A 922,746-nucleotide genomic window follows, 5' to 3' on the forward strand; every position below is an offset into this window, starting at 1 on the left:
TCGGTTACTTCGGTCAGCCACACATTCTGGCGCGTTTCAAAGGCATCAAGAGCAAGGATCACGTTCCTGCTGCACGTCGCATCGCGGTACTGTGGTCTGGTGTTTCCATGGCCGGTTCCATCGCCATTGGTCTGTTCGCCATTGCTTACCTGAAGTCTGATCTGGGCGACAACGAAACCGTATTCATGGTGATGGTTGACGCTATCTTCCACCCGGTTGTTGCAGGCGTTCTGCTGGCTGCGATTCTGGCTGCCATCATGTCCACTGCGGATTCCCAGCTGCTGGTATCTTCTTCTGCACTGGCTGAAGACTTCTACAAGGCACTGTTCAACAAGGAAGCCTCTGCTCAGCAGCTGGTTAATGTTGGTCGTTTCGCCGTTGTCGGTATCGCTGTGATTGCTACCATTCTGGCTCTGAACCCGGATTCCGGCGTTCTGGATCTGGTTTCCTACGCCTGGGCTGGCTTCGGTGCTGCTTTCGGTCCTGCTCTGATCCTGTCTCTGTACTGGAAGCGCATGACCAAGCAAGGTGCTCTGGCCGGTATCATTATCGGCGGTGTGACCGTCGTGGTTTGGAAGCAGTTGTCTGGTGGTTGGTTCGATCTGTACGAAATCATGCCTGGCATTCTGTTCGCTACCATCGCTATCGTTGGTGTATCTCTGGCGACCAGCGAACCTTCTGACTCCATCAAGAAGAAGTTCGACGAAGTGGATGCTGAAGTTAAGAGCTGATGCATCGGGTTTTAGCGGGTTGGCTTTTGCTGGCCTGACTACAATTGGCATGAATTGCCGGCTGCCAGGATGAACCTTGCGCCGGCAGTGATTTCAAAGAAAGGAGCTTCGGCTCCTTTTTTTTGTGCCTGGGTTTTTGTGGCTGGTTTTTTGTGTCTGGGGGAGGATTGGCAGTGCGAATACCTGGCCTGATACCAAGGAAAAGTCAGAGCCTGAAAATGCACTAAAGGTGTGCGCTGTGTTTTCTCATGGTGCATTTTATTAGTTGAAGATTACGGTAAATCTGAGTCTCGAAACAACGCTTTCTGATGATTTCTACAAAGCGCTATTAGACTCTTTTTTGATCACTTTTTAAGGCTTTTTCTTGAGTTGTGTAAGAAAGCGACCTGTTTGGGCTTTGAAATGGATCAATTTAGGAAGATCGACTTTCACAAATGAGTACCATGTCCGGCAACGTTTTGCGTAACAGAGGGCTGTACCATGACAACTACAATTCAAGACATCCGTCGCAACATTCGCGACCGTTACCTGAAAGACGAAGCCACTGCGCTGCGTGAACTGGTAGCGAATAGCCGTCTTAACCAAGGTCAGCGCCAGGCCATTTCCACCGCTGCTGCCGAACTGGTTCGTAAGGTCCGTGCCGGTAGCCGACCAACCATGATGGAAAACTTCCTGGCTGAATATGGCCTGACCACACGTGAGGGCGTTGCCCTGATGTGTCTGGCCGAAGCTCTGCTGCGAGTACCCGATTCCTACACCATCGACGCTCTGATCGAAGACAAGGTAGCTCCGGGTCAGTGGAGCGAGCACCTGGGTCAATCCAAATCTGGTTTGGTGAACTCTTCTACCTGGGCACTGATGCTCACCGGTAAAATGATCGCTCCAACCACTGCCGAAGGCGTACGTTCCACCTTGCGTGGTCTGGTAAAACGTCTGGGTGAGCCGGTGATCCGTGTGGCCGTTGGCCAGGCGATGAAAGAACTGGGTCGTCAGTTTGTACTGGGCAGCAACATCAAGAACGCCACCGACCGTGCGCGTAAGCTGGAATCCCGCGGCTACACCTATTCTTACGACATGCTGGGCGAAGCAGCCCGTACAGATGAGCACGCGCTGGAATACCACCGCGCCTACAGCGAAGCGATCGCTGCTCTGGCACCGTTGTGCACTCACAAAACCATGGCCGAAAATCCGGGTATTTCCGTGAAGCTGTCGGCACTGCACCCACGCTACGAATTCGCCAAGCGCGAGCGCGTGATGCAGGAACTGGTTGAGCGTACCCGTGAGCTGGCTCGTCAGGCCAAGAAAGCCAATATGGGCTTTAACATTGATGCTGAAGAAGCCGATCGTCTGGACATCTCTCTCGATGTGATCGTTGCGGTGCTGGAAGATCCGGAACTGGCTGGTTGGGACGGTTTTGGTATTGTCGTACAGGCGTTCGGTCAGCGTGCACCACACGTGATTGAATTCCTTTACGCCCAGGCCAAGCGCCTGAACCGTCGCATCATGGTGCGTCTGGTAAAAGGTGCGTACTGGGATGCCGAAATCAAGCGCGCTCAAACCCTGGGTCTGGATGGCTTCCCGGTATACACCCGTAAGGCACACTCCGATGTGTCCTACCTGTGCTGTGCCGAAAAACTGCTGGGCATGACCGATCACATTTACCCTCAGTTTGCTACTCACAACGCTCATTCTGTGGCGTCTGTACTGAACATGGCCAAGGGCGTGGACAAGACCAAATTCGAGTTCCAGCGTCTGCACGGCATGGGTGAAGCCCTGCACGATGAAGTGCTGAGCAACGAAGGCACACGCTGTCGTATTTACGCTCCGGTTGGCGAACACCGCGACTTGCTGGCGTACCTGGTGCGTCGTTTGTTGGAAAACGGTGCCAACAGCTCCTTCGTAAACCAGATTGTTGATACCCGTATCACCCCGGAAATGATCGCCCGCGATCCGTTTGAAATTTCCGATGTGTTTGGTGAGCCAAAGCCAAGCGGCATGATCCGTCGTTCCGAAAACCTGTTTGGCGAAAACCGTAAAAACGCCAAGGGCTGGGACGTGACTGACGTGGTGGAAGTCGGCGACATGCTGCAACAGCGTGATGCCTTCAAGGCCACTCAGTGGAAAGCCGCGCCGATGATTGCGGGTCAGGTAGAAGGTGGTGCCAAAACTCCGGTACTGAACCCTGCCAATCCGGCCGACGTTGTGGGTGAAGTGACCAACTCAACCCCTACTGACATCGAAGTGGCCATCAGCAACGCCGTTAGCGGTGCTGAAGCCTGGTCCAAAGTGGCTGTTGAAGTCCGTGCAGCGGCTCTGAACAAACTGGCCGACCTGTACGAAGAAAACGCCATCGAACTGTTTGCGTTGACCCAGCGTGAAGCGGGTAAAACCCTGCTGGATGCAGTGGGTGAAGTACGTGAGGCGGTCGACTTTGCTCGCTACTACGCCGATCAGGTCCAGAAGCTGGACGCCAAGGCCAAAGCGGCTGGTGGCAAAGCTGAAGGCCGTGGTGTAATCACCTGTATCTCACCATGGAACTTCCCACTGGCGATTTTCACCGGTCAGATTCTGGCGGCTATTGCAGCGGGTAACTCGGTACTGGCCAAGCCTGCCGACCAAACGCCACTGATTGCAGCGCGTGCGGTTGAAATGATGCTGGAAGCCGGCATTCCTGCCGACGTGATTCAGCTGCTGCCAGGTTCCGGTAAGGACGTTGGTGCGCCGCTGACTTCCGACAGCCGTATTCAGGGTGTGTGCTTCACCGGTTCTACCGCCACTGCACAAACCATCAACAAGGCCATGTCTGCTGCCATGAGCGCCGAAGCGCCTCTGATCGCTGAAACCGGTGGTCTGAACGCCATGATCGTGGATTCCACCGCGCTGCCAGAACAGGTTGTGCGTGATGTACTGGCGTCCTCTTTCCAGAGTGCGGGTCAGCGTTGTTCTGCTCTGCGTGTGCTGTACGTACAGGAAGACATCGCCGACAACCTGCTGAACATGCTGTACGGCGCCATGGACGAGTTGGAACTGGGCAACCCATGGGAACTGACCACTGACGTGGGTCCTGTGATTGACGAAGCTGCTCGCTCCAAAATCGCCAGCTATGTTGAAGGCTTCGCAGCCAAAGGCGGCCTGCTGAAGCGCATGGACGTACCAAAAGACGGTCTGTTTGTTGGCCCTGCGGTTGTTAAGGTTGGCGGCATCAACGACATGCCAGAAGAAATCTTTGGCCCAGTGCTGCACGTGGCGACCTTCAAAGGTGACCAGGTTGAGCAGGTGGTTAACGACATCAACAACCGTGGCTTTGGTCTGACCTTTGGTCTGCATACCCGTATGGATTCCCGTGTGGAATTCGTCACCAAGCGCATCAAAGTGGGCAACGCCTACGTTAACCGTAACCAGATTGGCGCCATCGTTGGCTCCCAGCCGTTCGGCGGTGAAGGTTTGTCCGGTACTGGCCCGAAAGCCGGTGGCCCGCACTACGTAGAACAGTTCATCAAGCCAAGCCGTGCGCTGGAAAGCGCCGAGCTGACCGGTGAAGCGGTTGCGGCCATCAAGCTGGAAGCGGCCCTGACCAAGGCAGCGGGCCTGAGCTTTGCGCCAGCGAAAGACTTGCAGGAATCTCTGGTTCAGCAAGTGAACGACAGCTTTGCCGCGCTGAACATCAAGGTCGACGTGAAAGGCCATGAGCCTGCTGAACTGCCAGGACCGACCGGTGAACTGAACCGTCTGTCTGTTCATGCTCGTGGTGTGATTCTGGTGGTTGGCCCAACTCTGGACCGCGCCATGAAACAGGCTGCCTACGCCCTGGCGTGTGGCAACCAGGTGGTTGTGGTCGCGCCGGGTGCTGAAAACGCCGTGAACCTGCTGCGTGGTCACGAATGGCCGATCGTTGCTATTGATGGCCAGGTTGCCGCCGAAACGCTGACCGCTGTAAACGGTTTTGCCGCTGTGGTTTGCGCTGGTCAGGGCAGCTTTATGGTGGATTACCGTAAAGCGCTGGCTGCTCGTGATGGTGCTTTGCTGCCGCTGATCAACGACGACAGCAACAGCCACCGTTATGTGCTGGAGCGTCACATCTGTATCGATACAACGGCGGCCGGTGGTAACGCCAGCCTGATCGCCTCTGCTGAGTAATCAGCAACACAGTCAGCAGCCACTCGACGCGGTGGCTGCTGACTGACCTTGTTGTAATGGCCAGAGTGTGGCGATTGCAGCAGGGACCCCACCAACCCAGAGAGATTGAGCTTTGGGTTGGCGGTCTTTTGGTTCAATTCTTTGCCCGCTTCGTGCGGGCTTTTTTGTGCCTGTTTAGAGTATCCCTGGTTAGTGGCTAGTAGCCAGCCACTCCGGTTTGGCGATGTTTTGGTTTTCAGATGGCACATCAATCGCTTCCAGCAACGAGCTGGCCATCAAACCGGAGAGGTTTTTCAGCAGCTCTTTCTGGTGCGGCTTGAAGGCAACGCCATCACTGGCAAACAGCAGCAAGAAGGCCTGGCCATCGCTTCCTGAAAAGCCAAATCCGGTAATGAAATTGGTATGGGCGTGTTTGTGCATTTCGCGCAGAAACCGCTCGTCGTGGTGGTTCAGCGCCAGTCCTGATAAATCATCAATGTTGAGCCACTGATCACCTTGGGTGGCTTTCAAACGGCGTCCGAATGACTTGTGCAACGACACCCGTGGATGACGCCAGGCTTTGTGAATATGGTTGGGTGCACAGTCAATCAGCTCGGCGTCCTGCTGGCCCAGCTGCATCAGGCCGACCCAACGAATGCCCAAAGGCTTCTGGCCCGAATTCAAGATGCCTTCCAGTTTGCGGCCGAGGTTGCCACTGCGGCTGAGGTCGCGCACCAGATCCAGCATCAAGCCCGCCGACCAGCTCAGCTCATTGAACGACTGCTGCAAATGACGGGTTTCGCCGCTGCCCTGAATATCAACCGCATGGCCATAGTTGCCCGCGGCCACTGCCTCACACGCCTTGGCGGTTTTGATTACCGGGCGGATCACCCACATCAGAAAGGCCACAAATCCCGCGACGATGTAGCCCACCGCGGCACACAGCAGCAGGGCATTCACTTGCGACAGCTGGTTATCAACGCTGGCTTCCAACTGCACCAGTTCGCTGCCAAGCATTTGGGCGTCGGCCAACATGGTCGGGCCGCTTTCAATGACATACTCTGCAGCCCATTCCAGACGGGGCTCTTCAGGGTCGCCAATCAGCTCATGCAAGCGGTTGTTGAACTGACTCCAGCCGGTCGACATGGCGGGTTGTGTGGTGTTGGCGAGGGTGTCGAAGTTGTCGCCATTCAACAGCCACCAGATTGGATTGCTCGCCGCGCTTTCGGCATGGCGGTCCATGGCTTCGATGCGCTGGCCCAGGGTGCTGATGGCTTGCTGGAATTGTTCGTTGAAAATCACCAGGTCGCGGTTGTAACTCTCGTAGTCGCGGGGGGCGTTTTGTTTGTATTTATCGGCCAGGGCGTTGATTTTTACCAACTCCATGGTCAGTTGCTCAGTTTGGTTGTGCCAATCGGACAGCGCGTTTTGCAACGCCAACGAGCCTTGATACGTCAGACTCAGTGACACCACCAGGGCCAGCAGCAGGCTGGCGGCCAGAATAAATCGGGTAAGCAGGCTATTGAAGAAATCCATATCAGAGACTCTTTGGGGTTAGGTCTCCTTGTGGTCGGGGATGGCGACGATTTCTTACACGATTATTTGAAATTAATGCGTGATGCTCAAAAAAGGGGAGGGGTGATGGGCACGGGGGCCCATCATTCATATGGCTGTCAGCTGGGAACCGTCGCTTAGACCCGGTAGCGGCTTACCAAATCGCGCTGGGTTTTGGCCATGCCCATCAAATCGTTACCGATGCTGGCGGTGCGCTGAGCGCCTTGCAGGTTTTCTTCCGAATGATTGCTGATGGCTTCCAGAGCCGAGCTGATCTCCCGCGCCGTGGCGCTTTGCTCTTCCGTGGCGCTGGCGATCTGGGTGTTCATTTCCGAAATTTGGGTGATCGACAGGTCGATGCCATTAAGGCCCTGTTCAGCTTCACCGGCCACCTGAATGCTTTCTTCGCTGAGCTGAGTGGACTCTGCCATCACTGAGACCACGGCGGTGATCAGTTTTTGCATCAATTCAATGGTTTGCTGGATTTCGACCGTGCTTTGTTTGGTGCGGCTGGCCAGTGAACGAACTTCGTCGGCAACAACCGCAAAGCCGCGACCCTGTTCGCCAGCGCGTGCGGCCTCAATGGCGGCATTCAATGCCAGCAGGTTGGTTTGCTCGGCAATGTTGTGAATGGTTTCAATGATGCTGTCGATCTGGTTGCCGTATTCGTCCAGCTCGTTGGTGGTACCCGATGCCTGACGCACCTGGGCCGCTTGGGTACGAACGTTGGAAATGGCGCGTTCAATGGCCGACTTGGCGTCTTTCATCATGCTGCTGACATTGCCGGTGGCTTGCATGGTTTCTTGCGAGCGGTCGGCTACTTCTTTCACCGACGATTCCATCTGGGTCATAGCGGTGGCGGTTTGCACCACCAGCGCTTTTTGTTTGTCGGCAATGCTGCGCGACGTCGTGGCGGTATCGGCGTTAACACCAGAGGTGTTGTTGAGCTGGTCGGCAGCAGCAGACAGCTTGCTGAAGGTGTCGCGCAGCGACTGGTTCAGCGTATTCAAATAACCGCCCAAATCGGCAAATTCGTCCTTGCCGTTGGCATCAAAACTGACTTGCAGGTTGCCTTTCGACATCTCAACCAGATTGTGACGGAACTGGCCGATGGCATTACGAATGCTACGGGAAATCATCGAGCCAATGATAACGGCCACTAGCACTGCAACCAGTCCCAATCCCAACAGCATGGAGATGCCGGATGACACCGCCGCGGCGCTGGATTCACGGGCCTCGTCCAGCATGACTTTGGTCAGCGCGTTGAATTGCATCACCGCTTGTACCGACGATTCCGTCAGTTCAGTGACGTACTGCTGCTCACCCATGATAGCGGTTTCAAGGTCGTGCTGACGCTGGTAAGCCGCGCGCAAACCTTCCGGGGCATCCATGTGCATCACCAGTTTGGGCACCATAAAACTGAATACCTTGCCGATGCTTTCATTTTCGGCCACAACCGCCTGATAGGACTCCGTGATTACCGGGCCAAGGCCTTTCAGGGATTCGTTCAAAATCAGCATGTCGGGGTTGGCGACATGGCCGCTGAAGGCAGCAATGGCTTTGTTGACGTCACGGCCCAGTGAGTTGATCACCATACGCAGGCTTGGTTTGTAGTAGTCGCGGTATTTCAGCAAGTATTTTTCCAGCTGGCGGCTGAGTTTGGTCATTTGATAAATGCCGTTGGAAACCTGTTCGTCGGCAATAACCTTTTCGCTGTAGTGCTTGAGAATTTCCTCGCCGCTGACGCGCATTTTGTCGGCTAGCTGGCGTATTTCCTCGACACTGGCGGCCACCTCGCTGTTGTTCTGCAACAGGCTGGCAGGCACGCTGCCAATGGCCAGATTGAGGTTGTTGATGGCGGTTGAAAAGGTATCGCGGCTGGCCTGCAGGGCTTCCGGGGTGTGCGACCAGTTGGCTTCAATCAAAGCGATTTTGGCTTCCATCAGGGCCGTTTCTGCACTGGCGGCGGCTTGGCTCAGCGGCACGCTTTCATCAACGATGGCTTCCATTTGTTGGGAGATGCCGGTCAGCGACGCATAGTTGGAGGCGGCTAATACCAGCAAGGCCAACAACATGGCAGCGAATCCGGCGGTGATCTTTTGTACCAGGGTCATGTCTGTTCTCCGATCCGCTTAGTTGAGGAAATCCTGATAATTGTCCTGGGTCACCAGTTTGAAAGGCACCCAGACTTTCTCATCCACTTCGCGACCGCGAATCAGGTTGTTGGCGGCAATCACGGCTTTTTCGGCCTGACGCTGGCCATCCTGCAGTACCGTAACGTCGAGCAGTTGTTTGTCCATGGCTTCGAGGGCGTCATGGGTGGCGTCGATGCCGCCAATCAAAAATTTCTTCGGGTCGAGGCCTTTTTTCTGCAATGCCAGAATAGCGCCCAGGGCCATTTCATCGTTGTTGGCAATGATCATGTCGAAGGTCTGGCCTTCATCTAGCCACTTGGTCACCATAACCATGGCCTCAGAGCGCTGCCAGTTGGCAGTGCCTTCCACCACGATTTTCATATCGGGGTGGTTCTTGATGACATCATGAACGTCCTGGGTACGAATCTGGGCTGCGGGGTTGTCCTCGGCGCCTTTGAGCAGTGCGATATTGGCCTTGTAATTAGCGAGCTTGGCCAGTGCTTCAGTTTGCATGGTGCCGGACTCCACTTCGTTGGAGCCGACGTACACCATGTTGCTGGGATAGTTGCTGATGGGCGGAGCGGCGTTGACGTAAATCAGCGGAATATTGGCTTGACTAACGGTATCAATGATTTGCTGGTTGTAGTCAGGGTCGCCGTTTACGGGCGCGATGATGATGGCGTCGACCTTGGCGTCAACAAACTCACGAATCTGGCTGAGCTGACGTTCCTTGTTGCCGTCGCCATCGGCGATATAGGTGTCGTGCCCCCGATAACCGGCGGATTCTTCAATCGCCATTCTCAACACCGTGAGAAAGTTGTCTTCAAATCGCGGCATGGTGGCAGCGATGACCCCGGAATGGGTTTGGTTCATCAATCCGAACAGGGCGCAGGTTGCGATCACGCGGGCTACAGGCCGAAAAGCTCGCATAGGGAATACTCCGATTTTTCTGTTTTTCTGCATTCAGCATAGGCAATGACCGGGGTTTGGCCAGTTTGCCCACTTTGCTGCTTTGCACATTCAGTGAAGGTGCTTGGAATGTCCTGTACTGAAGGTTAAGTATTGGCAGCTTCCCGAAGTACTGAACGGTCGATTTGCGAATCCTTGGTGTGCAAACTCATAAGGAAAACAAAAAAATAGCTTTAAATAATTAACTTAACGAATCAAAGCCGAGTCGGCAGACTGGAATTATTCAATCGTCAGCTGCTCATACTTTGAGCATATAGCAGCCTCGGTGTCTGGCTGCTTTACTGCTGCTGTAGCGGTTAAACCAAACAATCTACGGAGACAACGACAATGCCAGGTTTCGATAAAGTCGTAGGCAGTTATGAAGAAGCAATGGAAGGCTTGCAGGATGGCATGACCATCATTGCCGGCGGATTTGGTTTGTGTGGTATCCCGGAAAACCTGATCGGTGAGATCAAGCGCAAGGGCACCCGCGACCTGACCATTGTGTCCAACAACTGCGGCGTTGATGGCTTTGGCCTCGGCGTGTTGCTGGAAGACAAACAGGTTAAAAAAATGATTTCGTCCTATGTGGGCGAAAACGCCATGTTTGAACAGCAACTGCTGAACGGCGAGCTGGAAGTAGAACTGACACCACAAGGCACGCTGGCAGAAAAAATGCGCGCTGGTGGCGCGGGTATTCCGGCCTTCTTCACTGCAACCGGCGTTGGCACACCGGTGGGTGAAGGCAAGGAAGTACGTGAGTTCAATGGCCGCGAATATCTGTTGGAAGAATCCATTGTTGGTGACTTTGCCATCGTCAAAGGCTGGAAAGCCGACCGTTACGGCAACGTGATGTACCGTCACACCGCCCAGAACTTCAACCCAATGGCGGCAACGGCGGGCAAGATCACCGTGGTCGAAGTGGAAGAGCTGGTCGAAGTCGGGGAGTTGGAACCTACCCAGATTCATACCCCGGGGATTTATGTGAACCGTTTGATCGTTGGCAGCTTTGAAAAGCGCATCGAAAAACGCACCGTCACTGAATCCTGATTTCAACGCTGAGACAGCTTCCAACGACTAGAGGGGAATGAACATGGCACTTACTCGTGAACAAATGGCACAACGCGTTGCCCGCGAACTTCAGGATGGCTTTTACGTAAACCTGGGCATTGGTATTCCAACGCTGGTGGCTAACTACGTGCCGGAAGGCATGGAAGTGATGCTGCAATCCGAGAACGGGCTGCTGGGCATGGGCCGGTTTCCAACCGAAGACGAACTCGACGCCGATATGATCAATGCCGGTAAGCAAACCGTGACGGCGGTGCCGGGGGCGTCCATTTTCAACTCCGCAGATTCCTTTGCCATGATCCGTGGTGGTCATGTCGATTTGACGGTGCTGGGTGCGTTTGAGGTGGATGTGAACGGCAACATTGCCAGCTGGATGATCCCTGGCAAACTGGTGAAAGGCATGGGTGGGGCAATGGACCTGGTGGCCGGTGCCGACAACATCATTGTGACCATGACCCACGCTTCCAAGCACGGCGAATCCAAGCTGCTGGCCGACTGTTCACTGCCACTGACCGGCAAGGGCTGCATCAAGAAGGTTTTGACCGACCTGGCATGGCTTGAAATAGAAGACGGCGCTTTTCATCTGAAAGAACGGGCACCAGGCGTGTCGGTTGAAGAAATTGCCGAAAAAACCGCCGGTAAACTGATCGTGCCAGACCACGTACCGGAAATGACATTCTGATCGAATACCTGCCGTTAAGGCAGAGCGCCACAGCACCCGTGGAGCGTGAAAACCGTCGCTGATTCAGCGACACAAGAAAACCGGTGTCATCAGGAAGGTGGCATCGGTTTTTTTATTTCTGACTTTTTATTCCTGTTTTCTATTCCTGCTTTCTATTAAAAGACCCTAATACAAGCCCAAACGTGGCGATTTCGGCAGGTTAGGGGGAATACTGCCGCCACCGTGGCGATCTTCTTCACGGCGCACCTGCATCGATTGCTTGGACGTTTTGTGTTCGTACATGCGCCGGTCGGCTTCGGCCATGCTTTGGTGCTTGTCGCTGCTGCTCACGCCATAGCCAAGACCATAGCTGATGCCCGCCATGGGCCACTGACGTTGCAGGCGTGCTTCGATATCGGTAATGCAGTGATTAATCTGCTGTTCCAGTTCTGTGTTGTCGGTCCTTACACGGCTTCTTAACCAGACAAATTCATCACCGCCGACACGGAATAACTGGCCATCGTTGGGTAAATGCTGCTGTAGCTCTTTGACGGCTTCGATCAGGAAACGGTCGCCCTCACTGTGGCCAAGCTGATCGTTAATGCCTTTCATGCCATCAAAATCGATAAACACAATCAGATAGCGACGGTCGAGTTTCGCCATGTGTTCGTCCAGCGCAAAACGATTGCCCGCGCCGGTCAAACGGTCGATGTGTGCCTGGCGGGTAACGGTTCCAAGCTCCAGTTGCTTGGCGCGCAGCCACTCGGCCAGTGCCAGCAAAATACACAGGCAATCCAGCGATAGCGCGATAAGAACCGTCATTTCAGGGTAATAAAAACCGGCTTCTGGCAGTGCGTGCGAGGCCATGTAGTAAACCAGCGAGGCACTGTAGAGCAGGTTGCCTATAAAGTAATACCAGGCCCGAACACCGTAGCGACGCAGGTTGGCCAGCGCCACTGCCAGGCTGCATCCGACCCAAATCGACGCCATCAGATGGGCAAAATAGAACACTGGGGTAAATGGCAGAAGCAGCAACAACGGGCTGCTAACAGCACCTACCACTGCAACTGCCATCATGACGCGGTGAAGCCTTGGATTGTGCTTTTTCAGACTGAACAAACCGGCGGTAAACATGGCGGCGCAAGCGATCGCCGCCGGGAACAGATACATGCCGCCGTAGCCGGTATTCACCTGCCAAGGCCCAAGCGCGTTAATCAGCCCTGCGGACATCGCCCAGCCAGCCGAATGCAGCCCCACATAACCGGCGTACCAGAACGTCACCGGCTGACAGGTTCTCCAGAACACCACCATTGCCAGAATCGCCATCGTAAGCAACGTAAACACCGCCCCAAGCGTGGTGAAGTTGACCCATTGCTGGTGGCGAAAATAACGCTCGGCGCTGTAAACGCTGACGGTGACCGGTGTGGTGTAGTGTTCGGCATCGATCACAACCCACAAGGTACCGGCTTGCGGCAGACCGGGTTCTATCCGGAACGTCTGGGCGTGGGCAAGAAACGGCGCGGTCAGCGGGCTGGATACCGAAAAGTCTGCAATGGGCTGCGGCACTTGCCCGTCGGCTTGCCAAAATGCACGACCGGTATCGACAAAGTTGCTGTTTACCACCACGTAGGGAAAATCAGACGGGTTGTGGTCAGTGGCTATTTTCGCCACGAACTGGCCAGAGCGGCCGATCAGGGAGTTCACAGCGGGCTGAGCGACAGGCGAGGCAAGCGTGCCATTGAACCAGGCGCTGAGCGTTGAATTCTGTAACGGGTGCCACAGTGAGCGGTCGAGCAATACGTGCCTTGAAGACGAATTGTTGTTGTCCGTACCCGTGGCGGTCGTTTCCGGGCTACCGGGCGATGCAAGGCTGGAGGGAATAACATACAGCAGCAGGCCAAACAGCCACAGCGTGCGTTTGATGGCGTTTACTGCACTCATGGTGGCTCCTGCAACCATCCCCTTTGGATGGCCAAATCCTAACAAAGCGTCAGTAAAAGTCAGGCGTCTGCGTGATTCTTTTTGTAATTGACCGGTTGATCAACTTTGTGGCGGGTAATGGTCTTCCAACGCACCTTCCAAAAGGCAAAACAGCCTGTTGCGGACTGGCACCGGCCGACAGACTGCGAGACAATAGCTGACCGCTTGGTCGATTCGGATTTTTGGCCAAATGGACTAATCTTGTAAGACGTATTTCACTCCACAGGTCCTCATGAACGATTTCAAACAATGGCTACGCGCCATGCCCAAAGCCGAACTTCACCTGCACATTGACGGTAGCTTGCAGGCTTCCCGTTTGTTGCAGTTGGCAGCGAAAAACGGCGTTGATATTCCTTACGACAGCGTGGAGTCGGTAGAGCAGGCCTATAACTTCGAAGACCTGCAAAGCTTCCTGGATTTGTACTATCTGGGCGCTTCGGTACTGCGAGACGAGGAAGACTTCTATTTCCTGATGAAGGACTACCTCGACAAGTGCCATGAACAAAACATCATTCATACCGAAATCATGGTCGAGCCGCAAACCTACCTGCCGTACGGCGTTGCGGTTGAAACCGTGCTGGCGGGCTTTCGCAAGGCCATTGCCGAAGCCAGGGAACAGAACGGCCAGTCGGCCCTGATGATTCTCAGTATGTTGCGCCACCTGAGCGAAGACGAAGCTCTGGCCATGCTCGACAGCGTTGAGCCTTTCCGTGACGACTTTGTCGGCATAGGTCTGGCCAGCTCGGAAGTGGGCAACCCGCCGGAAAAATTCGAGCGTTTGTACGCCAAGGCCAAATCGCTGGGCTACAAACTGATTGCTCATGCGGGTGAAGAAGGGCCGCCATCCTACATCTGGGGGGCATTGGACCTTCTGCACGTCGACCGTGTTGACCACGGCGTACGCTGTGTTGAAGACGACGTACTGGTTGAGCGTTTGGTGAAAGAGCAAATTCCACTAACGGTTTGCCCGCTGTCTAACGTACGTTTGTGCGTGTTCGACAAAATGGCCGACCACAACCTGTTGGAGATGCTCGACAAAGGCCTCTGCGTAACGGTTAACTCCGATGACCCGACTTACTTCGGCGGCTTTATGAACGAGAACTTTGAGTCTCTGGCAGACGAGCTGGGCATGACCAAAGAACAAGCGCTGAAACTGTCGGCCAACGGCTTTAACGCCAGCTTCCTGAGTGACGATGCCAAAGCGGCTATGCTGGCCAAACTGGATGCCTTCGCCGCTGCCTGATAATGGCTGCCTTGAAGGCGCTAAGAAACAGCACCACCGCCAGCTACCGGGTAGCTGGCGGTTTCTCGTTTTGCTTGTGGTAACCTGACCGGGCTCACCGGAATTTAACCGGGCCAGAAAAGGAACAGGCACCATGGCGCTACTTACCCGGGTACGAAAAGACCCCATACACTTCCTGCTGATTACCATAACCGCACCGGCTATATACGGTTTGATTGTGCCCGTGGTGGTTGTCGACCTGTGCGTCAGCCTGTATCAGAAAATCTGTTTCCCCGCTTACCGCATACCACAGGTTAAACGCAGCAATTACCTGGCATTCGACCGTGGCAAGCTGCAATACCTGAACGCCTTCCAGAAAATTAATTGCCTGTATTGCGACTACGCCAACGGCGTCTTTGCCTACGCGGCGGAAGTTGCCGGACGCACCGAATGGTATTGGTGCCCCATCAAACACCCCAAGCACGAAGACAAAGACGCCCTGCGAGTGCACGAGCATTACAACAAATTCATTGAATACGGCGACGGCGAAGACTTTCCCAAGAAGCACAAAGCCCGCCGTACCGCCTGCCGAGCGTGCGAAGCACCTTGCGACACGAGCACCAAGTAAATACCGATGGAAATATAGGCCTAGTGCGGGCTGGTGATGTGTTGGGATGTATTGGATGGCACTCGCTGCGCTCGTTTATCCAACCTACGTTTTACCGTTTTTCGGCTGGTGGTTAAGTATCGCGTCCAAACCATTTGGTTGTTTTCTGAGCAATAGACCTTTGTATCATAATGTGCCTAAGGTCTGATTGTTGGCCCGTTTCACACCCTCATAATCGCAATGACTTCAAATAGATCAGTGTGATTATGAAAGATAATAATAAAACCTCATATCAAACCTCTTCCGAAAGCGCTTACAACAGAAACCGAAAGCCGCGTTCTGAATTCGCAACGCGCTCGGAATATCTGGAACACGAACTTCAGGTAATGGACCCCAAGCGCTGGCGTCCGAACTTGCCGTTTCGGGATTATCGTTTCGAGATCGAAGACTGGGTGCCTGCCATGGCAGCGACCATTGGCAAAATTGTTATGGTGGCGGCTGTAGTGGGAGCCTTTGCCATGCCACTGGGCTTGTCGCCCGAGTTTGTGATTGAAAACGCCCGTTTTGAAATGCTGATCGCCGCGATCTTATTCGTAGTATTGGTTTCCGGCTTTCTGAACCCAACCAGCAACCTGGCCGGTACACATGGCCCGTTGATTCCCTTGATTCCATTGATTGTGGCTTCGGGCGGACACCCGATGGCACTGGGCTTAATGATTGGTGTGTTCGGTTTTATTTTGGGGATCACCAAAGGCGGTAGCCTGTTGGCCAAGCTCACCAGCAAGGGTGTGTGTGGCGGTTTGCTGTTGTATCTGGGCTTTATCGGCGTCACCGGGCAGGTGGCAAAGCTGTTTGCCTGGGCGGAAAGTTTCGACATGGCCTACATCGCCTTCGTGGTGATCATCGGCACCATCATTATGTACGCCTGGCTGGAGCACATTCAGATGCGTTGGCTGGCCATACCTTTGGGTTCTGTATTTGCGGCCTTGGTTGCATTGGCCTTGGGTGCACCGTTTGAATTCAAAACCGAACCGGGTATTCCGAACCTTGACCCGACCTATTGGTGGGGTGAAAACACCGGTTGGCAACTGGGTTTGCCGGGGTTGGAGCATTTTATTGCGGTAGCGCCGTTTGCAGTACTGGCAGTGGCCATGTGGTCACCGGACTTTTTGGGTCACCGGGTGTTTCAGGAGCTGAGCTATCCGAAAAAGACCGACAAGGTACTGATGAACATCGACGACACCATGCTGTCGACCTCCGCTCGTCAGGCGGTAGGTAGCTTGCTGGGTGGCGGTAACCTGTCGTCTTCCTGGGGGACGTATATTGTGCCAGCCGCGATTGCCAAACGTCCGATTCCCGCGGGCGCTATTTTGACCGGTTTACTGTGCGTGGTCGCGGCGATTTGGGGTTACCCGATGGATCTGGCGATCTGGCAGCCGGTGCTGAGCGTGGCGCTGATTGTTGGTGTGTTCCTGCCGTTGCTGGAAGCGGGCATGCAGATGACCCGGGAAGGCAAAACCACTCAATCCGCTGCGATTGTGATTTTCTCTTCGGCGTTGGTGAACCCGGTGTTTGGTTGGTCTTTGACTATGGTGCTCGACAATTTGGGCCTGATTGGCTGTAAAGAGCGGGGCAAGGAGTTGGGGCATACCGGTCGCTGGATTATTCCAGGCATCACGTTTGTGGTGCTGTGTACCGTGATGGCGATGATTGGCATGTTCCCGGGCATTCCTGCATTGATGGAGTCGTTCCGGACGATTGCCGGGTAATTTCCTGAGAACGAAGCCCCTGAAAACAAGCACCCCGGCATGCGCCGGGGTCTTTGTTTTATGCAGAGAGCTTTATACAGACAGCTCCACGCGGGTAAATTCAGTCGCTATTACAGCGGGCTGAACGTCACGCTGTCGAACGCTACGGTCAGGCGGGAGTGCTGAGTACCACCCCAGTTGCCCAAGCCAACAACCTGGCCTGCAGTAACGGTGAAGGTTTCTGAGCCAGTAGTGGTGCCAACGGTGTTGCTCAGCAGGGTTTCAGTGCCGCCGATGTTGACATAGCACCTTGAGCCATAGTCACCGGCAACCGTGATAGAACAAGTCCAGTTAAAGGTCAGCTGAACATCCGCAGGAACCGTCAATTCTGCACGACGACCGCCGCCAATAGAGCTTTCGTACACAGAGAAAGAGCTGCCGGAAGCGGTGTAGCTGGCGTTGTCTGCGAAGGTCCAGTTGCCGCCGTCAAAGGCGTAAGAGAATGGCTCAACTTCCGCGAAGGCGATGTTAGAGAAGCTGGCGCTCAGGCGAGAGTACTGAGTACCGCCCCAGTTACCCAGGCCCAGTACCTGACCCGCGGTTACGTCGATGGTCACGGTGCCATTGGCGGAACCAACCGTGTCGCTCAGGGTGGTGTTTACGCCGTCCAGCAGGTAGTAGCAGCGTGAACCGTAGTCACCGGCAACCGTGATGTTACAGCTCCAGTCGAAAGTAATCTGACCATCAGCCTGTATGGTGATTTCAGCGCGCTTGCCACCACCAATAGAGCTCTCGAAGATGTTGAATTGGGTCTCGGTGACGTTATAGGCCGCATTGTCTACAAAGGCCCAATTGCCGCTGTTGAAGGCGTAAGAGAACTCAACCACTGGCGGGGTTTCCAGTACCAGAGTCAGGTTTTCAACGTCCAGCGGGTTCACGGTGAAGGTGACGGTTTTCAGATCGCCAGTGGATTCATCAGTAGCGGTCAGAGTGTATTCACCAGCGGTCAGGTAAACCTTGGCGTAGCCTTGGGTGCCGTAAGTACCGCTGTTGGTTACTGCCAGTACGTCTTCGGCTGCGTTGGTGATGACGGCACCGCTGACAGGCGCGCCAGCTGCGTTCTCAACATTGATGCCCACAACAGCCAGAATGTTGCCGCTAACAACCGCACGACGAATCAGGGTGATGTCGCAGTTGAATGTCTGGCTCAGGTTGTTCAGGGTCCAGCTGTTGTTACAGGTGGCGATTTGGTCAGACGTGGTGGTGTCGGTGAAGGTAATCGATACGTTAACGTCGTCGTATTGCAGGTCGTTCAGAACGAATTCCGCCAGGTAGCTGCCATCACCCTGTTGAACCAGGTACAGCTCGCTTTCTTGCAACGGATTTTTCGGGCCAACCAATGCGAGAGTGGCGGTCAGGTTGTTTACACCGCCGACTTCGTCAATCACTTCAGCTGGAACCGTCACAGCAATGTTGGCGTCGCCACCATTTTCAGTCAGCTCGAACTGAACTTCGCCGTACAGAGGCACGATGTCCATGGCCAGATCGGTACCGTAGTTTACGATCTGGGCTTCCTGCGCATCGAGAGATTTACCCACTTGGGTAGCGCCGTCGTACAGAGCCAGTTCGATGGTGTGTTCGCCGGTTGGCAGGTTTGCAAAGGTCTCGCTCAGGCCGGTGGTCGGATTGATACTGAACACCTGTTCCAGGCCGCCATCTACCTGAATACCCATGGACGGGTCGGCAACCACAGCCAGCTCGTCGGTAGAGTAGGCAAACTTGAAGTAGGCCAGACGGTCGATGATGGTAACGTCGCTCAGGAAGTCGCCAATGATCGGCTTGATAGTCATCTCAAGGGTGTTTTCGCCATCAATGATGGTTTCATTGCTGTAACCGGCGTACTGCTGGTTGCCTTCGGTGATCAGCAATTCGAAGTCGTAGTTGGCTGGCGACAGGATCAACGTCTGGTTGCTGCTGGCAACGAAGGTTTCGTCATCCAGGTTGATGGTCCAGGTAACGGTTTCAACATTGCCCGCGTTGCTGCCCGACAGAGCCGTTGCGCTCAGTTCACCACGCAGGATCTGATTGGCGGCCGCAGTACGCAATGCTTCATTACCCGCGATGTTCTGGCTCAGCAACGCCGCAACATCGTAGTTCATGGCGACAGTCGCCTGGGTTGATTCCTGTTCATTCGAAGCAGTTTCATTGCCCGCGCCGCCACAAGCAGCAACAAGTGCTGAAACGCCAATCAAACAGCCCAAACGGGCCGGATTAAACGACAACATATTCCACACCTTTTGTTTGAAATTTCCAGTACGTCTTTGGCGCCGAAAACAACGGCTCAAAAACGGAACCCGGAGCTCATACGAGTCCTCCGGCGGAATATGCACTTACGTAACGTTAAGTCAATATATGTAATTAATATGTGACTCAATGTAATCAAAATAAGATTAACAATGGTTCAATAAAAGATTGTTAAATTAATTTAGGCGCAAAAAAACCTAGCGGTTAACAGAGGTGTCGAGGTGTGTGGTGCGCTCTATGGCAGGCAAGTAAGTGCTTTGATTGATCCAAAAAAATGAACAAATACACCGCTGTCTTCGATTGAAAAACGGTAATTTTCAAATTATCAGGAAGGCGTGAGATTTTGGCTTGGCTTGGCTTGGCTTGGCTTGGCTGGTGGTGCTGGTGCTGTTGGCGGTATTCTGATTGATTCATGACGTCGCTCTCGTAGTAAAACTCTTTTACGTTTGCCATGAACTGAATTGTCATACTGTAACATTCACTTCTAACTCAGGCCGGAGCGCCTGTTACTACCGCAACCAGTAAAGAGTCACTATGAGCGCACAAGCAGTAGCCATCCCGACCAATATCATCACCGGTTTTCTGGGTGTGGGGAAAACCACCTCGATCAATTCGTTGCTGGCAAACAAGCCCGACGGTGAAAGCTGGGCGGTACTGGTGAATGAATTCGGTCAGATCGGTATCGATCAGGAAATGATGCCGGATCAGGACGGCCTACAGGTAAAAGAGCTGGCGGGCGGCTGTATTTGCTGTGAACTGGGGCCATCGCTGCACAAAACCGTGAAAGCGTTGATTGAGCAGGCCAAACCGGATCGCTTGATTATTGAGCCAACTGGCATCGGTCACCCTGAAGGCATCATCGATACCCTGATGGGCCCGGCTTTCAAGGACAAGCTCGATTTACGTGCCACCATTTGCTTGCTTGACCCGCGCTCACTGGGGCTGGAAGAAGTCGTTGGTAGTGAAATCTTCCACGACCAGCTGAATTTGGCCGACGTGGTGCTCATCAACAAATGCGATTTGGCTGACCCGTCACAGGTGGATGTGGTGGAGGAAAGCCTGAACAACATGTTCCCGCCCAAACAACATATTGGCCGTATAACCCGCGGCGATATTAGCCCGGAATTGCTGGATCTGGTGCGTAACGGCGAACTGAAATCGCAGTTTCCGCAGGCTCACGCGCACAATCACAGTCATGGCCATCATCACGATCACGACCATTCTCATGATCACACCCATGAACATAATCATAGCCACCATCATTCCCACAATCACGAACCAGAATTGGTCGCTGAACCGGGTAAACCTATTTGCAAAACCGGTAATGGCAGTGGCCTGCACAGCTGCGGCTGGATATTCCACCGCGACGATTGCTTCGACTACTGGGCGCTGGAAGAGATTCTTAACGGCATTGAAGGCGTCAGCCGCATCAAAGGTGTCATACGAATCGGCCGCGACTGGGTGTTCTACAACCGCGTTAAAGACGAACACGACTTCGACAAAGTCGCCTACCGCCGAGACAGCCGTATTGAAATTATCAGCCCGACAGCGCTGGAGTGGCAGAAAATTGAAACCGCCATGCTGGGGTGTTTGACGAAGGGCTGAGGGATTCGAACTTTATGTTCGGTTTTGATGGGCGCAAGCGGGCCATCCTATGTGTTGCCGACAGGCCGCTACAAAATAGTCAGGTTGGTGTAGGAGTGAATTTATTCACGATTAGAAGCGCCACCGCATCAAAGCCCGTCTGGCGTCAATGATTCCAGACGGGCCAAAACAATCCTGAAGTACAGCAGCTGTATGAGTGAGTTTATTCACGATTTATTCCAGACGGGCCCAAACAATCATGAGTACAGCAGTTGTAGGAGTGAATTTATTCACGATTAAAAGTGCCCTGCCTCCAGCGGGGTCACACCAGCCGCTTGTCTTCCAATTGATGGTGCGGCGCATCCAGCTGCTTGGCCTGTACGGTAAGCGCGTTTTTCTGTGCCAGCTCATCCAGGTTATTAATGACCAAATCCGGCTCAATGCCCCAGGGGTCGAACACGGCATCCGGGTTGCGTTTAACCCAAGCAGCCCGCATGCCTGCCGATTTGGCACCAATCACATCAAACGGATTACCGGATATCAGCCAGCTTTGGTGTGCATGGCTGCCGGATTCACGCATAAAGTGCGCGTACACGCCGGGGTTGGGTTTGAACGAGCGTAAGTCATCAACGCTGACCACCCCCTCAAAATAATCCAGCAGGTTGGCTTGCTTCAGTAGCGCAGCAACGTCAGGCTTCTGACCGTTGGAAAAGGCAAACAAGCGGGCGTCGGAATCACTCAGGCGGCGCAACGCTGGCAAGGCGTCTTCAAAGGCGGGCAGAGTGCTGTAAGCCGCTAGCCAGGCGTCGCGGGTGTCGGCAGGAATGTTCAGCCTGAACTGTTGCAGGCAGTAATCCAGCGCCTGTTCGGTGACGACCGAAAACGGCACGTAAAGCTGCATCAGCCCGCGGCGAAAACTGTATTCAAGCTGCTTCTGACGCCAGGCATCGGCAAAGGCGGGGGCCTGATCGCCAATGGCATGAGCAAGCAAACTGGCGACACCACGGGTGTCAATGAGAGTGCCGTAGACATCAAACGCCAGCACGGTGTGTGATTGATGGGGCATACAAACCTCCTGATTATTCAGGTTTTACTGATTCGCTATGACAGACAATTTTTATTTTAGGTTGGTTCTGGGAGTGTGTGACCTGTTTGGGGTTGTTGCAATTGTGGCGCATTGCTACCGTTTATTCACTTTGATGTACGCAGGCAAAATACCATGGCAAAAGTCAGTGTCAGACTGGATCAGGCGTTGATTGAAAAAGCGACCATTATGGGAAAGGCGCTTAATCGTTCGGCACCAAAACAGATTGAGCATTGGGCCAAAATTGGCGAAATGATGGAAGATAATCCGGATTTGCCTTACGAGTTTGTAAAGCAGGCGATAATTGCTCGGGCGGAAAAAGAGGCGGCCACGCTTGAGTCTTATGACTTTGGCTAGACCGGCTTACCTTTTGATCCGCAATAATCTTAAAAACACATAACGATTAATCAGCGCGCCCACCCCGATTCCCAGTGTATAGGCCAGCAGATCGCTGATGCGAAAGCCAAACCCCAGCACCAAACCGCCGATAGTGGTGGCACGAATGCTGTCGATCCAGTCGGCATGGTAAAACTGGGAAAACTCAATGGCGTAGGAAAATAGCAGCGCAGCCATGATTTGCGTGCGGAACGCCCACATCGGAGTAATCAGGCAGAAGCCAAAATAGACCATCGTCGCCCACAGAAAATCACCCACGTAGACATGGAAAAACCGGGGCAAATCCAGCGCAGGCGAGCGGGTAGATAGCCCAAGGGTGATGGTGATCAGGCAGGCGGCGGAGTAGGTCAGGATTTGTTTTGACATTGGATTATGAACGTCAAAAGCAGCGGCGCGTAGCGTCCGACTGCTTTTTTGTTATGAGTCGTACTTATATAGCTTCTTCTAAATCGCTCTCTATAGAATCCATGCAAATTCTAAAATAGGAAAATTGTTCTTTAGTTATTTCTTTTGCATGTGCATCATTCCTTGAAGCATTAATAAAATCAAGCTGTTTGAAAGTGTCCTGCCTGGTCTTATCAAAGGTGTTGGAGAATGCCGGCCAGTGTTTTGAAACTATTTTAGACAAGTCAGAGAAATATATTTCACTTTTTGATGCGTTGAATAGCTCATCATACGCAAGCTTCGATAACTCGGATTTTCTTGTGCCGCCAAAGATATTCAAAATTGCCTCTTTAGCCTGAGAGGCGCCCAAGTTAGCTTTGAGAAGTATTTTAACAAGTTTTCTTAGTTTTATCTCTACCGCGTTCCTCCTCTGGGATATTTCTGCCCACATTTCATCTTGTGATAAGCCTATTTTTTTGAATTTGGATTGCTTAAGAATATAGTCCTTTACTGAATCGATGTTGAAATCATAAGTATCTCTGTCTCTTTTTATTATTCCATAACCAATTAGATGCGATGTGTATGATGGGTGAAGCTCTGCAAACTCTTCAAATGTGGCTATGTCGTCATTTGCCAGCATAGACAGCATGTCAAATTCATCGGGGTAAGAATCCCTAAGGACGCTCATAATCATTTCCAGATAGCTTGAATGATCGCTTATAAACTTATCCCGCCCCTGTTTATACGTTCTTCTTCCAACATCTACTGGACGTTCTATTTCTGCAACTTCCTTTGCAATGAGGCTGCAAACATGCCTCATTAAAAAAGGATGGCCGCCAAAATCCTCTGTGAGTTTTGCGTACAATGACTCGTCAAACTTGATACCCATTCTTTTGCCAAGCTTCCGAGTCATTTCTCTCGTCTCTCTGACGTCAAAGCCTGGGATATAGATAGGATTGAAATGATTGAATATAGGGTTGTCTACGTTATCAACCTTCGGAGTCTCTATGCACGTTGGATTTGTTCCAACTATAAGGTAAGAAATTAAATTTGAGTTTCTTTGAAAGATTGATCTTAGAGACTGCCAAAATAAAGCGAAATCCTTTCCGCTGCACCAGTGTTCGGCAGGTGCGGTGTCTCTTGAAATATTCTCGATTTCATCAAATATAATAAATAAAGGGCCGTCAGTCTCTGATCTGCATTTTTTTAGAAAACTTTCAGTCAATGCCGAAGCGTTCTTATCAGTGTACTCCTTCTCATCATGAATATCACATGACGAATTTAGGGCCCCTTTGACCTTCTCACAAAGGTAATGGAGGGCTTCATTCCAACGCCTTTGGTTAAATGATGTATCTTGACAATCAATAATTGCTGTTTGTATCCCTTCTTTGGCTAAGTGTCGTTCTATGCCATTTATCAATGACGTTTTTCCTGTTTTTCTAAGGCCGAATACACCTGAGTTTTCGCCGCTTTTAAGTCTGTTAATAATCTCTTGTATTAGATCTGTCCTGCCGAAGAAATAGATATCTTTCTTAAGTGGAGCCTCAAATGCAAAAAGGTCTCTTGTATAAAAATATTTCCTAAATCTATTTCTGAAGAAAAATGAATCCCTTACTTTGCTCAGCTCTTCATATGAAAAAGGAATTATGACTTGTGACTCAGGTTCGTTTTTGACAAGTTCATTTATTGATGTTTCTATGTTTTTGTCAGCGCTAACAAGTACGTTGCAAATTTTTTCAATTCTTAATGTAGAGTGTTTTTTTGCTACATATTCAAAAACGTCCAGTGTTCTTGCTTGTACTGCTTCATATGGACTGAATACAACGATGATCTCTCGGTCAAGGTTAAACATATCCTTGTATATTTCAGTGGGGCTTATTATTAAATACTTATACTCGCTGTTGTATCCCAGCTTTATTTTTTCACCGCCGTTTGTTATGTAGAATTCTTTTGATAAGCTTTCTATCGCAAACTTTTCATCACTTGAAAAATGATTTTCTTTAAGTAGAGGGTGTTTTCCAGGGTATGTTTTTCCATTTACAGACATTAAATCATCCTTTATAAATTCTTAGTGATCGAGTGGCTTATAACAGTTTTATTCCTGAGCATGCGCGTTTTTCCCTATCCGATGGCACGCAAAGCAGGTTCGCTTTTTTGCTAACCGCCCTGATTTCAGCCACTTACGCTACATGCTGCTGACGAAACGAGCAACTGTTTCAGGTAAAATGAGCAGGGTTTTTAGTATTGCCTTGATGTACTGTTTATACATACAGTTTTGGGTAGGTTGAAATAACACTGCACAATTATGCTGACATAGCGGGGGGCTTCTGAATAACTCAGCTCCGCTCCTCGCGAACTGTGACCAATGCGGCCCGTTGTTTTCAGTACAGGGTTGCGAATGCGAGGAACCAGGAATCTGTTCAGATGGGTCTTTTAAAGCGGGCTACACAGGGCGGGCCATACAAGGCGGATTTTGCAGGCTTGTGAGTGTCGATCTGGTGGTCTGCGGGACGGATGATAAAGCGGGGGATTCAGCTGACAGCTGGTCTTAATCCTTGATCCTTATCCTTGAGTCTTAACGCAACCGCTCAGCCCATTTGCCGCCATGTTCGGCTTTGCAGGCTTCTTCGGTATCAAAACGAATCTGTTGTTCGGCGTTTTTCAGTGTGATGTTGATGGCACCGAGTTTTTCCTGAATCAAAAATCGAATGCTGTCGGTGTCGGCCAGCGCCAGATCGAGTTTGGTGTTGTACACGCAGATTACGATGAGAGATTGGGGGAATTGCCTGTAGTTCACGGTGTGAGTCAGCCATTTAAAGCCTTCGGATTCGATCTGGGCGATGTCGCATACGTCGGTAAGGGCTTTGATGATGGCGTTGTCGATGTTCTTGTCGGTCTTTTTCATGGCTTTTTAACGTTTTTATTGAATACGTTTATGTCGAAGCTGGAAGCGTTGAGTTCCGTGCCCTGGTGGATGTGTACTTTGGTGATGCCTGCGGATAGTGCCAATTCACGGAATGCCTGGATTTCAGCGTCGGTCAGGCCGCCTTCGGTTTTTTCCATCGGATGGATGACGGCTACAGAGCTGGAGAAGAATGATGCCGATTTGCGTACTTGCTGAACGGCGTGCTGAAGCAGTTTTATGGCTGTTTCAACGTCACCAATCAGGGTCCTGGGGTGTGACAAGGGGTTGACCACTCGGATATTGTCGGCGGCCAGGGCAGGTGCTTCGTAGCCGATCGCCTGTATCATTCGCTGGCCCTTTTCGGTGGTCAGGATGGCGATCCATGGTTGGTCGTCAAACACCTCGCCGGATTTGAAGTTGGTGGCCTTGATGCGGTTTTCCCATAGCTGGATATACAGCGGTGTGCAGTAGGCGAGTCTGAGTTTTCGAAGCATGGTCAACGTCCATTGTTGTGTATGGGTTTGGTTCTGGGCGTGGTTCCGGGGTGGGTTTTGGGTTGGGTTTTGGGTTGGGTTTTGGTTGGGTTGGGTTTTGGGTTGGGTCTGGACCTGATGGTTTAAATCTGGCTGTTCAGGCTGGGCGAATATTGCCTGTCCGCAGGGTATAAAAAAACAGCGGGCTTGTTATGGCCCGCTGTTGTTGGTACTCGCCCTAGTGACGCGAATTACTCTTCGTCGGCATCGTCCATACGAGAGGCGTGCATCACCGGGGAACCCCACAGGTCGTATTCGTCGGAGTGCTCAATTTCCACGTCGATGATGTCGCCCGGTTCGCATTCGTGGAAGTCGTTCAGGTACACCATGCCGTCGATGTTTGGTGCGTCGCCCCAGGTACGGCCAATGGCGCCTTCGTCGTCGATTTCGTCGATGATCACAGGCATTACCTTGCCAACCTTGCGAGCCAGTTTACGGGTGCTGATGGCTTGCTGGGTTTGCATAAAGCGGTCGTAACGTTCTTGCTGGATGTCTTCCGGCACGTGGTCTGGCAGTTCGTTGGCTTTGGCGCCGTCAACCGGGCTGTACTTGAAGCAGCCAACACGGTCGAGTTCGGCTTCTTCCAGCCAGTCGAGCAGGATCTGGAAGTCTTCTTCGGTTTCACCCGGGAAGCCAACTACGAAGGTGGAGCGGATAACAATTTCCGGCACCACTTCACGCCATTTCTTGATGCGCTCCAGCGTATTCTCGGCGTGGGCAGGGCGCTTCATCAGCTTCAGAATGCGTGGGCTGGCGTGCTGGAACGGGATGTCCAGGTACGGCAGAATTTTGCCTTCGGCCATCAACGGGAGTACGTCGTCGACGCTTGGGTACGGGTAAACGTAGTGCAGGCGTACCCAGGCACCCATGTTGCCCAGTTCGTTGCACAGGTCGTACAGCTTGGTTTTTACCGGCTTGCCGTCCCAGAAATCGGTGCGGTATTTGCGGTCGACGCCGTAGGCGGAGGTGTCCTGGGAGATCACCAGAATCTCGCGGGTGCCAGCCTCTACCAGGCGTTTGGCTTCGGTCAGTACGTCGCCTACCGGGCGTGAGACGTGCTTGCCGCGCATCGCCGGGATGATGCAGAAGGTGCAGCTGTGGTTACAGCCTTCGGAAATCTTCAGGTAGGAGTAGTGACGCGGGGTCAGTTTCACGCCCTGAGCCGGAACCAGATCGGTGAACGGATCGTGTTGCTGTTTTACCGGCGGCACCCATTCGTGCACGGCGGTCATCACTTCTTCGTAGGCTTGTGGGCCGGTGATCGCCAGAATGTTCGGGTTCTGTTCGCGGATGGTTTCGGCGTCTTTACCTTTGCCCATACAGCCAGTCACGATCACCTTGCCGTTTTCGGCCATGGCTTCGCGGATGGCTTCCAGTGACTCTTGCTTGGCATCGTCGATAAAACCACAGGTGTTTACTACGACCACGTCGGCGTCGTTGTAGCTGTTTACGACGTCGTATTTGTCCATGCGCAGCTGGGTGAGGATGCGTTCGGAATCGACCAACGCTTTTGGACAACCCAGTGAAACAAAGCCTACCTTGCCGCTGGATTGGCCGGTGTCTGAGTTGGTGGATGTCGGAAGTTCGGTTTGGTCTGTCATGATCTCTCTCTACCCAGTACATGGCCGGGTGCTGTGTTGGCTGTCCGGACGGTTGCGGTTCCGGATAAAAGGCGCAAGATTTTACCCGAAGCGCCTTTGTGAGTCATCGCCCTGTGATTATCATCCAGACGGGTGGCCAGTGCTGTGTGTGAAGGCCAGTTGTGAGAGCTAAGTATCAAGGCCATGTATCAAGGCAGTGTTTCAGTAAGTTGGACGAATGAAATTCAGGGTGACGGATGAAATTCAGGGTAATGCGTAAAGCAAGTTGGATGTGTGTGGTTGGCTGTTTACTGTCGTTGGATGCGTTGGCGGGAAGCTACTATGAATGCGTGGATGCCAATGGACGGAAGTTGTTTTCCCAGTCGCCGTGCCCGGTGGATCAGAACGAGAAGAAGCACAGCTATAAATCTGACAAACAGGGAATTGGCCTGACCGCAGGCAGTGGCAAAGCCGATCGGGAAATCAGTACGGACAATGCCAGTTATCAGACAATGCGTGATAACAACCGTCGGCTGGAGTTGAAGCGCAATATCAACCGTACCCAACAAAAGCTCGAGTCGCTGGAAGCCGACCGCGACAACCGCATTGCCTCCATGAAGGAAACCTTGCAGGGCATTGCCGGCAACAACGCGGCTAACCGCCGTGCTGTGGTTCAGCAGCAGATCGACAAGGAAAGCCAGACGTATCAGCAGCGGATTGAAAAGCTCACGAATGAGCTGAAAGGCTATACTTCAGAGATGGCGGGCTTGTCCCAAAACCCTTGAGTCACATTTACATGGTGTTGCCGTGATCAAACCCCGAATTCTTTTGCTGTCGGCGTATCGCTCCGACAGCCATGCTTACTGGGCCGACTGGCTGACCACTCATCTGGACGCCGACTGGCGAGTATTGGAATTGCCTGGTCGGTATTTTCGCTGGCGCATTCGTGGTAATCCGTTGTCGTGGATGTCGCAGCTGGATGAGTTGCTGGCGGAGTGGACGCCGGATCATGTGTTGGCCACCAGTATGGTGGATGTGGCAACGCTGAAGGGCCTGGTGCCTGGCTTGGCGGGTATTCCTGTTTCTTGCTACTTCCATGAAAACCAGTTCGCCTACCCGGTGGGGGAAGGTCAGCATGCGTCTATTGATCCGCAAATGGTGCAGTTGTATGCCGCGCTGGCGGCGGATGAAGTGCTGTTTAACTCGGAGTTTAATCGCCAGTCGTTTCTGGACGGTGTTTCGGCGCTGCTGAAAAAGCTGCCCGATTGCGTGCCAGAGGGCGTGGTTGAAGACATTGACTACAAGTCGCGCTGGTTGCCTGTGCCGGTTTCCATGCCAGAACCTGATCTTGAAGATCAGCTCGATGCCGCGGTGGAGGACTGGCGGGCGACGAAAGATTTCTCAGGGCCGCTGATCCTTTGGAACCACCGCTGGGAATACGACAAGGCCCCGGAACGGTTGTTGGCGATGCTGAAGGCATTGAAGCAGCGGGGTGTGGATTTTCGGTTGGCGCTGTTGGGCGCAAGGCCGGAAAAAACTCCGCCCGCCTTGTTGGCCATTCGTGAGCACTTTGCCGGTCAGGTGCTGGTGGATGGAAAAGTGTCCCGCCAGGATTATTGGCTTTGGCTCAAGCGTGCCGATGTGGTGGTGAGCACCGCCATTCATGAGTTTCAGGGCATCGCCATGTTGGAGGCCTCAGCCATGGGGTGCTTCCCGCTAGTGCCGGATGATTTGTGTTACCGCGAGCAGTACCCGGATGTGTGTCGATATCCACCCACGGTCGACGCCGAGGTGCTGGCCCATCGCCTGCATGTGGTTTGGCAACAAATTACCCGCCCGCAAACCCCGGACGTGGGCATTAAAACCCAGTGGCAGCACTGGCTGGCAACCGATATTGCCCGCTGGCTGCATAGGGAAACGCCGGAGCCGGAGATTCCTGAAGAAGAGATAGGGCCGGATATTCACGCGGCAGAAAGCCACTCGATTAATCCGGGGGCAGACTTGCTGGAGCAGATGCTGAAAGAACAATCAGGCAGTTTGTCGTCTGATTCATTGGTGCCGGAGTACGGCAGCAGTGATAACAAAACGGCAAATGTCATCAGCTTGATGGCGGAAGCCAGCAGTAAAATGCCAGCGCCTGAGCCTGTGGTACAGCAAAGCAGCAGCGTGGTGTATGGCGGTTCTGGTGAGCTGAGCGATGCCAAATCCCAGTGGCAGCAGTGGATGCAGTTGGTCTAGAGGTTTGCGAGGGCCAGGAAATTTGGCCGGGTGAGCGGCTTGATGGACGTACGGCTTAATGGCTAGGTGATTTGATAGGCGGGCTCAGATGTAAGTTGTCTGATCCCGCCAGAAGCTGTCTTTTGGCTATTACTGTCCGGATGTGTTTGTTTTAACCCATTGCAAGAAGTCAGCCTGATCTTTGGCGTTGCTGCTTTCCCACAAATCTTTCAGTTGATCGAGTCGGGTTACCTGCTCAGGGGCTTCACTGCTGATGACGTAGCTGATGGCTTCGTGTTTTTCGACCACCGCCTTGCCTGCTACTTTCTCCGCGCCTGCCTGCAGCCAAATGGGTGAAGATGCACTCAGTGCCTGAGCGGTTTCCTGATCATTCACAACCGGATGGTTGAGGCTGTAGGTTCCATTGCTTTTGAAATCGTAGTCGATGGCAACGGGTGGCCATTCAATAATAAAGCCGGATTCACCCTGGCTATTCCAGTTGGCTTCGTATCGAACAATGATGCGCTGACTGCCTTCGGCCATGTGCAGGGTGTAGTTGCCTTCATACAGGTTGGGTGAATCTACGGATTTGCCGTTTACTGAGACCACGACCAGTGTTGATGGCACGGTCACGCTGACGCTGCCAGAGCCTACGTCGGTGCTATTCAGTGGCGCAATGGCACCACAGCCAGCAAGCAGGGCGGTGGTCAGCAAGGTGAAGAAGGAAAGAATGTAGGTGCGCATGATGACTCCAGAAGTTGATCCGACAACGATGTGTCAGACAGGAAGCACAAAGCATATCGAAGAAGACCACAGGCTGCATGATGGCGGATTGGGAACCACCGTTGCAGTTTCATAAAATCGTAATGCGTTCTTCATAATTGAACCGTTAAATACAAACAAGCCCGCAAACGCGGGCTTGTTTGGCGGCTTATGCTTGGGGCATAAACCGGCAGGTGTTGCTGTTTTGAACGGAGAAAACAAAACAGCAAACGGGGTCGACCTTAGAAGTCGTAACGTACGCCCAGCTCGGAGATCAGCTTGGCTTCGCCTTGGTCACGAACAGTGTCGAGGGATTCAACAGAAGCCCATACGCGCATGTTCTTGCTCAGGTAGTTTACGTATTCGCCTTTAACGGACTGCAGATCACCGGAGTCGTCACAGTCATTGGATGCTACACGGCCGTGGAACTGGTGGGCGCCAGTCTTGTAGGAAGCGTATGCACCAACGATTGTGGTGGACTCACCACCGCAGATGTTGCTGGTCTTGGTGTTGAAGTCTTCAGACGCCAGGTCTACGAAAGCAGACAGTTTAACTGCGTCAATGGAGTACCAGGCGCGAGCACCAAACAGAGTGCCTTTATCTTCGCCTTCGTTGTCGAATACAGCTGCGGCCTGGATTTTCAGGTCACCAGCGTTGAAATCACCACCAACGGAGTAGGAGTCGACGTCAGCGCCATCTTTGCCTTCAGTTTGAACGGCAGCCATGAAGGTGTAGTTATCACCTTTGGTGGCGTACTGAGTGATGCCGTCCTGACGAGAAGTGAAAGGACGTAGGCTGTCGCTGGCGTTGGAGAAGTAAGGACCACGAACGTACTTCTGGTAGATAGAGCCCTGGGAACCGTGAGTCACAGTGCCGAAGTCACCTTTAATACCGATGAACGCCAGACGAGTACCAGCAGCAGCTTTCTGCTCTGGAGTCAGGCCGTATTCAAAACGAGCCAGACCGGTCAGGCCGTTACCCAGATCTACACTGCTTTTAACGCCAAAACGAGAGAACTTGTTCTCGGAGCTGGTCGCGCCAACGGAATCATCGTTGGTCAGGGCCAGACGCAGGGAGCCGTATACGTCTACAGACGGTTCTGCTGCCATTGCGGTGCCAGCTACCAGTGAAAAGGAGATGGCGGCGGCAATCTTGGTCATTTTCATTGTAATGCTCTCTTTCTCTTTTTTATGTTCGGCTTGAAGCCAACTGCGGTTTTTCAACCCGCGAGCGTGTTCGCGCACGGGTTGAAATTGTTACAACCATGTTTCCGATTTATTACATGACACATTTGTTGCGGTTTTATGACAGTGTCTGTAATTAATCCGATTTTTACTTATTTGTTGGATTTCAGAGCGGCTTCGATCAGGTCGGCGCCGATTTCGTCTTCAAACATCTTCCAAACTGGCTTCATGGCGTTTACCCATTGCTCGCGCTGTTCGGCAGTGATGCTGGAAACTTCAGTCTTGCCAGAATCAATGATCTTCTGCTTGTCTTCTTCGCTCTTCTGGGCAGCGATGGCGTTACCGTGAGCGATAGCGTCGTCCATGGCTTTTTGCAGCTTGGCGCGAACGTCGTCTTCCAGGCCGTACCAGAATTCAGAAGAAGTCACGACCATGTAGTCCAGCAGACCGTGGTTGGTTTCAGTGGCGTAGTCCTGAACTTCAAAGAACTTCTTGGAGTAGATGTTGGACCAGGTGTTTTCCTGACCATCAATCGCTTTGGTTTGCAGCAGGGTGAATACTTCAGAGAACGGCTTTTTCAGTGGGATAGCCTGAACAGCTTCGAACTGAGCCTGCAGAACGTCGGAAGTCATGATGCGGTATTTCTTACCGGAGATATCCGCTGGCGTCATGATTGGGTCGTTGGCAGTCAGCTGCTTCATGCCGTTGTGCAGGTAGCCCAGACCAACCAGCAGTTTGCTTTCCATGGACTTCAGCAGTTTCTGGCCTTCAGGGCTGTTCTGGAAACGGTCAACCGCTTCCATGTCTTCAAACAGGAATGGCAGATCGAACAGTTGCAGTTTTTTGGTGTATTTCTGGAACTTGGACAGGGACGGGGCAGCCATTTCAACGTCACCCAGCTGCATGGCTTGCAGTACGGTGGAGTCGGTGAACAGCTGGGAGTTAGGGTAAACCTTTACTTCAACTTCGCCTGGCAAAGCAGCTTCGGCGAGCTCTTTGAACTTCAGAGCCATCTGGCCTTTCGGAGTGTTTTCAGCCACAACGTGGGAAAACTTGATTTCGATTGGGGCGGCAGCTGCCTGGTTAAAGGACAGAAGACTGGCGCACGCCAGTACAGATGCGACTAAGGCTTTCATATTTTTGTCTCGCTCTTATATTTGTTTGTTACGCCGTTGGGAGCGCAGGAGCAATCTCCCTTGAGCTGTAACTGGTTTAGCAGGTACTGTGCCAGAATTGAATCGCGCCGTTGTTTTTTGAATAACCAGCGAGCCAATGTGATGAGATTGGGTGCAGACATTCGGACGGCAGGAATCCAGCCCTGAGGCCAGTAACCATAGGCCCTAGTTAAGACTATGGTGTTTTTTTTGCCTGTTTGTATATGGTTAAAAGGCGTGTCTTTTGTGACCCGGTTCGTAAATCAATCATTGTGGGCAGGAAGTACCTGAGTTCGGCTTTTGCGGTGGTTTGTGGTTTTTGAACCACACTGGAATATGGGCGGGCAGTGTTGAATTGGGCAGAGGTTGAAGCATGAGTTTTATTGAATGGGTGGCTTTCCACCCATGAGCGTCGAAATGCAAGGGCCGGTGCCCAAAGAGTCCCGCTTTACCACGGAATCATCCTCCCTGATGGTGATTGTGCTGGTATTTATCTGGATTGCGGGTGTGCTCGCCGTGGTGGCGACGGTGTGGTCGCTGAAAGAACAGGAAGCGCTGGTCGAATTGCAACTGGAGGCGGAGCAAACCGCATCGCAGTTACACGCGGCGCTGGATTCTTTTGAAGATATCGCCTCCCGAGTGGCGGGCTTACGCACGGTGAAAACCGTACTGGCCAATCCGCACCCGCAAGGTCTGGAGACGCTTAACCGCTTTCTGGAGCAAACCAATCGCAGCCTCGGCAGCGACAAAATCTTTGTGCTGAACCACGTAGGTGTTGTGATTGGCACCAGTAACTACGCCGATGTGAACAGCTTTCAAGGCTATGACTTCAGTTTCAGGCCCTATTTTCAGCAGGCTCGATTGGGCGAAAGCGCTACCTATTATGCGGTAGGGCTGGTGACGCGCGGTCGCGGTTACTATTACTCGGCACCGGTGATTGTCGGTGAAGAGGTGATTGGCGTTGCCGTGGTGAAGATTTTGCTGGAGCCCGTGCTGGAGCATTTGAAGTTTCAGCAGCACGGCTTTTTGCTGGTGGGATACGACTCGGTGGTATTCGGGGCTTCGGACCGCGATTGGGAATACCGCACGTTAGGTGTGGTGCCTGGCCCTCAGCGCGACGGCATCCGCAAGTCACAACGCTATGGCGATGCGCGTCTATTACCTTTGGCCATTCCGGCTTCCGAGGACGGCAACCTGTTCTCGGATGATTACATCAACCTGGATGCCAATGGCATTCTGCAGCGCTATCTGGTTGGTCGTACTCTGGTGCGCGAAGCCGGTTGGCATGTATTTGCAGTGATGCCCAGAGTGGAGCTGCTGCGTCGTACGCTGGAGTTCTGTGTTTACTACTCTCTTATATATGGCGTCATCGTCTTGCTGTGGCTCTACTGGCGCAAGCGAGGTGAGATGCAGCGTCATGTGTCGTCGGTTAATCATGAGTTGGAACGCCGGGTTGCCAATCTGACTTCGGAACTGACCAGTTCCAATACCGAACTTCAGCGGCTGGTTGAACACTATCAGCGAACCCAAAGTGAGTTGGAAGCCACCCAGGATCAGCTGGTTCAAACTGCCAAGTTGGCGGTGCTTGGCGAGCTGTCGGCTGGCATTAACCATGAGCTGAATCAGCCGCTGTTGGCTTTGCAAACCTACGCAGAGAACAGCAAAAAGCTGATGGAGCGTGGCTACAACGAGATGGTCAGCGACAATCTTGACGAGATTTTGCAAATCACCGGCTCCATGCATTCCATTATTTCCCGCTTGAAGGTCTTTGCCCGTAAGTCGCCGCCGGAGCCGCGTGCGGTTGAGGTTGGCGAGATCGTGCAGGCCTCGGTTGGCATCATGGGGCCATTGTTGAAAAAGGCGGGTGTTGAACTTGTGGTCGATTCCACCCATTTTTCGGCAGAGGTCATGTGTGAGCCTGTACAGGTTCAGCAAGTGCTGATTAATCTGATTACCAATGCTTCGGAAGCCATGCAAGGTATGGCAAGCCCGCGGGTCGAGGTGCGTGTGCAACACGACCTCAATGGCTTGCGAATTGAAGTGGAAGATAATGGCCCGGGGATTGCTGAAGATTTAAGAAGCAGGATTTTTGAGCCCTTTTTTACAACCAAATCCAAAGGGCTGGGGATAGGGTTGGCATTGTCACGCCGTATTATTGAAACCCTGTCCGGCACATTGACAGCAGAAGCAGCAGCGCAGGGGGGAACCCGCTTTGTTGTGCGACTGCGCAAGTACATGAGGTAAAGGCATGATTGAAGTTCTGGTGGTAGATGATGAAGAGAGCGTACGTAAGGCGCTGAGCCAGACTTTGGTGATTGAAGGGTTTGATGTCATTGCCGCCGCTAACGGTCGCGAGGCGCTGGATTCCATTCGTGCCGACTGGCAAGGGGTGGTGATTACCGACATTAATATGCCGGTAATGGATGGCATGGAGCTGATGCGTGAGATTCGTAGTATTGATGCCGATTTGCCGGTGATTATGCTGACGGGCCATGGCGATGTGTCGATTGCAGTAGAGGCCATGCGCGCTGGCGCGTATGACTTTCTTGAAAAGCCGTTTTCATCCGAGGTGTTGCTGGAGACCGTGCAGCGCGCCCACGAGAAGCGACTGCTGACGCTGGAAAACCGCAAGCTGCGGGAAGAAGTAGAAGTGCAGTCGCGGCCAGGGCCGCGGATCATCGGTAACCACGCCGACATGAAAAAGCTGCGCGATACCCTTAACCACATTAAAGATACGCCAGCGGATGTGCTGATTCACGGTGATACCGGTTGTGGTAAAGAGCTGGTCGCCCGTTATCTGCATTCTCACAGCAAGCGCAGTGACCGCGCCTTTGTGGCGATTAACTGCGGTGCGATTCCCGAAAACCTGATTGAAAGTGAGCTGTTTGGCCACGAGGCCGGTGCTTTTACCGGTGCTGGTAAAAAGCGGGTGGGTAAGTTTCAACACGCCAATGGCGGCACCTTGTTCCTGGATGAAATTGAGTCCATGCCCATGGTGTTGCAGATCAAGATGCTGCGGGTGCTGGAAGAGCGCAAGGTCGAGCCTCTGGGCGGTAATCAACAGATTCCACTGGATATCCGTGTGGTTGCGGCCACCAAGGTAGACCTGAAAGAACTGAGCGACAAGGGTGAATTCCGACTCGATTTGTACTACCGCCTGAATGTGGTTCAGGTGCATATCCCGGCGTTGAAAGACCGTCGGGAAGACGTTCCTGTGCTGTTCGAGCATTTTGTCTGGGCGGCTGCCAACCGCTATGGCAGTGAAGTTCAGGCGTTGACTGCGGCTCAACGCCAGCAGCTTCTGGCCCATGACTGGCCGGGCAATGTGCGTGAATTGCGTAATCTGGCAGAGTGCTTTGTGTTACTGGGCGGCGAGCGAGCGTTCGACAGCTTGCTGAAAACCGGCACCGCGACCAATGTGATTACCTTGGCTGAGCAGGTCAGCCGCTACGAAGAAATGATTCTGCGTGAAGTACTGGCAAGGCATAAGGGCCGTTTGAAGAACGCTCAGGAAGAATTGGGGCTGGGGCGCAAAACCCTGTACGAGAAAATGAAGAAGTATGACCTCGACAAGCAAGCCTTCAAGGAAGGCGGCGAGGAATAATTGTGTTTTGGGCTGATCCTGGCTTACAGGCTTAGTCAGGGTTGCTCCGGCCCCACGTGCGTCGTGTTGTAGGAGGGAATTTATTCCCGATAGGGTAATCGAGAGCAAGCTCTCTCCCACAATGTCTGCCGACATCCGACATCCGACATCCGACATCCGACATCCGACATCCGACATCCGACATCCGACATCCGACATCCGACATCCGACATCCGACATCCGACATCCGACATCCGACATCCGACTCCTCGCCGGAAACACTTCCGTTTCTACGTTTATCCAAATTGGGTGGATTTACACCCATGGTTTTGCGCTGATGTGTCGGGTTTTCCTGTTTTTGGCGATTCTGTTGTTTTCGCGGTTGTTTATCGTTGTTTGAGCCGGGTATTGCCTGATGGTGGCTGTTTGGCGTTCTGATGGTGGTTTTCCACGCCTTTTGAAATAGAGCGGGGGGAATACCCCCCGTTTTTGACATTTCACATTGGCGCAGCAGCGTCTATACCTAACGAAGCGATCATTATTCTCACTGAAAGACAGCTTGAGCGGCGGTTTTCTGTTGATTTGCTTCGGTTTTTGGGAATTTCAGAAATTGGCACGGCTAGTGCTAGATGCTTGTTCGATCTATTCCAAGCGGCCCTCAAGGCCTAACAACAATAAAAGGAGAGCAGATGATGAGAATGATCAATCGTCTGGAAGATATCCTGATCGGCTTGCTGCTGGTCACCATTACCTTGCTGGTATTTATCGAGGTGGTTGCTCGCTTCGGTTTCAATACTGGCATCCACTGGGTGCAAGAAGCCACCCTGCTGACTTCCGCCTGGATGACCCTGTTGGGTTCTGCCTGGCTGGTGCGCGAACGCGCTCATATCTGCGTTGATGCCTTGACCGACCGCCTTGCTCCTCAGGTTCGCAAGTGGGTTCTGCTGTTTGCTATTGCTATCGGTCTGGTTTACTGCGGCATGTTCCTCAAGAGCTCCTGGGTATACGTCTCCAAACTGCACATGATTGGCATTGAGCTGGAAGATATTGCGATTCCGAAATGGACCGTGGTTTCCGGCCTGCTGGTAGGTTTTGGTTTGCTGACCATTCGTTTGCTGCAATTGGCGGTTGCTGTGTGGAAATTGGAAGCCAAGGGTTTCCATGAGCATAAGGAATCCGAACTGCACGATGAAAACCTCGATGACGTAGAAGAAGAAAAAGAAGAAGTGAAAGGGGAGAAAGCGTAATGGCTGCTGCAACTCTGTTTTTATTGCTGTTTGTATGTATGGCGCTGGGCCTGCCGATCGCGGTAGCGCTGGGCTTCTCTTCCATGACGGCCATTATGTTGTTCACCAACGACTCAATGGCGTCTGTTTCCCTGAAGTTGTTTGAAGCGGTATCCGAGCACTACACGCTGCTGGCGATTCCGTTCTTTATTTTGTCGTCCTCCTTCCTGTCTTCCGGTGGTGTGGCGCGTCGTCTGATTGATTTTGCTACTGCTGCTATTGGCCACGTTCGTGGTGGCCTGGCAATGGCTTCTGTATTGGCTTGTATGCTGTTCGCTGCGGTATCCGGTTCTTCTCCTGCCACTGTGGCGGCGGTTGGTTCCATCGTACTGGCCGGTATGGTTCGTGCGGGCTACCCAATGTCGTTCGCCGCGGGTGCCATTTCTACCGCGGGTACCCTGGGTATTCTTATTCCACCGTCCATCGTGATGCTGGTTTACTCTGCTGCGACTGAAGTATCTGCTTCCCGTATGTTCATGGCCGGTTTCGTACCGGGCATTCTGATCGGCCTGGTGCTGATGATCACGATTTACATCGTAGCACGTCGCAAGAACCTGCCTGCAGGTGAGTTTGCTGGCTTCGGTAACATCCTGAAATCTGGCTGGAGCGCTTCCGGCGGTCTGATGCTGATCGTTCTGGTACTGGGTACTATTTACGCGGGTGTTGCTTCTCCAACGGAAGCGGCTGCGGTTGCTGCGGTATATGGCTTCCTGGTGGCTGTTTGGGGCTACCGTGATGTGGGTCCTCTGAAGGATCAGCCATGGCGTAAAGAAGGCGAAAACGTCATCGCCATGCTGGTACGTAACATTCTGCTGCTGCCAGTAGGTATCGTGAAGTCTGCCTGGAACCCGGAAGTTGCCAAAATCGTTAAGGATTCTGCCCGTGTTTCCATCACGCTGCTGTTCATCATCGCCAACGCCATGCTGTTCGCTCACGTACTGACTTCCGAGCAGATTCCGCACCACCTGGCTGCGACCATCACTGAATGGGGCCTGCCGGTGTGGGGCTTCCTGATCGTGATGAACATCCTGCTGCTGCTGGCCGGTAACTTCATGGAGCCATCTGCGATCCTGCTGATCATGGCGCCGATCCTGCTGCCAATCGCATTGCAGCTGGGCATCGACCCGATTCACCTGGGTATCATCATGGTTGTGAACATGGAACTGGGTATGTTGACGCCGCCGGTCGGTCTTAACCTCTTTGTGACCGCGGGTATTACCGGTAAGTCCATTGGTTGGGCCATCAAGGCGTGTGCGCCATGGCTGCTGCTGATGCTGGTGTGTCTGATTGCAATTACCTTCATTCCAGAGATCAGCCTGTGGCTGCCTAACTACCTGGACGGTTTGTAATTACCGATTAATCGAGAGCCCTTGGGCTACGCCTGTAGCCCGTTTTTATTTTATAAGCCCGGCCTGATTGGCCGGGTATAACCAGGTCCTCCGACTCGTGTGAGTCAGCTGATGTGATGTCAGCACTCTGTTGGCTGTGCATGATTGTGGTTTGCAACAGCGACTTCGCCCGGCAATTGCCGGGCTTTTTTGTGCCTGTGAATAATTCGTCGGACCAATAGCGCCGATGGCAACCCTCTGGTAACGTCGCGGTCTGAGTTTGACTGACAATGCACAGGGGACAGTGGGTATGACGGTATTTGCTGCGGCAATTCTGGCGCTGGTGCTGGTCTATTTGTCATTGCGGGTGGTAAAACTGCGCAAACGGCATCTGGTGGCCATTGGCGATGGCGGGCACGTCGATCTGCAACGAGCTATTCGAGCCCAGGGCAACTTTACCGAATACGTGCCGATGGCGCTGTTGCTACTGTATGGCCTGGAGCAGATGCAGGTTGCTGACTGGCTGGTGGGCATCTTGTGCCTGATGCTGGTGGTCGGCCGTTTTCTGCATGCGTTTAGCATCAGTCAGTTGAAGGAAAATTTCAGAATCCGCTTTGCCGGGATGGCATTAACCTTTGCGTCGCTGGTTGTGTCTGCACTGGCCATTATGGCGGTTTCTATGGTTCGTTTTTTATCCTGAAGGAAGAGATCTACATCCATGATTGAACGTTTGGTTGAGCAGCTGATTTATTCTGCTCGATGGATTCTGGCCCCAATCTACCTTGGTTTGAGCCTTGCGCTGCTGGCGCTGGGTATCAAGTTCTTTATCGAAGTGGCGCACTTGCTGCCCCACATCGTTGAAATTACCGAAACCGATATGGTGTTGGTGATCCTGTCGTTGATCGACCTGGCGCTGGTGGGCGGTTTGATCGTAATGGTGATGTTTTCTGGCTACGAAAACTTTGTATCCCGTATTGATTTGGGCGAGGGCACCGAGAAGCTGGACTGGCTGGGTAAACTGGATACTGGTTCGCTGAAGAATAAAGTCGCGGCGTCGATTGTGGCGATTTCGTCGATTCACCTGCTGAAGGTGTTTATGAACGCCAAGAACGTACCGAACGACAAGCTGATGTGGTACGTGATCATTCACCTGACCTTTGTGGTGTCGGCCGTGGCGATGGGTTTGCTGGACAAGTCGACTCGTAAAGCGCACTAAGGCCCCTCTGAATAACTCTGCACAGCTCTGCGCGAGTTTTGCAGGTTGTCAGAACAAGGCGGCGAATGCAGCGGAATGACCAGTCCTTTCCAAATTCGCTAACACCGTTCTGGCGGGCTGCAGGCCGCGCCCTACGGGGATGGCAGGGCATTGCTGACTCTGTGTCGCTGATTTTTGACTTGACCCGTCAGGCCTGCAAATCAGCTTCGTGATTCAGCTTCCCCCTGTCATCCAGAGCTGGCACCGAGTTGTTCAGAGGGGCCTTAAGTGCCCATGTTTGAACCCGGTAATGGGTTCGGGCTTGTCAAACAAAACCCCGCGGGGCCAACGCCCGGCGGGGTTTTTTATGCTGTGTTTTTTTGTCCCTGAAGGATCAGCTGCCCTGATGAATATAAGGCTCGGTGGCTTCCGGGTTCACCAGTTCGTCCAGTTCCGGGGTACGCTCTGCACGAAGGGCAACCCAACCGGCAACGTCTTCTCGCCACTCTTCCATGGGCCGCAACTTGGGCGCTGCCAGCAGTTTGGCTTCGGTGCCTTTGCTGGAGAAAACCAGGATATGTTCGACTTTATAGGCTTGCAGTGACATTCAAATTGACCATCGGAGTAAACAACGGCCAAGTTTGAATGTTACATTTCGCACGGTCAATGCTGTGGCTTGATGCACGGTTGGTTTGAACAAGGAATTTTCGTTTGGTTTGGCAAGTATTTACGGCCCGCAAGAGCTTTTCCGATCCCGTCATTGGTTCGCGCTGGGCCAATCGTTGTGGCTTGCATCTGGCAAGAATCCGTTTGTCGGATGTGTTTTTGGCCGCGCGGCGCTGGTGGTTGTTTCGTGGCAAGCTGACGGAAGAGATGCAGCAGTTTCGCCGCGATGGCTTTGTGGCGCTGGAAGGGTTTCTGGAGCCGGAAGATTACAAGGCTCTGAAGGCCAATGCTGAATCTGTCATGCAAGCAGCCGATGCAATAGGGCCTGCGCCGAGTTATCGGGATGCTGGCTTTGGCAAACCGCATATCTATAACTGGGGCTTTGATCGCTGTGATGGCAGTACGGTCAATCGCTTTTACACCCTGCCCAGCGATGACGTGTTGTCCAGGCTGGCCGATAATCCGCGCTTCCGGCAACTGCTGGAGTACGCTTCTGGCTGCCGCTTTGAGCCACGACGGTTGCTGCTATATCGGTTGATTCAGGGGAGTGACGGTGGTCGCCCGGATAACCAACGCGATATTCATCGGGATACCTTCCATTCCTGTATCAAGTTCTGGTTTGCCCTGTCAGACGTCAGCGAGGATTGTGGTCCATTGCATTACCTTAAGGGCAGTCAGCGTTTTAACGAGCAGCGCTGGCGCTGGGAGAAAGCCCGGTCTATTTGGGCTTCTGAAAACAATAAGGGTGGTGCGTTTCGTTGTACGGCGGCGGAAGCAAACGCCCAATATGGCGATGTGCCTCGGCCGCTGGTCGTGAAAGAAAACACATTGGTGCTGGCGGATGTGCGTGGCTGGCACCACCGGGGCTATGCCAAGCCGGGAACGGAACGGTTGGCGGTATACGGCAGCTTCAGACCATCGCCTTTTGGTTTGCCGAAAGTTCGGCCGTTGGATTCCAACGGCCAGTAATCAGTCTATGTATATTGTGGCGGGCTCAGGGAGCGAATTCTTTTAGCCCTGAGGAGGCTGAGCCAAAGGCATCTTCCTTGAACGGCAGCAGGGTTCTTGCTTGCTGCTGGTATTCCAGAATGTGGGGCAGTTCCTGCTCCAGAAAATCCGCCACCGCGGCGTTGAAATCGGGTTGGTGCAGTCGGTGCAGGCTGGCGGTCAACACCGGTTCAAAACCACGGGCAATCTTGTGTTCGCCCTGAGTACCTGGGTCAAAATGCGCTAGCGAGCGTTCGATACAGAACTCAATGCCCTGGTAATAGCAGGCTTCAAAATGCAGGCCGTCGTATTCATCCAGGCAGCCCCAGTAACGCCCGTACAGTGTCTGGTCGTCGAAGAAGTACAGCGCCGATGCCAGGTGCTGTTGATCCAGCCAGGCTTCTACCAACAGCATCTGCTCTGCCATGGTTTCCACCAGTTGGTTGAAAAAGCCCTTGTTCAGGTAACCCTGCATGCCGCGTTTCATGTAGGTCAGCTGGTAGCAGGTGTAAAAGCGTTCAATCGCTTCTGTTGTCAGGGTGTCGGCGGTCAGCCGGTGTAACTCAATTCCACCTTCCTGAATCCGCTTGCGTTCCTTTTTGACCGACTTGCGTTTGCGGCTGCTGAAGGTTTCCAGAAACTGTTCGAAGGAGCGGTAGTCGCGGTTGAACCAATGAAACTGGCAAGCACGCCGGAGCAATAGTGCATGGGATTCGGATAGGCCTTGTAAGGCTCTGGCGTCACGCTGATTGGGAAAATTCAGGTGCCAGCCGGACATGCGTTCGGTGTCAGACCAGTTATCCAGCGCGGCAATGGCGGCAGGCCAAAGCGCTTCTGCGGTGTGCGATTGCTCGTTAAACAGCAGTCTTGGCCCGGTTGCTGGAGTAAAAGGGGCAGCACACAACAGCTTGGGGTAATACTGAAATCCATGGCGTTGATAGGCTTCGGCCCAGCTCCAGTCGAATACGTATTCGCCGTAGCTGTGTTCTTTCAGAAAGGTTGGCAGAACGGCATCCGGGCGAGTATTGGCCGGCTCGGACTCCGCTAGCTCGTCCAGATACAGTGTCAGGTATTGCGGCTGCCAGCCGCTGTCGCCACCGATGCAGCGCTGTTGTTCCAGTGCCTTCAAAAACCGGTAGTCCAGAAAGGGGTAGCGCTGCTGGTTAAGGTCGTCCCAGACCGCTTTATCCAGCTGGTCGACACTTTGGATAACTTGAAAAACCGCCATAAATCAGTGACCTGAGGGTAGCTTTTGCCTAACATGAAGAATCAAAGGGGCAGAATAGATGTCACACAAGTTGTATCTGCTCTTGCCTGACCAACAGGCATTCCGCTTTATTCAAGGAGCTTCATTATGTTTACGCTCGATAGTCGACTGCAACAAGACACTGTGTTTATTGGCCGCTTGCCACTGTGCCAGGTGCTGTTAATGAACGACAGCCGTTATCCATGGGTGATTTTGGTTCCGGCCCGCGTAGATGCCCGCGAATACTATCACCTGTCGATCGCCGACCAGACTCAGCTGATGCGTGAGTCTGCCTGGGTGGCCGAAAAAATGGCTGATTTATATTCCGCCAAATCCATGAATGTCGCGGAGCTTGGTAACGTGGTGCCGCAGTTGCACGTACACCATGTGGCGCGTAAGGAAAACGACCCGGCCTGGCCTGGTCCAGTATGGGGACACAGCCCAGCGGTGCCATACACCGACGCAGAGCTGGAAAAACGAGTACATGAGCTGAAGGGGTTGTTCTCCAGTCATTTTGTGGAAGACATTGATGGCTCGGATGATGTTGAAAACAACATCTACTGGTAATCCCCGCACTCAATCTGCCTGACGGAGGCCACTATGATCGTCTTGCGACGTTACATGAACAACAACTTGCGCAATTACAACTATGTAATTGGTTGCGAAGAAACCCGTCAGGCCATTGCCATCGACCCCTTGGACGCCGATGTGGTGTTGGCGATGGCAGAAGAGCAGGGGTTGAATATCAAACTGATCATCAATACCCACGAGCATCACGATCATATTGGTGGGAACCCGGGCGTAAAGGCTGCGACAGGTGCAGAGATTCTGGCTTACGAAGCCGCTCGTTGTGTGATTCCGGACGTTGATCGCGGCTTGCAGGCGGGCGACCGTGTCGAGCTGGGCAGTCTGGCGTTTAACGTGCTGTTTACGCCGGGTCATACGGCGGTGCATTTGTGTTTGCTGAGTGATCGCGACTCGGCAAGTGCTGGCCCGAACGGCGAGCCTGTGTTGTTTTCAGGCGACACCTTGTTCAACGCCGGGGCTGGTAAGTGCAGTGTGCCGTTTGGTGGTGATCCCGATACTTTGTACGACACCTTTGTCTCCCGCTTTCAGCCGCTGGCCGATGATGTGTTGCTGTACCCCGGGCACGACTACATGAAGAACAATCTGGCGTTTGCGCAGACTCGTGAGCCGGGCAATGACATGATTCAGTACTGGCAGGATCAGGTGTCTGGCTGTGAGCCAGACGATATGCCGGTGATGAATCTGGGTCAGGAGCGCAGCTACAACTCGTTCCTGCGTTTGAATCAGCCAGAAATCCGCGAGGTGCTGTTGCAGCAGTTCCCGGACCTGGGGTTGGGTGACCGTGATGTGTTCAAGGCACTGAGAAGCTTGCGGGATCAGTGGTGAGGGGTCCTGCTGGCCATTGAAATCATCTGGGGTAACCTCCAGATAAATAGATCGACATGACAAGGCGCTTGGATAGCGCCTTTTTTATTGCCGAAAAAACTTTCATTTTTTTGTTTTAAACCCTTGAAAGCGATTTGGTCGGCCATATCTAAGTAGTGTGAGCGGATGATGCCAAACTGATTAAGGGTCATCGCCACAAACAACACTCGAGAGTTGTTCATTCTGTATTTAATTAATCGGTTGTGTCTTTGGAGCAACCACAGGAGATATATTATGAACCGTATTGATTTTGCACCTCTGTACCGTAACAGCATCGGCTTCGATCATCTGTTTAATATGCTTGATGCGGCCACCAAAACAGACGCAGGTTCTGGCTACCCTCCATACAACATTGAGGCGCTGGACGAGAATCAGTACTCGATTGCACTGGCCGTTGCGGGCTTCCGCCGCGAAGAACTGGATCTTCAGGTGCACGAAAACGTGTTGACCGTGAAGGGCAAGAAAGAAGGTGAAGAGTCCCGCCAGTACTTGCACCAGGGCATTGCCTACCGCAGCTTTGAGCGCAAGTTCAATCTCGCGGATCACGTTGAAGTAACCGGTGCCGATCTTCAGGATGGCCTCTTGACCATCAGCCTGAAAAAAGAAATTCCGGAAGCGGCCAAGCCTCGTCAGATTTCGATTGGCGGAGCAGAAACCATTGGTTATCAGTCTGATAATGCTGCCTGATTGATATGCATAGCACGAGGGGCACCCTTCGGGGTGCCGCTGTTTCTGAATGGGGGCAAACCATAATTAGAGGCGAATATTAGTTAATAATGGGAGCAGTAATCGGGTTGAAAGGTGAATTAAAAATTCCGCTCTTTTCTACCTTTTTTCGGAGTGTTTCTGGAATATTGTATTTATAATCTTTTTGTTCTTTAGTCTCTTCTTTTTCGGCTGCTATTATCAAATCCAATTCATCACGGAGTGAAGGGTCTAATTGGTAGTAATGTGTCTCCAGAATTTCTCGATATTCACCTTCTTCTGAGCGATAACAGTCTCTGGATGTTTTAAGATACTGATAGGCTATAATTTGCCTCGCTTTAGTGGCGGATATGTCAAGCTTTTGGAATGACACTGCATCAAACCCTGAGTTACGCTCGAGCATTGAGCAATATGTTAAGCGTTCTTGATAATCTGACCTGATTTCTGAAATTTCGCTCGTTTGAATATCTGAGTTTGCACATGCTGATAATGCCGCTGCGATGATTGCTATGAAGTGATATTTCAAAATGAGCAGCCTTGATAAATAGATTTCCAAAAAATTCGCTCTTGAGGCGTTGGTGCCTTTAAGTACTGCAACCCCGCAGTTTGTTCGATTCTGTTTCGAACAATGACCGGAATGCTCATCATGCCTTCGGCAAAGGCTCTGAAATCCGTATTGTCGATGTTGTACGCAACATCAAGTGGCTTTTTACTTGTAAAGATCAATGCCAACTGCCCTAGTCCTGATGCAGTGGCCAAGTATTTCCCACTCGATATGTATTGACGGATTTTTTCAATCGCCGTTTTACCGGTACTGCTGAAAGTAACTGTTGTGATTTTTGGACATTCCATATTTGTTTCTCCATTTTGGGACCATGTTACATAACGTGATTCCTGTATGGCGTGATTCATTTAACATTATAAAACAGGGGGGGTGAACGGCATTGTCCAATGACTATTAGGTGTTAGGTGTTAGGGGTCTGGGTCTTTTGGAATCTCAGTCTTGCTTCGGGAACTACTTCCAGTTCAAACCACGGATTCTTTTTGAGCCATATCTGATTTCTTGGTGATGGGTGGGGCAACACATAAAATGGCCTCGGTACTTGTTGCCAGTTCTGAACCCGTTCGGTCAGTGTCTTGTAATGCTTCAGAAAGTCGGCCGGCAGATAGTGGTTTTGGGCGTATTGACCGATCAGCAAAACCAGCTCGATGTTGGGCATTTTCTCCAATAACAGCTTATGCCACAGCGGCGCGCATTCCTTGCGTGGCGGCAAGTCACCACTTTTACCTTTCCCTGGATAACAGAATCCCATTGGCATAATGGCGATCTGGCTATCGTCATAGAATTGCTCGGGCGTCAGTGCTAACCACTCACGTAAGCGTTTGCCGCTGGCGTCGTCCCATGGAATCCCCGAGGCGTGAACTTTGGTGCCTGGTGCCTGGCCAATGATCAATATTCTGGCGGTTTCACTGGCCCGTACGACGGGACGGGGCCCCAGCGGCAGGTGCTCTTTACAGTGAGAACAGTCGCGGATTTCGTTCAGAAGCGGGATCAAGGACATGGTTGCTGTACGTGTTGTGTGCAGGTGATCAATATTCCCAACAAGTCGTGCAAGGATGAGCTGTTACACCCGTGACGAGGCCGGAGAATTCCCGCTATAATGCCCGCCTTTTAAAATCTGTACAGCTCGCCGCCTGTGGTGCTCGTTTTTTGAGCCGGGTCGGCGGCGTGACACTCACTGGTAGCAGGACCCTACAATGCGCACTCACTATTGTGGTGATATCAACGAAACACTGATTGATCAAACAGTTACTTTCTGTGGCTGGGTACACCGTCGCCGTGACCATGGTGGCGTTATCTTCCTGGACGTTCGCGATCGCGAAGGTCTGGTTCAGGTAGTTTTCGACCCGGATACCGTTGAAGCCTTCAATACCGCTGACAGCGTGCGTTCCGAGTTCGTTATCCAGATTACCGGTCGTGTACGTGGTCGTCCTGAAGGCACCACCAACGCCAACATGAAAACCGGCATGATCGAAGTTCTGGGCAAGGAAATCGTTGTCCTGAACAAGGCTCAGACTCCGCCATTCCCACTGGACGGCTACACCGACGTGGGCGAAGACATTCGTCTGAAGTACCGTTTCATGGACATGCGCCGTCCAGAGATGCAGGACAAGCTGCGTTTCCGCTCCAAGGTGACTTCCGGTGTTCGCAACTACCTGGACGAAAACGGCTTCCTGGACATTGAAACTCCGATCCTGACTCGCGCTACCCCAGAAGGTGCCCGTGACTACCTGGTGCCAAGCCGTACTCACGAAGGTAACTTCTTCGCACTGCCGCAGTCTCCACAGCTGTTCAAGCAACTGCTGATGGTGTCCGGTTTTGACCGTTACTACCAGATCGCCAAGTGTTTCCGTGACGAAGACCTGCGCGCTGACCGTCAGCCTGAATTCACCCAGATCGATATCGAAGCCTCTTTCATCGACGAAGAGCAGATCATGGGCATGACTCAGGACATGATCAAAGGCATCTTCCAGAAAGAACTGGGTGTAGATCTGGGCGACTTCCCACGCATGCCGTTCGCTGAAGCCATGTCCAAGTACGGCTCTGACAAGCCGGATATGCGTATTCCGATGGAAATCGTGGACGTAGAAGAATTCCTGCAAGACATCGACTTCAAGGTATTCGCTGCGCCTGCCAAAGATCCAAAGTGCCGCGTTGCTGCATTGAAAGTACCGGGTGGTGCTGAGCTGTCCCGTAAGCAGATCGACGAATACACCAAGTTCGTTGGTATCTACGGTGCCAAAGGTCTGGCCTGGATCAAGGTGAACGAGCTGGAAAAAGGCATCGAAGGCCTACAGTCTCCGATCATCAAGTTCATCGGTGATGAAAACACCCTGAAGATCATGGAGAAGCTGGACGTTAAGAACGGCGACATCGTCTTCTTCGGCGCTGACAAGACCAAGGTTGTTTGTGAAGCTCTGGGCGCTCTGCGTTGCAAGGTGGCAGAAGACATGAACCTGTACACCAGCGAGTGGGCTGCGCTGTGGGTTGTTGACTTCCCGATGTTCGAAGAGAACGACGACGGTTCCGTAACTGCACTGCATCACCCATTCACTGCACCAAGCTGTTCCGCAGAAGAGCTGGAAGCCAACCCGCTGGCCGCTCTGTCCCGTGCCTACGACATGGTACTGAACGGCTGTGAGCTGGGCGGTGGTTCCATCCGTATTCACGACCAGGATATGCAGCAAGCGGTATTCCGTTGTCTGGGTATCTCCGAAGAAGAACAGCAAGAGAAGTTCGGCTTCCTGCTCGACGCTCTGAAGTTCGGTGCGCCGCCGCACGGTGGTCTGGCATTCGGTCTGGATCGTCTGATCATGTTGATGACTGGCGCGACCAGCATCCGTGAAGTGATTGCTTTCCCGAAAACCCAGTCTGCTGCCTGTGTAATGACCAAGGCACCGGGCGAAGTGAGCAACGCTCAGCTGCGTGATCTGCACATCAAACTGCGTGAAAAGCCAAAGGCTGAGTAATTCTTGTCGCTGACAAGGGTTTGATATGAAAACGGGAGCTTCGGCTCCCGTTTTTATTGGTGGTTCTTTATTGGTGGCTTTTTGTTGGTTGCCTTTGCGTAGGCTCTCTTGATTGCTGGTTTTCTTGATTGCTGGCTCGGTGGTTTACCAATCATTCACCGACATGGCGGAGCGTACCGTCGCTATTCGCTGGCTACGCTCCAATTCGCGCATCCCTTCAAATAGCTGCCTTGACTCACGGCTTGCTGCTTCAGAAGCGAGGCTTTCAAAGGCATCGATCAGGTGTTCATTAAGCAACAGGGCAAGATTGATGACTTCTTCCGTGGCCATGTCGTCATGACAGCCATGATTCTCTTCAATCAGGTCTTTGATGGCTGTGGGCTCGAAACGGTGCCACTCTGACAGGGTGCTTTTGGAGGCATCGCTGGATACCCGTGCGATAGCACAGGCTTGCTTTTCCTCGAGCTCGGCAAGCAGCTTCATCACCATATCTACCCGTTCTTTCTGGGTGGTTTCGCGTAGTTGGCTGAACAGCACGCTGGCCTGATGGTGCAGGGTGCCGGTTAAATGAAGTATGTCGTTGGTGGTTGCCCAATTCCCGGAAACAGACTGCATACTTACCTCCGCGTTGATTGCATCCATACCTGACAATAGGCTTTTTGACGGAATTGGCTATATCAAAATCTTGGTATTACTACTTATTGGAACTGACAGACCTGTCTCTGCTTGTTTTTGTGAAATAGGTGTTTCATTTACTATCTAACGAGTGATCGAACTTGTTCGCGAAAATCTGTTGTCGTTTCTGTTGCCGTTTCTGTTGTGGGACCTGTTGTGTAGAAAGCGATAAATCCTGCGCCGTTGCTTGCTCCTTTGTATGTGCTGGTTATAGTACTCAGCCCGATAATCTTCTGGCTGCGATTGCTCCAATGCCTTCTGACTCATCATCCCGTTGGTCCAAAAAAACCTCAGAGCCGCGTCAGTTCTACCGCAATGGTCCTGATCATCGGCAGTTATTGGGTGGCGTGGTGCCCGATTTTCAAACCATCAGGCAGTGGTTCGACTTTCCAACTATTGAGATTGGAAAATGGGTCACCAAGGCTGAGCAGGAGCGGGCAGCAGGGCATTTCTACGACGCGCTCAGTGATCTTGTCGTTATTCTGGCAGGCGGGCGGTTGCAGTCCCACCGACAGATCGTTCTTGGTCAGCAACTGGTGTCGCTGAGGGGAACGCTGGGGTTGCAGTACGGCACTGGCGGTCGCCCCGGAGTGTCTGCCCACTACGCGCCGTTGCAGCGAACCTTCGCGCTGGCCAAGAACGCGGGCCCTGGCAGTATTGCCCATGAGTGGTTTCATGCTTTTGATCACTATATCGCGGCACATGCGTTCGATGGTTTGGCTGAGGTTAATCCCGGCAAGTTTGCATCCTCCTTATGGCTTGAAAATGAAATGCGGCCGCATCCGTTGAATCAACGGCTGGATCAATGCTTTCAGGCCATCATGCTGTGTGAAGACGGTGAAACTCCCAGCGAATTATGTGAAGCCAGTGTTAAGGCTGATCGGGCATTAGGTGTTCACTACTACAGCAAGCCAGAAGAAATGGCAGCACGATGCTTCGAAGCTTTTGTGCAAGATGCCTTTGTTCGCAACCAGTTTCTGGTGAAGGGCACCCTCAAAACCGATGAGGCGCAAATGGGGCTGTATCCGAAAGGGCGGCAGCGCTTGCGCATCAATCGAGCCTTTGCGGATTATTTTTCCGCACTGGCAGCAGCCTTGCTGAAATCTGTGCATCTGGATTAATCATTAAATGGGTATGGAATTTATCTACGCCGCTGAACTGAAGCAGCAGTTTCAGGTATGTGGACACTTCTATTATGCGACTTTGCCTTGCGGTGATGTTTTGTGCCGGTCGAGTGCGGACATCTTTTCCAAAGAAATTATACCGTTATCTATTGATGATGCCGCGGTGTCTGGCGCGACTCCGGATGCGGTTGCCATTCTGATGAATCCGGGTGGGGCGAATTGGCTTCCGGATCAGTTAAAAAGTGACAATGAGATTCCGCGTCGGCAGTCGGGTGATGCTTCCGTTATGGCGACTAAATCGCTCTGGCTGAAAACGGATAACACCCAGTATCAATTGATGCGGTTGATGGAGGCGATGGGCTGGAAGCATTTACGTCTGGTGAATCTTTCCGACATTTGCAATGCGGATTCCACAGCCTTTGCTCAGCAGGTTCGACAGCTGGCTGTAGCACATGTTGAGGGCGCTGTGGCTAATATTGAGGGTACGAGTGATGTTGATGAGGCAGCCATGCATTGGCCATTTCACAGTATTCTTTCACCGCATCGGCATCGCGAATTTGACCAGTTGACTGAGGCTGATGTTGTATTTGCCGCTTGGGGAAGCAACGGCGTGCTCAAAAGCCTGGCGGAAGAATGCCTTGTGCGGCTACCTGATATTCGGGGGCTGGCACTGGGGCGGCCCTGGTATCGTTTTGCCAGTCCGTACCGAAAAGATCAGAAACTGAGCTGGCTGGAAAGTATGATTGCTCAGTTGCACGAATGAGTGCGGTCAGTCATTGCCATTGCAGGCTGATGCCAAATTTGCCCGCTCATCGTTTTCCCAGTTATCACCGATTCGACTGAACGACCGGCAGTTACCCGCCTGAAATGTTTCATGGTGCCAGTCCCATTCGGTAATGCTTAGCTGTTCCCGATTGCCTTCAATCAGGTTGAAGCTGTTCGGGTGGCCTTTTAGCAGTCGGTCGGATGTCGTTGTGCCTGCATGGGAAATCACCACGCCCTGCAAGGTTTCTGCAAAAGCGATATGGATGTGGCCGCCCAGTACCAGATCAACGTCCAGCTTGTCGAATTGCTCAATGGCTTCATCACGTCCGCCAATCAGTTTGCGATGCATGCTGGTGGGGGGCAGCCAGAATGGATGATGAGCCACCACGATTCGAAGTTTGTTTTCGGCGGTGTCTGACAACTGTTCGGTAACGTACCGGATTTGTTGGTCATTAATACGTCCCCGCGACCAATCCAGATACCAGCCCATTCTCCGTGCTGTATTGAGCCCAACGATTTTTATATTGCTTGTGTCCGTGACGGGTTGAAGTTCTGGTTGGATATGGCGCTGCCACTTCTTCCACGGATAAAGGAATCTTTCCGGCAGATTGTTGGGTGAGAGGTCGTGGTTGCCTGGTACAACGTGGACCGGTGCGTCGAGCCGGTCGATAAACTGTCGCGCCGCGATGAATTCTTCGTGGCTGGCGATCTGTGTCAGGTCACCACTGATGATGATCTGATCAAGGTTCATGCTGTTGAGTTGGCGGATGATGCGTTCGGCTACCTCTGTTTGGTCGCGGCCGAAATGCAGGTCGGACAGGTGTGCGATGCGCATGTGCTGGTTTCCAATTAGTCCGGTTGATGATTGAACAAGCTCGCTTGGAGGGGTTTGCAAAAGGTAAAGATCACTTCTGTATAAGTGTGACCATGCAGTGCGAGAAAATTCCCCCAAGCCCGTTGGCAGATGTAGCGTGCCTGTTACTGATAAATATACGGAACTCCTGAGGCCTCTGGTCGTCCGCGAGATGTCATTTTTTGCTGATAGTTTCTGCAACAGTGAGTTTGCAAGAAACCCTGAACAAATCCTGACAGTGTCGTTTCTGACCCCCTGAAACCGAGGGTTTATTGACCCTTCTGATATTAAATTGAAGTTCCGCGGACCGTTGGTCAGGTGGAACAACAAAAGTACAGGGGTACAAAATGAAACAGCTGACACTGGTAACTGCACTTTCTTCAACACTGATCGGCGTGGCGGCAATGCCCGCTGTAGCGGATGACTATGGCTACCATGGCGGTGACGTCGATCCGTTTGTGGGTGGCAGCGTGATGTACAGCAAGCTCGATAATCTGGAGATTCGCGATAACGCCATTGATGAGGGCGAGTTGGGGGAATTTGACGACGATCGCAGTAGCTGGAAGGTGTTCGCTGGCGTGTGGGCCAATGACTGGATCGGTATCGAAGGCCAGTACCTCGATATGGGCAAATATGAGGACAACGGCTTCAGCCTGGATACCGATGGCTATACGGCCTCCTTGTTGTTAGGTATGCCACTGGGTGACCACTCACGTATTTTCGTGAAGGGCGGTCGTTTGTGGTGGAACGTGGACACTACAGGGCCGCTGGGATATGGCAGTTCTGCAGATGGTTCAACATTGTTCTACGGCGCGGGCGTCTCGTTAGGGTTGCTGGAGAATGTGAACTTGCGGGCTGAATATGAACGCGCCCGGTTTGATGACGACAACGTCGATGCCGATCTGGATTTTGCATCCGTTGGTGTCGGTTTTATGTTCTAAAGCGGTTAAGCCGATGATTACGAACGAAGCGCCGCTGTGTACCATGGCGGCGTAACTTATTTTGCAGGCATTGAAGACAGTGGTATCGAAAACCCGTTCGGTAGCGGCCCGAACGAAGAAGGCTGGGACTGGTGGTGTTTGGGGCGTAAGCGACGCCGACGACCAGATTGCAGAGGAAGTGCCGGTGGCCATGGTTTACAACGGTGTCTCACACGTTGTGATGATGGCAACACCTGACAACCTGGAAAATTTCGCCATAGGGTTCTCGTTGACGGAGGGCATTGCGGTCGCATCGTCTGACATGTATGGCGTGGATGTCGTTGCCGCTTCGTCGGGGTATCAGGTGCTGGTGGAGCTGTCTTCAGAGCGGTTTGCAGCACTCAAGCAGCGTCGTCGTAACCTGACAGGGCGAACCGGATGTGGTTTGTGTGGTGCGGAGTCGCTACAGCAAGCTATTCGGGTTCCTCCGCGGGTTGTTTCCGTGCCTGCGCCATCCGCGCAGGTGATTGATATTGCCTTGTCCCAATTGGTCAACTTCCAGCCTTTGCAGCGGCTGACCGGTGCCGTTCATGGGGCCGCCTGGTGTTCCTTAGACGGCAATATTCAAATGGCCTTTGAGGATGTCGGTCGCCACAATGCGCTGGACAAGCTCATTGGGGCTTTGCACCGCCAGCCGGGTTTTGATCGTAAGGGGTTTGTGCTGGTTTCAAGCCGTGCCAGTTACGAGTTAGTGGGCAAATGTGCTTCGGTAGGCATTGCGACGCTGGTAGCGGTGTCTGCACCGACCACGATGGCCATTGAGCATGCGGAGTTGGCGGGAATGAACCTGATTGGTTTTGCGCGCAGCGGTCGGCATGTAGTGTATGCCAGTTAAAGTCAATTCGAATATCGCAAAACCCCGGGCAGCTGCGCTGTCCGGGGTTTTTTATTTCCGTATGGGTTAGCTGGCGGAGGCGATCAGCGCCGTCGCTGCCTTTTTGGTGTAAGCATCCATTTTGTCGAAATTCAGATACTTATAGATATCTGCTGACATGCTATCGAGCTTGTTGGCGTACTCCATGTATTCCGCTGGCGTTGGCAGTTTGCCGACGATGGCACCGACCGCGGCCAGTTCCGCAGAGGTCAGGTACACGTTGGCGCCGTCACCCAGTCGGTTAGGGAAGTTACGGGTTGAGGTCGATAGCACGGTACTGCCGGACTGAACCCGTGCCTGGTTACCCATGCACAGCGAACAGCCGGACATTTCCATTCGCACACCGGAAGTGCCATAGATGTTGTAGTAGCCTTCTTCGTTCAGTTGAGCCTGGTCCATGCGGGTAGGCGGCGACATCCACATGCGGGTGGTCAGGTTGCCTTTATGCTGGGACAGCAATTTACCGGCGGCGCGGAAGTGACCGATGTTGGTCATGCAGGAACCAATAAAGACTTCATCGACCTTGTCGCCAGCAACCTCAGACAGCAGCTTGGCGTCGTCCGGGTCGTTCGGACAGCAGACGACCGGCTCTTTGATGTCGTCGAGGTTGATCTCAATAACGTGAGCGTATTCTGCGTCCTTATCGGCGCGCATCAGGCTCGGGTTCTCCAGCCAGGCTTCCATGGCTGCGGCACGACGCTCCAGCGTACGTGGGTCGCCGTAACCTTCGGCAATCATCCAGCGCAACATCACAATGTTGGACTTCAGATATTCGGCAACGGAGTCTTCCGACAGGTTGATGGTACAGCCAGCGGCGGAGCGCTCAGCAGAAGCATCCGAAAGCTCGAACGCCTGTTCGACAGTCAGGTGTTCCAGACCTTCAATCTCCAGAATGCGGCCAGAGAATTCGTTTATTTTGCCTTTCTTCTCAACGGTCAGCAGGCCTTGCTTGATGCCGTACAGTGGAATTGCATGCACCAGATCGCGCAGGGTGATGCCGGGTTGCATCTTGCCGCTGAAACGCACCAGAACAGACTCCGGCATATCCAACGGCATCACGCCTGTAGCGGCTGCAAAAGCCACCAAACCGGAACCGGCAGGGAAGGAAATACCCATCGGAAAACGGGTGTGTGAGTCACCACCAGTGCCGACAGTATCCGGCAGCAGCATGCGGTTCAGCCAGGAGTGAATAATGCCGTCGCCGGGGCGTAGGGAAACACCGCCACGTGTCCGTATGAAGTCTGGCAGGGTGTGCTGGGTTTCAATATCGACCGGCTTTGGATAGGCCGCTGTGTGGCAGAACGACTGCATTACCAGATCGGCCTGGAAGCCAAGGCAGGCGAGGTCTTTCAGTTCGTCACGAGTCATAGGCCCAGTGGTGTCCTGGGAGCCTACGGTGGTCATCTTGGGCTCGCAATAGGTGCCCGGACGAATGCCCTGGCCTTCAGGAAGACCGCAGGCTTTGCCCACCATTTTCTGCGCCAGCGAAAAACCGGCGCTGGAGGCGCTTGGGTCGTGTGGCAGGCGGAACAGGTCGGTGGTGCCAAGTCCAAGGGCCTCTCGGGCCTTGGTAGTGAGGCCTCGACCAATGATCAGCGGAATACGACCGCCAGCCTGTACTTCATCCAGAATGACGTCGGATTTGAATTTGAATTCGGAGATAACGTCGCCAGCTTCGTTAAGAATCTTGCCTTCGTAAGGGCGGATTTCGATCACATCACCCATGTTCATGTTGTCGACAGGGGCTTCGAACACCAGTGCACCGGCATCTTCCATCGTATTGAAGAAAATCGGCGCAACCTTGTTGCCGATACAAACACCGCCGCCGCGCTTGTTAGGGACGCCGGGGATGTCCTCGCCGAAGAACCACAACACGGAGTTGGTGGCAGACTTACGGGAGGAGCCAGTACCAACCACGTCACCAACGAATGCCACTGGCAAGCCTTTCGACTTGATGTCTTCGATTTGCTTCATGGGGCCTTTGACGCCGTGTTCTTCTGGCTCCAGACCGTCGCGTGTCATTTTATAGGCGGCAAGGGCGTGCAGCGGAATGTCCGGACGAGACCATGCATCCGGAGCCGGGGATAGGTCGTCGGTGTTGGTTTCGCCGGTGACCTTGAAGACCACCATCTTGATGCTTTCAGCGACCTTGTTCTTCCTGGTGAACCATTCTCCATTGGCCCAGGATTCCATTACCGCTTTGGCAACATCATTGCCGGCGGCCATTTTTTCCTGAACGTCGTTGAAGGCATCGAACATTAATAAGGTGCCTTTCAGTTGCTCACCAGCCAGTTCCGCCAGTTCTGCATCGTCCAACAGCGACACCAGTGTTTCGATGTTATAGCCACCTTGCATCATGCCGAGCAGTTCAACGGCCTTCTGGCGAGAAACCAATTCGCAGGTGGTTTCACCTTTGGCGATGGCACTGAGGAAACCTGCTTTTACGTACGCCGCTTCATCGACGCCGGGCGGGATTCGGTTCTCAAGCAGGTACAGCAGGGTCTCTTCTTCGCCAGTGGGTGGGTTTTTCAGTAACTCCACCAGGGCGGCGGTTTGTTCGGCATTCAGAGGCTTGGGTGGGATACCTTGTTCTGCACGTTCTGTTACATGGGCTCGATAGGCTTCTAACACGGTGTTTTCCTCTTCTCTTGTGATCAGAGGACTTACTTATCGGCCCCTTGTGAGGGCTTTGGTAATCCTCTGACGGTATGGTTTTGGTGGAATCGGATGTTTTCAGTAAATGCTAATATTGTGAGTGGCTTTTGTAAGGCTCTTTGTACTGATATTCGCTATTCATTCAGCAAATATCCCTACTTTGGTCGAAGTCAATGGTTGTATGTGTTGCATTGAGGCTCTCGCCTATTGGCAGGGACAGCACTAACCAGTCAGCGTGTTCGGTAATGAGACAGTCTTGTCGGTTTCAGATTCGTTGCGAAGTGGAAACGGTGTGTTGGGTCGTCGAAGTCTTACAGAGTGTTTCAAATCAAATTCACAGATTGTAATGAGCCAAGGTGTTTTGCGAGAATGCGGGCATGTCCAAAAGATGAGCGTCCCATTGTGCGAATAGTCGCTGACGAAAACATTCCTCTTATCGATTCCTTTTTTGCGGAGTTCGGTGAAATCACTCGCGTTGAAGGCCGAAATCTCGGTTCTGAAGATTTGGCTGAAGCCGATATCCTGCTGGTGCGTTCGGTCACCAAAGTAAATGAGTCGCTGCTGGCCAATACGCCAGTGAAGTTCGTTGGTACCGCCACCATTGGGACGGATCACGTCGATATGGACTGGCTGGAGCAAAACCGTATTGGCTTTGCCAGCGCGCCGGGCTGCAACGCCCAGGCTGTGGTTGACTATGTATTGAGCGCCATTAGTGTGCTGGTGGACCTTCGTGCGGTTCGCTTTGAGGACCTGACCGTTGGCATCGTTGGCGTCGGCAATGTGGGGGGGACCCTGCGTGGTCGCCTGGAGGAAATGGGTGTTAAGGTACTTGCGGTTGATCCGTTCAAAGACCCTGAGGATGTTGGCGAGTTGACGTCTCTGGAAGAGGTGTTGGGTGCGGACGTGGTGACGTGTCATACGCCGTTGACCAAAACAGGCGAGCACGCGACGCGACACTTGATTGGTGCCGAACAGCTGTCAGCGATGAAGCCTAACGCCTGTTTGATTAACTCCAGTCGTGGTGGTGTGGTAGATAATGATGCGCTATTGGCGCACCTGAAAGCCAACGACGACTTTGAAGCCATTATGGATGTCTGGGAAGGCGAACCCTACCTCGACCTGAAGCTGATGGATCAATGCTTGCTGGCGACGCCGCACATTGCTGGTTACTCGCTGGATGGCAAAATGCGCGGCACCGAGATGATTTATCAGGCGGCGTGTGAATTCTTCGGTGTTCCGGTGCGTCGCAAGTTGGGTCAGTTCCTTCCAGAACCTGGCATCAAGCGTGTGAACTTCTCGGATCAGGTGCCGTTGAATCAGGCACTGCGCACCGCCATTCGAGCTTGTTACGAAGTGCGTGTTGATGACGGTTTGATGCGCTCCCGTTTGCATCGCGCTCGGGATATCAAATCGGCATTCGATGAAATGCGTCGTAACTATCCGCTGCGTCGGGACATTCCAACCATGAAGGTTGGGGTGCCGTCCAAGTGCGTTGAGTTGCAACAGCTGTTGGAGTCTGCCGGGTTCTCTGTCAGAACCAAATAATCTGGCACTACTTGAAAAGGCGAGCCGCTGTCACAGCGCCTCGCCTTTTTTGTCTTTACTCAGTCACTGAAAACCTGGTCTTGCAGCAGCTGTTTCACCCAACTGGTGTCGCCATCCAGCAAGGCGAATTCCAGCGTTTGAAACATGGGGGTGGGATCTTGCTGGTTAGGGTTGCTCACTGGCTTCAGCAGTTGCCTGAGCGAGCGCGCGGTCAGTACGAAGTCATCAACGGATTCCTGCCGGTCGTAGCCAGAAAACCGTATGAAGCCTTCTTCCTTGAGCCAGGTGATGGCCCCCAGCGCCGACAGGTGGCGATCACTGTGCAGTCCGAACTCGTCCATATCATCAACACCGGAAATGTCCTGCACGAACAGGGTTTGCGGCTTTGGAAAGTGCTTCAATCCCATTAGCAGGATGGAAGCACAGTCTTTGAAAAACTCATCCAGATGGACGTCGAGCATGATCAGATTTGTTTGTAGCTGGTGAAGAACTGGCCGATGCGGTCCATAGCGACCGTCAGATCTTCCGGACGCGGCAGGAACACTACGCGGAAGTGATCCGGCGACTTCCAGTTAAATGCGGTGCCATGAACAATCAGGATTTTCTGCTGCTCCAGCAAATCCAGCACCATGCGCTCATCGTTGCGGATATTGAACTTCTGAACGTCCATTTTCGGGAAACAGTACAGTGCACCTTTTGGTTTTACACAGCTCACCCCTGGAATGTTGTTCAGGGTTTCCCAGGCGATGTCGCGCTGCTGACGGATGCGGCCGCCTTCGGCGACCAGATCGTTGATGCTTTGATAGCCGCCCAACGCGGTTTGAATGGCGAACATGGATGGAACGTTGGCGCACAGACGCATGGAGGACAGCATTTCGAGCCCCTGAATGTAATCACGGGCGCGGTGTTTGGCGCCGCTGATGATCATCCAGCCGGAGCGGAAGCCCGCCAGCCGGTAGTTCTTCGACAAGCCGTTCATAGTGATGATCAGCAGATCATCGGCCAATGACGCAGTGGAAATATGCTCGGCTTCGTCAAACAGAATCTTGTCGTAAATCTCATCCGAGAACACCACCAGATCGTGCTCACGAGCAATTTGCAGCATGCCCAGCAGAATTTCTTTCGGATAAACCGCACCGGTAGGGTTGTTCGGGTTGATCAGTACCATGGCACGGGTTTTGTCGGTGATCTTGGCGCGCATATCGTCCAGGTCCGGATACCAGTCGGACTGTTCGTCACAGGTGTAATGCACCGCCTTGCCACCGGCCAAAGCAACGGAGCCGGTCCATAGAGGGTAATCCGGGGCAGGAATGAGCACTTCGTCGCCGTTATTGATCAGGCCCTGCATGGAAGCCACGATCAGCTCGCTGACGCCGTTGCCAATGATGATGTCTTCAATGTTGACGTTCTGAATACGCTTTTGTTGGGCGTACTGCATGATGGCTTTACGAGCCGCGAACAGACCTTTGGAGTCAGAGTAACCCTCGGAGTCTGGCAGGTTGTAAATGACGTCCTGAATGATTTCCTCAGGTGCGTCCAGACCAAACGGTTTTGGGTTGCCGATGTTCAGTTTCAGAATTCGGTGGCCTTCTTCTTCCATGCGCTTCGCCGCATCCAATACAGGTCCACGGATGTCATAGAATACATTAGCGAGCTTGTCGGATTTCCGAATTTCCTGCATGAGATGGACTGCCTGTATAAAAGAAAAAAAGCGGTTCGTTGACAATTTTGATGCGAACCCCACGGAACCAGCTGGCTGCCGCGCGTTCGATGATACCGCTACACAAGATTACCCGAAAGGGCGGCAATGGAAGTTTGTGTACGGTATGCTAGGCGGCGATTTACGGAGGCAGCTATGTCAGCACAGCAAGACAAGGTTAATAAATCACCGCAAGAGTGGCAGGCTCAACTTGATCCTCTCACTTACCACGTGACCCGCGAGTCGGGTACCGAGCGAGCGTTTACGGGTAAATACCACGATTTTAAAGGTGTTGGTTTATATCGCTGCGTCTGCTGCGAAGCTCCCTTGTTTTATTCCGATACCAAATTCGATTCCGGTTGCGGCTGGCCAAGCTTCTACCAGGAAGTTGAAGGGGCCATCACCGAACTGACCGACACCTCCCATGGCATGGTTCGCACGGAAGTTCGCTGCAACCGCTGCGATGCCCATCTTGGTCACGTATTCCCGGATGGCCCGCCACCAACCGGACTGCGATTTTGTATCAATTCGGTCAGCATGACGTTTGAACCGCAAGACGGCTAACACGGCTGCAACGGAGTGTGGCAAAGTGTCCACTCTGGCCGGAATGGGCCACCCGGCTTGTCATCGCTTTGTCGTTTTATTAGAGTTCGACAGCTGATATTTTAGGTAAGTGTTTGAGAACTAAACACTTTTTACAGGGATGGTTAGAGCTTGACCGGTAAGACGCTACACAGATCATCGTTCCAGATCATGAAAGACACCGTCTTTGCGCTGTTCATTCGTGAGCTGAGGACGCGTTTTGGCGGTAACCGGTTGGGATATTTCTGGGCGATTGCAGAGCCCGCAGGGCAAGCCGCTGTCTTCGCCATTCTGTTCTCAATTATTGGGCGTGAGTCCATCTCTGGCGTGCCGGTCCCGGTGTTCATGATTACCGGTATGCTGACGTTCAAGTTGTTCACCAAGCTTCTGACACAGTCAGCCAATGCCGTCATATCCAATAAGGGGCTAATGACCTACCGCCAGGTAGAGCCAATTGACCCAGTGCTGACGCGTAGCATCATCGAAGTAACCACCTATTTTGTTGTACTTGCGATTCTGATGGGGCTAATGGGTTGGTTTCTTTCTTACGACATCTTCCCGGATGATTTGCTGGAGTTTTTGCTTGCGATTACCTCGCTTGCTTCATTGTCTTTGGCCATCGGTATGATTCTGTGTTCGGTGTTGGAGTTTTGGCCGGATGCGAACCGGTTCTTAACCGTCATAATGACGCCTCTGTTGTTTATTTCCGGTGTCTTCTACTCGGCCAATATGCTGCCTCAGCAGTACTGGCCATATCTGTCCTGGAATCCAATTTTTCACGGGCTTGAGTTCATGCGTGAAGGGTATTTCAGTGAGTACCGCTCGGATTTTGCCGATCCTGTTTACTTGATTGAGCTAAATCTGGTGTTTTGGGCGTTGGCTCTGTCATTGTTCAAATTGAACCGACCGAGGTTTATCAGCGGATGATTCATTTTGAAGGTCTGTCCAAGTGGTACAAAACCAAGGCCGGTAGAAACTACATTCTCAAAGACGTGAATATCACCTTGCCCATGGACAAGAGCATCGGTGTCCTGGGTCGTAATGGTGCTGGTAAATCAACTTTCATTCGTATGTTAGGCGGTTCGGAATTACCCAAGTCCGGCAGTATTCAGTCAGATCTGCGGATTTCCTGGCCGCTTGGCCTGCAAGGCGGTGTGCAGGGGCAAATGAGTGGGCGCGAAAATGCCCGATTCATTTCCCGGATACACGGCTATTCAGACACTCGTGCTATGGAAGATCGGGTGGCTGACTTTGCCGATATCGGCCAGTACTTCGACGAACCGATGAAGTCGTATTCCAGTGGCATGCGCTCACGTGTGATGTTGGGCATAACGGTGGCGTTGGATTTTCAATTCGATGTGTTGCTCATTGATGAAATTACGGCCGTTGGTGACGCTGCTTTCAGGGCGAAGAGCGAACGGGTTTTAAAAGAAAAATTTTCTTCTACCAAGGTGATTATGGTTAATCACTCGATGGAGCAGTTGAGGAAATTTTGTGATGCAGGATTACTCATTCGTAATGGCAAGCTTGAATACTTCGATAGTCTTGAAGACGCGATCGTGGAGTACGAATCGTGACTGTTGAAAATAACGATGAAAATGTAGCAGTAGTATCAGACGCTACTGCCAATGAACAGCGCGACAAAAAAGCTGGTCAGGCAGGCCCGGTTTTACGGGTGTTTGGCTACCTTAAACAACGCATTGCGCTGTCGTTGCTGTTCGTTTTTACGGCGCTGATTGTTGTGTACTTTGGCGTTGTGGCTTCCCCTCGGTACGCGGCTGAGTCGCAGTTTGTTGTGAAAGAATCCGGTGCTCAAACCGAGTTGACGGGTCTGGCTTCGTTGGGTGCCGTGACGTCCTCAACCCGTGACTCGCTGATCATCAAAGCTTTTATTGAATCTCGCGCAATGGCCAAAAAGCTGAATGAAGCGGTGGGGTTGCGTAAGCACTATGAAGATTCCAGTGTGGATTTTCTAAGTCGTTTGCCCGCTGATGCAACGGCTGAAGAGTATCTGGAGTATTACCAGCGTCACATCACTGTCGTCCACGACGAAACATCAGACATTCTTGAAGTGGAGCTACAAGCCTTTGACCCCGAATTTGCACTCCATGCCAGCGAGGTGTTGCTTTCGATTGCCGAAGCATTCATCAATGATCTCGGCGACAAAATGGCACGTGAGCAAATGGCCTATGCCCAAGGCGAGGTGGAGCGTGCACATGGGCTGCTAAAAAATACCCAGCGTGATCTGTTGGCGTTTCAGGAAGAGAACCGCTTGTTCAATCCAGAGCAGGAGGGCGGTGCAATTTTGGAGGGCGTGAATACGCTGCAGGTTGAATTGATCAAAGCACAGGCGCGCCTTAAAGAACTGAACGCCGTTATGCGTGACGATTCCGCAGAGGTGCGTGCGCAGACCAATTTGATCCAGTCACTTGAGCAACAATTGAAAGAAGAGCGTGGTCGTCTGACGCAGGAGGCTAATGGCGGATTCAACAAGATCAACATGGACTTCAAAGAACTTGCCTTGAACGGCGAGCTGGCAACGGATTTGTACACGTCCTCGCTGACCAGCCTGGAAAGCGCCCGTTCCCAAGCAATGCAAAAGCTGAAGCATTTGCTGGTGGTTGAAGCCCCATTGCTGCCTGAAGAAGCCAAGTATCCGAGACGCCTGTATAACATCATTACCTGGTTCGTCGGGTTGATGTTGGTGTACCTGATTGGGCGCCTGTTGTTTGCCGTTATTAAAGAGCACAGAGATTAACCTGATGATGCGTTTGTTTTTAAGTCTAATGGTCTTGTTGTCGGTTAACTGTTTCGCGCTGGATGCAGGCGCCCCTGATCCTGATCAAAGCGAGCCATCCTTGCTGGATGTTACTGATGAGCAAATGTACGGCAGCTGGCTGTTCAGCGGCGGTTTTGAGGAAACATCCTTTACCGGCACCAACCCTGAATATCGTATTTCCCAGGGTGACCAGCTTTTGGTCCAGCTTTGGGGTGGGATCGAGCTGCAGCAGGAGATTGTGGTTGACGCACAGGGCAATATTTTTATACCACGCGTTGGGCCAGTGAAAGTCCTCGGTGTTGCCAATAAAGACCTGAATAACGTTGTTCTGAAGTCCATTAAACGAGTCTACAAAGCCAATGTTGAGGCCTATGTCACTCTGGCCTCCAGTCAAACGGTGAAAGTATTTGTATCAGGGATGGTGCCAAAACCCGGTATTTATGAAGGTCAAAGCGCAGACAGCGTATTGCGGTATATCGACAAGGCCGGCGGCATCAAGCCAGAGCTTGGAAGCTATCGAAAAATACTGGTAAAACGACAGTCGAAACAGCTGGCTGATATCGACCTGTACGATTTTGTGCAAAGCGGAAGCATGCCTCCTGTACAGCTTCAGGATGGCGACTTGATCTTTGTTTCTCAGCGTCTGGGGGCTGTGTCTATCGAAGGTGATGCCGGTTTTAAAGGACAATATGAGCTTGAAAGCAAGGAGTCGCTGCTTTCGGAAGTGGTTAATGCTTCCGTAGTCGGTGAACGGGTCACTCATGTGACGGTGGTTGCGCCAGAAGGCAGCCGAGTCAATGCCCATCAGTATGAAATCAATGCAATCGCCGGTGTTGAAGTGACACCCGGCAGTGTCGTCAGACTGTCCTCGCAATTACGACAGGACAGTATCAGTGTAGAAGTACTCGGTGAGCATGAGTCTACGACTGAAATGGTGTTGCCGTGGGGCGCCAGTCTTGCCGACCTGTTGGAACAGGTTGAATACACTCAACTGTCGGATAGAAAGTCGGTACAACTGTTCCGAGAGTCTGTAGCCAGACGCCAAAAAGAGATGCTGATGTCGTCTCTGCACGCACTTGAGCAAAGCGTCCTGACCGCACGTTCCGCAACGCGCGAAGCCGCCGAATTGCGCAAGGTTGAAGCAGAATCCGTATTGGCATGGATTGAACGTGCCAAGCAAATTGAGCCTCGTGGTCAGGTGTTGTTGGCGAAAGGCTACGATGCGACCAGGGTAATTCTCAATCAAGGCGATAAAATCGTCATCCCGTCGCAAAAGAACCTGGTCATGATTCACGGTGAAGTGTTATTCCCGACAGCCGTCACCTATGAAAACGGCCGTACCATTGAGCGATACGTCGAGCAAGCTGGTGGTGCGACCGCGGATCTCGATGATATGAATACTCTGGTAATGAAGCCCAACGGGGCGTTCGTCACCGCAAACCGTGACCTCGACGACAAGAAAATGGTCGGGCCGGGAGATGAGATTTTCGTGCTGGCAAAGCCTGATCTGAAGGCTTTGCAGTTAACCAAAGATATTAGTCAGGTTATTTATCAAATTGCTGTGTCAGCGGCAGTGGCTTTGGCGCTTTAAAAGGAGAAAGAAGTGGAATTTGAAAGAATTATCTTCACAAGTGACTTGTTGAAGATTGATGACCGAAAGCGCTATCGATTCGAAAACCCACAAAATGTTAATATTTTGTGGATGAGAGATTTATTCGGCAGTCTTTTTTCATCTCTCTTTGGTGGGGTGCCTGTTGATAGTCTCAGTGGCGATGAGGATATAAATAATTCCATCAGGACTTCTGTTTTTTCTGAGCTGGGTTTGCCTCTAGAGTCGTTCACTTGGGCTCAGCTATATGAGGGGAATACAGAGTCGAAATTGATATTTGATTCGATTTCTGATTCTTATGAGGGGGCTTTGGTCGTTTCGTACGAAGCTCCGCCTTATCTTCTGAAGTATTTCGAAGAAAAAAATATTACCTACCTGGATTTCTCTATACATCCTATTCGCTTTTTAGATGATTATATGTTTGGAATTCGGACAAATAATTCGGAGTGGCGTGAGAGGATTTCCGAATTTGAAATTGAAGCATCAACTGTTCGAAAGTTTGCACATGTGTCGAAATGTCGGACCGGAAGGATTTTACCCCGTGATAGGTACCTTGATGATAGCGCCGTATTTTTTGGTCAAATTGAAGTTGATGCTAGTTTGATTCATATGGGCAAGGTTGCTGGGGTTAATGAAGTCCGATCCGCTTTGCAGGAATTGACCCAGCGCCATAAGAAGGTCTATTACAAGGCCCACCCTCACTCTAAAAATATTGAATCATTAAAGAAAATGGTTTCATCTTTGCCGGGGTGTGATTGGTTAGAAATGAATGCGTATGATATATTGGGTTGTGAATCTTTCTCAACGATTGCATCGCTTTCTTCTGGAACGCTTAATGAGGCGGCATACTTTAACAAACCTTCTGTAAAGCGTTATTTAGGAAGTGTAAGTCCATTTTCTGATGATGCGGGTGATAACAAGTATCTTCCCGTATACCGATATGCTGTTATCGAAGAGTTTTGGAATTATGTTTTTCTTGGAACCTGTAGAGAGCGTGTTTCTATTGACGCTATGTCTCCAGCTACTCCTATGAAATTCATGATCAATATGAAATGGGGGCGTTGATTGATGATACTTTATGACTGTACGAGAATGTTGTGTCGTCGTAATGCACCGACGCCTACTGGTATCGATAGGGTAGATATTAGATATCTTGATTATCTTTGTAATAATAGAAAATATTCTGTGCTTGGCGTTTACCAGTCTCATGGGAAGCTGATAGCATTGTCTGCATCTGAGCTTTCTATGCTCGTTGGGCAGCTGTATTCCAGATGGATCGATGCAAAAGAAAGCTCGGAAAGTGAATATAAAGAGATAGAGTCTTTGTATGCTGACACGGTTCCTAAGAAGCGAAACATTTCCAATGCTAGTGGTGGGGATGGGCTTGTAGATCCGCAAATTGTTATGAGGGTCAAGAGTAATAAAGATGATATGGGGGTTTTCTATTTGAATACTTCTCATCATGGATTGTTGGAGTCCAGTATTTTCTTTACACTTAAACACTCTTTGAAAGTCACTATCGGATTTTACATTCACGACATAATACCAATTGATTATCCAGAGTACGTTCGTCCCGGTGACGGAGTTGTCCACGAAGATAGAATGAAGAATGTGTCTGCATTTGCTGACTTTGTTCTTGTTAATTCTGACTATACGAAAGAACGTTTTGTTGACTACCTGGAGTCTCAGGGATGTCGAGTGCCATCGGTCGATGTTCTATTGATCGGTGTCGAACCCATTTTTTTCAACAAGCTAAAAGCAGAAACTGACCATCAAGAGTCTAAAGAGCTGGGTGATTATTTCATCACTATTAGCACGATTGAGCCCAGGAAAAATCATCTTCTGTTGTTACAAGTTTGGAGGTCTATCGTCGAATCAGGCATGGATCCGGAAAAAATACCGAAGCTTGTCATCGTGGGTAAAAGGGGCTGGTGTAATGAAAACATCACTGATTTTCTCGATAGATGTGAGGCTATTAAACCTTACGTAATTGAATTGTCGGGCTTGTCTGATGACGATCTCATAGGGTATCTGAAGGGGGCGAGAGCTTTACTTTTCCCGACCTTTGTTGAAGGTTGGGGGATGCCGCTTCTTGAGTCAATAGCTGCTGGTACGCCACCTATTGTTTCGGATATTCCAGTTTTTCACGAGGCGGGACAAGAAAAGGCTGTTTATATAGATCCGTTGAACGGTCGTGCTTGGCTGGATATGGTACTAAGTTTTCAAGACTCTGTAGTATATGAAAATGCTTGTGAAAAAATATCTGATTTTAAGTTTCCAAATTGGAAGCAACATTTTTCGGAGCTGGATGAAGTTTTATCTAGGGATAAATTTGAAAAGGCTGATTCTGGCGATTCGAAATTGGTCAGAGGAGATATCTCTTGGCCTGAGCAGATATTGATGGAAGGGACGCCGGGTAATCGTTCTCAGGTTTTTGAAAGAAGTCGCCTCGACGCGTTTATTTACTTTCTAATACCATCTAAAAACCATCGAAAATATGAGAAATTTAAGCGATCTCCAGTCAAATTCATGAAAGACTCAAAAAATAGTAAGATAAAAAAAATAGGCGAGTTTTTGAGTCGAGGGTGAGGTAAGCTATTCATGGGCATTAGGAGGTGCCCATGAATTTCTAATTAAGCCTCCGGGGTGAAGATGTTTATTTCCTCATCCGTCAAATAATGCAAACACTCGCCACCCATCAACCACAGCAGTTCCCGATCAACAGCCGGGGCTAGCTGTGGTGTGAACATCATCAGGTTTGCCAGCCACACTCGAGCGTCTTCCCAGGCTGTTTCTCTGTGTTCCTTCAGTTGGTCAATAACTGTCTCCAGTTGTTGTATCATGTCGGCGTTTATCACTTCGCTTTCTTCGGCCGCTTTTAAGCGGCTTTTTAGTTTTTCCAGAAGTTCGATGTGATTTGGTGTTTCACTCATAACAGTCTCTAACGGGTGGTCTATGGTTCCGGCGCTGAAAGTTCAGGGCTTGCGAAAAGTGTATGGTAACGGATTTGAGGCCTTGAAGGGCATCGATCTGGAAGTAGAGCAGGGCGATTTTTTCGCTTTGCTGGGTCCGAATGGCGCAGGGAAGTCGACGACGCTGGGTATTTTGTGCGGCCTTGTGCAGAAATCGGACGGTGTTGCTGAGGTGATGGGCTGTGATGTGAACTCTGACTCCTTCGGCGCTCGTCTAAATCTTGGTGTTGTCCCACAGGAATTTAACTTCAACCAGTTCGAAAAGGTTGAAGATATCGTGGTAACCCAGGCTGGCTACTTTGGTATGAGCAAGGCGGATGCGGTTGCTCGTACTGAGTATCTTCTGAAGGCACTTGATCTCTGGGATAAGCGGGACCAAGCCTCGCGTATGCTGTCTGGTGGTATGAAACGCCGCCTTATGATTGCTCGGGCGCTTGTCCACAATCCAAAAGTGTTGATTCTGGATGAGCCGACGGCGGGTGTGGATATTGAACTGCGCCGGTCTATGTGGGAGTTCATGAAGGAGCTGAATGCTGCTGGTACGACCATTATTCTCACTACGCATTATCTGGAAGAAGCGGAGCAGTTGTGCCGTAACATCGCCATCATCAATAAAGGCGAAATTGTACGCTCTACCACCATGCGTGGTTTGTTAGCACAGATGAATTCAGAAACCTTTGTGTTTGATCTTCAGGCCGAGGTGTCTTCTGACTTGATTCTCGAGGGGTTTGAATCCCGTGTGGTTTCTCCGGACTCCCTGGAGGTTGTTATCAAGGATGGCCAGTCTGTAAACGATGTGTTTGCTGCCCTGACGAGTGCCAATTGTCAGGTGCGCAGTATGCGTCCCAAGTCCAATCGTCTCGAAGAGTTGTTTGTTGACCTGGTGAATGGAGGTGCGTCATGACCAATGCTCAGATTCAGTGGGTTGCCTTGCAAACCATCGTGGTGAAAGAAGTGCGTCGGTTTATGCGTATCTGGGCGCAAACACTGGTGCCACCGGCCATCACAATGACCCTGTATTTTGTGATTTTCGGCAACCTCATTGGCCCGCGGATCGGTGAAATGCACGGCGTTGACTATATGTCGTTCATCGTACCTGGCCTGATTATGATGAGCGTGATCACCAATGCTTATGGCAACGTGGCGTCATCTTTTTTCAGTAACAAGTTTCAGAAAAGCGTTGAAGAGCTGATGGTTGCTCCGGTGCACCCGTTAACCATTTTGGCGGGCTTTGTCGCCGGTGGTGTGGCTCGTGGTGTGGCCGTCGGTCTGATTGTTACCTTGCTGTCGTTGTATTTTACCAGTCTGGAAATTCACCATGTGGGCATCGTGATTGGTGTGGTGATCATGTCGGCGGTGCTGTTTTCGCTGGGTGGTTTTATCAATGCGGTGCACGCTCGCAAGTTTGACGATATCTCCATTATTCCAACGTTTATTATTACGCCACTGACGTATCTTGGTGGGGTTTTCTACTCCATTGAACTGCTGCCAGAGCAATGGCAGTGGGTGTCACAACTGAACCCGATTTTGTACATGGTGAACACGTTCCGCTATGGGATTTTGGGTGTCTCTGATGTTGGGGTTGCGGTGTCCTTTTTGATGATGAGTGTGTTTATTTTGGTGTTGGGTGCGTACAGTATTTTGCTGTTACAACGCGGCACAGGTATGAGGCAGTAACATGGCGACGATTGATTCTGTAGCTAACCCCTTGGGAAAAGTGTCTGAATACAAGGATGAGTACGATGCGTCCTTGCTCTTCCCGATCCCTCGCGCTGAAGGGCGTAAGGACATCGCTTATGACGCCGATGCCGTTTACGGTGAAGACATTTGGAACGGTTTCGAAGTGTCCTGGCTGAACGGCAAAGGCAAGCCGGTCGTGCGGATTGGTGAGTTTCGACTGCCTTCGGGATCACCCAATATCATCGAATCCAAATCCTTTAAGTTGTACCTGAACTCATTCAATCAAACGCGATTTGAGGCTGAAGAGCAGGTGCAGGAGGCGATGGAATTCGACTTGTCTAAAGCTGCCGGCGGTGCCGTACGGGTTGTCTTGCATCCGGTCGATCATACGTTTGACGACGCACCGGATGCTTTCTGCATTGATGGTCTGGATATTGAGATTACGGACTACGCACCGAACGCAGATTTGCTGAGTGCAGATCAGAACGATGAGCGCTTTGAAGGCTGGCTGTGCTCTCACCTGCTTAAATCCAACTGCCCGGTCACGGGGCAGCCGGACTGGGGCAGTTTATACATCAAGTTTGCTGGCGAACGGGTGTGTCAAAGCAGTTTGCTGGCTTATGTGATTTCGATGCGACAGCACCAGGGGTTCCATGAGCAGTGTGTTGAGCGTATCTATTCAGACCTGATGCAACGCTTCGCGTTGGATGAACTGATTGTTTGTGCTCGCTATGTGCGCCGCGGTGGGCTCGACATCAACCCAGTTCGCTCTAACAAGCCGATCAAAGGGTTTCCTAATTTCCGACTGGCGCGCCAGTAGTGGGATTGATGGTCTGGTTGACGAAAAAGCCCGGTATTTATACCGGGCTTTTTGTTTGCGGCTTTTTCACGGCGGGCGCGGCGGGTTTCCTTGGCATCGGCTTGGCCGCCTGGGTGGGGCGCTTCAGTTTTGCCGCTGCTTTTTCCAAGGCTTCTGCCACCTTCATGCGCTCAGTTTCCTTGATGCGGTCTGATTCCATGTACAGCGAAAAGCCTTCGGTTTCATGGTTCATAAAGGTCGGGTTTGAGCCCAGATCGCGGCGGTAATCTTTAACCTGAAAGACCGGGATTGGGTCTCTGAACCCTTTGGCATTGATGGTTCCGCGCTCGCGGCAGATGATCTTGTCCTTAATCAGCTCGTAAGTCTCTCTGGATATAAGAATTTCACCGGCATCGGCATTGCTTTCCAATCGGCTGGCCAGGTTCACTTCACGCCCTACAATGGTGTAGTCCATGCGCGACTCGGTGCCGAAATTGCCGACGGTGCAGTAGCCGGTGTTGATGCCCATGCGAATCTGCAGGGGAGTGCTCAGGCCCAGCTCAGCCCATTTTCTTCTCAGCTTGAGCATGTGACGGCGCATCTCAATGGCCATGGCGACTGCTGCCAGAGCGTCGCGCTTGATGCCCTTGGATACTGGGTCGCCGTAGAAAATCATGATGCCATCGCCGATGTATTTATCGATGGTGCCGCCGTATTTCATGGCAATGGCGGTCATTTCCGTCAGATAGCCGTTGAGCAGGTCGGTCAGTGGATCGGCGTCCATTTGATCCGACAGTGAAGAAAATCCAACGATGTCAGAAAAGAACACCACCAGCTTCTTGCGCTGTGTTTGCAGAATGGCTTCTTTTTTACCGCTCAGAATAGAGTCGCGGATTTGTGGTGAAACATAACGAGACACTTGCTCGGACAGCTCCTGATATCGGTCGACTTCATTGCGCAGCTTGTCTTCCATTTTCTGGATTTGGCTGGACTGATAAGACGCATATGATGCCAGAGCAGAGAAGAACAACACGGTGCCGGTAACGCACGAGAAGATAATTTCTATCGGTGTATCCGGGGCGTCCGAAATGCCTGACAGCATTTTCACCAAAACCACGGATAGTAAAAAGATGGAATTAGCGGTAATCCAGCCGCCACGACTGCCAATCAGTATCAGGCTGGTGTTCAGCATGAGGAAGACGGGGGCGGCAAACTCAATGGGAGCGCCAACCATGCCAATCATCACGCCTGCGACAAGTGCGTCAATATGGCTGAGACTGACCATTGCCGTCTTGCGTGTCCAGCTGAGGCGCTTATCAATGATTTCTATAAAATGAGGGAACACCAGGAAGAAAGCCAGGGCGATAACAAAGCTTTCTGGCCAGTGACCCAGGAACAGCGCGGTGGCGATGGTGATCGCTCCGGTGCCGTACGCAAGGCACCGGGCAATGTAGTCCGGCTTGCTGAAAAGTTGGTCGTTTAAAGAAGAAGCGTTAGCGTCAGTTTGAATCATTGCGGTGTTCAATTGTTCGGGAACTGCGAGGCCTAGTGGTATACCCCTAATTAATCACAAGGTAAAGAATGCATCGGGAAGATTGGCCTGTACGGTGGCTGGGGACAAGATTTGAACAGTCAGTAAATTTTTGAATTTATTGAATTTTTCGTTGACAGGGTGATGGTCGATCCGTAAAGTACGCCACCGCTGACAGGGGACATTCCCCGGTTAAGCAAACGGTGAGGTGTCCGAGTGGTCGAAGGAGCACGCCTGGAAAGTGTGTATACCGAAAGGTATCGAGGGTTCGAATCCCTCCCTCACCGCCACGAATTCAAAAGCCTTTTTTGTCAGGCTTAAACATCAAGCGTTTAGGCGATTGTTGTTTGAAGAATCCTGTTTGGATTCATGCATTAGGTGAGGTGTCCGAGTGGTCGAAGGAGCACGCCTGGAAAGTGTGTATACCGAAAGGTATCGAGGGTTCGAATCCCTCCCTCACCGCCATTCATTTAAAAGCCCAGTCAAATGACTGGGCTTTTTCGTTTACAAGGCCTAGTCAGATTGGGAGGGTGAGAAGCCTCTTGGGTTCGCACCGAGCGCAGCGACAAACATCGGAGCTTGCGACGATGACCCGAAGGTGAATAATCCCTCCCTCACCGCCATTTATTCAAAAGCCCAGTCAAATGACTGGGCTTTTTCGTTTACGAGGCCTGGTCAGATTGGGAGGGTGAGAAGCCTCGTGGGTTCGTACCGAGCGCAGCGACAAGCATCGGAGCTTGCGACGATGACCCGAAGGGGAATAGTCCCTCCCTCACCGCCATTTCTTCAAAAGCCCAGTCAAATGACTGGGCTTTTTCGTTTAGGCGTTTCTGGTTTCCTGCTTCGGTTGTTTGGCGTGAAAAGCGGTTTTGCTGAGAATTGTTCTTTTTTGTGATGGGTGTCATGAGTTGACCGTATTGATTCTTCTCCATAAAAAGCAACAAATCCGACAGAATAGTGTCAACCTTTGCAGAGCGAGCCCGTTTTTTTGTTATCCTCTTCGCAACATATTGTCTTGCTGTTACTAAAAGAATCACTTCTTGTCTGGCAATTGGACAATCGAAAGCTATGCTATCCGCTGCGACAGAGGCCGTCTCGGATCGTATATGAAGGGAAGTTAGGGAGCTTTCATGCTGGAAGATACTGCAGAGCGTCTGATGAGTTTTATAAATAATCAGGCGAATGATCAGGAGTACCTGCAGGCGCTGGCGGGTCAGCGCATTCTGTTACTTCAAGGGCCGGTCGGCCCCTTCTTTAAATGCCTTCAGGTGATGTTGGAAGAGGCGGGTGCCGCCGTCACTAAAATTGATTTCAACTCAGGCGATACCCTTTACTCTCGTGGTGTTAAAAGCGTTCGCTTCAGTGGTGGTGTCGCTGATTGGGAAGAGTGGCTCTCGAGCTATCTGGACCAGTGCGACTTTGACGGCATCGTGCTGTTCGGTTCTGAGCGGCCTGCGCACAAGGTTGCACGCTCCCTGGCTGATCAGCGTGGCATTACACTTGTATCCCTGGAAGAAGGCTATGTTCGTCCGGGCTTCATCACCGCAGAATACGGCGGCAACAACGCCAGCTCGCCGATTGCGGGTCAGATTCAGCCCCAGGGGTGGCAAAGTGCTGACATGGTGGAAGGGCGCGACTTCAAAAGTTTCTCTCGCTCTTCAATGTTGTCGGCTACTTATTATTCGGCTCGCACAATGGCGACGTTTGGTCGCTCAAAAGAGCTGTTTCATCGCCGCTTCAAGGTGGGTAAAGAATGCTTTTACTGGTTGCGAAACGCTTATCGTCGTTACACCGGTGAGGCTCGAAACTACCGTTTGATTGAAAAGCTGCTTGAGCATTACGACAAGCGCTTTTATCTGGTGCCACTTCAGGTAGCTGCAGACGCTAATTTGCAGCGTGCTGCCATGGGTTGGAACTCTGTTCGTGTGATTACTGAATCCATTCAGTCTTTTGCGCGCTCTGCACCGCTGGGCACGCGGCTTGTTTTCAAAATCCATCCGCTAGAACGTGGACACTGTGATTACATCCCGGAAATTATGGAGCTGTCCGAGAAGTTGGGTGTTGCGGATCGCGTGGATGTGATCGACATTGGGTCAATGGGACTCCTGGCTCGACACTGTGCCGGCATGATCACTATTAACAGTACCTCAGGCCTGTCAGCTATTTACCACGGCGCACCATTGATGGTGATCGGCAAGGCCTTGTATGCCAATCCGGCCATGGCAACTTGTGCCAATGGCTCTCCGGATTTTGACGCCTTCTGGAATAGTGGCTTTGTTGCCCCTGCGTCGTTGCGTCGCAACTACATTGAATGGGTGAAGCAACAGTGTCTTGTTCCGGGTGATTATTATTCGGAAGAGGGTATTCAGGTAGGCTGTCGCAGCATTGTAAATATGCTGGGTTCAACAACAACGGCGACGGTGGCACCGGCTCCGGTGACAGAAATTACCGCTAATCTTAAAAAAGCCGCCTCTGCCTGATTGGTATTGGCGGTGTGATTTTTTATAATTCCGGCTTTTACACAGCTGGAATTATTGTCATATGACTGTTCGCACTCGCGTAGCTCCATCCCCAACCGGCGATCCTCACGTCGGTACTGCTTATATTGCACTTTTCAACCTTGCCTTTGCTCGCAGTCATGGTGGCCAGTTCCTGCTTCGTATTGAAGACACGGACCAGCAGCGCAGCACGCCAGAATCCGAGCAAGCGATTCTGGATAGTCTGCGTTGGTTGGGTCTGGAGTGGGATGAAGGCCCGGATGTAGGCGGTCCGAATGGCCCATACCGTCAGAGTGAGCGTAAGGACATCTACCTGGATCACGTTCAAAAGCTGATCGACGGTGGTTATGCCTTCAAGTGCTACCGTACATCCGACGAGCTGGATGCGCTGCGTGCTCAGAAAGAGTCCGCTGAGGTTCGTACTGCAATCAAGGCTTCAGATCTTGAGTTGCCGGCAGAGGAAGTTGCTCGTCGTGAAGCGGAAGGCATGCCTTTTGTGATCCGTATGCGGGTGCCAGAAGAGGGCGTTTGCGTAGTAAATGACATGCTGCGTGGTGATATTGAGTTGGATTGGGCTCAGGTTGATGCCCAAATCCTGCTGAAATCTGATGGCATGCCAACTTACCACCTGGCGAACGTGGTGGATGACCACCTGATGGGCATTACTCATGTGATTCGTGGTGAAGAGTGGATCAGCTCCGCGCCCAAGCACAAGCTGTTGTACCAATACTTCGGTTGGGATATGCCGCAGCTGTGTCATATGCCGTTGCTGCGTAACCCGGACAAGACCAAGCTGAGCAAGCGTAAAAACCCGACCTCCATCATGTTTTATGAGCGCATGGGCTTTATGCCAGAGGCCGTTCTGAACTATCTGGGTCGTATGGGTTGGTCAATGCCGGATGAGCGAGAGCAATTCACTCGTGATGAAATGTTCGGCAACTTCGATATTTCCCGTGTTTCCCTTGGTGGTCCGGTATTCGACGTTGAGAAGCTGCGCTGGTTGAACAGTGTGTGGCTGCGTGACTTGTCGCCTCAAGACTTTGCTGCACGCTTCGCAGGTTGGGGTTTGAAAGAGGAGCGGGTGATGCCTTTGATTCCTCATATTATGCCGCGCGTAGAGGTGTTCTCTGATGTGGCACCGCTGGCAGGGCACTTTTTGTCCGGCATGCCAGCATTGAAAGCAGAAGACTTCGCCCACAATGCGTACGACGAAGACAAGTTGATGCAAACCCTTCAGTTTGGCTTGTGGCAGCTCGAAGCTATTCGTCATTGGGAGCGTGATGCCATTCAAAAGCGCATGTTCGCACTGGCGTCTTCTCTGGAGCTGAAGCCGAAAGACTTCCTGTTCCCGTTCTTTATTGCCATCGCCGGTACGCCAAACACCATTTCGGTTCTGGACACCATGGATATGCTGGGGCCGGATATGTCTCGTGCACGGGTTCGGGCGGCAATTGACCTGTTGGGCGGCCTGGGCAAGAAGAAGTTGAAGAAGCTTGAAAAAGAATACTTCAATGTAAACAAGGCGATAGAAGAAGCAATTGCTGAATAAGTCGTCGTGTTGGCCGTTTTTTCACCTAAGTTATTGTTTTAGAAATTTTTTTTAAAAAAGGTGTTGACGGCCTAGGGGGGCGTAAGTAATATGCGCCCCACGCTTTGAGAGGGGCCTTAGCTCAGCTGGGAGAGCGCAACACTGGCAGTGTTGAGGTCAGCGGTTCGATCCCGCTAGGCTCCACCAAATCTCAAAACGTTTGTCCTTGTGTCCCCATCGTCTAGAGGCCTAGGACACCGCCCTTTCACGGCGGTAACAGGGGTTCGAATCCCCTTGGGGATGCCACTTCTTTTGAAGTGATGTTATGCGGGAATAGCTCAGTTGGTAGAGCACAACCTTGCCAAGGTTGGGGTCGCGAGTTCGAATCTCGTTTCCCGCTCCAAACTGCTAAGGCAGAAAGAGTGCTGACTCTTAAAACACAGTTGTCCTTGTGTCCCCATCGTCTAGAGGCCTAGGACACCGCCCTTTCACGGCGGTAACAGGGGTTCGAATCCCCTTGGGGATGCCAACTTCACGATAAGAAGTTGTAAAAGTGTAGGGGCCTTAGCTCAGCTGGGAGAGCGCAACACTGGCAGTGTTGAGGTCAGCGGTTCGATCCCGCTAGGCTCCACCAATTTATCGTTTGTCCTTGTGTCCCCATCGTCTAGAGGCCTAGGACACCGCCCTTTCACGGCGGTAACAGGGGTTCGAATCCCCTTGGGGATGCCACTTCTTTTGAAGTAATGTTGTGCGGGAATAGCTCAGTTGGTAGAGCACAACCTTGCCAAGGTTGGGGTCGCGAGTTCGAATCTCGTTTCCCGCTCCAAGATATTAAAGCGTCATGGCAAAGCCAGGTCGCGAGCTGGAATGCCAGTCCAATCGGTCTCGTATTCCTCTCCAGATCCAAAAAAGCCGGTGCATATTTGTAGCGGCTTTTTTATTTCCGCAGTTTGTTGTTGATAAATAGCATGTGCGGTGAGTGCTGACTCTTAAAACACAGATGTCCTTGTGTCCCCATCGTCTAGAGGCCTAGGACACCGCCCTTTCACGGCGGTAACAGGGGTTCGAATCCCCTTGGGGATGCCACTTCTTTTGAAGTGATGTTATGCGGGAATAGCTCAGTTGGTAGAGCACAACCTTGCCAAGGTTGGGGTCGCGAGTTCGAATCTCGTTTCCCGCTCCAAATTATAAAGTTTGGACAGAGAGTGCTGACTCTTAAAACACAGTTGTCCTTGTGTCCCCATCGTCTAGAGGCCTAGGACACCGCCCTTTCACGGCGGTAACAGGGGTTCGAATCCCCTTGGGGATGCCACTTCTTCTGAAGTGATGTTGTGCGGGAATAGCTCAGTTGGTAGAGCACAACCTTGCCAAGGTTGGGGTCGCGAGTTCGAATCTCGTTTCCCGCTCCAAATCATCTTGCGATGATTTATTAGAGTGCTGACTCTTAAAACACAGTTGTCCTTGTGTCCCCATCGTCTAGAGGCCTAGGACACCGCCCTTTCACGGCGGTAACAGGGGTTCGAATCCCCTTGGGGATGCCAACTTCACGATAAGAAGTTGTAAAAAGTGTAGGGGCCTTAGCTCAGCTGGGAGAGCGCAACACTGGCAGTGTTGAGGTCAGCGGTTCGATCCCGCTAGGCTCCACCAATTTCAAGCTTCTGGTCAGGCGCCAGAGCTTAGTCTTGATAGGCAATGCCTGTTAAGCACACAAAGCGGGAATAGCTCAGTTGGTAGAGCACAACCTTGCCAAGGTTGGGGTCGCGAGTTCGAATCTCGTTTCCCGCTCCAGATTTATCAAAAAAGCCGATGCATAACGCATCGGCTTTTTTGTTTGTCTCGCGCCCGTCGGTCGCGAGCTGGAATGCCAGTCCAATCGATCTCGTTTCCCGCTCCAAATATTAAGTAGGCGACAGGGTCGCGAGCTGGAACGCCAGCCCACGGGGCGCCGTCCGGGTCGATCTCGTTTCCCGATCCAGGTTATTCAATTAAGCCGAAGCAGTAATGTTTCGGCTTTTTTGTTTGTGTTGTCCCATCCCGCCAAGCGGCTGTATTCAGCCTGTCCTTGCTGTTGACCCATTCTGCTTTTCAGCGCGTCAGCTGCTATTTGATCATCCTCCTCTTCTTTTCCGATTTCGCTAAAGCCAGTTCCTTCGTGGCTCATTGAAATTGGCAATTTTTGCTGCTTGGTTGATGGCAAGGCTTAATGTCTGCTGAGGCAGAAGATACAATGCGGTTTCGTTGGCTTCGGCCTGACAGTTTTTTGAATGGATACCGAGTATGTCCTGAACCGATAGGATCTCTCCGAGCATTCGCTCACGCGCAGCCGACGTCAAGTTGGTGGTGTTTGATGTTGATGGTGTATTGACTGATGGCACGCTTACCTACAGTGGCAGTGGCGAACAAGTTAAGCACTTCAATGTAAAAGATGGCGTTGGCGTTAAATTGCTGCAGTGTTTTGATATTGCCACCGCGATCATCTCCGCCAAGCAGTCCGATGCGCTGGCGCGCCGGGCAAGTGATTTGGGCGTTCAGTACTTTTATCCGGGTGCGAAGGATAAGTGGCCTTGTCTGCAGGAAGTCCTGACCGATCTGGATATCACCCCTGAGCAGGTCTGTTACGTTGGTGATGATGTCATTGATCTGAAGGTCATGACTCGTGTGGGATTGGCGATTGCTCCTGACGATGGTTTCTGGATGGTGAAGGATCGCGCCCACTATGTCACCAGCATGGGTGGTGGCAAGGGTGTCGCTCGAGAGGTGGCAGATCTGGTTCTGGGAAGTCGAATGTCGTTGGAAGACGCGTATATCAAGGCAATGTTGCCGGAGTTTGAGGGGCAAAAAAAGTGAAAGCACTGGTTACTGGCGTAGCGGGTTTTATTGGTTCCTATGTCGCTCGCAGTTTGATTGATAAAGGGTATGAGGTTGTCGGGATCGATAACCTGAACGATTACTACGAAGTCAGCCTCAAGCACGCTCGTCTGGAGTGGGTGCGTGAAAAAGACGGCTTCGAATTTGTCGAGATGGACCTGGCAGATAAGGACGCCGTGACTCGCTTGTTTGCTGAGCACACCTTTGATCGCGTGATTAACCTGGCAGCACAGGCGGGGGTTCGTTACTCCATCGAGAACCCGGATGTTTACGTTCAGAGCAATCTGGTGGGTTTTGTGAATATCCTTGAGGCATGTCGCCATCAGAAAACCGCCCATCTGGTGTTCGCCTCCTCCAGCTCGGTTTATGGCTTGAACACCAAATTGCCGTTTGCAACGGACGACAGTGTCGATCACCCGGTGTCCCTCTACGCGGCGACCAAAAAGTCCAATGAGCTGATGGCCCACACGTACGCCCACTTGTACGGTTTACCCGTAACCGGACTGCGCTTCTTCACGGTTTACGGCCCATGGGGTCGTCCGGACATGGCAGCCTGGGGCTTCACCAAAAACATCATGGCCGGCAACACCATCAACGTATACAACTACGGCAAGATGCAGCGTGACTTCACCTACATCGATGACATTGTTGAAGGTGTTGTTCGTATTACCGAGAAAATTCCAACGGGTGTAGAAGGTTGGACGCCAGAGTCTGGCGACAAGAGCCGAAGTAGCGCGCCCTACAAAATCTACAACATTGGCAATCACAACAGCGTCGAGCTGGGTGAGTTTATTTCTACGCTGGAAAGCGCCATTGGTAAAAAAGCCGATATCAATTACATGGAAATGCAGCCGGGTGATGTCGTAGCGACTCACGCCAATGTTGATGATCTGGTTGCTGATGTCGACTTCGCCCCGAATACTCCTTTGTCAGAAGGCTTGAGCCGCTTTGTTGAGTGGTACAAGGCTTATCACAACCAATAAACGGATGTTTATGAACGACTATAAAATTGTTATCCCGGCGCGCTACGGCTCCAGCCGTCTGCCGGGTAAGCCGCTGATTGAGCTGGCCGGAAAGCCAATGGTTCAGCACGTGTACGAGCGTGCCGTCGAAACGGGCGTGAAAGACATTGTTATTGCGACCGATGATGATCGTATTGCGGAAGCCGCTCGTGGCTTTGGTGCTGATGTGGTGATGACATCCGTTGACCATGAAAACGGCACAGAGCGCATTGCTGAAGTGGTCAAGCTCAAGGGCTGGGCTGACGATGTTGTGGTGGTCAATCTGCAAGGTGACGAACCGCTGATCCCCAAGGCGCTGGTCGAACAAACCGCTAATGGCCTGCTGCAGCACCCGGAAGCGGGTATGAGCTCGCTGTGTACGCCGATTCATTCCGATGACGACGCCTTCGATCCGAACGTTGTGAAAGTCGTCACCGATAAAACCGGCTTTGCGATGTACTTCAGTCGTGCGTCTATCCCTTGGGATCGCGATGGCTACAAGGCGCAGCCTGGAGTCAAAACCAGCAAAATGCCGGTGTACCGCCATATTGGCATGTACGGTTATCGGGTTGGTTTCCTGAATCAATATGCTTCCATGGAAGTATCGCCGGTTGAGCAGGTTGAGTCGCTCGAGCAGCTGCGTGCTTTGTGGCATGGCGTGAAGATTCATATGTCGGTGATTGATGAGCCCCCGGGCCATGGTGTTGATACGCCAGACGACGTTACTCGGGTAGAACAGCTGCTGGCGGAACTTGCGGGTCAGTAATCGTTCTTACAGTGGTGGTAGTAATAAGCGGGCATTGCCCGCTTATTTTTTGCCTGATATAAGTTTGTATAGGTTTTGGTTTGTATTTGTAGGAGATGTTATGGCCATTAAGGAGTTTCTGAAGCGTTCTTCCTTCATCGAGCTGCTGGGCTACGCGGGTTTATTGCCATTTGCGCTGGCGTTGGTCATGGCAATTTTGGGGATGCTGGAAGGCGTGCGCCTGTTCGAGGCCTATTCGGCCATGATTCTGGCCTTTATGGCTGGCAGTTGCTGGGGTGTTGCTCAGAGTCACCATGAGCGCGCGGGTTATGTGACGCCAGTAGTGGCGATTACGGTGTTTCTTTGGGCGTTGGCCGCCTGGTGGTTTATTGGTTGGCTGGGTCAGCAAGTGGCGTTGGTCGGATTGCTGACAGGCTACGTGGCGCTGTTTGTATTGGAGCAAAGAGAGCTGTTCCGACACGCTTATTCGGCCTCCTACAAACGCTTGCGCCGAAACCTGACGTTAATCGTTTCAGGATTTCACCTGATGATGTTGCTTGTGCTCGGTAATGGTATATGAGTCTTTGTGCGCCAGTTGGGGGCGGAAAGACACTCGCAGTCTTTAGGGGGCATCTATTTAATCCTGCACGGCTCTGCGCGAGTGTTGACGTTGTTCAGTGCAAGGCGACGGATGCAGCGAAATGACGAGTCCTTTTCAAATTCGTCAACACAGCACTGGTCGGCGGCAACCCGCGCCCTACGGGGGCTGCCGGATGATCTCGACTCTGTGTCGCCGACTTTTGACTTGACCTGTCAGGCCTGCAAGTCGGCTTCGTGATTCGAAACCACCCGGTAGCCCAGAGTGAGCACCGGATTAAATAGATGTCCCCTTTAGTCGAAGCCAAAGTCACAAGTACACGCGTTTGAGCGCTTGGCTTCGTTGCCCTTCTTCAAACAACAAATTCAGCTGGCGCTGGAGCTTGCCAACGGTGTTAATGTCGTATGGACAGCCATCATAGGGCGTATTCAGCCCGGGCTTGATAGCGGGGCTGGCAAACCAGCCGTATTGACCAAACAACCAGTACGACTGCTTCAGTTGTGGGTTGATCCGAACCTCGAAACGCGAATCCAGCCGCGCAGCCAGCTTCAGCAGCGGTAGGTCGTGGATGTCTTTATCGTGTTTTAACAGCAAACAAATTTTACGGGATTTGAATCGTTTGGCGGCCGTTAGCAAGGCGTCCATCAAGCGCGGTTGATGCCAGCGCAGCTGCTCTGGTGTGTCGAGGGCAATGGTCAGCGACGACATTGGCTGGCTTAACATGGAAATCAGAAAACCTTCGGCCTGAGTGCCTTCATGCAAAGGCCAGCTATTGCTGTCTTTACCGAGCATCAAATGGTGCTTATGGCTTTCATCTATGTTGCCAGAGAGCGGCAGTTCGATCATCACGTGGGGGATGCCGGCGTCGTCAAACAACTCACCACTGGCATGAAAGCCCAGCCGCCAGTAAAAGGGCAGGGCGTAGCACTGGGCAGTCGCTTGGAGTGCTGCGATGTTTTTGGACTGTGCCAGCTGGATAACCGCTTTCACCAGTTTGGCGCCAATGCCGTACTGGCGATAATCACGCAGTACCGCCAGGCGTCCGAACTTGCCATTGGGCATCAGGCGAATGCAGCCAACGGTGCCGTCGATACCGGTTTCTACGTTCCTGACGGTGGCGACAATGTAGTCAGCGCCAATTTCTTCGGCAGCGATCCATTCATCGGCGGGATCAATGCCTTGCTCTTCGATATATACCAATTGGCGAACGTGACGAATCTCTGATTCGTGTTGATGCCATTGGGTTTGCTGCAAGGAAATGTTCATTTCAATCCCGCCGGTTGCCTTATTCCTGTTCGTAAATCAGCTGCGCCAGCCACAGTGACCTGAGCAGGTTATAGCCTTTCTCAGAGCAGGATACCGTTGCGATGGTCGCCGCCGGGTATTGGTTGCTGGCTGAAAGCAGGGCGGCCAGGTCGGCGTCTTCGGCATCCAGCTCGTAGCTTTTGCCTTGGGCGTAGAAGCGAAGGCCGGCGTCCAGTTGCTGGAACGCAAAGCGCGCTTGTTCGGCGCGGCGCAAATCTGGCATGGAGCCATGCTGGGCACGCCACAGGTCCCATTCTTCTTCGTCCAGTGCGTCGGCCTGATGTTCCGGGTATTTGGCTTCTGTCATCAGGTTGCCAAGAATGTCGCCCAGTAATTCGGGCTTCAGCATGGCGTCTTCAATCAGCTGTTTCAGGCGTGCCTTGGCGGTGTCGGTGATTTCACCAACAGGGCCTTCGGACGGCTGATAGTCCGGGTCGGCGTAGCGCTGATCTTCGTTGCTGGTTTCCAGTACACGATCGAGAGCGGATTGCGCCAGCTCCGCCTGCGAAGGCGCGCGGAAACCGATGGAGTAGGTTTGGCATTCGCCTTGGGAGATACCGTAGTGCGCCAGTTGCGGTGGCAGGTATAACATGTCGCCTGGGTTCAATACCCAACGGTCGGTTTCTTCGAAGCTTTCCAGAATACGGATTTTAGGGCCTTTCAGAATCGACGACTGTTCGTTGCACATTTGGCCAATGCGCCACTCACGCTGACCTTCGGCTTGCAGCAGGAAGACGTCGTACTGATCGTAGTGAGGGCCAACGCTGCCGCCATCGACCGCGTAGGAGACCATCAGATCGTCAATACGCCAGGTTGGCAGGAAGCGGAAGTGTTCCAGCAGGTCGGCGGCTTCCGGAATCCAGTGATCAACGCCTTGAACCAGCAGGGTCCACTTGTCTTCTGGCAGCTGACCATAGGTTTCTTCGCTGAACGGTCCCTTCATGATGTCCCATGGGCCGTCCTGGCCTTCTTCAATCACGATGCGGGACTCGATTTCGTCTTCCAGAGACAGGCCAGCCAGTTCGTCGGCGGCCAGCAATGGTTCGAAATCAGGCCAGGCGTTGCGAATCAGAACCGGCTTTTTTTGCCAGTAATCGCGCAAAAACTCTTCAATGCTCAAGTCGCCAAGAATATGCATGGGTCAGACTCATTCCAGTGATGGTGGCTTCCCGGTAGCCGTTATAGGGCGCTACCAGGAGCCAAAAATTATGAAAATACAATTCAGTGTTTGTGATGGCGAAGCAGGCTTTGGCTGCTCGCGCCAGTTTGACTGCAATGCTGTGCACGCTAACACGCTGGGCCATGTGTGCAATCTGCCAGGATCAAAAAAGCCCGGCTTAACCGGGCTTTTTTGCAGGGCCAGGTTACTGGCTCAATATCAAACCGCTTTGGCTTGAGCTTCTGCGTTACCGATGTAAGCGGCTGGCGTCATGGCGTTCAGCTCGGCTTTCACGGCCTCTGGCAGTTCCAGGCTGGCAATGAATTCGCCCATGGCATCCTGAGTGATGGCTTTGCCGCGGGTGAAGGCTTTCAGCTTTTCGTACGGCTGTTCAATGCCGTAACGACGCATAACGGTCTGGATTGGCTCAGCCAGAACTTCCCAGGCGTTGTCCAGATCTTCAGCCAGACGGGCTGCGTTCACTTCCAGCTTGCTGATGCCTTTCAGAGTGGCGGCGTAAGCGATCATGCTGTAACCACAACCAACACCCATGTTTCGCAGCACGGTGGAGTCAGTCAGGTCGCGCTGCCAGCGGGAGATAGGCAGCTTGGTGGCCATGTGGCCGAAAACAGCGTTGGCCAGACCCAGGTTGCCTTCGGAGTTTTCGAAGTCGATCGGGTTAACCTTATGCGGCATGGTGGAAGAACCCACTTCGCCAGCAATGGTGCGCTGCTTGAAGTAACCGTTGGAGATGTAAGCCCAGATGTCGCGGTCGAAGTCGATCACGATGGTGTTGAAGCGGGCGATGGCATCGAACAGCTCGGCGATATAGTCGTGTGGCTCGATCTGGGTAGTGTATGGGTTCCACTTGATGCCCAGAGAGGTTACGAACTGTTCTGCGTTGGCCTGCCAGTCAACGTCGGCGTAGGCGGACAGGTGAGCGTTGTAGTTACCAACCGCACCGTTAATCTTGCCCAGCAGCTCAACCGCTTTGATCTGGGCGATTTGACGCTCCAGGCGCGCAACCACGTTGGCCATTTCCTTACCCAGGGTGGTAGGAGATGCAGTCTGACCGTGGGTACGGGACAACATTGGCAGGGCAGCGTGCTCGTGGGCCAGCTTGCGGATCTCGTCAGCGATGGTCTGCATGTCGTTCAGCAGCACTTCGCGGCCGTCGCGCAGCATGATGGCGTGAGACAGGTTGTTGATGTCTTCGGAAGTACAGGCGAAGTGAACGAATTCGTTAACGGCGTTCAGTTCGGCGTTGTCGGCGAATTGTTCCTTGATGAAGTACTCAACCGCTTTTACGTCGTGGTTGGTGGTCGCTTCGATGTCCTTGATGCGCTGGGCGTGTTCTTCGCTGAAGTTATCAACGATGCTGTTCAGTAGGGCGTTGGCTTCGGCAGAGAACGCTGGAACTTCGGCGATAGCTTCGTGCTCTGCCAGACGCTGCAACCAGCGAATTTCCACTTCAACGCGAGCGCGGATCAGGCCGAACTCGGAAAATACCGGGCGCAGGGCCTTGGTTTTGCTGCCGTAGCGGCCATCAATAGGAGAAATTGCAGAGAGTGCAGACAGTTCCATAGACGTTTCCTGATGGATTCAAAAGATCAGTGAACGGGCGACGCTTGTGGTGGCTGTGCCGACGGTGTTCTGACCGCGGCTTTACAGACGCACAAGGATGAGCCCCGAAAAAGGCGCGCAAGTGTACCGGAATCTGAGTTTTTTCTCATCCGTTTCGTGAAAGGTCAGCGAACTTTTTGCAACCCTGACCCTTTTCGGGTGGTCGATGATGGTATTATGCCGCCGCGCTTGAAGCGCTCCTCATTCTGATGGTTAGAAACTGATGCCCGATTTTCTGTTGAATTACTCTCATGATCCCATGTGGCTGGTGCTGGTGGTGATTGTGTCTACCTTTATGCTGGAAGACCTCGCCATCATCGGCTCCGGTATTCTGGCGGCCAGTGGACAGCTGCCTGCGGAAGTGGCGTTTGCAGCAACCTGTTTGGGTATGTTTATTGGCGACTCGGCTTTGTACTTGCTAGGTCGTGGGGCATTGATCTGGCCGTGGTTGAACAAACGTTTTGAACATCCGCTGATCCAGCGCCAGGTAGCGCCGTTGCAACAAGCGCCTTGGCACCAATTGGCTTTGATCCGCTGTATGCCGGGTTTGCGTACCTTTGGCTACATTGCCTGCGGACTGGCTAAAGTGCCGGGCAGTACGTTTACCATTGCCAATGTGGTGTCCATTGTTGTGTGGGCAGCGGGTTTGTTTGGCGTGGCCTTCTTCCTGGGCGTCGTTATGCCGACCAGATGCACGAATGGCTCTGGTTCCTGTTGCCGGTGGCTCTGGTTTTGTTCGTGCTTGGGCAGCGTAAGATCAAAAAGAATATGGAAGAAAGCCCGGCGTGATGGGCTGGTCTGGCGTCTGGCTTTGAGCATGGGTAAACAAAAAAGCGGCTGAGGATCACTCCTCAGCCGCTTTTTTGTTTCTCGCGTTTGGGTGCGCTTAGTAAGCTGCTGTCACGCTGAATTCGACCAGAATCTGTGGACGTGCCATGCGCGCTTCAACACAAGCGCGGGCTGGCTTCTCAACACTGGCAATCCAGGCGTCATACACTTCGTTCATTGCGGCGAAGTCTTTCATGTCGCGCACATAGATGGTGATCGACAGCAGGTTTTCACGGCTAGTGCCGGCTTCTTCCAGCAGGGCGTCGATCTTGTCGAGACAGCCCTGGGTTTGCTCCTTGATGCCCCAGTCTTTGTCAGTCGGGCACGCCGTTTGGCCGCACAGGTAAACAGTACCGTTGTGCTTGACGATGCGGCTCATGCGCTCGGTGCTCTGGATGCGTTCAATGGATGGCATTAGACATTCCTTGGTAAACAATTCGTTCGGTGTTGTAAATCAGGCAAACGCGACCGCGCCTTTGTGCAGGCCTTCAAAAGCACGCACTTGAACTGCGTTGTCTGGCAGTTCGTGCTTGATCACTTTGGCCAGGTGGGTCGCAATCAGCTCAACAGTAGTTTCTGTATCCATCAGATAACAGTGTTGTTTTTCAATCTTTAGTTTGAAGTAGCCCTGTGGCGCGGTGTAGGCAAATTCATAATGGGAGGCGGTTTCGCCAATCAGATCGGATTCGGTGCCGATGTAAATGTCGCGCCAGCGTTCTGCCCATTCGCTTTCCAGAGCGGCAGAACGGGCTTCGTCGATGGAAATTTCGATACGGGAGCGGTGTCCGTGAGCAATACGCTGGCAGTTGCCGTTGTGCTTCTTCAGGCCGTGGCTGTAATGATAGAAAGCGGCGTCAATGGCTTCCGGCTCAAACGTCAGCTGTAGTTGTTCAACACTGACCGGGAAATGTTCTGCCAATTCGGCAATACACCAGCGCGATACTGTGGCGTCATTGATTTCGTCGGCATCCACCAGTGCAACGGCTTCCAGTGGACAGTCCAGCTCGATGCTGCCGCGTTGGGATTGCCATTGCAGTTGAACACGCTCGGCGTTGTATTCGATGGTCAAATTGGCGGACCGGGTTGGTACCAGCAAGCGGTGATCCAGCTCATCGTCCAGCCAGTTGCGCAGCGTTTTCTTGACCACGCCAAAGTCGCACACCATGCCTTGTTCATCCAGTGTGCCATTCAGCAGCGCGGACGCCAGCCAGGTTTCTCCGACCATGCCACGTTCGGCATCAAGAAAACTGAAATCTACATTGGTGAGCTGATTGACGAATAACTGCATGTTTGGATACCTCAAAGCGGGGCCGCATTCTAACCAAGGCATTTCCAATTGGCACGGGTGCAGCCAAACTTTCTGCCATTTGCTGACGCTTTTGAACTCTTGTTGCTCTGGTGGGTCGATCAAAGCCTGCTATTATGGCGCTCATTTGTGTGCCCAAAAGTATGGTTTGTGCCTTTGGGCACATCAAAACCGAATCAAATCAGGATTGTTGTTCGTATGCACAAGCGTTTTGGCGGGCTGGTGGCAGCCGCTTTTATTGCAACCGGCCTGGCTGGCTGTTCTTCCGGCAGTAGTGACTCCGATACCGTCAAGGTGGATGTTCGGGCTGCCCAGGGTGGTCTTCAGGATGCCTATATCTGGTCTGTCGCGGTAACCGAAGGTGGCCAGGTCGATACCACCAGCTCCGGTACTCTGGATTACACCGAATACGATACCGACGATGATAATTCCGTCGATATCACTATCTCGGCTGAAGAAGTCCAGCAGTTCACGCTGATTGGCAAAACCTACGATGAAGAACTGGACGACGACGGCACCACCTGGCGTTGCCAGTGGGTTGACGGCTGTACCGACGAAGATGGCAACAGCGTCGCTTTTGGTGAACGTTATGAAATGACCGGCGAACGCTGGCGTTCAGTGGCTTACGATCTGGCCGAAGACGAAGTGATTCGGATTACGCCGTTCACGGATCTGGCAGCAACGCTGGGCTACGGTCTGCTGTACATTGAATCCACCTCTGAGTGGTCAACCACGGGGTATTACTCGGCCTGGTCTGTGCTTCAGTCGGTCAATCAGGTATCCAAAATCATCGGTGTGGATGATGTACAGGTAACCCAGCCTGCGGACCTGTCTAGTATCGACAACTACACCGGTGACCAAACCGCCATGCTCGACCGCATCCGTTACGGTGCTCTGGTTGCTGCCTGGATTAATCTGGAAGAATCCTGGACCGGAACAGACTCCCTGTTCGACACCGTTGGTGCCGAGCTGGTGGCTAACTCTGGTCAGCTGATGCAGGCGGCGGGTGATCAGACGCTGAATCTGAAAGACCTGTTCCAGTCTGCTCGTGACAATCTGGCTGCACTGGATGTGACCAACAGTACCGCGCAAACCTACGTTGATGCCGTTATATCCGGTTTTGATGCCGATATTGCTTCACTGACGGATGAAACGCTGACCACTGCGGTACCGGATACCATCGAGTCCATGATCGGCACCGATGACTACGAAGACTTCACCGTTGGTCTGGCGCGCAGCAAGGCGTTCCTGGATGTGTTGCGTGACTACGGCGAGAACTTCTTTGAAGATGGCTACCGTGAACAGGTAGACGCCTATGTCGATATGATCAAACAGGTCGGTGACGACAATGAAGAAGCCTTTAACACCATTCTGACAGCTTACATTCAGACCTACGAGTTTTACTCCGACTGTTACATCAATGTGGGCTGTCCTACCCCGGACTACAGCGAATACACCTGGTTGACGGATTACGACGACAGCCAGATTTCAAGTGGTCGTTTGTCTCTGAACGGCGGCGACATTGTGGTGACCCAGCGAGTTGCTGATACCAACACCACCGATGAAGAGGACGAACCAACCCAGTCTCACGCCATTGATGTACTGATTGTTGGCTCTTACCAGTCGGGTAATCTGATTTTCAACGTAGATCATTACTACGAAGACGACGATGAAGACAACGACATCGAACTGCCGTCTGCTGTGCGTGTGTACTTCACCGACGAAGTGTCACTGCTGGATGATCCGGCAACCAACGAAGTGCTGGGTTACGAACTGCGTTGGGGTGACTTTGAGTTCTACGACCAGACGACTCTGGGCACCGCCGATGAATTGCAGGTAGATGGCAGCTTCCGTCTGTTCTACCGTGGTGTGCGTGATCCTCAGGACAGCACCTCCGAACTGCGTTTTAACATCGACACCGTGGCACTGGATGGCCGTATTTCTGATGCGCGCACCGACGACGATGACGACGACGATGACTACACCAACATCGACATTACGGCCACCGCTGCCAATGCCTCCGAGTATTACCCGGACAAAACCTGGGCATCGTTCAATGGTTTCTTCACGCCAAACTCCGGCACCGATAACCAGAGCGGCAGTGTAGAAACTGCATTGGTGACTTACCGCACTGGCACGCAAACTGTTTCAGGTTATGAGGTTGAGTATCTGGATCTGATTATTCCGATGGGTGAATCCGTGCGCTACCGCTTGTACCCCAACACCCAGCGTGAAGACGAAGACGATCGTGACGACGATGACGACACCGACGAGCTGCTTTACACCTACGACACTGAAGAGTGCTACCTGGTTGAGGGCGACTCTGACTGGGAAGTGTCCAGCTGTGAGCCAAAAGATCGCTACTACGGTGAAACCACCTTCGAAGAATTCACCAACGACCTGTGGGCTGATGGTTTGTTGTCTCGCATTGAGGTGGACGGCCGCGGTACCTATTTTGTTGAATGGCCAGCGGTAACCGGCGACACCGGTTCTTGTCTGGTGCTGGATACACTGACCGAAGAGGGTGATAGCTTCGACGGCACCTTGTACGACGAGCTGGTACTTGGCCTGAATGGCTTGCGCTTCCGCACCATGATCAATCTGGACGGTGAGCCGGATACCTTGTTCGACTCCTACATCAGTGCTCCAACCAGCGATACCTACTCGGTGACGGCTGCGTTGTCTCACGATTACAGCAGCACCAGCAGCAGTGGCAATATCAATATCGGTTACGGCTCTTACGTGGACCGTATCCGCCTGAGCTACAGCACCAGCTACGAGTTCGACACTGTCGGTTCCTTGTCAGTGTACAAGGATGGCGCAAGCCTGACCTGGGCCGATGGCACCACTGAAACCCACGATAGCACGCTGACGGCTTACGTAAGCCAGATCAAGGACATTGATCCGCTGCCGTACACTTACTACGTTGATAACGAAGGCAACTACCAGCGTTGTGTTACGTCGAACACTGCAGACGATAACGCGGCGTTTGATCTGGACACTGCGACCTTCTACCTCAACTACCGTGATGTGATTTACGGTTCCGTATCGAAAGAAAACGGCACCTGGATCGTGCGCTACATCGACGGCACCTTCGAAACCTTGCAGTAAGCAATGCCTGCCATAAGGTTTCGGTAAAACAAAAACGCCCGCTTTCACGCGGGCGTTTTTGTTTGGGTGCTTTTGTTTGGGCGCTTTTGTTTGGAGCAGGAGCAGAGAGAAGCTTACATAAACAGCCAGGCATGTAAGCCAATACGCCAGGCAATGCCCACCATAGCGCCTAGCACAGCCGGTTTAACAACGCCGCCAACACGCTTGCCTGCGGCCGCCAGAATAGCCACACCCGCCACGTCCAGAGGACAAAGCAACAGCCCCGCCAGCAGATTGATTTGTTGCGATGACAACGCACCGGCCTGAAATTGCTCAACCGCAATCCCCATCATGGCTGTGCCTCCAGCAATGTACTTGGTGATGGCCAGCAGCAGCGTTTGGGTTGGGTAGCCCAAATATTCAAACAAAAAGGCCAGGTTAACTTCCAACCAGCCAATCACCCCGGTCAGACGAATCAGGTTAACCGCCACAATCGATACCACCAGCAGTGGCAGTGCACCAATGGCAATATTCCAGGCATCTTTGCCTGCATGGCGAATCACATCCAGCAAATTACCTTTGCCTTCCGCATCCAGTTCTATGGGCTCATCGGCCTCCGTTTCGGTACTGCTGAGCGTTCGTCCTGTGACGTAAAAAGTAACCGCGGCAGCTAATAAGCCACCCGACAAGGCAATCAACATGGTCGGCAAAATTTGTAGGCCCACAGCAGCCATCGGGAACACCACATTGGCTTGAGCCATAGCCAGTACCATCGCCAGGGTTGCGGCAATATGACGCGAAGAGGTGCCGTTTCTGGCCATTAACGCCAGTGTGGCAATCGGAGCGGCGAAACTCACCAACATGACCTGTAGAAGCGCAAACACCCCAAGCCCGGTCAGGCCCAGTGGACGCAGCAGCGGGGCAACCGCCGCAACAATTTTGGGCAGCCAACCAATCCACTCCAGCCAGCGCATGATGCTGAGCATGACGATCATGATGGGTAGAAGAACAAACAGGGCCAGGTCGACGGCGGCCCGGCCGGAAGAAAGCAGTGTGCTGGCTATAGCGTCCATGAAAGGTTCCTTGTGTGACGCCACAGGGTAACAAAAACAAAAGGTCTGCCGAATCAGCGTTAGGTAGGGGATGCAATCATGGGCAAACGCATGGACCGAATGGCGGACTTGAAGAAGTTAAAAAGGGCGGCTTGCGCCAGGGCGAAGCAAGCCGCCAAGGGGGTGAGGGTACGCAGAGCGATAGGTGAGCCCTGTGAAATCTTTATTGCAAGGTGAAACCGGGGGCGATTCGGTTGGCCAGTACTACCCGAGTACAGGGGTTGTGCTGGTTCTCCGGAATCCAGGGATTTTCACCGCTACAGCCGATCTCTATATGCTGAATCTTGCCGCCACTGGCAAGGAAGGCAGCGATATCTTGTTCCAGCTGCTTTTGTCGAGCGTCGGCTTTGGGTTGCTGTTTACGCGCCATAATTCGATCTCCTACTCAACTTACCTGTTCAATGTATAGGTGTTGTATAGGTATGGTCAAGCCTGTGGATTGAAATATTTAGTTGGGCGGAGTGAATGGCGAATAAATGATGATCAGTACTTTGGTAGGCATTTATTTCCTGAATGGCAAGTATCGTTTGTATGCCGGTTACTTGGCGCTCTGAGTGGCGGCTATACTCGGTGCACCAAGAACAGGTTAGAGCTGTCAGAAACAGTGCTCCTGGAAGAGACAATTGGAACGGCTGACCAATAAGTATTTTTACCGTTCCCAACCACGAGAGGCCCAAGATGACTGGATACGTTCAGAAGGGTGGCATTCAAATCGCCCAAGCCCTGTATGACTTCGTAAATGAAAAGGCAATTCCCGGCACTGGCGTAAACGCCGATGTCTTCTGGGCTGAATTCGACACCATCGTCAACGAGCTGGCCCCGAAAAACCGTGCCTTGCTGGAAAAGCGTGACGACCTGCAAGCCAAAATCGATGCCTACCACACCGAGCGTAAAGGCACTGCGCACAATGCAGACGAGTACAAGGCGTTCCTGCAAGAAATTGGCTACCTGTTGCCACAAGCCGACGATTTCCAGGCCACGACTGAAAACGTAGAGCCTGAAATCGGTACCATGGCCGGTCCACAGCTGGTGGTTCCGGTAATGAATGCACGCTTTGCATTGAACGCCGCCAATGCGCGCTGGGGTTCTTTGTACGACGCTCTGTATGGTACCAACGTACTGTCTGAAGACGGTGGTGCGGAAAAGACCAGGGAATACAACCCGGCCCGTGGTGCCAAGGTGATCGCCTACGCTCGTGACGTATTGGATCAGGCTGCTCCATTGGCAGCTGGCTCCCATGCCGACAGCACTGGCTACAGCATTGCCAGCGGTGCATTGGTTGTCACCCTGCAAGATGGCTCGACCACCGGCCTGGCCAATCAGGAACAACTGAAAGGCTACAACGGCGAAGCGGAAGCTCCGACGGCTATCTTGTTGCAAAACAATGGCTTGCACCTGGAAGTTCAGGTTGATGCCAGCTCGCAAATTGGTGCAACCGACCCGGCAGGTATCAAAGATATTCTGGTTGAGTCGGCACTGACCACCATTATGGACTGTGAAGACTCCGTTGCTGCCGTAGACGCTGAAGACAAGGTCATTACCTACAGCAACTGGCTGGGCCTGATGCGTGGCGACCTGCAAGAATCCGTGACCAAAGGCGGTCAAACCTTCACCCGCACCATGACCCCGGATCGTGAATACACCGGCTTGTACGGCGAAACCGTGAAGCTGAAAGGCCGCTCCATGCTGTTCATCCGTAATGTTGGTCACCTGATGACTAACCCGGCAATGCTGGACGCCAACGGCAACGAAGTACCAGAAGGCATCATGGACGCCATGGTAACCACGTTGTGTGCCATGCACGACCTGAAAGGCAACGCGCCATTCAAGAACAGTACCACCGGTTCTGTGAACATCGTTAAGCCAAAAATGCACGGTCCTGAAGAAGTGGCTTTCGCCAACGAACTGTTTGGCCGCGTAGAAGACGCTCTGGGTCTGCCACGCTTCACCATGAAGATGGGCATTATGGACGAAGAACGTCGTACCACCGTGAACCTGGGCCGTTGTATCGAAGCTGCGAAAGATCGCGTTGTATTTATCAACACCGGCTTCCTGGATCGCACGGGTGACGAAATTCATACCTCCATGCTGGCGGGTCCTTTCGTACCAAAAACCATCATGAAGCAACAGCTGTGGATTAACAGCTATGAAAACTGGAACGTCGACACCGGTCTGAAATACGGCCTGCAAGGTCGCTCCCAGATCGGTAAGGGCATGTGGCCAATTCCGGATGAAATGGGCCAGATGATGGAGCAGAAAATCGGCCATCCGAAAGCCGGTGCGAATACAGCTTGGGTTCCATCACCAACCGCCGCTACCTTGCACGCATTGCATTACCATCAGGTAAACGTGTTTGCCGTACAGGAAGAGCTGAAACAACGTCAGTTTGCCTCTGTCGACGACATTCTGACCATCCCGTTGATGACTGAAGAGCAGAAAGCGGCGCTGACCGAAGAGCAAATTCAGCGTGAAATCGACAACAACTGTCAGGGCATCCTGGGTTACGTTGTTCGCTGGATTGACCAGGGCGTTGGTTGTTCCAAAGTGCCAGACATCAACAACGTTGGCTTGATGGAAGACCGCGCGACCTTGCGTATTTCTTCCCAGCACGTCGCTAACTGGCTGGAGCACGGCATCTGTACCCGTGAACAGGTAGAAGATAGCCTCAAGCGCATGGCCGCTGTTGTAGATGGCCAGAACGCCGGTGATGCTGCGTACCTCAACATGGCTCCAGGCTTTGACGGCATTGCTTTCAAAGCTGCCTCTGACCTGATCTTCAAGGGTAAAGAGCAGCCAAGTGGTTACACCGAGCCACTGCTGCACGCTTACCGCCTGAAGTTCAAAGCGGCTCAGTAAGTCACTTTAAGCTGTTGCAGGGGAGGGTGATCTTCCCGTAACCCTGAACACTCAAAACCCCGGTCAGTGAAAGCTGGTCGGGGTTTTTTAATGAATGCCATTTCAAATCGAGATGTGGCAATGCGATGCATCAGTATTTACGTGTTTTTGGGCCAAATTACATCAATGGCGAGTTTGTAATGGGCTGTTGAATTGCTGATCAGTAACGACTTCTTTACTGTATAAGACTATCAGCGGAAACACGGGCAGTAGTCCGAACAAGGAGGTTTTCCCGTGCTCAAGTCCCGAGAGGAATGCAAACCCTGGCTCGCAGTATTCACCAGTAGTGTTTTGGCGCTGGTTTTGGTGGGGTGCGGTGGTGAAACCCCTCATCGGGATTCCGCAGACGGCGATGGAAATGCGACCGAACAGACAGGGTCTGATTCCGACACTGAAACAGACAGCGGTTCGGAAACAGATACCGGCACAGATAATGGCGCTGGGACAGATACCGGTGGCGATACCGACAGTGGCTCGGATTCTGGTGATACCGACGCGGCTGATCCTAATACCGATACTGGTACTGATAACAGCGACTCAGATACGGATAGCGGCTCAGACACCGATGTCGAGACAGACCCCGTTACCGAACCCGAGCCAGATGTAAATCCGGCGCCGGGCAATTACCCTGAAATTACCGTTCTGGCGGGCTCCACCGCCACCGTTGAATCAAATTATCGCGTTTACCTGCAAGCCAACACAGCGGACGACAGCATTGCCTATCACTGGTTTTTAACGTCAGGTAGCCTGGTTGAAATATCGGGGGCGCAAACCGCATTGGCGTCTTTCATCAGTCCGGTGGTTGATGCCCGAACAGAATATCGCTTTACGCTCACGGAAACCTCTGACGGCGTAACATCTACCGTGAGCACCATCTACGTGGTGCCAGAAGCCGAAGCGGTGACAGCGGCCGAAGGCATAGCGGCATCCGGCGTTACGCGTGGCGCTAACTATCCGACGGGCATCAACAGCGATTGCACCGGCGAAACCATCACTTATCAGGATTGTTATCGCGCTGGCGAAGGGCTGTCGGCCAGCTCACGTTTCACCAAACTGGACAACAGCGGCAATGCATTGACTGCCGGAGCCTCGGAGTGGGCGTGCGTAAAAGACGAATTGACCGGGCTGGTGTGGGAGATTAAAACCCGCGACGGCGGCTTGCGGGACAAGGATTCCAATTCTTATCAATGGGGCGGAGGCGCTGGAACCGACGTGGTAGGTTCCTCATGGGATGAGCTTCAGACCCTGCTCAATACGGATCAGGTTTGTGGTTTTAATAACTGGCGAGTACCCAGTCGGCGGGAGCTGGTGGGCCTGGTCGACTATGGGGTTACCCGCCCTGTGATTAACGAGGATTACTTCCCCAATACGGCGTCCAAGCATTACTGGACCATGAATCGAGGTGTGTCTGGCAGGCCTTGGGCGGTAGATTTCGACACCGGCGCATTGAGTCAGATTTTATCCACCAGAGAGGAGCGAGTTCGCATGGTCGCGACGCCTGCGGTGGAATCAGGGGCGGAATCAGGGGCGGAATCAGGGGAGGCGCTCTAATGGGCCATATCATGTCGTCATCACACCACACTTCGATTTCTATACGTCGTTTACGCCTTCAGGCCAAACTGCTGCAGACCAGGCTTTCGAATACCTCGCTGCTTGTGGCGTCGCTTTGTTTACCATCACTTCCGGTACAAGCTGCCCAGCTATGCCTCGATGAGACAACCATGGTGCGTGTAACGACCGAGCAGGAAAATCTGTGTAACGGTAACGTCGTGGATCAGCGTACCGGCCTGATGTGGGCAGCATGTGACGCGGGCCTGGCAGGCAGTGGTTGTGAAACTGGCAGTGTGGAGCTGAAGAACTGGCAACAAGCACTGCAATACGTCGAGTCACTGAATGTGTCCGGGGGCTTGAATGGTTTTAGCGACTGGCGTCTGCCATCCATTAAGGAATTGAACGCGTTGACGGAGCCTGCCTGCATCAACCCGAGTTACTCCTTGCAGGCTTTCACCGACCAAACCGACTTTACCGCCGAAAACCGCTGGTGGACGGCAACCCCGGCCATGCTGACCAGCGAGCAGCTGGAGGCGGGCGTTACAACGTCTGCGGACGGTTTTAGCTGGGCATTGGATTCGGCGTCCGGGGCAATTGCCGCAGCGCCAAGAACGGATGCGCTAAGGGTGCGACTGGTTAGAACCACTTACAGCTACGACGCCGAAAGCTCGTGCCAGTAGGATAACCAAACCTGTATATTTATACAGTGCAGTGAGGATTTTACGCCGCTAGTCATTTCCCCAAGGATTGTTCAAAAGATGATCAAACAAGGTATTTATTCAGCAAGCGCAGTGCGTGAAGGCAGATTCATATCGTAATAAAGAGCATTTTTCGAACAGTTTTCAGGTAGGTCTTCTGAATATATGCCCAATTTCTCGGGGGGGCTAAAAATACTGGTTATTTATACAGCATCTGATTCGAGATATAGGGCTGGGGACTTGATGCTTGAAACATGAAGTAGCCATGCGCTTGTTCTGGCGGGTGAGAGTGGAGACAGGCCAAGATAGTGAATTCCAGTTTCAGCCTATACGCAGAGGTGAGAATCAGGCCGCTTGCTCGGAAAAACAGATTGCCGATATGCCGGTTGGTTGCTGGTGTGGGGTGCCGTAGCATGCTGGGCCGGAACACAACTTGGAGACAGCCATGCAGGCCTCAAATTTCGTACTGAACGACTACCTCAAACGCATCGGTTTTGATGGAGAACCCAGCGCCACCATCGACTGCGTGGCTGAAATGATGCGTCGGCAGTTATTTACTGTACCGTTTGAAAATCTCGACGTGCAGGCGGGCAAAATTGTCTCCATGGAGCCGGAAGACATCGTCAATAAAATCGTTTTCTCCGGACAGGGTCGTGGCGGGTACTGCTATGAAGTAAATGGTCTGTTCGCCATGGCACTAACGGCCATGGGCATCGAATACCAGTTTGTTGCCGCGCGTCCGATGTTTTACCCGGTCAAACGCCCGAAAACCCATATGGCGCTGGTGGTTACCATCGAAGGTGAGCAGTACCTATGCGACCTCGGCTTTGGCAGCTACGGTATTCGAGCGCCCATGAATCTGGCCGAACTCAATCAACCAGTCCAGCAAGACAGCGACACCTATATGCTGGAACGCGATGGCGACGGCTTTTTGTTGAAAGCCCTGGTCGGGGGACAGATTGAAGAGGGGGGAGAATGGGCCAACCAATATGGCTTCGACCTGTACCAACCGGAATGGATCGACTTTGCCCCGGCTAACTACCTGAATTCCACCCACCCGGACGCTATCTTTGTACAAAAGCCGCTGGCGATACTGTTCACGCCCGAAGGTCGTAAGGTACTGCTGGGTGACAGCCTGAAACACATCGCCAATGGCAAAACTACGCAAAGCACCGTTAGTGCTGACGATTACGACCAGATGCTGGCTAAGGAATTTGGCCTGCCGGGTTTGGTGTTGGCTCGGTAAGGGTTGAGGTGACACTTGTGGTGAGCGTTGCTGTGAGCCAAGGTAGCCAAACTGCCGAATAGTTGATCGTTAGTTGCCCCAAAGTGCTCACAAACATCGGTGCTGGCTATTTATACACTATTGGTGTTTTGGGCATTTTTCAACTTGGCCAGGCTCGTTCGCTTCATCGCTCGGGAGATAGGCCGACGCCTGAAAACATCTTAAAGCAAGGCCTATCACGCGGTAGGTAGGGCCTAGCCGCCGTTATCGCGTCTTTCTATCTCGCCTCGTATTGCATCCATCTTAAGCAGGGCATCCTGTAGCTCCTGCTTTGCCTCTGCTGGAATATGGTTAATTCCTTCCAGATGCGCTTTGTCTTGTTCAATCATTGTTAGGGCGAACCTGCTGTACTCATCCGAGCTTAATCGGTAATGGGCAATGAATAGGCTCATGCTGGCGTTGACCGTGTTTACGTAGTCAGCAGTTTGGAGATTTTCGTACTTGACCTGAAACGATTGGTAGATAGAGGTTGAAAAAACAATAAATGCGCCATAGCAGGCCACTGTATTTCCGCTGAACCTGGCAGTGATGAATGGCGGGACGATCTGCCTGCTGAAAAATTCATTCACCTTGGCTCCATGAATGGAAAACATGAACAAAACCAATAAGGCAGCTGTTATCGCCAAAGAGGGCTCAGTTCCAAGCTCAAGAGAATAGACCTCGAGTTTTGCACTAACACCACTTCCTTCTGGTGTGATCATTTCCAGAGTTGCGGCATATCCAAGCAACAGAACAAAAAAATGCCCGAATCCCTTGAGTACGAATTGAGCCTCCTTTAATTTGCATAAGACACCTGCCAGCAGTCCGAGCGGCAGAAGGATACTCATTAAGCCATTGTCATTGCTGCCAAGTATCGTGTAAACGATCAATGCGATAACGGCGATTGACAGTTTTTTGGGCATCGTGGATTTCCGAAAAATAGTAGTGGCAGTAGTGAAACTGAATCTGGTGAGCCCAGGACTGAGAATTGGGCAGCCTTGTTACGGCTGCCATGGGTCTTCAGGCATAAAAAAGGCGGACATCGTGTCCGCCTTTTTCGTTTTCACCGGTTAACCCAGTGAAATCCATTGCTGTGCCGGTCCGTGGAAGTCCAGGCTCATGGCAATGCTCAGTGCAGTAATGGTCACAATAGAAACCATAAACACCTGCTTTGCCCAGCCAGTATCGTCCACTTCCAGACCCCAGCCTTTCAGGGCCATGCCCAACCACCACAAGCTGGTGGCACAGGAAACGGCCAGGAAGCCATAGCCTGCGTAGCCGGTTGCTGTCAGCAGTACGGTCACCAGCGCAAAGGCGATGATGTACAGCACAATGTGCAGCTTGGCTTTCGATACGCCTTTGGCAACTGGCAGAACCGGAATACCGGCGGCTGCGTAGTCGTCGTAGCGGAAAATTGCGATGGCGTAGGAGTGTGGCATTTGCCACAGGCAGAACATGGTCAGCAAGATGGCTGCACCGGTGTCAAAGCTGCCCGTCACTGCGACGTAACCCACTACCGGGGGAACGGCGCCAGACAAGCTGCCCACCAGGGTGCCATAGACCGAGCTGCGCTTCAGCCAAAGGCTGTAAAACCCTACGTAAACCACAAATCCGAAAGCAGCGAACAGTACCGCCATCAGGTTGGTCTGCCAGGCCAGCAAAGCGAAGCCTGCGATTCCCAACACGATGCCGTGACTAACTGCGGCCAGTGGTGACATTTCGCCCGTTACCGTTACACGATTGCGGGTGCGTTCCATGCGGCTGTCGATGTCACGGTCGATACCGTTGTTGATGGCACAGCCAGAGGCGACCACCAGAGACAAGCCAATCACCGTGGCCAGGAACAGCGTGAAATCCACGCTGCCCTGGGACGCCAGGAAGAATCCCCCGGCAGTGGCGATCAGGTTGCCCATGATGATGCCCGGCTTGGTCACGCTCAGGTAGCGCTTGAAAGGGCGCTTGAGACGTTGTGACACAGAGGTTGCTTCGGAACTCATGGGCAACTCCCTTACATCATCATCATGTAGTTGGAGGCGTAGATAATCCAGATGGACAGGCCAACAACCAGGACGATGATCAGAGCAGAGAACAGGAAGGTCATCAGGTTGATGGCGCCTTCTTCTGTTTTAAAGCTCAGGTGCAGGAAGTACTTCAGGTGTACCGCAATCTGAACGATGGCGAATACAACCACTGTGATCAGAGTGGTGCTCTTCTCCAGTGCGCCAGTCATTACCAGACCGAAAGGAATCACGGTCAGGATAACGGACAGTACGAAGCCAATGACGTAGTCAGAGTAGGAACCATGACCTTCTTCGTGGTGGTCGTGATGATTACTCATAATCAAACGCTCCCCATCAGATATACAACGGTGAATACACAGATCCAAACCACGTCCAGGAAGTGCCAGAACATGCTCAGGCAAGCCAGACGAGTCTGGGTACGCTTTTCCAGACCACGGTTTTTCACTTCCAGCATCAGGATGATCATCCAGATCAGACCGGCAGTTACGTGCAGGCCGTGCATACCAACCAGTGCGAAGAACGCGGACAGGAAGGCGCTGCGATCAGGACCGAAGTCATGGGTGATCAGGTGATGGAATTCGTAAATCTCCATGGAGATAAACGCCACACCCATCAGGAAGGTCACACCCAGCCATTTCAGCGTGGAGCCCTTGTTACCCTTGTAGGCTGCCAGCATGGCGAAGCCGTAGGTAATACTGGAAACCAGCAGAGCCGCGGTTTCCCAGGCCACCAGTTCCAGTTCAAAGATGTCTGCGCCGCTTGGGCCGCCAGCCGTGTTCATGAACAACACGGCGTAAGTGGCGAATACCGATGCGAACAACAGACAGTCGGTCATCAGGTAGATCCAGAAACCGAACAGCGTGGTTTTACTGGTATCGTGGTGGTGATGCTCGTCGTGAGCATCGTGAGAGTTAGTCATAGCAGTCATCTCAAGCCCTCATTTCCGCTTGCTTCTGCAAGGCAGCGTGGTGCTCGCCCTCGATTTTCTCGATTTCTTCTGGCTGTACGTAGTAGTCAACATCGTTGTCGTAGCAACGCTTGATGCCCACAGCGATGGTGGCGATGAAGGTCACAATAACCAGCCACCAGATGTGCCAGATCAGACCGAAACCGCAAGCAGTCAGCAACATACCGATGAGGAAACCATCTGGCGTGTTCTTAGGCATGTGGATCGGAGCGTATTTCTCAGGACGCTGGTACGCGGTGCCGTTTTGCTTGGCAGCGTGGAAGCAGTCAACGCCTTTACCATCTGGCTCTACAGCGAAGTTGTAGAACTGTGGAGGAGACATGGTGGACCATTCCAGAGTACGGCCGCCCCATGGGTCGCCAGTGGTGTCTTTCAGCTGCTCGCGGTTCTTGAAGCTGACGAACAGTTGGATCAGCTGAGACAGGATACCGAAGGCAATGATGAAGGCACCGAACGCAGCAATGTACAGCCAGATGTTCCAATCCGGGTTGTCAGTGTGGTTCAGACGACGGGTCATGCCCAGGAAGCCCAGTACGTACAGCGGCATAAAGGCGAAGAAGAAACCAATCTGCCAGCCCCAGAAAGCGCGCTTGCCCCATTTAACGTCCAGCTTGAAGCCCATGGCTTTCGGGAACCAGAAGGCGAAGCCCGCCAGGTAGCCGAATACCGCACCACCAATAATGGTGTTGTGGAAGTGAGCAATCAGGAACAGGGAGTTGTGCAGGATGTAGTCAGCACCCGGGATCGCCAGCAGAACGCCGGTCATACCACCGATAGAGAAGGTCACCATGAAGCCCAGGGTCCACATAACCGGAACACTGAACTCAACACGACCACGGTACATGGTGAACAACCAGTTGAACAACTTAACCCCGGTCGGTACCGCGATGATCATGGTCATCACACCGAAGAAGGCGTTTACGTTGGCACTGGAGCCCATGGTGAAGAAGTGGTGCAGCCAAACGATGAAGCCCAGAATCGAGATGGCGCCGGAGGCAACAATCATCGACTTGTGGCCGAACAATGGCTTGCGAGAGAAGGTAGAAATAATCTCAGAGAAAATACCGAACGCCGGTAGCACCAGAATATACACCTCGGGGTGACCCCAGGCCCAGAACAGGTTGATGTACATCATGGAGTTGCCGCCCAGATCATTGGTGAAGAAATGGAAGTCGGCGTAGCGGTCCAGGGTCAGCATACCCAGAGCAGCAGTCAGAATAGGGAAGGAAGCAACGATCAGTACGTTGGCCCAGGTACAGGTCCAGGTGAAGATCGGCATATCCCACAGGCTCATGCCTGGAGCACGCATTTTGATAACGGTGGCCAGGAAGTTAACACCGGTCAGGGTGGTACCAATACCGGATATCTGCAGTGCCCAAATGTAGTAGTCGACCCCGACTCCCGGACTGTACTGAAGCCCCGATAGCGGCGGATAAGCTACCCAACCGGTCTTGGCGAATTCGCCCAGGCCCAGGGATACGTTCATCAGAATCGCACCGGAAGCGGCCAGCCAGAAGCTCAGGTTGTTCAGGAATGGGAAGGCAACGTCACGTGCACCAATTTGCAGTGGCAGAACGATGTTCATCAGACCGATCATGAATGGCATTGCCATGAAAATGATCATGATCACACCGTGAGCGGTGAAGATCTGGTCGTAGTGTTCAGGAGGCAGGTAACCAGCGCCGCCGTTTGTGGCGGCAGCCAATTGGGTACGCATCATGATGGCGTCGGCAAAGCCACGCATCATCATGATCAGGGCCAGAATGATGTACATAACGCCAAGGCGTTTGTGGTCAACAGAAGTGATCCACTCTTTCCAGAGGTACATCCACTTCTGGTATTTGGTTAGGGCGACAGCCAGTGCCAGACCACCAATTGCTACGACAATCAGAGTCGCGATAACAATAGGATCGTGCGGGATGGCGTCGAGGGAAAGCTTACCCAGCATGCTTACTCTCCTGACACATCATGGTTGTTGTGGGAATCAGTCGCGTGCATGTCGCCGTGACCTTCGTTGTGTTCACCGCCGTGTCCTGCACCATGCTCAGAACCATGGTTCATGTGAGACATGTGGCCATCTTCAGCGCTGTGGTAGAACGGAGTCGCACCGTGGTGTTTCATGAATTTCATAACGATGTCATCAAACAAACCAGGCTTAACCGCGCTGTACAGAGTCACAGGGTGGTATTCGGATGCTTCGGTCAGCGCCTTATATTCCGCACCGCTCAGTACGTTTGGAGACTGTTTGACCTGTTCAATCCACTGTTCGAACGCGGCATCGTCTTCTACTGCGATGGCGTCAAACTTCATACCGGTGAAGCCCGCGCCGCTGTAGTTGGATGAGAAGCCCATGAAGGTGCCTGGCTCATCAGCAATCAGGTGCAGCTTGGTTTTCATTGCCGCCATGGTGTAGATCTGGCTACCCAATTGCGGAATGAAGAAGGAGTTCATGGTTGAGTCAGAAGTCAACGTGAACGCCAGTGGGGTGTGAGCAGGGAAAACCAGTTCATTTACAGAAGCAATGTTGTACTCAGGGTAAATGAACAGCCATTTCCAGTTCAGAGAAACAACCTGAACTTCCAGGTGGTCTTTCTCGTGATCCAGTGGCTTGTATGGGTCCAGCTCGTGAGTTGAGATCCAGGGAATGGTGCCCAGGATCAAAATGATGATGCATGGAATGACCCATACAACGGCTTCGATCTTGGTGGAGTGGGACCACTCAGGAGCATACTCAGCTTCGGTTGCTTTGTTGGAAGCACGATACTTCCAGGCAAAGTAGAGCGTCAGGAAGATGACTGGTATTACTACCAGCAACATCAGTCCGGTAGCGATCAGGATCAGATTCTTCTCGTCAACACCAACTTGTCCTTTTGGATCGAGGATGCCCCCCGAACAGCCGGACAAAGCGGCGGTGGCAAGAAGACCCAATGCGTATCGGGATACCTTCTTGGCTGTCATGGTTTTACCCTTATAAGGATTGATAGTTATTTGCATTTAGTCTTAATGTTAGACCAATGACTTGGTTGCGGAAAACCGCTGGCCTCGTGTGCTCGCCGGCCTGCTAACGCTGCAAACTGGTGGGCTGAAGCCTGAAATGTGGCCAGACAGAAACCTGTCAGGCCGAAACGGGTGGCGGCCCTCTGGACCAGAGCGAGGCCAGGAATACATCGTTGGCGATGGCGGGGGCGCGATAGAAACGGCGCTTGCGGCCAACGGCCTTGGCTTGGGCCTTGAGATAAATAAAGCAGTACCAGAGCACAAAGCCCACCAGCAGAATACACATGGCGGTAATGCTCAGGCCGATCAGGAATTCGTTGTTTTCAGCGTGGGGGAAATCCGCCAGATGTGCGGTATCGGCGAGGATTTCTGACGTCGCGCCCAACATACCAGCAATAATAGACACAAGAGCGGAAAGCGCCCTTATGGCCAAATGCCTGGTTTTCTGTTGGATGCTTGGTGCCAAACGCTTTTCTCCATCAAACTACAACTTAGGTCAATTAATGATCAGAGTAGTCATGTTTAAATGCAACATTTTCTGCTCTTGGAGTTGTTATTTTGCAGCCACGCGAGTGTAACCAAATATTTCAGTAGCGCAATAAAACTCTCATTTGCGGGTCGTTTACAGGCAGTACTTATTGTAAAGATATGTATAGATGGTCAAAATACGATCGATATTTGCTTGTTTGCCCCAAAACCCTCCTTTTATCCCCGTTTTTAATCAACTGCTCAATTTCTATCCATTGTGGCCGCCCCTTCGAGGCTAGTGTCCATTTGGCGGCCGTTGATCCATGTTTAAGTGCCACGGACTCCGGGCCATCCCGGCTGGTGCTTGTCGGGATTTCTTGAGAGTGGCCGGGGTAACCATGGTCTTGCGGCCGGCTCCATTTTCGTGTTTTGAACGTGCAGTTGTGCGTTGAATCGTCCGAGCAGCACACCAGCAGGTGCCAGAAAAGACACAATCGACAGTAAATGGCGGGCAGGCAGTATTGAACGGTGCGAGGTGTTCTTGTGGCGGCTGTTTTTCTATTCTTGGCGTTCGAGAGCTGTTCTTGGATAAACCCGCTAACGGTTAAGCCAGAGCTCAGTCAAGCAAGCGAGCAGTTCAACCAAAGAGCAGTTAAACAAACAAAGAAGCCTAAACCCAGGCCCTTAATCAGGAAGCTTGGGGCTATCGTCTGCTTTTAATACTTCATTCGCCGGGGTTTCCAATCCTTCTGCTTTATATAAGCTGATAACCACGTTGTGGTCGTCGGGGCTAAAAGGCTCGTCAGCAATACGAACTCGCGGTTTGCCATCGGCCGAAATCGACATCAAAGGCATGGCGTAGTCTCCGTGCTGCTTTATATAGTCGTCATAGCTGTACTCGTCGCTCAGTCGAGTGGCCTTGATAACGTCGCCTTGCTGTAGGCGATACATAATATCTGTCCAGCTGGTTGTCAGGTCGAACAACGGCCCGGAGTGGTGTTTGCCCACATGGCGGTGACGCCCGGCTTTGCTGTTATCTTCGCTGGTTTGCAGGGCGTAGACCTTGTCGGCGCCAAACTCCTGCGCGTAATACACGGCCGCAAGACTGTTCATGTGTGAGTCGGCAGAAACTGCCAGCATGCGGCCAATGCCGGTCAGGTCGATGCGCTCAGTGGCGTATTCCGATGCGGCATTGCCATAAAAGGTAGCAATGCCTGCCATGCGTACTTTCTGGATTTCGGCGTGTTCGGTGTCGGTCACCAGCACTTTCAGCCCTTGCTTGTTCAGAGCTTCTGCCAGCGCCAGGCTGATCGGGTTGGCACCGACCAGCAGAAAACCGTTGTTGGCTGGTTCATTTACGCCCAGCAGCTTTGCCCAGAGTTTGGCGGTGGCGCTCTGGAAAATAACCGTGCCGAAAATGATGCAAAAGCACAGAGGCACCAGCAGCGAGGCAGATTCGTAGCCCTGCTGCTCCAGCTTGATGGCAAACAGCGCCGAGACGGCTGCAGCAACAATGCCTCGAGGCGCTATCCAACCGAGAAACGCCTTGTCTTTCCACGTTAAAGAGCTGCCAATGGCAGAAATCCATACCGATAGCGGCCGTGCAACAAACTGAACAACAACTAACAAAATCAGCGGAGTCCATCCCAGTCTGAGAATGTCTTCGGGCTGAAGGCGGGCAGCCAACAGAATAAACAGGCCGGAAATCAGCACCAGGCTGAGCTGTTCCTTGAATTCCAGAATCTCACTGATTTCAATGTTCTTCTGGTTAGCCAGCCAGGCGCCCATCAGGGTGACGGCCAGCAGGCCAGACTCGTGAGCTATTAGATTCGACACGCTGAACACCAGCATCACACTCGCCAGCATGGCCAGATTTTGCAGATATTGCGGTAACCAGTTGCGCGAAAGTAACTGCGTCAGCGCCCAGCCCGCCGCGACACCGGCGAGAGTGCCAATGCCAATAATCTTCAAAAATGCGATGGCGCTGTGGGCAATGCCTTCGGCCTGACCGTGGGCAACAAGGAATTCGTACACCACGACCACCAGTAGTGCGCCGATGGGATCAATCAGAATGCCTTCCCAGCGCAGAATATTGCCGAGATCGGCCCGAGGTCGAATGGTCCGAAGCATAGGGGCAATGACGGTAGGACCAGTCACCACGGTGAGGGCGCCAAACAGAATCGACATGGCCCAGCCAAGCTCAAACAGCCATTGGCAAGTCACTGCGATCACCGCCCAGGTTACCAATGCGCCGACGGTAACCAGACCTTTCACCATGCCCTGACGATTGCGAATTTCTTGCAGATCCAGCGTCAGGCTGCCTTCAAACAGGATGACTGCAACACACAGCGATACCAGCGGGAATAGTAAATCACCAAATAAGGCGTCCGGATGTAATACGTCACTGATCGGCCCGGCTATCAGGCCTGCGATGAGCAAAAACAGAATGGCAGGCAAGCGTACTCGCCAGGCCAGCCATTGGCACAGCAAGGCAACGGTAGCGATCAGGGATATATAAATGGCGGTCATAGCGGATGGATTTCCATAAAAGGGGACCGAATCAGGCGTTTAGGGGACATTTATTTAATCCTGCACGGCTCTGCGCGAGTGTTGCCGTTGTTCAGTGCAAGGCGACGAATGCAGCGAAATGACAAGTCCTTTTCAAGTTCGTCAACACAGCACTGGGCGGCGGCAACCCGCGCCCTGCGGGGGCTGCCGGATGATCTCGACTCTGTGTCGCCGACTTTTGACTTGACCCGTCAGGCCTGCAAGTCGGCTTCGTGACTCGAAACCACCCGGTAGCCCAGAGTGAGCACCGGATTAAATAGATGTCCCCTTTAGCCAGTAAACATCAGTATAACGCCTGTTGTAGATAGTCAGCTGCTACTTGTGTTCCGTTGTCGTTATTGGCCTATCCCTCGTTTGGCCAAGCTTCATTGGGCTCCTGATGAGCAGGAAGATTAAGAACAAGAGAAGGTGAAGGGTGTAAAGAAGGTATGTGGCGGAGACGGGGTGAGCGATGCAAAGTTAGGTTGTCTGGCTTGGGTTCTGTCGTCAGGCTGGTATAACAGCGGCAAATGTTTACAGGTTTTACAGACGTGCAATCAAGAATGGTGCGAGGCGAGTCATTGTCTCCTTCTGCAAGAACATCAGCAGTAATAACAGCAACAGGGCCACGAGCGCCAGTTCCGAAACGAGTACCAGCGACGTTGAGTCTGACGTCGGCGCTTGCTGCGGTAATGACGTTGTCTATGGTTTCGGGAGCGGCTTACGCGGACAGTATTGAGCTCTCTCGCCATGTGATGTTTGCCAACATGGACATGGAAGCCAGCAGCGAGCCAGTGTCCATTCGGGATATGGTGAAAGGGTGGGATGGCAGTGTGGAAAACGGCCGATACGCCTGGGCGGATGCGCGACTGCAAGCCGGTCTCGCCGCCGTTGATCGGTTTGGTTCACGCTGGATGATCGGTTGGCAAAAGCGCTGGCACTATGACCTGACCTTTTCCGACGGCATGGTGCGTTACTACGACGCCTTGGAAAATGGCACAGCGTTATCCGGAACCGAAACATTGAAGCTTAAAGCCAGAACCCTGCAGGCGGAGGGGCCGATGGCGAGCTGGCGTTTTTCGCTGATGGAAAGCCGCTTGATGCTTACGCCGACCGTTAGCCTGTATCAGGTGAGCCAATGGCAATTTGGTGAGCTGAATGGTCTAGCCAGTAGTGGCGACACTGAATCGGCTTCTGCGGTGCTGGACTACCAGTTCAACGAAGACAAAATTCTCGAGTATCAGCCGGACGATTCACCGGGCTATGGCGCTAGCCTCGATGTGAATGCCCGTTGGCAATTGCGTCCGACGACCGTATTGGATGTGGCGGTTGCCGATATCTGGAACCTGTTTCGAACGGAGTCGTCCGGCTACACCAGCGCTTGTGTGAATTTCAATGACCCGGCCGAAACCGTGTGTGACTCGGATGTGACGGCGTCGGGGAAATCCGGAGATAAAGTGTTCTATGGCCGTTTGCGTCCAACCATCACGGCGTCGTTAAGCGAATCCGAATATCAGGCCCGACTGACGCTGCTGAGTCACGGAGACTATCTGCGTGTTGGGGTTGAAAAGGACTTCCGGCTCAACGAACACTGGCGATTGACGACGGCTGGTTACAGTTCGCGGCAGCTGGGATTGGGCGTGGCGAGTGACTGGTTCTCGCTGGCGGTCAAGTCGGACGACTTAAGAGCCGCGTCGGCCCGCGATGCGTCGGTTAACGTATCGATCAATGTACCGCTGGGCTTCTGATCAGTTTTTAGACTGGCCGGTTTGGCGGGATTCAGACAACGAACTGCTGCGCTTGCTGGTGGCGACCTGAAGGGTGGTTTCGCCAGTTTGCTGTGCAGGGGCTGTGTTGTTGGTTACCGCTGCTTGAGCCGGAACGGCAAGATAAGCCGCGGATACCAGCAGGAAGGATTGAACAGATTTTTTCAGGGATGGCGTTTTCATTATTCTCTCGTTGGTTGATGTGCGTGTTGTGAAACGTGTGCTCGCTGCGTGGCATGCTGGCGGGCAATGGTGCGTTTTCGCTTGTAAAGCATGAAGGCAAACGCTGCCAGAACAGCGACGGAAAACAGGCCTTTCAATGCCACTGAAAACACCGGGTTAATGATCCCCAGTGCTGCCAGTAACACGATGGAGGCGACCAGCACCAGAACAAGTGTCCAGGACATAAGCTAACTCCATGAATGTAAGTGTTGGTGAATGAGATGGGGTTAATTTACTAAAGTTCAAACAATTTCGTGATTTATTTGATTAATCAGACTGATTTTTATCTCGGTGTTCGCTTGGTGGAACAAAAGGAGGCGATTGTATCCATGTGGGCCACCAGCAAATAAGTTGGTTTGTTGTGTTTTGATCTCAATATGCCTGGCTGCTGACAGATGCGTGTGCAGTTGGCCACGAATGTTTCATCAAATCCGGTATGATGGGCGGCCACACGTTGCGGCCAATGGAAAGAGGGCGCAGCCCCTTGCTTGTTGGTGATCGTTAGAGAGTTTCATGTACCTGAGTCATTTCGGCCTTGAGCGGTTTCCGTTCTCGATTGCCCCCGACCCATCCCTGCTGTTTCCATCGAAGGGCCATCAGGAAGCATTGGCGCATTTGCACTACGCCTTGACTGGCCACGGCGGACTGGTGTGTCTGACCGGTGAAGTGGGCACGGGTAAAACCACTCTGTGCCGGGCGTTTCTTGAAACCGCTCCCGACAACATTCGCACGGCCTATCTGTTTAACCCGCAGCTCAATCCGTTGGAGCTGCTGCAAGCGCTGTGCGATGAACTGGAAATTTCGTATCAGGACGATGATCAGCAGCAGGCGCTCTATAAAAAGCTCAATGCTTTCTTGCTCGACTGCTATGGCAAGGGGCAGCGGGTTATTTGTCTGGTGGATGAAGCTCAGGCGATGCCTGCACCGACCTTGGAGCAAATTCGACTGCTGACCAATCTGGAAACATCAGAAGAAAAGCTGATGACGCTGATTCTGGTTGGTCAGCCAGAACTGCGTGAGTTACTGCTGCGTCACGAACATCGGCAGTTGAATCAGCGCATCACCGCGCGTTATCACCTGGACACTCTGGCTCAGGCAGATATCGAAGGGTACTTACGGTTCCGCTTGGAAAACGCGGGTGGCCCGGGCGATGTATTTGAACAAGCTGCGGCCCATCTTATTTGGCAGGGCTGTAAAGGCATTCCGCGGTTGATCAACAGCGTTGCAGACCGTTGCCTATTGGGGGCATTTGCCCAAAGCCGCACACAGGTAAGTGAGCAAACCGCCATGCAGGCCATGGCTGAAGTGCTGGCCGTTCCGGATTCAATTGCTTTTGTATCGACTCACGTTAATGGTAATGCTCAGCTAAACGCTTCTGCACCGACGACGCCTTCCGTCGGGGAAAATGGTCGGCTGCACGTTAAACGTCTGACTCGTGCGGTTTGGGCGTTAACGGTTGTTTTGGTTGTTGCCATTGCAGCGTTGCTGTTGCCGGGGCAGTCGACGGTTTCCCAGTGGCGTCAAGCGCTGGCAGCTTGGATTGCGCCTCAAACAGAACGTGCTGACTCAGTAGCCTTGTCGGCCACAGAATCTCCAGAAGGTACAGCAGGCTCGGGAGAAGGGCAGTCCGGGTCTGGTCATTCAGAGTCTGGGCTTTCAGGAGCACGGCTTGGCGACCAATTGGCAGAAAATGACCAGGCAGCACAAAAAACAAACAACACTCAAGCAACGGCGATTTCAAACCGTCAGGATGCGATTACTCGTCGATTGAGCGACCAAATGGGACTTGGGCAGCTGGATTGCGCGGAATTGTCCCAGTTTGGATGGCAATGTTTGTGGGTTCAGTGGCCGTTATCGCAATTGCAGCCGCTGCAACAGCAAACGGCAGTGAATGTGTCCGGTCAGTGGAAACTGTTCGACGATGGTGTGCCACAGCTGCCCGGCGAGTATCCGGCGCTGGTTATTTGGCAACCGTTGCAGGAATACGAACGAGCGATTCAGCCGGGTCAGCGTTCGCCAGTGGTGCAGTGGGTGCGTCGTGCGTTGGACATTGATTGGCATGGTGATTGGCAGGTTGTCAGCCCGGACGGGCAGGCGGCCACCGGATTGGACCCACAACTGTACGATCCGCTGCTGGCGATTGAAGTGGCCAAGTTCCAAGTGGCTAATGGACTGGATGCTGACCGCATTATTGGGCCGCAAACACTGGTGTATTTGCAGCGCCAGCTGTATCTCGACCAACAAGCAGGCGAAGACGCAGGCCACAATCCGAATCCGGACTTTGATGCCAAAATCATTGCAGACGAGGACAATGGCTGATGTCTTACGTTCTTGATGCTTTGAAAAAAGCCCAGTCTCAACGTCAGCAGGATGCCTCTCAGCACCCGGCCTTGGCGGCTTTAAACGACGAATCACAATCAGGCGATGACCCGCAAGCAAATGCTCAGGCGGCGGATGTGGTGGTTGCTCGCTTGCCATTCGGGCTGGTGGTGTTGGTTGTTGCAGTGTTGGTGTTGCTGGTGGGCTTTACCTGGTGGATGAATTCGCCATCAGACGTGCAAAACTCTGCTGCAACGGAATATAGCGTTGCCGTTGATGAACCTGTTGAATCATCAATCAAGGCACCTGAGCCGACTCCTCAAGCCGCTTCCACTAATGCGCCGCCGTCGATTCCAATGGCTCCGGCAGCAGTTCCTGCTGAGCCTGTACCTGTCGAACTTGATGCTGAGCTCGCTGCCAGGGCAAATGCAGCACCAGCTGTAAAACCGGCAAAAGGTGTTATCGGCGCCATTGCATTAGCCGAGCCAGTCAGTAGCCGCCCGTTGCAGCCTCCACGTGCAAAAGCTGTTGGTGAAGAGGCTGTTGGGGAAGAACCGGCTGTTTCTGATGCAGTTTCCCGCACTGCGGCTGAGACAGCCCCTGAAACAGAAACGACGACTGCAAAAATAGAAACCCGTCGTTTGCCACCGTACAGCTCGTTGCAGAAAATACCGACACTCACCATTACCGGCCATTTGTACGCCAGCGACCCAGCATCGCGCAGCGTCACCATGAACGGTCGGGAATGGTTTGAAGGCGAGCCCGTTAACCGGGACGTCACACTGGAAGAAATCACCCGCGACGGCATTGTGCTTGCCGTTGACGGTTACCACCTCAATGTCAGTCGTCGACGCGGCTGGCAAGCCATTGAGTAACTCCGTGCTAAGCAAAGAATCAAAAGAAAGAATTCAGGCGCTCTACCGAGAACTGATCAAAGCGCTCGACCTCAAACCGCGTTATGGCCAGCGAATGATGATCGCTGAAATCGCCAAGGCACTGGGCTCGGTCTCGGCCGACGAAAAGGGCGAACGCACCAACGATGCGGGCATCGTGGTGGTGGAAGCCGGTACCGGTACTGGTAAAACGCTGGCGTACTTGCTGGCGTCGTTGCCGCTGGCCATCGAGCAGGAAAAGAAGCTGCTGATCAGCACCGCCACCGTGGCGCTGCAAGAGCAGATTCTGGACAAGGACCTGCCGAACCTGAAAAAAAACATCTCGCTGCCGTTTAATTTTGCGCTGGCTAAAGGCCGTGGTCGTTATTTGTGTCTGACCAAGCTCGATAAATCCTTGCAGCAGCTGTCCGGCATTCTCTCGACCGTCGATCTGTTCGAGCAGACGCCGGAAGAGCAGGATCGCGAGTTGTACGAAAACATGCTGATGAAATACGCCAGTGGCCAGTGGGATGGCGACCGCGACCGTTGGCCGGAAGAAATTGAGCAAAGCCAGTGGAGTCACCTGACGGCGACCCATCGGGAATGCTCCAACCGCCGCTGCCCGGAATTCGACAACTGTGCTTTCTTCAAGGCCCGCCAAGCCATGGAAGATGCCGATATTATTGTGGCTAACCACGATTTGGTGTTGTCGGATTTGAGCCTCGGCGGTGGTGCAGTATTGCCCGCGCCTGAGAAAACCATCTATGTGTTCGATGAAGGCCATCACCTGGCCGACAAGGCATTGAACCACTTCCGGCTGGAATTTGGCGTACGGGCCCAGCGTCAGTGGCTGAAACAGCTGGAAACCGGCATCGAGCAATTTGTGGCCGCCACAGGCCTGCCGCCAGCGTTGATGCATTCCTTGCAGGAAGCACCGGGACATTGCCGCGAGCTGCAAAGCCATTTCTCGCTGATGTGGCCGTTGGTGTTCGATCTGTTGGGCGAAGGCGACCGCATGCGGTTTGAATTTGGCCGCACGCCGGAGAACCTGCGCGACCTACTGAACAACATCAAAGCGCCGTTGCAACCTTTGCTGCAAGGGCTCGACAAGCTGGTGGACATGCTACAGCAGTCATTGGATGCCAAGGGCGAAGGGGAATTTAGCCGCGATATTGCCGAAAGCTGGCAAGCACCGATGGGCATGATGCTGGCGCGCGCAGAGACCCTTTGGGAAGCCGTTACATGGCTGGCCGCAGAGGAAAAAGAAGGCGAACTGCCCGTCGCCCGCTGGATCGCCAAAACGCCGTTTGGTGAAGATTGGGACATCAAACTCAGTGCTTCGCCCATTGCCGTGGCTGACCAGCTGCGCAAAAACCTCTGGTGGCGCTGTCATGGCGCGGTCGTGACCTCTGCCACGCTGACGGCGTTGAACAGCTTCTCGAACCTCGCGTGGGAAACCGGCTTGCCGGATTGGGCCGGTTTCCACCGGGTGGCCAGTCCGTTCGATTATCCGAACCGCGGCACGCTGGAAGTGGTGCAACTGGCCTCTGACCCTAAAAGTGACCAGTTCCAGTCCGATGTTGAAGACTGGATGCGCAACAACATCGACAAAACCCAGGGGACGCTGGTGCTGTTCAGCTCCCGTGCCCAGCTGGAAGCCACTCGCGACACCTTTATTCGCGACTGGTACGAATATCTTCTGTGCCAGAACTTTATGCCGAAAAGCGAAATCGTTCGGAAGCACAAGGAACGCATCGACGGCGGCAAGGGCAATGTGATTTTTGGCCTCGCCAGTTTTGCCGAAGGCATCGACTTGCCGGGGGAATACCTTACCCACGTTGTGATCGTGAAAATCCCGTTTGCTGTGCCCGACGACCCGATTCAGGCAGCGACCAGTGAATGGCTGGAAACCAGGGGCCGCAACCCGTTTATGGACCTGACACTGCCCGCTGCATCCATTCGCTTGGTGCAGGCCACCGGTCGTTTGATTCGTAAGGAATCCGACACCGGCAAAGTCAGCATCCTCGACAAGCGCCTGCTATCCAGCCGCTACGGCAAACTGCTGCTCGACGCACTGCCGCCACTGAGAAGGATCTAATCTGGTCGTGTAGGAGGGATTTTAATCCCGATTGGTTACCGATTTCGCGATTGAAATCGCTCCTACAGGCATGGGGATAGTAGGAGCTTTGATGTATTACGCCTTCGGCTAATACATCCTACGTTACAGCGTAAGCTGAACCCGTAGGAGCTGGCTTGCCTGCGAGTCGTTGGGCGTGGCCCAACCTACAGGTTTTCGCCGACATAGGATGGTGCGCTTGCGCCCATAAAAGTAAAAAGCCAAACTCTTTCGAATTCGGCTTTTTCATTTTTGTCTAAACGTGGGCCAGCTCTCGCCAGCCCCAAATCACTAAATAATCAGCGGCGGTAACGCTTGGTGATATCACCGTAGGCGTCGACACGACGGTCGCGGAAGTATGGCCAGATGCGGCGCAGTTGTTCGGTGCGGTCCATGTCGATGGTAGCCAGTAACACCTGTTCGGTTTCGCGGTCGGCCAGTGCCAGGTATTCGCCCTGGCCGCCGGTGATGAAGCTGTTGCCCCAGAACAGGATGCCGTCGCTGGCGCCGCTTGGGTCGGCTTCGTGGCCAACGCGGTTGATGGATACCACGGGCAGGTTGTTAGCCACAGAGTGGCCGCGCTGCACGGTGACCCAGGCGTCGGTCTGGCGTTCGTTTTCGTCTTTTTCTTCCGCTGGTTCCCAGCCGATGGCGGTTGGGTAAATCAGGATGTCGGCGTCGGCCAGCGCCATGAGGCGGGCGGCTTCCGGATACCATTGATCCCAACACACCAGCACTCCTAGTTTGCCGACGGAGGTTTCAATAGGTTCGAAGCCCGGTTCGTCGGCGTCGCCCGGAATAAAGTAGTACTTCTCGTAGAAGCCCGGGTCTTCCGGGATGTGCATCTTGCGGTAGAAACCACACAGTTCGTCGCAGCGGTCAAATACAATGGCGGTGTTGTGGTACACGCCCTTGGCACGACGCTCAAAGATCGAGCCGACCAATACGATGTTCAGCTCCGCGGCCAATGCGCCTAACCGCTGGGCGGTGGGGCCGTCGAGTGCTTCGGCAAGGTCAAAAATGTCGGCAGCTTCGTGCTGGCAAAAGTACGGGCCAGCATGAAGTTCCTGCAAGCACACCAGTTCAGCACCGGATGCAGCCGCTTCGCGCACCAGTGCTTCGGTTTTTTCCAGAGTGGCTTCTTTGCTGCCATGAAACGCCTGTTGCACGGCGGCGACGGTGAGGTGTTTGCTCATTTGGGCTTCTCGCAATCAGGCTTTGACGGTGGATTCAGGCGTATGGATCTGCATGGTCAGGCAATGCAGGGAGCCATATTGTTCGACGACAGGGCGACAGTTGATCGGGTGCACCCAATGGTTCGGGAAGGCCTGCATGATGCGTTCAACCGCGACAGTATCTTCCGCTACACCATACACGGGCAGCAATACGGCGTTGTTGATGATCAGGAAGTTCGCGTAGGTGGCCGGCAGACGGTCGCCGTCGTCGCTGTATACCGGTGAAGGCAGTGGCAGTGGCACCAGAACGTATGGGCTGCCGTCGGCCTGACGCAGCTGTTGCAGCTCTTGCTCCATGGCATGCAAGGATTCGTAGTGGTCGTCGGACTGGCGTGCCTGACAGTAGGCGATGGTGGTCGGGTTGCAGAAACGCGCCAGTGTGTCGATGTGAGCGTCGGTGTCATCACCTTCCAAATGGCCGTGCTTCAGCCATAACACCCGTTCGATACCCAAAGACTCTTGCAAGCGGCTTTCAATGTCTGCACGTGACAGCGATGGATTGCGGTTCGGGTTCAGCAAGCAATGCTCGGTGGTCAGCAGTGTGCCTTTACCGTCGGTCTCCAGACTGCCACCTTCCAACACCATGTTGCGCGGTTCCATTGGCAATGGGCCTTTGCCGAAACTGTATGCCTGTAGGGCATTCAGTCGGTTGCTGATCTGGTTGTCGAAATCGTGTTCGTATTTGCCGCCCCAGCCGTTGAACTGAAAATCAACAAAGCTCAGCTTGCCGTCCAGATAGACGCTGATTGGGCCATGGTCGCGGGCCCAGGTGTCGTTGTTCTCAACCTGGAAAATTTCGACCTGCTTGTGGTTCTGGTACAGGTGAGACAAACGATTGCAGTCCTGCGGGTTACCACAGCTGATAATGACATTCTGGTGCTGGCTGATGGCCGCAACCAGAGCATGAAATACCGGCTCAATACGTGGCAGGAATGGCGCCCAGTCGCTGGTACGGGTAGGCCAGGTGAGTTGGACGGCGGTTTGGGCTTCCCATTCCGCGGGCATGCGTTTGTTCAATAGACCGATCTCTTTCTTACGGTTTTTGTGGCTTTGCCGGAACCCTTGTGAGGTGGGCAAATCTGAAAGCGCGATTATGGCAAGTTTTGTCGTCAGGTACAGATGCGGACAGGTAAAAATCCCTGACCGGTGGGCGTGGACCGATAATTGGTTGCGGCTGCACCGGCTTTGGCTTTTGGACTGGCTTGGGGCACACTTGCGCAGCGTTTCAGGCTTGGTCGGCAACCAGTACTCGGAACCCGCTTTGATAGCAGGATTCGACGCTGGTTGCTGGCTTGGCGAATGGGTTTATGTGATTGGATTTTTGTAGGGACAGGAGCAGTACACTTTATGGCATTGTCACCGGGCAAGTTGCCGCTTGGGATTGGTCTCAGGTATTTGGCGGCCAAGCGCCGCAATCATTTTATTTCGTTTATTTCGGCGTCTTCCATGGTGGGTATGACGCTGGGCGTGGCGGTGCTGATCATTGTGTTGTCGGTGATGAACGGCTTTGACCGGGAATTGCGCCAGCGCATTTTGGGCATGGTGCCTCATGGGGTGATTTATCAGCCGGGTGGTATCGCCGATTGGCAGGCGTTGGCCGATGAGGTGAAGCAGTTTGATGGCGTCGAAGCCGTTGCGCCGCTGACCCGGTTGCAAGGCATGCTGGGCGTGAACGGTCGTGTAAAAGGCGTGATGCTAACTGGCATTGAGCCTGCGGCGGAGCGCGATGTGTCGATTTTGCCAGACCATATCAAATCCGGTGCTTTGGAAGATTTGCAGCCGGGCAGTTACAAGGTGCTGCTGGGGGATTTGCTGGCTCGTAATCTGGGGGTTGCCAAGGGCGACAAGATTACGCTGATGCTGCCGGAAGCGACGATGAGCCCGGCCGGTGTGATCCCGCGAGTGCGTCGTCTGACTGTCGCGGGTACTTTCTCGGTTGGTGCCGAGCTGGATGCCAACCTCGCAGTGATCAATATTGTTGATGCCGGCAAGCTGGGTCGTATTGGTGGTGAGGCTGAATCCTTGCGGGTGAAGCTGGACGACTTGTTCGAGGCGCCGGAAACCGTCTGGCGAATCGTCAACAACCTGAATGGTTACGCCTGGGGCAGCGATTGGACTCGTACGCACGGCAATCTGTTTGCGGCCATTCATATGGAAAAGCGCATGATTGGTTTGTTGCTGTTGATGATTGTTGCCGTGGCTGCATTCAACATTATTTCCACTCTGGTCATGGTCGTGACTGACAAGCAGGCGGATATTGCCATTCTGCGTACCATGGGCGCGCGCCCTCGAACCATTATGGCCATTTTTATGGTGCAGGGTTTGTCGATCGGGCTGGTGGGCGTTGTACTGGGAACCGCATTGGGTGTTCTGGGTGCTCTGACCATCTCTGATTTGGTGGCCTGGGCTGAGAATGCCTTCGGCTTCAAGATACTGAGCGCCGATGTGTACTTTATTTCTTACTTGCCTTCGGAGTTGCTGCTGAGCGATGTCGCCGTTATTACCGGCTCGGGTTTGCTGCTGAGCTTCCTGGCGACCCTTTATCCATCTTACCGGGCGTCCCGGGTTCAACCTGCGGAGGCGCTGCGTTATGAGTAATCCGGTATTGCAAGCGAATGGCTTGCTGAAAACCTACACCAGTGGCCCGCAGTCGGTCACGGTATGGAAGGACGTCAGTTTCGATCTGAATGCCGGTGAGACCCTCGCCATCGTTGGTTCTTCAGGTTCTGGTAAAACCACCTTGCTGAATGTGCTGGGTGGGCTGGATACCGTTGATGCGGGGGAGGTGGTCATTGGTGGACAGTCGATTCAGGGGTTGAATGAAACCCAACGCACCCTGCTTCGTAATCAGCAGCTCGGGTTTGTGTACCAGTTTCATCATCTGTTGCCGGAATTCACCGCGTTGGAAAACGTGATGATGCCGTTGCTCTTGGGTGGTCTGTCTCGCAAGCAATCCGAAGCGCGCGCACTGGAATGTTTGTCGGCACTGGGCATGGCCGAGCGAGGACAGCATAAGCCAGCGGAACTGTCTGGTGGTGAACGTCAGCGTGTGGCGATTGCCCGCGCCTTGGTGAATCGTCCCAAGCTGGTGTTAATGGATGAACCTACCGGAAACCTGGATCAGCAAACCGCAGCACAGGTAGAAAGCCTGATGCTGGAGCTGATTCGCACCAGTGACACTGCGTTTGTACTGGTAACGCACGATGAAGCGTTGGCCTCGCGGATGGATCGCTGTATGCGTTTGAAAGATCAGACGCTGGTTTTGGACGGCAGTGACGCGAGTCGCAGTGAAGTGAGCTGAAGGAAGTGAATTGAAAGACGCTTACTGCAAAAAGCAAACTGTATAAAAAAGCCCGCTGGTGATCTTCATCAGCGGGCTTTTTGTTGTTTGGAATGTCGTGTTTGCCGAGTGGGCTTATTTGGACTGGTTTTGCGAGTCGGTCCGGCCAAACCGATGCTTACGCTTCTTCCAGCTATCCCATACGTGCTTGCGCCAGAACCAGTCAACAATGACGTAACCCAGCACGCCGGCAATAATGCCTGCTGCCAGTGAGCCAACCAGTAACGGTTCCCACACTTGCGACAGCTCCGATAGCACCCAGTCGACGGTCAATTCAATGTGAAACTCGCGGTGCGGCGAGTTCAGAATCCAGGTGCCAAACAGATAGGTGCCGTAAAACAGCGGTGGTATCGTAATCGGGTTGCTTACCCAAACCAGCCCAACGGAAATGGGCACATTGGCGTTGGCCCAAAAGGCGAACAGGGCGGCGATGCCCATTTGGAACGGCATCGGCAAAAAGGCAGCGAACAAGCCAACCATAAAGGCACGGGATACCGAACGGCGATTCAGATGCCATAGATTGGGATTGGCAAACAAGGGCGCCAAAAAGCTCAGGGACTTATTGGCCTGAATGTCTTCCGGACTTGGAAAGACGCGTTTGAAAAATTTCTTGGGCATGAAACCGGCCGTTAATGCAATGCGGCGCGATTATGCCGACTCTGCCATGGAGTGGCAATGGAATACCTGTTTCTGACTGCTGCGTTGGGTGTCATTGTTGGCGTCCTCCTCTCCGAGCTATTGGCCCAATGGCTTTGGCTGCCGCTGTTGGGTGTGTTTACTGCGGTTTTGTTCGCATTTTTTGTGGCTTTGCGACCTGGACGGACTGTTCGTGCACCGGGCTTTTTACAGCGCTGTTTAACTCGTTTTCTAAACCGTCCCTGGCTGATTCTTGCCGTGTTGCTGATTCTGGTTGTTTCTGTGGTTCGGGGGCATATGTGGCTACAGCAGCAATTGCAGCATCGACTACCGCCGTCGCTGGATCGCATTCAATGCCGGGGCGTGTTCTGGATTGAATCGGTAGAGCCCCAACCCCAAAGTACTTCTCCCTACCAAAATACCGATATTCACCACGCTTCCGGTAACGGCTATACGCCGTTCATTCTTGCCCGACAGAAAGCTCGTGTGGTGGTCGATCACTGGATTGATTGTCCGGAAGTCTCTGTTCGTAAGCTGGACCTGTCGTTGTATCGCTCGGCCTTTCGGATGCAAGCCGGTGATCACATTACGGCTACCGTCAGGCTTCGTGCGCCGTTTGCGATGTTGAATGGCTTGTTCTTCGACTATGAGGCCTGGGCGATCCAGAAAGGTCTGGATGCGCGGGGCTATGTCGTTGCCAGAGCAGGCGGGATTCGTTTGTCAGAGCAAGTCATCAGGCCGTCGCTGCATCAGCAATGGGTTGGGCTGGTGGAGGCTTTTCGTTCTCAGGCTCAGACGGTTTTGATTGATCCGCTACCAGACAATGCCCAGCGCTGGGTGAAAGGTTTGGTGTTTGGTCAGCAAGATGCCTTTGATAGCGAACACTGGCATCTGGCCAAGCAAACAGGAACCGTGCATTTGCTGGTGGTCAGCGGGCTGCATATGGGCATGGTTGTGCTGGCCGTCGTCGGGCTGGTTTCAATTCTGCTTCGAGTAGTGGGGCTGTTTGTTCCTTTGAAGGTCGGTTGGCGGCATTGGCTTCAAATTGTGCTGGTGGTCATGCTGTCGGCGGCGTTTGTGTTGCTGGCTGGGGCGGGAATCGCCTTGATACGATCCTGGTTGATGGTGCTGGTCGGGTTGTTTGTATGGCAGCGCGGGCTGCGAGTGCCGGTGCCTCTGGCGATTTCTGTGGCCGTGGCGGTGGTCTTGTGGGTCAATCCCATGATGTTCATGGCCGCTGGGTTCTGGTTGTCGTTTGGTGCGGTTGCTCTTTTGCTGATGTTGCTACGAGGGCGTCGGTTAACGGTTATGGGTGCTGCGTTGGTGCCTCAATGGCTGGTGTTTGTGGGACTGGTGCCGCTGTTGCTGCTCGTTAATACCGGTCAGCCCAGTGTGTCGGTGGTTGCCAATCTGATTTGTATTCCCTTGATGACCCTGTTGCTGTTACCCGCGGCGCTGCTGACGGCCTTGCTTTCTGCACTGTCTAAAATGCTGTGCGGAGCGCTGTTTGGGGGCGTTATCGGAAGTGCGCCAGGTACGGAGCTGATCATAGGCTGGCTCGATGTTATCTGGGGATTTCTGGATGGGTTCTGGTGGCAGCTGCTGCAATGGTTCGCCAGCTTGCAGTGGTCCGTGCTGTATCAACTGCCTTGGCCCGGTGTGCTCGGCTGGCTGTTACTGGTTGTGTTGGCTTCAAGGCTGGTGTCGCCGGTATGGCTGACTCTGATGCAAGTGATAGCGCTGGTCATGTTGGTATTAGCGCCGCGGCAGAATCCCGTTGGAGTGTATTTACTGGATGTTGGGCAGGGGTTGGCTGTTATAGCGAGTGGTCGTGAGGGTTCGTTGGTTTACGATCTGGGCTATGGCAATCGCGATGGGTTTTCAATCGCTGAGCGTGTGTTGATTCCACGCCTGGACAGTCATTCGCACGCAGAGGTAAATACCTTGGTGCTGAGTCACGCCGACAAAGATCACGCCGGTGGTTTGTCGGCCTGGCTGCAACGTTACCAGAATGATATTCAACGGGGTCGACAACAGTTGGTGGGAGGTGAGTCCGCCATTGAGTATTTGCCGCTTTTACCACAGCGCCAGCATTCGCTGGTGGAATCCCACATGATGTCTTGCCACAAACAGGGGACGACGCTGTGGCATTCGTTGGGTGGGTTGGACTATCGGTTCTTTCCGGTTGCTGAACGCAAACGACAGAATGGCAATGACAGTTCGTGTGTTATGCAATTAAGGCTTGGTCAGGTTCATGTGCTGTTGCCGGGGGATATTTCAACCTCGGTGGAGCGGCACCTGGTGGATGTGTACGGTGATGAACTGGCGTCCGATGTGCTGGTGGCAGGTCATCACGGCAGTGGGTCCAGTTCGCATAAGAATTTCATTGCGGTGGTAAATCCGGCTCAGGTCATTGTCTCTGCGGGCTTTGGCAATCCCTATAAACATCCTCACCCAAAGGTTATCGAACGCTTGTCAGATAGTGTTGTCTATCTCAGCTGGAAAACGGGGCTGATTTCCCTTGCAGCCGACGGCAAATTGCACACCTTTTCATCAGTTTGGCAGCCGCCCTGGCGGCAGAGCCGATAAACTGCCGGGCGCAGTTCTATTGAGCTTGCGCTCAGTCTTACTTGTTCGAATTGGCTTGTGCTAGAGTAGCGCGCAAATTGACTTACGGAGAGCGTTTCCATGTTCGAGATCATCCAGAGTGGTGGTTGGATGATGGTGCCGATCATTATCTGTTCGGTACTGGCACTGGCAATCAGCGTTGAGCGTTTCTGGACCCTGCGTCCGTCCAAAATTGCACCGGCCGATCTGTTGGCTCAGGTGTGGGGCTGGATGAAGGGCAAACAGTTGAATGCGGAACGCATTAAAGAACTGCAGGACAGCAGTTCGCTTGGACGTGTTTTGGCGGCGGGCCTGGTTAATTCCCGTCACGGCCGCGACATCATGAAAGAAAGCATCGAGGAAGTGGCGTCTCAGGAAATCCACGAAATGGAACGCTACCTGAACGCATTGGGCACCATTGCTGCCATCGCACCGCTGCTGGGCTTGCTGGGTACTGTGATCGGCATGATCAAGGTATTCAACGAAATCATGATTCAGGGTACGGGTAACGCTGGCTTGTTTGCTGGTGGTATTTCCGAGGCGCTGGTGACCACCGCTGCGGGTTTGATTATTGCCATTCCAGCGCTGGCGTGTCACCGCACCCTGCAACGTCGGGTTGATGAAATTGTCGTGTTTATGGAGCAGGAAGCCCTCAAGCTGGTGGACGTTCTGCACGGTGATCGTGAAGTGGTTGATGGTAGCGCTGAGGTTAAAAAGTGAACTTCAAACGCCAGCGGCGAGAGGAGGTCACGGTTAACCTCACGCCATTGATCGACATTGTGTTTTTGCTGCTGATCTTTTTCATGGTTTCTACCACCTTCAAGGAAGAAAGCCATCTGAACATCGATCTGCCGGAGGCCAGTGCTGAGCCTTCCAATGCGCCAGCAGAAGCTATCGAAATTGTGGTTTCGGCCGAGGGAACGTATCAGGTAAATGCCCAGTCGCTGGTGAACCAGCAGTTGGATACCTTGCGTCGCGCGATTCACAAGACCCTGAATGGTCGTGAATCCGCCCCCGTCGTGATTACCGCTGATACCAAAGCACCGCACGGTGCCGTGGTAAAAGCCATGGATGCGGCAGGCCAGCTTGGGCTGGTTAACTTGAGCATCACCACACAGCAGGACCCGGATGAGCGTTAAAAAAGACCGCAAACCTTCCCCGGACGCAAATACCCGCGAACTGTATGGCCGACTACTGAAGTATGTTTGGCCACACAAGGCGGCGTTTTTTGTGTCCATCATCGGCCTGGCGTTGTTTGCCTCGGCCCAACCGGTATTGGCCCATTTGATGGGCATGGTTGACGATACGCTGAGTAATCCAACCGATGCCAAGGTTTATACCGTTATCTTTTTCCTGATGGGTACCTTCTTCTATCGGGGTATTGGTACCTTTCTTGGTAAGTACTTCATTGCGATTGTTGGCCGTAACGTCGTGCACTCACTGCGCGTCGATCTGTTCAATAAAATGAGCAGGCTGCCGAGCAGTTACTACGACTCTGAATCCAGCGGCCGCCTGATCTCCCGCGTCACGTTTGATGTCGATCAGGTCACGGGGGCGTCCACTCGCGCTCTGACCACTGTAGTGCAGGAAGGTCTGACTGTTATTTTCCTGATGGGCTATCTGATTTACCTGGATGCCACGCTGACGCTGGTGTTTTTGGTGTTGGTGCCATTCATCGTTGCCGTCGTGGCCATGGCCAGTCGGTTCTTTCGTCGCTATAGCCGCCGGGTGCAAAACTCGGTTGGCAATGTGACGCAGGTTACTAATGATTCCATCAAGGGTTACCGCGACGTTCGCGCTTTTGGTGCCATCGACTACGAACAAAGCCGCTTCGAGAAGGCCAGTGCCTACAACAAGAAGCAGGCACTGAAGTTCGATTTTACCAGTGCGGTGAGTGTGCCCCTGACGCAGCAAATCGTGTCGATTGGTCTTGGGGTGATGGTATTTATCATGTTCCAGCGGGTGGTGTCCGGATCGATGGGCAGTGCGGATTTCTTCCAGTTCATTACTGCAGCATCCCTGATCGCCAAGCCGCTGCGCTCTTTGAGCGACGTCAATGCGGTTATTCAGCGTGGCATGGCGGCAGCTGAGTCCATTTTTAATGTGATGGACGCCAAGGAAGAAAATGACAACGGCACCAAGGAGCTGGGTCGTGTGGCCGGGCGTGTGGAATTCCGTGATGTATCGCTGGTGTATGGCAACTCTGATGTGCCGTCGGTGGATCACGTCAGTGTCGATATTCAGCCGGGCACTTCGGTGGCTCTGGTGGGCAAGTCAGGCAGTGGCAAGACCAGTCTGGTGAGCATGCTGCCGCGCTTTTACGATGTGACTTCGGGTGAAATTCGTTTCGACGGTGAAAACATCAATGAGCTGACGCTTGAAAACCTGCGCTCTCAAATTGCGCTGGTCAGTCAGCAGGTCACGCTGTTTGATGGCACAGTGAAAGAAAACATTGCCTATGGCGCACTGCGTCATTGTTCTGATGAAGAAATTCGTGCGGCGGCCAAAGCGGCTCATGCCGATGAATTTATTGATCAGCTGGCTTATGGCTACGACACGCAGTTGGGTGACAACGGTGTGTTGTTGTCTGGTGGTCAGCGTCAGCGCATTGCCATCGCTCGGGCGATCCTCAAGAACGCACCGGTATTGGTGCTGGATGAGGCAACGTCAGCGCTGGATACCGGTTCGGAGCGCTACATTCAGGCCGCGATGGAAGAAGTGATGAAGGGTCGAACCACCTTTGTGATTGCGCACCGTCTGTCCACCATTGAAAGCGTTGATCGTATTCTGGTGATGGACAGTGGCCGCGTAGTCGAAGACGGCACTCACGATGAATTGCTGGCTCGCCAGGGTGTTTACTACCAATTGCACCAAATGCAGTTCAGTGCCGAAGCATCGGGTGATGCCGGATGAGTTTGTTTGACCGCGTGAAGTCATCGATAGAGCAGGGTTGGTACAAGTCCGCCTGGCATAACATTTGGCTGTTGCCGCTGCATTGGCTGTTCTGGTTGGTAGTGCTGGTTCGTCAGGTGGTTTACGCCCTGTTTCCACCCAAGGCTGTGCACGCACCTGTGATTGTGGTCGGTAACGTCAGTGTTGGCGGTACTGGCAAAACTCCGTTGATCACCTGGTTGGTCGAGCGTGCCCATGCTCAGCGCCTGACTGTGGGTATTGTCAGTCGGGGTTACGGCGGCAAGTCGGACAAGTACCCGCTATGGGTGGGGCAAGACACGCTGATCTCCCAGTGTGGTGACGAACCCTGGTTGCTACACAACCGCCTTGGTTGTCCTGTTGTGGTTGATCCGGTTCGTCGTCGGGCGGTTGAAGCATTGACCGGTAAGGTCGATATCATTCTGAGCGATGACGGATTGCAGCATTACTCCATGCCTCGTGTGGCCGAAATCGTTGTGGTGGATGCCAAGCGTGGGCTGGGTAATGGCTGGTTGTTGCCGGTTGGCCCGCTGCGTGAGCCCGCCGCCCGTTTGCAAAACGTAGATTGCGTGATCCGTAACGGCGAAGATTTTGTGCTGGAGCCTCAGGGGCTAAAAAATGCCAAAACCCTGAGTGAGATGGAGCCTTCGGCGCTGCAAGGACAGAAAGTGCATGCGGTTGCTGGCATTGGCAATCCTGGCCGCTTTTTCCAAACCCTGCGTGATATGGGGATGGAGCCAATCGAACATGCGTTCGGAGATCATCACCCCTTTGTGGCTGATGACCTGAAATTTGAAGATGAACACCCAATTGTTATGACTGAAAAGGATTGGGTGAAATGTCGGGGTCTGGTAGAGGACAATGCCTGGTTTGTGCCGGTTGATCCGGTGTTCAACAAGGCCACCCGCCGTAAACTCGACAAGCTACTGACTACCTGGGGAGAAAAAAGAAATGGATAAGCAATTGCTGGCCATGTTGGTGTGTCCTGTGTGCAAGGGCAAACTGAAGTATGAAAAAGACGCCCAGGAACTGATTTGCACCTTTGATGGTATAGCGTTTCCAATAAGTGATGGCGTGCCTGTGATGCTGGAAGGTGAAGCACGTCGCCTGTCTGCTGAAGAAAAGATCGAGCGTTCTGATAGCGCCAAAGCGGGTGCAGGCGAATAATGGATCGTCCGATTCGGGTGCTGTTTGTTTGTTTGGGTAATATCTGTCGGTCGCCCACTGCTCATGGTGTGTTTCTCAAACGCGTTGCGGACGCCGGTCTGGCCGACCAGATTGAAGTCGATTCTTGCGGCACCGGTGGTTGGCACGTTGGTGAAAAGCCGGATCGTCGAGCCACGACGGCGGCAGCTAGCAGGGGCTATCAGCTGGACTCCTTGCGGGCGCGCCAGCTGACCCTCGAGGACTTTGGTTTTTACGACTACATACTGCCGATGGATCGCAGCAACATGGCTGATATTCACGGGCTGGCGTCGGGATTGTCGGAGTCAGGCATCAAACAGGATCAGGTTGTGCGGCTGTTTCTGAGTTTTGCTGCTGATGAGTTTGATGAAGTTGAAGTGCCAGACCCATATTACGGTGGCGATCAGGGCTTCGAACATGTGCTGGATTTGATCGAGTCTGCCGCAACCGGTTTGCTGGCAGATATACAGGCGCGGATGTAATCCTGTGCAATCTACTTTTACGTCCTCATCGTTCAATAAATCTGGCGTTCGGAGTCTTGGTCTTCAGAGAGGCGTTGATCTGACTGATCAATGCACGCTGAAACTTCCTTCTCGTGCGGCCTATTTCAGCCGCTTCCAATCAACACAGCAGTTAGCTGATTTGCACCGCTGGGCCGAGTCTCAATCGTTGCCATTCTTCGTATTGGGTGGCGGCAGTAATGTGCTGCCGTTACCTCATATTGAGGGGCTGGTTGTCCAATCGGGAATGACCGGCATTTTAGTGCTGGAGCAAGACGCTGATTCGGTGCTTGTTGCGGTGGATGCGGGGGTTGTCTGGCATGACTGGGTGTTGGCCAGTCTTGAATATGGCCATGGGCTCGAAAATCTGGCGTTGATTCCCGGCTCGGTGGGTGCGGCCCCGGTTCAGAACATTGGCGCGTATGGCGTTGAGGTGGCTGAGCTTATTGAATTTGTCGATGTTTATCAGCTTTCCATGGGCACTCAGCGGCGCATGATGGCGGCTGAATGCCAGTTTGGCTATCGGGATTCGGTCTTCAAGCAAGCTCTGCTGGGTGATGCCGTGATCTGCCGGGTGGCGTTTCGGTTAAAAAAGCAGTTTCAGCCGAACATTGAATACGCGCCGTTGAACGCCCAATTCACTGAGAAGCTGCCGACGCCAAGTGCCTTAATTGATGCTGTGGTGTCTATTCGGCAGTCGAAATTGCCCGATCCGGCGGTGATTGCCAATGTAGGGTCGTTCTTCAAGAATCCTGTGGTTGACCAAAAAGTTTATACCGTTATCTTGGGCCGGTTTGAGTCTGTGCCGGGTTACCCGGTTGACGAGCCGGGCAAGATCAAAATGGCGGCTGGCTGGCTGATTGAAAAAGCCGGTTGGAAAGGGCGTGTATCAGGTCATATCGGCATGCACGATCAGCAAGCCTTGGTGTTGGTTGCCCGGCAGGGCGCCACTTTGGATGAGGTGTTGGATGTAAGTGATCAGATCATTGCTGATGTGCAGGCGATATTCGGTGTGACGCTGGAGCGTGAGCCGCAATTGTTTGGCTCGTTAAGCTAACGCTTGCCACAGAATCAAAAAAGCCCCGATCGTTTTGCGACCGGGGCTTTTTCTTTGCTGGCGTTCTAACGATGTTTCGGCCTATTCTGAGTGAGCATTAGTTACTCAGATCAAACTGGTTCAGTTGCAAACCATCAGACTCAGTCCAGCGAATTTGCCAACCCTGGCTTTCAGACCAGTCGCCCAATACCCAGCGCTGACGCTGCTGGCCATCCAGTTCCCATTCGTGAACCTTGGGGCGGTGGGTGTGACCATGAATCATGATCCGGGTGTTGGATTGACTCAAGGCATCGTCAACTGCGCTTTGGGTAACATCCATGATGTCATCGGCTTTCATTTGGCCGCTGGCCTTGCTTTGGTCGCGGGCCTGTTTGGCAAATTCAATTCGCTCGGGAATCGTTTTCGACAAAAAGTCCGCTTGCCAAGCTGGGTTGCGCAGCATCAGGCGTACCTTCTGGTACTCGACATCGTCAAGGCAGAGGTGGTCGCCGTGCAGTAATAGCACTTGCAGGTCGCCCAGTTGAATGACGGTGTTTTCGTCAATCAGTGTGGCGCCTGTGCGCTGGCAGAAGGCGTTACCAATCAGAAAGTCGCGATTGCCATGCATGATGAACAGTTGGCAGCCGCTGTCGGACAGGGCTTTCAGGCCCTGTTCGACGGCGTCGTTCAATGGAGTGGATACATCATCGCCGATCCAGGCCTCAAAGAAATCGCCCAGAATGTACAGTCGCTCTGCATCGTTCAGGGATTTCAGATAGTTCAGAAAACCGGCTGTCATGGCTGGTTGCTGAAGGTTCAGGTGCAGATCAGAAATGAAGTAAACAGCCATGATTAAACGATTTCCGCTTTCTCGATGATCACGTCTTCGGCAGGAACGTCCTGGTGGCCCATTTTGGACGTGGTCTTAACAGCTTTGATGCGGTTAACCACATCCATGCCTTCAACCACTTCACCGAATACGCAGTAACCCCAGCCTTGCATGTTCTTGGCGGTGTGGTTCAGGAAGTCGTTGTCAGAAACGTTGATGAAGAACTGGGAGCTGGCGGAGTGTGGGTCCATGGTGCGGGCCATGGCGATGGTGCCGGCTTTGTTGGCCAAGCCGTTGTCGGCTTCGTTCTCGATTGGCGCTTTGCCTTCTGGCTTTTCGCCCATGTCTGGAGTGAAACCGCCACCCTGGATCATGAAGCCGTCGATGACGCGGTGAAAAATCAGGCCGTCATAAAAACCATCTTTGACGTAGCTTTCGAAGTTGGCGGCTGTGTTAGGCGCTTTCTCGTGGTTCAGTTCAATCTTGATGTCGCCGAAGTTGGTTTTTAACAGAATCATACTGGTTATATCCGGTGCAGGGCATTGGCCAAAACCAATGCGAGTTGTGGAATTCGTTCAATAATCAGGTAACGTTATTACCTGCGGGCGGGTATAATAGCGCCTTTTTTACGGGCTTACAGCGCCATTGGCTGCATCCAGTCATCTGTTCGCATGTGAGCCTGTCCGGATACATGTTGTTAGGGTGTTTATGACCGACGTTCCAGCACGTGGTAACAATTTTGTTGCCAAAATCATCGAAGAAGATCTGGCTTCTGGCAAAGTTGAGCGGGTAGTGACCCGATTCCCGCCAGAGCCGAATGGCTACCTGCATGTTGGCCATGCCAAATCCATCTGTCTGAACTTCGGCGTGGCCGAGCAGTTCGGCGGTGGCTGTAACCTGCGTTTCGATGACACCAATCCGGAAAAAGAAAGCCAGGAATACATCAACGCCATCAAGGAAGACGTGCAGTGGCTGGGTTTCCAGTGGCAGGGTGATATTCGCTTTGCATCGGATTATTTCGACCAGCTGCATCAGTGGGCCGTTGAGCTGATCAAGGCCGGCAAGGCGTATGTGTGTGATCTGAGCCCGGAAGATGCCCGTACCTATCGTGGCACTCTGACCGAGCCTGGCAAAAACAGCCCGTTCCGTGATCGTTCTGTTAACGAGAACCTGGAACTGTTTGAAAAAATGCGTCTGGGCGAATTTGACGAAGGCGCGTGTGTTCTGCGTGCCAAGATCGATATGGCGTCCAGCAACATGAACCTGCGTGACCCGATCATTTACCGTATTCGTAAGGTTCACCATCACCAGACGGGTGACAAGTGGTGCATCTACCCGACGTATGACTTCACCCACGGTCAGTCCGATGCCATCGAAGGCGTGACCCACTCTGTGTGTACGCTGGAATTTGAAGACCATCGTCCGCTGTACGAATGGTTTATTGATAGCCTGCCAGTGCCAGCACAGCCAAAACAGTACGAGTTTGGCCGCCTGAATCTGGATTATACCGTTACCTCCAAGCGTAAGCTGAAAGCTCTGGTAGACGATGAAGTGGTTACCGGTTGGAACGATCCGCGTATGCCTACCATTTCCGGTATGCGTCGTCGTGGTTTTACCCCGCGTTCCGTGCGCAACTTCTGTGAAATGATCGGTGTGACCCGCAGCGACGGCATGGTTGATGTGGCCATGCTGGAGCACGCAGTTCGTGATGATCTGAACAAGAATGCGCCGCGCGCCATGTGCGTGATCAACCCGCTGAAAGTGGTTATCGAAAATCTGCCAGAAGATCATCTGGAGCAGCTGACCGCGCCTTATCACCCTGAGCTGGATTTGGGTACGCGCGAGATGCCGTTCACACGTGAAATCCTGATTGATGCGGGTGACTTCAAAGAAGAGTACAGCAAGAAATTCAAGAAGAAGCTGACGCCGGGTAACCGTATCCGCTTGCGTCAGGGCTACGTTTTGGAAGCTCTGGACTACGACAAGAACGACGCTGGCGAAGTCACGCTGGTGCGCGCCAAGCTGATTGAGAATACTCTGGGTGTTGACCCGGAAGACGGCATCAAGCCAAAAGGTGTGGTTCACTGGGTGTCGGCCTCTCATGCAGTTGAAGCTGAGCTGCGCTTGTATCAGCGCCTGTTTAACAATCCGACGCCAGACAAGGGCGATGCTGACTACAAAGAGCACATCAATCCGGAATCTCTGGTGATTGCCAAGGGCTGGGTAGAACCTGCTCTGGCGAACGTTACTCCGGAAAGCAATTTCCAGTTCGAGCGTGAAGGCTACTACGTAGCTGACCGTTTCGATCACACTTCCGAGCAGCCGGTGTTCAACCTGACCATTGGTTTGCGTGAAGATAAAGCACTTCAAAAGGCATAAGTAAGTCCATGACTTTAAAGATTTTTAATACGCTGTCCCGACAGAAAGAAGAGTTCAAACCCCTGGTTGCTGGCAAAGTAGGTATGTACGTTTGTGGCATGACGGTTTATGACTTCTGTCACCTGGGTCATGCGCGAGTCATGGTGGCCTTTGACGTCATTGCCCGCTATCTGCGTCACCGTGGCTACGATGTAAATTACATTCGTAACATCACGGATATCGATGACAAAATCATCAAGCGTGCCAACGAAAATGGCGAAGCGTTTGATGCGCTGACTGAGCGTTTCATTGCTGAAATGCACAAGGATTCCGAGCTGCTGGGCATTGAAGCCCCTGATGCCGAGCCACGTGCTACGGCTCACATGGGCGACATCATTGCGCTGGTTGAAAGCCTGATTGAAAAAGGCTTTGCCTACGCGGCGGATAACGGCGATGTGTATTACTCGGTTCGCAAGTTTGAAGGCTATGGCCAGCTGTCTGGCAAGATTCTGGATGAGCTGGAAGCCGGTGCTCGTGTTGACGTTGAGCAGCACAAACAAGATCCGCTGGATTTTGTGCTTTGGAAAGCAGCCAAGCCGGAAGAGCCGCACTGGGATTCTCCTTGGGGTATTGGTCGTCCGGGCTGGCACATTGAATGCTCCGCTATGTCCAAGTGCTGCCTGGGTGACACCTTCGATATTCATGGTGGCGGCCCGGACCTGAAGTTCCCGCACCATGAAAACGAAATTGCCCAGTCAGAAGCAGCTAACGGCTGTAAGTTTGTAAATACCTGGATGCACGCGGGTGCCGTTCGTGTTGATGGCGAGAAGATGTCCAAGTCATTGGGTAACTTCTTCACTATTCGCGAAATTCTGGATAAATATCCTGCCGAGGTTGTGCGTTTCTTGCTGCTGTCTTCCCAGTATCGCAGTGCGATTAACTACAGCGAAGATAGCCTGAAAGAAGCTCAGGTTCGTCTGGAGCGTTTCTACAATGCACTCGACGGTGTGGAGGTGGGCGAAGTGGCCGATCTGGATAACGAGTTTTCAACTCGTTTCCATGAAGCTATGGACGACGACTTCAACACTCCTGAAGCCATCGCAGCGCTGTTCGAGTTGGCTCGCGAAATCAATAAGGCGAGTGGTGACGAGCAAGCAGCTTTGGCTGGTCAGCTGCGTTATTTGGGTGGTGTGCTGGGTTGTCTGCAATCTGATCCGAAAGCTTTCTTCCAGGCAGGTGCAGGTGACGAAGCTGGATGGATTGAAGAAATGATCCAGAAGCGCGCTGATGCCAAGAAGGCCAAAGACTTCGCCACGGCGGACGCTGTTCGTGACGAACTGGCTGCCAAGGGTATTACCCTGAAGGACGGTCCGGAAGGAACCACCTGGATCAAGCAGTAAGCAGGCTTTGCCTGTTCTCTTCCGTAAAACAAAAAACCGGCTTCGTGCCGGTTTTTTGTTTTCGGGTGTGTCAAAAGCCAGTATTGGAGAGGGGTTTTGAGTCTGTGGTTTGTGAGTGATTTGTGGTGCTTGGCTGTCAAGCACCACAAATCAAACCCCGAGGTCTTCCTCGTTAGTACTGATGCCTGCCTCACGTAGTTCTGCTGCCAGGGTGTTTACGTCATTGGCGAGTTTTGGCAGTACGTCGTTTGCAATATGGTCGAGTTGCTCGGTCATTAGCTTGCCTGCATGGCTTGCGCCATACACCCGGGCTACTCCCAATTCAATCAGGGCATCGGTCTCAGCATAGAAATCCTGAACCTCGGTCAGAAAGTAGCTGGGCGTTTCCAGTGTGGCGGGGGAGTTTTCCATGGATCTCCAAACGAACTGTCGCAACGTTGGCGTGTGTTGTTTGAGCTGGGACTTTGGAATCGCGCGGCTGAAATATTCCTTGTTGTAGCTGCGCAGCATGGTGACATTGGACGACACTTCCTGGTACAGCGAACGGCGTAAGTAGTAGTTGGATTGCTTGCTGGTGATGTCGTCAAAGGCGATGGCTTGCTCCAGACCAGCTTGGGCGGCCAGATAAACGCCGATAATCGTGGCTGCGATCATCAGCATTTGGCTGATCCAGAATCCGGAGGTTTTCAGGTCGGAGTGATCCGCGTTGGTGACCTTGTCCTTTAAGGTGCTGGTTGCTTTGGAGCTGCTGACGGGTGTGGTAGGCATTGAGGGCATCCTTACTGCTAAAAGCCGCAGGATATCTCAGCGGTGTCGCTGCATTATTGGTGTTTATCGCTTTGTAAGTTTTTTCTGGGTCAGGAAATGCAGTTTTGTGACCAGGGCCGCGTTTTAGTGAATTTCGGCCATAAAAAACCGGCAGTCGCCGGTTTTTTATTCGTTACCCATAGATAGTGCAAGCTGGCTTAGCTGTGCAGTTTCTCGCAGGCAAACAGGGTGTTTTCCAGCAGTTTGGCGCGGGTCATCGGGCCAACACCGCCTGGCACTGGAGTAATGAAAGAGGCTTTCTCAGCCGCAACATCAAAATCGATATCACCCACCAGCTTACCGTCATCGGTGCGGTTGATGCCCACATCAACAACGACAGTGCCTTCTTCAATCCACTCGCTGTTTACGATGCCAGGTTTGCCAACCGCAACAACCAGAATTTCAGCCTGGCGTACGTGGTATTCCAGATCGGCAGTGAAGCGGTGGCAAGTGGTTACCGTCGCACCGGCCAGCATCAGTTCCAATGTCATTGGGCGGCCAACAATGTTGGATGCGCCAACAACAACGGCACGCTTGCCTTTGGCATCAATGTTGTAGGTGTTTAGCAAATCCATAACACCGTAAGGAGTGCAAGGGCGCAGCAGCGGGATGCGCTGAGCCAGACGACCCATATTGAATGGGTGGAAACCGTCAACGTCTTTGTCCGGGGCGATGCGTTCCAGGATTTCGTCGGCTTTCAGGCCTTCTGGCAGCGGCAGTTGCACCAGAATGCCGTCGACGGTGTCGTCCTGGTTCAGTGTATCAATAAGCTCAATCAATTCTTGCTGGCTGGTTGTGACTGGCAGGTCGTAGGCTTTGCTGGCGATGCCTACTTGCTCGCAGTCGCGGCGCTTATGAGAAACGTATACCTGTGACGCCGGGTCTTCACCTACCAGAACAACGGCCAGGCCAGGTGCACGCTGTCCGGCTTCAACACGCTCGGAAACGCGTTGGCGAATAGTGGTGCGAATGGATTCGGCCTTGGCCTTGCCGTCAATCAGTTGTGCTGTCATTCGAATAACTCGTGGGGAGGAATAAAAAGATGCGCGGATTTTCTCATGTTGGCGCTGGAAAACAAAGCCAGGGGCGCTCTGAATAACTCGCGCGGAGCTGTGCAAGGTTATTCAGAGAGTCTCAGGCATATAAAGAGGGTATGGGAAGGTACAGAGAGTAGAGGGAGAGAGTGGGGCCCATGGATGAGTGGGTGGATGGTAGATAAATGATGGGGCGATGGATAAATGAAGGCGGGCTAGGGACCCTCTGAAAAACTCGGTGCCCGCTCTGGATGACAGGGCGACGCTGAATCACGAAGCTGATTTGCAGGCCTGACGGGTCAAGTCAAAAATCAGCGACACAGAGTCAGCAATGCCCTGCCATCCCCGTAGGGCGCGGCCTGCAGCCTGCCAGAACGGTGTTGGCGAATTTGGAAAGGACTGGTCATTCCGCTGCATTCGCCGCCTTGTTCTGACAATCTGCAGAACTCGCGCAGAGCTGTGCAGAGTTTTTCAGAGGGTCCCTAGAGCAGGATGTTGGTCTTTTGGGTGTTGGCGGCGCAAAACCCTACTGCTGAGTGGCTGGTTTAATCGATAATTGCACAGTGTTTGCACGGGCTGATTATTAATTGTTCTGAAAAACCAAAAATGCGCCAAAGTGATGATTTTTTTAAAGTTTTTTGAAACTTATGGTTGACGGCCTTGGGAGGTCTATATAATATGCGCGGCACTTGAGGGGCAGTCAGCAATGACAGCAAATCAAGTCTGCAAAACAGCGGGGTATAGCGCAGTCTGGTAGCGCGCCTGGTTTGGGACCAGGATGTCGGGAGTTCGAATCTCTCTACCCCGACCACTTTTCTTTAAAGACAAGTGGCCCGTGCGCCCGTAGCTCAACTGGATAGAGCATCGGCCTTCTAAGCCGAGGGTTGCAGGTTCAAGCCCTGCCGGGCGTGCCATTCAGGCATCCTGCAGTGCACAATGTGGTGACCGTAGCTCAGTTGGTAGAGTCCAGGATTGTGATTCCTGTTGTCGCGGGTTCGATCCCCGTCGGTCACCCCACTTCTTTATGTTAAGTTCCTGTTCGGTAAATCTGTCCTCTTGCAGAATATGGTGACCGTAGCTCAGTTGGTAGAGTCCAGGATTGTGATTCCTGTTGTCGCGGGTTCGATCCCCGTCGGTCACCCCACTTCTTCTTAGCTTCTCTGCTTCCTCTTCTGTTTTTGCTTTATTCTCCTGCTTTCGTCTCGCCTCAATAACCGCTTCATTTCGTCCTTTTATTCGTTTACAGGCTTGCGCTATACTCCGCGGCTTTGTTATTTGACGGCGGTTATCCGCCGGTGACTGTACTAACACGTTATCTGAGAGGCATCTATGCAAGTGTCCATCGAGACAACCACTGGTCTTCAGCGTTGCATGACTATTGGCATTCCAGCAGCAGAAGTAGAAGAGAAAGTAACTGCGGAACTGAAGCAGCTGGCAAAAGGCCGTCGTATCGATGGTTTCCGTCCTGGCAAAGTACCAGCTGCTGTTATCAAGCGTATGTTCGGCAAGCAGGCTCGTTACGAAGCTCTGAACCAGCAAATGCAGCAATCTTTTTTCAAAGCTGTACAGGATCAGGAAGTTAAGCTGGCGGGTATGCCTAGCTTTGAGCCGACTGTTGACGAAGAAGGCAAGGATTTCGAATTCAAGGCGACTTTTGAAGTTTACCCGGAAGTTTCCCTGAAAGATTTCTCTGAACTGACCATCGAACAGAAAACTGCTTCTGTTTCCGATGAAGACCTGGAGAAAATGGTTGATACCCTGCGTAAGCAGAACACCGTTTGGAACGAAGTTGACGCTGCCGCTGAATCTGGCGATCGCGTAACCATCGATTTCGAAGGTTTCATCGACGGTGAAGCGTTTGAAGGTGGCAAGGCTGAAGGTCACTCTCTGGAACTGGGTTCCGGCTCCATGATCCCAGGCTTCGAAGATGCCATCGTTGGTTTCGCCAAGGGCGATGAGAAGACCATCGACGTAACCTTCCCTGAGGATTACCACAAGGAAGAACTGAAGGCCAAGCCAGCTCAGTTCAAGATTGCTGTTCACAAAGTAGAAAAAGGTGAACTGCCAGAAATGAACGAAGGCTTCTTCAGCAGCTTTGGTGTTGAATCCAAAACTGAAGAAGAATTCCGCGCTGAAATCCGTACCAATATGGAACGCGAATTGACTCGCGCTCTGCGTACCCTGACCAAGAACACTGTTATCCAGCAGCTGACCGAAGCCAACGAAGTTGATGTTCCGGCTGCTCTGGTTGACCAGGAAATCGATCGTCTGCGCCAGCAAGCGGTTCAACAGTTCGGTGGTCAGATGGACGCTTCCCAGCTGCCAGCTGAAATCTTCAAGGGTCAGGCTGAAGGCCGCGTTAAAGTAGGTCTGCTGCTGAACGCTGCAATCGAAGCTGAAGACATGAAACCTTCTGAAGAAAAGGTTGCCGAACTGATTGAAGAGATCGCTCAGACTTACCAGGAGCCAGAGCAGGTGCGTGAATTCTACGCCAGCAACGCTCAGCAGAAGTCTCAGATCGAATCTCTGGCGCTGGAAGATCAGCTGATTGAGAAGATTCTGGCAGCGGCCACTGTTGAAGTAGCTGATACCAGCTACGAAGAAGTGATTCGCGCAGCAAATTCCAATCAGATGTAACAAAGATTGGTTTTGGGGACTGACAACGTCGTCCCCAGTGACTAAACTCAAAAACAGCCGCCCTAATTGCGGCTGTTTTTGTTAGAGAGTCATGTGTATTTGAAACGGGAGCAGGAATTATGAGTGGGATTTTTACTCAGGGCGCAGGTGACATTCAGGACGCTCTGGTCCCTATGGTTGTTGAGCAGTCAGCTCGCGGCGAACGGTCGTACGACATTTATTCCCGCTTGTTGAAGGAACGCGTTATCTTTTTGGTTGGCCCTGTTGAAGATCACATGGCAAACCTGGTAGTGGCTCAGTTGTTGTTCCTTGAGTCTGAAAACCCAGACAAGGATATTCATCTGTACATCAACTCTCCGGGCGGTTCTGTTACTGCTGGCATGTCAATTTATGACACCATGCAGTTCATTAAGCCCGATGTGAGCACCATGGTGATTGGTCAGGCGTGCAGCATGGGTGCCTTCCTGTTGGCGGCGGGTGCCGAAGGCAAGCGCTACAGTGTGCCTAACTCTCGCGTGATGATTCACCAGCCAAGCGGTGGTGCGCAGGGGCAGGCGACTGACATCCAGATTCATGCGAAGAATATCCAGCACACCAAGGATCGCCTGAATGCCATTCTGGCGCATCACACTGGTAAGGATGTGGAGCAGGTTGCTGCTGATACCGAACGAGATAATTTCATGACCGCTGATGAGGCGATGGCCTACGGTCTGGTGGATAAGGTTCTTTCCCGTCGCGGGGAGTGAAATTTGTCCCATGTGTAACGCTCTGCCCTTGAATCGGCAGGGCGTAGCACCTATATATGAAAGCTAAGATCAAGAATGAGGCAGTCGAATGACCGACGAGACTAAAGGCAAAGGCGAAGACGGCGGTAAGCTGCTCTACTGCTCTTTTTGCGGTAAGAGTCAGCATGAAGTGCGCAAGCTGATTGCCGGGCCTTCGGTGTTTATTTGTGATGAGTGCGTTGATCTGTGCAACGACATTATTCGCGAAGAAGTACAGGAAGCTGAAAACAAAGGTGGCTCGGATCAGCTGCCAACACCGAAAGAAATTCGCCAGACTCTGGACGAATACGTAATCGGTCAGGACAAGGCAAAGATTGTTCTGTCTGTTGCGGTGTATAACCACTACAAGCGTCTGCGCTTTGGTGAGGGCAAAGGTAACGATGTTGAACTCTCCAAGAGTAACATCCTGCTGATTGGTCCAACCGGTAGCGGTAAGACCCTGCTGGCAGAAACTCTGGCTCGACTGCTGAACGTTCCTTTCACCATTGCAGATGCTACGACGCTGACTGAAGCGGGCTATGTGGGTGAGGACGTTGAAAACATCATCCAGAAACTGCTGCAAAAATGTGATTACGACGTCGAGCGTGCTCAGCGTGGCATTGTCTATGTCGACGAAATCGACAAGATTTCCCGTAAGTCTGATAACCCGTCCATCACTCGTGATGTGTCCGGTGAGGGCGTACAGCAAGCGCTGTTGAAACTAGTAGAGGGTACGGTTGCATCGGTACCGCCTCAGGGTGGCCGTAAGCATCCACAGCAGGAGTTCCTGCAGGTTGATACCAGCAATATTCTGTTTATCTGTGGCGGTGCATTTGCGGGTCTGGATCAGATCATTCGTGACCGTTCCGAGAAGAGTTCTATTGGCTTCTCTGCCACGGTAAAAGGAAAGAACGAAGAGAAATCCGTTGGTCAGGCGCTGCGTGAAGTGGAGCCAAACGATCTGGTGAAATTCGGTTTGATCCCTGAGTTTATCGGTCGTTTGCCAGTGGTTGCTACTCTGGATGAGCTGGATAACGAAGCCTTGATTCGCATCTTGACTGAACCCAAGAACTCTCTGGTGCGTCAGTTCCAGAAGCTGTTTGAAATGGAAGATGTTGAGCTGGAAATTCGTGATTCGGCGCTTGAGGCAATTGCCAATTTGGCGATGGAGCGCAAGACCGGTGCTCGTGGCCTGCGTTCTATCCTGGAAAACGCCTTGTTGGAAACCATGTACAAGGTGCCTTCCGAAGAACACATTGCCAAGGTAGTGATCGAGGATTCAGTAATTCGCGGAACCGCTGAACCTATCATGATCTACGAAGGGGCGGACGTTCAGAAAGCCTCATCTGAAAACGACTGAACAACAGGTCGTTCCAGCATAAAAAGGAGCCAATGGCTCCTTTTTCTTTATGCGCCCCTTGTATTTCTCAATATTAGCCCCCACTCTGACTTTATACGTTAGAGCCGAGAAAGTTATCTGATGAATCAAGAAGTTTTACCATTACTGCCGTTGCGCGATGTTGTTGTTTTCCCTGCAATGGTGATCCCGCTTTTTGTCGGCCGTGAGAAGTCTATCAATGCGCTGGAAGAGGCGATGGCCGGCGACAAGCGTATTATGCTGGTAGCTCAAAAAGACGCGTCGGTTGATGAGCCTGGCGCTGAAGAGCTGCACTCCATTGGTACCATCGCGACCATTCTGCAATTGCTGCGCCTCCCGGACGGCACTGTCAAAGTGCTGGTTGAAGGTGAAGAGCGCGCCATTCTCGATCGCCTGATCGACGAAAGCGATTTATTCCGCGGTCAGGTTCAGCAAGCTGGCATTCGGGAAATCGGTGAGCGTGAAGACGAAGTCTTGACCCGTTCTTTGACCGGTCACTTCGAGCAGTACGTTCAACTTTCCAAAAAAGTGCCAAGCGAAGTGTTGTCGACCATCTCTGGTGTTGAAACCATCGGTCGCTTGAGTGACACCATTGCTGCCCATATCTCCCTGAAGCTCGAAGAGAAGCAGGAGGTTCTGGAAATGTTCGACCCGAAAGATCGGGTAGAGCACTTGATGGAGCTGATGGAATCCGAAATCGATTTGCTGAAGGTCGAGAAGCGTATTCGCGGCCGCGTTAAAAAGCAGATGGAAAAGAGCCAGCGTGAGTACTATCTGAATGAGCAAATGAAAGCCATTCAGAAAGAACTCGGCGATCTTGAAGATGGCGGCAACGAATTTGATGAACTGGCCGACAAGATTGAATCCGTTGGTCTGACCAAGGAAGCCCAGGAAAAAGCCGAAAGCGAGCTGCGCAAGCTGCGCATGATGTCGCCAATGTCTGCGGAAGCATCCGTTGTTCGTGGCTACCTGGACTGGTTGCTGAACCTGCCCTGGAAAAAACGCTCCCGTTTGAATCACGACCTGACTCGTGCTCAGGAAATTCTCGATGCCGATCACTACGGTCTTGAAGAAGTGAAAGAACGCATCCTTGAGTACCTGGCGGTTCAAAACCGGGTCAAGAAGGTCAAAGGTGCAGTGCTGTGTTTGGTAGGGCCTCCAGGTGTGGGTAAAACCTCACTGGGTAAGTCCATTGCTCGTGCCACTAATCGTCAGTTTGTTCGCATGGCCTTGGGTGGTGTGCGTGACGAATCCGAGATCCGCGGTCACCGTCGTACCTACATTGGCTCCATGCCGGGCAAGCTGGTTCAGCGCATGACCAAGGTCGGTGTTCGTAATCCGCTGTTCCTGTTGGATGAAATCGACAAGATGGGTATGGATCATCGAGGTGATCCGGCATCTGCCTTGCTGGAAGTGCTGGACCCGGAGCAGAACTCAACGTTCGCGGATCACTATCTGGAAGTGGATTACGATCTGTCCGACATCATGTTCGTTTGTACCTCCAACAGCATGAATATTCCGGGTCCGCTGCTGGATCGTATGGAAGTTATTCGCATCCCGGGTTACACCGAGGATGAAAAGGTAAACATTGCTCAGCGTTACCTGTTGCCAAAACAGGTGAAGCAGAACGGCCTGAAAGACAATGAGCTGAATCTGCCTGAAGAACAGCTGCGCAATATCATTCGTCACTACACCCGTGAAGCTGGTGTGCGTGGCCTTGAGCGCGAAATTGCCAAAGTGTGCCGTCGGGTGGTGAAAGCCAACATGCTCGACAAAACCACGTCTGAGCGCGTAATCGACGATGCACTGCTGGAAGAATACCTGGGTGTTTCCAAGTTCCGCTACGGTTTGGCTGGAGTAACCAACGAAGTGGGGCAGGTAACAGGCCTGGCGTGGACTAGTGTCGGTGGCGAGCTGCTGGATCTGGAAGCCACTGCAACGCCGGGTAAAGGCCGTATCATCAAAACCGGCTCTCTGGGTGATGTGATGCAGGAATCCATCCAGGCGGCGCTGACTGTGGTTCGTAGCCGTGCTGCTGGCATGGGTATCAGTACTGAGTTCTTTGAAAAGAACGATCTGCACGTACACGTACCTGAAGGTGCCACACCAAAAGACGGCCCTAGTGCGGGTATTGGTATGGCAACAGCACTGGTGTCTGTGATTACCGGCATTCCGGTGAAATCCGAAGTCGCCATGACTGGTGAAATCACCTTGCGAGGCAAAGTACTTGCCATTGGTGGCCTGAAAGAAAAATTATTGGCTGCACACCGCGGTGGTATCAAGACTGTCATTATTCCGAAGGAAAATGAGAAGGATCTGCGTGATATTCCTGACAACATCAAGCAGGATCTCGTGGTGATTGCGGTTGATTGGATTGATGAGGTTCTGGATCTGGCGCTGGAAAGCAAGCCGGAAGCTGTGTCCGAACAAATCATGGGTGCTGACGAGTCTGCGACCGCCAAGGATGAGCCAAGTCGTCCAAAGACGCACTGAGGCTGCTTGACGGTGTAAAACCCGCTTGGTATAAATCGACGCTCTTGAAAGTTTATGTAGCGATCGCCCGTTCGCATAATAAAGAAATGAGTATTGCGCACAGAGTGAGGGGATAAGTGTGAATAAGTCTGAACTGATTGATGCCATTGCCGCATCTGCTGATATTCCAAAAGCAGCTGCCGGTCGTGCACTGGACGCCATGATCGAAAGCATTGGCACCGCTTTGAAAGACGGTGATCAGGTTGCTCTGGTTGGTTTTGGTACCTTTGCGGTTAAAGAACGCGCTGAGCGTACTGGCCGTAACCCACAAACCGGTCAGCCTATCCAGATCGCAGCAGCCAAAGTGCCTGGCTTCAAGCCTGGCAAGGCGCTGAAAGACGCAGTTAACTGATTTGGCTGTAGAACCGCTAAGGTTCGTCCGGCTGGACTAACAACGAAAGTCGGATAAAAGAGCGCATCCCGGGATGCGCTCTTTTTATATGGCGGTAGCAAAAATTTGGAGGAATCATGCTACAAACCATGCGCGATAATGCACAGGGCATCGTCGCCAAAGTAATCGTATTTTTCATCATCATCGTATTTGCCCTGTTCGGTGTTGAAAGCATCGTAAACCTGGGTTCTGGCGATGATGCCGTGGCCAAGGTTGGTGACCGCGAGGTTTCCGAGCTGGATGTTCAGCGCATTGTTGAACAGCAAAAGCAAAACCTGCGCCGTCAATTTGGCAATCAGTTCGACGAAAACCTGTTTAACGATCAATTGCTGCGTCAATCCGCAATTGAGCAGCTGATTCAGCAAAACGTTGATCTGGTTCAGGCGGATGCCTTTGGTTTGTACGCTGCACCTACTGTGATTGATGAAGCCATTGTGTCGATCCCAGCGTTTCAGGTGGATGGCAAATTCAACAAGGAACAATTCATCAGTGTTCTGCGTATGAATGGCTGGACCCCAATGACCTTCCGCGCCAGCCTCGCCGATGACCTGAAAACCAGTCAGGCACAGCAAGCCGTCAGCCTGACCAATATTGCTACGCCATTCAAAGCACGCTACACCGCCATGATTAATGGCGAGCTGCGCACCTTGTCCTGGACTCAGGTTGCTTCTGAAGACATGTTGGCTGACGTTGCTGTAACTGAGGACGAAGTTCAGGGTTACTACGACGACAATAAACAGTCCTTCCAGACCCCTGAAACCGTTAAAGTGCGCTACGCCGGATTCGATCGTGCTGCCCTGGAAGCGGAGCAGGACGTAACCGAAGAAGACATCGAATCGGCCTATCAGGACTATGTGTCTGAAGAGTCGCAGAAAGAGCAGCGTCGCTCCCGTCACATTTTGATTGAAGTAAACGACGATCGCTCCGATGCAGATGCCAAGGCATTGGCTGAATCCATCAAGCAACAGCTGGACGACGGCGCGGATTTCGCTGAACTGGCGAAAGAAAACTCCGACGATATTGCCAGCGCCCAGCAGGGTGGTGAATTGGGCTTTATCGGACGCGGTGTGTTTGTGCCGGAGTTTGAAAATCAGTTGTTCTCAATGAATGTCGGCGACGTTTCGGCGCCGGTGAAGACCCAGTTCGGTTATCACATCATTGACCTGGAAGAGGTGAAAGGTCCGGATCTGGCGTCAATCGACGACAAGAAAGCCGAGCTGGAAAGCTACATCCGTTCTGAGAAAGCCAAGCTCTACATGGCGGAGCAGTCTCAGGAACTGGGTAACCTGGCGTTCTCTTCGGCCTCTATTGATGAGCTGGCTGAGACTCTGGGTCTGACTGTTAACGAAACGCCTGCGTTTACCCGTGATGCTGGCGAAGGTTTCGCTTCATCCGATCAGGTGCGTCAGCTGGCATTTGCTGAAAACGTGCTGTTGGACTCTGAGCTGAGTGATGTGGTTGAAACTGACGATGGTCTGTATGTTTTCCAGGTATCTGAGCACAAAGAGCCTGCGGCGTTGCCGCTGGAGCTGGTGCGTGCTCAGGTAGAAAATGCCATCAAGCGCAGCAAGGCACTGGATTTGGCTGAGGCCAAAGCAGACGAAATTGTTGCTGGCAATACCGAGGTTGACTGGAACGAACTGACCACAACCTTCATGCAAAGCAATGATCTGCCACGTGCCGGTCAGGTAAAGGCGTTTGGCCTGAAGCGGGGTGAGGTTGCCAGTGCGTTGGTGCCAGGTGGTTATGTGGTGGTTAAGGTTGATGCCATCCAGACCCCGGATATGGCGGATATCGTTGCTGATGATCAAACCCTGTTGCGTGAAGAGCAGCGTTTGTCTCGTGCAGGTGTAATTGGTTATCGCAAATGGGCTAAAGAGCACACTGAAATCGAACAACCTGACGCCTGATAGAAAAGCCCGCCTTGAGCGGGCTTTTTTACGTCTGTCGGAAATCAATCCAATGTGAAGGCTGCTAGCGGCTCTGCTACTGTTGTAACCGCAGTTGGGAAATGCCGGGAACAGCAATCACTTTACTAGTGAAAATTTGGAATTAATAAAACGTTACTATTGACTTAAAGGTAATGGATTAGAATAATTCCCACTGTCAATGTCCATTTGCGTCCTGAGGTGGTTTGTCAGGATAGGACGGAATGTTAACCAGTTGAATAAGTTGAGGAATCTATGAAGGTTCTCGTCGCTGTTAAACGCGTGATCGACTACAACGTCAAGGTCCGTGTTAAGCCAGATAATTCAGATGTAGATCTGACCAACGTCAAAATGGCTATGAACCCATTTTGTGAAATCGCCGTAGAGGAAGCGGTTCGCCTGAAAGAAAAAGGTGTTGCGACCGAGGTGGTTGTTGTATCCATTGGTCCAAAAGTAGCTCAGGAGCAGATTCGTACTGCACTGGCACTGGGTGCAGATCGCGGTATCCTCATCGAAACCGAAGAAAAGCTGGAATCCCTGTCCGTAGCCAAACTGCTGAAAGCCGTTGTTGAAAAAGAACAGCCTCAGCTGGTGTTGATGGGTAAGCAAACCATCGATAGCGACAACAACCAGACTGGCCAGATGCTGGGCGCTCTGACCGGTATGGCTCAGGGTACTTTCGCTTCTGAAGTGGTTGTTGAAGGCGACAAGGCTAACGTAACTCGCGAAGTAGACGGCGGTCTGCGTACCGTTGGTCTGGCTCTGCCAGCCATCGTAACTACCGACCTGCGTCTGAACGAGCCACGTTACGCATCTCTGCCTAACATCATGAAGGCCAAGCGCAAGCCTCTGGAAACCACCTCTCCAGCCGATCTGGGCGTTGCTATCGCGTCTACCCAGACTCTGGTTAAGGTGACTCCACCAGCAGAACGTCAAGCCGGTGTTAAGGTTGCCGACGTTGCTGAGCTGGTTGAGAAATTGAAAAACGAAGCCAAGGTTCTGTAAGGGGAGAATAAATAATGAGTATTCTGGTTGTTGCAGAACACGATAATTCTGCTCTGAAAGGCGCCACCCTGAACACTGTTGCAGCTGCTGCGGCAATTGGTGGTGACGTGACCGTACTGGTTGCTGGTTCTGGCTGTCAGGCCGTTGCTGAAGCTGCTGCCAAAGTGGCTGGTGTAAGCAAGGTACTGGTTGCGGATAACGCTGTATACGAACACCAGCTGGGTGAGGTTCTGGGTGAACTGGTAGCGGATGTTGCCAAAGGCTACACCCACGTACTGGCACCTGCGACGACGACGGGTAAGGACTTCCTGCCACGTACCGCCGCACTGCTGGACGTAAACATGCTGTCTGACGTTGTGGAAGTGGTATCCGCTGATACTTTCTCTCGTCCTATCTATGCTGGTAACGCCATTGCGACTTATCAGTCTGCAGACGCCATCAAGGTTCTGACTGTTCGTACTACCGCATTTGACGCTGTTGCTGCTGAAGGCGGTTCTGCTGCTGTTGAAGCTGTTGATTTCGTTAGCGGCTACGACAAGGCGGTCTTCGTTGGTGAAGAGCTGGCTCAGTCCGATCGTCCAGAACTGACCGCTGCTGAAGTGGTTGTGTCCGGTGGTCGTGGTATGGGCAATGGCGATAACTTCTCCATGCTGTACAGCTTGGCCGACAAGCTGGGCGCTGCCGTGGGTGCATCCCGTGCCGCGGTTGATGCCGGCTTCGTACCTAACGACCTGCAGGTTGGCCAAACCGGTAAGATCGTTGCTCCTGGCCTGTACATCGCGGTTGGTATTTCCGGCGCGATCCAGCATTTGGCTGGTATGAAGGATTCCAAAGTGATTGTTGCGATCAACAAAGACGAGGAAGCGCCTATTTTCCAGGTTGCTGACTATGGTCTGGTTGCTGATCTCTTTGAAGCGGTTCCAGAGCTCGAAAAACTCGTTTAATTTCAACGAGATGAAAAGCCCGGCACATGCCGGGCTTTTTTATGTCACTCGTTTGTCATTAAATAGACATATGCTGTACTGGCATTGAGTTTTGGCGTTTAAGGGATTTTTGAATTGGATATTGCGGTTATCGGAGCGGGTTACACAGGATTGGTGGTCGCTTCGTGTTTTGCGGAAATGGGCAATACGGTTGTTTGCCTGAGTACTGGTGCGGGTAGCGGCTCAGCTTCTGACCCGGCTTCGGATGCGCCAGCGCAAGCGGCTTCTGGCCCCGATCTGGCGTGTGTGTGTGAATCAGGGTTGGATAGCCAAATTCGTCGTAACCAACAAGCCCGGCGGTTGAGCTTCAGCTCTGACCTGCAAGCGGGTGTTGAAAATGCCGACATCTGTATCGTCGCCGTCGGCGAGCCCTCCGAGTCCCAAAGCATATTGTCCGAAAGCGCCATTCTTGAGTGCGTGTCTGAATTTGGCGACTATCTGCCAGCTGACTGCTTGCTGTTGATCAAGTCGACAGTGGCGGTGGGTACTGCTGATCGTGTCAGTGAGGTGCTCAATGCAACCCGGGCACAGGATCAGCTAATCGAAGTCGTTTCCAACCCGGAGTTTATGAAGGTCGGTACTGCTGTCAGCGACTTTATGAGCCCGGATCGCATTATTCTCGGTTGTCAGTCTGATGAGGCAAAAGAGCGCCTTACCCATCTTTACCAGGGTTTTGCCCGTAGTCGTGACAAAATACTATTTATGGGCCGCAAGGACGCCGAGCTGACCAAGTTTGCGGCGACGGCCATGTTGGCGACCCGTATTTCCCTGATGAACGAAATCGCACTGATTTCTGAGCAGTTTGGTGCCGACATCGAACAGGTTCGTCGTGGCATTGGCTCCGATAGCCGCATTGGCTACTCGTTTATTTACCCGGGCTGCGGATACGGTGGTGCGCAATTCACTGGCGACGTACGTGGCCTGATTGCATCGGCGGCTGAATATGGTGTTGAGCCTCTGGTGCTGGGGGCGGTCGAAGCCCGTAACCAGTCACAAAAGCAGCGTTTGTTTGAGAAGCTGTGCCATCGCTTTGGTGATGACCTGAACGGGCGTACGGTTGCGATTTGGGGGCTGGCGTTCAAGCCCGGCGTAGAGGACATGCACGAATCTGCGGCGGTGCCCTTGATCGAATCGCTGGCCAAGGCGGGGGCGAGAATCAAGGTGTATGATCCTGCCTGTGATGAAAATGTGTTGCGTGGCGCAATATCGTCACAGATTTTTGATGAAGGTATTCTAGAGTGTTCCCAACACCAGTACGATGCGGCGCTGGACGCCGATGCGCTGGTATTGGTAACCGAGTGGAAGCCTTTCCGTCAGCCCGATTTTGCTGTTTTGAAAAAGCTGCTAAAGCAGCCTGTTATTTTTGATGGTCGCAACCAGTATGACCCGGCGGTACTTGTCGAGCTTGGGTTTGAATATTCTGGTATCGGCCGAGTTGTTGGATGATTCATGACCTTGACCAGTGTCAACGAGGCTTCGGCCATGGCTGAAACGTTAACCACCGATGAATTGGCAGTGACTGAGCATGGCGAACAGGCCATTGCTACGTCGGGCCTTGGTAGTCGTTTGCCGTTTGGTTTTGCCAAACGCTTCGGAATGATTGTCGAGGGCACCGCAGAAGGGTTGCAGGTAATCTACAAGGAACCTTTGGCGGCGACGGCGATTCTGGAAGTTCAACGCTTTCTAGGACAACCATTCCGACTGGAAGCCGTGACCGATCAGGAATTTGATCGCCGCATGGGCCTGGCCTATCAAACGGATTCGTCCGAGGCCATGGAAATGATGGAAGGTCTCGGTGACGAAATGGATCTAGCCAGCCTCGCCGATTCCGTGCCGGAAACCGAAGACCTGCTGGAGCAGGACGGTGATGCGCCCATTATTCGCCTCATCAACGCCTTGCTGACCGAAGCGGTGAAGGAAAGCGCATCGGATATTCACGTAGAAACCTACGAAAAGCGTCTGGTCGTGCGTTTCCGTGTTGATGGCGTGCTGCGTGAAGTAGTGCAGCCTAAACGCGCGCTAGCCTCGTTGCTGGTATCTCGTATCAAGGTAATGGCGAAGCTGGATATCGCTGAAAAACGCGTGCCTCAAGACGGTCGTATTGCCTTGCGCATTGGTGGCCGCGAGGTGGATGTACGGGTATCCACCATGCCGTCCAGCCACGGCGAACGCGTGGTCATGCGTTTGCTGGACAAGCAGGCAGGCCGTTTGAGTCTGTCCCAGCTCGGCATGTCCGAGCGTGATTTGCGCACCATGCGTAACATCATCAGCAAACCACACGGCATTATTCTGGTTACCGGCCCTACAGGCTCTGGTAAAACCACCACCTTGTACGGTTCTCTCAGTGACCTGAACGACACCAGTCGCAACATCCTGACCGTAGAAGACCCAATTGAATACTCCCTGCCGGGTATTGGTCAGACCCAGGTGAATACCAAGGTTGAGATGACCTTTGCAAAAGGGCTGCGGGCCATTTTGCGTCAGGACCCTGACGTGGTGATGATTGGTGAGATTCGTGACCTCGAAACCGTCGAAATCGCCATTCAGGCATCCTTGACCGGTCACCTGGTGCTGTCCACCTTGCACACCAACACCGCCATTGGCGCGGTTACCCGTTTGCAGGATATGGGCTGTGAGCCTTTCCTGTTGTCTTCCTCGCTGGTTGGGGTTTTGGCCCAACGTCTGGTGCGGGTGCTGTGTGACGACTGCAAGATTCCGGCGCAGGCAGATGAAAGCGAGTGTGAGGTGCTGGGTGTGAATCCGGCTAATGCCCCGCAGATATTTCATGCCAAAGGCTGTGAGAAGTGCAATCAGTTGGGCTACCGCGGTCGTCAGGGTATTTACGAAATCATTGAAGTGGATGAAGGCTTGAAGACCCTGATCCACGAACGTGCCGGTGAGCAGGCGATGACCGCTCATGCCCGGGCAATGGGCCCAAGCATTCATCAGGACGGTGTGCGTAAAGTATTGGCGGGCACCACCACGATTGAAGAACTGCTGCGAGTTGCCAAGGGTTAATCATGCCAGCATTTACCTATCAGGCGCTGGATGCCAAGGGCAAACAGCAAAAGGGTGTATTGGAAGCCGACAGTGCCCGCCAGGTGCGCCAGAAGCTGCGCGACAAAGGCTGGATGCCGCTGGAAGTGGAATCCACCGTCATTCGCCAGAAGAGCGGTGGTCTGTCGGGCAAGGGACCGCGTCTGTCAGTCCCCGAGCTGGCATTGATCACCCGCCAGCTGGCGACCCTGATTGGCGCTGGCTTACCCATTGACGAAGCGCTGTCAGCCTTGGCTGAGCAGACCTCCCGCGCCAAAACCAAAAGCATGATTCTGTCGATTCGCTCCAAAGTGCTGGAGGGTTTTACCCTTGCCAAGGCGTTGGAAGAATACCCCAGAGCCTTTCCACATCTTTACCGCAGCACCGTCAGTGCCGGCGAACACGCAGGCCATCTGGATGGCGTACTGAACCGATTGGCGGACTACACCGAAGCCCGCCAGGCCTCCGATTCCAAAATCAAACTGGCCGCCATGTACCCGATCATTCTCAGTATTGTGGCCGTCGGCATTGTGGTGGGCCTGCTGACGTTTGTGGTGCCGGACATCGTCGATGTGTTCGTGAAAAATGGTCAGGAGCTGCCAGGGTTGACCCAGTTTATGCTCGATCTGAGCCACATCATCAGCGATTACGGCGTTTACATTGCCGGCGCAGTCGCGGTGTTTGTGATCGGCTTTGGCCAGGCACTGAAAAATGACTCGTTTCGGGCTGGCTGGCATCGGGTGATGCTAAGAATGCCCGGAATTGGTGGTTTTGCCCGCGATGCCAACACCGCTCGGTTTGGCAGTACATTGGCGATTCTGACCAGCTCAGGCGTGCCTCTGGTAGAAGCGATGAAAATCGCCAGTCAGGTGGTCACCAATATCCCCATTCAGCGTTCGTTGGTTGATGCCACGGTAGAAGTCAGCGAAGGCGGGGCCCTTCACAAGGCGCTGAGCAACAGCAGCTATTTCTCACCGATCATGCTGCATATGATCGCCAGTGGCGAAAACAGCGGCGAGCTGGATTCGATGCTCGCCCGTACGGCCCACCAGCAGGAAACTACGCTGGAAAATACGGTCTCAGCGCTGGTTAAAATTTTCGAGCCCATGATGTTGTTGGTAATGGGGGGCATTGTTGCCCTGATCGTTGCCGCCATCATGATGCCCATTCTTGATTTGCAAAAAATGGTTCAATAGGAGAAACACATGCAATCCCGCAAGCGTGTTCAGGGTTTTACTCTGCTGGAAGTGATGGTTGTTCTGGCGATTATCGGCGGTATCTTGGCGATGGTTGCCACCAACGTGCTGGGGTCTGCTGATCAGGCCAACGTTAAAACCACCAAGGCGCAGATGAAACTGATCGAAAGTGCCCTGGATATGTACAAACTGGATAACTACCGCTATCCAACTACTGAACAGGGTCTGGAAGCGCTGGTAAAAAAACCAACCTCATCCCCTGAGCCGAAAAACTACCGCGCCGGCGGCTACCTGAAAGGTAACTCCGTACCGACGGATGCCTGGGGTTCCGAGTTCCTGTACTTCAATGAAAAAGGCCAATACGAAATCGTATCCCTGGGTGCCGATGCCACTGAAGGCGGTGCGGAAACCAACGCCGATATCGTATACCCGGAATAATACCTGACCGATAACCCATTGAATGAAATCTATGCACCAACAAACGGCTAACAAGCGCCAGTCTGGTTTCACCTTGCTCGAGGTATTGGTGGTACTGGCTATTATTGGCGGTTTGTTGGGCATGGTTACTCTCAATGGCAGTGATCAGCGCATTCAGAAAGAAACCGAAGCCTTTGCGACGGCACTGGTTGTGCAGATGAACATGTACCGCGATACCGCGGTGAGTCAGAACACCGACATCGGCCTTGCCATGGACCGCAGGGAACTGCTGCTGTTGCAATGGGCCGATGTTGAGCAGCTTGCTCAAAGCGGGACGCTAAGTAGCGAAGAGCTGGGCGCGTTGGCTGAAAATCCCTGGCAGGCCTGGAGCAGCCAATACGTTGGTACTCCAAAGATACCGGAAGGGGTTTATTTTCAGTTGATGGTCGATGGTGAAAAAGTCGATTTTGACGAGCTGCTGAACAACGACAGCGGCCCAATGCCCGCCTTGCTGTTCTTGTCATCGGAAGAATACACCGCATTTGAATTGCAAGTGGCGACAGACGCCGACGAGCGTTTTGTCGTACATGTTCACGGTGACGGTTTTAATCCGGTCTGGAAATCACTGGAGACCTTCGGTGGTTAATCTGACAGTACTCCGCAGACGCCATTCATCCGGCTTTACCTTGCTGGAAGTGATGATCGCAGTGACCATTTTTGCCTCCATGGCGGTGGTGATCAGCGGTACGACCAGCCAGGCGGCAGATACTGCGCTGACGCTGGAAAACAAGACCCTGGCCAATTGGGTGGCGGAAAATCGTTTGAATGAAATTCGTCTGACCCACGAGCTGCCCGCGGTTGGCAACCGCAAAAGCGAAACCACCATGGCCGGACGCGACTGGCTGCTGGAAACCCAGGTCGAGTCGACCGATTTCCCGCAGGTGGTGAGGGTAACCGTGAATGTATTTGATGCCGAGAACAAAGAGTACCAGTACATCTCACTGGCAACCGTGATGGGAGCATACGATTGATGCGCTGTCGTGGCTTTACGCTGCTGGAAGTTCTGGTGGCGGTGTCTATCACCGCACTGTTGGGTGTTGGTGCGGCACAAGTGCTCAGTGGCCTGATCAACGTCAAGGAAGCCACTGAGGCCAAGTCATCACAGCTGGCGGCATTGCAACGAATGAACAACCGTCTGGCGCGAGACATTCGTCAGTTCATCAACCGGCCAATACGCGATGCCTATGGCGACAGCATTGACGCTTTGCGGCTGGATGATGGTGGCGACTACTATTTTGAATTTACCCGTGCGGGATGGCGTAATCGTCCCGGCGTTGAAGATACCCGATCGGAATTGCAACGCGTGGCCTATGCCACCGTTGATATTGACGACGATGCTTGTGAATACGCGCGACGCAGCCTTGCTGAAACGGCCACTGAAGAAGACCCTGAGTGGGAATTCCCTTGTCTGGTACGCTACAGCTGGGATGTGTTGGACCGTGATTACAACAGCGAAGTGCGCTCGGCGGTGGTGTTGAATCAGGTTGCTTCTTTTTACGTCAGCGTGCTGGCCGAAGAACGCGATGATGAAGGCAATGTAGCCAGCACCAACTGGTACAGCGAATGGCCGATTGTGCAAACGGAAGGGGCCGAAGTACTGCCCGTTGCCGTCAAGGTTGAGTTTGAGATCCCAGGCATGGGCGAAATCGAACGGCTTTGGCCAATTGCCCACGACGGAGAGCTGTGATGGGGCGTTCACAGCAAGGCGTGGCCTTGATTCTGGTATTGCTGATCTTCGCCATTGTCAGTGTATTGGCAACCGTGTTGATTCAGCGACAATCCGCTGATGCCCAGCGTGCCTACAGCCAGTTTTCGACCTTGCAGGCTCGCACTATGGTCGACGGTGTCGAATCTGTGGTTCGCAGTGGCTTGCGAATTGACTGGGACGCAGACCCCGACGTTGACCATAGCCTGGAAGAATGGAATATCGACCGTACCTTTCCCATGGATAATGGCATGGTGTTTGTCCATATCGCGGACGCGCAGGGGCGGTTTAATCTGAATTGGCTGTCACCGTCATCCACCAATCAAGCGGTGTGGCAACAGCGCTTTTACAACCTGCTGAACGACCTCGGGCTCAATGTAGAAATTGCCCAGCAAGTCGCGAACTGGATGAATGAGGAAAGCCAGGTCGACAACGATTACCTGGGACTTGAAGTGCCGTATCGAGCGGCCTATAACCTCTGCAAGCACACCAGCGACATCATGCTGGTAACCGAAGTGACGGCGGAGGTTTACAAGCAGTTGGAACCCTATATCGCCTGCTTGCCTGTCGACACCCAGTTGAACATCAACACCGCGTCTCTGGCGGTGTTAACGGCGCTGGATACCGATTTTGATGCGACCGCGGCTGCAGCGGTCATTACGGCACGTGGTGATAGCGGCTTTGCGACGGTGGCTGACTTTATGGAGCTGGAAGAGGTAAAAACAGCCTCGACCGCCAAGGACGAAGACAGCAGTACGCGTCAGTCTTCCAGTGACAGTGACACCACGACTGCCAGTAACAGCTGGGCGGCCGAGGATTTCAGTGTCAAAACCCAATACTTTGAAGTGTTTGCGCAAGTAGGCGTAGGGGAAGCAGCAGAATGGATTGCGACCTCTGAATTTCTATTAAAACGGGATGCCAGTACAGCGGCCTTTACGACCCTGTATCGGGACTTTTCCAGACGAAAAGCACGTGTAACGCCCGACGTGGCGGGTACATAACAGGATTGATCATGAAAACGATTCGAGTCAGCTGGAGCCAACTGGCGGGTCAGTGGCAAGTATCGGAATATACCGACAACGCCGCTTCGCCTGCTTCTGACCAAACCGTCTCCCTGGAGCAGTGGGCAGAGTCGCAGCCAGAACTGACCGCCGTCCGAATGGTGATCGCGGCGGAAAATTACAGCACGCACTGGGCGGAACTGCCGGGCATTTCTTCTCGCCATCTGGCCAAGGCGTTGCCGTTTGCGCTGGAAGAAAACCTGATTGAAGACGTATCCCATTACCAGATCATTGCCGCCGGTAAGGTGGATGGCCGGGTGCGTGCTTACGCGGTATCGATCGACCTGGTCGAGCGTTTGCTGGAGCAGTGCGAGCATCTGCACCTGATCCCGCGTGAGCTGATTCCGGAAACCCAGCTGTTACCTGCCGGTGCCTCTGCGGTATGGCAACGGGAAGGCTGGCTGTTGTCAGTACCCGGAGCGTTTGAAGGTTGGGTGATGCCATTCGCCGTGTCTGCGGTATTGGAGTCGGCACTGGCCGACAAGCAGGGGCTTGGTAGCTTGCGCATTCAGTCGCCTTCGCGTGACCAATCGAATTTGCTGAAGACCACCCTTGAAACCGGTTTTGCTGATGCGTTTGAAAGCATTGAAGTCACCGGTGCCGAGCAGCCATTATTGCTGCTGCCGGGCCAGGTCAGCAAACCCGCTAATTTCCTGTCAGGTCAGTTCCAGGTCAGCCAAAGTGCCGACAAACCCAAAGCCTGGTGGCGCTCTTTGGCGGCCATGGCCGTTGTTGCGGCGGTACTGGGTGCCACCGGCTTGGCGGTGGATACCCATCGAACCAGCAGTCAGGCGCTGCAAGCGCGTGCAGCCGCCACCGATTTGTACAAGCAGCTGTTCCCCGGCGAGCGTGTACGAATGATCAAGAGCCAATTCCGCAGCAAATTGAGCGGTGCCGGTAACGACAGCAGTGGTGGCTTTACGTCCATCATCAATCGTGCGGCTGCAGGCGTGGCGGCGGCTAACATCAAAAATCTGAAAATGGATTCCATCCGCTATAACGACCGTCAGGGTGAAATCATCATGGAAGTGCTGGCGGCCAATTTGGCCGATGTTCAAACCTTGCGACAAGCGATTGCTGATCAGGGGCTGGAAGCCGAAGTAGCGTCGGCCAGCAATGAAAAAGACGTTGTGAAAGGCCGCATCAAAATCGGAGAGTCGGCATGAGTCAGTTAGACGAACTTAAACTGCAGTTTTCCAGCAACGCCCAGGTGCGCGCTGCATCGCAGTGGTACAACGCCTTGCCGGGCCGGGACCAAACCATCGTCAAGGTGCTGGGATGGCTGGTCGTGCTGAGTCTGGTGTATTTGATGGTGTTTGCACCTTTGATCAAGGACAACCGCGCTGCCCGTACTGATTTGGTCGATCAGCTGTCTACCTACAACCTGATTGCCGAAAACGCAGGCAAGTTTGGTGGTGCTTCCCAGGCAGCTGGCGCGGCATCAGGTCCGATTCTTCCCAAGGTCAGTCAGGCGGCCCGCAACGACGGCATCAAGCTCGATCGTTATGAGCAGGATGGTAGCGATGTGCGCATCTGGATGGATGGCATTGAATTCGACCGGTTTATTTCCTGGACCGAATCCTTACAGGCGCGGGACGGTATACGGGTCAGCCAGATCACATTGGATGCAGCAGAGCTGCCGGGCAGGGTTGATGTCCGTGCCACGCTGACGCCGAACTGATTCCGCATGATGAAATCTGAGCGAGCACCCGATAGTGAACAGCTATTGGATGCTCGCTTTTTTTTGCCAAGGCGTTAGCATGGCCCCAATGAAATTAAGGGTTGCCCTTGCGATGGAGAAACATATGGCGTTCGATTTTGACTTGTTGATCATTGGTGCTGGCTCAGGCGGCGTGCGTGCGTCACGAATGTCGGCGGCAAAAGGGGCAAAAGTCGCTGTGGTTGAGAACCGCTATTTGGGCGGCACCTGTGTCAATGTTGGCTGTGTGCCCAAAAAGCTGTTTGTTTATGCATCCGAGTACAGCGAGAAAGCCAAAGAGGCGAAAGGCTTTGGTGTCGACGCCAGCGTCAATGGCTTCGACTGGCCGACGCTGCGCGATAACAAAACCGGTGAAATCGAACGCCTGAACGGCATTTACGGCAATATGCTGGGCAATGCAGGCGTGGAAATCATCAACGGCACGGCGTCCATTGTTGATCCGCATACCGTCGCTGTGGACGGTAAACACTACAGTGCCGAACGCATTATGATTGCTACCGGTGGCTGGCCGTTCAAGCCGGACGTGCCGGGTATTGAGCATGCCATCACTTCCAATGAAGCCTTTTACCTCGATACTTTTCCGCAGCGCGTCGTGGTGGTTGGCGGCGGTTACATTGCCGTTGAGTTTGCAGGCATTTTCAACGGTCTGGGCGCGGATGCGCACTTGTTGTATCGCGGCGAACAAATCCTGCGTGGATTTGATAATGGCGTGCGCAACTTCGCCGCCGAGCAAATTGCCGCCAAGGGTGTGAACATTCATACCAACACCGACATTGAACGCATCGAGAAGCTGGCATCCGGTGAGCTTGAATGTGTGTTGAACAATGGTGAGCGCCTGGTGGTTGATTGCGTGATGTACGCCACAGGTCGCCGACCAATGACCGATGGTCTGAACCTGGAAGCGGTTGGTGTTGAGACGCGCAAAGACGGCACTATTGTTGCCGATGACTTTTTTCGCACCTCCGTCGACAGCATCTATGCCCTGGGCGACGTGATCGGAACTCCGGCCCTGACACCTGTTGCATTAGCTCAAGGCATGAAGTTTGTTGCCCAGCAATTTGATGGTGATACCGGTGCCATGGATTACAGCAATATTCCAACGGCAGTTTTCTGCCAGCCAAACATTGCTACCGTCGGCCTGACGGAAGAAGAGGCGGGCGAGCAGTTTTCTGGTGACGTGTTGGTGTTTGAGTCCAGCTTCCGACCGATGAAGCACACCATCAGTGGTTTGCCGGAACGCTCGTACATGAAACTGCTGGTTCAGAAGTCTACTGACCGAGTGTTAGGTGCCCACATGGTCGGCCCGGATTCTGGCGAAATCATGCAAGGATTGGGTGTGGCGATCAAAGCAGGGGCGTCCAAGGCGGTATTCGACAGCACCATTGGTATTCACCCAACGGCGGCGGAAGAGTTCGTGACCATGCGCACGCCATCGCGTGAAATCTGATTAAATCCGGCCAGAATGTCAGATACAAAAATGCCCGCAAGTCGCGGGCATTTTTGTATGGGTAGTCAATCAATTAATCAATCAGTGGCAACGACTTGAGTCGCTGCCAGACAGGTTGCCAGGGTGATTAACCGCAGAACACCAGGCGCACGCTGTCCATGGCCAGCTGGGCTTTGCCAATGGCTTCCAGTACGTCGGCGCGTTCGGCTTCAATATTGGCGACCAGGGCATCCGGAATGTTCGGATTCTGCTCGGCCAATGAGCGGATACGCTGAATGCGGGATTCAAATGCTTCCTCAGCCTTGCTGATCGCGCGCGACACCATCTTGTCGAGCTGGCCTTCGCCGAGCTTCTCCAGCTTGTGCAAAATCGGTTTGATTTCTGCCATGCGCTGTTCGGCCAGACCGCGGCCGGTCGACTTCTTCAGTGGCATAACAAAACCAATCAGGTCTGGCTCGTTCACTTTCAGTTCGCCTTTTGGCGTAAACGTCAGGTGCATGGCGTCAACCGGCAGGTAACGTTCTATCTGCAAGTGCTTGGGCGCCGGGCAGCGAGCAACAAACTGCAACTGGATAAAGCAGTCGCCGGTCTGGTAGTCGTGGTTTTCAATGTAACCAATGGCGGTGTTGCCAATTGGGCCTGTCGTCACCAATTCGAGTGCCTGATCGATGAACGGGTGCTCCCAGCTCAGGAATTGAACATCGTCACGGGCCAGTGCGACTTCACGACGGGTGGTGGCCATAAAGCCATCTTCCGGCAGGTGTGGCAGCTCCGGTACCAGCATGTGGTCACCCGGCGCAATGGTCACACAGTCATTACCCAAATCGGCAAACTCAACGCCCACAGCATCGGCGAACAGATCGACGAAGTCGTTCAGTTCGGCTTCGTCTTCAATGTGCGTGATGGTCATGTCGGAGGCCAGAGCGCGTGCGCGGCTTGGGTGACAGGAATGCAATTCCAGCAAACGGTCGCGGCCTTGTTCGAGCTTGGCTTTCAGTTCACCGCCTTCTTTGGCCAGTCGGGCAATCAGCTCATCGAGGTCGTGATCGCCCAAAATAGCCTGTTCGATTTCGTCACGGTTCGCTTCCAGCAGAGTTTGGGCCGTTGGGTTCGGCTCGGCGAACACGTTCAGACCCTGATGGGCGATGGACTGCCAGCGGGAAGAGGCGTGATTTTCAAACGCCAGGCTGTGGATCTGGATCTCATTGGCCTGACCAATACGGTCCAGACGACCAATACGCTGTTCAATCAGGTCACAGTTGAACGGCAAGTCGAACAACACCAGATGGTGGGCAAACTGGAAGTTACGGCCTTCGCTGCCAATCTCGGAACACAGCAGCAAGCGGGCGCCTTGTTCTGGGTCGGCGAAGTAGGCGGCGGCACGGTCACGTTCAACCAGGTGCATTTGCTCGTGGAATACTGCCACCTGAATGCCGTGTTTCTCCCACAGGTAGGATTCCAGCTCCAGTACGGTAGAAGCATGGTGGCAAATCAGAACGATCTTGGATTTGCCGGTGCTCTTGATGATGTCCAGCAGGGCATCGACGCGCTGGTCGTTTTCACACCAGTCAGACTGCTGACGCTCCGGGTACAGAGCTTCTTCCAGATTCAGTGCATGAGCCTGCTGCTCTGGTTGCGCAACAACCGTCAGGTTCGGAACGCGGGCAGGGAAGCCAGTGACACCATGGCGGGTGTTACGGTACATGGCGCGGCCCGGGCCACGACGGTCGATCAGTGCATCCAGTGCTTTCTGGCGGTTGTCGTCGTTGATACCGTTCGCAAATTCCGGTGCGATGGACGCCAATTGAGCCAGGGCGTCGGCGCTCAGTTCAGAGCCGTCGGCCAGCTGTGCAGCCAGGTCGGCAACAGACTGGTAAGAGGACTGTTCTTGCAGGAACTGCTCAAGGCTTGGGTAGCGCTCCGGGTCCAGCAGGCGCAGACGAGCATAGTGACCTTCAACACCCAGCTGCTCAGGGGTTGCCGTCAGTAGCAGTACGCCCGGTGTTTTGGCTGCCATGTTTTCGACCAGCTGATAACCGGCGTCGGCACCATCCTGAGTCCACTGCAAGTGGTGTGCTTCATCCACAACCACCATATCCCAGTCGGATTGCGCCATGGATGCAGAAACGTACGGATCGGTGGCCAGAGACATCGGGCACAAGTACAGCTGGGAACCGTTGAACAGCGGAGAGCAGATGTCCTTGGCGTCGTCGACGTCGTCTTGCTGCAGGATGCTGAAACGCAGGTTGAAGCGGCGAATCATTTCAACCAGCCACTGGTGTACCAGATGATCAGGTACCAAAACCATCACGCGCTGAATGCGCTGTTGGAGCAGCAGGCGGTGCAGGATCAGACCGGCTTCAATGGTTTTACCCAGACCAACTTCATCCGCCAGCAAAACCCGCGGCATGGAATCCTGGGTTACTTGCTGGGCGATGTATTGCTGATGAGGCAGCAGGCTGGTGCGGGCACCCAGCAAACCATAGAAAGGTCGCTGACGCAGGTTGGTGATTTGCTTCAGGCTCAGCTGACGCAGCTCGTACAAGTTGTTGTTGTCGATTTGCCCTGAGAACAAACGATCAACCGGCTGGTTCAGCTGAATGGCACCGCTGAGCTGGATTTCAGAAATCGAACGGTCAGCGGTGAAGTAAAAGGCGATGTCATCAATGACTTCGACAGATTCAATGGTTACAACTTCGCCGTCTTGCAGAGGTACCTTGTCGCCGTTTTTGAAAATAACCCGGGTAAGCGGGGCATTTTGCACGGAATAGGTACGCACGTCGTCGATGGTCGGGAAATACAGAGTGACCGAACGAAAGTCGACGCTTTGAACAAGCCCAAGCCCAAGATCTGTTTCGGCTTCGCTAATCCAACGCTGACCAACTGAATACATAAATAGAAGGGTCCTGATGATAAATCTGAAGGAAGTCGGTGGCACAAAACACTGGCCAACCTGTAAGGCGGCGAAGTCTACCGTAAGCGGCTTGGTTGACCAATGACATGACAGGATAAAGATTTTGAAAAAGTGTCATTGGTTCATCGATGAAACCATGGCGCGCGAATCGCGTGGATGGCAAGCAGCAAACAAATGATTCAGATTTCTGACCTGGCTGATGGCCAGAGGGGCTTCTTACAACTCTTATATTTCCGATAATTGATATTATCGGAATAATTGGGTTTCGAGGTGTGAGGGCTGATTTCGCCTGCTTAATGACGGCTTAAGACATGTTTTGCGTGTCCGTGGCTAGCTGTCAATTTCATAACCAGATGCCAGGCCGTCCGTTTTGGCCTGTCCACTGGTTGTCGGTCTTTGATTGATTGTCCGGGTTTGTTTGGGATCGCGGACTTTCTGCCGTTCGTGCGTAATTTACGATTCAAAGGCCATCATGCTGCCGCGCTCGACCTTGAGATCTTTGACGTTTGCCAGCTGCCAAATCCTTCTCAATTGCTCGCTTTTAGCCGCCATACCGAATCATCGGCTTAGCTTCTCCAGCAGGTTTGCGTAGCGTGTTGCTTCGGATCGAGCTGCTGCAAGTGCTTGTTGGTGTTCTTGTTCGCGAAGGTGCTGTTGGCTTTGTAGTTGTTCCAGTGTGGTTTGAAGTTGCTGCCGCAACGCGTTTGCTTTTTGCAGCTCGGCGGCCTTGAATTGCTTGTCATCCTGAAGATCGTTCATGGCAGCCTCACGTTCATTTAATTGTTTTTGCTGTTGCGCCAGCTCGCGCTCAAACGCTGCGCGTTGTTCTTGCAGGTGTTTTTCATGCTGATCATTCAGCTCGTTGCGCTGCTGATTTAAGGCGACTTCTTTGGCTGCTGTCTGCTGGCTCTGTAGTTCTTGCAACTCGTATTTGTGCGCTGACTGCTGCTGTTGCAGTTGTTGGTTCAGGGTGGCTATTTGCTGTTCAAAGCGGCTGCGCTCGTCTTGCCTGTCCTTGGCCATGCTGTCCTGGTAATGCTCAAACTGCTCGCGGACGGTTTTGTTTTCCTGCTTGAGCTCCTGCTGCGCCTGGCGGCTTTCATACAATTGCCCGGATACCTCACTGAGTTTCACCTCAAGCCGCGTGTTTTCCAGTGTCAGTTGGTTGTGTTGTTGCTCCAGTGTCTCAATGCGTTGATCTGATACTTCAATTCGGTGTGTGGCAGCCTCCAGATCGCCATTTAGCTTGTCACGTTCGTTCTGTGCGGCGTTCAGCTGCTCTGTTAAGGCCTGTTTTTCCTCTTCAAATGCCTGCTTGGCATCTTCTATGGATTGTTCTGCTTGCTGCGTCAGGTAGGTATTCAGCGCTTCAACGGCGCTCAGTACATCCTGATTCAGGCTGCTATTGGTGGTGTTTTCTTCAGTTTGCTGGCTTCGCCACTGTTTCAGCATGGGGCCTATGGTGCTTTTGCTGCCGGTACCAAGCTGCTCGCGTACCCGGTCTACCGTGGGCTCCAGCCCATTGCTGGTGATGATTTCTGCGGCTTTTGCTACTTGCTCAAAGCGTATTCCCGGGCGCGCCATAGGATCTTCCTGTAACGTATTACGTAATATGTATTGTAAGTGTAATTGTGACTTCTAATATTGGCAATCAAGGATAAAAATAACCTTCGATAATTATTGTTATCGAAGGTTATAATGGCGTTTAAACCCGTAAAAGAATGACCCTGGTACACTTCCGTCTCGCTGGGTTTTGGTCATATTGAGGCGCAGGTGTGGTCTGCGGGGCTGGGCTCGTGTTGGGTTCAAGCTGGGACTGAAATTGGGGCTAAGGACGGAATTGAAGGATTGAATCTGACTAGTGAGAATTCAATGAGTCGTTATTTGAGCGAGACGCGCCCTGCTGGACTTGTGCAAACTGGCTACAGCGAGGACGAAAAAGCAAAGCTTGATGCGTTTCTGGCGTCAGCGACGTCTGAGAATACACGGCGCAGTTATCGCTCGGCCATTCGGCAATACCAGCGTTCTGGCGGGCCGTTGCCCGCGACGGCGGACGACATTGTGCGGTACTTATTACTGGCGTCGGATCGCTACCGAGTGGCGACCTTGCAGTTGCATTTGAGCGCCCTCTCCGCCTGGCATGCCTTTCAGGGTGTTGTGGACCCGGTGGTGTCAACCCCTGTTCGTCAGGTTCTGAAAGGTATCAAGCGCAGCAATGGCCAGCCGCAACAGAAAGCGCCGCCATTGCGGTTGCAGCAGTTGGGTAAAATCTGCCATTCAATCAATACTGGTGGTGGGTATTCTGGAAAGCTATCAGTCGTTAGGGATAAGGCATTGCTGTTGCTGGGCTTTCTTGGGGCCTTTCGGCGCAGCGAGCTGGTTGCTATTGATGTGTCCGACTTGAGTTTTGTTGCCGATGGTTTGGAAATTCGCATTCGGCACTCCAAAACCGACCAGACCGGCCAGGGGCTGGTAAAGGCCATTCCGGCAACCGCTGGTGAGTTGTGTGCGGTAACGGCTGTCAGGGATTGGCTATCGGTCGCAGGCATAGAAGGCGGCGCGGTTTTTCGCCCGGTGAATCAATGGCAGCAGCTGTCTGAAAAGCGCCTGACGCCATCGGCTGTGAATCAGATTCTGAAGCGTGCTTGCGCAAAAGCCGGTGTTGATGACGCATTGCGGTTTAGTGGTCATAGCCTGCGTCGTGGCTTGGCAACAGAGGCGGCCAGATCCGGCGCATCGTTTGAGGCGATTCGCAAGCAAGGCGGCTGGAAAAACGATGCGACTGTGCGTGGCTATATAGAAGAAGGTAGTCGCTTCAAGAATAACGTGGTGTCGACCTTGTTCGACCAGAATCAGGAACATCAGGCATGAGTTTGCAGCGTGTTTTAAACACATCCCCTACTCCATTTTTTGACAACCTGAATCATCTGGCGAGCCCGTTGACGGATGCTCGTACCATTCTGGATCGTCAGCCGCAGCTGCGTAACGTGCCAGGTGCATTTGAGGATCTGGTTCATACACTGGGCTTTCTGGTCAGTTTTAACGGCTCTACCGCGACGTTTAACAGCTATCGGCGCGAGGCTGAACGACTGTTGCAATGGAGCTTTCTGGTTCGGGAAGCCTGCTTGCATGATTTGAAGCGTGCCGATCTGGAAGACTACATTCGTTTTTGTCAGTCACCGCCGGCGGCCTGGATTGGTACGGCACAGCTGGCTCGCTTCAAAAGTCAGCAAGGCGAGCGCGTGCCTAATGTAAAGTGGCGGCCGTTTGTGATTCAGCCGGACAAGGCGTCGCTGACTGAGCAGCGTCCGGATGCATTTGCGCTGTCGCAAAAAAGCCTGCAATCCTTGTTTGCCGTACTGTCCTCGTATTTCAATTTTCTGATTCAGGAAGACTACCTGGAAGGCAATCCGATTGCGCTGATCCGGCAGAAAAGCAAGTTTTTGCAGCGTCATGCCTATTCAGAGCCGGTACGGCGTATCTCCAATTTGCAGTGGGATTACGTGCTGGAAACCATTGAACTGTTGGCAGAAGACAACCCCGTCGAGCATGAGCGATCGCTATTCATTATGCGTTGCTTGTTTGCCATGTATTTGCGTATTTCAGAGCTTGTGGCTGACGAGCGTTCGACACCTGTCATGGGTGACTTCCAGAAAGATATGGATGGTAACTGGTGGTTGCGCGTGGTGGGCAAAGGCAACAAGGCCCGAATGGTCACGGTGTCGGATGACATGCTGGCGGCGCTGAAACGATACAGAAGCTTTCTGGGTTTGTCTGAACTCCCTCATGCGGGCGAGCAAACGCCATTGGTGCCCAGGTTGCGAGGACGTGGTCCGGTAACCAGTACGCGTCAGATTCGGTATTTGGTTCAGTATTGCTTCGATCGAGCGTTGGAGAGAATGCGTCAGGACGGACTGGAGCAGGATGCTGAAGAGCTGAAGGTGGCGACAGTTCACTGGTTGCGCCATACCGGGATTTCCGAGGATGTTAAGCACCGCCCCAAAGAGCATGTCAGGGAAGATGCGGGACATGCCAGTTTGGCCACGACGGACCGTTATATCGACACAGAGATGCGTGAACGACACGCCAGTGCACGTAACAAGAAACTCAAGCCGGACTACTAACTCGGCTTGATGGTTTCACGCTTAGTGCATGTACTGACCGCCGTTGGCGGAAATGTTGGCACCGGTGATGAAACCATTTTCATCAGATGCCAGGAAGCTCACCACGCGAGCAATTTCTTCCGGAGCGCCGAAGCGACCGACAGGGATGCTCTTGCGGATGGTTTCGCGAATTTCTTCCGGTACATCCATGATCATGCTGGTAGCAATGTAGCCTGGAGACACAGTGTTGACTGTGATGCCTTTGGAGGCAACTTCCTGGGCAACGGCTTTTGTGAAGCCGTACATGCCAGCCTTGGCGGCTGAATAGTTGGCCTGACCGAACTGGCCTTTCTCGCCATTGATGGAAGAGATGTTAACGATACGGCCCCATTTCTTTTCGAGCATGTCGTTAATCACCAGGCGGGTCATAAAGAACACAGACGTCAGGTTGGTTGCGATTACGTCATGCCACATATCTGGCGTCATTTTCTTCAGAGTGGTGTCGCGGGTAATGCCGCCGTTGTTCACCAGAATATCCACTGGACCGAAGTCCTTGCGAATATTGTCGATACACGCTTCGCAAGACGCCCAGTCGGTAATGTTACCGAACGCCAGTGCGATGTCGTAACCTTCCTTGGACAGCTCTTCCTGCCATGCCTGGGCTTTCTCGTGCTTTCCGCCCGAGTAATAGCCAGCCACTACCTGATAACCGTCATCGTGCAATTTCTTACAGATTGCAGTACCGATACCACCTGTTCCTCCGGTAACCAATGCAACACGTTTAGACATACATCCACTCCTTTTGCTTTTTGCGGTAAGTAGGCTTTCAGCTTCATATCTTGATATGACATCTGCATTACCCAGTCCAGCTAATAATTGTCAGATTGTCGAGTCCTTCATTGACTGGCCTGAATGAACACCACCTTACACCCATTCGGGTGAAGCCTGTCGCAGGCTGCGTTATAATCCGCGACCTTTTTGATCTGACCCCGTTTTTAATCATGAAGTTTGTCATCAAGCTATTCCCCGAAATCACCATCAAATCCAAGTCGGTTCGCAAGCAATTGACCAAAATTCTGCGCGCCAATTTGCGTACGCTGTCCAAGAAGCACGGCGTATCGGCCGACGTTCAGGATCGCTGGGATAGTTTGGTGATCGCCGTTAACGTCATTGACGAAAGTGAGCGCGAATCCATTCATCGCCGCATGGTACAGATCCTGTCGCATACTCCGGGTATCGGCTATTCGCTGGAAATCGACGAACACCCGTTCGAGACATTGGATCAGGCCTACCAGTTGGTTCGCGAAGCCAACCGTGAGGTGCTGAAAGGCAAGAGTTTCTGCGTGCGTGTCAAGCGTGCGGGACAGCACGATTTCACCTCGCATCAGGCTGAAATCTACATGGGCGGCGGCCTGTTGAAAGAAACCGAGGCGGCTTCGGTTTCACTCAAGAACCCGGAAGTGGTTGTGAATGTTGAAATTCGCAACGACAAGGTGCACGTGGTTAAACAGCGCATTCAGGGCTTGGGCGGCTTCCCGCTGGGCAGTCAGGGAGAGATCGTTTCCTTGATCTCGGGTGGCTTTGATTCGACGGTAGCCAGCTACCTGTTGACCCGTCGTGGCCTGAAGACCCACTTCTGCTTTTTCAATCTGGGCGGCAGTGCCCATGAGATCGGTGTGAAGCAAGTGGCTCACTACATTTGGTCTTGCTACGGCGAAAGCCATCGGGTGAAATTCGTGACTGTACCGTTTGAAAAGGTCGTCACTGAGATTCTGACCAAGGTTGATAATGGCCATATGGGGGTTGTGCTCAAGCGTATGATGATGCGCGCGGCGTCCCGTATTGCCGATAAAATGGGCGTGCCAGCCATCGCAACCGGTGAGGCCGTTGCTCAGGTTGCCAGTCAGACCATTTCCAATCTGGCGGTGATTGATCGCGCTGCTGACTGCATGGTGCTGCGCCCGCTTTCCACCATGGATAAGCAGGACATTATTGCTATCTCACGTCGTATTGGTACTGAGTCATTTGCAGCCAGTATGCCGGAGTATTGCGGCGTGATTTCTGTTAACCCGCTGACCAAGGGTGATCTGGCCAAAACCGAGCAAGCCGAACAGGCGTTCGATATGCATGTGTTGGAAGACGCTCTGTATGAGTCGAAAATTCAGCGCATTGACGAAGTGCTGGCGGAAGCCGAATCCGGTCTCGAAGACGTTGCGCAGCTGGACGCTCCGGCGCTGGCGGATGTGATCATTGATATTCGTCATCCGAACGAGGTTGAGGAGGTGGCGCTGGAGTTGTCCAATAACGAGGTCAAGACGATTCCGTTCTACGAGCTGGACAGCCGTTTGGGCGAGCTGGATGTGAGTGGCGAACAGCGTTACCTGCTGTACTGCCAGAAAGGCACCATGAGCAAAATTCACGCGCACCATCTGAACGAGAAATACCCGGGTGTGTTCGCAGTATTTGTTGAGCCTAACGGCTGATACTTGAGGTCGCGCAGCGGTGAGTCGTGCTTGCTGTTGCGCGTCGCTTCAACTGCGCCTCACGTAACAAACAGTAGAAACAAAACAGGCCGCTAATTAGCGGCCTGTTTTGTTTAGGGTGTTGCTCAGAGACGGTTAAGACCGTTCAGAGCAGCAACCCGGTAGGCTTCAGCCATGGTTGGATAGTTGAAGGTGTTGTTGATGAAGTATTTCATCGTGTTGCCTTCGCCTTCCTGATTCATGATGGCCTGGCCGATGTGAACAATCTCGGCCGCCTGGTCACCAAAGCAGTGAATGCCCAGAATCTCAAGCGTCTGACGGTGGAACAGCACTTTCAGCATGCCCACACCTTCGTTGGTGATTTGTGCGCGAGCGATGTTTTTGAAGAATGCCTGCCCTACTTCGTAAGGGATTTTTTCTTCCGTTAGCTGGCGCTCGGTTTTACCCACCGAGGAAATTTCCGGGATGGTGTAAATGCCGGTTGGTACGGAGTCCACGTAGTGGAAGTCTTCCGGATTGGCAATGATGGACGCCGCGGCACGGCCTTGGTCGTATGCGGCAGATGCCAGTGCTGGCCAGCCAATCACATCACCAATGGCATAGATGTTCTGTACGCAGGTACGGTATTCCTTGTCGACATCGATCTGGCCGCGGGAGTTGGTTTCGATACCAACGTTTTCGAGTCCCAGATCCTTGGTGTTGCCGCTGCGACCGGCTGCCCACAGGAAGGCATCGGCCTTCACTTTTTTGCCGGAGGCCATGGTCATGGTGACGTAGCGCTCGTTGGCTTCCACCGAGTCGAACTGTTCGCTGTGACGAATCAGAGCACCCTTGTCTCGCAAGTGGTAGCTCAATGCGTCAGAAATCTCGTCATCGAGGAAGTTCAGCAGGCGATCACCCGGGTGAATCAAGTCCACCTTGACGCCCAAACCAGAGAAGATGGATGCATATTCACAGCCAATCACGCCAGCACCGTAAATGATAATGGTGCGCGGAGTGTGAGACAGGGTCAGAATGGTGTCGGAATCGTAAATACGCGGGTGGTTGAAGTCGATGTTGCTTGGACGCCAAGGGCTGGAACCAGTCGCAATGATGATTTCATCCGCGTGCAGGCGGGTGTTGCTCATGTTGCCCTGGTACACGTCAACCGAGTTGCCATCGGCAAAACGAGCCTTGCCGTTGTATACGGTGATGCGGTTGCGGCCGTAGTACTCGGTGCGCATTTTTACTTGCTTGCCGATGACTTTCTCGGCGCTTTTCAACACCTGTGGGAAAGAGAACCAGCGTGGCTCACCAATCTCACGGAACATGTTGTTGGTGTTGAACTGGATTATTTGCTTCACGGCGTGACGCAGGGCCTTGGATGGAATGGTGCCCCAATGGGTACAGTTACCGCCGACCAGTTTTTTGTCTTCCACCATGGCTACTTTCTTGCCGTGCTTGGCTGCGTTCATTGCAGCACCTTCCCCTGCCGGGCCAGCGCCAATAATGACGACGTCGTAGCGGTAATCTGCCATATAGTTACTCCATCTCCAGTCTGAGTGTTCTCGGGCTCTTTTTAATTGTATAGGCGAAAAGAAGTTTTACTTCTCGTCGCTGGTTGCATCGTAAAACAGGGATGCATCAGCCTTTTCGGCTGCTTTTTTACTTTCTTTGTCGCATTTTTTCTTGTCACCGCCGCAGACATCGCAAGCGGATTCCATGCCTACGGCGGCCATGCCACCACAGGAACCGGAAATAGGTTTGCCACCCATCAACACGCCAACGGCCATGGCGGCAATGATCAGCAACATGGTGGCGAATACGATCAGCATAATGGTCATGATTTCTCTCCTCTTCGCTTATTGCACGGCATGCGGGAAGCGACGTTTAAATTCATCGGAAGCAACCGCTGTAAAGCCAGTGTCAGTACGAACAATAGCATAGGCGGCCAATTGGTATTGGTTTGCGAGTCGCATGGCGTTATCCGGGCCTGCCACATTCAGGGCCGTTGCCCAGGCATCGGCCATGCCGCATTGTTTGTGGATCACGGTTACCGACGCCAGTCGATGGGTAATCGGATAACCGGTTGCCGGGTCGATGGTGTGCGAATAGCGCACGCCATTTTCTTCGAAATAGTTGCGATAGTCACCTGAGGTTGCCAGGCCAGCATCGCCGGGTTCAACAATCAGTTGTACTTCCCGATCCATGGCATCCAGTGCCGGGCGCTCAATGGCTACACGCCAGTTGGAACCATCGGGTTTTTGGCCGCGGGTACGCAGCTCGCCCCCTACTTCCACCAGATAGGAAAGTATGCCTTGCTGTTCAAGCAGGTTGGCCAGTTGGTCGACGCCCCAGCCTTTGGCGACGGCAGACAGGTCGATGTACAGCGGCTTGTCGGTCGACAGTAGGTCGCCGTTCAGGTGGATGGCCTCGGAGCCGATTTCGGACAGCAGTTGGTCTACTTCTTCCTGTGGCAGGCGTTCATCCAGATGCTTGCCAGGGCCAAATCCCCAGGCGTTGACCAGTGGGCCTACAGTCACGTCGAAACGGTGTTCGCTTTTCTGATACACCTCCAGTGCATCACGCAGGACTTCAGCCAGATCGTTCGAAATGGTTTCGTTGGCCAGTGGCGCTTGCTGCTGGTTCAGCAGGGACAGTTCGGAGGTTGGGTCGTAAGTCGACATGGCCTTGTTGATGGCAACCAGTCGTGCATCGATCAGGGTCTGGATTTTTTCAGAATCGGCGTCATCGCCTACCCAGCTGATGTGGTATTGCGTGCCCATGGTCGGGCCTGCGATTTTGACGACGCCCGGCGTTTTGTCGCAGCCGGAAAGGATAAAAAGTGCTACCAGAACGACCGATAGATATTTGAACATGTGACCCCCTTGAATGGCGCGCCAGTATACAGAAGTTGCCACCCGTAAGCACGACAAGGACTTGTGCATTGATAAGCTTAATGCCAAAAAAATCACCCACTGCCAGTGTGCTTTTCGATCAGCTAGTAAGAGCTGTTGGCGTTTTGAACAAACTGCCGTTATATCCTTAGAATAAAGGGTTACAAGAAATATCTTTATGCCTATAAGTGAATGCAGTTTGTCGCGGTACAATCCGATGATTACAGGAGAATGCCATGTCTGAAAATTTGTCGAATGAAATGCTTGAAATGATCGCCCAGCGCTTTCGTTTGCTGTCTGATCCCATGCGCTTGCGGATTCTTCATGAATTGCAGCAAGGGGAGAAATCCGTCACGCAGCTGGTTGAAGCCACGGGAGCCTCGCAGCCGAATGTGTCCAAGCATTTATCGACCCTGAAAACCCATGGCATGGTCAATCGTCGTCAGTCTGGCAACATGGCCTATTTCAGTATTGGTGCCCCTTTTGTTTTTGATCTTTGCACCATTGTTTGTGATGGCATGCGCAAGGAATGGACGGAAAAACAGGCAGTGCTGGGAGATGTGCTCGGGACGCTGTGAAGAACGCTGTGCGCGTTTTGAGAGCCGCCGATGGCTGCCAGGGCAAGCCAGTGGATATAAAAAACGGAGCAAAGGCTCCGTTTTTTATATTTGTCGTTTTGGCAGACTAAAAGCTCAATTGCTCAGTCATTGCTGGAGCGCCAGTAGTCACGACCTGAGTGGCTGCTCTGGCGTACTTGTCCCAGTTGCTGCCAGGTTTCCAGTACTGAGCGAAACTGCTCTTTCGGAATGCGAATGTCGTCGACGGCGTGGGCGTCCGGGTTGCGCTCCAGCAGCTTGCGGCGCACGGTATCAGAAATAATCGCTTCCAGGCTGCCGCGAATGCGATCCTCGCTGGTGTCTGACGCGAACGAGCTTTGCAGTGCTCGATACAGCTGATCCAGCTTTGCAGGTAGTGCCAATTCTTCTCTTGAAAGATTACCGCCCTGATAGACCTTCGCTTGTACCAACAGGTTGATGGTCTTGCGGTTCAGTTCCAGTCGCTCACGCGGCGATAGCTGCGAAGAAGCCGCAGCTTGCTTGGGTGGTGTCGTTGGGATGTTATCAGGTACTGCCTTGGCGGCGGGTTCAACTCGAACCCAGCCCGGTCCAAAGTCGGGGTTGTTTGGATTGACGGTGGCTTTCACCAACGCCGTCAGTTCATCGCGAAGGTGCCACAGCTTGTAGCCCACCTGCTGGGTAACCAGCTGGTAGAAGCCTCTCAGGCGGGTCTGATCGGCGTCCAGGTTGTTACCGGATGGCGGATTCTTCAGGAATGCGTATACCGGAATGTCCAGCGTGCGAGCATGCACATATTCGCGATGAAGGGCGCTGATGCCAGTTTGCGACACCTGGCCGTAATCGTTACCAACCAGCAGCACAAACACGTCCGCCAGTTCGATTTGTTGGCGTGCGAAATCCCAATCGTAAGCAAGCCCTTCACGCGGGCAGGCAAAGCCCACATTGGTCATGCCTTGGCGTGCCAGAACGCGTTCGACTTCGTAGCGTTCAAGTTCCAGACCATCCATATTGGATGCCAGATACACCATGTGGCGTTGAGTTGCTGGCATTCTCAGTTACACCAATCCCAAAATTGTCAAAAAAAGCCCAAGGGCGTCACTATACCAGTGACGCGACGCTCAAAACATAGAAAATTCCGCCCATCGTCAGCATAGACCCGAGCGTGGTCACCGCAATGGCGTTGGCGGTAAGTACATGGTTGGCTCCCATGGCACGCGCCATCACAAACGCGGCAGCGGCTGTCGGACTGGCCAACATCAGCGCTACTACACCCAGTTCAATGCCTCGAATGCCAACCAATAGCGCTACACCAACCGTGGCGATAGGCAATACAACCAGCTTCAAGGCAGCGATTTGCATGGTCATGCTGTTGGCTCGTTTAAGGGCCTGGAAGTCCAGCGTGCCGCCAACGGCGATCAATGCCAGTGGTAATGTCATCTGACCCAGGCTTTGGGCAGCATTGCCAACGGCTTTGGGTAACTCCCAGGAAAAGATACTGAACGGCAAGGCCAGCAAAATGGCAATGATCAGCGGATTTTTGGCAATCATGGTCAGCTGGCCGCCCCAGTTTACTCCATGACCGCGTGCCAAAATCACCACCGACATGAGGTTGTACATGGGGACGCCAATGGCAAGTACCAGCGCGCCAATCTGGGTGCCTTCGTCACCAAAGGCATACACCACGGTAGAGATGCCGACGATGCCCAGATTGGATCGGAACGACGACTGTACAAAAGCCGATACGTCTTCAGACTTGATGCCCGACAGGTGCGCCCAGCCGTAGCAGATAAAGCAGCTGACAATGATGGCGGCTGCCACAAATCCCATCAGTTCAAAGTGGGTGCCGCTGCCAAAATGCACTTTGGAAATGGCCAGAAAGACCAGTGTTGGCAGTGTCAAGTTGAAAACCAGTCGCGAGCCGACGTTCAAAAAGTGGTCGTCGATCATATTTTTCTTTTTCAGAAAAACGCCGAGCACAACCAGCAGGAATACAGGAAGGATGATTTCTGCAGTAAAAACAAGCGATTGCCAATACATCTGAAAGTAAATTCCAATTTAGAGGCAGCACTGAGCGTGCTGGAGTGGCTAATATTCAGGCACAGTTTCTGGTAGTCTTGCGCCAATTAAACCCATGCATGAGTCGATCATGACCCGAGTAAAAAAAACCCGCTCACTGAAACGTATTCACAACGTTAAAACGGGCAACAAATCCAAGCTGAAGAAGCAGGCGCCAGACCGTCAGAACGGCAAGCGCGTGAAGAATCGCACCAAGTCCGTGTTCGAGAAGTTTCTGGATGACAATCCGCAAGCCAAAGATCAACTGAATCAGGAACAGCTGCAACAACAAGCAGTCAAATCTGAACAGAAGGAAGTTAGCGCGAAGGATACACCAGAGCCAAGAGTGCGCGAAGAGAAAGAGCGTTCCCTGCTGGAGCAACTGGAAAGCAAGGACTTTAAAGACATCTACTAATGCCACATTGCCCTGCTTTGAACTTGCATCTTGAATGCTATCCAGCCGTCCCGGAGCATGTCAGCATGCCGTGGGATGCTGCTGATGAATATCTGGTTGAGACTCTCCCAGCTGACCAACACTGTCTGATCATCAATGATCGATACGGGGCTTTGGCTTGCGCCTTGCCTGCTGGTGTCAGCTATGTCGAGAACGCGTCTGCGCGTTATGCCGCCGAGCAAAACGCCCGGCGTAACGACGTCGACGGTATTCAATTCACCACCGTCATAGACGCGGCTGCGCTGGAGAATTCCGGGAAACTGGACGCGGTGGTCGTTCGCATTCCGAAAAACTTTGACCAGCTGCACTACTGGCTGTGGTTATGCCAGCAAGCATTGCCCGTTGGTACGCCAATCTGGCTGGCCGGTATGAGCAAACACATTCCGGTGAAGTGGCTGAACTGGTTGGAGGCCAATGCCGATGGTTACCAGCAGCTCAAGCAACAGCGCAAGGCGCGTTTGCTGCAAATCAGCAATGGCACGCGACTGCCGAAGCCGGCGCTCGATAAAGGCTACACCCTCGATGATGTACGGCTAACTGCCCTGCCCGGCGTATTTGGTCGCGCCAATCTCGACCCCGGTGCCCGCTTCCTGATTGATACGCTCAAACAGCTTCCTGAACTGCTGGAAGCCGAAGCCGGTGTTGTGTGTGATTTGGGCTGTGGTAATGGCGTATTGGGTAACTGGCTGGCGCGCAACAACGCCAATCTGACCATGATCCAGACCGACGACCACTGGCCGTCGGTTGAGTCGGCCCGCGCCAATGCCACCGTTGCCGGTGTCGACATCACGGTTCATCATGGTGACTGTCTTGAGCATGTGCCGGACAATCTGGATCTGGTGTTGTGTAACCCGCCTTTCCACGATGGTCACAAGCAGCTGGATAACATTGCTCGCAACATGTTCGAGCAAAGCGCCGCCAAACTGGCTGACGACGGCCAGCTGATTGTGGTGGCCAATCGTCACCTGAAATACAGGCCAGCCCTGAGTGCGTTGTTTGGCAGCGTTGAGCAATTGGCAGGTGATACCAAATTCAATGTCTGGCTGGCGGCTAACCCCAAGCGCCAGGCCGATCGGAGCAATGGATGAAACTTGATAACTCAGTCGCCCGCAGTGCCTGGTATTTGGCGATTGCCCGCATCAATCAGCCCCATGTAGCACTGTTTGCCGAAGGCGATGACAGTAATGGTGCCGACATCTCAACGTTCGCCAAGCTGATGAACAAGCAAACGGCGTTTCTGCGTGGTGAGCTGAAGTCACGGGATAACCTGATGCGGTTTTTCAACGACTTCAGTGAATGGCGCAACGAGCTGGAGCTGGATGACGATTCATTAGGCGATGCTATCGTTGATCTGACGCTGTCGGCGCTGTACGCCTCGGTGGAGTCGGTGTTTGATCCGGAAAGTGACGACGTTGAGTTGCTGAACGACTTTGTTGTTCGTTGTCAGGATGAAATGGTTGAGCTCGATAGCGATTACGCCGGCTTGAAGGACTATTTTGCCGATATTCAGCAGGAGTTTGCCGACCAGTTTGGCGCTGTGCGTCAGATTCCGGTTGGCAAAGCCTACTTTGATTGGCTGAAAGAGCTGGATGTCAGCTTGTTTGGTCTGGAAGCCTGAGGCTCTCTTGATCTGAATCAGGGTTCTGGCGCGGCGAATCAGTAGTATTCGCCGATTTTTCACGCCGGAGCCCTACCATGAAAACCGAACTGCTCTCCCCTGCGGGCACTTTCAAAAACATGGAATACGCATTTGCTTATGGTGCAGATGCCGTATACGCCGGTCAGCCTCGCTATAGCCTCCGCGTCCGCAACAACGACTTTAATCTGCAAAACCTTGGCAAAGGCATTGCCCGCGCTCATGAGCTCGGCAAGCAGTTCTACGTTGCCAGCAATATTGCTCCGCATAACGCCAAAGTGGCGACCTACATGCGCGATATCCAGCCTGTGATTGAAATGAATCCGGATGCTCTGATTATGTCCGACCCGGGACTGATCATGATGGTGAAGGATAAGTGGCCAGATCAGGAGATTCACTTATCGGTGCAGGCCAATGTGGTCAACTATGCCTCGGTGGAGTTCTGGCGTCGTCAGGGTGTTAGTCGCATCATTCTGTCCCGTGAACTGTCGCTGGACGAAATCTCTGAAATCAAACAGCGCTGCCCGGAAATGGAGCTGGAAGTGTTTGTGCACGGTGCGCTGTGTATTGCCTATTCCGGCCGCTGCCTGCTATCTGGTTACATGAATCACCGCGATCCCAATCAGGGTACCTGTACCAACGCCTGTCGCTGGAAATACGACGCCCACGAAGCCACTGAAACCATGAGCGGTGATGTGATCCCGGTGGGTGCCCAGGAATTTGATCCGGCAACTGTTCAGGCAACCGATCCTTTAACCATGCCGGCTGGTCGTGCTGGCAAGCCGGAACCTACCCTCGGCGAGGGCGAAACCACCGACAAGATTGTGCTGCTACAAGAGGCATCGCGCCCGAATGAGTACATGCCGGCATTTGAAGACGAACACGGCACCTACATCATGAACTCCCGAGATTTGCGCGCCATTCAGCATGTGCAGAATCTGGTCAAGGCCGGTGTTGATTCACTCAAAATCGAGGGGCGCACCAAGTCCCATTACTACGTAGCACGGACAGCCCAGGCGTATCGTCAGGCAGTCGATGACGCACTGCGTGGCAAGGATTTTGACCGCAACCTGATGGATGTCCTCGAAAATATGTCCAATCGTGGTTACACCGAAGGCTTCTTCCGCCGTCACGTCCATGATGAATACCAGAACTACGAGCGCGGCAACTCCACCAGTACGGCGCAGCAGTTTGTCGGCGAAGTGACCGGCGTGGTGGACGGCTTGATGCGGGTTGAGGTGAAAAATCGCTTTGAAGTTGGTGATTCGGTCGAGCTGATGACCCGTTCGGGCAATCATGTGTATACGCTGGAGCGCATACAGGGCCTTAATGGTCAGGCCCGTGAGGATGCGCCGGGGTCCGGTTTTGTTGTTGATCTGGATATTCCGCAGGGGCTATCTGCTTCCGATCTGGATAAAGCCATGTTGATTCGCAACCTGCCTCAGTAGCCAGCTACTGAGCTATGCGTACTTGAAGAAATAACCGGATTCGCCATCAAATGGCAATCCGGCTAAGATGGCGGCCTTTCCCGTCGCCCAGCCATGAGTAGTGCCGTTCGTATGATTGAAGAACACATCCTGTACCAGGACGAAGCCATCATTATCCTCAACAAGCCATCCGGCCTGCTCAGTGTGCCCGGTTTGTACAACAAGGATTCCGCCTTTGGTCGCCTGGAGGTACTGGTGGACGAGCTGCACATTATTCACCGTCTCGACAAGGACACCTCGGGTCTGATTGTGTACGGCCGTACCAAAAAAGACCTGACGGCTATCCAGCAGCAGTTTGAGAAGCAAACCACCCGCAAAGTGTATGAAGCCCGTGTGACCGGCAAGGTAAAAGGCAATCAGGGCACCATCAATATGCCAATCATTGTGGACTGGCCTAATCGCCCGCTACAGAAAATTTCCCATACCGAAGGCCGTTACGCGCTGACCCGTTGGAAAAAGCTGGCGGAAGAACTGGTGGTTGCAGAGTCAGGGGCTGAGGGCATTGCGACCCGTATGGAGCTCTACCCCAAGACCGGTCGCTCCCATCAACTGCGCTTGCACATGCTGAACATTGGTCACCCTATTATTGGTGATCCGTTCTACAGCAAGGATTACGACGAAAGCCAAACCCCGACCATGCACCTGCATGCGCGGGAATTGTCATTCAATCATCCTCGTACCGGTGAGCGAATGGACATGGTGTGTCCGCCGCCGTTTTGAGGCGGTCACTTGCTCGGGCGGTGCTCGCCTGACACGTTAAAAAACCAAAAGCCCGGCCAATGCCGGGCTTTGTGTTTGGTCTTGGGGTTTAGGGACTCTCTGAATAACTCGGTGCCCGCTCTGGATGACAGGGCGCAGCTGAGTCACGAAGCTGATTTGCAGGCCTGGCGGGTCAAGTCAAAGATCAGCGACACAGAGTCAGCAATGCCCTGCCATCCTCTTAGGGCGCGGCCTGCAGCCCGCCAGAACGGTGTTGGCGAACTTGGAAAGGGCCAGCCATTCCGCTGCATTCGCCGTCTTGTCCTGACAAGCTGCAGGACTCGCGCAGAGCTGTGTAGAGTTATTCAGAGGGTCCCTAGGGACTCTCTGAATAACTCGGTGCCCGCTCTGGATGACAGGGCGCAGCTGAGTCACGAAGCTGATTTGCAGGCCTGGCGGGTCAAGTCAAAGATCAGCGACACAGAGTCAGCAATGCCCTGCCATCCTCTTAGGGCGCGGCCTGCAGCCCGCCAGAACGGTGTTGGCGAACTTGGAAAGGGCCAGCCATTCCGCTGCATTCGCCGTCTTGTCCTGACAAGCTGCAGGACTCGCGCAGAGCTGTGCAGAGTTATTCAGAGGGTCCCTAGAGAATAACACCGGCTTTCCGACCCAGCTGCCAGCGCAGGAAATATTTCAGTGCAAACAGGTAAGCAATAAAAAACACCAGGCCCAGCATTGCAATGGCTGCGGCAATGCCGCCGAACACAACCGGTGCTCGCATCACCGTGGCCATCAGTGAATCCTGATAATAGAAAAACCACTCATGGTCTTCCGGGAAAATATGCACGTGCAGGAAGTAGAAAACTTCCAATGGCCCTATCAGCATAACGACGGCCAAACTGCCGGCAATCAGCAACAGCAACAGCCCCGCCTGAATGCGCCACTGTGGCGTCAGCTTGAGTCTGGCCAGTATTACTGTGCCTGTCAGTGCAATAGCTGCGGCAACCCAGGCGGTAATGCGCAATACATCGATCAGATTGGCAACATCCTGCAGGTGAACAACTTCCGGTTGGCGAAGCAGCTTGATGCTGCGGCCACGGAAGTCATAGCGAATGTCTTCCAACCCCTCGCCGTGCTGGTGAATGGCTTCACTGATGTCGTTAAACAAGCGAATATGCTGCTCTGGCGGCAGTTCCTGTAAGCCGGGCTTGTAGCGATTCTGTGGGCCATAACGGTCAATATGGGCTTCGATTTCGTAAAAATCGTACCAATGGTCAAAACCGTAGTGCAGCTTGGCGAGGCTGAACCAACCTGCGCTGATGCAGGCAACCAGTGCGGAAATCAACACCAGCATCCAGGCGGTTTGTTGGGCTATACGCAAATGCCACTCTCCAGAAAGTCCCGAACAGCTCTGATAACGCCGTCACAATAGCGGCTGTCCAGATGTAAATGATGATGGCCGGCAAGGCTAACGGATTTGGCCGTGGGGATCGAGTCTGCCATGGCTTGAAATGTGTCAGCTCGAAACAGCCCGCTATCTGCATGAATGGCCAGTGTTGGCGTGCGGACCTGTTGGGCAAAGCTGTTGGCCATGTCAGGGGTTAGTCGAACGGCAGACGGTAGTCTTAAAACCGGGTCCATGCGCCAGACGACGTTTGTATCACTGGTGGCTGAGCTGGCGTCTGGTGTGCCTGAAGCTGGTTTGAGGTTTCTTTCTACCAACGGACGCATGCTGTCAGCTTCAATGTCGGGACTGCTTTTCAGCCTTGCGGTCAGAGCTGCCTCTGCGCTTGGGTAGCAGCGAAACGGCTTCAGACGTTTGCGGGCTTCCAGTGCCTTGCGGAAGTTGTCGGCCGCAGCTTCCCCGGGATTGGTCATGGGGACTACGGCGTCGATCAGTGTCAGGGACTGCAATTCAGCGGTCAGAGTTGGAGCGGCCAGCACGGCCGATGCAGCACCCATGGAGTGACCAATGATATGGACTTTGCGACCCAGCCTGTCGATAAATTCGATCAGCGTCTGAGGGTAAGCCCAGATCGGATAATCAGCGCGCCAGTCAGAAAGGCCATGCCCTGGCCAGTCCAAAGCGATACAGTGAAAATCGGCCGCCAGCGCAGGTGCCAGCCGGTGAAAGCTGGCTGCGTTATCGAGCCAGCCGTGCAGCATCAGCACCGTGGGTTTATTGCCTGCCCCTTCCGTTCCCCACTCCAAAGTGGCCAGACACTGCCCTGCCAGTTTGTACGTGCGACTGACCGGGTAAGAGCCTGTGGCTGCTTCGATGGTTGTTGTCGTTGCTGTAGAGCGAATCGCTGAAGAAGTCATAGCATCCCGATGGCGGGATGTCAGAATCCCGCTTGCGCCTGGTGTTCCAGTGCAGGATACCAGACCGCAGAAACATCCATACAGCCAGATGCTGCAATCTCGCCCTCCAATATCCAACACTCGGCCGGTGACCATGGCTGGTCGAAAACCTGACCTTCGGTCAATGCCGCGGCCAAGCGGCCTACCAGTGGTAAGTGGGATACCAGAATCAGATCGCGTTGCTGGTGAACCAGCAGCTCAAGGATGGACTGGACGTCGGAGGATGGTGTCAGGGTATTTTGCTCGGATTGCGCCAGTGGTGAGCCATGCTGTTCAAAGCCGGCGTTGATGTTAGCGGCGGTCTGTTGTGCTCTGAAATAGGGGCTGACCCACATTTCAGCATCATTCCATGATTGCTTTGCGAGCCAACGGCCAGCGGCCGCAGCTTCGTTGGATCCCTGTTCTGTGAGACCACGGCTGATGTCGTCGAGGCTACCAACGACGGCCGAGCCGTGTCTGACAATACAAAGTTTCACGGGAATGCCCTTTTATTCAGGGGCATCCTCGGTGTCCGGGGTTTCCTTGTTGGCGGGAGCTTCCGGCCAATCCGCAAATGGAAATGGCTTGTCATTGGAAACGCCCGTCAGGAAATGGGTCACCTGCTGGTAATAAATACCCAGCGAATAACAGAAGCCAGCGAGGCTTTTGTTGGGTTCGCCGGAGATCAGCTGGCTGACCCACTGAACCAGTGTGGCCAACAACAGCACCAGATCGAGGATGCGGGATATCAATACAAAGATGACGGTGTAAATGGTGCGAATCCAGAAGGAATCCGACGTTACGTTGCTGCGGAAATCACCAGACATGCAGACTCTCCTTATCAGATTTCATGTTTGGCCAGAGCAAATTCAACATCGGATGCAGCTTCACCTGTCATCAAACCTTGTGCAACTGCACGAGGATCGGCGCCGTTGAACAAACATTCATACGCGCCCATCACCAGAGGCATATAGATACCCCACTCTGCAGCTTTTGCCCTGACATAACGCAAGGTATTAACACCTTCCGCCACTTCGCCCAGCTCTTCTACCGCCTGGTCGAGGTTTTTGCCACTGCCAATTGCATAGCCGACACGGTAGTTGCGGCTTAGCGGCGACATGCAGGTTACCACCAGATCGCCAACCCCAGCCAGACCAAGGAAGGTCATCGGGTTGGCCCCCATGGCTTCGGCAAAGCGGCTCATTTCAGCCAGTGATCGGGTGATGATCATGGCTTTGGTGTTTTCGCCCATTCCCAGTGCGGCGACAAAACCTGAGGCAATGGCGTAGATGTTTTTCAGGGCACCCCCGAGTTCCACGCCGAACACGTCGTTGGCGGCGTAAACGCGGAAATAATCGCAGCTGAGTACGTCCTGAATATTACGGCGCAACTCACTGTCTTCGCTGGCAAATACGGTTGCCGCCAACTCTTTGCGGGCGATTTCCTTGGCCAGGTTGGGGCCGCTGAGTACGCCAATCGGGTTATCCGGGAAGACTTCCCGAATGACCTGGCTCATCAGCAGGAATTTTTCTGGCTCAATGCCTTTGGTGGTGCTGACCAGCGCCTGACGCTTGTCGACCAGATGGGCAAAGCTGCTAATAACGTCTCGTACGTGCTTGCTGGGTACGGAGACAAAGATCACATCGGCTCCGCTGACGGCGGATTCAATGTCGGTGGTGGCCTGCAAGTTGGCGTTCAGCTGAACGCCCGGCAGGTATTGTTCGTTGAGGTTCTGGTTGGAAATGCTGTCAGCGATTTCCTGGTTGCGCATCCACTGTACGGCTTCGACGTTATTGTCGGCCAGAATGTTTGCGACGACGGTGCCAAAACTGCCGCCACCGATAATGGCTGCTTTTCGGATCCCCACTGTTTCCTCCGGGTATGCTCTGGTTGCGTCAGGCTTGCCTGCTGCATTCCAGGGTTTCAACCAATTCGCTGAATGTATTGCGATTGGAATCGTTAAGGTCCATCAGTGCCTTGTGTGCAGAGATGATCTGTTCGCGGGCTTCGTCTTCGTCGATGGTGTCATCGGCCCACTCACGGAATTCAGACGCATCCTGCAGAGGTTCTTCAACGATATGGAATACCATGTCGAAGCCCATGCTCATCAGGATGCGGGTGATGCTCGGGTCCGGAGAAAAGATCGTCGGCGTGATGCTGAACTTTTCCCGGCTGAGAATGGAAATCTTCGCCAGCTGTCCCAGCGAGGTGCTGTCGACTCCCTCGGCATCTGAAAGATCGATGGTGACGTTATCAAAGTTGCCTTTGCTCACCACCTGGCGAATGTACTTGTCGAATGCGGTGCACAGGTTCAGGCGTACATCGCCCAGCAGGCGAATAACCTGCACGCCATCGTGTTGTGCTACCTGGATGTGTCCGGCTGTCATAGCTCACCTCGACCAATTACTACCATGGCAATGTCATCTGGCACTTCGTTATCGGAGTCCAGATTGAGCTTTTGGGTTAGACCGTCCAGGTCACCTGATTCGGATTCGATCAGTTCCAGCAGGCAGGCTTCTTTTTCAGCCAGCGCGCTTTGTTGCATGATTTCAAGAATGCCGTCAGAGAACATAAGAATACGATATTCCTGTGGGAGTTCCATTGTTCGGGTCTTGAACTCGGCTTCCGGGAAAAGGCCAACAGCCATCCCGCGGCCTTCAATGTATTGGGCACCATCAGGCGTCAGCAGTACCGGCATTGGCAAATGCCCTCCTGTACTGTAGCTCAGTGTGCCGGTTTCACGGTCGATAATGCCGTAAAACATGGTCAAATGCTTATCCAGCCCGGTGGCCAGCAACTCCGAGTTGATGCGGTCCAGTACGCGGGACGGGTAAAGAAGGTCATCACTGGAGCCGCGATGGAAATTGCGGCGCAGACGATAGGTCAAATTCTTCAGCAGAACCGTAACGAATGCTGAAGAGGCACCATGGCCGGACACGTCAGCAATGTAGAAAATTAGCTGGTTGTCATCAAGCTCGAAGAAATCAAGGAAGTCGCCGCTCAGCAGCAGTGACGGGAACAGGCGGTGTTCGCAGTGATATTCGCCTGCATCCAATGGGTCGGGCAGCATGCGCATCTGGATCTGGCGGCCAGCGAGCTGGTCTTTACGGAGTTCGTCAAGGCCGCGCCTCAGCTCGGCGTTGTTGCGTTCGAGGTGCTGGCGGTAAGCCTGATTTTCCTGCTCAAGACGGGTGCGTTCGAGAGCACGGGTGATTGAGTGATGCAGCACTTCCAGATCGAGGATGGGCTTGACCAGAAAATCCGACGCACCCAGGCGCAGGGCCTTGACGACATCGTCCATCACACCAGCACCAGACACCACAATGACGGGCAAGGAAGGCTGGCGGTCGCGCACTTGCTCCAGCCACTCTATACCACTGACACCGGGCATACGCAGATCGCACACGGCAAGGTCTACGGCCGTTTGTTCCAGTACTTCCCAGGCATTGTTGGCTGAAGTGGCAGTAGCGACTTCGTAGTCATAGTCGACCAAAAACGCGGCAATACTCTCGCGGACGGTTGGGTCGTCATCAATGACCAGCACAGTTGCGGTCATTCACATCTCCGGACTATACGATTGCAAAGAAACCCGTAAACCACACGGGGGAACGAATGCGCGTTGTGGATGCCTGTGTGTCAGGGCGGCATCCTGTACCTTTTGCGCTGTAATTGTGCGAACACTAACGCCTACTCAACTCCCATGCAATGGCGAATTCTGATGAATTTCGGCCGCTGGTGGCTATACTTTATTCTGTGTTCAATAAATGAACTGCCGGAGGGCTGTATGCATCACTCGGAAAAAAGGGACTTCATTCGCGTCACGGTTGAGACAAACGCAGAGCTGACGGTGGCTGGTACGGTGTATGCGATGACGTGTGTGGACCTTTCGACCACTGGGGCGCGATTAATTGCGGCAGCTCCGACCAGCCTGGCGATTGACCAGAAAGGCACCCTGGTGATTGAGAGTGGTGGCGGCCCAACCGCGCCTTTGCAAGCGGAAGTGACCATCATTCGGATGGCTGAGACGGAAAAAGGCGAAGAGGTCGCCGTGCATTTTGACGCGCTGACTTGATGATCAGCCCCGGTCTGGTCGCATTTGTTTGCGGATTTCCTGGCAATTCTGACTGAAACAAAAAAAGCGACCGTCACTGGGTGACCGTCGCTTTTTGTGTATTCGACTTTGCGTGTAACGACTTACTTGAAGTAAGCGTTGTCGGTAACCGTATGGTCGGTTTCGTCGCGTACGGCCTGAACTTCCGGAATCTTGGCGATCATGGTGGCTTCAACGCCATCTTTCAGTGTCATATCCACTGCGCTGCAACCCTGACAGCCGCCGCCAAATTTCAGTACCGCGATGCCCTCTTCTTCTACGAATTGCACCAGACTTACTTCACCTCCATGGGAGGCCAGGCCCGGGTTGATCTCGGTGTACAGCAAGTAGTTGATGCGCTCTTCCACTGGGCTGTCGTTGGTCACCTTGGGCATTTTTGCGTTTGGTGCCTTGATGGTCAGCTGGCCGCCCATCTTGTCCTTGGCGAAGTCAATTGTGGCTTCTTCGAGGTACGGAATGCTCATGGCTTCAACAAATACCTTGAGCTTTTCCATCTGCTGAACTTCGTCTGACTCATTCACCTCTTCCGGGCGGCAGTACGCCAGACAGGTTTCTGCGTAGCGGGTGCCAGGCTGGGTGATAAAAACACGCACCGCCATGCCCTCAACGTTCTGCTTGGAAAGCAGGTCGGCAAGGTATGTTTCAGCGTCTGCGGTGATGGTCAGATACTCGGTCATAAATGCTAATCCTCAAAACTTGGGCTCATTGTATCGGATGGGGGCGACCTACGAAATACCCAACTAATTTGCTTGGAAAAGACAAGGTGTATCCCCTCTGGTACAATCTCGCGCCATTTTATTTGTTGTCCGATGTCACAAGTGAGCCCAAGACCCATGCCAAATGCCAGTCGCCAGCAGCGTATACAGCAACTTAAACAGTCCATCCAAGAGCGTATTCTGATTCTTGATGGGGGTATGGGAACCCTGATTCAGTCTCATCAGCTTGAAGAAAAAGACTATCGCGGCGAGCGTTTTGCTGACTTAACTCAGGAAGTAAAAGGTAACAACGACCTGTTGGTCCTTACCCAGCCAGGCATCATTGCTGGCATTCACCGTCAGTATCTGATGGCCGGTGCCGACATTATTGAAACCAATACCTTTAACAGCACTCGTGTTTCACAGGCCGACTACCACCTTGAGGAGCTGGTGCCAGAGTTGAACCGCGAAGCGGCTGCCCTCGCACGTCGTGTCTGTGATGAGGTGGAAGCCGAAACCGGTATTCCTCGTTACGTTGCCGGCGTTGTGGGCCCAACCAGCAAGACCCTGTCGATTTCTCCGGATGTAAACGACCCGGGTTTCCGTGCCATTACCTTCGATCAGCTGGTTGAGGAATACACCGAAGCGACCGAAGCCCTGATGGATGGTGGCGCAGACATTATTCTGATCGAAACCATCTTCGATACCCTGAACGCCAAGGCAGCAATTTATGCCATTCAGGGCGTATTTGAAGCTCGAGGCGAAGAACTGCCGATCATGATTTCCGGCACCATCACCGATGCCTCTGGCCGTACCTTGTCTGGGCAGACAGCGGAAGCCTTTTACAACTCGGTAGCCCATGCAAAACCTCTGTCGATTGGTCTGAACTGCGCATTGGGTGCAGAAGAGCTGCGCCCGCACGTTGAAGAACTGGCCAACAAAGCCAACTGCTACGTGTCAGCTCACCCGAACGCCGGTCTGCCAAACGAATTTGGTGAATACGACCAGACGCCTGCCGAAATGGCTGCCATTGTTGAAGAATTTGCCGCCAGCGGTTTCCTGAATATTCTGGGTGGCTGCTGCGGCTCCGAACCAGCTCATATCAAGGCCGTTGCAGAAGCTGTTGCCAAACACGCACCGCGCAACATTCCTGAGATCAAACCGGCTTGTCGCCTGTCCGGTCTGGAGCCGTTCAACTTTGACGAAACCAGCCTGTTCGTAAACGTTGGTGAACGTGCCAACGTGACTGGCTCTGCCAAGTTCAAGCGCCTGATCAAAGAAGAAGCTTACGATGAGGCATTGGAAATCTGTCGTGAGCAGGTAGAAAACGGTGCCCAGATCATCGACGTCAACATGGATGAAGGCATGCTGGATTCAGAAGCCGCCATGGTGCGCTACCTGAACCTGATTGCTTCCGAGCCGGACATCGCCCGCGTGCCTATCATGGTCGACTCATCCAAGTGGGAAATCATCGAAGCTGGCCTGAAGTGCATTCAGGGCAAAGCCGTGGTGAACTCTATCTCGCTGAAGGAAGGTAAAGAAGAGTTTATTGCCAAGGCGAAATCCTGCATGCGCTTTGGTGCTGCGGTTGTCGTTATGGCCTTCGACGAAGATGGTCAGGCCGACACCGAAGCTCGCAAAAACGAGATTTGCGAAAACTCCTACCGCATTCTGGTTGACGAAGTGGGCTTCCCACCGGAAGACATTATCTTCGACCCGAACATTTTTGCAGTCGCGACCGGTATTGAAGAGCACAACAACTACGCAGTCGATTTCATCAACTCTTGTAAATTCATTACCGAGAACCTGCCTTACGCGAAGATCTCCGGCGGTGTTTCCAACGTGTCGTTCTCGTTCCGTGGTAACAACCCGGTGCGTGAAGCGATTCACTCGGTGTTCCTCTACTACGCCATTAAAAACGGCCTGAGCATGGGTATCGTTAACGCCGGTCAGCTGGCGGTTTACGATGACCTGCCTGCCGAGCTGAAAGAGTTGGTAGAAGACGTGGTGCTGAACCGTCGTGAAGACTCCACCGACCGCCTGCTGGCGGTGGCCGATAACTATCGCGGCGACGGCTCTGTGGCTGAAAAAGAAGACGAAGAATGGCGTTCCCTGCCAGTGGCAGAGCGTCTTACTCACGCACTGGTGAAAGGCATTAACGCGCACGTTGAAGCCGATACCGAAGAAGCCCGTCAGATGTTTGATCGCCCGATCGAGGTGATCGAAGGCCCGCTGATGGATGGTATGAACGTGGTTGGCGACCTGTTCGGCTCCGGTAAGATGTTCCTGCCGCAGGTGGTGAAAAGTGCCCGTGTAATGAAGCAGGCCGTTGCCTACTTGCTGCCGTTTATCGAAGCGGAGAAAGACGGTAAATCGGAGACCCAGGGCAAGATCCTGATGGCGACAGTGAAAGGCGACGTACACGACATCGGTAAGAACATCGTGGGGGTGGTGCTGCAGTGTAATAACTTCGAAGTGGTCGATCTCGGCGTCATGGTGCCGGCAGAAAAGATTCTGAAGGTCGCCAGGGAAGAGAACTGCGACATCATTGGTCTGTCGGGTCTGATTACCCCGTCGCTGGATGAAATGGTTCATGTCGCCCGCGAAATGCAGCGTCTGGATTACCAGATTCCGCTGATGATTGGTGGCGCTACCACGTCCAAGGCGCACACTGCGGTGAAGATTGAACCTCAGTTCCAGAATGACATTGCCTGCTACGTTGCTGATGCCTCTCGTGCAGTAGGCGTGGCGCAGAAGCTGGTGAATGCCGAAGCCAAGAAAACCTTCATTCAGGAAACCCGCGACGAATACGTGCATGTGCGCGAGCGTAACGCCAACCGCAAGGCCAAGGCCCTGCTGCCATACGCCAAAGCGGCTGAAAACGCCTTTACCTGTGATTGGGATGCGTTTGAGCCAGTCATGCCAGCACAGCAAGGCGTCACGGTGTTCGACCATTACGACACTGCCGAACTGGTCGATTACATCGACTGGACGCCGTTCTTTATGTCATGGGAACTGGCTGGCAAGTTCCCACGCATTCTGGAAGACGAAGTAGTTGGCGAAGCCGCTACTGCTCTGTACAAGGATGCACAGGCGATGCTGAAACGTATCGTTGACGAGAAGCTGTTCCGTGCTCGTGCAGTAGTTGGTCTGTGGCCTGCGGCCAAGCGCGGCAACGACGACACCGTGATTTTCAATCCGGAGAATCCGTCGGAAGAACTGGGTGTACTGCACCACTTGCGGCAGCAAACCGATAAGCCAAACGACCAGCCAAACTTCTCGCTGGCGGACTTTGTGATGCCAGAAGACAAGCAAACCGCCGATAAGCGCGATTACATGGGTGGTTTCGTGGTGACGGCCGGTATTGAGGCTGAGCAGCTGGCAACCGAGTACGACGCCAACCACGATGACTACAACAGCATCATGATGAAAGCACTGGCCGACCGTCTGGCTGAAGCCTTTGCTGAGCGTATGCATGAAAAAGTGCGTAAAGAGCTGTGGGGTTATGCACCGGATGAACAGCTGGAGAACGAACAGCTGATCAAGGAAAAATACCAGGGCATTCGTCCTGCACCGGGCTACCCTGCTTGCCCGGACCACACCGAGAAAGCCACCCTGTTCAGCTTGCTGGATGCGGAAGCCCATACGGGTGTGTTCCTGACTGAAAGCTTCGCCATGTCACCGGCGGCGTCTGTCAGCGGCTGGTACTTCGGTCATCCGGAATCCCGTTACTTTGGCCTGGGTAAAATCGACAAGGATCAGGTGCAGGATATCGCCGACCGCAAAGGTATGACGCTGGAAACTATGGAGCGCTGGTTGTCGCCAAACCTGAGCTACGACCGCTGATCCTGTGAGTCGTCTATCAGGGAATCATCTGTTGGCCAATGCGCTTCGGCTGGAGCCGGAGCGCTTGCGCCGTATCTTTGGCATTGGCTTGCCGATCATCGGCGCCATGCTGTCTCAAAGCCTGATCAATCTGATCGATGCTGCCATGGTGGGTCGACTCGGAGATGCCGCGCTGGCTGCGGTTGGTATTGGTGGTTACGCCTCGTTTGTGATGGTGTCCATCATGATGGGCCTGTCGGCGGCGACTCAGGCGCTGGTGGCTCGCCGCCTCGGTGCGGGTGACACCAGCAAGCTGCACGAGCCATTGATGGCGGGGCTGTTTTTTGCCTGCGCCGCCGCGATCCCTCTGACATTGGTGTTTATCGCGTTGGCGCCCTGGCTGATGCCGGCGTTAACCGACAACGCCGATGTCGCCGCCATCGCCACCCCCTACTTTCAATGGCGCACCGCCGCATTGGTGGCCGTGTCGATGAACTTTGTTTACCGCGGATACTGGTCCGGCATTGGCGAAACCCGTCAGTACCTGATGATTCTGTTGGGCATGCACGCCATCAATGTGTCGCTTTCCTATGTGCTGGTATTTGGTCTTCCTGCGGTTGATGTGCTGGGCTTCGGCGGCTGGCAGGGTCTTGGTGCCGTGGGATCAGGCATCGGCACCGCCATGGCGCTGGTGTGCGGTACCGCCATGTACGCTTGGGTTACCTTTCGCCAAAAGCGAGAAAAGCTTGGCTCAGTCACACTGCCAACCAAAGCGACGTTGCTTCAACTTGGCAAACTGGCGTGGCCGAATTCCTTGCAGCAAACCCTGTTTGCCTTGGGTATCAGTGTGTTTTTCTGGATCGTTGGCCAGATTGGTACAACGGAGCAGGCCATTGGCCATATTCTGATCTCGTTGCAGCTGGTGCTGATTCTGCCTGCTGTTGGCATGGGCATCGCTGCCACCAGTCTGGTTAGTCATGCATTGGGGGCTGGTGACAAACACGATGCCCATCGCTGGGGCTGGGAAGTGGTGCGGGTCGCAAGCCTGGTGATCGCCCTGATTGGCGTACCGCTGTGGTTATTCCCGGAAATGATTCTGCACGTGTTTACCAACGAGCCGGAATTGATTGAAGCTGGGGTTCTGCCCTTGCAGGTGACCGGTATTTTTATTGCTTTTGAAGTGACCGCCATGGTGCTCACTCAGGCGTTACTGGGGGCCGGTGCCAGTCGCAAGGTGATGAAAATCAACCTGGCCATGCAGTGGTGTGTATTCTTGCCGCTGGCCTGGCTGGTCGGTCCGGTATTGGGGTTTGGGCTGCTGGGCGTGTGGATATTGCAAGGCATGCAACGAACCGGCCTGTCGGTGATCTACAGTGTGATCTGGCAGCGTCGCCAGTGGGCGCATTTGAAGGTGTAATATGAAAACATCGCCGCTTATCTGTCATCGTGGTGCCAGTGCCCTGGCGCCGGAAAACACCATGGAAGCCTTTGAGTTGGCCCGTCAGCAGGGGCAGCATTGGTTGGAAATGGACGTATGTATGAGCGCCGATGGCGAAGCAGTGATTTTTCACGACGACATTCTGCGCCGCTGCACCGATGGGTCTGGCTGGTTATTGAATCATTCCTTGGCTGAGTTGCAATTGCTCGATGCCGGCAGCTGGTTTTCGCCGCAATACGCAGGCGCGCGCATACCGACCTTGATTGAAGTGCTGGAATGGGCGGCCATTTCCGGCATGTGTCTGAATCTGGAAATCAAACCGGTTTTGGGTCGTGAATATGAAACCGCATCGGCTATTTCGCGGGCGTTGGAATGGGCCTTTGAGCATACGCCGCTGGCGACGCGCCAACTGCTGTTCAGCTCGTTTAATCCCTGGTCATTGGCACTGGCCCAACAACATCACAAGGATATTGAACGTGCCTGGCTAACCGATGCCATTGCTGCCGATGCGCTGGAGCGAATCAAACCACTCGAGTGCGAAGGGCTGCATTTTTGTGCCGAATTGGTCGACCCGGCTGCCATCGCCAAACTCAAGGGCAACGGTTTTCAGGTTCGCTGCTTTACCGTTAACTCTGCCATTCAGGCACAGGAATTGTTTGAACTGGGGGTGGATGCCATCTTCAGTGATTTCCCTACCTTGCTGGACCATCCGGCGGACTGATACTTAAAGCGGTCACCATCTAACTGGCCGCTTTTGCACTGTTACTACCTCTTCTGGATGATAACCATTTGCTATTCGGCTTAGCCGAACAAAACCACCCGTAAAAGTAATTACGATATAGGTAAATAGTCGTTTTAAGAATAAAGCGGCTTTGGTAATGTTCGCAGCCATTAAAAAACCATCTCCGCATGCCTTGCATGCCGGATCGATCACTATTCAAGGCGCCCTTTGCGCCTCGCCAGAGCAACCCGAGACGCTATGTACCAATACGACGAGTACGATCAGCAGATCCTCAATGAGCGTGTCGCCCAGTTCAAACAACAGACTGAGCGTTATTTCGCGGGTGAGATTGCTGAAGAAGAATTCCTGCCACTGCGACTGCAGAACGGTATCTATGTGCAACGTTACGCGCCGATGCTGCGTGTTGCCATTCCTTACGGCTCGCTGAACAGCAAGCAGCTGCGCGCGCTGGCCAAGGTGGCTCGTGACTACGACAAGGGCTACGGCCACTTCTCTACTCGTCAGAACATCCAGTTTAACTGGCCTGAGCTGAAGGACTGCCCACAGATTCTGGCAGAGCTGGCAGAGGTGCAAATGCACGCTGTACAGACTTCCGGTAACTGTATCCGTAACACCACCACCGACGAATACGCCGGTGTGATTGCGGAAGAACTGGTCGATCCACGTCCTTACTGCGAAATCATCCGTCAGTGGTCTACGTTCCACCCGGAATTCGCCTTCCTGCCACGTAAGTTCAAGATCGCTGTTAACGCCGTTGAAGGTGCTGACCGTGCTGCCATCGACGTTCACGATATTGGTGTAAACATCATTCGTAACGACGCCGGTGAGCTGGGTTACCGCATTCTGATTGGTGGTGGTCTGGGTCGTACGCCAATTCTGGGCGAAGTGATTCGTGATTTCCTGCCAGAAGAAGATCTGCTTACCTACCTGGAAGCTGCCATTCGCGTTTACAACCAGTTTGGCCGTCGTGACAACAAGTACAAGGCTCGTATCAAGATCCTGACCAAGGCGCTGGGCATCGAGCGCATGAAGGAACTGGTTGAAGCCGAGTGGGACCGCATCAAGGATTCTGCTACCAAGCTGACCCAGGCTGAACTGGATCGCGTCAAGAAGCACTTTGTTGATCCAGCCTACGCTGACCTGCAAGACGAAACCGCCAAGCTGGACCAGCTGAAAGCCGACAACCCGGCCTTCGCTCGCTGGATGGAACGTAACGTACGTGCTCATAAGCAGCCGGGTTACGCCGTTGTTACCCTGACGCTGAAGCAGAAAGGCACCGCACCGGGCGACGTTACCGACGCACAGATGGATGCCGTTGCCGATCTAGCCGACGAGTACAGCTTTGGTGAGCTGCGCTCCACGCACCATCAGAACCTGGTACTGGCCGACGTTGAACAGGCGCAACTGTTTGACGTATGGCAGAAAGCCAAGGCACTGGGTCTGGCGACGCCAACTCTGGGCCTGCTGACCGATATGATCTGCTGCCCTGGTGGTGACTTCTGCGCACTGGCTAACGCCAAGTCCATTCCAATTGCGGAAGACCTGCAAATTCGCTTTGAAGACATCGATTTCCAATACGACATCGGTGATATCGACCTGAACATTTCCGGTTGTATGAACGCCTGTGGTCACCACCACGTGGGTAACATCGGTATTCTGGGTGTCGACAAAAAAGGTGAAGAGTTCTACCAGGTATCCCTGGGTGGTAACTCTGGCGGCCGCGGTGAAGCTTCTTTGGGTAAGATTCTGGGTCCATCCTTTGACCGTGAATCCATCCCCGACGTGATTGCCAAGGTTCTGAACCTGTACGTTGAAAAACGCATTGATGGCGAAAGCTTCCTGGAAGCCTACAAGCGTCTGGGTCACAACGAATTCAAGGAGGCCGTATATGGCAAAGCTGATTAAGAACGGCGCTTTTGTTAACGACGATCCATGGGTTCGTGTTGCTGACGATGAAATGGTGGTTGAAAACAGCATCATTTCTCTGGAGCGCTGGGAGCACGAACAGGCTGAACTGCAACCGCTGGCCTCTCGTGGCAAGCTGGGTGTTCACCTGCGTAGCGAACAGACTGCTGACAAGCTGGCCGAACAATGCCGCAACTTCGCCGTGATCGAAATTGACTTTCCGAAGTTCGTTGACGGTCGTGGTTACTCCGCAGCCCGTCTGCTGCGCGAACAGTACGACTACGCTGGCGACATCCGTGCCGTTGGCGACGTACTGATCGATCAGCTGTTCTTCTACATGCGTTGTGGTTTCAGCTCCTACGCCCTGCGTGATGATCAAAACGAAGAAAACGCATTGGCTGCCTTCACTACCTTCACCCAGCCATACCAGGCGGCGGTAGACAGCGACAAGCCTCTGTTTAATCGTGTGACACGTTAATCGCAATCACGATTCAAAATACCGGCCGTTGGCCGGTATTTTTTTGCCCGTCTGAAACCGTTTTCTCGCATTCCGGTGGCGTCTGATTTTGTGGCTGCTGATCTGTTGTGAATGCCTTGATATGTCGGTATTGCCCAGTCGATAGTCGGGTGCAGGTGCAATCAACGGAGCCCGGTTGGTACTTTGCAGAAGCTGTCGTAAGCTGAAAACTCAGTGCCCGCGCAGAGTTGTGCAGAGTTTTTCAGAGGGTCCCCACGCAAGGAGTAGCTCATGCAGCAAGACATCGTTTTTTCTATTTTCGTTATTTTCGCCGGTGCGTCGCTGCTGGCCACATTTGCCCTCTACACCAAACAACCGGTTCTGATTGCCTATATTGGCCTGGGTGCCCTCGTTGGGCCGTTTGGCATGGGCTGGATTGAACATCCCGAGCTGCTGGAAGAGATGTCTCACATTGGCATTATCTTCCTGCTGTTTTTGCTGGGTCTTGATATGCAGCCCAAGGCCTTGGTGTCGGTGCTGCGGCAAGCCTCAACCGTTGGTGTGGTCAGCTCGCTGTTGTTCTTTGTGGCGGGTTACGGACTGACAGCGTTGTTTGGTTATTCTCAAATGGACTGCATCGTCATCGGTTTGGCGCTGATGTTTTCGAGCACCATCATTGGTTTGAAGCTGCTCCCCACCACCGTGTTGCACCACAAGCACATGGGTGAGCTGATGGTCGGTTTGTTGCTGTTGCAGGATATGATCGCCATCTTCACGCTGATTTTGCTGGGTGTACTCAGTGGTCAGGGTGATATGCCGGTATGGCAGCCGTTTGTGGCTCTGCCGCTGATCATTGCGGCAGCCTATTTGATTGTTAAAAGCGTATTGCTGCCGCTGATTACCAAATTTGATCGCTATCAGGAATACCTGTTTATTCTGGCCATCGGTTGGTGTCTGGCGGTGGCCGAAGCAGCACATCTGGTGGGCTTGAGCTATGAAATCGGCGCGTTTGTGGCAGGCATCACGCTGGCAACCAGTCCAATTGCGCAGTTTATCGCCATTAGCCTGAAGCCACTGCGTGACTTCTTTCTGGTGTTGTTCTTCTTTGCGCTCGGCGCAGGGCTGAATCTGGGTATGCTTGGCACCGTGGCGGTTGCAGCGGTGGCCTTGGCGGTGCTGGTGCTTGGACTTAAACCCGTGGTCTTCCGTGTGCTGCTGAAAAAATTCAGCGAAACACCAAAACTGGCCTGGGATGTGGGCTTTCGACTGGGACAAATCAGTGAATTTTCATTGCTGATTGCCTTTATGGCATTGGAAGGCGGTCTGTTGTCGGAGCAAGGTTCGCTGCTGATTCAGGCCACGGCGATCATCACCTTTGTGGTCAGCAGTTACATTGTGGTGTTCAACTACCCCAACCCGATTGCGGTATCTGAGAAGTTGCGCCGGGACTGAGTTGCTCAGAAACTGCTTGAGGTCTGAAAAATAAAACGCCCGCTAGACGAATCTGGCGGGCGTTTTTATTTACTTGAAGGCAAACCTCAGCAGAGCCTGATGAAGCAGGTAAGATCAGCTCTTGCTAACGTTTTGCTGCTGAATGCGGTTCAGCACGGTGGTCATGGCTTTCTCTATAGCGGCCTGAACCCCTACTCCCAACTTTTCTTGCAGGGTCTTCTTGTATTCGTAACGCACGCTGTAAACGTCGGCATTAGCGCACGCGTTAACGATGTAGTCATCACTGGTGCCCACTTCGTCAATCAGCTTGTTTTCCAATGCCTGTTGGCCGTACCAGACCTCACCGGTCGCCACCGCGTCTACATCCAGACGAGGGCGGAATTTCTGCACGTGCTGACGGAACAGGGTGTGAGTTTCTTCCAGATCAGACTGGAATTTCTCGCGGCCCTTGTCGGTATTTTCACCCAGCATGGTAACGGTGCGCTTGAATTCGCCTGCGGTAAACAATTCATAGTCGACGTCGTTCTTCTTCAGCAGACGGTGGAAGTTTGGCACCTGGGCCAGCACGCCAATGGAGCCGATCAGTGCAAACGGTGCGGCGATGATCTTGTTGCCCAAACACGCCATCATGTAACCGCCACTGGCGGCAACTTCGTCAACACAGATAGTCAGTGGAACGCCTTTGTCGCGAATACGCTTCAGCTGAGAGGCTGCCAGACCGTAGGTGTGTACCATGCCGCCCGGGCTTTCCAGGCGCAAAACGATTTCGTCTTCTTTTTCAATCTGGGTCAGAACCGCAGTAATTTCGTGGCGCAGCAAATCCACTTCGGAGGCTTTAACGTCTCCATTAAAGTCCAGTACAAAAATGCGCTTGCGGGTTTCCGTTGATTCCAGACCGTCTTTGGCGCGCTTCTTTTCCGCCTTGGCCTTGGCTTTCTCTTCTTTCTGGCGTTGTTTGTTCAACGCCTTTTGTTCTTCTTTGCTGAGGATGGCGTCTTCAAAGGCATCCTTGTAATCTTCGATGTCGTCGTTCAGTCGTTTGATGACGATATCGCCTTCCTGGGCGCTGTTTTTATTGCGAGAGCTTGCAGAAGCAATAGCGCCAATGACCAGAACGATGGCACCGACAAGAGTGATGGTCTTTAATAGAAACAGACCATATTCCGAAATGAATTCCACGCGATAAACCTTTATCTGAGTAAGACGATTAGTCTACCCCAGAGTGAGATACGGAAAAATGCCTGAGCAGAATTCAAACGAGCGTATGAATTCTGGTTGACACCCGCAAGGCTGCGGCCTAGAGTGGCAATCGACAAACAGCGTTGGCGAAAACCACAGTTTGCCTGCGAATTGCTGCCACATTAACAATAAGGAACCAAGCAATGACTTCTGTTTCTGAAATCATCAACACCCTGAACAGCCGTTTTGACGCCGACGCGGCAGACGACCTGGACGCTACCTTCCAATTCAACATCGAAGACGGCGACGATTACTTCATCGTGGTAAAAGACGGTGCCTGTGAAGTAGGCCAGGGTGAAAACGACGACGCCGACGTTACCCTGATCATGAACACTGAAACCTTCGCGGGTATCGCCACCGGTGAAACCGACGGCATGCAGGCCTTTATGTCTGGTCAACTGCGTGTTGAAGGCGACATGATGCTGGCAACCAAGATCGGTGAAATCTTCCCGGCTTGATTGCATTGCAAACCAACAAAAAACGGGCCGCTGGCCCGTTTTTTGTTTTTACTGTCGGTCCGAGTGTTTCTATAAACGGACCGCTGTGGTGCACAGACTTACCAGTTGCTGTCCAGCGCCTTGGCAGCCACGTCATTCATGGCTTCCGCTTCTACGCCTTCGGCAGATACGGTGACAGCAAAGGTTGCGCCGTTAACCAATGGCATAAAGACAGCGCTGCCCATTTCCGGCTTTAGCCAAAAGCCTTTTTCTTTCAAAACTGACCATACGTCGATCCAGCCACCCTGCCCCAGGCCATAAACCGTACGCTCTGCGGTGCGCTCCTGCTCTAGTGACAGGTAACGGCCACTCAAACGGTCAATGCGGTAAACCGGTGCGGCAGCCAGTGAATCAATCGGGCCGGTCCAGCGCAGCAGGCGGAAATCCAGTTGCCATTGATCGCCCTTGACGATGTAGCGTTGCTCGTTGCCTTCTTCGTCCACCAGCGACAGGTCGAACGTCTGATCGCCCACCTTGTAGGTGCTGATGGTGAAGGCAGGCTGAATGCCGTTGGCCTGTTTGTAGCTGTATAGGTCGACGCCGGAATACACCAGCAAAAAACCGCCAAACAGCAGCAGAATGCCCGCGGTGCCTTTGATCCATTGAATGACCCATGGTTTGCCGATCCACATCACACCGACAACGATCAGGATCAACAGCATGACGACGGCAACAAACCCCAGCAAGCTAGATAACAGCATGGCGATTTATCCTTTCAGGTGAGCCAGGCTGTCCTGGGCCAGACGAACGGCTTCGTCTGCCCCTGAGGATTGGCCATTGAGGGAATCCATAAAGTACTCGACAGCGGTAATGGCGTCGGCAAAGGCTTCCATCTTGTGCTCTTCAATCACCTTGCTGGTGTCCTGAACGTCGTGGTCAACGAAGTCACGCAGGGACTTCAGAATGTCGTACATGGTTTCGTTGCCCATAAACAGCAGTGCTGCGGCAACGTCCGACAGGCTCTTGCTGACGTTGGCAACGTGCAGCACTTCACCGTCTGATTCCAGGTAAGCGCCGATTGCGCGCTTGACCATCGCCAAAGAGGTCATCGACTCCGACAGAATCGCGATGCGCGCTTCGTTGAGGCTGACCGGATCAATGCCTGACTCGTCCTCCGTGTGCTTGGAGGTTATGGAACGCAGGGTTTGTTCCAGACGGATGATTTCATCGGCAATGTCGTCGCCGTGCTCACGTAGGCCTGGTTGGCCAGCGGCTTCCAAACGCAGTGCCAACTGGGATGCGCGCTCTGCGGCTTCCTGATTGTTGGCAATAATCAGGGTGTCGCCAATACGACGAATGCTGTCGAGCAGAAGCTGGAAATCTTCACTGCTGAGGTCCAGACGCTCGGACAGGTCGATCTGGTCTTTGACCTTTTGCAGCTCTTCCTGCAACGCCAGCGCCAGTGATTCCAGCGCTGAACCGTCTGGGCCGGAGAGTTTGTTACGCGCTTCGGCCAGTTGCTCTTCCTTGATGCCGTTGGCAACCTGGAATTCTTTCTGAACCTGACGAATGGCTTCGCTTTCTGGCTTCGCCAGCGATACAAGATGCACAAATTCTTTCAGCAGCCAGTCGGGCTGTTTCTCGGCGAAGTAGCGACCTTCGGTTTCCTGAATCCGGCGAACCTGACGGTCGAGCTGGCCCAGCAACGCCATGCGTGCCGGGGTGATTTCAAACTCTTCTTGTGACAGGGCTTCAAGAGCTGCCGAGGCTACGTGCCAGAAGGTCCAGGACGCACCGCCCTGACTGGCCTTTTCAAAGCGCTTTACCGCTCGCGACATGACTTGTACTGGCCCAAAGCGCCCCTGGCCGCGAATCAAGCCCAACAGACCCAGCTGGTACATCTGACGCGCACGACGGAACGGGAAGCGTGTCGCTTCCGCAATGGCCTTCGGAGTAGATATTTGCGGACGCAGATTAACCAGAAAGAAATAGGATTCTGGCAGTGCAGCGTCGCTGCGACTGCGGCGAATCTGATTAATGACAGGAATCAGCAGACTTGGTGATGTTGGCGAACCTTCAGCCATCAGTTCAACCAGGCGCTTGAGGTAGACGATGGCCTGGGTGAAGGCATTCAGTGTTGCGTTCGACAGGGCTTCACCACGGGCGTGGCGGCCGGATTCGGCAAACTCCTCACAGAGACGCTCTCCTGCCCTGAAATCCAGCATTTTGAACGTGCCACGAATCTGCTGAACTTCGGCAAGGAATGCCTTCAGCTGATCCGGGCTGCCTGTTTCTGAATAATAATCCAGCTGGTTGGCTGCAGAATCCAGTGCGTTGAGAACTTCACTCTTAACGAGATTAAGCGATACAGCAAACTGGGTTTCTTCATTTACAGTCTGTAGTTCTGCCATGACGACCAATCGCAATTCCAAGCTTAAAGTTGGGGTTATTCTATCTGTATAACCCTTTGATGGCGAAACGTTTTAACCCTTTTTAATCACTACTATGTGACAAGATTCCTGCCCCTAATCACGCTTTTCTTACTCATTTAGTATATTTTTCGTGCTTTACGACAGTATTGAAGCCGTCGGCAGTTGAAAATTATTCCTAGCTCATTAAATTTCCCGCACCCAAAAGAAGGAAATAATAATGATCGCGTCGCTACACACCGCAGTGATGGGAAATTTTCTTGGCAATGCTCCGCTTTGGTACAAGAAAACCATCCTTGCTTTCCTCGCATTCAATGTTGTCAGTGTTTATACGTTGGGCACCTATATCACTGGCTGGCTGTTGATTGTCGAGTTCATTTTCACACTGGCCATGGCTCTGAAATGCTACCCGTTGCAACCGGGTGGCTTGTTGGCCATTGAGGCCATTCTGCTGGGCATGGTCAGCCCACAAGTGGTGTACGAAGAAACACTGCACAACTTTCCGGTGATCTTGCTGCTGATGTTCATGGTCGCCGGTATCTTCTTTATGAAGGACCTGCTGCTGTATGTGTTCACCAAAATTCTGCTGGGCGTTCGCTCCAAGACCATGCTGTCGCTGCTGTTCAGTGTGGTAGCGGCGGTGCTGTCAGCGTTCCTGGATGCACTGACCGTGACGGCGGTGCTGATCAGTGTGTCGGTCGGCTTTTATAGCGTTTACCACCGGGTTGCCAGCGGCAAGAATTTCAACGTTGATCACAACCACGGTAACGACGAAGAATTGCGTGAAAGTCACCGTCAGGATCTGGATCAGTTCCGCGCCTTTTTGCGCAGCCTGATGATGCACGGTGCCGTGGGCACAGCGTTGGGTGGTGTGTGTACGCTGGTTGGTGAGCCACAAAACCTGTTGATTGCCAAAGTAGCTGGCTGGGATTTCCTTGGCTTTTTTACCATCATGGCACCGATCACCATGCCGGTACTGGTGTCTGGCCTGGCAGTTTGTGTGTTGCTGGAGCAAACCGGCAAGTTCGGCTACGGCGCCAAACTGCCCGTTGAAGTTCGTGGCATTCTGGAAGACTACGACCGTCGTCAAAGCGAGCAGATGGCACCCAAGCAACAATTGCAGCTGGTGGTTCAGGGGCTGGTTGCGGTATTTCTGGTGGTTGGTCTGGCGTTTCATTTGGCCGAAGTCGGTTTTATTGGCCTTGCGGTGATTATTTTACTGACGGCGTTCAACGGCGTTATTGAGGAACACCAAATCGGTAAGGCGTTTGAAGAGGCCATGCCATTTACGGCGTTATTGGTGGTGTTTTTTGCGATTGTTGGCGTGATTCACTCACAGCATTTATTCACGCCTATCATTGAGTGGATTCTTGATACCCGTAACGTTGAGCCAGCATCTCAGCCCGGTGTGTTCTTTTTGGCCAACGGCATATTGTCGATGATCAGTGACAACGTGTTTGTGGCGACGGTTTATATTTCCGAAGTGAAATCGGCTCTGGATGCTGGAGAAATATCCCGGGCACAGTTTGATGCTCTGGCGGTAGCCATTAATACCGGCACTAACTTGCCAAGTGTGGCGACACCCAATGGCCAGGCGGCATTTCTGTTCTTGCTGACCTCTGCGTTGGCGCCGTTAATTCGTCTGTCTTACGGACGTATGGTGGTGATGGCGCTGCCGTACACAGTTGTGATGACGGGTGTTGGTTACTTTGCGGTGACACACTGGCTGTAATGCCGGCCAGGACCCCCAGATTCCTGACACTAAAAAGCCCGCTGAAATGGTTATTTCAGCGGGCTTTTGTTTGTCTTTCGTGCTGCTGCAAACGTCAGTCACACGAATCAGATCTGCCGCCAAATAGCCCCTTCGCTTTTCTTGTCGATCAGCTCAAGAAACTTCTCGTGGGCCTGAACTTCTGCGTCGGTGGCCGTGATGATCGACAGCTCCGCACCAGCGGCAGCGGATGTCAGGGCTTCAAGATCCAGCTTGGCTCCGTCATCGTCACCATCGTCATCGACTGACAGCATCAAATCGGTTTGACCACCGGTCATGAACAGGTAAACGTCGGCCAGAATCTCGGAGTCGAGCAAAGCCCCGTGCAGTTCACGGTGGCTGTTATCAATATCAAAACGCTTACACAAGGCGTCGAGGGAAACCCTGGAGCCCGGGAACATGTCGCGGGCCAGTTTCAGCGTGTCCAGCACGCTGCAGAAAGTGTTGGTGGCAGGCAGGCCCAGTAGCTTGAATTCTGCATCCATCATTCCGACGTCGAACGCGGCGTTGTGAATCACCAGCTCGGCGCCAGCAATAAAGTCGATGAATTCCTGAGCAACGTCGGCAAATACCGGACTGCCCTGTTCTTCCAGCCATTCGATTGAAATACCGTGAACGTTCTGGGCTTCTTCGTCGATTGGACGCTGCGGGTGGATGTATTTATGAAAATGACGACCGGTCAATTTTCGTTCAATTACTTCCACACAACCGATCTCAAGGATGCGGTGACCTTCACCAATACCGGTGGTTTCTGTATCGAGTACGACTTGTCTCATGACATTACCTTGGCGACGCCCTTGTTGGCCAACTGGTCGGCGCGTTCGTTTTCAGCGTGACCGGCGTGACCCTTGACCCATTGCCATTCTACCTGATGACGGTTGCAGGCTTCATCCAGCCGCACCCACAGGTCCTTGTTTTTGACCGGTGCTTTGGATGCTGTTTTCCAGCCATTACGCTTCCAGCCCGCCATCCATTGCTGAATGCCTTGTTTAACGTACTTGGAGTCGGTGGTCAGGACCACCTCACAAGGGCGAGTCAGTGCCTCAAGCCCTTGAATGGCAGCCATTAACTCCATCCGGTTATTGGTGGTATTGACTTCGCCACCAAACAATTCTTTCTCTGCTTCTCCGAAGCGCAGCAGTGCGCCCCAGCCGCCAGCACCAGGGTTACCCTTGCAGGCGCCATCGGTGTATATCTCTACTTTCATTGTTTAAAACAGTTGCCTGTGGGTTGAATATTATGAATGGCCGGCAGCCGGGCAATGGCTGGCGTCGGCACAAAATCCGGCCGCAGACTCCAACGCCTTTGTTTCAGACGCGTTGTGCCTGCAACGGTTTTTCTGGCCACCAGTATATAGGCATTTGATGGTAGCCAGTTATGGCCGGCGGCGACTCGGTCGAAGCGTCGGCTGGCACTTTCGGTAATCATTCTAAGTGGCCAAAGATGAGCAATGTGGGACACCCGTTCGACGCGGAAGTCGAGCAGGGTCAACCAGTCTTCCAAACGGTTGGAACTCACGCAGTTGGCGATCCAGGGCAATTTGGCAGATAGCGTCATGGCGGCCTTGGAGGCACCAAAAATGCTGTAGGGATTCCAGCCCACAATCACCAGATAACCACTGGACTGCAACACCCGTGAGGCCTCCCGCACCATCTGGTGTGGTCGCACCGACATATCGAGGCTGTGTTGCAAAATAACGGCTTCGACGGATTCGTCGGCAAGCGGCCAAAGATCATCACTCATGCGAGCATCGCAATGGTTGTCCTTGGCCCATGGCATACCCATCACAAAGGCGTGACGCATACGATTTCGCTTGAGAAATCGGGGGGTGCTGTCGATGCCGGAATACAGCAGGTGTTGGCCTCGCAAATCGACCAGGACCTCGCGCAGCCAGCCAGCTTCCATGGCCAGAAGGCGCTTGCAGGACGCCGATGTCAGCCATTGGTTGTACGCTTCCGATTTGATTCTGACGCCCATACTGCCGAGGCTCCCTTTACGATTCCGATGCGATGCTTTGTTGCTGAGGCTAACGGCAATCTCTAGACTGTCGGCCGAACATTCAGACATTTTAAGCACATGCGTTTAATCTCACTACCCACAATTCTGGCTCCCTTGGTTATTGTCACCGGCTGCAGTGCCACCAGCCCCAAGGAACCTGAAGAAGTATGGGCACCCAGTGCCCAGCCTGTACAGGTGTCCGACACCCCTGTTTCAGAAGAATTCATCAGCATACAAACCACCGAGAACGTCTGGGATCGTATCCTTGACCGTTTTCAGCTGGATCTGGATGTTGATAATCCACGCCTGAAAGCCCAGCGCGACTGGTACATCAAACACCCCGAGTACATGGCGCGCGTCACCAAACGTTCCGAGCCTTATCTGTACTACATTGCCGAACAAATCGAAGCCCGCAACGTGCCAGGGGAAATTGCCCTGCTGCCGATCGTTGAAAGTGCTTTTGATCCATTTGCTTACAGTCATGGCCGGGCTTCCGGCGTGTGGCAGTTTATTCCCTCTACGGGCAAGTATTTCGGCCTGAAGCAGGACTGGTGGTACGACGGCCGTCGGGATATTCGTGCAGCAACCAATGCGGCGCTGGACTATTTAAGCAGCCTATCGCGCCAGTTCGACGGCGATTGGGAATTAGCACTGGCGTCTTACAACTCCGGCGGTGGTACCGTTCGAAAAGCCATTCGCAAGAATCGCAACAAGGGCATGGCCACGGATTTCTGGAATCTGGAGCTACCAAAAGAAACCCGTGCCTACGTTCCCAAGCTACTGGCATTGGCGCAGCTGCTGAAATACCCGGAGCGTTATAAAAGCCCGTTTACCGCCGTGGCTAACGAACCCTACTTTGCTGTGGTGCAAACCGGCGGTCAGATTGACCTGACGCAGGTTGCCGAATTGGCCAACACCGAACTGGAAGAAATCTATCGCCTGAATCCGGGCTTTAACCGTTGGGCAACCCACCCGGACGGCCCACATGAAGTGCTGGTTCCGTACGAGGCCTACGATGATTTTGTTTCTCGCCTGAGCGCCCTGCCAAGCAACAAGCGCGTGCAGTGGAACCGTTACGTGGTGAAGTCTGGTGACAACCTGCAAACCATCGGCAAGCAATTTCGAACTACAGTTGATGTTATCAAGCGGGTTAATGACCTTGGCAGCAATACCATTCGCGTAGGCCAAACCCTGTTGATCCCTGGGGCTATGAAAGGCCAGGCGGCGTATTCCTACAGTTTGACCCAGCGATTGGATCGCACCCGTAGCAATCGCCAGCCAAGTGGTACCAATAAAGTGGTGTATACCGTACGTTCTGGCGATTCTTTCTGGGGGATTGGCAAGAAATATGGCGTGACCTCACGACAAATTGCTCATTGGAATGGTATGGCGCCAGGGGACCCGCTGACGGTTGGGAAGAATCTGACGATCTGGACCAAGGCAACCCAAAGCTCGGGCCGTAAGGAAATTCGCCGGGTAACCTATACGGTGCGCTCCGGGGATTCTCTGGCCAGTATTGGTAGTCGCTTCCGGGTGGGTGTGAACGACATCCGCAAATGGAACCCGAACGACACCAGCAGCAAGTATCTGCAACCTGGGATGAAGCTGCTGCTTTACGTCAACGTTGTGCGCTAAACAAACCTTGGCAGGGCTATCGGGAGCCTGTTTGGACTTCTTTCTAAAGGAAATACAAATGGGCTTTGTCTTTCGCTTCAATCGCAAAAAAGTTCGTGCCTCGTCTTGTCGGGGCTGTAAATCAAGCTCGTTAGCTGTTTTTCCGGCAGTCTATTCGGCTCTTATTGTTCTCGTGGGCTTTTCTGTGTCGTCGGCCAATGCCGAGTTGGTTGTGCGGAATGTGCCGCTGACGCCTGAGCAGTTCGTGGCAGAGGCGAATGGCAGCTGGCATTCGCTTGAAAGTCCCGCTCTGCGCTCTGGAGGCGCTCTCTCTTCTGATGGCTCTGTTGGTTCTGATCTTGCTTCTACTCTGAATCCAGACGTGAGCACAACGGATATCTCTGGCGTACTGAGAACCGCCCTACCATACACTGGCGGCCGTTTGAGTCGCTTGCCTTCAGAACAAGATTCCCCCTTTTCTACGCTGCTGCAAAAGCTGCAAATGCCGTTGATGTTCCCGGTTGCTGCTGGTGCTGATCAGCACACAACAAAAGAACGTTGGGCCCCTGCGTTAGCAACAGGTTGGACGCTGAGTCAGGACCGCCAGCGCATTGGCTTCAGGCTCAATCCCGATGCAATTTGGTCCGACGGCTACCCTGTAACAACAGCAGACGTTGCGTTCACCTTTCGGTTTTTGACGGACAGGTCCTCTTCTACTCCTTGGCTGATCGACCAGTTGAATCACGGTGTTGGTGCGGTTGAAATTCACAACGACACCGACTTCAGTCTGTCGCTTAATCAGCCGCTTGATACCGAGACCATGCATCAGTTGGCTGCCTTGAAATTGTATTCCCATCGTTACTGGCGGCAGTCCGATATTCGCTATGACAACAAGGGATGGCATGCGGAGCCAACCACAGGTCCTTATTACATTAGCCGCCTTGTCGCAGGCGAGCGCATTTCCTTGAGCCGCAATGAGTCCTGGTTTGGTGATGAGCTGCCCATGTTTGCCGGGCGGTTTCGTCCGGCAAAAATCAATATCTACCTGATCCCGAATGAAACCGCAGGCTATGACCGCTTGCGCAAGGGAGACATTGATTACCTTGAAATTGTCTCGCATGAGCACTCGGGGCAGTACGTTGCCGATGTGGTTCAGCAGCAGCCGATCAATCAGGTTGATGTGTATCGCTATGCCAATACCAAAGCACCTGCACACACGCAGGAGGGTTCAGTCTCTTCAGTGTGGTCATGTTTGCTGATCAGGCCGGAGGCATTAACCGGGGCGCAAGCGGATCAAGCGATTCGGTTGGCCTACTCTTCGGACGCGTTGCCCGTGTCATTGCAGGATCAATTGGCGAGAGAAAAACGTGCTGAGATAACAACAGAGCAACGGCAGCCCGCAGCGGTGTTGTCTGACTTTGAGCGCGCCAGGGTGGATATGGCCTGGTTGGAGTTCGAGTCTTTGGAGTCGCCAGCATCGTATTTGGCATCTCGAATGGGACTATCTTTGGTGAGTGTAAATTGCGAGTTGCATCAATCCTCACACAAAAGCTATTTGGCTTGGGATTGGGTATTACCCGTAGCATCGGCCGATGAACGTGCTGAGCGCGCGCCTGTCACGCCATCAGGCTATCGATTTGATCCGCTCGATATTCAACACGGCGGTTGGATGGTAATCGATGCCCGCAAAAAGTCGGACATTCTGTCTCGCCGAAAAGTCCGCGGCCACGGCAAGGTGATTTCTATCGGCGCTGGTCAGTGAACGACTCGCGCTGGTGGGTCGCAGGAAATGTTTCAGCCCTCGCCTAAAACAAACTCACAGCCATGGCTGGACACAACAAACTGCCCTGCTCTTTCTTCTGCCAAATCCACCAGTTGGTAATAGCTGCTGCGGTTAAAGCGGGCCTTTAAGCCATTTCTGATTTCCACCTCGGGTACTTCCCCGTCATCAAACTGCGACAGCGTGATTGGATGCTGCTGGTCGATGGTGATCATGTCGCCCATGTTGGTCGCTGCCTGAAGGCCATCGTCGTCCTGGTGGATCATGATGATCTGAAAAGGCAGGTCTTCCACCTGAATGCGAAGTTTTTCAACCGGCGTTACCAGAAAGTACTCGTTACCTTCTTTTTTCAGGATCGAGGCAAACAGTTTGACGAGTTTCTCGCGTTTGAATTCGCTGCCTTCATGGTACCAGATACCTTGTTTGTCGATGCGGATGTCGATGTCGCCGCAGAACTCCGGATTCCAGTCACTAACGGGCGGCAGTTCACCACGGGCCTGTTGGCCTAACAGCTGTTCTAATGATTGAAATGACATAACAGTTACCGTGTTGCGGAATGACGGCATCAGGAAAACACGCAATGCAGTTGTGTTCAATCAGTGGCTGTAGTCATTTGTCGTCAGGTTTGTGTTGAGTGCTGTTTGATGGTGTTTCGGCGTGGATGGGGCGGCAATAAAAAGGATGCTTGCGGATTTGAAATGCAGAAAGGCCTGTATAAATCCACATACTGGATATTTTAAGTTCTGAAGGAGGGATATTTTAAATATGGAGTCTGGTTGGTGACTGCTTACGCTGGAGGGTGCGTATTACATGGTGCCCGAAGCCGGACTTGAACCGGCACGACCGTAAGGTCGGGAGATTTTAAGTCTCCTGTGTCTACCAATTCCACCATTCGGGCTGAACCAGAACAAATACCTGAAAAGGGATTTGAAAAATGGAGGCGCGAGCCGGAGTCGAACCGGCCTACGTGGATTTGCAATCCAGTGCATAACCGCTTTGCTATCGCGCCTTTTCCTTTCCTGATAGACAGGGAAGAGATATAGAAGACTTACCAGAACCGGTGAAGAACACCATGTAAATACATCTATAAAATCTGGAGCGGGAAACGAGATTCGAACTCGCGACCCCAACCTTGGCAAGGTTGTGCTCTACCAACTGAGCTATTCCCGCAAAAGATGGTGCGCATTATAAGGATGCGCTCTCAGCCGTCAACCCCTTTTTTAAAACTTTTTTCTTTATTTTTAGGGACTTAGCGACGGATGCAAAAAATGACCTCAAGAGCGAAGCTCAGGCCAGGCTGCCTTCAGGTAAATCAGCATCGACCAAACCGTCAGCACTGCGGCAATGAACAAGGCAATCACACCGGGCCACTCAAGTATGTGAATGTCCTGGGCGGCCAACAGCAGAATGATAGAAACCATTTGCAAGGTGGTTTTGATTTTTCCCAGCGAAGATACCGCCACATTAGCGCGCTTACCGAGCTCCGCCATCCACTCTCTCAAGGCCGAGATCACAATTTCACGGCCAACAATCACCATGGCCGGAATGGTAATCCAGGTGACGGCGTAATCTTCTACCAGCACCATTAACGCGGCTGCCACAATCAGCTTGTCGGCTACCGGGTCCAGAAAGGCACCCAGCGGTGTTGATTGATTCAGTTTGCGAGCCAGATAACCATCAAACCAGTCAGTAACGGCGGCGAGGGCGAAAATAGCCGCGGCGAGAATCTTGCCGCCGTCTCCCAGCCAGTAGTAGCTGATGACCATCAGCGGAATCATTACAATACGCCCAAGGGTGAGCATGTTCGGGATGTTCAATGTTGTCACTGGTACCACCTTAGTTGCGGTTAGCAATAATCGATGTCACTACTCGCCATGTAGCTGTGCGAAAATCTGATCTGCGAGTTTTTTGCTAACACCCGGCACCTTGGCGAATTCTTCCCGCGGTGCCCCTTTCATGTTTTTCAGGCTGCCAAAATGCAGCAATAATGCTTTACGCCGTTTGGGGCCAACCCCTGGCAGGTCTTCCAGAGTTGAGCTGCCCCGGGATTTCGCCCGTTGTTTGCGGTGGCCGGTAATAGCGAAGCGGTGCGCTTCGTCCCTGACCAGTTGCAGCAAACGGAATCCGTTGTCGTGAGCGTCGGGCATTATAGGTTGAGGATTGTCAGGTTCCCATAGAAATTCCCAACCGGATTTCCGTGTTTCACCCTTGGATATACCCCACAGGGCCACATTGTTTATTTCCAGCTCAATCAGAACCTGATTAACCCGGTTTATTTGTCCTTTGCCGCCATCAATCAGCAACACCGACGGCAGGTCCTGCTGTTCTTTAAGGTTGGTGAAGTGGCGTCTTACGGCTTGCTCAAGTGCTGCGTAGTCGTCACCCGCCGCTACGCCTTTAATGCCAAAGCGTCTGTAGCGTTTCTTGGCCAGCCCTTCGGTGTCGTACACCACACAAGAGGCGTAGGTGGCCTCCCCTTTTGAATGACTGATATCGAAGCACTCGATACGGGTTGGCGATTGCGAAAGGCTCAGCAGACTGGCCACGGACTCAAGCTTCTTGAGGCTTTCCTTGTGGCCTGAAATTTTCACCTGGGCGCCGGTGCGGGCGTTTTCTTCCGCCATAGCACGCCAGCGCCGCAGCTCGCCACGAATGCCGCGGCTGTGTTTGATCACGGCGCCAGCTCGCAGTCGTACCGCTTCAGTAATAGCGATAGACGGATCTGGCTCGCAATCCATAATCAGTTCTTTCGGGAAACCCTCTCCCGACATATCGGACAGGTAGAACTGACCAACAAAATCCAGCATCAGTTCATCCAGCGGCTCACCGATCGGGTTGTTTGGATAGTAGTTTTTACTATTCACCAGACGGCCCTGACGAAACACCAGCCGGTGGATGCAGGTGACGTTTTCAAACTCGACAATGGCCCACACGTCGGCGCTCTTGCTGCCCGCTTCAACAGTTTGCTTTTCCTGAATACGGCGCAGCAGTTCCAGCCGGTCGCGTATATCGGCGGCCTGTTCAAATTCCAGCTGAGCGGAAGCGTTCATCATCTCTTGCTGTAATTCGGACACCAGCTCGGTGTTTTTACCCTGTAGAAAACGCCGCGCCTTGTCGATGTCGTCGTTGTATTGCTGTTCGGTGATCATGCCTACGCAGGGAGCGGAGCAGCGCTTGATTTCGTATTGCAGGCAAGGCCGGCTGCGATGATTGAAATAGCTGTCTTCGCAAGACCGAATTAAAAACAGGCGCTGGAGGTAATTCAGCGTTTCTCGTACTGCTCCGGAATTTGGATAAGGACCAAAGTATTCACCACCCCGACTGACGCGCTTGCCCCTTCGGTAGGCCAGCAATGGATATTCGTGGCTCGACAAATGAATGTAGGGGTAGGATTTGTCGTCCTTCAGCAGGATGTTGTACGGCGGCCGATGTTGCTTGATCAGGGTTTGTTCAAGCAGCAGGGCTTCCGCTTCGCTGGCGGTTACCGTGATTTCGATGTGATGAATGTTACTGACCAGGGCAACGGTCTTGGCATTCAGTCCGCGGGCGCGGAAATAACTGGAAACACGGTTTTTGAGGTTTTTGGCTTTACCGACATACAGCAGCTCATTGCTGTCTGAATACATGCGGTAAACACCGGCACGCTGGGTCAGCGTGCCGAGGAAGGACTTGATATCAAATTCAGACATGTATTACGCAAGGCTGTTGGCATCAATGAGGCCGTGCCGTATGGCCAGGCGGGTCAGTTCAACGTCACCATCAATGCCAAGTTTTTCAAATATGCGATAGCGATAACTGTTCACGGTCTTGGGGCTCAAAAACAGCTTTTCGCCAATGGTTGCCGGGCGCTGGCAGTTAACAATCATCAGGGCAATCTGCATTTCCCGATCCGACAGCTCATCGAATGGGTTCTGGCTGGTTTCCTGGAATGGTCGCAGTGCCATGCGCTGGGCAATTTCGGTGCTGATGTACTTCTGACCGTGTTGGACCTTGATGATCGCCATGATCATCTCGTCTGCGTCTGCACCCTTGGTAATGTAACCCGATGCGCCGGCCTGAAGCAGACGTTGGGCAAACGGGTTGTCGTCGCACGCAGTAACGGCAATGACTTTGGTGTCTTGCCAGGATTTGGTGATTTTTCGAGTCGCTTCCAGCCCGCCAATGCCGGGCATGTGAACGTCCATCAGAATAACGTCTGGCTCATGCTCTTTTACAAACTGAACAGCGTCTTCCCCGGACTCAGCTTGTCCAACCACTTCAATTCCTTTTGCGTCAGCCAATATTGCTGTGATCCCGGAGCGAACCAGCTCGTGATCATCTACAACTAACACAGAAATCAAAGGATACCCCACTTGATTCTAAAGGCCGTCAATCGACAGCGTGGATACAGGTGCTCTTGCCTATGAGGCAGGATACATACGTTTTCTTTGCCAGGCATACTTCAGCGGATTGAGGTTCTTGGTCACCTCCACTACGCCTTCTTCATGGTCGTGGTGAAGTGTGAAGCCCAGTTTACGGTTCAAACCCAGCATGGGTTTATTGTGCGGCAGCACGGTGCCGTAAACCTGTAGCACCCCTCGTTCGGTGAGGTAATCTATCATAACCTGCATTAAATGCTTACCCAGACCTTCGCCTTTCAGCGTGTCGTCGACAATCACCGAATACTCTCCGGCAACGTCGTCGGCATCGATAAAGACCCGCACAACCCCGTAAAGCTGGTTGTCGTCGAAGGCCACAAAGGCCATTTCCCGGTCGTAATCAATCTGGGTAAAGCGCGCCAGTTCACTGTGGTCAAAATGGCTACGAGCGCCAAAGAACCGCAGGCGTAGCGATTCCGCACTGAGCTGGCGATAAAAACGCTCCAGTAATGGCTCGTCCTCGCCACGAATTGGGCGAATCTGGAACTGACGACCACTCTTCCCCGTGAACTGGCTTTCCAACTCGGTTGGGTACGGCAATATGGCGCTTTTCACCGCTGGGCCAACCTCTCCCGCGATGCCAATGGCAATGTAGTGGCCCACCTTCTGGCGAATGGCGTTAACTTCAAGGCCAGCCAGCCATGGGTGGTTCAGCGCGATGTGCGACAGCGCCACCAACCAACGTTCGAGTGTAACAAGTTCGCGGTCAATGTTTTCGGACCGTTCTTGCAATACTTCGTAGAAATGGCTGCGTTTGATCAACTTTTCCGCCAGATTTGCGTTCAGTGGCGGCAATGCCACCTGACGATCGACCAGTGTGTCAGCGGTGGTACCACCACCACCAAAGAACAAATAGGGGCCAATCTCGGAGTCACGGCCAATGCCAAACGAGAACTGCAGGTTGTCCAATGCCCGGTGCATGGTTTGCACGGTGTAGCCCAATACCGGACTTTTCGGAAAGCGCTCGGCAATGGCGGCTTCGAGCTTTTCAGCACCTTCCAGTAATTCTTCTTCGCTTTGAATATTTCTCACCACACTGCGCATGCGTTCGCGCGGGTTGTTGCCGTACGCGAAGGGATACAAATAATCCCGGTGGTGCACTCGCAATACCCAGGGGTCTGGAATTTCGTGGGCAGCGTCCAGAAGCTCCGACAAGGTGGTGCGATAGTGATTTTCAGCAAAGGCAAAGCCGTATGCCTTCAGCAACTTCCAGGCGCAATCGGGCAGAAGGTAGTCACCTGGACGATGACGTTCCTGAATTTCCCGGTCAACTTCCATATAGCCCGATGAGATCGGAATCTCGAGGCTGGATGGCGTTTCCCGCAGCAGCTCCTGGGTTAGCTGGTGGCGCACCATGTACATGTACGCCTTGATGGCGTTGTCCGGGGTGTCGAACGTCGGAATGCTATTGGCACCAAAATGATCACGGGCAGTTTCAACCGAATATTCACCAATCCAGCTGGTCAGCACGCTTTTGTTGAACTTGCGGGCGACTTTGACCAAGGCTTCGGCATTGGCCAGTGGGTCGGTACCGATGCCGGGAATGTAGATCACCAGCAGGGCGTCGACCTGTTTGTCGGCCAACACGGTGTTAGCGACGGCAGCCAGCTGGTGTGGCTGGAGTTCCGGGTTCAGCAGAAGTGGGTTGCCGGTGCGCACATATTCCGGCAGCAAACCACGTAAATGGGTGCGAGTTTCGTCCGACAGCTCGGCCAGCGTGCCACCATCTTGCAACAGACGATCAAGCGCCAGAATCGCCGGACCACGGCCGTTGGCAATCACTGCCAATCGCGGGCCAAAGGATTCGCGCTGGCGACGCAGGGTATCGACGCAATGGAACATCTCGTCGGTATCGCTTACCCGCAACACCCCTGCCCGCGCCAGCATTTCATCAATCAGAATGTCGCGACTGGCCAGTCCTTTGGGTGGACTGATCCGGTTTAATGGGTTGCCCGGAAAACGGTTGCTTTTGACCGATAGCACCAGCTTATGGCGGGACGCCGCCCGCAGAGAGCGCACCAATGCCTTGCCAGAGCCGATTTCGTCCAGCTGCACCAGAATGGTCTGCACATGAGGTTCCTGGACGATAAAGTCGACCAGGTCAGAAAAGGTGACGTCGTTATTGCTGCCCAGCGTGACTACATGGGAAAACCCAACGTTGCGGCTGAATGCCCAATCGAGCACGCCAGAAGCCAGCGTGCCGGACTGGCCGATGTAAGCAATGTTGCCTGCTCGTACAGGCACATGCAGCAGGGATGCATTGAGCTTGCGCCAAGGCAACACCAGACCCAGACAATCAGGGCCCAGAATACGGATGTTGGTCTGCTGGATAACCTGTTCCAGCCGATCGGATGCCGGGCGATACTGCCACGAGCGACTGCGATCGATACCGCCTGTCAGGAGCAGTGCTGCGCCAACACCTTTGCCGTGCAGCTGCTTCAGCACTTTGGGCACAGTTTCAACCGGTGTGCAAATGATGGCCAGATCAGGCACAGTGGTTAACTGACTGATTCGCGTTAACGCCGGAACGCCGTAAATTTCGTCGTAACCGCGGGTATTGATCGGAATGATGGTGCCACCAAACTCGCTATTGAGCAGGTTTTTTACCACCGCACCGCCAACACTGCCGGCACGTTCGGAAGCGCCAATAACAGCAATTACCCTGGGTCGAAAGAACAACTCTAAAGAGCGTGTACCCATGCAGACTGATCCTTTAGTTGAGTTGGCCTGAGTGTAACTGCTGGATACACTGAAGAAAAAGAGTAAAAGTACGTCGACATGAGCACAGGATATTACGCATTTCACCAGCATTTCGGACACGACACCGGCAAGGACCACCCGGAGACGGCCGATCGCATTACTGTGCTGGAAGAAACCCTGAAACAAACGGGCATCTGGAACCAGTTGGCCATTCACGAAGGCAAAACGGCTCACTTGCCCGATATTTTGCGTGCCCACAGCAAGGCCTACGTCGACCAGCTGCACCTGATTGAACCCGAGCATGGCTGCATCATGGTGGACGAAGACACTCCCATGACCAAAGGCTCGCTGGAAGCGGCGCTGTACTCTGTTGGCACCACCACCCAGGCGCTGGACGACGTACTGAACGAAGTGCATCGCAATGCGTTTGCCGCCATCCGACCGCCCGGCCACCATGCTGAGCGTAGCAAGTCGATGGGATTTTGCTTCTTCAATAACAGCGCCATCGCCGCATTGCGCGCCGCTGACGTTCACCACTTGCAGCGCATTGCCGTACTCGACTTCGATGCGCATCAGGGCAACGGAACCATTGATATCCTGCAAAACGACAAACGTTTTCTGATGCTGTCGGCGTTTCAGCACCCCTTCTACCCCTACACGCACTACGAACAGAGCAAGTACACCAACCTGATCAATGTGCACCTGGACAAAGGCGCGGACGGCGAAGCCTTCAGAAAAGGCGTGATTGAGCAGTGGGAACCAGCGTTAAGAGGATTTGCACCTGAACTGGTGATTGTGTCGGCTGGATTTGATGCCCACAAGGAAGATCCGATGGCCGAGCTCAACTTCGAAGACACTGACTACCTATGGATCAGCGAATGGATTCAGAGCTACTGCAAGCGACGGAATACCCCCTGTCTTGCGGTGCTGGAAGGCGGCTATGACCTCAATGCATTCGGCCGCTCCGCTGCGTTATATATCGCCGGCATGCTGGAGCCGGTTGAGGCAAACGGCGAGCCAGAACAAGCGGCGGTCTAAGGCCACTCTTCCAATACCTGCACATCTTTAACACCTCAGCCCCAGCACCCTGTGTACCAATGGTCACGGGGTGATGAGTCGCGCATAATCGCCTCGCATTCAGGTCCTGCGGCACACAGAGGCGATCTTTTTGACAATTGGCAAACGCATATACCACCTCGTCGAACGGGTTCCGGCGGGCTACGACCATATATGGGACTGCTGTTGCGATCATGGATTGCTGGGCATGACGTTGCTACAGAACAAGATCGACGCTGCGGTGCACTTTGTTGATATCGTGCCTGCGCTAATGACTGAACTTGAGGGCAAGCTGCGACAGCGCTTCCCTGTTACAGTGGGACAACTCCAGCCTTGGCAAGTCCACTGCATCGACGTTGCCGAGCTGCCAATCACTGAGGTTGATTCACGCGACAGTGCTCGTCATCTGGTAATTATCTCAGGCGTCGGCGGCGACCTTACCGCAGAGCTATTGGAAGCCATCCATCTTCGAAACCCAAATGCCAACATTGAATACCTGCTGTGCCCTGCCAACCGGCCGCAACAGCTGCGCCGCGCGTTGATCAAACTTGGCTTCTACTGTCTGGAAGAACAGCTGGTGGAAGAAAATAAGCGATTTTACGAAGTGCTGACGGTAACAGCGCAGACGAGGCGAATAACTTCTGAGACAGACCCGGAACAAAACCCGCCAGTATCACTCCTTGGTGACAAATTCTGGCAGCCACGAAGACCCGAAGCGCAGGATATCGCCACCCGCTATCGCCAGCGCACGCTGGAACATTACCAACGTATGCAACGCAGCGGAGATCCGTTTTCGGCGGAGATGGTTGAGGGTTTGGAGCGAGTCACTATCCAGTTAAGGCTTGAAGATTGATTCTGAATTGCGTCGCTGATGTATCTATTGATGTGTCTTGCACACCCGGCCTGGAAAGCTGAAGCCTGTTGTAACGTTACGCGCTGAGCAATGAAAACTTTTGGACTCAATAAATGTTTTTAGTAGCTCCAAAACGAAAAAAGCCCGCTTAGTTTCCTAAGCGGGCTTTTTAAATAATGGCGGAGAGATAGGGATTTGAACCCTAGGTAGGCTATTAACCTACGCCGGTTTTCAAGACCGGTGCTTTCAACCACTCAGCCATCTCTCCGAACTGGTTGCGTACTATACCCGGATTTTTTTGAGCGTCAACACTTTTTTATAAATCAAATAGTTAGGCGAGTTTTTGTACAATTTGATGAGGTGTTTGAGGCTTGCCGAGGGGGTATGAATTACGGAAGATGGCGGTCATATTTTCAAAACCTCGATTTCCATGGCTTCGTTCACGCTTTTAGTTACCCAATCCCCTTTTCAATCGGATGCTCATCTTCAGGCAATGGATTTTGCCCGCGCGATTTATCGCTCGGGGCATTGTCTGGATCGCGTGTTTTTTTATCAGGACGCGGTGCTATGTGCCAACACTCGCATTCAGGCGCCACAGGGCCAGGCTGGCATTGCTGATGCCTGGGCGCAATGTGCTGGTGAATACGGTTTTCCTCTTCAGTTGTGCATTGCCAATGCGATTCGTCGCGGCATGGTGAATGAGCAGGAAAATGAGCGCTATCAGCTGGATGGCGCGACAGTGGTTGAGCCGTTCGAGCTGTGTGGTTTGGGTGAAATGGCAGAAGCGGTCAGCCAAAGCGACCGTGTTGTGCAGTTTTAAGGGCCTGTCATGACTTCTACTCTTATTCATATTGTATCTGCGCCAACGCCTGAGCCTGAGCCTTTGGAGTTGGCTATGGCGCTAGCCGCGTTTGATCTGCCGGTAACCTTGCTGTTCAGTGGTGCCGGGGTGTTGTGGCTCAAGCAAGACCTGAAGGCCCTGTTCGAGGGGGGCAAGGCTCCTTCCCGCATCGTCAAGGCATTGCCTATGTACGATTGCGAAGAGCTGTATGCCTGTGAAGCCAGCCTTGTACGGTTCGGGCTGCAAGAGGACAAGCCAGCGTTTGTTGCTCCGGTCAGTGCTGAGGCGGCCCGAGGTCTTATAGCCGCCAGTCAGCATTGCTTGAGGTTCTGATATGACTCTTCATCAAATACAAAGTGCGTCGGAGACCATTCTTGCTGAGCTGGCGTTGTCCATCGACGACCAGGATGCTGTTTTGCTTATGGGTCGCGCAGCATGCATGGCCCAGCTGGTGGCGACGACGCTCGACGGTACGAAGTTACTGGTACGGCAATCAGATGCAGACGCTTGTGGTGTTGCACCGTCGGAGTCGGCGGAATTTGATACCATCAGCGACCAGCAATGGGTCGAGCTTACTCTGTCCCACACCAAAACCATTACCTGGAAGTAACACCAATGACCCACTCTACCCTGCCGCCGGTCGATAAAGACGGCTTTTTGGTCAATCTTGCCGATTGGACCCCAGAGGTAGCTCAGCAACTGGCATTGGCAGAAAATATCGAATTAACCCCAGAGCACTGGGAAATCATTGAGCAGCTTCAGGCGTTTTACCGGGAGTTCGATCTCTCGCCGGCCATGCGGCCGTTAAGTAAATATCTGAAAGCCAATCTGGGCCCTGAAAAGGCGTCCAGCATCTATCTGTTGAAATTATTTCCCGGCAGTCCGGCCAAATTAGGCGCCCGAATTGCCGGATTGCCCCGCCCGGAGAACTGTCTGTGAGTGCTGTACCGTCTGTTCCTGAAATCGCTATTTCCGACACCTTGCTGAAGCCGATTACCGGCAAGCACTCGCTGGCCGAGTACGTGCGGATTTTGGCCCGTGGTAAAAACGCCAGCCGCAGCATGACCTTTGATGAAGCAAAGTTCACCATGACGGAACTGGTGGCTGGCCGCTTTGAGCCGGAACAGCTGGGAGCCATCCTGATGTTGTTGCGAGTCAAGGAAGAAACGCCAGAGGAATTGGCAGGATTTGCAGCGGCGATTAACGAAGTATGGCCTGAGCATGTGCACTTTGATCTGGTGTGGCCGAGCTATGCTGGCAAGCGTCGTCAGCCGTTCTGGTGCTTGCTATCGGCTCTGCTTTTGAATCAGATGGGTTATCGCATTCTGTTTCATGGTACGACGGCTCATACAGAAGGCCGCATTTACCTACATGAGGTGTTTGAGCAGCTGGGCCTGCCGCAGTTAACCTCGATGGATCAGTTGGCGGACGCGCCGTCACTGGCGTATCTGCCGTGTGAGCAGATCAACCCACTGTTCCAGCGCTGGCTCTCGTTGAAGGCCATCCTGGGGGTTCGGTCACCGATCAATACCTTGCTGAAAACCATTTCTCCTGAGCACTGCGCCAGTGTTCAGGGTATTTTCCACCCTAACTATTCCATTACCCATGCCGGAGCCGCTGAAATTAACGGTGACAATATGTTGGTGATCAAGGGTGAAGGTGGTGAGTTCGAGGTAAACCCGGAACGTACGGTTAAAGCCACCTACCATCTGGATGGCAAATCCGGCGAGCTGACCATCCCGAACCAGCAAAGCCATTACGACGACAAGCCGAAAAACCAGATTGATACCGAATTGCTGGTGAAGCAATGGCGTGGCGAGCTGCAAAGCGAATACGCGTTTCAGGCAACTATTCGAACCGCTGCTTTGGCCTTGGTGTCGATCACCAAACAACCGGAAAAGCTCGATGAGTTTTTGGCTTTGGCTGAAAAGGCCTGGAATGAGCGGGATACGTCACTGCTGTAATCTGATTGGCCCCTTCAAGCGTTGCAGTGCAGAGTTAAATCAAGTGCACAGTAACCAAGTGCAGGGGCGAATTGCCGGGCCGTCATCGGGAATAAATTCCCTCCTACAGCTCACAAGGTAGCAAGCGTACAAACAAAAATACCCGCTAATCAGCGGGCATTTTTGGTTTGGAGCTGAATCAATCAGCGCTTTCGTCGCGGGCCAATTCTGGCCGCCAGGCTAACTTGCTGTGCAGGTTTACCACACTACCAATAATGGTCAGGGTTGGAGCATGAATCTCCTTACCTTCGATACTGGCGGGCATGGTGGCAATGGTGCCGGTGTGAACACGCTGGTCTGGCAGTGTGCCTTTTTCAACCAATGCGATCGGAGTATCCGGGTCCATGCCGTGGGACATTAGTTGCTTGCAGATTTCTGACAAGCCGCTCAGACCCATGTAAATCACCAGCGTCTGATGAGGGTGAATCAGTTCATTCCAGGGCAGGTTGCACGTGCCATTGCGCAGGTGGCCAGTAACAAACCGAACCGATTGGGCGTGGTCGCGGTGTGTCAGCGGAATACCACCATAAGCGGCACAACCACTGGCGGCGGTAATGCCCGGCACCACCTGGAATGGCACGCCGTATTGCGCCAGCAGTTCAATTTCTTCGCCACCGCGGCCAAAGATAAACGGATCACCCCCTTTCAGGCGTAGCACCCGTTTGCCCTTGCGGGCTTCATCGGCCAAACGCTGGTTGATCTCATCCTGAGGCACTGCGTGGTCAGCCATGGCTTTGCCGACGTAGATACGTTCTGCATCTTCAGGCACCAAGGCCATCACACCTGGCCCGACCAGTCGGTCGTAAAAGACGATATCGGCCGACTGAATCAGACGCAGAGCACGAAAGGTCAGCAAGTCCGGATCACCCGGCCCAGCGCCAACCAGATACACCTCGCCATTGCCCTCTTCCTTGCCGGATAACAGGCGCTCCGCCAGTTGCATGGCGCGGTCAGGCTGTCGGGCCAATACCAGTTCCGGCACGTTGCTGCGCATGAACTTACGCCAAAAAGCCGGACGCAACGGCGCTGCAAAGCGTTTTTTAACGTCCGCACGCAGGGTTTCGACCAGTTCACCGAGCTGTCGGTATTCCTGCGGCAGAAAGGCGTCAATGCGTTGTTTTAAATGGCGAGTCAGTGCGGGGGACGTGCCACGGCTGGAGATAGAAACCAGAATCGGCGAACGATCGATCACCGCTGGAAAAATGAAATCATTGCCTTCGTGCTGATCAACCCGGCAAACAAAACAGTTTTGGCTACGCGCTTGCGCGGCCAGTGCTTCGTTCAGTTCGGAATTGTCCGTTGCCAGTACCACAAAGGAGCCTGGTTCGAAGTGTTCGTTGGGCGTGGCTTCTCGTGCCTCTACATCAATGGCGCCCCGTTGGGCCAGTTTGGCAATGTCGACACCGGCGGAAGGTGCAATCACTCGCACCTTCGCGCCGGCGTTTGCCAATGTCTGGACCTTGCGACTGGCAACGTCGCCACCACCGATGATGGTAAAAGGACGTAAATCGCCTTTCAGCACCAAAGGCAATGTCATCATGGATTCAATACCTCAAGGCCGCCCATATAAGGACGCAGAACTTCAGGTACTACTACGCTGCCATCGGCTTGCTGGTAGTTTTCCAGAATAGCAACCAGTGTACGGCCAACCGCCAGACCAGAACCGTTCAGGGTGTGCAGCAGCTCTGGCTTGCCGGTTTCCGGGTTGCGCCAGCGAGCTTGCATACGACGAGCCTGGTAATCGGTCATGTTGGAGCAAGAAGAAATCTCGCGGTACTTGTTTTGTGCTGGCAGCCACACTTCCAGGTCGTAGGTTTTGGAAGCAGAGAAGCCCAGGTCGCCACCACACAGGATGACCTTGCGGTACGGCAGGCCCAGCTTCTGCAAAATAACTTCGGCGTGGCCGGTCAGTTCTTCCAAAGCCTCTGAAGACTTGCTGGCTTCTACGAAGTGAACCAGTTCTACTTTGTCGAACTGGTGCTGACGGATCATACCGCGGGTGTCACGACCATAGCTGCCCGCTTCAGAGCGGAAGCATGGGGTGTGAGCCACACGACGAACGGGCAGTTCACCGTCGTAAACGCCGTCAGCCATCAGGTTGGTGACTGGTACTTCCGCGGTCGGAATCAGATAGAAGTCCTTTTCGCCCTGCGCTTCTGGCAGTTTGAACAAGTCTTCTTCGAATTTTGGCAGCTGACCCGTGCCTTGCAGGGCTTCACGGTTCACCAGGTAAGGCACGTAGGTTTCTTCGTAGCCATGCTCGTCGGCGTGGGTGTTGATCATGAACTGCGCCAGCGCACGGTGCAGACGGGCAATTTTGCCAGTCATCACGACAAAGCGGGAGCCAGCCAGTGCAGCACCAGCGTCGAAGCTCATGCCCAGCGGTTCACCAACGTCAACGTGATCTTTTACTTCAAAATTGAAGCTGGCAGGCTCGCCCCAGGTGCTGACTTCAACGTTGTCGTCTTCATCGGCACCCGCCGGTACGTCGGCGTGTGGCATGTTTGGAACGGCCATCAGGAAGTCACGCAGGGCTTGCTCGGATTCCTTGGCTTCGTTTTCTGCGTTGGTAATGTCGGAGTCGATACCGCCCATCACCTGTGCCTTGGCGTCTTCCGGGGACATACCCTGGCCAATAAGTGCGCCAATTTGCTTGGATGCCTTTTTCTTCTCGGCTTGCAGGGATTGCGCGCGAGTAATGGCGGATTTGCGACGTTCATCCATTTCGGAGAAGGCAGCGGCGTCAAACTCAAAGCCTTTGGTGGCCAGTGCTGCAGTAACTTCATCGAGGTTGTCGCGAATAAATTTGATATCAAGCATGGGGTTACGATCCGGGTACCTGGTTAGGCTGATTTATACAAAATTGAAACGGTGGAAATTATCCCTGGCTACGCGTCAGGACATTCGCAAGGGCGATGCCGAGGCCAGTAGCCGCAAAACACCCAGCCACACTGGCGAGCACGTAAGAGCCGAGCGCCATCCAGCGCTCTTGCTGCATCAGTGCAACACTTTCCAGTGAGAAGGTGGAAAAGGTAGTGAATGCGCCCAGGAATCCAACCATGGCCAGCTGTTTGTAGTGCTCGCTGCCCCACTGCTGTTGAACCAGAATCACATAGGCAATACCAATAACGAAGGAGCCTATCAGGTTCACCCCCAGCGTGCCATAAGGGAACGCTTGTCCCATGGCTTTGAACAATGAACTTGCGGTCAGATAACGGGCGACAGCGCCCAGTGCGCCACCAAGTGCAATCCATAACAACGCCACGGGTCAGTCTCCTTCGTGATAGTCGGGGGTGTGGGATGAGCCAGCAGGCCCGGCAGGATACCGCTGTTGCGGGGAGTTGCGGTTCATTTGCTGCAAATGGTCCAGTTTGCGGCCGATTTTTTCTTCCAGGCCACGATCCGATGGGTAATACAGTCGCAGGTCTTTCAGCTCTGGTGGGAAGTAGTTTTCGCCCGCCGCAAAGGCGCCCGGTTCATCATGGGCATAACGGTATTCTTCGCCATAGCCGAGCTGGCTCATTAATTTGGTGGGCGCATTACGTAAATGCAGCGGCACCTCATAGCTGGGCTGGGACGCCACCAGCTGGCGCGCCTGCTTGTAGGCGGCGTATACCTTGTTGCTCTTCGGTGCAGAGGCAATGTACGCCACCGCTTGTGCCAAGCACAATTCACCTTCAGGTTGCCCAAGTCGTTCGATGGCGTCCCAGGCCGCCATGCAGAGTGGTAGCGCACGCGGGTCGGCATTGCCAATGTCCTCGCTGGCCATCGCAATAATACGGCGGGCGATGTATATCGGATCACAGCCGCCATCGATCATACGCGCCAGCCAGTACAGCGCTGCGTCGGGGGACGAGCCTCGTACCGATTTATGTAGTGCTGAAATCTGGTCATAAAACGCCTCGCCGCCTTTATCAAAACGACGACTGGTGGTACCTGCTAGCTGGTTTACGTGATCGAGGCCTAGAGGTTCACCAGCGGCAAGCTGAATAGCATATTCAAACTGATTGAGTGCCCGGCGAGCGTCACCGTCGGCCATCATGGCAATTCGCTCCAACGCCTCCGGTTTTGAAGGAATGGCCAGATCACCGTCGCCGATCAAGCGTTGTTCGGCCCGCTGCAGCACCTGCTGCAAATCGGCATCGGTCAGACTTTTAAGAACGTACACCCGAGCACGGGACAGTAAGGCATTGTTGAGTTCGAAGGACGGGTTTTCAGTGGTCGCACCAATGAATATCACGGTGCCATCTTCGACGTGTGGCAGGAAGGCGTCTTGCTGGGTTTTGTTGAAACGGTGCACTTCGTCGATAAACAGCACCGTCTTCTTGCCAGTGGCGCGATACTGCCGGGCTTGATCGACCGCCTCACGAATATCCTTGATGCCGGCCATAACGGCGCTGAGGGTAACAAACCGGGCGTCGACGTAGCTGGCAATCAGCTTTGACAGTGTGGTTTTACCAACCCCCGGCGGCCCCCAGAAGATTAACGAATGTAACTGCCCCGCTTCGAGCGATTTACGCAGCGGCGTGCCTTCACCAACCACATGCTGCTGGCCAATGTATTCATCCAGATTGCCGGGCCGCATCCGTGATGCCAAAGGTTCATAGCCGCCAGAAGCATCGCCAAACAGATCGTTCATCGGATCAGTATCCGCTGCGAGCGTCGATCACATCGGCGCCTTCTGGCACGTCGAATACAAAGGCCATTGGGTCGAGGTTGGTATTGCGCTCAACATTGCTAAGCGTAATGTCGGTCACCTGACCGGTAGCGTCGGCTATGCGCATGGCTTCCAGTGTTTGATCCTTGTAGCCAAATTCAATGGCGGCGAACAACTGGCTTGGGTCTTTTGGTGTCAGGCGATACACCATCAGGCCATCTCTGGACAGGCGTTCGACATCAAAGTTATCCGATACATCGTTGGCACGGCCACTCAGCAATAGCGCCGGGGTTTCTTGTACCTTCATTTCCAGATTGCGAATGGTCACTTGTTCCAGGTCGGCATCGAATACCCAAACGACCTTGCCATCAGAAACGATGAGCTGTTCGTAAGGAGGCAGGGTTTTCCAGCGCAATTTTTCCGGCGTGGCGAACGCAACCTGCCCTGCAACGCTTTGCAGTTCATTGCCACTGGCATCGCGAATAATCTGGGTGAAGTCTGCCGACAGGTTGCGGGTGCCGGACAGCCGTTCGATAAAACCTTCCAGAGCGGAACTGGGCTCAGCAGCCTGCACCGGACTAACAGACAGCAGCATACTGGAGGTGGCGATCAGTGCTGCACACAGGGTGTTTTTAAGGGATGACAACATATAAAACAAATTCCTTTGGACGCGTTTCCTTTGGGCGCCCTGATTTCCAGAAAATTCCCCAACTGGATCAGTCAAATTGACTATCCAGAGATCAAGCCGATGGCGGCGGTGGTGCCAACACTTCGCGGCTGCCGTTGTGAGCCGGTGGCGAAACAACACCTGCGGCTTCCATTGCTTCGACCAATCGGGCCGCACGGTTGTAGCCAATACGCAACTTGCGCTGCACTGACGAGGTCGAGCATTTGCCGGACTCGGTAACGAAGGCCACTGCCTGATCAAACAGCTCATCCTGTTCGTCACCACCGCTGGCAGCTCCGCCCTCACCCGACATGCGCTCTTCGCTGGTCTGGACAATTTCTTCCAGATAGTTTGGCTCACCGCGCAATTTCCATTCGGCAACAACCCGGTGCACCTCGTCATCGTCCACAAAGGCGCCGTGTACACGCTCGGGCAAGGCAATGCCCGGCGGCATAAACAGCATATCACCATGACCTAACAGCTGTTCAGCCCCGCCCTGGTCAAGAATGGTTCGGGAGTCGATACGAGACGACACCTGAAACGCGATACGCGTCGGAACGTTGGCCTTGATCAGACCTGTGATCACGTCCACCGATGGACGTTGGGTCGCCAGAATCATGTGAATGCCTGCCGCCCGAGCTTTCTGGGCAATACGAGCAATCAGCTCTTCGACCTTTTTGCCCACCATCATCATCATGTCGGCAAATTCGTCGATCACGATTACGATGTACGGCAACGGCTCCAGTGTTCGCGGTGTGGTGTCATAGGACAAGGTGATGTCCCACAACGGATCGATAATCGGCTCGCCCGCCTCAATCGCTTCTTTCACTTTCTTGTTGTAACCCGCCAGATTACGCACGCCCAGTGATGCCATCAGCTGGTAGCGGCGCTCCATTTCGGCGACCGACCAACGCAAGCCATTGGCGGCTTCCTTCATGTCGGTGATTACCGGGGTCAGCAAGTGCGGAATGCCCTCGTAGACGGACAGCTCCAGCATTTTGGGGTCGACCATGATCATCCGCAGCTCTTCTGGCGTAGCCTTGAACAACATGCTCAGAATCATGGCGTTAATACCCACAGATTTACCAGAACCTGTGGTACCGGCTACCAGCAAGTGCGGCATTTTTGCCAGGTCGGCGACGATGGAGTTGCCGCCAATGTCATGTCCAAGCGCCAGCGTCAGCGGTGATTTGGATCTGTCGAACTCATTGGACGACAACACTTCTGAAAACGACACAATAGCGCGGTTTTCGTTTGGCACCTCGATGCCCATGACCGATTTGCCTGGAATCACCTCCACGACCCGCACACTGATCATGGCCATTGACCGTGCCAGGTCTTTGGCCAAATTGGTGATCTTGCTGGCTTTTACCCCAGCAGCAGGCTGAATCTCGAAGCGGGTAATTACCGGGCCGGGCGCAACGGCCGTGACCTCAATCTTTACGCCGAAGTCAGCCAGCTTTTGCACCAGCAGCTTCGACATTTCTTGCAACCGCTCCGGAGAAAAACCGCTCTTTTGCCCTTCTTTCGGTGGGTCCAGCACGGCAATCGAAGGCAGCGGGGTTTTCTGCTGAAACAGTTTGCCCTGCATGTCTTGCTTGGCGCGCTCGCTGATGCCCGTGTCCCGCTTTTCCAATGGCGTAATTGGAATTGCCGGATCGTTTGGTGCTTGAGGTGCGGACTTCTCGCTGGATTTGGCTACGCCCACTGCTACGGGCGCAGGTGCTGGCGCAGCTACCGCGTGTGAAGCAGCCGGTGCCGATTTAGTCGTAAATGGCTCTTCGTCAGTCAGCCATGGAATATCGTCTTCGTCGGCCTGAGTGTCGTTTACAGCAATCTGCTCTACCGGGCGCTCCAGAGGCTCGGTGGATATCGTGCTCTGAGCGGGTATTTCTGGCACTTCTGGCACCTTGGCTTTCGCACTTGCCGGGGTATGAACTGGAGCTGGCTCAGCAGTCACACGCTGCTCTGGTTCTGGCAAAAGTCCGAAGTCGTTGTCCAGTTCGTCCAGGTTGAAGACCGGTTCGGTGCGCTTGTGGGCAGGTGCAATGGATGCACGTTCATCGCTGACAGTGTCTTCGCCATCGCTATCCAGCACAGATTCAGAGGATTTCCGGTTTTTACCCAGCAGACGAGCCAGCAAGCCTTTGCCGCCAGCAGGAGTTGAGTCGCTTTCAATGAATTGGTCATCAACGGTGTCGATCTTGTTGTCGTTCTCTTCGTCGCCCTTGTTATCGACGACTGAATCGAACGAGTCGAGCGGCTCATCACGAACACCCGCGTCACGATCAATGTGTACTGCACTCTGACCACTCTCGGCCTTGGCTTCACGCGCTTGGGCAATTTTGTGCTTCACAAACCCCATCATCACCAGCAAACCGCCACCAATTCGTTCGAACAGCAGCAACCAGGAAAACTCCAGGAACAGCATCAAGCCAATAGCCAGTACTCCAACCAGAATGGCGACAGCACCAGCAAAACCGAACAGTGGCAACAAGGATTGAAAAACACTGAGGCCCAGTGCGCCACCGGATCCTACGGGTAGCTCTTCGCCCGGCCAAATACTGACATGAGCCAAACTACACAGGCTGGCCAGAGTCATCACGAAGCCGAATACACGCAAGAACCAGATGCTGGCGCTATTGGCCGAGCGGCGGCGAAACATCAAAGCAATTTTGGCGAGGATAAGGGTTGGGAAGGCATAGGCCAGATAGCCCAGGCCATGAAATAAAAGATCGGCAATCGTCGCGCCAACAACGCCAACAGAATTATGAGACGATCGGCCACCAACACTGGACCAACCGTCGTCGCCCGGGGTGTAACTGCCAAGCGCCATAAACAGCAACAGGCAGACGATAGCAAGGACCACAAACCAGGCGTCCTGCCGGCGACTCCAGGAGATTTCAGATTTTTCTGAGGAAGCTTCGAGAGATTCTGATAGCTCCGGTGTATCCTTTGACAAATCAATACCCTGCGTCATTCTTTGAAGATTTGAGTTTATCACGGTTGCATCATGATTGACTGGCTGGACGAAAACCAACGCCCGCATTTTCCACCAACTGCCAAGGCCCTCACAGAACCAAACGGGTTGCTGGCGGCCGGTGGCGGTATCTCGCCTGCCTGGCTATACGAGGCCTATCGTCATGGTGTGTTCCCCTGGCATGACGAAGATTCCCCGCGTTTGTGGTGGACCCCAGCCCCGCGTGCGGTCATTTTGCCGGATGGCTTTCATGTTTCGCGCTCGATACGCAAAGAGTTGAAGAAAACCCGACTGACATTCACCGCCAATCATGCCTTTGAGCGTGTAATGACGCTGTGTGCTTCGACTCACGCGGATGAAGGCGGCACCTGGATTCAACCTGAGATGATTGCCAGCTACACCGCCATGGCCAAAGCAGGCATGGGATTAAGTGTAGAGTGCTGGGATGAACATGGCTCCTTGGTCGGTGGCTTTTACGGCATTTTGATCGGCCGGGCATACTTTGGCGAATCGATGTTTTCGCTGGTATCAGGAGCATCGAAGCAAGCATTTGCCATTGCCGCAGGCCTGTTGTTTGACTCAGGTATTGAAATGATTGACTGCCAAATGCGCACGGAACATCTTGCCCGCTTTGGGTTGGTTGAATTGCAACGCGAAGACTTCGAGCAACGACTGGCGGTTGCGACACGGCAGTCACTGGTATCACCTTTGCCCAGCAAATTGCCCAACCCTTGGGCTGCGGAGCGTGCGGTATGACCAAAATCACGCTGTTAAAGCCCGAGCAGTCTCACGCCTGTGGTTATTTTTCAGACCGCCAAAGCCACAGCCTGTATGTAGACCCACGACTGGAACCAGCCATTGAGCTCTTGACCCAGCTGAACCTGAATGGCTTCCGTCGCAGTGGCAAATTAATCTATCGGCCCGACTGCGAAGGTTGTAACGCCTGTCAGCCGGTGCGTATTCCGGTACGGCAATTCAAATTGAAGAAGTCGTATAAGCGCACATTAAGAAATGCGAGACACTGGACGCTATCCGTCGAAATGCCCTCTTCGGCATTGTATTCAGACTACGCAAATTACATCAGTCAGCGCCATGCAGATGGTTCCATGTATCCGCCATCGTATGATCAGTACAAGGAATTTCTGGTTGACGGCCATGACAACCACCGATTTTTAGTGGCGCGCGAAAATGGCGAGTTCCGCGCCTGCCTGGTGTTCGATTTGTTCCTTGATGGTTTGTCTTCGGTCTATTGCTTCTTCGATCCTGACTACGAAGCCTTGTCTCCGGGGTCTTTCATGATTCTGAAAATCACCCAGATTTGCCAGTTGATGGGGCTGCCCTGGCATTACCTGGGATATTGGGTCGAGGGAAGCCGAAAAATGGAATACAAATCCCGATATAGGCCACTGCATATATTCAAAAATGATCAATGGCAGCCATTTGAGGCCAGATAATTTTGATTATCTGTTCAAATTCAGGCAGAATGCGCCCGCTTTGATCAATATCCATACAGGTGATGAATGGCGAAAGACGACCACATTGAAATGGAAGGCGAGGTTATCGACACCCTTCCGAACACTATGTTCCGTGTAAAACTGGAAAACGGCCACGTAGTGACTGCGCATATCTCTGGTAAAATGCGTAAAAATTACATCCGAATTCTGACTGGCGACAAGGTTAAGGTTGAGTTGACTCCCTACGACCTGAGCAAAGGTAGAATCACCTACCGCGCCAGATAATAAAAAAGGCCTCTTTTGAGGCCTTTTTTATTTCTGCTTTATTATTGCTTAATCCATGGCCGGCCCAGCACTCCATCCATACAAGGTTTACTGGCCGTTTCGGTAATAGCAAAAACCAAAACGCCCAGCACTGTTACCAGTGCCGGGCGTTTTTTTATGGAACAACGATTGCTCAGTAGAGCACTCAGGCTTCTGCCAGTTCTTCCGGCACGGCAATGACCAGTTCATCGCCATCGACCTGAATATTGATGTCGCCACCGTTGGTCAGCTCGCCAAAGAGAATCTTTTCAGCCAATGGCTTTTTGATTTTCTCCTGTACCAGACGACCCATTGGGCGGGCACCCATCTTCTCGTCATAGCCGTTGAGGGCCAACCACTGACGAGCATCATCATCCACGTGCAGTGTGACGCGTTTTTCATCCAGCTGGCCTTGCAGCTCGGCAATAAACTTGTCGACCACGTGCAGAATGGTATCGCGCCCCAGTGCAGAGAACTGCACCACCGCATCCAGGCGGTTGCGGAATTCCGGCGTGAAGAATTTTTTCAGCTCTTCGGCGCCGTCCAGGGTGTGATCCTGATGAGTGAAGCCAATGCTGGCGCGGCTCATCTGCTCTGCCCCGGCGTTGGTGGTCATGATCAGAATGACATTGCGGAAATCGGTTTTGCGACCGTTATTGTCGGTTAACGTACCGTGGTCCATCACCTGTAACAGGATGTTGAACACTTCCGGGTGGGCTTTTTCGATTTCGTCCAGCAGCAGCACGCAATGTGGCGTCTTGTTCACCGCTTCAGTCAGCAGGCCACCCTGGTCGTAACCGACATAACCCGGAGGCGCACCGATCAGGCGGGAAACCGTATGGCGCTCCATGTATTCGGACATGTCGAAACGGATCATTTCCATGCCCATCACATTGGCCAGCTGCTTGGATACTTCTGTTTTACCGACACCCGTAGGGCCAGCGAACAGGAAGGAGCCAATTGGCTTCTGTGGTGCGCTCAGGCCAGCACGGGACATCTTGATGGCGGTAGACAGGGTCTGAATGGCTTCGTCCTGACCAAATACCACCATGCCCAGCTTGTCTTCCAGCTTGAACAGCAACTCTTTGTCGTCGGCAGAAACGCTCTTTGGTGGAATGCGTGCGATAGCAGCAATCACCTGTTCGATCTCAGACACATTGATCTGCTTTTTGCGCTTGCTAACCGGCAGCAGCTGCTGCAGGGCGCCCACTTCATCAATCACATCGATGGCCTTGTCCGGCAGGTTGCGATCGGTAATGTAGCGATCAGACAACTCGGATGCCGCTTTCAGCGCCTTGTCGGTGTATTTGATGTTGTGGTGCTCTTCAAACTTGCTCTTCAGGCCTTTCAGAATCTTGTAGGTGTCTTCTACAGAAGGCGCAGCAACGTCGATTTTCTGGAAGCGACGAGTCAGAGCGCTGTCTTTTTCGAAGATGCCACGGAATTCCGTGAAGGTGGTGGAGCCAATGCAACGGATCTCACCGGAGCTAAGCATTGGTTTCAGCAAGTTGCTGGCGTCCATAACGCCGCCAGAGGCTGCGCCAGCACCAATGATGGTGTGGATCTCATCAATGAACAGAATGCCGTGTGGCTGGCGCTTCAGCTCGGCCAGCAAGGACTTCAGGCGCTTCTCGAAGTCACCGCGGTATTTGGTACCTGCCAGCAAGGCACCCATGTCGAGGCTGTAGACCACGGCGTTTTGGATCACTTCTGGCACTTCGCCATCAACGATGCGCTTGGCCAGCCCCTCAACGATGGCGGTTTTGCCGACACCGGAATCGCCCACCAACAATGGGTTATTCTTGCGGCGACGAGACAAAATCTGAATCAGACGGCTGACTTCGTGCTCACGGCCGATCAAAGGATCAATCTTGCCGTCTTTGGCCGATTTGTTCAGGTTGGTGGCATAACCTTCCAGTGCATTGGCGGAGGCGCTTTCACCATCTTCATCCGTTTGCTCTGGGGCTGGCCCAGAATTGGTATCACCTTCCTGACCAGCCACTTTGGAAATGCCGTGGGAAATGTAATTTACAACGTCGATGCGAGCGATGTTCTGCTGCTTAAGGAAATAAACCGCCTGGCTCTCCTGTTCGCTGAAAATGGCGACCAGCACATTGGCACCAGTTACTTCGGCTTTGCCTGAGGATTGAACGTGGAATACGGCGCGCTGCAAAACACGCTGGAAGCCCAAGGTCGGCTGGGTTTCACGGTCATCATCAGATTCCGGGATCAAAGGTGTGGTGGCGTCCACGAAATCGGTCAGCTCTTTTCGCAAGCGGGGCACGTCGGCTCCACAGGCGCCCAGCACTGCTGCGGCTGCTTCGTTATCAAGCAGCGCCAACAACAGGTGTTCCACCGTCATAAACTCGTGACGTTTGGAACGAGCATCCTTGAACGCCTCATTGAGAGTAAGCTCGAGCTCTTTGTTCAGCATTAACTGTCCCCCTAGTCTTCTGCGGGTGCTATCTCGCACAGCAATGGATGCTGGCAATCTCTTGCATATTGATTCACCAGTTCAGCTTTAGTTTCCGCGACATCCTTGGTGTATATCGCACAAACCGCGCTGCCCTTGGTGTGAACCGCCAACATGATCTGAGTAGCCTGCTCCGGACTTTTCGAGAAAAACCCTTGCAGCACTTCAACGACGAACTCCATAGGAGTGTAGTCGTCATTCATCATGATCACGCTGTACATGGCAGGACGCTTCAGCTGAGGATCGGCATTTTGAACTGCCACATTGCCGTCGGCATCGTCGCCTGTCTGTTGGCTCTTTATTGAGTCTAGTTGAGTTTCAGTTGTGAGGTACATAGCGCTATTTGAGAAAAACATGTGACCAAATCATACCTTTGCAGCATGCAAGGCTCTAGTTGCTTGACGCGTGCAAAACCCACCTTTAGTGTATTGTGCACAGTAAATCATTGCCCCAAGTGTGGAATCACGGATGAGGAGGTGTCGCAATGAAGACCGGCAAGGTGAAATGGTTCAACAATGCCAAGGGTTACGGGTTTATTCTGGCTGACGACAGCGAAGAAGATCTGTTCGCCCACTACTCCACTATTCAAATGGACGGATACCGCACCCTCAAGGCCGGACAGGCCGTTCAGTTTGAAACCAAACCCAGTGATAAAGGCCTGCACGCGATCAATATTCGCGCTCTGGATGATGCTGGTAGTGCATCAGCCGAAGCTGAAATCATGAGTGAAGAATCGAAAGCTGCTTACTGATTTTTAGCGGTTTTTCGTGATTCAACAAAACGGGGCCTTGGGCCCTGTTTTTGCATGCAAAAAAGAAACAGTCTGTTCCTATCTTCTGGGTGAAATGGCGGTGAGCGCCAATGTTTGAACAGGTGTTTTGTGTGGATTTGCGTCACAAACCGCATTGTAGCCATCAAATGATGACAATCTGACCAATGAGTCTGATTATTTAAAATCCCGCTTTTAGGGCTGTACTGTAGTGGTCAACTGATTCCGGACACGGTTTTAAGTTTTTCTTCTGCGGCGCGAGGGCTGATTCCTCCGTTCGCAGTATGTGGCCGTTGCTGGTTGTAAAAGCCCATCAAATAACGGCCGATATCCATTTTTGCCTCCGCCAGTGATCGATACCAGGTATCCGGAACCCACTCGCTTTTCAGGCTGCGGAACAGTCGCTCCATCGGTGCGTTATCCCAGCAGTTGCCACGTCGGCTCATGCTCTGAGCCATACGACAACGCCAGATTCTCTGACGGAACTTCAGGCTGGTGTACTGGCTTCCTTGATCCGAGTGGAACATCACGCCTTCCGGTTTGCCCCGACGCAGCCAGGCATCCTCTAGTGCCTTTGTCGTCAGCTCGCTGTCAGGGCTGTTGGACATGGCCCAACCCACGACCTTGCGAGCGTATAAATCCATGACCACGGCAAGGTACGACCAACGTTCTCCTGTCCAAATGTAGGTGATGTCACCACACCAAACCTGATTGGGCCGCTCAACAGAGAACTCACGGTTCAGAAGGTTGTTGATTTCAACGTGTTCCATCCCAGTTTTTTTGTATTTGTGGGCACCCGGCTGCTTACTGATCAGCCCCGATTCTTTCATCAGTTTGCGCACCAGATAACGTCCAATAACAATGCCTTCGGTTTTCAATAAGTCACGGATACCGCGGCTACCAAAGCCATGACGACTGAGATTGAATGCCCGTTTTACATGGGCCTTGAGCTCCAGTCGTCTGGGGTTGATTCGACGCTTGTTACGACAGTAATCGTAGTAACTGGAACGCTTGATACCGAACGCCTGACAGACCCATTTGATTGGCTCCAGCTCTCCCAACCGGTCTATCAGTACATATTTTTGAATTCGTCTGACATTAAGAGAGCAGTAGCCTTTTTTAATATTCGCTTCTCGGTTTCGAGCTCTCTTACGCGCTTTTCGAGCTCCTGAATGCGCTTTTGCTCTTCCGTCATGGCCTTGGAGCTTGGCGTTTTGCCACCACGTTCTTCACGAAGCTGGTCAACCCATCGGCGAAGGGCTGTCTCACCCACGTCCAGCGATTTACTGGCCTGCGGAATGGAATACCCCTGATCGAGAACAAGGCTGGCTGCTTCGAGTTTGAACTCAGGAGTGAAGGAACGACGTTGTCTTTTCATTGAACACCTCTTTGGCGGCAAGATTACCACCTATCTGGGTGTCCGAGATTATTGAACCACTACAGTACCGCCTCGTCTTTTCTTGGATATTTTCCCGCTTTCCTCTTTTTCCTGATCTTTACGCATTTCTTCTCAAACCCTCCACTTCTCAAACCCTCCACTTCAATGTGGCCTTGATTTACTCCCTCCTTGCGGAAATCGGCACGTCGGAGTGGGCGCTGAAATAACGGTATTCCAAAACGAAAAAAAGACCGCCGAAGCGGTCTTTTCATCAAGGACGATCTTGTTTCAGTTGAGAAACGAGGCTCAGGAAGCCAGGCCGTCAACGATGGCGTTCAGGGTAGCGCTTGGACGCATTACCTGGGTGGCCAGAGCAGCGTCGATCTTGTAGTAGCCACCCACATCGGTGGATTGGCCCTGAACGGCCAGCAGCTCTTCAACGATTTTGGCTTCGCTTTCAGACATGGTTTTGAACACGCCTTCAAACGTTGCTTTCAGCTCAGCGTCATCGGACTGAGTAGCCAGGGCTTCTGCCCAGTACAGTGCCAGGTAGAAATGAGAACCACGGTTATCAATGCCACCAACACGACGGGTTGGAGACTTGTTCTCTACCAGGAACTTGGCAGTGGCCTGATCCAGGGTTTTGCCCAGAACGGCCGCCTTGGCGTTGTCGGCAGACTCAGACAGGTGCTCCAGAGAAGCAGCCAGTGCCATGAACTCACCCAGAGAGTCCCAACGCAGGTAGTTTTCGCTCAGCAGCTGCTCAACGTGTTTAGGAGCAGAACCGCCAGCGCCAGTTTCAAACAGGCCGCCGCCGTTCATCAGAGGAACGATGGACAGCATTTTGGCGGACGTACCCAGTTCCAGAATCGGGAACAGGTCAGTCAGGTAGTCACGCAGTACGTTACCGGTAACAGAAATGGTGTTTTCACCTTTCTTCATGCGCTCCAGAGAGAACTGGGTCGCTTCTTCCGGTGCCATGATGCGGATGTCCAGACCGGTAGTGTCGAACTCTGGCAGGTAGGCGTTAACTTTCTTGATCAGCTCGGAATCGTGAGCACGTTCCGGGTTCAGCCAGAAGATGGTTGGCCAGCCAGTCGCGCGAGCACGGTTAACTGCCAGCTTCACCCAATCCTTGATTGGCGCATCTTTCACCTGACACATACGCCAGATGTCACCAGCTTCTACGTCGTGAGACATCAGAACGGTGCCGTCGGCGTCAACAACACGCATGGTACCGTTGGCTGGTACTTCGAAAGTCTTGTCGTGAGAACCGTATTCTTCGGCTTTCTGAGCCATCAGACCAACGTTTGGCACGGTACCCATGGTGCGTGGATCGAATGCACCGTTTTTCTTACAGAAGTCGATGGTGGTCTGGTAAACGCCGGCATAGCAACGGTCTGGAATCATTGCCAGAGAGTCTTGCAGGGCGTTGTCCTTGTTCCACATCTGACCGGAAGAACGGATCATGGCAGGCATGGACGCATCAACGATCACGTCGTTTGGAACGTGCAGGTTGGTGATGCCCTTGTCGGAGTTAACCATGGCCAGGTCTGGACGAGCTGCGTATTCAGCTTCGATGTCGGCTTCTACTTCAGCGCGCTCGGCTTCTGGCAGGTCGGCGATCTTGGCCAGTACATCACCAAAACCGTTTTTGGTGTTAACGCCCAGCTTTTCAAACTTGTCGGCGTGCTTCTCGAAAACATCCTTGAAGAACACGGAAACCGCGTGGCCGAACATGATTGGGTCGGAAACCTTCATCATGGTGGCTTTCAGGTGCAGAGACAGCAGTACGCCTTCGGCTTTGGCTTCTTCGATGGACTTGCCGTAGAACTCACGCAGCTTGGCAACGGACATACGAGCAGAGTCGATCACTTCACCTGGCAGCAGAGACAGTTCTTTCAGAACCTTAACGTCATCGCCTTCAACCAGCTCAATGCGAACGTTTTTGGCATCGGCAACGGTTACAGACTGCTCGGAGCTGAAGAAGTCGCCGTCTTCCATGTGCGCCACGCGGGACTTGGATTCGGAAGACCATTCACCCATGGAGTGTGGGTTAGCGCGGGCGTAGGCTTTTACAGATTCAGGAGCACGACGGTCAGAGTTGCCCTCACGCAGAACCGGGTTTACAGCGGAGCCTTTAACGCGGTCGTAACGAGTCTGAATGTCTTTTTCTTCATCGGTGGACGGGTTAGCCGGGTAGTCTGGCAGTGCGTAGCCTTTGGCTTGCAGTTCCTTCACAGCAGCGACCAGCTGAGGAACGGAAGCACTGATGTTCGGCAACTTGATGATGTTGGCTTCAGGAGTTTTGGCCAGATCGCCCAGGTAGGCCAGATCGTCAGAGATGCGCTGTTCTTCAGACAGGTACTCCGGGAACTGGGACACGATACGAGCGGCCAAAGAGATGTCACGGACTTCAACACCCACACCAGACTGGGCTGCAAATGCACGCACGATTGGCAGCAATGAGTAGGTTGCCAGCGCTGGCGCCTCATCGGTCTCGGTGTAGATAATGGTTGGGGTATTATTAGACATTCTTACTCCTGTTGAGCTGTTATTGCTATATCGCTCGGCTGCCAACACCGTCACTTTTGGTGATTGTGCTTTGGTAGGAAGCCAGAAACGTGAAATACAAGCACAAGGGTTGGATGTGCTTGTTGGAATCCTGCCCTATACGGTCGAACTCCAGCCTCAAAATCGGCGCATAATTTGTAGTTTTTCTACAAAAAATGCAAGCTAGACCATCGGTTTAGTAGTTTTCTTACATCACAGGAAAGGCATGGCCCAATTAATTCTGCTCAATAAGCCATTCAATGTGCTGTCGCAGTTTACTGATACCAATGGACGAGACACGCTTGCGACCTTTGTTAATCAGTCTGGTGTCTATCCGGCCGGTCGGCTCGACTATGACTCTGAAGGTCTGCTGTTGCTGACAGACGATGGTCAACTGCAAGCACAGATCGCCAACCCCAAACACAAGATGGAAAAAACCTACTGGGTTCAGGTCGAAGGCGTACCCTCCAGTGAAGCACTGGATCAGCTACGTAACGGCGTTGTCTTGAAAGATGGCCCAACACGACCTTCCAAAGCCACCATTATTGAAGAGCCCGCCCTTTGGCAACGAAACCCACCGATTCGCCAGCGAGCCAATGACGTCACCAGTTGGCTGGAAATCAAAATCAGTGAAGGCCGCAACCGTCAGGTTCGACGCATGACCGCGCACATTGGACACCCTACCCTGCGGCTGGTTCGCATGGCGATTGGCAGCTGGAAGCTGGAAGATCTGGCGCCGGGCGAATACACCGCCCTGCAAGTTCACATGCCAGCGCGCAAGGACACTCAGGCCAATAACGCCAACAAGACCAGTCGTCGAAGTGGTACCGCTGGCCGCCCGAATAAGCGCGCCGATAAAAGCTCTGAGCGCAAAGCCGGCAGCGGTAACGTCAAAAACGGCTCCGGTCGCAGCCATAATGGCAGCCCCCAGGGCGAAACAGTCGACGCTCGGGCCCGGCCCGCAATAAATCGCCGCAGCGATGAAACGAACTATCCTGCTACTGGCCGAACATCAGCGGCTCGGCCCTTTGTCGCCACGGGCCTGTTTGCATATAATTCGGCCTCAAATAAATCTGGAGCAATCATGACTGAACGTTGGACCCCTCATGCGACCGTCGCCGCTGTTGTGTATCAAGACAACAAATTCCTGATGGTTGAGGAAATCAGTGACGGCCAACGAGTCATTAATCAGCCTGCTGGTCATATCGAAAAGGACGAAGCCATCCTCGATGCCGTGGTACGAGAAAGCATCGAAGAAACCGGCTGGAACGTAAAACCGGAGCAATTGGTCGGCCTGTACACCTACACCGCTCCAGCGAATGGCGTCACCTATCACCGCTATTGCGTGTCCGCAACGCCGATTGCCGCTATTCCTGATGCCCGCCTTGACGATGGCATTATAGGGCCGCGCTGGATGACCATTGAAGAACTGCGTGATTGCCCCAACCTCCGAAGCCAGATGGTTTTAACCTGCGTGGAAGATTTTCTGGCAGGTAAACTCTTCCCTCTGGACGTGATTGTTGAGCACCCTTAAACATGTCTAACGAAAACATCAAAGTCATCGTCGGTATGTCCGGCGGTGTGGACTCGTCCGTCTCTGCTTACCTGTTGATGCAACAGGGCTATCAGGTAGAAGGCCTGTTCATGAAGAACTGGGACGAAGATGATGGAACCGAATATTGCACCGCCAAGGAAGACCTGGCGGACGCCCAGGAAGTTTGCAACAAATTGGGCATCACGCTGCACCAGGCCAACTTTGCCGCAGAGTACTGGGACAACGTGTTCGAATACTTTCTGGAAGAGTACAAGGCCGGTCGCACGCCGAACCCGGATATCCTGTGTAACCGCGAAATCAAATTCAAAGCCTTCCTTGAATACGCCAAGGTGCTCGGTGCCGACCTGATCGCTACCGGCCACTATGTGCGCCGTGGCGACTCGGAAGGCGGCGTTACCCGATTACTGAAAGGCCTAGATGCCAACAAGGATCAGAGCTACTTCCTGCACGCCGTTGCTGGCACAGAAATCGCTCAGACCCTGTTCCCGGTTGGCGAATTGGAAAAACCGGAAGTGCGCCGTATTGCGGAAGAGCAAGGCCTGGTAACCGCCAAGAAGAAAGACTCCACCGGTATTTGCTTTATTGGGGAGCGGCGTTTCCGCGACTTCCTCAAACAATACCTGCCTGCCCAGCCAGGTCGCATTGAAACCGAAACCGGCGATGACATTGGCGAACACCAGGGATTGATGTACCACACCCTGGGTCAGCGTCAGGGATTGGGCATTGGCGGCCTGTCGAATTACTCGGAAGATCCGTGGTTTGTGGCTGGCAAAGACCTGGACCGCAACGTGCTGATCGCCGTACAAGGCAAGAATCACACACTGCTGTTCAAGGACTGGCTCACCACTGGTGAAATTTTCTGGGTTAACGGTGAGCCAGAAGGTCTGCCACTGCGCTGCAAGGCCAAGGTCCGCTACCGCCAGGATGATCAGGAATGCGTAATTGAACGCGCCGATCAGGCCGACGGCAGCGTCGGCTACAAGGTTGTTTTTGACCAGCCTCAGCGCGCCGTAACGCCGGGCCAATCCGTTGTATTCTATCTTGACGACGTGTGCCTGGGTGGCGGCGTCATTGAAGCTACAGGAAATAATAATGACTAACCGCGAAGAACGCGCAGTAGCCATTGCAGCCGTTGTACAGGCCGCCACACTGGTAGAAAAACTGGCCAGCACCGGGGATGCCCCAGCCGTCGATACCGACCCGCTGTTGGAGAGCCTGTTTATTCAAAATCCGGATTCGTTTGCTGATATTTACGGTAACCCAAAGCGCAATTTGCATCTGGGCATGAATACGCTGCACACCTTGGCATCCGGCAAGGGCAACGCCATTAACCCGGACGTGACCCGTTACACCGTGGCCATCCTGCATTTGGAAAGCAAACTGCGCCGCAATCGCGGCATGATGCGTGAATTGGGCAACGGCATTGAACAATGCGGCCGTCAGGCAGAAGCGTTTTCAACCACTCACGAAAACACCATCGCTGCCCTCGCCGATCTGTACAAGAACACGCTCAGCAACCTGAGCTACCGCATTCATGTGACCGGCAACCCAACCTACCTGCAAAATGACGCTACCGCCAACAAGGTACGCGCCCTGCTGCTGGCTGGTATTCGCGCCGCCATTCTGTGGCGTCAGGTCGGCGGTCGCCGTTGGCAGTTGCTACTGGGTCGTAAGCACTATTTGAATGCGCTGGGCACGCTGTTGGAGAAAGACTGAACAATGGCGCTCGACAGAACCTTTACGACAGCCCCAATGATGGCGTGGAGTGACAGGCATTGCCGGTACTTCTGGCGCCAACTGACCAAAAACGCCGTGCTGTATACCGAAATGGTCACCACCGGTGCGCTGATTCACGGCAACCGCGAGCGGTTTCTGGAATACAACGATGAAGAGCATCCAGTGGCGTTGCAATTGGGTGGCAGCAATCCGGATGAATTGGCGCAATGCGCTCGTTTTGCCCAGGACTGGGGCTACGACGAAGTCAATTTGAACGTCGGCTGCCCAAGCGACCGGGTTCAGAACAACATGATTGGCGCCTGCCTGATGGCCCATCCTGTACTGGTCGCCGACTGCATCAAAGCGATGCAGGATGCCTGCGACATTGACGTCACCATCAAGCATCGTATCGGCATTGATGACATCGACAGCTACGAGCACATGCGCGATTTTGTCGCCACTGTGGCTGAAACCGGCTGCAAGACTTTTATTGTTCATGCTCGCAAGGCGATTTTGCAGGGGCTGTCTCCGGCAGAAAACCGCGACATACCGCCACTGCGCTATGAACTGGTGTATCAGCTGAAACAGGAGTTTCCGGATCTGGAGATCCTGATCAATGGTGGCATCAAGACCCATGAGGAATCTGCCGAGCACCTGAAACACGTGGACGGTGTGATGCTGGGCCGGGAAGCCTATCACTCCCCGGAAGTGTTGCTGGATGTCGATTCGCTGTACTACGGTGCCAGCGCTGATTCAGGCGAGCTGAGCAGTGAGCGCAAGGCGGCCGCCATTCGCGCCCTGTACCCTTATGTGGAAGCTCAGCGCAGCAAAGGCGCCCTGCTCCACCACATCAGCCGCCATACCCTGGGGTTGTTTCAAAGTCAGAAAGGCGCAAGATTGTACCGCCGCCATCTGAGCGAAAACGCCCACCGCAAGGACGCCGGTCCTGAGGTGTTTGATCAGGCTCTGGCCCATATGGGTTACTGATTTGCCGATAGAGCATAGGGCAAATAAGGCAGTGCTTCCTGCCCTTGCGAAAAAGGCCGCAATTGCGGCCTTTTTCATATCCTGACTTTTCAGGCAATCGCTTGATTAGAATTTAACCGCCGACTGATTGTGCAAGTACATTTGCGCTCCATTGACCGTCTCGACGTTAATCACTTTCTCGAAGCCTGCTGTTTTCAGGTTGTCGAGAGCAATCCCCGCCCGGCGACCTGAGCGACAATACAGCACCAGATCGTCGTCTTTCTGGATGTCGTGCTGATCAACTCCCTTCAGAATGGTATCGAACGGGATATTAACCGCGCCCTCCACATGCCCTGCGGCGAATTCCGCTGGCGTACGAACGTCAATCACCACTTGCTCTGCATGAGCAGTGGCTGCGACCAGCCCCGCCCACATCACACACACTGCACCCACGACGCGAGCTTTCTGGCTCATATCTTTCAATTGCATCACCTTTTTGATCAAAGCCATGACAACACCTTTCGTTTTTCTGAAAACAACTTGTCGGTACAAAGTACCAATAGATGAGGCCACATAGCGGATTTCACCATTCCATACGCTGCGTACACTGAAAACACGCGAACGCATAAACGATAGTTATGTTAGGATGCCGCCGCGACTGAAATCCATTCCCAGACAGTAACAGGAGGAACGATGTCACGCCCAACTTATCGTCCTATGGCTGCACGTGCAGCGCGTACCCCGGCCATGGCTGCCCCTCGCTTTGCTCAAAGCAAGGAAAGCCACGACAAGAGCATCAAGGAAGCTGTAAACACTCCGACGCAGCCTGCTGCTACGGAACAAACATCAGCAACTCCAGCGGCAAACCCGGCCAATCAACCGATTCAACGTAACGTCTGACATCCAGGCCAACGCTTGAGGCGTTCTGGTATAATTGGACTGACCGCCATAAGCCTGCCCGAAGCGGCACCCACCGCTTCAAGCTGGCTTGCTTTCATCTCTTCTCTATTAAACAGCCCCCAAGTCCTTTAGGGACCCTCTGAAAAACTCGGTGCCTGCTCTGGATGACAGGGCGCAGCTGAGTCACGAAGCTGATTTGCAGGCCTGACAGGTCAAGTCAAAAATCAGCGACACAGAGTCAGCAATGCCCTGCCATCCCCGTAGGGCGCGGCCTGCAAGCCGCCAGAACGGTGTTGGCGAATTTGGAAAGGACTGGTCATTCCGCTGCATTCGCCGCCTTGTTCTTACGACCTTCCTGACTCGCGCAGAGTTGTGCAGAGTTATTCAGAGGGTCCTTAGCCAAACTCAGCCATAAAATCCAAACCAGCCTGATGGCGTATGGTTTTGCGATGGTTGGCCCATAGCTCACGAATCCGTTCCTGATTGCACTTCTGGCGATCCACCAACACCCGGGTTTGCAATTCCCCTGACGCCTGGCCTGCCAATAGTGGGATCTTGCTGAACACAAACTGATTGGAGATCATGTCCATAAACGGACCGGATTTACTGGTCGGCATAATGAACAGAAGTTGTAAGCCGAGGCTTTCGGTCAGGTAGTTAATCACCTCTTTGGAGCGTGCTTCGTCCATTTTCGAGAAAGCTTCGTCGACCAGCACCATGCGCAGGTGAGTGTCGCCTTCGTTGAAGCGGAAAGCCGATGTGATGGCTGCCGAGCGAATAATATACGCCGGTGTTTCCAACTGACCGCCGGAGCCAGTGCCATACTGACTCAGGGCAATCGGGTCCTTGTTGGCCGGTTGTTTGTAAATCTCGTAGCTGCGGTAGTTACGGTAGTCGGAAATACGTTCCAGCTCGCGCATGGCTTTTTGCTCATCGTCGTCCAGCAACATGCTGATCAGTTGGTCGCGCACCCGCAGTGCGGCTTTGGGCAGATCCGCATCAAACAAGGTCGCGCCTTCACCGAGCGTCGGGTTTTTGATGATTTCTTCGAAGAACTGCCAGTATTCCTTGTATTCCGGCACCCACTCCCAGTCAAACCAGTAACATTCCTGATCTGCACCAAAACGATGGTGTGCCAGTTCCTTGTTGAGCTCTTCCAGTACCCGCTTACCGTCGTTGATCGACTGGTAAATGGAATGACAAAGGTTGGTCACAAACGCGTTGTTGAAGCTTTCTCGGAGTTGCTCCAGTTGGCCCTGTTTTTCCACCAGAATGTTGTTTTTCAGACGGTTATGAACGCGTTCGATTTCACGGTTAAGACCGGTCAGGGATTTGAAAAAGGCCTCGTTGTGCTCGAGGCGATAATCCGGGCTGTAAACGATGGCATCGACGGTCTGACAGTTCTGGTTGTGCTCAGCAATGTGGCGTTCTACTTCGTAGGCGCTGCCATTCAGCTCCTGAATCAGCTGTTGAGCCTGCTTGTCGAGGGCATCGGCTGACGCTTCCGCGGCTTGTTTGTCGGCAGCTTCAAGTGTTTGTTCCAGCGCCAGGTCTGGCCAGAGGCTGGCAACATGGCGCAAGGATTCTTCCGCCAGATCAGCAGCATCGGACGTCACTTCCTGACGGTCGCTGAGTGCCTTGCACTTATGCTCGCTGTCTTTCAGACGCTGCTGCAAACTACCCAGCAGGCCATCGAGTTCGCGGATGCGGGCATCTTGCTCATCTGCTTTTTGCTTCAGTAGCTCGAATTCCTGCTCTACTCCGGAGAAATCGGCAACATCGACGCTGTCGAGGGACTTCTCGGCTTGCTGCAGACGGTAATGGGTGTCCAGCATGGCGCGGATCTGATCTGCAAAATCGACCTGGCGCAGCAGGTTAATCGCATCCAGCAGCTGGCTGGCCTCTTTCAGGCTGGCCATGGCTTCGTTGCACTGAGCTGCCAATGTCTGGATTTCGTTTTGCTTGGCAATCAGGGCGCGTTCTCGGGCTGCGGCACCGAACACCAGATCGCTGTCATCGAGATCGCAGCGGTACATGGAATAAGCACCCGACCCCAGTCCCTCCTTGCACACGCCCCGGCGGGTGGTTTTCAGAGTGTCGACATCCGGCACCAGCTCGACGTTGCCATAACTGGCCTGCAAATACGCCCGAGCGGTGGCGTGTTCGAATTCCATCAGGCTAAGAATGGAGTTGCTGGACACCTTCATCCGGTCGGCATCCTGACGGGCCTTACGGCCTTGAATAACCCGCGCCCGGCTACCGCCAGACATGCCACGAACAATACGGGCTGCTTCGGCTTCGTACTCGGGTTCAACAATGATGCTGAAGCGGGCGCCGCCAATATACCCTTCAATGGCGCTTTGCCAGGCGGTGTCTGTGACCGACACATAATCCGCCAGCACTCGCGGCTCGGCTTGCGGGCATTCGCGCTGGATCACATCCAGCGCCTGACGCACAAACCCCGGGTAGCTCAACTGCTGACTTTCCAGTGTATCGACATCCCCCTGCTTCTGATTCAGACGGCCACGCAGCTGCTGTAGCTTCTGGTCACGGCGGTCAACAACACGGGCAAGCTGATCGCGAATGGAACTACCGCTGCTTTCCAGTTCACTGTCGTGAAAACGCGTGCGCCAGTTGTTCATCAGGGTTTGCTGTTCGCGGGCCTGATCCAGTTGCTGCTCCAGTGGCGACAGGTCAATCCAGTCCTTACCCAGCAGCTTGCGCAGATCGATGCTGTCCTGATCTTTCAGTGCCAGCAAGTTACGGGCCTGATCAACCAATCCCTTGCTGGACAGCGACGGTACTTCCAGCGCCAGGCTGGTGCGTTGCATGCCGTTGAAAATCAGCTCGCTGGCGCGCAGCGAGGCTTGCAGCATTTGGTCTTGTTCCAGCAATGGCAGCGCTTGGCGTTGCAGCTGCTGTTTGGCCTCTTCGATCGATTTTTCAGCGCTGTCCTTGTTCTGTAAGGCACTGATGCCCAGACGTTTGGCTTCCATGCCAATCAGCTGTTCGCGCAGGCTGGAGCGGCGCAATTGAGCGGCTTCGCGCTCTTGCTCGGCGTCTTTCAGTTGGCTGCGCAGACCCTGCTGGATTTCCTTGGCCTTGAGGTAGGCTTTCTGGTCTTCCAGAAAACGGCAGCGGGCGGCGGTGTAGCCCAGAATCTGATGATCCAGCCATTGGTCAATGTAACGACCGGATGCGCCTTTGGCGCGATTCAGACGTTCAATGGTGTCTGCCAATGTGCGGGATTCCGATTCCATCGCATGAATGGTTTTCATCAGGTCCGACACCGACCGAATGGCGTCACCAAGATCGCGGGCTTCCAGAATTTCATTGGCGACAAAGCCGTTGATGCTTTTTACTGGCTTGTAGGCCATGAAGCGGGAGAAGGTTTTGGCGGCATTCAGCGCCTCGCGCTCACTCACAGCGTCGAAGCGTCCACGCAGTGCGCCGTACAACCGTCGCAGGTACTGTTTCTTGGTGTCGTACTGCTCAACGTTGAGGGGCGCGGCCGACTGATCGCCATGACGTGAGCCCAGGCGATTGTTAAGCCAGCCCTTGAGTTTGTTCAGTGGCACAACGAGGCGGTTGCCTTCGACGTCATCTTGCAAAAAGTCCGACAGCGTCAGCTGTTCGCCAGCAACGATATAAAACTGAATGTCGTGCTGACGGGCGACTGGCTGGGCACCGGCCTTGTCGAGTGAGGCCGATACGCCAATGACGGCTGTGAATGGCTCGCCGGGTTCGTTCTGGGTCGGGTGAAATACGGCTGCCAAATAACCCACCGCGCCTTCCGGGCGGGCGTAGCTGCCGTCGTCACAACCCAGCACATAGCTGGCGAGGGTTCGCACGTTTTTGCCGCGTCCACGCTGGGTCGCTTCGTCTTGACCCGGGTTGTAGTTAAACAGCGTGTCGTGAGCGGCCGTCATGATGGTTTGAATAGCGTCGGCCGCGGTGGTTTTACCTGAGCCGTTGCCGCCAGACAGCAGATTGATCGGGCCAAATTCAAATTCGGTGGCTGGGATATTGCCCCAGTTCACGTAAACAAATTTCTTCAGGAACATGGTTTACTTGCCTTCTTCCGTGACGCTGTTGCTGGCTTCTGACTCTGTGTCGGTTGCAGTCAAATCATCCAGATCGCCAAACAGGGACGGCCCGGCGGTCGCTTGTGTCGGTGTCGGATCTGTTTCGTCGGGCTCTGATTCCGGTTGTACGGAATCCTGCTGATCGGCCTCAGAGTCATCAGATTCAGAGCCGTCGGCAGCCGGACTGTCATCACCTAGCAGGGTCGACAACACGTCGTCCGAGACATAGCTCATGATCATGGGGCGAACACGCAGCCAGGTGTCTCCATCGCCAAGCTGGTCGTCGCTGCTGAGATGGATTAAACGCAGCTGACGCAAACGTCGGAACAGGGTTTTACGCTCTGTCAGCTGGTCTGGTAGCTGACGCTTGAGCAGGTTTTGCATGGCAATGCCGAGGGTTTCAAGCGACACCATGACGCAGCCATGCTCATCCACTGCGCCTTCACGCAGGGCTTTGTCGTATTGGGCGCGCAGCACCAGAGTCAGCGCCACTTCGTTCTGGTTCAGACGCAGACGGAAGGCCTGGCTTTGTTCAAAACCGGCCTCTTCTTCCATGCCCGGCACCACGGCACCGGGCGGCACCACGCGTAAAAACTGGAAGCGACGATCGTGCAGCACTCGCAAACCGATCAATTGCAGGTAGTCATGCGCCAGGTCTTCAAGGCGCAAGTAGCGGTCGTACAGCTGCTGTTCAATCTGGCTTTCGTCACGGCAAATTACGCCGTAATCCAGCAAACGCATCAGCAGTTCAGAGAATTCCCGCAGGCTCAGGCCGGCCTGCTCCAATTGTTTTTCAATCAGTGAAAGCATATTCAGTCCGTGTCTTCAGTCGCCGGAGCGGCTGCATCAGCCGTTTCTGTGTTGGGGTGTTTGGCAACCAGCTCGAAGGTGAAATGGTCTTTGTGTTCAAAATAGCGGTTAGCGGTATTTTCACCAACGCTCGAAGGCGCGACTGTCTGGTCATCCGGCTGCACGACAAAGCGGAAGTCTGAGCTGGTGTTGGCCACCGAGCTGTCCGCCGCCCCCAAGCCAATGGCATGGGCTACCGCCAGCAAATCACTGGCTGACTCGATGTGCAGCTCGCGGGTGGATATTTTTTTGCCGGCACTGAGTTGCTTGCCAATGTATCCACGCAGCGCCTGCTGATTCACCAAAAATGCCTGATCCAGCACTTGCTGAATATAGGTGTTTTTGCGAGCGCCCAGGTCAACCTCGCCTTTCTCGCCCGGCAGAACGGTTGCTACGTTCTGGCGCGCCCTTGGGGGGGCCATACGCACGTGTGACGGGTCAACATAGCCAAACTCGGGCACGGCCATCAGTTCTCCGGCTTTGCTCAGCAGTGCATCCTGCCGTTCGGCGGGTGCTTCTGCCAGTTTCTTACATACTGAGAGAACGTCATTGTGCCGTTGGGACGCCAGATAACTCATTTGGCGAATGATGATATCCGCCCGTTTGGTGAAGCTTTGCAGCGACTTCCTAAGCGCTGGCAGCATGATTTCAGCGGCATTGCGCATACGTTGCTCAATGCCGTCCAGCAACCACCAGAGCAACGATTGCCCTGCCACTGCCTGTTCCGGCATAAGCTCACGCAGGCGTTTTTCGGTTGCTGCCTTGAATGTCGTGTCCTTGCGACGGATATCACGAATCAAGGCTTCAATTCGGTCGCGGTGGCGCTCGACGTTATCAGCAGATAACCGCACCGACAGGTCGGGCTGGAAGCGGTTTTCCATGAAATCGAAAAAGGCTTCACTGGCATGTTGAACCAGAAGCTGATCTTCCATTTCGCGCACCAGGTCGCGCTTGCGCTCATCCAGTTCAGCAATGACATCGGTAAAGTCGCTGATGATGCGTTCAGAGTATTCGAATGCATCCAGCAGATCGTAGACATCGCCACGCTCGCAGAAGCTTTCCAGCGCATTGCGGGTATTACGGGTGTTGCGATGACGAGTGCGTGCAGTAATGCGGTGGTCGCTCACGAACGGTTCGGTGAATTCACGACCAAAGCGTGTGAATGAAAAGGTGCTGTGCAGCGTTGCCTGATCAACCTGTTTTTCCAGCCAGCCGTGTTCCAACAGCTGGTTGAGAATCCAGACCGCCTGATCGCGGCTGCTGCGGAATCGCAGCGGTGTATCGTCTTCGGCAGTGGCGCCCGAAGAGCCAGAGGGCTCGGCAGCCCCTTCGTCATCTGTGGCGAATTGAGGCCCACGCACCAGGGCTTCCTGAAAGATTTCGATCAATTGGTCGCGCACCAGCGCATGGCCATAATCGGCATTGGCCGAGCTGTACAGCCGTTGATACAGCTCTTTCAGACACTCAACAATGTGCTCGCGGTACTTGCCAGTGAGCGGCCTGAAGAAGTGTTCACGTTCCTGCTGAAAAAACATTCAGTGAAATCCGGTTTCAAGAGTTCAAAACAAAAAGCCGAGTATAACTCGGCTTCGTTGCTGGCGCGTATCTGACTTCAAGACTTGTGATCTTGTCAGGCTGTTTTGGCGGCAATGCGGTTTAACAATTCAATGGAGGCTTCCACTTCCACTTTGCGAACCGCAACGCTTTCGATGTTGCAGCCAACCGGGATGCCGAGTTTGTCGGCAAAGGCTTTTAATTCGTTCCAGTTGTACTCGGAGTAGTTCACAGACTCTTCGAGGATGTCATGAGCGTGAACCAGCTCGTTTTCAAGCCAGCGAGGAATACTGATACCCAACCACTTCATAAAGTTCAGCGTCTGGATTGAGCCACATGGCGTCAGCGTGAAAATGACTGGCACCATCGGCGTGTTGGTTTCCTGACAGTGGTAGTAGTAATCCGACAGGAAATCCTTTGACGCTTGCAGGTCGTAGACACCCTGCGACACGAAGAACGAACAGCCTTGCTGAACTTTCTCCAACACACGGGTGTGCTCATCGCCTTTGGCGCGATGGCGCTCTGGGATGGTGACACCACCCAGCAGCAGCTCCGGACGCACTTGTTGCTTCAGCGCATAGGCTTCGCGCATGGACATGGTCACAGGCTGTTCTTTTGACGAGGCACCAACGAATACCGTCATATTCATGGTGTCGGACGCTTCTTGCATAAAGCCGGTTAGTGCTTCTTTGCTGTACTTGCCCGCAGCCCGATAAATGATCTTGGGCATATCCAGAGCTTTCAGCTGATTGCGGCTGTAATCAAAGCAGTCGAGGGTTTCCATAAAAGGAAACGGACGCTTTTCAGAGGTGCGGCTGGCTTCATCCTGAATGTCATACAGGATCAAACCGTCAATTGGCAGATTGGAAATACGCTCCATCTGCAGCTTGGCAATTTCTTCGACGCGCTCCGGCGCAGTTTCCTTCTTTGGGGGAACGATACCGTAAAGAATGATTCCGCTTTCGCGATTACGAATTTTTTCGGCGAGCATGTTGGACCTTGTCTGTATTATCCAGTGAGTGTTCTTAGGGACCCTAAGCACCCAATCTATTTATGGCGGCAAGTCTACCCCAGTATTCCCTGCTCTGCGAAACCGAAGACGGTTTTACATGACCGGCGCTGGTTTTTCGTTCAGATGCCGCCCACGGCCGTGTGCAACAGGCACAAAAAAGGGCTCCGAAGAGCCCTTTGAGTGTATGTGCTTTATGACAACTAGTTGGTCCACTGCGCATCCTGACGCAGCTGTTTAAGCGACTCGCGGGTGCCGAGAAACAGCGCCACGGAACCACCAAAGCCCACTACCGCAATCAGCATTGCCAGCACGCCAGCATCAACGGATGACTGGTATTGCAAATCGGCCAATGACAGCTGTTGAGCCAAACCAAAATCGAAGTTCATGGCGTACATGCCGGTGTAGTGCATGCCACACACGGCAACTCCCATAATCAGCGCGCTGAACACACGCATCATCGTGGTGGTGACATTGAAAGCCAGCCACAGCGCCACAATGGAGGCGGAAACAGCAATAAAAACAGAAGCAATCACAAGCGCAGCATCGTGACTCATGGAGCCTGGCATCACCATCGCTGCCATGCCGGTGTAATGCATGGTCGCAACACCCAGGCCGGTAATGATGCCAGCCAGCACCAGAGCCACCACACTGGACGGATTACGGGATACCACCAGCAAGCCGATGCCGACCACCACCACGGCAATCGCCAGAGAAGCCAAAGTCAGGGTCAGGTCGTAGCCAAAATCCAATGGCGTTTTGAAGGCCAGCATGCCAACAAAATGCATCGCCCAGATACCCGTACCGCCCAGCGCAAATGCCGCACCGATCAACCAACCCGATGATTTTCGATCCGTCAGCGGTATGGCAGACGCCAGCGTCAGCGCCGTGTAGGAACCGAATACCGACAACGCATAGGAGAGCGTGACCAGAGCCAGATTGTAGTTTTCCATTGCATACCTTGCTTTGAGACATGGGGAGTGGAAAAGAGCCCGAGCGTAACCAGCCCTATTTCCAATGTTCCTGTTCATTACTGTGAAAACGGACTTTGTCATTAACATTGTTACCAGCCAATAACGGAAAAGTCGTCGTCCTTTACAGAATAGATGGTTTTTTCACTCTATCCCGAAAACAATCACAACAAAGCAGACTCTAATATCGGTACTCAGTTCAATGATGCAGCCAGTTCACTGGCCAAGCGGATGGCACGTTTGGCATCCAGCTCGCCTGCGAACTCAGCCCCGCCAACCAGATGCGTATCGAAGTTTGATGTTTCTGCGACGGATTCGAGTCGTTGATACAACTCGCTGACAGACTCCTGGCCGGTACACAAAATGATATTGTCGACGTCCAGGGTGCGCTCTTCACTGATATCGTCCCGAGTGACGCGAATATGCAACCCCTGATCATCAATACCGATGTATTCCACGCCACCCAGCATTTGCACGTTCTTCATTTTCAGAACGGCGCGATGAACCCAACCAGTGGTTTTATTCAGCCCCTTGCCATGACGGCTGGTTTTACGTTGCAGCAACCACACTTCCCGTGGCGACGGATGCAGTTCAGGCACAGCCAGGCCACCTGCGGTGGTGTTATTGACATCGACCCCCCACTCTTTTTGCCAGGCACTGGCATCAAGCGAAGTGGACTTGCCTTCGTGAGTCAGGTACTCGGACACATCAAAGCCAATACCACCTGCGCCCAGCACCGCAACGCGCTGACCGACTGGCGGCTTTTCCGACAGTAACCGCTGATAGCTGATGACTTTTTCGTGTTCAATGCCCGGGATTGCAGGGATGCGAGGTTTCACCCCGGTCGATACCACCACGTGATCCGGTTTGAGTTCATTGATTAGCGCCTCATCGGCCAGTGTCGACAGCTTCAGATCGATGTTGTGCTTGCGGATCATGGCATTGAAGTAGCGAATGGTTTCGTGGAATTCCTCTTTACCGGGGATCTGGGCGGCAAGATTGAATTGGCCGCCAATATGGTCACGTGATTCAACCAAGGTCACTTTATGACCCCGTTGAGCTGCCACCACCGCGCATGCCAAGCCTGCCGGGCCAGCACCAATCACCATGACATGTTTGGCTTCGGTTACTGGCGTGTATTGCAGTTCCAGCTCATGGCAGGCACGTGGATTCACCAGACATGAGGCGCGTTTGTTCTCGAAGGTGTGATCCAGGCAGGCCTGGTTGCAAGCAATACAGGTATTGATTTCGTCGGCCCGGCCTTCTTGCGCTTTATTTACCCACTCTGGATCGGCCAGGAAAGGGCGAGCCATGGCTATCAGGTCAGCCTTGCCGCTGGCCAGGATGTCTTCTGCGACATCCGGCATGTTAATGCGGTTGGATGCCACCACCGGAATGTCTACGCAGTCTTTGACTCGAGCAGTTGCTTCAACAAAAGCCGCCCGCGGCACTGATGTCACGATGGTCGGTACACGCGCCTCATGCCAGCCGATGCCTGTGTTGAGGATGTTGACCCCTTGTTGTTGCAGGGCGCGGGCCAGCGTTGCAATTTCCTCTGCACTGGAACCACCTTCTACCAGGTCCAGCATCGACAATCGGAAGATCACAATGAAGTCGTCACCCGCCTGCTCTCGAATGGATCGAACCACTTCAAGCGCAAAGCGCATGCGATTTTCGTAGCTGCCGCCCCATTCGTCGTTACGGCGGTTAGTGCGTTCATTCAGCATCTGGGTGATCAAGTACCCTTCCGAGCCCATGATTTCGACGCCGTCGTAGCCCGCTTTTTTCGCCAGTTTGGCCGTGCGGCCGTATTGACGAATGGTGCTTTCGATTTGACTGGCAGACAGCTCTTTCGGCTTGAAAGGCGTGATCGGAGACTGGATGGCGCTTGGGGCAACATTCAATGGCGTATAGCCATAACGGCCAGCATGAAGAATTTGCAGCACGATCTTGCTGTCGTGCTTATGTACCGCGTCGGTCACTTTACGGTGAAAAGGCACTTGCCATTGGCTCATAAGCTTGGAGCCAAATGGCAGCAGATCACCGGCGCGATTAGGAGAAAAGCCACCGGTAATCAGCAGTGCTGCACCGCCTTTGGCGCGTTCTTCAAAATACGCCGCCAGTTTGGAAAAATGCCATGGGCGATCTTCCAGACCGGTATGCATCGAGCCCATGATGACGCGGTTTTTCAGTCGGGTAAAACCAAGGTCCAGCGGCTCAAACAGATGCGGGTACGAATTCATCACGGTGTTCTCTTTTCGTTGTTATAAAATCAGTTTATGGCCTGAACGCCATGCAAACCATGACCGCGCAGACCATAAAAACAACCAGAGAGAACAATTGGCTAAATTCAGTATCCTTCAGGGCGGAAATATCGAACTCAGTTGAGGAACAGCAGAGTCACGCCGCTGATGGCAAACAAAGCGGCCGTAATACGGTGAATCAGCTGCACTGGCATTCGCTCAATCAGAGCCTTGCCGAACCAGATTACCGGCACGTTGGCCAGCATCATGCCGATGGTGGTACCCGCGGTTACCGTGAGCGGTGCTTGCCATTGTGCGGCCAGCATGACAGTCACCACCTGGGTCTTATCGCCCAGTTCAGCAACAGAAAACAGCACCAGCGTGGCAACAAAAGCGCCATATTTTAGCCAGCGATTTTCAACGTCTTCGTCTTCATCAGGAACCAACAACCAGATTGCCATGGCCAGAAAGCCAGCCGCCATCAGGTAATGCCAATTGCCGGACAGAAAGCTGTTGTTGGCAACCTGGGACAGCCAACCGCCAAACCAGGCAGACAAACCATGATTCACCAGTGTGGCGAGGAAAATACCGAACACAATCGCAAGCCGATTGCGAAACTGAATGGCAAGAAACAGAGTGAGAAGTTGGGTTTTATCGCCAATTTCGGCTAGAGCTACCGCAAAAGTAGAAGAGAAAAACGCCGAATCGGCAAAAGATAAAGCATCCATCAAGACATCACCGGGTAGCTTATAAACCAAAGACAACATCCAGTGGCTACCCTTCGCACCGGAAATTGTCTCAGGTCTTGTCAAACACGGTTGGTGTCTCTTACGCCACGAGCATGAGGCTCAATTATGTTGACGTAAGATCCGTTGGATTAACGGAAGACTACTCCCCCAAGAGTTTGGTCACTTTACGCCACGTGCCTGTGGCAAGCAAGACTAAACACTTGAAAAGTATTCCATTGTTCAAAAACAACACAGCAGTAATACTCTTACACAGAGCTGGCACGGGAAGCTCTTTGACGAGCATCCGAGCTGGAATCCGGCTCTGGCAAGGAAGCCACAAATCCATCAATGCAGTCCAGCACCTGCAAGATAGATAACAGGTTCGCAAGGCTGACACTGTCGGTGCCTGCTTCCAGTCGTTTTATGGTAGAACGGCTGACGGCCGCTTCTTTTGCCAGCTGCTCCTGGCTCAAATTCATGGCCAGTCGCGCTGCACGTACCCGTATGCCGACTTCGGCCAACAGGCCGTTAACACTAAACTCGCGATAACTCATAGCAGTCACGCCCCGGTGATTATTTCAACGTTCAAAACAACTCTAGTCAGCATCAATGATTAAACAAGCGTTCATTGAAAAACCGCATATAATTGGTGCGGAATGACACGTAAGTCCTTTTAAAGGGCTTGATTCGCACCCTTGAATCAGGAATTTTTCATGGCTCTTAAAGCAACGGTATGCAAAGCCAGCATCAACATCAGTGATACCAACCGCGGTTATTTCGACACTGTCGATCTGACCATTGCTCAACACCCTTCCGAAACCAGTCTCCGACTAATGGCTCGGGTTTTGGCCTATGCGTTACACGCATGTGACGGTTTGACCTTCACTAAAGGCCTCAGTACGGATTCTGAACCAGAAATATGGCACAAATCTGCCACTGGGGACATTTTGGCATGGATTGACCTAGGATTGCCAAGCCCCGATCGCATCAAAAAAGCATCCCGACAGGCATCAAGGGTTGATATATACACCTATCAGCAAAAAGGCGTTCCGCAGTGGCTTGATGAGTGTCAGAAAAAATTGCCGATGCTCAACAATCTGGACTGTTGGGCGCTGTGCCCTGAGGCAATGAAAGGCATTGAGGCCTTCCATCAAAAATCCATGCAGCTGAGTATTATGATTGATGGTCGTGATATCTGGCTGTCAGATGATCAGACTACGTTGCACATTCCGCTGACAAAATTGTGCGAAAACGGACATTTTGATTAAACCCGCGGTCTGATAAGTCATGGCAGGTTGAAAATGCTTTGCAATTTACCCTGCCAAACCTATCGTTAGGTTAAGGACCCTCTGAATAACTCTGCACAGCTGCGCGGGCATCGGGTTATTCAGGGCATTCCTGGACAGGTGCTGGTTTAGACGTCATCAGGACGGCTTCCACGCCTGACAGAGCAAGAATGGCAATAATGGAGAGCCGCTCTGAACATCAAACGCCTTATGCTCATCATCTCAGCCATTTACGCCGTCGTTTTCCTGGTCGGTGTATTGCTGGTGCGAGCAATCTGGATCTATCCGCAAGAGCTGGATCATAGCCGCAACCTGCAGCAGCAGGAGCTGCTGACCATCCAGCACCTGATTGAATTGCCGCAAACCTCCCTTGAGCAAATGGCAGCCGACTACAGCGACCGCTACAAGGTCGTCGATATGCTGGATCGTCGGGTGCTCAGTCATATCTTTGACCTCTTCTCTCCAGAGGTAATGCAGCAACGCCAACTGAGCCATGTACTGCTGCTACGTCCGGACGGCGAAACCCTGGCCAAATTCACCCTGATGGGCGATGAACAGGAGTTGTCTTTCCGATCGGCACCAGAGTGGATATTCGGCTGGATCAACCAATGGCAAGGCGACAAGCCGGTTAGCACCATCCGCAAAGACCGCTTTGGTGTAGGCGTGTATGCCGCCACCCCGGTTTGGGATGAGCCCAGCCACGTCAATGTCGGCTGGCTGGTCTTTCGCTCTCCCCTCGATGACCAGGCCATCAGCCAGATCAGCCGTTATTCGCGGGTGCCATTGCAGATCATCGATACCAGCGACCATAAAATACAGCCGACCAGCTTGACCGCAGCCGTTGAGCGGGCGGCCAACTTGCGTCAACGGTGCATCGTTACCGACGGAGGTCAGGTACCTCTGTGCTTGCAAATCCAGCACAACGATACGGTCCCTGAATTCGTCGATTTGCGACTGCTCACCACCCTGTTGATCGCCATGCTGCTACCATTTGCCTTGTGGTGGATTCTGGCACGTCTGATCGTCGCTCCGGTTGAGAAAATCACCGAGCTGTTGGAGAGCAATTCCCGCGAGGGCTTACTGAAGCCGATCCTGTTTGCAATTCCGTTGCAAATGCAGGAGCTCGTCAAACTCAAGCAGGCTTATAACCGACTGATCGGATTGGTGATGCGCCAGCAACACCAACTGCAAGAGCTGTCGACCACCGACTCCCTGACACGTATTCCAAATCGGCTGGCTTTCGATCGGGCGTTATCTGAGAGCTGGTCACGCATTCAGCGCCGCAAAACCTCCATTGCCATCGTCATGTTGGATATCGATTATTTCAAACCTTATAACGACCACTATGGCCATCCGGCTGGCGATACAGCATTAACCAAAGTGGCGGCAGCGCTGGTCAAATGTGCACAGCGTACCGATGAGATTGTGGCCCGCTATGGCGGCGAAGAGTTTGCCATGATCATTCATATTGATGACGCCATCGAGTTGAACAACTTCCGTCGGCGTTTGAAGCAGGCGATACGGGATCTGGAGATTCCCCATCAGTATTCCCAGGCATCGTCCTACCTCACGATCAGTGCCGGTGTTGCCTGGATCGTTGAAAGTGGCGAATGGTTACAGCAGTCTTCCCCCAGAGAATGGATGAAGGCCGCAGATGTCGCTCTCTACGAAGCCAAGGCCGCGGGCCGGAACTGCACCATGATCCAGATTTTGGACAGAACCATTAAACCTCGACTGCCCGACATGCGCTCCTGATGTTGCTGGCAACCTTGTTACAACCTTCTAGTCTGAAGAGGTATTCCCCGTAAAGGGTTGGTTTAACGAGTTGCATTTATGATTAACAAGGACAATGGCTGGCAGGTTTCCATCAAATCGCTCTACACCACAATGGTGCTGGGTTACCTGCTGCTGTGGATTGTCGGCTTGGTGGGCTATCGCGCCTTTTTTGGATTCCCCGAAGAGCAACGCCGTACCGCGTTGGAGTTGCAGCGCAGCTACGAAAGCCTCGCAGAAGTCATTCATATCAACCGCGAATTTCTGGCCAACCAAACCACCGACTACTCCGAATGGGATGACACCTACGATTTCATCATGGGGTTTCATACGGAATTTCTGGAAGCCAACTTTCAGCCGGAAACCTTTGAGCTTTTGAAACTGAACCATGTGTTTGTACTGGACCAGACCCAGTCTATCCGGGCTGGCTACCGGTTTGATTCAGACGCGGGGGTGCTCAGCGAGGTGACCCAGCTGCCAACAGGATTGGACAGCAATGTACTTGGCATGCTGCTGAAGGACACCAATGAAAGCTCATTTGAGCTGATCGATGGACAGCCCAGCATGGTGGCAGCCAATCCGGTTACCCGCTCGGATGGTAAACAGCCCGGTATTGGCTGGCTGATATTTATCAGTGCGATCACGGATGACACATTGGCAACGGCTGAGCGCATTACTCAACTGGAACTCGCCGTTGTTACCAACGCCGGAAGCTATCACAACGTCCTTAAGGCACCAGTTAGAAAACCTTCTCAACGCACCATTCGATGTCTGGACAGCGGCCCGGTTGATAATGTGGTGTGTCTGGATATTGATGCGCCAAACATAGAAATGCCAGAGCTGTTGAATCAGAACCTTTGGAAAGAATTTATCCTGCTGGGCGTCTTACCTGCTCTGCTGTTTGCGGCCATTTTACGGATGATTCACAGCCCGCTTCAGCGAGCACAAGATCACCTGCAAGCAACGGTGGAATCGGGTCGTATGCACCATATTCCAATCAGCGAGCATCTTCGCATCAAAGAGCTGGTAAAACTGGCCCGATCGCACAATCGCATGATCGATACCATCATGATGCAAAATGCCCAGCTGAAGGAGTTGAGCCGCACCGATGCCTTGACGTCGATCCTGAATCGCCGCGGGTTCGATCACCGGTTAAGCGAATGCTGGTCACGTCTTGGACGTAACCAACTGTCGATGGCTTTGCTCATGGTGGATATCGACCATTTCAAACGCTACAACGATCACTATGGGCATCCAACAGGTGATATGGCGCTACAGCAGGTGGCATCGACACTGGCCCAGTTTGGCAAGCGCACGGATGAAACCGTCGCCCGCTACGGCGGTGAAGAATTTGCACTGATGGTTTATGCGCAAAGCCGCGACGAATTGGATCAGTTGCTCAAGATGGTGCATCAGCGAATTCATCAGCTGGCGATCCCGCACATCATGTCGAGCGTCAGTGAAATTCTGACGGTCAGTATTGGCGCGGCCTGGCTGGTGGATTCCGGAGACTGGATTCACACCCGTAACATGAGCGATTGGCTGAAACAGGCAGACGAGGCCTTGTACAAAGCCAAGGAAAACGGCCGCAGCCAAAGCCGGGTGGTGGAATTAACAAGAGCGTCGTTTAGCATCAGTCGCAGCCAAACGTCGTCAGAAGCCTGATCCGACTGGATCAAGCTTCTTTTTTGCAGTCAGACGGCTGCTGTTATAAAGCAACCGTTATACAACGGTCATAAAGTGACTTTCACAGCAGCAGAACTGCGGTTGGCTTTTTCGCGGGCTGCTTCAATACTTTCATCCAGCGCCAGGGCAACGCCCAAGCGGCGTTTACCCGCTACTTCTGGCTTACCAAACAAACGCAGCTGTGTGTCTGGCTCGGTCAGCGCAGCAAACAGATTGCCGTATTGCATGCGTGCTGACTGCCCTTCAACCAGAAGCACAGAAGATGCTGCCGGGCCGTATTGGCGAATGGACGGCACTGGCAGACCCAAAATTGCACGAGCGTGAAGCGCAAACTCAGACAGCTGCTGAGATATCAGCGTCACCAGGCCGGTGTCGTGTGGTCTTGGAGATACCTCACTGAAGATGACCTCATCCCCTTTCACAAACAGCTCAACGCCGTACAGGCCCCAACCACCCAGTGCATTGGTGACCTGAATCGCAATGGCCTGGGCATTGGCCAATGCCACTGAAGACATGGCTTGTGGCTGCCAGGATTCCTGATAGTCGCCATCGGCCTGACGGTGGCCAATGGGTTCGCAGAAACTGGTTTGAGTGCCGCCCTGACCGTCGTTATGACGAATAGTCAGCAGCGTGATCTCGAAATCAAAATCAACAAAGCCTTCAACAATAACTTTTCCTTGTCCGGCACGACCGCCTTCTTGCGCGTAGGTCCAGGCAGCATCCAGCTGGGATGCCTCGCGGACAAAGCTCTGACCTTTGCCAGAAGAGCTCATTACCGGCTTCACCAGGCACGGCAAACCGATTTCAGCTGCTGCGGCTTCAAATTCGCTTTTGGTGGCAGCGAAACGGTAACTGGAAGTGGCGACGCCCAGTTCTTCGGCGGCCAAGCGACGAATGCCTTCCCGATTCATGGTCAGTTGCGTAGCGCGAGCGGTCGGAACAATATTGACGCCCTCTTGCTCCAGCGCTGCCAGGGTGTCGGTGGCAATGGCTTCGATCTCTGGCACCACCAAGTGCGGCTGTTCTTGCTCAATCACCTGACGCAGTGCCGCCCCATCCAGCATACTGATGATGTGGAAGCGGTCAGCAACCTGCATCGCCGGTGCGTTGGCATAACGGTCAACAGCAATCACCTCGCAGCCCAAACGCTGCAATTCAATCACCACTTCCTTACCCAGTTCCCCGGAACCACACAACAACACACGCGTGGCAGTTTCAGAAAATGGGGTGCCTATGGTGCCAGCCTCAAAGGTGGCGACGGCATTGTCAGAAGCAGGGGTATTTGTGGTCGTCATGGCGAATCCGTGAAAGTCAGGCAGTGATGAATCTGCTGAAATGCCAGCTAACGATTGGTACACCGCGAGTGGATAAGAATAGGCAGACGCTGGACGAACCGTCAGTCCAGCGTAAAAGAGAATACGTTACCCGAGCGTGACTCCCGCTCGTGACAGCTGTCCAGCACCTTGCGCTTCTCGTCGTTGTCCATACGACCCCAGCGGCTGATTTCCATACCGGTACGGTAGCAGCCTTCGCAAACGTCTTCGTCGTTCAGAATGCAAATGTGTACGCAGGGCGATTTAACGGGGGTTTCCGATTTCAAAGCGAGCCTCCAACAGCAAGGGCTGGAATGCTAACGCGGCAGTGATCAGAAATCCAACGAATGTGGCATCCGGAGATCCGGTTTATTCGCCTGAATGATCACGACTGGCGGCGGCAATACGGCCGATTGGAATATCCGCATCGAAGTAGCGGTTCATCAATTCGCCAATCATATAGGCCGTCAGGCCCCAGATGCGGTAGTGCTGATAACGCCAGGTTGGCATGGTAATGCCGTCACGCTCAAAGAATTCGTGGGGTTCGCCCATAAAGAACGACAGAGGTACCGAGAAAATACTGTCGAGCTCCCGAGGGTCAGGAACGTATTTCAGACCTGGCGGCACGACCGCCAGCACAGGGGTGACCAGAAATCCAAACTTGGAAATCACCTGATCCAGCTCCCCTACAACCGACACCAGCGAAGGCTCCAGCCCAACCTCTTCGTGGGCTTCGCGCAGCGCGGTGGCTGTGTAGTGACTGTCGTATTGCTCGCATTTGCCACCTGGGAATGCAACCTCGCCTTTATGGGTTGGCATTTCGGTGGTTCTTCGGGTAAGCAGAACAGAAGGCACGCCATCCTTGCAGGACAGCGCAACAAGCACCGCGGCCTCTCTGAGACCGGGACGTCGAAAACGACGCGGCGTATGGTTGGCGTGCCGTTTTGACAATGTGGACAACAAGTCTTCGTTGGTCATGTTGTCCAGTTTAGTGTCGAGCAAGTGGTGACTCCAGAAAATAATTTCGTTTTTAATCGAAATGGTAAAGAAACCCGTCGGTTAAGAGCCGCTGTTTTACAACTTCGGGCGTGAATAGTTCAGTCAGCCAGTCCGCCTTTCGGTCGATTCTTTCGGTCGATTCTTTAGATCGTTTCTTTAGATCGTTTTTTGGGCCAACCCCTAGGGACCCTCTGAGAAACTCGATGCCAGCTCTGGATGACAGGGCGAAGCTGAATCACGAAGCTGATTTGCAGGCCGGACGGGTCAAGTCAAAAATCAGCGACACAGAGTCAGCAAGGCCCTGCCATCCCCGTAGGGCGCGGCCTGCAGCCCGCCAGAACGGTGTTGGCGAATTTGAAAAGGACTGGTCATTCCGCTGCATTCGCCGCCTTGTTCTGACGACCTGCAGGACTCGCGCACGACTGCATGGATGCAGGAGGTAGGGCGAAGCAGGAAGCCAGAGCCGAGAGCGGTGCGGAGTTTTTCAGAGGGTCCCTAGATATCCGGAAAAGAGAGCCGCTTGTTTCCATGAACAGATGCACAAAGACACAGATTGGAGCCATCGTTTTTTTCTTACACAAATTCAACAGGTTAGACAGGTTAAAAACACTCTGACAAAGTTTCTTAACAGAATGTTACTGGTAGACTGTTTTTCAGTTAATTCAAGCCAGTATTTATATTTTTTGAGAGGTGGCTGCTGTGGAATTACCGTCATTTGAAGAACTGCGTAAATTGGCCGAACAAAACCCGGAACAGCTGGAAGCCCTGCGCCAGCAGATGGTTGAAGAAACCATTAACGGCGCACCGCAACAATATCAGCGCCGTCTGCGTGGTCTGCAGTTTCAGGTCGATATGGAACGCCGCCGCGCTCGCAACCCTATGGACTCCTGCATTCGCATTTCCAAAATGATGCACGATCACCTGTTCCAGATGCGCGAAACCATCAACGGTGCTACCGACATGGAAATCGCTTCCGAAGCGCCGCGGGCCGTTGCCAATGGCACCGAGCTGGTTGATTCCCCTCGCGCAGCGGTCTTGCAGTTTCCGGAAATTGCCAATCGCTAATCGAACCTGAACAGGTATACTCGTTCGATGGCCGTAGATCCTTACGGCCCTGGCATTTATCAGAGGACGGGATGAAATACTGCAGCGTTTGTGCCGGACACATCGAACTGAAAATTCCCGAGGGAGACAACCGCCCTCGTCACGTTTGCGAACAGTGCGGCACCATTCATTATCAGAACCCGCGCATCGTGGCGGGCACCCTGCCCACCTATCAAGGCAAGATTCTGCTGTGCAAACGCGCCATTGAACCCCGCATGGGATACTGGACGCTACCCGCTGGCTTTATGGAAAACGGCGAAAGCACAGAGCAAGCAGCCCTGCGCGAAACCTGGGAAGAAGCGCTGGCCAAGGTGGAAATCCAGCAACTGTTCAGCATGATCAGTGTGGTTCACATCGATCAGGTCCACATCTTCTATACGGCTGTATTGCCGACTGCCGAATTCTCCTCTGGCCCTGAAAGTCTGGAAGTGGCCTTGTTCGATCCCGAAGACATCCCATGGGATGAGCTGGCCTTTTCTACGGTCGAAAAAAGCCTGCGTCTGTTTCTGGAAAATCCGGCTCCTGCCCGCGTTCATACACTTGAAGTTAACCGCAACCGCTGAGCCGGCTGACTCTATCACTGCTCAGGAATTGATTTTTAAACCGGCAAGTCGTCTTCTGAGACCAGCTTGACGATATCAAATGCTGGCTCTTCGTAAGGGTGAGCGGCCTTCAGTGCCGCCACTACCGCGCGAATACAGTGGTCAGCGACGACCATTTCGACCCGATATTCATCAACATACTCAAGTGTTCCCGGCTCACCAATAAACGGATTGGCGGCCGGGCCTGGACGAAACTGACCACGGCCAGGACACTGCCAGCAGCAGTGTTCGTAATCTCCAATATTCCCTGCACCAGCGGCAAACACCGCTTGTTTCACTTCGTCCAGCTGCGGCTGCGGGACGTAAAAGCCCAATTTGTACATGCTTCTTGCCTCTGCTTATTCACGATCCATATTAAGAAAAACCCTACAAAATACCCGCACAAACGCAAAATAACGAGATTGGTCTAGTGTTAAAGAAGGTTCATTTCTCGGTCTTAAGAAGCCATGAGCGTGCTTGCATCGTTTTGCACTGCTCCCTTCAGGCATCCCAGCAGACAAGGAAGAACAGCCAAGGCAGAACACATACAGCACCTCGCCGATTGTTGAGAACGCCCCGCCGGGCAGTTTTGCAAGCAAACGCATGATTTCCGGGAAACCTATGACCATTCAACAAAAATTGAACACCGCTCTGGCTGGCATTCTGCTGATTGTATTGGCGATTGCTGTGACGCAAAGCGTGCATTCCGAGAAACAACTCAGCAATACGCTGGTGCATGACCTGCTGCAAGACAAGGCCAGCGGCTACCTGGACTCCATGAATATGCTTATGATTTCGGGGGCGATCGCCAATCGTGAGCTGCTGCGGGACAAGCTGCTGGCTGACGACGTCATTACCGAAGCCCGTATGATTCGGTCAGAAAAAATCGACGTCCTCTACGGCAAGGGAATGGCGCACGAATACCCGGCTGACGAACTCGACCAACGCGCACTGGCAGGTGAAACCGTACTGCTGGAGTCCAGCAATTCACTAGGCCGCACCATCACCTATATTGAGCCTATTCGAGCATCGGCTGATTATCGAGGCACGAATTGCCTCGGCTGCCACCAGGCCAGCGAGGGCGATATTCTGGGTGCAACGCGCATTACCTACTCAATGGCCGGCATCGACGGCCAGATTGAAGGCAATATGTTTCAACTGATCACCCTGCAAGGCAGCGTCATGGCCGTTGCCATTGTGGTGTTGTCACTGCTGCTGCGCCAATTGATCGTATCCCCTACCCGCAATATCCAGCAAAAATTGCGCGACATGGAAAACAATTCGGACCTGACGGTGGATTTTACCGCCCGAAGCCGAGACGAGATTGGCGACACCGCCAGTTCGCTGAACAACATGGTAAAGCGCTTTGCGCAATCGTTATCCGAAGTGGTTAGCTCCGCCAATCAGGTTGAACACAGCGCCAGTGAAATCAGCAGCTCATCAGGTAAGGCACGGCAAGCCGCAGAAACTCAACGCAATGAGTCCCGCCAGTTGCTGCAAGGTATCGATGACCTGATGGCCAGCACCAGTCATGTGACGCAGAACGCCCGCGAAAGCACAGAGTCAGCGCGTTTGGCCCGGGATGTCGCTAATGCAGGCATGGAAAAAACCTCACTGGCGGTGGATCACATCAGCGCCATGAACGGCGCCATTCAGGAAACCGCCAACGTTATTGGCACACTGGATGAACGCAGCAGCAACGTTGGCAGCGTACTGGGCGTAATCAAGGAAATTGCCGAACAAACCAATCTGCTGGCGCTCAATGCCGCCATTGAGGCCGCACGCGCTGGGGAATCCGGCCGTGGTTTTGCCGTTGTCGCAGACGAAGTGCGCACGCTGTCGCAGCGCACCCATGATTCCGCCCGTGAAATCGAAAACATGATTGGCCAATTGCAGTCGGAAGCTCGCAACGCCGTTGGCTCCATGAACACCGCTAGAGAAACCGCCGAAGAAGGTGTGTCACGCATTCGCGACGCTGCCGAAGCGCTAAACCACATGATCTCGAAAATGGATCGCATGACCGAGCTGAGTCAGGCAACGCTATCCAGCATGGAACAGCAGCTGGCGGTAGGTAGTCAGGTATCGGATGGCATTCACCGCATCAACAATGAATCTGTGGCCAGCGTCAGCAGTGCCGAAGCCACCAACAAGATTGCCAATGAGCTATTGGGGCTGTCGCAGCGACTGGGCAGCCTGGTCAGACAGTTCCGACTCTGAGGCTTCGCCGGTCACTTGCTCAAGAAAGATCAGGTTGTCAAACGCCTGCTGATTGGTTGTACCGCAAATATCGTCTTCGGCGGTGAACTTGCCACACACCGCAGGTCGCTCTGGCTGACCAAACAGCTGGCACAGATTATCGTCCGAAAGCTGCACACAGCGCACACCCGCGGGCTTGCCTTTGGGCATACCGGGAATGGCTGAGGTGATGGATGGGGCGATACAACAGGCTCCGCAGCCTAAGCGACATTCCACGGGTTGATCTCATGTAATTGGGTCCTTAAATTGAAACATAGCGAACCACGACAAAATACTGGATATAAGGCCAGTCATTCCTTCAAAATCCCTTGAACGCCACCCGCCACTGGTTTAGCCTTCCTGAAAATTTTCAGCAAGGATGTCCGTCATGAAGACGACTCTCTGGTCTGCCTCTGTGATTCTGGCTCTTATGGGCTCTGGCCAGGCCATTGCCGACTCGGCCAAACAGGATGACTACACCAACTTCCGGGTTGGCATCAGTTCAACCACCCTGGATGTTTCTCCGGGTGCCAGCTATATGCCGGAATCCGGTGATCAGGGCGTGGGCATTTTTGCTGAGTTCCCCCAAAGCGAGCACGCCGCCTCGCGTTTCATCATTTACCGCATGCACCAGGACGGCAAAGACGTGACCGGTTTTGAAACCCAATTGATGTGGGGCTGGGGGCTGGCATCTGAAGGCTTCCGACTGTACACCGGCCCGGCCTGGCATCGGGAGAAAATCCTGATTGATCGCGGCACCAGCAAGCACACTGGTGTTTTTAACGGCTGGGGCTGGCAAGTTGGTACCGGCGTGCAATGGGGCCCAATCACGCTGGACATTGCCGGTACCTACCGTGACGACCAGGACTACCGCAATGAAAATCGCCGCGGTGGCGCGTCGGGCAAACGCCCGGATGTTTGGCTCACCAACGCTATGATCAGTTACCGATTCTGAGACGGAAAGACCATGACCAACGCAGTAACCGTACGATACATGTCCCGCTCTGAGCTGGAGAGTCTGATGTACAGCCTTACCGCCAGCGCCGATAACGAGCAAGCACAGCTGTTTGAAGCCATTGCCCGTCGCTTGCTGGAAATCATGGAAGAAGAACGACGCTAGTCGTTCTTTTTGCCTTCCTGCAGTCAATCCTAGCCCGTCAGTCCGTTGTTGCTGTAGGAATACAGATAGCTGACCAGACGCCCCTTTCTCCCTGCTGCCGATTTTTCACGCCATGTCCGTTACATCCGAACACGCCATTGAGTTGCTGTACCAACATCCGGAGTGGCTGGCCATCAATAAACCCGTAGGCATTGGCATGCACAGTGCAGATGGCGAGGCAGGACTGGTGGTTCAGTGCGAACAGCAGTTCCAGCAGAAGCTGTGGCCAGCGCACCGGCTCGACAAGGTAACCTCTGGCATTCTATTGCTGGCACGCAGTGCAGAAGCCGCCGCCAAGCTGGGCCTGCTGTTCGAACAGCACCAGATTCAGAAGTACTACCTCGCCAAAGCCTCCGGCAAGCCCGCCAAAAAGCAGGGGCTGATCAAGGGGGATATGGTCAAAACCCGCAATGGTTGCTGGAAACTGACCCGCAGTCAGGATAATCCGGCCATCACCCGCTTTATCAGCCATTTTGACGAAAACTCGGGTCAACGGGGCTATTTGTTGGCGCCCAAAACCGGTCGCACTCATCAGCTACGGGTGGCACTCAAAAGTCTGGGCACCGCCATTGACGGCGATGTACGCTATAAAGGCGCAACCGCAAGCCGAACGTATTTGCACGCCTATGCGGTTGTGTTTGAGTACAATGGCGACACTCATCGTCTGCTTTGTGCTCCTGGCGAAACCGAGCAGTGGCCTGCTCTACCCGACGCTTGGCAAAGCCCCTGGAACCTTCTATAACACGAGTTAGTTATCTTCGGTTTTCAGCCTCTGTTGCAGGCTTTTGCAGAGCTGTTTTAGCACCTGAATCCGAGCAAAACGTTTGTTGTTGGCAGCAATCAAATGCCATGGAGCCAGTTCAGTACTGGTACGCTCAACCATGTCATTCACTGCGGTTTCGTAATCGGCCCAACGCTCACGGTTGCGATAGTCTTCGTCGGTGATCTTGTGGCGCTTGTAGCTCACTTTTTCGCGTTCCTTGAAGCGCTTTAGTTGCTCATCCGGATCAATGTGCAGCCAGAATTTACTCACCAGCGTGCCGTGCTCGACCAACTGGGATTCAAAATCATTAATTTCACTGAAGGCTCGCTGCCACTCCCCCTGACAGGCAAAGTCTTCTACCCGCTCAACCAATACCCGACCGTACCAGCTGCGATCGTAGATGGTCACCTTGCCATCGCGGGGTAAGTGACGCCAAAAACGCCACAAATAATGATGGTCCTGCTCTTCATCTGTTGGTGCTGCAATGGGAATGACCTGGTAGTTACGAGCATCCAGTGCCGGAATCACCCGGCGTATCACGCCACCTTTGCCAGCCGCATCCCAGCCTTCCAGCACAATCACCATGGATACCGCTTGCCGCTGGGCTTCTCTGGCTAGTACCGCCAGCTTGCCTTGCCACAACTCCAGCTGTTGCTGGTACTCGTCTTTCGACAACGACTGGCTCAGGTCGAGGCTGCCCAGCAAGGTACGTGGGCGATGAATGTGTGGTATCGAATCCGCATGATTGTCTTCGCCGTCGCCCGAATCTTTTTCACTGTGATGCTTGCCGGAAGAACGGCCGCAATGATCCAGGTGGTGCAGAATACGTTGCAGAATGTGCTCGCCGACGGTGAAATTACGATAATTGGCATCGCCACTTTCAACCACGACCCATGGTGCTACGTCGGTGCTGGTTTGCCGTAAGGTATGCTCAGCAATGCCGCGAAACCTCTTGTACAGGCCCAAATGCTCGCGATCTTTGTCCGTCACCCGCCAACGGGTAAGAGGATCGGCGGCCAGGGCTTCCAGTCGGGCTTTTTGTTGTTCATGAGAAAGATGTAACCAGAGCTTGATTACCAACGCGCCATCGGCAATCAAGGTGCGTTCGAACAAGCGTATCCGTATTAACTCGGCGTCCAGGCCGGCATCGCTGGTTATTCCAGCAACTCTGCGGGCAATCGGGTCGCTGTACCAGGAGCCTACATAGAGCCCAATTCGACCCTTGGCTGGCAATTTTCGCCAGAATCGCCAGTAATCCGGACGTTCTCGCTCGTCCTGGGTTTTATCTCCAAACGCAAAGGTGCGCATCAGCCTTGGGTCCATCCACTCATTGAGTTTATTGACCATGTCACCTTTGCCCGAGCCGTCACTTCCGGAAATCAGAACAACGACAGGGAACGGCGCGTCTTTCAATGCTTGCTGCATTTCCAGCAAACGCGTTCGCAATAACGGCACTTCCCTGCCGTAATCATCGTCACTCAAACTCTGGCCAAGCTCTGCTATTTCAAACATTGGAAATTCCTTTTCAACAAGACAGGTTAGTCAATCAGCGTCCTTTAAATAGCTCTCATTTATCCTCGCTCATGGCGCATGGGGTGTCATTGACTAGTCTAAAGGGACCATCTGAATAACTCTGCACAGCTCTGCGCGAGTCCTGCAGGTTGTCAGAACAAGGCGGTGAATGCAGCGAAATGACGCGTCCTTTTCAAATTCGCCAACACCGTTCTGGCAGACTACAGACCGCGCCCAAAGGGGATGGCAGGGCATTACTGACTCAGTGTCGCTGATTTTTGACTTGACCCGTCAGGCCTGCAAATCAGCTTCGTGATTCAGCATCGCCCTGACATCCAGAGCGGTCACCGAGTTATTCAGAGGGTCCCTAGTTAACGTCCGAATTCAGGCTGCCGCAGGCTCGTGACCATGACACTTAAATCCCGATTGATATTGGCCATGCTGGCCATCATCGCCACCACCATTGTAACCATCGGTCTGGTGGTCAATAACACGGCCTCATCCAGTACTCATAAAGCACTGGAGCAGCTTGCTTACGATACGCTGCAATCCACATTGGAAGCCAAGAAAAGCCATGTTGAAGAGTACCTGTCGACACTTCGCAATCAGGTAGAGGTGCTGTCGCAGGATCAGAACACCTTCGCGGCCAGTCATGTCTTTTTGAGCGGTGTGGAGGAATACCCACTGACCAGTTCGCTGACGGAAGATATGAAGCAGCAAGTGCGAGACTACTACCAAACGCATTTCGCTGGCCCTTACCAACAGCAAACCGGCCAGCCGGCCCCGACCACTGAACAGTACTTTAGCAACTTCGACGACGCCAGCTGGTTGCTGCAATATCACTATATCGCCAACAACCCCAATGATGTGGGCGACAAACGTTTACTGGAGACCCAAGCCGCCGATAGCAACTCCCCCTACAGTGCCAATCACGCCTCATACCACCGCAGCTTTTTGCAATACGCAGAAAAATTTGGCTTTGGGGATGTTTACCTGGTTGGTGCCGATGGCAAGGTAAACTACTCGCTCAATAAAGGGTTTGAACTGGGTACCAATCTGAAAACCGGCGTCTTTGCTGATACCGGATTGGGTCGGGCCTTTGAACGCGCCAGTCAGGCGTCAGACTCCAACGTCATTATCGAAGACATATCCCTGTTCCCACCGCTTATGAATGCGCCCGAAGCGTTTATGGCGGTACCACTGTTCAAGTTCAAACGCTTGCGCGGCGTATTTTTGGTGCAGTTTCCGATCGACAATATCGACCAGATCATGACCAATGGCGGCCAATGGGAAAAAATTGGTTTGGGTAAAACTGGTGAGTCTTATCTGGTGGGCCCGGATGAAGCCTTGCGCAGCACCAGCCGGGCCCTGTCTGGCAATCACCAGAGTGACGGCAAATCTCATGCAGGGATTGGTCAGCAGAAAATGTCTACGCCATCTGTTGATCTGGCACTGCAAGGCCAACATGGCACGGGCCTGGTGGTACATGACGGAAAAAACTGGCTATCCAGCTATTCGCCGATCGCCATTGAAGGGCTTGATTGGGTCATTATCGCCGAAATCAGTCAGACCGAAGCGTTGGCCAGTGCCGATCATCTTGCCGCTAGCCTGACCAATAACATTCTGGTGATATCCCTGATAATAATGCCACTGGCCGCCGCCGTAATCGTGCTGATTGCCGGGTTTATTTTCAAACCGCTGCAAAACATCACTTCCAATATGAAAGACATTGCTTCTGGCAGTGGCACGCTGAAAGTCCGTTTGCCGGAGGATGGCAAAGATGAAATTGCCCAGCTGGCCGGGCAATTCAATGTGTTCGTTTCGAAGATAGACAAAGTGGTGCAACAGGTGGCATCTACCGCTGACGAGCTGATTGTGCAGAGTCGTGAAATGACCAAGGTCAGCGACACCAGCAAGCAGACCACTAACGAACAAAGTCGTCGCATCAGCGAAGTGGTTGGCGCTATTCATGAAATTTCCAGCAACGTGGATCGTAATTCCGAATACGCCGCTTCCACCACCAAGGTCGCGCTGCAAGCGAGTGATATTTCCCGTCAGGGCCAAACGCTCACCGTCGACACCGTCAGCGTGATTCGAGGAGTGGCCGAAGAAGTTACCAACACCTCTGGCTTGCTCTCCAACGTTGAGAACGACGTACAGAACATCGTCACCGTGCTGGCCGTCATTGAAGATATTTCAAACCAAACCAACCTGTTGGCTTTGAACGCGGCTATTGAGGCTGCCCGAGCCGGTGAAAATGGCCGTGGCTTTGCGGTGGTGGCAGATGAGGTACGAAACCTGTCACAACGCATCCAGAAAGAAACCCACACCATTGCCGAAACCATCGAAGCCCTGCAAAGCGGCACCCAGACAGCGGTCAGCACCATGATCAGCAGTGCCGAACGCACCCATGATTGTGTGGCAAAAACCACAGAGGCTGGTGAGCAACTGGCTTCTGTAGTAAGCATCAGTGAAGAGATTACCCGTATGAACGGATCGATTGCGGAGACAGCCAGCAATCAGAAAAACCTGATCCACTCCGTCAGCGACAACATTGAACAGGTCAATCAGATGGCTCGCCAGACCGCGGCGTCTACAGAAGACCTGGATGCTATTGGTAATCGGATCTCAGGGTTGGCCAATCAGCTGGACACCCTGATCGAACAATTCAATCGCCAAGCCTGATCTGTCGGTTAGAGGGAAATAACGAGCAGCGGCCCCGACTATGTGTCAGAACAGTCTGACGCCGGGGCTGCCGTCGATTCCAGGGTGCGGAATTTGGTGATGTCAGCGGCCGTTTACCATGGCCGCGAATTCGGTATAGCCACCGACGTGCTTCTGGCCAACGAAAATTTGCGGCACGGTATGCACTGGCTTACCGATAGTCTGTTCCAGATCGGCCTTGCTGATTCCTTCGTCAATAATATCTATGTATTTGAAATCAAAATCTTTCAGCTCGCAGAGTTCCTTTGCACGTCGGCAATAGCCACAACCCTGACGGCCAAAAATAGTAACGCGTTGCATGTCATGTCACTCCAGCAGTTCAGCAGCGATACAGGTTTGACTTCCTGCATCGCTAAACAGGTTCTTTGAAACATTGTCCAAGTTATTAATAGATTAAATCTTGATTTTTGATCTGTTAAATCAGAATTGGCTATTAATGCCATAGCTTCTGCGCCATGCCCTTCAGACGAGCAACATTGCAAACCGCTTCTATCCATGAGGCCTACTTGCGTTGAGCTGAACTTGATAATATTCTGTATTGGTTATGTAGTTATATCAATCCTTGATTTTTGGGAAGATTGACCAGTAACCCTTAGGGGACATCTATTTAATCCGGTGCTCACTCTGGGCTACCGGGTGGTTTCGAATCACGAAGCCGACTTGCAGGCCTGACGGGTCAAGTCAAAAGTCGGCGACACAGAGTCGAGATCATCCGGCAGCCCCCGCAGGGCGCGGGTTGCCGCCGCCCAGTGCTGTGTTGACGAACTTGGAAAGGACACGTCATTCCACTGCATTCGTCGCCTTGCACTGAACAACGGCAACACTCGCGCAGAGCCGTGCAGGATTAAATAGATGTCCCCCTTAAGTTCACGCACACCAAACCGAGGCGTCCATGATCAAGCTTGCCAGCTCCTCTATCATTCTTTCTTCAAAGACTGTTGGTCGATTGATTCAGTCGGGCCTGCTGACCGTGATAGCCGCAGTCGGGGGCTTAACGGCAGTTGTCGCGTCAGCTACAGAACCAAATTCCGCCAACAGTTCTGTTCGCATGACTGAACGTGTGACCGTTTCGACCCAACAAATCACCGTCTACTACGATATTCCCGCCACACTGGAAGCTGTTAACCAAAGCACTATTTCCGCGCAAACCAGCGGACGCGTGTTGGCCCTTCATGCCGATGTGAACGATACCGTCGAGAAAGGCGCGTTATTGATTGAGTTGGACAATGCCGAGCAACAAGCCCAATTGACCCAAGCCAATGCTCAACTGGCGAGGGCTGCCGCCACCAATGAAGATGCCCAAAAAACGCTGACCAGAAGCCAACGGTTACACCAGCAGGGCAGCCTGTCACAAGGCCAGTTAGATACCGTTATTGCTCAGTCTGAATCTGCGGCAGCGGCGGTCCGGGCAGCCAGTGCAGCAGTAGAGCAAGCGCAGCTGTCGTTGGCCTACACGCGTATTACTGCGCCCTACTCAGGTATCGTCACGTCCCGCCTGGTCGAGGTTGGCGAACTGGTCAACCCGGGCACGCCGCTTATGAGCGGTTTGGCCCTCAGCCCATTGCGTGCGGTCGCTGATATTCCCCAACGGCTTGCGCAACAGACAACTGACGGGCAGGTTCAGGTTGTATTGTCGTTACCGAGTGGTGAGCAGGTCATTCGACCAAGCCGTGTTACCCGATTCCCTTATGCCAGCCAACACACTCACAGCGTGCGTTTACGCGCACTGCTTGATGCATTACCAGCGCACATTGGCTCATACATCACACCCGGCATGTGGGCGACCGTTCGTCTTCAGGTCGCAGAGCGCACCGCTATCCTGATTCCGGCAACAGCCCTGGTTTCGCGCTCGGAGGTGACGGCGGTTTATCTGGCATCTGCGCAGGGCTGGCGCTTGCGTCAGGTTCGGGTCGGTAATACGCAAGACGGCCAGATTGAGGTGCTTTCCGGCCTTGCTGTTGGTGATGTAATCGCCGCCGACGGCTACGCTGCGCTGGCGAATGTAGCAGGCAAGCAGCGCCCTGCTGACCCTGCTGATTCAGCAAGCGGCCGTGGGGAGTAAAACGATGACGAATTCCAACCAGGCTCCAAACAGCAAAGCTAAAACACACAATATGGGAGTTTCCGGTCGTATTGCTGCGGCGTTTCAAAATTCCGCCATCACCCCATTACTGGCGTTGGTTGGTCTGTTGCTGGGCGCATTTGCTGTGATGATTACACCAAAAGAAGAAGAACCGCAGATAGATGTCACCTTCGCCAATGTGTTTATCGGCCTGCCCGGTGCAAGCGCACGTGAAGTGGATCAGCTGATATCCATACCAGCGCAACAGGTACTTTCGGAAATCAAGGACGTCGATGACATCTATTCCATCAGCCAGCCCGGCCAATCGATCCTGACCGTTGCATTCAAAGTAGGCGTACCGCGCGAAACGGCCATTTTGAACCTGTATAACCAGGTGATGATGCACAACGACTGGTTCCCACAGAATCTGGGGGTTAGCCAACCGGTGGTGAAACCTATGGGTATCGATGATGTTCCGATTATGGCGATTACCCTGTCGGCCAAAAACACCGCCGATGTCAACCAGTCCAGCGCAGATCTTCCCTCTAGCGCTGATCTTACAAAGGTCGCTCATGCACTGGAAAGCGAACTGAAGAAAATACCCGGCACCCGCGATATCTACACCATTGGCGAACGCAATCAGGTGGTTAACGTGACGGTGGACCCGTTGCGTATGAACGCCCACGGTCTGACATTTGACGACGTACGTAATGCGTTGCAAGGGGCCAATCGTGGCGGTTATCGCCTGCCGGTGGTTGAGAACCATAACGGTAAGGCCCAAGTCATACAGATTCAGGCCGGAGAATTACTGCAAACAACCGCGGATATTGGCCAGCTGATTGTTGCCAGCGATGCCAATGGGCTGGTGTATCTGGCAGACATTGCCGATATCCAACTGCAAGCCGACGTTCCAGATCATTTTGTAATGACCCGAGCGCTGGGCGACACATCCAGCCAATCTGCCGTCACGCTGGCCATTGCCAAGCAACCGGGACAGAACGCCATCGATATAACCCAAACGGTATCAGAACGGCTGGAGCAACTTAAAAACCGCATCATCCCTGACACGGTGGCCGTGCAGATAAGCCGTGACTATGGCATTACCGCCAAGGAAAAGTCCGACAAGCTGATGTCGAAGCTGCTGTTTGCGACAACGGCCGTTATCTTATTGGTGCTGGCGACCATGAGCTGGCGTGAGGCCATTATTGTAGGCTCTGCCATTTTTATTACTCTGGCAATCACACTGTTCGCCAGTTGGGTGTGGGGCTTCACGCTCAATCGTGTGTCCTTGTTTGCGCTGATTTTTTCGATAGGCATTCTGGTCGACGACGCCATTGTGGTGGTTGAAAACATCCATCGCCATATGCACATGGGAGGCAAAAAACTGCTGGAGGCCATTCCTACTGCGGTTGATGAAGTTGGTTCCCCGACGATTCTGGCAACCTTTACCGTCATCGCAGCCCTGATGCCGATGGCGTTTGTTTCTGGCCTTATGGGCCCTTACATGAGCCCGATTCCGATCAATGCCTCGACCGGCATGCTGATTTCGCTGGCGGTGGCATTTGTTGTCACTCCCTGGCTGTCTTACAAGCTGTTGAAGCGTTCCTCAATGCAATTTGAGAACCTGCCCGCGCAAGACCATGAAGAAAAAGCCAGTGGCAAAGTGCACGGTTTTTTCCATGCGCTGATGTCGCCATTCCTGGGCGCAGGCTCAGTCGGCAAGCGGGTGCTGCTGTTTGCTGGCATTACTGCACTGATTGGCGTTGCCGTGGCGCTGCCGGTGTTTGAACAGGTGGTGCTGAAAATGCTGCCGTTCGATAACAAATCCGAGTTCCAGGTAATTGTGGATATGCCCGAGGGCACGCCTGTGGAAGAAACCCTGGTGGTACTGGAATCGTTGTCTGACAGCTTAATGACCGTACCTGAGATCAAGGACGTACAACTGTACGCAGGCACTGCCGCGCCAATTAACTTTAATGGACTGGTTCGCCAATATTACCTGCGCAGCTTGCCCAATCAGGGTGATATTCAGGTGAATCTGGTCGACAAACACCACCGCGATCGCCAGAGCCACGACATTGCCCTCTCCGTTCGTGAGCCGCTCCAGAAAATCGGCCGAGAGCTTGGGGCCAACGTCAAAGTGGTTGAAGTACCTCCCGGCCCGCCGGTAATGGCCCCCATCGTGGCTGAAATATATGGTCCGGAATATGGCCGCCAGATCGCCGCTGCGAAGGAAATTCGTGGTCTGTTTGAGCAAACGCCGGACATCGTTGATGTAGACGATTACGTCGAGTCGGATCAGGAAAAGTGGCTGATTCACATAGATCGCCAGCGAGCAGCCATGCTGGGCGTTACCCAAACTTCTATCACCCAGGCCATTCGTACTGCACTGGGCGGAGAGGACGTTTCCTGGCTTTACAGCGGTTTGCCATATGAGCGAACTCTGAATCCACTGCCGGTTCGTCTGGAATTCAGTGAAGGCGACAAGGCCGGATTGAACGCATTGATGTTGCTGCAAGTAAAAACCGCAGATGGATCTCTAGTAGCGCTGGCCGACTTGCTCCGCATCGAAAAGCGCATCGCCGACAAGACCATTTACCACAAAAACCTGCGTCCGGTGGTGTTTGTCACCGCCGATATGGCCGGCGAACTCGACAGCCCATTATATGGTTTGTTTGCCATGTCATTCTCAATGTCTGAAGATAGCGAGAATACCGGACTGAACTGGGAACAGTGGTTTATCCAACCGCCCGCACTGACCGACGACATCAGCGTGAAGTGGGACGGTGAGTGGCAGATTACCTACGAAACGTTCCGCGACATGGGCATTGCCTACGGCATAGGCATGATCCTGATCTATCTGCTGGTGGTCGCCCAGTTCCGTAGCTATCTGGTGCCGCTGATCATCATGGCTCCTATTCCGCTGACGGTTATCGGAGTAATGCCTGGTCATGCGCTGCTGGACGCCCAATTCACCGCTACGTCCATGATTGGCATGATCGCGTTGGCTGGCATCATCGTCCGCAATTCCATTTTGCTGGTTGATTTCATCAATCACCAACTGGCGCGAGGCATGTCCTTCGAAGAAGCCGTGATCAGCTCGGCGGCAGTACGTTCAAAACCCATCATCCTGACAGCGGTTGCTGCCATGATCGGAGCATTCTTTATTCTCGACGACCCGATCTTTAACGGTCTGGCGATCGCATTGATCTTCGGCATCATGGTATCCACGCTGCTGACGCTGATCGTCATCCCGATTTTGTATTACAGCTGGATGCCGAAGAATCTTGGCGAGAGGATTCGCGGTGACGTGGTTATGGATTAGATAGGCGCAAGCGCCTATGTGAACACGTCACTTGTAGGAGGCAATTCATTGCCGAATCGACGCAGATGCGGAGATGAAACTTGATATTCTCCATAGGATGGGCTCTCGTGCCCATCACTGGCTTCGCAGATTTGTAGTCTGCCAACTGAACACTACCAGGCGCACATCGCCTGTTAACGCTTCGGCTTGCGGCCGCGTTTACGATGATCTTTTTTGGCTTTGCCGCCGTCATCGGTGGCATCGAACACCCGTCCACGACCGCCGCTTGGTGCTCCACTGCCCTTTTTGCGCGCTGCTTCCGCCATGCTGACACCGGAGCCCGGGATCAATTTCTTCTTGGGCTTTTTCGGCTTTTTAACAATTTGGCCGCCCAAAGCAGTTTCCGGGACCTTATGCTCTGGCTCAAACGCATCCATTGGGCGACGTGGAATCAGTTGATTGATCAGGGTTTCAATCTTTGCCAGCTGCTGCACTTCGTCGGCACTGATCAGACTGATGGCCGCGCCAGCGTTGCCTTTGCGGCCGCTGCGACCGATACGGTGCACGTAATCTTCGGCATTGATGGGCAGCTCCATGTTGATGACCAGCGGCAGCTGCTCGACATCCAGTCCTCGGGCGGCCACGTCGGTGGCCACCAGAATACGAACGTCCCCAGCCTTGAACGTTTCCATCGCCGCGGTACGGGCGCCCTGGGTTTTGTCGCCGTGAATGGAGGCGACGGAATAGTCACGGCTCGCCAGTTCGGCTTCCAGCTCGTCTACCAGACGGCGGGTTTTCACAAAAATCAGCGTTTGGCTGGCGTTTTGCTGCTCCAGCACAGTCAACAGTAGCTCGGTTTTTCGCTTTTTGTCGACCGGGATAAGCCATTGCTGAACGGTATCTGCTGCACTGTTAGCCTCCGCCACCTCAACCATCGCCGGGTCGCGGAGCATAAAGCTCGCCATGTCTTTTACGCGCTGGGAAAAGGTTGCCGAAAACAGCAGGGTTTGACGCTTGCGAGGAATCGCGCAAAACAGCTCATCCAGTTCACCGGCAAACCCCAGATCCAACATTCGGTCGGCTTCGTCCAGCACCAGGTACTGAATCTGTTCAAATTTGACGGCGTTATTACGATACAGATCCAATAGCCGTCCCGGGGTCGCCACCAGAATATCCATACCTTTGCGCATCGCCATCATCTGCGGATTGATACTAACGCCACCGTACACGGCATAACTGCGAATGCTCAGCCCTTTGCTGTAGGTCTGCACGGACTGCAACACCTGCTCGGCAAGTTCCCGGGTTGGCGTCAGAATCAGGGCTCGCACTCTATTTCCCGCGGTTGATTTGCCAGCAAGCAGCTTATGCAGTAGCGGCAATGTGAAGGCCGCGGTTTTTCCGGTGCCGGTTTGCGCCGACGCCATCAAATCCCGGCCTTTGAGTACCAAAGGAATGGCCTGTGCCTGCACGTCAGTCGCTTTGTGGTATTGAAGGGATTCAAGAATGGCCAGCAGGCTGGCATCCAGCCCGGATTTGGAAAAGTCAGACATGACGACGCCGCAGCAATGAAAGGCGGCGCAGTATAGGGAATTTGTGCCTTGGTTCAAAGGCGGCGAAGCTGGTGATAGCACTCTCCCGCCGCGCTACACCGATCCTGTCAGAAAAAACCTACACCTCAAAAAAACATGCCTCAAAAAACTAGGGACCCTCTGAAAAACCCGGTGCCCGCTCTGGATGACAGGGCGACGCTGAATCACGAAGCTGATTTGAAGGCCTGACGGGTCACGTCAAAAATCAGCGACACAGAGTCAGCAATGCCCTGCCATCCCCGTAGGGCGCGGCCTGCAGGCCGCCAGAACGGTGTTGGCGAATTTGGAAAGGACCCGTCATTCCGCTGCATTCGCCGCCTTGTTCTGACAACATGCAGGACTCGCGCAGAGCTGTGCAGAGTTATTCAGAGGGTCCCTAGGGCATGCGCTGATTCATTTCCTGCACGTTATTGGCGGTGCGGCGGAAGGTGTACCCCAACCGCTCATTCATACCTGCAATAAGCGACAGAAAGGCATCTGGCATTTGCTGCTCTTGCATGTGGACTTGTAATTGTTCGCTTGCCTTGGCCAATTGAGGGCTTTGCTGTCCCTTCGCTGCCGCCAGATAACTGGACGCCAGCGCCTTTAGCCAGTGCTCGTAGTGACGCCGCGATTCCGGCGAATCAGAGTGGTCTTGCACAATACGCCGCATGCGAAGCGCCACATGGCCAAGATTCAATCCGGTAAGGCCGAGGTCGGTCATGACCCGAAATTCCGATCCTGAATTACGGTCAGACAACGCCAATCTCAGCAGACGGTCGCCCATGCGGCTGTTAAACCATTCTTCCGTTTGTTCGGAACGATCGCGGTCCGCCAGTTCCAGCAAATCATCAGCGGTGGACTGTAGCAACCTGCCCTGCATGGTTTTATTGCCCGCGGGCGTAATGATTTTGAACACCCAGTAGAGAATCACCACACCCACCATGATGCCCATGGCAGTACCTAGTGAACGCGCCACATCAAACGCCATGGCATTGGAAGGTTGCACAATAATGGTGATCGGAATCAGAAAACCCAGGCCGTACGGTAAGGTCGGGCGATTGGCCAAGGCCAAAAGCCCCGGAAAAAAGACCATTCCCAGTACCATTACCAGAATTTCAAAGTCACCACTGGATTGGGATAACAGACCCAATACGCCCAAGCCAACCACAGTTGAAACCGCCACCCCCTGTACCAGCCGGGTAACGACCACGGGAATCATGGCCGTTGGCAAATGCGAAAACATAATTGAAAACACCACCGGCATGATCATTAACATCAATGCGGCAGTAGCGCCGGTTTGAATCCAGATGAACGCACCGATGGCAAACACCACCACGGAACGGGTGGCATTGATAACGGCCACCAGACCGTCCTTGTAGCTCTGGATGCTAACGGCCTTGAGCTGGGTATCAGATAGATCGGTCTGCTCGATGGCTTGCCATGCCTTGAGCGTCACAATCAGATCGCTGACCAGATCTATTGCGATTTTGCACAGACGAAATTCCAGCGACGACTGAAATTCAAACTGACGATGAAACTGGAGCAGTTCCTTACGCAGCTGTCTGGCCGCATTGTGTGCCTGTTCGTAGTCGCGAGTGGCTTCAACGGTCGCAAACGTGGCCGCAATACGCTGCATCCACTCGCCGTACCATTGATGAGCTTCGTCCGGATACTGGCGCTGGAACCGGCCCAGAATCTGAACATTAGCCATCAACGACATCACCCGGTTACACATCAGGTTGGCGGCACGACTGCGCCCCGGTCCTTCCGGCCCTTCAAAGGCAACGCCGCTGGCGTCATCAGTGATCGCCATTAGTGTGTCCAGAATCTGGTCGGCATGGTCGTGGCGTTGTTTGTGAGTACTGTCAGTGGCCAGCTCCAATTCCATGTATTTGAGGGTTTTGTTAATCAGAACCTGGCCGTTTTTGCGCAAGCCATCCTTGACGCTGACGGGCCAGATCAATTGGCTTACCAACACTGCACAGCCAGCACCTAACACCAGTTCAGCCACCCTTGAGCTGGCGATAGAAAACACCGTTTGGCTGGATGCAGAGCTGGCATCGGCCATGGTCAGCAACACCACCATGGCCGCCGACATGCCCGCCATGGCGAAACCATAGGTGTAATTAATGCTGCGAACCGTGGAAGACAATGCCGCGTTGATCCAGATCCACACACCAATACAAAGCAATGCCAGTTCCGGATATGGCATAAACGCCGCCAAAATGGCGATACCGACCAAAGAGCCAATGATGGTGCCGCCGACCTGAATAATGCCCTTCTGGATCACCAGCCCCGTTTCCGGGCGAACCTGCAAGAACACCGCAGAAACCACAGCCCAGTATGGCCGATCCAACCCCAGCGCCATGGCGAGGAACAGCGCCAGCGCCATCGACAAAACACCCTTGATCGCAAACATCAAGGCGGTTTTGTCTGGGCGAAAGACGGCTTCAATTAACGCGTTCATTTGGATTTCCGGGATTAAGGTGGCAAGGGTTTTTGGCTTTGAGGTTAATCGTTATTCCTGCTGAAGATGAATGGACGCCGTCATGCCTGCACTGAGGTGAACGTCGGCCGGGATGTCATCGAGTTTAATATCGACCGGAATGCGCTGAGCCAACCGAACCCAGTTAAACGTTTGTTGTACCTGCGGCAACATTTCACTGTTGGTGGTGGTGTTTGAGTTGGCAATACCGCTGCCAATACTGACGACCTTGCCGGTTAATGGCTGTTTGCGTCCCATCAGGAATACCCTGGCAGCCTGCCCCGGTTGAATGCCGTGAATCTTGGTTTCTTCAAAGTAGCCGGTGACGTAGAAGGAGTCTTTCTTTACCAATGACATCACCGCTGCGCCTTGCTGAACATAGTTGCCAGCATTCAGATTCATGCTAACCAGGGTGCCATCTTCAGGAGCTTGAATACGGGTGCGGTCAAGGTTGATTTGGTCGGCGGCAAGCTTGGCACGGGCCAGTTCCAGTTGTGCCTTGGCCGAATCCGTCTTGATACGATAGCTTTCCAGATCTTCACTGCTAATGGCATTGGTGTCGGTTAATTTCTGACGGCGCTGAAATTGATGCTGAGCCAGTTCCAACGCGTACTGAGCGACTTCCAGCTCAGCGTTGTCCTGAACAATGGCTGCTTTATAACGCTTGTCATCCACCTGGAATAGCAGGTCACCTTTCCTCACTGCCTGGTTGTCTTTTACCGACAGTTGCGCCACCCAGCCAGAGACATCCGGGGCAATGGTAATAACGTCAGCCCGAACTCGGCCGTCACGGGTCCAGGGGGAATACAGGTAGTGATCCCAAACCCACTTGCCAACCAGTAAAGCAACAGCGACCAGAGTCAGTGTGAGTGCGATTTGTAACGGTTTTTTCATGACTTAAAGCTCCCAGATCCAGACCAAAACACCGACGTAACAGACCAGCACAGCAAGATCGAACCATGCAGGCTTCCAGAGATATCGCCGGATATTGAGCCTGTGCATGATTTTTTGCGTTAGCCAGAACAACAAAAATGCCAACGGAATAATGACCACCAAAGGGCTGAACAGCAGACCAGCAAATGACACTTCATGCAGCATCAGTGCGACTCCCAATTAATCGAGCAATTCCGCTCTCAGTAGCGCCAGTGCCTCACGGTTAATTTCGTGGGCCATGCCCGGCACAATCGACAGCGACGTTGTAAATCCAAGGGATTTAAGGTGGTTGGAGGCATTGACCGCCTGATTGGATGTAATGACGGGATCGGCAGCGCCGTGAATGAACGAAAAACGGACGGTATTGTTGGCTACCGGAGCCATCAGCGGATAACTGGCCATTCGGCCCGACAGCGAAACAACATGGCAAGCCAGTAGTTCTTCGTACAATACTGACTGCAACGACATGATGGCACCTTGGGAAAAGCCAATCAGCCGGGTGTGTTCAAAACCCACCAGAAACATCGCCTGATAACGGCGAACCCGCTGGATAAACTCCGGCATGACTTCGTTGATGCGCGCGGCGCGGTTTTCTTCGGTCACCCCGCTCACTGAAAACCATTGCAAGCCACCACCCATATCGAATTCATACGGCGCACCGACTGACACAATGGCGGCGTTCGGCTTCAAACCACGAATAAACTCGCCGGTCGTCAGCAGGTTATCGGGGTGACTACCGACACCGTGAAACAGCAGGATAAGTTCGTCGGGCTGTTCCGGGCTGGCGATGATGCGATCCTGATCCATGTTGAAGCTCCCATTTGATAAAACGATGATGCTTCAAACGTAAAGTCAAACCACCTGCGAAACAATGCCTTTTAATTCAGATTGATTGTTCGACAGGATGGCTGAAACTTTTAATGGCTAACGCCTGTCCATGTTTACTTGAACTGGCCATATAAGAGCTGGTGAGGGATGGAAGAATTATTTGCTCTTCCAAATGGTCGCGACGGCTTCATCCGTTCCCAGCGCGCCCACAACCAGACACACCAGCGCAACGACCAAAAACACCACACCTGGCAGTAAACCACCGGTCAAGCCACCCGCCACCAGCGCCAAAGAGCCCGAGGCCAACAGCAGCATCAAGGCGCCTACCACCATCAGAATAATGCGATGGGAAGGCTTGTAGATGTATTCGCTTTCGCCTTTCTCAAACAGATTCAGAATCGGCGCAAAGATTTTTCTCAGAACAGCATGCATGGTAATCAAGGTCCAACGGCAGAAATTAGGATGGGCCAGATGCTACCAGACTCCGCCGAACCCGGCAGCTTTGCCGACTTTGTCGGCTCAGGTAAACTGGCCAGCCGATTCCCGATTCCCGATTCTCAATTCAATAGCACAGCACACCATGACCGACGATACTTCCGCATCAACAAGTCGAACCACTGACACAAATAACCAGATTAATCCGCCCATCAAGGGCTGGCATGCCCATGTGTACTTTGATGAGCATACGGTCGAACAAGCCCGGCAGCTGTGCTTGAAAGCCGCCGGGATGTTTCCAGATCTGAAAATGGGACGGGTACATGAAAAACTGGTGGGGCCGCACCCTGACTGGAGTTGCCAGCTTGCGTTTCTGAACAAGGATTTTGCTGGGGTAATGAGCTACCTGACCATGAACCGTGCCGGCCTGACGGTGTTTATTCATCCGATTACCGGTCAGGACACCATCGACCACAGCCAGCGTGCGATCTGGATGGGCGCAATACGTCCCATCAAGCTAGAGCGCCTGCCCGATGCCGGCGTTAAGTACGATTTGTTTTAGGGGACATCTATTTAATCCGGTGCTCACTCTGGGCTGCCGGATGGTTTCGAATCACGAAGCCGACTTGCAGGCCTGACGGGTCAAGTCAAAAGTCGGCGACACAGAGTCGAGATCATCCGGCAGCCCCCGCAGGGCGCGGGTTGCCGCCGCCCAGTGCTGTGTTGACGAACTTGGAAAGGACACGTCATTCCACTGCATTCGTCGCCTTGCACTGAACAACGGCAACACTCGCGCAGAGCCGTGCAGGATTAAATAGATGTCCCCTTTAGGATACAAATCTATTGATTCAAGCCTTCATAAACTGAATCAGGCGTTCCGGTTTCAGCGGTGGTGAATAGAAAAAGCCCTGCATGATGTCGCAACCCATGTCCTTTAACAGACCAACATGCTCCTGCCGCTCAACGCCTTCTGCCACGGTTTTGAAACCAAAACAGGCCGCCATTTGCACCACCGTGCGGGCCAGATTCAGGTCTTGCTGATTGGTGTCCATGTCGCGCACAAACATTCGGTCGATTTTAAGCACCGAAACCGGCAAATTCTTCAGATACGATAACGACGAGTAGCCAGTGCCGAAGTCATCAATAGCGATACTGATGCCCTTCTGGCCAAGCTTGTGCAGCTGTTGTAGAGCTTTCTCCATATCCTGCATCAGGCCGGTCTCCGTCACTTCCACCTGAAAGTGCCTGGGCTCCAGTGCCGCGCGGTCGAGCTTTTCCAACAGCACATCGGCAAAGGATTCCTGCTGTAACTGCACTGCCGATACGTTGACCGCCACCTGAAAGTCAAGATCGACTTCCTCATTCAGCTGCCAGCAGAGCATCTGGTTGATGGCGGCATCGATCACCCAGTCGCCGATTTCCAGAATGTCGCCAGTGGCTTCGGCCAGTGGGATAAATTGATCCGGCGGCACAAAGCCGGTTTCTTCACCATCCCAGCGCAACAGCGCTTCTGCACCGCTCACCTTGCCGGTTTTCACGTCTATCTTGGGCTGATACAGCAGAAATAGCTCTTCTTTCTTTACCGCGTGGTGCAGGGCAGCCCGTATGGTGTTTCGTCGCTTCAGGTCGTCTTCCAGCTCGATGGAGTAGGTTCCGACGCTGTTAACGCCAGCAGGCACCGACAGCGCCGCCATACGAATCAGTTGTTCAGGGTCGCGGCTGTGACGGGTACTGGCGATGCCAATGGATAATTTCAGCGTGCAGCGCAAGCCAAAGACATTGAAAGGCTCGCTCATCAACTGGATCAGCCGCTCGGCCAGTTCTGTGTCTTTTTGGGCGTCGTCGTTCTCGCACACCATCATCCATTCGTAACCGTTCCAGATTCCCCAGAACGTCGATGATGGAATAAAGCGCCGCATGCGATCACGCAAGGCGAGTACGGCGTTGTCGGCAACGTCGTAACCGTTCATCCGGGCCAGGTCATCCAGGCCATTGAACGTCAGGAACATCACGGACAGTTCCTTGCCAGCAGCGACCATGCGGGAAATCTGGGTGCTTAACGCCCGGCGGTTATGCAAACCGGTTAGCGGGTCTTCCACCGACAACCGCTCCAGCTCTTCGGTACGCTGATGAGCCAGCTCTTCCATCCGCTCGGCACGGTTGGTTTGCCAGTTCATGCGGTTTTGCAGCCGCAACAGATTGTCGATACGTTTCAGCACCTCGGGCTGATCAAACGGCTTGGTCAGAAAATCATGGGCACCGGATTCCAGCGAGCGCATACGGGTTTGCAAATCGGTCTGTGCCGTCAAGACAATCACTGGCGGCGCATCTTCGCCCATGTAGCGCAACAGTTGGTCCATGACGTCGTGGCCGTCCATATACGGCATACGAATGTCCAGCAGGATCAGATCGCGTTTGGTGTCCTGCACCAACCCCAGCACCTTGCGTGAATCGGTACAGCCATGGACGTTGATATAACCCTCTTCGTCCAGCATGTCCTTTAGCAGCTCGACATTCACCGGGTTGTCGTCGACCACCAGAATGTTCGCTCTTTTGGGCATCAGCAGTTTCCTTTTTCCAGCAATTCGTCCACCAACTTCAGCAGCTGGGGAATGTCTACGGGTTTGGTCAGGTACTCATAAAAGCCCGCCTGATTAGCGCGGGTAATGTTGGCAGCATAAGCGCCTGCCGACACACCAATCACCGGAATATGCCGGGTGATCGGGTTTTGTTTAAGAATAGCTTGTGCTTGAAAACCGTCGATACCGGGCAGATCGATATCCATCAAAATAATGTCTGGCGGATTGGCGCAGGCCATTTCCAGCCCGACTTCAGCACTGTTAGCGAGTTGCAGCTGGCAATGGCTGACATCTTCAAAAATATCTTCCATCAACTGCTGGTTGGCTGGGTTGTCTTCGACATACAGCACGGTGTGGCTGACCTGATGCTGTTCACTTTTGCCAATCATCGGCGTTTGGGGTCGGAAACTGGGTGCTGAATAATTCTCGGCAATCGGTAACTGAACCCAAAACCGACTGCCCTCGCCTTCTACGCTGGATGCCCCGATCTCGCCGTTCATCAGGCCAATCAGTCGCTTGGTCAGGGCCAGACCAATGCCGGTGCCTTCGATGGCTCCGGATTCTGCACCCAAACGATTAAACGGCTGAAACAGCAAACCCATCTTTGACTCGGCGATGCCAATTCCTGTGTCTTCAACGGCCATTTCCAAACGACCGTCTACCAGCTTGCGGGTGACGGTAATGGAACCGCCCTCGCGGTTGTATTTAACGGCGTTGCCAATCAGATTAATGAACACCTGCTTTAAACGGGTGTAATCCGCCATAACCACCTGGCCTAACTCACCACTCTGATCAATGGTCAGTTTCAGCTGCGCGGCGCTGGCTAGTGGGCCAACAATTTCCAGCACCTCAGCCAGCACCTGATCAAGGTTGGTTTCTTCAATACTGAGGGTGATTTTGCCGGATTCGATCTTGGCCAAATCAAGCACGTCATTGATCAAATCCAGCAAATGTTTGCCGCTGGCGTATATCTGGTTGACCTGACGGGTCTGGCGGTCATTCAGCGGGTGTTTGCTGGACAGCATTAACTGGGCAAAGCCCAAAATGGAATTTAACGGCGTTCTTAGCTCGTGGCTCATGGAAGACAGGAAGTCACTCTTCGCTTGGCTGGCGCGCTCTGCCCGCTCACCAGCCAAGCGGACTTCTTCCATGATTTTTTCGCGTTCGGCAAAGCCCCGGTACAGGTTAATCAGCAAGGCGCAGGTGGATGTGAACGGCTCCAGCCAGGCAACCAGCTCGTCGTCGTAGTCTTCCGCGCCGTTGGCAATGGCGTACATCCCCAACAACTTGCCTTGCGACATAATGGGCACGCCCAGATACCGGTACAACGCTGGATGGCCCGGTGGGAAAGCACTTTTTCGCATGATGTTCTGAACGTCGTTGTCGAGCACGGTTTCACCATGCACAAAAACCTTTCCCAGCATGGTGTCTGCGTTGGTAAGTCGCATGTCACCCGATTTCAACGCTGCCATCAGCCGCCGGGAGTCTTCGCTCCAGGACAGGTCGGTAATTGAGTGAATTTTAAGTGCATTGGTTTCCTGATCAGGCACCAGCTCACCGATCAGCGCAAATTCACTATTGGTAAGTTCGCGCAGCGCTTCCATCAGGAAGTCCCATAAGCCATCACCCGACAACAACGCCTGATAGTCGGTCAGGCCGCGGTGCAACACCGTCAGCAGCTTTTGTTCTCGCTCCACCTGATTGGAAAGCTGAGTGAGCTTGGTAACGTCGTGCTCCACCGCTACCACGCCACGGACACCATCCTGGCTGTCTTTTAACGGCGAATACTTGACCTCAATACGACGGCCGTCATCCAGCCATTCGCGGGTGCTCACCGGTTGGCCGCTGGACAGTACCTTTTGCTCAGCTTCATTGAGTTGTTGCGATGTGCCTCGGGCAGCAGCTGCGCCAACGTTTTTCAATGCGGCCGAATTGGCAATTAGATAGCGGCCTCTGGCGTCACGGGCATAAAACGGATCGGCATTGGCTTCGATTACAGAACGCAGCAGCATGCGTTCGTCCTGATGGCGTAGGTCGGCTTTTCGCTCGGCACTGGCAGCGGTAACAACGACCAGAAAATCCTTTTCGTCCATCAGCCCCTGACCAGGCACTTCACTGACGGCTAAATGCACCGGAACGGACGTGCCGTCCTTGTGGCGTATATAAGTATCAACTCCAGCTATGGGGTGTGGCCGTTGCAGATACGTTGATATTTCATCCGTGATGCGCTCATTAACCGAGGTCTCTGGTGCCAATGCCGAACAGTTTGAACCAACCAGCTCGGATGCCTGATAGCCCAGAAGACTCACCATATGGGGCGTGACTTCAAGAATGTCGCAGCGGCCGTTCATACGAATCATGCCAGCGGACGACGCCTCCATCAGCGCGTCAGCACACGCCAGGTGGTATGTTTTGGCGGCCGTTTCGGATTCCAACTGTCGGCTGGTTAGCTGCAACTGTAACCACTGAGCAATGAAATTGGCCAGCTGGCGAGCATGAGATATCTGGGAATCTGAAGGCTGTGTATCTGGTTGTCCGTAAACACACAACGAACCAACGGTGGTGTGGGATTCAACGCTTAGAGGAACACCCAGATACCAACCGTAATCTCCTGATAGCGCAGCACTGGCATAGCGGCCATCGTTTTGCGTGTCTGTGATCAGCAGTACGTCCTGTTCGCACAGGGTATAGGCTGCCAGCGAGTCCGAGCGACCAGCATCTTCTGCTTCAGTACCACAGGATGCACAGCACGCAACACTGCTGGAACCCACCAGATTGATCTGCACCACCGCAGCAGCAACCACATCGGTCACCAGTGAGGCCATGCTCTGCAGTTCTTTCGACGGCTCCCGAGTGAGCTTAATCAGCTCTTTGGCAAGCTGTAGCCGTTGGACTTCATTGTCGGGGATCGGGACTTGAGACATAACCGCACCAGTTAAACTACCGTTCCTAAAGTTAAGGACAGGAACCGGGCTTTCTCTAGCTGATGCGGATTTTATTTCAGTAAATGGCGTACAAACGACGTATTGGTCAGCTTACAGGGTCCAGTAGCCAGACCTTTTCAGTGGCGGGAGTTTTGCCTTTCATGCCACCCTCGACCTCTACCGATTCCAGCAACTGAGGGTTGTAGTGAGCGCGGTAGTTTTGATGAACCTCGTCGGCTTCTACTGAAAATGGTGGCCCGGGCATCTTCGACTGGTCGTACTCAAAACAGATCAAAAGCTGTGGTGCAGAGCCGGAAATGGATACCAGATGCTGGGCATACTCGATGCGAACCGCAGCTGGCAGTGCAACCATGGCGGCGCGGTCGTACACCAGATCAACCGGGCCAAGCAGCTCGGCGGTCAGCTTGAAAATATCGCCGCTGAAAATACGGATACCGTTCGCCTGCCACAGCTTCAGAGGCTGCTCAGCAGCGTAGTCCGCTACCACGGTCACATCCGGGGTAACACCAAGTTCGTCGAACAATGCCTGAACGGCTTTTTCACTGAGCTCCGCACCTGCAATGGCGTAGCCCTGCCCTAATAGCCAGGCAATATCCAGGGTTTTGCCACACAAAGGCACAAACACCGTGCCTCCCAAATGCCCCATGCAAGGCCAGTTGCGAGCCAGCAAAGGATTCACCTCGCTGTTGTGAAAGCCTATTTCACCGCGTTCCCACTTGCTGTGCCAAAATTCAGCGTCCATGGTCTACTCCTCTGTTTTATAACGGCAGAACCATATCAAACAACGCATGACATCTGTTAATCGCAACACAGCGTGCACTGGGCGTGTAGATATCAGCGTGCAGACATCAGCGAGCCAAGGGACCCTCTGAAAAACTCGGTGCCCGCTCTGGATGACAGGGCGAAGCTGAATCACGAAGCTGATTTGCAGGCCTGACGGGTCAAGTCAAAGATCAGCGACACAGAGTCAGCAATGCCCTGCCATCCCCGTAGGGCGCGGCCTGCAGCCCGCCAGAACGGTGTTGGCGAACCTGCGCGGCCCGATTTGAAAAGGACCAGCCATTCCGCTGCATTCGCCGCGGGTTTATAGAGAGCCAATGACAACCTGCAGGACTCGCGCAGAGCTGTGCAGAGTTTTTCAGAGGGTCCCTAGTTGATTTGCGTGATCGAAGCGAACAGGTGACGGGAAAAGAAACGGAAAGCGGCTGAGTAAAAGGTCTGGCTGAAAAAGGATTGAGAGAAAGCAATAAAAAAGTAAGGAAGCCCTGCTGAACGAATCCTTGGACAGTTCAGGGCGTGGCAAGGTCAGTCCAGATCGCGCTCGTCACGACGGAACTGCGGGTTGATGCGTACCGGTTGAATCGCACGCTCTCCCTGACGGAAGAAGCCGGAAAAGCCGACAAACAACACACTCCAAATAACCAACACTGCCAAGGCGCTTGCAATACTCATGGTTGTCTCCTGATTTTGTAATCATTGTTCTACAAGACACATCCTGTTTAGCACGGTTCCGTGGAACCTGTGGCAAGACTAACCCTTTTTGTCAGGAATTTTACAGCGGCGTTACATTTGACCCTTTAAGCGGCCTGATTTGACACATTAATTCAGAGGCCATCAGGTCTGATTTGAAGCGCAAACCAGACCCAATAAACTCCTTTTACGCTGGCTGTATACCACTGTTTCGATCGTTCCACGGACGCTCGTCCACGATCAAGTGAATCACTGCCGAAAAAGCCCCTACGCCAACACCAACCCACCAAACCAGATTGTAGTTTCCAAACTGATCGTAAAGGCTGCCACCCAACCATACACCCAGGAATCCACCGATTTGATGCGACAGGAATACCAGGCCGTAGAGAGTTCCCATATAGCGCAGTCCATAAATTTGAGCGATCAACCCTGACGTTACCGGAACGGTTGCGAGCCAGAGCCCACCCATCAGCACAGAGAACAACAGCACGCTGAATGGCGTGATCGGCGCCATGATAAATGCCGCAGCAACAACCGTTCGTAATGCATAAATGCCAACCAGCAAGTATTTGCGGGAGTAAATATTCCCCAGATAACCAGCCAGAATCGTACCCATGATGTTGAACACGCCAATAAACGCCAATGCTACGGCCCCCAGCGTTGACGTTGAGGTGATGCCCAGTGAGCTTAGAATTCCATGAGGCTCAACGGCCTGACACATTTCGGCGACAAACGCAGGGAAGTGAGCCGTAGTAAAGGCCAGCTGGTAACCACACGAGAAGAACCCCAGGAAAATAAAGATAAAAGTCGGGTCTTTCATCGCCCGCTTCACCACATCGCCGAGGCTTTGTTCCGAAGCAGCAGGCTTAACCGGTGCTGGCACTTTCAGAAAGGTGAGTGCAAACATGGTCACCAGAATCAGTCCGGCAAACACCATAAAGACCTGCTGCCAGGCCAGGCTATCCAACAGAAACTGCGCCAGTGGTGGGCCAACCACCTGACCCGCCGATCCTGCTGCGGTCACAACTCCAAGGGCCATTGAGCGATTCTTGTCAGAGGTTGCCCGACCGACCACGGCCAGAATCACCCCAAATCCGGTACCTGCAATACCAAAACCAACCAGCATCTCCAGAAATTGATGTTGACCGGGCGTAATGGCATAACCCGACAAAAACAAACCGACGGCATAAAACACGCCGCCTAACAAAATGGCTTTGCGGTCACCAAATTTCTCAGCCATGGCACTGAACATAGGCTGACCGATACCCCAAAACAGATTCTGCAAGGCAATCGCGAACGAGAACTCTGCCCTGAGCCAGCCAAATTCGTCGGCAATGGGGATCTGAAATAAACCAAACGCCGAACGAATGGCAAAACCGACCAGTACAATGACACAGCCTGCAATCAATACCGGGTGTAATAAATTACTGTGCTGACCCGGCGGCAGTGCGGCGCTCTGCGACGCGGAACCTGAAGAAGACGCCATAACCTTTTCAACCTATAACCAAGATAATCACACGGATATTCTAACGACCCATCTCCGCGCCAACAGATACAGTTTGGCCCCGCTTGGACCATACAGCGGGCATCAACTTGTTGCCCTGGTTGGGCGTTAGGCGCTAGAAGTTAGCTGTTAGCTGTTAGCTGTTGCCGAGCTTCCATTATTTGCCAGAAATGGTCCAAGGCATGGATTGTTATTGGTCGCACACCAGAAAACAGCCTGTTCCACCACCGCCACATCAGCTTGGAGAACAGGAACGAACACTACGCCATCCAACTGCATTCGGCACATGGACTCAGGCACCAAAGAAACACCGAGCCCCTCAGCCACCAGGTTGACGATGGTCTGTTGCAGCTGAGTCTGTAACACCACTCGGGGCTCAAATCCCCCAACCCGACAGGACTCCATCAAGGCACGATGTAGTTCAGGGGCAGTTTCAGAAGGAAACGTCACAAAATCATCGTCGGCCAGTAGCGCCAGATCCAAAGGCGTGACATCGCTGGATGCCAACCGTTTTACAACAATGGGATGTTTGGATGGCAGCACGGCGACCATGGATTCGGAATGAATGGTGGTGCAGCATAGTCCATCAATGAGTTGGTGGGGGTTGAATGGCGGAAAGCTGATGCCGGCGTCCAGTTCACCGCTTAACAGCGCTTCGTCCAGATCACTGGGCAACACTTCCTTTAAATTGATTCTTACATCTGGCTGTTGATGCTTAAAGCGCGCCAGCAGCTTTGGCACCACGCTCCAGGCGGCACACATGGTAAAGCCAATGGTGATTTCCCCTACTTCGCCACGGTCTGCCGCCCGAACCCGATGAATCGACTGATCGACCTCATCCAGAATCCTACGGGCACTGACCAAAAACACCTCTCCAGCTGGCGTCAGTTCGACGGTACGAGTTCGACGCCGAAACAACTGCACTTGCAGGGTTTCCTCCAGCGCTGCAATTTGGCGACTCAGCGGAGGCTGTGAAATGTGTAGTTTCCTGGCCGCCTCTCCGAAGTGCAATGTTTCAGCCAGCACCACAAAGGCGTTCAAATGGCGAATGTTCATGCTGCTAAGTTCCAAGTAGATTGATACTCTAATCGGTATTAATTTACATAAAAGCAGCATTGGACGGTATCGGGAATCCTATTTATTCTGCCGTCACTCACTGATTATTACAGGACTCCCCTCTCCGTGTTTGTCCACATCCTTGCTGTTCTGGCGCCTATTTTTGGTTTGATTCTTACAGGTTTTTTGTGCCGTCGCTTTCAGTTAATTGGCCCTACGGCAGCGTCTGAACTGAATCGTTTCGTTGTCTGGTTATGTTTGCCTGCGCTGATTTTTGAATCCACTGCTACCGCTCGGCTGGAAGATATTTGGCACCCCGGTTTTATCTGGGTCACCATCATTGCCACTCTGGGTGTGTTTGCAGCGACCGTTATCTGGAAGTTGTGCAGTGGTCGAGGTCTGGCCAGTGCCAGCATTGACGGACTGGGTGCGGGATACGCCAATACCGGGTATGTCGGTATCCCACTGTGTTTACTGGTGCTGGGCGATGAGGGTCTGGAGCCAGCATTGATTGCCAGCCTGATTGTGGTGTGTCTGCTGTTTGCACTGGCCGTTGTTCTGATTGAAGTGGGCTTGCAAACGGAAAAGCGCCTCTGGCCTGCTGTTCGCAAGGTTGCGCTGGCACTGGCGAAAAACCCGCTGGTGGTAACGCCTATTATTGGTGGGTTATGGAATGTTCTCGATATTGGACTGAATCAACCAGCCATAACTTTTCTGGATATGCTGGGAGGCGCAACGACGCCTTGTGCGCTGGTATCATTGGGAGCATTTTTGGCCGCGAAACACACTGGCAGTACCAATGGTGCGTACGGGCTGGTGACTCTCAAACTGGTGGTCCATCCACTCATTACCTGGGTACTGGCCTACCACGTTTTTCACTTGCCGGAATTTTGGGCCAAAGCCGCAGTATTGCTGGCAGCACTGCCAACGGGCACGGGCCCATACATGCTGGCTGAGCTGTATCAGAGAGAGCCTGCCGTGGTGTCCAGAACGATCCTGTTCTCTACCGTAGGCTCGCTGGTGAGTTTGTCGGTACTTCTGGCATGGCTCTGAATCAGTGCCATACCTGCGAGGCCGGGCTATTCCCGGCCTTGTTCAGATTTTTCAGATGCTCAGTTTTTAGCCGAATTGGCAAAAACGGAGACTGATTCAACGGCTTGTTGAACGCCGTCGCGGATTTTAATGATTACCTCACCCGCCTGACCGGCCAACTCTACGCCGGTTTGAGCCTGGCTTTCACACGAACTCATGGATTTCACTGAGGAATCAATACCCGACTGGATTTTACTGATCATGTCAGAAATTTCCTGGGTCGAATCACTGGTGCGTGCCGCCAGCTGGCGTACCTCATCGGCTACTACCGCAAATCCCCGTCCCTGCTCACCGGCACGGGCTGCCTCAATGGCCGCATTCAAGGCAAGCAGGTTGGTTTGATCGGCAATGCCGCGAATGGAATTAACAATGGCGGTGATCTGTTCGGAGGTTTTGCCCAACTCGGCAATCGCACTGGCAGTGGTGGTTACGCTGTCGGCAATACGACGCATTTCTTCAGCCGCATTCTGAATGACCACGGTTCCATCACTGGCTGTTTCGAGCGTACCGGAGGCAATTTCGTGTGCGCCAGCAGCGCGTTTGGCATCGGCCAACGCCTGATCCACATGCGGTGTAATATCAGTCGCGAACTTGATTACCTTTGTCACTTTTCCTGATGCATCAACAACCGGGCTGTAGGAAGCCTCCAGCCATACCGTCTTGCCTGAACGGTTTACTCGCTCAAAACGCCCACCAATTGCTCGGCCGGATGCCAGGTCCTGCCACATGCGCTTGTATTCAGACGAATTAGCAAATTCAGGCTGACAAAATGCCCGATGGTGCATGCCTTGCAGTTCTTGCAGGCTGTATTCCATGGTACTGATGAAGTTGTCATTGGCGGTGATGATGGTGCCGTCCGGGTAGAATTCAATCACCGCCGATGTGCGATTTACCGCATCCAACACAGCACGGGTTTCAGCATTTTTTACCATGTAGTCCGTAATATCGGACGCAAATTTGATCACCGAGCTCACTTTACCGTCAGCATCAAACACCGGGTTATACGTCGCTTCCAGCCAGATTGCATCGCCGTTCTTTCTCAGGCGTTTGAACTGACCAGACAGTACCTCACCCTGAGCAAGCCGCTGCCAGCCAGTGTTGTACTCGTGGCTCTGGTACACCTCTGGCTCACAGAACATCCGGTGGTGTTTGCCCTGGATTTCCTCAAGTGTATAGCCAACCGTATTCAGAAAAATATCGTTGGCTTTAATCACAGTGCCGTCGAGGTTGAATTCGATGACCGCCATCGAGCGGCATATGGCATCCACTACTGCCTTGTCGTGTGTATGTGCTGGCGTCGCCTTGGCCTTGTTTGAGGATTTAGAGAAAAACATGGCAGAACCTCTGGGTGTTTAAAACACAGCCTAGACCATCTACCGAAAACGGGGAGTCAAAAACGATATACTTGATGAGTATTTAAGCTAAAGAATGAAAACTGAATCAATATTGTTGATCCGGGGCATCAATTTTAGCGAACACCTCAGTGCTGCCATCCATATTGAGCTGCAACACCTCATACGGTATAAACTTGTCGCCCATTTCCATCCCTGGGCTGCCGACAGGCATGGCAGGTACGGTCAACCCCTTGGCTCCTGCTGGCGGTGCCAACAAAAAAACCTCTACCAATTTGGCTGGCACATGCCCTTCGAATACGTACCCCTGCTCTGACACAACCGTATGGCAAGAGCGCAGAGTCAGTGGGATCTGATGGAACTGCTTAAGCCCGGATAAATCCGGCGCATTATAGGTATCAACGGTCAGGCCATGGGCTTTGGCATGATCAACCCAGCCCGTACAACAGCCACAGGTGGGCGATTTGTAAACGGCCAACGTACCCGGAGACTGAATTAACGGCCCCTGAACAGCCTGATTCGCTGCCGCAGGCAAAGAAGCCAATAATACAGCCCCCAACAATAGATTTTTCATTGTAAACATACAGGGTAAACCTCGTTATTCCGTCAGCGCTTCGTTATAAATATCACCGCTCGAGCGAGCCAGCACCTGACTGATGTAATTCAGGGACTCGCCTGTTTCATCCAGCCAACCGTTCACGATGGGCTGGAATTCACTCCAGGCCTTACGGGAACCAGAGAATCGCTCTATCACCCGGAACTCTTTCAGCGCTATTTCAACAGATGGCGTCAGGATCAGGCTGTCTACTCCCATGCGACGCAACCAGATAGCAGCGCTTTTGCCACCCAAACGGTCGCCACTGGCTTGAACGCCCAACAGGTTCTCACCAAATTCACGGGGCTGCCATTGGCTGAATGCCTGTCCTACCGAACCGTGCTGGCGCTTCAATTCAAGCAGCATAACGGCATTGCCGCGAAATGCCTTGATCTTGGGCCAGTGTTTGACGATTTTCCCGGTCGCCATCATGGCTTCCAACTGTTCGTCTGACAACGCAGCAACGGCGTCGATATTAAAGCCGGAGAAAACGTCTTCAAACGAAGGCCACTTTCGATCAACCTGCTCCCAATTGAAGCCCGCCTGCATGACCACCCGGCAGGCTTCTGAAAGCCAGCGTTCATCCGGGATTTCGGCAATGTCTTCGGCCAACAAGGGAAATTGAAACAGGCTTTTCAGGCGTTCCATACCACCGTGTCGCATTGCGGCTTGATCTTCTATCACAGCAAAAGATGTCATAACACTACCCAGAACATCGCATCCATTAGCGTCCCAGTGTACGCCAGCCAGTATTCAAATGGCGTTATTTTCTTCACAGGCTTGTTCTCCATCGCCTGATCCCAAAACCCGAGGCAGGGCACGACAAATGGTGTAAGGTAACAGCCACTTTACTCTTCTGAAAACGATCGCCATAACGTCCACTATGCTCCAGACATCAGTACGCCAACTGTGTGAATTTGCTGCCCGCATAGGCAGTCTGGATCATCGTTATTCGCCATCACCGAGTGCCAGAGAAGGCATCCTTGGTCACCAGTGGCTCCAAAGCCAATACCCGGATCACGAAGCCGAACACCCGATAGAAGGCATGTATGAATCACAGTCTTCGGGCACACCCGCTTCATTAACACTAAACCTAAAAGGACGCGCAGACCTCTACCGAGCACCACAGAAAGGCCAGCCGGCGCAGCTGATTGAAATCAAAACCTTTCGCGGCAGCCCCGACCGAATTAACCCGGGCCAACAGCACCAGCACTGGGCTCAACTGAAAGTTTACGGGGCACTGCTATGTAAACGGGATGATTTGGAACAGGTTCAGCTTTCACTGGTGTACCTGGATGTCGACAGCAAAGCCCGTCACGAGCAGGAAGACGCACTGAGCGCCGATGACCTATGGCAGGCGCTGCAAGAGCTGGCCGATGAATGGATTCAATGGCAGCTGAAAGAAACAGCCCACCGCCGCGAGCGCGATAGCTACCTGGGGCAATTGGCGTTTCTGGAGCAAGGATTTCGCACCGGCCAAAAGCCCCTCAGCGAAACTGTCTACAAAGCCATTAGCCTGCAAGCCCCTCTGCTACTGGAAGCACCCACTGGTCTGGGCAAAACCCTCGGTGTGATTTTCCCGGCATTGAAAGCCATGCCGGAAAAACAGCTGGATCGACTGTTCTTTTTAACCGCACGTACCACCGGGCGCCAACTGGCGTTGGATAATCTTAAGAAGCTGTTTGGCAACGACGGAACGCCACCCATTCGCTCACTTGAGCTAATCGCCCGCGAGAAATCCTGCGAATACCCGGAAAATGCCTGTCATGGAGATTCCTGCCCTTTGGCCGATGGTTTTTTCGATCGGCTTCCCAAGGCTCGTGAACAGGCCGCCGATTCCCGTTGGCTGGATACCGACGCCGTCAAAGCCATCGCCCGCCAACATACGCTTTGTCCGTACTTTTTAATGCAAGAAATGGCGCGCTGGAGCGATATCGTGGTCGGTGATGTAAACCACTACTTCGATGACGGCGCCATCCTACACAGTCATACCGTCGAAGAAGGATGGCGCAGCGTAGTATTGGTTGACGAGGCCCATAACCTGATTGATCGCGCCCGCGGTATGTATTCGACGACACTGGAACAGCGTCGCTTTGAGGAACCCGCGCAAAAAGCTGGCGGAAAACATGGGCTTAAAGCCGCGTTTGGCAGTGTTCAGAAAGGTTGGCAGCAACTGGAAGACTTGATTTTTCCAGATCATCACGCGCTATTTGGAACCGAAGAGGAAACCAAAGAAGATAACGGTATAAGCTCAAGATTCAGCGACGAGCTGCCTGACACATTGGTTCAGCCCATCTCACAGCTCAGCTCGGCGCTTGCCAAAAGCTTGGCCGACAAGCCGGAAGACCAATTGCTGCAACAAGCCTTGTTCGACTGCCTTGGCTTTTTACGGCTGGCGGAACGTTATGGCCCTCATTCGGTGGTAGAGATCACACGGGAAGAACACGACAGCGGCGAACTATGGGCCACCAGCCACCTAACACTGACTATTCACAACCTGATTCCAGCTGACTTCCTCAAGCCAAAGTTTGAAGATTCGGCCGCAAGCATTCTGTTTTCAGCCACGCTGCAACCGTCGGTTTACTACCGGGACATGCTGGGCATGCCAGAACATACCCGCGACATCCAAACCAGCGGCCCATTCAATAAACAGCAAATGACGCTGGGCTTCCCGGACATCGACACCCGCTACAACCGGCGTGAGCAGAACCACCTGAAACTGGCCACTACCCTGCTTAATAACTACCGACAACGGCCCGGCAACCACCTGATTTTCTTCAGTAGCTTTAGCTATATGCATACCATTGCCAATGCTGTGGCGTCGCTGGACAGTGACATCAAGATCCTCAAGCAGAAACCAACCATGAGCGAAGCCCAGCGGCAGTCCTTTATTCAAACCTTCCGGCGTAAACGCAACCTGATGGGATTCGCGGTGTTAGGCGGTGTATTCTCGGAAGGCATCGACTTGCCCGGTGATGAGCTAAATGCCGTTACCGTTATCACGCTGGGATTACCACCCTCCGACCGCTTGCACAAAATACTGGAAGAACGCATCAAACAGCGCTTTGGTGATGAGCACGGCTACAACTACACCTGGCTTTACCCGGGCATGCGAAAAGTCGTGCAGGCCGCAGGCCGTTTGATTCGGACACCAGAAGACACCGGCTGGATTGATTTGATAGACCCGAGATACAGCAGGCCCGAGGTGCGGGCACTGCTGCCGGATTGGTGGTTTAAGGAATAACCACCGAATACGGGAGGCATACTGAATAACAAGCCTCCCAGCGCGATCAAGCAAAGCTGGCGTCAGGCCAGCTCGTCTACAGCTACTTTGTAGTTTGGATCTTCGATCACGTTCACATCACACTGGTTGCCCGCCTTTTTCAGCAGCTGGCGACATTCTGCTGACAAGTGCAGCAGATGCAACTCTTTACCTGCTTCGGCGTAACGCTCGGCCAGTGTGTCGATTGCTTCCAGCGCAGAATGGTCCCAAACGCGACTGTCAGCGAAATCGACCAAAACTTTCTGCGGATCGTTTTCGATGTCGAAAATATCGCGGAAGGCTGAAATAGAGCCGAAGAAAACCGGGCCATCCAGTTTGTACAGTTTGGCACCATCCGGCTGCATCTGGCTGCGGGAGTTAATGCGTTGAGCCGCTTTCCAGGCGAATACCAGGGCCGACACAATTACACCAATGATCACCGCAATGGCCAGGTCGGTCAGTACGGTAACGACGGTCACCAGCACCAGCACGAACAGGTCATGCTTTGGAATCTTGCCAATCATGCGGAAAGACGCCCATTCAAAAGTGCCAATGACCACCATGAACATCACGCCCACCAGCGCAGCGATTGGAATCTGCTCGATCAGCGGTGACGCGAACAGAATGAAACTCAGCAGGAACAAGGCCGCCGCAATACCAGACAGGCGACCACGACCACCAGAAGATACGTTGATCATGGACTGGCCAATCATGGCGCAACCGCCCATGCCGCCGATAAAACCGGTTGCAACGTTGGCAACACCTTGAGCCACACATTCTTTGTTACCACGACCACGGCTGTTGGTCATTTCATCAATCACGGTCACGGTCAGCAGCGATTCAATCAAACCAATGGCAGCAAAAATGATGGAGTACGGCAGAATAAACATCAGGGTTTCAAGCGTGAAAGGTACGTTTGGAACCGCAATTTCAGGCAAGCCACCGGCAATGGATGCCAGATCGCCCACGGTTTTGGTGTCCAGATCCAGACCAAACGCAATCAACGACGCAACCAGAATACCCGCCAGAGCAGACGGAACGGCTTTGGTCAGTTTTGGCAGATTAATGGTAATGAACATGGTCAGCGCAATCAGCCCCAGCATGATCCACAGCTGCATGCCACTGAACCATTCACCGGACAACCAGCCCCACTTACCTTCCGGGGTAGACACCTGTAGTTGCGGCAGCTGTGCCAGGAAAATCACGATGGCCAGACCATTAACGAAGCCCAGCATCACTGGGTAAGGCACCAATCGAATGAACTTGCCGAGCTTCATAGCCCCAAACGTAACCTGAATGACACCCATCAGCACCACGGCAGCAAACAGATACTGAGGCCCCATGCCCGAGCCAAAGTCTCGTTCGGCCTCGGCAACCAGCGCCACCATAACCACCGCCAACGCACCTGCGGCACCGGAAATCATTCCCGGACGACCACCGATACAGGCAGTGATCAAACCCACCATAAAGGCGGCATACAGACCTACCAGCGGATGAACGCCAGCAACAAAAGCAAAAGCAACGGCTTCTGGCACCAAAGCCAGAGCAACCGTCAGGCCGGATAACACATCATTCTTGATGTTCGGCGAGAAGGTTTGAGCAAACTCCTTGAAGAAGAGCATCGAATAACCACCCGAATAAGCGAGGAATTGGAAGTTTCTGGGGACCTCTGAATAGCTCTGCGCGAGTCCTGCGGGTTGTCATTGGCTCTTTACAACCCCGCGGCGAATGCAGCGGAATGGCGAGACCTTTCAACTTCCAACACCGAACTATTCAGAGGACCCCTAGCAAGGCGCGCACTATACCAGCGTCGGCAGGCAAATTCAGGGGAATTGGCGGGAAGGTGGGTCGGGCAAACGGAATGGCCTACAAAGGCACGAAATATCGTCAGAGTGACGGTTTTGAAATTCACTTGAAGCAGACAAGTCAGCCCGGAATCGTTCGCTATTTGAACGATTCCGGGCATTTAAGTTGGCTTTGGTGCCGCTCTTACGGGTAACTGTTTATACATACAGTGTCAAGTCCGCAAGACATTACATCAACCACTTCCACCAAATAAACAAGGCGACAAATCCTGCCAGATACAGCAAACCGCAAATCGCCAGCAGGTTTAACCCCTTTCCGCTCTGCAAGTCGTCAGGCAGTGCTGTTCGCTTGATCAATACGTAGTTCAGCAGCGCCACAAACGGTGCGGCAACAAAACCAACAGTCATGGCGAAATTGAGCATAGCCAACAGCGAAGACGTCCAAACCACCACAATCGCCAGCGCCACCGCAGCAATGACCAGAATCCAGAAACCCAGCCAGCGTTCGTTTGAAGCGGGTTGCCCTGTCAGAATCAGGCTCTGGGTTTCGGCCAGCACCCGCCCATAGCCATCCAACACAGTGAGCATGCTGCCAGCCGTATTTGGCACCGGCCTGAGTGGAGGCAACCAAATGAGAGCCTCCCACACAACAAGCGGCAGTGACGATGCCGGGACCAAAGGAAGATAAAACGCGAGCAAATCCATCGTTGCCAGACCGGGCGTCGGCGATCTCTATGAGGGGTTCCTGTAGGAAAAATAAGCGGGCAATTATGGTACGCAGAAATTCTGGATGGAGAAATCAAAGGGCAGGATCGCCGTCAGGAATAGTCTGTTCAAATGATGCGACGGCCGTTGTTAAAAAGCACGATCGGTTTTCTCAGCCCACCAATGAACTGGATTTGGCATTTATAATCAATGGGTTATAGCCATTGATTAAAGTAAAAAACCACCTAGCTGTAAGTATTGGCGCGATCCAGTCGGCTGTTAAAGACCACTTCAATAAAGAACGGTCCCGCTTTGGTATCGAATGGAATCACCATGACAGGCCCCGCAACAGAGTGGGCGATCAGGTCTTCCCCGGTCAGCAACTCCGGGGTCGCCATTTCAAAATCGAACCCCTTCTCCCACAGCAGCTTGCGTGCACCGCCCGACAACATATTGGTCAGTTCGCCAGTCAGGTCGCGGCAGGTTTCATCGAACCCAAGCACTTCTTCGCCCAACATATTGCTGCTGATTTTCACAATGGCGCCTTCCGAGAAGGAAATCGCCAACGACCCCTTAACCGTTTCGCCTTCCATTGGAATGATCCCGGTGACAACACCCAACGCAACGTCTCCATCTTTTACGTAGGGCTTTGAATACTCACAGCTGAGCTGCGCCATGGTCGCCAGGATATTATTGATGGTTTCGACGAACGGATTAATGTACTCAACGTTCAAACCAACAGCCTCCGATGTGAATCTGACCCACGCCTGAATAACAGACCCGTCGGGTCGCTTCTTTTGATGGCATTTCAATATCTTGAGTCTAGACCACTGCCATCGGTCACTCGCCGGAAAGCAACCCGACAGAGCAGCCGATACTGTCATACCTGACTCAAGGTCAGCGCGATGCTCAAGCCGTACTCGCAGCACATGAGCGTTAAATGGGCGTGAAATGGGCGTGAAATGGGCGTTGAATATGGAGAGAAAACGGAGAAACAGCGTGCGGGCACCGAATAAGCATCAACGAACAGCACAGGATCGGGCATGATTAAACAGCGGATACAAAAACAGGCCCCGAAGAGCCTGTTTTTGTTAAATCACTGAGGTTCGATCAGAGACCCTTCACCGCATAGATGCCCAGCGTGTTACGCCAGTAACCGCGGTAATCCATACCGCAGCCAAACAGGAAGCGGTCTTCCACATTCATGCCAGAGAAGTCGACTGTCAGAGCGTCGGTCTTGCGGTCATGGTCTTTGGTACACAATACGGCAGTCAAAACCTCCTTGGCACCCTGTTGACGACACGCTTCTACTACTTCGGCCAGGGTGTGGCCTTCGTCAAAGATGTCATCCAGAATCAGTACGTGGCGGTCAGCCATTGGTACAGAAGGTGGTGCCTGCCATTGCAGCTCCGGGCCACCCGTGGTTTCGCCACGGTAGCGGGTAGCGTGCATGTAACCAACTTCCAATGGGAAGTTCAGTTTTGGCAACAGCTGGCCAGCCATCAGCAAGCCGCCGTTCATAACGGTGTAAACCACCGGCATTTTGCCTGCCAGTCGTTCGGTGATCTCTTCGGCCAACCGGTCCAAGGCTGCCAGCACTTCTTCTGGCGATTTAATCAGATCCGCTTCTTGCATCACGGCATCCAATTGCTCCGGGGTCAATTGATCAGTCATTCAATTCACTCTGTTTCGATTGCGTAAAGGCGCGATACTATCACGACAGAGGCCCCGCACGGCAGCGCCCCTTTTGAAAAACCTTAGCCTGATATTCTGTTATTTGCCGAAAAGATGATTCAATGTCCTTTTCACTCAGAGGAACTGAGAAGCAAAATCAGGTACAAAACGTTATCGCCAAACGCATCAGGGCATCAGCATGAACACAGCCACCCTTTCCTCACATCCAAATCGGTCCAAAAACGGGCTTCAGCGCAGCAAGCTCCTGTTAGTAAGCATGATCAGCATACTGCTCGCCAGTTGCGCCAGTTACCCGTCGTCCATCGCCGTGAACGACCCTGACCAGCTGCCGACTCTCAAACAGCTTCTACAATCGCCGCAAGAGCACGCCGGAGAAACTGTGGTGCTGGGCGGCCAAATCATCAAAGTGAGCAACACCGAACAACACACCGTTTTGGAAATTCTGCAAAAACCGCTGTGGGATTCCGGCCATCCACGTTCAGACCAGGACGCTTCCAGCGGCCGTTTTCGTGCTGAGTTAGATTACTTCGTAGACCCGGAGATATACAAAAAAGGCCGCGAAGTGACCGTGCGCGGCACCTTCACCGGCCTGCAACAAGGCAAGATTGGCAGTCACGAGTATCAATTCGCCCACATTAACGTCACGGGCATTGAACTGTGGCAAGAACAACCAGAAACCGAAGTGCACTACATCTTCGGCTACGATCGCTGGGGCCCCAGCCCGTTTTACCGTCCAAGACTTCGCCCAACCAGTTCTGTAAACCTGGTTGTGCCACTCAAACGCCCGGCTAATTGACTAGGGACCGTTGAAAACACGGAGCCAGCCGGAATATTCCGTAGGAAATATCACCGGCTGTCATAATGGATACTTCGGCGTACAAAGCAGCCGTGATAATATCCGCCGCCCGAAAGATTCAACCCATCCCGTTCAGGAGCCACCATGTCCCCCACTCTGCAACTAGCCTGCGATTTGATTTCCCGTCATTCGGTTACCCCGGAAGACGCGGGTTGCCAGGAATTGATGATGGAGCGTCTGGCAGCGGTTGGCTTCAACAACGAACCACTCCGCTTTGAAGAAGTTGATAACTTCTGGTCTCGCCGTGGCACCGATGGCCCATTGGTGTGCTTCGCTGGCCATACTGATGTTGTTCCAACTGGCCCGGAAAGCAGCTGGCAGTACCCACCGTTTGAGCCGCAAATTGTCGACGGCATGCTTTACGGTCGCGGCGCTGCCGACATGAAAGGCTCACTGGCTGCAATGATCGTCGCCATTGAAAACTTCGTGCGCAAATTTCCGGACCACAAAGGCTCCATCGCCTTGCTGATTACCAGTGACGAAGAAGGCCCTGCCCATAACGGCACGGTAAAAGTGGTAGAGACCCTGGAAGCACGCAACGAAAAGATCGATATGTGCATCGTTGGCGAACCATCCTCAACTACCCTGGTGGGCGACGTTATCAAAAACGGCCGTCGTGGTTCCCTGGGTGCAGAACTGATTGTAAAAGGCATTCAGGGCCATGTAGCCTACCCACACCTGGCCAAAAACCCGGTGCACGTAGCCGCTCCTGCACTGGCGGAACTGGCCAACGAAAAATGGGATGACGGCAACGAATTTTTCCCGGCTACCAGCTTCCAGATTTCCAACATCCATGCAGGCACCGGTGCCACCAACGTGATTCCGGGCACCATGAAGGTCGTGTTCAACTTCCGTTTCTCAACCGAACTGACTGCCGACATTCTGAAGCAACGCACCGAAGCCATCCTGGACAAGCACGGTTTGGAATACGACCTGCAATGGAGCCTCAGTGGCGAACCATTCCTGACCGACCGCGGCCCATTGGTTGACGCCTGTGTGGACGCCATTAAAGCTGTAACCGGCCGTGACACTGAATTATCGACTGCTGGCGGCACATCTGACGGTCGTTTCATCGCTCCTACCGGTGCTCAGGTTGTCGAACTTGGCCCAATCAACGCCACTATCCACAAAGTCGACGAGTGCGTTAGCGCCGCCGACCTCGACACCCTGACCGATATGTACGAAGGCATTCTGGAGCGTCTGCTGGGATGATTGCTTGCCCCGTATGCCACCTACCATTGCCACTGATTGATGGCGACACGGACAAACGCGGCGCACTCAAGCGCCGCTGCTGCGACAACAACCACAGCTTTGACCGTGCCAAACAGGGTTACTTCAACCTGTTAATGGTTAACCAGAAGAAGTCGAAAAACCCGGGCGATAACGCTGAAATGGTGTTGGCGCGCAAACGCTTTTTGGATCGTGGGTTTTACGCCGCTATTTCCGAAGCCATTAACACCGCACTGGTGCCTGACGCAGCCCGACAGCCCGGCTTGCAGATTGCCGACAACGGCTGCGGCGAGGGCTACTACACCAACCAGCTGCATCAGGCATTGAATGCCGCCGGCGTTCAGCACAACCTGTATGGCATCGATATTTCGCGCGACGCCGTCAAAACCGCGTGTCAGCGTGATCGCGGCATTGAATGGATGGTGGGCAGTGGCGGCAAATTGCCGTTTATGCCAAACACTCTGGGCATGATCTTCAGCGTGTTCACTCCTGTGATGGCCGAGCGCTGGAAAGAGCTACTGACACAAGACGGCAGTGTTTGGCTGATTCTGCCCGCGGCAGAACACCTGTTGGAATTGCGTCAGCATATTTATGACGACGTACAAACCGATGAGTATTCCCCGGCAGCCGAAATGGAGCAGGCTGGCTTTAAGCTGGACAGCCAGCACAAGCATCAATCGACCGTCCACATTCCTGCCGACGCCCTGCCCGACTTGCTGACCATGACACCTCACGGCTGGCGCATCAAAAACGAGAAACGTGTCGCACTCACAGCGCTGGATGGTCTGGATGTGACCTTATCGGTCAACTTGTTCCGCTTTTCGGCTATAAACAATGGATAAGATTTTAAATGTTCCGGCAAAGGTTCATGGTTGTTTGAATCACTCAAACAACCGCGATAGCATTTCCGGACACCGTCGCAGCAGGGTTGAAAAGTTAACGGTATGACAGACGTTCTGTTCTATGTATTGGCAGCCACCAAGCTGTCAGAGCAAATGCAGTTTGTCTGCCGATTGACTGAAAAAGTACAAGCGCAAGGCAAAAAGATCTACATCCACGCCAACAGCAAAGAACACGCAACGGCATTGGATGACCAGCTTTGGCAGTTCCGCGAAAACGCGTTTGTACCGCATGCTCTGGTGGATGAGGAACATCCTGTGAACGATTGCCCGGTTCAGATTGGCTGGCATGAAGCGCCTATCGCGTTTCATGACGTCATTATCAACCTGAGCAATGAACTGCCCGACTTTTTTGCAAGATTTGAACGGCTGGTTGAAGTAGTCATTCAGGAAGATACGGTGCTGGAAAGCACCCGTGACCATTATCGTTTTTTGCGTGACCGGGGTTACCCCATAAGTCACCAGGATATGAGACTTCGCACATGAGCACTGAGAACAAGCCTCGCGAACTATTGGACGAACTGGCCACCTTGCAGCAAGTATTGGATGACGCTGCCGGTGAGCAGATTGATTTCAACAGCGTCCTGACCAAACTCAACACCGTTGACGAAGTGCCGGTGCTGAGCGATTTATTCAACTCCGACGAAGCCCCGGTGCTGCGGCCGGTAAAACAGGGGGATCGCAAGAGCCACCTGTCAGCCGTCCAAACGCCGCCGCCAAGCCAGCCACGGCCTGTGATTACCCGCGACATTCTCGAATATCTGCGCGAAGAAATGCAGCGCAAAGGTAACAACGACAACAGCCTGGAAACCCTGCACGACATCCTGCACGGTGCCGCCGAGCGCCAACAACGCAGCGAAGAACACCCGAACAACCAGAAAGTGCAAAACGTTGTTGATCACAACAACAGTGACGACCCCGACGTACCGACACTGACTGAAGAAGAAACCTACAGCGAACTCGACGCCATGCTGGATGACGATATTCCGATGGCCGACGAACAAGTCGACATCGCATTTTCCTTGGCAGAACTTGCCAGTCAGGCCACTGAGGGACACGAGATTCTGCGCGACATCGTCGAAGACGACGAGCCAGAACTGCTGCTCGACGAGGTTTCTGACACCCTGCCCGACGCCACCGTCAACTCGGCAGCCACAGCATCAACCGATAGCAAGGCCAACGAAAGCACCGCACAGGCAGCGCATGCAGACGACATCGAGCCAACACTCGACGAAGTACTGGATAGCGCCCTTGGCCAACAGCCAGAAACCACTGAAACTCCAGCTTCCCTGCGAGCCGCACTGTCGCACAAGCCGAGCATCGATGAACTGGCTGCGCTGGCAAAAGCAGTGGCGCAAGAAACCGAAGCCAAGGCCACAACCCGCAACCCCAACAACCCGTTCTTGCCAAAATCCGTATTGGATCGGTTAACCGTTGAGCGCCAGGCCGCCCAGCAAAGTGCCGAAGAAGCCCACCGCACCATGCAGCGAGTAATGCAAGGCAAGATGGAGAACGACTCCAAAGCCGTCGCCAATCTGAGTAAATCGGAGCAAGAGCAGATCGTCGACACATTGATTGACGAACTGACGCCGCTAATTCAGGCCCGCTTACGTGAAAAGCTACGCGCCTTTATGAACAAGAAGCCCAACAAAACGCCGGAATAATCCGGCGTTTTTTTTGTTTCGAGACATCCCGAGCGGTGCGCAGTGCGCACCCTACTGCACTGCTGAGCGCGCACAGAGCAACAGACCACTGTAAAAAACCAACAAAGCAACACAATCACTGTAGGGTGCGCACTGCGCACCAACCCCACCACAACAACAGCACAACCGGCTGGAATCACCACAATCCAGCTTTATTGATAACCCGCCAACACCCTGCCCAGCTGCCAACAAATCCGGTATACTCGACGCCATTTTTCACCGTGCAATCAGTCGTTTGCCGGAAATAGCCACCGCGACCGAACAAAAGCTTCGACACCGCGCCCAAGGCAATGCCATTTCACGGCTACGACTGCCCAAATTTGTGAGTTAAAGCGAACACCATGGACAAGACCTACAAGCCCGACGCCATCGAACAGTACTGGTACCAGAACTGGGAATCCAACGGATACTTCAAGCCCTACCAGGAAGGTCTGGAAGGCGAAGGCTACTCCATCATGATTCCGCCGCCGAACGTCACAGGCTCCCTGCACATGGGTCACGCCTTCCAGCACACACTGCAAGACGCACTGATTCGCTACAACCGCATGCTGGGCAAGAAATCCCTCTGGCAGGTCGGTACCGACCATGCCGGTATCGCCACCCAGATGGTGGTTGAACGCAAACTGGCCGCCGAAGGCCAACCAGACCGTCATGAGCTGGGTCGCGACAAGTTCATCGAAAAAATCTGGGAATGGAAAGAACACTCCGGTGGCACCATTACCCGTCAGATGCGTCGTCTGGGTAACTCCGTTGACTGGGAAACCGAACGCTTCACCATGGACGAAGGCTTCTACGCCGCCGTTCAGGAAGTGTTTATTCGCCTGTACAACGACGGCCTGATCTACCGTGGCAAGCGCCTGGTAAACTGGGACCCGAAACTGCACACCGCCATTTCCGATCTGGAAGTGGAAAACAAAGACAAAAAAGGCCACATGTGGCACCTGCGCTACCCGCTGGCTGACGGTGAAACCTACACCGACAGCGAAGGTAACGTTAAAGACTACATCGTGGTTGCCACCACTCGTCCTGAAACCGTACTGGGCGATACCGGCGTAGCCGTTAACGCTGAAGACGAGCGTTACAAGCACCTGATCGGCAAGTTCGTAGAGCTGCCGCTGGTTGGCCGTCGCATTCCAATCGTTGCCGACGAACACGCCGACATGACCAAAGGCACCGGCTGCGTGAAGATCACCCCGGCGCACGACTTCAACGACTACGAAGTCGGCAAGCGCAACGGCCTGCCAATGATCAACATCTTCACCTTCAACGCCGACGTGCGTGACGTGGCTGAAGCCTTCAACGCTGACGGTACTCTGAACACCGACGTCGACACCGCCATCCCGGAAAAATACCGTGGTATGGAGCGCTTTGCTGCTCGTAAAGCCATCGTTGCCGACTTCGAAGAACTGGGTTTGCTGGACGAGATCAAGGACCACGACCTGACCGTACCTTACGGCGACCGTGGCGGTGTTGTGATCGAGCCAATGCTGACTGACCAGTGGTACGTCGACGCCAAAACCCTGGCCAAACCTGCCATCGAAGCGGTTGAAAACGGCGATATCCAGTTCGTACCAAAAAACTACGAGAACATGTACTTCAGCTGGATGCGCGACATTCAGGACTGGTGTATTTCCCGTCAGCTGTGGTGGGGTCACCGCATCCCGGCCTGGTATGACAACGAAGGCAAGGTTTACGTTGGTCACGACGAAGCCGAAGTACGCGCCCAGAACAACATTGCTGACGACGTTGAACTGCGTCAGGACAACGACGTACTGGACACCTGGTTCAGCTCCGCGCTGTGGACTTTCGGCACTCTGGGCTGGCCAAACGTTGATATCGAAGAAGTGGCCAAGCGTATGGCCGACTTCCACCCGACCGACACTCTGGTGACCGGTTTCGACATCATCTTCTTCTGGGTGGCGCGCATGATCATGATGACCATGCATTTCATCAAGGACGAAGACGGCAAGCCGCAAGTACCTTTCAAGACCGTATACGTGACTGGTTTGATCCGTGACGAAGTGGGCCAGAAAATGTCCAAGTCCAAGGGCAACGTGCTTGACCCTCTGGACATGATCGACGGCATCAGCCTCGATGCTCTGCTGGAAAAACGCACCGGCAACATGATGCAGCCACAACTGGCTGAAAAAATCGGCAAGCGTACCCAGAAAGAATTCCCGGAAGGCATCACCCCGCACGGCACCGACGCCCTGCGTTTTACCCTTGCTGCCATGGCCTCTACCGGCCGTGACATCAACTGGGACATGAAACGCCTGGAAGGCTACCGTAACTTCTGCAACAAGCTGTGGAACGCCTCCCGCTACGTGATGCTGTCCATCGCTGGCGAAGAAGCCGTTGAAAAAGCGGCAGCTGACAACACCCAGATCACCATCACTGATGAAATGAAAGCCGCCTGTGGCGCCACTGGCGAACCGGCTGCCCTGTCGCTGGCCGACCGCTGGATCATTTCCCGTCTGCAACGTGCCGAAGGCGAAGTACGTCGCCATCTGGATCAGTACCGTTTCGACATGGCCGCTCAGGCCCTGTACGAATTCATCTGGAACGAATACTGCGACTGGTACCTGGAACTGTCCAAGCCGGTGCTGTGGGACAAAAACGCCACCGAAGAAGAAAAGCGCGGCACCCGTGGCACTCTGGTACGCGTACTGGAAGCCACCCTGCGCCTGGCCCACCCGATCATTCCGTTCATCACTGAATCCATCTGGCAGCAAGTGAAGGACCTGGCCGGCAAAGAGGGCCCAGATCAGCCAAAAACGATTATGCTGACCCGCTTCCCGGAACCACAGGAAGCCCTGATTGATGCCGAAGCCGAAGCCGACGTTGAATGGCTGCAAGGCGTGATCACCGCGGTACGTAACATCCGTGCCGAGAAGAACATCCCGCCAAGCAAGGAACTGGAAGTGATCCTGAAAGACGGCGACGACAACGACTTCCGTCGCGCCGACGAAAACCAGACCTTCCTGTCCAAACTGGCCAAGCTCAGCAACATCACCTGGCACAACGAAGGTGACGAACTGCCAATGTCCACCACCCAACTGGTTGGCCAAATGGAAGTACTGGTGCCAATGGCTGGCTTCATCGACAAAGACGCTGAAATCGCCCGCCTGACCAAAGAGCTGGAGAAACTGGAAAAAGAAGTATCCCGCATCGCCAACAAGCTGGGTAACGAAGGCTTCGTCGCCAAAGCCCCTGCAGCCGTAATCGAGAAGGAAAAAGAAAAACTGACCGGTTACGAACGCGACCAGGCCAAGATCAAAGAGCAGATCGAAGCCATCAAGGCGCTGTAAGTGCTTTTCGTCAGACGTCGGAGGACTGACGTCTGACGCTCGCAAGATCAAAAAGGGCGTTTAACCAGACGCCCTTTTTGCGTTTAGCCTGTAGGAGGGAATTCATTCCCGATCCTGTAGGTTGAGCTCCGCCCAACAACCGCTGCTTAAATCGCACACTCGCAACACCCCTGTATCCCGCCTGCTCTCCGAATGCAAACGGACACGTAGGAGGGAATTTATTCCCGAAAACACGTAGGAGGAGGCTTGCCTCCGAACCCTGCAACCCCAGCCTCAAAACCACCCACTGCCCTGGCTCCCACGCTCTTCGTGGTAGCCAACGCGTAACAACCCCTGAACCCAAAAAACAAAAAACCGCCAAATTTGGCGGTTTTTTCAATCAACCCCTGCTATCTCAACAAACACAAAAACACGCAGAAAGCGTAATCCATCGATTACTTGTAATAGGCTTCCACTTCACCCTTCAGCTTCATCAGCATCGGACGACCATAACGGTCTTTAGCCACTGGCGAAGACACCTTCACCCAACCTTCGCTGATGTTGTATTCCTCAACATCGTTACGCTCTTTACCCTTAAAACGAATACCAATGTCATGCTCAAAGCACGCTTCAACATAATGCGGGCTACGCGGGTTAATGGACAAATGGTTCGGCAGTTCTGGTTTGGAATCAGACATAATCTGGTGCGGCCTTGTAGTCAGTTTTAGCTGGCACGGATTGTATATGCGCCACCTGTACCGCTCAACCAGCACAATACCGTCATTCCGAACAACCTCCTCCGGGAGCGCGGGCGGCCCGCCCGCATTAAAAACACACATGTAAGAGGAAGCTTGCCTCCGAACCAAACATCACATCAACCAAACGGCCCAAACCAGCCCACGACCAATTCACCGCAAACCCCGAATAGCCTCCTCGGCAACGTCCATAGCCTCCCGAACATGTTCATCAGCCATCAACTCGCCACAAAAGCGCAACACAAGAGGATTACTTTCAGGATCTTCTGCTGGCAACGTTTTGCCATACAGCATAGGAACCGCCCCAGCCCGCTCTCGCACCACCGTCGCCAAATGAGCAAACCGCGCCTTAACGTCAGCATGTGATAATTTGCCGTCAGAGTAGCGACCGACAATACCATTACCCCAACTCCACGCCTGATCCTGAAGCCAGGCGTTCGGCTGCTCCGTCAAACAGGTAGCCATGGCAAAATCCCTGACCGACTCCGACACGCCATCATCAGGACCATGAAAGCGTGTCACGCTACAGCCCGATGCCAAGGCAATCCAAAGCAACACCCCGAGAAAACCGGCAACAACCCTCAAATCCCTGACCCTCTTAACGCAAGCCATCGCATTTCAATCAGCGCATCACCTCCATTAAATTCACCACACAGCAACATGAATGCTGGGATTCGGTGTGGCAGCCGATGAACGCGGCGCTCCGGCACTTTCAAGCCCAGGGAACACGGAAGGCCCGCCCGACAAAACCCAACCGTCTATCCGGGAGCGCGGTGGTCCGGCACTCCGGCCGCTGGCCCGCATCAAGCGCATTACAACAACGCCGCCGGATCTTGCCGATAAAACAACCCCAACTGCTCATACACATCAGGCAACGCCTGCTTCAACGTAACCGGCGCCTCAAAAAACGTCTCACTACACACCGCAAAAAACTCCGCCGGACTGGTCAGCCCATACGGATCAATCGGCAGCATGTCATGCAACGCGCTCTCGCCATGCAATCCATGCTTATGCGCCTTGCCTTGATGAAAATCGTGATGATGAAACACCAGTCCCTGCAACTGCAGCCAAGCCGACTCAAAAACATCATGCCACTGATGCGCACTCATACCTTTATGCAGCGGCGGCGCACAATTGGCACCCTCCTTCAGCATATCCAGCTTATGCGCCAGCTCATGAATCACCACGTTGCCAGCCTTGCCCGAACGGGCGTGAGGGCCACAATGCTGAATAGCATCCCATGATAGAATCACCGGCCCGCGCTGCCAGGCCTCGCCGCTCAAACCCGGGCCAGTTTCATGCATCACCCCATCATCACTGCGATACGGCCGTTTAGGACGAAAATCCCCCTCGTAAACAATCAGGGTTTGCCACTCGTCATACCAACTTAAGCCCAGGTTCAAAATCGGCACACAGGCCATGGTCGCCACTTTCAGGCAAATTGGCCCCGTCGGCTCAAAACCCCGACCCGACGCAAACACCTTGTGCACCAAAAACCGCAACGTCAGCTCAAACAACTGCTGACGCTCGGCGTCGGAATAACGCTCTAATACCTGCCAGCCAGCGTTGGCGGCATCCCAATCGGCGCGGGTAAAACCCAGCTGCTGGATATGACGGTGTTCCAGCCAGTGGTCTATTGGTTCAAACAAGGAATGACTCCGTACCGTAGGATGCTAATAGCCCAGGCGTATTACATCAGCCATCAAACACCATGAAACCGATATATCCGCCCGTTTTCATTCACCTCAGCAACCTTTCTCAAAGCCTCGGCTGCAGACAAGCCAAACTTCTGCGTAAGAACAGCGAACAGGTGATAGAACTCAGATTTCAGGTCAGCCGCAAAAATGCCGGGGTCATCTGACCCCAGACAAATTGACATCGGCACATCGCCTTCAATTACTTCTCCCGGCAACCCCATCCAACGGAAGATATGGTGTTCACTGACCTCTCTATACTGGCTGATGCGGGTATTACTGGTCGGTGGACATTCGATGGCAATGTTGCGGGTACGAAGCTTGTTCATTACCACCTGCTGCAACGCGATAACCGCGCCGTCCGGCAAACACTCCAGCTCAACATTCACATACAACTCACGTTGTTTTCGCACTTCGTTATCCGTCAACCAACGCTTGTACAACGCCAGCGGCCGCTTCATCCCCGGTTTTTTAGCCAATTCCCTAGCGCTCTCGAACTCATCCAGCCACAGTGATTTCGGTTTTAGAGGCTCGTCCAGCTCACCAAGCAACCCCTCGGATTCAGCCAACATCCCACGTAATTCAAAGATTTGATCCAGTGTGGTAATCGATATTTCTTCTTCAAGCGCGAAAACCTCATGAGCCAGGCACACAGCTTCAATCGCAGCATGATTGGCGTAGCGCAGTAATTCAGGATGACTGCGCAGCTCGCGCCAGATAAAGATCAGATCCAACAAGCGGGTTTCTTTGGTCATGGCCAAACAGGATGGCAGAGAACGTTTCCAGATTTTTGGCGTGATACCAATCGCAGTGCAATGCCCAAGACGATCACCATTACGCAATGGTAAAAACTTCACTGCATCGTCAATAAAGCGAATACCACTGATCAAATGAGGAAAGTCTTCGCCGACGTGATAGGTAAAATGCGCAATACCGGATTTGGCCAATACCCTAAACAAGGGTGCAAACAACTCAGGTGGCGCATGCATTTCATTGGCTGCCGCATCCACACCTCGAATCCAGCGCGTCAGGCGCGGTTCGTAATGGAGCAGATCCATTAAAATAGCCGCCTGATTCTTCAAGCCTTGCAACAACTCAGCATAGGGGTATACCTCGTTTTGTTTCGCAGGCTGTTTGATAAAGTGCGGCACCAAAGCCAATTCGGCACACTTGCCATCTGGATCAACCTGTTCAAGGTTGTCGAGCACCTGCGAAAGGTTGAGTGGATTCGCATGTTGCCAATCCAGCGCTGTATGTACCCTCAAATATTCCCAGTAGCCAAGCAAGATACCGAACAGGATTTTCTCCATTTTTTGGGGATCATTCTTCGGAGAAAAACGCCCTTCCAAATAGCGCACCTGAGAATACACACCACTGCCATGAGCGCTTTTAAAGCGAGACAGATACGACTTTTCGGTCTCTTCCCGCAACTCAGTCTTGGTGTATTTCTGGAACTGATCAAAGCCAAAAAAATCATCTCGCTGAACCAGCAAGGTGAGGTACTGATTCTGAATCAGCAGGTAAATCCACAGCAGCCGCTCCAACCCTTCCGGCGCACCATACTGCCAACGGCGAATTAGTTCAGTCATCAACCGGAACTCGGATTCCTGTCTGTATTTGTCATAAGTAGGCCAGACCGCAGTAAACCGATACTCTTGGCCCTGATGCCAAATATCACTCTCCGCCAGTTGCTGCGGGTGCTGCAAGGACGCCATCCACTCCGGAAGCTCTATGCCTTGTGCAATGCGGCAGAGAATTTCCCGAATATTATTGGCAATCTGCAATCGGGCCTTGAAAGTTTCAGGTGTCAGAGTGGAATCTATCTGGGCACAGAGCTGTTTCATTTCCTGAGTCTTCCAGCCCTTCTCAAAATCTCTAACTGTTGTCTCTGGATGTTTCAACGTATCCAGCCAGCACTCTTCCGCACTGGTACTACCGTTCAGATGTTGGTGAGTTTCGTTCAAACGCTCACGGGCAATATAGTCCTCAACCGCCGGGTGATATGGATACAGCGGCCAGCGAAAGTTATAAGCCTGACTGACAGGCCCGGGATTAAACACCTGATGGCAGGCCATAATTGGCAAACACGAAACCCGACTGATCAGAGTTTGCCATTCAGAAAACAAGGCTAGATCGGTTTTCGGACCGTCTTTTTCGTTTTTGATGAACTTTTCAGCGATCAGACGAAGGGCTGAAATGGGACCAAGATTAATACCTCGATTCTGTAAATCCTGCTCCAGTGAGTGCCACTGAGCCAGAGCAACATGATCGGGGAGCGCGCGCCGTCCTTCATACTGAGACAAAAAAACTACATTCAACAATTTATCAGAATGAAGAGTTTCGCCCAGCTTGATTGATATCAACAGACCGCATAGTCTCGAAGACTCTAAAAGATAATCAGTCAAAGACATATTTCAGACCACCGCCATCATCCATCATTGGGCATATTAGGGAATTCATCCAAGTAGATTTCCCCGAAGTATGAATCATCATTTAAAATATCAAGACCTGACTCTCGCAAAATCTTTGAAATTAAAATCCTCAATTGATTCGATTCATCTCGATAATCCTGCCGACCCAGTCCGCCAAATAAAAACGGATGAAATAGAGGGCAACTAACAAGCGAGTAGAATAGCGGATAATTAGACCTCCAACTACCACTACGCCTAGAGACTCTAGCAACCGCCCTTGACAACTTACTTACAAACTCCGAAATCGACCTCACTGGATTTTGACTGATGCTATCTCCTAAGATTGCACTATCTGAACCGCTTCCGACCAAGTCCTCTTCAACAAAAACCGCGTGTAGGAATGCAACCATACATAACTGCATATAAGAATATCGTTGACCAGCACCATTCCCACTACCAGACACTGCCAATTCAAAAATACGCTGAAGATTGAAAAAAAACCGAACCCAGGATTTACCAAGTAGAACGGATGACGGCGCAATTACATAACTAGGGTCATTAATATGTGATACCCATGCATAAACTACCGAGCTGTACTTATCAACGAAAACCCTTCCACTATCATATTCTAAATCTGGCTTCGGTCTAACCGCCCCCCTACCATCTTTCAGCATCCAGTTTGGTGCAATACATGACTTGATCGCACTTTCCTTTCTAAGCAAGGCCTTGACAGAACTTCGATCTTTTTCTGAAGAAACATCGCAAGCAACGCCTATTATATTAAAAATTGAAATATAGTTCGAAAGCTGCTCTCCAGAAACTGAGCTAATAGAACAGGACAATACGACCTTAGAGAACCTTCTTGTTTTAGACACTGCAGAATTGAGATCACTCCGACTTAGCCGTATCCCCCCCAATTGATATATACTCCTTCTATTAACAGGTAGCGCTGCACACAACCGGCTCGACCAATGCGACACACCCTCTTTTCGTCCGACAGCAAGATACGATGAATAATCACTCAGCTCTACATCCCCTGCGGAGAAATATTGCCTATATATACTAATCGACCCACAACCAGAGAACATAAACTTGGCGGAATTGTATAACCCGGCCTCGCACAGCCTAGAAGCCTGAGAAGAAAGATATAATGCCGCCTGCCTCAGACTAGCAATTTCAGATTTGGGCCTTAGGTAAAATCCTGTATTAAAGTCTTGATCAACTTCGACATAAGAAAGTAAGTCCAGACACAAATCATCTATATCATACACATATCCATCACTACCAAACCCATTCCTATAAAGACTACCAAGAAAAACATTGTATAATGAATTCGCCAAAACTGAAGACGGTGCCCCCCCCTCAATGCAACCCACATAGTAGTCTTGTAAAACTTGAATAACCAGACGGACGGGTTGTTTTAAAAATTCATCAACGTATAAATCCAAATCCGTGCCAATACGAAGATGTATCGAATCCTTAAGCATTTTTTCTACTACATCGCCTATAGGTAGATTTTTATTTGAACTCATACGGGAATCACTGGCCACATAAATTTCATAAGAACCATCTGATTCAAGCTCAAGCAAGGTTCTCAGCCTCACTCTTTTTCTAGCAGGTAGCATTTTCAATAGATATTGTTGCTCGAGATGCTCGACCATCTGCGCACGCTCTTTGACATGAAAGCTACTATCCTCCTCACTCAGAGCAACAGAATTATAATTTCCATATTGCATGCCTCTCACAATTTGTGAATAAAGCCGCAAATCACCAGTCATTACAACAACAACCCGATCACTAGTGAAGAACTTGCGAATAGCTTCAAGAACGTCCCAACCAACCCCAAACTGGGTATCTATGTCATCAAAGGAAATCAATATGGCGGTACAGGAAAGAATTTCACAGGCACAATCAATTAATCCAGAGAAAATTTGCCCTAAGTTCTGGCCACCAATGGAATAATCAAGCTGAGCATCCAGATTTAAAGCATCACTAAAATATTCTGGCTTATATTCTTTATCGGTCAGCAAGTGCAAACCTCGTTTAATTCTTTCCAAATGATTCTGCCACTGATCTTTTTTAATTTTATAATCGACAGATGACCAGTCTGATTTCAAAATGTCAGATACAATTTTATTTAGACGAGCTATGACTGTAACCAGAATCGGCTCATGACGAGGTAACTTAGTTGGGTCTATCGTAGGAAGGCATTCGATTTTGGATCCTTCTTTATCCTTGTTCAGGCGTTCAACTACACTATTAACAAAAGTAGTTTTACCAGCACCTCGTGTTCCGTCCACAAAGAATACATTTCGACCCGACTCATCGATAAACTTAACCACATCAGAAGAATTCGCTTTTTTTGATTCGTGCCCAAATGATTTTCTGATGTCGTCAACCAACTGGTCTCGCAACTCCTTCTGAATTAAGTCTTTATCTTTGATTGAGCCGGGAACATTTGGTGCAAACAAGTCGATGATGATGGCGTTTGATGATTCAGTCATATCCGTATTGATCCTGATGAGTTCCTGAAACATCAACTACGCGACTGGCAAGCATCGGTTCAGGAAGAAAATCTATTTGAAAGAAGACTTGAGCAAACTGGTCGTTGATATCGAACAGGTGATCAAACCTCTTGAATTGAAGCCATAATGACGCGCAGCGGCCCAGTTGTGAACCAGAGCCAACGGTTGGAATGGTCTTTTACCAGAAAATATGAACGCAGCCCGACCAGTGTCATGGCTTCTGTCCTGTCCGGTCGGTGAAATCGCGTCGCCGAGACTCATTCGGCAGCTGGAATCCCTGCCTCATTGCTATGCGAGGCGTGGGGTGATTTTCGAACCTAAAGGCTCACAATCACCCGCAGCTGCGCGGGTTATTCGCAAAATGGGGACGGGCCGTCCGCGCTCCCAGCGTGAAATCCATTCACTCACGCGCGACGCCGCCCTCCGTGGAACAACGCGATAGGTAAAAGACAACCGCCAGCCACACCCATCGATGTGATTCCCCACCTCTATTTCACAGCAACCCATCACCAAATGAGTTAGTCTACAACTGTTAGTGGTGGTGGAATCCTGTGCGATGTCAGAGTACCAGTTCGAGAAAATACTCTCCCGACTTGTGGCAGCTGCAATGGCTGATCCTCAATTGGATGCGTTGTATATGTATGGTTCTCATGCCAAAGGTACCGCAAGCAATAAGAGTGATATCGATCTGGCGGTGATTTTCAGTGAGGATGAACAAGACGCCTTGGAGCGTCGACTGCGTCCGGAGCTGTTGGCGCTTGACTGGAATCAGGCACTGGGATTGCCGGAGAATACCCTTTCCATTCTGGATCTGGAGATTGCGCCAGTGCCGCTGGCGATGGCGGTGCTGAAAACGGGAAAGTTACTGGTTAACAAAAACCCGGGGCACGACTTTGAGGTTTGCGGCAAAATCATGTCGCGGTGGGAAATCGATCACCTCTACCACTACCAACATTTCGGCTGATCATCCGCATAAATCAGGAGGTTTTGAACGATGGACTCGACTTACCTGCTTTCTATGAGCGCTCATATTGCCGAGGTAAATGCCGACCTGGAAGATTTGGCTGCCATTTTGACGACCCGATCTTTAAGCCGCTTTGAAACCAAAGCCAGTGAGCGACTGATTCAGACCCTGGCCGAAGCCTGCATTGGAATTGCAAAACATCGCTGTAAGCAGCTGGGCTATCCTGCACCGGAAAATGCTTACATGGCATTCGAGCGGTTATCGGTTAAAGACCCCGATGCCATCGATCTGGCTCAATGGCGCATGGTCATTGGTTTGAGAGATGCGCTGGTGCATGATTATCTGAACATCGACACAAACGTGATTGAGAACCTGATTAAGCAAGAGAAATATCGTCTGATGATCGATTTTGCCAACGATGGTCTTGGTAAACTCAGCGAAGTTAGTTAGGCGGTTGGATCTGGCTTGCTGCATATTTTCGGAAGGGCCCCGCGTGATCAACATGCGCATGCCTGATGGGCACACGTCACCAGACTGGTAACGCGTTCGCAGGCAAGCCTGCTCCTACTACCTGCTTATGCGGACGGGCCGTCCGCGCTCCCGGAATCAAAGCAACGTCAGGAATTCAGTCCCTGCCGATGCTACTTCTCGGCCGCCTGCTCCACTTCCGTTGCGGGCATAAACTGTTGCAAATGCCTCATGGGCAACAGGTACTGAATCTGTGGCCATACCAGTTGAATGCCGACCAATAAACCGACGATGAGCATGGCAGGCCATGCCAGATTGGAAAGGCTGGGAAGTGATAACCCACCATCTTTGGCTCCGAGTACGAAGGCAAATATCAGTGCGAATACGCCGCCGAACATCAATAAGCCAACCAGTCGCTGATGTCTTCTATGCTACGGGCGTTAGCCGGGCTGGATTTGGACACCCGAATTTTGGCGGGCTGGCCTATTACGATGGTGTACTCTTCCATCAAGCCAGTCGTTCCTTCTATTTCCCAGAGTCGGCCGTCGGCCTGGTAGTGGAAGATTTTGAACCAACAGACTCGGATATCCCCTTCCCGATTACGAAAGCTGCGTTTGACCAATCGCACGCAGGTGCCTGTTACTTCATAGGACTGCCGGATGAAGTTTTTGTCGCTTTTTATCAGCCACCAGCCTGCAATGAAAGCCAGTGTTCCAAGGGAAAACAACAGCGTCGGGATCATGAAATTCCTTTTCAATAGTGCGGGTTTGGTTGGCGTTAGTTATACCAGATTTAAATTGCGGTTAACCATTAATGCGGACGGGCCGTCCGCGCTCCAGGAACCATGCCACTCCCGGAATTCAGGCCGTTTCCTAATCAGGGATTCTTCTGGAATTACAGCCGCCCGCACCAACCCACTGTTTATTCGCTTGCCAGCCCAAACTCCCGCAGACGGGTGTTAGTGCCGTAGTAGAAGTCTCGCAGTTTTTTCGGCACGCCATTGAAGTCTGCTTCCGTGTATTCAGTAATCATCATGCCTTTGTTAGCCAGTGCTTTGAGGGTGTTTTGCTCACGGCTTGCCAGCCCTTTGGCAGTGGCGGCTTCCGCGGCTATAAACGACTGGCGAATGGACTGACGGTTAGCTTCACTAAGCGATTCCCACCAGCTTTTCGATACAACAAACACACCCGGAAAGGCCATGTGCCGGGTCAGCATCAGGTGATTGGCTTGCTGGTGCAGTTCCAGGTCGAGGGTAGACGCAAGATCGATATCTACAGCATCAATGCTGCCTTTGACGAACCCCTCACGAATATCCTGCAAATGAATTGGCTGAGGATCTGCGCCCAGCTGTCGATACCAGTTGTAAAACACGTCGTTTGGAAACGTACCAATACGCTTGCCTTTCAACTCGGCGGCCGTCAGTGGCTCTGCGGTCAGTATCACTCTCATGCCCGGAAACACGTACCCCAACACAACCATATTGTGCTGTTCCAATCCGTCACGCATGGCAACCGCCTGAGTATTCGTTGCGGCCGCTCGCATGCTGCCGAGGGTTTTAAACTGATACGGCACCAGCCATCCGTTCAAGGATGGGTCCAGCGTCGTCAGGGAGCCAACTGCAACGATGGCCGCCTGAAGCCGATCCTTGCTCATCAATTCGATAATGCTGGATTCACCTCGCACTTTGGCAAAGCGGGATTCACGCACGCGCATGTCGTTGTTCGTGGTGGTTTCTACCCGCTGTTTGAAGTCTTGCATCAACCGCGACCAGCTATGGTCGGGGGTGGTGATTACGCCAAAGCGCATGGTTTCTGCATGCCCTGTCGTCGCCAGCAGGCTGCACATCAGCGTGGCAGCGGCCAGGCGGGTAATTCTGTTTATTATTTTTCTCATGGGGTCGTCCATTGCATGTCGTCGGCACCGGCTGGCGCACGCTCGGTGTGGTGCCACCGCCTGCCCTTGCTGGCAATTCCCGCTACGCATCAGGGCGCGTTTGGGATACGTCAACCACAAGCAGCAGGGATGGCGAACCAAAGCATCTAACGTCAACGCCTTCCAACCAATACAACTTGTGCGTCTATTGGCCCGTTTTCGGCCCAACTTTCGATCCCGTACCTCAGTGGACAATGATTAACTCGCAAGTATGGGGTTGGCACCCGTCAGAGACTGACCATTAATATCTTTACATTCACTTCACCTTCGCTTCACCCCCCACAGTGGTGCAATGGCTGTGCGTTAACAAACAAGCGCGCAACCAACGACTCATTCTGGAGAAGGTTATGAAACTGCTTACTCAATTTAAAACCAACGCTGTCACCAAAACCGCTGCTGTTCTTACACTGGTGGCCGCTGCCTCACTGCCATCCGTGGCCTCGGCCGAATACCTGGGGCCGGATCATGTCACCGGCAAGAATCTGCAGCAGATTCTGGACAACCCCAAAGACGATCAGCCGGTGCAGCTGTCGGGTTATCTGGTGCGTAAAATCGGTGAAGAAACCTACGTTTTTTCTGACGGCAAACAGGAGATCAATGCTGAAATTGAAAGCGAAGACTTCCCCGCTCAACCTTTTGATGAAAACACGCTGGTACTGATCGTCGGTGAGATCGACTACGACCGCCTGCGTGGCATCGAGGTAGATGTAGACCGCCTGACCATTCAATGAGGGCTTGCGATCCGGCCGGGGAATCTATCTGCCCCGGCCCAGTCCTACTTCCCAACACAGCAAGGAAATAGCCTGCATGAAGGTGCTTATTGTCGACGACAATCGACAGGTTCTCGAAACCCTGATGGATTATCTGGAAGTAAAAGGCATTACCTGCGATTGCGCCTGGAATGGCGAGGCGGCGCTGGAGATCCTCAAACAGCAGCGTTTTGACGTGATCGTGATGGATATCATGATGCCCAAAATGGATGGCATTGCCGCCGTCACTGCCCTGCGCAATCAATTGAACCTGACAACGCCTATTCTATTCCTGACGGCACGGGATGCCCTCGACGACAAAACCGCTGCTTATCAAGCAGGTGGTGACGACTACCTGATCAAGCCCTTCGTTATCGACGAACTCATTTTACGCCTGCAAGCCCTGTGTCGACGGGGCGAGCCGAAAAACACCAACCAGCTGGCCCTTGGTGGCCTGACCTACAAAAGCCAGTCGGACCAATTTTATTGTCATCAACAACCACTGGAGTTGGGGCGAATCCAATCCCGAATACTGCAATTACTGCTGCAACAGCAACCGGCAGTAGTCAGCCGCCAGCACTTGATTGATACCGTATGGGCCGACGAAGAGCCGGATAGCGACGCGCTCAAAAGCCATATTTACGCCTTACGGCAGACGCTGAAAAAACACACAGACAACACCATCCCCACACTTTCCACGGTACACGGCAAGGGGTACAAACTTGAGCTGGTTTGACCCAACCCCATCCGACCACAAGCCCCGGCTATTCCACAAACTGGTGTTAATGACAGGCGCACTGGGCACCTTCAGCATCGCCTTGTTTTGGCTGATCGTAGTGATCGCCGAAGACCAAATGGAAGTCATCAGTCTGCAACGCTGGTTAGACTCTGAAGCCAACCGGGTTGAGCTGCTGTATCAAACCCAGGGTCAATCGCCAGAAGTGTCTAATTCCGCCGAGTTTGTGTTGTATCGCAGTAGCAGTGGCGTGCCTCGATGGCTTCAGGGCTATCAGCAGCCAGGCTTTTTCGAGCACCAGCTTGGGCCTGAAGACAAACATTTTCTGGTACGCCCCGATCCTTCAGGGGACGGCCTTATGTACGTGGTATTCCGCAAGGACGCCGACGATTATCTGGATGACTACGAAGAAACCCTGCATACCGTCACCTTGCTGCTGGGCGTATTTATCTCCCTGCTGATGTATGGCTACGGATGGTATCTGGTTCGCCAAATCTCACGGCCATTGCAGCGGGTGACCGACCGCATTCAACAGATGGGGCCAGACCAGCCCGACTTCACCCTCGATGCGCATTACAAAGAACTGCACCAGATTGAATCTGCCTTGCTGCAAGCCAAACAACGCAACGCCACCTACGTGCAGCGGGAACAGGAATTCAGCCGCTTTGCCGCCCACGAAATCCGAACGCCATTAATGGTTCTGCAAGGCTCCGCTGAGCTACTGCAGCAGCTTGCCAGCCCAACCAATAACGAATCAGCCGTAGCCAATAAAATGGTCACCAAGGCCGCCAGCCGCATACGTGACGCCAGTGAAGATATCACCCTGCTGACCGACGCCTTTTTGCTATTGGGGCTAGAACAGATAGAACCGCAGCATTTTCATAACATCGATTTGGCCAGCCTTGTGCAAACCCAGGCGAAACACGCCGAGCAGCTTTATGACAATCACCACCACGGGCTAATCATCGAGATAACCGATTCGCCAACGCTGACTGCACCGACCAGCTTTGTGGTGATTGCCTTGCGCAACCTGCTGAAAAACGCCTTCGCCCATGGCAACGGCGCGGTTCAACTTCGGTTAACTGACAGCACCCTTGAGGTCAGCAATCCAACACAATCGATGACGAACAGCTCGGAGTCCATCCATACACCCCCCTCAACCCCTGTAAGCCCCGCAAACCCAGAGAAATCAGCCGAAACGGGCTATGGATACGGGCTGGTGATTGTCGAACGCATTGCACAACGACTGAATTGGAAGCTTGTTCAAGAGCACAGTCACGAGCACACCCATAAACAAGAAACCAGCCAATATAAAGCCACGCTGATCTTCAAACACACGATTGAAATACCGCCATCAGGTTCATCGGACGAGAGCTGAGTCAAGGCAAAGGAAATTTGGCTGGCATATGGTGAGCCGACACAAGCACAGGAGAACACCATGGAATTTGATATTGCCATCATCGGCGCAGGGCCAACCGGGCTGAGTTTTGCGTTGTCGTTGCGACAGGCCATCAAAGACCATGATTTGAACGTCGTTGTGATCGAAAAGCAGTCTGAAGCGGCACTAGCCAACCCGGCCTACGACGGCCGCGAAATCGCGCTAACGCACTTGTCGAAAGCCTTGCTGACCGACAACGGCAGCTGGGCCCGCATTCAGTCTGACAACATCTCGCCATTGATGGCCGCCAGCGTGTTGAATGGCAACTCGGATCACCCGCTGCACTTTGAGGCACCGACGCCCCAACCTGCCACACAAGAACAGGAGCCACTGGGCTACCTGATTGCTAACCAGAATATTCGCAAAGCCATTTTTGAAGAATTCAACCACAGCGCTACAGACAACATCACCCTGCTGACAGGACGAACCGTCGCCAGTACCCGCACCAGCCAGGACTGTGGCTACCTGACCCTGGACAACGGCGATGAAATCAAAGCCCAACTGATCGTCGCCGCCGATACCCGTTTTTCCAGCAGCCGCAATCAAATGGGCATTGCCGCTGAATACAACGACTACGGACGCAGCGCCGTATTGTGTGTGGTTGAACACGAGCAACCCAATCACCACACCGCACTGGAATGTTTTCTGTACGGCGGAACCCTCGCAGTACTGCCACTAAATGGCAATCGCAGCTCCGTCGTAATCACGGTGAACTCCGCCGAAGTGCCGGAGTTATTGGCCAAAGAGCCTGGCGAATTCTGTGCAGAGATTGAACGCAAACTGAATGGCAAACTGGGCGTTCTGAAACAAGCAGGAGAACGCTTTCACTACCCCTTGGTGGGTGTGCATGCGCGCCGTTTCTACGCCAATCGCTTTGCCTTGATAGGCGATGCCGCCGTTGGCATGCATCCCGTCACCGCCCATGGGTTCAACCTTGGTTTGGCAGGCCAGGACATACTGGCCAAAGAAATCAGCAAAGCGGCAGCCAGCAATGGCAAGTTCTGGTCAGAGGCGGTATTACAGGCATATCAACGTCAACACATGCCCAACACCCGGGTTCTGTATCACGGCACCAACACGGTCGTCGGCTTGTTCACCAACGATACCTTACCAGCCAAACTGGCTCGTAGCGCCATGCTGCGCATCAGTAACCGACTGCCACCGTTAAAAGAAGCCATCCGTCAGAAGCTGATGCATAAACAAGCGGGACCGATTTTTGGACTGCCCACCCTGCCCCGGTTTTGATCGGCTAATCAGCCACTGATCCACTGGTACGCATACAGCACGGCAAAACACACTGCAAACATAAACGGGCCATAGAAACGGTTGGCCCACAGGATCTCACAGGCGCGCATGCCAAAGCGCGCCTGCATGGTCAGCTGAATGCCCGACATGGGTGAAAACCCCGAACCAATCCCCCAACACATCAGCATGGTCAGGCCCAGCAGGTTCGGATCGCTGACGCTTGGGGCGAGAATACTGCCCGCCAACGCCACCGTGGTTACCGGGTGCATGCCCAGTATTGCCACACCCACCAGTACCAGTAACGTAATGCAGGCTTCCAGTGCACCATAGTGTTGAGGTGCCAACGACAAGTCCAACACCGCCAGTGTGGCTGCCACACCCGATGCCAGCACCGCCGCCCCCAAAAACAACGACACCTCGGAACACAGACCCGGCAAGCCGGTTTTCACATGATTAACCAGCGCATTCGGCTGACATACCGGGTTACCTTGCTTGTCGCGTTTTCTGCCCAGAGTAAAGCGCCACAGCACCGTCACACTGACGGCCAGCAAGGTCACCAGCGTCAGCACCGACACCGCAGGCCAGATCCAATGACAAATCACCACCAGCAGGGCCAACCCCACAGGCATGCCCAGCGAGGACCAACTCAGCGGAAATCCCTGAACCTGATCAAGCTCCGGTTTACGATGAATTTCCCAGGCGGTAAACAGTAAACCAGCCATAGCGACCGGCAAACTGCACGCCACCAGCACCACCAATTGCGACCCCGGTGCACTCAACAGGGTTAACCCCATAGCACCAAAAAATGGCGACCAAAACGCGGCGGTAGAAAACGCTCGGAGAAGCACCATGCCTTGCGGCCGCAGCAATGGTTTACCGCCACTTGCATGAACCAGACGATCACCAACAATCATGGGAGCACTCATATTAAGAACCGAGCCCAAAATGTGGGTGCTGATCATAGTTTTTTGCAGCACGGTACGGCCTTTCGGAAGGTCTTCAGCAGGGGCAATACCGGCCAGCGCCACCAGCCGTAAAAAGCTGACGCCCACCAGCATCGCCAACAACATCTGGTTGCCAGCGACCGCTTTCAGGAAATACAAGGTCGTTTGATTGTCGGCCGGGAATTGGCCGGGTTCGACGCCGGCACTGCCGGTACTCAGCACATCAAAAACTACGGCAAACAACAGCCCCAAAACCCCTGCCGCCACCAGAATGCCAATTTGCTTTCGCTGTGCCGCTTTCAACCGAGGAATTAGTAGAAAAGCCGCCAGCCACAACGGCACACCCGCAATCCATTCCGGGAATGGCAGCAACAACTCCCGCGTCAAAACCATCACCATGGCAAGCAACAACAGGCAGCCCGCCACCACACCGGTTATCGCCAACCCAGAAGGTTCAGTACGAAGAGAGAGCCACGACTGACGCATAAAAAGTTCAAACCCGATCCATTACCAACAAGGAATCGAGTGTGCCAGTATTCAGCACGAAGGCGCAGTGATTTGTTACAAGACAGGCTGTTCTAAGTTAAACCAGCAGGCCCACTAACTGTCGTTAGCGGGCCTGTTTGGCTAGTAAGGAGGAATTGAAGGCGACAGAGCGAAATCAGAACGCTGCGCGGAAGATTTCACAGACTTCGTCAAAGCTTGGCTGAATAGGGTTGGTTAACCCACAGGCGTCTTTCATGGCGTTTTCGGCCAGTACCGGAATGTCCTTCTCGTCTGCGCCCAGCTGTGCCACACCTGCTGGAATGTTCACATCCGCCGCCAGCGTGCGAATCGCTTCAATGCACACCTTGGCCGCCTCATCGGCGCTCAGGCCCTGCACATCACAACCCATTGCCGCGCCCACTTCACCCAATCGAGCATCCGCTGCCCTGGCGTTAAATGACTGAACATGCGGCAGCAAAATGGCATTGCACACCCCGTGTGGCAAGTCGTAAAAACCACCCAGTTGGTGCGCCATGGCGTGCACATAACCCAACGACGCGTTGTTGAACGCCATCCCGGCCAAAAACTCGGCATAGGCCATCGCCTCGCGAGCAGCTGTGTTACTGCCGTCTTCTACCGCTGTACGCAAATTGGCACTGATCAGGCGTACCGCCTGCAAGGCGCAGGCATCCGTGATTGGCGTCGCGGCTGTCGACACATAGGCTTCAATAGCGTGCGTCAGCGCATCCATGCCGGTGGCGGCAGTCAACGCTTTCGGCATACCAACCATCAAATCCGGGTCATTCACCGACAGCACTGGTGTGGTGTGTTTGTCGACGATGGCCATTTTCACGTGGCGTTCATCGTCGGTGATGATGCAAAAGCGGGTCATCTCACTGGCCGTGCCCGCGGTGGTGTTGATGGCTACCAGAGGCAATTGCGGCTTGGCAGACTGGTCGACGCCCTCGTAGTCCTTGATAGAACCACCGTTAGCCGCCACCAGTGCGATGCCTTTGGCGCAATCGTGTGGCGAACCGCCACCCAACGAAATAACGAAGTCACAATCGTATTGTTGCAAAACCGCCAGGCCTGCTTCCACGTTGGCCACATTGGGATTTGGCTTCACCTCGTCGAACACCACCGAAGTGACATCATGCTCAGACAACAGCTCAGCAACTTTGCCGACCATACCAGTCGCAACCAGCGGGGTATCGGTCACAATCAGTGCCTTGCGCCAGCCCCGTGACTGAATGTCAGCAGCTGCCTCCTGCAAGCTGCCGCTGCCCATCAAGTTAACGCTTGGGATATAGAATGCGGTTGCAGTCATGGTCTGCTCCTTCTGGTAAGAACTCACTTTGATAACGACAACCTACTCCTGCCATCGAACGGTAAACTTGATGCAGAGCAAGCCACTGGTCCACTGCCAACAGCAACTTGACCTGTGTCGATAAGACCCTACCGGCTCAAAGACACGATCACCTGATTCAAATTTCCCTGACGCATCACCGCATCCACAAACCAGACTGTCTTTTTAACCAATACCATTGCTGATTGCATGGTTTACCGCTTTCATGCCGTTATACTGCTGCCTTGCGCTTTACAGCCAAGTATCCGAACGACAACACCGACCCAACCGCAGAATTTCACCATGCCGCGCCCGCCGTCTTCCAAGCAGCCTAAAAAATCGTCTTCCAACTCGCCGTCTGATTCCGCTCCCGTAAACCCATGGACTGATCCATCAGCCCGGGCGTCAGGTAAGCAACCCGGAAAGGACGCCGATTCAGGACACCCAAAAGCCAGAACCAAAGGCAAACAACAGACTGTTGGCAGCAAGGCAAAACGTCCGGCTGACAAAGCGAAAAAAGCGCCGCAGCTGCACCCACGCAACCGGCATCAAACGCGCTACGATTTTGATGCGCTGACCAAAGCCAACCCGGACCTGACCCGCTTTATGGTTGTCACACCGGCAGGCAATGACTCCATCGACTTTACCAACCCTGAAGCCATCAAGGTGCTGAACCGTTCGTTGTTGATGCAGTGGTACGGGCTAACACATTGGGACATTCCCGAGGGCTATCTGTGCCCTCCCATCCCTGGCCGCGCTGACTACATCCATAATTTGGCCGACCTGCTGGCCACGACCAATAACGGTAAGATTCCCCTGGGCCGAAAGGTTACTGCACTGGATATTGGCTGCGGTGCCAATTGCATTTATCCAATCATCGGCAACAGTGAATACGGTTGGTCGTTTGTGGCTGCAGACATTCAAGCCGATTCATTGGCATCGGCACAGCGCAACATTGACGCCAACCCAATGCTCAAAGCCAGTGTAAAACTACGTGAGCAAACCGACGCAAATTATTGTTTTAAAAGCATTATTAAATCGAAGTATTTCGTTGACGTTACCCTTTGCAATCCACCATTCCACGAGTCTGCCGAACAGATGGCCCGAGGCAACGAGCGTAAATGGAAGAATTTGGGCAAGTGGGACGGCAAGCAACAAGACCCCAAGCAGCTGAACTTTGGCGGTCAAAGTAATGAGTTGTGGTGCGACGGTGGTGAAGCCGCATTTGTGGCAAGAATGATTCGGGAAAGCCGGGATTACGGACAGCAGGTCGCCTGGTTCACTTCGCTGGTGTCCCGTCAGGCGGCCATCCCTGCACTGAAACACGCTTTGAAAGAAATCGGAGTGAAGCAACAGCGCGTGGTGGAAATGAGTCAGGGGCAAAAATCCAGTCGTTTCATCGCCTGGACCTTCCAAAGCGACAAAGCGTTAGAGACCTGGGCCAAAAACCGCTGGTGATCTAAATCCAATCTGGACTCATAACAAAAACGGCCGCTATTGCGGCCGTTTTTCGTTTTGGTTGCCAGTCACACAGACCCGCAATCAACGATTGTGCTCGACCATATCATCAACGATTTCCTGCTCTTCATGCAGATCATTAACCGCATCGGCCTGCGGCAAAATCAGGTTCAGAACGATGGCGACAATACCGCACAGGCTAACGCCCTGCAGGTGCCAATCACCAGCACCAACGACCATACCGCCAATGCCAAACACCAGTGTCACCGCCACAATCACCAGATTACGCTGAGCACTGAGGTCCACTTTGCCCTTGATCAGAATGTTCATGCCAACACCGGCAATCGAACCAAACAGCAGAATCAGAATACCGCCCATGACCGGCGTCGGAATGGTTTGCAGCAGGGCACCGAACTTGGAAATAAACGCCAGCGAAATAGCAATAACCGCTGCCCAGGTCATCACAACCGGGTTAAATGCCTTGGTCAGCATCACGGCGCCTGTCACTTCAGAGTATGTGGTGTTTGGCGGCCCCCCGAACAAAGAGGCCGCAGATGTCGCCAGACCATCGCCCAGCAAAGTACGGTGCAGGCCCGGCTTTTGAACGTAGTCTTTACCCGTCACACTGCCGATGGCCAGCACGTCACCCACGTGTTCAATCGCTGGCGCAATCGCAACCGGCAGCATGAACAGAATGGCGGCAGGTACAAATTCCGGCATCACAAAACCCGGAATGCTAAGCCAGCTGGCGTTGGAAACCGCAGCGTAATCCACCATGCCGTTCATCGCGGCAATCACGTAACCCACTGCTACGCCAGCCAAAATTGGCACCAAGCGGAAGATCCCTTTGGCAAAGGTGGCGACCAGCAAGGTGGTAATCAGAGCAGGCATAGACACCATCATGGCGTCCGCATACGGGAACAATTGCGCCGACGCATCACCGGTTTTACCCACCGCCATATTGACGGCAATTGGTGCCAGACCCAGACCAATGATCATAATAATTGGCCCGGTCACCACAGGTGGCAACAGGCGATGCAAGAAGCCTGGGCCACGCAACGCCACCAGTGCCGACAGCAACACATACACCAGACCGGCGCAGAACAAACCGCCCATGGCAGCCGCCTGGCCCCAGGTTTCTACCGCAAAAATAATCGGCGCGATAAAGGCGAACGAAGACCCCAAAAACACCGGGATAGAACGCTTGGTTGTCAGCTGAAAAATCAGCGTGCCCAAACCGGCTGTAAACAAAGCCACACTTGGATCAAGACCGGTAATCAAAGGCACCAGAACCAGCGAGCCAAATGCGACGAACAGCATTTGTCCACCCGCCAGCAGCAGTCGCCAACCGCTGTAGAGGTTTTCATTTGTCGTTTGCATGAAGATTCCCCCAGAGAATCAGACCGTCAAAAGTTATAGGAAGGTTTAGCGCGTACAGCTGTCAGCCTATGGCGAGGCAAACCCGCCATAAGCTGTTGGAGAAAAGGTGTTACTTGGTGCCGAAAATTTTGTCGCCAGCATCACCCAGACCCGGGATGATGTAGCCGTCTTCGTTCAGGTGGCTGTCTACGGATGCGGTGTAAATATCAACGTCTGGGTGAGCTTCCTGTACTTTCTTGATGCCCTCTGGTGCCGCAACCAGAACCAGCGCACGAATGCTGGTACAGCCATGCTTTTTCAGCAGGTCGATGGTGGCGATCATGGAGCCGCCGGTGGCCAGCATTGGGTCAATGACCAGTGACATGCGCTGGTCAATGTCGCCCGCCAGTTTGTCGAAGTAGCTGACAGGTTCCAGGGTTTCTTCGTCGCGGTACAGACCCACCACGCTGATCTTGGCGCTAGGCACCAGCTCCAACACACCGTCCAGCATGCCCAGACCAGCACGCAAGATCGGAACAACGGTGATTTTTTTGCCGCGAATGCGCTCACAGGTCACGGAACCACACCAACCGTCCTGTTGGTATTCTTCCAGTTCCAGATCCTTGGTTGCTTCGTAGGTCAGCAGGTTACCCACTTCCCCGGCCAGAATACGGAAGCCGCGAGTGCTCATATTCTGATTACGCATCAAACCGATTTTGTGGCGTACCAGTGGGTGACGAATTTCATGAACGGCCATGCTTACCTCTGTGTTCGTTATGCGGTGGTTCAAAGTGCAGGGATTTTCGCACAGAGGAATCCTGACGCAATGGTCAATATTACGCTTTTGTTAAGAATTAAGGGCTTATCGCAGGTAACGTAGCTACAAATTGGACAGTATGGCGCCACACCGCCATATTCCACCAAAGGCAATACAGAAACGTCCCAAGCAAACATCCCAAACAAGGAACCCAGGTTCATGGCGAACTGCCAAATTATCAATCTGAAGGATCAGCCACAGTGGCTGCCACTGCTGGCCGGCTGGCACTTTGATCAATGGGCCAGTTACTACCCTGGCCAAACCCTTGAAGACTTTGAACGCGACTTAAAGGCCAGCACCTGCTCGGATGGCATTCCTCAAACCTTTGTTGCCATGGTCAACGGTAAACCCGCCGGCTCCGCCAGCCTGCTGGCAGACGATTTTGAACCACGCCCAAACCTGACACCCTGGCTGGCGAGCGTCTACGTCGACCCAAACCACCGCCGCCAAGGCATTGCCAGCCAATTGATTACTGCCGTCGAACAACACGCAGCCGAACTGGCGATTGCACGCCTGTATCTTTTTACGCCGGATCAACAGCACCTCTACCGGGTGTCCGGCTGGCAGGATCATGAAGTAGTGGAACATACAGGCCGTCAGTTCAGCGTGATGACAAAACGGCTTGATTAAAAAACCAGTCGACTGACAAAAGTGTCAAATCACCTCCAAAACCTGAAACAGCGAACGGATGGCTTGACAGTAGCGCCGCCCAACGCCGATAGTTACGATATTGTTTAACCAATGTACCGAAACACGTACTGACCTCTAACGGATTCAAGCTAATGATCACATTCGATCGCGCTTCACGCTCCAGCAGCGTTGCTCGCCAGATTATGATGATTATTCACACTATCAGCAGATTGGTGGGATAGCTTGTAACTGAACAAAAGCTTCTGAAAACCCGCCAAACGGCGGGTTTTTTTATGGCCGCCAAAACGGGAATTCAACAGATCAACAACGAATATTGATTTTTCATCGCAAAGGGTAATGCCATGACAACCGCAGCCAACGACACCAGTCTCGCCAACAACCTGCTCCTGCCACAGTTGCAGGACATTATTGCCGCGGCTGGCCGGATGAAAGGCATTGCCCGCCGCACGCCGTTGCAGCACAGCCAGTACCTTAGCAAGCGTTACAACGCCAACGTGCTGCTAAAGCGAGAAGACCTACAACCGGTGCGTTCCTTCAAATTACGCGGGGCCTACAATCGCATTGTGCAACTCAGCGCCAGCGAACGTGCCCGTGGTGTTGTTTGCGCCAGCGCGGGCAATCACAGCCAGGGCGTCGCCTGGGCCTGTCATGCGTTAGGCATTCAGGGCGTGGTCTACATGCCTGCTAACAGCCCGCTACTGAAAGTGAACAAGGTGCGGGAATTTGGCGGCGAATTCATCAAAGTGGTGCTGACTGGCAACAATTTCGACGAAGCCTGCGCGGCAGCCCGCGAGTACCAGAAACACCACAACGCGTGTTTTATCCACCCGTTTGATGATTTTGATGTCATCAGCGGCCAAGGCACGCTGGCCCTGGAAATATTGCAAGACGCACCCAAAACCATTGATTACCTGTTCGCTCCTGTTGGTGGTGGCGGTCTGGCAGCCGGTGTCGGTACTGTGTTCAAACAGCGTTCATCCGCTACCCGCCTGATTGGCGTCGAGCCCGCCAATGCAGCGGCCCTGAAACACTCGTTACAGGTTGGCAGCAACCAAACGCTTGCCAGCATTGATCCCTTTATTGATGGTGCATCGACACTGCGTGTGGGCGAACTGGGCTTTGAGGTGTGCAAGCAGGCGCTGCACGATGTGCAAGCCATTCCGGATGCCTTGACCTGTCGCGCACTGATCGACCTGTATCAGGAACAAGCCATCGTGGCGGAGCTGTCGGGGTCTCTCAGCGTTGCTGCGCTAGAGCTCAACAAGGAACGCATAGAAGGGAAAACGGTGGTGTGTATCGTCAGTGGCGGCAATAACGACTTCAGCCGTTTTGGGGAAATCCTGCAGCGCGCCAGCCAATAATAGACGCAAGGTAACAAGGTAGAAAAAACAAGAACCGACAAGACACTGGGGGAAGCAACCCAGGAGACTGACAGCGTTCGTCCCAGTGCCCTGTCGGAAGGCGTTTCCGGCAAACTCAGTACATGCTTTCCAGATTGCTCAAACCGGACTTATACACTTCACGGATGGTGGAGGTTGCCTCGGACGTATCGGCGTTGAACGTCGAACTCCAGGTAACCGTCGACTGACCATCAGAAACCGCGGTAACCGTAATACTGGACTGGTATTCGCTCACTGGCAGCGGACCAGACACAATGCGATAGCTGTAGCTCATACCAGCATCGTCGCGGGCCGTTTCTTCTTCAACAATGACAGCATCGTTGTGCAGTACCAGATGACGGAATTCTGCCATCTGTCGACTGATTTTCACCGCTGGATGCCAGCGATTCATGTTGTTGTACTCGCCTACCACAGCCCACACTTCGGCTGCGGGTGCATCGACTGTCACCGATTCCGATACCGCTGCTGGACCCGTACCTCCGCCCAAATGCGCGCAACCTTCTGCCAGCATGGCGCCGCCCATGGCCAAGGATAAAAATGCTGTTTTCATCTGATTCCCCGTGAATTGCTGTTATGGGAAACCACAGCATGGCCTGTCACTCAGGCAACAGACATTGTGCTTTTAGTGCAATCTTCCTCGTTCAAGCGGACCACACCAACACCCCACTGCCCCGCCAAAAGGACAAGACAAAACGGGCAACGCATAATTCACCAGGGACCCTCTGAAAAACTCTGCACAGCTCTCGGCTCTGGCTTCCTGCTTCGCCCTACCTCCTGCATCCATGCAGTCGTGCGCGTGTCCTGCAGGTTGTCATTGGCTCTTTACAACACCCCCGCGGCGAATGCAGCGGAATGGCTGGCCCTTTCCAAGTTCGCCAACACCGTTCTGGCGGCCTGCAGGCCGCGCCCTAAGGGGATGGCAGAGCATTGCTGACTCTGTGTCGCTGATTTTTGACTTGACCCGTCAGGACTGCAAATCAGCTTCGTGATTCAGCGTCGCCCTGTCATCCAGAGCGGGCACCGAGCTTTTCAGAGGGCCCTAGTCAAGACCCAGCTAAAGATAACGGTATAAGTCAGGCATTAAAGCCGCGCAGCTGGGCACGAAATGCAATTTTATCGAGCATATCGCGCATACTGCTGGTGAAAAACATTACCAACGGTGGGCTGTAGTTATCGGCTGGCTCCAGCACTTTGGCGCTAACCAGCGCATAGCGGGACTTCAGTTTTTCCAACAATCGCTCGCCCGGCAACAGGGTTTCCAGCTCCCGCAGTTCGCTGCGAATCAGGCTGTCGCGTTGCACCATTGCCGCCACATCGGCCTCTGGCAGGTGGCCCGCCAATGCTGGCCATTCCTGCAACAGATAACCCAGATTTTGCATCGCAAAGGCAACATCCATTTTTGCCAGCGCCTGATCCAACTGGCTCTGGTTATTCACTTCCATCGCAGCCAGCAGCTCGTCCAACTGACGCCAGCCATTCATTAGACGTTGTACTTGGGCCAAACTGAATTGCTGTCGGGATTCTTCCATCAACCCCAAAAAGTGCTGTAAGGACGATACCACCGGAGCCGGCAGCGCTGGCCGCTGCTGCCAATCTGTCAGGTCTTCAACCGTTGCTTGCAGCTGCTTATTGACCAGGCCTTGTTTGTGACGATCCACCTGCTGCAATTGCAACAGACTGCTTACCGAATCGACCGCCACCAGACGCGCTTCTTGTGCACCAGATACAACTGCCTGCGACGGCATAGCCAGTGAACACAATGCCACCAGCACAGACAACACACCGAATTGACGCTTGCGCGTACCAACGCCCGAAGAAATAGAGAAAAAACCAGAGAACGAAAGAGCCGATAACACCGCTCGAGATTTGGAAAGCAGCAAACGCGCGTAGCCGGAAGCTAAGCCCGCCGCGCCAAAAGACCTGAACATATTGAAACCCTGCAATTGAAGATTCTTGTTTTTTTCCAATGTACAGGATCACTGACCGCTGATGGATTACAGCTTGTGCAGCTCACATTCCATTTTGATATTTGTCGATTTGGAAAATATTCAATCTGGCCCACGCACCATCATAATAACATCGCCAGACCACAGCCAGATTCCGGATTCCCTTCTATCGCTGTTGCTGCTGTGATAGGTTGCGCGGCTTTTTTAAAATCGACTTAACCGGCTTTCACTCCGAAGGCCAAAGCGGAGCACCTTCCATGATCTGTGGTTTTGACTATGGCACATCCAACTGCGCGATCGGCGTCGCCAACAACGACACCATCCAACTGGCCAGCGTTGATGGTGACAAGTCCTTTATGCCATCGGCACTGTATGCACTGGGTCGAGAGCTGATCACAGAACAGGTCGGCCTGGCGCTGCCCGCAGGCGCACAACGTGAAGCCTTCGTAGAGAGTCGTCGCGGCCAGCTTGGGCTAGCCCGTCGTGTGCGTGATGATTTGGGTCTGGCCCCCGCCAGTCCCGGCGAAGACCCGGTAATGTTTGTTGGCCAGCAAGCGTTTGAGCATTATTTTGCCGACCCCGAAGAAGGCTACTTTGTGAAGTCGCCAAAGTCCTATTTGGGTGCCAGCGGGCTGCGGCCGGAATTCATGCAGTTTTTTGAAGACATCGTGACGGCCATGATGCAAACCGTTAAGCAGCGCGCTGAACATTCGCTCCAGCAAACGCTAACCCATACGGTGATTGGCCGCCCGGTAAACTTCCAGGGCTCACTGAGTACCGACAGCGGTGCCGAGCAGAGTAACCGTCAGGCCATTAGCATCCTGACCACCGCCGCCAAGCGCGCCGGTTTTCAAGAAGTCGAATTTCAATATGAGCCCATTGCAGCTGGGCTGAGCTTTGAACGTGGACTGACCGAAGAAAAAACCGTGCTGGTCGTCGATATCGGCGGTGGTACCAGCGACTGCGCCATGGTACGCATGGGGCCTCAACGTCGCGCCAACACCGACCGCAGCGCTGATTTTCTGAGCCATACCGGTGAGCGTATTGGTGGTAACGACCTCGACATCGCACTGGCGGCCAAACAACTGATGCCTCTGTTTGGCCTCACTGCCGACCTGAAAAGCGGCAAGCCAATGCCAACCAAAACCTTTCTGGATGCCGTCAGCACCAATGACGTTGGTGCCCTGCAGCGTTTCAACAGCCTTGAAACCCAACTCTATCTGGAGCAATTACAGCGCGACTGTCTGCAACCGGAATTGATTGGCCGCCTGATCAAGCTGCAACAGTACAAGCAGAATCAGCAATTGGTGCGTGGTGCCGAGAACGCCAAGATTCATCTGTCGGAACAAGCCAGCGTCAGCGTGCCGCTGGAGTTTGTTGAAGCCGCCCTGTCTGCCGAGATATCCCAGCAGCAACTAAAGGACGCCATCAACCGTCCATTGGAACGCATCACTGAATTAATGGCAGAGGCCGTAGCCAATGCCGACACCAGGCCTGATCTGGTGTTTGTAACGGGTGGCAGCGCTCGTTCTCCTATTATTCGTGAAGCCGTGGCGAGAACACTGGGCGATATTCCGTTGTTGGATGGTGACCACTTCGGCAGCGTAGTCTCCGGCCTGACCGAATGGGCGCAGCGCATCTATCGCTAATGGCATCTTTGAGATCAATATAGAGCCGTTGCTTACTGACAAGCAATTCAGCAACGGTTCAAATATTGATCAAACGTAATACAGGTCACAGTACCGATTGAACCTGCTTGAGTTGTTGCCTGTCCCAACCGATGCTGCAAGAGCTTGTGGAATCATTCTGCCCCACCTTTCGGGCTTGTAACGAGGCTTTTCAGGGGCTTCGTACCGTTCTACCTGCAAGCCCCTGCACAGCGAATCTACATCAGACACACAACACAGGAGACATCACCATGAAACTGACAAGCCGAAGCCTGACCGATGGCCAGCCGGTGCCAGCACAGTACGCATTCGCCGTACCCGATGCCAAAAACCATGTCGCCCTGTCCTACAACCGCAACCCGGAACTGAGCTGGTCCGACGCTCCCGAAGGCACCCGTTCATTTGTGGTTATCTGCCACGACCCGGACGTGCCGTCCGTTGGTGACGATGTGAATCAGGAAGGGAAAACCGTTCCAGCCGACCTGCCCAGAGTCGATTTTTATCATTGGCTGCTGTGGAATATCCCAGCTTCAGTGCATTCCATTGCCAAAGCCAGCCACAGCAACGGCGTCACCGCCAAAGGCAAACCGGGACCGGACGCCGCCAATCAATGGCAGCACGGTCTGAACGATTACACCGGCTGGTTTTCTGGCGATGCCGACATGGGTGGCGAATACTACGGTTACGACGGCCCTTGCCCGCCGTGGAACGACAGCATTGTGCACCGCTACATTTTCACTGTGTATGCGCTGGATGTGGAATCCCTGCCATTGGGCGCAGGCGTAACGGGCGCCCAACTGCGTGAAGCCATCGCAGAGCATGTGCTGGGTGAGGCGTCTATCGCCACTACTTACACACTCAACCCCGAGTTGCTTTGACCGTTTTTGAATGTCATTTGCATACGGCTAAAGACGCCTAGCCGGGGTATTAAACCCCGGCTTTATCATCAAAAGGCATCCGGGCAGCGGGGCTCCCCAACAACGGTACAGTTTTCCGCTGCAACCGGCTCTCCCCACTGTCGCTCCAGCGGCATCGTGCCCGCAAAAACCGGCCAGTCCAGATCATCCTTGTCGTCCAACGGATCACCCGTTCGCACCTTGGCCGATGCGTTATCAATGCGAATTCGCATCACTGCGGTAGCGTTCACTTCATTAGCCGTCATCGGTCGCAAGCTATCCCAACGCCCCGGACTGATTTTATCGACCATCAGTTGCAGATGGCGGGCCTTTTCCGACATTTCCTCCACCAGCTCAGGCACACCAAATAAAGTCACCGAGCGGTAGTTAATGGAGTGATTAAACGCACAACGTGCCAGCACCAGTCCGTCCAGCGCACAAACGTTGATGCACACTGACTCCGCAGCCGTACCACTGGCGTTACGTGCCTTGCTGTGTCCATGCCAGTACAGGTATTCGCCCTCCCGCCAATGACAGTTGGGTGTTACAAACACCTGCCCTTCCTTTTGCTGGGCAATGTGGCACACCAGGGTTGAATCCAGAATGTCGTTAACCGTCTGACGGTCGTACAGCGCCCGCTTTGGCCCCCGCTTGACGGTAGATTGTGGGGATTTAAGGCTCTCGGGGGTCCGTTCGCTTTGCGGTTGCATGGTGCAGCTCCATTAATTACTTCTGTTTTGTTCAACATACTCATCAATGAAGTTATTCTTTCGGTATCTGGACTTTCTACAAATATCCAGTTTTTAAATTTATAACCAGTCCAGATAATTACCCCAGAAAAGAAATACCGGATACGGAGAATCGTTGATGGCGTACACGCCCGAGCAAGCATCTGAGCAAACATCAAACCGACCTCCGCCATCCGAGCATAACTTTGCCGGCCTGACACTCAGTCTTGATTCCGACAGCAGCCTTGCTGGCTACGCGCAGCTGGTTGAGCAAATCCAACACGCCATTCATAGCCAGCAGGTGCCAGAAGGCACACGACTGCCGTCCAGTCGGGCACTGGCACAGCAGCTGGGAGTTTCCCGCAGCATGGCTGTACAGGCTTACGACGAGCTGATCAGTCAGGGCTATTTGGTCAGCAAACCCAAACGCGGAATTGAAGTAGCCGTCGACTTGCAGTCTGCGACTTTCAAGCAAGCACCATCGTCGACAAGCTCAACTGATCACGGCCGGTCGTCACATAAGCCGTCAAATCCGAAACGGCAACAACCAGTACAACCGCCCCCTCAGATGCTGGATTCCGGTGCTGATACTCGCGCATTTCCGAACAAACAGTGGGCCGCCGCCATGCGTAAAAGCTGGCTGTCGCCGGATAGCCGCATTCTGGAAGGTCGATACCACGCAGGCTTTCCACCACTGCGTCGTGCCATTGCCGACTATTTGCGCCAGGTCCGTCGACTGGAGGTCAATCCCGCACAGGTATTCATCACCTCCGGCAACCGGGACAGTCTGAGCTTGTTGCAGCATTGCATCGAGGCTTACTCGAATCAGACTGCCACGCAACAGCCTGCTCTCCCCCATCTGCACAAAACACCAGATGCTATATCAGAACCTACCCGCTGGTTTGTAGAGGACCCAACCTTTCCGCCCATTCGCTCGGCACTGGCGCAACAACAGCCCGGAACCCTGAGAGTCTTTTCCGAGGACGAGATCCATGCGCTGGGGCCGGATTATGGAAGCCGTAGCAACGGCGAAGCGGGATTTACGGACTATGGTAATGGCACAGAAATTCCGGCGGGTAAGCATTGGGCCGCGGTGGTAACACCCAATCGGCATTACCCATTGGGTGTCAGTTGGCGCTCTGAACTTCGACAAAAATGGCTGCAAACCGCCGTAGACAACCATGGCTGGATTCTGGAAGACGACTACGACACGGAGTTTGTGTTTCAGGGCAAGCCTGGCTTACCGCTGATGCAAACCGCCATGCTACGGGCCGATACGGCTGAACGGGTTTGTCTGCTGGGCAGTTTTTCGAAGATCCTGTTTCGCGGGCTGCGCATCGGTTATCTGGTAGTGCCGCAAGCCATGACCGAACACATGCTTAACACCCAGCGTGCGTTAGGGCTTTCAGCCTCACTGATAGCTCAGCCAGCCATTGCTGAGTTTATCGAGTCCGGCCAGCTGGCTCGCCACCTCAACCGCATGCGCCGCCACTACCGTGATAAACGGGATCAAACCCACCAGCTGTTACAGCAGCAATTGTCTGAGTTCTGTGACTGGCAGCTGCCCAACGCTGGCATGCATTTTCTTCTGCGCCTTAAACAGCCGTTAATTGAAGGCTTTGATGAGAGCGCAGACACTAAACGGGCACACCGACTGGACACACAACTGGCAGAAGCCCTGGCATCGGAAGGTTTGCGACTGATGCTACTGGCCGACCACTTCGCCCAGCCACAACAGGTGCCCCCGCACCAGCAGGGGTTTCTGGTTGGCTTTACGGCCCAGCCGATAGAAACAACCGCCCATTGGATTGAACGAATAGCCGTAGCATTGAAAAAACTGACGAATCAGGAATAAGGGTGCTAACCCGCTCCCGCCACTGACCAGCCATTCACACCCAACAAAAACGCCAAAAAATGCCCGCACCGGCGGGCACTCAGGCTTCTTCTGCGTTAAATCTTGTAGATCAATGTTCAGGCAACCGGATCGCTTTGAAGATTTCCGCTACTTCTGCACGGTTGGAACAGGCCGATGCCTCTTCGATAACGGCTTTGGTCAAATGCGGCGCAAATTCGGCGATGAAGTCGTACATATAACCCCTCAAGAAAGTCCCCTTGCGAAAGCCAATACGCGTTACGCTCGGCGCAAACAAATGGCTGCCATCAATGGCTACGAGATCGGAATCGGCTTCTTCATCAACCGCCATACTGGCGACAATGCCGACCCCAACGCCCAGGCGTACGTAGGTTTTGATGACATCGGCATCTGCTGCGGTAAAGGCAACTCGTGGCGTCAGTCCGCGGCTCTTGAATGCATCATCCAGCTTACTACGGCCGGTAAAACCAAACACGTAGGTAACCAGCGGATACGCAGCCACCTGCTCCAGTGATGGCCGTTTGAATTGCGCCAGCGGATGATTACGCGGCACCAGAATGCTGCGATTCCAGCGGTAGCACGGCATCATGATCAGATCATTAAAGGACTCCATTCCTTCGGTTGCGATGGCAAAGTCCACCGAACCGTTAGCAGCCATTTCTGCGATCTGGCCCGGAGTACCCTGATTCATATGCAAGCTGACGTCTGGGTATTTGCTCATAAAGCGCTGAATCACGCTCGGCAAGGCATAACGAGCCTGGGTGTGCGTCGTGGCAATGGTCAGCGAGCCTTTGGATTCATCGCTGAACTCCTGCGCGACCTGTTTAATGCTGTCCACCTTACGAAGGATTTCACCGGCAATTTTCAGGATGGCCTCACCGGCGGGTGTCACACGGGTCAGGTGCTTGCCGCTGCGGGCAAAAATCTCAACACCAAGCTCGTCCTCCAGCAAGCGGATTTGCTTACTGATACCGGGCTGTGAGGTATAGAGCACCTGCGCGGTGGCAGATACATTCAGATCGTGGTGCGCCACTTCCCAAATGTACTTGAGCTGCTGAAGCTTCATGTTCCCTCCGGCTTAGCATTGGGTCAGTTATGGTTATAAAAATATAAGTAAATATTCTTTTTAAGTATAGATAACACCAACTAGAGTACTGCCGCAATACCCTCCAGCTTTTTGGCAGTTTTTTACCTACTTATGGACATTTTGCTCTATATCCTCGCAGGCGCAGGCGTCGGCTTTGTTGTTGGCCTGACAGGCATTGGCGGCGGCGCTCTGATGACCCCGCTGCTGTTGCTGTTTGGTTTTCCTGCTCATACTGCCATCGGCACCGACCTGATGTATGCGGCACTGACCAAAGCCTCTGGCGCCATCACCCACCATCGTCAGGGTCACGTCGACTGGTCCATTCTGCGTCGACTGGCGCTGGGCAGTATAAGTGCCGCTCTGGTCACGGGTCTCGTACTGGATCTCTATTTTGACGACGCTGACCAATATGGCCACATATTAACCAATGTTCTTGGAGCAATGCTGCTAATTACAGCTTGTTCTATTGTGCTGCGCGGACAAATTCAACGTTGGTCGGGCAAATTGCTGGGCGGCCACCCGAACAGCATTGCGGTTTTGACTGTACTATCGGGTGTTCTGCTGGGCGTTCTGGTGACCTTGTCGTCCGTTGGTGCCGGTGCCATTGGTACCGCCATTTTGATGGTGCTGTACCCGGCATTGCGTTCCACCCATGTGGTGGGAACCGACATCGCCCACGCAGTTCCACTGACGTTGGCAGCCGGATTTATTCATATCTATCTGGGCAATGTGGACTTTATGCTGCTGGGCGCACTGCTGATTGGCTCTATTCCCGCCATTCAGGTATCCAGCCGTTTGGCCAAGCACATTCCGGATAACGTACTGCGCAGCCTGCTGGCCACCATGTTGTTTGGCCTTGGCCTCAAATACGCGCTGTTCTGATCCGCCTCGGGGCTCCATTCCAGAGCCCTAGCTCCAAACCCTACCCCAAAACCCTGGCCCTAGCCCCACAGGTCGCCGGTAACGCCGGCGCTGTTTTCTCCCGGCCATTCAACCTCCTGCTGACACCACTGCTGCATGGCCCAGCGGTGGAACTCCGGCACATCCCGATTACCCGCGGTGTGCCAGAAGACGTACGGCGTTTTCCCTTCCAGCAGCCACTGGTGCAACTTGCGGAACCACTGATCCAGATAGGTGCGATTGCGTTCAAACTGTCTGAAACCAATAAACCGCACAATCGGATTGGGACCGGAAGCCACAGCATGCACGGGCATTCGCGGCTTTTTACGCTGGGCATCCAGCAGCTCTTCGTCATCACCCTGCTCCGCCATGATGCCACGGGTATCAAAAATCACTCGATCCATCTGACGACTGTGCAGTTCTCGCAACAGCGTGGCTTCGTTCGGTGATTTGTCGAAGAACGATAAATGACGGCACTCCAGCGCCAGCTGCAACGGCACACCATTGGAGTACTGCCCGGATGCCAAGGCGTCCATTGTTGCCAGAATTTCGCCCATAGCACGAGCCTCAACCGAGGCGGGCAATTGCAGCATCAAGACGCCCAGTTTGTTTGCGTCGCGACCCACCAGTGCATCAAGAAATGCACCGAACTCCCGGCCCGACTGCCCTTGCAGGGCCATCTGCATGCTGCGGCCATGGCTGATATCACGCGGCACTTTGAAGCAAAAACGGAAGTCATCGCCAACTTGATCCAGCCACTGCGTCACACGCTCCTTACCTGGCAAGGCATAAAACGTGGTGTTGCCTTCAACCGAACCAAATACCTGACTGTATTGCGAAAGGGCGCTACTGCTTGTTTGTTCCAATGTCATCAATTTGCCACGCCATTCTGGCAAGAACCACATAGGCAGCCCCATTCGCAGACTATGCTGTAAAGAAGGCGGTAATAACGGCGATTGAGGGAATGAATGTGTTTTTTCAGTTGTATTTGTCATAATCAGCCAAATTATAACTATCCGTAATTCTCGAATGCGTTTTTGGCATGTAAAGTTCGAATGTTTCTGGCTACACAATCAATGATTGCCAGCAACATGCCACAAAGGCCGAGTTTACGAAAAGTACGTAAAGAAAGGGACTCAGTCATCTGTCCCGCTGCCCAATGACCAACCGTCATGCAGTATGAATTAGCGCCGATGTTCAGGGCGACCTTCAAACAGGGTCGACTCAACACCGCCACAGAGCGGCACGGCAACCTTTAGAGAGTCAACAAATCAGGATCGTTATGTCAGACAATCGCGTCGATGACTTGAATATTGAGTCGATCAACCCACTGATCACCCCAGCAAAACTGAAGTCCGAGATGCCAATCTCCGACACCGCCGTCGCCAGTGTACGCGAAGGCCGCCAGGTGATCCGTGACATTCTGGACCGCAAGGACAAGCGTGTTTTTGTGGTTATTGGCCCATGCTCCATCCACGATGTAGAAGCCGCCAAAGACTATGCCCAACGTCTGAAGACACTGGCCGAAAAAGTATCTGACACCCTGTATCTGGTGATGCGTGTTTACTTCGAAAAACCACGTACCACCGTGGGCTGGAAAGGCCTGATCAACGACCCATACATGAACGACACCTTCAAGATTGAAGACGGTCTGCACATTGGTCGTAAACTGCTGCTGGATCTGGCCGAAATGGGCCTGCCATTGTCTACCGAGGCACTGGATCCTATTTCCCCACAGTACATGCAGGATCTGATTTCCTGGTCGGCCATTGGTGCACGTACCACCGAATCCCAAACTCACCGTGAAATGGCCTCTGGCCTGTCCTGTGCGGTAGGTTTCAAGAACGGTACCGATGGCAGCCTGACCGTGGCTACCAACGCCTTGCAGTCTGTGGCCAACCCGCACCGCTTCCTGGGTATTAACGAAGATGGCGCTGTATCCATCGTTCGTACCAAGGGCAACCACTACGGTCACGTTGTGCTGCGTGGTGGTGGCGGCAAGCCAAACTACGACTCCGTCAACGTCGGTTTGGCCGAGCAGGCGCTGGAAAAGGCCGGTTTGATCAAGAACATCATGATCGACTGCTCCCACGAAAACTCCAGCAAGAACCCGGCCTTGCAGCCAGCGGTGCTCGACAACGTGACCTCCCAGATTCTGGAAGGCAACCAGTCCATTGTTGGTCTGATGGTTGAATCCAACCTCAAGCACGGCCGCCAGAACATTCCAGCCAACCTGAATGATCTGGAATACGGCCTGTCGGTCACCGATGGCTGCATCAGCTGGGACGAGACCGAAGAAGCCCTGCTGACCATGCACGAAAAACTGAAAGACGTACTGCCAACCCGCGCAGGCTAACGTCAGTTTCAGCAGTAAAAACGGCTCCGGCAGTAATGCCCGAGCCGTTTTTTATGCCTGACGGCAGAGCCTGTTATCTGCATCATTCACCTCCACCACAAACCTCGCTCCACCACAAACCTCGCCCAGCCAAAAACCACACCCCAGGCACACAGTGGCCATAGCAGCACTGACAAGTTAGCCACTTCGCCGTATGATCTCGCGCTTGCACAAAATTCCGCTGGAGCACGTTTGATGTCTGAATCCCCTATCCGTCTGACCGAGTATTCCCACGGTGCTGGTTGTGGCTGCAAAATTTCTCCCAAGGTATTGGATAAGATTCTGGTATCCCAGCTGAACCTGCCGGATTCGCCCAACCTGCTGGTTGGCAACAGCTCCAAGGACGATGCCGCCGCCTACGACATTGGCAACGATCAGGTGGTCCTGAGCACCACCGACTTCTTCATGCCGATTGTTGACGACCCGTTTGATTTTGGACGTATCGCCGCCACCAACGCCATCAGTGATATCTACGCCATGGGTGGCAAACCGCTGATGGCGATCGCCATTTTGGGCTGGCCAATCGACAAGCTGGCCCCGGAAGTAGCCCAGCAAGTGGTTGACGGTGGCCGTCAGGCCTGTGCCGATGCGGGTATTCCGCTGGCGGGTGGGCATTCAATTGATGCACCGGAACCTATCTTTGGCCTCGCCGTCACCGGCCTGACCACAAAATCCGCGCTGAAACAGAATAATCAGGCCCAGGCAGGCGACCTGCTGTATCTGACCAAACCGCTCGGTATTGGCATTCTGACCACCGCCCAGAAGAAGAAAATTCTCAAGCCCGAGCATACCCATCTGGCCCGCGACATCATGTGCCAGATGAACAAGGTGGGTGCGCAAGCTTCCAAACTGGAAGGCGTTAACGCCATCACCGATGTGACCGGTTTTGGCCTGATGGGCCATTTGCTGGAAGTGTGTGAAGGCAGTGACGTTAACGCCAACGTCACGCTGGCCAATGTGCCTGTGATCCCGGAAGCGGCCGAGTACCTTGCTCAGGGTGCAATTCCTGGTGGTACCCTGCGCAATCAGGACAGCTATGGCCACAAGCTGGCTGAGATGCCACAGGATGTTAAAAACCTGCTGTGTGACCCGCAAACCTCTGGCGGCTTGTTGATTGCCGTCAACCCTGCTCAGGCTGCTGCGCTCGAATCTTTACTGGCAGACGCAGGTATTCACAGCTCGGTCATAGGCCAACTGGTCGAACGCACGGACAGCAGCGCTCCGTTTGTGTCGGTCACGGGAGATTGCTAATGAGCGACCAGGTTGCGCGTCCGGATACCAACGATTTTCTGAATATCTTTCTTAACGATATTCCGATGATCGACACCCGGGCGCCGGTTGAATTCAAAAAAGGCGCCTTCCCTAGCAGTGTCAGCCTGCCGCTGATGACCGATCAGGAGCGCGCCAAAGTTGGCACCTGCTACAAAAAATTTGGTCAGGACGAGGCTATCAAGCTGGGCCACCAGCTGGTCAAAGGCGAGGTAAAGGAAGAGCGACTTAACAAGTGGCTGCAATTTACCGAACAAAACCCGCAAGGCTATTTGTACTGCTGGCGGGGAGGTTTACGCAGCCAGACGGTACAGCGTTGGATCAACGAAGCCGGTGTCGATTACCCACGAATCACCGGCGGCTACAAGGCCATGCGGACCTGGATTCTGGGCGAATTTGAACGTCAGTGTCGCGATATGCCCAAGGTCGTGCTGGCTGGCAAAACCGGCTGCAACAAAACCGGCTTGTTGAACTCACTGGCCAACAGCATTGATCTGGAAGGTCTGGCCAACCACTTTGGTTCCGCCTTTGGTAAACGCCCGGACGGCCAGCCAAGTCAGCTGGATTTCGAAAACGCCCTCGCCGTTGCCATGTTGAAAGCAGAACACAGCGATGCCAGCAAACAAGGCCTGCGCACGGTATTTGAAGACGAAAGCATGCTGATTGGCCGCTGTGCCCTGCCGCCGGCATTCCGGGAATCGCTTAACCAAAGCCCGGTGGTTCTGCTGGAAACTTCGCTGGAAGAACGCATTGAGCACAGTTTCAACAACTACATCCTGTCGAAGCTGCAAGATTGGCAAGACCAGGTCGGTGAAGACGACGCCTTTGCACGTTTTAGCCACGACCTGATAGATTCACTGCAACGCGTCAGCAAACGCCTTGGCGGTGTCCGCTACAAGCAACTGTCCGAACAACTCGACAGCGCCCTGCAGGCGCATAGAAACGGTGATTCAGAACAGCACAAAGGCTGGATTGCCGCACTGCTGAACGACTATTACGACCCCATGTATGAATACCAGCTTCAGAAAAAGCTCGACCGGGTGGTGTTCAAAGGCAATCGTGAGGAAGTTTCCGCGTTTCTGGCCGCCATGCGCTGAGCCAAACAACGGATGCTGGACCGCCAACCGGGCAGTCCAGCATCAGGCCAGTCACAGATTACTTATTCAAGTCTTTCCGCAACTGCTTGGCAAACCCTTCAGCCAGTGGAATCAAAAACACATCGGCGTCTTCAACACGGTCCGTCGCTATACCCAGAACATAGTCAGTGCCAACAGTAAAACTCTTGCTGGAGCTGTAACGCACCGACTGATCCCAAAACAGGCGGTCCTCATCCAGGTATCCGTGAATATCCACCGTCATGGCAGGCTCAACCTTGTAGGTTTCGGAACGGGTGCCCAGGCCAAACCCCATGGATGTGGTTTCCATGTACGGATAATCGACACTGGCGTGCAAGGTCAGGTAATCATGACTGTACTCCGGGTACTCCCAGGTGATGTTAATCAGCTCGTTCTGGTCACCATGCTGCATGGTCACACTGATAGCCTCTTCCTTGACCAAAGGAATACCCGCTGCGTTGCGCACCCCATCAAACATGATTTGCTCAAACTGAGTCAGCTGTTCAATCAAGCGTGCCGTTTCTTGCTCGTCCATGGCATCTTCGATGGCCTGTACCACTCGCTGAATCTCGCCCAGCTTGGCAAGTAGGCTCTTGTCTTCATCGTTCGCCCCCGTCAGCGGTTGTAAATCCACAACGATGCGCTGCAAGTGCACGTCGCCAGAGTAATTGTGCGTCAACTGCTGACTGGCACAGCCCACCAGCAAGAGCGGCAGTAACCAAATGAATTTCATGATCCCGATTCCTGTTGTATGTCTTTGTCGGACGATTCTCCAACGTCAAGCCCTAAAGCACCAGAGAGAAGGCAGTTTATTGCAGCAAATGGCCGATTCGTGAAACACCTCACAGATCGTTTGATTGTCTGACCATCCTACGAAAAGGTCTGATCTGGATCACAGTTTCACAGTGACATCGTCCCTATTCTGAACGCTCCTTCATTTTCACAAGGAATAGATAATGAGACTGCCTGCATTGCACAAAGGCATCAGCCGCACCCTGGCGATCACCGCCGCGCTGATGATCGCCCCACTGGCGAGCGCCGCCACGGATCTGGACGACACCACGGCGTATCCGGGTGCCCCGACCTTTCCAACCGACTACCTGTGGATTGATGCTGACGAGCTGAACAGCCTGCCAACGTCTGGTACCGCCTGGGAAAACATGCTGGAAGCGGCGGAAGAAAAAACCCGCGGTGGTAACCTGGCCGACCAGGATGACCAGACCAACACCAACGTTCTGGCCAAGGCGCTGATTTATGCCCGCACCGGCGACGAGGACATTCGCAAGGACGTGATCAAGTCGGTCATGAACATTCGCGGCAGCGAAGATAACGAAGACGGCACCACGCTAGCACTGGGTAAGGAATTGATTGCCTATGTACTGGCCGCCGATCTGGTGAAACTGCCAGAAAAGAAAGACGCCAGGTTCAAAGCCTGGCTGGAAGAAGTAATGGTGAAAGAATACCCATCCGGCAAGACTCTGGTATCGACCCATGAAGTGCGTCCGAACAACTGGGGCACTTTTGCTGGCGCCAGCCGCCTGGCTGCTGCGGCCTACCTGCAAGACGAAGCCGAAGTGGCTCGCGCTGCGAAAATTTTCAAGGCCTGGCTTGGCGACCGCGACCTTTACAGCGACTTCAAATTCAAGGAAGTCGACTGGTGGCAGTACGAACCGGACTACCCGGTAGCCATTAACCCGGTAGGTGCCACCAAGGAAGGCCACAGCATCGATGGCGCACTGCCGGATGACATGCGCCGCGGTGGCGAATTCAGCTGGCCCCCACCAAAGGAAAACTACGTTTACTCCGCCCTGCAAGGCGCCGTTGCACAAGCAGTACTGCTGGACCGTCTGGGTTACGACGTATGGAACTGGGAAGACCAGGCATTGCTGAGGGCCTTTACCTGGCTGAACGAAGTCGCCGACTACCCGGCCGAAGGTGACGACACCTGGCAGCCATACATCATCAACAAGGTTTACGGCACCGATTTCGAAACCACGTCACCAACCAAACCGGGTAAAAACGTTGGTTGGGCCGACTGGACACACCCGGGCGAAGAAGACGCTGACGTCGAAATTCCTGCCGAGTGCATGGTCTACTTCGAGTGATCCCAACCACTCCGGGGTGTTCGACTGAACCCCCGGAAGAACTAAGGACCCTCTGAATAACTCTGCACAGCTCTCGGCTCTGGCTTCCTGCTTCGCCCTACCTCCTGCATCCATGCAGTCGTGCGCGAGTCCTGCTGGTTGTCAGAACAAGGCGGCGAATGCAGCGGAATGGCTGGCCCTTTCCAAATTCGCCAACGCCGTTATGGCGGGCTGCAGGCCGCGCCCGTCGGGGATGGCAGGGCATTGCTGACTCTGTGTCGCTGATTTTTGACTTGACCCGCCAGGCCTGCAAATCAGCTTCGTGATTCAGCGTCGCCCTGTCATCCAGAGCGGGCACTGAGTTATTCAGAGGGTCCCTAATGGCCAGCGCCAGCATTTGTTGGCGCTGGCTGTTTTGATTTATGGCCCGATTAATTTCAAACAGGGCTCAAACCAAGTCATGCTTCGAAAGACAAGCATTTGGCCCGCTAATTTCATATACTCCGCGCTCCAATTTTACGCGCCCTATTGAACGGCGTGATCACATCCATCCCTGTGAGGAAGCCCGGAGATGACCCTCTTCAAACGTCTGGTAGCGTCTGCTGCCCTGATGGCCGCCGCGGCGGTTGCCCAAGCTGAAACTTTTGTATTTACCGCCATTCCGGATCAGGACGAAAGCCGCCTGATGGAACGTTTTGGCAAGGTCGCCAACTACCTGTCTGATGAGCTGGGCGTTGAAGTAAAGTACATTCCGGTTAAATCCTACGCTGCCGCTATTACGGCCTTCCGCAACAACCAGGTACAACTGGCGTGGTTTGGTGGTTTGTCCGGTGTTCAGGCACGTCGTCTGGTGGACGGTTCTGAAGCTCTGGCCCAGGGTTACGAAGACCAGTTCTTCAAGTCTTACATCATCGCCAATACCGACACTGGCATTGAACAAACCGACGATCTGGCATCATTGCAAAAGCAATTCGAAGGCAAAACCTTCACCTTCGGTTCCAAAGGCTCTACCTCTGGCCGCCTGATGCCGGAATTCTACCTGCGTGAAACCTTCAACGAAGCCCCAGACGAACTGTTCAGCCGCGTTGGTTTCTCCGGCGACCACTCCCGTACCGTGACTCAGGTTGAATCCGGTGCCTACCAGATTGGTGCTGTAAACTTCAGCGTTTGGGACACCATGGTTGCCAGCGGTCGCGTCGATACTGACAAGGTTCGCGTCGTTTGGACCACGCCAACCTACCCGGACTATCAATGGACCATTCGCGGTGATGTGAACGACCATTTTGGTAAAGGCTTCAAAGCCAAGGTAACTGAAGCACTGCTGAACATGAAAGACGAAGACCTGCTGGGCAGCTTCCCACGCAAGAGCTTTGTGCCAGCCAGCAACGCCGACTACCAACCAATTGAAGACACCGCCAAGGCCATTGGCCTGATCGACTGATACGCTGACGGCACAGGGCACCAACACCGTGAGCTTGTATCAACTGCAAGACCTGACGCTGGGATATGCGGGACAACCGGTATTGCAAAACCTGTCGCTGACCATTGAGTCGGGCGAAAAGGTGGCACTGGTTGGCCCGTCCGGCGCGGGCAAGTCGACCTTGTTGAACCATTTGTATGGCATCAACCCGGATGGGGCCGCCCTGTGCCCTCAGTCTGACGGCTTGGTCGATGTACTCAGCAGCTATCACAACATCTATATGGGCGGTTTACACCGTCACGGCCGTTTGGCGTCGTTGTGGAATCTGATCAAACCGCTGCAGCACGCCAAAGCTGATGTATCGACGCTGGCGGAGCGACTAGGCCTCAGCGACCAGTTATGGAAATCCGTTGATCGTTTATCCGGCGGTCAGCGCCAGCGAGTGGCTTTGGGGCGGGCCTTGTATCGTCAGCAGTCCATTCTGTTTGGCGACGAGCCGGTGTCTGCCCTTGATCCACAACAAGCCCACGACTTGCTGAAGTGGGTTCTGGAGCGTCATCAGACAGCGGTGGTGTGCATGCACAACCCGCAGCTCACCAGCGCCTTGTTTGACCGCGTTGTGGCTCTCAAAAGTGGCCAGTTGGTTTACGATGGTCCGGCCCGGTCTCTCACTGAACAGGATTACCAAACCCTGTACAGCGACTCGCCTGCTCTCGTCGTCAGCGCATCAAGTAACACGGCAACTCACGTATCGAATAACCCATCAGGCTCTCTGCCGCTCAGCTGTGTCAGCCCCGGCAAACCGGCGGACTGAGTCATGTCGGAATCACTCCCAATCGACACCCGTTACTTTCGTTCAGCCTCCAGCGCCAGACGTCTGACCGCCATTATTGCGTTATTGGCCATCGCCGCTGCCATGGCATTGCCCTTTGCCGATATTGAGGTCCACGCCACTTCCCCCTGGCAGGAACTGGGTCGTATTGGCCTCGGAATGATCACACCGCAGGTGGAAGACATCCGCAGTTTGTTGTCTGCCTTGATGCACACCGTTGCCTTTGCTTTGTTGGCCGTTGTTATCGCAGCCCCATTAGGACTGCTCACCGCACTGCTGTTTCATTGGTGGCCAGTACGAGCTTTCTGTGCCGTCATTCGCTCGGTTCATGAAATTTTCTGGGCACTGATATTCATGCAGGTGTGGGGCTTAAGCCCAACCACCGGACTGCTGGCCATTCTGGTGCCCTATACCGGCGTCTTTGCCAAGGTGTTTGCAGAAACCCTGGCATTGCAGAGCGACACGCCGGAACGCAGCCTGCCACAGGCACCTCGCCTGATCCGCTGGGTCTATACCCGTATCCCACAGGCCTGGCCAGCACTAAGCCAGTACACCCGCTATCGATTTGAATGTGCGTTGCGCTCCAGCGCAATTCTGGGGTTTATCGGCTTGCCCACTCTCGGGTTCCATCTTGAAACTGCTTTCAAACAGGGCCAATACAGCGAAGCCGCCGCTCTGCTCTGGAGCTTTATGCTGCTGATAGCGACCATTCGCTATTGGCTACGGCCTCGCGCGTTGCCCTTGTATATCATCGGAGCACTGTTCGCTTTGCCCGACACCGTTGGCTTCACTAACAGCGGCTATTTGTGGCAATTCATCAGCTCGGATATCTGGCCTGCGCCACTTCGACAAGGAGACTGGGCCGGTACGATCAACTGGTATTGGCAAATGCTGTCAGGACAAGCATGGCAAGGTCTTTGGCAAACCCTACTGATTTCGCAACTGGCTCTGTTCCTGACGCTCCTGCTGGTGTTGCTGGTCTACCCGCTGGGTACCGCCAAACTGGCCCCAGCCGCTGTGCGCTGGCCTGGCAAACTGCTGCTTTTGCTGATGCGTTCGACGCCTGAAATGATTCTGGCGTACCTGTTTTTACTGCTATTTGGACCTTCCGGGCTGCCAGCGGTGTTGGCATTGGCCATTCATAATGGTGGCCTGATTGGTTTTCTGGTGTCTGGTAAAAGTCAGGCCGAGTATCTACGCGCCCAAACAATCTCGATTCAAGCAGCAACCATCGAATCACCATTGCTTCGCTATGCCTATCAGGAAACGCCGAACCAGTTGCCCGCCATGCTGGCGTGGCTGTTTTATCGCTGGGAAGTGATTCTGCGCGAGAGCGCAATTTTGGGAATTCTGGGGATTGCCACACTCGGCTTTTACATCGATTCCGGCTTTGAAGAGATTCGCTACGACCGGGCTTTCTTTCTGATTATGGTAGCCGCCAGCCTCAATATGCTGGTCGACGCATTGTCGCGCCGACTGCGCAAACTGGCTGAAGCGGGGCCTGCCGGGCGAGAAGCCTGAAGGGGACAACTATTTAATCCTGCACGACTCTGCGCGAGCGTTGCCGTTGTTCAGGGCAAGGCGACGAATGCAGCGGAATGACGAACCTGTCCGGCCGAGTCTTTCCAAGTTCGTCAACACCGCACTGGGCGACGGCAACCCGCGCCCTGCGGGGGCTGCCGGATGATCTCGACTCTGTGTCGCCGACTTTTGACTTGACCCGTCAGGCCTGCAAGTCGGCTTCGTGATTCGAACCCATCCGGCAGCCCAGAGTGAGCACCGGATTAAATAGATGTCCCCTGAAGTTGGCTTCGAGCCCAATCACTCTCTATCAAAAGCCCATCAAAAGCCCATCAAAAGCCCATCAAAAGCCCATCAAAAGCCCATCAAAAACCTGAAGACAGGATTACACGTTAAACGCCGTGGTCAGGTGCTTCAGGCCACTGGCCTGCTCCGACATCACCTTACAGGATGCCGCCGATTCCTCGGCCACGGCCGCAGTTGCCTGAATGTTGGTTTCGATGGTTTTCATGGCACTGGCCACTTCACCAATACTACTCGACTGATCACGGATGACATTGGCGATTCGCTCAACGCCCTGATTAACCTGATTGAATGATTCAACCACCCGTCGCAACACGTCGCCAGAGCCTTCGGCCACTTCGGTGCCGATAGCCACACGCTCGATGATTTCGTTAACCAGCTCTTTAATTTCCCGTGCAGCATCGGTTGAACGCCGGGCCAAAGTACGTACTTCGGCCGCCACCACCGCGAAGCCACGGCCCGACTCACCAGCACGAGCTGCTTCAACCGCAGCGTTCAATGCTAACAAATTGGTTTGAAAAGCAATGCCGTCGATGGCCTGAATGATGGAGCCAATCTTGTTGCTGGATTCACTGATGTCCTGCACCGAGCCAACCACTTTTTGCATGGTTGCCTGACCTTCCAGTGCCGCACTTTCTGTGGTCTTCGATACTCGTACAACCTGGCCCACCTCTTCAATGTTTTTCACACCGGCTTCGCGAATGTGCTCCAGTGATGCCATGGTTTGTTCCACCGCGGCGGCTTGCTGTTCGGTGCGATTGCTGATGTCTGAACTGCCCTGGTCCAGTTGCTGGGACGCCATCAGGACCTCACCAGAGGAGTCCTGAATCTGGCCAATCATACTGGTCAGGTTGGCAACCGTGGCATCAATGTCCGATCGCAGCGACGCAAAGTCACCCGGGAAATCCCCTTCCACCCGCATAGCCAGATTACCTTCCGCCAATTGCGACAGGCTGGCACTGATCAGATGATTGATTCGACGAATCTGGTCCAACGAGCTGTTGATGTTCACCTTCAAACGGTCCAGATCACCCCTCATGGTGGATTCCACCCGCGATGAAAGCTGGCCCTCTGCAACTTTCGACATCACACCAGCAATGTCCTGAATCGCGCTGTCGAGCTGCGCCATGGCGGCTTCAACGCTGTCGATGATGAGCCCATAACGCCCTGGCAGCTTACTGCCCGTCAACACCTGATCGGCATGAGAAAAATCGCCATCCGCCAAACAGCCCATCATGGATTCAATGGCTTTAAAGACGTCATTCAGCGCCACCAGCGTCTGGTTCACACCGGTTTTCAAACCTTGCAACTCACCCGGGAAATTCGCCTCGATGGGCTCGGTGACTTCACCAGCAGCGACTTTTTTCAGCGCCACGTCGGTTGAGCTAATCACACCGCGAATCGCCTGCTTGGCACGATTGGCATTGGTCACCGTGGCGCCAAACTCACCTTTCAGGGAGTCATCCGAGGTTTTCTCCAGCACCTCAAAATTGCCATCCGCCAACTCATTGGTAATGCAATTAATGTCTTTCATCGCCGCCGACACCGAATGGCTGGTGCTGTTGATCGATACCGCGAGATTTTTCAGATGACCGCGATAGCGTTCGGCCGACATGGTCTGAAATTCACCTTCAGCCAAGTGCTCGATCACATTAGTGCAGTCGCGAATGGATTCTTCCACCGACGCCATCAAACGATTGAAGTGCTCGGCCAGTGCGCCAATTTCGTCCTTGGTCGTCACCGGCGCCCGACGTGAAAAGTCGGAGCTTTCGGTAACGCCTTTGATGGCCTCCAGCATGGCAACAATCGGCGCAGTGATTACTGGCGGAAAATGACGCATCACCAGATAACAAACCACCAACCCCAATGCCAGCGTCAATAGCTGCTGGCCGCGTGCCATCCAGGAAATCAGGTCTGACGCCTCTGTGTTTTCATAGGCTTGCTTGATTACCGGGCCGGTAATTTCATCAAGAATCACCCGCACGCTTTCAAAACTCTTCAACCCAGAGCCAAAACTCAAAGCCATGGCAGCCTGACGATCGGCTTCATAACCGCTGCTGTAGAGGGTTTTAATTTGCTCGGCTTCGATCTTCCATTGATCAATCAAACGCAGGAACTCATCCCCCTGTGACTTGATTTCAGGAATTTCCATCAAGTCCCGGAACTGCACAATGCGGCTTTGCGCCTGATCGATATTTTCCAGGTAAAAACTGGCCATGTCGTTAAACGCCGCTGTTCCTGGCTCCATGGTTGCCAAACTGCGTTCCGCCATTTGCGCCTGGTACAAATCACGGTCAGCCTGCAAAACAAAGTCGAGGCCCGGTAAATCCTCGTAAGCCAACGTATGGGTATTGGACGATAACAAGGACACAAACAGAAAGCTGGCGGCAAAGCTGACAACCAGCACCACCGCGAGCACCATAAGGGGAAGCTGCAATTTTGATTCAAAGCTGCGGCCATCCAGCATTTGTTTGAGAGAGTCTGGCATCCTGTACTCCACGAATCCGACGTATAAATAGAGTGGTAACGGAACGTCACGCGGTTGCGACATTTGGACACCTGACCGCACCAAACACTACATTCGCGCCATTCACACAAAGAGCCTAGCCGATTTTTGGAGGATTGCTTTACATATCTAATAATAAGTTCGATTACCATCAAACGCGCCAACCGACTAAATCCCGTATTTTGACAGATTTACCAGGGACCCTCTGAACAACTCGGTGCCCGCTCTGGATGACAGGGCCAATCAGGACGCCAGAGCCGAGAGCTGTGCAGAGTTATTAAGAGGGCCCTAATAACCAGAGGTGATTATTGAACCTTTAGCCAGAATCTTAAGTTACATGATCGGATTGTCTTACAAATTGTTGTTGACGGAGTTATACAGACGTATACATTCATAGTTCACGGAAGACACAAGACCTGGTGCGGCATGCGGAACCTGAAACACACGCAAGATGGGGACACATTACGGGGCTCAGATATTGGCGAATCCAGTGGCTCCATGCCAGCCTTACAGGATCGCCGTTCAGACCACGGGCTGAGAACTGCCATTTCTGCCATCGAGCGGCACCTGATCCGCTTTGAGGGTATTGATCGCTTTCTATATTGCTGCATTGAACAGCTGATGGTTTTGCTTGACGCAGAAGTTGGCTATGCCTACCTCAGAACCGGCTACAACGCTGATCAGCGGCGTGTTAATAAAGAAGAATTAGAGGATGGCGATGCACTGGTTTATTGGGACTTCCGCATTTTCCTGCAAACCATCGACGGCAAGCCAACCGAGCTACCTAACACGTCCAACAGCACCTATATTCCCGAGTCTTTAACCACCCCCATGATTCTCGGCCACTGCCTTAATGAGCACGCGCCGTTTAACCATGAGATCCCGACCCCCAAAGACTGCCCGGAATTGCACAATTACAGTCTGGTGCCCATATGCGACCAGACCGGTCTATATGCCGTTCTACTTATCGGTAACGCTCGTTCAGATTGTTCAGCCAAGCTGGAAGGCCGTATCAAGCCCTTTATCAAAGCAGCATCAGCTGTGATGCGCTTCATCGACAGCTCCAAACGCAAAGGGCTTCCAGCACAAACCATCCAAGGCGAACGGGATTTTTTGCTGGATGTCGATGACCTGCTGAACAATACCTTTGACGGCTTGGTCATTATCAATGACGACAACCGTGTAGTGTTCTGCAACGCAGCTGCGGCCAACATGGTTGGCATTGGCCAGGACGTTATCAACGGCAGCAGCATTGAATTCTATCTACCCGCAGGTTCGCCACCACTGACTCGTGAACTCAGACCGAGAAAATCCACCCTGGATACCTGGCACGGCCTGACCCTGCAACATACCAACGGAACCCTCTCAAGTGTTGATGTGCGTTATTTCGATATTTACCGGGGGGCCGTATCGCTGCGGGTACTGGTGCTCAGGGGGGACGCAGACAATTCACTCAGCAAAGAAAGCAGCAGTGCCATTCACTACAGTTTCCGGGTGCTCACCAATGTAGCACCGGTTGGCATTATCCAGTTAAACCGGGACTGGGAATGTACCTATGTTAACGATACCTGGTGCGAATACTCCAAGCTCTCTCCTTCCGAATCGCTGGGTATAGGCTGGATAAACGCACTCCATGAAGTCGATCGTCAAACCGTGCTGGAGTCCGTCCGTTCAACGCTGATCAGTCAGGACAAATACGAAGGTGAATTTCGCCTGCAAACCCCCTATGGCTCCACCCTCTGGGTAAAAGCCAATGCCTGCAATCTGTATGCAGATACAGGCACCGTCAGCGGCTTGATTATGACCTGTAGTGATATCACTGATCACCTGAAAACCGAGCAGGCACTGCGTAACCTGGCAGAACGGGACCAGCTTACGGGCCTGACCAATCGCGCGTTTTTCAGCAACCGGATGGAGGAATCGCTGAAAAATATCCAGCGACTGGAAGATGTGTCGCTGATGTTTCTTGACCTTGATGACTTCAAGCACATCAACGACACCCTGGGCCATGATGCTGGCGACGAGCTGCTAAAAGCCGTGGCAACGCGGCTGCAAGAAAACCTTCGCAAAGTCGACACCATTGCCCGATTGGGTGGCGACGAATTTGTGGTACTGGTGTGCTCACTGACCAACCAGAACCATTTGCACCTGATCGCCGATAAAATCATCGAAATCTTCAAACAGCCGTTCAAAATACTCGAACGCAGCCTCTACATTACCTGTTCCATGGGGATCGCCAGCGCCAGTGGCCTGAGTACCAGCAGCACTCAATTAATGAAACAAGCCGACGTTGCGCTCTACAAGGCCAAAGCCGCCGGCCGCAACCAATACCGGTTTTACACCCGCGAGATGGACAAATACGCCGATTTGCATATCCATCTGCGCCAGTCATTAAAAGAAGTGGGCCGCAACGATTTCTCAGTGGTCTATCAACCACAAGTGGACATCCGCACGGGCCGCATTGTCGGCATGGAAGCCCTGACACGCTGGAACTGCGAGGCTGCCCCGCACATCGGCCCGGATATTTTCATGAAAATGATAGAGCAGTCCGGCTTGATTGAATACTTCTCCAGATGGCTGTTGGACAACGTGCTTGCCACTGCGGCTCGCCTGCAAAAATACCTGGGTAAAAACCTGCGTTTGTCGATGAACCTGTCTGGCCGTCAGTTTCACAATGAGTTTCTGGCCGATGAGCTGATTGGTGAATGCAAAAACCGTGGCATCGAGCCGTCAGTGCTTGAACTCGAAGTCACTGAAACAGCCCTGATCGATGACACCGAACTGGCCCAGAGAACCCTGGGACAGCTGCGCAGTGCCGGTTTTCACATTGCCCTGGATGACTTCGGCACCGGATATTCTTCGCTGGTTTACTTGCGCAAAATGCCCATCGACACGCTAAAAATCGACAGCTCGTTCATACAGGACGTCCTGGAAGATCAGGAAGATGCTCAAATCGTCGAGGCCATTCTGGCACTGGCAAAGACCCTGCGGCTCAACATTATTGCCGAAGGTGTCGAAGATACCCGTACCAGTCATTGGTTAAAGGTAAGAAATTGTTACATCCATCAAGGTTTCTTATATCATCGCCCCATGACAGAAGCCGAGCTGACCCAAAAGCTCAAGCACCAACACTCTTTACCCAATCTGGTATCGGATTCACATCCCGGTACCCAGTTGTCCATATTACAGGACGACCTGTGGGAACCTGGCCAGGAGGCTTGATTCTTGAACGACGAAAACGGTAACGCACCGTCCCACTATATTGGCATAGGTGCATCTGCCGGCGGATTGGAGGCGTTGCAGGAGTTCTTCAAGCACGTCCCGTCTGACACCGGCGCGGCTTACATCATTGCCCAGCATCTGTCCCCTGACTTCAAAAGTATGATGCCCGAGCTGTTGGCCAAACACACTGATATGCCAATCCATCAGGTGTCCGACGGCATCACCGTCGAAGCGAACAGCATTTACCTGATGCCGCCGCGTACCAATATGCTGATGGCCGAAGGCTGCTTGCTGTTGTCCGAACAGATGAAAGACGCCAATGTCCACCACCCGATCGACATTTTCTTACGGTCGTTAGCCAAAGATCAGCATCACAACGCCATTGCTATTGTGCTGTCGGGCACCGGTAGTGACGGCACCAAAGGCATTCAGGCCATGAAAGAGTCTGATGGCATGGTGATCATCCAGGAACCTGGCTCAGCCAAATTCGATGGTATGCCCACCAGTGCCTATCGCACAGGCCTGGCTGATCTGGTTCTGACCCCACAGGAAATGGGTCCGAACCTGGTCAACTACATCAACATGGCACGCAGCACCGATCAGGGTAAATCCATCCGCTTCCATCTGAATGAAGCGGAAGAAACCATGACGGAAATTTTCCGACTGTTGAAAGATCAGTCCTCGATCAACTTCAGCCAATACAAGGCATCTACCGTTGCCCGCCGTATTGAGCGCCGTCTGACCATCAATCAGCTGTCGTCACTGGATGCCTACCTGCGATTCCTGCTGGAGTCGCCAAAGGAAATCCAGATCCTTAACAAGGAACTGCTGATTGGCGTCACCCGCTTCTTCCGCGACAAAGACGCCTACGACCTGATTGAACGGGACGTAGTACCCAAAATTGTCGAACGGGCGGTGAAAGACAAAGACAACGTCCGCTTGTGGATTGCCGGCTGCTCCACTGGCGAAGAAGCCTATTCACTGGCTATGCTGGTCGACGAACATATTCGCAACAAGGGGTACACCTGCGATGTAAAAGTGTTTGCCACCGACGTCGACGAACAAGCCATCATCGAAGCCAGTGCCGGTCGCTACCACCAGGACATCGTTCAGGACATCCCGGAAGAGCGCCTGCACTATTATTTTGAACCCAAAGGCGACACCTGGGTGGTTAGCTCACGCTTGCGCCAGATGGTGATCTTTGCGGCTCACAATATGATTGAGGACCCCCCGTTCTCAAACATCGATCTGATCTCGTGCCGCAATGTGCTGATCTATTTCCAGCATGCAGCACAGAAAAAGGTTCTGGCGTCGCTGTATTTCTCGCTTAAGAAAGACGGCTATCTGTTCCTGGGCTCATCGGAGTCACTGGGCGAGCTCAGCACGCACTTTGATACTCTGAACGAACGCGCCAAGATTTTCGCCAAGGTCAGCAACAAGCGCGTACCTATTGGCAGTGCGCCGCCGCGTCGCGCCGACGGTATTGCATACACTCAGGCTAATCAGGCCATGGCTCCGGTATCGACCATTTTCCGGCCCAATCGCAGCAACGGAAAAAATCAGATGTCAGCCATTCTTGAGCGTATTCTTGAACAATATGCGCCGAACTGCGTGGTCCTGAACGACCTGTTTGAAGCCATCCACGTTTATGGGGATGTATCTCCATACCTCAAAGGCATTCGTCCGGGCCGAGTGAGCCATAACATCAAGGAAATGGTGAACGACGAGCTGAGCATTGCTATCTCGACCGCGCTGTATCGCTGCGAGAAAGACGGCGAAGACGTGTTCTACAAAGACGTTGTGATGGGTGCTGACACCGAACACCAGCACAGCATTGATATTTCCGTGCTCAACGTGCGTGATCCGGAACACAGCAACAGCCCTACGTTCTACGTGTTGCAGTTCTTGCCCCAAAGTGCCGACATTGCCGCCAACACCAGTCAGGTGAAGGTATCCTTTGACGCTACCGAGCAGAGCCGTCAGCGTATTCGTGACCTTGAGCAGGAGCTGGTCAAGAAGCAGGAGCACCTGCAAGTCACCATTGAAGAGCTGGAAACCACCAACGAAGAACTGCAATCGGCCAACGAAGAACTGATGTCGGCCAACGAGGAGCTGCAAAGCACCAACGAAGAATTGCAGTCTGTGAACGAAGAGCTGTACACGGTTAACAGTGAATATCAGGAAAAGATTTCCGAACTGACCGAGGTAAACAGCGACCTTGACAGCGTCATGAACGCCACGGACATCGGCATTGCCTTCCTCGATGAGCACCTGACCATCCGCAAGTTCACGCCACCGACGGCTCGCTACATTCACCTGCGCGGGACCGATATTGGTCGTCCTTTCCACCACATTTCCCATGAGCTGGATTACCCGGACTTCCTCAACGACATTGCCAAGGTCAGCAAGGGTGAAGGCACTATTGTCAAAAGCACCAGTGCTCACAATGGCCACGCCGTACTGGTACGCATCCTGCCGTACTACAAAGGCCACCCTCAGATTGTTTCCGGGGTATTGGTAACCATCACCAACATTTCCCGTCAGCAGTTCATCGAATCAGAATTGCGACGCACTCAGGAAACTCTACGCAAGGCCATGGGTGACCGCATGACCGCCGCTGGTAAAGAACCGGCATCGCCGATTCGGGTGAAGGTGTTATTGGTGGATGACGATCTGGTCGACCGCAAATTGGTACGTCGCTTACTGACTGAAACGGACAACCGCGATTTCATGATCGAAGACTTTGAAACGGCCGAGGATGCACTGCTAGCGGCCAAGCGCGAAGACTTTGACGTCTTCCTGCTTGACTACCGACTGGCAGACACTACCGCCGCCGAATTTGCCGCACAGCTGCGTGAACAGGGCATTCGCACACCGATCATTGTGCTGTCCGGTTTGTCTGATGTGTGGCAGGACTTCGATTTTGGCGTCAGCGGAATTTACGATTTCCTCAGTAAGGATCAGTTGTCCGCCCCACTGCTGGTGCGCAGTATCGACTACGTAATTGAGCGCCATCGTATGACCGAAGTGATCGAGGGACTGAGCTAGGGACCCTCTGAATAACTCTGCACTGCTCTCGGCTCTGGCTTCCTGCTTCGCCCTACCTCCTGCATCCATGCAGTCGTGCGCGAGTCCTGCAGGTTGTCAGAACAAGGCGGCGAATGCAGCGGAATGACCAGTCCTTCCCAAATTCGCCAACACCGTTCTGGCGGTCTGTAGGCCGCGCCCTACGGGGATGACAGGGCATTGCTGACTCTGTGTCGCTGACTTTTGACTTGACCCGTCAGGCCTGCAAATCAGCTTCGTGACTCAGCTGCGCCCTGTCATCCAGAGCGGGCACCGAGTTATTCAAAGGGTCCCTTTCCTAATCACCACCCCGGTGACTTCATCTCCACCAGCCGACTGATCAGTCGGCTGGTGTCTTCTTCAAACGCCGGATTCTCCAGCAACTCCAGAATCGGCACCTCCGAACTGATAAACAGCCGACGTCGATATTCATAAGCCACATCCACCAGCCAGATAAACCGACGCAGTGTGTTCGGGTTTTCCAGCTGTTTATGAAAGATACCCGTCAGTACCAACGTATCGAAAACTTCCACCAACTGCAGGTAATCAAGGTGACTTCTGGGGCCTGCACAGGTTTCTTCAAAATCGAGCCAAACCAGCCCTTCCTTGTAACTGATTTCTTCCGTCTCGTTTGCGCCAGACTCAACCGATTGATATGCATCCGCTCTTGGGCGACACAAGCGAACGGGCATGGTGCGATTACGAAGCGGTATTTCCTTGGCAGTGGACGCATCTGGCAACGAACAGTCCAGTGTATTGGCGATGGCTTGATCGGCCTTCAGGGATACCGGCGCCAAATGAAATTCCGGCCAATCCTCTACTGCACGTCCCAAATTACGGTAACGGTAATCGCGTTCTCCGTTCAGCGTCATTACTTCAAAATGCTGGTGAATCATGGCGATGCAATTCAGTGCCCGATGGTGCACATCCGGGTCTGGCAGCAAGTCATCAGGGGGGTAGTTTGACGTCAGAACCACAAACACCTGGCGCTCCAGCAAGACTTTCAGGAATCGCTCGAACAGAATCACATCGGCAACGTCGTGCAGGTGAAATTCATCCAGGCAAAACACCTCACAGCTGTCTGCCAGGTCATTCGCCATCATGGCCAGATAGTCAGTTTTGCCGATGTTGGCATTCATGCCCTCATGCAAATCACGCAGAAAATTATGGTAGTGAACACGGCGGGCCTGCGGACCTGATGTGGCTACCAAGGCATCCATTAGCATGGTTTTACCGCGTCCTGGCCGCCCCCACACATAGGCGCTTTTCATAGGTTTCGACAGCAGACGACCGATGCCGCCAGCGCGCTGGCTGGACGCCCGTTTCATCAACATGGACAAGCTGTCGCAGACCTGCTGCTGGGCAGAATCGGGCTGGATATTGTGGCGGTGGAAATAATCGGTAATCGGCATGAGAAACGGCAAGTGACATCAACAAAAGTCCCGCTTTCAGCTTGCTCCTAAACAAGGCTTTGTCAAAAGGCCCTGCAATAGCAAGGCGAGCAACGAAAACGGCAAGCGAAAAACAATACGCGAGCGATTGTAAAACACCGGAAAAGCGCTGGCAGCCAATCCAGCGCTAAAAAGAGCATCCCGCCTACAAATCGAATACCACGAAAGCGTTTAAGGCCTAGGGACCCTCTGAATAACCCGGTGCCCGTTCTGGATGGCATGGCGACGCTGAATCAGCGACACCGAGTCAGCAATGCCCTGTCATCCCCTTAGGGCGCGGCCTGCAGGCCGCCAGAACGGTGTTGGCGAACTTGGAAAGACTCGGCCGGACAGGTCAGCCATTCCGCTGCATTCGCCTCCTTGTTCTGACAGCCTGCAGGACACGCGCACGACTGCATGGATGCAGGAGGTAGGGCGAAGCAGGAGCCAGAGCCGAGAGCTGTGCAGAGTTATTCAGAGGGTCCCTAGCCCTGCTCAACCACATCGAACCAACGCCCGACAACGGTTTGGGCAAATGCTGTTTGAGCACGCTGGTGCTGATTGAAATCACCATCGAGCTGCTGAATCAGACGAGTAACGACGGATTGCGGCTGGTTCGGGTTGCCAATCAGCTCGCGCCGATTCCAGGCATCGACAATGGCAGGCGTCACTTCAAAATGGCACTGAAAGCCCCAAACCCGCTCACCAATCCGAAACGCCTGATTCTGCACCCGACTGCCGGTCATCAAGCTGACTGCTGCTGGCGGCAGATCGAAGGTATCCGAGTGCATTTCAAACAGCATCTGCTGCTGTTCCAGTCCTGCTAACAGCGGATCATTCGCTGCGGCCTCAGTCAATTCAAGCGCCGTAAAGCCGTATTCCAGAAAACCCTGCGGTCTTACAGCGCCACCGTAGGCATAAGCTATCGACTGGCATCCAAGACACGAACCCAGCACCGGCTTCTGTGCCTGATCAAACGCACGTATGCACTCGGCCAATGTGTCGAAATAGGGTTTCAGCATTGGGTCATGGACACTGTGCTCACCGCCAAAGACGATCATGGCGTCGAAGTCGCTTACTGTCGGTAATCCATGATGATGGCGTCGGTAAAACCAATGCAGTTCACCGCCACGAGACTCAACAACCTCTCCATAACGACCACATTCAACAGGACCGTCCATACCACCGGCCATAATGGCTGCAATTTTCACAAGCCAGCTCCTTATATAAAAAGGCCTTCCAAGGGGGGCAGATTCAGAATGAATCAGGAAGGCCGTAAACCGGATCGGGCCTCAGCCCTTCAGAAATTTGTCCAAACCCGGGCTGCGATAGCCAGATTTGGTCCAGGGTAATCGGAAAATAGGATTCATCCACTTCGTTGGAATCGAGCTTTTTGTACTTGCCATAAATGGGCCCGTTGCCCACATCCATCTTGTCCGGGTTGAATTGGATGTCGTGCTGGAAGAAATGCATCGCCATGGCACGGCGAGGCACATCCGCACGATTTACCCGCGAGCCGTGCCAGGTCCAGCCATCATGGAAAGCACAGCCACCTTTCGGAACGACCACTGGCACCAATTCCAATTCCAGGCCGTTGGCCTCAGCCCATTCTCGCGCCTCTTTCAGGTCATCTTCCGGGCCGTGGAACTGCATGATGGGTTTGGCTTCGCCCCACTCGTGAGAACCTTTGATGTACACCAGAGTGCCACCTTCAGCGGTGGTGTCGTCGAGCGCCAGCCAGCAACTGACCAGCTCTGGCTTGTCGATCCAGAGGCTGTACATGCTGTCCTGATGAAAACCAATCGAACGACCGGCAGCTGGCTTCCAAAGCAGGTTATCGATCATAAGCCGACTGCCCTCCCAGCCCCCCAGTTGCGCACACAAACGTCCGATGTTTTCGGACAAACCAGTGCGAGCAACGGTTAAATCCGATTTCCAGGCATTACAAATCTGCTTGGTATACGGCGGGTTGCCTTCCGGCAAGTTGACTTCGTCTGGCTTGATACCGGTTTCATATTCACCGTTTACAAACAGTGGTTCAAAGCGCTCACGAATGGCATCGGCCACATCAGCCTCGACCAGCTTTTCGACGATCAAAAAGCCGTCGCGGCGAAATTGTTCGACCTGTTGTTGACTGAGTTCAATCATGGAATCTCCTCGCTCGTCCTCTTCCTTTATTTGATAGGCACGACGAGCCGTACTCTGAATTGGGTTAAATACGTCCTGGTTTTGAAGCTGATACGTCGGTGACGTGGTTGTCGTCGGTAAAAGCCGTATCAGCAAAAGGTCAGATAGCGCTCGATTTCCCACTCGGAAACCGCCCGGTGGTATTCATGCCATTCGTTGCGCTTGAGTTTGATAAAGCTATTGACGAGATCAGGCCCTAACGCGTCTTTTAATACGCTGTCGGCATCCAGCTCATCGAGGGCGTCCTTGAGGTTTTCTGGCAGGCGTTCGACGCCCATGTCAGCGATGGCCTGCAATGACAAATCGTAGAAGTTGAGGGACTGGGGCTCTGGCGCTGCCAGTTCACGGTCTACCCCATCCAGTCCGGCAGCAATAATTGCCGCGGTGGCGAGGTACGGGTTCATGGCGCTGTCGCCAATACGGACTTCCAAACGTCCGTAAGGTATGCGGACCATGGCCGAGCGGTTGTTATCGCCGTAGGCAATAAACACCGGCGCCCAGCTAGGACGTTCTGCAGTGCCTACCATCAAACGCTTGTAGGAATTAACCGACGGACACAGCAAGGCACACAGTGCCTTGGCGTGCTGCATAACACCGGCGATAAAGTGATAGGCCAATTTTGACAGCCCCATACCGGATGGGTCTGAGTCATCCTGAAACAGGTTAATACCACTGCCATCAACCATAGAGCAGTGAACGTGCATGCCATTGCCGGTGGTGTTGGCATTCAGCTTTGGCAGGAAACTCGCGATGGCACCAATATCGTTGGCAATTTCTCGAGCCGCCATCTTGAAGAACAGCATATTGTCAGCCGACTGCATGGCTTCGTCGTATTTGAAGTTCATTTCAAATTGACCGTTAGCGTCTTCGTGGTCGATCTGATACACCTCCAGTCCGACCTTTTTCAACGACTGGTGCATGCCTTCCAGAAAAGCCGTATTGCGAGTAATACCACGATAATCGTAGGTCGGCTGTTTCATATCGTCGGTGCTATCGAACGGCACGACCGCACCGTTTTCATCACGACGCAGCAAATACAGCTCGGGTTCGAGCCCCGTCATCAGACGCCAGCCACGACGCTGCAAACGTTCGGTTTGGGCCGCCAGCACATTGCGGGTATCCATACCGAACGCTTCACCCGCAACCGTGCCAGTGCCACGAATGCAGGCGTAACCTGGTAACCAAGGCAACAGGCGCAACGTCTTCAGGTCGGCTATTAGCATGTATTCAGGGTCTTGCGGTGACATATCAAAGCCATGTACCGCACCGCCCGCAAACCCGGCGCCCTCTTCCGTCAGGCCTTTCAAGCACTCGACAGGCACCGATTTACTTTTGATACCGCCGTGCATGTCCACAAACTGCACCAGCAGATAAGACACCTTGTGTGCAGCCAGAAAGTTTTGTGCCGCTTCAAGGGCGTTGTTGTCCGGGCAAACCCAGATACCGGATACTTCAGACATGATTCCATCCTCTCTTGTCGGGATGGATTCAGTGTCGGGGAAAGTGAGGGAAAAGCCTTTGACCGCAGAAACCACATAGTTGGCATCTGGTGCCAAAAGGTGTTTAAAACGCCAAAGGCTGTTCAAGAGATGATAAAAGCTACTGCAGTTGACGCCATTGTGACGGATTAAGCTTCTTCCAACGCACAAAGGCACGGGTAAAAGCGCTGATTTCGGAATAGCCCAACCGGAATGCCACTTCTGAAATACTGAGCTGATCGTATTGCAGGTAATACTCCGCCAGGGCCTCACGCACTTCCTCAACCAGCGACGAAAAGGAATAACCTTCCAAGGCCAGCTGGCGCTGTAATGAGCGTCGAGACAACAGTACCCTACCCGCCACTTCATCGATTGTGGCACCACCGTCCGCCAGCAGCTCAATTACTTCACTTTTGACTCGCTGACTCAACGACAAGGTTTGCGGCTGTTTTGCGGCCAGTTCGAGCATCGAGCCGAGAGCAATGTTGTGCAGCATACCGTTGGCATTAGGCATCGGCTGTTCAAGGCACTGACGCTTAAAAACGATCACGTTGCGCTGTTCGCTAAAGCGGATATCGCACTGAAACGCATCCCGGTGCGGTGAATTTTGCACCAATGCCGGATGCTGAAAATGCACTTCCAGCGGGTTCCAGTGTTTCCCCATGCCCCGTTTCAGCACATTGGCGAACATGCCGACCGTCAGCTCAGCATCCTGACGTCGATCCATGATTTCGCCGTCCAGCAGCTTGTATTCAAGAAAACAAAGATCATCCTGCTGATCGAATTTCAGCAAGCTATTGCGCTGGAAGACATGAAAATTCTGCACCATGCCAGCAATGGCATCCTTAAGGGTGGGTGCACTGATGGCGTGATAACCATACAAACCCAGCCCTTCCGGTTGAAACTGATTACCAAACCACAAGCCAAAATGCTCGTTGCCCGTCGCCCGCGCCGCTTCGTGCATGGAGTTGCAGTAATGTTTAAGGGAAATATGCCGATTGGGCTGGTTGTACAAACCGCTATCCAGACCTGCACGACACAACACGCTGGCGCTGTTGGCTCCTTGTGAGTCGATAAACTCTTCCAGACCCACCGTAACCGAAGCCAGCACACCAGAACCGACCAATGAAGCGTAACCAGAACCTGCACGACAGGCTTTCCCGGCCAGGCCAAGGGACTTGGTGGATTTTTGAATATTGGAAGAAGAGAACGACATGACTTCACCAAAGGGAATCTTTATTCACCTATGGTGAAGCAATATTCAAACCAGCGACTGGGTTTGAACAGGAGGTTTGAGCGTATCAGGATTCAAAATCAAGCAGTTCAACATCAAAGATCAGCGTGCTGCCCGGCTGAATCTTGCCCGCACGCTGTTTGCCGTACGCAAGTTGCGCCGGAATGTAGAGTCGATTCTTCTGGCCTTTGGTCATCAGCTGTACGCCCTCTGTCCAGCCCGGAATCACCTGATTCAAACGAAAGCTGATTGGCTCGTTGCGCTCAACCGAGCTGTCGAACACGGTGCCATCAATCAAGGTGCCGTGGTAATGCACGGTGACTTTGGTTTTTGCACCCGGGTACTCGCCCTCTCCACCCGAGCCTTCGTTCAAGACTTCGTATTGCAAACCCGATTCGGTGGTCACCACACCATCCCGCTGGCCGTTTTCTGCCAGAAAGGCATTGCCGGCTTCCATGTTTTCTTCTGCGCCCTTGCTGCCAACGCCCGCTTTTCTCAGCGCGTAGCCAAACAGTACGGCGATGATGGCGACTGCAATAATTTCAACCATAGGGGTTCCGTTCAGTATTTGGAGAGTTCTTTGTCGTCACGGGTGAGTTTATCACCGACGTTTTCAATCATTTTGAGAGATTTCAGCGACCGGGACAAAAACTCCCGCTCGTACAATACGCCAACGACCACAGCGGTTCCGGCCATAAAGAACCAGGTGTTCACAAACCACATCAGCAATGCCAATGAAAAGTAGAAGGTTCGCAGACCGTTGTTGTAACTGTGGCTGGCCTGATCGATCACTTTGGCGCCGTAGATCGCATAACTGCGGCGGTCGCTGGCCGTGGCATCCTTATCGTCCGGCATCGGGGCCGCCCCCAGAATCACCGAAGCAAAGCCAAACTGACGCATTGACCAGGTGAAGGTAAAAAAGGCGTAGATGAAGACACAAATCATCACTACGATTTTTAACTCCATCGCCAGAATGGAGTCGATGGTGGCAAATGACACCTTGGCCAGCAGGTCTCGCACTTCGTGTACCGCCGTCAGGGCCGTCAGTAAACCCGCCAGTACCAGCACACAGGAGGATGCAAAGAAATTGGCGTTACGCTCGACGTTGGCCATCAAGGTGGCGTCAGCAACCCGAATCTCACGGGTGAGCACCCGTCGCATCCAGTTAATTCGATGCACATGCATCACTGATGACAGCGACGCCGTTTTACGTGCCATATATTTGGCAAAGGTGCTGTAGGCAATCCAACAAAACAAGAACCAGCCAAGGCTGGCCCAGTTAAGCAGACCAATGACTTCTTCGTTGGTGGTTTCCAAGGTCCGTATCTCGCAATCAGACGGTTCAATTTACAATCATTGAAGCAAAGAAGACGCCAGCCCACCAGTACCCGGAGGTGCCAATTCCCACCCTCGGGCCTGTCGCTTCTTTGGGGAGCTAGGCCAGCGTAAAGGGGACATCTATTTAATCCTGCACGGCTCTCGGCTCGGGCTTCCTGCTTCGCCCTACCTCCTGCATCCATGCAGTCGTGCGCGAGTGTTGCCGTTGTTCAGTGCAAGGCGACAAATGCAGTGGAATGACGCGTCCTTTCCAAATTCGTCAACATAGCAATGGACAGCGGCAACCCGCGCCCTGCGGGGGCTGCCGGATGATCTCGACTCTGTGTCGCCGACTTTTGACTTGACCCGTCAGGCCTACAAGTCGGCTTCGTGATTCGACACCATCCGGCAGCCCAGAGCCTGCACCGGATTAAATAGATGTCCCCTAAAGTATCAGCTATCGTCCGAACGAACATTGACACGCTTCATCAACTCTTCCGCGGTTTCCTTGCGCTCAGAATAGCGGTCGACCAGGAAATCACTTCTGTCACGGGTCAGATAGGTGAACTTGACCAGTTCTTCCATCACATCGACGATACGGTCGTAGTAACCAGACGGCTTCATGCGGTCGTTGTCGTCGAACTCCGCCCAAGCCTTGGCCACAGACGATTGATTCGGAATGGTGACCATGCGCATCCAGCGCCCTAATACGCGCAGCTGGTTCACCACGTTGAACGACTGCGAGCCACCGCACACCTGCATCACCGCCAACGTTTTGCCCTGAGTGGGTCGCACCGCACCAAGGCTCAGTGGAATCCAGTCGATCTGGGCTTTCATAACGCCCGTCATGGCGCCGTGTCGCTCCGGTGAGCACCACACCATGCCTTCTGACCACTGCACCAGATCCCGCAGCTCCTGCACTTTGGGGTGCTCAGCATCGGTATCGTCTGGCAGCGGTAAGCCGGACGGATTAAAGGTTCTGGTTTCACACCCCATGGCTTCCAGCAAACGCGCACATTCTTCGGTTACCAGACGGCTGAATGAACGTTGACGCAATGATCCATACAACAGCAGGATGCGTGGTTTATGAGTCGACGCCGGGTTCTGGAACAACACCTCCGGCGTGGGTACATGAAACAGGTTGTCTTCAATGTTTGGCATTTCGTGTTCAGACATACTCTACATTCCTTATCCGTTGAACCAATGACGGGTACGGTTGGCAAAGGCCACCAATGACAGCATCACAGGCACTTCCACCAGTACACCGACTACGGTTGCCAACGCTGCACCGGACTGCAGGCCAAACAACGCAATGGCCACAGCAACGGCCAGTTCAAAAAAGTTACTGGTGCCAATCATACAGGCGGGCGCGGCCACATCGTGGCTCAGCTTCAGGCGCTTGGCGGCCCAATACGCGATGGCAAAAATGCCGTAGGTTTGCAGCATCAGCGGAATGGCGATCAACAGAATATCGAACGGTTTTTCTACAATGACAGGCGCTTGCAAGCCAAACAGAATCACTACGGTGGCGATCAGGCCAATGATGGAAAATGGTTTAATGGTCTTAATCAGGCTATCGAGCTTGCTGGTATCCTGGCCTTTCACCAACGCTTTGCGCGTGAAATAACCGGCGACCAGTGGCAACACCACGTACAGGACGGTCGAGAGCAACAGGGTTTCCCACGGCACAGTGACGTCGGATATTCCCAGCAGCAAGGCCGCGATCGGCGCGAAGGCAAACACCATGATGATGTCATTGATGGAAACCTGCACCAGAGTGTAGTTAGGGTCGCCTTTGGTCAGCTGACTCCATACAAACACCATGGCGGTACAAGGAGCAACGCCCAGCAAAATCATACCGGCGATGTATTCTGACGCTGTCTCGGGATCGACCCAGCCAGCAAAAAACACTTTGAAGAACAGCCAACCCAAAGCGGCCATGGTGAAGGGCTTGATCAACCAGTTGATCACCAGTGTCAGCAACAAACCCTTGGGCTTTTTACCCACATCCTTGATGGAGGCAAAGTCGACCTGCACCATCATGGGATAAATCATCAGCCAGATAAGAACCGCCACCATCAGATTGACACTGGCAACTTCCAGCGCGGCAATGGCCTCAAACAGTCCCGGTAACATCAGCCCGAGGCCGATGCCCGCGAGAATACCGGCACCAACCCAAACGGTAAGAAAGCGCTCAAAAATACCCATTCGTCAGCCCTCAGTAGACGTCAGCCAGAGATTGCAGCTGCGCGCGAACCTCGTCAGCGGTCAGCGACGTGTCCAACGTTTTAACGTTTTCCAGGCGCTTGGTCAGAGTCTGGATCAGTTCCGCAAACGCCGCATCCTGGGCTTCGCCCTCTGGCATTTTTGAAGGATCTTTCAAGCCCCAGTGCACTTTCTTGCCCTCACCAATCCACAGAGGACAGGCTTCATTAGCGGCACTGTCACAGACGGTGACAACATAGTCTGGCGCAAAGGCTTCAAACTCGTCCCAGGACTGACTTTGCAGGTTGGCAGTATCGATACCGTGCTGTTGCAATGCGGCAATGGAGCCCGGATAGACAACACCCGCAGGCTGACTACCCGCACTGCGCACCTCAAAGCCATCGCCCAGCACATGGCGGGCAACGGCTTCAGCGCAAATACTGCGACAACGATTATGGGTGCATACAAACAGGAATTTCATCGGCTTGTTCCTATAAGAAAGAGATGGAAATAGCGAATAGTCTGAATTAAAAGTTAGCACTTTGACGGGGCTGACAGCAGCCGGGTGCCTTGGCTTTCGGGGCACAATCGCCCAGTCGCGCTACCGCTAACTGAATGTAGCTGCCATAGGCCGACGCCAGACTGGAAAGCACCGCATTGGCCGCAGCATCCAGCGACGGACTCACCCGGTAGTACACCCATTGGCCACGCTTTTCACCGGTAAGCAATTCGGCCGTTCGCAATTGTGCCAAGTGACGGGACACTTTGGGTTGGCTAAGGTCCAGCGCTTCGGTCAGCTCACAAACGCACAACTCGCCATAGCGTTGCACTAGCAAGACGGTTGCCAGGCGGGTTTCGTCGGCAAGCAGCTTGAGTAATTCCACAGGTTGCATCGGTGGCTCCGGAGCAGTTTTATATACGGACAACCATATATTCGTTTTTCCATATATACAAGTCCCGACCCAGCACGCCGAAATCGGGTACAATCCGCGTTTTTGCCACGACTGATTGAACGCCATGCCTGCCCCGACTTCTTCTGCTTCTCCTACCCGCATTGCTGTAATTGGTGCAGGCCCCGCCGGCTTGATGGCCGCCGAACAAATCGCAAACGCCGGGCTGGCGGTGGAAGTGTTCGACGCCATGCCTTCCGTGGCCCGCAAGTTTCTGCTGGCTGGTATTGGTGGCATGAACATCACTCACTCCGAAGACTACCAGCAGTTTGTTACCCGCTATGGTGCGGAGCAAGAGCAGCTGAAACCCCTGCTTGATCGTTTTACCCCTGACCAATTGCGCCGTTGGATTCATCAGCTTGGCATCGAAACCTTTGTCGGCACCTCTGGCCGGGTTTTTCCCACCGACATGAAAGCGGCTCCCCTGTTGCGCGCCTGGCTGACCCGCTTAAAGCAACATGGGGTGGTTTTTCACCAGCGCCACCGTTGGACCGGCTGGGCTGACCGGAGTGAGTCACAACCTGATGCGCAACCACCCGCAAATTGCAGCGATTTGACGTGGCAATTTGAGACCCGCGACGGCAGCCTGGAGCGCCAGTTTGATGCTGTGGTGCTGGCACTTGGTGGCGCCAGCTGGAAACGACTGGGTTCAGACGGTGCCTGGCAGCCCTGGCTGGATGCCAGCGGCATCAACAGCAAGCCTCTGGTCTCGGCCAACTGTGGTTTCGAGGTTAACTGGAGTGACTACCTGAAGAAGAACTTTGCCGGCGCACCACTGAAACAAGTGGCGTTAAGCGTTCGTTCTCCTGACGGAAAAACCGTCAAACGCACCGGCGAATTCATCATTAGCGAATATGGTATTGAAGGCAGCCTGGTGTACGCGCTAAGCCGTCCGATACGCGAACAGCTGATGGCGGGCAATGACCCGCACCTGTGTCTCGACTGGCTACCAAATTTGTCGATGGACGAACTGCAAAAGAAACTGAGTCAACCACGGGGCAAGCTGTCGTTCAGCAACTGGCTGCGCAAAAAGCTCAAGTTACCAGCCATTGCCAACACCCTGTTGCGCGACTGTGTTGAACAGTTCGACCCCAACAACCAGCAGCAACTGGCCCAAGCACTCAAGGCCATGCCCATACAGCCAACCGCAACCCGCCCGGTAGACGAAGCCATTTCTTCGGCCGGCGGTTTGTGCTGGGATGAACTGAACGAACAACTGATGCTCAAGCGACTGCCAGGTGTATTTGTCGCTGGGGAAATGATCGACTGGGAAGCACCCACCGGGGGCTATTTGCTAACGGCCTGCTTCGCCACTGGCAAGGCCGCTGGATTGGGTGTGGTTGAGCAAAGCAAAGCGACTTTGGGTTGATATAGCTTATTTAGCAGACACAAAAAAGCCGTCCATTTGGACGGCTTTTTCGGCAAACTGACAACTGACTGAATCAGACCGTCGCGCCGCAATACAGGCAGCGAACGTGGCGCATAGCGAGCACTCTGGAGCAATCCTGACACGTCTTTGTTTGCTCCAGCTTGCCATCCAATTTGCCATCACGAAGATCAATTTCACGAATTTTGGCTTCCAGCATCGATTGGTCAAAGCCGATCTCCGCCAACAGCTCACACATCGCCTTTGACACCAGAGACAGATGGTCAATCTGGTCCCTCATTGCCCTGATATCGATCTCGTTATTAACGGCCTTTCCCTTTGCCTCGCCGCTCAGCCTTTCAGATTCACTGATACGGAAGTTCTGGAAAATATCAAAAACGTCCATTAGCGGCAGTTCCTTCTTTGAAAAAATCAGTGGTCGTGGCCACAGCCTTCGTGGTGATCACAGTCATCAAAATCAATGGCCATGAACAGCTGGCTGTTCGGGTAGTCTGCCGGATAGGCCATGAAGTACGCGGTGTTCTCTTCCACTGGCCACCAGCAAGAAGCGCTGCGTGGCACATCGGCGTATTCGATACGCTCGATGCAGTAGTGCAGGTTCAGGCCTTCCGTTTCCGGGAACGCCTTGAAGAAATCGGCCGGAAAACCGTCAACAGCGGTGTCGACCTTGTTTTCTTCAGCCAGAGATTTCAGTTTACCTTCCCATTCTTTGTCCTGAATACACTCGACAAAGAAATCAGCGATAAAACGAGTGTGGTGCTTTTTGGTGATACGGGCGTTAGCCATTATGTATTCCTGTAATTTTCAAAGATTGGGATTACCACGGCAGTTGCTGGCCATTGGAGTGCCAGAAACCACCGGTGTTTTCCAATGTCAGCTCATCGATTCGAGTCATCAAGCCACTGGCTGCCTGCTGCGGTGAAATATCACCCGCGAAGTTAACCATACGGGTTTGCACAAACCCCGGATGCAACTGCGCCACCGCAATACCACGAGGCTTAAGGTCTACTGCCAGGCTTTTACCGATGGCGTTGAGAGCAGCCTTGGAAGCACGGTAGCCATAGTAACTGCCAGAGCCGTTATCTTCCATCGATCCCATACGACTGGTGATGTTAGCGACTTTGCCGCCTTCCGCCATCAAAGGCAGCAGCGCATGAGTCACACACAAGGGCGCCAGGGCATTGACTTCAAACTGCTCACGAATCTGGTCGAAATCCATATCGTCGAGGGTTTCGTTTTTGAAGATACCGGCGTTGTTGATCAGGATGTCCAGTGGCGCATCCAGCAACTGGGCAGCAATCGCTTGCAAGGCAGCAACAGACTCTTCGCTGGTCAAATCAATGCCTGAAATGGTGGCATCTGCCAGCTCGTCCAGCTCATCAGAAGATTCCCGACAAGCCGCAAACACCTGATAACCCCGTTCGCTGTAGGCCCGGGCCAGCTCCAAACCGATGCCACGATTAGCACCCGTAATCAGTACGGTAGGCATAATATGCTCCATTGCAAATTCGCTGGCCATACTAGCGGAGTCAATGACTCCCCTGCAACGCCAGGGCCCATCCACATGAGGTCCATAAACGAATAAACCGCCCGAGGGCGGTTTATTGCGAGATAAACAAGCTGATCTGAAATCAGGCTGGTGCCAGCTCCGAAGCCAGCATACTCAGGCGCTTGTGTTGCATTTGCAGCTTGTACTCAATTTCTTTGAATCGGGTACGGATGGCCGCTGCCTCCCACTTGTCGGCCAGGCTTTGTTTGGTCGCAACATAGCGCTCAGCCTGCAAGTGTTTCCAATCGTTGAGCATGGCCTTGTAGTGCTCATACTCTTGTTCCAGCACGTCACTCCAGCGCTGGTGCTCTTCTTCCTGCAATTGACGAGCGGCCAGATTTTCCTTGGCCCGCTTGAATTGCATCTGGACTTTGGCACGCTGAATTTTGAAGTCTGTCACGGTGCGCAGATTCGACGCCAAACCTACCCATGAACACGCCTTGATAAACCACTTGGTCGGGTCCCAGTGATACCAGCGAATACCGTTACGGTAGTCAGTCTGAAAAATATGGTGGTAGTTATGGTAACCCTCACCATGAGTCAAAATGGAAAAGAACCAGTTATCTCGGGCAGTATTTTCGTCCGTGTACGGCTGGGAGCCCCATTTGTGCGCAATGGAGTTAATAAAGAAGGTCACATGATGGGTACTCACCATGCGCAGCAAACCGGCTAACAGCAGCATGCCCCACACATCACCGAAGATCAGGCCCAGCACCACTGGCAAACCAATGTTCATGGCAGCAACAATCCAGATGTAATACTTGGCTTGCCACATCACCACCGGATCTCTCATCAGGTTCTTGACGTTCTTGTGATCCGTTTTGCCCGATGGATACTGACGCAGCATCCAGCCAATATGGGAAAACCACAAACCGCGTTTGGCTGAGTACGGGTCCTTGTCGACATCATCCACATGCTTGTGATGCACGCGGTGGCCGGAAGACCACTCCAGAATGGTGTTTTGCAGCGCCGATGCGCCCCACAAGGCGTACCAGACACGCAACAGCCAATGGGCTTCGTAGGCGCTGTGGGCCCACAAACGGTGGTAACCGCCAGTAATGGCCATGCCAGTCAACCAGGTGATCACAAGATAGGCGACCCAGGCGGACGTCTCGTAGCCATAGGTAAAGCCATACCAGGGCACCAGCGTCAAAACGCCCAGCGTACTGGCAGAAAACATAATGGCCGGCACCCAGTGAATGGGCGGCTTTTCAGATTTTGCGGCACTCTCGCCAGCGTCAGGGTTTGTGTGCTCTTTCATAAATCGTCACTGTTTTTGTTTATTATCGGATGATGGCCGTTTTACCAGCATTGCTTATAAAACGATAGCAGAACCAATGATCAGCCGAGCCATCAAGCGCTAACAATACGTGGGACAGTCAGACACTTCCATGATTTTTAGCGGGCACAAAAAAGCCGCGCAATGCGCGGCTCTTTCACTTCATGTTGAAGAATTCAGGGATTAACCGCCGAAGTCATCCAGCATGATGTTTTCCGGTTCAACACCCAGGCTCAGCAGCATGTTGATTACGGATTGGTTCATGATTGGAGGCCCACACATGTAGTACTCACAATCTTCCGGCGCTTCGTGATCACGCAGGTACTGTTCGTACAGTACGTTGTGAATGAAGCCGGTCAAACCGTCCCAGTTATCTTCTGGCTGAGGGTCCGACATGGCAACGTGCCATTCGAAGTTCTCGTTTTCAGCCGCCAGTTTATCGTACTCATCCTGGTAGAACAGTTCACGCAGGGAACGTGCGCCGTACCAGAAACTGATCTTACGGGTGGAGTTCAAACGCTTCAGCTGGTCGAAGATGTGAGAACGCATAGGCGCCATACCCGCACCACCACCAATGAATACCATTTCGGCATCGGTGTCGCGTGCGAAGAACTCACCAAACGGACCATATACAGTCACTTTGTCGCCCGGCTTCAGATTGAAGACATAGGAAGACATGATGCCTGGCGGAATGTCCTTGGCACCTGGAGGCGGAGTCGCGATACGGATGTTGAACTTAACAACACCCTTCTCTTCCGGGTAGTTGGCCATGGAATACGCACGAATGGTGGTTTCCTTGTTAATGGCCTTCAGATCGAAGAAGCCAAAGCGCTCCCAGTCACCGCGGTACTCTTCCTCAATATCGAAATCAGAGTAGTTGATTTCGTATGGAGGACACTCCAGCTGAACGTAACCACCAGCACGGAAGTCTACGTTTTCGCCTTCTGGCAGAGCCAGAGTCAGCTCTTTAATGAAGGTTGCCATGTTCGGGTTGGAAACAACGGTGGTCTCCCACTTCTTCACACCAAACACTTCTTCTGGCACTTCTACTACCATGTCCTGCTTAACAGGAGTCTGGCAGGACAAACGCCAGCCTTCACGGGCTTCACCCTTGGTGAAGTGAGAAGCTTCTGTTGGCAGCATTTCACCACCACCATCAGTTACCTTGCACTTACACTGGGCACAGGTACCACCACCACCGCAAGCGGAGGACAGGAAGATACCGTTGGCTGCCATGGTTTGCAGCAGCTTGCCGCCAGCTTCGGTTTCAACGGTACGCTCACCGTTGATCAGGATTTTTACGTTACCAGAGCTAACCAGCTTGGCACGGGCGCCCAGAATGATGAATACCAGTGACAGTACGATCACGGTAAACATCACAACGCCGAGAATAATTTCTACGTTCATAATCCGCTCTCCTTACAGTGATACGCCAGAGAAGGACATGAAGCCCAGAGACATCAAACCAACGGTCATAAAGGTAATACCCAGACCTTGCAGACCCGCTGGAACATCGCTGTACTTCAGCTTTTCACGAATACCGGCCAGAGCTGCAATCGCCAGGGCCCAGCCCAGACCAGCGCCCACACCGAATACCGCACTTTCACCGAAATTGTAGTCACGCTCTACCATGAACAGGGAAGCACCCATGATGGCGCAGTTCACAGTAATCAGAGGCAGGAATACACCCAACGCGTTGTACAGAGCCGGTACGTATTTATCCAGAACCATTTCCAGAATCTGAACCATCGCCGCAATAACGCCGATGTAGGTCAGCAGACCCAGGAAGCTCAGGTCAACGGTAGCGTAGTCCGGGCTGATCCAGGTCAGCGCGCCTTCTTTCAGCAGGCCGGTGTAGATCAGGTTGTTTACCGGAGTGGTAATACCCAGTACTACGATTACCGCAACACCCAGACCAATAGCAGTCTCGATCTTCTTGGAAATCGCCAGGAAGGTACACATCCCCAGGAAGAATGCGAGGGCCATGTTTTCAACGAACACGGCCTTAATGAACAGACTGATATAGTGTTCCATCAGTGGCCTCCAGAGTGTTCAGTGTTTGGCAGAATCTTGAAGTCTGGTGCTTCAACCTGTTCTTTTTTCCAGGTACGCAGCAGCCAGATGAAACCACCAATAATGAAGAATGCAGACGGCGGCAGCAGCAGCAGACCGTTAGCCTGATACCAGCCACCATCGGTAACCAGAGGCAGGATCTCGATACCGAACAGCTTGCCTGCACCGAACAGCTCACGGAAGAAAGCAACAAAGATCAGCAACACAGAGTAGCCCAGACCGTTACCAATACCGTCGAAGAAGCTCAGTACCGGACCGTTCTTCATCGCAAACGCTTCCGCACGGCCCATTACGATACAGTTGGTAATAATCAGACCAACGAATACCGACAGCTGCTTGGAAATGTCATAGGCATAGGCTTTCAGGATCTGGTCAACCACGATCACCAACGAGGCAATAATGATCATCTGTACGATGATTCGAATATTGTTCGGGATGTGGTTACGGATCAGCGCAACACCAAAGTTGGAAAACGCAGTTACCGAGGTCAGTGCCAGACACATAACCAGGGTTACGTTCATGCTGGTTGTTACCGCCAGAGCAGAACAAATACCCAGAATCTGTACAGCAATCGGGTTTTTGCTGAAAAGCGGTTCAGTTAAAACTTGCTTGATAGATGACATGATCAGGCCCCCTGTCCTTTCAGATTATCCAGCAGGCCGCCAAAGCCCTTGCTGCCAACCCAGAAACGAACCAGGTTGTCGACACCACGGCTGGTCAGTGTTGCACCAGACAGGCCGTCTACCTGATATGGGTTACCAGGCTGAGCACCGCCCTTCACTACAGTAATGGCAATGTCGCCGTCTTTATCGAAGACTTCCTTGCCAACCCACTGTGCTTTCCACTTGGGATTGTCTACTTCACCACCCAGTCCTGGCGTTTCTGCATGAGAGTAGAAACCCAGACCAACGATGGTATCCATGTCGCCTTCCAGAGCCAGGAAGCCGTACAGGGTAGACCACAGACCGTAGCCGTGAACCGGCAGGATGATCTTGTCGATGTTGTTTTCGTCACCAACGATGTAGACCGCAGCGAAATCTTCCAGACGCTTGATGCTGGCGATGTCTTCATCACCTGGCAGCGCGTTGGAGAATTCCGGCATTTTGGCCGACTTCTGCTGGTTGAAAACACCGTACTGGTCAATCAGACCCGCCGTTTTCAGTTCTGCCATCTCGGCGTCAGTGGCAAAGCGGTTTTCTTTGACATTAACGATACGAGTGGTGATTTTGTCTTCAAACTGGGAAGCGATGGACTGTGACGCATCGTACAAGCCAGCAGCTTGCAGAACAGCGGCACGTTTGTCGTTCGCCTTGTTTTCATTTTGCTGAGGACGCAGACCTACCGCGGCGCCGGCTACGATAACCGAACACACCAGACACAGCAGTACAGCGACCAGCAGGGTTTTTTGAATGCTGTCGTTATTAGCTGACACGTGCGATCCTCCGCTTGATGTTTGCCTGTACTACGAAGTGGTCGATCAGCGGCGAGAACAGGTTGGCGAACAGAATTGCCAGCATCATGCCCTCTGGGAATGCCGGGTTGATCACACGAATCATGATCACCATAAAGCCGATCAGAGCACCGAATACGAACTTGCCCTTGTTGGTCATGGAAGCAGATACCGGATCGGTCGCCATGAAGATCATGCCGAACGCGAAACCGCCCACTACCAGGTGCCAGTACCAAGGCATCGCAAACATCGGGTTAGTGTCAGAGCCAACAGCGTTCAACAGCAGGCTGGTAGCAACCATACCACCGAAAACACCGGCAACGATGCGCCAGGAAGCAATGTTCATGGTCATCAGTACAGCACCACCGATCAGGATTGCCAGCGTGCTGGTTTCACCCATGGAGCCTTGTACAGTACCCAGGAAAGCATCCATCCACTGAACACCGCCGTCGATGATGGCTTGTACGCCACCTTCGGCTGCGTTACCCAGAGCGGTAGCACCCGTGTAACCATCAGCCGCAGTCCATACTGCGTTACCAGACATGTTGGCCGGGTAAGCGAAGAACAGGAAAGCACGACCAGTCAGTGCAGGGTTCAGGAAGTTCTTACCAGTACCACCGAAGATTTCCTTACCAACAACCACACCGAAGGAAATACCCAGGGCAACCTGCCACAGCGGGATACTTGGCGGCAGCGTCAGTGAGAACAGGATCGAGGTAACGAAGAAGCCTTCGTTCACTTCGTGGCGACGAATGGTGGCAAACAGCACTTCCCAGAAACCACCCACAATAAAGGTAGTGGCATACACAGGCAGGAAGTAGGCAGCACCAAAGACAAAGTTATCCCAGAGACTGGAAGCATCGTGGCCAGCACCTCCCAACAGGGCGATCAGCCATTCACGCCAGCCTTCAATCGCCGTACCGGCACCGGCTGCAATGGCTTCGTTCGCCTGCAGACCAATGTTGTACATACCGAAGAACATGGCCGGGAAAGTACACAACCACACAGTGATCATGATGCGCTTCAGGTCGATGCCGTCACGCACGTGAGCTGTGTTGTTGGTTACGCTTGGCGGGGAATACAAGCCGGTATCAATGGCTTCGTACAGTGGGTACATTTTTTCCCACTTACCGCCTTTCACAAAATGTGGTTCGAGATTATCAAGAACAGTACGCAAACCCATGATTAACCCTCCGCCTCGATTCGAGTGAGATTCTTGCGCAGGATCGGACCGTACTCATACTTGCCAGGGCAGACAAAGCTGCACAGGGCCAGATCTTCCTCGTCCAGTTCCAACGCGCCAAGGTTGATTGCTGACTCCATGTCTTCCACGATCAGTGCACGCAGCAGCTGAGTTGGCAGAATGTCCAGCGGCATCACCTTTTCATAAGCGCCAACCGGCACCATGGCACGCTCACTACCGTTGGTAGAAGTGCTGAAAGGGAAAGCCTTGCTCATCAATTTGGAGATGTAAATCGGCATCACAGAGAAGCGACTTGCACCCGGCGTCAGGTAGTGCAGCATTGGACGCTCACGACCTTCACGCAGAACACTGACCTGGTTATGGAAGCGACCCAGGAAAGCTTCAGCATCTGCCGCCGTACGACCACCAAATACAGAACCGGAAATCAGACGGTTATCACCATCCGCCAGCTCGCCGGTAGTCAGATCGGTCAGGGATGCACCTTGCAGGGTACGAACCAGACGAGGTTCCTTAACCTGAGGACCTGCCAAAGCAACAACGCGCTCGTTGTACAACATACCCGTCGTAAACAGAACACCAATGGCGATCACGTCCTGATAGTTTACGGTCCATACAGTACGATTTTCACTGACTGGATGCAGATAATGGATGTGAGTACCTGCCAGACCTGCCGGATGAGCACCTTCGAACTCTTCAGTCGTTTCGACACCTGCAGCCGGAACATTGGCACCGTTTGCCTTACAAACATACAGCTTGCCTTCGGTCAGACGCTTCAGCACCTGCAGACCGTTTTTGAAGGCTTCTGCCTGTTCGGCAATGATTACTTCCGGGTTGGCCGCCAGTGGATTGGTATCCATGGCATTAACGAAAATGGCTGCCGGAGTGGAACCCAGAGCGGGAACCTTGGAGTAAGGACGGGTGCGCAGCGTGGTCCACAAGCCGGAGTTAACCAGATTGTCCTGAACCTCTGCAGCAGAGAGAGAAGACAGTTTGTCAGCACTGTAGCTGGCGAACGTTTCTTCCTCGGTGCCATCAAGCTCGATCACGATAGACAGGAATTTACGCTTTTCACCACGATTCACCGCTTTCACGATGCCCGCAGCTGGCGCGGTGTATTGAACACCTTCTGTCTTCTTGTCAGTAAATAGGACTTGCCCCTTCTTAACCCGATCACCTTCCCGAACAACCATTGTTGGCTTCATACCAACGTAGTCTTCGCCCAACAGTGCTACGCACTTTACAGCTTGGCCAGACGTAATGGTTTGCTCAGGAGTTCCAGTGATGGGTAAGTCGAGACCTTTTTTAATTTTGATCATATGCCTCGCCTAATCACATGGGTACCAGAGTACAGCTCCCATAAAACGGACGCACAATTGCCCCGGAAGTCGCTTACGCGATCCGGACGTTGCTATGCGTTAAAACTGTTTTTATATGGGAAACAAGCACTTGGATACTCGTTTGCTAAGTTTACTAAGTTTGGAATCGGCGCTAAGTATAGTGGCGAGTGTCGCAATAATCCAGTTGTGTAACAGCTCGAAAGCCCATACTTATGGGGCAATTAACCATGCCAGGACGGCATACAAGGAGGGTAAAAACAGAGTTGTTCAAGAAGAGTACAATCCGGCCGCCTTGGTCACAGGAACCGGATTGTTGAGTTGATTTCACCAGCCATTGCCAGTGAAACCAACCCGATTGGCTGGCGGATTAACCGCGAGCCGGATACGTCGGATACTCAACGCCACAAAGCTGGTGTGCAATGCGGACTACCTGACGGCTGTAGCCGTACTCATTGTCGTACCAGACGTACAGGTTGACGTGCTCGCCATTTACAATTGTTGCCTTGGCATCAACGATACCCGCGTGGCTGTTGCCAACGAAATCGGTAGATACCACTTCCGGGCTGTTAACCCAGTCGATCTGACGCTGCACGTCCGAGTTCAGGGACATGTTGCGCAGATAGTCGTTTACTTCTTCAACAGAAACGTCACGGGACAGATTCAAAGACAGAATCGCCATGGAAACGTTTGGAGTTGGAACACGGATGGCGTTACCGGTCAGCTTGCCTTTCAGCTCTGGCAGAGCCTTGGCAACGGCCTTGGCGGCACCCGTCTCGGTAATAACCATGTTCAGCGGCGCAGAACGGCCACGACGGTCACCGTTGTGGTAGTTGTCGATCAGGTTCTGGTCGTTGGTGTAGGAGTGAACGGTCTCAACGTGACCATTCTTGATACCGTACTCATCGTTCATCACTTTCAATACTGGAGTGATGGCGTTGGTAGTACAGGACGCCGCAGACAGGATAGTGTCAGCCGCATCGATATCGCTGTGATTGATGCCGTATACGATGTTCTTGATGTCGCCTTTGCCAGGTGCAGTCAGCAGCACCTTGGAAACACCTTTGCTCTTCAGGTGCTGGCCCAGGCCATCTTCGTCACGCCATACGCCGGTGTTATCAATCACCAGAGCATTGTTGATACCGTACTGGCTGTAATCAATCTCGGCCGGGTTGTTGGCGTAGATGATCTTGATGTAGTTACCGTTAGCGATCAGCGCTTCGTTTTCTTCATCAATGGTCACAGTGCCACGGAAAGTGCCGTGAATGGAGTCACGACGCAGCAGGCTGGCACGCTTTTCCAGATCGTTGCCTTTACCACGACGAACCACAATGGCGCGCAGGTTCAGGGCTTTACCAGCACCGGATTTTTCAACCAGGATACGAGCCAGCAGACGACCGATACGACCGAAGCCGTACAGAACTACGTCGCGGTTCTCACCAAAGTTTTCTGGCTGACCAACTGCATCACCCAGTTCATCAATTACGAACTGACGCAGCTCACGGCCTTCGCCTTGCTTGCGGAATTTAACAGCCAGACGGCCGATATCCACGTGAATGCTGTTAACGTCCAGTTCAGACAGCACCTGCAGGATCGGGAACGTATCCTGTACAGAGATTTCTTCGTTCTCGATATGACGAACAAAACGGTGCGCTTTCATGATCTCGATAACAGAGCGATTGATAATCGCACGGCCATACAGAGAAGTGATCACGTTACGGTTACGGTACAAACCGCCAATAACAGGGATCATGGATTCAGCAATCGCTTCGCGTTCTGTCCAATCGTGCAAACAGGTGTCACGCATATCTTGGGTCACGGGCAAACCTTCCTAAAATTTTCGCTCTTGGTCACGAGGCGGGGATTATGCACGGATGACTCCCTAATCACAAACAGCATAAATTGCAAGTCTGAAAGGTAAGAAAATCACGACTTTTTCAGCCATAAATATGAAACATTACGTACATTTGTCACATCTCGTGCATTCGATCCGTTATGTCAAAGCCACGTACACAAACGGAAAAGCCAGACAAGCACGAAGCAACCAGCACCTTCAAAAACGCAACATTAAAAACCGGAGTGGAAGAACAATCGATCAAAGCACAGTCAGCACTGTTTGGTAATCACCCAAATAAAACGAGAAAAGCGAAACATACGCCCTGGAAATCTGTTTGAATCGTGCTGTTTTATCCATTCCAGAGCGTAATCAGAGAAAATCAATCCGAGCCCATCAATACCCAGCCCCACGAAGAACAATCCATCGCCGCAAAAGCCCCGCTATTTACGATTTCCATCTCAACGTCCCACTGTCTTGAATTGTTGTAAATTTCCAACCTCGAAATCAGTGAGTTTCAAAAACTTACCCAGTTGGCACGTCATTTCCTGACCGACTTTCGGCTGTCCTTCGACGAAAGTCAGCAAAAAACCAATAAAAGTGGCAAGAATCCCATGCAAAACCGGAATACGTATCCACTCAAGCAACCGCAATTTCGAGCAACCTCTGAAAATCTTCACGGAAACCAAACACCATCTACTAACTACGCGCTTTAACTACCCCTGCCCTTGTGACAGTTACGCTGGCATTGATTACACTGCTCGCCCTACGGATTTATCCAATACGGAGCATGAATGATCAGTCCCATCACCCCGGAACTCCCTGTTAAAGCTGCTGAACGACGCTTTTGGGGAAACCTCAACGGCAGCAGTCTGGCGATGGCCATTGCCGCGGCAGCGCAAAACCACTCCGGCCTGACCCTGATCATCACCACCGACACCAGCGCAGCACTGCAACTGGAAGAAGAGCTCGGCTTTTTTGCCGAACAAACGCAGGTAATGTTATTCCCTGACTGGGAAACACTGCCCTACGATGTCTTTTCTCCCCACCAGGACATCATCTCCCAGCGCATTGCGACCCTGAACCAATTGCAGGAAAGCCGCGACGGCATTCTGATCATTCCTATCGCTACCCTGCTGCAAAAACTGCCACCAGACAGCTTTTTTGATGGTCAGAGCTTCGCACTGGATATCGGCCAGAACTTCGACGTTGATAAAACCCGTTTGAAGCTCGAAGCAGCCGGCTACCACTGTGTCGATACCGTTTATGAACACGGTGAATTCGCCGTACGCGGCGCGATTGTCGATATTTTCCCAATGGGCCAGGAACAACCGTTTCGCATTGACCTGTTCGACGACGAAATCGAAACCTTGCGTACCTTTGATCCCGATACTCAGCGCACGTTGGAAAAGACCGACAGCATTCGGATCTTGCCTGCCCGGGAATTCCCGCTGAATACCACCGCCATCAAGCTATTTAAAAACCGCTGGTTTGACTTCTTCGAGCAAAACCCCAACGACTGCTCCATTTATATGGACATCTCCCAGGGCATCGCACCCGCGGGTATCGAATACTACTTGCCGCTTTTCTTTGCCGAAGAGCTGGGCAATTTCTTTGATCACCTACCAGCCAATACGCTCATCTTTAATGACGAACGCATGGAGCTGGCTGCCAGGCAGTTCCGCAAAGACGTCGAAGAGCGATATGAAAGTCGTCGTTATGACCGCACCCGGCCCATCCTGGCGCCCGGCGAATTGTTTCTCGCCAACGAGCAGCTGTTCAGCAAATTAAATGAATACCCACGCGTACAGTGGCACAGCGATGAACTGCCCGACCGCGCCGGAGCCATGGCATTTGATACCGAAGCCTTGCCGGACATCAGCACCGACTCCCGTCTGGAACAGCCGCTGCAACGACTGAAAATCTGGCTCGACCAGAACCCGAACACCCGTACGGTATTCTGTGCCGAATCCGCCGGTCGCCGTGAAGCGCTGCGCGAGTTGCTTGGTCGCATCAAGGTTAATCCGCAAGAAGTCGCAGGCTGGAGCGAAGCCCAAACCGCCAACAAGACCTTACTACTGACCATTGCGCCACTGTCGCAAGGCGTGCAGATTAACGGCGAACAGCCACTGGCACTGATCACCGAAAACGAGTTGTTTGGCCAGCGCATCCGACAGACCCGTCGTCGCGCCAAACAAAAGACCGACGCCGATAACGTTATTCGTGACCTGACCGAATTAAAAGAAGGCGCACCGGTGGTCCACCTCGACCACGGCATCGGCCGCTACATGGGCTTGCAAGCACTGGACGCTGGCGGTCAAACCAATGAATTCCTGGTACTGGAATACGCCAGCGCCAGCAAGCTCTATGTGCCGGTATCCTCGCTGCACCTGATTTCCCGCTACGGTGGTGCCGAAGACGGCGCGGTCCCCATCAGCAAACTGGGCACCGATAAGTGGGAGCAAGCGAAACGCAAGGCCGCTGAGAAAATCCGCGACACCGCCGCCGAACTGCTCGATATCTATGCCCGCCGCGAGGCCCGCAAAGGCTTCGCCTTCAATGGCCCGGATGAAGAATACGAGCGCTTTGCGGCGGGATTCCCGTACGAAGAAACACCGGATCAGCAGGCCGCCATTGACGCTGTCATCGACGACATGACCTCACCGCGGCCAATGGACCGTCTGGTGTGTGGTGATGTGGGCTTTGGTAAAACCGAAGTGGCCATGCGCGCAGCCTTTATGGCCGTACAAAGCGGCAAGCAAGTGGCCGTGCTGGTGCCAACCACCCTGTTGGCTCAACAGCACTACCAGAACTTTGCCGACCGCTTCGCAGAATGGCCGGTAAAAGTGGATGTGTTATCCCGCTTTAAATCCGCCAAGGAAACCCAGCAAGCCCTTGACCGAATGATCGAGGGCAAAACCGATATTGTGGTCGGCACCCACAAGCTGCTGCAGAAAGACGTCAAGTTCGAGCACTTGGGATTGCTGATCATCGATGAAGAACACCGCTTTGGTGTGCAACAGAAAGAACGCATCAAATCCCTGCGCGCCGAGGTCGACATCCTCACCCTTACCGCCACGCCAATCCCACGTACGCTCAACATGGCTATGGCCAGTATCCGCGACCTGTCGATCATCGCCACGCCGCCAGCAAAACGCCTGAGTGTGAAAACCTTCGTGCGCCAATACGACGATGCCGCCATCAAGGAAGCCATGCTGCGGGAAATTCTTCGTGGTGGTCAGCTGTATTACCTGCACAACGAAGTCAAAACCATCGAGAAAGTCGCTCGCGACCTGGATGAACTGGTGCCAGAGGCCCGGGTCGTTGTTGCCCATGGCCAGATGTCTGAACGTGAACTGGAAAGCGTGATGAGCGATTTCTACCACAAGCGTTTTAACGTGCTGGTATGTACCACCATCATTGAGACCGGTATCGACATTCCGTCCGCCAACACCATCATCATTAACCGCGCGGATAAATTTGGCCTGGCTCAGCTGCACCAGTTGCGTGGCCGTGTTGGTCGATCCCACCACCAGGCTTATGCCTACTTGCTGACGCCACCGCCGAAGACCATGACCAAAGACGCCGAAAAGCGCCTGGAAGCCATTTCAGCCTCTCAGGACCTGGGTGCCGGATTTATGCTGGCCACACACGATCTGGAAATTCGAGGTGCCGGTGAACTGCTGGGCGACGAGCAAAGCGGCCAGATCGAAACCATTGGCTTTACCCTGTACATGGAAATGCTGGATCAGGCGGTTAAAGCCATGCGTTCTGGCAAAATACCATCAGACAACCTGACGCCAAGGCAAACCGCAGACGTCAACCTGCACATGCCTGCGTTGATTCCAGACGACTATCTGCCTGACGTAAACAGCCGCCTGACTCTCTACAAGCGCATGGCCAACTGCGAAACCGACAACGAACTGCGCGAGCTGCAAGTCGAAATGATCGACCGCTTCGGCCTGCTACCAGATCAGGTCAAGAACCTGTTCCGACAAACCTCACTGAAATTGAAACTCACGCCAATGGGCATTGCCAAACTCGACGCCGGTACCGAGTCTGGCAAGCTGGATTTCAGTGCCGACACCAACATCAATCCATTCACACTGGTGAAACTGGTACAAACCAAACCGGCCAGCTACAAACTGGAAGGCGGACACACCTTGCGTTTCTACTTCAATATGGACACCATCGACCGCCGATTTACTGTTATCGAACAGGTTTTGACCGAACTGCAAAAGGAACTCTGATCCGTGAAGCCCCTTTCCCGCCTGCTCAGCCGTGGCTGCCTGACTTTGGCCGCCGGAGTGCTCGGTAATCAACTGCTGATGAATCAGGCAGAGGCCCAAAACGCCTTGTTCGGCGACCATTGGTACGAAGTCGAAATGATGCTGGTTGCCTACAAGAACACCACATCCATTGACGGCGAACACTGGGAGCAATGGATTGAACCTGCATCCACGCCCATGCATTTGCTCAGTCAGCCATCCCGACAGCCCGATGCACTACAACAGCTGTACCGACAGCAGCAGTGGCTCGACGCCTGGCTGGCCAGTTTGCCGCTTGGCTATTACGCCGCCGAGAGCCACTCCCTGCCCTACGGCGTACTGACTGAACGCATGCTGGAACGCGAAGCCAGCCGTATCGACCCGCAAGGCGATATGAGTGTTATCTGGCATCAGCGCTGGATCGAAGCCGTGCAACCGGAAGCCGGTGAAATCCGCCACCCTGTCAGCATCTCGCTGCCGGGCGAGCCGGAAATCAAGGTTGAAGGTACTTTTAGCCTGTACCTGAGCCGCTACCTGCACATCACCACCGACCTGTACGTTCAACACCTCAGCGAGCAAATGCCTGAAGAGCCGGTGTTGCAGCAAATTGAATCCGCCAATGGCGACGTCATCGCACTCAGCAGCGAAAACAGCCTTATTGCCAACGCCGCCGGTGAATTGCCAATGCAAAACACCACCACGCAGGCTCCGGGCATCAATGCCGCGTCGATTCCGCATCCTTCCGCCAACCCCGCTCAGCAGCCCAGCGAGCTGGAATTATCCCTGCTAGCCAACCAACCGACACTGCAACAGGCGCTAAAAATTGATGGCCGCTATCCGGTTCGCGCAGCACACGTCAAACTGGCGCGCCGTATGCGATCCAACGAGCTGCACTACCTCGACCACCCAATGCTGGGCGTCGTGATCCAGCTGACGCCAATCGACGTGCCAGAGGTAGAAATGCCTGAGCCAGCAACCGAGCCCCTGTCTACATCAGCTGCCTCAACCTCGACCACTGCAAATACGACGGCTAATACAGCGACAACGAAGCAAACGAACTGATTCGCGCTAATCACGGCCCGGAAACGAAAAAGCCCCGGTTATTCACTTGAATAACCGGGGCTTTTTGTTGCGGGCCCCTAGGGACTGCCCCATCCTGAATAACATCAAAGGCGCGGCAGAACCGCAGCAATGAGGTCACGCACCTGGCCCATTCCGCCATCCAACACACGCCGAATGTCTTCCATGGTGATCTCTGCGTCACTGCGACCGGCAGCCGGGTTAACCACCAGACAAATACTGGCATATGGAATACCCAGCTCTCTGGCCAGCACCGCTTCAGGCATACTGGTCATACCCACCAGATCACACCCGATGCGCTCCATGTGGTTGATTTCCGCCGTGGTTTCCAAACGCGGCCCCTGAGTGACACCCACCACACCAAAATCCAGTACATCGAGCGCAATATCCTTGGCCGCTGCAAGCAATGCTTTGCGCAGTGTGGCATCAAAAGGATCGGTAAAATCGATGTGCTCCAGCGGCTTGTAGGCACCATCAAAGAAGGTGCTTTCGCGGCCCCAGGTCAGATCGACCAACTGGTCCGGAATCACAATGGCACCAGCCCCCATGTCCGCGTGAATACCGCCCACCGCGTTCACAGCAATAATGGCCTCAGCCCCGGTTTCCTGCAGTGCCAGCAGATTGGCCCGATAGTTAACCTTATGGGGTGGCACCGCATGCGGGTGGCCATGGCGAGCCAAAAACAACACCGGTTTGCCTTGCCAGGTGCCTTCCTGTACCGCGCTGGAAGGCGTGCCGAGAACGGTATTGATGTCATGGGATTGGGTGATGTGCGGGCCTTCCAAACGAGTCAGACCAGTACCACCAATAATGCCAATGCGATTAAACGCCATGCTTTTGTTACTCAAAATCGTGTTGAATCAGACCGGCTTCCACCAGCCATTGAATATGTTGTTGCAGATCGCTTTCGATCTGCAGTCGCTGTTCTCCGCTATAGCGAATACGCCAATCAGAGAGATCAAGCTTGCGATAAGGCGAATCCGCGGATGCCGTTGCATCAACGACAGCCTTCAGCACCGCCTCAGCGCCTTCCGGCACATTACACACCACCAATGCGTTGCATCCCGCTGCCATCGCCAACTCAGCCCGCTTACGGTAGTCACCGTATTTGGCCGCGCCTTCCATGGTCAGATCATCACTGAAAACCACGCCGTCAAAACCCACCCGCTGACGCAGCAACTGCATCCAACGCTGAGAAAAACCAGCGGTTGATACCGGGTCGACCGCCGGGTACACCACATGGGCAGGCATCACCCCGTCCAACAGCCCCGCTGCCGACAACTGTTTGAACGGGCGCATATCGTACATCAGCTGAGAGTAGCTGCGATCATCCAGCGGCAACTCCTTGTGGGAATCGGCTTCAACAGCGCCATGCCCGGGGAAATGTTTGCCTACGGCTTTCATACCCGCCGCTCGCATCCCCTGAATAAACGCCGACGCCAGCTGGGCAACCACCGCAGCACTGGTGCCAAAAGCGCGATCACCGATCACCCGGGAGCACCCTCGCTCAATATCCAGTACCGGGGCAAAACTGGTATCAACACCCACCAAAACCAGTTCAGCAGCCATTACAAAGCCCAGTTTTTCAGCCGCCTCGACAGCCAGATCCGTGTCAGCCGCAAAACATTCACCCAACCGCATCATGGCTGGTAGACGAACAAAACCGTCTCGGAAACGCTGTACCCGACCGCCTTCCTGATCAACAAACACCGGCAACTCCGGGCGTTCGCGGCGTACCGCATCCAGCAATTGGGTTAACTGACTGCGGCTCTGATAATTACGAGCAAATAGAATCAATCCGCTTAATGCGGGTGAGTCCAGTACAACACGGTCTTGTGGAACCAGTTCGGTACCGATCAAATCGGCAATTACACCCACCGATGGGCGGGGTTCAGACGTGGTCAGATCAAACGACATGGGATTCTCGAAAAGCTGTGTTCCTGTATCCAGACCCGGGTGCCAGCGGGCACCAAATCGAACAACGTCAGCAGGTCTTCATTGCGCATACGCACACAGCCATGAGACTCCGGCCGCCCCATAGGTTCCGTATCCGGAGTTCCGTGAATATAAATATAGCGTCGCATCGAGTCGACATTGCCCATGCGATTGCGGCCAATCTCCAAGCCTTGCAGCCAGAGAATACGGCTCAGAATCCAATCCCGGCTGGGGTGCTGTTCGGCCAACGCCGGCGAATAGATTTCGCCGGTAAAACGACGTCCAACAAACACGGCATTGATGGGCAGGCCGTCGCCAATACGGGCGACGACACGATGCCAACCGCGCGGCGTGCAGCCACTGCCGTTTCGCTCACCAACGCCATTCAGCGCGGTAGACACATCAAACAGATAGCAGCGATCTTCAGCGCTAAAACGCAGCGCCTGATCAGCAATGGAAATTTCAATCGTGGGCGCATCCCGCAGCCCAATAGTGTCGACAATCATACGTTCTCGGTATCGAAGGTCAGTCTTGGTGTGGAGCCTGAAAGCCCGACGACAGGAACGGCACCAGGTGGTCAATCACCTGCTCGATACCGCTGCTGACGCCGAGGTCGTGTTCTGCCATGGCGGTTAATGACTCAACCCCGGACAGGGTAAACACCGTCGCCCCCAACATAAAGTGAATACGCCAGAATCGCTCCTGATCATCCAGCCCCGGCGACGCAGCGGTTACCAGTGTCATAAAACGGCTGAACACCTGGCCGTATTCATTGCGCAGGAATTTCCTCAAATGTCCCTGCTCTTGTGAGTAAGCCAGGCCCAGCAAACGCATGAAAATGCCCACGCGACGAGTGCTGCCCTTGCCAGCTGCCAGCGCGGTACCCGACAGCAAACGCAGCAACTTGCCGAAATCTGGCGTATCGCCATTCAGCTCGGCTTCGTACTGGGCCAGCGCCTCGTCCAGACTGGCGCAAAACGGCGTCAGAAAGCGGGCGAATACGGCTTGAATCAGTTCTTTCTTGGAACCGAAATGGTAATTCACCGCGGCCAGATTCACATTGGCTTTGCTGGTAATGTTACGCAGCGAGGTTTCGGCAAACCCGCGCTCGGAAAACAATTCTTCAGCGGCATTAAGAATACTTTTGGCGGTGTCTTTCTGGGCCATGGGGCTGAGGTTCCATGCATTATTGTTGTTTGAAACATACGTTTGAAACGCAACTGAATCAAATCTATTTCCTAAAAACGGCGCTAAAGTACTGGAAACACTGTCGTTACCGCGTAGAAAAGCGTCAACCCGAATACGTATTCAAACAAACTGGCAAATAAAACCAGAGCCTCTAAACCGTTCCCACCTATACCAGCCAGGAAAATCCGTAACTTATCCCCCAGCCCGACGATTTCTCCCCAACCAGTCCAGCCCAATAAATTCAATGAGCAATAGACCAACAAAAAATAAACACTGTGGGTTTACACAGTATTTTTTACTGTATATATTTCCAACCACTGTACAGATAAACAGATATGGAAAGACACATGATCAAGCTCACCGCAAGACAACAGCAGGTGTTGAATCTGATTCGTAGCCGAATCGAGGAAACCGGATTTCCGCCAACCCGTGCGGAGATTGCCAAAGAGCTTGGGTTCAAGTCTCCCAATGCCGCCGAAGAACACTTGAAAGCACTGGCGCGCAAAGGGGCTATTGAGATCATGCCAGGTGCCTCACGCGGGATTCGTGTGATTGAAACCCAACAGCCAGGTTTGCCTATCGTCGGTCGTGTGGCCGCTGGTGAACCCATTCTGGCGCAAGAGCACATTGAAGATTACTGCAACCTGCCGACCGGTTTTTTCAAACCAGATGCCAACTACCTGTTGGAAGTACACGGCGACAGCATGAAGAACATCGGCATTATGGACGGCGATCTGATTGCGGTTCACAAGTGCGATACCGCTCGTAATGGTCAGGTGGTGGTTGCCCGGGTTGAAAACGAAGTGACCGTCAAGCGCCTGGAAAAGAACCGCAACAAGGTTCTGTTGCACGCCGAAAACGAAGCATACGCGCCGATTGAAGTCGATCTGCGCGAACAGGAATTTAACATCGAAGGACTGTACGTCGGCGTCATTCGCCGCCACTAAGTTCTCAGTCAGTTATCACGAGGTCAGCCGCCATGCGCCAGATGAGTTTGCAAGTCGATCACCAGCCTGATTTGTCTCTCAGCAGCCGGATTCAGGATCGCAAGACCCTGAATGTCCAGCCAGCCAAAGGCAGTCTGACCGAAATGATTCTGAGTGACGACAGCGCTATCCAGCCGATGCAGCTATTACCGATGCTGGCGCAGTGTAATTCCAGTAACCGCTGGCTGATGTGGCTTAGCCCGAATCGGACCCTGAACAAACAGTGGTTGGAGAGTATTGGCCTCGGTACCGCTCCGGTAGTCCATATTGATCTGTGCCAGGACACCCAAATGGCGTTGTGCGAACGTATTATGGCCAGTGCCAACAGCCATTTGATCATTGAATGGCAAGGTGGTCTCAGCAGCGAGGCTCGCAGAAGCCTGCGCCAAACAGCCGCCCAAAGTGGTACTCATGTGGTACTGGTTCACAGCAGCCTCTGACAGTGCGACGGTTCAATGCCTTACTGGAACAACAAGGCTCAAAATCGAAGCACAAAAAAAGCAGCCATTGGCTGCTTTTTTCGTTGCTGGGTATCTTATCCACGCTTTGGGCTGATGTTTTACAGGTCATTAGCCATCAAACAATGAGTGCGATACCAGACAGATCAATGTACCTTGTGAGACGGCGCATCAATATCAAATTCTTCGTCGTCCATATCAAAACCAGACAACTCACCCACTTTACGCACACCGGCTTCCAGCATGACGCGGGCAATATCTACATGATGCTCACTCAAACTGGCTTTGGCGTCGGCTGAAAAATGAATACGCACCAGCGCATCACCGTCTTCTTCGTCATCAACCCGACGAAGCGCCACGTCACCATTGGTAAGCTCTACAATCTCAAAGAAGCGTGCCATAGAAGGTCTCACGAAAATTGGATGGCGAGTGTAACATAAAGATAACAAGAGTAACGGCCAGCATTGCCGACCGCAGGGAAATCCAGCTGTTCAGTACCTGCCAAAATAGCCGCAAGTGCCGATTCTTACTGAACGTGTTTAAGCGACAAACCCGAGTATCCGCAGTATTTACAAAAACACCCGCCACATGGCGGGTGTTTTGAGTAACTGGACTTCATGAATCGCAGGTTCAGCTTTCCTTGTGATTCCCACGCTGGCATTCAATCAGGGCCTGTAACTCACCCAATATGCCCAGCAAGATTTCCGCACGGCTTTGTTCCGCCGGTGCACTAGCAATCAGATTACCACTCGGCTCAACCTGTTCGACGCTGCTCGGCTTACTGACCGCCGCCAGTTGCTGGGCATCACGCAGCATCTGCTGCAGCTGCCCCAGCCAACCGTAAACATCAGCTTCCAGCTGTTTCAGCTCTTGCATGTCGGCAATGGCAAACGCAGCCTTGGCGAACAGTTCAGCCAGGTCGTTGACCTTGCCATTCACGTTCACCAATCCAGCCAGCTCATTGAGGTAGCAACGATAGGCGGCGCCCAACTGCAATACGGCACCGTCTTCCAATGCCGTCGCCAGCGCATGATTGTCTGCCAGCTCAACCTGCTCCAGCATCAGTCGACACTGGTACAAACGCTGATTGGTCTGGCCTACCCAGTTAATTGCTGCCATCAGAAGTCCAGCGTCACACCAAAGTGAACGCCTTCGCCCAATTCATAACGGTCGCTAACATCTTCAAGACGCACACCGTTGTAGCGGTAACCCATGTAAACGCGAGCAGTCGGAATAACCGCGTATTGAGCGCGAATATCGGTGCTCAGCAGGCTTTCGGCATCACCGAAGGAAACTACCTTGGGCGCATAGTAAGCGTAACCGGCCAGGCTGAAGTCCGGGTGCGTTGGCAAGTTGGCGCGGAAGAAGCCACCCACACCAACAGCACCACCCTGGGCGTCGATATCGGTATCAAACAGGAAGGCTTTACCACCTACACCGAAGTACAGGTTCTTGTTGCGGTTTTTCAAATCAACCACATGCAGGCCCGCACCCAGCAGGTCGCCGTCGTCCATGTCGTGCAAGCCGGACAGGTTGATGTGCAGGCCAGAGTCGGCCTGGGTGGCGTCGTAGGCCAGTCGAACGGATTCGTTAGCCAAACTGAAGTCCAAGGTACCTCCCGCCTGTGCGGAAACAGCAGCAACAGACAACAGGGTTCCCGCAATTGCACTACGAGTGGCCACAGCAATACCTTTCATATTTCCCCCAAGGAAGATCTTTTTGCCGAAGCTCCGCTCCGGCACACAAAATTAACGTAAGCGCATCATAGCAGCGCCCCGGTACTCTATAAACGCACATCAACCCACGTGGTTGACATGGCTTACAGAGCCGGGGCGCTGCACTGAGTAACAGTAGTTAGGACTGAATCCCGCTACCGATTACTTCATCAGATCCAGCAACAGTTTGTTCAGCTTACCAACGTATTCCGCTGGGTTTTTCAGCTGAGAGCCTTCGGCCAACTGCGCTTGGGCATGAATCAGACCCGCCAGTTCCTTGAAGCGATCTTCATCCTGCTCCTGATCCAAACGGGCAATCAGTGGATGAGTCGGGTTGATTTCCAGTGTCACATCAGATTCAGGAACATCCTGACCCGCAGCTTCCAGCATACGGCGCATGTGGCCACCCATGTCGAACTGCCCTACCACCAGGCAGGCCGGTGAATCCGTCAGACGAGAGGTAACACGTACGGTTTTTACATCTTCCAGAGCGTCCTGAACGCGTTCGATCAGTGCCTTGTGGGTTTCTTGCAGTTCTTCCTGCTGTTTTTTCTCTTCTTCGTCCGCCAGATCATCCAGATCCAGTTCACCTTTGGTGATGTCCTGGAACTGCTTGCCGTCGAACTCGGACAGATGACCAACCATCCATTCGTCAACGCGGTCAGTCAGCAGCAGTACTTCAACGCCTTTCTTCTTGAAGTATTCAATGTGCGGGCTACCCAGAGCGCCTTCAACGCTCTCTGCGGTGATGTAGTAGATCTTCTTCTGACCCTCACGCATGCGCGCAACGTAGTCAGCCAGACCAACATTTTCAACAGTGCCTTCCGACTTGGTGGTGCAGAAGCGGAACAGACCTGCGATTTTTTCCTTGTTAGCGAAATCTTCAGCCGGGCCTTCTTTCAGCACTTCACCGAACTGATCCCAGAACTGCTGGTACTTTTCAGAATCGTTCTTGGCCAGTTTGGTCAGCGTATCCAACACGCGCTTCACCAGCGCGGAACGCAGGCTGTCGACTTGCTTGTCCTGCTGCAGAATTTCACGGGATACGTTAAGGGACAGGTCGTTGGAATCCAGCACACCCTTCACAAAACGCAGGTATAGCGGCAGGAACTGCTCGGCGTCGTCCATAATGAACACTCGCTGAACGTACAGCTTCAGGCCACGGGCACTCTCACGGTTCCAGAGGTCGAATGGCGCCTTGGACGGGATGTACAGCAGGCTGGTGTAATCCAGTTTGCCTTCCACCTTGTTGTGCATCCAGGTCAGTGGTTCCTGCCAGTCGTGGGAAATGTGCTTGTAGAACTCGGTGTATTCTTCGTCGCTAACGTCCGACTTCTGACGAGTCCACAGCGCCTTGGCTTCGTTCACTGCTTCGGCAGGCTGCTGGGTCTCATTGCCTTCTTCATCAGTGGTGGTTTCCTGCGGCAGGAATACCGGAATGGCGATGTGATCGGAATATTTCTTGATCAGGGAACGCAGACGGAAGCTGTCGGCAAAATCTTCTTCACCTTCTTTCAGGTGCAGGGTAATGCTGGTACCGCGATCGGCTTTCTCAACACCTTCGATCGAGAACTCACCTTCACCGGCAGATTCCCAACGCACGCCAGCATCAGCGGCTTTGCCGGCACGGCGGGTTACAACCACAACCTTGTCGGCCACGATAAATGCGGAGTAGAAACCCACACCGAACTGACCAATCAGTTGGGAATCGGCTTTCTGGTCGCCAGTCAGCTTGCTCAGGAAATCAGCAGTACCGGATTTGGCGATGGTACCCAGGTTGTTCACCACATCATCGCGATCCATACCAATGCCATTGTCGGCAATGGTCAGAGTGCGCGCTTCGGCATCAAAGTCGATGTGCACTGCCAGCTCGCTCTGGCCTTCGTACAGTGCGTCGTTTTTCAAAGCTTCGAAGCGCAGCTTGTCGCAGGCGTCGGAAGCGTTGGAAATCAGCTCCCGCAAAAAGATTTCCTTGTTGGAATACAAGGAATGAATCATCAGATGCAGCAGCTGTTTGACTTCGGTTTTAAAGCCAAGTGTTTCTTTGCTGGCCACGGTCATGAGTTTCTCCTGTTACAAGACGCAAATCCACGCGTCGTTATTTCACCTCAATGCCTGCCAGACGCGGTAACTACCCTATCGCCTGGCCGTTGAATGCAAAGATGGGGACGGCCTGTTTCATTTCAAGGCACAAAGATGCAGAAAACATAAAAATTAACCTTTTCAGCGACTTGGGGACTCTAATCCGCTCTAAATAAAAGCGAATTGGCAAATCGTTGTTATTCCTTGCTGAACAGACAATCGAGGGCAACTCGGCTCAACGAGCGATTTCATACGTGTATATCACCGCCCGATTGCGTTACATTTCAATCAAGTCAGCGCATACTACGCACCATCAGCCTTGAAGACCCTTTTATGCTCAACACCGCAGCCTTGATGGCGTTTGTTCCAACCTTTTTCTTCGTTTCCATTACGCCGGGTATGTGCATGACCCTGTCGATGTCATTGGGCATGACGATTGGCGTTAAACGTGCGTTGTGGATGATGGCGGGCGAACTTGTGGGCGTAGGTATTGTGGCAACATCGGCGGTCATTGGTGTCGCTGCGATTATGCTGAATTTCCCAGCGCTGTTCGTTGCGTTCAAGTTAGCTGGCGGTCTGTACCTGGGCTATCTGGGCGTTCAGCTGTGGCGTTCAAGAGGAAAGTTGGCGCTGTCTCAACAACCTGAGCAACAGCGTCAGGCCAGTTGGAAGGAACTGGCGTGGCAAGGCTTTATTACAGCCATCGCCAACCCCAAGGGTTGGGCATTTTTCATTGCGCTGTTGCCGCCATTTCTGGACCCCGAGATCAGCATGAGCCACCAGCTGCCTGCCCTGCTGGGCATCATTCTACTGCTGGAATTTGTCTGCTTGCTGATATACGCCAGTGGCGGCAAGAGCCTGAGTCTGCTGTTGAAAACCCAGAGCAACGTCCGGGTGATCAATCGTTGTGCAGGCACACTGATGCTGGGTGTGGGCGTGTGGCTGGTAGCAAGCTAACGGCACGCTCACTACCTTCTTTCTTATTTCGGTCAGATAGCCTGACGGATACGTTCAAACCGCTTGGCCAGCCCCTCGTCGTTGGCCAGCGCCGTCACAATTGCCACCGACGGTATGCCCGTCGATACAACATCCGTGATGTTATCTTCCGTGATACCGCCAATGCAGGTTAACGGGAAGTCGCTGTTTTCGGCACACCACTTCGATAACTGCTCCAAACCCAATGGCGGGTATTTCAGTTTTTTCGACAACGGCGGAAATACCGGTCCAAAAGCAATGTAAGAGGGCTTGATGGCTCTGGCTCGAGCAATTTCCCATTCGGTATGGGTACTCACCCCCAAACACAAACCGGCTTGCGCCAAGGCCGTCAGATCCGCTGTGCACAAGTCCTCCTGACCCAAATGCACTCCCCAGGCCTCCAGTTCCAGCGCCAATGACCAGTCGTCATTGATGTAGAGCGGCACACCAGCCTCCCGGCACAGCGCAATGGCTTCGGCGGTTTCCTCTCGGTAATTCACTGATTGGTGTTTTACTCGCCACTGCAAGGTATCCACACCAAGGGTCAGCAGACGTTTTAGCCATTCCAGATTGTCGACCAAACCATAAAGCCCCAAAGGCTTATCCAGTAGCGGAAATACCAGTGGCATGGCCGACAGATCGACGCCGTCATCAAGTGGGTAAAGGGAATCGACAGCGCCAGTTCCGGCAGCAGTGTCCTGGTTGACCGAAGCCAAAGCCGGAGCCAATACAGAAACCGAAACCCGATGGTCGGCCGCTGACTGCTGTGCCGCAGCGAAACAATTGTGATACCCGCTGTTTCTTTCCGACGCAGCCTCCAGGCATTGCAAAGCGTATTCGCTGGCTTTCAAAATGGCATCGTAAAGACGGTTACCAGATGCCAGCCCTGCGGCCAGCGCCGCAGCAAAGTGGCAGCCAGTGCCATGAGCCTGGTGCATTACTCGCTCGCTCAGCAGCTGAAACGCTGGCATACCGATTTGCTCGGGAGCCTGCTCTTCGGGTATGAAGCCCTGCTCTTCAGATACAGCACGGTGAAATACATCGGTGACCACCTGCAATGGGTGTTCGTTTAGCGAACTATCGCCCCCCGTAATGATGACGGTCGAAGGCCCCAATTCAGAAAGCGCTCGGGCCATCTGTTGGCAGCTCGGCTTATTCTCCGATGGATCAACAACGTCGCCTTCTGAGCAACCTGACATTCCCAAAAGCAAGCGCGCCTCAGCATTGTTGGGAGTAATCACATCGACGCAGGCAAGCAAAGCACGATAGCGCTCCAAGTCGGCTGAGAGCATCGCAGATTTCTTGCTCTCGGGTTCACAATAAGAGTCAGGCGACACGTCCGTGGCACTGATCACCGGGTCCCAGATAACCGGGCATGGTGCCTGATCGAGGGCATCCGCCAGCCACTGCCATAGATCGTCATCATTTGGCAGCCAACCTACCCGTATTGCCGCTGGCCAGCCGTCAGCCTTCAGTGCCTGCCATTGAGCCTGCACCTGCGATAACGGCAAGGCAAACCCTTGCTGAAAGCCCGCGGAGTTCTGAGCAGTAATGGCTGTTACCACACACTGAACCTGAACGCACCATTGGTTGCACACCGCAATATCGGCCTGCATACCCGCACCTGCGGCGCTGTCGGAAGCGGTGATGGACCACACCACCGGGCGTTTAACCGGGCCAGATTTACTTAGACCCTGGCTGCTTAGACCGGGGCTGTTTAGACCGTGACTTTCGGCCTCAAGAATGATCATAGAAATCCTACCAAGATTTACCCGGCGCATAGTCCGGTATTCACTACTGGTGCCAGAACGGCATTCCCAGCGTTGGCGTAGAAGCGCTGGCCTGTTCTCGCTCTACCATAGTGCCAGCCCGCCAGGCCTGACGACCGCCCGTTACGGCGTTGCGAAATGCCCCGGCCATGGCCACCGGGTCCAACGCCTTGGCCACGGCGGTGTTCATCAACACAGCGTCGAAACCCATTTCCATCGCTTGCATAGCTTGTGACGGTTTACCGATGCCTGCATCAATCACGATCACCGCATCGGGCAAACGCTCCCTCAGCATGCGCAGCCCGTGGGGGTTTTGCAGTCCACGGCCAGTCCCAATAGGGGCCGCCCAGGGCATCACCGCCTTGCAGCCAACATCCAGCAGTTTCTGACACAGCACCAGATCTTCAGTGCAATATGGCAGCACTTTAAAGCCCTGCTGAACCAGTGTTTCTGCGGCCGAGAGTAACTCAAAGGCATTGGGTTGCAGGCTGTAATCATCTCCGATGACTTCCAGCTTGATCCAGTCTGTTGCGAACAACTGACGGGCCATATTCGCCATCAGAATGGCTTCACTGGCACTGTGGCACCCCGCCGTATTGGGAAGCAGTAGCGAACCACTCTGCTTCAGCCATTGGTCGATCAACTGCCAGTGTCCGTTGTCCTCTACTTGTCGGGCCGTCTGGCGACGCACAGACACAGTTACAAACCCCGGGCCTGCCGCTTGCAGTGACTGCCCCATGATATCGGGGGACGGATACATCGATGTGCCCAGCCATAAACGGCCGGGAATGGTTTCCCCGCCGATCACCAAAGCGTCTTGTTCGGTTGAATCAGCCACCGGTAATTGCTCCTACAACGTCGATCTTGCAATCTGCTTTTACCACCGAATCTGACCAGTCCACGGCAGCGACGATGCACTGGTCCAGCGCTACGATAAAGCGTCCTGCCGCCTGTTTGTCGCCAGCCGGGTTTTCATCCAGATACCCTTCTGACACCAGGACATCCACCAGCGTCAATGGCGACTGCGACGAACGGATTTCGCCGTTGATCCAATAATTGAATGAATCACTCATGCCACTACCTCCTGTGAAGGCAGCTCATGATCAGTCAGGCTCATGCCCTTGCCGCCTTGAGGGACGCCCGTTAGACCCAAGGGTAAATCGAACTCGTGCTGCAACCGCGACAGCATGGCAGGCGCCAGCAAATAGCCGTGGCGGAACAGCCCGTTGATTGCCAGGCCCTGCGGAATAGTGCGAATTTCCGGCTTGTGCGATGGCAGTGCCGGACGCACGTTAGCCGTCATTTCCAGAATCCGGGCTTCCGCCAGCCCCGGCGACAGGGCATACAAGGCGCTAAGCATTTCCAGCGCCGAACGCACACTCACCGGCGAACGGTCGTCTGACTCGATTTCGGTCGCTCCAAGAATGTATTTGCCGCCCTCCTTGGGCACCAAATACAAGTGATAACGTGGATGCAGCAGCCGCACCGGGCGACCGATATGCACGTCCGGCGCTTCGATCCAGACCACTTCTCCGCGAACACCGCGAACCCGGCCATCAGACTGACGAGCACCGGTGCCGCGACAATCCAGCCAGCGCCCGGCTGGCTGCTCTGTGCCATTCACCGTTGCCGAAAGCCCTACAAACTCAACCTGAGCCTGATAGTGCAACTCGCCACCCAAAGCGCGAATTTGCTGCTTAAGCAACGCCAGCAAACGGCGATTTTCCAGATGCGATTCATTTGGTAGCCAGAAGCCTTGCTGAAAGTGTTCAGCCAACGCCGGTTCCATTTGCCGCAAGCGCGAGCCACTCAGTAACTGCACATCGTCCTTGCTGTCGGCAAGTATGCCCGCCCGCTGCATATGGGCCTGAAAATCCTGCAGTTCAGATTGGTCAGCGGGATGCGCTACCAGCAAGCTTCCGCCCTGCCCTAACCGTATTTTCTCGGCAGATTGCTGTTCGAGGTCAGCCAATAACGTCGGCCAGAGCTTGAGTGAGGCACAGCCCATTTCAAACAGGCCGTCGGCACACACCGGCAATTCGGCCCACGGTGCAATCATGGCTGCGGCGGTGTGCGCAGCGGCTTTCGGGCTGTCTTCGTCAGAAGAGTCATACACACAGACCTTGTAGCCCTGTGACGCCAGTCGCCAGCCCAGCAGCAGGCCCAGGAGGCCTGCCCCGGCGATGGCAAAATCCGGCTGAGTGATGCCCTGTTGAACCAGCTCCCGTTGAGATTGAGCGGATGAATTATTCATCCGCAATGGCCTCTGCCGGGTGATAGATTTCACTACCAAGCTCACGGAACTGTTCAGACATTTGCGCCATGCCCTGCTCCCGCTCCGTCAGGCCTTGCTCTTCGGCCAAGCGCTCTCTCTCCTTCTCTTTCGCGGCTTCAGCATCACGCACTTCCTGCGAGATTTTCATAGAGCAGAACTTCGGCCCACACATGGAGCAGAAGTGGGCCACCTTATGGCCCTCTTTCGGCAAGGTTTCGTCGTGGTAGGCACGGGCGGTTTCCGGGTCAATAGCCAGGTTGAACTGGTCCTGCCAGCGAAATTCAAAACGCGCCTTCGACATGGCGTCGTCGTGCAGCTGCGCACCCGGGTGGCCTTTGGCCAAATCCGCCGCATGAGCCGCAATCCGATAGGCAATCAGGCCCTGCTTCACGTCTTCCTTGTTCGGCAAGCCCAGGTGTTCTTTTGGCGTGACGTAGCACAGCATGGCACAGCCATACCAGCCGATCATGGCGGCACCGATACCAGAGGTGAAGTGGTCGTAACCCGGAGCAATATCGGTTGTCAGAGGGCCAAGGGTATAGAACGGCGCTTCGTGACAGTGCTTCAGCTGCTCGTCCATGTTCTCCTTGATCATGTGCATCGGCACGTGGCCAGGGCCTTCGATGAAAGTTTGCACGTCGTGCTTCCAGGCAATTTTGGTCAGCTCACCCAGGGTACGCAGTTCGGCAAACTGGGCTTCATCGTTAGCGTCGGCAATCGAGCCCGGACGCAGGCCATCGCCCAGCGAGAAGCACACGTCGTAGGCCTTCATGATCTCGCAGATTTCCTCGAAGTGCTGGTAGAGGAAGCTTTCCTTGTGATGCGACAAACACCATTTGGCCATGATGGAGCCGCCACGGCTAACAATGCCGGTGACGCGCTTGGCGGTCAGCGGAATGTGGTGCAAGCGCACACCGGCGTGAATGGTGAAGTAATCAACGCCCTGCTCGGCCTGTTCAATCAGGGTGTCGCGGAACAGCTCCCAGGTCAGGTCTTCGGCAATGCCACCACACTTTTCCAATGCCTGATAGAGCGGCACGGTGCCAATCGGCACTGGCGAATTGCGCAGAATCCATTCGCGGGTTTCGTGAATATTACGACCGGTAGACAAGTCCATCACGGTGTCCGCGCCCCAGTGGGTCGACCACACCAGTTTTTCAACTTCTTCGGCAATCGAGGAAGTCAGCGCCGAGTTACCAATGTTGGCGTTCACCTTGGTGCGGAAGTTACGGCCAATAATCATCGGCTCGCTTTCCGGGTGGTTGATGTTGTTCGGAATCACAGCACGACCACGAGCCACTTCGTCACGGACAAATTCCGGCGTGATGATTTTGGGAATGTTCGCGCCCCAGCTTTGGCCCGGATGCTGGCTCGCCAGCGCCTCGTCCATTTGCGCCTCGGCCAGTCCGAGGTTTTCACGAATGGCGATGTATTCCATCTCGGGCGTGATGATGCCCTGACGGGCGTAGTGCAGCTGGGTCACGTTTTTGCCAGCCTTGGCCTTGCGAGGGTGACGCTCAACCTTCATGCGCCAGTCTTCAAAACGCAGATCATTTTCTCGAGCCTGACTGAAGGCCGACGATGGCTGCTCCAGCACATCGGTGTCATCCCGTGCTTCAATCCAATGCTGTCGGAGGGCTGGCAAACCTTTGGTCAAATCCGGCGTAAAATCCGGGTCGGAATAAGGGCCAGAGGTGTCGTACACACGCACAGGCGGGTTGTATTCGGTTTCTGCGGTTTCCGGGTCCGGGCCCAGCAGCGTTGGAGACAGTTCAATTTCACGCACGCCTACCTTGACGGTTTCGTGGGCACTTGCCATCGCCAGATACAACTTGCTGGATGCAGGGTAGCTCAAACGCTCCATTTCCGACTTGGTCAGCGGCGATGGCATGGCATTTTTCGACGTGTGTTGGCGATTATTGTTTTGTGACGGTGTTTCGGCAGAAGCCATACTTGATTCCTCTCTTCAAACGGTTGAAAGGATCAGGCAGGCAGCGATTCAGAAAGAAAGCGGGATTGGCAGCGAGGCTGGAGTGCCTGTCGGCGCGAGCCGATGCTGACCATCATCCGAAGCCGGAGCGAACGCCCCGACAAATCGTCTCTGTTTCCTACGCTGGCACTAACCAGATCAGGTTCAACGGGACCCGCTATTGCGATCTCAGCCTCTTGTTCGAGGCACCCCGACAGAATGTTTTTTTATGCTAGGGGATAAATTCGCCCAGGGCAATAGCCTATTTTTGAACTGCCAACTAATAACTTTTAGGCAACAGTAGTCCCGTAATCAAGCTCAAAATCAAACGGCAGTACGGTTCAAGAACGCTTAAAAAAATCGAATAATTGAACCGCTTGTGTGGACGCCAGAACGCTGAAAATCAACCCAGAGAATGGCTACTTCAGTCGCCACTTTGCAGCAGAAAATGCGCTCTGGCAGTCGCGATTGGACTGTCGCGTCGGGTTTGCCAGGCCGTGATCGCCACATTGGCTACCCGATTGCCCTGACGCCATACCTGACACTCAGCCCAGGTATCGCGATCTTTGCCCGCTCGTATATAATCCAACGAAAAATCAATCACCTTCGGCATGGTAACGGGCTGATTTTTTATCAAAAGTTGCAGCGCCGCCGCCAATTCCATAAAGCCACCGATCACTCCGCCATGAATGGCGGGCAGCAATGGGTTACCAATATTTTCCGGGTTGCGAGGCAGATGAAACAGCAGCTCATCGCCAACGCCCTGTACTTTCATACCAATGGTTCTGGAGTACGGAATGGCATCAGCCAACTTCTGGAAGTCGTTGTCTTGCTGCACCTGTTGCACCAACTCGGCCATGGATACACGTGTCATACGTTACCTCCTTGTTGATCCAATTTGGGCGTTGGCGATTGCGCACTGGCGAGGGTTTCCCGAGCCTGAGCCACCAAGTGGTCGATATGCACATCGATTCGCATAAACGATGCAGTTGCTTTAGCCACCAGCAGGCCATCGCCACTCTGTTTCACTTCGCAATCAACAAATACGACGTTGTCTGTTACACGAGTCACCCGCGCCTCAGCCAGCAGATCGTGGCCTGCCTGGGCAGAACGCATGTAGTCGACTCGTAAATCCAGTGTTGGACAGAGTTCATAACCCGGCAGCGCATTAAACACTGCGCCGCCGCAACAGGTATCCATCAAGGTGGTCAGGCAGCCACCATGCACAACACCGGTATCCGGGTTGCCAATAATGGCATCGCTGTAGGGCAAACGCAGGGAAGCGAAATCCGGCTCAGCGGCTTCAACGGTGATGCCCAGTTTGCGGCAGTGCGGCAACACACCAACAAACTGCTGACTGGCCCAAAAGCGCTCTTCAGGGGTTTTCTGACTGTTCTTATTATTTCCCATAAATACACACGAATAGCTTATTAATGAGTACCAGGCACAATACGCCTGCGATGTTATCGGCGCAAGCGCTTAACTCCCTGCTCAACAACGCTCCCCGCTCACCGTTCAGAGCAACCGCGTGATTCGTCAACCATACGTTACGTCAGACAGCCGGGTAAGGACCCCTGAATAACTCTGCACTGCTCTCGGCTCTGGCTTCCTGCTTCGCCCTACCTCCTGCATCCATGCAGTCGTGCGCGAGTCCTGCAGGTTGTCATTGGCTCTTTACAACACCCCCGCGGCGAATGCAGCGAAATGGCTAGACCTTTCCAAATCGGGCCGCGCAGGTTCGCCAACACCGTTCTGGCGGGCTGCAGGCCGCGCCCGAAGGGGATGGCAGGGCATTGCTGACTCTGTGTCGCTGATTTTTGACTTGATCCGTCAGACCTGCAAATCAGCTTCGTGATTCAGCGTCGCCCTGTCATCCAGAGCGGGCACCGAGTAATTCAGAGGGTCCTTGAGTTTGCAAAATTGGCTTGGCCAGCTACTACTTAAGGTACTACCTATGACCTGATCCAGACGAAAAACCTATGGCAACCAACATACTCATTTGCGATGACTCCAGCTTTGCCCGCAAGCAGATGGCCAGAGCGATCCCGACGGGCTGGGACGTTGAGGTGCATTTTGCGACAGATGGCGTGGAAGGCGTCCAGGCCATCCGCGAAGGCAGAGGCGAAGTGGTGTTTCTGGATTTGACCATGCCCAACATGGATGGCTACGGCGTACTCGAGACCATTCGCAAGGAAGACCTCCCAGCCATGGTGATCGTGGTCTCTGGTGACATCCAGCCAGACGCACAGGAGCGTGTGATGGGACTTGGCGCAATGGCGTTTGTTAAGAAGCCGATTGATGCTGCCAAGGCAGAAGCGGTACTCACCGAATACGGCATTATGACCCGGGCCTGATATGACGACTCCTCCTATTGTCACACTCAGCGACGACCAGCGAGATTGCTACCAGGAGCTGACCAACGTTGCCATGGGCCAGGCGGCTGATCGCCTTGCCCGCTTGCTGGACAGCTATGTTGTCCTTCCGATCCCGAAAGTAAACCTGATTGAAATCAGCGATTTACGCATGGCCATTGAAGGGGCTCAGGAAGAAGATGCGGTATCGGCCGTTTGTCAGGGCTTTATTGGCTCCGGTATCGCTGGTGAAGCCTTGATGCTGTTCAACGACACCAGCTTTACCGACCTCGCTCGTCTCACCAACTACCCCGGCGAGCTAACGCATCAGGCGCAGCTGGAAATTTTGATGGACGTCAGCTCCCTGTTAATAGGAGCCTGTATTCAGGGCATTGGTGAGCAGCTGGAAATTCATTTTAACCAGGGCCACCCGGTGGTGCTGGGGCAGCACTGCAACGTCAATGACATTCTGAACGTCAGCAATCAAAAATGGCGGCGTACGTTGGCCATCGAAATTCACTACACCATGGAAGCGGTGAATGTTGACTGCGACCTGTTGCTGCTGTTCACCGAAGACTCCGTACTGCGACTTAACCACGTAATCGACTTCTTGCTGGATTAACTATGACGAATCCCAACATTGATCTGGGCGACATCCATTGGTTGATGGATATTCTTCAGAATATCGACGTTGGCCTGGTGGTTCTCGACAAGGAATACAACATCCAGCTTTGGAATGGCTTTATGGACAGCCACAGTGGCATCAGTCCGCAAAATGCCAAGGGCGAGAATCTGTTTACACTGTTTCCCGACATCCCGGAAGCCTGGTTCCGCAAGAAAGCCGAGCCCGTGTTTCAGCTGAAAACGCGCACCTTCACGATCTGGGAACAGCGCCCTTACCTGTTCCATTTCAAGAATTATCGCCCCATTACCGGTCGCGCCACCTTCATGTACCAGAACACCGCAATCATTCCTCTGGAGTCGATTGACCGTCAGATCCATCACATTTGCGTCATCATCTATGACGTTACCGACGCGGCACTGGGCAAGGAAGAAGCCCACAAGCTGGGCGTTGAAATCAACAAGCTGACTCGGGTTGACCCGGAGACCGGGCTGATGACCACGGATGCCTGGCACGAAGAAATCAGCCGCGAACTGGCGCGAGTGCACCGCTCAGAAATGCCAAGCTGCATCGCCCTGCTCGATCATTCCCAGCTGGCGATTGATGCCGACGCCATGAAAAAAGCCTATGCCCTATTGGCAAGATCATTGCGCCAGACCGATCTGGCCTGTGTGCCTCAGTCGGGTCAGGTCGCTGTTTTGCTGCCCGCCAGCGACGAAGGGGATGTACGCTTTTTTGCTGAACGTATTCGCAAGACCATTGGCCGTCAAATCCCCGAATTCCGTGACCATACCCGCATTGGCATCGCCCGGGCGCTGGACACCTTCAACAACGCCAATGAATGGCTGCAAGCGGCCGATGCCGCCTGCACTGCCGCAGCCACTACCGACGACCAACTTCAGATTCATACCCCTGATAACTAAGCTGCGCAGAGTTATTCAGTCAGTCCCTGGAACCCCAAGTCTCATAACTGAAAGCCTTCATTCATGCCGCTGTCACAGCGGCAAACTAACGTCGATGTTTTGATTCAGGATGAGAAAAACATGAGCTGGTGGAAAGAAGGCGTTATTTATCAGATATATCCACGCAGCTTTCAGGACTCCAATGCCGATGGCATCGGTGACATCCGCGGTATCATTCAACGATTGGATTACCTCAACGACGGCAGTCCGTCCTCGCTGGGGGTGAGCGCCATCTGGCTTTGCCCTGTTTACCCGTCACCACAAGCGGATTTCGGCTACGACGTTGCCGACTATCTCAACATCGATCCTTGCTACGGCACCCTTGCCGACCTTGATGCACTCATTGAAGCCGCCCACAGCCGCAATATCCGCGTCATTATGGATATGGTGCTGAACCACACCTCCGAACAGCACCCTTGGTTTCAGCAAAGCCTGCTTGGCGATCAGGGCGACAAGCAGGACTGGTACATCTGGCATGAGGGCCGTCAACGCCCTACCAACTGGGAATCCTGCTTTGGCGGTTCGGGCTGGAACTGGAGTGAACAGCGTCAGGCCTGGTACTACCATTCGTTCTTGCCCCAACAACCGGACCTTAACTGGCGCAATCCAGCGGTGGTAGATGCCGTCAGAAACGTGTTGGAATTCTGGATGGAGCGCGGCATCGACGGCTTCCGGCTCGACGTGGTGAATTATTACTTCAAGGATCAACAACTGCGCAACAACCCGGTCGACTGGTTCAAAATTGCACGCCCCTACGACAGACAGCGCCACCTGCACGACAAGGACCAGCCAGAAATGCACGAAGCGCTGCAAGCCATGCGGCAATGGGTGGAGCAATACCCTGAACGCATTCTGATCGGCGAGGTGTTTACCGGCGACGAAGACAATTGCCAACTGGCGGCCAGCTATTGTGGCCGTGATGACCAACTGCATCTGGCATTTAATCTGGAGTTCTTGCATTGTCGATTTGACGCCAGCGCCTTTAAACGTGCCATCAAACGCTGGAACGAGGCACTGGGCAAACACAACTGGCCTTGCTACACCCTTAGCAATCACGATGTAAAACGACACATCAGCCGCTACGCCGCCAGTGAACGCACGCCGTGGCGCGCGCGCCTGCTTGCGGCCATGTTGCTCACCCTGCGCGGCACGCCGGTGTTGTATTACGGCGAGGAAATCGGCATGCCCGAGCAGCGCGTGCCCCGCAAACAGCTGCAAGACCCGGTTGGCCTGCACTACTGGCCACTGTTCCCCGGCCGCGATGGTTGCCGTCGACCGATGATGTGGTCAAAGCCAAACAGCTTTACCTCAGCAACCACAAGCTGGCTGCCAGACGACGCCGAAAGCGAACACACGGTCGTCAATCAGGAATACAACCCGGGCAGTTTACTGAACTGGTATCGCACCCTGATTTGGCTGCGGCATCAATACCCCGCCCTCAGTAAGGGCAGCATAAAACTGCTGGAAAGCCACCCGGATATTCTTGCCTGGGAGCGCTGCCACAACGACCAACGTATTCTGGTGCTGCTGAACTTCAGCAATCGCTATGTTGAGGTCAACATCCATCGACAGATTCTCGACAACTTGTTGGCCAATAGCTACGACGACATTCGAACGCCCGAAGGCAATCTCAGCCTTCAGCCGCTGCAAGCACTGGTGGTGTGTTTGCCAGACGATTTTCCCCAGCGGGCGGTGATTTAATACTGAAACCCAGGGACCCTCTGAATAACTCTGCGCAGCTCTGTCATCCAGAGCGGGCACCGAGTTATTCAGAGGGTCCCCAGGAAGGAATGCGCACCCGCCACCCTGCGTTCAACACGGTAAGGCAGCGGGCGCAATAAGAGGACAGCGATCAGGCGAACAGCTGGTCGCGGAAAGAATGAGACGGGTAAATGCCAAAGATACGGATATCACGGGCAAAGTAAGCCAGTTCGTTCAACGCCAACTGCATCGCAGGGTCTTGCGGGTGGCCCTGAATATCCACATGAAACAAGCTCGCTTCCATGCTGCTGCCGTCGACATAGCTTTCCAATCGCAGCAAGTTCAGGCCGTTAGTGGCGAAGCCGCCCAGCGCCTTGTACAGCGCCGCTGGAATGTTCCGAACGGTAAACAGCAAACTGGTGATGTAAACCACATCCGGTTCACGCTCTTCGTGTTGATGATCACGGGCAAACACCAGAAAACGGGTGGTATTGCCCATCACATCCTGAAAGTTGTCGTGCACCACCTCCAGGCCGTACAAATCCGCTGCCAATGAAGAAGCAATCGCGGCACGACTGCGGTTATCACCGGCGGCCAGGTTCTGTGCTTCCTGCGCCGTATCCATGGTGGCAATGGCTTTCATACCCAGGTTCACAATACGCTGATGACACTGGGCCAGCGCCTGCGGATGCGACGCCACTTCTTCAATGTCCATCAACTTCACGCCCGGTAGTGCGAGCAAACAGTGATTGACCGGCTCAAAATGCTCGGCAATGGCAAACAAATGCGTGCGCGGAATGATGCGATAGATTTCCTCAACCCGACCAGCAGTCGAGTTCTCCAGCGGAATCATGGCGCGTTCCACCTGCCCACTGGTTACCAGCTCAAGCGTTGACTGAAAGTCTTCACACGGCACCGATTCCCAATCGGGAAACACCCGACTACAAGCCAAATGGGAATAGGCACCCGCTGTTCCTTGATAAGCCACCCGGCGAGCCATTGTTTACTCCTGAATTTCACGGTAACTGCCCTGTTTTGGGGTTTCGGGATTGGCTTCAAGGTCGAATGACGACATATAAATGACAAAACAAACCCAAACCGCACCAAAACGGCGCATTATTTTCATTTTAGGTGCGCATTATGCACCAGACTTCTATCAAAACCGATGCTCACAACAAAACAGTAGCGCCATCTGAACAGAGGCCTCCTGTCGATTTGGCCAGAATGGCAAGCATCTGGCACGCTAACTGCTTTGTTTACAAAGGATATTCCGTAAAACGCCAACGGTCACTGAGCCGCTGACCATACTGCAATGTGGTGCTGTCAGAAGCCCACGTTCAATGCCCAAGCTCAAAGCCCACACCATACCGAATGTGGTACGGCCTTGAACATTGGCAGTTGGCATCTAAACGCGCTAAACAGTGACACCAAAGTACGAATTTGGGCCAGAGCCCCACTTCTGAATAGCTCCGCACCTCTCAATGAGGCCGTGGGTTATCAAAAGGGTGCTGGCCACCTACAACAGGAGAGCGTAGGCATGAACGATAGCAGTGTAAGCAGTATCTGGCCGACCAGTCACGCGCTGGAACCGGCGACTCTGGCCACACTGTCCGCCAATCGCAGTGCTTTGAACGACCTTCCTGCGCCGTGGTTGCAGCAACTTGATGACGTCTGGTTGCCCGTCGCTTGCTGGGTCGCACAGCAGAAACTTGCGCTTGGTGGCGTGCCAGTCTTTGGTGTGCACGGTGGTCAGGGCTCGGGAAAGTCGACCCTCAGCCTGGCGCTGTCGAAACTCCTTAAAGCCGCACTGGGCTGGAATACCGTCATTGTCTCGATCGACGACCTCTATCTTCCCCATGTCGATCGCCAGCAATTGTCTACCGATATACACCCGTTACTGGCAACCCGAGGCGTGCCGGGAACCCATGACGCCGCACTGGGCATGAAGATATTCCAGCAGTTGAAGCAACTGGAACCCGGCGCCAGCATGATGATTCCAGCCTTTGACAAAGCCTCGGACGACCGCCTGCCGGAATCCCAATGGCACCACTGCCATGGCCCCGTGGATCTGATTTTGTTTGAAGGCTGGTGCGTCGGCTGCACACCGGAATCGGCACAGCAGCTGGACCAACCGATCAACGAGCTGGAGTCCAGCGAAGATGCCAACGGCCAATGGCGTCAGTGGGTTAATCAACAACTGAGCGGCCAATACGCTGAATGGTTTGCCATGCTGGACCGGCTGATTATGCTGAAAGTACCAGGGATGAATTCGGTGCTGGAGTGGCGCGGTCAGCAAGAAGTGGAGAATCGCCGCAACGCCAAGGGCGAAGCTGATCGCAGCTTCGACCAGGCCGGCCTGGTCCGCTTTATTCAGCACTACCAACGGTTAACAGAAAATGCCCTGCGAGAGCTACCCGCAGCCGCCGACCTTGTGCTAGAGCTTAATAGTGCCCACGCGGTTCATACCATCCGTTGATTCACGCAGAACAGACAGAATTCAGCCAGAGAGGAAACACCATGACCACACAAGCCTTCGCAAACAGCAAACCCGCGATTTCCCTTGTTGTAATGACCGACCTCGACGGCACCCTGCTGGACCACTACAACTACAGTACCCGTGCAGCCCAACCGGCGTTGAAACAACTGAAAGCACTGGGCGTGCCGGTACTGTTCAATACCAGTAAAACCTGCGAAGAAGTGGCGGGATTACGTCACGACCTCGACAACCTTGATCCATTCGTGTGCGAAAACGGCAGTGTGATTCACATTCCGAAAGCCGATGGCGAGGGCTACAACAGCGAAATTCTCGGCACCAGTTACGTCGACATCCTCAAAGTACTCAGCCAACTGCGTAAGGAAGGCTTCAAATTCCGTGGCTTCAACGACATGCCCGCCTCTGAAGTAGCGGCGCTGACCGGCTTATCACAGGAAAGCGCCTGGATGTCGAAGCAACGCGTCGCCTCTGAGCCACTGATCTGGAATGACACCGAGCTGGCCCTGACAGCCTTCCGTAGCCAACTGGAACAGGCAGGCCTGCAACTGACCCAGGGCGGCCGTTTCTATCACGTGATGGGCCGCGCCGACAAAGCCACCGGACTGGCCTTTGCACGAGACTTCTATCAACACTTGTGGGAACAACCGGTGAAGATTGCAGCACTCGGCGATGGTGAAAACGACCGCGCCATGCTCGAAGCCGCCGACTTCCCGATTGTCATTCCCGGCGAAAAACAAATCCTTGAATTATCCAACCCGGCTACCGTGACAGCCCCTTCCAAGGGCCCGGCTGGCTGGAACCATTGCATGCTGGAATTGCTTGAACAACTACAACAAGGAGCCTGAACATGGCCGACTTTTACCAGAATGGTACGATCACCACCCTGCATAATCTGGTGGACCGTCCACTGGAAGACATGGAAAAAGAGCTGCTGAGTTTTTCCCGTACTCGCCCCATGTCACTGGTATTGCCTGCCCTCTATTCAGAATTTGAGGGCCCAGCCATGGGCAACATCATCAATGAACTGGCCGAAGTGCCCTATTTGAACGAAATTGTGTTGGGCCTGGATCGCGCCACCGAAGCAGAGTACCAACACGTCCGTGATGAACTGAGCCGCCTGCCGCAACATCACCGCATTCTCTGGAACGACGGCCCTCGGCTGAAAAAAATCGATGCCATGTTGCAGGAAAAAGGTCTGGCACCGCGTGAAATGGGCAAAGGCCGCAACGTCTGGTACTGCTACGGCTACGTTTTGGCATCTGGACGTGCGGAATCCGTTGCCCTGCACGACTGCGACATCGTCACCTATGACCGCAGTCTGCTGGCACGACTGATTTACCCGGTTGCTAACCCGGGCTTTAACTACGAGTTTGCCAAGGGCTATTACACCCGCATTGCCGACGGCAAAATGAATGGCCGGGTCAGTCGCTTGCTGGTGACACCTATGATCCGGGCGCTGAAAAAAGTGCTTGGCCACAAGGAGTATCTGGACTTCCTCGACAGCTTCCGTTACCCCCTGTCCGGTGAATTCTCGATGCGCGTGGACGTACTGAACGACCTGCGCATCCCGAGCGACTGGGGTCTGGAAGTGGGCGTCCTGTCGGAGATGAATCGCAACTACAGCACCAACCGTTTGTGCCAGGTTGATATTTGCGACAACTACGATCACAAGCACCAGCCACTGTCTGCCGAAGATGCCGCCGCCGGCCTGTCGAAGATGAGTACCGACATCTGCAAGGCTATTTTCCGCAAGCTGGCAACTCAGGGTGAAGTGTTTACCAATGAAACCTTCCGTACCATCAAGGCGACCTACTTCCGCGTGGCGCTGGATTTTGTGGAAACCTACTACAACGATGCCCGTATGAACGGCCTGGTGTTGGATCGCCATAAGGAAGAAGCGGCGGTTGAGCTGTTTGCAGAAAACATCATGCGCGCCGGTGAACATTTCCTGGAAAACCCGATGGAAACGCCATTTATCCCAAGTTGGAACCGGGTGATCTCGGCCGTGCCGGATATTTTGGACCGCATCTACGAAGCGGTTGAAGAAGACAACGCCTGAGGCTGTGTGCTCTTAACCAAAACAAAAAACCGATTCATTGCTGAATCGGTTTTTTTATTGCTCTCTAAAGGTTTGTTTTAGAGGAAGGCTTGTTTTAGATAAAGCTCACTTTAGCTAGGGACCCTCTGAATAACTCGGTGCCATCCCCTTCGGGCGCGGCCTTCAGCTCGCCGGAACGGCGTTGGCGAACCTGCGCGGCCCGATTTGGAAAGGTCTAGCCATTCCGCCGCATTCGCCGCGGAGTTGTAGAGAGCCAATGACAACCTGCAGGACTCGCGCACGACTGCATGGATGCAGGAGGTAGGGCGAAGCAGGAAGCCAGAGCCGAGAGCTGTGCTGAGTTATTCAGAGGGTCCCTAGAGGCTTACTTCGGATAAGTACTCAACCACATGGTTTGGTATGGCGCCAACGACAGGGCATCACACTGCTGCACGGTATCCGTCAGCAAGTCGGTCATGTCTTTCACCAGGAACCCCAGCGCCGCCAGCGGCAGCTCCAATTGACGATCTGTGACGTTGCAGATGGCGTAGATCACCTGCCCTTTATCCTCACTGGTGCGTTTCAGAATGAACACGTCCGAATTGATTTTGATAACCTGCTGACGAGCGGAAGGATGAAATGCCGGCTGACGACGGCGAATGGCGATCATCTCGCGCAGTCGGTCAAACACTTCGCGCTGTGGCGAACCCGGCTTGCTCAACAGCTCATCCAGCTCCGGTTTATTCCAGATACGGCGGTTGATTGAACGGGTACGGCCGGTCTGTTCAACGTGAGCCAGATCATTAGGGCTGGCCGTCAAACTGTGAATATAAACCGCTGGAATCCCCTGCATAGCCAACATGATGGCCTGCGAGCACAGGAAACGATCAACCTGAAAATGGTCAGGTCCACGACGGGTTCCCATACAGGCATCAAACAACGCGATATTGATCTCATACGGGCTTTGGCTGCCGTCCGAGTTGGCTTTCATACTGACGAAGCCACCGAACTTGTGCATGCAATCAATCAGCTCCTGCACCTCGCGCTCCGGCAAGATTCCCTCTACCGGGCGTACGCCAATGCCGTCATGGGAGGCGGTAAAGTTCAGATAGGTACAGTCCTTTGGCAACGGCGGAATGCTGAGCACCCAATCCGACAAGAAGTCTGCCTTGCCGCGATTCAACGCATGCAGCACCAACGGCGGCAAGCCAAACTGGTACACCATGTGAGCCTCATCCGAATTACCAAAATAGCTCAGGTTTTCTGCCACCGGCACGTTGGTTTCGGTAATCAGTACCACCTCCGGCGCAACGGCGTCGGTGATATCCCGCATCAGCTTCACAAACTCATGGGTTTCGTCCAGATGAATGCAGTTGGTGCCAATTTGCTTCCACAGATAGGCGATGGCGTCCAAACGAATAAAGCGTGAACCCTGCTCAATGTAGAACAGCACAATCGCCATCATTTCCAGCAACACCTTGGGGTTGCCGTAATTAAGGTCGATCTGGTCTTCGCTGAATGTCGCCCACACGTGACGCACCCCACGGTGGGTGTGCACTGGCGTCAGCAGCGGCGTATTGCGCGGACGGGTAACCAGGCTGAGATCCTGCGACGGGTCCGCCTCAATAAAGAAGTCGCTGTAAGGCTCGACATTGGCAACGTAATCCGAGAACCACAGGCTCTCGCGCGAGCAATGGTTCACCACCAGATCGGCCATCAGATCGAATTTTTCAGCGATGTGTGCAACATCCTCCCAGCTACCCCACTCCGGGTGTACCTGACGGTAGTCGATAACGGAAAAGCCATCGTCCGAGCTGTACGGGAAAAACGGCAGCAAGTGGACCGAGTTCAAGGTATCCGCCAGATGCTCGCGTAAGAAATTAGCCAAAGTACGAAATGGCACTTCACCCGGTGCCTGAATGCTATTGCCGTAGGTGATCAGGATGACGTCCTGCTCGTCCCAACGCTGTTTGCGGGGTTCCTTGGCCTGACGGGTTTCCGAGAATTTCTGACACAGCCGGACGAGGTCACAGGCCACGCTCTCTGCCAGGATGTCGTTTTTGTAGATTCGGTTAAGGCGAGCCTGAAGTTTGCTTTTCAGTTCGGTCGACATGAAAAAAAGTCCTGCCCTGGTTGCAAAAAATGGGTAACTGAAGGGGACACTCTATGGAGTCCCTCAAGGAGCCTTTTAAAACCCTCTGCTTTACCCGGTGCCAATTCCGTGCCGGTTCCTGCATACCGACAATGCCGTATGGCGATTCGGGGCTTTTTGTTCAAACGCTGTTCAGTGTCTGATCAGTCTTCTGAAGATTCACTCTGATAACCAAAACCCATTGAGCCCGCAAAGCGAAATCTCGAGGAATTTGGCGCACGTAAACGGGCATCAATCTGCCAAACTACAAGCAATGCACCATAGGAGTGCATAAAGCCACTTATGTCGTTCGGTAAATACTTAACGGCACCTGCGACTGCACCAGTACGGTTCGCACAGGCATCGCCGCTATGTTCTGGCTTTCACTGGCATCGCAGGCTTGCTCGAACACGGCGTTCTTCTCGGCCCCTTCGAAATGCAAAAACAACCGCTGGCATTGGCTCAGCATAGCCCATGTCAGTGTGATTCTCGGGATTTCGATCGAGTGGTCGACCACCGGACAACTCCAGGCACTGGCCGACTCGTTCAAACACTTATCCAGCGCTTTCGAATACGGAAACCACGAAGCCGTGTGTCCGTCAGTGCCCATACCAAGCACAGCAACGTCCAACCGGCTAATTTGCTCATGTAGCCGGTTTTCACATTCCATAAAACCATCAACCGGTGATTCTGCTGCCGTTTTCAGCGGCAGAAAGTAAGCCGCTTCGGCACGGGACTTCAGCAGGTGACGTTTCACCAACGCGGCGTTACTGGCGTCGTTGTGCTCATCAACCCAGCGGTCATCGACCAAAGTAATCAGCACTTTTGACCATTTGATGTCTTGTTCGCTCAGCAACTCAAAGAATCGCTTTGGCGTACTGCCGCCGCTGACCGCCAGACAGGCGCGGCCCTTTTCCTCAATGCGCTCGGCCAACTGGTCCGCCACGGCTTCGGCCAACTGCCTTGCCAGAATTTCACTGGAATCGTATCGGTTGTCGCTCATAGGTTCCTCCGCTGTACTCAGTAACGGACGTCAGCTGTTCTCAACCCACAAACGCCCATCTCTGGCCAGAAGCAAAGTCGATGCCGCCGGGCCATAGCTACCAGAGGTATAGGGCTCCGGACGCAAGTCCACTTCCTGCCAATGGCTGATAATAGGATCAATCCAGCGCCAGGCTTCCATCAACTCGTCATCACGAACAAACAAAGTGGCGTTACCGCACAGCGCATCGAACAGCAATCGTTCGTAGGCTTCAGGGACCCGGGCCTTGCGGTGATTAGCCGGGTTCAGGCTCAGGTTCATCGGCCGCACACTCATACCCGGTCCAACCCGTTTCTCACACAGCATTAACCGAACACCTTCGTCCGGCTGGAGGCGGAACACCAGTTTATTGGCCATGGTGTTCTTGTGCTGGAGCGGAAAAATGGAATGGGGGATTTCCTTGAAGCTGACAACAATTTCGGTCGCACGCTCTGCCATACGTTTGCCCGTACGCAAGTAAAACGGCACGCCGGCCCAGCGCCAGTTATCAATCTCGACCTTGGCCGCCACAAAGGTTTCCGTGTTGCTCTTGTGATGAACACCTGGTTCATCCCGGTATGGCGGCACCGGCGCACCATCCGACACACCGGCATCGTACTGCCCCCGTACCACGTTACGATTAATGGCCTCTCCGACGATTGGCTTCAGGGCCCGCAGCACCTTGACCTTTTCGTCACGAACCGCGTCGGTTTCCAGTTTCGACGGTGGTTCCATGGCAACGATACACAGCAGCTGCAACAGGTGGTTCTGGAACATGTCGCGCATGGCCCCCACTTGCTCGTAAAAACCCGCCCGCTTTTCTACACCAATGGATTCTCCAATGGTGATTTCAATATGGTCGATGTAGTGCTGGTTCCACTGGCTTTCAAACAGAGAGTTGGCAAACCGCAGCACCAGCAGGTTTTGCACGGTTTCTTTGCCCAGATAATGGTCAATACGGTAGATCTGACGCTCTTCAAAGAAACGCGCAACGTCGTTATTAATGGCCAAGGCCGATTCCAGATCGTGGCCGATTGGTTTTTCGAGCACCACTTTGGTGCTTTTCCCGATCAAATTGGCATTGGAAAGCCCCTGACAGATGGGCGTAAACAAATCCGAACCCGTTGCCAGATACACCACCCGGTTGACGTCGTCGTCAGAGAGCATGCTCGCCAGTTCGCCATAACCGTCAACATCACTGGCGTCGAGGGTGGCAGGCGCCAGAAATTCAGAAAAGCCCTGCCATTGGGCTTCTTCCAGGTATTCCGTTGCAACGTGGGTTTTCAGTGCCGCCAGCACAGTATCCAGAAATGCCTGCTGCTCCAGAGGCTGGCGCGTGACACAAAGAATTTTGCCCGCCGGCAGGCGGCCATCGCGATACAGCAAGTACAGGGCTGGCAGCAGCTTACGCTGGGCCAAATCTCCCATACCACCAAAGATGACCAGTTCGTATGGAGCTTCAATCTGCATAATTGTCTCCCGATGATTATTCGTTTGAGCAGCGTTTGGGTGTTCCTTTAAGTATAGAAACCTAATGGTCGATATCTGACAACGAGCCGCAATCAAGTTTGACCAATCTGAACACTTTCAGTGCAACCAGCAGGCTTGGGAAGCCAAATAAAAACATCTCAAGGGACTATTTTTAAATCCTTACAAAACTTGGGCATGACACCTGCATCGTCAAACCTGCATAATCCTTTGCCACACGAAGTGTAAGTTTGTGTTTTCCAAACAGGTACTTTTGGGACATTGCTCATCTGAAGCAACGGATCGTCTCAAAGTTGACACAAATATTGCCTAGTGTTTTGGAAAACAAGTATCGATGACGACAGAAGGATCGACCCCCATGGTTCGTAAATGTTTATTCCCCGTTGCCGGTTACGGCACCCGCTTCCTGCCTGCTACCAAGGCCATGCCAAAAGAAATGCTGCCAGTGGTAAACAAGCCTCTGGTGCAGTACGGCGTTGAAGAAGCCAGCGAAGCTGGTATGAAGTTTATGGGTTTCATCACCGGTCGTGGTAAGCGCGCTATCGCTGACCACTTTGACATCAGCTACGAGCTGGAAAACGAAATTCGCGGTAGCAGTAAGGAAGGCCTGATTCTGCCAATCCGCAAACTGATGGAAGAAAACGACTTCGCGTACACCCGTCAGAATGAAATGAAAGGTCTGGGCCACGCAGTTCAGTGCGGCCAATACCTGATGGGCGATGAGCCATTCGGCATGATTCTGGCCGACGACTTGTGTGTTGCCGACGAAGGCGATATCGGTGTGATGGCACAGATGGCGCAGATTCACGAAAAGTACGGCTGCTCTGTAGTTGCCGTTCAGGAAGTACCTGAAGACAACATTCACAAATACGGCGTGATCGCTGGTGAAGAAATCGAGCCAGGCGTATTCCGTGTTAACAACATGGTTGAAAAACCAGCCAAAGAAGATGCGCCAAGCAACCTGGCCATCATCGGTCGTTACATCCTGACTCCGGACATCTTCGCCAAGATCGAAGAAACCGGCGCAGGCATCAATGGTGAAATCCAGATCACCGACGCTCTGTTGAAGCAAGCTCAGGAAGGCAACGTGATCGCGTACAAATTCCGCGGCCGTCGTTTTGACTGTGGCAGCATCGAAGGCTTCGTAGAAGCCACCAACTACGTTTACGAAAACATCTTCAAGAAAGCGTAAGCGTCGTTTTTGCCCCTGCATCACGCAGGGGCAAAAAAATCTTAAAAAACAACAACTTTAGTGTTGACAGCATAACTCCCCAGCCGTAATATGCGCCCCGTCGTTGAGAGACAGACATTCCCCGATAGCTCAGTCGGTAGAGCAGTAGACTGTTAATCTATTGGTCGCTGGTTCAAGTCCAGCTCGGGGAGCCACTCTTCTTTCAGCAACAGTTCGGGGTATAGCGCAGTCTGGTAGCGCGCCTGGTTTGGGACCAGGATGTCGGGAGTTCGAATCTCTCTACCCCGACCAATTCAATCATCGCCTGATGATTGGTTTGAAGTCACACTTCAAACAACTCGGGGATTTATCTCCAATCTGTTTTTCGGGGTATAGCGCAGTCTGGTAGCGCGCCTGGTTTGGGACCAGGATGTCGGGAGTTCGAATCTCTCTACCCCGACCAACATTTCTTACGGCCGTCCGGTCAAATCTTTCTCGCGTTAGTTTTATTGATCTTCATTTGTGTTTAGAAGTGCCAGTTGTAACAAACCCACCTTCTTAATCGTCTCATTTTGCTATAGCCTGTTTACCAAATTCACTACCTAGCTAGCTGTATTGGTGAACCATGACTCAACTTGCCAAATCTGTTCAATTCCCTGTGCCCTGCCCGGACTGCGACGCCAACACCGCCTTTTCCTTGGCAAAACTGTCCGAACAGCCCAACGTGACCTGCCGCCACTGCAATAAAGCATTTGAGATATCCGACTTTATGAAACGCAGAGTCACAAGAACACTCAGGGACATCGAAGGGTACATTGACACCCCTGCACTACAGGAAGATACGCAAGAAGACGAAAGCAGCTCAGAATTGGAAACAGAGGCCAGAGCCTGATCCTTCCAGCCCAGCCCTGTCAGATAAACGGCATGGCCAAATAACAGACATAAAAAAACCCGCTTTCGCGGGTTTTTTATTGGCTCTGGATTACTTGACGATATCCAGCAGCTCAACTTCGAAGACCAGTGCAGAGTTTGCAGGGATTTTCGGGCTTGGGCTACGAGCACCGTAGGCCAGCTCGGCCGGGATGGTGAACTTGAACTTCTCACCAACCTTCATCAGCTGAACACCTTCAGTCCAACCCGGGATAACGTTACCCAGTGGGAATTCGATTGGCTCGCCACGCTCAACAGAGCTGTCGAATACAGTGCCGTCGATCAAGGTGCCGTGGTAGTGAACCTTAACGGTGTCAGCAGCAGTTGGCTTTGGCGCATCACCTTCAACAGCGGTCAGTACTTCGTACTGCAGGCCGCTATCAGTTACCTGAACGCCGTCTTTCTTGGCGTTCTCAGCCAGGAAGTCTTCGCTGGCTTTGGCGGCTGCGTCGTTCAGAGCTTCTTGCTTACGCATCTGGTCTTCACGGATTTTCTCGAAAGCAGCCTGAATGTCTTCGTCAGATACCTGCTGTTCTGCTTTAGCCAGCGCGTCTTTAATACCTGCTGCAACCGCATCGGCATTCATCTCAACATCTTCCTGAGACAGCTGACGACCAATATTCAAACCAACGCCGTAGCTCGCCTGGTCGATGTGGTTTTCCAATTTCACTTTTTCCTCCTGGCCACAACCGGCCAAAATCAAAGTACCCAACAAGATAACGGGTACGGACTTCATCAAATTCATGCTTGTGTCTCGTCTCAAATATATGAATGCCCTATGGCAACACTACCCCCGAAAGGTTTCATTTGAGAGGCAGCGCGTTCGGCAGGACATCCTACACAATGTAAACGGCCTCTAACAGGCATAATGGCCCGCTTTGGCCCTGCGCTCGCATTCACGCTTGAGATTTGCACACACCTGAAGCTTGGCCGCACCCAAATTTGTTGCCATCTGACACTCGTAATTGCGGTGCCGCAATTCGCGGTCACTCAGTTCACCCAAGTCATTCATTCCCGTGTCGCAGCCAGGCAGCAGCACCAGACTTACCATCCACAAAGAAACCACGTTTAACTTTTTCACAAAGCGCCAACTTGTTACCAGGTTAATGAAATTAGCCAATCCGTTGCATTAAGATCCAAACCCGCAACGAATCTCCACATTCAGAATAGCAGTCGCTGACAATTTTGCTGTGCAGCGCTAACTCATTGAAATAAATCGCAAAAAAAGATTGACAGTCAAAATCGGATTGGCATAATACGCGCCACTTGCCAAGGCAGCCTCACAGCAACGCCAAAGCAAGCGTGAAGTGGCTATGTAGCTCAGCTGGTTAGAGCACAGCATTCATAATGCTGGGGTCGGCAGTTCAAGTCTGCCCATAGCTACCACTTACACGAGGTTCGCCTCACCCTACTTGCTTTGTTAAAGCAGGTAGCCAGTTTCAGGAACACCTTTTACAAGGTATCCGACTGTGGCTATGTAGCTCAGCTGGTTAGAGCACAGCATTCATAATGCTGGGGTCGGCAGTTCAAGTCTGCCCATAGCTACCACTTATATAACCTTGCCTTGGCAGGGTTAAAAAAGCCCGCAAGATTCACATCTTGCGGGCTTTTTTGTTTCTCAACGTATCTAACGCGTGCAGTGCCAGAAAAGCAGTGCCAGCAGGACAGTGTCTGAATAGCGGTGAAGAAAGAGCAGTCGTGCACCGCCCTTCCATCACTGATATGCGTTTTATGGGTTCAGGCGCTGGATTGCCCACCCCCCGTCGGCAAGGCGATACTCAACACGATCGTGCAGGCGGTACTCACCACCCTGCCAAAATTCCACACGCTCAGGGATCAGTCGGAAGCCGCCCCAGAAATCCGGCAGCGGAATCTCCTTGTCCTGATATTCCTCGTTCAACTGATTGAAGCGTGCTTCCAGCTCAGCGCGATTTTCCAGTGGACGACTCTGATGCGAAGCCCAAGCTCCCAGCTGACTCTGACGTGGACGGGAATGGAAATAAGCTGCCGATTCCTCGCGAGACACCTTCTCCACCCGCCCCTGAATCTGCACCTGTCGCTCCATACCAATCCAGAAGAAATGCATGCTGGCCTTGCCGCTGGCGTCCAGCTGCATGCCCTTGTTGCTTTGGTAGTTAGTGAAGAAGACAAAGCCTTTGTCGTCGTAGGACTTCAGCAACAAAATTCGTTGCCAGGGCTGGCCGTCGGCGTCTACGCTGGCCAGCGTCATCACCGTCGGCTCTTCCGGACGGGTCTCCTGGTATTGTTCAAACCAGGCATGAAACTGAGTAAACGGGTTATCAGCAACCCGGGTTTCGTCCAGACGTCCCTGAGTGTACTCCTTACGAATTTCACCCAAATCCACCATGTCTGACTCCTGTTAGCGGTAATTCAAAATCGGGCCTGTGCAAATCAATGTCCGCACCGGCAGAGAAGGGTATTATCGCCTGATTAGCGAGAAAATAAATTGACGTGAGGCCTGAGCCGATCTGCTAACATCGGCGGCCTTAACCCACTGGTAAACCTGCTGGATTCAAGAAGCACCATGTCTGATCACAACTACCCCACTGCCTCTCTGGTTCGCTGCATCGCAGCCCTGAGTTACGACGCCCTGGTACTGCTAGGCACCTTTTTGGTGCTGGGATTGATCCTGGTCGGAGTAACGGCCGCTGCAACCGGTGGAGAGCCACTGGGCGAGCTGCCAAGACCTGTGGTGTATTCGATGATTTTCTGTATGTGCTTCTTCTATTACTCAACGTCCTGGCGACGAGGCGGCCAAACCATCGGCATGAAAGCCTGGCGCATTAAACTGGTAACGGAAGACGGTACGCCGGTGCGCTTGAGCCATTGTATGCTGCGCACCGGCATCGGCTTCTTTTCGCTGATGGTGTTTGGTATTGGCTATTTCTGGGCCTTGATAGACAAACGTGGCCGTAGCTGGCACGACATGGCATCACTGACCCATCAGGTGTATATCCCAAAAACCTGAACAGACAGCCACACAAACAGCAGGCTAACGTCCGTCAGCCTGCCTTCCTGAGCAGCAGCAACCCAACCAGCATACAACCGCCAATCGGGATCACAGAGGCCCACACAGGCTCAAAGCCAAACACAATACTGGCCGGCGCCAACAGGTCCTCTGCGTATTTGTAAATCAGGCCCACCAGAATCCCCGAGAAAATCCGGTAACCCGGCGTCACCGAGCGCAATGGGCCAAAGATAAAGGAAATTCCCAGCACCACCAGTGCCAGAGTGCCCAATGGCTGGGTTACCTTACGCCAGAACGACAGCAAGTAGTTGTCTGCATTGAGACCCTGCTTTTCCAGGTATTGGGTGTAGCCATACAGATTGGAGATCGACATATCCCGCGGCTCAATCATCACAACACTGAGGCTTTGTGGGGTTAGCTCCGTATCCCAGGGCATTGAGGCGATCGTCTGCTGAGACGTTTTCTGGTCGGAGATTTCCATATCAATCACCGACTGCATCTGCCAATCGCCGTTCTCATAAATAGCCTGCTCGGCGGATCTGATACTGGTCAGATTGGCATTATCATCGAATCGGAACAGGGTGATGCCGTGCAGCACACCGTTAGGCTCAATGGCGGTAAATCGCATAAAGGTATCCCCTTCACGATGCCAAAAGCCTTTGCCCTTGTTCGATAACAAATCGCCCTTGCCTTGCGCCACCGCCTTCTGGGACTGCGCCACACGCTCCAGCGTTGGCACCGCGAACTCGGCAATGGCCATATTCACGACCATCAACAACATCATCGGCTTGATCACCGCAACAGCAATGCGACCAACCGAGATTCCCGCCGCACGCATGACCGTCAGCTCACTGCTGGCCGCCATGCCACCGAGACCGGCCAAACAGCCGATCAGACAAGCCATCGGCATATATTCGTAGATGCGCCGAGGCAAACGCAGCGCCATAAACTGCAAGGCATCGAGAAACTGGTAGCCGTTTTTGAGTTGGTCCAGCTCGTCGACGAGGGTGAAAATGGCATCCAACCCAACAATGACCACCACAACCACCAAAGTGGCCATCACGACATTGCGGGCAACGTAGTTATCAAGGCGACTCATGGTCAGCATATTCATAGCGACTTCACCTTCAAACGACGACGCCACTCAGGCACAACCAACAACCCCATTGCGATCACCAGGTACACCGCGTGCAAGCCCCACAAACCAATGGTTGGGTTGAGCTGGCCTTTTTCGAGCATGCCCTTCATGGCAATCAACAGCGAGATGTACACCATAAACAGCACGATGGCCGGAAACAGGCGGGCAAAACGTCCCTGACGAGGATTTACCTTCGACAAAGGCACCGCCAACAGCATCACGATCGGTACCATCAGTACCATCGACACCCGCCACTGCAGCTGCGCCTGATGCTTGGGATCATCCGAACCAAACAAATCCAGAGTCGGTACCGCTTCCTTACGAAGCTTTTTGCGCTCTTCCAGCTCATCGGCGATTTTCACGCCGTACAGCTCAAAATCCAGGGTCTGAAACGCCAGACTACCAGGCGTCCAGTCGTAACGCTTGCCGTCGTGCAATTCCAGGTAACGGGAACCGGTTTCATCCGAGACGTACTGGGTGCCACGTTTGGCCAGCAGGATGGAATTCCCATCGGTGATAAACACATTGTTCATTTGGGTTTTGTCGTCCGACAGCGATTCCGCATAGGTGGTCCTGGAACCACCTTTCATGCTCTGGAAGCGCCCCGGCGCCAGCAGTTCAAACTCGGTCAGCTGGGCCTGCTTTTTGTAAAGCCCTTCCATTTGCTGAGCCCCCCAGGGCTCAGATACAAACTGAACGAACCCACCACCAGTGCGATGGCAGCAGCAGGACCTGCGGTGTATAAAAGCAGCTTGCGGTTGGAAAAACCGGTCGCCGTCAGTACCGTCATCTCGTTTTCTGCATACAGACGGCCGTAAGCCAGCAAAATGGCGATAAACAGCGCCAACGGCAGAATCATTTCCAGAAAGGACGGCAGCCGCAGCACCAGTGTGAAAAATACGATATCGAGCGACACCTCACCGGCGGCAGCGGCGGCCAGCTGGCGAATCAGGCGGCCACTCATCAAAATCATCAGCAGCACAATGGTGACGGCAAACAAGGACCCGGCCAGCTCTCTGGCCAGATAGCGAAAAATGATCAAGGGAAAGAGCCTAGTCTCTGTTAAACGATAAAGAATCCGGATGATGAAGCATAGCGCACAGCCACTACAGGCTTTAACGCCCGATCGATAACTGATATGAAACAAAGCTGTCCATTCACCACTTGTTTTTCCTGAAACTGCACGCACATTATAAGCATCTATGGAATTCAGATCCGGCAGTGACATCGACCGGGGTCTGCCACTAACGTTCCCAGCAGGAGCACTTATGAAATACCAGGTATCCCAACAATCTGCGGCCGAAGTTCAAGCGGCGTGTATTGTGGTCACTATCGACCAGTCAGGCAAGCTGTCCGACGCTGCCAAGCTCATTGATGAAGCATCCAACGGCTTTTTGACCCAACGCTTTGAAGAAGGCGACATCAAGGGCAAGAGCGGTGAAACCCTGCTGCTGCCAGCCGTTAGTGGCATCGCAGCCAAGCGCGTATTGTTGGTAGGTACCGGAAAAGAAGCGCCTAAAGCCACGGCAGCCATCAAAATTCTGAATGCCGTTGCCAATGCAACCCTGAAGCGTGAAGGCGAAGTGGCCCTGGCCATTAGCGAACTGGCCAGCGACGAACTGCCAGAAAGCTGGTGGGCGGAGCAAGCAGCCATTGCCTTTACCGGCAACAGCTACAAGTTCACTGAAACCAAACCACAGCCTGAAGATGCCCCGAAACAAGCTGACAGCGTTAGCTGGATTGGCTCTGACGTATCTGCGGCCCTGCTGAAAGGTGCTGCGATTGGTGAAGGCATGAACTTCGCCAAAGAACTGGGCAACATGCCACCAAACATTTGCACCCCAACCTGGTTGGCCGAGCAAGCTATTTCACTGACCGCAGACTTCTCGCTGGAAACCACCATTCTGGACCAGGAAAAACTGGCAGAAATGGGGGCAGGTGCTTTCTACTCCGTAGCCAAAGGCTCCAGCGAGCCGGGCAAAATCATTGTGATGCAGTACAAGGGCGCCGAAAACGCCGACGAAGCCCCACACATGGTGTTGGGCAAAGGCATCACCTTCGACACCGGCGGTATCAGCCTGAAGCCGGGCGCCAAGATGGACGAAATGAAGTACGACATGTGCGGCGCGGCGTCTGTGTTCGGCACCGTGAAAGCACTGCTGGCGCTGAAGCCAAAAATCAACGTACTGGCGATGGTAACCAGCGCTGAAAACATGCCTGCGGGTAACGCTTCCAAGCCGGGTGACGTGGTGACCAGTCTGTCTGGAAAAACCATTGAAATCCTCAACACCGACGCCGAAGGCCGTCTGGTGCTGTGTGATGCCCTGACCTATGGCATCGACAACTACAAGCCAGCCTCCGTGGTAGACATTGCCACCCTGACCGGTGCTTGTATGGCCGCGCTGGGCAATGTGAACTCCGGCCTGTTCACCCAGGACGAAGACATGGCAGAGCAGCTGCAATCCGCTGCCGCCTACAGCCAGGACAAGGTATGGCGTCTGCCGCTGGAAGATGACTACCAGGAACTGCTGGATTCCAACTTTGCCGACATGGCCAACATTGGTGGCCCACTGGCTGGCGCAACCACCGCTGCTTGCTTCCTCAGCCGCTTTACTGAAGGCACGCCTTGGGCGCACCTGGACATTGCAGGCACAGCCTGGAACGGTGGCGCAGCCAAAGGGGCCACTGGCCGTCCGGTTGCCCTGCTGGTGAACTACTTGCTGAATAAGTAAGTACTGCACCACTTGTGTTTATTGGCAGGGCTGATATCAGCCCTGCCAATAAATGCGCTTTTCCCTCGTCTTTCTCGAAACCCGAAACTCGATGCCCGACTCCCGCCATCACAGCCGAACGTTCTCCAGAATAAATTCCACAAACGCCTGATTGGCCTTCGATAAATAGCCATCCTTCCGCCACGCCAAACACAAATCCAGCTCAATGGGCGGATCAAACGACACCGTTACCAATTCCGGGTCGTTCTCGACGGCCATATTCAATAACGTCGAAATACCGAACCCCTGTTTCACAATTGACCGAATCAACGGCAACAGATTGGTTTCAAAGCTGATCGCCGGTTGAATGCCAGCGCTTTCCGCCATCTGGTCCAACACCCTGCGGTGAAAGTAACCCGGCCTGAAGATCACCAGCTCCTGCTGTAAAAATTCTTCCGGCGATACCGACTCCCGGCTGGCAAACGGGTGGTCCTGTGGCACCACAACGCGCATTTCTTCCCGCAGAATCGGCACAGATTCAATGTTTTCAGACACCTCACCCGATTCGATAACCGCCAGATCCAGCTCGCCCTTTTCCAGCAACTGCTGCAACTGCCAGGCGCCGCCTTCATGCACCGATAAATTCAGGTTCGGGTATTTGTGTTTGAACGCCATGATCATCGGCGGGAAATAGTAGGAGCCCAGCATGCTCGGCGTACCCAATTGCACCACGCCTCGCTGAAGGCCGCGCAGCTCTTCCATCTCCAGGTCGGCATCGGTCATTGCCTGAATGATACGATGAGCCTGCTTGAACAAGCGCTGACCCTCATCCGTCAGCGATATTTGCCGATCCCGACGATGAAACAACGTCAATTGCAGCTGCTGTTCCAAACGCTTGATGGCCATGCTCACCGCCGGCTGAGCCACATCCAGGCTTTCCGCCGCACGGGTAAAACTTTGCAGCCGGGCCACTTCGTGAAAGTAACTGAGTGCCTTGTAATCCATTTGATAGCCTTTTGGGGACATTGATTAGGGGACATCTATTTAATCCGGTGCTCACTCTGGGCTACCGGGTGGTTTCAAATCACGAAGCCGACTTGCAGGCCTGACGGGTCAAGTCAAAAGTCGGCGACACAGAGTCGAGATCATCCGGCAGCCCCCGCAGGGCGCGGGTTGCCGCCGCCCAGTGCTGTGTTGACGAACCTACGCGGCCCGATTTGAAAAGGACTCGTCATTTCGCTGCATCCGTCGCCTTGCACTGAACAACGGCAACACTCGCGCAGAGCCGTGCAGGATTAAATAGATGTCCCCATTAAGTAGGAAGAAACACAGCCGCTCATTCGACCAATGTATGCATAACAGATTTTGATTAAAACCATATCAAACATATATTTTTATGATGGAAAGCGGAAGCCTATAGTTCGCCTGTAACTTCTCTTTCGGTAGACCCGCATGATCACAAGTGGCACCGCCGCCTGGTGGCGAATCACACTGGCACTTTGCCTTGGCTCTTTTATGGTGTTTTCCAACCTTTACGTCACCCAGCCTTTGCTGCCGATGCTGGCAAGGGAATTTGGTGTATCGCCCTTGCAGGCCAGTTACTCCCTGACCATTTCAACGCTAACGCTGGGAGCCGCGCTGATTTTCTACGGCGCAGCCTCGGATGCCATTGGCCGCCGCTGGCTGATGATTGGCAGTATGGCGGGCGTAGCCGTCGTGACCCTATCGCTGTATTGGGTGAACGATTACCACACACTGCTGGCGTTGCGAGCTCTACAGGGTATTTTCCTCGCGGGCCTGCCTGCCATCGCCGTGGCCTACATGGCCGAAGAATTCGACTCCGATGCCCTGATGTCGGCCGTTGGGCTGTACATTGCTGCCAACTCTCTGGGCGGCATTGGTGGCCGGGTGATTGGCGGGTTTGCCGGTGAGCACCTCGGCTGGCACGAAGCCTTTGTGGTGGTTGGCTGCATGGGCGTCGTTGTTTGGCTGGCCGTGTTGATGCTGCTGCCCAAACAGCAAAACTTTCATCGTCGCCCGTTCAAACCCCAACACATGCTGGCCGACATGAAACTGCACCTGTCGAACCCGCGGCTGTTGCCCGCCTTTCTGCTGGGCGGCTTCAACTTCTTTATCTTTGTTAATCAGTACAGCTTCATCACCTTTGTGCTGGAAGCCGATCCCTACTGGCTTAGCCCACAATTTTTGGGACTGATGTTCCTCACCTATTTGACCGGCACCCTGGGCTCCACGCTGTCTGGCAAGCTGGGCAAACGCTTTGGCCAACCCCAGTGCATGATGGCTGGCAGTTCCATACTGATTGTTGGCACTCTGGTCACTCTGGTGCCGTCACTGCCGGTGATTATTCTGGGCTTCTTTATCAATAGCTTCGGATTTTTCTTCGCTCATTCAAGTGCCAGCAGCTGGGTTAGCCGCAATGCGGAACGGGCAAAAGCCAGCGCCAGCTCACTGTACCTGCTGTTCTACTACGTTGGCGCCAGTACCGGCGGCTTGTATCTGAACCTGTTCTGGCAGTGGAATCATTGGCAAGGCGTGGTGCTTGGGTCTGTGCTGGTGCTGGCAGGTACGCTATTGTTGAGCAACGTTTTACGGAACGCTCACCAGCGTACGGCATCAGAGCTGGTGAATAAGAACGCTGTACACTGAGTAAACAACAGAGAACAGCGCCAACAAACCCAGAAGGTTTTCCCACGCATGTTTTCTACCAGCCGAGTCTGGATCGCCCTGCTGATCCTGTTCACCAGCGGCTGTGCGGTATTGGCCGCACAGTCTTTCGACGATCAGTACGGCACCAGCAGCCCCAAAAGCCGCACGGTGGCCTGGGACAGTTTCGAGGGCAAGTTCTACAACGACGACGTTGCGCCCATTCTTGAAAACCGCTGTGTTGCGTGCCACGCCTGCTACGACGCTCCCTGCCAGCTCAAGTTAACCTCTACCGCCGGTATTGCCCGTGGCCTCAACAAGGAAGTGGTGTACGACGGCACCCGCTTGCTGGCATCAGATCCCAAACGCTTGTATCTGGATGCCCAAACCACCCAGCAATGGCGTGACATGGGCTTCAAACCAGTGCTGAACGAGCGTCGCTCCACTAGCGAGGCCAATCTGGCTGCCAGCCTGATGTATCGGGCCATAGCCCTGCGCCAACAACAAGGCAGTTTTGACCATCCGATTCTCGACAGCAGCTACGACTTTGCACTGAACCGTGATCAGCAATGTCCAACCGTAGAAACCTACAGTCAGTTCAGCGCTGAACGGCCTAACTGGGGCATGCCCTACGGCCTGCCACAGCTGACCGATGCCGAATACAGCACCCTTACCAGCTGGATGGAACGCGGCGCCCTGATGCCATCTGACCGACCGTTGTCGGCCGATACCCTGTCAGAAGTACGATTGTGGGAACAACGCTTTAACGGCGACGCCCTGAAAAACCGCCTGGTCAGCCGTTATATTTACGAACACATCTACCTGTACTCCTTGTACCTTGGCGATAACAACAAAGACCGTGAAGCCGCCCACTTTCGACTGGTTCGTTCCAGCACCCCGCCAGGGCAAGACATCAAGGTAATCGCCACTCGCCGTCCTTACGACGACCCCAAGGTCGAGCGGGTCTGGTATCGACTGATGCCGGAGCGAGAAACCGTCACCGCCAAGAACCATATTCCATTCACGCTGAACGACGCGCGCTGGAACGAATGGAAAAGCTACCTGCTGGACCCTGACTATCAGGTGTCCCAGTTACCGGGATACCAACCGGAAGTCGCCAGCAACCCGTTCAAGGCATTTGTGCAGCTACCGGCGGATGGCCGCTATCGTTTCCTGCTGGAGCACGCGCGCGAAACCATCATGGCCTTTATCAAAGGGCCCGTGTGCCGTGGCCAGGTGGCAGTGAATGTGATTAACGAACAGTTTTGGGTGTACTTCGTTAATCCGGACATCAACTACGGCGAAGATGCCGCCAACTTCCTGCAGAATCAGGCTCAGCAGCTCGACATGCCCGCAGAGCAGTCCAGTAATGCCCTGCCGCTGACGTCATGGCTGAAGTTCTCGGACAAACAGAAACAGTACCTCAAGGCCAAGAGCGCACTGATTGAAAAGGAGATGAACAATCGCCTGCCGCTGGATGAAACCCTCATCTGGGATGGCTATGGCACCAACGCCAACGCTGCCCTGACCGTGATGCGCCACTTCGACAATGCCACCGTGGTGCAAGGCTTACTGGGCCAACCGCCGAAAACGGCCTGGGTGATCGACTACCCACTGCTGGAGCGCATTCACTACTTGCTGGTGGCGGGTTTTGACGTCTATGGCAACCTCGGCCACCAGCTGGTCACGCGCATGTACATGGACTTCCTGCGAATGGAAGGCGAAATGAACTTCCTGCTGTTCCTGCCAAAAGATGAACGCGTGAAAACCCGCAAATTCTGGTATCGCAACGCGGACGACGACGTAAAAGACTACATGTTCGGCGACTACAGCCACGTTGACGTTGAATCGGCCATCGACTTCAAAACCGACAACCCGAAAGAAGAACTGTACGAGATCTTTGCCAAACGCTTGCAGCCAGTAATCAACCGTCAATACGAAATTGCCAGCAGCCCGCTGTCAGACGATGCCAAACAGGCACTGAACGCGTTGGAAACCTTCAAGGGCAAAAGCCTGAAGGCGCTGCCGGAAGTGGCCAAAATACTCGTCACCCGCGATGGCAAACCGGTCGACATCATCAGCGTCGTTCACAACCGCGGCCACAGCAACATCAACTCCTTGCTGGACGAGGACGCGGCGTTATTGCCATCGGAAGATACGCTAACGCTGGCCAGTGGCTCGGTGGGCGACTACCCGAATGTGATTTTAAAAACCGAGGAAAAGCAGCTGCCTGAATTGGTCGACGCCATTGGCAATATGAAAACCGAAGCCGATTACCGTCAGCTATTGGGAGATTTTGGCGTGCGCCGGACCCACCCTGCGTTTTGGGACGTCAGCGACCAAATTGCCGAGCTGTACCGCCAGCAGGAGCCTTTGGCCAGCGGCATTCTGGACTACAACCGCTTGGAAAATCGATAAGGTGTTCTGCGCCAGTGTAATTTCACTGGCGCATCACTGTCAGCCATTGCTAGCCACGACACATTACCTGAACAGTATAAGCAGTCGCTTCATCTGCAATATCCGGCGTTTCCATACCCAGCTTGGCTGCGGATTTTGCAGATTCGAAAGGTACTTTGGCTTCATCAAGAAACTCCTTGAGGCTGCTGCTCTTCACCGCAAAGTTGATGTTTTGAGCAATGTCACCTGTGGCATGAGCCAATTGAATGGCATTCAGCTTACCCTGTACCACGCCATACACGAGTCCCTTGTTGTTCAACAATGGGCCCCCACTATTTCCTTGCTGTACTGGCGCCGATACTTGAAGAAAATCGCTATTTCCCTTGAAGCCAGACAAAGCGCTGATATCACCACTTGTTAATGTAGCTGAGTCAGAAAGGATTCCATACAAGGGGTAACCAACCGTGATTACCTTTTCGCCAAGGCGTCCTTCTTCTTCCGACAATACAGCGTATTGCTTAACTTGCGCACCAGAGTCCAGAACAGCAAGATCACGTTCCTCATCTGCGAAGATGAGCTCAACCTTACGCTCGTCATCTCCTTGGCTCACCGACAAGCTCAAACAGCCGTCGACTACATGGTGGTTTGTTGCGACAGCTCCGCCGCCGTTTATGTAAAAACCACTGCCTGTCTTCAGAATAGGCAATGATTTCAATGCCTCAGAACTGCCAAAAGAAGCCACACTTTTGACATTGGTGCTTACATACCGATTAATCTCTTCCCCATGAGAGACCATCAGCTCGTCGAAATATGTAAACAACGCTTTAACGTAAGCATTATAAAATGCATTGGGATCGTTCGCTTTCGGCGAAATAACCTTTCCCTGAACTTCACGACTGTCGACCAATACACCATCCTTATTATAGAGTCGGGCATGCAAAGTAGCCGTGTATTGACCCCAAATCAAATCAAGCTCCGCGTCGCCTTCGAGTTTCAACAGATAGTGAATCGGAGTCTCTGGTGAGAAATCGCTCACTGTTTCAAAAAATCTTGCTGACACCTCGGGGCTCGCTTTTTCAAGATCCTTGCCCGGTTCAAAGACCGTCCAGTTACCGACATATAAAGTGACAAGCTTTTTTTCCGCCTCATCACCCGGAACAAAAACAGAAATAGCGCCTTTTATGGGCAATGATTCCCGATAAGCGACATCGGCCTGAACATTAGAAACATCTACTCGTTTAACTGCACACGCCGACACAAGCGTTGTCAAAATAACAACCCAAAATAGTTTCAAGTTTTCTCTCCTTAACTGGACCAGAGACGTTAAATTCATTAGTGAGTCTCGGGTTGAGTACAACGTTATCAAACTTCCTTGCGAATCCCCGTTGCAACCCACAACCGCAACACCACCCTCAAAGCCTGTCGCCACAACGGCATTTTCGACGGTCCATTGGCTTTCCAGCGCTGAAGCTCAGCCACAATGCGCTCAGCGCTGCTGAAGCGTCTGGATTTGGCACTTACATACGACGGATATTCCATCAGTGCGGCGGCCACCAGCTCATCCAGCGACCGCTGACGACTGCGCCGCGGATTTTTGAACTCATCGTAGGTGATGCCCCAACCGGCGTAAAACGGCATCCCATAGCAATACACTTCGCGCTCACGCAGCAAGGCTTCAAAGCCCAGCAATGACGTCATGGTATGGACCGCATGCACCTGCTCCAGCATTTGAGATGAATCCCCAGCGAGAACAATTTCATCACAAATGGCTTCGTATTCCGCCATAGCAACGTCCTTGCTGCGTAAGCCTGCCATCACATCCGGGTGCGGTTTGAACACCAGCCAGGCATCCGGCTCGGCTGCTCGGGCGGCTTTGAGCAAATCCAGATTGGTCTTGATCTTTCCAGCGCCGGTTCTGATCGACGCATCGGACTCTACCTGACCAGGCACCAGCACCACCTTCTGGCCTTTCGCAGCACCACCCGGCACCCAGTCACCAGCGGTCAGGTTGTACTTGGAAATACGCGCACTGACGATGGTTTTACGCAGGTTTCGGGCGCTGTCGAGAGTGGCATCATCAAATTCGTGGTTAGCCAGAATGAGCTCCAGACGCGATGGCTGAGTGGCGTCGTAATACATTCCCTGATCATCAAACACCCACGACAGCGGACGAATCAAATCCGCTCCCAAACCGGATGAACGCAAGAAGCCGTCTTCAACCCGAATGACTCGTTTCAACTTGCCTGCAAGAGCCTCGGACACCGGTTTTACTCCCCAACGCACCAGCGTTGCTCCCGCAGGAACCTCCTCCGCCTTGTTGCAAAAATGAACATCCGCACCATAGAGAAAGTCCTGCAAAATCGGCTTTTTCCAACGCGAAAAGCCAACCGCATGCACAGTGCCAAGCGCATGGTTTTTCAGCCACTGCTGACGCTGCAAATGGATCAGCCTCATCACGGTTTCAATGTCCGTTTCCTGCTCGGTTTCCGGGTCCATATAACGGCTGTAAGACACCAGTACCGCATGAACCAGTTGCTGCAAACGAACCTTAACCACCGCCGCCTGACGACGTCGCATTGGCGCGTCCAGCACGTCATGGGTCAGCCCCCAACCCGCATAGAACGGCATACCAAAGCAGCGAACCGGCTTACCCCACATCAGGGCTTCAAACCCCATTTGAGAGGTAACGGTATAAACCATGCGAGCGTTAGACAGCAGCCTGCCCGGATGGCAGTTCTCGGCAATCACCTGCAGTCGTGGATGCTTTAGCGTCGCCAGATCAAAATGTCCGGCCTTGGCGCGAGTGTAAGCATCAGGGTGAACTTTCAGCACCACGGCAGAAAGCGGGTTTTCATCCAATGCTGCCGTCAGCATTTGCCGGAACCGTTCCGCATCGGCCAGACCGTAGGCGATGGAGGCATCACCCGCCACCTGATCCACCACCAGAACAAAATCGTCCGGCAACTCGCCGGTGTAATCTGGCGCGGCGTTGTATTTGGAAATATTCAAACGACGCCATTGCTCGGCTATGGCATCCGCGCGCTGTTGCTGTTGGTCCGAGAGAGGCTGTGGAATCAGCGACTCCAGCCGGGACGGCGCAGTGGCATCGTAGTGAATGCCCAAGTCATCCTGCACCAACGACAAGGAATCGTCTTCCCGCCCTAACGAGCGGACAAACCCATCCTCCAACAACCAGAACGGCAGACCTTTGGCCTGCGCTTGCTTGATGGCCTTGAAACCAGACGCCTTCCGCCCCCAGCCCAGCACTTCAACAGAAGTGCTTGCAGGCCTGGCACTACCAGAAACGGGAAAAGAACCACAACGCCACAGCGCCTGAACAATACGATTAGCCAAAACACCTTTGGACGGAGAAACAGCCGCAGGCTGCGAGGAACGGGGTACTTCTGGGGATGCCATGGAAGTCCTTGTGTTGGCGACAGGAAACAGCCGCCATCGTATCACAAGTCAGACATCCAGCAGGTCTGGCCAACAGCTCGGATACTACAACAGATCCAATATCTGCTTGGCCAGGACAGGGTTTTCAGCATAAAGCCTTTCGCTGCCATAAACCGACAGGTGAGAGCCATCCAGCGAATACGGGTAACCCTCTTCGGTTTTATAGCCACGTGCGGAAGTAAACCCGAGGTCGCGCTGATCAATCAACCGAACTCGCGGCACGTCAGCCAAGTTGCTAACCAGCTGCTTCCAGAAAGCCTGTGCGGGGTCCGCTTTCAATGGATCGGCCAACACGTTTTGGTCGGTGAAATACACCGCTCGCTCAACCGAATCACGCCGGAAAAGCGGCGGCACATCCAGCACAACCACTTGCACGTCCGGGTTCTGAGCAACGTGGCGAATCAGATCCTCAACCTCTTCCGACAGCTGATGCTGCCACACCTGATACCAGGCTCCGGCCAGCACGATTACGTCGTAGTCCTGATAATGGTTGGTAAACCAGGCTCGGTTCATGTCGCATTGGCTACGAGAGCGGTGGCCAACCTTCGCTGTACTACCATGGCCCAGTGAAGGAAAGCACCAGTTGGTGGTCACGCTATGCAGCTGCAGCGACTGTTTGGCAGCCATCTTTTTGAAATAAGGTTCCCACTGGGCTGCAAAGGAATCACCGAACAGCAGCACTGACGGTGCTTTTTTCTCATTTGAACCCTGCGTTCTATCCAAGCTATCCAAGCTATCCAAGCTTTCCGGGCTTTCTACGCCTTCCGACCCCATTGAGCACTCAAGACCAGCACCACCCGACTTCAGTGTTTTATCGGTATTAAAGTCGTAGAAGCAAAAGCCCTGTGAACGTGAAGGCAAGGCAAACTTGCCTTGCTCAACAAATGCCGGTTGCTCGAAGCGCTGCGGCCAACCCTCGGTCAGATTACCCGCCGCACCCACCGCGATGAACAAGGTGGTACCAGCAAAAAAGAACCGGAACATAAACTTCGACGAAAACCGCTCCCGGCGCCTGAATAGCTGCTCGACAAACCGATAACCCATATACCCCAAAACAAACGACGCCACCGTCAAGGCAGTCATTTCCATCATGCCCGGGTCTTCTGTCGTTCGGATTCGTGAATAGGCGAAGAGCGGCTGATGCCATAGGTAAGTCGAATAACTGATCAGTCCGACAAAAACCAATGGCTTTTGTCCCAGTAGCCGACCAACCAGCGTTTCTGAACCGCCGAACATAATCACCAGCACGGCACCCAGAACGGGCACCACGGCGTACACACCGGGAAACGGCAGCTGGTCATCAAATCCGAAGATAGCGACCAACAACATAACAAGACCAACCAAAGACAGGCCATTATGAGCACGTGCCCAACCGGCCCTCACACAACAGGCAGCCAGCGCACCCGCCAGCAGCTCCCACGCCCGACTTAATGCAAAAAAGAAATTGGCGGTTGGTTCATGGCGCCAGCCCCATTCAGACAGCAGCAAACTCAGCGCAGCAATCACCACCAGCCACTTTACCAAGCTGGCCCTACCTTTCTTCCACAACCAACCCAATAACAGCGGAAACAACAAATAGAACTGCTCTTCCACCGCCAGGCTCCAGGTGTGCAACAGGGGTTTTTCTTCCGCCGCGGCGGCGAAGTAGCCACTCTCACTCCAGAACACCATATTGGAAACCGACAGCGCGGCCCCAGACAAGCTGTCGGAAAAACTCGCCATCTGCTCTGGCAGCATCCATAGCCAGGCAAACGGGATACAAGCAAACATCATCAGGAACAGTGCTGGCGCAATGCGCCGGATGCGCCGTTCGTAGAACTTCGTGAGGCTAAACTCGCCCCTTGCCTGCTCTTCCAACAAGATAGAAGTGATCAGGAACCCACTGATTACAAAGAAGATATCGACCCCAACGAAGCCGCCGGAAAATCCGCTAATCCCTGCGTGAAAGAGCACTACAGGCACAATCGCCAGTGCCCGCAGTCCATCAATGTCCGCCCGATATTTCAAAATCGTTTCCTGTTTACCTTTCCGTATGTGAGGGCCAAGGTTTTTCAAAAATCGCGCTGCTAACACATGTACGGATTGGTGCCGTTTGCATGCGACGGGTTATGACGACACCCTAAACTCCGGTGCCAGTTCACTAATGCCCAGACCGCTTTTCTTGGTCACTTTTAACTGCACCGGAATACGCTCTTTCATAGCGTCGATATGGCTGATTACACCGATCATCTTGCCGCTGGCATTGAGGTTGTCGAGGGCATCCAGCGCGACATCCAGGGTTTCCCGATCAAGGGTGCCAAAGCCTTCATCGAGGAACAGTGAGTCGATGCTGGTTTTATGGCTGACCAAATCCGACAGCGCCAACGCCAACGCCAGGCTCACCAAAAAGCTCTCGCCGCCCGACAGGGTTTTGGTATCGCGCTCGATATCGCCTTGCCAGGTGTCCACCACACTCAGCTCCAGGCCACTGGCATGCTTTTCATCGGCCCCACTCTTACCTTCCGCCCCACCTTTGCCATCCACAGCGTTTTTACGGCTAAGCAGGTAGCGCCCATGCAAACGCTCCAATTGGTTGTTGGCCAACATCACCAGGTGATCGAGTGTCAGGCCTTGGGCGAACTTGCGGAATTTATCGCCATTGGCAGAACCAATCAGGGAGTTCAGATACTGAATGTCGTCGTAGGCCGCCTGCTGCTGATCAATTTTCGCAAACAAGGCTTGCTGGCTTTCACGCCGTTGCTGGTCTGACAGCAGCGCGTGGTTAATCTCTCCACGGCGGCCACTCAACTGCTCCTGCTGCTGCGCCAACTCTACCTGTTCGGCCTCGGTGGCAGCCTTGTCAACTTGTTGGAACTGCTCCACCTGCTCGTGGCTATGCAGTTTTTGCAGCACCTCTTCGGCACTCTGCAACAACGCCTGAGCCTGGCTCAGCTCCCGGTCCAGATTCTGCTTTGTTTGCCGCAGTCGCTGCAGCTCCGCTTCCTCCAACAGCGCTGCCAACACCTCTTGCTTTGACTCAAACGGGCTGTTTTCCAGCGCGACTTGCCATGCGTCCTCTCGTTCAGCCAACTGCTTTTGAGTGTCATCAATCGACTGCTGCCAGCTGCCCAGTTCGGCACTCAAGGCACTGTGCTGATGAGCCAGTTGCTGATGTTCGGTCTGGGCTTTTGCAAACGCCTCTTCAACCGTCACCAGGGATTGCTTCATGGCCGCACGAGCGGCTTCAACGGTTTGCTCACCAAACAACTGATGACGCTGCTGGTTCAGCTGCTGCAGCAATTCGTCCAGCGTGGTCAGCTCAGCCTGACACTCCTGCACCAGCGTCGAACACTCGTCCCACTGCTTTTGCTCAGTGCCCAGCTTACTTTCCAGCTCGAATATCTGACGCCCAAATTCATCGCGCTGCTGACTGTGTTGCTGCCATTGCTGGCTGTCTTGCTGCTTCTGTTCAAGCCATTGATCAAGCCCGGTTGCAAACCACTCCGTCAGTTGCTGCGGTTCAGGTGTCTGATAGCCCAGCTGAGCCAGTTGAGTAACAAACGCCTGCCGTGCCGACTCTAACGACTGTACAGCAGTAGCTTGCTCCTGCTGCTTGTTAGCCAGCTCACTCCGGGCATGTTCCAGCTTGCCCGTGAACACCTGCACTTCGGCCTGCAAGCGGGTTAGTTGCTGCTGTTGGTTATCGAACCTCGCCTTGCTTTCATCACTCTGCTTGTGCAACTGACGTAATTGATCCAGCGCGCTATCGCATTGCTGCTGTTGTTGTACATGCTGCTGCTCGAACGCCTGTAAGCCCGCCTGATCGTGAATTTCCAGCGCCGCCTGAATAACCGCCGACAGATCGATTTGCTGCCAATCAGACACCAGCGACTGTTGTTCCCGGGTGATCTGCTGAAGTCGTTGATTCAGTTCCTGCTGTTGACGGCCATTGGATTCGAGGTCGGCTTTTAATTGCTTGCCCTGCTCTTCCACGGCAATAAATTGCTGCTCGGTTTCATCACGCTTGCGAATATTGCCTGCGCTTTCTCCCATATTCTGGCCATTCTCCGGCAGCGAATGATCCAGTGCCGGATGCTCGTGGGAGCCACACAGCGGGCAAGCATCACTGGCCTGCAGCATCGCCCGATAATGCGCCAGCTGTTCATCCTGGCTGACCAACTGTCGATACGCCGCCAACAGATCTTTCAGGCGTTTGTATTCAGCCCGCAAGCCACCACGTTGCTGCTCCAGCGTTTGCTGTTGCAGGGTAAGCTGCTGCAGCTGTCCCTGTTTATCTGTCGCTTCATTTTGCCAGTGCCACCAGTTCTGCTGCTGATGTTTCAACGTTAATAACTGACTTTGCTGATGCTGCAGAAAACTCTGCTGTTGCTGTAGCTGCTCCAGTGCCGAGGGCATGCCTTGCGCTTCGGTCAGACCAAGCTCTTGTACCGCCTGATCCAGCTGCTGACTGGCTTGCTGCCACTGCTGCTGGGCCTGATCCGTCGTCTGCTGCGCCTGTGCCAATTGCTGTTTCTGACTGGATTGTGTCTGCTGCTGTTCCGCCAGTTGTTGCTGCAACTGGCTGATTTTGTGATTCAGCTCGTTGAGGCTATTGGTCTGTTTGGCCATATCGTTGGCCATATAACGCCACTGATCCAGATAGCGCTCCAGCGATTGATCGGCCTGATGGCTTTGCAGCCAGGCTTCGGTGGTTTTCAGGCTTTGCTGACGCTCTGCCAGGGCAGCGGTGTTCCTATCCAGCCCGGTTTTGACAGCCTGCTGTTTGGCTTGTTGTTCTTGCAGTTGCTTACTTAGCCCAGCGCGCTTTTCAACGTGGCTGGCAATCTTGTGATCGAGCGGAAGCACCTGATCGTTAATCAGTTCTTCGTGCTTCTGCTGGGCGTCTTTGGCTTGTTGCAAGGCATACTGCAGCCTGGTTTGCTCGGCTTCGGCAGCGTTCAAATTGGCTTGAAGCGCCTGTTCCTGCTGTTGTTTCTCTGCCAGTTGTTGCTGCAACTTGTTTAACTGGGCACGACTGTCGGCAAGCAAGCTGTGGGGAGTACGCAGTTTTTCCGCCGGTTCGCTGTGAGCCAAACGCTGCAACTCCGGCTTGGCCTGATCCAGAGCACCTGCTGCCTGTTTTACCCGTTCATCGGCCGCACCGTGCGTTCGCTTTGCCTGATCCAGCTGCTGCCACCAGCTCAAACGGGCGTTAGTGGCATCCAGCTGTTGCTTGACGTCTGCGTACTGTTGCTGAACCTCAGCCAGTTCTTTTTCAAGGGATTCAAGCGCTTCCGCCGACAACAACTGCACACCGTTGGCTTCGGCCTGCAATTCTTTCAAACGGCTTTCAGACTGTTTGAAGGTGTCGTACACCCGTGCGGAAATCTGGCCGTAAATTTCGGTGCCAGTCAGTTCCTCCAGCAGCTCGGCGCGCTCACTCTCTTTGGCGTTCAGAAAGGCGGCAAACTGCCCCTGCGACAGCATCATGGAACGGGTAAAACGGGCAAAATCGAGACCGGTAATTTGCTGGGTCAGCTCGGCTTTTTGCTTGATCTGGTTGGCCAGTACTTTTGCTTCGCCCGTTTGTTCGCTGTCAGAACCGCTAGCCAATAGCTCGGCCAGCTCAACCGTGGCCTGTTGCAGGTTACCATCGGGCTTGTTACGCGAACGGCGCATGCTCCAGTGGGCGCGGTAGGTTTTGCCCTTGACCTCGAAATGCACCTCTGCCGAACACTCGGCGGTGCCACGGGTCATGATTTCGTTACTGGTGGTAGAGATCAGCCCCAGACGCGGGGTCTGGTGATACAAGGCCAGACAAATGGCATCCAGCAGCGTCGACTTGCCCGCCCCGGTCGGCCCGGTAATGGCGAACAGGCCGTTATCGGCGAACGGCGAACGAGTGAAATCGATCTTCCATTCGCCCTTAAGAGAGTTCAGGTTCTTGAACTGCAAGCTGAGGATTTTCATATTTTGTTCTCCCCAGTCTGGCCGTCTGAATCAGCATGGGTTTCTCCGCCCACAGGGCTGTGCTCATGCTCGATTTCTTCGACGATCTGGCGGAACTGAGTATGCATACGTTCAAGCAGGGCTTTTTCATCGTCACCTTCAAACACCAACTGCGACAGCCGTTGTTCAAAGACATCTTGTGGCGTCAGCTCAGCGAGGGTTTCCTGCTGTTGCTGGCTCATGGCGGTGCGGCGATGATCGCGGGCGCGTTTTAACTGCAACACCTCCACCGGCAAGCCCTCCGTCAGCGCCTGCACCCGCTGCGGCAAATCCGCCAGAAACTCCTGACTATCAACCTGAATCGCGAGCCAGGTAGTTTTTACTTTGCTATCAAACTCCCCGGGAGCGCGGGCCGCTGGCCCGCAACCAACGTCTGCAACACCGGCAAACGCCTGCAACTGCTGCTCAATCGAGGCCAGATCGCCCTTCAACACCGCCATCGGTTGAAACACTGGCACCTCAAGCGGCTCAATCGTCCGCGCCAGCCCGCCGTCGTCCGCCTCCGCAAACGACACCTTCACCACCTGCTTCGGCGACTTCAGCTCATCAAAACTCAATGGAATCGGCGAGCCGCTATAACGAATGCACGGGTTCTTCGCGACGATCTGGGGCCGATGAATATGCCCCAGCGCAATGTAATCTGCTGGAGGAAACCCCGCCGCATCAAAGCCATCCAGCGTGCCGATATAAATATCCCGAACGGACTCCGACTGCTTTACCCCCAGCGCGGTTAAATGGCCGGTAGCAATAATCGGCACCCGCTTGCCCATGCGCTGCTGAATAGCCTCACGACGCTCAACCGCCAGCTGATACACCTGCTGGTACAACTGCGAAATCGCCTCACCCAACGCAATGCGCTTCTGATCGCCAGACTCCCCCGCCTGGCTCAGCAACACATCCCTAGGGCGCACAAACGGAATCGCACACACCACCGCCACCGCTTCAGAATTACCCGACGCCGCATCCCGTGACGTAATTTCTAACACCTGATCGGACAGATCTTCTGCATTCACACCAGCAATCACATGGGTATTCAAACACGCCAGCAACTCGCGGGATTCATTCAGGGTCGATACCGAATCGTGGTTGCCCCCCAACACCACCAGCGTGCAGTTCAGCGCGTTCAACTTAACAATAAATAGGTTATACAACTCACGGGCGTAACTCGGCGGCGCACCGGTATCGAACACATCACCGGCCACGATCACGGCATCAATGGCATGGGTTTGCACCTGCACCAGCAGCCAATCCAGAAACTGCTGATGCTCGGCCTTGCGGCTTTGGGTGTAGAAGTTCTGGCCAAGATGCCAGTCGGAGGTATGGAGGAGGTTCATGGGATATTGGAGCTGCTATCGGTGACGCGGAAAGCGGCATGATAGCATGTCGGAAATACCATCAAACCGATAACAGAACGTTCCAATTAGACAAGGCCATCGTATTTTGCAACATAATGTCTCAAATATCGAATTCCCTAATTATCAATAGGAACTAAAAACGAGCAATATTCAGCCTTGATAGTCGTCACATTGCCCTGATTTTGAGTAAACATGAAACGTTGAGAAGGTCATGCTCTCTTTCAAATCAACGCACTCGACATAATTATGATCGTCTATCAAAGACTGGAAGTACCCTTCAAGGGATATAGAGATAATCACAAACAAAAAAAAGAAAAAAAATATTGAAAACTGACTCCCCTTTCCAAGCAAAACATAAGTGATAAGGTAAAAGAACTGAAATATAGGAAGGACCAACAAAAGACAGATAAAAGGAGAAAAACCTTGGTACTTAACGAACTCCACTCCCATTTTTACTTCATTAACAATCGCCAAAAAATCGGCCAACCAGACAAAGAAGCACAACATTAAAAACAAGTTCAAACCGAATAGTATAAGTTGTGCTTTAACCTTTTCATCCATTAGTAAAATACACCCTGTCCAACTGGACGACCACTTTCATATTGCCATTCAAGATGCTTTTCTAGCTCATGAGGAAGAGAAGCAATCTCTTTAGTCTTTTTAGAAGCAACTTTTGATGCATTCAACAAAGATGCGATGAGATTTTGAGTTATTTGATATTTTTCATCTTGATCGTCCAGCCAAAAAGCCACACCAACACCAACCATGATTGCTGCTATTAACGGGCCAGCAGCAAAAACAAAGATTGATGCTACAGCTGTTGAAACAGCAGCCGCAACCATCGATGCGACACCGATTTTCACCAAATCTGTTGCAGTTTCTCCGATCAGATGAGCCATTGTAGCTTTATCATCTAATATATACTTCAGAATATTTATAGGAACAGCGACAAAAATGCTCAACCTCACACCACTCTTAAGAGAATTCAAGGTACTTTCTCTTGTGAGTGCCAAATCAACAACTTTAGAATCTCTCGGGAAATAGCTTGCCATTTTATAGATGCTTCGTCTACGAGTCGTGCCCTGTAAGATTATATACTGGCGCCCCATCACTTCCTTCAGGACAAATTTCGCTCCAATTCCACAGTCTCGAAGGAGAGTAGCAACAGTTTGAAAATCTAGAATTGCTGCAAGGTGATTTGCACCGACCTCAAAATATTCAACAGCTTTTAACGCTGTAACTTTAATGTTACTTCCTGCAATATAGTCAATCAGCATCGATGTGCTAATCACATCGATGCTCTTTTTATTCCTACCTAGCTCGGATCTCAAGCGAGCTTCAGTAGTCTTTTGCCTTATAAACTCATCCCTTGTCATAAAAACCTCCTTTTTTTAAAATAATACTCTGCAGAACGAAAAACAAAAGTCCATCAATGAAAATTTGAGAACCACGCCAAAAACACAAAGTGCAGCGGGCAACTGATTCCGTACACAGCTTTAAGTTTTTCTTCTGCGGAGCGATTACTGGTTACGTGAAAACCTTGCCATCCGTCCGCACACTCGTTCGAAACCGCGCTTCAGCATAGTCGCACGCATGGTGTCAAAAGACTGGCAAAGAGTGTTGGCTCATTATTAACGACTACTAGTCGTTGTGAATAAACGGCCCAATACAGTCCAGCAAGGCATCATCAAAGCAGAAGCTAAAACGTTTGGGACTCTCCTGAAAGCGCATCAATAGCTGCACAGTGTCGCCCGTCATTACGCTGGTATCTCCCGAACAGTCAGGTTTGCCGTTGTCCGAGATTACTGTATCGGTAATAAAATAGAGTCCTTGTTGGGGACGCAAGGCTCGCAGCTGGTATCGGGCTTTTACAACTTCCTCATTGGCCGTCACGGTACGTATGCCGTCGGCGCTGAAATGATAGGTTTCTTCGCAGCCATTGCTGTCGAAGGTCCAGGAACCCAGTATTGGTGACTGTATTGAGGAATGCGATTTGGCAGCCAATGACTCGGGGATTTGAGCAACTATTAGAACACCCGCGATAGCTGCCAGCGCAGCTCGATAAAACATATGTGTTTACTTCCTTTTATACGGCCTGATTGGACAGCCAATCCAGCCCCTTGTCAGCGAAATCGAATAGCTGTTGAGTGTAACCATCAGCAATAACGCTACGAACCGTTTCGGGGTTGACGTTCAGGTACTCATGTACCAGCACATTGCGCAGGCCAATCACTTTCTTCCAGCCTTTCAGCTCTTCAAGTGTCAGATACTGATGCTGAGCCAGAACTTCAAAGGACTCGTAAACATTTGGCTTGCTATAGCCTTGCAGGGCTTTAGACCAGTGTTTGGAAATACCAGCACAGGCTCCGATAGCAACTTGCAGGGTGCGTTCAGCAGCTCGGTATTCAAGCCCGGACAGCGGGCGATCTTTCAGAATGGACGCCAACTCTGCAATTTCTGACTGCGTTTGCTTCATTGCAGCTCGCATTGCGATTGCATAAGCGCTATTTGAAGGCATTGGCCTGGTACTCTACGTCTATTTCCATTCGCGACATAATACGCCCTTCTTCCCACAGTCGCCTGCTGCCATCATCTTTATTTAGCAGAACAGAGTTGGCATTAATGACCTCAAATGCCAGCGGAATTGGCACGATATTAATGTCCACAACAGAGAGCATTTTGTCTGGCAGGCCAAGCGCCCGACACCAATCGTCGGCCAGTATTTCTGGTCGCAAACGGGTTTCGAGTTCATTTTCAAGTTTGACTGGATTGAAGGCGACTGCCAGGTCGATGTCACTCGCACTCCCGGCATTGCCCTTAGCATGAGAGCCATAAAGCCAAACCACTTCGACGTCTTCCTGAAGCTTGGCCAAGGCGATACTTGATCGAGAATCGGTGATGTCATTCCTGTGCTTAACCTGAGCCAATAGTTATCTGGCTATTATTGAAAAGCATTGCTCATGGCCAGGCAACCACTGCACCCCATCAATTCACCGCATCCTGTTCTTGCTGGTTGCTATCAAACTGGTACGCCAGCATCAGCCGTTCACTAGGCGACAACATGGCAACTTCCTGCCCTGCCCGCTGGGCGTAGATAACCCGAAATGCCAGCACGTTCTGAACATAGGTGCGGGTTTCGCTGTAGGGAATGGTTTCGATCCAGGCGTCCAGAGGCAGGTGACCTCGTTCTTTCAACCAGCCATCTACCCTGCGCGGGCCTGCATTGTAGGCTGCGCTGGCGTAGGCCCGATTGCGGTCGAAGCGTTCGTACATTTCGGCCAGATAAGCGGTTCCCAATGCAATATTGGTTTCTGGCTCGAACAGCGCCTGTGTGTTCTTGAGGTCGATGCCGTATTTTTTGGCTGTGTGCTTCGCTGTTGCTGGCATTAACTGCATCAGGCCACGGGCACCAACCGGAGAAACCGCAGCGGTTTTGAAGGCACTCTCCTGACGGGCAATGGCCGTTGCCCAAATGGTGTCGATTTCGTTTTGTTCAGCGGCTTGACCAAACACATCAGCAAATTGTTTCGGGAAGCGGGCATCGAGGTAATTCCACTGCCCTTGGCGGATGGCGTCCATAATGGCTCGATGGTGCCAACCCCATTGTGACGAAAGCGAAGCCAGCTGTTGCCGCTGGGTTGCATCAAAACTGGCACGAGCAGAATTCCATTCGCGCTGGGCGTCTGTTTTTCGATCCAGTTGCAGCAGAAGTTTTGCCCGCACAATGGCCGGGTTTTGTTCAATCACGGCCAATGTTGCTTCATCCAGCTGAGGCTGTTCGTTGTTCAGGTCATACGGCAGTTTTTGCTGTGCAGCGGCAAGAAAACCATAGAAAGACCGGTTGCCCGCCAGGGTTTCCCAAATCTGTTGAATTGCCTCTTCTTGAACACTGTCTGGAGACAGATTTTGAGCCGCCGTCGCGTACCAGTACTGCCAACGGTCGGACTTTCTGAGGTCTACCGGCAAACGAGCAATCAGCGCTTGCAGTTTTACCCAGTCGATGGACTCCGCACCCAACACTTGGCGCAAGCGGGCTTCCGTCAGTTCACCGTATTGATAATTCGGGTCCAATCGTTGCAACAGGCCAGCAGATTCCGATTCGTTTTTTAGTGCAAGTCGCTTACCGATGTAGGCATCCAGCCCTTTGACAAGAGAGCTATTCGATTCCAGTCGGCCACGATATACCAGCCATCGCTCGGCCGTGGTATCAGCACTTTTCCGTGCCAGCGATTGGAAAGACCTCTTGACCAAAGCCGCTTGCGCCTTTTCAGGGAACGAGGTGATATCAGCACCCGGCACCAGCTTGGGGTTACGACGCAAGGTTTCATACTTCTTTGCCAACGCTGTGGCATCAGAAGACATAAAACGGTGTAAGTAGCGGGCAAGCTGCATATTTCCAGCGGTCGCTGCCAGCCAGTAGCGCTGCTCTGCTCGCTCCTGGGTCAGGTTACCGTTGGCGATCCAGCGATCGAACACGCCATCACAGGCATCCGGTTGAGATTTCCCAACCGTCCACAGTTCAGCAGCCAGCTGGTTCGCTTCATCCTGTTTGCCAGTAGCCATGTAGGCCCGGGCAAGATCGCAACGGGTTTCTGTTACGTTGAGCGGCAAACGTTGGTAGGCAACCACCCAGTCGTCCCAGCGCTGCTGGCTGGCCAGTGCATCCAGCCAATTGCGCTGTAACTTTCCCCGTTTGGGAAACAATCGATATTGATCAAGAAAGCGGTTGATGTCCTGCTGGTCGACCATTTTGGGAAATCGCTGATACAGCTGGTATTGCAGATAGGGATACAGCGGATTGTCTTTCTGCTCCAGAACCAGGCTGGCGGCCCGGCCGTAAGGCGCAGTTTTGATGAGTGCCTCAGTCCGTTCAAACGCCTGATGAGCAGGCAAGGGTTCGTTTTCCAGCGCACGTCCTGTGGCATTTGGATCACCGCCTGCGGCGGTAGAGAGCTGACTGAATAGCAGCATCAGCAGGCTCGATGTAAGTGTGACAACTTTCATGTTCTTAACTGGATTTAACGAGTGATTACAAAATCCTCGACCATAGAATGGCTCAGGTCAACATTTCAGGTGTAAAGGGGACATCTATTTAATCCTGCACGGCTCTGCGCGAGTGTTGCCGTTGTTCAGTGCAAGGCGACGAATGCAGCGGAATGACAAACCTGTCCGGTCGAGTCTTTCCAAGTTCGTCAACACAGCACTGGGCGGCGGCAACCCGCGCCCTGCGGGGGCTGCCGGATGATCTCGACTCTGTGTCGCCGACTTTTGACTTGACCCGCCAGGCCTGCAACTCGGCTTCGTGATTCGAAACCATCCGGTAGCCCAGAGTGAGCACCGGATTAAATAGATGTCCCCTATAGAGTGCAGTTATGAAGCGAAGGACACGATTTGCTATCAATATGTAAATCAAGCAAAGGTTTTAATGTACAAGGCTTCGACCTTGTCACGCGCCCACTGGGTTTTGCGCAAGAACTTCAGCGATGACTTGATGGATGGGTCACTGGAGAAACAGTTAACGCGTATGCGACTGTGCAGGCCTTCCCAGCCATAGTGATCCACCAGCTGAGTCAGAATTTTTTCCAGCGTAAGGCCGTGAAGCGGATTGTTGGGTTGGTTATCCATAGAGCAAATACGCCGTTATTAAAACGGCGTATTCTGAATGAAATCCTTTTGTAGTGACAGTCCTGGCCTAGGGACCCTCTGAATAACTCTGCACAGCTCTGCGCGAGTCCTTCAGGTTGTCAGAACAAGGCGGCGAATGCAGCGGAATGGCTGGCCCTTTCCAAATTCGCCAACGCTGTTCTGGCGGCATGCAGGCCGCGCCCTACGGGGATGGCAGGGCATTGCTGACTCTGTGTCGCTGATTTTTGACTTGACCCGTCAGGTCTGCAAATCAGCTTCGTGACTCAGCTGCGCCCTGTCATCCAGAGCAGGCACCGAGTTTTTCAGAGGGTCCCTAGCTTGGCGCATGGGAGCTCGACTAGGCTTCAGGCACGGCAACACGTTGATACTCGCGAAAATATCGAGCCAGCCATTGGCTGAATTCCCCAGTCAACCCATCACGAGCTGGACCGAAGCGCCCGTCATTAGCGTTCTGGGCACACTCGGACAATATGCCAATCGCCGTTTGGTGTTCGCGAAAATGCTGCTCTAAACGGGGAGTATCGTAGGCCGTAAACACGGCCTCCTCTTCGAAAAACTGAAGCTGATAATGCTCCAGTAACTTGTTCAGCAAGGCTGGTAGCTGCTCGTCCGTCGCCTGAATGGTCTCTTTCAGCAGCAGCAGTCCTTTCTGAAAATCCTGATCGAGCTGGGAACTCCCGGTTCGGTACTTCTCGTCAAAATCTGCAATCAGTGTATTTATCGTTATCATGGCCTGAATGTCCGTATCGCGGTAATGAGGAATAACCACGATGCGGGAAGACTTCAGCAAGCACATTGATCCAGAGCGGTAGTGCGACAGGTTTGAACCTGACGGACGAGCGTTTGTTCGAAATCGAGCAGGAGAAATAGATGGCCAGAGTTAGTGGCCTCCTTAAAGCGAGAGCTCACGGCCTCAGGTTGTCAAGCGATATGCAGGTCGATCGGACGGACGTTGTCGAGGTTGATTTTTTGCTTCGCCTGCCAAAGTTCGTAGTTATCTTGCATGCTCAACCAACTTTCAGGGCTTCTCCCCAGCACTTTTGACAGCCTCAGCGCCATCTCTGGCGTCACGGCGCTCTTGCCTTTAACGACACGATTGAGCGTTGAAGCGGCAACCCCAAGGTGGATAGCAAGCGTTCTGCAGCTTATGCCATGCGGCTCCATGTAAATTGATTCAATAAATTCACCTGGATGCGGTGGATTGTAAATATCCATTAGTGATAATCCTCATAATTCAAGATGTAAGCATTACCATCCGTGAACCTAAAAGTTACTCTCCAATTACCGTTTACTGATATCGACCAGATATCAGACCTCTCTCCTTTGAGTTGATGCAGAGAAAAGCCCGGCAGATTAATGTCTTCAATATCATGTGCGGTATGGATAGCGGCCAACTGCATACGAAGTTTGTTCGCATGCTTGGCCTGTATGCCTGAAGTTTTGCCTTTCTCGAAGAAGAGCTTCAGGCCCTTATGCTTGAATGACTTAATCATGGGAAGAAGTGTAGCGTGTTGCGCAACACGGTGCAATTTAACAGCGAACAGTCTTCAATGGTCAGAATAGATGCCCTCGCCTCCTTACAACACTCAAGGTAGCCACTGAGCCCGGGCCCTTACCATAAATTTCAGGCATAAAAACGGGAGCCGAAGCTCCCGTTTTATCGCAGGCAAGCCTGTGCGGCCCGACCTGCTCTTGCATCACCGTTTTATGCGGGCCAGCGGCCCGCGCTCCCGGCTTATTCCCACTCGCTCTTTATTCCCACTCAATAGTGGCCGGTGGCTTGGACGATACGTCGTACGCTACGCGGGAGATGTGTTCGATCTCGTTGATGATACGGTTGGAGACTTTCTCCAACAGCTCGTACGGCAGGTGCGCCCAGCGAGCGGTCATGAAGTCGATGGTTTCTACCGCACGCAGGGATACAACCCACTCGTAGCGACGCTGGTCGCCTACGACACCTACGGATTTAACCGGCAGGAATACCACGAAGGCCTGAGAGGTTTTGTGGTACCAGTCGAAGTTGTGCAGTTCTTCGATGAAGATGGCGTCGGCTTCACGCAGTACGTCGGCGTATTCCTTCTTCACTTCACCCAGAATACGTACGCCCAGACCCGGGCCCGGGAATGGATGACGGTAAACCATGTCGTAAGGCAGACCCAGTTCCAGACCGATCTTGCGAACTTCGTCCTTGAACAGCTCACGCAGCGGCTCAACCAGTTCCATTTTCATGTCTTCTGGCAGACCACCGACGTTGTGGTGGGACTTGATCACGTGCGCCTTGCCAGTCTTGGCGGCGGCAGATTCGATCACGTCAGGGTAAATAGTGCCTTGGGCCAGGAAAGGAACGTCTTTCAGCTTGCCGGCTTCTTCGTCGAATACTTCGATGAAGGTGTTACCAATCACCTTACGCTTCTGCTCAGGGTCAGAAATACCGGCCAGCTTGCCCAGGAACAGGTCTTCGGCATCCGCACGGATCACCTTCACACCCATGTTCTTGGCGAACATTTCCATCACCATGTCGCCTTCGTTCTTGCGCAGCAGACCGTTGTCTACAAATACACAAGTCAGTTGGTCGCCAATGGCTTTATGCAGCAGTGCAGCAACCACAGAGGAGTCAACACCGCCGGACAGACCCAGCAGAACTTTCTTGTCGCCAACCTGTTCGCGTACTTTTTCGATCTGGTCTTCGATGATTTTGGCTGGAGTCCACAGCGCTTCACAGCCACAGATTTCCAGAACAAAACGCTCCAGCAGGCGCTGACCTTGCAGGGAGTGAGTCACTTCCGGGTGGAACTGAACGCCGAAGAAGTTCTTCTCGTCGTTGCTCATGCCAGCAATTGGGCAAGAACCGGTGGACGCCATCAGCTCGAAGCCTTCTGGCATGGCCACAACCTTGTCACCGTGGGACATCCACACGTCCAGCAGTGATTTACCATCAGCGTCGATGTGGTCGCGGATGTCACGGAAGAACTTGCTGTCGCCTTCTTCCTTGATCTGCGCGTAACCGAATTCGCGGATGGAAGAACCTTCTACCTTGCCACCCAGCTGTTCAGCCATGGTTTGCATGCCGTAGCAAATGCCCAGCACTGGCAGGCCCATGGTGAATACGCATTCAGGCGCACGAGGAGAACCGGCTTCGGTCACGGATTCCGGGCCACCGGCGAGGATGATACCGGATGGGTTGAATTCACGGATTTCCGCTTCGTCCATATCGAACGCGCGAATTTCAGAGAATACGCCGATTTCACGAACGCGACGGGCAATCAGCTGGGTGTACTGGGAGCCAAAATCCAGAATCAGAATTTTGTGAGCGTGGATGTCTTGAGACATATCAGTTCCAAACCTGTAGAAATGAAAACGCCGGGGCTTTACCCCGGCATCCAAAAATCAAAATTGGTGGCCATTGCAGACCACCAGGAAGCCATTAGTCACCCAGACGGTAGTTAGGAGCTTCTTTCGTAATCTGCACATCGTGAACGTGAGATTCTTTCATGCCTGCGCCAGTGATTTTGACGAATTCTGGCTTGGTACGCATCTCATCGATGGTGGCGCAACCGGTGTAACCCATAGAAGCACGCACACCGCCCATCAGCTGGTGAACTACGTTACCCAGCGGGCCTTTAACCGCGATACGACCTTCAATACCTTCTGGCACCAACTTGTCTACGCCGCCTTTCTTATCCTGGAAGTAACGGTCGGAAGAACCTTGAGCCTGGCCCATCGCACCGAGAGAGCCCATACCACGGTAAGACTTGTAAGCACGACCCTGGTACAGCTCAACTTCACCCGGAGACTCATCGGTACCGGCCAGCATGGAGCCAACCATGATCACAGAAGCACCGGCAACCAGCGCCTTGGAGATGTCGCCAGAGAAGCGGATACCGCCGTCAGCAACAACCGGTACGCCGTATTTTTCCATCGCTGCTGCAACGTTGGCGACAGCACTGATCTGAGGTACACCAACACCGGCAACGATACGGGTAGTACAGATGGAACCAGGGCCGATGCCCACTTTCACGCCGTCTGCGCCAGCTTCAGCCAAAGCAATAGCGGCTTCTGCAGTAGCGATGTTGCCGCCGATTACCTGTACGTGTGGGTACTTGGTTTTTACCTGACGGACACGGTCGATAACACCGGTGCCATTAGCGTTGGAGGTGTGGCCGTGCGCGGTATCTACCACGATCACGTCTACACCGGCAGCAACCAGAGCGTCTACACGTTCGTCGGTGCCAGCTCCAGTACCAACAGCAGCGCCAACCAGCAGGCTGCCCTTGTCGTCTTTGGCAGCGTTCGGGAAAGCCTTGGCCTTATCGATGTCCTTAACGGTCATCAAACCAACCAGCTTGTCGGCTTCGTCCAGAACCAGAACCTTTTCAATACGGTGCTTGTGCAGCAGACCCTGAACTTCGTCCGGGCTGGTGCCTTCCTTAACAGTAACCAGAGCGTCTTTGCCGGTCATCACGGAGGCAACGGTCGCGCTCAGGTTCTTTTCGAAACGAACGTCACGGGAGGTAACGATACCGACCAGCTCACCGCCATCAACCACTGGCATACCAGAAATGCCGTGCAGTTGTTGCAGCGCCAGAACGTCGCTGATGGTGTTGTTGCTGGAAACAGTGATCGGGTCTTTAACAACGCCGCTCTCGAATTTCTTGACCTTGCGAACTTCCGCAGCCTGCTCTTCTGTGGTCAGGTTTTTGTGGATGATACCCAGACCGCCTTCCTGAGCGATGGCAATGGCCAAACGTGCTTCAGTAACGGTGTCCATGGCAGCGGAAATCAGAGGGATGTTGAGCTCAATTCCACGGGTCAGACGGGTTTTCAGAGATACCTGATTCGGCAGGACTTCGGAATAACCGGGGACCAACAGCACATCATCAAATGTGAGTGCTTCTTGAGCGATTCGCAACATAGAGAGCCTTCCAGAGTGGGGAGTGGAGGGTCAACCGGTTTGAACGTGGGTGGCAGGAGTGCCCCGAAAGCTGGCCTGTTCTGCCGGGGTTGTCACGTCAACGTATGGTCGACCCCGGATAATTTTAGGCGCGTAATTGTACTCAAAATGCCATTTCGGGTAAATGGTCAGCATTGCGTAATTTCAATAAATTCCAATGTTTTGGCCCGCACGGCCTCTGAGGCAAAACCGCCGATGTGCGGCCCGGTGGTTTCTTGCCAGCAGGCTGTCGCACCAATGGCTTTCAGCAAATCACGACCGTGATGATAGGCCACCACCCCGTCCTCCCTGCTGTGCAGCAGGAGAATGGGCACCGGGTAGTCTTCGGTAAACCGCCTCGGGTCCCAATCGGTTGGCAGCAACCAGGCAAATGGCCAAACCACCCACCCCAGCCAATTACGAGACAGTATTTCCCGTGCGGCTTCGGAATAAGCGTAAGGGGTAGATTCAGCAACCACTGCGCTGATTTGATATTTTTCAGCCGCATGATGACCAAAGATCACCGCCAGGCCGCCACCGAAGCTCTGCCCCAGCACAACCAACCGACGATCTGGAAAATGCCCGCGCAACCAGCCCGCTGCTGCTTCAACGTCCTGTAGCACCGCAGGCAACTGGGCTGAACCACCAGACGCGCCGTAACCGCGATAGTCCAGCGCGAAAACATCCACACCTTCGTACACCAGCCAGGCAACCGAACGCATGTGAGTACTGATGTTTTCGCCGTTACCATGAAGAAACAGCACCATCGGGAGCTTTTGCACGGTGCCATCAGAGCGGCCAGAATCAGCACGTTCATCCATTAAGCCGTTCATCCACCAGCCATGCACCTGCGTACCGTCGTGGGTTTGCAGGTACACATCGTCGTAGCGAATGCCGAGGTCTTCCGGCGTTTGTAGCCAGCTTTGCTTCGGATAGAAGTAAAAGCCGGTGAGCGAAGTACAACCGCCCAGCAAACCGACCATAGCCAGGAGTACGCCACCAGCAATCCATCGGCGTGATGATTTGCCAGTAACATTCAACCAGAGCTCTTCTATTGCTGAGCGAATTCGCCCCATCAGAAATACCAGTTGGAATTCAAACTCATGGTATTTTGCGAATAACTGCCGGCACCTTCTATATCTTCCAGCTCACGCGCCAGAATCAGGCGCAGTTGCCATTCAACATTTGGACTCCAGGCAAACTCACCCTCCACCACGCGCTTGCCGACATCACGCCCCATCAGCGACGGCTGCCAACGGGCCGTAATACGGGTTTGCAATTCATCGCCCTGATAGTACCAACCCAGCTCTGGACCAACGGCCAAACCCCAGTTCACGCCAGAGAAACCGCCCCAGTCCAACGTGGTTTTCGCCAGTGCCCATGGGCGACCGAAAGCAGTTTTCCAGGTTCGGCCAAAGCCAACATCCAGGTATCCGCCAAGTTTTTGCTCCTGCAAGCGACGCTCAAAACCGGCATCGACTTCCCAGGACGTCGGGCGGAATAACGCATCACGGGCCGACAACGAACGAACATTCACCGCGGTGAAGTGCTCCAGTCGAATGGAATCACCTTCAGCCCAACGCAAGTCGGTTTTCCCCATCACAATTTGGGAGCCGGGCACAAAGCCATAGGAAGGATCGACAAGATCGTGATAAGCCGGTCGGAAGCTCAAACCGCCAAAGCCGTGCGCCACACTGTTGTTATCCACGCCAACGGAACCAGCAGTAAAGCTAATACGTCGGGAACCATGGCCTTCGTCGTCTCGTGGCGGTGCCGTTTCCAGCGGCGGGTAAGGGTCAATGCCTCCCAGCTTGCTGCGTGCAGCCAGAATCCCCAGAGTGGCGTTACGAATAGCCTTGCCGTTTTGCTTCTTCTTGATCGCAGCATAACGAGCGTACTGATACGCCAGTTCAAGCATTTGCGCCTGCTCCAACGCATTCAAACCAGCCAATTGCTGGTCCAGCAGCGCATTAAAATCGGTTTGCGGATCAATACTGGCATCCACCAACTCGACCGCGCGCCCGACGACATCGCCGGTCGTGTTTTCAATCATGTGCGACATCAAAGTCGCTGCCGACGGCCGGAATTCCGCCTTGCCCAGCAACTGCTCATGCTCCAGCTCTCGAATGGTGTCTACCGGAATGGCGGTAAAGTCGAAATGGCGGGCGGCATCGGAGCGTTCGCTGGCGGCATCAATAAAGGCCAGCACCCGGTATGAGCAGTTTTCGTCAAAGAAGTAATAATCGAATTCCGTACCCTGCACTTCCCAGATATGACGCACAAACTGGTCGACTTCGTCACCTTGCAGGTTCAGCGGGTATTCCCATACATTGCGGTATTCCATGTGCTGATACTCACGGGTTTTCTCGTGGTAGCGCATCACCGTCGCCACCCCCGGATAGCCACCAGCCAGACCTTTGGCGCTGAACACCAGCTCGTTGTCATCCGGATCAGCATTGGCGGCGAAGTTCACGCTAAAAGCCAGCAGCTTGCTGCTGTTCGGGTCTTCGCGATCCATTCGAATCAGCGTATGGCCGTACATGGAAGACGGCGAGTTGATATGGGACGCCGGGAAAATCAGCGTCAACGAATGCGCATCCAGCTTGCCGGCCCACTCCTCAAAGTTGGGGCACGCAAGGTCCTGCCATTCAATGTCTGGCAGCTGCTTTTTCACCCAATAATATCTGGCCGGAAAGCGACACTGGGCCGATTCGTTCACATCCGTCCAGCGTGTTTGCTGGAACGCTTTTACTTCGGCGGTCAGCTCTTCCAGCAACTGCTCAGGCCCTTGCATGGCCAACGCATCAGGGCTAACAAAGAAGGCTTCGCTGTCGTTCTGACTGCGCCAGCGCATGGAAAACGGGTGATATCGATAATGCAGCAAATGCGCCCATTGGCGTTGCTGACTGATGTCTTTGAGGCGTGAAGGCTCTACAGTGCGCACCAAGGCACTAGCCTGAACCTGCGTAGCGCTGGCAACGCTTAACTGACTGCCCGCGAGCAGTTCCTCGGCATGCGGTGTAGCTGTAAACAGCAAACCACCAAATCCTGATAACGCGACAAAAGCACTGGCGCGAACCACGGCCACTGCATTGAAAAAACCCTGGTACTTCATCGTTCCTTGATACCCTGAATCTCAAATATTGGCATGCCAATCTAGTCGGCATTTATGACGTCTGGGCCATCCCGCAAAGGAATCGTCTTCTGGATGGAAATTACCAGCAAATTGCCAAACGCCAGAAACAACAAAGTGCGCCGTAGCGCACTCTGTGTATGAACTGGCCGCCACCAAAGGCCACGGCCAAAGCATCACTGCGAATTAAGCAGCGTACTTGTTCAGCTTGGCAGATTCAGCCAGAACTGCGTTCACTTCGGTCAGCGCAGAAGCGGAAGTAGCTTCAGCGTTGAATACGCGAGTGAAGTTGGACTGCAGAGCAGCAGCGAAATCAGCGCGATCAGCAGATTCGATGGCCATTACTTCAGCCAGCGCATCCAGAGTTTCGCCCTGACCAACAGCAACGTCAGCAGCCAGTTGATCCATGTTGTCGTCCATGAACTTCTGAGTGTTGGAAGCCAGAGGGCCGTTGGCATCTTCACAGCCCAGAGTGCCGGAAGTCATACCGAAAGTCTGGTTGCCGGAAGTACCGTTAGTGGTAGCAGCCAGAACGTGCTCGTACCATTCAGTTGCATCAGGGAAAACAACTTCAGTACCCAGGCCACAACCTGCCGGGCCGTGATCAGCCATAGCAACAGAAGACAGGCCAGCAAACGCAACAGTAGCGATCAGTTTTTTCATTTGATCAATCCTTAACACAAGGTGGAATTAGGGGCTTATCCGAGCCCCGTTTCTGGAATGCGCGATACTAACCAGTGTGTTTAAATGGGTCTGTTGCTTTTTACCCAACTTGCTGGCGACTCCACAAATTTACAAACAGCTACACTCACTTCGCACCGACCTTTGGAATACATGAACCAGTCCACAGCAGAACCCGTTATTTTCAGCGTCAGCCAGTTAAACCAGCGCGCCAAGCAGCTGCTGGAAATCTCTTTTATGAACGTTCGTGTGGAAGGGGAAATTTCCAGTTTGTCGCGCCCCTCGTCGGGCCACTGGTATTTTTCACTGAAAGACAGCCGCGCCCAGGTGCGCTGCGCCATGTTCCGCTCGTCGGCAAGCCGTTTGAAATTTCAGCCCAAGGAAGGCGACAAGGTAGAAATTCGCGCCAAGGTCAGCCTGTATGAAGCTCGTGGCGACTACCAGCTGATTGTTGATGCCATGAAACCCGCTGGAGAAGGGGCCATGCTGCTGGCATTTCAACAGCTAAAGGCCCGCCTTACGGCCGAAGGGTTGTTCAATGCGGAATTCAAGCAGACCATTCCGAAGGTGCGCCGCGTCGCGGTGATCACCTCCGCCACCGGCGCTGCCCTGCACGATATTCTGACGGTGCTCCAACGCCGTAATCCGGCCATCGAAGTCGATATTTATCCGGCCATGGTGCAAGGGGCTGAAGCCTCCGCACAACTGATCGAGGCCGTTCAGCGCGCCAACAGAGACAACAAGGTTGACGCCATTATTCTGGGTCGTGGCGGCGGCTCGATGGAAGATCTGTGGTGCTTCAACGATGAAAATCTGGCTCGTGCGGTGTTTGCCTCCAAACTCCCCGTGGTCAGTGCCGTGGGTCACGAAGTGGATTTCACCATTTGTGACTTTGTGGCCGACATGCGCGCCGCCACACCGTCTGCGGCTGCTGAACTGGTCAGCACCGATCAGTCGCAAACACTGAGCCATTTGCAACGAATACAGCAACGACTTCAACGCGCCCAGCCGATCCGCATTCAGCAATACAAACAGCAATTGCTAAATCTGCGTTCACGCCTGCGCGACCCGGCCCAACAGCTGCAACAGCAATCACAACAACTCGACCGACTGGAGCAGCGGCTACAGCGCGCCTGGCAGCAGCAACAACAGCAGCGCCGATTCCGCTTGCAGCAATGGACGCAGCGACTGCAACACCAACACCCGACAACAACGCTGAAAGCACTGAACGACAAGCAACAGCGACTGTCGGAACGACTGCAACAGGCCATGCAGCGCAATCTGGAACGTCGCCAGCAGCAGCTGGGGCATCAAGCAAATATGCTGCAAAGCCTGAGCCCGCTGAGTGTGCTGGGGCGGGGCTATTCCTTGACTCAAACGCAGGACGGCGGCGTACTGCAATCGGCAGATCAGGCAAACGTTGGAGACACCCTGACCACTCGACTGGCCGAAGGCATGGTAGAAAGTCAGATCACCGCGATTCATGCCGGCCCCGACAAGTCCTGACGCCACCCCAAAGCGACAGCACAAAAACACAGCGCATACCAACCGCAGCATTCAGGAGAGTTATCGTGTCACCGTCCACCAGCCGAAAACTGCACAAGCTGTTTCATCCAACGTCCTGGTTCAACATCGCATCAGGAATGGCCTTCGCCTATGCCGTCTTGTGGGCTGCCAGTTCCGCCGAGGCAGCCGCTCCAACACAGACACCCCAGCAACAAACACTTCAGAAACAAACACCACCACAACAAGATCGAATCCCGGGTGGCGTTGCCCTGTTCGACCTCGGCGTCAGCGCCGCAGAGCCAAGCGTTACCTACAACGACCAACGGGTCATGCTGCTGTCGAAAGACACCCCTGAAGGCAAACACTGGACGGCAGTAGTAGGCATCAAGCTTCGTTCAGACCCCGGCAACCGCACCTTGTACATTAATGGCACCGCGACCCCGTTCAGCGTTGGCAAACACACCTATCGCGAACAGCACCTGCAAGTAAAAGCCAAACACGTAAATCCCAGCCAGGAAGCCCTGACCCGAATTGGCAGCGAAGCCACTAAAATGATTGGCGTCTTTAAAGACTTCACACCCTCGCCGACCCACAGCTGGCAGCCAATGATCTGGCCAGTCATCGGACCGCTTTCCAGCCCGTTTGGATTACAACGTTTTTTTAATGGCGAAAAGCGCAATCCACACACCGGGCTCGACATAGCAGCAGCAACCGGCACAGAAATCATCGCGCCATCGGACGGCGTGGTGGTGCAAACCGGCGATTACTATTTCAACGGCAACACAGTATTGATTGACCACGGACAAGGGCTGGTGACCATGTTCTGCCACCTGAGCCAAATTGACGTAAAGGAAGGGGATGTGGTGAAGCAAGGCGACCATATCGGTTTGGTCGGCGCCACCGGACGAGTTACCGGCCCACATTTGCATTGGACCGTCTCACTCAACAACGCACGGGTAAACCCGAAATTGTTTATAAAACCAGAATTACTACCGAGCCCGATTGCAGCGAAGAACTAACCCATTTTTTGGGAGCGCAATGCACACCCTATACACAAGCAGGGTGAGCACTGCGCACCGCATGGCATAGACAGACATCGCGCCATGCGACTGAATTTATCGATCCCGCCGACGTATCAAGCCTTCCTGCGCCACCGATGCCACCAACAAACCATGCTGGTTAAAAATCTGGCCTCGACAAAATCCACGACCACCGGACGCATTCGGGCTATCGATGCTGTATAGCAGCCAGTCATCCATACGGAACGGGCGATGAAACCAGATACTGTGATCCAGGCTCGCCACCTGCATTTCGCGCTGATACACAGACACCCCATGAGGCTGCAACGACGTCGTGATCAAATTGAAATCGCTGGCATAGGCCAATAGCGTGGCATGGACGCGAGTATCGTCGGATAACGGCGCAACGGCTTTCATCCAGGCGTGTTTGGAGGGTTCACGGACATCCGGCTGAAAAATATTTACCGGATCGACCACCCGCATTTCAATCGGCTGGTCGGCGGTATAAATGTGCTGCAAACGCTCCGGAAAACAATCTCGCCACTGGCGCGCCAACTCCAACTGCGACGCCACCCCTTCCGGCCCCTTGGCTTGCGGCATGATGTCCTGATGCTCAAAACCGCGCTCATGGCGATGAAATGAACACATAAACGACATCACTGCATTGCCATCCTGGTACACCAGCACCTGTCGATTGGCAAAGCTGCGACCGTCACGCGTGCGGGTCACTTCGAACGTTAGTGGATCGCGGGTATTACCCGGCTGTAAGAAATACGCATGAAGGGAATGCGGCCACCAGCCGTGTTCGCGGGTATCCGCTGTAGCCGTACTATTGGCATCCAGGTCGGTCAGGGTTTGCATCGCCGCAGACAACGACTGCCCCAATACCTGACCTCCGAACAAACTCCGAAATCCCAAATCCCGACATTCGCCCTGAAAACGATTGTCACCCAGCGGGCTCAAGTTCAATAAACCGGTCAGCTCGTTGAGTACCTCACTCATCTGCTTTACTGCTCCTGTCTGTAGGGGACATCTATGTAATCAGGTGCTCACTCTGGGCTGCCGGATGGTTTCGAATCACGAAGCCGACTTGCAGGCCTGACGGGTCAAGTCAAAAGTCGGCGACACAGAGTCGAGATCATCCGGCAGCCCCCGCAGGGCGCGGGTTGCCGCCGCCCAGTGCTGTGTTGACGAACTTGAAAAGACTCGACCGGACAGGTTCGTCATTTCGCTGTGTTCGTCGCGGGGTTGTAGAGAGCCAGTGACAACGGCAACACTCGCGCAGAGCCGTGCAGGATTAAATAGATGTCCCCTTGTTGTTATTTTTCTTCTGTGAGGTCACAGGGTTTGGGCAACCAAACTTACTTGAGGAACTGTCCCAGCACCGTATAATTCGCCACCCGATTTTTGCCCCGAAGCCACATGCGCTAAGCTGTGACCTCTTGCCATTCACTATTTCACACGAGCTTACCCGCTTTTATGTCAGATCTGTACCAACATGGTGTTGAACCAGAACACTATCCCGAACTTCTGGAACAAAAGTGTCAATACCTCACAGACCTGATGAGTGAGTTTAGCCCACCAGCGCTGCAAGCGTTTGGCAGCGCCCCTACTCACTTCCGGTTGCGGGCCGAGTTCCGCCTGTGGCACTCCGGCGACCGCTGCTTCTACGCCATGTTCGATCCGGAAGATCGTAAGAAGCCGCTGGAAGTACTGGATTTCCCGATTGCCTCCCAGCTCATCAACACCTTGATGAAACAGCTGCTCGACGAACTGCATAACAAGGACAATCCTGCGGTTGAATTGTTGCGCCGCAAAATGTTCCAGGTTGAGTTTCTGACCACCTTGTCTGGCGACGCCCTGATCACCATGATCTACCACAAAAAGCTGGACGAAGAATGGGAAGTGGCCGCTCGCACTCTGAGCAAGCAGCTGACCAACGCCATGGGCTCGGAAGTGGCGATCATTGGCCGATCCCGCAAACAGAAAGTGGTACTGCAACGCGACTACGTCACTGAAGTACTGAACGTCGACGGCGAGCAATACAGCTACCGCCAGATTGAAGGCGGCTTCACTCAGCCAAATGGCGAAATGAACCAGCAGATGCTGAGCTGGGCCCGCGCCTGCGCCGACGACCTGGGTGAACGCTCCGAACGCGGCGACTTGCTGGAACTCTACTGCGGCAACGGCAACTTCTCGGTCGCCATGGCCAATAAGTTCGACCGCGTAATGGCGACAGAAATTTCCAAAACCTCGGTCAACGCCGCCCAGGTAAATATTGCCGACAACAAGGTCGACAACCTGATCATCGCCCGACTCTCCAGTGAGGAATTTGTACAGGCGCTGCGCGGTGAAGCCAGCTTCACTCGGCTGAAGGACATCGACCTGAACAGCTACGATTTCCGTACTGTGCTGGTCGACCCGCCGCGCGCTGGTCTGGACGACGAGTCGGTCAAGCAGGTGCAAGGCTACGACAACATCATTTATATCTCGTGCAACCCGGACACCCTGCACAACAACCTGCAGGTACTGACCGAGACTCACGATATTGTACGACTGGCGCTGTTCGACCAGTTCCCGTACACCCACCACATTGAAACGGGCGTATTCCTGCGCCGCAAGGTGACAGCATGACGAATCCGTGGGGCGACAAGCCTAAAAAAGGGGCTGGAGACAACAAGGGCCGCAATAACAAACGTGGTGGATCAGACAACCGTTCCGGCGGCCGCAGTTCTGGCGGTCGAAACACTGGCAACCGTAGCCCGTACGAAGACGATGCGCCGCGTGGTCCTCGTCTTGCTGGCCAGGCAGCCCAGAACCGTCGTTTCGGTGGACGCAAGCCTGCAAGCCAGGGCAAAGCCGGTGGCGCGGGCAAATCGACCGAGCAGCCGTTCCCGAAATACAACGAAGTGAAACAGGTTGCCCGTGAAGACAACCAGTTCTCCAAGCTGGACCTGCCGGGCGAAGCCGTCGACAATCTGAGCCAGCTGGGCTACACCCAACTGACCCAGATTCAGGAGCTGGCGCTGCCGCTGGCACTGGCAGGCAAGGATCTGGTCGCGCAAGCGAAAACCGGCTCAGGTAAAACCGCCAGCTTCGGCATTCCGCTGCTGCACAAACTCAAGCCACGCTTCTTTGGCACCCAATCACTGGTGCTTTGCCCTACCCGTGAACTGGCAACCCAGGTCGCCGACGAACTGCGCAAGCTGGCCAAATATCAAGCCAATATCAAGATTGTGGTATTGAGCGGTGGTGTTGCCATTGGCCCACAAATTGGCTCACTGGAGCACGGCGCTCACGTGGTGGTCGGTACGCCGGGTCGTATTCGCGACCACCTGCGTAAAGGCACGCTGGATCTGGAATCCGTTGAGACCCTCGTTTTGGACGAAGCCGATCGCATGTTAGACATGGGCTTTGCCGACGACATCGAATTCATCATTGGCTGCACGCCGGAGAACCGCCAGACCCTGCTGTTCTCGGCCACCTTCCCGGACAACATCAAGCACCTCAGCAGCCGTTATCAGCAGCAACCGGAATTCATCAAGGTAGAAGCGGTACACACCAGCAACAGCATCGACCAGCGCTTTGTGTTGTGCGACAAGCACCAACGCCTGGAAGCCCTTGAACGGGTGATCGCCCAGTTCGACTTCCAGCAAGCGGTGATCTTCTGTCACACCCGCCAGTCCACTGAAGACGTTGCTGACTATCTCTATAAACTCGGTTTTGAAGCGCGTGCCCTGCATGGCGATATGGAACAGCGCGACCGCGACCTGGTGTTGAACGTGTTCAAACAAGGGGCGATGCACTTTTTGGTAGCTACCGATGTTGCCGCCCGCGGTCTCGACGTCGACGACCTGCCAGCAGTCATCAACGTCGAACTGCCACGCGACAACGAGGTGTATACCCACCGCATCGGTCGTACCGGTCGTGCCGGCAAGGAAGGCATGGCGATCAGCATCCTGACCGACGCCGAAGACCACAAGCGTCGCGCACTGGAAGAACAGCAGCAGCGTGAAATCCCGTGCATGGCACTGGAAGAGCTGACCACCGAAGCCCCGGAAGCGTTTGAAACCGAATGGGTGACCATCTGCATCAGCGCCGGCCGCAAGCAGAAAATCCGTCCGGGCGACGTTCTGGGCGCATTAACTGGCGAGAAAGGCATTGCCGGATCAGACGTCGGCAAAATTGCCGTATTGGATATGGTGAGCTATGTGGCGGTAAAACGCACCGCCTTCCGCGCCGCTATGGCGCACATAAAAGACGGCCGCATCAAAGGCAAACCGATTCGCGCCCGCAAGGCCTGATCACCCCGTTCTCGGTGCGCGTTGCGCACCCTACGTGCGGGTGCTAATGATTTTTTAGGAGGCAATTCATTGCCGAACCCGTCCATACCGTTGGGCGGGCCCAACTTACAAAGCCAAGTAGGGTGCGCACTGCGCACCGTCTACCACGAAATAATCAACTCACCTTAACGCGTGCGGCCTTTACCACCGGCCTTGCCCGGTCGGTTGGATGATGGGCCAGATGAACGACCGCCTTTTCCGCCCGTTGGCTTACCACGGCCATTGCCTGACGGCTTTCCGCCGAAGCCTGCTTTACCACCACCCGCTTTGCCAGCACCTGACTTACCACCGGCTCCCGGTTTGCCTGAACCACCGGAATTCTTGCCCTGATACGGCTTGCCAGACGAACTTCCCTGCTTCACAGTACCCGGTTTGCCTGAGCGACCAGAAGACTTGGCTTTACCAAAACGTCCCGATGGCGAAGAAGAATTACCCGAAGCACCCTTTGGCTTCTTGTACTTTGGCTTCTGCGAAGAATTCGGTGCTCCGGCATCGGAATCAGAATCTGCCGTCAGTTTGGCAATGGTCTGAATCTCTTTCTGGGTCAGGTCACGCCAATCACCCAGCGCCAGTCCTTTCAGTGACACATTCATGATGCGAGTGCGTTCAAGCTTCACGACGTCGTAGCCGAAGTGCTCGGCCATACGGCGAATCTGACGGTTCAGACCCTGCACCAGTGTGATATTGAACACAAAGGTCGATTCTTTGGTGACCTTACACTTCTTGGTCATCTGACCCAGAATCGGCACCCCATTGCCCATGCCTTCGATAAAGGCATCGGTAATCGGCTTGTTCACCGTCACCAAATACTCTTTTTCGTGGTTATTGGCCGCTCGCAGAATCTTGTTAACCAGATCGCCGTTATTTGTCAGGAAAATCAGCCCTTGGGAATCTTTATCCAGACGGCCGATCGGAAAAATACGCGCGCCGTGCTTCACAAACTCGACGATATTGGCTGGTTCGCTGGATTCCGTGGTACTGACAATACCTACTGGCTTGTTGAGGGCGATAAAAATCAGATCTTCGGCATCTCTTGGCTCAATAATTTGACCGTTGACCTTCACCAAGTCACCGGGCAGCACCCGATCGCCGGTGCCTGCGCGCTTGCCATTAAGATAAACATTGCCTTGTTCAATGTAGCGATCAGCATCCCGACGAGAGCACAGACCACTTTCACTGATGTACTTGTTAATACGCGTCGACGTATTGAAATCCATAGATAGCCTTTAAAAATACACTTCGCCTGACAACATCAACGACAAAGATGCAGGAGTTTTGCAAAGCGGGAATCATAGCATAGACACGCTCCTGACTCCTGGGAATCGGAGCCGGACGACCAGCAGCAGGTAACAATTCACTTGAACCTTCAATCAGCTTGAGGCTCAACCTTTAGGACCATCCATGCAGAAATGCCAAAAGACCACGCAAAAGGACGCCCATCTGTTATGCCCAACCACGACCAGACTTTGACTTCCGGCTCTATTCCAAAGCAGCTGTTGCTGTTTGCGATACCAACGCTGGGAAGTTCAATGTTGCAGTCAGCGGGTGGCTCTATCGATAGCGCCTGGGTGGGTAATTTGCTTGGAGAATCGGCACTGGCAGCCACCACCAATGGCAATCTGGTGATGTTTATACTGACCAGTTTTGTGTTTGGCTTTGGTATGGCAGCAACCATTCTGATCGGTCAGTCGATTGGAGCGAGTCAACTGCCACAGGCGCGGCGTATTGTCGGAACAGCGGTGGGCAGTTTTATACCGCTACTAATAGTACTGGCGGTTACAGGCTACTTCACAGCACCCTATCTCTTACAGCTGTTAGGTACAGCACCAGAAATCATGGAATTGGCACGGGATTATCTGAAGGTAACGTTTATCGGCCTGCCTGCCATTTTGCTGCAAACCATTCTGATGATGGCCCTGCGTGGCTCCGGCGATGCCAACACCCCACTGAAGTTTATGTTTTTGGCCGTCTTGCTGGCAGCCGCCTTGAACCCGATTTTTGTGCTTGGCCTTGGCCCTGTGCCGGAATTTGGTATTGGTGGCTCCGCACTGGCATTGGCACTGGCAAACTACATCAGTCTGTTCGCCATGCTCGGATTTATCTATTACCAGGATTTGCCGCTGCGCCTGCGCGGTGAGGAACTGCGCTGGCTGCGGCCCGACCTCACCATTCTGAATACCATGGTGCAAAAAGGCGTGCCGATGGGTTTGCAGATGATCATTGTCACCATGGCTGCATTGACCTTGCTGCGCATCATTAACTCCGAAGGGGTAAATACCATCGCCGCTTATGGCGCAACCCAACAGATCTGGACCTATGTGCAAATGCCTGCCATGGCGTTGGCCGGTGCGGTATCTGCGATGGCAGCCCAGAATATCGGCGCAGGCAAGCTCGACCGCGTCAAGCAGATCACCCGCGTTGGACTTGGTTATAACATTTTGCTGACTGGCGGTCTGGTGGTGCTGCTGTCGTGGCTGGACCGGTGGGCACTGGGAATATTCCTGACCGGCAGCGGCGAGGCCATGGACATTGCTACGCATATTTTCACCATCGCGACCTGGAGCTTTATCGCCTTTGGCATGACTCAGGTGCTGTTTGGCACGGTGAGGGCCGCCGGTCAGGTGATGTGGCCAATGATCATTCTGGCAGTGGCGCTGTTTCCGGTGCGCCTCGGCAGCATTTATCTGCTCAAACCCATCATTGGCACAGATGCGATCTGGTGGAGTTTTCCCGCCGCGTTTATCGCTACCCTGCTGTTGGCGACGGTGTATTTTGTGTGGGGTAACTGGCGCAAGGCCAAACCAACACTGACTGACAAGCAAACACGTACGGCTGAGGATTCAGAGAAAGAAAGAATGGAAGAAAGAACAGCGCGTCTTGTTGAGTCTCCAGCCAATGCAGATCCCGCACAGGCGCTGTTGTGCGACGACCAGGGTTCAGACATGAACAGCCCAACGGACAAATCATCGACCTGTAGGAGGCAATTCATTGCCGAACCTGTGCGCCTGGCCAAACATCTTCGCGGTTAAAACCGCTCCTAAAAGTTTTGATGAACGCACAGCCACCCAACCGCCGACGAATAAATCGTCGACCCGTAGAAGGCAATTCATTGCCTAACCTCTGCGCCTGACCGCTACGCACAGCCAAACATCTTCGCGGTTAAAACCGCTCCTACAAGTTTTGATGAACGCACAGCCACCCAAACGGATAAATCATCGACCTGTAGGAGGCAATTCATTGCCGAACCTGTGCACCTGGCCACTACGCACAGCCAAACATCTTCGCGGTTAAAACCACTCCTACAAGTATTGATGAACGCACAGCCACCCAAACGGATAAATCATCGACCTGTAGGAGGCAATTCATTGCCGAACCTGTGCGCTTGGCCAAACACCTTCGCGGTTAACACCGCTCCTACAAGTTTTGATGAACGCACAGTCACCCAAACGCCAGACACAAAAAAGGGGCCCGAAGGCCCCGGCTCCCTCGTGAGGAGCCAAGTGTGTCGCGGGTAGCGACTGGGAGAGCTGACTATGGGTATGACGCCCGGTTCAAGTCAGAATTTGGTGCCCAAGGTCAGGTTGAGCTCGGATTCAACGGATTTGCTTTCCATATCGTACGGCAGCACCATTTCCATCCAGATGTAAGAAGATTCCGCTACGTCAATTTCGTACAGCGCCTGAAATTCAACAGTTTCGAATTCCATGTTGTTTTTGGTCTTGCTGTACAAGCGGGTCACTGGTGCTTCCAGTTCCAGGTTCAACTTGCCTGGGCCCGCCACGGCAGCCCATTTAACGGTGGGTTCAATTTCAATTTCGTGCAGGCCCCACTCGTCTTTGCTGAGGTAGTCGACTTCAAGGTCGAAACCGAAGCGTACGCCATGCTCGTTGGCCGGGGTGTAGAAGAACCAGGTCAGTTCGGCGCTGTTCTGGCCAGACTGATAGTTGTGGTACATCTCGTTGGTGAACATATTGAAGTAGCCTTCTTCGGTCTTCCAACGATAATCCTGTTGGAATTCCAGCAGCTTTTTGTCACTGGCTGGGGCTACTTCCGGGTCATATTCGTATTCAAAATGAACACCCAAACCACCGGTGCGGTAACGCAGTTGGGTTTCAAACTTGGTGTTGCGGTTGCCTTGATCGTCGGTCACATTCTCCTGTTCTACCTGCGCGGAAAATCCGGCTGTGGCAGCAGAAGCACCCATTGCCAGTGCAGCAGCGAGGGTCATGTGAGTCATCATTTTGATGGTAGTTGTTTTCATGATCAGTACCTTTTTTATTGTTGTTTTGGCTTTGGAACCCCCGAACCGTCACGAACGGTTCAAAGAGTCCCGACGGCCAGCGTTTTACAACGTCTGCCGTTGGTGGAATCCTTTTCATCAGGCGCATAAGCCCCTGCCCTGCCCGGATTCATGAGCGGCAGGCATAACGGTCAAACGTGGTTGGGTTTAAATCGTCAGGTTTTGCAATTGCAGTGTTGGTCGTTCGAAACCGACAGGGTAGCCTGCACACCGCCCGACGGTTTGTTACCTTTTTACCGAGTCAGCGATCAGCCCTCGCCCTCTGTGGCAGCAGACTCCATGCCCGGTGTGGTTTTCTCACCGGCTTTTCGCTTCATGCTATTGCGCAGTTCCATCAACTGCGGTACCACCAGCATCAGTACTGCAATCACCATGATTGACAGTGTCAGCGGGCGCTCCCACAAGAAGGCGAAGCTGCCGTCAGAGAGCATCAGCGCTCGTGACAGGTTGTTCTCCAAAAGACCACCAAGGATGTAACCCAGCAGCATCGGCGCCATCGGGAACTGCAGTAGTTTCAGGAAGATGGCGATTACAGTGATCAGCACCATCATGGTGATGTCGAAGGTGTTGAAGCTCACCAGATACACACCTGTCACAGAGAAGAACAGGATCACCGGAATCAGGATCTGGCTCGGGATCACCAACAGACGCGAAATGTATGGAATCAGCGGCAGGTTCAGAATCAGCAGCACCAGGTTGCCGAAGTACATGGAGATGATCACCGACCAGAACACGTCCGGGTTATCAACGAACAGGCGCGGGCCTGGCTGAATACCGTAGGCAATCAGAGCACCCAGCATGATCGCGGTGGTACCGGAACCCGGAATACCCAGCGTCAGCAGCGGTACGAAAGAACCCGTGGAAGCCGCGTTGTTAGCAGATTCCGGCGCAGCCAGACCGCGCAGCGAGCCTTTGCCGAACTTCAGTTTCTCTTTCGCAGACGCCAGGTTGCGTTCCATGCCATAAGCCAGGAAAGACGCAATGGTGGCACCAGCGCCCGGCAATACACCGATCAGGAAGCCGAACACCGAAGAGCGGCCAATAACCGGCGCCACTTCTTTCACTTCTTCCTTACTCAGTTTCATCGAACCCAGCTCACTCATGTCGGCTTGCTGTTCTTCATGGCGATGCTCGCCTTTCAGCACCGTCATGACCACTTCGGCCAGAGCGAAGGTTGCCATTGCCAGTAGCAGGAAGCTCACACCGTCAATCAGGTCTACCGTGCCAAAAGTGAAGCGTGGCGCGCCCGACATCACATCCGTACCCACAGTCGCGATCATCAAACCAAATACAGTCATCAACAGCGCCTTGATCACCTGACCCTTGCCAGCAAATGCGGCTACAGCGGTCAAACCCAACACCATCAGGGCGAAGTAGTCCGCCGACTGGAAACTCAGCGACACACTGGCCAGCGCCGGTGCAGCAAACAGCAGAATAATTGCGCCAATGGTACCGCCCGTAAAGGACGAATAAGCTGCCAGCGCCAGCGCCTTACCAGCCTGGCGCTGTTGTGCCAGCGGGTAGCCGTCAAAGGTGGTTACCACGGTAGAAGCACAACCCGGCGCGTTGATCAGAATGGACGACGTTGAGCCACCAAATACCGCACCGTAATACACACCGGCCATCAAGATGATGCCGGACGAAGGGTCCAGGCCGTAGGTGATCGGGATCATCAGGGCCACGGCAGAAATAGGACCGAGGCCAGGTAACATGCCAATGAAGGTTCCGGCGAAACAACCTACCACTACCATCATCAGGTTGAACGGCATGACCGCGGTGGTCAGACCCGTGAAAATTCCATCCAGCATGGCATTAACCTCCCATCACGGATGCAAACAGTTTTCCCGGCGCCAGATAGATATCCAGCAGCTGCGACAGGGAAAACCAAACGAAAAATGCGAACGGCACAGAGCCAAGCAGCAGGGTTTTGATACGACGTTCACCCAGCAGCCAGAATCCACTCACCAAAAACACGATGGTTGCCAACAAAAAGCCGAGCCATTCCAGCGCCAGCGCAAACACCAGCACCGCACCCAGCAATTTGGCGACCAGACCGAAGTCGTAACCTGCGAGCACCAGCTTGCCTTCTGGCTTACGTTCGGCGGTCACCAACATCGCCAGCGACAGCACAACACCCAGCGCAGCGAGCGCGTCAGGCAAGGTGCGAGCATGGAACGGTTCCCATTCATCGCCAGGCAACAGTGGAATCTGCTGGCCGTAATAGCCATAAGCCACCGACAGCAACAGAAACACCAGACCGCCGATATGATCTTTGGTAAGTGTCATGGATTTACCTCACAGGTTGGTTGGCCCGTTGCCGGGCCGTTTTTACAAGGGGAATAAAAAAAGGAAATCACAGCGGTCTTGCTTGCAGGGAGAACGTCGCCACAAGTGGGGCACGACAACTCAACAACCGGCGGGCTTAAGGCCGACCATTAAAATTGCCAACGCTGTGATTTCCTGCACGGGTGGCCATCACCCGAAAACTTGCTGTTAACGCAAAAAACCCAGCTCACGCATCAGGTCACCGATCACCTGCTCCTGATTCTCAAGGAAGCTGACAAATTCGGCGTCCGGCTTGAACAGTTCGGTCCAGCCGTTGCGGGCACGAATGGTTTCCCACTCGTCGGTGTCGTACATTTTTTCGAGGGTATCGGTGAACTCGGCGACCTGCTCATCAGACAGGCCCGGCGCACCGAAGAAACCACGCCAGTTAACGAATTCAGCGTCGATGCCCAGCTCTTTCAGAGTTGGTACTTCCGGAGCTGCGTCGTTACGCTCGGCACCGGTCATTGCCAGAATGCGAACTTCCCCTGCTTCCGCCAGCGCCAGTGCTTCACTGAAACCGGTAGACAGCACGTCGGATTCACCAGACAACAGACCAGCCATCGCCTTACCACCAGCGTCGTAGGCTACGTAACGCAGACCGCGGGCCTCACCACCAGCCGCTTTAAACGCCATCGCAGCAACCAGATGGTCCATGCTGCCGCGAGCAGAACCGCCGGACACTTTCACGGAACGTGGGTTCTTGTTGAAGTCAGCCGCAATGTCAGAAAACGACTGGTATGGGGAGTCCTTGCGTACAACGAAGGCACCGAAGTCACCAATGGTGGCTGCAACCGGCGTGAGGTCGCGGAAAGACTGCGGGAAAATACCGGTCAGGGAACGAATCACGATCGGCGTGGAGTTCACCATCAGGGTGTCTTGCTTCTGCGCTGCAGTTTCAATCAGGTGGGCAATCGCCTTGCCGCCGCCGCCGCCAGACAGGTTTTCGAAAGAAACCTCGTCGACCAAGCCAGACTTTTTCAGCGCATCACCAGTACCGCGAGCTGTGGTATCCCAACCGCCACCGGCACCACCAGGTACCAGGAAGTGAATGGATTCAAGCGCCATCGCAGAAACAGAAGAAGCAGCCAGAGAGGCAGCCAGAACAGAACGCAAAAGAACCTTGCGGGACGTTGTAAAGGTCATCATAAAATCACCCGATATTTTTAATATTTATTGTCGTGACCCATTCAAGGTACCCAGCGCCCAGCGCTGAAAACAGTTTCTGCAGATAAGTTCACTTAAAGAAAATAAAGGCAATTAAGTTCATATTGTTTACGGGCCTTTGATCGGCGAAGTCACTACCATTCGGAAAGCATCCGAGAATAAAAACCATGAAACTGCTGAACCGCCTGAAACTGAAAAGCCGCATGATGCTGGTACTGGGACTGATTGCACTGGTGCAAACCGGCTTTATCGGTGCCTTTGCCGTGCACTACCTGCAAACGTCACTGGAAGAACAAATCGGCCAGCGGGCGCTGGACGTGGCACGTACAGTGGCGGCCATGCCGGAAATCATCACCGCTGTTAAACAGCGAAACACCACCAAATTGCAGCCATTGAGCCTGACGCTGGCCGACCGCAGCCAGGCGCGTTTTATCGTGATTGGCGACCACAATGGCATTCGCCTCGCCCACCCGAATCCGGAACGCCTTGGCAAACCCATGTGGGATGACGAAGGCGACTACAACCTGCCCGCACTCAAGGATGGCGTTGGTTATCTGTCGCTGGCGGAAGGCAATCTGGGCTGGTCTATGCGCGCCAAGGCCCCCATATTTTCCAGTCAGAATGATGAAATCATCGGCCTGGTATCGGTTGGCTACCGGCTCACCCGAGTGGAAGAAATCATCGACCAGTACCGCATGACGCTACTGCTGGTCATTGCCATGTCACTAGGCTTGAGTGTGCTCATCGGCATATGGTTTGCGGGTCATTTCAAGAAAGCCATTTTTGGCCTCGAACCCGAGGAAGTTGCCCGTATTGTCGACGAACAACGGGCGATTCTGGAATCCGTCCGCGAAGGCATTATTGCCATCAATGACGAAGGCAAAATCACCACAGTGAACCACACTGCGCTGGAAACCCTTGGCCTGCCAGCAGGTGAAAATCCGGTCGGCAAAGCAGTACTGGAAGTGCTGCCGGATACCGCCATGATCGAGGTGCTACAAACCGGCGAACCACAGTTCGATCAGGAAGTGTGGCGTCCGGGACTCAATATTGTTGCCAACCGCATTCCGCTGCGCCAGGGCGACCGGGTTACCGGTGTGGTATCCAGCTTCCGCCGTAAAGACGAACTGGCCGAAGTCAGCCGAAAACTGACCCGTATTCAGCAGCATGCCGACACCTTGCGAGCCCAGTCACATGAGTATTCCAACAAGCTGCATACCATTGCCGGGCTGATCCAGATTGGCTCTTACGAACAGGCGCTGGCATTGATCGGCCAGGAATCCCGCAGCCATCAGGCGCTGATTACCCTGTTGCGCAACGCCGTACCCGACCCGATTCTGGCGGGCTGCCTACTGGGTAAATACAACCGTGCCCGGGAAATGGGACTGGACCTGATCATCGACCCCGACAGCAGTATGTCGGAGATTCCAGCCAGCCTGCCGCGCGAACATCTGGTCAGCATCGTTGGCAACCTGATCGACAACGCGCTGGAAGCCACACTCAGGCATCACGGCCATGGCGGTAAGGTGGAATTAATGATGACGGATTTTGGCGACCAGCTGATGTTCGACGTCGCTGACCAGGGGCCGGGTGTGGCACCTGAAGAACAAGACAAGATTTTTGAGCGTGGCGTCAGCCACAAGAATGCCGAAGGTCACGGCATCGGCTTACATTTGGTGAAAACCTTGCTCGATAGCCTGGGTGGCCTGATTGCAGTGGAATCCGAAAGCGGTATGGGCAGTCACTTTATTGTTTACATCCCCAAACAGCTGCCACACTGAAGCTGTAAACGGCAACGACACCCAGCACGACACCAAGTAACTACGCAAAAAATACGACGCACAACAACAAAAACATCAGCAACACGGATACAACCATGAGCCAGATTCGAGTCATCATTGCAGAAGACGACCCTCAAATCGCGGAAATCCAGAAACGCTTTATTGAACGCGTAGAAGGGTTTGAACTGGTTGGATTGGCCCACGGCCTCGAAGAAGCTCGCGACCTGGCCGAAGTGCTGCAACCGGACCTGTTGCTACTGGACGTGCAATTCCCCACTGGCACAGGCCTCGACCTGCTGAAAAGCATTCGCGCCGAAGGTAACGCCGTCGACGTTATTCTGATTACCGCCGCCAAGGAAGTCAGCACCCTGAAAGAAGCCATGTTGTTCGGCGTGTTCGACTACATCCTCAAGCCACTGGTGTTCGACCGTTTGAAAGAAACGCTGGAGAACTATAAGAAGCACCGCGAACGTCTGAACAGCATGCAGTCGCTGGCACAGCAAGATGTCGACAGTCTGATGCCCCGCTCAAGCAATGCCAACAACACTGGCACAGCAAACAACAACAGGTTGCCCAAAGGCATCGACGGCCTGACCCTCGATAAAATCCGGAAAACACTGGCCGATCATCCCAACGACATCAGCGCCGAAGAAACCGCACAAGCCATGGGCGCCAGCCGCGCCACCGCCCGCCGCTACCTGGAATACCTGGTGTCCACCGGTGAGATGACCGCCGAAATTCAATACGGCACCGTCGGCCGCCCCGAACGCCGCTACAAGGTGGTCGCGTTGCAGCAAGCCTAGAACTGCGTAGGAGCGAATTTATTCGCGAATCAATTCGCTCCCACAAAACCAGCAGCGCACTTGCCTACACGCCCTCGCGAATAAATTCGCTCCTACATGCACAACTACCGAGAATCAATTCGCTCATACCAGCCCCACTGAAAACCAACATCTTGACTGTACAACTTATTATTAAACGCTCATTTAATAAAAATTCCACCTCTAACCTTTTTCCCGGCCATCCACTATTAATCAAACATCATCTGACCCGCCCGCTACCAAGAGTCACGATACCTCAGTTCCTTTCACTTTCACTGGAAGGCCAATAAACAAGGGGCTTATGCCGCCAAACGGCCCTACAGAACAGACAATTGCCAATTAGTTTTGAAGCTGTAATGAAAAACCGCTATGGTTTTATTACTTACAGCTCTAAACAAAAGGCCGCCATGTCGACGGATAACATAGAAAGCCCCATCAAACTGGAAGTAAAAAACCTCTACAAGGTATTCGGTGATAAACCCCACCGAGCCATGAAAATGATTGAAAACGGTCAGGACAAGGACGAGATTTTTGCCAAAACCGGCCTGACCGTCGGCGTAAAAGACGCCAACCTCAGCATTCGCGAAGGTGAAATCTTCGTCATCATGGGCCTCTCCGGCTCCGGTAAATCTACTTTGGTTCGTTTGCTGAACCGCCTTATCGAACCCACCGCAGGCCAGGTACTGATTGACGGCGAAGACGTCGCCGCCATGGACCAACACCAGCTACGCGCAGTACGCCGCAAAAAAATCTCCATGGTGTTCCAGTCATTCGCACTGATGCCCCACATGAACGTGCTCGACAACGCCGCCTACGGGCTGGAACTGTCGGGAGAGCCTGTTGATGTTCGGCATCAGAAAGCCCAGGCCGCGCTGGAACAGGTGGGCCTTGGCCAGCATGGCAACTCTTACCCGGACGAACTCTCCGGTGGTATGCAGCAACGCGTGGGCCTTGCACGGGCGTTAGCCAATGATCCGGACGTCATGCTGATGGACGAAGCCTTCTCTGCGCTCGATCCATTGATTCGTACCGAAATGCAAGACGAGTTGGTGAAGCTGCAACAGAACGACCAACGCACCATCGTGTTTATTTCCCACGACCTCGACGAAGCCATGCGCATTGGCGACCGCATTGCCATCATGCAAAACGGCGAAGTGGTTCAGGTGGGCACACCCAACGAAATTCTCAACAACCCCGCCAACGACTACGTCAGCTCGTTCTTCAAAAACGTCGATGTATCCAACGTTTTCACCGCCGCCACTTTGATCGAAGGTTGTGACGACGAACTGCCTGAAATCGTCGCCGGCTGCAGCACCGAAAGCGCCAGCGCCGCCATTGAGTCCAGCAACAGCGATTACGCCGCCGTGGTCGATGAAGACCACCACTTTGTGGGCATTGTGTCCGCCGAAGAGTTGGCTTCAGACCAGTGCGACCAGCTACAACAAGCGCTCGATACCCACGACCAGCCAGAAGCCATCAGCGCCGACACCCCAATCAAAGCCCTGATCGGCACCGTCGCCAGCAGCGACCACCCGATTCCGGTCACCGACGAAGAAGGCAATTCCCTGGGCAGCATCAGCAAAGCCCGCCTGCTGGAAGCACTGGACCGTGAGGAGGACGAAGCACAATGAGTACCGAAACAGCAAACACCACCACAGAAGCAAACAACCCGTTCGCCAGCGAACCTGAAGCCACCAGCGAAAACCCATTCGCAACCGAGTCCGACAGCAGCAACCCGTTCGCCAGCGATGACAGCGCCGCCAGCAACCCCTGGGGCAACGCCGAACAAAGCTCAGACGAACTCACCGCTTCAGAAGACTGGCTCAGCGCCACCACTGAAGAAGAAATCATCGAACCCACCCTGCTCGACCCATTCCCGGAAGCCATCATTCCGCTGGGTGACTGGGTAGACACTGGCCTGGATTGGGTGGTCGCCAACTTCCGCCCGTTTTTTACCGCGGTAAAAGCCCCCATCGATGCCACCCTTAACTCCATTGACCTGCTGCTGAACGCCACGCCACCACTGCTGATGATCGTCATTCTGGCGCTGTTGGCATGGCAGCTTTCCGGCAAGCGCCTGGCCATTACCAGCGTCATCGGCCTGCTGTTTATCGGCGGCATTGGCGCCTGGTCGGAAACCATGACCACCCTGTCACTGGTGATCACCTCGGTGTTCTTCTGCGTACTGCTTGGCATACCCATCGGCATCGCCATGGCGCGCCATGAAAAGCTCAACAGCATCCTGCGCCCCACCCTCGACGCCATGCAGACCACCCCCGCGTTCGTGTATCTGGTGCCCATCGTGATGCTTTTCGGCATTGGTAACGTACCCGGCGTCATCGTCACCATCGTATTCGCCATGCCGCCGGTGATTCGCCTTACTAATTTGGGCATTCGACAAGTGCCAGAAGACCTGATTGAAGCCTCACACTCGTTCGGTGCCAGCCCGCGTCAACTGCTGTTCAAAGTGCAACTGCCACTGGCTATGCCAACCATCATGGCCGGTGTAAACCAGACGCTGATGCTGAGCCTGTCGATGGTCGTGATTGCCTCGATGATTTCCGTTGGCGGCCTTGGCCTGATGGTACTGCGCGGCATTGGCCGACTGGACATTGGCCTGGCGACCGTCGGCGGCCTTGGCATTGTGATTCTGGCCATCATCCTCGACCGCATGACCCAGGCGTTGGGACAAGACTCCCGCTCCCGCGGCGTGCGTCACTGGTACCAAACCGGCCCCGCCGCACTGGTACTGAAACTGGTTGGTCGTTCCTGAACGGCCACCAGCATTGATCAAGCAACTACAAACAACTATTCAAACAGAGAAAAAGGGAACAACCATGGGCAACATCAAGACTCTGAACACCGTCAAGAAAGCCACCCTGGCCACCACCCTCGGCCTTGGTCTGGCCATCAGCGGCATGGCCAATGCTGCACTGCCAGGCAAAGGCGTATCCGTTACCGCCATGCACAGCCCGATTGCGGAAGAAAAATTCCAGACCATCGTGGTAAACAAGGCACTGGAGAAACTCGGCTACGACGTCCAGCCAATCAAGGAAGTGGACTACTCCGCCGGCTACACCGCCATCGCCAACGGCGACCTGACCTACACCACGGTGAACTGGTTCCCACTGCACAACTCCATGTACAAAAATGCCGGTGGCGACGACAAGTTCTACCGCAAGGGCGAATACATTTCCGGTGCAGCACAGGGCTACCTGATCGACAAAAAAACCGCCGACAAATACAACATCACCAACATTGCCGACTTCAAAAAGCCGGAAATCGCCAAACTGTTCGATACCAATGGCGACGGCAAAGCCGACCTGACAGGCTGCCAGGCAGGCTGGGGCTGTGAAGGCGTGATTGAATACCAACTGGACGAATTCAAACTGCGCGGCAGCATCGACCACAACCAGGGCCAATACGCCGCCATCATCTCCGATACCATCGCCCGTTATAACGACGGCCAACCAATCTTCTACTACACCTGGACCCCATACTGGGTATCCGGCAAGCTGGTACCGGGCAAAGACGTAACCTGGCTGGAAGTGCCATACTCCGCCAACCCGAACGGCTCCGACACCAAACTGCCAAACGGCAAAAACTACGGCTTCGACATCAACTCCATGAAAATCGTCGCCAACAAGGAATGGGCAGCAGAAAACCCGGCGGCCGCCAAACTGTTTGAAATCATCAAACTGCCAATCAACGCCGTATCCGCCGAAAACATGATGGTCGCCAACGGCGAAGACAGCGCCAAAGCCATCGAACGCCACGCCGACATGTGGATCAAGGCCAACCAGAAGAAATTCAACGCCTGGATTGCCGAAGCCAAAAAAGCGGCCAAGTAACGAGCTACCCGCTCACTTGCTGCTTTAAACAGCGAAAACAAAAACGCCCTGCAAGCAACCTTGCAGGGCGTTTTTTATTTGAGCGTCGAAGTCGGAAAAACCATCGTAGACTGGGCACGGCCCAGCAATCGTTGAGCAGGGCCCAACCTACAACACCGCTTCTTTGTGGGAGAGAGCTTGCTCTCGATAGGCAACCAAACACACCCACCACCCCAACAGAATGAAACCGTAGGATGCTAATAGCCGAAGGCGTATTACATCACCCCACCTGGAGAAACCGTAGCCCACCCGTAAAAGCAACACCATGCATTGGCATCCTGAACTTGTTTCAGCATCCAGAAGAAAGCTGCAAAAACAAACCCCGAACAGCGTCCATATCCGCACCAACACCACCTAGGATGGGCGCTCGCGTCCATCAAACCAGAGATTCAGAAAGACCGACTCCTACATACAACCGTATAACGAATGGTTTCCAGACCGCCTGTGCGGCAGCGAGCGGTTTATCCCCGTGGGTGCGGGGAACGCGAGCCACTGCAGACACTCACAGCAAAACAGCGCGGTTTATCCCCGCGGGTACGGGGAACGCATTACCTTCTGTTCTGATTCTTGATAGGTAGTCGGTTTATTCCCGCAGGTACGGGGAACGCCCTACGCGTTTTCCTGCTGGTGTTTCTGCCAGCGGTTTATCCCCGCATGTCGATCCCAAGCTTAGACAGTTCGGACGGTTTATCCCCGCGGGCACGGGGAACGCGTTCGATACCTGTGGGAACACTGCGCCTGCACCGGTTTATCCCCGTGGGCACGGGGAACGCATTCGGTACCGTGCCTTCGAGCATCTTCTGTGCGGTTTATCCCCGCGGGCACGGGGAACGCATGACCGCTGCAGCTGACCTGACTCGCAACCGCGGTTTATCCCCGCAGGTACGGGGAACGCTCTGATTTGCCGTCAAGTTGCTCTGTGACTTGCGGTTTATCCCCGCAGGTACGGGGAACGCGATTTCTAAGGCCACGACCTTTTCGGCGCTCTCGGTTTATCCCCGCAGGTACGGGGAACGCTGTGCCTTCGCTGGCCTGATTTGGCAGGTGCTCGGTTTATCCCCGCAGGTACGGGGAACGCGCCCGTGCAGCGGCTGTGCTGTGGGCACTGAACGGTTTATCCCCGCAGGTACGGGGAACGCTCGCAGGCTTTCTTCCAGCCGGTTGATGTCGTCGGTTTATCCCCGCGGGTACGGGGAACGCCATTTCAAGCGCTTCAGCGGTTTCGCCGCCGTCGGTTTATCCCCGTGGGCACGGGGAACGCAACCGAAAATTTGCGGCTTTCAAGGAATTGCGCGGTTTATCCCCGTGGCACGGGGAACGCCCTGCCGCTGGCGTAACAGAGGCTGAATCCAGCGGTTTATCCCCGCAGGTACGGGGAACGCTCGGTAAGGTCTTCTTCTCCGCACTGACACGGTTTACCCCCGCAGGTACGGGGAACGCATTGTTGGATAGCCCTCGCTGCAGTAGTAAGGCGGTTTATCCCCGCAGGTACGGGGAACGCTTTGCTCCTGTTTCGTATTTGCTTTGTATTGCCGGTTTATCCCCGCAGGTACGGGGAACGCAATCCGAAGGAGGATTAAGCATGGCTCAAAAACGGTTTATCCCCGCAGGTACGGGGAACGCATAAAACAATCGGCTCGCTCTATGATATGTGGCGGTTTATCCCCGCAGGTACGGGGAACGCCTGATAAAAATCGACGGTAGTAGTTTCAGATTCGGTTTATCCCCGCAGGTACGGGGAACGCTGATCATGTTCTTGCTCCAATTTGATCAGCCGCGGTTTATCCCCGCAGGTACGGGGAACGCAGCGAATTGCGCACCAAGTTGTTTTTTCGATGCGGTTTATCCCCGCAGGTACGGGGAACGCACTTAGCGACAAGCGCCGTATGGACCCGGCCACGGTTTATCCCCGCAGGTACGGGGAACGCGAACTGGATGAACGTTTCGAGCTGCGCCGGAGCGGTTTATCCCCGCAGGTACGGGGAACGCATCACTGACGACTTTATACTTTCCGTTGCGCTCGGTTTATCCCCGCAGGTACGGGGAACGCTTGGCTGGATTGCTACCGCAAACGGTCAACGGCGGTTTATCCCCGCAGGTACGGGGAACGCCAATCCGGTCATTTCCGCCGCTACATTGCCGCCGGTTTATCCCCGCAGGTACGGGGAACGCATATAGCCCCATTCAATCGGCTGGAGCCTAAGCGGTTTATCCCCGCAGGTACGGGGAACGCGGGAGAGGAAGGTTGTTATCAGAGTGATGTTGCGGTTTATCCCCGCAGGTACGGGGAACGCTTATTTTGATTTTGGTAGTTCAAGCGCCGACCCGGTTTATCCCCGCAGGTACGGGGAACGCGACGTCGGCATCAACGCCGTCAGTCAGGAAACCGGTTTATCCCCGCAGGTACGGGGAACGCACGCCGTATGCTCAGTGGCTGGACGCTGGCTACGGTTTATCCCCGCAGGTACGGGGAACGCGAAGCCGCTAATCATTTCAACGGAGACAACAACGGTTTATCCCCGCAGGTACGGGGAACGCACAATCACACGATCCCGCACAGGGATAACAAGCGGTTTATCCCCGCAGGTACGGGGAACGCTGAAGACGCCGGGCAAGAACCTGATTGACGAGCGGTTTATCCCCGCAGGTACGGGGAACGCAAAGTAGCCGAGACCGGATTGGTTGCCGGTGACGGTTTATCCCCGCAGGTACGGGGAACGCGTAGCAGGGCAGGCTAACAACCTGCCGGACTACGGTTTATCCCCGCAGGTACGGGGAACGCCAGCGATTCCAGTTGGCGTTTCAGAATCTGAACGGTTTATCCCCGCAGGTACGGGGAACGCCTTTGTCGGGATTGCCTCGCCAGTTTCGCGGGCGGTTTATCCCCGCAGGTACGGGGAACGCTTTGTTGCCAGTGCTGGGGATGTTAATCGCAACGGTTTATCCCCGCAGGTACGGGGAACGCTTTTCTAATGCCTTGCCGATTTTTTGGCGTCGCGGTTTATCCCCGCAGGTACGGGGAACGCGCCGTTATTCGACAATAGGTTTTCTGTATCAGCGGTTTATCCCCGCAGGTACGGGGAACGCCCGAAAGATAACGGGGCTGCTGTGCTGGATGCCGGTTTATCCCCGCAGGTACGGGGAACGCCTCAAAATCCTGAGCAGGAGTGGACAAGGTGACGGTTTATCCCCGCAGGTACGGGGAACGCGGCCGGGCTGGTGGAAACAGGAAGAATTTCGGACGGTTTATCCCCGCAGGTACGGGGAACGCGTGCTCAGGGCCGCATCGTCGTACGCGATAGGCGGTTTATCCCCGCAGGTACGGGGAACGCCGGCAATTTGCCGCTGTTTTTCATGCGGCGCACGGTTTATCCCCGCAGGTACGGGGAACGCACCATCACCATTGATTACGCAACTGTGACAACCGGTTTATCCCCGCAGGTACGGGGAACGCGAACTGCTGGTCTGGACTGAGTTTGGCCAGGTCGGTTTATCCCCGCAGGTACGGGGAACGCCTTGTGTATTGTTGGAATCCACTCCTTAACGGCGGTTTATCCCCGCAGGTACGGGGAACGCTAAAAACTGGCAGACATCAATAGTTGGACTAACGGTTTATCCCCGCAGGTACGGGGAACGCCAAGAAGGCCTATGAAAAAGGTCCCGAAGTTGCGGTTTATCCCCGCAGGTACGGGGAACGCAGTAGAGAAGAAGGAACCAACAATTTATCAAGCGGTTTATCCCCGCAGGTACGGGGAACGCTGGATACTCAGGTTTACACTGTTGGTGACAGTCGGTTTATCCCCGCAGGTACGGGGAACGCCATGGCAAAGCGTACGTTTTATGATAATTTGGCGGTTTATCCCCGCAGGTACGGGGAACGCCTCGGTTTTTTCATTGGGCTCCTGTTGGCTCGCGGTTTATCCCCGCAGGTACGGGGAACGCTATCTGACCGCAAGGTACAGCTATTTATATTCCGGTTTATCCCCGCAGGTACGGGGAACGCGTGTCGATAACTACACCACCGTTTGCCGTTACCGGTTTATCCCCGCAGGTACGGGGAACGCTCTAAATGTATATGGTTGATTTTCAAAAGAAAATATCTTCTCCGAAAATCTACCAACAATTTCCGCATTATTAAGGAGCTTTTGAAGAGGTGTTCGACGTGAGTCAATCAGCCTGATCGGGAGTGAATTTCACCAGTCTTAATCCATCCAAGTCCACTGGCATACGGCGATTTTTTCCGTAGGTCACGAAGTCGAAGCCGGATTCGGTATTGGTGGCCCAGGCCATCACCACGTTGCCGTCTTCTGCCAGAGCGTCGACCTGTTGCCAGATCATTTCTCGTATCCGTCGCGATACATCACCCAAATACACTCCGGCCCTGATTTCCAGTAACCAGACTGCCAAGCGCCCACGCAGCCGGTCGGGTACGGCTTCCGTCACCACCACTATCATGCTCATGTTTATTTACTCCTGTGACCTTCATCACCAACAGATGGCGGTTCAGGTATCGCCGGTGGCTGGGCATCTTCGGGAGGCTTGGGTGGTTCAATCTCACCAGCAGACAACACTTCTTCAATCAACGGAATCAGCTGTTTTAGCAATTTGCTGGAGCGGAAATGTTCGCGACAGGCGACCCGAATTTCACGGTCGGGCCTAGGCGGATTTTTGGCCGCAATCCGGAAGGCAATGGGCACCACTCCGTCGAATTTCACCAGGTCGGCAATGTCATAGACGAACGACAGCGGCTTACCGGAGTGTACGAACCCAATCGCAGGCGCGTACCCCGCAGCCAGTACCGCGGCCTCGGTCACACCATACAGACAAGAGGTCGCAGCACTCAGGCATTGGTTAATGGTATCTCCCTTGTCCCAATCTTTAACGTCGTAGTCTCGCCCTCGCCAATCAACACCATACTGCTTGGCCAGTTGCTGATAAATTTTGCGGACACGAGCGCCTTCGATCCCGCGTAGCTGGTCGACACTGCGGCGTTGCGGAGCTGGTTCACCAAAGCGAATTTCGAACATTTTGCGTACGACTTTCAGGCGCAATTCTTCATCCAGTGCAAGCTTTGCCTGATAGAGCAACTTGTCAGAGCGTGCGCCACCAGGCTGACCGACGGAATACAACCTGACTCCTGCCTCTCCCACCCAAATAAGCAAAGTGCCTGTTGTCGCTGCCAGTTTAACGGCGGCATGGCTAATCCGCGTGCCCGGCTCCAACATCAAACAGGCGATAGAACCCACAGGAATGTGCATACGCTCGCCGTGCACTTCGTCGATAACAACGAAGGCACCATCGCGCACATCGATACGCCCCATACCAACAAAGATCATGGAATTACGGTCTTTTATGGGGATGGGCTTGAGAGGAATAAAACTCATGATCGCGTCCTTGCGAGAATGAACAGTGATTGCGTCTAGCGCGGTGTAACACTCAGATTCAGATTGAGCACTTGGGTAAGAGCCAGCAGGGTTTTCAGCGTCGGATTGCCCTGTTCACTGAACGTTTTGTACAGTTGCTCGCGCGATAAGCCCGTTTGATCGGCTACGCTGCTCATGCCTTTAGCGCGAGCCACCACGCCCAGGGCTTTGGCAATATAGGCCGCATCTGCAACAGCCAGGGCTTCGTTCAAAAACTCGGCGATGGATTCCGGAGTTTCCAGAAACTCTGCTGGATCAAATTCAGTGAAGGTTTGGGTCATGGGGATTGTCTCCATCAGCTTGCCAGTCCATCAATAAAGACTGGGCTTTGGTTATGTCTCTCGACTGAGTGGACTTGTCGCCCGCGATCAAAAGCAACACCAGCTCATCGCCGCTTTGGTGAAAATACACTCGGTAACCAGGCCCAAAGTGAATCCGCAGTTCAGACACTCCCTTGCCCAGATACTTCACATCACCCGGCAACCCACACGCGAGCTGATGAACCCGCGAGAGGATCTTTGCCTTGCCGCGCTCATCCTTGAGCTTTTTCAACCAGCGTTTGAACAGTTCGGACTGAACAACTCGTATGGTCATGATTCTATCCTTGAATGCGTCCCGGTTGTAGTTTTAAAACTACAACCGCCTTTTAGCTATCACTTAAGCCATCGCCAATGACAATAATCCACAACCAAAGGATTTGGCTGGGCCTATGCCTTGCTGCAAACATTCCAATAGGGCTTGTGGATCTTGAACCACCAGCACACCGTCAAACAACACCGGCTGAACCTTTCCAGCCATACGCTGCTTGCCATCCGATTTGCTAAACCGTAACGGCATTTCACGCTGAATAATCAGCTGATCCAGCACAGCAGCGCCTTCCAGCTTTCGCTCCAGCCAGGCTTGCTGTTCCTCTTCATGAATCAAAGGCACTCGAATCCGCTTAACGTACTCCTTACCGTTGTTACCGATTTTGGTGCCCTTGCTTTCGTCGGCAATGGACTTAACCGGATTCGCCCGTAAGCGAAATCTGAGCCGTTGTCCTTCTGCCAACATGGGATTCCAATCCCGAGTGGCCAGCAGGCGGCTGTGCTCCGACTGCTCTGCTGGCGAGTTCTGCGACAGCATCAACACTCTGGCACCTTGATTAGGCTCCAGTGCTTCCACCCGAAACAGAAAATCCCGCGTATCTTCCGGGCGGTCAGGAAATAATTCCCAAATTGCCCGATGCAGGTCATAGGGGTTTTTAGCTTTTTTCCAGTCGATATGCAGCTGACTAAGATGCATGGCCACCTCCTTGCGCTTGCATATACACAGTGCGGCTAGCGAATTGCCTTGGCTGATGCACAATCGGCACGTCTCGCACCCGCAGCTCTTTGCTATTGCTTAACTCTACGTCCGAGTAAATCGTACCGCCTACTGGCTCCACCATCAGCAAGGCGGATTCACAACTCTCAGCCTTGATGCTGGATTCATACAACGGGCGCGCAATCGGGCAGCTTTTGCGCCCCAAAACAGGGGCGTATACCGGCTTTTGAATCGCTGTTCGTAGTTCATCGAATGAATACTCGGCTCCCTCTTTTAACCAAACCACCACGGTATAGCGGCTGTCCTGCCAGTATTCGCGCCAGGTCTGAATGGTCTCGTGGCTTTTTAAGCCACGATAGTCTTCACGGGCATTTTGCACTGTGTGGTAGTCGGTCAACTTTTGCCGACGCAAGGGCTTGCTGGTGAATGGGCACAACACCACATCCACCCTTACCGCAAAGTTAACACTGCCTGCGAGCTTGCCTTGACCAACCTGATCATCGCGATCGATGCCCAAACAAGCACCAAGCAGTCCCAGCAACGAACTTCTACCGGGGAACAATTCGCTGGGGCGCAGCCCTTCGTAACTCTCCCGCCCCCAAGCCTGCAACGGGCCGTCGAGCTTGAGTATCAAAAAATCTTCCATAACCGTTACCCTTCGCCGTCGTTACGCACCCAGGCTTCGAGATCAGGCAGAGATTTTTTCAGTTCCAGACCTTCAGGGACCTCAACCGCGAACGTCGAGAACTCGGCAGCCCGCTCTTCCAGACCGTAACTGGTATTCACGCTATTCCAGTGGGAATTTAACGCCGCAGCCGACGGCTCACGAAAACCACCTTCACGATCCGCTTTGACAGGTTTTTCAAAGGCATTGGCCAATGAGATTGGCATATCAGAGAAACTGACCAACGCCTGATCAGCAAGGTTGAAAGCCGCAGAAGACTGCTGCTTGGCGCTTGGCACTTCGGTGGCCATTAAGTGCAGAACGTGGGAAGCTATTTTTAGTGCCTCTTCACGACTGGCATCGCCCAGGTTTTTCTGCAGCTGAGCGATATTCAAACTGGCATAGCGATAGAAAACACCGGAGGAAAACTCCTGGGTATCCAAGTGGCCCGAACCGGCTTCGGCTTTGCCTTCTTGCAGCTCGCCCACAGCACGCTTGGATTTATCTTCCATCACCAGGTCATCCACAGCGGTAAACCAGTCGATATCGGCATCCACGGCATGCGTGGTCAACACATGAGCCACCGACAGCGCACCATCGATATTGGTCATCAGACCCGAGGTCGCCATACGACCGGACAGTGCAATATCCACCGCGTCACAGGCGGCGGCGATGAACGGCTTGGCGTCTTTTTCAATCTGCTTCTGAAGTTTCTTGGCGTCCATGCCCTCGCCTGCATCCTGAATCTGCTGGCACACATAACGCACTTCATTCAGCACCCATGGTGCAACGGCAATGCCCTTGCTAGACAGATCCGCCATGCCCTCTTTGCCAGAAATCCACTCCAGCGCGGTTTTGATCATTTCTGCCGGAAATTCATCTTTCAGGGCTTCCGTAAAACGGCTGTGTACTTTGGAAAGCTCACGGGTACGCAATGACGGTGTACCTATATGCTCACGGTAGTAATCGCTTTGGCGAATAGTGCGCTTCAAGCTCTGGCTGGAAATGCGCACCCGGCGCTTGCCACCAAACACCGCAGACTTTTGCATATTCATATCGTCGCGGTTCAGGCAGGAAGGGCTGTGAGAGATCAGGATATGAAAGTTAATAAAGTTCTTGCTCATAATCTTGTCCTTAATATTGAGCTAGCGCTCGTGAATTGGCTCAAGCGCTTTGCTGTGCGGTGCCAGAGGTTTGGTTAAAAAAGTAATCTTCGATCAGTTTGCGTTTGCTGATTTCGCTCCAGAAGAAAATGGTCTCCCCTGCCTTGGCGATATCCACGACGGGCTTACACATCGTCAGCAGGCGCTTCAGTTGCAGCAGGTCATTCGGGGCTTCCGAGCGCAGTACCATCATCACGCGTTTTTCGGACAACCCAGCTTGTTTGCCTAACATTTGACCAAGCGACGAGCCATCTTGTTTATGGGTTAAATATGGCAAGCAAAATACAAACTGGCGCTGACCGTACAAATTGAAATGGTTGCTGGCTAACTGATAAAACGCGGGCACTTCCGACAGCTCTTCCGGTTTGGCGCAACGTCGAAGTTCGGCACGCTGGCCTGGAGTCAGGCTGTGATAGCGCTCATACATCGCCACAAAATCTGGCAATGACTGTTCCTTGTTATCCATTGATGACTTCCTCTTTCGGGGTATTCACAGGGATTTCGATGGCTTTCAGGTATTTATGAATCAGCATTTTTCTGGCGACGGCTAGAGCCTTAAGCATTTTCGGATCGTGCTGATACGGGTCGGTGGCTTCGGCAAACAACTTCAGCACCACACGACGCAATTCAGATTGCAGGGCCAGCTTGGTTTTCTGGCAGTCATCAAAATCCGCTTCCAATAGCGTCTGGCGAATCAGCTGTTCGGTCTGCTGAAAGAACTGATCGTCATATTCCACACAGCGATTCACGCCACTGCCCGGCACCTTGTCTTTGATACCTTCAGAAAACAGATACAGCCCACGACGCAACGCGGTTTTGTATTCCAACGCCTGCATCACCAGCTCATCGATTTTATTGGCATGTTCTGGCCAGTTATCGGCAAGACTGATCATTTCGTGGCGACGCTCCAGAATCGTCGCCTGATTATTTCTATAGCCACCAATAAACACAGTGCGAACCAGCATGTTCCAACCGCGCAATTGCTGGATAACTGGCGTGGCTTCGGAGCCTTCTTTGCCTTTATCCAACGTGGCCAATAGCTTGCCTAAATGCACCCAGGTCGGCTGAGTAGTGGTAAAGGACGGCGTTTTGAATTCTTTTTTCCCACCCTTCAGTGAAAAGGTGCGAGACGACAAGGGATGTGGCCAATGGCCGTTAGCCGTGTAATTGAACTTTTCTTTTTTGAAGCCTGAAAAGCCTGCCTCAATCGACCCACACAGGCTGCAAGCACATTCCGATTCGGCTTTAACCAGTTCAAAGTGCGCAGGCTGCCAGAGCAAGCCTCGCGGCACACCCATCGCCGATACATCAAAGGTCGCTCCGGCCTTGACCGGATCAACAAAGTTAGGCGCTTGCTCAAAATTGGTAATAGCCGCTTTGTGCCAACTCTCTTTGGTGAGCAGATTCACCCAGATGGACGTGCGCAGTTTTGACTCTCGCACCATTACCGTAATCGGTGTACTGCCACGCAAACTCGCTTTAAATCCCCCGCCCATGCCAGGGCAATTATTGGCGGTATTAAACAGAGCGATAGCCGCACAACCGCCACACAGTTGAGTGACCAGGCCTTCGGGATTCATAAAAGGCTTGCTGGTGCCATCAGCAAGACCAGCCATTAGCTTATCGAGAGGAGTGGTCTCTTTGGCTTTAACACCCCGAAACTGCATAAAGGGCGTTTCTGTGTGCTCAAGGTCGAACCAATGTTCTTTTCCCTCGCACGCCGCCAGAAACTCCGCATCGGTGAGCGGCGCTTTCACTCTTGCTGTCAGCGCCTTTTTGTTGTCCGGCGTAAACAGCACCTGAGTGATGGCCACCAGCAACTGCAAGCAGGCCATTTCCATATCATCTCTGGGCAGACAGAGGTCGCCTTCTTTCTCACCACACAGCAACTGCTGCAAGGTGATTTTTTCCTGAATACCGGATTGCTGAATTGGAATCCAGGGGTCTTTGAGCAGATTCATTTGTCCTCCTTGATCTCACGACGTAACCCGCCATTGTTTGAATAGTGATAAGTAATCGCTTTACCCAGGCTGGTAAAGCGAACTTCTGATTCTATTGATTCAGGTTCGAGCTCCAACCAAACCAATCCGTCCTTACTCGTTTCTTTAAGCAACGGGTCTTTACGTTCCCAGCTTTTGGGGACGGCAACCGTGTTGAGGTTAATCGCTTCCCAATAGTTACTGTCGTCCAGCTCTGAGAGCGCATGGCCATCAAGCAAACATTTCTCGCCTGCTGAGTTCAGGTAAAACGGCACGAGATTCAGGCTCATTTCGCCATCTCGGGTTAGGGTGCTAACGTTGCCATCGCTATCCTTTAGCTCACTCATATCCGAGAACATCAAACGCTTGGCGCAGCTTTGCGACGCAAACCGCTCATTTTCGAACTTCTCGAAGCTTGTTATCACAGACTCTGGCTCATCGGTTTCTGGCGTTTCGTCGTATACAGGTTCAATCCAATCCCGATAAGCTGCTGGGAAATCCACTCTACCCTCGTGTTGCTGACTGGCGCTTTCCAAAAGCTTTTGAGTACGCCAAAGCACTCGGCTGTTGCCATAAATCAGCTCATGGAGATCAAACTTATCCGAGTCCGACCCCAGAACCGTGCATTGCGGTGTCTGGTAGTCTTCGGGTCGTTTCGGATAATTTTCCGCATGACGATGCAAACGCCCGAGTCGCTGAAATAGCAGGTCTACCGGGCACAGCTGCGTGATCATCCAGTCGAAGCAAATATCCAGCGACTGCTCCACGACTTGAGTTGCAATCAATAAGTGACCGCGCTTTCTGGCAGGATTGAAGCTCTGTTCAGGCTCTTGTTGCTTACCTGGACGACCAAAGGTGCTGATGACCTTTTGCTCTTTCTTCTGCCGATCATGGAAGGTAAAGCGCGAATGAAACAGATCGAGCTGATCAGCCGTTAATCCAGCCTCTGTAAAACGCTGCTGAAATTCCGAATACAGACCTTGGGCAACATCCACCAGATTGCAGATTACACAGACTTGAGCACCGCTAGCGACGGCGTCCTGGATTTGTTGCTTCAGAGCTTCTGAAGGCAAAAAGTCTGCCGATACCTCCAGCGATAGCGTAAGGGTTTTCTCAGGTTCCGCATCCGCTGAGTTCGGAATAGCGAGCGTTTTTGCCTCTGACTTGTTTGGGGTATCAGCGATCTGGGTAATCAAAGGGTACGGTGTTTGATCGGGCAAAGGCTGGTTATAGCCCCAAGCCTGAGCTAATTGCTGCTTTTGACCACTGGGCAAGGTGGCCGACAGCAAAATGGCACTGCCACCCGAGAGCTTTTGCTGCTGTAAAACGCCACTCAGCAAACCGTACATATAGGCATCGTAGGCATGCACCTCATCGACAATCAGCACGCTGCGGCCAACCCCAAAGCCACGTACAAAGTTATGGCGAACCGGTAATACCGACACCAGCACCTGATCCACAGTGCAAACACCGATCTGCCCCAGAAATACCCGCTTGCGACTTTGCGCCAGCCATTCCGCACATTGCACCAAAGCTTCTTCAATACCCTGCTCGGTTTTCGGTTTGGCGGCGTCTTTGAGGGTAATAAATGACTCCTGATAGTTGGCGCGCCCATGAGCCAAAATCAGATTAGGAGAGTTTTCGAACAACACGGTGGCGAGCTGCTCCAAGCGCCCGAGCATGGCATTGGCGGTTGACTGTGTCGGCAAGGCAAACACAATACTGTCAGCCAAACCAGCATCCAATAATCGCCAGGCTTGCAGCAAAGCTAACTCAGTTTTGCCTGAACCGGTGGCCGCTTCCGCAATGGTGAGTCCTTGACTCACTGGCAACTCTGCAGCCATTGCCTGTAATTGTCTTGGGGTTCGGTTTTCACCAATCAGTTTGTTGATATGAGGGTCTGGATAAACCTGAGAGATCAGGCCAAAGTCGATCAAGGCGTTTTCAGAGATGGGCTTACGTTTTTCGAACCAGTTTTGGAGTTGTTCAAGGGTGTCACACGGCTGATCGTCATATTCGAAACGATCCGACGAACCTAGCCAGTCTGCTACCGAACAGAACCCTGCAAGATAATTCTGTGCCCACTTATCCTGCTTTATCTGTCCGTTAACAGAATCCGGCACCAGTTGCGGTGGATTACTTTCCAGCGAGAGCCCAGCAGGATGAAGAAACATCTCAGCCAGCACATCCAGCCAAAGCAACATGGCGGCTTTTACGGATTCCTCGGCTTGCGTAGTGACTTCACTCGGTAAAGCGAAATTGCCACGATCCGTAGGAATCGCACCATGATGCCCTGCCACCGCCGCCATCCAGTGCTTCCATAGTTCCCATTGGCTACCAGACTCTTCTTCGTCATCATCAAAGAAGTCATCAAAATCCAGATCCATACCGGTCGTGCTGTTATCGCTTTCTTTTTTAAATGACAGCTCATGCAACCAGTAATACCCAGCCGGGCCATGATAAAAGCCACGAATCTGGTTTTCGGAAAAACCTAATTTGCCGAGCAACGGATTAATGTCTTTCAGAATGTGCAGCGCTTTATGCTGAAACTGCGGCAGGTGCTTACCGAGATCATGCAAGGCTACAAAGAACAGCACCCAGGCTTTGGCTTCTGACACTGAACACTCAAGCCGCTTGGAAAATTGCTTAATGAGTGACGGGCTTTTATCAATCCAGACTTCCGCAACGGCGGTGACATCCAGGCAGTGATAAGGCAAGCAGTGATATTTTGCACCGTTTGACGGGACAAGCCTTTCCGACATGCTTACGGGCTTTCTCGCCTTTCCCCAAAATCGGAAAATGTCTTCGATACTGGATTTAACCATTTTGATCCGCTCCCTGACTCTTACTGAGCATTCTGCTCTCTTCGCCCTGCATTCCAATACTGGGCTTTTGCACATGTCGTGTTTTTAAGCACCTATCAACTCAAAACAGCCACTGTCTTATTTCGGGATAATTGGCCAAAACTAATTGCTGAGCAGTTGGATTACCGTCCAGCACCTTGTAATTTACTCTAAGGTCATCGAGTGTGTATCTGGCTAGCGCCGCTTTTGTGTACACATGCAGTTCACCGTTTTTCATTCCATATTCGCGCTGAAGAATCTGGGCCTGGTCAGATGTTAATCTCGGGTCTGGCTTGACCACCAGTAACACCTCTGTATTCCAAGCGACATCCGCTGGAAGATTCATAGCAGCGCTGTCTTCTATCGATGGAATACTAAAGAATCGGGCCATTACAAAATCCCGGTAAGATTGACTCCGATCGCACCAAGCCCGAACGTGCCATCGGCCACATGTGTAGACAAACCGCTGAGGCCAAATTAATCGTCCGTCGGCGGAGGGATTCGTCAAAGACCGGTAATCGACTTCCAAACATTTCTGGTAACGCTGAGCAGCGACCAGTACCTGAACAAGATCCTTACTGATCTTGCGAAGAGGTGGATTAACAATAAATCCGACGATGCGAGCGTGGTCATGTGGAGAGTGGGATATGCCTGAGGCAAACCACAAATACTCATCGGCAACTCCTTGCGTGAATGCAAGCTCCACAGCGCCGATGGGCCGATACAGTTTTTTAACTGCGCTATATTCCAGCTTGTTACCGGTTAATCTTTGATAATCTCCAATATCTTTTGAAGCCTGCTGACGACCGATATTAAACTGATTGGTCAACTGGGACGTATTTATACCGCCCTCCCAGTAAAGGAGAAGCTCAACAAACCGAAACCGCTCTCTCAGCGATTTTTTGATGCCTCCAGCCTTGGTCAAATCCGTCATTTCCTTACTCCTTGGATACTTAAAGCACCATACCATAGGAACTGAATCACATTTTTGTGACGAGCCGAGGATTCAGCGTTCCACTAATTCACGCTAAAAGACAAGCTGGTTGTTGCCTGCGCCTCAGGCTCGGCCGAGGATTTTGTCAATCCAACGTCTCAGCGGCCAATAAACCACTATGGCGGCGAGCACGCCAAGGGCGTTGGCGAGCATGTCGTCCCAGCCCATTACGCGGTGTGGCAGTCGGCCTTGAAGGATTTCCATGGTGCCGCCCAGGATCAGGCAGAAGAGCATGAAGAGTGCTTTGTTTTTGGGGCGGCGGAAGCTGATAAGGCCGAGTCCGGCGAGGGCGCCGTAGGCCATAAAGTGGGCGATTTTGTCGGAGCCAGCCAGGGTGTTGCCGGTGGCTTTCAGTGATGCCCAGATAACGACAACCAAAACAATCAGTAGGAGGATGCGGGCGATGTACAGCAGTTTGGTCATTGGTCTGCGTTGTTTCTTTAGTCGGTTGATGATGTGTACGTTGATGTCAGTGTGACGCGATTTAATGACAGACAGATAGAAAACCACCCGCCGTAGCGGGTGGTGTTTTCGCGCGGTGTGAGCCGGGTTTTAGAAGTCCTGTGCCTTCAGACCCAGTTTTTCTGCCACGTCGGCGCTGCCGCGTGGTGCAATCACGGCTTTGCTACCGGCCTGACCTTTCAGGTACTGGTTGGCAACACGCTGAACATCGGCCCAGCTTGTAGATAGCAGACGCTCGCGGAAGTTCTGACGAATTTCACGCGTGCGGCCGCCACGGTCCATATGGAACGCTTGTTTGGCTTCGCCCGCCGGTGATCCCGGACGGTCCATACCACCAATCAGTCCCAGTACCGCTTGCTCTACCAGGTCGTCGCCAGTGGCGCGTTCCAATACCCAGTCGACGGATTTTTCAAAGTCGTCAAAGGTGCCTTCTACCCGTGGATCGCGGTAGGTGTAGAACTTGAAACAGCCGTTAGCATTGTCTTGAGTAGCACCTGCACCGTACGCACCGCCCTTCTCACGAATCGCCGTGTGCAGGTAGCCATTGCGCAGCACCCCTGCCAGTACCGACAGTGCAGCGGCATCTTTGTCTACAAGCGTGGTTGATGGCAGTGCCCAGGCACAGAAGTTCACCTGGGAATCCACCATCCAGTAGCTGGCACTGTCTTGCATGGCCCATTGCAGCTGGCTGCCAGTGGCTGGCGTGACAGACTGCCACTCGTTAGCCAGTGAGGCCATGTGAGCATCGCGGTGCGCCTCGTCGTGAACCGCTACCGATTCCTGCGGGCTTTGGCCAATGGCGGTTGCCAGTCCGGCCAGTGCGTCGGAAATCGATTTACCGCCGTCCTGATGTGCTTGTTTCAGGAAGGCTTTCAGTTTGGCCAATTGCGGCATACCACTGAGGGTGTTGGACACGTTCGCTGCCGGGTTCAGGCTGGCAGCGGCAGCTGCCATGGCGAAGCTGTGGCCACCGCCGGTAATACCGTGTTCCTTACGTGCCGTCAGTTGCGCCAACAGGTCAAGCAAGCGGCCGCTTTCGTCGAAACGGGCTTGCTGCCAGGTTTCTTTCATCAGGGCTGAAAACTCGTCGGCTTTGGTGCCCAGTGCTTTACCGGTCATGACCAGATAGCCATCCAGCTGGTCGCAGCTGGTCACCTGGCTGCGAATGCTGGCGTAGCTCGACAAGCTGCCGACCAACGCCGTTTGTTTGATTTGCTGGGCCAAATAGTCGTTATCGCCCGCGCCCACTTCGGTCCAGGCGTTGGTGAACAGTGGCAGCCAGCTCAGTTGTTCAGCGTCCAATGTTGGCAGGTCGACCACCAGTTGCTGGTACAAAATGCCGTTGGTGCCAGTCACGTATTCAGTGGTTGGCAGGCCGCTGTCGGTTTTGCCGGTTGGTGCGGTGTAGTTGATGTCTGGCTTAACATCTTCCAGCGTTACCTGCGGCAACATGCCCGGATCATCTTCCTGAGCCTGACGCTCTTGCAGATCCAGCGCCTGTTGTTTGATCGCCGCCAGCTGTTCGTCGCTGAGGTTGGCCACAATGGTGTCCAGACGCTGTTGTTCCAGACGTTTGCTTTCGGCGTTAAGGCCAGCATCCGGCAGCAGGCTGTAGCGTACGCGGTGGCGGTTGTTCAGCAGCAGGCGTTTCACGGCTTCCTGAATCCAGCCTGGCTGGCTGACTTTTTCGCGCAGACGTTGCAGTGCCGGGTCGAGGTTCAGCATGCCAACCGGATCGCCGTAGTGGGTTGCTGCTGGCAGTGCGTTGAAGATCAGTTGCAGGCCGTATGGGTAGTGGTCGCCGCCGATCTCACGCTGGTGCAGTTCCAGCTGGTGCAAGGCAGATTCCACCAGTTCGCTGTCGACGCCGTTTTCAGCAACGTCGTTGAGAGTGTCCAGCACCAGTTTTTCAAACGCTTCGGCGTTTTCTGGCTCACTGCCCTCAAGGCCGCACATAAAGCTCATTTCACGGTTGGATTCTTCCATGCCGCACAGTGGCGATGGCGAGCTACCCAGCTCGGTTTGCTCCAACGCACGACGCAGAGGCGAGGCGGAGTTGTCCAGCAGAATCTGGCTCAGCAGGTTGCCTTCCAGTTGGGCATCCAGATCGGTGCTGAAACCCAGCAGCCAGCCCAGCACGTGGTGGGTTTTGCCGCTCAGGTCGTCGCTGTCGACGCCGTAGTGTTCCTGTACGGCCACCGGTGCTGCGTAGCGTTGTTCCGCCGGTACGCTCCAGGTTTGGTTCTGACGCTCGAAACGGCTCAGCACCTGGCTTTCCAGCTTGTCTTGCAGTTCGCTGACGTCGAGGTTACCGAACGTCATAAAGATAGCGTTGCTTGGGTGGTAATGGCTCTTGTAGAAGCTCATCAGCTGGTCGTAGGTCAGCGAGGTAATTTCAGCTGGCTCACCGCCACTGTTGTAGTGGTAGGTGGTGGTTGGGAACAGGTAAGAGCTGATGCCCTGCCACAGCTGGGATACCGGCGATGACATGGCACCTTTCATTTCGTTGAACACCACGCCTTTGAATTCCAGTGGAGAATTCGGGTCGTTCGGGTCTTTTGGCTCAATGCGGTGGCCTTCCTGAGCGAAGTCCAGCGGGTGCAGGCGCGAGAAGAACACGGCGTCCAGATAGACGTCCAGCAGGTTGTTGAAGTCCTTGTCGTTCTGCGAAGCGAACGGGTACGCCGTCCAGTCGCTGCTGGTCATGGCGTTCATAAAGGTGTTCAGCGAGCGACGCGTCATCATGAAGAAGGGGTCGCGTACCGGGTATTTTTCAGAGCCACACAGTACCGAGTGCTCCAGAATATGCGCCACACCGGTGCTGTCTTTTGGCATGGTGCGAACCGCCACCATAAAGGCTTTTTCGTCGTGTTCACTGACCAGGTGATAGTGAACAGCGCCGGTGGCCACGTGTTCGTAGTGTTGAACTTCGATATTCAGGGATTCGACTGGCGTAGAGCCAATCAGGCGAAAAGCGTTTGCAGACATAATCAGAACCTTGTGTTGTTCTTTCGCTGTTCTTGTTGCTGGCCAACACCGATAAAACGAATGCTTGTGTCGACCCGCCCTTTCGGGACGCCCATCAATGGCAAGAAGCAGTGACTATTGTGTGTATTCAGTATCGGTGAGATTGCTGTTGGATGCGAAAATTCGGGTGTGAATGTTGAGAATAGAATATCGCATCAGTGGAACAGCGCCATGGATGCTGTTAATGGCGCTGATAGGCAATCAATCCGTGATTCTTTCCGTGATTAATTCGGAGACAACCGGGGTCACATAGTGTGGGTTGGTCGGTCCGATTTAATGGCTCCCGCCAGCTGGGTTTCAATGCGGTCACGGGCCATCGGGTTGTCGCTGCTGAACTGCACCCCAATGCCCTGCTGTTTGTTGCTTTGGGCACCGGCCGGTGTAATCCAGATAACCTTGCCTGCCACCGGGATTTTGTCCGGGTCGTCGAGCAATTTCAGCAACAGGAACACTTCGTCGCCCAGCTGATAACTGCGAGTAGTCGGAATGAACAGGCCACCGTCTTTTATGAACGGCATGTAAGCGTGATACAGCGTCGGCTTGTCCTTGATGGTCAAGGTCAAAATACCGCTACGTCCGGCATTGGACATCAAGATCTCCCTGCAATTGTGACGAGTGACTGCCACTCGATCATCAAAGATTCCAGCAGCAACTGGCGGTTGTGAAAGCTCGCTCCCGAGCGAATCTGGCCCAGCGCAACAGCAATGCGTTCGTGCAAGGCTAACAGCTTTGCTTTATCCAGAATAGCCACATCAAAACAGCCCAGCACTTCCGGTTCGATCAGCTGTTCGACAGTCGCTCCCATGCTGGCACGCATCAGGTCGGACAACAGCTGCGACAACCACTCCAGTACGTCGCCAAGGTCGTCGGTTTTCCAAACCGCCAGGGTGCTCTCCAAGGGCGCCTGGCCGGTCGACCATTGCTGCAACGCCGCCAACCATTTCCGGTGCTGACCATGAGCATCGTTCTGAATCCATTCCAGAGCAGCCAGCGGTGCGTTCTGGTTCATGCGCAGGGCCTGTCCGGCACTGTGTTCGTCACATCCCTGCTGCTGCAACCACTGAATGGAATCAGCCGTCGGCGGAGCAACCAGTGTCAGACGCTGACAGCGGCTGCGAATGGTCGGCATCACCGAGCCCAGTCGTTCGGTTTCGAGCAAAATAAAGCTTTCGCCTGGCGGTTCTTCCAGCGTTTTCAACAAGGCGTTAGCGGCGTTGTTGTTCAGCACTTCCACCGGTGCCAGAATCACCACCTGACAAGGGCTGATCTGTGGCGTTTGTACCAGAAATTCATTGACCTTGCGCACGCCGTCAATGCGGATTTGGCGGCTGCCGTCTTCCGGTTTGCACTGCTGGAAATCCGGGTGGTTGCCCGCTGCCCACAACTGGCAGCTGTGACACTGACCACAGGCGACTTCCAGATTGTCGGAAACCCGACGAGAGCACAGCAGCCACTGGGCCACCTGTAACGACAGTGCATGTTTCCCCACCCCTTTGGGGCCGGTAAACATCAGCGCATGGGGCAAACCATGAACATGGTGGCGCTTGATCAAGTCCGACCAAACGTTCTGTTGCCATGGGTAAACGTGGTTCCAACCGCTCATGCTGTCAGTCGCCCTTCAGCATGCTCAGGCGCACAGACAATTCGGTTTGAACGTCCTCCAGCGTCTGTGTCGCATCAACAATAACAAAGCGGGAGTGCATCGCCGCCAGCGAATGAAAGCCGTCTTTCACCCGTTCGAAAAACGCCAGTGCTTCGGTTTCAAATCGGTCGGTGGCTTCGCCAGTGGTTTCTGAGCGGCCGCGGGCGCGGGCCATGCCTACTTCCACCGGTGCATCCAGCAAGAAGGTGCAGTCGGGTTCAACGTCACCCTGCGCCAGGCTCTTCAGTTGTTCTATAGCGCTCAAGTCCAAACCACGACCAAAGCCCTGATAGGCAATGGTTGAATCGGTAAAGCGGTCACACAGCACCCAAGCGCCGCGCTCCAGCGCTGGAATAATCACTTGTTCCAGATGTTGGTTACGGGCTGCGAACATCAACAGCAGTTCGGCCATTGGTGTCATTGGTTCCGGGTGATGGGCTTTCAGCAGTTTGTTGCGAATCAGCTCGGCAATGGGTGTACCACCCGGCTCACGGGTTACCACCACTTCGATGCCCTGTTCGCTCAGCTGGTCGGCGCACCATTGGATGTTGGTGGATTTGCCGACGCCTTCGCCGCCTTCAAAGGTGATGAACTTGCCAGCGAATTTTCTGCTCATTGACCTTCTCCCAAAGCCTGGTTTGCGGTGGATTCCGTCTCGGAAGCAGCAGCCTCTGGCGCTGGTTTCAGCGGCGTCGAACGGTAATCCGATTTACGGTTGCGAATCTGATACTGACGTACCGCTTTGTTGTGTTGTTCCAGGGTTTCTGAAAAAACGTGCGAGCCATCACCACGGGCGACAAAAAACAGCGCCTTGGTGGCGGCAGGATTCAACGCTGCATCCAGCGCTTCACGGCCAGCCAGAGCAATCGGCGTCGGCGGCAGTCCTTTGATGCGGTAGGTGTTGTAAGGGTTGGATCGGTTCAACAGGTCACGCTTGCGAATATTGCCCTTGTAAGCATCGCCCATGCCGTAAATGACGGTGGGGTCGGTCTCCAGCCGCATGTTCTTTTTCAAGCGCTGGACAAACACACCCGCGATTTCCGGACGTTCTGCAGGTACCGCGGTTTCTTTCTCGACGATCGATGCCATGATCAACGCATCGTAGGCGGACTTGTACGGCAGGCCTTCGGCCTGGTTGTCCCACGCTTGTTGCAATTGAGTTTGCATGCGCTGATACGATTGTTTCAGCACCGCCGAGGCTTTTGAGCCGCCCTGATACACATAGGTGTCCGGGTACAGCCAACCTTCCGGGTTACCCTCAATGCCCAGTAAGCTGGCGACAGTCTCCGGGGTTAGTGGATCAACGTCCTGCTTCAGGCGCTCGGCATTGGCGATGTTTTTCAGGGCCTCTGCCAGCGTTGTGCCTTCAATCAGCGATACCTTGTAGCTGATCGGCTGAGCGGTTTGCAGAAACGCCAACAAGGCAGTGCCATTCAGACCTGCGGGGACATCAAACTCACCGGCTTTCAAGTGTTCCTGCTTCAGCAGGCGCGCTTGTACCCGCAGCAGCAAAGCCGATGGCAGCCAGCCTTGTTGTTCCCACTGGCGCGCTTTCTGGCCCAGGGTTTCACCCTGTTCAATATGAATTCGGACCGCTTGCTCATTGTTCATGGGCATGGTCCATAAGGCGGCAAACACAGCCAGTGCGACGACTGGCAGCGCCACCGCTGCCGCTATCAGTTTTTTCAAAACAGACTCTCCAGTCTTTGCTGCATCCGTTTCATGGGCTGCCACATTGAATGGCTGGTATCGAACAGCCGCTGTTGCAGCTGCTTCACCGGCACAATGCCCGTCAGGCTGTTCGACAGCGCAATAGCGTCCGCTTGCTCCAGCTCAGCCAGCGAAATCTGCGCCTCTGTCACCTGCCCTTCCGCAATCAACCAGCGACGAATCACGCCGTTAACGCCACATTGATCAATGATTGGCGTCAGCCATTGACCCTTGTGCGCAATATACAGATTGGAATAACAACCTTCTGTGACGGTACCTGCGGTGTCCAGCATCACGGCTTCTTGCCAGCCTGGCGCAAATTCAGCGCGGGCTAACACCTGTTCCAACCGGTTAAGGTGTTTGATGCCTGCCAGACGCGGCTGGGTGCCCAAACGAACGGCGCTGACGCCAATGCAAATACCGTCCGGATGCAGTTGCGACCATGACCAGGGCGGTGCGTCCATCAGCTGAATCTGGATGTTGATTTCCGGATGATCCGGCAAGCCATATCCGCGCTGACCAACGCCACGGGACACCAGCAATTTGGCCGCGCTGTAGGCCGACAAATCGACCTCATCGGCCAGCTCGCCCATGGCGTCGCATATCACAGCGAAGGAATCAGCAGGAAACAACAAGGCATTCAGGCCCTGCTGCAAGCGTTCAGCGTGGAATTGCCACAACGGCACATCACCGCCGGAACGGCCAGCGTTCCTGGAAGCATCGGAAACACGAACGAGGCGCATGGTTTCGAACAAACCATCGCCGTATTGAAGACCTCGATCAGTAGCTGGCCAGTGGTCCACCCACTGACCGGCTACCCGGCACAATACCCGACTCACGGGCATTATCCGTCGAAGCGTTTAAACAGCAGACTGCCGTTAGTGCCGCCAAAACCGAAGGAGTTGGAAATGGCGTATTCGATATCGGCATCGCGGGCAGTGTGTGGCACGTAGTCCAGATCACAGCCTTCATCCGGGTTATCGAGGTTGATGGTGGGTGGAATCTTGCCATTCTGCAACGCCAGAACCGTGATCATGGCTTCGATTGCACCGGCTGCACCCAACAAATGGCCAGTCATTGACTTGGTGGAAGACACCGCCAGTTTGTAGGCGTGGTCACCAAACAAGGTTTTGATGGCCTGGGTTTCAGCAATATCACCTACCTGGGTAGAGGTGCCGTGAGCGTTAATGTAGCCCACTTGCTCTGGCGCAATACCGGCATCACGCAGGGCGTTTTCCATCGCTTTACGAGCGCCGGAACCGTCTTCTGGTGGACTGGTCACGTGGTGAGCGTCATCACTCATACCCAGACCAACCACTTCACCGTAGATCTTGGCACCGCGAGCCTGGGCGTGTTCCAGTGACTCCAGCACCAACATGGCAGCGCCGTCACTCAGCACAAAACCGTCACGATCCTTGTCCCATGGACGACTGGCCTTTTCCGGCTCGTCGTTACGGGTACTCATGGCGCGGGCAGCGGCGAAGCCAGCAATACCCAGCGGCGATGAAGAGCCTTCCGCACCACCGGCCAGCATCACATCGGCATCGCCATAGGCGATGGTACGAGCCGCGTAGCCAATGTTGTGGGTGCCTGTGGTACAGGCGGTCGTGATTGCGAAGTTAGGGCCTCGCAGACCATGACGAATGGCGATGTTGCCTGCGGCCATGTTGATAACCGCAGCAGGCACCAGGAATGGCGACACCCGACGAGGGCCGCTCTTTTCCAGCTGCTGATAATTTTGTTCGATTGTATTCAGACCACCGATACCGGAGCCTGCGGCCACACCCACGCGGTCGAAGTCAGTATCTTCTGGCAAAGCGGCATCTTTCAGTGCCTGATCGGCAGCGACCAGCGCGTATTGCAAAAACAGGTCAAGCTTGCGTGCTTCTTTGGCAGACATTACCGATGTAACGTCAAAATCCTTTACCAGACCGACAATTTGAGTGGAGTAACTGCTGGCGTCGAAATGAGTGATGGGTCCGATACCGGACTTTCCCTGACACAGTGCTTGCCAAGTGGTTTCTACATCCAGACCCAGCGGATTAACAGTGCCAAGGCCCGTTACCACTACACGTCGTTTTGTCATCACTGTTCAAATTTCCCCATTACAGACACAAAAAAAGCCGCGTCCGAAGAGGCGGCTTTCAGACGTTACGATTATTACAGATTCGCAACGATGTAGTCGATTGCTTCCTGAACGGTAGTCAGCTTCTCGGCATCTTCGTCTGGAATTTCGGTTTCGAATTCTTCTTCCAGAGCCATTACCAGCTCAACAGTGTCCAGAGAGTCTGCACCCAGATCGTCTACGAAAGAGGAAGCTGGCTTAACTTCTTCTTCTTTAACACCCAGCTGTTCACAGACGATTTTCTTTACGCGTTCTTCGATGTTGCTCATGGTTTTTCCTACCGTTTAATGATTCCAAGGTCGTGACGACCTTAACCCATATTCATGCCGCCATTCACATGAATGGTCTGACCTGTGATGTATTTTGCAGCGTCACTGGCCAGGAAGGCTACAGCGCCGGCAATCTCTTCTGGCTGACCCAAGCGCTTGCTCGGAATGGTCGACAGAATGGCGTCTTTTTGCGCTTCAGGCAAGACGTCGGTCATATCAGTTTTGATAAAACCCGGTGCAACGCAATTAACAGTGATATTGCGTGCAGCCACTTCTTGCGCCAGAGAGCGAGTGAAACCTTCCAGACCGGCCTTGGCCGCGGCGTAGTTTGCCTGACCCGCGTTACCAGTGGTACCAATAATTGAACTGATGTTCACAATCGCACCAGCTTTGGCTTTGATCATAGGCTTGACCATTGCCTTGCAGACGCGGAACACACCACTCAGGTTGGTGTTGATAACAGCGTTCCATTCCTCATCGCTCATGCGCAGGAACAGATTGTCACGGGTGATACCGGCGTTGTTTACCAGTACCGCCGGAGTGCCGTGTTCAGCCAGGAAGGTTTTCAGTGCTTCCGCTGTTTGTTCAGCGTCAGCAATGTTCAGTACGATGGCATCGTTGCCAGCGCCAACAGCCTGCAGCGCTTCGCGAATGGAAGCTGCGCCGGATTCGCTGGTTGCAGTACCAACCACCTTGTAACCCTGCTTGGCCAGTGTCTCGGCCACAGCACGGCCAATACCACGTGACGCGCCGGTTACCAGCGCCAATGCTTGTTCAGACATGTAATTATCCTTGAATCATTTCGATGACAGCTTTGGCGCTGGCCAGATCGCCAGTACCGTGAGTTGCCAACGTTTTATCAATACGCTTGTTGAGGCCGGCCAATACCTTGCCCGGACCAAATTCTACTGCCACATCGGCTTTGCCACGTACGGCCTGAACCGCACCCGTCCAGTTAACCGGGCTGTAAAGCTGAGCCAACAGTTTTTCCTGAACCTCAGCCACAGGGGCCGGAGCGTTATCAACGTTGTGGAATACCGGGAATGCCGGAGCACGCCAGTTAACCGCAGCCAGTGCTTCCTTGAAGTCTTCCGCAGCGGCTTTCATCAGGCTGGAATGGAACGGACCACTCACGGCCAGAGGCAGTGCGCGTTTGGCACCTGCTGCCTTGGCAAGTTCAACGGCTTTTTCAATACCGGCAGCAGCGCCCGCGATGACAATCTGACCTGGCGCGTTGAAGTTGGCTGGTTCTACCACACCCGCGGCAGCGGTTGCGTCTTCGCAAACCTGCGCCACAGCGGCTTCATCCAGACCAATAATGGCTGCCATGCCGCCTTGACCGGCCGGAACGGCTTGATCCATCAGCTGACCACGCTTGCGTACCAGCTTCACACCATCGGCGAAGTCCAATGCGTCAGCCGCAACCAACGCAGAGTATTCACCCAGAGAGTGGCCCGCAGCGGCAACAATGTTCAGTGCCGGGCACTGGGCTTGAATCAGACGCAGAACCGCGATGCTGGAAGTCAGCAGTGCTGGCTGGGCGTTGTAGGTAAGATTCAGGGTTTCGACTGGACCATCCTGGACCAGAGCCCACAGATCCATACCAATGGCGTCGGACGCTTCAGCAAAGGTTTCGCCGATCACATCGTATTCGGCCGCCAGATCGGCCAGCATGCCAACAGCTTGTGCACCCTGACCCGGAAAAATCGCAATTACATCTGTCATTTAATGACCACCAGACTGGTTGGTTTCAGCAACAGCAAAACACCTGACTGTTGCCCCTCGGGATACCAATTGCAGCAAGGATAAAAACTCAAGAGACATGCTGCAACCCGAAGGCGGGCGCCATACTAGGACCCTGTCCGCTCACAGTAAACAACCAACAGGCACAATTTTATTGAATTTGTTTCAGGCAATCGCCGCCTGCATTGGCATAATCTGACGAATTAGTGCCTCACGGTCATGATTCACTGCTTGTTTGGCCAGGTAGCACATGGCGTGCTCGAAGGTTGATTCGTCCGACTTGCCGTGGGTTTTTACCACCACACCATCAATACCGAGCAGCATGGCGCCACCATGACGAGCCGGCGCAATGCGTTGATGTATGCGGCGAAACGCGGCTCGTAACACGGGAGACACAAGTCTCAAAATCCAATGTCCGCGTAACTCGTCTTTTACCATTTGGGTCAACCACTGGGTCAGCCCTTCACTGGTTTTCAACGCAACATTTCCGGTAAAGCCATCACAGACCATGACATCCAGATCACCGCGATACAGATCATCACCTTCAAAGAAACCGCGATAGTTGGCCGGCATTAACCCATGCAAAATACCGGAGGCCGAACGGATGTCTTCCGTTCCCTTACCGGATTCATGACCTACATTAAGGATGCCGACCTCTGGCTCATGAATATTCATCGAACGACACCAGGCCACACCGAGCACAGCAAACTGCACCAACTGCGAAGCCGTTGCCCCAAGCGACGCGCCAAGGTCGAGCAATAACAGAGGTTTACCACGAGTAGGGATTTGAGTGGCCAACGCAGGCCGGTCGATTCCGGGCAGAACGCCCAGCAAGCGACGGGAAAGAATCATCAGCGCGCCGGTACTGCCAACTGACAGAACGCCCTGGGATTCGCCATGACGACAAGACAGCAAGGCCCTGACCATGGAAGAAGATTGTCGCCGTTTAAGAACGACGGAAGGTTTATCATCCGCTGAGACACTGACACCGCATCCAATCACCCGGAGCCGGCCACTGCCATCAGCGATGATATCGGTAGCTTCCTGAACCAGAGATTCCTCGACATATAAACGGATAGCAACATCGCGTTTTCTTGCCAGAACCTTTTTAACAGCCCATAACGCAGCGCGGGGACCTAAGTCCCCGCCCATGGCATCTACCGAGATGGTTAACATCTTAGCTGTTGCCAGTCTCCACGACTTTCTTGCCACGGTAGAAACCGTCAGCAGTCACGTGGTGACGACGATGCTTTTCACCGGTGGTTGGATCAGTAGACAGGGCTACGGAACCAGTGTCCAGTGCATCGTGAGAACGACGCATACCACGCTTGGAACGAGTTACTTTGTTTTGTTGAACCGCCATTGTTGGCTCCTACACTATTTCTGTTTGAGCTGTGCTAAAACGTCAAACGGATTAGGCCGCTTTTCGTTACCGCTGGTTGTATTTTCCGGCTCGGGCTGCTGTTGAATCCGGCATTCGTTATCCGAGTGCATTGGAAACATCGGAAGCGCCAGAAGCACTTCATCTTCCATTACCGACCAGAGATCGATAATGCCATTTTCGTCCATTTCCACCGGTTCAAGACTTCTGGGCAAATTTTTTGCCTGATCGTCGTTAAATACCAAACCCAGCGAAAACTGACTTTCTACATCCACATCCACGGTTCCAAGACAGCGTTGACATATCATGGAAACCCGAGTGGAACATTTTCCCATCATCACTCGATGACGTTCTTCATCCCGATCAAATGAAACATCAACCGTAACCGGTGCCAGGCACTGATCTACGGATTCATTCAAACGAAGGAGTTCAGAACTGTCGATTTCAGCGTTAAACCGTTGATTTATTTCAACAAGTTTAGTCGCATCGACTCGATGGGGTAACTGCGCCTCTGCCATAGTGCGCGAGATATTAGATACCTCGCCCCCCGTTGTCAAAATTATTTAATCAAAAAGCCAGAAAAACCAATGCGTTAATGAAATTACCCTTAACGCAGCTGAATTCCCTGCCCCATTACTGTGGTGGCAATACCCTTGCCCAGTGATGCACCCAGCTTGCCAACCAATTCCTGAATTGGATCAGGTCGCAGCGTAAAGTTCACCAGCTCTTCCGTATTCAATTGTTCACGAGCTACCTGACTGGACGATGCCAGCCCGTCAATCAGGCCCAACTCAAGCGCTTGCTCGCCAGACCAGATCAAGCCAGTGAACAAATCAGGATCATCTGACAGACGGTCGCCCCGCCCTTGCTTCACCTGATCAATAAACTGTTTATGGGTGACTTTCAGCACCCCTTGCCAGAATTCACGCTCATCTTCGCGTTCAGGCTGGAACGGGTCCAGGAAGCCTTTGTGATCGCCGGCAGTATAAGTCCGACGCTCAACACCCACTTTATCCATAATACCGGTAAAACCGAAGCCAGAGCCAACCACACCGATGGAGCCCACCAGACTGGCCTTGTCGGCATATATCTCATCTGCTGCCGCGGCAATGTAATAGGCCCCGGATGCACCCAGATCAACAATGACAGCGTAGACCGGGAATTCTGGTCGCAGCGACTTCAGGCGCTTGATTTCATCATAGACGTAACCCGCCTGAACAGGACTACCACCCGGTGAGTTGATTCGCAGAATAAGCCCAGTGGCTGCCTCATTATCAAAGGCATTGCGAATACCCGTGATAATGGTATCGGCATTGGCATCCTGATCAGCAGCAATAGCACCGTTGATTTCAACAATCGCCGCAAACGGTTCGCCATCGGCCATTTCCATGGCATCGTCTACCGGCAAACGAATAAACCAAAGCAACGCAAACAAATAGATAAACATCAAGGAGCGAAAGAATATGCCCCAGCGGCGGGTTCTGCGTTGTTCCTTCTGCAGATCCATCACCAGCTTTTCAATCAACTTCCATTCTTTACTGGAATCTTCAGGTCGATTCATCGGTTCTTCCATAACGAATTACTTCAACAATTGGCTATGCCATTTAATCAGTGCTGTAACAACCACTGCTGCAACTCAGCAATGGAATGCAGCAGCGCCTTCGGATTGGAAAACAGTAGCAAGTCTTCATCGTGCGCGCCGTGACTCATTGCCACACAATCGATGCCCGCCGCATTGGCCATATCCAGATCATAAGTGGTATCGCCAATCATAACGGCCTTATCGGCTGTAACATTCAGTTCCTCGAGCAACTGATGCAACATCAGAGGATCAGGCTTGGAGCGGGTTTCATCAGCACAACGCGTTGACGCGAAGCGATGACGCAGCGCCAGATCATCCAGGATGCGATCCAACCCACGACGGCTTTTACCAGTAGCCACCGCCAGCAAGCGATCCTGCTGCTGCAAGGTTTCCAGCAAAGCCTCTGCGCCTTCGAACAGCGTCATTTTAACCTGGCTGTCGTAAACAAAGTTGCGGGCATAGGCTTCACGCATGGCGTCCAGCTGCTCAGCCGTAATGTCCGGCCACAGGGTTTGCAATGCTTCAGGAAGCCCCAGACCAATGATGTTTTGTACTTCCGCATCGGTCACCGCAGGCAAGCCGGTCAGACGCCCGGCATGCTGCATGCTATCAACAATGCGGCCGGTAGAATCGGCCAGGGTTCCGTCCCAATCAAAGATGATGAGCTCATAGCTCATAGTGGCATCCTTCTTTATTAAGGAATTTCTCGAAGTCTTTATTCGGCTTGGCGACCAGCGACATATGCTCACCCGAAATCGGATGACGGAACTCCAGTTGCAGCGCGTGCAGGAACAGGCGGCGACAGCCGTGCTGCTGATCGATCAATACCTGAGCCTTGTCGCGATACTTGTCGTCACCGGCAATGGAATATCCCTGAAACTGACAATGCACCCGAATCTGATGAGTACGCCCAGTAACCGGCTCGGCTTCAACCAGAGAATAGTGCGAGCCAGAGGACACCAGTTTGTAACGGGTATGTGACGCTTTGCCCTCGCCGTCCACCAACATAATACGCTCGCCGGATTTGCGCTCGAATTTCTTCAGTGGTGCCTTCACTTCGTTCACAGATGCCGGCCAGCGGCCATGCACCAGCGCCAAATAACGCTTTTGAATGCCGCTTTTATTAACCAGCATTTTTTGCAGCGCCACCAGTGCAGAGCGCTTCTTGGCGATCAGAATGATGCCCGAGGTATCGCGATCAAGCCGGTGCACCAGCTCCAGAAAGGTGTGCGATGGGTACATTTGTCGCACCGCTTCAATCAAGCCCAGACTAACACCACTGCCGCCGTGAACTGCCAACCCATGCGGTTTGTTAACCGCCATGATGGCATCGTCTTCGTACACAATGGCATCCCGAATGCCTTGCAGCAGGTCATCGGAGGCATGAGCTGCCGCCTGCTCCTGCGGCAAGCGAATCGGCGGCACCCGGATCAGATCGCCGCTGTGAATTCGGCTGTCGGCCTTGACCCGCTTTTTATTCACCCGCACTTCGCCTTTGCGAACGATGCGATAAACCAACGCTTTGGGCACCTTGCCCAGCGCGGTGATCAGGAAATTATCAATACGTTGACCGTCGTTATCCTCTGTTACCTCAATAAAGTTAACTTTGGATGTGTCGAGTTCAAACCTGGCCATAGGACTCCGAAAACTGGCGGAAACAGACAAGTTGCAAGCCAACCAATGGCCGCAAAACCTCATCATTTCAGGTGGAGTTGCCGCTTTGCGCCCAAAGCTTTGCTGCCACCAAACTTTGTTGCTATATTCCAGCTGCTGTATGGCTCATGTATATCTTTAGAGCCACTGCATGAACGCCGAAACAAAGCCGGCGAGTATAGAAGAAGAAGAGGTTTCAAGAAACTCTTCGCAAGATTTAACCCGGCAGGTTGCGAGATATCAGAGCCTGCGAAACAGTCAGACGGCCGCTTACGGACCAGAAACACCGAAGCCGCCGCGGGAAACATAGCCCCACTGTTTCGCGCCAATATCGACGCCCCCGCCAGTGAGATAAACCAGGCAGCCCAACTGCTGGCGATCTCGCTTTATCAAATTATGGAAGACAGGCTGTCTGATACCGGGAAAAATCCGGTTTGCATGGCGCGTCCGCGATACAACGCCGACCCCACAGAAAATCAGCCGCCGTCTGGAGTGTTGGTGCCGGAATGCACCTATGCAGTAGGCCCTGTGGCATCGAGTTAAGACGTACCGATGTGCAGCCCTCTCAAAGCACCCATAAACATTTTGGTATTGGCCGACCAACAAGCGTCGGAATTGCCAGCGGTGCGTATGCCCAACAGAGCTAACCGTACTGCATGAAAAGAATGCTGATTAACGCAACTCAACCGGAAGAGTTGCGCGTAGCGCTGGTCGACGGCCAGAAACTGTACGATCTGGACATTGAATCCGGCTCCAGAGAGCAAAAGAAATCCAACGTTTACAAAGGCAAGATCACTCGCATCGAGCCTAGCCTCGAAGCTGCTTTTGTAGACTTCGGTGCAGAGCGTCATGGCTTCCTGCCACTGAAGGAAATCTCCCGCGAATACTTCCGCAAAGACCCGGGCCCAGGTCGCATCAACATCAAGGATGTGATCAAGGAAGGCCAGGAAATCATTGTTCAGGTTGATAAAGAAGAACGTGGCAACAAGGGTGCGGCCCTGACCACTCAGATCAGTCTGGCCGGTCGTTACCTGGTGCTGATGCCAAACAACCCTCGTGCCGGTGGTATTTCCCGTCGTATCGAAGGTGACGATCGTTCACAACTGCGCGATGCCATGAAAGAAATGACCATTCCGGACAAGATGGGCGTTATCGTCCGTACTGCCGGTATTGGCCGCTCGGGTCAGGAACTGCAATCCGACCTCGATTACCTGCTGCGTTTGTGGGAAGCCGTACAGCGCGCCTACGACGAAGTGGCTGCGCCTCAACTGCTGCTGCAGGAAAGCAACGTCATCATCCGCGCTATCCGCGACTACCTGCGTCAGGACGTTGGTGAAGTACTGATCGACACCGATGCCGCCCACGCCGAAGCATTGGCGTTTGTTGAGCAGGTGATGCCGCAGTACGTCAACAAGTTCAAGCGTTACGAAGACAGCGTGCCGCTGTTCAATCGTTTCCAGATTGAGTCACAGATCGAAAGCGCCTTCCAGCGTGAAGTGAAACTGCCTTCCGGCGGCTCCATCGTGATCGATCCAACCGAAGCACTGGTGTCCATCGACATTAACTCTTCCCGCGCCACCAAAGGTTCCGATATTGAAGACACTGCCTTCAATACTAACCTCGAAGCTGCCGACGAAATTGCTCGCCAGCTGCGCCTGCGTGACATGGGTGGTCTGGTGGTTATCGACTTCATCGACATGCTGTCCAACAAGCACCAGCGTGAAGTGGAAACCCGTCTGAAGAAAGCACTGGAAATGGACCGTGCTCGCATTCAGATTGGCCGCATTTCCCGCTTTGGTTTGATGGAAATGTCCCGTCAGCGTCTGCGTCCGTCGCTGGAAGAAACCAGTGGCCACGTATGCCCACGCTGTAGCGGTACTGGCGTTATCCGTGATGTTCAGTCCACCGGCTTGTCCATCCTGCGTCTGATTGAAGAAGAAGCCGCCAAGGAAAACACCGGACAGGTTCGTGCCATCGTACCCGTGGTGGTTGCAAGCTTCCTGCTGAACGAAAAACGCGCCCTGATCGAACAGATTGAGCGCCGTCACCACACTCGCGTGATGGTTCTCCCAAATCCGCAACTGGATACTCCGCACTTTGAAGTGCTGCGCTTGCGTCCGGACGATAGCCTGGTGGGTGAGATTTCCTACGAGCATCGCTTCGACGAAGCCGAGCCGGATTATGGCATCGACACCACCATTGCGCCTGCCAGCAAAGCTCAGGAAGCCGCTGTTAAAGGTGTGGTTCGTCCGGCAGCACAGCCTGTAGCCGAACAACCTGCACCAAAGCCGGCCGAAAAAGCCAGCCCAGCAGAATCCCAGGGTGTGATTGAAAAGGTCGCAGGCTTCCTGTCCAGCCTGTTCGGTGGTAACACCGAAGAAGAAAAGCCAGCAGCCGAATCCAAGCCTGCCAACAAGGCACGCAAGGAAGAAGGTCGCAGCAACAACGGTAACGGCAACAAGCGTGGCAATGGCCGCACCCGTCGCAACAACCGTGATCAGGACGAGAAGTCTGATAACCGCGGCAACCGTTCTGAACGCTCTACCGAGCGTACTGACGACAGCGAAAACGGTAGCAACGAAAATGGTCGCAGCCGTAGCCGCAATCGTCGTCGTAGCAACGATCGAAATAACGATCGCGGCAGCGAACGCAGCAACGACCGTAACAACGATCGCGCCGAGCGTAGCAACGACCGCAATAGCGAGCGTAATGCAGATCGTAAGGCCGATAGTCGCGAAGAGACCCGCAAGCAAGACACCGACAGCAGCAACACTGAGAACACTCAGGAAGCTCGCTCCAACGGTCGTCGTCGCCCTCGCCGCGACCGCAGCAACGGCAGCACTGAGTTCCGTCGCGAATCACCAAAGCCAGGTGCGGAAGAAGATGAGAACAAGCCAGTAGCAGCACCGGCTGCCAAGTCAGAAGACGCACAGCCAGCAACTCAAGCTGCTGCAGCTGACAACAGCGGTCAGGACAACGCCGAAGAGCGCCCAGGTCGTCGTCGCCGTCGTCGTCGCAGCCGCAAGTCTGACAATGCAGAAGTCAGCAACTCAGAAACTGCAAATGCCGAAACCGTGAATGCTGACAATGCAAACACAGAAGCGGCAACTGAAGTGACTGAGAGCAAGGCCGCTGAACCGGCCAAGGCAGAAGAAGCGCCTGCAACTGAAACCGTAGCCGAAGCGACAGAAGCAAAAGCTGAAGAAGCCGACACTGCAAAATCAGAAAAGCCAGCCGAAGCCAAGTCTGAAGAAGCCGTGGCTTCTGCCGACGAAGCACAAGAAGGCAGTGCCAATGCTGAAGAAGCTAATGCCGAAAACGCCGGCACAGAAAAGGCAAATGCAGAAGAAGGCGACGAAGAGAAACCAACTCGCCGTCGTCGTCGCAGCCGTCGTCGCAAGTCAGCAGACAAGCAGGATGCTGATGCAAACGCTGAAAACACTGCGGTTACTGAGAGCGCTACCGAAGCCCCGGCTACAGAAACCAAAGCAGACGAAACTGCCAGCAGCGAACCTGTTGCGGAAGCCGCCAAGGCCGACGCTCCTGTAGCAGAAGCACAGGAAGCGGCAGCAGAAAAACCTGCTGAAACGGCTCCATCTGAGCCTGAAGCGAAAGCAGAAGCCGAAAAAGCAGAAGGCGCCAAGCCAGAGGTTGAGGCAAAAGCCGACAACGAAGCAGATGCCGAAGAAGCTTCTTCAGGTCGCCGTCGTCGTCGCCGTGCCGGTGGTCGTGCACCTAACGACCCACGCAACTCAGGCAAAGCTGCTAAAGCTGAACAGGCCAAAGCCCAGGTTGAAGCAGATCCTGTCGCAGCGGTAGTTGATGCCCAAGCCGTTGAAGCGGCCGAAGTAACTGCAGAAAGCACTGCTGTTGAAACTGATGCAGCTTCGCAAGCAGAAGCGCCTAAAGCAGACGTTGAAAAAGCAGAAGCCGAAAAAGCAGAAACTGAGAAATCAGACGCGGAAACGCCGGTTGTCGAAACCAGCGAATCCCAGTCTGCTGATACAGCTGAAGCCAACGAAAGCCTGACGGCACCTGCAGCAGAAGCTGCTTCCACAGACACTGAGGCTTCCGAAGCCCCAGTGACTGAATCAGAAGCAGCTGAAAGCACAGAGGAAGCGTCTACCAAGGACAGCGAGAAATCTGATACTCGCACTCCTTCCTGATAGACACTGACCCAGTGCAAAAGCGGGCTTAGGCCCGCTTTTTTATTGCCTGCGTTCAGGCGCTCACTCCTTTCTTGACCTCCTCTTTCTTGACCTCCTCTTTCTTAACCCCTTGGCCCAACCCCTGCTTCCGTCCCTTTAAACCTCTCTGCCTTAAGCTCTATTGGTCTCTGAGCCTCCGTCGCGCCTCATTCAAGCCAGCTCGATATACCTCAAAGATGTACTAAACTTTTCCTTTATGACTAAAGCTGCCAATAAACGCAGAGTAGTAGAAGATAAAAAACACAATGATTAAGCTGAACATCAGGACATTCTGATAGATGGGTCATCCATGGATAGAAATTGTCGAGTTCTGGTAGTAGACGACGTTGCCGATAACATCCGGGTTGCGATGAGCATTCTGCGGGAAGAAAGCTACGATTTGTCCTACGCCACATCCGGAGAGAAAGCTCAGCAACTGCTGAAGTCGCAGGAGTTCGATCTGATCCTGCTCGACATTATGATGCCGGGCATCGACGGCTTTGCCGTGTGTGAATTTATTCAGCAAGACCCTCGCCACAGCGACACGCCGGTTATTTTTCTCACCGCCCGCTCAGACGTTGATGCCATTACTCGCGGCTTCAAAGCCGGCGCGGTCGATTACATCGTCAAACCGTTTCACGCCGCCGAGTTGCTGGCTCGGGTTCGTACCCACCTGGAATTGCACGCATCCCGCAAGCTGCTTCGGCAAAACAACCTTAGCCTGCAACGTAAGGTTAACCTGACCGAAAAGCGCATGATGACCGAGCTGGAACAAAGCCAGCTGGAAATGATTCACATGTTGACCGAGCTGATGGAGTTCACCTCGGACGAAACCGGACGCCACATCAAACGGGTGGCAGAAATTTCCCGGCTGCTGGCCCATCACGAACCGTCGCTTTCAAGCGAAGACGAAGACATCATCTTTCACGCCTCGCCGATGCACGATATTGGCAAGGTGTTCATTCCCAAGGAGATCCTCAACAAGCCCGGTAAGCTATCGCCGTCCGAGTACGAAATCATGAAAACGCACACGGAAAAGGCACATCAGTTTCTACAAACCGCATCACGTAAGGTGCTGAAAGCAGCCGATATCATCGCCTGGCAACATCACGAGCGTTGGGACGGCGATGGCTACCCGCGCGGTATCAGCGGCGCTGACATTCATATCTACGGCCGCATTGTCGCTATTGCCGATGTGTTCGATGCCCTCACGCACAAACGGGTGTACAAGGAAGCCTGGACCACCGACGACGCCATCCGCTACATCGAAGAAAACCGCGGTAGTCATTTTGACCCCGGCCTGGTGGATGTATTCCTTCAAAACGCCGACGAATTCATCGCCATCGTCAATCAATAATCCCGGAAAGGAATCCGCCCATGCGTCCGTTTGTTCTGCTGGTCTGGATGCTGCTGATTACCGCGTCCTGCGGCAGTCGTGCGTTTGAACTGAACGCTGAAGAGAAATACTGGGTCACCACTCAGAAGACCATCACCGTCGGTGTACAGCGGGATCTCGCCCCTTACGACTTCGTTAACAGCAAAGGTGAACCCGATGGCTTTTCCCAAAACCTGCTGGGGGATATCCTCAAACGTGCCGGCTTAAACGTTAATTACGTGATGGCCGACTGGCCGGATTTGCTGGAGGCCAGCCGCAACGGCGAGGTAGACATTCTGGCCACCAGCGTGAAAAGCTGGTCTCTCAGCAATGATCTGTTATTCAGCACCCCCTACATTCGCATGGGGATTTATCTGTTTGGTCACAGCGATCTGGTCGGCAGCAGTGAAACCTACCTGAGCAACCTGAAGCTCGCCATCGTCGAAAACCATCCGCTGACAGAACTGGTTCGTCGCCAATACCCAGGTATGACACTGGTAAAAACCGCCAACGTCAGTGAATCCATTCAGCTGGTTCTGGAAGGTAAAGCCGACTTGCTGATTGGTCCCTACCCTGCGGTGCATTATGTGCTGGGCCAACAAGGTGTTCTGAACATCAAACCGCTGAAGTCCTTCACCGCCGAAGATTTCCGCATGGCGGTACCGATGAACATGCCCATTCTGCGCGACATCCTCAACGATGCGCTGGCGGATTACAGCCGCACCGACATGGACCAGCGCATGCAGCTTTGGATACCGGATCAAAACGGCATCAATCAGGACATCATCTTGTCGCTCAGTGAGGTGGAATGGCTCAAGGCCAACCCCACCATCAGTGTCAGTGGCCCTTCAATGCCGCCCGTTTACTTTGTTGAAAACGACCAACTCGCCGGCTTGGCTGGCGAATACCTGGGCCAGGCTGAACAAGGCCTGGACGTGCATTTTGTTCCCAGCGACGGCAACCGCTCAGTAGTGGTCGTTGATGACGTCAACTCCTTCCCTTTCCGTGAGTATTACGAGCCGCTCACGACGCTCTTGACGACACCTCTGGTGATACTGAAAACCCAAGGATCAGACTTTGTTGGTGATCTGCAATCGCTGGAAAACCTCACCATAGGCGTACCCGAAGCCGCCAGCTACCAATATACCCTGAGCGACAAGGTGCCGAATAGCATCATCACCCCATTCGACAGTTATCAGGCGGGGCTCGACCTGCTGGAAGGGGGCGAACTTGATGCCATTGCCCTACCCCTGATCACTGCCAATCACCTGCTTCGTGTCGACAACCACCGCAACATCAAGGTCGTCGGCAAGACCGGCATCCTGATCAAGCCAACCATTATGATCAGCCGCCAGTCACCACAGCTGCGTACCGCGATTGAGAGCGCCAACATTTCCATCAGCGAATCCGAACGTCTGAAGGTGCTGCAACAATGGACCGACGTTGAGTTTGCCGAAAAGGTCGACTACACCCTGCTGGTTCAAATTGCGGTGATCTTTGTGTTGTACGTGGCAGCCAGCCTGCATTGGAACCGCAAGCTGACCCGTGAAGTGGATCAGCGCAAACAAGCCGAGATGCAGCTGCAAACCGAACGCGATAACTTCAAGGCGTTGTTCAAGGAAGCCACCGAGTGCAACATGATCTTCCTGTTTGGGGAGTGCATTGCCTTTAACCATGCTGCCGAACAGCTGTTCGGGCGGACGGGTCCGGACGCCCTGAAAGGCTGCCGACTGGAAGATCTGGCGCCATCATTACAACCCGGCGGCATGGACACCCAAGAGCTGTTGCTGCGCGCTTTTTCTGTCTGCCTGAACGCAGGCAATCATCAGTTTGAGTTGATGGTCTGCAACAGCGACGGCAATAAGCTGTGGGTCGACATTTCGCTGACCAAAATCCTGCTGGAAGGCAAACCCGCCGTTTATGCAGTGTTCCGCAACATCACTGAGTCCAAACGACTGACATCAGAGTTAGCCCGCGCCAAGGAAGCGGCCGAAGTAGCCAACCGGGCAAAATCCACCTTCCTGGCCAATATGAGCCATGAAATCCGCACGCCGATGAACGCCATCATTGGCTTTACCGAACTGCTCAGTGAACAACTCGACAAGCCACGCCTGCGCACATATGTCGATACCGTTCACAAGGCCGGTGAGTCGCTATTACAGTTGATTAACGACATTCTGGACCTGTCCAAAATTGAATCCGGCAAATTGGAAATTCGCACCGCCCCCACCAGCATCAATCATCTGGTGGACGAGATTGCCGAATTTTTCTCGCTGACCACCACCTCCAAAGGGCTGGATCTGGTGGTAAACACCGATCCCGGTCTGCCCAAAGCCGTGTTGGTGGATGACATTCGCTTGCGTCAGGTATTGATCAACCTGGTCGGCAACGCCGTCAAATTCACCGCCGAAGGGCACATCGCCATTGAAACCAAAATTCTTCACATTGACGATCACCTGTCCAAAGTCGGGCTCGAAATTCGCGTCTGCGATACTGGCATTGGCATCTCCGAACACGATCAGCAGCTGATTTTTGGTGAATTCGAACAACTGGTCGACAAACAAGCCAACGATGCCAGTGGCACCGGGCTGGGTCTCGCCATTTCCAAACGGCTGGTGGAAATGATGAACGGGGTGATTTCGGTTGAAAGCACGCCGGGAGAAGGCGCCTGCTTTATCGTCAAGCTGCCAGCGCTGGATATCGCCAGTATCGACATGGCCGACGCCATCGACCGCGCCGCCACACCAGCAGCAGAAACTGTCGGTATTTTTACCTCCTGCAGCGTGATGGTGGTCGACGACATCAGCAACAACCGGGAGCTGATCAAACAGATTTTTGACCAGTCCTCTGTTCAGATCATCGAAGCAGAAGACGGCCAGCAAGCCGTCGACATGCTGGGTAGCAAGGCACAAGAAGTTGATGCCGTGTTGATGGACATACGAATGCCCGTTATGGACGGCTACGAAGCCACCCGCCAGATACGAGCCAAGCACCCGGATTTACCAGTGATTGCCCTCACCGCCTCGGTAGTCAATAACCCGGAAGACCCGGGCCAGCTAGCCATGTTCAACGGCCATTTACGCAAACCCGTATTGCGGCGTGAGCTGGTATCTATGCTGAAGCCCTGGCTGCCGCACCAGTCCGTCGATAGCTCGACCAGCCGGCAGGGGCATTCTGCTGGTTTTTCAGCGGGTAAGCCGACTGACAGCCTTGGCAATACCGGTAACAGCAATACAGGTGGCAGTGCAGGCAGCAGCACCCCGGAACAACGCAGCAAGCTTGCACAGCAGCTGGCGCCAATGTTCAAAAAAGCCAACACCACCCAAAGCCTGGACGATACCAAGGCGTTTGCCGAACAGCTCATTGATCTGTCTGAAAAAGACCAACTGGTTGAATTTCAGGAAATTGGTATCAACCTGCTAGCAGCGATTGATACCTTCGACATCATTCTGATTGAGACCTTGATGGAGAGATATAAGTCAGCGCTGTGAACAGCCATAAGGCCACTTATTCCGTCTCGGATACAAGCTCGCCGGGCACGCGCACCCAGCCTTCCATCATCACTCGCGCACTGCGGCTCATGACCGCCTTGGTGGCAGTCCAGTCACCGTCGACCAGACAGGCTTCCGCCCCGACTTTCAAGGTGCCGGATGGATGGCCAAAGGTAACGGACGTTCGATCACCGCCGCCAGCCGCCAGATTCACCAGAGTCCCCGGAACCGCTGCCGCCGTGGCAATTGCCACAGATGCCGTGCCCATCATGGCGTGGTGCAACTTACCCATCGACAGTGCCCGCACACACACGTCAATATCCGACTCGGCAATGTCTTTACCGCTCGATGAGGTATACGCCTTCGCTGGCGCAACAAAAGCAATTTTGGGCGTGTGCTGACGGGTTTTGGCTTCGTCCAATTCCTTGATCAAACCCATTTTAATGGCCCCATGAGCACGCACGTGTTCAAACCAGGCCAGTGCTTCAGCATTGCTGTTTAGGTCTTTCTGAAGCTCAGTACCGGTGTAACCGATATCGGCGGCATTCAAAAAGATCGTCGGAATACCGGCATTGATCATGGTCGCCTGATAACTCGCTGCAGGCTTGTCGCCAAAGGCCGGAACCTCCAGCTCGTCGACCACATTACCTGTCGGGAACATGGAGCCCTTTTTACCACCTTCAGGGGCATCGGCCGGGTCCATAAATTCAATCACAACTTCCGCTGCCGGAAAGGTCACGCCGTCCAGCTCAAAGTCGCCGGTTTCCTGAACTTCGCCATTGGTAATTGGCACATGAGCAACGATGGTTTTGCTGATGTTTTTCTGCCAGATATGGACAGTACAAATGCCGTTTTGGGGAATTTTCTCAGCGGCAACATAGCCTGACATAATTGCAAACGCACCAACCGCCGCTGTCAAATTGCCACAGTTACCCGACCAGTCTACAAACGGCTTGTCGATAGCAACTTGCCCGAACAGATAGTCAACGTCGTGTCCTTCCTTGCTTGGGCGATCCACAATCACCGTCTTCGAGGTACTGGACGACGCATTGCCCATACCATCAATCTGCTGCCCGTACGGGTCCGGGCTGCCGACCACCCGCATCAGAATCGCGTCACGTACCGCCCCTGGTTGCTGGGCCGCCTGTGGCAGGTCTTCACGACGAAAGAACACGCCTTTGGAAGTACCGCCACGAATGTAGGTCGCCGGGATTTTTATTTGAGGAACACTGGACATGCTCAACTCCTGTTTTCATCTTACACGTCGGATGTCTGAGGTCAGACGCCAGGATTGGTCTGACGCCAGAAGTCTGAAGTCGGACGCGGTTAACAATTAAACTGGTTACCACTGACAGCGTCAGACGTCTGACTTCAGACGTCCGACCCCAGGCAGCTTCAAGCCCCTTGCAGGAAGTCCTTGGCGAACTTCTGCAACACCCCACCGGCCTTGTACACTTCCACTTCAGCCGCGGTATCGAGGCGGCAGGTTACGCCGACTTCAACCATTTCACCTTCATGACCGAGAGCGGTTCTGGTGATTACCAGCGTCAACTCGCCACGTGGTTCAACGTCGCCAATGATGCTGTAGGTCTCGGTACCGTCTAGTTCCAGAGTATGGCGGTTAATGCCTTCGTGGAACTGAACGGGCAGTACGCCCATACCAATCAGGTTGGTACGATGAATACGCTCGAAGCCTTCGGCCACAATCACTTCCACACCCGCCAGTCGAACACCTTTGGCAGCCCAGTCACGGGAAGAACCCTGACCATAATCGGCACCGGCCACAATGATCAGGTTCTGACGGCGGTTCATGTAGGTTTCGATCGCTTCCCACATGCGCATTTGTTTGCTGTCTGGCTCAACACGAGCCAACGAGCCCTGAATCACGTTACCGTCTTTATCGCGGCACATTTCATTCAGCAGTTTCGGGTTGGCCAGAGTGGCGCGCTGAGCGGTCAAGTGATCACCACGGTGGGTCGCGTAGGAGTTGAAGTCTTCTTCCGGCAGGCCCATCTTGTGCAAGTACTCACCGGCAGCACTGTTCATCAGAATCGCATTGGATGGCGACAGGTGATCGGTGGTGATGTTATCCGGCAGGATCGCCAGTGGACGCATGTTAGTCAGGGTGCGGTCGCCAGCAATCGCCCCTTCCCCCTCTTTTTGCCAATACGGTGGACGACGAATGTAGGTGGACTGTTCGCGCCAGGCGTACAGTGGGCTTTCTGCCTGTTCTTTTTCACCCAGATCAAACATCGGGATATACACCTGATTGAACTGCTCTGGCTTCACGCTGGCTGCAACAATGGCGTCGATTTCTTCATCGGATGGCCACAGGTCTTTCAGGGTAATTTCCCTACCATCCACCACTGCCAGTACGTCCTGCTCAATGTCAAAACGCACGGTACCCGCAATGGCGTAAGCCACTACTAATGGCGGCGAGGCTAAAAAAGCTTGCTTGGCATACGGATGAATACGGCCGTCGAAGTTACGGTTACCCGATAGAACGGCGGTGGAGTACAGGTCGCGGTCAATAATTTCTTGCTGAATCGCTGGGTCCAGGGCTCCAGACATACCGTTACAGGTGGTACAGGCGTAGGCAACAATACCGAAACCCAGCTTTTCCAGCTCTGGCAGCAAGCCGGATTCTTCCAGGTACAGCTTGGCTACCTTCGACCCTGGAGCAAACGAAGTCTTCACCCACGGCTTACGCACCAACCCCAACTCGTTGGCTTTTTTGGCCAGCAAGCCCGCAGCCACAACGTTGCGCGGGTTGGAAGTATTGGTGCAGGAGGTGATGGCCGCGATGATTACAGCACCGTCCGGCATCAGGCCGTCAGCTTCCTGTTTTTTGGCCTCGGTAAGCTTTTCAGCATCGGCAATACCGCGCTCACCCAGTGCGGTGGTGGGCAGTCGACGATGAGGGTTCGATGGGCCAGCCATATTGCGTACAACGGTAGACAAGTCAAACTCCAGCACACGTTCATACTCGGCATTTTCAAGCGCAGTCGCCCACAAGCCGGTTTCTTTGGCGTACTGTTCTACCAAGGCTACCTGTTCTGGCTCTCGGCCGGTCAGTTTCAGGTAATCAATGGTTTGCTCGTCGATGTAGAACATCGCCGCAGTGGCACCGAATTCCGGCGTCATATTGGAAATGGTGGCACGGTCACCGACAGACAGACTGGAAGCGCCTTCACCAAAGAACTCCACATAAGCCCCTACCACCCGTTCGGCACGCAGGAACTCAGTTAAAGCCAACACGATGTCGGTGGCGGTAATACCCGGCTGCCGCTTGCCGGTCAGTTTCACACCAACAATGTCTGGCAGACGCATCATGGATGGATGGCCGAGCATCACCGTCTCAGCCTCCAGACCACCAACACCCACGGAAATCACGCCCAAGGCATCAACATGCGGGGTGTGAGAATCGGTACCGACACAGGTATCCGGAAACGCCACACCTTCGCGGGATTGCACTACCGGAGACATTTTCTCCAGGTTGATCTGGTGCATGATGCCGTTACCGGCAGGAATCACGTCGACGTTTTCAAACGCGGTTTTGGTCCACTCGATAAAATGGAAACGGTCTTCGTTACGGCGGTCTTCAATGGCGCGGTTCTTCTCGAATGCGTCAGGATCGAAGCCCGGCGCTTCCACGGCTAACGAGTGATCGACGATCAGCTGGGTTGGCACCACCGGGTTCACTTTGGACGGGTCACCGCCCTGCTCGGCAATGGCATCCCGCAAGCCCGCCAAATCCACCAGCGCGGTTTGGCCAAGGATGTCGTGGCACACCACACGGGCTGGATACCATGGGAAATCGAGATCACGCTTGCGCTCAATCAGCTGGCCCAGAGCATCGTTAAGCAGCTCAGGCTCACATTTACGCACCAGTTGTTCGGCCAGAATACGGGAGGTGTATGGCAGGCCGTCATAGGAGCCAGGTTTGATGGCTTCAACGGCGGCGCGGGTATCGAAGTAGTCGAGGTCGGTACCGGCAAGCGGTTTACGGAAATTGCTGTTCATGGTGATCTCTCTTCTGGTCGTTTTGATCTCTCCGTTAAGTGATGGGAGAGCGCCAGTGATAATTTTTTATTGATGGGCGCACACAATGTTCGGCCTTAACGGGCGTTGTATCTGGTCAGGCCAATGACCTCCTGGGGAACTTATCCCCGGCCGGTCGGGCGCCCCCAGCTTTCGCGCTGACGGCTCGCTGATTCGATTTCAGCGCGGACTCACGACGGACTCGCTCAGATTCGGCATCCCTGCCTCAACTGAGCTGAGAAAACATCCATGTTTTCTCGTCCTGTTCGTCCTTACTGAAATCGGCTCACCGAATGCGCATTGTGAGCCGCAACACCGAGTAAGCTGCTACGGCACTGGCACTGGCACTCACAATCGCAGGCAAGCCTGCTCCTACAAGTCAGCTGCTTCTATTGAGCCGGGATGTTATTCCCGTTCTTCAATCGGCACCCACTGGGCACTCTCAGGGCCGGTGTAGTCCGCCGATGGGCGAATAATGCGGTTATTGGCGCGCTGTTCAAGTACGTGTGCACACCAGCCTGAAGCACGAGAGCAAACAAAAATCGGCGTGAACAACTTGGTTGGAATGCCCATAAAGTGATACGCCGAGGCATGGAAGAAGTCGGCATTACAGAACAGCTTTTTCTCGCGCCACATCACGGCTTCAACCCGTTCTGAAACGGCGTACAGGTATTCATCCCCTACATTCTCAGACAGCTTTTTCGACCATTCCTTGATGATGGCATTACGCGGGTCCGACTCACGGTATATGGCGTGGCCAAAGCCCATGATCTTGTCCTTGCGAGCCAGCATACCCATGATGTTTTGTTCGGCTTCATCGGCAGAACGCCAATCCTGAATCATCGCCATCGCAGCTTCGTTAGCGCCGCCATGCAGCGGGCCACGCAAGGAACCAATAGCCCCGGTGACGCAGCTGTGAATGTCCGACAAGGTCGACGCACACACACGGGCAGTAAAGGTCGAGGCGTTGAATTCGTGCTCGGCGTACAAAATCAGCGAGGCGTGCATTACGTCTACGTGCAGCGGCTCCGGCTTCTTGTTGTGAAGGGTCCAGAGGAACTGTTCAGCGATGGAATCCGCCTCGGTTTCAACCTCGACGCGCAAGCCATCGTTATGGGTAAAGTTGTACCAGTAGTTGATCATGCCCGGGAAAATCGCCAGCATGCGGTCGATCTTGTCGTGGGCTTCAGAGAAGTCTTTTTCTTCTTCCAGATTACCCAGCATGGAAGCGCCGGTACGCATAACGTCCATTGGGTGGGCGTCGGCCGGAATCTGTTCCAGCACGGTTTTCAATGCGGCGGGCAATGCACGCATGCCTTGCAGACGTGCCTTGTAGGCGCCCAGTTCGGTCTGATTCGGCAGTTTGCCGTACAGCAGCAGGTAGGCCACTTCCTCGAATTGGGCGTTATCGGCCAACTCCTTGATATCGTAGCCACGGTAAGTCAGGCCAGCGCCGGTTTTGCCGACGGTGCATAAGGCGGTTTCACCTGCGGATTGGCCACGCAGGCCAGCGCCTGCCAGTTTTTTTGCTTCAGCCATGTCACGTTCTCCGTTGTTTATATGCCGGCTGAAGCCCCTGACTCGCTGTCTGACGCAGCGTTTTGGGGAGTCTTTTCTACCTGGCCGGTGCAAGCTTGCAACCGGATTGGCAGTGGGACTTCAGCCAGCTTGTTGTTTTACGGTTCATCGGTGTTGCCGCTTGCCGTTTTACGGCGTTGCCGATGATTGCACCAGTGGGCCTTGGTCGACCCTCTGATGACTTGCAAAGCAGTGATTATTTGTTTTTGCCTTCCTTGAACAAGGCATCCAGCTTTTCTTCAAAGTCGTGGTAGTTCAGAAAATCGTACAGCTCCATACGGGTCTGCATGGTGTCGACCACAGCTTTCTGATCGCCATCGGCAAGGATGTGTTCGAATACATTCAAGGCCGCCTTATTGGCCGCGCGAAACGCCGACAGTGGGTACAGCACCATGGTGGCACCGTGCTCAGCCAGTTCGTTTTTATTGAACAACGGCGTCGCACCAAACTCGGTGATGTTGGCCAGCAAGTGCGCGCCACCAATGCCGTCAGCGAACGCCTGATAGTCTTCAAGAGTATGCACAGCTTCGGCGAAAATGCCGTCGGCACCAGCTTCCAGACAGGCTTGGGCGCGCTCTACAGCGGCGTTCAAGCCCTCTTGCTGAAAGGCATCGGTACGGGCAATCACAAAGAAGTCGCTGTCGGTTTTGGCATCTACCGCCGCTTTAACCCGATCAACCATTTCTTCCAGAGAAACGATTTCCTTGTTAGGACGATGGCCGCAACGTTTTTGCGCCACTTGATCTTCCAGATGAACAGCCGCCGCACCGGCCTTGATCATCTCTTTGACGGTACGACCGATATTAAACGCACCGCCCCAGCCGGTATCGATATCAACCAGTAACGGGGTCTCTACCGCGCTGCTGATGCGACGAACGTCTTCCAGCACGTCGTTCATGGTCGTCATGCCCAGATCCGGCAAACCGTACGAATGGTTGGCCACACCACCGCCCGACAGATAGACAGCCTGATGACCGACACGCTCGGCCATCATGGCATGATAGGCATTGGTGGTGCCGACAATTTGCAGCGGTTTGTTGTTCGCCAGCGCCTGACGGAATTTCTGACCCGGAGTCATACGACCCTCCTTTTCTTATGCTTGCGACTGTTCCAACAGGAATTCAAGGTTCTGCAGCGACGTCTGAATATGGCGTCGCATCAGCAGCTCAGCGAGCTCCGCATCTCGAGCGGCAATGGCCTCGACAATGCGTTGGTGTTCTTGCAGTGCCTGCAGCGGCCGTTTTTCACTGGTGCTGGTTTGATAGCGATACATACGCACCAGGTGATACAGCTCGCCACACAACATCTGGTGCAGGCGTTCGTTCTTGCTGCCACGAATCAGCCGATAGTGCAGATCCAGATCACCGGCTTTTTGGTAATAAGCCATGCCCTGCTCGGCTTCGATGGAATCTTCATGGTTTTTGAGCAGCTGTTGCAGTTCGGCGATTTCATCGTCGGTCATGCGCTCGGCCGCCAATCGGCAAGCCATGCTTTCCAGCTCGACCCGCACTTCATAAATATCGCGCAACTCAGCCAACGACAGCGAAACAACCCGGGCCCCCGCATGAGGAATACGCACCACCAAATGGCGGGCTTCCAGTTTTTGGATGGCTTCACGCATAGGCGCCCGACTGCCGCCGTATTTCTCCACCAGCATCTGTTCCGAAATACGCTCACCCGGCTTGCGCTCACCCCGAACAATCTCGGTGGTGACGTCGGCAAAGACTTTTTCAGCAAGCGTTTGGGTTTCAGTCATGGATGATGCTCTCGACAGGCGTTCGCTCTGTTTGTCTACAATCTTGTTATGGGTAGTCACAATATTGGCCTTTCAAACCGTTTTCAATCGACCTTGGTTGTAGATTGTATACAAAATAGAAACCCGAGAGCACAAAAGGCAGGTTATGCAGGAATGCCAAGCAGGTTTGTATACGAAGTGGGATGGAGTCGGGAGTTGAGCGGGGCGCGCAGCCTCGGGAGTCGGAGGTCAGCGGAATTGTGGGAGAGAGCTTACTCTCGATGCCCTTGTTCGGGAATGAATTCCCTCCTACAGCGCTGTAAAGGTAGGAAAGCAGGATGCGCGGTGTGCACCCTGCAGAGCCGATGGTTAAACGTTAGCTAACGGCGACGGCTTCTTTTTGAAGATGACGATCCGCAATCCAGAAAATCACCAGAGCAACCACCGCGGTTGCCGCACCGATATAACCGGTCGACGTCCAGCCCAACCCGGCAGAAATCGCCATTCCACCAAACCATGGGCCAATGGCATTGGCGACGTTGAAGGCCGACTGGTTAGAAGCTGCCGCCAGTGTTTGTGCTTCACCGGCAATGTCCATCAGGTGGGTTTGCAACGGAGCCGACAAGCCAACCATGGTGCCAATGGTCACGCAGCTGATCAGAATAGCGACCAGCGATTCCGCCGTGAATGGGAACACCACCAACACAAGCGCGCTCCACAACAGCAGCAGGCCAATGGCCTTGAAGCCCATCTTGTCGAATAGCCAGCCACCCGCCTGATTGCCAATAATTCCTCCCAGACCAAAAGCTGCCATCGCTACCGGAATCCAGACATCTTCCACTCGGGTAACATCCTGCAGAGTCGGTGCAATGTAGCTGAACACACAGAACATGCCAGAGAAGCCGATCGAACCAATCAACAGCGACAACCAGATGTTAGCGCGGTTGAAATCGCGCATTTCCTTGGCCGGATTACTGCGTTTTTCCTCCGGATTCGGCGGTAGAAAAATAAAGGTCAGAATCACGGTCAGCAGCGCTACGGCACCAACAAATCCGAATGCCAACCGCCAGCTCATCACTTGCCCTACCCAGCTGGCCAACGGGTTGCCGATCAACATGGCGATGGTCAAACCGGTAAACACCGAGGCCACTGCCTTGGCTCGACGCTTGGGTTCCACCAACGACGCTGCCACCAAGGAAGCGACGCCAAAATAAGCGCCATGAGGAAGACCGGCAATAAAACGGAACACCACCAGAGCGTAGTAATCGGCCGCGACCGAACTGGCAAAATTACCGACAGCAAAACACAGCATCAGAATCAGTAGCTGAGTACGGCGCTTGAAGCGTGCTCCCATAAAGGCGACCAACGGTGCACCAACCACAACACCCAGCGCATAAGCACTGATCAGATGACCAACCATGGGTTCTGACACATCAAGATCGTTGGCCACAAACGGCATCAGGCCCATCATGGCAAACTCCCCGGTACCAATACCGAAGCCCCCGATGGTAAGTGCCAATAAAATCAGACCAACAGCCAGCGGGCTCAACTCCTTGACAGGGTTGACGACCGATTCAGCAGACATAGCTACCTCAAACGAAAAACAGTGTTTTAGAAAACCGCGAAGCATGGGGCCGGAGAAGGTAATGCACCAGTGGCGCAAGCGGGATGGATTGTCCACTGCAACGAACAAACCTGAGGGCTTTACTCAGGTATTTTGAGAAACCTGGCGTTTCCCCATGGCTATTATTGCGTCAGAGTGACGGCGCTGTCATCAGTTCCCGGGGATATGAAAGAAAGTTGAATGCTGGCTTTGTTACAGGCAAAGTCGCCCCGATTCTGATGGAGCCATAATGTGCTGACTATCTATTGGCTGATTGCCTTTGTTATCGACCTCAAACTGGGCGACCCACACCACTGGCCCCATCCGGTGATATGGATTGGTAAACTGATTAGCCGTTGCGAGGAAGTCTTGCTGCGCCCGAATGCCTCGGCCAATAGCCAACGTTTTGCCGGAGCCTTGCTCTGGTTGCTGGTTGTCGGCCTGTCGACACTGATGTGTTGGCTGTTGGTCAGTGCAGCCAACGCCATACATCCGTGGCTTGCTGCCCTGCTACAAATCCTGATTGCCTACCAACTGCTGGCAACCCGCAGCCTGGCCGATGCCGCCAATCAGGTACTGGACGCGCTGAACTCGGGATCATTGGCTGACAGCCGGGAAAAACTCTCATGGATCGTTGGCCGCGACACAAGCCAGCTGGATACAACCGCCATTGCCCGTGCCACCGTCGAAACCGTGGCTGAGAACACCGTCGATGGCGTCATCGCTCCTCTGTTCTGGCTGTTTGTTGGTGGCGTCCCGGCGATGGTGGCTTACAAAGCCATCAACACTCTGGATTCCATGGTCGGCTACAAGAACAACAAGTATCAGAATTTTGGCTTTGTCTCAGCCAAACTGGACGACATCGCCAACTGGCTCCCCGCTCGGCTCAGCCTGCTGTTATTCGCAGCCGCCGCCAAAATATTGAGACTGAACAGCCGTCAGGCACTGAAGATTGGGTGGCGAGATCGTAATAACCACAAAAGCCCCAACTGCGCCTGGCCGGAAGGTGCGGTTGCAGGCGCACTGGGAATGCGTATGGGCGGGCCCAATGTCTATTTTGGGGAAGTCGTCGAAAAGCCCTGGATTGGCGGCGAAGGCCGCGATGCGACCCCGCAAGATATTCAGCTTTCAGTGCAGCTGATGTATGCCGCTGCCGCCATCAGCGTTGGCTGCTTTGCAGCTGTCAGCCTGATGTTCTGAACGCCTTAGTCTTCTGAACACACGACGCGGGATTCACGGCACTGCACGGCGTCTTGCAATTGCTGCATGCATTCGCCGATGACCCAGTTGACAGCTTGATGGCGTGTTGGTGCTACCGCATCAAAAAATTGATCAGAAAACGGCGGTTTAAGGCTGCAACTCCAGTTATCCGTCATTTCAGGTTCTGCTTCTGCAATGCCCTTGTTATGTGGCTGCTGATGCTTGGCAGGCTTTTCATCCGCATGAGATTGAGTCTGCCCCAGCAGCTCAAACACCTGTTGCTTGTTGAGATAGGCCTCACCATTCACGGTAATCGTGTCAACGGATTGCAATGCTTGCAGCAAACGCTGATTCTCAGACGAATGATCAGTAGCGTAGGCGCTGGATACAGCCATCACGGAAAGCGTAGAAAAAACCAGACCGAAAACTTTGTGGGATAGGGAAAGCATAGGGACACCTGCGAAACTGTAGCAGCAACGCTACCACAATCTCACTGGTGTAAAACATAACAAGGTCGGCCAGTTCTTATGCCAATTCAGAACAGCATGCCGATTCTGAGCAGCATGTTGCGGCAACAACGTTTGAACAGATCAGCCTTCCGGCATTTCAAGTGGCTTAGCCGACACAATGATGCCGTTATTATCGGCATACACGTAGCAACCCGGTTTGAAAACAACACCGCCAAATTTCACGTCGACGTTAACATCGCCCAGGCCACGCTTTTCGGTTTTGATGGGAATGGTCGCCAGCGCCTGAACACCCAGATCGGTTTCCATGATCGCGTCCACATCACGAATACAGCCATTGATGATGATGCCTTCCCAGCCGTTCTTTTCAGCTTTTTCCGCCAGCATATCGCCCAGCATGGCATGACGCAGCGAACCGCCGCCATCAACCACCAACACCTTGCCAGCGCCTTCCGTCGCCACCAATTCACGAACCTTGGAGTTATCTTCAAACGCCTTGATGGTGACGATTTCACCACCAAACGACGAGCGGCCACCGTAGTTGTTGAACAGCGGCTCAACCACTTCAATTTCGCCTTCGTAAGCGTCACACAGGTCTGGGGTCAGAATGTCGGTCATGGCCATTTCCTTCTGGAAGATATATTAAAAATCGTTACCGTTATAAACCAGCCAGCCAACACTGGGAACGGTACTTTGGTGAATGGGCGCTATTCAGAAGGACGATTTTTAGCCCCAAAAACAAGAAAGGACACCAAAGGTGCCCTTTCAAGATTGCCGAACTGCCAGCAGCACATTCGTTACTTGAGGATGGCTCGCTCATCCAGCCAGCTTTCAACCAGAGGCCAGATTTCCTTACTGGCGTATTCGCTGCGGATCATTTCCTGATGGTTGTAGTCGATGGTAAAGCCAGTTGCGGTGCCCAGCGACTGAGCGCGCTTTTCAACCGCATTGCCGCGATCTTCGCCGTAATGATCGAAGAAACGCTGACAGTATTTCACCGGGTCAATTTCGTCGGCAGCGCCCATCAGCATAAACAGCGGCAGCTGGGCGGCTTTCCAGCCTGGCAGTAACGGCTCTTTTTGCTCGTGCAGCTGCCATTTACCAAACAGCGTCTGGCGCGCCAGCATTTCTTTTTTGATGCCAACCGGCTCGTTTTCCGGGCCAATACCGGCCTTACGACCGTCCAGCTCCTGCTTGCGCGACATCATAATGCGCGCGGCAGTACCACCCATTGGCATCCATACATACCATGGCCGCTTGAACACCTGGGCGCCAAAGGTCATCACACCCGGGCAGTTTTCAACCGTCAGCTTGCCTGCGGCAATGGCCGTCGACAACGTCACGCCACCCAGCGAGTGGCCGACCCAGCTTGGGTACTCGCCTGACTTTTCACGCACAAAGGCATGTACCGCCGGAATGTCGTACAAGGCGTATTGTTCAACGGTGTTGAGGGAGTAATCCAGATTGCGTGGCGAATAACCGTGGCCGCGCATTTCCATAACCCATACATCAAACCCCTGACGCACCAACCAGGCGGCCAGCCCTTCGCCGTTGTGTTGCAGCCACAAGGTACGGTTGTTGTAGGCGCCATGCAGCAGCACTACCGGTGGATGACGGCCGTCCCGCGCTGGGGAGGTTTCATAGGTGCCAGACGACAGGTGCGTCACGGCGATTTCAACCGTGCGGTCCTGATCAAGGTTGTGCTTGATCAGATACACATCGTCTGTGAATCCGGCCAGGTGCTCGGCTCTGGCCAGTGTGACAGGAAACAGCTCGCTGCTGCTTTTCATGCAAAAGTGCCTCAAACAAGAATGGGCCATTTCTTTCGAAACAGCCCATCGACAATCCGCGCGCTAGCCAGACATTGGCCAGCGGAGCGCGATTATGCCTTTTCTGCGAGGAAGAACCAGGTATCCAGTACCGAATCCGGGTTGAGGGACACGCTATCGATGCCGTGTTCCATCAGCCACCGGGCGAAGTCTGGGTGGTCGGAAGGTCCTTGCCCGCAAATGCCAACGTATTTACCCTGTTTTTTACAGGCCTGAATGGCATTTTCAAGCAGTTTTTTGATTGCCGGGTTACGCTCATCAAACAGGTGAGCAATGATACCTGAATCGCGGTCCAGTCCCAGCGTCAACTGGGTCAAATCATTGGAGCCAATTGAGAACCCGTCGAAGTGTTCGAGAAATTCTTCGGCCAACAGGGCATTGGCTGGCAGTTCGCACATCATGATCAGTTTCAGATCATTAACGCCACGCTCCAGACCATTCTCTTTCAGCAAGCCAACTACCTGCTCGGCTTCGCCCGGCGTACGCACGAACGGCACCATGATTTCGACGTTGGTGAAGCCCATTTCATCACGCACCTTGCGCATTGCCCGGCATTCCAGCTCGAAGCAATCACGGAAGTTCTTGGAGATGTAACGGGAAGCCCCACGGAAACCCAGCATCGGGTTTTCTTCTTCCGGCTCGTACAAACGGCCGCCAATCAGGTTGGCGTATTCGTTCGATTTGAAGTCTGACAAACGCACAATTACACGTTTTGGCCAGAACGCCGCCGCCAACGAGGAAATGCCTTCCACCAGCTTTTCAACGTAGAAATCCACTGGACCGTTATAGCCAGAGAAACGACGCTGCACGGTTGGCTTGAGGTCTTCCGGCAGGTTGTCGAAGTTCAACAAGGCCTTCGGATGCACACCAATCATGCGGTTGATGATGAACTCCAGACGCGCCAGACCGACACCGGCGTTGGGCAGGCCCTGGAAATCGAAGGCACGGTCCGGGTTACCGACGTTCATCATGATTTTGAACGGCAGATCCGGCATGGATTCAACGCTGTTGGTGCGAATATCGAAGTCCAGTGCGCCTTCGTATACAAAGCCGGTATCCCCTTCGGCACAGGAAACCGTCACTTCCTGACCATCTTGCAAACGCTCGGTGGCGTCTTCACAGCCTACGACTGCCGGAATACCCAGTTCACGCGCAATGATCGCCGCGTGGCAGGTACGCCCACCCCGGTTGGTCACGATGGCCGCGGAGCGCTTCATGATCGGTTCCCAATCCGGGTCAGTCATGTCGGCCACCAGCACGTCACCTTCCTGCACCTGATCCATCTCGTCGATGTCGCGCAGAATACGCACTTTACCGGAGCCAATCCGGTGACCAATGGAGCGGCCTTCAACGGCAACCTTGCCGGTTTCTTTCAGCAGGTAACGCTCCATCACGTTCTTGCTGACACGGCTTTTAACCGTTTCAGGGCGGGCTTGCACCACGTACAACTGCTGGTCGTCGCCGTCTTTGGCCCACTCAATGTCCATTGGGCGGCCGTAGTGTTTTTCAATGATCAGTGCCATTTCGGCCAGACGCTGAACTTCCGCATCATTGATGGAAAACTGCTGACGCAGCTCGCGGTCTACACGCTGGGTCTCAACCGACTTGCCTACGGCTGCGGCTTCGGAGTACACCATCTTGATGGCTTTGGCACCGAGGTTGCGGCGCAGGATCGCCGGGCGACCTTCTTTCAAATTGTTCTTGTGAACGTAGAACTCATCCGGGTTCACAGCACCCTGCACCACGGTTTCACCAAGGCCGTAGGATGAGGTAACAAACACCACCTGATCGAAACCGGATTCGGTATCAATGGTAAACATCACACCGCTGGACGCGGTTTCACTGCGCACCATGCGCTGGACGCCAGCCGACAGCGCAATCTGGGCGTGGTCAAAGCCCTGATGCTCGCGGTAGGCAATCGCACGATCGTTAAACAATGAAGCAAACACATCGCGTACGGCGTGCAAAACGTTTTCAACACCAACGATGTTCAGGTGAGTTTCCTGCTGGCCGGCAAACGAGGCGTCCGGCAGGTCTTCTGCGGTGGCAGAAGAACGAACCGCAACAGCCATATTGGCGTTACCGTCCTGCAATTTTTCAAAAGACTGGCGAATGGCTTCTTCCAGCTTTGGTGGCAGTGGCGCATCCAGAATCCACTTACGGATGGTGCTGCCGACGTCTGCCAGTTGACGAACATCATCGACATTGAGGTTTTGCAGCGCTTCGTTGATGCGCCCGGCCAACCCTTCGTAAGCCAGAAACTCACGATAAGCATCGGCGGTGGTAGCAAAACCATTGGGGACGGTCACGCCCGCATTGGCCAAATGGCTGATCATTTCACCCAGTGACGCATTCTTGCCACCGACACGGTCTACATCACCCATGCCTACCTGATCAAACCAAAGTACATAGTCAGTCAACGTTGTTCTCCTGTACTATCGAGCGTTTTAGAAGCCATTCGGAACCATCGGGCGACGTGCCTGCATTGGGGACCCTGAGTGCTCAACAGAGTGCGCAGACCAAATCCGGGCTCTTGTTTTGTGTCGATTGTACTTGCGGCTTTATCATCGTTTTTGATGCAGGCCACCCTGAACACAACCTTGAGCGACCAGCCCCGGGAATGATGCATCCGGAACCACCCGCACTGGATGAATGGTGTTCTATTCCGTGTTCAACGTTACGCAGCCTGCTTATTGTGCTCTCAACAACCATCCGTTGTCGGCCGCAAGTGCGCGTAATACTAAGTGCAGGACTCGTAAATTTCCATATGAAGCGCTTCGCCTACTTTATTTCCGATGGCACCGGCATTACCGCAGAAATGCTGGGCAACAGCCTGCTGGCACAGTTCGATACCATCGACTTCGAGCGGGTCACCTTTCCGTACGTCGACTCCGTTGAAAAAGCCCAGAAAGCGGTAGAGCAAATCAACAAACAGGCGGAAGAAAGCGGCCATCAGGCGCTTATTTTCGATACCGTGATCAACGCCGATTTGCGCAAAATCATCGAACAGGCCAACGGCTTGAAGATTGATATTTTCGATACCTTCCTGAGCAAGATGGAACAAGCGTTGGGTGTGTCGTCATCGTACAGCGTCGGCAAATCCCACTCGGCACTGACGCCCGCCTACCTGTCGCGTATCGATTCGGTAAACTTCGCCCTCGATAACGACGACGGTGCCCGCACCCGTCACTACCGCGACGCCGACGTTATTCTGGTGGGGGTATCACGCTGTGGCAAAACCCCGACCTGCCTGTACCTGGCGATGCAATACGGCATTCGGGCGGCCAACTACCCGCTGACCGAAGAAGACATGGCCGACCTGAAATTACCCAAGGTACTGGAGCAGTTTCGCAGCAAGCTGTTTGGCCTCACCATCGACCCCGACCGCCTGGCCGTGATCCGCCACGAACGCCGTGCTAACAGCCGTTATGCGTCGTTAAAGCAGTGTTATCACGAAGTGGATGAAGTAGAAGCCCTGTTCGAGCGTGATCAAATCAAATACATCAGCACCACCGACAAATCGGTAGAGGAAATCTCCACCCGGATATTGGCCGAAACCGGTCTTCAGCGCCGATTGCAGTCCTGATTCATAATGTCGGGTGTCGGTATTGTGTGGGAGAGAGCTTGCTCTCGATGATCTCATCGGGAATGAATTCCCTCCTACATTATTACCACCAACGTAGGTTGGATAAACGAGCGCAGCGATGTGCCATCCATCACCGCAGCGCCAGCAAATAAAACACGTTGCTGTAAAAAACAAATTCCCTACCACAACATCCACGCCCGGCACGTGGGGCGTAAAATCACTCGCCCAAATCGGCCAATAACATGCTCAAGCGATCGTTCATCAACCGGGCCACTTGCTTCGGATGGGTAAACACCAACGAATGGTCGGCTCCGGGAATCAACTGTGACACCCAGTCCGCGCTCTCCTGCTCCAACCGTTGCTGGCGAGCGTACATATCCGGCGAGCTATTTTCACCCACCATGCTCAGCCCCGGAATCCCGGAGACCCAATTCAGGTAATACTCCTGCTGGCTGCCAAGCGATTCACTGACCGCATGCAGCGCCTGACGCAAGCCATTGGCGTTGGTTTTCAAGCGTTTGATCGCAACCTTGTCGGCCATCGCATTTACACGGCGATTAGGCGACACCGCGTTCAGAAAGTCGATATAAGCAGCATCGTCCCCGGCGCCAAAGCGTTCGCTCAGCCCGGCATAGCGCTCCTGACGCTCAACCAGATGCTCAGCGTCATTGCCCGCCAACCAGGCCGGTTCCAGCAGGTAAATCAGCGGGAAGCTGTGGGTCTTCAACAGTTCACCCACCACGGTGCCGCCAAACGAATAACCGGCAATGTCGGCGTCCCACCAATCCAGCTTGTAGATCAGCTCTTCTATCTGGCGGGCATAGTCCTGAGCTGTTGGCTGATCCACGTTTTTGAACGTGGCACCGCCCATGCCAGCAAGATCTGGCACCAGAATTTCGCTCCAGCCTTGCAGGTAGTTCACTACGTAGGTCCAGGTCAATTCACCGGCGATGCCTGCACCGTGCAACAAAATCAGCTTGCGGCCGTTGGGGTTATCCGGACATTTGTAAATGATGGCGTGCTGGTCGGCGCTGGCGGTGGATACGTTTACGGGATGCTTTTCCAAGGGAGTTCCTGACTGCTGACTCGAACATAAAGTGGGATAAAAACGACGCCTTGCGACTCCGGATAGCAATTTACCGCCACAATCGTTGCCCGAGGGGTTGTGAAGATACTTTACGGGGGCGGATAATAGCGCGCTTGATCGCTTTCTTGAATTTTCGGTGTTGTTTGGCCTAATGCCTTATTTTTGCCAGTCCCTGTCTTTTTCCGCCCAAGCCTTGTTGTTTGCCTGCCATCGTTTGCCTGCTCCGGCGCTGCTGTACAGTGGCTTGAGTGGCCATCCGCGAGAGCACGCTGCCGACCAGAAACGCTGGGCTGTACTGGCGTTTGAGCCAACCCAACAACGCTGTGTTCGCTCATCAATTGACTGGAATGCGCTCACCGCTGACCTGGGCCAACAGGGATTTCATACCCAGCTTGGCCTGACCGTACCTCACGAGCGGTTTATCAGCGGTTGGATGGGGTATTTCAGTTACGATGCCGGGCGTTTTACCGTATCCGGTTTGCCCAACAGCGCAATTACTGAGTCAGATACCTCGACAGCTGAGCTGCCGTACGCCGAATTCAATCGCTACGCCTTCAGCATTTTACTGGACCTGGATTCTGACCAGTGCGAGCTGCGAGCACCGCAAGCGATGACAGAAAGCGAAGTGGCCAACATCACCGTCCAGCTGCAACAGGCGCTGGATGCCTCGGTTCACCTTGATTCAGAACCTGCCAACTGGAAGCCGGGTTGGGACGATCAGCGTTACGAACAGGCGTTCGATCGCGTGCAGGAATACATCAACGCGGGCGATGTGTATCAGGTAAATCTGACCATGCCTTTCCGTAGCCAAGCCAACCTGACCGAACGCAACCCAACCGAGTTGCTGCAACATTTCGATGCGCCGTTTTCCTGCTACTTCAAATCCGATGCCCTGACCCTGTTCAGCGTCAGCCCGGAACGTTTTGTAAAACTGGAAGAGCACCGCATTGTCACCAGCCCGATCAAGGGCACTGCCCCCCGTGGCGCAACGGTCGAAGAAGACGAAGCCAACAAACAATGGCTTGCCAGCAGTGAAAAAAACCAGGCCGAAAACCTGATGATTGTCGACCTGCTGCGCAACGATTTGGGCCGCTCTGCCCGACCCGGCAGTGTGAGCGTCGACAAACTGTTTGATATTGAATCCCACGCTAACGTGCATCATATGGTTAGCACCATCAGTGCCGAAGTGCAGCCAACCTTGACCCCACTGGATGCGGTGCTGAATGCATTTCCGGGTGGTTCGATCACTGGCGCGCCGAAGAAGCGCGCCATGGAAGTGATTCAGGAACTGGAACACAGCCAGCGTGGGCTTTACTGCGGCTCTTTTGGCTATTTCAGCGACAGCGGCGTAGCCGACTTCAACATTCTGATTCGCTCCATCGTTGCGACCGAAAGAGGCGCAGAATGCTGGGGCGGCGGCGGCGTGGTAAAAGACTCAACTGCGGAGTCTGAATACGAGGAAATCTTCAACAAGGTGCAGCGCATCATGGATGCGCCGTTGTAAATCAGCGTTCGGGTTGGTGTAGGAGCGGATTTATCCGCGAAGTAGTAACCGACGTAGTGCCTGACACAGCAACGGCCGCCCACTGCGACCGAGTCGAGATTGAAATCCCTCCTACAAATAAAAGCAGGCTCGTGTAGGAGCGGATTCATCCGCGAAGTAGTAACCAACGTAGTGCCTGACACAACAACGGCCGTCCGCTGCGGCCCAATCGGGATTGAAATCCCTCCTACAAATAAAAGCAGGCTCGTGTAGGAGCGGATTCATCCGCGAAGTAGTAACCGACGTAGTGCCTGACACAGCAACGGCCGCCCGCTGCGACCGAATCGGGATTGAAATCCCTCCTACAAATAAAAGCAGGCTCGTGTAGGAGCGGATTCATCCGCGAAGTAGTAACCGACGTAGTGCCTGACACAGCAACGGCCGCCCGCTGCAACCGAATCGGGATTGAAATCCCTCCTACAAATCAGAGCAGCGCTCTACACAGCACTCCAACCCAACACCAGCAAGGCATAACGTCCGGCCTTGCCCACAAACACCAGCAACAGCACCCAGTACCACTTCAGCCGCGCTAACCCAGCCAGTAAGGTAAGCGGGTCACCAATCACCGGCAGCCAGGCCAGCAGTAAGGTGCCGTAACCGTATTGGTTGAACCAGCTATTAGCGCGCTGCCACCAGCGCTGATTACGCCAATGGTTCACCCGGCTTGCTCCGGCCCAGTAGCCAATCAGGTAGTTGATCATCGAGCCGCCGACGTTGCCGACGGTGGCCCAAAACCAGAGCCACCATGGCGATAGCCCCTGATCCATCAGTGCCAGCAAAATCAGCTCGGAGCCCATCGGCAGCAGCGTTGCAGCGATCAGGGCGGATAGAAACATGCCGCTGTATCCCAGCGGCAGCAGGCATGAAGCAGTCGTTAGTTGCCCAAGGCAGTCAAAAGAGTCCAACAGAAGCTCGTGATGGGTAAAAGCGTCAGTTTAACCTAAGCCTTAACCCTACTCTCAACCCAATACCTCTAGCTAATACCTCAACCCAACCGCTCAGCCCAGTGACCGCTTGGGTCGGTAAGCCAGCATCAGCAGAATCATCAACACCGCGCCCGAGCCAATTGCTGCCGGGAACAGGGCTGTGGTAATAGAATAGTGTTCCAGCGCCAGAATGGCGAACACGTTGCGAGTCGCACCCATTACAAAAAACATCATCGACTCGGAATACGGGTCTTCGGTAATTTTGCGGGCCGTTGGCCAGAACGCCAACACATCGACAAACGTCAGTACGATCACCGCCCACATGGGGTCAGACGTGACAAACCAGATCGGCAACGACGACACCGCTGCTGCAAAGAACCAGCGATCCGAACGGGTGATAGAAATACTCTGACGTTTAACCCACGCAAGCCAGGCAATAAACACCGTAATCACGCCGGAAATGCCAATGGGCCAGGCTCCTGCCCCACCGCCGTCGTACAGCTGTGCGGCAAACACCACCAGCGTGGTAATGGCCCAGATGACCCAGGAAAACACATGGGGACGCACCACACCGCTTAACGTGCCACGCACATACGGATAGAAGCCCGCCAGCGTAAACAGAATGCTGATCACGCTGAAGGCTTCCTTGCTAAGCAGCAGTTGCATCAGTTGGCTCGAGGCCTGGGGTTCCATAATTCACCGCACGAGATTTCAAACCGCTAATGTAGCACAGCGGCCGAGCGGTAACGGTCTGATCACGACAGGCAATAGCAACTATTACAGATATTCCCCATTGCCTAGTCGCTTGCTACCCGGGAGGCTATCGCGTCCGCTATACGCACACCGTTTGAAGCCGATACCCGGTGACCCAAAAACTCGCCCAACTGCGCCAGCTCATCCCTGGTCAACCCCACATTCAGCGATGCGCCAATGTGCGACCCCAGTTGCGAATCGGTACCGTCGATGGCCGACAGAATCGACACAGTAAGCACCTCACGTTCCTGAATGGTCAGTAGCCCGCGCGCGAATACATCACCAAACAGGTGCTTTTGCAGGAAAGTATTGGCCACTGGTACAAAATCAAACAACGGCCCTTCGACCTTGCGGCCAACCAGATCGGTTTGCACCTGAGTGCCAATTTGCTGGGCTTTTTCCGGCGCTGGCAGTTCATCCGCTTCCGGGCCGGTTTCGTCCTTGATGCCGCTTTCTTTACGCTCGTCTACCAGCGCCATGAGGGTAACCAGTCCATTCAGGGACTTCGGAAAACCGCCATACGGATACAGGTGCACCATCACTTCTTTCAATTCGTTGATGCTGATTCCAGCATCCAGCGCCTTGGCCAGATTCACTCGCAGCGAACCCATATCCCCCGCTGCGGCAAAAGCAGCCACCGCAGCCAACTGCTGGTTTCGAGCGCTGAGTTTGTCGAACGTCGGCTCACTGGCCTCAATGGCATTCAGCGCTGCCTGGTACTGAGCGTCGGTCACTTTATCCTTCCAGACGACGTTTTCACCGTCTTTGCTGTTGGTCACCACAAAGTGCGTCATGGCCGCATGTGGGGTAGCGCCATGCCAATGGTCCACGTCCTCCGGGCACCAAACGGCTTCGCCTTCGTGGAATTCCACCACCTGACCATCGCGAGTAGCGGTAATCGCCGTGCCCTTGGTCACCACCATATGCTGACCCGCCGGATGAGAATGCCAGGCCGTACGAGCACCGGGTTGAAAGGTTACATAAGCACCGGAATACGGTGTTTGGTCGCCTGGGAAAGCCATTTCGACGAACACGTCACCAGTAAACAAATGATCCGGCCCGGCAAAGGTGGGCAAACTGCCGGCGGCATACACTTGTTGGCGCTTGCCGCTATTACTTTCAGCGCCGCTGGTGGTTTCGGCAATGGCTTCGCCCGACAAGGCAGCAATTGCCATCAGAGCGGCCGGACTTAAACGGGATTCAACAGACATAACAGCCTCCAGTAAGTAAACACACTGCACCGCATTGTTCATCCAAATCAGCTCAGCAAATCAGCTCAGCAAATCAGCTCAGCAAATCAGCTCAGCAAATCAGCTCAGCAAATCAGCTCAGCAAATCAGCTCAGCACTCAGGTGCAGAAAATCGGTATCAGAATTGAGCCATGAAACGCTGCTCAAGATTCATGAGCGAGATTCATTACCGCATACCACCAAAACCCACTGACTCACGCCACGTGTCGTTGTCTCATAGCGGACATTGGTACCGATTGATGTTTTATCGATTTATGAGGAGCACGTTATGAAAACGCAGAACACCGCAGAGCTGGAACTAACACAGCAGTGGGACAAAACCTTCCCGCAAAGCGACAAGGTCATTCACCAAAAAGTTACCTTTAAGAACCGTTATGGCATCACGCTGGCAGCGGACATGTACACACCGCTTGAACCAGATAGCGATTCACAAAACCCACTGCCCGCACTGGCTATCTCAGGGCCTTTTGGCGCAGTAAAGGAACAGGCATCCGGGCTGTACGCCCAAACCATGGCCGAACGGGGCTATGTCACCCTAGCCTTCGATCCATCATTCACGGGTGAAAGCGGCGGCCAACCACGTCACATCGCCTCCCCGGAAATCAACACCGAAGATTTCAGTGCTGCGGTCGATTTTCTGGGCCTGCAGAACAAGGTCAACCGCCAGAAAATCGGTGCCATTGGCATCTGTGGATTTGGGGGCATGGTGTTGAATGCCGCTGCCGCAGACAAACGCATCAAAGCGGTTGTTACTACCAGCATGTACGACATGTCGCGAGTGATGTCGAAAGGCTACTTTGACGCCATGACGGCCGAAGAACGTGAACAAGCATTGGCCGCCATGAGCGAGCAACGTTGGAAGGATGCTGAAGCCGGTGAACCGGCCCTGTCAGGTCAGGGATTGCCTGCTGAACTGACCGGTGACGAACCGGAGTTTGTAGCTGGCTATTTTGACTACTACAAAACGCCACGGGGCTTTCACCCTCGTTCAATCAATTCCAACAGCAGCTGGACGACCACCAGCCCAATGTCTTTTATGAACATGCCGCTGTTGAGCTACATTGATGAAATCAGCCCTCGACCGATGCTGCTGATCGCCGGTGAAAACGCCCACTCACGCTACTTCACGGACGATGCGTTTACTGCGGCGGCGGAACCCAAGCAAAAGCTGATTCTGGAAGGGTTGGTTCATGTCGATCTGTACGATCAGGCAGACAAAATTCCATTTGAGCGGATCGATGCTTTCTTTGGAGAAAACCTGGTCTGATTCTCTGACCCTATGCTTCGCAGCCTCTGCCCGGAGCTCTAATAGTCAAAAGCGCTGACTACCACTGCCCCAGGCGCTGGTTCAGCAGCCGGCGGGTATGAATGGTTTCTGATGGCAGTTCGCCAAATTGCAGTTTGTAATCCTTGGCGAACTGGCTCAGGTGCCAGAACCCCCATTGGGTTGCGATGTCAGCCACGCTGCTGCCTTCCGCTGCCTGCAACAACGCCCGGCGTACACCATTCAAACGCGACACCCGCAAATACCGAATTGGGCTGATGCCCAGAATGCTTTGAAAGCTGTACTGTAAGGTACGACTACTTACATTCGCCTGCTCGCACAGTTCGGTCACGGTAAACGCACGATCCGGCTGGCTGGCAATCAACCCCTGAACCGTATCGACCACCTGCTTTCGATGCTGAAAACTCGGTGTATCGCTGGGGGCCGGTTGTTCTTCCTTGAGCAATTCCAACACCGTCAGCATCAAGACTTCCCGTGACAACCGGTTACGGCCTCGTTCGTCCTGATCGTTCAGCATACGCGCCAAGATATAGCGGGCGTCGTTCAATACCTTCTCAGGAATCTGATGACGGCCAGGGCCTTCCTGCCACACATCAGCTAACTCATAGCCATGAATATCAGCCATGGCCTGCAAGGCATCGCGCTGCACCACCATGCCATACAAGCTGTATTGCTCTGGTGTCGACAGCTGGAAGTCGTGGTCGCCCGGCTTACACATAAACGCGGTGCTATCCACTTCCAGGCCGTTGATGCGGCAATTTTGCTGATCCGCCAACGGAATGCCCAGCCAAATGGAATCGGGCCATACCAGGCACTTCTGTTGCAAAGCCTGACTGGTGTCTTCCCGAAACACCTGCAATTGCTCGAACGGCAGTTCGACGATATGACCAGAAAATTCCCCCTGACTGACCTGATCGTACTGCTGGCTCCAATTGGTGAGGTTGCTGGCGTGCAAGTCGGCATCGCTGGCTTCCCTATGTTGGAGCACGACGCCCTCGCTTGGTGCGCCGTGAGTATCCATTTGCCTCATGGCTGCCCCCGGAATATCGAAATTGCGCAAGCGTGAAATTCGTAAAACTTATAAGTCATTGATTTTTATAGGCTTTATGCCTTTTGCAGAAACTTGATAACCACTGCCTGGTTAATTGGCAACAATGACCGAAGCAAAACCTGTGCCCCAGCACTATCAGGAGCAACCTTTATGTCAGCAGAACAGCAGCACGCCGCGTTCCGCCATCAGGCAGGACAAAGCACCTTTTATTTTCGGGATTTGGCCGACTTGATGGCCAAAGCCACCCCCGCCCGTTCCGGCGACCGTCTGGCCGGAGTTGCCGCCCGCAGCGCCGAAGAACGCGCCGTGGCACAAATGGCACTGGCCGACGTTCCGCTGAAACGTTTTCTGAGCGAAGCCCTGATTCCCTACGAAGACGACGAAGTCACTCGTTTGATCATGGACGACCACGACAAGAACGCCTTCGCGCCGATTTCTCACCTGACGGTGGGCGACTTCCGCGACTGGCTGCTGAGCGATCTGGCAACGACGTCAGTGCTGGAGCAAATTCGTGCGGGTATTACGCCGGAAATGGCCGCTGCGGTGAGCAAGATCATGCGCAATCAGGATCTGATTCTGGTAGCCAAGAAATGCCACGTAAAAAGCGCCTTCCGCAACACCATTGGCCTGCCTGGGCACCTGTCGACCCGTTTACAGCCCAACCACCCGACCGATGACCTAAGCGGCATTGCCGCCAGCATTCTGGACGGTTTGCTGTACGCCAACGGCGACGCCGTGATTGGTATTAACCCGGCTACCGACAACGTACCGCAAGCCTGCCGCCTGATGAAAATGATGGACGAGGTGATCCAGCACTACGAGATCCCCACCCAGTCCTGTGTTCTGACCCACGTGACCAACACCATCGAAGCCATTGAGCAAGGCGCTCCGGTGGATCTGGTATTCCAGTCGATTGGCGGCACCCAGGCCACCAACGACAGCTTTGGTTTCAACCTCGCTACCCTGCAAGAAGCCCGGGACGCTGCCCTGTCGCTAAAACGCGGCACGGTGGGCGACAACGTTATGTACTTCGAAACCGGCCAGGGGAGCTCGTTGTCAGCGAATGCCCATCACGGTGTTGACCAGCAAACTTGCGAGGCTCGCGCTTATGCGGTCGCTCGCAAGTTTAGCCCCCTGCTGGTCAACACAGTGGTGGGTTTTATTGGCCCGGAATACCTTTACGACGGCAAGGAAATCACCCGCGCCGGCCTGGAAGACCACTTCTGCGCCAAGCTGCTGGGCCTGCCGATGGGCTGCGACGTTTGTTACACCAACCACGCCAACGCCGACCAGAACGACATGGACAACCTGATGACGCTGCTGGGCGTGGCGGGCTGCACCTTCATCATGGGCATCCCTGGCTCTGACGACATCATGCTGAACTACCAAACCACCTCGTTCCACGATGCGCTGTACGCCCGCCGGGCGCTTGGCTTGAAGCCCGCACCGGAGTTCGCCGCCTGGCTGGAACAGGTCGAGATTTTCCGCAACGGCCAAAGCTTTACCCTCAACAACCAACTGCCTGCCCGATTCGAGCAGTCGTTAGGCAACCTGCTGGGAGGTCACTGATGAGCACCGATAACCGCATCAAGGTCGATACCGACGAGCTACAAAACGACGACCTGAAAACCGGGCAGGATTCCGCCGTTACCGACAACCCATGGGAAAGCCTGCGCAAATTCACCGACGCCCGCATTGGTCTTGGCCGTTCTGGCGTCAGCGTGCCGACCAAACACCTGCTGGACTTCCAGCTGGCCCATGCCCGCGCCCAGGACGCCGTGCACAGTCCACTGCAAACCGAACAGCTGATAGACAATTTGGTGCAGCAAAGCTGGTGCCCCGCCGGGCTGCCATTCCAGCTACACAGCCAGGCAGAGCACCGCGCGGAATACCTGCAACGGCCGGATTTGGGCCGTCGTTTGAACAGCGGCTCGCAACAGATTTTGCAAGACCATCATCACCCCAAAGCGGCTCAGGGCGAACGCTACGATCTGGCCATTGCCATCGTCGACGGCCTGTCTGCTCGCGCCATTGAAGACAACTGTTTGCCGTTTTTGGCGCAGCTGGTGCCACTGCTAACCGGCCACAAACAGCCATGGAGAATCGCCCCGCTGGCGATTGTGGAGCAAGGCCGCGTTGCCGTTGGCGACCACGTGGGTGAACTTCTGAATGCCCGTTGTGTACTGGTATTGGTGGGCGAACGCCCGGGGCTCAGCTCGCCCGACAGCCTTGGGCTGTACCTGACCTGGAACCCGAAAGTGGGCCACACCGATGCCCTGCGCAACTGCATTTCCAACGTGCGACCGGCCGGATACCGTTTTCCGGAAGCGGCTCGCAAAGCCCTGTACCTGCTGAACGAAGCCCGTCATCTGGAAGTTTCAGGGGTCAACCTGAAAGACCGCAGCGACGACTCAGCACTGGAACAGGACGACAACCATAACCATAACTTCTTGATCGGCCACAGCTGATCGTTTCGAACTGCCCTCGATGTAAGGAAAACTGATGTCTGCATCCCCTCAACTTGATCAGGAATACCTGGCTCAGCGCCAGCTCAAGCGTGGCTCAGCCGGTTGGCTGCTACTGGCTGGCCTGGGTGTTTCCTATGTAATCTCTGGTGACTTCGCTGGCTGGAACTTCGGTATTGCCGAAGCTGGCTGGGGTGGTTTTGTGATCGCCGCCGCCCTGATGGGCCTGATGTACTTCACCCTGGTTCTGTCGCTGGCGGAAATGTCAGCCGCCATTCCTGCCGCCGGTGGCGGTTACAGCTTTGCCCGTCAAGCCATGGGGCCGGTGGGTGGCTACATGACCGGACTGGCGGTATTAATTGAATACGCCATTGCCCCGGCCGCCATCGTGATCTTTATTGGTTCGGCGGTGGAATCCCTGCTGGGCTTTAACGGCCCAGTGGTGTACGCCATTTTCTACGCCGTGTTTATCGGCATTCACCTGGCTGGCGTGGGCGAAGCCCTGAAAGTCATGATGGTAATCAGCGGTCTGGCCGTACTGGCGATTCTGGGCACTGCCGTTGCCCTGATTGGCGACTTCAACGCCGATCTGCTGTTCGACATCGCTCCTACCGACGCCGCTGGTGCCTCTGAATTCCTGCCATTCGGCTGGTACGGCGTATGGGCAGCACTGCCATTCGCCATGTGGTTGTTCCTGGCGGTAGAGGGCGTGCCACTGGCTGCTGAAGAAGCCAAAAACCCGGCCAAAGACGTACCGAAAGGCATCATTGGTGCCATGATCTTCCTGCTGTTCACCGCCGCGCTGGTGGTCTTCATTCTGGCCGGTATCACAGGTTCCGAAGCGCTGGGCAGCAGTGCCGTACCTTTGGTAGACGCCCTCAACGCCGCAGGCAAACCACAGTTGGCTACCGCCGTTAACGTACTGGCACTGGCTGGCTTGATCGCCTCTTTCTTCTCGATCATTTACGGCTACAGCCGTCTGGTGTTCGCCCTGTCTCGCGCTGGCTACCTGCCACAGAGCCTGTCACTGACCAACAAGCGCAAGGTTCCGGCCCGCGCCCTGATCATCCCTGGCATCTTTGGCTTCCTGGCCTCCCTCAGCGGCGAAGGCGACCTGATGCTGACCATGGCTGTTGTAGGTGCCACCGTGTCTTACGCCCTGATGGCCCTGAGCCACATCCTGCTGCGCGTAAACCAGCCAGACCTGCCACGCCCTTACAAAACTCCGGGTGGCGTGTTTACCTCTGGTATCGCTTTTGTACTGGCCATCGTCGCCCTGACTGGTGTTTACGCCTTCGACCCACGTGCGTTCTTCTACACCATTGGCCTGTTCATTATTGGCGCTGCTTACTTCTTCCTGCACAGCCGCAACAACCTGATTGCCAAAACCGCAGAAGAAGAATTCAACCTGCTGGCCGCTGCTGAAGCCGACCTGGAAACAGCCAAGTAAGTTTTGACTCACTGGTTGTTTGATCGGACGGCTGCCTGAAGGGACCAACCGCCCGATTAAAAAACAAAAACGCCCGACGGGAAACCGCCGGGCGTTTTTGTTTTTACGAGCCCATTCCCAAGCGGAGCGCTGGGACGAGACAACACTGGATTTATAAACAGCATATCAAGACAAGACTAAAAACCCTGCTCGTTTTGCCTGAAACAGTTGCTCGTTTTCTCATCACCATGTAGCGTAAGTGGCTGAAATCAGGGCAGTTAGCAAAAAAGGAAGCCTGCTTTGCGTGCCGTCGGATAGGGAAAAACGCGCATGCGCGTTTAGTCGGGGTTGTGCGATTGGGTCAAGTACAAAATAGCCATAGAAAACAGAGGCTTGAGTATGATTTGCAACAAAATGAGCCACCGACAAAACGCGCATGCTCAGAAATAAAGCTGTTAGAGCTACCGAAAATTATGGAAATTTACGAAGCACCTAAAAGTGATATAAAAAAAGAATTGGATTCTGTATTCAAAAGATCTCTATGGATACTTATTCCCGTTAATCTATATTTTTGGTGGAAGCTCTATGATTATATAGATTTATATGCTTGGTCTTTGGGTAATTCTAATTTAATCGACATGCTCTTATTAAGTATCAATATTCCAATATATATTTCTGGGATTCTGTATATATTTTTCATTAAGGTCCCACCGAGGCTTTTTTGGAAAATATGGGTGCTGTTAGCAATTGGCGATGAACTAAGAGTAAATATCTTCGAATTCGGTAATTTCTATGAATCGCTTATATATGGCGGGCCTGTATATCCGCTATATTTTATAGGCATACTTTATGCCTTTGGACTAAATACGATGTGGAAAGACCCCCGAGTATGGGGTAGATATAGCTCTAACACTTTAATCCAGCCGATCGCTAAAGCGCCGGCTGATTAAGGCGTTAGCTTTCTCGAGAGTGTTGCGTATGGATTGGAAACAATACGAAACAGAAATATTTGAGCTATTTCAACGGCAATACCCTGATGCAGAAATCACTTTAGATGCTAAGAAAATTGGCCTTTATTCTAAAGTTGAAAGACAGATCGATGTTCTAGTCGAGCAATACATAGCAGGAAATCGTTTTACACTTGTAATTGATGGTAAATATTTCAATAAAAAAGTTGATGTTAAAGCAGTAGAGAGCTTTATTGGTATGCTCGAAGATATAGGAGCTCATAAAGGGTTATTGATTTCAAATCAAGGGTTTAGCGAGGCTGCATATAATAGAGCACACTTTGGCCCGTCAGAAGTTGAGTTGGATATTCTAAACTTCAAAGACCTTCATCAATTTCAAGCTCACGGTGCTATGCCATATGCGGGAGAAAATATTGCTTTAGTACCTGCCCCGTTTGGCTGGGTAATTGATGCTCAAACGACACCAGCGTGGCTAGCTACACTTTATCAACAAGGCTTAACTATTGACAAAGCCATCGATAAAAATGAGTTTATGTATATTCAATTTTGGGATCGAAAAGCTCAAGGTGATAGTTTAGATGATTTGCTGAAATTGCAACTATCTAGATTTAATGAAAATGATCCTGATGCAAAAATTGAATATTTGCCAACGATAAAACGCCAAGGCCAGCGTACGTGTCTTCGTAAAGCTACGATAAATAATTACCCATCATCAGAGTTTACTGGCTTTATCGAATTTTCTGATTTTATATTCTTTTGTGTAATGTTTACTCCTGAAAATAGAGAGCGGCAAAATATTCGAAAGTTGGAAAATATATTAGAGCTTGTTAAAGCTGGTAAAGTGAGGCATGAGAAATCTAACAAGCAAATCAACGCGGACTAATGATCTTCCCCCATTTTACCGGACACCTTTTTAACGACGAAAAGGTGTTCTATGCCAGCTTACAAAAACCAGAGAAAGACAAAGCAATACTCGCTTGAATTTAAACGCTCGGCGGTTGAGATGAGTCTTGAAGAGGATGTTCAAGTGCAGCAAGTTGCAGAGCGTTTTTTCCACTTTTTCGGAAATTAAGCCGTTCGGCGAAAAGAATATCGGGAAGGTCAGCTGAAGCCCTCTGAGCAAAACCATTCTAACGATCGCTCAGCCCAATCCGGTTTCTGCCCCTGCCTCTACACTGCCTCTTTCTCCTGGGAGCAGAAATAACAAAGAGGATAATAACCAACAAAGGTTTGATTTTTGTGCCAAGCCTTCACACTATCAAACTCCGGATTGAAACAGCGCTCAGCGATAAGGCGACCCCAACATGAAAACATGGACACCTTTCAAACTCAGTCTGTTACTAACGATCGTTCTGTTGGCGGCGCCGCTGGTAATAGCGTTCGTCTTCAAAATGGATGGTATGGTGGAAGCTGGCTGGACCATGTACTTTTTGTTAATCCCCGCTTCATTAGTTGCCATCACCATTGGCTTGATCACGTCTCTGGTTCTCAAATTTCGTCGACGTCACTGGTTGACTTCCTGACAAGCGCGTTCTTGGTGGCTCTGTTGCTGACCGCCCATCTGTCTGCCTGACCGCTCCACGAACCAACTTTACCGTCCAGCCGACATAAAAAAGCCGCCTGCACATAATGCGAGGCGGCTTGCGAACGTTTGGATATTTTGCTGATCTCTGCGACTAACCGGTAACCATCACCTGCTAGCCATCTACTATTGACTGCTAGCCAATAACCACTGCACTGATAACCGCAGCTTGTGGTCAGCATCGGCCTCAGTCCGTTTATTTGGCAGCACTGGTTTCCAGATACGCTTTGGTAGAAATATCAGTCCAGGCACGTACTTTCTTCAGGTAATCCGCCTGGGATTCCACAATGCGCTTGGCCAGTTCGTCTTTTTCAGTCAGTTCGGCCAGCAGTTCGTCGTTGGCTTTGCGCATCGCATCCATCACGTCTTGCGGAAAGTCGCGCACCTGAATGTCCGGGTTTTCGGCCAGCATTTTGTCCCACGCCATGGCATTGGCATCAATCGCTTGCACGTACAGGTCGAAGGCGGCTACGCGGAAGGCGGTTTCCAGAATCACTTGCAGGTCTTTCGGCAAGGAATTCCACTTCTTCTTGTTCACCAAAAACTGGGTTTCAGAACCCGGCTCGTGCCATGCGGTGTAGTAGAACGGCGCGATTTTCTGGAAGCCCATGCGCAGGTCGAAGGCAGGACCTACCCACTCCAGTGCGTCAATGGTGCCGCGCTCCAGCGAGGTATACAGTTCACCCGGGGCAATGTTGGTTGGGCTTGCACCAACGCGAGCGAAGACTTCACCGGCAAAGCCAGGAATACGCATTTTCAGGCCCTGCAGATCGGCCAGCGATTTGATTTCCTGCTTGAACCAGCCACCCATCTGAATATCCGAGTTACCACCCGGAAACGACAGCAGGTTGTGCGGGCCATACACCTCTTGCATTAGCTCCATACCGCCACCACGGTAGAACCAGGCGTATTGTTCGGTGCTCATCATGCCGAACGGCATGGAGGAGAAAAACAGCGTGTTCGGCACCTTGCCCTTCCAGTAATAAGAGCTGGAATGACCCAGATCGTACTGGCCAGACTTCACCATATCGAACACACCAAACGGTGACTTATGCTTGTTGGCGGAGTCGATTCGAATTTGCAAACGGCCGTTAGACATCTCGTTGACGAGCTTGGCCATGTTCTTGCTGGCATCACCCAGAATCGGCGTGCCCGCAGCCCAGGTTTCGGCCAGTTTCAGGCGGTAAACCTTATCGGCCGCCGTGGCAGTAAAAGACAGTGCCGCAATGGTCGCCACACTGACCGCTTTCAGAAGCAGTGTTACTGTATTTTTCTTTTTCATCATGTTCTCTTGACGCTCTCGATCGCTCCTCTTCCGTGGGAGCTTATTGATAGAACACCTGTACCGGTGCTTTCCAAGCCGGACACTTTAGCGGTTCAGTCAACAGGATGCTATCTGAGCGGTCAGGAAACGATCGGCAGATGAGAAATTCAGGATCGTTTGGCCGTAAGGCTGTTAATTCGAAGTCGGGACGTTCAATTCATAGCTGGTGTACTGCTGCCCGAACAGGGTGCTTTCGTACACACGTGAGGCCATTTTTCGCAGAAAGCGATATTCAGGGCGAGTATGAAACAAATGCAGCACCACCTGAGTATGACCAAGCTCTGCCGCCCACTTCATCATATCCTTGAACACCGCAATACCGACGCCCCAGAAAGATTCATCCAGCACAATCGCCAACTCATAGGCGTCGTTTTCAAACTGAACCCCACACCAGCCTGCAACGGCCCCATTCACGCTAATACCACGAACACGGCAACCCGGTGCGGCATCCACCGCTTTCTTCTCTGCAACCCAAGCCGCCAAAGTGGTTTCGGTAAACAGATCATGCTGTACCAAATGCGTGCGGATTCTGTCCTTGTTCAGCATGGCCAACAGCGCGTGCTGGTCCAGCTCACCAAGCTGAGAGTACTCAACTCTTGGAGATTCAATGCGATCCATAGGTGTTCTAACTCCATGTGTCCGGATTTGAGTGTGCGCCTGTTTAAAACGCCCCTGTTTAAAACGCCGCGGTTCAAAGCACCGTCTGGGCAATGAAACAGCCGAGTGATTCGCGACGTCCATTCCTGAAATCCCGTCGCCCTCAGTCAACCCGGCTATTCAAACGGCTCATAGAATGCTGCCAGCTTTTTCTTTTTAAACAGCACGCTAACCAACACTGCTCGGGAGCCGAGATGTCTGACTTCATTACCGTACTGCGCGAAACCTGCCCGACCCCAGTGGTCGATGCCACCAAATGGAAGCGCATTGAAGGCGAACCACACACCGTTAACCTGAACGCCTACCAATCTGAAGATGGCAGCAAAATCATGGGCACCTGGATCTGCACCCCAGGCAAATTTGAAGTCGCTTACGACAAGTGGGAGTTCTGCCACTTTCTGGAAGGCTACTGCATCATCACCCCGGAAGGTGAAGAGCCAAAGCACCTGAAAGGCGGCGACGTGTTTGTGATTGAACCAGGCATGAAAGGCACCTGGGAAGTGGTTGAAACCGTTCGCAAATACTTCGTGTTTGCCTGATACGGCTTGCTTTGTTAGCCACAGCCCTGTGTTTTTAGCGCAGGGCTGTTTCTTCATCTCGACGTCACGGAATAACAACCCCGCGAAATCATCACCTCACCAAATCACAAACCCAGTTTTGCCCGCTCAATGGCTGATTTCACCGCCGACAGTGCTCGAGGGCTGTTTTTCCAACAGGTGGTGTTTAGCATCGACGCGACCCTTTCAGCAATTTCCTCTGGCTCAAAACCAGCCAAATCAGAAAACGAGTCTATACCAATCTCCTCAAAACGCTTCACCACCGTAGGCCCAACTCCTTTGACCTCAAGCAGGGCTGACTTTTCCGAATCACTAAAGGGCATATATTGGCACTCCATACCGATAATTATCCGACGACTGCTAAGTAATGAGCCGTGCTGATCAAGCACGCCAACGCTACATGGACTTCATGGCAGGAACAACTACTTCACCCAAAAACTGCACCGTACTGTAGGAGGGATTTCAATCCCGATTGAATAGCCCTGAACGGCCGCTGCGATGGGCACAAGTGCCCATCCTCTGACGCTGGCTCGCTTGTTCTGGTTGAATAACCGGATTATTTAAATGGGAATACCGGCTGGATTTACAGCCGGTGTGGTCTGGCAAGTGTTAGGGCGTTGGCTATTCCGCTGTTTATTAAATAGCAGGCATACCGATATAGCCCGGCAGCTCTTTGATGCGGCCAATCCACGCCTGAATGGCCGGGTACTGTTCCAGCGTGACGCCGCCTTCCCAGCCCAGTGCGATGTATGGGAATACCGCCAGATCGGCGATGGTTGGGCGGCCCAGTGCCAGCCATTCGTTGTTTTGCAGGTGCTGCTCTATCAACGGCAGAATGTGGTTGCTGACTTCGATGGTGCGTTCTTTATTGAGGGCGTAGCCAAACTTGTCGACCAGACGGGCGGCGTTGGGGCCGTTGAAGATTTCGTTGGCAGCAGTCGACAGCCATTGCATCACCTCACCCTGCTGGGCGGCACCGTCTGGCCACCATTGGTTGCCTGCGTATTTGCGGCTCAGGTACACCAGAATCGCCTGCGAATCGCGCAGCACTACGTCGCCATCTTCCAGCACTGGCAGTTCACCGAATGGATTGAGGTCGATCACCGGTGCTCGCTTGTGGGCACCGTCGAGGAAGTCGACCGGCACAATTTCCATGTCGATGCCAGCCAGTGCGGCTAACAGGCGGACTTTGTAGCAGTTACCAGACAGTTCAAGATCGTAGAGTTTCATGGCAGTACCTTTGGGGTTTTATTGTTATCTAACGGTCGCTTCATCCGAATCGTTGTGATCCGGTTCAGAAATCAGCTGGTTAAATTCCAGCACATTGCGGTCGGGGTCGCGAATAAACAGCGTGATACGGCGTGGGCCTATCGGGTGGATGCCTTCGGTAATCACAATGCCCTGCTGGTCGAGCCAGTCCTTCATGGCGTGAAGGTCATTCACCACAAACGCAGCATGGGTAACGCCCGGCAGTTTTACGGGCTCATCCAGCAGCACGTTGCGGTTATTCGGCGCTTTGCTGGCATTGAAGATCAGGTTGATCCGCACGCCATACGGCGATTCCATTTCGTTGGCTTCGTAGTCGTCAAAGCTGCGTATTTCCTTAAAGCCCAGCTGCTCGTAAAAGGCCACGGCCGTCTGGCGGTCGCTGACGCGGATTCCTACGTGGTCATAGGCGCGAATGGCTTGAGGGTTCACGGTAGCTCCAAAGTACGAGGTTGTTGGGTTCAGTAAACGCCTTTCGTTCAGTGCAATAAATACAGCGAGACTGTTAGGTTTATTCAGCTTTTTGCATAAATCCCAGCGACTGCCCAAGGCAGTGGCCCGAACCCAAATAGCCGAAAGCGAGCAAAGATAAATGGACAAACTCAAGGCGATGGCGACCTTTGTGGCGATTGTGGATCACGGCAGCATGAGTGCGGCGGCCGATCAGCTGGCGCGTTCACCGGCGGCGGTGGTACGCAGTCTGGCAGAGCTGGAAAAACAGCTGGGCGTACGGCTGCTGAACCGTAGCACCCGCCGATTGGCGTTGACCGACGAAGGCCGCGACTACTTGCAGCATTGCCGCCGCATTCTAGCCGATGTGGATGCGGCGGAGTTCCAGCTCGACAGCCGTCGCGCCAACCCTGCAGGCAAGTTGAAAATCACCGCGCCGATGATGTTTGGCCGTTTGCATATCGCCCCGTTGCTGAACCAGTGGCTGCAACAGCATGAAGGCATGAGCGCCGAGTTAACTCTGCTCGACCGCACTGTGGATTTGATTGAAGAAGGCTTCGACCTTGGCCTGCGTATTGGTCAGCTGGCGGATTCTTCGCTGGTCGCCAAGCCGCTGGGGCATGTGCGTTGGGTGTTGTGTGCCAGCCCTGAATTATTGAAGCTGCTGGAGCAGCAAAACCCGTCGGTTTCTCACCCAATGGATTTAAAAGAGCTGCCGACGCTGGCGTTTACGGCGTCAGGCAATCACTGGCCGTTTCGACATGAAGGCAGCGACGGCACCGTAAAAATCACACCCGTGTTCGCCAGCAATCAGATAGATACCTTGCTGCAAGCCTGCCGCGATGGCCTTGGTATTACCCGGGTGCTGTCGTATCAGGCCCAACAGGATTTTGAGCAAGGTACCCTGGTGCCTGTGTTTGCCAACAGCAGCCCTGCCCCGGTGCCCGTGCAGTTTGTGATGCCGCATAACCGCTTGGTGTCGCCAAGGGTGCGCAGTTTTCTGAACAGTGCGGCTGAGCCACTGCGGCAGCAGTTGCACAATATAGAAGCTTTTGTCAGCCAAGCATGATTGGTAAATCCAATTGCCGACTCTGGCAAAGTGTCTTGAACAATCGTCAAGAAAATACCGATATGGATCATGTATGACCTGAGTTGCAACGTTCTCGAAATCATCACCGTGGTCTACTATGGTTACTAATTAACCAGCCAGGCCTGTGAAAGGATTCCCTCATGACACGACCTCACAAGGGGCTATTGCTGGCAGCACTGCTTGCTAGCCCAGCCGTACTCCATGCAGACGACCAGGATAAAAAAGACTCATACAGTTATCTGGGTGGCTTCACTGTTGGTTACAAATATCAGGAGATGGAAGCCGACACGATTCGCTATGCCTATGTCAAAACGACGGGCATGAACATCGTTCAGTTCATCTGGTCGCCGTCCGAAGCGAGTTGGGCTAGTTCACGGGGCTGGTTGGCGGCCATTCTGCCCGATCTGAGTTATGAAACCACGCCGGGCGACTCTGCCGAGCAGGACACCATTGCCGAAGTATCAGACTCATCCAAGCAAGGCTGGAAACGCTATATGGGGACGTTTGATATCCAGCCGACCACCTTTTTCAGCGACAACGACACGTCGGCTCATCACATAGATGTGAGTCTCGATGTACAAACGTTTTTGGTGACGGTGCAAACCACCCAGGACTACTTTTACGTTGATAACAACGACGCCCGACTGCTCACCGCAGGCGATCAGCTGGATCTCAGTTCGACCTTTACCGAAGCCAAGCTGGGCTATCGCTGGCAAAAGGAATCTCTGGAAGGTTACAGCGGTATTTATTTCATGAGCTTCGGGGCTTTTTCGGTGGACTACGAGAAACCGATATCCAGCGACGTGACCACGGCCATTGAGTCGATTTACAAGGGCACCTTCAATGCGACCGGTGTGTACGCCAGCATGGGCACCAAACTGGGAAATTTGCGACTTGATCTACGCTACGACATATCCCTGGATGCCACGGCGGAGGTCGATGGCGGAACGTCGTTGGCGCGCACGGACTACGGCTACGACGAAACCATCGAATACAACGCCTGGCGTGCCACAATTTCCTACGATCTTGAGAACTTCCTGTTCGGATTACCGCTGGAAACCCGAGTGAATTACATCGAACGAGAGTTCAGCACCCTTGCAGACGATGCAAGCCTCAACGATGACCGCATCATCGATCTTGCCCTGACCTATAAATTCAGCCTGTAACGGAGGACGCATCATGACTGTATTTGCTGCGGTAAAACGCATTCCTGCCGTTATGGCGGTGACTACCAGCCTGCTACTGCAAGGCTGTCTGTTTAATGAAACGGGCGACGAATACGAGCAGCCCGACAACAATACTGACCCGACGCTGCGACTCAATTACAACACCAGCACTGCGGTGAATGCATACCTGACCTTTGCCGAAGACAGTGCTGATATCAGCGTTCGCTTTGGCAGTCAGAATTTTACGTTCCCGGACCGCTCAGAAATGCGCTTGCTCGGGTTCGGTGGTTTTGAAACTGACAGAGTCTGGAAAACGTCGGTTCTGGAAGACAGTCGAGGCATCAAGACGCTGCGCCTGGGTTATTACCAGATCACTCCAGACACTTCTGACATTGGCGCGCCCGAATTTCACAATTTTGCCAAGGATACCCGTGGCAATATTTACCTGACCGAAACCGCCGAAGCGCTGAAGTCAGACCTTGGCGAATCACCGTTTGTACAGCAAAGCGGAGCTCTGCTGTTTCCCGCGGAAGTAGACGTTGGCGAAAGCTGGGTTGCCGGCCCAACCATCGTGCCGATGTTCTATAACTTCGGCTCTGGTACCGGTTGGACCGTTACCCTGGTTGATGACAACGGCACCGCCCCTGTCAGTGGTACCACAGGCTGCGTGGTGCTGAAGTATTACCGCAATACCTTTGCTTTTTACATGTTCCTGAAAGATGGCGAAGGTGTGGTGGAATGGATCAACAGCTGGGAAGAGGATGAACAGGGTAATATCCTGCCGATCAATGGTTGGGCCATCGCTGATGACGGCGACTACAGCTCGGACATCGCCTTTACCAATTACGGTTGGTCGTACGACAGCAGCAACCCGGTAGGTGGCCTGTTCCAGTCTATCGGTATCAAGGTTGTTGACGGCGAAGAAGCCAATTACAACAGCAGTACAACGACACCGGTTAATAATTCCGGCTATACCTTCACCCGTACTGTCTATTCAAACCCTCCATCGAGCAGTGTTTATCCCGAACTATTGGAATTGCGCCTGCCCTACAATAACGACGGTGACACCGTCGACTTTACTGACGTTGAATGGAATTCACTGGCTGGTGATTACTACCGTCCTCTGATTCGCGTTGCCCACAATGGCAATACCTACATTGCCGATGAAAGCACAGGCAGTTTTGCAGTCGATAAAATCAACTATCAGATGGCTGGGCCTTCGCAGTTGGAATTTCTTGGCCGCGGCGTACTGGTTAACGAGAGCGATGCCAGCGATGAATTGCTCTTTACAGGTCTGATGAGCGGCGTGTATTTGAATGCCGACTCAACCGGGCTGAGCAGCGATTTCACCATCCTGGGCCTGGATGAAAACAACCGTCTTCCTGCTGCAACGCCCGGCAGTGACTATCGCATTTACATCAGTTACGCCTACCTCAATGAGCCCTTGCATGAGCTGCTGGAATTGGCGGACGAAACGATCGCGGCCTACGACACCAGTGGCTTCAGTCTGGTGAGCACCTGTTTTGGCGAGCGCGATGCGAATGACCTCTGTGCCAGTACCAACGTCGCTTTCACACTTACCATTCCCGACGATATTGAGGGCGAACTGGCACTCTATATTGGCGGCGAAGACGCCGATGGCGTTGTTCAATCCGTTAGTCAGAAATTCTATCTGCCGGTTGCGCAGCCCGGCACGGGCACTCGTGTTACGGCTCGAATCTACGATCAGTTTGACGACGCGATTCGCGGTTCATTGGACGACAGCGGCGAGTTTGATACCGGCTATATCAACGCCACCATGTCGGTCGCCGAGGGCAGTCATATCGTCCAATACACCTTCGATATGGGCGACGGCACAGTGATCACCGACAGCACACCTCTCGGCAGCTATACCTACACCAGTGAAGGAGAGTATCAGATTGCCATGACGGTAACGGACAATTTGGGGAACACGGATACCGCATACCGCAAGGTCGTGATCAGTGATAACGGTACACTGATTGTTCGCAATATCGCCAACGACAGCAGCAGTGGTTACTTTTACGTGGGTATTGATAACGCCGATGAGCCGGATGGTTATTACGATATTTACCAGTTTGTATCGCTTGAGAAGGGTGAAGAAATCAGCTTCGACCTGCCTGGCGACGTCAATTATCTGGTGAATATTATTCAGGGTGGCGAGGTCGTTTATTCAACCAGTACCTGGCTGCCCATAGCCGATGAAGAAGTGGTTGAAGTCGATCTTGACGAATAACACCGACTGACGCCCTCACCGTGCAGGCACGATGCAGCATCGTGCCTGCTGTTTGAATCGAATAGCCGTGAACCTCCAGAACAAACCGCCGAAACACCTCCCCTCCAAGCCTTCCTGCTCCTTTCCCCCCCAGTCCTGAGCCGTTACTCTCTTCCGTGCTCTAAAGCTGGTTTCCTGCGATACTGAGCGCCTTTTTCCGGCCGCCCTGTTTAAGGCCAATCCCCTTTTTGATGTATCACAGGAGTCTGTATGTCTGCGCTGAAGCTCAATTACCAAATCACCGGTGAAGGTAAGCCGCTGGTAATTATTCATGGCTTGTTTGGCATGTTGCAGAACTGGGGTGCGCAAACCAAGGCGCTGTCGGAAGAGTATCAGGTGATTACGGTTGATTTGCGCAACCATGGCCGCTCGCCGCATTCGGACGATGTGTCTTACCCGGCGATGGCGGCCGATGTGCGTCAGCTGATTGCAGACCTTGGTTTTGAGAAGGTCGATTTGTTGGGCCATTCGATGGGTGGCAAGGTAGCCATGCAGCTGGCGTGTGAGCCAGATACGCCGATTGACCGTTTGATTCTGGCAGACATCGCACCGGTCGATTACCCGAATCACCACAGTGATGTGTTTGCCGGTTTGCAGGCGGTGGATTTGGCAGCGCTGAAGTCTCGTGGCGAGGCCGACAAGATCATGGCCGAGCATATTGATGATGCGTCGGTACGGGCGTTTTTGTTAACCAACCTGTACAAGAATGAGGGCAGGTTTGCCTGGCGGATTAACCTGAAGGCCTTGGTTGAGCACTATGATGAGATTTCTTGCGCTCCGGCCATGCAACAGCCGTTCGAGGGGCCGACCTTGTTTATCAAGGGTGGTGATAGCCATTACATTTTGCCGAAGTATCAGGATACGGTGCTGAAGTGGTTCCCTAACGCAAGTTATAAAGTGATGCCGAATGTGGGCCATTGGCTGCATGCGGAAAAGCCGGATTTGTTTACCAGTTTGGTGCGCCGGTTTTTGCAGGGTTGATTTTTAAATAAGCGTTTAATGCGGGCGGGCCACCGGGATGCCGGGCCAATGCTCTCCCGGACCACCACGCGCCCGGTTTCGCGAATGAATTCGCTCCTACAGGATCAGTGTTTGTTCATAAGGCAACCAACAACGCATCAGGCGATGCGTTGTTGGTCTTCGAATGGCCTAACCACAATGGCGATGGATTTTGAGGTGGGTGTGTAGCTGCCGTCGCCAATGCTTTCCAGCGGCACCAGCGGGTTGGTTTCCGGGTAGTAGGCTGCCATGTTGCCGCGCGGGATGTCGTAGGAGACGGCTTTGAAGCCCGTTACCTTGCGCTCGCGGCTGTCGGGCCACAGCGACTGCATTTCTACCAGCTGTTCGTTTTCAAGCCCCAGGGCTTTCATGTCTTCAACGTTCATAAACAGTACTTTGCGTTGGCCAAATACGCCGCGGTAGCGGTCGTCCATGCCGTAGATGGTGGTGTTGTATTGGTCGTGGGAACGCAGGGTTTGCAGGGTGAAGACCTTGTCTTTGCTATTACGTTGGGCGGTTACAGCAATCAGTTCTTCTGGCAGTTGCGCACTGCTGAAGTTGGCTTTGCCGGTGCTGGTATTCCACTGACGGTTGGCGGCGCTGTTGCCCAAATAGAATCCGCCCGGTTGGCAGATTTTTTCATTAAAACCCTGGAAGCCGGGAATGGTCGCTTCAATCAGGTCACGAATGCGGTCGTAGTTAGCGGCCATGTCGTCCCAGTTAACAGGATGATTGCCCAGCAGGGCTTTGGCCATACCGGCAATGATGGCTGGTTCAGAGCGCAGTTCGTTGCTGAGCACGTCGCGTACGCCAGCAGAGGCATGCACCATGCTCATGGAGTCTTCCACGGTGATGCATTGCTCGCCACTGGCCTGCATGTCGATGTCGGTGCGGCCCAGGCACGGCAAAATCAGCGCGTCTTTGCCCGGTACGGTATGGCTGCGGTTCAGTTTGGTGCTGATGTTCACGGTCAGTTCGCACTGGCGCATGGCTTCCATCACTCGTGGGGTGTCTGGTGTAGCGGCCACAAAGTTTCCGCCGAGGCCAATAAATACCTTGCTGTCGCCGCGTAGCATGGCTTCGATGGCTTCAATGGTGTTGTGTCCATTTTCCCGTGGCATTGGCAGGTTGAAGTGCTGTTCCAGACTGTCCAGCAAGGCTTTGGGTGGGCGGTCGTTGATGCCCATGGTGCGGTCGCCTTGCACATTGCTGTGGCCACGAACCGGGCAGGCGCCCGCTCCCGGCTTGCCAATGTTGCCGCGCAGCAACAGCAGATTGGTGACTTCTCGAATGGTGTCTACCGAGTGCTTGTGTTGCGTCAGACCCATGGCCCAGCTGCAAATCACGCGGTCAGAACGGGCATAGATTTCAGCGGCGTCGATCAGCTGATGCTGTAGCAGTCCGCTTTGTTCTTCAATGTGTTCCCACGAGGTGGCATCAACCGCCGCCAGGTAGTCGTCCAGTCCGCTGGTGTGCTGTTCGATAAATTCCAGATCAAACACGCCTTTCAGCTGGTACTTTTCGGCTTTACGCTGCATGTCTAAAAGGTGCTTTACGATACCACGCACCGCCGCCATATCGCCGCCCAGCGCCGGGGTGTAATAGTCCGAGCTGATTTGGGTAGAGCCGTTGGAGAGCATTTCCACCGGGTTTTGCGGGTGGGTAAAGCGTTCCAGGCCGCGCTCTTTCAGGTTGTTGAAGCTCACAACACGAGCGCCGTGTTTGGAGGCATCCCGCAGGGCATCAAGCATGCGTGGGTGGTTGGTGCCGGGGTTCTGGCCAAATACAAAGATGGCGTCGGCCTGTTCAAAATCGTCCAGTGTGACCGTGCCCTTGCCGATGCCAATGCTGGCGATCAAAGCCTTGCCCGAAGCTTCATGACACATGTTGGAGCAGTCCGGGAAGTTGTTGGTGCCGTAGGCGCGCACCATTAACTGATACAAGTAGGCTGCTTCGTTGCTGGCTCGGCCAGAGGTATAGAACTCGGCCTGATCCGGGCTATCCAGTTGTTGCAGGTGGTCGGCAATCAGCACAAATGCCTCATCCCAGCCTATCGGCTGATAGGTGTCGGTACTGGCGTTGTAGCGCATGGGCTCGGTCAGGCGACCCTGAAATTCCAGAAAGTAATCCGACTGCTGATGCAACCAGCTGACTTTATGGCGACTGAAGAAGTCAGCATCCACGCGTTTGCTGGTGGCTTCCCAGTTAACGGCTTTGGCACCGTTTTCACAAAACCGCACCATGCTGGCCGAGGAGCCATCGCCCCAGGCACAGCCAGGGCAGTCGAATCCGGCAGGCTGGTTGGTTCGCAGCAGGTTTTTGATGTTGCCGGCGAGGTTATCGCTTTTCATCCAGTGCTTGGCGGTGCTTTTAAGCGCCCCCCAGCCGCCCGCCGCCTGAGTGTAGGGTTTGATAGTGGCTTTGTTTGTCATGCTGCGTACCGCGTTGAGTTGCCCGATTGCCCATTTTTATAGTGGCCTCGCCTGTGCTGCTTTCGCCAACAGTCGCTAAAAATCGCACCAGGCGGGCCAACCACCACAGCCAGTTGATGGCTTTGGTGGCGTTTGGGTTCTGTATGAATCTGGTTGTTATCGGCCTATGGTGCGGCGGCAAGTGCGTCATGGCCAATCAGTTGTCCTGACATGGTAATAAGCCTTTCTTATCAGTTTGATTTTAGTGGTAAGGTTTCCTGAACGGTTTTATCGCGATTTACGATGCTCAACTGACCAGGAACTCGCTCTGTATGGACCTGAAACAACTGCGCTTATTGTGTGCTCTGGACGATACCCGTCATTTTCGTAAAGCCGCTGAGGCCTGTTTTATTTCTCAGCCTGCCCTGTCGATGCGTTTGAAGTCGCTGGAAGAAGAACTGGGCGTTGCACTGGTACTGCGCCGCCAGCGTTTTGAGGGCTTTACACCCGAAGGCGAACACCTGTTGCAGTATGCCCGCAGCGTGGTCGCCAATTGCGATGCCATGGCCTCGGAAGCCACAGCTCTGCAAGGCCAAATGACGGGCAGCGTCAGAATCGGCGTGGTGCCGCTATCAGATTTTGACCTTGGCAGTCGTTTGCAGCTACTCAGCCGCCAACACCCGCAATTGCGTTTTCAGCTACAAAGCCTGAGCAACGAAGCAATTCTGGAGCGTTTGAACGACGGCAGACTGAACCTTGGTGTGGTGTATCAAAGTCATTTGGACGCTGCCCGGTTTGAAGTAGTGTCGCTTGGTCAGCAGCCATGTCATTTGTTGTATCAGCAAGAGGCAATGGCGGGACTGGTTAAAAACGAGCCGAACGCTGCGTTGCGCTGGCCGGATGTCGCGGCACTGCCATTGGGGTTGCTGGGCAGTAAAAATGTCTTTCGCCAGTTTATCGATCAGCAGTGCGTGCAGGCGGGAGTGTCGGTTACGCCGGTGGTGGAAAGCGATTCCATTCATCAGTTGCTGCAAATGGTCGATTCCGGCGTCTGTGCCACGGTGATTCCGGGAACGCGGCTATGCGGTTTGTCGCACTCGCATTTACGAGTTCTGCCGTTGGAAGCATTGGCTCCCGAGCTGACGCTGGTGAAACCTAAGCTGACGCCCTCCCCTCGGGTTCCGGCGGTGGTGTTTGAGGCACTGGCAGAGAACACAGCATCCTGAACAAGTCAGTCTGAACCGCCATAAATAGACGAGACAAAGAAAGAAAAGAGGGAAAAGAAAAGAGAAGCGGGAAAAGAGAACCGAGAAAGAGGTAAAAGAAGAATCCATGCCAGCAACGACCAGCGCTGCCAGCACAGAACAAACCAGCGGACCTTACAGAGTCAGGTCGCGGTTACTGGCTTTGACGAATTCTTTCTTCAGGTCTTCGTAGGTGTGAACCGCCGGGAACTGAGGGAATTCCTCGATCACGTTTTGTGGCGCATGGAACAGGATACCTGCATCCGCTTCGGCCAGCATGGTGGTGTCGTTGTAGGAATCACCCGCCGCAATGGTACGGTAGTAGATGGTTTGCAGGGCACGAATGGACTGACGCTTAGGATCGGCCTGACGCAGTTTGTAGTCGGTTACACGACCTTCTTCGTCAGTGATCAGACGGTGGCAGAACAGCGTTGGGAAACCAAGCTGACGCATCAGCGGCTGAGAGAATTCGTAGAAGGTATCGGACAGAATGATGACCTGGAAACGCTCACGCAACCAATCAACGAACTCACGCGCACCTTCCAGCGGGCTCAGGGTCGCAATGACTTCCTGGATGTCCTGAATCTTCAGGTTGTGTTCGTCCAGAATACGCAGACGCTGCTTCATCAGCACGTCGTAGTCGGGAATATCGCGAGTAGTCGCCTTCAGCTCTTCGATTCCGGTTTTGTTGGCAAACTCGATCCAGATTTCTGGTACCAGTACGCCTTCAAGGTCCAAGCATGCGATTTCCATGAAAAATCCGCCATATCAGTGTGGTTGTACAGAAACGACGTACTCTAGCCAGTTGGCGACATGAGGGCAACCGCAGCAATGCATGCAGCCTTGCTGAAAGCGGCTATCTGTTCGGAATGAGCTGACCACGACACTGTACAGAAGCGATGTGGGAAGCGTTAGGTACGCGTAAATAGATGGAACCGGGCTGGAGCCAGATACAAAAATGCGGGCCGGGGCCCGCATTCTTTTGAATTACATACTGTAGGTTTCGCCTGTGGCAGGTGCAGCCTGAGCATCGGCTGGCGCATCGTAGATGCCCTCGTCCCAGTCTTCACCCCAGTCGTCGTCACCGCCTTCATCCCAATCGTCGCCCCAGTCGTCTTCGGCGTCGTCGAAGCTGTCCCAGTCGTCGTCAAAGTTAACTTCTACTTTGCCGTCATTAACCAGATACTCGCGGCGCTGCAAGTACAGGCTGCGCAGGAAGGTGTAGCGGTCGCCAGTGATCATGCTTTCGGCTTGCAGCAAGTCGGCGCGTTTATCGACGCCCCACAGCACCACCATGGAATAGCGGTCGCGGTTATTGCTGGCCACGTTGGTTGCGCCCAGGCCACTGATCCATTCAACGCCGGTACCGGCAGTATCACGCAGGTTGCTTGGACCAAGGAATGGCAAAACCAGATACGGCCCGGTGCCGACGCCCCAGTAACCCAGGGTTTGACCAAAGTCTTCTTCGTGCTTGGGCAAACCAATGTGGGTGGCAACGTCGAACACACCAAAGAAACCAACGGTGCTGTTGATCAGGAAGCGGCCGGTATCCGACAGCGCCTGACCAAACTTCAACTGCCCCAGATCGTTGGCCACGACCAGAACGTCCCCAAGATTGGAGAATACGTTGCTGACCGAGTCGTCAACGTCTTGCGGAGTAATGTATTGGTAACCTTCTGCGGCGGGTCGCAGAACGTATTTGTCCATCACCTCGTTAAAGGCGAATACCCGACGGTTAAACCCCTCCCAGGGGTCGTCCGGGTTGGTATTTTTATCAGCAGCAAAACTCATAACGGATGTGGCAGCCAGCAGTGTGGCAAGCAGCAAACGCATCATGATGTCCTCAGTCCATTTTTGCGGCTATTAAAGCAGTTTGACCACGCTGAAAAAAGGCGGCCTGACTCATTACTTGGTTCCATTTTTGGCAAAAGTCCTTGGGGTAGTAAAGGGGGACATCTATTTAATCCTGCACGGCTCTGCACGAGTGTTGCCGTTGTTCAGTGCAAGGCGACGAATGCAGCGAAATGACGAACCTGTCCGGTCGAGTCTTTTCAAGTTCGTCAACACTGCACTGGGCGGCGGCAACCCGCGCCCTGCGGGGGCTGCCGGATGATCTCGACTCTGTGTCGCCGACTTTTGACTTGACCCGTCAGGCCTGCAAGTCGGCTTCGTGATTCGAAACCATCCAGCAGCCCAGAGTGAACACCGGATTAAATAGATGTCCCCAAAGGATTACTGTGTCCCTACCAAAATCCCCTGCTGATGCCATTGCTGCAATACCTGACAGCCTCCCGCCATCGCCGCGTCGCTGGCCTCTATACCACTGGCCTGCAACAGGGTTTCGACCAGTTGCAAGCCGGTCAGGAGGTCTGGATTGGCACTTACCAAAGCCAACAAGCTCAACGTAAAAGGGTTGGTTTCGGTGAAGCGCACCTGTTCGTCATCGTCCCGGTACACCACCAGCGCCGTTTGGCGGGGGTCGGGGGGTGGGTTTTGCGGCGCAATGGTATGTACCGGATATTGATACAGAAAACCCTGACAGGCCGGAGCTGTCACCGGCACGCCAGCCAGTACATCGCCGTCCGGCTGAACCCCTTCTGGCTTGCCAGAGGGATCAACATCAACGACCAACTCCAGCCATTCATAATGGGCCAGCTCGTTAAGCCATGGCGGATCACTCCGCTCATGGTCATAGCCGGTGTTCAGAAAATCCAGAAACGCCGCTGAAATTTCCAGAAAGTACGGCGTTTGGTGGGGGTATTCCTTAAAAAATGCGGTAGCGATCCGATCCCAATGTTCTTCACCCAGCATTGAACGACACACAGGAAAACCACCATCCAGAAAGCCTTTGACGTTGTTGTAAAACAGGTCCCGATACACCTTCAGGCGTCGCTCTTCTGTGTCCGCTGGTGGCGCTGTTTGGCCTCGGGTACGAATATGGTCTGCCAGCTGGAGCTGCAGTTCGGCGAAGCCCTTTGCTGCTGTGCTCATAGGTCACCTCCAGCCTGCTGCCCTTTTTCCTGCTGTTCAGTCGCCTGCTGCTGAATACAGCGAATATGATTCAATTCGTCCATCAGCTCTGCCAATGGCGGGAAGTTAAAATCCCGCTCCAATAACGTCGGCACTAGACCATGACAGGCATAGGTATGTTGAAGCAGCTGCCAGACGTCGTCTTTGACTTCCATACCGTGGGTATCCACCAGCAGGTCGTCGGCTTCTTCAAAGTGCCCAGCGATGTGCATGTAGCGAATACGCTCGCTGGGCATGGCCTCAATGTAGGATTTGGCTCGGGCCATTGCTGCGGTACGATCTGCTGCCCCGCCTGACGGATGGTTCACCGAGTTAACGTAGATGTTATTGATGTCCAACAGCAGCTCGCAGTCGGCTTTTTGCAGCACCAGATTAACGAATTCCGGCTCCGACATTTCCTTACCGGGTTCCAGATAGGCCGAGACGTTTTCGATGATCAGCCGTTGCCCCAGAATGTCCTGCACCCGCATTATTCGCTCGGCAACATGGTTTGCTGCGGCTTCAGTAAAGGGAATTGGCATCAGGTCGTACAGGTGGTGTTCGCCACCGCAGTAGCTCAAATGCTCGCTGTAGGCCTTGATGTTGTGTTGCTTCAGGAAGGCACCAACGTCATGGATGAATTGCTCGTCCAAAGGCGCTGGCCCGCCGACAGATAGCGACAAACCATGGCAGAGGAAATCGTATCGTTCGGTCATTTCCCTGAACTGGCGGCCCAACCGGCCGCCGACGTTCATCCAATTTTCAGGAGCCACTTCCATAAAGTCGATCGGTGCGTCAGGTGCTTGCAGTAGCTCGGGCAGCAAACCACGCCGCAAACCCAGCCCCGCTCCCTGCACATCCCATGGTGAATTATGTTCCATTGGTACTGACGCCCGTTCGATATTCATACTTGCTCCAGAAACACTGACCGTGGCCGCTTAGCTGTTACCGCCGCACTTGCCTTCACCACATTTACCTTCGGAAGACGACTTGCTCATGCTCTTGGCGCTGTCGCCGCCGCACTTGCCTTCACCGCACTTACCTTCGGAAGACGATTTGCTCATGCTCTTGGCGCTGTCGCCGCCGCACTTGCCTTCACCGCATTTACCTTCGGAAGACGACTTACTCATGCTCTTCGCGCTGTCGCCGCCACACTTGCCTTCACCGCACTTACCTTCCGAAGACGATTTGCTCATGCTCTTGGCGCTGTCGCCGCCACACTTGCCTTCGCCGCACTTACCTTCGGCATGGTGGCCAGCCACCTGATAACCGGCAGACAGCTCGGCAGAGGCGAACGGGTTTTCAGCCGCAGCGACCGCTGGAGATTGCGCCATGGCAGCGATAAAGGCAGCACCCATTACCGCAGACATTGGCTTGATAGAGGTTTTTACGGCTGGAGTTTTGGTGTTTGGAGTTTTCATTGTAAGCGACCTTTTTAAGTAATCAGGTTTGATTCAGCCATGCTGGCTTTTGGTTACCGGCACAGCTGCTTGCTGGCCTTCTGATTACTCTGTCGGGCGGCTTTCGGGTTTCTTACACGGTTTTTAAAATTTTTTTGAAAAAATAAAAAAGCCGGTGTCCGCAGGGCGGACACCGGCTTCTGGAGCCAGATTACCAATTATTTAACATAAGATTTTGATTCAGGCGCTTGTGGTTGAATTTCTCCACCTTGTGCGGTTCTGCCCCCGGACAAAGCCGATGCAGAAGAGACCGACGAAGCACCGCCAAAGTTGTTGCAGACAGACGTTTCAGCCCATTCATTAATGGTTTCAACCACAGCGACTCCACCCGTCACTCGCAACTTGAACGCCACCCAGCAATCTGTAGCGGCTCCTTCGGGTGGTACAAATCGATAGTTGTTCCCAGCCACATCCAAAGAAATTCTCGCCTCTCCACTGGATATTGATCCTGACGATGAGAATCGGTGCACACCGTACTGGTATACACCGTCAAATGGATACCCTGTCATGGTGATCACTTCAGGGCCAAAACTACTGACATCGTCAACATCCAGATCGATGGTTTCACCATTCAGTTCCTCATCGGTGTTTCGCCAACTCACATGGAAATACTCACTGCCGTCACTTGAAATACCCCCAAACCGAGAATCGAGATCGCTTGGACTCTCACCCCAGGTCAAGGTAACGAGAACCTCCGCAGGCTCAAGCAAAATACAGCCGCTGCTGACCATATTGGTGTCATCACTAACAAGAACACGGGCTGCATATTGCCCCCCTGAACTGGCCTGCAGCAGGATCTCCGAGTTTTCACGAACATAGATCGAGAAGTCGCCAGATGCGTCTGAAACAGCCTGTGAAAGACCAATAAAGTCTCGACCCTGCGCGCTGATAACTGCACCGTCTACCGCGCTGCCCGTTTCATCGACCAGACACCCCTGATACACAATGCTGTCGTACACCCGTCCCACACCCCAGATGCCGAACGCGTCGACATCTGCTTGGTAATAAGGCGACACGCCCGTAGATATCAGTGTCGCTGTGCCACGCTGAACCCAGTGGCCGAGCGATGTATCAAAGTAGAATAAATCCGCCTCTTGCGGAGTAGCAGAGGCGTTGTCTGCGACAGGAATCCCCAGACGGACGGTCGACCCATCAGCAATATAAACGGACTCGTAATTCTGTTGAGCAATCACGCTTAATGCACCGTAACTCTCGGTCAGTCCATCAGATGCAACGTAGCCGATCCCGTAGTTCAGCGGCAATATTTCCGGGTCACGGCTGGCATCAAGCACCGTAATGTCGAATGCTACCTCGCCAGTAACGAGATCTCCTGACTCGGTAATCATTGTATTCGCGGCTATTTCCACCAAGCGATGATCGTCACCATCGAAGGTAATAGCAGAGCTGGCTGATCCGGTCAGCGTGTTATTACTGACCTGAAGCTCCAGCTCCAGTTCGATTGAGCCTCGATCGGCTGGCTGCTCAACCACAATGGATGACGGCGAGTAGCCAGCTCCGGATGCCGACACGACCAAACGATCACTACTGGCCACGTCGCTGCCTTGCAGAACGGCCATACCATCTGGCCCTGTCATAGCCTCCGCGGTCACTTCGCCACCACCGGATAAGTACCAGATACCAGATACCGCTATGCCACTGATTCCTTCACCGGTATAGAAACTGTCTATCTGGGTTTGCACTCGCAATAGGTCGGCCGACGAACAAGAAATCGATGCAGACAGGTTTGTCTCTACATCCGTTATTACACTGGCACTATCAAGCACACAAACCTGACCTTCTGACATGGAGAACACGTCCAGCCTCAAGTCTTCGCCATGAACAACGATATCTTCGATGGTATAAGATATGGCATCCGGGTTATCGGCTAACACATTCGACTGTTCATCCATGCCATTCGGCCACACGATACGGAAATCGCCATCCAGGCCTTCCACTGTGACATCAAGGTTGTACTGAATAAGCTCACACACCAAGCTGATATCAGAAATATCCGCAATGACCGACGAGAAGTCGTCTTCAGAGAACGTGCAAATGTAGCCGGTTGGTGTCGACAAGACTGAGAGCGCCAGACCTTCACCATGCAGTACCACATCTTCAAATTCCAAACGACCACTGGACAGGATGGTTTGCTCGATATCTCCAACCTGAATTACGACTTCGCCATCAATACCAGAAGCGATGACTTCGACATCATACGGCTTGGGGCTGCAAGCAATCTCAATTCCGGTTATATCGCCCTCGAGGTTATCGAATCGATGGCCGCCTACAACATCACACACCTGATTATCTGGAATACCGGATAAACGCAGAACAACACTGGCGCCATGCGGATATACATCGGTGATGGTAAACGCACCATTCGATAAAGTGCGGGTGCTGTACAACACACTGATCTGAACATCGCCATCCAGGCCAGTTACCTGTCCACTGATGGAATACATCAACGACTGACATTGTATTTGCACAGTGTCGATAGAGGCTTCCACGCTGCTGAATTGAGCGGCACTCTCGATGGAACATGTCTGTCCATCCGGAGCACTGACGATAGACAAAGCCACATCAGTGCCATGTTCTAACAGACCGTTGCGGCGAAAATCCCCGGGCTGGCTAATGGATACCTGTTGATCATTCACAGACAGGACCAGGGTTCCATCAAGGCCAGTAATTTCCCCTCCGAGCCGGTAGCGGAGATTCTGGCAATCAATCTGAACGCCTGTAATGTCCGCCCGCACATTGCTGAATCGTGAGCCAGAGCCCAGGCGACAATTCTGATGGGATGGGGCCGAGACAACACGAATGGTCAGTGACCCAGCCTCTTCAACAACATTCGCCAAGGAAAAGCTGCCGGATGAACTGAATGCATGATCTACGCCCCCAGCAGACAGAACCAGGTCACCATCCAGGCCAGCAATGTTTCCGTGCATCCCAAAATATGTCGATGTGCCCGGCGATGGCTGAACGTCATCCGGATCTGGCTGAATGGTGATTGGATTATCACTGCCGACTTCATTTCCTACCGTCACGCCTGATTCAGACGAACTATTTTGGCTCGCGTCGTTATCGGAACTGTCGTCAGAGCCGCCACAGGCGGTCAGTAGCATGGAGATCACAAGCAGGCAGTGCAGCTTGTGCAAGAGGGAGAATCCCATAAACACGTCCTTGTTTTTTATATGGGTGCAACGCGTCAGTGCGTAGACTGGGTGCAACCAGGTCGACGGCGGTTAGCCGGATACATTCCAAAGTCACTTTATGCAATGGAGTTTACATTATTGTAAACAGGGGTTTAAGCCTGAAGCGTTCTGATAAGTAACCGAACAACGCCCTCTTCTGAACAACGAGTCGATTTTTCTCCATAAATAGATGCAAGGGTGTGCGGCTGTCCTAAAGTCAGCGCTTCATAAGAGCCGCACGCTGGTCCAAATTGGCCTACCGGCAAGCAGGCCAATGTTGCGCTTACTGAGCGTAATACTTGCTACGTACCGCTTCACGCAGTGGGTTTTCTGGTGTTGTCTGTGTACTGGACAAGGCGCGTACTGTGGTCGCGTCTTCCACACCGTCTACTTCATCCAGTTGGCACTGATTCGAGTCACCCCAAGTACCATCTTCGACCAGGCTGGTGTTGCCGGATTCATCGACAGTGATGGTAAATACGTTCCAGCAGTCGTCGGGCTCTCCTGCTGGCGGGTTATAGATGTGGCTATCGCCATCCAGGTTAAGTACCACGCGGGTTGGGGAGGACTGGATATCGCCATCCCCCGAGAACCGGTGAACGCGGTAGCTGTAGGTTCCGGCGAATGGGAAGCCCGACATGGTGGTCACTTCAGGGCCAAAGCCTGTGGTGTCGTCGACGTCCAGCTGAATCTGCTCGTCGTCAACCAGTGCTTCCTTATCTGAGTAGTAAATATGGAAGTTATCTGCGGCATCAACGGCCGAGGTGCCGACAAAGTGCGTATCCAGATCTCGTGGATCTTCACCCCAGGTCAGGGAAATTGAAATCGGACGCGGCTCAAGCACCAGACAGCTTTCCAACGTCAGGTCTTCATCGGACGTTGCAATATCCAGGGAGTCGTAGGCATCGCCGGCTGCGGCTTGCAGCAACACCTCGGAATCACGTCGTACCGACAAGCTGAACAAGCCGCTTTCATCGGTGTAGGCCGTCGACTGACCGACGTAGTCCTGACCCTGGCTGTATATACGGGCATTAGCAACCGGCAGACCTTCAACATCCACTACACAACCGCTGACCGATACGCTGTCCATCACCTGATCGGCATTCCAGGTAGAGAAGTGCGCGACAGTGCCTTCGTAGTAGTAATTGCCGTCCAGGGTCACCAACGTTGCTGAGCCTTCTTCTACCCAATAGCCCAATGCATCGTCGAAGTAGAACAGTGGGATTTCAGCTGGCAAAGAGGACGAGTTAGCCGCCGCCGGAATACGAATGGTGGCGTTCTGGCCTTCGGCCAGGTTCAGTTCGTCACCGGCGTCGTTCATAAAGGTGACGTTTATAGCGCCAAAGCTTTCCAGCACACCCGCCTCTTCCGTCGGGCCAATGGCATAGGTGCCTGGCATCAGTTCGGGGTCGAGGCTCGGGTCAATAAAGGTGACTTCTGCGGTTACGTCGCCACTGGCCAGTGCGCCGTCTGCAGTTACCAGCGTTGACGGCGCAATTTCGACGATTGCGGTATCGTCATCACCGTTTTCAAGTACAAATCCAGCCTCAGCATCGACCGTGCTGGCAATGTTGACGGTTTGCAGTGCCAGTTCGACGCTTTCAAGTACGGCGGCGTCCGGTTCCGTAATGGCACCAGACTGAACACTGAACCCGGTTGCATCGGCGGTAACCACCACCCGGGTGGCACCAGATACATCGGATACATCCAGCAAGGCGACGCCTTCAGCGTTGGAAACCGCGGTACCCTCAACCACCGAGCCATCGGCCAGGTGCCATACACCTTTTACATTGGCTTCTGCCAATGGCGCCCCGGTGAAGTAATTCACAACGGATACGGATACTTCAGGGGATGGCTCTGGTGTTGAATCGCTGCTGTCGCTGCCACAGGCAGCCAACAAAGACGCCAGAGCGACAGCCGTCGCCAGCTTGCAGGTGCCCATTTGGGGCTTGAGGAAAGAGGTTGCGGATGTGGCCGCAGGCATTAATGAGGAACGCATTGTCGGAACTCCATTTCATTACATGTCCTGACAAAGTAATGAAAAAGAGCTCCAGAGCGGACAGTTAAACGAGCGTTTTAAGACGCACGCCTCACTACCCTCAACAAAACTGTGAACTCTATCAAGTTACAAGTTCACTCCAGCGTTTATCCAGACGTTTGAGCGACACCGGCTCTTTGGTGCCTAACGGCTGTGCGAACAGACTCACGCGCCATTCTTCCAGCAGCCAGCGGAATTCCGTAAATGGATCGGCCGGGTCGGTCAGGTCCATGTTGCGGGTGTGCTTGCTGAACGGTTCGTAGACTGAAGCAAACTCGGTCATGCCCAAACGGTCACGGGCCAAATTACCTTGCAGCTTGTCGATGCGATACTCGATACCTTTGAGGTAACGGGTAAAGCTCTTTAACTGGTTCCAGCTTGCATCCAGCATAAAGCCGGTGGCAAGCAAGCGTTCCAGATGCGCCTTGGCGTCGCTGTAGGCCATTGCCTTATCGAGGCTCACTGCCCCGCCCATGCTTTTCAGCACCTTGTGGCGCAGGGTAATCCATTCGTAAAATTGGCCTAACAGCTGTTCGCCGTGTTCTACCAGCTCGTCACGACGGGCCAGACGCTTCTGGAAGTCGCGTTCTTCGTACGGCAGTGGTTCTTCCAACGGCACGAATACTTGCTGGAAAGCGGCCTCAATTAGCTGTTCAGTCAATTCCTGCTGGGTGCCCATGCCCTTGGCTTTTAACCACCACGGACCCATTTTCTTCTGGATCGCACTTTTGAACATGCGCTCCTGATCGCTCAACGATTTACGGAACAAGGCCACCAGACCCCGACGGTGACTGCGATGCGCTTCATCGGCATCGGCTTCAACCGTCAGTTGCAGTTCGCCCTTCTCGACTTTCAAACAAGGGAACGCCCGCACCTGCAGGCCGTTCACCTCAGAGGTGGTGCTTTCCGGCAGGTCGCCGAAGTCCCAGCGGTTGAGGTTTTCACGTTGCAGTTCGTGTTTCACCATGCCCTGCATCTGACTTTGGGAGACTTCACTGAGGTCGGTTTTCAGCGCTTCCAGATCGCGGCTTTCGGCAATCAGCTTGCCGTTGTCCAGCACCTTGATGTTCATCTTGAAGTGCTCGGGCACTTCAATCTGACGCAGGGTTTCGATCTCGATTTGCGGCTCAGTCGTACCGCGCAGGCGCTTGTTTAAAAACGCGGCTAACAAGCTGTACATGCTGCCCTTGGACGGGTCGGCGGTTTCCATAAATTCGGCTACGGTGTTGGGCACCGGGACAAACAGCTTACGGGTCGACTTCTGCAAGCCCTTGATCACAAATGCCAACTTGTCGGCCACAAAGCCAGGCACCAGCCATTCCACTTTGGCGTCCGGCACCTGCTGCAACATGGCCACCGGTACACTCAGGCTGACGCCGTCATCGCGCTCACCCGGCGCAAACTTGTAGCTGAGCGGAAACTGCAGCCCTTGCCAGTCGAGCACGGTCGGGAAATCTGCGTCGGTAATACCCGCTGCGGCATCACTGAGTAGCTGGTTTTGGGTCAGCTTGAGGGCTTTTTTCTCCTGCTCGGAAGCCTTGCCGTACCAGCTTTCCAGATGTTTGGTCGACACCACATGCTCTGGAATACGCATCTGATAGAAGTCGATCAGGAAGTTGTCGTCGATCACCAGATCGCGGCGACGCGACTTCTCTTCGTACTCGGTCACTTCTTCGATCAGATCAAGGTTGTGCTGCAGGAAGTCGGCCTTGGTCTTCATTTTCTGACCAACCAGACCCTCCAGAATCAGGGTTTCCCAGGCTTCACGCGGATGGCTGTTGGCGTAGTTCACACGCTTGCGCGGATTCACAATCAGGCCGTACAGCGAGCTTTGTTCAAACGCCACCACCTGACCGCGCTTCTCGTGCCAGTGTGGTTCGAAGTACTGGTATTTCAGCAGCGGGCGGCCGATTTCTTCCAGCCACTGTGGCTCGATTTTGGCAACGGTGCGGGCAAACAGCTTACTGGTTTCCACCAGCTCAGCGGCCATCAGCCACTTCGGTTTTTTCTTGTACTGGCTTGATCCAGGGAAGATAAACAGCTTGCGATTACGGGCGCCAAGGTACTCCAGTCCTTCACCCTTGAAACCAATCTGGCTGAGCATGCCTGCCAGCAGCGATTTGTGCAGCGCTTCGTAATTGGACGGCTGTTCGTTTTCGGTCAGACCCAGGTCTTTGCACAAAATATGTAGTTGGCGATGGGTATCGCGCCACTCGCGCATGCGCATGTAGTTAAGGAAGTGTTTGGTACACCACTTCTTCAGCTGATTCTGGCTCAGTTCCTGACGCTGTTCTTCGTAGCCATTCCACAGATTCACCAGCGCAGCAAAATCAGAGTCTTCGTCTTGCCAGATGCGGTGCTTCTCGTCGGACTGCTGTTTTTTCTCGGGCGGACGTTCACGGGGGTCCTGAATGGTCAGTGCCGCAGCAATGATCAACACCTCTTTGAGGGCGTTCTGCTTTTGCGCTTCCAGCATCATGCGCGCCAGTCGTGGGTCGGTTGGCAGCCGTGCCATCTGACGACCAAGCTGGGTCATCTTCTGTTTGCTGTCGACCGCTTCCAGTTCCTGCAGCAGGGTAAAACCGTCTTTAATGAAACGGTCGTCCGGTGGATCAATAAAGGGAAAATCCTGCAAACGGCCAAGGCCCAGGTGCAGCATTTGCAGAATAACGGCGGCCAGGTTGGTACGACGTATTTCCGGATCGGTAAATTCATCACGGGCCAGAAAATCGCTTTCTTCGTACAGGCGAATCGCCACACCCGGCATGGTACGACCACAACGGCCAGCACGCTGGTTGGCAGACGCCTGCGAAATCGCTTCAATCGGCAGGCGCTGGACCTTGCTGCGATAGGAATAGCGGCTGATACGGGCAATACCGGAATCGACGACGTAGCGAATGCCCGGCACCGTCAGAGAGGTTTCCGCTACGTTCGTCGCCAGCACCACTCGACGACCGCCAGTTGGTTTGAAAATTTTCTGCTGGTCGGCGGTGCCCAGGCGGGCATACAGCGGCAGAATTTCCGTCGATGGAATGTGCGCCCGCCGCAGGAATTCAGCACATTCACGAATTTCACGCTCGCCCGGCAGGAACACCAGTACGTCGCCCGGCATATTGTGCTGCTTGTCTTCGTTGCGCAGTTCCGCCAGCGCTTCCTGAATGCCTTCAAACAGGGTGCGGTCGTCGTCATCCTCGCTTTCGCGCACTAACGGGCGATAGCGGGTTTCTACCGGATAGGTGCGGCCAGACACCTGAATCACCGGCGCGTTATCGAAGTGCTCGGAGAAACGCTCGAGGTCGATGGTCGCCGAGGTGATGATGATCTTTAGATCAGGGCGCTTCGGTAACAGCTGTTTCAGATAGCCCAGCAGAAAGTCGATGTTCAGGCTGCGTTCATGGGCTTCGTCGATGATGATGACGTCGTATTCGTTCAGAAAACGGTCATGCTGGGTTTGCGCCAGCAGAATACCGTCGGTCATCAGCTTGACGCGGGTCTGATCGTTGGAGTTATCGGTGAATCGCACCTGATAACCCACCGTGGTCCCCAGCTCGCAGTTCATTTCATCGGCAATACGCTGGGCGACCGAACGCGCCGCCAATCGACGAGGCTGGGTGTGACCAATACGGCCATAACGACCCAGTCCGGCTTCCAGACAGATCTTCGGTAACTGGGTGGTTTTACCGGAACCGGTTTCACCTGCAACAACCACAACCTGATGGTTCTGGATCGCTTCGAGGATTTCGTCCTTGCGCTCCGATACCGGCAGTTCCGGATAGCTGATACGCAGTTCGCTGCTGCGGGCCTGCACCAGCGCCTGGCTCTTTTCGATGCGGGCGAGCAACTTTGCCAGCCCCTGATCCAACGGTTTTTTCTGACGGGCACGATCAGCCAGTTCCTTGACGGAACGGCGCATGGCGAATCGATCCTTGATCAGGCAAAAATCGATGGCTTTATGCAGGGCTTTTTGATCGAAGGAAATCTGACTGGCGTCTGGAGCGGTATGATCGGAAGACAAATCTGATCCTGAGTGCAGCATATAAAAGAAAATTGGCTGCATTATACGTGGGCGCGAGGCAATCGGGAATCAAGGGGAGCCAGGTTAAAAACCAAGAGCCAGGCGGCTGATGCCGTTACGGCACCAGCAAGCCGGAAATCAAGAATCAACCGCCGACTTGAGCAATCCAGTCTTCGAGGTTGTAGTAGTTGGAGATGCGGGCCACCTTGCCACCACGAATTTCAAAAAAAGCACCGGCAGGCAGCACATAAAATTGGCCGTTGGCTTCAGGCAAACCTTCGTCGGTTTGCAGGTATTCGCCGTGCACCATAAACTCAGCGGCGGCTCGGTCGCCGTCGCCACTGCTCATGATGGTGATGTTCTTGAGCGTTTCCTTGTAGCTGGTGTTCATCTTTTGCATGAAGGCTGCAAAGGCTTCCTTACCCACTTCACGACCACCCTGATTGATATCGTGAATCACGTCATCGGTCAGCAAGTTCAGAAATGCGTCCATATCACCACGATTGAACGCTTGGTAGTAATCAAAAATCAGTGCTTCCGTACTGGATCGAGACATCCTGCTTTCCTCTTTATAAATTGCAGTCAACATTCAGCTTCACCTTTTAACTTACCAACAAGCCTACGGTCGCTGTTGTGCTTATGCGACGTAAAAGAGTCTTTCAGGGTTCTCACCCCCGTGCAGAGTCGATTGACTGGCACAATTCCTCAATGGCATCTAACGCCCGCATGGTCATCCGATGGGTATGATCGGCGTTTTGTACCAGTACGTACTGGTGCTTCACCGCAGGAATAGCGGGCCATTGCGCCCAGTCAACGGCGTCGTTATTGGGCTTACCGTTGTGGTTTGGCTGAATAATCACGTCAGGCAAGCTTTCAATCACCCGTTCAAGGCCAATTTGCGGGTAGTCCCGCTGCAAGTCCTTGAACGGATTATCGCCACCACACAGCTCAAGCTGCTGCTGCGGCCAGGCATTGCCTGCAACCGTTGTTAAGGGCCGCGACCACAATTCGTAAAACACCGTCACCGGCGTACGATCGCGGTACTGTTCACGCAGTGCAGCCAGCCGTTTGGAGTAACGACTGGCTTGCTCCTGCGCGGCAGCTTCCCGGCCAGTCAGTTGACCATAAAAGTCGAGTTCCCGGGCAACGTCTTCCAACTCAACCATGTCGGAATACACCACTGGCACGGCAAAACCAACCAGTCGCTGAAGGTCGGCTTCGGGGTTGCCAGTTTTCCAGCCGATGACCAGATCCGGGTTCATTTGCAGAATTTTTTCGACCTGCAAACCGGCGTAAGAGCCGACCCGCGGAATCTGGTTGGCGGCTTCCGGGTAATCGGAGTAGTCGGTGGTGCCGATAATCTGATCACCGGCGCCGATGCTGTACAGCAGCTCGACGATGTGTGGAGCCAGCGCCACGATTCGCAGTTGCTGGCGCTGCTCAGCGGGCATTGTCAGCAAGCGTTCAATCACCGCCACCGAGGGCGCTGGTTGATGCGCCAGTACCATTGGGTCGATCGACCCAGATACAGCTGCCGGTTCCGATGTAGCCGTAAGCGCCGTAAGCGCCGTGGGGCTGGCTGCCAGCAGCCATAAGCCAACAACACAGCTCGAGAGCTTCAAAGCAGGCAAAGGCATTACCAGTCCACGCCCTTACGTGCCTTGATGCCGGCTTCAAACGCATGCTTGACCGCCTGCACTTCGCTTACGGTGTCGGCCAGCTCGACCAAGCGCGGGTGGGCACCACGGCCGGTAACCACAACAGTCATGTTTTCTGGACGATTGGCCAGTGCTTCCAATACTTCGTCGAGGTCGAGGTATTCGTAGGTCAACATGTAGGTCAGTTCATCCAACAGCAGCACGTGAATGTCCGGGTCTTGCAGGAATTTCTTGCTGGCTTCCCAGGCGTCCTTGGCTGCTGCAATGTCCTTTTCACGGTCCTGGGTGTCCCAGGTAAAACCGGTGCCCATCACATGAAACGGCACACCCATTTTTTGCAGCAGGTCGCGTTCACCACAAGGCCAGGTGCCCTTTACGTATTGCACCACGGCCGTTTTGAGGTCGTAGCCCAGCGCACGCGTAATGGTGCCAAAGCCGGAGGTCGACTTACCCTTGCCATTACCGGTAATCACAATCAGAGTGCCGCGCTTTTCCTTGGCGGCACGAACACGCTCACGCACTTCTGCCTGTTGCTGTTGCATTTTGGCCTTGTGTTCGGCGTTCAGGTCTTGCTGCTTCTGGTCGTTTTGATCAGTCATAAGGTTCCGTTAACCCCTGTTTTCGTACACGACGGCAAAACCGCCGCATCCCATTTATGATTTTGAAAACTCGCTGCCGTCCGGCCATGCCACGGGCAGTCCGGACAGCGTCAAATGTTGTTTGCAGGCGTCGGCAATACGATCCAACGCTTCTTCCTGTTGCTGGTCATAAGGCGTCAGGCTGTGGGTGTCTGCTCCGGCCCAGCGTAGTATCTGTTGCAACGCTTGCGGGGTATCGAAGACCCCGTGCAAATAGGTGCCCGCGACCTGATTGTCGGCGCTGTAGCAGCCATCCGGCGCAGTCGAACCATCGCCAGCATCGGTGTTATCGAGTTGGCAAAATGCCGCATCCGCGCCATTTTCAGTTAGATAACGGGTTCGTCCGGCATGAATTTCATAGCCGCTGACCGGGCAGGCCTCACCGGTTTCTGGCCGGTCGTCGATTTTTCGGCACAAACGTCCGGTGCGGTTTACCAGAGCCTTTTGCGGATACAAGCGAGTAGCTACAGGCAAATAACCCAAGCCATCCGATTGACCGGGTTGGTCTTCGATTCCTTCCGGGTCTCCAATGGACATGCCCAACATCTGGTAGCCACCACAAATGCCAAACACCTTGCCGCCGTAGCGCAGATGACGGGCAATATCGTCCGCCCAGCCGGCTTCCCGCAGCCAGGCCAAATCGGCCCGTACGTTTTTGGTTCCCGGCAAGATGATCAGGTCTGCGCCCTTGAGGGAATCGCCCTTGCCGATAAATTGCAGGTCGACTTGCGGGTGCTCACGCAACATATCGAAATCGGTGTGATTGGATATGCGTGTTAGCACCGGCACTTTCACCACCAGCCGCACATCGTCGTCATAGCGCTTTTGCTTCACATCAATGGCGTCTTCCGCTGCCGCACTGAGGTTATGCAGATACGGCAGCACGCCCAAAACCGGTTTGCCGGTGCGTTCTTCCAGCCAATCGAGTCCGGGCTCAAGCAGTTTGATGTCACCACGAAATTTGTTGATGACAAAGCCCACCACCCGCTCTTGTTCGCTTTCTGACAGCAGTTCAAGGGTGCCAACCAGTTGAGCAAAGACGCCGCCACGGTCGATGTCGGCCACGATAATCACCGGACAGTCCACCGCTTCAGCAAAGCCCATGTTGGCGATATCCCGGTCGCGCAGGTTAATCTCGGCCGGGCTGCCCGCCCCTTCAACCACCACCATCTGGAACTGCTGCTGAAGCCGTTCGTGGCTTTCCAGCACCGCCGCCATGGCTGTGGTTTTGTAGTTGTGATAACTGCGGGCATTCATGTCCTGCAAGGCTTTGCCGTGAATAATCACCTGAGCACCGGTATCGGAACTGGGTTTCAGCAGCACCGGGTTCATATCCACGTGCGCTGGGACTCGTGCCGCCAACGCCTGTAACGCCTGCGCACGACCTATCTCGCCCCCTTCGGCAGTCACCGCGCTGTTGAGCGCCATGTTCTGTGGTTTGAAAGGCGCCACATGAATACCGGCGTCGTTGAAGCGACGACAAAGGCCAGCAACCAGCAGGCTTTTGCCGGCGTCCGACGTGGTGCCTTGAACCATTAACGTGGTGGCGGCTTTGAAGTCGTTACGTGCTGGCTCTATACCCTGGTGTTTCCGGTTGGTTTTCATTTTATCTACTGTCTTGTCGCCTACTGCCAAATCGTTTACTGCCATATTGCCTGCTGCCATGTCACATGCCCTCAGGATTGGCGACCAGCGGCACGTCGGCGGGCAACCAGCCAATGCATTCAACCACCGGGCTCATGTCCGGGTGGTCCGCAAATCGAATCCGGGTGCGGCTGGCATAACCAATGGTCAAACGGGAAAACCAGTCCCCCGAGCGCCAGTCGACCGGCAGCAAATGGGCCAAAATCAAACGAATCACTGCGGCGTGGCAAAACACCGCCACATGCTTGCCACGCTGCTGTTGCACCAATTGCTGAAACGCGTCGCCGCAGCGGGCATACACCTGTTCAATGGTTTCACCATTGGGAGCCGGGTATTCCGCTGGCTGTTCAGAAAAGCGTTTCAACTGCTCCCAACCTTCCGGATTGGCGTTGTCGCTGCCAAACAGCTCTGAAAATGGCACGCCATCCCAATCGCCAAAGTTGAATTCCTGCAACCGTTCTTCCAGCAATAGCGGCTGGTTAATGCCGGTGGCAAATTGGTCGGCAAATGTTCGGCAGCGCTGTTTCGGTGAACTGACCACCACCTCTGGGGTTGGAATCGCTTTTACAGCAGCGCGCAACTGCTGCCAGCCGTCGGCGTGCAAGGCAACGTCGGTAGCGCCATACATGGCGGCAGGGCCATCGACCTTGCCGTGACGAAACAAATCAATCAGGGTGTCACTCATAACGTCTGCCCGGCCTATCGGATGTATTTACAAGCATGTACTGACTCGTCATTAGCTAACGTAATTAGCTGGCATCATTCACCGGCGTCGTTCACCCGCACTGCCGATTTCAAAATCATTGGCAGTCCAGCGGCGACAAAGGTCACTTCATCGGCGACTCTGGCAATGGCCTGATTCAACCAACCTGCGGCATCAACAAATTGACGGCTAACGGCGCCCATAGGGATTACTCCCAGCCCCACTTCATTGGCGATCAACACCACATCGGCGGGTGTTTTTTGCAAGCACTCTGCAACCACTTTGAACAGCTGTTCGATATCCTGCTCAGGTTGATGATACAGCTGGTTGTTCAGCCACAGCGTCAGGCAGTCCACCAGCAGCAAGTCACCCTGCTGCGCCTGCTGGATACGCTCAACCAGCGCCAGCGGCGTTTCGCTCAACTGCCAGTCGTCTCCCCGCTCCTCTTGATGGCGGGCAATACGTGATTCCATTTCGCCATCGAAAGCGGTGGCCGTGGCAATAAAGTGTTTGTTCAACTTCCGTTGTGCCGCGCGATCGTTGCACAGGGCCAAAGCAAAGGACGATTTGCCCGAACGGGCACCGCCCAGAACCAGATGGATCATGCCCAGCCTCCTGTCAATTCAGCACGTAGCCAGGTCGTCTGACTGCACGCCAACAGCACCAGATAAATCAGTAGCTCCTGAAACTGCTGAGCAGCACCAAGGGCATCACCGGTAAAGCCCTGGATGTGTTTATTCATCCAGTGGCGCAGTAAGCCACGCGCAACCGCACAGGCCAGCAGCACAAAAACAGCGACCAGTGCCGCTACCCAAACCGCGCCGCGCCAGTCACCGGTTGCGATGCCAAGTATTAGCGCGGCCACCAGTAATCCGGAACAACCCAGCCCCAGCAAACCGCTCAGCTGAGCGGCCGACAGCGGCTTGGCCAGCGGATCACTTTTGCTTTTGCCTGGTGCAGAGACGTATTCGAGATCCTGAGCGTGGGTAATGGCCAACGCCCGCGACAACGGGTAAGCCACAATCAACGCCAGTATCAACAGCCCTTGTTCAGCCAGTTGCAGCAACAACACAACCTTGAACAGCAGTGCCAATACCAATGCACAAGTGCCATAAGTGCCGAGACGACTGTCCTTCATGATTTCCAGCTTGCGAGCGGTTTCAAAGCCGCCGTAAAAGCCATCAAAGCAATCGGCCAAGCCGTCTTCATGCAAGGCACCGGTCATTAACAGGCTGGCCGCAACCAACACAACAACGGCCACTTGTGAGCCAAACAGCCTGTCCGCGACAAGCCAAACCAAACTCAACAGCGCTGCCAGCACCCAGCCAGCCAGCGGAAAGAACACCAGCGCCCGATGCATGGCGTCGGCGCTGTAGTTAAGCTGGTGCGGCACAGGCAGACGGGTCATAAAGCCCAGCGCCAGTAATATCTGATTCAACATGGCACCCTCAAACAGCCAAAAATCGAATCATCAAACCGTCACCCCGGCGCTTTCGAAGGTGGCCATGTCGTTATAAAACGCACAGGCCGCCCGCAGCAGTGGCATGGCTAAGGCAGCACCGGTACCTTCACCCAAGCGCAACCCCAGGTCGAGCAACGGACGAGCACCTAACGCGCGTAACACCGCCTTGTGTGCTTGTTCTTCCGACTGATGGGCAAACACCATGTAATCACGGCAGGAAGGCTCCAAACGCACGGCCATCAGGGCCGCCATAGAAACAATAAATCCGTCTATCAGAAGCGTAACGCCCTGCTCTGCACCGGCCAGCATAGCGCCAACCATTTGCGCAATTTCAAAGCCGCCCGCCTCCATCAGCGCGTCTTCGGCACACAGCTGCGGGTATTCTGCACGTACACGCGCTACCGCCTGCTGCACCAACGACTGTTTGAGTGCCAGTTGTTCATCATTAATGCCGGTGCCCTTGCCGACCGCCTCGGTAACGGGCAAGTCTTCCACCAGTACTAACAAGGCCGCCGCAGAACTGGTGTTGCCAATGCCCATTTCACCAAAAGCCAGCACGTTGGAACCGGCATCCACGTGCTGCTGGGCGATGCGCGCACCAGCGGCCAGGGCATCGGCCAATTCTTGACGGGACATCGCAGGCTCGACCGAGAAATCACCAGTGCCCGCAGCAATGCGTGCAGACAACAAACGAGGGTCGTCAGACTCGATGGCGTTCAGTACACCGGCATCAACCACATTCAACAGAATGTCATTAGCCTGACAAAAACAGTTGATGGCAGCACCGTTGGCGAGGAAATTCATCACCATTTGCTCGGTCACTGCTTGCGGAGCAATAGACACAGGATGACGGGCAACCCCGTGATCGGCGGCAAATACCAGCATCACCGGGCGCTTGATAGTGATTTGCTCTGGCGCAAAGGCCTCACGGCGCGACTGAATCAAGGCAATGCGTGACGCCAGCGCTTCCAGCACACCCAGTGAACCCGGTGGCTTGGTTTTGCTGTCGATGCGCTGTTGGATGATGCTCTGGCGGCTGTAGTCGAGGGTTTTGATTTCGAATACCGGAAATTGATCAGTCACGGGGTTCTCGCAAGGTAGAAGTAACAAGTGAAAAAACGGCAATGTCGTTCATTAGCGTCGACGCATCATCAGCAGGAAAAACACACTGCCAATCGCCGACGTCAGAATACCGATTGGGATTTCATGGTCGGGCGACGCACTGCGGGCCAGCACGTCCGCCCACACCAAAAAAGCACCGCCCAACAGCAAACTGGCCGGTACTACCTGACGGGTCGAGACACCGACCCAACGTCGTACAATGTGAGGAATCATCAGGCCAACAAAGCCGATGCCACCGCAGTAGGCAACGACCACAGCGGTCAGACCCGCACATATGACCATCCCGATCGCGCGCATGGTGGAGGCTTCAACCCCCAGCGAACGGGCGGTGTCATCGCCGAGCAACATGGCATCAAAACGACGACCCAGTAGCCAAAGCAAGGCCACGGCAACAAGCAATGGCAGCGCCATAATCGCCAGCTGATGCAGTTCAACGCGGCTAAGGCTGCCCATCAACCAGAACATCACCTTGTTGGCTGCAAAGGGTTCGCCCAGGTACAACACAAAATGCGTCATGGCGCCCAGCATCAGCGATACCGCCACACCCGCCAGCAGCAGTTGTTCGGGCGTTCTGGCCCAGGCGCTGGTGGCCAACGCTTGCACCAGCACGACCGCCAGTGATGACCCAATAAACGCCGCCATCGGCAAGGCAACGCCGTCCGGCACCCAATTACTGACGCCGGGTAACACGCTGACAATCGATGCCCCAAGGCCTGCGCCTGCGACTACACCGAACAAATAAGGGTCCGCCAGGCCATTGCGAGTGACGTTCTGCAAACTGGCACCAGCGACCGCCAGACCGCCACCAACCAGCAAGGCTGCCAGCACCCGAGGCAATCGCAAATCGTAGAAAATGGCCTGATCCACCGGCCGTGGACATTGATCTGTCAGGCAAGCCCACACAGTGCCGTCTGGTAAATCGGCGGAACCAAACCAAAGGGAAATCAATGGTGAAACAACCGCCAGCAACACCAGCAACGGCCATACCATGCGAACACCCTGCACGGAAGTGATCATGCGCTTCCCTCTTGCAGGGAAGTAGGCGGGTTAGTTCGCGGGGCAGCAGGCGAGGTAGTAAGTGGGGTAGCTTCGCTCAGACCGTAACCTGTGCCAGAAGGGCAAAAATCGACACGCGAGCCATGCGGCTCATGACGAACCACACACGGAAGCCCGAACACACGTTCGAGCAGCTCAGTATCCAGAACATCGACACTGCGCCCCGCCGCTTGCAACTTGCCGTGCTGTAACAGCACCAACTGGTCGCAGTAGAAACTGGCAAGGTTGAGATCGTGCAGACTCATAACAACCGTCAGGCCATGGCTATGGGACAGCTGGCGCAGCAGGCCGAGCACATCATGCTGGTAATAGACATCGAGGTGATTGATTGGCTCATCCAGAATCAACAGTTGGGCTTTCTGCACCAAAGCTCGGGCAATCAGGCCTCGTTGCTGTTCGCCGCCCGATAGACTGGAAAACACCCGTTGCGCCTTATTGGCCAGACCAACGCGCTGTAGCGCATCCGCCACTTCCTGTTCGTCACTGGCAGATGGCATGGAAAACAGCCCTTGATGCGGCAATAGCCCCATCCGCACCACCTGATTCAGACTCAAGGCAAACACCGAGTCATGCATCTGGCTGACCATAGAAATCTCCCGAGCGCGGGCTTGTACCGACATGTCATGGGTGCTCTGCCCTTGCCAGTGAACCTCCCCCGTACGGCTTAACGGCGCGGAATCGAACCCGGCGATGGCACGTAGCAAGCTGGTTTTTCCTGCACCGTTCGGGCCCAACACACCGGTCACCTGCCCTACTGGCAGGTCCAGCGTCAGGTTATCCAGAATGGCCGACGGCTCAGCGGTACAAAGCGACAGTCCTTGAATCTGCACGCCTGTTTGCAAGTCTGCTCGCAATCCAGAGACGGACCCAGAACCCGATTTGGATGATGTAAATGATGGTGGTGATGAAGCCAATGCGCCTGCCTGTTTTAACAAAAGCACGGGCATTGGATAGGCAAGCCGACGTCCTCGTTGGGCAACGAAGACCGGAGCGTCTGTCCAGATGCCTCGTGAACTCCCGCACGAAGTTGAACCTTGGTCAGGCTGGTATCTGGCTCGGTCGAAGACCTTACAGTTGCGGGGACAGCTCCGGATTCAAACCGGATTCCCATTTACTCTGAAGATGACAGGTACAGCGCTGGATTCACACAGCCCCACTCCCTTGGCCGCCTTCAGACACCTGAAAGGCTGAAATATAACAGGAAGACAAAGGAAATTCGACGCACGGGCATCAAGAACGCTTGCGCCAGCGCCGGATACAAAAAAGCCAGAGCGACGCTCTGGCTTTTGTTGGCGCTAAACAGCAGCTCTTACTTCTGCTTGGCAAGCTCTTCGTCGCGCAATTCACGACGGAGAATTTTGCCCACATTGGTTTTTGGCAATTCCGAGCGGAATTCAATGTGGCGCGGCACCTTATAGGCGGTCAGACGTTCCTTACACCAGGCGCGCAGCTCGTCTTCGCTGACTTCGCCGGTTGCGACCACGAATACTTTCACGGCTTCCGAGCTTTTCAGGTCGGGCACACCAATCGCGGCCACTTCGGTTACAGCTGGGTGAGACGCCACAACATCTTCCACTTCATTCGGATACACGTTGAAGCCAGAGACAATGATCATGTCTTTTTTGCGGTCAACGATGCGCATGTAACCGTCGTCCTGAATCACCGCAATATCACCCGTGCGTAGCCATTCACGTGCTGGCTGACCATCAGCACCCGGCAAGAAACTCTCATCCGTTGCCGCTTCACGCTTCCAGTAACCCTTCATTACCTGCGGGCCTTTCACGCACAGCTCACCCGGCTCACCAAATGGCAGGTCGTTACCATCTGCGTCTACGGTTTTACACAACGTGCCCGCCACCGGCATACCGATGGTACCCAGCTTGACGTAGCCCGGTGGGTTGAAAGACACCACTGGCGAAGTTTCGGTCATGCCGTAACCTTCGGCAATTTCACAACCGGTGATTTCCTTCCACTGCTTGGCCGCACCTGAAGTCAGCGCCATACCACCAGAGATGGTCAGTTTCAGGCCGGAAAAATCCAGCGCCTTGAAGTCGTCACGATTGCACATCGCAACAAACAAGGTGTTCAGACCAACAAAGCCCGAGAAGGTATTCTTTTTCAGCAGGCTGACGAAACCGTCGATGTCGCGCGGGTTCGGCACCAGCAAAGAGCAGTTACCGGTTTCCAGCAGCACCATGCAATGCACGGTAAAGGCGTAAATGTGATACAGCGGCAGCGGCGCTACGACGGTTTCAACACCTTCTTTCAACGCCATTTTGAACAGGCCATGACACTGCAACATATTGGCAATCAGGTTGCGGTGAGTCAGCATCGCGCCTTTGGCAACGCCGGTGGTTCCACCGGTGTACTGCAATACCGCCACGTCATTGGCTTCCGCCTTGACCGGCGTGTAAGGCTTACCGCCTGCGGCGATGGCGTCACGCAACTTGATGGCGCCAGGAATGTTAAACGCAGGCACCTGCTTTTTAACGTACTTCAGTACCGAGTTGATCAGGGTGCGCTTGAGGAACGGGTGAAAATCGGCCACTTCCGTCACGATAACGTGCTGAATACCGGTTTTCGGCACCACTTTCTCAGCCTTGGAAGCCATGTTCGCCAACACCACCAGCGCCTTGGCACCGGAGTCGTTGAACTGGTGCTCCATTTCACGTTCGGTGTACAGCGGGTTGGTATTGACCACCACAACACCCGCGCGCATGGCACCAAAGGTAACCACCGGGTACTGCAACACGTTCGGCAACTGAATGGCCATACGGTCGCCCGGCTGAAGTTTCAATTCGTTCTGCAAAAAGCTGGCAAAGCGGGCGCTGTATTCGTTCAGCTCAGCGTAGGTCAGCTCCTGACCCAAACAGCTGAAAGCCGGACGATCGGCGTATGTAGAGACAAAGCCATCGAATAATTCGATAACCGAGTTGTATTTGTCGGCATCAATCGTGCCCGGGTATTTTTCAGGGTAACGTTCCTGGAAGAACTGCTCGTTCATACCTTGTCCTCTTGCGCACCCAAGGTGCTTATTCTTATAAGGATGCCAGCCAACAGTTATGATTTCACGCCAGACAGCCCATCTGGCAACACCCGGCTTGCTGCCGTCACCCTTGCCGAAACAACCGGCAAACATGTCGTCAGACAGCCAACTGTTGAATAGAAGGCATGGAGTGTAACCATCTTTTGAGCTACAGGCAAAAATGTATTTATCAATACACTCGTACCATTGACTTCATTTTTTGCCCGCCATTTGTCGCAGCCGTCATTTGAGAATAGACCCTAATCGACGCAATTCGATCCACCGTCAGCGGCCCATAGGGGCCACTATCCCAGACAGACAACTCCCAGACAGACAGCTCACAGACAGACAGCTCACAGACAACCTGCAGATAACTGACACCTTAATGGCTACTGACACTAACCCGATTGCAGTTCGCCTGCCATGAAGCACCGCACGAATACCCATTGCAGCGTGATATTCGTCAAAAAGCAGACACATGACTTGTGAATGACACATTCACAGCGCGATTTGGCGTTACACTGCGCACATTGATCGATTGCACTGGACATTCAGGAGAGCGTCATGACGACCATCACCAACCGAACCTACGACGAACTGGAAATTGGCGAGAGCTGCGAGCGAGTTCATACCATTTCCGAAGATGATTTACAGATGTTCGCGGCGGTATCCGGTGATCACAACCCACTGCATTTGAATGCAGAATATGCGGCCACCACCCCATTCAAGCAGCAGATCGCTCATGGCATGTATTCCGGTGCACTGATTTCTGCCACTTTCGCCATGGAGCTGCCTGGCCCAGGCACCATTTACATGGGGCAGAACATTCAGTTCAAACGCCCTATTTTTATTGGTGACACCATCACGGTGATCTTGACCGTGAAAGAAAAGCGCGACCGTAAGAAAGAAGTGATTTTCGACACCACCATCAAGAACCAGAACGGGAAGGTGGTTGTAGCGGGTGAAGCGACTGTCATTGCCCCAACTGAAAAAGTGACCGTGAGCTTGTCCAACCTGCCGACCATTCAGTTGGGCAACCACGCCTACGATGCCGAGTAATCGACTGACTCCGACCGGACGACCAGCAGGTTAAGCGGTCAATCTTGCGCGATCAGCTCCAATAGCTGGTCGCGAAAACCCTGCCCGTAAAACGCCAGACGCTGTTTGTTTTCCCACAGCTCCGCCGTCATCGCCTGATGCAGCTGCCTGGCGGCTTGTCGCCGTTCATAATCCGATTGATCCGCCATCCAGGCCAGATAGCCATCCAGATTGCCGTCGACATCATTCAAGGCCATGTCCTCTCGCAACATGGGTTGTAATGGCATGTCCGCCGGAAGATTTGCGATCTGCCCCCGAAGCCCAATCACCCGCTGCGACACTTTCCAGGCTTCCTTATAGTTGACCCAGACAAAACGAATATCGTCATTGGTCAGCGCATCCCAGACATAGCGCAGTGCCAGCGGGTGGCATTGGTGAGTTTGCGACAGCGGGCAATCCATAAAGAGCCGCACCGAATCAGTCACCTTGCCACTGTCAGGCAGCGTCGTTTGCTGCTCCCAATGACGGTACAAGGCCGCTAATAACTGCGGGCGCAGCCACTGTTCGATGGCCTGACGGTGGCGAATCATTTCCTCGTGCCAGGCCAGTGCACTGATGCGTGCGCTTTGCTGCAACCCAGCAGCAACCATCAAGCGCAACTGCACCCGTTTGGCTTCCAGCGAACGCAACTGCTGCACCGACTGATGCTCCAGCTCGGGCTCCTGAGGGGCCAAACGCAATTGCATCAACCAGCCCGAGAACGCAGATACAGACGCTTGCTGCCATTGCCATGCCGTCATAACGGTGGCCAGTGGATAATAGGAAGATTGTGGCTCAATCGAGGTAAGCAGTACGGCAGCCAGATTGACTTCAGCCTGACGCAACAGCTGACCGGCGACCGCGATACGCGCCAAATCCACCGTTGCCTGCAACGCCGGTTTTGGATCAATACGGCTGTTCTGCATTTGCTCTGCGAGATCGGTCAATACAAATGCCAGCAAATCCGGCTTCAGGCCCAACTCCATGGCTGCAGCCAGCCATTCAATTCGTGCCAGCCACACCAGTCGAACAAAGGGCTGATCCTGCTCATCAGTGGCTAATTGACGAATCCAGTCATCCGTTTCTGCCAGCAATTGGCTACTGGCACCTACATCAGCATTCACCCGAATGGTCGGCAGCGCCAGTCGTAAGCGGGCATACCGCAGCCATTTCAGGTCTGCTGGCGACAACCACTCGGCTCGCCCTTGCAGCGGAGCCATCGCGACTTCCAGCGCCTGCGGGTCTGCTACTGGCGTGCCCGCAAACAACAATTGCTTCAGATCCTGAACCAGTTGCTGGTCACTCAGCGTTGAGGTCCTGGCCACATTCGACCCGGAATCACGCACGCCGGTCGTATCGTCCTTGGAGCCGGTGGTTGCTGCAAACACAGGTAAAGAAGACATCGGCAGCACTGAGATGATCACGACCATCAGTCGCGACCGCAGCCAGCCATTTGAGGTATCCACCAGACCCGAACACAATGCGCGAAACACCATCACCATCACCATCAACGTGGAGTCAGATTTCATGGCCTATTGTCGTTTCTGAAGCCGGTACACCGCGGTTACAACAAAGGTTTGTCCAGCCAAAGCCGGGTCATAAAGAATACCTCGCGTGCCCGCGATAGCAGACTCCCGGAAATAATCGTTGGTACTGTCAATCACCCGCACCATAGCGACCTGGCCGGTATTGCGAACCATCACTTCCAGCGATACCTCGCCCTCTTTTTCCCGGCTGATCATTTTCTCCGGGTAAACAGGTGCAACACCCATCGCCGGGTGAATCTTTTCATCGGTGGTCCAGCGCGCAATGCCACGGACCGTTGGCCCCTGGGACGGCACTTCAAAACCCGACCGAGCCGATACCGTCGTGGTTGTACAGCCACTGGCAGCCAGTAGAAAGAACGCCAGACCACAGGCGGTCAGCCAATGGTGAATGGATGAAAAACGTTTGCTGGAAGATGTCACGATGTACCTGCCCATGCATCACAAAAAATGAAAGCGCCCGGAGGCAGACAAATGCTATCAAAAGCCGACGGACGATAGCAGTGGATTTGCGGAACGATTCCGCAGGCGTGGCCAATATTTAACTCAGTGTCGGTTTTTTCTGATGGGACAAGATGAGATGAAATGGGATGGTAAGAAAAGAAATGCCGCAGCAAAAACAAACAGCCGACAAAAAATCAGAGCAACAAGCGCTTCAAACAGCGCCCATTGCTTCACAAAACAAGAAAACGTCAGCCCGCTTCTGCTCGCTCAGTCAGTGACCAAACCAGCTCATTGATGGGCGACCCTTGCTGTAAACAACGAAGCAACAGCTCATCGTCCGGGTTCAAGTGACGATGACGGAAACTCGATCGCTGTGAGACGTTCTGGGATACACACTCAGGGATATCAACCGCGAGGTATTTCTGCGCTTCACCGGCAATCACCAACTCGACACAAGGATTGGTTTGCAGGGATGCATTAAGATTGTGCTGCAAGCAAAACTGAATTTGCTCTAACAGCCAGTGTTCGGCTGAGCCTGTCGCTGGGGATGTATCTGTCATTCCGGCTCCTGTAATTATAGTTGTTTCAGAATGGCAGCGGCGCGGAGAGAATGCGCCCTGAATGCTTTAGGGTCAAACAAGACTAGCCTAAATGGCACGTATTACCCAATACCAAAGTACAACAAGCCAACAATTACCCAGCTACATCAATCACTACCTTTACCAGCAACCAACAAAAAACGGGAGCCGAAGCTCCCGTTTCTTTCTAGCGACCCTGTCCTTACGGTTCAAAGGCCGTTCGACATACCGTCCAACTTATTGAACGCTCAGCTCAACGCGACGGTTTTCAGCACGACCCGCAGCGGTGTCGTTGGTCGCAATTGGAGACGCTTCGCCGTAACCCTTGGAGGTCAGTTTGCTGGCATCCACACCTTTACCAATCAGGTACTGACGTACAGAGTCAGCACGCTTCTGGCTCAGGTTCTGGTTGAAAGCAGCAGAACCCTGGCTATCGGTGTGAGCGGCAACTTCAATTTCCAGCTCTGGGTACTTAACGATTTCAGCCGCGGCATCGTCCAGAATGGTACGAGCGTTAGGGGTCAGGTTAGCGCTACCGGATTCGAACTTCACGCCATCCAGCTTGCCTTCAAACGCAGCACAGCCTTCAGCATTTACCGTCGCGCCCTGAATGGTGTCCGGGCAGTTATCCAGCTTGTCTTCAACGCCGTCCTGGTCGGTATCAACCGGCTGCACTTCAACAATAACCGGAACCGGCTTGACCACAGGTGCAGGCTTGGTTTCTGCTACTGGCTCAGGCTTCACTTCAACCACTTTGGCTGGCGCTGGCGCAACCACTGGCTTGGTAGCAACTGGCAGAGGCTTGGCCGCTGGCTTGCTGCTTTCGGTGCCAAAACGGAAGCCGACTTCCAACATGGCAACACCGTGCTCGTTGCTTTCGTCGGTCATTTCATCGATGTGGTATTCAGCACGGGCGAATACAGTTTCATCAAAGTCGTATTGCAAACCGGCACCGTATGAATATACGTGCGTGGTTTCGTCTTTGGCGCCATCTTGCGGAACGTTGATTTGCTCAATGCCATAACCTGCGGTCAGGTATGGTTTAACAGCGTTTTCACCAAAGAAATACAAACCCTTGATTTGGTATTGGTTAATTTCAGGACGATCGTCATCCTGCAACAAACCTGGCAGAGTTACCGATGCTTCAGCCGCCAGTGAAGGCAGGAAGTGATAACCCAGGGAAATTTCAGACGTCCATGAGTCGCGAATATCGCTACCGGTCGTGGTTTCGTATTCGTCGTATACACTGTTGTCGGAATAGCCGGCGCCCAGGGTAATGTAGGCGTTGTTGGCGTCAGCGTGCACCAGGGAAGCGGATGCAACGGCAGTTGCCAAAATCACGGGCTTGAAGTTCATTATCTTTGCTCCTATGTACTTTCAGTCCTGAAGGCCAGGATTGTAGCCTTTTACATGTTACCGCATAAGAGACTTGGCGAATAAAATAGCGTTCCTACAACAATTATTTCCATATAAGGGAAAATAAAAACGGAACTTTTGCCAAGGATAGATAAATATCTGTTTATTTACCTCTATAAGCGTCTTCAAGGAAACAGTGCCCGTTACATTCACGTCATAAAAGTGTTCGTTTTATCAGCAGAAAATTCTGCGAATGCCATTTATTATTAATCACAACGTTCCGATTGTTGGACAATAAAACCAGCTTATAGAATAAACATATATAAAGGCTAAAAATAAACCACAATATACATATGGAAATAAAATAACCTTGGGACCCTCTGAATAACTCGGTGCCCGCTCTGGATGACAGGGCGACGCTGAATCACGAAGCTGATTTGCAGGCCTGACGGGTCGAGTCAAAAATCAGCGACACTGAGTCAGCAATGCCCTGCCATCCCCGACGGGCGCGGCCTGCAGCCCGCCAGAACGGTGTTGGCGAATTTGGAAAGGACTTGTCATTCCGCTGCATTCGCCGCCTTGTTCTGACAACCAGCAGGACTCGCGCAGAGCTGTGCAGAGTTATTCAGAGGGTCCCTTGCACGCAGACATAAAAAAACCGCTATTTTTCAATAGCGGTTTTTTCTGATTCACAAGTCACCAGCCTTAGCGCTTCAGGCCTCGGCGTCTGTCTTTTTGCTTTGCTTGTGCTGCTCGTCCGTGCGATCCAGCATCCAGTAGCTGGAGATGTACATCTCATCACCGGACAGACCTTTTTCATTGCGGAAGTAACGACGCAGCGCGCGCATTTTGTGAAATTCACACGCTGCCCATACTGCAACCTTACCAGCAGGCCAGGCTACGTTAAGCGCCGTCTGCACCAGCAAGGATGCATCCGCACGGGCCTGATGATCCGCCGCTGGCGTCAGGTCATCGGCAATGACCCATTCAATGTGTACGCCTTCCGGGCACTCAATAGTCTGCACATCGTCCGCTGACACCACTTCGATAATGGCAACGCCTTTGGCATCCGAGGGCAACAGCTCCAGATTACCGGCAATGGCTGGCAATGCAGTCATATCCCCCACCAGCAGGTAGTAGTCGGCTGGTTGTGGAATCAGCTTGGTCGGCCCCGGGCCACCAACCAGAATACGATCGCCCGTTTTGGCCACTTCCGCCCACTGTCCTGCAGGGCCTGAATTCGCCGTACCAGCGCTTTCGCTATGGCCGTGCAACATCATGTCGAGGGTCAGCTTTCGAGCCGCCACATCGATTTCACGAACGGTGTAACTGCGCATGGTTGGCTTTACACCCTCTTCTTGGGTTGCCAGCGTCAGCGGCGCGCCGTCTGCGGCAAACTGAAGCTTTACATAACCACTTTTGCTGTCCGCTGGAAAATCCGCCAATGACTCTCCGGTAAGAACAACGCGCTGCATGTTTGGCGTTATACGCTGTGTCGACTCAACCATCAGCTCACGCGGTTGTGGTTTGGACATAAAGCCTCCTGATCAAAAATGTATGTGAGTGGACTGCACTCATTGAAAACGGTTCCCAACAACCTGCAAAAGCAACAGCGCCTGGATCAAAAAGATAACGGTATAAAAATCATCTTCACGAAATCGAAACGACTTCCCAGCTCTGGCCATTCATTGTCACCTCATCACCCAGCTCCTTGCCCAGCAAGGCTTTGGCCAACGGCGTTTGGGCAGACACAACCTGAATCTGCTCATCAGCTAGCCGCAACTGGCGACCGCCGTTTAACACGATCCACACCCATCGGATCGGGGCAGCGTCGTTTTCCAGTGACTGAAGCCCAACCAACGCCCCGCAGCCAATCGCGTCGTCTTCGCCAAAGCCAACAACCTGCCACCGACCCAGCTGAATACGCAGCTGCTGCAACCCCAGAATGCGTTCCGACTGACCATGTGCCAGATAGGCCGCTTCCAGGCTGAGGGTGTCGTACTGGTTTTCGGGTTGGTTGTCTTCGTGGGAAGCACTTTCCTGGGCCGCGGTTGCCGCATCGATCGCCGCTGCGATCTCTGCATCAACAGAATCCAGCAAAGCCTGCTTTAACTGACTTTTGTTCACATCAGAATCCGGTAGAGTAACGGCAGCACCGGCAATGCATATCTATGCGCCGGAGCTGAAATGGAAACCATTGCGGGAAAGTACCTTATGCAGCCTCAACAAATCAAAGAACTTCAGCAATTGCTGGCGAAAAGCCGCTATTGCCGTTTGGAAACCAAGGGTGAGCTGCCGATTTTCAGCATTCAACACCCGCTTTTTGAGGCCGAAATTGTTCCACAAGGGGCGCAACTCACTCGCTTTCGCCCGGTTCAGGACTCCGAATGGTTGTGGCTGAGCCCAACCGTGGAATACAAGGCAGGTACTTCGCTGCGCGGTGGCGTGCCGGTTTGCTGGCCCTGGTTTGGCGATGCCGATAAAAATCCGCAGGCGGTGCAAGATAACCTTAACGACGCCAACAGCGCCCCGGCCCATGGTTTTGCGCGCAGCTCCGACTGGCAACTGACCGGCATCGAAGAGGACGAACAACGTCTGACATTAGCACTGACACTTCCACAGCAGGCCACGCCAGAATATTTCACCGCCCGCCTGCAGGCTGACATTCGTTTTGTATTGAGTGCCGACGCCGTTCGTATTGAGCTGACCACAACCAACCATGGCGACAGCCCTGCTTGCTTCTCACAGGCGTTGCATAGTTATTTCCCGGTGGACGATGTAATGACCGCCGAGGTACACGGCCTGGAAGGATGTGAGTACATCGATACCCTCGACCAATGGCAACGTAAGACCCAGGAAGGCGCTGTTGTTTTCCGAGGCGAAACCGATCGGATCTATTTGTCTCAGCCACCAGCCGGAGAGCCTGCTGCTGCCAACGGCCAGGGCAACCCGCTGATTCTCAAAAGCGGCCTGGAGAAGCAGCACAGCCGCACTCTGACCAGCCTGGGCAGCCAAAGCACCATTGTTTGGAACCCCGAGGTCGAAAAATCGATTCGTCTAAGCCAGTTTCCAGACGATGGCTGGAAGCACATGGTGTGCATTGAAACCGCTAACGCCATGGACGATGTGGTGTGGTTGGCGCCTGAGGAATCCCACCTGCTGGCAGTGACGCTAAGCTAGGGACCCTCTGAGTAACTCGGTGCCCGCTCTGGATGACAGGGCGACGCTGAGCCACGAAGCTGATTTGCAGGCCTGACGGGTCAAGTCAAAAATCAGCGACACAGAGTCAGCAATGCCCTGCCATCCCCGTAGGGCGCGGCCTGCAGGCCGCCAGAACGGTGTTGGCGAATTTGGAAAGGACTGGTCATTCCGCTGCATTCGCCGCCTTGTTCTTACGACCTGCAGGACTCGCGCAGAGCTGTGCAGAGTTATTCAGAGGGTCCCTAGGAACCCTGTCTGAAAACAAAAAGCCCGCCTGCGAGTACATCACAGACGGGCTTTTTCATGTTCGCGCCCCTGATTGGAAGGCGCTAACGATCAGCAGTACTGAGCAACATCCACAATCACACGGCGCAACCAGCGATGAGCCTGATGATGTTGCAGCAATGGCGACCAAGCCATTTTCAGCTCAAACGGCGGAATCGGGAACGGTGGCTCCTTCACCAGCAGCGACGCAGCTTCTGCTTGCATATCGGCCACTTTACGAGGCAAGGTCGCTACCAGATCGTTGTTGTGAGCCAACAGTGCCGGCATCTGATAGTGGCGGGTAAAGACAGAAATCTTGCGTTTGTGACCCAGCTTCGACAGTGCGTTATCAACCCAACCCAGTCGAATGACTTTCTCTGGGTCTATACCGACACCAGCACCCATGCCGGTTTTCGACACCCAAATGTGGTTACTGGCGACGTAGGCATCGATGTCGAACGCACCGGCTAACGGGTGATCAGGGTTAACCAGACAAACAAAGTCGTCCTGCCACAGGGTCATCTGGTGGAAGGACTGCGGCATTTCGTCAAAGCGGTTGATCGCCATGTCGACTTTTCCCGCTTCAACGTCCTTGAAGGTCACGTCGGATGGCGTCAACACATCCAGAATGACGTTCGGAGCGACGTCGCGCAAACGCTTGACCAGCTCAGGCACCAGCGTCGACTCCGCATAGTCACTGACCATGATACGGAATACCCGGTGGCTGCTCTGGGCGTCAAATTCTTCCAGTGGCTGCAATGCGGCTTCCAGTTCACCCAGTGCCTTGCGAACCACCGGCTGAAGTTCCAACGCCCGTTCAGTGGCAGTCATGCCTTCCGACGTACGTACCAGCAGCGGGTCGTTGAAGAGATCACGCAAACGGCGCAGGCCATTGGACATGGCAGGCTGGGTAATCCCCAGCTGCTGGGCGGCGCGAGTCACACTGCCTTCACGTAGCAGCACATCCAGGTACACCAGCAGGTTGAGGTCGATTCGATCCAGGTTCATTGCTTGTCCGTATACTCAAAAGCGAACCGGCATTGTGGCAGCAAATTCACCATTCACCAAGTGTATTGATTTACCGAACCCCATTCCCGAATATTATTTTTTATTTCCGCGCCCCATAAACGCAAAAAGGCCGCCCGCAGGCGACCTCTTTTGGCAAACACCAACTGCGCGGATGCGCAGGCTAGTGCTTAGTGGTGATGACCACCTTCGCCGTGAACGTGGCCATGCTGAATTTCTTCTTCAGAGGCATCACGAACGCTTTCTACAGCAACAGAGAAAGCCAGGGCCTTGCCAGCCAGTGGGTGGTTGGCATCCACAGTAACCAGCTCTTCTTCTACTTCAGTCACGATCAGGTTAACCGGACCTTCTGGAGTTTGAGCAGTGAAAGCCATGCCAGGCTCAACTTGCTCAACACCAGTGAACGCTTCCATTGGTACTTTCTGGATACGATCTTCGCTGTATTCGCCGTAAGCGTCAGCTGGCTCAACAGTCACTTCCAGCTCGTCGCCAACTTGCTTGCCTTCCAGTGCCGCTTCCAAACCTGGAATGATGTTCTGGGCACCGTGCAGGTAGGTCATTGGAGCACCACCCTCGGAGGAATCGATGGTTTCGCCAGAAGCTACATCAACCACTTTGTAATGGATAGAAACTACTTTGTGTTGGGCAATGGTCATAAGTATTGTCCGTCTTTGGCTCTTCTTCAGAGCATGAGTTGTACGCAAAGCGACATTTAGCGACTCTAATACTGGCGATTAGGCGGTGGTCATTCTCTACGATTCGAGCCGCCAGTATATCAACTGAGCCAATAAGCGCCACCAGCGCAAGCGACCTGCAACTGCCTGTTAGCCCCCGAGTCCCCCTGAATAACTCCGTGCCCGCTCTGGATCAATATCGTTGGTCACCAGCCACCGCTGTGGTCAACCACTGGTCAAAGTCCGAACTCAGTGCCTTGAGGCCATTAGGGTACTGGTACAAGGCCAGCGTAGCAGCATCCGGTTCACACGGCTGCGCGGCAACCGTGGCAAACACGCTCCGCAAAAACTGCTGCCCTTGCGGGCTCTCATTGAGGAAATAGACCATCCCAAACGCCCGCGCGTAGGCACTGATACCGGCGGCATAAAATCGATGGGGAGGCTGCTGTAAGTAGTCTGACCAGTCTGGCTGGCGCTGTTGCAATTGCTTCAACCGTTGTAACGAAGCGGCAGTCATCGGCACCCGTGCGGCGTTCATATGAAACTGCAAACGCTCCGCGTATTCCGCCAAACCTTCGTTTAGCCATACAGGGGTTGCCCCCACCAGGTTGGCCAGCAAGGCGTGCGTCATTTCATGTCGTGCCAACGCCAGCGTTGCGCCATCCCGCACCTGCCTGCCCAAATGAATGCGATTTTCTGCCGGGGTATAAATACCAATAACGGCCGGCGGCAATTGGTGCTGGCGGGTAGCCGCTCGAAACGCCCCATGATTTGCATACACCACCAGACTCAGGGTCACCGGGCGAACCTGTTCTGCGGGCAACAAATTGGTGACGATGCGGTACATCAACTCCGCTTCGCGCTCGAATTTGCGCTGCAGTGTCAGGTCAGGCGCGGCATCGGCAAATTCAATATCCAGGTGCAGCTTACGCTGACTGGCGTAGCGGTCACTGAGGTCTTCCGCATTCGCCGTACGAGGCTTGTCATCGAAGTGAACCCGCCCCTGCTCATCCACCCAACGATAGACACTTTGCTTTGCAGGTCTGGCGTTTAACCCAGGGTTCTGATCAGGGTCGAGCGCCGCGGGGCGGCAACTGGTTAATGCCAGGTGACCATTGGCAGAAGCCGTGCCGTCCAATGTACTTTGGGTGTCGGAATTGGTTTGTACTGTGGCGATGGCCTCTTTTTCGCCACCACTCGCATCCGTAACGCCCTGTGTTTGCGGCCTGACCAAAGACTCTGAGGTTTCAGTGCCTTGTTGGAAATCCTGCTGCAAACCACCTGCCAGCCCTCTGATGGCTGCCGAGCCGGAATGCTCTGCCAGTACACCCAGCCATAGGCTGACGGCCTCCGGTTCTGGCCAAGGCAGCTGCGGAAATTTCATGGCCAGATACTGATGCTGACGCTCATTGGTGGTTTGCCAGCACACTTCGACGGCCACCAGGGTCACCCCGATCACCACGGCAATGTTCACCAATCCCTTGAACAATTTCACGTTACGTCCCTTTTGGTAAAAAGCGCTGCTGTAACCGAAGCCTTACAGCCACTGCAAATGATCCCGGGCAACCTCAAGCACCAGCAAGCGCGGTTCTTGCTCGCCATCGAACAGAATCTTGATGTATTTCTCGTCCTTGTCCAACACCCGTCCACTGCCGAGACTGGCGTGCTTGACCCGCTGCGCTCGCAGAGTCTGAGGCGGCGCACTGACTCGACGCGGACGGGCATAGCGACCATCGGTTGCCGCTGGCTTTTCAGCTTTGACATCAACTTTTACAACAGGCTCACACTGTGACAGCAGACCTTCGAGCCACTCCGGCGGCTTGGCCAGCAGAGTCACGTCAGATTCACCGGATGCCAGCGCCTTATCAAGCCGCTGACTGTCGGTCAGATTCAGCTCTCGCCAGAAAGGGCTATCCAACTCGCGGTCCGGAATTTGTTTGCCACGGGCAGGGGTTGGCCGAATCAGATGCACCTGATGCCTTGCCCGGGTAATGGCGACGTACAGCAACCGGCGTTCACTTTCGACGCTGGCGGGCGTGGTGAACGCCCCTTCCGGCTGATAAGGAAAATAATGACCGTTCAAGCCGGGCACAATCACAACCGGCCATTCCAGGCCCTTGCTCTTGTGAATGGACGTTAGCCGCACCCCTTGTTGCTTGCTGCTGTTTTGTTGGCGGGCGCGGTCGCGCATTTCAACCAGGTAGTCATAAGCCGTGTCGGTGTTGTGTTCACTCTCACCCATAAACTGCACAAACGCCCGAATGGTTTGCAACCGGTCTTCAACCTGCTGGGCAGAAAACGCGCTGTCCTTGACGCCTTGTTCCAGCTCGGTGACGTCGATCCAGGTATTCAGCAAGCGCCGCGCTGGCATACGAATCAGCTCAGCGCTGTCGAGCACTTCGGCCCGCTCTTTCAGCTGCGACTTTTGCCATTTGTTCAGATCATCCGGAATCGCTGCCTGCATGGCAGCGCCATAATGCTGGCTGGCATTGGCCAGCTGGGTTGCCATGCTTTCCAGCAGGTTACGTCGGATTTTGGGGTATGGCGTGGTCAGAATCGTAAGCCAGGCATCGCGCCGCTGTTCGACTGTACGCTGCTGAAACCGCCCCGCCGCGATTTCCAGCAGCAGCCAGAAAATCTCCAGCTCCCAGCGCTCCAGAACCGACTGACTATGATCCAACCGATACGGTACATTAGCACGCAACAAAGCCAGCTCAATCGGCGCACTCAAGCCCCACAAACGACTGATCACAGCAATGTCGGAAGGCTGATGCTGCTCTAATGCCTGCTGCACCAGCTGCAAAGTGGTCCGAGCTTCCGAGGCCGGACTGCACTCGTGGGCCTGAACGCTGGTCGCAGGCGTGCTGGTATGGGATCGCCCGACGACTGGCTCACGCTCGCGGTTGTGATGAATCAGATAGTTTGCCGCCAGCGATAACTGCGGGCCATAGCGAAAGGTTTCCGGCAGCTGGTACACGGTGACGTCGCCCAGCCGCTTGTCAAAACCACTGACGATGAACTCCGGCATTGAGCCGCGGAATTCGTAGATGGTCTGGTCAGGATCACCAATCACCATCACCGAACCACGACCACCGTGCAAAATATCCAGCAAGGTTTGCTGGATTTCGTTGATGTCCTGATATTCGTCGACCAGTATCCACTGCATGTGGCCGCCGAAATAGCCAGCAAGGTCCTGCCGCTCAGCCAGTAATTGCACCGGATCGTAGATCATGTCGCTGAAGCCAATGCGCCGGTTGTCCTTGCGCCATTGCTCGAACAAGTCGAAAGCCTCAACAAACAAACGGCACTCAGGCGGCAGGTCGAGCTGGTCGAACACCTCAGCGGCAGGCTTCAACCCGGCTTTAACCAGATCGATAAAGCTGCACGCAGGCTCCACCCACTTTTTGCGCTGCGACAGAATGTCCTGGCGGGTATCGTCGTCTGCCAACTGCTGCAACAAGCGCCACACCACCGAGTCCATTTCAGAATCGGAAAGCAGGCTTTGCTGAAACGCAGGCAGTTCGCCCAGTTCGATCAGCTTGCGATAAATACGCAACCCCAGCGAGTGAAAGGTACGCACCTCTGGCAATGGCTGCCCTTCGATCAAGCGCTGTAATTTGCGTTCAAAGTCTTGCTGGGCAGACTTGTTGTACATCAACACCAACATCCGGCGCGGCGAACAACCGTCTTGCAAGCGTTGCTGAATGAAATGCGTCAAGGTGGTGGTTTTACCAGCGCCAGCCACGGCAACAACCCGTGCGTGCCCTTGCTGGTGCTGGACGACCTGTAACTGACTGGAGGTTAAAGCAGACATAGATTCCCCGAACTGAGCCGGGGAATGCTAACCAGTGGGACTGGCGGTTACCAGTAAAAAGAGCTTAAGACATGCCATTGGAGAATTCCGCCAGACCCTCACACAGGCTTTCACGCATGGGCCGCATGGCTGAGCAGTAAACCAACAGCTGGTCGATACAATATTGGGCTCGACCAGACATGTAAGCATCAGAGGCAAGGTCCTGCTCAGTCCACAATTTACCAACATTGCGTAGAATCAGGTGCTCCGGCAGATACAACATACGCGAATTTTTGTAACCGCTGGCACGCATTTCAGACACCACAAAGGCGCCACCGGACGACACCGATATACCCACCAGCAACACCGGTTTATGGGCCAGCTCATCAGCGCCTAACCACAGCAGCAGGTTCTTCAACCCTGCTGGCACCATGCCATGCCACTCAGGAATGACCATTACCAGACCGTCTGCGGCTTTCACCCGTGCCTTCACCGCTGCGACCTCGTTATTGGCCATGGTGGCTTGCTCACCATCCCAAAGCGGCAGATTTTCATCGAACAGGTCGATTACGTCGGCATTGCCCAACAAAAACTGATCACGTAGTGCCTCGGCAATTCTGAGGCTTTGCGACCCGGAACGATGCGAGGCCGAAATAATGGCAATATTGAGGTCGACAACGTCGTGAATTTGCATATAGGCCCCCGGTTCAAAAGCAGCGCTTAATACGGTGTGTAGAACAACGCTTTGAGATAAGCCTAATCCCGAATCCGCTACTCTGCCGACGCTGTGCCAGCCGCCATTTCAGTGTCGCCGTCACATTTGGAACTCTCCTGCCATTCCGGACAGCCTGATATCTCTGAGACAGCTCCGAGACAGCTCCGAGACAACTCCGAAAGAGAAATCGCGGCAATAAAAAACCCCGCACTCTTTGCGGAGTGCGGGGTTTTAAAGGATCAATCAGGCGTTAAGCCGGGATCAGTCACGCGGCTTGCGAGGTGCGCGACGTGGACCACCACGGTGCTCACGACGGCCTTCACCACCACGATCGCCACGACCTTCGCCACGCTCACCACCACGGTCATTACGACGGGCTGGGCGCGCTGGACGACCGGAACTTTCAGCCAGATCGGCACGGTAAGGACGAATGTTCAGCGCCTGACCACACACACGGGCTTTCTTCAGCACGTTCATGGTTTCGTTCGGCATGCCGGTTGGCAGGTCGACCACGGAGTAACCGTCGAAGATTTCGATGTGACCGATGAAGCTGGAATCCAGATCCGCTTCATTGGCAACTGCACCCACCAGGTTACCTGGCTTGAGGCCGTTTTCGTAACCCACGCCAACCCAGTAACGGGTCATTTCAACGTCCGGCTTGCCCTTCAGAGGACGAGCACGGGAGTCCGGCGCAGACTTGCGGTCACGACGCTCACCGCGATCGCCACGTTCAGGACGGTCACCGCGCTCACGACGTTCACGTGGTTCGCGGGGCTCACGACGAGGACGTTCGTTTTCATCGATGAACAGAGGCTTGTCGCCTTGCATCAGGGTAGCAACGGCAGCGGCCAGATCCAGTGGGTCCAGTTCGTTTTCCAGCTGCACGTTTTCCAGAATATCGCGGAAGATCTTGTTCTTTTCCGGATTAATGGCTTCAACCACACGCTGCTGGAAACGGGTCTTGCGACGCTCGTTAACATCCTTGGCAGTCGGCAGCTGGATTTCTTCAATTTGCTGACGGGTTGCACGTTCAATGTCACGCAGCATGCGCTTTTCACGGCCACGAACAAACGCAATCGCAACACCTTCACGACCAGCACGGCCAGTACGACCGATACGGTGAACGTAGGATTCAGTGTCTTGTGGAATGTCGTAGTTGATAACGTGAGAGATACGCTCAACGTCCAGACCACGAGCCGCAACGTCAGTTGCCACGATCATATCCAGTTGACCAGCTTTCAGCTTTTCAACGGCTTTTTCACGCAGCTGCTGTGGAATATCACCGTTCAGCGGCTGACAACGGAAACCGTTGGCCTGCATGAAGTCGGCAACTTCTTCAGTGGCTTGCTTGGTACGTACGAACACCATCATGGCGTCGAAGTCTTCAGTTTCAGCCAGACGCAGCAGCGCATCGTTCTTGTGTGCGCCAGCAACGAACCAGTACTTCTGGGTAATGCGTTCGTTGGTGGTGGTCTTGGCCTGGATTTTTACCTGTACCGGATCTTTCAGGTGCGTTTCAGCAACCTGCTGGATCTCACGCGGCATGGTGGCGGAGAACAGCGCCACCTGACGGGAGCGTGGAGTCTGTTCCAGAATCCAGTTCACATCGTCGATGAAACCCATGCGCAGCATTTCGTCAGCTTCGTCCAGAACCACGGCTTTGATGTCGGCCAGGTTCAGGGAACCGCGACGCAGGTGGTCCATGATACGACCTGGAGTACCCACAACCCACTGTGGGCCGCGCTTCAGTTCACGCAGCTGGGAACCGTAGTCAGTACCACCATAAATAGCAGCAACATTAATACCGTCGATGTAACGGCTGTAGGTTTTTACAGCTTCAGCAACTTGCTGAGCCAGCTCACGGGTTGGTGCCAGCACCAATACCTGTGGGGCTTTGAAGTCGGCTTGGGTGCGCGCCAGAATTGGCAGCGAGAAGGCAGCGGTTTTACCGGTACCGGTCTGAGCCATACCCAGCACATCCTTGCCTTCCAGCAGCGGTGGAATACCGGCCGCCTGAATTGGGGATGGAGCTTCGTAGCCCAGTTCGTCCAGTGAACGCAGAATAGAGAAAGGCAGACCCAGGCTGGCGAAACCAGCGGGAGTAGTATCGGACATATAGTTCCTGATTAGTTGCTCACAGAGGCAGGGCGTTGGCCGTCTCTGCTGAGATCTCTCTGCACTCGTCGTCAGTTCGAAACACGTAAACGCGATGACTGACTATCACTGCAACTGGCCTGGCCCGACATGTATGTTTGTCAAAAGGGTGCCGGACTATACAGGAAGATAAATAGGAATGCCCGAACTTTTTGTGGAACAGTCACGTTTTTTGAAGAGTTTTCTGTCTGGCCAGAGTTCTGGCATAATCCGCCGCCCTGTTTCGGGGATATATCCTGCAAAAGCCTCCTAAAAGAGTGACTTACGCCAGGCCCCTACTTTTGTAAAGGAGACCCAGCAATGCTGAAAGTGAACCAGTACTTCGACGGTAAAGTCGCGTCCATCGGCCTGCAGACCGAAACCCTGCCTGCCACCGTTGGCGTCATGCTGCCGGGCGAATACGAGTTTGGCACCAGCCAGAACGAAGTGATGACTGTGGTATCCGGCTCTATCGCCGCACTGCTGCCACGTGCCAGCGAATGGATCACCTATGGCCAGGGCGAATCGTTCAAGATCGCTGCCAATGAGAAATTCCAGGTGCGCATTACCGTAGACACTGCATATTTCTGCACCTACGAGTAATCAAATTTCGGGAGCAGCGATCCTGCTCCGAAAACGGTGTGCCTGCTATTACCCTTCCAGCAGGCGCACCACCTGCTCTGGCGTCAGAGCACGGTCGTAATAAAATCCCTGATGCACATCACAGCCAGTGGCTTTCAAAAACGCCGACTGCTCGCCATTTTCTACACCTTCTGCCACCAGCCCCAGTTTCAGCTCCTGCGCCATTCGCACAATATTGCGTGTAATGACCCGGCATTCTTCAGCGGTTTCCAGCTGGGAAATAAAGCTGCGATCAATTTTGAGTTTTTGCAGCGGGAAGCGATGCAGGTAATTCATCGACGAATAGCCGGTGCCAAAGTCGTCAATGGTCAGCGCAAAGCCCAGCTTGCGAATGGCCGTTACCATATCCAGCACGGCGTCGGTCGGTTGCAACAAAGCGCCTTCCGTCAGTTCCAGATCGATATCGCCATCTTGTAGCTGATGCGATCGCGCCAGCCATTCAAGTTGCTCCAACAGAGAACCTTCAACAAAGCTCTGCTGGGAAATATTGACCGCTACCGTGACGGTTTGCAGCCGCTTCTGACGCCAGCTCACCAGATCCTGAGCCACACGCCGCAAAACAAAACGATCGATTTCCGGCATCAGCCCGGCGTCTTCCGCACAGGGCAGGAAACCCAGCGGGAAAATCAGTCCATTGCGTGGGTGCTGCCAGCGTATCAACGCCTCAAGGCCAACAATTTTGCCATGACGGGCATCTACCTGAGGCTGGTAATGAATAATCAGCCCTTCCCCACCCTGCAAGGCCATCCTCAAATCATTGGTAATTTGCACCCGGTTGGCTGCTTGCTCGGTCAGGTCATTGCGATACATGGCAACCCCGGAAGCACCACTGCGCTTGGCATCGTGCAGCGCGGTATCAGCGTTGCCAACCAGCGCCATGGCATGTTCTCCATGCACCGGATATTCCGCCACGCCCATACCGGCGGTGGCATAGATTGGGTTGCCTTCGACCAGATCGAACGGTCGTTGGGTGACCTGCTGCACGGCACTGATCAACAATTGCAGCTCAGCATCGGTTTCCAGATCTGACGCACACACCGCAAATTCATCACCACCAAGGCGAGCCAAAAAGGTATTGGAGGTACGGCAACAATCGGACAGGCGTTCGCCAAAGGCTTTCAGCAACTCGTTACCAATTATGTGGCCGTAGCTGTCGTTGATTTCCTGAAAGCTGTCGATATTGAGCACCATCACCGCCAGCCGACGTCCCGTTGGCAAATTGGCGATGGCACTGTCGATGCGTCGCATGATCTGGTTACGATTGGGCAGGCCGGTGACCATGTCGACGTTAACCAGCCATTCAAGTCGTTGCTTGGAATTCTGACGACTGGAAACGTCTTTCAGAATGATGGAGAAGTGTTCCAGCTTGTGTTGTTCGTCGGTCAGTGCCACCAGTCGCAATTTATGCAACGGTGAACTGGAGCCACCCGACCGGAAATGCCCTTCGCCGCTCCAGCTGCCGTCCTTGACCGATTGACGAATGATTCGCGCTGGCGCTGATGGCAAGGACCACAAACCGGCCACTTCGCCCCAGCCACAGCCAATCAGCACCTCCTCGGGAAAGCCGACCAGCTTGCAGAAGGCCGGATTCACCGACAGTACACTGCCATCGCGATGAAAAATCGCCACCCCATCGTCCATGTGTTTCAACACATTGCTGCGCAAATGCCCCGGCACCGTCGCCGCGGCTTCTTCGCATTTACGCACAAAGCCATAACGGCGATAGGCGCCGGGGGCAATTTTCTCGACCCGGGTAACCACGCTCAGGCGTGTGTATTGATCGTCGCCCAACAACACGCGGCATTGCAAGCTGTAGCCTTCGTTACGACTGACAGCCGTCGTCACCAGCATTGTGACTTGCTGACGCTCGTCCTCATGCACCCGGCCGAGCAGTGATGTCAGGTTAGCAAACTCTTCAACCGGAATACCGAACAGGCGTTGCAGAACAGGGGAAATCTTGAGATCGGAATGGCCGGTGATGTATTCCCACATACCGACATTGGCAAACTGTTGGGATTCGTCCAACAGCCGTACCCGGAAATTCAGCTGCTGGTCCAGTACGCCAAGGTCGGCGAAGGCCAGACCCATATGGGCTGCGGTTAACAGGCTGCTGCGCAGGGCGGCAGTAATGTCGGGGGCAGCCTGATCAAAGCTGAACAACATCAGGGCGCGCACTTCGCGGCGGTTTTGAACCGGCACCGCGATGTAGGGGCTGCCGTCCGACAAATACAGCCACAGGGTTTCCAACGCCCCCGCTGGCGCGATGGCACCGGACTCACCGGTTTGCCAAACCGCCATGTCCGGTATCTGGTCAATGTTGTCATTGAAGTCTGCCAGCCGAAAATCCGCCAGCCGGTTCAGCAAGTCGACGCCATCGTTCTTGCCGACCACAATTTCCATCGGCGATTGCCAACTGGTGATGGGCGACGACACCAACAAGAAGGCCTCCTGGGCCACCAGCGTGTCTGCCAACAGAAACAGCATGGCTTCAAGGTCACCATAGATCGACCGTCCACTGGCCGATGCAAAGGCTTTGGCACTTCGCTCTACGATTTGTCGCAAGCGGCTGTCACGTTGACTCTGCACCCTCTCCCGGGAGCGTCCTTGGTCATCGCCACAGGGGTACTTAATATCAGATACGGGGCCCGGCACTAACTCAGCTCCATCGGCACATATTCAACTTGAGCAGTTGGCTCAAACAGAAAAATTCAAGACTACTATTAACATTTCTATCAGAAACAACCCAGCATGGGAACTGGTGATCAAGAGATCAGAATTGATACCCTCTGTTAAGGTTAGTGCGCTTTTAGAACTTTTCAGCATCACGCGATGCATTTGTTAGTATTTATTGAAACTCGATACCAAAAGACATGACTGTCTGCGCCATTGCCATTAAAAGAGGCCATCTATGTTCGACAAATCGGACCTGATCCAACTGGTGTCCTACCCGATGCCGTTTGGAAAATATCAGGGCAAAGTGATCATTGATCTACCAGAGGAGTACTTGTTGTGGTTCGCCAACAAGGGCTTTCCGGACGGCGAACTGGGTAAGCTGATGGCATTGGCATTGGAAATTCGCATTAACGGGCTTGAGGATATCCTGACGCCGTTGCGCCGGAATTCACCAGTGCATCACAAAGGAAACCCTTCGATTCAGTAACCCGCCCCTTCTACTTTTCAGGATTCACATGATTCGAATCGGCATTCTGGAGACAGACGAACTCTACCCCGACCTGCTGAACGACTACCGTTCGTATGGTCATATGTTTCGCCAATTTCTGACGGCACTGCCACACCCGTTAGCCAGTCAGCTGGAGTTTCGTCACTATCAGGTGACGCAGATGGAATTCCCGCAGCAACCAAATGAATGTGATGCCTGGCTGGTCACCGGCTCAAAAACCGGCGTTTACGATAACGCCCCATGGCTGGAACCACTGGCCAACTGGGTGAAGCAATGCTTTGCAGCCGGAGTACCGCAAATCGGTGTGTGCTTTGGGCACCAGTTTCTGGCTCATCACCTTGGTGGTCGTGCTGCGTTAAGCGATAAGGGCTGGGGCATTGGTGTTCGCGGTAGCGCCGTTACAACCTCACCGTCCTGGTCGACTATCAAGGCCAGCCATTTACGCTTGATCTACAGCCACCGCGATCAAGTGTTATCACTACCACCGGAAGCACAACGACTGTCCGGCTGCGAGTTCTGTCCGAACGCTGCGTTTTCGATCGACCGCCGGGTGCTGGCGTTTCAGGGCCACCCGGAATTCACTGCCACTTACTTACGACGCTTGCTACCACGTCGGCGGGAAGCCATTGGAGAGGAGCGGTTTAATGCTGGCATGGAAACATTGAACACCAGTACCGACGACACCCTGGCCGGTGTCTGGATGCTGGATTTTTTACGTCAAGACGATTCGTGAAAACTCAGCGCCGGGAAGATGTCCGTATACACCTCGGCCAGTTTGCCAAGATTTAACGATGGTGTGGTTTTCAGGCCTTCCGGGGTTTGCAGACCACACAAACTCCAGCACGCCTTGTATTGGCCATAGTCAACACCGTCCGGGCGCGACAGTGCCGGGATGTCCACCTGCCGCTGCCATTGGGCAAACTGGATTTCTTTCAACGCCTGTACCATAAAGCCAACCCAGCCGTCACCAGCTAGCACCACCAGGACTTCTCCTTCCTGCTGACTGGATGCCTGACCAATCAGGCCCGCCAACTGATAAACAGGCACTGCCCGACCGCGAACCGTAGCCAGCCCACACAAGGGCGTGCCCGGCATATTGATGCGATGGCTCTGGCGCAGTCGAAAGATTTCGACCACATCCCGAATTTGGCAGCACACTTCAACACCGGCATCGACAATCAGCATTTGCTGCAAATGCAGGTCTTTTTCAACGCCGTGTGCGGTATTTCCGGCTTTGCTAGTTTCCGCACTGCCTGCTGTGTTCGTGTAAGTACTGGAGTCAGCTCCCGAATAGGCACTGGACGATAACCGTCGAGCCATACTGGCTAACCGGCCAAGCGACTCTGTGGCGCGAATGCGATCGTCGTCGAACAGCAAAACAAAGTCCGTACCTATGTTGGTTTTACCCTGCTTATAGAGTTGTTCCAGCGGCAATACGCCCGTCATCAAATCACCGCCGGGCAAGGCCCCTTTGGGCAATGGCAAGGCTTCTACTGCAGGCGTTGGCAAAACATCCAGCACCTCATCCACCATCAACCCCAGCAGTCCCTGAGGCATTTGGTAAATCAACAGCGGCAATCGACCGTTCCGTGGTGGCGGCTCTTCATCGCTTTCCCAAAACAGCTGACTCCAGTCGGCAATGGCAATCGACTGATCCTGAAAACGGATTTCGCCAACGTACATTTCGTTATCAATAGGTGCGACGTCTACGTCGTAGTCGGCCAGTGTGGTTTGAACCAGCCGTGCCTGAATCGCAAAATAATGACGCCGAATTCGCACCACCAGCACGTGGGGGGAATAGGTCGGTGGCGGACGCCTGGCCTCGCTGCCTGACCTGGCGCTTGTGTTTGTATTGGTGTTTGCATGTTTACCATCAAGGCCGGACTCATCATCGCTAACCAGCGTTAATGTCTCTGCTGTGTGGGAGCCTGACGCATCCGGCGAATGGCTGTTCGCTTCGCCATTGTTAGCTCCGCCCTCAGTGCCATTCACAGCTGCGTCAGCATCCGGTGGTTCACTGCTAACAGGTTTCAACGCTCGCTGGACACGCAGAGGTTCTACCCGGGTCAGTGGCACACCGGGAATCGAAAACAGCGCTTGCTCGTCGATCAATAGCGCCGTTTTGGCACCGGATTGACTGGGCGACGAATCCGATTCCAGCGTGTAACTGCCCAGCACCAAGCGACCATTTCGAGGCTGACTGGCGACATCAGAATGGCTTGCGCCCGAGCTACTGACAGCACGAGCACCAGCGTCATTCCACACGTCGTTGTAATTGGCATCAAAACACAAGAGAGAGAACTGATCCGGCTTTACTTTCAGCACATCCACCACGGCATCAATGACCAAGCCCAGCAGGCAATCATCAAAGCGCAGGATGGCGACCACGTCGGACTGTTCAGGCGCAGGTTGTTCTGACGTATACGTCTCAGAACCGGCCTGTCCGCCGTAATGCATCACCCCGGACAGATCCATCACCGGCACCTGAACACCGCGTAACAGGATGAACCCCATCACACAGGGAGCCGAACACACCGGCGTCAGCAGCTCCGACATGGGAACCACTTCACGCACCACCTCTAGCGGGAAGGCAAACACCTCACCCTTGTGGATCAGTGCGGCCAAGCGCTCGTGGTCGGGTGCCAGTGCCTGGATGCCCTGACCGGGCTGCATGTTCAATGAACCGTCGCCCGCAGCTGGTGAATCATTTCCTTCACATCTTCCGCTTGTAAGCGTTGCTGCTCGGCCGCCTGGGTAATGCCTTCAACAATGTCCATGGTGCCGGACACCCGCTGCATGATCGTTTGAATCTGATCGGCGGTTTGCTGACTGATGCGCTCGCCTTCTTCTACATCGTTCTGGGACGTTTTAATCTGTTCATTAATGTCATTGGCCGCCACCGAACAACGCTCGGCCAGCTTGCGCACTTCGGTTGCCACCACCGAGAAACCGACTCCGTATTCGCCAGCCCGGGCCGCTTCGATGGCCGCATTGAAGGCCAACAGGTTGGTCTGCCCCGCAATTTCACTGATGATGCCAACAATCTCGGCCACTTTTTCGGAGTTACCGCGAATCCGGCGCGTGGTCTTTAGCGATTCCTGCAACGACTTCAGGCCGTCTTCCGCAACCGCCGTCGTCGTCGAGACATTGCTGGAGGCCGTTTGAGCGCCTTGGGATATCTCGGAAATCGTGCCCAACAGTTTGCTGACGCAGTCGGTCATTTCCATCGACTTCTTCATCATCTGGTCTTCCAGCTCCACTTCTTTGGTGATGTCATAGGCATATTTGATGACCTTCACCACCCGGCCGTTGAGATCCTTGATCGGGTTATAGGTTGCCCGAATCCAGACATCCCGGTCGAACTTGCCCAGTCGTTTGAAGCGACCCGAAACAAACTCACCCTCGCTCAACTTGAGCCAGAAATCCCGATACTCTTCGCTGGTGACGTAATCCTGAGAGCAAAACATGCTGTGATGTTGACCGCGGATCTCTTGCAAGGTGTAGCCCATGGCTACCAGGAAATTGCGGTTTGCGCTGAGCACATTGCCTGACAGGTCGAATTCCACCACTGCCTGCCCCAGGTCGATGGCATTTACCTTGGCCTCAAACTCGACGTTACGCAGCTTGGGCAGAGTGACATCGGTGGAATACTCCACCACTTTGACCACCCGTCCCGATGGATCGAACACCGGGTTGTAACTGCCCCGCACCCACAGTTCGCGCTTGCCCTTACCGATGCGTTTAAATTCACCGGTTTCGTATTCACCACGCTCCATCTTTTCCCAAAATGACTGATAATCCGGCGACGAGCTTTCTTCATCCGGCACAAACATACGCTGATGACGACCCGCGATTTCACTCATTTCGAAGCCGTACAACAACAGGAAGTTGTTATTGGCGGTCAGTACACGACCTTCAATGTCGTATTCAATGATGGCCTGAGAGCGGTCGATGGCTGACAGCTTGCCCTCAGCATCCAGCGTTTGTTTCTTGCGGTTGGTGACGTCATAAGCCACCACAATGGTTTTTTTATGCAGGCCATCCAGCCCCATGACCGGACTCAGGGTTGCGCTGACCCAAATTTCGCGGCCGCCAGCCCCCAGCAATTTGAATTCGCCCGACACCGCGCGTCCTTCTCGTACTTTTTGCAGGTTTTCCAGACGCGTGGAACTGCGGATTTCTTCCTCATGCCTGAGCTTGGTTTCCTGCTCACCGACCAGCTCACTGGCGCTATAGCCCAGCACGCGCTCGGCCTCTTCGTTAATACCCGTGATGGTGCCTTCGCTGTCGATGTCGATCACGCAGCAACTGGCCGATACCGCATCCATCCGCACCTGATTTTCCAGCGAGCGTTGCTTGGTATCGGTAATGTCGATCATGTACTTGACGACTTTTTTGGGACGACCGGCATGGTCAAAGATGGGATTATAGGTGGCCTGAATCCAGATGCGCTTGCCCGACTTGGTAATCCGCTGGAATTCACCACTTTCGTAATCACCTTTTGCCAGCTTGTGCCAGAACGCCCGGTATTCCGAGCTGCTGGCTTCATCCCTGTCGACAAAAATGCTGTGATGCTGACCACGGATCTCATCCATGCTGTAGCCCAGCCACTTCAGGGCATTCATATTTGCATCCAGCAAATTACCCTTGAGATCAAACTCCACCACGCCCTGGGAACGGGCAATGGCCGCGACCTTACCGTCATCGTCCATGGCCTTCAGTTTTTGGGCGGTGATATCGGTTGCGAACTTGACGACTTTGTAAGGGGTTCCGGAGATATCCAAAATCGGCGTATACAATGCTTGCACCCAGGCCTGCTCACCATCACGGCGAATCCGCAGGAATTCGCCGGATTGGGACTTGCCTATCGCCAGGTTTTCCCACATGGAGCGGTACTGCTCGCTGTTAGCGTATTCCGGTGTACAAAACATGGTGTGGTGCTGACCAACCACTTCGCTGTGAGCGTAGCCGGAATATTGGAGGAAGCGTTCGTTAACGTTCAGAACCTTACCTTCCAGATCAAACTCGGCAACGATCTGGGCGCTGTCGATGGCAGCCATACGGGCCTCAGCTTCCAGATTGTTGAGTTTGTTATCGGTAATATCCTCAAGGTCGATAACAATGCGCTGCAAGCGCTGTTGGGCATCCATGATGGGCACAAAAGCGCACTTCAACCAGGCTTGGGCACCGTCCAGCCGACGAAACGGAAAGTCACCGACCCGATCCTGCCCTTGCTGAAGGTCTTTCCAGATACTGGTGTAGGTGTGGCCCGTGCGAAAATCGGCATCGCAGAGGGTATCAAACGGCATGCCACCCAAGGCTCCACCTTCACAGCGAAAGATTTTTTCAGCGGCATAGGTAGCCTGGCTGATTCGGCCATCAGCACTTGCTTCGATGAGCGGCCGAAACCGCCGCATGGAAGATACCCAGTTGTCGTTATCGCGATTCTTACCGGCGTCGTCGGTAATATCATTGGACAGTTGCAACACGCCCACCACCATTCCAGCCTCGCCTTTCACTGGTATGTAGCTGGCGTCCACTTCCATATCCCAGCCGTCCAACGTGGTGCGGATAAACTGGCCATAAATGGCTTCGCCAGAACGCAGCATCTCCCAGAATTGCGGATACTCCGGCGATTCCACTTCTTCGTAGGTACACAGCTGCTTGTGGCTCAGGTTGCCAACGTCTTCCCGAGCATAGTGATAGGTTTCCAGAAAGCGTTCGTTGCAGTCTTGCAGATGCCCTTCGAGATCGTAGTAGGCAATGCATTGTCGCCGGTCCAGCATCGTCAGCAACGACTTTGCCTTGGCGAGTGCTAAAGACTCCGCCGCTTCCGCTTGTTGCGATATGCACTGCCCAAGCACATCAATCACATTGAGGTTGGTTTGCTGATCTGACACGCCGTTTTCCGCCTATCGATTTAGAAATACCTTATGTTGGTATAGCAGCGAAAACGGATAAGCGGCGGCAAAACAGCGGAAAAGACAGGATGAACGCGATGTTTACAGAGGTATCAAGAGCTCGGGAGATTTAGTAACCGGGCCCGACCTGGTGGGGTTCCAGCTCCAGATGGGCAACCCGCTGGCCACGCAAATGGACTTCGCCTTTGTAACGGCGCTCACCAGTAGACGAAAATTCAAAGCCATAACGGCGTTCCAGGCAAAACCGTCCAGCGGCGGTACGGCTCGGTCGTATTGACTCCAGCACCAGCGTGTCGTCCAGCAACTGCACCCACTCCTGCTGGCAAGCCTTGCGGACGTGTTTCAGGGCCAATGAACGGGCTCGTTGCTGCACCATCCAGAACATCCAAACCAGCGCCAACAAGATTGGAATCAACAAGCTTCCCAGCGTCACAACCACGCCCCCTAACCCGAAAAGCGGCAGTGTGACCCCGCCCCGTCCGGATCGCAACAAGGAAGCACCCCGCACCAGTAGATTGTGTGTTTTTTGTACTGGCATGCCAGTGCCATTCTGGTATAGTCCGCCGCCCTGTCAGATCAGCCGGAGAATCTCCATGCCACGCGCCTGCGCTCGCCACATTTTGGTAAAAACCCGCGAAGAAGCGGAAAAGCTGAAAACCCAATTGGCCAAGGGAGCAGACTTTGGCAAATTGGCCATGAAACACTCCACCTGCCCGTCCAAGCGCAATGGCGGCAGCCTGGGTGAATTCAGTAAAGGTGACATGGTCAAGGCCTTCGATGACGTTGTGTTCAAGGGCCCTTTACTGAAAGTGCAGGGACCGGTGAAAACCCAATTTGGCTATCACCTGATTGAAACCATTTACCGCAACTGATTTTGCCTGTCAGAACGTAATTAAAACTCGCATGACACCGGCCTCCGAAGACGGAGGCGCCTGATCACAAGACGGAGAGACACCATGTTGCAAGCCGGCACTTATGCCCAAATGACCGTAGAAGAATTCCTGCCACAAGGCGCTTACCTTCAAGATGACGAAGGCGAACGCGTGTTACTGCCGAATCGTCAGGTGCCTGACGGCTGTCAGGTTGGCGACAAGCTGAAGGCTTTTATCTACCTGGATTCTGAAGATCGCTACATCGCCACTCTGCAACGCCCGCGCATTCAGCTGGGCCAGGTGGCCAACTTGCAGGTTGTTGATGTTAACCGCACCGGTGCCTTCATGGACTGGGGGCTGCCGAAAGACCTGTTTGTGCCTTTCGCCGAACAAAACCAGCGCATGGAAGAAGGCAAAAGCTATGTGGTGTACCTTACCGAAGACAACACCGGCCGTCTGATTGCCACCAGCAAACTGAACCGCTACATCAAGGATCGTGCGGTATCGGAAGGCGCCTGGCAGGCGGAAGGCGAGCCGCTGCTGAAGAACGGTGAAGCCGTCAAACTGCTGATCGCCCAGCGCACAGATCTGGGCTACAAGGCGGTGGTAAACAACCAATTCTGGGGCGTGCTGTACAACGACGACATTCGTACCGCCGTTCGCACCGGCATGAAACTGGATGGTTTCGTCAAACGTGTGCGCGAAGACGGCAAACTGGATTTGTCGCTGGAGCCTGTGGGCCACAAACGTGCCCTGGATCTGGCTGGCCGCATCATGAAGAAGCTGGAAGCAGGCCCCGGCATCATGGCGGTCAGCGACTCCAGCCCGGCCGACCTGATCGAAATGCACTTTGGTTGCAGCAAACGTGCCTTCAAACAAGCCATCGGCAATCTTTACAAGGAACGCAAGATCATCATCGAGCGAGACAAGATTCGTCTGGCCACCGATGAAGATCGCAAGGCGGCTAAAGCCGGTAAAAAACCGTCTACCAAGCCTGCTCCTGCTGACATCGAGAAACGCGAACCCAAACAAGCCGTCGCCCATTCATCCGACGAAGGAAACAAGAAACCCGCCGGCCGCAAATGGGTGAATAACCGCAAAAAGAAAGACAGCACACTGTCACTGAAAGCGCGTAAGAAATAATCCCTACCTGGTAGACTATAGCGCCTATTGAACTGGCTAAAGCCGGTTCGATAGCCGTCCAGCAACATGCCCCACGTCCGAATCGAACCGGGCACTTTTACGGAGCCCAACCATGGCTTACTGGCTGTTCAAAACCGAGCCCGACACCTTTGGCATCGACGACCTCAAGCAGCGTCCGAACCAAACCGAGCATTGGGACGGGGTACGTAACTATCAGGCCCGCAACTTTCTTCGTGACGACATCAAGGAAGGCGACTGGGTGTTCATCTACCACTCATCCTGCAAGCTGGTCGGCATCGCCGGACTGGCCCAGGTGGTTCGCGAAGGCTACCCAGACCACACCCAATTCGACAGTCAGTCGAAATACCACGATGATAAATCCGACCCGGACAACCCGCGTTGGTACATGGTGGATGTGAAATTCAGCGAACGCTTCAACAAGGTATTACCGTTGAAAGCGATCAAGGCAATGCCGGAAATCCGCGAACTGGGACTGGTGAAAAAAGGCCACAGGCTGTCGATTATGCCGGTGCCCGAAGAAGAAGCTGAGTTGCTGTTATTGCGAGCCAGAGGCTGATCCTCTGGCCGCAATACAGACCATCACGGCAAATAGACCTCACCGCGCATAAAGGTAACGGCTGTGCCCGTCATCAAAATCCGATCGCCGCTTTGTTCACACACAACCGTACCGCCTCGCTCTGAGGCTTGATACCCCGTCAGGGTTGCAGCACCCAGACGGTCCATCCAGTAGGGTGCCATTACTGCAAACGCTGATCCGGTTACCGGGTCTTCATCAATGCCAAACTGCGGCGCAAAAAATCGTCCAACGAAGTCGTAAGGCTGATTAAACGCTTGCGCCGTTACGATCACCCCTCCAAATTCCACCGCTTTTAACGCTGACATATCCGGCTGCAGCGAATGCACCAGTGCTTCGTTGGCCACCACCACCTGCAAGTACTCGATCCCGGCACCGACGAATTCAACCTGTTCAGGTTGCAATCCCAACGCACTCAAGTAATCCGGCTTGGCTTCACCCGCCGCAGGCATCTCGGCCCCCAACGACATGGTCATACCACCGGAGTGGCGCTCCACCGTCAGCACACCCGACAGCGTCTGAAATCGCACCACGCTGGAGTCGGGTTTGTGTTCAGTAAAGAACCAGTGGGCACTGGCAAATGTGGCATGGCCGCACAGACGGACTTCAGAAACCGGCGTAAACCAACGTAGGTGGAAATCGCACTGCTCTGCTGATGTTTTCTCCAGCGGCAGCAGGAAGGCGGTTTCTGACAGGTTATTTTCCATCGCGATTTGCTGCAGGGTTTGGTCATCCAGCCACTCTCTGCCAGTGACCGTTTCCAGAGGTATCACCGCTGCCGGATTACCGTCGAACGCCTGTTCGGCAAACGCATCGATCTGAAAAATGGGCAAAGTACGCATGGCAGTTTCCTTAGCGGGTATGGTTTGTAGGGAGCGTCATTGCATCACAGTCACCATAAGGCAGACAGGTACAATTCTGCGTTATCGCGCCATGACACTGTCGTTTTGAATCCCATTTCGGCGTATAGTCGCGGCCGAACTGTAGCGGACGCCATAAGCCATTATTCAGCAGCGTTCGCAGCGCATGTAATACTGAGGAAACCGTCATGCCAAAGGCCAGTGAAATCAAAAAGAACGCCGCGATTGAGTACAACGGCGAGGTCTACTTCATCAAGGACATCGAACGCTCCGTACCCCAGGGTCGCGCCGGTGGCAGCCTGTACCGTATGCGTATGTACAACGTGGTAACCGGTCAGAAGCTGGACGAAACCTTCAAGGATTCCGACATGCTGAACTTTGCCGACCTGGTTCGCCGCCCTTCCATGTTCAGTTACATCGACGGCGAAGCCTACGTTTTCATGGACAATGAAGACTACACCCCATACCACCTGGACAAGAGCGCCATCGAAGATGAAATTCTGTTCGTTAACGAAAACACCCAGGACCTGCAGGTTCTGGTAGTAGACGGCTCTCCGGTTGGTCTGGTACTGCCGTCCATCGTTGAACTGGAAATCACCGAATGTGAACCGTCTGTGAAAGGCAACTCAGCCACCGCACGCACCAAGCCTGCGACCATGAGCACTGGTCTGGTGGTGCAGGTTCCAGAGCATATTTCCCAGGGCGATGTGGTTCGCATCAATGTGGAAGAGCGTCGTTTTCTGGGTCGTGCCGGTAAATAATTCCAGCCGACCATAAACCTTCGCTCCAAAAACCCAAAAGCGGCTGACCCAGCCGCTTTTTTGTGCTTCTTTTACAAGACCATTGAAAACCAGTCAGTCCGAACAAATGGCCGTTGTGAACAACGTGCAAGCAAGCAAAATCGATCAAAAACAGGTATAGTGCGCCGCTATTCGACTTACATCTGTGTCTGACTTCAAGACACCCCAAATTTGCAGGACTTAGCTTTGCTTTCCACCGCCAATATCACCATGCAGTTCGGCGCCAAGCCACTGTTTGAAAATATTTCCATCAAATTCGGTGACGGCAACCGTTACGGCCTGATCGGCGCCAACGGCTGCGGTAAATCCACCTTTATGAAGATCCTCGACGGCTCACTTGAACCGTCTGCAGGCAACGTGTCGCTGACGCCAAACGAGCGTCTGGGCAAGTTGAACCAGGATCAGTTTGCCTTTGAAGAATTCACCGTGCTCGACACCGTGATGATGGGTAACAAGGAAATGTGGGCGGTGAAGGAAGAGCGTGATGCCATTTACGCCAATCTGGAAGCCACCGAAGAAGACTACATGCGCGCGGCCGAGCTGGAAGGCGAATTTGCCGAGCTGGGTGGTTACACCGCGGAGTCCAAAGCTGGCGAACTGCTACTGGGTGCCGGTATTGAAACCGAACTGCACAACGGCCTGATGAGCAGCGTTGCTCCAGGCTGGAAGCTGCGTGTGCTGTTGGCTCAGGCGCTGTTTTCCAACCCGGACATCCTGCTTCTGGACGAACCGACCAACAACCTGGACATTAACACCATTCGCTGGTTGGAAGGCATTCTGAACGACATGAAGTGCACCATGGTCATCATTTCCCACGACCGTCACTTCCTGAACTCTGTGTGTACCCACATGGCCGACATCGACTACGGTCAGATCAAGGTGTACCCGGGCAACTACGATGACTTCATGATCGCGTCCACCGCCGCTCGTGAACGTCAGCAGGCCGATAACGCCAAGAAGAAAGCCCAGATTGCCGAACTGCAGCAGTTTGTATCGCGCTTCTCTGCCAACGCCTCCAAGGCCAAGCAGGCCACTTCTCGTGCCAAGCAGATTGAAAAGATCAAGATTGAAGAGTTCAAGCCTTCCAGCCGTCAGAACCCGTTCATTCGTTTTACGCCAGAGAAAAAACTGCACCGCCAGGCAGTGATGATCGAAGGTCTGACTCAGGCTTATGACGGCGAAGCGGCGCTGTTCTCCAAAACAGACCTGATGATTGAAGCCGGTGAAAAAATCGCTGTCATCGGTGCCAACGGCGTGGGTAAAACCACCTTCCTGAAGTGCCTGGTTGGCGACCTGACGCCGACTGCCGGTGACATCAAGTGGTCTGAAAATGCCAACCTCGGTTACTACGCCCAGGATCACGAATACGAATTCGAAGGTCCGGGACGTGGCGACGTTAACCTGTACGACTGGATGGACCAGTGGAAAACCGAAGAGCAGGACGAAACCGCCGTGCGCGCTGCGCTTGGTCGACTGCTGTTCAATGCCGATGCTATTCGCAAGAACGTCAAGGTATGTTCCGGTGGTGAAAAAGGTCGTCTGCTGTTCGGCAAGCTGATGATGGGTAACCACAACGTACTGGTTATGGACGAACCGACCAACCACATGGACATGGAATCCATTGAATCCCTGAACATGGCTCTGGAAATGTACGAAGGCACCCTGGTGTTCGTATCTCACGACCGTGAGTTCGTATCCTCACTGGCGACTCGTATTCTGGAAATCCGCGACAACAAGATCGTCGACTTCCACGGTACTTACGATGAGTACCTGAAGAGCCAGGGCGTACTGTAATTACCCCGCTAAACAGGCAACCCAATGCCTGAAGTATAAAAAACGGAGCCTTGATGCTCCGTTTTTTATGCTTACTACTTTTTGTAACTGGCTTGTTCTTGTTACTGACTTATTAAAAGCACCAGAAAGCCAGTATTCAGTCAACTATCTGCCATTTGCGCGCGCAAAGCCTTCAATTCCTTGAAGCGGGCAATGTAAGCTGGAAACAGATTGTCCTTGTAGTACGCCAGCCCCGATAATGCCGCCACATCAATCTGGTACTGCTCGGCAAACAGCTGGATCAGGCCTTCCGAATCCGAACTGTAGCTGTTTTCACCCAGCTGTACCGTTGGGAAGCTCGCCTTCTCCCCCGTCTTTTGTTGCAGCAATTCTCGATAGTGATTCATCGCGGCTTCATCAGTGCCCTCAATCCGGACCAACTCGACCTTGCCCATCAGGCCAGCTTCCGCCAGAAACATCACCAGCTTGAAGCAGAATGGACAGTCACTTTTCAGGTAAGCAACGGGTTTGAACGATGACGACATACAACCTCCATAGATGCCAACACCCAGTTGCGTCGGCAAGTTCAATGTGAGGCCATAATGGCGATTGATAAGGCGCTGTTCCAGCGCTAACGCAGGCAATTCCGTTCGGTATAAAAAACGCAGATTTTCCAGTGATGAGTGCCTGCACTTTTCACAGTGCAGGCTTCTGGACAGGCCAAGGGTCAGGCTTCTGGACAGGCACCTAGACAGACGGTCGGGATATTCAAAGCCAATTACTTCTTGTCATCATCCAGGTCGAACTCTCCCCAGTCATCATCTTCGTCGGCCCCGCCGCCAATGTCGGCATCCGCGGCACCGTCATCGGCCAGTGGATCGATATTGGTATCGCTGGCGATGGTATCCGGGCTGTCGACATCGTCAGTGCTGCCAGCATCGAGGACTTGCTCCTCCCCTTCCGACATAAAGGCTTCAAAGTCGTCCATGTTCTGAATATTTTCAGCCACGGTTTTCTCATCCACCTCGTCCAGGCCCACTTCGCCTTTGGGTGCATCGTCGGAAGCATCCGCCGCTGCGGCAGCCTGCTTTTTCTTCTTCAGGAAGAAGAACACGCCTGCGCCAACACCGGCCAGCAACAGCACCACCACGGCAATCACAATCCACAACCATAGACTGGAGCCTTCTTCCTCTTCTGGCTCAGCACCTTCGGTAACCGCCGGTTCAGGCACTTCCGGTTTTTTGGGTTCAACAACAGGCTCAGGTTCCGGTGGCGGGTCGGGAGGACGAACCGCTTTGATCTCTTCTTCCGGCGCCGCCTCTTCTTCCATCTCCGCTGCCAGGTTCATGGCACCGGCCATGGCTTGTTGCGACAGGTCGGTATTAATGGGTACCACCACCGCTTCGTGATTCAGCGGGAAGGTCACATCAATATTTTGCGGATGGCTGCGGAAGGTTTTACCTCCGGCCGTAACCCCGCGGATATTCAGCTCGTATTCATAGTCGCCATCGCCTTCCGTCGGCATCGCTTCAAATTCCCAGTAGTCTCCCACCATGGTCATGGGCACAATTTTGGAACTGCCATCCGGGTAGATCGTGCGCACCAGCACCCGGCTGAGACCACGGTCAATCAAGTCCGACAATGGCTGAACGCGAATCATAAAGCGCTGTTCATCGACGTTTTCTTCGGAACTGACCTCAAACGGCTCAGACAGGTTGGCAGTCAGCGTCCGCTGGCGTGAGAAAGTCCGACCCTGCGCCAAAACTTCAAAACGGTACTCACCAGGCTGGGTAAAACGCTCGAGGGTTTTACTGAAAATGCCGTCTTCTGGCAGGTCTTCCGGATCGGAAATCAGGTGTGTGGTGGTACGACCATCAGGGTTGGTTACGCTGATAGTGAAGTCCGTCAGGCCCAACAGTGCCTGTTCGGTAATGATCTTGTCTTCGTTGGTCAGAGCGATATCGGCATTGATCGGGTCACCGCTGAAAATCGTCGCCTCGATGCCATCAACGGTCATTTTCAGATCCGACAAAATCTGCACCCGGTTTTCAGGGTCGATATCGGCATCAAGGTTCCACTCGCCGGCTTCTGGCTGCGAGATGGTAATCAGGTCAAAATTCACATCCCGGTGCCAACGCACATCGTCGGCCTGGGTGTCGCGGGTATATTCCTGGCCCGATGGCGAAATCAGCTTGGTCGTCTTGGCCCCAGGCTTGCGAAACACCAATGCGGTGAATTCACGCACACTGCTGTCGATGCTGAAGCGATTGTCGTTCAGGGGGACTTGTTCCGCCGGTGCGGCACGCTCAAACGCGCGCAGGAAGTTGCGGCTCAGGTCGTCGGCATTGGCGGGTTGCAGGAACAAGCCTCCGGTTTCCAGGGCGATTTGCTCCAGTAACTGTTTATCAGCAGCATCCGACAAGGCAAGCGTATGAATTTTGGCACCGGCTTTTTGGTACAGTGGCAGAATATCGGTGATCAAACGACGGCGGGATTGCTGGTTGGCGGCCGCTTGCGGGCCACCGTTGGCAACGTCGATCATGCCGTCTGTCAGCAGGATAACGCTTTGCTGCAGGCCGGAGTCGTCGGCAATTTTCCAGCTGGCTTTTTCCAGCGCTTCGGTGAGGTTGGTGCGCTGGCCAGCGGAATTGATTTGCCCGGCGACCTCGCGGGCCTTGCTGCGCCACTGGTCGTTCACCTGCCCCAGCGGCACCAGCATGTTGACGTACTGCCCAAAGGTCCAGACACCCGCCTGGGAGCCTTCCGGCAACAGTTCAACCACCAGGTTCAGTGCTGGCACCCGCAGGTTTTGCGGATCGGTTTCTTTCATGCTGCCGGAGATATCAATAACCACCCGGACATCCACCGAGTCATCCGCCCAAGCGGCTGACCACGGCAGGCATATCAGCATAAAAAATGTCAGGAGCCATCGGGTCTGCCGGATAGTTCCGGTCTGTTTATCACTGGTCTTAAACCACCCGATCGCTTTGTTTACCTTCATATTCCGACTCCACAACTGCGGGAAAGCGCACTTAAAACAGGTTGTGCCTGGTTACAGGTTGGCTTCCAGTACGCGGCGTCCTTTCTCGGTAATGTGCCAACGCACACCACTCTTACTGCTGACCTTGCCAGCCAGACTGCGAGTGGTCAGAACGTGCAGGGTTTTCAGTGCCGTTGATTCTTCCTGGTTCGATTCACGACACACCCCACCCAGGGAGCGGAAAATGAAGCGACCATTCGACAGCACTTTGAGAATTTCCGCAGAGGTAACGTCCAGCTGATCCTGGATTTCGTACTCCTCGGCGTCTTCCACCATGCCGTCCTGTTCTGTTTCTGTATCGACCAAAGGCAGGATTTCTTTCTGAATGGTCATCAAATTGTGCTGCACTTCTTCCGAACGCTGTTTGGCAACTTTGGCTTCAGAGAGAATGCGGTCGGACATATTGTCGACAAAGAAGCGGCTTACCAGAGCTGCAATCAAGCAGAAACCGGTAAAAATCAGCAGACGAGATGGATCGCCCTGGCTTTCCAGCACCAGCTCGCTGTTCACCACGTCCAGAATCACCGGCACCAAAAAGGAGGCACCTACCCCCACCACCAGAAATCGCGGTAAGCCAGCGGCATCCGGGTCCTTGTCGCCGTACAGATAATAATTCACCAGCCCACCGAAAATGCCCGCCAGCAGCATTACCGTAGCCAGAATAAAAATATGATTAGCCATGCTCCAACCTCACCGTAATCAGGCCGCCACGTTGGTATCAGCAAACGGACGAACCTGGCCGAATAAACATTGTTTCAATGCCCGGGATGGAAATAGTCACTCTGTGCAGGTTGTATACACAGCGACCCTTCTTTTAGGGCACCCTATGTAAACCTAGCAAAGATCTTTGTTAAGGCCAGAAGCCGGCAAGAAAAGAAACGGTACGAGATGTAGCAGAAAGAACTGAACGAGCCTGAGCGGCCCGTTCAAAAGGGAGATATATCAGAAGAAGCGGTTATGCCGCGGCGTGTTCGCCATCTTCGGCGGCTGCCGGTTTGCGCGTTTGTAAACGCACCACCATACGCACCAGAACGTACACGATGCCGACCACCAGGCCACCCAACCACCACATCAGGGCGCTTTCGGTGATCTCGGTTTCGCCGTTAATTGCCGAAAATGCTGCTACCATAAACGCCGGTGCAAATTCGCTGCGGCCTGCAGCCAACGGCGTTGGCGTCAGCAACAGAACCGGGCCCAGCATTACCAGAAAGTCACGGATAACGCTGGAGCGTTTCATAAAGAAAAACATTGCTCGCCAGCACCAGCAGCCAATCAGGGCGCTTAGCAGGTACAGGCCCCAGGCCATGGTCGGGTCAAAAAAGTTATCCATATCAGGCTTTCCAGATGATGTGATCTTCCCAGTCTTCTTCCGGCACCTGATCATCAGGTACGCCTTTGTTGGCAATGGAGATACCCGCCGAGTGAACGGTCGTCGGGTCACCACTGATCAACGGGTGCCAGTCGAACAAAGGTTTGCCTTCCGCCAGCAAGCGATAGGCACAAGTGTCGGGCAACCAGAAGAACTCGCTGGCCTGTTCCGGGGTTAGCCAGACGCAATGAGGTACTTTCTGCTGGCGCTCAAGGTACACGCTACAGCGGCAGTCACTGCGCTCCATATAGCGGCAGTGGATATCGGTGTAGTAGACCTCGTCGGTTTCGTCATCCTGCAGTTTGTGCAGGCAACAACGGGCACAGCCATCGCACAGCGATTCCCACTCGGCCTTGCTCATTTGATCCAGCGACTTGGTTTGCCAAAATGCTTGCTGGCTCATCAGTCGTCGGTATCACGCTTGCAGAACAGGTCTGGCAGGCCGGTCTCTTCCTTCGGCGGCGGCATTTGCAGAAAGAAACCCTTGTCGTCGATGCTTTCCAGAACTTGCTCGCCAGTGTAACGGGCCAGCTGCTTTTCAGCCGTGATGATCAGCGTCAGCGCCAGTTCCGGCTTGCCAAACATTTCCAGCAGCGCCTCCGGCACTCGCTCAAGGCCATCCTTGCGGGAAACGTACAAATAGGTTTCGTCTTTTTTACGACTCTTGTAAACGTCGCAGAGTACTTTGCTCATCAGTTAATCCTGTTATTCGTCGCACGTGCGCGAATAATCTTGTTGGTTGCGTGCCACGGTTGCGGCTTATTCCGTCGTTTTAGCAGCTCTCTGGTTCGGCTGTGCTCTGGTTAAGGTGCGCCAGCAGCGCATCGCCAATTTCGCTCTTGCGCCAACCGCTGAGCGTATCCGGCAGAAAATAGCGGCCCGTTTTCCAGCCCGAGCGAACCAGTGCCTCCAGCGGCTTCTTGCGAGCCAGAATTTCCGGGGGAATGTTAAGGGCTTCCGCGCGATTCACAACAATTTGTTTGATGTCTTTCAGCAGCTGACCAGCATCCGGCGACAGCGGCTTGTCGAGCACCGCGGGCCACAGGTCTTTTTCGTCTTCCATGGCTTCGCGCATCACCGCCAGTACGGTGTTGCCATCGCGGCGAATCATTTCCGGCTTCAAACCCGAGCGATTAAGCTGATCCTTGGCTTTCGGCTTATAGCGGGCGATGTTCCAGAGGCTGTTGTCGTCGATGATCTTGTTGCGTGGTACATCACGCTCACGGGCTTGCAGTTCACGCCATACCACCAGCTGCTGCAACACATGCTGTTCCTGCGGACGCAGCTTCCAGGCCAGTTTTACCCGGCGGTAATAATTGCCCGGCACATCGGTTTCACTGGCTTCTTCTACCGTGCGGGCACAGTCTTCTGCCAGCCAGTCAGTGCGTTGCAACTGCTGTAACTGGTCGACCAGCATGGGCCAGATTTTGCGCAGGTAATAGACGTCGGCTACGGCGTACTGGACCTGCTCTTCCGTCAGCGGACGAGCCAGCCAGTTGGAGCGGGTTTCTTCTTTATCCAGCTCAATGGACAGCAAGGCAGCGATGATTTTCTGGAAGCCCAACGAAGCGCCCAGCCCAACCATCGCAGCTGCCAGCTGGGAATCGGCCAAAGGACTTGGCACGGCCCCGGTTAATTGGCGACAGACTTCAAGGTCTTCCAAACAGGCATGAAATACCTTGGTGACAGACTCTGCCTGCAACACTTCGGTGAAAGCGGACCAGTCGCTGATGCTCAGTGGGTCGATCAGGAAGCAGCCTTTACTGCTGGCGACCTGCACCAGACCGGCCTTGGGATAAAAGGTGGTGGTGCGGACAAATTCGGTATCCAGCGCCAGAAACTCCTCGTGCAGCCAGTCCTTGCACGCGGCGGCCAGCGTTTCGTTGCTGGTTAACCACACAGGTACCGGTACGTTTGGCTTACTCAAGGGATTCTCCTATTGGCAGTTTCGTGCGCCAGATTCATTAATTTAAAGAGGCGGCATGGCGATGCCTGAATGCCGCAGCTGAATGCCCCAACCGGATATCACACCCGATACTCAGGGGAACTAGCGCGGCTGTATCACACCTTCAACGTGGTGTGCGGCAAATACAACACTTGCTTGTTCGGCCAGTGTTTCGAGGTAAAACGCCGTCGTCTGGGCCTCGACAGAGTCTTCCAGCACAACGTCAATACGCGATGGCCGCTCTGCGTCACTGCTCAACCGCTGCTGCAGGTATTCCAGACCCAGTTGTCGTGGGCCAATACCATCAACCGGTGACAATAACCCGTGCAACACAAACCAGTTGGTTGGCGCTTCAGGCTCTGGCAAAAGATGGTTTTTCACGCGTAGATCGGCGATCTGCTCAGGCAGCTGCACAATGCGCAAAGGTTGCCCGCCCTGCCATTGGCCATCACACACCGGACATTCTGAATCTACGGTATATGACCGGCAACAGCCACACAGACCAAGGTCGTTCTGTGCCGTTGTTAATGCTTGCATGAGCTGTCGCGCAAGCTCAGGCGAATGCGTGAGCTTACGCGACAAACGGGCAGCGGCTTTGGGGCCGATGCCCGGCAGATCATCCAGGGCTCTGGTTAGCTGTTCCAGCGGCGCTGGAATGATCGCTTTCGGCATCAGAATGGCATTTTGAAGCCAGGTGGCAGACCCATGCCCTGCGTCATTTTGGACATGTGCTCCTTGTTGGCTGCTTCGATCTTGCGAACCGCATCGTTTACCGCAGCGGCCAGCAGGTCTTCCAGCATGTCCTTGTCTTCTTCCATCAGGGAATCATCAATGGCAACGCTCTTGACGTCATGACGGCCTGTCATAACGACTTTAACCAGGCCAGCACCGGATTCGCCGGTGGTTTCTGCTTCTGCCAGTTCAGCCTGAGCCTTTTGCATTTGCTCCTGCATCTTCTGGGCCTGTTTCATCAGGTTGCCCATGCCACCTTTGATCATGTTTGACTCCTCTACCGGCATATCGCCAGTGTGTATTCAATGGTCATCCGACATCGTGCTTAGCTTACGACCGACATCGGTGTTGTAAGTTTTCGGCTCGATCACAATGGCCGAAAACGTTTGATTCTATTCCGTAAGCGGCTGAATACTGTCTGGTACCACCATAGCGTTGAAGGTACTCAGTATATTGCGAACCTTGTCGTCCGTCTCAATCGCTTGCTGAGCAATAAAGGCAGCTTCAGCGGCCAACCGTTGACGGCGCTGGTCCGGCGTTTCACCACGCGGGGTATTCAGCGCCATAACCAAACGGGCGTTAGGCAGCAAACTCTCAACCGCTTGCTGGATGCGCTGCTGCTGGTTGGCGTTAAACAATGCGCCCTGCTGCGGATCGACATCAAAAATGTATTCGTTACCACGCACTTCCACCAGCGCGCTGTTTTTGGCAATCGCCATGGGCAAACCCGCCAATGGCAAATGCGGCAACCACATCCACCAGGTATGCGGGGCCAGCTCTGGCAAGTCTTCTTTGCTGACCTCAGCCGGTGGTGGCTGTTCTGGTTCGGGCGCCGTTACAGGAGCCAGCGAGTCTTCCGCTGACGCATTCAACAGCTGACTGAGATGACCGGCCATGGCAGCACCCATCGGCGCAGGAACGGCATCGTCTTCATCCTCGTCGTATTCATCGTAGGCAGGTGGCTGGCTGGACGAACCGGAACTCCAGGGTTCGTCGTCGACCGGAATCTCTTCTTCTGCCCAAGGCACAGCCGGTGCTTCGGAGGAAACGTTTTGCACAGGTGCCGGCTGAGCAACCGGCTCAGATTGCTGTGCTGGCATATGAGTAACGGAAGGGCTAGCAGCGCTCTGATCGGCAGGCGCTTCAGGTGCAGGCGCAAACTCCATAGCGGGAGCAGCGGCGACAGAAGGCTGTTCCTGCGGCGGATTGGCCGGATGATGAGGCTGAAGCTCGACCGCCTCAGGTACAGAAGCCACAGGTTCATTGGAACCAATAGGAGATGCTGACTGGGCTGCTGGCGCTGGGGTTTTTGGAGCGGCTGGTTCTGAAGTCTCTCGTTCCTCAGCACTACTATCTTGAACACTACTATCTTCAGCAGCATTTTCCTGAGAAATACGAGACTGCGTCGAGACAGACTGATCTGCGACTGGCAGGTGTGGTTCAGAAGCTTCTGCATCGGGCACTTCAGATACTGAAGAGTCGGAAGCAGATGCTTCAGGTAAAGGGGATGAAAACCCAGACTCAGCCGTTAACTTTTTTTTTCGGCCGCCGGATCATCGGCAGCAAATACAGCAACGGAAGGATTGGTCAGCGCGGTTTCAAGATCCAAATCGGCCAACGCTTGCGGCAGCTGCTCCGGCATTGGACGGAACGCCAACATGCGCAGCACCAGCATTTCAAAGCCCTGACGCGGGTCTGTCGCCATCGCCAGGTCCTTACGACCAGAAAGCGCAATTTGATAATACAGCTGCAAGTCTTCGCCGTTCATGGCCACCGCCAGCGCCAGAATGGCCTCGCGGTCACCTTCGGCGTTATCGATGGCATCCGGCACCACTTGCGCCAGTGCGGCGCGATGCCAGATACCCAGCAACCCCTGTACCACTTCATCAAAGTCCGGGCCATGTTCGGCCATCTCAGCCACTTCAGCCAGCACTTCAGGCGCACTGCCGCGCGCCATGACTTCGGCCAGTTTGAACAGTCGACCGCGGTCCATGGTACCCAGCATGCTGGTTACCTGGTGCTCATAGACATTGCCTTCGCCGAAAGCAATTGCCTGGTCGGTCAAACTAAGGGCGTCACGCATACTGCCCTGTGCCGCACGGCCCAATTGCCACAACGCGGGCATTTCGTACTGAACACTTTCAGCGTCCAGAACGGTTTCCAGATAGCCAACAATGCTTTCCGGCGTCATGTTTTTGAGGCTGAACTGCAAACAACGAGACAGCACGGTGACCGGCAGCTTTTGCGGATCGGTGGTTGCCAGCAGGAATTTGACGTGCTCGGGCGGCTCTTCCAGCGTTTTCAACAGGGCGTTGAAGCTGTGGGTGGAGAGCATGTGCACTTCGTCGATCAGGTAAACCTTGTAGCGGCCTCGCGTCGGCGCGTACTGGACGTTGTCGAGCAGTTCGCGGGTGTCCTCAACCTTGGTACGAGAGGCAGCATCCACTTCGATCAGGTCAACAAAACGGCCTTCGGCAATTTCGCGACAGGAAGAACACTCGCCACACGGACGAGAGCTGACGCCTTGTTCACAGTTAAGACACTTGGCAAGAATTCGGGCAATAGTGGTTTTACCGACCCCACGGGTACCGGTAAACAGATAGGCATGGTGCAGACGTTGCTCGTCAAGGGCGTTGATCAACGCTCTCAGGACGTGCTCCTGGCCAACCATTTCGTGGAAGAACTTTGGCCGCCATTTACGTGCAAGTACCTGATAACTCATGAAAACGCTGACTCAGCTAAACTTCGATTGGCGAATGATAGCGACTTACGAGGGGGATGTCAGGGGAAGTTGGAGATGACCCCCATCAGCCACACCCCGGCACACGAGTCGACTACTACCGTTGCTCCCTTCCGGGCCTGGCGGGGTTCGCAGTTTATCGTTGCGAGGGGACCAACAGGGGCCACCATAACGCCCGACTTACGTCAGGAAGCGCGCATATTAATGACAACTTCTTTGAAAATCAAGGGGTTATTCAAACAAGTTGTTCTACAAATGCAGCCATTGCTTCAACGCCAACGAGATGACGTCCGCACGGGTCAGCTTCAATTCACTGGCGGCGGTGTCGAGGGCATCGATGATATCCCCTTCAATCTTGACCTCAAGACGCTGCAAGCCACGTTCCTTGTCACGCATCCGTTGGTGGCGCTTGTTAAAGCGACTCTGGGAACGGCGATCATAAGGGCTGCTTTTGGGACGACCACGTCTCGGAGTCGAGAACATATCGATCGTCGTGCGATCTTCAGGCTGAACTGACATGGGTGCTACCGACGGAAAAAACGGCCGGCATTATGCCGTCCGAGGCTCGAATTGCAATGCTGTGTTGCATTGTTCTTGCCAGCCAGCGCCCGCAAATAAGGGCGCGAGACCGTCAAAGATGCGGTGAATTACTTGCCAAGTAAATCAACTCCCAATAGTGTGGAATCTTCTAACAGCCGCAATATAGACGGATAACATGTCAGCCAACGTATCGACACTTATTCCTGCTGAACATCTGACCCAACGCGTCAATAAGGACATCATCAATTTCGACACCACCTCAGAACTCGACAGCTTTCACGGCGTTCTGGGTCAGGAACGAGCAGTAAATGCCATTCAGTTCGGCGTTGCCATGCAGCGTCCGGGTTACAACATCTTTGTAATGGGAGACACAGGCACAGGCCGCTCTTCCTACGTTCGCGACTACCTGAAAAGCGAAGCCAAACGCCAGGAAACACCGACCGTCTGGTGTTACGTAAACAACTTCAAAAACCCCCGTGAGCCGGGTGTGATTGAACTGCAACCGGCAGAAGCCAGCCAACTGAAAGAAGACATTCGCCAGCTGATCGACCAGCTGTTGGCGACCTTTCCAGCAGCTTTCGAACACCCGTCCTACCAGCAAAAAAAATCCGCCATTGATTACCAATTCAACCGCAAGTACGACAAAGCGATTGAACAGGTTGAGAAGGAAGCGCACAAACAAGGAGTCGCCGTATACCGCGATGCCTCCACCATCAGCTTCACCCCACTGCGTGAAGGCAAGGCACTGGATGAATCCGATTTTGCCCAATTGCCAGAAGAAGAACGCGAGCATTTCCATGAAACCATCGCCCAGCTGGAGCAAATGCTGGGCGACCATCTGGCCGAATTGCCGCAATGGAAACGGGAAAGCAGCGACCAACAGCGTGAGTTGAACCAGCAAACCATCAAGGAAGCCATTGAGCCGCTGCTGACGCCACTGCGCGACCGTTTTGGCCATCACGACCGGGTTTCCAGCCATCTGGACGAAATGGAAGAACACCTGCCCCGTCTGGTGCTGGAAGAACTGATCGACGACCGCCTGATGGAATTGCGCGAGGAATATGTCAAGCGCAACCGCCTGGAAGAATCGCTGCTACCGAATGTGGTCACCCACCACTCCACCGACAGCGGTGCACCGGTGGTGTACGAAGCGCACCCGAGTTACGGCAACCTGTTTGGTCGTATTGAATACACCAGCGACCAGGGTGCTCTGGTCACCAGCTATCAGCGTATTTGCCAGGGCGCGTTGCATCAGGCCAACGGCGGCTACCTGATTCTGGACGCCGAGAAAGTCCTACAGGAGCCTTTTGTCTGGGACGCGCTGAAACGCGCCATTCAGTCCCGCCAGCTTAAAATGGACTCGCCTTACTCCGAGATGGGCATTTTCAACACCACCAGCTTGCTGCCAGCGACCATTCCGCTGTCCGTGAAACTGGTATTGGTTGGCTCCCGCCAGGTGTACTACCTGCTGCAGCAATACGACGAAGACTTTAATCGTCTGTTCAGAACCGTAGTGGACTTCGACAACGACCTGCCATTAACAGATGAGTCGTTACATGCCTATGCCCGCCTGCTGAAAAGCCGCACTGACGAACAAGGCTACGCGCCCCTGAGTCGCGATGCCGTTGCGCGCATGGTGCAATTCAGCGCCCGCCTGGCCGAACAGCAGGATTGCCTCAGCGCCCACATTGGCGAACAATTCGACCTGTTGTCTGAAGCCGATTTCATTCGCCAAATGGCGGCAGACAAAACCATCGAACCACACCATATCGAACGCGCACTGACTGCCAAGCTGGAACGCACCGGCCGGGTTTACGACAAGCTGTTCGAGCAAATGATGGATGGCACGGTACTGCTGGAAACGTCGGGCACCGCTGTCGGCAAGATGAACGGTTTGACCGTGATGTCATTGGGCGATAGCAGCTTCGGCTCTCCGGCGCGTATTACCGCTACCGTGTATCCGGGCTCACGCGGCATTGTCGATATTGAGCGTGAAGTTAGCCTGGGCCAGGCAATTCACTCCAAGGGTGTGATGATCCTGACCGGCTTCCTCGGCAACCGCTACGCGCAGCAATTCCCACTGGCCATTTCGGCCCATCTGGCGATGGAGCAATCCTACGGTTACATCGACGGCGACAGCGCCTCACTGGCTGAGTTGGTGTGCCTGATTTCTGCCCTGATCAATTCACCCATCGATCAAAGCTTTGCCATGACAGGTTCGATGAACCAGCATGGCGAAGTACAGGCCATTGGTGGCGTGAACGAGAAGATCGAAGGCTTTTTCCGACTCTGCAAGGCTCGCGGCCTGACTGGCAAACAAGGCGTGATTGTGCCGGAATCCAACCGCCGCAACCTTATTCTTCACGATGACGTGGTCGAAGCCGTTGCCTCCGGGCAATTCCAGATTCATTGTATCAAGCATGTGGATGAAGCGCTGGAGCTGCTGATGCAGCGTGAGGCAGGTGTTATGGACGACAACGGCGAATTCCCGGATGGCACCATCAATGGCGACATCATTGACCGCCTGAGAACCATCTCCCACATTGCCGAAGACGAAGGTCAGCCTGAAGATAGCAAGAAGAAATCTTCTGGTAAGAAGTCGTCCAAAAGGAAAAAGGAAGACAAGGCATCTGCTGCTGGCAAGCAAGCCAAGCGCAAGAAATAAATCCACCCAGGCGCTTCACAAGCGCCTCACCAAAGAGGCGGGTCATGCAGCAGTATGCCCGCCGGCCAGCAGTGCGATTCAGCAAAACAAAGCACTTCTGAGCGAGAGCGCAAAAACCAAAAAAGCCGCTGAATCAGCGGCTTTTTGGTGATATCCGGTACCCGATCAATCAATAAAAATCTTTCAGGTTTTTGGAAACAAACTGCAAGGTTTGAGCGACCAGGCCGTCACTGACGTCGTAGAAACGATCATCCAGCGCCGACACCTCATCTGCATGCTCGCTTTCGATCTGATCAAACTGATCAACGCGCTCATCTTCCTCCGTTGGCACTGTCGCATCCGGAAACATGGCCACCAGCTTTTCCAGCAAGGCATGAGTATCCCGCGCCTTAATGCGCTCCAACGACCCCAGCGTGTCGTGGGCCAAAGCGCCGACATCGTGGTGAAAGAATTGGGAGAACCCGCCGTTTTCCATTTCCCGTAACAAACCATCGATACAGAAAACAGTTTTTTCGGCGTCGCTCAGGGCACTGTAACCCTGCTCGGCTTCCTTGTCGTATATCACATCTGTTATTTGCAGAAATGAATCAGTTTCATCAGCAACTTCAAGCGCTGCCTGAATCTCCACGTTCATAGGTCTAACTCAACACTCTCGCTTTATTATTTGATTCAATAACAGCCAAGATAGCTTAAGGGTTTCCTTTTGACAAAGGTTTTAAAGCCCTTTTTTACCCCGACCAGCCCTTTAGTGCGCTTATTAACAAATACTAACAATACGATAGTTTTCGGGTCACATTGAAGCATTAAAAGCCCAGCCAGTAACGCCGGTTGCAACGATACTTTATTCGAATATTTTGACAATCATATCAGCAGTACGTTGCGGTTCTTCCATGGGAAAGCAGTGACTACCACCAAAATCGATAGCGCGAACATTGGGGTTAATCTTAATAGCACGCCTGACACCGGGCTCGACAAACCCAAACTCGCCATCGGCCTTCAGGATGGTAACGGGCACGTCCAGCGTTCTTACACAATCCCACATGCCATCCGGAGCCGACCCGAACAAGCGCGCCTCCCACTCGGGCGTACAAGCAAGCGCCACACCAGTGTCGACTTCGCGCAAACCATATTCCAGATAGCCACCTAACGCCCGTTCGTCCCAGTTGGCATATAACCGCTTCGAACGAAAGTAACGCCCGGCCAACACTTTATCTCCCCAATGGGCCTGCCTGCGCCGCGCCTGCTTCACCAACGGATTAATACCCCACAGCCGGGTAAATTTAAGAACATGCTGCAAACGAATCAGAGACGCCGGAAACAATACCGGGTCAAGCAGGACGATACGACTGAACAGTCCGCGATAACGTGCAGCCATCATCGTGGTTAGCACCCCGCCCATGGAATGGCCAATTGCATATACATTGTTGCCAATATCTCGTGGGGTGTTTACTGCGCCGCTATTTAACGTTGTGTTTTTGATTTTGGCCGTAGGCATACGCTCAGCAATAACACCTGCCGCAAAGCTGGCGACAGCATCAGCCAACTCCGACCAAACCGGGAAAGCACTTTGCGCCGCTGGCGAACGACCATGTCCTGGCACGTCCGACACCAGCAAATTCCAGCTTCGCGGCAGTGATTCGGCCAATGCCAACAGGGTCATCCCGCAAAATCCATTGCCATGAAGCAGGTGTAAGACAGGGGAATCTTGATCTCCCGCACGCCAATAGCCACATATCACGCCATTCGTACAGATTTGCCAGTCATCGGCTATATGCTCAGGCATTCGTTTACTCCAGAATATTGGTAACCAATACGTCTAAGGCCGTCATAAGACTGCCCAGTAATCATTGCTACAATCTGGGCATTGCGAAAAACAAACGCACAAAAACGCATTACACTCGTTTCATGGACTGAAGCATTTGAAGATCAAGGGAACCTGCCAATACGAATAACAACTATAAACGTATTCGTGACGGTGAAACCGAACACTTCACGTAGCCAAGACCGCAGACCAACACAAAGGGAACAACAATGACCGCTCAAACTGTTACACGTGCACTCGAAGCGAACCGCCGTTTTACTGATTTGAAAGACGCAGAGGCGCGCCTTTCACAAGCTCGTCGTGACCTTGATGCCCGCGTGATCGATTCTGATGAATACGAAACCATCACAGACGTGTGCCAGAAAATCATTCGCGCCTGCCGCGACTGAACTGGGACCACCTGAATAACTAGGTGCTCGCGCAGAGCTGTGCAGAATTATTCAGAGGGTCCCTAGTACAACAGGCGTTAGATTCCGACAGCGACAGAAGGAAACCGGCAACCGCCTCAAGCGGCCGTCGGTACACCACTATGAAAGCGGAAATCAGCGTCTGGTGACTCAATCAGCTCACGTTCAAGCTGCTGGAAAAACGCCACGCGAGCCTCAATTGGCTCGTCTGAGTATTGCTGTGCCAGCGTCAGGTAGTCCTTGTAGTGACGACCTTCCGAGCGCAGCAATGAGCGATAGAATTTTTCCAGCTGCTCATCCAGATACGGTGCAATTTTGGCAAACCGCTCGCATGAGCGTGCCTCAATGAAAGCACCGACAATCAGGATGTCGATCAGCTCAGGAACTCCGCCCTTACGCACCGCATCACGCATGCCCGCCGCATAGCGCGACGATGACACGTGGCGGTAAGTAATGCCGCGGTCTTTCATTATGTTGACCACTTGCTCGAAGTGCAGCAGCTCTTCGCGGGCCAGCTGACTCATTTTCTTCAGCAGGTCTTCACGATCAATATGCTTGTACAGCAGGTTCATGGCCGTGGTCGCCGCTTTCTTTTCGCAATTGGCGTGGTCGATCAGCAGGATTTCCTGCTGCTTCAGGGCTTCATCCACCCAGGCTTGTGGGGTTTCGCACCCCAGAAACGCATCAATCTCCGCTAACACCTCATCGAGGTTCATAGCTCTTCCTCAATCATGTTCTCCAACGAGGCGCGAACATTACCGGAAATTGGCACAGTTTGCTGGGTTTTCAGATCAACCAAACAGAAAGTCACCTTGGCTTCGGCGATGGTGTCGGCTTCTTTGCCGTCTTTCAGCAGTACCACTTTCTGCTTCACCGCGCCGCTTTTGTTGCCCAGGGTATCGATGGCCGACAACACCCGTAGGGTCTCGCCAGCCAGTGCAGGGCGCAGGTAGGAAATGTTTATGTTCACCACAATGAACGCCAAATTCTGGCTGGCAAACAGCTCCAACAAGTTATGCTGTTCGACGAACTCCCAGCGGGCTTCCTCGAGGAACTCCAGATAACGGGCATTATTCACGTGCTGGTAAATATCCAGATGGTATCCGCGAACTTTGATATCAACCGCCATGACCACTCCCGTGTCGAAATAATTAACAGCACCAGAGTCTAATCAAACAAGCGTTTTAATTCAAACAAGTGTTTGATCGAAGATTAAAGCCCGAACCACCCTTACCTGACGACCCTAACCTAACAGCCCCACACTAGCGACCGGGTTCATACCGAAGCTCTTTCAGATTTACCGCCACCGGCACGTCAGTCGACAAGCGGGCCAATTCCCGGGTCAGCAAGGCATCTTGCCAATGGGCATTCAGTTTTTCGGCCTGCGCGGGTTTTAGTACTCCGTCCTCAAGCAATTGCCCGGTGCCAATCAGCGCTCGATCCAGGCTGCCCACGGCATCGAGAATGGCAGACGCCGATTTCGGCCCCAAACCAGGCACGCCCGGCAAGTGGTTGGTGCTGTCGCCGGTCATGGCCCAGAAATCCACCAATTTGGCTGGCGGAAGACCAAAGCGCTGCATCACGCCGTCTTCGTCCAGAAACTGGCGGTCAAAGTGGTTGGCAATGGCAATGTGCTGATTCACCAGCTGACTGAAGCCCTTGTCCGTTGACAGAATGACCGAGCTAATACCGCGATCGGCGCATTTCACCGCCAGCGTGGCGCACACATCGTCGGCTTCCCAGCCGTCCACCTTGATACAGTGGATGCCATTGCGCTCGAACGCCTGCTGCATTTCTGTCAGGTGTTGATTCAGGTGGTCTGGCATTGGCGAGCGGCCTAGTTTGTAGTCCGCCCACATGCGATGACGCCAGGTGTCACCTTCAGACTCGTACACCATCACCAAATGGCTACACTCCAGCCATTCCATGTTGTTATGGATGGTGGCAATGCAGCGACTGGTGGTTGCTTCAAGCGCCGTTGGCGTGTTCTCTACCGCGGCATACACCCGGCGAACCAGGTTCATGGCGTCCACAATCAGTAATTTCATTCTGCCGCTCCTTCGTCATCACTGACTGAGGTCGAGCCCTGATTCTGGTGTTGCCACAACTGGAAGTACGCCCCACGCTGCTCAAGCAACTGAGCATGATCGCCCAATTCCACCACCTGTCCTTGTTCAACCACGGCAATCAGATCGGCGTCGACGATGGTCGATAGCCGATGGGCAATGATCAGCGTCGTGTGTCCGGCCGACACCTCTCGGATGGAGGCCATGATCGCGCGCTCAGTAGCAGAATCGAGCGATGACGTTGCTTCGTCAAACAGCATGATGGCTGGCTTTTTCAGCAACATGCGTGCGATGGCAATGCGTTGTTTTTCACCACCGGACAGCTTCAAACCGCGCTCCCCCACCAGCACGTCCCAACCTTCCGGGTGTCGCTCAATCAACCCCGACAAGCGCGTCATTCGGATCACGCTGTGCAGCTCGTCATCACTGGCCTCTGGGCGCGCGTACAGCAGGTTATTTTTCAACGAGTCGTTAAACAGCACGGTATCCTGCGGCACTATGCCCAATTGCTCTCGCAGGCTGGCCATCGGCACCCGCTGGATCGACTGGCCATTCAGCAAAATGTCACCCTGCTGAGGATCGTAAAAGCGAAACAGCAGTCTGGTCAGGGTCGATTTTCCCGCACCACTACCACCAACAACCGCCAGGGTTTTGCCAGCTGGCAAGCGCAATGAAAAATCCTTCAGTACCTGATGATCGGATCGATAGCCAAACACCACCTGTCTGAATTCCAGTTCGCCCTTACCAGCTGCCGGTGCTTCGGTTCCCAGATCAGGAACGTCGATTGTTTCACCGAGCAGCTCGAACATGCGTTCGATGTTGGCCATAGACGCCTTCAATTCGCGGTAGACAAACCCCAGAAAGTTCAGCGGCAAAAACAGCTGAAACATAAACGCGTTTACCAGCGTGAAATCCCCAAGGGTCATTTCCCCTTTCACCACGTACCAGCCCGCGAACATCATCATCGACAGCATGGCCACGCTGATGATCAGAGCCTGGCCCGCGTTCAGACCAAACAGGGTGTAGCGATTTTTCTGGCGTGCTGCTTCCCAACCTGCCAGCGCCTCATCGTAGGCGGTCGCTTCACGCTGTTCAGCATTGAAGTATTTAACGGTTTCGTAATTCAGCAGGCTGTCGAGGGCGCGAGCATGGGTGGTCGAATCCATGCGGTTGGCCTCTCGTACATATTGAGTGCGCCATTCGGTCATTCGCGCCGAGAACAACACATACAGCACCACAGCAACTGCGGTAATCACAGCAAAGACTGGTGGGTAGTTAATCAGCAGCAGGCCGATTACCATCAGCAGTTCCAACAGCGTTGGCAGAATGTTGAACACCAGAAAGCGCAACAGAAAGCTAATGCCTTGCACACCACGCTCAATGTCGCGTTGCAAGGCACCGGTTTGACGGTCCAGATGAAACGCCAGATTCAAACCGTGCAAATGGCGAAACACTTTCAAGGCGGTGCGCCGCATCGCCCGCTCGGTGACCCGCCCGAACACCAGATCCCGGATTTCACCAAACAGCACCGACATCAAACGCGCCAGACCGTACGCCAACAACAGCCCCAGCGGAAACCACAACCAGGCGTCGCCATTGAAGCCATCAGGCATCTGGTCAAGCTGGTCCACCTGATGCTTCATCAGGAACGGCATGCTAACACTGGCCACTTTGGCGCCCACCAGGCAAATCATTGCAACCACAACCCGGCTGCGATACTCCAACAAATAGGGTGCCAGTGTTTTCAGCCACTGCCAGCCTTGTCTAACGGGTGGTTCAGGGTCATATCCCCGAGCGCCAAACGATTTCATGTCAGTTGTAACCTATGCTTCAGAAGACAGCTGTTTAATCCGACGTACACGCCTTGCCAGTCTTCGAAGCAAGGCTGCACCCTATGAGGTGGCCGTCTCTGTAAAACTCGAATGCAGAATGGAAACCCTGCGTGGAGATGTAAATGAGCCGACGAATCTACCATATTCAGAAAGCCTTGCCGGAATTAGCCGAGCTGGAAGCCCTGATTAATGAGGGCCGCAAGGAAATGCGTATCTCGGCCCCGGCGCACATCCATCATGCGGGCACGCAGTTGCCTATCTATTCCATCGAGATGGGCAGCCGGGATACCATCGCACCGACACTGGCTTTAATCGGCGGCGTACATGGGGTGGAACGCATTGGCAGCCAGATTATTCTGGCGTTTTTGCGCTCGTTGATTCACCGACTGGAATGGGACGAACAATTGCAGCAGCAACTGGAGAAATTGCGCCTGCTGTTTATTCCCATCGTCAATCCGTCCGGTATGTGGGAAAACTCCCGCTGCAACGCCAACGGCGTCGACCTGATGCGCAACGCTCCGGTAGAGGCCGAGCACCGCACGCCGATGCTGGTTGGTGGCCAGCGTTTGTCACGTCATCTGCCCTGGTACCGGGGCCGCAAGAATGCGGCGATGGAGCCGGAAAATCAGGCGCTGACCAGCGTGATTGCCCAAACCCTATACCAGCAACCCCTGTGTATTTCACTGGATTGCCACAGCGGTTTTGGCTCCCGCGACCGCATCTGGTTTCCCTATGCCAAGAGCATGAATCCGTGGCCCGGTTTGGCCGAAGCTCATGCCCTGACGCAGTTATTCGAGCACTCTTATCCCAACCACAGCATGTATCTGTTTGAGCCTCAGGCGCACAGCTACACCACCAATGGCGACGTCTGGGATTATCTGTACGACGGTTATCAGCAAGCCAACCCGAACGGGGTCTTTCTGCCGCTGACGCTGGAAATGGGGTCCTGGGCATGGGTACGCAAGAACCCTCTGCACTTACTGCATTTTCACGGGCTGTTTAATCCGGTGTTGCCGCACCGACATCAGCGCATTTTGCGGCGCCACATCACATTGTTCGATTTCATGATGTCGGCGCTGGCCAATCAAACGGCCTGGTTACCGCAAGGGCAAACCCAAAAACAACGGCAACACGCACTGGCGTTGCAGCGCTGGTATCCGAATCTGGCAGAAAAAGACCAGCCACTCGGCAGTTGTTAACGACCTACCGGGCAACCCGATGGAACCCGGCTCACAACTTCAGAGTCTGTTGTTGCTTTGTCAGAGAGCTGGCGACAATTGTTTGCCGATTCGCGTATGATGAGCGCCTCTGATTTGTTGTATGACCCGAAATCGAGCCAATACCGAGAATTATCGCCCCATGTTGTCTGTTCGCCTGCCCGCTGCTTCGGTAGCCAAATCCGTTATTCACTCACTGGCTGCCAGCGTGCTGGTCACACTTGCCGCCGTTAGCTTGCCTGCCCAGGCCGAAACCAATGCCCAGCTGGGTTTGGTGACGGAGTACGTCCGTGACGGCATCAGCGAAACCCGCGGCAACTTTGCGGCGCAAGGTGGTATCAACTACGTTCATAGCAGCGGCGTTTATGGTGGCGTTTGGGCCAGCCAATTGCAGCGCAAGGACGACGACTCGCATTCAGAGTGGGATTTTTACTCTGGCATCAGCCGTTCCCTGACGTCCGATTTGGGCCTGGATGCCGGTTTCACCCGTTACACCTTCCAGGGTGACAGCTCCCGCGATGAGGACAACCTGAACCACTACAATGAGGTTCATGCCCGCGTCTTCTATGACCAGTCTCTGGTGCTGGGCTGGCGTCATACCAACCATTACATTGGCAGTCGTTTTGCTCGCCGGGTACTGGAAGCCTCATACACCCTGCATAGCTCCGATTTCGATTTCGAGTTTTACGGCGCCCAACATCGCCTGCTGGGTCTCGATGACGACTATAATTATGGTCACGATGACCGCGATTCCTACTGGCACTTCCGGGTGGGTGTTGAGCGAACCTACAATCAGTGGGACTATCGTCTGACGCTGGAGCGCGCCAATCTGACGAGTGACTTTGATGCAGGGACCACATTCCAATTCGGTATCCACCGCTACTTCGACTTCTGAGTACGCCACAGGGCCTGATAACTCAGGCCCACGTACCTGTGTGCTGCTGCGAGGCCTGATTCGCAGCCGCTTTCATTGGGGCAACTTCCCCGTTGAGTTGTTAAAGCTGGCACCAGTAGAAGAACTGCTGATGCCAGAGCTGGCCGGTAATGGCGAACGCTCGACCGAGCACTCCCCTGCTGACATTGCGGCCATGGTCGAGGATATGCGTCGCCAAACCCTCGAGCTGAAACCGGATGGCTTGAACAACCTCACCCTGATCGCCATTTCCATGGGCGCTATGATCGCCACCGCCTGGGCCGCCAAATACCCGGATGAAGTTACCGAGTTGCATTTGATCAACACCAGCTTCGGCCGATTTTCACGACCATGGCAACGGATGAAACCCAGAGCTCTGGCGCGCCTGCTAAAACTCGCCCCAAAACTGCTACAAGATCCGGCGGCTCTGGAAAGCGGCATTCTCGACATGACCCTGAATCACACGCCACCACCACATTGCCTGGCTGAGTGGAAACAATTCGCCCGCCAACATCCGATGAGCGCCAGCAACATCATTCACCAAATACAGGCAGCTGGAGGCTACCAAGGCCCCGATAACGCACCGTGCAAGCGTGCCTATTTGTATTGCAGTGCCAACGACCAATTGGTGTCGAGCCAATGTAGCCACGCTATTGCCAAAGCCTGGGGCAAACCCTTGTTTGAGCACCCAAGCGCAGGCCACGACCTGCCTATGGATGACGGAGAATGGCTGGTGAGCAGCATTGAGCGGGCACTAGGTTAAATAACTCTGCCCCGCGCGAACGGCATTCATAGAGAGCCTGTTGGCCGTAACGTAATAACCGGGTCAGCGGTCGGACGTTTGCACCAACCATCGTAAAAGCAGGTTTTTAAGCGCCTCTGCCCTGACGGGCTTGGCCAGATAGTCGTTCATTCCCGCCTGCAAACAATTTTCCCGGTCACCCCGCATGGCGTTGGCTGTCATGGCAATGATCGGCAAACGGCTGAACTGTTTGTCGGCCCGCAGGCATCGGGTGGCCTCATAACCATCCATCACCGGCATATGGCAATCCATAAACACCATGTCGTAATCGGGATGCTGTACCAGACGCGCCAGCGCTTCCTTGCCATTGGCGGCAATATCGATGGTCAGGCCGTAGCGTTTGAGCATGCCCTGAGCGACTTTCTGGTTCACCAGATTGTCTTCCACCAGCAACACCCGAGCGTTAAACATCAGCGTTTTTTCAGCCGTCGGGGCCGGAACCTGAAGCGCCTGTGGGTTTAATGCGCCTATACAGTCATTGATCTGGTTCAGCAGCGCAGACTGATTGAGCGGTTTGGCCACCGTGCTAAAACGCTCGCTACCCGGCATGGCGTCCTTGTCCAGCCGCATCCCCGGCGGCAACATCGCCACAACCGACGGGCTGGCCTGTTCGTAGCCTTCCAACATCGAATCCAGCCCTTCCAGCGCCTCACACGCTTCACCGTCCACTGCCATCAACAGCACCAGCCGCTGATTCTTTGGTGTGTCTGGCAAGGATTCCAGTGAATCCAGTAGCTGGTAGTGCACTTGCCAGGTATCCAACACCCGGGTCAGATACTCCCGGCTGCACTGTTCAGGCTCGTACACCATGACCGTCAGATTGTTGAAAATACGGCTGGCGCAATAAGCACTTTCGTTATTGCGACGACTGGACTGCAGCCGGACATCAAACCAGAAGGTAGAGCCTTTGCCGTATTCGCTTTCTACGCCAATATGGCCGTCCATCAGGCTGACTATTTGCTGCGAGATACTCAAACCCAGCCCGGTGCCACCGTGGATTCGGGTGGTACTGGTATCTTCCTGGGAAAAGCGTTCAAACAGCCGATTGAGGTTTTCCGGGCGAATGCCAATGCCGGTATCCACCACCCGAAATTTCAGCCGTACATTGTTATCGGCTTCTTCTTCCAGCTCACAAAACACCTGAATAGAGCCGTTATCGGTAAATTTGATGGCGTTGCCAACCAGATTGAACAACACCTGTTGAATTCTGCCCGGATCACCAATCACCCACTGTTTGAGGATGGGCTGCGCCGGGCACAGCAGCACCAGCCGCTTTTCGGATACCCGGTGTGCGATGGACTCTGAGAACAACGACAGCATTCGAGGCAGGTCGAATTCAATTTCTTCCAGCTCAAGGCAGCCGGATTCAATTTTGGTGAAGTCGAGAATGTCGTTGATGATGGTCATCAGCGAATCGGCACTGTAGCGAATGGCGTGGGCCATTTCCTGCTGATCGGCATTGAGTTCGCTTTCCATCATCAGGTTGATCATGCCCAGCACGCCGTTCATTGGCGTGCGGATTTCATGACTCATGTTGGCCAGAAACTCACTTTTGGCCCGGTCCGCAGCCTCAGCCTTTTCCTTGGCGGCTTGCAACTCTTGCAGCATGGTTTCCATTTGCTGATTGGCTCGCACCAGCTCGGCGGTGCGCTCTTCCACCAGCTCTTCCAGATGCTCCTGATACTGCGTCAGTTTGGCTTCGGCGGCACGACGCTCGGAAATATCCAGCACAAAAGCCACGGCGTATTCTTCGCCATCCAGTTCAAAATAGTGGGAACGGATTTCAACCGGAAACTCATGGCCAGCGGTGTCGCGGTGACGCGATTCAAACAAACTGGAACCGTTGGACTTCAGCGCCTCCCAAATATGGGGCCAGTCCTGCTCGCGTACGTTAGGGTCCCATTCCCATGCAGCCATACCAATCATCTGGCTGCGGCTGTAGCCCATCCGCGCACAAGCGGCCGCATTGACGTTAACGATACGGGAATCCCGCCGTAGCCAGAACACTTCGTAGCTGGCGACTTCGAGGGAGTATTGATTGAACCGCAGCGAGTTAAAAATGGCCTCGGCATCGGCCACTTCCGATTCAATATCTCGCTGAATCCAGGAGGTGACATGACCTTCCCGTATGACATCACTGATCTGTCGGACTGACTGGGCTTCCTTCATCCGCGGCCTTGCTCCGATGGTCGATGGCTGGAATGCGTCTGCTTAAAGAGGGCATCGGAATAAACTGAAATAGATGCCCCATACAGACTAGCACCACCACCGCCAAGCGCTAACTGGCCGAAGGTATCATCGGGATATTTGGGCCAAATAGAGGCAAACGCCGACAGAAAAGAGAAAAGAGAAAAGAGAAAAGAGAAAAGAAGCGTCGACTGGAAATACGAAGTGATGAACAAAAGAAAACGGCGTTCAAGTGAACGCCGTCAGAGTTTACAACTCAAGGCTGCTTCAGCGGCAGCTTGGTACCGAGGTACTTTTCCAGATCTGGCAGCGAGAACGCATCGTCCTCGGACACCAGGCTGAATGACTGGCCTTTGGCACCAGCACGGCCGGTACGGCCAATACGGTGAACGTAATCCTCAGGATCTTCCGGCAAGGTATAGTTAAATACGTGTGAAACACCATCAACGTGAATACCACGACCGGCAACGTCTGTGGCAACCATGATGGTTACTTCGCCATCGCGGAAACGCTCCAGTGTTTTCAGACGCTTCTGCTGGGCCACTTCGCCCGACAACAACAAGGCTTTAAAGCCTTTCTTGTTCAGCTTGTCGCACAGGTTGCGGGTATGGTCACGTCGGTTGGCGAAGATGATGCAACGCTCCGGATTTTCCTGCTTGAGGAAACGCTCCAGCAAGCCAAACTTGTCGGCTTCAGACACCAGATACAGGTGCTGCTCAACCCGGTCTGTGGTGACCTGCTCTGGCTCGATTTCAACCTTGATCGGCTCACGGGTCCACTGGTCAATCAGGATGCGAACATCGAAGTTAAAGGTCGCCGAGAACAACAAGGTCTGACGGTGATCCTTCGGCGGCGTTGCACGAACGATGCGGCGCACGTCGGGAATAAAGCCCATGTCCAGCATACGGTCGGCTTCGTCCAGCACCAGGATTTCAACCTGATCCAGGAACACATCCTGATTGCGCATAAAGTCGATCAAACGGCCTGGTGTCGCCACCAGAATGTCCACCACTTCGTTACGCAGCACCTTACGCTGAGGCTCATAATCCATGCCACCCACAACGGTGAGGATATTCAGACCAGAGTACTTGCCAAGGCCGTCTGCATCCTTGCCAATTTGCAGCGCCAGCTCCCGGGTTGGCGCAATGATCAGGGCACGCGGCTCACTGGCAAAGCGTTCTTCAGGCTGTACCGTCAGCAGACGATTCATAATGGTCAGCAGGAAGGCAGCGGATTTACCGGTACCGGTTTGTGCCTGACCAATGGTGTCACGACCACGAATCGCCGCTGGCAGACTTTCGGCCTGAATCGGTGTGCAGTATTCAAAGCCCAAATCCTGAATCGCATGCATGATGCAATCCGGCAGGTCGAGGTCATGGAAGCGGGTTTTGCCTTCAACTGGCTCAACCTTGAAGTCGGCCGCATTCCACGGCGTTTGTGGCTCAGCCTGACGGCCAGTCTGGCGTGACTTGCCAGCGGATTTCTTGCCGGACTTTTTACCACGGCCATCGGCCGCGTTGTTGCTTTTGCCACTGTGACCCGCTTGTGGCTGGTCACCGCGTGGGTGTTTGCTGGTGTTCTGGGATTTGGCAGCGGCCTGGCCAGATCGGGAAGACGATTTGGACGGTGCTTTTGCAGCAGGACGGGATGCAGATCCGGCGTTGTTATCCTGGTTGCCCTTCACTGCCTTGAAAATTTTCTTGAACAAAAGTGTCTCCAATCAGAGTCTTTCCCGCACAAACAACTGGGCGGAATAACATTCGTGGCGCTGATAATAGTCGAGTAACGCCCGTTTTAATACTTCTGCCCGCGGGGGCAAACCGTTTTTGAGATACAGATGGGCCTGTTTCCATACATTGTCGGCAAAAAGCTGTCGGCCCCGCTCTACTTCGTCGGGATCACCGTCGAGATTGTCGGTACTGATGTGGAAACGGCGACCACAAGCTTCCGACAACAACCATTCTACCGCCTGTGGCTTCACCTCAACCTGCTCGAACTCACGTTGTTGTTCGGCGCTGCGACCATCCGGCTCGTACCAGTAACCAAAATCCACCAGCAACCGACGCTGACTGCCGGCGATACACCAGTGGCTGATTTCATGCAGTGCAGATTCGTAAAACCCGTGGGCAAAGATTAGCCGGTGATGATCGCACTGATCGTTGGCGGGCAGATAAATCGGCTCGTCGTCACCGGCCACCAGACGAGTGGTTTCAGACTCAGCAAACAGGCCATCAAAAATGGCGATCAAATCGGCGGGGTCAAGCTCTGGAGCGGTTCGGGAGGTCATCGATTCCAGCAGTGAGAGGTTATATCAACAAAGGCCGCGGAGTATATCATCAACTTGATCTTTGCTGAGTGATTGGTTTTCTGCAAGCCAATGTGCACAATGCGTTCCCTTTCAAGTTTTGTCGGATCGTTAAAATTAATGTCTGCGACGGATTTTTCTCGCCACGAACGTAAAGCCCTACTGGGGCTAATGCTGCCCATTCTGGCCACCCAACTGGCCCAGATTGGCATGGGCACCGTCGACACCCTGATGTCCGGCTACGTCAGTACCCGCGACCTTGCCGCCGTTGCGATTGGCACCGCCGTGTGGATGCCGGTATGGCTGTTTCTGGCAGGCATTCTGGTTGCCTTGTCACCACTGGCCGCCAGCATGAATGCACGAGCAAATCAAAATGGCGACGACCAGCAAGCCAATGACCTGTCGAGCCTGCTGACGGCGACGTTATTTCTGGGGCTGGTATTAGGTGTACTGTCTGGCGGCTTGCTATGGCTGGCATCCGGCTTTGTCAGTTGGCTGGTAGACGATCCAGTGACAGCACAGGTAGCACGGGATTACTTGCTGGCAATTGCCGTAGGCTTCCCGGCAGTGGGGATTTTCCTCGCCTATCGTTTTTTTGCCGAGGCCCTGAATCAGGCCGCGCACGTCACCCGCATTATGCTCACCGGTCTGGTCATGAACATTCCAGTCAACGGCTTGTTTGTGTATGGCTGGCTGGGATTCCCGGAGCTGGGCGGTGTTGGCTGCGGCATTGGTAGCAGCATTGTGTTTCTGGGCATGGCCATCGCCATGGCGTTCGATACTCGCAAACATCGCTTACCGAAGGGCTTTGCCTTGCTGCAAGGGCTGATGAGGCCACACCTGCCACACGTACGTAGCTTGCTGAAAATCGGCGTTCCGATTGGTCTGGCGATTTTCTTTGAAGTCAGTTTGTTCACTGCCGTGGCACTGTTCCTCACCGACCTTGGCCCGGTTGTGGTGGCAGGCCATCAGGTGGCACTGAATGTGTCCTCGCTGACCTTTATGATTCCGCTGAGTCTGGGCATGTCGTTGACGGTCCGGGTCGGCCACTTTCTGGGGCGCAACGAACCGCGATTGGCGAAGCGGGCAGCCTGGCTGGGGGTACGACTGAACCTGGCGTGTGCGCTGTTTAATGCTCTGCTGATTGTGCTGTTTGCAGCACCGATTGCCAGCTTGTATTCCCCCGACCACAACGTCGTCGAGCTGGGCGCACAACTGCTGTTATTTGCGGCGGTATTCCAGCTGTCGGATGCCACACAGGTTGCAGCTGCAGGGGCTTTGCGAGCCTATCACGACACCTTTGTGGTGATGCTGATTACTTTTATTGCCTACTGGCCGTTGGGGATGGGTAGCGGCTACGTACTGGCTTTCCACGGTATTCCGGCACTTGGCATTGAAGCCGCCGGAGCACAGGGGTTCTGGACGGGGCTGGTGATTGGCCTGACCGGTGCCGCAGTGGTGTTAACCATGCGTTTGCGCAAGGTGACCAAGGCTTCGTTGAAGTAAGACAACGAGCGCAATTGACGCGTTAATACACAAAACAGCACCAGCCCGGCTAACCGGGCTGGCTGGTAACCAAACAGGTTATGGGCAAGGGTTGGAAATGGCGGCGTGAACGTCGTTGATACGTCCCAGCGTTTCCTCATCCAGCAGCACGGCTGCAGAGTCGATGTTTTCTTTCAACTGCGCCATGGTCGTCGCTCCCAGAATATTACTGGTCACAAACGGCTGCTGAGTCACAAACGCCATTGCCAGCGTGGCTGGCGTCATACCGGCATCGGCTGCAATGTCGACATAAGCCTGAGTCGCTTTACCCGCCAGTTCACTGTTGTAACGCTGGAAGCGCTCAAACAGCGTCAGGCGGCCTTTGGCGGGTTTCTGACCGTTGAGGTATTTCCCGGTGAGCACGCCGAACGCCAGCGGTGAATACGCCAGCAAGCCACACTGTTCTCGGATCGACACTTCTGCCAGACCCACTTCGTAGCTGCGGTTCAAAAGATTGTATGGGTTCTGCACCGACACCGGACGCTGGATGCCCATACGCTCGGCTTCACTGATGAACTTCATGGTACCCCAGGCACTCTCGTTCGACAGCCCGTAGTGGCGAATCTTGCCCTGTTTGATCAGGTCATCCAGCACTTCCAGAGTTTCAGCAATCGGAGTGCCATCCAGCTCTGGCTGATGCACATATCCCAACTTGCCAAAGAAATTGGTTGCCCGTTCAGGCCAGTGCAGCTGGTACAGGTCGATGTAATCCGTTTGCAAACGCTTGAGACTGCTTTCAACGGCCTGAGTGATGTGCTCACGATTCAGCCGTGAACCACCACGAATATGGCTGCCGCCGTAGGATGGCCCGGCGACTTTGGTGGCCAGCACAATGTCCTTACGCTTGCCGGTTTTGGCAAACCAGCTGCCGATGCACTCTTCGGTGCGGCCCTGGGTTTCAGGCTTGGGAGGCACCGGGTACATTTCTGCGACATCGAAGAAGTTGATGCCTTCAGCCACCGCATAGTCCATTTGCTCGTGGGCTTCGGATTCGGTGTTTTGTTCACCCCAGGTCATGGTACCAAGACACAGCTTGGTCACTTGCAGGTCGGTATTGCCGAGTTGACGCTTTTCCATCGATATCTCCTATTCAGGCTGCCAGTATATCGACTCAGACCGACGGGCTTAGCGCGGGTTTTCGAACCCAGTGTTCAACAAATTGAACAGCCGTGCGCGGGTATCACTCAGTCGCCGTTCTGATCCGGCTCTTCAGACAGCTGACGTTGACGCTGGTAATCAAACCATTCACGCCGATAGCGGTTGGCCTGGGCACGGTCAGGCAAGGTGTTGATTAACTCAAACAGCAGGGCTTTGGCGGCTGTTTCCTGCTCGTCACTGCATGGTCGACGCAACAACCCTAGCAAAAGCGTCAGAGCCTGTTCGTACTGTTCGTCGATGGCCAATCCCTCCGCCAACGCCAAACGGGTTTCGGCGGAGGGTTGTTGGCGGAAGTTGTATTGCAACACATCCAGGCTGGCGACCTTGCGCTCCAGCAGGTGCCAGCGAGAGATGGCATGTTGCATGGCCGGGTCACGCAGGCCATGGGCGTCGACAGACTGCAACGCCTGTTGCAGTTCCGTCTTCAGCTGCGGGTATTCTGGCAAGGCATCCATCAGCCGATGGCAAAAGTGAGCCCAGTCTCGCGCCGTTGCGGTTGGGTATTTCAGCAAAGCGCGCAAATGCTCGAGGCCTGTCGACCAGTCGTGTTGTTCAAACGCCTGTTCAGCCTGCTGTTTGAGGCGTTTTTCCGGGCTGTTGATGTAGGGTTTCAGCAACAAGCGAATATCGCGTTCCGGCAAGGCTTTGGTGAAACGGTTGATTTCACGGCCGTGCAAATACAACAGCACTGTCGGCAGACCACGTACCGCCAGCGCCTCTATCAGGTCGGCGCGCTGTTCAGCATCCACCGTCACCAGGGTCAATTGACCGCGGTATTCCAACGCCAGTTTTTCCAGCACCGGCAGCAAGGCCCGGCATGGTGAGCACCAGGCCGCCTGAAAGTCGACCAACACCAGCTGATGAGCGGATTGCTGCTTCAGGGCCGCCATAAATTGATCCGTTGGCATGGCGTCTGAAATCGCCGCATCATTATTCAAGCCGTGCGGGCTGGAAGCGGTTTCATGAGGTAGGTCGGTGTTCGGGGGCTGGCTGTTCATCTGGGGCTGTCGCGTTTTGGAGCAGGCAGGTTACACTGCCAGAAAACGGCTTTCCAGCCACCAGACCCCATTCCCCGGATGACACTCTGGGCTGTGACTTCAACGTAAAAGCGAAAACAAAAAACGAAGGTGTAACAAAGGTGCAAACGCAACACCCAAAAGAAGCTCCGCTGGCAAAACACAAACACCTGATTTTGGGCCTGGCCGTCGCCTTGTGGCTGATTGGCACCGCCATTGGCTTGTGGTGGTTTCAGTCGCAGAACATCCGCTCTTTCCTCGACCCAAACCAGCCGCCGCCTGCCGCCCCGGAAGTGGAACAACAGTTACACGCGCTGGTCGCCAACCACGCAGAAGTGGTAAAGCGCACGGCACCGGTCACCCTGCTGCACTTCTGGAACCCGGACTGCCTCTGCAATCAGGTCAGCCAGCGTCACTTTGATGGTCTGCTGGCCAAAACCAACGCCGAAGAGCTGGAAATTGTGGTTGTTGCGCCAGCTTCGGCGTCCGCAGAAACACTGGCGGAATTCCGCCGCTTGAATCCTGCGCGCATCAAGTTGATGCAACTTGAAGCCGACGAGTTCAGGCCATCCTCCTCGCCATCGATGGCGCTGATCAGCAACCGCCAGGGTGCCGGGGAGCAGTCCGGTATCAACGGTTATGAGCTGGGGTATTACGGTGCCTATGGCTTCGGTGCGCTGTGTACCGTTGCCAGCGATGACTTTTTCCCCAATATCATCCGTAAGATGACTGCAGGTAGCTATGGGCCGTTTCTGAACGTCGCAGGCAGCGGCTGTTTTTGTGAGTGGCCGTAAGGTTTTTTCTGTGAGCTGCTTTTGAATCTATCTCTCGACCTGCTTACGAGCCTAACTCTTGGCCTATTTACGGGCCAGTTTCCGGGCCTTTTTAAGAGCCCGTCGTGCCTGCTTTATCGCTGCCAGAACCGCCTTGGTAGATACTGCGTCAGCCTGAGACGGCGCGGCATAAAGCCGCTGTTCCATCAAGGTCGATAACTGCGACAGTGCAGGCTTGGCCCGCGGGTACTGCCGCTGCAAACGTTGCAGCACAGATAGGGGCGATTCACTGGCAGCCACCGCAATGCCCGCCTTCTCGCAATCAGCCAACAGCGTATCCCAACCACGACGTTCAGCAGAACGTGACCGCGCAGACCCTTTCGCCAACATCAGGGCGGCAATTACCACAAAGACAGCAATCACAACGCCAATGATCCACCCGATAAAATACAGGTAGTCGGTTCGGTTGAAGATTGAGCGCAGCATGCTTTTCTGGCGTTCGCCGTCGTACGACAACACCCAGCGGTGCCAAAGATAATTAACCGATTCCAGCTTCAATCGCAGTTGGTTCAGCCACGGCATACTGCGGATTTGGCCCGGCTTGATCAGCGAGTTTTCCATAAAGCTGCCTTCACCCGCCAAAGCCTGCTCCAGCCCTAGCTCAATCCGTGACGGTGCCACAGCCGCAGTTGGGTCAACGCGTACCCAGCCCACCCCATCCAACCAGATTTCAGCCCAACCATGAGCATCGTACTGGCGTACGGTCAGGTAGTTCTCGGCATTATTCCATTCACCCCCCTGATAGCCGGTGACGACTCGGGCCGGAATGCCCACCAGACGGGCGGCATAGACAAACGCACCGGCAAAATGCGCACAAAAACCGCGTTGGGTATCAAACAGAAATTCATCTATGTCATCGTCGCCTAACACCGGCGGTTTCAGAGTGTAGGTAAAGCTTGCGGCAAAGTGATTCAGCAACGCTTGAACAAACACATCCGCAGTCGGGTTCTGTTGCCACAACTGCTGTGCCCATGCGCGGGTTCTCGGGTTGCCGTCGTCCGGCAGTTGCAGGTTCAGGCGGCGCTGAACATAGCCCAGCTGGTGCCTCGCGTACTGACCGTCGATGCCATAGCCCCGGTATCGTTTACGCTGGAATACCGGCCTGCGATCAACCAGAACGCCGCTGCTGGTCAAACCAATGCCCGGCTCCATGGAACCACCATCTCGCAGGGTAAACAGCCAGTTCTGGCCGGTTGGTTCCTGAATGATTTCGTAACGGGTGACGCCTTCGACACCGGCCCGGCGCAGCTGTTCCACCTGATATTCGGGCATCTCCGGATACCAGGTCACGTTGCGGCGAGAACCGGATCGTTGCCAGCTGCGGCCGTCGTATTGGTCGAGCACCAGAGCGCGCCAATACAGCTGGTTGCGGGGCGGCTGTTGACCGGATTCGAAGGTCGCCCGAAAAGCCAACTCATCGGACTGACTCAGTGAGGCGATATCCCCCGGCGACATAGACTCTGACAGGCCGGTCATTGCCTGCTCGCTTTGCAGCTTGATGCTCCAAAGTGGTCCAAAGCGCGGGAACAACAGATACACCACCAGCATCAGCGGCAATGAAATCAGCAGAATGCCTGTGGCAAAGCGACTGACTACTGCAAAGCCCGGTTGCTTTGCTGCACCGGCTCCCTGCTGACCCAGCTGCAAAGCTACCAAAGTGCCGATAAGCACCCAGGTGGCGACAATCCCCAACAAGCCCCACAGCAGTTCCTGCTCGAACAGGAAGCCCGTTGCCAGCAGAAAGAAGCACAGAAACACCACGATGTAGCCATCACGCTGGGTGCGCATTTCCAGCGTTTTCAGCAAGCTCATGGCAACAAAAAAGCCGACCGCGCTTTCAAGCGAATAGTGACCACTGAAGCCAGCAACCACACCACCACCCACCAGCACGACCGCGGCCATTTTGGTTTTGGCGTTTGGATACGGTAATTGGCCCCGGTGCATCAACCAGCGCCAGCCGGTTGTGATCAGCGCCATAACCCAGAAGAACCAAGGTAAATGGCTGTAATGTGGCAAAAATGTCAATGCACCGGCGACCAGCAACCACAGCAAGGCAGCCCGGGGTAACGGACGTTCGATGGCCTTCATCGCCCCGCCTCCTGATTAGCGGATACGGTTGCAGAGACTGGGTTAGTTGAAGCACTGCCCGAAGCAATCCCTGAATCAGACCCGAGGCCATACAGCGCCAGCTGCCCAAGACAACGTCGCAGGTGCCGTTCTGAATGATCTGGGGCAATCTCAACGCCCGGAAGTCGCAAGCCGTATTGCCAGCCCTTGTCGTGAACGCTCAGCACCCAACCCGTCAGGCACGACAAGCGGTATTCGGTATTGCCAGTCAGGTGGCTCCAGTCGAGCCAGCAACTGGCACCGTCATCACTGTCAAATTCCTTGGTCACCAGACCCTTACCGCGAGCAAGCTGTTTCCAGGCAATCTGCTTCAACGAATCACCCGCCTGATAAGGGCGCAAACCGCGAAAATCCTGATCACCGCTGACATCGCGACTGGCACCTTCCAGCTCTCCCCCGTCGCCATCACTGCCCGTTACCAGCGGCACCGATTGTGGTTCCGGGTACACCAGGGTATTGAAGTCAAGTTTCACCCAGCTCCAGGCGCGAAACAGCCCCAGCGGAAAGCGGCTTTCCAACAAAATACGGCCGGGTTGCAAGCGGCCACGTTGATGGCTGCGATAATGACTGGACAGCGTCACCGCCTCTCCCGCCAGCACCGAGGCGTTGATCCCCGGGTTGTCCGGATATTGCAGCCACAGTGCATAATGCCCACGGCTTTTACCACTGCCCTGCGCTGTACTTTTGGTGCGTCCGCTGGCGGCTGAATAACGTTGGTTATTCAGCAACAGCGGAACATCGAACGACTGTCCGGCAAAACCGTCCAGTGGGTCCTGCGCGGTGATCACCAGTCCTTTCAGGTTGCGGAAGGTCAGATACATGGTGGTCAGGCCAATGCTGAACAGCCAGAACGTCAGGCCATACACCAGACTGTTCTTGTAATTAATGGCCGTCACCAGCAACAACAAAATCAGGCTGCCAAACAGCCAGCCAATGGCCGTGGGCAAAATAAAGATCGACCTATGCCCCAGAGTCACGCTGCGGCTGACCGGAATGCGGCGGTCCAACCAATGCTGCCAACGTTGGCGCACAGCCGAGGTCGCCAGCCACTGGCGAAGCGGATTTTTCAACACGGCTTAAACCAGCACGTCGACATTGGCCAGAATATGAGCCGACACACTACTGGCACCGCCGTCAGCGGCATCGGCCAAACGGTGATCGACCACAGCAGGCAGCACGGCCTGTACGTCTTCGGGAATCACGTGCTCGCGCTGATTCACCAGCGCCCAGGCTTTGGCGGCCTGCAACAGTGCCAGCGCCCCCCGTGGAGACAAACCATAGGCATAACCCGCATCGTAGCGGGTAAAACCAATGATGCGCTGAAGGTAATCCAGCACCGACGATGAAGCATGAATCTGCTGCACGTGCTGTTTCAGCGCGCCCAGCTGTTCAGGCGTGATTTGTTGTTGCAGATGGTTGGCCTTGTCGCGGTGGTTACTGCCTTCCAGCAGTTGGCGTTCGGCAGCAGGCGACGGGTAGCCCAGCGAAATACGCATCAGGAAGCGGTCCAGCTGACTTTCAGGCAACGGGAACGTCCCGGACTGATTGACCGGGTTTTGAGTGGCAATCACAAAGAAAGGCTCTGGCAGTTGGCGGGTTTCCCCTTCCACCGTGACCTGATGCTCTTCCATGGCTTCCAGCAAGGCACTCTGGGATTTTGGTGTAGCGCGGTTGATTTCGTCGGCCAGCAGCAATTGCGAAAACACAGGACCTTCGTGAAATCGAAAACGCCCCAGCTCACTGCCCGGTTCTTTCTCGAAAATCGATACCCCGAGAATATCGGCGGGCAACAAATCGCTGGTGAACTGAATGCGGTTGTACTTCAACCCCAGCACTCCGGCCAGAGCATGAGACAAGGTGGTTTTGCCCATACCGGGCAAATCTTCGATCAGCAAATGACCTCCGGCCAGCAAGCAAGCCAACGACAGCTTGAGCTGCTCTTCCTTGCCCAGAATTACCGTATTCAGTTGTGCGAGTGCCGCTTCAACAGCCTTGGTCATGAAATTCTCCGTCTGACTGATTCAATGCCCGACCGAGCATTCAGGTTTCTGCGCTGCATAGTGACAAAATCTGACACAAGAAGCACGGTAACAGACCGTATCCGCCACAAAAAACGGGGCCGAAGCCCCGTCTCTGGATATCCCTGTGTGAATATCAATTGCTACTTACAAGGCGTCCAGTCCGCGGGCCAGATCCTTGATCACATCCTGCGGATTTTCCAGACCCACTGCCACGCGAATCAGGCCCTGGCTGATGCCTGCTGCCAGACGCTCTTCTTCGGTGATACGACCATGAGTGGTGGTCGCCGGATGGGTGATGGTAGTTTTGGTATCGCCGAGGTTGGCGGTAATGGAAATCATGCGGGTGGAGTCAATCACCTGCCAGGCCGCGTCTTTGCCACCTTCAACTTCAAACGACAGTACACCACCGGCCAAACGCTGTTGTTTGTCGATCAGGGCTTTCTGCGGGTGGGACGCCAGTCCACAGAAGTTCACACGGGCAACTTTCGGATGCTGGCTCAGCCACTCAGCCACGATCGCACAGTTTTCTGTGTGGGCTTTCATACGAATGCTGAGGGTTTCCAGACCCTTGGTGAAGATCCAGGCATTGAATGGGCTCATGGTTGGGCCAGCAGTACGCAGTACACCAACAACAGGCTCAATCAATTCCTTCGAGCCCACTACGGCACCACCCAAACAACGGCCCTGACCATCGATGAATTTGGTGGCGGAATGAATCACCAGATCGGCCCCAAAATCCAGCGGACGCTGAATCGCCGGGGTACAGAAGCAGTTATCGACGGCAAACAGGGCTCCCACTTCCTTGGCTACTGCAGCAATGGCTTCCAGGTCGGCCACTTCCATCACCGGGTTAGACGGTGATTCAAGGAAGAACAGACGGGTTTCTGCACGGCTTTTGGCTTTCCAATCGGCAGTATTGACCGGGTCGGCGTAATCGATATCAATACCGAACTTGCGCAAGTATTTTTCAAACAGGTTGATGGTGCTGCCGAACACGCTCTGGGAGCAGATGACGTGGTCACCGGCTTTCAGGTGAGCCAACACCACAGACAGGATAGCGGCCATTCCCGACGCCGTTGCCGCACCCGCTTCACCGCCTTCCATCGCCGCCAGACGCTCTTCAAAGGTGCGTACCGTCGGGTTGGTGTAGCGGGAGTAAACGTTGCCTTCCAGCTCGCCACGGAAGGTTGCCTGAGCTTCTGCTGCGGATTTGAACACGTAGCTGCTGCTCGGGAAAATGGCTTCAGAATGCTCATGCTCCTGAGTACGGTACTGCCCTGCTCGTACCGCCAGGGTTTCGATCTCAGCATCGGTCAGGTCGGACTGGTAAGGGCCCAGCAAATCGTGGATATCGGTCATGGTATGTAGCCTTAGCTGGTTCTCGCCAGCAGCCAGTTGCCGGACCATCCGGCAAACATTTGTTCAGAACACAAACAAAAACGGGGCAGATAAATCCGCCCCGTTTCGCAAACACACTACCCGCTAACGGGAATCAAGGACAGAATCAGGATTCTGCCTCGTTGTGCAGATCAATCGCAACATTGGAAATGGCTTTGCGAATGGTCTTGGACGAATCACTGCGCAGGTCGGCCAGACGCTGGAAGTAGGCTTCGTTGATATCACCGGTGACGTATTCACCGTTGAATACCGAGCAGTCAAAACCGGTAGCGGTGGTGCTGCTGCCTTCCAGACAGGCGGCGGTCAGGTCTTCCAGGTCTTGATACACCAGCCAGTCGGCACCAATTTGCTTGGCAATTTCTTCGGTGCTGCGGTTGTGCGCGATGAATTCTTCCTTAGCTGGCATATCAATGCCGTACACGTTCGGGTAACGCACCGCAGGTGCTGCCGAGGCGAAGTAGACGTTTTTGGCGCCGGCTTCACGAGCCATCTCAATGATCTGCTCGCACGTTGTACCACGTACGATGGAATCATCCACCAGCAGTACGTTCTTGCCACGGAATTCCAGATCCAGTGCGTTCAGCTTTTGCTTAACAGACTTCTTGCGCTGTTGCTGACCCGGCATGATGAAGGTACGGCCGATGTAGCGGTTCTTCATAAAGCCTTCGCGGAACTTCAGGCCCAAACGGTTGGCCAGTTCCATGGCAGACGCACGGCTGGTATCCGGGATCGGGATCACCACGTCGATGTCGTGGTTCGGGTGCTCGCGCAGAATCTTGTCGGCCAGCTTCTCACCCATACGCAGGCGAGCCTTGTAAACCGCCATGCCGTCGATGATGGAATCCGGACGGGCGAAGTACACCTGCTCGAACAGACATGGAGTCAGGTTGGTGTCTTCCGCACACTGCTGGGTGAAAATACCACCCGCTTCCGGCATCACCACACATTCACCCGGTGCGATATCACGCTCCAGTTTGAAGTCCAGTGCGTCCAGGGCCACAGACTCGGACGCCACCATGTACTCGGTGCCGGATTCAGTTTCGCGGCTACCGTATACCGCAGGGCGGATACCGTTTGGATCGCGGAAGGCAACTACGCCGTAACCACAGATCATGGCAACCACGGCGTAACCACCGCGAACACGCTGGTGCACTCGACGAACGGCCTTGAAGATAGTTTCCGGTGTTGGCTGCAACTCACCCTGAGCGTGCAGCTCGTGGGCGAACACGTTCAGCAATACTTCGGAATCAGAGGTGGTGTTGATGTGGCGCAGGTCTTCACGGTAGATGTCCTGGGCCAGATCAGCGGTGTTGGTCAGGTTGCCGTTGTGCGCCAGTACGATGCCGTACGGCGAGTTCACGTAGAACGGCTGCGCTTCGGCGGAGCTGGAGCTGCCCGCAGTTGGATAACGGACGTGGCCGATACCCATATTACCCACCAGACGACGCATGTGACGGGTGTGGAACACATCACGAACCAGACCGTTGTCCTTACGCAGGTAGAATTTGCCTTCGTCACTGGTGACGATACCGGCAGCATCCTGACCACGGTGCTGGAGCACGGTCAAAGCATCATAAATCGACTGGTTAACATGGGTCTTGGCGACGATACCCACAATTCCGCACATTCGCGATATACCTCAAATTCAGGACGGGATGGAGGACATCAACTGGTTGGTCGCACCCGGCAGCGTTTTACGCGCCCAGTCTGCCAATAATTCCAGATGAGGTACCAACAGGGATTCTTGCCACCATGGATCTTCAGGAACCACGGTGAATTGCAGGCCGTAGACGATGGCGACCAGTACAACCAGACCGCGAATGGCACCAAATACCATTCCCAGAACCCGATCCATACTGCCCAGGCCGGTAAGCCTGACCATCTCGGCAATCAGATGACTGACCATGGTGCCCACGGCAACTGCGCCCAGAAACAGAATCACAAAAGCCGCGATCCAGCGCAGCGAATTCGTTTCCAGATAATCCGTAAGAAGTGTAGCCAGATTTCCACTGAACATGCGGGCGAGCACAAATGCGCCGACCCATACCACCAGCGACAGGGCTTCACGAACGAAACCTCGCTTGAGGCTGATAAGACTGGAAATCAGCAAGACAGCGAGAATGACCCAATCAATAACGGCCATCAGCTATTTACACCACTGGTTTGAAACAAGCGCGCAGTATAGGGATTCGGCTGCATTGCGACAACCAGATGACGGCGCCAATTGACCATTTCACGCCAAAATCCTGTTGAGCCGAATTCAACAGTGAAATCTTCCGAAGGCTGACCAAATGGTCAACCTGCCTTGTATTGTTTGACGCGTAAGTCATCACGCTTGAGCTCTTTGGTGAGCCGCGCACGCAAGCTGTCGATGGCTTCGCGCTGCAATTCAGGACCCACAAACACCCGGGTCAAGCCGTCGCCGTCAGATCGTACAAACGACTTGTAGCCTTTCTGGCGCAGGGAGTCACGAAAGCCTTCGGCGTTGTCGCGCTTGGAAAACGCACCCACCTGAATCATCCAGGCGTAAGGCAGGAATTCTTCGTTTTGAACCGCCTGATCGGCGTTTTGAGTCACCACCTCTGGCACCGGATCATCGACATCAGCCGTGCTAACCGGTGGTGGCTGTAAATCTTCTTCGGCCTCACCACTGGCCAGCGCCTCCAGGTCCATGCGGATGCGCTTCTGGTTTTCGACTTCCGCCCAGTCCGGCATATCCGGCATCGGTGGCATGTCGTCATCAATGGTGAGGTTTTGGCGGGAGCCATCAATCACAATCGGAACTACGACTGCGACAGCCAACACCGTGACTACCGCACCCAGAATCCGTTTGTTCAGATGCTTTTCCATGAGTGAGTTCCAGCCTTTTGCTGCTGATAAATGGTCTTGAGTGCATATTCCACGGTTACAAAAGAACCTGCAACCAACCAGTGCTCACCCTCAGACGCTGTATCGATCACATGGTTCAGGGCTGCCTCAACAGTCTCAAACTGTGGTGCCTCAGAAAGCTCGGCGTTGGCGGCCATAGCGCGCTCTGCAAGGCCCTTGGCCGACAGGCCACGGGGGCCATCGAGGGTCGTAAACACCCACTGCCCGGCTTGCGGTAATGCCTTGACCACATCTTCAATGGGCTTGTCGGACAACATACCCAACAACACACCATCAGCATGGTCAACACGACCGGCCAGATACGTCGCCGCTTGTTCATTGTGCGCCACATCAAGGGTGACACGCAGGGTCTTGCCTTCCGATGTTTGACACTGCCACTGCTGCAACCGGCCAGGGACCCGCAAACGACGAACAGCATCGGCCACTTCGTTTTCCGGCATCAGATGCCCTAACGCTGCCATTGCCTGAACCGCCGTAGCGATGTTGTCGGCAGGAATATGGCCCAGCGGCAATTGCCAGTTGAACACGGTGTCTTCGTCCGGCATCGGTTTGAAGCGAATATCCAGACGGGTTTCATCTGCCACAGCCACCTTTTGAACATCAAAGTCTTCACCGCGCCCCAGCCACTTGCCACCAATGGCATCGACGCTCTCACGACCGCGCTTGGGTGGGTTTGGCTGACCACAGATCAGGTAGCTGCCCGGACGGGCGATCGAACATTTTTCGTAAGCGATCACTTCCGGATCATTACCCAGCCAGGCTTCGTGGTCGAGGCCGATACTGGTAACGATAGACAGATCAGCCTCAACAATGTTTACCGCGTCCAGTCGGCCGCCAAGACCGATTTCAAGCACACAGGCATCGAGGTTCTGGGTTTTGAACCAGGCCAACGCGGCCAATGTACCAAACTCGAAATAGGTCAGCGGAGTATCGCTACGGGCCTGCTCAACCAGCTCGAACGAGTGACACAGGTCGGCATCGGAAATATCGACGCCATTCACTGACACCCGTTCGTTGTATTTGATGATATGCGGAGAGTTATACATCCCTACCCGCATACCTTGTACGCCCAACAAGGACGACAAAAGGGCACTGGTAGTGCCCTTGCCATTGGTTCCTGCAACCAGAATGACCAGACCAGCCGGTCTGAGGCAATTCAAACGCGCAGCGACCTCGGATACCCGCTCAAGCCCCATATCAATGGCGGCCGAGTGAACAGATTCAAGGTGTTGCAACCAGCGATCCACATTCCAGCTGGTGTATTCGGTCATTCCAGTCATCTCCAACGACAGTCCAACAGCAGTACGATCAGGCTTTGTCCATCGCCGTACGCATTTCACTCACCAGCTCGGATACCTGCGCACGGGCCTGTTCCGGCTGTTCGGCATTATCGGCAATGCGATTGACAATGGCAGAGCCAACAATCACACCGTCACACACCTGGGCAACCGCCGCTGCGGTTTCGCCATTGGTGATACCAAAGCCAACACCCACCGGAATGTCCACGTGCTTGCGAATGCGTTCCAGATTGCGGGCAACGTCATCAACGTCCAGTGCTTTCGAACCGGTCACGCCCTTCAGGGACACGTAGTAGACGTAACCGCTACCCGCATGACCAATGGCTTCGATGCGTGCATCGGTAGTGGTCGGCGCGATCAGATAGATCATATCGAGATCACGCTGCTTGAAGAAATCCGCCACATCAATGGCTTCTTCTGGTGGCAGGTCAACCAACAGCACACCGTCAACACCGGCTTCAACGGCATTGGCAGCGAACTGGTCGTAGCCCATACGCTCAACCGGGTTCAGATAACCCATCAGCACAACCGGGGTTTCGGTATTCGTGGTGCGGAATTCCGCCACCATGGCCAGCACGTCTTTCAACGACGTACCGTGCTCCAACGCACGCTCACAGGCCAGCTGAATGGTTGGACCATCGGCCATTGGGTCTGAGAATGGTACGCCCAATTCGATCAGATCAGCACCGGCTTCTACCAGTGCGTGCATCATTGGCACGGTGGCGTCTTTTTGTGGGTCACCGGCGGTGATGTAAGGAATCAGCGCCTTTTTGCCCTGTTCTTTCAGGGCAGCAAACAAACCGTTAATACGAGACATTTCTAAATTTCCTGAATTCTTGAACCTGTTACCGCGAGCAATTCTGAAAGCGTCGAGAGCGATACGCAGGCAAGGCAAAAGTCGGCGATGAAGCGGAGTTTATAAGTCATAAATGAGCATTCAGAGCCGACTTTTAACGCAGCATGCGTGAGCGCAACAGCTTTCAGTGCATCAAGCAGTTACGCCGTCCAGCTCTGCAATAGTATGGATATCCTTGTCGCCACGACCGGACAGGTTCACCACGATCACCTTGTCAGAGCTCATGGTCTTCGCCAGCTTCATGGCATAAGCCACCGCGTGGGAAGATTCCAGTGCCGGCATGATGCCTTCCAGCTGAGTCAGCTTGTGGAAGCCATCGATGGCCTCTTCGTCGGTAGCGGCAACATAGTTGGCGCGACCAACGTCTTTCAACCAGCTGTGCTCAGGGCCCACGCCTGGGTAGTCGAGACCGGCAGAGATGGAATGGGTACCCATGATCTGGCCGTTTTCGTCTTCCATCAGGTAGGTACGGTTACCGTGCAGCACGCCCGGAATGCCTTTGTTCAGAGGTGCGGCGTGGTCGTCACCGTCCAGTCCAAGACCACCGGCTTCAACGCCGTACATGGCCACTTCAGGGTGTTTGATGTACGGGTAGAACATACCAATGGCGTTAGAGCCACCACCGACACAGGCAACAACCGCGTCTGGCTGACGGCCAATCTGCTCTTCGCACTGGCGTTGGGTTTCGCGGCCAATGATGCTTTGGAAGTCACGTACCAGCATTGGGTACGGGTGCGGACCGGCCGCGGTACCAATGATGTAGAAGGTGTCGTCAACGTGGGTTACCCAGTGACGCATCGCTTCGTTCATGGCGTCTTTCAAGGTTGCCGTACCGGAAGATACCGAGTTCACTTCGGCACCCAGCAGCTTCATGCGGTACACGTTCAGCTTCTGACGCTCAACGTCGGTCGAGCCCATGAAGACCTTACACTCCAGACCAAAGCGGGCCGCTACGGTGGCAGATGCCACGCCGTGCTGACCAGCACCGGTCTCAGCAATGACTTTCTTCTTGCCCATGAACTTGGCCAGCAACGCCTGACCAATGGTGTTGTTTACCTTGTGAGCGCCAGTGTGGTTCAGGTCTTCACGCTTCAGGAAGATGCGTGCGCCACCACAGTGGTTGCTCAGACGCTCGGCATAGTACAGCGGCGACGGCCGACCGACGTAGTGTGCCAGGTCGTGGTCGAACGCTTTCTGGAAGTCTGCGTCGTTGCGCAGCTTCATGTAGGTTGCTTGCAGCTCGTCCAATGCAGCTGTCAGGGTTTCTGATACAAAACGACCGCCGTGAATACCAAAATGGCCGCGTTCGTCTGGCAGGTTGGCTTCCATAAAAGCCGCATGTGCGTTGTTGGCAGTAGTGTTAGCCACGATACACCTCATTCATAAATGCCTGGATCTTGCTGGCGTCCTTGATGCCCTTTTGCAGGCCATTGGGGCCTTCGGCTTCAACACCGCCACTGACGTCCACCGCAAAGGGGTTTACGTCCTGGATGGCATTGGCCACGTTGGCGGGGTTCAGACCGCCAGCAAGAATAATGGGTTTTGATAGATTCTCTGGAACCAGCGACCAGTCAAAGGTCTCGCCAGTTCCGCCCGGCACGCCGGGTTTGTAGCTGTCTAGCAGCAGAGACAAGGCACCTGGGAAGCGCACGCACGCCTCCACCATGTCCGACGCTTGCCGGACACGGATGGCTTTAATGTAGGGGCGGTTGAATTGTTGGCAAAAGCCATCGTCTTCATCACCATGGAATTGGATTAAATCGATTCTAACGGCATCCAGCACCGATTGCACTTGTTCGACGGTTGGATTCACAAAAAGTGCCGTCACCGTAACAAAGGCCGGAATCGCAGCAGCAATGTCACGAGCCTGCTCGACGGTAACCGAACGCGGGCTGGGCGGATAAAACACCAGCCCAATCGCGTCCGCCCCAGCAGCCACAACCGCTTTGGCGTCTTCTATACGGGTGATTCCACAAATCTTGGCACGGGTGCGAATCTGACGTCGAGCAGGCATGGTCTGGCTCCAATAACGCAAAAGGCCAGAATACTAGCAAATATTCTGGCCTTTCAAACCTTCAAAACCCGCTCAGCGGCTGACCGAAAGCGCCGGTTCTAACATCAGTGGACCAAAGGGTTGTGACGGAATGCCAAAGTGTTCCGGGAAACGTACACCAACAAAATGAAGGCCATCACCCGGTGCCGTAACACCTGCGGCGAGACGGGATTTAGCGTCGAGCACGTCTTTCATCCAGTCAGGCTCTTTATGGCCTTCGCCGATCGGAATCAAGCAACCCATGATGTTGCGCACCATGTGATACAGGAAGGCGCTGGATTCCAGCTCCACCATGATCAGGTCGCCCCACTGTTTGACCTCAATCCGGTGCATGGTTTTCACCGGGGTTTTGGCCTGACAGTCCTTGGCGCGGAATGACGTGAAGTCGTGCTCGCCCAGCAAATGATTAGCCGCCTGCTGCATTTTTTCTGCATTCAGCGGGTATTTCCACCAGGTCATCTGATCATGCTGCAAGGCCTGACGGTACTTGCTGTTATTGATCAGGTAACGATAGCAGCGCGCCTGGGCTTTGAAGCGGGCGTGAAATTCCGAATCGACTTGTTGAATCCACTGCACCGACACCGCTGGCGGCGTATTAGTGTTGATACCCATAATCCAGCCGTAGTCACTGCGCTTGGACGTGGTATCAAAGTGGATGACTTGTCGGGTTGCATGCACCCCCGCATCGGTACGACCTGCACAGGCGACCTCTACGGGGTGATTGGCAACTTTCGAAATGGCCGCTTCAAGAGCGGCCTGTACGGTAGGTTCGTTGTGGTGTTTCTGCTTCTGCCAACCGTGGAAACAAGCACCGTTGTATTCCACGATGGCAGCGTATCGAAATGTTTCAGACATGGATCAGTTGAGGGAGTCCATCAGGGATTGAGCTTCCTGCTTTTGTTTGTCGTTGCCTTCCTGCAGGATTTCACCCAGCAGCTCACGAGCGCTTTCGGATTCACCCATATCGACATAGGCACGGGCCAGGTCCAGCTTGGTTTCGCTGGCGTCAGTTCCGGCCAGGTATTCAAACTCGTCTTCGGCTTCGGCCAGTTCATCCAGATCAATGGCATCGGCAGCAGTAAAGCTGATGTTATCAGCATCCAGTTCTTCTGTGGCTTCGACCGTATCCAGCTCTGGCAGATCCGTAAGCTCAGAAATGCCATCCTCAGCAGCCAGTTCAGCTTCCAGCTTGTCTTCAGCGCTATCCAGTTCAAGAGCGTCCAGCTCAGGAATATCCAACTCAGGAGCGTCTTCAGAGGTCAGCTCAAAGTCCGTGCTGGCATCCAGCGTTTCCAGATCGAACGACTCTTCTTCGTGAATGTCTTCCAGAGCCGGGATCTCTTCTGATTCCGGCTCAGCATCGCCATCGGATTCGATGACATCAGCCAGATCCATAACGTCGGTTTCGTCGCTGTCTTCAGAAGACCATTCCATTACACGGTTCAGGTCATCCTGGCTCAGCTTTGGTGCTTCAACGTCGGAGTTACCGAGATCATCCAGTTCGAAATCCAGCGAGTCGAGGTCGAACTCACCGTCACCGCCCAGCAAGTCATCCAGATCGGCCATATCTTCAACAACAGGCTGCTCAGACTCTGCGGCATCTGTGTCTTCGGATGCGCTTTCCTCTGTGCTGTTTTCTTCTGTGCCGTTTTCTTCGGCATCAGCGATGTCCAGCTCTGGCACTTCAACGTCGGCCGTATCAGCCACTTCAGACGCAGGGTCAAAGTCATCCAAAGCCGAGTCCAGATCCGGCAGGCTCAGATCAGCCGCTTCTTCGGAATCGAAATCGATTTCTGCGATAGCACCTTCGGAAGCGCCTTCAATAACATTTCCAGAAGTGGTTTCAGAAGTTTCTTCTAGCGCTGGGTCGACATCATCTGCTGCAACTTCTTCAAGGCTCTCGGTCTCTGCAACGGAAAGATCAAGATCTTCTGCTTCGCTTTCTATCTCACTATCAAACGAGTCTTCACCAGCATCAGCAACCGGATGTTCTTCAGCAAAGGCTTCCAGTTCGGCAGCCAGTTCTGAGTCAGGCTCCAGCTCTGACAGGGATTCTTCGGTCAGGTTGAAATCCAGCTCTTCTGGCAATTCGGAAACAGCGCCCTCTTCGGCACTCTCCTCAGCGTTCTCATCAGCACTTTCTTCAGTACCGTCCAGCGCTGCCAGATCACCCAGGTCCAGCTCCTCACCAGCAGTATCATCCAGATCAGATTCGAGTTCAGCCAACTCTTCGCCGAGATCCAGTTCCAGCAGGTCGTCAGTGCCTTCTTCCAGCTCGGAATCAACTTCAAGCGACTCAATAGAATCCAGACCGTCGATGTCCAGCTCCAGTGAGTCCAGAGGTTGCTCGTCAGCAACGTCGCTTTCCAGCTCAGCCAGCTCATCATCGAGCGAGGCCAGTTCGGATTCTGGCAGTTCCAGACCACCCAGATCGAAGTCCAGGCTATTTTCGTCTGCTTCAACTTCATCCGACTCAGTGTTGTCAGTGGAAGCTTCAGCGTTGTCCAGTTCCAGCATTTCGTCTGACAGTTCAAATTCCATCAGATTGTCGATTTCCACTTCTTCAGTCTGCTGGAACGACGGTGCATCCTGTTGTTCTGCGTCGTGATCGTCCATTGAAGTCAGATCGAAATCGAGAGAGTTATCATCGGACGCTGCAAAGTCGGAAGAGAAATCCAACTCGACTTCACTGGAGCCGGTTGTCTGCTCGTCGTCCTGATCCAGAGCGGATTCGAAATCCAGACCCTGATCCAGCATGGCGGCGAAATCTTCACCGTCGTCCATGTTGGTGGTGGTTTCAGTGTCAACCGACACAGTATCTTCTGACGGCACGGCAACCGCTGGATCATCCAGACCGCTCTGGAATTCCATATCTAGGTCTTCCAGAGACACTTCGGATACACCCGCAGCACCGATTGGGCTGGTCAGGCGTCCGCGCATCGCTTCCGCAGTTTCCACCTGGAAGTCATCACCAAAGGTTTGCAGTCGCTGCTCTTCTTCAGAGAAGGCAATGGCATCGTCCAGCTCAGCGTACACTTCCAGCAATTTCAGGCTCAGGTCGCCACGAACCGGCTCGTTGGCAATGGCGTTTTTCAGCAAGCTGCGGGCTTCGTCAAAACGGCCATAGGCAATGTGCTCTTCTACTTCCACCAGCAATTCGTCTTCAGACTCCAGGCTGGCAGTAGAGATGTCCACGGCGCTGTCGTCGTTGAGGAAGTCCATTGGGTCGTCGTGCTGTTCTGGCTCATCGAAGTCGAAGGAGTCAACTGGCTCGTTAACCGCATTCACCTCTTCGACAGCCGCAGCAATTGCCGCTTGCTCTTTTGCCGCTTCTTCAGAGTCATCTTTACCAGCCAGACGACGTTTGATGGCGGTGTAAATCAGTGCGATCAACAGCAGGATCGCCAGAACCAGACCGCCCAGCATCATCGGATCTTGCAGAATGGTATCGATCAGGCTTGGTGGTGGCGGAACGTAGCGCTTCGGTGCAGGTTTACGCTCAACAGGCTGTTGAACTTCCGGCTTGGCAGCCACTTCAGGCTGCGCAGCGGCCTGGGCTTCTGCTTTAGCCGGCTCGACGGCGGCCGGGGCAGCAACTTCTGGTTTTGGTTCAGGCGTTACCGTGGCGACAGGCTGTTGTGCTTCGGCAGTAGCAGCACCTGCTTGCATGCTGGCCAGCTGATCGTTTTTCAGGGTCACCAAACGTTGCAGGGCGGCAATCTGTTCTTCCAGAGCGCTCAGACGGTCTTCCAACTCTGCGTTGTCGCGACGGGACTTGTCGAGATTTTCCAGTGCGATGGCCAGATCATTTTCAAGGGCTTCCTGACGGCCGTTACCCTGGCCTTCGGTATCACCACTGGCACCGGCAGAATTTGCACCTTGCTTGGCATCGGTAACCAGACGTACTTCACCACGGCCGTCGGAGGCAGCGCGAGGAGCCACAGACGTGTTGCGGCCGGTGGCATCCAGTTGGGCGCGACCTGCCAATTCGTCGTTTTGGCGAGCCATTTCATTAACCGCTACCTGACGGCTGATACCTTGCACCTGATCGGCACCCGGTATGCGCAGCACTTCAAAGGTTTTTACGCGGTTGATGTTGCCACCAATAAAGGCATTAGGGTTAGCTTGCTGAATGGCCAGCATCATTTGTTGGGGAGAAACCGATGCATCCGGGCGAGTCGCCAGTGCAATCGCCCACATGGTGTCGTTTGGCTGAACAGTGTAGGTACCTTCAGCGCCACTGCCCGCTGGCTGGCGGGATGCCACACCGGTACTCGGCGTGACAATGGAATTGTTCTGACGTTGAACCTGTCCGGTGGATGGCGTTACCGATGGAGCCGCTACGACAGGTTGAAAGCTCTGTTGTTCAAACGTAGGCGGGTCCAGCAGCACGGTGTATTCGCGCACCACCCGACCAGACGGCCAGTTCAGTTCGACCAGAAAATTCAGGAAAGGCTCGGTCACCCCTTCGCGGGTGCTCAATTCAATCTTGTCGCCAGCGACGTTGAATTTGATTTTGGTCAGAAAATAGGAACGATCGACGCCGTAACGGTCAAAAGCTTCCGCACTGGCCAGTACCGGCTTGATTTCCCACTCGGACAAACCTGCCGAGTCTACGAGTTCGATTTCCGCTTTGAGGGGCTGATTTAGCGCAGAATCGAGCTTCAACTCTCCAAGACCCAGAGCCATAAGCTGACTGGACATCAGAGTACTTCCTACCAGCAGCATGGCGGTTGCAAACAGGCGCTTCATTGGTGCTTCCTTGGTGTCACGAATTGGCTAACAAGCTCGGTTTTCCGAGTATTCCGGATCGGCCCGGAACGATGCACTATTTCGAGTGTTCAAAAATCACGCGTAAGTATTAAGTATAAAAAGTTCCGGTGCAATGTTTTGCACGGTTAAGTAACTATAAAAGTGATATGTAATAAGGGTTTATGAAAGTTTCAGGAAGGGAAATATGAAAAAGCGGGCCGAGGCCCGCTTGTAAAATAAATTTCTATGAACGGTTTAACAAAATACGCAACATGCGGCGCAGAGGCTCAGCGGCACCCCACAACAGCTGGTCGCCGACCGTAAAGGCAGAAATATATTCAGGACCCATATTCAGCTTACGAATACGGCCAACCGGAATAGACAAGGTGCCGGTCACTTTCGCTGGGGTCAGTTCCTGCATGGTGATATCACGATCGTTCGGAATCACTTTAACCCAGTCGTTATGCTGAGCCAGGATGGTTTCGATTTCTTCAACCGAAATATCCTTGTTCAGTTTGATGGTCATGGCCTGACTGTGACAACGCATGGCACCAACACGAACACACAAGCCGTCTACCGGAATCTGATCGTTTGAACGACCCAGAATCTTGTTGGCTTCTACCTGAGCCTTCCACTCTTCGCGGCTCTGTCCGGACTCAAGCTGGGAGTCGATATAAGGAATCAGGCTGCCTGCCAGCGGTACGCCAAACTGGGCTTTCGGGTAGTCATCGCTGTTGATGAAATCCGCCACCTGACGATCAATTTCCAGAATCGCAGAGGCGGGATCGTCCAGTTTGTCTTTAACATTGGCGTGTACCGCTCCCATCTGGCTGATCAGTTCACGCATGTGACGGGCACCGGAGCCGGAAGCCGCCTGATAGGTTTGCGGAGCAACCCACTCCACCAGACCTTTTTCGAACAAACCGCCCAATGCCATCAGCATCAGGGATACGGTGCAGTTACCACCTACGTAGGTTTTAACACCGGCATCCAGACCAGCGTCAATTACGTCTGCGTTGACCGGGTCCAGAACGATGATGGCGTTGTCATCCATGCGCAGGGAAGATGCAGCGTCAATCCAGTAGCCCTGCCAGCCCGCTTCACGCAGCTTGCCGTAGATTTCCTTGGTGTAGTCACCACCCTGACAGGTAATAATCACGTCTTGCGCGGACAATACTTCAATATCAAAAGCATCTTCCAGCAAACCACAATCCTTACCGCCAAACTGTGGCGCTGCCTGCCCTTTCTGGGAGGTAGTAAAGAAAGTCGGCTCGATCAGAGCAAAATCACCTTCGGCTTCCATACGCTGCATCAGCACGGAACCCACCATGCCACGCCAGCCAACCAGACCTGTTTTCAACATACGTCGTTTACCTTGTTCTTTGTAATTGCCGCCCGCTTTGCGCTCTCACCGCTAAAGACGACAAAAACCGCGCAGAGCGCGGTTTTGTTCAAAATTGCGTTATAACCGTATCAAAGTGCGGCTACAACTGCATCACCCATTTCGGCAGTGGATACTTTCTGCATGCCGTCGGAGTAGATATCCGCGGTACGCAGGTTGCTGTCCAGCACCTTGCTGACCGCTGCTTCAATCGCGTCAGCCGCTTCGTTCTGGCCAAGGCTGTAACGCAGCATCATGGCGGCAGACAGGATGGTCGCCAGCGGGTTGGCAATGCCCTGACCCGCGATGTCCGGAGCAGAACCGTGACATGGCTCGTACATGCCCTTGTTGTCCTTGTCCAGAGATGCGGAAGGCAGCATACCAATGGAGCCGGTCAGCATGGCGGCTGCATCGGACAGGATATCGCCGAACATATTGCCGGTTACGATAACGTCAAACTGTTTCGGCGCACGAACCAGCTGCATGGCAGCGTTGTCCACGTACATGTGAGACAGCTCAACCTCCGGGTATTCCTTGCTCAGTTCTTCCATGATTTCGCGCCACAGCACGGTCACTTCCAGAACGTTGGCCTTGTCGACAGAGCACAGCTTCTTGTTGCGCTTCATGGCCGCTTCAAACGCTACACGGCCAATTCGACGAATCTCGGATTCGTTGTACACGTAGGTGTTGTAGCCTTCGCGCTCGCCATTTTCCAGGGTACGAATGCCACGTGGCTTACCGAAGTAAATACCACCGGTCAGTTCGCGTACGATCAGGATATCCAGACCGGAAACCACTTCAGGCTTGAGGGTAGAAGCATCTGCCAGCTGTGGGTACAGAATGGCCGGACGCAGGTTACCGAACAGTTCCAGCTTGGAACGGATATCCAGCAAACCTTGCTCAGGTCGCTTGGAACGGTCGTCCAGCTTGTCCCACTTAGGACCGCCCACCGCACCCAGCAGGATGGCATCAGCCGCCTTGGCTTTTTGCAGGCTTTCTTCTGGCAGTGGGAAACCGGTTGCATCAAATGCAGTGCCGCCGACCAAACCGTGGTCAATGCTCAGATCCAGAGAGAATTTGTCGTTAACGGTGTTCAGAACCTTAACGGCTTCTGCCACGATTTCCGGGCCAATACCATCGCCCGGCAAAACCAATACGTTTTTGCTCATGTTTTTTTATCCTGTAAAAAAGCCCGCTGACCGTTTTCCGGAATCATCGGGCTGAAATAAATCCAGTCGGCAGATCAGGCACCCGCGTTAAACAACCAGGGCGCAGATTGCTGACGCTTTTCTTCGTACGCCCGAATGTCGTCGGCGTCCTGCAGCGTCAGACCAATATCATCCAGACCGTTCAGCAAGCAGTGCTTGCGGAATGGGTCAACATCGAAGGCAATGTCCTGACCGTCTGGCGTCAGAATCACCTGCTTATCCAGATCAACCGTCAACTGGTAGCCTTCTGAAGATTCAACCGCCTTGAACAAGCCATCCACCACACTTTCCGGCAGGATGATCGGCAACAGACCGTTTTTAAAACAGTTGTTGAAGAAGATATCGGCAAAGCTTGGGGCAATCACGGCACGGAAACCGAAATCTTCCAGCGCCCACGGGGCGTGTTCACGGGAGGAGCCACAGCCGAAGTTTTCACGAGCCAGCAGCACAGAAGCGCCTGCATAACGCGGCTGATTCAGTACAAAATCCGGGTTCAGCGGACGACCGGAGTTATCGGCGTCTGGTTTGCCTTCGTTCAGGTAACGCAGTTCATCAAACAGGTTCGGGCCGAAACCGGAACGCTTGATCGACTTCAGGAACTGCTTTGGAATAATCATATCGGTATCGATGTTTGGACGATCCATTGGCGCCACCACACCGGTATGTACGGTAAATGCTCTCATATATTGGCTCCTCAGAATTCGCGTACGTCGACAAAATGACCGGCAATCGCTGCCGCGGCTGCCATGGCAGGACTCACCAAATGGGTACGGCCACCATAGCCCTGACGACCTTCAAAGTTACGATTGGAGGTAGAGGCACAATGCTCACCGGCACCCAGCTTGTCGGCATTCATGGCCAGACACATGGAACAACCTGGCTCACGCCACTCAAAACCGGCTTCAAGGAAGATTTTGTCCAAACCTTCAGATTCAGCTTGCTCTTTCACCAGACCAGAACCCGGTACAACCATGGCCTGCTTGATGGTGCCAGCCACTTTACGACCCTTGGCCACTTCCGCCGCCTGACGCAAGTCTTCAATACGGCTGTTGGTGCATGAACCGATGAAAACGCGATCCAATTGAATGTCGGTGATTTTCTGGCCAGCAGTCAGACCCATGTATTCATAAGCACGAGTGAAGGCAGAACGCTCAACGTCGTCCTTGGCATCTTCAAGAGCTGGAACGGTACCGTCGATGGTCGTTACCATTTCCGGAGAAGTACCCCAGGTCACCTGAGGCTTGATGTCTTCGGCCTTGATTTCTACCACTTTGTCGAACACGGCGTCTTCGTCAGACACCAGCTCTTTCCAGGCAGCAACCGCCATGTCCCACTGATCATCTTTTGGTGCGAATGGACGGCCCTTGACGTATTCAGCAGTGATGTCGTCAAACGCCACCATACCCACACGAGCACCGGCTTCGATCGCCATGTTACACATGGACATACGGCCTTCCATGCTCATGGAGCGAATGGCAGAACCACCAAATTCCATCGCATAGCCGGTACCGCCAGCGGTACCGATCACGCCAGTGACGTGCAGAACCACGTCTTTACCCGTGATGGCAGGACCCAATTCACCGTCGACCTTGATCAACAGGTTTTTCATCTTGCGCTGAATCAGACACTGGGTCGCCAGCACGTGCTCAACTTCCGACGTACCGATACCGTGAGCCAGAGCCGCAACCGCACCATGGGTAGCCGTGTGAGAGTCACCACAGACGATGGTCATACCCGGCAAGGTAGCACCCTGCTCCGGGCCAACCACGTGCACGATACCCTGACGCTTGTCTTTCATATCGAACTGGGTGATGCCAAACGCGTTACAGTTATCGTCCAGGGTTTTCACCTGAATACGGGAAACCGGGTCCTGAATGCCATCGATACCGCCTGCACGCTCGCCAGCATCGGTAGATACGTTGTGATCCGGGGTGGCCAGGTTGGCGGTCAGACGCCATGGCTGACGACCGGCAATACGCAGGCCTTCAAAGGCTTGTGGAGACGTTACTTCGTGCAGCAACTGACGATCGATGTAAATCAACGCAGTACCGTCATCACGTTCTTTCACGACGTGTTGTTCCCACAACTTGTCGTACAGGGTTTTGCCAGCCATGGAGGGCTCCTTGAATCTCTCGTTGTACTGCCGCAGCAGTCATCAAACACCACGGATGCTTTGGCTTGTCTCGGCGGCCTGAACGCCACCGGAATACTCAGCGCATCTCTTACCTTGCTTATGCTACGCCTTTCAATACGCAACACAAATTCATATTTTTTCTGAATTGCATTCCTTGAAGGAATAAAGCAACAATAGCTGCTGGCCATGACAGCACAGCGATACCACCATCCATTGGGAGCCGCCCAATTCCCTATAAGGCCTGACAGGAGAAGCGTTATGGACAGTCAACAATTGAAAGCGTTTCTGGCAGTGGTTGAGCATGGCTCATTTTCCGAAGCCGCTGAGCAGTTATACTTGACCCAGTCGGCCGTATCGAAGCGTATCCAGACCCTCGAACAACAGCTCGATACCCAACTGTTTGAACGCCACAACCGTTCCGTCAGTCTGTCGGAGTCCGGCGAACTCTTGCTACCTCGGGCCAAACACATCCTGCAGCTGATGGACGACACCCAACTGCAACTGATCAACCTCAGCGGCAGCGTTACCGGCGTACTGGCGATGGCAACCAGCCACCATATTGGCCTGCACCGGTTGCCACCCTTTTTGAAAGACTTTGCCCGTCGCTACCCGCAAGCACGGCTGGATTTGCAATTCCTGGGCTCTGAAGATGCCTACCGCGCCGTTGAACAGCGTAGCGTAGAATTGGCATTGACCACCCTCGACAGCAACGCCAGCGAGCAACTGCAAAGTTGGCCACTGTGGCAGGACGAACTGCATTTCGTCGTCAGCCGCGAACACCCGCTGGCCAACCGCATTCGGACCAGCCTGGCAGATTTGAGCCAATGGCCAGCAATCCTGCCCGAGAAAGACACCATCACCTATCGACTGGTCGAGCAGCAGTTTATTGAGGGTGGCCAGAAGCTTCATACCAGTATGCCCACCAACTATCTGGAAACCATCAAGATGATGGTCAGTGTCGGGCTGGGCTGGTCGGTGTTGCCGCCATCGATGATCGATGACCAATTGATTGTGCTCGACTGCGACCAACCACCACTTACTCGCGAACTCGGCATTATCCATCTGCGCAACCGCCCCCAAAGCAACGCCGCCAACGCCATGATGGCACTCTTGAAATCGACCCCGGATATTTGACGTACAGCATAGTCCGCTGCAGCCAAGCGGCGTATTCTGAAGTTATCTATTCAACGGGAGGACTCGCCATGATGGACATCAACCACATTCTTGTTGTGCTGGATTCCGACCACCCGGAACAGATTGCCCTCGACAAGGCAATCTGGCTGGCCAGTGTCGTCGACGCCGACATTACCTTGCTGACGTCGGTCTACGAGCCCTACTGTGGCGATGAGTCGGCGCTGGATAACGACACCGTCAAACAAATCCGTCAGGCACGACTGGCCGCTACCCAACGTTGGATCGACAGCTTCCTGCCCGAAGTAAGCCCCGATATTCGCAAGGTCAGCACCCGAGTACTGTGGCACAAGCATTTGCACAATGCCGTACTGGAAGTCACCCGCCAGCAAGACTTTGATCTGGTGATCAAGGGCACTCTGCCCCATTCTGTGCTGGATCGCATTTTCACCCATACCGACTGGAATCTGATGCGGCACTGCCCAGCCCCCGTACTATTGGTAAAAAGCCCCGCCCCGTGGAAGCACAATCGCCTGCTGGCGTCGGTGGATGCGACGACCACAGACGAAGGCCATCAGCTGATCAATGACAACATCCTGTCCTATGCCGAGCATCTGGCTGACCACTTCGAAACCGATTTGCACCTGGTGAATGCCTACCCACAAATCTCTGTGGCCTTTGCCATGGTGCCGGAAGTCACCGCACCGGATGACATTCAGGACTACATCACCGAGCAGCATCAGACCGCTTGTGAAGCGCTGGGTCGTAAATACAACGTCAACTCAGACCACCTGCACGTTATGGAAGGTGAACCAGACGCCGTGGTCGCCAAAGTCGCTGCCAACATAGAAGCCGATGTTGTTGTCGTTGGCACCGTCGCCCGCTGTGGCGTTGCCGGGGTATTGATAGGCAACACCGCAGAGCAACTGGTTGATGAAGTGCACTGTGACGTTCTGGTAGTAAAACCACTGGATGGAGTAAAACCGGACGAAGACTGAACCCGAGCAGGCTGTTCGATGCGGTTGGGCTTGGATCTGGCCAGCCGCTGACCTAAAGATACTCTGAAAAACTTAGTGGCAGCTCGGGTATCAGGAGAAAGGGAAACTTAACGAACAGAAAACCGCAGGCAAAAAAAAGCCGAGCTAGAAAACTCGGCTGAATATCATGAAAGAGAGCGGGAGTCTGGAAACTGATGATGATCTCCAAACATAACTGTTTGAGTGATCGCTCTCGAATTGGTTCGAAATATTTTTCGCACTTACGTTTATTTGCGAATGCCCTTCTCTGACAGGATCTGCTCGATCTCGGACAGACAGGCCGGATCATCAATGGTTGACGGCGTGTTGTACTCTTCACCGTTGGCAATATTGCGAAGTATCTTACGCAGAATTTTGCCAGAGCGGGTTTTCGGCAAACGCTTGACCACCACCGCACTCTTGAAGCTGGCAACCGCACCAATCTTTTCGCGCACCTGCTGAACCAGCTGCTGCTGCAAGGCCTCTTCATCAACATCGACACCGTCTTTTAGCAGCACCAACCCCAGCGGCTCTTCCCCCTTCAACTCGCTGGACTGGCCAATCACTGCACATTCGGCAACTGCCTCATGGGCCGCCACCACTTCTTCCATTTCGCCAGTCGACAAGCGGTGCCCTGCCACGTTGATGATGTCGTCGGTACGGCCCAAAACGAACAGATAGTTATCATCATCCAGATAACCGCCATCGCCACTGACGTAGTAGCCGTCAAACGTCCCCAGATAACCGGATACAAAGCGATCATGGTCACCCCAGATGGTCGGCAGACAGCCTGGCGGCAACGGCAATTTGATGGCAATACTGCCTTGTTGGTTGGCTCCTACCGGCTGACCGCGGCCATCCAGTACCTGAACATTAAAACCCGGTGACGGTCGCGTCACCGAACCGGCTTTCACCACTACCGGCCCAAGGCCAACGTGATTGCCCGCAATCGCCCAACCGGTTTCAGTTTGCCACCAATGGTCAACAATCGGACGCTGGATGTGCTCAACCACCCAGTCGTAGGTGGGTGGATCGAGTCGCTCGCCGGCCATAAAAATGGTCTTCAATTGGCTGAGGTCGTACTGTTTGGCCAACAAGCATTGCGGATCTTCCTTACGCACCGCCCTGAACGCCGTTGGTGCCGCAAACAGGCCCTTCACGCCATATTCTTCACACACCCGCCAGAAAGCGCCAGCGTCCGGGGTACGAACCGGCTTGCCTTCGTAAAATACGGTTGTACAGCCCGCCAGCAGCGGGGCATAGACAATGTAGGAATGGCCCACCACCCAGCCAACATCAGAGGCAGCCCAGAACACATCGGCAACGCCCATGTCGTAGACCGCTTCCATGCTGTATTTCATCGCCACCGCATGGCCGCCGTTATCACGCACCACACCCTTGGGTTTGCCGGTTGTGCCAGAGGTATAGAGGATATAGAGCGGGTCGGTTGCACCCACCGGGGTACAGTCGGCCGGCTCCGCCTTGGCGATGGCATCATGCCAGTCGGCATCACGGTCACCCAGTGAACAGCGGCTCATGTCCCGCTGCAAGATGATGCAGCCATCCGGCTGATGCGCAGCCAGCTCAATGGCTTCATCCAGAATCGGCTTGTATTCGATAACCCGATCAATCTCGATGCCACAGGACGCTGACAGAATCAGTTTGGGCGTTGCATCGTCAATTCGGGTTGCCAGCTCGCTGGCAGCAAAACCACCAAACACCACCGAGTGAATCGCTCCCAGACGGGCACAAGCCAGCATGGCGATGGCAGCTTCCGGCACCATTGGCATGTAGATCACCACCCGGTCGCCTTTCTCAACCCCACGGGCTTTCAAGGCCCCGGCAAAGCGCGCAACTTCGGCGGTCAATTCACGGTAGCTGTAACTGCGTCGGGTGTCGGTAACTGGCGAATCGTAGATCAGTGCGGCTTGATCCCCTCGCCCCTGCAAGACGTGGTAATCCAACGCCAGATAGGCGGTGTTCAATTCACCATCGGCGTACCAGCGGTCAATGCCGTTGGCGTCTTTCGACAGAATGGTTTCTGGTTGCTTGAACCATTGAACACGGTCGGCTTGCTCTCTCCAGAATGCTTCAGGGTTGGCAATGGATGACTGGTATTGTTGTTGGTATGTCATGATCGTCCCCTCAAGATGACGCTAAAACCTTAATCTTCGCGAGGGTTAGCAACCATTCGACGTTGGGTGATCAAACCTTGGTCTATCAATACTTTAGTGCGCGACAATACGGGACAAGAACTGGCCAGAAGTGAGCCCGACTCCCGACTTCCGACTCCCCAAAAACAAAAAAACCCGCGACAAGCGCGGGTTTTTCAAAGATCAGATCAGTGGTAAAACTTACCAGCCAGTCTTTTCCTTCAGAGCTGCACCGATGTCAGCCAGGCTGCGAACGGTGGTTACACCAGCGTCGTTCAGAGCGGCGAACTTCTCGTCAGCAGTACCCTTACCACCGGAGATGATGGCACCAGCGTGGCCCATACGCTTACCAGCAGGAGCAGTAACACCAGCGATGTAGGAAACTACAGGCTTGGTTACGTTTTCCTTGATGAAGGCAGCGGCTTCTTCTTCAGCGGTACCACCGATTTCACCAATCATAACGATGGCTTCAGTCGCTGGATCTTCCTGGAACAATTTCAGGATGTCGATGAAGTTGGAGCCCGGGATTGGGTCACCACCGATACCAACACAGGTAGACTGGCCGAAACCGTAGTCAGTAGTCTGCTTAACGGCTTCGTAAGTCAGAGTACCGGAACGGGATACGATGCCCACTTTACCTGGCAGGTGGATGTGACCTGGCATGATGCCGATCTTGCATTCGCCTGGGGTGATAACGCCTGGGCAGTTAGGGCCGATCAGGGTAACACCCAGCTCGTCACACTTAACTTTGGCATCCAGCATGTCCAGAGTAGGAATACCTTCAGTGATACAAACGATCAGTTTGATACCGCCGTTGGCCGCTTCCAGGATGGAATCCTTACAGAAAGGCGCTGGTACGTAGATAACGGATGCTTCAGCACCAGTTGCTTCAACAGCTTCAGCAACGGTGTTGAATACTGGCAGACCCAGGTGAGTCTGACCGCCTTTACCCGGAGTTACACCACCAACCATTTTGGTGCCGTATGCGATGGCTTGTTCAGAGTGGAAAGTACCCTGAGCACCAGTGAAACCCTGACAGATAACCTTGGTGTCTTTGTTGATAAGAATGCTCATGATATCCCCTTATTCGCCAGCAGCTGCTGCAACAACTTTCTTGGCAGCGCCTGCCAGGTCGGTGTCGGCAATGATGTTCAGACCAGATTCAGACAGAACCTTGGTGCCCAGTTCAGCGTTGTTACCCTGCAGACGAACAACAACAGGAACTTCAACACCCACTTCCTTAACAGCGCCGATAACGCCTTCTGCGATCATGTCACAACGTACGATACCGCCGAAGATGTTGATGAATACGGCTTTAACAGCGTCGTCGGACAGAATGATCTTGAACGCTTCAACAACGCGTTCCTTGGTAGCGCCGCCACCAACGTCCAGGAAGTTTGCAGGGTTACCACCGTGCAGCTTCACGATATCCATGGTACCCATGGCCAGACCAGCACCGTTCACCATGCAGCCGATGTCACCATCCAGTGCTACGTAGTTCAGTTCCCACTGAGCAGCGTGAGCTTCACGAGCATCTTCCTGGGAAGGATCGTGCATCTCTTGCAGGTCTTTGTGACGGTAAACAGCGTTGCTGTCGATACCGATCTTGGCGTCCAGACAGTGCAGGTTACCTTCTGGAGTGATTACCAGCGGATTGATTTCCAGCAGCGCCAGGTCTTTGTCCTGGAACAGTTTCGCCAGACCCATGAAGATCTTGGTGAACTGCTTGATCTGGTCACCTTGCAGACCCAGTTTGAAAGCCAGATCGCGAGCCTGGTATGGCTGAGCACCAACCAGTGGATCAACAGTTGCTTTCAGAATCTTTTCTGGAGTTTCTTCAGCAACTTTCTCGATCTCAACACCACCTTCAGTAGAGGCCATGAAGACGATACGACGAGTGGAACGGTCAACAACCGCACCCAGATACAGTTCCTGATCAATATCAGTGCAGCTCTCAACCAGAATGCGGCTTACAGGCTGGCCTTTTTCGTCAGTCTGGTAAGTAACCAGGTTTTTGCCCAGCCACTGCTCAGCAAATGCCTTGATTTCTTCTTTGGAGTCAACCAGCTTTACGCCACCTGCCTTACCACGGCCACCGGCGTGCACCTGGGCTTTAACAACCCACTTGTCACCACCGATTTCGTCAGCCGCTGCTGCCGCTTCTTCTGCAGTCTTGGCTGCCACACCCTTGGATACTGGCAGACCGTACTGAGCAAAAAGCTGTTTACCCTGATATTCGTGAAGGTTCATCGCTTTCGTCCTGTTTCTTTTCTTTGTCGAGGATTACCCGACAGCCTGTGTTAACTGAACAACCTTTATGGGGTACGCAAAAACACTCTGCGTTGAAGTTCAGCAATATAAGCAAAGGCCCGGTCTAGCCGGGCCATTGTTTTTATCGGATCTTATTTTCTGGATTTACGATTCACTTTGTGGATCGCGGAGTTGCTAACAGCCAGGGCCGCTTCGTGAACTGCTTCAGAAACGGTTGGGTGAGCAAATACCATCATGCCGATATCTTCTGCGCTGGAACCGAATTCCATCGCAATTACAATCTGCTGACACAGGTCACCGGCGTTAGGACCCACGATGTGAGCGCCCAGGATGCGGTCTGTTTCAGCATGTGCAATGATTTTAACGAAGCCATCAGTCTGGTTGCTGGCCATCGCACGACCTACGGCCGCGAATGGGAACATACCCGTGTTGTATGGTTCGCCATCTGCCTTAACCTGTTCTTCGGTCTTACCTACCCAGGCAATTTCTGGCGCAGTGTAGATAACGGAAGGGATCACGTCGTAGTTCATCTGCGCAGCGTGGCCATGGATGCGCTCGGCAACCATAACGCCTTCTTCAGATGCTTTGTGAGCCAGCATTGGACCACGAACAACGTCACCGATTGCCCAGATACCTGGAGCAGCAGTCTGACAGCTGTCGTCTACGTGGATAAAGCCACGCTCGTCCAGGTTCACACCACAGTCAGCAGCCAGCAGGCCGTCAGTGAATGGCTTACGGCCAACAGCAACGATCAGCTTGTCGAAGGTTTCGGACTTCTCTTCACCGCCTTCCTGGAAGGTAACGGTTACTTTGCCGTCTTTCACTTCAGAACCGGTCACGCGAGCGCCCAGACGGATGTCCATGCCCTGCTTGGTGAACAGCTTCTGAGCTTCTTTGGAAACCGCAGAGTCAGCAACGTGCAGGAACTTGTCCTGTGCTTCCAGAACGGTAACTTTGGCGCCCAGACGGCCCCATACGGAACCCAGTTCCAGACCGATAACACCGGCACCGATTACGCCCAGCTTCTCAGGTACTTCCTTGAATTCCAGAGCGCCAGTGCTGTCGACGATGATGTCTTCAGTCAGTGGAGCTGGTGGAATGTTGAAAGGTACAGAACCGGTCGCAATGATGATGTTCTCGGCTTCGATCTGTTCAGCTTCACCACCGTGAGGAGTGAACTCAACTTTCTTGCCAGCCAGAACCTTACCAACACCTTCCAGAGCAGTAACGCCGTTACCCTTGAACAGGCCAGCAACACCCATGGTCAGGTTTTTAACGATCTGGTCCTTGCGAGCCAGCATCTTGCTGACATCCATGGTGATGTCGCCAGCACCAATGCCGTGCATATCGAAATCATGCTTGGCTTCTTCGTACTTGTGGGAAGTATCCAGCAGCGCCTTGGATGGGATACAACCAACGTTCAGACAGGTACCGCCGTAAACGCCTTTACCTTCTTTGTTCACCCACTTGTCGATACAAGCGGTTTTCAGGCCCAACTGTGCACAGCGGATGGCAGCTACATAGCCGCCAGGACCGCCGCCGATAACGACTACATCAAATTTCTTGCTCATTACGAATCCTTAAAAGTCCGATTAAACGTCCAGCAGCATACGTGCAGGGTCTTCCAGCAGGTCCTTGATGGTTACCAGGAACTGAACCGCTTCCTTACCATCGATCATGCGGTGATCGTATGACAATGCCAGATACATCATTGGCAGGATCTCAACCTTGCCATTCACCGCCATAGGACGCTCCTGAATCTTGTGCATACCCATAATTGCGGTCTGCGGTGGGTTCAGGATTGGGGTAGACATCAGGGAACCGAACACACCACCGTTGGTGATAGTGAAGGTACCGCCCTGCATGTCTTCCATGCCCAACTTGCCATCACGGCCACGTTTGGCGAAGTCACCAATAGTGCCTTCGATTTCAGCCAGGCCCATGCTGTCGGTATCGCGCAGAACAGGAACAACCAGACCGCGATCGGTAGATACGGCAACACCGATATCCTGATAACCGTGGTATACCATGTCGTTACCGTCGATAGACGCGTTAACTGCTGGGAAACGCTTGAGCGCTTCAGTGGCAGCTTTAACGAAGAAAGACATGAAGCCCAGTTTGACGCCATGTACTTTTTCGAACTGCTCTTTATAGGTTTTACGCAGTTCCATTACTGGCTTCATGTTGACTTCGTTGTACGTAGTCAGCATGGCTGCGTTTTGTTGTGCATCCACCAGACGCTTGGCGATGGTGGCGCGCAGACGAGTCATTGGGACGCGTTTTTCAACACGCTCGCCTGCTGGAACGGCTGCTACAGGTGCTGCGGCAGGAGCCGGAGCAGCCGCTGGCTTGGCGCCGTTCTTGATGTGGTTCTGTACATCTTCCTTGGTCACGCGACCGCCTTTGCCAGTGCCCTTGACTGCAGACAGGGCAACGCCCTTCTCTTCAGCCAGCTTGCGAGCAGCCGGGTTAACCAGGGAATCATCATCAGACGCAGCTGGTGCGGCTTCGGCAGCCGGTGCAGCTTCAGCGGCAGGCGCTGCAGCAGCAACGTCGCCTTCAACAAATACAGCCAGGACTTCGTCGCTCAGGACAACGTCGTCAGCGTTTTTGAAGATTTCTTTCAGGGTGCCGTTAGCAGGAGCCACAACTTCCAACACAACCTTGTCGGTTTCAATATCAACCAGCAGTTCATCACGTTCTACTGGTTCACCTGGCTGCTTGTGCCAGGTAGCGACGGTACCGTCTGCAACGGACTCAGGAAAAGTCGGGGCCTTGATTTCGATGCTCATTATTTTTTCCTTAGGTGTTCCTGCTATTAGCCCTGAATGTCCAGAGCGTCTGTGATGTATTCTTCAAGCTGCTGCAAGTGCAGAGCCATGTAACCAGCGGCCGGAGATGCTGCTGCCGCGCGGCCTGCGTATTGCAGCTCCACGTCGAGGCCGATGGAGCTGATTGCACGCTCCATGTAATGGTTGCTGCTGTACCAGGCACCCATGTTTTTCGGCTCTTCCTGTACCCAGTAGATCTCTTTCAGGTTGGTGTACTTGGCCAACTCTGCTTCAAGATCGTCGTGTGGGAACGGATACAGCTGTTCAATACGAACGATGGCGATGTCATTGATTTCTTCGGCACGACGACGTTCCAACAGATCGTAGTAGACCTTGCCGGAACACATCAGTACACGGCGTACTGCTGCCGGGTCCAGATCATCCTGCTCACTGATCACGGTCTGGAAGCTGCCTTCAGCCAGTTCTTCCAGGGTGCTGGTAGCCAGCTTGTGACGCAGCAGGCTCTTAGGTGACATAACCACCATCGGCTTACGCAGCGGACGAATCACCTGACGACGCAGCATGTGGTACACCTGAGCCGGTGTGGAAGGAACACAGATTTGTACGTTGTGTTCAGCACACAGTTGCAGGTAACGCTCCAGACGAGCAGAAGAGTGCTCAGGGCCCTGACCTTCATAGCCGTGTGGCAGCAACATGGTCAGACCACACAGACGGCCCCACTTGCTTTCACCGGAGGAAATGAACTGGTCGAATACCACCTGGGCACCGTTGGCGAAATCACCAAACTGGGCTTCCCAGATCACCAGCGCGTTTGGCGTGGTGGTGGCGTAACCATATTCAAATGCCAGTACCGCTTCTTCAGACAGCAGCGAGTCGTAGATGGCTACGTCTGGCTGGTCTTCTTTCAGATTGGCCAGAGGCACGAACGTGCTGGCGTCTTTCTGGTTGTGCAATACCGCATGACGGTGAGAGAAGGTACCACGACCCACGTCCTGACCGGTCAGACGGACCTGGTGACCTTCGTCGACCAGCGTGGCATACGCCATGGTCTCGGCAAAGCCCCAGTTGATTGGCGTCGCACCGGCAGCCATGCGGCCACGGTCTTCCAGAATCTTGCCAACCTGACGCTGAATGGCGAAACCTTCTGGAGTTTCCAGAAGTTTGTTAGCCAGTTCTTGCAGACGGCCCAGATCGAAGGTGGTGTCTGCCTTGGCAGTCCAGCCGTGACCCAGGTAAGGGGTCCAGTCGACGAACATCTCAGAGTTTGGCTCTTTCACCAGACTCTTCACAACGTGCTGACCTGCATCCAGAGCGCTACGGTACTCTTCTTCCAGCGCCTTGACGCCTTCCGCAGAGATTGCACCCTCTTCTACCAGCTTGGCAGCGTACTGCTCACGAGTGGTCTTTTGCTTCTTGATCTGAGCGTACATCAGCGGCTGGGTGCCGGATGGCTCATCTGCTTCGTTGTGACCACGACGACGGTAACAAACCAGGTCGATCACAACGTCTTTCTTGAACTCGCGACGGTAGTCAGCAGCCACCTGAGCTACAAACAGAACCGCTTCAGGATCATCGCCATTCACATGCAGGATTGGCGCTTCGATCATTTTCGCAACGTCAGTACAGTATTCGGTGGAACGCACATCAACACGCTTGGAGGTGGTGAAACCAACCTGGTTGTTGATCACGACACGAACGGTACCGCCGGTTTTATAAGCACGAGTCTGGGACATCTGGAAGGTTTCCATCACCACACCCTGACCTGCGAATGCAGAGTCACCGTGCAGAGTGATTGGTACAACCTTCTCGCCAGTATTGTCTTCACGACGATCCTGACGGGCGCGCACAGAACCTTCAACCACTGGGGACACAATTTCCAGGTGGGACGGGTTAAATGCCATGGCCAGGTGCACTTCGCCGCCAGAGGTCATCACGTTGGAAGAGAAACCCTGGTGGTACTTAACGTCGCCGTGGTGCTTGTATTCCGCCTTGCCATCGAATTCGTCGAACAAATCAGAAGGCTTTTTACCCAGGGTGTTGATCAGGGTATTCAGACGACCACGGTGGGCCATACCGATGACGATTTCCTTGGCGCCGTAGGAACCAAAGCGCTGGATCAGTTCGTCCATCAGTGGAATCAGGGACTCACCGCCTTCCAAACCGAAACGCTTGACGCCCGGGTAACGGGAACCCAGATATTTTTCCAGACCTTCAGCTGCGGTCAGACGCTCCAGCAGGTGCATCTTGACGTCGCCACTGAATTTCGGATGAGAGCGGGCACTCTCCAGACGCTGTTGGAACCAACGCTGTTCCGCGGTGTTCACGATGTGCATAAACTCAGCACCAATCGTTCCGCAGTAGGTGGCTTCCAACGCATCAATGATTTCTTTCAGCGTCGCTTCTTCCTGACCGATGAACAGGGTGCCACATTGGAAGGTGGTATCCAGATCAGCTTTGGAGAGGCCATGGAAGTGGAGGTCGAGATCAGGAACAGACTCACGAGCCATCAAGTTAAGTGGGTCCAGCTTGGCCTGTTGATGACCGCGGCCGCGGTAGGCATTAATCAGCTGGAGAACCTGCACCTGTTTGCGCTCATGTTCGGTGCTGACACTGCTGGCCGCTACCGGACGGGCACGATGCTGGTTTTTGGAAATGAGCAGAAACTGTTCACGAATCGGCTTATGGGGAGTGTCGACGGTAACGCTTTCGTCGGCTCGCGGGAGTTGGTCAAAATAGCTGCGCCATTTCTCGGAAACCTCACTAGGATCCCGGAGATAGGCTTCATAGAGCTCTTCTATGTAAGCAAGACTTCCACCATCGAGATGGGAGGTGCTCCATAGCTGCTCCATTGTCTGCTCGTGCATGTACGATCACCCTGTTCCTGAAGTATTGGGGACGATCACCCACAGAGATGGCTGCGCCGACTCTAGCAATGCGAGGCAAGTAGAGGGCCGACTGGTTAAGTCGCAAGGCCTCTGAGGTGAAACAGGAATACCCTGTTGATCCCTCAATGTCGTTTTTTACTTATGTACACGCGCCTTGTAAGCGCGAGGTTGCGCGATTTTTTACGAAAACGAGCTGTGTGTCCAGCCCACTTACGTCTATACAGAACCCCTGAAACACAGGGGTTCCGATAGTTTGCAGATTAAATCTGCTGATTCAACAGCATATTGCGAATATGGCCGATTGCCCTTGTCGGATTCAGACCTTTAGGACAAACGTTCACACAGTTCATAATGCCGCGGCAACGGAACACACTGAATGGATCAGACAGATCCGTCAGACGCTCTGCTGTGGTGGTGTCACGGCTGTCCGCCAGGAAGCGGTAAGCCTGCAACAGACCGGATGGACCAACGAACTTGTCAGGGTTCCACCAGAATGAAGGACACGCGGTCGAACAACATGCACACAAGATACACTCGTACAGGCCATCCAGCTTCTCACGGTCTTCAGGAGACTGCAGACGCTCAATAGCAGGTGCTGGCGTATCGTTCTGCAAGTACGGCTTGATGCGCTCGTACTGCTTGTAGAACATGGACATATCAATGACCAGATCACGGATCACTGGCATGCCAGGCAGAGGACGCAGCACCAGCTTGTCCATTTTGCCCTTGGTAGCTTCAGAGATCGGAGTGATACAGGCCAGGCCGTTCTTGCCGTTGATGTTCATACCGTCAGAGCCACAAACACCCTCACGGCAGGAACGACGGTAAGCAAAACCGGTATCCTGTTCTTTCACCAGAGCCAGAACATCCAGAACCATCACATCTTTACCACCAGGGATATCGATGTTGTAGTCCTGCATGTATGGCGCAGAATCCTTCTCTGGGTTGTAGCGATAGACACTTACTAACATTGCATACCTCCCATTAATAGGTACGGATTTTCGGTGGGAACGCTTCGACTGTCTTCGGAGCGAAGTTTACAGCGCGCTTGCCAACAGACTTGGTCTGAGGGAAGTACAGAGAGTGGCACAGCCAGTTCTCGTCATCACGCTCAGTGTAGTCATTACGGGCATGAGCACCACGGGACTCCTTACGCTCTACCGCCGCAACCGCTGTTGCGTAGGCAGTTTCAAACAGGTTGTCCAGCTCCAGTGCTTCAATGCGTGCTGTGTTGAACGCACCGCTCTTGTCGTCCAGAACCGTGTTCTTAACGCGCTCGCCGATTTCGTCCAGCATCTTCAGACCCTTCTCCATGGAAGGACCTTCACGGAATACACCGAAGTAGAGCTGCATGGTCTTCTGCAGTTCCGCACGAACGTCAGCAACACTCTCACCAGTGGAGCTGTTGTTCAGACGGTTCAGACGGGACATGGCGCGATCGATGTCTTCCTGAGACACCTCAGCACCTTCAAAACCGTCCTTGAAGCTCTGTTCAACTTGCAGACCAACCGCACGACCGAATACCACCAGGTCGAGCAGTGAGTTACCACCCAGACGGTTGGCACCGTGTACGGATACACAAGCGATCTCACCAGCAGCATACAGACCGTCAACAACCTGGTCGTTACCGTCAGCATCAATTGTCAGCGCCTGACCACCGATATTGGTCGGAACACCACCCATCATGTAGTGACAGGTTGGAACAACCGGAATTGGCACTTTCACAGGGTCCGCGTGAGCGAAGGTACGGGACAGCTCCAGAATACCTGGCAGCTTGGCGTTCAGGGTTTCTTCACCCAGGTGATCCAGCTTCAGGAATACGTGGTCACCGTTTTCACCACAGCCACGGCCTTCCAGAATTTCCAGAACCATGGAACGGGCAACAACGTCACGACCCGCAAGGTCTTTGGCGTTTGGAGCGTAACGCTCCATGAAGCGTTCGCCGTCCTTATTGATGAGGTAACCACCCTCACCACGACAGCCTTCAGTTACCAGTACACCCGCGCCGGCGATACCGGTTGGGTGGAACTGCCACATTTCCATATCCTGCATTGGAACACCGGCACGCAGTGCCATACCCACACCGTCACCGGTGTTGATCAATGCATTGGTAGTGGACTGGTAGATACGACCCGCACCACCGGTAGCCAGTACGGTTGCCTTGGCTTTGATGTATACGGTTTCACCCGTCTCGATGCAGATAGCAATAACGCCCGCTACCTGACCCTTGGCGTTTTTCACCAGATCAACGGCGTACCATTCGTTCAGGAAGGTAGTACCGCCTTTCAGGTTACCCTGGTACAGGGCGTGCAGCAGCGCGTGACCGGTACGGTCAGCAGCAGCACAGGTACGAGCGGCCTGGCCACCCTTACCGAAATCCTTCGACTGACCACCGAAAGGACGCTGGTAGATACGGCCGTTTTCAAAACGGGAGAATGGCAGACCCATGTGCTCCAGTTCGAATACAGCCTGAGGACCTACGGAACACATGTATTCGATAGCGTCCTGGTCACCGATGTAGTCGGAACCCTTAACGGTATCGTACATGTGCCAACGCCAATCATCGTTCGGATCAGCAGACGCGATCGCACAGGTAATACCGCCCTGGGCGGATACCGTGTGGGAACGGGTCGGGAATACTTTGGTCACACAAGCGGTCTTGATGCCGGCTTCGGTCAACTGCAGCGCTGCACGCATACCAGCACCGCCACCACCAATTACGATGGCATCAAAGGACAATGTTCTGATAGATGACATAACTTACACGCTCCAGAGGATATCGATACCCCAAACGAGGTAAACAAACAGAAAACCTGCACACACCAGCTGGAATACGGTACGAACGCCAGCGTTTTTCAGGTAGTCAGTTGAGATGGTCCACATACCTACCCAGGCGTGGGCACAAATCGAAATCAGAGCAGCCAGACTGAATACTTTCATCCAGGTCTGGGAGAACAGGCCCTGCCACTGGCCGTAGGTCAGATCCGGCGTTGCCACCAGAAAACCCACCAGAAACAGAGTGTAAAGGGCAAGAACGACAGCAGTCAGGCGCTGGACGATCCAATCATACAGGCCACTGCGGCCCAGGTTTGTGACACTTGTTACCATACCCAAACTCCTGCCAGTACGATTACAACTACGCCCAGTACCAGAGTAATCATGGCACCAGTACGTCCGCTTTCTTTGGTTTCACCAATTCCCATGTCCATCAACAGGTGTTTGATACCTGCCACAAAGTGGTAACCGAGGGCGGAAACAATGCCCCAGGTGATGAACTTGACCAATCCATTATCAAAAGCACTCATCAGGCTTTCGAAGCCTTGTTCAGATTCCAGCGAGGTCGCAAGTGCAGTCAGCATGAAGGCAACAGCGAAAAACAGGATGAAACCGGAGATACGGTGAATAATGGACGCTTTGGCGGGAAGTGGGAGCTCAATAGTAGAAAGATCTAGGTTTGTAGGTCTATTGCTATTCACGGCTCTTTACACTCTCTTATGGGCTTGTTCTGCCGTCTGACGCAGCAGGGCAAGCGCGGGCTCAAGAAGACGACCGTAGCGTGTACAAGGTTTGCACAAGTTTTACGGCCGCGACAAATTATAGTCACGCACCGACCCTTTTACAAACACTTCAGACACCCTGAAACCGCTTCTCTACTACTATCGTATAAATAGACTGGATTTATGAATGCCAATGTTTCCGGGAATACACGGATATATGCCACAATGAACAACATATATGCTCGGAGGTCAGTAATTGACAAAGCTGCTTCAGAACCTATAGTAAACGCCCTTAATTAGAGGTAACGCCTTAATAATTGGGCTTAATTTGAACAGCAGGAGGCCTATCCATGGCTGACAAAAAAGCAATACTAACAGTCGACGGCATCGATGAATCCCTGGAACTCCCGGTGTATGAAGGCACCCTGGGACAGGACGTAGTCGATGTTCGTAGCCTGACTGGCAAAGGCCTGTTTACTTATGATCCCGGCTTCGTTTCCACTGCGGCAACCGAATCCAAGATCACCTATATCGACGGCGCCAAGGGTGTATTGCTGCACCGCGGCTACCCGATTGAACAGCTGGCAGAGAAATCCGACTACCTGGAAACCTGCTACCTGTTGCTGCACGGCGAACTGCCAACCGCAGAACAGAAGGCTACATTTGTAAGCACCATCAAGAACCACACCATGGTTCATGAGCAGCTGAGCCACTTCTTCAACGGATTCCGTCGTGACGCACACCCAATGGCCATTATGTGTGGTGTTGTGGGCGCCTTGTCCGCGTTCTACCACGACTCACTGGACATTCACGATGAAAACCACCGTGTCATCTCCGCTCACCGTCTGATTGCCAAGATGCCTACTCTGGCCGCCATGGTTTACAAGTACTCCATTGGCCAGCCATTCATGTACCCACGTAATGACTTGAGCTACGGCGAAAACTTCCTTCACATGATGTTCAACACCCCATGTGAAGAGAAAGAAATCAGCCCGGTTCTGGCCAAGGCAATGGATCGCATCTTCCTGTTGCACGCCGACCACGAACAGAACGCTTCCACGTCTACCGTTCGTCTGGCTGGCTCTACCGGTGCCAACCCGTTCGCCTGTATTGCCGCGGGTATTGCTGCCCTGTGGGGTCCTGCTCACGGTGGTGCTAACGAAGCCGTACTGGTGATGCTGAACGAAATCGGTGACGAATCCAACATCGACAAGTTCATCGCCAAAGCCAAGGACAAGGACGATCCGTTCCGCCTGATGGGCTTCGGTCACCGTGTTTACAAGAACTTCGACCCACGCGCCAAGGTTATGAAACAGACCTGCGACGAAGTTCTGGCTGAACTGGGCATGGAAAACGATCCTCTGCTTAAGATCGCCATGAAACTGGAAAAAATTGCGACAGAAGACGAGTACTTCGTCAAACGTGGCCTGTACCCGAACGTCGATTTCTACTCCGGTATCATCCTGAAAGCCATCGGCATCCCGACTGAGCTGTTCACCGTGATCTTTGCCACCGGCCGTACTCCAGGCTGGATTGCACACTGGAATGAGATGATCAGCGGCGACTACCGCATCGGCCGTCCACGCCAGCTGTACACCGGTCACACCAAGCGTGACTACCCGGGCTAATATCCGGAAATAAATAAAAAAGCCGCTATTCAGCGGCTTTTTTATTGCCCCGAGAAAACATATCCGGGCAAATCAAAAACAAATACCCGGTGCATTTTATGAATATCCACCAAGGTTATATTCAAAATAAACACAGAATATATTTATCCTTTAGTCATATATTTCTGATCGCAAAACAACCAATGTCCACATTGGCGCAACTCACAAAACACACCCTCCAATATGCCGAACGTCATATCCCGCCAAGGTGAATGTGTCGCATTCCACCCAAAATAAATAAGCCATAAAATGAATCACAATGCCCTTCAAGCACCTGACGAGGAGGCCACCTGACTCAACAATTTGACTATCTGCAGCCACAACCTCCAGCCATGCCTGACCACACCACTCGCCCCTTCGATCTGCCAGCCTGCAACAAGCCCAAAGAACCTGCATTTACCCCCAACACCAGAGGCACAAAAAATAACGCCAAAACACAGCAAAAACAGTCAGTTGATCTAGAGTAAAAAGATAGCTTCAGCCAGGATTTTTACCATGACCAACGATCGCCACAGCATTGCAGGACAAGCACACCCTGAAAATCAGGAGATGGACTGGAGCCAGGTTGGCGAAACCATGGCCATGCTGGCACTGGCGGTCGCCCAAATAGAGACCTCTCTTAACGAAGGCGGCCAATCCGTCGACAAGCTCTCCACCAACTTCACCGCCATGGCAGACAACACCCGCCGCATTTTGCAGATTACTGAAACAGAATCGAATCAGATCGAAGAACCTGCCGCCAGCACCATCAAAAGCGAGATTCATCAGATCGCCTCGCAGGTGAATCAGGAGATTCAGGAATCCATCATCGCCTTTCAGTTCTACGATCGCCTCAGTCAGCGCCTGGATCACGTCTCCCATAGCCTGGAACAAGTCGGACACCTGATGGCCGACAGCGGCGAACGCTACCAGCCAAACTCATGGAAGGCGTTGCAACTGAGGATCAAAGGTTTTTACACCATGGAAGCTGAGCGCATCATGTTTGAACACATCATGTCAGGTCACAGCGTGAGCCAGGCATTGGAAATCTACCGCCACCATTTTGAACAAAGCGCCAACGATGACTTTGGCACCGAGGACGAAATCGAGCTGTTTTAGGGACGCTCTGAATACCTCTAACCAGCAAACAAAAACGGGAAGCACCGCGCTTCCCTTTCGATATACGTCATTACCAGCCGATCAAGTCGGCAGCCAAGTGCTTATTTCACAGCGCTAAACACCATCCCCACCTGCAAAGCATCGATGCTGCGAACAACAGCATTCTGCCCAAATACAATCCCTTTATCAGACAGGCAAAGTGCCTTCAGTGCCGCCACAACGTCCGATTGCTTCTCAAGCGAGTTGATATCACGCGTCGGAATCACACACCGGGTACAAGGCTTCAGGCACAGCAAGGCAGCATTGGACTGCTCACCGCCCAAAACGTCCATGCGCTGCCAATCAAGCTCAGCAAAAGCGGTATCCCCAGCCACCACAACATTGGGACGAAAACGCAACATATCGATGGTCAAACCCGCCTCTGACGACAACGCTGCCAAAGATTCTTCCGCGCACACCAACAAAGGAAATCCATCCGCAAAGGCCACCAGGTCTTGCTCCGCCGCTCGCTCAGGGTCTACCGGCCGATCAACAGTTGCTGGCATATACACCAACCGGGCTTCGCGTCCCAGCACAGTCGTTAGCCAGTCGGCCACTTCGTCACCGCAATCGAGCGCCGAAACGTCATCCCCCCAGACCCTCACCTGACGCGACTGCCAATACGACTGCTGATTCAAATCGATATCACAACCGCCATAACTGGAATTAGCAGCGGAGCCTGTAGCGGAGTGACGGGCAGTCAGAGATAACTTCAACCCATTTTCCAGCAACCCGGTTTGAATATGAGCCATCACGGGTAATTGACGCTGGGTCAGGAACTTGCCTTCGGGCGAGACAACCATAAAGCGACGATCGTGCAGAGGGCCCTGTCGATCAAATTCAATACGATCAACTTCAATTCCAGCACAGGATTTAACGGGATAAATAAACAGGCGGGTGACAGTGAGATCAGTCAAGGGAGACTCCGGCTTCCACAGGCGTTAGTCGAAGCTGGAGCTTAGCCGTTTTGGCGCTGTAAGGCCAAACAGTGAAAACGATAAATTGCGCCGGGGCTCTTACCCCATGAATCCCCTAGCCCATGAAGCGCTTACGCAACAGGCTTTGCACTTCGGTGGCCATTTGGTGCGGAGCAAATTTCGACAGGAAGCCATCACAACCCACTTTTTGCACCATCGCCTTGTTGAAGTTACCTGACAGGGACGTATGCAACACGATGATCAGCTCTTTCAATACAGGGTCCCTTCGCACTTCGGTAGTGAGCATGTAACCGTCCATTTCTGGCATTTCAGCATCGGTGATGATCATGGCAATGTCATTATCGATGTCCATGCCTGATTCCTTCCAATGCATCAGCTGATGATAAGCCTCAAGGCCGTTACTGGCCTCTACAATCTCCAGCCCCATAGGAGTAAGTACTTGCTTCATCTGTCCCAACGCTACTTTTGAATCGTCGACAATGAGTATCTTTTTGCCACGAATCACCGCCAGCAAGTCGTTTTCGTAAATATCATCGGGAAGCTGGGTATCGTACGGATTGATTTCTGCCAACACCTTCTCGACATCAATCACTTCCACAATTTTCTCATCGATGCGGGTAATGGCTGTCAAATAATGCTGACGCCCTGCCCCACCAGGGGGCGGCAGGATTTCATTCCAGTTCATATTCACAATACGATCGACACCACCCACCAGAAACGCCTGAACCGTCATATTGTATTCCGTCACAATAATGGTGGCGTCGACATCATCAACCTTCAAAGGCCCCATCTGGATGGCCTGCCGCAAATCCACCACTGGCACTGTCTGGCCACGCAGGTGAGTGACGCCGCGAACCACAGGATGGCAGTCAGGCAGTGCCGTCAATTTGGGAAGTCGCATCACCTCCTGCACCTTGAAGACATTGATGGCGAAGTGTTGCCGACCACCGAGATGGAACAGCAGAATCTCGAGGCGATTCTGGCCAACCAATTTGGTTCTGGCATCAACACTGCTCAGTACGCCGCTCATAAAAAGCTCCAGCTGTAGACTCTTATAAAAGGTGTATGTAAGTAACCCCGCACGGCACATCCGGGCTCTGGATTCGACTCATGGATTCACATCCCCACTTGAGGCTCGCGGGGCGTGCGTCATTTGCCGCTATTGACGTTTGCGCAACAATTCACAACCCGTTAGCACATAAGGTCGCTCGAGGTCGGCCATAACGTCCAAAGCCGGTTACAATCGAGCGCCACCGAAGCCAGCGACCTCTCAGGATCATGCAGGTTTAAATAGATACTCCCTGAAGTGTAGACAACCCCGAGCAAACTGCATGAGTCGGCTACACTCTAATTTACCAGCGGGCCAAACGGCCGCTTTGCAGTTCAGGATGAGAGAATGATTGATAGCCAGGTTCCCCTGTTGGCGCGCCAGCCGATACTCGACAAGCATCAAAAAACCGTCGGCTATGAGCTACTCAGCAGACCGGTGCCCAACGCCACTCCTGACTGGCAGGATTCTCACGGCGACCAGGCAACCAGCGAAGTCATCATCAATGCCTTTAACGACCTCGGCATCGAAAACGTCACAGGGGGCCTGCCCGCTTTTGTGAATTTCACCCAATACTGGCTGGAAAACCCCCCGATCCTTGGCTGCAAGCACGTCGTTGCAGAGCTGCTGGAACACCTTGAACTGACCGACACTCAGGCCGACCACATTCGTAACTTGCGCAATCAGGGGTTCCAGATCGCCCTCGACGACTTCACCGGCGGCACCATTCCCGCAGCCATTCTGGAATTGGTAGACATCATCAAGGTAGACCTGATGGCACTCGACAACCTAGAGCAGCTGCGCGACATCATGGCCGCCAACCAGCGCCCCGGTTTGAAGTGGCTGGCTGAGAAAGTCGAAACCCGCGCGGAGTTCGAGTTCTGCACCCAATCCGGTTGCGATCTGTTTCAAGGCTTTTTCTTTGCCAAACCTGACGTGATGTACGGCAAGAAGATTCCCGACAACAAACTCACAGTGCTGAAACTCTTGCGCGTACTGAACAATCCCGACAGCGAAGTCGACGAACTGACCCGGGTGATTCAGGCCGACCCTCAAATCAGCTCGCGCATCTTGCAGATGGTCAACGCACCCGCGTTTGCCCCTGCCAGTGAAATCACGTCCATCACCCGAGCCGTAATGACCATGGGACTGGACCGGCTCAAGTCCTGGTCAAACATGCTGGCACTGGGCCAGCTGGACGACAAGCCCGTCGCCTTGCAGGAACAAGCCGTCACCCGTGCCTGCCTCGCTCGCCAACTGGCAGAGCTGTGGCCAGACATGGACAAGGAAACCGCATTTACCGTTGGGCTATTTTCGTTACTGGATGCGTTTGTCGACGTGCCATTGAAAGTGCTGTGCGAGAAACTGCACCTGCCCGCCATGATCAGCGAAGCGCTGCTCAACAACAGTGGTGAGTTGGGAGAAATGTTGAATGTGATCACTCGCCTGGAACAGGCAGACTGGTCATCCCTGGACTGGGCCGCACTGGAACAGCGAGGCCTCAGTTCACAGGAAGTATCACTGGCGTACTATGAAGCCCTGATTGATGCCCGCGACCTGATCAGTTCGCAGCAATAACGTCGGCGCGACCCAACCGTGTGAGCAATTGCTCACACACCCGTGCCGGGCTGATTTCCTGATAACAAGGCGGTTCTACCTCGCCCTCACCCGGGTTCAGGCATTTGCGCGACAGGCACGGTGCGCAATGGTATTCACTCGCCAGCACTTCCATTTCAGGCCCCAGTGCTCCGGTCAGGCTACTGTCTGTTGAGCCATAAATGGCTACCGCCGGAACCTCTAGCGCTGCCGCCACATGGCACAAACCGGTATCAACACCAACAATGGCTTCGGCATATGCCAACCAGGCCGTCAGTTCGTTGAGGCCCATTTTCGGCAGTACTTCAGCCCCTTCAATGCCTTCGGCAATTCGAATCGCACGCTCGTGCTCTTCGTCGTTACCCCACGGCAACACCACCTTACGCCCTTGATCGACAGCCTGCTGTGCCAGGGCTTTCCAGTAACTTTCCGGCCACAACTTGGTAACCCAGGTCGTCCCGTGCAAAAACAGCCAATAATGGCCCTCAATGTTCGGACGCTGCCAACGGCTACGATCAACGCCATAGCTGAATTCAAGCTCTTCGCACTGGTAATCGAACACCTTGCCAAATAGCTCCCTCAACCGGTGAATGGCATGACGCCCTTTGGCTACCGGATACTTCTGTCCATAGGCCAGCGCCGCCAACGATTCCCGCGCGCTGTGTTTATCCAAACCGGCCTTGCGTTGCTTATCGGTTTTCACCAACGATGTGATCATGGCGCTTTTCAGCAATCCTTGAGCGTCCAGTACCAGATCGTATTGCTCGCCATTAAGCTGCTGGCGAAACTCGGCAATTTCCGCCCGGTGTTGGGCACTGAACAACTTCTTGCGCCAACGTCGCCAGGCAACCGGAATCACCTTTCGCACCGCCGGGTGCCAGGCCGGAATCGCCGCAAAGCCTTCTTCTACCACCCAGTCCACGGTTAGCCCCGGCACACTGCGCCAGGCATCTTCCAGTGCCGGCAGGGTATGAAACACATCCCCCAGCGAAGAGGTTTTAATCAACAAGACTTTAAAAGAAGGAGTTTCTGAAGCGACCACAAGCATGAATCCGGTTTTTGTTAGCGCGGACGTTACCCAAGCCTGACCATGGATGCAACGCTTGACTTTATACGGTACGAGGGCAAGTATCCGCAGCCGTTCCCTTCAACTGTGACTGCGGTCATGCTGGTCTTGAGAGCCCAATGCTGAAATCCTGGAAATTCTGGCTGAGCCTGCTGATTTTCATCGCCTTTATTGTCCTTGTTGAACAAAGCTACGGCTGGTCTGCCGTACTTCTGAGCTGGCAGTCCATTGCGCCACAAGCCTTGTTGGCCGCGGTTACCCTGATGGCCGCCAGCTATCTGTTACGAGCCGCACGCTTCTATGACTTTTTTCATCAGTATTGCCGAGGGCATTTCTGGCAACTGACCCGCGTCACCGTGATTCACAACTTTCTTAACAACATGCTGCCAATGCGCAGTGGTGAAGTCAGCTTCCCTCTATTAATGAAACAACAGTTTGACTGCCCGGCGCGTCACTCAGCCCCGGCATTGCTGTGGCTGCGACTGCTCGACCTGTACGCCTTGATAGTGTTGTCGGTATGGACTCTGAAGAGCCAACTGGCGCAATTGACCGGACTGACGGAAAACGTAATCTGGACATTGCAAATCCTGCTACTGGCCTGCCCGCTTGTCATACTGCCGCTGCAAAACCTGATCATCGGCTGGCTGGAGAATCACAACTCAGGCAAGCTGAACAAGGTTGCCGACCTGATGGCAGCCCTGCCCCGCTCCCCATGGCCCTTTATTCGCGCCTTCGGCTGGACCCTGTTCAACTGGTCCTTGAAGGTGGCGGTTTACGCCTGGTTGTTGCAGCAGTTCATCGGCATCCCTTTCAATCATGCCTGGGTTGGCGCAAGCACCGGTGAGCTGAGTTCGGTGCTGCCTATTCACGGTGTTGCCGGTGCTGGCACCTACGAGGCCGGAGTCGTCGCAGGCCTTGTGCTTTGGGCCACCGATGCCAAGGCCGCCCTGGCCGGTGCGGTCAACCTGCACCTGTTTGTACTCGGCTGCACCTTGTTGCTGACCGCCCTGATGACGGTTCTGATCCCTCGACGCCCGGAACCTTAACCGTCCTGGAAGATCCATTAGCGGCACCGCTGCAACATTGCGTCAGTTTTAACGCTGCACGCTTTTGGGTATTATCCAGCGCGTTTCCTATATGATTTTTCAGAGTGGTATCCCTGTGACAGAGAACACCAAGCCGTCCTTGTCGATTGTTATTCCGATGTTCAATGAAATCGACAACGTCGGCCCAATGATTTCCCGCGTGCATGAAGCCCTGGACAACTATCAAGGTCCATGGGAGCTGCTGGTCGTTGACGACGGCAGTACCGATGGCACGCCACAGGCGTTGCGTCGCCAATCTGAAGAGCGCGGCAGTCATGTTCGCGTGGTTGAGCTGCGTCGCAACTTCGGCCAAACCGCGGCCATGCAGGCGGGTATCGATGAAGCCCGTGGTGAACTGATCGCGACACTGGATGGCGACCTGCAAAACGATCCAAAAGACATTCCTCGCATGGTCGACCACCTGATCGAGAAAGACCTCGACCTGTTGACCGGCTGGCGTAAGAACCGCAAGGACGATCTGGTAATGCGCAAGATCCCTTCGCGCATTGCCAACCGCCTGATTGGCAAGATCACCGGCGTACGCATCAACGACTACGGCTGCTCACTGAAGGTATACCGCTCCTCGGTTATCAAACAGGTACGCCTGTACGGTGAAATGCACCGCTTTATTCCGGCCTGGGTGGCTGCGGTTGTACCACCAAGCCGCATTGGCGAGATCGTGGTTGACCACCATGCGCGTACCGCAGGCACCTCCAAGTACGGTATTTCCCGTACCTTCCGGGTTATTCTGGATTTGCTGTCGGTCTACTTCTTCATGCGTTACCGCGCCCGTCCTGGCCACTTCTTTGGCATGATCGGCCTGACCATGGGCTCTATTGGCTCCCTGCTGATGGTGTACCTGGCCTTTGTGAAGTTTATTCTGGGTGAAGACATTGGCGGCCGACCGCTGTTTCTGATCGCGGTGGTGTGTGTCATTGCGGCGCTGCAATTCCTGACCACCGGCGTGATGTCTGAACTGATCTCACGTACCTATTTCGAATCGTCGGCCCGCCAACAGCAATACGTGATTTACCACCGCGAAGGTGAGCCAGCAGCCGATGCCAATTGGGCGAACGGGAATGGTCCGAGTTCTACATTGAAAGACGAACTCAACGACGAAGCCAACAAAGACGCCCCAACCTCCGCGAGCTGATACCCAATGCGATTGCCCCTTCCAGCAGCCATGCCTTTTTGGCTGCTGCCCCTCATCGTGGTGCTGTTTTCATTAAACATGGGCGGCTATCTGCTGTTTGACCATGATGAAGGCGCCTTCAGTGAAGCTACCCGCGGCATGTTCGAGCGTGGTGACTTTATTACCACCTGGCTAAACGACCGGGTGCGTTTCGACAAACCCATCCTGATTTACTGGTTACAGGGCGTTTCCATGTCCCTGTTTGGCACCGAAGTGTGGGCATTCCGCTTGCCGTCAGTGCTGGCCGGCATCATCTGGTCAATGGCCACATTCGTATTCGCACGCCACTACCTCAGCCGCGATACCGGCGTCGCTGCAGCGATGATCTGTGCCAGCGCATTGGGCATTAATGTTATTTCCCATGTAGCGACGGCCGATGCACTGCTGAACTCAGTACTCGCCTGCACCTTGCTGCTGATGTACCACCACAGCCGGCTGAGCCTGCGCGACCCTCGTGCCGGCAAAGGTGTGCTGTATGCGGTGTACGCCTTGATGGGCATTGGCGTACTGACCAAAGGACCGGTGGCGGTTGCCATCCCGGGTGCCGTGGCGGTGATTTTCTATCTTTGGAACGGTCAGCGTGAGGCCCTGTTGCGTGCCTTGTTCTTCGTTCCGGGCTGGGTACTGTTTTTGGCCATCGCCGCACCATGGTATGTGCTGGAGTACATGGCTCAGGGGCAGGATTTTATTAACGGCTTTTTCCTCAAGCACAACGTCAATCGTTTTAACAACGCGATGGAAGGCCACGGCGGCTCGTTGTTCTTCTACCCGCTGGTATTACCGTTTGTCCTTGCACCCTTTGGTCCACTGTTGCTGCGCATGCTGCCAAGCATCAAGAGTGTTACCTCTGACCCGCTGAATCGCTTCCTGTGGATCTGGTTCCTGTTTGTGCTGGTGTTGTTCAGCGCCGCCAGCACCAAGCTGCCGCATTATATTTTGTACGGCTGCACACCGCTGGTATTGCTGATGGCCCGGCATCGCTTTGCTCTCAAGCGCCGTTGGCTGGTTGCCATTCTGCCAGCTCTGTTCTTTGCGCTGTTTGCAATCTTTCCGCTGCTGGTACCTACCATCAAGGCTGGCCTTACTAATCCGATTGAAATCGCCACAGCAGAAAGAGCTTCTCATTACATTAATACCGCCTTTGCCATCAAGGCCGCGGTACTGGGTCTGATCGCGGTTGGCTTTATTCTGTGGCGCAAACTGGCCATCTGGAAAGGGCTATTTCTGGCGGGTATTTGTCAGGCCATTTTCACCTGGTATGTGTTTGCTCCGGCCTTCAGTGAAGCCCAGCAGCGCCCTATTTATAACGCTGCCATGTTTGCCCGCGAGCACAATCTGCCGGTAACCACCCTGTCGATTGATACTCCGAGCTTTAACGTTTACCTCGACAAGGTCACCCCTCGACGCTCAGACCTGCCCGCTGGCCGGGTTGGCTTTGGCCGCGAAGACCGTATCGACAATCTGCCCCAATACGATGTGCTGTTTCACGAAGGACCGATTGTGCTGATTCAATGGCCTGACAGCCCGGCCATGAACCCAACCGATGCTAACGAGACACACCCAACAGGAGCCCCTGATGCGCACTGATCGCCTGACACTTGGCCCACAACAGATCCCTCTGCTGGTTGCCGCCTTGCTGTTACTGGCCATGGCCCTGGTGGTGTCGCTTACCGACACCAATGCCGCCATTTTTTTGCTACTGAATCAGGATGCCAGCGTGATGCCAGATGGATTCTGGGCCAACATGACCTTCACCGCCGACACCCTGTTCGGCGTTTGTTTGCTGCTGCTGGTCGCAGGCTTCCGCCCACAGATTCTGGCGCCTTCGCTGGTACTGCTGATTATTGGCACTCTTTATGTCCAGGGCGGTAAAGCCTTCTTTGATGCCCTGCGACCAGCCGCTGTGCTGGTACCTGACAGCTTTCACATCATTGGCCCCACACTCACCCGTCACAGCTTTCCGTCTGGCCACTCATTTACTGCATTGAGTTGCTGGACGCTGGTCATGCTGGCAATTTCACCACGCTGGCTGCTACCGCTGCTGGCCTTTGCCCTGCTGGCAGCATTCAGCCGTATCGCGGTTGGTGCCCACTGGCCACTGGACGTTCTGGTTGGCTCGGCTGGCGGCATCATCATTGCCTGGCTGTCGGTGTGGATTTGCCAACACTTCGAGTGGCCCAACAAGCCGGGTGTAATCCTGTTTACCGCTACCATTCTGTCATTGGCAGCTATTTATACGCCGTTCCACAACGACCCATACCCGTGCACCGGTTTGCTGGCCTCCGTTATTGCCATTTGCGCACTGATCAACAGTGCACGTGGCTTCTGGATTCCGGTCTTCAAGCGCGTCAAAACCGCGTCTTCGATCTGATCTCGAACAAAAACCGACCAGTTTCATGCCAATTACAGCAGATAAACTCTGACTGGCGTGATCTGCGTCGGGCTTTTTGAGTCGCGATTGACGATTCTCAGTTAAGAATATTTTTCTTTATCCATTTTTGCCGCCTGCTATATAGTGGACGGCGATTTTCAGTATTTTGAGCTTTTTCAGGGCTCATTACTTATTTTTGAAACATTAATTCAACGCGACGGTCTTACGATGTCGCGTTTCAGTCACTTAGAACAAGTTCAGAGATCTAGTTATGCGTCGAGTAGTGGTTACAGGTATAGGGATCGTTGGTTGCCTGGGCAACAATAAGGAAGAAGTACTGTCCTCGTTGCGCGAACAGCGCTCCGGTATCCAATTCATTCCTGAGTACGCTGAGATCGGTATGCGCAGCCACGTTGCTGGCCGTCCGAAAATCGACGTGAGTGAACACATCGATCGTAAAATGATGCGCTTCATGGGCGACTCTGCTGCTTACTCCTACTTGTCATTGAAAGAAGCCATTGCCGACGCAGGCCTGACTGACGAGATGGTCAGCAACCCACGTTCCGGCATCATCACCGGTTCCGGCGGCGCCTCAACCAGCGACATCGTTGAGTCTGTCGACATCCTGCGTGAAAAAGGCGTCAAGCGCGTTGGCCCATACCGTGTAACCCGCACCATGGGTTCCACCACCTCCGCCAACCTGGCAACTGCCTTCAAGATCAAGGGCACCAACTACTCCATGACCTCCGCTTGTGCTACCAGCGCACACTGTATTGGTCACGGTGCCGAACTGATTCAATTTGGCAAGCAAGACATCATTTTCGCCGGTGGCGGTGAAGAAGAGCATTGGGCACTGTCCATGCAGTTCGACGCCATGGGCGCACTGTCTACCAAGAATAACGACAACCCGGCCACCGCTTCCCGTGCCTACGATGCTAACCGTGACGGTTTTGTAATCGCTGGCGGCGGTGCGATGGTTGTACTGGAAGAATACGAGCACGCAGTAGCCCGTGGCGCCACCATCTACGGCGAGCTGGTTGGCTACGGTGCCACTTCCGACGGCGCCGACATGGTAGCCCCTTCCGGCGAAGGTGCCGTTCGCTGCATGCAGATTGCCATGGCAGAAGCCGGCAACCCGGAAATCAACTACCTGAACACTCATGGTACTTCCACTCCAGCAGGCGACATCACCGAACTGAAAGCCGTAGCCCAGGCCTTTGATGGCAAGGTGCCACCATTCAGCTCTACCAAGTCCCTGTCCGGTCACTCTCTGGGTGCCGCGGGCGTGCAAGAAGCCATTTACTGCTTGCTGATGATGAAACACGGTTTCATCACCGGTAGTGCCAACATCACTGAAGTGGATGAAGGCGCTGCTGAGTACGATTTGGTTCAAGAGAACCGTGAAGCTGAGCTGAAGTACGTTATGTCAAACAGCTTCGGCTTCGGTGGCACCAACGCCACACTGATTTTCAAGGCTGTCTAATCAGCAGCCAGGGGCAAGGGAAACCCGATCCTTGCTCCCTGACTTACCAGGCCTGCGACGGCAACTGAAAACATCGGTTGCCCAGCGGGCATGATTGGTTTGGCGGCTTGCCAACCAACCTGGTCCGACGATCGGCACATTACGGAATTAACCCAACATGTCTGAACAAATTTCCAAACAAGTAGACCAGCTCTTTCAAATTGCCGAACAGCTATCGGCAGATTTCTCCCTGTTCCCTGAGTATGAAGACAACGCTGTTGACCAAACCGTAAAAGGTCTGGTCGCGCCTGACACCTGTGACACCGAATTGGCGCGTCTGAAAACCCTGAACATCGACGAATATATCGAACAGGTGGTTGCTCCTTCTGAAAGCAACAGCCGTGAAGGCGCCAAGAGCGTCGTCAAGCACCTGATCCTGCGCACCATCACTGAAGTTGAAGACGGCCCGCTGTACGCCTGTGAAGCCGACATGGACTTCAACGGCAAGGTACGCCGCGTTGCCTTCATCTGTCAGAACCGCGAAACCGCCAATGGCGTGTGGGGCCCACAGCACCACAACCGCGCAGCTCAGCTGGTACGTTCCTACGCCCAGCGTTCCATGCCTATCGTTACCTTTATCGATACGCCGGGAGCCGATGCCGGTGAAGTTGCCAACGCCGGCAACCAGGCTCACAGCATTTCCCACCTGATCACCGAAATGGCCAACAACGACGTGCCATCCCTGGGTATTATCTGGGGTGCAGGTTACTCCGGCGGTGCCATCCCACTGGCCACCACCAACATCCTGCTGACCGTGCGCGACGGTATTTTCAACACCATTCAGCCACAGGGTCTCGCGAGCATTGCCCGCAAGTACAACCTGTCCTGGCAGGAGTGTGCCAAGTACGTGGGTGTATCCGGCTACGAATTGCGTAAAGCCGGCATCATCGATGGCATCATCGACTACGCCCCGACCGACGCTGACGAAAAGCGTTTCAACCTGCACCAGGCCGTGGTTTCCGGTATTCAGTCCATCGAAGGCAGCGCCGTCGAGTTCGCCAAGAACAACGAATACATGCTGGACCATTACAAGACCTCGGTTGAGCGTTTCCTGAAGCCGTCAGACAAACTGCAAAACCTGCAAAAAGGCGCTAACTTCTTCGTTGCAGAAAGCCCGACTGAGCACGTTAACCTGTTTGGTCTGACCTACCGTTACACCCGTTACCTGACCCTGCGTCGTCGTATTCACTCCAGCACCGTTGAAAACTACGGCCGTCTGGCTGAGAAAGAGATTCCGGAAGGTCAGCTGCAACAGCGTCAACAAGCCGAGTCCAAGCGCAAGTTCCAGAACTGGTTGCAAGCGCCTGAGAAAATCGTTTACGACGACACGCTGCACAAGAGCTGGAAGAATTTCTGGAGCAAGTACGAAGACCGCGACGAAAGCCGTGGCACCATCGCACGTCTGTTCCTGGGTGAACCAAAGAACAACTACCTGAAAGCCAAGCAAGAGCTGTGCTTCAACCTGGGTCTGTACCTGTTCAACCGCTGGAAGTCCGACGCGCCGGTTAACTTCAACGGCCTGTTGAACTACCTGGAAGACTACAAGCAGAGCCGCTTCCTGCTGCGCGCTGCCGACGTTCTGGACACCCAGTCCGTTGCCCAGTTCATCGAGAACAACGCCCATCCGCTGGCCGCCTACATTCGCGAACAGCTGCCTCATGACGTTCATCAGGAACTGACTGAAGGCATGGAAAAAGAGAAGTCCAAAGGCGCTCTGAAGCAGACCATCGCGTCCGCTCTGAACATCGTCCTGAAAGGCGCTCTGGTTCCTGAAGCCATTCGTTCCGAGCTGAAGCTGTCCTCCCGTACCGAAGCACTGGCCAACAGCAACGACGCGGCGACCATCGAAGCCAACCGTCGTATTCTGGAAGAGTCTCTGGCACCGTACATCCAGTTCCGCCAGGAAAACATCCAGAACCCGCAGCACCCTGACATCACCATTCTGGACGCCATTCTGCATGATGAACTGCGTCTGGAATTCACCCAGGTGTGTCACAACATGCTGGTGTTCGGCAAGATGTACGACAACTTCATCAGCAACCTGGTGAACGTTGCCAAGGAAGCCAACGAGAGCCGTGCGCTGTCGCTGGAAAGCCTGAAAGCACTGTTGGAAAAATCCCTCGCCGAAGCGACTTCTGGCGACACCTACACCGAGCAAGAGAAGGAATCCTTCAACTACTGGTTGAGCTACTTCTGCAAGAGCGGTCAGCGTGGTGCCTTCCTGAAGTCCGTTGAAGAATGGAAGAAGCTGGCGTTCCCTCGCCTGTCTGACACCCTGTTCGTGGTGATCACCTTCATTCTGGAAAAACTGCTGCCGGAGTACTACTCCGCCGAACAGCAGGGCAAAGCCTATAATGGTCGTATCAACCCGGTCACCATTGGTCGTCGTAAGGACTTCTGGAACCGTCTGACCATGGCCTACCACGACTTGCTGATCCAGCAGGTTCTGGACGACACCAAGCGTCAGAAGAAGACCTCCGCCAATGCCATCATTGAGCGTTTCTTCACTGACTTCCAGGAAACCAACAGCAACCTGATGTCTGCTGACCCGGTTCAGTTCCCTGGCTTCCGTAGCTCCATCGAAGGCGCACTGAAGAAAGACGTCAAGCCATGTGGTGTGATTACCGGTATCGGTACCATCAAGATTGGCGAACGTGAACAGCAAGTCGGTGCATTGGTATCCAATCTGGACTTCCAGGCCGGTGCCTTCGACATGGCCTCTGCCGAGAAATTCTGCAAGCTGATGGTGGAGTGTGCCAAGCTGCACCTGCCAATCGTTTGTTTCGTTTCTTCCGGTGGTATGCAAACCAAAGAAGGTGCTGCAGCACTGTTCTCCATGGCTGTGACTAACGACCGTATCACCCGTTTTGTTCGTGACAACGAACTGCCACTGGTGATTTTCGGCTTCGGTGACTGTACTGGTGGTGCCCAGGCGTCCTTCGTGACTCACCCACTGGCACAGACCTACTACTTCTCCGGTACCAATATGCCGTTCGCCGGTCAGATTGTTGTGCCTAGCTACCTGCCAAGCACCAGCACCCTGTCCAACTACCTGTCTGTTTCTCCGAAGTCCATGGACGGCCTGGTGGCCCACCCGTTCTTCGACGATATGGACGACCGCCTGCGCGCCATCGACCCTGACATGCCAACTGCACGTCACACTGTTGATGACGTTCTGGATCGTGTTCTGCAAGGTTACGTGACTGCCGAGCGTCTGATTCCGGACACAGGCAAAGGCGCCAACAGCGACAAGGTATTCGGTCCTGTCGACAAGGTGCTGGTACACGCCCGTGGTTGTACTGCCGTGAAATTGATCCGCAAGGCGCAGGAAAACGACATCAAGGTGGTTCTGGTTCAGTCCGACCCGGATATGAATTCCGTACCAGTGGACATGCTTGGCCCTGAAGACCGCGTGATTTGTATCGGTGGTAACACCCCGGACGAATCCTACCTGAATGCCAAGTCCGTGCTGCGTGTTGCACACCACGAAAACGTCAAGGCCCTGCACCCGGGTATCGGCTTCCTGTCCGAAAGCAGCCAGTTTGCGGCCCTGTGTGGTAACCACGATATCAACTTCATTGGCCCTGCCGTTTCTTCCATGGAAACCATGGGTAACAAGTCCAACGCGATTAACACCGCGATGCGCGTAGAAGTTCCAGTGGTACCAGGTTCTCACGGTATTCTGACCAGCTCTGCCAACGCAGCGGCTGTTGCAGAAGAAATCGGTTACCCGGTGCTGCTGAAAGCCGTACACGGTGGTGGTGGTAAAGGCATTCAGGTAGTTCACTCTGCCGACAAGATGCACACCCTGTTCCACCAGATCTCTACCGAAGCCAAAGCGGCCTTTGGTAACGGCGACGTGTACCTGGAGAAGTTCGTAACTTCCCTGCGTCACATCGAAGTACAGGTACTGCGTGACAAGCACGGAAACACCAAGATCCTGGGTCTGCGTGACTGTTCCGTACAGCGTAACAACCAGAAACTGTTCGAGGAATCCGGCTCTACCATGCTGCCGCGTGAACTGGAACAGCTGTCCTACGACTACGCCACCAAACTGGCAGACGCCGTGGACTACTTCGGTGCCGGTACCGTTGAGTTCATTTACGACCTCGATGCCAACACCATCTACTTCATGGAAATGAACACCCGTCTGCAGGTAGAACACCCTGTAACGGAATGGGTATCCGGTATTGATATCGTATCTACCCAGTTCAAGATCGCTGAAGGTGAATCTATCGCTGATCTGGCTCCGAAACGTGAAGGTTACGCCATCGAAGTTCGTATCAACGCCGAGAAGCCAGTGATCAAGGGCGAAGAACTGCAGTTTGTTCCTACCCCAGGCAAGATACGCGAATGCGTACTGCCAGAAGAAGATTACATTGATCTGATTTCCATGGCCGCCGCCGGCAAGGAAGTATCGCCGTTCTACGACAGCATGATCGTACAGATCATCTGCTACGGTAAGGACCGTGAAGATACCGTTGCCAAGCTGCGTGAATACCTGAGCCGCGTGAAGATCACCGGCGTGTGCACCAATATCCCGACTGCCATGCGCATTCTGGATGATGAAGTGTTCAAGAACGGCGTTTACGACACTGGCTACCTGCCGAAATTCCTGGATCGCACCGACCTCAACGAACTGATCAAGGACGTTGAAGAAGCTGCGGATCTGGCTGCTGACGCGGTAGACGCTTCTGCACTGAAGATTGAAGGTTCCGACGAACTGAAAGTTCTGTCGCCAACCACGTCTATCTTCTACGGCTCTTCTTCCCCAAGCGAACCAGCGTTCGTGAAGGAAGGTGACATCATCGACGTGGAACAGACCCTGTGTCTGATGGAAGCGATGAAAATGTTCACGCCGCTGAGCCTGAAGCAGTTCAACCGCGCCGGTGCCGAACTGTACCCGGCAGGCCAGAAGTTCAAGGTCACCCGTATCATGAACGCCGATGGCCAACAGGTGAACCAGGGCGACCTGCTGTTCGTTGTGAAACCGGTTTAATCCCGGCTTTCACTGCCTGACAAAAACCGGAGTGGTTCGCCACTCCGGTTTTTTTATGCCTGCGGTCCAGGAATCTGTCATTCAGGAATCTGCCACCGATAAACCTGCGCTGTATAAACCAGCAAGACACAAAAAAGCCCGATGCATCATTCGATGCACCGGGCTTTGGCTATCCTGTGGACTGGCTATCGCTTAGAAGCTGTAGCCCAGACCCAGGTTGTAACCGGTCGCGTTCAGATCGCCGTCTTTGTTCTGACGAAAGTAATCAGCTTTCAGGGCAACGGTTTCGCTCAGCCAGTAGTTAACACCTACGTCTTGCTGGCTGTAATCGGTACCCAGATCGGCGTCAGCCTGGTTGTCCCAACGGCTGTAACGGTAGAACGCACCCACATCGCCTACGCGGTAGGATGGCTCGATGTACAGACCTTTCTGAGAGGTAGCGCCTTCGCCTTTGGTCAGACCCTGATCTTCAACAGAGTCAGACAGGGACCAGCTGGCGTACAGGGCACGCAGACCGAAACCGTCTTTCTGGTAAGCCGCGTGAGCTTCAACCAGAGTACCGTTCACCTCTTCAGTACCAGCGCCTTGCAGCATGTCGTCCTGGCGTTGCAGGGTTGCACCCAACTCCAGACCGGCCATGGCGGTGTAACGAATACGTGCGGTGTAAGCAGCCTTGTTGGCAGGTGCTTCAGCGACCTTCTTACGGCCCTTACGGATGGTACCGTCGGAAGTGCTCAGACCAGAGTGCATGGCCACGTCTACCGTCACACCCGGAGCCAGACGAGAGGTCAGCATAACACCACCTTCCCACCAGGTTGTCGGGATGATGTTTTTCTCTACGTTGTTACGCTCAACACCGTAGAAAGTATCTGGTTCGTGGGTTTCGTTCAGCAGGCCAACCGGCATCAGGAACATACCCATTTTGACAGAGTTGTTGGCGTTCAGATCGTGCTCGATGAAAGCCTGCTCCAGTTCAACTTCACCTGGCTTACCTTCACCGGCCAAACTGTGCTCCAGCTCCAGCTCAGCGAAGAAACGCGTGGTATCGTTAAATTCCTTACCCAGGAACAGCACGAAACGGTGGTAGTCGATTTCGTTATCGGTACCGTTATTCAGGTTCAGGTGGATTTCACCGTAACCACCCAGGCTCACACCGCTGTGAGCGCTTTCCTTGCTTTCCACCATGTCGGCAACGGCATTCAGTTGCTCACGCAGATCGGCGATTTCTGCTTTCAGTTCAGCATTGGTTTCAGCCATAACCGTGGAAGAAGCAGCCATTGCAATGGCTGATGCCAGAATCGAACGTTTCATGATTTTCCTAACTCTTGTTGTTGTGTGTCAAAAACGTCAGGAAAGGTAATGCAAATGAGAAGGCACCTCAATGCCATTCTGGTACTAATTTGTAATAATTCCGCATCGAACGGCACTTATTTAACACACCAAAAACCAGTGTCCACAAACAAAAACGCCCGACCGATTGGTCAGGCGTTTTCACCATGCCGCTATACCGGCGTTAGAAACCCATTTCTACCCGGGAGTCCTTGCCTTGCTCCGGCGAACAGACGGTAATTCTACGGGACAGGGACTTGTCCTTATCGTCCTTGAACTGCGACAACCAGTCCTTGACGTTTTCACCGCGCTGAATGCCAAGACCAAACCATTGATCTCCCATGGCGGCCGCTTCTTCCTTACTGACGAACGGACACACTTGCAGCTCCAGCGCCGTCTTTTTCTTCATGGTGGAGACAACTTTTTGCAGGTAGTCCGTTTGTTCAGAGGTCAGATCCGACTGTTGAGGCTGATATTTCAAAGGCTCCAGTCGAATGGCAAACAGGGTATCGGACGCAATGGAGCCAAGACTGATCAGCGCACCGTAAGGCTGAAACGCTTGCTGCAAGTAATACAGCGTGGCGGTACGCACTGCGGTTTTGGTCACCTGTTGCAGAATGTCGTTGATGCCGATACCCGGGTCGTTGATCGGACCGTCGATCGGGATATCAATTTTGAGGTTGTTGTTATCGTCTTTCAGCACCGACAACACGGTTTCAACCGGCATCGAAATTTGCTTGCTGACGCGGTCAATCCGCTTCTGGTTGGCTGGTTCAAACTTGCTGTTTTGCAGTCGCAGCGTCGCCTTGCCGTCCATCTGTCCCGCCACTACATCAACATTCGATTTCAACTGCAACATGCCCTTTTGCACCTTGTAGCCAATGGCCTGAGACACATAAGGGCTGAACGGTGGCAAATTCATCTGACTGATGGAGAAGTTGAAATTGCCTTCAGGCAAGCCGCCACTCAAGCCCACTTTGGCGTCCAGTTTGATGTCGTTGTATTTGTCGAGGCCCGCCAACACACTCACCGGTACACGGCTCTCCGGATTGCCCAACAGCTCATTGCTGTCGACCTGGCCAACGGTTAACGTACGCAGCTGCAAAGAGCTGCGATGATTTGGCTGGATCGCCTGATCTTCAAACGCAATACGGCTGTCGATAGCTGTGCCTGCGTTTTCAGACATCAACTCAACCCCATCCACCCGAATCAGGATCGGCAAGGTTGGATTCACCGTCGGCGCTACTGGCCCTTCTGAGCTGCCCGTGCCGCCGTTATTGGCCTTGGCACCGGCATCCGAGGCCACCGGAGTACCGGCGATGCGGCCGTCCTGCAAGCGCACCAGATTCATATTAAAACCGGCAAACGTCTGCACCCCGGTGGTGAAGGTATCGCCATCAAAATAGAGTTTGGGAATCACATAGCTGGCCAGGCTCAGCAAAGGCCCCTTGTTTTTGACCGCTTCTGTTTCGCCGTCCGGGAATTGCGCTACCAGATTGCTCAGGGTTACCCGTTCAGCAGACTGGATATGACGGTCAGCGCTGATGCCCTCCACCGCCAGACTATCGAACGACAGCGGCGGCTGACCTTCTGCACGGCCCGAGAAGTGTTCAAAGACCACGTCGCCGACCAGCTGCGGCTGACGACGCCAATCACGCAGCTGACCGTACCAGCGGAAGTTCAACGGTTGCAGCAAGGCCACGGATTGAGGCTCTTCGACTTCCAGACGCTGAACATCCAGGCTGCCGTTCAATTCAATTGGCAGGTTCTGGGCGCTGTCGATCACCCCCAGATTCATGGCATCCGAGGTAATGTGCGCCACAATGCCCGACTGACGATAGCCGATGTCCAGCTGTTGAATATCCACACCTTCGAGACGAAATTCCGGTAAGCCTCCCGGACCAGTGCCACGACGGGGCTGGCTTGCTTGTGTGGTTGCCATGCTTCCATTCGCATTGCTGACATCAGAATCGGTGGTGCCAGCCAACTCAATCACAAACGGCAGTTGATTCAGGCGCTCGTCTTCCAGTCGGGCATCAATCTTCAGGCCCTTGATGGCTTGCTTGCCCAGTTGCAGCATCTGGCCATCGAACAGCGCCTGATCGAGCTGGTATTGCTCCAGCACAAACAGATCACGCGCCACCTGACGAGCGTTAGGAGAGGTAATATGCAGACCGGTCAAGTTCACCCCAGCGGATGCCTGTTGTGACGCATTAGCCTCGATACCCGCCGCCGAGAACTGTTCGAATCCCAGCTCGATAGCATCCAGCGCCCGCAATTCCAAGGTTCCCAGTTTCAGGTCACCCGCTACGCCCGGCGTGCTGTTCCACTGGGTAACGCGCCCCGACCAATCAATCTGAAACGGCTGCTCCAGCGTCAGCTTCAACGCGGTATCGGCCGCCAGCGACTGCTGCAAGGTTTCAACCAAAGCTTGTTGGTTAAGACTGGTCAGGAATTGGTCATCGAGCGCCAGGGACTCCAGCGCCAGGGAGGTAGTCACATCAAATGATGACGGGGTCTCGCTGTCGAAATTCGTCAGCGTCAACTGTTTCAGAGTTGCTCCACTGCTCAGGCCCGGCTGCTGCCAGTTGAGGTTCCAGTTCGACAACGTCAGGTCATCGACCATTACCCGCCATGGCTCGCTTGGGCTGGTGGCACCCGCAGTTGTTGCAGACGTCGCTTGCTGCTCCAGCGGCAATTCCATGCCCGCAAGGTGCAAGGTGTTATCGGCCATACTGGCTTGCAGTGTTAATCCAGACACCGATACGCCTTCAATCTCGATGGTGCGGTCCTTGATCAGGCCAGTATTCAGATCCAGCGTCAGGGACTGCAACGAGGTTTGATCGCCATCCTTACCTGGGTGATCCAGCACAATACCGTTCAACGCCAGCGTGCCCGACCACAGTGACAACTGCCAGTCCGCCAGTTGCAACTGGTACTGATCGCCCTGTTCTGCATACCAGTTCTTCAACCAGGAAATCGCCAGCGGTGGTGCCACGTAACGCACCAGCGGCACCAGAATGATCAACAACAGCAGCAACACCAGCACGGTGCGGCCCAGCCAGAACAGGATGCCGCGTGGCGGCTTACCAGCCGTTACTGGTGCTGAAGACTGTGCTTTTGAATGAGTCCTGGTTTCACGGGACGCTACCAGCGGTTCGTTGATATCAGAATCGTCACGTTGGGAGGTCATGCAAACTCCGCATGTAAATATAAACAGTTAAATAAAATGCCCTGTCGCTTAGAGCCAGAACAGGGTTTCCCAAAGGGTAAAAATGTCGGTTTTTGGCTGCACTCACCGATCTGACGTCCACAAAGCGTCGCGCAAGCCACTGGCTCGCACTACCCGGCTCCTTAAACCGATGTGCCAGACATCGGGCTGGGCAAGCAACACAAAACGTTCCTTGGCTCGGGTGATCGCGGTGTAAATCAACTCTCGGGTGATTACCGGCTGCCATTGCTCTGGCAATAACAACATCACCTGCTGAAACTCCGATCCCTGACTTTTATGGACTGTCATAACGAAAGAAGTTTCATGGCTGGGCAGTCGGCTTGGCAATAAAAAGCGAATTCCGCCTTCCCGTGCTTCAAAGGCCACCCGCAATTCTCCACTGGTATCACGCACCACCACACCGATATCGCCGTTGTAGAGGCCGAGGTCGTAATCGTTACGGGTAATCATAATCGGACGCCCTGCGTACCAGACGCTGTCTGACGCCCGATTCAAAAGCCCTTGCCGCGTCAGCAGTTGCTCGACATGGCGATTCAGATTCTCCACGCCAAATGGCCCTTGTCGCACCGCCACCAGCGCCTGAAACTCGGCAAACGCCGCCAGCGCCTCGGCTCCGGCCTGTTCCTGCTCCTGCATCGAACGCGGCGCAGCAACCGCAATACGGCTGCAATAGTAGCGATGACCGTCCAACAAGTCCGTTTCCCAGTCACACAGTGGCGACGCATCGCGGGACGTGACGCTTTGATCATCATGCAAACGCAACGACAACGCCTGAGGGTGTCGATCGAACAGTTGTAAGGCAATGCTGGAGCGTCCCTGATTCACCGCACTGGCCAGCTTTCCAATACCACTGTCGGCGGTGAAACGGCGTGACACTTTCAGTTCGGCAACGGCATTGGCCATGTTAAATGCTGGCTGGTCGACGGTATCTGTACTGGTTGCTGCGCTACTCATCACCGACGCAATGGGATCTGAATTTGAAGGAGGAAACTCCGTTGGCGCGGAATCCGTGACAAGCTCAGCGCTCGCAAACAGGTCAGCTGTTTCGAACGGCTGTAAGCGAGCAGCGGGGGCATCAGACACCCAACCGTTGTCTTCGTTGTTTTCTTTATCGTTCTCAATAGCCGCCCCTGCACTGGAATTGACAGGCAACTGCTGACCGCACAATGCGCTGATACGAGCGGCAAACTGCGCATCGGGCCAACACTCGTTACCGGCATTACACAGGTCTGCCAGCACACTGCCGGCTTCTACCGAGGCCAATTGGTCCCGGTCGCCCAGCAAAATCAGCCGCGCTGAAGCCGGAGTTGCCGCCACCAGCTGGTACATCATGGCAAGGTCAATCATCGAGGATTCATCAACCACAATGCAGTCATACGGCAAGGTTTGCTGTTCGCCGTAGCGGAAACCATCAGGTCGCCAGCCCAGCAAACGATGAAGGGTAAAACTGGTATCCGGGATGGCGTCAGCATGAGCAACGTCTCCCCGCTCACGGGCGGCACGAATCGACTCGGTCATACGGGCGGCGGCTTTGCCGGTCGGAGCCGCCAGGGCAATTCGAAGATCCGGTTCAGCGCTCAGCAAAGCCGCCAGCAAACGCGTAACCGTGTGGGTTTTGCCCGTTCCCGGGCCACCTGTAATCACACAAAAACGCTGCAAACAGGCCGTTGCAGCGGCCACTGCTTGCCAGTCGGTCCGCTCCATTAGCCCCGCACTGGCGGGCACAGCCTGCGGCGGAAACAGGCCTGCAAATACCGGAGCCATGGCTGCCATATCCAACTCGACCGGCAAAGCCAGTCGCTGGCGAATCTGCTGTTCAAGGCCGTGCTGATAAAAGAAATAACGCGCCAGATACAAGCGTGGCTGCGGCCAGGCTTCCAGCACCAGCGGTTGCCCCTGATAAGCCGCCGTAACAGCGTCAGGGCAAGCGGCGGTGCTGTTAAACACCGCTGGGTGTTGTTCCAGCCAGCCTTGCCATTGTTGTGGCGTCGGCCAAAGCATATTCAGCGTGGCTGTGCCGGACGGAACCGGAGCAGAACTCGCGCTGGAAGTAGAACTGGCCGCATCGGCATACAAGTCCTGTGGCAAAATGTCTTTCAGAGGGGACGTTGCCAGCGGCAGGCATACTTGCCCTCTTCCCAGGGCCCAGGACACCAAAAGCCCGGCTACGACCAATGCGGCATCCTGATCTTGGTTATTGTTCTGAGCACCCTGGCCTCGTCGGTCAGCGGCGGACGACTGATACAGAAACAGCTGTCTCGCCACTTGCCAGTCGATTTCCCGCAGCCGGTCGCTTTCCTGCAATGCCTGCCAGAGTGCCGCCATGGCACTCTGGTTCATGTGGGTTTGCAGCCCATCGGTTTGCGGATGACGAGTTGATCCTTGAGACATCATTAGAAAGGTAACTCCCCTTGCTGACTGGAGTTCGCGCTGGAATCCGTGCCAGTCACTTTATCCCCCGCAGATTCCGTGGCAGGCAAGCGCAACATGCCGCTCTGCCAGCGTGCCAGATCGTGCGGGTCAATCGGGCTGAACCACACCCCCGACTGCGAATCACAGCCCGGCTGCATTCCCCGCAGGAACAGATAGAACACACCACCCAAATGTTGCGCCGGGGAATAATCCGGAATCCGGTGATGCAGGAACTGATCCAACGCCAGACTGTAAATACGAGCCTGCAAATCGTAGTAATGGGCGGCCATTGCCTGATCCAGCGCCTCCCCCATATAGTCTTCCGGGTTGTCGCCCAGGTAATTCGACTTGTAGTCCAACAGGTAGTAACGGCCATCAACACAAAAAATCAGGTCGATAAAGCCTTTCAGATAGCCATCCAGTGGCCGGAATTGCAGTTTGGGTCGTTGCATATCGGCGCTACGGCTGTCACGCAGTAAGGCATTCAGGCCATCGGCAAACAGATTGCCGACGGGCAAGCAGAACTCCATTTCATCCAGTCGCTGACGGCTATCGAGCTGCTGCAGTTGAATATTGCCTGTTAGCGGCGTAGTGACCACATGCTGCAACCAACCGGACAGCTGTTCGATTGCCGGGTGCTGCTCAAACGGGGGCTCTAACGCCACGCCAGTGCCAGAGGGTGCAGTAGAGGGCACAATGGCCAACACATCGTCCAACAAGCCGAAGTGGCGCAATGCTTTCGGCAACACATCCCGTTGCAGCGCCTTGTTGCCGGTAAAATTCCAGTGTTCAAAAATACTGTGCAAACAGGTACCGGCCTGAGAGCCACGCGGGAATTGCATGGCCAGATGTTGCACAAAGGCCTGTTGCCGCGCTGCCCGTTGGGCTTCAGCGGCCAGTTCGGCATTAGGCTCGGTCAGGTTGTTACCAGAACCGCTCATGCTCTCACTGTCAGGGCTCACTCCTGCAATGCCAGCAGCTGGCAAACCGCTATTCAGCATACCGCTGGCTTGTTGCCAGCCATTGCCTTCGTCTTGGCGCAAACCGCCGTCCTGGGATTCTTCCAGACCCTGCTCGTTGGCTGCATCCTGCTGGCTCAAGGCGGTGAAACTGGACACCCGCCAACGGCGATCTATCTTGCGGGTAAAGTCAGCAGCTTGCAGCTGGGCATTGTCGCCCTGCCGCTCGGCGTATTCTCCTGAAGAAGCCGCTTCGTCTGGCTGCAGCTGAGGTGCTGGGCCAAGATACAAGCTGTCATCAGACAGTTCAGCCAGCCCCTGCCAGCCTCGCTGTTGTATTTGCAGTAACTCGCCAAGAGCCGACGACTGTAATACCGGCGGCGGATTTTTCGCACGACCGCCGACGTTCGCCTTCGACAACCACACAAAGCAGCCCTGCACCGGCCGGGTCAGCGCCACATACAACAAACGCATGTATTCAGCCCGTTTGTCGCGGGCCGCCAGATCGCGTTCGTCCCGACTGGCATCCAGGTTAAGGATCACCTGCTCGCCGTCGAAATAGCGCACATCTTCAACGTTATTGAGCTTGGTCAGGTCTGCCCAGACAAACGGCAGGAACACCAACGGATACTCCAGACCTTTGGACTTGTGAATGGTCACAATCGACACCAGATTGGCGTCCGACTCCAGCCGTAGCTGGGCGTCTTCGCCGGATTCATTGGCGTCCAATACCCGCTCACGGAACCAGCGCAACAAAGCTTGTTGCCCCTTCAAGCGACGGCTGCTCTGCTGCAACAATTCGCCCAAATGCAGCAAGTTGGTCAGCGTGCGTTCACCATCTGCCTGATGGCGAATGCGGGCGGCACGATCGTCCCGGGCCATCCAGTCCAGAATGGCGGCCATGATTCCGTTGCGGTTCCAGCGTTCGTGGTAGTGCTGCATCCCCTCCAGCTGACGCTCCAACTCGCGTTCGTTCACTTGCAACTGGTAAATCTGGTTAACGCTAAAACCGTGCAAGCGGGTTGCCAGTGCATTACGCAGCAAACGCTCGTCAGCCGGTTCCGCCACCGCGCTAAGCCAGTTCAGCAGCTCGACCGCAGTGGTCGATTTGAATACCGACTCCCGCGACAGCAGCACCGCCGCAATGCCCCGTTGCGCCAGTGCATCACGCATCATCTGCGCCTGGGCATTGGTCCGAACCAACACCGCCATATCCCGCGCCTGAGCGGTCTGTTCACCCAACTGTGCCGCCCCGGCAAGCATGCGCTGAATGCTGTCGGCACAGTCTTCAGCACAGCGGCGTACGCCCGCTTCCCGGGTTTCCTCTTCCGTCTCGGCATCGGCGGGCAGCCAGAATTGCAGTGGTGCAGCCGCCTTGCCGTTCAGTCGCAAAGCGGCATCGTCGTGTTTACCAGCAGCGTTTACCGGAAAGAAAGGAATATCGTCGTCAAACACAAATGGCGACGGGTGATCATCGAACAGCCGATTCACAGCGCCAATCATGCGACTGTGACTGCGCCAGTTGGTATCCAGCGTAAAAATACGCTCTGGCGGCATCTGTCGACGGGCCTGAATGTAGGTGAAAATATCCGCCCCACGGAAGGCATAGATCGCCTGCTTGGGGTCACCAATGGCAGTCAGGCCACAAGTGGGTGCTGACTCAGAGCCGTCGCCTGCACCAGCAGCCGCGGCATAAATCGTCTGGAAGATCCGATACTGCATCGGATCGGTATCCTGAAATTCATCGATCAAAGCAACCGGATACAAGGTTCGGATTTGCTGCGCCAGCGCCGGGCCTTGAGTCCCTTGCAAGGCGCTGTCCAGCAGCCGCAACAGGTCATCTGGCGACAAGGCACCGGCTTGTTCCAGCAGCTGGAAGTAACGGGTTTTCACCTCATCAAACCAGGCTTTGGGCAGGGTTTTCAGAAACTGGTGCTGATACTGCTGCAATGGTTCCAGTGCGCTGAGCAGCACGTCCATGGCATCGAATAAATCGTGCTCTGGCGTGGTTTTGCCTTTGCTGGTTTTGGCACTCAACTGGCGAGCGGTAAAGTTCTCGGCCTTGGCTGGCACCTTGAGCGAAAAGCCGCCATCAAACCAGTGTTGCAGGTCTTTCAGCCAACCAGGTATAGAAGCCGGTTTATAGCTGTTGTTGTTCAGCTGTTTGGTGGTGGCCGCTTCCAACAGCAAGTCGCCGATGCTTTGCCAGCCACTCGTCTGAGCCGCCGCCATTGCTTTCTCGAACGCCTGTTCGGCTTCACGGGAGTCCGGTGCTTCGGCCGCAGGCACCGGTGGGACAAACACCGTATCCGGGCGCGAGAACCAGCCCCGGATCTTGCTCATCAGTTCGTCCGGCGACGGGAACACCGAACGGTACACCAACACATCGGTACGCTCTGCCCGATACATATGCTGACGCCAAACATCTTCACAAGCCTGCTTCAACCAACTGGCGGTATCCATCTCCAGATCGGCGCTGAACATCACCCCACTGTCGAAGGCAAACTGCTTCAGCATGCGCTGACAAAAACCGTGAATGGTGTAAATGCTGGCGTCGTCCATGGCCGACAGATTGGCCTGCAAGCTGTCGATCTGCTGTTGCAGCTGCTCGTCCGACCAGTCCAGCTGTTGTAACCAGCTGGTCAGCAGCCCGTCTGTTAATGGCAGACCGGCTTGCTGACGCAGCAGGTCTTCCAGATTGCCGCGCAGGCGCTCACGAATACGGCCGCGCAGTTCTTCCGTGGCGGCCTTGGTAAAGGTCACTACCAGAATCTGATCGCAGCCCAGCGGCTGCAAACCGGTGTTGTGACCCAGACTCAAACGGCTGTAGAGGCTGGCAATGGTAAAGGTTTTGCCGGTGCCCGCACTGGCTTCAATCAGCGATTGGCCGGTAAGCGGGAAGGTCGATACATCCAGTGGAATGGCATTCATGGAGGTCATGCTCCCTCCTGAGCCGCATCGGCACGTGTGGTGTATTTCATCAAGGACGACATCAGGTGGTTATGGCGGCTGACCCAGTGTTGCAGATAGTCCGGTTTCAGCAAGGACTCCAATAATTCCGGCCGACAGCGCTGCAGCTCTGCCCCTTGCAGCTCGCCAAAGTCACTGGCCAGAGCTTGCCGAACAATAGTTAGCCATTCTTCGGTAACTTGCGGTGTGGCTTGTTGATGATGACTCTCATCGTCATTGGAGCCATCTGCGACGGCGGCAAGGTCTACATCCGGCGTTTGTGACAGCAGGCTGAACAGCAAATCAGGGAGTAAGTCACCGGCCATCAGCCAGCTTTGCATCAAGTATTCGACCATTTCCAGCAACAGCGCCTGGCTTTGCTCTGATTCAGGACAGCCCAGCTGGTATTCACACACCTCGCCACTCATGCGGTCACCCAGTCCCAGGTAACTGAGTTTGCTGACTTCACCGCCGGATGCGAGATTGGCTAACAGCAGTTCGGCCCAGGCATCCAGCAGATGGCTGCCCCGAACGCCACCGCTGCGCCACCGAACGAGTGTTTTACCGGCAGTCATCGCCAGGCTCTCGCCGCTAATGGTCAGCTGGTCATTGGCGCCCATGCGTTCATGGTTGCCGAACAAGGCCCGCACAGACGCAGGTACCGGCAGCTCCACACGCCAGGAAGTAGCCTCGCCGACTTGTGGTTGCAGCTGCCGAATTCGCTGAACCAGGGGCTGCACCTCGGCAATGGCATCTTCAAGGGCCAGTTCTCCCAGCACATTGACGGGTAACTGGCCGAGCGATTGCAGTCGCTGTAAACGCTTAAGAGTGTCAGGCTGCAAGCCGGAATCGGGTTCTGGGCCAGCGGCCACCTGAGCGATTTCCAGCCCGACTTCTTCATCGCGAAACAGATATTGCTCCAGCGTATCCAGCCGGAAAGGCTCCTCGGTACGTTCTTCCTGCCAACGCGGTTGCAGGTCGATGCGCAAACGACGTTCAAGGAAGAAGGTGGCACTGCTTTTCAGGGCCGATTGAATGTCGCTCAGCTCCAACTGCAAGGCCGACTGTGGGTCGTCTTGCCACTCTTCCGGTATCGGCAAGGGTTTGGCAATAAACCGTTCAGGCTCAACTTGCATAGGGGCTGAAGCCACGGCGGCCCACAGTGGGTGATAACTTTGAATCGTGCGAGACGGAATATTGCTGTTCTGGGCCGCATTGTCTGGAGAGCGCGGCAAGTACAGCTGCGGATTAAACGGCTGTAAAGGCAGCTCTTCCTGCAACCACTGGCGCATCCACTGGCGGCTGTCGGCATGAGCTGCTTGTTGCCAGCCAGACAAACAATAGCCATCACACAAGTAGTCGGTTAGCTCGCTGACCAGGACCGAAGGCTGCTGTTCGTTGTTCTCGCGCACGCCGCGACCACGGTAGCTGATGTAGAGTTTGTCCTGCGCCGAGCTGACGGCTTCCAGAAACAGGTAACGGTCGTCGTCCCGACGGGAACGGTCGCCCTGACGGCGCTTGCCCGCCATGATCAGATCGAACCCGACCGGCGTTACCTTACGGGGATAATCGGCGTCGTTCATGCCCAGCATGCACACCACCCGAAACGGGATCGAACGCATCGGCATCAGGGTACAGAAGTTAACTGGCCCCGCCAGAAAACGCTGCCAACCGCCCTGCTGCCCCAGTTCGTTGACGAACCAGGCGCGCACCACACGAATCGACAGCTGCTGTTCAGTGCCCTGTTCATCATTCACCAAACCGCCCAGCTCCAGCTCTTGTTGCCAGCTCTGAATAGCATCCCGTATTTGTTGCAGGGAATTCTGCTGGCGTTGCTGCTCGTATGCAGACACCTGATCGGCACGACTGAAGTCTGAAGTAAACAACTGCCGGGTGAGTTCGGACACCCGTTCGATCCACTGCAACGCCGTCGCCGGTTTGGCCAGGACCTGCTGCCAGTATTCCAGCGCATCAATCAATGCCAGTAACTTGCCGAGCAATTCCGCGCTACTGCCCTCTACCGCCGAAACCGGCCAGTCACCCTGCCAGCCAGGCACCATGGAGCTGGACGGCAGGGTTTCCGGAATCATCAGCCCCAGCAACAACTGACGTAATCCCTTACGCCAGCTGTTTTGTTCAAAACCGGGCACGCCCAAACCGTGCCGTTGCTGGCGATCCAGCCCCCAGCGCACATTGGCTCGCTGCAGCCATTCCTTGATGGTGTCGAGGTCGGATTCAGCAATGCCAAATTGCAAACGAATGGCTGGTACTTCCAGCCAGTCCTGTACTTCGGTCACCGTCATGCGGCTGTCTGGCAGCGCCAACAAGGCCAAAAAGGTATCCAGCAACGGGTTTTCTGCCACCAGCGACTGGTCGGCAATGGCCCACGGAATATAAAGGCTATTGGCTTTTCGACTGACGTCGGCGCTGGCAAATACGGCATCAATGTAGGGTGCGTAGGCATCAATATCCGGCACCATCACAACGATGTCGCGGGGCTGCAAGGTCGGGTCATCGGCCAGCCAATTCAGTAGCTGATCCTGCAAGCGCTGCACTTCCCGCAGCGGGCTGTGGGCCGAAACAATACGAATGCTGTCGTCGCTGGCTTCCACCGTTTGTTTGAAGTCACTGCCCTCTAACGCTTGCTCGGTAAAGGCCAACTGCTGGCGGTCTTGCAGTTCAAGAATATCGGCTTGCAGGTGTTGCAGCAGGTTACGTCGGGACTGCGGTTGAGGGTCTACCCAGGCTTCAACGTCGAGTTCCAGTTCGGTGTCGTGCACCATGGTCAGAAAGTCCCGTCCGAGCTGCCCCCAACTGGCCAGCAAAGGATTACCCCGCTCCAGGTAAGCGGCAGACTCTGGCGACTGCCGCAAAATCCGCGCCCGGCGTTTGTCATCGACAATGTCGCCCCAGAAGTTACGGCACGGGTTCAAGAGGAAAAAATGCACTTCAATGCGTTCGGAAATGGCGTTCAGTACTTGCCAGTAACTGCCTGGCAGCGCGGCAATACCAAACACAAACAAACGCTTGGGCAAACCTTTCAGGCGCTCCGGGTGCTGCCTGACCAAATCGGCCAGTTGTTCCATCAAGCGAGCACGGTGATCAAGGCTGTGTCCCAGCTCACGACTGCGCTCCACCAGCGCCCGCCACACCACTGGCTGCCACGGGTGCAAGGAGATGTCGGCGCCCTCAATCTCGTCTTGCTGGTTCTCCCACGCCAGCAACCAGTCGGGGCGATAAACCAGATATTGGTCGAACACGTCGGCAATGGTTTGTGACAACTGAAAACAGCGCAGTCCTTGCGGATCGTCATCGAGGTAGTGGGCGATGGCCGCACACGGGTGATCCGGGTTATCGCGGGCGGCTTCAATCAATTCAGGCAACAAGGTCATGAGCTTCCAGGTCATGAACGGCTTGTCGAAATGAGAGCGCTCCGGCAAATCCGGGCGAAGCTGGTTGAACACTTTCCAGACAAAGCTGAACGGCAGTGGAAAATCGACTTGAGCCGACACCCCTAGACCATCGGCGATGTTCAGCTTAAGCCAGTGAGCCATACCCTGACTCTGCACCAGTATCGCTTCCTGCTCGAACGGCGACGGAGGATTGTGCTTCATCAAAGACAACAAAATGCTTTTCAGAACATCGAGGTCGTTGGAGTGGTAAAACTTGATCATGCCGTCCCTGAGCCCAGTGGGCATTGCAATAACACCGGGACCAGCCCGAATATCCCGCTGCTCGCGCAGCGTTATTCAGATCAGTCCCCCAAGCGGAATGTGACGAGTTTAACAGTCTGATGGCCAGAATACTCTGCGATTGGCGATGACTGTTAGTCAGCTCAGTAGCGGCTGATTCGCAGCTACTATCCAATCAACCTGCCAATCCACCTCAATCCATCCGCCACTGACAGATTTGTCATTTCCTTACGGTCGTTATGTTGTGATTCAGGCCAATTTTTATGCAGGTTGATGCTTTTTAAGTCTGTACAAAAGTACCATCACGCCCGATGATTTATTCGACCAAGGTCGAACATTGAATATAAAACGACGACCACTCCACTCAGGACGAGATCAGCGCGAGGGACAGGTATGCACAGCAGTCTGGATACATTGTTTGAAAAACAGCAGAGTATTTATCTGAACGCATTCAAGCACCCCATGGCGCAGCAGGAGTTGCAGTTAACCGGTGCCGATCGGCCGTTCGAAGCCGGTATGCTGGTGGTGTTGAAATACCCGCCGGAGCTAACAGAACGATTGCACCAGGCCAGCCTGGCCGTCTCAAGCACCATCCCCGCCCTGACCTACGCCCCCGAGGCGCTGTACACGACGATTGCCGTCGGCCCCAAGCTGCACGATTTAACCGATCACGAAGCAAGCAGAGCCGAGCTGCAATTCAGCAGCTGGTTTTTTGAAGAAGGGCTTGCCCTTGGCCAATCTCTCACCGAGAGAATCCAGATTTCCTTCACCGAATGGCTCTACAACAGCAACACTCTGATTGCTGCCAGCAAAGCCAACCAGCATTTTTGGCAGCTGGCCGATCAGTTGGTATCGAGTGCCAACAAACGCAGTGTTCGCAGCGCCATGCCATGGGGCAGCCACGTCACGGTGTCGCGCTTTTTGGCCGACAAAACCCCGGCATCGGTGATGCGCGAGCCGCTGTCCCAATTGCCCGGTTTGCCAACCAAAGCCATCACCCCGCAGGGACTGGAGCTGGTGCATTACGAGTGCGACAGCCACGGTTTTCGGCTGCGCAACCGCGATTTCTGGAACTCCTGAACGGCACCCGGGTTTCCATCAGACATTGAAACGCCCCTGACTGAACAGCCGTTCCGATAGCTGGCCCCGAAAGTTTGGGTTATATTGCGCCAAACGCGACAGGCCGGTTTTCCCCGCTACTGTCGCACTCAACCGGAAACCAATATCCGGCGATCTATCTTGAGCACACTGAGAGCGATCTCACCGAGAGCAACCAGACCGAGAAAATCTATGAACGAAACCACCCGCGGCCGTCTGACCACCCGCACCATTGCCATGCCCAGCGATACCAACCCGGCCGGAGATATTTTCGGTGGCTGGGTACTGTCCCAAATGGACATTGCTGCCGGGATTTGCGCCGGCCAACGCGCCCAAGGCCGAGTTGTCACCGTGGCAGTCGACAGCATGAGCTTCATTCGCGCGGTTAAAGTGGGTGACATTCTGGGGGTCTACACCGAAGTTGCCCAGGTCGGCCGCACCTCGATGCAAATTCATGTGGAAGCCTGGGTCCGTCGTGGCCGTATTGGTCACCGTGAAAAAGTGACCGAAGCCCTGTTCAAATTTGTATCCATCGATGACGAGGGCGTACCAACGCCCATTCCGGCCGAAGATGAACTGCCGCAGTACGTGTTGAACAACAATAACTGTGAGTTCTGATCAACGTATTCTGACCAGTGGGCCAACGTATCAACCGGTGCGTTGGCGCTACTGTTCTCTGCTCTATCCGTACCCGCTTTGCCCACTTTCGCTGCTTTCACCACCTTCCCCCTTTAGCCCTTACTCTCCTCTCTCTGCCTGCTGCAACCGGTAGTAGTCTCTTATTGCTCTGTATTTTTCGGCGATGAGCTCCGGTTTGGGGTTTTACAGTGGTTTTTGTATACTCCGCGCCCTCTTAACCCCCACGATCAAACGCACCGGTTTTACGTTCCGGGAAAGCGAGGAAATATGACTCAGAACACCGCTAATCCGTCTGCTGCACAGGGCGAGCAAATTGTTGTTTGCGCCATGTACAAATTTGTCACGCTGGACAACTTTGAAGCGCTGCGCCAACCACTGCTGGATACCATGCTGGCGCTCGACGTTAAAGGCACCTTGCTGCTGGCCAACGAAGGCATCAATGGCACCGTTGCCGGCACCCGCGCAGGCATCGACGGTTTGCTGGGCTACTTGCGCAAGGATGAGCGTTTGGCCGATATCGGCTACAAGGAATCCTACGACGACGAACAGCCGTTCTACCGCACCAAGGTCAAGCTGAAGAAAGAGATCGTCACCATGGGCGTGGAAGGCATTGATCCAAAGCGTGTCGTGGGCACTTACGTTAAGCCAAAAGACTGGAACGCGCTGATTTCAGACCCGGATGTGGTACTGGTGGATACCCGCAACGATTACGAAGTGGGCATTGGCACGTTCAAGGGCGCCATCGACCCGAACACCAAAACCTTCCGTGAGTTTCCACAGTACGTGAAGGAAAACCTCGATCCGCAGAAGAACAAGAAAGTCGCCATGTTCTGTACCGGCGGTATCCGTTGTGAAAAATCCACCGCGTACCTGAAGGAACAGGGCTTCGACGAGGTCTACCACCTCGAGGGCGGCATTCTTAAATACTTGGAAGAAGTGCCGGAAGAAGAAACCCTGTGGGAAGGCGAATGCTTTGTGTTTGACAACCGGGTGACCGTTAACCACAAGTTGGAAAAAGGCGAGTACGACCAGTGCCACGCCTGTCGTCGCCCGATTACCGAAGAAGACAAGCAGTCCGAGCACTACGTTCAGGGCATCAGCTGCCATCATTGCATCGACGAATACTCCGAAGAGCAGCGCGAGCGTTTCCGTCAGCGCGAACAGCAAATGCAATTGGCACGGGAGCGTGGCGAAGACCACCTGGGTAACGACTTGCAGGACGTGATTCAGAAACGTCGGGCGGAAAAGAAGGCTTTCAAGGAAGCCCAGCGTAAAACTGACGCCAAGTGATCTGATCTACGGCTGAAAACGAATCACGCCGAAAACCGATCAGTCTAAAAACCGCCCCTAAAAACAAAAGGCGCAACAGTTCTCTGTTGCGCCTTTTGTTTTTCTTTGGCTGTTGAAATGAGCAGCCGACTGCTTCAGTTCAACTGGTGCGCCAGATCGTTCAACCGAGCGCGTGTCTGCTGCGCCTTGGCGTTGGCTTTTTGCCAATGAGGCACATGGCTTTCGGTGTCGTGCAGAATCTCTTCGAATTCATGGTCCAGCTGATGCAGCTGCTGCTCCAGCGGGCCATGCACCACATCGAGAACCTCGTGCACTTGCCGCAACTCACGGGCGAGCGCCTGGCACGTCAGCTTGAAAACTTCTTCCTGACTCATTTGCATCAATTCCATCGGTCACCTCCTGACATCACTTGCATCGCCGCTGCAAACGGGTAGAGATTGCCTTAAAAGGGGACATCTATTTAATCCGGTGCTCACTCTGGGCTACCGGGTGGTTTCGAATCACGAAGCCGACTTGCAGGCCTGACGGGTCAAGTCAAAAGTCGGCGACACAGAGTCGAGATCATCCGGCAGCCCCCGCAGGGCGCGGCGGGTTGCCGCTGCCCAGTACTGTGTTGACGAACTTGGAAAGACTCGGCCGGACAGGTACGTCATTCCACTGCGTTCGTCGCCTTGCACTGAACAACGGCAACACTCGCGCAGAGCCGTGCAGGATTAAATAGATGTCCCCAAAAGGCACGGACAATTCGATACTATCCAGTTGCGACCACAGGAACCGTGAACTGTTTCAGAATTAATGACTGACTGTTTTTAATCGGCCAGGCATCTGACAATGACGTCAAAGCAATCTGACAGCATGTGTCGCGCCCAATGAAAATGACAAAGCGGCAGCGTTTTCTCACAAACGCAGTGGGTTATTCAAAGATTTCTGGGGACCCTCTGAATAACTCGGTGCCCGCTCTGGATGACAAGGCGAAGCTGAATCACGAAGCTGATTTGCAGGCCTGGCGGGTCAAGTCAAAAATCAGCGACACAGAGTCAGCAATGCCCTGTCATCCCCGCAGGGCGCGTCCTGCTGGCCGCCAGAACGGTGTTGGCGAACTTGGAAAGGACTCGTCATTCCGCTGCATTCGCCGCCTTGTTCTGACAACCAGCTGGACTCGCGCAGAGCTGTGCAGAGCTGTGCAGAGTTATTCAGAGGGTCCCTAGCGCTGCAACTCACGAATGGCCTGGGTAAGGCCGTCGACCGTCAGCGGATACATACGGTCTTCCATCAGCTGGCGAATCATACCCAATGACCCTCCCGGCCCCCACCAATGGTGCGGTGTCGGGTTCAGCCAGGCGACGTGGGGGAACTGGTCGGTCACGCGCTGCAACCACACGGCACCCGCCTCCTCGTTGTAGTGCTCGACACTGCCGCCAATATGAGTCACTTCGTAGGGCGCCATGGTGGCATCCCCCACAAAGATGATTTTGTAATCGGGGCCGTATTTATGCAGCACGTCCCAGGTGTTGAGGCGTTCCTGATAGCGGCGGTGGTTGTCCTTCCAGACAAACTCGTACAAGCAATTATGAAAGTAGAAGCACTCCATGTGCTTGAACTCCGCCCGTGCAGCCGAGAACAGCTCTTCACAGGCTTTGACGTGTTCATCCATCGAACCGCCAATGTCGAAAAACAACAGCACCTTGACGGCATTATGGCGCTCAGGCACCAGCTTCAAATCCAGATATCCGGCATTGCGGGCGGTTGAGCGAATGGTGTCATCCAGGTCGAGCTGATCCGCAGCACCCTGACGGGCAAACTGCCGCAAACGCCGCAGCGCCACCTTGATATTACGAATGCCCAATTCGACGTTGTCGTCGAGGTTGCGGTAATTGCGCTGTTCCCACACCTTCACCGCCTTTTTATGGCGGCTATGACCCTGTTCAATACGAATGCCTTCGGGATTGTAGCCATGGGCCCCAAAGGGTGAAGTGCCTCCGGTACCAATATTCTTGCTGCCGCCCTGATGGCGCTTGGTCTGGTTTTCCAGCCGCTCGCGCAAGGCTTCCATGATTTTCTCAAGGCTGCCCAATCCTTCAATCTCGGCTTTTTCAGCCTCCGACAGAATCTTCTCTACTTCCTTGCGTAGCCAGTCTTCCGGCAGGTTCAGCTCTTCCAACTTGCCCTGCCAGCTTTCAAGGCCAGCAAAGTAAGCGGCGAACGCACGGTCAAAACGGTCGAAGTATTTCTCATCCTTGACCAGACACACCCGGGTTAACTGATAAAACTGTTCCTGATCCGCGAACGCCAGGTTGTGCTTGAGGGCATTGATCAGATCCAGATATTCCCGGATAGAAACCGGCACACCGGCAGCACGAACGATTTGAAAGAAATCAATCAACATAGCAACAGGCCCTGGCGTTAACCGCGACGGCGACTCATAAAGGCCAGTTTTTCCAGCAGCATAACGTCTTGTTCATTTTTGATCAGAGCGCCATGTAACGGTGGAATGGCATCGGTGCCCTTTTTACCCTGCAAGGCGTCCAGACCAATGTCATCGGCCATCAGCAGTTTCAGCCAGTCAATCATTTCCGAGGTGGATGGCTTTTTCTTCAGGCCGGGCACCTTGCGAAGATCGAAGAAGACCTCCAGCGCGGCACTGACCAGTTCCTGCTTGATGTTATCGAAATGCACGTCGACGATTTTTTGCAGGGTATCGCGGTCCGGAAAATCGATGTAATGGAAGAAGCAACGACGCAGGAAAGCATCCGGCAACTCTTTTTCATTGTTACTGGTAATCAGAATGATGGGACGATGCTTGGCCACCACCCGTTCGCTGGTTTCGTAAACAAAGAACTCCATCTTGTCGAGCTCCAGCAACAGGTCGTTGGGGAACTCGATGTCGGCCTTGTCAATTTCATCAATCAGCAGTACCACCGGCTTATCAGCTTCAAAGGCCTGCCAGAGTTTGCCCTTATTGATATAATTGCTGATGTCATTTACGCCTTCCACACCCAATTGAGAGTCTCGCAGGCGTGATACCGCATCGTATTCATACAGGCCCTGGTGAGCGCGGGTGGTGCTTTTGATGTGCCACTGAATCAGGTCGGTATCCAGCGCATTGGCCAACTGCTCTGCCAGCATGGTTTTGCCCGTGCCAGGCTCGCCTTTAAGCAACAGTGGTTTTTGCAAAGTGATGGCGGCATTCACAGCCATTTGAAGTTCAGGAGTGGCGATGTAGTCGTCAGTACCGGTAAAGCGAGCCATAGCAGAGTCCGAGTGATAAGTGGGTGTTGCTGATCAGGTGTCGCCACACAGTATAAAAGCATCACCCTTCAACAGAAACACTCATATTCCAGTTTGGAAATAAAATAGAGCGCGGCTCATTAGCAATGGTTTGAGTGATGACAAGAAACTGAACTGTCAGTTTTGGCAACGTTTATGTACCATCGCGCTGCCGATGAGATCTTCATCACAAAAGCTCAAATTAGAGCCAAAATTGAAATATTTCAGTTTTATGAAGACTTTATGACAGTCAAAGCTGTCGCTGTAACAAAACTGTAATATTTCTCGGAGACCATCCGCGCACTTTATTTCAGACCTTCAATCTACGAGTAATTTCGTTATGAATGAAACTACAGCAACTGCAGCGTCCGTCGCTGTTGAGCAAACACCCAAGGCGAACTGGATCAACTGGCTGAAAATTGCCGGCCTGGTGTATTTGCTGCTGGTCGCCGTATCTACCATTGGTAGTGGCTTTAAATTGGCGTCTGGCGACCATGCCAAGGAATTGTTTGAGTTTGCCAGCAACCCGTTGACTGGCTTGATTGTCGGTACTGTTGCTACTGCCCTGATTCAATCGTCCAGTACGGTTACTTCGATCATTGTTGGCCTGGTTGCCGGTGGCCTGCCGGTACAAATTGCCATTCCGATGATCATGGGCGCCAACATTGGCACCACCATCACTAACACCATTGTGAGCCTGGGCCACGTGCGTCAGGGTGCTGAATTCCGCCGCGCCTTCTCTGCGGCCACCGTGCATGACTTCTTCAACCTGCTGGCGGTGATGATCTTCCTGCCGCTGGAAATCATGTTCGGCTTCCTCGAAAAAATCGGTGCGTCGGTATCCTCCATGCTGGTAGGCGCTGACTCCATGTCGATGAAAGGTCTGAACTTCATCAAGCCACTGGTTAAGCCACCGGTAAGCTTTATTAAAGGCCACTCCGAATCGCTGATGGGCGACACCGCCGGCGGTATCGTCATGGTGGTTCTGGGCATCGCCCTGATCTTTGTCGTCATCACCCTGATCGGCAAGCTGCTGAAAGCCCTGCTGGTGGGGAAAGCGAAAGAAATCCTTCACTCTGCCGTTGGTCGTGGCCCGGTTTCCGGCATTGCATCCGGCACCCTGATTACTGTTCTGGTTCAGTCCAGCTCCACCACCACCAGCCTGATCGTGCCGTTGGCCGGCAGCGGTGTGTTCACCCTGCGTCAAATCTTCCCGTTCACCCTGGGCGCCAATATTGGTACCACGGTAACGGCCTTGCTGGCCGCCACAGCAGTAACCGGCCCCAATGCAGTATTCGCTCTTCAAGTGGCCCTGGTGCACCTGACCTTTAACCTGATGTCTGTGGTATTTATTTACAGCATCCCGTTCTTGCGTAATATTCCATTGTTCGCTGCAGAAAAACTGGCTGACGCTGCGGTTGAAAACAAGCTGTACGCAGGCGGCTACATTCTGCTGGTGTTCTTCATCGCCCCACTGGTGCTGATTGGCGGCAGTCAGGCGCTGGGTCTGTAAGGAGTAGGTCCATGTACGAAAGCAAAGCTGAACTGGAAAACAAGATCGCCAATCTGGAAGCCCGCTTGGTTGATTTGAAAGATCGTCTGGCTCGTATCGAGCAGACAGAACAACACGATGCAGTGGAACATGTCGATGAGTACATGGAAGTGCTGGATCGTGAATTTGCCAGCTTGCGTGAATACTGGCCTGTGGCTCTGCAAGAACTGCAAAAGCTGTTCAAGAAGTAACAGAGCCGGTTTCAGAGTCTGCTGAAACAGACAAAAACGCCCGCAATCTTGCGGGCGTTTTTGTGTCTGCCGTGTGGCTTAAGCTCTACCCCCTAACGGCCATTCGAGCTACTGCCATCAACACTACTCTCCCCATCTGAATTACCGTTTTCTGTGGCCACATCCTGTTGCTGACTGGCATACGCCATTGCCTGCTTCTGACGGTCGCTCAGGGCTTCGGGTTTTGGCTCTGATTTTGACTCTGGTATTGGCCCGGGCTTTGTTTCGGGACCGGACTCAGACTCTGCCACAGCGGCTGAAGGCTTACGGGACAGCATCAAGGTGTCGATGTCCACCTGCTCCTGAGAAAGGTTCAGTGCCCGAATTGGATACGGAATGGTGATGCCCTCTTCGCCGTAACGACGGTGCAGTTTTTTCACAAATTCTGATTTCAGTACAAAGCTGTCGGCGTATTCCAGAGCCCGTAGCACCACGGTGAAATTGATGCTGGAGTCGCCAAAGGTGTGGTACATCACCATCGGCTCAAACTCCGACTGACCACCTTCGATGTCTTTTAAAATGGCTCTGGCAACTTCCAGCGTCACCTGTTCAACCTGCTCCAGGTCAGAGTCGTAGTGAACCCCCACTTCCACCAGCACCGATAGTTCCTTCGCCGGGTAGTCGTAGTTCAGGACCTTGGATTCCGAGATTCGGCTGTTGGGCAGCACCACGGTGTTGTTTTGCAGCATTTTCACCCAGGTAGAACGCCAACCGATTTTTTGCACATAGCCCATTTCGCCGGATTCCAGCTGAATAAAATCGCCCACCTTGAACGGCTTGTCGACCAGCAGTTGAACCCCGGAGAAGAAGTTTTCCAAAGTCGGTTGTAACGCCAGCGCAACGGCCAACGAGGTGATCCCCAACGAGGCGATAATAGGAGTGACGGAAATGCCCAGCGTGCCCAGCAACACCAGCAAGCCAAGGCTGAATATGAGCCCTCGAACCAGTCCCCGTGCCAACCCCTGACTGTTGTACAAAATGGGGGAACGACGGGTGTAATGATCCAGCGTGCCAACCGATAGCCGGTCGAAAAAGACGATGATGGCGAACACCAGCAGGATTTTGGCGATCACGCTGGCAATCAAATCGAAGTTCTTGCCGCTGAGGTCAAAGTGCTCGAACAGGCGCTCCAACACCACCAGATGAAAACCAATAATCACAATGGTGAGCGGCAAGCCCAGCGCCCGCATGAACAACGAGTCGAAGAACCATTTGGTTTTGTCGGTGACTTTTGCCAGCCGCGCCAGCAACAGGGTTTTCAGCCCCAGAAACACAATCAGGGACGCTAACGAAATTCCCGCGGCAATGACCCAGGTGGGCAGATTCAAATCCGCCATGTAACTGGCCAGCTGGTCCAGTCCTTCCATATCAGACTCCGGTTGGAAGTGAATGTGTCACTTCAAAGAGTCGTTACAGGCAGGATTGTTCAACCGGATTGGGGAGTTTGTGAGGTGCAGATGCCCGGGGCCTTCAGCCCCGGGCATCTCAGAAGGGTTGTTACTGCGGGAATGGCTAATTACTGGTTATACGACTTGGCTGCCAGAATCAGGTCCGGGCCAATTTCATTGGCAAACTGTTGCCATACGGGTGCCATCGCCAGTTCCCACGCGGCGCGTTCCTGATCACTCAGGGTCACAATTTCACTGGTGCCAGAATCAATCACCGATTGGCGGTTTGCGTCGTTGTTGGTCGCAGCCACCTGGTTACCAAAGGTAATGGATTCCGCCATAATCTGGTCCAGTTCAACACGAATGTCCGCTGGCAGGTTCTGCCAGAATTCCGCAGAGGTAATCACCATGTAGTCCAGCAAGCCGTGGTTGCTTTCGGTGATGTACTTCTGGTGGCGATGCAGGTGGGCACTGTAAATGTTCGACCAGGTGTTCTCCTGACCATTCACCTTACCCCGTGCCAGCATATTGAAGACATCCGGGAAGGCGGCTTTCACCCCTTCCGCACCCAGCACTTCAAACTGCGCCTTGATCACTTCGGAAGACATGATGCGGAAACGTTTGCCATTGGCGTCTTCCGGTACTCGCAACGGGTCATTGGCCGACATTTGTTTCATGCCGTTGTGCAGGTAGCCAAGGCCCAATACACCTTGGTCAACGGTGGCTTGCAGCAGCGCCTTGCCCTGCGGGGAATTCTGGAAGCGGTCCACTGCGGCCATGTCCTTGAACAGGAACGGCAGGTCGAACACCTGCAGTTTTGGCGTCAGACGCTTGAGCTTGGACAATGCAGGGGCAGCCAGTTCCAGCTTGCCTTCCTGCAACGCAGACACTACCTCGGAGTCCAGGTACATCAGCGAGCGGGGGTAAATTTTGACTTCCACACGCCCTTTCAGGCGTTCTTCCACCAGCTTTTTGAAGTGTTTGGCCATCTGGCCCTTTGGCGCTTTGCCAGACACTGTGTGGGAAAAGCGAATCTGGATGGGATCAGCGTGTACCGTAACGGCACACAGAGAGACAATAACCGACGTCAGCACGGCAATAGCCAGCTTCATAGGAGACTCCTGATTATTATTAGAATTATTTTTTATTCAGGGGGCCAAGTGTCTGACTTTGGTCGTAATACAGCAAGTACTTTTAGCGAAAAATGGTACGAATGCACTGTTAAACAGTTACATCCGTAATTCAATCTCTCTCTTTTGGTGCTTTCCCCTTAAAATGGGTGGAAAACCACCCACCATTTCATTGGGAAACTGGCCCGATTTTTGGCCAGATTACAGTTTGTTAAACAGACTCAGATTACTGATCACGGTGTAGCTTTGCTGTGCGGCTTCCAGCAAGGTCGACTCCAACGTCATTCGGCTGACCGCCTCAGCCAGGTCAGCATCCCGCAAATCCGACAGTGCCTCCTGATTGGCCAGTTTCATGTCCGCCGTCATCAGTTCGGTGTTTTCAATGGTGTTCAGACGCGCACCAATTTTACTTTGGGTGCTGGATACCACCGCCAAAGCGGCATCGAGGTTGTTGAGCGTATCTTCGATCAGATTATCGAGTGTCGCCTGATCCTCAGAGCCGTTGGTCAGCGTGTTCAATGCCTCAGTAAACCGGAAGATGGTGTCGGTGATGCTTTGCTTGGGGGTCGACTCAGCAATCACCTGATCACCGGGCTCGGGCACGCCGCTGATTTGCAAGGTCACGCCGTTGATGTTCAGTTCGGCCCCTTCGTCGTAGACCTGATTTTCCAAACCATTGATGACTCGGCCGTCCGATGCCCGGGTGACAGTGTAGTTAGTCGCTGCCGGGTCAACCGCCGAGTCGGCGTTGAACGTAATCACAATGTCGTCCGGGTAGAACTCGGCAAAGGCTTCGTCATCGGTAATGAATCCGGCGCTGACACTGGTTGTTCCCGTATTCAGTGGGCTGGTGGTGGTGGTGAAGGTTGGCGCTGCCGATGGAATATCAACAAACAGGTCGATACCGGAATCGCCAGTGGCCACCGTGGTGGAACTGCCAACGGCGACAAAGCGCTGGCCGTCGTCACCTTCGTAGCTGTAGCGGCCATTGGCATTTTGTACGAAAGGCGCTTCGCCCCCCTGAAACCCGGCAAAAATGTATTCGCCAGTGGCATCCTTGGTGTTAAACAGTTCCACCAGTGCCTCTTCAATTTGTTCAACCTCTGCGGCGATGGCCTCGCGGTCGGTCTGAGCCAACACGCCACTCCCCGCCTGCACGGTCAATTCTCGCAAACGGTCGTAATAGTCGGTCACCGCCGACAGCGTGCTTTCTTCCAGTTCCAGCCGGTTGGTGGCTGAAATCATGTTGTTTTCAAACTGTTCGGTCAGGGCCAGCTGCTGCTCAATTTGCAGGATTCGGGCAGCGGCAATCGGATCGTCGGCGGCCGTATTCACCCGCACACCGGAAGACACCTGCTGTTGGGTTTTGGTCAGGGCTTCCTGATTGCTGAGCATATTGGCCAGCCCGTTACGGTGAATTTGCAAGGTTGATACACGCATGGTGCTTCCTCTTTAAAACGATCGGACTATCAGCCGATGGTCGAAATCAGGGTATCGAACATGTCCCGCGCCACCTGGATCACCTGGGCGTTGGCGTTGTAGGCCAGCTCGTACTGAATCAGGGCCGCCGCTTCTTCGTCGAGGTTAACGCCGCTGATGCTGCTGACGGCGTCGCGAGAGGCGGCCAAAATCACTTCGGCCGATTCCATGTTGCTTTGGGCACGGGCTGTAACCGAGCCCACTTGCTCGACCAGCGAGGAGTAGGATTCGGTCAGTGTGCTGGTGCCGTTGATCAAGTCAGCCGACTGGAACGCAAGCATGGCGACACCATTGCGGCTGTCGGTAATGGCGTCGGTGTTGTTGCCAATGGTGAATTCATCTCCCGCAACCACCGAGCCAGAGATTTCTACCGTGATACCCATGTCACTGGACACAAAGCCAAGGTCAGCGGCAAACAGGTTGTTACCGCGGCCAACGTTTTCGATACTGACGCCTTCATCAGCGGTGATGGTCACCTGACCACCCAACGTCACCTTGGTTGAGCCGTGAATGCCGGTGCCGCTCATTTCCAGCCGCGATTGAAAGCTGATGTCGCCACGTTCATCGATGGACACATCCACAGTGCCATTACTGAGGTAGTCGGTTTCTTCAATGGCGGCTTCGATGGCGGCAATCATGTCGTCGGCGGTGGCGTAGTTTTCGCTCAGTTCAATCTGGAAGGTGCCCTGTCCTTCTACCTCGAACTCCCAGCTGTAAGGACCGCCTTCGGTAAAGTCGAAGCCTTCGTAGACATTAAGAGCGCGGTACGGTGAGTTGCCGGTGCTGGTCAGGGCAATGTCCTGGCCGTTGCTGACATCCACGGTGTCGGTCGCATCACCGCTGATTTCAATGGTCAGGTCTTCGCCGTTGATGGCCGTGATGGTCACCACTTCGCCATCGGATACCGCCGTGATGCCCATGCCCTGCAACTCCAGATTGCTGTTGATGCGATCGGCAATGAATTCGGGCGTCATCGGGTTGGGGACTTCTTCCGGGTAGTCCTCGCTGTATTTGGTTTGGCCGTACGGCAAGGTGTCGGTCAATTCAATGCCATTGAGGCTGACGCCCATGCCAAGGAAGTCGTCATCGTCGTTAAAATTGGCCAGCTGCAAGGTGGTTTGGGCGCTGGCTTCGACACCGCTGTAATAACTCAACTGCTCGGCAATCTCCTTGGCCGAGGTGTTGGCGCTGATATTCAGCTGCGGTTGTTCGGTCACCACACCGGTCGCAGCGTTGGTGGTGGTGATGGCAAACATCTGGCTGTTGAAGCCATTACCCGGAGTCACTTCCGCCGCTGGCGACGGTGCCTGATAAGTGGCCGCGACGGGCAGCTCGTCCAGATAGCTGGTGGCAATGGTCTGCGTGGTCGACCCGAGGTTGATGGTATTGGCCACACCCGGCACGTATTTCTGGTTGGAAATCGGTGGCTCCAGCGCGACTGGATTGGCCGGGTCGGAATTGTCCAGCACCTCATAGGTGGTGGCCGAGGTGAATCGAATCAGCAGCTCAGGTTCCAGTTCGCCATCGTCGTTAAAGGCATGGGTATCCAATGAGCTGACAACACCCGCCGTAATTTCAGCATCACCCTGATTACCATAGGACGCCGCCGTCATAATGGGGGACGCCATGGCAATTTGCTCGGCCAGTTGCAGCTCGACCTCCATATTGGTGGCTTCGTTGCGGGTCGGCATAATCTGAAAACTGTCGCCTTGCTGGAAGCTGCCTGCCTCCAGCCGAATTTCCAGACCGTCCATTTCAATCACGGCGGGCAGGTCGCCGTCGTAGGCCCCTTTCACCACCTGTTCGCCCGTCATGTTGTCGGTGATGGTGTAGTTGAAATCGGTCGGGCCATTAAAAGACAAGGTGTAATCAGAGGTTCCCAGAGCGCCGGCGTCAGTAATGTAAACCGACACCTCACGGTCGTCCGGGTTGGCGTTTTCATTGGAGCCAAACACTCGTTGGGACACCGCGGTATCGCTGTTGATGTCCTGAAAGAAGCTGATGCCGAGGTCGCCGTTGTAATCCAGGCCCAGCGCTTGCTGCTCGTTGAACTGCTCAGCAATCACCAGCGACAGCTTGCCCAGCGAGTTCAGCGCCGGGTCGAGAATTTCGTTGCGAAAAGCGACCGATGCCCCCAGCGTTCCACCGCTGAGGTTGTCGGTCACTTCCGTTACCTGATCGCTGTTTTGCAGATACAGCGCATAGCGAGTTGGATCGGACTCACCGACATTGGCATAGACCTCGTTGTAGATATTGCCGATCACCAGCGGCTGACCATCACCGATGTACACATTGACCTGGGAATTGCCCTGATCCGCTACGGTGACGTCCACCAGCTCGGACAATTGGGTAATCAGCTGGTCGCGCTGGTCCAGCAAACTGTTGGGCTGTTCCCCCTGGGAAGTGCCTACGGCAAAAGCGATGTCTTCGTTCAGTTCGGCAATGGTGTTGGCCAATTGGGTGATATCAGCGGCCATCACCTCTATTTGTCCATTCAATACTTCGTTGATGGCGTACAACTGGTCGGTTACCACCGAAAAGCGGTCGGTCAGGGCTTCCGCCTCTGACAGCAAAACTTCACGAGTCGATATCGAGCTGGGGTCATCGACCACCGCCTGCAACGCCTCGAACATGGATTCCATGGCAGGCTGCACGCCGGTAGACGAATCGGCCAGCAGGCCATCGATTTGGCCTGCGTAGTTGGCCAGGGTTTCGTAGTAATTGAAGTCCGAGGTATCCGTCCACACCTGTTCGGTGAGGTACTCGTCGTAAATCCGCGACACGGTTTCCAGCGTTACGCCGGTGCCTTGCCAGTTGCCGCTGAGGTATTGGCTGTTGCTGGTCTCAAAGCTGACGGCCTGGCGGCTGTAGCCCTCGGTTGTGGCGTTGGAAATGTTGTTACCAGTTACTGCCAGTGCCGTTTGGTGGGCCTTGAGGCCGGATACCGCAATATTGAGAATATCCGCCATGGCCTCAGTCCTCTTTCACATCAGTCTGAGGCTGTGCCCGATCGGCCTGAGGCAGTTCAACCGACTGGCTATCCGTCTCTACAGCAGCACCGTGAATGGCAGCACCGTGAATGGCAGCGCTGCGGGCAATGCGTTCAATCTTGTTGCCATACTCAGGGTCGGTGGCGTAGCCCGCCTGTTGCAAGGCATGGCCGTAGTCGTCGGCACCCAGCCCCTGCCCGATGGCATCCTGATAACGGCTATTGCCCGACAGGAAGTCGGCGTAGTCGCGCAGGCCGTCTTCCAGCGAAGCGTATGAACGGAAGCTGGCGGTCTCATTCACCCGAACGCCCTGACGGTATTCGTGGGTCATGACGTCAACCGAGTCACCTTGCCAACGGCTGTCGGCCTTGATGCCAAAGAAGTTAAAGCTGTTGCGGCCAGCGTCATCGGCAATCATGTGTTTGCCCCAACCGGTTTCCAGTGCGGCCTGGGCCACAATGGCGCGCGGATCAACACCCAGCTCCGCGCCAACAACTTCAGCATGCGGATACAAAGCGGCAACGAATGCTTCCGGGGTGGCAAACTGCTGCCCTTTGCTGCCGCTACCAGTGGCGGCCAAAGCAGTGCTTTCAGCGCTATCCGAAGATGCTATTTCCGGACTGGATACAGGTGATTGTGGGTTTGATACAGGTGGCTCGGCGGTAACCGATTCAGACTCGGCAAGCGACTCCGACAAGGCTTGCTGTTGCAGCACTTCGTCAACCTGCTCAATGGCTTGGTTCAGTGGTATTGAAGAAACCCGACGGTCCCACAAGGTGCTTTGGTCAATGGCGATGTCCCGTTCATCAACATCGCCGTAGTTTTGTTTCAGCTGACGGTAAATCACATCCGCCAGCCCAGTGCCACCAACGCTTTTACCTGTCCCGGAAGCCGCACCGTTGCTGGTGCCAGTCAGTTCCAGCGCCATCTGGTTGTCGTACATGCCCTGATAGAAATCCATCTCCGGAGAGCTGAACATGGAGTCTTCCGTAAACACCGCGTTGGCCTGCCGCATCGAGCTCATCATCATGTTCATGAACATGGACTCGAACTGCTGGGCGACTTTCATCAAAGCGGCGTTTTTATCGTCCTTTCCCAGCGCGCGAATGTCTTGCAGGCTGTTAAGGTCGGTATATACGTCGCTGGCTTGAGCGCGGGTGCCGGAAATCTGACTGCTGACCGTCATGGCCATCTCCAAATCAGGGTGGTTTACCCTGATTCAGCAAGATGCTTGCCAGATTGCTGGAATTTTGAGCGTTACTCTGAAAGGCGGAGGCGACTTATTGGTCGTCGAAGGTTTCTTCACCCAGAATCTCGGCCGCCGCCCGAAAGGCTTCCTGCGCCGCCGGTGCACCGCAGTACGGCAAGCTATGAAGCAACACCTCACGGATTTCTGCTGGGCTACAGCCGTTGTTTAACGCGCCGCGGATATGGCCTTTCAGCTCGGTTGGCGCTCGCAAGGCTGCCAGCATGGCGATGGTAACCAACGACCGGACGTTGCGCGGCAGTACGCCGTCACGCTGCCAGGTCGAGCCCCAGGCGTGTTCGTTGATCCAGTCTTGCAGCGGTTCTGTTAGAGGAATGGTGTTGTCCTTGGCTTTCTGAACAAAGGCTTCGCCCATGACTTCGGTACGAACCTTGAGGCCGTTGATCTTGTCCTGTTCTGACATCAGGCTTCTCCATGCGGATAGGAATCCTTAACCTAGCAACAATCAGGAAAAGTGCCTATCGGTCAAAAGCAGGATTTGGGCAGCAAATTGGGTAATGGGGTTAGCGGAAGGCGGCGTGCTGTATAAAGGAATCAGTGTTTACCAACCGCATGGTAGGCGCGTACCTGGGTGTGTTTTTTGGTTTGACTGGCCAGACTGCCCTGCTCGGATTTTAACTGCGCCACCAGCGCTCGTTCTTCGGCCAGAATTTGCTCCAACACTGCCTGATTGTGCTGGGTCAAATTGATAACGCCATTGATCGCTTCAAACCAGCTGCGCAGGCGTATGTCGCGTTCTTGCAACCGCTCTTGTACCCCTTTTTTTACCCCCTGCTTGATCAGCGACTGAATCTCCAGCGACATCAGTCGGATGTGTTCAAATTCAGCTTCCAGCTGGCTCAGGGTCATGTCCTTGGTGGCAGTCATAGTCTGTTCTCATATTACGATCAGTTCGGCTTTCAGGGCACCGGCTTGCTTCATGGCTTCAAGAATAGCCATTAAATCACCGGGAGCTGCGCCAATTTCGTTAACCGCTTTAATGATGTCATCCAATGTCACACCCGGACCGAACTTGAACATCCGGCTTTCGCCACCGTCGTCAATTTCGATGTTGGTTTCGGGTACCACTACGGTGTCACCGTCGGCCAATGGATTGGGCTGGGCTACCTGAAAATCTTCGTTGATGGTTACCGTCATGCTGCCGTGGGTAACGGCAACCGGGTCGATTCTGACGTGCTGGCCCATCACAATGGTACCGGTGCGGGAATTGATGATGACCTTGGCGCGCTCTTCGCCGGTTTCAATTTCCAGGTTTTCAATAATGGAAAGATAGGCCACTCGCTGGCTGGTATCACGTGGGGCACTGACACGAACGGAAGTAGCGTCCAGCGCCTCGGCGGTGCCCGGCCCCAACAGATCATTGATCTTGTCGACCATATAACGGGCGGTGGTGAAATCCGGCTGGTCGAGGTTAAACACCAGACTGTCGCCACGGGCGAAACTGTTTGGCACCGACTGCTCTACCGATGCTCCATTGGGAATACGCCCCACACTGGGCACATTAATGGTAACGCTGGAGCCATCATTGCCATCGACCCCAAGTCCCCCGACCACCAGATTCCCCTGGGCAACGGCGTAGACGTTGTTGTCCGCACCGCGCAATGGCGTAAACAGCAGCTGGCCACCGCGCAGGCTGCCGGCATTGCCCAAAGAAGAGACAGTCACGTCGACCCGCTGGCCGGGTTTTGCAAACGGCGGCAGTTCAGCAGTGACCGACACGGCGGCGACGTTCTTGAGTTTGGGGTCAGTACCTTCCGGCAAGGTGATGCCGAACTGCGACATCATGTTGGTGAAAGTTTGAGTGGTGAATGGCGCCTTGTCACCGGTGCCATCCAGACCCACCACCAGACCGTAGCCCACCAGCTGATTGCTGCGCACGCCGGAAATGCTGGTGATGTCCTTGATGCGTTCGGCCATCACCACAGGGGCGAGTAACACCGAAGCAATCAGCAACAGTACCAAAGCCTGACCTTTGGCCAAAAACCGATCCCAGGTACTGCTGTTACCAGTGTGGCTGGTGGTGATACGGGCGCTTACGTTTTTCATGTCACTACCTCAAAGCTGTCGTTCGCCTTGAAAACCAGCATACGTGCTGCGGCCAGCCAACTCTGTTGAAAAGGCTTGTTGTTGCGTAACCGGCTGCGTAACCGGCTGTAGGTGGTCGCCATCAGAATGGCCACCAGGGAGAGTTCAGAATCTTGTCGCCCCAGCCCTGCTTGGTGGAGTTGTTCAAATTGCCACGGCCACCAAAGGAGATTCGCGCATCTGCAACCTTGCTGGACGACACCGTGTTGTCCGGGGTGATGTCTTGCGGGCGTATCAGACCCGCAATACGAATGTACTCATCCCCTTCAGACAGGGTCAGCCATTTTTCACCACGAATACGGAGGATGCCGTTGGGCAAAACTTCTGCCACCGACACACTGATCTGACCGGACAAACTGTTGGAGCGGTCGGCTTCGCCAGTGCCGCTAAACGTACGGTCACTGTTGGTTTCGATACCCAGATTGAGGTTCTTCCAGCCCGGTGTTACCCCCAAAATAGTGCCCGCACCAACGCTGTTGGAGGACGACTTGTCGGAGCTGGTTTCGGCCGATTTGCTGGACTGATACGACTCTTCAAAAATCACCGTAATGATGTCGCCAACCCGACGAGCCTGTTGATCCAGATACAAGCCATTGGAATACGCTGCCTGATACAAGGAACCCGACGCCGTTGGTGGTGGCTGCAAGGTATCGGCCGATACCGGCGCGTAATCCGGGTCGTTCATGACGACATCCTGTTCCATCGGCACCGAGGTACAGCCGACGACCGCCGCCAACATGGCACACACCAGCAAAGGCTTACCGGCAGCGGCAAATTCGGTTTGGACTGGCAGATCCTTGCCGCTTTCCGGTTGTTGGTCAGACGTGCTGTTGGGGTAGCTAACGGGCGTCATAACTTACTCCGCTCTATCAGGTGTTCTGGTTGAGGAACTGCAACATTTCATCCGCCGCAGACACCACTTTAGAGTTCATTTCGTAGGCGCGCTGAACCGTGATCATCTTCACCAGCTCTTCCACCACTTCGACGTTGGAATTTTCCAAAGCGCCCTGTTCCAGCGTGCCGAAGCCATCCTCACTGGGAATACCAGCAACCGGTGCACCACTGGATGCGGTTTCCAGGAACAGGTTGCCACCGGTGGCCAGTAGGCCTGCCGGGTTAATGAAATCGATGGTTTCTATCTGGCCCAGATCAACCGGCGTTGGGTCCCCTTGAATGGAGGCCTGCACAATGCCGTCACGACTGATCATGACTTCATTGGCCTGATCCGGAATGGTGATTTGTGGCTCCAATGGATAGCCGTTTACATTCACCATCACCCCTTCGTCGTTGAGGTGGAACGTACCGTCACGGGTGTAGGCAATGTTGCCGTCCGGCATGGCGATCTGGAAAAAGCCGCGACCGTTGATCGCCACATCCAGCGTCTGGTCGGTCAGTTCCAGCGAGCCGGTGGTAAACACCTTCTGGGTGCCCGCAGTACGAACACCGGTACCCAGCTGCAAGCCCGATGGCAAGCGGCTGTCGGCGGAGCTGTTGGCCCCGGGCTGGCGGTCAATCTGGTACAACAGGTCTTCAAACACCGGGCGGTCTTTCTTGAAGCCGGTGGTGGCGACGTTGGCCAGGTTGTTGGAAACGGTGGTCAGCGCCAGATCCTGAGCTTCAAGGCCGGTCTTGCTGATCCAGAGTGCATTCATCATGGTGGCTTACCTCTCAGACCTGACGTTATTGGCTTTGCAGCAACTGGGTGGTTGCGGCGGTATTTTCATCGACGCGCTTCATCAGCTTTACCTGCATTTCGTACTGACGATTGAGCGCAATCAGATCGGTTAACTCGGACACCGCGTTGACGTTACTGCCTTCCAGAAAGCCGTTCACCAACGATATGTTAGGGTCAAAGTCGGCTGGGCCAACGCCTGCTTCTCGGAACCGGAACAGGCCATCTTCGCCTTTTTCCAGATCCTGGGAATCGGGGTTCACCAGCTTCAGCTGCACCGGCTCTGCCACGCCCACCGGCTGCTCGCCCGCGGGCTGGATGGTAATGATGCCCGCCCGGCTGACTTCAATTTGAGTAAACGGCGGCAGTACTACAGGGCCGCCGTCGCCAATCAACTGATCGCCCTGGCCATTCAGCAGACGGCCATTGGGATCAACACTGAGATCACCCGCACGGGTATAGGCTTCCTGACCATCAGGGCCAACAACGGCGAACCAGCCTTGATGCTCAATCGAGACATCCATACGGCGGCCGGTTTCGATCAACGGCCCCTGACGAAAATCACTGGCCGGGCTTTCCACCATGGCGTAGGCACGGGTGGGAAAATGCTCACCAAATACCCCCATGGCACGGCTTTGGCTGTAGTCTGAACGGAACCCGGTGGTGCTGGCATTGGCCAAATTGTTGGCATGGGATGCCTGCCCCAAGGTGTTTTGACGAGCCCCTGACATGGCAATGTAGAGCGCTCTATCCATACTTCCTCCCGCTGGGGCACTGCCCCGTATTCGTCACAGCCAACGGACTGCGTCAGCTTTTGTAAGAACACAGCAGCCTTTGTGCCAGAATCACTTTATTCATATTTTTCAAAGGGTTAGAAGAATTACAGACTTTGGACGCAGCGAGATTGTCAAATTGGCGGCAGCGAATTGCCGCCAGTCGAGCTAATAAATTGACGCCGTACCGAACCTGACCCGGCTCTTTTTAAAGCAAAGCAGGGCGTTCAATGGGTCAGTAAAGAACTCTCTGAATAAAAGTGTGTTATCGCGCGCTGCTCATATCAGTTTGGAATATCCAGTTGCGGCCAGCGGGACCAGAGAGAAACCCGACTAGGCTTGAAGGACTACTGAACTCTCGGGATTCGTATGGCAACTCATTCCTATTCCAAACGCTGTCAACTACCTCGCGCGCTGAGCCTGCTAATGATCGGCAGCCTGATACCCGGCATCGCCTCGGCCAACCCGGCTAATATCGTCGCCGGCGATGTGCAAGGAATGCTGGATATGACCTGGGTGATTCTGGCAGCGGGACTGGTGTTTTTTATGCAGGCCGGTTTCACCATGCTGGAATCCGGCATGGTGCGGGCCAAAAACAGCTACAACGTCGCGATTAAAAACATCAGCGACTTTACCACCGCCGTACTGACGTTCTGGTTGATTGGCTTTGCCTTGATGTTTGGCCCCAGTATCAACGGCTGGCTGGGCGGTGACGGCTGGATGGGCAGTTTGCTCTCAACCCCGGCGGATTACGCCTTCTTCCTGTTCCAATCCATGTTTGTCGGAACGGCCGCCACCATTGTTGCCGGTGCGGTCGCCGAGCGTATGAAGTTCAATGCCTACATCATTATCAGCGTCGCCATTTCCATTGTTATTTACCCCGTGTCCGGCCACTGGATTTGGGGCAGCGCCCTGACAGAAGGGCAACCGGGCTGGCTTGAGGCCAAAGGATTTATGGACTTTGCCGGTTCTACCGTGGTGCATTCTGTTGGCGGCTGGGTGGCATTGGCCGGGATTATTGCCCTTGGCGCACGGCGTGGACGTTTTGACGACGACGGCAAACCGCTGGATATTCCGGGCCACAATTTGCTGATTTCTACCGTCGGCGTCTTCATCCTCTGGTTCGGCTGGTTTGGTTTCAACGGTGGCAGCACGCTGGCAGCGGATGCCAGTGTTGCCGTTATCGTGTTGAATACCGTGTTGGCCGGTGCCGCGGGTGGCATAACCGCGCTGCTGTTGTCGTGGCTTACCGGTCGCGGCATTGTCTCGGTGGAACGGTCGCTGAACGGCATTCTTGGCGGTCTGGTTGGCATTACGGCCGGTTGTGCCTTTGTAGAACCCAACAATGCCATCTGGATTGGTTTGATTGGCGGTGTAGTGGTATTCGTTGCGGAATACTGCCTGTTGCAATACGCCAAACTCGATGACCCGGTGGGCGCGGTTGCGGTCCACGGTTTTGGCGGCGTGTGGGGCACGCTGGCATTGGCTCTGTTTGCCGAGCCGGAAGTATTAAACCACAGCCGCGGCGAGCAACTGATGGTACAGCTAAGCGGTGTGGTAAGCGTGTTTCTATGGGCGTTTTTCTCGGGGCTGGTGTGTTTCTGGTTACTGCGCCAGCTACACGATCTGCGCGTCAGCAAAGAGCACGAAGAGATCGGTTTGAATGTCGCCGAGCACGGTGCCCGCACCGTCTGGCTGGATACCATGAAAACCATGCAGGAAATCGTCGCCACTGGCGATCTGACCCGCCGGGCGGAAGCCGAGCCTGCAACCGAGGCAGGTGAAACCGCGATGGCCTTCAACCATATGCTGGACAGCTTTCAGCAAAGCGTTAAGCGTATGGCGACGTCAGCCAGTGCCGTTGCCCAGCAAAGCCAGCAGCTGAACAGTGCCGTGAGCCACAACCGCAATAACTGCAACCAACAACTGCAACTGGTCGGCAACGTTCAGCAACGCATGGACGAGGTGCTGCAATGCGCCAGAGAAACCCTGCAATCGGCTGAAGACGGCACGGCAACCGCAGGGGCCACCCGCGACGATGCCCAACAAGGGGTACAACAGGTACAGGCCCTGACCGATGCCGTTAATGCCCTGTCGGCCAACCTGCAAGCGGCTTCCGAACGTGCCAATGAGGTCGCGGGCAAAACCCGTGGTATCAGCGAAGTGGTCTCACTGATCAATGAGATTGCCGAGCAAACCAATCTGCTGGCGCTCAATGCCGCCATCGAAGCAGCTCGGGCCGGTGAGCAAGGGCGTGGCTTTGCCGTAGTAGCAGACGAAGTACGAGGTCTGGCCAATCGCACCCAGAAAGCCACCGAAAGTATTCAGTCGGAAATCGAACAGCTGCAACAGGAAGCTGCCGCCTCGGCAACCGAGCTACGCCGCTATTCGGAAGACGCCAGTCAAAATGCCGACCAATCGCGCCAGAGCATGGCTTCGTTACAAGGGCTGATAACCGCCGTCGACAGCATCACTCGTCTGAACCAGCTAATTTCGCAAGCCGCCAACCGCCAGGCCAATTTGTCTGATGAGATGAGTTCGTTGATTACCCACGTGAGTGCGTTAAGTTCAGACACCGACAAACACACACAAGCACTGGATGATACCAGCCTGTCGATGGACAATAGTGCAGCCAACCTGCAGGCTGTGGTCAGCCGCTACCGGGTTTAGGGGCTATATTTCGGCTCCAGCCCCTTCACACTGGAGCACGCATTATGTCCCCGAATTCTGCCTCAACCACCGTGGTGATTGCCGGTGCCAGCAGCGCCATTGGTCAGCAGATTTTTCGCACGCTGGCGGTGATGCCCGATGTCCACATCATCACCCTGTCACGGGACGAGTCACCACAAGCCCGTGCACCACAAGCCCGTGCACCACAGGCCGATGCCAACATGGCAGCCAGCCACCAGCATCTGACGGTCGATCTATCGGACAAACGCTGTCTCGAACAGCTGTCCGGTTTGTGGCAATCCGTCGGGTGTCCCAACCGGGTGTACCATTGCAGCGGTGTGCTGCATGACGACAACCACCGGCCTGAAAAATCGATTCGGGAATTTGACGCCGACTGGCTGATGCAATCGGTGAGCAGCAATCTGGTGACCCACGCCCATCTGGCGCAGAGCCTTCATAGCCACATAAACCGCAAGACGGAGTTTCGCTGGATCTCGCTGTCGGCCAAGGTGGGAAGTATTTCAGACAATGGGCTCGGCGGCTGGTACAGCTACCGAATGACCAAAGCCGCCCTGAACATGCTGATTTGTAATCTGGATATTGAATGGCGTCGCAAGAACCCGGCGGCCCGGGTTTGCGCGGTTCATCCCGGCACGACCGACACACCGCTGAGCAAGCCGTTTCAGGAGGGTATTGCCGAGGGCAAGCTCTATTCCGTAGAGCAAACTGCCGAGCGCATGATGACGATTATGGAAAACCTGACCGAACAACAGTCCGGCAAGCTGTTGTTTTGGGATGGCAGCCTGCTGCCTTTTTAAACAAGCGCCTTTCTAAACAGGGCCTTTTTAAATAACCATCGTCTTAAACAAGCAAGCCTTCAGGCCGGTGCCTTGGGAAGCTCTGCCAATCTGGGATTACAAATTGGTGTAATCCAGGTGTTTTTGCCAAAACAACGCGTGACCGTTTTCCGGGTCCAGCTCGTAGCCTTCAAATCCGAATTTACGATAGGCATTTTTCGCGACTTCGTTACCGGAAAGAACCTCCAGAGTCACCTTGCAGCAGCCCAGCTCAATAGCTTCCATCTCGGCCGCTTGCAGCAATTTCTGACTCAACTGCAAACCACGAAACGCTGACTTCACCGCAATGTCGTGAATGTTCATCAACGGCTTGGCCTTGAAGGTGGAAAACGCCAGAAAGGCATTCAGCAAACCGGCAGGCTGATCGTCCACGTAGGCAATCCAGCTGTGTGCGTACGGCACGGCCGCCAAGCGTTGTGGCAATGTACGTTGTACTTCTATCGACAACGGCTCTCCCCCGCCCATAGGATCACGCGCGTAAGCGTCCAACAGATCGACCAGCTGCTGGCCATGCTGCGGGTTGCGATAATCAACCTTAACGATGTCGATGCGGCGTTGTTGCGGGGATTCGTTAGCCATGGTTCGCTCCGTTGAAGCTCAAGGGGGAGCCTCTAGACTAACGCGTATAAGGGTAGCGGAGAAGAGCAGCGATCTATCTGTGGTCTGCTACTCGTCCCCTCTTTTCTAATCAAAACCCATGAGCCCTGTCTGACTTATGGGTAGAGCGGTTATGGGGACATCTATTTAATCCGGTGCTCACTCTGGGCTACCGGGTGGTTTCGAATCACGAAGCCGACTTGCAGGCCTGACGGGTCAAGTCAAAAGTCGGCGACACAGAGTCGAGATCATCCGGCAGCCCCCGCAGGGCGCGGGTTGCCGCCGCCCAGTGCGGTGTTGACGAACTTGAAAAGACTCGACCGGACAGGTTCGTCATTTCGCTGCATTCGTCGCCTTGCACTGAACAATGGCAACACTCGCGCACGACTGCATGGATGCAGGAGGTAGGGCGAAGCAGGAGGCCCGAGCCGAGAGCCGTGCAGGATTAAATAGATGTCCCCTTATAGATAATCAGATGTTGATGATGGCCTGAGTTACCTGGTCAGACGTTTCAATGGTTTTGGCATTGGCCTGGAAGTTACGCTGAGCAATGATCAACTGCACCAGTTCCTCCGACAAATCGACATTGGAATCTTCCAGCGCGGATGACTGAATCTGCCCCAAAGACGCCGTATTCGGCTCGCCAATGGTCGGCACACCAGACGAGTAAGACTCCGCCCATGCCGTGTCACCTACTTTGGTCAAACCTTCCGGATTGGTGAAGTTGGCCAACGCCACCTGCCCCAGAGTCTCAGACTGACCATTGGTGAACTGGGCGAAGATAATGCCGTCGTCATCAATTTGCAGGCCACTCAAACGACCGGTGGTGTAACCGTTCTGATCCACTTCGTTAACCGCAAAATCAGAACCATACAAGGTGGTGCCTTCCAGGCTGATCTGAAAGTTGGAGCTGTTCGCCGGTGTGGTCAGCGGTAAACCGCCTTCCAACACATTCATTGAGCCGATGGCACCGTTACGGTCGCCGTTGCTGTCCAGTGGGTCCCAGTTGGTGATGTACATTTCACCGATGGCATCTTCATCGATGGTGCCATCCTGATTGAAGTAGAGATCGAAGCTGGCCATGGTGGCTTGCTGGTTGGCCGGGTAATCCAGCGTCGAATCCGGATCACCCACGTTCTGTCCATCCACGGTTACGTACATGACCCACTGGGAGTCGGACGATTCGTCGGTGGCGGGTTCCCGCACGAAGTACTGGGTCATCACATGGTCGTTACCCTGACTGTCGTAGATGGTCACCGAGGTGGAATGGTTATAGGTGCCAGAATCGTTCGGATCGAAGGTGTTCAGCGCGTATTCGGTGTATTCAGAAGCATTGAGGGTGCCAAAAATACCCGATACCGATGGCGTCGGATTCGACAGGTTATAGCCTTCGTTGAGTACGATATTCACGGTGCCGCCAATGGTGGCCGCCGAGGCCGCACCGGCGCTACCGCCCAGTACCTGCGGGCCAGTGGTGGACGAGCCCACAATCACCAGCGAGTCGGTATCGGTACTGGAAGAAATCTCGATATCAATATCGCGGCCTGTGGCACTGTTGATGACCAGATCGCCGTCGGCGTTGATTTCCGCGGTGAAGCCCGGCAGCGAGGTATCGGTGTATTCGTTGATTTCTTCAGCCAGGTCTTCCAGCGAAGTTGACGTTAATTGCTGACCATTGAGGGTAATGGTCATGTCGTTGCCCGGGCTGTTGTAACCCGCCGCTGTCAGGGTGGCGGTGGAGGTTGCCGAGGCAGTAACCCCTGGCTCATCGTTCAGCAAGGCGACGATTTCATTGGCAGCACTGTACTCCGGAATGGTAATGATGCTTTCTTCCCCTTCCGGATTGGTCAGGGTCACCATGGTTTCCGGGTAGCCGTTGTTAACGCCTTCAATACCTTCAACCATCAGGGTGTCGTCACTGGCGTCGACTTGCAGCAAGGCAAACAATTCGGCGTCGGTAATGTCACCGCCGGAGGCGTTAATGTTGGTGATGCTGATGGTCGAGGCTTCGCCCGCGTCTGTGGCGCGCAGTTCCAGCTGATACTGGATTGGCGTCGTCGCAGGCTCTACTTCCACGGCGTAGGCTTGTACGCCAATGTAGCTGTCGGAATCCTGGCTGTTCAACTGGGCATTAATGGCCGAAGCCAACTCCTGCACCGAGCTGATTTCCTGATCCAGCGAGATCAGTACAGAACCGGAACGACCTTCTTCATCCGGCTGCGGCACGGTCAGATTAATACGGAAGCTGTTGCTGCGGTCGATGGCATCGGTACCGGCCACGGCATACAGGCTGTCAAAGCCCAGCTCAGTAACGGCCTGAGGCTCCGTACCGGTAGCGGTAATATCAATGCCCTCACCGGAGCCGGTCACCAGATTGGTAAACACCAACTGACCGCCCACTGCTTCAACGCTGACGTTGTCAGCCAGACCGTTGGAGCCAATTACCAGATCAAACTGCTGCTGAATGGCGTTGGCCAGATCATCCAGATCGGCATAGGTATTTGGCGGAATGGTTATCGTGTATGGGCCAGCGGTGTTACCGGTGGTACTGGTCACTTCAATCTGGAATTCGTTATTGGCATCAACCGGCGCTTCACCACCGTCGTAGCGGTTTGAGGTAGAAAAGCCGAGGTCGGTCAGGTTCAGGCCATTCGAGGTGGCAGTGTTATCCGCCAGCTGTACGTAATCACCTTCGGTTGCCGGAGCCTGAGCCTGGAAGGAAATAAAGCCGCTGCTGTTCACCACGTTCACATCGGGTGTGGCGCTTTGAGCAGCGATTTGGGTATTGATTTCTGCCACCAGCTCAGCGGTTGTCACATTGGCATAGTCGGCTGGTGCAGCGGAGGCCCAGCTGGCTTCGGACAGGTTGATGTTGTAAGTGGAGCCGTTACCGGTGGCAATAGTGAACGCCAGCACGTTGCCGTTGGCGGTACTCAAATCCTGAGCACCGATGATGCTACCAGCAGTCAATTCCGCCAGTTCACCGGCGTCGCTGGCAACAATATTCAGCGGCGGAGTGGCCGTGGTACGGGTTGTTGTTGAAGTACCCGGGGTGTTCGACAAGTCAATGGTCAGTGGCGTGTCACCAACAAACAGCAGGCTGCCCTGGGTACCGGCACTGACTGCCCCGCTGGCACCGAAGGCGGCATCAAATGCAGCCGTGTTTGAAAGAGTAAACGCGCTACCATCGGTTGCGGCGTAGCCCGCACGAGTAATCACCAGCTCACCGCCTGTACCCTGGCTGGCAGTAAATTGCTGGGAGCCAAAGGCATCATCCAGAGCCCCTTGCACATCACTGAGAATATCCGCCACGGAGCCACCGGCTGCAACGCCGTCCAGCGTGATGGTTTGGGCACCAGAGCCGTCACCCACATCAATATCCATGCTGATGGCGCCATAACCGGCCGCTGCAACCGTAGTGAGGTCGGTGGCAAAACCCACCCGTGCGGCAGTACCAGCGGTCATCGGCTGACCGGCGCTGGACAAGGTGGTGAAGGTCGATTCAGGAATACCTGCGTCAACTGCGCCAATCGCCAGACCGGTGGTATCTACTGTGGTGCCCAGTTCCTGCAAAATCGGTTCACTGGCGTCGAGGTTAACTTCCAACTGTACGTCGCTGGTTAACTGTGGGGACTGACTGGTAACGTCGATTTGAAGGTCTTGCAGTACCCCGGCAATTTCACCGTTTTCGTCGGCCAAAAAGCCTTGCAGCACCGCACCGTTATTAGCAGTGACATAGCCATCGGCATCGAGGTTGTACGCCCCCGAACGGGTGTAAGTTTGCGAGCCGTTGTCGTTCAATACAAAGAAGCCGTTGCCATCGATGGCGAGGTCCAGTGTGTTGTCGGTGGCACTGATGCTGCCCTGGGTGAACTCTTGCGCCACATCCGCAACCGATACACCGCTACCCACTGCCGCACTGCCACTGCCCAGCAGTGAGTTGGTGTAGACGTCGCCAAACTCCGCTCGCGATTCCTTGAAGCCGGTGGTGCTGGCGTTGGCGATGTTGTTACCGGTGACCGACAGGTCGGTAGACGCCGCGTTAATACCGCTCAAACCAATGTTAAAAGCCATGACGAATTCCTCTTGATACCTGTCGTGCGTTAGTCTTCGAGAACCTGGCTGATATCAGACATGCTGGCTGTCTGACCGCCGGTCAAATTAAGGGTAACGGTGCCGCTGGAAGCCAACGTCACGCTCTCTACCCGGGTACTCATGCTCATATCAACCTGTTCGGTTGTGCCGTCGATGGTGCCCGTCAGTACAAACTGATACTCACCGGCCTCGTAAGGCACCAGCTGCGGGTTGCCGTCGTCGTCCAGAATCAGTTCGCCGTTGTCATCGGTCAGATATTCGTCCCGGTTCAGGGCACTGCTGTTCAGCTCATCGCCATCGACGCTGAGGTTAAGGCCATCCCACTCCACCGATAGAGCGCCAGAGGCGTGCGTGCCGATGTCATACTGTTCCAGTAACTGACCGCTGCTGTCGTACACCGCAAGGCTCAGGTCGGTGGCACTTTCTTCCAACTCGGTATAGCCATTCAGGGTGCCGCCGTCGCGCAGCACACCGGTGGTGTTGCCATCAACGATCACCGACTGACCAACCATGCTGGAGGCCTGCAAGGCAGAGAAAGACGAGAACTCGGACGAAATGGTCTCAACCGTGGTGTTGAGGTTGTCGATGCCCTCAACCGTTGAAAACTGCGCCAGCTGTGCCACAAACGCCTGGTTGTCCATTGGGTCGAGCGGGTTCTGGTTGTTCAACTGAGCAACCATCAGCTCCAGAAAGGCGTCCTGTCCCAGTTCGTTATCGGAGGTACCCGTACCGGAATCGGTCGAAGCCTTGTACTGATCCAGTACCGAAGACGAGGTGGTCGTTGTATCAATGGTGGACATGAAAACCTCCTTACTGGCCCAGCGTCAGCGTACGGGTAAGCATTTGCTTGGCAGTTTTCATCACCTCGACGTTCATTTGGTAGCTGCGGGAAGACGACATCATGTCGGTCATTTCCTCTACCACGTTGACGTTGGGGTAATAGACATAACCGTCTTCGTTAGCCATCGGGTGATCCGGTTGGAAGCGGGCTTGCAGTGGTGAGTCTTTCTCGACAATACCCAGCACTTGCACCCCAACGCCGATACCGTCGTCCATGCCACTGAATTGGCCGTCTTCGTTCAGCTTCAGCTCTTCCTGCTGCATTACCGCAAACCAGGGCTTGCGAGCGCGGTAGGTTTCGTCCACCGAGCTGGAGGCACTTTCCGCGTTAGCCAGGTTGGAAGCCGTGGTATTCAAACGCACCGACTGGGCACTCATGCCAGAACCGGCGATATCAAACACATTGGTTAATGACATGATTATTCTCCCCGGATGGCGCCTTTGAGGCCCGTGATCTTGCTGTTCAGGAACTCAAAGGAAGCGTTGTAATCGATGCTGTTTTTGGCGTAGAGCGCCGATTCCAGCTGCGAATCGACCGTGTTGCCATCCAGCGCAGGCTGCATTGGATTGCGGTACAGCAGGCTTTCATCCATGGAACCGGTACCCGATCCGGCCAAATGGCCGCTGTTGGTGCGCTCCAGCGTCAAACTGGTTTGCTGGGCGGTGCCCACATTGCCGTTTTCAACCGCTGCATCCAATGCTGACTGAAAATCAAAGTCCCGCGCCTTGTATCCCGGGGTATCGGCATTAGCGAGGTTATTCGCCAGCACCTCTGCCCGCTTGGCACGAAGTTGCAGAGCATCGTCATGAACACCGAGTGCATTGTTGAAACTGATTGCCGCCATTGCCGTTACCACAGTCGAAACTTAACTTGCAGTGAATACAGCAACCGCCGTGCCAAATAAAAATCTTCTTATTTATCAGTAAGTTGGAGAATACCCATAGAGGAGTGGTAAGCCGGAACGGCAAATTGCCGCCACTTTTACCAGCGGCAGGAAGTGATTGGCCTACGGTGACAGAAGTGCTGAAAAGCAAACAAAAAAGCCGCTACCTGAGGGCAGCGGCTTTGGAGCACATGTCAGTAATGCCTGACAACGTGTTTGTTAAGCAATTATTCAGCAGCTTCTACCGGAATCGGGCCAAAGTAACCCAGCTCCGCTTCGTTACCGGCAGAAGGATCAACCGATTCCCCTGCCGGATGCTGTACCACGTTGGTGATGTAAGCAAAACCGTTGATCTGGTTGAACATGTACGGACCGGTGTTTTCTGCGCCACTTGGTGCGGACAGAATACGGGTCAGTGCTTTGCTTTGCAGGTTATAGGCCCAAACAAAGTTGTTGTCGTGGTAACCGGTATCTTCGGTGATGATCAGCGTGTCATAACCTACGTAGGCAACGTTGTCAGGACCCGCCAGGCCGTCAACGGAGCAGCTGGAGCCTTCTACAATACCGGCGACTTCGCCACGAGCGGCACCGATTACGTACTCGGAACCGATTTCCTCGTTGCTGCCCAGCGACATTTCATAAATACCGCCACACATGTTGGACTGCAGCTGCATGTGGTTTGGACCACCGGTTTCGTTCGAGCCGTTCAGCATGCTGCGAACCACGTTGGTGGTTGCCAGGTAGATCTTGTGGTTATGTGGGTTGTAGGTGAACCCCTCTTCCTTGGCCATTTCCACTGTCGCACCCATGTAAGCAGCATAGCGACGGGTTTCCAGACGGGAAGCAGCCTGTTCCATGCCACTGTTCAACTTCAGGCACTCCTGCTCGCCGAGGAAGTTGATGCTGGTGTAGCCCAACGCGCACTGCCCGTCCACTGGATCAATCGCATCAAACATATCGGCAAAGGCCAGTGGCGCATCACCGTTCACATAGGCTGAGACCTCCTCGTTGGTCGCGTGACCCAGATTGATCCACTCAATGTCAGCAGCACCCATACCGGCATTCTCGTCAGAACCGGCATCGGTCTGATTCCACTTCATGGCATAAAGAGTACCGGCAGACATATCTTCCGCTTCATCAGCAACAAACATGTACAGACCGCCGCCGGTGGATTGGTCGTCAGTCAGGTACATCGTCTTGCGGTCTGGCATCACGTAAGGCACTTCGATGGATACACGGGCCACCGCATAGTGCTTGGTGATCTCAGTCGTCACGTCAGCACCGTCAACGTTGACCGCGATTTCAACCGGGTAGCCGTACCAGTACGGGTTCACCTGCACCAGGCTCAGGTCGGCATGGTAATCGGCAATGGGGTCGTAGTAGCTGTCGATGGAACCCGTCGCGGCATTACGGGCACGGGCGTTTGGCTCGTACTCTTCTGCGGCCATGTGCGTGTTCCATGGAGTCACCATGGCGGCACAGTGGTTGTAGCCACCGTGAACATGGGAGAAGTCCAACGCCTCGGTAGAAATTGGCGTCAGCGCACCGGTGGTGGTGTCCTGAGTCAGTTCCATCAGGTGCATCCCACCCGGGATGTTTTCAAACTGGCTGACCGCAAAGATGCGATCGTCGATTGGCAGAATGGAGCTGAACTCGTTGTAGTTGGACACAAACAGGTCCGAACCGGCGCTGTCTTTCACTTGAGCGTAGACGTTGCCGTCGATCAGGTCACCGGACTTCACCAGTGTTTTATAGCCGGAATCGGCCAGTGCTACACCGTCCACCGTCAGGCCAGAAGAACCAACCACCTGGAAGCTCTCTGCAGATTCTGCCGCTGGTACGGCCACTTCTTCAAACGCCAACGTGCCTTCGGTACGCAGGTTCACGTTATTCAGTGTGGCGGCTGGCGCATTGTCTGCCAGCACAGTTCCGCCAGTGGTATCTTCAACATCAACCGCACCGTTACCCAGCCTGGTAATGGTCAAGTTGGTGATTTCCCAGGTCGCCGCATCACCGCCTGAGACACTGGTGTACTGGAAAGCAATATGAATAGTCTGGCCCGCGTAAGCAGACAGATTGATATCGCCGGACTCCACAAACGCCCAGCTACCTGTAGACCAGCTCACCTGATCGGAAAAATCGGTCCAGTTAGCGGTCGCTACGTCGCCTGCGTAATCGGTGGAAATCAGCAGCTTGATCTGACTCAGCGGGTCTGAGCCATAGTTGTAAGCAGACTCGAAGTTCAGAACATAGTCGGCACCCGCATCGAGTGACTCAGTCACAATCAGCCAGTCATCACAGGCAGCCGTACCATTAAAACAGCTTACCTTGGCACCGTAACCAGCATCGGACGTCCAGTCCTGACCATCATCGTTGACGCTTACCACATCGTGGCTATCCAGACCGGACTTGAAGTCGTCAGAGAAAACCACTTCGTCCTCGTTGGTAGCAACCTGCTTCACTAATTCGACGTTGGTGATTTCCCAGGTCGCCGCATCGCCGCCTGAGGTACTGCTGTACTGGAAAGCGATATAAACCGATTCTCCCGCATAGGCAGACAGGTCAATGTCGCCGGAATCGACAAACGCCCAGCTGCCGGAAGACCAGGTCACTTGATCCGACAGATCAGTCCAATTTGCTGCTGCAACGTCACCAGTGAAGTCGGTAGAGATAAGCAGCTTGATTTGGCTCAGCGGGTCTGAGCCGTAGTTGTAGGCAGACTCAAAGCTCAAGGAGTAGCTGGCACCGGCATCCAGCGTAGCTGGCACAATCAGCCAGTCGTCACAGTTTTCCGTGCCGTTGAAACAGCTCACAACCGCGCCGTAGCTGGAAGAGGATTCCCACCCTTCTGCAGCGTCGCCGTTGTCCACCAAAGTGACGTTGTCGAAGCCAGACTTGAAGTCATCGCTGAACACGATCTCTTCAGCCGCTGGCTGTTCCGCAGTGTCATCCGCCACAGTGCCGTCTGTGATGGTCAGGTCCATCCACACCATGCGGTGATCGGAGCTTTCCATGTCATCGGCATTGGCGGCGGTAATCAGGTAGCTGAGGTCGTCGGATTCCCGTGGCCAGAATACGCCACCCTGAGAAATTTCCAGACCGAAGGCCGATGGCAGTACATAGTCCGCGCGCATCGCCCAACCGGCGGTATGGGTAGACGCGTAAATGCTGTCAGAAGCATTTTCGAAGCCAGCCGCAGACGTTGGTACCTGAAAGGTGTTGCTGTCTTCGTGCAGGTTCGGGTTCACCAGATCGCTCAGTGTCAGCTGTTCAATCGCGCGCACGCCGTCCAGCGTGTAGGCATCCCCTTCTTTGGCTGATGCATTGAGGTCACCCACAATCACGAAACGACTATCGGCCGTCAGGCTAACGCCCGTGTTGCCCTGATCGTCGTAAAGGTAGGTGCTTTCCGGGTTGATGTAATCCGCAAACAGACGAATTTCGTCGTGATTACGCATACCGTTGCGGTCTTCATCACCATCGAAGTTTGGCGGTGTTGGGTGTGTCGCCAGTACGTGTACCACCGTGCCATCAACATCTACAGGAACGTCCATATGGGTTTTTGAAGACAGGCGGAATACCGACATTTCGTCTTCGCTGTACCAGTTGCCATCGCTGGTGGTCGGTACCAGGTAATCCGGCATATCTGCCCATTTGAATTCCTGGAAGGTACGGATATTGGCTTCGTCGATCGGATACTTCGAGAAGATCGCCATGCAGTACTGACCGTTGTAGTTACCAAAACCATAGCGGTCTTCCGGGTCATCGGAGTCGCCGTCCTTGTTGTAATCAACATCCACGGATTCTTCGATTGGCGCGCCAGTATTACAGTAATTGGTGTTGCCATTGTCGCCGTAGTAAACGTACGGATAGCTGATGGCAGCAATATCATCGGCTTGGGCAACTTGCAGGTAAGCACTGTTGAATGTGTTTACAGTAGCACCGTCGTCGTTGCCGTCAATTTCGTTCAGCAGCAGGATATCCGGGTTGGCCCGCTGAATAATTTCAGCCACTTTACGGGCCTGAACGTATTCGCCACCGGCAAAGGTTGCCTCCTGCTCACCTACAGCACTCTGCTTGTCGAAGCCAGCGTTGAAGGTAGCAACACGCAGATCGCCCGAGGCTTTTTCAGCAACGGTAAACGTGGTTTGTGGAATCACATCCAGATAGGTTGAAACAGACTCTGCATTACCTGCGGAATCGGTCACGGTCAGAACCACTTCATAGCTGCCAGATGCGCTGAATGTGTGGTCAGGCGTCTCTTCTGACGAGGTTGCACCATCGCCAAAATTCCAGCTGAAGGTATAAGGTTCACCAGCGCCGTTGGATGCGGCACCGTTAAAGGTAATTGCCCGATCCACATAGAAAGGGCCGTCACCCAGATTAACCTCCGCAGACAGCGGGAAGTCGCCGGTGCCATAACCGTCAATCACGACATCATCAATTTCCCACTTGGTCGCATCTGCCACCGGGTAGGCATAGTGGAACGCAATGACAATCGGCTGACCAACCATGTCGGTCAGGTCGACATCGCCAGAATCCACAAAGTTGAATGCGCCGTCAGACCAGGTCGCACGATCAGAAACATCGGTCCAGGTGGCCGCTGCAACATCACCGGCATAATCGCTGGAAACCTTCAGCGCAATCTGGTCGGTGCCTGTGCCGTAGTTCCAGGCTGAGTTGAAGGTAACCAACAGGCTTTCGAAATTGGTAACGTCCAGCGCTGGAGAAATCATCCAGGTATCACAAGCGCCCGAGCTGCCATAACAGTTGGCAACGGCAAACTGATCACCGGCGTAGGATTCCACATGCCAATCGTTGCTGCCGTCGTTTTCATTGACGACGGTCCACTTGCTCATGGAGCCAGACTCAAAGTCATCCTCGAACAGCTTGATGTAACGTGCCGCTTCAGGGCTGTTGTCTGTGTCTGAGCCTGTATCTGAGCCGTTGTCAGTATTTGAGTCGGTGTTGCCACTGTTATTGTTATTGTTATTGTTATCCGCACTACCAGAGCTGCTTTCTTTATCATCATCAAAGACACCACAGCCTGCCATCGTCAAGGATGCAACGACCATCACAGCAGACAACAGCTGCTTGGTCATTGGCACCAGAGACTCCGGCAACCCATGTACGGTTGCTTTGGACATGTGAACTCCCTCTTTCCTTTTGGTTTTTGGAATCGTTGCTCAAGGTGCACAGCCAGCGGCATTCACCGCCGCCGCAGCACCATCACACAAAACATCATCAGTACGGCCATCCATGGGGACAGGGCACCACCAGAGCGGCCTGAGTCGTCATCCAGAGTGGCGACAACCAGATTGGTTACTGACGCTTTGTTCGATTCCTGCTTGCTGGCCGTCAACGTGCTCGACACTGATGACTTCGCCGCCCAATCGAGGCGAAGGTCGTAGTGGAACTGATGACTGGCTGGCAAAACCGGGACGTTATCCTGATCAACTTCGCTATAAACGTTGAACGGATTGCCGAGCACGGCATCTCGCCCGAGGAAAAAGGATTGTTCGGCAACGATGCGCTGATATGCCTTGTTAAGCTGCAAAGCCCGTTGCGATGAAGGAGTAATAAGCGTGTAAACATCAGCGGCTTGTACCGCATCATGTTTAACCCGACCGTCAGCATGGAACCAACGATCGATCATTTCCTGATTCTGGCGGAATTCATCACCACCGCCGACCCGCTCAAGGTAGGTAAGGTACTCGCCCAGGGTTTCACCCTGACTCGGCGCATCCTGCATCCCCTTGAGGTTGATATAGCCCCAGCCAGCAGCCCCGGTGACTTTACGAGGAAACGCAAAGCTGCTGTCGATGGTGGTGCCAATGGTGGTATGGCACCCCATGCAAAAGAAATTCTCTTCACGATTCTGCAATCGCAAAGCACCGTATTCATCCTCTATCCAGCCTTGCACAACCCAGCCTTGCTTGTTGTTCATTCCGGCTTGGGTAGCAGGCTGATTCCAGGAGTAGGCAGGCAACTTGCCCTCGGCCTTTTCCCGATGCTCCATGTTAAACGCATAGCGGGTCGCCACTTCCGAGAGCATCTTGTACTTACGGCTGTAGCGTACCTCTTTCATCCGGCGGGACGGCTGGATAGAGCCATCGGCAGCGAGATCGAGGTATCGAACCGTATGTAAGAATTCCGTCCCCAACGGGTACTGCTGGCGCTTTAACACAACGTCGGAAGCAGCCCCCAGATAATGCGATTGACGCAACAGACTGGACACCAGCGTCAGCTCGCCATCACCATTCAGGTCCAATGCCAGCTGTCGCTCATCAACCGCAGGAATCGATATCTGATCCAGGTCTTTGATCGCCATCTCAACCAACGACAGGTTGAGGAAATAAATCGCCTCGCTGTGCCCTCCATTCGCACCAGTGCGAAACGCTTCAGGCAAGCGGATGATCACATCATCAAAATTACCGTTGGTTGGCCAGAACGTGCTTGGAACCGGCTTGTAGTTAAAGGCAACCCAACCCGAACCGTCGCGGGCCAGGCCACGATCGTCAAAGGCATCGACAGGGTTCTGTAAATTCTTCAAATCAGGCAGGTACGCGCCACTGCCCTGCTGCGCCAACAAGTCGCTGTAATTATCCTGACGAACATACTCCAGAATCTCATCGTCAGAGATGGCAGCAATTTCAACAGCACGTGGCTTGAACAGGTTGCTCCACTGATTCGTTACCCCGATATCAGAAAAGCTGTAATCCCCCTGAATATCGCCGTCCGCCATGGCATTCACCCGGGTGCCTTTGGGGTGAGTCTGATGGCACACATAGCAAGGGTTAAACTTCCCTTCGGTTTTGGTGTAGCACTGCGGAGGAATCACCGCTTCCACGTTATGAATCTCAGAGGCGACCGCCTGCACCGGCCCAACAATGGCCATACCGGTCATGATCTGTTTGATCAAAAAACGCTGTCGATCCTTACGCGTGAATATTGCCATAACATCAAAAAACCGTTCGATCCGTAGGGAGTTAGCTCAAAAAACGCTTTCCTGCGGATGTCGGATTGTTGGCGCTGAAATAAAAGCGACATACCCGCAGCAAGAAAGGCCCGTTACCTTGACGCTCGGATATGAAAAGCCCGTGTTATTTACATTTCTGTAAAGTTACGAATAGATGAATGAGGAAACAGTAGGGAACCCGGTACTGGGATTAATGCCCCAGAGGAATGATTCGATTGGCGTAAGATTCAATTAATTTCTCTGAAGCGGATCAACGAGCGTCCAAGGCCATCGCCACGTGGTATGTTTGAGGCTGCTCAAACAAAGGATGTATTGAATGGAACGGACGCTGACCCCCTTCAAACTTTTTCTGGCCGTATTTTTTGCCTTGGTACTGTCTTCAATCGTTGTGACTGGGATCTATACGGCCATCGGCATATACACCGCCAATGTCGCGGCTGAAGCGATTCAAAAAGAGCGTGCTGAGGCCAAGAAGAAAGCAGAACTAAAAGCGCACCAGGCTGCCTGGCTGGCAAACATTCAGAACCAGCAACGTCAGCAAGAACTGAACAAGCAAAGAGCGATTCAACAAAAGCAGGCCGAAGCCGCCCGAGCCAAGCAACAACGCGAGCAGAGTGCCAGACAACAAATTGCCCAGACCTGCAAATTTTGGCGTTCAACCTATTTTGAAAAACAGAGCGAATACAATCGTCTGATGATGAATCAGGCGTGTTCCCGCTGACAAAACGCCTGCTTATCTGCGACAGGGTACGCACGGCGCTCCTGCCAGCCATCGGGAATAAATTCCCTCCTACAACGGCTTTGAGCAGTCCGTTACCCCAGAATGTGGCAATGAGAAAGCCTGAGCTAACTACAAGCAGCAGAGCTGAAGATTCGGCAAGGGTTTTGGCAAAGCTCGAGGGGAAAAATCAGCAAGAAGGCAAACTGCCAATTTATATAGAAAATTTGGTCGGGACGGCGGGATTCGAACTCGCGACCCCCTGCACCCCATGCAGGTGCGCTACCAGGCTGCGCTACGCCCCGACACAACTTGTACCTTTGCGGTTCAAGCGTGGTGCATTATACCCAAGTGTTTGATAGATGGAAGGTTTTTCAATTTCCGTCGAGTATCCGGGCGATCTCACGCAGTTCGGACAACATGCTTTTGATCAGGGCTTGGTCCATTGCTGCGGCATTTGGGCCTTCGCCGTCTTCCAGCCGCTGTCGGGCACCTTGGATGGTGTAGCCTTCGCCATACAGGAGTTCGCGGATTTCTCGCACCAGGATGACATCCTGACGCTGGTAGTAGCGGCGGTTACCGCGTCGTTTGACGGGACTGAGTTGGGGAAATTCCTGCTCCCAATATCGCAGGACATGGGGTTTGACGTCGCATAGGTCGCTGACTTCACCAATGGTGAAGTAGCGCTTGCCGGGTATGGGGGGAAGCTCGTGGTTATTGCTCGGTTCCAGCATAGGCTTCCACCCGAACCTTGAGCTTTTGGCCCGGTTTGAAAGTGACAACCCGGCGAGCAGAGATCGGTATCTCTTCGCCGGTTTTTGGATTACGTCCCGGGCGCTGACGTTTGTCTCGCAAGTCGAAGTTGCCAAAGCCTGACAACTTCACTTGTTCATTACGGCGAAGGCTGTCGCGGATCTCATCAAAGAAGAGATCCACCATTTCCTTAGCTTCGCGCTTGTTAAGACCAAGTTCCTCGAACAGTTTTTCGGCCAGTTCGGCTTTGGTCAAGGCAGTCATGCTAACCCCTTAGCGTAGCTCCAAGTTGCTGTTCAAGCTGTGAAACGACCGCTTCTACAGAATCGTTCACTTCCTGATCAGTAAGAGTGCGCGAAGGATGCTGCCAGGTCAAGCCCAGGGCGAGACTTTTCTTATCAGAATCAATGCCTTTGCCGGTATAGACGTCAAACAGGTTCAGCTTTGTGAGGTATTCCCCAGCGTGTGAACGAATTTGCTCCAGCACCAGGTCAACCTGAACACCCAGATCCACAACCAGCGCCAGATCGCGGCGCATTTCCGGGAACTTGGACAGTTCATTGAAGGCAGGTACGGCAGTTTGCAGCAGCAATTCCTGATCCAGCTGGACAACATACAGGGTCTGTTTGATGCCAACGGCCTTTTGTGTTGCCGGGTGCAACGCACCAATCCAACCCAGTTCAACCCACTCGCCGGCAACCAGTTTGTCGATGCGAGCGGTTTGACCCGGATGCAGCGCGGAGTGCTTGTCGGCGACAAAACGGAAGTTTGTCAGCGAACCGGTACGAGCCAGCAGGGCTTCTACGTCACCTTTAACGTCGAAGAAATCCACCGGAGTATCGGTTTCTGTCCAACCTTGCGGCAAACGATTGCCGACCGCCAGCATGGCCAGAGTTGGCTTCTGTTGCAGACCTTCTTCGGTTGGCACAAAGCGAAGACCGGTTTCAAACAGGCGTACACGAGGCTGTTGACGCTTGAGGTTGTAACCCGCCGCTGGCACCAGACCGGCCCACAGGTTTGTGCGCATTACCGACATTTCAGAAGAGATCGGGTTCAACAGCTCCAAGCCTGGCAGGTCCGGGTCCATGGCTTTCTGCATGGCTGGATCAACAAAGCTGTAGGTGATGGCTTCGTGGTAACCACGAGCAACCAGCGTGCGACGTACATCACCAACCGATACCTTGTCTTCCGGCGCTTTGGCCAGAGGAATAGCGGCAGTTGGAGTACGTACTGGCAGACGGTTGTAACCGTAGATACGTGCCAGTTCTTCGATCAGGTCAGACTCAATGGCCATGTCAAAACGGTACGTTGGCGCTACGGCTTTCCAGCCACCCTCTACCGCTTCTACTTTCATGCCCAAACGAGTCAGGATATCTTCAACTTCGCTGTCTTCGAAGCTCAGACCCAGTACCAGTTCGATACGGGATTTGCGCAGGGTGATTTCAGCAGGCGTTGGCAAATGCTCTTCAGACGCTACCTCTACCACAGGGCCTGGCTGGCCACCGCAGATGTCCAGAATCAGCTGTGTTGCACGTTCCATGGCGGTGCGGGCCAGTTCGTAGTCCACACCACGCTCGAAGCGGTGGGAGGAATCGGTGTGCAGACCGTGGGCACGGGCTTTACCAGCAATCACGATTGGATTGAAGAAGGCCGCTTCCAGCAACAGGTCGGTGGTCTCTTCGGACACGCCAGAACCTTCGCCACCCATAACACCAGCCAGTGCCAGCGGTTTGGCGTGGTCAGCGATAACCAGAGTATCGCTAGATGGTTCGATTTCCTGACCGTCCAGCAGCGTCAGCTTCTCGCCCGCTTGGGCCATACGCACGCGAATGCCTGTGTCGATCTGATTCAGATCGAAAGCGTGCATTGGTTGACCCAATTCCAGCAGTACGAAGTTGGTGATGTCTACCACCGGGTCGATGGAACGAACACCGCCACGGCGCAATTTTTCGACCATCCACAGTGGGGTTTCAGCTTTTACGTTGACGCCGCGAACGATACGACCGCAGTAGCGCGGGCAGGCATCTGGCGCAGAAACGTCGATGCTGGGTACGTCGTCAATAACGGCTGCCACAGCTTCAATGGCAGGGCCTTGTACGTCGGCCTTGAACAACAGACCGGTTTCACGGGCCAGACCGGCAACGCTCAGACAGTCGGCGCGGTTTGGCGTCAGGTCAACGTCGATAATGCTGTCGTCCAGACCCATGTAAGCACGGAAATCTTCGCCCACTGGCGCAGATTCCGGCAGTTCCATCAGGCCGTCGTTGGCGTCAGAAATACCCAGCTCTTTCTCGGCACACAGCATGCCGAAGGATTCAACACCACGCAGCTTGGCTTTCTTGATTTTGAAGTCGCCTGGCAGTACCGCGCCGATTTTGGCGAACGGGATTTTCAGACCTTCACGGACGTTAGGCGCGCCACAGACGATCTGGAAGGTTTCGGTACCGTCGGTGACCTGACACAGGCTCAGCTTGTCGGCATCCGGGTGTTGTTCACGGGTCACAACCTGACCCACTACCACACCAGAGAATTCACCGGCAACGGCTTCTACGTCGTCTACTTCCAGACCCGCCAGAGTGATCTGATCGACCAGTTCCTGAGTACTTGCTTCGGGCTGCACCCATTCGCGCAACCACTGTTCACTGAATTTCATTGTCTTACCTTCTGATGGTTGCCTGAATTAACGGAATTGCTGCAAGAAGCGCAGATCGTTTTCAAAGAACAAGCGGAGGTCGTTTACGCCATAACGCAGCATGGCCAGACGCTCGACGCCCATTCCGAAGGCAAAGCCGGTGTATTCTTCAGGGTCGATGTTCACGTGTTTGAACACGTTCGGGTGCACCATGCCGCAGCCGCCCACTTCCAGCCAACGACGCTTGGTACCTTCCGGAGTTTCGATAACCCATTCGATGTCGATCTCAGCACTTGGCTCAGTGAACGGGAAATAGGAAGGACGAAGACGCAGAACCACGTCGCGCTCGAAGAACACGCTCATCAGTTCCTGCAAGGTGCCTTTCAGGTCTGCAAAGCTGATGCCTTTATCAACCACCAGACCTTCTACCTGATGGAACATCGGCGAATGGGTCTGATCGTAATCGCAGCGGTATACACGGCCCGGACAAATCAGACGGATCGGTGGCTGCTGGGCTTCCATGGTACGAACCTGCACCGGTGAGGTGTGGGTACGCAGCAAGGTGTTGGCATTGAAGTAGAAGGTGTCGTGCATGGCACGCGCCGGGTGATGCGATGGAATGTTCAACGCTTCGAAGTTGTGGAAGTCATCTTCAATTTCCGGGCCTTCAGCGACGTCGTAACCAGCGTTACGGAAGAAGGTTTCAATGCGCTCAAGAGTACGGGTTACCGGATGCAGACTGCCTTCCTGAACCGCACGGCCAGGCAGGGTTACATCAACGGTTTCCGCCGCCAGACGAGCTTCCAGGGCAGCGGCTTCCAACGCTTGCTTACGCTCGTTGATGGCATCCTGAACCTGATTTTTGGCTTCGTTGATCACCGCGCCCACTTTTGGACGATCTTCCGGTGCCACGTTACCGAGATTCTTCATCAGGGCAGAGATCTCGCCCTTCTTACCCAGAAACTGAACTCGAACCTGATCCAGTACAGCCACATCTTGCGCTTCGGATACGGCGGCGAGGGCTTGCTGAGTCAGGGCCTCAAGGTTTTCCATCGCTGATTCCATCGTTTACTTGAATTTGGACAAAAAAATAGGGGAATCGCCGCAGCTCATCCCCTATTTCGTTTGCCTGTTGCCACCGTTACAGCATGGTAGCCAACAGACTGAATTCGGCGTTGCTTCAATTGGCTGCCATTCTGCAAGAGAGCAGCAGCCAATATGGCAGGCCTGAGAAATTACAGGCTAGCTTTGGCTTTTTCAACCAAAGCGGTAAATGCCGCTTTCTCGTTTACTGCCAGGTCAGCAAGAACCTTACGGTCGATTTCAACAGCGGCTTTTTTCAGGCCGTTGATGAATTTGCTGTAGGACAGGCCGTTCAGACGAGCACCGGCGTTGATACGCGCGATCCACAGTTGACGGAACTGACGCTTGCGCTGACGACGGTCACGGTAAGCGTACTGACCGGCTTTGATTACTGCCTGTTTGGCAACACGGAATACACGGGAACGTGCACCGTAGTAACCTTTAGCCTGCTTCAGAATTTTCTTGTGACGACGACGAGCGATTACACCACGTTTTACGCGAGCCATATTCTATCTCCTGGACTTAAAGGTTAGGCAACATGCGGATTACAAGCTTCTTGTCAGCGGCGTTCAACTGAGTCATGCCGCGCAAGTGACGCTTACGCTTGGTGCTTTTCTTGGTCAGGATGTGGCTGCGGAAAGCTTTACGGTGTTTGAAGCCGTTTGCAGTTTTTTTGAAGCGTTTTGCTGCACCGCTTTTGGTTTTGATCTTAGGCATTTTGATACTCCAAGGTAGTGACGCGCACAGAAACCAATACCTGTACTACGCCTTGCCGTTACACCCGCTCTGGCCCCAGGTCTTGCGATCCGGGGTTGGTCGGGATCTGTTCAGTAACCGGTAGAAAAACAGAAACCCCGGCCGATGCCGAGGTTTCAGTCATCCGTTTGAAAAACCGGATTACTTCTTCTTCACAGGAGCGATCACCATAACCATCTGGCGACCTTCCATTTTAGGGCGTTGCTCGACAGTGCCGATTTCAGCCAGATCGGCTTCAACCCGCTTCATCAAGTCCATACCCAAATCCTGGTGGGCCATTTCACGACCACGGAAACGCAGCGAAACTTTCGCTTTGTTGCCTTCTTCAAGGAAGCGTTTGAGGTTACGCAGTTTGATCTGGTAATCCCCAATGTCCGTGCCAGGACGGAACTTCATTTCCTTGATTTGAACCTGATGCTGACGCTTTTTGGCTTCGGCTTTCTGCTTTTTCTCTTCGTAAAGCTTCTTGCCAAAGTCCATTACCTTACAAACAATCGGGTCACCGTCCGAGATTTGCACCAGATCCAGCTCAGCTTCCTGAGCGGCTTCGAGTGCTTCACGGATACTAACAACTCCTACCTGATTGCCATCGGCGCCAATCAATCGAACTTCTGTTGCACGAATTTGATCGTTGATGGCGGCACGGTTGTCGTTGCGGCCGCCTCTTCTGTTGTCGCGTCTGATACTCAGCTCTCCATTCCAAACCGACCGCGCTGGGAAATAGCACCATCAAGGAGGCTTTGGAATTCATCGATCGTCATTACGCCGAGATCTTCTCCCTTACGAGTGCGCACAGCAACGGTGTTGGCTTCTACTTCTTTATCCCCTACCACTAGCAGGTAAGGTACCTTGTGCAAAGTGTGCTCACGGATTTTAAAGCCGATCTTTTCGTTTCTCAAGTCCGCGGCTGCACGATAACCCTTTTCTTTCAGATTTTTTGCAAGATTTTCGCAATATTCTGCCTGGTTATCGGTAATGTTCAGCACAGCCACCTGCTGCGGTGCCAGCCAAGGAGGCATGGCGCCCGCGTAATGCTCAATCAGGATACCGATGAAACGCTCGAAGGACCCCAGAATCGCACGGTGCAGCATCACCGGAGTCTTACGCTCGCCGTCTTCGTCAACAAACTGGGCACCCAGACGCTCTGGCAGCATAAAGTCGAGCTGAATGGTACCGCACTGCCATACACGGCCGATGCAGTCGCGCAGGGAGAATTCGATCTTCGGACCGTAGAAAGCACCTTCACCCGGTTGCAGTTCCCAGTCCAGACCTGCGTCGTTCAAAGCATCTTCCAGTGCAGATTCCGCACGATCCCACAGGTCTTCGGAACCGATACGGCCTTCTGGACGAGTGGACAGCTTCATTTCAACGGCGTCAAAACCGAAGTCCTTGTAAACGTCGAGCGTCAACTTGATGAAGTCGGAGGCTTCCTGACGAATCTGGTTTTCGGCACAGAAAATGTGCGCATCGTCCTGGGTGAAGCCACGTACACGCATAATGCCATGCAACGCACCAGACGGCTCGTTACGGTGACAGGAGCCAAACTCAGCCAGACGCAGTGGCAGGTCACGGTAGCTCTTCAGACCCTGGTTGAACACCTGAATGTGACAAGGGCAGTTCATCGGCTTGACGGCGTAGCTGCGCTTCTCGGACTCAGTGGTGAACATGGCGTCCTGGTAGTGTTCCCAGTGACCGGATTTTTCCCACAGGGTACGGTCAACCACCATCGGAGTTTTGATCTCCTGATAGCCAGCATCAATCTGAACCTTACGCATGTACTGTTCCAGTACCTGCCATACCGTCCAGCCGTTTGGATGCCAGAACACCATACCCGGCGCTTCTTCCTGCAAGTGGAACAGGTTCAGCTGCTTGGCCAGTTTACGGTGGTCGCGTTTTTCGGCTTCTTCCAGACGAGTGAGATATTCTTTCATCTCTTTCTTGTCGTTCCAGGCAGTGCCGTAAATACGCTGCAACATCTTGTTGTCGCTATCACCGCGCCAGTAAGCACCGGATACGCGTTGCAGCTTGAAGATGCGCATAACACGGGTATTTGGTACGTGAGGACCCACACACATGTCGATGTATTCTTCGTGGTGGTACAGACCCACTGCGGTTTCGCCTTTTTCAATCAGGCCGTCCACCAGCTCAACCTTGTAGTCTTCACCACGGTCCACAAACACCTGACGTGCCTGTTCAATCGGCGTCATTTCCTTGATCACCGGGTAGTCTTTCTTGATCAGCTCTTTAACGCGCTTTTCAATCGCCGCAACGTCTTCCGGAGTGAAAGGACGTTCGTAGTCGATGTCGTAGTAGAAGCCGTTTTCAATCACAGGACCGATGGCCATTTTGGCTTCCGGATACAGCTGCTTGACGGCGTGACCCACCAGGTGAGCGAACGAGTGACGAATAACTTCCACACCTTCCTGATCGCGACCCGTGATCAGGGTGATGTCGGCGTCTTCGGTAATCAATTCACAAGCATCAACCAACTCGCCATTGATTCGACCGCAAACGGTTGCCTTGGCCAAACCGGGGCCAATATCTTCAGCAACTTGCATCAGGGTAACTGGCTGCTCGAAAGAACGTTGAGAGCCATCAGGAAGGGTAATAACAGGCATAAGGATAATCCTTGTCAGTGGTGGCCCCTACGACAGGCCACGTGCATGTATAAAACGAAGCCGAGCACTTTACCCACCCGTGTTTGCGCTGTAAACCGCTGAGTGCCCTGCCAAAGAGCGGCTTCATAAACACGTAACATTCCTGCGCTCAAAAACGTGCAAAAAATCATCAACAAGGCCCGATTCAGGGTGCCCGGAGCTGGAATACCGCTTGCTTTACTTTTACCAATAATTCCTTCAGCAGATAGCCCACAAAACACAAGCAAGAAGCATAAGGAGGCGCCAGCGATGAAGACCGTTCCGGCCTATGCCGAAATAAACCGCTTTGCCCATGCCTTGACCAATTGGCCCCAGCAATACGACCAGATCACCCCCGGGCGATTTGACGGCAAGCTGCAGGACATCACCACTGGCAGCGTGCGGCTGTTTCGGGAAACCATGAATCAGTCGGTCGCCCAACACACTTGCACCCCCGCCAACACCATCAGTCTGCTGATTCCCTTGATGGAGCCCCCCCATTGCGAAGACGCTCGCGGTTTTGCCACCGACGCCATCACCCTGCTGCCCTACCAGAGTGACTTCTTTTTTGTTGGGCCACGCCATACCGACTATCTGGTGATCGCGCTGGACACCGAACAACTGCAACAGCAGCTGTGCCCGGCGGACTTCCACGCCTTGCAATCCCAACAGCAAAGCCAGCGCATCATTGGCAGTCGCCACGACCTTCCGGCGTTAAGAAAAACCACCACCCACTGGCTCAACACCCTGATTGCATTGAATACAGACCGCGCCAGCTCCCCAGCCATTGCACCAATCACTGCCCCAGGCGATGACCATTTGGCGGAGCAGCGAAAGCACATTGAACATCAGCTGATCAGCCTGACCTGCGAGCTGTTTAGCCATCACACAGATTCGGGCAAGGCGCATTGGCAACCGCTACCCGGTCGCTATCGTCAGTTGGTGAAAGACTGCCACGATCTGGCGTTGTCGCCGGAAGGCAGCAGTGCCACCCTGCTGGAACTGAGCCAGTGGTTGAACGTACCCCAGCGCACGCTGAGGTACAGTTTTGAAAAGGCGGCCGGGGTATCACCCAACCAATATTTGCGGGCTGCCAAACTCAATGCTGCACGACGGGAGATCATAAAAGGCGATCTGCCTATCGGCTCGGTTGCTGCCAATCAGGGCTTTTACCACGGCGGTTATTTTGGCCAGCAATACAAGGCCATGTTTGGTGAAACGCCGCGCCAAACCCGCCAGCGCCGCAGCGAAATTTAGCGGTTTAACGCAATTCGCCCCCCCACAACGAGCGTTATGCGCACTGAGAAATGACTGTGTTTCGCTGAATCAATAACCGCTCGCCAACCCCGTAGGCAACGCACCCGGATAGCACCACCCAGGCCGCCAACCATTGATCAATCGCCGCAGGCATCAGCATCTCGTGATGTGCTGAGCTTGCTGACATCAGGCTTTCGGCTGCGGAACTATGTGCATCGACCATGGAATGAGCGTACAGGTCATCGAACAACAACATCAGGCTGCCCCACAACGCCATGGGAACAATCATCAACACCGTCATTAGCACCCTGCTGCCGCCCGCCTGAACGGGCTTTGCCAGCGTCAGCAGCAAGACTTCGCTCATCAGCCAACCACTGGCCACCATTAGCCATTTGCCAAGCGAATACCAGGCAGCAGACGCCATGCCGATCTGGTGAAAATCCGGCAGCATCCAGACCAGCACTGCAATAATCGACACCACAGCCAACGGCCATAGCCAATGCATCGGAAGCCGATAACCTGAAGAGGCGATTGAGGAATTTACGGGTGAGACATTTCCAAGAGAGCCATTTGCAGAATTGGAGGAATAAGCAGCGCCTGAACAGGTTTTCCCTGCAAGCGCCGCTGCCCACATCAATGGCAACAGCAAGTGCAGCATGACGCTTTGCCAACTATGCAGCGATAGAGAAAATCGAGCCAGAGCATCCAGCTGCGGGTTCGCGCAAGCGACCAACAAAAGCAGACAACTGATGCCCAAATACCTGTGGGTTGTATCCAGTCTGTTGGCGGAGCGTTTCAGGACACCCAAGCCCCACAACACGCACATGCCGAGTAACAGCCATTCCGTCCAGAACAACATAACGACCTCCCTCCTCTAACACCTGAAAAGCAGCCCCTGCCCAAACAACTCTCAGCCAAAACAACTCCCACCCCATGTCCAAACAGGTTGGCGATAAAAGAGGACCAAGGCAGTCTGCTGGTTACGGTGCCCTGGTCCTTTGCCTGAATCGTTTTCTCTGGCTAAGGGTTGCGTGAGTTGGCTGGCTTGGTTTAGCTACGCTGCCAATGGCCCGGATCAGCCATCGGACTCGCCTGCCACACCAACCGAACGCTGGTCTTTCACCGCAGGCACATCCATCGCTGGATTGCCGTCAAAGAAGTTGTTCGGTTTCAGGTGGAAGCCAACATACTCCACCGGCATCACCGGGAAGTCTTCCGGCTTGCAGATGTGGGTATGGCCATAGGTGTGCCACAGCACGATGTCGGTATTTTCAACATTGCGATTTTGCTGAATGTAATTGGGCAGTCCGTCCCCAGTGTTCTGGTTCGGGTACATGCCGGTGCCATAGCGCTCGTTTGGATCGTATGGCGTTACCCACACGTGGTTGGCTGCAAATCCGGCACGTTTGCCAATGTAGCTGTCGGGCTTAGCCAACATCACCGGGGTGTGCTCAGCCACCAGCTTGTAGCCAGGCGGATTCCCCACGGCGTTCTTCTTGTTGGGGTTAATCACTTTCCAGAAGCGTCCGCTCTGACCATTGGCATGGCGGGCCGCTTCCAGTTCGGTTTTCAGCGGTGTGATGGAGGTGTTAAACACATTGCCCCACGGATTCACTTCCGGGTCATCACAAGGGCTGAAGTTGGTTTCCATCACGGTGTTTTGTTCGCCATCCAACATCATATGCAGGCGGGCGCTGAAGAAATGCTGGTGCGATGGGCCGTAGATTTCCGGAGTCACCTTGCCCGCCGCATGGGGCGGCGTGGTACCTGGCAGCATACCAGCGGTTTGGATAATGCCGGTGAGCTTGGTTTCCATTTGAATGGTGCCGTCCTGATACAGGTGCCAGTAGAAGCCGTAATCGTAGTTGCCCACGGTACAGAAGAAGCTGATTACCAGTCGGCGGGAACGCCGTACTTCAAACACGTCCGTGCGGAATTCGTAGTGCTTCCACAGCGTGCCGTAGTCTTCCTCGTGCATGCAAACGGCGTTTTTCATCACGAAGGGCTCGCCCTTGTCATCCACTGCTGGAATATCAAAGTAGTGAATGGCGCCCAGGCAATCGCAGCCAAGTTCCAGCTGATTGGCCAGCCGTCCGAGGCCATATTCGCCGCCGTCAAAGGCGCATTTCCAATAGTGATTAAGCGCGGTGTCAGAGTATGGAACGGCCATATCGGTAACACTGGCACGATAGATAATTGGTCGCTGTTTGCCCTTGTCGTCATAGCTGAGCTGGTTCAACGTCAGGCCTTCCCGCGGAGTAAAGCCAACCCGGAATTCCCAATTTTGCCAACTGACTTTCCAGCCATCGACCTGAAAAGACACCCCTTCTGGCTGAACAATATGAAGCGGTTTGACGTCGTCACGCGGCGTGCCCAGCGACGGTGAATCATAATTGCGTTTGGTTTTCGGCACTGGCGTATTGTTTCCATCGTCCAGCAGCTCGATCACCTTGCCTTTGTTGAGGTCGATAATGGCCACCAGTCCCTCAATGGGGTGGGCATAGCCGTTGTCGGTAAACTCATCCCGATAGAACGCCACCCCGCGCATCAGCCGCTTACCCTTGTATTTCGGGTCATCGCCGAAATAGCCGAATGACCAGGGGTCTATCTGAATGTTTTCGATGTCGTTATCGGTTAAGCCTCGGCGTTTGACGGCAGCGCGCCAATCCGGGTCGTTCTGAACAATGTCGACGCAAGTGAAGAATTCTTCCACCATAATTGGCGCCTGACCGGTGATGTCCGGATCAAGCTGCTGCCACGACGTCACTTCTTTGCTGTTCAAATCCACCATGGCTTCGAACATCTCGCCGGTGGCTTTATCCAGCACGGTGGCAAAGGCACGTCGGGAAAACGCTTTTCCCGGCTCGAACGCCAGTACCTCGGCCTTGGGTGGCTCTTCCAGTTGCAGGTAAGGAAAACGACAGCTGTCCGCCAGCCCCTTGGATTCTTTCAGAATGGCAGCAGCCAGCGACAGTTCTTTCAGTGTCAGTGGGTCTAACGGATGTTCGGCCACGGCGTTAGCCATCAGATTGGCTTTTTCAGAAGCACAGCAACTTGCGGTCATGGGTCATTCCTCCAGAGCAGTGAATGACCTCAATCTATGACGTGCAGCAAATCGCTTTATCACAAATCGGCAAAGCGACGGATTTATACCCGTTGTACACGACACACTGCCGCCAATGCGGACAAAAACGGGCGTTTAGCCCTCAACAACAACCAATCAGTTTTGCAGAACCTTGCGCACCATTTCGGCGGTGCTGGTGACGCCGAATTTCTGTCGGATAACGGTGGCGCGATTGGCTACGGTTTTGGCTGAAATACCCAGTTCTTCAGCAATGATTTGATTACCTTTGCCTTCCAGCAAACGATCAGCAATTTCCCGTTCTCGGGCTGGTAAGCCCTGTAGTACGGCAGCACTGTCGGCGGCGATTCCAACACCGACAATCCCAACACCGACAATCCCAGCACCGGCTATCCCAACACCCGCAGCCCCAGCACCACCTCTTGGCGCAAGGCGTTCGACGCTGCGCGATACGGCAGGGTCGATAAACGATTCACCCGCTGCCACCTTCGAAAGCGCTTCAACCATCAGATCCGGCGAGCTGGCTTTGGACAAATAGCCACTGGCTCCGGCGGCCAGAGCCTCGCGGATCATGCCGGGCTCTTCGTACATACTGAACATCAGCACCCGGGCGTCCGGGTCACGATTACGAATCTGGCGGCAAGCATCAATGCCAGACATGTCCGGCATATTGATATCCAACACCACCACGTCCGGTTGCTGCTGAATAAACAACAGCACGGCATCGGTGCCAGAACCGGCTTCGATCACTTCCACATCCTTGATCAAGGCTCCCAGCAACGACAAATAGCCTTGCCGCACCACCGCGTGATCATCGGCCATCAGAATTTTCATGGGTTTTCCTTATTGTTGTTTTGCCAGCTCAGGCTCACCTGTGTACCGGTGCCAACCACAGAATCAATGGTTAGTTGTGCGTGCAGCAACCTGGCCCGCTCCTGCATGGAACGAATACCAAAACCGGGAACGATCCTGGCCTGCCCCTCGCCATCGTCGATAATGGCGATGTTTGACAGTGTCCGGTCAGACGTCCCTGCCGGGCTATCCGACTTTTCGGTCAATACCACTTCGATATGACCAGCTTTGCCATGACGGACAGCGTTATGAACGGCCTCCTGCACCAACCGATACATATGCGCCGATTGCTCCAGCGATGGCTCTTGCTGGCATTCTCCCAGCAAAACACAACGCACATCAAACGCCTGTTCGATACCTTGCAACAGCTCATCCAGTGCTGCCCGAAAGCCCAATTGCTCCAACACCACCGGGTACAGCTGGTGAATCATGCGGCGGAAGCCCGCCTGTATGGCATCGCAGCCATCCAACAGCCGTTGGGCGGTTTGTTGCAGTCGTTCCTTGTCGTCGCTGATCATCGGCACCACAAACGCCTGTGCCCGCATTCCGGTGACTTGCTGGCCAAGATCATCATGCAGCTCACGCGCCAACGCCGCCCGCTCGGTTTCCTGAATTTCCATCACCCGCTGGGCCAATTGCTGATTTTCATGGCGGGCTTGCTCCAATGCCATCGCCATGTGGTTAAAGTGTTGGGCAACCTGACGGGCTTCCGGCAAAGCATAACCACCCAAACGGGTTTGCAACTCGCCACGCTCCAGCCGATCAAGGGCATTAACGAAGTCAGCCAACGGTCGTAAACCCAGCCTTACTCCCCAGTAAATCGCCAGATTGGCCAGCACCGCAGTGGCAATAAACAGCCAGAACAAGCCGGTGGCCGACTCCCATACTTCGGATATTTCGTCACTGTCGTCCGGCACCAGAATACGCCGCTCCCCACGCGATCCGGTAAAGGCCAGCTGATAACCGCGATCCGGGTGGTCAAACAGATGTTCAAACCAATTGGGTACCCGAGTATCCGAGCCTTCTTCAAGGTCTGGTTCTTGCGGATGCTGCAACAGCCGTACGTGGCGTAAGTTACTGCCCACCAGATCCAGCAGTTCTTGTGGCTTACCGGATTGAATCAACGCCTCGACAACCGGTTTCATGGCCTGCTGCTCGCGGATAACGTCTTCCCGCCCTTGCTGCAACAAGCCAAACAGGCTGGCCGCCAGCGCCAGCACAAAGGCGCCGTTAACCATCAGCAAGATGCGCGCAATCACACTCATAGCTACCCCACCAGACTGCTGTTATCACCTAACAAAAAAGCCCAGCGACTTCGATGAAGCGCCGGGCAACCAGACCTTTAGGGGACATCTATTTAATCCTGCACGGCTCTGCGCGAGTGTTGCCGTTGTTCAGTGCAAGGCGACGAATGCAGCGAAATGACGAGTCCTTTTCAAATCGGGCCGCGTAGGTTCGTCAACACCGCACTGGGCGGCGGCAACCCGCGCCCTACGGGGGCTGCCGGATGATCCCGACTCTGTGTCGCCGACTTTTGACTTGACCCGTCAGGCCTGCAAGTCGGCTTCGTGATTCGATATCATCCGGTAGCCCAGAGCCTGCACCGGATTAAAAAGATGTCCCCTTTCAGTACCAATCAGAAACAGTTTATACCTACGGGTTTCAGGATCAGAAGCTGATCTTCAAACCCGCCTTGAAGGTACGTGGAGCACCCGGGCCCACAAAGCTGTCGTCTTCAAAGTCGGTGTACACGCCCGCCAGTACTTCATCGGCTTCGCCATACACACCAAAGGTTTCGTATTCCTTGTCGAATACGTTCAGCACACGGCCATACAGCTCAAAGCGGTCGGAAGGCGTCCAGGCAGCACGCATGTTCACGATGGCATACCCTGGCAGCTGTTCGTTTTCGTTGGCTTCATCGCCGCGGAAGTACTGGCTGCTGCGGTATTGCAGATCGGACCCAATGCTCACCTGATCCATCACCTGCCAGTCGACAGCCAGCTTCAGGTTGTGATCCGGCAGACCCGGAATGCTGTCACCGGCTTCCACCTGACGGTTGCCACCCAGCGGGTTGTTCGGGCTGAAGGATACGTAAGGGGTTTCAAAAGTCGCCTTCATCCAGGTGTAGGAGGCTCCGAAGCGGACGCTGTCCAGCTCGCTGACCAGTCCCAGTTCAACACCCTGACGACGGGTTTTACCCACATTGGAGAAGTAACCTTCAGACGGCAGGCCACCGGCTTGCTGGAAAATGATGTCGTCGTGGTTGGTGCTGCGGAACACGCCAGCGGTCCAACGCAGTTGCTGGTTGCTGTTGGAACGGATGCCTGCTTCAAACGACTTGGTGACTACCTGCTCAAGTGGCGGATCAGCCACAAAACCGTTTGGCAGTTTGCATGGATCGTCTTCGTCGGCACAGCTCAGTTCCGCCGGTGACGGCGCACGTGAGGCTTCGCTGTAGCTGGCGTAGACGTTCATATCGCCCAGATCGTACGCAGCACCAACCATTGGATTAACGCGGACGAAGGTGTGGTCGCCGTTCAGCGAGCCTTCGCCCTCCTCCAACTGGTCATCCATGATGATGCGTGTGCGGTTGTAGCGAGCACCGACGGTGACACTCAGATCTTCCGTTACGCTCAGCGTGTCGCTAACAAACAGGCCGAAGTTGCGAGTGCGGGTTTCCAGCTGCACTTCCGATTCGGAGTCGTACAGGCCAATGCCTTCAACACCACGATCGTCAGAAGCCGTTTCGTTACGCAGCAGGGCAAACTGGGTGCGGGAACGGAACTCGATGTTGGAAACATCGTAGGAAACACCCACCGTCAGCAGGTTATCCATATCATTCAGCGGCTCGGAAGAGCTCAATTGCAGGGCCAGACCCATGCTGTCTTGCTGGGTGCGAGAGGTGTTCAGGGTGCCGTCGACGTCATCAGGATCGATGTCCAGACCCAGTTGGGCGGCAATGCCTTCAAGGGTATCGTCGTCATCGTAGCCAACAAACTCTACTGGCTCGCCGGCCTCTTCCTCTTCTTCAATGCCCTCTTCTTCCTCGGCGCCTTCCTCTTCTTCACAGAGGGTTTCTTCGCCATTCAGCTCACACTCTTCGTAATCGGAGTCGTCGCCGTTGAGGGTATCGGTGGTGTTGGAGCGTACGTACAGGTTACCGGCCAATTGCAGGGTGTCGGAGAACCAGTGTTCGCCATCGATGGCGAAGAAATTCAGACGGTTTTCGGTTTGGTCTGGCTGGGTGTAAACCGCTTCACGGCCCTCCAGATCCATCAGGCCTGCTGGCACAGCGCCGTTACCGATCATTTTGTTATCCGCCATCAGGGCGGTGAAATCCAGCTCGGAATCCTGATTGCGCCAGCTCAATACCGCCATCACCTGACGAATTTCACTGCCGGAATGATCACGCCAGCCGTCTTCTTCTTCACCGTTGGCAACGATGTAGTACGCCACCTCATCGCCGTTTTTGCGCATCTGCGAGCCGCCGGACTGGAACTGCGCCTGGCGGTAGCCAAATTGGCCCATGCCGATTTCGATTTCATTGCCATCGAAGTCGAAACCGTCTTTGGTGGCCATCGACAGCGAGCCACCGAGGGTGTTTTGGCCAAACAGTGGGTTCGAGCCGGAGTGCAGCTGCATGCTGGATACCGCATCGGTTGGAATCAAATCCCAGTTCACGGTATCGCCAAACGGCTCATTCACTCGAACGCCGTTCATGTAAACCGATACGCCCTGCGGCAAGCCCAGCAATGGCGAGGCGGTAAAACCACGATACTGAACATCTGGTTGATAGCTGTTGTTCACTGCTTCGTTAATAGACACCGAACCCAACTGGTAACGCAGGTGTTCGGCAATGTTCTGGGCCTGGGTACGTTCCAGATCGTCAGAATCCAATTGCTGAACCGGTGCGACCATTTTGTCGGCACTGACGCCCACGCTTTCTACCGGCGTGGCGGTCACCAGAATTTCTTCAACGGTTTGGTTGGATGCGTGAGCGATGTAAGGCAGCGACACCAGCGTGCTGAGCGATGCCAGCGTCAGTGAAGTGACAGCCAGAGGGGATGAACTGCGACTCATCATAATCTTCCTGCTTCGTGGTTATTGTTATTCGGCTCTCAGTATCCACTTACAGAATCAGGAAAGAACCTGCCGGTGAAGCGCATTTCCCATGACATTGGTGCTAGCTAACAAGGATAGGGAATTATTCCCTATCTCTTCTTTTGCTTCCCTCTTTTCCCCATTTCCTCCCTCGTCAGGCTACGTTTAATCGTTTGTTGCTGCCAAAGAACCCTTACTTTTGATCGAAAATCGACTACTTTTACTACTTTAGGCCCCCATCCCAACCTCCAAGGTAGGATACATGGGACACCCAACGCGGGTTGTAATGAATCGATAACGACAACTACAACAATAAAAGCAAGGAGTAGACGCCCATGCACACACTCCAAACCAGCCAGAGCAAACAGCCCACCATGACTGAAGTAGCCAACGAAAACAGCAGCGCCATCGAAGAAACCGAAGGCTCAACTTACAAACTGCTTATAGCCGATGACCATCCGCTGTTTCGTGAAGCCATTGCTGATGTTGTGCGCAATCGCTATCCGAACGCCGATATTGTAGAGGCCGAAAACCTCGAAGACGCTGCGGCACTGGCCGAAGACAATGACGATCTGGATCTGATTCTGCTGGACCTGAACATGCCTGGCATGAACGGCCTCAATGGCCTGATTCAGCTGCGCAATGAATCCCCAACCATTCCGGTGGTGATTATTTCGGCAGAAGAAGAAAAGAGCGTGGTCCTGCAAGCCATGACCTACGGTGCCGTCGGTTTCATCATCAAATCCTTGCCACGTGAGAAAATGACCCAGGCACTTGAACAGGTGTTAGCTGGTCAGGTATACCTGCCATCCGACGTGATCCGCGCCAGCGACGATGGCCGTTCCCGTCAGAAGCGGGTGCAGGAAGAAAACCAGATTCCGCCGGAAATGCTCAACAGCCTGACCCGTCGTCAGCTGCTGGTACTGGAACGTATGGCTAACGGTGAATCCAACAAACAAATCGCCTATAACCTGTCGATTGCTGAAACCACGGTAAAAGCCCACGTGTCTGCAATTTTGCGCAAGCTGAGTGTTCACAACCGCATTCAGGCCGTACTGGCCGCCAGCAACGTCGACTTTAACCAATACCTGCGCCGATAACGGCGCGTGATCAAGCGGCCAGGACCCTCTGTATAACTCGATGGCCGCTTGATCGTTTCCAACCAGCTTCCCTCGAGCAGCAGCTTTCTTTCGTCTGAGCCCCTCTACTGCCACTATCTCTCCAGCTCTCTGAACGCCGGATCATTCTATTCCTCAGTGCCTCACCAACGCGCTGGTCATTTCCCATTGCGCAAAGATGACATTCCTGTTTTCTGCTATTGTTGATTTTTATCTCAGCAAAAGCTCAAACATGCAGTAGATGACGGCCAGGCAGCCGTTAAGGAATGACGTATTATCCGTTTATCGATTGTTTGGCCGCACCACGCCAATGCCCTGACTCGCTTAACTCTGTCCCGTTTAAAAAAGACCAGCTTTGTTCTGCTAGCAGCCACTGTTTTCACCCCACTTTCTGCATCTGCCGAAGATGAGCTGGTTAAAATGTCCAGTTCTGGCACCTGTCATTCCAGTGCCAGCCGCTATTACGAGCGAACCCGCAACTTCACTCCTTACCAATCGCTGGAAGCCTGTCTGGCTGCAGGTGGCAAGCTGCCAGCGGGCCACTCACTGTCTGCAACCAAGTCATCGTCAGCGGAGTATTCCCGCGGCCAATTTGGCTCAGGTTGGGATGACGCTGATGGCGATTGTCAGGATTCCCGTCAGGAAGCCTTGATCGCCCAGTCCACTGCACCCGTAAGGTTCAAGGACAACAGCCATTGTCGGGTGCTGTCTGGCCGCTGGATTTCTCCCTATTCCGGTAAGGTCATTCATGACCCTTCAGCCATGGATATTGACCACGTGGTGCCATTGAAATGGGCCTGGGAGCACGGTGCATCCAGCTGGCCCAAAGAGAAACGGGTACGCTTTGCCAATGACCCGCGAAATCTGGTCAGCGTTGAGGCCAGCCTCAATCGTCAGAAAGGCGCCAAAGGGCTGGATGAATGGCTGCCACCAGCAAACCAACAGCAATACATTGCACGGTTCAAGGCGGTGGCGAAGATGTATGGCTTGCCTGACAGGTGATCAGGCGACGATGTGCTGTTGCAGCATGTGGTGAATCATGGCCTTGAGCTTGGCTGGTCGTACGGGTTTATTCATCAAGCGGTAGCCTTGCTCACGCACTTCCTGCTTCAGGCTGTTGGTGTAGTTGGCGGTAATCATCAGTACCGGCGCATCCAGCCCCAGTTCTGAGCGCATCAGGGACACGGCATCAATGCCGGTTTCGCCATTGTCGAGGTGGTAGTCGGCCAGAATCAGGTCGATGCCATCTTCCAGTTCTTCCCGGCACAGCAACAACTCTTCGTAGCTTTGCACCGCCAACACATCAAAGCCCCAACTGCCCAGCAACACTTCCATGGCCTGACAGATAGACGCTTCGTTATCCAGCACCAGAGCCCGCCGCCCCAAAAACTGCTGATTACCCGTAATCAGGAAATCTGGTGCAGCCGGACGCCGCACTTGCTGCTTGCGACCATACGGCACCAACACCGAAAAGCAGGAACCGCGGTCGAGCTGCGAACGCACCTGAATGCGGGTTTTCAGAATACCGGACATCTTGTCGACAATCGCCAGACCGAGCCCCAGGCCCTTGTCCTTGGCGGTGTCCTTCTGGCTGCCACGGTTGAATTCCAGAAAAATTTCTTCGAGCTTGTCTTCGGCAATACCAACGCCGGTATCCCATACCTGAATTTCGAGGCCATCCTTGCGACGCCGACAGCCAAGGGTAATTTTGCCGCTGCGGGTATAGCGCACGGCATTGGTGAGGAAATTACGCAGAATGCGCGCCAGCAATTGGGAATCGGACATGATCACCGCCGAGGTGGCCAGATACTCAAATTGCAGGCCGGAATCCGCCGCCAGCGTGTGGTATTCGTTGGCCAGATTGCCCAGCAAGTCTCCGGCACTGAACGCCGTGATGTCAGGTTTCACTACCCCGGCATCAAGCTTGGAAATGTCCACCAGCGCTGCCAGCAGGGTTTCAACGTCTTCCAGCGAATAACTGAGGGAATTCACCAACTGACGGGTACGGTCGTCGAGCGAATGTTCCAGCAGCGAGGCACAGAACAGCCGCGCAGCGTTCATCGGCTGCAACAGGTCGTGGCTGGCCGCCGCCAGGAATTTGGTTTTACTGTGGTTAGCCTTTTCGGCTTCCAGCTTGGCCTCGCGCAAGCGGTTTTCAATCTGGCTGCGAACATCAATTTCCTGCAACAACTGGTCGTTCAGCTCTCGCAGCTCCTTGGTGCGGTCTTCAACACGTTGTTCCAGATGCTGATAGGCTTGCGCCAGTGCTTCTGACGTGCGCCGGATTTCAGTGATGTCCTGAATCAGCACGTACAAGCCTTGCACCGAGCCGTATTCGTCGAACTCCGGCACGTAGTTTTTCACCACATGGCGCAGTTCGCCCGACGCCGATGGGTCGGTAATTTCAAACGTCACACTGCGGCCGCTCAGCGCCCGATCAATGTAGGGCTGAAGCCGTTTCAGCTGTTCCGGCTGAATGAACTCATGCAACTTGCGCCCCAAAATGACCTGGCGGTCGTAGCCATACCATTCTTCGTAGGCACGGTTCGAGAAGGTCATTTTCATGTCCTTGTCGACGTAGCCGATCAGGGCCGGCACCGTATCGGTAATCACCCGCACCCGCTGTTCGCTTTCGGCCAGCGCCTTGACCGCATGGCTGCGTTCAGTGATATCTGTGTAAGTGTTTACAAACTCGCCGCCGGGCATCGGGTGGGTTTTGATCTCGAACACCCGTCCGTCAGAAAGCACCTGTTCCCGTTGCAGGGTTTGCCTACCCCATTCGTCACGTGACCACGGGTTCAGATCGCTGACTTCGGTCAGGGCCATGATATTGCAAAACGACGCGCCGCTTTCCAAAGCGGTTTGCTCCAGTCCGGTCAGTTCGGCAAAGCGGCGGTTCCAGGTTTCCAACTGACGGTTCTTGTTAACCAGCACTACCCCTTGCGACAGGTTGTCGAGGGTGTTTTGCAGAGTGCGGGACTTTTTCGCCAGCGCCTCTTCACGCAGGGCGCGTTCGTTTTCAATCAGGACACTGATGTCCTTGTACAGCACCACCAAACCGCCGTCTTTGGTTGGCCGTTCGCTGACGTGTACCCAGGCACCACTGCGCATGTGGAAAATCTTGCCGTCACCGGGCAAGGCCCGATACGCCTCGCGCGCCGGGCTGGTGGCCGGATTGCCATTGGAGGGTACATCGCCGTAGTAACGGTCGATCAAGCGATATTTTTGTGCCAGTCTGTGAATGCGCTGTTGGTCCATGCCTTGTGAAATGGCAATGCCAGACGATTCCCAGAATTGGTTAAAACGACTGTTGGCCAGCACCAGTTTGCGGTCGGCGTCGTACAGTACAAAGGCGTCCGAAATGCTCTCGATGGCCTGGCGCAGCAGGTCGTGGGCATGGGTTGCCGCTTCGTTGGCGGTCACCAGTTCCGAGTTGGTGCTTTTGAGGTTGTGCATTACCTCGTTGAGCGCTTCGGTGCGTTCGCGCACTTGCTCAGCAAGGTAAACGGAGTGCTTGAAATTGTCGTAAGCACCGTCGGTGGATTCCGGGCCGGACTCCACGCGTTGCATCAGCGCCTGATTGATTTTTTCCAGTCGGGCGTTGCGTTGCTGTAACTCGGCCAGTTGGCGCTTGAGAGCGTCGACCTCGTTTGTCAAAAGCCAGGTCCTCCCAGCGCAACGCCGGTAAAGGTTTGGTTCAGGTGCATGCCGTTGAACTGCTCACCGTAGGTGTTGAACCCAATCACCCGGTGGCGGGCAAACAGTTCCGACGCCTGGTCCTGCAGATTTTTGTGCTCCAGCTCCAGCCGTCTCAATATGCAATCGTAGCCCAAAATCAACTGTGGCGTGCCAATGCGGCGGGTGATGTCGTGAAATAACCCCTCCAGCTGCTCCAGCATGGCTTCTGGCCGCGAACAGGTAAGCACGATGCCAGTGTCCACCGCGCAATAAAACGACAGGCTCATGTCGTCGTTCACTTTCTGGATGGCGCGGGGGTAATAGCGTTCGCCAATGCGTACCGACAAGGGGTTCAGCGCAAACACGTCTGGTGTCAGGGTATCGACATCGAGGTTGAGCATACGGGCATATTCAACGGCCGCGGGCTCTGCGTTCAGTTCCATCACCCGGCGTTCCAGTGGGTCGGCATCGGTAACCACCAGTTTGTTGTCGGTGGGTTGCAGGTGATGAATCGTGAAGGCTTCAAAATCGTAGCGGGTGTTGATCATCAGGACGATGGCAGAGTCGGTCAGGAACCGGCCCTGATGATAAACGTGGGTGCGGGTATGGCGCATGTCGTCGGCGGCAGAGCCACCCAGCAGCGGAATACTGCCCAGATGAGCATTCAGCAGTCGCAACAGGCGTTCTTCTTCAACGGAAAGGCCGTCCAGCAAAGTCAGCGCAAAGGTGTTGCCTTTGATTGGCGCAACCTGCTGGCTGGCACAGCCGTCCAGCATGTCGTGGATCAACCCCTGGGCATCGGCAAAGGAAAATTCGCTCAGGTGAGTGACCAACGCCGATTCAACAGCAAACGATGAAGCCGGAAATCCAATCGCGGTGATGCTGCCGCTGCAATAACCGAACGGGGAAATTTCACCAGCGGTGGTGCACCCTACCACCGGAATATCGGCAAAGGTGTCACGCAGGGCCAGTGCGAGGGCTTCGAAGTCGTATTCGTTGGCGCAAAAAAAGACCACGTGACTGAGCGTCATGCCACTGAGGGCCTGATGCAGCTCCCGAGCTGCTTGCCTTGGATCATTACTGCTGGAGCTGGCGCTCAAAACCGACTCATATTGTTGTTTTTCTACCGCGAGCATGGTGTTCTCCCGATCTCACTCCAGGCCACCAATGGCTCTCAGGAGAAATCGTAAGTCATAGTAACAGCCTGTACGCCGTCATAGTATTTGCTTGACCCAAACCCGTACATGCTACTTCCGACCTGCTTTGGCCTGCTGGCAGCAGAAAAAGAAAAGGGAACACCTGAGCACCGGTATTCCCTTTTCCTTGCCATTGGTACTACTCACAGCCTGCGGTCTGCAACAGCAGAGAAACGCGGGCAATACGCCGGAGAGCATATCGGCGCATCGCCCTTGTTCCATGCTGTCTGGCCGAACCCTGCGCCACCAAACGGAGGAGCGACGCAGCGGTTCAGACGTCAGACCACAACAGCCATGACGATCAACCTCAGAAGATCCCTTAGAAGGTCTCCCTTAGAAAGTCACGACCGCGCCCAGGGCAACGGTTTTGATCTCGTCGGAGCTGGTTTCTGCCTTGTTGTATTCGGCTACAAGACTCAAACCACTGTTCACCGCATGGAAGACCGCAACGGTGGTGTTTTTCAGATCCAGCTCGCTGCCGCCGTCGGTGGTGCCGCCTTCGTTTTCACCGCGGGACAGTACAAAGCGGTTGTCGCCCATGGTGTAGGAAGCCTGCAACAGCTTGCCGTCAACTTCGGCGTCATCGCTGGTCAACAGGTTACCCAGACCGGCGGCACCAACGCCTTCAGCCTTGAAGCCGGAAGCGGTCAGAGACAAGCCGGCAACCTTGACGTTAACGCCATAGGAAATACCACTGGAAGACACGTCGGTGTCGTTCACTTCGTCTTCAGACTTCTGCTTCATGAAGCCACCCCAGGCCATCACATCAACAGAGTCCATGCTGCGGCTGTAGGTTACTTCCGCTTCGATGCGCGGCATGCTTTCTTCAGACGTGCCGGACATTTTGGCCGGGTCCATCAGACCGGCTGCGATCTTCAGGCCACCCATGTCCGGGCTACGGTAGGTAATCTGGGAGTTCGGGAACGGATACAGGTAACCTGCGCCGATATTACCGAACGACACGTTGTTGCCGTCGTCACCGGTAGTAATGGTCTGGCCGAAGCCCAGCAGGATTTCATCGCCCAGAATGTTGGAACGATTGAACAGACCGAAGTCCTTACCCACCAGCACCTGACCAAAATCGCCGTCTACCGTGGCGTAGAACTGACGTACGTCGATCATGGAATCGGTCAGATTGGAATTGGCGTCGTTGATGGTTACCCAGAAGGAAGAGCGGCCACCCAGTTTCAGGCCATCGACTTCCTTGCTGAAATTAAAACCAATCACGTTTGGCAAAAAGCCCATCTTGATGCGTGACTGGTTGGCATCGCCAACGTTGTCACCATCAGATTTGCTGTTTACGTAAAAGGTGTTGAACAAACCGTCTACGGAGAAGGTGGTCTGGTCCTGATCGTAGAGGGTGATGGCTGCAGAAGCGTGAGAGCTGATTGCTACTGCTGCTGCAAGCGGCAGCAACTTGATGGTCTTATTATTTTTCATTGTCTAGCCCTGATTGTGTTGTTTTTGTTGACAGGGTCAGTTGTTCCGCACTCCGGTCGCGTGCTCGTGCGCTCGGAAAAAGCGGTGGGCTAATGCCCACCGTAAACAGGAACACTCTGAAGCGGTGCAGGACATTTGCCCTGAACAACCTCTCCACTATCCCGATGTAAAGCGGCCGCCAACATACTCCAACCAATGTGAAAGCTGCGCTCTTTGGTTGCCCACCTTTGGTGCACGGGATTCCTAAGCCAAAAGTCTTCGTCCCTTACTCCTCAGTAGTACAAAAAACCATCGACCTTCTTTATTGGGGGAGCTATGGCCAACATGGTGATATCTCGTCAAACCGTCAGCCGAGCACTGTTCAACAACTAATCTGAACAACTGAACAACTAACCAGGCTCTTCAAAAACGCCCTGAGCCAGAGCCTTGAACCGGAGCCCGACGGCACAACCGCAGCCGCAACCAGTGCTTTGGTACACCCGCATCAACGCCAAAGGAGCATTGAGACATGACAAGGCACCGATACGATGAAATACAGATAAATAGCCTGACTCGTGCCGTTGGCCGTAACCGGCGCCCTATCTCGACATGGGCGTGCCCAAATGCACTGGGTCGCTGGCATCCATAACAACAATAACAAGGTGCACGTATGGACAGACACGGAGCATGGCCCGCCATTGGGTTATGTCGACAGCACGACAACCGCGCGACGCCAGTCACTCGCCGTTCGATGAGGTTCGTGCGTACACTGGCTGCAAGGCTGTATCTGCTGTGGTGTGTGATCTGCCTGCCCGCTGCCATGGTCAGCCAGAATGTCTTAGCAGCAGGGTATGAGCAATCTGAGTCGAGCTCTTCAAACGACAACCATTCAAGCGATGGGCACTCAGGCAACCCGTCAGACAGCAGCTTGACCATGGAAGCCCGCATTCAGCAGCTGTTCCCCAAAGCCACCCGAATTGAGCCCAAGCAGCAGGACTTTCCGGTCTACCCGGTTTACCAGTTGAATGAATTGCTGGGCTACGCCTACGAATCCCGCGACATCAGCGACCTGCCCGGCTTCTCTGGCAAACCCATTGCGCTGTTGATTGGCATTTCCGCCACCGGCGAATTTCTTGGCATCCAGATCATCGACCACCACGAACCCGTGTTCCTGCATGGTTTAGGGCCGCAGCCGCTACTCGACTTCATCAACCAGTACCCCACCCGCTCGCTGACCGACCACATCGTGATTGATTCCGGCAAGGCAGGCAGCGCACCCACTGAGGGCGTGGTCTACTTTGATGGTGTGTCAAAAGCGACGGTCTCCGTGATCATCATCAACGACGTGTTGCTGTCGTCGGCGCTAAAGGTGGCCCGCCGGAAGCTCGAAGGCTTTGCCCAACCACCCGCCGCCCGCGCCATCATGGACCTGTATCAGCCGCTGGACTGGCAAGGCCTGCTCGACAGCGGCTATGTGGGCCATTGGCGGCTGGATATGTCAGCCGCGGAGCAATCCTTGGGTGTATCGCTCAGCAGTTACCCCGGCCTGCCCGAGCCCGAAGAAGACGAAGCCTTCTCGGAGCTCTGGTTCGCCTACATCAATGCGCCTTCGGTTGGTCGCAACCTGTTAGGGGATGACGGCTACCAGGCGCTGATGGCCAGCCTGAAACCCGACCAGCAAGTGATGGCGGTGATGTCCAACGGTCTGTTTACCCACGTACCGGAAGACTTTAAGCCTGGTTCTGTACCCAGCCGCCTATCGCTGGAGCAAGGTGGCCTGTCGGTCGAAATGCGCGACCTCAATTCCCTTGGCCCGGATATTCAGCTGCAAGCCGATGGCATGCCCGATTTTCTGCAAGCTAACCTGTTTTCGGTGGGCGGCAACGCCGGATTCAACCCCGGTGCGGAATCCAAACTGGTGCTGAACCTGGAGCTGCGCCGTAATCATCTGGTGACCGACCGGGCCGGCTTCATCGCCCCCGTCAATTTTCCTGACGAGCTGTTTGAGCTGGTCGAAGTCGATGACCCATTTGCCAACCGCGAGCCTTTGTGGGTTGGCCTATGGAAAGACCGCTGGCTGTCGATTGTGATTCTGACCGTCGCGCTGACCCTGCTCACCGCGCTGTTTATCTGGCAACGCCAACTCACCCGCTACCCCAAAGCGCTGCACCGTTTCCGCTGGGGATTTTTGGTGTTTACCGTGTTCTGGCTCGGCTTCTATGCCCAGGGCCAGCTGTCGGTGGTGAACATCTACACCTTGCTGCTGAATCTGGTGGACGGTTTTGACCTCGGTATTTTCCTGCTCGACCCGGTGATTTTTATCCTTTGGAGCTTCACCTTTGTCAGTCTGTTTATCTGGGGACGCGGCCTGTTTTGCGGCTGGCTGTGCCCGTTCGGGGCGTTGCAGGAAATGGCCTCCTGGCTGGGCAAAAAGCTGGGATTCAAGCAGTACAAGGTGCCTGACGCCCTGCATCGAAAACTGATTTTTCTGAAGTATCCGATTCTGGTCGGATTGGTCGGCACAGCGTTTTATTCGCTGACGCTGGCAGAGCAGTTGGCTGAGGTCGAGCCATTCAAGACCAGCATTACACTCTACTTCTGGCGCTACTGGCCGTTTGTGCTGTACGCCGTGGGCCTGCTCATTGCCGGGATGTTTGTCCATAAATTCTATTGCCGCTACCTGTGTCCGCTGGGTGCCGGGTTGGCGATTCTGGGCAAGCTGCGGTTGTTCAGCTGGCTCGACCGGGTCGATATGTGCGGCACACCATGCCAGCTGTGCAGCAACAAGTGTGAAATCAAGGCGATCAAAAAGTCGGGGGAGATCGACTACGACGAATGCATCCAGTGTCTGGAATGCGTCGTCATCCTGCGTGATCCGCAGCAGTGCGTCAGCAGCCTGACCGAGCAGAAACGGGCTCGCAAACAAGCTGCCAAACGCAAGGCCGACAGCCAATTACTGGCGACGGATGCCACCGTAGGACAGCAGTAAGCCCTTTGCGGGCGACCAAAGAGGGCTTTGAACCCGACAAACCACGGGGTATAAGTCTGCTTATAACAACAACACAATAAACAGGTGGTGCATCCGCCCACTGCCCTGGCTTTTGTAGCCGAGGGCAGCCGACACACAGGATGCACCTGAAAGAAGCAACAGGACGATCGAAGAGCTGCCATGCCCAACAGTATTTCCAACCTCCGTAAATTCGTCGCTCCGGAAATCATCTTCGGGGTGGGCGCTCGCAAAACCGTTGGCAACTTCGCCCGCAACTTCGGTGGCCAACGGGTACTGATTGTTACCGACCCGGGCGTTATCAAAACCGGCTGGGTCGAAGACGTGAAACGCAGCCTCGAAGAAACCGGACTGGAATACCGCATTTTCTCCAACGTCAGCCCCAACCCACGTGCCGAAGAAGTGATGCAAGGGGCGGCGCTGTATCACGAGGAAGGCTGCAACCTGATCGTCGCGGTGGGCGGCGGTAGCCCGATGGACTGCGCCAAGGGCATTGGCATTGTGTCGGCCAACAACCAGCACATTCTGATGTTTGAGGGCGTCGACCGCATTCACTCGCCGATTCCGCCGCTGGTGTTTATTCCCACCACCGCCGGCACCTCGGCCGACGTGTCGCAGTTTGCCATTATTTCGGATCAGGACACCCGCATGAAGGTGTCGATCGTCAGCAAGGCCGTGGTGCCCGATGTGACCCTGATCGACCCGGAAACCACCCTGACCATGGACCCCTTCCTGACCGCCTGTACCGGCATTGATGCCATGGTGCACGCCGTCGAAGCGTTTGTGTCGACGGCCTCTGGGCCATTAACCGATATGCACGCACTGGAAGCCATCAAGCTGGTGTCGCAGAACTTGCCAAAACTGGTACAGAACCCGTCGGACGTGGCCCTGCGCGAACAATTGATGCTGGCGTCTCTGAAGGCCGGATTGGCGTTCTCCAATGCCATTCTGGGCGCCGTACATGCCATGTCGCACAGCCTCGGTGGCTTCCTCGATCTGCCCCATGGCTTGTGCAACTCGATCCTTGTCGAACGGGTGATAGATTACAACTTCAACGCTTCACCGGATCGTTTTCGGGTGATTGCCGACACCCTCGGTATTGAAACCAAAAACCTCTCGACACCGCAGTTGCAGAAAGCGCTGGTCAGCCACGTCAGTGAGCTGAAACAGCGGGTTGGCCTGACCCAAACGCTGGGTGAAGCAGGCGTCGTTAAAGCCGACATCCCTGAGCTGTCAGGCAACGCCCTGACCGACCCCTGCATTTTGACCAATCCCCGTAAATCGAATAAACGCGACGTTGAGGTTGTCTATGAAGAAGCCCTTTGATCCGGGCTCTGGATGGCCAACCGACGTTTCCAGCCAGTTGCCGGAACGTCGCCGCAGACAGCAAACCAACTACGAATACCCGGAAGCCAGCCATCAGACCACGCCGCAGGAAGACGACAACAGTCTGGTGGCCGGGCTGATTGGTCTGGGCGCCTTTTCGGCTCGCAAAAGTTATTACCCCGAACTGCTGGAAAAAATTGAAGAGCTGGAGTCCGAAAAGGAACGCTACCAATGGCTGTTTGAAAACGCCCTGCATGGCATTTTCCAGGCCACTGCCGATGGTGGCATTCACAACGCCAACCCGGCCATTGCGCATATGTGTGGCTACGGCAATTCGGTCGATTTTCTGAAGGCCATCAACACCATTCGTAACGACCTGTTTGCCGACCCGGACGACCTCGACAGGCTGATGGAAGACCTGCTGGACCACGCCACCATTCGCTCGTTTGAAACCCGCTTCAAGCGCCGTACCTCGGAAGAGCCGGTGCCGGTTTCCATCAACGTGTTGTTGAAAGACCGCGAACGTGGACTGGTGGAAGTGTTTGTGCACGACATTACCGAACGCAAACGGGCGCAAGCCGCTATGTCGCGCATCAATAACGAACTGGAACAACGGGTGGCCGAACGCACCCGCGAATTACAGGACGCCAAGCAGGAAGCCGAACACGCCAACCGCAGCAAGGACAAGTATCTGGCCGCCGCCAGTCACGACCTGTTGCAGCCGCTGAATGCCGCCCGCTTGCTGGTGGCCACCTTGCAGGAGCGCCAGCTGCCGGCCGACAACAACGTATTGGTAGAACGCATTCATACCGCCTTGAGCGGTGCCGAAGAACTGCTGGGCGACCTGCTGGATATCTCCCGCCTCGACGCCAATGCCGTCACGCCGTGGCAAGACGACTTTCCGGTTTCCGAGCTGCTGAAGTCGTTATACAGCGACTTCCAACCCGTCGCCGATCAGGCCGGTCTGGCGCTGAAAATGGTCAACTGCCAGCGCCGCATTCGCAGCGACTCCCGCTTGCTGATGCGGATTTTGCGTAACTTCGTCAGCAACGCCATTCGCTACACCGCCGAAGGCCGGGTGGTAATTGGCTGCCGTCGCAAGGGTGACGAGCTGGAAATCATGGTGGCCGACTCAGGTCCCGGCATTGCCGAACACCTGAAAGACGAAATTTTCCGCGAGTTTCGCCAGCTGGATAACGCCAACCCTGGCCGCAGCAAAGGCGTCGGCCTTGGGCTGGCGATTGTTGAACGCATCAGCCGCATGCTGGGCCATCAGGTGTATGTGGACTCCCGCGTTGGTGTTGGCAGTCGATTTTCCATCCGGGTGCCACTGTTGCCGCTGACGCCAGAAGAAATTGCCCTTAAAGCCCAAGGACAATCCGTAAACGGCAAACCTGGCGGCGCTGGCAATGGCATGATAAATGGCGTGATCAACGGTGCCATAGAAGCCCAGCTGCTGCCTGTCTCCGAGTCAAACCAACCCCGCTTTGACCGAACCCGAGTGCTGGTGATCGACAACGAAGAAAGTATTCGGGTCAGCATGAAAGCCTTACTGCAAACCTGGGGCTGCCAGGTGATTACCGCCAGTAACGGCGAGGTGGCCCGTGATGCCTGGGCATCGTTCAAACCAGACATCGTAATGGCAGACTACCATCTGGACCTGGGAGAAACCGGCACCGGCGTGATACGTGAGATGCACCAGCAGGACGAAGCGGCGCAAGACACGCCCGTCGTGGTCATTACCGCCGACCGCACCGACCCGATCAGGCAAGAGATCAAACAGCTGGGGGCCTCGCGGCTGAATAAACCGGTCAAGCCCGCCAAACTGCGCGTATTGATGTCTTACTTACTGGCTCAGGAAGACTGAGCCAGGTACTGCTTCACGGCGGTGACCATACCGCCAGTCAACAACGCCAGATCCTCATCGTTCATCACAAACGGCGGCATCACATACACGTTGTCGGCAAACGGACGCACCCAAATCCCTTGCGCTACACACAGTGGCTGTAGCTCGACCAATGTAGCAGGCTGATCCAGCTGCACCACGCCAATGGCACCTAACACCCGTACGTCCTTAACCCCGGCATGACCTTGCAATGGTGCAAGCCCCTCAATCAGCCCCTGTTCAATGCGGCTGACCTTGCTGTGCCAGTCGGATTGCAACAGCACATCAATGCTTTCTACCGCCACTCGACACGCCAGCGGATTGCCCATAAAAGTTGGGCCGTGCATAAAGCAACCAGCTTCGCCACGGCTGATGGTCTCTGCCACATCAGTGGTTGCCAGCGTTGCCGCCAGCGTCATGTAGCCGCCAGTGATGGCCTTGCCAAGGCATAGAATATCCGGACTGATACCAGCGTGCTCACAGGCAAACAGCTTGCCGGTACGACCAAAACCGGTCGCGATTTCATCGGCAATCAGCAGCACATCAAATTCGTCACACAAGGCGCGCGCGGCTTTCAGATAGTCAGGATGGTAAAAGCGCATGCCACCGGCACCCTGCACGATCGGCTCCAGAATCAGGGCCGCCAGCTCCTTGTGATAGTGCTGCAACTGGTTGCGCAAATCGGCAATATCGGCGGCCAGCTGCTCAGCGTCAAACGCCACGTCTTGCCGAGGAAACGGCGTTTTTGGCGCGGCTGCGAAGTGCTGCTTTGGCAACATGCCAGCAAACAGATGGTGCATGCCGCGCTGTGGATCACACACCGACATGGCCCCCATGGTGTCGCCATGATAACCGCGCTCCAACGCCAACAAGCGGAACTTCTCTGGCTTGCCACGGGCCTGCTGGTACTGCACCGCCATCTTGATGGCAACCTCAACCGACACCGAGCCAGAATCGGCCAAAAACACCTTGTCGAGACCAGCCGGGGTCAATGCCACCAGCCGCTTGGCCAATTCCACCGCTGGCTCATGGGTCAGACCACCAAACATCACATGCGACATATCGTCGAGCTGTTCGCGGGCAGCCTGATTCAAACGTGGATGATTGTAGCCGTGCACCGCACACCACCACGACGCCATGCCGTCAATCAGCTCGCGGCCATCCTTCATATGCAGTCGCACGCCCTTGGCCGAGGCGACTTCCCACACCGGAGCCGGATCGGTCATGGAGCTGTAGGGATGCCAGATGTGTTGGCGATCGAACGCCAACGTATCCATGTTGGCCAACTCGGCTGGCACAGCCGCAGAAGAAGAAAAGGAGGTTTTGGTCATCGGACGAGCACCATCAAACTGAACATTCGTGAAAGCATGTCTAAAACACAGCAGACAACACGATACCGCAATCCGTATTTTAACCCCATCACAGCGACAGCAACCGGCGCTGCATCAGTGTGTTGCGTGCGCCTGGTGGCTACCAAAGTGGCATCCATCAGCACCAGTAAACCTCAGCCCATCGACAGCATTGACCTGTTCAAAACAGGCTTTAGTGTCGATGCTGATCAAAACCAGCAGGTTCACCATGTCATCACATTCAGACACACCGGCCGCGAACGCGCCGATCTGGCAACAGCGAGTTGCCAAGGCCAATCAGCAACGTCATGCGGCGTCGCAGTGGCGCAGCCGTCGTACCCTGTCTTCTGCACAGGCTGTGGAAGTCCGTCTGGGTGAGGGCAACGAACAACAGACCCTGCTGAATTTTTGCAGCAACGACTACCTTGGGCTGGCCAATCAGGCTGGTGAAGACCTTGCCAGCGCCGCCCGGGAATGGGGACTTGGCAGTGGTGCATCGCACCTGGTGTGCGGCCATTCCAGCGTTCACGACGAACTGGAACGCGCCCTGGCGCGGTATACCGGTTACCCCAAAGCCTTGCTGTTCTCGACCGGTTTTATGGCCAACCTGGGCTGTATTAACGCCCTTGCCCAACGCGGTGATCTGGTGGTGCAAGACAAGCTCAACCACGCCTCCCTGATTGACGGCGCCCTGCTCAGTCGGGCCGAGTTCCAACGCTACCGCCATCTGGATTACCCGCAGCTGCAAAGTCGTTTGCAAAAGCGCGACGCCGATATGGCGCTGGTGGTGTCTGACAGCATTTTCAGCATGGACGGTGATCTCGCCGATGTCGCCCAACTGGCCAACCTGTGCGAACAACAAAACGCCATGCTGATGATCGACGACGCCCATGGTTTGGGCATTCTGGGCGAACAAGGCCGTGGCGTTCGCAATCACTTTGGGCTAACCAGCCAGCAGTTGCCGTTGTATATTGGCACGCTGGGCAAAGCACTGGGTGGCTTTGGTGCCTTTGCCGCCGCCGACGCAGCCACCATCGATTATCTGGTGCAGTTTGCGCGTCCTTATATCTACACCACCGCCCTGCCACCGGCCGTAGCCGCCGCCATGCTGGCCAATCTGGAACGGATGCACGACGATCGCTTACGCCAGCAACTGCAAGCTGCCATTGGCTATTTCCGCCAGCAGGCCAAAGCGCTGGGGCTGCAGCTGATGCCGTCTGATTCGCCTATCCAGCCGTTGATGGTGGGGGCCGAGGACGACGCACTGGCGATCAGCAAAGCGCTGGAGCAGGACAATATCTGGGTCACCGCCATACGCCCCCCTACGGTGCCCGAAGGCAGCAGCCGTTTACGCATTACCCTGACCGCCGCCCACACACAGCAACATCTGGATCGACTGCTGCAAGCGCTCGACCGTCATGTACCCGAGGAGCAACGCGCGTGACCCCTGGCATCTGGAACATTCTGAAGCAAGACCCGGAATCCGACCTGTTCTGGTATTGGCTGCCGGGCTGGAGCTTCACGCCAGCCGTGTATGCCGAACTGGCCAAACAGCTGCCCGGCACACACCTTGGGCTGGACTATCCGACGCTTTACAACGGTCTGTACAACCCGATGAAGGCCGATGAAACCGCGCCGCAGTTCAGCGATGCCGTCGACAAAATCATCAGTCAAACCGCCCGCCCCGGCCATTGGGTCGGCTGGTCGCTGGGTGGTGCACTGGCTCGCGCCGTGTGTTCCCGTTTGCAAAACCAGAGCCCAAGCCAGAGCCACTGCCCAAACCAGACAGCCAAGGCCCAGCCACTGAGTCTGACCACCATGGCCACCGGCAATACCTTCTTGCAATACAACGTCGACGAGCCGGGCATGGCGGCCGATGTGTTTTTCAACTTTTGCCGCAGCTTCGACAAAATGCCTGCCAAAACCCTCAAGCGGTTTTTGGCGCTTTGCTGCCAGGGTGCGACTGCCAACGGCGAAAACATCCAGCGCGAGCTGGCAACCGGTTTGTTGCGTTATCAAATCACCGGCGACGCAGACCGCGAGGCCATGCTGTCGACCAGTCTGCAATGGCTGACCCAGTACAAACTGAACAGCCAATACCCGCTGGCGGAGGGTTTCCGCTCCACCGCCATCTACGCCAGTGACGATGCACTCAAGCCCGGCGGACTGAAGGCTACCGACGTAATGACCGCAGGGCACAGCCATGCTCTGATTGCCGAAGCCGACGCCAAACAAATCATCTTGCAGCAGCTGGGCACCTTGCATGGCTGACACCCAGCTGCAGACCGCCAACACGCACCTGCGCGACAAGCAACAGGTAGGCCGCCAATTCAGCCGCGCCGCCAGCAGCTATGATGGCGCCGCCAGCATCCAACAACAGGCGCTTGATCAGTTGGTGCTGCTCTTGGCACCGCACATTGAACAGCCTTCACCACAAGCACTGTGGCTCGACATTGGCTGCGGTACCGGCAATGCTTTTGAGCCGCTCACCAAACTGGGGTTAAACCAGCTGCACGGATTTGATCTGGCCGACGGCATGCTCGAAGTCGCGCACCGCAAAGCCGACCACTTACGTCAGCAGCACCTGCAAAGCCAGCCCAATCTGCAACAAAACGCCGCACTGAATATCGAGCTGACCCAGGCTGATGCCGATCACCTGCCACTGGCCGATCAGCAAGCATCGGGCATGATTTCCAGCCTGATGCTGCAATGGTCCGAGCATACCGAACGCACCCTGCGTGAATGGCACCGGGTTGCCAAGCCAGGAGCACTGTTGGCGGTTGCCACCCTGCTACCGGGAACCCATGCCGAGATTCACCAAACCTGGCAACACATCGACAGCTACCGCCACGTCAACCGGTTTGATTCCGAGTCGGACATCAAACAGGCGTTAGCCAAGAGCCAATGGCAACTGCTGGGATGGCATACAGAGCTATTGCAGGAACATCACAACAGCGTGCCCGAGTTATTACGCTGCCTGAAAGCCATTGGTGCCACCAACGTCAACAGCGGCCGACGCCCCGGCTTGAACGGTCGTCAGATACTGCGCCTGTTTGAACAGCACTACCCCAGAACATCAGAAGGCCCGTCACAGGGGCAATGCCCGCTGAGCTATCAGGTGTGCTGGTTTATTGCCCGCAAGCAGGATTCATCTGTTCAGGAGACAGAGACACCATGACCAAACGCTTCTTTGTAACCGGCACCGACACCGATGCAGGAAAAACCCTGGTATCAGCCGCCATTCTGGCTGCCGCCAAAAACGCCGGACTGACGGCTTTTGGCCTGAAACCGGTCGCCGCCGGCTGCGATACCATCGATGGCCAATTGAAAAACTCCGACGCGCTGTTGCACCAAAGCTTCAGCCAGCCATCCCACGATTACGAGGTGCACAACCCGATTGCGCTGCAAGCCGCGATTGCTCCGCACATTGCTGCCCGTCAGGAAGGCAAACCACTGACTTTGAACGGCTTGCTGGAAGCCTGTAACAACAGCCTGTCGCAGAGCGACGCCGACGTTCAACTGGTAGAAGGTGCAGGTGGCTGGCTGGTGCCTATCAACAATGAGCACACCCTCGCCGATCTGGCTCTGCAACTGGACACAAACGAAGGCGCGCCGCAGCTGGAAGTGATTCTGGTGGTGGGATTGCGACTGGGCTGTATTAACCATGCCATGTTGTCGCTTCAGGTGATCCAAGCATCCGGACTGAAAGTGGCTGGCTGGGTAGCAAATAGCCTGAGCGCAGCCATGGAAGTAGAAAATGCCAACATGGATTACCTGCTGCAAGCCTTTGCCAAAGCCGACGTGCCATGCCTTGGCCATGTGCCCTACTTCAGCAATCTGGAAACCGAACTGGCGGAAACGCCACTGGACGTAAAATCCAAAGCCGCCGAGCAAGCCGCGGAATACATCAATCTGTTTTCCCACTGGGGGCCGGGGTCAGCCTGAGCCTGCTGAAGCCATCACCCGATTGTGGGTGATGGCTTCGACAACAGGCAGAGAGTTTTTCAGAGGGTCCTTAATTGTAATAGTAACTATCTGCGTAGACTTCAGAGATACGATCTATTTCTTCAGGGCTAAAATACAGATTGAGGTCGTCGAAGAAACTGCTGCGAGACTGTTTAACGGCGTTCAGATACTCTTGTTTGATGCGTTCTATTTCTTTCAGAACACCCGACATTCTCCCGTCAGGGATATGCGTCCTTTCAAGCGCTTTTTCGATGCAGCCCATTCCGCCAGAACACCTCTTGTAAGAGCCTGACAAAAGCAAATTATATGAATGTTCAAGCATCGGTTCTAATTCCAGTCTATTAATGACCAAATTTTTATTACTATCCAGTGCTTCAAAAATGGCATCAAACTTCCCATTCAGTATTTCGATTTCAGAGTTCGAGACTTCTCCATCATCGTTCATGTCGAATGAATAAATAGAATTCATAAACTCGGCGTTATCGGATGGCAACGACGAGTCAACAACATGGTCAAAGTAATCAACCAGTTTAGACCTTTCCTTTCCTGTCAGGAACCCGTCACCATTTTCGTCAAAATTCGAAAACCGGGATCGAATTCGAGCCCGACTGCGATCTCCGAGCCCTTGATAGTACTGATAGGAAGAACTCAAAATCACCCCCAAGCTATCGTCAAATCCGTCATATTCTTCTTTAGACAACACACTTTTTAGATGATCCAGAACGGCGGCGTTTCTGAGAGACATAAAATATGACTCTTTACCAAGATGTGAACTAGTGATGTCACCCAGCTCCTCAAACTCACCCCTTAACTTCCGAGAAAGACCTGTAAGATTTTTAAAATACCGATCAATATGGTCCTCTTCGAGCAAAAATCGCCTGTAGACAGAAAACGCCTCCACGTACCTCAGCTCATTGAAGTCCAACCTCTGATCTTGATCTTTGTCCCAGCGCAGGAAATCGAGGCCAGGCGCCTCACTTTCCGATAGAGACATATCTCCATTTCTGTCGTACTTTTCCAGCCAATAGCTAATCGTCGAGCCCGGGGATGTATTGCGACCTGAAGACCTTTCGGGAAACGATACAAACTTGCAAGAAGCCAACTTATCCACAAATGCCATATATTCGGATTTACTCACGGAATCCGAAAAATAAAAATCTGCCTGATATTCGCAGCACATCGCCAACCCTGAAATCAACACACAAAAAGCACCCAGGATACCTTTTAAAACACTATTTAAATAACCGTAAGCCACAGTAAAATCCTTCTTTAAATCAACCCCTGACATTGCTTTCCGCTATTTTTTTAAGTAGCGTCCGCTTCCATTCACGTAAAATCTTGGGGTCAGCACTGCCATACTTGGCTACTCGTTTCTGGATGTACTTTGCATCGATCATAGGGTCGCCTAAAAAACTGGCCACTTCCAAAAGACAGAAATACCTGATCAGGACTTCTGCTTTATCGACTTCGTTATACCTATCAGCTTCAAGCCCGGATTCATACGAGGCCGCTAGCATAGACATGGCAAACGTACTCCCCAAATAAGCAGCAGATGTATATGAATAAATAGTCTTGGATAAATCCCCAGCCTCAATGTACTTTTTTGACAGAGCCTGAAATTTATCGATAGAGTCATCGTCGATGGCCTCTAACGTCTCGATATCGTAGTAGGCATAGTCCGAATATCTATCCGGCCGACCATATCCAAGCCTGTGACGTTTTTTAGCCATTTCAGCAACGGGGTCGAATGGTACAGCCTCAGCTTCATAATCAGATTGTTGCTGTTCATGTGTTGCACCGGGAATCTTTCGCTCTGATTCAAGAGAGGCTACCGAGATTTCCCCAGTTGCATTGCTGGGCTCAACATCAGGGTGACTACCGTCTAACCCCGCAGCGTCAGCACGATTCTCTTTGAACGGTCCACCACCTGGATGCGATTCAGCTGTCTTCGCTAATGTATCGGTATCGACATAGCGTTCTTCCTCGGAGATAACGGAAGAAACAATCGCATAGCTGGAAGCCGCGACAAGACAAACGACCAGTAACACCTTTTTCACGATGAACTCCTTATGGCGCAATTTCCTTATTGGCCGGGCAAAGTTACATCACCATGCAGTTATCAGCAATAAAACCCATAAGAAAATGGGAATCAATTTTATTTAAGTAGTGAATCGCCCCAAAAAATGTCTGTTAATCGATACTCCGGATCACACTTCCCTTTGCAGTAAATCACTGTTATTGGTGGTCTATAAATTAGCTCGCTCCGGATGAGATGTGCGAGCAACAACCGTGACCGACCAACTTGATGAATTGAAAGGGAATCCCATGAACTTGAACCTGAAAACCGTAGCGGCTGCTTCCGCACTGACGTTGGCGACCATCGCCCCGGCACAGGCCTTCGACGATGCTGACGACGCCATTGAATTTCGCCAGTCCGTGTTTCATCTGGTCGCCGCACATACCGGCGCTCTGGGCGACATGATCAAAGGCAAAACGGACTATGATGCGGGCGAAGCCAGCTACCGTGCCGAAAGCATGGCTGCGCTGGCAAAAATGGGGCTGGAAGGCTTTGAATACCCAGGCTCTGACAAAGGCGAGACCAAAGCCAAGCCTGCGGTGTGGTCTGATATGGATGGCTTCAAAGCCAAAATGGCCAAGTTTGAAAGCGATACCGCGGCACTGGCGTCTGCCGCTCAGTCAGGCGATCAGGGTGCCGTTAAGGCCGCTTTCGTAACCGCCGCGAAAAACTGCAAAGCCTGCCACAGCGACTACAAGAACCGCTAACTGGTAGTCAGGCGCATAAACGAAAAACGGGAGCCAATGGCTCCCGTTTTGGTTTTATAGCAGCACTCAAAAGCCGCTGTTCATCCCGACAATCCAGTACCAGAAGCCCGCCCAGATCACCAGAAAAATGCCCCAGGCAATCAAGCCGTTTTTAAGCACCGGTGCCGCAACAGTGCCTTCGGCGATATCTTTACGCTTTCCGCTGACCATGGCTTCTGGCAGTCGCTCGCCTTTAATGCGGTAGATAATCACTGCCAGAATGTGGATTGCCGCCAAGGCGATGATGCCGTTGAACACCAGATGATGCAGCTGCGAAAACAGGGTTGCTGTTTCGTCCGATACGTATTGCACCAGCGGACCTTCGGTGAAGATTTCATCGGTGGTCATCAAGCCACTGATCCACTGCAAACCAATCACTGCCAGCAAGGCTAGCACCATCAGCGCACCCGCTGGGTTATGGGTGGTATGGGGCTGTGACGGTTTGCCCGACAGCACGGTACGGAAATAGTCGATAACGGCTCCCGGGCCTTTGACAAAGCTGCAAAAGCGCGCGTTTTCAGAGCCAATAAAACCCCAGATAATGCGCGTTACCCAAAGCGCCGCCAGACAGGCTGCGGCACTCATGTGCCATTCCATTTCCGCATTTTCAGCGGTCCACCAAAGTCCCACCAGCAACGCCAATTGCAGCCAGTGGTAACCTCGAACAAATCCGTCCCAGACTTTCATGATCTCTCCTCTCGCCTTCCTTTGTGGAGGCCCTGTCTATTCAAACGTATCACGGTAATTATGTGTTGTTGTGGTGCGCACAGAATCGCCAACCAGACGTTCGCCGACGCTTATTACTGAAAAATCCTGACACACAAAAAGCTAAGACGCTGCGCTCAGTGTCAGGTTCCAAAGCGCGAAGTGCTAGGTGGTAAAGAGTGCCAAAGCAGCGTCATATCCAGATCTGCGTAGGAATCTTACAATACGCTGGTTTGGTAAAACGCGAGTTCTTTTATCAGTACGTCGATGCGGTGTTCTGCCTTTCTGAAACCGTGCCCTTCCCCTTCAAACAACACGTATTCGGAGCGAATACCCCGCTGTTGCAAGGCGTCGTATATCGCTCGGGTTTGCTGCGGCGGAACCACCTTATCATTGGCGCCTTGAAAGAAAATGACCGGCAACTGGAAAGTATACAGGTTATGAATGGCGGAGCGGTCCAGATACCGCTGACGGTCTAGCTCAGCGTCGCCGATCAGCCAGTTGAGGTATTGGGATTCAAACTTGTGGGTGAATTGGTCCAGCAACAACAGATCGCTGATGCCATAGTGGCTGGCGCCACCGGCAATGCCGTGAGCTTGAGCATCCGGATGCGACAGCACCTGTAACACGGTATAGCCTCCAGCGCTGCCACCCCGAACAAACAACTGACCAGCTTTTGCCAACCCTTGCTGAATGACGTAATCGCAAGCAACAAAGACATCCTCCACGTCGCTAATGCCCCAGCTGCCTTGCAGAGCGTTACGGTATGCCTTGCCCAGATTGCTACTGCCGCGATAGTTCAACACCAACACATGGTACCCCTGCTCGCACCAGAACTGCCGCTGGGCATCAAAACTGCTGTCGGCAAAAGCCGTCGGCCCACCGTGCAACTGGACGATCAGCCCGTTGATCGAATGGTCACTGCATTCTGAGTCAGACTGGGACTTGGCTTTATAAAGCCAGGCCTGCAAATGCTGAATTTGGTTTGCTCCACCAGCATGAGAACACTGCGCCTCTGATGCAGACGTACCACACGGGATTTGAAGAGATTCAGGAGCAGCAATGTGCTCGTCAGCGTCGGACTTTGGCCAGGGAGCAATGGTGCTGCAAACCGTAACCATTGGGTCTTTGTCCGGCATCCCAGAGCCCGAAGTAGACTCCACAGTAGCGCCCGCCGTTTCAGCGTCACTCAGCGACCAGCTGACGATTGCCGCGCTGCGGTCCTGACATTCCTGAATGGCGTAACCCATTTGGGTATCGTGATTAAACGCGATGCCATGTAATCGCGCTGCTGGCTGAGGCAGCGGCAAACGGGCAACACCTGACTGACCGCCAACAAACAATTCAGACTGACCGCTTGCAGGATTCAACCCGGTTGCTAACCAGCCATTTGCATCCAGGCTAGCCCAATGTCGGCCCCCCAGTTGCCACGGCGCCGCTGCAAACTCGCTGGTAGATGGATACAACGCCACCAGCTCGTTTGCGGACTCTTCAACCGATAAGGGCGCCGGAGAGGAAGTCCTGTATAGATAACGGTATAAATTCCAGTAGCCGGAATGGTCCGACACAAACAGCAGATTGCCACTGACATCAAATCCCGGCTGAACACAGGAGATGGCTTGCTCATCCGCATTAAACTGCCAGATTACATCTGCCCCACCCTGTGCGTTAACTTGCGCAAGAGACACCGTGGTCGACAGCCACGGCTGATGTGGATGGTTCCAGCTGACCCAGCTCAGTTGCTGCTGATGATTGATTAGCGGACCGGCAACCGGACCAGCATAGAAGTCAGCGCCTTCTGCAAGCACCGATCGCTGAGCATCACCACCGGGCTTTATGGCAATAGCAACCATCCGATTCACAGGCTCCCGAACACTCGACGGATTGCTGGCTAACGCCTGCGCGGTATGGTCTTCTTCCACCGCCAGCAGCCGCTGATTAACGGGGTCGAAGGTCAAGTCGGCATAGCGATAATCGGTGCGTTGCCAGACCTGTTCGGGCTTGGCACTGGCGTCATCCAAAGCCAGCCAATAAATGCCCTGATCGGCCTCGTTAACGTAGGCCAGACCGTTTTCCCATAAACACCAGCTACCACCACCGTATTCGTGAACACGGCTGCGGGCGCTGATATCGGCAAGGGGGTAATGGAAGCCGTCGATGTCTTTCACCGACGCCAGGCACAGTCGATTTTTCGCCACCGCCGGGTCGAACTCCAGCCAGCCAATCCATTGGCCGGCGGTACGCAGTTCTGCCCATTGCTTGCCTTGCTGAACCGCACGCTCAGCACATTCGGCGATTTGGCGAATATCGGTCATGGTCTGTCTTCCGTTTCTGTTGAACTGTTAACTTATAACTTATCAGCTCTTAGGGACCCTCTGAATAACTCTGCACAGCTCTCGGCTCTGGCTTCCTGCTTCGCCCTACCTCCTGCATCCATGCAGTCGTGCGCGTGCCCTGCAGGTTGTCATTGGCTCTCTACAACCTCGCGGCGAATGCAGCGAAATGGCTAGACCTTCCGCGCAGGTTCGCCAACACCGTTCTGGCGGGCTGCAGGCCGCGCCCTACGGGGATAGCAGGGCATTGCTGACTCTGTGTCGCTGATTTTTGACTTGACCCGTCAGGCCTGCAAATCAGCTACGTGATTCAGCGTCGCCCTGTCATCCAGAGCGGGCACCGAGTTATTCAGAGGGTCCTTAGCCACGGAAAATCAGGTTTTGTTCAACCAGTTCAATGGCCTGTTGTTGGTTGTGGGTGTTGCGCGCCAGCTTTGGTGAATGCCCGGTGGCACCGGCGGCAATGGCTTCGGCTTCTTCACGGGCAGTGGTAATTTTGCCGTGATGTTCCGATTTGCTGCATACAGGGTCCGCGGCGGCGGCATCGCCCGTCAGCTTAAAGGCCTGACAACGGCAGCCACCGAAGTCTTTCTCTTTTTCATCGCAGGAGCGACACGGCTCTTTCATCCACTCGTAACCACGGAAATGGTTAAAGCCGGTGGAGCGATACCAGATATCCTCCAACGACTCACCGCGCACATTGGGGAAGTCGATCGGCAGTTCGCGGGCGCTGTGGCAAGGCAACGCGGTGCCATCCGGGGCAATGGTCAGGAAGATGTTGCCCCAGCCATTCATGCAGGCTTTTGGGCGCTCTTCGTAGTAGTCCGGCGTGACGAAAATCAGCTTGGGCGGCTTGCTGGCTTTTTTACCAGCGGACTGGCCAGACTCAGCACCATTGGCAGCCGACTCATGCTCGGTTTCCAAACGGGCGCGATACTCGTTGGTAATGCGTTCGGCTTTTTCCAACTGAGCCTTGGTTGGCAACAGATGTTCACGGTTGATAAACGCCCAGCCGTAATACTGTGCAATGGCCAGTTCGACAAAGTCCGCTTGCAACTCGATTGAGAGCTCGATGATTTTGTCGATCTCTTCGATGTTGTCGCGATGAATCACGAAGTTAAGCACCATGGGATAACCCTGGGCTTTGACTTCTTTCGCCATGGCAATCTTTTGCTGGAACGCTTTCTGGCTGCCCGCCAACTGGTTGTTCAGCTCTTCCGAGCTGGCCTGAAAGCTGACCTGAATATGATCCAGTCCGGCTTCCTTGAAATCGGCGACACGACGGTCGTCCATGCCAAGACCCGAGGTAATCAGGTTGGTGTAGTAACCCATCGCCCGGGCTTCACGAATCAGGGTTGTCAGGTCGCGGCGCACCAGTGGCTCACCACCGGAAAAGCCCAGCTGGGTAGCGCCCATTTTGCGACCTTGTCTGAATACCTCGATCCATTCTTCAGTCGTCAGTTCGCGGCCGCTGCCCTTCAGGTCCAGCGGGTTGGAACAGTAGGTACACTGCAACGGGCACTTGTAGGTTAACTCCGCCAACAGCCAGAACGGACGCCCGGCGTTGTGCGGATTTTGCGGGTTCAGCATCGGCGAATCAGCTGAATTCGATCCAGTCGTGCTCATGGGCCACTCCGATAAATTCAATAATATCGGCGCTCAGATCACCGGCTTCCGGAAATTTGCTTTCCAGAACAGCAATGATGTCGGCGACGGTGCGCTGGCCGTCGACTTGCGCCATGATTTCACCGGCACTGCCGTTCAGTTGCACCATGCCTTCCGGGTACAACAGCACCCAGGATTCCTGGCTGTCTTCCCACTGCATGCGATAAATGCTGTTGAGGGTTGGAATCTGGCTGGTTTGAATGGCGTTGCTCATTGGTTTCTTTTCCATCGTGCGTTTGGGTGAAATCTGCCTGATCAGTACCGCTTAGCGGTACTGGCCCTTGTGATACTGCACCGGGTTGCCCATGCCGTCGGCATCGACGTTGTGGTACGGCTTGCGATCCAGACAGTATGCCATGGTCATGGCGTCCAGCATGGTCCAAAGAATGTCGAGCTTGAACTGCAGGATATCCAGTGCACGTTCCTGATCGGCACGGGTCTGGAAATGATCCAGCGTGACCCGCAGGCCGTGCTGAACATCACGACGGGCTTCGCTCAGGCGACCACGGAAATATTGCAGCCCTTTGGCATCAATCCATGGGTAGTTTTCTGGCCAGCTGTCCAGCCGCGACTGATGAATCTCGGGGGCGAACATTTCGGTCAGTGAGGAGCAAGCCGCTTCCTGCCAGTTGGCACGGCGGGCAAAGTTCACGTAGGCATCCACGGCAAAGCGAACACCCGGTAACACCAGATCCTGCGACAACATGGTATCTCGGTCGATGCCAACGGCTTCGCCGAGCATCAACCAGGCTTCAATACCACCCTGGGCACCGTCGTAGCCATCGTGGTCCAGAATGCGCTGCACCCACTGGCGACGCTCGTCACGGTCGCGACAGTTGGCCATGATATTGGCGTCTTTAACCGGAATCATCACCTGATAGTAAAAGCGGTTTGCCACCCAGCCACGAATCTGGTCGGGCGTGCACTCACCCTTGTGCATGGCCTGATGCAGCGGGTGATGAATGTGGTACATGGCGCCCTTGGCGCGCAGGCGTTGTTCAAATTCTTCGCGGGACCACGGCGTGTTGTCAGTGCTCATGAAGTTGTCTCCATGTTAAAACGTAAAAGCGGGTTGGGTATAAGAACGTCCAGGCCTTGAGCGGCGCGGTTTGACTCCACACCCAGATAACAAAGACTCCGGAACATCAAACTTCGATTTCCATCCCGTCGAAAGAAATCTCTACGCCCTGGCTCTCAACGATAGAACGTTCTTCAGATTCCTCGTTCAGAATCGGGTTGGTGTTGTTGATGTGAATCAGCACCTTGCGCTTGTCGGGATATTGCGCCAACACCTCCAGCATGCCGCCTTCGCCAGACTGCGCCAGATGACCCATTTTCTGACCCGTGGAGGTACCCACACCCTGGAAAATCATTTCGTCATCGCGCCAGAGGGTGCCGTCGACCAGCAGTACGTCGGCTTTTTCCATCCACGGAATCAGGTGCGGTTCAATTTTGCCGAGACCCGGCGCGTAGAACACAGAACCACCGGTTTTGGTGTCTTGCAGGAACACGCCAATGTTATCGCCCGGCACCGGGTTGTCGCGGCGTGGTGAATACGGTGGTGCGTTGCTGTCGAGCGGCATCGCGTGCACACGCAGGTTTTCAATACCCGGCACGGTAAAGCCGGTTTCGGTATCCAGCGACAGTTCCTTGCGTTGCAGACCGCCATTCCATTTTTTCAGCATGGTAAACAACGGGTAGCCGGTGCTGAGGTCTTCAAACACCGGATCGGTGCAATAAACATCCAACGGCAGGCCTTCACGCAGCATCAACAAGCCTGTGGTGTGGTCGATCTGGGCGTCCATCACCACCACGGCCTCAATGCCGGTATCGCGCAGTTTGCGGGCCGGTTGCAGGGGCTCGAACGAAGCCAGTTGGTTACGAATATCCGGCGAGGCGTTAAACAACAGCCAGTGCTCGCCATCGGTAGACACACAAATAGAGGACTGGGTGCGGGCCTGCGCTTTCACGGTGCCATCGCGGAACCCTTTGCAGTTGTTGCAGTTGCAATTCCACTGAGGAAAACCGCCACCAGCGGCGGAACCGAGAACGTGAATTTTCATGATGTGTCCTGTACGACGAGTTTGTTGTAATTATTATGTCTGATACGCGTTAGATAAGTTGTGAAACAGTGAATCCAATATGACGATTACGACTGCTCAGCTCACTGTTTGGTTATTCCACGGGCTATCCAACGATCAATCGATACAAAAATGCCCGGAATAGAAACTACCCCGGGCATCTTTTGCCCTGCAACCAAGGCTCAGGGCATGCGTACGGTTAACGATCGGGCACTTCCACAGAAGCGCCCAATGCCATCAACGGTGGCTGAAGTACATGGTTACTTCAAAACCGATACGCAGGTCTTTGTAGGCTGGCTTAGTCCACATAGTTGTTTCCTCTATTTGTTATTAAGCCGGGTTTATCCCGACCCTTGAACACCTTTCCAGAGGCGGCTGGCGCGTGCCATTGGCCCTTGGATCTATGGAGAGGCATCAGTGGTAGTAGACCAGGATGCTGGGCATCCACTGCTGGACCGTCTCTGATACCTGTGACATCACCAGCCTGCACGGGTTCAACACAAGCTCACCGCGAGTTCGCCGTGTTGAACCTTTACTGATGATGGTGACAGTGTGTGACAGCCGCCTCTCCAAAAAAACTCTACTTTAGCTGACTGAGTGTAGGCCCTAAGTACTGGTTTTTCTGTCCCGTTTTTCGGATTTCAGTGTTGTAGGGGATATCCCCTGGGAAAAAGTCCCGATGGTCAGGTGTTTTTCCTCGAATACGTGGGGAAAGGCTCTGTAGTCAGGTTAATCCTCGCTGTTGATTAATGTAGTGGCACGGCAACTGCCCAGCGCAGGGGGGCTCCGAGACTCCAGAGACCCCACACACAATAACAACAGGAAATTTAATATGACTCGTTCACTGCTTGCTGCTGCCATCTTGTCAGTAGGTCTTGCCGCCACCGGTCCGGCGTCCGCCGCCAGTAAAGTGACCTGGGATGACATCGCCAACGATGCTGCAACCACTGAAGACGTTCTGGCTTACGGCATTGGCCCCAAAGCCCAGCGTTACAGTCCGATGACCGACATCAACAAGGACAACGTCCACAAGTTGGTGCCAGCCTGGTCGTTCTCGTTTGGTGATGAAAAACAGCGTGGCCAGGAAAGCCAGGCCATCGTTCACGAAGGCACCATCTACGTGACCGGTTCCTACTCGCGCGTGTTCGCCATCGATGCCAAGACCGGCAAACGCAAGTGGAGCTACACCGCTCGTCTGCCAGAAGGCATTCGCCCTTGCTGTGACGTAGTGAACCGTGGTGCAGCCATCTACGGCGACAAAATTTACTTCGGTACTCTTGATGCCAAAATAGTTGCCCTGTACAAGGACACCGGCAAGGTCGCCTGGAAGAAAAAATTCGGCGACTACAAGGAAGGCTACACCATGACCGGTGCACCGACCGTGGTGAAGGACAAGAAGTCTGGCAAAGTGATGCTGATTCACGGTTCTTCCGGTGACGAATTTGGCGTGGTCGGCAAGCTGTTTGCTCGCGATCCGGACAGCGGTGAAGAAATCTGGATGCGCCCGTTTGTTGAAGGCCATTACGGTCGTCTGAACGGCAAGAAGAGCACCCCGACCGGTGATGTGAAAGCCCCAAGCTGGCCAGACGATCCAAACTCACCAACCGGTAAGGTCGAAGCCTGGAGCCACGGCGGTGGTGCCCCATGGCAGAGCGCCAGCTACGATGCCGAAACCAACACCATCATTGTTGGTGCGGGTAACCCTGCCCCATGGAACGGCTGGGCCCGTACCTCGGAAGGCGGCGATCCGGCCGACTACGATTCCCTTTACACTTCAGGCCAGGTGGGCGTTGATCCAACCACCGGTGAAGTGAAGTGGTTCTACCAGCACACGCCAAACGATGCCTGGGATTTCTCCGGCAACAACGAACTGGTGCTGTTTGAATACAAGGAAAAAGGCAAAACCATCAAGGCCACTGGCCACGCCGACCGTAACGGTTTCTTCTACGTGGTAAACCGCGAAAACGGCGACTTTATCCGCGGCTTCCCGTTCGTCGACAACATCACCTGGGCCAAGGGCATTGATCCGAAAACCGGCCGTCCGATCGAAGTAGAAGGCCAGCGTCCACCGAAGCCAAAAGCCGGTGAAGACCACGGCGAAAAAGTGGAAGTATCGCCACCCTTCCTGGGCGGCAAAAACTGGAACCCAATGGCGTACAGCCAGGACACCGGCCTATTCTATATCCCGGGTAACCACTGGAAAGAAGACTACTGGACCGAGAAAAACGTTTCGTACAACAAAGGCGCGGCCTACCTGGGCATGGGTTTCCGCATCAAGAAAATGTACGACGACCACGTAGGCATTCTGCGCGCTATGGACCCGAAAACCGGCAAAGTAGCCTGGGAACACAAAGAACCGCTGCCATTGTGGGCTGGCGTTCTGGCCACCAAGGGCGGCGTGATTTTCACTGGTACCGGTGACGGCTACCTGAAAGCCTTTGACGACAAAACCGGTAAGGAGCTTTGGAAGTTCCAGACAGGCTCCGGCATCATCGCCCCACCAATTACCTGGGAAATGGACGGTGAGCAATACATTGGTGTGACCTCGGGTTACGGCGGCGCGGTGCCTCTTTGGGGTGGCGACATGGCCGATTTGACCAAGCCGGTACCACAGGGCGGTTCGTTCTGGGTGTTCAAACTGCCTAGCTGGGACAAGGTTGCCAGCAAGTAATCCTGGGGACCCTCTGAATAACTCTGCACAGCTCTGCGCGGGCACTGAGTTCTTCTGAGAGGCCCTCCCCCACCGTGGTCAGAACTGCACGCTCACCACGGTGGTGGTTTCCTAGCTACCACTAAGTAGCCAGACCCAATAACTCTGCAATAACCACATCCAGCAAGCACACCAATAACAACAAACAGGTGATTTCCCATGGCTATTCTGCGCCCTCTGACGCTATCTTCTCTTGCCTCATGTTTTCTCAATTCTTGCTCTTCCAAGCTTGGCTGTGGGCACGTCGCTCACATTGTCAGCAACACACGAACAACGCTGGCAACTGCCGTTCCGGCCCTGGCGCTGGTACTCGTCTCTTCACTGATACTACCACTGCAAGCCCAAGCTGATACGGAGAGGGAGAGGGATACGGATTACATTGACGAAGACGTGCCAGTCATCAATGGCTGCGTACTACAGCCAGCATCAGACTGTGCAGGAGCAGACCTTTCCGGTCAGGATTTGTCGAACATGGATCTGGAAGGCATCAACCTGTCGGGTGCCAACCTGGATCGAGCGGTGCTGAACCACACCCGCCTGAAAGACGCCAACCTGGAAAAAGCCAGCCTGCAACACGCCGAAATGCTGCGTGCAGACTTACGCTATGCCAACCTGCGCATGGCCAACTTCAGCCACGCCAACATGACGGCCATCGACGCCTACATGGCATTCTCGCAAGTTGCCCGTTACGACAACGCCGACCTGACCGCGGCCAACTTTGATTTTGCCCGCGTCAGCAAGGCCAGCTTCCGCCATGCCAACCTGCAAGCCGCCAGCTTTGAAATGAGCTGGGCCGTTAAAACCGATATGCGCGACGCCAATCTGACCGGCGCCAATTTGCAGGAAGCCAAGCTGTCATCCAGTAACTTTGGTAACGCCGACATGACCGCTACCCGTAAGCACTTTGCCAACTTTCTGGATATCAACATGAAGGACTGCACCGGTTGCCCGGTGGATTGGTAAGGGCTGGAGAACGCTAAACCACCGCATGCTTGCCCACTTCAATCACGCCCATCTCAATGGCCTTGTGCACCAGTTCAGCATCGGAGCGCAGGGCCAACTTGCTTTTAATTGCCGTGGCGTAGTTGGCGACGGTCTTTTTGCTCAGATGCAATCGCAGCGCGACTTCATCCGCCGATTGGCCGCTGGCCAACTGGGTGAACACCTCAAACTCGCGGGCGGTCAGCTCATCGGCCTGACTGTCGGGCCGATTCGGGCGTCCAAACGCCAGCTGCATGGAAAGGTCGTGTTCAACAAACAAACGACCCGCCAGCACCGCCTTGACGGCTTCTATCAACACCGCTGGCGCACTGCGCTTACACACATAGCCACTGGCACCCAGCTCCATCGCCTGACGCACCACGCCGTTTTCTTCGTACATGGAAAAAAACAGCACTTTGGTAGACGGCCGCCGCTGTAGCAAACGGCGGGCGGTTTCCAGTCCGGATATTCCCGGCATCCGGGTATCCACAATCACCAGGTCGAACATCTGTTCGGCAGCCAGCTGAATGGCTTGCTCGCCTTCGCAGGCCTCGGTAATGAGCGCGTCCTTGAGGACTTCCTGAAGCAGAGTAACGCAGCCCTGCCGCACGATCGCATGGTCGTCCACCACCAGAATGTTCATATCCGTCCCCTTCCTGACTGTCAGCGGATTTATCAGCGTTCAGATTACCCGCTGGCAAAGCCAGCAAGAATGCGTCAGAGGCGTCGGTTATCGGTAAATTGGGCGCTGGTCACAGGTGCTGGGAAGATTTCCCGTCCAATCAAGGAAGATACCCAAATCAGATAGCCAAGCGGGACTGGCCAAACAAAGCAAAAGAGTGAAAGAGCGAAAGAGAAAGGAAAAGAATGAAAAAGAACGAGAAATAAGAACCAAAGAAAAGGCCGCGGCGGTTTCCCGCAGCGGCCCTGGTCTTTCTAGCAGTCTGTCAGAAGCTGGTCTTAGCGAGCAGCAACTTCGTGACGCTTAGGCAGTTTGAAGGTCCACACGGAGCCACCCTGGTTCAGGTTTTTCACGCGCTTGGCCACTTCACCACCCCACAGAGGCACTGCCCCACCCCAACCGGATACAACAGCAACGTACTGTTCACCGTCCTGTTCCCAGGTAATTGGAGTACCAACGATGCCGGAACCGGTGTTGAACTTGTACAGCATCTCGCCAGTCTTGTCGTCGAACGCCATCAGGTAGCCTTCCGGGTTACCGGTGAATACCAGACCGCCAGCAGTGGTCATCACACCACCCCACAGTGGGGCGTTGTTTTCATGACGCCATACTTCTTTGCCGGTTTTTGGATCGATAGCACGCAGAACACCGATGTATTCGTCGTGGATTGGCTTGATGGTGAAGCCAGCACCCAGGTAAGCCGCGCCTTTCTTATAAGCTGTTGGCTCATTCCAGATGTCCATTTCCCACTCGTTGGAAGGAACGTAGAACAGACCGGTGTCTTTGCTGTAGGCCATAGGCATCCAGTTCTTACCCCCCAGGAAGGAAGGTGCCGCCAGAACGGTTTTACCTTTCTTGCCATCGGTAGAGGCAGATGGGTCACCTGGACGACCGTCTTCGGCCAGAATTGGACGACCTTTCTTGTCCAGACCTTTGGCCCAGGTGATCTTGTCTACGAATGGGAAGCCACGGATGTAGTCACCGTTTTCACGGTTCAGGACGTAGAAGAAGCCGTTACGGTCAGCAGTAGCTGCTGCCTTGACGGTTTTACCCTTCTCTTTGTAGTCGAAGGAAACCAGCTCATTCACACCATCGTAGTCCCAGCCATCGTGTGGCGTGGTCTGGAAGTGCCACTTGATCGCACCAGTATCCGGGTCAATCGCAACACGGGAGGAAGAGTACAGGTTGTCGCCAGGACGCAGGTGAGAGTTCCAAGGCGCCGGGTTACCCGTACCGAAGAACAGCAGATCTACGTCAGGATCGTAGGTACCGCCAAGCCAGGTAGCCGCACCACCGGACTTCCACAGGTCACCAGGCCAGGTTTTGCCTGCCTTGCCGCCGGTGATGCCGGATTCGGTTTTCTTACCGTCTTTCCAAACGTAACCCATGTGACCTTCAACGGTCGGACGGGTCCAGGCCAGCTTACCGGTTTCTGCGTCGTAAGCTTCTACCTTGCCAACGATACCAAATTCACCACCGGAAACGCCGGTGATTACCTTGCCTTTTACAACGATTGGCGCAGCGGAGATGGAGTAGCCGGCTTTGTAGTCAGCAACTTTTTTCTTCCAAACGGTTTTACCAGTGTCTTTGTGAAGAGCCACCAGCTTTGCGTCCAGCGTACCGAAGATCACCAGGTCGCCAAACAGCGCCACACCACGGTTGATCACGTCACAGCATGGCATGATGTTTTCTGGCAGACGAGCATCGTACTGCCACAGTTCTTCACCGGTTTTCACGTCGATGGCGAAGACACGGGAGTAGGATGCAGTAACATACATAACGCCGTCTTTAACGACAGGCTGGGATTCCTGACCACGCTGTTTTTCACCACCAAAGGAGAAACCCCATACCGGGCTCAGGTCCTGAATTGTGTCTGCGTTCAACTTGGTCATTGGGCTATAACGCTGACCACGCAAACCCATACCATAGGAAACCACGTCGTCCACGGTCGCCTGGTCATTGATAATGTCTTTGTCGGTAACACCAGCCTGGGCAGGACCTGCAAGAGACACGGCAGCGAACAGTGTGGACAGTGCCAGTCCCTTCAAGCCGATAGAAGTTGTCTTCATTATTTTCTCCTTGGGAGGATTTTCTTATTAGTTCAGGAGCTTCTGTGCCCGCCCTTCCGGGTCGGCAGCCACAGGTGCATCTTTTCTCAGATACCTGATCATTGTTGGTTTTGTGGTCTGCGCATCCAATCCGACCTGCGGGTTGATTTCCCAGTACCTTGGTAGCAGTCCCCTACCCCACAGATGAGGAGGTTAGTATTAGGAATGCGCCGATTGGCGATTCTTTGTCTCATTCCCCAACCACTCCCAGTCCACTCTCAGCGCAGCTGAAAACCCAGCAAACCAACTATTTCCAAACCACTTCAAAACCAGTAAGGGCCGGATTCCATGTGCAGCGGAGCAAGTTAAAAGAGTGTCTATAGATAGATTAGACGCGCGTGACCTGGAGGGCTGAGGGGCAACGAAAAAACGATGAGAAATAGCGATATTGGGTAGGACTGACAGGCGTTACAGCAACGACTGTCAGTCAAGGGGTCGGGGGGCGGTGGCGGGCACAATTCACGACGCAGGCGCTACTGCGATTCCATCACCCGGTAAAAATCGGTTTTCAAGAATTCAAAATGATAGCGTTCGGCAATGCGTGCCATCTCGCCACTGGTCACCAACCGGGTAATCACGTCTTCCAGCGCATAGGCCAGACCACGGTGATCGTCCTTGACGGCCATACCCACTTCCCAGAACCGCTTGGTCAAATTGGGCATGGGGATGTCAGCCAGCACAAAGCGCTCACGACCGACCTTTTCGTTAAGGGCTTGCATGCCCCACTCCAGCTGCGACTTCATGCCCATCACTGCACCTACCTCACCAGCCCCCATGCCGTTCAAGGCATCCACCGTAGTGGTGTAATGAACCACGTTTTTGCGCAGCATGCCGCGGAACGCACCTACCAGGTAAAAGTCGGGCAAGGTATCGATTTCGACACCGACTTTTTCGTAGTTGAAGTAAGCCAGATTCTGAATGTCTTCGACCTTATCCGTGTCGATCAACAACTCCCACCGCTCACGCTGGTAGGGCGCGAAAAAGTGCACCAGGTCGTTAATCACCAAACCATCAGGGTCGACCTTGAAGGCAAACTCACGGTCGTAAGGTACCCGCAGCATCACGTCGGCCACTTCCCGCCGCAGCATGGCCTCGTCTTCGATGCGCGCCAGGTAATGGCCCTTCCAGACATGGTTACGCAGATCGTCGTCGAGATTCTCGTCCGGGATCATCCAGTGCAGGTGTAACTTCACCCCTAATCCACTGGCCAGCTCCCGCGCAATATCAACATCAAAGCCTTTGGCCTCATCGCCATCAAGCCAGGAATACGGCGGAAAATCCCGATAGACAGCAACACTGATTTCGCCGTTGTCCTGAATATCTTCCAACGACAGCGCCTGCGCTGGCAGCTGAACTCCCAACAACAGCAGCACAATCAGTAATGGGTTTATCAATGCTTTCAAAGAACGATAAAAACGGCCTGGCCATGTCCGACAAAACATAAAAGTCATAGTGAACTCCTTCCCCAGTGGCAGCACCAGTTTAGACGATGCCCCAAACGCGAAAACCCGAACTCGCCGCATAAGGGGACGAATTCGGGTGCACAGTCAGCGTCAAACGCTGTTACCGGCGAGTGAATATCACTCTTCGACGTACTTGGTTACCAGCCAGGCGCGGATAGCCCAGAGGGATTCCTGACTCAGGAAGTCAGCCATTTTCGGCATGTAAGGCACGCCGTTACGGACAGCACCGTTTACTACGCGGTATGCAAACCATTCATCACCGTCCAGGCCAGGCTCCAGGTAGCGCAGGTCAGGGGCGATACCACCAGAGATGGCGTCCAGACCGTGGCAGCGAGCACAGTTTTGCGCGTAAGCAGATTCACCGATCTTGATCGCGTCTTCGTTACCAACGTATGGGTTTTCTTCCAGCCACTCTTCACCCAGCGGCTCCAGAGCGGATACGTCAACAGATTGAGGAGTAACATCGCCATGCGCCCAAACAGCGCCAGAAATCGCCATCAGACCAGCAAGCATCAAGCCTTGGATCACAGAACCGATTGTTTTCATTATTGAGCACCTATCGTTTTGTTATTGTCATGGCTGCATTCTAGGTATGAGATAAAACAGGCCACAGAACACTTTGGTAGCCGAAGTTCTGTACCTTGGTAGTAGGTTTTGTGTCTCGTTGTGAGTGCGTTTTGTGACTAATACCACTAACAATTTGAGCCTAGTCCAAACAAAGAAAGATTGACGTTTACTGGCGGGAAGGGGGTGTGGCCAAGCCGATTCATGGGGCCTCGGTTAAGACTGTGCAGCAGCAAACAACGCAGCTCCATAGTACGACAGGCCTAAACATCGTCGACTTAAAGCCTATATCTGGGCCTGCTGTGGTTTCGTAATCTGTCGTCAGGGTCGAAGTTGGCGAGCGATGGCCTACATTTACAAAAGCTTAGGGGCCCTTGGCTTTTGGAAGGTCTACGCCAACGGCAATAACAATTACTCAGGACTCGCTATGATACTCAGCACTCTGCAAGCACCCGTTGAACGCTTGCGCATCGCCCGCTCGGGCTGGCGTCGTCTGCTAGGTACCGCTGGCATCGCCTGTTGCCTGCTACCGTCGCTGTTCTCCGTGGCCAGCTCCGCAGCCCAGACGCAAGACAATGGCAAACAAGCCATCGTTATTGGCTATCTGGAACTGCAACAAGAACAGCCTCCGCTGTTGTCCAATGTACTGCCACCACCGGAAGACAACGGTCTGCAAGGCGCTCGTTTGGGCATGGCTGACAACAACGCCGGGGGCAAATTTCTGGGCCTGGATTATCAGTTAAAAGAAGCCAGAAGCTATGAACTTCCCGACCTGCAAGCAGCACTGACGCAATGGCAGGCCGACGGCGTTCAATCGGTACTGGTAAACGCCCCCGCAGCCACCCTGCAAGCACTCTCCAGCCAGGCACCGGGCATCCTGTTCTTCAACGTTGGCAGTAACAGCGACCAGCTACGCACCGAAAGCTGTTTGACCAACGTGCTGCACACCCTGCCCAGCCGCGCCATGCTTACCGATGCACTGGCCCAATGGCTGATTAAAAAACGCCTGAAAAAATGGTTGCTGATCAGCGGCAGTCGCGAGGGCGACCAACGTTATGCCGATGCAGTGCGTCGCAGTGCCAAACGCTTTGGAGCCAAACTGGTGGCGGAAAAAGAATGGACCTTCAACAGCGACCTGCGTCGCAGCGCCCAAACCGAAGTGCCTCTGTTCACCCAAACCAGGGAATACGATGCCGTTGTGGTTGCCGATGAGCCTGGCGACTTTGGCGAGTTCATTCTCTACAACACCTGGTACCCACGCCCGGTGGTGGGTACTCAAGGGCTTACCCCAACCGGCTGGCACCGGGTGATTGAACAATGGGGAGCGGCGCAACTGCAAAGCCGTTTTGACCGCCAGGCCGACCGCTGGATGACCGACAAGGACTATGCCGCCTGGGCCGCCATACGTTCAATTGGCGAATCGGTATCCCACAACATCGACTATCAGGCGGCAGCACTAAAAAGCCACTTACTCGGTCCCAAATTCGAGCTGGCTGGCTTCAAGGGCCGCAAGCTGACCTACCGCAACTGGAATGGTCAATTGCGCCAGCCCATTGCCCTGATTCATCCACGGGCACTGGTGTCGCAGTCGCCGCAGGAGGGCTATCTGCACCCGACCACAGAACTCGATACATTGGGCTTTGACCAACGCGAAAGCCAATGCAATCTGTCCCAATAACAACAACGAGATAATGATCATGAAACTTTCTTCAAAGCGCTTCGTGGCCCCCAAATACCTTGGTCAAAAAGCCCTGCGAACCACCCGTCGCCTGTTGCTGCCTGCGCTTCTGCCCATCCTGCTACCCGCAGCCCTTACAGGTGCCAGCCAGTCAGCTATGGCGGCCTCGTTGGCGTATGTATCCAACGAAAAAGACGACACTCTGTCGATCATTGATCTCGACAGCCTCGAAGTGGTGAACACCATCGAGGTTGGCCAGCGGCCACGTGGTATTACCTTCAACGAGGACTACACCAAGCTGTACATTTGCGCCAGCGACGACGACACCGTACAGGTTATGGACGTTGCTTCGGGCCAGATCATCGCCAACCTGCCCTCCGGCGAAGACCCGGAGCAGTTCGCCCTGCACCCGGATGGCCACCGCCTGTACATTTCCAATGAGGACAGCTCTCTGGTAACCGTGGTTGATCCCCAGAAAAGCATCGTGACTGCCCAGATTGATGTGGGTGTGGAACCGGAAGGCATGGGCGTCAGCCCGGACGGCAAGATTGTGGTGAATACCTCTGAAACCACCAGCATGCTGCACTGGATTAACACCGAGACCAACGAACTGTTCCACAACACCAAGGTTGATCAGCGCCCCCGTCATGTAGAATTCAGCAAGGACGGCAAACAACTCTGGGCCAGCGCTGAAATTGGCGGTACCGTCTCGGTTATTGATGTCGACAGCAAAGAAGAGCTGCACAAGCTGCGGTTCGAGATTCGTGGTGTGCACCGTGACAAGGTACAACCCGTCGGCGTCAAGCTATCCTCTGACGGCCGTTATGCGTTTGTTGCCCTTGGCCCAGCCAACCACGTTGCCGTGGTCGACGCCAAAACCTACGAAGTGCTCGACTACCTGTTGGTGGGCCGCCGTGTGTGGCACATGGCCTTTTCACCGGATGAAAAATACCTGCTGACCACCAACGGCATCAGTGGTGATGTTTCCGTGGTGGATGTCGACAAACTGAAAGTGATCAAATCCATCAAGGTGGGTCGCTACCCATGGGGCCTGGCCATCAAGCCATAATGTTTGCTTCTGCCCCGGGCACTTCAGAACACTGGCAGGCTGGGCCACGCCCAGCGTGTTTTTGTCCATCGTGTATCGGTCCGGGCGCAGGTTTGGCTCGTCCTGAAGGCAAATGATGTTGAATCGTTCCATAACGCGATTCGACGCTCATTCGCAAAACGACGATGCATTCATTCCAGATTCAACAGGAACCCCTATGTCGCTGGTTGAAGTTGACCAACTCAGTCATTTTTACCCCGGCAAGCAGGCGTTGGATAACGTCAGCTTCCGCATTGAGCAGGGCCAATTCCACGCCCTGCTTGGCCCTAACGGGGCCGGTAAAACCACCCTGTTCTCGCTCATTAGCCGCCTGTTCAAGGTGCAACAGGGCGACATTCGGGTGAACGGTCACAGTTTAAAAAACGCACCGTCAGCCCTGCTGGCCGAGATCGGTATGGTGTTCCAGCAAAGCACGCTGGACATGGACCTGTCGGTCGAGCAAAACCTCGACTATCACGGTTGCCTACATGGCATGAGCGGCAAGCTCCGCAAGCAACGCATTGAAGAAGAGCTGCGTCGCGTCGACATGCTCGACGCCCGCAAACAAAAAGTCCGCGCCTTGAACGGCGGCCACCGCCGGCGGGTAGAAATTGCCCGGGCACTGGTACACCAGCCCAGCCTGTTACTGCTGGACGAAGCCACCGTTGGCCTTGACCCGCAAACCCGCGCGGGCTTGAACCAGCACGTGCGCAGCTTGTGTGAAGAACAAGGCGTCACCGTGTTGTGGTCCACACACCTGATTGAAGAAATTCACCCTCAAGACCCGGTTACCCTGATGCATCAGGGCTGCGTCCAGGCCAACGCCATCGCCGAACAGGTGTGCCAACAAGCAGGCACCGACACACTGGTCGACGCGTTTGCCTTACTGACCGCCAGCAAATCTGGCCAGGGAGTCAAACCATGACGCCAGCCAACTACCTGATTGCCTTCAACGGCGTTCTGAAACGGGAAGCCTTGCGGTTTGTGCACCAGCGCACACGTTTCTTCAGCTCCATGGTTCGCCCATTGCTGTGGCTGGTCGTCTTCGCTGCCGGTTTTCGGGCAGCGCTGGGCATATCCATCATTGAGCCCTACGACACCTACATTACCTACGAGGTGTACATTGCGCCGGGCCTGATCTCGATGATTTTGCTGTTCAACGCCATGCAAAGCTCGCTGTCGATGGTTTACGACCGCGAAATGGGCAGCATGCGCATCCTGTTGATGAGCCCACTGCCACGCTGGTATCTGCTGCTGAGCAAACTGGCTGCCAGCACCATTGTGGCGATTCCGCAGGTGTACGCCTTTCTGGCGATTGCCTGGTGGTTCGACGTGCAGCCGCCATGGGTCGGTTTTCTGTGGGCGCTGCCAGCGGTCATTCTGACGGGCGTTATGCTGGGCGCTATTGGCCTATTTATTTCCAGCTTTATTCGCCAGCTTGAGAACTTCGCAGGGGTAATGAACTTCGTGATTTTCCCGATGTTCTTTATGTCATCGGCGCTGTATCCGCTGTGGAAAATGCAGGAGTCCAGCGAATGGCTGTACTGGCTGTGCTCGGTTAACCCGTTCACCTTTGGCGTCGAGCTGATTCGCTTTGCTCTTTACGGCAAACTGAACGGCGAAGCACTGGCGGTGGTGAGTGGCTGCCTGGTGCTATTCACGACACTGGCGGTGCTGGTGTTCAACCCGGAACGTGGTGCTATTGGCAAAGCACCGGGTGGCAAGGGCAAGCCGTAGCGCCTCTAATCCCAAGCTGCTCCCGACCCAAACTGCTTCACACCAAACAGAAAAGCCGCTGAAACACGCTTGTTAAGCACGTTTCAGCGGCTTCTTGTTTTTCTAACGCTGTCGTCAGGCGTTACAGCTTGTTCTGCGACTCGTTCAGAATCCGCACTTCCCGTTGCGGGAACGGAATCTCGAAGCCGTTATCGCGCATGGCTTCATAAATCATAAGCAGTAAATCACCGCCCACCCGGTTACGGCCGTCGTCGATGCCGTCCATCCAGAATTCCACAAACATATTGACGCCGGAGTCGCCAAAACTGTCGATCTCGCAATCCGGGCGCTCTTCAATGGGGATTTCATCCCCGCTGATCACCTGTTCATGGGAGGCCACGGTTTCCTTGATGATTTCCACCAGCTGGCGAATGTCCGAGCCATAGGCCACAGAAAAATCGACCCGGTAACGCTGCTTCTTGTTCTTGTGAGTCCAGTTGGTGAAGGTACCCGACACAAACTTCTCGTTCGGCACCATGATGATCTTGCCGTCAAAGGTTTCCAGTGCAGTGGAACGCAGCGTCAGCTCCAGCACATAGCCCTGGCGACCGTCTTCCAGCTCAATGAAATCCCCCACCGACACCGAACGGTCGAGCAGGATGATGATGCCAGAGATAAAGTTGGAAGCGATGGCTTGCAAGCCAAAACCCAGCCCCACACCAACCGCACCACCAAACACCGCCAGTGCCGTCAGGTTAATCCCCATCACCTGCAACAGCAGGATACCGATAAGGGTAAAAATACCGACTTCAAATAGCTTGGCAGCCAGCTCACGGGTACGAAAATCCAGTTTTTCCTGGCGGCGGATCATCTCCTGACCCGTGCTGTTGGACACCCGCCCCAACCAGAACAGCATGGAACCAAACAGCGCCACGCGGGCGATGCCATAGGCCGAAACTTCCAGATTCCCGACAGTCACCTTCATCGATTCCAGAACTGCCACAATCGGTGCCAGCAGATCGACCTGGTGCAAAAAGAGTAAAGGCATACCGATCCAGCGGAACACAAACGCAATAAAGTCGTTGCGCACGTGATCACGAATCAGCGAGTGAACCATCAGCAACAGCGCTACGACCAAGGCGATGTGCACCAGCCAGGACTCGCCCAGCAAATGGCCGCTGCCTTCCACTGCAAAGTTCAACGCAGTGATACTGAGCAAAGGGAACATCAAATTGCCAAAATGACCACCCACTTTCTGAACCGGCGTAGCCGTTGGGTCGCCCTTGCTATCGGCCAGCAGCGGAAACACCTTTCGAATACGGTTGGCAACCGTGTAGGCCAATCCGTATATGACTAAAACCAGCAACAGCTGCGTGTAAGTTTCCGGCTGCATTAACAGCTCTGAAAATTGTTCTAGGGTATCGGTCAGTTTTTGCTGGTAAAGCCGGGTATCCAAAAGGGATGCTCCTGAATCAACAAAGAGAAGTATTTGCACCAGTATATGGTGATGGGTTGGATTTTGCGCTGCTTCTTTGGATCGTTAATCGGCGGGTGAGTTGCTGCGAAATACGAATAAAATCCTCTATAATCGCGCTTTTAAACTACCCCGGTATGCTGTTTTGAGTTCTGCTGTTATTGCCCTGAGCAACCCCAAAGACCCGACCAACTTTGGCTCTATTCTGCGGGCAGCCAATTGCTTTGGCGCAGAACAGGTGTACTACACCGGAACCCGCATCGAGTTTGCCAACCGATTTCACACCGCGACCAACAATGTGCGGGAAAAAATCCCTCACCAACCGGTCGACTCACTACTGCAACTGGTGTCTGCCGATAAAACCATGGTAGCCGTTGAACTTGTTGAAGGTGCCGTCCCACTGCCAGTGTTCGAACACCCGGCAGATGCAATCTATGTGTTCGGTCCGGAAGATGGCTCGCTGGATCAGACTGTGGTCGACGCCTGCGACGCCGTAGTGTACGTACCGACCGAGGGCTGCTTAAACCTGGCTGCCACCGTGAACATTCTGCTGTACGACCGTTGTGCCAAGCAGGCTCTGCCTGTTGATCATGACGAACGAATCAAAAACAGCCGCGACAACAACAACCGTTTGAAAGTCAAAAGCCAGGATCAGAGCTAAAAACTCCGGTTTTGAATTGGGATTAACTCGCCACTTCTCATCGGTTATCACCAGTCGATAAGACGAACCCCATCAAAATCTGAATGCTCGTGTATGTAACGGGCGTTCAAACCGTCATTGGCATCAACCCGATGCTGCGCTTGCTCCAAACTCAACCCCAAAGTCTGATGGCGCTCCAACACCCGCTGATTACTGACTTCCAACGGCGTATTAACAAACCAGCATTCGTCGAATAACTCACCTTTCAGCCGCTGCCACGGTGAATCGTTCAATAGCAGATAATTACCTTCCACCAGCACAAGTTTATGGGCCGCGGCCAGCCTGTACTGCCCTTGCTGTGGATCACCCACCGCGTGGTCAAACCCCGGAAACAGCGCTTGTTCAGCGTGCTTGGCCTCCAGCAAATCGGCAACGCATTGCTCGGCATCGAATGTAAACGGTGCACCACGACGCAGATGCGCTGTGGCAGGGTCTGGCAAGGCATCCAGCGCTTTGCGGGACAAGTGATAGCCGTCCATTGGTAACACCAGCAACTCACCATCGTCACCTCTGGATGCAAGCAACGCATCGAACGCCTGTTTTATATTTTCAGCCAGCGTCGACTTGCCACTGCCGGGCGCACCGGCAAGGCCGATCCAATAGCGTTGGCCCGAGTCCCAAATACGCAACAATTCCCGGGCAAGTGTTTGAACCATGCTCTGCTCATTTGTCACTGATATCCTCCCTGGGACTTTATTTATGAATTATATAGTTAGCGAACCATAACCATTTATCAGGTTCTATCCGTCTCAATGAACATAATTCGCACAACAGTTACCGTAAATATGTGTAATGAAATCCGCTTTGGTAAGACAAAAATTGATCAAAATCGGCCATTAAGCTCCAATCTTGCTTACATAGTTTGTGCCATTCAGCACTATTGAAAACAGAGTATTCACAGCAAAGGGATAATAACCTATGCTTCATCGGGTAATCTCACGGTCCTAAGATGGGAAGTTGCCGAAAGTTCCAGGTAGCGTACTCGCGTAGCTTGTCGTTTCCAGTCGTCTTTCAGACCAAAGCCATTGTGCAACTGAACGATAGAGCTTCGGCAGCCAGGAACCGTCTGAATGGCTCCGCACTGCGCGAATATTTCAGTACAACCATAAGCATTCCACGCGTAATGTTGTAAAAATTTTTAGCAACAACATTATTCATGGACGACAAAAGCAACCCGTAAAACCAACAAAGAGGCATGCACAACGTGTCATTGATTGATACCAATATCGATGCATTAATCGAAGCTGAGAAAGCCAAGCTGGAACAGCTGATGCAAGCCAGGGATGAGCAAAAAAAGAAGCAGGAAAATCTGAAAAAGCTGAATGAGGAATATTTCAGCAACCTGCGTAAATACGGTATATCCGAATACGAATACTTTAACTCCAAAGCCGATTCCATCGAGCAATGGATTACTTCTGAGCCAGAAAGCAACCTGTATGCCGCACTGCAAAAGCACTTTGCCAAACAAGCAGCCAAGCAGGAACAGCAGCCAGAAAAAGTATCTACCCTTCCAAAACCAAAGCTGAAAGCAGGTAGCTACCGCAATCCGGCCACCAACGAAGTGATTGAAAAGATCAAGCGCAGCCCTAAAAAGCTGGAGCAATGGGTTGAAGAATACGGCTTCCCAACCGTACGCACCTGGAAGATTTGATTTAAAATCTTTCTTATTAACGGGCCGGGATATAAACATATATCACTGGCCCGTTAATCTATTTTTATCCCATAAACTCTTCCAGACGTACTTCCTCGATCATTAGCATCTGAATATCTTGCTGCGCTAATTTGCCTTTCAGGCCGACCACCATGGGTTTTAATTGTTCGTGGTTAGACACCAGCTGCCAGATCTCTTCTACCAATTGCTGCGCTGTTCCAGAGCTTGAGTGACGAATAACGCCACTGTCTGCCACCATTGCCAATATTTGACCTACAACCTCCCTGGCAGGGCCAGATTTGACCACCAGCTCATCGTGCACATGCTGGAGGCAGCGCTGCAACTCATATAGCGCACCCGCTGCCGCTTCCTGTTGAGCTTTACGCAGCGAACCCCGGAAGTCTGCCGCACGCTCAGGGCTTATAATGCGGCTTTTCAAACCAGCCAGCTCAGCAACCTTCACATGGCGGTTTTGCTGCAACAACTGTTCAGCCTGATCAGTCCAATCCATAACCGATTGCAAAAATGCCGGGCTTTTTGACTGCTGCAATTTAACCAGGGAAGGAAAAGCCAACAACACGTCGGCTACTTGTTTTTCAAACATCACAGGAGAGCGCATCATGATGTAACCTCCCCTTATTCCGGCAGCAGCTTGCTGGTAACTTCGCCATCCAGCTCCATTTTTTGCCACTCCATGCTGTCCTCAGACACCTTCAGTTTTATTTGCAGAATCTTGTCGACATCCTGCTCTTTTAGCAGGTGTGCTTCCGCAATCACATTCATGTCACCAAGACGAGTTTTCCCCAATGCAGCGGTCACTTCCTGATTGGCGAGGTTCGCCAATTCGCTGGCCAAATTAGAATTTGCTGCCTTTTCACGGTTGTATTCCAACTTTGTTTCCTCGAACACGCCCTCTAATTCTTCATTCAGGCTGGCAGCGTACTGCTTAACGGGCTTATTACTGCGCAGCTGATTCACATCGGTTTCCAATTGGCGGTTGTAGCGGGAAATGACCGAACGCACCTTGCTGGATACCTCTCTGGGTAAGCTGTCACGACCCACACTGCGCGTGACCAGAGCATAGGTATCACTATTGAATTGCTTGTTATTGATAATATCGACGGGCTCTTCAAGCACCTGGTCGGCAGACTCAATCGCCACTGGAATGGTTATTTCAACATCGTCGATCTTCATTCTGGGCACCGAAAAATGCTGCAACAGCTCGTGTTTGGCGTAGTCCTGAGCCACTTTCACAGTCTGGATATCTGCCATGACTCTGGCTGTATTCAGGCTGGAGATGATGCTACCGAGATATTCATTTAATGTTGGCATTGCGATTCCCTGTTAAAAACAGCGTCCTTAAATAATTGAACAGAGTCGGCCAGCCCCGCCTTCATTTCACAATCGACACCCTTACAGATTGAAAATAGCGGCAAGGAGAATAAGCAGAGCTGGCCAACGCCTTCCTGAATTACGGCTTAAGCAGTGCGCTTAAACACTGACAATACTGTCTTCCAGCATGGTCAGAATACGGTCAAGCCCAGCCGGGATTTCATCATTTAGCGCCGTCACCTTCACGCCGAGGTTATAGGTTTTTTCGACACTGGTACCGCGGTTGGACGACCGCTTGTAAGACGCCGATGCCTTGAAGTTAACGATCTTGTAATTGATACCCAGCTCGGCGCTGGCCGCAAATTCGCTCGATACATTGGAGGTTTCCGTCGAAGTGAGCTTGGCATTGAAATCGATCACCATCTCCTCAATGCGCAACGATGGAATGGTCAGCATGGTCAAAAACGGCACCTTGATATTGACCTGCTGGTTTTCAAAGCCGCTACCATCGTCTTTGGGAACGGATTTTTCATAGTTGAAATCCACATAGCGTAATTCCTTGCCACCACCGGTGCCGCTGGAATCCTGGAAACCCACTTCCTGAATGAATTTCACCTGCGACATGGAAGCCGCATGCTGGGCCTGAACGGCAGCTTGCATCGGTCCACCGATGTACACGCTGAAATCCAGGCTGTTCAGTTCTTGAACCAGATTCGTCATGGTATCTCTCCTTGAGACTGTCTTCAGTTAGTCCTCGCCGCGTGTCAGCTTTCAACATCCAAGTAGATCAAAAACCGACCAGCAGACGCTAAATGCGGTGAAAGGGAGCGACAAGACAGGAAAGAATCAGAATATGAGTGATTACTCACAAAGGCTGTGACGGACGCCACAACCGTAAAGAAAGGTATATAAACAGCGGCAGATAGCTGCCGCTACAAGAATAAGGTCAGGCTTGCAGTGCCGCAGCCAAATCTTCCATTGACGGAGCAAACCAGTACGAACCCGTCACCGGCGTTGAGAAATCCAGCAGGCGGTCGTATAGACCATCACCGGTCAGACCGTACATCCGCTCCAGCTGAATGCTGTGACGACGCAGTTCACAGGCAAACGACAGAAAATACAAACCGCGCTCTGTCGCGCTGGCATAAGCCCCACTTCGACGCCAAACCTTCTGAGCCACACCCTCCAGTGAAACATCCGTTCGACTGACATGCGAATTGGCTGGCATATCGTCGCCTTCAAGCTCAATGGCATCCAGCTTGGTACGGCCAATCACGCCCTCCTGCTCTTTCACCGGCATTTGGTTAAAGGCCTTGAGATTGTGAACCCATTTCTGGCTCAACACATAAGAACCACCAGCACCAGGTTGGCCTGCCGGGATCAACGCTGCCTGTAGGCGCGCATCATCAGTTTTGGGGTTAGCCGAGCCGTCTTCAAAACCGCTCAAATCACGGGAGTCGTGATAACACAAACCCGGCAGATCCAGCACCAGATTGGCCACCTCTAACATTGCCTCATGCACACCTTGCATACGATCAATGTTGCTGGCGACACTGCCCGAATGAATCCAGAAAAACACATCCGCCTGAGTCGCAGGAGCCACCAAATGCGCAGCCCCGGCTTCTTCTGAGCCTTGAAGCCCTTCGAAAGCAACCAAATCTGCTGGCGAACACCCCGGATTCAAGGCATTCCATGCACGCTTGCCAAACGACACCACCATATTGGTCGGCAGGTTCTGATAAACAGCCGCATGCAGCGCGGCCCGAGTCGTATCCAACGGCAAAGACCAATCCAGATTGTATTCAAGGTAGTAAAACTGCGAGCTGCCCTGGCTGAAAAGGCCTTGTTGGTGGGTGGTCATGATGGTTCCTCGTTCTTGATCACGGTTGCTCTAATTGTAACCGACCCCAAGCTCTCTTGCGGCAGTTTCCGTAAGTCAGCGTACCGTTCCTCCAAAGCACAAGAAATAAAGCTATCTATTCCTGAATCCTGAATGTTCGAAGGCTTCATCAACGGACGCAGCTATCGACAAACCTCCGCCCTCACTCATCAGGCCATGAAGCTGCTGCGTGAAACCCACGGCAACCTGAAAATCAACGACCTGGAAACACACACCGGCTACAGCCGCCGACCCCTGCAACGCCAATTTGAAGAAGACCTTGGACTATCCCCCAAAACCTTCAGCCGCATCGTCCGCTGCCAAAACGCCATCCACGACATCAACCGCCACACCGACGTCGTCCTATCCGACTTGGCCTTCGACCTTGGCTTCAGCGACCAATCCCACTTCCAACGGGAATTCAAAAAGTTTGTGAACGCCACGCCGGTGGAGTACCTGAACAAACTGCAAGGGAATGGGTATCAGGAAAGGATACGAAGGGTGTGACGGATGAGTGAGCTGTAGAAGCTTACGTGCAACCTGTAGCCTTGTCTTAATATCTCAACAAGCGTTTATTTCAACAATTACCGGAAGAAAATTGAGCCGTTGAATTTTCAGCAACGCCCATACGTGTTGTAATCACTGCTCTGTATATCTCCCGATAGACAGCGCCTGTGGTAGTAGAAATGGAGCTTCTGATTCATGGCACCTTCCGGATCTGGTAACAACTTTGGATTTTTGGCCGAACGCGACCTGCTGGCCATGCAAAGAGCATACGCCAAACAATCGGTATACGGATTTGCCCTCGACGACTGCTTTGCAATCCCGCGATTTGGAGACGGAGGCGGCGCCAGACAACGAGACAAGGTTCTTCCAGGACAGCTACCAGAAAACTGCACTGGTGCGTTGTAAGAGGTATCTAAACGTTGGGGCTATGACACCTTTACTAATCAAGTAGCCCGCTTTTCAACCAGATTCAAATCTAGCCAATGTCAGAAAACTTCAATTTTTCCCCAAAATGTCACTACATCACTAGCAATAATTCCAGGATTATGGAGCCATAGAATACAGAGGATAACCAATGGCCATACTTCCATTTGTAACAGACACGGAGCTACAGGCTCAGGCATTTTCAAGAGTGCTTGGGTTTATGTATGAAAATTTCTATGGAGAGAAAGGACTCTATGAAATTTTATCACTGCTCGCGGGAAAAGACCCTAAAACAATAGAAAACTGGAGTAAAACTGAAAAATTCGATGAGAAAATATCTAAATCAGTTTCAGAAAACACAGAGATGCCCGATGAAATAAGGAGCTTCTTTAAAAGTATCATCACTGATGATATCGACTGCAAATCCTTGAAAAAGATAGCTCCACTGCCCCTATTTGAAATAACTCAAATGAGTTCAGATTTCGCACTTCGAAAGAAAAGCACTCTATACCAAGAAATAGCTTCTGATTTTGACAAGGTTTATCCGGCAGGTGAATTATTTAACGAGGATGACAGACGTCTTACCCAAGCGGCCATGGTTGTATTAACCCTACTATGTAGAAATGATGGATACAACCCAGGGGTCATCAATTACATGAAGAAGTCGTGGGATGATTTCTTCCCAGACCAACAGGCGAGCGTCAATAAAAATTCAGCAAGAATTTACATATCATCATGTTTTATAACTCTAATTTCAGATTATATCTGTAATTCATGGAATATCGAGAAAGGAGATTTTTATAAAATATCCACAGGTCTAAATGATAAAGAAAATGCACGTAGAACATGGTTTAGGTGGAAAGAAAAATCACAAAATGGAACATGGAAATATTTCAAAAAAGTTATCAAGAACATGTCCAAAGATGAACGTTTTTCTGAGCAGACAATTGAGAAGCTGTCCATATTGGCATTCAGCATAAATATGACATTCATCCTTCTACTCGAAAAATACATTTCTCCTTCATCACCTCACAACATCGAGGAGGCTATCTTAGAAGTTATTACCCTACATAAAATCAACACTGAGAAAAACAATGAAATACTCTTCCAGTCCCGAAATAAGATCTCTTGTCTCTGAAAAGGTAAAGCTCGGATGGATTTTTATCCATGGAAAGAAGCATGGGAAATTATACCCTCCAGACAAAAATGCATTTGTTACTGTCCCCTGCTCGCCAAGCGACATAAGGGCATCAAAGAACTTCAAACGTAACATCAACAAAATTTCCGGATAAAAGCTGCACTAAAAAAATGAAAAAAGCTATTTTGCTATCCCTTGAAGTGGATCGGCAGGCTGACGGCCGAAAAAGCTTGGGGAATGCTTCCATCTTGGCATCACTGGATTCAAATAACATACCGGTTAAAAATTTCGTAATCGCCGTCAATAGTGAAGACTTCAATGTAAACCGAAAAGCAGAAGAGGTTATCAATTACATTAAAAGACATGAATCATCCGGTGACGACTGTTTTTTATGTTTAGGTTTATATGTCTGGAATGAAGAGTCTAGCCAATCGCTAATCCAGCAAGTGAAACAAAAAACCAATGCCACTATTATTCTCGGCGGTCCACAGGTTTCCTATGCCTCCAAAGGGAAGTTGGAATCAGCATATCCAGGCGTTGATATCTTTATCCGAGGCTATGGTGAGAAAGCACTGGTTGCCGCTATACAAGGCCAGCATGAAAATGTTGCCGGCATCCACCTGGCAGGACTGCCAGATAAGGGGCTTCAGGCAGACCACTCACTTGAAGACCTGCCGTCCCCATACATAACCGGCCTTTTGCCAATAGTTTCCTCGATTCATTGGGAAACCCAACGAGGTTGCCCATACGCTTGCGAATTCTGCCAGCACAAGTCCGCAGACAATCGCCACAAAGTGAAGACTTTCAGCTACAAAAGACTGGCAGAAGAAGCCCGCCTGTTCGCTCAAGCCAATGTAAAACGAATCTCGATCCTCGACCCTATTTTTCACCACTGCGAACAACATGCTCTACGTGTACTCCAGATATTGAAAGATGCCGGAGTAAAAGCCGAGATTTCCCTGCAGTGCCGACTGGAAATGTTAACCAATGATTTTCTGGATGCTTTGAATGGCTTAAAAGTTGACCTTGAATTTGGCCTGCAAACCGCCATCCGATCGGAATCGTTACTGATACGCCGCGGTAACAACATGAAAATCGCTGCCCAGAAACTAAAGCAATTAAAACAGCGACAAATTCCTTTTGAAATATCCCTCATATACGGCTTGCCATCGCAAACCCTAGAAAGTTTCAAACGTTCCGTCGATTGGTGCCACCAGCATGGGGTAACCCGGATCAAAGCCTGGCCGCTGATGTTACTCCGAGGTACAGCGCTGCATGGAAGAAAGGAAGAATTCGGTTTTGTTGAATCGGATGAAGCGATCCCCCTGGTCATCCAAAGCAACACTTGCAGCCTTGAAGACAACAAAAAAATGGCAGAACTGGCCAACCAATTGAACCTTGGCCAACTTGAACCCAACCACCTACTATCCCCGGAATATGGAGTAGAAGAAGATGCCATATTTTATCGTGCTTGAAGCCCTCGACGGCGTTGGCAAAACCACCCTCGCCAAGAACCTGTCCGAACACCACAGCTACAAGTTTCTGACCACGCCCGGCAAAGAACTGCAGCCACTGCGCGCAGACATCATCAAAGGCTTGGGCGAATCGCAAACAGCACGGGCCCTGTTTTACGCCGCTACAGTTCAGACAGAAGGTGAACGTGCCGAAAGCCTCTGCCAGCAAGGACAAAGCGTGGTGATGGACCGCTACAGCGCCTCCACCATTGCCTATGCCAAAGCACGCGGTGTGACCGCCGATCTGGAAGCAGCACTATCACAAGCGGTTAAACCCGACCTCACCATCCTGCTGACACTGGATGAACAGGAACGCCAAAGCCGCTTGGCCCAACGTGGTGCAACGGCTGAAGACCTGGAAACCCTGCAACCGGAATTCCGCCAGCAAGTGATGGCCGGGTTACGCCAGCGCTGCGATATAGAACTGGATGTGTCCGGGCTGGATCAGCAGCAAGCGCTGCAGAAACTGATTGCCATCATCACGTCGCTCTGCCCGGAATAACGGGCAAGGAATTAGCCGGTGACAGAGAGAGGGCTTTGTTACCGGCAGTTTCTGGAGCAGCGCGATTGCTCAATCCCAGTCATTCCAAGGATAAAGTCGCCCCAGGATTGCGGTTTTATGCTGTAGATCACTGGCTTAGATTTATCCGCTTAGCAATATCGCGAATTGCCTCAACCCCTTCTTCCTCAAACAAAATATTCCAGTCTTTAAAGTGCTGCTCGGTCACTGGCTGACCTTCGTATTCCGTCCAGTCTGCCAACAAAGCTGCTTTACGAGTTACCGAAAACAAGAACGCATCCAGTTGCACATTGGCGTAGGCCGGGTACTGACGCAACATATCCGCTTCGATTTCCTTGATGGTTTTGTAAAACTGCACTTTCGGGCTGTGTGGACGCAGGCGTCCCAGGCCCTTGGGGTCAACAAACACCACATGTTGCTTGTCGCCCTTGCGAATCCACAAGATAAAGTCGGGCTGGAAGCCGCCGTCAATAAACACACCCACCGCACCTTGGCCAGTCTGGTTACGCAGTACGTACAGATCACAGCCAGAGAAAATCCCCTGCTCCCATGCTTGCTGAAGGTCTTTTACAAAGTTGGCTTCGCCGGAGTTCAAGGCCACCGGACTGATCTGGAAGTCCAACCCTTGGGTCGCAGCCACCAGCGGGTGATAAAGATGCCGCTCACACCACAGCATCATCAAACGGCTACCCGGTTCTTTGTCACGCCATGCTTTTTCATCGCCGTCGAGAATGCTCTGACGAATCAGATCCAATTCCTTGATCAAGTCATCATGACGGAAACTATCGAGCGTTAGCGTGTAGCTGCCACACTGCCCCGGTTCCTGCTTGCCAAACAGGTACTGATTGTTTTCCGTGATCGGGCGATATTCCAGTTTGTTGGCTTCCCACTTTTTGCGGCTATAGGTGTAAAACATCTGGCAGTATTTACGCAGCAGCGAACCCGCCATCTCTTGCCACAGGGCAATTTTACTTAAATCACCTACGTCCATCGACAAATCGGGCGCTTCCAATTCGTACCAGCCGGAGTCTTCCAGCAGTTTCTCTACGACCTCACGGGTAATGGTCAGGTTCGACCAACGTTTCTCACGCTTGAAAGCCAGCAAATCAAAGTACAGGGCTTCGGTATTGATCAATGCGCGGTGAATCGCACCCAGTGTTTGGGTTTTACGAGCAACATCACGCTCACCCTGCTTGTCCGTAGAGAAGGCTCCTACCCGAGGGTAATAATCCAGCTGCACCCTTGGCGGATGACAGAAATACTCGAATGCGCCTTGCGCACCACGGTTACGCAACTGCATCGGTGATTCCAGTACCACCTGCTCGGCCAGTTCCAGAAAAGCCGTGCCGCTACCACCAATGGCTTTGCCAGAAATACTGGACTGCAAGCGAATGATCGGCAGGTCTTGCGGCAAATTGTCCATCGGTAAAATGGGCAGTTCGTACTCAATCAAGCCTTCGTTAATGGGGATTTCTTCGTCTTCCAGCTCTTTACGGAACTGGGCAATATAGTCAGCTTTTAAGCCGAAGATATTCAGGGTTTCGAGAATGCCAATGTACTCTGGCCGTTCAACACCCGCCGCACGAAGCAGTTCTGGCAGTTCGGCAGAACGCTTCAGCGTGGTGGCAAAACCTTTCAGGCGCACACCGCGACCAAACAGCTGAATAATCTGGGCACCTTCGTTTTTGCCCACGTTCATCAGCGTCATATTCGACACCCGCCAGCTGCTCCAGCCTTCGGTGAATTTCTTCGAGCCAATCAGTACGTTGATGTCGGAGTCATTGTTGTTGATGGTGTTAAAGCGCGACTCGGCAAAACGGGCATCGCGCACCATCAAGTCGTTTTGCTCGCACAGTTTCAGCAGCTTGGTATCGTCACCCACGTTGATCACACCAAACGGCTTGTCTGAGGTGCCACCAAACAACGCGATTTCGCCTTTTACACCGGCAATATTCTCGATGTGCAAATGACCGCCGTTGCAATGGAAAATCCGCTCCAGCAAATCGGCATGAATATCTGCCGCTTCAAAACCACTGCCCTTGAGGAAATTGAAACGGCCATCCAGCAAATTACGACCACCCGAGGTTTCCATACCGCGCTTTAACAACTGGTCTATCACCGCAATGGTGTCTTGCGGCTTGGTCAGCACCTGTTCGACAAACTGCAGCACCTTCACCATGTCCGATGCTTCACCGGCTGGCAGACTGGCCGTCACTTTGGAACTGACGAAAATCCATAACGGACGCGCCAGATTAAAACGCCTGAACTGTTCCGGATGGGCATCAAACAAGCGCAGCTGCTGGTAATAGCTCAATAGCGACGCTACCAGATACCGGAACTCGTCGTCTTTGTCTTTGCTGCCTTCCAGATTCAGAATCTGCGACTGCTTGCCGTAGCCGTCACTATAGAAATGGCGATAGGAGTAATCGAACAGAATGGATTTGGTATACACCTGACGCAGACTGTCGTGTTGCATCGCCGCCTGGGCAAAGGTAGCGGAGTATTCGATGGAAAAGCCGGTTTCACATAACTTTTGACGATATTCCAGCCAGGTACCGCCACCACTGGCGGTACCCCTGTGGCCCTCGTCCACCAGCAACAAGTTGTTGGTTCCAAAGCTGCCCACCGCCACGGTTTTCTTGTTCTCGCTCTCGCGCAGCTTGTTAATGTCGATTACCAACACCGGATTCTGGGCGTAATACATATCGCCCTGCTGGCTGACAGCACGGCTGGTAAATTCTGCCGCCGCAATACTCGAAGTTTGCAGTTCTTGCAGATGCTGGCGCGTCAAGGCTTCGTTAGGCGTTAACAGAACAATATGATTGATTAGATTTTTCTTTTGCGACTTTTCCAGGTAATCCCGGAACTGATGAATATTGGCATGCATCAGCAGCGTCTTGCCGGAGCCGGTGGCATTCCAGAAGGCAATACGGCTGAGCTGAGGCCAGTAGTCATCATCAGGGTTCAGGGGGTGCAGTCGGTCGTGTTTAAAGCCCTGCTCATTAATCCAGTAGCTGTTCCAACGGGTGATCTGTTCGTTCAATTCGGTCAGTAGCTGCTCACGACGATTGAACAAATAATCCAGATAGACCTCGGTAAACAGCAATGCCAGATACTGGAAGTACTTCCACTCCAGTTCGGTTTCACCGGCGTTCTGACGGCCTTCGTTGATCTTGTCGGTGAGCTTTTTGATATTGCGGTCGTAGTCCAGCAGCTGCTCTTCGGTCAGTTTGACCTTATGCACTGCTTCGGCTCCAGTACCCGACATACCCGGACTGGTTTCGTAGTTTTGCAGAATGTTCTTGAGCACATAATGCACGCCTTCGTCATCGCGGCCCGTCACGTCGCCTTTCAGCTGAAAGCGATCCCGAAAGGCTTCCAGTGTTGCGGCTTCGTGGGGCTTGTTGCTACCGAACTGTTTGCCCACCGGATAACGGCCAGAGACCGCATCAAATCCGAACAGTGAGAACAGCCACTGGTTCAGCACCAGATGATGGCGAAACTCCAGAGTTTGCGCGGCTTTCTTTTTCCTGCGCACACCGCTGCTGGTGTTTTTAGTGCCACTGGTTGAAGAGGTATTAGCCATAACCATGTCCTCACTGCAAACCAGTAATGGAAGTATCGGTATTAGCAAACATCAGGCGGTGGAACGCCTCTTCAATCAGCTGAATACGGGCTTCTACCATGGGTTCGCCAGTGCGGCTTTTCGGAATGGCAATGTTGTGGTCGCCGTTAACGTAGAGGATGTCAATTTCATCGTCCTGACTGGCGGTTAAACGCACATCCAGCTTTTCAATCAGCACCGCATCCAGTACCGCGTTATCCAGAATCTGCCCTTTCTCGATTCGGCCAGCCTGTTGCTCTTCCAGCAGAGTCGGCATATTGCGCCATACCACCAGCACCGACTGGCCATTGCGATTGGTGCCATACACGGTGCGGAACCACCATTTACCCGACTCCGAGCGCTTGACCTTGGCTTCCCAACGGCCTTTTTCGGTATCGCTGACGTCTTTCTGCACAAACTCAGCGTCGTAATAAATCGGCGCGGCGATATGCGATACGGTCAGGCCCAACAGGTAGTTAAAGGTTTCCAGCAGGTCGATATTTACGGGTTTGGTTTCGTCGCCACTGGCCGAGCGCACGTTCAGCTGATATTGGGTTGGATCGAGGAAGCGTTGAGTATTGAGCAAAGACGCCGAACCACGGGTTTCGACCTCCAGCATATAGTTCATGATGTAGCTCTGGCGGGCAGCATTAGTCTCTGCCTCGTCCGGGCTATCCAGCAGGCTTTGCTGGCCAGACGACAACTGACGCTCACCCAGATTGCCCAAAGCGTCTTCGTAGCTTTCCAGGCGGATGGTTTTAATGCAGTGGGATACACCGTTAAATGAACCTTCGGAATCCGCGACCGGGGCACCGGCTTTCCAATTATCGGCGTACACCACTTTTTGAATACGGGGCTTAAGGACGGTGTCGAAATAATCGCCCATCTCCACCAGCAGGTATTTGCGTTGGCCACTATCTTCACGATTCAGATTGATAACCGCATGGCCAGTGGTGCCGGAGCCAGCGAAGTAGTCCAGAGTCACTGACGACTGGGCAACCTTCTGAACACGTTCAACGAGGCCGACTGTTTTAGGACTGGTAAAGGAGGTATCTGGCAACACATCCCGAAGCTGGCGAATGCCATCCTGAGTATGACCAACATCCTCATACTTCCAGATGGTTCTTGGCACCATTCCACCAACATCACTCAGGAAACGCTTGTAGGCTGGAGTCTCATTTGTGCCATCCAAGCCCCACCAAACTTTATTTTCCTTTTCGTTTTTTAAATGGCCTTCTTGGCTGTATGCCCAAACTCGATTCCGGTTAGGCCAAATTTCTTTACCTGTAGTTGGGTTGGTAATCGGGTAATACAAGTTAGGGCGTTCATCCGCGGTCTTGTTGCATTTGTAGTTGTCTGCTTTCCAGCGACCACGCGGGTCTTTGTCCGGGTTTTTATAAGACTTATTTTGCTCGTCACTTCGCTCCAATCGTCCCGGACGCCAAAAACTTTTGTCCTTTGCATAAGTCAACAGAAAGTCGTGGTCATCACTCAGCCAGGTGGCATCATTGGCAGGTGCGTATTTCTTTTGCCAAATCACGTTAGAGACAAAGTTATCGTCACCAAACACTTGAGCCAGAACCTGACGCAGCAAGGCCTGTTCACCGTCATCAATGCTCACGAAACAACTACCATCGGCACTCGACAGCAGTTCTCGTCCCAGTATTAACCTGTCCTGAAGAGCGGAACCCCAGCTTGAGTGCTGGTACTGATCCTTGTAGACAAAGCCATCCCCACCCGTGTTATACGGCGGGTCGATATAGATGCATTTCACCTGCTCTTTATAGCGTTCTTGCAGCAGATTCAGGGCTTGAAAGTTTTCGGAGTGCACCAGCAGGCCATCGCATTGGTCGTCGAGGTCTTCAATGGTGGCCAGCAACTGGGCTTTGAAGTGGTTGTCGAAATGGCGGGTATCCAACATCAGGTAGCGGTATTTGGGAATGGCAAGAAAATCTGGCCATTTGGCATGGGCTGTACGGTCGGTATCCAACTGCTCCAAATCAAGACCGTACAGCTTTTCCCAATCCGCCAGTTGGGCTTCGTTTTCAAATACCTGAGCCAGCAGTTCGGTGTGTTGTTCGAGCCGATCGACCGTGATGCAGTATTGGGTATCGGTCACGAATTTTTTCTTCAGCCAGAGCTTTTTCTGGAAGTTTTCCAACTGCGCCAGAAAGGCAATGATTTTTTCACCCAAGGTACGAATCACGTCCATCTTGCTGAGCATTGGGGCCAGCCGTGCGGTGTTGTGCTTCAACGCCGCCAGGTCGTCCCAGTCGAGCAATTCGTTTTTGATGTAGTAATCCAGCTCGCGGGTCAGGAAGCCACCGAGGTCTTTATGGATAAAGTAATCGAAGCTGTTCTTCTTGGTGTAGTTGTTGAGCTGGCCTTGCAGCATGCTGTAGTCGGCGCGGTTACCGTCGGCTTTGATATAGGGCTGTGCCAGCAGAGTTTTCCATTCATTGGGCAAACCGCTTTCACTCTCCCCCTCGCTACCAAGCAGCCAATTAACAGCAGCGGTTAGCAGACTGCCTTGAACGGGTGGCTTCTTCTTGGCGGCGGCAGTGGCGTTTTTCAGTTCGGCCAGGGTGGCGCTATTGGCTTGCCAGTCGTCCATGGTGGCCGGGCGAAACACAAAGCGTAGTTGCAGCTCGTTAAACTGTTTGCCCTGGGCGTTGGGTTCCCCCTGAATAATTTCGAACGGCTGTTCGGCATCGAGGATAAACACCCGCTTGCTGCTGTCGGCTTCCTTATTGTTGTTCTGGGCACCGGCGCTGGCGTCCACCAGCTTGAAATGCACTCGCTTCGGATTCGGTTCCTGATCGTCACGATTGAGGCGGAAGCTGTAGTCACGCAGGGTTTCACTGCTTTTGATGTAGTACTGGTCTTTGTTGGCCCAGTGCAACACCACTTCTTCACCCTGATACGGAATAGCGTAGGTGCCGTTTTTGTAGACCCGGCGCGACAGGAAGTCGCCTTCGTCGTAGTAGCGGTTAAAGAAGGTCACCAGCGCGTCATAGACTTCGCCCTCTTCACGAGCCAGATCAAAGCCGTCGGCCATTTGAGCTTTCAGTTGCTGCACCTTGGGTAAACTATCCGGATCAACTTCCAGCGCCTGAGCACCAGCAATGGCTTTATCCAGCTCTTTTTGCAGTTCGGCCTTGTCACTGCTGGCAAAACCCGCAAAGGCCTGACGGGTAATATTCGGCAAATCCTGTTCGATAAAGCGGTCTATATCGCGCTTGCGGGCGTGCATGATGCGGTACAGGCCAAAGTCGAGTTCCGGCTGATTAAGTTGGAACATTTCACGCAACAAGGCCGAGAATTTCTGGCGGCGTTCGTGGGCTTTTTGAACCTGGGTGCTGTCGGAGCTGAGCGCTTGGTTATCAGACATACGAGATCCCTTTAAATACTGCAATTGCCGCCAACAGGCATTCCATGGCATGGGCGCTAGGGCCGTACAACGATGAATCCACCTGTGCCTGCATTAAGCGGCAGAACTTGAAAATGGGCGGTATTTTGCGGGAGGGGTAACGGGATTGCCAGCAGAGTTGCAAGGCTGGGGAGGTTTAGTGAGATGAGGCTGGTGAAGTGGTCGTTGACTGTACAACCAGGCTACAAACGACACTTTAAATTCGCCGCCAATCAGGGCTTCAAAATTTCTTGAGAAAAGGGATTGGATTGTGTTTAGGGTAAGAGGCCTCCGTGAATTTTGAGACCCAAGGAGGTTTCTATGAAAACTTTATTCAATTCAAATCATCAAGTTGTCGGCTACCTGAACACTGTAAAGGGCCTGGCCAGAACATTCGATGGTGCCCCACTTTTTCTGGTCTGGCCTGACAATGAAGTACAGCTGATGAATTTTGAAATCGCCCGTGAAGGGTATGGCTCTATTGGTTTTTGCCACTGGAATGGAAACGCTGTCTTTCGCGAAGGAGACGATGAACCAATGTATTACATTCAGTAAAAAAACAAAGCCCCGGAGCTGCCGCCCGGGCTTTGTATCTGTTCGCGTTAATCGATCGACCAACGAATGGTAAACAGCTTTTGGCTGCTGCTTTTCTTATGCAGCATGGCTTCCAGCGCGTCGATCAGTTCGTCGCGCTTTTCTTCGATGGCGTCTTCAATATCGTCACGTTCGCGGCGCTGCTTGCGGCGTAGTTGCTCCAGTTTTTTAATGTCCAGCTGGGCCTGTTTCTGCTCCTCCAGCGTATCGGCCTGCCGGGAAAGCTTCTTGGCCTGCTTGAGATCTGCGCCGGTCTTTTCCAGCTGCGCGAGAGCGGATTTGCTTTGGTCTTCCGCCCACTCTTCCAGTTTGTCCCGTTCGCGTTTGAAGTATTCGTTGTTCTCGTCCAGCAGCTTGCTGAGCTTGGCGTCGATTTGACGCTTGGCGGTTTCTGTCAGTTTGTCCGGGGCTTGATCGTCCGCACCGGACACGGAAGCCGCCAGCAGGAACAGATCCTTGCATTGTTCGCTGTCCAACAGTTCACCGTCGTCGGTCATGGCGGTGAATACCAGATGTTCTTCGTCCTGAAAGCTGGAAAGGTGCAGCTGGTTCAGTTCCAACCAACCGGACTTACTGCTAAACGGTTGCAACGAAGACAGCTTTTTATCGAAGCCTGTCAGGTCGAAGTGAATATGCTGTGCTGGTGTTTCAAGGCGACGGGCAGAGTCCAGCACCCATTCCCCCAACGGATGACCAAGGCGGTATCGGTGTGCGGTCTCTTTGATGATTTGTTGCTTGTCTTTACCCACCAGCTGATAAAGCCCAGTGGGAACCTGCGCAGAAGCTGGTGCTTGCTCCAACGTGAAGGTGAGGTCGGAGTCCTTGAACGTTGCCTGCGCCGCCAGCTGGTGACGGGTAAGTTGCCAGAACCGCTTGCTCATCTGATCAAGCTGCTGCATGGCTTCTTGCTGACGGATTTTCAGCTTGTCGTGAATGTTGGCATCGAAATGCTCGAACAGCTTGTCGCGTGTCTCGCTCATCTTGCGGGTGATGCTTTCTTCCAATTGCTGACGCAGCTTGGCAAACCCGGCCTCGATTTCTGCCGGTTCGCGGCATTCGTTCAGTATGCTGGCAATCTGCTTTTCGATATCCAGGCCGGATTCAATTTGCCCAAGGATGTCGTCAGAGGCTCCGAACAAACCATCGAACAGCTGGAATTTTTCGGTCAGCAGCTCCAGTACACGTCGATCGGCTTCGTTCTTTTTGTTGAGGAAGTTGATTACAACCACATCGTGCTTTTGGCCATAACGATGACAACGACCAATTCGCTGCTCAACTCGTTGTGGGTTCCAGGGCATGTCGTAGTTCACCACCAGGCTGCAAAACTGCAAGTTCACACCTTCGGCAGCGGCTTCGGTGGCAATCAGGATTTCGGCATCGGATCGGAAGTGATCAATGATGGCGGTACGAGCATCCACTGCCCGGCTTCCGGTCACCCGGTCTGTGCCTGAGTATTTATCAAGCCAGTTCTGGTAGATGGTGTTGGCATTAGGGGTCTTGTTGGTACCGCTGAACAAGGCCAATTTGCCGTTGTAGCCATGACGTTCAAGGTAGGAAGCCAGGTACTCTTGCGTTCGCACGGACTCGGTGAAAATCACCGCCTTACGAGCCGCACCAAGTTTTGACATCTCTTCAAAACCCGCTTCGAGCGCTTTTAACAGAGCGTCTGACTTGCCGTCTTCGTGGATACGGCCTGCCAGCTCCCGGTACTGCTCAAGTTCCGCTATTTCGCCACGAAGCTGATCCTTGTCGATATCAAGGTTCAGATTGGCTGCATCGTAGGTTTCCGGCTCTTCTGCCGCTTCCAGCCATTCACCGTCGAAGTCGTCGTCGAACAGCTCGGCTGGCCATTCATCAGGGGTTCTGCTGTTGGTTTCGTCCAGCTTTTTCAAGCGTTTGAGCAGACTATCCAGTGTTTTACGGACGGCTGCCGTAGAAGATGCCAGCAGCTTACGAACCACCAGTGTGACCAAATGGCGCTGCTGATGAGGCACACCGTAGCTTTCCTGACGCTGCAGGTAGGCAGATACCAGATAGTACAGCCGCATTTCGTCGTCACTCGGCTCAAACTCATAGGTTTGGGCTTTTCGCTCGGTGTAAGGCACGTATTCGAGAACGTCCTTGCGAAGGGTTCGGTGTACAAACTCGTCAAGACGACGTTTCAAACCCGGTAGGTCGACGTCTCTTACGTATTGCTGGCGGAAGCTGGCTTTATCACCGAACAGGTTTTCGTCAATGATGGTCGACAGGCCGTAAAGCTCAATCAGTGAGTTCTGCAGTGGTGTTGCAGTGAGCAGCAGTTTTTTACAGCCAGCAAATGTCTCACGAATACAATTACCAATCACATTACTTTCGTTGTGGGCGTTGCGAAGCTTGTGCGCTTCATCGATCACCACCAGATCCCAGGGAATGGCCCGCAGATCCTTCTCCATTTTTTTGGCGAATTGGTAGGAAAAGATGGATATGACGTCTCGGTTAAATGGATTGGCGACGCCGTCTTTCCTCAGATCTTTCCATGTCTTATTGTCCAGAACACAGGTTGGTAAATGAAACTTCTCATACAGTTCAGTCGCCCACTGCTTTCTCAGTGCTGCAGGGCAAATCACCAGGATTCGCCGCCGCCTTTCCGCCCAAAGCTGTGCCATCACCAACGAGGCTTCGATGGTTTTCCCAAGCCCAACCTCGTCGGCAAGCACCACTCCTTTAACCAAAGGGTTTTGCAAGGCGAACAAGGCCGCATCAATCTGGTGAGGGTTGAGATCGACAGACGCATCGAACAGAGAACTACCAAGACGATCAACCTCACCTCCCCGACGCTGACGCGTGAGTTCATAGGCAAAGTACTTGGCGTGATAATCAGTGATAGAAGAAGACGGCATGACGAATCCTTGTTGTGCTATTGGCCTGATTTTGAGACCTAACGCACACGTCATGCAAGCGGACGTTGATGAGAATAAAACCGGAAAACTTATATGGCCTTATGCTAACTCACGATCAAAACACAGAGTCCGAGGCTATTGGCCAAAGAGCGATTCAATAAACCGTTTGCACACCCTGTTTTGTAAAGAGCAGGCACAATTAAGGCACCATCTACAAAACCAGGGGTTTTCAGGCGGGAGAAACAAAAAAGCCGACGGTTAAGCCGGCTTCTAAGTTGCTGATTTAAAAGCATAAATTCGTGGTAGGGCTACCAAGATTCGAACTGGGGACCTCTACCATGTCAAATAGCCTTCCGATTGAACTCACCTACTGTTTCAATTAGGAAAACACTCCCAACCACTACCATTTAAAGGCGGTCAGGCCATACCGAAACCAACAAACCTTAAGCGCTTTTCTGTTCAAGGATTGCCGTCATGGCAGTCGGGTTGTGCTGGATCAGTTGCAGTAACTTTTGGGTTGGCCCAGTAGGATTGCGACGCTTGGTTTCCCAGCTTTTAACCGTCTCTGTACTTGTGCCAATCAACAGCGCGAATTCATCCCGGTTACGGCCCGTAGCCTCACGGATCGCCCGCACATCAACAGTGTCGTAGGTATGCACAGCGTCAGGATCAGGAGTTTTACCCCCATTCTCAATGGCCACCATTTCTTCAGCGCTGGCCAGCAAATCTGCAAACAGTTCGTCTTTCATCTCATACCCTCACTTCAGCTTGTCAGAGACAGCTTTCAGTAACTGCTTTTGTTCAGTAGTAATGTTGTCGGCTTCGTTCTTGGCGTAGATCATCGCCAGGTACAAACGCCCTGTGATCATAGAGCGGTTGTAATAAATAACTCGAACGCCACCACTTTTCCCCGTACCAGGTCGGGACCACCGCAATTTACGAAAGCCACCGGTTCCGGATATCACGGGCCCCAACTCAGGGTTAACAATCAGAGCTTGCTGCAGCTCCTGATACTCATCATCCTGAAGCAAGTCAGCCCTGCGCTTTCTGAAGCCTTCCAATTCGATAAAGGTAAACACTCAGCCTCCGTGTACAATGTACCCATCATAAACGCCTAGCCAGCCGTTTTCCAGCCGCTGTATTAAAGTGCTTTCGCTTAACTTCCCCTGTTGAATGCCCAGGAAGCAATTGGTCAATACTGCGACTCCAGCATGGCGGGGAATGACGTGACTCTCCAGTGCCACCCGCAAAGCCGCTGCAGATTGCATCAGCGATGTGAAGGGTTCAAACCCCGAAAACCAGTAATAACCAGATGCAGTGTCAAGGGCGCGCAACGAAGTAAGGCACCTTTATGCTGTACCCTTCCTATGGTTATAGAGGAGCTTCAGGCGGAGTGAGCGGAGAGCAAGTTCGACGACAGGCAAGGCCCTAAAGAGACGTCGTAGGCACTGAGGCAGAGGTCATTTTGACTAAATAACGTACAACTTGAAAATCCGGTTTTCGGCACCCTGTTTTGTGAAGAGCGGGCACAATTAAGGCACCATCTACAAAACCAGGGGGTTTTCCGGCGGAAAAAACAAAAAAGCCGACGGTTAAGTCGGCTTCTAAGTTGCTGATTTAACAGCATAAATTCTTGGTAGGACTACCCAGATTCGAACTGGGGACCTCTACCATGTCAAGGTAGCGCTCTAACCAACTGAGCTATAGTCCTGAAGTGCTGCGTATACTACCCAAGGGGTTTTTCTTTGCAAGCCTTTTGTTGAATTTTTTGTTTCAAAAAGAAGGGGTTGGCGGGGTTTTAGCTGCATGAAACGTGTTGGGCGGGGCCCAACCTACGTTGCTGAAAGCAAGCATGACCGCCGAGGTTGCACAGGCTCCAAGCAGTGCGCCCCCGACAGCGGACCAGCAGCAACAGCCGCTAGCTGTTGCTGATCATCTGCTCTTTCATTTCATGCAGTTGGTCGCGCAGTTTGGCGGCGGTTTCAAATTCCAGGTTCTGGGCGGCTTTGAACATCTGGTCTTCCACTTTGGCAACTTCCTTGGCCAGTTGTGCCGCTGGCATGGTGCGCCAGTCGGTGTCGCCGTAGGCTGCGCCCTGCTCTGCCACTTTCTTGCCACGGGTTTTGCCGCCTTTTCCGCGTTTGCCCGGAGGTGGCGCGGCTTCCAGAATGTCTTCAACGGATTTTTTGATGCCTTGCGGGGTGATGCCGTTTTCTTCGTTAAAGGCGATCTGTTTGGCGCGACGGCGTTCGGTTTCGTCCATGGCTTTGCGCATGGAGTCGGTGATGTTGTCGGCGTACAGAATGGCTTTACCGTTTAGGTTTCGGGCGGCACGGCCAATGGTCTGGATCAGTGAACGTTCGGAGCGCAGGAAGCCTTCTTTGTCGGCATCGAAAATCGCTACCAACGACACTTCCGGAATATCCAGGCCTTCCCGCAGCAGGTTAATACCCACCAGTACGTCGAACTCGCCCAAGCGTAGGTCACGGATAATTTCGACCCGCTCAACGGTATCGATGTCGGAGTGCAGATAGCGCACCCGAATTTGTTGTTCGGTAAGGAAATCCGTGAGGTCTTCGGCCATGCGTTTGGTCAGTACAGTAATCAGTACCCGCTCGCCCTTTTCTACTCGCTCGTTCAGTTCGTGCAATACGTCGTCCACCTGGCCTGTGGCTGGGCGCACTTCAATCACAGGGTCAACCAGACCGGTTGGGCGCACGACTTGTTCAACGACGTTGTCCTGATGGTCTTTTTCGTATGGCCCCGGCGTGGCAGATACGAACACGCACTGCGGTACGATGGATTCCCATTCTTCAAAGCGCATCGGACGGTTGTCCAGTGCCGATGGCAAGCGGAAGCCGAATTCCACCAGCGTCTCTTTACGGGAGCGGTCGCCGCGGTACATGCCGCCAATTTGCGGGATGGTGACGTGGGATTCGTCGACGAACACCAGCGCGTCTTTGGGGATGTAGTCAAACAGGGTTGGTGGCGGCGCGCCTTCTTCCCGTCCGGACAAGTAGCGGGAGTAGTTTTCAATACCCGAGCAGTAACCCAGTTCCTGCATCATTTCGATGTCGTAGCGGGTGCGCTGTTCCAGTCGCTGCGCTTCCACCAGCAGGTTATTGTCGCGGAAGTACGTCAGCCGCTCGTCCAGTTCCACCTTGATACCGTCGATGGCGTCCAGAATGCGTTGACGCGGGGTCACGTAGTGGGTTTTTGGGTAGATGGTGACGCGGGCCAGTTTGCTGTAAACCTCTCCAGTCAGCGGGTCGAAGCTGGAGATGTTTTCCACTTCGTCGTCGAACAGCTCAATGCGCACGGCTTCGTCGTCGCTTTCGGCCGGGAACACGTCAATGATCTCGCCGCGCACCCGGTAGGTGCCACGGTGAAAATCCATGTCGTTACGGGTGTACTGCAGTTCGGCCAATCGGCGCAGAATCGTTCGTTGGTCGACCTGATCGCCACGCACCAGGTGCAGCATCATTTTCAGGTACGAATCTGGGTCACCCAGGCCGTAAATGGCCGATACCGTGGCCACAATCACGGCATCACGACGCTCCATCAGCGCTTTGGTGGCCGACAGCCGCATCTGTTCGATGTGTTCGTTCACGGATGCGTCTTTATCAATAAAAGTATCCGACGCTGGTACGTAGGCTTCAGGCTGATAGTAGTCGTAGTAGGAAACGAAGTACTCTACCGCATTGTTCGGAAAGAACTCTTTGAACTCTCCGTACAATTGCGCGGCGAGGGTTTTATTGTGGGCCATAATGATTGCAGGGCGTTGGCACTGCTGAATCACGTTGGCCATGGTGTAGGTTTTACCGGAACCCGTTACCCCCAACAGGGTTTGCTTCAGCAAACCGGCGTTCACGCCGTTTACAAGCCCTTTGATCGCGTTGGGCTGGTCGCCCGCCGGGGCATATTTGGAGTTGAGCTCAAAAGTCTTGCTCATAGGGATTCCAGTATGTCAGTAAATTTAGTAACATTTCGCGGTTTGACAAAATTCCGGGGCAGACATCATTCTGCATTTGCACCTTGCGCTGCCTGAAGCCCCGATTTCTTTTTCCCGCCTGTTTTTGAGGAATACATTTTGGATCTGCAACTGTCTGAACGCGTCCAACAGATCAAGCCCTCTCCAACGCTGGCAGTCACCAACCGTGCTGCCGAATTGCGTGCGGAAGGTAAGGACATTATTGGCCTTGGCGCCGGCGAGCCCGACTTTGATACCCCAGAGCACATCAAGAAAGCTGCTCAGGATGCCATTACCGCGGGTTTCACCAAATACACCGCAGTTGACGGCACTCCGTCCCTCAAACAGGCCATTATCAAGAAGTTCAAGACCGACAACAACCTGGACTACCAGCCAAACCAGATCCTGGTGTCTTGTGGTGGCAAGCAGAGCTTCTTCAACCTGTCACTGGCGTTGCTGAACCCGGGCGATGAAGTCATCATCCCTGCCCCGTACTGGGTGTCTTACCCGGACATGGTACTGATGGGCGAAGGTGTGCCTGTGGTGGTTGAAACCTCCATGGACAACAGCTTCAAGATGACTGCCGCTGAACTGGAAGCCGCCATCACTGAAAAAACCCGTCTGGTGGTTCTGAACAGCCCATCCAACCCTTCCGGTCAGGCTTACAGCCCGGAAGAGCTGAAGGCACTGGCCGACGTCCTGCTGAAGCACCCACAGGCAATGATCGCCACCGACGACATGTATGAGTTGATCTGGTGGGCAGAGTTCGAATTCTGCAACATCCTGAATGTGTGCCCTGAGCTGTACGATCGCACCATCGTGCTGAACGGTGTTTCCAAAGCCTTCAGCATGACGGGCTGGCGTATTGGTTACGCAGCTGGTCCTGCCAAGCTGATCGGCGCGATGAAGAAGATTCAGTCGCAGTCCACGTCCAACCCGACGTCTATTTCTCAGGTAGCGGCGGAAGCAGCACTGAACGGCGGCCACGATTGCATCGAGCCAATGCTGGTTGAGTTCAAGAAGCGTCACGATTATCTGATCGCTGCCCTGAACGAACTGCCAGGCGTTGAGTGCATCACTGGCGACGGCGCTTTCTACGCATTCCCTAGCTTCAAGGGTGCTATGGAAGCCGCAGGCATCGACAGCGATGTGGAATTTGCCGAGAAGATCCTGAATGACGTTGGCGTGGCCATGGTGCCAGGTTCTGCGTTTGGCTCTCCGGGCTTTATGCGTCTGTCGTTCGCGACCAGCATGGAAAAACTGGAAGACGCGATTGCTCGCCTGAAGAAAGCATTGGGCTGATCCAGTAAGCGAGCCTCAGGCATTAAGTAAAAACCCGCTTCGGCGGGTTTTTTATTGGCCTTGAACAGGCCTCAAGGAAAAGACTGCGCAGCCGCTACTTCGGCACCCCACCCTATTTCTTCTTGTACTTGCTGGCCTCTCGCTCTTCCTTGCCAACATACTCGTCGACATATCGACCATCGAGCTTACGGCGCTCATCCACAATGGCCTTGAGGGCTTGGGTATCAACCCAGAGTTGAGGGTAACGATACAGCTGCTCGTTACATTCAACGGCATCGCGTGGCTGAACTTCGTACCAATTACCGTCGTAATAAACCTCGAAACCCTCGCCGTTCATACGGCCCAGGATTTCATAATCGCCCTGTGTCGCGCCTTCATCGACACCAAACGGCAGTGCCAATCCGCGCTCCAGGCTCACCGCCACCAGATTATCGGTTGCGTGCAACCCCACTGCAGGCGCCCAGTTTTCCAGCGCTACACGCACGTCGCGATGGCCATCCCGCTGAATAAGGACGCCCTTCTCAACCAGACTGTCGTCAATTGTGTCGTGGAAATGAATGCTTAAACCAGGGCAAATAAAGTACTGCAGGGACTTGAGTTCGCTGATGGTCAGTTGCTCTTGCTGACGCAGCTCTTGCGTCATTGGAATGTAGCTATTGCCACTGCAACCACTGATCGCCAAACAGGCAGCCACACCAAACCAGTTGAATTTGTTCATTCCTGACGGGATTCCCTGACGTTAGGCGCCCAACAAGAACAGTGGGCGGTTTCTTTGGCAAAACTGTACCGCAAGCAACGCGGAGCCTACCAGTCCATTTCTTCCTTCACGAACGGAATGGTCAATTTGCGCTTTTGACTGAGCGAAGCCGCATCCAGCACATCGAGAATATCCGACAGCCCTTCCATCGCTTCCGGCCCTCGGGAGACGATAAAACGCGCCACATCCTCAGCCAGTACAATGCCACGCTGTCGTGCACGCAATACCAGCGCCAGTGCCCGCTCTTCCGGATGAAGAGACTGCAAGTGGTAGGTCACCCCCCACTGCAAGCGGGACTTCAAGTCCGGCAGCCGTAGATGAATGGTTTGCGGAGAATCCTGAGCAGCAATGATCAGATGGCCGTCGTTGTCCTGCACCCGATTGAACAGGTGAAACAACGCCAATTCCCAGGCATCGTCACCCAGCACTGAATCGAGGTCATCCAGCACCACCAGAGGGTATTGCTCCATCGAATCCAGCACATCCGGGCCGTAATCCTTCAGCTCTTTCAGTGGTAAGAACACACTGCGATGACCCAGGCCATCGGCATAGTGGCAGGCGGCCTGCAACAAGTGACTGCGGCCGCTGCCTGGCTCACCCCAAATAAACAGGTAGGCATCGCCTGAGGTGGTCCACTGACGCTGCAACGCCTGAATCAATTCCTCGTTGGGACCAGCGTAGAAGTTGGCGATTCGGGCATCATCCCGAACACTGACAGAAAGGGTTAGTTGAGGATGCTGCGTCGCCATGATTCAGGGATTCCAGATCAATTCACCAGTGTCTGCATCCTTGCGAATGCGTCGGTCCAGCACAATGTTGGCCAGCACCTGTTGCCAATCGGCCTTGAGGCTAACAGCCAGGGTCAGCACGTCGTCCTGAACAGCTGTCACCGCCACGTCCGACACACCGGATACAGAGCCTACCAGGCGCAACAGCTGTTGATAGTCACTGTAGTCCGCTACGCCTGCTACTGACATGGTTTGAGCATCACCCGGCACCGCATCCAGATTCGCCACCACCCCAAAGCGCCCGGAGAAGTATGCAGCGACCGCAGCGGCCAGCACATCCGCGCCTTGCTCCGGAGTTTCTGCCCGCTCGGAAATGCTGACGGAATCGTTGCCGTAGGTGAGGTAACCATCCACTCGCCAGTAATCCGCAAACGGCATCACCCGGGCAGCAACCACAGCGGGCGTGTCGTAGCGCTCGGAAGCGGCTTTGATATCAGAGCGGAACATACCAAACAGCCGACCAACCGGCAGCGCCAGACTGTCTTCAAGATCACCGACCGGAAAGACAACCGGCAAGCCGTAGGATTCAAAGGCGTCGTCGGCATGGTGTTCTGCGGCACTCGATTCATCCAGCGCGATTCGGCCGGAATCAGTCACCACACCCAACCAAACCAGCACCTGAGGACGATGGTCGCCCCACACAGGCAGCTGCTGACTGGCCAACCACTCATTAATTTGGGTTCGGCGGAAACGAGCATTCAATTCAAGTCCTTGCTCACCATCGTCGAGCGACTGGTAACCAAAGCCTTCCAGATACACCCGGGAAATCTCGTCTGCGCTGAAACCGGGGTCAATTACTTTACCCGATACCCGGCCAATCACTTGCTGCATGGCTAGCGGCAGCGCGTCCATTCGAGCAGCAGGTGTACGGTCCGGCACCACCACACCCACTTCATATAAATCATCAACAACAACAGCTTGCGCCGACCCCAGGGTCAGCAGCCATACACACACACTCAAAAGCACTGATCGCACTAAGATCACCTTGTGTCATCCTGAAACAGTCGAATCCGGGCGCCATTTCATCAACCACCCTCTGTTAACCAATCGGCAGTTGTGGCTCACCTCACCCACAGAATGGTGACCGGGTCGAATTCGGGGCGCTATTGTGCCACGCCCTTGCCACTTGCCCAAGTCACCCACCCTAACCTGCCTCAATTTGTGAATTCCGCTGAACTTGTGGCGGAATAATTCGCCTTTTTTTGCCACAGCGGGTGAAGTTGACCCGACAAATCGCTAGAATACGCCGCTAAATTTGTAGCCCTCCATGTGAATGAGCATGTCTGAATCCAAATCCCTTAGTTATAAAGACGCAGGCGTTGATATCGACGCAGGCAATGCACTGGTAGACCGAATCAAGGACGTTGCCAAACGTACCCGCCGCCCTGAAGTTATGGCCGGCCTGGGTGGTTTTGGCGCCCTGTTCGAGCTGCCGCAAGGTTACCACCAACCGGTACTGGTTTCCGGCACCGACGGTGTTGGCACCAAGCTGCGTCTGGCGATGGATCTGGCCAAGCACGACAGCATTGGTATCGACCTGGTCGCCATGTGCGTGAACGACCTGGTTGTTGCTGGCGCTGAGCCACTGTTCTTCCTCGACTACTACGCCACAGGTCACCTGAACGTAGACGTTGCTGCTGCCGTGGTTTCCGGCATCGGCGAAGGCTGTGAACAAGCAGGTGCTGCTCTGGTTGGCGGTGAAACCGCCGAAATGCCAGGCATGTACGAAGGCGAAGATTACGATCTGGCCGGTTTCTGTGTGGGCATCGTTGAGAAAGCCGACATCATCGACGGCACCAAGGTACAGGCTGGTGACAAGCTGATTGCTCTGGCATCCAGCGGTCCACACTCCAACGGTTACTCCCTGGTTCGCAAGATTCTGGAAGTATCCAATGCCGACCTGAACGAAGACGTTGATGGCGTACCTCTGGCTGATGCCCTGATGGCACCAACCAAGATCTACGTTAAGCCAGTTCTGCAACTGATCAACGCCTCTGACGTTCACGCCCTGTCCCACATCACCGGTGGTGGCTTCCAGGAAAACATTCCTCGCGTACTGCCAGAAAACTGCAAGGCTGTAATCGACACCAACAGCTGGCGCTGGCCTGCCGTATTTGAATGGCTGCAGAAAGCCGGCAACGTTGAAACTGCCGAAATGTTCCGCACCTTCAACTGTGGCGTTGGCATGATCATCGCTCTGCCAGAAGACAAGGCTGACCAGGCCATTGCCCTGCTGAACGCCGAAGGTGAACAAGCCTGGCTGATTGGTGAAATCACTGAAAAAACCGCTGACGAAGCGGCAGTCGAGTTCACAGGTAACCGCACCGTATGATGACCGATGGCGCGCTGGATCTTCCGCGTATTGTGATTCTGATCTCCGGCACTGGCAGCAACATGGTTGCCATTGCCGATGCGGTGAAAGACGGCGCAATGGACGCCATGGTTGCAGGTGTTATCTGCAACCGTCCGGACGCGCCCGGCATGCAGTACGCACGGGATCGTGATATTCCTGTTGAATTGGTCGACCACAAGGCGTTCGATAGCCGTGAAGAATTCGATGTTGCACTGATGCGCGCCATCGACGACTTCGCCCCGGACCTGGTGGTACTGGCTGGCTTTATGCGCATTCTGACGCCGGAATTTACCCGCCACTACCATGGCCGCATGATCAATATTCACCCGTCCCTGCTGCCGAAGTATCAGGGCCTGAATACTCATCAACGTGCTATTGATGCTGGCGATAGCGAACACGGCGTATCGGTTCACTTTGTTACCGAAGAATTGGACGGCGGCCCAGTCATCGCTCAAGCCATTGTGCCTGTAACAGCCGATGACAGCGCCGACAGCCTCAAAGGAAAGGTACAGAAACAGGAACATATTCTGTACCCGATCGTGGTGAAATGGTTCATTCAGGGCCGCTTGGGCATGAATAGCGACGGCGCAACCATTGACGGTAAACCAATTCCACAATTCGGACTCAAACTGACAGACCAGTAATTACAAACCCCATCACAGAGAGGATTGCTGTGAGAATAATTGCCCCCCTGGCCTGTAGTCTGATTGTTGCAGCTTCTTCAGTGTTTGCTGACGAAGCTGCCCCTTCCCAACCGCCTTCATCCATCCCGGCCCCTGCCAATTACGCAGACGCCAAGTCGTCGTTTCAATTGCAGCCGTACTCCGCGCGTTACAGCAGTGAATACGATTTTGGCTGGTTCAGCTTCGACATCGATGCCGAGCGCACGCTCAAGCAGGAAAACGATGGCAGCTGGTTGATGGTATTTGAGGCCGAAGCCTCAGCTGGCAGCATTCGGGAAACCACCCACTTCCAACTGGAAGATGGCCAGATTCATCCGCTGAAGTACACCTACGACGCCAGCGGACTGATTCAGGAAGACGATCAACGCCTGTTGTTTGATTACGACCAGCGCACGGTTCTGGATCAGAAGAAGGGACGCTCCTTTGCAGATAAGTGGCAGGACGACCTGCAAGACAAGCTGAGCTATATGCAGCAAATCAGCATTGATTTGGCCAATGGCAAACGGGCACTCGACTACCCGGTATTTGAAAAGCACCGGGTAAAGCAGTACACCTTTGAAATTGTGGCCGAAGAACAGCTGAACACCCAAATTGGCAAGCTTGATACCCTCAAGCTGAAACAAAAGCGCAGCGACAACCGGGAAATCGTGGCCTGGGTAGCCAAAGACAAGGACTACTTGTTAGTCCGCCTGGTTGATCGTAAAAAAGGCAAAAAGCGCTATCAAATTGATCTAGTGAGCACTACCCTCTGACGCTCACGCGTTTTCTGGAAGACACCCATGCGACTCAGCGACGTCGACATCGAACACCGCCTGGAACAGGGCTCCATCGCCATTGAGCCTGCTCCTGGCCCAGACTCCATTGCAGGCATCAGCGTCGACCTGCGCCTTGATCATCGCTTCCGGGTGTTCAGCAACAACTCAGCAACCCATCTCGACCTTTCCGGCGAAAAAGCCCAGCTTGAGCGCGACATTGATCGCATCATGAGCAAGGAAATCGAGATTGCCGAAAACGACGCCCTGTACATCCACCCGGGTGAACTGGTTCTTGGTGCGACCATGGAATCCGTTACCATTCCCGACGACCTGGTTGGCTGGCTGGATGGCCGTAGCTCACTGGCCCGACTGGGTCTGGTGGTTCACCTGACCGCTGGCCGTATTGATCCGGGCTGGGACGGCCAGATCGTGCTGGAGTTTTACAACAACGGCAAACTGCCACTGGCACTGCGCCCGGGCATGTCGATTTGTGCACTGTCGTTTGAAACCCTCAGCAGCCCGGCGGCTCGCCCATACAACAAACGCGTTAACGCCAAGTACAAGGGCCAAAAGGGTGCGGTGTTCAGTCGCATCGCCAAAGACTGATCAGAAAACAACCAAAACCCTGCTCGAATCCGGTGGGTGCTCCGTGCAAATGCATTGAACACCCGCTAACTTACTGAAAGCATTAATTTTTTTGAAAAAAACTCGGCCAAAGGCGTTGACAGCGAAATCCGCAGCCGTATAATGCGCACCACTTGCTAATGATGTTCCCCGATAGCTCAGTCGGTAGAGCAGTAGACTGTTAATCTATTGGTCGCTGGTTCAAGTCCAGCTCGGGGAGCCAGCAAGTAAATCTTTGGTTCGGATCTTTCCGAACAATCAATTCAGGATTCGTCCTGATGTGTGTTCCCCGATAGCTCAGTCGGTAGAGCAGTAGACTGTTAATCTATTGGTCGCTGGTTCAAGTCCAGCTCGGGGAGCCATTCTTTTTTCTCTGTTCTGAGAAGCATCTTCTAAAATCACGTTTCGAACTAGCTGCCTGATCAATTTCAATTGGGTTAATTTTGCTATTCATCGTGCTCTTGCAGACCTACACCCTCCAGGTTTAAAGCCACAGCGCAGGTACAAAAAAAGCCCGCACCGGAATAACCAGAGCGGGCCTTATGGGTAATCAGAGATCAATCGCTGCCGAACAGGTCGCGAGTATAGATCTTGTCCTGAACATCGCGGATATCGTCGTTGACGCGGTTAGCGATAATAACGTCCGAGAGCTTCTTGAACTCTTCCAAATCCTTGATCACACGAGAACTGAAGAACTCGTCTTCTTCCATTACCGGCTCGTACACCACCACTTCAATACCCTTGGCCTTGATGCGTTTCATCACACCCTGAATCGCCGAGGCACGGAAGTTATCGGAACCGGATTTCATCACCAGACGATAGATACCCACCACTTTTGGCTGACGGGCAATCACGCTATCGGCAATAAAGTCCTTACGCGTACTGTTGGAATCCACAATGGCACGAATCAGGTTATTCGGTACTTCATTGAAGTTGGCCAACAACTGCTTGGTGTCTTTCGGCAGACAATAACCGCCATAACCAAACGACGGGTTGTTGTAATGATCGCCAATGCGCGGATCAAGACCCACACCCTGAATGATCTGACGAGTATCCAGACCGTGAGTCTGGGCATAGGTGTCCAGCTCGTTAAAGTAGGCCACACGCATGGCCAGATAGGTGTTCGAGAACAGCTTGACCGCTTCTGCTTCGGTGGAATCGGTAAACAGGGTCTCTACGTCTTTCTTAATGGCACCTTCTTTCAGCAAAGCAGCAAAGCGCTCTGCTCGCTCGCTGCGCTCACCAATGATTACCCGTGACGGATACAGGTTGTCGTACAACGCCTTGCCTTCACGCAGAAACTCCGGTGAGAAGATGATGTTGTCGGTACCCAGCTCTTCCTTGATGCGCTTGGTGTAACCCACCGGAATGGTGGATTTGATGACCATCACGGCATCCGGATTAATTGCCACTACATCGCGGATTACCGCTTCAACTGAACGAGTATTGAAATAGTTATTCTGGGTGTCGTAATCCGTTGGCGTAGCAATCACCACGAACTCAGCGCCCTGATACGCCAACTCTTTATCAAGCGTGGCCGTCAGGTTCAGCTCATGGTTAGCAAAGTAGTCTTCAATCTCCGCATCAACAATAGGCGACTGCCGACGGTTAAGCATGTCGACTTTCTCGGGAACAATGTCCAGTGCCACAACTTCATTATGCTGGGCCAGCAAAACGGCATTGGACAAACCAACGTAACCAGTCCCTGCTACGGCAATTTTCATCTCGAATTTCCTGTCTGTAGTACGAATTCCTGGAGGTGAGGATCAAGCCAAACTGGACAAGATCAACTCACACGCGGCAGCCGGGTCGTCAGCTTGCGTGATCGGACGGCCAATCACCATGTAGTCCACACCCGCGGCAACGGCCGCTTCCGGCGTCATAATGCGCTTCTGATCCTGGGCAGCAGCCCATTCAGGACGAATGCCTGGCGTCACGGTTTTAAAGTCAGCACCACAGCCAGAACGAATAATATCGATCTCGTTGGCGGAACATACCACGCCATCCAAACCCGAAGATTGAGCCAGCTTCGCCAAACGCTCCACTTGCTGAGCTGGCGTCACATCAAGGCCCATTTCCGCCATATCGGACTGGTCCATGGAGGTCAGTACCGTCACACCAATCAGCAGCGGCTGATGACGCTTCTTTTCCAGCTCATTACGAGCAGTTTCCATCATCTTGCGACCGCCACTGGCATGCACATTGACCATCCAGACACCCAGGTCTGCAGCCACACCGACAGCCTTGGCGCAGGTGTTCGGGATATCGTGAAATTTCAGATCGAGGAAGACGTCAAAGCCAAGACCATGCAGCTGTTCCAGAATGGCCGGGCCAGAAGCGGTATACAGCTCCTTGCCAACCTTGACGCGGCAGCGCGACGGATCAAGAGAACGGGCCATGTTCATGGCGCCATCAATAGAAGGGTAATCGAGGGCTACAACAATCGGAGACAGTGTGGTCATAAATCTTCAAACGCAATGGTAGATGGGCGCGCCGAGGTAAGTGCTTTCAGACTGGCCCAGTCAGAACAACTGGGGCAACGCCAGTGGAACTGCCTGGCCTTGAAGCCGCAGTGCCCACAGACATAGGCAGGTTCCTCGGCCCTGATGCGCTGGAGCATACCATAGACCCCCTGAGCCTGCGACTCAGTGAGCTGCCGCTGAAAGGTCAAAATCAACCCCAGCATGGCCACATAACCTGAATAAGAAGGATGGGCTTCGAGGTCTTCAATAAAGGTTTGCAACGCGGTGTCGGTGTCTTTTTCCGAGGCCAGCGCTTCCGCCTTGGCGACCAGTGCCGGTACGTATTCCAGCGCAACGTCGTGACGCTGCAAGTGCGCCAGCAACCCCTGTAAATCCTCCAACTGGCGAAACGATTCAACCAGCGAATCCAGCAGGGCAATAATGCTGCCCGAATCCAGATCCAGCGCCTTCAGATAGCAACGAATAGCCTCGTTGAACTCATGCTGATGAAACGCCATATCCCCCAGCACCACGTAGGCCCGAGCACAGCGGGAATCGGCTTTCAGTGCCTGACGGCACAACTGGCGGGTTTCAATGTAGTCGCCACGCGCACTGCTGCGCACAGCAAGCTCACAAGCAGCATGGGCAATACGCTTTTGAATGGCCGCTTGAGAGGGAAACTTTTTCTGCTGGCTCAATTCGAGAATATTCTGCCACTCACCCTCTTCTTCCATGATCTGCAACAGGGTAATGGCGGCTTTCTCCTGCACTTTTCCCTTACTGGCCAACAGTTCGATCAACAGGCGCTCGGCACGATCGTGCAAGCCAGCAGCGGAATAATCCAGTGCCAACTCCAGCTCCAGTTCTTGCAGAACCTGTTTGTTCAGATCGGTACGGGCAAAGAGGTTTTGATGCAAGTGAATGGCGCGTTCGACTTCGCCTTTCTCACGCAGGCTTTTGCCCAGCTTGAGGAAGATTTCGACCATGTCGTCATCGAGGGATTGAGCGCTGACCAGTCGCTTCAGAGCGACGTCGGAGTTTTGCGAAAAAATAAGTTCGACACTGGGAATCCAGTCGGGAGATTGCCTGGCGGTGGCGGACTTGGCCGAACGTCGACCCAGAAACCAGCCAGCTGCCGTGCCCGTCAACACCAAAAGGAAGACAAGCAAAGATTCAATCATAGCAAGGGGACCAATGGTAAGGCGCCTACGGCAAGCGGCTCAGCCGCTCCTCGGTGCTGTCGAGTTGCTTTTGCAAACGTTTGATCTGACGTTTTTTTGTGGCAATAGAATAACTCGCCACCAGAATTCCGACCATACAGCCAAAGGCCAATACCAACCCGAACCACAACGCCAAAGGCAATTCGACAGCAGAGCCTGTCAAAAAGTAGACCGCGGTTAACGTGCTGTTCTGCACTGCAAAGGCAATACAGTACACGAACACCAACGCGAACGAGATGATGCTAAGGATGATCCTCAGTTTCTTGAGCATAATAGATCCTGAACTCAGGCAGATTCCTGCAAGGCGTCATTCACCTGGTCACGCAAATCCTTGCCAGGCTTGAAGTGCGGGACAAACTTGCCCTTCAACTCCACTGCTTCGCCCGTTTTCGGGTTACGTCCCTTGCGTGGAGCCCGGTAATGCAGTGAAAAACTGCCAAACCCACGGATCTCGATGCGCTCTCCGGAAGACAGCGACAACGACATATAATCCAGCATGGTTTTCACAGCCAGCTCAACATCTTTGGGCGACAACTGGGGTTGTCTTGTAACGATACGCTCAATCAGTTCCGACTTGGTCACAGCACATTCCTCCGTGAGGTGACTGCCTGACGATAAATTGTCGTTAAATCATGCAGTTAGCTTGCGCTAATTGCAACCTTGGATCATCAATTGAGCAGTTCGGTCATAAAAGTTTCTCAATAAGTCACATCTGCAGCCGGTTTGTAACCTGTGTTTCATCAGCAAGCACCAAACCGCAGGCATAAAAAAACCCGCCGAAGCGGGTTTTTTATCAGGCTACAACTTAGTCTTTCTGACCCAGTTGTTCCTTGATCAGGTCACCGATGGTGGTCGGGCCAGCAGCAGTTTCAGCTTCTGCTTTAGCACGAACATCTTTCAGAGCCTGACGGTCTTCAGCAGAATCCTTGGCACGAACAGAGATGTTCAGAGCGCGGTTCTTGCGGTCAACCAGAGTGATAGCAGCTTCAACTTCGTCGCCTTCGTTCAGAACGGCACGAGCGTCTTCTACTTTGTCACGGCTGATTTCAGACGCTTTCAGTACAGCTTCAACGCCTGGAGCAACTTCAACGATAGCGGCTTTGGCATCTACAGAGATAACCTTACCAGTAACGATGGCGCCCTTGTCGTTTTCAGCAACGTAGTCGTTGAACGGATCGCTTTCCAGCTGCTTCACGCCCAGGGAGATACGCTCACGCTCTGGATCGATAGACAGGATAACAGTTTCCAGTTCGTCGCCTTTCTTGTAGTTACGAACGGCTTCTTCGCCGCTGTCGTTCCAGGAAATGTCAGACAGGTGAACCAGACCGTCGATGCCGCCGTCCAGACCGATGAAGATACCGAAGTCAGTGATAGACTTGATCTTACCGGAGATCTTGTCGCCCTTGTTGAACTGGGTGCCGAAAGCTTCCCATGGGTTCATGGTGCACTGCTTGATACCCAGGGAGATACGACGACGCTCTTCGTCGATATCCAGAACCATTACGTCGATCTCGTCGCCAACCTGAACAACCTTGGATGGGTGGATGTTCTTGTTGGTCCAATCCATTTCGGATACGTGAACCAGACCTTCAACACCTTCTTCCAGCTCAGCGAAGCAGCCGTAGTCAGTCAGGTTGGTTACGCGAGCCTTAACAATGGCATTCTCTGGGTAACGATCGTTGATGCTTACCCATGGATCGTCGCCCAGCTGCTTCAGACCCAGAGAAACGCGGTTGCGCTCACGGTCGAACTTCAGAACCTTAACGTCGATCTCGTCACCAACGGCAACGATTTCAGATGGGTGCTTGATGCGCTTCCAAGCCATGTCAGTGATGTGCAGCAGGCCGTCAACACCGCCCAGATCTACGAACGCGCCGTAGTCGGTCAGGTTCTTGACGATACCCTTAACAGACTGACCTTCTTGCAGGTTAGCCAGCAGCTCTTCACGTTCCTGGGAGTTAGCAGCTTCCAGAACAGCACGACGGGAAACAACAACGTTGTTACGCTTGGCGTCCAGCTTGATAACCTTGAATTCCAGCTCTTTACCTTCCAGGTGAGCGGTGTCACGTACTGGACGTACGTCAACCAGGGAACCTGGCAGGAAGGCACGGATATTTTTCAGATCAACGGTGAAACCACCCTTAACCTTACCGTTGATGATACCGGTAACCAGTTCTTCAGCTTCGAAGGCTTTTTCCAGCTCTTTCCAGCTTTCAGCACGCTTGGCTTTTTCACGGGACAGTTTGGTTTCACCGAAACCATCTTCAACCGCTTCCAGGGAAACCTGGGTTTCATCACCGATTGCAACTTCCAGTTCGCCTTTTTCGTTCAGGAACTGGCTGCGCGGAATAACAGCTTCGGACTTCAGGCCGGAGTTCACAGTCACCCAGTCGCTGTCGATGTCAACAACGGTACCGGTAACGATAGAACCTGGCTGCATGTCCAGTTCTTTCAAGGATTCTTCAAACAGATCAGCAAAGCTTTCGCTCATGAATAACACCTATAAGTGTGCGTGTATCCGCTAAAGGATTGGGCGGATAGCGACGCTTTCCAAATGGCCAGACATTTGGGGTTAGTCAGACAAAAAATTCACTGCGCTTCGGGCTCCTTACGGCAGGAGGCTGGCAAACGCAGTTAATTTCATCTCAGATCAGTCCTGCTTTGCGAACAAGTTCGACCACCTGTTCACACACTTCGTCGATTGAAAGTTCAGTACTATCAATAACTTGGGCGTCTTCAGCAGGTCTCAACGGAGCCACAGCACGGTTGCTGTCACGCTCATCGCGAGCTCGGATGTCTTCGATAAGGGCGGGTAAACTAGCATCTATTCCCTTGTCAAGCAACTGTTTGAAGCGGCGCTGGCCGCGTTCCTCTGCGCTTGCGGTCAGGAAAACCTTGACGTTGGCATCGGTGAAAACCACCGTGCCCATGTCACGGCCATCGGCAATTAACCCGGGATGTGTGCGGAAATCACGCTGACGTTGCAGCAACGCTTCACGCACCGCTGGCAGCGCAGCCACCTGCGACGCCAGACTGCCGACTTCTTCGGTACGAATCGTGGTGGTCACGTCTTCGCCTTCCAGAATCACTTCCACGCCCTGTGGAGTTGGCACAAAGCGTACGTCCAGATTGGCCGCCACCGCACTGACGTTTGGCTCATCATCCAGGGCAATGCCCTTGCGATCGGCCGCCAGACCGGTAATGCGATACAAGGCACCGCTGTCCAGCAGGTGCCATTGCAGTTGCTCTGCCAGGCGGGCACACACTGTGCCCTTGCCTGCGCCGGATGGTCCATCAATGGTGATTACAGCGGCCATGTCCTTTACTCCTGTCATTACTCTGCAGCGCCCTCGGCTGCATCGCCTTCGCTTTCAACGCTCAGACCAACGCTGTTCACCAGTTCAACAAAGCCCGGGAACGACGTCGCCACGTTGGCGCAGTCCAGCACTTCAATCGGCGCACTGCCGCGCAGGGAAGCAATCGAGAAGCTCATGGCAATACGGTGGTCGCCGTGGCTTTCAACCGTGCCGGCACCGAAGCTGCCTTCAGCACCAAAGCCGGGGATGATGGCACCGTCAGGGGTGCCTTTGGCAGCAACGCCCAGTGCATTCAGGCCATCAACCATGGACTGGATGCGGTCGCTTTCTTTCACGCGCAGTTCTTCAGCGCCAGTCAGGATGGTTTCACCTTCGGCACACGCAGCAGCGATAAACAGCGCCGGGAATTCATCAATGGCCAGCGGCACCTGATCTTCCGGAATGTGAATACCTTTCAGCGGAGCGTAACGCACGCGGATATCGGCAACTGGTTCACCGCCCACTTCACGTTCGTTCAGCACTTCAATATTGCCGCCCATGGCACGCAAAATATTGATCACACCAATACGGGTCGGGTTGATACCAACGTGCTCCAACGTAATGTCAGAACCCGGCGCAATCGAGGCACCGACCATAAAGAATGCCGTGGAAGAAATATCGGACGGCACGTCGATGCTGGTGGCAGTCAGCTCACCACCGGATTTGATGGTCACGGTGCTGCCATCAACCTTAACGTCGTAGCCAAAACCTTTCAGCATGCGCTCGGTGTGGTCACGGGTTGGCGCAGGTTCAGTTACGGACGTTTCGCCTTCAGCGTACAAACCCGCCAGCAGCACACAGCTTTTCACCTGAGCAGACGCCATTGGCAGATCGTAGTGAATGCCCTTCAGCTTGCTGCCACCGTGAATTTTCAGCGGTGGACGACCACCTTCTGCCGTGCCCACTTCAGCGCCCATCAGACGCAGCGGGTCAGCCACGCGGCCCATTGGACGCTTGCTGAGGGATTCGTCGCCGGTCATTTCAACGTCGAAGTTCTGACCTGCCATCAGGCCCGCCAACAGACGAATGGAAGTGCCTGAGTTGCCGACATACAGAGAGTTAGCCGGTGCTTTCAGACCGTGCAGACCAACACCGTGAATCGTAACGCGACCTCGATGCGGCCCTTCGATCACAACACCCATGTCGCGGAACGCCTGCAACGTTGCCAGGCTGTCTTCGCCTTCCAGGAAGCCGCTGACTTCGGTAGTGCCGTTAGCCAGCGACCCCAGCATGATGGAGCGGTGAGAAATCGACTTATCGCCTGGCACACGGAAGGTGCCCGACATGGTTTTGGAGGGATTTGCCTTGTAAGTAAGTGAGCTGGTTTTCATAGGTTCCACAAAGGCCCGTCGGGCGAGTATGTTTGAAAAATGATCACGAGCGGATTTGGCGCGGGTCAACACGCCCATCAGAGTGGTTTGGTCATCACTCTCGATTGCCGCTCGCAGCTTGATCAGATCTGCATTAAACAGATCCAGCGTTGCCAACAGGTGCTCACGATTGGCAGTAAAAATATCACGCCACATTTCCGGGCTGCTGGCTGCGATTCGGGTGAAGTCGCGGAAGCCGCCGGCGGCGTAATTGAAAATTTCCTTGTTCTCATGGCTGTTCGCCAGTGTGTCCACCAGCGAATAAGCCAGCAGGTGCGGCAAGTGACTGGTCGCTGCCAGCACTTCATCATGGTGGTCGACGGTCATGGTTTCCACCTCGGCGTCAACGGCTTGCCAGGCACCAATCACCAGCTTCAGGGCATCGGCACTGGTGTGATCTTCGGTGGTGACAATGATCTTGTGACGGGAAAACAAATCGCCGTTGGCAGCCTTCACGCCACTGCGCTCAGAACCAGCAATAGGATGGCCCAACACAAACCGGTCAAAGCCTTCGCCAAACACCGCTGCTGCATCACGGGCCACCGAACCTTTCACCGAGCCAACGTCGGTAATTACCGCGTGTTCTGGCAAACCTTCAGCAATCGAAGCCAGTACCGGACGCACCGACAGAATTGGCACAGACACAATGACCAGATCAGCCTTGGCAACCGCCTCAGCCGGCGTTTCGGCGTACTCGTCAATAATGCCCAGCTCCACCGCCTGCTGCATGGAATCGAGGTTGCGGTCACAACCCACTACCGATGCCACACAGCCACGATCACGCAAGCCCTTGACCCAGGAACAACCAATCAGTCCCAGGCCAATAACAGCAATGCGGTTAACAAAAAACGGGGTTACTGAACTCAAGCCAGCACCTTTTTCAATGCGTCGATAAAGGTCTGGTTTTCAGCTTGGGTACCCACAGAAACACGGATGTACCCCGGCATGTCGTAGTTAGCCACCGGACGGATGATCACACCCAGCTGTAACAGCGCCTGGTTAACCGCCTTGTCTTCAAACGCTTCTGGCAGTTTGAACGAAACAAAGTTGCCAACCGACGGGATGAATTCCAGACCCAACTCGTCAAACGCGCCAGTCAGCTGCGCCATACCCTGGTTGTTCACCTCAACACTGCGCGCCAGGTAGCTGTCATCACACAGAGCAGCTTTGGCAGCCGCCAGTGCAAAAGAGTCTACGTTGAACGGCGGGCGAATACGGTTCATCAGATCCGCCAGTTCCGGGCTGGAAACGCCGTAACCTACGCGCAGGGAGGCCAGGCCATAAGCCTTGGAGAAGGTACGGGACACCACCAGATTCGGGTACTGGTTCAGGTAATCGATACCGGATGGGTAGTCGTCCTTGTTGACATATTCGAAGTAGGCTTCGTCCAGCAGTACCACAACGTTTTCCGGAACCCGCTTCAGAAAGGCTTCCAACTCTTCACGAGTGTTGTAAGTACCGGTCGGGTTGTTCGGGTTGGTCAGGAACACAATGCGGGTTTTATCATTGATGGCCGCTGCCATGGCTGGCAGGTCATGCCCCCAGTTTTTGGCCGGCACTTCTATCACATCACCACCAGCGGCGCGGGTGACCAGACCGTAAATAGAAAACGCGTGCTGAGCTACAACGACGTTGTCACCCTTTTCAACGAACACACGGACGATGAAATCGAGAATATCGCTGGAACCGTTACCCAGAGTGATCTGGTTCATTTCCACGCCCAAACGTTTGCACAGCTCGGCTTTCAGCTCGAAACCAGCACCGTCAGGGTAGCGAGTCAGCTCTGCCAGCTGCGCCTTGATGGCATCTTCAATGGCTGGGGATGGGCCCAGTGGGTTTTCGTTACTGGCCAGCTTGACGATGTCAGCTTCGTTGATACCCAGTTCACGGGCCAGCTCGTCGGTTGGCTTGCCCGGCTGATAAGGGTGCAGCCCCTGAACTCCGGAAACGGCCAACTCGAGGAAATTCACACTCATATCTGTCTCTCTTAACGGGTCAGTACTGGATCAGGCCAGTAAAGGTCTTGAATAGGATTACGTCTGCGGTACTTACCGCGCTGTAACGGCTTACAGCACGGCTTTCGGATAGGAGCCCAACCATTTGTAGTCAGCGGCCACACCTTGCAATTGCTCCAGTACCGTCTTGATGCTGGCATCGTCACGGTGACCTTCGAAGTCAATGAAGAAGGCGTAATTCCAGGTTCCGGAACGAGCCGGACGGGTTTCGATACGCGTCAGGCTGATACCGGCACTGTGGAACGGTTCCAGCACCTGATACAGGGCACCCGGCTGGTTACGGCTGGACACCATAATGGAGGTTTTGTCTTCGCCACTGGACAGCGTCGGGTTCGGACCCACAATCAGGAAGCGAGTGGTGTTGTCCGGACGGTCTTCAATGTTGGCGTGCAGCAGATTCAGCTTGTACAGCTCGGAAGCCACTTCACCGGCAATGGCGGCGGATTCCGGGTCCTGGCTGGCCTTCAGCGCCGCTTCGGCATTGGAATTCAGGGCAATGCGCTCGGCATTCGGGTAGTGCTGATCCAGCCACTGGCGGCACTGACCCAACGACTGGGAGTGGGAGTAAATGCGTTTGATGTTGCTGCCATCACCCTGTGACATCAGGTTGTGATGGATGCGCAGGGTCACTTCACCGCAGATGCTCAGATTGGAATCGAAGAAACTGTCGAGGGTGTGGGTCACCACGCCTTCGGTGGAGTTTTCTACCGGCACCACACCAAAGTTGGCAGAGCCGCTTTCCACATCGCGGAACACATCGGCAATGGATACCTTGCTCTGGCAATTAACCGCATGACCAAAATGCTTTACCGCCGCCTGCTGGGTAAAGGTACCTTCAGGGCCAAGGAATGCCACCTGCAATGGCTCTTCCAACGCCAGACACTGGGACATGATTTCACGGAACAAACGCGCCATGCCTTCGCCAGTGATCGGACCTTCATTACGGGCCATTACGTTCCGCAATACCTGGGCTTCGCGCTCGGGACGGTAAAACAACACCTGCTCGCCCGGCTGAGCGTATTTTTCCTTCACCTCGGCCACTTGCTGGGCGCAACGGGCGCGCTGATTGATCAATTCCTGAATCTGGCGATCAATCGAGTCGATGGATTGGCGGAGTTTTTCCAGTTCCTGGGCTTCAGTCATGATTTGCCTTGCTGTGTTCTTGTTCGATGCGAATCAGGCTGGTAACCACCGCTACCAGCCCAGACTTCGTGTTGAGTCGTGCGAAGAGATTACCCGTTACGACGGGCAAAGTCCGCCATAAACTCGATCAGTGCAGTAACGGCCTGTTCTGGCACGGCATTGTAAATGCTGGCACGCATACCACCCACACTGCGGTGACCGGCGAGGTTCAGCAAGCCAGCGGCTTCGCTTTCTTGCAGAAACAGCTTGTCGAGGTTGCTGTCGGCCAGCGTAAACGGCACATTCATGATCGAGCGATTGTTCACAGCCACCGGGTTGGCGTAGAAGTCGTTACCATCAATAAAGTCGTACAGGGCCTTGGCCTTGCGACGGTTGATTTCGGCAATCGCCTCGACACCGCCCTGCTCTTTCAGCCACTCAAACACCAGGCCAGACAGGTACCAGCTGTAGGTTGGCGGCGTGTTGTACATGGAGTCGGCATCGGCGCAGACCTTGTAGTCCATCATGGTTGGCGTAATGGCCTGAGCGTTACCAATCAGGTCTTCGCGCACAATCACCACACACAGACCGGCAGGGCCGATGTTTTTCTGGGCACCGGCGTAGATCATGCCGAATTTCGACACATCCAGCGGCTCCGACAAAATGGCTGAGGACAAATCCGCGATCAGCGGTACATCACCGGTTTCCGGAATGTAGTCAAACGCCACACCGCCAATGGTTTCGTTCGGGCAGTAGTGAACGTAGTCAGCGTCGGCACTGAGGTTCAGGTCAGCCTGAGCTGGCGCAGAAGTGAAGTTGTTATCAGCCGTGGTGGCTGCCAGATTCACATCGGCAAAACGCTTGCCTTCGGCGTGGGCTTTCTTGGACCACTGACCGGTAACAATCTGATCCACTTTGCCGGACTTGTTGGCCAGGTTCAGCGGAATCATTGCAAACTGGCTGCTGGCGCCGCCTTGCATGAACATCACCTTGTAGTTTTCAGGGATGTTCATCAGCTCTCGCAGGTCCAGTTCGGCTTTTTTGCAGACTTCCACAACGTCTTTGTGACGGTGGCTCATCTCCATCAGCGACAGGCCCTTATTGCGCCAGTCGACCATTTCCGCGCTGGCGCGCTCCAGTACCGCAGTCGGCAGGGCCGCCGGACCTGCACAGAAGTTATACGCTCGGCTCATTGCTTATGTATGCTCTTGCAATCAATCACGACGCCTTATTCGGCGTCGTCTTCAGTTGGGGTATCGGTATCATCACCGGCGCTGGCGTCAGTCGCATCAGAAGCCTCGGCTTCGTTTGCATCACCTTCAACCACCTCGCCGTCAACGACAACACCGTCGATCAACTCATCGTCTTCGTCCGCGTCACAGATACGCTCGAGACCGACCAGCTTCTCTTTTTTGTCGACCTTGATCAGGGTAACGCCCTGGGTGTTACGGCCCAGCAGCGATACTTCGTTGATACGGGTACGCACCAACGTGCCCTGGTCACTGATCAGCATCACTTCATCGCCGTCAAATACCTGCACCGCGCCAACCATGCGACCGTTGCGATCGTTGGTCACCATGGCGATCACACCCTGGGTACCACGGCCCTTGGTCGGGAATTCAGTCACATCAGTACGCTTGCCGAAACCACGCTCGGAAGCGGTCAGAACTGCACCGTCTTCTTTTGGCACAATCAGCGAGATCACCTGCTGTTCGTCGGCCAACTTGATACCACGAACACCACGAGCGGTGCGGCCCATAGCACGCACGTCGGATTCCTTGAAGCGTACTGCTTTACCAGCGTCAGACAGCAGCATGATGTCCTGCGTACCATCGGTAATATCAACACCCACCAGCCAGTCACCTTCGTCCAGCTCACAGGCAATCAGGCCGGTAGAACGTGGACGGGAGAACTGATCCAGTGTGGTCTTCTTCACGGTACCGCGGGCGGTGGCCATAAAGACGTATTGGTCTTCGGTGTATTCTTCAACCGGCAGAATCGCAGTAATACGCTCGCCTTCGTCCAATGCCAGCACGTTCACAATCGGGCGGCCTTTGGCGTTACGGGAAGCTTGCGGAATATCGTAAACGGTCAGCCAGTACACCTTGCCGGCGTCGGTGAAGCACAGTACGGTGTCGTGGCTGTTCACCACCAGCAGGTGTTCAATAAAGTCTTCGTCTTTTACAGACGTGGCAGAGCGGCCCTTACCGCCACGTTTCTGGGCCTGGTAGGCATCGATCGGCTGGGTTTTGGCGTAACCGCTGTGAGACAGGGTCAGCACCAAATCTTCAACCGGAATCAGGTCGGCCATGCTCAGGTCACGTTTAACCGCGATGATTTCGGACTTACGCTCGTCGCCGTATTCCTCACGAATGGCTTCCAGCTCTTCACGAATCACCTGCATCAGACGCTCTGGAGAACCCAGAATTTCCAGGTACTCGGCAATTTCTTCCAGCTTCTGCTGGTATTCTTCGATCAGTTTTTCGTGCTCAAGGCCGGTCAGTTTCTGCAGACGCAGATCCAGGATTGCCTGGGCCTGAGCTGGCGATAGGTAGTACTTGCCGTTGCGGAAACCGAATTCTTCCGGCAAGTCGTCCGGGCGACAAGCGTCTTCACCGGCACGTTCCAGCATGTCGAGCACATCACCCGGATTCCAGGCGGTGTTGATCAGACGCTCTTTGGCTTCAGCACCGTTTGGCGAAGACTTGATCAGTTCAATCACCGGATCAATGTTGGCCAGTGCCAACGCCAGACCTTCCAGCAAGTGACCACGTTCACGAGCCTTGCGCAGATCGTAAATGGTACGACGGGTAACCACTTCACGGCGGTGTTTGACGAACGCATCCAGCAGCTGTTTCAGGTTCAACGTTTTTGGCTGGCCATCCACCAGTGCCACGGTGTTGATACCGAATACGCCTTGCAGCTGGGTCTGGGCGAACAGGTTGTTCAGCACCACTTCCGGCATTTCGCCACGACGCAACTCCACCACGATACGCATACCGTCCTTGTCGGACTCGTCACGCAGCTCGGTGATGCCTTCAATTTTCTTGTCTTTTACCAGCTCGGCGATTTTTTCAATCAGACGGGCCTTGTTCACCATGTATGGGATTTCGGTGAACACAATGCTGACCTTGCCGTTCTTCTCGTCTTCCTCAAAGTGGTGACGAGCACGCAGGTAAATTTTGCCACGGCCAGTGCGGTAAGCATCAACAATACCGTCACGGCCATTAATGAAGGCGCCGGTCGGGAAGTCTGGACCCGGGATGTATTCCATCAGACCGTCGATGTCGATATCCGGGTTGTCGATCAGCGCCAGACAACCGGTCAGAACTTCTTTCAGGTTATGCGGCGGAATATTGGTCGCCATGCCCACGGCGATACCGGCAGAACCGTTCACCAGCAGGTTAGGAACACGGGTAGGCAGTACTTCCGGAATCTGCTCGGTGCCGTCGTAGTTTGGCACCCAGTCAACGGTTTCCTTGTCGATATCGGCCAGCATTTCGTGGCTGATCTTGGCCATACGAATTTCGGTGTAACGCATCGCCGCAGCAGAGTCGCCGTCGATCGAACCGAAGTTACCCTGACCATCAACCAGTGTGTAACGCATGGAGAAATCCTGCGCCATACGCACGATGGTGTCGTAAACTGCAGAGTCGCCGTGAGGGTGGTATTTACCGATAACGTCACCGACCACACGGGCCGATTTCTTGTATGCTTTGTTCCAGTCGTTACCAAGTACGTTCATGGCGTGCAAAACACGACGGTGTACCGGTTTCAGACCATCCCGAACATCTGGCAGTGCCCGTCCGACAATTACGCTCATGGCGTAATCAAGGTAGGACTGCTGCAGTTCATCTTCGATGTTAATCGGGAGAACTTCTTTGGCTAACTCACCCATAGACTCTCTGGATCCGTGCTGTAACTGGCCACACAATCGTTGTGCGGCAATGGCTGGGACGGATTGATCAAACCCCGACCAATCCTCCGAAAACTAAGCCCCGTAGCATATCATAAAAGCGCCAATTACCTAGGATCATTAGCCATTCAGACGGCTCTCAGCGCCTCAGAAAAGCGACACAAGCCGCAAGCACCGAATACGGCCCCCAATGCCAGTGCAACGTCAGCGGCGTCTTTACGCGTCACTGACGGCCCTGAGCGCGGCAAATTTGAACAATTTTCATTCAATCAAAGAGATTGCAACCCGTGTGGGGTAACGGTCGAATTTGCCATCGAACGCTTGATATAATGTTGTCCGTTGCACATTCATGAAGCGCCAACACCAGAGGACGACCGATGACGGCCGATTTACGAATCAATGCCCGCTGGCTGATCTCCATGCAGGGAGACCGTTCCGTACAGGAACAGGTTTCGGTGTATGTGAAAGACGGCAAGATCGACGCGATTGAACCGCAAGACTGTCAGCGTGAAGCCAGTGAAACCCTCGATCTTGGCAACCACGTGCTGATGCCCGGCTACGTCAACGCCCACGGCCACGCCGCCATGTCGCTGTTTCGAGGCATGGCAGACGACCTGGCGCTGATGACCTGGCTGCAGGAACACATCTGGCCAGCCGAAGGCAAATGGGTAAATCCCGAATTTGTCCATGACGGCACCCGTCTGGCCGTGGCTGAGATGCTGAAGTCTGGCACCACCACGTTTGCCGACATGTACTTCTTCCCACAGGATGCCATTCAGGCATCGGTGGATGCGGGCATTCGACACGTCAGCTTTACCCCGATTCTCGACTTCCCGACCAACTTCGGTGCCAACGCCGATGAATATATAAAGAAAGCACTGCGGCTACACGACCACTTCGGCAACGAGCCATTGGTGACCCTGGGCCTCGGGCCTCACGCTCCGTACACCGTATCCGATGGTCCGCTGCGCCAGATTCGCGTGATTGCAGATGAAAAGCAGATGCCGGTGCAAATCCACTTGCATGAAACCGCCTTTGAGGTGCAAGACAGCATCGACAAGCTGGGTAAACGCCCAACCCAACGCCTGCAGGACCTGGGTTTCCTGAACGAGCGGGTTTCCTGCGTTCATATGACCCAGATCGACGACAGCGATATCCGCATTCTGCAAGATAGCGGCGCATCCGTTGTGCACTGCCCGGAATCCAACCTGAAGCTGGCCAGTGGCTTCAGCCCAATCGCCAAAATGGCCGCCGCTGGCGTTAACATTGGTTTGGGCACTGATGGCGCAGCCAGCAATAACGACCTGAATCTGCAAGGCGAGATGAAAACCGCCGCCATGCTGGCCAAGGCCGTCGCCGGTGACGCCTCAGCCCTGCCCGCCTGGCAAGCCCTGGAAATGGCTACCATTGGCAGTGCCCGGGCGCTCGGCATTGGCGGCCAGACCGGCTCCATCGACGTTGGCAAATGGGCCGACCTGCAAGCCATTGATCTGTCGAACATGCCGCAACAGCCGCTGTTCGACGTCGCCTCCCAGCTGGTTTACACCGACAGCAGCCGTTACACCGATTTTGTCTGGGTGGCAGGCAAATGCCTGCTGGCCAACGGTCAGCTGACCGAGCTGGACGAAGCAAGCATTACCGCCAATGCCAAACATTGGGCAACCCGAATTCAACAAGGCTGAAGGCCATCAAACCGCTGCCCTGAATAACCGGCAGCGGACGACAGGATAGTGATATGACAGAACACAGCACCCCGAACGTTGATCCAACCGAAGTAGCCAAGTTTGAAGCCCTGGCCAGCCGCTGGTGGGACCCGGACAGCGAGTTCAAGCCACTGCACGACATTAACCCGCTGCGCTGCAACTACATCGATCAAGCAGCAGGTCTGGCTGGCAAGAAAGTGCTGGACGTAGGTTGTGGAGGTGGCTTGCTGAGCGAAGCCATGGCTCAACGAGGTGCCGATGTCATGGGCATCGACATGGGCGAAGCCCCCCTCAACGTGGCCAAACTGCACGCCCTGGAAAGTGGCGTAAAGATCAACTACCAGCGCATTCCGGTTGAACAACTGGCGGCCGAGCAGCCAGCCAGCTTCGACGTAGTAACCTGCCTGGAAATGCTTGAGCACGTTCCCGACCCGGCGTCCATCATGAAGGCCTGTGCGACTCTGGTAAAACCGGGCGGCAAAGTGTTCTTCTCTACGATTAATCGCAACCCGAAGGCCTACCTGTTCGCGATTGTTGGTGCCGAATACATCCTCAAGATGCTGCCGGCTGGTACCCACGATTACGCCAAGTTCATCAAACCAAGCGAAATGACCCGCTGGGCCCGTGAAGCCGACTTGCAGCCAGAGCACATGACCGGCTTGACCTACAACCCGCTGTTCAAAACCTACAAGCTCAATGACAACGACGTGAGCGTTAACTACATGATGACCACCAGCCTGCCTGCCAGCGCTGAAGCCGGAGCCTGAAGCCATGACCACGCCTCGCTGCCCCAGCGCCATCCTGTTTGACCTTGATGGCACCCTGGTAGACACCGCGCCGGATTTCTTCGCCGTGGTGAATAGCATGCGCGAAGAACTCGGTAAGCCTGTGTTGGCCGACGATGTGATTCGCAAGCAGGTCAGCAATGGCGGCGCGGCACTCACCGAACTGACCTGGGAGGTCGAACGCGACCACCCGCAGTTCATGGATTTCCGCAACCGTCTGCTCGACCGCTATGGCGAGCATCTGGCTACGGGCAGCGCCTACTTTGAAGGGTTCGAGCAGGTGCTGGACGACCTTGACAGCCTCGGCATTCAATGGGCCATCGTCACCAACAAGCCGCGGCGATTTGCCGAGCCCTTGTTGCAGAAGCTCAACATTGAAACCGCCAGCCTGATTTGTGCGGACGATCTGGCGCAAGCCAAGCCGCACCCGGAAGGCCTGTTCAAGTGCGCCGCTGAACTGAACGTCCATGCGGGCGACTGCTGGTACGTCGGTGATCACATTCGCGATATTGAAGCAGGCAAGGCCGCCGGTATGTACAGCATTGCCGCCTTGTTTGGCTACATTGAAGACGCTGATGACCCAGCGCAATGGGGCGCAGATGCCAGCATAGATAATCCATATCAGTTACTGGAATTGCTGGCTGCCAAGCAACCCTGACGGCTCGCCAAAACAGCCCGGACAACACCACGCTCAATTCAGTCGCATACTTCTGCCACGGTGCGACTGAGCCAACTCAAACAATCAGAAAACACCATGACCAATCACGCAACCGAACACAGCAAACGCCCTCTGGAAGGCCGCACCATTCTGGTCACTGGCGCCGGTTACGGCATTGGCCGTGAAGCCGCCCTGACCTACGCTCGTGCTGGCGCGACTGTATTGCTGCTGGGACGCACCCAGGAAGCCCTGAACGACACCTACGACCTGATAGAAGCGGAAAACCTGGCGCAGGCTGCCGTTCTGCCATTTGATCTGGAAACCCGGGAAGAAGACCCCTATGTGCAACTGGCACAACTGATTGGCCAACACTTTGGCAAGCTCGACGGTGTACTGCTGAATGCGGGTGTACTGGGACAACGCACCCCGCTGGACAATTACCACGCCGATACCTGGCAAAAAGTGATGCAAATTAACGTCAACGGCCAGTTTATGCTGATCAAACAGCTGCTGCCGCTGTTGCGCGAAACCAACGCCGATGCCTCGGTGATTTTCACCACCAGCAGTGTAGGCCGTGAAGGCCGGGCCTATTGGGGCGCTTATTCAGTCTCCAAATTTGCAACAGAAGGACTGATGCAGGTACTGCATCAGGAATTGGAAAACACCAGCGAGATTCGCGTGAACTGCATTAACCCGGGCGCAACGCGTACAGGAATGCGTGCCGCCGCCTACCCGCTGGAAAACCCCGCCGACGTCACCGAAGCCGCCGACATCATGCCGCTGTATTTGTACCTGATGAGCCCGGCTTCCAAAGCCATCAATGGCCAAAGCCTCAACGCCCAGGGCGAACAGGCGTTTGTTGTGCCTGTCTGACACCACTTGGGGACATCTATTTAATCCGGTGCTCGCTCTGGGCTGCCGGATGGTTTCGAATCACGAAGCCGAGTTGCAGGCCTGACGGGTCAAGTCAAAAGTCGGCGACACAGAGTCGAGATCATCCGGCAGCCCCCGCAGGGCGCGGGTTGCCGCCGCCCAGTGCGGTGTTGACGAACTTGAAAAGGACTCGTCATTTCGCTGCATTCGTCGCCTTACACTGAACAACGGCAACACTCGCGCAGAGCCGTGCAGGATTAAATAGATGTCCCCACTTGACAGAAACCCCGAAGTGCACTTTAGGGTTTCGGCTCTGCTCGCCCCCTGCTCTCGATGTATAAACATAAACAGCCACAGATAAACGGCAAACCATAAAGCGCTGCAAAAGCCAGCCGGCAGCGGTCATTTCGAGCCAACCGCGTTTGTATTTTTTTTTGGCATTCTGTGCGCTGGGATATAGTAAGGATCACAACCACGCTTCTAACACCCAAGCTCACAGAACAGAGCGGACAATCCATATATGAGCCATAAAAACCACTCAATTTCTCTTGTCATACTTACGAGTGAGTTTTCGGTTTGGATTTACTACCTCAGACCCAAAATGAAACGTTTTTAGCAGGGGAAACCGAATAATGAACTCGGGGAAATAGTTCATCGAGAAACTATTTATTAAAGAATTCTCTTAATAAATCAGATGTTTAAGTCCCAAAAACGAGATTTTTTATGTTGCATATGTGACTATTCTCGACAATCTGCTCATTTATTAACAATAAACCTACAAAAATTACGTAAAGTAATCGTCAGGAAGTCTCTGAATAGCTCTGCACTCATTCCGGGTTATTCAGAGGGTCCCTGACACGCAGGGAGAGCAGCTCTGCATTTGGAAGCATCACAAAAAAACCAGAACAACGAGAACGGCAAGATGATCAAACTTTCCCGGTTGCTGGCTATTGCCACCGTAGCCCTGTCAGTAAATGTTCAAACTTCAACAGCAGACACTTCTCTCAGCCTGTTCACGGAACAGTACCCGCCCTACAGCATGACTACGACTGGCCAGCCATTCGCACACAGCGGCGATGAAATTGATGGCCTGTGCCCAAGTATTATGAAAGCCCTGTTTAAAAAAGCAGGGGTCGACTATCAAATGCGTTTGCGTAACTGGTCCTATGGCCAGCAACGCGTTCAACGTCGCAAGGATCATGGCCTGTTCTGTGCCGTCCGTACCGCAGAACGCGAACCTATGTACCAGTGGGTTGGCCCTGTAACTGAAATGCGCGGCGCTCTGTTTGCCCGCCCGGGCAGCACCATCGAACTGAAAAGTCTGGAAGATGCCCGTCGTTACCGTATTGGTGGCTATAAGGGCGACTACTACGCCGATCACCTGATCAAGCGCGGCTTTAACGTTAACGTCGCCCCAAGCGACACTGAAAACCCCAAGCGCCTGCAACTGGGTACCATCGACCTGTGGATCTCTGACGCTCTGGCCGGTCCTTACCTGGCGGCTGACCTGACCGACATGGGTGCCATCAAGAACGTTCTGGTATACAGCGTTAACCCGGTCTACCTCGCCATTAATCCGGAAACAGACCCAAGCATTGTCAACAAGCTGCAAGCCACGCTGGACGCCATGCGCAGCTCTGGTGAACTGCAGGCTCTGGAACAAGCCTACGGCATGTAATGCCTTCGCAGCGTTCCATTGCCAGATAACAACAGCCCGCCCTGCCTTGCAGCGCGGGCTGTTGTTTTATTGAACGCTGAAAATGACTCCTTAACATCGACCCATGCGCGGCGTCAAAACGTCAGCTTTCCAACGATTTCCTACCACCAAAACGCCAGAAATCCGCGAGGCCACACCGGCAACCATTGCCGCCAGAGCGACAAAACTTGCCTTCCACCAATGTAAATCATCGTCAAGCCACTGATTTTAAAGAACTAATTCCTGAAAATCGGTATTGGCATGGAAATCGCTAATCTCTGGAACGTATTTCAAAACGGTAAAGAGGTGGCAGGGTGACTCCATTTCAAAGCATCGGCCAGGCAGAATTAAGAGACGATAAGAATATCGCGACATTCGGTGAGATTGCGCTCAAGCCGGATATTCGCCCAGATGTGCTCTTTCGATTGACCGGCAAGCTTCAGACCACCCTGGAGCTGCCACAATTGATTGAAATATTCTTCAAAGACATTCAAGACACGGTTCTGGTCGACGGCATCAGCTATCGCTGCCGCAAGCTCAATACGGTGGTTTCCCAGGGCAAGACCTGCGCCCACAGCGTCAGTTACGACCTCAAGACTCACGGCGAAGGCATCGGCGAACTGGTGTTTTTTCGCTCCAGTCGTTTTCGTGAGTACGAGCTGGCCAACATCGAAGGTTTGTTGAGTACACTGCTGTACCCGCTGCGCAATGCCTTGCGTTATCGGGAAGCCCTTGATGCGTCGTTCCGGGACCCTCTCACTGGAGTCGGCAACCGGGTCGCTTTGGATCGCACCATAGACCGCGAAGTGGAGCTTTGCCATCGCCACGATCAGGACGTTTCACTGCTGATGATTGACCTGGACCACTTCAAAAGAATCAACGACAGCTATGGCCACAGCATGGGCGATGCCGTATTGAAGCAAGCCGTCGACGAAATCATGAAATGCATCCGCCAAACCGACCTCTGCTTCCGCTATGGCGGTGAAGAATTTCTGGTATTGCTGACCAATGCCGCCCACGATGACGCCATGATAGTAGCGGAGCGCATTCGTCGCTCGATAAGTGCCATTCAGGTACAGGTTATGGAGACGGCTGAGCGGGTCAAGGTGACGGCCAGTGTTGGCGTTGCCAGCCTGCAACCCAGCGACTCCCGGACCAGCCTGATCAATCGGGCTGATCTGGCGCTTTATACCGCCAAAGGGGCTGGTCGCAACCAGGTGATTGGCGACCAGGAATTGGATCAGGCCGAAACGGCCATGCGCTAACGATTGATACCGATAAACGGCCATAAAAAAACCGGGAGATTCCCGGTTTTTTATTGATGTCGTCAGCACTGGCGTTATTTGGAACGCGGCTTGGTGTTTGCGTGCTGACGTACTTTCTGGCGCTTTTGCTCACGCTGGAAGCGCACTTTTTCCTTGCCGATCAGGCGACGAATTTTCTTGCGCTCCATATCGACCATATCCCGCAGGTCGTTTACTTCACGCTGGCCCAGCTCCACCCAGGTACCAACCGGAATACTGGACGGCAGGAAAATACAGCCATAGCGAACCCGCTTCAGGCGGCTCACTTCAACTTCCTGGCTTTCCCACAGACGACGCACTTCGCGGTTACGACCTTCCATAACCACACAGTGGTACCACTTGTTGGCACCTTCACCGTCGAAGAACTTGACGTCGGTAAAACGCGCCATGCCGTCTTCCAGCAACACGCCTTCTTTCAAGCGCTCAATCATTGGCTCGTCGACGTCGCCACGAACGCGAACCGCGTATTCACGGTCGACGCCTGTTGAAGGGTGCATCAGTTTGTTAGCCAGCTCACCGTCGGTGGTGAACAGCAACAGGCCACTGGTGTTGATATCCAGTCGACCGACGTTAATCCAGCGCTCGCCCTTGGTTTTTGGCAGGTGGTCAAATACGGTTGGTCGACCCTCAGGGTCAACCCGTGAACACACTTCGCCCACCGGCTTGTTGTAAGCCAGCACCCGGCAAACACGGCCAACATCGTCCATTTTGACAACGCGGCCATCGACGCGGATTTCGTCATGTCGATCAGCCCGGTCACCCAACACGGCTTTTTCACCGTTAACAGTAACCCGACCTTCGGCGATCCAACGTTCCGCCTCACGGCGGGAAGGCGCGACCGCAGTCACCGCCAATATTTTCTGAACTCGTTCTTTCATTCTTCGCTATCTTGCTGTTTGGCAGCGCTGTCGGTTACTTCAGCGTCTGCCTGATGTGTTGGTTGAGCCGTTTGTCGATCTTGCGATTCGAATCGGCTCAGCAGATCACCCATATTTTTCTGACCAGCGGATGTCGAACCCTGGCGCAGAGGTGTGCGTCCCTTGCTGGCAGCAGCGGCTTCGCCCTCTGCGCCTTCATCCTTGTCACCAAACAGGTTGTGTTCAACCCGGGCAACCAGTTGTTCTGCCTCGGCCAGATCTTCCGCCGTGGCATCCAGCACGTCGGCGCCGCGCTGTGCGACATCCTCGTCACTGTCAAAGTCGTAGTTTTCTGACGGTGGTCGCTTGGCCTCGGCATCATCACCGAGTTCAAGCCGCCGGTTGGCGTCGTCCAGGTCACGAATTTCCATCAGACTCGGCAGCTGATCCAGCCCACTGAGGCCAAAATAATCCAGAAACTCATTGGTGGTGGCGTAAAGCGCCGGACGCCCCGGTACATCACGATGGCCAACCACCTTGACCCATTCCCGCTCCAGCAGGGTTTTGATGATATTACTGCTGACCACCACCCCGCGGACGTCTTCAATATCGCCACGGGTTACCGGTTGACGATAGGCGATCAGTACCAGAGTCTCCAGTAACGCACGGGAATATCGCGGCGGGCGTTCTTCCCACAACCGACTGACCCACGGCATGGTGTGCTCGCGCACTTGCAAACGGTAGCCACTGGCCACTTTTTTCAATTCCACACCGCGGCCTTCCAACTGCACCGCCAGCTCTTCGAGCGCTGCTCGCAGTTCACTGTTAAGCGGCCGTCGGTCTTCGTCAAACAACGACGCCATCCGATCCAACGACAGGGTGGCACCGTGCGCCAACATGGCGGCTTCGAGCACACCGGCGAGTTCGCGAGTGGTCAATTCGCAGCCGCGCTGACGACCGGAGGACGGGGCGCCGGAATGATCAGTCGTCATGGTAGAGCACCTCCTCGTCTCCATGCGCCGCCAGCGGTGCAGATTTCATTCGTACATGAATTGGCCCAAACAGCTGTTGCTGAACCAGTTCAATCAGTTTTTCTTTCACCAGCTCCAGCACCGCCAAAAACGTGACAACCACACCCAGCTTGCCTTCTTCTGGCTCGAACAAGGTGGTGAATGCCACGAATTCTGAGCCTCGCATGCGTTCCAGTACTTGCGACATACGCTCGCGGGTGGACAGCTGTTCGCGCTGAATCTCGTGGTGCTCGCTGCGCTCGGCACGTCGCAGAATCGAGGCATAGGCCAACATCAGCTCGCGCATATCGACGTCAGGATGGACCCGATTAACGACCCGGTTTTCAACCTGCAAACGGGTTTGCAAGGTATCACGCTCCATTCGCGGCAAACTGTCGAGATCTTCTGCGGCGGTTTTGAAGCGCTCGTATTCCTGCAAACGACGAATCAGCTCTGCACGCGGATCTTCTTCCTCGTCTTCGCTGGCTTCCTTGTTGCGCGGCAACAGCACTCGGCTTTTGATCTCTGCCAGCATCGCGGCCATCACCAGATATTCTCCGGCCAGTTCCAGCTGCAATGCCTGCATCATATCGATGTACTGGATGTACTGATCGACAATTTCAGAGACGTTAACGTCAAGAATATCGAGGTTCTGCTTGCGGATCAGATACAGCAGCAGATCCAGAGGCCCTTCAAACTGCTCCAGAATCACTTCCAGCGCATCGGGCGGAATGTACAGGTCCAGTGGCAGCTGAGTCATCGGCTGCCCCTGAACCAGCGCGAACGGCATTTCCCCCTGCGGGGCCAGCGGTTCGCGCTCGGTGTCGGTATCGGCCGCTTCCGTCATACCGGAATCAGCGTCACAAACACGAAGGTGAGCTCAGGCTGCTGCACGCTTACACCAGACCACGAATGCCAACGGCTTCACGCACGCGTTCAATCATCGGTTTGGCGACTGCGCGGGCGCGTTCGGCACCGGCTTGCAGCTGCTCTTCAACTTCCTGCGGCTTGTCCATCAGGTCGTTGTAGCGCTCACGGGCTTCGGCCAACTCGCCGTTCACCAGTTCAAACAGTTGCTTCTTGGCTTCGCCCCAGGCGATACCATCGGCAAAGGCCTGACGCATATCCGCGACTTGTTGTTCGGAAGCGAAGGCTTTCCAGATCTGGAATACCGCGGAGGTATCCGGATCTTTTGGCTCGCCCGGCTCCAACAGGTTGGTTTTGATCTTGTTGATGTGCTTCTTGAGCTGCTTTTCGCCGAGGAACAGCGGAATGGTGTTGCCGTAGCTCTTGCTCATCTTACGACCGTCCAGACCTTGCAGAACGGCAACGTTGTCGTCGACCACGTAGTCTGGCAGCGTCATTATCGGCTGCTTCTTGCTGGCATACAGATGGTTAAAACGCTGCGCCATATCACGGGCCATTTCGACGTGCTGGATCTGGTCCTTACCGACAGGTACGTGGGTCGCGTTGAACATCAGAATGTCGGCCGCCATCAGTACCGGGTAGCTGAACAGACCCATGGTAATCGCCTTGTCGGCATCTTCACCTTCGGCGAGGTTGGCATCCACCGACGCTTTGTAAGCGTGGGCGCGGTTCATCAAACCCTTGGCACAGACACAATTCATCATCCACGCCAGTTCGGTGATTTGCGGAACATCCGACTGACGGTAGAACACAGCCTTGCTGGTATCCAGACCCAGGGCCAGCCACGTAGTGGCAATTTCCTTGGTCGATTGGGCGACCGCTGCCGGGTCCTGACACTTGATCAGGGCATGGTAGTCGGCCAGAAAAAAGAAGGATTCGCTGTCAGCCTCCTGATTGGCCTGAATCGCCGGGCGAATAGCACCCACGTAGTTACCCAGATGCGGGGTGCCGGAGGTAGTGATACCGGTCAATACGCGCTTTGGCGCTTTTTTGGATGACGCGTTGGATTCAGCAGAAGCGTGTTCTTGTGTCATAAGGTGTCCAGACTGGAAAACGGCAAAACCGGCATGATACCGCTTTTGCCGGACACTGACAGCCTGAGCGGGCAATCAGCGGCCACAACCGCATCAACGACCGTGGCCAAGGGGATATTCGTGCGTCAGCGGGTGCGAATACAGTCATTCACACCCAGAACCGCAGCGTCGGCTTCAGCCAACGATGTCGGACGCATCACCCACACCCTGACGGATCAGTTGCGGGGCTTCTTCGGTCATATCGATCACGGTGGTGGCCTCAAAGCCGCAGTAACCGCCATCGATCACCAGATCGAGCTGGTGCTCCAGCGTCTGGCGAATATCGTACGGGTCAGACAGTGGCAGTTCATCGCCCGGCATGATCAGCGAGCTGGTCATCAGCGGCTCACCCATTTCTTCCAGCAGGGCCATGGCAATGGCGTTGTCTGGCACACGAATACCGATGGTGCGTTTCTTCGGATGCATCAACAGGCGTGGCACTTCACGGGTGGCCGGCAGAATAAAGGTGAAAGCGCCTGGGGTATGGGCCTTCAGAACCCGAAAGAAGCTGTTTTCTACCTTGGCAAAGGTCGACAGTTCCGAGAAGTCGCGGCACAGCAGGGTGAAGTTGTGTTTCTGGTCGAGCTGGCGAATGCGCTGAATGGTTTCAGTGGCTTTTTTATCACCAATACGACAGGCCAGCGCGTAGGAGCAGTCGGTCGGGATCACCGCGACCGCACCGTTGCGCAGTAAATCGGCGGCTTGTTTTACCAGTCGCGCCTGGGGATTGTCCGGATGAATCTGGAAAAATTGGCTCACAGGAGCTCCTTGAAAATAATAATGGTCTGGCAAGACGCAGGAACGGCACAATCAGGCAGCGTCAGACCACTGCTGCCATACAGGTGTAATCAGTTTTGGAAAGGCGGGCATCACACCCAGTTCAAGCCCGAAACGGTTGGGCCCATGGTAGTCGCTGCCGCACGAACCGAGCAGGTTGAACTCTCTGGCAAGTGCTGCCATTTGGCCTTGCTGGTTGCTGTCCATCATACCATAAGCCACTTCCAGCCCCTGACCACCTGCTGCAATAAAGTCTTTCACACAGGCGCGTAATTTGGTGCGGGTCATCTTGTACAAGTGGGCGTGGGCCATCACCGGCGTACCGCCTGCGGCTCGAATCCACTCAACGGCTTCCGTCATACTGGCCCAGCCGGTTTTGACATCGCCAATCTTGCCGGCCCCCAGATACTTGTTGAAGGCCACCTGCATATTCGGCACCAGCCCTTGTTCAATCATCCAGCGGGCAAAGTGTGGGCGCCCCAGCTGATCCTGTTCAACACCGGAGTGCGACACGATATCGGCGACGGCAATGTCGGTCCGCAATTTTTTGCCAACCCGCTGGGCTATCAACTCGGCGCGGGAAGCCCGAGCCTGACGTTGCTGCTGCTCGGCCTGCTGCATGACCGGTGACTCCGGATCAAACCCGAGCCCGACAATATGAATGGAAATACCGCTCCACACCGTCGACAGCTCGATGCCGGGAATTAATTGGACGCCCAATTCTGCCGCCCGCTGGCGTCCACGACGGAACCCTTCGACCGAGTCATGGTCGGTAATCGCCAGGGTCTTGATGCCGCGCTCATGGGCGCGCTCCACCAACTGCTCGGGGTCAAAGTGGCCATCAGAGGCGGTGGTGTGACAATGCAAATCGATCTCGGAACTCACGTGGACGCTCTCATCGGCTTCGGCCATAATCGGCTCCATTGTAAATGCTGACTGAAGTTGAAGCGAATAATGAAGTTATTGCTGGATTTCCTCCCCATCGTGGCCTTTTTCCTGGCCTACAAGTTCAACCCGGAACTGGTAGCGGCCCTTGGCCCGATGCTGAGTGCCGATAACGCCGCCGCGCTGCAACAAATGCAGCCTATTGTACTGGCGACGGCCGTGCTGATTCCGGCCACCGCCCTGCAGATTCTGTATACCCGCCTGACCACCGGCAAAATCGAGAACATGCACCTGATTACCCTGGTACTGGTGGTACTGATGGGCGGTGCCACGGTGATTTTGCAGGACAAGACCTTTATTCAATGGAAACCGACGGTGGTGAACTGGCTGTTCGCTGCGGGATTCCTGGGTTTCTGGCTGTTTACCCGCACCACCTTGCTGGAAAAAATGATGGGCCAGAACCTGCAACTGCCAGCCGGGGTATGGGTCAAACTGAATTTTGCCTGGGTCGCCTTCTTTATTTTCAGCGGCATTGCCAATTTGTTCGTTGCCTACCATTTTTCCGAAGAAATCTGGGTAGACTTCAAGTTGTTTGGACTGCTGGGATTAACCATTGTCTTTATCCTTGCCCAATCCGTCTTTCTTTACCGTTACATGAATCACGAGGAGCCTTGAACCATGTGGTACGCCATTATCAGCCAGGACATTGAAAACAGCCTTGAGAAACGCCTGTCGGCTCGCCCGGCCCACCTCAAGCGCCTGCAAACCCTGGCCGACGAAGGTCGTTTGCTGGTTGCCGGTCCTCACCCGGCCATCGACAGCGAAGACCCGGGCAGCGCCGGTTTTACCGGTAGCCTGGTGATTGCCGAATTCGCCTCATTGGAAAACGCCCAGGCCTGGGCTGACGCCGACCCATATGTTGATGCCGGTGTTTACCAGCAAGTCATCGTCAAGCCATACAAAAAAGTCCTGCCCTGAGTCATAAGGAGTTTCAGGTGAAGTTTTTACGCTATGCAGGCATCTGCCTGTCTTTGCTCGTCGCTGCTGGCACCGTTAACGCGGAAGAAAGCGAGCCAATGGCTGGCCTTGATGACCCTAACTATGTTGCCGTGACTACCGGTGAAAAACGCTACGTCACCGACGAGCTGTGGTTGCAGCTGCGTACCGGCCCGGGTTCCCAGTACCGCATTCTGCAAGCCCTTAAAACCGGCGAGCACCTGGTGCTGTTGGGCCAGAACAACGACAACGGCTATTCCCTGGTGCGAACCTCCAAAGGCCGTGAAGGCTGGGTATTGACCCGCTATTTGCTGGATCAGATTACCGCCAAGGAAAAGCTGATTCTGGTGCAACAGGAACTGGACCGCCTGAAGGCCGAAATGGGCAGCTCCGGCAGCCAGATTGTTGAAATGCAGCAGGAGCTGACCCAGCTGCGCAGCGAACGCGAAGAACTGCGTCGCACGGCCACCGAGGCCACCACAGAACTGGAAAATATCCGCGAGATTTCATCCAACGCCATGGCGCTGAATGACAAGGTACACCGCTTGTCTACCCGCACCCAGGAATTGGAAATCCAACTGGAAGCCGCCAACGCTGAAAACGCCCAGCTGGAAGCCGACCGCGATTTCAACTACCTGCTGTACGGCGGTGGTCTGGTGGTATTGGGCGGCTTCTTCGGCCTGATTGTGCCGTCACTGTTCCGCAAGAAAACCTCCAACTGGGCCTGATAGCTTCCCGGTTCGACCAAGGCGCAGTCTGCCAACACAGACTGCGCCTTTTTAATACCAAAACGGAGTTCTTATGTTCAGACGATCCCTTTTAAAGTGCCTCTTCACCCTCGCTTGCATTGCCAGCTTGCCGCTGACGGCTCAGGCAGAATCCACCGTGCAGGTTCGCCTGGTAACCAACATGGGCAATATCGAGCTGACGCTGTACCCGGACAAAGCCCCGGTAACGGTCGCCAACTTCCTCACCTACATTGAAGGCGAGCATTACAACAACACCCTGTTTCACCGGGTGATTGACAACTTCATGATTCAGGGCGGCGGCTACAACCTCGACATGCAGAAAAAAGCTACCCTGCCAGCAATCAAAAACGAAGCCGACAACGGCCTTGGCAACGAACGCGGCACCATTGCCATGGCGCGTACCGCGGCTAAAGACAGTGCCACGTCGCAGTTTTTCATCAACCTGAAAAACAACCGCTTTTTGAACCACGGTGTCCGTGATTTTGGTTACGCCGTCTTTGGCAAAGTGACCAGCGGCATGGACGTAGTAGACGCCATTGGCAAGGTCGACACCGCAGCGCGTGATGTTCCGCGCAAGCCTGTGATTCTGGAAAAAGTCGAAGTACTGCAACAGCCTCAGTGATACTTCGTGACGGGCCTCTAGCCAGCGACAGCCTGGCCCTGCGACACTTTGGCCTTTGTGCTAGCATCAGCGGTCATTCCTCGGCCTCTGATGCTAGACAGTATGCAAGACAGCAGCGACACCCCATCTTCTGTATCTATTCCGTCAAACCCGACGTCCCAAACTCCGACGCCTCAAACCCAGATGCCTCAAAACCCAACAGCGTCCAGCAGGCAGACCACGCGGCTTGAGCACCCGGAGCTGACCTGGCGGGACGATGGCCAACCCGTCGCCAATGACTTCGATGACCCGTACTTTTCGGTCGAAAACGGGTTGGAAGAAAGCCGCTACGTATTCCTGCACAACAACGGTTTGCCGCAGCGTTGGCAGCAGTGGCAAGGGCCGTTTTGCATCACCGAGACCGGCTTTGGCACGGGCCTGAATTTCCTGATGGCCTGGCAGTCATTCCGCCAAAACGCACATCCGGATTGCTGGTTGCACTTCACCAGCATCGAGAAATTCCCGATGTCGCTGACTCAGCTACAACAAGCGGCTGCCCTTTGGCCCGAGCTGGCCGATCTGTACGACAAACTGCTGCAACAATATCCCTTGCCTACCGCAGGCTTTCATAGCCTTTGCTGGCCCGAAGAGCGAGTACAACTGACCCTTGTTCTGGCGGATGTTCACGATGCCCTGCCGCAACTGCATGGGCCGGTTCATGCCTGGTTTCTGGACGGCTTTGCACCGTCCCGCAACCCGGACATGTGGCAGCAACCACTGTTCGATCACATCCGCCGCTTGTCCAATCACAGTCAGGACTTTTTGGATCAGAACGAAAACACTGAAACACGTCAGACGACTCTGGCGACCTTTACCGCCGCGGGGATTGTTCGGAGAGGCCTCAAGGGAGCCGGTTTCAAGGTCAGTAAGGTGCCAGGCTATGGCCGCAAGCGCGAGATGCTAAGCGCTTACTATCATCGCACCATAGGGCCAGAGCGCCCTGCCCGATTCAGCAAAACGCCATGGCTGCATTGGCAACGTTCGACATCTGCAGTAAACACCCACAGCCAATCTGCCATTGTGATTGGCGCAGGATTAGCAGGCTGTACCACCGCAAGAGCACTGGCTGAGCGCGGTTTGCAAGTGCAGCTGCTGGACAAGGATGGCATTGCCGAAGGCGCGTCTGGCAACCCGCAGGGCGGCGTTTACATCAAGCTGGCGGCGAACGACCAGGCCACCCATACCGATTTCTACCTGGCTGCCTATCAGACCAGCCTGAAGTGGATGTCACGGTTACTGAACTCAGATGAATGGAGGCCTTGTGGCGTATTGCAACTGGGCTGGTCCGAGAAAGAAGCCAGTCGCCAACGTAACTTTCTGAACAAGGTCAGCTACCCGGATTCACTGATCAAACCGCTCTCCCAGCCACAGGCCAGCGTCCAGGCGGATTGCGAAATGGCAGCGGGCGGCTTGTTCTTTGAACAGGCGGGCTGGGCCAGCCCGGCGGCGTTTTGCCAGGCACTGGTTCAACATCCCAATATCCACTTCCAGACCGCCACCGTCAGCGAACTAGTGCGTGAGGAATCACAGTGGCAAGTGCAGCTGACCGACGGTCAGACCTTGAATGCCGACCACGTCGTGGTGGCTACGGCCAATTCAACCCGCTCGCTGCTGCCCAACAATCACCTGCCAACCAAGTCGATTCGAGGCCAGTTAAGCTACCTGAATGCCGATCACACCCCGGCTTTGAACACCGTTTTGTGCGGCCGCAGCTACATGGCCCCGGCCCACAACCAAAGACTGGTACTGGGCGCGACCTACAACCTCAACGACGACGAACAGCAGCTGCGCGATGCCGATCACAGCACCAACCTGGGGTATCTGGCCGACTTTGGCCCAGCCTGGAAAACGTTGTCGGAAGCCGCGCTAAAAGACCCCGAGGTGCGCAACAAACTCTTGCTTGGTGGCCGAGTGGGGTTCCGCTGCACCACTCCGGATTATTTGCCCATTGCTGGGCCCGTGGTGATGGATCAGTCGTTTTTCAACAGTTATCAGCCGATGGTGAAAAACGCCAAAATCGTCCCGCCACAACCGGCACCCGTGCACACTGGCTTGTGGGTGAATCTGGGGCATGGTTCCCGCGGTTTGTGTTCGGCACCGCTGTGTGCAGAAGTACTGGCGGCAGAAATTACCGGCAGTAGTCTGCCCGTCAGCAAAACCGTGCGGGAAGCCATTTTGCCGTCTCGATTCCTGTTGAGGGATATGGTGCGTCGCAAGGTCAGCCGCGACGAGCTATCAGATGTTGTCAGCGGTGATTAAGCGATGACTCATAGAAATTGAATCAGCAGACCCGACTGGTATAAACCAGCTTTGGGACCCTCTGAATAACTCTGCACAGCTCTCGGCTCTGGCTTCCTGCTTCGCCCTACCTCCTGCATCCATGCAGTCGTGCGCGAGTCCTGCAGGTTGTCATTGGCTCTCTACAACCTCGCGGCGAATGCAGCGGAATGGCTAGACCTTTCCAAATCGGGCCGCGCAGGTTCGCCAACACCGTTCTGGCGGGCTGCAGGTCGCGCCCTGCGGGGATGGCAGGGCATTGCTGACTCTGTGTCGCTGATTTTTGACTTGACCCGTCAGGCCTGCAAACCAGCTTCGTGATTCAGCGTCGCCCTGTCATCCAGAGCGGGCACCGAGTTATTCAGAGGGTCCCTTACATAACCCGCCGTAAATGACGAGCGGGTTTATCTATGCTGTCAGAGCCGGCGACGTTCGGCTCAGATGCGTCAGGGCTGGTACGGTTGGATGGATGCAGCGAGGTTTTCGCTGGCAGCGGGTTACGCTCACGAATGGCGCGCATCGCCTCGGATAGCTCAGCGCAGGCGGCGCGAATGTCCGCCAGCTCTGTTTTCATGGTGTCTATGTCGTCGACCGCATCGGCAATGCGGCGACGTAAACGATGAACCCGTATGTCCGTCATGGCTGTGCCCTCCAGGTCACCATTACCGGCTGATCGGGATGGCAACGCACTAGCGGTTAGGAATGTTCCGCGTCAATTCAATGTGGCAGCTATTTTCAATCGGGTCAAATAACAGGCGGGCACTGCCATCGGCCAACTGCCCTTTTACCTGCGCTTTCTTGTCATCAAAACTGACGTCGTAATCGCCGTAGTCGGTGCCTTCGCGCAGCACAAACTCGCCCAGAATACCGTCCAGTGCATCGGCGCTTAGCTGCTGCCAGGGGACTTCAATAACACCATGATCCGGTGCCTGATCGTGATCAGATGGCAAAGCCAGCCTCCCTTTCCCACTCACAGTTCATACGCAGCTCGGCATCGGATGGAATATGACCCTGATCCGACTGCCAATTGAAGGTGTGCTTGCCCGACAGTTCGGTTTCCAGATGCACGGTGGCAGACACCCAGTACATGGACTTCAGCAGGCTTTCAAACTGACGCAACCAGGCTTCCCACTCGTACTCAACAGCACGATAGGAGGCGGCAAAATGGATAATCTGGGTTTGGTAGGTACCACTCAAGACATGATCACCGGGCATGGAGAACATTTCCCGGCACAGCAGTGACCAATCATCGTCAACACCGGCAGGCAAATTCTGAATCGCTGCCCAGTTACTGCGTCGTTCGTAACGGGACGCCAGCTCGGCACTGTTGGGAACATGCCGGATGACGCCGTAGACGATGGATTCCTGATCGAATTGCTTCACACAAACTTCCTGCTTAACTCGTTGTGCCATCATAAACCATCCATGCCGACCGGCAATACAACCGCGGCGATGGAGATCACAGTTCCACCAATAAAAAATGCCACTGGCGAAACCCGCAAGTGGCATTTTACATACTCTTTAAGTGATAGCTAACTATCTGTTATTTAAGCGTTTCTTCGATACGGGTAGAGGCATAGGTGCCAGGCGCATCTTCGATTGGTGGCAAGGCATCGCTGCCCGGCTGGCGGGCATCCACCAACGTCATACCACCCTGCTTTTCAATCCATTGCTGCCAATCCAGCCACCACGAACCTTCGTTGTGTTTGGCATCGGCGTACCAGTCGTCCGCTTCCAGCGGCATGCTGTCGTTGGTCCAGTAACCGTACTTTTTCTTGTGCGGCGGATTGACGATACCGGCGATGTGGCCGGAACCACCCAGCACGAATCGTTTGTCGCCACCCAGCACTTGCGCACCCTTGTAGGTGCCGCGCCACAGTGCAATGTGATCCTGAGCGCAGGAAATAAAGTAGCTTGGCACAGTAATTTTCGACAGGTCGATTTTCACACCGTCCATTTCCAGCGCATTTGGCTCAATCAGCTTGTTGTACAGGTACATGTTGCGCAAATAGTAGCTGTGCATGGCTGCGGGCAAGTTGGTGCTGTCGGTGTTCCAGTACAACAAGTCAAACGCCGCCGGACGCTCACCCAGCAGGTAGTTGTTCACAAAGAACGACCAGAACAGGTCATTTTCACGCAGGGTATTGAAGCTGAACGCCATCTGGCGGCCATCGTAGAAGCCCAGCACATCCATCTGGCGCTCAAGTGCAGAAATCGCCGTTTCGTTAATGAAAACGCCAATTTCGCCCGGCTCCGAAAAGTCGGTCAATGTGGTCAGGAAGGTATTGGTTTTGATCGGTGCCTTGCGCTTTTTCTTCAGGTAAGCCTGAGTGGCTGACAGCAAGGTGCCGCCCACGCAGTAACCAATGGCATTAACGTCTTTTTCGCCAGTCGCCTTCTGGATGGCTTCAACCGCCGCAATCGGACCTTCCAGCATGTAGTCTTCAAAGTTCTTGTTGCGCAAGGCCGGCGTTGCGTTGACCCAGGAGATACAAAAAACAGTGTGGCCCTGGTCGGCCAGCCATTTCACAAACGAGTTGTCCTGACGCAGGTCGAGAATGTAGTACTTGTTGATGAACGGCGGAATGATCAGCAGCGGGCGTTTGAACACCTTTTCGGTGGTTGGCGCATACTGAATCAGCTGCATCAGGTCGTTCTGGTACACCACCTTGCCTTTGGTGACGGCGATGTTGTTGCCCACTTCAAAGGCATTGGTGTCGGTCATGGCAACGTTCAGAAGGCCTTTGGCGCTGCCTTCCATGTCTTTCATCAATTGCTCAATGCCGGTCGCCAGGTTGGCGCCATTGGTTTCCATGGTCTTGTGAATCACCGCCGGGTTCATGCTGGGGAAGTTGGTCGGTGACATGGCATTCACGTACTGGCGCACAAAGTACTCCACTTTCTGGCGGGTGTGCTCATCCAGTCCGTCGGTATCCTTGATCATCTGCATCAGGCTGTTGCCTTGCAGCAAATAGAGCTGTTTTAGGTAGTCGAACAGCGGGTTTTCTTCCCATTCATCATCCTTGAAACGGCGATCCGTCGGGTCCGGGGCAACCACCGGATCTGGCGTCTGGCCGAGATAACGCATGACGGTGTACTGATACAGTTCCTGCTGCTTTTGCATTAACTCCAGCTGGTCGGCCAACACCTTGTTGGGGTTTTCCAGCATGGCAGTTCCCAGCTCTTGCAGGGCGGCAGAAAAATCGGACAACACCGACCCGGCCGGGTCTTCTGCAGAGGAAGGCTGAATCACGTTCTTTTCCCAGAAACGGCCATACTGCTCCGCTACTCGGCCCGTCATTTCGTAAAAATCGCCGACGGCGACTTCAAAGGATTCCTTGGTCATGCTTATCAACCTGTCTTCGAAATAAGAAGGGAAAGAAAAAAGGCCACCAAAGTGGTGGCCTTAATTACCCGTTACCACACCTGTTACCAAGTGCACTAACGACCGGCAAGGCCCTTAGGCGGCTTTGCTGGCAGCCTTGGTAGCAGGCTTGGCGGTAGTAGCGGTGGTTGCAGCAGTGGTGCGCGCTTCTTCCATAATGGACTCAACCTGAGACTTGAACTCCATCGCCATATCGGAGAAAGCCTTGGCATCTTCCATGATTTTCTTGTTCATTGCAGAGGCAGCTTCAGCCTGGGCTGCAGTGTAGGCACGCATGCCTTCTGCATCTTTAACGTCAGCGGCTTTTTTCATCTGATCCAGGCCCATTTCTGCGTAGCTTTTCACAGCAGACAGTTGGAACTCAGTCATCTTTTCCATGTTATCAACGAACAGGGTGTTGAACTTGGACATAGGCGCATACATGGTTTTTGCCTGTTCCGCGAAAGCGTTCAGAATAGTGTCTTGCATGATATTTGCTCCTTCAAAAGGGTCGGGGTTAGCGCTTGGGGACATCTGTTTAATCCCGTACTTCTCATATTGAGAAGGCACTGAATTAAAGAGATATCCCCAACCGCTGCAAGTTCATACTAGACCAGTGGATTTGACGTTTAAATGACAATTACACGGAATTGACCAACTTTGTTGACCTGTTACCTATTGATATATCGCTTATATTTTTCGCATATAAAAGGATATTTATATATATTCGAAAAATGGCGCTTTTAGTCCATTTTTGCCAAATCAAGCCTAACAGTCGTAAGAAAATGGGCACCAAAGATGCCCATTTTATCTATCATTCGTTCGAATTTTCCGGGCTTTTTCCGCCCATCATCTTGAACATCATCTGCTGAAACTGACTCATGGCCGTCATACTTTCGTTGAACATGGGTTTATATAATGCCATTGGGTCATATCCATCTTCGCCGTTATGCATTTTTTCAAGCATTTGATCAAATACTTCCTGCTGAAAATTCTGAACATCCGGTAATCCCAAAACCTGACGAAACTCTTCCGGGGTCATATCGAAAGTTACATTTATTTTCATGTCCGACTCCTTTCCTGTATCACGTGATATCAATCAATTGAGCGATTCAACTCAGGCCCCCTGAAATCCGTGCCCGGCGTTATTCAGAAGGTCCCCAGCGCCATGCAATCAGCGTTGCCAGCAACGCAACCAAAGCCGCCGCCCAGAACACCCACTCGCCACCATAAGCCCAGAAATACCCACTTAGCCAGGCTCCAATGGCGCCACCGAGACCAAACCCGGCACTGGAGTACAGCGCCTGTCCCTTGCCTTGCAGATCGGCCGGGAACAGCACTGGCACATAGCGAATACAGACAGCATGCAACATTGCAAAGGTGAATGCATGGGAAAGCTGGGCCAACAATAGCACCAGCAAGGAATCGGCCAACATTGCCACAGCCATCCAGCGCACGGTGGTGATCAGCAAGCTGGCAATCAGCCAAAAACGCAAACTGCCATAGTCCAGCAGCCAGCGTATTTTCCAGAACAGCACCACCTCTGCGGCAACGCCCAGCCCCCAGAACAAGCCCACCTCGGTGGCGCTGTAGCCATAGTCGTCCAGGTAAATGCTGAAAAACGAGTACAGCGGGCCATGGCTCATTTGCAGCAAGGTATTCAGCAACAGAAAGGCAATGACTACCGGTTGTTTCAGAACTGGCCATAGCGAGGCTCTGGAGGCCACCGGGTCCTTGAAGTCAGTTTGCAGGCGGATGCCCCAGCTGTTAACGATGACACCGACCATCAGAATCAGCATCACCAGTGGCAGTACTCCCACACCGAAGTGGTCGAACATCATGCCCAGCCCCGTCACGGTGACAATGAAGCCGACCGATCCCCACAGCCGGATACGACTGTAATGCTCCAGATTATTGGCAATGGCCTTCATGGTGATGACTTCATACTGAGGCAGCATCGCCGACCAGAAGAAGCCATACGACAGCATCACCACCAGCACCGGCCAGAAACCGTCCACCAGCCAGATGGCGCTGAAGCACACTGCCGTAGCAATACCGGCAATGCGAGCCATATGAATGGGCGTATGAAAGTGATGACTCCAATGCGCCCACAGCGTGGGGGCAATGATGCGCACCAGTGAGAAGCAGGCAATAGCACTGCCAATGTCTTCGTAGCTGAAGCCCAGACTTTGCAGATAGGGCCCCCAATACGGCGCGTTGCAGCCAACCAGCGCAAAGAAAAGCGCATAAAAAACCGCCAGGCGCTGACGCACCTGACGGTCTTCGGTTTGCTGTACGCGCTCAGGACTGTTGCCAGCCATCGCGTGTTTATTCCTGTTCTGGTGCCAGTCCGGCAATCACCGGAGTTGCGCACTGGACATCGGCGTTTTGGCCACGATGACGCAGCAGGTGGTCCAGCAGCGTGATGGCAGTCATAGCTTCTGCAATCGGCGTGGCACGAATGCCCACACACGGATCGTGACGGCCTTTGGTCACAACTTCGATCGGGTTGCCATCGGTATCAATGGAACGACCCGGAATGATCAGGCTGGAGGTTGGTTTCAGGGCGATGTGGGCAACCAGGTCCTGACCGGTGGAAATACCGCCAATCACACCACCGGAGTGGTTGCTGAGGAAGCCTTCCGGGGTCATTTCGTCGCGGTGCTCGGTACCCTTCTGGGCAACCACATCAAAGCCATCACCAATTTCGACGCCTTTCACCGCATTGATGCTCATCAGCGAGTGAGCCAGCTCAGCGTCCAGACGGTCAAACACCGGTTCGCCCAAACCCGGCAGCATGCCGGTGGCAACCACGGTGATCTTGGCACCAACGGAGTTACCTTCCTTGCGCAGGGCAACCATGTAGTCTTCCATTTCGGAGACCTTGCTGACATCCGGGCAGAAGAACGGGTTTTGCTCAACCTGATCCCAGTCGAAGTTGGCCTGATCAATGGCAATCGGACCCAGCTGCGACAGGTAGCCTTTCACTTCAATGCCTTTGGCAGCCAGCACTTTCTTGGCAATCGCACCGGCGGCAACGCGCATGGCGGTTTCACGAGCGGAAGAACGGCCACCACCACGGTAGTCGCGGAAACCGTATTTCTGGTTGTAGCTGTAGTCCGCGTGGGCCGGACGGAAGGTGTTGGCAATGTTGGAGTAGTCCTTGGAACGCTGGTCGGTGTTTTCGATCAGCAGGCCAATGGAGGTACCGGTGGTTTTGCCTTCAAACACACCCGACAGAATTTTCACCTCGTCGGCTTCACGACGCTGGGTGGTGTAACGAGACGTGCCCGGCTTACGACGATCCAGATCCTTTTGCAGATCTTCTTCGCTCAGCTCAATTCCCGGTGGGCAACCATCAATGATGGCACCCAGGGCTTTGCCGTGGCTTTCGCCGAACGTGGTAACGGTAAACAGCTTACCAATGCTATTGCCTGACATAGGACTCTCGTTCTCTTATTCGTATCGTTGGATTCGGTGTTATTCAGCCGCGCTATCCAGCAGCTGTAAATCGCGGGCCTGCAGCACAAAAACGCCGTGGCCGCCGCGCTCAAATTCGGGCCAGATCAGTGGCAATTGCGGGTACGCCGCTTCCATCGCGGGCCAGCTGTTGCCGACTTCGACAATCAACAGGCCATCTTCCGCCAGATGTTCACGTGCCTGACGCAGGATGATGTGGACCAGATCCAGGCCATCTTCGCCAGCGGCCAAGGCCAGTTCCGGCTCGTGACGGTATTCGTCTGGCAGGCTGGCCATGTCTTCGGCATCAACGTAAGGCGGGTTGGTCACAATGATGTCGTACTTGCCATGAGCCGCCGCCATCAGGTCGGATTGCAACGCCTGCACCCGGTCTTCAACGCCATGACGCTGAATGTTCTCTTCGGCCAATGCCAGTGCATCGAAGGAAATATCCATCAGCTCAACTTCGGCCAATGGGTACTGGGCCGCACAGGCAAGACCAATGCAGCCAGAGCCGGTGCAGAGGTCCAGAATACGGGTTGGCTCGCGGCCGTCTTCACCCTGCCACCAAGGGGCAAAATCGTTCTGGATCATTTCACCAATGGGCGAACGAGGAATCAGCACGCGCTCATCCACGGCAAACGGCATACCACAGAACCAGGCTTCGCCCACCAGATACGGCGCTGGCAGACGGGATTCAATGCGATGACAAATCAGCTCCACCACCGCCTGGCGTTCAGCTTTGGTCAGACGGGAGGTATACCACTCAGGCGCCAGATCCCAACCCAGCGACAACGCGTGGGTTACCAGCAAGCGTGCTTCGTCCCACGAGTTATCGGTGCCATGACCGAAGTAGATATCGGATTCGTTCATGCGGCTGACCGACCAGCGTAGCAAGTCCTGGACGGTCTGGAGTTCTTCAATGGCGGCCTGCGCCTGGGTGTGCAAATCCATTCGGATGCCTGATCAGGAAAAAGCCGCTAGTTTAAACGCTCAGGCCCGCACAAACCAGCAACAGCCGCCGGGTTCTTACCCCATCAAACGGGCATAAGGACTAGCGCTGCCCTGTTCGTAGGCATCCAACGCCTTGTTGGCGATGTGATAGCCCAGATCAATCATTTCTGTGGCACGGTAGAACTCGTACATTTCGCAGGATTCCATCGGCATATTGATCATCAGATCGGGCGGATAGGCAGCCGTTTTGAAACGCGTCAGCGACAGCTGCATGGTTTCAAACATCTGGTTGATCATTTCCAGCTTGCCGATGTTTTCGTCGACTTGCAGGGTGGCATCGTGGCCGTCTTCACCGCGCTTGGATTCCAGCCAGTGCGTCGCCTTGTCGACCACGGTATTGAACCAGGCTTGCTTTTGCGGCCGTTCTTCGCCCTGCTCTTCAAACACAAAGTCGGTCGGCAAGTCTGTGTCTGAGTTGAGGTCAACCGCGATGATGTGATCGGCATGAACCGACACACATGGGGAAATCGGCAGCGGATTCAGCACACCGCCGTCAACCAGCGTACGACCGTTAACCTTGACCGGATTGAAGATGCTCGGAATCGCTGCCGACGCCCGGATGGCCGTATCCAGACAACCGGTCTGAAACCAGATTTCCTTGCGCGCCACCATATCGGTCGCCACAGCGGTGAAAGGAATCGGCAGGTCTTCAATCTGCACACCATCGAGCATTTCCGACAGCATGTTGAACACCTTGTCACCGCGGATCACCCCGCTCGACAACAACGACACATCGACCAGCTTCAGTACATCCAAATAACCCAGTTTGGTTACCCATTCACGGTATTCATCGAGCTTGCCAGCGCAATAAAAACCGCCCACCAGCGCCCCCATGGAACAGCCACTGATGGCGACAATGTCGTAGCCACGCTCACGAATGGCATCAATCACACCGATATGAGCGTAACCACGGGCACCACCACTTCCGAGGGCCAAAGCCACTGTTTTTGCCATTGTTATCTCCTTGGCCAAAACACAAAACGCAATGCCGGTTTATTGCTGGTTTCCGGTGCCAGCGCCAACGCCGCACCGGCGCTGACGTTCAATTCACGGCTGCCATCGAAGGTCGCCACTCGTAACTGCTTGGCCAAACGCTCCGAGCAGCTCTGGTTAACCGCCATATCGCCCGATTCGTAGCAATGCACCACCAGATGCAAGCGCTGTTTGACGCCATCGGACAGGCCTTTCAGCACGTCGATCAAGGCCTGACTCTGGCTGGCATCAAACGCGCCGCCGTCGGCAACAAAGCCAGGTAGCCAACCGGAACTGGCACTGAGACGGTTTTCAACATCGGCCCGGCTAATGGTCTCCGGCAGGATGCGGTCTTTGGTTTTCAGAATGTTCATGCCTGCTACCGTCTGGCGTGGGCCGCGGTGACTGGCGTAGTACATCACCACGGTGTGTTCACCAGAAGCCGCATCGGTCAGGTAGGCAATCACCAGCCGCTGCTGGTTGTCGCGTCCCACCAGACGGCCGTTACCGAAAATTTCGTTGGCCCAAAAGTGGCTGCTGCCGCAATCCAAATCTTCGCACTGATACAAAATGGTGGCGCTCATGCTGGCGTCCAGCGTAATCAGCAAAGGCGTTACGGCACTGGTCAGATCCAGCTTTTCACCGGACTCCCACGCCAGGCGACGCAACTCACCGTTTACCCGCACTTCCTGTTCAGAAAAGGTAGTGGCTGACTGACGCTTGAGATCGGACAGCGCCAGACGGTAATTCCGTACCGTTTCCGTTCGGTCGGTCAGCAGACGGCTGCCTGCCGGCGTAGCCTGTTCAATCAACGCGGCGGTGTCGGCTCGGGTCGGCAGCGACAGCAAGGACAACAGCAGAAAAGACAGCGCCACCCAAGACAGCTGTTTGAGAAAAGGCAGCGCCTGAAAAGAGATGGACGACCGTTTGGCCGGGGACCGGGTAAAACACACCAACGGGAATTTGAGCAAAACAGATACTCCAGAAACGCTTGGGCCGACTACCGGCTCCGAAGCCAATGACATAATCAGAGTTTCATCAAAAGCCACAACAGTCGCAACCGTTTTCAGGTGAGATGCACCATTGTTGCGGCTGGCACGGGGTTGCTACACTGCGGATCTCATTTTTGTTAGTGAAGTTCCATGACACATTTCTCCAAGTTACCTCACGCTGTGTCTGCACTGCTGTTGGCACTGGCGCTGAGTGGCTGCCAGTCGACCCCGACCACGCCGGTCAGCGTTCCTGAAACCTTTTCCCCCGCCCAAACCGATGCTGCCATGGCAACACTGGAGCAGGCCCAGAGCGAGTACTATAAGGGGCTACTGCAACGCTATCCGTATCAGGCGTTTCAGAAAGGTCTGACACTGACGCCACAACTTGCGGCCACCGGTACTGCCGCAGATGATGAGTGGTATCAGCAACTTGCCGATCTGGAAGAACAACTGGAGCAAATGCCGCACGGTGCCCTGCCCGCCCGTCAGCAGTTGTATGCACGTGCGCTGCAATACCGACTGGGCCAGCAGCAGGAATGGCGTCAGTGCAAGGAACATTGGTCGTCACTGGGGCCGCAGGCATTTTTGCCACAGCAGGTGCTGGAGCAACTGGGCAAACACTTTCAGGCCCAAACCATTCCTGATTTTCAGGCCTTGTTGAACACCATGAGTGCCGCCGCAGAACAGCTGAAAGCCTGGCAAGTACAATTGGAGCAGCAACAGGCCAAGGGCGTCGTAAACCTTGATAGCGAACGCGACGCCGCGCTGGCCTACCTGGACCGCCAACTGGCGGGTTATCCATTCTCCGACAGCAGCACGCCATCACCGTTCTGGGTGGATATTCAGCAACAACTGACGGCTCTGAAACTCTACCCTTCCAGTCAGGACGTGCTACAAGCAGACGCCAAAAGCGCCGTTACCAACCATCTGCTGCCGGTTTTACGCTCATTGAGAGCTACCATCAAATCGCTGAACAGCCAGCCACAGCTGAGCTGGCAACAACAGCCCGGCGGCGATGCCTGCTACCGCTTGCAGCTGAGCCAGTTGGGAGCCACCGATGCGCCGGAGCTGCTACAGGAAATTGCCAAAAGCCGTCTCGCGGCCCTGCAACAGCAATTGCGGGTTGAGTTGCAACTGGATGATACCCAGCCGCTGGCTCAGCAGCTGCGTGCCTGGCTGGCGTCCAACCGGGTAGCACCGGGCGACGTGCAAAGTGAGTCTCTCAAGCGTTTGCGTGCTGTAAGCGAACGCTTGCCGTACGCCTTTGAATCCTTGCCCACCACCGAGCTGGTGATCCAGCCGGAAACCAACCCGGCCATTCACCACCCGCACTACCAGCCGCCAAAACCGCTATTGGGTCTGCCGGGGATTTATTACACCACCGCGCAAACCCATCCGAACGAGTGGCGCTGGCCGCTGGACCTGTACAAGGACACCCTGCCGGGCAAGCACCTGCAATACGCCATGGCGCAGGAAAACTCGCAGTTGCCTGATTTTCTGAAAACCGACCTGGAAGCCGCGTTTGAACCTGGCTGGCCAGACATTGCCGCTGAGCTGGCCAGCGATCTGGGAGGCTATCAGTCGCCGTCGGAACACGCCTGGGTGCTGCTGGATGAAATGGAGCAGGAATTGAATCTGGTGCTCGACGTTGCCGTGCATTTGTACGAATGGGACAACGCCAAAGCCAACCAGTACTGTCAGCTCAACAGCTTTATGTCGGAAAAACAGTGCAGCAACCGCATTGCCGCTATCCGCGCACAGCCTGCACACTTTGCCCACGCGGCGATTTCACGGGCCAACATTCTGGCACTGATGCAGGATGCCGAAGCCGCTGCCAGCCAGTCCCGTGCCTTGCTGGCGTTCCATTCAGACTGGTTAAAACAGGGCACCCTGCCTGCGGCCTTGTACCCTATTTGGCTGGACGCCTGGTTGCAGGCTCACTGACCGACAGAGAACCAGAGAACCTATAGCCCTTAACCAAAAAGCCCGACTCCCGGTTTGTGAATCTGGTTCAACAGATTCAGCGCCGGGGTCGGGCTTGTTGCTTACCTGCTCTCAACCGCAGACAAGCCGATCAGAATTTAACCTTGATGCCCGCCTGCCAGTAATTGTTGTCGGCCGGATTGGCCGTCACCTTGGCACCCGTCGAATCATGGGCAGTGATCTTACGCAGCCGCTGCTGACCCAATTCTGCATTGATCCAGATATTGCCACGCCACCAGAAATCGGCCCCCAACCCCATGCGCCAATTGCGATAGCGCACGTCGTAAGAACCATCCAGACCTTCAATGGCTTCGCGCCACACACCACCATCCGGGCGAATATTCAGGTACGACGTAAAGTGCTTGTTCCAGCCGGTTTGCAGCCGGGTTTCAGGCAACCCCAGCAGCAGCTCGGTGCTGCTGAAGGCTTTCCAGGCAATCCCCGCCATTGGCCTTGGGGTAACGTCACCAAAACGACGGTCGACCATCAGACCCGCCTGCCAGAACCAGTCACCCGACATTTGCTGGCGCCAGTACAGTTGCAGGTTAGCCATCAGGCTATCGGTATTGATGTTGTCGAAGTCGGTCATCAAACCCGGCTCAAAGCGAATACGAATCTGGCCACTGGTCATCCGTCGCTGCCAGTACTGAATGGGCATCGACAGCCAAAAATACTGACTGCTGGCCGCGTCTGAGCCAGTCCATTCAAAGCTGCTCACCGTCAGCCCTGCGGATGTTCGCAAGCCCTCTTCACGGCCCTGATTTTCCTGCAAAGGCAGCATCAGCGACATTTGGTCGGTTCCAAATGACGTGCCAGTGCCACTTTCTGGCATCGCACTGACGTCTTTTGACCAACTGAAACCATCGGCCTGAGCAGCCGACGCCAGCGACAGCACGGCAACGGCCACCAGCTGGCGGACAGTAGCGCAAAAAGAAACGGGTTTAACTGATTGTTCGATTGGCATTCAGAACCTCCTCAACACCCGCGAAGCTGAATTCAACACCGGTTTGAGCATGACGTTTACGGAATTGGTCTACCGACAACAGCAGCAACATCAACAGCTGAAACGCATCGGTTAAACATTGGGGCGCACGGGATGCAATCAGGAAGTCGTAGTGGTCGGCGGTAAACTCAAAGGCCTCCACTTCGCGGCGATGCCATTGTTCTTCTTCCGTCTGGTCCAGCGACGCCAATACCCGGCGCACCTTGGCGACCTCGGCCGCGACGGTTTCTGCTGCCACCCGCTGCACACCGTCCTGGTCGGTAAAATGCAGGGTTCGTTGCTCGTAAGCCCGCAAAAACCGGTCGGCCCACGACAATACCGATACCCCGCAGCCTGCGGTTGGCAAAGGCGGCAGCTCGATGGAGCTGTCATGGCGCTGACTGATCAGCATTGGCAAACGATTATCCGACACCAGCATCAAGGACCGTGACGCACTCTGATGACTGGACTCTGGCGGCTGTGAAGAAATACGGCTCATAAAATACTCCGGCTCGACTGCCCGAATAGCAAACACACACAGACTCCAGCAATTGCCAGACCATGTTCGAAATTCGTAATAATTTCAGGGAGTTAGAAAAGCCAAACACGCCGGTGGCAAAATCACGTCAGGAAAACGTCAGGAAAGTGTCAATGCAACGGCAGCGCAGCGGCAGTGAATTGCCGTCAGGATTTATTGGCGGAAGAAAGCCAGACACCCAGCGGCCCAGAACGGGACGCCGGGAGGTTCTATGAGGAAAGCAGCGCTAGGGACTCTCTGAAAAACTCGGTGCCCGCTCTGGATGACAGGGCGACGCTGAATCACGAAGCTGATTTGCAGGCCTGATGGGTCAAGTCAAAAATCAGCGACACAGAGTCAGCAATGCCCTGCCATCCCCGCAGGGCGCGGCCTGCAACCCGCCAGAACGGTGTTGGCGAATTTGGAAAGGGCCAGCCATTCCACTGCATTCGCCACCTTGTTCTGACGACCTGCAGGACTCGCGCAGAGCTGTGCGGAGTTTTTCAGAGGGTCCCTAGTCCTTCTTCGACGAGTCGCCATGCCCTTCGGTCAAATGTTCGCGCAGGTGTTTGATGCCGGAGTACACCGCAATCAGGATGATGGGCAGCGCAACACCCTTGGCCACGTAAGGATCAACACTCAGACCAAAGGCCTTCATGCCTTCGGCACCAATGCCAACCAGCCCCAGAATGTAGTAGCAGATAACCACCACCGACAGACCTTCAACCGTTTGCTGCAGGCGCAATTGCAGCTCGCTGCGCTGGTTCATCGACGACAGCAAACGCTGGTTTTGCTCCTGAATCGACAAATCGACCCGGGTTCGCAGCAAACTGGTGGTACGGTGAATTCGTCGGGACAGGTCTTCCAGCTGGTCCCGCACCGACATACAGGTATTGATGCCGGGCGTCAGACGCCGTTCCAGAAATTCCCGCATGCTCTGAAAACCATCCAGCGGCTGCTCTTTCAGCTGATTCAAACGATCACGAACCAGTTCGTGATAGGCCTTGGCCGCCGCAAAACGGAAGTTGGTGTCGGAACGGTGACGCTCGACATCCGCCGCCAGTTGCGACAGGGATTTCAGTAACTCACGGTCGTCCAGCTGGTTTTCCAGTTCTGAAATGTTCTGGTTCAACTCAGCCAGATCCATTTCAACCCGACTCAACTCGTGGCCCATCTTGCGTGCCACCGGCAATGCCAACAGCGACATCAAACGGTAGGTTTCCAGCTCGAACAGGCGTTGCACCAAGCGACCGGTCTGGTACGGGTTCAGGCCCTTGTTGCAAGCCAGAATCCGACCAAAACCATCGCTGTGCAGGCGGAAGGCCGTCCACACAGAAGCATGACCATCCGCCACCGATGCCCCGGTGACGCGCTGACCTTCAAACCACTGATGCAGTTGTTTTTCGGTTGGCTGCTCAGACACCAGCGACAAGCTGACCGCCACCACCAGCTCACCCGGCATCGCTGCCAGCCAGTCTTTCGGAATAAACGCCAGAGCATCGGTTTCGAAAGCCCGTTCGGTAGGCACAATAAAAGTGAAGTTGGCAAACTCCAGGTGGCGTTCCCAGCGCAGTTCAAAGCCGCCAAAATCCTGATAGAGACAGGAGGAATCCGGGTCTGGCGCGGGCACACTGAAACGACGGCACAGCTCCACCACATGGGCGTGCAGCTCCTGACGGTTGTCGTTCAGTTTGACGGTAAAGTGGGCGACCTGGCAGCTGCCTTCAATCACCGGCGACGGGCGATTATGCAGTTCCTCGTACAACACCGAGCGCATTGGATGCACGCTCAAAGAAAGGGCTGGGTTGGCAATATCCGGTGCCTGATTTGGGGTCATGGCTCGCTCTCATTCCTATATCCAAATACTTCACGCCTCACCTAAACCAGAGGCGTGAAGTGGAGAGGGACCCTCTGAAAAACTCCGCACAGCTCTGCGCGAGTTCTGCAGGTTGTCAGAACAAGGCGGCGAATGCAGCGGAATGACTAGTCCTTTCCAAATTCGCCAACGCCGTTCTGGCGGCCTGCAGGCCGCGCCCTACGGGGATGGCAGGGCATTGCTGACTCTGTGTCGCTGATTTTTGACTTGACCCGCCAGGCCTGCAAATCAGCTTCGTGATTCAGCTTCGCCCTGTCATCCAGAGCGGGCACCGAGTTCTTCAGAGGGTCCCTAATTATTATCGAGCCAGACTAACCTCTAACGATGGCTTTCGCCAATGGAACTGCAGCGTTAACCTGCTGGGGTCAAGGCATCCAAAAGTCCTGATACCAGAGTATCCATTCCATCATCCAAACCGGGCGTCAGGCCAAAACGCACCACCACCAGCTGCTGCTCTGGAGCAACCAAAACGTATTGGCCATCGTGGCCACGGGCCCAAAACACCGACTCCGGAAGTTCCGGCCAACGCTTGCTGAACTTGCGCTCGCCCGCATCGGCCAGCGTTGGGTCTGGCAGGTTGAGCCAAAATCCCATGCCATACATATGACCAGCATTGGCATTCAGAGTGGACGTTAACGCTTGTTGCATCCAGCTGCGTGGCAAGCCAATGCCCTGGGTTTTGCGGCCATGCCAGCTGTTAAGCCAGAACTGCCCCACGGCCAGCCACTCGGCAGGCGTCATGTAGCTATAGGACGACGCGACCGGCGTGCCAGACAAATCGGTTTCTACCGTGGCATGTTCAATACCCAGCGGTTGCCACAACGACTGCTGCAGCCAGTCACGCCAGTGACTATCGCCCTGCTGTACAGCATTCAGCCAGATGGAAGCCGCCAGGTTGCTGTCACCACTGGAATAACGCCACTCCGTCGCCGGAGCAATTTCGCGACGCTGATCCGCCACCATGGCGGCCATGTCGGCGGAGCAATACAGCATGGTGGTGACGTCATCCGCAGGCTGATACCACTCGTCGAAATCGAGGCCGCTTTGCATTCGCAGCAAGTGCTCCAGCGTCAGCTGTGGGCCAACTTGTGGCCACAAATCAGCGACCGGACTGGTGCGGGTTAAAAGCTGCTGCTGTTCGGCCAAGCCAACCCAGGTGGCCAACAGGGACTTGGTCATCGACCAGCCCAGCATCGGGGTTTCGGCGGTGACCGGAGCCTGATAGCGTTCCGCAATCCGTTGACCTTTCCACGACACCAACACCGCCAGCGTGTTACGAGACTGGCCATCTGGTTCAGCAAAAGCCTCGTTCAGCAGTTGATGAATACGCTGCTGTTGCCGCTCATCAAGCGTCACGGGCGCTCTATTTCCGTCATTCACAGCAAGGGCAGGACTGGTGGGGTTGGATGAAGCAGAAGGCGAATCTGAAGACGGTTCTGAAACTGAAGCTGAAACCGAGCCCGAAACCGGGTCAGAGTCACTCAGCTCTTCAGATGGTTGCCCAGTGCCGGTGTCTGGCAAAGCCACAACGCGGTTATCGGCGTCGTTCAACAAGGTACAACCACGACCGGCCGCCCACTGAGCCGTTTGCGATAAGCCCAGAAAACCAACGCTAACCCGTCGCTGCTGCTCATTGACGTCATACTCCAGCCAGTCTGACGCCGGTTGCAGTGCCGGAGCAATCGCCGTTTGCTGCAACCAGGATTGCGGCAGGCCCGACACCCACAAGCCAGAGCACATATACTTGGCGGCGTAGCCAGTCACCACCGGGCGTGCCAGCCATAAGTAGGTCACCGCAGCCAGCAACAGAATGCCCAGCCCCCACAACAGCAAATGCACCAGCACTCCAATCCGGTGACGCATACTCATTGGTGCGGTGCTCCTTGTTCATCCTTGCTGCTATTCATCAGCTGATCCAGCGTCACATCCAGGCTGGTCGCCACATTGTTTTGCCATTGCTGCAACCAGTCCGACAGCGCGGCGTTACTATCACCTGCCTGATGATCACTGGTCTGCTCAGCTTCGGTGATTTGCTCAAGGCTCAGGTCGGCAATAAAGGCACCCAGCGTCAGGCTGCGCATATCCGGCAGCCACACCCAGGTATCGTTCTGGGTTTGCGCCACCCAGCCTTGTTGTACGAACAGCTTCAACAAAGCCGAAAGTTGTTGTGCAGGCACATGGCGCAGTCGCTTTCGCAGTTGCTGGTCCGTCAGTCCCTTGCCGCCGTTATTCTGGCCATCGCGCAAGGCTGCCGCCAGCGCCAGCCGTTGCCGCAAAGGATCGCCAGCCCAGCGACTGTTAGGGTGACTCAGGGCATAACTCAGTTCGGCCCCGAACAGCAGCAGCATCCAGCTGATATACACCCACATCAGGAACAAGGGCACCGCCGCAAACGCCCCGTATATCAGTTGATAGGAAGGAAACATGCCGACGATACGAGCAAACAGAAACTTGCCGGTTTCAAACGCCGTTGCCACCACCACCGCCGCAATCACGGCATCCTTGGCGGGCACCTTGCAGTTCGGCACCATCATGTACACAAACGTAATCGCCGCTGCCGTCATCGACCATGGCACCAAACGTGCGGCCCATGGCACCGAGTCACCCAGCCAACCGGCGTCATCGGGCAACAAGCTCAAGGATGCCAACACCGAGCTGCCCGCCTGTGCGGCCGCAAACAGCAAGGGCCCCAAGCTCAATACCGCCCAATAGCGGAAAAAGCGCTGCAAGGTAGAACGCGACACTTCAACCTGCCAGATACGGTTGAACTGCTCTTCAATGGTTTGCAGCAGCAACAGCGCCGTAATAAACAGGAACACAATACCAATCCAGGTAAGCTCCCGGGCCTGTTCACTGAATTCAACCAGATAGCGCGATACCGTATCGCTGCCTTGCGGCATCACATAACCAATCAGGCTGGCGTGGGCTTGAGCGCCCCACTCCTGCAACGCCGGAATAGCCGACAGGATGGAATAGGTCACGGTAATCACCGGAACCAGAGCAAACAGAGTGGTATAGGTTAATGCTGCTGCATCGCGTCGCCGCTCCATCGATTCAAATCGCTGAAGGGTCTGCCAGATCAATGTAAGTACCCGTCGTCCTCGGCGGAAAGCGGTGAGCATCAGTGGCTTCCTTGTTACAATCGCAGCAGAAATCGGTGAGTCTTTCTATCTACGACTGGCTATTTACAACTTTTATTGACGTTTAAGGATTCAAGCATGAGTGAAATCCGTATCTACCACAATCCCCGCTGCTCCAAGTCCCGCGAGACCCTCAAGCTGCTGCAGGACAAAGGCATTGAACCAACCGTGGTTGAATATCTGAAAGACGCCCCCTCTGAAGCCGATATCCGTCAACTGATCAACCTGCTGGGCCTGTCCAGCGCACGCGACCTGATGCGCACCAAAGAAGCGGAATACAAGGAACAAGGCCTGGCAGACGTCACCGACGAAGCCGCGCTGGTAAGCGCCATGGCAAACACCCCAAAACTGATTGAACGCCCTATTGTGATCAACGGCGACCAGGCTCGTATTGGTCGACCACCCGAGCAGGTGCTGGAGATCGTTTAATGACCCAGGCTCACGCAAGCAAGCCCTATGTACTGGTGCTGTACTACAGCCGTCACGGCAAAACCGCCGAGCTGGCCAAATTGATTGCCCGCGGTGTTGAACAAACCGGTATGGACGTGCGCATTCGTACCGTGCCGCCGGTATCACCAGACACCGACAGCAGCTTGCCTGCGGTGCCTGAAGACGGCGCGGTGTATTGCAGCCAGGACGACCTGCGTCACTGCGCAGGCCTGCTGATGGGCAGCCCTACCCGCTTTGGCAACATGGCTGCCCCGCTGAAATACTTCATCGATAGCACCAGCGGCCTCTGGCTCAGCGGTGCACTGGCCGACAAACCAGCGGGTGTATTCACCTCTACCTCGTCCTTGCACGGCGGTCAGGAAAGCACCCTGTTGACCATGGCGTTGCCACTGCTGCACCACGGCATGGTGTTCGCAGGCTTGCCGTACAAAAACGCCGAACTGAGTGAAACCAGCACCGGTGGCACCCCATACGGCATGAGCCACTGGGCCGGAGCCAACAACGACCAGCGCCTCAGCGACCATGAAAAAGCACTCTGCCTGGCGCAAGGCAAACGGGTAGCAATACTGGCCAAAGCCCTGCTGCAAGAAGGTTAACCATGACAGACACCCCCACCACAACGAACTTTACTGGCAAAGCCAAACTGGCCTTCAAGGTGCTGGTTGGTAGCTACATTGGCTTACTGCTGACACTGCTGCTGTCTACCCTGGCCAACCCGCCACAAGACGTGGAACCAGGCCCTATGCTGTGGCTGGCTGGACTGGGCATCGCCCTGTTCAAATGCTTGCCATTACTGCTGTTTGTACCCGGACTGATTGCCCGCTCGCACAAAACAGCCTCATGGATGGCCTACATGATCCAACTGTATTTTGTACTGGCGGTCATGCTGGTGTTTACACCGGGCAGCAGCGGCTGGGGATGGCTGATGACCGTACTGACACTGGTGATATTCATCAGCGCCATGCTGTTTACCCGCTGGCAAAAGCGGGCGGATGCGGGGTTGTAAATGCTGGAAGATCAGCAGTCAGTGCTTGATGGCTGACTAAGCAAGAGACAACAAAGCCGGGATAATCCCGGCTTTGTTGTTTATGGGATGCACGTCGGTACCGGTATGTACGGCGCTTCAGGGAGATTTCCAAAAATGGAGAGTCGCTGATTAAAGTTTCCAGACAATTTCGTTCCGCAACCTGCGTACAACCTCAACTTCAGGACCAGCGACCGCCGCATAAACAAAAGAACCTTCTGGTACAGGAACGCACTTTATAGCCGCTCGACTACTGCTGAAGTTGCCATATACGTAGGTGCCATTCTTCACAACATTTGAAAAACTCAGAGATTTCAAGATGGACTCCCCTTTTATGGCACACAAGTCCGGGGAAGCCTGAAGTAGCTTGTGGTCAGACCACAACTGAGGCGGCGACTCCTTCGTCAGCGCAACCGTTTGAATCTCCTTATTACTTGCACATGCGGTCATAAGAACCGCCAAAAGCAAACCCAAAAACTTCATCTTATCTTCCTTAAATATCACGATTGGAGCTTACACCCCGTCCATATTATTTGATTTTTCAGCCCTGGATTTCATAAGTTTTAGCAGCGAAATATGAAAATCACGGAAGATCAACTCTCCCCAGACACGAGAGTAAATACCAAAATTGGTGTTATCCACCAATCTGGTCTTCAGCGTTAAGACCGTATTGCCATCCTGGCCTTGCGACAAGTAGTAGCCTCCGTCCAATGGCGAAAAGTATTCGCCACCAAGTTTCACATGCTTGTCCAATGCATGATCCGGAATTTCGTCAGGGTTGATATCAAAGGAATACGTCATTTTGCTGCCCGGCTCCCAGGCTGTAATGACCTCCCTGAATACAACCCCCTCTTCCCACTCACTGGTACGCACAGCACCGGTTTCATGCGCATTCATGCTGGCCTTGATTGGTCTTGGCACGCCGATCAAGGAAGTCAGTGAAACATCAAACTCACCTGACTGAATTAACTCCACTTCCCCAAGCTGCTTCCAAACGGCAGCTGGAGAGGCATCAATAACAATGCTGTTTTCAACTGTGTAAGTTTTACTCGTTTCAATAAAGTTAACCTCTACCGGCGCGACCAACACAGGCAGTAGCGCCACCGACATCAAAGTGGCGTTGCGCTTTTGGGTGAAATATCGATACAGGCACCCGGCAGCCACACCACCGAGACTGGAAAAGAACATAAATGCAGGAAGTGCCATTGCAACACAAATACTTCCTTCCAATAGTGTTACAACAGAAGCCAGCAGAAAAACGAAGATAGGCTGCCAGGATAGCGTGATCATTCTGCCGATGGTGAGATCAGGGTTTACCTTGCACTCAAAGTGGATACGAATAAATCCAATCACAAACGGCACAAAAAACATAAATGAGACAGTGACCAGCCCACCCACATTCCGCAGGGCTTCGATTTCCCACAAAAGCCTGAGTGAAAGACCATAAATAACACCAAGTGCGATGCCGATATACTTTGGTTGTTCAGGATTCCTTGGTTTTGTAGCCACCTTGCTCTTCATCCTCTTTTCCGGACAGTACTGTTTTCCATTCATCGCCCTGAACTCTAGCGGACTCAAGAACCCCAGCCAAGGCGGACGTCTTGTAGGAGCATCTCTACTGATGGACATTTGAGTTCAGTTGCCTGAACTGGCCGAGGGTGAATTTACCTTTTCGTGCTTAAAAAGGTGTCCGGCAAAACGGGGGAAGATCACTCATTCCGTTGCCAACCATTGTCAGCTTCCATTTAACAGCAAGTACTCTTTAATGGCATTAACTAAACTCTGCGGATCTTCTTTGTAGAAATTTAATGCCCACTCTTCAACACTTTTTAAAAAATCAGTGAGATCTTGTTGGGCAGATAGATTAAAGCCACTCACTTCCGACTGGCTAAATTCTATACTAAAAGAGTTTTCATTATCAGAATCATCGCTCCACAAGGTAATTTGATCCCCATCAAACATAAAAGCAGGGGTTGGGTCGTGCCCCATCCAACTACTCTTATGCTGAGGAAGGCCCTCAATTACATTTTTCCAATCCTGGAGGTCTGCACAACATGAAGGTTTGATAGATACTCCATTTTTCTCGAATAGCGTACCACCGCTAAGCGCTATTTCGCCCTTCAAGTCAAGAGCATTAATAAATTCGGAGTTCAAAGCCAATTCATTGAATTCAAGCAAAGACCCTATAAAAATCCCAACCTCATTTTGAGTGGTCTTTCCATCCAAAATGATGGTTCCGGCTCCTTTTGGGAACTTCACACCAAATGTGTATTTTTCAACATCAAAATAATAAATATCAAAACATATCTTCATTTACGAAACGCTCTGAGGAAGCTAACCTATTACACACGGCATCATGATTCTCTCCCGCTTGCCCAGTTATCTCTCGTAAAATATCCATAGATAGATCGCAGAACAGCGTGCAAAATTAAAGGTGGTAAACAGATGATTCCAACCCACAGGTACTGATATAACAGGTTATTAACCGACAACGTACCACCACCCATTAGTAACGATATTGGAACTGCCATCAAAATCGAAACAAGCGTTACAGAACCAGCACTTTTCAGCGCACCAGACAATGCTTTGGTACACCAAACGACCGGACCCAAAGCAATAAAAGTGATGAACCAGCCTGCTCCGAAAGGCAACGGGAAATATTCTGTCCAGAACGAGTTTGGCACCGTCTTGGAAAACAGAAATTGATCAGGCAGCACGACGATCGCGAGCCCCAACAGAGCGGTGCTGCAAAGTGCGGCGTATTGATACCTCTGCACCAAATCCTCCTTGATCACTGTATGCAAGGGCTTGTCCGAGTGTTTGTGCGTCAACGTGTAGACCAACCGCACAATTCCTTTATATTCCGCCCCACCGTAACAGCCGCAAAAAAGGTGAGCAAGCGCCCCAATCAAGCGAGCTAATTCTTAGAGTGATGGATGATATTTTCTAAGAACAACTTCTAGCAGAAAGACGAAATCACGAACAAAGCCAAGTGAGCAGTATGGTTAAAACATGAACATGCAGACAAAACCGGAAAACAGACTGGCTGAACAACCAGGCTCTAATGCTGGTCACTACAGCACACTGATTGTACCCAGCAACCTAAAGGAGATTCAGGCCAATACAGAATCCCCGCTTGTTGAATTGATCACGTAGTTTAAAAAACCATCGCATGGTCGACCAGAAACCGGCCGTCTTCGTAAACCAAAACCATTTCAGCGACATGCTCACCAGGTGCCTTGGTGTAAAACTGCTTCCAGACAATAGCAGCCGAATCAGGGCGCCTAAACACCGCTACAGGTACTCGCTCTGCGAAAAAACCTTTCTCGGCCTGATACTTCACACAGACTTCATTAAGATAATCACGAGTGACGATTTTTAGCATTCGCTTGTTAAAGTCACGCACATGCCCTTCAAAATCTATATTGGTAGATGCTTCCATCAGGTTATCCATGATGGGATTAGCAATCTCCAGTATCTCCTGCTCTGACATTTCCTCGAAATTCATAGGCTTCCTCTCGTCGTGTGCCGAAGTCATGCGGTGGTCAGAATATGGGACAATTGGAAATCATAAGCAAGGAACACACTCAGCGTCGTGTATGAAGTCCACGCGATTATTGCTTTGTGCTTTCCTAGTTTTACAGGCTGACTTAGGACACCTCTTTGAGTCTAAAAGGCGTCCAGAAAAACGGGAAAATTAGCCAACCTTTTTGAGAAACTGATTATGCAGAACCGCTTGAATATCTATAACCAAAATAAAACAGTAGTCCAGATAGCAGCCATACAAGACCTGCGATAATACTAAATGCGCTAACCATTTCAGGAAAAATGAAGGACAATGGCAAGGTCGCTACACCCCGCAGAATACACACCAGAGATATCACGTACATTCCCAGTTTTAGCAAGGGTAACTGCCTTAAGAACTTAGCTGCAGATAATGCATAGGCTGCACAAAGAAGAAAAACAGATGAAATCAACAAGGTACCGACCGGAGCGACCCAGGTACCGTCAACAGCTGATTGGACTATTTCCGGCGGTGCCATTTGGGCCTCGAAGCACGCTGGCCCAAAGTAAAGGCACGACATATGGGCTATTGCAGTAAAAATCGCTATTAAAGCTCCTGAAACCAGGCCCAGTTTAGCGATAGTCTGATGATCCTTCATAGTTAAATCCCCGAAATGCATGAGGCCGAAAACAACGGCCATACGATCATGAGGTCAGCACAGACGATTTTCACACATCTGCTATACAGTGCCATTTTCAACAGGTAGTAATAAGAATTTACTTTCTGAACCAGATTGCCTGCTCTCTTTGAAAGGCCTGTATTCTTCTGAATGATAAAACTCTAACGCAGATTCTTTAGATTCAAACTCTACAACCAGTGAAAACTCTGGCGTATCGTTTCCTTCAAGCAACTCAATATTTGATGTTCGCGTTAAGTATTTACCACCGTAAGCTACTACAAGCGGAGTAACTTCCTCTAAATACGCACTTACCCAGGATGGGTTGCTTACATTGGTTTCCACAATTATTAAATACTTCATTTCATTCCCTTATATTTAAAACACCCAGTCTTTGGATACGATTTTTCTTTGCGCACTCCACCACGCTTTTTAGTGACAAAAACAGCTGTTTTTTATGCCGCCCTGAGGGGATAGAGTCCTCTCATACTATAACGAGCCCTGGGTAATAGAGAACTATAGCGATCAGAGCTATAGGAAAATCGAAAACCCCTATCACCCAGCAAGTACCACCAACGTCATGAATACATATCATTTAGTAAACGGTGCTAGCCCAAGTAAGAACATAAAATTCAAGACTGAAAATATCAATAAAAAAACAGTTCTCTTCATCATATTCCAGTACGCTAACGCCGAAAACAGCGGATAGCGTAGCGAATCCGCTGATTTTTCTTTGCCTTATTAAATTTGAATATCGCTACGTACTTCAACAAGTATTTCGCCTAATTTATTTAAACCAGAACCGTCTTTACCAGAACCCCAGTAATAATCTCCGGGCGCTTTTTCAACTATATTTTGATCGCCTGTTGAAACCAACAATGCGGCTAACTTTTCGTGTGTTTGGAACTTCTTCAACACTGCCTCATACATAATTTGATCTTTTACCTGCTCCCAGTCACTTCTAATTGGAAGCTTACGACTACGGCCAAGCTCAGCAGCTTGTTTAGACGTGTGGGCCTCACGTATTTTAATCTTATGTTCTTCATCCAGAAATTTCTGAGCCTGAAAATAGTGCTCTACCGTAGGCCACCACTGGCCATCCATTTCTATTCCATACTTCGAGAAATTTGAAAACTCGCCGTACTTGTCAGTTTTTGTGTAGAAATAGATAGTCATAAATCGTAAACGTAACGCGGCCAGCAGGGGCAGGCAAAGCGAGAAGCGGTTTGGCCGTCCCTCTGGCTGGCCTTGTTAACTTTGATTTCTCTAGACAACATACAAACTCCACGCGTAGTAGCAAAACAATGCAAACATTGCCAGAGTTAAGAATAGAGTGATGCTCTCAGCTGAACTAGATAACATTGTTTTTTTGCTGAAAGCAAATTCAAAAACACCAGCGACAATGAAAACAATGCCTACTACGAATGGCAAACAGGCACCCCACGCCAATCTGGGAGCAAGCACATTACTTACGAATTCTGGTGCTAAACCAGCCATTACCATTCCATGCTCATATGCAAGAGCTAGAATGAAAACAGCGAGAGTTAGCAAGTATATTCCTGATCTCAGTGATGCACCCATTTCGTACTCTATGAAGTTAACGTCCAATTAAGGGGTGAACAACGCCACCACCCAACCTAACACACTGCACCGTAAACACTAAATTTGAAGTAGAAACAAAATGAGAATCCCTCTTAAATTGCTTGTTAGGTCAGCAGGTTGCGCCAACTCCCTAAGTATGAATGCTCAGCACAATACTGACTTAGATTCCGACTAGCCAACGAGACTGGGTTCTCTTCAAAGCTCCAAAATGAATCTTGGAATTTTCCATAGAACTCTAGTGCATCATAAAATATGTCGGTGCTATGGATTTCAATATTACTCGTTTGGTTATGATGAGAGCGCCACTGAGCGGCATACTTTGTTTGCCACTCATTTCTACGACCAGCAACGAGAACATAACGGAATTTAGATACAGCACCGAAGATACGTTGTTTTTCGGCAGGCTGCTGGCTAAAGTACCGCTCCCAAGACTTCACTTGCTCGATTGCATGATTTAACTCTCTTGCCGGATTGCCTGTCTGAGTGAACAACTTCATAGACGGTTTTTCAATTTCGACTAAAACCCATTCTGGACCATCTGAGTTGTCGTTTAACCAACAAAAGTCACAGCGAAACTTATCTCCAAATGGAACTTCTGCAAAGTTTGGTTGAATACCGAACTTTCTAGTGTAAAGGTCATGAAATAAGAACGAATTTTTTTTTAGTACTTTTAGTAACTCAACCTCTGAGTCATTTTCAAATGCTTGATCTAGCTGTTGTTTAACAACTGTGATGTCAAAAGTCATAACTACCTTTCTATTTTCTACTACTTAGACCTAACGCCTTTAGTAAACGCGCCGTTTTTTGGCGCCGATTGCCTAAACTTGTTATGTACTACACCGACATCATGTTAAAGAAGACGGTCACAGATCGCCAACAAACAATAATGCTACCTAGTGCAACACCGTAAAGCCAATTATTGGTCCGCTTGATTGCATAACCTATGCTGGCGCTTATAAAAATTAGAGAACCACTAGCAAGGGCAAGCATGCCTACCCCCTTGCAAAAGAAGCCAAGAGTGAAGAAGGTAAAAATGGTGGTGAAAGGAAGCATTAGTAATACCGGCCACCAATCGCCTACCATTTCACCCTTGGTTTCTACTGCATACCCGATAAACGCTGAACTTAAGCCGAAAATTGAGTATGCCAGCAACCACTTTAAAAAATGCTTCATACTATCCAAGGTACATAACGCTTTCCAGCAATGGCGAGTACGACAAGTCCAGATAGTTTGCTGGCGAATTGACTGGCTTTGTTATGCAAGTGGTTCACCACAAGATTTACATCTCTCTACATGCCACCCCCAACTTGGGGTTTTCTTACATTTCGGGCACTTGTATTGAAACACTGCCATCGAAATAAAAGCCAATCCTATGAATTTTAGTAATAGGATAATTTCACGGGGAGCAGGATCAAAAATCTCACCTAAAGCCATCGCTGACATCCAAAAAACTAAAAATATAGCTGTGTAGATCTTTCGTTTTTTATTTACCAACTTAAAACCTTCAATGTACGACATTCGAATTTCCTATACTGCATAACGCCGCGTTAATTGGTGAGCAACGCTACCACCCTGCCTAAACCATTGTGCCGCAAACACTAAAGCTGAATCAAACCGAAAATGCCAAGCGTTGGGAATCCGTTTTAAACGCTTTGTTATATGCTCTGTTTCACCAGAACTTTTGATTTATCGATAGCTAGAGCCTCGCAAAATCCTTCCACGAAACCGGACATTAATGCAGTACCTAATGCAATAGTTTTGGTATCTTCTACAAGAGTTTGATAAACCTTATTTCTATGCTCTAGGTCGGTGAACAAGAAGTTATTTTTAATGTAAAACTCGTGAGCAATATAGTTACGTTTAACTAGTGCTTGCTTCAAGATAGAAGTACCAACATCATCAATATCGGCGTGGCTTTTTAGTAAACCGATGAGTTGACCTAAGGTTTTACGGTCTTCACGGATTACGAGTGCTTCAACTTCTATTTCAACATCAAAATTGTTGTTCAATATCGTAACAAGCGTCCGAGTAAGAAACTCTAGCGTTTGCCCCATATGAAGAGCCTCACCTACTTTTTTATATACATCATCAATTGATGAGTTCATCTAATCTCCATTGAGCATATAACAGCTTATTAGTGCGCATGCGCGCTTTCTGGGTGAGGTATTATCCAGAAAAAATTGATAACCACTTGATTTATAATAAAAAACTCTCATTTCCAGATTCCTCCCTGCCAGAAAAACGCGCATGCGCATTAACTCTTTTTACTGTGCGCATTAACTTGTAAACCTGCAGCACAACTCCTTTGTATTCAGCCGGTTACGGTATCAGCCCCCTACAAAGTGAGCAAGCACGGTGGAAAAACGCGCATTGATTTGTCCGCACGCCAAATACACTGGATGGATGATCAGGTAAAATTCATAAAGAGGAAATACCGAGCCAGCCCATTCATGAATAACCTCGTCACTGCATGGGAACGGCTGTTGAATCTGGTGCTCTCTCTGTGTTGCCAGATGCTTTCGAATAACCAAGCCGGTTTGCAGGTCCGAGAAATTAGGTCCAAATCAGCGACACAGTGTCAGCAACCCCTTTCTATCCAGAACGGGCGCCGATTTATTCTGATGGTCTCTGAATACAGGCGCATTACTGGCAATCACACGGGAAGCTGAATAGTCCCCCCAGAAACACCAAAGCCGGGATAATCCCGGCTTTGGTGTTGGTATCGCGTGAAAACGGCCGTTGATCAGGCTTCGTCTTCCCACTCGCCGTCGGTGTCGTCGTCGGCAATTTCGGTGGTTACGGTGGCGCCGCATTTCACGCATTTGCCTTCGATGTACACCACACCGTCAAATTCGTATTCCTGTGGCTCTTTCATGCCCAGGTCCACTTCCATGCAGTCGTTGCACCAGGTTTGGCTCAGGAAGGCTTCCTGATCTTCTTTGTCGCGGGCGTAAAAGTCGCGGTCGATACGTTCCATAACACTCTCTCTTTAAATGACTGTGTGCAGTCTGGAGCCTGGCGGCCGCTGCACGATGGCGGCATTGTAGGCCAATCATTGGCGATTGAAAGCGCCTATTCAATCCATCTTCTGTTCATTTGCGATTCTGCTTTAACGCTCATCAAATCTGCTCATCGAATCCGTTCATAGCGGCACGTTCAGGAATGGCCTGAAAGTTCTAACTAGTGCCTTACAATGCAGCCAACCTTTCGCATAATTCGATACTTAATCGTATTTATATGCGCTTTTTAAGAAAGGTTTCAGTCTCTATGCTGAACTCAAAACAGGTTCAGGAGTCAGCATGATTTACTTACGTAAAGCAGCCGAGCGCGGCAATGCCAATTTTGGTTGGCTCAACAGTTTCCACAGTTTTTCTTTTGGTCATTACTACGACCCAAACCATATGGGCTGGGGCTTACTGAGGGTCATCAACGACGATACCGTCGACCCCGGTGCGGGCTTTGCACCACACGGCCACCGGGATATGGAAATTATTTCTTACGTGCTGGAAGGTGGCTTGCACCACAAGGACAGCCAGGGCCATGAGTCGGTTTTACGGGTTGGCGAAGTGCAGCGCATGAGCGCGGGTACAGGCATCCGGCATTCCGAGTACAACCACAGCAATGAAGACCCAGTACATTTTTTGCAAATTTGGGTCATCCCCAACCAGCAAGGGCTAACGCCTGGCTACGAGCAAAAAGCCATTGCGCAGCAGGGTAAGCTCACACCACTGGTGAGCCACGACCAACGTGGCGGATCACTGAAAATCCATCAGGACATGGTAATGTCTCGGTTACAACTACAGCCCGGCGAGGAAATCGCGCTGTCTGCCAGCAAGCGCAGTGGCTACTTACACGTCATCGAAGGTGCGTTGGATTGCCAACTGGAGAATCATTCGCCACTGGTGCTGTTACCCGGCGATGGACTTGGCGTCCAGGCTGAGCCGTCGTTGCAGCTACAAGCCCTCGAGCCTACCACTGCGCTGTGGTTCGACTTGCCAGCAATCAGTAACACCTGATGGCAATATTCGGGCACTATTATACAGTTTGAAAAACAAGAGCCCGTTAGAGCTCCATCAGCAACCCAGGAGGCATCAGTGCTGTCACAGAAGGCCGACCGTTGGTTTCAGGCCAGTCTGACCATTCAGATGGTGTGGAACACCCTGCTACTGGCGTGGTTGCTGCTAATGATCTTTATATTCGGTGCCGCTGCCAGCGACGTCAAAGATCACGTTGACCATGCCCAGATGGCATTGGCAGGGCTGTGTATTGGCCTGCTGGCCAGTGTGATTTGGCCACGTAGCCTGTTGAAGCAACACAAGGCGGGTATGCTCGGGTTTGGTCTAACGCGTGTGCGGGCATCCGCAACCTTGCCAGCCGACACTGATCCAACGCCCAAAGCGCGGAAGCCGTGGTCTCTGTGGCTTTGGTGGCTATTGAATATCTTCGTACCGCTGGGCTTTGCCTTCACCCTTTTCCAGATCTGGTGCCTGTGGGCATCAGCAAGACCCAAGGACAATAAAGCGCATGATTACACTTCATCATCTTAATAATTCACGGTCCCAACGCATTCTCTGGCTACTGGAAGAGCTGGGTATCAACTATCAAATTGCGCTGTACGAGCGCGACAAACAAACCCTGCTGGCGCCGCCCAGCCTGAAAGCCATTCACCCTTTGGGTAAGGCCCCGGTGGTGGTTGATGGCGAACAACCCGCGCTGGCGGAGTCCGGACTGATCATCGAATACCTGAACGAAGTAAAAGGCGACTACCGCTTTATGCCTCAGGACGCCGAAGCCCGTTGGCAAGCCAAATACTGGCTGCACTATGCCGAAGGCAGCCTGATGCCCTATTTGTTGCTGACGCTGGTGTTCAACAAGATCAAAACCAGCCCAATGCCGTTTTTCGTCAAGCCCATCGCCAAAGGCATTGCCAACAAGGTGATGGCCAGCTTTGTGCAACCCAACCTCGATACCCACCTGGATTACATCGAGCGTCATTTGGGTAAAAACAGCTGGTTTGCCGGTGAGGAATTATCCATCGCCGATTTTCAGATGATCTTCCCGCTGGAAGCTGCGTTGAGCCGTGCCATCAGCGCCGAAAGCCACCCGAACATTGCTGCCTACGTTAAGAAAGTGCAGGCACGGGATGCCTACAAACGCGCGCTGGAGCAAGGCGGCCCATACGATTACGCCTGAATGAATAGCACCACGCTAAAAAACCAGCTAACCAAAGAAGCCCAACCGGGCTTCTTTGCTCTCTTCCTGCCAACATAACTACTGCTGTTTTCTGTTCGTTATCAGCAGCCACAGCCGTCTTCCTGATTAATGAACCCCATTCATTAACTTGAGCAATTCAGAACGATTCTGCCAACCATCAGGCTTTGCCAGAATGGTCATGATGTTTCCGCTTTGGCGCTGTAGTACTCATTTCTACAGCGCGTTTTTTTAATTTCTTAAAAAACTGACTGATTCTGAAAAACACCGATTTGGCAACCGTCGAACAGTGCCCATCGGCGGAACAGTGGGTTGGCGCTTTTGCAATCGTAAACGAGCCATCATTAAGAGGCTGGCCGTGAAGCCAGCGACAACACCAGGTTGTACTCAGAAGACGACCGGTTACACAACAACAGCCCTGCCCGGGCGAACACTCCACTCAACGCAACCGGAGATTCCCAATGATTTCAGTGACGGTCAATGGTGTGACCCACCAACTGGACATTCCCGAAGACACGCCCATTTTGTGGGCCCTGCGAGATCACATGCAGATGCACGGCACCCGCTTTGGCTGCGGCATGGCCATGTGTGGCGCTTGTACGGTGCATTTGGATGGCAATCCGATTCGCTCCTGCTCTACTCCGATTGCGTTCGCCAATGGCAAGAACATCACCACCATTGAAGCGATGGCGCAGGACACGGTTGGTCAGAAAGTCCAGCAGGCCTGGATGGACGAAGCCGTGGCCCAGTGTGGCTACTGCCAGAGCGGTCAGATCATGAGCGCCGTAGCGCTGCTGAAGTCCAACCCGAACCCCACCGACGAACAAATCGACAACGCCATGGCAGGCAATATTTGCCGTTGCGGTACTTACAACCGTATTCGCAAGGCCATCCATAGCGCCGCTGACAACCCGCAGCTCGCCCAGGCCAACGCCGTTGATGAATCCCTGTTTGTGGAGGTGAAAGCATGAGCACGACCAAAACACTGAACGCAGCAACGGCGACCGAAAATCAGACCGTGCAAATTGCCAACGTCAGCCGCCGCAAGTTTCTCGGTGGTATGGGCATGGCCACCGGCCTGGTGCTGGCCGCTCGTTGGGACATGGCTTTCGCTGAAGATGCCAAATACGGCCGCGACGCCATGCCAAACGGCTGGACCGACAACCCCAATGTGTTTGTCAGCATTGCCACCGACGGCAGCGTAACCATTGTTAACCACCGCGCCGAAATGGGTCAGGGCATTCGCACCAGCCTGGTGATGGTGGTTGCCGATGAAATGGGTGCCGACTGGAATAAGGTGGTGGTTGAGCAAGCCAACGCCAACGAACCCAAATACGGCAACCAGAACACCGACGGTTCCCGCTCCATGCGCCACTTTTTCGAGCCCATGCGTCGTGTTGGCGCCGCCGCCCGACACATGCTGGAGCAGGCTGCCGCACAGGTGTGGAACGTGCCGGTAAGCGATGTCACCACCACTATTCATCAAGTGGTACACCGCCCAACCAACCGCACCCTGAGCTTTGCCGAACTGGCGGAACTGGCCGCTGAAATGAAAGTGCCGGTTGCCGCTTCGTTGCAACTGAAACAACCGTCGGAATGGCGCTATATCAGCAAGAATCCGGGTGCTTATCCGGAAGGCACCACCGAAAAAACCGGCCAACCGATGGCCATTGATGGCCGCGATATTGTCACGGGCAAAGCCGTATTTGGTGCCGACGTGACACTCGACGGCATGCTGGTTGCCAAAATTGTGCGCCCGCCCGTGTATTGCGCTGGCGTTAAATCTTTCGATGCCACAGACGCCAAAAAAGTCACTGGGGTCGTCGATGTGATTGAGCTGCCCACCGTGCAAATGCCATCGGCGTTCACGCCACTGGGCGGTATTGCCGTTGTGGCCGAAAACACCTGGGCTGCCATCAAGGCCAGCCGCGCTCTGAAGATTGAGTGGGACAACGCCAAAGCCGGAGATAACGCCAACTACGATTCAGTGGCTTACCGCCAGCAGCTCGAGGCAGCGGTTCAGCAGCCGGGCAAAGTGGTGCGCAGCGAAGGTGACTTCGAACAGGTGTTGCACAGCGATAGCGCCAACAAGACCGTTGAAGCCAGCTACTACATGCCGCACCTGTCACAATCCCCAATGGAACCCATGGTGGCGATTGCGCAGGTGAAAAATGGCAAGGCAGAAATCTGGGCGTCGGTTCAGAACCCGCAATTGGCCAAAGACGGCGTTGCTGGCCAGCTTGGCCTGAAGCCGGAAGACGTTACCGTTCATTGCACCCTGCTGGGTGGTGGCTTTGGCCGTAAATCCAAGCCCGACTACATTTTTGAAGCCGCCGCCCTGTCAGCCAAACTGAACGGTCGTCCGGTTCGCGTTCAATGGACTCGTGAAGACGACATTCAGCAAGGTTACTACCACACCGTGTCGCTGGATCGCCTGGAAGGCGTGCTGGACAGCAATGGCAAATCCATTGGCTGGCGTCACCGTTCGGCATCGCCTTCCATTACCTCGCTGTTTGGCCCGGACAGCGGCCACACCGCCGTGTTTGAAAACGGTATGGGGTTCAATACCGTGCCGTTCGATATTCCAGCCATTCAACTGGAAAATCCGGCAGCTCCGGCCCACGTGCGCATCGGTTGGTACCGCGCGGTGTACAACTTGCCCCATGCGTTCGCCATCCAGAGCTTCGCGGCCGAACTGGCACACGAAGCCGGTGTTGACCACAAACAGTACCTGCTGGATCTGATTGGCCCTGCCCGCAAGATCAATCCGACCAGCATCGGTGAACACTGGAACTACGGCGAAAATCCGGCCGAGTACGTACTGGATACCGGCCGCCTGCGCGACGTGATCGAAGTGGCCACCCGCAAAGCTGGTTGGGGCAAGACCATGCCGAAAAACCGCGGTTTGGGGTTGGCCGTTCACAACAGCTTTGTGTCTTACGTGGCAGTGGTGTTCGATGCCGAAGTGACCGACGCCGGTGAGCTGATTATTCACCGTGCCGACATTGCGGTGGACTGTGGCCCGCAGGTGAATCCGGACCGCATTCGCTCGCAAATGGAAGGTGCCTGTGTCATGGGCATCAGCAACGCGCTGGTAAGTGAAATCACCGCCAAAGACGGTGCCATTCAGCAGTCGAACTTCCACAACTATCAGGTGGCTCGCATCGTGCACGCTCCGAAGGAGATTCATGTTCATGCCGTCAATAACCGCATGGATGTGCCAATGGGCGGCATCGGTGAACCCGGTGTACCGCCGGTTGCACCGGCTCTGTGCAATGCCATTTTTGCCGCCAGCGGCAAACGCATTCGCACCTTGCCGATTGCCAACCAGCTGAAAACCTCCTGACGCTAACACCTGATAGGTGGAGACCTCTTGATGCAGCACCTTGATGTGCAGGTAATCAAACAGGCATTGGAATGGAGCCAGACGGGTCACACCGTCTGGCTTTGTACCGTGCTGTCGACTTTTGGTTCGTCTCCCCGCGAACCCGGCTCCATGATGGTTGCCCGCAGTAACGCCCAGCATGTCGGCTCGCTGTCGGGTGGCTGTGTGGAAGACGACTTTCTGGAACAACTGCAAAACGGTGCCTGGCAACAACCCGTGCAAACCGTGCGCTATGGCGACCCGGCGGACGACCATTCCGGGCGGCCGCAAATCCGCCTACCGTGTGGCGGTATTCTGGATGTACTGGTGGAAAAGCTGCCAGCGTCAGCGGCCAGTCAGCACTTGCTAACCCAACTATTGAACGTACTGGAAGGCCAGCAACAAGCGTTGCGCCAGGTGGACCTCAGCAGTGGCAAATCGGAACTGTCCCCCCTGAACGACCAGGGCGGCGACCGCATTGAACTGTGTGGCAACAAGGCGCTGATTCGAATTGGCCCTGCCAGCCGTTTGATCATTTGTGGTCTGTCGACGGTGGCCAAGGCCTGCGCCGATTTCGCCGTTACCCTCGGCTACGAAGTGATTGTGTGCGAGCCACGAGAAGAAGTGCTGGCCGGCTTCGAACTTACGGGTGTTCGACTGGAGCGCAAGCTGCCCTCTTCGTTCATCAAAAAAGCTGGCAACTGCCACGCCCAAACGGCGGTTGTGGCCATGACCCACGACCCTCGCATTGACGATCTGGCCATGATCGAAGCGGTAAAAACCGATGCGTTCTATATTGGCGTTATGGGGTCGCGCAAAACCTCCGATGCCCGTGCCAGTCGCCTGATGCGCGTAGGCGGCCTGACCGCCGAACAAGTCGAGCGCATTCATATGCCCATCGGCCTGGCCTTGGGCAGCAAAACCCCCGCAGAGATTGCCCTGGCGGCAATGGCCGATATTCTGCGAGTGCAACGCGGTCGCGCCCGTGACGACCTTTAAAGAACCATGAATCCATGATTTTTGAACAGAAAAAACATCAGGTACTGGGGCTGATTATGGCGGCCGGTTTTTCCAACCGCTTCGGCCCTGACGACAAGCGCAAAGCGGCGTGGCAAAACACCACACTGCTGGGTGCCACCATCGAAAACACCCGCCAATACCTGCCAAACATTGCCGTGGTCATTCGCCCGGATGACATCGCCTACGACCTTGGCATTACTCGCGGCACGCCGATTATTCGGGCAAGCAATGCCAGCAATGGCATGGGCTCGAGTATTTCTGATGCGATGGCGGTGTTACTGGAAGGTGGCGCGGCAAACGGCGCGCTGCTGAAATCGTCCAGCCTGCCGATTCACACAATCGCCCTGCTGCTGGGTGATATGCCAAGCATTACTGAGAGTACCTTTAAACGGCTGGTCGAACGCTCGGGCAGCAATCGTATTGTGAGGCCGGTTCACGAGGGCCAGAGCGGCCACCCGGTGCTGTTTGGCAAGGCCTACTGGCCGGAATTGGCTGCCCTGACAGGCGACAGTGGTGGCAAGCAGATTGTGAAACGCCAACAGGCGCAAGTGGATAACCTGGCGGTCGACGACCCCGGCGTTCTGCTGGACGTCGATCAACCGCAGGATCTGATGGATCAACCTGTTTGACCTATTTAAACAGCGCCTTGATGATCTCGCCGGATGGCATCACATCGCCGTACTTGCTGTTGATATCAAACAGGTTGGCGTCGTGCGGTGCCTGATGGCGGTCGCCACAGCAATCCCCCGCGACAATGGTTCGGAAGCCGTGCTGCAAGGCGTCCACCGCCGTTGCCCGCACACAGCCACTGGTTGAACAGCCCACCAGCACCACCGTATCCACGCCACGGGCAGTTAATGTCGCCGCCAAACTGGTGCCAAAAAACGAGCTGGCATATTGCTTCACCACCACCACTTCAGAATCCTGCGGCGTCACTTCAGGGCAGAATTCCGCATACGGATTGCCTTCCACCATGGCTTTCATCACCGGCGCTTTTTGCAGCCAGATGCCGCCATCGGCAAAGCCTGAATGATACAGAATGCGGGTATGAATCACGTCCATGCCGTTGGCACGAGCCTGCTCTAACAGGGGTACGGTATTGGCCACGGCGGTTTTCACCAGCGGCGCATACAAGGGTGAACCTTCGGTCACGTAGCCTTGCAGGAAGTCGATCAGCACCAGCGCAGCCTTGTTGCCAAACCCTACTTTGCCATCCCAAACACCCGCGTAGTTGTTACCCAAATCGTCTTGAGCCAAATCGTCTTTAGGCATAGCCCAGCCCCTCCACAAGAAAACAGACACCGGCAGCGCAACCGCAGGCCAACACTACCGAATAAGAAGAAAAAACGGCCATGTCAGTGCCCCCACCTTCATGGCCAAAGGCGGTTTACCCGCAGAAGGAATCAGTAAGCGCCAGACAGCAAAGCGCCCGCACCCGGAACCACAGGCTCCAGCTCCAGCGACTTCAGCATGGCGTAAGTCGTCGCCACCGCAGCGGTCACCACCGGTTTGCCAGTCATGGCTTCAACTTTGGCAATGGCAGGCAAGGACGGCATCTGCACACAGGCCGACAGCACGATCACATCGGCGTCCTGATATTTCAGGTCCTTAACGATTTCTGGCAGGCGTTGCGGGTCATGACGGGCAACGTCGAGGTTGTCGGGGATTTCCAGCGCGATGTAATCCATCACCTCGAAACCTTCCTGACGAATGTAATCCACCACCAGCTCGGTCAGCGGCTTCATATAAGGCGCAACCACGGCGACCTTCTTGGCCCCCATCACTTTCAGGCCTTCCACCAACGCACCGGCACTGGTAATCACCTGACCGTCGCTGTCGTTGTCACGTACCCGCTGGGTCAGACGCTGTTCAGATTCGCGGTGATACCCTGGCCCCATGGCCATAATCGCCACCAGGCAGGCATAACCCAGCACGTTGACCTTGGCGTCACTCAGTTCCTGGGCGCAACGATCAGATTCTGCATCCATAGCAGCCAGTTCTTCCTTGACCACTTTTTTCATCCGCATGCGGCTGGAGTGGAAGGTGAAGCGCTGTTCCGGACGAATGCTCATACGCGCGGTCAGCATGGCCGGAATTTCGGTTTCCATGGTGGTGTTAGAGCTCGGCACAATCTGGCCGATTCGATACAAGGTACTCATGCGGCAGGTGCTCCCGAGGCAATCAGTTCAAAGGCAGTGTTGATGAAACCGTCGAGGTCGTCCCACGGGATCATATGGCCGGCGTTTTCGACCTTGGCAATGCGCAGTTGCGGGCACAGCTCGGCCATTTCGGCTTCGTCTTCCGGCAGGATCACTCCGCCCTTGCCAGCCACCATCAGGCTGCAAGGCAGCGTTACGGCCGCGAGGTCCTTGTGGAAGTCGACGTCGTGGAAATCATTGAACGCCCGTACGATGGCCGGTTCGTAGCAGGTATGCAGCCATTGAGCACGCAGAGCACGTTGCTCTTCGGTCCATGTCGCACAGAAGGCTTTCATGTCTTCGGCGGTCATGCCGCTGTTGGCCTGACGAATGGAGTCGACATACCACGGCAGCTTGCTCGGGTATTCACGACGACCTGGGCCGGAAACCGGCGGATCGACCAACACCACTTGAGCCACACCTTCGGCACCACGAGCCACCGCCAGGGCGGCAAAACGCGCCCCCATGGAATGGCCCATCAGCACCACATTTTCCAGCCCCAACGCCTTGATGAATTCAATCGCATCGTCGGCGCAGGATTCCGGGCTGTAGTCCAGCTCCGGGCCAGAGGCCGACAAGCCGCGACCACGCACGTCCAGCACATACACGTCGAATTGTTCGGCCAGCTTTTCGGCCACAAAACCCCAGGTCACCGCCGGGCTGGTGATGCCCGGAATCAGCACCAACGGTTGTTTGGTGCTATCACCATTGCTATCGAGGACGCCGTAACGCAGGTAATGCTGGCGAATGCCATTGGCGTTTACCTGACCGCCATACAAATAGAAACTCATCGGCCACCTCACTCTGCAACAGCGTGCTGTGCTGGCTGCGATTCTTGCTGCGGCTCTTTCAGAGCGTCAGCATAAACGTCGTAGCCGTAACACCAGGATGGATCTTCCTGGGTCTTCAGCCAGGTGTTGGCGTTGGAAATCGCCTGTACTTTGGACGCCCGTTCGACACGGTTGGCTTCGTAGTATTTGAAGGTGGTTTCGTAATCGTCCACGCCCACTTCAACCATACAGCGAACCAGCATGGCGGCATCTTCAATGGCCATACAGGCCCCCTGTGCCATGTGTGGCTTCATCGGGTGGCAGGCATCTCCCAGCAGCACCAGGCGGTTGCTGCTCCACAGTGGCAGCGGCTTGCGGTTTTTCAGTGGCCACTTGGTAACGTAGTCGGTGGCTTCAATCAGGTTCTGCACCGTGCTGTGGTAACCATCAAAGGCGCTGTACATTTCTTCGCGGCTGCTTTCTACCCATGGGGCATCGTGGTTCCACTCCGCTTCCGGCACACCGGTCACGTAGTAGTACTCATCCTGCTTGCCGGTGGTGTAGTACACCATCATGTGGCGGTCTTCGGTCCACCACTTCACGCAGGGTTCAAACTCGTTCTGGAATTCGCGCAGGCGCGCACCGGTAATCAGTGCACGGTGGGCAACCCAACCGCTGTAGGTCGGTTCTTCTTCGCCCAGCAGGCATTCGCGTACCTTGGAATTAATGCCATCTGCGCCAATCACGATGTCGGCTTGCACCTCGGTGCCATCGGTAAAGAACAGGCCGACTTCATCGCCGCTGTCTTCAATGCGGTCGAGCTTTTTACCGAAGTGCAGGTCACTGCCCAGTGGCGACAGCATCACTTCGTGCAGGTCGCCACGGTGAATGGTGATGTAGGCCGCACCGTAGTTGTCCAACGCGTACTGGCCCAACTCAATGCGCGACATGTAGTCACCAGTGAGGCCGTCACGGCTGAACCAGAATTCCGGATGGGAGCCCATCAGGCTCACGCGCTGCTCCAGCCCCAGCCGACGGAAAATCTTCATGACGTTAGGGCCAATGTGGATACCGGCACCCAGGCGCTCGAACTTGTCGGCCTGTTCATACACAGCAACGTTAAAGCCTTCTTTCTTCAGCAGTGCAGCAACGGCAGCACCGCCAAGTCCGGCACCGATAACGGCAATACGGGTTTTCTTGTCAATGGTCATTGGTAAACCTCTTTTGTTGTCTGGCTGACACCAGTTACGCACTGGAGATTTATAATGTACACATCATATTTGATTTAGAGCAAGAAAATTTTAAACTCGTCGTGTTTGGCAACATTTACCGAATAAATCCGTGAAAACAGCCTGAATTGGATAAAAACAACAATTGACCTGAGTCAAAAACAAGGATTAATGTGATGTACACCGCATTTAATTTAACGTGTACACACAGTTTTGGTACACACAACACGCAGGAGCATGGCCATGCCGGTAAACCAGAGCCAACTTACGTCGATGTTTGAAGATGTGCTGAAAATGTCGAAGGTCGACAACACCCAAAGCGTGGCCGTTTTGAAAAGTCACTATTCCAACCAGGCCATTGTGCAGGCCGCGACCGATGCCGCCATTCGCCTGGGCGCTCGGGTATATGGCGTAGAACTGCCATCGTTTCATGCGCCGATGGCGATGGGTAACGACCTCACCGCTTACTGCGGCGACACCGCACTCACGGGTAACAAGGCCGCCCAAACCGCACTGGAAGCCGCCGACCTGATCGTCGACACCATGATGTTGCTGCACTCACCAGAGC

769 protein-coding genes, 33 tRNA genes, 3 other RNA genes, 2 pseudogenes, 2 CRISPR repeat arrays and 3 riboswitches (2 of these 812 only partly in view) are annotated in these 922,746 nt (G+C 53.8%); of the genes and pseudogenes, 327 read left to right on the plus strand and 480 right to left on the minus strand.

Annotation, left to right across the window (positions count from 1 at the left end; all coding sequences use genetic code 11):
- Together putP and putA are read left to right on the plus strand one after the other, a co-directional pair.
- Positions 1-731, plus strand: partial view of a sodium/proline symporter PutP gene (putP, locus tag ACXADJ_RS05190; RefSeq protein ID WP_475063831.1) — the 3' portion only. It extends 736 nt beyond the left edge of the window; 731 of the gene's 1,467 nt are visible here — the last part of the coding sequence; its start codon lies off the left edge, out of view; its stop codon occupies positions 729-731.
- Between the two features lie 480 nt (positions 732-1,211).
- Positions 1,212-4,868 (plus strand): bifunctional proline dehydrogenase/L-glutamate gamma-semialdehyde dehydrogenase PutA, encoded by a 3,657-nt coding sequence (gene putA, locus ACXADJ_RS05195; RefSeq protein ID WP_475063833.1) that lies wholly within the window; start codon positions 1,212-1,214, stop codon positions 4,866-4,868.
- A 189-nt stretch (positions 4,869-5,057) separates the two neighbouring features.
- Here putA and ACXADJ_RS05200 read toward each other — a convergent pair whose 3' ends face one another.
- From ACXADJ_RS05200 to ACXADJ_RS05210, 3 genes are all read right to left on the minus strand, one after another.
- The gene (locus tag ACXADJ_RS05200) at positions 5,058-6,383 is read right to left on the minus strand and encodes a HAMP domain-containing protein (protein ID WP_475063836.1); all 1,326 of its coding nucleotides are present in this window, start codon (positions 6,381-6,383) and stop codon (positions 5,058-5,060) included.
- A 155-nt stretch (positions 6,384-6,538) separates the two neighbouring features.
- On the minus strand, positions 6,539-8,515 hold the full coding sequence (locus ACXADJ_RS05205; protein ID WP_475063838.1) for a methyl-accepting chemotaxis protein: 1,977 nt from the start codon (positions 8,513-8,515) through the stop codon (positions 6,539-6,541).
- An 18-nt stretch (positions 8,516-8,533) separates the two neighbouring features.
- Positions 8,534-9,466: a substrate-binding domain-containing protein gene (locus ACXADJ_RS05210; protein ID WP_475063841.1), complete on the minus strand. Its 933-nt coding sequence runs from the start codon at positions 9,464-9,466 to the stop codon at positions 8,534-8,536.
- Positions 9,467-9,832: 366 nt separating this feature from the next.
- Between ACXADJ_RS05210 and ACXADJ_RS05215 the strand changes: the two genes are divergently transcribed.
- Positions 9,833-10,534, plus strand: coding sequence for a CoA transferase subunit A (locus ACXADJ_RS05215; protein WP_475063843.1), 702 nt, complete (start codon positions 9,833-9,835; stop codon positions 10,532-10,534).
- 43 nt (positions 10,535-10,577) lie between these two features.
- Entirely contained in the window at positions 10,578-11,234 is a 657-nt protein-coding gene (locus ACXADJ_RS05220; RefSeq protein WP_475063845.1) for a CoA transferase subunit B, read from the plus strand.
- 165 nt (positions 11,235-11,399) lie between these two features.
- On the opposite strand, the gene ACXADJ_RS05225 is transcribed toward ACXADJ_RS05220, so the two are convergent.
- Positions 11,400-13,154 carry a sensor domain-containing diguanylate cyclase gene (locus tag ACXADJ_RS05225; RefSeq protein ID WP_475063847.1) on the minus strand — a complete coding sequence of 585 codons (1,755 nt, stop codon included), beginning with the start codon at positions 13,152-13,154 and terminating at the stop codon, positions 11,400-11,402.
- A 271-nt stretch (positions 13,155-13,425) separates the two neighbouring features.
- On the opposite strand from ACXADJ_RS05225, the gene ACXADJ_RS05230 reads away from it, so the two are divergent.
- From ACXADJ_RS05230 to ACXADJ_RS05240, 3 genes are all read left to right on the plus strand, one after another.
- Positions 13,426-14,436 (plus strand): adenosine deaminase, encoded by a 1,011-nt coding sequence (locus ACXADJ_RS05230; RefSeq protein WP_475063849.1) that lies wholly within the window; start codon positions 13,426-13,428, stop codon positions 14,434-14,436.
- A gap of 133 nt (positions 14,437-14,569) precedes the next feature.
- The gene (locus ACXADJ_RS05235) at positions 14,570-15,043 is read left to right on the plus strand and encodes a hypothetical protein (RefSeq protein ID WP_475063851.1); all 474 of its coding nucleotides are present in this window, start codon (positions 14,570-14,572) and stop codon (positions 15,041-15,043) included.
- Positions 15,044-15,288: 245 nt separating this feature from the next.
- Positions 15,289-16,791 carry a DUF3360 family protein gene (locus ACXADJ_RS05240; RefSeq protein ID WP_475063853.1) on the plus strand — a complete coding sequence of 501 codons (1,503 nt, stop codon included), beginning with the start codon at positions 15,289-15,291 and terminating at the stop codon, positions 16,789-16,791.
- A 110-nt stretch (positions 16,792-16,901) separates the two neighbouring features.
- Here the strand turns inward: ACXADJ_RS05240 and ACXADJ_RS05245 are convergent, their stop codons facing one another.
- Positions 16,902-19,055 (minus strand): hypothetical protein, encoded by a 2,154-nt coding sequence (locus tag ACXADJ_RS05245; protein ID WP_475063855.1) that lies wholly within the window; start codon positions 19,053-19,055, stop codon positions 16,902-16,904.
- A 553-nt stretch (positions 19,056-19,608) separates the two neighbouring features.
- Here ACXADJ_RS05245 and ACXADJ_RS05250 point away from each other — a divergent pair.
- Positions 19,609-20,679, plus strand: a complete 1,071-nt coding sequence (locus ACXADJ_RS05250) for a CobW family GTP-binding protein (protein WP_475063857.1) — start codon at positions 19,609-19,611, stop codon at positions 20,677-20,679.
- Between the two features lie 301 nt (positions 20,680-20,980).
- Here ACXADJ_RS05250 and ACXADJ_RS05255 read toward each other — a convergent pair whose 3' ends face one another.
- A complete protein-coding gene (locus ACXADJ_RS05255) occupies positions 20,981-21,724 on the minus strand; it encodes a haloacid dehalogenase type II (protein WP_475063859.1) in 744 nt (247 codons plus the stop codon).
- Between the two features lie 153 nt (positions 21,725-21,877).
- Between ACXADJ_RS05255 and ACXADJ_RS05260 the strand changes: the two genes are divergently transcribed.
- On the plus strand, positions 21,878-22,099 hold the full coding sequence (locus ACXADJ_RS05260) for a TA system antitoxin ParD family protein (RefSeq protein WP_475063861.1): 222 nt from the start codon (positions 21,878-21,880) through the stop codon (positions 22,097-22,099).
- A 6-nt stretch (positions 22,100-22,105) separates the two neighbouring features.
- Here ACXADJ_RS05260 and ACXADJ_RS05265 read toward each other — a convergent pair whose 3' ends face one another.
- The 5 genes from ACXADJ_RS05265 to rimO all read right to left on the minus strand — a co-directional run bounded on the left by ACXADJ_RS05265 (position 22,106) and on the right by rimO (position 27,561).
- A complete protein-coding gene (locus ACXADJ_RS05265) occupies positions 22,106-22,504 on the minus strand; it encodes a ribosomal maturation YjgA family protein (RefSeq protein WP_475063865.1) in 399 nt (132 codons plus the stop codon).
- Between the two features lie 64 nt (positions 22,505-22,568).
- Positions 22,569-24,569 carry an AAA-like domain-containing protein gene (locus tag ACXADJ_RS05270; protein WP_475063867.1) on the minus strand — a complete coding sequence of 667 codons (2,001 nt, stop codon included), beginning with the start codon at positions 24,567-24,569 and terminating at the stop codon, positions 22,569-22,571.
- Between the two features lie 528 nt (positions 24,570-25,097).
- The gene (locus ACXADJ_RS05275; protein ID WP_475063870.1) at positions 25,098-25,427 is read right to left on the minus strand and encodes a Fis family transcriptional regulator; all 330 of its coding nucleotides are present in this window, start codon (positions 25,425-25,427) and stop codon (positions 25,098-25,100) included.
- Positions 25,424-25,921, minus strand: coding sequence for a rod shape-determining protein (locus ACXADJ_RS05280; RefSeq protein WP_475063871.1), 498 nt, complete (start codon positions 25,919-25,921; stop codon positions 25,424-25,426). The genes ACXADJ_RS05275 and ACXADJ_RS05280 overlap by 4 nt, the downstream gene beginning before the upstream one ends.
- 230 nt (positions 25,922-26,151) lie before the next feature.
- On the minus strand, positions 26,152-27,561 hold the full coding sequence (gene rimO, locus ACXADJ_RS05285; protein WP_475063872.1) for a 30S ribosomal protein S12 methylthiotransferase RimO: 1,410 nt from the start codon (positions 27,559-27,561) through the stop codon (positions 26,152-26,154).
- A gap of 251 nt (positions 27,562-27,812) precedes the next feature.
- Here rimO and ACXADJ_RS05290 point away from each other — a divergent pair, with 251 nt between their 5' ends.
- Together ACXADJ_RS05290 and ACXADJ_RS05295 are read left to right on the plus strand one after the other, a co-directional pair.
- On the plus strand, positions 27,813-28,325 hold the full coding sequence (locus ACXADJ_RS05290) for a DUF4124 domain-containing protein (protein WP_475063873.1): 513 nt from the start codon (positions 27,813-27,815) through the stop codon (positions 28,323-28,325).
- 22 nt (positions 28,326-28,347) lie between these two features.
- The gene (locus ACXADJ_RS05295) at positions 28,348-29,778 is read left to right on the plus strand and encodes a tRNA-queuosine alpha-mannosyltransferase domain-containing protein (RefSeq protein ID WP_475063874.1); all 1,431 of its coding nucleotides are present in this window, start codon (positions 28,348-28,350) and stop codon (positions 29,776-29,778) included.
- Positions 29,779-29,907: 129 nt separating this feature from the next.
- Here the strand turns inward: ACXADJ_RS05295 and ACXADJ_RS05300 are convergent, their stop codons facing one another.
- The 3 genes from ACXADJ_RS05300 to ACXADJ_RS05310 form a co-directional block, all read right to left on the minus strand.
- Entirely contained in the window at positions 29,908-30,501 is a 594-nt protein-coding gene (locus ACXADJ_RS05300; protein ID WP_475063875.1) for a DUF2057 family protein, read from the minus strand.
- A 260-nt stretch (positions 30,502-30,761) separates the two neighbouring features.
- Positions 30,762-31,685, minus strand: a complete 924-nt coding sequence (locus tag ACXADJ_RS05305) for a porin (RefSeq protein WP_475063876.1) — start codon at positions 31,683-31,685, stop codon at positions 30,762-30,764.
- A gap of 170 nt (positions 31,686-31,855) precedes the next feature.
- Entirely contained in the window at positions 31,856-32,839 is a 984-nt protein-coding gene (locus ACXADJ_RS05310) for a TRAP transporter substrate-binding protein (protein ID WP_475063877.1), read from the minus strand.
- Positions 32,840-33,244: 405 nt separating this feature from the next.
- On the opposite strand from ACXADJ_RS05310, the gene ACXADJ_RS05315 reads away from it, so the two are divergent.
- The 6 genes from ACXADJ_RS05315 to ACXADJ_RS05340 all read left to right on the plus strand — a co-directional run bounded on the left by ACXADJ_RS05315 (position 33,245) and on the right by ACXADJ_RS05340 (position 40,270).
- Positions 33,245-35,101 carry a sensor histidine kinase gene (locus tag ACXADJ_RS05315; protein ID WP_475063878.1) on the plus strand — a complete coding sequence of 619 codons (1,857 nt, stop codon included), beginning with the start codon at positions 33,245-33,247 and terminating at the stop codon, positions 35,099-35,101.
- Positions 35,102-35,105: 4 nt separating this feature from the next.
- Positions 35,106-36,461 (plus strand): sigma-54-dependent transcriptional regulator, encoded by a 1,356-nt coding sequence (locus tag ACXADJ_RS05320; RefSeq protein ID WP_475063879.1) that lies wholly within the window; start codon positions 35,106-35,108, stop codon positions 36,459-36,461.
- A 668-nt stretch (positions 36,462-37,129) separates the two neighbouring features.
- Positions 37,130-37,687, plus strand: coding sequence for a TRAP transporter small permease (locus ACXADJ_RS05325; protein WP_475063880.1), 558 nt, complete (start codon positions 37,130-37,132; stop codon positions 37,685-37,687).
- Positions 37,687-39,075 (plus strand): TRAP transporter large permease, encoded by a 1,389-nt coding sequence (locus ACXADJ_RS05330; protein ID WP_028293908.1) that lies wholly within the window; start codon positions 37,687-37,689, stop codon positions 39,073-39,075. The genes ACXADJ_RS05325 and ACXADJ_RS05330 overlap by 1 nt, the downstream gene beginning before the upstream one ends.
- Before the next feature lie 289 nt (positions 39,076-39,364).
- On the plus strand, positions 39,365-39,754 hold the full coding sequence (locus ACXADJ_RS05335; protein ID WP_475063881.1) for an MAPEG family protein: 390 nt from the start codon (positions 39,365-39,367) through the stop codon (positions 39,752-39,754).
- A gap of 18 nt (positions 39,755-39,772) precedes the next feature.
- Positions 39,773-40,270, plus strand: coding sequence for a TIGR00645 family protein (locus ACXADJ_RS05340; protein WP_245582669.1), 498 nt, complete (start codon positions 39,773-39,775; stop codon positions 40,268-40,270).
- Positions 40,271-40,643: 373 nt separating this feature from the next.
- On the opposite strand, the gene ACXADJ_RS05345 is transcribed toward ACXADJ_RS05340, so the two are convergent.
- Positions 40,644-40,856 (minus strand): hypothetical protein, encoded by a 213-nt coding sequence (locus ACXADJ_RS05345; RefSeq protein ID WP_028293906.1) that lies wholly within the window; start codon positions 40,854-40,856, stop codon positions 40,644-40,646.
- A gap of 104 nt (positions 40,857-40,960) precedes the next feature.
- Here ACXADJ_RS05345 and ACXADJ_RS05350 point away from each other — a divergent pair, with 104 nt between their 5' ends.
- Positions 40,961-41,884: a phytanoyl-CoA dioxygenase family protein gene (locus ACXADJ_RS05350; RefSeq protein ID WP_475063882.1), complete on the plus strand. Its 924-nt coding sequence runs from the start codon at positions 40,961-40,963 to the stop codon at positions 41,882-41,884.
- 25 nt (positions 41,885-41,909) lie between these two features.
- On the opposite strand, the gene ACXADJ_RS05355 is transcribed toward ACXADJ_RS05350, so the two are convergent.
- Complete coding sequence (locus ACXADJ_RS05355) at positions 41,910-43,130, minus strand: GNAT family N-acetyltransferase (protein ID WP_475063883.1); 1,221 nt, start codon at positions 43,128-43,130, stop codon at positions 41,910-41,912.
- Between the two features lie 126 nt (positions 43,131-43,256).
- Here ACXADJ_RS05355 and ACXADJ_RS05360 point away from each other — a divergent pair, with 126 nt between their 5' ends.
- The 3 genes from ACXADJ_RS05360 to ACXADJ_RS05370 all read left to right on the plus strand — a co-directional run bounded on the left by ACXADJ_RS05360 (position 43,257) and on the right by ACXADJ_RS05370 (position 45,287).
- On the plus strand, positions 43,257-43,715 hold the full coding sequence (locus tag ACXADJ_RS05360) for an HIT domain-containing protein (RefSeq protein ID WP_475063884.1): 459 nt from the start codon (positions 43,257-43,259) through the stop codon (positions 43,713-43,715).
- Positions 43,716-43,748: 33 nt separating this feature from the next.
- Positions 43,749-44,561, plus strand: a complete 813-nt coding sequence (locus ACXADJ_RS05365; RefSeq protein ID WP_475063885.1) for a hydroxyacylglutathione hydrolase — start codon at positions 43,749-43,751, stop codon at positions 44,559-44,561.
- 273 nt (positions 44,562-44,834) lie between these two features.
- On the plus strand, positions 44,835-45,287 hold the full coding sequence (locus ACXADJ_RS05370) for an Hsp20 family protein (RefSeq protein ID WP_475063886.1): 453 nt from the start codon (positions 44,835-44,837) through the stop codon (positions 45,285-45,287).
- Positions 45,288-45,366: 79 nt separating this feature from the next.
- Here the strand turns inward: ACXADJ_RS05370 and ACXADJ_RS05375 are convergent, their stop codons facing one another.
- The 3 genes from ACXADJ_RS05375 to ACXADJ_RS05385 all read right to left on the minus strand — a co-directional run bounded on the left by ACXADJ_RS05375 (position 45,367) and on the right by ACXADJ_RS05385 (position 46,867).
- Positions 45,367-45,861: a hypothetical protein gene (locus tag ACXADJ_RS05375; protein ID WP_475063887.1), complete on the minus strand. Its 495-nt coding sequence runs from the start codon at positions 45,859-45,861 to the stop codon at positions 45,367-45,369.
- A complete protein-coding gene (locus ACXADJ_RS05380; protein ID WP_475063888.1) occupies positions 45,828-46,157 on the minus strand; it encodes a hypothetical protein in 330 nt (109 codons plus the stop codon). Before ACXADJ_RS05380 ends, ACXADJ_RS05375 begins: the two co-directional genes overlap by 34 nt.
- Positions 46,158-46,270: 113 nt before the next feature.
- Positions 46,271-46,867 (minus strand): uracil-DNA glycosylase family protein, encoded by a 597-nt coding sequence (locus ACXADJ_RS05385; protein ID WP_475063889.1) that lies wholly within the window; start codon positions 46,865-46,867, stop codon positions 46,271-46,273.
- A 196-nt stretch (positions 46,868-47,063) separates the two neighbouring features.
- Between ACXADJ_RS05385 and aspS the strand changes: the two genes are divergently transcribed.
- Positions 47,064-48,836: an aspartate--tRNA ligase gene (gene aspS / locus ACXADJ_RS05390; protein WP_475063890.1), complete on the plus strand. Its 1,773-nt coding sequence runs from the start codon at positions 47,064-47,066 to the stop codon at positions 48,834-48,836.
- A gap of 144 nt (positions 48,837-48,980) precedes the next feature.
- Here aspS and ACXADJ_RS05395 read toward each other — a convergent pair whose 3' ends face one another.
- Positions 48,981-49,451 (minus strand): hypothetical protein, encoded by a 471-nt coding sequence (locus ACXADJ_RS05395; protein WP_475063891.1) that lies wholly within the window; start codon positions 49,449-49,451, stop codon positions 48,981-48,983.
- A gap of 311 nt (positions 49,452-49,762) precedes the next feature.
- Here ACXADJ_RS05395 and ACXADJ_RS05400 point away from each other — a divergent pair, with 311 nt between their 5' ends.
- The gene (locus ACXADJ_RS05400) at positions 49,763-50,632 is read left to right on the plus strand and encodes a CLCA_X family protein (RefSeq protein ID WP_475063892.1); all 870 of its coding nucleotides are present in this window, start codon (positions 49,763-49,765) and stop codon (positions 50,630-50,632) included.
- A 7-nt stretch (positions 50,633-50,639) separates the two neighbouring features.
- Positions 50,640-51,398: a hypothetical protein gene (locus tag ACXADJ_RS05405; protein WP_475063893.1), complete on the plus strand. Its 759-nt coding sequence runs from the start codon at positions 50,640-50,642 to the stop codon at positions 51,396-51,398.
- A gap of 6 nt (positions 51,399-51,404) precedes the next feature.
- Here ACXADJ_RS05405 and ACXADJ_RS05410 read toward each other — a convergent pair whose 3' ends face one another.
- Positions 51,405-52,235: a metallophosphoesterase family protein gene (locus ACXADJ_RS05410; protein ID WP_475063894.1), complete on the minus strand. Its 831-nt coding sequence runs from the start codon at positions 52,233-52,235 to the stop codon at positions 51,405-51,407.
- Between the two features lie 365 nt (positions 52,236-52,600).
- Here ACXADJ_RS05410 and ACXADJ_RS05415 point away from each other — a divergent pair, with 365 nt between their 5' ends.
- Positions 52,601-53,194: an outer membrane beta-barrel protein gene (locus ACXADJ_RS05415; RefSeq protein WP_475063895.1), complete on the plus strand. Its 594-nt coding sequence runs from the start codon at positions 52,601-52,603 to the stop codon at positions 53,192-53,194.
- Between the two features lie 61 nt (positions 53,195-53,255).
- Positions 53,256-54,068, plus strand: coding sequence for a formate dehydrogenase accessory sulfurtransferase FdhD (gene fdhD, locus ACXADJ_RS05420; protein ID WP_475063896.1), 813 nt, complete (start codon positions 53,256-53,258; stop codon positions 54,066-54,068).
- A gap of 66 nt (positions 54,069-54,134) precedes the next feature.
- Here the strand turns inward: fdhD and acnB are convergent, their stop codons facing one another.
- Positions 54,135-56,738 carry a bifunctional aconitate hydratase 2/2-methylisocitrate dehydratase gene (gene acnB / locus ACXADJ_RS05425; protein ID WP_475063897.1) on the minus strand — a complete coding sequence of 868 codons (2,604 nt, stop codon included), beginning with the start codon at positions 56,736-56,738 and terminating at the stop codon, positions 54,135-54,137.
- Positions 56,739-57,164: 426 nt separating this feature from the next.
- Between acnB and pdxB the strand changes: the two genes are divergently transcribed.
- Positions 57,165-58,307 (plus strand): 4-phosphoerythronate dehydrogenase PdxB, encoded by a 1,143-nt coding sequence (gene pdxB, locus ACXADJ_RS05430; protein WP_475063898.1) that lies wholly within the window; start codon positions 57,165-57,167, stop codon positions 58,305-58,307.
- Positions 58,308-58,366: 59 nt separating this feature from the next.
- Here pdxB and ACXADJ_RS05435 read toward each other — a convergent pair whose 3' ends face one another.
- Both ACXADJ_RS05435 and ACXADJ_RS05440 read right to left on the minus strand, forming a co-directional pair.
- On the minus strand, positions 58,367-58,768 hold the full coding sequence (locus ACXADJ_RS05435) for a hypothetical protein (protein WP_475063899.1): 402 nt from the start codon (positions 58,766-58,768) through the stop codon (positions 58,367-58,369).
- Between the two features lie 2 nt (positions 58,769-58,770).
- Positions 58,771-59,988, minus strand: a complete 1,218-nt coding sequence (locus tag ACXADJ_RS05440; protein ID WP_475063900.1) for a pyridoxal phosphate-dependent aminotransferase — start codon at positions 59,986-59,988, stop codon at positions 58,771-58,773.
- A 174-nt stretch (positions 59,989-60,162) separates the two neighbouring features.
- Between ACXADJ_RS05440 and msrB the strand changes: the two genes are divergently transcribed.
- The 7 genes from msrB (at position 60,163) to ACXADJ_RS05475 (ending at position 67,565) form a co-directional block, all read left to right on the plus strand.
- Positions 60,163-60,570 (plus strand): peptide-methionine (R)-S-oxide reductase MsrB, encoded by a 408-nt coding sequence (gene msrB, locus ACXADJ_RS05445; protein ID WP_475063901.1) that lies wholly within the window; start codon positions 60,163-60,165, stop codon positions 60,568-60,570.
- A gap of 189 nt (positions 60,571-60,759) precedes the next feature.
- Positions 60,760-61,515, plus strand: coding sequence for an ABC transporter permease (locus ACXADJ_RS05450; protein ID WP_475063902.1), 756 nt, complete (start codon positions 60,760-60,762; stop codon positions 61,513-61,515).
- Positions 61,512-62,165: an ABC transporter ATP-binding protein gene (locus ACXADJ_RS05455; RefSeq protein ID WP_028293893.1), complete on the plus strand. Its 654-nt coding sequence runs from the start codon at positions 61,512-61,514 to the stop codon at positions 62,163-62,165. The genes ACXADJ_RS05450 and ACXADJ_RS05455 overlap by 4 nt, the downstream gene beginning before the upstream one ends.
- Positions 62,162-63,346: a KpsE/RkpR family capsule polysaccharide export protein gene (locus tag ACXADJ_RS05460; protein WP_475063903.1), complete on the plus strand. Its 1,185-nt coding sequence runs from the start codon at positions 62,162-62,164 to the stop codon at positions 63,344-63,346. Before ACXADJ_RS05455 ends, ACXADJ_RS05460 begins: the two co-directional genes overlap by 4 nt.
- A 4-nt stretch (positions 63,347-63,350) precedes the next feature.
- Positions 63,351-64,958: a polysaccharide biosynthesis/export family protein gene (locus ACXADJ_RS05465; RefSeq protein WP_475063904.1), complete on the plus strand. Its 1,608-nt coding sequence runs from the start codon at positions 63,351-63,353 to the stop codon at positions 64,956-64,958.
- Between the two features lie 12 nt (positions 64,959-64,970).
- Positions 64,971-66,041, plus strand: a complete 1,071-nt coding sequence (locus ACXADJ_RS05470) for a hypothetical protein (RefSeq protein ID WP_475063905.1) — start codon at positions 64,971-64,973, stop codon at positions 66,039-66,041.
- 27 nt (positions 66,042-66,068) lie between these two features.
- Positions 66,069-67,565 (plus strand): glycosyltransferase family 4 protein, encoded by a 1,497-nt coding sequence (locus tag ACXADJ_RS05475; protein WP_475063906.1) that lies wholly within the window; start codon positions 66,069-66,071, stop codon positions 67,563-67,565.
- 44 nt (positions 67,566-67,609) lie between these two features.
- On the opposite strand, the gene ACXADJ_RS05480 is transcribed toward ACXADJ_RS05475, so the two are convergent.
- A complete protein-coding gene (locus ACXADJ_RS05480; protein WP_475063907.1) occupies positions 67,610-67,909 on the minus strand; it encodes a PA2817 family protein in 300 nt (99 codons plus the stop codon).
- A gap of 22 nt (positions 67,910-67,931) precedes the next feature.
- Between ACXADJ_RS05480 and ACXADJ_RS05485 the strand changes: the two genes are divergently transcribed.
- From ACXADJ_RS05485 to queF, 3 genes are read left to right on the plus strand one after another with little or no spacing between them, the layout of a single operon-like run.
- Positions 67,932-68,852 (plus strand): ABC transporter ATP-binding protein, encoded by a 921-nt coding sequence (locus ACXADJ_RS05485; RefSeq protein ID WP_475063908.1) that lies wholly within the window; start codon positions 67,932-67,934, stop codon positions 68,850-68,852.
- A complete protein-coding gene (locus tag ACXADJ_RS05490; protein WP_028293887.1) occupies positions 68,849-69,625 on the plus strand; it encodes an ABC transporter permease in 777 nt (258 codons plus the stop codon). The genes ACXADJ_RS05485 and ACXADJ_RS05490 overlap by 4 nt, the downstream gene beginning before the upstream one ends.
- A 1-nt stretch (position 69,626) precedes the next feature.
- Positions 69,627-70,448, plus strand: coding sequence for an NADPH-dependent 7-cyano-7-deazaguanine reductase QueF (gene queF, locus ACXADJ_RS05495; protein ID WP_475063910.1), 822 nt, complete (start codon positions 69,627-69,629; stop codon positions 70,446-70,448).
- A gap of 37 nt (positions 70,449-70,485) precedes the next feature.
- Here the strand turns inward: queF and ACXADJ_RS05500 are convergent, their stop codons facing one another.
- Positions 70,486-71,940, minus strand: a complete 1,455-nt coding sequence (locus tag ACXADJ_RS05500) for an adenylate/guanylate cyclase domain-containing protein (protein WP_475063912.1) — start codon at positions 71,938-71,940, stop codon at positions 70,486-70,488.
- 220 nt (positions 71,941-72,160) lie between these two features.
- Between ACXADJ_RS05500 and ACXADJ_RS05505 the strand changes: the two genes are divergently transcribed.
- The 20 genes from ACXADJ_RS05505 to ACXADJ_RS05600 all read left to right on the plus strand — a co-directional run bounded on the left by ACXADJ_RS05505 (position 72,161) and on the right by ACXADJ_RS05600 (position 77,772).
- Positions 72,161-72,248: transfer RNA gene (locus ACXADJ_RS05505), tRNA-Ser, on the plus strand.
- Positions 72,249-72,335: 87 nt separating this feature from the next.
- A tRNA-Ser gene (locus ACXADJ_RS05510) sits at positions 72,336-72,423 on the plus strand.
- Positions 72,424-72,468: 45 nt separating this feature from the next.
- Positions 72,469-72,581: non-coding RNA, RtT sRNA (locus ACXADJ_RS05515), on the plus strand.
- Positions 72,582-72,626: 45 nt separating this feature from the next.
- Positions 72,627-72,739: non-coding RNA, RtT sRNA (locus ACXADJ_RS05520), on the plus strand.
- Between the two features lie 349 nt (positions 72,740-73,088).
- Entirely contained in the window at positions 73,089-74,438 is a 1,350-nt protein-coding gene (locus tag ACXADJ_RS05525) for a capsular polysaccharide export protein, LipB/KpsS family (protein ID WP_475063914.1), read from the plus strand.
- A gap of 61 nt (positions 74,439-74,499) precedes the next feature.
- On the plus strand, positions 74,500-76,005 hold the full coding sequence (gene gltX, locus ACXADJ_RS05530; protein WP_475063917.1) for a glutamate--tRNA ligase: 1,506 nt from the start codon (positions 74,500-74,502) through the stop codon (positions 76,003-76,005).
- A 110-nt stretch (positions 76,006-76,115) separates the two neighbouring features.
- A tRNA-Ala gene (locus ACXADJ_RS05535) sits at positions 76,116-76,191 on the plus strand.
- Positions 76,192-76,214: 23 nt separating this feature from the next.
- Positions 76,215-76,290, plus strand: a tRNA-Glu gene (locus tag ACXADJ_RS05540).
- A gap of 21 nt (positions 76,291-76,311) precedes the next feature.
- Positions 76,312-76,387: transfer RNA gene (locus ACXADJ_RS05545), tRNA-Gly, on the plus strand.
- A gap of 50 nt (positions 76,388-76,437) precedes the next feature.
- A tRNA-Glu gene (locus tag ACXADJ_RS05550) sits at positions 76,438-76,513 on the plus strand.
- A 29-nt stretch (positions 76,514-76,542) separates the two neighbouring features.
- A tRNA-Ala gene (locus ACXADJ_RS05555) sits at positions 76,543-76,618 on the plus strand.
- 19 nt (positions 76,619-76,637) lie between these two features.
- Positions 76,638-76,713, plus strand: a tRNA-Glu gene (locus ACXADJ_RS05560).
- 21 nt (positions 76,714-76,734) lie between these two features.
- Positions 76,735-76,810: transfer RNA gene (locus ACXADJ_RS05565), tRNA-Gly, on the plus strand.
- Between the two features lie 184 nt (positions 76,811-76,994).
- Positions 76,995-77,070, plus strand: a tRNA-Glu gene (locus ACXADJ_RS05570).
- A gap of 21 nt (positions 77,071-77,091) precedes the next feature.
- Positions 77,092-77,167 (plus strand) — tRNA-Gly (locus ACXADJ_RS05575).
- A gap of 53 nt (positions 77,168-77,220) precedes the next feature.
- A tRNA-Glu gene (locus ACXADJ_RS05580) sits at positions 77,221-77,296 on the plus strand.
- Between the two features lie 21 nt (positions 77,297-77,317).
- A tRNA-Gly gene (locus ACXADJ_RS05585) sits at positions 77,318-77,393 on the plus strand.
- A gap of 56 nt (positions 77,394-77,449) precedes the next feature.
- A tRNA-Glu gene (locus ACXADJ_RS05590) sits at positions 77,450-77,525 on the plus strand.
- 30 nt (positions 77,526-77,555) lie between these two features.
- Positions 77,556-77,631, plus strand: a tRNA-Ala gene (locus ACXADJ_RS05595).
- Between the two features lie 65 nt (positions 77,632-77,696).
- Positions 77,697-77,772 (plus strand) — tRNA-Gly (locus ACXADJ_RS05600).
- 193 nt (positions 77,773-77,965) lie between these two features.
- On the opposite strand, the gene ACXADJ_RS05605 is transcribed toward ACXADJ_RS05600, so the two are convergent.
- Positions 77,966-78,181, minus strand: coding sequence for a hypothetical protein (locus ACXADJ_RS05605; RefSeq protein WP_475063920.1), 216 nt, complete (start codon positions 78,179-78,181; stop codon positions 77,966-77,968).
- Positions 78,182-78,321: 140 nt separating this feature from the next.
- On the opposite strand from ACXADJ_RS05605, the gene ACXADJ_RS05610 reads away from it, so the two are divergent.
- From ACXADJ_RS05610 to ACXADJ_RS05625, 4 genes are all read left to right on the plus strand, one after another.
- The gene (locus tag ACXADJ_RS05610; RefSeq protein ID WP_475068140.1) at positions 78,322-78,831 is read left to right on the plus strand and encodes a KdsC family phosphatase; all 510 of its coding nucleotides are present in this window, start codon (positions 78,322-78,324) and stop codon (positions 78,829-78,831) included.
- On the plus strand, positions 78,828-79,835 hold the full coding sequence (locus tag ACXADJ_RS05615; protein WP_028293453.1) for an NAD-dependent epimerase: 1,008 nt from the start codon (positions 78,828-78,830) through the stop codon (positions 79,833-79,835). The genes ACXADJ_RS05610 and ACXADJ_RS05615 overlap by 4 nt, the downstream gene beginning before the upstream one ends.
- 10 nt (positions 79,836-79,845) lie before the next feature.
- Complete coding sequence (gene kdsB / locus ACXADJ_RS05620; RefSeq protein ID WP_475063925.1) at positions 79,846-80,619, plus strand: 3-deoxy-manno-octulosonate cytidylyltransferase; 774 nt, start codon at positions 79,846-79,848, stop codon at positions 80,617-80,619.
- 100 nt (positions 80,620-80,719) lie between these two features.
- Positions 80,720-81,178: a DUF3429 domain-containing protein gene (locus ACXADJ_RS05625; protein WP_475063928.1), complete on the plus strand. Its 459-nt coding sequence runs from the start codon at positions 80,720-80,722 to the stop codon at positions 81,176-81,178.
- 327 nt (positions 81,179-81,505) lie between these two features.
- Here the strand turns inward: ACXADJ_RS05625 and ACXADJ_RS05630 are convergent, their stop codons facing one another.
- From ACXADJ_RS05630 to purB, 3 genes are all read right to left on the minus strand, one after another.
- Complete coding sequence (locus tag ACXADJ_RS05630; protein ID WP_475063931.1) at positions 81,506-82,462, minus strand: GNAT family N-acetyltransferase; 957 nt, start codon at positions 82,460-82,462, stop codon at positions 81,506-81,508.
- Positions 82,463-82,481: 19 nt separating this feature from the next.
- On the minus strand, positions 82,482-83,639 hold the full coding sequence (locus ACXADJ_RS05635; protein WP_475063933.1) for a cupin domain-containing protein: 1,158 nt from the start codon (positions 83,637-83,639) through the stop codon (positions 82,482-82,484).
- A 240-nt stretch (positions 83,640-83,879) separates the two neighbouring features.
- Complete coding sequence (gene purB / locus ACXADJ_RS05640; RefSeq protein WP_475063935.1) at positions 83,880-85,244, minus strand: adenylosuccinate lyase; 1,365 nt, start codon at positions 85,242-85,244, stop codon at positions 83,880-83,882.
- Between the two features lie 262 nt (positions 85,245-85,506).
- Between purB and ACXADJ_RS05645 the strand changes: the two genes are divergently transcribed.
- Positions 85,507-86,124 carry a DedA family protein gene (locus tag ACXADJ_RS05645; RefSeq protein ID WP_475063937.1) on the plus strand — a complete coding sequence of 206 codons (618 nt, stop codon included), beginning with the start codon at positions 85,507-85,509 and terminating at the stop codon, positions 86,122-86,124.
- Between the two features lie 45 nt (positions 86,125-86,169).
- Here the strand turns inward: ACXADJ_RS05645 and ACXADJ_RS05650 are convergent, their stop codons facing one another.
- Complete coding sequence (locus tag ACXADJ_RS05650) at positions 86,170-86,526, minus strand: RidA family protein (RefSeq protein ID WP_475063939.1); 357 nt, start codon at positions 86,524-86,526, stop codon at positions 86,170-86,172.
- A gap of 39 nt (positions 86,527-86,565) precedes the next feature.
- Positions 86,566-87,399 (minus strand): 6-carboxytetrahydropterin synthase, encoded by an 834-nt coding sequence (locus ACXADJ_RS05655; protein WP_475063942.1) that lies wholly within the window; start codon positions 87,397-87,399, stop codon positions 86,566-86,568.
- 216 nt (positions 87,400-87,615) lie between these two features.
- Here ACXADJ_RS05655 and ACXADJ_RS05660 point away from each other — a divergent pair, with 216 nt between their 5' ends.
- Positions 87,616-90,528: a hypothetical protein gene (locus ACXADJ_RS05660; RefSeq protein ID WP_475063944.1), complete on the plus strand. Its 2,913-nt coding sequence runs from the start codon at positions 87,616-87,618 to the stop codon at positions 90,526-90,528.
- A gap of 113 nt (positions 90,529-90,641) precedes the next feature.
- Here ACXADJ_RS05660 and ACXADJ_RS05665 read toward each other — a convergent pair whose 3' ends face one another.
- The gene (locus tag ACXADJ_RS05665; RefSeq protein ID WP_475063946.1) at positions 90,642-91,580 is read right to left on the minus strand and encodes a nucleoside recognition family protein; all 939 of its coding nucleotides are present in this window, start codon (positions 91,578-91,580) and stop codon (positions 90,642-90,644) included.
- 202 nt (positions 91,581-91,782) lie between these two features.
- The gene (locus ACXADJ_RS05670) at positions 91,783-91,989 is read right to left on the minus strand and encodes a hypothetical protein (protein ID WP_475063949.1); all 207 of its coding nucleotides are present in this window, start codon (positions 91,987-91,989) and stop codon (positions 91,783-91,785) included.
- Positions 91,990-92,297: 308 nt separating this feature from the next.
- On the opposite strand from ACXADJ_RS05670, the gene ACXADJ_RS05675 reads away from it, so the two are divergent.
- The 4 genes from ACXADJ_RS05675 (at position 92,298) to ACXADJ_RS05690 (ending at position 98,009) form a co-directional block, all read left to right on the plus strand.
- Entirely contained in the window at positions 92,298-94,475 is a 2,178-nt protein-coding gene (locus tag ACXADJ_RS05675) for a malate synthase G (RefSeq protein WP_475063951.1), read from the plus strand.
- A 273-nt stretch (positions 94,476-94,748) separates the two neighbouring features.
- Positions 94,749-96,065 (plus strand): Lcl C-terminal domain-containing protein, encoded by a 1,317-nt coding sequence (locus ACXADJ_RS05680; protein WP_475063953.1) that lies wholly within the window; start codon positions 94,749-94,751, stop codon positions 96,063-96,065.
- Between the two features lie 170 nt (positions 96,066-96,235).
- A complete protein-coding gene (locus ACXADJ_RS05685; protein WP_475063955.1) occupies positions 96,236-96,745 on the plus strand; it encodes an Lcl C-terminal domain-containing protein in 510 nt (169 codons plus the stop codon).
- A gap of 463 nt (positions 96,746-97,208) precedes the next feature.
- Entirely contained in the window at positions 97,209-98,009 is an 801-nt protein-coding gene (locus ACXADJ_RS05690; protein ID WP_475063957.1) for an arylamine N-acetyltransferase family protein, read from the plus strand.
- Positions 98,010-98,242: 233 nt separating this feature from the next.
- Here ACXADJ_RS05690 and ACXADJ_RS05695 read toward each other — a convergent pair whose 3' ends face one another.
- The 8 genes from ACXADJ_RS05695 to ACXADJ_RS05730 all read right to left on the minus strand — a co-directional run bounded on the left by ACXADJ_RS05695 (position 98,243) and on the right by ACXADJ_RS05730 (position 107,009).
- The gene (locus ACXADJ_RS05695; RefSeq protein WP_475063959.1) at positions 98,243-98,950 is read right to left on the minus strand and encodes a hypothetical protein; all 708 of its coding nucleotides are present in this window, start codon (positions 98,948-98,950) and stop codon (positions 98,243-98,245) included.
- A 147-nt stretch (positions 98,951-99,097) separates the two neighbouring features.
- Positions 99,098-100,024 carry a heme o synthase gene (gene cyoE / locus ACXADJ_RS05700; protein ID WP_051219194.1) on the minus strand — a complete coding sequence of 309 codons (927 nt, stop codon included), beginning with the start codon at positions 100,022-100,024 and terminating at the stop codon, positions 99,098-99,100.
- Between the two features lie 11 nt (positions 100,025-100,035).
- Positions 100,036-100,365 carry a cytochrome o ubiquinol oxidase subunit IV gene (cyoD, locus tag ACXADJ_RS05705; RefSeq protein WP_028293471.1) on the minus strand — a complete coding sequence of 110 codons (330 nt, stop codon included), beginning with the start codon at positions 100,363-100,365 and terminating at the stop codon, positions 100,036-100,038.
- Between the two features lie 2 nt (positions 100,366-100,367).
- Positions 100,368-100,976, minus strand: coding sequence for a cytochrome o ubiquinol oxidase subunit III (gene cyoC, locus ACXADJ_RS05710; protein ID WP_051219196.1), 609 nt, complete (start codon positions 100,974-100,976; stop codon positions 100,368-100,370).
- A gap of 1 nt (position 100,977) precedes the next feature.
- Complete coding sequence (gene cyoB / locus ACXADJ_RS05715) at positions 100,978-102,963, minus strand: cytochrome o ubiquinol oxidase subunit I (protein ID WP_475063963.1); 1,986 nt, start codon at positions 102,961-102,963, stop codon at positions 100,978-100,980.
- Positions 102,964-102,965: 2 nt separating this feature from the next.
- Positions 102,966-103,973, minus strand: coding sequence for a ubiquinol oxidase subunit II (cyoA, locus tag ACXADJ_RS05720; protein ID WP_475063965.1), 1,008 nt, complete (start codon positions 103,971-103,973; stop codon positions 102,966-102,968).
- 157 nt (positions 103,974-104,130) lie between these two features.
- Positions 104,131-104,418, minus strand: a complete 288-nt coding sequence (locus ACXADJ_RS05725) for a hypothetical protein (protein ID WP_475063967.1) — start codon at positions 104,416-104,418, stop codon at positions 104,131-104,133.
- Positions 104,419-105,164: 746 nt separating this feature from the next.
- Positions 105,165-107,009 carry a cation:proton antiporter gene (locus tag ACXADJ_RS05730; protein WP_475063969.1) on the minus strand — a complete coding sequence of 615 codons (1,845 nt, stop codon included), beginning with the start codon at positions 107,007-107,009 and terminating at the stop codon, positions 105,165-105,167.
- 716 nt (positions 107,010-107,725) lie between these two features.
- Here ACXADJ_RS05730 and ACXADJ_RS05735 point away from each other — a divergent pair.
- Complete coding sequence (locus tag ACXADJ_RS05735; RefSeq protein ID WP_475063972.1) at positions 107,726-108,775, plus strand: hypothetical protein; 1,050 nt, start codon at positions 107,726-107,728, stop codon at positions 108,773-108,775.
- Here the strand turns inward: ACXADJ_RS05735 and ACXADJ_RS05740 are convergent, their stop codons facing one another.
- Entirely contained in the window at positions 108,776-108,976 is a 201-nt protein-coding gene (locus tag ACXADJ_RS05740) for a hypothetical protein (RefSeq protein WP_475063974.1), read from the minus strand.
- The gene (locus ACXADJ_RS05745; RefSeq protein WP_475063976.1) at positions 108,976-109,200 is read right to left on the minus strand and encodes a hypothetical protein; all 225 of its coding nucleotides are present in this window, start codon (positions 109,198-109,200) and stop codon (positions 108,976-108,978) included. Before ACXADJ_RS05745 ends, ACXADJ_RS05740 begins: the two co-directional genes overlap by 1 nt.
- Before the next feature lie 328 nt (positions 109,201-109,528).
- On the opposite strand from ACXADJ_RS05745, the gene ACXADJ_RS05750 reads away from it, so the two are divergent.
- Genes ACXADJ_RS05750 through dinG form a run of 3 tightly spaced genes read left to right on the plus strand, consistent with a single transcriptional unit; the run spans position 109,529 to position 114,304 of the window.
- The gene (locus tag ACXADJ_RS05750; RefSeq protein ID WP_475063978.1) at positions 109,529-111,334 is read left to right on the plus strand and encodes an ExeA family protein; all 1,806 of its coding nucleotides are present in this window, start codon (positions 109,529-109,531) and stop codon (positions 111,332-111,334) included.
- Positions 111,334-112,209, plus strand: a complete 876-nt coding sequence (locus ACXADJ_RS05755) for a general secretion pathway protein GspB (protein WP_475063980.1) — start codon at positions 111,334-111,336, stop codon at positions 112,207-112,209. The genes ACXADJ_RS05750 and ACXADJ_RS05755 overlap by 1 nt, the downstream gene beginning before the upstream one ends.
- On the plus strand, positions 112,172-114,304 hold the full coding sequence (gene dinG / locus ACXADJ_RS05760) for an ATP-dependent DNA helicase DinG (RefSeq protein ID WP_475063982.1): 2,133 nt from the start codon (positions 112,172-112,174) through the stop codon (positions 114,302-114,304). The genes ACXADJ_RS05755 and dinG overlap by 38 nt, the downstream gene beginning before the upstream one ends.
- 317 nt (positions 114,305-114,621) lie before the next feature.
- On the opposite strand, the gene ACXADJ_RS05765 is transcribed toward dinG, so the two are convergent.
- Together ACXADJ_RS05765 and ACXADJ_RS05770 are read right to left on the minus strand one after the other, a co-directional pair.
- Positions 114,622-115,518 (minus strand): carbon-nitrogen hydrolase, encoded by an 897-nt coding sequence (locus ACXADJ_RS05765; protein ID WP_475063984.1) that lies wholly within the window; start codon positions 115,516-115,518, stop codon positions 114,622-114,624.
- Positions 115,519-115,533: 15 nt separating this feature from the next.
- The gene (locus tag ACXADJ_RS05770; RefSeq protein ID WP_475063986.1) at positions 115,534-116,562 is read right to left on the minus strand and encodes an agmatine deiminase family protein; all 1,029 of its coding nucleotides are present in this window, start codon (positions 116,560-116,562) and stop codon (positions 115,534-115,536) included.
- A 342-nt stretch (positions 116,563-116,904) separates the two neighbouring features.
- On the opposite strand from ACXADJ_RS05770, the gene ACXADJ_RS05775 reads away from it, so the two are divergent.
- Together ACXADJ_RS05775 and ACXADJ_RS05780 are read left to right on the plus strand one after the other, a co-directional pair.
- Complete coding sequence (locus ACXADJ_RS05775) at positions 116,905-118,155, plus strand: lipoprotein-releasing ABC transporter permease subunit (protein WP_475063990.1); 1,251 nt, start codon at positions 116,905-116,907, stop codon at positions 118,153-118,155.
- Positions 118,148-118,858 (plus strand): ABC transporter ATP-binding protein, encoded by a 711-nt coding sequence (locus tag ACXADJ_RS05780; RefSeq protein ID WP_475063992.1) that lies wholly within the window; start codon positions 118,148-118,150, stop codon positions 118,856-118,858. Before ACXADJ_RS05775 ends, ACXADJ_RS05780 begins: the two co-directional genes overlap by 8 nt.
- A gap of 114 nt (positions 118,859-118,972) precedes the next feature.
- On the opposite strand, the gene ACXADJ_RS05785 is transcribed toward ACXADJ_RS05780, so the two are convergent.
- Positions 118,973-119,515, minus strand: coding sequence for a DUF2062 domain-containing protein (locus tag ACXADJ_RS05785; RefSeq protein ID WP_475063994.1), 543 nt, complete (start codon positions 119,513-119,515; stop codon positions 118,973-118,975).
- Between the two features lie 57 nt (positions 119,516-119,572).
- Here ACXADJ_RS05785 and ACXADJ_RS05790 point away from each other — a divergent pair, with 57 nt between their 5' ends.
- From ACXADJ_RS05790 to murB, 8 genes are all read left to right on the plus strand, one after another.
- Positions 119,573-122,122 carry a DNA internalization-related competence protein ComEC/Rec2 gene (locus tag ACXADJ_RS05790; RefSeq protein ID WP_475063998.1) on the plus strand — a complete coding sequence of 850 codons (2,550 nt, stop codon included), beginning with the start codon at positions 119,573-119,575 and terminating at the stop codon, positions 122,120-122,122.
- A 99-nt stretch (positions 122,123-122,221) separates the two neighbouring features.
- Entirely contained in the window at positions 122,222-122,860 is a 639-nt protein-coding gene (locus ACXADJ_RS05795) for a MotA/TolQ/ExbB proton channel family protein (RefSeq protein WP_028293486.1), read from the plus strand.
- Entirely contained in the window at positions 122,857-123,279 is a 423-nt protein-coding gene (locus ACXADJ_RS05800) for an ExbD/TolR family protein (RefSeq protein ID WP_028293487.1), read from the plus strand. Before ACXADJ_RS05795 ends, ACXADJ_RS05800 begins: the two co-directional genes overlap by 4 nt.
- Complete coding sequence (gene msbA, locus ACXADJ_RS05805) at positions 123,269-125,053, plus strand: lipid A export permease/ATP-binding protein MsbA (RefSeq protein ID WP_475064004.1); 1,785 nt, start codon at positions 123,269-123,271, stop codon at positions 125,051-125,053. The genes ACXADJ_RS05800 and msbA overlap by 11 nt, the downstream gene beginning before the upstream one ends.
- Positions 125,050-126,030, plus strand: coding sequence for a tetraacyldisaccharide 4'-kinase (gene lpxK, locus ACXADJ_RS05810; protein ID WP_475064006.1), 981 nt, complete (start codon positions 125,050-125,052; stop codon positions 126,028-126,030). Before msbA ends, lpxK begins: the two co-directional genes overlap by 4 nt.
- On the plus strand, positions 126,023-126,238 hold the full coding sequence (locus ACXADJ_RS05815; protein ID WP_475064008.1) for a Trm112 family protein: 216 nt from the start codon (positions 126,023-126,025) through the stop codon (positions 126,236-126,238). Before lpxK ends, ACXADJ_RS05815 begins: the two co-directional genes overlap by 8 nt.
- Positions 126,238-126,738: a low molecular weight protein-tyrosine-phosphatase gene (locus tag ACXADJ_RS05820; RefSeq protein WP_475064010.1), complete on the plus strand. Its 501-nt coding sequence runs from the start codon at positions 126,238-126,240 to the stop codon at positions 126,736-126,738. Before ACXADJ_RS05815 ends, ACXADJ_RS05820 begins: the two co-directional genes overlap by 1 nt.
- 4 nt (positions 126,739-126,742) lie before the next feature.
- Positions 126,743-127,813, plus strand: coding sequence for a UDP-N-acetylmuramate dehydrogenase (gene murB / locus ACXADJ_RS05825; protein ID WP_475064012.1), 1,071 nt, complete (start codon positions 126,743-126,745; stop codon positions 127,811-127,813).
- A 97-nt stretch (positions 127,814-127,910) separates the two neighbouring features.
- On the opposite strand, the gene ACXADJ_RS05830 is transcribed toward murB, so the two are convergent.
- Both ACXADJ_RS05830 and ACXADJ_RS05835 read right to left on the minus strand, forming a co-directional pair.
- Entirely contained in the window at positions 127,911-128,642 is a 732-nt protein-coding gene (locus ACXADJ_RS05830) for a UDP-2,3-diacylglucosamine diphosphatase (RefSeq protein ID WP_475064014.1), read from the minus strand.
- Between the two features lie 2 nt (positions 128,643-128,644).
- Positions 128,645-129,139: a peptidylprolyl isomerase gene (locus ACXADJ_RS05835; RefSeq protein WP_028293494.1), complete on the minus strand. Its 495-nt coding sequence runs from the start codon at positions 129,137-129,139 to the stop codon at positions 128,645-128,647.
- A 190-nt stretch (positions 129,140-129,329) separates the two neighbouring features.
- On the opposite strand from ACXADJ_RS05835, the gene ACXADJ_RS05840 reads away from it, so the two are divergent.
- The gene (locus tag ACXADJ_RS05840; RefSeq protein WP_475064017.1) at positions 129,330-131,000 is read left to right on the plus strand and encodes a glutamine--tRNA ligase/YqeY domain fusion protein; all 1,671 of its coding nucleotides are present in this window, start codon (positions 129,330-129,332) and stop codon (positions 130,998-131,000) included.
- Positions 131,001-131,008: 8 nt separating this feature from the next.
- On the plus strand, positions 131,009-132,379 hold the full coding sequence (gene cysS, locus ACXADJ_RS05845) for a cysteine--tRNA ligase (RefSeq protein WP_475064019.1): 1,371 nt from the start codon (positions 131,009-131,011) through the stop codon (positions 132,377-132,379).
- Positions 132,380-132,529: 150 nt separating this feature from the next.
- Here the strand turns inward: cysS and ACXADJ_RS05850 are convergent, their stop codons facing one another.
- Both ACXADJ_RS05850 and folD read right to left on the minus strand, forming a co-directional pair.
- Positions 132,530-133,147, minus strand: coding sequence for a hypothetical protein (locus ACXADJ_RS05850; protein ID WP_475064021.1), 618 nt, complete (start codon positions 133,145-133,147; stop codon positions 132,530-132,532).
- A gap of 197 nt (positions 133,148-133,344) precedes the next feature.
- A complete protein-coding gene (folD, locus tag ACXADJ_RS05855) occupies positions 133,345-134,199 on the minus strand; it encodes a bifunctional methylenetetrahydrofolate dehydrogenase/methenyltetrahydrofolate cyclohydrolase FolD (protein WP_475064023.1) in 855 nt (284 codons plus the stop codon).
- Positions 134,200-134,954: 755 nt separating this feature from the next.
- On the opposite strand from folD, the gene ACXADJ_RS05860 reads away from it, so the two are divergent.
- The 23 genes from ACXADJ_RS05860 to gorA all read left to right on the plus strand — a co-directional run bounded on the left by ACXADJ_RS05860 (position 134,955) and on the right by gorA (position 156,480).
- Positions 134,955-135,031 (plus strand) — tRNA-Pro (locus ACXADJ_RS05860).
- A gap of 26 nt (positions 135,032-135,057) precedes the next feature.
- Positions 135,058-135,134 (plus strand) — tRNA-Arg (locus ACXADJ_RS05865).
- A 27-nt stretch (positions 135,135-135,161) separates the two neighbouring features.
- A tRNA-His gene (locus ACXADJ_RS05870) sits at positions 135,162-135,237 on the plus strand.
- 51 nt (positions 135,238-135,288) lie between these two features.
- Positions 135,289-135,364: transfer RNA gene (locus tag ACXADJ_RS05875), tRNA-His, on the plus strand.
- Positions 135,365-135,549: 185 nt separating this feature from the next.
- Entirely contained in the window at positions 135,550-136,857 is a 1,308-nt protein-coding gene (tig, locus tag ACXADJ_RS05880) for a trigger factor (protein ID WP_475064026.1), read from the plus strand.
- Between the two features lie 119 nt (positions 136,858-136,976).
- Positions 136,977-137,603: an ATP-dependent Clp endopeptidase proteolytic subunit ClpP gene (gene clpP / locus ACXADJ_RS05885; RefSeq protein ID WP_475064029.1), complete on the plus strand. Its 627-nt coding sequence runs from the start codon at positions 136,977-136,979 to the stop codon at positions 137,601-137,603.
- Positions 137,604-137,691: 88 nt separating this feature from the next.
- Positions 137,692-138,981 carry an ATP-dependent Clp protease ATP-binding subunit ClpX gene (clpX, locus tag ACXADJ_RS05890; RefSeq protein WP_475064031.1) on the plus strand — a complete coding sequence of 430 codons (1,290 nt, stop codon included), beginning with the start codon at positions 137,692-137,694 and terminating at the stop codon, positions 138,979-138,981.
- 120 nt (positions 138,982-139,101) lie between these two features.
- Positions 139,102-141,492 carry an endopeptidase La gene (lon, locus tag ACXADJ_RS05895; protein WP_475064035.1) on the plus strand — a complete coding sequence of 797 codons (2,391 nt, stop codon included), beginning with the start codon at positions 139,102-139,104 and terminating at the stop codon, positions 141,490-141,492.
- Between the two features lie 118 nt (positions 141,493-141,610).
- A complete protein-coding gene (locus ACXADJ_RS05900) occupies positions 141,611-141,883 on the plus strand; it encodes an HU family DNA-binding protein (protein WP_028293503.1) in 273 nt (90 codons plus the stop codon).
- Between the two features lie 116 nt (positions 141,884-141,999).
- Positions 142,000-143,832 (plus strand): SurA N-terminal domain-containing protein, encoded by a 1,833-nt coding sequence (locus tag ACXADJ_RS05905; protein ID WP_475064041.1) that lies wholly within the window; start codon positions 142,000-142,002, stop codon positions 143,830-143,832.
- A gap of 273 nt (positions 143,833-144,105) precedes the next feature.
- Positions 144,106-144,855, plus strand: a complete 750-nt coding sequence (locus ACXADJ_RS05910; RefSeq protein ID WP_475064045.1) for an electron transfer flavoprotein subunit beta/FixA family protein — start codon at positions 144,106-144,108, stop codon at positions 144,853-144,855.
- Between the two features lie 14 nt (positions 144,856-144,869).
- The gene (locus ACXADJ_RS05915; RefSeq protein ID WP_475064049.1) at positions 144,870-145,799 is read left to right on the plus strand and encodes an electron transfer flavoprotein subunit alpha/FixB family protein; all 930 of its coding nucleotides are present in this window, start codon (positions 144,870-144,872) and stop codon (positions 145,797-145,799) included.
- Between the two features lie 114 nt (positions 145,800-145,913).
- Positions 145,914-147,284: a UDP-glucose dehydrogenase family protein gene (locus ACXADJ_RS05920; RefSeq protein ID WP_475064052.1), complete on the plus strand. Its 1,371-nt coding sequence runs from the start codon at positions 145,914-145,916 to the stop codon at positions 147,282-147,284.
- Between the two features lie 3 nt (positions 147,285-147,287).
- Entirely contained in the window at positions 147,288-148,856 is a 1,569-nt protein-coding gene (gspE, locus tag ACXADJ_RS05925) for a type II secretion system ATPase GspE (RefSeq protein ID WP_475064054.1), read from the plus strand.
- Between the two features lie 2 nt (positions 148,857-148,858).
- Positions 148,859-150,070, plus strand: coding sequence for a type II secretion system inner membrane protein GspF (gene gspF / locus ACXADJ_RS05930; protein ID WP_475064056.1), 1,212 nt, complete (start codon positions 148,859-148,861; stop codon positions 150,068-150,070).
- A 9-nt stretch (positions 150,071-150,079) separates the two neighbouring features.
- Positions 150,080-150,508, plus strand: a complete 429-nt coding sequence (gspG, locus tag ACXADJ_RS05935) for a type II secretion system major pseudopilin GspG (protein WP_028293510.1) — start codon at positions 150,080-150,082, stop codon at positions 150,506-150,508.
- Between the two features lie 22 nt (positions 150,509-150,530).
- A complete protein-coding gene (gene gspH, locus ACXADJ_RS05940) occupies positions 150,531-151,133 on the plus strand; it encodes a type II secretion system minor pseudopilin GspH (protein ID WP_475064059.1) in 603 nt (200 codons plus the stop codon).
- Positions 151,126-151,518 (plus strand): type II secretion system minor pseudopilin GspI, encoded by a 393-nt coding sequence (gspI, locus tag ACXADJ_RS05945; RefSeq protein WP_475064061.1) that lies wholly within the window; start codon positions 151,126-151,128, stop codon positions 151,516-151,518. The genes gspH and gspI overlap by 8 nt, the downstream gene beginning before the upstream one ends.
- Positions 151,518-152,234 (plus strand): type II secretion system minor pseudopilin GspJ, encoded by a 717-nt coding sequence (gspJ, locus tag ACXADJ_RS05950; protein WP_475068144.1) that lies wholly within the window; start codon positions 151,518-151,520, stop codon positions 152,232-152,234. Before gspI ends, gspJ begins: the two co-directional genes overlap by 1 nt.
- Positions 152,234-153,253, plus strand: coding sequence for a type II secretion system minor pseudopilin GspK (gspK, locus tag ACXADJ_RS05955; protein WP_475064063.1), 1,020 nt, complete (start codon positions 152,234-152,236; stop codon positions 153,251-153,253). The genes gspJ and gspK overlap by 1 nt, the downstream gene beginning before the upstream one ends.
- 11 nt (positions 153,254-153,264) lie before the next feature.
- Complete coding sequence (gspL, locus tag ACXADJ_RS05960) at positions 153,265-154,479, plus strand: type II secretion system protein GspL (RefSeq protein ID WP_475064065.1); 1,215 nt, start codon at positions 153,265-153,267, stop codon at positions 154,477-154,479.
- Positions 154,476-154,994 (plus strand): type II secretion system protein GspM, encoded by a 519-nt coding sequence (gene gspM, locus ACXADJ_RS05965; protein WP_475064067.1) that lies wholly within the window; start codon positions 154,476-154,478, stop codon positions 154,992-154,994. The genes gspL and gspM overlap by 4 nt, the downstream gene beginning before the upstream one ends.
- A 124-nt stretch (positions 154,995-155,118) precedes the next feature.
- Complete coding sequence (gene gorA / locus ACXADJ_RS05970; protein ID WP_475064069.1) at positions 155,119-156,480, plus strand: glutathione-disulfide reductase; 1,362 nt, start codon at positions 155,119-155,121, stop codon at positions 156,478-156,480.
- Positions 156,481-156,607: 127 nt separating this feature from the next.
- Here gorA and rapA read toward each other — a convergent pair whose 3' ends face one another.
- Both rapA and ACXADJ_RS05980 read right to left on the minus strand, forming a co-directional pair.
- Positions 156,608-159,373, minus strand: a complete 2,766-nt coding sequence (gene rapA, locus ACXADJ_RS05975; RefSeq protein WP_475064071.1) for an RNA polymerase-associated protein RapA — start codon at positions 159,371-159,373, stop codon at positions 156,608-156,610.
- Between the two features lie 579 nt (positions 159,374-159,952).
- A complete protein-coding gene (locus tag ACXADJ_RS05980) occupies positions 159,953-160,978 on the minus strand; it encodes a DNA-binding protein (protein ID WP_475064073.1) in 1,026 nt (341 codons plus the stop codon).
- A 288-nt stretch (positions 160,979-161,266) separates the two neighbouring features.
- On the opposite strand from ACXADJ_RS05980, the gene ACXADJ_RS05985 reads away from it, so the two are divergent.
- Together ACXADJ_RS05985 and ACXADJ_RS05990 are read left to right on the plus strand one after the other, a co-directional pair.
- Positions 161,267-162,265: a tyrosine-type recombinase/integrase gene (locus ACXADJ_RS05985; RefSeq protein ID WP_475064076.1), complete on the plus strand. Its 999-nt coding sequence runs from the start codon at positions 161,267-161,269 to the stop codon at positions 162,263-162,265.
- Positions 162,262-163,518 (plus strand): tyrosine-type recombinase/integrase, encoded by a 1,257-nt coding sequence (locus ACXADJ_RS05990; protein ID WP_475064078.1) that lies wholly within the window; start codon positions 162,262-162,264, stop codon positions 163,516-163,518. Before ACXADJ_RS05985 ends, ACXADJ_RS05990 begins: the two co-directional genes overlap by 4 nt.
- A 21-nt stretch (positions 163,519-163,539) precedes the next feature.
- Here the strand turns inward: ACXADJ_RS05990 and phbB are convergent, their stop codons facing one another.
- Entirely contained in the window at positions 163,540-164,286 is a 747-nt protein-coding gene (gene phbB, locus ACXADJ_RS05995) for an acetoacetyl-CoA reductase (protein WP_028293519.1), read from the minus strand.
- A gap of 212 nt (positions 164,287-164,498) precedes the next feature.
- Between phbB and thiI the strand changes: the two genes are divergently transcribed.
- Positions 164,499-165,980 (plus strand): tRNA uracil 4-sulfurtransferase ThiI, encoded by a 1,482-nt coding sequence (gene thiI / locus ACXADJ_RS06000; protein WP_475064081.1) that lies wholly within the window; start codon positions 164,499-164,501, stop codon positions 165,978-165,980.
- Between the two features lie 125 nt (positions 165,981-166,105).
- On the opposite strand, the gene sthA is transcribed toward thiI, so the two are convergent.
- From sthA to ACXADJ_RS06015, 3 genes are all read right to left on the minus strand, one after another.
- Positions 166,106-167,497 (minus strand): Si-specific NAD(P)(+) transhydrogenase, encoded by a 1,392-nt coding sequence (gene sthA / locus ACXADJ_RS06005; RefSeq protein WP_475064083.1) that lies wholly within the window; start codon positions 167,495-167,497, stop codon positions 166,106-166,108.
- A gap of 66 nt (positions 167,498-167,563) precedes the next feature.
- Complete coding sequence (gene nqrM / locus ACXADJ_RS06010) at positions 167,564-167,803, minus strand: (Na+)-NQR maturation NqrM (protein WP_028293522.1); 240 nt, start codon at positions 167,801-167,803, stop codon at positions 167,564-167,566.
- A gap of 18 nt (positions 167,804-167,821) precedes the next feature.
- On the minus strand, positions 167,822-168,838 hold the full coding sequence (locus tag ACXADJ_RS06015; protein ID WP_475064085.1) for an FAD:protein FMN transferase: 1,017 nt from the start codon (positions 168,836-168,838) through the stop codon (positions 167,822-167,824).
- Between the two features lie 254 nt (positions 168,839-169,092).
- Here ACXADJ_RS06015 and ACXADJ_RS06020 point away from each other — a divergent pair, with 254 nt between their 5' ends.
- A complete protein-coding gene (locus ACXADJ_RS06020) occupies positions 169,093-169,434 on the plus strand; it encodes an ArsR/SmtB family transcription factor (RefSeq protein ID WP_028293524.1) in 342 nt (113 codons plus the stop codon).
- A gap of 122 nt (positions 169,435-169,556) precedes the next feature.
- On the opposite strand, the gene ACXADJ_RS06025 is transcribed toward ACXADJ_RS06020, so the two are convergent.
- Complete coding sequence (locus tag ACXADJ_RS06025) at positions 169,557-170,483, minus strand: DUF4062 domain-containing protein (RefSeq protein WP_475064089.1); 927 nt, start codon at positions 170,481-170,483, stop codon at positions 169,557-169,559.
- Positions 170,484-170,532: 49 nt separating this feature from the next.
- Complete coding sequence (locus ACXADJ_RS06030) at positions 170,533-171,471, minus strand: AEC family transporter (protein WP_475064093.1); 939 nt, start codon at positions 171,469-171,471, stop codon at positions 170,533-170,535.
- A gap of 109 nt (positions 171,472-171,580) precedes the next feature.
- Here ACXADJ_RS06030 and ACXADJ_RS06035 point away from each other — a divergent pair, with 109 nt between their 5' ends.
- The 5 genes from ACXADJ_RS06035 (at position 171,581) to ACXADJ_RS06055 (ending at position 175,786) form a co-directional block, all read left to right on the plus strand.
- Positions 171,581-171,904, plus strand: a complete 324-nt coding sequence (locus ACXADJ_RS06035; RefSeq protein ID WP_156879009.1) for a hypothetical protein — start codon at positions 171,581-171,583, stop codon at positions 171,902-171,904.
- Entirely contained in the window at positions 171,904-173,031 is a 1,128-nt protein-coding gene (locus ACXADJ_RS06040) for a class I SAM-dependent methyltransferase (protein WP_475064097.1), read from the plus strand. The genes ACXADJ_RS06035 and ACXADJ_RS06040 overlap by 1 nt, the downstream gene beginning before the upstream one ends.
- On the plus strand, positions 173,028-173,561 hold the full coding sequence (locus tag ACXADJ_RS06045; RefSeq protein WP_475064099.1) for a hypothetical protein: 534 nt from the start codon (positions 173,028-173,030) through the stop codon (positions 173,559-173,561). Before ACXADJ_RS06040 ends, ACXADJ_RS06045 begins: the two co-directional genes overlap by 4 nt.
- Positions 173,562-173,638: 77 nt before the next feature.
- A complete protein-coding gene (trhP, locus tag ACXADJ_RS06050; protein WP_475064101.1) occupies positions 173,639-175,027 on the plus strand; it encodes a prephenate-dependent tRNA uridine(34) hydroxylase TrhP in 1,389 nt (462 codons plus the stop codon).
- 93 nt (positions 175,028-175,120) lie between these two features.
- Entirely contained in the window at positions 175,121-175,786 is a 666-nt protein-coding gene (locus ACXADJ_RS06055; RefSeq protein ID WP_475064104.1) for an RluA family pseudouridine synthase, read from the plus strand.
- A 622-nt stretch (positions 175,787-176,408) separates the two neighbouring features.
- Here ACXADJ_RS06055 and ACXADJ_RS06060 read toward each other — a convergent pair.
- The 7 genes from ACXADJ_RS06060 to ACXADJ_RS06090 are packed head-to-tail and all read right to left on the minus strand — an operon-like array spanning position 176,409 to position 181,661.
- On the minus strand, positions 176,409-177,146 hold the full coding sequence (locus ACXADJ_RS06060; RefSeq protein ID WP_475064105.1) for a lipoprotein intramolecular transacylase Lit: 738 nt from the start codon (positions 177,144-177,146) through the stop codon (positions 176,409-176,411).
- Complete coding sequence (locus ACXADJ_RS06065; protein ID WP_475064107.1) at positions 177,137-178,087, minus strand: alpha/beta fold hydrolase; 951 nt, start codon at positions 178,085-178,087, stop codon at positions 177,137-177,139. Before ACXADJ_RS06065 ends, ACXADJ_RS06060 begins: the two co-directional genes overlap by 10 nt.
- A 20-nt stretch (positions 178,088-178,107) precedes the next feature.
- Positions 178,108-178,602, minus strand: coding sequence for a phosphohistidine phosphatase SixA (gene sixA / locus ACXADJ_RS06070; protein WP_475064109.1), 495 nt, complete (start codon positions 178,600-178,602; stop codon positions 178,108-178,110).
- 12 nt (positions 178,603-178,614) lie between these two features.
- Positions 178,615-178,932 (minus strand): DUF4389 domain-containing protein, encoded by a 318-nt coding sequence (locus ACXADJ_RS06075; RefSeq protein ID WP_475064111.1) that lies wholly within the window; start codon positions 178,930-178,932, stop codon positions 178,615-178,617.
- A 14-nt stretch (positions 178,933-178,946) separates the two neighbouring features.
- Positions 178,947-179,972 carry an NAD(P)H-dependent glycerol-3-phosphate dehydrogenase gene (locus ACXADJ_RS06080; RefSeq protein ID WP_028293532.1) on the minus strand — a complete coding sequence of 342 codons (1,026 nt, stop codon included), beginning with the start codon at positions 179,970-179,972 and terminating at the stop codon, positions 178,947-178,949.
- Between the two features lie 28 nt (positions 179,973-180,000).
- Positions 180,001-180,492 (minus strand): STAS domain-containing protein, encoded by a 492-nt coding sequence (locus ACXADJ_RS06085; protein ID WP_028293533.1) that lies wholly within the window; start codon positions 180,490-180,492, stop codon positions 180,001-180,003.
- Positions 180,489-181,661 (minus strand): PP2C family protein-serine/threonine phosphatase, encoded by a 1,173-nt coding sequence (locus ACXADJ_RS06090; protein WP_475064114.1) that lies wholly within the window; start codon positions 181,659-181,661, stop codon positions 180,489-180,491. Before ACXADJ_RS06090 ends, ACXADJ_RS06085 begins: the two co-directional genes overlap by 4 nt.
- A gap of 228 nt (positions 181,662-181,889) precedes the next feature.
- On the opposite strand from ACXADJ_RS06090, the gene ACXADJ_RS06095 reads away from it, so the two are divergent.
- Positions 181,890-182,177 carry a PilZ domain-containing protein gene (locus ACXADJ_RS06095; protein WP_475064116.1) on the plus strand — a complete coding sequence of 96 codons (288 nt, stop codon included), beginning with the start codon at positions 181,890-181,892 and terminating at the stop codon, positions 182,175-182,177.
- A gap of 122 nt (positions 182,178-182,299) precedes the next feature.
- Here the strand turns inward: ACXADJ_RS06095 and nfuA are convergent, their stop codons facing one another.
- The gene (gene nfuA, locus ACXADJ_RS06100; RefSeq protein ID WP_475064118.1) at positions 182,300-182,893 is read right to left on the minus strand and encodes a Fe-S biogenesis protein NfuA; all 594 of its coding nucleotides are present in this window, start codon (positions 182,891-182,893) and stop codon (positions 182,300-182,302) included.
- Positions 182,894-183,025: 132 nt separating this feature from the next.
- Between nfuA and metH the strand changes: the two genes are divergently transcribed.
- The 6 genes from metH to ACXADJ_RS06130 all read left to right on the plus strand — a co-directional run bounded on the left by metH (position 183,026) and on the right by ACXADJ_RS06130 (position 192,730).
- Entirely contained in the window at positions 183,026-186,757 is a 3,732-nt protein-coding gene (metH, locus tag ACXADJ_RS06105) for a methionine synthase (protein ID WP_475064120.1), read from the plus strand.
- A 31-nt stretch (positions 186,758-186,788) separates the two neighbouring features.
- The gene (locus ACXADJ_RS06110; protein WP_475064122.1) at positions 186,789-188,153 is read left to right on the plus strand and encodes an MATE family efflux transporter; all 1,365 of its coding nucleotides are present in this window, start codon (positions 186,789-186,791) and stop codon (positions 188,151-188,153) included.
- A 1-nt stretch (position 188,154) separates the two neighbouring features.
- Positions 188,155-188,895: a glycerophosphodiester phosphodiesterase family protein gene (locus ACXADJ_RS06115; protein ID WP_475064123.1), complete on the plus strand. Its 741-nt coding sequence runs from the start codon at positions 188,155-188,157 to the stop codon at positions 188,893-188,895.
- Positions 188,896-189,153: 258 nt separating this feature from the next.
- A complete protein-coding gene (locus ACXADJ_RS06120) occupies positions 189,154-190,821 on the plus strand; it encodes a nitrite/sulfite reductase (RefSeq protein WP_028293539.1) in 1,668 nt (555 codons plus the stop codon).
- Positions 190,805-191,299, plus strand: a complete 495-nt coding sequence (locus ACXADJ_RS06125; protein WP_475064124.1) for a DUF934 domain-containing protein — start codon at positions 190,805-190,807, stop codon at positions 191,297-191,299. The genes ACXADJ_RS06120 and ACXADJ_RS06125 overlap by 17 nt, the downstream gene beginning before the upstream one ends.
- Positions 191,300-191,569: 270 nt before the next feature.
- Positions 191,570-192,730, plus strand: a complete 1,161-nt coding sequence (locus ACXADJ_RS06130; RefSeq protein ID WP_475064125.1) for a cation:proton antiporter domain-containing protein — start codon at positions 191,570-191,572, stop codon at positions 192,728-192,730.
- Between the two features lie 114 nt (positions 192,731-192,844).
- Here ACXADJ_RS06130 and sohB read toward each other — a convergent pair whose 3' ends face one another.
- The gene (gene sohB / locus ACXADJ_RS06135) at positions 192,845-193,909 is read right to left on the minus strand and encodes a protease SohB (RefSeq protein ID WP_475064126.1); all 1,065 of its coding nucleotides are present in this window, start codon (positions 193,907-193,909) and stop codon (positions 192,845-192,847) included.
- Between the two features lie 203 nt (positions 193,910-194,112).
- On the opposite strand from sohB, the gene ACXADJ_RS06140 reads away from it, so the two are divergent.
- Positions 194,113-194,427: an SCP2 sterol-binding domain-containing protein gene (locus ACXADJ_RS06140; protein WP_475064127.1), complete on the plus strand. Its 315-nt coding sequence runs from the start codon at positions 194,113-194,115 to the stop codon at positions 194,425-194,427.
- Between the two features lie 98 nt (positions 194,428-194,525).
- Here ACXADJ_RS06140 and ACXADJ_RS06145 read toward each other — a convergent pair whose 3' ends face one another.
- Both ACXADJ_RS06145 and ACXADJ_RS06150 read right to left on the minus strand, forming a co-directional pair.
- A complete protein-coding gene (locus tag ACXADJ_RS06145; RefSeq protein WP_475064128.1) occupies positions 194,526-195,167 on the minus strand; it encodes a hypothetical protein in 642 nt (213 codons plus the stop codon).
- Positions 195,168-195,173: 6 nt separating this feature from the next.
- Positions 195,174-196,817, minus strand: coding sequence for a FimL-related protein (locus tag ACXADJ_RS06150; protein WP_475064129.1), 1,644 nt, complete (start codon positions 196,815-196,817; stop codon positions 195,174-195,176).
- A 238-nt stretch (positions 196,818-197,055) separates the two neighbouring features.
- On the opposite strand from ACXADJ_RS06150, the gene nhaB reads away from it, so the two are divergent.
- Positions 197,056-198,567: a sodium/proton antiporter NhaB gene (nhaB, locus tag ACXADJ_RS06155; protein ID WP_475064130.1), complete on the plus strand. Its 1,512-nt coding sequence runs from the start codon at positions 197,056-197,058 to the stop codon at positions 198,565-198,567.
- Positions 198,568-198,674: 107 nt separating this feature from the next.
- Here nhaB and dnaQ read toward each other — a convergent pair whose 3' ends face one another.
- The 3 genes from dnaQ to ACXADJ_RS06170 are packed head-to-tail and all read right to left on the minus strand — an operon-like array spanning position 198,675 to position 200,583.
- Complete coding sequence (gene dnaQ, locus ACXADJ_RS06160) at positions 198,675-199,382, minus strand: DNA polymerase III subunit epsilon (protein ID WP_475064131.1); 708 nt, start codon at positions 199,380-199,382, stop codon at positions 198,675-198,677.
- Positions 199,379-199,813: a ribonuclease HI gene (gene rnhA, locus ACXADJ_RS06165; protein WP_475064132.1), complete on the minus strand. Its 435-nt coding sequence runs from the start codon at positions 199,811-199,813 to the stop codon at positions 199,379-199,381. Before rnhA ends, dnaQ begins: the two co-directional genes overlap by 4 nt.
- On the minus strand, positions 199,810-200,583 hold the full coding sequence (locus ACXADJ_RS06170) for a methyltransferase domain-containing protein (protein ID WP_051219220.1): 774 nt from the start codon (positions 200,581-200,583) through the stop codon (positions 199,810-199,812). Before ACXADJ_RS06170 ends, rnhA begins: the two co-directional genes overlap by 4 nt.
- Positions 200,584-200,682: 99 nt before the next feature.
- On the opposite strand from ACXADJ_RS06170, the gene ACXADJ_RS06175 reads away from it, so the two are divergent.
- A complete protein-coding gene (locus ACXADJ_RS06175; protein WP_475064133.1) occupies positions 200,683-202,239 on the plus strand; it encodes a LysM peptidoglycan-binding domain-containing protein in 1,557 nt (518 codons plus the stop codon).
- A gap of 31 nt (positions 202,240-202,270) precedes the next feature.
- Positions 202,271-203,980, plus strand: a complete 1,710-nt coding sequence (locus tag ACXADJ_RS06180) for an ABC transporter substrate-binding protein (protein ID WP_475064134.1) — start codon at positions 202,271-202,273, stop codon at positions 203,978-203,980.
- Positions 203,981-204,012: 32 nt separating this feature from the next.
- Here the strand turns inward: ACXADJ_RS06180 and ACXADJ_RS06185 are convergent, their stop codons facing one another.
- The 8 genes from ACXADJ_RS06185 to ACXADJ_RS06220 form a co-directional block, all read right to left on the minus strand.
- Complete coding sequence (locus tag ACXADJ_RS06185; RefSeq protein WP_475064135.1) at positions 204,013-204,534, minus strand: DUF1285 domain-containing protein; 522 nt, start codon at positions 204,532-204,534, stop codon at positions 204,013-204,015.
- Positions 204,535-204,809: 275 nt separating this feature from the next.
- Positions 204,810-204,896 (minus strand) — tRNA-Leu (locus ACXADJ_RS06190).
- 37 nt (positions 204,897-204,933) lie between these two features.
- Positions 204,934-205,007: transfer RNA gene (locus tag ACXADJ_RS06195), tRNA-Cys, on the minus strand.
- 85 nt (positions 205,008-205,092) lie between these two features.
- Positions 205,093-205,168, minus strand: a tRNA-Gly gene (locus ACXADJ_RS06200).
- 104 nt (positions 205,169-205,272) lie between these two features.
- Positions 205,273-205,815 carry a CDP-diacylglycerol--glycerol-3-phosphate 3-phosphatidyltransferase gene (gene pgsA / locus ACXADJ_RS06205; RefSeq protein WP_475068146.1) on the minus strand — a complete coding sequence of 181 codons (543 nt, stop codon included), beginning with the start codon at positions 205,813-205,815 and terminating at the stop codon, positions 205,273-205,275.
- A 48-nt stretch (positions 205,816-205,863) separates the two neighbouring features.
- Positions 205,864-207,687, minus strand: coding sequence for an excinuclease ABC subunit UvrC (uvrC, locus tag ACXADJ_RS06210; protein WP_475064136.1), 1,824 nt, complete (start codon positions 207,685-207,687; stop codon positions 205,864-205,866).
- Positions 207,688-207,690: 3 nt separating this feature from the next.
- A complete protein-coding gene (uvrY, locus tag ACXADJ_RS06215; RefSeq protein WP_475064137.1) occupies positions 207,691-208,338 on the minus strand; it encodes a UvrY/SirA/GacA family response regulator transcription factor in 648 nt (215 codons plus the stop codon).
- Positions 208,339-208,398: 60 nt separating this feature from the next.
- On the minus strand, positions 208,399-211,116 hold the full coding sequence (locus tag ACXADJ_RS06220) for a bifunctional acetate--CoA ligase family protein/GNAT family N-acetyltransferase (RefSeq protein ID WP_475064138.1): 2,718 nt from the start codon (positions 211,114-211,116) through the stop codon (positions 208,399-208,401).
- 78 nt (positions 211,117-211,194) lie between these two features.
- Here ACXADJ_RS06220 and ACXADJ_RS06225 point away from each other — a divergent pair, with 78 nt between their 5' ends.
- Entirely contained in the window at positions 211,195-212,154 is a 960-nt protein-coding gene (locus ACXADJ_RS06225) for a histone deacetylase family protein (protein WP_475064139.1), read from the plus strand.
- A gap of 130 nt (positions 212,155-212,284) precedes the next feature.
- Positions 212,285-213,025, plus strand: coding sequence for a tRNA (adenine(22)-N(1))-methyltransferase (locus ACXADJ_RS06230; protein ID WP_475064140.1), 741 nt, complete (start codon positions 212,285-212,287; stop codon positions 213,023-213,025).
- A 177-nt stretch (positions 213,026-213,202) separates the two neighbouring features.
- On the opposite strand, the gene ACXADJ_RS06235 is transcribed toward ACXADJ_RS06230, so the two are convergent.
- Positions 213,203-213,293 (minus strand) — tRNA-Ser (locus ACXADJ_RS06235).
- A gap of 162 nt (positions 213,294-213,455) precedes the next feature.
- Between ACXADJ_RS06235 and tusD the strand changes: the two genes are divergently transcribed.
- The 5 genes from tusD to ACXADJ_RS06260 are packed head-to-tail and all read left to right on the plus strand — an operon-like array spanning position 213,456 to position 215,830.
- Positions 213,456-213,845, plus strand: a complete 390-nt coding sequence (tusD, locus tag ACXADJ_RS06240) for a sulfurtransferase complex subunit TusD (protein ID WP_475064141.1) — start codon at positions 213,456-213,458, stop codon at positions 213,843-213,845.
- Between the two features lie 9 nt (positions 213,846-213,854).
- Positions 213,855-214,199, plus strand: a complete 345-nt coding sequence (locus tag ACXADJ_RS06245) for a DsrE family protein (RefSeq protein WP_475064142.1) — start codon at positions 213,855-213,857, stop codon at positions 214,197-214,199.
- 1 nt (position 214,200) lies between these two features.
- Entirely contained in the window at positions 214,201-214,476 is a 276-nt protein-coding gene (locus ACXADJ_RS06250) for a DsrH/TusB family sulfur metabolism protein (RefSeq protein WP_475064143.1), read from the plus strand.
- Between the two features lie 5 nt (positions 214,477-214,481).
- Positions 214,482-214,805, plus strand: a complete 324-nt coding sequence (locus ACXADJ_RS06255) for a TusE/DsrC/DsvC family sulfur relay protein (RefSeq protein ID WP_475064144.1) — start codon at positions 214,482-214,484, stop codon at positions 214,803-214,805.
- Positions 214,802-215,830, plus strand: coding sequence for a glycosyl transferase family protein (locus ACXADJ_RS06260; RefSeq protein ID WP_475064145.1), 1,029 nt, complete (start codon positions 214,802-214,804; stop codon positions 215,828-215,830). The genes ACXADJ_RS06255 and ACXADJ_RS06260 overlap by 4 nt, the downstream gene beginning before the upstream one ends.
- A gap of 178 nt (positions 215,831-216,008) precedes the next feature.
- On the opposite strand, the gene cysG is transcribed toward ACXADJ_RS06260, so the two are convergent.
- The 6 genes from cysG to ACXADJ_RS06290 all read right to left on the minus strand — a co-directional run bounded on the left by cysG (position 216,009) and on the right by ACXADJ_RS06290 (position 224,242).
- The gene (gene cysG, locus ACXADJ_RS06265) at positions 216,009-217,409 is read right to left on the minus strand and encodes a siroheme synthase CysG (RefSeq protein WP_475064146.1); all 1,401 of its coding nucleotides are present in this window, start codon (positions 217,407-217,409) and stop codon (positions 216,009-216,011) included.
- Positions 217,406-218,689 (minus strand): serine--tRNA ligase, encoded by a 1,284-nt coding sequence (serS, locus tag ACXADJ_RS06270; RefSeq protein WP_475064147.1) that lies wholly within the window; start codon positions 218,687-218,689, stop codon positions 217,406-217,408. The genes cysG and serS overlap by 4 nt, the downstream gene beginning before the upstream one ends.
- Positions 218,690-218,747: 58 nt before the next feature.
- Positions 218,748-219,134, minus strand: coding sequence for a fluoride efflux transporter CrcB (crcB, locus tag ACXADJ_RS06275; protein WP_028292796.1), 387 nt, complete (start codon positions 219,132-219,134; stop codon positions 218,748-218,750).
- 3 nt (positions 219,135-219,137) lie between these two features.
- A complete protein-coding gene (locus tag ACXADJ_RS06280) occupies positions 219,138-220,508 on the minus strand; it encodes a replication-associated recombination protein A (RefSeq protein ID WP_475064148.1) in 1,371 nt (456 codons plus the stop codon).
- Positions 220,509-220,512: 4 nt separating this feature from the next.
- Positions 220,513-221,175, minus strand: a complete 663-nt coding sequence (gene lolA / locus ACXADJ_RS06285) for an outer membrane lipoprotein periplasmic chaperone LolA (RefSeq protein ID WP_475064149.1) — start codon at positions 221,173-221,175, stop codon at positions 220,513-220,515.
- 91 nt (positions 221,176-221,266) lie between these two features.
- Entirely contained in the window at positions 221,267-224,242 is a 2,976-nt protein-coding gene (locus ACXADJ_RS06290) for a DNA translocase FtsK (RefSeq protein ID WP_475064150.1), read from the minus strand.
- On the opposite strand from ACXADJ_RS06290, the gene aat reads away from it, so the two are divergent.
- The 3 genes from aat (at position 224,207) to infA (ending at position 225,912) form a co-directional block, all read left to right on the plus strand.
- On the plus strand, positions 224,207-224,929 hold the full coding sequence (gene aat, locus ACXADJ_RS06295) for a leucyl/phenylalanyl-tRNA--protein transferase (protein ID WP_475064151.1): 723 nt from the start codon (positions 224,207-224,209) through the stop codon (positions 224,927-224,929). The genes ACXADJ_RS06290 and aat overlap by 36 nt on opposite strands.
- Complete coding sequence (locus ACXADJ_RS06300) at positions 224,926-225,627, plus strand: arginyltransferase (RefSeq protein WP_475064152.1); 702 nt, start codon at positions 224,926-224,928, stop codon at positions 225,625-225,627. The genes aat and ACXADJ_RS06300 overlap by 4 nt, the downstream gene beginning before the upstream one ends.
- Before the next feature lie 66 nt (positions 225,628-225,693).
- Positions 225,694-225,912, plus strand: a complete 219-nt coding sequence (infA, locus tag ACXADJ_RS06305; protein WP_028292799.1) for a translation initiation factor IF-1 — start codon at positions 225,694-225,696, stop codon at positions 225,910-225,912.
- Positions 225,913-226,096: 184 nt separating this feature from the next.
- On the opposite strand, the gene clpA is transcribed toward infA, so the two are convergent.
- Both clpA and clpS read right to left on the minus strand, forming a co-directional pair.
- The gene (clpA, locus tag ACXADJ_RS06310) at positions 226,097-228,364 is read right to left on the minus strand and encodes an ATP-dependent Clp protease ATP-binding subunit ClpA (protein WP_475064153.1); all 2,268 of its coding nucleotides are present in this window, start codon (positions 228,362-228,364) and stop codon (positions 226,097-226,099) included.
- Between the two features lie 11 nt (positions 228,365-228,375).
- Positions 228,376-228,759 (minus strand): ATP-dependent Clp protease adapter ClpS, encoded by a 384-nt coding sequence (clpS, locus tag ACXADJ_RS06315; RefSeq protein WP_475064154.1) that lies wholly within the window; start codon positions 228,757-228,759, stop codon positions 228,376-228,378.
- Between the two features lie 128 nt (positions 228,760-228,887).
- Here clpS and cspD point away from each other — a divergent pair, with 128 nt between their 5' ends.
- The gene (gene cspD, locus ACXADJ_RS06320; RefSeq protein ID WP_036534771.1) at positions 228,888-229,154 is read left to right on the plus strand and encodes a cold shock domain-containing protein CspD; all 267 of its coding nucleotides are present in this window, start codon (positions 228,888-228,890) and stop codon (positions 229,152-229,154) included.
- A 233-nt stretch (positions 229,155-229,387) separates the two neighbouring features.
- On the opposite strand, the gene ACXADJ_RS06325 is transcribed toward cspD, so the two are convergent.
- Positions 229,388-230,550 (minus strand): IS3 family transposase gene (locus tag ACXADJ_RS06325; RefSeq protein ID WP_475062188.1). Its coding sequence is split into 2 segments (ribosomal slippage): positions 229,388-230,295 and positions 230,295-230,550, totalling 1,164 coding nucleotides; the frame shifts between segments, so codons are not numbered across the junction.
- Between the two features lie 306 nt (positions 230,551-230,856).
- Positions 230,857-233,085: an NADP-dependent isocitrate dehydrogenase gene (locus tag ACXADJ_RS06330; protein WP_475064155.1), complete on the minus strand. Its 2,229-nt coding sequence runs from the start codon at positions 233,083-233,085 to the stop codon at positions 230,857-230,859.
- 244 nt (positions 233,086-233,329) lie between these two features.
- Between ACXADJ_RS06330 and ACXADJ_RS06335 the strand changes: the two genes are divergently transcribed.
- Genes ACXADJ_RS06335 through dusA form a run of 4 tightly spaced genes read left to right on the plus strand, consistent with a single transcriptional unit; the run spans position 233,330 to position 237,361 of the window.
- Positions 233,330-234,637 (plus strand): pseudouridine synthase, encoded by a 1,308-nt coding sequence (locus ACXADJ_RS06335; RefSeq protein ID WP_475064156.1) that lies wholly within the window; start codon positions 233,330-233,332, stop codon positions 234,635-234,637.
- Positions 234,638-234,639: 2 nt separating this feature from the next.
- A complete protein-coding gene (gene mnmA / locus ACXADJ_RS06340) occupies positions 234,640-235,758 on the plus strand; it encodes a tRNA 2-thiouridine(34) synthase MnmA (protein ID WP_475064157.1) in 1,119 nt (372 codons plus the stop codon).
- A complete protein-coding gene (hflD, locus tag ACXADJ_RS06345; RefSeq protein WP_028292806.1) occupies positions 235,751-236,374 on the plus strand; it encodes a high frequency lysogenization protein HflD in 624 nt (207 codons plus the stop codon). Before mnmA ends, hflD begins: the two co-directional genes overlap by 8 nt.
- Before the next feature lie 3 nt (positions 236,375-236,377).
- Positions 236,378-237,361, plus strand: a complete 984-nt coding sequence (gene dusA, locus ACXADJ_RS06350; protein WP_475064158.1) for a tRNA dihydrouridine(20/20a) synthase DusA — start codon at positions 236,378-236,380, stop codon at positions 237,359-237,361.
- A gap of 105 nt (positions 237,362-237,466) precedes the next feature.
- On the opposite strand, the gene ACXADJ_RS06355 is transcribed toward dusA, so the two are convergent.
- Complete coding sequence (locus ACXADJ_RS06355; RefSeq protein WP_475064159.1) at positions 237,467-237,850, minus strand: rhodanese-like domain-containing protein; 384 nt, start codon at positions 237,848-237,850, stop codon at positions 237,467-237,469.
- A gap of 183 nt (positions 237,851-238,033) precedes the next feature.
- Between ACXADJ_RS06355 and ACXADJ_RS06360 the strand changes: the two genes are divergently transcribed.
- On the plus strand, positions 238,034-238,240 hold the full coding sequence (locus tag ACXADJ_RS06360) for a hypothetical protein (RefSeq protein WP_475064160.1): 207 nt from the start codon (positions 238,034-238,036) through the stop codon (positions 238,238-238,240).
- 395 nt (positions 238,241-238,635) lie between these two features.
- Here ACXADJ_RS06360 and ACXADJ_RS06365 read toward each other — a convergent pair whose 3' ends face one another.
- The 8 genes from ACXADJ_RS06365 to ACXADJ_RS06400 all read right to left on the minus strand — a co-directional run bounded on the left by ACXADJ_RS06365 (position 238,636) and on the right by ACXADJ_RS06400 (position 250,233).
- The gene (locus ACXADJ_RS06365) at positions 238,636-242,304 is read right to left on the minus strand and encodes an ATP-binding protein (RefSeq protein WP_475064161.1); all 3,669 of its coding nucleotides are present in this window, start codon (positions 242,302-242,304) and stop codon (positions 238,636-238,638) included.
- Positions 242,305-242,307: 3 nt separating this feature from the next.
- Positions 242,308-243,135, minus strand: coding sequence for a DUF4194 domain-containing protein (locus ACXADJ_RS06370; RefSeq protein WP_475064162.1), 828 nt, complete (start codon positions 243,133-243,135; stop codon positions 242,308-242,310).
- Between the two features lie 2 nt (positions 243,136-243,137).
- A complete protein-coding gene (locus ACXADJ_RS06375) occupies positions 243,138-244,709 on the minus strand; it encodes a Wadjet anti-phage system protein JetA family protein (RefSeq protein ID WP_475064163.1) in 1,572 nt (523 codons plus the stop codon).
- Positions 244,710-244,804: 95 nt separating this feature from the next.
- The gene (locus tag ACXADJ_RS06380; RefSeq protein WP_475064164.1) at positions 244,805-245,719 is read right to left on the minus strand and encodes a methylenetetrahydrofolate reductase; all 915 of its coding nucleotides are present in this window, start codon (positions 245,717-245,719) and stop codon (positions 244,805-244,807) included.
- Positions 245,720-245,940: 221 nt separating this feature from the next.
- Positions 245,941-246,690: an MHYT domain-containing protein gene (locus ACXADJ_RS06385; RefSeq protein ID WP_475064165.1), complete on the minus strand. Its 750-nt coding sequence runs from the start codon at positions 246,688-246,690 to the stop codon at positions 245,941-245,943.
- Positions 246,691-246,902: 212 nt separating this feature from the next.
- Entirely contained in the window at positions 246,903-248,951 is a 2,049-nt protein-coding gene (locus ACXADJ_RS06390; RefSeq protein ID WP_475068148.1) for an FAD-dependent oxidoreductase, read from the minus strand.
- Between the two features lie 137 nt (positions 248,952-249,088).
- Positions 249,089-249,679 (minus strand): TMEM165/GDT1 family protein, encoded by a 591-nt coding sequence (locus ACXADJ_RS06395; RefSeq protein ID WP_475064166.1) that lies wholly within the window; start codon positions 249,677-249,679, stop codon positions 249,089-249,091.
- A 6-nt stretch (positions 249,680-249,685) separates the two neighbouring features.
- A riboswitch (yybP-ykoY riboswitch) is annotated at positions 249,686-249,860 on the minus strand.
- 85 nt (positions 249,861-249,945) lie between these two features.
- Positions 249,946-250,233: a helix-turn-helix domain-containing protein gene (locus ACXADJ_RS06400; protein ID WP_475064167.1), complete on the minus strand. Its 288-nt coding sequence runs from the start codon at positions 250,231-250,233 to the stop codon at positions 249,946-249,948.
- A 159-nt stretch (positions 250,234-250,392) separates the two neighbouring features.
- Here ACXADJ_RS06400 and ACXADJ_RS06405 point away from each other — a divergent pair, with 159 nt between their 5' ends.
- The 3 genes from ACXADJ_RS06405 (at position 250,393) to ACXADJ_RS06415 (ending at position 254,403) form a co-directional block, all read left to right on the plus strand.
- A complete protein-coding gene (locus ACXADJ_RS06405) occupies positions 250,393-250,947 on the plus strand; it encodes a YaeQ family protein (protein ID WP_475064168.1) in 555 nt (184 codons plus the stop codon).
- A gap of 228 nt (positions 250,948-251,175) precedes the next feature.
- Entirely contained in the window at positions 251,176-252,720 is a 1,545-nt protein-coding gene (locus ACXADJ_RS06410; protein ID WP_475064169.1) for a GGDEF domain-containing protein, read from the plus strand.
- Between the two features lie 78 nt (positions 252,721-252,798).
- Positions 252,799-254,403, plus strand: a complete 1,605-nt coding sequence (locus ACXADJ_RS06415) for a sensor domain-containing diguanylate cyclase (RefSeq protein ID WP_475064170.1) — start codon at positions 252,799-252,801, stop codon at positions 254,401-254,403.
- Positions 254,404-254,471: 68 nt separating this feature from the next.
- Here the strand turns inward: ACXADJ_RS06415 and purT are convergent, their stop codons facing one another.
- The 3 genes from purT to ACXADJ_RS06430 all read right to left on the minus strand — a co-directional run bounded on the left by purT (position 254,472) and on the right by ACXADJ_RS06430 (position 256,739).
- Complete coding sequence (gene purT, locus ACXADJ_RS06420; RefSeq protein ID WP_475064171.1) at positions 254,472-255,719, minus strand: formate-dependent phosphoribosylglycinamide formyltransferase; 1,248 nt, start codon at positions 255,717-255,719, stop codon at positions 254,472-254,474.
- Between the two features lie 101 nt (positions 255,720-255,820).
- Positions 255,821-256,024 (minus strand): DUF1289 domain-containing protein, encoded by a 204-nt coding sequence (locus ACXADJ_RS06425; protein WP_028292818.1) that lies wholly within the window; start codon positions 256,022-256,024, stop codon positions 255,821-255,823.
- 82 nt (positions 256,025-256,106) lie between these two features.
- Positions 256,107-256,739, minus strand: a complete 633-nt coding sequence (locus ACXADJ_RS06430; protein WP_475064172.1) for an NUDIX hydrolase — start codon at positions 256,737-256,739, stop codon at positions 256,107-256,109.
- 696 nt (positions 256,740-257,435) lie between these two features.
- Between ACXADJ_RS06430 and ACXADJ_RS06435 the strand changes: the two genes are divergently transcribed.
- Both ACXADJ_RS06435 and ACXADJ_RS06440 read left to right on the plus strand, forming a co-directional pair.
- Positions 257,436-257,801 carry a DUF3135 domain-containing protein gene (locus ACXADJ_RS06435; protein WP_475064173.1) on the plus strand — a complete coding sequence of 122 codons (366 nt, stop codon included), beginning with the start codon at positions 257,436-257,438 and terminating at the stop codon, positions 257,799-257,801.
- A 71-nt stretch (positions 257,802-257,872) separates the two neighbouring features.
- Positions 257,873-258,403 (plus strand): NUDIX hydrolase, encoded by a 531-nt coding sequence (locus ACXADJ_RS06440; RefSeq protein WP_475064174.1) that lies wholly within the window; start codon positions 257,873-257,875, stop codon positions 258,401-258,403.
- Between the two features lie 35 nt (positions 258,404-258,438).
- Here the strand turns inward: ACXADJ_RS06440 and ACXADJ_RS06445 are convergent, their stop codons facing one another.
- Positions 258,439-258,765: a hypothetical protein gene (locus tag ACXADJ_RS06445; RefSeq protein WP_475064175.1), complete on the minus strand. Its 327-nt coding sequence runs from the start codon at positions 258,763-258,765 to the stop codon at positions 258,439-258,441.
- Positions 258,766-259,042: 277 nt separating this feature from the next.
- Between ACXADJ_RS06445 and ACXADJ_RS06450 the strand changes: the two genes are divergently transcribed.
- Positions 259,043-260,638, plus strand: a complete 1,596-nt coding sequence (locus ACXADJ_RS06450) for a methyl-accepting chemotaxis protein (protein ID WP_475064176.1) — start codon at positions 259,043-259,045, stop codon at positions 260,636-260,638.
- Here ACXADJ_RS06450 and ACXADJ_RS06455 read toward each other — a convergent pair.
- Entirely contained in the window at positions 260,585-260,893 is a 309-nt protein-coding gene (locus tag ACXADJ_RS06455) for a YkgJ family cysteine cluster protein (RefSeq protein WP_475064177.1), read from the minus strand. The genes ACXADJ_RS06450 and ACXADJ_RS06455 overlap by 54 nt on opposite strands.
- Before the next feature lie 151 nt (positions 260,894-261,044).
- On the opposite strand from ACXADJ_RS06455, the gene ACXADJ_RS06460 reads away from it, so the two are divergent.
- The 3 genes from ACXADJ_RS06460 (at position 261,045) to ACXADJ_RS06470 (ending at position 262,557) form a co-directional block, all read left to right on the plus strand.
- Positions 261,045-261,611: a hypothetical protein gene (locus ACXADJ_RS06460; protein ID WP_475064178.1), complete on the plus strand. Its 567-nt coding sequence runs from the start codon at positions 261,045-261,047 to the stop codon at positions 261,609-261,611.
- A gap of 12 nt (positions 261,612-261,623) precedes the next feature.
- On the plus strand, positions 261,624-261,776 hold the full coding sequence (locus ACXADJ_RS06465; RefSeq protein WP_028292824.1) for a hypothetical protein: 153 nt from the start codon (positions 261,624-261,626) through the stop codon (positions 261,774-261,776).
- A 112-nt stretch (positions 261,777-261,888) separates the two neighbouring features.
- Entirely contained in the window at positions 261,889-262,557 is a 669-nt protein-coding gene (locus tag ACXADJ_RS06470; protein ID WP_475064179.1) for a TIGR01621 family pseudouridine synthase, read from the plus strand.
- A gap of 6 nt (positions 262,558-262,563) precedes the next feature.
- On the opposite strand, the gene pap is transcribed toward ACXADJ_RS06470, so the two are convergent.
- Positions 262,564-264,090 (minus strand): polyphosphate:AMP phosphotransferase, encoded by a 1,527-nt coding sequence (gene pap / locus ACXADJ_RS06475; protein WP_475064180.1) that lies wholly within the window; start codon positions 264,088-264,090, stop codon positions 262,564-262,566.
- A gap of 408 nt (positions 264,091-264,498) precedes the next feature.
- On the opposite strand from pap, the gene ACXADJ_RS06480 reads away from it, so the two are divergent.
- The gene (locus tag ACXADJ_RS06480; RefSeq protein WP_475064181.1) at positions 264,499-266,775 is read left to right on the plus strand and encodes a methyl-accepting chemotaxis protein; all 2,277 of its coding nucleotides are present in this window, start codon (positions 264,499-264,501) and stop codon (positions 266,773-266,775) included.
- Positions 266,776-266,877: 102 nt separating this feature from the next.
- Here ACXADJ_RS06480 and ACXADJ_RS06485 read toward each other — a convergent pair whose 3' ends face one another.
- Positions 266,878-267,114 carry a GrxA family glutaredoxin gene (locus tag ACXADJ_RS06485; protein WP_028292828.1) on the minus strand — a complete coding sequence of 79 codons (237 nt, stop codon included), beginning with the start codon at positions 267,112-267,114 and terminating at the stop codon, positions 266,878-266,880.
- 592 nt (positions 267,115-267,706) lie between these two features.
- On the opposite strand from ACXADJ_RS06485, the gene ACXADJ_RS06490 reads away from it, so the two are divergent.
- Together ACXADJ_RS06490 and ACXADJ_RS06495 are read left to right on the plus strand one after the other, a co-directional pair.
- On the plus strand, positions 267,707-268,876 hold the full coding sequence (locus tag ACXADJ_RS06490; protein WP_475064182.1) for an efflux RND transporter periplasmic adaptor subunit: 1,170 nt from the start codon (positions 267,707-267,709) through the stop codon (positions 268,874-268,876).
- A 4-nt stretch (positions 268,877-268,880) separates the two neighbouring features.
- Positions 268,881-272,201: an efflux RND transporter permease subunit gene (locus tag ACXADJ_RS06495; protein ID WP_475064183.1), complete on the plus strand. Its 3,321-nt coding sequence runs from the start codon at positions 268,881-268,883 to the stop codon at positions 272,199-272,201.
- A 173-nt stretch (positions 272,202-272,374) separates the two neighbouring features.
- On the opposite strand, the gene ACXADJ_RS06500 is transcribed toward ACXADJ_RS06495, so the two are convergent.
- The 6 genes from ACXADJ_RS06500 to ACXADJ_RS06525 all read right to left on the minus strand — a co-directional run bounded on the left by ACXADJ_RS06500 (position 272,375) and on the right by ACXADJ_RS06525 (position 278,429).
- On the minus strand, positions 272,375-273,730 hold the full coding sequence (locus ACXADJ_RS06500) for a DEAD/DEAH box helicase (protein ID WP_475064184.1): 1,356 nt from the start codon (positions 273,728-273,730) through the stop codon (positions 272,375-272,377).
- A gap of 415 nt (positions 273,731-274,145) precedes the next feature.
- Positions 274,146-276,218 carry an FUSC family protein gene (locus tag ACXADJ_RS06505; protein WP_475064185.1) on the minus strand — a complete coding sequence of 691 codons (2,073 nt, stop codon included), beginning with the start codon at positions 276,216-276,218 and terminating at the stop codon, positions 274,146-274,148.
- A 51-nt stretch (positions 276,219-276,269) separates the two neighbouring features.
- Positions 276,270-277,130: an efflux RND transporter periplasmic adaptor subunit gene (locus tag ACXADJ_RS06510; RefSeq protein ID WP_475064186.1), complete on the minus strand. Its 861-nt coding sequence runs from the start codon at positions 277,128-277,130 to the stop codon at positions 276,270-276,272.
- Between the two features lie 3 nt (positions 277,131-277,133).
- Positions 277,134-277,334: a DUF1656 domain-containing protein gene (locus ACXADJ_RS06515; protein ID WP_475064187.1), complete on the minus strand. Its 201-nt coding sequence runs from the start codon at positions 277,332-277,334 to the stop codon at positions 277,134-277,136.
- Between the two features lie 15 nt (positions 277,335-277,349).
- Positions 277,350-277,976 (minus strand): alpha/beta hydrolase family protein, encoded by a 627-nt coding sequence (locus ACXADJ_RS06520; RefSeq protein WP_475064188.1) that lies wholly within the window; start codon positions 277,974-277,976, stop codon positions 277,350-277,352.
- A 177-nt stretch (positions 277,977-278,153) separates the two neighbouring features.
- Entirely contained in the window at positions 278,154-278,429 is a 276-nt protein-coding gene (locus tag ACXADJ_RS06525) for a hypothetical protein (RefSeq protein ID WP_028292834.1), read from the minus strand.
- 148 nt (positions 278,430-278,577) lie between these two features.
- Here ACXADJ_RS06525 and ACXADJ_RS06530 point away from each other — a divergent pair, with 148 nt between their 5' ends.
- Entirely contained in the window at positions 278,578-278,994 is a 417-nt protein-coding gene (locus ACXADJ_RS06530; RefSeq protein WP_475064189.1) for a DOPA 4,5-dioxygenase family protein, read from the plus strand.
- A gap of 286 nt (positions 278,995-279,280) precedes the next feature.
- On the opposite strand, the gene ACXADJ_RS06535 is transcribed toward ACXADJ_RS06530, so the two are convergent.
- From ACXADJ_RS06535 to ACXADJ_RS06560, 6 genes are all read right to left on the minus strand, one after another.
- Positions 279,281-280,993: an EAL domain-containing response regulator gene (locus ACXADJ_RS06535; RefSeq protein WP_475064190.1), complete on the minus strand. Its 1,713-nt coding sequence runs from the start codon at positions 280,991-280,993 to the stop codon at positions 279,281-279,283.
- A complete protein-coding gene (locus tag ACXADJ_RS06540) occupies positions 280,993-283,935 on the minus strand; it encodes an ATP-binding protein (RefSeq protein WP_475064191.1) in 2,943 nt (980 codons plus the stop codon). The genes ACXADJ_RS06535 and ACXADJ_RS06540 overlap by 1 nt, the downstream gene beginning before the upstream one ends.
- A 106-nt stretch (positions 283,936-284,041) precedes the next feature.
- Positions 284,042-284,698, minus strand: coding sequence for a thiopurine S-methyltransferase (gene tmpT, locus ACXADJ_RS06545; protein ID WP_475064192.1), 657 nt, complete (start codon positions 284,696-284,698; stop codon positions 284,042-284,044).
- Positions 284,699-285,261: 563 nt separating this feature from the next.
- Positions 285,262-285,408, minus strand: coding sequence for a hypothetical protein (locus ACXADJ_RS06550; RefSeq protein WP_475064193.1), 147 nt, complete (start codon positions 285,406-285,408; stop codon positions 285,262-285,264).
- A gap of 205 nt (positions 285,409-285,613) precedes the next feature.
- A complete protein-coding gene (locus tag ACXADJ_RS06555; RefSeq protein WP_475064194.1) occupies positions 285,614-286,912 on the minus strand; it encodes an MFS transporter in 1,299 nt (432 codons plus the stop codon).
- 147 nt (positions 286,913-287,059) lie between these two features.
- The gene (locus ACXADJ_RS06560; protein ID WP_475064195.1) at positions 287,060-287,986 is read right to left on the minus strand and encodes a LysR family transcriptional regulator; all 927 of its coding nucleotides are present in this window, start codon (positions 287,984-287,986) and stop codon (positions 287,060-287,062) included.
- A gap of 126 nt (positions 287,987-288,112) precedes the next feature.
- Between ACXADJ_RS06560 and ACXADJ_RS06565 the strand changes: the two genes are divergently transcribed.
- Positions 288,113-289,039, plus strand: a complete 927-nt coding sequence (locus ACXADJ_RS06565) for an AEC family transporter (protein WP_475064196.1) — start codon at positions 288,113-288,115, stop codon at positions 289,037-289,039.
- A gap of 59 nt (positions 289,040-289,098) precedes the next feature.
- On the opposite strand, the gene ACXADJ_RS06570 is transcribed toward ACXADJ_RS06565, so the two are convergent.
- The 3 genes from ACXADJ_RS06570 to ACXADJ_RS06580 form a co-directional block, all read right to left on the minus strand.
- Complete coding sequence (locus ACXADJ_RS06570) at positions 289,099-290,412, minus strand: methyl-accepting chemotaxis protein (RefSeq protein ID WP_475064197.1); 1,314 nt, start codon at positions 290,410-290,412, stop codon at positions 289,099-289,101.
- Between the two features lie 106 nt (positions 290,413-290,518).
- A complete protein-coding gene (locus tag ACXADJ_RS06575) occupies positions 290,519-291,013 on the minus strand; it encodes a DUF411 domain-containing protein (protein WP_475064198.1) in 495 nt (164 codons plus the stop codon).
- Positions 291,014-291,028: 15 nt separating this feature from the next.
- Complete coding sequence (locus ACXADJ_RS06580) at positions 291,029-291,724, minus strand: DNA-3-methyladenine glycosylase I (RefSeq protein ID WP_475064199.1); 696 nt, start codon at positions 291,722-291,724, stop codon at positions 291,029-291,031.
- Between the two features lie 184 nt (positions 291,725-291,908).
- On the opposite strand from ACXADJ_RS06580, the gene ACXADJ_RS06585 reads away from it, so the two are divergent.
- Positions 291,909-294,269, plus strand: coding sequence for an ATP-dependent DNA helicase (locus ACXADJ_RS06585; RefSeq protein WP_475064200.1), 2,361 nt, complete (start codon positions 291,909-291,911; stop codon positions 294,267-294,269).
- A gap of 62 nt (positions 294,270-294,331) precedes the next feature.
- Here the strand turns inward: ACXADJ_RS06585 and ACXADJ_RS06590 are convergent, their stop codons facing one another.
- The 4 genes from ACXADJ_RS06590 to ACXADJ_RS06605 form a co-directional block, all read right to left on the minus strand.
- Positions 294,332-295,909, minus strand: a complete 1,578-nt coding sequence (locus ACXADJ_RS06590) for a SulP family inorganic anion transporter (RefSeq protein ID WP_475064201.1) — start codon at positions 295,907-295,909, stop codon at positions 294,332-294,334.
- 411 nt (positions 295,910-296,320) lie between these two features.
- Positions 296,321-296,680 (minus strand): hypothetical protein, encoded by a 360-nt coding sequence (locus ACXADJ_RS06595; protein ID WP_475064202.1) that lies wholly within the window; start codon positions 296,678-296,680, stop codon positions 296,321-296,323.
- A 362-nt stretch (positions 296,681-297,042) separates the two neighbouring features.
- Positions 297,043-297,531 carry a chemotaxis protein CheX gene (locus tag ACXADJ_RS06600; RefSeq protein ID WP_475064203.1) on the minus strand — a complete coding sequence of 163 codons (489 nt, stop codon included), beginning with the start codon at positions 297,529-297,531 and terminating at the stop codon, positions 297,043-297,045.
- Between the two features lie 376 nt (positions 297,532-297,907).
- Entirely contained in the window at positions 297,908-298,471 is a 564-nt protein-coding gene (locus ACXADJ_RS06605; RefSeq protein ID WP_028292848.1) for a hypoxanthine-guanine phosphoribosyltransferase, read from the minus strand.
- Positions 298,472-298,670: 199 nt separating this feature from the next.
- Here ACXADJ_RS06605 and ACXADJ_RS06610 point away from each other — a divergent pair, with 199 nt between their 5' ends.
- From ACXADJ_RS06610 to ACXADJ_RS06635, 6 genes are all read left to right on the plus strand, one after another.
- Positions 298,671-299,288, plus strand: a complete 618-nt coding sequence (locus ACXADJ_RS06610; RefSeq protein WP_475064204.1) for a Slp family lipoprotein — start codon at positions 298,671-298,673, stop codon at positions 299,286-299,288.
- A 144-nt stretch (positions 299,289-299,432) separates the two neighbouring features.
- Positions 299,433-300,560, plus strand: a complete 1,128-nt coding sequence (dapE, locus tag ACXADJ_RS06615) for a succinyl-diaminopimelate desuccinylase (RefSeq protein WP_475064205.1) — start codon at positions 299,433-299,435, stop codon at positions 300,558-300,560.
- On the plus strand, positions 300,557-301,420 hold the full coding sequence (locus ACXADJ_RS06620) for a putative RNA methyltransferase (protein ID WP_475064206.1): 864 nt from the start codon (positions 300,557-300,559) through the stop codon (positions 301,418-301,420). The genes dapE and ACXADJ_RS06620 overlap by 4 nt, the downstream gene beginning before the upstream one ends.
- 102 nt (positions 301,421-301,522) lie before the next feature.
- Positions 301,523-301,963 carry a DNA polymerase III subunit chi gene (locus ACXADJ_RS06625; protein WP_028292851.1) on the plus strand — a complete coding sequence of 147 codons (441 nt, stop codon included), beginning with the start codon at positions 301,523-301,525 and terminating at the stop codon, positions 301,961-301,963.
- Positions 301,960-303,141, plus strand: coding sequence for a hypothetical protein (locus tag ACXADJ_RS06630; RefSeq protein ID WP_475064207.1), 1,182 nt, complete (start codon positions 301,960-301,962; stop codon positions 303,139-303,141). The genes ACXADJ_RS06625 and ACXADJ_RS06630 overlap by 4 nt, the downstream gene beginning before the upstream one ends.
- Before the next feature lie 380 nt (positions 303,142-303,521).
- Complete coding sequence (locus ACXADJ_RS06635) at positions 303,522-306,488, plus strand: valine--tRNA ligase (RefSeq protein ID WP_475064208.1); 2,967 nt, start codon at positions 303,522-303,524, stop codon at positions 306,486-306,488.
- 434 nt (positions 306,489-306,922) lie between these two features.
- Here the strand turns inward: ACXADJ_RS06635 and ACXADJ_RS06640 are convergent, their stop codons facing one another.
- The 5 genes from ACXADJ_RS06640 to ACXADJ_RS06660 all read right to left on the minus strand — a co-directional run bounded on the left by ACXADJ_RS06640 (position 306,923) and on the right by ACXADJ_RS06660 (position 313,831).
- Positions 306,923-307,165 (minus strand): DUF3297 family protein, encoded by a 243-nt coding sequence (locus ACXADJ_RS06640; RefSeq protein WP_028292854.1) that lies wholly within the window; start codon positions 307,163-307,165, stop codon positions 306,923-306,925.
- A gap of 210 nt (positions 307,166-307,375) precedes the next feature.
- A complete protein-coding gene (locus tag ACXADJ_RS06645; protein ID WP_475064209.1) occupies positions 307,376-307,807 on the minus strand; it encodes a hypothetical protein in 432 nt (143 codons plus the stop codon).
- A gap of 227 nt (positions 307,808-308,034) precedes the next feature.
- Positions 308,035-308,871, minus strand: coding sequence for a M90 family metallopeptidase (locus tag ACXADJ_RS06650; protein WP_475064210.1), 837 nt, complete (start codon positions 308,869-308,871; stop codon positions 308,035-308,037).
- A 53-nt stretch (positions 308,872-308,924) separates the two neighbouring features.
- Positions 308,925-311,327, minus strand: a complete 2,403-nt coding sequence (locus ACXADJ_RS06655) for an adenosine deaminase (protein WP_475064211.1) — start codon at positions 311,325-311,327, stop codon at positions 308,925-308,927.
- Positions 311,328-311,344: 17 nt separating this feature from the next.
- Complete coding sequence (locus tag ACXADJ_RS06660) at positions 311,345-313,831, minus strand: archaeal ATPase (RefSeq protein ID WP_475064212.1); 2,487 nt, start codon at positions 313,829-313,831, stop codon at positions 311,345-311,347.
- A 577-nt stretch (positions 313,832-314,408) separates the two neighbouring features.
- On the opposite strand from ACXADJ_RS06660, the gene mntA reads away from it, so the two are divergent.
- Both mntA and hepT (ACXADJ_RS06670) read left to right on the plus strand, forming a co-directional pair.
- On the plus strand, positions 314,409-314,816 hold the full coding sequence (mntA, locus tag ACXADJ_RS06665; protein ID WP_475064213.1) for a type VII toxin-antitoxin system MntA family adenylyltransferase antitoxin: 408 nt from the start codon (positions 314,409-314,411) through the stop codon (positions 314,814-314,816).
- Between the two features lie 30 nt (positions 314,817-314,846).
- Positions 314,847-315,266 (plus strand): type VII toxin-antitoxin system HepT family RNase toxin, encoded by a 420-nt coding sequence (hepT, locus tag ACXADJ_RS06670; RefSeq protein WP_475064214.1) that lies wholly within the window; start codon positions 314,847-314,849, stop codon positions 315,264-315,266.
- A 191-nt stretch (positions 315,267-315,457) separates the two neighbouring features.
- Here the strand turns inward: hepT (ACXADJ_RS06670) and ACXADJ_RS06675 are convergent, their stop codons facing one another.
- From ACXADJ_RS06675 to ACXADJ_RS06685, 3 genes are all read right to left on the minus strand, one after another.
- The gene (locus ACXADJ_RS06675) at positions 315,458-315,583 is read right to left on the minus strand and encodes a hypothetical protein (RefSeq protein ID WP_475064215.1); all 126 of its coding nucleotides are present in this window, start codon (positions 315,581-315,583) and stop codon (positions 315,458-315,460) included.
- A gap of 98 nt (positions 315,584-315,681) precedes the next feature.
- Positions 315,682-316,026, minus strand: coding sequence for a hypothetical protein (locus ACXADJ_RS06680; protein ID WP_475064216.1), 345 nt, complete (start codon positions 316,024-316,026; stop codon positions 315,682-315,684).
- A 179-nt stretch (positions 316,027-316,205) separates the two neighbouring features.
- A complete protein-coding gene (locus tag ACXADJ_RS06685; protein ID WP_475064217.1) occupies positions 316,206-317,177 on the minus strand; it encodes a TRAP transporter substrate-binding protein in 972 nt (323 codons plus the stop codon).
- Between the two features lie 386 nt (positions 317,178-317,563).
- Here ACXADJ_RS06685 and ACXADJ_RS06690 point away from each other — a divergent pair, with 386 nt between their 5' ends.
- From ACXADJ_RS06690 to ubiM, 4 genes are all read left to right on the plus strand, one after another.
- Positions 317,564-317,947, plus strand: coding sequence for a YgiW/YdeI family stress tolerance OB fold protein (locus ACXADJ_RS06690; RefSeq protein WP_475064218.1), 384 nt, complete (start codon positions 317,564-317,566; stop codon positions 317,945-317,947).
- A 76-nt stretch (positions 317,948-318,023) separates the two neighbouring features.
- Complete coding sequence (locus ACXADJ_RS06695; protein ID WP_475064219.1) at positions 318,024-318,701, plus strand: response regulator transcription factor; 678 nt, start codon at positions 318,024-318,026, stop codon at positions 318,699-318,701.
- On the plus strand, positions 318,688-320,079 hold the full coding sequence (locus ACXADJ_RS06700) for a sensor histidine kinase (RefSeq protein WP_475064220.1): 1,392 nt from the start codon (positions 318,688-318,690) through the stop codon (positions 320,077-320,079). Before ACXADJ_RS06695 ends, ACXADJ_RS06700 begins: the two co-directional genes overlap by 14 nt.
- A 60-nt stretch (positions 320,080-320,139) precedes the next feature.
- The gene (gene ubiM, locus ACXADJ_RS06705; RefSeq protein ID WP_475064221.1) at positions 320,140-321,384 is read left to right on the plus strand and encodes a 5-demethoxyubiquinol-8 5-hydroxylase UbiM; all 1,245 of its coding nucleotides are present in this window, start codon (positions 320,140-320,142) and stop codon (positions 321,382-321,384) included.
- An 8-nt stretch (positions 321,385-321,392) separates the two neighbouring features.
- Here ubiM and ACXADJ_RS06710 read toward each other — a convergent pair whose 3' ends face one another.
- Together ACXADJ_RS06710 and yiaY are read right to left on the minus strand one after the other, a co-directional pair.
- Positions 321,393-322,814 (minus strand): hypothetical protein, encoded by a 1,422-nt coding sequence (locus tag ACXADJ_RS06710; protein WP_475064222.1) that lies wholly within the window; start codon positions 322,812-322,814, stop codon positions 321,393-321,395.
- A gap of 175 nt (positions 322,815-322,989) precedes the next feature.
- Positions 322,990-324,141, minus strand: a complete 1,152-nt coding sequence (gene yiaY, locus ACXADJ_RS06715) for an L-threonine dehydrogenase (RefSeq protein ID WP_475064223.1) — start codon at positions 324,139-324,141, stop codon at positions 322,990-322,992.
- A gap of 321 nt (positions 324,142-324,462) precedes the next feature.
- On the opposite strand from yiaY, the gene rlmF reads away from it, so the two are divergent.
- Entirely contained in the window at positions 324,463-325,617 is a 1,155-nt protein-coding gene (gene rlmF / locus ACXADJ_RS06720; RefSeq protein ID WP_475064224.1) for a 23S rRNA (adenine(1618)-N(6))-methyltransferase RlmF, read from the plus strand.
- Positions 325,618-325,701: 84 nt separating this feature from the next.
- On the opposite strand, the gene ACXADJ_RS06725 is transcribed toward rlmF, so the two are convergent.
- Entirely contained in the window at positions 325,702-326,997 is a 1,296-nt protein-coding gene (locus ACXADJ_RS06725) for a uracil-xanthine permease family protein (RefSeq protein WP_475064225.1), read from the minus strand.
- A 109-nt stretch (positions 326,998-327,106) separates the two neighbouring features.
- Positions 327,107-327,733, minus strand: coding sequence for a uracil phosphoribosyltransferase (gene upp, locus ACXADJ_RS06730; protein ID WP_475064226.1), 627 nt, complete (start codon positions 327,731-327,733; stop codon positions 327,107-327,109).
- A gap of 219 nt (positions 327,734-327,952) precedes the next feature.
- Here upp and ACXADJ_RS06735 point away from each other — a divergent pair, with 219 nt between their 5' ends.
- Both ACXADJ_RS06735 and ilvA read left to right on the plus strand, forming a co-directional pair.
- Positions 327,953-328,423 (plus strand): GNAT family N-acetyltransferase, encoded by a 471-nt coding sequence (locus ACXADJ_RS06735; RefSeq protein WP_475064227.1) that lies wholly within the window; start codon positions 327,953-327,955, stop codon positions 328,421-328,423.
- A 362-nt stretch (positions 328,424-328,785) separates the two neighbouring features.
- The gene (gene ilvA, locus ACXADJ_RS06740; protein ID WP_475064228.1) at positions 328,786-329,805 is read left to right on the plus strand and encodes a threonine ammonia-lyase IlvA; all 1,020 of its coding nucleotides are present in this window, start codon (positions 328,786-328,788) and stop codon (positions 329,803-329,805) included.
- 115 nt (positions 329,806-329,920) lie between these two features.
- On the opposite strand, the gene ACXADJ_RS06745 is transcribed toward ilvA, so the two are convergent.
- A complete protein-coding gene (locus ACXADJ_RS06745) occupies positions 329,921-330,394 on the minus strand; it encodes an SRPBCC family protein (RefSeq protein WP_475064229.1) in 474 nt (157 codons plus the stop codon).
- Between the two features lie 523 nt (positions 330,395-330,917).
- Positions 330,918-331,772 (minus strand): hypothetical protein, encoded by an 855-nt coding sequence (locus tag ACXADJ_RS06750; protein WP_475064230.1) that lies wholly within the window; start codon positions 331,770-331,772, stop codon positions 330,918-330,920.
- A gap of 275 nt (positions 331,773-332,047) precedes the next feature.
- Between ACXADJ_RS06750 and yegD the strand changes: the two genes are divergently transcribed.
- The gene (yegD, locus tag ACXADJ_RS06755; RefSeq protein ID WP_475064231.1) at positions 332,048-333,439 is read left to right on the plus strand and encodes a molecular chaperone; all 1,392 of its coding nucleotides are present in this window, start codon (positions 332,048-332,050) and stop codon (positions 333,437-333,439) included.
- Between the two features lie 269 nt (positions 333,440-333,708).
- Complete coding sequence (locus ACXADJ_RS06760; protein WP_475064232.1) at positions 333,709-334,335, plus strand: YbhB/YbcL family Raf kinase inhibitor-like protein; 627 nt, start codon at positions 333,709-333,711, stop codon at positions 334,333-334,335.
- Between the two features lie 68 nt (positions 334,336-334,403).
- Here the strand turns inward: ACXADJ_RS06760 and ACXADJ_RS06765 are convergent, their stop codons facing one another.
- Complete coding sequence (locus ACXADJ_RS06765; RefSeq protein ID WP_475064233.1) at positions 334,404-335,063, minus strand: pyridoxamine 5'-phosphate oxidase family protein; 660 nt, start codon at positions 335,061-335,063, stop codon at positions 334,404-334,406.
- 157 nt (positions 335,064-335,220) lie between these two features.
- Here ACXADJ_RS06765 and ACXADJ_RS06770 point away from each other — a divergent pair, with 157 nt between their 5' ends.
- The gene (locus ACXADJ_RS06770; RefSeq protein WP_475064234.1) at positions 335,221-336,936 is read left to right on the plus strand and encodes an aminotransferase-like domain-containing protein; all 1,716 of its coding nucleotides are present in this window, start codon (positions 335,221-335,223) and stop codon (positions 336,934-336,936) included.
- A 109-nt stretch (positions 336,937-337,045) separates the two neighbouring features.
- Here the strand turns inward: ACXADJ_RS06770 and cysB are convergent, their stop codons facing one another.
- Positions 337,046-338,020: an HTH-type transcriptional regulator CysB gene (gene cysB, locus ACXADJ_RS06775; RefSeq protein WP_475064235.1), complete on the minus strand. Its 975-nt coding sequence runs from the start codon at positions 338,018-338,020 to the stop codon at positions 337,046-337,048.
- Between the two features lie 132 nt (positions 338,021-338,152).
- Between cysB and ACXADJ_RS06780 the strand changes: the two genes are divergently transcribed.
- Entirely contained in the window at positions 338,153-338,923 is a 771-nt protein-coding gene (locus ACXADJ_RS06780; RefSeq protein WP_475064236.1) for a sulfite exporter TauE/SafE family protein, read from the plus strand.
- A 59-nt stretch (positions 338,924-338,982) separates the two neighbouring features.
- Here the strand turns inward: ACXADJ_RS06780 and ACXADJ_RS06785 are convergent, their stop codons facing one another.
- The gene (locus ACXADJ_RS06785) at positions 338,983-339,846 is read right to left on the minus strand and encodes a DUF72 domain-containing protein (RefSeq protein WP_475064237.1); all 864 of its coding nucleotides are present in this window, start codon (positions 339,844-339,846) and stop codon (positions 338,983-338,985) included.
- Positions 339,847-340,223: 377 nt separating this feature from the next.
- Between ACXADJ_RS06785 and ACXADJ_RS06790 the strand changes: the two genes are divergently transcribed.
- The 3 genes from ACXADJ_RS06790 (at position 340,224) to mnmH (ending at position 343,702) form a co-directional block, all read left to right on the plus strand.
- A complete protein-coding gene (locus ACXADJ_RS06790; protein WP_028292876.1) occupies positions 340,224-341,297 on the plus strand; it encodes a 3-deoxy-7-phosphoheptulonate synthase in 1,074 nt (357 codons plus the stop codon).
- A 234-nt stretch (positions 341,298-341,531) separates the two neighbouring features.
- Positions 341,532-342,587, plus strand: a complete 1,056-nt coding sequence (gene selD, locus ACXADJ_RS06795; RefSeq protein WP_475064238.1) for a selenide, water dikinase SelD — start codon at positions 341,532-341,534, stop codon at positions 342,585-342,587.
- The gene (mnmH, locus tag ACXADJ_RS06800) at positions 342,587-343,702 is read left to right on the plus strand and encodes a tRNA 2-selenouridine(34) synthase MnmH (RefSeq protein WP_475064239.1); all 1,116 of its coding nucleotides are present in this window, start codon (positions 342,587-342,589) and stop codon (positions 343,700-343,702) included. Before selD ends, mnmH begins: the two co-directional genes overlap by 1 nt.
- 58 nt (positions 343,703-343,760) lie before the next feature.
- Here the strand turns inward: mnmH and ACXADJ_RS06805 are convergent, their stop codons facing one another.
- Positions 343,761-344,453 carry a hypothetical protein gene (locus ACXADJ_RS06805; RefSeq protein WP_475064240.1) on the minus strand — a complete coding sequence of 231 codons (693 nt, stop codon included), beginning with the start codon at positions 344,451-344,453 and terminating at the stop codon, positions 343,761-343,763.
- A 223-nt stretch (positions 344,454-344,676) separates the two neighbouring features.
- On the opposite strand from ACXADJ_RS06805, the gene ACXADJ_RS06810 reads away from it, so the two are divergent.
- The 4 genes from ACXADJ_RS06810 to ACXADJ_RS06825 all read left to right on the plus strand — a co-directional run bounded on the left by ACXADJ_RS06810 (position 344,677) and on the right by ACXADJ_RS06825 (position 349,577).
- Entirely contained in the window at positions 344,677-345,825 is a 1,149-nt protein-coding gene (locus ACXADJ_RS06810) for an alginate lyase family protein (RefSeq protein WP_475064241.1), read from the plus strand.
- A gap of 550 nt (positions 345,826-346,375) precedes the next feature.
- Positions 346,376-347,245 carry a putative selenate ABC transporter substrate-binding protein gene (locus ACXADJ_RS06815; protein WP_028292880.1) on the plus strand — a complete coding sequence of 290 codons (870 nt, stop codon included), beginning with the start codon at positions 346,376-346,378 and terminating at the stop codon, positions 347,243-347,245.
- A 28-nt stretch (positions 347,246-347,273) separates the two neighbouring features.
- Positions 347,274-348,038, plus strand: a complete 765-nt coding sequence (locus ACXADJ_RS06820; protein WP_475064242.1) for an ATP-binding cassette domain-containing protein — start codon at positions 347,274-347,276, stop codon at positions 348,036-348,038.
- A gap of 3 nt (positions 348,039-348,041) precedes the next feature.
- The gene (locus tag ACXADJ_RS06825; protein WP_475064243.1) at positions 348,042-349,577 is read left to right on the plus strand and encodes a PhnE/PtxC family ABC transporter permease; all 1,536 of its coding nucleotides are present in this window, start codon (positions 348,042-348,044) and stop codon (positions 349,575-349,577) included.
- A gap of 385 nt (positions 349,578-349,962) precedes the next feature.
- Here the strand turns inward: ACXADJ_RS06825 and ACXADJ_RS06830 are convergent, their stop codons facing one another.
- Positions 349,963-352,368 carry a methyl-accepting chemotaxis protein gene (locus ACXADJ_RS06830; RefSeq protein ID WP_475064244.1) on the minus strand — a complete coding sequence of 802 codons (2,406 nt, stop codon included), beginning with the start codon at positions 352,366-352,368 and terminating at the stop codon, positions 349,963-349,965.
- 639 nt (positions 352,369-353,007) lie between these two features.
- Between ACXADJ_RS06830 and ACXADJ_RS06835 the strand changes: the two genes are divergently transcribed.
- Both ACXADJ_RS06835 and ACXADJ_RS06840 read left to right on the plus strand, forming a co-directional pair.
- Positions 353,008-355,608: a sensor domain-containing protein gene (locus ACXADJ_RS06835; protein ID WP_475064245.1), complete on the plus strand. Its 2,601-nt coding sequence runs from the start codon at positions 353,008-353,010 to the stop codon at positions 355,606-355,608.
- 3 nt (positions 355,609-355,611) lie between these two features.
- The gene (locus ACXADJ_RS06840; protein ID WP_475064246.1) at positions 355,612-358,656 is read left to right on the plus strand and encodes a chemotaxis protein CheB; all 3,045 of its coding nucleotides are present in this window, start codon (positions 355,612-355,614) and stop codon (positions 358,654-358,656) included.
- Between the two features lie 320 nt (positions 358,657-358,976).
- On the opposite strand, the gene zapE is transcribed toward ACXADJ_RS06840, so the two are convergent.
- The 11 genes from zapE to ACXADJ_RS06895 form a co-directional block, all read right to left on the minus strand.
- On the minus strand, positions 358,977-360,086 hold the full coding sequence (gene zapE / locus ACXADJ_RS06845; RefSeq protein WP_475064247.1) for a cell division protein ZapE: 1,110 nt from the start codon (positions 360,084-360,086) through the stop codon (positions 358,977-358,979).
- Between the two features lie 503 nt (positions 360,087-360,589).
- The gene (locus ACXADJ_RS06850) at positions 360,590-361,315 is read right to left on the minus strand and encodes a type 1 glutamine amidotransferase (RefSeq protein ID WP_475064248.1); all 726 of its coding nucleotides are present in this window, start codon (positions 361,313-361,315) and stop codon (positions 360,590-360,592) included.
- A gap of 43 nt (positions 361,316-361,358) precedes the next feature.
- Positions 361,359-362,252 (minus strand): phytanoyl-CoA dioxygenase family protein, encoded by an 894-nt coding sequence (locus ACXADJ_RS06855; RefSeq protein WP_475064249.1) that lies wholly within the window; start codon positions 362,250-362,252, stop codon positions 361,359-361,361.
- 128 nt (positions 362,253-362,380) lie between these two features.
- Positions 362,381-363,751: a type III glutamate--ammonia ligase gene (gene glnT, locus ACXADJ_RS06860; protein WP_475064250.1), complete on the minus strand. Its 1,371-nt coding sequence runs from the start codon at positions 363,749-363,751 to the stop codon at positions 362,381-362,383.
- Positions 363,752-363,890: 139 nt separating this feature from the next.
- A complete protein-coding gene (qhpR, locus tag ACXADJ_RS06865; RefSeq protein WP_475064251.1) occupies positions 363,891-364,985 on the minus strand; it encodes an AraC-like transcriptional regulator QhpR in 1,095 nt (364 codons plus the stop codon).
- Positions 364,986-365,070: 85 nt separating this feature from the next.
- Positions 365,071-365,553, minus strand: a complete 483-nt coding sequence (locus ACXADJ_RS06870) for an FKBP-type peptidyl-prolyl cis-trans isomerase (RefSeq protein ID WP_475064252.1) — start codon at positions 365,551-365,553, stop codon at positions 365,071-365,073.
- A gap of 11 nt (positions 365,554-365,564) precedes the next feature.
- Entirely contained in the window at positions 365,565-366,320 is a 756-nt protein-coding gene (locus tag ACXADJ_RS06875; protein WP_475064253.1) for a DUF599 domain-containing protein, read from the minus strand.
- A 453-nt stretch (positions 366,321-366,773) separates the two neighbouring features.
- Positions 366,774-367,496: an arsenical resistance protein ArsH gene (arsH, locus tag ACXADJ_RS06880; RefSeq protein WP_475064254.1), complete on the minus strand. Its 723-nt coding sequence runs from the start codon at positions 367,494-367,496 to the stop codon at positions 366,774-366,776.
- 12 nt (positions 367,497-367,508) lie between these two features.
- Positions 367,509-368,528, minus strand: a complete 1,020-nt coding sequence (gene arsB / locus ACXADJ_RS06885; protein ID WP_475064255.1) for an ACR3 family arsenite efflux transporter — start codon at positions 368,526-368,528, stop codon at positions 367,509-367,511.
- Between the two features lie 10 nt (positions 368,529-368,538).
- Entirely contained in the window at positions 368,539-369,006 is a 468-nt protein-coding gene (locus tag ACXADJ_RS06890) for an arsenate reductase ArsC (protein WP_475064256.1), read from the minus strand.
- Positions 369,007-369,052: 46 nt separating this feature from the next.
- Positions 369,053-369,418 (minus strand): metalloregulator ArsR/SmtB family transcription factor, encoded by a 366-nt coding sequence (locus ACXADJ_RS06895; protein ID WP_475064257.1) that lies wholly within the window; start codon positions 369,416-369,418, stop codon positions 369,053-369,055.
- A 124-nt stretch (positions 369,419-369,542) separates the two neighbouring features.
- Between ACXADJ_RS06895 and ACXADJ_RS06900 the strand changes: the two genes are divergently transcribed.
- Positions 369,543-370,844: a BaiN/RdsA family NAD(P)/FAD-dependent oxidoreductase gene (locus tag ACXADJ_RS06900; RefSeq protein WP_475064258.1), complete on the plus strand. Its 1,302-nt coding sequence runs from the start codon at positions 369,543-369,545 to the stop codon at positions 370,842-370,844.
- Positions 370,845-370,917: 73 nt separating this feature from the next.
- On the opposite strand, the gene ACXADJ_RS06905 is transcribed toward ACXADJ_RS06900, so the two are convergent.
- From ACXADJ_RS06905 to ACXADJ_RS06955, 11 genes are all read right to left on the minus strand, one after another.
- Positions 370,918-371,247 carry a hypothetical protein gene (locus tag ACXADJ_RS06905; RefSeq protein WP_028292894.1) on the minus strand — a complete coding sequence of 110 codons (330 nt, stop codon included), beginning with the start codon at positions 371,245-371,247 and terminating at the stop codon, positions 370,918-370,920.
- 26 nt (positions 371,248-371,273) lie between these two features.
- Positions 371,274-371,648 (minus strand): hypothetical protein, encoded by a 375-nt coding sequence (locus tag ACXADJ_RS06910; protein ID WP_475064259.1) that lies wholly within the window; start codon positions 371,646-371,648, stop codon positions 371,274-371,276.
- Positions 371,649-371,679: 31 nt separating this feature from the next.
- A complete protein-coding gene (locus tag ACXADJ_RS06915; protein WP_475064260.1) occupies positions 371,680-372,351 on the minus strand; it encodes an SDR family oxidoreductase in 672 nt (223 codons plus the stop codon).
- A gap of 142 nt (positions 372,352-372,493) precedes the next feature.
- Complete coding sequence (locus tag ACXADJ_RS06920; protein WP_475064261.1) at positions 372,494-373,672, minus strand: acyl-CoA desaturase; 1,179 nt, start codon at positions 373,670-373,672, stop codon at positions 372,494-372,496.
- A 201-nt stretch (positions 373,673-373,873) separates the two neighbouring features.
- Positions 373,874-375,097 carry an NADH:ubiquinone reductase (Na(+)-transporting) subunit F gene (gene nqrF, locus ACXADJ_RS06925; protein WP_028292898.1) on the minus strand — a complete coding sequence of 408 codons (1,224 nt, stop codon included), beginning with the start codon at positions 375,095-375,097 and terminating at the stop codon, positions 373,874-373,876.
- 12 nt (positions 375,098-375,109) lie between these two features.
- A complete protein-coding gene (gene nqrE, locus ACXADJ_RS06930; protein ID WP_245582623.1) occupies positions 375,110-375,727 on the minus strand; it encodes an NADH:ubiquinone reductase (Na(+)-transporting) subunit E in 618 nt (205 codons plus the stop codon).
- Positions 375,724-376,386 carry an NADH:ubiquinone reductase (Na(+)-transporting) subunit D gene (locus tag ACXADJ_RS06935; protein WP_028292900.1) on the minus strand — a complete coding sequence of 221 codons (663 nt, stop codon included), beginning with the start codon at positions 376,384-376,386 and terminating at the stop codon, positions 375,724-375,726. Before ACXADJ_RS06935 ends, nqrE begins: the two co-directional genes overlap by 4 nt.
- A gap of 2 nt (positions 376,387-376,388) precedes the next feature.
- Positions 376,389-377,195 (minus strand): Na(+)-translocating NADH-quinone reductase subunit C, encoded by an 807-nt coding sequence (locus ACXADJ_RS06940; RefSeq protein ID WP_028292901.1) that lies wholly within the window; start codon positions 377,193-377,195, stop codon positions 376,389-376,391.
- Positions 377,185-378,396, minus strand: a complete 1,212-nt coding sequence (locus tag ACXADJ_RS06945) for an NADH:ubiquinone reductase (Na(+)-transporting) subunit B (protein ID WP_028292902.1) — start codon at positions 378,394-378,396, stop codon at positions 377,185-377,187. Before ACXADJ_RS06945 ends, ACXADJ_RS06940 begins: the two co-directional genes overlap by 11 nt.
- A 2-nt stretch (positions 378,397-378,398) precedes the next feature.
- Entirely contained in the window at positions 378,399-379,733 is a 1,335-nt protein-coding gene (locus tag ACXADJ_RS06950) for a Na(+)-translocating NADH-quinone reductase subunit A (protein WP_475064262.1), read from the minus strand.
- Positions 379,734-380,121: 388 nt separating this feature from the next.
- Complete coding sequence (locus ACXADJ_RS06955) at positions 380,122-381,570, minus strand: glyceraldehyde-3-phosphate dehydrogenase (RefSeq protein ID WP_475064263.1); 1,449 nt, start codon at positions 381,568-381,570, stop codon at positions 380,122-380,124.
- Between the two features lie 809 nt (positions 381,571-382,379).
- Between ACXADJ_RS06955 and mfd the strand changes: the two genes are divergently transcribed.
- Complete coding sequence (mfd, locus tag ACXADJ_RS06960; protein ID WP_475064264.1) at positions 382,380-385,835, plus strand: transcription-repair coupling factor; 3,456 nt, start codon at positions 382,380-382,382, stop codon at positions 385,833-385,835.
- 3 nt (positions 385,836-385,838) lie between these two features.
- The gene (locus ACXADJ_RS06965) at positions 385,839-386,915 is read left to right on the plus strand and encodes a CsiV family protein (protein ID WP_475064265.1); all 1,077 of its coding nucleotides are present in this window, start codon (positions 385,839-385,841) and stop codon (positions 386,913-386,915) included.
- A 104-nt stretch (positions 386,916-387,019) separates the two neighbouring features.
- Here the strand turns inward: ACXADJ_RS06965 and ACXADJ_RS06970 are convergent, their stop codons facing one another.
- The 4 genes from ACXADJ_RS06970 to ACXADJ_RS06985 are packed head-to-tail and all read right to left on the minus strand — an operon-like array spanning position 387,020 to position 390,035.
- Positions 387,020-387,766 carry an S-methyl-5'-thioinosine phosphorylase gene (locus ACXADJ_RS06970; protein WP_475064266.1) on the minus strand — a complete coding sequence of 249 codons (747 nt, stop codon included), beginning with the start codon at positions 387,764-387,766 and terminating at the stop codon, positions 387,020-387,022.
- A gap of 7 nt (positions 387,767-387,773) precedes the next feature.
- A complete protein-coding gene (nagZ, locus tag ACXADJ_RS06975; RefSeq protein WP_475064267.1) occupies positions 387,774-388,850 on the minus strand; it encodes a beta-N-acetylhexosaminidase in 1,077 nt (358 codons plus the stop codon).
- Complete coding sequence (locus ACXADJ_RS06980; protein WP_475064268.1) at positions 388,835-389,374, minus strand: L,D-transpeptidase family protein; 540 nt, start codon at positions 389,372-389,374, stop codon at positions 388,835-388,837. Before ACXADJ_RS06980 ends, nagZ begins: the two co-directional genes overlap by 16 nt.
- A 19-nt stretch (positions 389,375-389,393) precedes the next feature.
- Entirely contained in the window at positions 389,394-390,035 is a 642-nt protein-coding gene (locus ACXADJ_RS06985; RefSeq protein WP_036534828.1) for a TetR/AcrR family transcriptional regulator, read from the minus strand.
- Positions 390,036-390,403: 368 nt separating this feature from the next.
- On the opposite strand from ACXADJ_RS06985, the gene lexA reads away from it, so the two are divergent.
- Positions 390,404-391,003 (plus strand): transcriptional repressor LexA, encoded by a 600-nt coding sequence (lexA, locus tag ACXADJ_RS06990; protein WP_028292909.1) that lies wholly within the window; start codon positions 390,404-390,406, stop codon positions 391,001-391,003.
- A gap of 32 nt (positions 391,004-391,035) precedes the next feature.
- Complete coding sequence (locus ACXADJ_RS06995; protein WP_475064269.1) at positions 391,036-391,482, plus strand: cell division inhibitor SulA; 447 nt, start codon at positions 391,036-391,038, stop codon at positions 391,480-391,482.
- A gap of 164 nt (positions 391,483-391,646) precedes the next feature.
- Here the strand turns inward: ACXADJ_RS06995 and ACXADJ_RS07000 are convergent, their stop codons facing one another.
- The 4 genes from ACXADJ_RS07000 to htpG form a co-directional block, all read right to left on the minus strand.
- The gene (locus ACXADJ_RS07000) at positions 391,647-391,901 is read right to left on the minus strand and encodes a hypothetical protein (RefSeq protein ID WP_051218998.1); all 255 of its coding nucleotides are present in this window, start codon (positions 391,899-391,901) and stop codon (positions 391,647-391,649) included.
- Positions 391,902-392,130: 229 nt separating this feature from the next.
- Entirely contained in the window at positions 392,131-392,619 is a 489-nt protein-coding gene (locus tag ACXADJ_RS07005; protein WP_475064270.1) for a DUF6586 family protein, read from the minus strand.
- Positions 392,619-393,197, minus strand: coding sequence for a YfaZ family outer membrane protein (locus ACXADJ_RS07010; RefSeq protein ID WP_475064271.1), 579 nt, complete (start codon positions 393,195-393,197; stop codon positions 392,619-392,621). The genes ACXADJ_RS07005 and ACXADJ_RS07010 overlap by 1 nt, the downstream gene beginning before the upstream one ends.
- A 180-nt stretch (positions 393,198-393,377) precedes the next feature.
- Positions 393,378-395,276: a molecular chaperone HtpG gene (htpG, locus tag ACXADJ_RS07015; protein WP_475064272.1), complete on the minus strand. Its 1,899-nt coding sequence runs from the start codon at positions 395,274-395,276 to the stop codon at positions 393,378-393,380.
- 354 nt (positions 395,277-395,630) lie between these two features.
- On the opposite strand from htpG, the gene ACXADJ_RS07020 reads away from it, so the two are divergent.
- The gene (locus ACXADJ_RS07020) at positions 395,631-396,254 is read left to right on the plus strand and encodes a LysE family translocator (RefSeq protein WP_475064273.1); all 624 of its coding nucleotides are present in this window, start codon (positions 395,631-395,633) and stop codon (positions 396,252-396,254) included.
- 32 nt (positions 396,255-396,286) lie between these two features.
- On the opposite strand, the gene thiE is transcribed toward ACXADJ_RS07020, so the two are convergent.
- From thiE to ACXADJ_RS07055, 7 genes are all read right to left on the minus strand, one after another.
- A complete protein-coding gene (gene thiE, locus ACXADJ_RS07025; protein ID WP_475064274.1) occupies positions 396,287-398,023 on the minus strand; it encodes a thiamine phosphate synthase in 1,737 nt (578 codons plus the stop codon).
- A 43-nt stretch (positions 398,024-398,066) separates the two neighbouring features.
- The gene (locus ACXADJ_RS07030) at positions 398,067-398,879 is read right to left on the minus strand and encodes a thiazole synthase (RefSeq protein WP_475064275.1); all 813 of its coding nucleotides are present in this window, start codon (positions 398,877-398,879) and stop codon (positions 398,067-398,069) included.
- Positions 398,872-399,114 (minus strand): sulfur carrier protein ThiS, encoded by a 243-nt coding sequence (thiS, locus tag ACXADJ_RS07035; protein ID WP_475064276.1) that lies wholly within the window; start codon positions 399,112-399,114, stop codon positions 398,872-398,874. Before thiS ends, ACXADJ_RS07030 begins: the two co-directional genes overlap by 8 nt.
- Positions 399,111-400,295, minus strand: a complete 1,185-nt coding sequence (locus ACXADJ_RS07040) for an FAD-dependent oxidoreductase (protein ID WP_475064277.1) — start codon at positions 400,293-400,295, stop codon at positions 399,111-399,113. The genes thiS and ACXADJ_RS07040 overlap by 4 nt, the downstream gene beginning before the upstream one ends.
- Positions 400,288-402,207, minus strand: a complete 1,920-nt coding sequence (gene thiC / locus ACXADJ_RS07045; protein ID WP_475068151.1) for a phosphomethylpyrimidine synthase ThiC — start codon at positions 402,205-402,207, stop codon at positions 400,288-400,290. Before thiC ends, ACXADJ_RS07040 begins: the two co-directional genes overlap by 8 nt.
- 197 nt (positions 402,208-402,404) lie before the next feature.
- Positions 402,405-402,509: riboswitch (TPP riboswitch) on the minus strand.
- 200 nt (positions 402,510-402,709) lie between these two features.
- Entirely contained in the window at positions 402,710-403,159 is a 450-nt protein-coding gene (locus ACXADJ_RS07050; RefSeq protein ID WP_475064278.1) for a PaaI family thioesterase, read from the minus strand.
- On the minus strand, positions 403,156-403,695 hold the full coding sequence (locus ACXADJ_RS07055) for a PaaI family thioesterase (protein WP_475064279.1): 540 nt from the start codon (positions 403,693-403,695) through the stop codon (positions 403,156-403,158). Before ACXADJ_RS07055 ends, ACXADJ_RS07050 begins: the two co-directional genes overlap by 4 nt.
- Before the next feature lie 569 nt (positions 403,696-404,264).
- On the opposite strand from ACXADJ_RS07055, the gene ACXADJ_RS07060 reads away from it, so the two are divergent.
- The 4 genes from ACXADJ_RS07060 to ACXADJ_RS07075 all read left to right on the plus strand — a co-directional run bounded on the left by ACXADJ_RS07060 (position 404,265) and on the right by ACXADJ_RS07075 (position 407,921).
- Positions 404,265-404,639, plus strand: a complete 375-nt coding sequence (locus tag ACXADJ_RS07060; RefSeq protein WP_028292920.1) for a response regulator — start codon at positions 404,265-404,267, stop codon at positions 404,637-404,639.
- A gap of 1 nt (position 404,640) precedes the next feature.
- On the plus strand, positions 404,641-405,258 hold the full coding sequence (locus ACXADJ_RS07065; protein WP_036534841.1) for a hypothetical protein: 618 nt from the start codon (positions 404,641-404,643) through the stop codon (positions 405,256-405,258).
- 2 nt (positions 405,259-405,260) lie between these two features.
- On the plus strand, positions 405,261-406,181 hold the full coding sequence (locus ACXADJ_RS07070) for a GGDEF domain-containing protein (protein ID WP_475064280.1): 921 nt from the start codon (positions 405,261-405,263) through the stop codon (positions 406,179-406,181).
- A gap of 120 nt (positions 406,182-406,301) precedes the next feature.
- Positions 406,302-407,921: an alpha-amylase family glycosyl hydrolase gene (locus ACXADJ_RS07075; protein ID WP_475064281.1), complete on the plus strand. Its 1,620-nt coding sequence runs from the start codon at positions 406,302-406,304 to the stop codon at positions 407,919-407,921.
- Between the two features lie 151 nt (positions 407,922-408,072).
- Here the strand turns inward: ACXADJ_RS07075 and ACXADJ_RS07080 are convergent, their stop codons facing one another.
- The gene (locus tag ACXADJ_RS07080; RefSeq protein ID WP_028292923.1) at positions 408,073-408,921 is read right to left on the minus strand and encodes a prephenate dehydratase; all 849 of its coding nucleotides are present in this window, start codon (positions 408,919-408,921) and stop codon (positions 408,073-408,075) included.
- A 537-nt stretch (positions 408,922-409,458) separates the two neighbouring features.
- Here ACXADJ_RS07080 and ACXADJ_RS07085 point away from each other — a divergent pair.
- The 3 genes from ACXADJ_RS07085 to ACXADJ_RS07095 are packed head-to-tail and all read left to right on the plus strand — an operon-like array spanning position 409,459 to position 412,474.
- Complete coding sequence (locus ACXADJ_RS07085) at positions 409,459-410,397, plus strand: hypothetical protein (protein WP_475064282.1); 939 nt, start codon at positions 409,459-409,461, stop codon at positions 410,395-410,397.
- Positions 410,398-410,438: 41 nt separating this feature from the next.
- Positions 410,439-411,260 (plus strand): HAD-IIB family hydrolase, encoded by an 822-nt coding sequence (locus tag ACXADJ_RS07090; protein WP_475064283.1) that lies wholly within the window; start codon positions 410,439-410,441, stop codon positions 411,258-411,260.
- 2 nt (positions 411,261-411,262) lie between these two features.
- The gene (locus ACXADJ_RS07095) at positions 411,263-412,474 is read left to right on the plus strand and encodes a glycosyltransferase family protein (RefSeq protein ID WP_475064284.1); all 1,212 of its coding nucleotides are present in this window, start codon (positions 411,263-411,265) and stop codon (positions 412,472-412,474) included.
- 364 nt (positions 412,475-412,838) lie between these two features.
- Here ACXADJ_RS07095 and ACXADJ_RS07100 read toward each other — a convergent pair whose 3' ends face one another.
- From ACXADJ_RS07100 to zwf, 3 genes are all read right to left on the minus strand, one after another.
- Complete coding sequence (locus ACXADJ_RS07100; protein ID WP_475064285.1) at positions 412,839-414,566, minus strand: sugar phosphorylase; 1,728 nt, start codon at positions 414,564-414,566, stop codon at positions 412,839-412,841.
- A 319-nt stretch (positions 414,567-414,885) separates the two neighbouring features.
- Positions 414,886-415,587, minus strand: coding sequence for a 6-phosphogluconolactonase (pgl, locus tag ACXADJ_RS07105; protein WP_475064286.1), 702 nt, complete (start codon positions 415,585-415,587; stop codon positions 414,886-414,888).
- Between the two features lie 30 nt (positions 415,588-415,617).
- Complete coding sequence (zwf, locus tag ACXADJ_RS07110) at positions 415,618-417,075, minus strand: glucose-6-phosphate dehydrogenase (RefSeq protein ID WP_475064287.1); 1,458 nt, start codon at positions 417,073-417,075, stop codon at positions 415,618-415,620.
- Positions 417,076-417,451: 376 nt separating this feature from the next.
- On the opposite strand from zwf, the gene galU reads away from it, so the two are divergent.
- From galU to ACXADJ_RS07135, 5 genes are all read left to right on the plus strand, one after another.
- The gene (gene galU / locus ACXADJ_RS07115) at positions 417,452-418,285 is read left to right on the plus strand and encodes a UTP--glucose-1-phosphate uridylyltransferase GalU (RefSeq protein WP_028292929.1); all 834 of its coding nucleotides are present in this window, start codon (positions 417,452-417,454) and stop codon (positions 418,283-418,285) included.
- Positions 418,286-418,403: 118 nt separating this feature from the next.
- Positions 418,404-418,479 (plus strand) — tRNA-Asn (locus ACXADJ_RS07120).
- Between the two features lie 20 nt (positions 418,480-418,499).
- Positions 418,500-418,576, plus strand: a tRNA-Pro gene (locus ACXADJ_RS07125).
- 74 nt (positions 418,577-418,650) lie between these two features.
- A tRNA-Pro gene (locus tag ACXADJ_RS07130) sits at positions 418,651-418,727 on the plus strand.
- Positions 418,728-418,889: 162 nt separating this feature from the next.
- A complete protein-coding gene (locus tag ACXADJ_RS07135; RefSeq protein WP_475064288.1) occupies positions 418,890-419,156 on the plus strand; it encodes a hypothetical protein in 267 nt (88 codons plus the stop codon).
- A gap of 90 nt (positions 419,157-419,246) precedes the next feature.
- Here ACXADJ_RS07135 and ACXADJ_RS07140 read toward each other — a convergent pair whose 3' ends face one another.
- Entirely contained in the window at positions 419,247-419,939 is a 693-nt protein-coding gene (locus tag ACXADJ_RS07140; RefSeq protein ID WP_028292930.1) for an FKBP-type peptidyl-prolyl cis-trans isomerase, read from the minus strand.
- A gap of 564 nt (positions 419,940-420,503) precedes the next feature.
- On the opposite strand from ACXADJ_RS07140, the gene ACXADJ_RS07145 reads away from it, so the two are divergent.
- Together ACXADJ_RS07145 and ACXADJ_RS07150 are read left to right on the plus strand one after the other, a co-directional pair.
- Positions 420,504-420,580 (plus strand) — tRNA-Met (locus ACXADJ_RS07145).
- An 85-nt stretch (positions 420,581-420,665) separates the two neighbouring features.
- Positions 420,666-420,742 (plus strand) — tRNA-Met (locus ACXADJ_RS07150).
- 181 nt (positions 420,743-420,923) lie between these two features.
- Here ACXADJ_RS07150 and pdxH read toward each other — a convergent pair.
- Entirely contained in the window at positions 420,924-421,562 is a 639-nt protein-coding gene (gene pdxH / locus ACXADJ_RS07155; RefSeq protein WP_475064289.1) for a pyridoxamine 5'-phosphate oxidase, read from the minus strand.
- Positions 421,563-421,739: 177 nt separating this feature from the next.
- On the opposite strand from pdxH, the gene ACXADJ_RS07160 reads away from it, so the two are divergent.
- Positions 421,740-422,183: an RDD family protein gene (locus tag ACXADJ_RS07160; protein ID WP_475064290.1), complete on the plus strand. Its 444-nt coding sequence runs from the start codon at positions 421,740-421,742 to the stop codon at positions 422,181-422,183.
- Positions 422,184-422,217: 34 nt separating this feature from the next.
- On the opposite strand, the gene lptG is transcribed toward ACXADJ_RS07160, so the two are convergent.
- Together lptG and lptF are read right to left on the minus strand one after the other, a co-directional pair.
- Positions 422,218-423,297 carry an LPS export ABC transporter permease LptG gene (gene lptG / locus ACXADJ_RS07165; RefSeq protein ID WP_475064291.1) on the minus strand — a complete coding sequence of 360 codons (1,080 nt, stop codon included), beginning with the start codon at positions 423,295-423,297 and terminating at the stop codon, positions 422,218-422,220.
- A pseudogene (lptF, locus tag ACXADJ_RS07170) lies at positions 423,294-424,549 on the minus strand (LPS export ABC transporter permease LptF). Before lptF ends, lptG begins: the two are co-directional and overlap by 4 nt.
- Positions 424,550-424,589: 40 nt before the next feature.
- Between lptF and ACXADJ_RS07175 the strand changes: the two are divergent.
- A complete protein-coding gene (locus ACXADJ_RS07175; RefSeq protein ID WP_475064292.1) occupies positions 424,590-426,053 on the plus strand; it encodes a leucyl aminopeptidase in 1,464 nt (487 codons plus the stop codon).
- 108 nt (positions 426,054-426,161) lie between these two features.
- On the opposite strand, the gene ACXADJ_RS07180 is transcribed toward ACXADJ_RS07175, so the two are convergent.
- Entirely contained in the window at positions 426,162-427,037 is an 876-nt protein-coding gene (locus ACXADJ_RS07180) for a LysR family transcriptional regulator (RefSeq protein WP_475064293.1), read from the minus strand.
- Between the two features lie 447 nt (positions 427,038-427,484).
- Between ACXADJ_RS07180 and ACXADJ_RS07185 the strand changes: the two genes are divergently transcribed.
- Both ACXADJ_RS07185 and ACXADJ_RS07190 read left to right on the plus strand, forming a co-directional pair.
- Positions 427,485-428,699 carry an MFS transporter gene (locus tag ACXADJ_RS07185; protein ID WP_475064294.1) on the plus strand — a complete coding sequence of 405 codons (1,215 nt, stop codon included), beginning with the start codon at positions 427,485-427,487 and terminating at the stop codon, positions 428,697-428,699.
- A gap of 48 nt (positions 428,700-428,747) precedes the next feature.
- On the plus strand, positions 428,748-431,114 hold the full coding sequence (locus ACXADJ_RS07190; protein WP_475064295.1) for a fatty acid cis/trans isomerase: 2,367 nt from the start codon (positions 428,748-428,750) through the stop codon (positions 431,112-431,114).
- 49 nt (positions 431,115-431,163) lie between these two features.
- Here ACXADJ_RS07190 and ACXADJ_RS07195 read toward each other — a convergent pair whose 3' ends face one another.
- From ACXADJ_RS07195 to ACXADJ_RS07285, 19 genes are all read right to left on the minus strand, one after another.
- Positions 431,164-432,387: a S1C family serine protease gene (locus ACXADJ_RS07195; RefSeq protein WP_475064296.1), complete on the minus strand. Its 1,224-nt coding sequence runs from the start codon at positions 432,385-432,387 to the stop codon at positions 431,164-431,166.
- Positions 432,388-432,455: 68 nt separating this feature from the next.
- Complete coding sequence (locus ACXADJ_RS07200; protein WP_475064297.1) at positions 432,456-434,510, minus strand: capsular polysaccharide biosynthesis protein; 2,055 nt, start codon at positions 434,508-434,510, stop codon at positions 432,456-432,458.
- Positions 434,511-434,594: 84 nt separating this feature from the next.
- Positions 434,595-436,556 carry an acyltransferase family protein gene (locus tag ACXADJ_RS07205; protein WP_475064298.1) on the minus strand — a complete coding sequence of 654 codons (1,962 nt, stop codon included), beginning with the start codon at positions 436,554-436,556 and terminating at the stop codon, positions 434,595-434,597.
- A gap of 99 nt (positions 436,557-436,655) precedes the next feature.
- Positions 436,656-440,498, minus strand: coding sequence for an AAA family ATPase (locus ACXADJ_RS07210; RefSeq protein ID WP_475064299.1), 3,843 nt, complete (start codon positions 440,496-440,498; stop codon positions 436,656-436,658).
- Complete coding sequence (gene sbcD, locus ACXADJ_RS07215; RefSeq protein ID WP_475064300.1) at positions 440,495-441,871, minus strand: exonuclease subunit SbcD; 1,377 nt, start codon at positions 441,869-441,871, stop codon at positions 440,495-440,497. The genes ACXADJ_RS07210 and sbcD overlap by 4 nt, the downstream gene beginning before the upstream one ends.
- A 581-nt stretch (positions 441,872-442,452) precedes the next feature.
- A complete protein-coding gene (locus ACXADJ_RS07220) occupies positions 442,453-443,268 on the minus strand; it encodes a hypothetical protein (RefSeq protein ID WP_475064301.1) in 816 nt (271 codons plus the stop codon).
- A gap of 265 nt (positions 443,269-443,533) precedes the next feature.
- Positions 443,534-443,962, minus strand: coding sequence for a hypothetical protein (locus tag ACXADJ_RS07225; RefSeq protein WP_475064302.1), 429 nt, complete (start codon positions 443,960-443,962; stop codon positions 443,534-443,536).
- Positions 443,963-443,978: 16 nt separating this feature from the next.
- On the minus strand, positions 443,979-444,368 hold the full coding sequence (gene hepT, locus ACXADJ_RS07230) for a type VII toxin-antitoxin system HepT family RNase toxin (RefSeq protein WP_475064303.1): 390 nt from the start codon (positions 444,366-444,368) through the stop codon (positions 443,979-443,981).
- 28 nt (positions 444,369-444,396) lie between these two features.
- Positions 444,397-444,819 carry a nucleotidyltransferase domain-containing protein gene (locus ACXADJ_RS07235; protein WP_475064304.1) on the minus strand — a complete coding sequence of 141 codons (423 nt, stop codon included), beginning with the start codon at positions 444,817-444,819 and terminating at the stop codon, positions 444,397-444,399.
- Between the two features lie 58 nt (positions 444,820-444,877).
- On the minus strand, positions 444,878-446,896 hold the full coding sequence (locus ACXADJ_RS07240) for a transglycosylase SLT domain-containing protein (RefSeq protein WP_475064305.1): 2,019 nt from the start codon (positions 446,894-446,896) through the stop codon (positions 444,878-444,880).
- Between the two features lie 405 nt (positions 446,897-447,301).
- Positions 447,302-447,517 carry a VF530 family protein gene (locus ACXADJ_RS07245; protein WP_475064306.1) on the minus strand — a complete coding sequence of 72 codons (216 nt, stop codon included), beginning with the start codon at positions 447,515-447,517 and terminating at the stop codon, positions 447,302-447,304.
- A gap of 358 nt (positions 447,518-447,875) precedes the next feature.
- Positions 447,876-448,328 carry a hypothetical protein gene (locus tag ACXADJ_RS07250; protein ID WP_475064307.1) on the minus strand — a complete coding sequence of 151 codons (453 nt, stop codon included), beginning with the start codon at positions 448,326-448,328 and terminating at the stop codon, positions 447,876-447,878.
- Between the two features lie 131 nt (positions 448,329-448,459).
- Entirely contained in the window at positions 448,460-448,753 is a 294-nt protein-coding gene (locus tag ACXADJ_RS07255) for a HigA family addiction module antitoxin (RefSeq protein WP_475064308.1), read from the minus strand.
- Positions 448,753-449,031 carry a type II toxin-antitoxin system RelE/ParE family toxin gene (locus ACXADJ_RS07260; RefSeq protein WP_475064309.1) on the minus strand — a complete coding sequence of 93 codons (279 nt, stop codon included), beginning with the start codon at positions 449,029-449,031 and terminating at the stop codon, positions 448,753-448,755. Before ACXADJ_RS07260 ends, ACXADJ_RS07255 begins: the two co-directional genes overlap by 1 nt.
- Positions 449,032-449,290: 259 nt before the next feature.
- The gene (gene guaA / locus ACXADJ_RS07265; RefSeq protein WP_475064310.1) at positions 449,291-450,868 is read right to left on the minus strand and encodes a glutamine-hydrolyzing GMP synthase; all 1,578 of its coding nucleotides are present in this window, start codon (positions 450,866-450,868) and stop codon (positions 449,291-449,293) included.
- A gap of 94 nt (positions 450,869-450,962) precedes the next feature.
- On the minus strand, positions 450,963-452,450 hold the full coding sequence (guaB, locus tag ACXADJ_RS07270) for an IMP dehydrogenase (RefSeq protein ID WP_475064311.1): 1,488 nt from the start codon (positions 452,448-452,450) through the stop codon (positions 450,963-450,965).
- Positions 452,451-452,617: 167 nt separating this feature from the next.
- The gene (locus tag ACXADJ_RS07275) at positions 452,618-453,451 is read right to left on the minus strand and encodes an alpha/beta hydrolase (RefSeq protein ID WP_475064312.1); all 834 of its coding nucleotides are present in this window, start codon (positions 453,449-453,451) and stop codon (positions 452,618-452,620) included.
- Positions 453,452-453,543: 92 nt separating this feature from the next.
- Positions 453,544-455,583: an Lnb N-terminal periplasmic domain-containing protein gene (locus ACXADJ_RS07280; RefSeq protein WP_475064313.1), complete on the minus strand. Its 2,040-nt coding sequence runs from the start codon at positions 455,581-455,583 to the stop codon at positions 453,544-453,546.
- A gap of 204 nt (positions 455,584-455,787) precedes the next feature.
- The gene (locus ACXADJ_RS07285; protein WP_475064314.1) at positions 455,788-456,264 is read right to left on the minus strand and encodes a DUF3015 family protein; all 477 of its coding nucleotides are present in this window, start codon (positions 456,262-456,264) and stop codon (positions 455,788-455,790) included.
- Between the two features lie 171 nt (positions 456,265-456,435).
- Here ACXADJ_RS07285 and xseA point away from each other — a divergent pair, with 171 nt between their 5' ends.
- Together xseA and ACXADJ_RS07295 are read left to right on the plus strand one after the other, a co-directional pair.
- Positions 456,436-457,788: an exodeoxyribonuclease VII large subunit gene (gene xseA, locus ACXADJ_RS07290; RefSeq protein ID WP_475064315.1), complete on the plus strand. Its 1,353-nt coding sequence runs from the start codon at positions 456,436-456,438 to the stop codon at positions 457,786-457,788.
- 65 nt (positions 457,789-457,853) lie between these two features.
- Positions 457,854-458,807 (plus strand): peptidoglycan DD-metalloendopeptidase family protein, encoded by a 954-nt coding sequence (locus tag ACXADJ_RS07295; RefSeq protein ID WP_475064316.1) that lies wholly within the window; start codon positions 457,854-457,856, stop codon positions 458,805-458,807.
- Positions 458,808-458,903: 96 nt separating this feature from the next.
- On the opposite strand, the gene ACXADJ_RS07300 is transcribed toward ACXADJ_RS07295, so the two are convergent.
- The gene (locus tag ACXADJ_RS07300; RefSeq protein WP_475064317.1) at positions 458,904-459,809 is read right to left on the minus strand and encodes an acyl-CoA thioesterase; all 906 of its coding nucleotides are present in this window, start codon (positions 459,807-459,809) and stop codon (positions 458,904-458,906) included.
- Between the two features lie 477 nt (positions 459,810-460,286).
- Between ACXADJ_RS07300 and trmA the strand changes: the two genes are divergently transcribed.
- Positions 460,287-461,441 (plus strand): tRNA (uridine(54)-C5)-methyltransferase TrmA, encoded by a 1,155-nt coding sequence (trmA, locus tag ACXADJ_RS07305; RefSeq protein WP_475064318.1) that lies wholly within the window; start codon positions 460,287-460,289, stop codon positions 461,439-461,441.
- Positions 461,438-463,111: an ATP-dependent RNA helicase DbpA gene (gene dbpA / locus ACXADJ_RS07310; RefSeq protein WP_475064319.1), complete on the plus strand. Its 1,674-nt coding sequence runs from the start codon at positions 461,438-461,440 to the stop codon at positions 463,109-463,111. The genes trmA and dbpA overlap by 4 nt, the downstream gene beginning before the upstream one ends.
- Before the next feature lie 164 nt (positions 463,112-463,275).
- On the opposite strand, the gene rluF is transcribed toward dbpA, so the two are convergent.
- Positions 463,276-464,367 carry a 23S rRNA pseudouridine(2604) synthase RluF gene (gene rluF, locus ACXADJ_RS07315; RefSeq protein WP_475064320.1) on the minus strand — a complete coding sequence of 364 codons (1,092 nt, stop codon included), beginning with the start codon at positions 464,365-464,367 and terminating at the stop codon, positions 463,276-463,278.
- 228 nt (positions 464,368-464,595) lie between these two features.
- Between rluF and ACXADJ_RS07320 the strand changes: the two genes are divergently transcribed.
- Positions 464,596-466,179: an MATE family efflux transporter gene (locus tag ACXADJ_RS07320; RefSeq protein WP_475064321.1), complete on the plus strand. Its 1,584-nt coding sequence runs from the start codon at positions 464,596-464,598 to the stop codon at positions 466,177-466,179.
- Positions 466,180-466,706: 527 nt separating this feature from the next.
- Here the strand turns inward: ACXADJ_RS07320 and ACXADJ_RS07325 are convergent.
- The 4 genes from ACXADJ_RS07325 to ACXADJ_RS07340 form a co-directional block, all read right to left on the minus strand.
- The gene (locus tag ACXADJ_RS07325) at positions 466,707-467,411 is read right to left on the minus strand and encodes a hypothetical protein (protein WP_475064322.1); all 705 of its coding nucleotides are present in this window, start codon (positions 467,409-467,411) and stop codon (positions 466,707-466,709) included.
- 287 nt (positions 467,412-467,698) lie between these two features.
- Positions 467,699-469,258 (minus strand): tripartite tricarboxylate transporter permease, encoded by a 1,560-nt coding sequence (locus ACXADJ_RS07330; RefSeq protein ID WP_475064323.1) that lies wholly within the window; start codon positions 469,256-469,258, stop codon positions 467,699-467,701.
- Between the two features lie 4 nt (positions 469,259-469,262).
- Positions 469,263-469,736: a tripartite tricarboxylate transporter TctB family protein gene (locus tag ACXADJ_RS07335; RefSeq protein WP_475064324.1), complete on the minus strand. Its 474-nt coding sequence runs from the start codon at positions 469,734-469,736 to the stop codon at positions 469,263-469,265.
- A gap of 207 nt (positions 469,737-469,943) precedes the next feature.
- On the minus strand, positions 469,944-470,921 hold the full coding sequence (locus ACXADJ_RS07340) for a tripartite tricarboxylate transporter substrate binding protein (protein ID WP_475068153.1): 978 nt from the start codon (positions 470,919-470,921) through the stop codon (positions 469,944-469,946).
- A gap of 188 nt (positions 470,922-471,109) precedes the next feature.
- Between ACXADJ_RS07340 and ACXADJ_RS07345 the strand changes: the two genes are divergently transcribed.
- From ACXADJ_RS07345 to proX, 5 genes are all read left to right on the plus strand, one after another.
- Positions 471,110-472,723, plus strand: coding sequence for an ATP-binding protein (locus ACXADJ_RS07345; RefSeq protein WP_475064325.1), 1,614 nt, complete (start codon positions 471,110-471,112; stop codon positions 472,721-472,723).
- 95 nt (positions 472,724-472,818) lie between these two features.
- Positions 472,819-473,526 carry a response regulator gene (locus ACXADJ_RS07350; RefSeq protein ID WP_475064326.1) on the plus strand — a complete coding sequence of 236 codons (708 nt, stop codon included), beginning with the start codon at positions 472,819-472,821 and terminating at the stop codon, positions 473,524-473,526.
- 374 nt (positions 473,527-473,900) lie between these two features.
- A complete protein-coding gene (proV, locus tag ACXADJ_RS07355) occupies positions 473,901-475,175 on the plus strand; it encodes a glycine betaine/L-proline ABC transporter ATP-binding protein ProV (protein ID WP_475064327.1) in 1,275 nt (424 codons plus the stop codon).
- The gene (gene proW, locus ACXADJ_RS07360) at positions 475,172-476,317 is read left to right on the plus strand and encodes a glycine betaine/L-proline ABC transporter permease ProW (RefSeq protein WP_475064328.1); all 1,146 of its coding nucleotides are present in this window, start codon (positions 475,172-475,174) and stop codon (positions 476,315-476,317) included. Before proV ends, proW begins: the two co-directional genes overlap by 4 nt.
- A gap of 64 nt (positions 476,318-476,381) precedes the next feature.
- A complete protein-coding gene (gene proX / locus ACXADJ_RS07365; protein WP_475064329.1) occupies positions 476,382-477,395 on the plus strand; it encodes a glycine betaine/L-proline ABC transporter substrate-binding protein ProX in 1,014 nt (337 codons plus the stop codon).
- A gap of 722 nt (positions 477,396-478,117) precedes the next feature.
- Positions 478,118-478,696: direct repeats of the CRISPR family, unit length 29 nt; unit sequence CGGTTTATCCCCGCAGGTACGGGGAACGC.
- A gap of 91 nt (positions 478,697-478,787) precedes the next feature.
- Positions 478,788-481,498: a CRISPR direct-repeat array (repeat unit 29 nt; unit sequence CGGTTTATCCCCGCAGGTACGGGGAACGC).
- Positions 481,499-481,601: 103 nt separating this feature from the next.
- On the opposite strand, the gene cas2e is transcribed toward proX, so the two are convergent.
- From cas2e to ACXADJ_RS07505, 28 genes are all read right to left on the minus strand, one after another.
- Complete coding sequence (gene cas2e / locus ACXADJ_RS07370; protein WP_475064330.1) at positions 481,602-481,895, minus strand: type I-E CRISPR-associated endoribonuclease Cas2e; 294 nt, start codon at positions 481,893-481,895, stop codon at positions 481,602-481,604.
- Between the two features lie 2 nt (positions 481,896-481,897).
- Positions 481,898-482,818 carry a type I-E CRISPR-associated endonuclease Cas1e gene (gene cas1e / locus ACXADJ_RS07375; protein WP_475064331.1) on the minus strand — a complete coding sequence of 307 codons (921 nt, stop codon included), beginning with the start codon at positions 482,816-482,818 and terminating at the stop codon, positions 481,898-481,900.
- A gap of 35 nt (positions 482,819-482,853) precedes the next feature.
- Positions 482,854-483,138, minus strand: coding sequence for an addiction module antidote protein (locus tag ACXADJ_RS07380; RefSeq protein ID WP_028292404.1), 285 nt, complete (start codon positions 483,136-483,138; stop codon positions 482,854-482,856).
- Positions 483,119-483,451: a type II toxin-antitoxin system RelE/ParE family toxin gene (locus ACXADJ_RS07385; protein ID WP_475064332.1), complete on the minus strand. Its 333-nt coding sequence runs from the start codon at positions 483,449-483,451 to the stop codon at positions 483,119-483,121. Before ACXADJ_RS07385 ends, ACXADJ_RS07380 begins: the two co-directional genes overlap by 20 nt.
- Before the next feature lie 63 nt (positions 483,452-483,514).
- A complete protein-coding gene (cas6e, locus tag ACXADJ_RS07390; protein ID WP_475064333.1) occupies positions 483,515-484,141 on the minus strand; it encodes a type I-E CRISPR-associated protein Cas6/Cse3/CasE in 627 nt (208 codons plus the stop codon).
- Positions 484,131-484,808 carry a type I-E CRISPR-associated protein Cas5/CasD gene (cas5e, locus tag ACXADJ_RS07395; RefSeq protein ID WP_475064334.1) on the minus strand — a complete coding sequence of 226 codons (678 nt, stop codon included), beginning with the start codon at positions 484,806-484,808 and terminating at the stop codon, positions 484,131-484,133. The genes cas6e and cas5e overlap by 11 nt, the downstream gene beginning before the upstream one ends.
- A 5-nt stretch (positions 484,809-484,813) precedes the next feature.
- Complete coding sequence (gene cas7e / locus ACXADJ_RS07400) at positions 484,814-485,950, minus strand: type I-E CRISPR-associated protein Cas7/Cse4/CasC (protein WP_475064335.1); 1,137 nt, start codon at positions 485,948-485,950, stop codon at positions 484,814-484,816.
- A gap of 40 nt (positions 485,951-485,990) precedes the next feature.
- Entirely contained in the window at positions 485,991-486,455 is a 465-nt protein-coding gene (casB, locus tag ACXADJ_RS07405) for a type I-E CRISPR-associated protein Cse2/CasB (RefSeq protein ID WP_475064336.1), read from the minus strand.
- On the minus strand, positions 486,448-487,950 hold the full coding sequence (gene casA / locus ACXADJ_RS07410; protein ID WP_475064337.1) for a type I-E CRISPR-associated protein Cse1/CasA: 1,503 nt from the start codon (positions 487,948-487,950) through the stop codon (positions 486,448-486,450). The genes casB and casA overlap by 8 nt, the downstream gene beginning before the upstream one ends.
- Positions 487,947-490,793, minus strand: coding sequence for a CRISPR-associated helicase/endonuclease Cas3 (cas3, locus tag ACXADJ_RS07415; RefSeq protein ID WP_475064338.1), 2,847 nt, complete (start codon positions 490,791-490,793; stop codon positions 487,947-487,949). The genes casA and cas3 overlap by 4 nt, the downstream gene beginning before the upstream one ends.
- Before the next feature lie 100 nt (positions 490,794-490,893).
- Positions 490,894-491,745 carry a BrxR family helix-turn-helix transcriptional regulator gene (locus ACXADJ_RS07420; protein ID WP_475064339.1) on the minus strand — a complete coding sequence of 284 codons (852 nt, stop codon included), beginning with the start codon at positions 491,743-491,745 and terminating at the stop codon, positions 490,894-490,896.
- Positions 491,746-491,868: 123 nt separating this feature from the next.
- Positions 491,869-492,315 carry a VanZ family protein gene (locus ACXADJ_RS07425; protein WP_475064340.1) on the minus strand — a complete coding sequence of 149 codons (447 nt, stop codon included), beginning with the start codon at positions 492,313-492,315 and terminating at the stop codon, positions 491,869-491,871.
- A gap of 42 nt (positions 492,316-492,357) precedes the next feature.
- Positions 492,358-495,255 (minus strand): insulinase family protein, encoded by a 2,898-nt coding sequence (locus ACXADJ_RS07430; RefSeq protein WP_475064341.1) that lies wholly within the window; start codon positions 495,253-495,255, stop codon positions 492,358-492,360.
- Positions 495,256-495,539: 284 nt separating this feature from the next.
- Entirely contained in the window at positions 495,540-495,884 is a 345-nt protein-coding gene (locus ACXADJ_RS07435; RefSeq protein ID WP_475064342.1) for a PilZ domain-containing protein, read from the minus strand.
- A complete protein-coding gene (gene holB / locus ACXADJ_RS07440) occupies positions 495,884-496,897 on the minus strand; it encodes a DNA polymerase III subunit delta' (RefSeq protein ID WP_475064343.1) in 1,014 nt (337 codons plus the stop codon). Before holB ends, ACXADJ_RS07435 begins: the two co-directional genes overlap by 1 nt.
- A gap of 4 nt (positions 496,898-496,901) precedes the next feature.
- Entirely contained in the window at positions 496,902-497,552 is a 651-nt protein-coding gene (tmk, locus tag ACXADJ_RS07445; RefSeq protein WP_475064344.1) for a dTMP kinase, read from the minus strand.
- The gene (gene mltG, locus ACXADJ_RS07450) at positions 497,549-498,625 is read right to left on the minus strand and encodes an endolytic transglycosylase MltG (RefSeq protein ID WP_475064345.1); all 1,077 of its coding nucleotides are present in this window, start codon (positions 498,623-498,625) and stop codon (positions 497,549-497,551) included. The genes tmk and mltG overlap by 4 nt, the downstream gene beginning before the upstream one ends.
- On the minus strand, positions 498,622-499,485 hold the full coding sequence (pabC, locus tag ACXADJ_RS07455) for an aminodeoxychorismate lyase (RefSeq protein WP_475064346.1): 864 nt from the start codon (positions 499,483-499,485) through the stop codon (positions 498,622-498,624). Before pabC ends, mltG begins: the two co-directional genes overlap by 4 nt.
- A gap of 5 nt (positions 499,486-499,490) precedes the next feature.
- Entirely contained in the window at positions 499,491-500,732 is a 1,242-nt protein-coding gene (fabF, locus tag ACXADJ_RS07460) for a beta-ketoacyl-ACP synthase II (protein ID WP_475064347.1), read from the minus strand.
- Between the two features lie 74 nt (positions 500,733-500,806).
- Positions 500,807-501,040, minus strand: coding sequence for an acyl carrier protein (gene acpP / locus ACXADJ_RS07465; protein WP_028292417.1), 234 nt, complete (start codon positions 501,038-501,040; stop codon positions 500,807-500,809).
- A 41-nt stretch (positions 501,041-501,081) separates the two neighbouring features.
- The gene (fabG, locus tag ACXADJ_RS07470) at positions 501,082-501,822 is read right to left on the minus strand and encodes a 3-oxoacyl-ACP reductase FabG (RefSeq protein ID WP_475064350.1); all 741 of its coding nucleotides are present in this window, start codon (positions 501,820-501,822) and stop codon (positions 501,082-501,084) included.
- Positions 501,823-501,826: 4 nt separating this feature from the next.
- A complete protein-coding gene (gene fabD, locus ACXADJ_RS07475) occupies positions 501,827-502,765 on the minus strand; it encodes an ACP S-malonyltransferase (protein ID WP_475064353.1) in 939 nt (312 codons plus the stop codon).
- Between the two features lie 183 nt (positions 502,766-502,948).
- Entirely contained in the window at positions 502,949-503,959 is a 1,011-nt protein-coding gene (gene plsX / locus ACXADJ_RS07480; protein ID WP_475064356.1) for a phosphate acyltransferase PlsX, read from the minus strand.
- Between the two features lies 1 nt (position 503,960).
- Positions 503,961-504,146, minus strand: a complete 186-nt coding sequence (gene rpmF, locus ACXADJ_RS07485) for a 50S ribosomal protein L32 (RefSeq protein WP_028292421.1) — start codon at positions 504,144-504,146, stop codon at positions 503,961-503,963.
- 14 nt (positions 504,147-504,160) lie between these two features.
- A complete protein-coding gene (locus tag ACXADJ_RS07490; RefSeq protein WP_475064358.1) occupies positions 504,161-504,682 on the minus strand; it encodes a YceD family protein in 522 nt (173 codons plus the stop codon).
- Between the two features lie 89 nt (positions 504,683-504,771).
- Positions 504,772-505,725: a S49 family peptidase gene (locus ACXADJ_RS07495; RefSeq protein ID WP_475064360.1), complete on the minus strand. Its 954-nt coding sequence runs from the start codon at positions 505,723-505,725 to the stop codon at positions 504,772-504,774.
- A 47-nt stretch (positions 505,726-505,772) separates the two neighbouring features.
- A complete protein-coding gene (locus tag ACXADJ_RS07500) occupies positions 505,773-506,423 on the minus strand; it encodes an HAD family hydrolase (RefSeq protein WP_475064362.1) in 651 nt (216 codons plus the stop codon).
- Complete coding sequence (locus ACXADJ_RS07505; RefSeq protein ID WP_475064364.1) at positions 506,413-507,381, minus strand: RluA family pseudouridine synthase; 969 nt, start codon at positions 507,379-507,381, stop codon at positions 506,413-506,415. Before ACXADJ_RS07505 ends, ACXADJ_RS07500 begins: the two co-directional genes overlap by 11 nt.
- A 674-nt stretch (positions 507,382-508,055) precedes the next feature.
- Between ACXADJ_RS07505 and rne the strand changes: the two genes are divergently transcribed.
- The 3 genes from rne to ACXADJ_RS07520 all read left to right on the plus strand — a co-directional run bounded on the left by rne (position 508,056) and on the right by ACXADJ_RS07520 (position 516,452).
- Positions 508,056-511,565: a ribonuclease E gene (gene rne / locus ACXADJ_RS07510; RefSeq protein ID WP_475064367.1), complete on the plus strand. Its 3,510-nt coding sequence runs from the start codon at positions 508,056-508,058 to the stop codon at positions 511,563-511,565.
- Between the two features lie 331 nt (positions 511,566-511,896).
- A complete protein-coding gene (locus ACXADJ_RS07515) occupies positions 511,897-512,943 on the plus strand; it encodes an HD domain-containing phosphohydrolase (RefSeq protein ID WP_475064369.1) in 1,047 nt (348 codons plus the stop codon).
- 20 nt (positions 512,944-512,963) lie between these two features.
- Complete coding sequence (locus ACXADJ_RS07520; RefSeq protein WP_475064371.1) at positions 512,964-516,452, plus strand: ATP-binding protein; 3,489 nt, start codon at positions 512,964-512,966, stop codon at positions 516,450-516,452.
- A 16-nt stretch (positions 516,453-516,468) separates the two neighbouring features.
- On the opposite strand, the gene prpF is transcribed toward ACXADJ_RS07520, so the two are convergent.
- The 6 genes from prpF to ACXADJ_RS07550 form a co-directional block, all read right to left on the minus strand.
- Positions 516,469-517,689 carry a 2-methylaconitate cis-trans isomerase PrpF gene (gene prpF / locus ACXADJ_RS07525; RefSeq protein WP_475064374.1) on the minus strand — a complete coding sequence of 407 codons (1,221 nt, stop codon included), beginning with the start codon at positions 517,687-517,689 and terminating at the stop codon, positions 516,469-516,471.
- A 158-nt stretch (positions 517,690-517,847) separates the two neighbouring features.
- Positions 517,848-520,475, minus strand: coding sequence for a Fe/S-dependent 2-methylisocitrate dehydratase AcnD (gene acnD / locus ACXADJ_RS07530; protein WP_475064376.1), 2,628 nt, complete (start codon positions 520,473-520,475; stop codon positions 517,848-517,850).
- Positions 520,476-520,898: 423 nt separating this feature from the next.
- Positions 520,899-522,032, minus strand: a complete 1,134-nt coding sequence (prpC, locus tag ACXADJ_RS07535; RefSeq protein WP_475064378.1) for a bifunctional 2-methylcitrate synthase/citrate synthase — start codon at positions 522,030-522,032, stop codon at positions 520,899-520,901.
- A gap of 235 nt (positions 522,033-522,267) precedes the next feature.
- The gene (gene prpB, locus ACXADJ_RS07540) at positions 522,268-523,149 is read right to left on the minus strand and encodes a methylisocitrate lyase (protein WP_475064381.1); all 882 of its coding nucleotides are present in this window, start codon (positions 523,147-523,149) and stop codon (positions 522,268-522,270) included.
- A 15-nt stretch (positions 523,150-523,164) separates the two neighbouring features.
- Positions 523,165-523,827 (minus strand): GntR family transcriptional regulator, encoded by a 663-nt coding sequence (locus ACXADJ_RS07545; RefSeq protein WP_036534260.1) that lies wholly within the window; start codon positions 523,825-523,827, stop codon positions 523,165-523,167.
- 355 nt (positions 523,828-524,182) lie between these two features.
- Positions 524,183-525,391 carry an MFS transporter gene (locus ACXADJ_RS07550; RefSeq protein WP_475064383.1) on the minus strand — a complete coding sequence of 403 codons (1,209 nt, stop codon included), beginning with the start codon at positions 525,389-525,391 and terminating at the stop codon, positions 524,183-524,185.
- Between the two features lie 270 nt (positions 525,392-525,661).
- On the opposite strand from ACXADJ_RS07550, the gene cbiB reads away from it, so the two are divergent.
- On the plus strand, positions 525,662-526,609 hold the full coding sequence (gene cbiB, locus ACXADJ_RS07555) for an adenosylcobinamide-phosphate synthase CbiB (RefSeq protein ID WP_475064385.1): 948 nt from the start codon (positions 525,662-525,664) through the stop codon (positions 526,607-526,609).
- A gap of 5 nt (positions 526,610-526,614) precedes the next feature.
- Here cbiB and ACXADJ_RS07560 read toward each other — a convergent pair whose 3' ends face one another.
- The 4 genes from ACXADJ_RS07560 to ppsA all read right to left on the minus strand — a co-directional run bounded on the left by ACXADJ_RS07560 (position 526,615) and on the right by ppsA (position 531,325).
- Positions 526,615-527,004 (minus strand): hypothetical protein, encoded by a 390-nt coding sequence (locus ACXADJ_RS07560; protein ID WP_475064387.1) that lies wholly within the window; start codon positions 527,002-527,004, stop codon positions 526,615-526,617.
- A gap of 195 nt (positions 527,005-527,199) precedes the next feature.
- Positions 527,200-527,694, minus strand: coding sequence for a ribonuclease E activity regulator RraA (rraA, locus tag ACXADJ_RS07565; RefSeq protein ID WP_028292436.1), 495 nt, complete (start codon positions 527,692-527,694; stop codon positions 527,200-527,202).
- Between the two features lie 179 nt (positions 527,695-527,873).
- A complete protein-coding gene (locus ACXADJ_RS07570) occupies positions 527,874-528,866 on the minus strand; it encodes an alpha/beta fold hydrolase (protein ID WP_475064390.1) in 993 nt (330 codons plus the stop codon).
- Positions 528,867-528,958: 92 nt separating this feature from the next.
- Entirely contained in the window at positions 528,959-531,325 is a 2,367-nt protein-coding gene (gene ppsA / locus ACXADJ_RS07575) for a phosphoenolpyruvate synthase (protein WP_475064392.1), read from the minus strand.
- A gap of 347 nt (positions 531,326-531,672) precedes the next feature.
- Between ppsA and ppsR the strand changes: the two genes are divergently transcribed.
- Entirely contained in the window at positions 531,673-532,491 is an 819-nt protein-coding gene (gene ppsR / locus ACXADJ_RS07580; protein WP_475064394.1) for a posphoenolpyruvate synthetase regulatory kinase/phosphorylase PpsR, read from the plus strand.
- 217 nt (positions 532,492-532,708) lie between these two features.
- Here the strand turns inward: ppsR and ACXADJ_RS07585 are convergent, their stop codons facing one another.
- A complete protein-coding gene (locus ACXADJ_RS07585) occupies positions 532,709-533,557 on the minus strand; it encodes an alpha/beta fold hydrolase (protein WP_475064396.1) in 849 nt (282 codons plus the stop codon).
- 172 nt (positions 533,558-533,729) lie between these two features.
- On the opposite strand from ACXADJ_RS07585, the gene pabB reads away from it, so the two are divergent.
- Positions 533,730-535,082 carry an aminodeoxychorismate synthase component I gene (gene pabB / locus ACXADJ_RS07590; RefSeq protein WP_475064397.1) on the plus strand — a complete coding sequence of 451 codons (1,353 nt, stop codon included), beginning with the start codon at positions 533,730-533,732 and terminating at the stop codon, positions 535,080-535,082.
- 476 nt (positions 535,083-535,558) lie between these two features.
- On the opposite strand, the gene ACXADJ_RS07595 is transcribed toward pabB, so the two are convergent.
- The 3 genes from ACXADJ_RS07595 to ACXADJ_RS07605 all read right to left on the minus strand — a co-directional run bounded on the left by ACXADJ_RS07595 (position 535,559) and on the right by ACXADJ_RS07605 (position 538,011).
- A complete protein-coding gene (locus tag ACXADJ_RS07595; protein WP_475064400.1) occupies positions 535,559-535,957 on the minus strand; it encodes a YqaA family protein in 399 nt (132 codons plus the stop codon).
- Positions 535,958-536,119: 162 nt separating this feature from the next.
- Positions 536,120-536,713 (minus strand): hypothetical protein, encoded by a 594-nt coding sequence (locus ACXADJ_RS07600; protein ID WP_475064402.1) that lies wholly within the window; start codon positions 536,711-536,713, stop codon positions 536,120-536,122.
- A gap of 131 nt (positions 536,714-536,844) precedes the next feature.
- A complete protein-coding gene (locus ACXADJ_RS07605; RefSeq protein WP_475064404.1) occupies positions 536,845-538,011 on the minus strand; it encodes a cupin domain-containing carboxymuconolactone decarboxylase family protein in 1,167 nt (388 codons plus the stop codon).
- A gap of 307 nt (positions 538,012-538,318) precedes the next feature.
- On the opposite strand from ACXADJ_RS07605, the gene ACXADJ_RS07610 reads away from it, so the two are divergent.
- On the plus strand, positions 538,319-539,317 hold the full coding sequence (locus ACXADJ_RS07610; RefSeq protein WP_475064406.1) for an alpha/beta hydrolase: 999 nt from the start codon (positions 538,319-538,321) through the stop codon (positions 539,315-539,317).
- 58 nt (positions 539,318-539,375) lie between these two features.
- Here ACXADJ_RS07610 and ACXADJ_RS07615 read toward each other — a convergent pair whose 3' ends face one another.
- Entirely contained in the window at positions 539,376-540,323 is a 948-nt protein-coding gene (locus ACXADJ_RS07615; RefSeq protein WP_475064408.1) for a helix-turn-helix domain-containing protein, read from the minus strand.
- 213 nt (positions 540,324-540,536) lie between these two features.
- Here ACXADJ_RS07615 and ACXADJ_RS07620 point away from each other — a divergent pair, with 213 nt between their 5' ends.
- The 5 genes from ACXADJ_RS07620 to ACXADJ_RS07640 all read left to right on the plus strand — a co-directional run bounded on the left by ACXADJ_RS07620 (position 540,537) and on the right by ACXADJ_RS07640 (position 546,131).
- Positions 540,537-541,955 carry an ethanolamine ammonia-lyase subunit EutB gene (locus ACXADJ_RS07620; RefSeq protein WP_028292445.1) on the plus strand — a complete coding sequence of 473 codons (1,419 nt, stop codon included), beginning with the start codon at positions 540,537-540,539 and terminating at the stop codon, positions 541,953-541,955.
- Positions 541,955-542,854, plus strand: a complete 900-nt coding sequence (eutC, locus tag ACXADJ_RS07625) for an ethanolamine ammonia-lyase subunit EutC (RefSeq protein ID WP_475064411.1) — start codon at positions 541,955-541,957, stop codon at positions 542,852-542,854. Before ACXADJ_RS07620 ends, eutC begins: the two co-directional genes overlap by 1 nt.
- 34 nt (positions 542,855-542,888) lie before the next feature.
- On the plus strand, positions 542,889-544,301 hold the full coding sequence (eat, locus tag ACXADJ_RS07630) for an ethanolamine permease (RefSeq protein WP_475064413.1): 1,413 nt from the start codon (positions 542,889-542,891) through the stop codon (positions 544,299-544,301).
- Between the two features lie 335 nt (positions 544,302-544,636).
- Positions 544,637-545,230, plus strand: a complete 594-nt coding sequence (locus ACXADJ_RS07635) for a hypothetical protein (protein ID WP_475064415.1) — start codon at positions 544,637-544,639, stop codon at positions 545,228-545,230.
- 28 nt (positions 545,231-545,258) lie between these two features.
- Complete coding sequence (locus tag ACXADJ_RS07640; RefSeq protein WP_475064418.1) at positions 545,259-546,131, plus strand: restriction endonuclease; 873 nt, start codon at positions 545,259-545,261, stop codon at positions 546,129-546,131.
- Between the two features lie 895 nt (positions 546,132-547,026).
- Here ACXADJ_RS07640 and ACXADJ_RS07645 read toward each other — a convergent pair.
- Both ACXADJ_RS07645 and ACXADJ_RS07650 read right to left on the minus strand, forming a co-directional pair.
- The gene (locus ACXADJ_RS07645; RefSeq protein ID WP_475064420.1) at positions 547,027-548,115 is read right to left on the minus strand and encodes a TRAP transporter substrate-binding protein; all 1,089 of its coding nucleotides are present in this window, start codon (positions 548,113-548,115) and stop codon (positions 547,027-547,029) included.
- Positions 548,116-548,286: 171 nt separating this feature from the next.
- Positions 548,287-548,772 (minus strand): GNAT family N-acetyltransferase, encoded by a 486-nt coding sequence (locus tag ACXADJ_RS07650; RefSeq protein WP_475064422.1) that lies wholly within the window; start codon positions 548,770-548,772, stop codon positions 548,287-548,289.
- A gap of 233 nt (positions 548,773-549,005) precedes the next feature.
- On the opposite strand from ACXADJ_RS07650, the gene ACXADJ_RS07655 reads away from it, so the two are divergent.
- On the plus strand, positions 549,006-549,350 hold the full coding sequence (locus ACXADJ_RS07655; protein ID WP_028292451.1) for a cupin domain-containing protein: 345 nt from the start codon (positions 549,006-549,008) through the stop codon (positions 549,348-549,350).
- Positions 549,351-549,454: 104 nt separating this feature from the next.
- On the opposite strand, the gene ACXADJ_RS07660 is transcribed toward ACXADJ_RS07655, so the two are convergent.
- The 3 genes from ACXADJ_RS07660 to ACXADJ_RS07670 form a co-directional block, all read right to left on the minus strand.
- Complete coding sequence (locus ACXADJ_RS07660) at positions 549,455-549,691, minus strand: helix-hairpin-helix domain-containing protein (RefSeq protein ID WP_475064425.1); 237 nt, start codon at positions 549,689-549,691, stop codon at positions 549,455-549,457.
- Positions 549,692-550,004: 313 nt separating this feature from the next.
- The gene (locus tag ACXADJ_RS07665) at positions 550,005-550,598 is read right to left on the minus strand and encodes a glutathione S-transferase family protein (RefSeq protein WP_475064427.1); all 594 of its coding nucleotides are present in this window, start codon (positions 550,596-550,598) and stop codon (positions 550,005-550,007) included.
- Positions 550,599-550,622: 24 nt separating this feature from the next.
- Complete coding sequence (locus tag ACXADJ_RS07670) at positions 550,623-551,066, minus strand: VOC family protein (RefSeq protein ID WP_475064429.1); 444 nt, start codon at positions 551,064-551,066, stop codon at positions 550,623-550,625.
- Between the two features lie 160 nt (positions 551,067-551,226).
- Between ACXADJ_RS07670 and ACXADJ_RS07675 the strand changes: the two genes are divergently transcribed.
- The 4 genes from ACXADJ_RS07675 (at position 551,227) to ACXADJ_RS07690 (ending at position 556,614) form a co-directional block, all read left to right on the plus strand.
- Positions 551,227-552,153 carry a LysR family transcriptional regulator gene (locus ACXADJ_RS07675; RefSeq protein WP_475064431.1) on the plus strand — a complete coding sequence of 309 codons (927 nt, stop codon included), beginning with the start codon at positions 551,227-551,229 and terminating at the stop codon, positions 552,151-552,153.
- A 161-nt stretch (positions 552,154-552,314) separates the two neighbouring features.
- Complete coding sequence (locus tag ACXADJ_RS07680; protein ID WP_475064434.1) at positions 552,315-553,340, plus strand: hypothetical protein; 1,026 nt, start codon at positions 552,315-552,317, stop codon at positions 553,338-553,340.
- 13 nt (positions 553,341-553,353) lie between these two features.
- Positions 553,354-555,594, plus strand: coding sequence for a PKD domain-containing protein (locus ACXADJ_RS07685; protein ID WP_475064436.1), 2,241 nt, complete (start codon positions 553,354-553,356; stop codon positions 555,592-555,594).
- A 249-nt stretch (positions 555,595-555,843) separates the two neighbouring features.
- Positions 555,844-556,614, plus strand: coding sequence for an alpha/beta fold hydrolase (locus ACXADJ_RS07690; protein ID WP_475064438.1), 771 nt, complete (start codon positions 555,844-555,846; stop codon positions 556,612-556,614).
- Positions 556,615-556,751: 137 nt separating this feature from the next.
- Here the strand turns inward: ACXADJ_RS07690 and ACXADJ_RS07695 are convergent, their stop codons facing one another.
- Entirely contained in the window at positions 556,752-559,064 is a 2,313-nt protein-coding gene (locus ACXADJ_RS07695) for an FdhF/YdeP family oxidoreductase (protein ID WP_475064441.1), read from the minus strand.
- Between the two features lie 311 nt (positions 559,065-559,375).
- On the opposite strand from ACXADJ_RS07695, the gene ACXADJ_RS07700 reads away from it, so the two are divergent.
- Entirely contained in the window at positions 559,376-560,269 is an 894-nt protein-coding gene (locus tag ACXADJ_RS07700) for a LysR family transcriptional regulator (protein ID WP_475064443.1), read from the plus strand.
- Between the two features lie 153 nt (positions 560,270-560,422).
- Here the strand turns inward: ACXADJ_RS07700 and thrH are convergent, their stop codons facing one another.
- The 19 genes from thrH to ACXADJ_RS07795 form a co-directional block, all read right to left on the minus strand.
- The gene (thrH, locus tag ACXADJ_RS07705) at positions 560,423-561,040 is read right to left on the minus strand and encodes a bifunctional phosphoserine phosphatase/homoserine phosphotransferase ThrH (protein ID WP_475064446.1); all 618 of its coding nucleotides are present in this window, start codon (positions 561,038-561,040) and stop codon (positions 560,423-560,425) included.
- 234 nt (positions 561,041-561,274) lie between these two features.
- A complete protein-coding gene (locus ACXADJ_RS07710; RefSeq protein ID WP_475064448.1) occupies positions 561,275-562,123 on the minus strand; it encodes an MlaA family lipoprotein in 849 nt (282 codons plus the stop codon).
- A gap of 396 nt (positions 562,124-562,519) precedes the next feature.
- A complete protein-coding gene (locus ACXADJ_RS07715; RefSeq protein WP_475064450.1) occupies positions 562,520-563,278 on the minus strand; it encodes an HvfC family RiPP maturation protein in 759 nt (252 codons plus the stop codon).
- The gene (locus ACXADJ_RS07720; RefSeq protein ID WP_475064452.1) at positions 563,275-564,204 is read right to left on the minus strand and encodes an HvfB family MNIO-type RiPP peptide maturase; all 930 of its coding nucleotides are present in this window, start codon (positions 564,202-564,204) and stop codon (positions 563,275-563,277) included. The genes ACXADJ_RS07715 and ACXADJ_RS07720 overlap by 4 nt, the downstream gene beginning before the upstream one ends.
- Before the next feature lie 30 nt (positions 564,205-564,234).
- The gene (locus tag ACXADJ_RS07725; RefSeq protein WP_475064454.1) at positions 564,235-564,717 is read right to left on the minus strand and encodes an HvfA family oxazolone/thioamide-modified RiPP metallophore; all 483 of its coding nucleotides are present in this window, start codon (positions 564,715-564,717) and stop codon (positions 564,235-564,237) included.
- A gap of 197 nt (positions 564,718-564,914) precedes the next feature.
- The gene (locus ACXADJ_RS07730) at positions 564,915-567,926 is read right to left on the minus strand and encodes a hypothetical protein (protein WP_475064456.1); all 3,012 of its coding nucleotides are present in this window, start codon (positions 567,924-567,926) and stop codon (positions 564,915-564,917) included.
- A 304-nt stretch (positions 567,927-568,230) separates the two neighbouring features.
- Positions 568,231-569,946: a hypothetical protein gene (locus ACXADJ_RS07735; RefSeq protein ID WP_475064458.1), complete on the minus strand. Its 1,716-nt coding sequence runs from the start codon at positions 569,944-569,946 to the stop codon at positions 568,231-568,233.
- Between the two features lie 121 nt (positions 569,947-570,067).
- A complete protein-coding gene (gene hrpA / locus ACXADJ_RS07740) occupies positions 570,068-574,000 on the minus strand; it encodes an ATP-dependent RNA helicase HrpA (RefSeq protein ID WP_475064460.1) in 3,933 nt (1,310 codons plus the stop codon).
- Positions 574,001-574,145: 145 nt separating this feature from the next.
- Entirely contained in the window at positions 574,146-574,556 is a 411-nt protein-coding gene (locus tag ACXADJ_RS07745) for a ketosteroid isomerase-related protein (RefSeq protein ID WP_475064462.1), read from the minus strand.
- A 112-nt stretch (positions 574,557-574,668) separates the two neighbouring features.
- The gene (locus tag ACXADJ_RS07750; RefSeq protein ID WP_475064465.1) at positions 574,669-575,637 is read right to left on the minus strand and encodes a cobalamin-binding protein; all 969 of its coding nucleotides are present in this window, start codon (positions 575,635-575,637) and stop codon (positions 574,669-574,671) included.
- Positions 575,637-576,257 carry a cob(I)yrinic acid a,c-diamide adenosyltransferase gene (gene cobO, locus ACXADJ_RS07755; RefSeq protein ID WP_475064467.1) on the minus strand — a complete coding sequence of 207 codons (621 nt, stop codon included), beginning with the start codon at positions 576,255-576,257 and terminating at the stop codon, positions 575,637-575,639. The genes ACXADJ_RS07750 and cobO overlap by 1 nt, the downstream gene beginning before the upstream one ends.
- A gap of 54 nt (positions 576,258-576,311) precedes the next feature.
- Positions 576,312-577,832 (minus strand): cobyric acid synthase, encoded by a 1,521-nt coding sequence (locus ACXADJ_RS07760; RefSeq protein ID WP_475068156.1) that lies wholly within the window; start codon positions 577,830-577,832, stop codon positions 576,312-576,314.
- A 130-nt stretch (positions 577,833-577,962) separates the two neighbouring features.
- Positions 577,963-578,625, minus strand: coding sequence for a histidine phosphatase family protein (locus ACXADJ_RS07765; RefSeq protein ID WP_475064469.1), 663 nt, complete (start codon positions 578,623-578,625; stop codon positions 577,963-577,965).
- Positions 578,626-578,699: 74 nt separating this feature from the next.
- Positions 578,700-579,248 (minus strand): bifunctional adenosylcobinamide kinase/adenosylcobinamide-phosphate guanylyltransferase, encoded by a 549-nt coding sequence (gene cobU / locus ACXADJ_RS07770; RefSeq protein ID WP_475064472.1) that lies wholly within the window; start codon positions 579,246-579,248, stop codon positions 578,700-578,702.
- Complete coding sequence (cobS, locus tag ACXADJ_RS07775) at positions 579,245-580,084, minus strand: adenosylcobinamide-GDP ribazoletransferase (protein ID WP_475064474.1); 840 nt, start codon at positions 580,082-580,084, stop codon at positions 579,245-579,247. Before cobS ends, cobU begins: the two co-directional genes overlap by 4 nt.
- 30 nt (positions 580,085-580,114) lie before the next feature.
- Complete coding sequence (gene cobT / locus ACXADJ_RS07780) at positions 580,115-581,188, minus strand: nicotinate-nucleotide--dimethylbenzimidazole phosphoribosyltransferase (RefSeq protein ID WP_475064477.1); 1,074 nt, start codon at positions 581,186-581,188, stop codon at positions 580,115-580,117.
- A 51-nt stretch (positions 581,189-581,239) separates the two neighbouring features.
- Entirely contained in the window at positions 581,240-582,244 is a 1,005-nt protein-coding gene (locus ACXADJ_RS07785; protein WP_475064479.1) for a FecCD family ABC transporter permease, read from the minus strand.
- Positions 582,241-583,113 carry an ABC transporter ATP-binding protein gene (locus ACXADJ_RS07790; protein ID WP_475064482.1) on the minus strand — a complete coding sequence of 291 codons (873 nt, stop codon included), beginning with the start codon at positions 583,111-583,113 and terminating at the stop codon, positions 582,241-582,243. The genes ACXADJ_RS07785 and ACXADJ_RS07790 overlap by 4 nt, the downstream gene beginning before the upstream one ends.
- A gap of 194 nt (positions 583,114-583,307) precedes the next feature.
- Positions 583,308-583,454: riboswitch (cobalamin riboswitch) on the minus strand.
- A gap of 138 nt (positions 583,455-583,592) precedes the next feature.
- Positions 583,593-585,287: an AMP-binding protein gene (locus tag ACXADJ_RS07795; RefSeq protein WP_475064484.1), complete on the minus strand. Its 1,695-nt coding sequence runs from the start codon at positions 585,285-585,287 to the stop codon at positions 583,593-583,595.
- A gap of 585 nt (positions 585,288-585,872) precedes the next feature.
- Between ACXADJ_RS07795 and ACXADJ_RS07800 the strand changes: the two genes are divergently transcribed.
- Entirely contained in the window at positions 585,873-586,367 is a 495-nt protein-coding gene (locus ACXADJ_RS07800; RefSeq protein WP_028292480.1) for a MaoC/PaaZ C-terminal domain-containing protein, read from the plus strand.
- Between the two features lie 38 nt (positions 586,368-586,405).
- Here ACXADJ_RS07800 and ACXADJ_RS07805 read toward each other — a convergent pair whose 3' ends face one another.
- From ACXADJ_RS07805 to ACXADJ_RS07830, 6 genes are all read right to left on the minus strand, one after another.
- Entirely contained in the window at positions 586,406-587,914 is a 1,509-nt protein-coding gene (locus ACXADJ_RS07805; protein ID WP_475064488.1) for a hypothetical protein, read from the minus strand.
- 3 nt (positions 587,915-587,917) lie between these two features.
- Entirely contained in the window at positions 587,918-588,352 is a 435-nt protein-coding gene (locus ACXADJ_RS07810; protein ID WP_475064490.1) for a TonB family protein, read from the minus strand.
- 269 nt (positions 588,353-588,621) lie between these two features.
- Positions 588,622-588,933: a hypothetical protein gene (locus ACXADJ_RS07815; protein ID WP_475064492.1), complete on the minus strand. Its 312-nt coding sequence runs from the start codon at positions 588,931-588,933 to the stop codon at positions 588,622-588,624.
- 255 nt (positions 588,934-589,188) lie between these two features.
- Positions 589,189-590,307: an OmpA family protein gene (locus ACXADJ_RS07820; RefSeq protein WP_475064494.1), complete on the minus strand. Its 1,119-nt coding sequence runs from the start codon at positions 590,305-590,307 to the stop codon at positions 589,189-589,191.
- Positions 590,308-591,020: 713 nt separating this feature from the next.
- Positions 591,021-591,842, minus strand: a complete 822-nt coding sequence (locus ACXADJ_RS07825) for a siderophore-interacting protein (RefSeq protein ID WP_475064496.1) — start codon at positions 591,840-591,842, stop codon at positions 591,021-591,023.
- Positions 591,843-591,957: 115 nt separating this feature from the next.
- Positions 591,958-592,434 carry a GreA/GreB family elongation factor gene (locus tag ACXADJ_RS07830; RefSeq protein ID WP_475064498.1) on the minus strand — a complete coding sequence of 159 codons (477 nt, stop codon included), beginning with the start codon at positions 592,432-592,434 and terminating at the stop codon, positions 591,958-591,960.
- Positions 592,435-592,521: 87 nt separating this feature from the next.
- Here ACXADJ_RS07830 and ACXADJ_RS07835 point away from each other — a divergent pair, with 87 nt between their 5' ends.
- On the plus strand, positions 592,522-593,487 hold the full coding sequence (locus ACXADJ_RS07835) for a D-hexose-6-phosphate mutarotase (protein WP_475064500.1): 966 nt from the start codon (positions 592,522-592,524) through the stop codon (positions 593,485-593,487).
- Between the two features lie 357 nt (positions 593,488-593,844).
- Here ACXADJ_RS07835 and ACXADJ_RS07840 read toward each other — a convergent pair whose 3' ends face one another.
- From ACXADJ_RS07840 to ACXADJ_RS07865, 6 genes are all read right to left on the minus strand, one after another.
- Entirely contained in the window at positions 593,845-594,780 is a 936-nt protein-coding gene (locus tag ACXADJ_RS07840; protein WP_028292487.1) for a LysR family transcriptional regulator, read from the minus strand.
- A gap of 188 nt (positions 594,781-594,968) precedes the next feature.
- Positions 594,969-595,454, minus strand: coding sequence for an FKBP-type peptidyl-prolyl cis-trans isomerase (locus ACXADJ_RS07845; RefSeq protein ID WP_028292488.1), 486 nt, complete (start codon positions 595,452-595,454; stop codon positions 594,969-594,971).
- 211 nt (positions 595,455-595,665) lie between these two features.
- On the minus strand, positions 595,666-596,967 hold the full coding sequence (locus ACXADJ_RS07850) for a DUF4124 domain-containing protein (RefSeq protein ID WP_475064505.1): 1,302 nt from the start codon (positions 596,965-596,967) through the stop codon (positions 595,666-595,668).
- Between the two features lie 42 nt (positions 596,968-597,009).
- The gene (locus ACXADJ_RS07855; RefSeq protein ID WP_475064507.1) at positions 597,010-599,286 is read right to left on the minus strand and encodes an ATP-dependent helicase; all 2,277 of its coding nucleotides are present in this window, start codon (positions 599,284-599,286) and stop codon (positions 597,010-597,012) included.
- Positions 599,287-599,350: 64 nt separating this feature from the next.
- Positions 599,351-599,959, minus strand: a complete 609-nt coding sequence (locus tag ACXADJ_RS07860; RefSeq protein WP_475064509.1) for an NADPH-dependent FMN reductase — start codon at positions 599,957-599,959, stop codon at positions 599,351-599,353.
- A 282-nt stretch (positions 599,960-600,241) separates the two neighbouring features.
- On the minus strand, positions 600,242-602,095 hold the full coding sequence (locus ACXADJ_RS07865; RefSeq protein WP_475064511.1) for a DEAD/DEAH box helicase: 1,854 nt from the start codon (positions 602,093-602,095) through the stop codon (positions 600,242-600,244).
- 339 nt (positions 602,096-602,434) lie between these two features.
- Here ACXADJ_RS07865 and ppnP point away from each other — a divergent pair, with 339 nt between their 5' ends.
- A complete protein-coding gene (gene ppnP / locus ACXADJ_RS07870) occupies positions 602,435-602,716 on the plus strand; it encodes a pyrimidine/purine nucleoside phosphorylase (protein ID WP_028292493.1) in 282 nt (93 codons plus the stop codon).
- A 48-nt stretch (positions 602,717-602,764) separates the two neighbouring features.
- On the opposite strand, the gene ACXADJ_RS07875 is transcribed toward ppnP, so the two are convergent.
- Positions 602,765-605,341 carry a putative bifunctional diguanylate cyclase/phosphodiesterase gene (locus tag ACXADJ_RS07875; RefSeq protein WP_475064518.1) on the minus strand — a complete coding sequence of 859 codons (2,577 nt, stop codon included), beginning with the start codon at positions 605,339-605,341 and terminating at the stop codon, positions 602,765-602,767.
- A gap of 322 nt (positions 605,342-605,663) precedes the next feature.
- Here ACXADJ_RS07875 and ACXADJ_RS07880 point away from each other — a divergent pair, with 322 nt between their 5' ends.
- Both ACXADJ_RS07880 and ACXADJ_RS07885 read left to right on the plus strand, forming a co-directional pair.
- On the plus strand, positions 605,664-605,915 hold the full coding sequence (locus ACXADJ_RS07880; RefSeq protein ID WP_028292495.1) for a DUF3820 family protein: 252 nt from the start codon (positions 605,664-605,666) through the stop codon (positions 605,913-605,915).
- 28 nt (positions 605,916-605,943) lie between these two features.
- Positions 605,944-606,669 (plus strand): glutamine amidotransferase-related protein, encoded by a 726-nt coding sequence (locus tag ACXADJ_RS07885; protein WP_475064521.1) that lies wholly within the window; start codon positions 605,944-605,946, stop codon positions 606,667-606,669.
- Here ACXADJ_RS07885 and ACXADJ_RS07890 read toward each other — a convergent pair.
- From ACXADJ_RS07890 to ACXADJ_RS07900, 3 genes are all read right to left on the minus strand, one after another.
- Positions 606,654-608,609 carry a chemotaxis protein CheW gene (locus ACXADJ_RS07890; RefSeq protein ID WP_475068158.1) on the minus strand — a complete coding sequence of 652 codons (1,956 nt, stop codon included), beginning with the start codon at positions 608,607-608,609 and terminating at the stop codon, positions 606,654-606,656. The genes ACXADJ_RS07885 and ACXADJ_RS07890 overlap by 16 nt on opposite strands.
- Before the next feature lie 2 nt (positions 608,610-608,611).
- The gene (locus tag ACXADJ_RS07895) at positions 608,612-611,836 is read right to left on the minus strand and encodes a methyl-accepting chemotaxis protein (RefSeq protein ID WP_475064524.1); all 3,225 of its coding nucleotides are present in this window, start codon (positions 611,834-611,836) and stop codon (positions 608,612-608,614) included.
- Between the two features lie 130 nt (positions 611,837-611,966).
- Positions 611,967-612,290 (minus strand): DUF3301 domain-containing protein, encoded by a 324-nt coding sequence (locus tag ACXADJ_RS07900; protein WP_475064526.1) that lies wholly within the window; start codon positions 612,288-612,290, stop codon positions 611,967-611,969.
- A 160-nt stretch (positions 612,291-612,450) separates the two neighbouring features.
- On the opposite strand from ACXADJ_RS07900, the gene ACXADJ_RS07905 reads away from it, so the two are divergent.
- The 3 genes from ACXADJ_RS07905 to ACXADJ_RS07915 all read left to right on the plus strand — a co-directional run bounded on the left by ACXADJ_RS07905 (position 612,451) and on the right by ACXADJ_RS07915 (position 614,449).
- Positions 612,451-612,729, plus strand: a complete 279-nt coding sequence (locus ACXADJ_RS07905) for a peptidylprolyl isomerase (protein ID WP_028292499.1) — start codon at positions 612,451-612,453, stop codon at positions 612,727-612,729.
- A gap of 84 nt (positions 612,730-612,813) precedes the next feature.
- The gene (locus tag ACXADJ_RS07910) at positions 612,814-613,872 is read left to right on the plus strand and encodes a CvfB family protein (protein ID WP_475064529.1); all 1,059 of its coding nucleotides are present in this window, start codon (positions 612,814-612,816) and stop codon (positions 613,870-613,872) included.
- 112 nt (positions 613,873-613,984) lie between these two features.
- The gene (locus tag ACXADJ_RS07915) at positions 613,985-614,449 is read left to right on the plus strand and encodes an EVE domain-containing protein (protein WP_475064534.1); all 465 of its coding nucleotides are present in this window, start codon (positions 613,985-613,987) and stop codon (positions 614,447-614,449) included.
- A gap of 23 nt (positions 614,450-614,472) precedes the next feature.
- Here ACXADJ_RS07915 and ACXADJ_RS07920 read toward each other — a convergent pair whose 3' ends face one another.
- Entirely contained in the window at positions 614,473-615,309 is an 837-nt protein-coding gene (locus tag ACXADJ_RS07920) for a PhzF family phenazine biosynthesis protein (protein WP_475064536.1), read from the minus strand.
- A 206-nt stretch (positions 615,310-615,515) separates the two neighbouring features.
- Between ACXADJ_RS07920 and efpL the strand changes: the two genes are divergently transcribed.
- A complete protein-coding gene (gene efpL, locus ACXADJ_RS07925; protein WP_028292502.1) occupies positions 615,516-616,088 on the plus strand; it encodes an elongation factor P-like protein EfpL in 573 nt (190 codons plus the stop codon).
- Positions 616,089-616,313: 225 nt separating this feature from the next.
- Positions 616,314-617,921, plus strand: coding sequence for an ABC-F family ATPase (locus ACXADJ_RS07930; protein ID WP_475064538.1), 1,608 nt, complete (start codon positions 616,314-616,316; stop codon positions 617,919-617,921).
- 140 nt (positions 617,922-618,061) lie between these two features.
- Here the strand turns inward: ACXADJ_RS07930 and ACXADJ_RS07935 are convergent, their stop codons facing one another.
- From ACXADJ_RS07935 to ybfE, 13 genes and pseudogenes are all read right to left on the minus strand, one after another.
- Positions 618,062-618,445, minus strand: a complete 384-nt coding sequence (locus ACXADJ_RS07935; RefSeq protein ID WP_475064540.1) for a glutaredoxin family protein — start codon at positions 618,443-618,445, stop codon at positions 618,062-618,064.
- 233 nt (positions 618,446-618,678) lie between these two features.
- The gene (locus ACXADJ_RS07940) at positions 618,679-620,754 is read right to left on the minus strand and encodes a VWA domain-containing protein (RefSeq protein ID WP_475064543.1); all 2,076 of its coding nucleotides are present in this window, start codon (positions 620,752-620,754) and stop codon (positions 618,679-618,681) included.
- Between the two features lie 198 nt (positions 620,755-620,952).
- Positions 620,953-621,621, minus strand: coding sequence for a YEATS-associated helix-containing protein (locus ACXADJ_RS07945; RefSeq protein ID WP_028292505.1), 669 nt, complete (start codon positions 621,619-621,621; stop codon positions 620,953-620,955).
- Between the two features lie 274 nt (positions 621,622-621,895).
- Entirely contained in the window at positions 621,896-622,270 is a 375-nt protein-coding gene (locus tag ACXADJ_RS07950; protein ID WP_475064547.1) for a hypothetical protein, read from the minus strand.
- Position 622,271: 1 nt separating this feature from the next.
- Positions 622,272-622,712, minus strand: coding sequence for a YcgN family cysteine cluster protein (locus ACXADJ_RS07955; protein WP_211225051.1), 441 nt, complete (start codon positions 622,710-622,712; stop codon positions 622,272-622,274).
- Entirely contained in the window at positions 622,712-623,002 is a 291-nt protein-coding gene (locus ACXADJ_RS07960; RefSeq protein WP_028292508.1) for a YcgL domain-containing protein, read from the minus strand. Before ACXADJ_RS07960 ends, ACXADJ_RS07955 begins: the two co-directional genes overlap by 1 nt.
- Positions 623,003-623,081: 79 nt before the next feature.
- Complete coding sequence (gene rnd / locus ACXADJ_RS07965; RefSeq protein ID WP_475064552.1) at positions 623,082-624,236, minus strand: ribonuclease D; 1,155 nt, start codon at positions 624,234-624,236, stop codon at positions 623,082-623,084.
- Positions 624,237-624,356: 120 nt separating this feature from the next.
- Entirely contained in the window at positions 624,357-624,926 is a 570-nt protein-coding gene (locus ACXADJ_RS07970; RefSeq protein WP_475064556.1) for a hypothetical protein, read from the minus strand.
- Complete coding sequence (locus tag ACXADJ_RS07975) at positions 624,926-625,252, minus strand: YbaB/EbfC family nucleoid-associated protein (protein WP_028292511.1); 327 nt, start codon at positions 625,250-625,252, stop codon at positions 624,926-624,928. The genes ACXADJ_RS07970 and ACXADJ_RS07975 overlap by 1 nt, the downstream gene beginning before the upstream one ends.
- A 126-nt stretch (positions 625,253-625,378) precedes the next feature.
- Positions 625,379-626,242, minus strand: a complete 864-nt coding sequence (locus ACXADJ_RS07980) for a DNA polymerase III subunit gamma/tau C-terminal domain-containing protein (protein ID WP_475064564.1) — start codon at positions 626,240-626,242, stop codon at positions 625,379-625,381.
- A 386-nt stretch (positions 626,243-626,628) separates the two neighbouring features.
- Positions 626,629-627,708: pseudogene (gene dnaX, locus ACXADJ_RS07985) on the minus strand (DNA polymerase III subunit gamma/tau); the annotation flags it as partial.
- 80 nt (positions 627,709-627,788) lie between these two features.
- Positions 627,789-627,885: signal recognition particle sRNA small type (gene ffs, locus ACXADJ_RS07990), an RNA gene on the minus strand.
- 90 nt (positions 627,886-627,975) lie between these two features.
- Complete coding sequence (gene ybfE / locus ACXADJ_RS07995; RefSeq protein ID WP_028292513.1) at positions 627,976-628,245, minus strand: LexA regulated protein; 270 nt, start codon at positions 628,243-628,245, stop codon at positions 627,976-627,978.
- Positions 628,246-628,441: 196 nt separating this feature from the next.
- Here ybfE and ACXADJ_RS08000 point away from each other — a divergent pair, with 196 nt between their 5' ends.
- Positions 628,442-630,931 carry a Lon protease family protein gene (locus tag ACXADJ_RS08000; RefSeq protein ID WP_475064566.1) on the plus strand — a complete coding sequence of 830 codons (2,490 nt, stop codon included), beginning with the start codon at positions 628,442-628,444 and terminating at the stop codon, positions 630,929-630,931.
- A gap of 169 nt (positions 630,932-631,100) precedes the next feature.
- Here the strand turns inward: ACXADJ_RS08000 and ACXADJ_RS08005 are convergent, their stop codons facing one another.
- Positions 631,101-631,565, minus strand: a complete 465-nt coding sequence (locus ACXADJ_RS08005; RefSeq protein ID WP_475064568.1) for a DMP19 family protein — start codon at positions 631,563-631,565, stop codon at positions 631,101-631,103.
- 207 nt (positions 631,566-631,772) lie between these two features.
- Complete coding sequence (locus ACXADJ_RS08010; RefSeq protein ID WP_475064571.1) at positions 631,773-632,714, minus strand: alpha/beta fold hydrolase; 942 nt, start codon at positions 632,712-632,714, stop codon at positions 631,773-631,775.
- A 248-nt stretch (positions 632,715-632,962) separates the two neighbouring features.
- Between ACXADJ_RS08010 and ACXADJ_RS08015 the strand changes: the two genes are divergently transcribed.
- The gene (locus tag ACXADJ_RS08015; RefSeq protein WP_028292517.1) at positions 632,963-633,142 is read left to right on the plus strand and encodes a hypothetical protein; all 180 of its coding nucleotides are present in this window, start codon (positions 632,963-632,965) and stop codon (positions 633,140-633,142) included.
- A 116-nt stretch (positions 633,143-633,258) separates the two neighbouring features.
- On the opposite strand, the gene ACXADJ_RS08020 is transcribed toward ACXADJ_RS08015, so the two are convergent.
- The 4 genes from ACXADJ_RS08020 to ACXADJ_RS08035 all read right to left on the minus strand — a co-directional run bounded on the left by ACXADJ_RS08020 (position 633,259) and on the right by ACXADJ_RS08035 (position 637,037).
- The gene (locus ACXADJ_RS08020; RefSeq protein WP_475064573.1) at positions 633,259-633,876 is read right to left on the minus strand and encodes a MiaE family protein; all 618 of its coding nucleotides are present in this window, start codon (positions 633,874-633,876) and stop codon (positions 633,259-633,261) included.
- Positions 633,873-634,289 (minus strand): acyl-CoA thioesterase, encoded by a 417-nt coding sequence (locus ACXADJ_RS08025; protein ID WP_028292519.1) that lies wholly within the window; start codon positions 634,287-634,289, stop codon positions 633,873-633,875. The genes ACXADJ_RS08020 and ACXADJ_RS08025 overlap by 4 nt, the downstream gene beginning before the upstream one ends.
- Positions 634,290-634,422: 133 nt before the next feature.
- Positions 634,423-635,208, minus strand: coding sequence for a flap endonuclease Xni (gene xni, locus ACXADJ_RS08030; RefSeq protein WP_475064576.1), 786 nt, complete (start codon positions 635,206-635,208; stop codon positions 634,423-634,425).
- Positions 635,205-637,037: an ABCB family ABC transporter ATP-binding protein/permease gene (locus tag ACXADJ_RS08035; protein ID WP_475064578.1), complete on the minus strand. Its 1,833-nt coding sequence runs from the start codon at positions 637,035-637,037 to the stop codon at positions 635,205-635,207. The genes xni and ACXADJ_RS08035 overlap by 4 nt, the downstream gene beginning before the upstream one ends.
- Positions 637,038-637,180: 143 nt before the next feature.
- Here ACXADJ_RS08035 and ACXADJ_RS08040 point away from each other — a divergent pair, with 143 nt between their 5' ends.
- The 3 genes from ACXADJ_RS08040 to ACXADJ_RS08050 all read left to right on the plus strand — a co-directional run bounded on the left by ACXADJ_RS08040 (position 637,181) and on the right by ACXADJ_RS08050 (position 639,951).
- Entirely contained in the window at positions 637,181-638,257 is a 1,077-nt protein-coding gene (locus tag ACXADJ_RS08040; RefSeq protein WP_475064580.1) for a DUF2817 domain-containing protein, read from the plus strand.
- 121 nt (positions 638,258-638,378) lie between these two features.
- Positions 638,379-639,170 carry a TorF family putative porin gene (locus tag ACXADJ_RS08045; protein WP_475064582.1) on the plus strand — a complete coding sequence of 264 codons (792 nt, stop codon included), beginning with the start codon at positions 638,379-638,381 and terminating at the stop codon, positions 639,168-639,170.
- Complete coding sequence (locus ACXADJ_RS08050) at positions 639,121-639,951, plus strand: alpha/beta fold hydrolase (protein ID WP_475064584.1); 831 nt, start codon at positions 639,121-639,123, stop codon at positions 639,949-639,951. Before ACXADJ_RS08045 ends, ACXADJ_RS08050 begins: the two co-directional genes overlap by 50 nt.
- 63 nt (positions 639,952-640,014) lie before the next feature.
- On the opposite strand, the gene ACXADJ_RS08055 is transcribed toward ACXADJ_RS08050, so the two are convergent.
- From ACXADJ_RS08055 to ACXADJ_RS08065, 3 genes are all read right to left on the minus strand, one after another.
- On the minus strand, positions 640,015-642,159 hold the full coding sequence (locus tag ACXADJ_RS08055) for an ATP-binding protein (protein ID WP_475064586.1): 2,145 nt from the start codon (positions 642,157-642,159) through the stop codon (positions 640,015-640,017).
- Positions 642,160-642,433: 274 nt separating this feature from the next.
- Entirely contained in the window at positions 642,434-643,885 is a 1,452-nt protein-coding gene (gene rhlB / locus ACXADJ_RS08060; protein ID WP_475064589.1) for an ATP-dependent RNA helicase RhlB, read from the minus strand.
- Positions 643,886-643,897: 12 nt separating this feature from the next.
- Positions 643,898-644,464 (minus strand): elongation factor P hydroxylase, encoded by a 567-nt coding sequence (locus ACXADJ_RS08065; RefSeq protein WP_475064591.1) that lies wholly within the window; start codon positions 644,462-644,464, stop codon positions 643,898-643,900.
- Positions 644,465-644,602: 138 nt separating this feature from the next.
- On the opposite strand from ACXADJ_RS08065, the gene ACXADJ_RS08070 reads away from it, so the two are divergent.
- On the plus strand, positions 644,603-645,988 hold the full coding sequence (locus ACXADJ_RS08070) for an MATE family efflux transporter (protein ID WP_475064594.1): 1,386 nt from the start codon (positions 644,603-644,605) through the stop codon (positions 645,986-645,988).
- A 78-nt stretch (positions 645,989-646,066) separates the two neighbouring features.
- Here the strand turns inward: ACXADJ_RS08070 and ACXADJ_RS08075 are convergent, their stop codons facing one another.
- Together ACXADJ_RS08075 and ACXADJ_RS08080 are read right to left on the minus strand one after the other, a co-directional pair.
- Positions 646,067-647,104, minus strand: coding sequence for an NADP(H)-dependent aldo-keto reductase (locus tag ACXADJ_RS08075; RefSeq protein ID WP_475064596.1), 1,038 nt, complete (start codon positions 647,102-647,104; stop codon positions 646,067-646,069).
- Between the two features lie 107 nt (positions 647,105-647,211).
- Entirely contained in the window at positions 647,212-648,183 is a 972-nt protein-coding gene (locus ACXADJ_RS08080) for a thioredoxin family protein (protein WP_475064600.1), read from the minus strand.
- A gap of 140 nt (positions 648,184-648,323) precedes the next feature.
- On the opposite strand from ACXADJ_RS08080, the gene ACXADJ_RS08085 reads away from it, so the two are divergent.
- The gene (locus ACXADJ_RS08085) at positions 648,324-648,995 is read left to right on the plus strand and encodes a DUF6436 domain-containing protein (RefSeq protein ID WP_475064603.1); all 672 of its coding nucleotides are present in this window, start codon (positions 648,324-648,326) and stop codon (positions 648,993-648,995) included.
- Between the two features lie 63 nt (positions 648,996-649,058).
- Here the strand turns inward: ACXADJ_RS08085 and ACXADJ_RS08090 are convergent, their stop codons facing one another.
- The 17 genes from ACXADJ_RS08090 to leuC all read right to left on the minus strand — a co-directional run bounded on the left by ACXADJ_RS08090 (position 649,059) and on the right by leuC (position 671,130).
- A complete protein-coding gene (locus ACXADJ_RS08090; protein WP_475064607.1) occupies positions 649,059-651,122 on the minus strand; it encodes a transglutaminase TgpA family protein in 2,064 nt (687 codons plus the stop codon).
- Positions 651,119-652,234: a DUF58 domain-containing protein gene (locus tag ACXADJ_RS08095; RefSeq protein ID WP_475064611.1), complete on the minus strand. Its 1,116-nt coding sequence runs from the start codon at positions 652,232-652,234 to the stop codon at positions 651,119-651,121. Before ACXADJ_RS08095 ends, ACXADJ_RS08090 begins: the two co-directional genes overlap by 4 nt.
- A 3-nt stretch (positions 652,235-652,237) precedes the next feature.
- Complete coding sequence (locus tag ACXADJ_RS08100; RefSeq protein WP_475064614.1) at positions 652,238-653,161, minus strand: AAA family ATPase; 924 nt, start codon at positions 653,159-653,161, stop codon at positions 652,238-652,240.
- A gap of 165 nt (positions 653,162-653,326) precedes the next feature.
- Entirely contained in the window at positions 653,327-654,541 is a 1,215-nt protein-coding gene (locus ACXADJ_RS08105) for an O-succinylhomoserine sulfhydrylase (RefSeq protein ID WP_475064616.1), read from the minus strand.
- 145 nt (positions 654,542-654,686) lie between these two features.
- Positions 654,687-656,207: an amidophosphoribosyltransferase gene (purF, locus tag ACXADJ_RS08110; protein ID WP_475064618.1), complete on the minus strand. Its 1,521-nt coding sequence runs from the start codon at positions 656,205-656,207 to the stop codon at positions 654,687-654,689.
- 18 nt (positions 656,208-656,225) lie between these two features.
- Positions 656,226-656,723 carry a CvpA family protein gene (locus ACXADJ_RS08115; RefSeq protein ID WP_475064620.1) on the minus strand — a complete coding sequence of 166 codons (498 nt, stop codon included), beginning with the start codon at positions 656,721-656,723 and terminating at the stop codon, positions 656,226-656,228.
- Between the two features lie 152 nt (positions 656,724-656,875).
- Complete coding sequence (locus ACXADJ_RS08120) at positions 656,876-657,430, minus strand: SPOR domain-containing protein (RefSeq protein ID WP_475064622.1); 555 nt, start codon at positions 657,428-657,430, stop codon at positions 656,876-656,878.
- Positions 657,415-658,740 carry a bifunctional folylpolyglutamate synthase/dihydrofolate synthase gene (locus tag ACXADJ_RS08125; RefSeq protein WP_475064627.1) on the minus strand — a complete coding sequence of 442 codons (1,326 nt, stop codon included), beginning with the start codon at positions 658,738-658,740 and terminating at the stop codon, positions 657,415-657,417. Before ACXADJ_RS08125 ends, ACXADJ_RS08120 begins: the two co-directional genes overlap by 16 nt.
- Positions 658,741-658,777: 37 nt before the next feature.
- Positions 658,778-659,584 (minus strand): tryptophan synthase subunit alpha, encoded by an 807-nt coding sequence (gene trpA / locus ACXADJ_RS08130; protein ID WP_475064629.1) that lies wholly within the window; start codon positions 659,582-659,584, stop codon positions 658,778-658,780.
- Between the two features lie 171 nt (positions 659,585-659,755).
- Entirely contained in the window at positions 659,756-660,952 is a 1,197-nt protein-coding gene (gene trpB / locus ACXADJ_RS08135) for a tryptophan synthase subunit beta (RefSeq protein WP_475068160.1), read from the minus strand.
- A gap of 31 nt (positions 660,953-660,983) precedes the next feature.
- A complete protein-coding gene (locus tag ACXADJ_RS08140; RefSeq protein ID WP_475064632.1) occupies positions 660,984-661,637 on the minus strand; it encodes a phosphoribosylanthranilate isomerase in 654 nt (217 codons plus the stop codon).
- Positions 661,638-661,709: 72 nt separating this feature from the next.
- Positions 661,710-662,531: a tRNA pseudouridine(38-40) synthase TruA gene (truA, locus tag ACXADJ_RS08145; RefSeq protein WP_475064635.1), complete on the minus strand. Its 822-nt coding sequence runs from the start codon at positions 662,529-662,531 to the stop codon at positions 661,710-661,712.
- 3 nt (positions 662,532-662,534) lie between these two features.
- Positions 662,535-666,428, minus strand: coding sequence for a FimV/HubP family polar landmark protein (locus tag ACXADJ_RS08150; protein ID WP_475064639.1), 3,894 nt, complete (start codon positions 666,426-666,428; stop codon positions 662,535-662,537).
- A 244-nt stretch (positions 666,429-666,672) separates the two neighbouring features.
- Positions 666,673-667,791, minus strand: coding sequence for an aspartate-semialdehyde dehydrogenase (asd, locus tag ACXADJ_RS08155; RefSeq protein ID WP_475064641.1), 1,119 nt, complete (start codon positions 667,789-667,791; stop codon positions 666,673-666,675).
- A 110-nt stretch (positions 667,792-667,901) separates the two neighbouring features.
- Positions 667,902-668,978: a 3-isopropylmalate dehydrogenase gene (gene leuB, locus ACXADJ_RS08160; RefSeq protein ID WP_475064643.1), complete on the minus strand. Its 1,077-nt coding sequence runs from the start codon at positions 668,976-668,978 to the stop codon at positions 667,902-667,904.
- A 74-nt stretch (positions 668,979-669,052) separates the two neighbouring features.
- A complete protein-coding gene (leuD, locus tag ACXADJ_RS08165; protein ID WP_475064645.1) occupies positions 669,053-669,700 on the minus strand; it encodes a 3-isopropylmalate dehydratase small subunit in 648 nt (215 codons plus the stop codon).
- An 11-nt stretch (positions 669,701-669,711) separates the two neighbouring features.
- Positions 669,712-671,130, minus strand: coding sequence for a 3-isopropylmalate dehydratase large subunit (gene leuC, locus ACXADJ_RS08170; protein WP_475064648.1), 1,419 nt, complete (start codon positions 671,128-671,130; stop codon positions 669,712-669,714).
- Positions 671,131-671,409: 279 nt separating this feature from the next.
- Between leuC and ACXADJ_RS08175 the strand changes: the two genes are divergently transcribed.
- Together ACXADJ_RS08175 and uspE are read left to right on the plus strand one after the other, a co-directional pair.
- Complete coding sequence (locus ACXADJ_RS08175) at positions 671,410-672,285, plus strand: LysR family transcriptional regulator (protein ID WP_475064651.1); 876 nt, start codon at positions 671,410-671,412, stop codon at positions 672,283-672,285.
- Positions 672,286-672,353: 68 nt separating this feature from the next.
- Positions 672,354-673,280 (plus strand): universal stress protein UspE, encoded by a 927-nt coding sequence (gene uspE / locus ACXADJ_RS08180; protein WP_475064653.1) that lies wholly within the window; start codon positions 672,354-672,356, stop codon positions 673,278-673,280.
- Between the two features lie 266 nt (positions 673,281-673,546).
- Here uspE and ACXADJ_RS08185 read toward each other — a convergent pair whose 3' ends face one another.
- The 10 genes from ACXADJ_RS08185 to sdhC form a co-directional block, all read right to left on the minus strand.
- Positions 673,547-675,433 (minus strand): propionyl-CoA synthetase, encoded by a 1,887-nt coding sequence (locus ACXADJ_RS08185; protein WP_475064656.1) that lies wholly within the window; start codon positions 675,431-675,433, stop codon positions 673,547-673,549.
- A 219-nt stretch (positions 675,434-675,652) separates the two neighbouring features.
- On the minus strand, positions 675,653-676,525 hold the full coding sequence (sucD, locus tag ACXADJ_RS08190) for a succinate--CoA ligase subunit alpha (protein WP_028292546.1): 873 nt from the start codon (positions 676,523-676,525) through the stop codon (positions 675,653-675,655).
- A 9-nt stretch (positions 676,526-676,534) separates the two neighbouring features.
- A complete protein-coding gene (sucC, locus tag ACXADJ_RS08195) occupies positions 676,535-677,701 on the minus strand; it encodes an ADP-forming succinate--CoA ligase subunit beta (protein WP_028292547.1) in 1,167 nt (388 codons plus the stop codon).
- Between the two features lie 152 nt (positions 677,702-677,853).
- Entirely contained in the window at positions 677,854-679,293 is a 1,440-nt protein-coding gene (gene lpdA, locus ACXADJ_RS08200) for a dihydrolipoyl dehydrogenase (RefSeq protein WP_475064658.1), read from the minus strand.
- Positions 679,294-679,314: 21 nt separating this feature from the next.
- On the minus strand, positions 679,315-680,514 hold the full coding sequence (gene odhB / locus ACXADJ_RS08205) for a 2-oxoglutarate dehydrogenase complex dihydrolipoyllysine-residue succinyltransferase (RefSeq protein ID WP_028292549.1): 1,200 nt from the start codon (positions 680,512-680,514) through the stop codon (positions 679,315-679,317).
- A gap of 26 nt (positions 680,515-680,540) precedes the next feature.
- Positions 680,541-683,378, minus strand: a complete 2,838-nt coding sequence (locus ACXADJ_RS08210) for a 2-oxoglutarate dehydrogenase E1 component (protein ID WP_475064661.1) — start codon at positions 683,376-683,378, stop codon at positions 680,541-680,543.
- 281 nt (positions 683,379-683,659) lie between these two features.
- Positions 683,660-684,370, minus strand: a complete 711-nt coding sequence (locus ACXADJ_RS08215) for a succinate dehydrogenase iron-sulfur subunit (protein ID WP_028292551.1) — start codon at positions 684,368-684,370, stop codon at positions 683,660-683,662.
- A gap of 13 nt (positions 684,371-684,383) precedes the next feature.
- On the minus strand, positions 684,384-686,156 hold the full coding sequence (gene sdhA / locus ACXADJ_RS08220) for a succinate dehydrogenase flavoprotein subunit (protein WP_475064664.1): 1,773 nt from the start codon (positions 686,154-686,156) through the stop codon (positions 684,384-684,386).
- A gap of 3 nt (positions 686,157-686,159) precedes the next feature.
- A complete protein-coding gene (sdhD, locus tag ACXADJ_RS08225) occupies positions 686,160-686,507 on the minus strand; it encodes a succinate dehydrogenase, hydrophobic membrane anchor protein (protein ID WP_028292553.1) in 348 nt (115 codons plus the stop codon).
- Positions 686,501-686,875 (minus strand): succinate dehydrogenase, cytochrome b556 subunit, encoded by a 375-nt coding sequence (gene sdhC, locus ACXADJ_RS08230; RefSeq protein WP_084644848.1) that lies wholly within the window; start codon positions 686,873-686,875, stop codon positions 686,501-686,503. The genes sdhD and sdhC overlap by 7 nt, the downstream gene beginning before the upstream one ends.
- Positions 686,876-687,246: 371 nt before the next feature.
- Between sdhC and gltA the strand changes: the two genes are divergently transcribed.
- Positions 687,247-688,524 carry a citrate synthase gene (gltA, locus tag ACXADJ_RS08235; protein ID WP_475064672.1) on the plus strand — a complete coding sequence of 426 codons (1,278 nt, stop codon included), beginning with the start codon at positions 687,247-687,249 and terminating at the stop codon, positions 688,522-688,524.
- Between the two features lie 534 nt (positions 688,525-689,058).
- Entirely contained in the window at positions 689,059-689,661 is a 603-nt protein-coding gene (locus tag ACXADJ_RS08240; protein ID WP_475064675.1) for a hypothetical protein, read from the plus strand.
- A 101-nt stretch (positions 689,662-689,762) separates the two neighbouring features.
- On the opposite strand, the gene ACXADJ_RS08245 is transcribed toward ACXADJ_RS08240, so the two are convergent.
- Both ACXADJ_RS08245 and ACXADJ_RS08250 read right to left on the minus strand, forming a co-directional pair.
- The gene (locus tag ACXADJ_RS08245) at positions 689,763-690,617 is read right to left on the minus strand and encodes an MOSC domain-containing protein (RefSeq protein ID WP_475064678.1); all 855 of its coding nucleotides are present in this window, start codon (positions 690,615-690,617) and stop codon (positions 689,763-689,765) included.
- A gap of 115 nt (positions 690,618-690,732) precedes the next feature.
- Complete coding sequence (locus tag ACXADJ_RS08250) at positions 690,733-691,668, minus strand: chemotaxis protein CheV (RefSeq protein ID WP_475064680.1); 936 nt, start codon at positions 691,666-691,668, stop codon at positions 690,733-690,735.
- 366 nt (positions 691,669-692,034) lie between these two features.
- Here ACXADJ_RS08250 and ACXADJ_RS08255 point away from each other — a divergent pair, with 366 nt between their 5' ends.
- Positions 692,035-693,264 carry an EAL and HDOD domain-containing protein gene (locus ACXADJ_RS08255; RefSeq protein ID WP_475064683.1) on the plus strand — a complete coding sequence of 410 codons (1,230 nt, stop codon included), beginning with the start codon at positions 692,035-692,037 and terminating at the stop codon, positions 693,262-693,264.
- On the opposite strand, the gene waaC is transcribed toward ACXADJ_RS08255, so the two are convergent.
- Positions 693,248-694,288: a lipopolysaccharide heptosyltransferase I gene (gene waaC, locus ACXADJ_RS08260; protein ID WP_475064686.1), complete on the minus strand. Its 1,041-nt coding sequence runs from the start codon at positions 694,286-694,288 to the stop codon at positions 693,248-693,250. The two genes, ACXADJ_RS08255 and waaC, sit on opposite strands and share 17 nt — an antisense overlap.
- 179 nt (positions 694,289-694,467) lie before the next feature.
- Between waaC and ACXADJ_RS08265 the strand changes: the two genes are divergently transcribed.
- The 6 genes from ACXADJ_RS08265 (at position 694,468) to ACXADJ_RS08290 (ending at position 705,517) form a co-directional block, all read left to right on the plus strand.
- Positions 694,468-695,394: a lysylphosphatidylglycerol synthase transmembrane domain-containing protein gene (locus ACXADJ_RS08265; protein WP_475064688.1), complete on the plus strand. Its 927-nt coding sequence runs from the start codon at positions 694,468-694,470 to the stop codon at positions 695,392-695,394.
- 115 nt (positions 695,395-695,509) lie between these two features.
- Entirely contained in the window at positions 695,510-696,586 is a 1,077-nt protein-coding gene (locus tag ACXADJ_RS08270) for a glycosyltransferase family 2 protein (RefSeq protein ID WP_475064690.1), read from the plus strand.
- Positions 696,587-696,616: 30 nt separating this feature from the next.
- Positions 696,617-698,212, plus strand: a complete 1,596-nt coding sequence (locus ACXADJ_RS08275; protein ID WP_475064692.1) for an ArnT family glycosyltransferase — start codon at positions 696,617-696,619, stop codon at positions 698,210-698,212.
- A complete protein-coding gene (locus ACXADJ_RS08280) occupies positions 698,202-698,996 on the plus strand; it encodes a phosphatase PAP2 family protein (RefSeq protein ID WP_475064696.1) in 795 nt (264 codons plus the stop codon). The genes ACXADJ_RS08275 and ACXADJ_RS08280 overlap by 11 nt, the downstream gene beginning before the upstream one ends.
- Positions 698,997-699,267: 271 nt before the next feature.
- A complete protein-coding gene (gene fabB, locus ACXADJ_RS08285; protein ID WP_028292559.1) occupies positions 699,268-700,479 on the plus strand; it encodes a beta-ketoacyl-ACP synthase I in 1,212 nt (403 codons plus the stop codon).
- A 157-nt stretch (positions 700,480-700,636) separates the two neighbouring features.
- Positions 700,637-705,517, plus strand: coding sequence for an ATP-binding protein (locus ACXADJ_RS08290; protein WP_475064699.1), 4,881 nt, complete (start codon positions 700,637-700,639; stop codon positions 705,515-705,517).
- A 192-nt stretch (positions 705,518-705,709) separates the two neighbouring features.
- On the opposite strand, the gene ACXADJ_RS08295 is transcribed toward ACXADJ_RS08290, so the two are convergent.
- The 5 genes from ACXADJ_RS08295 to recC form a co-directional block, all read right to left on the minus strand.
- Positions 705,710-706,828: a porin family protein gene (locus ACXADJ_RS08295; RefSeq protein WP_475064701.1), complete on the minus strand. Its 1,119-nt coding sequence runs from the start codon at positions 706,826-706,828 to the stop codon at positions 705,710-705,712.
- A 202-nt stretch (positions 706,829-707,030) separates the two neighbouring features.
- A complete protein-coding gene (locus ACXADJ_RS08300) occupies positions 707,031-710,039 on the minus strand; it encodes a DUF748 domain-containing protein (protein WP_475064703.1) in 3,009 nt (1,002 codons plus the stop codon).
- A 102-nt stretch (positions 710,040-710,141) separates the two neighbouring features.
- The gene (locus tag ACXADJ_RS08305) at positions 710,142-712,472 is read right to left on the minus strand and encodes an AAA family ATPase (RefSeq protein ID WP_475064706.1); all 2,331 of its coding nucleotides are present in this window, start codon (positions 712,470-712,472) and stop codon (positions 710,142-710,144) included.
- On the minus strand, positions 712,472-716,389 hold the full coding sequence (recB, locus tag ACXADJ_RS08310) for an exodeoxyribonuclease V subunit beta (RefSeq protein WP_475064708.1): 3,918 nt from the start codon (positions 716,387-716,389) through the stop codon (positions 712,472-712,474). The genes ACXADJ_RS08305 and recB overlap by 1 nt, the downstream gene beginning before the upstream one ends.
- Positions 716,386-720,072, minus strand: a complete 3,687-nt coding sequence (gene recC, locus ACXADJ_RS08315) for an exodeoxyribonuclease V subunit gamma (RefSeq protein ID WP_475064711.1) — start codon at positions 720,070-720,072, stop codon at positions 716,386-716,388. The genes recB and recC overlap by 4 nt, the downstream gene beginning before the upstream one ends.
- A 411-nt stretch (positions 720,073-720,483) precedes the next feature.
- Here recC and ACXADJ_RS08320 point away from each other — a divergent pair, with 411 nt between their 5' ends.
- The 3 genes from ACXADJ_RS08320 (at position 720,484) to trhO (ending at position 723,117) form a co-directional block, all read left to right on the plus strand.
- Entirely contained in the window at positions 720,484-721,170 is a 687-nt protein-coding gene (locus tag ACXADJ_RS08320; protein WP_475064714.1) for a hypothetical protein, read from the plus strand.
- Between the two features lie 210 nt (positions 721,171-721,380).
- Complete coding sequence (locus ACXADJ_RS08325) at positions 721,381-721,806, plus strand: acyl-CoA thioesterase (RefSeq protein WP_028292565.1); 426 nt, start codon at positions 721,381-721,383, stop codon at positions 721,804-721,806.
- Between the two features lie 288 nt (positions 721,807-722,094).
- Complete coding sequence (trhO, locus tag ACXADJ_RS08330) at positions 722,095-723,117, plus strand: oxygen-dependent tRNA uridine(34) hydroxylase TrhO (protein ID WP_475064716.1); 1,023 nt, start codon at positions 722,095-722,097, stop codon at positions 723,115-723,117.
- Positions 723,118-723,251: 134 nt separating this feature from the next.
- Here trhO and ACXADJ_RS08335 read toward each other — a convergent pair whose 3' ends face one another.
- The 3 genes from ACXADJ_RS08335 to ACXADJ_RS08345 form a co-directional block, all read right to left on the minus strand.
- Positions 723,252-723,506, minus strand: a complete 255-nt coding sequence (locus ACXADJ_RS08335) for a hypothetical protein (RefSeq protein WP_475064718.1) — start codon at positions 723,504-723,506, stop codon at positions 723,252-723,254.
- A gap of 815 nt (positions 723,507-724,321) precedes the next feature.
- Complete coding sequence (locus ACXADJ_RS08340; protein ID WP_475064720.1) at positions 724,322-725,503, minus strand: vWA domain-containing protein; 1,182 nt, start codon at positions 725,501-725,503, stop codon at positions 724,322-724,324.
- Between the two features lie 17 nt (positions 725,504-725,520).
- A complete protein-coding gene (locus tag ACXADJ_RS08345) occupies positions 725,521-726,366 on the minus strand; it encodes an AAA family ATPase (RefSeq protein WP_475064722.1) in 846 nt (281 codons plus the stop codon).
- Positions 726,367-726,724: 358 nt separating this feature from the next.
- On the opposite strand from ACXADJ_RS08345, the gene ACXADJ_RS08350 reads away from it, so the two are divergent.
- Positions 726,725-727,897, plus strand: coding sequence for a Na/Pi symporter (locus ACXADJ_RS08350; RefSeq protein WP_028292571.1), 1,173 nt, complete (start codon positions 726,725-726,727; stop codon positions 727,895-727,897).
- 11 nt (positions 727,898-727,908) lie between these two features.
- Positions 727,909-728,127, plus strand: coding sequence for a hypothetical protein (locus tag ACXADJ_RS08355; RefSeq protein ID WP_028292572.1), 219 nt, complete (start codon positions 727,909-727,911; stop codon positions 728,125-728,127).
- Between the two features lie 92 nt (positions 728,128-728,219).
- On the opposite strand, the gene ACXADJ_RS08360 is transcribed toward ACXADJ_RS08355, so the two are convergent.
- The 11 genes from ACXADJ_RS08360 to ACXADJ_RS08410 form a co-directional block, all read right to left on the minus strand.
- Entirely contained in the window at positions 728,220-729,533 is a 1,314-nt protein-coding gene (locus ACXADJ_RS08360) for a mechanosensitive ion channel family protein (protein WP_475064725.1), read from the minus strand.
- Between the two features lie 149 nt (positions 729,534-729,682).
- On the minus strand, positions 729,683-730,666 hold the full coding sequence (locus ACXADJ_RS08365; protein ID WP_475064727.1) for a DctP family TRAP transporter solute-binding subunit: 984 nt from the start codon (positions 730,664-730,666) through the stop codon (positions 729,683-729,685).
- A gap of 219 nt (positions 730,667-730,885) precedes the next feature.
- Positions 730,886-732,124 (minus strand): flagellar hook-associated protein FlgL, encoded by a 1,239-nt coding sequence (gene flgL, locus ACXADJ_RS08370; protein WP_028292574.1) that lies wholly within the window; start codon positions 732,122-732,124, stop codon positions 730,886-730,888.
- Between the two features lie 29 nt (positions 732,125-732,153).
- A complete protein-coding gene (gene flgK, locus ACXADJ_RS08375) occupies positions 732,154-735,132 on the minus strand; it encodes a flagellar hook-associated protein FlgK (RefSeq protein ID WP_475064729.1) in 2,979 nt (992 codons plus the stop codon).
- A 4-nt stretch (positions 735,133-735,136) separates the two neighbouring features.
- On the minus strand, positions 735,137-736,339 hold the full coding sequence (flgJ, locus tag ACXADJ_RS08380) for a flagellar assembly peptidoglycan hydrolase FlgJ (RefSeq protein WP_475064731.1): 1,203 nt from the start codon (positions 736,337-736,339) through the stop codon (positions 735,137-735,139).
- A gap of 94 nt (positions 736,340-736,433) precedes the next feature.
- On the minus strand, positions 736,434-736,823 hold the full coding sequence (locus ACXADJ_RS08385; protein ID WP_475064733.1) for a carboxymuconolactone decarboxylase family protein: 390 nt from the start codon (positions 736,821-736,823) through the stop codon (positions 736,434-736,436).
- 131 nt (positions 736,824-736,954) lie between these two features.
- Positions 736,955-737,287 (minus strand): hypothetical protein, encoded by a 333-nt coding sequence (locus tag ACXADJ_RS08390; RefSeq protein WP_475064737.1) that lies wholly within the window; start codon positions 737,285-737,287, stop codon positions 736,955-736,957.
- Between the two features lie 9 nt (positions 737,288-737,296).
- On the minus strand, positions 737,297-738,337 hold the full coding sequence (locus ACXADJ_RS08395; RefSeq protein WP_245582613.1) for a flagellar basal body P-ring protein FlgI: 1,041 nt from the start codon (positions 738,335-738,337) through the stop codon (positions 737,297-737,299).
- Between the two features lie 250 nt (positions 738,338-738,587).
- Complete coding sequence (gene flgH, locus ACXADJ_RS08400) at positions 738,588-739,358, minus strand: flagellar basal body L-ring protein FlgH (protein WP_475064739.1); 771 nt, start codon at positions 739,356-739,358, stop codon at positions 738,588-738,590.
- A 16-nt stretch (positions 739,359-739,374) separates the two neighbouring features.
- Positions 739,375-740,160 carry a flagellar basal-body rod protein FlgG gene (flgG, locus tag ACXADJ_RS08405; RefSeq protein WP_475064741.1) on the minus strand — a complete coding sequence of 262 codons (786 nt, stop codon included), beginning with the start codon at positions 740,158-740,160 and terminating at the stop codon, positions 739,375-739,377.
- Between the two features lie 25 nt (positions 740,161-740,185).
- Positions 740,186-740,932 (minus strand): flagellar basal body rod protein FlgF, encoded by a 747-nt coding sequence (locus ACXADJ_RS08410; RefSeq protein ID WP_475064744.1) that lies wholly within the window; start codon positions 740,930-740,932, stop codon positions 740,186-740,188.
- A gap of 387 nt (positions 740,933-741,319) precedes the next feature.
- On the opposite strand from ACXADJ_RS08410, the gene amt reads away from it, so the two are divergent.
- Both amt and ACXADJ_RS08420 read left to right on the plus strand, forming a co-directional pair.
- Positions 741,320-743,620, plus strand: coding sequence for an ammonium transporter (amt, locus tag ACXADJ_RS08415; RefSeq protein WP_475064746.1), 2,301 nt, complete (start codon positions 741,320-741,322; stop codon positions 743,618-743,620).
- A 44-nt stretch (positions 743,621-743,664) separates the two neighbouring features.
- Positions 743,665-744,438 (plus strand): SDR family NAD(P)-dependent oxidoreductase, encoded by a 774-nt coding sequence (locus ACXADJ_RS08420; protein WP_475064748.1) that lies wholly within the window; start codon positions 743,665-743,667, stop codon positions 744,436-744,438.
- A gap of 96 nt (positions 744,439-744,534) precedes the next feature.
- Here ACXADJ_RS08420 and ACXADJ_RS08425 read toward each other — a convergent pair whose 3' ends face one another.
- The 7 genes from ACXADJ_RS08425 to ACXADJ_RS08455 form a co-directional block, all read right to left on the minus strand.
- Positions 744,535-745,056, minus strand: a complete 522-nt coding sequence (locus tag ACXADJ_RS08425; RefSeq protein WP_475064751.1) for a GNAT family N-acetyltransferase — start codon at positions 745,054-745,056, stop codon at positions 744,535-744,537.
- A 489-nt stretch (positions 745,057-745,545) separates the two neighbouring features.
- Entirely contained in the window at positions 745,546-749,148 is a 3,603-nt protein-coding gene (locus ACXADJ_RS08430; RefSeq protein ID WP_475064753.1) for a flagellar hook-basal body complex protein, read from the minus strand.
- 29 nt (positions 749,149-749,177) lie between these two features.
- Positions 749,178-749,969, minus strand: coding sequence for a flagellar hook assembly protein FlgD (locus tag ACXADJ_RS08435; RefSeq protein WP_475064755.1), 792 nt, complete (start codon positions 749,967-749,969; stop codon positions 749,178-749,180).
- Positions 749,970-749,979: 10 nt separating this feature from the next.
- Positions 749,980-750,426 (minus strand): flagellar basal body rod protein FlgC, encoded by a 447-nt coding sequence (flgC, locus tag ACXADJ_RS08440; RefSeq protein WP_028292586.1) that lies wholly within the window; start codon positions 750,424-750,426, stop codon positions 749,980-749,982.
- A 2-nt stretch (positions 750,427-750,428) separates the two neighbouring features.
- Positions 750,429-750,854, minus strand: a complete 426-nt coding sequence (gene flgB, locus ACXADJ_RS08445) for a flagellar basal body rod protein FlgB (RefSeq protein ID WP_028292587.1) — start codon at positions 750,852-750,854, stop codon at positions 750,429-750,431.
- Between the two features lie 266 nt (positions 750,855-751,120).
- Entirely contained in the window at positions 751,121-756,040 is a 4,920-nt protein-coding gene (locus tag ACXADJ_RS08450) for a DUF5017 domain-containing protein (RefSeq protein WP_475064758.1), read from the minus strand.
- 62 nt (positions 756,041-756,102) lie between these two features.
- A complete protein-coding gene (locus tag ACXADJ_RS08455) occupies positions 756,103-757,851 on the minus strand; it encodes a hypothetical protein (RefSeq protein ID WP_475064760.1) in 1,749 nt (582 codons plus the stop codon).
- Positions 757,852-758,188: 337 nt separating this feature from the next.
- Here ACXADJ_RS08455 and ACXADJ_RS08460 point away from each other — a divergent pair, with 337 nt between their 5' ends.
- Positions 758,189-758,593, plus strand: coding sequence for a hypothetical protein (locus tag ACXADJ_RS08460; RefSeq protein WP_475064762.1), 405 nt, complete (start codon positions 758,189-758,191; stop codon positions 758,591-758,593).
- Positions 758,594-758,818: 225 nt separating this feature from the next.
- On the opposite strand, the gene ACXADJ_RS08465 is transcribed toward ACXADJ_RS08460, so the two are convergent.
- The 9 genes from ACXADJ_RS08465 to thrS form a co-directional block, all read right to left on the minus strand.
- Positions 758,819-758,895, minus strand: a tRNA-Pro gene (locus ACXADJ_RS08465).
- 69 nt (positions 758,896-758,964) lie between these two features.
- Positions 758,965-759,324, minus strand: coding sequence for a MerR family transcriptional regulator (locus ACXADJ_RS08470; protein WP_475064764.1), 360 nt, complete (start codon positions 759,322-759,324; stop codon positions 758,965-758,967).
- Positions 759,305-759,607, minus strand: a complete 303-nt coding sequence (ihfA, locus tag ACXADJ_RS08475) for an integration host factor subunit alpha (RefSeq protein WP_028292607.1) — start codon at positions 759,605-759,607, stop codon at positions 759,305-759,307. Before ihfA ends, ACXADJ_RS08470 begins: the two co-directional genes overlap by 20 nt.
- A gap of 1 nt (position 759,608) precedes the next feature.
- Positions 759,609-761,996 carry a phenylalanine--tRNA ligase subunit beta gene (gene pheT / locus ACXADJ_RS08480; RefSeq protein WP_475064767.1) on the minus strand — a complete coding sequence of 796 codons (2,388 nt, stop codon included), beginning with the start codon at positions 761,994-761,996 and terminating at the stop codon, positions 759,609-759,611.
- Between the two features lie 27 nt (positions 761,997-762,023).
- Positions 762,024-763,028 carry a phenylalanine--tRNA ligase subunit alpha gene (gene pheS, locus ACXADJ_RS08485; protein WP_475064769.1) on the minus strand — a complete coding sequence of 335 codons (1,005 nt, stop codon included), beginning with the start codon at positions 763,026-763,028 and terminating at the stop codon, positions 762,024-762,026.
- Positions 763,029-763,210: 182 nt separating this feature from the next.
- Positions 763,211-763,564: a 50S ribosomal protein L20 gene (gene rplT, locus ACXADJ_RS08490; RefSeq protein WP_028292610.1), complete on the minus strand. Its 354-nt coding sequence runs from the start codon at positions 763,562-763,564 to the stop codon at positions 763,211-763,213.
- 16 nt (positions 763,565-763,580) lie between these two features.
- Positions 763,581-763,775 carry a 50S ribosomal protein L35 gene (gene rpmI / locus ACXADJ_RS08495; protein WP_028292611.1) on the minus strand — a complete coding sequence of 65 codons (195 nt, stop codon included), beginning with the start codon at positions 763,773-763,775 and terminating at the stop codon, positions 763,581-763,583.
- Positions 763,776-763,955: 180 nt separating this feature from the next.
- Complete coding sequence (gene infC, locus ACXADJ_RS08500) at positions 763,956-764,504, minus strand: translation initiation factor IF-3 (protein ID WP_475068163.1); 549 nt, start codon at positions 764,502-764,504, stop codon at positions 763,956-763,958.
- Positions 764,501-766,432 (minus strand): threonine--tRNA ligase, encoded by a 1,932-nt coding sequence (gene thrS, locus ACXADJ_RS08505; RefSeq protein ID WP_028292613.1) that lies wholly within the window; start codon positions 766,430-766,432, stop codon positions 764,501-764,503. The genes infC and thrS overlap by 4 nt, the downstream gene beginning before the upstream one ends.
- A 288-nt stretch (positions 766,433-766,720) precedes the next feature.
- Between thrS and ACXADJ_RS08510 the strand changes: the two genes are divergently transcribed.
- Positions 766,721-767,707: a helix-turn-helix domain-containing protein gene (locus ACXADJ_RS08510; RefSeq protein ID WP_475064773.1), complete on the plus strand. Its 987-nt coding sequence runs from the start codon at positions 766,721-766,723 to the stop codon at positions 767,705-767,707.
- Positions 767,708-767,741: 34 nt separating this feature from the next.
- Here ACXADJ_RS08510 and ACXADJ_RS08515 read toward each other — a convergent pair whose 3' ends face one another.
- From ACXADJ_RS08515 to ACXADJ_RS08535, 5 genes are all read right to left on the minus strand, one after another.
- Positions 767,742-768,563 (minus strand): cytochrome c oxidase assembly protein, encoded by an 822-nt coding sequence (locus ACXADJ_RS08515; protein ID WP_475064774.1) that lies wholly within the window; start codon positions 768,561-768,563, stop codon positions 767,742-767,744.
- A 219-nt stretch (positions 768,564-768,782) separates the two neighbouring features.
- Positions 768,783-770,771, minus strand: coding sequence for a primary-amine oxidase (locus ACXADJ_RS08520; RefSeq protein WP_475064776.1), 1,989 nt, complete (start codon positions 770,769-770,771; stop codon positions 768,783-768,785).
- Between the two features lie 156 nt (positions 770,772-770,927).
- Positions 770,928-771,623 (minus strand): response regulator transcription factor, encoded by a 696-nt coding sequence (locus tag ACXADJ_RS08525; protein ID WP_475064778.1) that lies wholly within the window; start codon positions 771,621-771,623, stop codon positions 770,928-770,930.
- Complete coding sequence (locus ACXADJ_RS08530; protein ID WP_475064780.1) at positions 771,620-772,906, minus strand: HAMP domain-containing sensor histidine kinase; 1,287 nt, start codon at positions 772,904-772,906, stop codon at positions 771,620-771,622. Before ACXADJ_RS08530 ends, ACXADJ_RS08525 begins: the two co-directional genes overlap by 4 nt.
- A 403-nt stretch (positions 772,907-773,309) precedes the next feature.
- The gene (locus ACXADJ_RS08535; RefSeq protein WP_475064782.1) at positions 773,310-775,721 is read right to left on the minus strand and encodes a TonB-dependent receptor; all 2,412 of its coding nucleotides are present in this window, start codon (positions 775,719-775,721) and stop codon (positions 773,310-773,312) included.
- A gap of 395 nt (positions 775,722-776,116) precedes the next feature.
- On the opposite strand from ACXADJ_RS08535, the gene ACXADJ_RS08540 reads away from it, so the two are divergent.
- Positions 776,117-776,842 (plus strand): response regulator, encoded by a 726-nt coding sequence (locus ACXADJ_RS08540; protein ID WP_051218961.1) that lies wholly within the window; start codon positions 776,117-776,119, stop codon positions 776,840-776,842.
- 438 nt (positions 776,843-777,280) lie between these two features.
- Positions 777,281-777,862, plus strand: coding sequence for an HNH endonuclease family protein (locus ACXADJ_RS08545; protein ID WP_475064786.1), 582 nt, complete (start codon positions 777,281-777,283; stop codon positions 777,860-777,862).
- On the opposite strand, the gene ACXADJ_RS08550 is transcribed toward ACXADJ_RS08545, so the two are convergent.
- The 3 genes from ACXADJ_RS08550 to ACXADJ_RS08560 all read right to left on the minus strand — a co-directional run bounded on the left by ACXADJ_RS08550 (position 777,863) and on the right by ACXADJ_RS08560 (position 783,174).
- Positions 777,863-780,517, minus strand: coding sequence for a NahK/ErcS family hybrid sensor histidine kinase/response regulator (locus ACXADJ_RS08550; protein WP_475064789.1), 2,655 nt, complete (start codon positions 780,515-780,517; stop codon positions 777,863-777,865). It lies immediately after the preceding gene.
- Complete coding sequence (nosP, locus tag ACXADJ_RS08555) at positions 780,514-781,674, minus strand: nitric oxide-sensing protein NosP (protein WP_475064791.1); 1,161 nt, start codon at positions 781,672-781,674, stop codon at positions 780,514-780,516. The genes ACXADJ_RS08550 and nosP overlap by 4 nt, the downstream gene beginning before the upstream one ends.
- A gap of 393 nt (positions 781,675-782,067) precedes the next feature.
- Positions 782,068-783,174, minus strand: coding sequence for a porin (locus ACXADJ_RS08560; RefSeq protein WP_475064793.1), 1,107 nt, complete (start codon positions 783,172-783,174; stop codon positions 782,068-782,070).
- Positions 783,175-784,087: 913 nt separating this feature from the next.
- Here ACXADJ_RS08560 and ACXADJ_RS08565 point away from each other — a divergent pair.
- From ACXADJ_RS08565 to ACXADJ_RS08575, 3 genes are all read left to right on the plus strand, one after another.
- The gene (locus ACXADJ_RS08565) at positions 784,088-786,142 is read left to right on the plus strand and encodes a 4Fe-4S binding protein (protein ID WP_475064795.1); all 2,055 of its coding nucleotides are present in this window, start codon (positions 784,088-784,090) and stop codon (positions 786,140-786,142) included.
- Between the two features lie 180 nt (positions 786,143-786,322).
- Positions 786,323-787,486, plus strand: a complete 1,164-nt coding sequence (gene ercA / locus ACXADJ_RS08570) for an alcohol dehydrogenase-like regulatory protein ErcA (protein WP_475064797.1) — start codon at positions 786,323-786,325, stop codon at positions 787,484-787,486.
- A complete protein-coding gene (locus ACXADJ_RS08575; RefSeq protein WP_475064799.1) occupies positions 787,470-789,353 on the plus strand; it encodes an ATP-binding response regulator in 1,884 nt (627 codons plus the stop codon). Before ercA ends, ACXADJ_RS08575 begins: the two co-directional genes overlap by 17 nt.
- Here ACXADJ_RS08575 and bioA read toward each other — a convergent pair.
- Positions 789,341-790,702 (minus strand): adenosylmethionine--8-amino-7-oxononanoate transaminase, encoded by a 1,362-nt coding sequence (gene bioA, locus ACXADJ_RS08580; protein WP_475064802.1) that lies wholly within the window; start codon positions 790,700-790,702, stop codon positions 789,341-789,343. The genes ACXADJ_RS08575 and bioA overlap by 13 nt on opposite strands.
- A gap of 247 nt (positions 790,703-790,949) precedes the next feature.
- On the opposite strand from bioA, the gene bioF reads away from it, so the two are divergent.
- From bioF to bioD, 4 genes are read left to right on the plus strand one after another with little or no spacing between them, the layout of a single operon-like run.
- A complete protein-coding gene (gene bioF, locus ACXADJ_RS08585) occupies positions 790,950-792,164 on the plus strand; it encodes an 8-amino-7-oxononanoate synthase (RefSeq protein ID WP_475064805.1) in 1,215 nt (404 codons plus the stop codon).
- Complete coding sequence (locus tag ACXADJ_RS08590) at positions 792,161-792,991, plus strand: alpha/beta hydrolase family protein (protein ID WP_475064807.1); 831 nt, start codon at positions 792,161-792,163, stop codon at positions 792,989-792,991. The genes bioF and ACXADJ_RS08590 overlap by 4 nt, the downstream gene beginning before the upstream one ends.
- Positions 792,984-793,898, plus strand: coding sequence for a methyltransferase domain-containing protein (locus tag ACXADJ_RS08595; RefSeq protein WP_475064809.1), 915 nt, complete (start codon positions 792,984-792,986; stop codon positions 793,896-793,898). The genes ACXADJ_RS08590 and ACXADJ_RS08595 overlap by 8 nt, the downstream gene beginning before the upstream one ends.
- A complete protein-coding gene (gene bioD, locus ACXADJ_RS08600) occupies positions 793,895-794,665 on the plus strand; it encodes a dethiobiotin synthase (RefSeq protein ID WP_475064811.1) in 771 nt (256 codons plus the stop codon). Before ACXADJ_RS08595 ends, bioD begins: the two co-directional genes overlap by 4 nt.
- A gap of 70 nt (positions 794,666-794,735) precedes the next feature.
- Here bioD and ACXADJ_RS08605 read toward each other — a convergent pair whose 3' ends face one another.
- Positions 794,736-795,941 (minus strand): EF-hand domain-containing protein, encoded by a 1,206-nt coding sequence (locus ACXADJ_RS08605; RefSeq protein WP_475064813.1) that lies wholly within the window; start codon positions 795,939-795,941, stop codon positions 794,736-794,738.
- A 19-nt stretch (positions 795,942-795,960) separates the two neighbouring features.
- Entirely contained in the window at positions 795,961-796,743 is a 783-nt protein-coding gene (locus ACXADJ_RS08610; protein ID WP_475064815.1) for a hypothetical protein, read from the minus strand.
- 268 nt (positions 796,744-797,011) lie between these two features.
- On the opposite strand from ACXADJ_RS08610, the gene ACXADJ_RS08615 reads away from it, so the two are divergent.
- The gene (locus ACXADJ_RS08615; RefSeq protein WP_475064817.1) at positions 797,012-797,470 is read left to right on the plus strand and encodes a c-type cytochrome; all 459 of its coding nucleotides are present in this window, start codon (positions 797,012-797,014) and stop codon (positions 797,468-797,470) included.
- Between the two features lie 66 nt (positions 797,471-797,536).
- On the opposite strand, the gene ACXADJ_RS08620 is transcribed toward ACXADJ_RS08615, so the two are convergent.
- The 7 genes from ACXADJ_RS08620 to pqqA all read right to left on the minus strand — a co-directional run bounded on the left by ACXADJ_RS08620 (position 797,537) and on the right by pqqA (position 804,602).
- The gene (locus tag ACXADJ_RS08620) at positions 797,537-798,196 is read right to left on the minus strand and encodes a cytochrome b/b6 domain-containing protein (RefSeq protein WP_475064819.1); all 660 of its coding nucleotides are present in this window, start codon (positions 798,194-798,196) and stop codon (positions 797,537-797,539) included.
- A 236-nt stretch (positions 798,197-798,432) separates the two neighbouring features.
- A complete protein-coding gene (locus tag ACXADJ_RS08625) occupies positions 798,433-800,529 on the minus strand; it encodes a prolyl oligopeptidase family serine peptidase (protein WP_475064821.1) in 2,097 nt (698 codons plus the stop codon).
- Positions 800,530-800,907: 378 nt separating this feature from the next.
- Positions 800,908-802,173, minus strand: coding sequence for a pyrroloquinoline quinone biosynthesis protein PqqE (gene pqqE / locus ACXADJ_RS08630; protein ID WP_475064823.1), 1,266 nt, complete (start codon positions 802,171-802,173; stop codon positions 800,908-800,910).
- Positions 802,145-802,426: a pyrroloquinoline quinone biosynthesis peptide chaperone PqqD gene (gene pqqD / locus ACXADJ_RS08635; RefSeq protein ID WP_051218924.1), complete on the minus strand. Its 282-nt coding sequence runs from the start codon at positions 802,424-802,426 to the stop codon at positions 802,145-802,147. Before pqqD ends, pqqE begins: the two co-directional genes overlap by 29 nt.
- Before the next feature lie 51 nt (positions 802,427-802,477).
- Entirely contained in the window at positions 802,478-803,251 is a 774-nt protein-coding gene (gene pqqC / locus ACXADJ_RS08640; RefSeq protein WP_028292637.1) for a pyrroloquinoline-quinone synthase PqqC, read from the minus strand.
- Positions 803,252-803,357: 106 nt separating this feature from the next.
- A complete protein-coding gene (pqqB, locus tag ACXADJ_RS08645; protein WP_475064826.1) occupies positions 803,358-804,275 on the minus strand; it encodes a pyrroloquinoline quinone biosynthesis protein PqqB in 918 nt (305 codons plus the stop codon).
- A gap of 255 nt (positions 804,276-804,530) precedes the next feature.
- Positions 804,531-804,602: a pyrroloquinoline quinone precursor peptide PqqA gene (gene pqqA, locus ACXADJ_RS08650; protein WP_084644881.1), complete on the minus strand. Its 72-nt coding sequence runs from the start codon at positions 804,600-804,602 to the stop codon at positions 804,531-804,533.
- Between the two features lie 523 nt (positions 804,603-805,125).
- On the opposite strand from pqqA, the gene ACXADJ_RS08655 reads away from it, so the two are divergent.
- The gene (locus ACXADJ_RS08655) at positions 805,126-806,964 is read left to right on the plus strand and encodes a methanol/ethanol family PQQ-dependent dehydrogenase (RefSeq protein ID WP_028292639.1); all 1,839 of its coding nucleotides are present in this window, start codon (positions 805,126-805,128) and stop codon (positions 806,962-806,964) included.
- A gap of 198 nt (positions 806,965-807,162) precedes the next feature.
- The gene (locus tag ACXADJ_RS08660) at positions 807,163-807,966 is read left to right on the plus strand and encodes a pentapeptide repeat-containing protein (RefSeq protein ID WP_475064828.1); all 804 of its coding nucleotides are present in this window, start codon (positions 807,163-807,165) and stop codon (positions 807,964-807,966) included.
- A 13-nt stretch (positions 807,967-807,979) separates the two neighbouring features.
- Here ACXADJ_RS08660 and ACXADJ_RS08665 read toward each other — a convergent pair whose 3' ends face one another.
- The 4 genes from ACXADJ_RS08665 to pedF form a co-directional block, all read right to left on the minus strand.
- Complete coding sequence (locus ACXADJ_RS08665) at positions 807,980-808,627, minus strand: response regulator (protein ID WP_475064830.1); 648 nt, start codon at positions 808,625-808,627, stop codon at positions 807,980-807,982.
- 317 nt (positions 808,628-808,944) lie between these two features.
- Complete coding sequence (locus ACXADJ_RS08670; RefSeq protein WP_475064832.1) at positions 808,945-810,735, minus strand: PQQ-dependent methanol/ethanol family dehydrogenase; 1,791 nt, start codon at positions 810,733-810,735, stop codon at positions 808,945-808,947.
- 512 nt (positions 810,736-811,247) lie between these two features.
- On the minus strand, positions 811,248-812,225 hold the full coding sequence (locus ACXADJ_RS08675) for a substrate-binding periplasmic protein (protein ID WP_475064833.1): 978 nt from the start codon (positions 812,223-812,225) through the stop codon (positions 811,248-811,250).
- Between the two features lie 129 nt (positions 812,226-812,354).
- Positions 812,355-812,783: a cytochrome c-550 PedF gene (gene pedF / locus ACXADJ_RS08680; RefSeq protein ID WP_475064835.1), complete on the minus strand. Its 429-nt coding sequence runs from the start codon at positions 812,781-812,783 to the stop codon at positions 812,355-812,357.
- Positions 812,784-813,228: 445 nt separating this feature from the next.
- Between pedF and ACXADJ_RS08685 the strand changes: the two genes are divergently transcribed.
- The 4 genes from ACXADJ_RS08685 (at position 813,229) to ACXADJ_RS08700 (ending at position 817,303) form a co-directional block, all read left to right on the plus strand.
- A complete protein-coding gene (locus ACXADJ_RS08685) occupies positions 813,229-814,479 on the plus strand; it encodes an ABC transporter substrate-binding protein (RefSeq protein ID WP_475064837.1) in 1,251 nt (416 codons plus the stop codon).
- 19 nt (positions 814,480-814,498) lie between these two features.
- The gene (locus ACXADJ_RS08690) at positions 814,499-815,548 is read left to right on the plus strand and encodes a YVTN family beta-propeller repeat protein (RefSeq protein WP_475064838.1); all 1,050 of its coding nucleotides are present in this window, start codon (positions 814,499-814,501) and stop codon (positions 815,546-815,548) included.
- Positions 815,549-815,744: 196 nt separating this feature from the next.
- Positions 815,745-816,491, plus strand: a complete 747-nt coding sequence (locus ACXADJ_RS08695) for an ABC transporter ATP-binding protein (RefSeq protein WP_475064840.1) — start codon at positions 815,745-815,747, stop codon at positions 816,489-816,491.
- The gene (locus tag ACXADJ_RS08700; protein WP_028292646.1) at positions 816,488-817,303 is read left to right on the plus strand and encodes an ABC transporter permease; all 816 of its coding nucleotides are present in this window, start codon (positions 816,488-816,490) and stop codon (positions 817,301-817,303) included. Before ACXADJ_RS08695 ends, ACXADJ_RS08700 begins: the two co-directional genes overlap by 4 nt.
- A gap of 121 nt (positions 817,304-817,424) precedes the next feature.
- On the opposite strand, the gene ACXADJ_RS08705 is transcribed toward ACXADJ_RS08700, so the two are convergent.
- Positions 817,425-818,738, minus strand: coding sequence for a mechanosensitive ion channel family protein (locus ACXADJ_RS08705; RefSeq protein WP_475064843.1), 1,314 nt, complete (start codon positions 818,736-818,738; stop codon positions 817,425-817,427).
- A gap of 163 nt (positions 818,739-818,901) precedes the next feature.
- Here ACXADJ_RS08705 and ACXADJ_RS08710 point away from each other — a divergent pair, with 163 nt between their 5' ends.
- Complete coding sequence (locus ACXADJ_RS08710) at positions 818,902-819,417, plus strand: RNA methyltransferase (RefSeq protein WP_475064845.1); 516 nt, start codon at positions 818,902-818,904, stop codon at positions 819,415-819,417.
- A 47-nt stretch (positions 819,418-819,464) separates the two neighbouring features.
- Here the strand turns inward: ACXADJ_RS08710 and ACXADJ_RS08715 are convergent, their stop codons facing one another.
- Positions 819,465-820,112: a nucleoside/nucleotide kinase family protein gene (locus ACXADJ_RS08715; RefSeq protein WP_475064849.1), complete on the minus strand. Its 648-nt coding sequence runs from the start codon at positions 820,110-820,112 to the stop codon at positions 819,465-819,467.
- Between the two features lie 539 nt (positions 820,113-820,651).
- Between ACXADJ_RS08715 and ACXADJ_RS08720 the strand changes: the two genes are divergently transcribed.
- A complete protein-coding gene (locus tag ACXADJ_RS08720; RefSeq protein WP_475064851.1) occupies positions 820,652-821,107 on the plus strand; it encodes a hypothetical protein in 456 nt (151 codons plus the stop codon).
- A 64-nt stretch (positions 821,108-821,171) separates the two neighbouring features.
- Here the strand turns inward: ACXADJ_RS08720 and ACXADJ_RS08725 are convergent, their stop codons facing one another.
- The 4 genes from ACXADJ_RS08725 to ACXADJ_RS08740 form a co-directional block, all read right to left on the minus strand.
- Positions 821,172-821,729 (minus strand): hypothetical protein, encoded by a 558-nt coding sequence (locus tag ACXADJ_RS08725; protein ID WP_475064855.1) that lies wholly within the window; start codon positions 821,727-821,729, stop codon positions 821,172-821,174.
- A 14-nt stretch (positions 821,730-821,743) separates the two neighbouring features.
- Entirely contained in the window at positions 821,744-822,439 is a 696-nt protein-coding gene (locus ACXADJ_RS08730; RefSeq protein ID WP_475064859.1) for a hypothetical protein, read from the minus strand.
- Positions 822,440-822,598: 159 nt separating this feature from the next.
- A complete protein-coding gene (locus ACXADJ_RS08735) occupies positions 822,599-823,159 on the minus strand; it encodes a DUF2589 domain-containing protein (protein WP_028292652.1) in 561 nt (186 codons plus the stop codon).
- 226 nt (positions 823,160-823,385) lie between these two features.
- The gene (locus ACXADJ_RS08740; RefSeq protein ID WP_475064860.1) at positions 823,386-824,300 is read right to left on the minus strand and encodes a Dyp-type peroxidase; all 915 of its coding nucleotides are present in this window, start codon (positions 824,298-824,300) and stop codon (positions 823,386-823,388) included.
- Between the two features lie 132 nt (positions 824,301-824,432).
- Between ACXADJ_RS08740 and ACXADJ_RS08745 the strand changes: the two genes are divergently transcribed.
- From ACXADJ_RS08745 to ACXADJ_RS08760, 4 genes are all read left to right on the plus strand, one after another.
- The gene (locus tag ACXADJ_RS08745) at positions 824,433-824,825 is read left to right on the plus strand and encodes a helix-turn-helix domain-containing protein (protein ID WP_475064861.1); all 393 of its coding nucleotides are present in this window, start codon (positions 824,433-824,435) and stop codon (positions 824,823-824,825) included.
- A 574-nt stretch (positions 824,826-825,399) separates the two neighbouring features.
- Entirely contained in the window at positions 825,400-826,386 is a 987-nt protein-coding gene (locus tag ACXADJ_RS08750) for a hypothetical protein (RefSeq protein WP_475064863.1), read from the plus strand.
- Positions 826,387-826,556: 170 nt separating this feature from the next.
- Positions 826,557-827,861, plus strand: coding sequence for a B12-binding domain-containing radical SAM protein (locus tag ACXADJ_RS08755; RefSeq protein ID WP_475064865.1), 1,305 nt, complete (start codon positions 826,557-826,559; stop codon positions 827,859-827,861).
- Entirely contained in the window at positions 827,839-828,402 is a 564-nt protein-coding gene (locus ACXADJ_RS08760) for a dTMP kinase (RefSeq protein ID WP_475064867.1), read from the plus strand. The genes ACXADJ_RS08755 and ACXADJ_RS08760 overlap by 23 nt, the downstream gene beginning before the upstream one ends.
- Positions 828,403-828,529: 127 nt before the next feature.
- Here ACXADJ_RS08760 and ACXADJ_RS08765 read toward each other — a convergent pair whose 3' ends face one another.
- Both ACXADJ_RS08765 and ACXADJ_RS08770 read right to left on the minus strand, forming a co-directional pair.
- Positions 828,530-832,006: a DEAD/DEAH box helicase family protein gene (locus tag ACXADJ_RS08765; RefSeq protein WP_475064869.1), complete on the minus strand. Its 3,477-nt coding sequence runs from the start codon at positions 832,004-832,006 to the stop codon at positions 828,530-828,532.
- Positions 832,007-832,016: 10 nt separating this feature from the next.
- Positions 832,017-835,415 (minus strand): site-specific DNA-methyltransferase, encoded by a 3,399-nt coding sequence (locus ACXADJ_RS08770; RefSeq protein ID WP_475064870.1) that lies wholly within the window; start codon positions 835,413-835,415, stop codon positions 832,017-832,019.
- A gap of 339 nt (positions 835,416-835,754) precedes the next feature.
- Here ACXADJ_RS08770 and ACXADJ_RS08775 point away from each other — a divergent pair, with 339 nt between their 5' ends.
- Entirely contained in the window at positions 835,755-835,988 is a 234-nt protein-coding gene (locus tag ACXADJ_RS08775) for a hypothetical protein (RefSeq protein ID WP_475064872.1), read from the plus strand.
- A gap of 47 nt (positions 835,989-836,035) precedes the next feature.
- On the opposite strand, the gene ACXADJ_RS08780 is transcribed toward ACXADJ_RS08775, so the two are convergent.
- From ACXADJ_RS08780 to uvrB, 5 genes are all read right to left on the minus strand, one after another.
- Positions 836,036-838,906 (minus strand): SNF2-related protein, encoded by a 2,871-nt coding sequence (locus ACXADJ_RS08780; protein WP_475064874.1) that lies wholly within the window; start codon positions 838,904-838,906, stop codon positions 836,036-836,038.
- 443 nt (positions 838,907-839,349) lie between these two features.
- The gene (gene nadS / locus ACXADJ_RS08785; RefSeq protein ID WP_475064876.1) at positions 839,350-839,655 is read right to left on the minus strand and encodes a NadS family protein; all 306 of its coding nucleotides are present in this window, start codon (positions 839,653-839,655) and stop codon (positions 839,350-839,352) included.
- A 9-nt stretch (positions 839,656-839,664) separates the two neighbouring features.
- Positions 839,665-839,985 (minus strand): type II toxin-antitoxin system RelE/ParE family toxin, encoded by a 321-nt coding sequence (locus ACXADJ_RS08790; RefSeq protein ID WP_475064879.1) that lies wholly within the window; start codon positions 839,983-839,985, stop codon positions 839,665-839,667.
- 555 nt (positions 839,986-840,540) lie between these two features.
- Positions 840,541-840,617: transfer RNA gene (locus ACXADJ_RS08795), tRNA-Val, on the minus strand.
- A gap of 207 nt (positions 840,618-840,824) precedes the next feature.
- Complete coding sequence (gene uvrB, locus ACXADJ_RS08800) at positions 840,825-842,858, minus strand: excinuclease ABC subunit UvrB (protein WP_475064881.1); 2,034 nt, start codon at positions 842,856-842,858, stop codon at positions 840,825-840,827.
- Between the two features lie 135 nt (positions 842,859-842,993).
- On the opposite strand from uvrB, the gene ACXADJ_RS08805 reads away from it, so the two are divergent.
- Complete coding sequence (locus ACXADJ_RS08805; RefSeq protein ID WP_475068168.1) at positions 842,994-844,178, plus strand: pyridoxal phosphate-dependent aminotransferase; 1,185 nt, start codon at positions 842,994-842,996, stop codon at positions 844,176-844,178.
- 112 nt (positions 844,179-844,290) lie between these two features.
- Here ACXADJ_RS08805 and ACXADJ_RS08810 read toward each other — a convergent pair whose 3' ends face one another.
- The 3 genes from ACXADJ_RS08810 to ACXADJ_RS08820 form a co-directional block, all read right to left on the minus strand.
- Complete coding sequence (locus ACXADJ_RS08810) at positions 844,291-844,896, minus strand: hypothetical protein (RefSeq protein ID WP_475064884.1); 606 nt, start codon at positions 844,894-844,896, stop codon at positions 844,291-844,293.
- Between the two features lie 86 nt (positions 844,897-844,982).
- Complete coding sequence (hda, locus tag ACXADJ_RS08815) at positions 844,983-845,684, minus strand: DnaA regulatory inactivator Hda (RefSeq protein ID WP_028292703.1); 702 nt, start codon at positions 845,682-845,684, stop codon at positions 844,983-844,985.
- A 3-nt stretch (positions 845,685-845,687) separates the two neighbouring features.
- The gene (locus tag ACXADJ_RS08820) at positions 845,688-846,698 is read right to left on the minus strand and encodes a DUF2066 domain-containing protein (protein ID WP_475064887.1); all 1,011 of its coding nucleotides are present in this window, start codon (positions 846,696-846,698) and stop codon (positions 845,688-845,690) included.
- Positions 846,699-847,002: 304 nt separating this feature from the next.
- On the opposite strand from ACXADJ_RS08820, the gene purM reads away from it, so the two are divergent.
- The 6 genes from purM to ACXADJ_RS08850 all read left to right on the plus strand — a co-directional run bounded on the left by purM (position 847,003) and on the right by ACXADJ_RS08850 (position 850,500).
- Positions 847,003-848,055 carry a phosphoribosylformylglycinamidine cyclo-ligase gene (gene purM, locus ACXADJ_RS08825; protein WP_475064889.1) on the plus strand — a complete coding sequence of 351 codons (1,053 nt, stop codon included), beginning with the start codon at positions 847,003-847,005 and terminating at the stop codon, positions 848,053-848,055.
- On the plus strand, positions 848,052-848,720 hold the full coding sequence (gene purN, locus ACXADJ_RS08830) for a phosphoribosylglycinamide formyltransferase (RefSeq protein ID WP_475064890.1): 669 nt from the start codon (positions 848,052-848,054) through the stop codon (positions 848,718-848,720). Before purM ends, purN begins: the two co-directional genes overlap by 4 nt.
- A 29-nt stretch (positions 848,721-848,749) precedes the next feature.
- Positions 848,750-849,511, plus strand: a complete 762-nt coding sequence (locus ACXADJ_RS08835) for a DUF3108 domain-containing protein (RefSeq protein ID WP_475064892.1) — start codon at positions 848,750-848,752, stop codon at positions 849,509-849,511.
- Between the two features lie 27 nt (positions 849,512-849,538).
- Positions 849,539-850,120: a dCTP deaminase gene (gene dcd, locus ACXADJ_RS08840; RefSeq protein ID WP_028292708.1), complete on the plus strand. Its 582-nt coding sequence runs from the start codon at positions 849,539-849,541 to the stop codon at positions 850,118-850,120.
- 165 nt (positions 850,121-850,285) lie between these two features.
- Positions 850,286-850,361, plus strand: a tRNA-Asn gene (locus ACXADJ_RS08845).
- Positions 850,362-850,424: 63 nt separating this feature from the next.
- Positions 850,425-850,500, plus strand: a tRNA-Asn gene (locus tag ACXADJ_RS08850).
- Positions 850,501-850,695: 195 nt separating this feature from the next.
- Here the strand turns inward: ACXADJ_RS08850 and ACXADJ_RS08855 are convergent.
- From ACXADJ_RS08855 to gyrA, 12 genes are all read right to left on the minus strand, one after another.
- Positions 850,696-851,862, minus strand: coding sequence for a nucleotide sugar dehydrogenase (locus ACXADJ_RS08855; protein WP_475064895.1), 1,167 nt, complete (start codon positions 851,860-851,862; stop codon positions 850,696-850,698).
- Between the two features lie 42 nt (positions 851,863-851,904).
- Entirely contained in the window at positions 851,905-852,600 is a 696-nt protein-coding gene (gene pyrF, locus ACXADJ_RS08860; protein WP_475064897.1) for an orotidine-5'-phosphate decarboxylase, read from the minus strand.
- Positions 852,597-853,781 carry a tetratricopeptide repeat protein gene (locus ACXADJ_RS08865; RefSeq protein ID WP_475064899.1) on the minus strand — a complete coding sequence of 395 codons (1,185 nt, stop codon included), beginning with the start codon at positions 853,779-853,781 and terminating at the stop codon, positions 852,597-852,599. Before ACXADJ_RS08865 ends, pyrF begins: the two co-directional genes overlap by 4 nt.
- A 25-nt stretch (positions 853,782-853,806) precedes the next feature.
- Positions 853,807-854,091, minus strand: coding sequence for a LapA family protein (locus ACXADJ_RS08870; protein ID WP_028292712.1), 285 nt, complete (start codon positions 854,089-854,091; stop codon positions 853,807-853,809).
- Between the two features lie 14 nt (positions 854,092-854,105).
- Positions 854,106-854,402 (minus strand): integration host factor subunit beta, encoded by a 297-nt coding sequence (ihfB, locus tag ACXADJ_RS08875; protein WP_028292713.1) that lies wholly within the window; start codon positions 854,400-854,402, stop codon positions 854,106-854,108.
- 223 nt (positions 854,403-854,625) lie between these two features.
- Positions 854,626-856,311, minus strand: a complete 1,686-nt coding sequence (gene rpsA / locus ACXADJ_RS08880) for a 30S ribosomal protein S1 (protein ID WP_475064902.1) — start codon at positions 856,309-856,311, stop codon at positions 854,626-854,628.
- Positions 856,312-856,465: 154 nt separating this feature from the next.
- On the minus strand, positions 856,466-857,137 hold the full coding sequence (gene cmk / locus ACXADJ_RS08885; RefSeq protein WP_475064903.1) for a (d)CMP kinase: 672 nt from the start codon (positions 857,135-857,137) through the stop codon (positions 856,466-856,468).
- A 17-nt stretch (positions 857,138-857,154) separates the two neighbouring features.
- Positions 857,155-859,413, minus strand: a complete 2,259-nt coding sequence (locus tag ACXADJ_RS08890) for a bifunctional prephenate dehydrogenase/3-phosphoshikimate 1-carboxyvinyltransferase (protein WP_475064905.1) — start codon at positions 859,411-859,413, stop codon at positions 857,155-857,157.
- Complete coding sequence (gene hisC, locus ACXADJ_RS08895; RefSeq protein ID WP_475064908.1) at positions 859,410-860,522, minus strand: histidinol-phosphate transaminase; 1,113 nt, start codon at positions 860,520-860,522, stop codon at positions 859,410-859,412. Before hisC ends, ACXADJ_RS08890 begins: the two co-directional genes overlap by 4 nt.
- A gap of 90 nt (positions 860,523-860,612) precedes the next feature.
- Positions 860,613-861,704 (minus strand): prephenate dehydratase, encoded by a 1,092-nt coding sequence (gene pheA, locus ACXADJ_RS08900; RefSeq protein WP_028292718.1) that lies wholly within the window; start codon positions 861,702-861,704, stop codon positions 860,613-860,615.
- Positions 861,705-861,793: 89 nt separating this feature from the next.
- Positions 861,794-862,876 carry a 3-phosphoserine/phosphohydroxythreonine transaminase gene (gene serC, locus ACXADJ_RS08905; protein ID WP_475064910.1) on the minus strand — a complete coding sequence of 361 codons (1,083 nt, stop codon included), beginning with the start codon at positions 862,874-862,876 and terminating at the stop codon, positions 861,794-861,796.
- 35 nt (positions 862,877-862,911) lie between these two features.
- Positions 862,912-865,581 (minus strand): DNA gyrase subunit A, encoded by a 2,670-nt coding sequence (gene gyrA, locus ACXADJ_RS08910; RefSeq protein WP_475064912.1) that lies wholly within the window; start codon positions 865,579-865,581, stop codon positions 862,912-862,914.
- A 395-nt stretch (positions 865,582-865,976) separates the two neighbouring features.
- On the opposite strand from gyrA, the gene ACXADJ_RS08915 reads away from it, so the two are divergent.
- The 6 genes from ACXADJ_RS08915 to ACXADJ_RS08940 all read left to right on the plus strand — a co-directional run bounded on the left by ACXADJ_RS08915 (position 865,977) and on the right by ACXADJ_RS08940 (position 872,579).
- On the plus strand, positions 865,977-867,281 hold the full coding sequence (locus ACXADJ_RS08915; protein WP_475064914.1) for a TRZ/ATZ family hydrolase: 1,305 nt from the start codon (positions 865,977-865,979) through the stop codon (positions 867,279-867,281).
- A gap of 53 nt (positions 867,282-867,334) precedes the next feature.
- Entirely contained in the window at positions 867,335-868,069 is a 735-nt protein-coding gene (gene ubiG / locus ACXADJ_RS08920; protein ID WP_475064917.1) for a bifunctional 2-polyprenyl-6-hydroxyphenol methylase/3-demethylubiquinol 3-O-methyltransferase UbiG, read from the plus strand.
- A 4-nt stretch (positions 868,070-868,073) separates the two neighbouring features.
- Positions 868,074-868,745 carry an HAD family hydrolase gene (locus tag ACXADJ_RS08925; RefSeq protein ID WP_475064919.1) on the plus strand — a complete coding sequence of 224 codons (672 nt, stop codon included), beginning with the start codon at positions 868,074-868,076 and terminating at the stop codon, positions 868,743-868,745.
- 96 nt (positions 868,746-868,841) lie between these two features.
- Positions 868,842-869,618 (plus strand): YciK family oxidoreductase, encoded by a 777-nt coding sequence (locus ACXADJ_RS08930; protein ID WP_475064922.1) that lies wholly within the window; start codon positions 868,842-868,844, stop codon positions 869,616-869,618.
- 922 nt (positions 869,619-870,540) lie between these two features.
- A complete protein-coding gene (locus tag ACXADJ_RS08935; protein WP_475064925.1) occupies positions 870,541-871,296 on the plus strand; it encodes a substrate-binding periplasmic protein in 756 nt (251 codons plus the stop codon).
- Between the two features lie 431 nt (positions 871,297-871,727).
- On the plus strand, positions 871,728-872,579 hold the full coding sequence (locus ACXADJ_RS08940) for a GGDEF domain-containing protein (RefSeq protein WP_475064927.1): 852 nt from the start codon (positions 871,728-871,730) through the stop codon (positions 872,577-872,579).
- Positions 872,580-872,653: 74 nt separating this feature from the next.
- On the opposite strand, the gene rluB is transcribed toward ACXADJ_RS08940, so the two are convergent.
- The 6 genes from rluB to ACXADJ_RS08970 all read right to left on the minus strand — a co-directional run bounded on the left by rluB (position 872,654) and on the right by ACXADJ_RS08970 (position 878,174).
- Entirely contained in the window at positions 872,654-873,496 is an 843-nt protein-coding gene (rluB, locus tag ACXADJ_RS08945) for a 23S rRNA pseudouridine(2605) synthase RluB (RefSeq protein WP_028292727.1), read from the minus strand.
- The gene (gene scpB / locus ACXADJ_RS08950) at positions 873,493-874,467 is read right to left on the minus strand and encodes an SMC-Scp complex subunit ScpB (RefSeq protein WP_475064929.1); all 975 of its coding nucleotides are present in this window, start codon (positions 874,465-874,467) and stop codon (positions 873,493-873,495) included. The genes rluB and scpB overlap by 4 nt, the downstream gene beginning before the upstream one ends.
- Entirely contained in the window at positions 874,457-875,332 is an 876-nt protein-coding gene (locus ACXADJ_RS08955; RefSeq protein ID WP_475064931.1) for a segregation and condensation protein A, read from the minus strand. The genes scpB and ACXADJ_RS08955 overlap by 11 nt, the downstream gene beginning before the upstream one ends.
- Before the next feature lie 49 nt (positions 875,333-875,381).
- Entirely contained in the window at positions 875,382-876,446 is a 1,065-nt protein-coding gene (locus tag ACXADJ_RS08960) for a tryptophan--tRNA ligase (protein ID WP_475064933.1), read from the minus strand.
- Positions 876,447-876,620: 174 nt separating this feature from the next.
- Positions 876,621-877,244 carry an L-threonylcarbamoyladenylate synthase gene (locus tag ACXADJ_RS08965; protein WP_475064935.1) on the minus strand — a complete coding sequence of 208 codons (624 nt, stop codon included), beginning with the start codon at positions 877,242-877,244 and terminating at the stop codon, positions 876,621-876,623.
- A gap of 51 nt (positions 877,245-877,295) precedes the next feature.
- On the minus strand, positions 877,296-878,174 hold the full coding sequence (locus ACXADJ_RS08970; protein WP_051218936.1) for a PHP domain-containing protein: 879 nt from the start codon (positions 878,172-878,174) through the stop codon (positions 877,296-877,298).
- A gap of 42 nt (positions 878,175-878,216) precedes the next feature.
- On the opposite strand from ACXADJ_RS08970, the gene ACXADJ_RS08975 reads away from it, so the two are divergent.
- The 5 genes from ACXADJ_RS08975 (at position 878,217) to mnmC (ending at position 882,812) form a co-directional block, all read left to right on the plus strand.
- Positions 878,217-878,822, plus strand: a complete 606-nt coding sequence (locus ACXADJ_RS08975) for a septation protein A (RefSeq protein ID WP_028292731.1) — start codon at positions 878,217-878,219, stop codon at positions 878,820-878,822.
- 3 nt (positions 878,823-878,825) lie between these two features.
- Positions 878,826-879,125 carry a YciI family protein gene (locus ACXADJ_RS08980; protein WP_475064938.1) on the plus strand — a complete coding sequence of 100 codons (300 nt, stop codon included), beginning with the start codon at positions 878,826-878,828 and terminating at the stop codon, positions 879,123-879,125.
- 17 nt (positions 879,126-879,142) lie between these two features.
- Complete coding sequence (locus ACXADJ_RS08985; protein ID WP_475064940.1) at positions 879,143-879,871, plus strand: TIGR04211 family SH3 domain-containing protein; 729 nt, start codon at positions 879,143-879,145, stop codon at positions 879,869-879,871.
- A gap of 73 nt (positions 879,872-879,944) precedes the next feature.
- Positions 879,945-880,514, plus strand: coding sequence for a peptidylprolyl isomerase (locus ACXADJ_RS08990; RefSeq protein WP_475064942.1), 570 nt, complete (start codon positions 879,945-879,947; stop codon positions 880,512-880,514).
- Positions 880,515-880,616: 102 nt separating this feature from the next.
- Entirely contained in the window at positions 880,617-882,812 is a 2,196-nt protein-coding gene (gene mnmC, locus ACXADJ_RS08995) for a bifunctional tRNA (5-methylaminomethyl-2-thiouridine)(34)-methyltransferase MnmC2/FAD-dependent 5-carboxymethylaminomethyl-2-thiouridine(34) oxidoreductase MnmC1 (RefSeq protein WP_475064944.1), read from the plus strand.
- A 391-nt stretch (positions 882,813-883,203) separates the two neighbouring features.
- Here mnmC and ACXADJ_RS09000 read toward each other — a convergent pair whose 3' ends face one another.
- The 11 genes from ACXADJ_RS09000 to ACXADJ_RS09050 all read right to left on the minus strand — a co-directional run bounded on the left by ACXADJ_RS09000 (position 883,204) and on the right by ACXADJ_RS09050 (position 892,514).
- Entirely contained in the window at positions 883,204-883,470 is a 267-nt protein-coding gene (locus ACXADJ_RS09000; RefSeq protein ID WP_475064946.1) for a hypothetical protein, read from the minus strand.
- A 49-nt stretch (positions 883,471-883,519) separates the two neighbouring features.
- Positions 883,520-883,780 carry a YheU family protein gene (locus tag ACXADJ_RS09005; RefSeq protein ID WP_051218939.1) on the minus strand — a complete coding sequence of 87 codons (261 nt, stop codon included), beginning with the start codon at positions 883,778-883,780 and terminating at the stop codon, positions 883,520-883,522.
- Positions 883,770-884,246: a hypothetical protein gene (locus ACXADJ_RS09010; protein WP_475064949.1), complete on the minus strand. Its 477-nt coding sequence runs from the start codon at positions 884,244-884,246 to the stop codon at positions 883,770-883,772. The genes ACXADJ_RS09005 and ACXADJ_RS09010 overlap by 11 nt, the downstream gene beginning before the upstream one ends.
- A 127-nt stretch (positions 884,247-884,373) precedes the next feature.
- The gene (locus ACXADJ_RS09015; RefSeq protein ID WP_051218940.1) at positions 884,374-886,176 is read right to left on the minus strand and encodes a PHA/PHB synthase family protein; all 1,803 of its coding nucleotides are present in this window, start codon (positions 886,174-886,176) and stop codon (positions 884,374-884,376) included.
- Between the two features lie 114 nt (positions 886,177-886,290).
- Positions 886,291-886,683, minus strand: a complete 393-nt coding sequence (locus tag ACXADJ_RS09020; RefSeq protein ID WP_028292738.1) for a phasin family protein — start codon at positions 886,681-886,683, stop codon at positions 886,291-886,293.
- A 325-nt stretch (positions 886,684-887,008) separates the two neighbouring features.
- A complete protein-coding gene (locus tag ACXADJ_RS09025) occupies positions 887,009-887,260 on the minus strand; it encodes a DUF6489 family protein (protein WP_475064951.1) in 252 nt (83 codons plus the stop codon).
- A 79-nt stretch (positions 887,261-887,339) separates the two neighbouring features.
- Complete coding sequence (locus ACXADJ_RS09030) at positions 887,340-888,515, minus strand: MFS transporter (RefSeq protein ID WP_475064953.1); 1,176 nt, start codon at positions 888,513-888,515, stop codon at positions 887,340-887,342.
- 7 nt (positions 888,516-888,522) lie between these two features.
- Complete coding sequence (aroC, locus tag ACXADJ_RS09035; RefSeq protein ID WP_475064955.1) at positions 888,523-889,635, minus strand: chorismate synthase; 1,113 nt, start codon at positions 889,633-889,635, stop codon at positions 888,523-888,525.
- Positions 889,636-889,674: 39 nt separating this feature from the next.
- Positions 889,675-890,607 (minus strand): 50S ribosomal protein L3 N(5)-glutamine methyltransferase, encoded by a 933-nt coding sequence (gene prmB / locus ACXADJ_RS09040; RefSeq protein ID WP_036534452.1) that lies wholly within the window; start codon positions 890,605-890,607, stop codon positions 889,675-889,677.
- A 75-nt stretch (positions 890,608-890,682) separates the two neighbouring features.
- Positions 890,683-891,621: a patatin-like phospholipase family protein gene (locus ACXADJ_RS09045; RefSeq protein ID WP_475064957.1), complete on the minus strand. Its 939-nt coding sequence runs from the start codon at positions 891,619-891,621 to the stop codon at positions 890,683-890,685.
- A gap of 2 nt (positions 891,622-891,623) precedes the next feature.
- The gene (locus ACXADJ_RS09050; protein ID WP_475064959.1) at positions 891,624-892,514 is read right to left on the minus strand and encodes a DUF4892 domain-containing protein; all 891 of its coding nucleotides are present in this window, start codon (positions 892,512-892,514) and stop codon (positions 891,624-891,626) included.
- A 267-nt stretch (positions 892,515-892,781) separates the two neighbouring features.
- On the opposite strand from ACXADJ_RS09050, the gene ACXADJ_RS09055 reads away from it, so the two are divergent.
- Complete coding sequence (locus ACXADJ_RS09055) at positions 892,782-894,575, plus strand: DUF885 family protein (protein ID WP_475064961.1); 1,794 nt, start codon at positions 892,782-892,784, stop codon at positions 894,573-894,575.
- A gap of 130 nt (positions 894,576-894,705) precedes the next feature.
- Here ACXADJ_RS09055 and ACXADJ_RS09060 read toward each other — a convergent pair whose 3' ends face one another.
- The 5 genes from ACXADJ_RS09060 to ACXADJ_RS09080 all read right to left on the minus strand — a co-directional run bounded on the left by ACXADJ_RS09060 (position 894,706) and on the right by ACXADJ_RS09080 (position 901,111).
- Positions 894,706-895,578 carry a hypothetical protein gene (locus tag ACXADJ_RS09060; protein ID WP_475064963.1) on the minus strand — a complete coding sequence of 291 codons (873 nt, stop codon included), beginning with the start codon at positions 895,576-895,578 and terminating at the stop codon, positions 894,706-894,708.
- Positions 895,556-896,095: a hypothetical protein gene (locus ACXADJ_RS09065; protein ID WP_475064965.1), complete on the minus strand. Its 540-nt coding sequence runs from the start codon at positions 896,093-896,095 to the stop codon at positions 895,556-895,558. The genes ACXADJ_RS09060 and ACXADJ_RS09065 overlap by 23 nt, the downstream gene beginning before the upstream one ends.
- 532 nt (positions 896,096-896,627) lie before the next feature.
- Complete coding sequence (locus ACXADJ_RS09070) at positions 896,628-897,950, minus strand: DUF3422 family protein (protein WP_036534456.1); 1,323 nt, start codon at positions 897,948-897,950, stop codon at positions 896,628-896,630.
- A 390-nt stretch (positions 897,951-898,340) separates the two neighbouring features.
- A complete protein-coding gene (locus ACXADJ_RS09075) occupies positions 898,341-899,858 on the minus strand; it encodes a serine hydrolase domain-containing protein (RefSeq protein ID WP_475064970.1) in 1,518 nt (505 codons plus the stop codon).
- Positions 899,855-901,111, minus strand: coding sequence for a YihY family inner membrane protein (locus tag ACXADJ_RS09080; protein ID WP_475064974.1), 1,257 nt, complete (start codon positions 901,109-901,111; stop codon positions 899,855-899,857). The genes ACXADJ_RS09075 and ACXADJ_RS09080 overlap by 4 nt, the downstream gene beginning before the upstream one ends.
- 96 nt (positions 901,112-901,207) lie before the next feature.
- Between ACXADJ_RS09080 and arsC the strand changes: the two genes are divergently transcribed.
- The 3 genes from arsC to ACXADJ_RS09095 are packed head-to-tail and all read left to right on the plus strand — an operon-like array spanning position 901,208 to position 902,585.
- Positions 901,208-901,558 (plus strand): arsenate reductase (glutaredoxin), encoded by a 351-nt coding sequence (gene arsC, locus ACXADJ_RS09085; RefSeq protein ID WP_475064976.1) that lies wholly within the window; start codon positions 901,208-901,210, stop codon positions 901,556-901,558.
- Complete coding sequence (gene wrbA / locus ACXADJ_RS09090; RefSeq protein ID WP_028292749.1) at positions 901,558-902,175, plus strand: NAD(P)H:quinone oxidoreductase; 618 nt, start codon at positions 901,558-901,560, stop codon at positions 902,173-902,175. Before arsC ends, wrbA begins: the two co-directional genes overlap by 1 nt.
- A 2-nt stretch (positions 902,176-902,177) precedes the next feature.
- Complete coding sequence (locus ACXADJ_RS09095; protein WP_475064978.1) at positions 902,178-902,585, plus strand: DUF2069 domain-containing protein; 408 nt, start codon at positions 902,178-902,180, stop codon at positions 902,583-902,585.
- A 150-nt stretch (positions 902,586-902,735) separates the two neighbouring features.
- Here the strand turns inward: ACXADJ_RS09095 and ACXADJ_RS09100 are convergent, their stop codons facing one another.
- The 13 genes from ACXADJ_RS09100 to ACXADJ_RS09160 all read right to left on the minus strand — a co-directional run bounded on the left by ACXADJ_RS09100 (position 902,736) and on the right by ACXADJ_RS09160 (position 911,363).
- A complete protein-coding gene (locus ACXADJ_RS09100; protein ID WP_475064980.1) occupies positions 902,736-903,086 on the minus strand; it encodes a hypothetical protein in 351 nt (116 codons plus the stop codon).
- 30 nt (positions 903,087-903,116) lie between these two features.
- Positions 903,117-904,124, minus strand: coding sequence for an SRPBCC family protein (locus ACXADJ_RS09105; protein WP_475064982.1), 1,008 nt, complete (start codon positions 904,122-904,124; stop codon positions 903,117-903,119).
- 213 nt (positions 904,125-904,337) lie between these two features.
- Positions 904,338-904,916, minus strand: a complete 579-nt coding sequence (locus tag ACXADJ_RS09110) for a hypothetical protein (RefSeq protein ID WP_475064984.1) — start codon at positions 904,914-904,916, stop codon at positions 904,338-904,340.
- A 41-nt stretch (positions 904,917-904,957) separates the two neighbouring features.
- Positions 904,958-905,407: a hypothetical protein gene (locus tag ACXADJ_RS09115; RefSeq protein ID WP_475064986.1), complete on the minus strand. Its 450-nt coding sequence runs from the start codon at positions 905,405-905,407 to the stop codon at positions 904,958-904,960.
- Between the two features lie 353 nt (positions 905,408-905,760).
- Positions 905,761-906,111 (minus strand): hypothetical protein, encoded by a 351-nt coding sequence (locus ACXADJ_RS09120; RefSeq protein WP_475064988.1) that lies wholly within the window; start codon positions 906,109-906,111, stop codon positions 905,761-905,763.
- 214 nt (positions 906,112-906,325) lie between these two features.
- Positions 906,326-906,766, minus strand: coding sequence for a hypothetical protein (locus ACXADJ_RS09125; protein ID WP_475064990.1), 441 nt, complete (start codon positions 906,764-906,766; stop codon positions 906,326-906,328).
- A gap of 81 nt (positions 906,767-906,847) precedes the next feature.
- Positions 906,848-907,147, minus strand: coding sequence for a DUF1330 domain-containing protein (locus ACXADJ_RS09130; RefSeq protein ID WP_475064991.1), 300 nt, complete (start codon positions 907,145-907,147; stop codon positions 906,848-906,850).
- A 378-nt stretch (positions 907,148-907,525) separates the two neighbouring features.
- On the minus strand, positions 907,526-907,960 hold the full coding sequence (locus tag ACXADJ_RS09135) for an NADAR family protein (RefSeq protein ID WP_475064993.1): 435 nt from the start codon (positions 907,958-907,960) through the stop codon (positions 907,526-907,528).
- Between the two features lie 530 nt (positions 907,961-908,490).
- Entirely contained in the window at positions 908,491-909,132 is a 642-nt protein-coding gene (locus ACXADJ_RS09140) for a Shedu anti-phage system protein SduA domain-containing protein (RefSeq protein WP_475064995.1), read from the minus strand.
- Between the two features lie 88 nt (positions 909,133-909,220).
- Entirely contained in the window at positions 909,221-909,559 is a 339-nt protein-coding gene (locus ACXADJ_RS09145; protein ID WP_475064997.1) for a hypothetical protein, read from the minus strand.
- 81 nt (positions 909,560-909,640) lie between these two features.
- The gene (locus ACXADJ_RS09150) at positions 909,641-909,904 is read right to left on the minus strand and encodes a hypothetical protein (RefSeq protein ID WP_475064999.1); all 264 of its coding nucleotides are present in this window, start codon (positions 909,902-909,904) and stop codon (positions 909,641-909,643) included.
- A 137-nt stretch (positions 909,905-910,041) separates the two neighbouring features.
- Positions 910,042-910,491, minus strand: coding sequence for a hypothetical protein (locus ACXADJ_RS09155; protein ID WP_475065000.1), 450 nt, complete (start codon positions 910,489-910,491; stop codon positions 910,042-910,044).
- A 638-nt stretch (positions 910,492-911,129) separates the two neighbouring features.
- Positions 911,130-911,363, minus strand: a complete 234-nt coding sequence (locus ACXADJ_RS09160; RefSeq protein WP_028292754.1) for a hypothetical protein — start codon at positions 911,361-911,363, stop codon at positions 911,130-911,132.
- A gap of 322 nt (positions 911,364-911,685) precedes the next feature.
- On the opposite strand from ACXADJ_RS09160, the gene ACXADJ_RS09165 reads away from it, so the two are divergent.
- The 7 genes from ACXADJ_RS09165 (at position 911,686) to ACXADJ_RS09195 (ending at position 918,610) form a co-directional block, all read left to right on the plus strand.
- Positions 911,686-912,402 carry a pirin family protein gene (locus ACXADJ_RS09165; protein ID WP_475065003.1) on the plus strand — a complete coding sequence of 239 codons (717 nt, stop codon included), beginning with the start codon at positions 911,686-911,688 and terminating at the stop codon, positions 912,400-912,402.
- 78 nt (positions 912,403-912,480) lie between these two features.
- Positions 912,481-912,933 (plus strand): hypothetical protein, encoded by a 453-nt coding sequence (locus ACXADJ_RS09170; RefSeq protein WP_475065005.1) that lies wholly within the window; start codon positions 912,481-912,483, stop codon positions 912,931-912,933.
- Complete coding sequence (locus ACXADJ_RS09175) at positions 912,911-913,579, plus strand: glutathione S-transferase family protein (protein ID WP_475065007.1); 669 nt, start codon at positions 912,911-912,913, stop codon at positions 913,577-913,579. The genes ACXADJ_RS09170 and ACXADJ_RS09175 overlap by 23 nt, the downstream gene beginning before the upstream one ends.
- A gap of 479 nt (positions 913,580-914,058) precedes the next feature.
- Complete coding sequence (locus ACXADJ_RS09180) at positions 914,059-914,568, plus strand: (2Fe-2S)-binding protein (RefSeq protein WP_475065010.1); 510 nt, start codon at positions 914,059-914,061, stop codon at positions 914,566-914,568.
- Positions 914,565-916,943: a xanthine dehydrogenase family protein molybdopterin-binding subunit gene (locus ACXADJ_RS09185; RefSeq protein WP_475065012.1), complete on the plus strand. Its 2,379-nt coding sequence runs from the start codon at positions 914,565-914,567 to the stop codon at positions 916,941-916,943. Before ACXADJ_RS09180 ends, ACXADJ_RS09185 begins: the two co-directional genes overlap by 4 nt.
- A gap of 30 nt (positions 916,944-916,973) precedes the next feature.
- Positions 916,974-917,960, plus strand: coding sequence for an XdhC family protein (locus ACXADJ_RS09190; protein WP_475065014.1), 987 nt, complete (start codon positions 916,974-916,976; stop codon positions 917,958-917,960).
- A 14-nt stretch (positions 917,961-917,974) separates the two neighbouring features.
- Complete coding sequence (locus ACXADJ_RS09195; RefSeq protein ID WP_475065016.1) at positions 917,975-918,610, plus strand: nucleotidyltransferase family protein; 636 nt, start codon at positions 917,975-917,977, stop codon at positions 918,608-918,610.
- Between the two features lies 1 nt (position 918,611).
- On the opposite strand, the gene ACXADJ_RS09200 is transcribed toward ACXADJ_RS09195, so the two are convergent.
- The 4 genes from ACXADJ_RS09200 to ACXADJ_RS09215 all read right to left on the minus strand — a co-directional run bounded on the left by ACXADJ_RS09200 (position 918,612) and on the right by ACXADJ_RS09215 (position 922,160).
- Positions 918,612-919,253: an N-carbamoylsarcosine amidohydrolase gene (locus ACXADJ_RS09200; RefSeq protein ID WP_475065018.1), complete on the minus strand. Its 642-nt coding sequence runs from the start codon at positions 919,251-919,253 to the stop codon at positions 918,612-918,614.
- 131 nt (positions 919,254-919,384) lie between these two features.
- Positions 919,385-920,140: a maleate cis-trans isomerase family protein gene (locus ACXADJ_RS09205; protein ID WP_475065021.1), complete on the minus strand. Its 756-nt coding sequence runs from the start codon at positions 920,138-920,140 to the stop codon at positions 919,385-919,387.
- Positions 920,137-920,970, minus strand: coding sequence for an alpha/beta fold hydrolase (locus ACXADJ_RS09210; protein ID WP_475065024.1), 834 nt, complete (start codon positions 920,968-920,970; stop codon positions 920,137-920,139). Before ACXADJ_RS09210 ends, ACXADJ_RS09205 begins: the two co-directional genes overlap by 4 nt.
- A gap of 8 nt (positions 920,971-920,978) precedes the next feature.
- A complete protein-coding gene (locus ACXADJ_RS09215; RefSeq protein WP_475065026.1) occupies positions 920,979-922,160 on the minus strand; it encodes an FAD-dependent monooxygenase in 1,182 nt (393 codons plus the stop codon).
- 261 nt (positions 922,161-922,421) lie between these two features.
- On the opposite strand from ACXADJ_RS09215, the gene ACXADJ_RS09220 reads away from it, so the two are divergent.
- On the plus strand, positions 922,422-922,746 hold the 5' end (the start) of the coding sequence (locus ACXADJ_RS09220) for a 2,5-dihydroxypyridine 5,6-dioxygenase NicX family protein (RefSeq protein WP_475065028.1). Its footprint extends 749 nt past the window's final position; only the first 325 of its 1,074 coding nucleotides appear in the window; it begins with the start codon at positions 922,422-922,424; its stop codon lies beyond the right edge, outside the window.

The organism is Oceanobacter sp. ABM4_470, from assembly GCF_056158645.1.

What these genes read in the sequence shown, in the direction of transcription:
- putA (WP_475063833.1), top strand. Translation starts at nt 1,212, where the DNA reads ATGACAACTACAATTCAAGACATCCGTCGCAACATTCGCGACCGTTAC.
- ACXADJ_RS05200 (WP_475063836.1), bottom strand. Translation starts at nt 6,383, where the DNA reads ATGGATTTCTTCAATAGCCTGCTTACCCGATTTATTCTGGCCGCCAGC.
- ACXADJ_RS05205 (WP_475063838.1), bottom strand. Translation starts at nt 8,515, where the DNA reads ATGACCCTGGTACAAAAGATCACCGCCGGATTCGCTGCCATGTTGTTG.
- ACXADJ_RS05210 (WP_475063841.1), bottom strand. Translation starts at nt 9,466, where the DNA reads ATGCGAGCTTTTCGGCCTGTAGCCCGCGTGATCGCAACCTGCGCCCTG.
- ACXADJ_RS05215 (WP_475063843.1), top strand. Translation starts at nt 9,833, where the DNA reads ATGCCAGGTTTCGATAAAGTCGTAGGCAGTTATGAAGAAGCAATGGAA.
- ACXADJ_RS05220 (WP_475063845.1), top strand. Translation starts at nt 10,578, where the DNA reads ATGGCACTTACTCGTGAACAAATGGCACAACGCGTTGCCCGCGAACTT.
- ACXADJ_RS05225 (WP_475063847.1), bottom strand. Translation starts at nt 13,154, where the DNA reads ATGAGTGCAGTAAACGCCATCAAACGCACGCTGTGGCTGTTTGGCCTG.
- ACXADJ_RS05230 (WP_475063849.1), top strand. Translation starts at nt 13,426, where the DNA reads ATGAACGATTTCAAACAATGGCTACGCGCCATGCCCAAAGCCGAACTT.
- ACXADJ_RS05235 (WP_475063851.1), top strand. Translation starts at nt 14,570, where the DNA reads ATGGCGCTACTTACCCGGGTACGAAAAGACCCCATACACTTCCTGCTG.
- ACXADJ_RS05240 (WP_475063853.1), top strand. Translation starts at nt 15,289, where the DNA reads ATGAAAGATAATAATAAAACCTCATATCAAACCTCTTCCGAAAGCGCT.
- ACXADJ_RS05245 (WP_475063855.1), bottom strand. Translation starts at nt 19,055, where the DNA reads ATGTTGTCGTTTAATCCGGCCCGTTTGGGCTGTTTGATTGGCGTTTCA.
- ACXADJ_RS05250 (WP_475063857.1), top strand. Translation starts at nt 19,609, where the DNA reads ATGAGCGCACAAGCAGTAGCCATCCCGACCAATATCATCACCGGTTTT.
- ACXADJ_RS05255 (WP_475063859.1), bottom strand. Translation starts at nt 21,724, where the DNA reads ATGCCCCATCAATCACACACCGTGCTGGCGTTTGATGTCTACGGCACT.
- ACXADJ_RS05260 (WP_475063861.1), top strand. Translation starts at nt 21,878, where the DNA reads ATGGCAAAAGTCAGTGTCAGACTGGATCAGGCGTTGATTGAAAAAGCG.
- ACXADJ_RS05265 (WP_475063865.1), bottom strand. Translation starts at nt 22,504, where the DNA reads ATGTCAAAACAAATCCTGACCTACTCCGCCGCCTGCCTGATCACCATC.
- ACXADJ_RS05270 (WP_475063867.1), bottom strand. Translation starts at nt 24,569, where the DNA reads ATGTCTGTAAATGGAAAAACATACCCTGGAAAACACCCTCTACTTAAA.
- ACXADJ_RS05275 (WP_475063870.1), bottom strand. Translation starts at nt 25,427, where the DNA reads ATGAAAAAGACCGACAAGAACATCGACAACGCCATCATCAAAGCCCTT.
- ACXADJ_RS05280 (WP_475063871.1), bottom strand. Translation starts at nt 25,921, where the DNA reads ATGCTTCGAAAACTCAGACTCGCCTACTGCACACCGCTGTATATCCAG.
- rimO (WP_475063872.1), bottom strand. Translation starts at nt 27,561, where the DNA reads ATGACAGACCAAACCGAACTTCCGACATCCACCAACTCAGACACCGGC.
- ACXADJ_RS05290 (WP_475063873.1), top strand. Translation starts at nt 27,813, where the DNA reads ATGCGTAAAGCAAGTTGGATGTGTGTGGTTGGCTGTTTACTGTCGTTG.
- ACXADJ_RS05300 (WP_475063875.1), bottom strand. Translation starts at nt 30,501, where the DNA reads ATGCGCACCTACATTCTTTCCTTCTTCACCTTGCTGACCACCGCCCTG.
- ACXADJ_RS05305 (WP_475063876.1), bottom strand. Translation starts at nt 31,685, where the DNA reads ATGAAAATGACCAAGATTGCCGCCGCCATCTCCTTTTCACTGGTAGCT.
- ACXADJ_RS05310 (WP_475063877.1), bottom strand. Translation starts at nt 32,839, where the DNA reads ATGAAAGCCTTAGTCGCATCTGTACTGGCGTGCGCCAGTCTTCTGTCC.
- ACXADJ_RS05315 (WP_475063878.1), top strand. Translation starts at nt 33,245, where the DNA reads ATGGGTGGCTTTCCACCCATGAGCGTCGAAATGCAAGGGCCGGTGCCC.
- ACXADJ_RS05320 (WP_475063879.1), top strand. Translation starts at nt 35,106, where the DNA reads ATGATTGAAGTTCTGGTGGTAGATGATGAAGAGAGCGTACGTAAGGCG.
- ACXADJ_RS05325 (WP_475063880.1), top strand. Translation starts at nt 37,130, where the DNA reads ATGATGAGAATGATCAATCGTCTGGAAGATATCCTGATCGGCTTGCTG.
- ACXADJ_RS05330 (WP_028293908.1), top strand. Translation starts at nt 37,687, where the DNA reads ATGGCTGCTGCAACTCTGTTTTTATTGCTGTTTGTATGTATGGCGCTG.
- ACXADJ_RS05335 (WP_475063881.1), top strand. Translation starts at nt 39,365, where the DNA reads ATGACGGTATTTGCTGCGGCAATTCTGGCGCTGGTGCTGGTCTATTTG.
- ACXADJ_RS05340 (WP_245582669.1), top strand. Translation starts at nt 39,773, where the DNA reads ATGATTGAACGTTTGGTTGAGCAGCTGATTTATTCTGCTCGATGGATT.
- ACXADJ_RS05345 (WP_028293906.1), bottom strand. Translation starts at nt 40,856, where the DNA reads ATGTCACTGCAAGCCTATAAAGTCGAACATATCCTGGTTTTCTCCAGC.
- ACXADJ_RS05355 (WP_475063883.1), bottom strand. Translation starts at nt 43,130, where the DNA reads ATGGCGGTTTTTCAAGTTATCCAAAGTGTCGACCAGCTGGATAAAGCG.
- ACXADJ_RS05360 (WP_475063884.1), top strand. Translation starts at nt 43,257, where the DNA reads ATGTTTACGCTCGATAGTCGACTGCAACAAGACACTGTGTTTATTGGC.
- ACXADJ_RS05365 (WP_475063885.1), top strand. Translation starts at nt 43,749, where the DNA reads ATGATCGTCTTGCGACGTTACATGAACAACAACTTGCGCAATTACAAC.
- ACXADJ_RS05370 (WP_475063886.1), top strand. Translation starts at nt 44,835, where the DNA reads ATGAACCGTATTGATTTTGCACCTCTGTACCGTAACAGCATCGGCTTC.
- ACXADJ_RS05380 (WP_475063888.1), bottom strand. Translation starts at nt 46,157, where the DNA reads ATGGAATGTCCAAAAATCACAACAGTTACTTTCAGCAGTACCGGTAAA.
- ACXADJ_RS05385 (WP_475063889.1), bottom strand. Translation starts at nt 46,867, where the DNA reads ATGTCCTTGATCCCGCTTCTGAACGAAATCCGCGACTGTTCTCACTGT.
- aspS (WP_475063890.1), top strand. Translation starts at nt 47,064, where the DNA reads ATGCGCACTCACTATTGTGGTGATATCAACGAAACACTGATTGATCAA.
- ACXADJ_RS05395 (WP_475063891.1), bottom strand. Translation starts at nt 49,451, where the DNA reads ATGCAGTCTGTTTCCGGGAATTGGGCAACCACCAACGACATACTTCAT.
- ACXADJ_RS05400 (WP_475063892.1), top strand. Translation starts at nt 49,763, where the DNA reads ATGCCTTCTGACTCATCATCCCGTTGGTCCAAAAAAACCTCAGAGCCG.
- ACXADJ_RS05405 (WP_475063893.1), top strand. Translation starts at nt 50,640, where the DNA reads ATGGGTATGGAATTTATCTACGCCGCTGAACTGAAGCAGCAGTTTCAG.
- ACXADJ_RS05410 (WP_475063894.1), bottom strand. Translation starts at nt 52,235, where the DNA reads ATGCGCATCGCACACCTGTCCGACCTGCATTTCGGCCGCGACCAAACA.
- ACXADJ_RS05415 (WP_475063895.1), top strand. Translation starts at nt 52,601, where the DNA reads ATGAAACAGCTGACACTGGTAACTGCACTTTCTTCAACACTGATCGGC.
- ACXADJ_RS05435 (WP_475063899.1), bottom strand. Translation starts at nt 58,768, where the DNA reads ATGCTCGACGTCCATCTGGATGAGTTTTTCAAAGACTGTGCTTCCATC.
- ACXADJ_RS05440 (WP_475063900.1), bottom strand. Translation starts at nt 59,988, where the DNA reads ATGCAGGAAATTCGGAAATCCGACAAGCTCGCTAATGTATTCTATGAC.
- msrB (WP_475063901.1), top strand. Translation starts at nt 60,163, where the DNA reads ATGTCAGCACAGCAAGACAAGGTTAATAAATCACCGCAAGAGTGGCAG.
- ACXADJ_RS05450 (WP_475063902.1), top strand. Translation starts at nt 60,760, where the DNA reads ATGAAAGACACCGTCTTTGCGCTGTTCATTCGTGAGCTGAGGACGCGT.
- ACXADJ_RS05455 (WP_028293893.1), top strand. Translation starts at nt 61,512, where the DNA reads ATGATTCATTTTGAAGGTCTGTCCAAGTGGTACAAAACCAAGGCCGGT.
- ACXADJ_RS05465 (WP_475063904.1), top strand. Translation starts at nt 63,351, where the DNA reads ATGATGCGTTTGTTTTTAAGTCTAATGGTCTTGTTGTCGGTTAACTGT.
- ACXADJ_RS05475 (WP_475063906.1), top strand. Translation starts at nt 66,069, where the DNA reads ATGTTGTGTCGTCGTAATGCACCGACGCCTACTGGTATCGATAGGGTA.
- ACXADJ_RS05480 (WP_475063907.1), bottom strand. Translation starts at nt 67,909, where the DNA reads ATGAGTGAAACACCAAATCACATCGAACTTCTGGAAAAACTAAAAAGC.
- ACXADJ_RS05485 (WP_475063908.1), top strand. Translation starts at nt 67,932, where the DNA reads ATGGTTCCGGCGCTGAAAGTTCAGGGCTTGCGAAAAGTGTATGGTAAC.
- ACXADJ_RS05490 (WP_028293887.1), top strand. Translation starts at nt 68,849, where the DNA reads ATGACCAATGCTCAGATTCAGTGGGTTGCCTTGCAAACCATCGTGGTG.
- queF (WP_475063910.1), top strand. Translation starts at nt 69,627, where the DNA reads ATGGCGACGATTGATTCTGTAGCTAACCCCTTGGGAAAAGTGTCTGAA.
- ACXADJ_RS05500 (WP_475063912.1), bottom strand. Translation starts at nt 71,940, where the DNA reads ATGATTCAAACTGACGCTAACGCTTCTTCTTTAAACGACCAACTTTTC.
- ACXADJ_RS05525 (WP_475063914.1), top strand. Translation starts at nt 73,089, where the DNA reads ATGCTGGAAGATACTGCAGAGCGTCTGATGAGTTTTATAAATAATCAG.
- gltX (WP_475063917.1), top strand. Translation starts at nt 74,500, where the DNA reads ATGACTGTTCGCACTCGCGTAGCTCCATCCCCAACCGGCGATCCTCAC.
- kdsB (WP_475063925.1), top strand. Translation starts at nt 79,846, where the DNA reads ATGAACGACTATAAAATTGTTATCCCGGCGCGCTACGGCTCCAGCCGT.
- ACXADJ_RS05625 (WP_475063928.1), top strand. Translation starts at nt 80,720, where the DNA reads ATGGCCATTAAGGAGTTTCTGAAGCGTTCTTCCTTCATCGAGCTGCTG.
- ACXADJ_RS05630 (WP_475063931.1), bottom strand. Translation starts at nt 82,462, where the DNA reads ATGAACATTTCCTTGCAGCAAACCCAATGGCATCAACACGAATCAGAG.
- ACXADJ_RS05635 (WP_475063933.1), bottom strand. Translation starts at nt 83,639, where the DNA reads ATGCATATTCTTGGCGACTTGAGCATTGAAGAGTTTTTGCGCGATTAC.
- purB (WP_475063935.1), bottom strand. Translation starts at nt 85,244, where the DNA reads ATGGAACTGTCTGCACTCTCTGCAATTTCTCCTATTGATGGCCGCTAC.
- ACXADJ_RS05645 (WP_475063937.1), top strand. Translation starts at nt 85,507, where the DNA reads ATGCCCGATTTTCTGTTGAATTACTCTCATGATCCCATGTGGCTGGTG.
- ACXADJ_RS05650 (WP_475063939.1), bottom strand. Translation starts at nt 86,526, where the DNA reads ATGCCATCCATTGAACGCATCCAGAGCACCGAGCGCATGAGCCGCATC.
- ACXADJ_RS05655 (WP_475063942.1), bottom strand. Translation starts at nt 87,399, where the DNA reads ATGCAGTTATTCGTCAATCAGCTCACCAATGTAGATTTCAGTTTTCTT.
- ACXADJ_RS05660 (WP_475063944.1), top strand. Translation starts at nt 87,616, where the DNA reads ATGCACAAGCGTTTTGGCGGGCTGGTGGCAGCCGCTTTTATTGCAACC.
- ACXADJ_RS05665 (WP_475063946.1), bottom strand. Translation starts at nt 91,580, where the DNA reads ATGGACGCTATAGCCAGCACACTGCTTTCTTCCGGCCGGGCCGCCGTC.
- ACXADJ_RS05670 (WP_475063949.1), bottom strand. Translation starts at nt 91,989, where the DNA reads ATGGCGCGTAAACAGCAACCCAAAGCCGACGCTCGACAAAAGCAGCTG.
- ACXADJ_RS05675 (WP_475063951.1), top strand. Translation starts at nt 92,298, where the DNA reads ATGACTGGATACGTTCAGAAGGGTGGCATTCAAATCGCCCAAGCCCTG.
- ACXADJ_RS05685 (WP_475063955.1), top strand. Translation starts at nt 96,236, where the DNA reads ATGGTGCGTGTAACGACCGAGCAGGAAAATCTGTGTAACGGTAACGTC.
- ACXADJ_RS05690 (WP_475063957.1), top strand. Translation starts at nt 97,209, where the DNA reads ATGCAGGCCTCAAATTTCGTACTGAACGACTACCTCAAACGCATCGGT.
- ACXADJ_RS05695 (WP_475063959.1), bottom strand. Translation starts at nt 98,950, where the DNA reads ATGCCCAAAAAACTGTCAATCGCCGTTATCGCATTGATCGTTTACACG.
- cyoE (WP_051219194.1), bottom strand. Translation starts at nt 100,024, where the DNA reads ATGAGTTCCGAAGCAACCTCTGTGTCACAACGTCTCAAGCGCCCTTTC.
- cyoD (WP_028293471.1), bottom strand. Translation starts at nt 100,365, where the DNA reads ATGAGTAATCATCACGACCACCACGAAGAAGGTCATGGTTCCTACTCT.
- cyoC (WP_051219196.1), bottom strand. Translation starts at nt 100,976, where the DNA reads ATGACTGCTATGACTAACTCTCACGATGCTCACGACGAGCATCACCAC.
- cyoB (WP_475063963.1), bottom strand. Translation starts at nt 102,963, where the DNA reads ATGCTGGGTAAGCTTTCCCTCGACGCCATCCCGCACGATCCTATTGTT.
- cyoA (WP_475063965.1), bottom strand. Translation starts at nt 103,973, where the DNA reads ATGACAGCCAAGAAGGTATCCCGATACGCATTGGGTCTTCTTGCCACC.
- ACXADJ_RS05730 (WP_475063969.1), bottom strand. Translation starts at nt 107,009, where the DNA reads ATGACCGCCATTTATATATCCCTGATCGCTACCGTTGCCTTGCTGTGC.
- ACXADJ_RS05740 (WP_475063974.1), bottom strand. Translation starts at nt 108,976, where the DNA reads ATGAAAACGCCATCCCTGAAAAAATCTGTTCAATCCTTCCTGCTGGTA.
- ACXADJ_RS05745 (WP_475063976.1), bottom strand. Translation starts at nt 109,200, where the DNA reads ATGTCCTGGACACTTGTTCTGGTGCTGGTCGCCTCCATCGTGTTACTG.
- ACXADJ_RS05750 (WP_475063978.1), top strand. Translation starts at nt 109,529, where the DNA reads ATGTACCTGAGTCATTTCGGCCTTGAGCGGTTTCCGTTCTCGATTGCC.
- ACXADJ_RS05755 (WP_475063980.1), top strand. Translation starts at nt 111,334, where the DNA reads ATGTCTTACGTTCTTGATGCTTTGAAAAAAGCCCAGTCTCAACGTCAG.
- dinG (WP_475063982.1), top strand. Translation starts at nt 112,172, where the DNA reads ATGTCAGTCGTCGACGCGGCTGGCAAGCCATTGAGTAACTCCGTGCTA.
- ACXADJ_RS05765 (WP_475063984.1), bottom strand. Translation starts at nt 115,518, where the DNA reads ATGAGCAAACACCTCACCGTCGCCGCCGTGCAACAGGCGTTTCATGGC.
- ACXADJ_RS05770 (WP_475063986.1), bottom strand. Translation starts at nt 116,562, where the DNA reads ATGCCCGCGGAATGGGAAGCCCAAACCGCCGTCCAACTCACCTGGCCT.
- ACXADJ_RS05775 (WP_475063990.1), top strand. Translation starts at nt 116,905, where the DNA reads ATGGCATTGTCACCGGGCAAGTTGCCGCTTGGGATTGGTCTCAGGTAT.
- ACXADJ_RS05780 (WP_475063992.1), top strand. Translation starts at nt 118,148, where the DNA reads ATGAGTAATCCGGTATTGCAAGCGAATGGCTTGCTGAAAACCTACACC.
- ACXADJ_RS05785 (WP_475063994.1), bottom strand. Translation starts at nt 119,515, where the DNA reads ATGCCCAAGAAATTTTTCAAACGCGTCTTTCCAAGTCCGGAAGACATT.
- ACXADJ_RS05790 (WP_475063998.1), top strand. Translation starts at nt 119,573, where the DNA reads ATGGAATACCTGTTTCTGACTGCTGCGTTGGGTGTCATTGTTGGCGTC.
- ACXADJ_RS05795 (WP_028293486.1), top strand. Translation starts at nt 122,222, where the DNA reads ATGTTCGAGATCATCCAGAGTGGTGGTTGGATGATGGTGCCGATCATT.
- msbA (WP_475064004.1), top strand. Translation starts at nt 123,269, where the DNA reads ATGAGCGTTAAAAAAGACCGCAAACCTTCCCCGGACGCAAATACCCGC.
- lpxK (WP_475064006.1), top strand. Translation starts at nt 125,050, where the DNA reads ATGAGTTTGTTTGACCGCGTGAAGTCATCGATAGAGCAGGGTTGGTAC.
- ACXADJ_RS05815 (WP_475064008.1), top strand. Translation starts at nt 126,023, where the DNA reads ATGGATAAGCAATTGCTGGCCATGTTGGTGTGTCCTGTGTGCAAGGGC.
- ACXADJ_RS05820 (WP_475064010.1), top strand. Translation starts at nt 126,238, where the DNA reads ATGGATCGTCCGATTCGGGTGCTGTTTGTTTGTTTGGGTAATATCTGT.
- ACXADJ_RS05830 (WP_475064014.1), bottom strand. Translation starts at nt 128,642, where the DNA reads ATGGCTGTTTACTTCATTTCTGATCTGCACCTGAACCTTCAGCAACCA.
- ACXADJ_RS05835 (WP_028293494.1), bottom strand. Translation starts at nt 129,139, where the DNA reads ATGATTCTGTTAAAAACCAACTTCGGCGACATCAAGATTGAACTGAAC.
- ACXADJ_RS05840 (WP_475064017.1), top strand. Translation starts at nt 129,330, where the DNA reads ATGACCGACGTTCCAGCACGTGGTAACAATTTTGTTGCCAAAATCATC.
- cysS (WP_475064019.1), top strand. Translation starts at nt 131,009, where the DNA reads ATGACTTTAAAGATTTTTAATACGCTGTCCCGACAGAAAGAAGAGTTC.
- ACXADJ_RS05850 (WP_475064021.1), bottom strand. Translation starts at nt 133,147, where the DNA reads ATGCCTACCACACCCGTCAGCAGCTCCAAAGCAACCAGCACCTTAAAG.
- folD (WP_475064023.1), bottom strand. Translation starts at nt 134,199, where the DNA reads ATGACAGCACAACTGATTGACGGCAAGGCCAAGGCCGAATCCATTCGC.
- tig (WP_475064026.1), top strand. Translation starts at nt 135,550, where the DNA reads ATGCAAGTGTCCATCGAGACAACCACTGGTCTTCAGCGTTGCATGACT.
- clpP (WP_475064029.1), top strand. Translation starts at nt 136,977, where the DNA reads ATGAGTGGGATTTTTACTCAGGGCGCAGGTGACATTCAGGACGCTCTG.
- clpX (WP_475064031.1), top strand. Translation starts at nt 137,692, where the DNA reads ATGACCGACGAGACTAAAGGCAAAGGCGAAGACGGCGGTAAGCTGCTC.
- lon (WP_475064035.1), top strand. Translation starts at nt 139,102, where the DNA reads ATGAATCAAGAAGTTTTACCATTACTGCCGTTGCGCGATGTTGTTGTT.
- ACXADJ_RS05905 (WP_475064041.1), top strand. Translation starts at nt 142,000, where the DNA reads ATGCTACAAACCATGCGCGATAATGCACAGGGCATCGTCGCCAAAGTA.
- ACXADJ_RS05910 (WP_475064045.1), top strand. Translation starts at nt 144,106, where the DNA reads ATGAAGGTTCTCGTCGCTGTTAAACGCGTGATCGACTACAACGTCAAG.
- ACXADJ_RS05915 (WP_475064049.1), top strand. Translation starts at nt 144,870, where the DNA reads ATGAGTATTCTGGTTGTTGCAGAACACGATAATTCTGCTCTGAAAGGC.
- gspE (WP_475064054.1), top strand. Translation starts at nt 147,288, where the DNA reads ATGACCTTGACCAGTGTCAACGAGGCTTCGGCCATGGCTGAAACGTTA.
- gspF (WP_475064056.1), top strand. Translation starts at nt 148,859, where the DNA reads ATGCCAGCATTTACCTATCAGGCGCTGGATGCCAAGGGCAAACAGCAA.
- gspG (WP_028293510.1), top strand. Translation starts at nt 150,080, where the DNA reads ATGCAATCCCGCAAGCGTGTTCAGGGTTTTACTCTGCTGGAAGTGATG.
- gspH (WP_475064059.1), top strand. Translation starts at nt 150,531, where the DNA reads ATGAAATCTATGCACCAACAAACGGCTAACAAGCGCCAGTCTGGTTTC.
- gspJ (WP_475068144.1), top strand. Translation starts at nt 151,518, where the DNA reads ATGCGCTGTCGTGGCTTTACGCTGCTGGAAGTTCTGGTGGCGGTGTCT.
- gspK (WP_475064063.1), top strand. Translation starts at nt 152,234, where the DNA reads ATGGGGCGTTCACAGCAAGGCGTGGCCTTGATTCTGGTATTGCTGATC.
- gspL (WP_475064065.1), top strand. Translation starts at nt 153,265, where the DNA reads ATGAAAACGATTCGAGTCAGCTGGAGCCAACTGGCGGGTCAGTGGCAA.
- gspM (WP_475064067.1), top strand. Translation starts at nt 154,476, where the DNA reads ATGAGTCAGTTAGACGAACTTAAACTGCAGTTTTCCAGCAACGCCCAG.
- gorA (WP_475064069.1), top strand. Translation starts at nt 155,119, where the DNA reads ATGGCGTTCGATTTTGACTTGTTGATCATTGGTGCTGGCTCAGGCGGC.
- rapA (WP_475064071.1), bottom strand. Translation starts at nt 159,373, where the DNA reads ATGTATTCAGTTGGTCAGCGTTGGATTAGCGAAGCCGAAACAGATCTT.
- ACXADJ_RS05980 (WP_475064073.1), bottom strand. Translation starts at nt 160,978, where the DNA reads ATGGCGCGCCCGGGAATACGCTTTGAGCAAGTAGCAAAAGCCGCAGAA.
- ACXADJ_RS05985 (WP_475064076.1), top strand. Translation starts at nt 161,267, where the DNA reads ATGAGTCGTTATTTGAGCGAGACGCGCCCTGCTGGACTTGTGCAAACT.
- ACXADJ_RS05990 (WP_475064078.1), top strand. Translation starts at nt 162,262, where the DNA reads ATGAGTTTGCAGCGTGTTTTAAACACATCCCCTACTCCATTTTTTGAC.
- phbB (WP_028293519.1), bottom strand. Translation starts at nt 164,286, where the DNA reads ATGTCTAAACGTGTTGCATTGGTTACCGGAGGAACAGGTGGTATCGGT.
- thiI (WP_475064081.1), top strand. Translation starts at nt 164,499, where the DNA reads ATGAAGTTTGTCATCAAGCTATTCCCCGAAATCACCATCAAATCCAAG.
- sthA (WP_475064083.1), bottom strand. Translation starts at nt 167,497, where the DNA reads ATGGCAGATTACCGCTACGACGTCGTCATTATTGGCGCTGGCCCGGCA.
- nqrM (WP_028293522.1), bottom strand. Translation starts at nt 167,803, where the DNA reads ATGACCATTATGCTGATCGTATTCGCCACCATGTTGCTGATCATTGCC.
- ACXADJ_RS06015 (WP_475064085.1), bottom strand. Translation starts at nt 168,838, where the DNA reads ATGTTCAAATATCTATCGGTCGTTCTGGTAGCACTTTTTATCCTTTCC.
- ACXADJ_RS06020 (WP_028293524.1), top strand. Translation starts at nt 169,093, where the DNA reads ATGTCTGAAAATTTGTCGAATGAAATGCTTGAAATGATCGCCCAGCGC.
- ACXADJ_RS06025 (WP_475064089.1), bottom strand. Translation starts at nt 170,483, where the DNA reads ATGCCAGCAACTCAACGCCACATGGTGTATCTGGCATCCAATATGGAT.
- ACXADJ_RS06030 (WP_475064093.1), bottom strand. Translation starts at nt 171,471, where the DNA reads ATGTATTGGCAATCGCTTGTTTTTACTGCAGAAATCATCCTTCCTGTA.
- ACXADJ_RS06035 (WP_156879009.1), top strand. Translation starts at nt 171,581, where the DNA reads ATGACCCGAGTAAAAAAAACCCGCTCACTGAAACGTATTCACAACGTT.
- ACXADJ_RS06040 (WP_475064097.1), top strand. Translation starts at nt 171,904, where the DNA reads ATGCCACATTGCCCTGCTTTGAACTTGCATCTTGAATGCTATCCAGCC.
- ACXADJ_RS06045 (WP_475064099.1), top strand. Translation starts at nt 173,028, where the DNA reads ATGAAACTTGATAACTCAGTCGCCCGCAGTGCCTGGTATTTGGCGATT.
- trhP (WP_475064101.1), top strand. Translation starts at nt 173,639, where the DNA reads ATGAAAACCGAACTGCTCTCCCCTGCGGGCACTTTCAAAAACATGGAA.
- ACXADJ_RS06055 (WP_475064104.1), top strand. Translation starts at nt 175,121, where the DNA reads ATGAGTAGTGCCGTTCGTATGATTGAAGAACACATCCTGTACCAGGAC.
- ACXADJ_RS06065 (WP_475064107.1), bottom strand. Translation starts at nt 178,087, where the DNA reads ATGACTTCTTCAGCGATTCGCTCTACAGCAACGACAACAACCATCGAA.
- ACXADJ_RS06075 (WP_475064111.1), bottom strand. Translation starts at nt 178,932, where the DNA reads ATGTCTGGTGATTTCCGCAGCAACGTAACGTCGGATTCCTTCTGGATT.
- ACXADJ_RS06085 (WP_028293533.1), bottom strand. Translation starts at nt 180,492, where the DNA reads ATGACAGCCGGACACATCCAGGTAGCACAACACGATGGCGTGCAGGTT.
- ACXADJ_RS06090 (WP_475064114.1), bottom strand. Translation starts at nt 181,661, where the DNA reads ATGACCGCAACTGTGCTGGTCATTGATGACGACCCAACCGTCCGCGAG.
- ACXADJ_RS06095 (WP_475064116.1), top strand. Translation starts at nt 181,890, where the DNA reads ATGCATCACTCGGAAAAAAGGGACTTCATTCGCGTCACGGTTGAGACA.
- nfuA (WP_475064118.1), bottom strand. Translation starts at nt 182,893, where the DNA reads ATGACCGAGTATCTGACCATCACCGCAGACGCTGAAACATACCTTGCC.
- metH (WP_475064120.1), top strand. Translation starts at nt 183,026, where the DNA reads ATGTCACAAGTGAGCCCAAGACCCATGCCAAATGCCAGTCGCCAGCAG.
- ACXADJ_RS06115 (WP_475064123.1), top strand. Translation starts at nt 188,155, where the DNA reads ATGAAAACATCGCCGCTTATCTGTCATCGTGGTGCCAGTGCCCTGGCG.
- ACXADJ_RS06120 (WP_028293539.1), top strand. Translation starts at nt 189,154, where the DNA reads ATGTACCAATACGACGAGTACGATCAGCAGATCCTCAATGAGCGTGTC.
- ACXADJ_RS06125 (WP_475064124.1), top strand. Translation starts at nt 190,805, where the DNA reads ATGGCAAAGCTGATTAAGAACGGCGCTTTTGTTAACGACGATCCATGG.
- ACXADJ_RS06130 (WP_475064125.1), top strand. Translation starts at nt 191,570, where the DNA reads ATGCAGCAAGACATCGTTTTTTCTATTTTCGTTATTTTCGCCGGTGCG.
- ACXADJ_RS06140 (WP_475064127.1), top strand. Translation starts at nt 194,113, where the DNA reads ATGACTTCTGTTTCTGAAATCATCAACACCCTGAACAGCCGTTTTGAC.
- ACXADJ_RS06145 (WP_475064128.1), bottom strand. Translation starts at nt 195,167, where the DNA reads ATGCTGTTATCTAGCTTGCTGGGGTTTGTTGCCGTCGTCATGCTGTTG.
- ACXADJ_RS06150 (WP_475064129.1), bottom strand. Translation starts at nt 196,817, where the DNA reads ATGGCAGAACTACAGACTGTAAATGAAGAAACCCAGTTTGCTGTATCG.
- nhaB (WP_475064130.1), top strand. Translation starts at nt 197,056, where the DNA reads ATGATCGCGTCGCTACACACCGCAGTGATGGGAAATTTTCTTGGCAAT.
- dnaQ (WP_475064131.1), bottom strand. Translation starts at nt 199,382, where the DNA reads ATGAGACAAGTCGTACTCGATACAGAAACCACCGGTATTGGTGAAGGT.
- rnhA (WP_475064132.1), bottom strand. Translation starts at nt 199,813, where the DNA reads ATGAAAGTAGAGATATACACCGATGGCGCCTGCAAGGGTAACCCTGGT.
- ACXADJ_RS06170 (WP_051219220.1), bottom strand. Translation starts at nt 200,583, where the DNA reads ATGGGCGTCAGAATCAAATCGGAAGCGTACAACCAATGGCTGACATCG.
- ACXADJ_RS06175 (WP_475064133.1), top strand. Translation starts at nt 200,683, where the DNA reads ATGCGTTTAATCTCACTACCCACAATTCTGGCTCCCTTGGTTATTGTC.
- ACXADJ_RS06185 (WP_475064135.1), bottom strand. Translation starts at nt 204,534, where the DNA reads ATGTCATTTCAATCATTAGAACAGCTGTTAGGCCAACAGGCCCGTGGT.
- uvrC (WP_475064136.1), bottom strand. Translation starts at nt 207,687, where the DNA reads ATGTCTGAATTTGATATCAAGTCCTTCCTCGGCACGCTGACCCAGCGT.
- ACXADJ_RS06220 (WP_475064138.1), bottom strand. Translation starts at nt 211,116, where the DNA reads ATGGGTACACGCTCTTTAGAGTTGTTCTTTCGACCCAGGGTAATTGCT.
- ACXADJ_RS06225 (WP_475064139.1), top strand. Translation starts at nt 211,195, where the DNA reads ATGAGCACAGGATATTACGCATTTCACCAGCATTTCGGACACGACACC.
- tusD (WP_475064141.1), top strand. Translation starts at nt 213,456, where the DNA reads ATGGCTTCGTTCACGCTTTTAGTTACCCAATCCCCTTTTCAATCGGAT.
- ACXADJ_RS06245 (WP_475064142.1), top strand. Translation starts at nt 213,855, where the DNA reads ATGACTTCTACTCTTATTCATATTGTATCTGCGCCAACGCCTGAGCCT.
- ACXADJ_RS06250 (WP_475064143.1), top strand. Translation starts at nt 214,201, where the DNA reads ATGACTCTTCATCAAATACAAAGTGCGTCGGAGACCATTCTTGCTGAG.
- ACXADJ_RS06255 (WP_475064144.1), top strand. Translation starts at nt 214,482, where the DNA reads ATGACCCACTCTACCCTGCCGCCGGTCGATAAAGACGGCTTTTTGGTC.
- cysG (WP_475064146.1), bottom strand. Translation starts at nt 217,409, where the DNA reads ATGATGACATTGCCTTTGGTGCTGAAAGGCGATTTACGTCCTTTTACC.
- serS (WP_475064147.1), bottom strand. Translation starts at nt 218,689, where the DNA reads ATGCTTGATATCAAATTTATTCGCGACAACCTCGATGAAGTTACTGCA.
- ACXADJ_RS06280 (WP_475064148.1), bottom strand. Translation starts at nt 220,508, where the DNA reads ATGAACGATCTGTTTGGCGATGCTTCTGGCGGCTATGAACCTTTGGCA.
- lolA (WP_475064149.1), bottom strand. Translation starts at nt 221,175, where the DNA reads ATGTTGTCATCCCTTAAAAACACCCTGTGTGCAGCACTGATCGCCACC.
- aat (WP_475064151.1), top strand. Translation starts at nt 224,207, where the DNA reads ATGATTGACTGGCTGGACGAAAACCAACGCCCGCATTTTCCACCAACT.
- ACXADJ_RS06290 (WP_475064150.1), bottom strand. Translation starts at nt 224,242, where the DNA reads ATGCGGGCGTTGGTTTTCGTCCAGCCAGTCAATCATGATGCAACCGTG.
- ACXADJ_RS06300 (WP_475064152.1), top strand. Translation starts at nt 224,926, where the DNA reads ATGACCAAAATCACGCTGTTAAAGCCCGAGCAGTCTCACGCCTGTGGT.
- infA (WP_028292799.1), top strand. Translation starts at nt 225,694, where the DNA reads ATGGCGAAAGACGACCACATTGAAATGGAAGGCGAGGTTATCGACACC.
- clpA (WP_475064153.1), bottom strand. Translation starts at nt 228,364, where the DNA reads ATGCTGAACAAAGAGCTCGAGCTTACTCTCAATGAGGCGTTCAAGGAT.
- clpS (WP_475064154.1), bottom strand. Translation starts at nt 228,759, where the DNA reads ATGTTTTTCTCAAATAGCGCTATGTACCTCACAACTGAAACTCAACTA.
- cspD (WP_036534771.1), top strand. Translation starts at nt 228,888, where the DNA reads ATGAAGACCGGCAAGGTGAAATGGTTCAACAATGCCAAGGGTTACGGG.
- ACXADJ_RS06330 (WP_475064155.1), bottom strand. Translation starts at nt 233,085, where the DNA reads ATGTCTAATAATACCCCAACCATTATCTACACCGAGACCGATGAGGCG.
- ACXADJ_RS06335 (WP_475064156.1), top strand. Translation starts at nt 233,330, where the DNA reads ATGGCCCAATTAATTCTGCTCAATAAGCCATTCAATGTGCTGTCGCAG.
- mnmA (WP_475064157.1), top strand. Translation starts at nt 234,640, where the DNA reads ATGTCTAACGAAAACATCAAAGTCATCGTCGGTATGTCCGGCGGTGTG.
- hflD (WP_028292806.1), top strand. Translation starts at nt 235,751, where the DNA reads ATGACTAACCGCGAAGAACGCGCAGTAGCCATTGCAGCCGTTGTACAG.
- dusA (WP_475064158.1), top strand. Translation starts at nt 236,378, where the DNA reads ATGGCGCTCGACAGAACCTTTACGACAGCCCCAATGATGGCGTGGAGT.
- ACXADJ_RS06355 (WP_475064159.1), bottom strand. Translation starts at nt 237,850, where the DNA reads ATGGCTTTGATCAAAAAGGTGATGCAATTGAAAGATATGAGCCAGAAA.
- ACXADJ_RS06360 (WP_475064160.1), top strand. Translation starts at nt 238,034, where the DNA reads ATGTCACGCCCAACTTATCGTCCTATGGCTGCACGTGCAGCGCGTACC.
- ACXADJ_RS06365 (WP_475064161.1), bottom strand. Translation starts at nt 242,304, where the DNA reads ATGTTCCTGAAGAAATTTGTTTACGTGAACTGGGGCAATATCCCAGCC.
- ACXADJ_RS06370 (WP_475064162.1), bottom strand. Translation starts at nt 243,135, where the DNA reads ATGCTTTCACTGATTGAAAAACAATTGGAGCAGGCCGGCCTGAGCCTG.
- ACXADJ_RS06375 (WP_475064163.1), bottom strand. Translation starts at nt 244,709, where the DNA reads ATGTTTTTTCAGCAGGAACGTGAACACTTCTTCAGGCCGCTCACTGGC.
- ACXADJ_RS06380 (WP_475064164.1), bottom strand. Translation starts at nt 245,719, where the DNA reads ATGCTCGCCGAAAAAATTCGTAATCGCGAAAGCGGAATCATTCTTTAC.
- ACXADJ_RS06385 (WP_475064165.1), bottom strand. Translation starts at nt 246,690, where the DNA reads ATGGAAAACTACAATCTGGCTCTGGTCACGCTCTCCTATGCGTTGTCG.
- ACXADJ_RS06390 (WP_475068148.1), bottom strand. Translation starts at nt 248,951, where the DNA reads ATGAATTCGTACCCGCATCTGTTTGAGCCGCTGGACCTTGGTTTTACC.
- ACXADJ_RS06395 (WP_475064166.1), bottom strand. Translation starts at nt 249,679, where the DNA reads ATGGATGCTTTATCTTTTGCCGATTCGGCGTTTTTCTCTTCTACTTTT.
- ACXADJ_RS06400 (WP_475064167.1), bottom strand. Translation starts at nt 250,233, where the DNA reads ATGAGTTATCGCGAGTTTAGTGTTAACGGCCTGTTGGCCGAAGTCGGC.
- ACXADJ_RS06405 (WP_475064168.1), top strand. Translation starts at nt 250,393, where the DNA reads ATGGCTCTTAAAGCAACGGTATGCAAAGCCAGCATCAACATCAGTGAT.
- ACXADJ_RS06410 (WP_475064169.1), top strand. Translation starts at nt 251,176, where the DNA reads ATGCTCATCATCTCAGCCATTTACGCCGTCGTTTTCCTGGTCGGTGTA.
- ACXADJ_RS06415 (WP_475064170.1), top strand. Translation starts at nt 252,799, where the DNA reads ATGATTAACAAGGACAATGGCTGGCAGGTTTCCATCAAATCGCTCTAC.
- purT (WP_475064171.1), bottom strand. Translation starts at nt 255,719, where the DNA reads ATGACGACCACAAATACCCCTGCTTCTGACAATGCCGTCGCCACCTTT.
- ACXADJ_RS06440 (WP_475064174.1), top strand. Translation starts at nt 257,873, where the DNA reads ATGAAATACTGCAGCGTTTGTGCCGGACACATCGAACTGAAAATTCCC.
- ACXADJ_RS06445 (WP_475064175.1), bottom strand. Translation starts at nt 258,765, where the DNA reads ATGTACAAATTGGGCTTTTACGTCCCGCAGCCGCAGCTGGACGAAGTG.
- ACXADJ_RS06450 (WP_475064176.1), top strand. Translation starts at nt 259,043, where the DNA reads ATGACCATTCAACAAAAATTGAACACCGCTCTGGCTGGCATTCTGCTG.
- ACXADJ_RS06460 (WP_475064178.1), top strand. Translation starts at nt 261,045, where the DNA reads ATGAAGACGACTCTCTGGTCTGCCTCTGTGATTCTGGCTCTTATGGGC.
- ACXADJ_RS06465 (WP_028292824.1), top strand. Translation starts at nt 261,624, where the DNA reads ATGACCAACGCAGTAACCGTACGATACATGTCCCGCTCTGAGCTGGAG.
- ACXADJ_RS06470 (WP_475064179.1), top strand. Translation starts at nt 261,889, where the DNA reads ATGTCCGTTACATCCGAACACGCCATTGAGTTGCTGTACCAACATCCG.
- pap (WP_475064180.1), bottom strand. Translation starts at nt 264,090, where the DNA reads ATGTTTGAAATAGCAGAGCTTGGCCAGAGTTTGAGTGACGATGATTAC.
- ACXADJ_RS06480 (WP_475064181.1), top strand. Translation starts at nt 264,499, where the DNA reads ATGACACTTAAATCCCGATTGATATTGGCCATGCTGGCCATCATCGCC.
- ACXADJ_RS06485 (WP_028292828.1), bottom strand. Translation starts at nt 267,114, where the DNA reads ATGCAACGCGTTACTATTTTTGGCCGTCAGGGTTGTGGCTATTGCCGA.
- ACXADJ_RS06490 (WP_475064182.1), top strand. Translation starts at nt 267,707, where the DNA reads ATGATCAAGCTTGCCAGCTCCTCTATCATTCTTTCTTCAAAGACTGTT.
- ACXADJ_RS06495 (WP_475064183.1), top strand. Translation starts at nt 268,881, where the DNA reads ATGACGAATTCCAACCAGGCTCCAAACAGCAAAGCTAAAACACACAAT.
- ACXADJ_RS06500 (WP_475064184.1), bottom strand. Translation starts at nt 273,730, where the DNA reads ATGTCTGACTTTTCCAAATCCGGGCTGGATGCCAGCCTGCTGGCCATT.
- ACXADJ_RS06505 (WP_475064185.1), bottom strand. Translation starts at nt 276,218, where the DNA reads ATGAACGCGTTAATTGAAGCCGTCTTTCGCCCAGACAAAACCGCCTTG.
- ACXADJ_RS06510 (WP_475064186.1), bottom strand. Translation starts at nt 277,130, where the DNA reads ATGAAAAAACCGTTACAAATCGCACTCACACTGACTCTGGTCGCTGTT.
- ACXADJ_RS06515 (WP_475064187.1), bottom strand. Translation starts at nt 277,334, where the DNA reads ATGCTGCATGAAGTGTCATTTGCTGGTCTGCTGTTCAGCCCTTTGGTG.
- ACXADJ_RS06520 (WP_475064188.1), bottom strand. Translation starts at nt 277,976, where the DNA reads ATGGATCAGGATCGCATCATCGCCAGCCCGGAACAGCCCGACGAACTT.
- ACXADJ_RS06525 (WP_028292834.1), bottom strand. Translation starts at nt 278,429, where the DNA reads ATGCATGCTGTTCTGAGAAAAATCTTTGCGCCGATTCTGAATCTGTTT.
- ACXADJ_RS06530 (WP_475064189.1), top strand. Translation starts at nt 278,578, where the DNA reads ATGACCGACGATACTTCCGCATCAACAAGTCGAACCACTGACACAAAT.
- ACXADJ_RS06535 (WP_475064190.1), bottom strand. Translation starts at nt 280,993, where the DNA reads ATGCCCAAAAGAGCGAACATTCTGGTGGTCGACGACAACCCGGTGAAT.
- ACXADJ_RS06540 (WP_475064191.1), bottom strand. Translation starts at nt 283,935, where the DNA reads ATGTCTCAAGTCCCGATCCCCGACAATGAAGTCCAACGGCTACAGCTT.
- tmpT (WP_475064192.1), bottom strand. Translation starts at nt 284,698, where the DNA reads ATGGACGCTGAATTTTGGCACAGCAAGTGGGAACGCGGTGAAATAGGC.
- ACXADJ_RS06550 (WP_475064193.1), bottom strand. Translation starts at nt 285,408, where the DNA reads ATGAGTATTGCAAGCGCCTTGGCAGTGTTGGTTATTTGGAGTGTGTTG.
- ACXADJ_RS06555 (WP_475064194.1), bottom strand. Translation starts at nt 286,912, where the DNA reads ATGGCGTCTTCTTCAGGTTCCGCGTCGCAGAGCGCCGCACTGCCGCCG.
- ACXADJ_RS06560 (WP_475064195.1), bottom strand. Translation starts at nt 287,986, where the DNA reads ATGAACATTCGCCATTTGAACGCCTTTGTGGTGCTGGCTGAAACATTG.
- ACXADJ_RS06570 (WP_475064197.1), bottom strand. Translation starts at nt 290,412, where the DNA reads ATGTTTTTCTCTAAATCCTCAAACAAGGCCAAGGCGACGCCAGCACAT.
- ACXADJ_RS06575 (WP_475064198.1), bottom strand. Translation starts at nt 291,013, where the DNA reads ATGTTTACAATGAAAAATCTATTGTTGGGGGCTGTATTATTGGCTTCT.
- ACXADJ_RS06580 (WP_475064199.1), bottom strand. Translation starts at nt 291,724, where the DNA reads ATGACATCTTTTGCTGTGATAGAAGATCAAGCCGCAATGCGACACGGT.
- ACXADJ_RS06585 (WP_475064200.1), top strand. Translation starts at nt 291,909, where the DNA reads ATGCTCCAGACATCAGTACGCCAACTGTGTGAATTTGCTGCCCGCATA.
- ACXADJ_RS06590 (WP_475064201.1), bottom strand. Translation starts at nt 295,909, where the DNA reads ATGCTCTTCTTCAAGGAGTTTGCTCAAACCTTCTCGCCGAACATCAAG.
- ACXADJ_RS06595 (WP_475064202.1), bottom strand. Translation starts at nt 296,680, where the DNA reads ATGCTCACTGTGTTGGATGGCTATGGGCGGGTGCTGGCCGAAACCCAG.
- ACXADJ_RS06605 (WP_028292848.1), bottom strand. Translation starts at nt 298,471, where the DNA reads ATGACTGATCAATTGACCCCGGAGCAATTGGATGCCGTGATGCAAGAA.
- ACXADJ_RS06610 (WP_475064204.1), top strand. Translation starts at nt 298,671, where the DNA reads ATGAACACAGCCACCCTTTCCTCACATCCAAATCGGTCCAAAAACGGG.
- dapE (WP_475064205.1), top strand. Translation starts at nt 299,433, where the DNA reads ATGTCCCCCACTCTGCAACTAGCCTGCGATTTGATTTCCCGTCATTCG.
- ACXADJ_RS06620 (WP_475064206.1), top strand. Translation starts at nt 300,557, where the DNA reads ATGATTGCTTGCCCCGTATGCCACCTACCATTGCCACTGATTGATGGC.
- ACXADJ_RS06625 (WP_028292851.1), top strand. Translation starts at nt 301,523, where the DNA reads ATGACAGACGTTCTGTTCTATGTATTGGCAGCCACCAAGCTGTCAGAG.
- ACXADJ_RS06630 (WP_475064207.1), top strand. Translation starts at nt 301,960, where the DNA reads ATGAGCACTGAGAACAAGCCTCGCGAACTATTGGACGAACTGGCCACC.
- ACXADJ_RS06635 (WP_475064208.1), top strand. Translation starts at nt 303,522, where the DNA reads ATGGACAAGACCTACAAGCCCGACGCCATCGAACAGTACTGGTACCAG.
- ACXADJ_RS06640 (WP_028292854.1), bottom strand. Translation starts at nt 307,165, where the DNA reads ATGTCTGATTCCAAACCAGAACTGCCGAACCATTTGTCCATTAACCCG.
- ACXADJ_RS06655 (WP_475064211.1), bottom strand. Translation starts at nt 311,327, where the DNA reads ATGTCTTTGACTGATTATCTTTTAGAGTCTTCGAGACTATGCGGTCTG.
- ACXADJ_RS06660 (WP_475064212.1), bottom strand. Translation starts at nt 313,831, where the DNA reads ATGACTGAATCATCAAACGCCATCATCATCGACTTGTTTGCACCAAAT.
- mntA (WP_475064213.1), top strand. Translation starts at nt 314,409, where the DNA reads ATGTCAGAGTACCAGTTCGAGAAAATACTCTCCCGACTTGTGGCAGCT.
- hepT (WP_475064214.1), top strand. Translation starts at nt 314,847, where the DNA reads ATGGACTCGACTTACCTGCTTTCTATGAGCGCTCATATTGCCGAGGTA.
- ACXADJ_RS06675 (WP_475064215.1), bottom strand. Translation starts at nt 315,583, where the DNA reads ATGCTCATCGTCGGTTTATTGGTCGGCATTCAACTGGTATGGCCACAG.
- ACXADJ_RS06680 (WP_475064216.1), bottom strand. Translation starts at nt 316,026, where the DNA reads ATGATCCCGACGCTGTTGTTTTCCCTTGGAACACTGGCTTTCATTGCA.
- ACXADJ_RS06685 (WP_475064217.1), bottom strand. Translation starts at nt 317,177, where the DNA reads ATGAGAAAAATAATAAACAGAATTACCCGCCTGGCCGCTGCCACGCTG.
- ACXADJ_RS06690 (WP_475064218.1), top strand. Translation starts at nt 317,564, where the DNA reads ATGAAACTGCTTACTCAATTTAAAACCAACGCTGTCACCAAAACCGCT.
- ACXADJ_RS06695 (WP_475064219.1), top strand. Translation starts at nt 318,024, where the DNA reads ATGAAGGTGCTTATTGTCGACGACAATCGACAGGTTCTCGAAACCCTG.
- ubiM (WP_475064221.1), top strand. Translation starts at nt 320,140, where the DNA reads ATGGAATTTGATATTGCCATCATCGGCGCAGGGCCAACCGGGCTGAGT.
- ACXADJ_RS06710 (WP_475064222.1), bottom strand. Translation starts at nt 322,814, where the DNA reads ATGCGTCAGTCGTGGCTCTCTCTTCGTACTGAACCTTCTGGGTTGGCG.
- yiaY (WP_475064223.1), bottom strand. Translation starts at nt 324,141, where the DNA reads ATGACTGCAACCGCATTCTATATCCCAAGCGTTAACTTGATGGGCAGC.
- rlmF (WP_475064224.1), top strand. Translation starts at nt 324,463, where the DNA reads ATGCCGCGCCCGCCGTCTTCCAAGCAGCCTAAAAAATCGTCTTCCAAC.
- ACXADJ_RS06725 (WP_475064225.1), bottom strand. Translation starts at nt 326,997, where the DNA reads ATGCAAACGACAAATGAAAACCTCTACAGCGGTTGGCGACTGCTGCTG.
- upp (WP_475064226.1), bottom strand. Translation starts at nt 327,733, where the DNA reads ATGGCCGTTCATGAAATTCGTCACCCACTGGTACGCCACAAAATCGGT.
- ACXADJ_RS06735 (WP_475064227.1), top strand. Translation starts at nt 327,953, where the DNA reads ATGGCGAACTGCCAAATTATCAATCTGAAGGATCAGCCACAGTGGCTG.
- ilvA (WP_475064228.1), top strand. Translation starts at nt 328,786, where the DNA reads ATGACAACCGCAGCCAACGACACCAGTCTCGCCAACAACCTGCTCCTG.
- ACXADJ_RS06745 (WP_475064229.1), bottom strand. Translation starts at nt 330,394, where the DNA reads ATGAAAACAGCATTTTTATCCTTGGCCATGGGCGGCGCCATGCTGGCA.
- ACXADJ_RS06750 (WP_475064230.1), bottom strand. Translation starts at nt 331,772, where the DNA reads ATGTTCAGGTCTTTTGGCGCGGCGGGCTTAGCTTCCGGCTACGCGCGT.
- yegD (WP_475064231.1), top strand. Translation starts at nt 332,048, where the DNA reads ATGATCTGTGGTTTTGACTATGGCACATCCAACTGCGCGATCGGCGTC.
- ACXADJ_RS06760 (WP_475064232.1), top strand. Translation starts at nt 333,709, where the DNA reads ATGAAACTGACAAGCCGAAGCCTGACCGATGGCCAGCCGGTGCCAGCA.
- ACXADJ_RS06765 (WP_475064233.1), bottom strand. Translation starts at nt 335,063, where the DNA reads ATGCAACCGCAAAGCGAACGGACCCCCGAGAGCCTTAAATCCCCACAA.
- ACXADJ_RS06770 (WP_475064234.1), top strand. Translation starts at nt 335,221, where the DNA reads ATGGCGTACACGCCCGAGCAAGCATCTGAGCAAACATCAAACCGACCT.
- cysB (WP_475064235.1), bottom strand. Translation starts at nt 338,020, where the DNA reads ATGAAGCTTCAGCAGCTCAAGTACATTTGGGAAGTGGCGCACCACGAT.
- ACXADJ_RS06780 (WP_475064236.1), top strand. Translation starts at nt 338,153, where the DNA reads ATGGACATTTTGCTCTATATCCTCGCAGGCGCAGGCGTCGGCTTTGTT.
- ACXADJ_RS06785 (WP_475064237.1), bottom strand. Translation starts at nt 339,846, where the DNA reads ATGTGGTTCTTGCCAGAATGGCGTGGCAAATTGATGACATTGGAACAA.
- ACXADJ_RS06790 (WP_028292876.1), top strand. Translation starts at nt 340,224, where the DNA reads ATGTCAGACAATCGCGTCGATGACTTGAATATTGAGTCGATCAACCCA.
- selD (WP_475064238.1), top strand. Translation starts at nt 341,532, where the DNA reads ATGTCTGAATCCCCTATCCGTCTGACCGAGTATTCCCACGGTGCTGGT.
- mnmH (WP_475064239.1), top strand. Translation starts at nt 342,587, where the DNA reads ATGAGCGACCAGGTTGCGCGTCCGGATACCAACGATTTTCTGAATATC.
- ACXADJ_RS06805 (WP_475064240.1), bottom strand. Translation starts at nt 344,453, where the DNA reads ATGAAATTCATTTGGTTACTGCCGCTCTTGCTGGTGGGCTGTGCCAGT.
- ACXADJ_RS06810 (WP_475064241.1), top strand. Translation starts at nt 344,677, where the DNA reads ATGAGACTGCCTGCATTGCACAAAGGCATCAGCCGCACCCTGGCGATC.
- ACXADJ_RS06815 (WP_028292880.1), top strand. Translation starts at nt 346,376, where the DNA reads ATGACCCTCTTCAAACGTCTGGTAGCGTCTGCTGCCCTGATGGCCGCC.
- ACXADJ_RS06825 (WP_475064243.1), top strand. Translation starts at nt 348,042, where the DNA reads ATGTCGGAATCACTCCCAATCGACACCCGTTACTTTCGTTCAGCCTCC.
- ACXADJ_RS06830 (WP_475064244.1), bottom strand. Translation starts at nt 352,368, where the DNA reads ATGCCAGACTCTCTCAAACAAATGCTGGATGGCCGCAGCTTTGAATCA.
- ACXADJ_RS06835 (WP_475064245.1), top strand. Translation starts at nt 353,008, where the DNA reads ATGGTTTTGCTTGACGCAGAAGTTGGCTATGCCTACCTCAGAACCGGC.
- zapE (WP_475064247.1), bottom strand. Translation starts at nt 360,086, where the DNA reads ATGCCGATTACCGATTATTTCCACCGCCACAATATCCAGCCCGATTCT.
- ACXADJ_RS06855 (WP_475064249.1), bottom strand. Translation starts at nt 362,252, where the DNA reads ATGATTGAACTCAGTCAACAACAGGTCGAACAATTTCGCCGCGACGGC.
- glnT (WP_475064250.1), bottom strand. Translation starts at nt 363,751, where the DNA reads ATGTCTGAAGTATCCGGTATCTGGGTTTGCCCGGACAACAACGCCCTT.
- qhpR (WP_475064251.1), bottom strand. Translation starts at nt 364,985, where the DNA reads ATGTCGTTCTCTTCTTCCAATATTCAAAAATCCACCAAGTCCCTTGGC.
- ACXADJ_RS06870 (WP_475064252.1), bottom strand. Translation starts at nt 365,553, where the DNA reads ATGGTTGAAATTATTGCAGTCGCCATCATCGCCGTACTGTTTGGCTAC.
- arsH (WP_475064254.1), bottom strand. Translation starts at nt 367,496, where the DNA reads ATGTCTGAACACGAAATGCCAAACATTGAAGACAACCTGTTTCATGTA.
- arsB (WP_475064255.1), bottom strand. Translation starts at nt 368,528, where the DNA reads ATGGGTATTTTTGAGCGCTTTCTTACCGTTTGGGTTGGTGCCGGTATT.
- ACXADJ_RS06890 (WP_475064256.1), bottom strand. Translation starts at nt 369,006, where the DNA reads ATGAAATTCCTGTTTGTATGCACCCATAATCGTTGTCGCAGTATTTGC.
- ACXADJ_RS06895 (WP_475064257.1), bottom strand. Translation starts at nt 369,418, where the DNA reads ATGCAACCTGTGGAATTACTCAAGCTGCTTGCCGACGAAACCCGCCTG.
- ACXADJ_RS06900 (WP_475064258.1), top strand. Translation starts at nt 369,543, where the DNA reads ATGCCTGCCCCGACTTCTTCTGCTTCTCCTACCCGCATTGCTGTAATT.
- ACXADJ_RS06905 (WP_028292894.1), bottom strand. Translation starts at nt 371,247, where the DNA reads ATGGACGTTTTTGATATTTTCCAGAACTTCCGTATCAGTGAATCTGAA.
- ACXADJ_RS06910 (WP_475064259.1), bottom strand. Translation starts at nt 371,648, where the DNA reads ATGGCTAACGCCCGTATCACCAAAAAGCACCACACTCGTTTTATCGCT.
- ACXADJ_RS06915 (WP_475064260.1), bottom strand. Translation starts at nt 372,351, where the DNA reads ATGCCTACCGTACTGATTACGGGTGCTAATCGTGGCATCGGTTTGGAG.
- ACXADJ_RS06920 (WP_475064261.1), bottom strand. Translation starts at nt 373,672, where the DNA reads ATGAAAGAGCACACAAACCCTGACGCTGGCGAGAGTGCCGCAAAATCT.
- nqrF (WP_028292898.1), bottom strand. Translation starts at nt 375,097, where the DNA reads ATGAACGTAGAAATTATTCTCGGCGTTGTGATGTTTACCGTGATCGTA.
- ACXADJ_RS06935 (WP_028292900.1), bottom strand. Translation starts at nt 376,386, where the DNA reads ATGTCATCTATCAAGCAAGTTTTAACTGAACCGCTTTTCAGCAAAAAC.
- ACXADJ_RS06945 (WP_028292902.1), bottom strand. Translation starts at nt 378,396, where the DNA reads ATGGGTTTGCGTACTGTTCTTGATAATCTCGAACCACATTTTGTGAAA.
- ACXADJ_RS06950 (WP_475064262.1), bottom strand. Translation starts at nt 379,733, where the DNA reads ATGATCAAAATTAAAAAAGGTCTCGACTTACCCATCACTGGAACTCCT.
- mfd (WP_475064264.1), top strand. Translation starts at nt 382,380, where the DNA reads ATGATCAGTCCCATCACCCCGGAACTCCCTGTTAAAGCTGCTGAACGA.
- ACXADJ_RS06970 (WP_475064266.1), bottom strand. Translation starts at nt 387,766, where the DNA reads ATGGCGTTTAATCGCATTGGCATTATTGGTGGTACTGGTCTGACTCGT.
- nagZ (WP_475064267.1), bottom strand. Translation starts at nt 388,850, where the DNA reads ATGTCGTTTGATCTGACCACGTCTGAACCCCGCCCATCGGTGGGTGTA.
- ACXADJ_RS06980 (WP_475064268.1), bottom strand. Translation starts at nt 389,374, where the DNA reads ATGATTGTCGACACTATTGGGCTGCGGGATGCGCCCACGATTGAAATT.
- ACXADJ_RS06985 (WP_036534828.1), bottom strand. Translation starts at nt 390,035, where the DNA reads ATGGCCCAGAAAGACACCGCCAAAAGTATTCTTAATGCCGCTGAAGAA.
- lexA (WP_028292909.1), top strand. Translation starts at nt 390,404, where the DNA reads ATGATCAAGCTCACCGCAAGACAACAGCAGGTGTTGAATCTGATTCGT.
- ACXADJ_RS06995 (WP_475064269.1), top strand. Translation starts at nt 391,036, where the DNA reads ATGCGCCAGATGAGTTTGCAAGTCGATCACCAGCCTGATTTGTCTCTC.
- ACXADJ_RS07000 (WP_051218998.1), bottom strand. Translation starts at nt 391,901, where the DNA reads ATGGCACGCTTCTTTGAGATTGTAGAGCTTACCAATGGTGACGTGGCG.
- ACXADJ_RS07005 (WP_475064270.1), bottom strand. Translation starts at nt 392,619, where the DNA reads ATGGCAGCAATTAACTGGGTAGGCCAGACCAATCAGCGTTTGTACCAG.
- ACXADJ_RS07010 (WP_475064271.1), bottom strand. Translation starts at nt 393,197, where the DNA reads ATGAAAGGTATTGCTGTGGCCACTCGTAGTGCAATTGCGGGAACCCTG.
- htpG (WP_475064272.1), bottom strand. Translation starts at nt 395,276, where the DNA reads ATGACCGTGGCCAGCAAAGAAACACTTGGCTTTAAAACCGAAGTCAAA.
- ACXADJ_RS07020 (WP_475064273.1), top strand. Translation starts at nt 395,631, where the DNA reads ATGCTCAACACCGCAGCCTTGATGGCGTTTGTTCCAACCTTTTTCTTC.
- thiE (WP_475064274.1), bottom strand. Translation starts at nt 398,023, where the DNA reads ATGATCATTCTTGAGGCCGAAAGTCACGGTCTAAACAGCCCCGGTCTA.
- thiS (WP_475064276.1), bottom strand. Translation starts at nt 399,114, where the DNA reads ATGAGTGATTCATTCAATTATTGGATCAACGGCGAAATCCGTTCGTCG.
- ACXADJ_RS07040 (WP_475064277.1), bottom strand. Translation starts at nt 400,295, where the DNA reads ATGAATAATTCATCCGCTCAATCTCAACGGGAGCTGGTTCAACAGGGC.
- thiC (WP_475068151.1), bottom strand. Translation starts at nt 402,207, where the DNA reads ATGCCATCGCCGCTGACCAAGTCGGAAATGGAGCGTTTGAGCTACCCT.
- ACXADJ_RS07050 (WP_475064278.1), bottom strand. Translation starts at nt 403,159, where the DNA reads ATGACACGTGTATCCATGGCCGAGTTGGTGCAACAGGTGCAGCAAGAC.
- ACXADJ_RS07055 (WP_475064279.1), bottom strand. Translation starts at nt 403,695, where the DNA reads ATGGGAAATAATAAGAACAGTCAGAAAACCCCTGAAGAGCGCTTTTGG.
- ACXADJ_RS07060 (WP_028292920.1), top strand. Translation starts at nt 404,265, where the DNA reads ATGGCAACCAACATACTCATTTGCGATGACTCCAGCTTTGCCCGCAAG.
- ACXADJ_RS07065 (WP_036534841.1), top strand. Translation starts at nt 404,641, where the DNA reads ATGACGACTCCTCCTATTGTCACACTCAGCGACGACCAGCGAGATTGC.
- ACXADJ_RS07070 (WP_475064280.1), top strand. Translation starts at nt 405,261, where the DNA reads ATGACGAATCCCAACATTGATCTGGGCGACATCCATTGGTTGATGGAT.
- ACXADJ_RS07075 (WP_475064281.1), top strand. Translation starts at nt 406,302, where the DNA reads ATGAGCTGGTGGAAAGAAGGCGTTATTTATCAGATATATCCACGCAGC.
- ACXADJ_RS07080 (WP_028292923.1), bottom strand. Translation starts at nt 408,921, where the DNA reads ATGGCTCGCCGGGTGGCTTATCAAGGAACAGCGGGTGCCTATTCCCAT.
- ACXADJ_RS07085 (WP_475064282.1), top strand. Translation starts at nt 409,459, where the DNA reads ATGAACGATAGCAGTGTAAGCAGTATCTGGCCGACCAGTCACGCGCTG.
- ACXADJ_RS07090 (WP_475064283.1), top strand. Translation starts at nt 410,439, where the DNA reads ATGACCACACAAGCCTTCGCAAACAGCAAACCCGCGATTTCCCTTGTT.
- ACXADJ_RS07095 (WP_475064284.1), top strand. Translation starts at nt 411,263, where the DNA reads ATGGCCGACTTTTACCAGAATGGTACGATCACCACCCTGCATAATCTG.
- ACXADJ_RS07100 (WP_475064285.1), bottom strand. Translation starts at nt 414,566, where the DNA reads ATGTCGACCGAACTGAAAAGCAAACTTCAGGCTCGCCTTAACCGAATC.
- pgl (WP_475064286.1), bottom strand. Translation starts at nt 415,587, where the DNA reads ATGAGCGACAACCGATACGATTCCAGTGAAATTCTGGCAAGGCAGTTG.
- zwf (WP_475064287.1), bottom strand. Translation starts at nt 417,075, where the DNA reads ATGCAGATTGAAGCTCCATACGAACTGGTCATCTTTGGTGGTATGGGA.
- galU (WP_028292929.1), top strand. Translation starts at nt 417,452, where the DNA reads ATGGTTCGTAAATGTTTATTCCCCGTTGCCGGTTACGGCACCCGCTTC.
- ACXADJ_RS07135 (WP_475064288.1), top strand. Translation starts at nt 418,890, where the DNA reads ATGACTCAACTTGCCAAATCTGTTCAATTCCCTGTGCCCTGCCCGGAC.
- ACXADJ_RS07140 (WP_028292930.1), bottom strand. Translation starts at nt 419,939, where the DNA reads ATGAATTTGATGAAGTCCGTACCCGTTATCTTGTTGGGTACTTTGATT.
- pdxH (WP_475064289.1), bottom strand. Translation starts at nt 421,562, where the DNA reads ATGGTGGATTTGGGTGAAATTCGTAAGGAGTACACTCAGGGACGTCTG.
- ACXADJ_RS07160 (WP_475064290.1), top strand. Translation starts at nt 421,740, where the DNA reads ATGTCTGATCACAACTACCCCACTGCCTCTCTGGTTCGCTGCATCGCA.
- lptG (WP_475064291.1), bottom strand. Translation starts at nt 423,297, where the DNA reads ATGAATATGCTGACCATGAGTCGCCTTGATAACTACGTTGCCCGCAAT.
- ACXADJ_RS07175 (WP_475064292.1), top strand. Translation starts at nt 424,590, where the DNA reads ATGAAATACCAGGTATCCCAACAATCTGCGGCCGAAGTTCAAGCGGCG.
- ACXADJ_RS07180 (WP_475064293.1), bottom strand. Translation starts at nt 427,037, where the DNA reads ATGGATTACAAGGCACTCAGTTACTTTCACGAAGTGGCCCGGCTGCAA.
- ACXADJ_RS07185 (WP_475064294.1), top strand. Translation starts at nt 427,485, where the DNA reads ATGATCACAAGTGGCACCGCCGCCTGGTGGCGAATCACACTGGCACTT.
- ACXADJ_RS07190 (WP_475064295.1), top strand. Translation starts at nt 428,748, where the DNA reads ATGTTTTCTACCAGCCGAGTCTGGATCGCCCTGCTGATCCTGTTCACC.
- ACXADJ_RS07200 (WP_475064297.1), bottom strand. Translation starts at nt 434,510, where the DNA reads ATGGCATCCCCAGAAGTACCCCGTTCCTCGCAGCCTGCGGCTGTTTCT.
- ACXADJ_RS07210 (WP_475064299.1), bottom strand. Translation starts at nt 440,498, where the DNA reads ATGAAAATCCTCAGCTTGCAGTTCAAGAACCTGAACTCTCTTAAGGGC.
- sbcD (WP_475064300.1), bottom strand. Translation starts at nt 441,871, where the DNA reads ATGAACCTCCTCCATACCTCCGACTGGCATCTTGGCCAGAACTTCTAC.
- ACXADJ_RS07220 (WP_475064301.1), bottom strand. Translation starts at nt 443,268, where the DNA reads ATGACAAGGGATGAGTTTATAAGGCAAAAGACTACTGAAGCTCGCTTG.
- ACXADJ_RS07225 (WP_475064302.1), bottom strand. Translation starts at nt 443,962, where the DNA reads ATGTTTTATCGAGCTGCGCTGGCAGCTATCGCGGGTGTTCTAATAGTT.
- hepT (WP_475064303.1), bottom strand. Translation starts at nt 444,368, where the DNA reads ATGAAGCAAACGCAGTCAGAAATTGCAGAGTTGGCGTCCATTCTGAAA.
- ACXADJ_RS07240 (WP_475064305.1), bottom strand. Translation starts at nt 446,896, where the DNA reads ATGAAAGTTGTCACACTTACATCGAGCCTGCTGATGCTGCTATTCAGT.
- ACXADJ_RS07245 (WP_475064306.1), bottom strand. Translation starts at nt 447,517, where the DNA reads ATGGATAACCAACCCAACAATCCGCTTCACGGCCTTACGCTGGAAAAA.
- ACXADJ_RS07255 (WP_475064308.1), bottom strand. Translation starts at nt 448,753, where the DNA reads ATGGATATTTACAATCCACCGCATCCAGGTGAATTTATTGAATCAATT.
- ACXADJ_RS07260 (WP_475064309.1), bottom strand. Translation starts at nt 449,031, where the DNA reads ATGATTAAGTCATTCAAGCATAAGGGCCTGAAGCTCTTCTTCGAGAAA.
- guaA (WP_475064310.1), bottom strand. Translation starts at nt 450,868, where the DNA reads ATGTCTCAAGACATCCACGCTCACAAAATTCTGATTCTGGATTTTGGC.
- guaB (WP_475064311.1), bottom strand. Translation starts at nt 452,450, where the DNA reads ATGTTGCGAATCGCTCAAGAAGCACTCACATTTGATGATGTGCTGTTG.
- ACXADJ_RS07275 (WP_475064312.1), bottom strand. Translation starts at nt 453,451, where the DNA reads ATGGTCGGTTTGCTGGGCGGTTGTACTTCGCTCACCGGCTTTTACTTC.
- ACXADJ_RS07280 (WP_475064313.1), bottom strand. Translation starts at nt 455,583, where the DNA reads ATGAAGTACCAGGGTTTTTTCAATGCAGTGGCCGTGGTTCGCGCCAGT.
- ACXADJ_RS07285 (WP_475064314.1), bottom strand. Translation starts at nt 456,264, where the DNA reads ATGAAAAAACTGATCGCTACTGTTGCGTTTGCTGGCCTGTCTTCTGTT.
- xseA (WP_475064315.1), top strand. Translation starts at nt 456,436, where the DNA reads ATGAACCAGTCCACAGCAGAACCCGTTATTTTCAGCGTCAGCCAGTTA.
- ACXADJ_RS07300 (WP_475064317.1), bottom strand. Translation starts at nt 459,809, where the DNA reads ATGAGTGAGGTACTCAACGAGCTGACCGGTTTATTGAACTTGAGCCCG.
- trmA (WP_475064318.1), top strand. Translation starts at nt 460,287, where the DNA reads ATGTCAGATCTGTACCAACATGGTGTTGAACCAGAACACTATCCCGAA.
- dbpA (WP_475064319.1), top strand. Translation starts at nt 461,438, where the DNA reads ATGACGAATCCGTGGGGCGACAAGCCTAAAAAAGGGGCTGGAGACAAC.
- rluF (WP_475064320.1), bottom strand. Translation starts at nt 464,367, where the DNA reads ATGGATTTCAATACGTCGACGCGTATTAACAAGTACATCAGTGAAAGT.
- ACXADJ_RS07320 (WP_475064321.1), top strand. Translation starts at nt 464,596, where the DNA reads ATGCCCAACCACGACCAGACTTTGACTTCCGGCTCTATTCCAAAGCAG.
- ACXADJ_RS07325 (WP_475064322.1), bottom strand. Translation starts at nt 467,411, where the DNA reads ATGAAAACAACTACCATCAAAATGATGACTCACATGACCCTCGCTGCT.
- ACXADJ_RS07330 (WP_475064323.1), bottom strand. Translation starts at nt 469,258, where the DNA reads ATGCTGGATGGAATTTTCACGGGTCTGACCACCGCGGTCATGCCGTTC.
- ACXADJ_RS07335 (WP_475064324.1), bottom strand. Translation starts at nt 469,736, where the DNA reads ATGACACTTACCAAAGATCATATCGGCGGTCTGGTGTTTCTGTTGCTG.
- ACXADJ_RS07340 (WP_475068153.1), bottom strand. Translation starts at nt 470,921, where the DNA reads ATGACCTTTACAACGTCCCGCAAGGTTCTTTTGCGTTCTGTTCTGGCT.
- ACXADJ_RS07345 (WP_475064325.1), top strand. Translation starts at nt 471,110, where the DNA reads ATGAAACTGCTGAACCGCCTGAAACTGAAAAGCCGCATGATGCTGGTA.
- ACXADJ_RS07350 (WP_475064326.1), top strand. Translation starts at nt 472,819, where the DNA reads ATGAGCCAGATTCGAGTCATCATTGCAGAAGACGACCCTCAAATCGCG.
- proV (WP_475064327.1), top strand. Translation starts at nt 473,901, where the DNA reads ATGAAAAACCGCTATGGTTTTATTACTTACAGCTCTAAACAAAAGGCC.
- proW (WP_475064328.1), top strand. Translation starts at nt 475,172, where the DNA reads ATGAGTACCGAAACAGCAAACACCACCACAGAAGCAAACAACCCGTTC.
- proX (WP_475064329.1), top strand. Translation starts at nt 476,382, where the DNA reads ATGGGCAACATCAAGACTCTGAACACCGTCAAGAAAGCCACCCTGGCC.
- cas2e (WP_475064330.1), bottom strand. Translation starts at nt 481,895, where the DNA reads ATGAGCATGATAGTGGTGGTGACGGAAGCCGTACCCGACCGGCTGCGT.
- cas1e (WP_475064331.1), bottom strand. Translation starts at nt 482,818, where the DNA reads ATGAGTTTTATTCCTCTCAAGCCCATCCCCATAAAAGACCGTAATTCC.
- ACXADJ_RS07380 (WP_028292404.1), bottom strand. Translation starts at nt 483,138, where the DNA reads ATGACCCAAACCTTCACTGAATTTGATCCAGCAGAGTTTCTGGAAACT.
- ACXADJ_RS07385 (WP_475064332.1), bottom strand. Translation starts at nt 483,451, where the DNA reads ATGACCATACGAGTTGTTCAGTCCGAACTGTTCAAACGCTGGTTGAAA.
- cas6e (WP_475064333.1), bottom strand. Translation starts at nt 484,141, where the DNA reads ATGCATCTTAGTCAGCTGCATATCGACTGGAAAAAAGCTAAAAACCCC.
- cas5e (WP_475064334.1), bottom strand. Translation starts at nt 484,808, where the DNA reads ATGGAAGATTTTTTGATACTCAAGCTCGACGGCCCGTTGCAGGCTTGG.
- cas7e (WP_475064335.1), bottom strand. Translation starts at nt 485,950, where the DNA reads ATGAGCAAGAACTTTATTAACTTTCATATCCTGATCTCTCACAGCCCT.
- casB (WP_475064336.1), bottom strand. Translation starts at nt 486,455, where the DNA reads ATGGATAACAAGGAACAGTCATTGCCAGATTTTGTGGCGATGTATGAG.
- casA (WP_475064337.1), bottom strand. Translation starts at nt 487,950, where the DNA reads ATGAATCTGCTCAAAGACCCCTGGATTCCAATTCAGCAATCCGGTATT.
- cas3 (WP_475064338.1), bottom strand. Translation starts at nt 490,793, where the DNA reads ATGGTTAAATCCAGTATCGAAGACATTTTCCGATTTTGGGGAAAGGCG.
- ACXADJ_RS07420 (WP_475064339.1), bottom strand. Translation starts at nt 491,745, where the DNA reads ATGACGGATTTGACCAAGGCTGGAGGCATCAAAAAATCGCTGAGAGAG.
- ACXADJ_RS07430 (WP_475064341.1), bottom strand. Translation starts at nt 495,255, where the DNA reads ATGTCTGCAAACGCTTTTCGCCTGATTGGCTCTACGCCAGTCGAATCC.
- ACXADJ_RS07435 (WP_475064342.1), bottom strand. Translation starts at nt 495,884, where the DNA reads ATGTCCAATGCCGGACGTAGCGGTATTTTGACCTTGACCATCAAGGAC.
- holB (WP_475064343.1), bottom strand. Translation starts at nt 496,897, where the DNA reads ATGAGCGGTTGGAACCACGTTTACCCATGGCAACAGAACGTTTGGTCG.
- tmk (WP_475064344.1), bottom strand. Translation starts at nt 497,552, where the DNA reads ATGAGCAGAAAATTCGCTGGCAAGTTCATCACCTTTGAAGGCGGCGAA.
- fabF (WP_475064347.1), bottom strand. Translation starts at nt 500,732, where the DNA reads ATGACAAAACGACGTGTAGTGGTAACGGGCCTTGGCACTGTTAATCCG.
- acpP (WP_028292417.1), bottom strand. Translation starts at nt 501,040, where the DNA reads ATGAGCAACATCGAAGAACGCGTAAAGAAAATCGTCTGTGAACAGCTG.
- fabG (WP_475064350.1), bottom strand. Translation starts at nt 501,822, where the DNA reads ATGTCTGAACAAGCATTGGCGCTGGTAACCGGCGCGTCACGTGGTATT.
- fabD (WP_475064353.1), bottom strand. Translation starts at nt 502,765, where the DNA reads ATGACAGATGTAATTGCGATTTTTCCGGGTCAGGGTGCACAAGCTGTT.
- plsX (WP_475064356.1), bottom strand. Translation starts at nt 503,959, where the DNA reads ATGTTAACCATCTCGGTAGATGCCATGGGCGGGGACTTAGGTCCCCGC.
- rpmF (WP_028292421.1), bottom strand. Translation starts at nt 504,146, where the DNA reads ATGGCGGTTCAACAAAACAAAGTAACTCGTTCCAAGCGTGGTATGCGT.
- ACXADJ_RS07490 (WP_475064358.1), bottom strand. Translation starts at nt 504,682, where the DNA reads ATGGCAGAGGCGCAGTTACCCCATCGAGTCGATGCGACTAAACTTGTT.
- ACXADJ_RS07495 (WP_475064360.1), bottom strand. Translation starts at nt 505,725, where the DNA reads ATGAATCGACCTGAAGATTCCAGTAAAGAATGGAAGTTGATTGAAAAG.
- ACXADJ_RS07500 (WP_475064362.1), bottom strand. Translation starts at nt 506,423, where the DNA reads ATGAGCTATGAGCTCATCATCTTTGATTGGGACGGAACCCTGGCCGAT.
- ACXADJ_RS07505 (WP_475064364.1), bottom strand. Translation starts at nt 507,381, where the DNA reads ATGGCCAGGTTTGAACTCGACACATCCAAAGTTAACTTTATTGAGGTA.
- rne (WP_475064367.1), top strand. Translation starts at nt 508,056, where the DNA reads ATGAAAAGAATGCTGATTAACGCAACTCAACCGGAAGAGTTGCGCGTA.
- ACXADJ_RS07515 (WP_475064369.1), top strand. Translation starts at nt 511,897, where the DNA reads ATGGATAGAAATTGTCGAGTTCTGGTAGTAGACGACGTTGCCGATAAC.
- ACXADJ_RS07520 (WP_475064371.1), top strand. Translation starts at nt 512,964, where the DNA reads ATGCGTCCGTTTGTTCTGCTGGTCTGGATGCTGCTGATTACCGCGTCC.
- prpF (WP_475064374.1), bottom strand. Translation starts at nt 517,689, where the DNA reads ATGTCCAGTGTTCCTCAAATAAAAATCCCGGCGACCTACATTCGTGGC.
- acnD (WP_475064376.1), bottom strand. Translation starts at nt 520,475, where the DNA reads ATGAACAGCAATTTCCGTAAACCGCTTGCCGGTACCGACCTCGACTAC.
- prpC (WP_475064378.1), bottom strand. Translation starts at nt 522,032, where the DNA reads ATGGCTGAAGCAAAAAAACTGGCAGGCGCTGGCCTGCGTGGCCAATCC.
- prpB (WP_475064381.1), bottom strand. Translation starts at nt 523,149, where the DNA reads ATGACTCCGGGTCAGAAATTCCGTCAGGCGCTGGCGAACAACAAACCG.
- ACXADJ_RS07545 (WP_036534260.1), bottom strand. Translation starts at nt 523,827, where the DNA reads ATGACTGAAACCCAAACGCTTGCTGAAAAAGTCTTTGCCGACGTCACC.
- ACXADJ_RS07550 (WP_475064383.1), bottom strand. Translation starts at nt 525,391, where the DNA reads ATGTCTGCTGAATCGGTCGTCAACCCTGTCAAGGAGTTGAGCCCGCTG.
- ACXADJ_RS07560 (WP_475064387.1), bottom strand. Translation starts at nt 527,004, where the DNA reads ATGGCTGTATCCAGCGCCTACGCTACTGATCATTCGTCTGAGAATCAG.
- rraA (WP_028292436.1), bottom strand. Translation starts at nt 527,694, where the DNA reads ATGACCGACATTCTGACCCCAGACCTGTGTGACGCTTACGAAGGCGAA.
- ACXADJ_RS07570 (WP_475064390.1), bottom strand. Translation starts at nt 528,866, where the DNA reads ATGAAAAGCAGCAGCGAGCTGTTTCCTGTCACACTGGCCAGAGCCGAG.
- ppsR (WP_475064394.1), top strand. Translation starts at nt 531,673, where the DNA reads ATGAAGCGCTTCGCCTACTTTATTTCCGATGGCACCGGCATTACCGCA.
- pabB (WP_475064397.1), top strand. Translation starts at nt 533,730, where the DNA reads ATGCCTTATTTTTGCCAGTCCCTGTCTTTTTCCGCCCAAGCCTTGTTG.
- ACXADJ_RS07595 (WP_475064400.1), bottom strand. Translation starts at nt 535,957, where the DNA reads ATGTTTCTATCCGCCCTGATCGCTGCAACGCTGCTGCCGATGGGCTCC.
- ACXADJ_RS07600 (WP_475064402.1), bottom strand. Translation starts at nt 536,713, where the DNA reads ATGCAACTGCTGCTTAGCAAGGAAGCCTTCAGCGTGATCAGCATTCTG.
- ACXADJ_RS07605 (WP_475064404.1), bottom strand. Translation starts at nt 538,011, where the DNA reads ATGTCTGTTGAATCCCGTTTAAGTCCGGCCGCTCTGATGGCAATTGCT.
- ACXADJ_RS07610 (WP_475064406.1), top strand. Translation starts at nt 538,319, where the DNA reads ATGAAAACGCAGAACACCGCAGAGCTGGAACTAACACAGCAGTGGGAC.
- ACXADJ_RS07620 (WP_028292445.1), top strand. Translation starts at nt 540,537, where the DNA reads ATGTCAGCAGAACAGCAGCACGCCGCGTTCCGCCATCAGGCAGGACAA.
- eutC (WP_475064411.1), top strand. Translation starts at nt 541,955, where the DNA reads ATGAGCACCGATAACCGCATCAAGGTCGATACCGACGAGCTACAAAAC.
- eat (WP_475064413.1), top strand. Translation starts at nt 542,889, where the DNA reads ATGTCTGCATCCCCTCAACTTGATCAGGAATACCTGGCTCAGCGCCAG.
- ACXADJ_RS07640 (WP_475064418.1), top strand. Translation starts at nt 545,259, where the DNA reads ATGGATTGGAAACAATACGAAACAGAAATATTTGAGCTATTTCAACGG.
- ACXADJ_RS07645 (WP_475064420.1), bottom strand. Translation starts at nt 548,115, where the DNA reads ATGATGAAAAAGAAAAATACAGTAACACTGCTTCTGAAAGCGGTCAGT.
- ACXADJ_RS07650 (WP_475064422.1), bottom strand. Translation starts at nt 548,772, where the DNA reads ATGGATCGCATTGAATCTCCAAGAGTTGAGTACTCTCAGCTTGGTGAG.
- ACXADJ_RS07655 (WP_028292451.1), top strand. Translation starts at nt 549,006, where the DNA reads ATGTCTGACTTCATTACCGTACTGCGCGAAACCTGCCCGACCCCAGTG.
- ACXADJ_RS07660 (WP_475064425.1), bottom strand. Translation starts at nt 549,691, where the DNA reads ATGCCCTTTAGTGATTCGGAAAAGTCAGCCCTGCTTGAGGTCAAAGGA.
- ACXADJ_RS07665 (WP_475064427.1), bottom strand. Translation starts at nt 550,598, where the DNA reads ATGAAACTCTACGATCTTGAACTGTCTGGTAACTGCTACAAAGTCCGC.
- ACXADJ_RS07675 (WP_475064431.1), top strand. Translation starts at nt 551,227, where the DNA reads ATGGACAAACTCAAGGCGATGGCGACCTTTGTGGCGATTGTGGATCAC.
- ACXADJ_RS07680 (WP_475064434.1), top strand. Translation starts at nt 552,315, where the DNA reads ATGACACGACCTCACAAGGGGCTATTGCTGGCAGCACTGCTTGCTAGC.
- ACXADJ_RS07685 (WP_475064436.1), top strand. Translation starts at nt 553,354, where the DNA reads ATGACTGTATTTGCTGCGGTAAAACGCATTCCTGCCGTTATGGCGGTG.
- ACXADJ_RS07690 (WP_475064438.1), top strand. Translation starts at nt 555,844, where the DNA reads ATGTCTGCGCTGAAGCTCAATTACCAAATCACCGGTGAAGGTAAGCCG.
- ACXADJ_RS07695 (WP_475064441.1), bottom strand. Translation starts at nt 559,064, where the DNA reads ATGACAAACAAAGCCACTATCAAACCCTACACTCAGGCGGCGGGCGGC.
- ACXADJ_RS07700 (WP_475064443.1), top strand. Translation starts at nt 559,376, where the DNA reads ATGGACCTGAAACAACTGCGCTTATTGTGTGCTCTGGACGATACCCGT.
- thrH (WP_475064446.1), bottom strand. Translation starts at nt 561,040, where the DNA reads ATGGAAATCGCATGCTTGGACCTTGAAGGCGTACTGGTACCAGAAATC.
- ACXADJ_RS07710 (WP_475064448.1), bottom strand. Translation starts at nt 562,123, where the DNA reads ATGATGCGTTTGCTGCTTGCCACACTGCTGGCTGCCACATCCGTTATG.
- ACXADJ_RS07715 (WP_475064450.1), bottom strand. Translation starts at nt 563,278, where the DNA reads ATGAGCACAGCAGCAAAGGGCTTCGCCGAACTGCAGCTCCAGCTGGCA.
- ACXADJ_RS07720 (WP_475064452.1), bottom strand. Translation starts at nt 564,204, where the DNA reads ATGAATATCGAACGGGCGTCAGTACCAATGGAACATAATTCACCATGG.
- ACXADJ_RS07725 (WP_475064454.1), bottom strand. Translation starts at nt 564,717, where the DNA reads ATGAAAACTCCAAACACCAAAACTCCAGCCGTAAAAACCTCTATCAAG.
- ACXADJ_RS07730 (WP_475064456.1), bottom strand. Translation starts at nt 567,926, where the DNA reads ATGGGATTCTCCCTCTTGCACAAGCTGCACTGCCTGCTTGTGATCTCC.
- ACXADJ_RS07735 (WP_475064458.1), bottom strand. Translation starts at nt 569,946, where the DNA reads ATGCGTTCCTCATTAATGCCTGCGGCCACATCCGCAACCTCTTTCCTC.
- ACXADJ_RS07745 (WP_475064462.1), bottom strand. Translation starts at nt 574,556, where the DNA reads ATGTCTCGATCCAGTACGGAAGCACTGATTTTTGATTACTACCAAGCG.
- ACXADJ_RS07750 (WP_475064465.1), bottom strand. Translation starts at nt 575,637, where the DNA reads ATGCCTTTGCCTGCTTTGAAGCTCTCGAGCTGTGTTGTTGGCTTATGG.
- cobO (WP_475064467.1), bottom strand. Translation starts at nt 576,257, where the DNA reads ATGACTGATCAAAACGACCAGAAGCAGCAAGACCTGAACGCCGAACAC.
- ACXADJ_RS07760 (WP_475068156.1), bottom strand. Translation starts at nt 577,832, where the DNA reads ATGGTTCAAGGCACCACGTCGGACGCCGGCAAAAGCCTGCTGGTTGCT.
- ACXADJ_RS07765 (WP_475064469.1), bottom strand. Translation starts at nt 578,625, where the DNA reads ATGAGTGACACCCTGATTGATTTGTTTCGTCACGGCAAGGTCGATGGC.
- cobU (WP_475064472.1), bottom strand. Translation starts at nt 579,248, where the DNA reads ATGATCCATCTGGTTCTGGGCGGTGCCCGTTCGGGCAAATCGTCCTTT.
- cobS (WP_475064474.1), bottom strand. Translation starts at nt 580,084, where the DNA reads ATGTTGAATCAGATATTACTGGCGCTGGGCTTTATGACCCGTCTGCCT.
- ACXADJ_RS07785 (WP_475064479.1), bottom strand. Translation starts at nt 582,244, where the DNA reads ATGATCACTTCCGTGCAGGGTGTTCGCATGGTATGGCCGTTGCTGGTG.
- ACXADJ_RS07795 (WP_475064484.1), bottom strand. Translation starts at nt 585,287, where the DNA reads ATGAACGAGCAGTTCTTCCAGGAACGTTACCCTGAAAAATACCCGGGC.
- ACXADJ_RS07800 (WP_028292480.1), top strand. Translation starts at nt 585,873, where the DNA reads ATGACGACCATCACCAACCGAACCTACGACGAACTGGAAATTGGCGAG.
- ACXADJ_RS07805 (WP_475064488.1), bottom strand. Translation starts at nt 587,914, where the DNA reads ATGAAATCTGACTCCACGTTGATGGTGATGGTGATGGTGTTTCGCGCA.
- ACXADJ_RS07815 (WP_475064492.1), bottom strand. Translation starts at nt 588,933, where the DNA reads ATGACAGATACATCCCCAGCGACAGGCTCAGCCGAACACTGGCTGTTA.
- ACXADJ_RS07820 (WP_475064494.1), bottom strand. Translation starts at nt 590,307, where the DNA reads ATGAACTTCAAGCCCGTGATTTTGGCAACTGCCGTTGCATCCGCTTCC.
- ACXADJ_RS07825 (WP_475064496.1), bottom strand. Translation starts at nt 591,842, where the DNA reads ATGTCCAAACCACAACCGCGTGAGCTGATGGTTGAGTCGACACAGCGT.
- ACXADJ_RS07835 (WP_475064500.1), top strand. Translation starts at nt 592,522, where the DNA reads ATGCAGCCTCAACAAATCAAAGAACTTCAGCAATTGCTGGCGAAAAGC.
- ACXADJ_RS07840 (WP_028292487.1), bottom strand. Translation starts at nt 594,780, where the DNA reads ATGAACCTGGATCGAATCGACCTCAACCTGCTGGTGTACCTGGATGTG.
- ACXADJ_RS07845 (WP_028292488.1), bottom strand. Translation starts at nt 595,454, where the DNA reads ATGACCATTGCCCAACACAAAGTAGTTTCTATCCATTACAAAGTGGTT.
- ACXADJ_RS07855 (WP_475064507.1), bottom strand. Translation starts at nt 599,286, where the DNA reads ATGTCTGCTTTAACCTCCAGTCAGTTACAGGTCGTCCAGCACCAGCAA.
- ACXADJ_RS07860 (WP_475064509.1), bottom strand. Translation starts at nt 599,959, where the DNA reads ATGCAAATTCACGACGTTGTCGACCTCAATATTGCCATTATTTCGGCC.
- ACXADJ_RS07865 (WP_475064511.1), bottom strand. Translation starts at nt 602,095, where the DNA reads ATGTCCGATACTACTCCCGCTGGTTTCGCCAGCCTGGGTCTGCCTTTC.
- ppnP (WP_028292493.1), top strand. Translation starts at nt 602,435, where the DNA reads ATGCTGAAAGTGAACCAGTACTTCGACGGTAAAGTCGCGTCCATCGGC.
- ACXADJ_RS07880 (WP_028292495.1), top strand. Translation starts at nt 605,664, where the DNA reads ATGTTCGACAAATCGGACCTGATCCAACTGGTGTCCTACCCGATGCCG.
- ACXADJ_RS07885 (WP_475064521.1), top strand. Translation starts at nt 605,944, where the DNA reads ATGATTCGAATCGGCATTCTGGAGACAGACGAACTCTACCCCGACCTG.
- ACXADJ_RS07890 (WP_475068158.1), bottom strand. Translation starts at nt 608,609, where the DNA reads ATGCAGCCCGGTCAGGGCATCCAGGCACTGGCACCCGACCACGAGCGC.
- ACXADJ_RS07905 (WP_028292499.1), top strand. Translation starts at nt 612,451, where the DNA reads ATGCCACGCGCCTGCGCTCGCCACATTTTGGTAAAAACCCGCGAAGAA.
- ACXADJ_RS07910 (WP_475064529.1), top strand. Translation starts at nt 612,814, where the DNA reads ATGTTGCAAGCCGGCACTTATGCCCAAATGACCGTAGAAGAATTCCTG.
- ACXADJ_RS07915 (WP_475064534.1), top strand. Translation starts at nt 613,985, where the DNA reads ATGGCTTACTGGCTGTTCAAAACCGAGCCCGACACCTTTGGCATCGAC.
- ACXADJ_RS07920 (WP_475064536.1), bottom strand. Translation starts at nt 615,309, where the DNA reads ATGCGTACTTTGCCCATTTTTCAGATCGATGCGTTTGCCGAACAGGCG.
- efpL (WP_028292502.1), top strand. Translation starts at nt 615,516, where the DNA reads ATGCCAAAGGCCAGTGAAATCAAAAAGAACGCCGCGATTGAGTACAAC.
- ACXADJ_RS07935 (WP_475064540.1), bottom strand. Translation starts at nt 618,445, where the DNA reads ATGTCGTCATCGTTCAAACCCGTTGCTTACCTGAAAAGTGACTGTCCA.
- ACXADJ_RS07945 (WP_028292505.1), bottom strand. Translation starts at nt 621,621, where the DNA reads ATGGCTAATCATATTTTTATTCTGGCTACGGTAATGCTGCTGGCGGGC.
- ACXADJ_RS07950 (WP_475064547.1), bottom strand. Translation starts at nt 622,270, where the DNA reads ATGGATAACTTTTTTGACCCGACCATGGCCTGGGGCCTGTACCTGCTA.
- ACXADJ_RS07955 (WP_211225051.1), bottom strand. Translation starts at nt 622,712, where the DNA reads ATGAGCCAGCAAGCATTTTGGCAAACCAAGTCGCTGGATCAAATGAGC.
- ACXADJ_RS07960 (WP_028292508.1), bottom strand. Translation starts at nt 623,002, where the DNA reads ATGAGCAAAGTACTCTGCGACGTTTACAAGAGTCGTAAAAAAGACGAA.
- ACXADJ_RS07970 (WP_475064556.1), bottom strand. Translation starts at nt 624,926, where the DNA reads ATGCCGAAAGCGATCATTCCAGCGCCGCTGGAACAGCTAACCAGAGCC.
- ACXADJ_RS07975 (WP_028292511.1), bottom strand. Translation starts at nt 625,252, where the DNA reads ATGATCAAAGGTGGCATGGGCAACCTGATGAAACAGGCCCAGAAGATG.
- ybfE (WP_028292513.1), bottom strand. Translation starts at nt 628,245, where the DNA reads ATGTCAGTTCAGCCTGAAGATCGCACGACGATCGATATGTTCTCGACT.
- ACXADJ_RS08000 (WP_475064566.1), top strand. Translation starts at nt 628,442, where the DNA reads ATGTCAGCCAACGTATCGACACTTATTCCTGCTGAACATCTGACCCAA.
- ACXADJ_RS08005 (WP_475064568.1), bottom strand. Translation starts at nt 631,565, where the DNA reads ATGAACGTGGAGATTCAGGCAGCGCTTGAAGTTGCTGATGAAACTGAT.
- ACXADJ_RS08010 (WP_475064571.1), bottom strand. Translation starts at nt 632,714, where the DNA reads ATGCCTGAGCATATAGCCGATGACTGGCAAATCTGTACGAATGGCGTG.
- ACXADJ_RS08015 (WP_028292517.1), top strand. Translation starts at nt 632,963, where the DNA reads ATGACCGCTCAAACTGTTACACGTGCACTCGAAGCGAACCGCCGTTTT.
- ACXADJ_RS08020 (WP_475064573.1), bottom strand. Translation starts at nt 633,876, where the DNA reads ATGAACCTCGATGAGGTGTTAGCGGAGATTGATGCGTTTCTGGGGTGC.
- ACXADJ_RS08025 (WP_028292519.1), bottom strand. Translation starts at nt 634,289, where the DNA reads ATGGCGGTTGATATCAAAGTTCGCGGATACCATCTGGATATTTACCAG.
- xni (WP_475064576.1), bottom strand. Translation starts at nt 635,208, where the DNA reads ATGAAATTACTGATTGTGGACGCCATGAACCTGGTTCGCCGGGTGTAT.
- ACXADJ_RS08035 (WP_475064578.1), bottom strand. Translation starts at nt 637,037, where the DNA reads ATGAAATCGTTTGGCGCTCGGGGATATGACCCTGAACCACCCGTTAGA.
- ACXADJ_RS08040 (WP_475064580.1), top strand. Translation starts at nt 637,181, where the DNA reads ATGAGCCGACGAATCTACCATATTCAGAAAGCCTTGCCGGAATTAGCC.
- ACXADJ_RS08045 (WP_475064582.1), top strand. Translation starts at nt 638,379, where the DNA reads ATGACCCGAAATCGAGCCAATACCGAGAATTATCGCCCCATGTTGTCT.
- ACXADJ_RS08050 (WP_475064584.1), top strand. Translation starts at nt 639,121, where the DNA reads ATGCAGGGACCACATTCCAATTCGGTATCCACCGCTACTTCGACTTCT.
- ACXADJ_RS08055 (WP_475064586.1), bottom strand. Translation starts at nt 642,159, where the DNA reads ATGAAGGAAGCCCAGTCAGTCCGACAGATCAGTGATGTCATACGGGAA.
- ACXADJ_RS08065 (WP_475064591.1), bottom strand. Translation starts at nt 644,464, where the DNA reads ATGACCTCCCGAACCGCTCCAGAGCTTGACCCCGCCGATTTGATCGCC.
- ACXADJ_RS08070 (WP_475064594.1), top strand. Translation starts at nt 644,603, where the DNA reads ATGTCTGCGACGGATTTTTCTCGCCACGAACGTAAAGCCCTACTGGGG.
- ACXADJ_RS08075 (WP_475064596.1), bottom strand. Translation starts at nt 647,104, where the DNA reads ATGGAAAAGCGTCAACTCGGCAATACCGACCTGCAAGTGACCAAGCTG.
- ACXADJ_RS08080 (WP_475064600.1), bottom strand. Translation starts at nt 648,183, where the DNA reads ATGAACAGCCAGCCCCCGAACACCGACCTACCTCATGAAACCGCTTCC.
- ACXADJ_RS08090 (WP_475064607.1), bottom strand. Translation starts at nt 651,122, where the DNA reads ATGAAGGCCATCGAACGTCCGTTACCCCGGGCTGCCTTGCTGTGGTTG.
- ACXADJ_RS08100 (WP_475064614.1), bottom strand. Translation starts at nt 653,161, where the DNA reads ATGACCAAGGCTGTTGAAGCGGCACTCGCACAACTGAATACGGTAATT.
- ACXADJ_RS08105 (WP_475064616.1), bottom strand. Translation starts at nt 654,541, where the DNA reads ATGACCGATATCCACGATTTGCTGGGCCCTTACCAGTCCGACCTGACC.
- purF (WP_475064618.1), bottom strand. Translation starts at nt 656,207, where the DNA reads ATGTGCGGAATTGTGGGTATCGTCGCCAAGACCCATGTTAACCAGTCG.
- ACXADJ_RS08115 (WP_475064620.1), bottom strand. Translation starts at nt 656,723, where the DNA reads ATGGCCGTTATTGATTGGGTCATTCTCGCTGTCTTGCTGATTTCCAGT.
- ACXADJ_RS08120 (WP_475064622.1), bottom strand. Translation starts at nt 657,430, where the DNA reads ATGGAAAAGCATCTGAACAAACGGATTCTGGGTGCGGTAGTCACGGTG.
- ACXADJ_RS08125 (WP_475064627.1), bottom strand. Translation starts at nt 658,740, where the DNA reads ATGACCGAATACACCAGCTGGAATGTGGATCGCTGGTTGCAACACCTT.
- trpA (WP_475064629.1), bottom strand. Translation starts at nt 659,584, where the DNA reads ATGTCTCGTATTAACGGTTTGTTTGCTGCCCTGAAAGAACAGGGCAAA.
- trpB (WP_475068160.1), bottom strand. Translation starts at nt 660,952, where the DNA reads ATGGAAGCCAACCTGCCAGACGAACGCGGCCATTTTGGTATTCACGGC.
- ACXADJ_RS08140 (WP_475064632.1), bottom strand. Translation starts at nt 661,637, where the DNA reads ATGCCTGCTCGACGTCAGATTCGCACCCGTGCCAAGATTTGTGGAATC.
- truA (WP_475064635.1), bottom strand. Translation starts at nt 662,531, where the DNA reads ATGTCTGAAACATTTCGATACGCTGCCATCGTGGAATACAACGGTGCT.
- ACXADJ_RS08150 (WP_475064639.1), bottom strand. Translation starts at nt 666,428, where the DNA reads ATGAAGCGCCTGTTTGCAACCGCCATGCTGCTGGTAGGAAGTACTCTG.
- asd (WP_475064641.1), bottom strand. Translation starts at nt 667,791, where the DNA reads ATGTTGAAAACAGGTCTGGTTGGCTGGCGTGGCATGGTGGGTTCCGTG.
- leuB (WP_475064643.1), bottom strand. Translation starts at nt 668,978, where the DNA reads ATGAGCAAAAACGTATTGGTTTTGCCGGGCGATGGTATTGGCCCGGAA.
- leuD (WP_475064645.1), bottom strand. Translation starts at nt 669,700, where the DNA reads ATGAGAGCATTTACCGTACATACCGGTGTGGTGGCGCCAATGGATCGT.
- leuC (WP_475064648.1), bottom strand. Translation starts at nt 671,130, where the DNA reads ATGGCTGGCAAAACCCTGTACGACAAGTTGTGGGAACAACACGTCGTG.
- ACXADJ_RS08175 (WP_475064651.1), top strand. Translation starts at nt 671,410, where the DNA reads ATGGACAGTCAACAATTGAAAGCGTTTCTGGCAGTGGTTGAGCATGGC.
- uspE (WP_475064653.1), top strand. Translation starts at nt 672,354, where the DNA reads ATGATGGACATCAACCACATTCTTGTTGTGCTGGATTCCGACCACCCG.
- ACXADJ_RS08185 (WP_475064656.1), bottom strand. Translation starts at nt 675,433, where the DNA reads ATGACATACCAACAACAATACCAGTCATCCATTGCCAACCCTGAAGCA.
- sucD (WP_028292546.1), bottom strand. Translation starts at nt 676,525, where the DNA reads ATGAGCATTCTTATCAACAAAGACACCAAGGTTATCTGTCAGGGTTTC.
- sucC (WP_028292547.1), bottom strand. Translation starts at nt 677,701, where the DNA reads ATGAACCTTCACGAATATCAGGGTAAACAGCTTTTTGCTCAGTACGGT.
- lpdA (WP_475064658.1), bottom strand. Translation starts at nt 679,293, where the DNA reads ATGAGCAAGAAATTTGATGTAGTCGTTATCGGCGGCGGTCCTGGCGGC.
- odhB (WP_028292549.1), bottom strand. Translation starts at nt 680,514, where the DNA reads ATGAGCATCGAAATCAAGGCCCCGACTTTTCCTGAGTCCGTTGCAGAC.
- ACXADJ_RS08210 (WP_475064661.1), bottom strand. Translation starts at nt 683,378, where the DNA reads ATGCACGAGCAGACAATGGAGCAGCTATGGAGCACCTCCCATCTCGAT.
- ACXADJ_RS08215 (WP_028292551.1), bottom strand. Translation starts at nt 684,370, where the DNA reads ATGTTAGTAAGTGTCTATCGCTACAACCCAGAGAAGGATTCTGCGCCA.
- sdhA (WP_475064664.1), bottom strand. Translation starts at nt 686,156, where the DNA reads ATGTCATCTATCAGAACATTGTCCTTTGATGCCATCGTAATTGGTGGT.
- sdhD (WP_028292553.1), bottom strand. Translation starts at nt 686,507, where the DNA reads ATGGTAACAAGTGTCACAAACCTGGGCCGCAGTGGCCTGTATGATTGG.
- gltA (WP_475064672.1), top strand. Translation starts at nt 687,247, where the DNA reads ATGGCTGACAAAAAAGCAATACTAACAGTCGACGGCATCGATGAATCC.
- ACXADJ_RS08240 (WP_475064675.1), top strand. Translation starts at nt 689,059, where the DNA reads ATGACCAACGATCGCCACAGCATTGCAGGACAAGCACACCCTGAAAAT.
- ACXADJ_RS08250 (WP_475064680.1), bottom strand. Translation starts at nt 691,668, where the DNA reads ATGAGCGGCGTACTGAGCAGTGTTGATGCCAGAACCAAATTGGTTGGC.
- ACXADJ_RS08255 (WP_475064683.1), top strand. Translation starts at nt 692,035, where the DNA reads ATGATTGATAGCCAGGTTCCCCTGTTGGCGCGCCAGCCGATACTCGAC.
- ACXADJ_RS08265 (WP_475064688.1), top strand. Translation starts at nt 694,468, where the DNA reads ATGCTGAAATCCTGGAAATTCTGGCTGAGCCTGCTGATTTTCATCGCC.
- ACXADJ_RS08275 (WP_475064692.1), top strand. Translation starts at nt 696,617, where the DNA reads ATGCCTTTTTGGCTGCTGCCCCTCATCGTGGTGCTGTTTTCATTAAAC.
- ACXADJ_RS08280 (WP_475064696.1), top strand. Translation starts at nt 698,202, where the DNA reads ATGCGCACTGATCGCCTGACACTTGGCCCACAACAGATCCCTCTGCTG.
- fabB (WP_028292559.1), top strand. Translation starts at nt 699,268, where the DNA reads ATGCGTCGAGTAGTGGTTACAGGTATAGGGATCGTTGGTTGCCTGGGC.
- ACXADJ_RS08290 (WP_475064699.1), top strand. Translation starts at nt 700,637, where the DNA reads ATGTCTGAACAAATTTCCAAACAAGTAGACCAGCTCTTTCAAATTGCC.
- ACXADJ_RS08295 (WP_475064701.1), bottom strand. Translation starts at nt 706,828, where the DNA reads ATGAAACGTTCGATTCTGGCATCAGCCATTGCAATGGCTGCTTCTTCC.
- ACXADJ_RS08300 (WP_475064703.1), bottom strand. Translation starts at nt 710,039, where the DNA reads ATGACCTCCCAACGTGACGATTCTGATATCAACGAACCGCTGGTAGCG.
- ACXADJ_RS08305 (WP_475064706.1), bottom strand. Translation starts at nt 712,472, where the DNA reads ATGATGTCTCAAGGATCAACTCGTCATCCGCAAACCGATGGGCTGCAA.
- recB (WP_475064708.1), bottom strand. Translation starts at nt 716,389, where the DNA reads ATGACCTCCATGAATGCCATTCCACTGGATGTATCGACCTTCCCGCTT.
- recC (WP_475064711.1), bottom strand. Translation starts at nt 720,072, where the DNA reads ATGATCAAGTTTTACCACTCCAACGACCTCGATGTTCTGAAAAGCATT.
- ACXADJ_RS08320 (WP_475064714.1), top strand. Translation starts at nt 720,484, where the DNA reads ATGCACAGCAGTCTGGATACATTGTTTGAAAAACAGCAGAGTATTTAT.
- ACXADJ_RS08325 (WP_028292565.1), top strand. Translation starts at nt 721,381, where the DNA reads ATGAACGAAACCACCCGCGGCCGTCTGACCACCCGCACCATTGCCATG.
- trhO (WP_475064716.1), top strand. Translation starts at nt 722,095, where the DNA reads ATGACTCAGAACACCGCTAATCCGTCTGCTGCACAGGGCGAGCAAATT.
- ACXADJ_RS08335 (WP_475064718.1), bottom strand. Translation starts at nt 723,506, where the DNA reads ATGGAATTGATGCAAATGAGTCAGGAAGAAGTTTTCAAGCTGACGTGC.
- ACXADJ_RS08340 (WP_475064720.1), bottom strand. Translation starts at nt 725,503, where the DNA reads ATGTTGATTGATTTCTTTCAAATCGTTCGTGCTGCCGGTGTGCCGGTT.
- ACXADJ_RS08345 (WP_475064722.1), bottom strand. Translation starts at nt 726,366, where the DNA reads ATGGCTCGCTTTACCGGTACTGACGACTACATCGCCACTCCTGAACTT.
- ACXADJ_RS08350 (WP_028292571.1), top strand. Translation starts at nt 726,725, where the DNA reads ATGAATGAAACTACAGCAACTGCAGCGTCCGTCGCTGTTGAGCAAACA.
- ACXADJ_RS08355 (WP_028292572.1), top strand. Translation starts at nt 727,909, where the DNA reads ATGTACGAAAGCAAAGCTGAACTGGAAAACAAGATCGCCAATCTGGAA.
- ACXADJ_RS08360 (WP_475064725.1), bottom strand. Translation starts at nt 729,533, where the DNA reads ATGGAAGGACTGGACCAGCTGGCCAGTTACATGGCGGATTTGAATCTG.
- ACXADJ_RS08365 (WP_475064727.1), bottom strand. Translation starts at nt 730,666, where the DNA reads ATGAAGCTGGCTATTGCCGTGCTGACGTCGGTTATTGTCTCTCTGTGT.
- flgL (WP_028292574.1), bottom strand. Translation starts at nt 732,124, where the DNA reads ATGCGTGTATCAACCTTGCAAATTCACCGTAACGGGCTGGCCAATATG.
- flgK (WP_475064729.1), bottom strand. Translation starts at nt 735,132, where the DNA reads ATGGCGGATATTCTCAATATTGCGGTATCCGGCCTCAAGGCCCACCAA.
- flgJ (WP_475064731.1), bottom strand. Translation starts at nt 736,339, where the DNA reads ATGACGGTCAGCAGTCAGATTTCCGGCACCCGCGCTCAAGCCAGCGAC.
- ACXADJ_RS08385 (WP_475064733.1), bottom strand. Translation starts at nt 736,823, where the DNA reads ATGTCAGAACAGGACAAGATCAACGGCCTCAAGGTTCGTACCGAAGTC.
- ACXADJ_RS08390 (WP_475064737.1), bottom strand. Translation starts at nt 737,287, where the DNA reads ATGACTGCCACCAAGGACATGACCCTGAGCCAGCTGGAAGCTGAATTT.
- ACXADJ_RS08395 (WP_245582613.1), bottom strand. Translation starts at nt 738,337, where the DNA reads ATGGCCGAACGCATCAAGGACATCACCAGCATTTCCGGCGTGCGCAGC.
- flgH (WP_475064739.1), bottom strand. Translation starts at nt 739,358, where the DNA reads ATGACGCCCGTTAGCTACCCCAACAGCACGTCTGACCAACAACCGGAA.
- flgG (WP_475064741.1), bottom strand. Translation starts at nt 740,160, where the DNA reads ATGATGAATGCACTCTGGATCAGCAAGACCGGCCTTGAAGCTCAGGAT.
- ACXADJ_RS08410 (WP_475064744.1), bottom strand. Translation starts at nt 740,932, where the DNA reads ATGGATAGAGCGCTCTACATTGCCATGTCAGGGGCTCGTCAAAACACC.
- amt (WP_475064746.1), top strand. Translation starts at nt 741,320, where the DNA reads ATGGCAACTCATTCCTATTCCAAACGCTGTCAACTACCTCGCGCGCTG.
- ACXADJ_RS08420 (WP_475064748.1), top strand. Translation starts at nt 743,665, where the DNA reads ATGTCCCCGAATTCTGCCTCAACCACCGTGGTGATTGCCGGTGCCAGC.
- ACXADJ_RS08425 (WP_475064751.1), bottom strand. Translation starts at nt 745,056, where the DNA reads ATGGCTAACGAATCCCCGCAACAACGCCGCATCGACATCGTTAAGGTT.
- ACXADJ_RS08430 (WP_475064753.1), bottom strand. Translation starts at nt 749,148, where the DNA reads ATGGCTTTTAACATTGGTTTGAGCGGTATTAACGCGGCGTCTACCGAC.
- ACXADJ_RS08435 (WP_475064755.1), bottom strand. Translation starts at nt 749,969, where the DNA reads ATGTCCACCATTGATACAACGACCACCTCGTCTTCGGTACTGGATCAG.
- flgC (WP_028292586.1), bottom strand. Translation starts at nt 750,426, where the DNA reads ATGTCATTAACCAATGTGTTTGATATCGCCGGTTCTGGCATGAGTGCC.
- flgB (WP_028292587.1), bottom strand. Translation starts at nt 750,854, where the DNA reads ATGGCGGCAATCAGTTTCAACAATGCACTCGGTGTTCATGACGATGCT.
- ACXADJ_RS08450 (WP_475064758.1), bottom strand. Translation starts at nt 756,040, where the DNA reads ATGTCCAAAGCAACCGTACATGGGTTGCCGGAGTCTCTGGTGCCAATG.
- ACXADJ_RS08455 (WP_475064760.1), bottom strand. Translation starts at nt 757,851, where the DNA reads ATGGCAATATTCACGCGTAAGGATCGACAGCGTTTTTTGATCAAACAG.
- ACXADJ_RS08460 (WP_475064762.1), top strand. Translation starts at nt 758,189, where the DNA reads ATGGAACGGACGCTGACCCCCTTCAAACTTTTTCTGGCCGTATTTTTT.
- ACXADJ_RS08470 (WP_475064764.1), bottom strand. Translation starts at nt 759,324, where the DNA reads ATGCTGGAACCGAGCAATAACCACGAGCTTCCCCCCATACCCGGCAAG.
- ihfA (WP_028292607.1), bottom strand. Translation starts at nt 759,607, where the DNA reads ATGACTGCCTTGACCAAAGCCGAACTGGCCGAAAAACTGTTCGAGGAA.
- pheT (WP_475064767.1), bottom strand. Translation starts at nt 761,996, where the DNA reads ATGAAATTCAGTGAACAGTGGTTGCGCGAATGGGTGCAGCCCGAAGCA.
- pheS (WP_475064769.1), bottom strand. Translation starts at nt 763,028, where the DNA reads ATGGAAAACCTTGAGGCCCTGACTCAGCAAGCCCTCGCCGCCGTATCC.
- rplT (WP_028292610.1), bottom strand. Translation starts at nt 763,564, where the DNA reads ATGGCTCGCGTAAAACGTGGTGTAATCGCTCGTCGTCGTCACAAGAAA.
- rpmI (WP_028292611.1), bottom strand. Translation starts at nt 763,775, where the DNA reads ATGCCTAAGATCAAAACCAAAAGCGGTGCAGCAAAACGCTTCAAAAAA.
- thrS (WP_028292613.1), bottom strand. Translation starts at nt 766,432, where the DNA reads ATGCCTGTTATTACCCTTCCTGATGGCTCTCAACGTTCTTTCGAGCAG.
- ACXADJ_RS08510 (WP_475064773.1), top strand. Translation starts at nt 766,721, where the DNA reads ATGAAGACCGTTCCGGCCTATGCCGAAATAAACCGCTTTGCCCATGCC.
- ACXADJ_RS08520 (WP_475064776.1), bottom strand. Translation starts at nt 770,771, where the DNA reads ATGACCGCAAGTTGCTGTGCTTCTGAAAAAGCCAATCTGATGGCTAAC.
- ACXADJ_RS08525 (WP_475064778.1), bottom strand. Translation starts at nt 771,623, where the DNA reads ATGAAAATTCTGATGGCCGATGATCACGCGGTGGTGCGGCAAGGCTAT.
- ACXADJ_RS08530 (WP_475064780.1), bottom strand. Translation starts at nt 772,906, where the DNA reads ATGAGTGTGATTGCGCGCATCTTGCTGATGGTTAACGGCGCCTTTGTG.
- ACXADJ_RS08535 (WP_475064782.1), bottom strand. Translation starts at nt 775,721, where the DNA reads ATGAGTCGCAGTTCATCCCCTCTGGCTGTCACTTCACTGACGCTGGCA.
- ACXADJ_RS08540 (WP_051218961.1), top strand. Translation starts at nt 776,117, where the DNA reads ATGACTGAAGTAGCCAACGAAAACAGCAGCGCCATCGAAGAAACCGAA.
- ACXADJ_RS08545 (WP_475064786.1), top strand. Translation starts at nt 777,281, where the DNA reads ATGTCCAGTTCTGGCACCTGTCATTCCAGTGCCAGCCGCTATTACGAG.
- nosP (WP_475064791.1), bottom strand. Translation starts at nt 781,674, where the DNA reads ATGCTCGCGGTAGAAAAACAACAATATGAGTCGGTTTTGAGCGCCAGC.
- ACXADJ_RS08560 (WP_475064793.1), bottom strand. Translation starts at nt 783,174, where the DNA reads ATGAAAAATAATAAGACCATCAAGTTGCTGCCGCTTGCAGCAGCAGTA.
- ACXADJ_RS08565 (WP_475064795.1), top strand. Translation starts at nt 784,088, where the DNA reads ATGGAAGCCCGCATTCAGCAGCTGTTCCCCAAAGCCACCCGAATTGAG.
- ercA (WP_475064797.1), top strand. Translation starts at nt 786,323, where the DNA reads ATGCCCAACAGTATTTCCAACCTCCGTAAATTCGTCGCTCCGGAAATC.
- ACXADJ_RS08575 (WP_475064799.1), top strand. Translation starts at nt 787,470, where the DNA reads ATGAAGAAGCCCTTTGATCCGGGCTCTGGATGGCCAACCGACGTTTCC.
- bioA (WP_475064802.1), bottom strand. Translation starts at nt 790,702, where the DNA reads ATGACCAAAACCTCCTTTTCTTCTTCTGCGGCTGTGCCAGCCGAGTTG.
- bioF (WP_475064805.1), top strand. Translation starts at nt 790,950, where the DNA reads ATGTCATCACATTCAGACACACCGGCCGCGAACGCGCCGATCTGGCAA.
- ACXADJ_RS08595 (WP_475064809.1), top strand. Translation starts at nt 792,984, where the DNA reads ATGGCTGACACCCAGCTGCAGACCGCCAACACGCACCTGCGCGACAAG.
- bioD (WP_475064811.1), top strand. Translation starts at nt 793,895, where the DNA reads ATGACCAAACGCTTCTTTGTAACCGGCACCGACACCGATGCAGGAAAA.
- ACXADJ_RS08615 (WP_475064817.1), top strand. Translation starts at nt 797,012, where the DNA reads ATGAACTTGAACCTGAAAACCGTAGCGGCTGCTTCCGCACTGACGTTG.
- ACXADJ_RS08620 (WP_475064819.1), bottom strand. Translation starts at nt 798,196, where the DNA reads ATGAAAGTCTGGGACGGATTTGTTCGAGGTTACCACTGGCTGCAATTG.
- ACXADJ_RS08625 (WP_475064821.1), bottom strand. Translation starts at nt 800,529, where the DNA reads ATGACCGATATTCGCCAAATCGCCGAATGTGCTGAGCGTGCGGTTCAG.
- pqqE (WP_475064823.1), bottom strand. Translation starts at nt 802,173, where the DNA reads ATGAGCACGACTGGATCGAATTCAGCTGATTCGCCGATGCTGAACCCG.
- pqqD (WP_051218924.1), bottom strand. Translation starts at nt 802,426, where the DNA reads ATGAGCAACGCCATTCAAACCAGCCAGATTCCAACCCTCAACAGCATT.
- pqqC (WP_028292637.1), bottom strand. Translation starts at nt 803,251, where the DNA reads ATGAGCACTGACAACACGCCGTGGTCCCGCGAAGAATTTGAACAACGC.
- pqqB (WP_475064826.1), bottom strand. Translation starts at nt 804,275, where the DNA reads ATGAAAATTCACGTTCTCGGTTCCGCCGCTGGTGGCGGTTTTCCTCAG.
- ACXADJ_RS08655 (WP_028292639.1), top strand. Translation starts at nt 805,126, where the DNA reads ATGACTCGTTCACTGCTTGCTGCTGCCATCTTGTCAGTAGGTCTTGCC.
- ACXADJ_RS08660 (WP_475064828.1), top strand. Translation starts at nt 807,163, where the DNA reads ATGGCTATTCTGCGCCCTCTGACGCTATCTTCTCTTGCCTCATGTTTT.
- ACXADJ_RS08665 (WP_475064830.1), bottom strand. Translation starts at nt 808,627, where the DNA reads ATGAACATTCTGGTGGTGGACGACCATGCGATCGTGCGGCAGGGCTGC.
- ACXADJ_RS08670 (WP_475064832.1), bottom strand. Translation starts at nt 810,735, where the DNA reads ATGAAGACAACTTCTATCGGCTTGAAGGGACTGGCACTGTCCACACTG.
- ACXADJ_RS08675 (WP_475064833.1), bottom strand. Translation starts at nt 812,225, where the DNA reads ATGACTTTTATGTTTTGTCGGACATGGCCAGGCCGTTTTTATCGTTCT.
- pedF (WP_475064835.1), bottom strand. Translation starts at nt 812,783, where the DNA reads ATGAAAACAATCGGTTCTGTGATCCAAGGCTTGATGCTTGCTGGTCTG.
- ACXADJ_RS08685 (WP_475064837.1), top strand. Translation starts at nt 813,229, where the DNA reads ATGATACTCAGCACTCTGCAAGCACCCGTTGAACGCTTGCGCATCGCC.
- ACXADJ_RS08690 (WP_475064838.1), top strand. Translation starts at nt 814,499, where the DNA reads ATGAAACTTTCTTCAAAGCGCTTCGTGGCCCCCAAATACCTTGGTCAA.
- ACXADJ_RS08695 (WP_475064840.1), top strand. Translation starts at nt 815,745, where the DNA reads ATGTCGCTGGTTGAAGTTGACCAACTCAGTCATTTTTACCCCGGCAAG.
- ACXADJ_RS08700 (WP_028292646.1), top strand. Translation starts at nt 816,488, where the DNA reads ATGACGCCAGCCAACTACCTGATTGCCTTCAACGGCGTTCTGAAACGG.
- ACXADJ_RS08715 (WP_475064849.1), bottom strand. Translation starts at nt 820,112, where the DNA reads ATGGTTCAAACACTTGCCCGGGAATTGTTGCGTATTTGGGACTCGGGC.
- ACXADJ_RS08720 (WP_475064851.1), top strand. Translation starts at nt 820,652, where the DNA reads ATGCACAACGTGTCATTGATTGATACCAATATCGATGCATTAATCGAA.
- ACXADJ_RS08725 (WP_475064855.1), bottom strand. Translation starts at nt 821,729, where the DNA reads ATGATGCGCTCTCCTGTGATGTTTGAAAAACAAGTAGCCGACGTGTTG.
- ACXADJ_RS08730 (WP_475064859.1), bottom strand. Translation starts at nt 822,439, where the DNA reads ATGCCAACATTAAATGAATATCTCGGTAGCATCATCTCCAGCCTGAAT.
- ACXADJ_RS08735 (WP_028292652.1), bottom strand. Translation starts at nt 823,159, where the DNA reads ATGACGAATCTGGTTCAAGAACTGAACAGCCTGGATTTCAGCGTGTAC.
- ACXADJ_RS08740 (WP_475064860.1), bottom strand. Translation starts at nt 824,300, where the DNA reads ATGACCACCCACCAACAAGGCCTTTTCAGCCAGGGCAGCTCGCAGTTT.
- ACXADJ_RS08745 (WP_475064861.1), top strand. Translation starts at nt 824,433, where the DNA reads ATGTTCGAAGGCTTCATCAACGGACGCAGCTATCGACAAACCTCCGCC.
- ACXADJ_RS08750 (WP_475064863.1), top strand. Translation starts at nt 825,400, where the DNA reads ATGGCCATACTTCCATTTGTAACAGACACGGAGCTACAGGCTCAGGCA.
- ACXADJ_RS08755 (WP_475064865.1), top strand. Translation starts at nt 826,557, where the DNA reads ATGAAAAAAGCTATTTTGCTATCCCTTGAAGTGGATCGGCAGGCTGAC.
- ACXADJ_RS08760 (WP_475064867.1), top strand. Translation starts at nt 827,839, where the DNA reads ATGCCATATTTTATCGTGCTTGAAGCCCTCGACGGCGTTGGCAAAACC.
- ACXADJ_RS08765 (WP_475064869.1), bottom strand. Translation starts at nt 832,006, where the DNA reads ATGGCTAATACCTCTTCAACCAGTGGCACTAAAAACACCAGCAGCGGT.
- ACXADJ_RS08770 (WP_475064870.1), bottom strand. Translation starts at nt 835,415, where the DNA reads ATGTCTGATAACCAAGCGCTCAGCTCCGACAGCACCCAGGTTCAAAAA.
- ACXADJ_RS08775 (WP_475064872.1), top strand. Translation starts at nt 835,755, where the DNA reads ATGAAAACTTTATTCAATTCAAATCATCAAGTTGTCGGCTACCTGAAC.
- ACXADJ_RS08780 (WP_475064874.1), bottom strand. Translation starts at nt 838,906, where the DNA reads ATGCCGTCTTCTTCTATCACTGATTATCACGCCAAGTACTTTGCCTAT.
- nadS (WP_475064876.1), bottom strand. Translation starts at nt 839,655, where the DNA reads ATGAAAGACGAACTGTTTGCAGATTTGCTGGCCAGCGCTGAAGAAATG.
- uvrB (WP_475064881.1), bottom strand. Translation starts at nt 842,858, where the DNA reads ATGAGCAAGACTTTTGAGCTCAACTCCAAATATGCCCCGGCGGGCGAC.
- ACXADJ_RS08810 (WP_475064884.1), bottom strand. Translation starts at nt 844,896, where the DNA reads ATGAACAAATTCAACTGGTTTGGTGTGGCTGCCTGTTTGGCGATCAGT.
- hda (WP_028292703.1), bottom strand. Translation starts at nt 845,684, where the DNA reads ATGGCGACGCAGCATCCTCAACTAACCCTTTCTGTCAGTGTTCGGGAT.
- purM (WP_475064889.1), top strand. Translation starts at nt 847,003, where the DNA reads ATGTCTGAATCCAAATCCCTTAGTTATAAAGACGCAGGCGTTGATATC.
- purN (WP_475064890.1), top strand. Translation starts at nt 848,052, where the DNA reads ATGATGACCGATGGCGCGCTGGATCTTCCGCGTATTGTGATTCTGATC.
- dcd (WP_028292708.1), top strand. Translation starts at nt 849,539, where the DNA reads ATGCGACTCAGCGACGTCGACATCGAACACCGCCTGGAACAGGGCTCC.
- ACXADJ_RS08855 (WP_475064895.1), bottom strand. Translation starts at nt 851,862, where the DNA reads ATGAAAATTGCCGTAGCAGGGACTGGTTACGTTGGTTTGTCCAATGCC.
- pyrF (WP_475064897.1), bottom strand. Translation starts at nt 852,600, where the DNA reads ATGACCACACTGTCTCCGATTGTTGTAGCCCTCGATTACCCTTCTATT.
- ACXADJ_RS08865 (WP_475064899.1), bottom strand. Translation starts at nt 853,781, where the DNA reads ATGATTGAATCTTTGCTTGTCTTCCTTTTGGTGTTGACGGGCACGGCA.
- ACXADJ_RS08870 (WP_028292712.1), bottom strand. Translation starts at nt 854,091, where the DNA reads ATGCTCAAGAAACTGAGGATCATCCTTAGCATCATCTCGTTCGCGTTG.
- rpsA (WP_475064902.1), bottom strand. Translation starts at nt 856,311, where the DNA reads ATGAGCGAAAGCTTTGCTGATCTGTTTGAAGAATCCTTGAAAGAACTG.
- cmk (WP_475064903.1), bottom strand. Translation starts at nt 857,137, where the DNA reads ATGGCCGCTGTAATCACCATTGATGGACCATCCGGCGCAGGCAAGGGC.
- hisC (WP_475064908.1), bottom strand. Translation starts at nt 860,522, where the DNA reads ATGAGTGTGAATTTCCTCGAGTTGGCCGTTTCCGGAGTTCAGGGGCTG.
- pheA (WP_028292718.1), bottom strand. Translation starts at nt 861,704, where the DNA reads ATGACTGAAGCCCAGGAACTGGAAAAACTCCGCCAATCCATCGACTCG.
- serC (WP_475064910.1), bottom strand. Translation starts at nt 862,876, where the DNA reads ATGAGCCGAGCGTATAACTTCTGTGCAGGTCCGGCGGCCCTGCCGACT.
- gyrA (WP_475064912.1), bottom strand. Translation starts at nt 865,581, where the DNA reads ATGGGTGAGTTAGCCAAAGAAGTTCTCCCGATTAACATCGAAGATGAA.
- ACXADJ_RS08915 (WP_475064914.1), top strand. Translation starts at nt 865,977, where the DNA reads ATGACGGCCGATTTACGAATCAATGCCCGCTGGCTGATCTCCATGCAG.
- ubiG (WP_475064917.1), top strand. Translation starts at nt 867,335, where the DNA reads ATGACAGAACACAGCACCCCGAACGTTGATCCAACCGAAGTAGCCAAG.
- ACXADJ_RS08925 (WP_475064919.1), top strand. Translation starts at nt 868,074, where the DNA reads ATGACCACGCCTCGCTGCCCCAGCGCCATCCTGTTTGACCTTGATGGC.
- ACXADJ_RS08930 (WP_475064922.1), top strand. Translation starts at nt 868,842, where the DNA reads ATGACCAATCACGCAACCGAACACAGCAAACGCCCTCTGGAAGGCCGC.
- ACXADJ_RS08935 (WP_475064925.1), top strand. Translation starts at nt 870,541, where the DNA reads ATGATCAAACTTTCCCGGTTGCTGGCTATTGCCACCGTAGCCCTGTCA.
- rluB (WP_028292727.1), bottom strand. Translation starts at nt 873,496, where the DNA reads ATGAAAGAACGAGTTCAGAAAATATTGGCGGTGACTGCGGTCGCGCCT.
- scpB (WP_475064929.1), bottom strand. Translation starts at nt 874,467, where the DNA reads ATGACGACTGATCATTCCGGCGCCCCGTCCTCCGGTCGTCAGCGCGGC.
- ACXADJ_RS08955 (WP_475064931.1), bottom strand. Translation starts at nt 875,332, where the DNA reads ATGACGGAAGCGGCCGATACCGACACCGAGCGCGAACCGCTGGCCCCG.
- ACXADJ_RS08960 (WP_475064933.1), bottom strand. Translation starts at nt 876,446, where the DNA reads ATGACACAAGAACACGCTTCTGCTGAATCCAACGCGTCATCCAAAAAA.
- ACXADJ_RS08970 (WP_051218936.1), bottom strand. Translation starts at nt 878,174, where the DNA reads ATGGCCGAAGCCGATGAGAGCGTCCACGTGAGTTCCGAGATCGATTTG.
- ACXADJ_RS08975 (WP_028292731.1), top strand. Translation starts at nt 878,217, where the DNA reads ATGAAGTTATTGCTGGATTTCCTCCCCATCGTGGCCTTTTTCCTGGCC.
- ACXADJ_RS08980 (WP_475064938.1), top strand. Translation starts at nt 878,826, where the DNA reads ATGTGGTACGCCATTATCAGCCAGGACATTGAAAACAGCCTTGAGAAA.
- ACXADJ_RS08990 (WP_475064942.1), top strand. Translation starts at nt 879,945, where the DNA reads ATGTTCAGACGATCCCTTTTAAAGTGCCTCTTCACCCTCGCTTGCATT.
- mnmC (WP_475064944.1), top strand. Translation starts at nt 880,617, where the DNA reads ATGCAAGACAGCAGCGACACCCCATCTTCTGTATCTATTCCGTCAAAC.
- ACXADJ_RS09000 (WP_475064946.1), bottom strand. Translation starts at nt 883,470, where the DNA reads ATGACGGACATACGGGTTCATCGTTTACGTCGCCGCATTGCCGATGCG.
- ACXADJ_RS09010 (WP_475064949.1), bottom strand. Translation starts at nt 884,246, where the DNA reads ATGATGGCACAACGAGTTAAGCAGGAAGTTTGTGTGAAGCAATTCGAT.
- ACXADJ_RS09015 (WP_051218940.1), bottom strand. Translation starts at nt 886,176, where the DNA reads ATGACCAAGGAATCCTTTGAAGTCGCCGTCGGCGATTTTTACGAAATG.
- ACXADJ_RS09020 (WP_028292738.1), bottom strand. Translation starts at nt 886,683, where the DNA reads ATGCAAGACACTATTCTGAACGCTTTCGCGGAACAGGCAAAAACCATG.
- ACXADJ_RS09025 (WP_475064951.1), bottom strand. Translation starts at nt 887,260, where the DNA reads ATGAAAATAAATGTAACTTTCGATATGACCCCGGAAGAGTTTCGTCAG.
- ACXADJ_RS09030 (WP_475064953.1), bottom strand. Translation starts at nt 888,515, where the DNA reads ATGGCTGGCAACAGTCCTGAGCGCGTACAGCAAACCGAAGACCGTCAG.
- aroC (WP_475064955.1), bottom strand. Translation starts at nt 889,635, where the DNA reads ATGTCAGGCAATAGCATTGGTAAGCTGTTTACCGTTACCACGTTCGGC.
- prmB (WP_036534452.1), bottom strand. Translation starts at nt 890,607, where the DNA reads ATGGATTTGCACACCCAGGCGCAGGCCGCCATTGAAGAACTCCAGACC.
- ACXADJ_RS09045 (WP_475064957.1), bottom strand. Translation starts at nt 891,621, where the DNA reads ATGGCAAAAACAGTGGCTTTGGCCCTCGGAAGTGGTGGTGCCCGTGGT.
- ACXADJ_RS09055 (WP_475064961.1), top strand. Translation starts at nt 892,782, where the DNA reads ATGACACATTTCTCCAAGTTACCTCACGCTGTGTCTGCACTGCTGTTG.
- ACXADJ_RS09060 (WP_475064963.1), bottom strand. Translation starts at nt 895,578, where the DNA reads ATGCCAATCGAACAATCAGTTAAACCCGTTTCTTTTTGCGCTACTGTC.
- ACXADJ_RS09065 (WP_475064965.1), bottom strand. Translation starts at nt 896,095, where the DNA reads ATGAGCCGTATTTCTTCACAGCCGCCAGAGTCCAGTCATCAGAGTGCG.
- ACXADJ_RS09070 (WP_036534456.1), bottom strand. Translation starts at nt 897,950, where the DNA reads ATGACCCCAAATCAGGCACCGGATATTGCCAACCCAGCCCTTTCTTTG.
- ACXADJ_RS09075 (WP_475064970.1), bottom strand. Translation starts at nt 899,858, where the DNA reads ATGAGTATGCGTCACCGGATTGGAGTGCTGGTGCATTTGCTGTTGTGG.
- ACXADJ_RS09080 (WP_475064974.1), bottom strand. Translation starts at nt 901,111, where the DNA reads ATGCTCACCGCTTTCCGCCGAGGACGACGGGTACTTACATTGATCTGG.
- arsC (WP_475064976.1), top strand. Translation starts at nt 901,208, where the DNA reads ATGAGTGAAATCCGTATCTACCACAATCCCCGCTGCTCCAAGTCCCGC.
- wrbA (WP_028292749.1), top strand. Translation starts at nt 901,558, where the DNA reads ATGACCCAGGCTCACGCAAGCAAGCCCTATGTACTGGTGCTGTACTAC.
- ACXADJ_RS09095 (WP_475064978.1), top strand. Translation starts at nt 902,178, where the DNA reads ATGACAGACACCCCCACCACAACGAACTTTACTGGCAAAGCCAAACTG.
- ACXADJ_RS09100 (WP_475064980.1), bottom strand. Translation starts at nt 903,086, where the DNA reads ATGAAGTTTTTGGGTTTGCTTTTGGCGGTTCTTATGACCGCATGTGCA.
- ACXADJ_RS09105 (WP_475064982.1), bottom strand. Translation starts at nt 904,124, where the DNA reads ATGAAGAGCAAGGTGGCTACAAAACCAAGGAATCCTGAACAACCAAAG.
- ACXADJ_RS09110 (WP_475064984.1), bottom strand. Translation starts at nt 904,916, where the DNA reads ATGAAGATATGTTTTGATATTTATTATTTTGATGTTGAAAAATACACA.
- ACXADJ_RS09120 (WP_475064988.1), bottom strand. Translation starts at nt 906,111, where the DNA reads ATGAATTTCGAGGAAATGTCAGAGCAGGAGATACTGGAGATTGCTAAT.
- ACXADJ_RS09125 (WP_475064990.1), bottom strand. Translation starts at nt 906,766, where the DNA reads ATGAAGGATCATCAGACTATCGCTAAACTGGGCCTGGTTTCAGGAGCT.
- ACXADJ_RS09130 (WP_475064991.1), bottom strand. Translation starts at nt 907,147, where the DNA reads ATGAAGTATTTAATAATTGTGGAAACCAATGTAAGCAACCCATCCTGG.
- ACXADJ_RS09135 (WP_475064993.1), bottom strand. Translation starts at nt 907,960, where the DNA reads ATGACTATCTATTTCTACACAAAAACTGACAAGTACGGCGAGTTTTCA.
- ACXADJ_RS09140 (WP_475064995.1), bottom strand. Translation starts at nt 909,132, where the DNA reads ATGACTTTTGACATCACAGTTGTTAAACAACAGCTAGATCAAGCATTT.
- ACXADJ_RS09145 (WP_475064997.1), bottom strand. Translation starts at nt 909,559, where the DNA reads ATGAAGCATTTTTTAAAGTGGTTGCTGGCATACTCAATTTTCGGCTTA.
- ACXADJ_RS09150 (WP_475064999.1), bottom strand. Translation starts at nt 909,904, where the DNA reads ATGTCGTACATTGAAGGTTTTAAGTTGGTAAATAAAAAACGAAAGATC.
- ACXADJ_RS09155 (WP_475065000.1), bottom strand. Translation starts at nt 910,491, where the DNA reads ATGAACTCATCAATTGATGATGTATATAAAAAAGTAGGTGAGGCTCTT.
- ACXADJ_RS09160 (WP_028292754.1), bottom strand. Translation starts at nt 911,363, where the DNA reads ATGGAACGTATCGACCGCGACTTTTACGCCCGCGACAAAGAAGATCAG.
- ACXADJ_RS09165 (WP_475065003.1), top strand. Translation starts at nt 911,686, where the DNA reads ATGATTTACTTACGTAAAGCAGCCGAGCGCGGCAATGCCAATTTTGGT.
- ACXADJ_RS09175 (WP_475065007.1), top strand. Translation starts at nt 912,911, where the DNA reads ATGATTACACTTCATCATCTTAATAATTCACGGTCCCAACGCATTCTC.
- ACXADJ_RS09180 (WP_475065010.1), top strand. Translation starts at nt 914,059, where the DNA reads ATGATTTCAGTGACGGTCAATGGTGTGACCCACCAACTGGACATTCCC.
- ACXADJ_RS09185 (WP_475065012.1), top strand. Translation starts at nt 914,565, where the DNA reads ATGAGCACGACCAAAACACTGAACGCAGCAACGGCGACCGAAAATCAG.
- ACXADJ_RS09190 (WP_475065014.1), top strand. Translation starts at nt 916,974, where the DNA reads ATGCAGCACCTTGATGTGCAGGTAATCAAACAGGCATTGGAATGGAGC.
- ACXADJ_RS09195 (WP_475065016.1), top strand. Translation starts at nt 917,975, where the DNA reads ATGATTTTTGAACAGAAAAAACATCAGGTACTGGGGCTGATTATGGCG.
- ACXADJ_RS09200 (WP_475065018.1), bottom strand. Translation starts at nt 919,253, where the DNA reads ATGCCTAAAGACGATTTGGCTCAAGACGATTTGGGTAACAACTACGCG.
- ACXADJ_RS09205 (WP_475065021.1), bottom strand. Translation starts at nt 920,140, where the DNA reads ATGAGTACCTTGTATCGAATCGGCCAGATTGTGCCGAGCTCTAACACC.
- ACXADJ_RS09210 (WP_475065024.1), bottom strand. Translation starts at nt 920,970, where the DNA reads ATGAGTTTCTATTTGTATGGCGGTCAGGTAAACGCCAATGGCATTCGC.
- ACXADJ_RS09215 (WP_475065026.1), bottom strand. Translation starts at nt 922,160, where the DNA reads ATGACCATTGACAAGAAAACCCGTATTGCCGTTATCGGTGCCGGACTT.